The sequence below is a fragment of the Agrobacterium sp. B1(2019) genome, from assembly GCF_008274755.1.
GTDB classification, from domain to species: domain Bacteria; phylum Pseudomonadota; class Alphaproteobacteria; order Rhizobiales; family Rhizobiaceae; genus Agrobacterium; species Agrobacterium salinitolerans.
In genome coordinates, this window is the sequence record NZ_VTPB01000002.1 from 519,045 (window position 1) to 1,175,000 (window position 655,956).

Annotated in this window: 597 protein-coding genes, 5 tRNA genes, 1 other RNA gene, 9 pseudogenes and 1 riboswitch (2 of these 613 running past the window's edge); of the genes and pseudogenes, 275 read left to right on the forward strand and 337 right to left on the reverse strand. The window is 59.7% G+C overall.

The window, feature by feature from the left end; all coding sequences use genetic code 11:
• Together AGR1_RS17150 and AGR1_RS17155 are read left to right on the forward strand one after the other, a co-directional pair.
• A protein-coding gene (locus tag AGR1_RS17150) for a ThuA domain-containing protein (protein WP_080795872.1) crosses the window boundary here: on the forward strand, nucleotides 1-656 show its 3' portion. The gene continues 130 nt to the left of window position 1, outside the view; the window shows 656 of its 786 coding nt (coding positions 131-786); its start codon lies off the left edge, out of view; it ends in the stop codon at nucleotides 654-656.
• An 18-nt stretch (nucleotides 657-674) separates the two neighbouring features.
• Nucleotides 675-1,724: a Gfo/Idh/MocA family oxidoreductase gene (locus tag AGR1_RS17155; RefSeq protein WP_080795870.1), complete on the forward strand. Its 1,050-nt coding sequence runs from the start codon at nucleotides 675-677 to the stop codon at nucleotides 1,722-1,724.
• A gap of 102 nt (nucleotides 1,725-1,826) precedes the next feature.
• Here the strand turns inward: AGR1_RS17155 and queE are convergent, their stop codons facing one another.
• The 9 genes from queE to AGR1_RS17200 form a co-directional block, all read right to left on the reverse strand.
• Nucleotides 1,827-2,582, reverse strand: a complete 756-nt coding sequence (gene queE / locus AGR1_RS17160; RefSeq protein WP_080795868.1) for a 7-carboxy-7-deazaguanine synthase QueE — start codon at nucleotides 2,580-2,582, stop codon at nucleotides 1,827-1,829.
• The gene (queD, locus tag AGR1_RS17165; RefSeq protein WP_149147666.1) at nucleotides 2,579-2,935 is read right to left on the reverse strand and encodes a 6-carboxytetrahydropterin synthase QueD; all 357 of its coding nucleotides are present in this window, start codon (nucleotides 2,933-2,935) and stop codon (nucleotides 2,579-2,581) included. Before queD ends, queE begins: the two co-directional genes overlap by 4 nt.
• On the reverse strand, nucleotides 2,935-3,645 hold the full coding sequence (gene queC, locus AGR1_RS17170) for a 7-cyano-7-deazaguanine synthase QueC (protein ID WP_080795861.1): 711 nt from the start codon (nucleotides 3,643-3,645) through the stop codon (nucleotides 2,935-2,937). The genes queD and queC overlap by 1 nt, the downstream gene beginning before the upstream one ends.
• A 143-nt stretch (nucleotides 3,646-3,788) precedes the next feature.
• Nucleotides 3,789-4,922, reverse strand: coding sequence for a Gfo/Idh/MocA family oxidoreductase (locus AGR1_RS17175; protein WP_149147667.1), 1,134 nt, complete (start codon nucleotides 4,920-4,922; stop codon nucleotides 3,789-3,791).
• A gap of 24 nt (nucleotides 4,923-4,946) precedes the next feature.
• Nucleotides 4,947-5,711 (reverse strand): sugar phosphate isomerase/epimerase, encoded by a 765-nt coding sequence (locus AGR1_RS17180; protein ID WP_080795857.1) that lies wholly within the window; start codon nucleotides 5,709-5,711, stop codon nucleotides 4,947-4,949.
• A 55-nt stretch (nucleotides 5,712-5,766) separates the two neighbouring features.
• Complete coding sequence (gene ugpC, locus AGR1_RS17185; protein ID WP_149147668.1) at nucleotides 5,767-6,855, reverse strand: sn-glycerol-3-phosphate ABC transporter ATP-binding protein UgpC; 1,089 nt, start codon at nucleotides 6,853-6,855, stop codon at nucleotides 5,767-5,769.
• A gap of 5 nt (nucleotides 6,856-6,860) precedes the next feature.
• Nucleotides 6,861-7,802, reverse strand: a complete 942-nt coding sequence (locus AGR1_RS17190; protein ID WP_080795851.1) for a carbohydrate ABC transporter permease — start codon at nucleotides 7,800-7,802, stop codon at nucleotides 6,861-6,863.
• The gene (locus AGR1_RS17195; RefSeq protein ID WP_149147669.1) at nucleotides 7,795-8,697 is read right to left on the reverse strand and encodes a sugar ABC transporter permease; all 903 of its coding nucleotides are present in this window, start codon (nucleotides 8,695-8,697) and stop codon (nucleotides 7,795-7,797) included. The genes AGR1_RS17190 and AGR1_RS17195 overlap by 8 nt, the downstream gene beginning before the upstream one ends.
• Nucleotides 8,698-8,839: 142 nt before the next feature.
• Complete coding sequence (locus tag AGR1_RS17200; protein ID WP_080795846.1) at nucleotides 8,840-10,072, reverse strand: ABC transporter substrate-binding protein; 1,233 nt, start codon at nucleotides 10,070-10,072, stop codon at nucleotides 8,840-8,842.
• Between the two features lie 221 nt (nucleotides 10,073-10,293).
• Between AGR1_RS17200 and AGR1_RS17205 the strand changes: the two genes are divergently transcribed.
• On the forward strand, nucleotides 10,294-11,016 hold the full coding sequence (locus tag AGR1_RS17205) for a CPBP family intramembrane glutamic endopeptidase (RefSeq protein ID WP_080795844.1): 723 nt from the start codon (nucleotides 10,294-10,296) through the stop codon (nucleotides 11,014-11,016).
• Between the two features lie 69 nt (nucleotides 11,017-11,085).
• On the opposite strand, the gene AGR1_RS17210 is transcribed toward AGR1_RS17205, so the two are convergent.
• A complete protein-coding gene (locus AGR1_RS17210; RefSeq protein ID WP_149147670.1) occupies nucleotides 11,086-12,516 on the reverse strand; it encodes a mannose-1-phosphate guanylyltransferase/mannose-6-phosphate isomerase in 1,431 nt (476 codons plus the stop codon).
• A gap of 475 nt (nucleotides 12,517-12,991) precedes the next feature.
• On the opposite strand from AGR1_RS17210, the gene AGR1_RS17215 reads away from it, so the two are divergent.
• Complete coding sequence (locus AGR1_RS17215) at nucleotides 12,992-15,280, forward strand: NADP-dependent malic enzyme (RefSeq protein ID WP_080795840.1); 2,289 nt, start codon at nucleotides 12,992-12,994, stop codon at nucleotides 15,278-15,280.
• Between the two features lie 162 nt (nucleotides 15,281-15,442).
• Here AGR1_RS17215 and AGR1_RS29900 read toward each other — a convergent pair.
• From AGR1_RS29900 to AGR1_RS17245, 6 genes and pseudogenes are all read right to left on the reverse strand, one after another.
• A pseudogene (locus tag AGR1_RS29900) lies at nucleotides 15,443-15,683 on the reverse strand (IS5/IS1182 family transposase); the annotation flags it as partial.
• A 44-nt stretch (nucleotides 15,684-15,727) separates the two neighbouring features.
• The gene (xylA, locus tag AGR1_RS17220) at nucleotides 15,728-17,038 is read right to left on the reverse strand and encodes a xylose isomerase (RefSeq protein ID WP_149147671.1); all 1,311 of its coding nucleotides are present in this window, start codon (nucleotides 17,036-17,038) and stop codon (nucleotides 15,728-15,730) included.
• Between the two features lie 241 nt (nucleotides 17,039-17,279).
• Nucleotides 17,280-18,734 (reverse strand): xylulokinase, encoded by a 1,455-nt coding sequence (xylB, locus tag AGR1_RS17230; RefSeq protein ID WP_149148007.1) that lies wholly within the window; start codon nucleotides 18,732-18,734, stop codon nucleotides 17,280-17,282.
• Between the two features lie 105 nt (nucleotides 18,735-18,839).
• Entirely contained in the window at nucleotides 18,840-19,862 is a 1,023-nt protein-coding gene (locus AGR1_RS17235; RefSeq protein WP_149147672.1) for a LacI family DNA-binding transcriptional regulator, read from the reverse strand.
• A 243-nt stretch (nucleotides 19,863-20,105) separates the two neighbouring features.
• Nucleotides 20,106-21,689, reverse strand: coding sequence for a DHA2 family efflux MFS transporter permease subunit (locus tag AGR1_RS17240; RefSeq protein WP_080795827.1), 1,584 nt, complete (start codon nucleotides 21,687-21,689; stop codon nucleotides 20,106-20,108).
• Nucleotides 21,690-21,723: 34 nt separating this feature from the next.
• Nucleotides 21,724-22,938 (reverse strand): HlyD family secretion protein, encoded by a 1,215-nt coding sequence (locus AGR1_RS17245; protein ID WP_149147673.1) that lies wholly within the window; start codon nucleotides 22,936-22,938, stop codon nucleotides 21,724-21,726.
• Nucleotides 22,939-23,098: 160 nt separating this feature from the next.
• On the opposite strand from AGR1_RS17245, the gene AGR1_RS17250 reads away from it, so the two are divergent.
• The 5 genes from AGR1_RS17250 to lysS all read left to right on the forward strand — a co-directional run bounded on the left by AGR1_RS17250 (nucleotide 23,099) and on the right by lysS (nucleotide 30,144).
• A complete protein-coding gene (locus AGR1_RS17250; protein ID WP_080795819.1) occupies nucleotides 23,099-23,785 on the forward strand; it encodes a TetR/AcrR family transcriptional regulator in 687 nt (228 codons plus the stop codon).
• Nucleotides 23,786-23,948: 163 nt separating this feature from the next.
• Nucleotides 23,949-24,707: a TerC family protein gene (locus tag AGR1_RS17255; protein WP_080795814.1), complete on the forward strand. Its 759-nt coding sequence runs from the start codon at nucleotides 23,949-23,951 to the stop codon at nucleotides 24,705-24,707.
• Between the two features lie 238 nt (nucleotides 24,708-24,945).
• Complete coding sequence (locus AGR1_RS17260) at nucleotides 24,946-26,718, forward strand: SLC13 family permease (protein ID WP_080795812.1); 1,773 nt, start codon at nucleotides 24,946-24,948, stop codon at nucleotides 26,716-26,718.
• A gap of 248 nt (nucleotides 26,719-26,966) precedes the next feature.
• Nucleotides 26,967-28,424, forward strand: coding sequence for a glutamate--tRNA ligase (gene gltX, locus AGR1_RS17265; RefSeq protein ID WP_149147674.1), 1,458 nt, complete (start codon nucleotides 26,967-26,969; stop codon nucleotides 28,422-28,424).
• Nucleotides 28,425-28,644: 220 nt separating this feature from the next.
• Nucleotides 28,645-30,144, forward strand: coding sequence for a lysine--tRNA ligase (lysS, locus tag AGR1_RS17270; protein WP_149147675.1), 1,500 nt, complete (start codon nucleotides 28,645-28,647; stop codon nucleotides 30,142-30,144).
• 159 nt (nucleotides 30,145-30,303) lie between these two features.
• Here lysS and AGR1_RS17275 read toward each other — a convergent pair whose 3' ends face one another.
• The gene (locus AGR1_RS17275; protein ID WP_246669669.1) at nucleotides 30,304-31,221 is read right to left on the reverse strand and encodes a hypothetical protein; all 918 of its coding nucleotides are present in this window, start codon (nucleotides 31,219-31,221) and stop codon (nucleotides 30,304-30,306) included.
• A 284-nt stretch (nucleotides 31,222-31,505) separates the two neighbouring features.
• On the opposite strand from AGR1_RS17275, the gene AGR1_RS17280 reads away from it, so the two are divergent.
• The 5 genes from AGR1_RS17280 to AGR1_RS17300 all read left to right on the forward strand — a co-directional run bounded on the left by AGR1_RS17280 (nucleotide 31,506) and on the right by AGR1_RS17300 (nucleotide 35,379).
• The gene (locus tag AGR1_RS17280) at nucleotides 31,506-32,396 is read left to right on the forward strand and encodes a metal ABC transporter substrate-binding protein (RefSeq protein WP_162927615.1); all 891 of its coding nucleotides are present in this window, start codon (nucleotides 31,506-31,508) and stop codon (nucleotides 32,394-32,396) included.
• Nucleotides 32,393-33,301, forward strand: coding sequence for a manganese/iron ABC transporter ATP-binding protein (locus AGR1_RS17285; protein WP_187772217.1), 909 nt, complete (start codon nucleotides 32,393-32,395; stop codon nucleotides 33,299-33,301). Before AGR1_RS17280 ends, AGR1_RS17285 begins: the two co-directional genes overlap by 4 nt.
• Nucleotides 33,282-34,142, forward strand: a complete 861-nt coding sequence (locus AGR1_RS17290) for a metal ABC transporter permease (protein WP_149147677.1) — start codon at nucleotides 33,282-33,284, stop codon at nucleotides 34,140-34,142. Before AGR1_RS17285 ends, AGR1_RS17290 begins: the two co-directional genes overlap by 20 nt.
• The gene (locus AGR1_RS17295; protein ID WP_149147678.1) at nucleotides 34,139-34,993 is read left to right on the forward strand and encodes a metal ABC transporter permease; all 855 of its coding nucleotides are present in this window, start codon (nucleotides 34,139-34,141) and stop codon (nucleotides 34,991-34,993) included. Before AGR1_RS17290 ends, AGR1_RS17295 begins: the two co-directional genes overlap by 4 nt.
• A gap of 212 nt (nucleotides 34,994-35,205) precedes the next feature.
• Nucleotides 35,206-35,379: a DUF1328 domain-containing protein gene (locus AGR1_RS17300; protein ID WP_003499086.1), complete on the forward strand. Its 174-nt coding sequence runs from the start codon at nucleotides 35,206-35,208 to the stop codon at nucleotides 35,377-35,379.
• A gap of 55 nt (nucleotides 35,380-35,434) precedes the next feature.
• On the opposite strand, the gene AGR1_RS17305 is transcribed toward AGR1_RS17300, so the two are convergent.
• A complete protein-coding gene (locus tag AGR1_RS17305; protein WP_149147679.1) occupies nucleotides 35,435-36,166 on the reverse strand; it encodes an SDR family oxidoreductase in 732 nt (243 codons plus the stop codon).
• Nucleotides 36,167-36,365: 199 nt separating this feature from the next.
• Between AGR1_RS17305 and AGR1_RS17310 the strand changes: the two genes are divergently transcribed.
• A complete protein-coding gene (locus AGR1_RS17310; RefSeq protein WP_080795795.1) occupies nucleotides 36,366-37,139 on the forward strand; it encodes an IclR family transcriptional regulator in 774 nt (257 codons plus the stop codon).
• A gap of 105 nt (nucleotides 37,140-37,244) precedes the next feature.
• On the opposite strand, the gene tal is transcribed toward AGR1_RS17310, so the two are convergent.
• Entirely contained in the window at nucleotides 37,245-38,210 is a 966-nt protein-coding gene (gene tal, locus AGR1_RS17315) for a transaldolase (protein ID WP_080795790.1), read from the reverse strand.
• 206 nt (nucleotides 38,211-38,416) lie between these two features.
• Between tal and AGR1_RS17320 the strand changes: the two genes are divergently transcribed.
• Nucleotides 38,417-39,403, forward strand: a complete 987-nt coding sequence (locus tag AGR1_RS17320; RefSeq protein WP_187772218.1) for a sugar-binding transcriptional regulator — start codon at nucleotides 38,417-38,419, stop codon at nucleotides 39,401-39,403.
• A gap of 152 nt (nucleotides 39,404-39,555) precedes the next feature.
• Here AGR1_RS17320 and AGR1_RS17325 read toward each other — a convergent pair whose 3' ends face one another.
• Both AGR1_RS17325 and AGR1_RS17330 read right to left on the reverse strand, forming a co-directional pair.
• Nucleotides 39,556-40,428, reverse strand: coding sequence for a bifunctional helix-turn-helix domain-containing protein/methylated-DNA--[protein]-cysteine S-methyltransferase (locus AGR1_RS17325; protein ID WP_077985031.1), 873 nt, complete (start codon nucleotides 40,426-40,428; stop codon nucleotides 39,556-39,558).
• A gap of 94 nt (nucleotides 40,429-40,522) precedes the next feature.
• The gene (locus AGR1_RS17330) at nucleotides 40,523-41,005 is read right to left on the reverse strand and encodes a DUF2244 domain-containing protein (RefSeq protein ID WP_003523126.1); all 483 of its coding nucleotides are present in this window, start codon (nucleotides 41,003-41,005) and stop codon (nucleotides 40,523-40,525) included.
• Nucleotides 41,006-41,042: 37 nt separating this feature from the next.
• Between AGR1_RS17330 and nth the strand changes: the two genes are divergently transcribed.
• The gene (gene nth / locus AGR1_RS17335; RefSeq protein WP_149147681.1) at nucleotides 41,043-41,825 is read left to right on the forward strand and encodes an endonuclease III; all 783 of its coding nucleotides are present in this window, start codon (nucleotides 41,043-41,045) and stop codon (nucleotides 41,823-41,825) included.
• Here the strand turns inward: nth and AGR1_RS17340 are convergent.
• Nucleotides 41,787-42,524 (reverse strand): sulfate transporter family protein, encoded by a 738-nt coding sequence (locus tag AGR1_RS17340; RefSeq protein WP_149147682.1) that lies wholly within the window; start codon nucleotides 42,522-42,524, stop codon nucleotides 41,787-41,789. The genes nth and AGR1_RS17340 overlap by 39 nt on opposite strands.
• A 299-nt stretch (nucleotides 42,525-42,823) precedes the next feature.
• Here AGR1_RS17340 and AGR1_RS17345 point away from each other — a divergent pair, with 299 nt between their 5' ends.
• Nucleotides 42,824-43,657 carry a MurR/RpiR family transcriptional regulator gene (locus AGR1_RS17345; RefSeq protein WP_149147683.1) on the forward strand — a complete coding sequence of 278 codons (834 nt, stop codon included), beginning with the start codon at nucleotides 42,824-42,826 and terminating at the stop codon, nucleotides 43,655-43,657.
• 212 nt (nucleotides 43,658-43,869) lie between these two features.
• Here the strand turns inward: AGR1_RS17345 and AGR1_RS17350 are convergent, their stop codons facing one another.
• The 10 genes and pseudogenes from AGR1_RS17350 to AGR1_RS17395 all read right to left on the reverse strand — a co-directional run.
• Nucleotides 43,870-45,444: an FGGY-family carbohydrate kinase gene (locus AGR1_RS17350; protein ID WP_187772245.1), complete on the reverse strand. Its 1,575-nt coding sequence runs from the start codon at nucleotides 45,442-45,444 to the stop codon at nucleotides 43,870-43,872.
• Nucleotides 45,445-45,504: 60 nt separating this feature from the next.
• Nucleotides 45,505-46,224: an HAD family hydrolase gene (locus AGR1_RS17355; protein ID WP_149148009.1), complete on the reverse strand. Its 720-nt coding sequence runs from the start codon at nucleotides 46,222-46,224 to the stop codon at nucleotides 45,505-45,507.
• A gap of 7 nt (nucleotides 46,225-46,231) precedes the next feature.
• On the reverse strand, nucleotides 46,232-47,716 hold the full coding sequence (locus AGR1_RS17360; protein ID WP_149147685.1) for a mannitol dehydrogenase family protein: 1,485 nt from the start codon (nucleotides 47,714-47,716) through the stop codon (nucleotides 46,232-46,234).
• Nucleotides 47,717-47,777: 61 nt separating this feature from the next.
• Nucleotides 47,778-48,554, reverse strand: coding sequence for an L-iditol 2-dehydrogenase (locus AGR1_RS17365; RefSeq protein ID WP_149147686.1), 777 nt, complete (start codon nucleotides 48,552-48,554; stop codon nucleotides 47,778-47,780).
• The gene (locus AGR1_RS17370; RefSeq protein ID WP_149147687.1) at nucleotides 48,551-49,549 is read right to left on the reverse strand and encodes an ABC transporter ATP-binding protein; all 999 of its coding nucleotides are present in this window, start codon (nucleotides 49,547-49,549) and stop codon (nucleotides 48,551-48,553) included. Before AGR1_RS17370 ends, AGR1_RS17365 begins: the two co-directional genes overlap by 4 nt.
• A gap of 12 nt (nucleotides 49,550-49,561) precedes the next feature.
• A complete protein-coding gene (locus tag AGR1_RS17375) occupies nucleotides 49,562-50,386 on the reverse strand; it encodes a carbohydrate ABC transporter permease (RefSeq protein WP_003525171.1) in 825 nt (274 codons plus the stop codon).
• A gap of 12 nt (nucleotides 50,387-50,398) precedes the next feature.
• The gene (locus AGR1_RS17380; protein ID WP_149147688.1) at nucleotides 50,399-51,271 is read right to left on the reverse strand and encodes a sugar ABC transporter permease; all 873 of its coding nucleotides are present in this window, start codon (nucleotides 51,269-51,271) and stop codon (nucleotides 50,399-50,401) included.
• A gap of 173 nt (nucleotides 51,272-51,444) precedes the next feature.
• Nucleotides 51,445-52,758 (reverse strand): sugar ABC transporter substrate-binding protein, encoded by a 1,314-nt coding sequence (locus AGR1_RS17385; protein WP_080795763.1) that lies wholly within the window; start codon nucleotides 52,756-52,758, stop codon nucleotides 51,445-51,447.
• 144 nt (nucleotides 52,759-52,902) lie between these two features.
• The gene (locus AGR1_RS17390) at nucleotides 52,903-53,856 is read right to left on the reverse strand and encodes a sugar-binding transcriptional regulator (protein WP_080795761.1); all 954 of its coding nucleotides are present in this window, start codon (nucleotides 53,854-53,856) and stop codon (nucleotides 52,903-52,905) included.
• Between the two features lie 156 nt (nucleotides 53,857-54,012).
• Nucleotides 54,013-54,382, reverse strand: a pseudogene (locus tag AGR1_RS17395) (transposase); the annotation flags it as partial.
• A gap of 257 nt (nucleotides 54,383-54,639) precedes the next feature.
• Here AGR1_RS17395 and AGR1_RS17400 point away from each other — a divergent pair.
• The 6 genes from AGR1_RS17400 (at nucleotide 54,640) to AGR1_RS17425 (ending at nucleotide 60,669) form a co-directional block, all read left to right on the forward strand.
• A complete protein-coding gene (locus AGR1_RS17400; protein WP_080795754.1) occupies nucleotides 54,640-55,479 on the forward strand; it encodes a transporter substrate-binding domain-containing protein in 840 nt (279 codons plus the stop codon).
• 168 nt (nucleotides 55,480-55,647) lie between these two features.
• The gene (locus AGR1_RS17405; protein WP_149147689.1) at nucleotides 55,648-56,391 is read left to right on the forward strand and encodes an amino acid ABC transporter permease; all 744 of its coding nucleotides are present in this window, start codon (nucleotides 55,648-55,650) and stop codon (nucleotides 56,389-56,391) included.
• A complete protein-coding gene (locus AGR1_RS17410) occupies nucleotides 56,388-57,170 on the forward strand; it encodes an amino acid ABC transporter permease (protein ID WP_149147690.1) in 783 nt (260 codons plus the stop codon). Before AGR1_RS17405 ends, AGR1_RS17410 begins: the two co-directional genes overlap by 4 nt.
• A gap of 12 nt (nucleotides 57,171-57,182) precedes the next feature.
• Nucleotides 57,183-57,983 carry an amino acid ABC transporter ATP-binding protein gene (locus AGR1_RS17415; protein WP_149147691.1) on the forward strand — a complete coding sequence of 267 codons (801 nt, stop codon included), beginning with the start codon at nucleotides 57,183-57,185 and terminating at the stop codon, nucleotides 57,981-57,983.
• 4 nt (nucleotides 57,984-57,987) lie between these two features.
• Nucleotides 57,988-59,334, forward strand: a complete 1,347-nt coding sequence (locus AGR1_RS17420) for an MmgE/PrpD family protein (protein WP_149148010.1) — start codon at nucleotides 57,988-57,990, stop codon at nucleotides 59,332-59,334.
• An 18-nt stretch (nucleotides 59,335-59,352) separates the two neighbouring features.
• On the forward strand, nucleotides 59,353-60,669 hold the full coding sequence (locus AGR1_RS17425) for an LLM class flavin-dependent oxidoreductase (RefSeq protein ID WP_187772219.1): 1,317 nt from the start codon (nucleotides 59,353-59,355) through the stop codon (nucleotides 60,667-60,669).
• Nucleotides 60,670-60,753: 84 nt separating this feature from the next.
• Here the strand turns inward: AGR1_RS17425 and AGR1_RS17430 are convergent, their stop codons facing one another.
• Nucleotides 60,754-62,490 (reverse strand): PAS domain-containing methyl-accepting chemotaxis protein, encoded by a 1,737-nt coding sequence (locus tag AGR1_RS17430; protein WP_149147693.1) that lies wholly within the window; start codon nucleotides 62,488-62,490, stop codon nucleotides 60,754-60,756.
• A gap of 318 nt (nucleotides 62,491-62,808) precedes the next feature.
• Here AGR1_RS17430 and AGR1_RS17435 point away from each other — a divergent pair, with 318 nt between their 5' ends.
• A complete protein-coding gene (locus AGR1_RS17435) occupies nucleotides 62,809-64,062 on the forward strand; it encodes an FAD-binding oxidoreductase (protein ID WP_080795731.1) in 1,254 nt (417 codons plus the stop codon).
• A gap of 16 nt (nucleotides 64,063-64,078) precedes the next feature.
• On the opposite strand, the gene AGR1_RS17440 is transcribed toward AGR1_RS17435, so the two are convergent.
• Together AGR1_RS17440 and AGR1_RS17445 are read right to left on the reverse strand one after the other, a co-directional pair.
• Nucleotides 64,079-64,612 carry a hypothetical protein gene (locus AGR1_RS17440; RefSeq protein WP_187772220.1) on the reverse strand — a complete coding sequence of 178 codons (534 nt, stop codon included), beginning with the start codon at nucleotides 64,610-64,612 and terminating at the stop codon, nucleotides 64,079-64,081.
• Nucleotides 64,613-64,682: 70 nt separating this feature from the next.
• Complete coding sequence (locus tag AGR1_RS17445; protein WP_003524572.1) at nucleotides 64,683-64,907, reverse strand: aa3-type cytochrome c oxidase subunit IV; 225 nt, start codon at nucleotides 64,905-64,907, stop codon at nucleotides 64,683-64,685.
• 418 nt (nucleotides 64,908-65,325) lie between these two features.
• Here AGR1_RS17445 and AGR1_RS17450 point away from each other — a divergent pair, with 418 nt between their 5' ends.
• Together AGR1_RS17450 and AGR1_RS17455 are read left to right on the forward strand one after the other, a co-directional pair.
• Nucleotides 65,326-65,895 carry a TRAP transporter small permease subunit gene (locus AGR1_RS17450; protein ID WP_246669670.1) on the forward strand — a complete coding sequence of 190 codons (570 nt, stop codon included), beginning with the start codon at nucleotides 65,326-65,328 and terminating at the stop codon, nucleotides 65,893-65,895.
• Nucleotide 65,896: 1 nt separating this feature from the next.
• The gene (locus AGR1_RS17455) at nucleotides 65,897-67,762 is read left to right on the forward strand and encodes a TRAP transporter large permease subunit (RefSeq protein WP_149147695.1); all 1,866 of its coding nucleotides are present in this window, start codon (nucleotides 65,897-65,899) and stop codon (nucleotides 67,760-67,762) included.
• Between the two features lie 145 nt (nucleotides 67,763-67,907).
• On the opposite strand, the gene AGR1_RS17460 is transcribed toward AGR1_RS17455, so the two are convergent.
• On the reverse strand, nucleotides 67,908-69,005 hold the full coding sequence (locus AGR1_RS17460) for a TRAP transporter substrate-binding protein (protein ID WP_080795722.1): 1,098 nt from the start codon (nucleotides 69,003-69,005) through the stop codon (nucleotides 67,908-67,910).
• 304 nt (nucleotides 69,006-69,309) lie between these two features.
• Here AGR1_RS17460 and AGR1_RS17465 point away from each other — a divergent pair, with 304 nt between their 5' ends.
• Nucleotides 69,310-70,065 (forward strand): gamma-glutamyl-gamma-aminobutyrate hydrolase family protein, encoded by a 756-nt coding sequence (locus AGR1_RS17465; protein ID WP_149147696.1) that lies wholly within the window; start codon nucleotides 69,310-69,312, stop codon nucleotides 70,063-70,065.
• 80 nt (nucleotides 70,066-70,145) lie between these two features.
• Here the strand turns inward: AGR1_RS17465 and AGR1_RS17470 are convergent, their stop codons facing one another.
• From AGR1_RS17470 to AGR1_RS17560, 19 genes are all read right to left on the reverse strand, one after another.
• Nucleotides 70,146-71,177, reverse strand: coding sequence for an ABC transporter permease (locus AGR1_RS17470; RefSeq protein WP_149147697.1), 1,032 nt, complete (start codon nucleotides 71,175-71,177; stop codon nucleotides 70,146-70,148).
• Between the two features lie 32 nt (nucleotides 71,178-71,209).
• Nucleotides 71,210-72,751 carry a sugar ABC transporter ATP-binding protein gene (locus AGR1_RS17475; protein WP_080795719.1) on the reverse strand — a complete coding sequence of 514 codons (1,542 nt, stop codon included), beginning with the start codon at nucleotides 72,749-72,751 and terminating at the stop codon, nucleotides 71,210-71,212.
• 236 nt (nucleotides 72,752-72,987) lie between these two features.
• Entirely contained in the window at nucleotides 72,988-73,917 is a 930-nt protein-coding gene (locus tag AGR1_RS17480) for a sugar ABC transporter substrate-binding protein (RefSeq protein ID WP_080795718.1), read from the reverse strand.
• Nucleotides 73,918-74,419: 502 nt separating this feature from the next.
• Nucleotides 74,420-75,862 (reverse strand): M20 family metallopeptidase, encoded by a 1,443-nt coding sequence (locus AGR1_RS17485; protein ID WP_149147698.1) that lies wholly within the window; start codon nucleotides 75,860-75,862, stop codon nucleotides 74,420-74,422.
• Nucleotides 75,863-75,989: 127 nt separating this feature from the next.
• Entirely contained in the window at nucleotides 75,990-77,534 is a 1,545-nt protein-coding gene (locus AGR1_RS17490; protein WP_149147699.1) for an ABC transporter substrate-binding protein, read from the reverse strand.
• Nucleotides 77,535-77,673: 139 nt separating this feature from the next.
• On the reverse strand, nucleotides 77,674-78,510 hold the full coding sequence (locus AGR1_RS17495; RefSeq protein WP_187772221.1) for a serine hydrolase: 837 nt from the start codon (nucleotides 78,508-78,510) through the stop codon (nucleotides 77,674-77,676).
• Between the two features lie 13 nt (nucleotides 78,511-78,523).
• A complete protein-coding gene (locus AGR1_RS17500) occupies nucleotides 78,524-80,158 on the reverse strand; it encodes an ABC transporter ATP-binding protein (protein ID WP_149147701.1) in 1,635 nt (544 codons plus the stop codon).
• Complete coding sequence (locus AGR1_RS17505; RefSeq protein ID WP_080795708.1) at nucleotides 80,155-80,973, reverse strand: ABC transporter permease; 819 nt, start codon at nucleotides 80,971-80,973, stop codon at nucleotides 80,155-80,157. Before AGR1_RS17505 ends, AGR1_RS17500 begins: the two co-directional genes overlap by 4 nt.
• Nucleotides 80,970-81,914, reverse strand: coding sequence for an ABC transporter permease (locus AGR1_RS17510; protein WP_149147702.1), 945 nt, complete (start codon nucleotides 81,912-81,914; stop codon nucleotides 80,970-80,972). The genes AGR1_RS17505 and AGR1_RS17510 overlap by 4 nt, the downstream gene beginning before the upstream one ends.
• Nucleotides 81,915-82,094: 180 nt before the next feature.
• The gene (locus tag AGR1_RS17515; RefSeq protein WP_149147703.1) at nucleotides 82,095-83,000 is read right to left on the reverse strand and encodes a LysR family transcriptional regulator; all 906 of its coding nucleotides are present in this window, start codon (nucleotides 82,998-83,000) and stop codon (nucleotides 82,095-82,097) included.
• A gap of 117 nt (nucleotides 83,001-83,117) precedes the next feature.
• On the reverse strand, nucleotides 83,118-84,062 hold the full coding sequence (locus AGR1_RS17520) for an isoaspartyl peptidase/L-asparaginase (RefSeq protein WP_149147704.1): 945 nt from the start codon (nucleotides 84,060-84,062) through the stop codon (nucleotides 83,118-83,120).
• A gap of 45 nt (nucleotides 84,063-84,107) precedes the next feature.
• Nucleotides 84,108-85,646, reverse strand: coding sequence for a hydantoinase/oxoprolinase family protein (locus AGR1_RS17525; RefSeq protein WP_149147705.1), 1,539 nt, complete (start codon nucleotides 85,644-85,646; stop codon nucleotides 84,108-84,110).
• A complete protein-coding gene (locus AGR1_RS17530) occupies nucleotides 85,643-86,719 on the reverse strand; it encodes a DUF917 domain-containing protein (RefSeq protein WP_149147706.1) in 1,077 nt (358 codons plus the stop codon). Before AGR1_RS17530 ends, AGR1_RS17525 begins: the two co-directional genes overlap by 4 nt.
• 116 nt (nucleotides 86,720-86,835) lie before the next feature.
• Nucleotides 86,836-88,431, reverse strand: coding sequence for an ABC transporter substrate-binding protein (locus tag AGR1_RS17535; protein WP_162927608.1), 1,596 nt, complete (start codon nucleotides 88,429-88,431; stop codon nucleotides 86,836-86,838).
• 43 nt (nucleotides 88,432-88,474) lie between these two features.
• Nucleotides 88,475-89,608, reverse strand: a complete 1,134-nt coding sequence (locus AGR1_RS17540) for a DUF917 domain-containing protein (protein WP_080795693.1) — start codon at nucleotides 89,606-89,608, stop codon at nucleotides 88,475-88,477.
• A complete protein-coding gene (locus AGR1_RS17545; RefSeq protein ID WP_149147707.1) occupies nucleotides 89,601-91,157 on the reverse strand; it encodes a hydantoinase/oxoprolinase family protein in 1,557 nt (518 codons plus the stop codon). Before AGR1_RS17545 ends, AGR1_RS17540 begins: the two co-directional genes overlap by 8 nt.
• A 17-nt stretch (nucleotides 91,158-91,174) precedes the next feature.
• The gene (locus AGR1_RS17550) at nucleotides 91,175-92,821 is read right to left on the reverse strand and encodes an ABC transporter ATP-binding protein (protein ID WP_149147708.1); all 1,647 of its coding nucleotides are present in this window, start codon (nucleotides 92,819-92,821) and stop codon (nucleotides 91,175-91,177) included.
• 4 nt (nucleotides 92,822-92,825) lie between these two features.
• Entirely contained in the window at nucleotides 92,826-93,707 is an 882-nt protein-coding gene (locus AGR1_RS17555) for an ABC transporter permease (RefSeq protein WP_020813268.1), read from the reverse strand.
• Nucleotides 93,707-94,735 (reverse strand): ABC transporter permease, encoded by a 1,029-nt coding sequence (locus AGR1_RS17560; protein ID WP_149147709.1) that lies wholly within the window; start codon nucleotides 94,733-94,735, stop codon nucleotides 93,707-93,709. Before AGR1_RS17560 ends, AGR1_RS17555 begins: the two co-directional genes overlap by 1 nt.
• 136 nt (nucleotides 94,736-94,871) lie before the next feature.
• Here AGR1_RS17560 and AGR1_RS17565 point away from each other — a divergent pair, with 136 nt between their 5' ends.
• Entirely contained in the window at nucleotides 94,872-97,223 is a 2,352-nt protein-coding gene (locus AGR1_RS17565) for a helix-turn-helix transcriptional regulator (protein WP_187772222.1), read from the forward strand.
• A gap of 3 nt (nucleotides 97,224-97,226) precedes the next feature.
• Here AGR1_RS17565 and AGR1_RS17570 read toward each other — a convergent pair whose 3' ends face one another.
• From AGR1_RS17570 to AGR1_RS17615, 10 genes are read right to left on the reverse strand one after another with little or no spacing between them, the layout of a single operon-like run.
• Complete coding sequence (locus AGR1_RS17570) at nucleotides 97,227-97,937, reverse strand: ribonuclease activity regulator RraA (RefSeq protein ID WP_078052504.1); 711 nt, start codon at nucleotides 97,935-97,937, stop codon at nucleotides 97,227-97,229.
• Between the two features lie 33 nt (nucleotides 97,938-97,970).
• Nucleotides 97,971-98,768, reverse strand: coding sequence for an NAD(P)-dependent oxidoreductase (locus AGR1_RS17575; RefSeq protein WP_149147710.1), 798 nt, complete (start codon nucleotides 98,766-98,768; stop codon nucleotides 97,971-97,973).
• An 11-nt stretch (nucleotides 98,769-98,779) separates the two neighbouring features.
• Nucleotides 98,780-100,504 (reverse strand): L-arabinonate dehydratase, encoded by a 1,725-nt coding sequence (gene araD / locus AGR1_RS17580; RefSeq protein WP_080795679.1) that lies wholly within the window; start codon nucleotides 100,502-100,504, stop codon nucleotides 98,780-98,782.
• Between the two features lie 37 nt (nucleotides 100,505-100,541).
• Nucleotides 100,542-101,621 (reverse strand): sn-glycerol-3-phosphate ABC transporter ATP-binding protein UgpC, encoded by a 1,080-nt coding sequence (gene ugpC, locus AGR1_RS17585; RefSeq protein ID WP_149147711.1) that lies wholly within the window; start codon nucleotides 101,619-101,621, stop codon nucleotides 100,542-100,544.
• Nucleotides 101,622-101,643: 22 nt separating this feature from the next.
• Nucleotides 101,644-102,687 carry a carbohydrate ABC transporter permease gene (locus tag AGR1_RS17590; RefSeq protein ID WP_121459753.1) on the reverse strand — a complete coding sequence of 348 codons (1,044 nt, stop codon included), beginning with the start codon at nucleotides 102,685-102,687 and terminating at the stop codon, nucleotides 101,644-101,646.
• Entirely contained in the window at nucleotides 102,680-103,648 is a 969-nt protein-coding gene (locus AGR1_RS17595) for a sugar ABC transporter permease (protein WP_077985065.1), read from the reverse strand. Before AGR1_RS17595 ends, AGR1_RS17590 begins: the two co-directional genes overlap by 8 nt.
• Before the next feature lie 58 nt (nucleotides 103,649-103,706).
• A complete protein-coding gene (locus AGR1_RS17600) occupies nucleotides 103,707-104,978 on the reverse strand; it encodes an ABC transporter substrate-binding protein (protein WP_149147712.1) in 1,272 nt (423 codons plus the stop codon).
• A 21-nt stretch (nucleotides 104,979-104,999) separates the two neighbouring features.
• Nucleotides 105,000-106,073, reverse strand: coding sequence for a Gfo/Idh/MocA family oxidoreductase (locus AGR1_RS17605; RefSeq protein ID WP_149147713.1), 1,074 nt, complete (start codon nucleotides 106,071-106,073; stop codon nucleotides 105,000-105,002).
• Entirely contained in the window at nucleotides 106,070-107,086 is a 1,017-nt protein-coding gene (locus AGR1_RS17610; RefSeq protein ID WP_149147714.1) for a Gfo/Idh/MocA family oxidoreductase, read from the reverse strand. Before AGR1_RS17610 ends, AGR1_RS17605 begins: the two co-directional genes overlap by 4 nt.
• Nucleotides 107,079-108,131: a Gfo/Idh/MocA family oxidoreductase gene (locus tag AGR1_RS17615; protein WP_149147715.1), complete on the reverse strand. Its 1,053-nt coding sequence runs from the start codon at nucleotides 108,129-108,131 to the stop codon at nucleotides 107,079-107,081. Before AGR1_RS17615 ends, AGR1_RS17610 begins: the two co-directional genes overlap by 8 nt.
• 103 nt (nucleotides 108,132-108,234) lie before the next feature.
• Here AGR1_RS17615 and AGR1_RS17620 point away from each other — a divergent pair, with 103 nt between their 5' ends.
• A complete protein-coding gene (locus tag AGR1_RS17620) occupies nucleotides 108,235-108,942 on the forward strand; it encodes a GntR family transcriptional regulator (protein WP_080795655.1) in 708 nt (235 codons plus the stop codon).
• Between the two features lie 33 nt (nucleotides 108,943-108,975).
• On the forward strand, nucleotides 108,976-109,896 hold the full coding sequence (locus AGR1_RS17625) for an SMP-30/gluconolactonase/LRE family protein (RefSeq protein WP_149147716.1): 921 nt from the start codon (nucleotides 108,976-108,978) through the stop codon (nucleotides 109,894-109,896).
• 24 nt (nucleotides 109,897-109,920) lie between these two features.
• Here AGR1_RS17625 and AGR1_RS17630 read toward each other — a convergent pair whose 3' ends face one another.
• The 10 genes from AGR1_RS17630 to AGR1_RS17675 all read right to left on the reverse strand — a co-directional run bounded on the left by AGR1_RS17630 (nucleotide 109,921) and on the right by AGR1_RS17675 (nucleotide 122,856).
• Nucleotides 109,921-111,234, reverse strand: a complete 1,314-nt coding sequence (locus tag AGR1_RS17630; RefSeq protein ID WP_149147717.1) for an HlyD family type I secretion periplasmic adaptor subunit — start codon at nucleotides 111,232-111,234, stop codon at nucleotides 109,921-109,923.
• Nucleotides 111,221-113,068 carry a type I secretion system permease/ATPase gene (locus AGR1_RS17635; protein WP_149147718.1) on the reverse strand — a complete coding sequence of 616 codons (1,848 nt, stop codon included), beginning with the start codon at nucleotides 113,066-113,068 and terminating at the stop codon, nucleotides 111,221-111,223. Before AGR1_RS17635 ends, AGR1_RS17630 begins: the two co-directional genes overlap by 14 nt.
• Before the next feature lie 14 nt (nucleotides 113,069-113,082).
• Nucleotides 113,083-113,838: a hypothetical protein gene (locus tag AGR1_RS17640; protein ID WP_080795642.1), complete on the reverse strand. Its 756-nt coding sequence runs from the start codon at nucleotides 113,836-113,838 to the stop codon at nucleotides 113,083-113,085.
• A gap of 105 nt (nucleotides 113,839-113,943) precedes the next feature.
• On the reverse strand, nucleotides 113,944-116,736 hold the full coding sequence (locus AGR1_RS17645) for a TonB-dependent receptor (RefSeq protein ID WP_149147719.1): 2,793 nt from the start codon (nucleotides 116,734-116,736) through the stop codon (nucleotides 113,944-113,946).
• Between the two features lie 149 nt (nucleotides 116,737-116,885).
• Complete coding sequence (locus tag AGR1_RS17650) at nucleotides 116,886-117,881, reverse strand: FecR family protein (RefSeq protein WP_149147720.1); 996 nt, start codon at nucleotides 117,879-117,881, stop codon at nucleotides 116,886-116,888.
• Nucleotides 117,882-117,991: 110 nt separating this feature from the next.
• Nucleotides 117,992-118,492, reverse strand: a complete 501-nt coding sequence (locus tag AGR1_RS17655) for an RNA polymerase sigma factor (RefSeq protein WP_149147721.1) — start codon at nucleotides 118,490-118,492, stop codon at nucleotides 117,992-117,994.
• A gap of 184 nt (nucleotides 118,493-118,676) precedes the next feature.
• Nucleotides 118,677-119,429 carry an ABC transporter ATP-binding protein gene (locus AGR1_RS17660; protein WP_080795631.1) on the reverse strand — a complete coding sequence of 251 codons (753 nt, stop codon included), beginning with the start codon at nucleotides 119,427-119,429 and terminating at the stop codon, nucleotides 118,677-118,679.
• Nucleotides 119,423-120,490 (reverse strand): iron ABC transporter permease, encoded by a 1,068-nt coding sequence (locus tag AGR1_RS17665; RefSeq protein ID WP_080795628.1) that lies wholly within the window; start codon nucleotides 120,488-120,490, stop codon nucleotides 119,423-119,425. The genes AGR1_RS17660 and AGR1_RS17665 overlap by 7 nt, the downstream gene beginning before the upstream one ends.
• Nucleotides 120,487-121,626 carry an ABC transporter substrate-binding protein gene (locus tag AGR1_RS17670; protein WP_080795626.1) on the reverse strand — a complete coding sequence of 380 codons (1,140 nt, stop codon included), beginning with the start codon at nucleotides 121,624-121,626 and terminating at the stop codon, nucleotides 120,487-120,489. The genes AGR1_RS17665 and AGR1_RS17670 overlap by 4 nt, the downstream gene beginning before the upstream one ends.
• Before the next feature lie 96 nt (nucleotides 121,627-121,722).
• On the reverse strand, nucleotides 121,723-122,856 hold the full coding sequence (locus tag AGR1_RS17675) for an ABC transporter substrate-binding protein (RefSeq protein WP_080795624.1): 1,134 nt from the start codon (nucleotides 122,854-122,856) through the stop codon (nucleotides 121,723-121,725).
• Nucleotides 122,857-122,969: 113 nt separating this feature from the next.
• Between AGR1_RS17675 and AGR1_RS17680 the strand changes: the two genes are divergently transcribed.
• Complete coding sequence (locus AGR1_RS17680; RefSeq protein WP_149147722.1) at nucleotides 122,970-123,794, forward strand: class I SAM-dependent methyltransferase; 825 nt, start codon at nucleotides 122,970-122,972, stop codon at nucleotides 123,792-123,794.
• A gap of 40 nt (nucleotides 123,795-123,834) precedes the next feature.
• Here the strand turns inward: AGR1_RS17680 and AGR1_RS17685 are convergent, their stop codons facing one another.
• The 5 genes from AGR1_RS17685 to AGR1_RS17705 form a co-directional block, all read right to left on the reverse strand.
• The gene (locus tag AGR1_RS17685; protein ID WP_149147723.1) at nucleotides 123,835-124,314 is read right to left on the reverse strand and encodes a pseudoazurin; all 480 of its coding nucleotides are present in this window, start codon (nucleotides 124,312-124,314) and stop codon (nucleotides 123,835-123,837) included.
• Entirely contained in the window at nucleotides 124,311-125,111 is an 801-nt protein-coding gene (locus AGR1_RS17690; protein WP_149147724.1) for an ABC transporter ATP-binding protein, read from the reverse strand. The genes AGR1_RS17685 and AGR1_RS17690 overlap by 4 nt, the downstream gene beginning before the upstream one ends.
• Entirely contained in the window at nucleotides 125,108-126,136 is a 1,029-nt protein-coding gene (locus tag AGR1_RS17695) for an iron ABC transporter permease (protein ID WP_080795613.1), read from the reverse strand. The genes AGR1_RS17690 and AGR1_RS17695 overlap by 4 nt, the downstream gene beginning before the upstream one ends.
• Nucleotides 126,133-127,164, reverse strand: a complete 1,032-nt coding sequence (locus AGR1_RS17700; protein ID WP_149147725.1) for an ABC transporter substrate-binding protein — start codon at nucleotides 127,162-127,164, stop codon at nucleotides 126,133-126,135. The genes AGR1_RS17695 and AGR1_RS17700 overlap by 4 nt, the downstream gene beginning before the upstream one ends.
• Nucleotides 127,165-127,321: 157 nt before the next feature.
• A riboswitch (cobalamin riboswitch) is annotated at nucleotides 127,322-127,557 on the reverse strand.
• A 37-nt stretch (nucleotides 127,558-127,594) separates the two neighbouring features.
• Nucleotides 127,595-128,473, reverse strand: a complete 879-nt coding sequence (locus AGR1_RS17705; protein WP_149147726.1) for a GNAT family N-acetyltransferase — start codon at nucleotides 128,471-128,473, stop codon at nucleotides 127,595-127,597.
• 203 nt (nucleotides 128,474-128,676) lie between these two features.
• Here AGR1_RS17705 and argE point away from each other — a divergent pair, with 203 nt between their 5' ends.
• The 6 genes from argE to AGR1_RS17735 all read left to right on the forward strand — a co-directional run bounded on the left by argE (nucleotide 128,677) and on the right by AGR1_RS17735 (nucleotide 135,316).
• Nucleotides 128,677-129,801 carry an acetylornithine deacetylase gene (gene argE / locus AGR1_RS17710; protein WP_149147727.1) on the forward strand — a complete coding sequence of 375 codons (1,125 nt, stop codon included), beginning with the start codon at nucleotides 128,677-128,679 and terminating at the stop codon, nucleotides 129,799-129,801.
• Nucleotides 129,802-129,824: 23 nt separating this feature from the next.
• A complete protein-coding gene (locus AGR1_RS17715; protein WP_149147728.1) occupies nucleotides 129,825-130,748 on the forward strand; it encodes a glyoxylate/hydroxypyruvate reductase A in 924 nt (307 codons plus the stop codon).
• 27 nt (nucleotides 130,749-130,775) lie between these two features.
• Nucleotides 130,776-131,132: a cupin domain-containing protein gene (locus AGR1_RS17720; RefSeq protein WP_149147729.1), complete on the forward strand. Its 357-nt coding sequence runs from the start codon at nucleotides 130,776-130,778 to the stop codon at nucleotides 131,130-131,132.
• 190 nt (nucleotides 131,133-131,322) lie between these two features.
• Complete coding sequence (locus AGR1_RS17725) at nucleotides 131,323-132,786, forward strand: aldehyde dehydrogenase family protein (protein WP_149147730.1); 1,464 nt, start codon at nucleotides 131,323-131,325, stop codon at nucleotides 132,784-132,786.
• 13 nt (nucleotides 132,787-132,799) lie between these two features.
• Nucleotides 132,800-133,843, forward strand: a complete 1,044-nt coding sequence (locus tag AGR1_RS17730; RefSeq protein WP_080795595.1) for a tartrate dehydrogenase — start codon at nucleotides 132,800-132,802, stop codon at nucleotides 133,841-133,843.
• Nucleotides 133,844-133,858: 15 nt separating this feature from the next.
• The gene (locus tag AGR1_RS17735) at nucleotides 133,859-135,316 is read left to right on the forward strand and encodes an NAD-dependent succinate-semialdehyde dehydrogenase (RefSeq protein ID WP_080796608.1); all 1,458 of its coding nucleotides are present in this window, start codon (nucleotides 133,859-133,861) and stop codon (nucleotides 135,314-135,316) included.
• A gap of 93 nt (nucleotides 135,317-135,409) precedes the next feature.
• On the opposite strand, the gene AGR1_RS17740 is transcribed toward AGR1_RS17735, so the two are convergent.
• Entirely contained in the window at nucleotides 135,410-136,684 is a 1,275-nt protein-coding gene (locus tag AGR1_RS17740; RefSeq protein WP_080795591.1) for an FAD-binding oxidoreductase, read from the reverse strand.
• A 15-nt stretch (nucleotides 136,685-136,699) separates the two neighbouring features.
• A complete protein-coding gene (locus tag AGR1_RS17745; protein ID WP_149147731.1) occupies nucleotides 136,700-137,368 on the reverse strand; it encodes a haloacid dehalogenase type II in 669 nt (222 codons plus the stop codon).
• Between the two features lie 322 nt (nucleotides 137,369-137,690).
• On the opposite strand from AGR1_RS17745, the gene AGR1_RS17750 reads away from it, so the two are divergent.
• The 7 genes from AGR1_RS17750 (at nucleotide 137,691) to AGR1_RS17780 (ending at nucleotide 146,139) form a co-directional block, all read left to right on the forward strand.
• A complete protein-coding gene (locus tag AGR1_RS17750; RefSeq protein ID WP_149147732.1) occupies nucleotides 137,691-138,527 on the forward strand; it encodes a GNAT family N-acetyltransferase in 837 nt (278 codons plus the stop codon).
• 15 nt (nucleotides 138,528-138,542) lie between these two features.
• Entirely contained in the window at nucleotides 138,543-139,916 is a 1,374-nt protein-coding gene (locus AGR1_RS17755; protein ID WP_149147733.1) for an aspartate aminotransferase family protein, read from the forward strand.
• 256 nt (nucleotides 139,917-140,172) lie between these two features.
• Complete coding sequence (locus tag AGR1_RS17760; RefSeq protein WP_149147734.1) at nucleotides 140,173-140,886, forward strand: HAD-IA family hydrolase; 714 nt, start codon at nucleotides 140,173-140,175, stop codon at nucleotides 140,884-140,886.
• A 93-nt stretch (nucleotides 140,887-140,979) separates the two neighbouring features.
• Nucleotides 140,980-142,590 (forward strand): ABC transporter substrate-binding protein, encoded by a 1,611-nt coding sequence (locus AGR1_RS17765; protein WP_149147735.1) that lies wholly within the window; start codon nucleotides 140,980-140,982, stop codon nucleotides 142,588-142,590.
• 92 nt (nucleotides 142,591-142,682) lie between these two features.
• On the forward strand, nucleotides 142,683-143,633 hold the full coding sequence (locus AGR1_RS17770) for an ABC transporter permease (RefSeq protein WP_080795575.1): 951 nt from the start codon (nucleotides 142,683-142,685) through the stop codon (nucleotides 143,631-143,633).
• On the forward strand, nucleotides 143,633-144,484 hold the full coding sequence (locus AGR1_RS17775; RefSeq protein WP_077985097.1) for an ABC transporter permease: 852 nt from the start codon (nucleotides 143,633-143,635) through the stop codon (nucleotides 144,482-144,484). The genes AGR1_RS17770 and AGR1_RS17775 overlap by 1 nt, the downstream gene beginning before the upstream one ends.
• The gene (locus tag AGR1_RS17780) at nucleotides 144,484-146,139 is read left to right on the forward strand and encodes an ABC transporter ATP-binding protein (RefSeq protein ID WP_080795572.1); all 1,656 of its coding nucleotides are present in this window, start codon (nucleotides 144,484-144,486) and stop codon (nucleotides 146,137-146,139) included. The genes AGR1_RS17775 and AGR1_RS17780 overlap by 1 nt, the downstream gene beginning before the upstream one ends.
• Nucleotides 146,140-146,182: 43 nt before the next feature.
• Here the strand turns inward: AGR1_RS17780 and AGR1_RS17785 are convergent, their stop codons facing one another.
• On the reverse strand, nucleotides 146,183-146,659 hold the full coding sequence (locus AGR1_RS17785) for an Lrp/AsnC family transcriptional regulator (RefSeq protein ID WP_003506856.1): 477 nt from the start codon (nucleotides 146,657-146,659) through the stop codon (nucleotides 146,183-146,185).
• Between the two features lie 230 nt (nucleotides 146,660-146,889).
• On the opposite strand from AGR1_RS17785, the gene AGR1_RS17790 reads away from it, so the two are divergent.
• The 4 genes from AGR1_RS17790 (at nucleotide 146,890) to AGR1_RS17805 (ending at nucleotide 152,087) form a co-directional block, all read left to right on the forward strand.
• Nucleotides 146,890-148,215, forward strand: coding sequence for an FAD-binding oxidoreductase (locus tag AGR1_RS17790; RefSeq protein ID WP_149147736.1), 1,326 nt, complete (start codon nucleotides 146,890-146,892; stop codon nucleotides 148,213-148,215).
• 407 nt (nucleotides 148,216-148,622) lie between these two features.
• Nucleotides 148,623-149,771, forward strand: a complete 1,149-nt coding sequence (locus AGR1_RS17795) for a mandelate racemase family protein (RefSeq protein ID WP_080795566.1) — start codon at nucleotides 148,623-148,625, stop codon at nucleotides 149,769-149,771.
• 6 nt (nucleotides 149,772-149,777) lie between these two features.
• Entirely contained in the window at nucleotides 149,778-150,407 is a 630-nt protein-coding gene (locus AGR1_RS17800) for an SGNH/GDSL hydrolase family protein (RefSeq protein ID WP_080795564.1), read from the forward strand.
• An 81-nt stretch (nucleotides 150,408-150,488) separates the two neighbouring features.
• The gene (locus AGR1_RS17805) at nucleotides 150,489-152,087 is read left to right on the forward strand and encodes an ABC transporter substrate-binding protein (protein WP_149147737.1); all 1,599 of its coding nucleotides are present in this window, start codon (nucleotides 150,489-150,491) and stop codon (nucleotides 152,085-152,087) included.
• Between the two features lie 234 nt (nucleotides 152,088-152,321).
• On the opposite strand, the gene AGR1_RS17810 is transcribed toward AGR1_RS17805, so the two are convergent.
• From AGR1_RS17810 to AGR1_RS17825, 4 genes are read right to left on the reverse strand one after another with little or no spacing between them, the layout of a single operon-like run.
• Complete coding sequence (locus AGR1_RS17810; RefSeq protein ID WP_149147738.1) at nucleotides 152,322-153,080, reverse strand: ABC transporter ATP-binding protein; 759 nt, start codon at nucleotides 153,078-153,080, stop codon at nucleotides 152,322-152,324.
• The gene (locus AGR1_RS17815; RefSeq protein WP_149147739.1) at nucleotides 153,080-153,916 is read right to left on the reverse strand and encodes an ABC transporter ATP-binding protein; all 837 of its coding nucleotides are present in this window, start codon (nucleotides 153,914-153,916) and stop codon (nucleotides 153,080-153,082) included. The genes AGR1_RS17810 and AGR1_RS17815 overlap by 1 nt, the downstream gene beginning before the upstream one ends.
• A gap of 4 nt (nucleotides 153,917-153,920) precedes the next feature.
• Entirely contained in the window at nucleotides 153,921-154,808 is an 888-nt protein-coding gene (locus tag AGR1_RS17820) for an ABC transporter permease (protein ID WP_149147740.1), read from the reverse strand.
• The gene (locus tag AGR1_RS17825) at nucleotides 154,808-155,830 is read right to left on the reverse strand and encodes an ABC transporter permease (RefSeq protein ID WP_080795552.1); all 1,023 of its coding nucleotides are present in this window, start codon (nucleotides 155,828-155,830) and stop codon (nucleotides 154,808-154,810) included. The genes AGR1_RS17820 and AGR1_RS17825 overlap by 1 nt, the downstream gene beginning before the upstream one ends.
• Before the next feature lie 289 nt (nucleotides 155,831-156,119).
• Between AGR1_RS17825 and AGR1_RS17830 the strand changes: the two genes are divergently transcribed.
• On the forward strand, nucleotides 156,120-156,755 hold the full coding sequence (locus AGR1_RS17830) for a LysE family translocator (RefSeq protein ID WP_149147741.1): 636 nt from the start codon (nucleotides 156,120-156,122) through the stop codon (nucleotides 156,753-156,755).
• Nucleotides 156,756-156,782: 27 nt separating this feature from the next.
• On the opposite strand, the gene AGR1_RS17835 is transcribed toward AGR1_RS17830, so the two are convergent.
• A complete protein-coding gene (locus AGR1_RS17835) occupies nucleotides 156,783-157,514 on the reverse strand; it encodes a FadR/GntR family transcriptional regulator (protein ID WP_149147742.1) in 732 nt (243 codons plus the stop codon).
• 96 nt (nucleotides 157,515-157,610) lie between these two features.
• Nucleotides 157,611-158,594: a GlxA family transcriptional regulator gene (locus AGR1_RS17840; protein ID WP_080795541.1), complete on the reverse strand. Its 984-nt coding sequence runs from the start codon at nucleotides 158,592-158,594 to the stop codon at nucleotides 157,611-157,613.
• A 128-nt stretch (nucleotides 158,595-158,722) separates the two neighbouring features.
• Between AGR1_RS17840 and AGR1_RS17845 the strand changes: the two genes are divergently transcribed.
• From AGR1_RS17845 to AGR1_RS17875, 7 genes are all read left to right on the forward strand, one after another.
• A complete protein-coding gene (locus AGR1_RS17845; RefSeq protein ID WP_149147743.1) occupies nucleotides 158,723-159,550 on the forward strand; it encodes an alpha/beta hydrolase in 828 nt (275 codons plus the stop codon).
• A 26-nt stretch (nucleotides 159,551-159,576) separates the two neighbouring features.
• Nucleotides 159,577-160,368 carry an SDR family oxidoreductase gene (locus AGR1_RS17850; protein ID WP_149147744.1) on the forward strand — a complete coding sequence of 264 codons (792 nt, stop codon included), beginning with the start codon at nucleotides 159,577-159,579 and terminating at the stop codon, nucleotides 160,366-160,368.
• 13 nt (nucleotides 160,369-160,381) lie between these two features.
• Nucleotides 160,382-160,867: a hypothetical protein gene (locus tag AGR1_RS17855; RefSeq protein WP_149147745.1), complete on the forward strand. Its 486-nt coding sequence runs from the start codon at nucleotides 160,382-160,384 to the stop codon at nucleotides 160,865-160,867.
• Nucleotides 160,868-161,130: 263 nt separating this feature from the next.
• Complete coding sequence (blh, locus tag AGR1_RS17860; protein WP_080795526.1) at nucleotides 161,131-162,426, forward strand: bifunctional sulfur transferase/dioxygenase Blh; 1,296 nt, start codon at nucleotides 161,131-161,133, stop codon at nucleotides 162,424-162,426.
• Entirely contained in the window at nucleotides 162,420-162,776 is a 357-nt protein-coding gene (gene bigR, locus AGR1_RS17865) for a sulfite-sensing transcriptional repressor BigR (RefSeq protein ID WP_149147746.1), read from the forward strand. The genes blh and bigR overlap by 7 nt, the downstream gene beginning before the upstream one ends.
• Entirely contained in the window at nucleotides 162,773-163,180 is a 408-nt protein-coding gene (locus AGR1_RS17870; protein ID WP_121459752.1) for a YeeE/YedE family protein, read from the forward strand. The genes bigR and AGR1_RS17870 overlap by 4 nt, the downstream gene beginning before the upstream one ends.
• A complete protein-coding gene (locus tag AGR1_RS17875; RefSeq protein ID WP_149147747.1) occupies nucleotides 163,177-163,614 on the forward strand; it encodes a YeeE/YedE family protein in 438 nt (145 codons plus the stop codon). The genes AGR1_RS17870 and AGR1_RS17875 overlap by 4 nt, the downstream gene beginning before the upstream one ends.
• Nucleotides 163,615-163,690: 76 nt before the next feature.
• Here AGR1_RS17875 and gpmI read toward each other — a convergent pair whose 3' ends face one another.
• The 5 genes from gpmI to AGR1_RS17905 form a co-directional block, all read right to left on the reverse strand.
• Nucleotides 163,691-165,208, reverse strand: a complete 1,518-nt coding sequence (gpmI, locus tag AGR1_RS17880) for a 2,3-bisphosphoglycerate-independent phosphoglycerate mutase (protein ID WP_080795516.1) — start codon at nucleotides 165,206-165,208, stop codon at nucleotides 163,691-163,693.
• Between the two features lie 213 nt (nucleotides 165,209-165,421).
• Complete coding sequence (locus tag AGR1_RS17890) at nucleotides 165,422-166,696, reverse strand: dihydrolipoamide acetyltransferase family protein (protein WP_080795511.1); 1,275 nt, start codon at nucleotides 166,694-166,696, stop codon at nucleotides 165,422-165,424.
• Nucleotides 166,697-166,698: 2 nt separating this feature from the next.
• Nucleotides 166,699-167,712, reverse strand: coding sequence for an alpha-ketoacid dehydrogenase subunit beta (locus tag AGR1_RS17895; RefSeq protein WP_065118089.1), 1,014 nt, complete (start codon nucleotides 167,710-167,712; stop codon nucleotides 166,699-166,701).
• Between the two features lie 3 nt (nucleotides 167,713-167,715).
• Complete coding sequence (locus tag AGR1_RS17900) at nucleotides 167,716-168,954, reverse strand: 3-methyl-2-oxobutanoate dehydrogenase (2-methylpropanoyl-transferring) subunit alpha (RefSeq protein WP_149147748.1); 1,239 nt, start codon at nucleotides 168,952-168,954, stop codon at nucleotides 167,716-167,718.
• A gap of 44 nt (nucleotides 168,955-168,998) precedes the next feature.
• Nucleotides 168,999-170,126 (reverse strand): acyl-CoA dehydrogenase family protein, encoded by a 1,128-nt coding sequence (locus tag AGR1_RS17905; RefSeq protein WP_149147749.1) that lies wholly within the window; start codon nucleotides 170,124-170,126, stop codon nucleotides 168,999-169,001.
• 327 nt (nucleotides 170,127-170,453) lie between these two features.
• Between AGR1_RS17905 and AGR1_RS17915 the strand changes: the two genes are divergently transcribed.
• The 8 genes from AGR1_RS17915 to panB all read left to right on the forward strand — a co-directional run bounded on the left by AGR1_RS17915 (nucleotide 170,454) and on the right by panB (nucleotide 179,347).
• The gene (locus tag AGR1_RS17915; RefSeq protein ID WP_077985119.1) at nucleotides 170,454-170,927 is read left to right on the forward strand and encodes an Lrp/AsnC family transcriptional regulator; all 474 of its coding nucleotides are present in this window, start codon (nucleotides 170,454-170,456) and stop codon (nucleotides 170,925-170,927) included.
• A 75-nt stretch (nucleotides 170,928-171,002) separates the two neighbouring features.
• Nucleotides 171,003-172,175 carry an isovaleryl-CoA dehydrogenase gene (locus AGR1_RS17920; RefSeq protein WP_149147751.1) on the forward strand — a complete coding sequence of 391 codons (1,173 nt, stop codon included), beginning with the start codon at nucleotides 171,003-171,005 and terminating at the stop codon, nucleotides 172,173-172,175.
• Nucleotides 172,176-172,184: 9 nt separating this feature from the next.
• Nucleotides 172,185-173,786 carry a carboxyl transferase domain-containing protein gene (locus AGR1_RS17925; protein WP_149147752.1) on the forward strand — a complete coding sequence of 534 codons (1,602 nt, stop codon included), beginning with the start codon at nucleotides 172,185-172,187 and terminating at the stop codon, nucleotides 173,784-173,786.
• 7 nt (nucleotides 173,787-173,793) lie between these two features.
• Nucleotides 173,794-175,785 carry an acetyl/propionyl/methylcrotonyl-CoA carboxylase subunit alpha gene (locus AGR1_RS17930; protein WP_149147753.1) on the forward strand — a complete coding sequence of 664 codons (1,992 nt, stop codon included), beginning with the start codon at nucleotides 173,794-173,796 and terminating at the stop codon, nucleotides 175,783-175,785.
• 1 nt (nucleotide 175,786) lies between these two features.
• Nucleotides 175,787-176,713, forward strand: coding sequence for a hydroxymethylglutaryl-CoA lyase (locus tag AGR1_RS17935; RefSeq protein ID WP_149147754.1), 927 nt, complete (start codon nucleotides 175,787-175,789; stop codon nucleotides 176,711-176,713).
• Complete coding sequence (locus AGR1_RS17940) at nucleotides 176,703-177,473, forward strand: enoyl-CoA hydratase-related protein (RefSeq protein ID WP_149147755.1); 771 nt, start codon at nucleotides 176,703-176,705, stop codon at nucleotides 177,471-177,473. The genes AGR1_RS17935 and AGR1_RS17940 overlap by 11 nt, the downstream gene beginning before the upstream one ends.
• A gap of 150 nt (nucleotides 177,474-177,623) precedes the next feature.
• The gene (gene panC, locus AGR1_RS17945) at nucleotides 177,624-178,502 is read left to right on the forward strand and encodes a pantoate--beta-alanine ligase (RefSeq protein ID WP_080795488.1); all 879 of its coding nucleotides are present in this window, start codon (nucleotides 177,624-177,626) and stop codon (nucleotides 178,500-178,502) included.
• Nucleotides 178,499-179,347: a 3-methyl-2-oxobutanoate hydroxymethyltransferase gene (panB, locus tag AGR1_RS17950; RefSeq protein WP_080795485.1), complete on the forward strand. Its 849-nt coding sequence runs from the start codon at nucleotides 178,499-178,501 to the stop codon at nucleotides 179,345-179,347. Before panC ends, panB begins: the two co-directional genes overlap by 4 nt.
• 130 nt (nucleotides 179,348-179,477) lie before the next feature.
• On the opposite strand, the gene rhaI is transcribed toward panB, so the two are convergent.
• Together rhaI and AGR1_RS17960 are read right to left on the reverse strand one after the other, a co-directional pair.
• On the reverse strand, nucleotides 179,478-180,770 hold the full coding sequence (gene rhaI / locus AGR1_RS17955) for an L-rhamnose catabolism isomerase (RefSeq protein WP_149147756.1): 1,293 nt from the start codon (nucleotides 180,768-180,770) through the stop codon (nucleotides 179,478-179,480).
• Nucleotides 180,771-180,821: 51 nt separating this feature from the next.
• On the reverse strand, nucleotides 180,822-182,918 hold the full coding sequence (locus tag AGR1_RS17960; RefSeq protein WP_149147757.1) for a bifunctional rhamnulose-1-phosphate aldolase/short-chain dehydrogenase: 2,097 nt from the start codon (nucleotides 182,916-182,918) through the stop codon (nucleotides 180,822-180,824).
• A gap of 201 nt (nucleotides 182,919-183,119) precedes the next feature.
• Here AGR1_RS17960 and AGR1_RS17965 point away from each other — a divergent pair, with 201 nt between their 5' ends.
• The 7 genes from AGR1_RS17965 (at nucleotide 183,120) to AGR1_RS18000 (ending at nucleotide 190,488) form a co-directional block, all read left to right on the forward strand.
• Entirely contained in the window at nucleotides 183,120-183,944 is an 825-nt protein-coding gene (locus AGR1_RS17965; protein WP_149147758.1) for a DeoR/GlpR family DNA-binding transcription regulator, read from the forward strand.
• 47 nt (nucleotides 183,945-183,991) lie between these two features.
• On the forward strand, nucleotides 183,992-185,002 hold the full coding sequence (rhaS, locus tag AGR1_RS17970; protein ID WP_149147759.1) for a rhamnose ABC transporter substrate-binding protein: 1,011 nt from the start codon (nucleotides 183,992-183,994) through the stop codon (nucleotides 185,000-185,002).
• A gap of 212 nt (nucleotides 185,003-185,214) precedes the next feature.
• Nucleotides 185,215-186,750, forward strand: coding sequence for a sugar ABC transporter ATP-binding protein (locus tag AGR1_RS17980; RefSeq protein ID WP_187772223.1), 1,536 nt, complete (start codon nucleotides 185,215-185,217; stop codon nucleotides 186,748-186,750).
• A 14-nt stretch (nucleotides 186,751-186,764) separates the two neighbouring features.
• Nucleotides 186,765-187,766, forward strand: coding sequence for an ABC transporter permease (locus tag AGR1_RS17985; RefSeq protein WP_080795464.1), 1,002 nt, complete (start codon nucleotides 186,765-186,767; stop codon nucleotides 187,764-187,766).
• Nucleotides 187,763-188,773 (forward strand): ABC transporter permease, encoded by a 1,011-nt coding sequence (locus AGR1_RS17990; protein WP_149147760.1) that lies wholly within the window; start codon nucleotides 187,763-187,765, stop codon nucleotides 188,771-188,773. The genes AGR1_RS17985 and AGR1_RS17990 overlap by 4 nt, the downstream gene beginning before the upstream one ends.
• 3 nt (nucleotides 188,774-188,776) lie before the next feature.
• On the forward strand, nucleotides 188,777-189,100 hold the full coding sequence (gene rhaM / locus AGR1_RS17995; RefSeq protein WP_149147761.1) for an L-rhamnose mutarotase: 324 nt from the start codon (nucleotides 188,777-188,779) through the stop codon (nucleotides 189,098-189,100).
• A complete protein-coding gene (locus tag AGR1_RS18000) occupies nucleotides 189,097-190,488 on the forward strand; it encodes an FGGY-family carbohydrate kinase (RefSeq protein ID WP_149147762.1) in 1,392 nt (463 codons plus the stop codon). Before rhaM ends, AGR1_RS18000 begins: the two co-directional genes overlap by 4 nt.
• A 44-nt stretch (nucleotides 190,489-190,532) precedes the next feature.
• Here AGR1_RS18000 and AGR1_RS18005 read toward each other — a convergent pair whose 3' ends face one another.
• The 4 genes from AGR1_RS18005 to AGR1_RS18020 form a co-directional block, all read right to left on the reverse strand.
• A complete protein-coding gene (locus AGR1_RS18005) occupies nucleotides 190,533-191,369 on the reverse strand; it encodes an alpha/beta hydrolase (RefSeq protein ID WP_149147763.1) in 837 nt (278 codons plus the stop codon).
• Nucleotides 191,370-191,610: 241 nt separating this feature from the next.
• On the reverse strand, nucleotides 191,611-192,306 hold the full coding sequence (locus tag AGR1_RS18010) for an FkbM family methyltransferase (RefSeq protein ID WP_080795451.1): 696 nt from the start codon (nucleotides 192,304-192,306) through the stop codon (nucleotides 191,611-191,613).
• A gap of 161 nt (nucleotides 192,307-192,467) precedes the next feature.
• Complete coding sequence (locus AGR1_RS18015) at nucleotides 192,468-194,402, reverse strand: EAL domain-containing protein (protein WP_136902947.1); 1,935 nt, start codon at nucleotides 194,400-194,402, stop codon at nucleotides 192,468-192,470.
• 9 nt (nucleotides 194,403-194,411) lie between these two features.
• Nucleotides 194,412-194,918, reverse strand: a complete 507-nt coding sequence (locus tag AGR1_RS18020) for a molybdopterin-dependent oxidoreductase (RefSeq protein ID WP_080795448.1) — start codon at nucleotides 194,916-194,918, stop codon at nucleotides 194,412-194,414.
• A gap of 612 nt (nucleotides 194,919-195,530) precedes the next feature.
• Here AGR1_RS18020 and AGR1_RS18025 point away from each other — a divergent pair.
• Both AGR1_RS18025 and AGR1_RS18030 read left to right on the forward strand, forming a co-directional pair.
• Nucleotides 195,531-196,967, forward strand: a complete 1,437-nt coding sequence (locus tag AGR1_RS18025) for an NAD-dependent succinate-semialdehyde dehydrogenase (RefSeq protein ID WP_149147764.1) — start codon at nucleotides 195,531-195,533, stop codon at nucleotides 196,965-196,967.
• Nucleotides 196,968-197,211: 244 nt separating this feature from the next.
• A complete protein-coding gene (locus AGR1_RS18030; RefSeq protein WP_149147765.1) occupies nucleotides 197,212-198,309 on the forward strand; it encodes a DNA alkylation repair protein in 1,098 nt (365 codons plus the stop codon).
• Nucleotides 198,310-198,316: 7 nt separating this feature from the next.
• Here AGR1_RS18030 and AGR1_RS18035 read toward each other — a convergent pair whose 3' ends face one another.
• From AGR1_RS18035 to AGR1_RS18055, 5 genes are all read right to left on the reverse strand, one after another.
• Nucleotides 198,317-199,342, reverse strand: coding sequence for a sulfate/molybdate ABC transporter ATP-binding protein (locus AGR1_RS18035; RefSeq protein WP_149147766.1), 1,026 nt, complete (start codon nucleotides 199,340-199,342; stop codon nucleotides 198,317-198,319).
• A 5-nt stretch (nucleotides 199,343-199,347) separates the two neighbouring features.
• Entirely contained in the window at nucleotides 199,348-200,235 is an 888-nt protein-coding gene (gene cysW, locus AGR1_RS18040; protein WP_149147767.1) for a sulfate ABC transporter permease subunit CysW, read from the reverse strand.
• Between the two features lie 3 nt (nucleotides 200,236-200,238).
• Nucleotides 200,239-201,060, reverse strand: a complete 822-nt coding sequence (gene cysT / locus AGR1_RS18045) for a sulfate ABC transporter permease subunit CysT (RefSeq protein WP_187772224.1) — start codon at nucleotides 201,058-201,060, stop codon at nucleotides 200,239-200,241.
• A 74-nt stretch (nucleotides 201,061-201,134) separates the two neighbouring features.
• Nucleotides 201,135-202,121 (reverse strand): thiosulfate ABC transporter substrate-binding protein CysP, encoded by a 987-nt coding sequence (gene cysP, locus AGR1_RS18050; protein ID WP_149147769.1) that lies wholly within the window; start codon nucleotides 202,119-202,121, stop codon nucleotides 201,135-201,137.
• Nucleotides 202,122-202,290: 169 nt separating this feature from the next.
• Entirely contained in the window at nucleotides 202,291-203,361 is a 1,071-nt protein-coding gene (locus AGR1_RS18055) for an enoyl-CoA hydratase/isomerase family protein (protein WP_080795426.1), read from the reverse strand.
• A 284-nt stretch (nucleotides 203,362-203,645) separates the two neighbouring features.
• Between AGR1_RS18055 and AGR1_RS18060 the strand changes: the two genes are divergently transcribed.
• The gene (locus AGR1_RS18060) at nucleotides 203,646-203,903 is read left to right on the forward strand and encodes a DUF2934 domain-containing protein (protein ID WP_080795423.1); all 258 of its coding nucleotides are present in this window, start codon (nucleotides 203,646-203,648) and stop codon (nucleotides 203,901-203,903) included.
• Between the two features lie 66 nt (nucleotides 203,904-203,969).
• Here the strand turns inward: AGR1_RS18060 and AGR1_RS18065 are convergent, their stop codons facing one another.
• Nucleotides 203,970-204,725 carry an SH3 domain-containing protein gene (locus AGR1_RS18065; protein ID WP_121459762.1) on the reverse strand — a complete coding sequence of 252 codons (756 nt, stop codon included), beginning with the start codon at nucleotides 204,723-204,725 and terminating at the stop codon, nucleotides 203,970-203,972.
• 257 nt (nucleotides 204,726-204,982) lie between these two features.
• Here AGR1_RS18065 and ubiG point away from each other — a divergent pair, with 257 nt between their 5' ends.
• Nucleotides 204,983-205,729, forward strand: a complete 747-nt coding sequence (ubiG, locus tag AGR1_RS18070) for a bifunctional 2-polyprenyl-6-hydroxyphenol methylase/3-demethylubiquinol 3-O-methyltransferase UbiG (RefSeq protein WP_149147770.1) — start codon at nucleotides 204,983-204,985, stop codon at nucleotides 205,727-205,729.
• Nucleotides 205,730-205,736: 7 nt separating this feature from the next.
• Here the strand turns inward: ubiG and AGR1_RS18075 are convergent, their stop codons facing one another.
• The 5 genes from AGR1_RS18075 to AGR1_RS18095 are packed head-to-tail and all read right to left on the reverse strand — an operon-like array spanning nucleotide 205,737 to nucleotide 208,738.
• Complete coding sequence (locus AGR1_RS18075) at nucleotides 205,737-206,306, reverse strand: DUF3291 domain-containing protein (protein WP_149147771.1); 570 nt, start codon at nucleotides 206,304-206,306, stop codon at nucleotides 205,737-205,739.
• An 8-nt stretch (nucleotides 206,307-206,314) separates the two neighbouring features.
• The gene (locus tag AGR1_RS18080) at nucleotides 206,315-206,743 is read right to left on the reverse strand and encodes a DUF1178 family protein (protein WP_149147772.1); all 429 of its coding nucleotides are present in this window, start codon (nucleotides 206,741-206,743) and stop codon (nucleotides 206,315-206,317) included.
• Complete coding sequence (locus tag AGR1_RS18085) at nucleotides 206,740-207,600, reverse strand: carbon-nitrogen hydrolase family protein (protein WP_149147773.1); 861 nt, start codon at nucleotides 207,598-207,600, stop codon at nucleotides 206,740-206,742. The genes AGR1_RS18080 and AGR1_RS18085 overlap by 4 nt, the downstream gene beginning before the upstream one ends.
• 33 nt (nucleotides 207,601-207,633) lie before the next feature.
• Nucleotides 207,634-207,888: a glutaredoxin 3 gene (gene grxC, locus AGR1_RS18090; RefSeq protein ID WP_020012079.1), complete on the reverse strand. Its 255-nt coding sequence runs from the start codon at nucleotides 207,886-207,888 to the stop codon at nucleotides 207,634-207,636.
• 58 nt (nucleotides 207,889-207,946) lie between these two features.
• The gene (locus AGR1_RS18095; protein WP_149147774.1) at nucleotides 207,947-208,738 is read right to left on the reverse strand and encodes a ComF family protein; all 792 of its coding nucleotides are present in this window, start codon (nucleotides 208,736-208,738) and stop codon (nucleotides 207,947-207,949) included.
• Nucleotides 208,739-208,882: 144 nt separating this feature from the next.
• Here AGR1_RS18095 and AGR1_RS18100 point away from each other — a divergent pair, with 144 nt between their 5' ends.
• Nucleotides 208,883-209,764 carry a methyltransferase domain-containing protein gene (locus AGR1_RS18100; protein WP_080795403.1) on the forward strand — a complete coding sequence of 294 codons (882 nt, stop codon included), beginning with the start codon at nucleotides 208,883-208,885 and terminating at the stop codon, nucleotides 209,762-209,764.
• An 18-nt stretch (nucleotides 209,765-209,782) separates the two neighbouring features.
• Here the strand turns inward: AGR1_RS18100 and AGR1_RS18105 are convergent, their stop codons facing one another.
• The 6 genes from AGR1_RS18105 to AGR1_RS18130 all read right to left on the reverse strand — a co-directional run bounded on the left by AGR1_RS18105 (nucleotide 209,783) and on the right by AGR1_RS18130 (nucleotide 213,939).
• Nucleotides 209,783-209,971 carry a Flp family type IVb pilin gene (locus AGR1_RS18105; RefSeq protein WP_080795401.1) on the reverse strand — a complete coding sequence of 63 codons (189 nt, stop codon included), beginning with the start codon at nucleotides 209,969-209,971 and terminating at the stop codon, nucleotides 209,783-209,785.
• A gap of 94 nt (nucleotides 209,972-210,065) precedes the next feature.
• On the reverse strand, nucleotides 210,066-210,380 hold the full coding sequence (locus AGR1_RS18110; RefSeq protein ID WP_080795399.1) for a hypothetical protein: 315 nt from the start codon (nucleotides 210,378-210,380) through the stop codon (nucleotides 210,066-210,068).
• Nucleotides 210,381-210,552: 172 nt separating this feature from the next.
• A complete protein-coding gene (gene mutT / locus AGR1_RS18115) occupies nucleotides 210,553-210,966 on the reverse strand; it encodes an 8-oxo-dGTP diphosphatase MutT (protein WP_080795395.1) in 414 nt (137 codons plus the stop codon).
• Nucleotides 210,963-211,739 (reverse strand): GNAT family N-acetyltransferase, encoded by a 777-nt coding sequence (locus tag AGR1_RS18120; RefSeq protein WP_149147775.1) that lies wholly within the window; start codon nucleotides 211,737-211,739, stop codon nucleotides 210,963-210,965. Before AGR1_RS18120 ends, mutT begins: the two co-directional genes overlap by 4 nt.
• Nucleotides 211,740-211,757: 18 nt before the next feature.
• On the reverse strand, nucleotides 211,758-212,999 hold the full coding sequence (gene argJ, locus AGR1_RS18125; protein ID WP_080795389.1) for a bifunctional glutamate N-acetyltransferase/amino-acid acetyltransferase ArgJ: 1,242 nt from the start codon (nucleotides 212,997-212,999) through the stop codon (nucleotides 211,758-211,760).
• Nucleotides 213,000-213,075: 76 nt separating this feature from the next.
• Nucleotides 213,076-213,939, reverse strand: coding sequence for a peptidylprolyl isomerase (locus AGR1_RS18130; RefSeq protein ID WP_080796595.1), 864 nt, complete (start codon nucleotides 213,937-213,939; stop codon nucleotides 213,076-213,078).
• A gap of 242 nt (nucleotides 213,940-214,181) precedes the next feature.
• On the opposite strand from AGR1_RS18130, the gene secA reads away from it, so the two are divergent.
• From secA to AGR1_RS18155, 5 genes are all read left to right on the forward strand, one after another.
• Nucleotides 214,182-216,890 (forward strand): preprotein translocase subunit SecA, encoded by a 2,709-nt coding sequence (secA, locus tag AGR1_RS18135; RefSeq protein ID WP_080795386.1) that lies wholly within the window; start codon nucleotides 214,182-214,184, stop codon nucleotides 216,888-216,890.
• 135 nt (nucleotides 216,891-217,025) lie between these two features.
• Nucleotides 217,026-217,919, forward strand: coding sequence for a DMT family transporter (locus AGR1_RS18140; RefSeq protein ID WP_080795382.1), 894 nt, complete (start codon nucleotides 217,026-217,028; stop codon nucleotides 217,917-217,919).
• Between the two features lie 81 nt (nucleotides 217,920-218,000).
• Nucleotides 218,001-219,203 (forward strand): glucans biosynthesis protein MdoC, encoded by a 1,203-nt coding sequence (gene mdoC / locus AGR1_RS18145; RefSeq protein WP_149147776.1) that lies wholly within the window; start codon nucleotides 218,001-218,003, stop codon nucleotides 219,201-219,203.
• A 57-nt stretch (nucleotides 219,204-219,260) separates the two neighbouring features.
• On the forward strand, nucleotides 219,261-220,676 hold the full coding sequence (uppV, locus tag AGR1_RS18150; protein WP_149147777.1) for a Wzx-type polysaccharide biosynthesis protein UppV: 1,416 nt from the start codon (nucleotides 219,261-219,263) through the stop codon (nucleotides 220,674-220,676).
• 8 nt (nucleotides 220,677-220,684) lie between these two features.
• Entirely contained in the window at nucleotides 220,685-221,956 is a 1,272-nt protein-coding gene (locus tag AGR1_RS18155) for a GNAT family N-acetyltransferase (RefSeq protein WP_080795373.1), read from the forward strand.
• A gap of 54 nt (nucleotides 221,957-222,010) precedes the next feature.
• On the opposite strand, the gene uppQ is transcribed toward AGR1_RS18155, so the two are convergent.
• A complete protein-coding gene (gene uppQ / locus AGR1_RS18160; protein WP_080795370.1) occupies nucleotides 222,011-222,646 on the reverse strand; it encodes a polysaccharide biosynthesis GNAT family N-acetyltransferase UppQ in 636 nt (211 codons plus the stop codon).
• Between the two features lie 296 nt (nucleotides 222,647-222,942).
• Between uppQ and AGR1_RS18165 the strand changes: the two genes are divergently transcribed.
• Together AGR1_RS18165 and AGR1_RS18170 are read left to right on the forward strand one after the other, a co-directional pair.
• Nucleotides 222,943-223,027: transfer RNA gene (locus AGR1_RS18165), tRNA-Leu, on the forward strand.
• 267 nt (nucleotides 223,028-223,294) lie between these two features.
• Nucleotides 223,295-223,810 (forward strand): disulfide bond formation protein B, encoded by a 516-nt coding sequence (locus tag AGR1_RS18170; protein ID WP_035264342.1) that lies wholly within the window; start codon nucleotides 223,295-223,297, stop codon nucleotides 223,808-223,810.
• A gap of 30 nt (nucleotides 223,811-223,840) precedes the next feature.
• Here AGR1_RS18170 and AGR1_RS18175 read toward each other — a convergent pair whose 3' ends face one another.
• Nucleotides 223,841-224,398: an HNH endonuclease gene (locus AGR1_RS18175; RefSeq protein ID WP_003585610.1), complete on the reverse strand. Its 558-nt coding sequence runs from the start codon at nucleotides 224,396-224,398 to the stop codon at nucleotides 223,841-223,843.
• A gap of 343 nt (nucleotides 224,399-224,741) precedes the next feature.
• Between AGR1_RS18175 and AGR1_RS18180 the strand changes: the two genes are divergently transcribed.
• The 3 genes from AGR1_RS18180 (at nucleotide 224,742) to AGR1_RS18190 (ending at nucleotide 226,768) form a co-directional block, all read left to right on the forward strand.
• Entirely contained in the window at nucleotides 224,742-225,041 is a 300-nt protein-coding gene (locus AGR1_RS18180; RefSeq protein ID WP_246669671.1) for a hypothetical protein, read from the forward strand.
• A 140-nt stretch (nucleotides 225,042-225,181) separates the two neighbouring features.
• A complete protein-coding gene (locus AGR1_RS18185; RefSeq protein ID WP_149147779.1) occupies nucleotides 225,182-225,787 on the forward strand; it encodes a transglutaminase-like cysteine peptidase in 606 nt (201 codons plus the stop codon).
• Between the two features lie 189 nt (nucleotides 225,788-225,976).
• Nucleotides 225,977-226,768 carry a metallophosphoesterase family protein gene (locus tag AGR1_RS18190; protein WP_149147780.1) on the forward strand — a complete coding sequence of 264 codons (792 nt, stop codon included), beginning with the start codon at nucleotides 225,977-225,979 and terminating at the stop codon, nucleotides 226,766-226,768.
• 71 nt (nucleotides 226,769-226,839) lie between these two features.
• Here the strand turns inward: AGR1_RS18190 and AGR1_RS18195 are convergent, their stop codons facing one another.
• The 4 genes from AGR1_RS18195 to AGR1_RS18210 all read right to left on the reverse strand — a co-directional run bounded on the left by AGR1_RS18195 (nucleotide 226,840) and on the right by AGR1_RS18210 (nucleotide 232,270).
• Nucleotides 226,840-228,066, reverse strand: a complete 1,227-nt coding sequence (locus tag AGR1_RS18195) for a glycosyltransferase family 4 protein (protein ID WP_149147781.1) — start codon at nucleotides 228,064-228,066, stop codon at nucleotides 226,840-226,842.
• Nucleotides 228,067-228,075: 9 nt separating this feature from the next.
• Nucleotides 228,076-229,401, reverse strand: a complete 1,326-nt coding sequence (locus tag AGR1_RS18200) for a polysaccharide pyruvyl transferase family protein (RefSeq protein ID WP_149147782.1) — start codon at nucleotides 229,399-229,401, stop codon at nucleotides 228,076-228,078.
• On the reverse strand, nucleotides 229,389-230,873 hold the full coding sequence (locus AGR1_RS18205) for a lipopolysaccharide biosynthesis protein (protein WP_149147783.1): 1,485 nt from the start codon (nucleotides 230,871-230,873) through the stop codon (nucleotides 229,389-229,391). Before AGR1_RS18205 ends, AGR1_RS18200 begins: the two co-directional genes overlap by 13 nt.
• Nucleotides 230,874-231,034: 161 nt before the next feature.
• Nucleotides 231,035-232,270, reverse strand: a complete 1,236-nt coding sequence (locus AGR1_RS18210; RefSeq protein ID WP_149147784.1) for a glycosyltransferase family 4 protein — start codon at nucleotides 232,268-232,270, stop codon at nucleotides 231,035-231,037.
• 489 nt (nucleotides 232,271-232,759) lie between these two features.
• Here AGR1_RS18210 and AGR1_RS18215 point away from each other — a divergent pair, with 489 nt between their 5' ends.
• The 7 genes from AGR1_RS18215 to AGR1_RS18245 all read left to right on the forward strand — a co-directional run bounded on the left by AGR1_RS18215 (nucleotide 232,760) and on the right by AGR1_RS18245 (nucleotide 242,387).
• Nucleotides 232,760-234,088, forward strand: coding sequence for a hypothetical protein (locus AGR1_RS18215; protein WP_149147785.1), 1,329 nt, complete (start codon nucleotides 232,760-232,762; stop codon nucleotides 234,086-234,088).
• A 143-nt stretch (nucleotides 234,089-234,231) separates the two neighbouring features.
• Nucleotides 234,232-235,344, forward strand: coding sequence for an acyltransferase (locus tag AGR1_RS18220; protein ID WP_080796589.1), 1,113 nt, complete (start codon nucleotides 234,232-234,234; stop codon nucleotides 235,342-235,344).
• Nucleotides 235,345-235,524: 180 nt separating this feature from the next.
• Complete coding sequence (locus AGR1_RS18225) at nucleotides 235,525-236,424, forward strand: hypothetical protein (RefSeq protein ID WP_080795238.1); 900 nt, start codon at nucleotides 235,525-235,527, stop codon at nucleotides 236,422-236,424.
• Between the two features lie 130 nt (nucleotides 236,425-236,554).
• On the forward strand, nucleotides 236,555-238,816 hold the full coding sequence (locus AGR1_RS18230; RefSeq protein WP_149147786.1) for a polysaccharide biosynthesis tyrosine autokinase: 2,262 nt from the start codon (nucleotides 236,555-236,557) through the stop codon (nucleotides 238,814-238,816).
• Nucleotides 238,803-239,480 (forward strand): hypothetical protein, encoded by a 678-nt coding sequence (locus AGR1_RS18235; protein ID WP_149147787.1) that lies wholly within the window; start codon nucleotides 238,803-238,805, stop codon nucleotides 239,478-239,480. Before AGR1_RS18230 ends, AGR1_RS18235 begins: the two co-directional genes overlap by 14 nt.
• A 79-nt stretch (nucleotides 239,481-239,559) precedes the next feature.
• Nucleotides 239,560-241,131 (forward strand): O-antigen ligase family protein, encoded by a 1,572-nt coding sequence (locus tag AGR1_RS18240; protein ID WP_149147788.1) that lies wholly within the window; start codon nucleotides 239,560-239,562, stop codon nucleotides 241,129-241,131.
• Nucleotides 241,132-241,187: 56 nt separating this feature from the next.
• Nucleotides 241,188-242,387, forward strand: a complete 1,200-nt coding sequence (locus AGR1_RS18245) for a glycosyltransferase family 4 protein (RefSeq protein ID WP_149147789.1) — start codon at nucleotides 241,188-241,190, stop codon at nucleotides 242,385-242,387.
• A gap of 21 nt (nucleotides 242,388-242,408) precedes the next feature.
• Here AGR1_RS18245 and AGR1_RS18250 read toward each other — a convergent pair whose 3' ends face one another.
• Both AGR1_RS18250 and AGR1_RS18255 read right to left on the reverse strand, forming a co-directional pair.
• Nucleotides 242,409-243,509: a glycosyltransferase family 1 protein gene (locus AGR1_RS18250; protein WP_149147790.1), complete on the reverse strand. Its 1,101-nt coding sequence runs from the start codon at nucleotides 243,507-243,509 to the stop codon at nucleotides 242,409-242,411.
• Between the two features lie 55 nt (nucleotides 243,510-243,564).
• Nucleotides 243,565-244,713: a glycosyltransferase family 4 protein gene (locus tag AGR1_RS18255; RefSeq protein ID WP_149147791.1), complete on the reverse strand. Its 1,149-nt coding sequence runs from the start codon at nucleotides 244,711-244,713 to the stop codon at nucleotides 243,565-243,567.
• Nucleotides 244,714-245,126: 413 nt separating this feature from the next.
• Between AGR1_RS18255 and AGR1_RS18260 the strand changes: the two genes are divergently transcribed.
• Together AGR1_RS18260 and AGR1_RS29635 are read left to right on the forward strand one after the other, a co-directional pair.
• The gene (locus tag AGR1_RS18260; RefSeq protein WP_187772225.1) at nucleotides 245,127-246,464 is read left to right on the forward strand and encodes an SGNH/GDSL hydrolase family protein; all 1,338 of its coding nucleotides are present in this window, start codon (nucleotides 245,127-245,129) and stop codon (nucleotides 246,462-246,464) included.
• A gap of 130 nt (nucleotides 246,465-246,594) precedes the next feature.
• Entirely contained in the window at nucleotides 246,595-248,013 is a 1,419-nt protein-coding gene (locus AGR1_RS29635; protein WP_162927596.1) for an O-antigen ligase family protein, read from the forward strand.
• Nucleotides 248,014-248,022: 9 nt separating this feature from the next.
• On the opposite strand, the gene greA is transcribed toward AGR1_RS29635, so the two are convergent.
• A complete protein-coding gene (gene greA, locus AGR1_RS18275) occupies nucleotides 248,023-248,505 on the reverse strand; it encodes a transcription elongation factor GreA (RefSeq protein WP_080795216.1) in 483 nt (160 codons plus the stop codon).
• 275 nt (nucleotides 248,506-248,780) lie between these two features.
• Here greA and AGR1_RS18280 point away from each other — a divergent pair, with 275 nt between their 5' ends.
• Complete coding sequence (locus AGR1_RS18280; protein ID WP_080795213.1) at nucleotides 248,781-250,178, forward strand: family 16 glycosylhydrolase; 1,398 nt, start codon at nucleotides 248,781-248,783, stop codon at nucleotides 250,176-250,178.
• Between the two features lie 78 nt (nucleotides 250,179-250,256).
• Here the strand turns inward: AGR1_RS18280 and AGR1_RS18285 are convergent, their stop codons facing one another.
• The 3 genes from AGR1_RS18285 to AGR1_RS18295 all read right to left on the reverse strand — a co-directional run bounded on the left by AGR1_RS18285 (nucleotide 250,257) and on the right by AGR1_RS18295 (nucleotide 252,548).
• Nucleotides 250,257-251,171, reverse strand: coding sequence for a TIM barrel protein (locus tag AGR1_RS18285; RefSeq protein WP_149147794.1), 915 nt, complete (start codon nucleotides 251,169-251,171; stop codon nucleotides 250,257-250,259).
• Nucleotides 251,172-251,595: 424 nt separating this feature from the next.
• A complete protein-coding gene (locus AGR1_RS18290) occupies nucleotides 251,596-251,931 on the reverse strand; it encodes a hypothetical protein (protein ID WP_149147795.1) in 336 nt (111 codons plus the stop codon).
• A 125-nt stretch (nucleotides 251,932-252,056) separates the two neighbouring features.
• Complete coding sequence (locus AGR1_RS18295) at nucleotides 252,057-252,548, reverse strand: hypothetical protein (RefSeq protein WP_149148014.1); 492 nt, start codon at nucleotides 252,546-252,548, stop codon at nucleotides 252,057-252,059.
• Between the two features lie 172 nt (nucleotides 252,549-252,720).
• Between AGR1_RS18295 and AGR1_RS18300 the strand changes: the two genes are divergently transcribed.
• The 7 genes from AGR1_RS18300 (at nucleotide 252,721) to AGR1_RS18330 (ending at nucleotide 259,091) form a co-directional block, all read left to right on the forward strand.
• Nucleotides 252,721-254,673 (forward strand): BTAD domain-containing putative transcriptional regulator, encoded by a 1,953-nt coding sequence (locus tag AGR1_RS18300; RefSeq protein WP_187772226.1) that lies wholly within the window; start codon nucleotides 252,721-252,723, stop codon nucleotides 254,671-254,673.
• A gap of 8 nt (nucleotides 254,674-254,681) precedes the next feature.
• Nucleotides 254,682-255,110: a hypothetical protein gene (locus AGR1_RS18305; protein ID WP_149147797.1), complete on the forward strand. Its 429-nt coding sequence runs from the start codon at nucleotides 254,682-254,684 to the stop codon at nucleotides 255,108-255,110.
• Between the two features lie 37 nt (nucleotides 255,111-255,147).
• Nucleotides 255,148-256,347 (forward strand): YcaO-like family protein, encoded by a 1,200-nt coding sequence (locus AGR1_RS18310; RefSeq protein ID WP_149148015.1) that lies wholly within the window; start codon nucleotides 255,148-255,150, stop codon nucleotides 256,345-256,347.
• A complete protein-coding gene (locus AGR1_RS18315; protein WP_149147798.1) occupies nucleotides 256,344-257,057 on the forward strand; it encodes a TfuA-like protein in 714 nt (237 codons plus the stop codon). The genes AGR1_RS18310 and AGR1_RS18315 overlap by 4 nt, the downstream gene beginning before the upstream one ends.
• A complete protein-coding gene (locus AGR1_RS18320) occupies nucleotides 257,054-258,199 on the forward strand; it encodes a hypothetical protein (protein WP_149148016.1) in 1,146 nt (381 codons plus the stop codon). The genes AGR1_RS18315 and AGR1_RS18320 overlap by 4 nt, the downstream gene beginning before the upstream one ends.
• A gap of 126 nt (nucleotides 258,200-258,325) precedes the next feature.
• A complete protein-coding gene (locus AGR1_RS18325; protein ID WP_080795197.1) occupies nucleotides 258,326-258,763 on the forward strand; it encodes a helix-turn-helix transcriptional regulator in 438 nt (145 codons plus the stop codon).
• A gap of 94 nt (nucleotides 258,764-258,857) precedes the next feature.
• Nucleotides 258,858-259,091 carry a hypothetical protein gene (locus AGR1_RS18330; RefSeq protein ID WP_162927594.1) on the forward strand — a complete coding sequence of 78 codons (234 nt, stop codon included), beginning with the start codon at nucleotides 258,858-258,860 and terminating at the stop codon, nucleotides 259,089-259,091.
• Nucleotides 259,092-259,278: 187 nt separating this feature from the next.
• Here AGR1_RS18330 and AGR1_RS18335 read toward each other — a convergent pair whose 3' ends face one another.
• From AGR1_RS18335 to xylF, 3 genes are all read right to left on the reverse strand, one after another.
• Nucleotides 259,279-260,061: an ATP-binding cassette domain-containing protein gene (locus AGR1_RS18335; protein WP_077985195.1), complete on the reverse strand. Its 783-nt coding sequence runs from the start codon at nucleotides 260,059-260,061 to the stop codon at nucleotides 259,279-259,281.
• Between the two features lie 18 nt (nucleotides 260,062-260,079).
• On the reverse strand, nucleotides 260,080-261,393 hold the full coding sequence (locus tag AGR1_RS18340) for a sugar ABC transporter permease (RefSeq protein ID WP_149147799.1): 1,314 nt from the start codon (nucleotides 261,391-261,393) through the stop codon (nucleotides 260,080-260,082).
• Between the two features lie 241 nt (nucleotides 261,394-261,634).
• The gene (gene xylF, locus AGR1_RS18345; RefSeq protein WP_080795186.1) at nucleotides 261,635-262,675 is read right to left on the reverse strand and encodes a D-xylose ABC transporter substrate-binding protein; all 1,041 of its coding nucleotides are present in this window, start codon (nucleotides 262,673-262,675) and stop codon (nucleotides 261,635-261,637) included.
• 244 nt (nucleotides 262,676-262,919) lie between these two features.
• On the opposite strand from xylF, the gene AGR1_RS18350 reads away from it, so the two are divergent.
• Nucleotides 262,920-264,152 carry an ROK family transcriptional regulator gene (locus AGR1_RS18350; protein ID WP_187772227.1) on the forward strand — a complete coding sequence of 411 codons (1,233 nt, stop codon included), beginning with the start codon at nucleotides 262,920-262,922 and terminating at the stop codon, nucleotides 264,150-264,152.
• Between the two features lie 19 nt (nucleotides 264,153-264,171).
• On the opposite strand, the gene AGR1_RS18355 is transcribed toward AGR1_RS18350, so the two are convergent.
• From AGR1_RS18355 to AGR1_RS18385, 7 genes are all read right to left on the reverse strand, one after another.
• Nucleotides 264,172-265,716, reverse strand: a complete 1,545-nt coding sequence (locus AGR1_RS18355) for a glycerol-3-phosphate dehydrogenase (protein ID WP_149147801.1) — start codon at nucleotides 265,714-265,716, stop codon at nucleotides 264,172-264,174.
• A 173-nt stretch (nucleotides 265,717-265,889) separates the two neighbouring features.
• Complete coding sequence (gene mce / locus AGR1_RS18360) at nucleotides 265,890-266,306, reverse strand: methylmalonyl-CoA epimerase (RefSeq protein WP_149147802.1); 417 nt, start codon at nucleotides 266,304-266,306, stop codon at nucleotides 265,890-265,892.
• 13 nt (nucleotides 266,307-266,319) lie between these two features.
• Nucleotides 266,320-268,461, reverse strand: a complete 2,142-nt coding sequence (gene scpA / locus AGR1_RS18365; protein ID WP_149147803.1) for a methylmalonyl-CoA mutase — start codon at nucleotides 268,459-268,461, stop codon at nucleotides 266,320-266,322.
• Between the two features lie 133 nt (nucleotides 268,462-268,594).
• Nucleotides 268,595-270,598 carry an acetyl/propionyl/methylcrotonyl-CoA carboxylase subunit alpha gene (locus AGR1_RS18370; protein ID WP_149147804.1) on the reverse strand — a complete coding sequence of 668 codons (2,004 nt, stop codon included), beginning with the start codon at nucleotides 270,596-270,598 and terminating at the stop codon, nucleotides 268,595-268,597.
• A 45-nt stretch (nucleotides 270,599-270,643) separates the two neighbouring features.
• Complete coding sequence (locus tag AGR1_RS18375) at nucleotides 270,644-271,021, reverse strand: hypothetical protein (RefSeq protein ID WP_077985202.1); 378 nt, start codon at nucleotides 271,019-271,021, stop codon at nucleotides 270,644-270,646.
• Nucleotides 271,022-271,124: 103 nt separating this feature from the next.
• Nucleotides 271,125-272,021: a glutathione-dependent disulfide-bond oxidoreductase gene (gene yghU / locus AGR1_RS18380; RefSeq protein WP_149147805.1), complete on the reverse strand. Its 897-nt coding sequence runs from the start codon at nucleotides 272,019-272,021 to the stop codon at nucleotides 271,125-271,127.
• A gap of 103 nt (nucleotides 272,022-272,124) precedes the next feature.
• Complete coding sequence (locus AGR1_RS18385; RefSeq protein ID WP_080795161.1) at nucleotides 272,125-273,657, reverse strand: acyl-CoA carboxylase subunit beta; 1,533 nt, start codon at nucleotides 273,655-273,657, stop codon at nucleotides 272,125-272,127.
• Between the two features lie 118 nt (nucleotides 273,658-273,775).
• Between AGR1_RS18385 and AGR1_RS18390 the strand changes: the two genes are divergently transcribed.
• The gene (locus AGR1_RS18390) at nucleotides 273,776-275,194 is read left to right on the forward strand and encodes an XRE family transcriptional regulator (RefSeq protein ID WP_149147806.1); all 1,419 of its coding nucleotides are present in this window, start codon (nucleotides 273,776-273,778) and stop codon (nucleotides 275,192-275,194) included.
• A 6-nt stretch (nucleotides 275,195-275,200) separates the two neighbouring features.
• On the opposite strand, the gene AGR1_RS18395 is transcribed toward AGR1_RS18390, so the two are convergent.
• Nucleotides 275,201-275,857: a DNA-3-methyladenine glycosylase gene (locus tag AGR1_RS18395; protein WP_187772228.1), complete on the reverse strand. Its 657-nt coding sequence runs from the start codon at nucleotides 275,855-275,857 to the stop codon at nucleotides 275,201-275,203.
• Between the two features lie 39 nt (nucleotides 275,858-275,896).
• On the opposite strand from AGR1_RS18395, the gene gluQRS reads away from it, so the two are divergent.
• A complete protein-coding gene (gene gluQRS, locus AGR1_RS18400) occupies nucleotides 275,897-276,796 on the forward strand; it encodes a tRNA glutamyl-Q(34) synthetase GluQRS (RefSeq protein ID WP_149147807.1) in 900 nt (299 codons plus the stop codon).
• On the opposite strand, the gene AGR1_RS18405 is transcribed toward gluQRS, so the two are convergent.
• Nucleotides 276,764-277,681 (reverse strand): YihY/virulence factor BrkB family protein, encoded by a 918-nt coding sequence (locus tag AGR1_RS18405; protein ID WP_077985332.1) that lies wholly within the window; start codon nucleotides 277,679-277,681, stop codon nucleotides 276,764-276,766. The two genes, gluQRS and AGR1_RS18405, sit on opposite strands and share 33 nt — an antisense overlap.
• Before the next feature lie 176 nt (nucleotides 277,682-277,857).
• Between AGR1_RS18405 and AGR1_RS18410 the strand changes: the two genes are divergently transcribed.
• From AGR1_RS18410 to AGR1_RS18440, 7 genes are all read left to right on the forward strand, one after another.
• Nucleotides 277,858-278,691, forward strand: coding sequence for an SDR family oxidoreductase (locus tag AGR1_RS18410; protein WP_080795152.1), 834 nt, complete (start codon nucleotides 277,858-277,860; stop codon nucleotides 278,689-278,691).
• Nucleotides 278,692-278,707: 16 nt separating this feature from the next.
• Nucleotides 278,708-278,905, forward strand: coding sequence for a twin transmembrane helix small protein (locus AGR1_RS18415; protein WP_003520830.1), 198 nt, complete (start codon nucleotides 278,708-278,710; stop codon nucleotides 278,903-278,905).
• A 1-nt stretch (nucleotide 278,906) separates the two neighbouring features.
• On the forward strand, nucleotides 278,907-279,485 hold the full coding sequence (locus tag AGR1_RS18420; RefSeq protein ID WP_149147808.1) for a cob(I)yrinic acid a,c-diamide adenosyltransferase: 579 nt from the start codon (nucleotides 278,907-278,909) through the stop codon (nucleotides 279,483-279,485).
• A gap of 32 nt (nucleotides 279,486-279,517) precedes the next feature.
• Nucleotides 279,518-280,291 carry a rhomboid family intramembrane serine protease gene (locus AGR1_RS18425; RefSeq protein WP_149147809.1) on the forward strand — a complete coding sequence of 258 codons (774 nt, stop codon included), beginning with the start codon at nucleotides 279,518-279,520 and terminating at the stop codon, nucleotides 280,289-280,291.
• Nucleotides 280,292-280,475: 184 nt separating this feature from the next.
• Complete coding sequence (locus AGR1_RS18430) at nucleotides 280,476-281,222, forward strand: electron transfer flavoprotein subunit beta/FixA family protein (RefSeq protein ID WP_003520827.1); 747 nt, start codon at nucleotides 280,476-280,478, stop codon at nucleotides 281,220-281,222.
• 25 nt (nucleotides 281,223-281,247) lie between these two features.
• Nucleotides 281,248-282,177 (forward strand): electron transfer flavoprotein subunit alpha/FixB family protein, encoded by a 930-nt coding sequence (locus AGR1_RS18435; RefSeq protein WP_149147810.1) that lies wholly within the window; start codon nucleotides 281,248-281,250, stop codon nucleotides 282,175-282,177.
• Between the two features lie 114 nt (nucleotides 282,178-282,291).
• Nucleotides 282,292-283,173: a 3-hydroxybutyryl-CoA dehydrogenase gene (locus tag AGR1_RS18440; RefSeq protein ID WP_063949214.1), complete on the forward strand. Its 882-nt coding sequence runs from the start codon at nucleotides 282,292-282,294 to the stop codon at nucleotides 283,171-283,173.
• Between the two features lie 37 nt (nucleotides 283,174-283,210).
• Here the strand turns inward: AGR1_RS18440 and AGR1_RS18445 are convergent, their stop codons facing one another.
• The gene (locus AGR1_RS18445; protein WP_080795146.1) at nucleotides 283,211-284,458 is read right to left on the reverse strand and encodes an MgtC/SapB family protein; all 1,248 of its coding nucleotides are present in this window, start codon (nucleotides 284,456-284,458) and stop codon (nucleotides 283,211-283,213) included.
• Between the two features lie 136 nt (nucleotides 284,459-284,594).
• Nucleotides 284,595-285,263 (reverse strand): TlpA disulfide reductase family protein, encoded by a 669-nt coding sequence (locus tag AGR1_RS18450; protein ID WP_149147811.1) that lies wholly within the window; start codon nucleotides 285,261-285,263, stop codon nucleotides 284,595-284,597.
• Between the two features lie 22 nt (nucleotides 285,264-285,285).
• Between AGR1_RS18450 and argH the strand changes: the two genes are divergently transcribed.
• The 4 genes from argH to AGR1_RS18470 all read left to right on the forward strand — a co-directional run bounded on the left by argH (nucleotide 285,286) and on the right by AGR1_RS18470 (nucleotide 291,132).
• Nucleotides 285,286-286,686: an argininosuccinate lyase gene (gene argH, locus AGR1_RS18455; protein ID WP_149147812.1), complete on the forward strand. Its 1,401-nt coding sequence runs from the start codon at nucleotides 285,286-285,288 to the stop codon at nucleotides 286,684-286,686.
• 94 nt (nucleotides 286,687-286,780) lie between these two features.
• Nucleotides 286,781-286,984 carry a lipoprotein gene (locus tag AGR1_RS18460; protein WP_003509930.1) on the forward strand — a complete coding sequence of 68 codons (204 nt, stop codon included), beginning with the start codon at nucleotides 286,781-286,783 and terminating at the stop codon, nucleotides 286,982-286,984.
• Between the two features lie 13 nt (nucleotides 286,985-286,997).
• Entirely contained in the window at nucleotides 286,998-288,266 is a 1,269-nt protein-coding gene (gene lysA, locus AGR1_RS18465) for a diaminopimelate decarboxylase (RefSeq protein WP_149147813.1), read from the forward strand.
• A gap of 178 nt (nucleotides 288,267-288,444) precedes the next feature.
• Nucleotides 288,445-291,132: a TIGR02302 family protein gene (locus tag AGR1_RS18470; RefSeq protein WP_149147814.1), complete on the forward strand. Its 2,688-nt coding sequence runs from the start codon at nucleotides 288,445-288,447 to the stop codon at nucleotides 291,130-291,132.
• A 244-nt stretch (nucleotides 291,133-291,376) separates the two neighbouring features.
• Here the strand turns inward: AGR1_RS18470 and AGR1_RS18475 are convergent, their stop codons facing one another.
• The 3 genes from AGR1_RS18475 to AGR1_RS18485 form a co-directional block, all read right to left on the reverse strand.
• Nucleotides 291,377-291,736, reverse strand: coding sequence for a response regulator (locus tag AGR1_RS18475; protein ID WP_080795133.1), 360 nt, complete (start codon nucleotides 291,734-291,736; stop codon nucleotides 291,377-291,379).
• A gap of 142 nt (nucleotides 291,737-291,878) precedes the next feature.
• Nucleotides 291,879-292,421, reverse strand: a complete 543-nt coding sequence (gene hpt / locus AGR1_RS18480) for a hypoxanthine phosphoribosyltransferase (protein WP_077985217.1) — start codon at nucleotides 292,419-292,421, stop codon at nucleotides 291,879-291,881.
• A 68-nt stretch (nucleotides 292,422-292,489) separates the two neighbouring features.
• On the reverse strand, nucleotides 292,490-293,161 hold the full coding sequence (locus tag AGR1_RS18485) for a DUF3426 domain-containing protein (protein ID WP_149147815.1): 672 nt from the start codon (nucleotides 293,159-293,161) through the stop codon (nucleotides 292,490-292,492).
• Nucleotides 293,162-293,362: 201 nt separating this feature from the next.
• Between AGR1_RS18485 and ftsE the strand changes: the two genes are divergently transcribed.
• The 4 genes from ftsE (at nucleotide 293,363) to AGR1_RS18505 (ending at nucleotide 296,781) form a co-directional block, all read left to right on the forward strand.
• Nucleotides 293,363-294,022 carry a cell division ATP-binding protein FtsE gene (gene ftsE / locus AGR1_RS18490; protein WP_077985219.1) on the forward strand — a complete coding sequence of 220 codons (660 nt, stop codon included), beginning with the start codon at nucleotides 293,363-293,365 and terminating at the stop codon, nucleotides 294,020-294,022.
• On the forward strand, nucleotides 294,015-295,022 hold the full coding sequence (locus AGR1_RS18495) for an ABC transporter permease (RefSeq protein ID WP_080795129.1): 1,008 nt from the start codon (nucleotides 294,015-294,017) through the stop codon (nucleotides 295,020-295,022). Before ftsE ends, AGR1_RS18495 begins: the two co-directional genes overlap by 8 nt.
• A gap of 129 nt (nucleotides 295,023-295,151) precedes the next feature.
• Nucleotides 295,152-295,868 carry a YdcF family protein gene (locus AGR1_RS18500; protein ID WP_187772246.1) on the forward strand — a complete coding sequence of 239 codons (717 nt, stop codon included), beginning with the start codon at nucleotides 295,152-295,154 and terminating at the stop codon, nucleotides 295,866-295,868.
• A 115-nt stretch (nucleotides 295,869-295,983) separates the two neighbouring features.
• Complete coding sequence (locus AGR1_RS18505; protein WP_080795127.1) at nucleotides 295,984-296,781, forward strand: 1-acyl-sn-glycerol-3-phosphate acyltransferase; 798 nt, start codon at nucleotides 295,984-295,986, stop codon at nucleotides 296,779-296,781.
• Here the strand turns inward: AGR1_RS18505 and AGR1_RS18510 are convergent.
• Complete coding sequence (locus AGR1_RS18510; protein WP_149147817.1) at nucleotides 296,754-297,305, reverse strand: gamma-glutamylcyclotransferase; 552 nt, start codon at nucleotides 297,303-297,305, stop codon at nucleotides 296,754-296,756. The genes AGR1_RS18505 and AGR1_RS18510 overlap by 28 nt on opposite strands.
• A gap of 49 nt (nucleotides 297,306-297,354) precedes the next feature.
• Here AGR1_RS18510 and AGR1_RS18515 point away from each other — a divergent pair, with 49 nt between their 5' ends.
• On the forward strand, nucleotides 297,355-298,356 hold the full coding sequence (locus AGR1_RS18515) for a DUF2125 domain-containing protein (RefSeq protein ID WP_149147818.1): 1,002 nt from the start codon (nucleotides 297,355-297,357) through the stop codon (nucleotides 298,354-298,356).
• A 171-nt stretch (nucleotides 298,357-298,527) separates the two neighbouring features.
• Here the strand turns inward: AGR1_RS18515 and AGR1_RS18520 are convergent, their stop codons facing one another.
• The 3 genes from AGR1_RS18520 to AGR1_RS18530 all read right to left on the reverse strand — a co-directional run bounded on the left by AGR1_RS18520 (nucleotide 298,528) and on the right by AGR1_RS18530 (nucleotide 301,410).
• On the reverse strand, nucleotides 298,528-299,457 hold the full coding sequence (locus tag AGR1_RS18520; protein WP_149147819.1) for a prephenate/arogenate dehydrogenase family protein: 930 nt from the start codon (nucleotides 299,455-299,457) through the stop codon (nucleotides 298,528-298,530).
• Nucleotides 299,457-300,563, reverse strand: a complete 1,107-nt coding sequence (gene hisC / locus AGR1_RS18525; RefSeq protein WP_149147820.1) for a histidinol-phosphate transaminase — start codon at nucleotides 300,561-300,563, stop codon at nucleotides 299,457-299,459. The genes AGR1_RS18520 and hisC overlap by 1 nt, the downstream gene beginning before the upstream one ends.
• A gap of 85 nt (nucleotides 300,564-300,648) precedes the next feature.
• A complete protein-coding gene (locus AGR1_RS18530) occupies nucleotides 300,649-301,410 on the reverse strand; it encodes a class I SAM-dependent methyltransferase (protein WP_149147821.1) in 762 nt (253 codons plus the stop codon).
• 107 nt (nucleotides 301,411-301,517) lie between these two features.
• Between AGR1_RS18530 and gloB the strand changes: the two genes are divergently transcribed.
• Complete coding sequence (gene gloB, locus AGR1_RS18535) at nucleotides 301,518-302,288, forward strand: hydroxyacylglutathione hydrolase (protein ID WP_149147822.1); 771 nt, start codon at nucleotides 301,518-301,520, stop codon at nucleotides 302,286-302,288.
• On the forward strand, nucleotides 302,288-302,728 hold the full coding sequence (locus AGR1_RS18540) for a cupin domain-containing protein (protein WP_162927592.1): 441 nt from the start codon (nucleotides 302,288-302,290) through the stop codon (nucleotides 302,726-302,728). Before gloB ends, AGR1_RS18540 begins: the two co-directional genes overlap by 1 nt.
• Nucleotides 302,729-302,936: 208 nt before the next feature.
• Here the strand turns inward: AGR1_RS18540 and AGR1_RS18545 are convergent, their stop codons facing one another.
• Both AGR1_RS18545 and AGR1_RS18550 read right to left on the reverse strand, forming a co-directional pair.
• Nucleotides 302,937-303,710 carry a DUF3108 domain-containing protein gene (locus AGR1_RS18545; RefSeq protein WP_080795115.1) on the reverse strand — a complete coding sequence of 258 codons (774 nt, stop codon included), beginning with the start codon at nucleotides 303,708-303,710 and terminating at the stop codon, nucleotides 302,937-302,939.
• A gap of 12 nt (nucleotides 303,711-303,722) precedes the next feature.
• Nucleotides 303,723-303,965 (reverse strand): hypothetical protein, encoded by a 243-nt coding sequence (locus tag AGR1_RS18550; RefSeq protein WP_149147823.1) that lies wholly within the window; start codon nucleotides 303,963-303,965, stop codon nucleotides 303,723-303,725.
• On the opposite strand from AGR1_RS18550, the gene rpmB reads away from it, so the two are divergent.
• The 3 genes from rpmB to AGR1_RS18565 all read left to right on the forward strand — a co-directional run bounded on the left by rpmB (nucleotide 303,964) and on the right by AGR1_RS18565 (nucleotide 305,487).
• Nucleotides 303,964-304,254, forward strand: a complete 291-nt coding sequence (gene rpmB / locus AGR1_RS18555) for a 50S ribosomal protein L28 (protein ID WP_003509888.1) — start codon at nucleotides 303,964-303,966, stop codon at nucleotides 304,252-304,254. The genes AGR1_RS18550 and rpmB overlap by 2 nt on opposite strands.
• Nucleotides 304,255-304,416: 162 nt before the next feature.
• The gene (locus AGR1_RS18560; RefSeq protein ID WP_149147824.1) at nucleotides 304,417-305,061 is read left to right on the forward strand and encodes a queuosine precursor transporter; all 645 of its coding nucleotides are present in this window, start codon (nucleotides 304,417-304,419) and stop codon (nucleotides 305,059-305,061) included.
• Nucleotides 305,062-305,151: 90 nt separating this feature from the next.
• Nucleotides 305,152-305,487, forward strand: coding sequence for a pentapeptide repeat-containing protein (locus AGR1_RS18565; RefSeq protein ID WP_149147825.1), 336 nt, complete (start codon nucleotides 305,152-305,154; stop codon nucleotides 305,485-305,487).
• 2 nt (nucleotides 305,488-305,489) lie between these two features.
• Here AGR1_RS18565 and AGR1_RS18570 read toward each other — a convergent pair whose 3' ends face one another.
• From AGR1_RS18570 to AGR1_RS18585, 4 genes are all read right to left on the reverse strand, one after another.
• Nucleotides 305,490-306,467, reverse strand: coding sequence for an esterase-like activity of phytase family protein (locus AGR1_RS18570; RefSeq protein ID WP_162927591.1), 978 nt, complete (start codon nucleotides 306,465-306,467; stop codon nucleotides 305,490-305,492).
• 37 nt (nucleotides 306,468-306,504) lie between these two features.
• Nucleotides 306,505-308,409: a cobaltochelatase subunit CobT gene (gene cobT / locus AGR1_RS18575; RefSeq protein WP_080795112.1), complete on the reverse strand. Its 1,905-nt coding sequence runs from the start codon at nucleotides 308,407-308,409 to the stop codon at nucleotides 306,505-306,507.
• Nucleotides 308,410-308,515: 106 nt separating this feature from the next.
• Nucleotides 308,516-309,505 carry a cobaltochelatase subunit CobS gene (gene cobS, locus AGR1_RS18580; RefSeq protein WP_003523293.1) on the reverse strand — a complete coding sequence of 330 codons (990 nt, stop codon included), beginning with the start codon at nucleotides 309,503-309,505 and terminating at the stop codon, nucleotides 308,516-308,518.
• 68 nt (nucleotides 309,506-309,573) lie between these two features.
• Nucleotides 309,574-310,209 (reverse strand): J domain-containing protein, encoded by a 636-nt coding sequence (locus AGR1_RS18585; RefSeq protein ID WP_077985232.1) that lies wholly within the window; start codon nucleotides 310,207-310,209, stop codon nucleotides 309,574-309,576.
• 114 nt (nucleotides 310,210-310,323) lie between these two features.
• On the opposite strand from AGR1_RS18585, the gene AGR1_RS18590 reads away from it, so the two are divergent.
• Nucleotides 310,324-310,605, forward strand: coding sequence for a BolA family protein (locus AGR1_RS18590; RefSeq protein ID WP_080795110.1), 282 nt, complete (start codon nucleotides 310,324-310,326; stop codon nucleotides 310,603-310,605).
• A 130-nt stretch (nucleotides 310,606-310,735) separates the two neighbouring features.
• Here AGR1_RS18590 and aroB read toward each other — a convergent pair whose 3' ends face one another.
• Together aroB and AGR1_RS18600 are read right to left on the reverse strand one after the other, a co-directional pair.
• The gene (gene aroB, locus AGR1_RS18595; RefSeq protein WP_149147826.1) at nucleotides 310,736-311,869 is read right to left on the reverse strand and encodes a 3-dehydroquinate synthase; all 1,134 of its coding nucleotides are present in this window, start codon (nucleotides 311,867-311,869) and stop codon (nucleotides 310,736-310,738) included.
• A 5-nt stretch (nucleotides 311,870-311,874) separates the two neighbouring features.
• Nucleotides 311,875-312,456 carry a shikimate kinase gene (locus AGR1_RS18600; protein ID WP_149147827.1) on the reverse strand — a complete coding sequence of 194 codons (582 nt, stop codon included), beginning with the start codon at nucleotides 312,454-312,456 and terminating at the stop codon, nucleotides 311,875-311,877.
• Nucleotides 312,457-312,644: 188 nt separating this feature from the next.
• On the opposite strand from AGR1_RS18600, the gene AGR1_RS18610 reads away from it, so the two are divergent.
• The 5 genes from AGR1_RS18610 to AGR1_RS18630 all read left to right on the forward strand — a co-directional run bounded on the left by AGR1_RS18610 (nucleotide 312,645) and on the right by AGR1_RS18630 (nucleotide 316,522).
• Nucleotides 312,645-312,818, forward strand: a complete 174-nt coding sequence (locus AGR1_RS18610) for a histidine kinase (protein ID WP_080795103.1) — start codon at nucleotides 312,645-312,647, stop codon at nucleotides 312,816-312,818.
• Nucleotides 312,815-313,801, forward strand: a complete 987-nt coding sequence (xerD, locus tag AGR1_RS18615; protein WP_080795102.1) for a site-specific tyrosine recombinase XerD — start codon at nucleotides 312,815-312,817, stop codon at nucleotides 313,799-313,801. Before AGR1_RS18610 ends, xerD begins: the two co-directional genes overlap by 4 nt.
• Nucleotides 313,802-313,863: 62 nt before the next feature.
• On the forward strand, nucleotides 313,864-314,817 hold the full coding sequence (locus AGR1_RS18620) for an acetyl-CoA carboxylase carboxyltransferase subunit alpha (protein ID WP_080795101.1): 954 nt from the start codon (nucleotides 313,864-313,866) through the stop codon (nucleotides 314,815-314,817).
• A 191-nt stretch (nucleotides 314,818-315,008) separates the two neighbouring features.
• Complete coding sequence (locus AGR1_RS18625; protein ID WP_149147828.1) at nucleotides 315,009-316,289, forward strand: murein L,D-transpeptidase family protein; 1,281 nt, start codon at nucleotides 315,009-315,011, stop codon at nucleotides 316,287-316,289.
• Nucleotides 316,286-316,522 carry a sulfurtransferase TusA family protein gene (locus AGR1_RS18630; protein WP_149147829.1) on the forward strand — a complete coding sequence of 79 codons (237 nt, stop codon included), beginning with the start codon at nucleotides 316,286-316,288 and terminating at the stop codon, nucleotides 316,520-316,522. The genes AGR1_RS18625 and AGR1_RS18630 overlap by 4 nt, the downstream gene beginning before the upstream one ends.
• A 239-nt stretch (nucleotides 316,523-316,761) precedes the next feature.
• Here the strand turns inward: AGR1_RS18630 and AGR1_RS18640 are convergent, their stop codons facing one another.
• Nucleotides 316,762-317,907 (reverse strand): GTP-binding protein, encoded by a 1,146-nt coding sequence (locus AGR1_RS18640; protein ID WP_149147831.1) that lies wholly within the window; start codon nucleotides 317,905-317,907, stop codon nucleotides 316,762-316,764.
• 192 nt (nucleotides 317,908-318,099) lie between these two features.
• Complete coding sequence (locus AGR1_RS18645; protein ID WP_162927590.1) at nucleotides 318,100-319,215, reverse strand: D-alanyl-D-alanine carboxypeptidase family protein; 1,116 nt, start codon at nucleotides 319,213-319,215, stop codon at nucleotides 318,100-318,102.
• Between the two features lie 164 nt (nucleotides 319,216-319,379).
• Between AGR1_RS18645 and AGR1_RS18650 the strand changes: the two genes are divergently transcribed.
• Both AGR1_RS18650 and AGR1_RS18655 read left to right on the forward strand, forming a co-directional pair.
• Entirely contained in the window at nucleotides 319,380-320,543 is a 1,164-nt protein-coding gene (locus tag AGR1_RS18650; RefSeq protein ID WP_080795094.1) for a M20 aminoacylase family protein, read from the forward strand.
• A 312-nt stretch (nucleotides 320,544-320,855) separates the two neighbouring features.
• Nucleotides 320,856-320,952 (forward strand) — tRNA-OTHER (locus tag AGR1_RS18655).
• Between the two features lie 14 nt (nucleotides 320,953-320,966).
• On the opposite strand, the gene pbpC is transcribed toward AGR1_RS18655, so the two are convergent.
• The 6 genes from pbpC to AGR1_RS18685 all read right to left on the reverse strand — a co-directional run bounded on the left by pbpC (nucleotide 320,967) and on the right by AGR1_RS18685 (nucleotide 331,089).
• The gene (pbpC, locus tag AGR1_RS18660; RefSeq protein WP_187772229.1) at nucleotides 320,967-323,045 is read right to left on the reverse strand and encodes a penicillin-binding protein 1C; all 2,079 of its coding nucleotides are present in this window, start codon (nucleotides 323,043-323,045) and stop codon (nucleotides 320,967-320,969) included.
• Nucleotides 323,042-328,498, reverse strand: a complete 5,457-nt coding sequence (locus AGR1_RS18665) for an alpha-2-macroglobulin family protein (protein WP_149147832.1) — start codon at nucleotides 328,496-328,498, stop codon at nucleotides 323,042-323,044. The genes pbpC and AGR1_RS18665 overlap by 4 nt, the downstream gene beginning before the upstream one ends.
• A 118-nt stretch (nucleotides 328,499-328,616) precedes the next feature.
• On the reverse strand, nucleotides 328,617-328,805 hold the full coding sequence (locus AGR1_RS18670; RefSeq protein WP_003497541.1) for a Trm112 family protein: 189 nt from the start codon (nucleotides 328,803-328,805) through the stop codon (nucleotides 328,617-328,619).
• Between the two features lie 10 nt (nucleotides 328,806-328,815).
• On the reverse strand, nucleotides 328,816-329,487 hold the full coding sequence (locus AGR1_RS18675) for an LON peptidase substrate-binding domain-containing protein (RefSeq protein ID WP_162927588.1): 672 nt from the start codon (nucleotides 329,485-329,487) through the stop codon (nucleotides 328,816-328,818).
• Nucleotides 329,488-329,556: 69 nt separating this feature from the next.
• On the reverse strand, nucleotides 329,557-330,525 hold the full coding sequence (gene trxA / locus AGR1_RS18680; protein ID WP_149147833.1) for a thioredoxin: 969 nt from the start codon (nucleotides 330,523-330,525) through the stop codon (nucleotides 329,557-329,559).
• A 54-nt stretch (nucleotides 330,526-330,579) separates the two neighbouring features.
• Complete coding sequence (locus AGR1_RS18685; protein WP_149147834.1) at nucleotides 330,580-331,089, reverse strand: prolyl-tRNA synthetase associated domain-containing protein; 510 nt, start codon at nucleotides 331,087-331,089, stop codon at nucleotides 330,580-330,582.
• Between the two features lie 253 nt (nucleotides 331,090-331,342).
• Between AGR1_RS18685 and AGR1_RS18690 the strand changes: the two genes are divergently transcribed.
• Nucleotides 331,343-331,417 (forward strand) — tRNA-Gly (locus tag AGR1_RS18690).
• Nucleotides 331,418-331,705: 288 nt separating this feature from the next.
• Nucleotides 331,706-332,005, forward strand: coding sequence for a hypothetical protein (locus AGR1_RS18695; protein WP_149147835.1), 300 nt, complete (start codon nucleotides 331,706-331,708; stop codon nucleotides 332,003-332,005).
• Nucleotides 332,006-332,225: 220 nt separating this feature from the next.
• Here the strand turns inward: AGR1_RS18695 and AGR1_RS18700 are convergent.
• From AGR1_RS18700 to AGR1_RS18745, 10 genes are all read right to left on the reverse strand, one after another.
• Nucleotides 332,226-332,302 (reverse strand) — tRNA-Met (locus AGR1_RS18700).
• 135 nt (nucleotides 332,303-332,437) lie between these two features.
• A complete protein-coding gene (mnmA, locus tag AGR1_RS18705; RefSeq protein ID WP_149147836.1) occupies nucleotides 332,438-333,634 on the reverse strand; it encodes a tRNA 2-thiouridine(34) synthase MnmA in 1,197 nt (398 codons plus the stop codon).
• 207 nt (nucleotides 333,635-333,841) lie between these two features.
• Nucleotides 333,842-335,032 (reverse strand): OpgC domain-containing protein, encoded by a 1,191-nt coding sequence (gene opgC, locus AGR1_RS18710; RefSeq protein ID WP_149147837.1) that lies wholly within the window; start codon nucleotides 335,030-335,032, stop codon nucleotides 333,842-333,844.
• A 473-nt stretch (nucleotides 335,033-335,505) separates the two neighbouring features.
• On the reverse strand, nucleotides 335,506-336,579 hold the full coding sequence (locus AGR1_RS18715; RefSeq protein WP_149147838.1) for a Tim44 domain-containing protein: 1,074 nt from the start codon (nucleotides 336,577-336,579) through the stop codon (nucleotides 335,506-335,508).
• Between the two features lie 224 nt (nucleotides 336,580-336,803).
• On the reverse strand, nucleotides 336,804-338,399 hold the full coding sequence (serA, locus tag AGR1_RS18720) for a phosphoglycerate dehydrogenase (RefSeq protein ID WP_149147839.1): 1,596 nt from the start codon (nucleotides 338,397-338,399) through the stop codon (nucleotides 336,804-336,806).
• An 83-nt stretch (nucleotides 338,400-338,482) separates the two neighbouring features.
• Nucleotides 338,483-339,661: a phosphoserine transaminase gene (locus AGR1_RS18725; protein WP_149147840.1), complete on the reverse strand. Its 1,179-nt coding sequence runs from the start codon at nucleotides 339,659-339,661 to the stop codon at nucleotides 338,483-338,485.
• 212 nt (nucleotides 339,662-339,873) lie between these two features.
• Nucleotides 339,874-340,719 (reverse strand): outer membrane protein, encoded by an 846-nt coding sequence (locus tag AGR1_RS18730; RefSeq protein ID WP_080795081.1) that lies wholly within the window; start codon nucleotides 340,717-340,719, stop codon nucleotides 339,874-339,876.
• A 370-nt stretch (nucleotides 340,720-341,089) separates the two neighbouring features.
• A complete protein-coding gene (locus AGR1_RS18735) occupies nucleotides 341,090-342,124 on the reverse strand; it encodes a response regulator (RefSeq protein WP_149147841.1) in 1,035 nt (344 codons plus the stop codon).
• Between the two features lie 7 nt (nucleotides 342,125-342,131).
• Entirely contained in the window at nucleotides 342,132-342,569 is a 438-nt protein-coding gene (locus AGR1_RS18740; RefSeq protein WP_077985250.1) for a response regulator, read from the reverse strand.
• Complete coding sequence (locus AGR1_RS18745) at nucleotides 342,566-344,020, reverse strand: CHASE3 domain-containing protein (RefSeq protein WP_149148020.1); 1,455 nt, start codon at nucleotides 344,018-344,020, stop codon at nucleotides 342,566-342,568. The genes AGR1_RS18740 and AGR1_RS18745 overlap by 4 nt, the downstream gene beginning before the upstream one ends.
• A 208-nt stretch (nucleotides 344,021-344,228) precedes the next feature.
• Here AGR1_RS18745 and AGR1_RS18750 point away from each other — a divergent pair, with 208 nt between their 5' ends.
• Complete coding sequence (locus AGR1_RS18750) at nucleotides 344,229-344,603, forward strand: response regulator (protein ID WP_080795073.1); 375 nt, start codon at nucleotides 344,229-344,231, stop codon at nucleotides 344,601-344,603.
• Between the two features lie 67 nt (nucleotides 344,604-344,670).
• Here AGR1_RS18750 and AGR1_RS18755 read toward each other — a convergent pair whose 3' ends face one another.
• The 5 genes from AGR1_RS18755 to AGR1_RS18775 all read right to left on the reverse strand — a co-directional run bounded on the left by AGR1_RS18755 (nucleotide 344,671) and on the right by AGR1_RS18775 (nucleotide 350,300).
• Nucleotides 344,671-345,699, reverse strand: coding sequence for an HWE histidine kinase domain-containing protein (locus AGR1_RS18755; protein ID WP_236760813.1), 1,029 nt, complete (start codon nucleotides 345,697-345,699; stop codon nucleotides 344,671-344,673).
• The gene (locus tag AGR1_RS18760; RefSeq protein WP_080795067.1) at nucleotides 345,677-346,132 is read right to left on the reverse strand and encodes a response regulator; all 456 of its coding nucleotides are present in this window, start codon (nucleotides 346,130-346,132) and stop codon (nucleotides 345,677-345,679) included. The genes AGR1_RS18755 and AGR1_RS18760 overlap by 23 nt, the downstream gene beginning before the upstream one ends.
• Entirely contained in the window at nucleotides 346,125-348,335 is a 2,211-nt protein-coding gene (locus AGR1_RS18765) for an ATP-binding protein (protein ID WP_149147842.1), read from the reverse strand. Before AGR1_RS18765 ends, AGR1_RS18760 begins: the two co-directional genes overlap by 8 nt.
• Before the next feature lie 154 nt (nucleotides 348,336-348,489).
• Nucleotides 348,490-349,515, reverse strand: coding sequence for a cyclopropane-fatty-acyl-phospholipid synthase family protein (locus AGR1_RS18770; RefSeq protein WP_149147843.1), 1,026 nt, complete (start codon nucleotides 349,513-349,515; stop codon nucleotides 348,490-348,492).
• Entirely contained in the window at nucleotides 349,512-350,300 is a 789-nt protein-coding gene (locus tag AGR1_RS18775) for a DUF1295 domain-containing protein (protein ID WP_149147844.1), read from the reverse strand. Before AGR1_RS18775 ends, AGR1_RS18770 begins: the two co-directional genes overlap by 4 nt.
• Nucleotides 350,301-350,493: 193 nt before the next feature.
• Here AGR1_RS18775 and AGR1_RS18780 point away from each other — a divergent pair, with 193 nt between their 5' ends.
• From AGR1_RS18780 to AGR1_RS18850, 16 genes and pseudogenes are all read left to right on the forward strand, one after another.
• Entirely contained in the window at nucleotides 350,494-351,867 is a 1,374-nt protein-coding gene (locus tag AGR1_RS18780) for an NAD(P)/FAD-dependent oxidoreductase (protein ID WP_149147845.1), read from the forward strand.
• Nucleotides 351,864-352,682, forward strand: a complete 819-nt coding sequence (locus AGR1_RS18785) for a DUF1365 domain-containing protein (protein WP_149147846.1) — start codon at nucleotides 351,864-351,866, stop codon at nucleotides 352,680-352,682. The genes AGR1_RS18780 and AGR1_RS18785 overlap by 4 nt, the downstream gene beginning before the upstream one ends.
• Nucleotides 352,669-353,901, forward strand: coding sequence for a cyclopropane-fatty-acyl-phospholipid synthase family protein (locus tag AGR1_RS18790; protein ID WP_149147847.1), 1,233 nt, complete (start codon nucleotides 352,669-352,671; stop codon nucleotides 353,899-353,901). The genes AGR1_RS18785 and AGR1_RS18790 overlap by 14 nt, the downstream gene beginning before the upstream one ends.
• 27 nt (nucleotides 353,902-353,928) lie before the next feature.
• Nucleotides 353,929-354,306: a DUF2147 domain-containing protein gene (locus tag AGR1_RS18795; protein WP_080795058.1), complete on the forward strand. Its 378-nt coding sequence runs from the start codon at nucleotides 353,929-353,931 to the stop codon at nucleotides 354,304-354,306.
• Between the two features lie 69 nt (nucleotides 354,307-354,375).
• A complete protein-coding gene (locus AGR1_RS18800; protein WP_080795057.1) occupies nucleotides 354,376-354,804 on the forward strand; it encodes a DUF2177 family protein in 429 nt (142 codons plus the stop codon).
• 134 nt (nucleotides 354,805-354,938) lie between these two features.
• Nucleotides 354,939-355,481: a sigma-70 family RNA polymerase sigma factor gene (locus tag AGR1_RS18805; RefSeq protein ID WP_080795055.1), complete on the forward strand. Its 543-nt coding sequence runs from the start codon at nucleotides 354,939-354,941 to the stop codon at nucleotides 355,479-355,481.
• Nucleotides 355,478-356,188 (forward strand): anti-sigma factor, encoded by a 711-nt coding sequence (locus AGR1_RS18810; protein WP_149147848.1) that lies wholly within the window; start codon nucleotides 355,478-355,480, stop codon nucleotides 356,186-356,188. The genes AGR1_RS18805 and AGR1_RS18810 overlap by 4 nt, the downstream gene beginning before the upstream one ends.
• A gap of 108 nt (nucleotides 356,189-356,296) precedes the next feature.
• Nucleotides 356,297-356,525: pseudogene (locus tag AGR1_RS30165) on the forward strand (amidohydrolase); the annotation flags it as partial.
• 12 nt (nucleotides 356,526-356,537) lie between these two features.
• The gene (locus AGR1_RS18815) at nucleotides 356,538-357,692 is read left to right on the forward strand and encodes an iron-containing alcohol dehydrogenase (protein ID WP_149147849.1); all 1,155 of its coding nucleotides are present in this window, start codon (nucleotides 356,538-356,540) and stop codon (nucleotides 357,690-357,692) included.
• 155 nt (nucleotides 357,693-357,847) lie between these two features.
• Nucleotides 357,848-358,240, forward strand: a complete 393-nt coding sequence (locus AGR1_RS18820; RefSeq protein WP_149148021.1) for a GFA family protein — start codon at nucleotides 357,848-357,850, stop codon at nucleotides 358,238-358,240.
• A 197-nt stretch (nucleotides 358,241-358,437) separates the two neighbouring features.
• Entirely contained in the window at nucleotides 358,438-359,466 is a 1,029-nt protein-coding gene (locus AGR1_RS18825; RefSeq protein ID WP_080795049.1) for a LacI family DNA-binding transcriptional regulator, read from the forward strand.
• Between the two features lie 32 nt (nucleotides 359,467-359,498).
• Nucleotides 359,499-360,452, forward strand: a complete 954-nt coding sequence (locus tag AGR1_RS18830; RefSeq protein WP_080795047.1) for a substrate-binding domain-containing protein — start codon at nucleotides 359,499-359,501, stop codon at nucleotides 360,450-360,452.
• Complete coding sequence (locus tag AGR1_RS18835; RefSeq protein WP_149147850.1) at nucleotides 360,449-361,252, forward strand: ATP-binding cassette domain-containing protein; 804 nt, start codon at nucleotides 360,449-360,451, stop codon at nucleotides 361,250-361,252. The genes AGR1_RS18830 and AGR1_RS18835 overlap by 4 nt, the downstream gene beginning before the upstream one ends.
• A complete protein-coding gene (locus tag AGR1_RS18840) occupies nucleotides 361,249-362,253 on the forward strand; it encodes an ABC transporter permease (RefSeq protein WP_077985267.1) in 1,005 nt (334 codons plus the stop codon). The genes AGR1_RS18835 and AGR1_RS18840 overlap by 4 nt, the downstream gene beginning before the upstream one ends.
• A 4-nt stretch (nucleotides 362,254-362,257) precedes the next feature.
• On the forward strand, nucleotides 362,258-363,325 hold the full coding sequence (locus tag AGR1_RS18845; RefSeq protein WP_149147851.1) for a phosphotriesterase: 1,068 nt from the start codon (nucleotides 362,258-362,260) through the stop codon (nucleotides 363,323-363,325).
• 24 nt (nucleotides 363,326-363,349) lie between these two features.
• Nucleotides 363,350-364,120 carry a glutamine amidotransferase gene (locus tag AGR1_RS18850; protein ID WP_149147852.1) on the forward strand — a complete coding sequence of 257 codons (771 nt, stop codon included), beginning with the start codon at nucleotides 363,350-363,352 and terminating at the stop codon, nucleotides 364,118-364,120.
• A gap of 9 nt (nucleotides 364,121-364,129) precedes the next feature.
• On the opposite strand, the gene AGR1_RS18855 is transcribed toward AGR1_RS18850, so the two are convergent.
• Entirely contained in the window at nucleotides 364,130-365,026 is an 897-nt protein-coding gene (locus tag AGR1_RS18855) for a ribokinase (RefSeq protein WP_149147853.1), read from the reverse strand.
• 24 nt (nucleotides 365,027-365,050) lie between these two features.
• Between AGR1_RS18855 and AGR1_RS18860 the strand changes: the two genes are divergently transcribed.
• The 3 genes from AGR1_RS18860 (at nucleotide 365,051) to AGR1_RS29640 (ending at nucleotide 367,481) form a co-directional block, all read left to right on the forward strand.
• Nucleotides 365,051-365,893: a BtpA/SgcQ family protein gene (locus AGR1_RS18860; protein WP_077985271.1), complete on the forward strand. Its 843-nt coding sequence runs from the start codon at nucleotides 365,051-365,053 to the stop codon at nucleotides 365,891-365,893.
• 13 nt (nucleotides 365,894-365,906) lie between these two features.
• Nucleotides 365,907-367,187 (forward strand): Zn-dependent hydrolase, encoded by a 1,281-nt coding sequence (locus tag AGR1_RS18865; protein WP_149147854.1) that lies wholly within the window; start codon nucleotides 365,907-365,909, stop codon nucleotides 367,185-367,187.
• Nucleotides 367,188-367,250: 63 nt separating this feature from the next.
• Nucleotides 367,251-367,481, forward strand: coding sequence for a hypothetical protein (locus AGR1_RS29640; protein ID WP_187772248.1), 231 nt, complete (start codon nucleotides 367,251-367,253; stop codon nucleotides 367,479-367,481).
• A gap of 7 nt (nucleotides 367,482-367,488) precedes the next feature.
• Here AGR1_RS29640 and glmM read toward each other — a convergent pair whose 3' ends face one another.
• The 17 genes from glmM to ruvC form a co-directional block, all read right to left on the reverse strand.
• Complete coding sequence (gene glmM, locus AGR1_RS18870) at nucleotides 367,489-368,841, reverse strand: phosphoglucosamine mutase (protein WP_080795035.1); 1,353 nt, start codon at nucleotides 368,839-368,841, stop codon at nucleotides 367,489-367,491.
• A gap of 190 nt (nucleotides 368,842-369,031) precedes the next feature.
• Nucleotides 369,032-370,996 carry an ATP-dependent zinc metalloprotease FtsH gene (gene ftsH, locus AGR1_RS18875; RefSeq protein WP_080795034.1) on the reverse strand — a complete coding sequence of 655 codons (1,965 nt, stop codon included), beginning with the start codon at nucleotides 370,994-370,996 and terminating at the stop codon, nucleotides 369,032-369,034.
• A gap of 154 nt (nucleotides 370,997-371,150) precedes the next feature.
• Nucleotides 371,151-372,488, reverse strand: a complete 1,338-nt coding sequence (tilS, locus tag AGR1_RS18880) for a tRNA lysidine(34) synthetase TilS (RefSeq protein ID WP_149147855.1) — start codon at nucleotides 372,486-372,488, stop codon at nucleotides 371,151-371,153.
• A 27-nt stretch (nucleotides 372,489-372,515) separates the two neighbouring features.
• Complete coding sequence (gene ybgF / locus AGR1_RS18885; RefSeq protein WP_162927587.1) at nucleotides 372,516-373,520, reverse strand: tol-pal system protein YbgF; 1,005 nt, start codon at nucleotides 373,518-373,520, stop codon at nucleotides 372,516-372,518.
• A 158-nt stretch (nucleotides 373,521-373,678) separates the two neighbouring features.
• Nucleotides 373,679-374,212 (reverse strand): peptidoglycan-associated lipoprotein Pal, encoded by a 534-nt coding sequence (pal, locus tag AGR1_RS18890; protein WP_077985275.1) that lies wholly within the window; start codon nucleotides 374,210-374,212, stop codon nucleotides 373,679-373,681.
• A 208-nt stretch (nucleotides 374,213-374,420) separates the two neighbouring features.
• Nucleotides 374,421-375,728, reverse strand: a complete 1,308-nt coding sequence (gene tolB / locus AGR1_RS18895) for a Tol-Pal system beta propeller repeat protein TolB (protein ID WP_077985354.1) — start codon at nucleotides 375,726-375,728, stop codon at nucleotides 374,421-374,423.
• A 20-nt stretch (nucleotides 375,729-375,748) separates the two neighbouring features.
• Nucleotides 375,749-376,918 (reverse strand): hypothetical protein, encoded by a 1,170-nt coding sequence (locus AGR1_RS18900; RefSeq protein ID WP_149147856.1) that lies wholly within the window; start codon nucleotides 376,916-376,918, stop codon nucleotides 375,749-375,751.
• Nucleotides 376,919-376,927: 9 nt separating this feature from the next.
• On the reverse strand, nucleotides 376,928-377,383 hold the full coding sequence (gene tolR / locus AGR1_RS18905; RefSeq protein ID WP_077985277.1) for a protein TolR: 456 nt from the start codon (nucleotides 377,381-377,383) through the stop codon (nucleotides 376,928-376,930).
• A gap of 52 nt (nucleotides 377,384-377,435) precedes the next feature.
• Nucleotides 377,436-378,155: a protein TolQ gene (tolQ, locus tag AGR1_RS18910; RefSeq protein WP_080795030.1), complete on the reverse strand. Its 720-nt coding sequence runs from the start codon at nucleotides 378,153-378,155 to the stop codon at nucleotides 377,436-377,438.
• 261 nt (nucleotides 378,156-378,416) lie between these two features.
• Nucleotides 378,417-378,857 carry a tol-pal system-associated acyl-CoA thioesterase gene (ybgC, locus tag AGR1_RS18915; protein ID WP_080795029.1) on the reverse strand — a complete coding sequence of 147 codons (441 nt, stop codon included), beginning with the start codon at nucleotides 378,855-378,857 and terminating at the stop codon, nucleotides 378,417-378,419.
• Nucleotides 378,854-379,390 (reverse strand): NUDIX hydrolase, encoded by a 537-nt coding sequence (locus AGR1_RS18920; protein ID WP_080795028.1) that lies wholly within the window; start codon nucleotides 379,388-379,390, stop codon nucleotides 378,854-378,856. The genes ybgC and AGR1_RS18920 overlap by 4 nt, the downstream gene beginning before the upstream one ends.
• A complete protein-coding gene (locus tag AGR1_RS18925; RefSeq protein ID WP_080795026.1) occupies nucleotides 379,387-379,911 on the reverse strand; it encodes an NUDIX hydrolase in 525 nt (174 codons plus the stop codon). The genes AGR1_RS18920 and AGR1_RS18925 overlap by 4 nt, the downstream gene beginning before the upstream one ends.
• The gene (locus AGR1_RS18930) at nucleotides 379,908-380,489 is read right to left on the reverse strand and encodes a DinB family protein (protein WP_149147857.1); all 582 of its coding nucleotides are present in this window, start codon (nucleotides 380,487-380,489) and stop codon (nucleotides 379,908-379,910) included. Before AGR1_RS18930 ends, AGR1_RS18925 begins: the two co-directional genes overlap by 4 nt.
• 36 nt (nucleotides 380,490-380,525) lie before the next feature.
• On the reverse strand, nucleotides 380,526-380,744 hold the full coding sequence (locus AGR1_RS18935) for a DUF2945 domain-containing protein (RefSeq protein ID WP_080796551.1): 219 nt from the start codon (nucleotides 380,742-380,744) through the stop codon (nucleotides 380,526-380,528).
• A 52-nt stretch (nucleotides 380,745-380,796) separates the two neighbouring features.
• Nucleotides 380,797-381,837, reverse strand: coding sequence for a Holliday junction branch migration DNA helicase RuvB (gene ruvB, locus AGR1_RS18940; protein WP_080795023.1), 1,041 nt, complete (start codon nucleotides 381,835-381,837; stop codon nucleotides 380,797-380,799).
• A gap of 126 nt (nucleotides 381,838-381,963) precedes the next feature.
• The gene (gene ruvA, locus AGR1_RS18945; protein ID WP_080795022.1) at nucleotides 381,964-382,581 is read right to left on the reverse strand and encodes a Holliday junction branch migration protein RuvA; all 618 of its coding nucleotides are present in this window, start codon (nucleotides 382,579-382,581) and stop codon (nucleotides 381,964-381,966) included.
• Nucleotides 382,582-382,613: 32 nt separating this feature from the next.
• The gene (gene ruvC / locus AGR1_RS18950) at nucleotides 382,614-383,126 is read right to left on the reverse strand and encodes a crossover junction endodeoxyribonuclease RuvC (protein WP_149147858.1); all 513 of its coding nucleotides are present in this window, start codon (nucleotides 383,124-383,126) and stop codon (nucleotides 382,614-382,616) included.
• Nucleotides 383,127-383,374: 248 nt separating this feature from the next.
• On the opposite strand from ruvC, the gene AGR1_RS18955 reads away from it, so the two are divergent.
• Entirely contained in the window at nucleotides 383,375-385,684 is a 2,310-nt protein-coding gene (locus tag AGR1_RS18955) for a methyl-accepting chemotaxis protein (protein ID WP_149147859.1), read from the forward strand.
• A gap of 144 nt (nucleotides 385,685-385,828) precedes the next feature.
• Nucleotides 385,829-386,830: an LLM class flavin-dependent oxidoreductase gene (locus tag AGR1_RS18960; RefSeq protein ID WP_149147860.1), complete on the forward strand. Its 1,002-nt coding sequence runs from the start codon at nucleotides 385,829-385,831 to the stop codon at nucleotides 386,828-386,830.
• Nucleotides 386,831-386,884: 54 nt separating this feature from the next.
• On the opposite strand, the gene AGR1_RS18965 is transcribed toward AGR1_RS18960, so the two are convergent.
• A complete protein-coding gene (locus AGR1_RS18965; RefSeq protein ID WP_003523214.1) occupies nucleotides 386,885-387,631 on the reverse strand; it encodes a YebC/PmpR family DNA-binding transcriptional regulator in 747 nt (248 codons plus the stop codon).
• Nucleotides 387,632-387,827: 196 nt separating this feature from the next.
• Between AGR1_RS18965 and AGR1_RS18970 the strand changes: the two genes are divergently transcribed.
• The gene (locus tag AGR1_RS18970) at nucleotides 387,828-388,331 is read left to right on the forward strand and encodes a pyridoxamine 5'-phosphate oxidase family protein (RefSeq protein ID WP_077985286.1); all 504 of its coding nucleotides are present in this window, start codon (nucleotides 387,828-387,830) and stop codon (nucleotides 388,329-388,331) included.
• Nucleotides 388,332-388,369: 38 nt separating this feature from the next.
• Here the strand turns inward: AGR1_RS18970 and AGR1_RS18975 are convergent, their stop codons facing one another.
• The 7 genes from AGR1_RS18975 to AGR1_RS19010 form a co-directional block, all read right to left on the reverse strand.
• Nucleotides 388,370-389,212 carry an MBL fold metallo-hydrolase gene (locus AGR1_RS18975; RefSeq protein WP_121459745.1) on the reverse strand — a complete coding sequence of 281 codons (843 nt, stop codon included), beginning with the start codon at nucleotides 389,210-389,212 and terminating at the stop codon, nucleotides 388,370-388,372.
• 116 nt (nucleotides 389,213-389,328) lie between these two features.
• A complete protein-coding gene (locus tag AGR1_RS18980) occupies nucleotides 389,329-390,153 on the reverse strand; it encodes a TIGR00282 family metallophosphoesterase (RefSeq protein WP_077985287.1) in 825 nt (274 codons plus the stop codon).
• 73 nt (nucleotides 390,154-390,226) lie between these two features.
• Nucleotides 390,227-390,844 (reverse strand): 5-formyltetrahydrofolate cyclo-ligase, encoded by a 618-nt coding sequence (locus AGR1_RS18985; protein WP_149147861.1) that lies wholly within the window; start codon nucleotides 390,842-390,844, stop codon nucleotides 390,227-390,229.
• On the reverse strand, nucleotides 390,844-392,106 hold the full coding sequence (locus AGR1_RS18990) for a hemolysin family protein (protein ID WP_187772247.1): 1,263 nt from the start codon (nucleotides 392,104-392,106) through the stop codon (nucleotides 390,844-390,846). Before AGR1_RS18990 ends, AGR1_RS18985 begins: the two co-directional genes overlap by 1 nt.
• Before the next feature lie 230 nt (nucleotides 392,107-392,336).
• A non-coding RNA gene (gene ssrS / locus AGR1_RS19000) (6S RNA) lies at nucleotides 392,337-392,495 on the reverse strand.
• Nucleotides 392,496-392,574: 79 nt separating this feature from the next.
• Nucleotides 392,575-392,952 carry a cell division protein ZapA gene (locus AGR1_RS19005; protein WP_080795010.1) on the reverse strand — a complete coding sequence of 126 codons (378 nt, stop codon included), beginning with the start codon at nucleotides 392,950-392,952 and terminating at the stop codon, nucleotides 392,575-392,577.
• Nucleotides 392,953-392,962: 10 nt separating this feature from the next.
• Complete coding sequence (locus tag AGR1_RS19010) at nucleotides 392,963-393,235, reverse strand: DUF4164 domain-containing protein (RefSeq protein ID WP_035263131.1); 273 nt, start codon at nucleotides 393,233-393,235, stop codon at nucleotides 392,963-392,965.
• Between the two features lie 324 nt (nucleotides 393,236-393,559).
• Here AGR1_RS19010 and tkt point away from each other — a divergent pair, with 324 nt between their 5' ends.
• Nucleotides 393,560-395,542, forward strand: coding sequence for a transketolase (tkt, locus tag AGR1_RS19015; RefSeq protein WP_149147863.1), 1,983 nt, complete (start codon nucleotides 393,560-393,562; stop codon nucleotides 395,540-395,542).
• Between the two features lie 62 nt (nucleotides 395,543-395,604).
• A complete protein-coding gene (gene gap / locus AGR1_RS19020; protein ID WP_137411395.1) occupies nucleotides 395,605-396,615 on the forward strand; it encodes a type I glyceraldehyde-3-phosphate dehydrogenase in 1,011 nt (336 codons plus the stop codon).
• A gap of 198 nt (nucleotides 396,616-396,813) precedes the next feature.
• Here the strand turns inward: gap and AGR1_RS19025 are convergent, their stop codons facing one another.
• Nucleotides 396,814-397,077: a hypothetical protein gene (locus AGR1_RS19025; RefSeq protein ID WP_080795004.1), complete on the reverse strand. Its 264-nt coding sequence runs from the start codon at nucleotides 397,075-397,077 to the stop codon at nucleotides 396,814-396,816.
• Nucleotides 397,078-397,463: 386 nt separating this feature from the next.
• Between AGR1_RS19025 and AGR1_RS19035 the strand changes: the two genes are divergently transcribed.
• The 11 genes from AGR1_RS19035 (at nucleotide 397,464) to AGR1_RS19085 (ending at nucleotide 411,783) form a co-directional block, all read left to right on the forward strand.
• A complete protein-coding gene (locus tag AGR1_RS19035; RefSeq protein WP_149147865.1) occupies nucleotides 397,464-399,329 on the forward strand; it encodes a potassium/proton antiporter in 1,866 nt (621 codons plus the stop codon).
• 67 nt (nucleotides 399,330-399,396) lie between these two features.
• Entirely contained in the window at nucleotides 399,397-400,599 is a 1,203-nt protein-coding gene (locus AGR1_RS19040; RefSeq protein WP_080795000.1) for a phosphoglycerate kinase, read from the forward strand.
• Between the two features lie 191 nt (nucleotides 400,600-400,790).
• Nucleotides 400,791-401,816 (forward strand): class I fructose-bisphosphate aldolase, encoded by a 1,026-nt coding sequence (locus AGR1_RS19045; protein ID WP_080794998.1) that lies wholly within the window; start codon nucleotides 400,791-400,793, stop codon nucleotides 401,814-401,816.
• Between the two features lie 682 nt (nucleotides 401,817-402,498).
• Entirely contained in the window at nucleotides 402,499-404,376 is a 1,878-nt protein-coding gene (locus tag AGR1_RS19050) for a TRAP transporter large permease subunit (RefSeq protein WP_149148022.1), read from the forward strand.
• A 66-nt stretch (nucleotides 404,377-404,442) separates the two neighbouring features.
• Nucleotides 404,443-405,453 (forward strand): TRAP transporter substrate-binding protein, encoded by a 1,011-nt coding sequence (locus AGR1_RS19055; RefSeq protein WP_080794996.1) that lies wholly within the window; start codon nucleotides 404,443-404,445, stop codon nucleotides 405,451-405,453.
• A 178-nt stretch (nucleotides 405,454-405,631) separates the two neighbouring features.
• On the forward strand, nucleotides 405,632-406,435 hold the full coding sequence (locus tag AGR1_RS19060; protein ID WP_187772230.1) for an SDR family oxidoreductase: 804 nt from the start codon (nucleotides 405,632-405,634) through the stop codon (nucleotides 406,433-406,435).
• A 1-nt stretch (nucleotide 406,436) separates the two neighbouring features.
• Nucleotides 406,437-407,294 (forward strand): IclR family transcriptional regulator, encoded by an 858-nt coding sequence (locus tag AGR1_RS19065; protein WP_149147867.1) that lies wholly within the window; start codon nucleotides 406,437-406,439, stop codon nucleotides 407,292-407,294.
• The gene (locus AGR1_RS19070) at nucleotides 407,291-408,460 is read left to right on the forward strand and encodes an acetyl-CoA acetyltransferase (RefSeq protein ID WP_149147868.1); all 1,170 of its coding nucleotides are present in this window, start codon (nucleotides 407,291-407,293) and stop codon (nucleotides 408,458-408,460) included. The genes AGR1_RS19065 and AGR1_RS19070 overlap by 4 nt, the downstream gene beginning before the upstream one ends.
• Nucleotides 408,457-410,082 (forward strand): acyl-CoA synthetase, encoded by a 1,626-nt coding sequence (locus AGR1_RS19075; RefSeq protein ID WP_149147869.1) that lies wholly within the window; start codon nucleotides 408,457-408,459, stop codon nucleotides 410,080-410,082. The genes AGR1_RS19070 and AGR1_RS19075 overlap by 4 nt, the downstream gene beginning before the upstream one ends.
• Nucleotides 410,083-410,113: 31 nt before the next feature.
• On the forward strand, nucleotides 410,114-410,893 hold the full coding sequence (locus AGR1_RS19080; protein WP_149147870.1) for an SDR family NAD(P)-dependent oxidoreductase: 780 nt from the start codon (nucleotides 410,114-410,116) through the stop codon (nucleotides 410,891-410,893).
• Complete coding sequence (locus AGR1_RS19085) at nucleotides 410,890-411,783, forward strand: DUF296 domain-containing protein (RefSeq protein ID WP_149147871.1); 894 nt, start codon at nucleotides 410,890-410,892, stop codon at nucleotides 411,781-411,783. The genes AGR1_RS19080 and AGR1_RS19085 overlap by 4 nt, the downstream gene beginning before the upstream one ends.
• A gap of 38 nt (nucleotides 411,784-411,821) precedes the next feature.
• On the opposite strand, the gene AGR1_RS19090 is transcribed toward AGR1_RS19085, so the two are convergent.
• The gene (locus AGR1_RS19090; RefSeq protein ID WP_162520610.1) at nucleotides 411,822-412,229 is read right to left on the reverse strand and encodes a PPC domain-containing DNA-binding protein; all 408 of its coding nucleotides are present in this window, start codon (nucleotides 412,227-412,229) and stop codon (nucleotides 411,822-411,824) included.
• Complete coding sequence (locus AGR1_RS19095; RefSeq protein WP_162927584.1) at nucleotides 412,216-412,782, reverse strand: DNA-binding protein; 567 nt, start codon at nucleotides 412,780-412,782, stop codon at nucleotides 412,216-412,218. Before AGR1_RS19095 ends, AGR1_RS19090 begins: the two co-directional genes overlap by 14 nt.
• 161 nt (nucleotides 412,783-412,943) lie before the next feature.
• Between AGR1_RS19095 and AGR1_RS19100 the strand changes: the two genes are divergently transcribed.
• Nucleotides 412,944-413,429: an Lrp/AsnC family transcriptional regulator gene (locus AGR1_RS19100; RefSeq protein ID WP_080794978.1), complete on the forward strand. Its 486-nt coding sequence runs from the start codon at nucleotides 412,944-412,946 to the stop codon at nucleotides 413,427-413,429.
• A gap of 88 nt (nucleotides 413,430-413,517) precedes the next feature.
• Here AGR1_RS19100 and AGR1_RS29645 read toward each other — a convergent pair whose 3' ends face one another.
• Nucleotides 413,518-413,673, reverse strand: a complete 156-nt coding sequence (locus AGR1_RS29645; RefSeq protein ID WP_003497629.1) for a hypothetical protein — start codon at nucleotides 413,671-413,673, stop codon at nucleotides 413,518-413,520.
• Nucleotides 413,674-413,810: 137 nt separating this feature from the next.
• Here AGR1_RS29645 and AGR1_RS19105 point away from each other — a divergent pair, with 137 nt between their 5' ends.
• The 3 genes from AGR1_RS19105 to AGR1_RS19115 all read left to right on the forward strand — a co-directional run bounded on the left by AGR1_RS19105 (nucleotide 413,811) and on the right by AGR1_RS19115 (nucleotide 416,207).
• Entirely contained in the window at nucleotides 413,811-415,100 is a 1,290-nt protein-coding gene (locus AGR1_RS19105; RefSeq protein WP_080794977.1) for an MFS transporter, read from the forward strand.
• Nucleotides 415,097-415,288, forward strand: coding sequence for a DUF1192 domain-containing protein (locus AGR1_RS19110; RefSeq protein ID WP_077984877.1), 192 nt, complete (start codon nucleotides 415,097-415,099; stop codon nucleotides 415,286-415,288). The genes AGR1_RS19105 and AGR1_RS19110 overlap by 4 nt, the downstream gene beginning before the upstream one ends.
• 403 nt (nucleotides 415,289-415,691) lie before the next feature.
• Nucleotides 415,692-416,207: a DUF1465 family protein gene (locus AGR1_RS19115; RefSeq protein ID WP_080794975.1), complete on the forward strand. Its 516-nt coding sequence runs from the start codon at nucleotides 415,692-415,694 to the stop codon at nucleotides 416,205-416,207.
• A 154-nt stretch (nucleotides 416,208-416,361) separates the two neighbouring features.
• On the opposite strand, the gene rpmE is transcribed toward AGR1_RS19115, so the two are convergent.
• Nucleotides 416,362-416,583, reverse strand: coding sequence for a 50S ribosomal protein L31 (gene rpmE / locus AGR1_RS19120; RefSeq protein WP_003497640.1), 222 nt, complete (start codon nucleotides 416,581-416,583; stop codon nucleotides 416,362-416,364).
• A gap of 261 nt (nucleotides 416,584-416,844) precedes the next feature.
• On the opposite strand from rpmE, the gene AGR1_RS19125 reads away from it, so the two are divergent.
• Nucleotides 416,845-418,644 (forward strand): ABC transporter transmembrane domain-containing protein, encoded by a 1,800-nt coding sequence (locus AGR1_RS19125; protein WP_149147872.1) that lies wholly within the window; start codon nucleotides 416,845-416,847, stop codon nucleotides 418,642-418,644.
• Between the two features lies 1 nt (nucleotide 418,645).
• Here the strand turns inward: AGR1_RS19125 and AGR1_RS19130 are convergent, their stop codons facing one another.
• From AGR1_RS19130 to AGR1_RS19155, 6 genes are all read right to left on the reverse strand, one after another.
• The gene (locus AGR1_RS19130; protein WP_149147873.1) at nucleotides 418,646-420,292 is read right to left on the reverse strand and encodes an FAD-binding dehydrogenase; all 1,647 of its coding nucleotides are present in this window, start codon (nucleotides 420,290-420,292) and stop codon (nucleotides 418,646-418,648) included.
• 89 nt (nucleotides 420,293-420,381) lie between these two features.
• Nucleotides 420,382-421,413 carry a peptidoglycan -binding protein gene (locus AGR1_RS19135; RefSeq protein WP_149147874.1) on the reverse strand — a complete coding sequence of 344 codons (1,032 nt, stop codon included), beginning with the start codon at nucleotides 421,411-421,413 and terminating at the stop codon, nucleotides 420,382-420,384.
• A 2-nt stretch (nucleotides 421,414-421,415) separates the two neighbouring features.
• Nucleotides 421,416-422,432 carry a flagellar motor protein MotA gene (locus AGR1_RS19140; RefSeq protein WP_080794968.1) on the reverse strand — a complete coding sequence of 339 codons (1,017 nt, stop codon included), beginning with the start codon at nucleotides 422,430-422,432 and terminating at the stop codon, nucleotides 421,416-421,418.
• A gap of 200 nt (nucleotides 422,433-422,632) precedes the next feature.
• Nucleotides 422,633-423,433, reverse strand: a complete 801-nt coding sequence (locus AGR1_RS19145) for an inositol monophosphatase family protein (RefSeq protein WP_077984894.1) — start codon at nucleotides 423,431-423,433, stop codon at nucleotides 422,633-422,635.
• A 163-nt stretch (nucleotides 423,434-423,596) separates the two neighbouring features.
• A complete protein-coding gene (locus tag AGR1_RS19150; RefSeq protein ID WP_187772231.1) occupies nucleotides 423,597-424,697 on the reverse strand; it encodes a tetratricopeptide repeat protein in 1,101 nt (366 codons plus the stop codon).
• Nucleotides 424,698-424,705: 8 nt separating this feature from the next.
• Nucleotides 424,706-425,359 carry a thiamine phosphate synthase gene (locus tag AGR1_RS19155; protein WP_080794964.1) on the reverse strand — a complete coding sequence of 218 codons (654 nt, stop codon included), beginning with the start codon at nucleotides 425,357-425,359 and terminating at the stop codon, nucleotides 424,706-424,708.
• Nucleotides 425,360-425,463: 104 nt separating this feature from the next.
• On the opposite strand from AGR1_RS19155, the gene AGR1_RS19160 reads away from it, so the two are divergent.
• Nucleotides 425,464-426,228, forward strand: coding sequence for a sulfite exporter TauE/SafE family protein (locus AGR1_RS19160; protein WP_080794962.1), 765 nt, complete (start codon nucleotides 425,464-425,466; stop codon nucleotides 426,226-426,228).
• Nucleotides 426,229-426,329: 101 nt separating this feature from the next.
• Here AGR1_RS19160 and AGR1_RS19165 read toward each other — a convergent pair whose 3' ends face one another.
• Nucleotides 426,330-426,506, reverse strand: coding sequence for a DUF465 domain-containing protein (locus AGR1_RS19165; RefSeq protein WP_006314700.1), 177 nt, complete (start codon nucleotides 426,504-426,506; stop codon nucleotides 426,330-426,332).
• Between the two features lie 233 nt (nucleotides 426,507-426,739).
• Between AGR1_RS19165 and AGR1_RS19170 the strand changes: the two genes are divergently transcribed.
• From AGR1_RS19170 to AGR1_RS19190, 5 genes are all read left to right on the forward strand, one after another.
• On the forward strand, nucleotides 426,740-426,943 hold the full coding sequence (locus tag AGR1_RS19170) for a YdcH family protein (protein ID WP_003497661.1): 204 nt from the start codon (nucleotides 426,740-426,742) through the stop codon (nucleotides 426,941-426,943).
• A gap of 15 nt (nucleotides 426,944-426,958) precedes the next feature.
• Nucleotides 426,959-427,459: a 5-(carboxyamino)imidazole ribonucleotide mutase gene (purE, locus tag AGR1_RS19175; protein ID WP_077984884.1), complete on the forward strand. Its 501-nt coding sequence runs from the start codon at nucleotides 426,959-426,961 to the stop codon at nucleotides 427,457-427,459.
• A gap of 11 nt (nucleotides 427,460-427,470) precedes the next feature.
• Nucleotides 427,471-428,547 carry a 5-(carboxyamino)imidazole ribonucleotide synthase gene (locus tag AGR1_RS19180; protein ID WP_149148023.1) on the forward strand — a complete coding sequence of 359 codons (1,077 nt, stop codon included), beginning with the start codon at nucleotides 427,471-427,473 and terminating at the stop codon, nucleotides 428,545-428,547.
• Nucleotides 428,548-428,693: 146 nt separating this feature from the next.
• Nucleotides 428,694-428,819: a type B 50S ribosomal protein L36 gene (gene ykgO, locus AGR1_RS19185; protein ID WP_003497670.1), complete on the forward strand. Its 126-nt coding sequence runs from the start codon at nucleotides 428,694-428,696 to the stop codon at nucleotides 428,817-428,819.
• A 99-nt stretch (nucleotides 428,820-428,918) separates the two neighbouring features.
• Nucleotides 428,919-429,539, forward strand: a complete 621-nt coding sequence (locus AGR1_RS19190) for a hypothetical protein (protein WP_149147876.1) — start codon at nucleotides 428,919-428,921, stop codon at nucleotides 429,537-429,539.
• A gap of 66 nt (nucleotides 429,540-429,605) precedes the next feature.
• Here the strand turns inward: AGR1_RS19190 and AGR1_RS19195 are convergent, their stop codons facing one another.
• The 3 genes from AGR1_RS19195 to AGR1_RS19205 form a co-directional block, all read right to left on the reverse strand.
• Nucleotides 429,606-429,863 carry a DUF2312 domain-containing protein gene (locus AGR1_RS19195; RefSeq protein ID WP_006314683.1) on the reverse strand — a complete coding sequence of 86 codons (258 nt, stop codon included), beginning with the start codon at nucleotides 429,861-429,863 and terminating at the stop codon, nucleotides 429,606-429,608.
• A 146-nt stretch (nucleotides 429,864-430,009) separates the two neighbouring features.
• Nucleotides 430,010-430,315, reverse strand: coding sequence for a DUF1244 domain-containing protein (locus tag AGR1_RS19200; RefSeq protein WP_149147877.1), 306 nt, complete (start codon nucleotides 430,313-430,315; stop codon nucleotides 430,010-430,012).
• Between the two features lie 15 nt (nucleotides 430,316-430,330).
• On the reverse strand, nucleotides 430,331-431,119 hold the full coding sequence (locus AGR1_RS19205; RefSeq protein WP_149147878.1) for an N-formylglutamate amidohydrolase: 789 nt from the start codon (nucleotides 431,117-431,119) through the stop codon (nucleotides 430,331-430,333).
• A gap of 196 nt (nucleotides 431,120-431,315) precedes the next feature.
• Here AGR1_RS19205 and AGR1_RS19210 point away from each other — a divergent pair, with 196 nt between their 5' ends.
• Both AGR1_RS19210 and pyk read left to right on the forward strand, forming a co-directional pair.
• On the forward strand, nucleotides 431,316-431,798 hold the full coding sequence (locus AGR1_RS19210) for a DUF1036 domain-containing protein (RefSeq protein ID WP_162520613.1): 483 nt from the start codon (nucleotides 431,316-431,318) through the stop codon (nucleotides 431,796-431,798).
• On the forward strand, nucleotides 431,798-433,237 hold the full coding sequence (gene pyk, locus AGR1_RS19215; RefSeq protein ID WP_080794957.1) for a pyruvate kinase: 1,440 nt from the start codon (nucleotides 431,798-431,800) through the stop codon (nucleotides 433,235-433,237). Before AGR1_RS19210 ends, pyk begins: the two co-directional genes overlap by 1 nt.
• Before the next feature lie 86 nt (nucleotides 433,238-433,323).
• Here the strand turns inward: pyk and AGR1_RS19220 are convergent, their stop codons facing one another.
• Nucleotides 433,324-435,213 (reverse strand): DUF882 domain-containing protein, encoded by a 1,890-nt coding sequence (locus tag AGR1_RS19220; RefSeq protein WP_187772232.1) that lies wholly within the window; start codon nucleotides 435,211-435,213, stop codon nucleotides 433,324-433,326.
• 176 nt (nucleotides 435,214-435,389) lie between these two features.
• Entirely contained in the window at nucleotides 435,390-436,937 is a 1,548-nt protein-coding gene (locus AGR1_RS19225; RefSeq protein ID WP_080794955.1) for a sigma-54 dependent transcriptional regulator, read from the reverse strand.
• 169 nt (nucleotides 436,938-437,106) lie between these two features.
• Here AGR1_RS19225 and AGR1_RS19230 point away from each other — a divergent pair, with 169 nt between their 5' ends.
• Complete coding sequence (locus tag AGR1_RS19230) at nucleotides 437,107-438,957, forward strand: M3 family oligoendopeptidase (RefSeq protein WP_149147879.1); 1,851 nt, start codon at nucleotides 437,107-437,109, stop codon at nucleotides 438,955-438,957.
• 98 nt (nucleotides 438,958-439,055) lie between these two features.
• Nucleotides 439,056-439,691 (forward strand): aminotransferase class IV family protein, encoded by a 636-nt coding sequence (locus AGR1_RS19235; RefSeq protein WP_080794952.1) that lies wholly within the window; start codon nucleotides 439,056-439,058, stop codon nucleotides 439,689-439,691.
• Here AGR1_RS19235 and AGR1_RS19240 read toward each other — a convergent pair.
• Nucleotides 439,688-440,596: a GGDEF domain-containing protein gene (locus tag AGR1_RS19240; protein WP_149147880.1), complete on the reverse strand. Its 909-nt coding sequence runs from the start codon at nucleotides 440,594-440,596 to the stop codon at nucleotides 439,688-439,690. The two genes, AGR1_RS19235 and AGR1_RS19240, sit on opposite strands and share 4 nt — an antisense overlap.
• 258 nt (nucleotides 440,597-440,854) lie before the next feature.
• Between AGR1_RS19240 and AGR1_RS19245 the strand changes: the two genes are divergently transcribed.
• From AGR1_RS19245 to AGR1_RS19270, 6 genes are all read left to right on the forward strand, one after another.
• Nucleotides 440,855-442,300, forward strand: coding sequence for a homospermidine synthase (locus AGR1_RS19245; protein ID WP_149147881.1), 1,446 nt, complete (start codon nucleotides 440,855-440,857; stop codon nucleotides 442,298-442,300).
• A gap of 149 nt (nucleotides 442,301-442,449) precedes the next feature.
• On the forward strand, nucleotides 442,450-442,824 hold the full coding sequence (gene omp10 / locus AGR1_RS19250) for an outer membrane lipoprotein Omp10 (protein WP_077983501.1): 375 nt from the start codon (nucleotides 442,450-442,452) through the stop codon (nucleotides 442,822-442,824).
• A gap of 217 nt (nucleotides 442,825-443,041) precedes the next feature.
• Nucleotides 443,042-444,940, forward strand: a complete 1,899-nt coding sequence (locus tag AGR1_RS19255) for a 5'-nucleotidase C-terminal domain-containing protein (protein WP_149147882.1) — start codon at nucleotides 443,042-443,044, stop codon at nucleotides 444,938-444,940.
• 351 nt (nucleotides 444,941-445,291) lie between these two features.
• Nucleotides 445,292-446,326: a ferrochelatase gene (gene hemH / locus AGR1_RS19260; RefSeq protein WP_077983503.1), complete on the forward strand. Its 1,035-nt coding sequence runs from the start codon at nucleotides 445,292-445,294 to the stop codon at nucleotides 446,324-446,326.
• Between the two features lie 57 nt (nucleotides 446,327-446,383).
• Nucleotides 446,384-447,433: an SPFH domain-containing protein gene (locus AGR1_RS19265; protein ID WP_080794932.1), complete on the forward strand. Its 1,050-nt coding sequence runs from the start codon at nucleotides 446,384-446,386 to the stop codon at nucleotides 447,431-447,433.
• A 2-nt stretch (nucleotides 447,434-447,435) separates the two neighbouring features.
• Nucleotides 447,436-447,900, forward strand: coding sequence for an NfeD family protein (locus AGR1_RS19270; RefSeq protein ID WP_077983505.1), 465 nt, complete (start codon nucleotides 447,436-447,438; stop codon nucleotides 447,898-447,900).
• Between the two features lie 20 nt (nucleotides 447,901-447,920).
• On the opposite strand, the gene AGR1_RS19275 is transcribed toward AGR1_RS19270, so the two are convergent.
• Entirely contained in the window at nucleotides 447,921-448,916 is a 996-nt protein-coding gene (locus AGR1_RS19275; protein ID WP_080794929.1) for a KpsF/GutQ family sugar-phosphate isomerase, read from the reverse strand.
• A gap of 111 nt (nucleotides 448,917-449,027) precedes the next feature.
• Nucleotides 449,028-449,393 (reverse strand): PAS domain-containing protein, encoded by a 366-nt coding sequence (locus AGR1_RS19280; protein ID WP_080794926.1) that lies wholly within the window; start codon nucleotides 449,391-449,393, stop codon nucleotides 449,028-449,030.
• Between the two features lie 418 nt (nucleotides 449,394-449,811).
• On the opposite strand from AGR1_RS19280, the gene uppP reads away from it, so the two are divergent.
• Nucleotides 449,812-451,323: a polysaccharide biosynthesis protein UppP gene (gene uppP / locus AGR1_RS19290; protein WP_149147883.1), complete on the forward strand. Its 1,512-nt coding sequence runs from the start codon at nucleotides 449,812-449,814 to the stop codon at nucleotides 451,321-451,323.
• A 59-nt stretch (nucleotides 451,324-451,382) separates the two neighbouring features.
• Here the strand turns inward: uppP and galU are convergent, their stop codons facing one another.
• Nucleotides 451,383-452,270, reverse strand: a complete 888-nt coding sequence (gene galU / locus AGR1_RS19295) for a UTP--glucose-1-phosphate uridylyltransferase GalU (RefSeq protein WP_080794917.1) — start codon at nucleotides 452,268-452,270, stop codon at nucleotides 451,383-451,385.
• A 195-nt stretch (nucleotides 452,271-452,465) separates the two neighbouring features.
• On the opposite strand from galU, the gene AGR1_RS19300 reads away from it, so the two are divergent.
• The 4 genes from AGR1_RS19300 (at nucleotide 452,466) to AGR1_RS19315 (ending at nucleotide 457,263) form a co-directional block, all read left to right on the forward strand.
• A complete protein-coding gene (locus tag AGR1_RS19300) occupies nucleotides 452,466-453,689 on the forward strand; it encodes a lytic murein transglycosylase (RefSeq protein WP_080794914.1) in 1,224 nt (407 codons plus the stop codon).
• A gap of 65 nt (nucleotides 453,690-453,754) precedes the next feature.
• A complete protein-coding gene (locus AGR1_RS19305) occupies nucleotides 453,755-454,990 on the forward strand; it encodes a DUF459 domain-containing protein (RefSeq protein WP_149147884.1) in 1,236 nt (411 codons plus the stop codon).
• Between the two features lie 246 nt (nucleotides 454,991-455,236).
• Nucleotides 455,237-455,911, forward strand: coding sequence for a response regulator transcription factor (locus tag AGR1_RS19310; protein ID WP_149147885.1), 675 nt, complete (start codon nucleotides 455,237-455,239; stop codon nucleotides 455,909-455,911).
• A complete protein-coding gene (locus tag AGR1_RS19315) occupies nucleotides 455,908-457,263 on the forward strand; it encodes a HAMP domain-containing sensor histidine kinase (protein WP_149147886.1) in 1,356 nt (451 codons plus the stop codon). The genes AGR1_RS19310 and AGR1_RS19315 overlap by 4 nt, the downstream gene beginning before the upstream one ends.
• Before the next feature lie 83 nt (nucleotides 457,264-457,346).
• On the opposite strand, the gene AGR1_RS19320 is transcribed toward AGR1_RS19315, so the two are convergent.
• On the reverse strand, nucleotides 457,347-458,801 hold the full coding sequence (locus AGR1_RS19320) for a glutamate synthase subunit beta (RefSeq protein ID WP_080794908.1): 1,455 nt from the start codon (nucleotides 458,799-458,801) through the stop codon (nucleotides 457,347-457,349).
• A gap of 182 nt (nucleotides 458,802-458,983) precedes the next feature.
• Nucleotides 458,984-463,729, reverse strand: a complete 4,746-nt coding sequence (gene gltB, locus AGR1_RS19325; RefSeq protein WP_149147887.1) for a glutamate synthase large subunit — start codon at nucleotides 463,727-463,729, stop codon at nucleotides 458,984-458,986.
• A gap of 371 nt (nucleotides 463,730-464,100) precedes the next feature.
• Between gltB and AGR1_RS19330 the strand changes: the two genes are divergently transcribed.
• Nucleotides 464,101-465,153, forward strand: coding sequence for a low specificity L-threonine aldolase (locus AGR1_RS19330; RefSeq protein WP_080794904.1), 1,053 nt, complete (start codon nucleotides 464,101-464,103; stop codon nucleotides 465,151-465,153).
• Between the two features lie 30 nt (nucleotides 465,154-465,183).
• Here the strand turns inward: AGR1_RS19330 and AGR1_RS19335 are convergent, their stop codons facing one another.
• The 9 genes from AGR1_RS19335 to AGR1_RS19370 all read right to left on the reverse strand — a co-directional run bounded on the left by AGR1_RS19335 (nucleotide 465,184) and on the right by AGR1_RS19370 (nucleotide 476,173).
• Nucleotides 465,184-465,873 (reverse strand): response regulator transcription factor, encoded by a 690-nt coding sequence (locus AGR1_RS19335; RefSeq protein ID WP_080794901.1) that lies wholly within the window; start codon nucleotides 465,871-465,873, stop codon nucleotides 465,184-465,186.
• A 58-nt stretch (nucleotides 465,874-465,931) separates the two neighbouring features.
• Nucleotides 465,932-468,634 carry a sensor histidine kinase KdpD gene (locus tag AGR1_RS19340; RefSeq protein WP_149147888.1) on the reverse strand — a complete coding sequence of 901 codons (2,703 nt, stop codon included), beginning with the start codon at nucleotides 468,632-468,634 and terminating at the stop codon, nucleotides 465,932-465,934.
• A gap of 55 nt (nucleotides 468,635-468,689) precedes the next feature.
• The gene (gene kdpC / locus AGR1_RS19345; protein ID WP_149147889.1) at nucleotides 468,690-469,256 is read right to left on the reverse strand and encodes a potassium-transporting ATPase subunit KdpC; all 567 of its coding nucleotides are present in this window, start codon (nucleotides 469,254-469,256) and stop codon (nucleotides 468,690-468,692) included.
• A 12-nt stretch (nucleotides 469,257-469,268) separates the two neighbouring features.
• Entirely contained in the window at nucleotides 469,269-471,353 is a 2,085-nt protein-coding gene (gene kdpB, locus AGR1_RS19350) for a potassium-transporting ATPase subunit KdpB (protein ID WP_149147890.1), read from the reverse strand.
• A 44-nt stretch (nucleotides 471,354-471,397) separates the two neighbouring features.
• Complete coding sequence (locus AGR1_RS29650) at nucleotides 471,398-471,562, reverse strand: hypothetical protein (RefSeq protein ID WP_162927580.1); 165 nt, start codon at nucleotides 471,560-471,562, stop codon at nucleotides 471,398-471,400.
• Nucleotides 471,563-471,571: 9 nt separating this feature from the next.
• On the reverse strand, nucleotides 471,572-473,275 hold the full coding sequence (gene kdpA / locus AGR1_RS19355; RefSeq protein WP_149147891.1) for a potassium-transporting ATPase subunit KdpA: 1,704 nt from the start codon (nucleotides 473,273-473,275) through the stop codon (nucleotides 471,572-471,574).
• A 32-nt stretch (nucleotides 473,276-473,307) separates the two neighbouring features.
• Nucleotides 473,308-473,397: a K(+)-transporting ATPase subunit F gene (gene kdpF / locus AGR1_RS19360; protein WP_003506089.1), complete on the reverse strand. Its 90-nt coding sequence runs from the start codon at nucleotides 473,395-473,397 to the stop codon at nucleotides 473,308-473,310.
• A gap of 374 nt (nucleotides 473,398-473,771) precedes the next feature.
• Nucleotides 473,772-474,725, reverse strand: a complete 954-nt coding sequence (locus AGR1_RS19365) for an asparaginase (RefSeq protein WP_149147892.1) — start codon at nucleotides 474,723-474,725, stop codon at nucleotides 473,772-473,774.
• Nucleotides 474,722-476,173, reverse strand: coding sequence for an amino acid permease (locus tag AGR1_RS19370; RefSeq protein WP_149147893.1), 1,452 nt, complete (start codon nucleotides 476,171-476,173; stop codon nucleotides 474,722-474,724). Before AGR1_RS19370 ends, AGR1_RS19365 begins: the two co-directional genes overlap by 4 nt.
• 274 nt (nucleotides 476,174-476,447) lie before the next feature.
• On the opposite strand from AGR1_RS19370, the gene AGR1_RS19375 reads away from it, so the two are divergent.
• Nucleotides 476,448-477,875 carry an aspartate ammonia-lyase gene (locus AGR1_RS19375; protein WP_246669674.1) on the forward strand — a complete coding sequence of 476 codons (1,428 nt, stop codon included), beginning with the start codon at nucleotides 476,448-476,450 and terminating at the stop codon, nucleotides 477,873-477,875.
• On the opposite strand, the gene AGR1_RS19380 is transcribed toward AGR1_RS19375, so the two are convergent.
• The 4 genes from AGR1_RS19380 to AGR1_RS19395 all read right to left on the reverse strand — a co-directional run bounded on the left by AGR1_RS19380 (nucleotide 477,844) and on the right by AGR1_RS19395 (nucleotide 483,987).
• The gene (locus AGR1_RS19380) at nucleotides 477,844-478,560 is read right to left on the reverse strand and encodes a FadR/GntR family transcriptional regulator (RefSeq protein WP_080794883.1); all 717 of its coding nucleotides are present in this window, start codon (nucleotides 478,558-478,560) and stop codon (nucleotides 477,844-477,846) included. The genes AGR1_RS19375 and AGR1_RS19380 overlap by 32 nt on opposite strands.
• Before the next feature lie 197 nt (nucleotides 478,561-478,757).
• Nucleotides 478,758-481,829: an efflux RND transporter permease subunit gene (locus tag AGR1_RS19385; RefSeq protein WP_149147895.1), complete on the reverse strand. Its 3,072-nt coding sequence runs from the start codon at nucleotides 481,827-481,829 to the stop codon at nucleotides 478,758-478,760.
• On the reverse strand, nucleotides 481,826-482,911 hold the full coding sequence (locus AGR1_RS19390; RefSeq protein ID WP_149147896.1) for an efflux RND transporter periplasmic adaptor subunit: 1,086 nt from the start codon (nucleotides 482,909-482,911) through the stop codon (nucleotides 481,826-481,828). The genes AGR1_RS19385 and AGR1_RS19390 overlap by 4 nt, the downstream gene beginning before the upstream one ends.
• On the reverse strand, nucleotides 482,911-483,987 hold the full coding sequence (locus AGR1_RS19395) for an efflux RND transporter periplasmic adaptor subunit (RefSeq protein ID WP_080794875.1): 1,077 nt from the start codon (nucleotides 483,985-483,987) through the stop codon (nucleotides 482,911-482,913). Before AGR1_RS19395 ends, AGR1_RS19390 begins: the two co-directional genes overlap by 1 nt.
• A 303-nt stretch (nucleotides 483,988-484,290) precedes the next feature.
• Here AGR1_RS19395 and AGR1_RS19400 point away from each other — a divergent pair, with 303 nt between their 5' ends.
• Nucleotides 484,291-484,905, forward strand: a complete 615-nt coding sequence (locus AGR1_RS19400) for a TetR/AcrR family transcriptional regulator (protein ID WP_077983527.1) — start codon at nucleotides 484,291-484,293, stop codon at nucleotides 484,903-484,905.
• 26 nt (nucleotides 484,906-484,931) lie between these two features.
• Here AGR1_RS19400 and hutC read toward each other — a convergent pair whose 3' ends face one another.
• Entirely contained in the window at nucleotides 484,932-485,672 is a 741-nt protein-coding gene (hutC, locus tag AGR1_RS19405) for a histidine utilization repressor (protein ID WP_080794870.1), read from the reverse strand.
• Between hutC and AGR1_RS19410 the strand changes: the two genes are divergently transcribed.
• From AGR1_RS19410 to hutH (AGR1_RS19430), 5 genes are all read left to right on the forward strand, one after another.
• Nucleotides 485,659-486,144 carry a hypothetical protein gene (locus AGR1_RS19410; RefSeq protein ID WP_246669675.1) on the forward strand — a complete coding sequence of 162 codons (486 nt, stop codon included), beginning with the start codon at nucleotides 485,659-485,661 and terminating at the stop codon, nucleotides 486,142-486,144. The two genes, hutC and AGR1_RS19410, sit on opposite strands and share 14 nt — an antisense overlap.
• A 101-nt stretch (nucleotides 486,145-486,245) precedes the next feature.
• Nucleotides 486,246-487,283, forward strand: a complete 1,038-nt coding sequence (locus AGR1_RS19415) for an ABC transporter substrate-binding protein (RefSeq protein ID WP_149147897.1) — start codon at nucleotides 486,246-486,248, stop codon at nucleotides 487,281-487,283.
• Between the two features lie 95 nt (nucleotides 487,284-487,378).
• On the forward strand, nucleotides 487,379-488,236 hold the full coding sequence (locus AGR1_RS19420) for a proline/glycine betaine ABC transporter permease (protein WP_137411361.1): 858 nt from the start codon (nucleotides 487,379-487,381) through the stop codon (nucleotides 488,234-488,236).
• Complete coding sequence (locus AGR1_RS19425) at nucleotides 488,229-489,059, forward strand: glycine betaine/L-proline ABC transporter ATP-binding protein (RefSeq protein WP_149147898.1); 831 nt, start codon at nucleotides 488,229-488,231, stop codon at nucleotides 489,057-489,059. The genes AGR1_RS19420 and AGR1_RS19425 overlap by 8 nt, the downstream gene beginning before the upstream one ends.
• Nucleotides 489,052-490,596 (forward strand): histidine ammonia-lyase, encoded by a 1,545-nt coding sequence (hutH, locus tag AGR1_RS19430; RefSeq protein WP_149147899.1) that lies wholly within the window; start codon nucleotides 489,052-489,054, stop codon nucleotides 490,594-490,596. The genes AGR1_RS19425 and hutH (AGR1_RS19430) overlap by 8 nt, the downstream gene beginning before the upstream one ends.
• Here hutH (AGR1_RS19430) and purU read toward each other — a convergent pair.
• From purU to AGR1_RS19465, 7 genes are all read right to left on the reverse strand, one after another.
• Entirely contained in the window at nucleotides 490,579-491,463 is an 885-nt protein-coding gene (gene purU, locus AGR1_RS19435; protein ID WP_080794850.1) for a formyltetrahydrofolate deformylase, read from the reverse strand. The two genes, hutH (AGR1_RS19430) and purU, sit on opposite strands and share 18 nt — an antisense overlap.
• 88 nt (nucleotides 491,464-491,551) lie before the next feature.
• Nucleotides 491,552-492,859 (reverse strand): type III glutamate--ammonia ligase, encoded by a 1,308-nt coding sequence (gene glnT / locus AGR1_RS19440; RefSeq protein ID WP_149147900.1) that lies wholly within the window; start codon nucleotides 492,857-492,859, stop codon nucleotides 491,552-491,554.
• 83 nt (nucleotides 492,860-492,942) lie between these two features.
• Entirely contained in the window at nucleotides 492,943-494,271 is a 1,329-nt protein-coding gene (locus AGR1_RS19445; RefSeq protein WP_149147901.1) for an FMN-binding glutamate synthase family protein, read from the reverse strand.
• Nucleotides 494,272-494,287: 16 nt separating this feature from the next.
• Complete coding sequence (locus AGR1_RS19450) at nucleotides 494,288-494,974, reverse strand: GXGXG domain-containing protein (protein WP_080794845.1); 687 nt, start codon at nucleotides 494,972-494,974, stop codon at nucleotides 494,288-494,290.
• Nucleotides 494,975-495,011: 37 nt separating this feature from the next.
• Nucleotides 495,012-495,917 carry a glutamine amidotransferase family protein gene (locus tag AGR1_RS19455; protein WP_149147902.1) on the reverse strand — a complete coding sequence of 302 codons (906 nt, stop codon included), beginning with the start codon at nucleotides 495,915-495,917 and terminating at the stop codon, nucleotides 495,012-495,014.
• Nucleotides 495,918-496,013: 96 nt separating this feature from the next.
• Nucleotides 496,014-496,694 (reverse strand): XRE family transcriptional regulator, encoded by a 681-nt coding sequence (locus AGR1_RS19460; RefSeq protein WP_187772233.1) that lies wholly within the window; start codon nucleotides 496,692-496,694, stop codon nucleotides 496,014-496,016.
• A gap of 34 nt (nucleotides 496,695-496,728) precedes the next feature.
• The gene (locus tag AGR1_RS19465) at nucleotides 496,729-497,703 is read right to left on the reverse strand and encodes a GlxA family transcriptional regulator (RefSeq protein ID WP_080794841.1); all 975 of its coding nucleotides are present in this window, start codon (nucleotides 497,701-497,703) and stop codon (nucleotides 496,729-496,731) included.
• A gap of 89 nt (nucleotides 497,704-497,792) precedes the next feature.
• On the opposite strand from AGR1_RS19465, the gene AGR1_RS19470 reads away from it, so the two are divergent.
• From AGR1_RS19470 to AGR1_RS19485, 4 genes are all read left to right on the forward strand, one after another.
• A complete protein-coding gene (locus AGR1_RS19470; RefSeq protein WP_149147903.1) occupies nucleotides 497,793-499,043 on the forward strand; it encodes a sarcosine oxidase subunit beta family protein in 1,251 nt (416 codons plus the stop codon).
• Between the two features lie 77 nt (nucleotides 499,044-499,120).
• The gene (locus AGR1_RS19475) at nucleotides 499,121-499,396 is read left to right on the forward strand and encodes a sarcosine oxidase subunit delta (protein WP_080794839.1); all 276 of its coding nucleotides are present in this window, start codon (nucleotides 499,121-499,123) and stop codon (nucleotides 499,394-499,396) included.
• Nucleotides 499,393-502,356, forward strand: coding sequence for a sarcosine oxidase subunit alpha (locus AGR1_RS19480; RefSeq protein WP_149147904.1), 2,964 nt, complete (start codon nucleotides 499,393-499,395; stop codon nucleotides 502,354-502,356). The genes AGR1_RS19475 and AGR1_RS19480 overlap by 4 nt, the downstream gene beginning before the upstream one ends.
• Nucleotides 502,349-502,885: a sarcosine oxidase subunit gamma gene (locus tag AGR1_RS19485; protein ID WP_149147905.1), complete on the forward strand. Its 537-nt coding sequence runs from the start codon at nucleotides 502,349-502,351 to the stop codon at nucleotides 502,883-502,885. Before AGR1_RS19480 ends, AGR1_RS19485 begins: the two co-directional genes overlap by 8 nt.
• Nucleotides 502,886-502,894: 9 nt before the next feature.
• Here AGR1_RS19485 and AGR1_RS19490 read toward each other — a convergent pair whose 3' ends face one another.
• Complete coding sequence (locus AGR1_RS19490) at nucleotides 502,895-503,935, reverse strand: LacI family DNA-binding transcriptional regulator (RefSeq protein WP_149147906.1); 1,041 nt, start codon at nucleotides 503,933-503,935, stop codon at nucleotides 502,895-502,897.
• Between the two features lie 148 nt (nucleotides 503,936-504,083).
• Between AGR1_RS19490 and AGR1_RS19495 the strand changes: the two genes are divergently transcribed.
• From AGR1_RS19495 to AGR1_RS19515, 4 genes are all read left to right on the forward strand, one after another.
• Nucleotides 504,084-504,386, forward strand: coding sequence for a hypothetical protein (locus AGR1_RS19495; protein ID WP_246669676.1), 303 nt, complete (start codon nucleotides 504,084-504,086; stop codon nucleotides 504,384-504,386).
• 124 nt (nucleotides 504,387-504,510) lie between these two features.
• Nucleotides 504,511-505,413, forward strand: coding sequence for a sugar phosphate isomerase/epimerase (locus AGR1_RS19505; protein ID WP_149147907.1), 903 nt, complete (start codon nucleotides 504,511-504,513; stop codon nucleotides 505,411-505,413).
• 79 nt (nucleotides 505,414-505,492) lie between these two features.
• Nucleotides 505,493-506,665 (forward strand): Gfo/Idh/MocA family oxidoreductase, encoded by a 1,173-nt coding sequence (locus tag AGR1_RS19510; protein WP_149147908.1) that lies wholly within the window; start codon nucleotides 505,493-505,495, stop codon nucleotides 506,663-506,665.
• Nucleotides 506,666-506,762: 97 nt separating this feature from the next.
• Complete coding sequence (locus AGR1_RS19515) at nucleotides 506,763-507,692, forward strand: TIM barrel protein (protein WP_149147909.1); 930 nt, start codon at nucleotides 506,763-506,765, stop codon at nucleotides 507,690-507,692.
• A 238-nt stretch (nucleotides 507,693-507,930) separates the two neighbouring features.
• Here the strand turns inward: AGR1_RS19515 and AGR1_RS19520 are convergent, their stop codons facing one another.
• The 3 genes from AGR1_RS19520 to AGR1_RS19530 all read right to left on the reverse strand — a co-directional run bounded on the left by AGR1_RS19520 (nucleotide 507,931) and on the right by AGR1_RS19530 (nucleotide 511,084).
• Nucleotides 507,931-509,442 carry a tripartite tricarboxylate transporter permease gene (locus AGR1_RS19520; protein ID WP_077983546.1) on the reverse strand — a complete coding sequence of 504 codons (1,512 nt, stop codon included), beginning with the start codon at nucleotides 509,440-509,442 and terminating at the stop codon, nucleotides 507,931-507,933.
• A 30-nt stretch (nucleotides 509,443-509,472) separates the two neighbouring features.
• A complete protein-coding gene (locus AGR1_RS19525; RefSeq protein ID WP_080794831.1) occupies nucleotides 509,473-509,946 on the reverse strand; it encodes a tripartite tricarboxylate transporter TctB family protein in 474 nt (157 codons plus the stop codon).
• A gap of 163 nt (nucleotides 509,947-510,109) precedes the next feature.
• Entirely contained in the window at nucleotides 510,110-511,084 is a 975-nt protein-coding gene (locus AGR1_RS19530; RefSeq protein WP_080794829.1) for a tripartite tricarboxylate transporter substrate-binding protein, read from the reverse strand.
• A 252-nt stretch (nucleotides 511,085-511,336) separates the two neighbouring features.
• Here AGR1_RS19530 and AGR1_RS19535 point away from each other — a divergent pair, with 252 nt between their 5' ends.
• From AGR1_RS19535 to AGR1_RS19545, 3 genes are read left to right on the forward strand one after another with little or no spacing between them, the layout of a single operon-like run.
• Nucleotides 511,337-512,014 carry a response regulator transcription factor gene (locus AGR1_RS19535; protein ID WP_149147910.1) on the forward strand — a complete coding sequence of 226 codons (678 nt, stop codon included), beginning with the start codon at nucleotides 511,337-511,339 and terminating at the stop codon, nucleotides 512,012-512,014.
• Entirely contained in the window at nucleotides 512,001-513,392 is a 1,392-nt protein-coding gene (locus AGR1_RS19540; protein ID WP_149147911.1) for a sensor histidine kinase, read from the forward strand. Before AGR1_RS19535 ends, AGR1_RS19540 begins: the two co-directional genes overlap by 14 nt.
• Nucleotides 513,389-514,501, forward strand: a complete 1,113-nt coding sequence (locus AGR1_RS19545; RefSeq protein ID WP_080794824.1) for an ABC transporter substrate-binding protein — start codon at nucleotides 513,389-513,391, stop codon at nucleotides 514,499-514,501. The genes AGR1_RS19540 and AGR1_RS19545 overlap by 4 nt, the downstream gene beginning before the upstream one ends.
• Nucleotides 514,502-514,541: 40 nt before the next feature.
• Here the strand turns inward: AGR1_RS19545 and AGR1_RS19550 are convergent, their stop codons facing one another.
• From AGR1_RS19550 to AGR1_RS19590, 9 genes are all read right to left on the reverse strand, one after another.
• Nucleotides 514,542-515,303 (reverse strand): SDR family oxidoreductase, encoded by a 762-nt coding sequence (locus AGR1_RS19550; RefSeq protein WP_080794822.1) that lies wholly within the window; start codon nucleotides 515,301-515,303, stop codon nucleotides 514,542-514,544.
• Nucleotides 515,304-515,306: 3 nt separating this feature from the next.
• Nucleotides 515,307-516,989 (reverse strand): SMP-30/gluconolactonase/LRE family protein, encoded by a 1,683-nt coding sequence (locus AGR1_RS19555; RefSeq protein ID WP_080794820.1) that lies wholly within the window; start codon nucleotides 516,987-516,989, stop codon nucleotides 515,307-515,309.
• Complete coding sequence (locus AGR1_RS19560) at nucleotides 516,986-517,969, reverse strand: NAD(P)-dependent oxidoreductase (RefSeq protein ID WP_080794818.1); 984 nt, start codon at nucleotides 517,967-517,969, stop codon at nucleotides 516,986-516,988. Before AGR1_RS19560 ends, AGR1_RS19555 begins: the two co-directional genes overlap by 4 nt.
• On the reverse strand, nucleotides 517,966-519,048 hold the full coding sequence (gene ugpC, locus AGR1_RS19565) for a sn-glycerol-3-phosphate ABC transporter ATP-binding protein UgpC (RefSeq protein ID WP_080794816.1): 1,083 nt from the start codon (nucleotides 519,046-519,048) through the stop codon (nucleotides 517,966-517,968). The genes AGR1_RS19560 and ugpC (AGR1_RS19565) overlap by 4 nt, the downstream gene beginning before the upstream one ends.
• Nucleotides 519,049-519,050: 2 nt before the next feature.
• Nucleotides 519,051-519,881 (reverse strand): carbohydrate ABC transporter permease, encoded by an 831-nt coding sequence (locus tag AGR1_RS19570; RefSeq protein WP_046800465.1) that lies wholly within the window; start codon nucleotides 519,879-519,881, stop codon nucleotides 519,051-519,053.
• A 10-nt stretch (nucleotides 519,882-519,891) separates the two neighbouring features.
• The gene (locus AGR1_RS19575) at nucleotides 519,892-520,818 is read right to left on the reverse strand and encodes a sugar ABC transporter permease (protein WP_077983557.1); all 927 of its coding nucleotides are present in this window, start codon (nucleotides 520,816-520,818) and stop codon (nucleotides 519,892-519,894) included.
• Nucleotides 520,819-520,885: 67 nt separating this feature from the next.
• Complete coding sequence (locus AGR1_RS19580) at nucleotides 520,886-522,157, reverse strand: sugar ABC transporter substrate-binding protein (RefSeq protein WP_149147912.1); 1,272 nt, start codon at nucleotides 522,155-522,157, stop codon at nucleotides 520,886-520,888.
• Nucleotides 522,158-522,181: 24 nt separating this feature from the next.
• Nucleotides 522,182-523,348: a mandelate racemase/muconate lactonizing enzyme family protein gene (locus AGR1_RS19585; protein ID WP_149147913.1), complete on the reverse strand. Its 1,167-nt coding sequence runs from the start codon at nucleotides 523,346-523,348 to the stop codon at nucleotides 522,182-522,184.
• On the reverse strand, nucleotides 523,345-524,253 hold the full coding sequence (locus AGR1_RS19590) for a dihydrodipicolinate synthase family protein (protein WP_149147914.1): 909 nt from the start codon (nucleotides 524,251-524,253) through the stop codon (nucleotides 523,345-523,347). Before AGR1_RS19590 ends, AGR1_RS19585 begins: the two co-directional genes overlap by 4 nt.
• A gap of 115 nt (nucleotides 524,254-524,368) precedes the next feature.
• Between AGR1_RS19590 and AGR1_RS19595 the strand changes: the two genes are divergently transcribed.
• Together AGR1_RS19595 and AGR1_RS19600 are read left to right on the forward strand one after the other, a co-directional pair.
• A complete protein-coding gene (locus AGR1_RS19595) occupies nucleotides 524,369-525,280 on the forward strand; it encodes a 2-dehydro-3-deoxygalactonokinase (RefSeq protein ID WP_149147915.1) in 912 nt (303 codons plus the stop codon).
• Between the two features lie 68 nt (nucleotides 525,281-525,348).
• Nucleotides 525,349-525,975 carry a GDSL-type esterase/lipase family protein gene (locus AGR1_RS19600; RefSeq protein WP_149147916.1) on the forward strand — a complete coding sequence of 209 codons (627 nt, stop codon included), beginning with the start codon at nucleotides 525,349-525,351 and terminating at the stop codon, nucleotides 525,973-525,975.
• Between the two features lie 124 nt (nucleotides 525,976-526,099).
• Here AGR1_RS19600 and AGR1_RS19605 read toward each other — a convergent pair whose 3' ends face one another.
• The 5 genes from AGR1_RS19605 to AGR1_RS19625 form a co-directional block, all read right to left on the reverse strand.
• Nucleotides 526,100-527,458 carry a sigma-54 dependent transcriptional regulator gene (locus tag AGR1_RS19605; RefSeq protein WP_080794801.1) on the reverse strand — a complete coding sequence of 453 codons (1,359 nt, stop codon included), beginning with the start codon at nucleotides 527,456-527,458 and terminating at the stop codon, nucleotides 526,100-526,102.
• Nucleotides 527,455-529,269, reverse strand: coding sequence for an ATP-binding protein (locus AGR1_RS19610; RefSeq protein WP_187772234.1), 1,815 nt, complete (start codon nucleotides 529,267-529,269; stop codon nucleotides 527,455-527,457). Before AGR1_RS19610 ends, AGR1_RS19605 begins: the two co-directional genes overlap by 4 nt.
• Before the next feature lie 242 nt (nucleotides 529,270-529,511).
• Nucleotides 529,512-529,889: a DUF1850 domain-containing protein gene (locus tag AGR1_RS19615; RefSeq protein WP_149147918.1), complete on the reverse strand. Its 378-nt coding sequence runs from the start codon at nucleotides 529,887-529,889 to the stop codon at nucleotides 529,512-529,514.
• Complete coding sequence (locus tag AGR1_RS19620) at nucleotides 529,886-531,997, reverse strand: TRAP transporter permease (RefSeq protein WP_149147919.1); 2,112 nt, start codon at nucleotides 531,995-531,997, stop codon at nucleotides 529,886-529,888. The genes AGR1_RS19615 and AGR1_RS19620 overlap by 4 nt, the downstream gene beginning before the upstream one ends.
• Nucleotides 531,998-532,119: 122 nt before the next feature.
• Nucleotides 532,120-533,064 carry a TAXI family TRAP transporter solute-binding subunit gene (locus AGR1_RS19625; protein WP_149148026.1) on the reverse strand — a complete coding sequence of 315 codons (945 nt, stop codon included), beginning with the start codon at nucleotides 533,062-533,064 and terminating at the stop codon, nucleotides 532,120-532,122.
• A 325-nt stretch (nucleotides 533,065-533,389) separates the two neighbouring features.
• Here AGR1_RS19625 and AGR1_RS29655 point away from each other — a divergent pair.
• The 5 genes and pseudogenes from AGR1_RS29655 to arsK form a co-directional block, all read left to right on the forward strand.
• A pseudogene (locus AGR1_RS29655) lies at nucleotides 533,390-533,523 on the forward strand (arsenical-resistance protein); the annotation flags it as partial.
• Nucleotides 533,512-533,742 (forward strand): annotated as a pseudogene (locus tag AGR1_RS19630) (NAD(P)H-dependent oxidoreductase); the annotation flags it as partial. The pseudogenes AGR1_RS29655 and AGR1_RS19630, both read left to right, overlap by 12 nt.
• Before the next feature lie 76 nt (nucleotides 533,743-533,818).
• The gene (locus AGR1_RS19635; RefSeq protein ID WP_149147920.1) at nucleotides 533,819-534,139 is read left to right on the forward strand and encodes a metalloregulator ArsR/SmtB family transcription factor; all 321 of its coding nucleotides are present in this window, start codon (nucleotides 533,819-533,821) and stop codon (nucleotides 534,137-534,139) included.
• Between the two features lie 54 nt (nucleotides 534,140-534,193).
• Nucleotides 534,194-535,621, forward strand: coding sequence for an NAD(P)-binding domain-containing protein (locus AGR1_RS19640; RefSeq protein ID WP_149147921.1), 1,428 nt, complete (start codon nucleotides 534,194-534,196; stop codon nucleotides 535,619-535,621).
• Nucleotides 535,618-536,835: an arsenite efflux MFS transporter ArsK gene (gene arsK / locus AGR1_RS19645; protein WP_149147922.1), complete on the forward strand. Its 1,218-nt coding sequence runs from the start codon at nucleotides 535,618-535,620 to the stop codon at nucleotides 536,833-536,835. Before AGR1_RS19640 ends, arsK begins: the two co-directional genes overlap by 4 nt.
• 229 nt (nucleotides 536,836-537,064) lie before the next feature.
• Here the strand turns inward: arsK and AGR1_RS19650 are convergent, their stop codons facing one another.
• From AGR1_RS19650 to bioB, 5 genes are read right to left on the reverse strand one after another with little or no spacing between them, the layout of a single operon-like run.
• Nucleotides 537,065-538,051: a beta-ketoacyl-ACP synthase III gene (locus AGR1_RS19650; protein ID WP_149147923.1), complete on the reverse strand. Its 987-nt coding sequence runs from the start codon at nucleotides 538,049-538,051 to the stop codon at nucleotides 537,065-537,067.
• Nucleotides 538,052-538,053: 2 nt separating this feature from the next.
• The gene (locus AGR1_RS19655) at nucleotides 538,054-539,403 is read right to left on the reverse strand and encodes an adenosylmethionine--8-amino-7-oxononanoate transaminase (RefSeq protein ID WP_149147924.1); all 1,350 of its coding nucleotides are present in this window, start codon (nucleotides 539,401-539,403) and stop codon (nucleotides 538,054-538,056) included.
• Nucleotides 539,400-540,035 (reverse strand): dethiobiotin synthase, encoded by a 636-nt coding sequence (gene bioD, locus AGR1_RS19660; protein ID WP_080794783.1) that lies wholly within the window; start codon nucleotides 540,033-540,035, stop codon nucleotides 539,400-539,402. The genes AGR1_RS19655 and bioD overlap by 4 nt, the downstream gene beginning before the upstream one ends.
• On the reverse strand, nucleotides 540,032-541,177 hold the full coding sequence (locus AGR1_RS19665) for an 8-amino-7-oxononanoate synthase (protein WP_080796524.1): 1,146 nt from the start codon (nucleotides 541,175-541,177) through the stop codon (nucleotides 540,032-540,034). The genes bioD and AGR1_RS19665 overlap by 4 nt, the downstream gene beginning before the upstream one ends.
• Nucleotides 541,174-542,208: a biotin synthase BioB gene (bioB, locus tag AGR1_RS19670; protein WP_149147925.1), complete on the reverse strand. Its 1,035-nt coding sequence runs from the start codon at nucleotides 542,206-542,208 to the stop codon at nucleotides 541,174-541,176. Before bioB ends, AGR1_RS19665 begins: the two co-directional genes overlap by 4 nt.
• Nucleotides 542,209-542,440: 232 nt before the next feature.
• On the opposite strand from bioB, the gene AGR1_RS19680 reads away from it, so the two are divergent.
• The 7 genes from AGR1_RS19680 (at nucleotide 542,441) to AGR1_RS19710 (ending at nucleotide 547,413) form a co-directional block, all read left to right on the forward strand.
• The gene (locus tag AGR1_RS19680) at nucleotides 542,441-542,887 is read left to right on the forward strand and encodes an acetyltransferase (protein ID WP_080794779.1); all 447 of its coding nucleotides are present in this window, start codon (nucleotides 542,441-542,443) and stop codon (nucleotides 542,885-542,887) included.
• 123 nt (nucleotides 542,888-543,010) lie between these two features.
• Entirely contained in the window at nucleotides 543,011-543,421 is a 411-nt protein-coding gene (locus tag AGR1_RS19685; protein ID WP_149148027.1) for a hypothetical protein, read from the forward strand.
• An 87-nt stretch (nucleotides 543,422-543,508) separates the two neighbouring features.
• Nucleotides 543,509-543,739 (forward strand): hypothetical protein, encoded by a 231-nt coding sequence (locus tag AGR1_RS19690; protein WP_020010092.1) that lies wholly within the window; start codon nucleotides 543,509-543,511, stop codon nucleotides 543,737-543,739.
• Nucleotides 543,736-545,211 carry a TolC family protein gene (locus AGR1_RS19695; protein ID WP_149147927.1) on the forward strand — a complete coding sequence of 492 codons (1,476 nt, stop codon included), beginning with the start codon at nucleotides 543,736-543,738 and terminating at the stop codon, nucleotides 545,209-545,211. The genes AGR1_RS19690 and AGR1_RS19695 overlap by 4 nt, the downstream gene beginning before the upstream one ends.
• 14 nt (nucleotides 545,212-545,225) lie before the next feature.
• Nucleotides 545,226-546,575, forward strand: a complete 1,350-nt coding sequence (locus tag AGR1_RS19700; protein ID WP_149147928.1) for a copper oxidase — start codon at nucleotides 545,226-545,228, stop codon at nucleotides 546,573-546,575.
• Nucleotides 546,576-546,627: 52 nt separating this feature from the next.
• Nucleotides 546,628-547,104: a plastocyanin/azurin family copper-binding protein gene (locus AGR1_RS19705; protein WP_080794771.1), complete on the forward strand. Its 477-nt coding sequence runs from the start codon at nucleotides 546,628-546,630 to the stop codon at nucleotides 547,102-547,104.
• 24 nt (nucleotides 547,105-547,128) lie between these two features.
• Nucleotides 547,129-547,413: a copper-binding protein gene (locus AGR1_RS19710; protein WP_149147929.1), complete on the forward strand. Its 285-nt coding sequence runs from the start codon at nucleotides 547,129-547,131 to the stop codon at nucleotides 547,411-547,413.
• 58 nt (nucleotides 547,414-547,471) lie between these two features.
• Here AGR1_RS19710 and AGR1_RS19715 read toward each other — a convergent pair whose 3' ends face one another.
• Nucleotides 547,472-548,305, reverse strand: a complete 834-nt coding sequence (locus tag AGR1_RS19715; protein WP_137411320.1) for a phosphatase PAP2 family protein — start codon at nucleotides 548,303-548,305, stop codon at nucleotides 547,472-547,474.
• Nucleotides 548,306-548,474: 169 nt separating this feature from the next.
• On the opposite strand from AGR1_RS19715, the gene AGR1_RS19720 reads away from it, so the two are divergent.
• The 3 genes from AGR1_RS19720 (at nucleotide 548,475) to AGR1_RS19730 (ending at nucleotide 551,438) form a co-directional block, all read left to right on the forward strand.
• Nucleotides 548,475-549,173, forward strand: coding sequence for a response regulator (locus tag AGR1_RS19720; RefSeq protein ID WP_080794764.1), 699 nt, complete (start codon nucleotides 548,475-548,477; stop codon nucleotides 549,171-549,173).
• Nucleotides 549,170-550,333 (forward strand): ATP-binding protein, encoded by a 1,164-nt coding sequence (locus AGR1_RS19725; RefSeq protein ID WP_080794762.1) that lies wholly within the window; start codon nucleotides 549,170-549,172, stop codon nucleotides 550,331-550,333. Before AGR1_RS19720 ends, AGR1_RS19725 begins: the two co-directional genes overlap by 4 nt.
• A gap of 307 nt (nucleotides 550,334-550,640) precedes the next feature.
• Nucleotides 550,641-551,438, forward strand: coding sequence for a DUF535 family protein (locus AGR1_RS19730; RefSeq protein WP_246669685.1), 798 nt, complete (start codon nucleotides 550,641-550,643; stop codon nucleotides 551,436-551,438).
• 30 nt (nucleotides 551,439-551,468) lie between these two features.
• Here the strand turns inward: AGR1_RS19730 and AGR1_RS19735 are convergent, their stop codons facing one another.
• Nucleotides 551,469-552,989: an MFS transporter gene (locus AGR1_RS19735; protein WP_149147931.1), complete on the reverse strand. Its 1,521-nt coding sequence runs from the start codon at nucleotides 552,987-552,989 to the stop codon at nucleotides 551,469-551,471.
• A 130-nt stretch (nucleotides 552,990-553,119) separates the two neighbouring features.
• Here AGR1_RS19735 and AGR1_RS19740 point away from each other — a divergent pair, with 130 nt between their 5' ends.
• Together AGR1_RS19740 and AGR1_RS19745 are read left to right on the forward strand one after the other, a co-directional pair.
• Nucleotides 553,120-553,971 (forward strand): LysR family transcriptional regulator, encoded by an 852-nt coding sequence (locus AGR1_RS19740; protein ID WP_187772235.1) that lies wholly within the window; start codon nucleotides 553,120-553,122, stop codon nucleotides 553,969-553,971.
• A 123-nt stretch (nucleotides 553,972-554,094) separates the two neighbouring features.
• Complete coding sequence (locus tag AGR1_RS19745) at nucleotides 554,095-554,877, forward strand: pyrroline-5-carboxylate reductase (RefSeq protein WP_149147933.1); 783 nt, start codon at nucleotides 554,095-554,097, stop codon at nucleotides 554,875-554,877.
• 55 nt (nucleotides 554,878-554,932) lie between these two features.
• Here the strand turns inward: AGR1_RS19745 and AGR1_RS19750 are convergent, their stop codons facing one another.
• The 6 genes from AGR1_RS19750 to AGR1_RS19775 form a co-directional block, all read right to left on the reverse strand.
• Entirely contained in the window at nucleotides 554,933-556,531 is a 1,599-nt protein-coding gene (locus tag AGR1_RS19750; protein WP_137411313.1) for an MFS transporter, read from the reverse strand.
• The gene (locus tag AGR1_RS19755) at nucleotides 556,528-556,968 is read right to left on the reverse strand and encodes a DoxX family protein (protein WP_149147934.1); all 441 of its coding nucleotides are present in this window, start codon (nucleotides 556,966-556,968) and stop codon (nucleotides 556,528-556,530) included. Before AGR1_RS19755 ends, AGR1_RS19750 begins: the two co-directional genes overlap by 4 nt.
• 198 nt (nucleotides 556,969-557,166) lie before the next feature.
• On the reverse strand, nucleotides 557,167-559,149 hold the full coding sequence (locus AGR1_RS19760; protein ID WP_149147935.1) for an amidohydrolase: 1,983 nt from the start codon (nucleotides 559,147-559,149) through the stop codon (nucleotides 557,167-557,169).
• Nucleotides 559,149-559,439 (reverse strand): XapX domain-containing protein, encoded by a 291-nt coding sequence (locus AGR1_RS19765; RefSeq protein WP_080794744.1) that lies wholly within the window; start codon nucleotides 559,437-559,439, stop codon nucleotides 559,149-559,151. The genes AGR1_RS19760 and AGR1_RS19765 overlap by 1 nt, the downstream gene beginning before the upstream one ends.
• Nucleotides 559,440-559,512: 73 nt before the next feature.
• Nucleotides 559,513-560,205, reverse strand: a complete 693-nt coding sequence (locus AGR1_RS19770) for a hydrolase (RefSeq protein WP_149147936.1) — start codon at nucleotides 560,203-560,205, stop codon at nucleotides 559,513-559,515.
• 141 nt (nucleotides 560,206-560,346) lie between these two features.
• Nucleotides 560,347-561,279, reverse strand: a complete 933-nt coding sequence (locus tag AGR1_RS19775) for a VOC family protein (protein WP_080794740.1) — start codon at nucleotides 561,277-561,279, stop codon at nucleotides 560,347-560,349.
• Nucleotides 561,280-561,398: 119 nt separating this feature from the next.
• On the opposite strand from AGR1_RS19775, the gene AGR1_RS19780 reads away from it, so the two are divergent.
• Nucleotides 561,399-562,298, forward strand: a complete 900-nt coding sequence (locus tag AGR1_RS19780) for a LysR family transcriptional regulator (protein ID WP_080794738.1) — start codon at nucleotides 561,399-561,401, stop codon at nucleotides 562,296-562,298.
• Nucleotides 562,299-562,480: 182 nt separating this feature from the next.
• Here AGR1_RS19780 and AGR1_RS19785 read toward each other — a convergent pair whose 3' ends face one another.
• Entirely contained in the window at nucleotides 562,481-564,424 is a 1,944-nt protein-coding gene (locus tag AGR1_RS19785) for a methyl-accepting chemotaxis protein (RefSeq protein WP_080794736.1), read from the reverse strand.
• Between the two features lie 479 nt (nucleotides 564,425-564,903).
• Complete coding sequence (locus tag AGR1_RS29905) at nucleotides 564,904-565,101, reverse strand: DUF1338 family protein (protein ID WP_246669688.1); 198 nt, start codon at nucleotides 565,099-565,101, stop codon at nucleotides 564,904-564,906.
• 223 nt (nucleotides 565,102-565,324) lie between these two features.
• Here AGR1_RS29905 and AGR1_RS19800 point away from each other — a divergent pair, with 223 nt between their 5' ends.
• On the forward strand, nucleotides 565,325-565,771 hold the full coding sequence (locus AGR1_RS19800) for a MarR family transcriptional regulator (protein WP_080794712.1): 447 nt from the start codon (nucleotides 565,325-565,327) through the stop codon (nucleotides 565,769-565,771).
• Here the strand turns inward: AGR1_RS19800 and AGR1_RS19805 are convergent.
• A complete protein-coding gene (locus tag AGR1_RS19805; RefSeq protein ID WP_136902978.1) occupies nucleotides 565,763-566,218 on the reverse strand; it encodes a hypothetical protein in 456 nt (151 codons plus the stop codon). The two genes, AGR1_RS19800 and AGR1_RS19805, sit on opposite strands and share 9 nt — an antisense overlap.
• A 601-nt stretch (nucleotides 566,219-566,819) precedes the next feature.
• Nucleotides 566,820-567,122, reverse strand: coding sequence for a hypothetical protein (locus AGR1_RS19810; RefSeq protein ID WP_077983593.1), 303 nt, complete (start codon nucleotides 567,120-567,122; stop codon nucleotides 566,820-566,822).
• 305 nt (nucleotides 567,123-567,427) lie between these two features.
• On the opposite strand from AGR1_RS19810, the gene AGR1_RS19815 reads away from it, so the two are divergent.
• The 9 genes and pseudogenes from AGR1_RS19815 (at nucleotide 567,428) to ggt (ending at nucleotide 575,476) form a co-directional block, all read left to right on the forward strand.
• A complete protein-coding gene (locus AGR1_RS19815) occupies nucleotides 567,428-567,715 on the forward strand; it encodes a DUF2282 domain-containing protein (RefSeq protein WP_080794706.1) in 288 nt (95 codons plus the stop codon).
• 64 nt (nucleotides 567,716-567,779) lie between these two features.
• Nucleotides 567,780-568,661 carry a DUF692 domain-containing protein gene (locus tag AGR1_RS19820; protein ID WP_149147937.1) on the forward strand — a complete coding sequence of 294 codons (882 nt, stop codon included), beginning with the start codon at nucleotides 567,780-567,782 and terminating at the stop codon, nucleotides 568,659-568,661.
• Nucleotides 568,658-569,440, forward strand: coding sequence for a DNA-binding domain-containing protein (locus tag AGR1_RS19825; protein WP_149147938.1), 783 nt, complete (start codon nucleotides 568,658-568,660; stop codon nucleotides 569,438-569,440). Before AGR1_RS19820 ends, AGR1_RS19825 begins: the two co-directional genes overlap by 4 nt.
• Nucleotides 569,437-569,934: a DoxX family protein gene (locus AGR1_RS19830; protein WP_149147939.1), complete on the forward strand. Its 498-nt coding sequence runs from the start codon at nucleotides 569,437-569,439 to the stop codon at nucleotides 569,932-569,934. The genes AGR1_RS19825 and AGR1_RS19830 overlap by 4 nt, the downstream gene beginning before the upstream one ends.
• A 228-nt stretch (nucleotides 569,935-570,162) precedes the next feature.
• Nucleotides 570,163-570,453: a hypothetical protein gene (locus AGR1_RS29910; protein WP_246669677.1), complete on the forward strand. Its 291-nt coding sequence runs from the start codon at nucleotides 570,163-570,165 to the stop codon at nucleotides 570,451-570,453.
• Nucleotides 570,454-570,465: 12 nt separating this feature from the next.
• Nucleotides 570,466-571,431 (forward strand): annotated as a pseudogene (locus tag AGR1_RS19835) (extracellular solute-binding protein); the annotation flags it as partial.
• A gap of 13 nt (nucleotides 571,432-571,444) precedes the next feature.
• Complete coding sequence (locus tag AGR1_RS19840) at nucleotides 571,445-572,533, forward strand: sugar ABC transporter permease (protein ID WP_149147940.1); 1,089 nt, start codon at nucleotides 571,445-571,447, stop codon at nucleotides 572,531-572,533.
• Complete coding sequence (locus AGR1_RS19845) at nucleotides 572,530-573,411, forward strand: carbohydrate ABC transporter permease (protein WP_080794694.1); 882 nt, start codon at nucleotides 572,530-572,532, stop codon at nucleotides 573,409-573,411. The genes AGR1_RS19840 and AGR1_RS19845 overlap by 4 nt, the downstream gene beginning before the upstream one ends.
• Nucleotides 573,412-573,718: 307 nt before the next feature.
• A complete protein-coding gene (ggt, locus tag AGR1_RS19850) occupies nucleotides 573,719-575,476 on the forward strand; it encodes a gamma-glutamyltransferase (RefSeq protein WP_149147941.1) in 1,758 nt (585 codons plus the stop codon).
• 6 nt (nucleotides 575,477-575,482) lie between these two features.
• Here the strand turns inward: ggt and AGR1_RS19855 are convergent, their stop codons facing one another.
• On the reverse strand, nucleotides 575,483-576,187 hold the full coding sequence (locus tag AGR1_RS19855; RefSeq protein WP_149147942.1) for an anti-sigma factor: 705 nt from the start codon (nucleotides 576,185-576,187) through the stop codon (nucleotides 575,483-575,485).
• Nucleotides 576,184-576,735 (reverse strand): sigma-70 family RNA polymerase sigma factor, encoded by a 552-nt coding sequence (locus AGR1_RS19860; protein WP_149147943.1) that lies wholly within the window; start codon nucleotides 576,733-576,735, stop codon nucleotides 576,184-576,186. Before AGR1_RS19860 ends, AGR1_RS19855 begins: the two co-directional genes overlap by 4 nt.
• Nucleotides 576,736-576,919: 184 nt before the next feature.
• Between AGR1_RS19860 and AGR1_RS19865 the strand changes: the two genes are divergently transcribed.
• Nucleotides 576,920-577,708 (forward strand): DUF4394 domain-containing protein, encoded by a 789-nt coding sequence (locus AGR1_RS19865; RefSeq protein WP_149147944.1) that lies wholly within the window; start codon nucleotides 576,920-576,922, stop codon nucleotides 577,706-577,708.
• Between the two features lie 282 nt (nucleotides 577,709-577,990).
• Here the strand turns inward: AGR1_RS19865 and AGR1_RS19870 are convergent, their stop codons facing one another.
• Complete coding sequence (locus AGR1_RS19870) at nucleotides 577,991-579,253, reverse strand: DUF2254 domain-containing protein (RefSeq protein WP_149148028.1); 1,263 nt, start codon at nucleotides 579,251-579,253, stop codon at nucleotides 577,991-577,993.
• Nucleotides 579,254-579,331: 78 nt separating this feature from the next.
• A complete protein-coding gene (locus tag AGR1_RS19875) occupies nucleotides 579,332-581,314 on the reverse strand; it encodes a BCCT family transporter (RefSeq protein ID WP_149147945.1) in 1,983 nt (660 codons plus the stop codon).
• A gap of 289 nt (nucleotides 581,315-581,603) precedes the next feature.
• Here AGR1_RS19875 and AGR1_RS19880 point away from each other — a divergent pair, with 289 nt between their 5' ends.
• The 3 genes and pseudogenes from AGR1_RS19880 (at nucleotide 581,604) to AGR1_RS19895 (ending at nucleotide 584,068) form a co-directional block, all read left to right on the forward strand.
• The gene (locus AGR1_RS19880; protein WP_236760819.1) at nucleotides 581,604-582,350 is read left to right on the forward strand and encodes a potassium channel family protein; all 747 of its coding nucleotides are present in this window, start codon (nucleotides 581,604-581,606) and stop codon (nucleotides 582,348-582,350) included.
• Nucleotides 582,351-582,402: 52 nt separating this feature from the next.
• Nucleotides 582,403-582,804 (forward strand): annotated as a pseudogene (locus AGR1_RS19885) (transposase); the annotation flags it as partial.
• Between the two features lie 373 nt (nucleotides 582,805-583,177).
• Entirely contained in the window at nucleotides 583,178-584,068 is an 891-nt protein-coding gene (locus AGR1_RS19895) for a LysR family transcriptional regulator (RefSeq protein ID WP_149147947.1), read from the forward strand.
• Here the strand turns inward: AGR1_RS19895 and AGR1_RS19900 are convergent.
• The 7 genes from AGR1_RS19900 to AGR1_RS19935 all read right to left on the reverse strand — a co-directional run bounded on the left by AGR1_RS19900 (nucleotide 584,053) and on the right by AGR1_RS19935 (nucleotide 589,840).
• Nucleotides 584,053-584,787, reverse strand: a complete 735-nt coding sequence (locus AGR1_RS19900; RefSeq protein ID WP_080794680.1) for an SDR family oxidoreductase — start codon at nucleotides 584,785-584,787, stop codon at nucleotides 584,053-584,055. The two genes, AGR1_RS19895 and AGR1_RS19900, sit on opposite strands and share 16 nt — an antisense overlap.
• Before the next feature lie 276 nt (nucleotides 584,788-585,063).
• Complete coding sequence (locus AGR1_RS19905) at nucleotides 585,064-585,474, reverse strand: carboxymuconolactone decarboxylase family protein (RefSeq protein WP_080794679.1); 411 nt, start codon at nucleotides 585,472-585,474, stop codon at nucleotides 585,064-585,066.
• Entirely contained in the window at nucleotides 585,410-585,838 is a 429-nt protein-coding gene (locus AGR1_RS19910) for a MerR family transcriptional regulator (RefSeq protein ID WP_149147948.1), read from the reverse strand. The genes AGR1_RS19905 and AGR1_RS19910 overlap by 65 nt, the downstream gene beginning before the upstream one ends.
• 540 nt (nucleotides 585,839-586,378) lie before the next feature.
• Nucleotides 586,379-587,257 carry an HlyD family secretion protein gene (locus AGR1_RS19920; protein WP_149148030.1) on the reverse strand — a complete coding sequence of 293 codons (879 nt, stop codon included), beginning with the start codon at nucleotides 587,255-587,257 and terminating at the stop codon, nucleotides 586,379-586,381.
• Nucleotides 587,258-587,262: 5 nt separating this feature from the next.
• Nucleotides 587,263-587,466 (reverse strand): DUF1656 domain-containing protein, encoded by a 204-nt coding sequence (locus AGR1_RS19925; protein WP_080794674.1) that lies wholly within the window; start codon nucleotides 587,464-587,466, stop codon nucleotides 587,263-587,265.
• Nucleotides 587,463-589,472, reverse strand: a complete 2,010-nt coding sequence (locus AGR1_RS19930) for an FUSC family protein (protein WP_187772236.1) — start codon at nucleotides 589,470-589,472, stop codon at nucleotides 587,463-587,465. The genes AGR1_RS19925 and AGR1_RS19930 overlap by 4 nt, the downstream gene beginning before the upstream one ends.
• Nucleotides 589,469-589,840 carry a hypothetical protein gene (locus tag AGR1_RS19935; RefSeq protein ID WP_080794670.1) on the reverse strand — a complete coding sequence of 124 codons (372 nt, stop codon included), beginning with the start codon at nucleotides 589,838-589,840 and terminating at the stop codon, nucleotides 589,469-589,471. Before AGR1_RS19935 ends, AGR1_RS19930 begins: the two co-directional genes overlap by 4 nt.
• Nucleotides 589,841-589,914: 74 nt before the next feature.
• Here AGR1_RS19935 and AGR1_RS19940 point away from each other — a divergent pair, with 74 nt between their 5' ends.
• Together AGR1_RS19940 and AGR1_RS19945 are read left to right on the forward strand one after the other, a co-directional pair.
• Nucleotides 589,915-590,721 carry a helix-turn-helix transcriptional regulator gene (locus AGR1_RS19940; RefSeq protein WP_187772237.1) on the forward strand — a complete coding sequence of 269 codons (807 nt, stop codon included), beginning with the start codon at nucleotides 589,915-589,917 and terminating at the stop codon, nucleotides 590,719-590,721.
• Between the two features lie 40 nt (nucleotides 590,722-590,761).
• Nucleotides 590,762-591,136: a VOC family protein gene (locus AGR1_RS19945; protein WP_149147949.1), complete on the forward strand. Its 375-nt coding sequence runs from the start codon at nucleotides 590,762-590,764 to the stop codon at nucleotides 591,134-591,136.
• A 68-nt stretch (nucleotides 591,137-591,204) separates the two neighbouring features.
• Here AGR1_RS19945 and AGR1_RS19950 read toward each other — a convergent pair whose 3' ends face one another.
• Complete coding sequence (locus AGR1_RS19950) at nucleotides 591,205-592,101, reverse strand: LysR family transcriptional regulator (RefSeq protein ID WP_162927574.1); 897 nt, start codon at nucleotides 592,099-592,101, stop codon at nucleotides 591,205-591,207.
• A 125-nt stretch (nucleotides 592,102-592,226) separates the two neighbouring features.
• Between AGR1_RS19950 and AGR1_RS19955 the strand changes: the two genes are divergently transcribed.
• From AGR1_RS19955 to AGR1_RS19965, 3 genes and pseudogenes are all read left to right on the forward strand, one after another.
• Nucleotides 592,227-593,198 (forward strand): MBL fold metallo-hydrolase, encoded by a 972-nt coding sequence (locus AGR1_RS19955; protein WP_149147950.1) that lies wholly within the window; start codon nucleotides 592,227-592,229, stop codon nucleotides 593,196-593,198.
• 35 nt (nucleotides 593,199-593,233) lie between these two features.
• Nucleotides 593,234-593,386, forward strand: coding sequence for a hypothetical protein (locus tag AGR1_RS19960; RefSeq protein ID WP_246669678.1), 153 nt, complete (start codon nucleotides 593,234-593,236; stop codon nucleotides 593,384-593,386).
• 59 nt (nucleotides 593,387-593,445) lie between these two features.
• Nucleotides 593,446-593,825: pseudogene (locus AGR1_RS19965) on the forward strand (transposase); the annotation flags it as partial.
• A 164-nt stretch (nucleotides 593,826-593,989) separates the two neighbouring features.
• Here AGR1_RS19965 and AGR1_RS19970 read toward each other — a convergent pair.
• Both AGR1_RS19970 and AGR1_RS19975 read right to left on the reverse strand, forming a co-directional pair.
• Nucleotides 593,990-594,064: transfer RNA gene (locus tag AGR1_RS19970), tRNA-Val, on the reverse strand.
• Between the two features lie 81 nt (nucleotides 594,065-594,145).
• On the reverse strand, nucleotides 594,146-594,508 hold the full coding sequence (locus AGR1_RS19975) for a response regulator (protein WP_003497910.1): 363 nt from the start codon (nucleotides 594,506-594,508) through the stop codon (nucleotides 594,146-594,148).
• A gap of 181 nt (nucleotides 594,509-594,689) precedes the next feature.
• On the opposite strand from AGR1_RS19975, the gene AGR1_RS19980 reads away from it, so the two are divergent.
• A complete protein-coding gene (locus tag AGR1_RS19980) occupies nucleotides 594,690-595,574 on the forward strand; it encodes an N-formylglutamate amidohydrolase (protein WP_080794664.1) in 885 nt (294 codons plus the stop codon).
• A gap of 319 nt (nucleotides 595,575-595,893) precedes the next feature.
• Nucleotides 595,894-596,670: a histidinol-phosphatase gene (gene hisN, locus AGR1_RS19985; protein WP_080794662.1), complete on the forward strand. Its 777-nt coding sequence runs from the start codon at nucleotides 595,894-595,896 to the stop codon at nucleotides 596,668-596,670.
• Nucleotides 596,671-596,690: 20 nt separating this feature from the next.
• Here the strand turns inward: hisN and AGR1_RS19990 are convergent, their stop codons facing one another.
• Together AGR1_RS19990 and AGR1_RS19995 are read right to left on the reverse strand one after the other, a co-directional pair.
• Complete coding sequence (locus AGR1_RS19990; protein WP_149147951.1) at nucleotides 596,691-597,632, reverse strand: alpha/beta hydrolase; 942 nt, start codon at nucleotides 597,630-597,632, stop codon at nucleotides 596,691-596,693.
• On the reverse strand, nucleotides 597,598-597,849 hold the full coding sequence (locus tag AGR1_RS19995) for a hypothetical protein (protein ID WP_149147952.1): 252 nt from the start codon (nucleotides 597,847-597,849) through the stop codon (nucleotides 597,598-597,600). Before AGR1_RS19995 ends, AGR1_RS19990 begins: the two co-directional genes overlap by 35 nt.
• Before the next feature lie 162 nt (nucleotides 597,850-598,011).
• On the opposite strand from AGR1_RS19995, the gene hspL reads away from it, so the two are divergent.
• Nucleotides 598,012-598,494, forward strand: coding sequence for a heat shock protein HspL (gene hspL, locus AGR1_RS20000; RefSeq protein ID WP_003519731.1), 483 nt, complete (start codon nucleotides 598,012-598,014; stop codon nucleotides 598,492-598,494).
• Nucleotides 598,495-598,559: 65 nt separating this feature from the next.
• On the opposite strand, the gene AGR1_RS20005 is transcribed toward hspL, so the two are convergent.
• Nucleotides 598,560-599,579, reverse strand: a complete 1,020-nt coding sequence (locus tag AGR1_RS20005; RefSeq protein WP_149147953.1) for a bile acid:sodium symporter family protein — start codon at nucleotides 599,577-599,579, stop codon at nucleotides 598,560-598,562.
• A gap of 98 nt (nucleotides 599,580-599,677) precedes the next feature.
• On the opposite strand from AGR1_RS20005, the gene AGR1_RS20010 reads away from it, so the two are divergent.
• Entirely contained in the window at nucleotides 599,678-600,538 is an 861-nt protein-coding gene (locus AGR1_RS20010; RefSeq protein ID WP_080794657.1) for a LysR family transcriptional regulator, read from the forward strand.
• Nucleotides 600,539-600,543: 5 nt separating this feature from the next.
• Here AGR1_RS20010 and glpK read toward each other — a convergent pair whose 3' ends face one another.
• The 19 genes from glpK to AGR1_RS20110 all read right to left on the reverse strand — a co-directional run bounded on the left by glpK (nucleotide 600,544) and on the right by AGR1_RS20110 (nucleotide 624,012).
• The gene (gene glpK / locus AGR1_RS20015) at nucleotides 600,544-602,043 is read right to left on the reverse strand and encodes a glycerol kinase GlpK (RefSeq protein WP_149147954.1); all 1,500 of its coding nucleotides are present in this window, start codon (nucleotides 602,041-602,043) and stop codon (nucleotides 600,544-600,546) included.
• A 69-nt stretch (nucleotides 602,044-602,112) separates the two neighbouring features.
• Nucleotides 602,113-603,834: an ABC transporter substrate-binding protein gene (locus AGR1_RS20020; RefSeq protein ID WP_080794655.1), complete on the reverse strand. Its 1,722-nt coding sequence runs from the start codon at nucleotides 603,832-603,834 to the stop codon at nucleotides 602,113-602,115.
• A gap of 74 nt (nucleotides 603,835-603,908) precedes the next feature.
• Nucleotides 603,909-604,202, reverse strand: coding sequence for a DUF2160 domain-containing protein (locus AGR1_RS20025; protein ID WP_080794653.1), 294 nt, complete (start codon nucleotides 604,200-604,202; stop codon nucleotides 603,909-603,911).
• Nucleotides 604,203-604,204: 2 nt separating this feature from the next.
• Nucleotides 604,205-605,125: a carbohydrate ABC transporter permease gene (locus tag AGR1_RS20030; RefSeq protein WP_077983252.1), complete on the reverse strand. Its 921-nt coding sequence runs from the start codon at nucleotides 605,123-605,125 to the stop codon at nucleotides 604,205-604,207.
• A 3-nt stretch (nucleotides 605,126-605,128) separates the two neighbouring features.
• Nucleotides 605,129-605,995, reverse strand: a complete 867-nt coding sequence (locus AGR1_RS20035; protein WP_080794651.1) for a sugar ABC transporter permease — start codon at nucleotides 605,993-605,995, stop codon at nucleotides 605,129-605,131.
• Between the two features lie 2 nt (nucleotides 605,996-605,997).
• Entirely contained in the window at nucleotides 605,998-607,068 is a 1,071-nt protein-coding gene (locus AGR1_RS20040) for an ABC transporter ATP-binding protein (RefSeq protein WP_149147955.1), read from the reverse strand.
• Nucleotides 607,069-607,080: 12 nt separating this feature from the next.
• Entirely contained in the window at nucleotides 607,081-608,151 is a 1,071-nt protein-coding gene (locus AGR1_RS20045; RefSeq protein WP_149147956.1) for an ABC transporter ATP-binding protein, read from the reverse strand.
• A gap of 36 nt (nucleotides 608,152-608,187) precedes the next feature.
• Nucleotides 608,188-609,711, reverse strand: coding sequence for a glycerol-3-phosphate dehydrogenase (locus AGR1_RS20050; RefSeq protein ID WP_149147957.1), 1,524 nt, complete (start codon nucleotides 609,709-609,711; stop codon nucleotides 608,188-608,190).
• A 108-nt stretch (nucleotides 609,712-609,819) separates the two neighbouring features.
• Complete coding sequence (locus AGR1_RS20055; RefSeq protein WP_080794645.1) at nucleotides 609,820-610,593, reverse strand: DeoR/GlpR family DNA-binding transcription regulator; 774 nt, start codon at nucleotides 610,591-610,593, stop codon at nucleotides 609,820-609,822.
• Between the two features lie 153 nt (nucleotides 610,594-610,746).
• Nucleotides 610,747-612,207: a siroheme synthase CysG gene (gene cysG / locus AGR1_RS20060; RefSeq protein WP_187772238.1), complete on the reverse strand. Its 1,461-nt coding sequence runs from the start codon at nucleotides 612,205-612,207 to the stop codon at nucleotides 610,747-610,749.
• Entirely contained in the window at nucleotides 612,179-614,827 is a 2,649-nt protein-coding gene (locus AGR1_RS20065) for a nitrate reductase (protein ID WP_149147959.1), read from the reverse strand. The genes cysG and AGR1_RS20065 overlap by 29 nt, the downstream gene beginning before the upstream one ends.
• A gap of 214 nt (nucleotides 614,828-615,041) precedes the next feature.
• Entirely contained in the window at nucleotides 615,042-615,377 is a 336-nt protein-coding gene (gene nirD, locus AGR1_RS20075; RefSeq protein WP_003505867.1) for a nitrite reductase small subunit NirD, read from the reverse strand.
• 5 nt (nucleotides 615,378-615,382) lie between these two features.
• Nucleotides 615,383-617,830, reverse strand: a complete 2,448-nt coding sequence (gene nirB / locus AGR1_RS20080; RefSeq protein WP_149147960.1) for a nitrite reductase large subunit NirB — start codon at nucleotides 617,828-617,830, stop codon at nucleotides 615,383-615,385.
• A gap of 5 nt (nucleotides 617,831-617,835) precedes the next feature.
• Nucleotides 617,836-618,633, reverse strand: coding sequence for an ABC transporter ATP-binding protein (locus AGR1_RS20085; protein WP_080794639.1), 798 nt, complete (start codon nucleotides 618,631-618,633; stop codon nucleotides 617,836-617,838).
• Between the two features lie 13 nt (nucleotides 618,634-618,646).
• Nucleotides 618,647-619,540, reverse strand: coding sequence for a nitrate ABC transporter permease (gene ntrB / locus AGR1_RS20090; RefSeq protein ID WP_077983240.1), 894 nt, complete (start codon nucleotides 619,538-619,540; stop codon nucleotides 618,647-618,649).
• A 113-nt stretch (nucleotides 619,541-619,653) separates the two neighbouring features.
• Entirely contained in the window at nucleotides 619,654-620,946 is a 1,293-nt protein-coding gene (locus AGR1_RS20095; RefSeq protein ID WP_149147961.1) for a CmpA/NrtA family ABC transporter substrate-binding protein, read from the reverse strand.
• Between the two features lie 380 nt (nucleotides 620,947-621,326).
• Nucleotides 621,327-622,622 (reverse strand): CmpA/NrtA family ABC transporter substrate-binding protein, encoded by a 1,296-nt coding sequence (locus tag AGR1_RS20100; RefSeq protein ID WP_149147962.1) that lies wholly within the window; start codon nucleotides 622,620-622,622, stop codon nucleotides 621,327-621,329.
• Between the two features lie 35 nt (nucleotides 622,623-622,657).
• On the reverse strand, nucleotides 622,658-623,245 hold the full coding sequence (locus tag AGR1_RS20105; protein ID WP_149147963.1) for an ANTAR domain-containing response regulator: 588 nt from the start codon (nucleotides 623,243-623,245) through the stop codon (nucleotides 622,658-622,660).
• A gap of 101 nt (nucleotides 623,246-623,346) precedes the next feature.
• On the reverse strand, nucleotides 623,347-624,012 hold the full coding sequence (locus AGR1_RS20110) for a GntR family transcriptional regulator (RefSeq protein ID WP_080794633.1): 666 nt from the start codon (nucleotides 624,010-624,012) through the stop codon (nucleotides 623,347-623,349).
• Between the two features lie 267 nt (nucleotides 624,013-624,279).
• On the opposite strand from AGR1_RS20110, the gene AGR1_RS20115 reads away from it, so the two are divergent.
• From AGR1_RS20115 to amyA, 6 genes are all read left to right on the forward strand, one after another.
• The gene (locus AGR1_RS20115; RefSeq protein WP_149147964.1) at nucleotides 624,280-625,521 is read left to right on the forward strand and encodes an NRAMP family divalent metal transporter; all 1,242 of its coding nucleotides are present in this window, start codon (nucleotides 624,280-624,282) and stop codon (nucleotides 625,519-625,521) included.
• A 123-nt stretch (nucleotides 625,522-625,644) separates the two neighbouring features.
• Nucleotides 625,645-626,412 (forward strand): 5-oxoprolinase subunit PxpA, encoded by a 768-nt coding sequence (locus AGR1_RS20120; protein WP_149147965.1) that lies wholly within the window; start codon nucleotides 625,645-625,647, stop codon nucleotides 626,410-626,412.
• 11 nt (nucleotides 626,413-626,423) lie between these two features.
• Nucleotides 626,424-627,233, forward strand: a complete 810-nt coding sequence (locus AGR1_RS20125) for a putative hydro-lyase (RefSeq protein ID WP_080794628.1) — start codon at nucleotides 626,424-626,426, stop codon at nucleotides 627,231-627,233.
• 7 nt (nucleotides 627,234-627,240) lie between these two features.
• On the forward strand, nucleotides 627,241-628,830 hold the full coding sequence (locus AGR1_RS20130; RefSeq protein ID WP_149147966.1) for a 5-oxoprolinase/urea amidolyase family protein: 1,590 nt from the start codon (nucleotides 627,241-627,243) through the stop codon (nucleotides 628,828-628,830).
• A 17-nt stretch (nucleotides 628,831-628,847) separates the two neighbouring features.
• Nucleotides 628,848-630,581, forward strand: a complete 1,734-nt coding sequence (locus AGR1_RS20135) for a biotin carboxylase N-terminal domain-containing protein (RefSeq protein ID WP_149147967.1) — start codon at nucleotides 628,848-628,850, stop codon at nucleotides 630,579-630,581.
• A 111-nt stretch (nucleotides 630,582-630,692) separates the two neighbouring features.
• Nucleotides 630,693-632,180 (forward strand): alpha-amylase, encoded by a 1,488-nt coding sequence (gene amyA / locus AGR1_RS20140; protein ID WP_149147968.1) that lies wholly within the window; start codon nucleotides 630,693-630,695, stop codon nucleotides 632,178-632,180.
• A gap of 30 nt (nucleotides 632,181-632,210) precedes the next feature.
• Here amyA and soxR read toward each other — a convergent pair whose 3' ends face one another.
• Nucleotides 632,211-632,666, reverse strand: coding sequence for a redox-sensitive transcriptional activator SoxR (gene soxR, locus AGR1_RS20145; RefSeq protein ID WP_003519761.1), 456 nt, complete (start codon nucleotides 632,664-632,666; stop codon nucleotides 632,211-632,213).
• Between the two features lie 159 nt (nucleotides 632,667-632,825).
• Nucleotides 632,826-634,934, reverse strand: a complete 2,109-nt coding sequence (locus AGR1_RS20150) for a TonB-dependent siderophore receptor (protein WP_080794620.1) — start codon at nucleotides 634,932-634,934, stop codon at nucleotides 632,826-632,828.
• 146 nt (nucleotides 634,935-635,080) lie between these two features.
• Here AGR1_RS20150 and AGR1_RS20155 point away from each other — a divergent pair, with 146 nt between their 5' ends.
• On the forward strand, nucleotides 635,081-636,550 hold the full coding sequence (locus tag AGR1_RS20155) for a glycosyl transferase family protein (RefSeq protein ID WP_080794619.1): 1,470 nt from the start codon (nucleotides 635,081-635,083) through the stop codon (nucleotides 636,548-636,550).
• 7 nt (nucleotides 636,551-636,557) lie between these two features.
• Here the strand turns inward: AGR1_RS20155 and AGR1_RS20160 are convergent, their stop codons facing one another.
• The 6 genes from AGR1_RS20160 to repA all read right to left on the reverse strand — a co-directional run bounded on the left by AGR1_RS20160 (nucleotide 636,558) and on the right by repA (nucleotide 642,526).
• Nucleotides 636,558-637,754: a low temperature requirement protein A gene (locus AGR1_RS20160; RefSeq protein ID WP_149147969.1), complete on the reverse strand. Its 1,197-nt coding sequence runs from the start codon at nucleotides 637,752-637,754 to the stop codon at nucleotides 636,558-636,560.
• Nucleotides 637,755-637,809: 55 nt separating this feature from the next.
• Nucleotides 637,810-638,094, reverse strand: a complete 285-nt coding sequence (locus AGR1_RS20165) for a hypothetical protein (RefSeq protein ID WP_080794615.1) — start codon at nucleotides 638,092-638,094, stop codon at nucleotides 637,810-637,812.
• A 69-nt stretch (nucleotides 638,095-638,163) separates the two neighbouring features.
• Nucleotides 638,164-638,376 carry a hypothetical protein gene (locus AGR1_RS20170; RefSeq protein ID WP_149148033.1) on the reverse strand — a complete coding sequence of 71 codons (213 nt, stop codon included), beginning with the start codon at nucleotides 638,374-638,376 and terminating at the stop codon, nucleotides 638,164-638,166.
• Between the two features lie 462 nt (nucleotides 638,377-638,838).
• Nucleotides 638,839-640,116, reverse strand: a complete 1,278-nt coding sequence (gene repC / locus AGR1_RS20175) for a plasmid replication protein RepC (RefSeq protein WP_149147970.1) — start codon at nucleotides 640,114-640,116, stop codon at nucleotides 638,839-638,841.
• Nucleotides 640,117-640,301: 185 nt separating this feature from the next.
• Nucleotides 640,302-641,315, reverse strand: a complete 1,014-nt coding sequence (gene repB, locus AGR1_RS20180) for a plasmid partitioning protein RepB (RefSeq protein ID WP_149147971.1) — start codon at nucleotides 641,313-641,315, stop codon at nucleotides 640,302-640,304.
• On the reverse strand, nucleotides 641,312-642,526 hold the full coding sequence (gene repA / locus AGR1_RS20185) for a plasmid partitioning protein RepA (protein WP_026363408.1): 1,215 nt from the start codon (nucleotides 642,524-642,526) through the stop codon (nucleotides 641,312-641,314). The genes repB and repA overlap by 4 nt, the downstream gene beginning before the upstream one ends.
• Nucleotides 642,527-642,980: 454 nt before the next feature.
• Here repA and AGR1_RS29915 point away from each other — a divergent pair, with 454 nt between their 5' ends.
• The gene (locus tag AGR1_RS29915; RefSeq protein WP_246669679.1) at nucleotides 642,981-643,277 is read left to right on the forward strand and encodes an FAD/NAD(P)-binding protein; all 297 of its coding nucleotides are present in this window, start codon (nucleotides 642,981-642,983) and stop codon (nucleotides 643,275-643,277) included.
• A gap of 558 nt (nucleotides 643,278-643,835) precedes the next feature.
• On the opposite strand, the gene AGR1_RS29920 is transcribed toward AGR1_RS29915, so the two are convergent.
• Complete coding sequence (locus AGR1_RS29920) at nucleotides 643,836-644,168, reverse strand: hypothetical protein (protein WP_246669680.1); 333 nt, start codon at nucleotides 644,166-644,168, stop codon at nucleotides 643,836-643,838.
• A 392-nt stretch (nucleotides 644,169-644,560) separates the two neighbouring features.
• On the opposite strand from AGR1_RS29920, the gene AGR1_RS20195 reads away from it, so the two are divergent.
• From AGR1_RS20195 to AGR1_RS20205, 3 genes are all read left to right on the forward strand, one after another.
• Nucleotides 644,561-644,956, forward strand: coding sequence for a RidA family protein (locus tag AGR1_RS20195; protein WP_149147972.1), 396 nt, complete (start codon nucleotides 644,561-644,563; stop codon nucleotides 644,954-644,956).
• 31 nt (nucleotides 644,957-644,987) lie between these two features.
• Nucleotides 644,988-646,076: a D-TA family PLP-dependent enzyme gene (locus tag AGR1_RS20200; protein ID WP_149148034.1), complete on the forward strand. Its 1,089-nt coding sequence runs from the start codon at nucleotides 644,988-644,990 to the stop codon at nucleotides 646,074-646,076.
• A 70-nt stretch (nucleotides 646,077-646,146) separates the two neighbouring features.
• A complete protein-coding gene (locus AGR1_RS20205) occupies nucleotides 646,147-647,625 on the forward strand; it encodes a M81 family metallopeptidase (RefSeq protein ID WP_149147973.1) in 1,479 nt (492 codons plus the stop codon).
• 12 nt (nucleotides 647,626-647,637) lie between these two features.
• Here AGR1_RS20205 and AGR1_RS20210 read toward each other — a convergent pair whose 3' ends face one another.
• The 4 genes from AGR1_RS20210 to hutG all read right to left on the reverse strand — a co-directional run bounded on the left by AGR1_RS20210 (nucleotide 647,638) and on the right by hutG (nucleotide 651,936).
• Complete coding sequence (locus tag AGR1_RS20210; protein ID WP_348640587.1) at nucleotides 647,638-648,219, reverse strand: HutD family protein; 582 nt, start codon at nucleotides 648,217-648,219, stop codon at nucleotides 647,638-647,640.
• Between the two features lie 30 nt (nucleotides 648,220-648,249).
• Nucleotides 648,250-649,257, reverse strand: coding sequence for an alpha/beta hydrolase (locus AGR1_RS20215; protein WP_149147975.1), 1,008 nt, complete (start codon nucleotides 649,255-649,257; stop codon nucleotides 648,250-648,252).
• A gap of 190 nt (nucleotides 649,258-649,447) precedes the next feature.
• On the reverse strand, nucleotides 649,448-651,121 hold the full coding sequence (hutU, locus tag AGR1_RS20220; protein ID WP_080794601.1) for a urocanate hydratase: 1,674 nt from the start codon (nucleotides 651,119-651,121) through the stop codon (nucleotides 649,448-649,450).
• Between the two features lie 14 nt (nucleotides 651,122-651,135).
• The gene (gene hutG, locus AGR1_RS20225) at nucleotides 651,136-651,936 is read right to left on the reverse strand and encodes an N-formylglutamate deformylase (RefSeq protein WP_149147976.1); all 801 of its coding nucleotides are present in this window, start codon (nucleotides 651,934-651,936) and stop codon (nucleotides 651,136-651,138) included.
• A 24-nt stretch (nucleotides 651,937-651,960) separates the two neighbouring features.
• On the opposite strand from hutG, the pseudogene AGR1_RS29925 reads away from it, so the two are divergent.
• Nucleotides 651,961-652,107, forward strand: a pseudogene (locus AGR1_RS29925) (riboflavin biosynthesis protein RibD); the annotation flags it as partial.
• 51 nt (nucleotides 652,108-652,158) lie between these two features.
• Here the strand turns inward: AGR1_RS29925 and hutH (AGR1_RS20235) are convergent.
• Nucleotides 652,159-653,703 carry a histidine ammonia-lyase gene (gene hutH / locus AGR1_RS20235; protein ID WP_149147977.1) on the reverse strand — a complete coding sequence of 515 codons (1,545 nt, stop codon included), beginning with the start codon at nucleotides 653,701-653,703 and terminating at the stop codon, nucleotides 652,159-652,161.
• Entirely contained in the window at nucleotides 653,700-654,932 is a 1,233-nt protein-coding gene (hutI, locus tag AGR1_RS20240; protein WP_348640588.1) for an imidazolonepropionase, read from the reverse strand. The genes hutH (AGR1_RS20235) and hutI overlap by 4 nt, the downstream gene beginning before the upstream one ends.
• Before the next feature lie 141 nt (nucleotides 654,933-655,073).
• Between hutI and AGR1_RS20245 the strand changes: the two genes are divergently transcribed.
• Nucleotides 655,074-655,956, forward strand: the 5' portion of a protein-coding gene (locus tag AGR1_RS20245) for a formimidoylglutamate deiminase (RefSeq protein WP_149147979.1). Its footprint extends 464 nt past the window's final position; the window shows 883 of its 1,347 coding nt (coding positions 1-883); it begins with the start codon at nucleotides 655,074-655,076; the stop codon falls past the right edge of the window.

The following is a 655,956-nucleotide window of genomic DNA, read 5'->3' on the forward strand; positions in this document are numbered from 1 at the left end:
CCACGACGGCCACGCTGCAGGAGCCGGAACACGGACTGTCGCAGGAGCGGCTGGACAAGACGGACGTACTGGTCTGGTGGGGCCATAAGGATCACGGCGCGGTGCAGGACGAGATCGTCGAGCGTGTCGCCAAGCGCGTCTGGGAGGGCATGGGCCTGATCGTGCTGCATTCCGGCCACTTCTCCAAGCCGTTCAAGCGGCTGATGGGCACGCCCTGCGCATTGAAATGGCGTGAGGCGGGCGAACGCGAGCGTCTGTGGACCATCAATCCGCGCCACCCGATCGCTGCCGGCCTGCCAGAACATTTCGAGCTGGAAAACGAGGAAATGTACGGCGAGCAGTTCTCCGTGCCGGAGCCGCTCGAGACCGTCTTCATCTCCTGGTTCCAGGGCGGCGAAGTCTTCAGATCCGGCCTCACCTGGCGTCGCGGCGCCGGCAATATCTTCTATTTCCGCCCCGGCCATGAGACTTACCCGACCTATCACGACGCCAATGTCCAGAAGGTCATCAGCAATTCGGTGAAATGGGCCTATAATCCGGTTGGCGCTCTCAAGAGCATTCATGACGCTCCCAATGTTCCCGTCGACAAGGCGCTGGAGCCCATCGAAGAACGCGGCCCCAAGCTGCATCAGGCAGGCGAAGCAGGTTACAGGTAAGGGCTTGGAGATACTGGTATGAGACTTCTCATTCTTGGAACCGGCGGCATGGCCAACAACCATGCCACTTATTTCTCGCAAATCCCCGGCGTCGAACTGGTCGCGGCGGTGGATGTGGATGACGTGGTGGTGCGCGGCTTTGCGCTCCGCCACAACATCCCGCTCTCCTTCACCTCACTGGATGACGCCATCGCCTGGGGCGAATTCGATGCGGCAGCCAATGTCACGCCGGACGCGATCCACCACCCGACCAGCCTGAAGCTTCTGGCTGCGGGCAAACATGTCTTTTGCGAAAAGCCTCTGGCGGAAAACTACGCCAAGGCGGCCGAAATGGCCGATGCCGCCGAAAAGGCAGGCCTCGTCGCCATGGTCAACCTCACCTATCGCAACGTCGCACCCTTGCAGGCGGCGCGTGAAATGGTGTTGGCCGGTGAAATCGGCAAGGTGCGGCATCTGGAAGCCTCCTATCTCCAGAGCTGGCTCGTTTCCAAGGCCTGGGGCGACTGGATGACGGAGAGCAAGTGGCTGTGGCGGCTTTCCACCAAGCACGGCTCGAACGGCGTGCTCGGCGATGTCGGCATCCACATTCTCGACTTCGCCTCTTATGGCGCGGGCAGCGATGTGGAGCGCATCTTCACGCGTCTGAAGACCTTCGACAAATATGAGGGCAACAAGATCGGCGTCTACGACCTGGACGCCAATGACAGCTTTACCATGACCGCCGAACTTGAAAACGGCGCCATGGGCGTCATCCATGCCAGCCGCTGGGCGACGGGGCATCTGAACGAACTTCGTTTGCGCATCCATGGCGACAAGGGTGCTCTGGAAGTCATCCACACGCCTGACTATTCCAGCCTGCGCGCGTGCATCGGTGACGATGTGGAAAAGGCGATCTGGAAGACAATCGATGTCGACCCGGTGCCGACGAATTACGAAAAATTCGCCAAGGCCGTGATGGAAGGTGGCGTTGCCGATCCCGACTTCCGCCACGCCGCCAATCTGCAGAAGGTGCTCGATCTGTCGATCATTGCGGATCGGGAAAGGCGCGAGCTGGCCGTTTCGGCTTGAGTTGCAGGAGAGCGGCGGCGTAAGCTGCCGCCTCCAATACTGCAGCGTGTACTGTTATCTCCCGTCACCCCGAATCTAGCCCGGCATGACGGAGGTAATACCTCAAACGCCTCGCTTATTCCCCCACAACAGCACATGCAGCTGCGGCAGCACGCGGGCGGAAAACCAGCGGTCTTCGCTGACCTTGTCCACCAGCCACAACATCCGGTCCATCACCCCGTCGATATCCACGCGCGCATCGTCATCATCCGGCGGCGGCGGGGTATGGTTGCCGGGCTGGAGATAGACAGGCAGATGAGGGAACCGTGCGGATGCCGCCTTGGCATAGGCATAGTCCGCATCGTCGAACACGACGATCTTCAGCGCCACCTGCGGCCCCTCGCCAGCGGCGGTGAGACAGTCCTCAAAAGCCTGCCAGTCCGTTCCCATGCCGCTCGATGGCGGCTTCGGGCTCAGAACCAGATGGTCGAGATCGGCAAACCAGTCTTTGGCGATACTGCCCTGCGTTTCCAGCGCGAAACGATAGCCCTCGCCGCGTCCCTTCGCGATCAAAGCCCCAAGCGGCTGGATGGCGGGATTGCCGCCAGACAGCGAGACAGTCAGCGGCACACCGCCGGAAAGCCGCCGCACATCCCGCCAGATTGCGTCGACCGACATGGGTTTCCACGTGTCGCGATAATCGCTATCGACCGCGTGCAGCGTGTCGCACCAGGAACAGCGATAATCGCAGCCGCCGGTGCGAACGAAAACCGTCGGCAGACCGATCAGTAGACCTTCACCCTGAATGGTCGGCCCGAAGATTTCGCTGATGCGGATCGTGGTGTCCTTCGCTGCAATCTTGTGTGCAGCCGCCGTCATGGCCGGTATTCCGCCCAGGTCTTGGCAGTTTCGCTGACCCGCACGGCGCTGGTTTCCGGCAGGCGCTCCTTGCACCAGTCATAAAAATGCTTCGCCAGGCATTCCGCCGTCACCCGGTCATGGCCGAGAACATCATTCAGGTGGCGATGGTCGAACTTGTCGTCGATATAATGCTTCAGCGGTGCAAGCTCGTGATAGTCGCGCACGAAACCGTGCTCGTTCAGCGCTTCGCCCTTCAGTTCCACCTCGACGATGTAATTATGGCCATGCAGGCGATTGCACTGGTGATTCGATGGCAGGCTTTTCAGCTGGTGCGAGGCGGAGAAGTGAAATTCCTTGGTGATGCGGAACATCAGCGCACCTCCTGCGCCGCATAGGCATGGGTGGCCGCCACCCAGAAGTCCGGGTCCTCATAGTCGGTCGGGTCGGTAACACCGGCCAGATGAAAGGCCTCGCGCCGTTCCACGCAGGTGCCGCAGCGGCCGCAGTGGCGCAAGCCGCCCTTGTAACAGGACCATGTTTCACCGAAGGGCGTTCCATATTTTGCGCCATCGGTCACGATGGCCGCCTTGGAAACGGTGACGTAGGGCGCGAAGAGTTTCACATCGGCATAGCCTTCAAGCGCGTGCGCCTGCATGGCGTTGAAGCTGTCGATGAAGCCCGGCCGGCAATCGGGGTAGATGAAATGATCGCCACCGTGCACGGCAATCGCCACCGCATCCGCCTGCTGTGCGGCGGCGAGCCCGAAAGCAATGGTGAGCATGATGGCATTGCGGTTCGGCACCACGGTGGAGCGCATGGTCTCCTCCGCATAATGCCCATCCGGCACCTCCACATCATCGGTCAGTGCGGAACCGGTGAGGTGCGCGCCGATGGTTCTGATATCGATGATATGATGCGGCACGCCGAGCCGCCTGGCGCAATCGGCGGCAAAGTCCAGTTCCTTCCTGTGGCGCTGGCCATAGTCGAAGGAAACGAGAGCGAGAAGTTCATGTTCCGCTGCAATTTTATGCGCGAGCGAAACGGAGTCCAATCCGCCGGAGCAGATGACGATAGTTTTCATAATTTAGGATCCCTTGTTTTGACCGGGTGGGCTGCGACCGGATATGGCGCGGCTTTAAAGCAAAGCGAAGGGATTGTGAAGGGCTGCCGCGAAAACAGGAAAGCGGCGAAGTTGCCATCGCCGCTTTCCGCATCATAAACGCATTAGCGCAGCAGCGCCTGCGCCTCCTCGATGCCGAGGGCTGCCGGCTGTGTGCAGGTCGTTGTCATCTCAATGAAGCGGCCTTCCTCACCGGATTTCAGGATCGAGGTCATCACGTCGATACCGTGCAGGGAGCGATCCAGCGAGCAACGTGCATCACGGCCCTCCAGAATAGCAAACGCCATATCGGCAAGGCCGGCCGTACGGTAATTGGCGCGCGGGCCGTGGGGACTTTCCTGGTTGGAAATGCCGAACGGATGCGCCCAGTCTTCCAGCGGCTGGATATTCTTGTCTCGGCCGCTGGCTTCGACAACCCCGCCGAAGAAATTGGGGTCCGGCACGTAGATAGAGCCTTCCGTGCCGTAGAGTTCCATATTGGCGTGGCGGTGCGACCAGACATCCCAGCTGGCTGAAAGTGTGATCGTCGCACCGTTCACAAATTCCAGCAGCGCGTGGATATTGGTCGGCGTTTCGACGGGAATGACCTCGCCGTTCAGCGGCTGGCTGGTCACCGTACGGGTCGGATTGGCCATGCTTGTCAACGCGCCGACGCGCTTCACCGGACCTATGAGGTTGATGAGGTTGGCAACGTAATAGGGACCGAGATCGAGGATCGGCCCGCCGCCCTTGAGGAAGAAGAAGCCCGGATTGGGATGCCACATCTCCATGCCGGGGCTCATCACATGGCAGGTGCCTGACGTGATGCGCCCGACCTTGCCGTCATCGATATATTGCCGGGCAAGTTGATGCGCACCGCCGAGGAAAGTATCCGGGGCGCAGCCGACGGAGAGATTTTTCTCGCGGGCGATGCGCCGCAGCTCCTCACCCTCTTCCAGCGAAAGCACCAGCGGCTTTTCCGAATAAACGTGTTTTCCCGCCTCGAGGGCTGCTTTCGACACCGGAAAATGCGCGGCGGGAATGGTGAGATTCACCACCACATCGATATCCTTGTTGGCGAGCAGTTCCTCGATGGACTGCGCGACGACACCGAATTCCTCCGCCCTTAACTCCGCAGCATTGCGGTTGAGGTCGGCGCAGGCAAGCACCTTGATGCCCTTGAAGAGCGGTGCCAGGGAGAAATATGCAGACGAGATATTGCCGCATCCGATGATGCCGACGCCAAGATCTCTGGCCATGATGGAAACTCCGAAAATTGAAACTTAGTAGGTTTTGAAAGACGCAATCGAGCGGGTGATCAGTCGATCGATATCCTTGGGATTGTCGTGCTCGACCACGAAATGTTTGGTGGCCGATTTCGCCTTCAGCGCCGCGACGAGGCCTTTCCAGTCCACCGTGCCATGGCCGACATCGGCCCAGCCGTCCTCATCCGCATTCTCGCCAGCCGGCGCGATATCCTTGACATGCACGGCGGTGATACGCTTGCCATAGCTTTCGATCCAGGCGAGCGGATCGGCATTGCCTCTGATAATCCAGGCGATATCCGCCTCCCATTTCAGGTCCGGGCCACCGGCAAAAATCTGCTCCTGCGGGGTGGAGCCGTCGGCAAGCTGCTTGAATTCAAAGTCATGGTTATGCCAGCCGAAAGTCAGGCCGGCATCCACGAAGGGCTTTCCGGCCTCCTGCAGACGCTTGCCGAAGGCAAACCAGCCGGCGGCGTCTGTCGGGCGCTGGTCAGGCATCAGATAAGGGCAATAGATCGCCTCTACACCCAGAACCGTGGCAATATTGAGCGCCTTTTTCGGGTCGCCCTCGAGAAGATCGAGGCCGAAATGACCGGTCGGCATCGAAAGGCCGTTGGCTTCGAGTTCGGCGCGCAGGCCTTTTAGGCCTGGTTCATCCAGCGAAGCATACATCGCGCCATAACCCTCGACATGTTTATAACCCGCTGCCGAAAGCTTTTTCAGAATATCGGAAAAAGGCTGGAAGTTGCGGGCGCTGTAAAGCTGAAAACCGAGTTCTGTCATCGTCTCCTCCATAGAGATCTGGGTCTTGGGATTGTGTGGGGAAATCGGAGCCGTTCTAGAGCCGCTCCTCGCTTTGCGCGTCGAACAGTGAGGCCATCGTCATGTCGAGGCCGAGGCGCACCTTCGTGCCCGGCGAGAACCGCCTGTGGCCGCCGACGCGGACGGACATGGTGTGCCCGGCATGTTTCAGCCAGATCAGATTGTCCGCACCCATCGGCTCCTCGATATCGACGATCGCCTCATGCACTTCGCCGCCGACGATATCGGCATCGACGCGCACATGTTCCGGGCGCACCCCGAGAACGACGGCGCGGCCGGCGGCCAGCGGTGTTTCCGCATGATAACCGTCCAGCGCGAACGTCACGCCGTTGGTGGTGAAGACCACCTTGCCGTCCTTTTCGATCAACTCGCCGCGCAGAAAATTCATCGAGGGGGAACCGATGAAACCGGCGACAAAGAGGTTCCGCGGTTTGTTGTAGATGGTGACGGGGTCTGCCAACTGCTGGATGACGCCGCTCTTCATGATGGCGATGCGATCCGCCAGCGTCAGCGCCTCGATCTGGTCGTGCGTCACATAGATCATGGTGTTCTTCAGCGACTGGTGCAGCCGCTTGATCTCGACGCGTAATTCCGAGCGTAGCTTGGCGTCGAGGTTCGAGAGCGGCTCGTCGAACAGGAACACATCCACATCGCGCACCAGCGCCCGACCGATCGCCACGCGCTGGCGCTGGCCGCCGGAAAGCTCGGCGGGCTTGCGCTTCAACAATGGCTCGATCTGCAAAATGCCCGCCGCCCTTTTGACGCGACGGTCGATCTCCTCCTTCGGCACCTTGGCGACCTGAAGGCCGAAGGACAGGTTCTTTTCCACCGTCATCTGCGGATAAAGCGCATAGGACTGGAACACCATGCCAATGCCGCGATCCTTAGGCTCTTCCCAGGTGACGTTGCGGTCCTTGATGTATATCTGTCCGTCGGTCGGTTCCAGAAGCCCGGCAATACAGTTGAGAAGGGTCGACTTGCCGCAGCCGGAAGAGCCGAGCAGCACGAGGAATTCGCCGTCGTAAATATCGAGATTGAGGTCTTTCAGCACGGCAACGGCGCCGAATGACAGGGAAAGATCGTGGATGGAAACGCTTTTGTTCATATAGCTCAACCTTTTACTGCGCCGGCGGCAATGCCGCGGACGAAAAGTCTGCCGGAAACGAAATAAACGAACAGCGGCACGGCCCCGGTCAGAAGCGTGGCGGCCATGTTGACGTTGTATTCCTTCACGCCCTGCACGGAGTTGACGATGTTATTGAGCTGCACCGTCATCGGGTAATATTCCGGCCGGGTGAAGACAACACCGAACAGGAAGTCGTTCCAGATGCCGGTCACCTGCAGGATCATCGCCACGACGAAGATCGGCAGCGACATGGGCAGCATGATGCGGAAATAGATTTGCCAGAAGTTCGCGCCGTCGATGCGCGCCGCCTTGAACAATTCTTCCGGCAGCGAAGCGAAATAGTTGCGAAACAGCAACGTCAGGATCGGCATGCCGAAGATGGTGTGCACGATGACGAGGCCGGTCAGCGTGCCATAGACACCCATTTCCCGCAGCACGATGACGATCGGATAGATCATTACCTGATAGGGGATGAAGGCGCCGATGATGAGGATCGAGAAAAACAGTTCCGATCCCTTGAACTTCCAATTCGCCATCGCGTAGCCGCTGACGGAAGCGACGATGATGGAAATGACCACCGATGGTACGAGAATGCGCACGGAGTTCCAGAACCCACGCGAAAGCCCGTCGCAGTTAAGCCCGGTGCAGGCGTTCGCCCAGGCTTTCACCCAGGGTTCGAAAGTGATTTCCACCGGCGGCGCGAAGATGTTGCCGAGCCGGATTTCCGGCATGCCTTTCAGCGAGGTCACGACCATCACGTATAGCGGCAGCAGGTAATAGGCGGCGGCGACAAACAGCGTGCCGTAAAGAATGATGTTGCGGCGTGAAAAGGTTTTCCTCGGTTTCCTGCCGCGAGGACCGGAAAGGTCCGGGGCAACCGCATCGCTGGCGGCGACAACCGTGTTCAATGTGCTGATATTAGCCACGCTTCTTGCCTCCGAATTCGAGGTAGGCCCATGGGATGACGATGATCGCGACCGTCAGGAGCATCATTGTGGAGGCGGCGAAGCCCTGTCCCAGGTTCTGCGCCTGGAACATGTAGTCATAGACATATTTCGCCGGCACTTCGGACGCGATGCCCGGCCCGCCGCTCGTCTGCGCCACCACCAGATCGTAAACCTTGACGATGCCGCTGGCGATGATGACCAGCGTGGTGATGAAGACCGGCCGCATCATGGGAATGATGATGAGAATATAAGTCTTCCACATCGGAATGCCGTCGACGCGCGCCGCTTTCCAGATATCCTCGTCAATGCCGCGAAGACCGGCGAGCATCAGGCACATGACGAGCCCCGTGCCCTGCCAGAGCGCGGCAATCAGGATGCCGTAGATGACGATCTGGGAATTATAGAGCGGATCAAAAGTAAAGCTCTCCCAGCCCATCGAGCGGACCACGGACTGGACGCCGAATTCCGGGTTCAGCAGCCATTGCCAGACTAGGCCGGTGACGATGAAGGACAGGGCGAAGGGATAAAGGAAGATCGTGCGGAAGGTGTTTTCAAAGCGGATCTTCTGATCCATCAGCGCCGCCAGCACAAAGCCGATAACGAGGCTGAAAATCAGCGATAGAATACCGTAGATCGCCAGGTTCTGGATGGAGACGATCCAGCGTGGTGCTGCCCACAAACGCTCATATTGATCGAAGCCGATAAAGCTTGCCCGCGGCAGAAGCTTGGAATTGGTGAAGGAATAAACCACCGTCCAGATCGTGCCGCCGAGGAAAATCACCATGGCGGTTAGGATCATGGGAATGGAGGCAATCTTGGAATTGAGATTGCGGAAAAGCTGGTTGGGGCGCCCTGAGCGCGCTTGACCTGCCATGTTACCTCCTCCTGTAACGTTACAGTTAGCGGTCAGGCAAAAGCCTCGCCGCATGAAACCCCTGCCTGTACTAGTGATTTTGCACAGGCAGGACGCTGGAAGGGAAAGCGTCGAAGCGCTTTCCCACCCGGAGAGATCACAATCAGTCCGCCGAACCGATAATGTCTGCGAAGCGCTTCTGCCCGTCTTCCGCCGACATCGAGCCCGCGAAGAACTCCGCCATCAGGTCTTCCTTCTGTTTCTGCGTATCGGCAGAAATCAGCTGGTCGGTGCTGGTCAGCGCATTGCCCTTGGCCAGAATTGCCAGACCCTTTTTCATGCAGTCATTGGCTGCATTGAGGTCGACGTCGCCGCGGATCGGCAGCGAGCCTTTCTTCAGGTTAAAGGCAACCTGCGTTTTCGGATCGACGATCGTTGCGGCAAGAACGTCCTGCGCCTTGGTTTTCGCCTCGTCCTTCAAAACAGGGAAATAAAAGGCGTCGCCACCCGTGGTGAGGTATTCACTAAGACCAAGACCGGGAAGGCAGGAATAGTCCGTGCCGGCTTTCTGGTTGGCAAGCTGGAATTCACCCTGCGCCCAGTCCCCCATGATCTGGCCGCCGGCCTTGCCGGTGATAACCATGTTGGTGGCCTGGTTCCAGTCCTGAACATTGGTGCCCTTGGCCATGTCGCGCGCCTCGACGGCAGCCGCGAAAATCTTCGCCATCTCAGGCCCGGCTGCAGTCTCGGCATCCTTGTCGCCGTAGACTTTCTGATAAAGGTCCTTGCCACCGAGCGAAAGCGTCAGCGTGTCGAACAGGCCGTTGGCCTGCCAGGCCTGCCCACCGAGCGCGAGCGGCTGGATACCGGCCTTTTTCAGCGCCGGTGCGGCGGCGACAAATTCCGTCCAGTTCTTCGGAACTTCAACGCCCGCCTTCTTGAAGGCTTCATTGGAAAGCCACAGCCATTGCCAGGAGTGGATGTTGACCGGCGCGCAATAAATCTTGCCGTCGATGGTGCAGCTGTCAAGCAGGCTCGCAGGCTTGATGACGTCTTTCCAGTTGCCCTTTGCAGCAACATCGGACAGGTCGCGCATCAGGCCCGCCTGAACGAGCTCTTCCGCCTGCCGGCCGTGGTTGAACTGGGTCGCACCCATCGGGTCACCGCCGGTGATGCGGCTGATCATGATCGGCCGGGCCGTGCCGCCCGAACCGGCAATCGCGCCGTCCACCCATTTGTTACCGGTGGCGTCGAAAGCCTTGGCCAATTCGGCGACCGCGGCGGCTTCGCCGCCCGATGTCCACCAATGGGTCACCTCAAGATCGGTGGCCCCGGCGATACCCGCCGGAATCATAACGCTGGCCAAAAAGGCCGTAGAAATAACACGCATTCGCATGAGTCTCCTCCCTCACTGAAACGTTGCAGTTGGAACGTATGCGAAGATTTTTGATTAGGCAACCGTCAAAAATACAAATCTCACAGCGCCTTCAGGAGGTATTTTGAACGATTGCAAAATGCGCCGGATAGGCGGGCGGCACAGGGATTGCACTGCGTAATCCACATGCAATGCCAGTCGTTTACAAAACCTCATAGGGAGAAAAACAGGTGAAGAACAGTATGAAGCGCTGGCATATTCTATTGGTTATCGGACTAACTGGCGTCGCATCGCTTTTATTGGCGACATTGGAGCAGTTGGTACCGGGACAGCAACTTTCATTCGGAATGCGCCTGCTGATCCTCATCCAGCCAGCAATATTGACCATTGCGGCGGTGGCGGCCGGTCAGTCTGTCGCCCCTAGGCTCAGACTTGGCGCTCCGTTGATCGACAGCTGGTTAAAGGGTTACAGCACGCTGGCAGTTCTGCGAAGGCAGGCACCGCCCGCACTTGTCGCGGGGATTGCCATCGGCCTTATGATGATCACCTATTCATCAGCGATCCTGCCATTAGTCACAGATGCGGCCACCATGGCAAAAATGACCGCTTTTAATGTCCCGCTGGCGACCAGGATTCTCTATGGCGGGATTACGGAGGAGCTACTGACCCGATGGGGCCTGATGTCGTTTTTCGCATGGGCGCTCTGGCGCATGACGGGAAGAGCACAGATTCGGCCGGTGATTTTTTGGGCCGCAATTCTTATGACAGCGGCGCTCTTCGCCGCTGGTCACCTGCCGTTTCTGTTTGCGATTGTCGGTCGGCCGCAAGCGGCGCTGATACTTACAGTATTGCTCGCCAATTTTATTCCCGGCCTGCTGTTTGGATGGCTTTTCTGGCGCCGGGGGCTGGAAGCGGCGATGCTTTCCCATGCCCTTGCCCATTGCGTGAACGCGCTGCTCTCCTGAGCCGGGAAAGTGAGGCGAACGACTGACTGTGCGCCTCCTCTTCTCCAAACCTTCGGCGCTGCCGCAAGTCTATTGCCTTTTATAATCATCCTCGATGCGAATGACATCATCCTCGCCGATATAGGCTCCGGTCTGGATTTCGACCAGTTCGAGCGGAATCTGCCCCTCATTGGCAAGCCGATGTGACTCGCCGATCGGGATGTAAACCGACTGGTTTTCCGTCAGCAGACGGGTTTCCTCGCCAATCGTCACCGTCGCCGTGCCTTTGACGACGATCCAGTGTTCCGAGCGGTGATAATGTTTCTGGAATGAGATGCGGTGGCCGGGATCGACCGTGATGTGGCCGACCCGGTAACGCTCGTCCACATACATGTGTTCGATATAGCCCCAGGGGCGATAGACCCGCTTGTGGGTCTGCGTCTGCGGCGCGTGTTCGCCGTTCTTCAGCGTCTCCACCAGACCCTTCACGTCCTGCACCCGGTTTTTCGGCACCACGAGAACCGCATCCTTGGTGGCCACGACAACCATGTCCCTGGCGCCCACCACCGTCGTCAGCAATTGCGTCGAATGGATGAGGCAGCCTTCGGAATCGATGAAAACGCCATTGCCTTCCAGCGCATTGTCATTGCCGCGCTTGTCGGCGATCTCCCAGATCGCATCCCAGCTGCCGATATCCGACCAGCGGAAATGGCCGTGCACCACCGCCATGCGCCTGGTCTTCTCGATCACCGCATAGTCGATGGAATTTTTCGGCGAAGCCTCGAAGCTTTCCTGATGCAGGCGCACGAAACCCAGATCGCTCTCATATTGCTCGACGGCCTGCGTCACCGCCGCCAGGATCTCCGGGGCGAAGGCCTTCAACTCGGCGATCATCACATCGGAACGGAACAGGAAGTTGCCGGAATTCCAGAGATAGCCTTTTTCCAGATAGGAAATCGCCGTCTTCATGTCGGGCTTTTCCACGAAGGCCTCGACGGCGCTCAGGTCTTCCTCGCCATCGATCGCCTCGCCCGGCTTGATATAACCGTAGGAGGTGCGCGGTTCGGTCGGCACCAGGCCGAAGACGACGATATTACCGTGATCGGCGGCCTTTGCGCCGAGTTTCACGGCGTCGGAGAACTTGTCGGCATCGAGCACCACATGATCGGCGGCAAGCGCCAACACCAGGCATCCGGGTTCACGGCGCTCGGCCAGCACGGCGGCGGCGGCCATGGCGGCGGCACTGTCGCGGCGTGCGGGCTCCAGCACCACCGTCGCCGGCAGATCGATTTCTTCCGCCTGACGGCGGGCGAAGAAACGGAAATCCTCGTTCGTGATCACCAACGGCTCGGCATAAAGGCTCTTGTCGCCCACCCGCTGCAACGTTTGTTGATAGGTCGAAAGATTGCCAACCAGCGGCTGGAACTGCTTGGGCAACTGATCGCGCGAGACAGGCCAAAGACGAGAGCCCGCACCGCCAGCCAGAAGAACCGGCGTGATCTTTCGAGTATGTTCCTTCACGGCAAAACCTTTCCAATATCAAAAATTTTCCGGCGCGCCGGACAATATACATATTTCCCAATGCCGCCATCATCGGTTTGCGAGCGGGCAAGCGCAAGCTCATAAATTCGCCTTGTGAAAGCTTGGTGAATGAGCAACAGGGCATTTGGAGGACATGTCGATTGCCCGGGGACCCGTTTCGCTAACGCGACATGGCTTGCGAGGTTCCACAGAACTCGCCACGCAAATGCCCACGAGGATCGCGGCAATTGCACCACCCACGGATCCGCATCTGCGGTCGAGCGGTGGCGCGCGGGCCCGCTAATCCAGCAACGGGTCAAGAACGTCGACTTAATCGATTGAATCCGGCCGCAAATTTCATCACGCTTAAATTTGCTGCACTGAACAACATTCAAGACTTGGCAGACGCGCGAAAAATACAATAACAACGGCGGATATTTTTACAATGTTATCGACACGAAAGCACGTTCAGCCCATGTCCGACACGACGAAGCCCGCCAGCACAAGAACATCGGTTACGGATCAGGAAGCCCTGGATTTTCACGCTCAAGGCAGGCCGGGGAAACTGGAAATTACCCCGACCAAACCGATGGCGACGCAGCGGGACCTGTCACTCGCCTATTCGCCTGGCGTGGCCGTGCCGGTGAAAGCCATCGCCGAAAATCCGGCGACCGCTTATGACTATACCACGCGCGGCAACATGGTTGCGGTCATCTCCAACGGCACCGCCATCCTCGGTCTCGGCAATCTCGGCGCGCTCGCCTCCAAGCCGGTGATGGAAGGCAAGTCGGTCCTTTTCAAGCGCTTCGCCGATGTCGATTCCATCGATCTCGAGGTCGATACCGAGGATGCCGATGAGTTCATCAATTGCGTACGTTACCTCGGCCCCTCTTTCGGCGGCATCAATCTCGAAGACATCAAGGCGCCGGAATGTTTCATCATCGAAAGCCGCCTGCGCGAGCTGATGGACATTCCCGTTTTCCATGACGACCAGCACGGCACCGCCATCATCGCCGCCGCCGGCCTCATCAACGCCATCGAGTTGACGGGCCGCGATTTCAAGACCACCAAGCTCGTCTGCAACGGCGCGGGCGCTGCGGCAATCGCCTGCATGGACCTCATCAAGGCCATGGGGTTCAACCCTGAAAACATCACGCTCTGCGATACCAAGGGCGTGATCTATCAGGGCCGTACGGAAGGCATGAACCAATGGAAATCCGCCCATGCGGTGAAAACCAACAATCGCACACTGGCGGAAGCCATGAAGGGTGCGGATGTGGTGTTTGGTCTTTCGCAGAAGGGCGCTTTCAGCGAAGAGATGATCCGCTCCATGGCGCCGAAGCCGATCATCTTCGCCATGGCCAACCCGGACCCGGAAATCACACCCGAAGAAGTGTCACGCATTCGCGACGACGCCATCATGGCCACCGGGCGTTCGGACTACCCGAACCAGGTCAATAACGTCCTCGGCTTTCCCTATATCTTCCGCGGCGCGCTCGATGTTCGCGCCAGCCAGATCAACGATGCGATGAAGATCGCAGCGGCACAGGCGCTGGCCGATCTTGCTCGCGAGGATGTGCCTGACGATGTGGCCGCCGCCTATCAGGGCAACCGTCCACGCTTCGGGTCGCAATACATCATTCCGGTTCCCTTCGATCCGCGCCTGATCTCGGCAATTCCTGTGGCCGTCGCGAAAGCGGCGATTGAAACCGGCGTCGCCCGCCGGGAGCTGCCCGATCTCGATGCCTATGCCCGCGAGCTTTCCGCCCGCCGCGACCCGATGGCTTCCACCACGCAGCGCCTTTACGAACGGGTGCGCCGCTCGCCCAAGCGGGTCGTTTTTGCGGAAGCCGAAGAAGAACAGGTCATGCGCGCGGCGATTTCCTTCACCGCGCAGGGCCTCGGCACCGCCATCCTGCTCGGCCGTGACGACATCATCCGGGCCAATGCGGAACGCGCCGGCATCGATCTCGACCGCGCCAATATCGAGATCACCAATGCGCGCCTTTCCAGCCGTGTCGATGCCTATGTCGATTACCTTTATGCGCGCCTGCAGCGCGGCGGTTTCCTGCTACGCGACGTGCAGCGTCTGGTCCACAACGACCGCAACCATTTCGCCGCGTGCATGGTGGCGATGGGCGATGCGGACGCCGTGGTCACCGGCGTGACCCGCAACTACTCCACGGCGCTGGAAGATATCCGCCGTTGCATCAACACAAAGCCCGGCCATCGCGTCATCGGCGTTTCGCTGGTGGTCTCGCGCAACCGCACCGTCTTCGTTGCCGATACGGCCGTGCACGATATGCCGAATGCGGAGGACCTGGCGGATATCGCCGAAGAGGCCGCCCACCTTGCACGCCGTTTCGGTTACGAACCGCGCGTTGCCATGCTCGCCTATTCCACTTTCGGCCAGCCGGTCGGCGAACGCTCCGACAAAGTACGTGAGGCCGTGAAAATCCTCGACAAGCGCAACGTCAATTTCGAGGTCGATGGCGAAATGTCGGCCGATATAGCACTCAACCATCACCGCATGCAGAGCCAGTATCCGTTCGCGCGCCTTTCCGGCCCGGCCAATGTGCTGGTCATGCCCGCCATCCATTCCGCCTCCATCTCCACCAAGATGCTGCAGGAACTGGGCGGCGCGACCGTCATCGGCCCGCTTCTCGTCGGCCTCGACAAGTCGGTGCAGATCACCTCGATGGGCGCGAAGGACAGCGACATCGTTAACATGGCGGCAATCGCGGCCTACAACGCCGGTCGTTGAAACGAGCCATGAGGTTGCAGTACGTTTCTTCGCACCGGCGAGGCACGTTGCAATATCCATCGCCTGACCACTTTCTGGTCTGGAGATTTTGGAAACGTATCAGTCGCCCGCCTCTGTTTGAGGCGGGCTTTTTCGTGGTCTTGAGGATGGTTTGAGTGGATTTCAGGCCCGGAGAGGCCTTGTTGGCGTCGGCAATGTCACCCAGAGGGGCATGTTGAAGGCCACCGCTAGCAGGACTTGCGCCTTTATCTTGAGGATCCCACGGTAGCGGATCACGACGGGGGTCAATACGGTTCTTCAGTGTGGCAAATGTCGTTTCCACTGCCGCCCGACACTTCAATATCATCAGGTTAAGGCGGGCAAGACGCGGCGTCAGAACACGGTGACGCCGGTTCGGCCGACGTGCTGGCGATGGGGGCAACGTTACCGTCACCCCCGACATTCCCGTCAAACGTAACGATTGACCACGTTTTCCAGATACTCCTGACGACCGGACTTCGGCTCAGGATTGATATCGTCGCGCTCGACCATCGCTGCGATCTCTTCGAGCTTCAGCTCGCCGCGCAGCATCTTCTGGGCTTCCGGGGAATCCCACTTCGCGTAACGCTCGGAAAGCGGCTTCGACAGCGCGCCGTCCTCGATCATCTTCGCGGCTGCCTTCAGGCCACGGGCGCAGCAATCCATGCCGCCGATATGGCCGATCAGCAGATCCTGCGGATCGAGCGATTGACGACGCAGCTTGGAATCGAAGTTGGTGCCGCCATTCTTGAAGCCGCCACCGGCCAGAACATGGTAATAAGCGAGCGCCATTTCCGGCACGTTGTTGGGGAACTGGTCGGTATCCCAGCCGGACTGGTAGTCGTTGCGGTTCATGTCGATGGAGCCGAAAATGCCGAAGGCGTTGGCCATGGCGAGTTCGTGCTCGAAGGAATGGCCGGCGAGGATGGCATGGCCCTGCTCGATATTGACCTTCACTTCCTTGTCCAGACCGTTCTTCTGCAGGAAGGCATAAACGGTGGCGACATCGTAATCGTACTGGTGCTTGGTCGGCTCCTGCGGCTTCGGCTCGATCAGGATCGTGCCTTCGAAGCCGATCTTGTATTTGTACTCCACCACCAGATTGAGGAAGCGGCCGAGCTGGTCGAGTTCACGCGACAGATCGGTGTTGAGCAGCGTTTCATAACCTTCACGACCGCCCCACAGAACATAGTTGGCGCCGCCGAGCTTTTTGGTGGCATCCATGCAGGTCTTCACCGTGGCTGCGGAGAAGGCGAAGACGTCAGGATCAGGATTGGTCGCAGCACCGGACATGAAGCGGCGGTTGGAGAAGAGGTTTGCCGTGCCCCACAGCAGCTTCACGCCAGTATCGGCCTGCTTCTGTGCGAAATAATCGACGATCTCGTTGAGGTTCTTGGTGTTTTCCGCGAAGTTCTTGCCTTCCGGGCGCACATCGGCGTCATGGAAGCAATAGAACGGCGAACCGAGCAGCGAGAAGAATTCGAACGCCACGTCCGCCTTCAGTTTCGCGGCCTGCATGCTGTCTTCGAACCACGGGCGCTGAAAGGTCTGGCCGCCGAAGGGGTCACCACCCGGCCAGGTGAAGGTGTGCCAATAGGCGACCGCAAAACGCAGATGGTCTTCCATGCGCTTGCCGGCGACGATTTCGTCGGGGTTGTAATGGCGGAAGGCCAGCGGATTGGTGCTGTCGGGGCCTTCATATTTGATCTTGGCGATATCGCCGAAGAAGCCTGTGCTCATTGGGTGGTTCCTCCTTGGTGGGTTTAAATTGCGTTTCAAAAATTCGAGGTTGGAGGGTGGGGTTTACCCCCCTCTGTCCTGCCGGACATCTCCCCCTCAAGGGGGGAGATCGACTCGTGGTTACGTCCTCAACTCTCGCAAGGCGGCGTATGAAGTGAAGTATCCGCCGCTTGCCGATCTCCCCCCTTGAGGGGGAGATGCCCGGCAGGGCAGAGGGGGGTGAAGCAGCACCCTCAGCACCTCAATGCGAAAGCCCCCTGATCGCCGGATAAACCGCGTGATACCGCCGGTAAGCCTCCTCATAGGCACCGGCCAGATCAGCCACCGGCTCAATCGTCCGGGCCGTCTCCGGCTGCGAGCACACCGCCACCGGATCAGCCCCGGTCGCAGCAATCAGCCCAAGACGCGCCGCGCCGAAGGCCGCACCGAAATCGCCCTCGGCTGGAATATCGACGGGCACACCAAGCGACGTAGCAATCGATGCCAGCCAATAGGCCGAGCGCGAGCCGCCGCCGATGGCGGTGACGCGGGAAATGGAGGTGCCGGCGGATTTCAGCGCTTCGAGATTGTCCCTGATCGCGAAGGTCACACCCTCAAGCACGGCCTGCGTCAGCGCCTTGCGGTCGCTTTCATGCGAAAGGCCGATGAAGGAGCCGCGAATGGCGGCGTCGTTGTGCGGGGTGCGCTCGCCGGAAAGATAGGGCGCGAAGGTCACGCCGGTCGGCGCAAGCAGCGTCTCGCCCAACTCGCCGGTCAGATCGGCAGCGGATTGGCCTGTGAGGCGCGAATACCAGTTCAGCGCGTCGGTTGCGGAAAGGATGACGCCCATCTGGTGCCAGGTATTGGGCAGCGCGTGGCAGAAGGCATGCACGGCGCTTTCCGGCTTCGGCAGATAGGAGGCATTGGCGGCAAAGAGCACACCCGAGGTGCCGAGCGATACGAAGGCATGGCCTTCCTTCACCGTGCCCATGCCGCAGGCGGAAGCGGCATTGTCGCCTGCGCCGCCAGCAACGACGGCACGGTCGGAAATGCCCCATTCGGAAGCAAGCTCGGCGCGCAGCACGCCTGCCTCGTCCGTGCCTTCCACCAGCGACGGCATGTGTTTTTCATCAAGCCCGGTGGCAGCAAGCAAATCGGAAGACCATTTGCGCGCCCCGGTATCGAGCCAGGAGGTGCCGGCGGAGTCGGACATCTCGGAGATATATTCGCCCGTCAGCCAAAGACGCAGGTAATCCTTCGGCAGCAGCACCTTGGCGACTTTCGCGAAGATCTCGGGTTCATTCTCCGCCACCCAGGCAAGCTTCGGCGCGGTGAAGCCGGGGAAAACGATGTTGCCGGTGATCTTGCGGAAACGAGGATCGGCATCCAGCGCTGCTGCCTCGGCGTGAGAACGCGTGTCGTTCCACAGGATGCAGGGGCGCAGCACCTTGCCATCGGCATCAACAAGTGTTGCGCCATGCATCTGGCCGGAAAGGCCTATGCCCTTGACGGCGGCAAGCTCTTTCGCAAACTGCTGCTTCAGGCCGGCAACGGCTGTTTTGGTGGCGGCAATCCAGTCTGCCGGCTCCTGTTCGGACCAGCCATGATGCGGGCGCGAAACGTCCAGCGAGCCGTTGGCCGATCCGATGATTTTCTGATCGCCGTCCATCAGCAGGGCTTTGACGCCTGAAGTGCCAAGATCGAGACCGAGATACATGTATTTCTCCATTCCGGCGCGCCACGCGCCGCTTTCAGCGTTTTTTAAAAGTCGCCGCATTTCCGGACGGAAAACCGGCGGCCACTTTTCCTGGAAATGCTCTCCTCAGGGCAGATTGTCCCTGAGGAATATGTCGATACGGATACGTTCCTGCGCGGCGATGACGGGCAGACCGTCGGCGCGCGCCTTCAACACGCGGATGGCGCTGCGCACCTCGTGGCCGGCATCCTGGTTGAGCACGGCATCCAGCAGCCCCTCCCGCAGCGCATTGGCGGTGTTTTCCGTCAGTTCATGGGCGATGACCGAAAGCGTCCTTTCGCCGTCTGCGGCCCCAAGCGCCCGGATGAGGCCACGATTACCTGCACCGAGGCTATAGATGCCTGACAGTGAGGCGTTGCCGAGCGCCTCGCGCACCAGCGTCTCGACGGTCAGCGGATCGTCCCTGCCCTCCAGCACCGGCAGCAGGCGCACCTGCGGAAATTCGGTTTCGATGACGGCGCGAAACCCTTCCAGACGCTCGCGATGGTCACGCACCAGCATGGAGCCGGCAACAACAGCGACATCGCCGCCGCGCCCGGACAGGAAACGCCCCATCAGGCTCGCCGCCGTGCGCCCGGCCGCGACGTTGTCCACACCGGCATAATGATCACGCCGAGAGCGCGAGAGGTCGGAGACCAGCGTGACGGTGGCGATGCCGTCTTCCGCCAGCCGGTCGGCGGCTTCGGCCACATCCTCGGAATCAGTGGCGACAAAGGCAACGCCGGACGGCTTTTCCCGCCGCGCAACTTCCAGAGCCTCGGTCAGCGCCGCAGCATTAAACGGCGGCACCTCGATAACGCGAATGGCCGTGCGCTCCAGATGGGAGCGGCTGGCGGCGGCCCGCACCTCGGCGCGCAGCGTCGCCATAAAGGAATTGTCATTGCCGGGCAGGATGAAGACCATGGAATAATTGCGGCCCTTAGCCAGATTGGCGGCCGCGATATCGCGCACATAACCAAGCTCGGCAATGGCCGCCTCAACCCGCGCCCGCGTTGCCGCATGCACGCCGGGACGCATGTTCAGCACCCGGTCGATGGTGGCAAGGCTGACGCCCGCCCGCTCGGCGATATCGTGAACTGTCGGCTTCATGGCTCCTCCCTCCCCCTTGCATATCCAGCTTTGCCGCCGCCGTAAATCGAAAAATGATGTACGTACCTCATATTATACAAAAAGGCGGTATCGGGTTGGCGGCTCTTCGCGAAACGGCACCGCGTGTTCCCCCACGCCGGGGAGAAGAAATATGCCGCCCCCGCGCACTCCATAATCAAAACAAAAAAAGGGGCCGTCCTTTTCGACGGCCCCAGCTCTGCGGTGGATGGGAGGGGATTGTTATCAGTGCGCCGCATCTGGCGGCGGCGCTGCCTTCGGTTTCTGGATCAGCACGGTCATGAAGATCAGGCTTCCGAACAAAATCGTCAGCGCAAAGAATACATCCGCGAAGGCCAAAATCCATGCCTGCTGCGAGACCATGCCAACCATTTTCTTGACCGCGACGGAGGCCCCGTCCAGCCCGTAGGAATCGTAGTTGGCGCCCACACTGTTCAGCCATTCCAGCGCCTGCGGGTTGGAGTAGCTGATATGTTCGGCCAGCCGCACATAATGGTCGTCCGTGCGCTGCGACAGCATGGTGTTGATGATGGCAAGGCCAACCGCCCCGCCGAGGTTACGGGTGAGGTTGAACAGACCGGACGCGTTGCGGATACGCGCGGGCGGCAGCGTGCCGAGCGCGATATTGTTGATCGGCACCATACACATCATCAGGCCGAAACCGCGCAAGATCTGCGGGATCAACAGCTCGTAGAAATCCCAGTCTGTCGTCACATGCGTCATGATCCAGGTGCCGCAGCCGAAGCTGATGAAGCCGATGGCCATCATGATGCGCGGATCGAGCTTGGTGGAGACCTTGCCGGCAATCGGCGCGGTGAAGAACATGGCAAGACCGGAAACGAACATGGTCTCGCCGATCATCAGCGCATCATATCCCCTCACCCGGCCGAGATAGAGCGGGTAGAGATATGTAAGGCCGTAAAGCCCAATGCCCATGACGAAGGAGAAGAGCGAGCCGATGGAGAAGTTGCGGTCGGCAAAGGCGCGGATATCCACGACAGGGAATTCCACCTTGAAGGCACGCCAGAAGAACACGACCGCGCCGATAACCATGGCCACCGAACCGAGGACGATATGTTCGTCGTTGAACCAGTCCTTGTTGTTGCCCTCTTCCAGCACATATTCCAGCGAGCCGAGGAAGACGGCCATGGAGATCAGCCCCCACCAGTCGAACTTCTTCCAGAGCGACCGCTCCGGCTTGTCGAAATCGATCAGGCTCCAGGTCAGGATGGTGACGATGATGCCGGGGATAATGTTGACGAGGAACAGCCAGTGCCAGGAAAAGGCATTGGAAAGATAACCGCCGACCGTCGGGCCGATGGTGGGTGCGAGCGTGGCGACGAGACCGATGATCGGCGAGACGACCGAGCGCTTCGAGGGCGGGAAGATCGTAAAGGCCGCCGCAAAGACCGAAGGGATCATGCCGCCGCCGATAAAGCCCTGAATCGCACGATAGACGATCATCTGGTCGATATTGGTAGCGGTGGCGCAGAGCGCGCTCGATATGGTGAAGCCCGCAGCACAGGTGGCGAAGAGCACCCGCGTGGAGAGAATGCGCGCCAGCGTGCCTGACAGCGGGATCATGATCACTTCGGCGATCAGGTAGGAAGTCTGCACCCAAGCGATCTCATCGGACCCCGCACCGAGGCCGGCCTGGATTTCCGCAAGCGACGCGGAGACGATCTGAATGTCGAGAATGGACATGAACATGCCGAAGACCATCGCGAAGAACGCGATGAGCCTGCGCCTGTCCATCGGAGGATCGGCGGGGATGGACGCCCCGCCCGTACCGACAACCGTAGCCGCCATGATCTTGACCTCAACGGCGCATCAGCGATGCGCCTTACTTGGCTTCCGGGTTAGCTTGCGCCGTTTTCGTGGTTTCCGGCGCCGTGCGGGTATCGACATCGACAACGACGCTCAGGCCGGCACGCAGATTGTGCTTTGCAAGGTCTTCCCTGGAGAAGACGATACGAACCGGCACGCGCTGGATAACCTTGGTGAAGTTGCCCGTCGCATTTTCCGGCGGCAGCATGGAGAAGACCGAACCCGAGCCGGGCGAGATCGACTGCACCGTGCCTTCGATGGTCGCATCGTCGAAAGCATCGACATGGACGCGCACCTTCGAACCGGGCACGACGCGGGCAAGCTGCGTTTCTTTGAAATTGGCGTCGATATAAAGCTCGTTCATCGGCACCAGCGAAGCCAGACGCTTGCCGACAGACACCAGATCGCCATTCTGCACCGCCAGATTACCGATGACGCCATCATAGGGTGCCTTCAGAACCGTGAAGGACAGGTCACGGGCGGCCTTGTCACGCGAGAGCTGCAGCGAACGGATGGTGCTTTCGGCTTCCTCGCGCTGGGCACGCAGAAGTTCCACATTGGCCTTGGCCGACGAGATGGCGGCATCGCCGGCCACGACATTCGCCTTGGCCTGATCAAGCGCTACCTGCGCATTGTCGGAGGCGGCGACCGTGCCGACATCCTTCGCCTGCAGCTCGCTGGCGCGCTTATGGGTAATTTCAGCGCCGCGAAGGGCAGCATCCAGCGCGCCCTTCTGGGCAACCGCCTGTTCCAGTGCAGCCTCGCCGCCGATGATCTGCGCATCGATACGCTTCAGCGACAGTTCTTCGGTGCGGATCTGCGCTTCGGCCTGCTCGAGGGCGATGCGGTAATCGCCGTCGTCCAGCGTCACAAGCGGATCGCCTGCCTTGACTTCCTGGTTCTCGATGACGTTCACCTTGGCGACGTAGCCGGAAACCTTCGGCGCGATGACGGCGATGTCGCCTTCAATATAGGCGTCGTCCGTCGACACAAGGAAGCGCCCGTCGGTCCACCAGTTATAACCATACCAGCCGGCACCGGCCAGCAGGGCGACGGCGATGACGGGGAGAAGCTTGGAACGCTTTTTCTGCTTCGGCGCAGCCGTCGTCTGAGCGGGCGGCGTGGCCGGAGCCGCGGCCGGCTTTGCGGGAGAGGTCTCGGCCTTGGCGGAGATATCCGCCTCTTCCGCATCGTTGACGGCGCGAACCGCGCTATTCTTCTGGGCCGACATGAGAGCTTACCGTGATAGATTGAAGAAAGTTTTTCGAACTGAACCGTTCGGTTCGATTGACATAATCTCTTTCCTGACACATATCAAGCGTTATCGAACCGATTGGTTCGACGTTCGGTTATTTTTTTTTACGCCATTGCAATGCTAAGAGGCGGTAGCGATGGCAGGTGAAGACAGGGATATGGAGACGGAAACGGAAACGGGCTGTCCGGGCAATGCCGCCGGGCGTTTTGCGGCGGGCGAAGACCCGGCCAAACGCGAGCAGATTCTGGCAGGTGCCTGGCGTGTGTTCAAGCGCAAGGGTTTCGATGCCGCCAGCATGAACGACATCACGCGCGAGGCGGGCGTTTCCAAGGGCACGATCTATGTCTATTTCTCCAACAAGGAGGACCTTTTCGCCGCGCTGGTCGATCACCACCGGCAGGAATTCGCCAACTCGATGCGCGATATTCTCGCCGGCACCGAAGAGGTGCGCGACGGGCTGAGACAATTCGGCAAGGCCTTCGCCAACAAGATGATCTGTTCCGAGATGATCCCGGCCATGCGGTCGGTCATCGGCGTTATCGACCGCATGCCGAAATTGGCGCAGCGCTTCTTCATCGCCGCGCCCAACAATGTCCGCACCGTGCTCCAGGATTTCATCGAACATCATGTCGCGCTCGGCCATCTGCAGGTCGATGACGTGGAACTGGCCGCCCGGCAATATATCGAACTTTCCACCGGCACTTTCTTCAAACTGCGCCTGTTCGGAGAAATCGAAGGCCCGGTTCCGGAAGAAGAGCTGGACCGGGTGATCGCCAGCGCCATTATGGTATTCATGGCCGCCTACGGAACCGACAAGGCCTGAAATCATTCAGCAACGGAAAATACGCCAATGCGCGGACTGCGCGAAATTTCGATGAAATCCTGCGCCGTGGAGCCATCATTTCCTTGTTTCTCGCGTATTGCGCTATAAGTTCCACCCACCGAATGTTTCGGCTGGCCTTGTTGCTGAAAGGAAAAACGACCTGATGGAGTCCATTCTCCCTCTTTTATCTGACCCCGCCGCCTGGGTGGCGCTCGTCACGCTGATCGTCATGGAGGTCGTGCTCGGCATCGACAACCTGATCTTCATCTCCATCCTCACCAACAAGCTGCCGCCCGAACAGCGCGAAAAAGCCCGCAAGATTGGCATCGGCCTTGCGCTCATCATGCGCCTCGGCCTGCTCGGCACCGTCGCATGGATCGTGCAGCTCACCACGCCGGTCTTCGAAGTCTTCGGCCATGCTTTCTCGTGGAAGGACATGATCCTCATCGCCGGCGGTCTCTTCCTGATGTGGAAGGCCACCAAGGAAATTCACCACAATGTCGACCCGGAAGATCACAAGGAAGACATGGTGGGCGGCCCGGCCGCGATGAATTTCGGCGCCGCCATCGGCCAGATCCTGCTGCTCGACCTTGTCTTCTCGGTGGACAGCATCATCACCGCCGTCGGCATGACGCCGCATCTGCCGATCATGATCGTCGCGGTCATCGTGGCCGTCACCGTCATGCTGCTGGCCGCAACGCCGCTCGCCAACTTCATCGAGCGCAACCCCACCATCGTCATGCTGGCGCTCGCTTTCCTGATGATGATCGGCACGACGCTGATCGCCGAAGGCATGGGCTTCCATGTTCCGAAGGGCTACGTCTATGCCGCCATGGCGTTCTCAGCACTGGTGGAACTGCTCAACATGCTCGCCCGCAATGCGAGGCGCAGGAAGAAGGCAGGCGCGGAAGAGGCGCATTGACGGCGCTTCCTTTTGTCATGCGGACCAGATCCCGCATATTTTCAGCCCAAGCACTTGGGCTGAAAAAACTCTTCCCGCCGCGTGAGAGCCGCGGCGGCCGGATACCGGTGCAGGGCCGGCATGACGGAAAGGCAGGAACGCCGTCTCCACTCCGGAACCGCTTCACCCCGGCTTGCGTTCTTTGATATCCTCGTCGATAGAGTCATTCTCCGCTTCTCCTTCGAAAGCATGAACCAGCATGACGACAGACCAGATCCTCGCCTTCACCGTCATCGCCGGCATGATGGTTGCGTTCATCTGGGACAGGCTGCGTTACGATGTCGTCGCCTGCAGTGCGCTGCTCGTGGCGGTGGTTCTTGGCGTCGTGCCTTTCGACAAGGCTTTTTCCGGGTTTTCGGATGATATCGTGATTATCGTCGGCAGCGCTCTGGTGGTCAGTTCGGCGGTGGCGCGGTCGGGCGTCGTTGACATGACAATCAAGAAATATTTTCCCGAAATGCATTCGAAGAGCCTGCAACTTGCCTTCCTGATGATCGTCGTCGCGGTCATGTCAGCCTTCATCAAGAATATCGGCGCGCTCGCCATCATGATGCCGGTCGCTTTCCAGTTCGCCCGCAAGTCCGGCAGTCCGGTCTCTTATTATCTGATGCCCATGGCCTTCGCCGCACTCCTGGGCGGGCTGATGACGCAGATCGGCACCTCGCCCAATATCGTCGTCTCACGGCTGCGCGAAGAAATGACCGGACAGAGTTTTTCGATGTTCGACTTCACGCCAGTCGGAGCCGGCCTCACCGTCATCGGCATCATCTTCCTGACCTTCGGTTACCGGCTTCTGCCGGTGCGCAACCGCGAAAAGGCCTCTGTAGAGGATATTCTCGACCAAGCCTCCTATACGGCGGAAGCGACGCTGCCGGCGGACAGCAACTTTGCGGAAAAGCCGCTGCGCACGCTGCTGAAACAGGCAGATGGCGACGTGATTGCCAGCACCATCCTGCGCGGGCCGCGGCGCATCTCCCCCTTCCCCGACGTGAAGCTCAAAGCTGGCGACACTATTCTGCTCGAAGGCAGCCCGGAGGGGCTGGACCGCATCGTTTCCCAGGCAAAGTTGCAGCTCTCCGGCAAGCCGCTGATGGAGAACGGCCAGAAGACCGCCGATCTCATTTCCATGGAGGCCGTCATCAGCAATGAATCGGTGCTGAGCGGCATTTCCGCGCGCGAGCTTTCACTCTCCTACACGCGCGGCGTCAACCTGATCGCCGTCAGCCGGCGCGGCCAGCGCGTCAGCCAGCGGCTCTCCGAGCTGACATTGCAGGCGGGCGATGTCGTTCTTCTACAGGGAAGCCGCAAGAACCTGCCGCAGGTGCTGCAGGAATTTTCGCTTTTACCGCTGGCGCAGCGGGAAATCCTGTTGGGCGTGCAGCGCCGCGCGCTTTTGCCCGTCATCGTGCTCGCCGCCGCCATGATCGCCGCCGGGAGCGGGCTGGTGCCGGTCTCCGTCGCCTTTTTCGCAGCCGCCTTCCTGATGATCGTCGTCGGCGCGATCCCGCTGACCGAGGTCTATAAATCCATTGACGGACCGATCCTCGTCATGCTCGCCACCCTCATTCCCGTCAGCGACTCGCTCCGCACCACCGGCGCAAGCGAACTCATGGCCGCCTGGCTTGGCCAGGCCGCGCAGGGATTGCCACCCTTTGCGGCGCTCGGCATGATCCTGCTCACAGCCATGGCGGTCACACCTTTTCTTAACAATGCCGCCACCGTGCTGGTCATGGCCCCCATCGCCGCCGGTTTCGCCGCCACACTCGGTTTCAAGCCAGAGGCCTTCCTGATGGCGGTGGCGATTGGCGCGGGTTGCGATTTCCTCACCCCCATCGGCCATCAGTGCAACACTCTGGTCATGGGCCCCGGCGGTTACCGCTTCAGCGACTATCCGCGGCTTGGCCTGCCGCTGTCGATCATGATCGTCATCGCCAGCATTCCAATGCTGCTTTACGTCTGGCCAGTGAACTAGGACGTGAACCAGGGCGCGAACCGGCGTGCTGAACCAGGGCGGACCGCCGCCGCGCGAAGCCGCATCGCCTTCGTATTTCCTTGACGCCTGCGGTAGAATATGGCCTAAGCCGAAGCCGAACGGGAATGTGTAAAAGACGCTTTCATTGTGCCTTCCGACATGATTTCCTGCCGCATCCAAACGAAAACAACGTGACAGACGGGTGAAGCCGCCCCGATGTCACTGCCACGTCACGACGAGTGAATTTCATGACCACTTCCGGCGTTCGCGTCCGCATCGCACCTTCCCCCACCGGCGAGCCGCATGTCGGCACCGCCTATATCGCGCTGTTCAACTATCTCTTCGCCAAGAAACACGGCGGCGAGTTCATCCTGCGCATCGAGGATACCGACGCTACCCGCTCGACCCTCGAATATGAGCAGAAGGTACTGGAAGCGCTGCGCTGGACCGGCCTCACCTGGTCGGAAGGCCCTGATGTCGGCGGCCCTTACGGTCCCTATCGCCAGTCCGAGCGCAAGGCCATGTACTGGCCCTATGCCGAAGAACTGCTGGAAAAAGGCCACGGCTTCCGTTGTTTCTGCACGCCCGAGCGGCTGGAGCAGATGCGCGAAGCGCAGCGCGCCGCCGGCAAGCCGCCGAAATATGACGGCCATTGCCTTAACCTGAAAGCCGAGGAAGTCACCGAGCGCGTTGCTGCCGGTGAAGCCAATGTCGTGCGCATGAAAATCCCGACCGAAGGTTCGTGCGATTTCCATGATGGCGTTTACGGCGATGTGTCGATCCCGTGGGATTCCGTCGACATGCAGGTGCTGATCAAGGCCGACGGTATGCCGACCTATCACATGGCCAACGTCATCGACGACCATCTGATGAAGATCACCCATGTGGCGCGCGGCGAAGAGTGGCTGGCATCTGTGCCCAAGCACATTCTGCTTTACCGTTATTTCGGCTGGCAGGAGCCGGTGTTCATGCATCTTTCGCTGATGCGCAACGCCGACAAGTCCAAGCTTTCCAAGCGCAAGAACCCGACCTCGATCTCCTATTATTCCGCGCTCGGTTACCTGCCGGAAGCGCTGATGAACTTCCTCGGCCTGTTCTTCATTCAGATCGCAGAAGGCGAAGAGCTTTTGACCATGGACGAACTGGCCGCGAAGTTCGACCCCGAAGCGCTATCCAAGGCCGGCGCCATTTTCGACATCCAGAAGCTGGATTGGCTGAACGGCCGCTGGCTGCGCGAAAAGCTTTCGCCGGAAGAGTTCATTGCCCGCACACTGGAATGGGCGATGGAGAATTCCCGCCTGACCGAGGGCCTGAAGCTTGCTCAGAGCCGCGTTTCCAAGCTCGGCGAGCTGCCGAACCTTGCCGGCTTCCTGCTCGCAAGCGATGCGGGCCTGACGCCCGCTTCCTTTGCCGGGCTGAAGAGCAAGCCGGAAGAAATCCACGAAATCCTCACCACCGTTGCAGCAGATCTCGAAAAGATGCCTGACTGGAACGTGGAAGCGATCGAGGCCGAGCTGCGTGATGTGGCCGAACGGACCGGCAAGAAGCTGCGCGTCGTCACCCCGCCGCTGTTCGTCGCCATGTCCGGATCGTCGCGCTCGCTGCCGCTGTTTGACTCGATGGCGCTGCTCGGCCGCTCCGTGGTGCGCCAGCGCCTGAAGGCTGCGATTGCCGTTGTGGCGACGATGGTCGGCAGCGGAACGTAGGGCAAAGCGGCGAGGCTTTTGTTGACCCCGCTCATCAACGGTCGTCATCCTCGGGCTTGACCCGAGGATCCACGCCAGTTTCGATGAGTTTCGACAGGAAGACGTGCCGCCTGGAGAATGGATCCTCGGGTCAAGCCCGAGGATGACGGATGTGGAAAGTGTGGACGCATTTGGCGACCGCAGTAGCAAACAGAACAATGTGCCCATAAAGGCGAACACAATGACCGACACCAAGACCGAAACCACCGCCCTTTCCTCCGACGCGACAGAAGTGCGCCGCCAGAAACTTGCGCTGCTGCGCGAGCAGATCGGCGATGTCTATCCGGCGCATTTCCACCGCACGCTGACTAATGCGGAGCTGGCGGAAAAATATGCCGATATCGAAGCCGATGTCGAAACCGGCGATACGGTGACGGTGGCGGGCCGCGTTTATTCCTCGCGCAATTCCGGCATGTTCATGGATATTCATGACGCCTCGGGCAAGGTGCAGATTTTCTCCCACAAGGATACGACGCCGGAGGCGGCGCGCAACCTGCTGCCGATGATCGATATCGGCGATATCATCGGTGTGACCGGCAAGGTGCGCCGCACCAAGCGTGGCGAGCTGACGATCAACGCCGAAGAAATCACCATGCTGACGAAGTCGCTGCTGCCGATGCCCGAGAAGTGGCACGGCGTCTCCGACATCGAGCTGCGTTACCGCAAGCGCCACCTCGACATCCTCGCCAACGAGGAATCCAAGCTGCGCTTCCTGCAACGCTCGAAGATTCTGTCCGGCATCCGCCGTTTCATGGAAGCCGAAGGCTTCCTCGAAGTCGAAACGCCGATGCTGCAGACCGTCTATGGCGGCGCGACGGCCGATCCGTTCAAGACCTTCCACAACACGCTGAAGATGGACATGTATCTGCGCATCGCGCCGGAACTGTTCCTGAAGCGCACGCTGGTATCTGGCCTTTCCGACAAGGTCTTCGAGATCAACCGCAACTTCCGCAATGAAGGCGTCTCGACACGGCACAATCCTGAATTCACCATGATGGAGTGCTACTGGGCTTACGCCGATTACGAAGACATCATGGGTCTCGTTGAGCGGCTGTTCGAGACGCTGGCGATTGCCCTTCACGGTACGACCGAGGTGGAATTCCAGGGCCAGACGATCTCCTTCAAGGGCCCGTTCAAGCGCGTGCCGATGCCTGATGCGGTAAAGGAAGCAACCGGTATCGACTTCCTGGCCATCAAGACCGACGAGGAAGCCCGCGCCGCTGCTAAAGCCGCCGGCTTTGCCGTCGAGAAGGACTGGACCTGGGGCGAATGCCTTGCCTTCATCTTCGAAGAGAAGGTGGAAGGCACGCTGATCCAGCCGAGCCACGTCACGCATTTCCCGAAGGATATTTCACCCTTCGCCAAGGAAGTGCCGGGCGAGCCGCGCCTCGTCGAGCGTTTCGAAAGCTATTGCAACGCCTGGGAAGTGGGCAATGCCTTCTCCGAACTCAACGATCCCGAAGAACAGCGCCGCCGCATGGTGGAACAGCTGGAGCAGGCGCATGCCCGCGGCGAAAAGGACAAGCAGCTGGACGACGAATTCCTCGACGCCATCGACCAGGGCATGCCCCCTGCCGGCGGCCTCGGCATCGGCGTCGATCGCCTGATCATGCTGCTCACCAACGCCCCGTCGATTCGCGACGTCATCCTCTTCCCGGCCCGCCGCAACAAGGCGGATTGAGAAGAGACGAAGAAAGGGAGCTTCCGCGTGAGAAGCTCCCGATAACCTCGTTCGCTATGCCAATGACCGACCGTCCCTAATTCCTGTGCTTGTCACAGGGATGAGGAAAGACACCAGTACTTTCCGGGATTATGTGGCCTGCGCTGAATTCCGGCAACCTTAATGCCCTGCCTTGGCCTTGTCGCCACTCGGTTCACCCGCCGTCGCCTTCTCCTCCGCCGCCTGCGCAGTCGTCGAGCCCTTTCCGAAGATCAGTGATTTCAGATAGGACAGGCTGAAGATTCTGCCGCCACCGGCTTCCGGCGTCGAGGTCAGAAGTTCGTCGGCAGCCGGTTCGCCATGCGCTTCGGGAGACGGAGTTTCGCCGTGGGGTTCGGGGGTCGTTTCGTCATGACCAGGCTCTTTCGGCGCAACACCATGTTCCCCGCCGGCCTCACCCTTGCCTTCGCCGTGACCTTTGGCAGACCTGGTTTCGTGACCGCCCGCTTCAGGCTCCATGGCGGGCGTCGCGCAATCGGCGGTATCGCTGAGGCTTGCCGCCATGGCTTCGGTATCTTCGAGCGGCAGATCGATACGCAGGCCGTAAAACTGGCCGCTGCCATTGGCGGCGCCATCATAATAAAAGGCCGAATAACGATGGGCATCCGCGCCTTCGGGAATCTTTGCCGGATCGGGAATGAAGACCACCTGCGCGGCAATGGCACGACCGCGCATTTCCGAACGCAGCTGCGGACCGTTCCTGTCGAGCACGGAGACCTGAACCAGATCGGGTTTCTGCTTGTCGTAAACCGCTTGGGCGACGCGCAGTGCGGTCTTCAGCCGTTCTGCGCCGTCACCGCCCTGGGTACGAATGAATTTGCGGACCCACAGGGAACCGTTCTTGCGGATATTGACCGTCTGGACCGCGTCGCAGGAAAGCCCGTTGGTAGAGGCGTAGGATGGGCCGAGCAGCCGCTCGCTGCCGATAAAAACGGCAGCAGAGCCGGTCGCACCCGCCAAAAGCAGGATCCCGCCTCCGATCATAACGAGCTTGCGCGAAAACCGCATTCGTCCGAATACAGCTTTCACCCGCAACATCCTGACATCAAGTACCCCGTCTTACGCCCTCACCCCGAAACGTGGCTCGAAGAATGAGGAACACACGCGGGACGAGCTCCGGACCACGCTGTCCGAGCCTTGCGATAGTGCCGCTTTCTCATTGAAAAAAGTTTAATCCCAGCGGCGCAACACCAGCAAAAACGCGCCATTTTCGGACATTTGCGAAATGTGCTAACTTGCGAATGATTTGCAATAGCGTTGACAAGCGTGATTTTATAACAGATGGTATTGCGAATTAATCGCAACAAAATCTGGTGAGCCCCGTGAACTTCCATAAAATCCGCCACGCCATTTTCGCTTTTTCGCTTTTTCTTCCCGGCGCTGCCCTCGCTCAGGAAAAACCGACCGTCGTGACGACCTTCACCATCATCGCCGACATGGCGCGCAATGTGGCGGGCGATGCGGCCGAGGTGGAAAGCATCACCAAGCCGGGCGCTGAAATTCACAACTACCAGCCGACGCCGCGCGATATTCTCAAAGCCCGCAAGGCCGATCTGGTGCTTCGCAACGGCCTCAATCTGGAATTGTGGTTCGAAAAGTTCCTGGCCAACCTTTCCGGCGTGCCGAGCGTGACGGTGAGCGACGGTGTGGAACCCATGGCGATCAGCGGCGGGGCGTACCAGGGAAAACCCAATCCGCACGCCTGGATGTCGCCCGATAACGCCTTGATCTACGTGGAAAATATCCGCAAGGGCTTGACCGAGATCGACCCTGCCCATGCGGATGTCTATGCCGCCAATGCCAAGGCCTATTCGGACAAGATCAGAGCCACCGTGCAGCCAATCCGCGACACGCTTTCCGTCTTGCCTGAAAACAAGCGCTGGTTGGTGACGAGCGAAGGGGCTTTTTCTTATCTCGCCCGCGATTTCGGCCTGAAGGAACTGTTCCTGTGGCCGGTCAATGCCGACAGCCAGGGCACACCGCAGCAGGTGCGGGGCGTGATCGACGCCATGCGCGAGCACAATATCCACGTCATCTTCAGCGAAAGCACGGTTTCCGCCGATCCCGCCCAGCAGGTGGCGAAGGAAACCGGCGCGGCCTATGGCGGCATTCTCTATGTGGATTCGCTGAGTGAAGCTGACGGCCCGGTCCCGACCTATCTGGATCTGCTGCGTGTGACGAGCGAAACCATCGCCAAGGGACTGTCTTCATGAGAATGGGCAACAAAAAAGCTGGCGGCGGCCTGACGGTTCAAAATGCGACAGTGACCTATCGAAACGGCCACACCGCATTAAGAAATGCCAGCTTTTCCATCCCCCGCGGAACGATCACTGCACTTGTCGGCGTCAATGGCGCCGGCAAGTCCACGATTTTCAAGGCGATCATGGGTTTCGTGCCGCTGGCCGCCGGTTCCGTCTCTATTTTCGACCTGCCGGTAAAGGAGGCGCTGAAGAAAAACCTCGTCGCTTACGTGCCCCAGGCCGAAGAGGTGGACTGGAGTTTTCCGGTGCTGGTGGAGGATGTGGTGATGATGGGCCGTTACGGCCACATGAATTTCCTGCGCATCCCCTCGAAACGCGACCACCAGATGGTGGAAGAGGCGCTGAAACGCGTCAACATGCTCGATTATCGCAAGCGCCAGATCGGCGAACTCTCCGGCGGGCAGAAGAAGCGGGTGTTTCTGGCCCGCGCGCTGGCGCAGGAGGGTCACGTGATCCTGCTGGACGAGCCGTTCACCGGTGTCGACGTGACAACGGAAGAGCAGATCGTCACGCTTCTGAAGGCGCTACGCGACGAGGGCCGGGTCATGCTGGTCTCCACCCATAATCTTGGCAGCGTGCCGGAATTCTGTGACCGCGCCGTCTTCGTCAAGGGCACGGTTCTGGCATCGGGCAAGACGGCGGACACCTTCAACGAGGAGAACCTGCAAAAGGCCTTTGGCGGCAGCCTGCGCCACTTCGTGCTTGGCGGGGCCGACCTGCATAATGACGCCGATCCGCGCCGCGTTAAGGTCATAACCGATGACGAGCGGCCCTTCGTGATCTATGGCAAGAACGGCCAGAACGGGCGTGATCCTGAGGCTCCGAAAGAAAAAGTCGATGATAAACAGCCTTCTTGAGCCTTTCACTTATGGTTATATGCTGAACGCCATCTGGGTCAGCGCACTGGTGGGCGGCGTTTGCGGCTTTCTCTCCGCCTATCTGATGCTGAAGGGCTGGTCGCTAATCGGCGATGCGCTTTCCCATGCCATCGTTCCCGGCGTTGCTGGCGCCTATATGCTGGGCCTGCCCTTTTCGCTCGGCGCTTTTCTTTCCGGCGGGCTTGCGGCCGGCTCCATGCTGTTCCTGAACCAGAAGACGCGGCTGAAGGAAGACGCCATCATCGGGCTGATCTTCACCTCGTTTTTCGGGTTGGGTCTGTTCATGGTGTCGCTATCGCCCACCTCGGTGAATATCCAGACCATCGTGCTCGGCAATATTCTCGCGATCACCACCGAAGACACGATCCAGCTGGCGCTGATCGGCGGCATCAGCCTCATCGTGCTGGCGCTGAAATGGCGTGACTTCATGGTGGTGTTTTTCGATGAGAACCATGCCCGCACCGTGGGGCTGAAACCGGAAGTGCTGAAGGTGATCTTCTTCACCCTGCTGGCCGCCTCCACGGTTGCCGCATTGCAGACGGTCGGGGCCTTCCTCGTCGTTGCCATGGTGGTGACGCCGGGCGCCACCGCCTATCTGCTCACCGACCGTTTCGAGCGGCTGATCCTGATGAGTCTCATCATCGGCGCGGCCACCAGCTTCGTCGGCGCCTATCTCAGCTATTTCCTCGATGGCGCGACGGGCGGCGTCATCGTCGTGCTGCAGACGGCGATCTTCCTTGCCGCCTTCATCTTTGCGCCCAAACACGGCCTGCTCGCTTCGCGCGCCAAGGCTCGCAGGGCGCTGGAGCAAACGCCATGAGCGACTATTTCGAACTCGCCCTCCTGCCGTTTCAACTGCCCTTTATGCTATATGCCTTCATCATCACGCTGATGATCGCAGTGCCGATGGCGATGCTCTCCTGTTTTCTGGTGCTGAAGGGCTGGTCGCTGATGGGGGATGCGGTCTCCCATGCCGTGCTGCCCGGCGTGGTGGTGGCCTATATCGTTGGCATACCGCTTTCCATCGGCGCCTTCATCGCCGGCATGATCTGCGCGCTCGGCACCGGTTTCATCAAGGAAAACAGCCGCATCAAGGAAGACACGGTGCTCGGCATCGTCTTCTCGGGAATGTTCGGTCTGGGGCTGGTGCTTTATGTGAAGGTGCAGAGCGATGTGCATCTCGATCACATCCTGTTCGGCGACATGCTGGGCATTGCGCCCTCAGACATGCTGGAAACCGGTCTGATCGCGCTGTTCGCCACGCTGTTCCTCGGCATCCTGCGCAAGGACCTGCTGGTCAACGCCTTCGATGCGCAACATGCAAGAGCCATCGGCCTGCCAGTGCGTATCCTGCATTATGGTCTGTTGATGGTTCTGTCGCTCACCGTGGTCGGCGCGTTGAAGGCTGTGGGCATTATCCTCTCGGTGGCCATGCTGGTGGCGCCGGGCGCAATCGCCTTCCTGCTGACCCGGCGTTTTTCCGCCATGCTGCTGGTGGCCATTACGGTCGCGGTCGCCTCATCGCTTTCGGGCATATGGCTAAGTTTCCTGATCGACAGTGCGCCGGCCCCCACCATCGTCATGTTCATGAGCCTTGCTTTCGTTGCCACCTTCATCCGTACCACCTGGAAGGCCCGGCGGATCGATGCTGCGGCGGAAACAGGCTTCTAGAGCATCTCCGGTGAAAGCCGGTTCACCTGAAATGCTCTTTCTCTTTGCTTTTACGCAGTCCGAACGCAAAACCGCTAACGCACTTTTGCTGGACATGCTCGAGAACAACGATTTTTGCGGGCGCGTGGAACATTTTCCCCTTTTGCGCGTCATTTTGCTGAGCCCGTCGCGGGGCGGCGGGCTCGGGAAAATTATGCAAAAGGGGAAGCACCATGCTGAAGTGGGCTCTTATTTTCTTTGTCATTTCTTTGATCGCAGGCGTATTCGGCTTTACCGGCATTTCGGCGGCCGCGGCGGGCGTGGCCCGCATTCTGTTCTTCATCGCCGTGGTGATCTTCCTGGTCTTCCTCGTGCTTGCGCTGATGGCCGGAAGCGCCGTCGTCTGAACGAAAAAGGCGACCGGTTTTCACCGGTCGCCTCTCCTTATTCCAATATTGATAATCAGCCTGTCCATCCGCCGTCGATCACATGGATCTGGCCGGTGGTGAAACCTGCCTCGTCAGAAGACAGATAGGTCACAAGCGCCGCGATTTCTTCCGGCGTGGCGATGCGGCCCATCGGCTGGCGGGCGATGAAATCGGCCAGCGCCTGTTCGTAATTGCCGGTGGCGCGCAGGCGGTCATGCAGGGATGGGCTATCGACCGTGCCGGGGCAGATGGCGTTGCAACGGATGCCCTTGGTGACGAAATCGGCAGCAATTGCCTTGGTGAGGCCCACGACGGCAGCCTTGGAAGCCGTATAAGCAAAACGGTTCGGCACGCCCTTCACGCTTGATGCAACCGAAGACATGTTGACGATCGCGCCTTTGCCCTTTTCCAGCATGCCGGGCAAGAAGGCGCGGCAGGTGCGGTACATGGCCTTGGCGTTGAGATCGAATGAGAAATCCCAGTCCTTCTCTTCGCAGTCAAGAATGGTGCCGGAATGAACGAAACCGGCGCAGTTGAACAGCACATCCGCATGGCCGATATCGGCTGCGAAATCCTTGACGCCCTCGCCATCAAGCACGTTCAGAACCCGGGTTTCCGCGCCCTTCAGGGTCGAAAGCGCCTGTTCATTGATATCCGTGGCGATGACGCGCGCGCCGAGCGAGATAAACCGCTCCGCCGTCGCCCGGCCGATACCCTGACCGGCGGCGGTGATCACCACTGTCCGGCCGTTAAAATCCTGCACCATGAATAGCCTCCCGCTAAGGCGCGCCCGCCCTTCGGGGACCGGACCGCTGAATTTCGATGATCTCAAATATGGATCGACAATTCATATGTAAACGCGGTATTCATATGGCGTCAAGCAAACTTGCGCGGATGCGGGGTATCGGGCAACCATATTTTAAAGTACCCCGCCGGGCGCACACACAAACCACCATCGAGGCCAGATGACCGACGAAGACAGCGAAAGATATCGCGCCCCCGCCCTCGACAAGGGCCTGGACATTCTCGAACTTCTGGCCCGCACCGATGGCGGGCTGACGCAGATCGAGATCGCCAAGTCTATCGGCAAAAGCCCGAACGAGCTTTATCGTATGCTGGACCGGCTGGTGCGCCGCGGTTATGTGCAGCGGCTTGAAGGAGACCGCTTCTCATTGACGCTAAAGATGTTCGGGCTGGCGCATTTCCACGCGCCGATCCGCCGGCTGGTTTCTTTCGCCGCACCGGTCATGCGCGATTTTTCGGCGAGCGCCGAGCAGGCCTGTCATCTGGCGGTTTATGATCGCGGCAGCGTCGTCGTCATCGCCCAGCAGGAATCGTCCACCTACTGGGCCATGTCCATGCGGGTCGGCGCGCAGATGAGCCTGTTCCACACCGGCTCCGGACATGTGCTTCTGGCCTTCCAGACTGAGGCACAGCGCGAAATCATGATAACCGAACAGGTGCGCGGCAGCGGCGAAACCGTGCCGCCGGACCTTGCCGGGCGGCTGGCGGAGGTGCGCAAGAACGGTTTCGAATCCATGGACAGCCTCCAGACCGCCGGCGTGCGCAATATTTCCGCGCCGGTACTGACGCTCGATGGCACGGCGCTCGCCGTCATCACCTGTCCTTATATCACCACGCTCGGCGGCAAGGCGCCAACACGCGAGGCCTGCGAAGCGCTGATCCGCGAGGCGGCGAAGCGGATTTCCGAAGTGGCGACCGGCAACGGAAATTCCTGAAACGCACAAAAAACGCGACCGGCAGGGACCCGATCGCGTTTTGAGTGACTGGAGATTATATCTCTTAAACGTCGGGGGAACGTGGATGGTTCCCCCTTTTTTGTATCAGGCCGCAGCCAGCGTCAGCTCCTTGCGGACCATCTCACGCAGCGTCACCAGATCCTTGGCGAACAGGCGGATGCCTTCCGAGAGCTTCTCGGTGGCCATCGCATCTTCGTTGAGCGCCCAGCGGAATGCCTTCTCGTCGAGCGACTGCAGCGGCTCTGCCTTGACGTTGTCAGCCGAAAGCTTGCGCTCCAGCTTGCCGCTGTCCTTGTCCAGCTCTTCCAGCAGCGCCGGGCTGATGGTCAGGCGGTCGCAACCGGCCAGCGCTTCAATCTCGCCGACATTACGGAAGGAAGCGCCCATGACGACGGTGCTGATGCCGTTGGCCTTGTAGTAATTGTAGATGCTGCGCACGGAAACGACGCCCGGATCGGTCTCGGCGGTGTAGGTCTCACCGGTCGACTTCTTGTACCAGTCGAGGATTCGGCCGACGAAAGGCGAGATGAGGAAGACCTTGGCTTCGGCGCAGGCAACCGCCTGGGCTTGGGAGAAAAGCAGGGTCAGGTTGCAGTCGATGCCTTCGGACTGAAGAACCTCAGCGGCCTTGATGCCTTCCCAGGTGGAGGCGAGCTTGATGAGGATGCGTTCACGCTCGATGCCGCGCTCCTTGTAGGCGGCGATGATGTGGCGCGCCTTGGTAATGGAGGCTTGCGTATCGAAGGAAAGGTCGGCATCGACTTCGGTCGACACACGGCCAGGCACGAGGCCGGCAAGCGCTGAACCGACAGAAATGGCAAGACGATCGGCAACGGCAGCGACGACAGCGTCGGACTGGCCGCCCTGCTTTTTGCCCCAGGCAACGGCTTCCTTCACCGCATCGGCAAATGCCGGCGTGCCCAGCGCCTTTAGAACGATGGTCGGGTTGGTGGTGCAATCCACCGGCTTCAGGCGTGCAACCGCCTCGATGTCACCAGTATCGGCAACAACAGTGGTGATGGCGCGCAGTTGTTCGAGTTTGGACGTCATGGCGAATGATCCTTCATGATCTCTGGTAAACTTGCTCAGCCGTCATTTCGTTCCCGCACCATGGGTGCGCCCAAGGCCGAAATCGCGGTTTGTCCGGCTCCGACTATCGCAAGGCGCGCGGTCGAAAGTCAAGACATTTGCGCATCGCAATTGACATAAGTTTCACGCCTGCGATACTCGGTCGCTAGTAAAGAATGGCGGAAACCGTGGCAAAACTGAGAAGAGACACCCATACGGCCTATTCGGAAGCGGCGTCTCTGCGGCTGCGCGCCGCATGGCTCTATTATAATCAGGGCATGACGCAGAAAGACGTCGCGGAAAAACTCGGCATCAGCCGCTCCACCGTCATCCGCCTTCTGGACGAAGCGATGAAACGCTCCGAAGTGCAGATATGGATCAACGAAGGCATTGAAGACTTCGTCGAGCTGGCTGGCCGGCTGGAGGCGGCTTACGGGCTGGACGAGGCGGTGATCATCCCTTCCCCCGGCCCATCCCCAGACAAGGCGAACGCTGAAGGAACGGCCAAGGCCGTCGGGCTGGCGCTTGGGCAGTTCCTCTCCGAAGCGGTGCCGAACGAGGCCACCATCGGTGTCGGCTGGGGCCGCACCATGACCGCCTCGCTCTCCAGCTTTCGCCCGCCACGCCGGGAGAATTGCAAGGTCGTCTCGTTGCTCGGCGGTATCGTCGCCGTGCACCAGACCAACCCCCTCGATTACACCTGGCGGCTGGCGAGCGCGCTCGGGGCGGAATGTTACATGTTCCTCGCGCCGCTCCTGGTGGATTCCGTCGAGACAAAACGGGCGCTGATCGAAAAATGCGGACTCGCCACCCTTTACGATCTCGCCGAAACGCTAGATCTCGCCATCGTCTCCTGCGGCGATATCGGCCCGCATTCGACCTCTTTGTCTGAAGGCTTCATTTCCAAGGCAACGCTACAGGAACTCATCGACGCCGGCTGTGTCTGCGACACCATGTTCAATTTCATCGATGCCGAGGGCCGCTCGGTCGATCACCCGATCAACCAGCGCGCCATGGCAATCGATCTCGACACGCTGCGCAAGGCCAAACACATCGTGCTGGCCTCCGGCGGCGCCCACCGCGCCACCGCCATCCGCGCCACAATCAAGCGCATCGGGTGCAATACGCTGATAACAGACGAGGCGGCGGCGCGGGCTTTGATGGAGCTGGTTTAAGCCTCGTAAATCGATTTAGGCCCGCCCTCATTCCTGCGCTTGTCACAGGAATCCAGTCGGTGCGCGTCTGCGCGACGGGAAGAGTCTTTTCAACCCAAGGACTTGGGTTGGCTGGATCCCTGTGACAAGCAGAGGGATGAGGGAGACCGGCGTCACACCTTCCCCGTTTCCCAGCCGAGCATAGCCCGCTTCCGGGTCAGGCCCCAGTGATACCCCGTCAGAGCCCCGCTTTTGCCGACGGCACGGTGGCAGGGGACAACGAAGGAGACCGGGTTGGCGCCAACGGCCGCACCGACCGCACGCGATGCGGTGGGCTGGCCGATATCACAGGCGATGTGCGAATAGGTAACCGCGCGGCCCATCGGGATTTTCAGGAGGCTTTCCCATACCCGCACCTGAAAATCCGTGCCGAGCAGCACAACACGCAACGGCCTGTCCGCCGACCACATGGACGGATCGAAGATGCGCGCGGCGTAGGGCGCGGTCGCTTCGCGATCCTCAACATAGCCCGCATTCGGCCAGCGGCCGGCCATATCCTCGAAACAGGCCCTTTCCTCACCCGGATCGGCAAAGGCGCAACCGGCAAGGCCACGATCTGTCACCATGACCAGCGCAAGGCCGAAGGGCGAAGTGTGGAAACCGTAACGGATCGTCAGCCCGCCGCCCTTCGCCTTCCATTCGCCGGGCGACATGGCCTCATGGGTGACGAACAGATCGTGCAGGCGCCCCGGTCCCGACATGCCGACCTCGATGGAGGTTTCCAGCAGCGGCAGGTCCTCCTCGCGCAACAGCCGCTTGGCATGATCGAGCGTTACGGCCTGCAGAAAAGCCTTGGGCGAAAGGCCGGCCCAGCGGGTGAAGGTCTTTTGCAGTTGCGTCGGCGACTGGCCGAGCTCTGCGGCAATGGCTTCAAGGGAGGGCTGCTCGCGATAATCCAGCGTCAAAAGCTCGATAACCCCGCGCACCGTGTCGTAGTCGGATCCGATGGGGGTAATGTCTTCGTTCAACGTAATATTGGCGTTCATCGCAAATCTCCTAACGGGTAAGAGAAAACCATTAAAGCGACTTCGTCTCCACCCGTTTCTTGCGCGGTATCACGATACGCAAGGAATGTTCGTTTCACATCCGCCGCCGCACAGTCGCCAGCGCACCGCCGAAAGCCTTGGCGAAGCTTTCACGGTCATCGGGATTGAGAAACGAACCGATATCGGTCGCCCGGCCTTCACCCGTCACATGCATGGAGACGATGCCAATCTCGTCATGCCGCCTGACCCTGAAGCGCGCCCAGAAGGGGTTGAAGCGATGCTCCACCATACGCCCGGCCGGCGAAAATTTGCGGATCGACAGGCTGGTGCGCGAAACGCTGACCTCTTCCCGCGCCTTCGCAGCCCGGTAATTGGCGCGGAAGGCGGCATAAAGCAGCAGAAAATCCAGCCCGAAGAACAGGCCGACGGGCCATGCCCCGGTGGCGAGGAAAAAGCCGCCATAGACAAGGCAGGCCAAACCGGAGAAAAGCAGGAGCAGCCGGAAACCCCTTCTGCCAAGCGAACGGTGCGGAACGAGTTCCGCCGCGAAAATCGGCTGGTCGTTGAGCGTATCCACGTTGCTTTCCTTTGGGCGGGCTGGCTATAAATAGTCCATGACAGTCGCCAAAAAACGATCCAGCACCCAAACATTGAAAAAGTCAAATCCGGCATCCACGCGCAAGCCGGCACGGGTGAAAACGATCTATTCGAAGGACGAACTGACCGAAATCTTCCGCCGTTTTTCCATTCAGCGGCCGGAGCCGAAAGGCGAGCTGGAACACACCAATCCCTTCACCCTGCTGGTGGCCGTGGCGCTCTCAGCGCAGGCGACCGACGTGGGTGTGAACCGTGCCACCCGGGCGCTGTTCAAGGTGGCCGATACGCCGGAAAAAATGCTGGCGCTCGGCGAGGAAGAACTGATCGGCCATATCAAGACCATCGGGCTTTACCGCAACAAGGCGAAAAACGTCATTGCCCTGTCGCAGATGCTGATCGACAATTTCGGCGGCGAGGTGCCGAAAACCCGCGAGGAGCTGGTCACCCTGCCGGGCGTCGGGCGCAAGACGGCAAATGTGGTGATGTCGATGGCCTTCGGTGTGCCCACGCTTGCGGTGGACACGCATGTGTTCCGCATTGCCAACCGGCTCTGTCTTGCGCCGGGCAAAACCCCCGACGAGGTTGAAGACCGGCTGATCCGCATCATTCCCGAACAATATCTTTTCCATGCCCATCACTGGCTGATCCTGCACGGGCGTTATTGCTGCAAGGCGCGCAAGCCGGAATGCGAACGCTGCGTGATCGCCGATATCTGTAAATCGCCGGAAAAGACCTTCGACATTCCAGCGCCGCTGGTGGAGTTACCCGCGCAGCTGTTCGGTGCGGCCGGCGGCGAATGAGGGGTCGCGCCGGCTGACGGCCTTGTGCAGATGTACCATCATTGAGGCGGCAAAAAGCGGCGTCAGCAGATTGAGGAACGGCACCGCCAGAAAGGCCGCTATCACCAGCCCGGCCATGAAGACGGTGGCGCGGTGTTTTGAACGAAACAACCTCGCTTCTGCGGGCGAGCGGAAACGCATCGCCGCGAACTCGAAGAATTCCCGGCCGAGCAGGTAGCCGTTCACCAGGAAAAACGCGATGAGATTGACACCCGGCACCAGAAGCAGCAACAGCGCGACGAGGTTGCCGGCAATGACGACACCAAAGAACTTGATGGACGACAGAACGGCCTCGCCGACCGGCATCGCCTTGCCCGACGGATCGTTCGGATAGTTCTTGTTCTCAACCACTTCGGCGACATCGTCGAGAAACAGACCGGCAATGACGGCGGTGACCGGCGAAATGAGCAGCGCCAGCGCCAGCGCCAGCCCGATGCCGGCGAAAATGGCGAAAACGAAGGTCAGCCAGCCCGCCCAGTCCGGCACGCCTGGGATCAGCGTATCCACCCACGGCAAGGCGAAATAAATGAAGATGGAGCGTATGGCGAACCACAGCGCCGCAAGCACAAGAAGCGTGAGCCCCAGAACCTTCCAGAATACCGACCGGGTTTCGGCGGCAAAGAGATTGTGGAAGGCAAGCCTCGCCGCATCAAAAATCATCTGGAACTCCTCGACGCCTTTGGCGCTGAAACACACTTACAAGACGAGAGATAGGCGCTGCCCATCCGCTCTGCAAGACGGACGGAAAGATGCCAAATGGCCGGATCTAAACCGCAGATGGAATTTCTCTTGAATAAAAGGTATCTCTAAAATATAATAATATACCTATTACATTTCGCATTCCGGTCCGGTGGAGGACAAGGCCGGGAAGACCTATCCCCCACCGTCAAGTCGCGGTTCGCACGCTCATTTGCGCGCGCGCATGCATCATCGTTCAATAAAGATAAAAGAATGAGGCGTTGGTGGAAAAGCTGCTGTTGAACCTTACGCGCGCCATGAAGGCAGGCACCCCTTCGGAGCGCAAGATCGCCAAATATCTGATCGAGCATCTCGACGAATTGCCGTTCGAGACGGCGCAGACGCTGGCCGCCAAGCTCAGCCTCAGTCCGATGACGGTCGGTCGTTTCCTGCGCTCGCTGGGATACCGGCAATTCAGTGATATCCGCGCCGATCTGCGCCATGCCGAAGAAACGGCCGGCGCGGACCAACCCGCCATGTCCGAGGGCGGCGAACGCCATTCCAACCCGTTTTCACAGCTTCTGTCGCAGCAGATTCAGGCCATCCAGACGGCCTTCGACATGACCACCCAATCGATCTGGCGGATCGCCATGAACGAGATCGCCACGGCCGGCGATGTTTTTCTGGCAACCTCTCCGGAAGGTCTCGATGCCGGACGTCATTTCTACGGGCGGCTTCTGGAGAGCCGGGGCCATATCCATTATCTCGGCAGTGACAGCGCGGCCTATGTCGCCCTTTGGGATTTCGACCCCGCGCAGGCGCTGCTCGTCATCATGGATTGCGGTGGCGCCCTGTCGCCGCTGCAACGCCTGTCGGCAATGGCGCGCAAGAGCGGCTACAGGACATTGCTGATCACTACGCGCTTTTATGAATGGGGACCGGAAAGCGCCGATCTCTGCCTTGCCATGCCGCAGGCGCAAAATGGCGGCCAGGGCCTGCTGCAACTTGTCTCCCTGCTGGAATTCACCCTTTGTGCGCTCAGCGCCAGCGCCGATGACCGCAGCAGGGCAAGGGCAAAGAACCTCACCGCCCTGAAACGCTCGCTGCGCGGTTGATTGCGGCTAGCAGCAGCGGCAGCATACGGATCGAGCGGTTGCCGCTCATTTCTTCTCCCCGCCGGGGAGAAGTCCGCGGCAGTGGGATGAGGGGGCTAGAGTGCGTTCTATCGCTGGCGTTCCCTCTCATCCGACCCTTCGGGCCACTTTCTCCCTGGCAGGGAGAAGAAATGAGCGGCACCCGTCAACGCCTGTCATTCGCCTTCAGAAAATCAAAGGCTTTCCAGTTCCTGACGATGCCGATACATGGCGAGAAAACGACGATAATCCCGCTCATAACGGGGGCCACGCGCCGGATTACCTGATATTTCAGCATTGCCCGGATACATGGCGGCCCCTGCCGCCGCAAGGCTTGCATGCACCCCGCCAGCCGTCGCCGCCGTCATCGCCGTGCCGAGAAGTACCGCATCGGCGGTGGCGGGAACCACGATACGCTTGCCCGTCACATCGGCATAAAGCTCCATCAGCAGCGGGTTCTTCACATGCCCGCCGGTAACGTGCAGGCTTTCCACCGCATAACCGAAACGCTCCATGGCGTCGAGCACATGGCGGGCGCCGAGCGCGATGGCGACGGCCGTGCGCCAGTAAAGACGGCAGAGACTGTCGAAAGAGGTATCCAAAGTCAGTCCGCTGATGACGCCGACGGCATGCGGATCGGCAAGCGGCGAGCGGTTACCGTGGAAATCCGGCAGGACGTGCAGCCGCTCGGCAAAGGCCTCGCCCTCAAGCGCGCGCAATTCCGTTACCCGCGCAACGATGCGGGCATGCAGCGCCGTATCCGGCTCACCACCTGCCGCATGCATGCGCACGATATGATCGAGCAACGCGCCGGTGGCCGATTGCCCACCCTCCACCAGCCAGTGCCCGGGCAGGATCGCCTGCCAATAGGGGCCCCAGAGGCTGTGGCCCGGCATCTGCCGCTCCGACATAGCCACAAGGCAGCTCGATGTACCGGCGATCAGCGCCACATGCCGGCCCACATCCGCAGACAGGCACCCGCCCAGCGCACCAAGCGCGCCCGCATAGGCGTCGATCATGCCCGCCGCCGCCATGCAGCCGGTATCGAGTCCGAGTTCGGCGGCAGCTTCGGGCGAAAGCGGGCCGATGCTTTCCCCCGGCATTACCGTGGTTTCGGGTAGCCCTGCCCGCTCTCTCAAATCGGCAAGGCCCGCCAGTTCAAGATAATCCGCCTGCCAGCCGGGATTTTCCTGCGCCAGAAAATTCCACTTCGCGGTCTGCGTGCAATTTGAGCGCTGCGCTGAACCGGTCGCCTTCCACGTCAAAAAATCCGCCAGATCGAAAGCGAAGCACATGCGCGACCAGCTTGCCGGCATGTGCGTCTTCAGCCACATCAGCTTCGGCATCTGCATTTCCGGCGAGACGCTGTCGCCGGCGAAATCCAGCACCCGGTGGCCGGATGCTGTCAGCCGGTCGGCCTCGCCAATCGCCCGGTGATCGAGCCAGACGATAGTGTCGAACCGGTCTTCACCGGTGACGGAAACCGAAACCGGCTTGCCACGCCCATCGCGGATGACCAGCGAGCAGGTGGCGTCGAAACCGATGGCGGCGATGCTTTGCGGTGAAACCCCGGCCTCGGCAAGCGCCGCCCTCACCACGACGCAGACCGCTTTCCATATGTCGGTGGAATCGTGCTCGGCGTGGTTTTCCTGCGGCCTCTGCATCAGGATCGGATGGGTGGCGCGGGCAAGCAGCCGGCCCGCCGGATCAAAAATGCCGGCCCGGGCGCTGGCGGTGCCGACATCGACAGCGACGAGATTTTGACGCATCAAGACTGCAGTTCCATCCCTTGCGCAACGACCCGGCGACGGCGGCAGGCAAAATCTGCTTCAGCCCGCATCACGTTCCATTTGGCCGTCAAAACCACCCTTCCCCACATAGCTTGCGACAAGTTGAACCAAATCCGGCATCGCGTCAAACACCACATTCGCCCCAAGCCCGGCGATCTTTTCACGGAATGCGGGAAAGCGCGCATGCGAACCGCCGGTAAAGGCAAAAACGCCCATGCCCGCCGCCTTTGCGGCGGCAATGCCGGCCGGGCTGTCCTCAATCACGATGCAGTGACGCGGCTCTACGCCCATTTCGCGCGCCGCATGCAGGAAGAGGTCGGGCGCCGGCTTGCCGTTCTTCACCATCGTGGCGCTGAAGACATGGGGTTCGAATTTGTCGATCAGCCCGGTCAGCCCCAGCGAATAACGGATGCGCTCCGGCTGGCTTGAGGAAGCCACGCAACGCCGCAGCGGCAGGAGCCTATCCAGCGTCTCGCCAATGCCGCCAATCGGCCGAAGCTCGGTGCGGAAACGCTCGAACAGCGTCGCCCGCATATGGTCGAGAAAATCGATGTCCGTCTCGACACCGTAATCCTCAAACAGCGTCGCCGTCATGCTGGCGACGCTGCGGCCGAGAAAGCGCTCATAGGCCTCTTCCTCCCCCATCGCCACGCCGAGATGGGAGAGCATGTCGAGAAGGACCGAGATGGAGACCGGCTCGCTGTCGACGAGAACGCCGTCGCAGTCGAAAATCAAAAGGGGCCCGGTCTCTTCTTCCATTTCGCGGTCACTCTTCAGCCAGCTTGTCATCCAGATAAAGCTTCAAGGTCTTCGCCGTGCCGTCTTGCCATAGCGTCTTCAGTGCATGGGCAAAGCGTTTACGGAAAAGCTCCGATTCGGCAACCTCACCGAAAATATCGTCGAACACGAGAAAGGCCATCGGATCATCCTTGGCCTTGATCGCCGCCGCATGAAGGCGCTCGGCGCTGGAATCGTTGAAGGCGATTTCCTTGCCGCTGTCGGAGGTGCCCTGGAAATAACGGCACCACAGCGCCGAAACCAGCGAAAGGCCGACGATATCCTCGCCGCGCGCCAGCCGGTCGGCGGTGGATGGCAGAATGAATTTCGGCTGGCGGTTGGAGCCGTCCTGCGCCAGACGCGGAATGGTGTCGCCGATCTTCGGATTAAGGAACCGCCGTTCGATCAGCGCGAAATAATCGGCGAGATTTGTATCGGGGACCGGCGGAATAACAGGAATGATCTCTTCATTTTCAAGCTTCGCCAGAAAGGCCCGGATCAGCGGATGTTCCATGGCCTCATGCACGAAATGAATATCGAGCAGCGCGGCCGGATAGGCGATTGCCGCGTGGCCGCCATTAAGAATGCGGATTTTCATGTGCTCATAGGGCGCGACATCCTTCACGAACTGCACGCCGACCTTTTCCAGCGCCGGGCGACCGGCGGGGAAATTATCCTCCATCACCCATTGCTTGAACTCTTCGCAGAAGACAGGCCAATTGTCCTCGATGCCGAAATCGTCGCGGGCGATATTGCGTTCGCGCTCGCCGGTGGCTGGTGTGATGCGGTCGACCATGGAATTGGGGAAAGCGACGTTTTCGCCGATCCAGTTGGCAAAGGCCGGATCGGAGAGAGCCGCAAGCCCGACCACCGCATTTTTCGTCACCTTGCCATTATGCGGAATGTTGTCGCAGGACATGACGGTGAAGGGTTGCAGCCCGTTGTCACGCCGCGCCTTCAACCCGGCGACGATGAGGCCGAACACGGTTTTCGGCGAAGCCGGGTTCCTGCCATCCTCAGCAATGACCGGGTGCTGCGGGTTGAAGGAGCCGGAAGCATCGATGAAATAACCGCCCTCGGTAATCGTCATCGAGACGATGCGGATTTTCGGGTCGGCGAGCGTGTCGATGATGGTCTTCGTATCGCCGACCTTCAGAATGTCGATCATCGGTCCGGTGACGCGCGCGCCGGTGCGGTTATTGTCCTGCTCCACCACCGTGGTCAGAAAGTCCTGCGCGGCAAGTTTCTCGCGCATCACCGCATCAGACGGTAGAACCCCCGCGCCGATGATGGCGAAGTCGTGATCCGCACCCGTGTTGAACAGGTCATCCAGATAAACTGCCTGATGGGCGCGATGGAAATTGCCGACACCGAAATGCATGATGCCGGCGGACAGATCGGCCCGGGAATAGGCCGGAACCGTCGCGGTTTTTCTGGCGTCGTCAAGCGTTGCGAGGGAGAGTTTGCATGTCATGTCACGATCCTCGAAGGGGAAACGTTGTTCGTGCCAAGGCCGGGCGACGGGCGCCCGATACTCAGCTCATCCAGTTGCCGCCATCGACATTATAGGTCTGGGCGACGATGTATTCGGCCTCATCGGAGGCAAGGAAGATCGCCATGCCGGTCAGGTCTTCGGCACGACCCATGCGGCCGAAGGGCACGGCCTCCCCGACCAGCCGCTTCTTTTCACCGGCGGGGCGGTTTTCATATTTCGCAAACAGCGCATCCACGCCGTCCCAGTGCTCGCCATCGACCACGCCCGGCGCAATCGCATTGACATTGATGCCGTGCCTGATGAGATCGAGCCCAGCCGATTGGGTGAGGCTGATGACGGCGGCCTTGGTGGCGCAATAAACCGCCACCAAGGCTTCGCCGCGCCGGCCCGCCTGGCTTGCCATGTTGATGATCTTGCCGCCTTTTCCCCGAGCGATCATTGTTTTTGCGGCGGCCTGCATCATGAACAGCGTGCCGGACACGTTGATCGAAAACAGTCTTTCGTAGCTCTCGCGTTTGATCTCGACGATCGGTGCAAGGTCGAAGAGCGCGGCATTGTTGATGAGGATATCGAGTCCACCGGTCTGGCCCTCCACCGCGCGAATGGCAGTGTCGATGGAATGCTGCTTGGTTACATCCAGTTCGACAGCATAGGCCTTCTCGCCGATCTCGCGGGCGGTCTTGCTGGCGCGCTCGAAATCGATATCGGCAATGGCGACGGTCGCCCCCTCGCGTATATAGGTCTCAGCAAAGGCGCGGCCGATGCCGCGGGCCGAGCCGGTGATCAGCGCGGATTTGCCTTCCAGTCTTCCCGTCATATCGCCCGTCCCTTATCATCGAACCTGTGAATCTTGGTCTCATCGGGGGTAATGAAGACGGTATCGCCATGCCTGCATTCGAACTCGCCATCGGTTCTGGCGGTGATGGGTCCGATGCCCTGGACGTCGAGATGCAGGAAGGTATCGGAGCCGAGATGTTCGGCGACGGTTACCTTGCCCTGCCACAGACCGGCCTCTTTTGACAGCGCCAGATGCTCCGGCCGCACCCCGGCGGTGGTGGCATTCTTGCTGCGGGCATAGTCGCCGGTAATGAGGTTCATGCGCGGCGAGCCGATGAAGCCGGCGACGAAGAGGTTGGCGGGGGAGCGGTAAAGCTCCATTGGCGAGCCGACCTGCTCGATATTGCCGCGGTTGAGGACCACGATCTTGTCGGCCATGGTCATGGCTTCCACCTGGTCGTGGGTGACGTAGATCATCGTCGTCTTTAACGTGTTGTGCAGCTCGGAGATTTCCAGCCGCATGGTGCCGCGCAGCGCCGCATCGAGGTTGGAGAGCGGCTCGTCGAACAGGAAGGCCTTCGGTTCGCGCACGATGGCGCGGCCGATGGCCACACGCTGGCGCTGGCCGCCGGACAGCTGTGAGGGCCGGCGTTCGAGATAATCGGTGAGGTTGAGAATGCGGGCGGCATCCTCGACCTTCTTGTCGATGACGGCCTTGTCGAGCTTGGCCATCTTCAGCGGGAAGGCGATGTTGTTCCTGACACTCATATGCGGGTAAAGCGCATAGGACTGGAACACCATGGCAAGGCCGCGTTCGGCCGGCGCCTTTTCGGTGGCGTCCTTGCCGTCGATGACGATCTTGCCGCCGGAGACGTCCTCCAGCCCGGCGATGAGGCGCAACAGCGTGGACTTGCCGCAGCCGGAGGGACCGACGAAGACGACGAACTCGCCGTCATGGATATCGAGATCGATCGACGGGATGACTTTCGCCTCGCCGAAGAGCTTGGACACGGTCTGAAGGGAAATGCTGCCCATGTTTGTCGTTCCTTATTTCACGGCGCCAAAGGTCAGGCCACGCACGAGTTGTTTCTGCGAGAACCAGCCGATGACGAGAATGGGGGCGATCGCCATCATCGAGGCGGCCGAAAGTTTTGCCCAGAACAGCCCCTGCGGCGAGGAAAAAGAGGCGATGAAGGCCGTCAGCGGGGCCGCATTTGTGGTCGTCAACCGGATCGTCCAGAAGGATTCGTTCCAGGCGAGGATGACGTTGAGCAGCAGCGTCGAGGCAATGCCGGGCACCGCCATTGGCGTTAGCACATGCACGATCTCGTTCCACAAGGATGCGCCATCCATGCGCGCGGCTTCCAGGATCTCGCCGGGGATTTCGCGGAAGTAAGTGTAGAGCATCCAGATGACGATCGGCAGGTTGATGAAAGTGAGCATGATGGTGAGCCCGATGCGGGTATCGAGCAGGCCGGCATTGCGGAAGATCAGATAGATCGGCACCAAGACGGCGACAGCCGGCATCATCTTGGTGGAGAGCATCCACATCAATATGTCCTTGGTGCGCTTGGTCGGCGAAAACGCCATGGCCCAGGCGGCAGGAATGGCGATGATGAGCGCGATGATCGTCGAGCCGAGCGACAGCACCACCGAGTTCATGAACGGCTTGAAGTAATCGCGCTGGGTCTGCACCGTCACGTAATTCTCAAGCGTGCCCGAGGGAATAAGGCTGAAGCCTGCGATCGCTTCCGGCTCGGTCTTGATGGATGTGAGGAAGGCATAGAGGATCGGGAAGAACAGCAAAAGCGCCACGGCCCATGCCGCGATGGAAAAGCCGATCTTTGCGCGAGTGGTTGTCTTGCGGGCCATGATGTTTCCCCTTTACCGGTCGAGGTTCTTGCCGACGGCGCGCATCAGGAAGATGGCGACGATATTGGCGAGGATGACGGCGATGATGCCGCCGGCCGAAGCGCCGCCGACGTCGTAGCCCAGACGCGCCGTGCGATAGATGAGGAAGGCAAGGTTGGTGGAGGCGTAACCCGGGCCGCCATTGGTGGTGACGAGGATTTCCGCGTAAACGCCGAGCAGGAAGATCGTCTGGATCCGGATGACGCCGGTGATGGCGCGCGACAGGTGCGGCAGGGTCAGATAGATGAAACGGTTGACGAAATTGGCGCCATCCATCTCGGCCGCTTCCTTCTGCTCGCCATCAAGCGACTGCAGGGCGGTCAAGAGAATGAGCGTCGCGAACGGCAGCCATTGCCAGGCGACGATGATGACGATGGAAAGCAGCGGAAACTGCGCGAACCAGTCCACCGGCTGGAAACCGAGGAAGCGGGCAAGGTCGGCCAGCACGCCGTAGCCGGGATGCATGATCATGTTCTTCCACACCAATGCTGCCACCGGCGGCATGACAAAGAAGGGCGAAATGATCATGATGCGCACGATGCCCTGACCGAAAATGTCATTGTCGAGCAGAAGCGCAATGGCGATGCCGCCAACCACCGTGATCAAAAGCACCCCGCCGACGATCAGCAGCGTGTTCCAGATCGACTGGAAGAAGGCCGGGTCGGTATAGAAATACTGGTAATTGAACAGGCCGGCAAAGCTGACATTGGCCGGGTTGAGGAGATTGTAGTTCTGGAACGAGAACCACAGGGTCATCGCCAGAGGCACGATCATCCACACCAGCAACAACAGCACCGACGGCGCAAGCATTACCCGCGCAAGTCCGCTCGTGTTTCGGGTTGCCATTGCACTCACCTCCCCTTGGGCCTGGGCGTCTCGACATGCGCCCGGCATATCCGGAAGAACCGGCTCATTCTTGTTTTGATGTGAAAGGCTTAAACGCCGCCGTACAGACCGCGGCCTCCGATCCCCAAGGTTCGCTGCCCGGCGTTGACGCCGGACAGCGATCTTCAGGAGGATTACTTGATGTAGCCGGCGCGGGTCATTTCACGCGTCGCAGTCGACTGGGCGCTCGCAAGCGCATCATCGACGCTAGACTGGCCGGCAACAACCGCCGAGAACAGCTGACCGACCGTGGTGCCAAGCGCCTGGAATTCAGGGATCGCCACGAACTGGCCGCCGGTATAAGGCACGGGCTTTACAGTCGGCTTGGTAATGTCGGCGGCGTCCATCGCGGCAAGCGTCGGCTTGGCGAAGGCGGCGGCCTTTTCATACTCGGCGTTCTTGTAAAGCGAGGTGCGGGTGCCCGGAGGCACGTTTGCCCAGCCTTCCTTCGAAGCGACGAGCTGGGTATATTCCTTGCTGGTTGCCCAGGAGATGAACTTTTCAGCCGCTTCCGACTTCTGCGAGCTCTTCGGGATCGCCAGGTTCCACGACCACAACCAGTTACCGTGGTTCTTCAGCTCGCCATGCGTCGGGAACAACGCATAACCGACCTTGTCGGCAACGGTCGAATCCTTCGGGTTGGACACGAAGGAGGCGGCTACCGTGGCGTCAATCCACATGCCGCATTTGCCCTGCTGGAACAGTGTCAGGTTTTCGTTGAAGCCGTTGGAGGAGGCACCGGACGGGCCGGCATCCTTCATCAGATCCACGTAGAACTGCAGGGAGCTCTTCCATTCCGGCTGGTCGAACTGCGGCTTCCAGTTTTCATCGAACCAGCGGCCGCCGAAGGAGTTGTTGAGCGCGCTGATGAAGGCCATGTTTTCGCCCCAGCCGGCCTTGCCGCGCAGGCAGATGCCGTTGATATCGGCCTTGCGGTCGGTGATCTTGCGGGCGGCGTCGCCGATGAATTCCCAGGTCGGGTTTTCAGGCATCTTGAGGCCTGCTTTTTCGAACAGGTCCTTGCGATACATGATCATGGCGGATTCGCCATAGAAGGGCGCAGCGTAGAGTTTGCCGTCCATGGACAGACCGCCCCGGATCGCCGGCAGCAGATCGTCGACGTCATATTTGTCGCCGAGCTTTTCGAGCGGCAGCAGCCAGCCCTGCTTGGCCCAGATCGGCACTTCGTAGTTGCCGATGGTCATGATGTCATATTGACCGCCGTTTGTGGCGATATCGGTCGTCACGCGCTCGCGCAGGACGTTTTCTTCAAGCGTCACCCATTCGACCTTGATGTCAGGGTTCTTGGTGGTGAAGTCCGAGGTCAGACCCTGCATGCGGATCATGTCGCCGTTGTTCACGGTCGCGATGGTCAGCGTCTCGGCGGAAGCGAGGGTCGAAAAGGCGAGTGCCGAGCATGCGCCCAGCAAAATGGTCTTCAATGTCATATCTTCCTCCCAGAAGAAAAATGATGAGCATTCGCTTTGCTCTAGGGCATTTACTCACTTCACAAGTAAAAATGTCAAGCAACATCCTATGCTGCGACGCACATGGAAAAACCAAGTCATTGATTTTATGTATTTAATTTTTGCTCAATGAGTGAGCAAATATTCGCCGGTAGCCTCATCGGTGATGAGGCCATTCAGCAGACCGCCCCTCAGCGCCGCCAGAATCGAAGCGTTCTTGCGTGCGCCCTGCGCCATGCCGATGACGGTGCAGGTTTCTCTCGAAGGAATGGGAACAGAGGCGACGCGCTCGTTGACGGCGTGCTCGAGAATGCGGCCATTGGCATCATACATCCAGCCGCAAATCTCTCCGATCGCCCCGCTCGCCATCAGGGCCTTCATCTCATCCACGCCAAGGAAACCATCCACGCAGAGCGGTGCGTTCTCGCCGAGTTCACCGACACCGACGAAGGTGACATTGGCCGCGGACCCCAGCGCCAGCGTGGAGCGCACCATGGACTGGTCGTGCAGCAATTCACGCTCTTCCGCCGAGGAACACAGAACCGGCAGCGGCATCGGAAAATGCCGGGCCTTGATGGCGTCCGCCATGCTGAAGATGACGTTATAATAGGCGGCCGAGCCATCCGGCCCGATATTGCCCGTCAGCGACACGATACGGTGCTGCGGGCATTCCATCGGCGGCAGCTGGTCGACAGCGGCCTTCAAGGTGCGGCCGGTGCCGATGGCGAGCACGATGGGATCGGCATTTTTCAGCCAGCGCTCGATTTCCGCCGCCCCGGCCTCGGCAATGCCGACAGTCGAGGAGACCCCGGCCGGATCGCTCGGCACCACCTCAATATATTTGAGGTCGAATTTCTTCTTCAGCCGTTCGGCTTTTTCGAGACAGGCGGCGATGGGGTGATCGAGCCGGACCTTGATCAGCCGCTCGGCGACGGCAAGCGACACAAGCCGCTGCGCCGATTGCCGGGAAATGCCCATGGCAGCAGCGATCTCATCCTGCGTGCGGCCGGCGACATAATAAAGCCAGCCGGCGCGGGCCGCATCGTCCAGCCGTCCATGTGCGTCGTTTCGTCTGGCCATGCCGCCGCCCTTTGAGAATTATGCTTGCGCATTTGCTGGCATTTTTTTGCATCGGCTGTCAAACGGGGGATGAGGAAGAGAGGTGCAGTGAGCTGAAAATGATTGGCACGCCGGTACGGCGCGTTTCCTCTCCCCGGCGGGCACGTTGCAATATCCAGCGGCGGCATCGAAGTCGTCATTGCGGCCTCTGGGCGGCTCGGCCGCCGTCGTCTCGATGGTCGTCACATCCAGCATCGCGCCGCGCTGCAGGATCGGGCCGGCGGCGTCAAGCTGCCAGCCGAGTTCGCCAAACAACCTCTCCAGCAGACCTTCGACGATCGGCAGGTTGCGGAAACGGCACGCCCTGGAATGCTCGGAATGACCTCTTGCAGTGCAAGGCCGATGAAACGCTTGAACGACAGCCGGTCGCCTAACGCCTCCTCAAGCTCCATATCGGAAAACCCATAAAGCGACAGCAAAAGCAGCGCCTTGAACATCACCACCGGCTGATATTCTCATCACGAAAACACGACAGAAGCTTCTCGAACTGCCGCGGAGAAGGCGAAAGCCGTAATCGCTCGCTTACAAGGGCGATACGGTCCATATGCTGCGCCAGATTTACTCTCCCGCTCCCTCTGACGGACGAAGAACAGGGTTCTACAATTCCAAACTATTAGGATATTTTTTCCCTCTAAAAGATTTATTGGAACCGGGTTTTATTCATACTATTTTTCACGCAATGCCAATTCTCGCTCTCGGCGGGCGCCTCCTGTAGTTTCCCACGACAATCAAAAGGAAATGCCCATGGCCCTCTCTTTCTCCAGATTTACCGCAAAACTGATCGCCGGAGCCGTCGTCATCGCTTCGATGGCCACAGCAGCCCATGCGGATGCGACGCTCGACCGGATCAAGGGTCGCGGCAAGCTCACCGTCGGCGTCATCCTCTCCGGCGCGCCCTTCGGCTTCATCGACCCGAAGACGCAGGAGCAGAAAGGTCTCAACATCGACGTCGCCAAGGCTCTGGCCGCCGGCCTCGGTGTTGAACTGGTCACCGAAACCGTGACCCCACCCAACCGTGTTCAGTTCCTGCAGCAGGGCAAGGTCGATATTCTGATCGCCAACATGCAATACACGGAAGAACGCGCCAAAACGCTGGGCTACGTGCCTACCCCCTATGACCGCCAAGGCGGCGCCGCTATCGGCCGCAAGGACAGTGGCATCAAGGACTGGCCGGACCTGAAGGGTAAAATTGCCTGCGTTTCGCAAGGCTCGAACTACACCCAACCGCTGATCGAACAATATGGCGCGCAGGTAAAGGCGCTGCCGAGCCAACCGGAATCGCTGCTGGCGCTCAAGGGCGGCAATTGCGACGTCTCAGTTCACGTTAACGGCACGCTGAGCCTCATGCTTCAGGACCGCGCCGATGAGTGGAAAGATTACGGCATCCTGATCCCCACCGACCTCATCCCTTCCGATTCCGTGATCTGGCTGCGCAAGGGTGAGGCTGACACACAGGCCGCTCTCGACAAGATCGTCAAGGACCTGCACGCTTCCGGCAAGATGCTCGAATTCGCCAAGGCCAACCGTCTGCCGAGCATCGGTTATATGGAAGAGCAGCAGAAGAAGCTTTCGGCCGCGCAATAAACGGCCAGACGGTCTTGGCTGTCCCGTCGCCTCCAGATGACGGAGGGCGTTTACGCTAACCCTCAAGAACGGCCGGTTTCGCCTGTCGTTCTTTTTCGCTCTACAACACGGCACGCCATTTCGGCGCCGCTCGCGAGGCGGCGCCCGCAATAAAAGCATGGATTTCCGATGCAGGATTCATTTACAGCGCGCTTCATAGAACTGGCTGCACATTTCGGCCTCAACTATGATTTTCTGAACAGCGGGTATGAGGTGCAGATCTGGCTTGACGGTATGAAGATGACCCTCATCCTCGTCTCTGTCACCTTGCCGCTCAGCCTCGTCTTCGGCTTCATTTTCGCGGCCATGCTGACATCGGGCAAGAGCTGGCTCGCCGGCCCCGTGCGCGCCTATGTGGAACTGACGCGCAACACGCCGACGCTGGTGCAGTTGATGTGCGGTTTCCTCGTGCTTAACATGCTGATTTCCAATGCGCTGGGCGGCGCGCAGAACAACCCGCTAACACCCTTTTTCTGGGTGGTCGCCATCACCGGCCTGCATATTGCCGCTTTCCATGCGGAAGCGTTGCGCGGCGGTATCGAGGCGGTGCCGGCCACCACCATCGAGGCGGCGCGCGCGATCGGTTTCAGTTCATTCGAGATTTTACGCTATGTGGAGTTTCCGCTGGCGATCCGCACGGCGCTGCCCTCCATCATCAACAACCTCGTCAATCTGGTGAAGCTCACCACCGTCGGCTCGGCGATTGCGGTGGGTGAAATCACCTATGCCTCAATCCTGATCTGGACCCAGCGCGACAATGTGGTCGAGTTGATGATCGTTATCCTCCTCTTTTTCAGCGTCATCAATTTCATCGTCGCAAGGGCCGGTCTCTGGCTGGAGCGGCGTCTTGCGGTTCCGGGGTTCGGCCAATGAGCGCGGTGGTTTCTTCAGCACAGACGGTAAAGAAGCCTCCCTTCGGCGCTATTCTGCTGCTCAGCGTGGTGATATCGGTCATTCTGTGGCTGACCCTCGATCCTTCGCTCGGTCAGGTGCTGCTGCAATGGCTGCCCTATCTGGCCAGGGGGTTCGCCATGAACGTGCTGATCAGCGTTCTGGCAATCGCCATCGGCACCTTCATCGGGGTCCTGCTCGGCATCATGGAGCTTGCGCCCTATCGTCTCGTGCGCGCGCCGGCGCTTACCTATGTGCAAATCTTCCGCAATGCCCCGCATCTGGTGCTGATCTTTGCCGCGACCTACATCTTCCCCTTCGAGATCGTCGCCTTCGGCAACTACATTCCCTTCCCCGACTGGATCAAGGCCGTCGTCGGTCTCGCCATTCCGGCCAGCGCCCATATCGCCGAAATCACCCGCGGGGCCATTCAGTCCATTCCGACGGCGCAATGGGAAGCGGCGCAGGGCCTCGGTTTTTCGCGCAACCAGACACTGCGCTGGATCATCCTGCCGCAATGCGTGAAGCGCTCGCTGCCGCCATGGATGAACCTCTATGCATCGATCACCATGGGTACGGCGCTCGCCTCGCTGGTCGGCGTGCATGAACTTCTGCACGCCGCGACAGACGCCAGCACCGCCGTGCAGCGCAACGATTTCACCGTCGTGGTTTACCTCACCGTTCTGATGGCGTTCTTCCTGTTCTGCTATCCTGTCTCCCGTTTCACGCAGCGCCTGGAACGGCGCTTCGCTTCCCGCTGATTGGAACAAGCCATGTCCGCACCTGCACCACAAACCGCCGCAAAAGCTCTGGTTGAACTGGAAGGCATACACCTGTCCTTCGGCGACAATCAGGTGCTGAAGGGCATCGACCTCACGGCCAACAAAGGCGACGCCGTCTCCATCATCGGCCCTTCCGGCTCCGGCAAGTCCACCATCCTGCGCTGCATCAACGGCCTGCTCATTCCGCAATCGGGCAAGATCACCGTCGGCGGCACGCGAGTGGACCTGCTGAAGACCGAGGCTGAACGCATCGCGCTGCGCAAGCGCATCGGTATCGTTTTCCAGCAGTTCAATCTCTTTCCGCATCTGACGGTGATGGAAAATATCACCATCGCGCCAATCAAGATTCTCGGCACGCCGAAGGCGGAAGCCGAGCGACATGCCCGCGAATTGCTGGAAAAAGTGCGCCTTTCCCAGAAGGTCGATGCCTATCCCGGCCAGCTTTCCGGCGGCCAGCAGCAGCGCGTGGCCATTGCCCGCGCGCTCGCCATGCGACCGGAACTGGTGTTATTCGATGAGGTCACTTCCGCGCTCGACCCGGAAACCGTGGGCGAAGTGCTCGCCGTCATCCGCGATCTCGTCAATGACGGCATGACCAGCATTCTCGTCACGCATGAAATGCGTTTTGCCGAAGAAATCAGCGACAATATCGTCTTCACGGAAAACGGCCTGATCGTCGATCAGGGCCCGCCGGAGCACATCTTCTACAAGTCGACCAATCCGCGCATCAACGCCTTCGTCAAGGGTCTTGGCGGACAGACGGCGCGGCTCAATGACGGTGAAGGGATCTGACGCCATGGTCGCCGAGGAAAAACTCACCCTTCATCTGGCCGAAGCGATTGCCGCATCTGACCCCCTGCGTGACGAAGAGGCTGTGACCATCGCCCGCACGGCGCTGATCGATTTTTTCGCCTGCGTGCTGGGCGGCGCTGCCGACAGAAGCACGAAAATCATGATCGATACCTTCACGCCCGGCATACAGGGCGCAGCCGGAATCATCGGCCACGATCTTCGCACGGACGCCTTTACCGCCGCCCTTATCAACGGCCATGCCGGCCATGTGCTCGACTATGATGATGTCCATGGCAGCGTGCGCGGCCACCCCACTGTCGCCATCATCCCGGCTTTGCTGGCTATTGCGGTCGAAGAGGGATCAACGGCGGATGCCTTCATCGCCGCCTATATCGTCGGGCTTGAAACCATGGCGAGGATCGGCCTGTCACTTGGTACAAAACATTACGAAAACGGTTTCCACGCCACCGCCACGCTCGGCCCCATCGGCGCTGCAGCGGCAATCGCCCATCTCCTGAAATTCGATACGAAGACCACAGCCGTCGCACTCGGCCTCGCCGCCACGCAATCGGCCGGGCTTCGTCTGCAATTCGGGTTCGATGCAAAGCCGCTGCATGCAGGGCTTGCCGGCCGCGCTGGCCTCTCTGCTGCGCGGTTGGCGCGATCGGGTTTTCAGGGCGCGTCGGATTTTCTGGAAAACCCCATCGGCTTTTATTCTGCCTTCGCCTTCGGCGTCGAACAGCCCAAACGGGTCTTATCTGGCTGGGGAGCGCCCTGGCAGATCATCTCGCCCGGCCTCACCCTCAAGGCTTTTCCCTGCTGCACCGCCAGCCATCCCGTTGCTGTCGGCGCGCTGGCGTTGCGCAACAGCCATGATCTGACACCGGATGAAATCGAAACGGTTACCATCACCTTCCCGCCGGGCGGCGATGCCGCCCTCGTTGGCCCCGCCACGCCCGCGACTGGCATTGATGCACGCTTCAGCGCCGAATATGTCTTTGCCGCCGCGCTGACGGATGGAGCGCTCGGCATCGGCCATTTCGACGAACGCCCGACGCGCGCTGACCTTCTTGCCCTTTCCGCAAAAGTCTCGCGCCGGCATGACGAGACCGCGCGCCGCCTCTCGCCCGATCCAACCACCCGGTTCGTGGTCATCGACGTGACGAATAAGGACGGCATGGTGCTGTCGCGCCGTGTCGATGGCCTCCCCGGCATCGATGACCCGACTGAAAAATTTGCCGACGCGACCGGCGGCAATGAGAAATTCGCCGGCATCCCGGCACTGGTGCGGAGCATGACGACCGCAGCCGACCTCCGGAAGCTCGAAGCACTTCTGACAACTGACATATAACTCGACCGACATGAAGGCATGATCCCCATGACCAATACGACCCGCGACAGACAGATGCATCTCGGCCTTTTCCTGCAAGGCGCCGGGCACCACGTTTCCGGCTGGCGTCATCCCGATGCGGAGGCCGGCAGCGAGAACTTCGATCTGCTCACACGCGTCACAAAAATGGCGGAAGCCGCAAAATTCGACATGATATTCCTCGCCGACGGGCTGACCAGCGGCGTTGATGCCCATCCGTCAATGATCGCCCGCTTCGAGCCGCTGACGTTGCTGGCGGCGCTTGCCATGGTGACCGACAAGATCGGTCTGGCCGCCACCGCTTCCACCACTTATGGCGAGCCCTATCACACCGCCCGCGCCTTCGCTTCCATCGACCACCTGAGCCATGGCCGTGCGGCGTGGAACATCGTGACAACTTCCTATGCCCGCACAGCGGCTAATTTTTCCAAAAGCCATCCCGAGCATGACGAGCGTTATGCGGTGGCGGAAGAATATGTGAATGTGGTACGCGGCCTTTGGGACAGCTGGGATGATGACGCCTTCATCAAGGACAAGCAAGCGGGTCGCTACGTCGATCCCGAGAAAGTCCATGTTCTCAACCACGAAGGTAAATATTTCACGGTCAAGGGGCCGCTCAATATTCCGCGCTCGCCGCAGGGCCACCCTGTTCTCATCCAGGCCGGCTCTTCCGGTCCGGGGCAGGATCTCGCGGCCCGCACCGCCGATATCGTCTTCACCGCCCAGCAGGCGATTTCCGAAGCACAGGCCTTCTATACCAGCCTCAAGGCACGCGTGGCGAAATTCGGCCGCGATCCGGCCAGCGTCGCCGTCATGCCCGGTTTCATGCCGATTATCGGCAGGAGCTTTGAAGAGGCTGGCGAAAAGCTGAAGGAACTGAACCGTTGGACCGATATCAAGAGCGCCATGCCGCTGCTTGAGGAACGCATCGGCCACAGCCTCACGGATTACGATCTCGACGGCCCGCTGCCGGACCTGCCGATCTCCGATCAGCTCCGCAGCCGCGCCGAGCTTCTGACGGAACTCGCGCGCCGCGAAAAGCTGACGATCCGGGAGCTGGCGCTGCGCGTCGCCGCCGGCCGCGGCCACCATATCGTCATGGGCACGGCCAAGGATGTGGCGGACCGGATGCAGGAATGGTTCGAAAACGGCGCGGCCGATGGCTTTAACGTCATGCCACCCTTTTTCCCCGGCGGGTTGGAGGAATTCAACCGCGAGGTCATTCCGCTCTTGCAGGAGCGCGGCCTGTTCCGCAAGGACTACGAAGGCTCGACGCTGCGCGACCACCTCGGTATCGCACGACCGGCCCTGCGGTAAAAAAAGCCATGCGGATGCCCGCTCAAAGGCATCCGCATCCACCGGATCTCATTCTCAAGCTGAAGCGGGCCTGAGCCTGCTCCTTTACGCGGCCGCCCGTGCCGATGGCTTGTCGCGCCGGATGGTATTTACGGTATCCGGGCGAGTTGACGATCCGTCTTCTCGCTGAACCGTACGACGGTTCAGCTTGAACAGGCTGACAAGCTGCGCAAGCGCATCTGCGCCCTGCGCCAGCGTCGTGCTGATCACCGTGGTGCGGGCGCTCATCGCCGCGTTTTCCTGAGTCATCCGGTCCAGCCGGTTGACTGCCTTGTTGATCTCGCTGATGCCGACAGCCTGCTCGTCCGCCGCCTTGGCAATCATATCGACATTGCCGTCAATGTGCCTGACCAGCGCATCGATCTGCTTCAGCGCTTCGCCGGTTTCGCCCACCAGCCTGACGCCTTCCAGAACCTCGGTACCGGAATTATTGATCAACGCCTTGATTTCCTTGGCGGCATTGGCCGAACGCTGTGCCAGCTCGCGCACTTCCTGCGCCACCACGGCAAAACCTTTGCCTGCATCGCCCGCCCGCGCGGCCTCCACACCGGCATTCAGCGCCAGCAGGTTCGTCTGGAAGGCGATTTCGTCGATCACACCGATGATCTGGCTGATTTCCCGCGAGGCCGTCTCGATACGCTGCATGGCGTCGACTGTCCGCTCCACGACCTCGGTGGAGGCCACGGTGGATGTCCGCGCGCTCTGAACCAGCTTGCGCGTCTCTTTCATGTTTTCAGTCGACGAACGCACCGTTGCGGTGATTTCTTCGAGTGCTGCCGAGGTCTCCTCAAGCGCCACCGCCTGCTCACGCGAACGTTCGGCGAGATTGACGGAGGCTTCGCTGACTTCCTGGCTGCTGCGGGTCAGGTCTCCGGTCTGGCCGAGAACGTTTTCCAGCGTCTTCTGGAATTCAGCGATCGATTTATTGAAATCGCGGCGCAGTCGTTCGAACTCGCCGACGAAGGGTTTGTCCAGCGTAATGCGGATGTTGCATTGGGAAAGCCGCTCGAGCGCAGCACCTAGTTCCTCGACCGCATGCATCCGGTCCGTCACATCGAAAGCGAATTTCACGACCTTGAAGACACGACCCCGATCATCGATGATCGGATTATAGGAGGCCTGAATGAAGACGCGTTTGCCATCCTTGCCAAGGCGCATGAATTGCCCCGTCGAGAAATGTCCCTTTCCGAGTTCCTTCCAGAAATCCCGATAGTCCTGGGACTGGGCATAGGCCGGCTCGCAGAACATCGAATGATGTTTGCCGATGATATCTTCCGCCGTGTAACCGAGCGTCGCGAGGAAATTTTCGTTGGCGCTGAGGATTTTTCCATCGGGCGTAAATTCGATCATGGCCTGCGCGCGGGAGAGCGCCGCCAGTTTCCCGGTATCCTCAGCGCTCCTGCGCTTGATCGAGGTGATGTCGGTTGCGATCTTGACCACCTTGTAGGGTTTACCGAAACGGAACACCGGGTTGTAGGAAGCCTCGATCCAGATTTCGTCGCCATTCTTGGCGCGACGACGATACTGGCCCTGATCGTATTCGCCACGCGACAGCTTCGCCCAGAAGCTTTTGTATTCAGGCGATGCCGAATCTTCGGGAGACAGGAACATGCTGTGGGTACGCCCAACGATTTCAGACTGCTGATAGCCGACGGCCTTGCAGAAATTATCGTTCGCTTTCAAAATCTTGCCGGTCAGATCGAACTCGATGATGGCCTGCGAGCGGCCAAGCGCATCAAGCACTGCAGAAGCGTCCGGACCAAGTTTAGAAAAGTAAGACATCTTTTTGAACCCTCAAACAGCAACCCATATGCAGACCTCCTTCACCCTCGAAATATAAAGGTGAAAAGCGGTTGGCCCGCCTGTACGCGAAACTAGCCGGATACCGTTAAATAGCGATTAATAATGAACTATAACTATCGGTCCTGAGCCTCAATAAACTGCCGATATGCTTCACCGCGAATATATTCCCCTTGTCTATTTCGGACCGCTTATTTGCCACAGTGCTGATATTTCTGCGCCGGCAACACGATACGGCCTTTCATCGCGGCGGCATTCATTGTTATGCGGGGTTGAAAGATTTGTGTTGCAGGAGCGCCGATGACCAAAACCCTGAAATGCGATGTGCTGGTGATCGGCACCGGCATTATCGGTTCCATGGCGGCCCTTTATCTGCAGAATGCCGGACGCGAAGTGGTGCTTCTGGAGCGCGGCGAGGTTGCCCGGGGCGCGAGTTCCGGCAATGCCGGCATTCTGGCCTTCCCCGAAATCATCCCCATTCCCGCTCCCGGAATCATGAAAAAAGCGCCGCGCTGGCTGTTCGATCCGCTCGGCCCACTTAGCGTGCCGCCGGCCTATGCGGCGAAGATCGCACCCTGGCTGTGGCGCTTCTGGCGGGCGAGCGCCGAGCGCAGTTTTCGCCATGGGCTGAAGTCACTTACCGACCTCAACCGGCTCGCTGCCATGGAAATGGCCCATGTCGCGGCGATGCCTGAACTCTCGCACCTCGTTTCGAAAACCGGAACGCTCGATCTTTACGACAGCGAGGCAAGTCTCAATGCCGCCCGCAGGGACTGGGACGAAAAGGAAAGCGCCGGTTTCACCTTCCAGCGCGTCGGCCGCCCCGAAATCGAGGAACTTCAACCGGGTCTCGCGCCCCAGTTCCGCCATGCCATGTTTTCGCCGGACGGTCTGCAGGTCTCCGACCCTTACGACTTCACCCGCGCCGTTTTCGATCTGGTAATCGCCCGCGGCGCCAGCCTGCGCAAGGGCGAGGCCGAACGCATTGATGCTGTCGGCGAAAGTACGATCGTGACGCTGGAAAATGGTGACAAGATCGATGCCGACCGGGTGGTGATCGCCTGCGGCGCCTGGTCGAGAAAACTTGTCGCGACGCTTGGCAGCATCGTGCCGCTGGAAACCGAACGTGGTTACAACACCACCCTTTCCCCCAACGCTTTCAACCTGACGCGCCAGCTTTATTTTAACGACCATGGTTTCGTGGTCACCCCGCTATCGACAGGCATCCGCATTGGCGGCGCGGTCGAACTTGGCGGGCTGGAACTGAAACCGAATTTCCGCCGTGCCGAAGCCATGCTGAAAAAAGCAGGACGTTTCCTGCCCGGCCTCAAACTGGAAGGTGGAAAACAATGGATGGGGTTCCGCCCGTCCATGCCGGACTGTCTTCCCGTCATCGGTACGGCGCGCGCCACGCCGTCCGTCATCTATGCCTTCGGACACGGCCATCTCGGGCTGACGCAATCGGCAGCCACCGCCCGTCTGGTAACGCAACTGGCCAGCGGGGAGGATACGGAAATCTCGATCGATCCTTTCCGGCCGGGGCGTTTTTCCTGAGTTCAGGAAGACGAAGCTATTTCACCGGCTGCATAGAATCGTCCGGAAACGCCACCTCGGCGAAGGACGGATAGACCTTGCGAAGGATGGTGACCTGCTGCTGGTCGCTTACCCGCAGCAAATACCAGTCTGCACCGTCCATCAACGCCAGCGTATGGGATTTCGCCTCGATCGTCTGGCCGCCGGTTTCCATCACCGTCCTGGTCGGAATGAGCGCATAGGGCGTTCCATCAGGCGTTTTCGCAAGGCTGATCGCCTGCGTATCCATGGTGAATTCGGTTATCTTGACCGCCGCGAGCGCCATCTGCATCTGCGCGGTCAAAGCACCGCGCAATTGCTCCACGGTAATGCCGGCGTCGCGGGCGATGAATTCAAAGATTTTCGGCGGTACAGTCTTGCCGACGACATCAAAATCCTGCGCGCTCAAAGCCGTCTGGAATCGCTCTATCTGTGTGCGAAGACCCTCCTGCTCTGCAGGTGAGAGATCGCGTGACAAAGCAGGATGCACAATCGCCGCCAGCAGAAACAGACAATAGAGCAGACGCTTCATGACCTGGCCTTTCCGGTTATCCGGCATCCGCCCGGCCCCCGGAAAGGGAACCGCTCATGAACAGCATTTTTCAGCGCAGCAGAAAGAAACCCGCAGCCGACAGCACCACGAAGACGACCAGGCCGCCAAGGAATCCGGCAGTGGTGAAGAAACCGGCGACCATGGCCAGCATCAGCACGCACAGCATCATCGTGCCGTACTTCGTCAACGCCAGAAAACCGTTATAGGTCTTTTCGTGCTCGGCGTAGTTCATCTCGGCGCCGACTTCGACAGGACCTGTGTGGTGTTCGCTCATTCCGCTTCCCCTTATGCTCCATCCGCCATGCCCGCCATACGGGAAATCTGCCCCTGGACGATCTCGGGCCCATGCCGGATTCTCCGTCGCCAGAGGTAACATGAAGTCGTGGCGAAGTGCAATGCATCGTCACCCGCACGTTCTCTTCCGGCAAGGCTGGAAAAGTAAAATTAATGCGCTGCAAAAAAGGAGCATGATATAGCGCGCAACACAAAATAAGTGCACGATGAATAGTCACAGGCGCCGCCCGTGCGGGATTCCCGGAGGAAGGACGACCGTTCGGAGTTGCTTTTTGAAATGCTGTTGAATAAGCACCTGCAAACAAGAAAAAAATCGGACTTGCCAGGCAACAGGGCAAATAAAACGCCGATAAAAAAGCTGCGGACCGGACCCTGGATCTGGTCCTGAGGAGGGGAAAGTGAAGTTCTTATTGGGAATAAGCCGGGCCGTTGACACGGTCACCACGGTTATCGGTCAATCTGTGTCCTGGTTATTGCTAGCGGCGGTGCTGATCAGCGCCACAAACGCCGTGGTGCGCAAGATGTTCGACATATCGTCGAATGCTTGGCTCGAAGTGCAATGGTATCTCTATGGCGCTGTTTTCATGCTCGCGGCGGCTTACGCGCTTCTGAAGAACGAGCATGTCAGGATCGACATATTGTCGTCCACATGGTCGAAGCGCACACGTGATATCGTTGACTTTGTCCTTCACATTGTTTTCCTGGTCCCCTTCGCCGGCCTGATGTCCTATCTCGCCTGGCCGTGGTTCTGGAATTCCTTCAACTCCGGAGAAATGTCCTCCAATGCCGGCGGTCTGATCATCTGGCCTGCCAAGCTCGTCGTCCTTCTGGGCTTCTCCCTGCTTCTGGTTCAGGCATTTTCGGAGATCATCAAGCGTTATGCGGTGATTGCCGGATATATTGCCGATCCGCGTGAAACGGTGCTTTCGGAAACCGACACGGAAACCAACGGAAATGCAGGGAGCTGACATGATAGATCTGATTGCGCATAACCTGCCGCTGGTGATGTTCAGCAGCGTGATGCTGCTGCTGCTGCTGGGTTACCCTGTCGCCTTTACGCTCGCCGCTGGCGGCCTCATCTATTTCGTGCTTGGCGTGGAGCTTTCATGGATTTCCCCTGAAATCCGCCTCTTCTGGCCGCTGCTGCAATCTCACCCCGAACGCATCTACGGGATCATGTATAATGATACGTTGCTGTCGATCCCGTTTTTTACGTTCATGGGTATCATCCTTGAGCGATCCCGCATGGCGGAAGATCTTCTCGATACGATAGGACAATTATTCGGCCCGATCCGCGGCGGCCTCGCCTATGCGGTCATTCTCGTCGGCGCGCTGCTGGGAGCCACCACCGGCGTTGTGGCGGCTTCCGTGATGGCCATGGGGCTCATCTCACTGCCGATCATGATGCGATACGGTTATAATCGCCCCCTCGTCGCGGGTACGATCGCCGCCTCGGGCACTCTTGCGCAGATTGTCCCGCCGTCACTCGTCCTGATCGTCATGGCTGACCAGCTCGGCCGCTCCGTCGGCGACATGTACGTCGGCGCTCTTTATCCCGCTCTTTTGATCATCGCGAGCTATTGCGCCTATATTTTTGCGGTCTCCATTTTCAAACCGTCGCTCGTACCTGCCCTTCCGAAAGAAGCGCGCACGCTCGGCAACGGCGTGACCTCGCTTTTCGTGATGATCGCCGTTTCGGTAGCGCTCTATTTCATAGGAATGCACCTCCTTTTCACGGGCATGGCCAGCCCGGAATGGCGACTGGTCGCTGCACTCGCCTTCGCCGTCTTCACGGTTTATCTGGTTGCGCTTTTTAACAGCATCGCAAGCAGGAAGGTCATTTCCCGCCTCGCCGAACAGGTCATTATCGTTCTGGTGCCGCCGCTGGCGCTCATCTTCCTTGTGCTCGGCACCATCTTCCTCGGCATCGCGACGCCAACAGAAGGCGGCGCAATGGGCGCGACCGGGGCGCTGATCCTCGCACTTGCCAAGGGCAGGCTTTCGCTTGCGACGATCAAGAATGCGCTGGATGCGACGACGAAGCTTTCTGCCTTCGTCATGATGATCCTCATCGGTGCCCGCGTCTTCGGCCTTACGTTCTATGGTATCAACGGCAATGTCTGGATCGAGGAACTGTTGCTTGCCCTGCCCGGCGGCGAATACGGCTTTCTGGTCGTGGTCACGATCATTATTTTCATTCTCGGCTGTTTTCTCGACTTCTTCGAAATCGCCTTTATCATGGTCCCGTTGCTGGCGCCGGTGGCGGACAAGCTCGGGATCGATCTCGTCTGGTTCGGCATCATTCTCGGCATCAATCTGCAAACCTCGTTCCTGACACCGCCCTTCGGTTTCTCGCTGTTCTTCCTGCGCTCCATCGCCCCGAACGCCGCATGGGTGGATAAGGTGACAGGCAAAAAAATGCCTGGTGTAAAAACGACGGAGATCTACAGGGGCGTCTTGCCCTATATCGTCATCCAGTTCGTGATGATCCTTGTCGTCATCGCATTCCCCGGCCTGGTGCTGACCTACAAGAGCGGCCATACCAGCGTCGATCCCAATAGCGTCAAGATCGAGATACCCGGTGGCCCGGGAGGCAGCGGCCTGTCCCTGCCACCGCTTGGCGGCGGCGGCGCATCTCCGCAACAGCCATCCATGGGCTTGCCGCCGCTCAACCTCGGCGGCCCCGCGGCGGCGCCGTCGGGTCAGGAAAGCGGTGCGCCGACCTCACCGCCCTCCCTTGGCCTGCCGCCCCTAAACCTGGGTGGACCGCAACCCCAGCAGCCTGCGCAGAATACCCAGCCCGATCTCAGCCAACCGCCGAAGATCGGACCGTAACGGCGCGGCGCGGCATCAATAGGACGTCGTCCGAAGCCGCGCCCCCTTGAAAACGCCACCTTGGAACCATTGCAACAAAGACACAAAAAGCCCCGGAGACCGAAATCTCCGGGGCTTTCTGCCCGGTCCGCCTTTTACCGAAAGATCACAGCTTTCCGTTGCGCTGCTGAATCATCATGAACGTGTCGAATGTATATTCCGAAAGCTGCATCCAGAGATAACCCTCGCGCTTGAAGGCCACCTGATCCTCATAAATCTTCTTGAAATCAGGGTTGGTAGCCGAGATGCCAGCATAAACTTCCAGCGCTGCCTTGTAGCAGGCCTCAAGAATTTCCTGGCTGAACGGCCGCAGCACAGCTCCCTCGGCCACCAGCTGTCGCACGGCGGTCGGGTTCTTGGCATCGTATTTCGCCATCATGCTGGTGTTGGCGAAAGCGCAGGCATCCTGCAACGCAGCCTGATAATTCTTCGGCAGGTTGTTCCATTTTTCCAGATTGACGAAGGAATGGATGACCGGACCGCCTTCCCAGAAGGCCGGGTAATAATAATATTTGGCCACCTTGTAGAAACCGAGCTTGTGGTCGTCATAAGGTCCGACCCATTCCGCCGCGTCGATGGTGCCTTTTTCCAGTGCTGGATAAATGTCGCCGCCGGCGATCTGCTGCGGTACCACGCCGAGCTTCTCCACCACCTTGCCGGCGAGACCGGCAATGCGCATCTTCACGCCCTTGAAATCGTCCACGGTGTTGATTTCCTTGCGGAACCAGCCGCCCATCTGGGCGCCGGTATTGCCCGCAATCATGCCATAGAGATTATGTTTGGCGTAAAACTCGTTGAGCAGCTTGTTGCCGTTGCCTTCATAGAACCATGAATTGGTCAGGCGGGCATTGAGACCGAAAGGTATCGCCGTGCCGATGGCGAAGGTCGGATCCTTACCGACGTAATAATAGGAGCAGGTGTGGCACATTTCCACCGTGCCGGAAGACACCGCATCGGCGGCCTGCAGGCCGGGCACGATTTCGCCGGCGGCGAAGGTTTGAATGGTGAAATTGCCGTCAGTTGCGGCTGCAACATGCTTGGCAATATCTTCCGCGCCACCATAAATCGTGTCCAGCGATTTCGGAAACGACGACGTCAGGCGCCAGGTGATCTTGGTATTCTGCTGTGCAATGGCGGGCGCGGCCAGAGCTGCCGTTGCAGCTCCCGCAAGCGCGCCCTTTTTTATAAAGGAACGGCGATCCATCTATATCCTCCCAGATATGAACGCTGCCCGCAGCTTTGAATTCCCCTCGTTGCTGTTCAGGCATCGCAGCAAAGTAAGCACGGTTACGACCCGGCTGACAAGCACCCGCACCAAGAATTAATCGCAGAAATACCGGCCTTTCCGGGATTCTTCGGGAACTTTTCTTCGCATTTTATTTTCAACTGAAATATCCCGGCATCGCCTTATACTTTAGGCGCATAAAGACCCTCCGGAACGCAAAACGTATGCTTGACTTGCCCCGCCGGCAGTCGCACAAATTTCGAAGATTCGTCCCGGAGCCATCATGCCAAAACCCATTATCGCCGTTCCCGCAGACATCCGGCATTTCACCGGAGCCGACTGGCACGCCGCGCAGAACCAGTATGTTTCCGCTGCACTGAAAGTCGCTGGCGTCATGTCCTTCATCGTCCCGGCCTTCGAGGACGGGAACGAGGTCGACGCCATTCTCGACAGGGTGGACGGCCTGCTCGTGTCCGGCTCCGCCACCAATGTCCACCCTTCCCTTTACGGAAAAGAAGCGCGGGAGAGCGACGGCCCGTTTGATCAGGCCCGCGACGCAACCAGCCTGCCGCTCATCCGCCGCGCGATCGAACGTGGCATCCCGATGCTGGCCATCTGCCGCGGCATTCAGGAGCTGAACGTCGCGCTTGGCGGTACGCTCGCTTCCGAAATTCAGGAACAGCCCGGTATATGGGATCACCGAAAACCGGAGCATGACGACCGTGACGTGGCCTTCGCCATCCGCCAGCCGGTGCATGTGCGCGATGGTTCCTGCATCGCACAGCATCTCGGCATGTCGGGCGAAATCCAGATCAATTCGCTGCACCGGCAGGCAATCGCCGAGACCGCGCCACGCCTGCAGGTGGAAGCGACAGCCGCGGACGGTACCATTGAGGCCGTCTCCGTCATCGACGCCAAGGGATTTGCCGTCGGCGTACAATGGCATCCGGAATATTGGGCTGAGACGGATGCGCCCTCCCGGGCGCTGTTCGAGGCCTTCGGCAAGGCGGTCCACAACTATCGAAACAGCAAGGCATAAACCGCCGTTAATCCCACCGGCTCATAAGAACATAAAAAAAGGGCAAGCCCGAAGGCCTGCCCCAAGTCTGGGAGGAGGATTTAGCGCTTTGCGCGTTTCTTCTGTCGGTAGACGTCGGCAACGACCGCAGCCACGATGATCAGGCCCTTGACGATTTCCTGGTAATAGGCGTCCACCCGGAGGAAGGTGAAGCCCGACGTCATGACGCCGAGGATGATGGTGCCGATTACCGTTCCGGTGATCCGGCCGGCGCCGCCGGCGAGCGATGTGCCGCCGATGACGGCTGCGGCAATGGCGTCGAGTTCATACATTACGCCCATGCCGGCCTGTGCCGTCTGTGCGCGGGCGGCGGTGACAACACCGGCAAGACCGGCGAGCATGCCAGCAATGGCATAGACCTTGATCAGATGCGCTTCGATATTGATACCAGACACGCGGGCCGCCTGCTGGTTGGCGCCGATAGCGTAAGTGAATTTGCCGTAACGGGTGTAACGTAGCGCCACGTGGAAGATGAGGGCGACGACGAGGAACACCACGACCGGCCAGATGCCCGTGCCAATGAAATTGAAACCATCAGTCAGACCGGAGATCGGTTGACCCTTCGTATACCACTTGGAAAGACCACGCGCCGTCACCATCATGCCAAGCGTTGCGATGAAAGGCGGGATCTTGGTGCGGGCGATGAGCTGTCCGTTAATGAAACCCGCCAGGGTACCGGCCAATATGCCGACCGCGAGCGGTATGACGAAAGGCAGATCGGTCAAGCCCGGATAAAGCGCCCGCGGCCATGTTGAGGATTGCGCCACGCTGGCGGACAGCATCGCCGTCAGGCCGACGACGGAACCGGAAGAGAGATCGATACCGCCGGTGATGATGACCTGGGTCACGCCAACCGCGATGATGCCGATCACCGAGACCTGCAGGATCATGATCGTCAGGCGCTGCTGGTTCATGAGGAAGCTCTGGCCGATAAAAATCCAGCCAAGAATTTCATAGACCAGCGCGATGCCGATCAGCACGAAAAAAATATTGGCCTCCGGCGGGATGCGCCGGTGCGGCTTGCGTCCGGATTTTGCGTCCAACTCTGTGTTGGCGGCGGCGTTCGTATTCATAGTTATTCCTCCTCGAGAAATCCCGGCGCGCCTCACCGCGATGCGAGATCCATCACTTTAACCTGCGTGGCTTCACTTCTATCAAGAAAGCCCGTCACTCGACCTTCATGCATGACCATGACACGGTCGCTCATACCCAGAACCTCCGGCATTTCGGACGAAATCATGATCACGGCGACGCCCTGGCGCGCCATCTCGCAAACCAGCTTGTGAATTTCCGCCTTGGCCCCGACATCGATGCCGCGTGTCGGCTCATCCAGAATGAGAATGCGCGGCTTGGTCAGCATCCAGCGGCCGATCAGCACCTTTTGCTGGTTACCGCCAGACAGGTTCTCGATGCGCTCGTAAAGATGCGGCGTCTTGACACGGAGCTTGCGGCACATGTCCTCGCAGGCCTCCGACAGCGCATTTTCCTGCACGAAGCCATTGGCGACATATTTATCCTGCAGGACGGCGATCTGCATGTTCTCCAGAATGTTCAGGATCAGCAGGCATCCCGTATCCTTGCGATCCTCCGTCAGAAACGCCATGCGGTGACTGATAGCCTTCGTCGGGCTGTCGATCGAAACCGGCTTGCCGTCGATTGCAATCGTGCCTTTGGATGCGGGCGTTACACCGAACACCGTTTCCGCAACATTGGAGCGGCCAGATCCGACGAGACCGGCGACGCCGAGAATTTCACCGGCGCGCACCTCGAAGGAAATGTCATGGAAAACGCCGTCGAGCGTGAGATTCTTGACCGAAAGTACAACGTCACCGATCGGAACCTCTTCCTTAGGGAACATCTGGGTGATCTCACGACCCACCATCATGCGGATGATGTCGTCGCGCGTTACTTCGGTCGAGGCATGGGTGCCGATATATTTCCCGTCGCGGAAAACCGAAAACTCATCGGCGATCTCGAACAGTTCGTTCATCTTGTGGGTGATGTAGACGATACCGATGCCCCGTTCCCGGAGATCGCGGATGATGCGGAAGAGATGCTCGACCTCGCGCTCCGTCAGCGCCGATGTCGGCTCGTCCATGATGAGAACATCAGAATCATACGAAACAGCCTTGGCGATCTCGACCATCTGGCGACTTGCCACCGAAAGCTCGCCAACGCGGGTTTCCGGGTCGAGATCGATGCCGAGCCTTTGAAGAAGCGTCTCGGTTCGACGATACATTTCGCCGTGATCGATGAAGCCCAGCCGGTTTTTTGGCTCGCGTCGTATCCAGATGTTTTCCGCCACCGTCATATAGGCCATCAGGTTCAGTTCCTGATGGATCATGGCAATACCGTTTTCCAGCGCATCGAGCGGGGAATCGAGACGTATGCCGGCGCCTTTCAGACGAATTTCGCCACTGTCCGGCTGATAAATGCCAGCCAGGATTTTCATCAGCGTCGATTTTCCGGCGCCATTCTCGCCCATCAGCGCATGCACGGTGCCGCGCTTCAGCTTGAACTGCACATCATCGAGCGCCACGACGCCGGGAAATTCCTTGCGTATGCCTTCCGCAGCAAGAAGATACTCCGCATTCGGCACGGCTCCGCTGGCGCGCACGGCAGCCATTGTCGATGGACTGACGACCATCTCACCCTCCACAATAGACAAAAATGACCGGAAACAGGCTTTGCCAGACGACGCGCCTTGCCTCCGGGGAGGCTTGCAGCGCCAAGTCGACCACGACATGAAAGCGCTGCAACACTTTGAATTTACTGAAATTCAATCATAATTCGCGCGCACCGAAGCTTGTCTTCGGCGCCGTCGAAAACCGGCATCCGCCTCCAATATCGATCTGAACGGGCGCAGATGCCGGAAGGTGGCCGTTAGTTCTTGGCCACGTAGTCCTTGACGTTTTCAGGCGTGACAAGCTGGAAAGGAATGTAGACTTTCTTCTCCACCTTGTCGCCCTTGGCGAGCTTCAGCGCAGCATCAAGAGCACCCTTGCCCTGGCCTGCCGCATCCTGGAACACCGTCACATCCAGATCGCCCGCCTGCATGGCGGCGAGGGCGTCCTGCGTGGCGTCAACGCCAGCGACGACATAGCTCTTCATATCCTTGCCTGCGGCCTTCAGGGCCTGGATCGCGCCAATCGCCATTTCATCGTTGTTGGCGATGACGGCGTTAAATTCGATGCCGCTGGAGAGCCAGTTGGTCACAAGGTCGGAACCCTGTGTACGCTGCCAGTTTGCGGTCTGCTCTTCAACAACCGAAATGCCCTTGCATTCGTCAGTCATCAGAACGTCTTTCGCAGACTGCGTGCGCATGCGCGCCGCCTGGTTGGAAAGCTCGCCCATCATGATGACCGCATTGCCCTTGCCACCGAGAAGGCGGCAAACTTCTTTCGCTTCAAGCGTGCCGGCAACCGTTTCGTCGGAGGCGACGAATGCCTGGCCGTCCGGCAGGCTATCGACGTTCACCGGCTGGCGGTTGACGTAAACCAGCGGAATCTTGGCGTCGGCGGCGAGCTTCGACATGGCCGCTGTCGCATCCGTATCAACCGGATTGACGATAATCGCATCGACCTTGGACGCGATGAAATTCTGGATCTGGCTCTGCTGCTTGGCGACGTCGTTCTGCGCGTCCTCGACCTGCAGCGTGACACCATTCAGTTCCTTGGAATAATCCTGCATGCCGTTGCGCAGTACGGTCAGGAAGTTGTCGTCGAACAGCGCCATCGAGACGCCGATGGTCTCCGCATGGGCCGCTGTGCCGAGAAGCACAGACATGGCTGCGCCGATGATAAATTTCCTCATTGTTTTCTCCTCCATGGCGTCCGGTGCCGCCTCTCCCAGCCGGAGGCGGACCTTAAAGCCCGCCGCAACCTCCTCACAGCAGAAAACGGAATAATGAAACCGAATTTCTGCCTGCCCGATATATTTATTCCATTTTTGGCCTGAACGTCAATGCTTTCTTCGTGACCTTGTTACAGAGCGATGCAAAAGACTGTGATGACGGAAAATTCCAGAGGAGGCGACTTCCGGACCGCATTCCCGAGCTAGGCTTAAGGAACAGGTTCACGTCGCTCACGCCTGGAAGGCTGGAGCCATAAGCCATTGAAAATGCAGCTTGCGGTTCGAGATCAGAGGAAAATTGGCGGAGATGGAAGATTTATTCCAAAACGGAAACCGCCTACCCTCTTTATAGACGGCGGGCGGCGCATCCGATTTCTTCACCCTGGAACCTTCAACGGACTCAAAATCCCGCCTGTGGAAATCTGACGGTAGACGTCAGCGGCAAAAGGAAGTCCATATCGCCTTACCGGTGCGATCCAGGCATGACATCAGCGGGAATCGGGCAGACATATTTGCTGCCTTCTGTCTTTTCCTGCCATTCCTTCCTGGCATTGGCGAGCAGCTCCGGAGAAGTCATCAGCGCCAGGCCTGTCGATGCCATTGCCTTGGCGGCATGCGCCATGGCCTTGTGGGCGGCAGCGCTTTTGCCCTGCGCCACCACCTGCCATGTGTGTGGATTGGTGCCGATCGCCCAGGCAGGCGTCCAGCACTGCGCCGTCGGCGTCACCCAGCTCACATCACCGACATCGGTGGAACCCGCCCGGAAATGCGATTGTCCCTCGAAATCCCGCAGGCCGAGATGCAGGGGCGTCGAACCATCGATTTTCCGGTTGGAAAAAACATCGCCCTTTATCTGGTAGAGCCGGATGCTGCTTTTGATCGCCTCATCGGTAAACGTGTCCTGAATACGTTTGGCAAAATCGATATCCGCCTCGTCGAAAGCGATGGGGCCAAGCGCCACCATGTTTTCATGCATCGCGGTTTCCAGCGTGATGTTGGGCAGGAGATTGGTGGAGGCGGTATCGAAGACGATCTCCACCTCGGTTTCAGTCATCATCGCCGCGCCGCGCGCCACCTTGTCCACCCGCGCGGCAAGATCAAGCGCCTGGCGCATTTCCGGAGCGCGGATAAGGTAAAGCACTTCCGCCTTCGCCTGCACCACATTGGCCGCTTTGCCGCCGGTATCGGTGATTGCATAATGCACCCGGCAATCCTGCGGCATGTGTTCGCGCAGGAAATTGACGCCGACATTCATGAGTTCGACGGCATCAAGCGCCGAACGCCCGAGATGGGCGGCGTTGGAGGCGTGGGCCGCAACACCCTTGAAACGGTAGAAATATTCCAGCACGGCAAGATTATTGGTTGAGCGTACGCCGTTGAAAGGTGCCGGATGCCACGTCAGCGCCGCATCGACATCATCGAACAGGCCGGCGCGCACCATGAAGGTCTTGCCGGAACCGCCCTCTTCGCCCGGGCAACCGTAATAACGCACAGTGCCGGGCAGGTTATTGGCTTTCAGATGCCGGGCGAGCGCGATGGCGCCCATCAGCGAACCGACGCCCAGCAGGTTATGACCGCAGCCATGGCCGGTGGCGCCTGCCTCGCGTGGCTTCACTTCGGCCACACCGGCCTCCTGGCTCATACCAGCCAGCGCATCGAATTCGCCAAGAAAGGCGATGACAGGCTTACCATTGCCGAATTCGCCGATGAACGCCGTTTCCATGCCTGCCACGCCGCGGCGAACAGCAAAGCCATTTTCCTCGAACGCGGCGGCCAGAACGCCGGCAGATTGCTGCTCCTCGAATTTCAGCTCGGCAAAATCCCAGATGCTGTCGCTCAGGGTGGTGAAGTCGGGTTTCATTGCCTCAACTTCGGCGGCAATCGACATCACGGCGTCACGGTTCATGGCTTGTCCTCGCATTTCCGCCCTTGGCGGGCACGCGCAAGCGCTTCGGCGGAGGCACCGCCAAATCCTTGCGCACTATGATGGAAAGCCCGCGCCGGGGTCCGCCTCCGGCGCGGGCAACAGTGGATCAGTTGTCGACCGAGACTTCCCAGAGGCGGGCGTTCGACTGCCAGACCGGCTGGCCCTTCAGCTTCTTCGTCGCGCCCCAGACATCGACCATGTCGTAAAGGAAGATGCCGGGCATTTCCTTCAGCATCAGTTCGTGGAACTCGTCGAAAATCTTCTGGCGTTTCGTCTGGTCGGCCTCGACATAGGCCGCCTTCATCAACTCGATCGCCTTCGGATCGTCCCACATCAGCGATGCGTTCTTATCCTTGTTGCCGACATAGAAGGCATACATCAGCGCCGGGTCAAGACGCGGGGCGACCGACTGCGAGATCACCTGATAATTGCCGGAGCGACGGCGATCGACCTGCGTGGCATAGTCCAGCACCTCGATCTGCACGTTAAGACCCGCCTGCTGCATCATCGCCTGCGCCATGACGGCGGCCGGGAAGCTCGGCACATTGCCGCGCTTGTTGGCGATGATGGAGATCGGTTCGCCCTTGTAACCGGCGGCGGCCAGCTCCTTCTTGGCCGCTTCGATGTCATAGGCCGGACGCTTCTTCTGGGTCTCGTCGAAATAGACCGAGTCCTGCGAGACCATCGAACCGTTGGCTTCACCCGTACCGTTCGACGCCGCCGCGACCAGTTCGTCAAGATCGAGCGCCATCGCCATGGCGCGGCGCACGCCGGGATTGCTCAGCACCTTGTCGCGGGTCTGGATGTAGAACAGGTTCTTGCCGTTGTTCCGGGAAACGATGAGCTGCATCTTGTTGTTGGTCTTGAACTCCGGAATAAGATCGGGAGAAATCTCGGCCGTATCGAGCACGCCGGATTCAAGGCCCGCCTTCACCGTCGAAGCATCGGGAATAACCATGAACTTGATGCCATCGGCGAGCGGTCGCTTGGAGCCGACCATACCGTCAGGCTTACCGTCATTTGCCGGCGAAACGTAGCCCGCAAATTTGGAAAGGCGGATATATTCGCCTTTCTTCCACTCGTCCCACTGGAACGGCCCGGTCCCGATCGGCTTGACGAAGCTGCCATCGGCAGCAATCGATTCCGGCGAGATCATGCCGGTATAACCGCATTCCGGTCGCGACATGAGGCCAAGGAAAACGCCAGACGGCTTTTCAAGATTGATCTCGACCGTGGATGCATCCGTGGCCTTGACGCCGGTGACGTGTGCTGCCCCGCCTTGCGCAAAATCGTTGAGGCAGGTCCATTTGGTTTCCGGCTTCAGGTAGCGCGTCCAGTTCCAGACGATATCTTCCGCGGTGAGCGGCTTGCCATTGTGGAATTTCACGTCCTTGCGCAGCTTGAAGGTATAGGTCAGGCCGTCAGGCGCAACCTCGACGCTTTCGGCGAGAAGCGGCTTCACCTCGCCGGCATTGTTATACCCGACCAGGCCTTCGACGATGTGCAGCATCACCCCGTCCGTATTGCCGTCGCGGTTCACGCCCGGATTGTTGCTGCGCAGATCCGAGCTTTGCGCAATGGTGATATCGCGTGCAGCGGCGACATTGGCGGTCACGAGCAGGGCAACGCCTGCGAGAAGAAGTTTTTTCACTGTTCGACCCTCATTGTTGTCGTTGATTGTGACTAGAGCACGTCCGGTTTAAATTGAAGTTTTAGACGTGCTCTATCTCTTTGTTTTTACGCATTTTCCGGGCGTAAAACCGCTACGCATTTTTACTGGAAATGCTCGGTTAAAACCCATCCCAGCAGGACTGTGCCAGCCGGCCGATCGTTTCGAGCGCGATGGTGTATCCCGGCGTGCCATCAGGCATCACCTGCGGCACCTCGTCGGTATAGGTGGTGATGATGAAGGACGGTGCGCCGTTTCTGTAGACGATGCCGGCATCCATGCGCCCACGCTTGCCGCGGCCGCTCTTGCTCGCCACAACGGCCTCGAAAGGCAGGCGGGAGCGAATTCCATAACGCAAAATCTGGTTCTTCAGCGTCTGCATCGCCCACTCGCACAATTGCGGGCTGCAACCGAGCTTTGCCTGCGCTTCAGGCGAGGACTGCGCATCCAGAATTGTCTGCAGCAGCAGCACCTGATCCGCCGCCGAAGTGGTCGTAACTGTCTTCAACGGATGGTCCGCCGCCAGTGCCAGCGGCGGGATGAGGAAACGGTGGTGGGTGTTGGCCATACCGAGCGATTTGCAATAGCCGTCCACCTCTTGCAGCGTCAGCCGTTCCAGCACCATCTTGGTGCAGACATTGTCGCTCAGCACCATCATGCCGGCGACGGCATCGCGCAGCGAAATGACGATGCCCGGCGTCATGTAGCGGAACATGCCGCTCGCAACCTCTTCCGCCAGCCGCTTTTCATAGGTGACGGGCTGGTCGAGATCGACCCGCCCTTCGCTGGCGGCCTTGAGCACGGCCATCATGATCGACGTCTTGCGGGTGCTGCCCGATGGCGTCTCCTCGTTTTCTCCCCGTCCGATCTCTTCGCCGGTCAGGAGATTGCGCACCATGAAGCGCGTCACGAAAGGCTGTGCATCACAGATCGCATTCAGTTGGGCAGCCACGGTCATAGTCATCTTCCTGTTAAACTTCATTTTCCAGACGCCATTTCAGTGTCACGCCGCCCTTTTCATTCTGGTCGAGGGCGGGAATGGCCGAGAGCAGCCGGCGCGTATAGGCTTCTTTCGGACTGTCGAAAATCGTGTCGCGGTCGCCCTCTTCGATGATGCGACCGTCCTGCATGACGACGACACGGTCAGCCACCTGCTCCACCACACCGAGATCGTGGCTGATGAACAGGCAGGAAAAACCGTAACGTTTCTGCAGATCGGAAAAGAGATCGAGCACCTGCGCCCGCACCGTCACGTCAAGCGCGGAAACCGGTTCGTCGGCGATCAGGAACCGCGGACGGCGGGCAATGGCGCGCGCAATCGCCACGCGCTGGCGCTGGCCGCCGGAAAGTTCGTGCGGGTAACGGGTGGCATAGTCAGCGCCAAGTCCCACCTCTTCCAGCGTTTCCAGCGCTCGTTTGCGCTTGGCGGCCTGGTCGAGACCGGGCACGAGGCGCAACGCCTCCTCCACCAGCGCCTGAATCGTCATGCGCGGATCGAGCGAGGAATAAGGATCCTGAAACACCATCTGGCAATTCAGGCGATAGTCCTTCCAGTCCTCGCCGCGCTCCCGGCCGTGAAAGCGGATATGCCCTTCGCTCTCCTGCACGAGCCCGGCGATGGTGCGGCCAAGCGTCGTCTTGCCGGAACCGGAGCCGCCGACGAGCGCCACGACTTCACCCTCGTGAATATCAATGCTGACGCCATGCAGCGCCCGCTTTGATTTGGCCTTTTTCAGCAGAGATTTGCGGCCGGCATAATCGACGACGATATCGCGGGCCGAAACCATCGGTGCTTTGGACGTGTCGATGCTGCGCAGCTCGCCGCGAAACGGCAGGGAGGAAAGCAGCTTTTTCGTATAGGGGTGCTGCGGCGCGTCCAGCAGGTCCTCAGTGCGGCCCTGCTCGACGATTGCGCCTTTTTCCATCACCACGATGCGGCTGGTATAACGCGCCACCATCGGCAGGTCGTGGCTGATGAGGAGAACAGCAGTGCCTTCCGCCCGCGTCAGCTCGACCATCAGTTCCATGACATCGCGCTGGATGACCGCGTCAAGCGCCGTCGTCGGCTCATCGGCGATCAGCAGGGCCGGTTTCAGGAGCATGACAGAGGCCAGCATGATGCGCTGGCGCATGCCGCCGGAAAACTCGTGCGGATAGGCCGCCAGCGCACCTTCGGGATCGCGGATGCCGACCCGGCGCAGCATGTCGAGAATTTTCTCGCGGCGCTCTTCTGGCGCTAATTTCGTGTGAAGGATCAAACCCTCCTCCAGCTGCCGGCCAATCGTCATCGACGGATTGAGGGAGGTCATCGGCTCCTGAAACACGACACCGATCTCCGCGCCGCGCAGACGCCGAAGCTCCTTCACCGGCAGGTACATGACATCCTGCCCCTTGTAGATGATCGACCCGCCGGTGATGGCGATGGCAGGTGGCAGAAGCGAGATGAGCGCGCGGGTGGCGAGCGTCTTGCCCGACCCGCTTTCGCCGACGATGCCGAAGATTTCGCCCGCGGCAATGTCGAAGGAGACATCCTTCACCACCCGGTGGCCGGTTCTGGCGACTTCGAGCGAAAGGCCGCGAACGGTGAGAAGTGTATTATCCGTCATTTGAGACCTCTCATGCGCGGGTCAAGCCTGTCGCGAAGGGCGTCGCCCAGAAGATTGATGCCAAGCAGCGTCAGCGCGATACAGAGACCGGGGAAAAGCCCCAGCCACACGGCCTGCTGGATGAAGGGACGGCCGGCGGCCAGCATGTTGCCCCAGGTCGGCGCCGGCGGCGGCACGCCGAGGCCAAGGAAGGATAGCGCACTTTCCGACAGGATGGCCCAGCCGAACATGGAGGTGGCAAGAACCGTTATCGGCGCGATGCAGTTGGGCAGGATATGGCGGAACATGGTGTAGATCTCACCATTGCCCATCACCATCGACGCCTCGATGAATTCCCGTTCACGCAGAGAAAGCACGGCACCGCGCACCACGCGGGCCATGGATGGTGTATAGGCGATGCCGAGTGCGAAAATGATGCCATACTGGTTTGCGCCGAAAACCGCGAGCAGGCCGAGCGCCAGCAGAATGCCGGGAAAGGCAAGAAGCGCATTGTTGATGGCCATGATAACGCCATCCACCCAGCCCCGCGCATAACCGCTGACAAGGCCGATCAGCGTGCCGAAGATTGTCGCAAAGCTGACCGTCAGGAAGCCGATCCAGACGCTGGCGCGCGCGCCAACCATCAGGCGGCTCAAAACATCTCGCCCGAATTCGTCGGTACCGAGAAGATGGCTGGCGCTCGGACCGGCCAGACGCGAGGCAAAGCCCAGCTTCATCGGATCATAAGGCGTCCAGAACAGGCCGGTCACGGCGGTGATGAGCAGGAGGGCGATGAGAAAGCCGCCGATAAGCCCGTTGAGTGTGAACTTTTTCATTCGGCAACCACCCGCGGATCGAAGAGGGGATAAAGAAGGTCGACGAAGAGGTTGACCAGCACGTAGGACAGGGAAACGAACAGCAGGCAGCCCTGTATGACGGGGTAGTCGCGCGCGAAAATACTGTCGACCATTAGCCGTCCAAGGCCGGGAATGGTGAACACCGTCTCGATGACGGCGATGCCGCCGAGAAGATTGCCGAGGATGAGGCCGATCATCGTCCAGGTCGGACCGAAGGCGTTCTTGAAGGCGTGCCGCCAGAGAACCGCGCTTTCCGAAAGGCCCTTGGCGCGGGCATGGGTGATGTAGTCCAACCGCAGCACTTCCAGCGTCGAGGCGCGCGCCATGCGGATCAGAACGCCCATTTCATGGATCACCAGCGTCATGACAGGCAGGACGAGATAGAGCATGCCGCCGACGAGATTGTCGCTGATTGACACGTATCCCAGCACCGGCAGCCAGCCGAGCTTGAGGCCGAAAAACAGAAGAAGCAGAAGGCCCAGCCAGAATGTCGGAATGGACAGCAGCAGTGTTGCCGTTCCCACCAGCGCAAGATCGGTCAGACTGTTCTGCTTCCAGGCGGCGATCACGCCAGCCGGAACCGCAATCAGGCTGGCGAGCAGCACGGCAACCACAACGATCTCGGCGCTGACGAGGAAGCGCGACACGACGAGCTGCAGAACCGGCTCATCATTGACGATGGAGCGGCCGAAATCGCCCTGCACCACATTGCCCGCCCAGATGACGAACTGCTGCGGCATGGATTTGTCGAGGCCGAGTTCGGTCCTCATGGCTTCGATCTGTTCCGGTTGTGCCATGTCGCCCAGCATCAGCGCAGCCGGATCGCCCGGAATGAAGCGGATGAGCGCAAAGACCGTGATCGACACGAATGCGATCGTCGGCAGCGCCATCAAAAGACGGCTCAGTATGAATCTTATCATCGGTTCCCCACGATTGATGGCCGGGATTAGCGCCCCGCCTCTATCGGTTTCATTGCTGGCGACTATGACGGATTGATAAATAAGGCGCAATATTATGCATAAACGTCATATATCTATGCAGAATGACGACGCGTTTGATCCTGATGAGGACAATAAGATTTTCCGACCAAAATCCCGTTTTCAGTTGATTTTTTGCGAAAGCTGAATTTCCCGCTTCAGGGCATCGCTCAGCGCCTGCGCAGCGATGGACAAGGGTGCGCCGGAGGCACGGGCAAGACCGAACTCCTGCGTCGCCTGTGGAACGAATGGCCGGGCGACAACGGGAAGGTGGCGGTAGAGGTTAGCATAAAAACTGCTAATGATCGTCGCTCCCAATCCATGCGCCACATAGGCGCAGGCGGAACTGTTGGTGTGGGTCTCGATCTTCACCATCGGCTTGACGCCGGCCTTTTTGAAAACCTGATCGAGCGCCATGCGGTTCGGCCGCTGGCGGCCGATCAGAATGAGCGGAATGTTGCGCAGGTCCTTGACGGTGATTTCGTCAAGCGCGGCCAGCGGATGATCCTCCCGAACCACACAGACGCTTTTGCCGGTCGCAACACGCTCGACATCGATGCCCGGGCCAATCTCGCCCTCCATCCGCAGGAAACCAAGATCGATCACCCGCTCGCCGACGAGCTTGTTGATGGCGGTCGTCGTTTCGAAAAATGTCTCGATGCGAACGCCGGGAAAATCCCTGACATAATCGATCAGCATGGCGGGCGCAAAATTTTCCCACATGCTGCTCGGCAGGCCGATGCGGACGATTTCAGGGCCAGCCGCGCCATTGCGCAGATCCTCGGCGTGGCCGGACATGCGATCGACCGCAAGCAGCACGTTCTCCGCATCCCGCGCAAGCAGCACCGCCTCCGGCGTCGGGATCAGCCGCCCCTTGTCGCGGGCAAACAGCGTCAACGACAAATCCGCCTCAAGCTGCGCCAGAAGCCGGCTGATGCCGGACTGGCTGAGCCCCATGGCCTTGGCAGTGGCGATGGTCGAGCCGGTGGAAAGAAGCGTGCGCAGAACTTCGAGCTGCTTGATGTTCATGAGGCCAGCACCATGGATGAAGAGACGAGCCGGTTTCGGTTCTGACGTTTTGCCGCCGTTGAGCCTGGATGTCACCGTTTTTTTTTGGCATCGCCAGGTAGCCGGTATGGTTGCCGGCTACAATTCCACCTCATAAATCCTGTCGTGGGTGGCCACGCATGCCTCTCCCGATGGCGTCACCCAGCCGCGGAACATGCCGGGGGTATTGTAAGGCGAGGCAATGCCACCTTCGGCATCGATCGCAACGAGACCGGCACCGATCTCATAAGGCGCCAGATCCTTGTGAACGAGATTGCCGGCGGCGGTTTCCAGATCCTGCCCGAGATAGGCAACGCGGGACGCGATCTCGTGGCCGACGACATAGCGGATAAAAAACTCACCCTTGCCCGTGCCTGAAACGGCGCAGGCGCCGTCACGCGCATAGGTGCCGGCCCCGATCACCGGGCTGTCGCCAACCCGCCCATCCGGCTTGTTGGTGTAACCGCCGGTGGAGGTGGCGGCGGCGAGATGCCCCGCCGCATCGAGCGCCACAGCCCCGACGGTTCCGTGCTTTTCGTTTTCCGTCGCTTCCGTACCGGCGCGGGCGTGGCGCTTCATCGCAGCCAGCGCCTCCAGGCGCTTTTGCGTGGTGAAATAGGATTGAGGCTCGGTCGCGAGCCCCTTTTCCTTGGCGAAGCGGTCGGCCGCCTCCCCCGTCAGATAGACGGCGCGCTCATCGGCCATCAGCGCGCGGGCCGCCTTCACAGGGTTGCGGATGGCGCGGGAGGCGCTGATCGCGCCCGCCGCCAGTGTGGCACCGTCCATGATCGAGGCATCGAGTTCGTGAATGCCGTTCTCATTGAGGGCCGCGCCATGCCCCGCATTAAAATGCGGGCTGTCCTCCATGACGACGACCGCCGCCTCGACCGCTTCAAGCGCGGTTCCGCCAGCCTTCAACACGCCGTAACCGGCGCGCAGCGCCGCTGCCAGATCGTCGCGCGCAGCTGCCCACTCCTCTGAAGTCATGCTGTCTTCCGGCATCACGCCGCAACCACCGTGAATGGCCAATGCGATCTTCGTCATATGCTCACTCCCTCGTCGCCCCACCATCGGCAGGACCTCTTCCCATCAATGAAAGGCGATATCGCCGATAACGCGCACGCGGACCCTCCGCGCGCCACCCGGAAGATAGGCGATCGGAATATCCTCCACCTCAAGCGTCTTGAGGCTTCCCCGCTCCGCGCCGGATGCGACCGCCGCGTTCTGCGCCTCGGTCTCGGCTTTCGCAAGGGCGTCGTCGCGGCTAAGGCCGGAAAAGACCTGATCCACCTCGCCGGACACCTGCGCCATCGCAGCACCCAGCGCATTGGCAACGCCTGCATTTTCCACACGCAGCACCTCGGATGCGCCCGGCACCTGCTCCGGTATCAGGAATGCGCCGCCGCCGACCGCAACCAACGGCACGTCTTCGGCTGATGTCTTCATCTGGTCGAAGCTGTCGGCCACCATGTCACGGATGCGTTGGAGCGAGGCCTGCACGAAAGCCGGGTCGAGGTCCTTCACACGATCCCTGTCGCCCATCTCGATCAGGCCTGCAGCAACGGCGATATCCGATGTCGTCAGTGTCTCGCCGCCGAAAACGCGGGCTTCGGTCAGGATGCGATACCCCACCGAGCGCGGGCCGATCTTGCCTGTCTGCGGATCGACAATGGTGCCGCCGCCAAGCGCGATCGGCAGAAGATCGGGCATGCGAAAAAGGGTGCGCACCCCGCCAATATGAACGATATTGTTCGCCTCACGCGGGAACCCGCCGACAAGGCAACCGATATCGGAGGTGGTGCCGCCGACATCCACCACCATGGCGTCGGAAAGCCCGGTGAGGAAGGCGGCACCGCGCATCGAATTGGTCGGGCCGGAGGCGAAGCTGTGCACGGGGTTTGCAGCAGCGACATCCGCGAGCGCCACGGTGCCGTCATTCTGGGTCAGATAGAACGGAGCCTTCACACCTGCGCCGCGCAATGCATCCGAAAATGCCTGAACGGTGGTCTTACCAAGGGTTTGTAGCGCTGCGTTCAGCAGGGCGACATTCTCCCGCTCCAGAAGCCCGATGCGGCCAAGCGTATGGGAAAGCGTGATGCGGGCATCAGGAATGACCGAACGGACGATTTCCGCCGCCCGCCCCTCGCACTCCGTCGTCAACGGCGAGAAAGTTGCCGAAATGGCGATGGAGGTGACGCCCGCATCGCGGATTTTCATCGCCGCCTCCCGAATTTCATCGGGAACCATGGGCACCAGCGGACTGCCGTCATATTCATGGCCACCATGGACCATGAAGATCAACGGATCGACGGCAGCGCGCAAATCTTTTGGCCAGTCGCACATGGGGGGCAGCGAAGAACCGGTCGGCAGCGCGATGCGGATGGCCGCAACCCGCTCCAGCCGGGCGCGCTCCACCACCGCATTGGTGAAATGGGTGGTGCCGATCATCACCGCATCGATCGGTCGATCCGTCGCGCCGACATGACCAGAGACGTGCGCGAGCGCCGACTTTACGCCGGAGAGGACATCCTGCGTGGTCGGAACCTTGATGGAGGCGACGATGGTGTCGCCATCGATCAGAACGGCATCCGTATTGGTGCCGCCAACGTCAATACCGATGCGTTTCATGGGAATACCGATCTGAAGTCAATGTCATAACCGAAGGCACGCGGGCCGACGGCGGCGATGCCTGCAGGCGTCGTCAAGAGTTCCGGCGCCGGCAGGGCGATAACCGTGACACGCTGGCCATACCGCACCGATTCCGTGCCGATGGCGCTGCCCGAAACGGTGTCGAGAAGGCAAAGCAGATCCGGCGTCATGGCGACCGGCTGGCCATCGCGGAAGGCGACCGCCCATTCATTCTGGAAGGCGAGTTCCATGCGCGAACCCCGGTCGGCGTCTATGCCTTCAATGGTCGTGCTGCCGCGCAGGAAGCCGCCGGTGGTCTCGCGGGCAACATCCACCACCTTGCCACGGAACAGCTGCTTGCCACCCTCATGGTCGAGAACCGCCTGAACGGGATCGTCATGGCGCGCACGGGCCTCCATCACGGCCCGCCCAAGTTTTGTCGCCTGGGTGACGGTGTAATGAATGCCCCATTCCTTCACTTCCTTGCCGGTGCGGGGGGCCTTGCAGGTGGCGGCGGTTGAGCCGACTTCGGTGCAGACCTTGCGCGAGATGCGCTCCATCCATTTCCAGGAGGCAGCGCGCGTCACGATCACCTCATTGTCGCGCACATCGACCAGCGACAGCGGAAACATCGGCAGGTTGCCGATGGCGAAGGATGTCATCTGCGCTTCCGGATAGGCGCGTCCCATGGCATCGGCATTAACGACCGGCCGGTCGAGCACGGCGGCGGCGAGGAAGGAAGAAAGCGCATTGGAACCGCCGATCTCCACGCTCATGATCGCCCGGAACGGCTTGCCGAGATAATCCTCCATCACCTCGATCGCACGGGCGAGATGCACGGGGTCTCCCAGCCGTTCCTGACCGACAAGCGGGGCACCCATCTTGGACACGACGGCGACCATATCATCATCGGCGAGCGCCATGGGGTCCATGACCTTTACCCGCCGCCCCTCGGCATAGAGACGCCGCAGATTAAGCGTCGAGATATAGGGGTTGCCGCCGCCCCCCGTTCCCAGAATCCAGGCGCCGGTGGCCAGAGGTTCGATATCGTCTTCGGAAAATTCCTGGATCATGCGTCATCCTCGGGCATGCCGCAGCCTTTCCGGCCGCAGGCGATGCTCCTTCCCTTTGAAGTTCCAAGTCTGCCAACCCCACCGTCTGGGCGGGGTTGGTTTTCATGAGGTAAAGATCACTCGGCCTTGCAGTCCCAATGGAAATTGGAGAAGTTCAGGTCCCAGCTCTGCATGGGGATGAACTCGTAACCCTGAAGGCACTTGTTCGCCGCATAACGGCGGTTCGGCGCAACCGCCCAGACGTCAGGCTGAAGATCGGCGATCTTCGTCTGCAACTCCTTGTAGGTGGCGTTCTGCTCGTTGACATCGGTGGTGGCGCGAACCTTGTCGATCAGGCCGTCGATTTCCGCATTCTGCAGCCACTCCATTGACATCCAGGTGCCGGAGGCTTTGGAATGATACTGGTTGTAGAACATCGAGTCCGGCGACGGATAGGTCGGCGAGATGTTCACCTGCGTCGATGCCGGCGTCGTTTCCGGCTTGGAGGAAAGCTCGACGATGCGGTTCCACGGCTCGGGCTTGATATCGAGCGTGATGCCGATCTGTTCGAGGCTGGATTGCAGAAGCAGCGCCACTTCGGCCTCGAAGGCCAGCGACGCGACATAGCTGTTGACGAGCGTGATCTTCTGGCCGGCATATTTCGACTTGGCCAGCTCTTCCTTGGCCTTTTCCAGATCGTAGACGCCCGGCTGGATATCGCCGTTATGCGCATCCTTGAACGCGTCGGAAAGCGGCCCTTTCATATCGAAGCCCGGATAAATCACTTCCTGGATCGTCTTGTAGTCGGTCGCATAGGCGATGGCGCGGCGGACGTGGACGTCGTCGGTCGGGTAGACCTTGGTGTTGAGCTTGATGACGAAGCCGCCGGCGGTGCGGGTCTGGATCAGCTTGTAACCCTTCATGCGGCCGATGGATTCATAGGTGTCGTTGCCAAGCCCATGCGAGGAAAGGCCGAGCTCGCCCTTTTCCGCCAGCGCCTTGACGGTGGCGTCGTCGCTGGTCTGCACGAAGCGCACTTCGTCGATCGGCTTGCCCTTGGTCCAGCCGAGGAAATAATCGGCATTGCGGGCGATGACCATATCGGCTGAGCGGTTGTAGCTGACCAGCTTGTAGGGGCCGGAACCGGCGGAATGTTCGCCGACATAGGCCTCGCCCCATTTGTCTTCCGGCTTGGCATTGGCTTCGATCAGCGTCTTGTTCATCGCCATCATCAGCGGCGTCGCCGCCATGAAGGGCGAGAACTGGCGCTCGATCTTCATGACCAGGGTCGCATCGTCAGGCGCGGTGACGTTTTCAGGCTTCAGCACGCCGACGATGAGGTTGGACGGGCCCTTGTTGATACCGAGCAGGCGCTGGATCGACCAGGCGATATCGGCCGCCTTCACTGCCGTACCGTCCTGGAATTTCGCATCGTCGCGCAGGTGGAAGGTGTAGGTCAGGCCGTCCTCGGAAATCTCCCAGGATTTCGCCAGATGCGGCACGATTTCGCCCTTGGCGTTCACCGTGGTCAGGCCGTCATACATGTTCACGATGGCCATGTAGCCGGTGTAATCGGTCACCTTCGCCGGGTCGAGCGAGCTGAATATCTGCATGGTGTTGACCGCAACCGACACCTTGTCTTCCGCAAAGGATGCGGAAGAAAAAACCGGCAACGCGAGCGCCGTGCCGAGCGCAAGCGCGGCGAGACGGGAAGAAACTACAGGCATTTTCATTATCGTTCTCCTCTTTATTGCGAGGCATCGGCCCCGCTTATGGTTAGGCAGCCTTGCTGACCGGAACGGGCAGCGGTGAGAAAGGAATGTCCGGGTAACCGAATGCAGCCGGCCCGACGACCTCAAGCGCGCGCGCGCTGCGCAACAGATCGTGGCAGGGGATGGCGATGACGGCCACGCGCTGGCCGTAGCGCAGCACTTCTGTGGTGATCGGATAACCCGTGTCGACATCGAGCAGGACGATCAGGTCGGGCACCGTCACTTCCACCTCGCCGTCACGGGAAAACAGCAGGAATTCGTTCTGGATGGCGACGCCCGCCGTCTGGCCGGCGCAATCGTCGAAGCCCGACAGCGTGAGATCGCCGACCGCGAAACCACCGCGCAGATGGCGCTTCAGATCGGTGATCTTGCCGTTGAAGATGCGCTTTCCGCCTTCGAGCGCGCAGACCGCCGCAATCGGGTCTTCCTGCTGCTTACGGGCGCGGATTACGGCCTCGCCGATGGCGATCGCCTTGGTGTAGGTTTTCGGAATGCCATACTGGTGCACGTAGTGCGCCTGCATCGGCGCGGTTGCCAGCATTGCGCCACCGCCCTGCGAGACGACGCAAGCGCGCGCCATGCGCTCGTGCCAGACCTCGGAAACAGCATGGCTGAAGATGACGGCATTGCCGTGCAGATCGCACATCACCGATGGCGTGGAACTATGGCCATAGATGGAGAAGGTGGTCATCTGCATTTCCGGGAATGCCCGGCCCATGCCGTCGCAATCGAGGATCGGCAGGCCGCCCAGCGCCGCAGTCACCAGCGGGTTCATGGAATTGGAACCGCCAATTTCCTCGCAGACGATGGCATCGACGGGGGTGCGGATCAGCTCCTCCATCGCCCGCAGGCAACGCAGGCCTTCGCGGCCTTCGCGAATGCGCTCCACGCCGACGACAGGCGCGCCGATACCGCCGATGGACATGCAGAGCGCATCCGGTTCGATGGCATCGGTTGCGAGAATCTTCATCTCGTAACCGGCCTTCATGGCCTCCAGCGCCAGAAGCTTGCCGAGATAGGGATTGCCGCCGCCGCCCGTGCCGAGAATGCCGGCACCGATTTCCAGCGCGTCGAGATCTTCACGGGTCAGCGTCCGCAATGCCGCTTCGTCATATTTCAGCTTGCGTGTCTCAGCCATGATTGGCTCCCATTTCTCCAACAACTTTCACATGAATGCGGGTGGCATTGCCGGGCAGGTAAGCCAGCGGCATATCCTCGCGCTCGATCACTTCGAGCGTCGCGGCAATCGCGCCAGCGGCAACCGCCTTTTCGCGGGCCTCCGCTTCTGCCTCGGCCAGTGCGCTCTCGCGCGTGCGTCCATCGATGAGTGAGAAGACCCGGTCGGTCTCGCCGCTGATCTGCGCAATGGCCGCGCCAACGGCATTGGCCACCGCGAAATTCTCGGGCCGGATGACCTCAAGATCACCGATACGATCCGGCATCAGGATGGAACCGCCGCCAACGGCGATCACCGGCACCGGTGACGACGAGATGCGGCTGCGCTCCACACATGCCTCGAGCATGTCGTTGATCTTGTCGACTGCCGCATCCACGAGTTTTTTGTCGAGGCTGGAGACCAGCGCCTTCTCGCCAACATCCGCTTTGCCGGAGGCAACCGCGATATCGGTCGCTGTCAGGGTCGAGCCACCGAAGCAGAGCGCCTCGCGGCGGACGCGGTAACCGACGGATTTCGGCCCGACGGTCAGGCCGTGATCGCCGTTGACTACCAGCGAACCACCGCCGAGACCGATCGAGAAAACGTCAGGCATGCGGAAATTGGTGCGAACGCCGCCAATATCCACCGTGGTCGAAGCCTGATGCGGGAAACCGTGGGACAGCGAGCCGACATCGGAGGTGGTCCCGCCCACATCCACGACCACGGCATCCTTGAGACCGGTGAGGAAGGCCGCACCACGCATGGAGTTCGTCGGACCGGACGCAAAGGTGAGCACGGGGAAACCGCGCACCACATCAGCCGCCATCAGCGTGCCGTCGTTCTGGGTAATATAGAACGGGCAGGTGATGCCCGCAGCCTTCAACGCTTCGCCGAAAGCCGCAACCGTGCGGTCGGCAAGCGACAGCAGGCTGGCATTCATGATTGCCGCACTTTCGCGCGCAAGCAGACCGTGACGGCCGATATCCTTGGACATTACCACCGGCAGGCCGGGGCAGCGTTCCTGCAGGATTTCTTTCGCCCGCAGCTCCATCGCTTCGTTGATGCCGCTGAAGACACAGGTGACGGCAGCGGCCTTCAGGCCCTTGGCGCGGATATCGGCGGCGATGCGGACAATCTCGTCCTCATCGAGCGGCGAAATTTCGCGGCCGTCGAATTCATAACCACCACGCACCTGATAACCGTGGTTGCCGACGATTTCCTTGAGATCATCCGGCCAGTCGACCATGGGCGGCAGGCCCGCGCCGGAGGGCAGGCCGAGACGGATGGCGGCCACCTCATCCATATGCCGACGCTCGATCACCGCATTGGTGAAATGCGTGGTGCCGATCATCACGGCACCGATGCGCGCCCTGTCTATGCCCGACGCCTCGATGACCTTTTCAAGGGCTTCGATGACACCGGACGTCACATCCTCTGTCGTGGAGGCCTTCACCCCCGCCAGAACAGTTTTATCCTGCAACACAACGGCATCGGTATTCGTGCCGCCGACGTCAATTCCAACGCGATACACGTCAGGCTCCTCTTTCATCAATCGGTCGTTTTTACGAGGAAGCGCATGCGCTCTTCCTCCGTCACGGTGGGTTTGAGACGTTCTTCCTCGTCGGTGACGACGGGTATGGCCGCGATCAGGGCGCGGGTATAGGGATGGGCCGGCTCGGCGAAGACCGCCGACGTCACGCCTTCTTCGACAATCTCGCCCCGCAGCATGATGGCGATGCGCGAACAGAAATTGCGCATCAGCGACAGGTCGTGCGAGATCATCAGATAGGTCAGGCCAAGCTCCTCGCGCAGCTGCAAAAGAAGGTCGATCACCGTCTTCTGCACGGAGACATCGAGCGCGGCCGTCGGCTCGTCGAGGATGAGGATTTTCGGCTCGGCCGCCAGCGCGCGGGCAATAGCCACACGCTGCTTCTGGCCGCCGGAAAGCTCATGCGGATATTTGCCGAGATAGGATTGCGGCAGCCGCACCAGCCCCATCAGTTCCAGCATGCGGTTTTCACGCGCAGGCCCATCCATGCCGATGGATTTCAACGGCAGGGCAAGCGTCTGTTTCACCGTGCGCTTCGGATTGAGTGAGGTGCCCGGATTTTGATATACGATCTGCGTCAGCCGCTTGCCGCGCCCAGGCGCGGGGGCGTCGATCACGAGATTGCCGGAGGTCGGGCGCGAAAGGCCCATGATCATGCGCGCAACCGAGGTCTTGCCGGAACCGGATTCACCCGCCAGGCCAAAAACCTCGCCCTCGTTCAGGATCAGGTTCACATTCCGCACGGCGTGATAACCGTTGCGCCTGCCGTAAATCTTGTTCAGCCCTTCAATCGTCACGATGGGCAAGCGCGCGCTTTGCGCCAGATTGGTGACGCGCGGGCCATAAAGCGGCGGCACCGCATCCAAAAGCGAGCGCGTATAATCCTCGGCAGGGGCATGCAGGATTTGCGCGCAGGGGCCGGTCTCAACGATATCGCCGTGATGCATGACCACGACCCTGTCCGCTACCTTGCGCACGACGCCGAGATTGTGGGTAATCATCAAGAGCGCCATGTTTTCTTCGGCAACCAGCTGATTGATGAGATTGAGGATTTCATCCTGCGTCGTCACGTCGAGCGCCGTGCCGGGCTCATCGGCGATCAGGAGCTTCGGCTGGTGCAGCAGGGCAAGCCCGATCAGAACGCGCTGGCGCATGCCGCCCGAAAGTTCGGATGGATAGGCGTTCATAACCCGTTCGGTATCGGCAAGCTGTACCCGGCGCAGTACCGCTGCGATGCGGTTGCGGCGCTCCGCCTTCGACGAATTGATACCGTCGCGCTTGTCGGCAAAACGCATGACATCATCGAGATGCGTGCCGATCTTGAAGACCGGATTGAAGGAAGAAAGCGGGTCCTGCATGATCAGCGAAAACGCCGTGCCCTTCAGGGCCTCACGGTCCCTGCGCGGCATGGCGAGCACGTCCCCGCCATCGATGACGATCGCACCGGACGTGATCGCAGCATTCTTCGGCAAAGTGCCGATGATCGCCTTGGCGGTGACGGATTTTCCCGATCCGGTTTCGCCGATCAGGGCCACGCGCTCGCCGGCGGCAACCGTGAAGGCGACATTGCGCAGCACCTGCCGGGTGCGGCCGTAATTGGTGAAGGTGACGTTGAGGTTTTCGACCTTGAGAAGCGATTCAGTCATGGCCTTAGCTTTCCACGTCGAACATGTCGCGCAGGCCGTCGCCCAGCAGATTGAAACCCAGCGTCACGTAAAGCACGGCCGCACCGGGGCAGAGCACTTCCCACCAGAAATCCGGCATGAACTGGCGCCCGTCGGCGACCATCGATCCAAGGTCAGGCGTCGGCGGCTTGACGCCGAAACCCAGGAAGCTCAGCGTCGCGCCGAACAGGATGACGAAGGCGGCATCGAGCGTCGTCTTGACCGATATGACGGAAACGCAATTGGGCAGGATTTCGCGGAAGAGGATATGCAACGGGCCTGCACCGGCAAGACGTGCTGCTTCGATATAGTCTTCCGAGGCGATAGACTTCGACACCGAATAGATCAGCCGCGCATGCCAGGTCCACCATAACAGCGTGATCGCGATCATCGCGTTCATCAGCGTCGGTTCCAGGAGGTTGGAGACCGCGAGCGCCATGACGAGCGGCGGCATGGCCAGCATCACATTCGTCAGGCCGCTGATAAGTTTTTCGGTCCAGCCGCCGAAATAACCGGCGATGAGGCCAAGCACGGTTCCGACTGGCACCGAAATGCCGAGCACGCCGATGACGAGAAGCAGCGAGACCCGCAGCCCGAAGATGGTACGGGAAAAGATATCGCGCCCGGCCTTGTCGGTGCCGAACCAGTGCTCCAGATCCGGCGGCATATGGCGGGCGCGGAAATCGACGACCGCACCGATATGTTTCGGATAGGGCGTAAGCCAGGGGGCAAAGACCGCCAGTACCAGCACCGACAGAAGGATCAACGAGCCGATGACCGCCGCCGGATTGCGGCTGAAGCGATACCACATCATGTATCCGGCGCTTAAGCCCCGATCAGTGGGTTCGAGCATTTTCATATCAGCCATCAGCGAGCCTCCTTGCGGCGCAGGCGCGGGTCGATGATCGAGATCAGGACATCCACGATCAGGTTCGCAACGATGAAGAACAGGCCGGCCACCAGCACCACGGCGGTCACGGCGTTGAGGTCTTTCTGCAGGATGGCGTTCAACCCATAGGAAGCGAAACCGCCCCAGGCGAAGACCATCTCGATCACGAAGGCATTGCCGATCAGCGACGCAAATTCGAGACCCATAATCGTCAGGGGCGCGATGGAAGAAAGCTTCAGCAGATAACGGAAGATGATGACCCGCTCCGGCACGCCGAAGCTTTGCAGGGTCAGCACATGGTCCTTGCGCTGGTTCTCGATCATCGAGGAGCGCGTGATGCGGGTGATCTGACCGATGCCGGCCATGGAGAGCGCAAAGGCCGGCAGCGCGAGATGCTTCAGCGCATCGAGCACGACATCGAACCGTCCCGCCAGCGTCCCGTCGATCAGGATGAAGCCCGTCGGCCCGCCCTGCCAGCCAAGCCCGTGGTCGAGCCTGCCGATGATCGGCCAGCCGGAGAGAAACCGGGCGGCCAGCAATTGCAGCGTGATGGCAAAAAGAAAGCTCGGGATCGTGACCCCGGTGAGCGACAGGATGCGGCCGATATGGTCAAGCGGCCGGTCGCGGTAATGCGCCGTAATGACCCCGAGCGGGATAGCCACGGCAAACATGAAGATGACCGAGACCAGCACCAGCTCCACGGTAGCCGGAACGGTTTGCGCCAGATCGGTGGTGACCGGGCGCTGCGACACCAGAGAGAAACCGAGATCGCCATGCAGGGCATTGCCGATATAGTCGAGATATTGGACGGCCAGCGGCTTGTCGAGGCCCATCTCGCCGCGCAACGCATCCACCTGCTCTTGCGTCGCCGCAGGGCCGAGCGCCATGCGCGCGGGATCTCCCGGCACGACGCGGGCGAGCGCGAAAATCATGATGGACAGGGCCGTCATGACAAGCACGAAGGTGCCGAGCCTGTTCAAAATCGCGACCAACGGATGTTGCTGCATCGGTGGAACGTTCCTTGTGCATCGGTTGCCTGAGCACAAGTTTTCATCACCCACCCTTTTGAACAATCTAAAAAAGGTATAGTTTTTTGAAACATGAGTATAGGTTTTTAAGATAAAGTCCCCTATCCCGTTGCCAATGACGCTCCTGCCCCGCACCCGCCTCTGCCGCCGTATCACCAGCGAAACCGCCGGCGTGGTCTTCCTGCGCGCTCCGGCGGGTGCGGGAAAAAGCGTGCTGCTGGAAATGCTGGCAAAGGAGTTGGGAACGCAGATATGCCGCACGCACCAGCCGCGAAGCGATGATGCCGCAAATGACTGCCTTCTATGGGACGTGCCGGTTTTCGCGCGGGCGGTGCGCATGCCCGCCGCCATTCTGGAAACAGTGCGCTTTTTGGTCATCGCCTGCCGCCCGGATCAACGGATCAGTGGACTGGCCCGGCAGATCCTGCATCACGGTTCGCTTACCATCGGCCCGGATGAGCTGCTTCTTGGGCAGGACGAGGTAAAAGACCTGCCACCTGAGCAGAAGCGTCTCGCCCTTCACGACTATGCCGGCTGGCCGGCTTTCCTGTCGCTGGTCCGTCTTCCAAACGAACCGCTGTGTGCCGATTATCTGCGCGAAAACTACCTGCCGCATCTTTCGCCCACCCAGACGGTTGAGCTTTCGCTCTGGCTCGAAAACCCCTCCGCAGACCCCGAGGCGGAATGGACAGAACTGCTGCCGCCCTTCCTCACCGGAAATCCCGAAAATCATCCCACCCTGATAAGGCTTCTGGGCGTGGCCGCACGGGAGCGTCTCGCTACCCTGCAGGCCGGGAGCGCCGTGGTGGAGGTCGCATCGGCTTTTGAAAAGGGTGGCCATTCGCTCGCGGCCATGGCGATGCTGCTCGACCGCGGTTATGAGACCCATGCCGCACAAATTCTGGAACGCGCCCATGGCCGCGAACTGATTTACAGAAGCAGCGTCGACAGGTTTCGCGAGATCATTATGCGTTTTTCGCAGGATATGATCGCAACGAATGAAACCGTGCTTTTCGCCGTTACCCGCGCGCTGTTGAAACAGGGTGAGTTGCAGCGTGTGCGCCATCTGCTCGGCAAGAGCCTCGGATCGGATTATCTCGATCCGTTGAAAGTGCTTGCCCGGGGTTCACGGTTTTCCTTCGCCGCCCGCACCTTCCGGCTGAACCTGATGATTGCCGAGGACCTGACGCCCAATGACGCGATGATAACGCGGCTCGGCGAGTTCATGGCCGATTATCCCATGGACGACCACGGCAAATGGGCGGCCTATTACAATGCGCTGCTGGAATTCGAAATCCGCCGCCGCAATTTCCGCGAGGCGGAGGCCGCCGCTGCCCGCGCTCTGATCTATCTGCGCAAAATGGGCGGGCAGCCCCTGCTGGAGTTCTTCATCCACCTGCATCAGATCGTGCTGCGGCTGATGAGCGGCGACGTGCTTCTGGCGCGCCGGGCCGCGCAGGAGGCGCGCGCGCGGCTGGAACAGGTGCCGCATGACGCCGTGCAGGAGTTCCGGATGTTGCGGCTGGCGGAAGCCTGCCTTGCCTATGAGGCCGGAAAGCCCCGCGACCTCCTGCATTTCGTCGAACATGAATTCGATCACTTCGCCGCAGCCGAGATATGGCCGAGCCTGATGCAGTTTGCCTTGCATTATGCTTCACAGGTGTTGATCGATCATTTTCCGATGACCGTTCGCCCGGGCTTTCTCGATGGCTTGTGGATCCACCTTTCGGAAGGGCTGCAATTCCATGCGATGATGGAAATCAGGACGGCCATCGCCTATCAGAACGCCAACCGCTGGGCGGACGCGGCAGCAACCCTTTCGGCAATCCGCATGCCCATGGGCCGCAACTGGGTGGAGAGCGCGCATGAGGATCTTTCCCGCCTGACGCGGCGCGATGAAATCGCCTATGTCATGGCCTGGCTGCGTGATGCGGTGCATCTTTTCACGCCGCGCGTCTATCTGTCCCGCCAGATCGACGCGATGATCGCCAACCCGAAGGTCACCAACCGCGAGAAGGTCGCGCTGAGAATCTGGCAGAGCTATGCCGCGCACCAGCGTCGCGACAACGCCGCCGCCCGCGCCCATATCCTCACCGCCCTTGAATCGGCGACCCGCCTTGGCTGCAACGGCGTCCTGTCGGAGGAACGCATCTTCCTGTCGCCGCTTCTGAACAATCGCCGCATTCGCAGTTTCATCGAGACTTCCTCCGATGTCCGCAGCGCACTGTCGATTTTCGCCGCCTCAATGAACTCACCGCAGGCGCGCGCGCTGCATGGCGGGCTTTCGCAGCGGGAAGCGCAGATGCTGCAACTTCTGGCCAGCGGCATGTCGAACAAGAAGATCGCCCAGACGCTCAATATCTCGGAAGTGACGGTGAAATTTCACCTCGGCAACCTGTTCCGCAAGCTGGATTGCAAACGCCGCGCGGAGGCGATCCGCGCGGCGAAAGCACTGGGCTGGCTGTAAGGTTCAGCGGTTGTTCTTCTTGCGCCATTCGGCAAATGCCGTCTGGTGCTCTTCCTTGGTGCAGGGGTAAAGCCCGATGATCGTCTGGCCGGCCTTGACCTGCTCCACGACGAAATCCTCGTAAGCGGTCATTTCCACCGCCTCGGTCGCCACCTCGTCGGCAATGCCCGCCGGGATGACGATAACGCAATCAGCGTCGCCGACGATGATGTCACCCGGAAATACCGGCGCATCGCCGCAGCCGATCGGGCCGTTGATCTCGATAGCCTCGTGTTTGGTGAGGTTGGTGGGGCTGGAAGGGCGGGTATGGTAGGCCGGAATATCCAGCTCGGCGATGGTCGCCGCATCCCGGAAACCGCCATCGGACACGATGCCCGCACCGCCGCGAACCATCAGGCGCGTGACGAGAATATCGCCGGCCGAGGCGGCGGTCGCATCCTTGCGGCTGTCCATGACAAGCACATGGCCCGGCGGGCAGGTTTCGATGGCGACACGCTGCGGATGGGCGGGATTGCGGAATTCCACTAGCTGATTGCGATCCTCGCGGGCCGGCATGTAGCGCAGGGTGAAGGCTGGGCCCACCATGTTCTTGCCCTTGTAACCGAGCGGGCGTACGCCCTGAATAACCTGGTTGCGCAGACCCCGCTTGTAAAGCGCCGTCGCCAGGGTGGCGACTGAAATGGTCATCAGTTTTTCGCGCGTTTCATTGTTCATCTCTGTCTCCTCGCAATGGCGGATAAATGCGTTTCAAGTCTTGTGAATGGGCTCATCGATAAAAATGCCGCCCTGATATTTCGCGATCGCGGCCTTCGGATCGGGGCGCGGCACATCGCGCTCGATTTCAGCCCGGTAGCGCGCGGCATTGTCGCGCCGCTGCCAGCCGAGAAAATCGACATGGGAATTATCCCACCAGCTGTCGTCATTGGCCGAAACGCCCCAGATGACCGGGCAGCCGAGTTTTGGCACGCTGAAGGTCGCCTCTATCAGGGAGACAAAGTCGCCGTAGCTGAGCCAGGTTGACAACATGCGCCAGTTGGAGGGCTTTTCTTCGCAGGAGCCGATGCGGACGATCGCAGTCTCCTGGCCGAATTTGGAATGGTAGAGGCTCGCCATCGCCTCGCCGAAAATCTTCGAAACCCCATAGAAGCCATCAGGTAGAAAAGGCGTCTCTGGGCTAAGCTGCTGCCCCTGCGGATAATAACCGATCGTGTGGTTGCTCGAGGCGAACAGAATGCGCGGCATGCCGTTCAGCCGTGCCGCCTCATAGAGATTGTAGACCCCACGCAGATTAGCCGCCTCGATCGGGTCAAAAGCGCGCTCGACGGAAACACCGCCGAGATGAACGACGCCGTCGCAACCCTTGACAAGGTCATGGACTGCCTGCTCGTCCTCAAGCGCGCAGCGGACGAGTTCTTCGTGCGGCGCTGGGCTACCCAAATCGACGACGTCGGACAGACGGATCGTCTCGGCAACATGGCCGAGCCGCCCGCGTAGCATGCTGCCCAGCTTACCGCCAGCACCGGTGATGAGCAATCGCTTCAACATGATGGTGCCTCTTAGAAAATATCGGGCTCGCCGGCGGTGCGGCCGAAATCCGTTTGCAGGAAGTCGAAGTCGCAACCCTGATCAGCTTGGGTGACGTGCTTGGAGAAAAGGTAGCCATAACCGCGTTCGTAACGCGGCGCAGGCGCTTGCCATGCCGCCCGGCGCTGGGCGATCTCTTCTTCGCTGACCAGCATATCGAGACGACGCTGGGGCAGGTCGAGGCGCACGATATCGCCGGTTTTTAGAAGCGCCAAGGGACCGCCAACGAAGCTTTCCGGGGCGACATGCAGCACGCAGGCACCATAGGACGTGCCGGACATGCGTGCATCGGAAATGCGCAGCATATCGCGGTGGCCCTTTTTGATGAGCGCCTTTGGAATGGGCAACATGCCCCATTCCGGAAAGCCGGGGCCGCCGAGGGGGCCGGCGTTGCGCAGCACCAGCACATGGTCCGGCGTCACATCAAGATTCTCATCGTCGATAGCAGCCTTCATCTCGGGGTAGCTGTCAAACACCAGCGCTGGGCCCTGATGTACATGCAGTTTGGGATCGCAGGCAGCGGGCTTGATGACGGCGCCGTCAGGGCAGAGATTGCCGCGCAGAACCGCAAGCGAGCCTTCCGCATAAACCGGATTATCGAGCGAGCGGATGACGTCGTCGTTGTAGACCTTCGCACCCTCTAGGTTTTCGCCCATGCTGCGGCCGGTCACGGTCAGCACGGAACAGTCGAGACGGCTTTCCAGCTGCTTCATCAGCGCCCTCAGGCCACCGGCGTAAAAGAAGTCCTGCATCAGATAGTCTTTGCCGGAAGGACGGACATTGGCGATGAGCGGCGTGACGCGGCCAAGCTCGTCCAGCTCGTCCAGCGTCATCGGCACACCGGCGCGGCGCGCCATGGCGATGAGGTGCACAACGGCATTGGTAGAACAACCCGTCGCCATGGCGACGATGGCAGCATTGCGGAACGCTGCCGCCGTCAGGATGCGGTTCGGTGTCAGGTCTTCCGAAACCATCTCGACAATGCGGCGGCCACAGGCTGCGGACATGCGCTGATGTTCGGAATCGACTGCCGGAATGGAGGAGGCACCCGGCAGGGTGATGCCGAGCGCGTCGGCAATGGCCGTCATGGTCGAGGCCGTACCCATCGTCATACAGACACCGGCAGAACGGGCAATGCCGCCCTGCACGCCACGCCATTCCTCGTCCGTGACATTGCCTGCGCGGCGCTCATCCCAATATTTCCAGGCGTCCGAACCAGAGCCCAGAACCTTACCTGCATAATTTCCGCTCAGCATCGGGCCGGCCGGCAGATATATCATCGGCACGCCGGCCGAGATCGCACCCATGACGAGGCCGGGCGTCGTCTTGTCACAACCGCCCATCAGCACTACACCATCGAGCGGATGCGAGCGGATCATTTCTTCCGTCTCCATCGCCAGCATGTTGCGGTAAAGCATCGATGTTGGCTTGGTGAAGCTCTCATCCACGGAAAGCGACGGCATTTCGACGGGGAAGCCGCCCGCCTGCAGCACGCCGCGTTTCACATCCTGCACGCGCTCGGGAAAATGGGAGTGACAGGTATTCAGCTCCGACCATGTGTTCAGGATACCAATGACAGGTTTGCCGACAAAATCCTCCTCCGCATAACCAAGCTGCATCATGCGCGAGCGGTGGCCGAAGCTACGCAGGTCGTCGGGCGCGAACCAGCGGTCGGAACGGAGTTTTTTATCGGTCATGTCAATGGTCCTGCGTTGCGGGTTGCGCTTAAGGCTGTCAGTCCTGCCGGAGCGTCAGCCCGCTCGTCGTATCGAAAAGGTGGACGTGTTGAAGCGGTGCGGAGAGGCGGATGACTTCGCCCGCCGATGTCGAGGTCTGGCCGGAAAGATGCAGCGTCACCGGGGTGCCGTCACCGAGATTACCATAGAGATAGGACTCGCCGCCCAGCTGTTCTGCGGTGCGCACTGACATTGTCAACGCGCCGCCTTCACCCGGCTCCACATGGTTCGGGCGTATGCCGAGCGTCACCTTCTGGCCCGGCTTATAGGCAAAGCCGGTCTGCGGCAGCGGGAGAGTCTCGCCCGTCGCGATTTTGAGAGCAGGCGTTGCGTCCGAAGTCACTTCGCCAGCAAAGAAATTCATCTTCGGCGAGCCGATGAAGCCTGCGACGAAAATATTGGCTGGGCGGTTGTAAAGATCGAGCGGCACGCCGAACTGTTCAAGCTTGCCGGCGCGCAGAACGGCGATCTTGTCGGCCATGGTCATGGCCTCCACCTGATCATGCGTCACATAAATCATGGTGTTGCCGAGACGCCGGTGCAGGCTGGAAATTTCGCCGCGCATATCGACGCGCAGCTCTGCGTCAAGGTTGGAAAGCGGCTCATCGAAGAGGAACACGCGGGGTTCACGCACAACGGCGCGGCCGATGGCGACGCGCTGGCGCTGGCCACCCGACAGGTCCTTGGGACGACGCTCCAGAAGCTGGTCGATCTGCAGCATCTTTGCCACCTGACCGATCTTTTCGGCGACTTCCTTCTTGGGGGTGCCGATGTTCTCAAGGCCGAAAGACAGGTTTTCGCGCACAGTCATATGCGGATAAAGCGCGTATGACTGGAACACCATGGCGAGGCCACGGTCCGCCGCCGGCACCGTGTTGACCACGTCGCCGCCGATGACGATATCGCCGCCGGTCAACTCCTCGAGGCCCGAGATCATGCGCAGCAGCGTCGACTTGCCACAGCCGGATGGGCCGACGAAGACGCAGAACTCGCCATGTTTGATATCGAGATCGATACCCTTGATGACATCGAGGGCGCCATATGACTTTTTGACCTGACGAAGCTGGATACTTGCCATTGTCGTATTTCCTCCCTGAGGATTATTTGCCGCCCGTGGACGCAATGCCGGTGGCGATATATTTTTGCAGGAACATGAAGACCAGCGCGATCGGGGCGAGTGTCAGCACCGTCATGGCCAGAAGGTTGCTCCATTCCGTCGTCATTTCCCCCTGGAAGGAGTTGAGCGCCAGCTGCAGGGTGAAGTTGTCGTTGCGGGTCAGCACGATCAGCGGCCAGAGGAAGTCGTTCCAGCGCCACATGATCGCAAGGATCGCCAACACCGCGAGCGCCGGGGCCGAAAGCGGCAGGATGATGCGCCAGTAGATTTTCCACTCGCTGGCCTTGTCCATGCGCGCCGCATCGAGGATCTCATCCGGGATCGTCAGCATATATTGCCGCAGCAGGAAGACGCCCGTGGGTGTCGCGGCACCGGGAATAATGACGCCCCAGAGACTGTTGATCATGCCCAGCTGGCTGGTGATGAGAAACAGCGGCACGAGCACGACGGTCTGCGGGATCATCAGCGTGCCGACAACCAGCGCCAGCACCACGCCCCTGCCCTTGAACTGGTATTTCGACAGCGCAAAGGCAGCCATGGAATTGACGATCAGCATTATGAGGGTTGACGTCACAGTGATGAAGGTCGAGTTCCAGAAATAGAGCGGGAAATTGAAGCGCTGGAACAACTCGGTGTAGTTTTCCGTCGCCAGCGCCACCTTTTCAGCCGGTTTCAGCTCGTTGAACGGCATCTTCACGACTTCGGTCGGCTTGGCCGGGTCAACCACCTGGGCCACGAGGCCGATGCGGCGGATCATGCCGAGCTTACGGCCATCCTTATCGACATAGGCCGGCAGCGGCGCAGCCTGCCCATCAACCGCCACGGTTTCCTGGCTATAGGGCAGAAGGCGCGGCGGGAAGCGTTGAAGGTCGGCCTCCGTCTTGAACGAGGAGAGCACCAGCCAGACGACGGGGCCGAACATCATCAGCACGGCCACGCCGAGATAGGCATAGGACAGCCAGTCGGTCCAGTGCAGCTTGCCGTTGCGGCCGCGGGTACGGGTCAGAAATGCGCCAATCCTAGCCATCGACCTTGCTCCTGTTTGCCCGGAATTGCAGGGCGGTCAGCACCACGAGCACCACGGCGAGCAGCAGCGAAGCGGCGGCCGCAAGTCCGAAATTCCGGGGCGTCCCGGCAAAGCCGGTCTGATAGATGAATTGAATGATGAAGGTCGTCGCCGAACCCGGACCACCGCCGGTAAAGGCAAAGACTTCATCGAAAGTCTGTACGCCCTTGATGACCGACAGGACGAGAACGACCAGCATGGTGGGCGCAAGCAGCGGCAGGGTAATACGCCGGAAGATGCGCCACGGGCTTGCCTTGTCCAGCTGCGCCGCCTCGTAGACATCGCGCGGGATCGCCTGAAGGCCGGCGAGGAGAATGAGCGTATAAAAGCCCATATGCGCCCAGACCGAGAGGAAGACGGACCAGCCGAAGGCGAGATTGGCCTCGAGCAGCCAGTCCACCGAACCGAGGCCGAGCCCCTCCATCGCCGCATTGAGAACGCCGAAACGCTGGAGAATCCACTTCCAGATCAGCGCGACCACGACGGGTGACAGCAGAACCGGGAAGAAGAAGACCGCGCGAAAAAAGCCACGGGCGCGGATATCGCGATTAAGCACGATGGCCGTGATCAGCGAAAAGCCGACCATGAAACCCACCTGCAGCACGACGAAGAACAGCGTGTTCCAGACGGAGCGCCAGAACAGGTCGCGCGCACAGGAATTGGGATCAAGATAATTCTGACAGGAAAGAAGGACCGAAAAGTTTTCGCCGCCCACAGAAGGGCGCTCGGAAAGCAATATGTGTTCGCTGCCGGTCACGGAATAGGCCATGTTCAGCAGGATCGGCAGGAAGGCGAAGACCGCAAACAGGATCAGGTTGGGTGTCAGAAACACCCACGCAATCCGCCGGTGGCCAAGAACCTTCTGCAGGAAGGCAAAGGGCAGTTCGACGATGCCCATGACGGGCGCAAGAAATTTATACATGAGGGGTCCTCCTTCGATCCGGCGCGGCGCGGCATGCGCCGCGCCGGAAGGCGATGGATCACTTCGCCTGTTTCAACGCTTCCTCAAGGTCCGTCTTCGCACGGGCCATGGCCTCATCAACGGTGCTTTCACCGACGATGGCCTGCGTGATGCGCTGGACTGAGATGTTGAACATGGCACGATTGTTCTTGTAGCCCTGATAGGCATAGGCAATCGGGCTGAGGCTCGGAATCTGGTCGAGCCAGGCGTTCATGGCCTTCTGCGTCGCAGGCGTTGCACCGGTATAAGTCACGCCCTTGTCGGCCACGGCCTTGTGGGCCGGAACGTTGCGGGTGCGAACGGTGAAGTCGAGATAATTCTCGTCCTGAGCAAGGAAGTTCAGGATATCGGCAACGATCTTCGGGTTTTTGGTCTGCTTGAAGCCGACGATGCCGGTACCGCCCGGCATGCCCGTGCAGGCGGCACCACCGCAGGGCTGCGGCACGACTTCCCAGTCGAAGGCGTCGCCGACCTGGCTGTCGAAGCGCGCGGTCTGCCAGCTGCCGGAATAATAATAGACCAGCTGGCCGTTGATGAATTCCTGCGCGGCGTCACGATAGGTATTGCCGCCCTGCCCGGCCCAGACGTCACGCGCCATGGTGCCGTCCTTGTTCCACTCCACGAACTTCTTCACGAAAGTCGTAAAGCCTTCGTCGACGAGGATCGGCTTGCCGTCAGCATCGAAAATCTTCGCGCCGTAAGAAATGGCCGGGCCGGCGATGCGATGGCCGGAACGGTCAATCGCCATCGGGTAAGGTGTGCCCGTTGCCTTGGCGACGGCATTGGCAGCCTTCGCCCAGTCGTCCAGCGTTGCATCCTTGCCGGGTACGGCGACATTGGCCTGATCGAACAGGGTACGGTTGATGAAAGCGCCGGTGATGGTGAGCTGGGTATGCATGCCGTAGATGCCCTTGTCGTCGGGGCCGCTGCGGTACCATTTCAGCACATTGGAGAAATTGTCTTCCCAATATTTCGCGTCCACATAGGGCGTGAGATCGAGATAATAGCGGTTGAGGCCGCCGAGGTCGGTCACGGTTGCGAAATCCGGCCCGCTGCCGCCGGCGAGCTGTACGGGCAGGCCTTCCAGCAACGCCTTGTAGGGCACAATGTCAGTAACGATCTTCACGTCCGGATGCTGCTTTTCGTAACGGGCGAGAATGTCCTTCAGGATTTCGCAGCCATTGCCGTCATAAGCGCAGGTGAAGCGGACTTCCTCGGCCGCCTGGGCGGCGCCTGCAAAGGACGCCGCGCCAATGGCGAGCGCCAATGCCATGCTGTATTTACCGATCATCTCTTTTCCTCCCTTAGATGATTATGCGTTGGCGGATGCGCGCGGAGCCCAGCCTTTGATCCATTCGCCTTCTGCGGCGTCGGACAGGCGGACCGGCTTTCTTTCCCGTACCGAGCGATAGATGGCGGTAACGAGTTCTATGGACTGCAGGCCGTCATTGACCGTCACTTCCTTGCCGCCGCGTCCTTCCATCGCGTCGGCAATGGCTTCGACAAAACCGGCAAAGCCGTTTTCGCCGTCGGCGACCGTCGCCAGGACGGCGTCGATCTGATCCTGCGTGGTCGGTGCACGGGCGATGAAACGCCATGTGTCTTCGGCCGGGCGATAGGGAAGCGTGCCGCTCTCGGCGGTGAAGCCTTCGAAGCAGAAACGCAGACGGGACGTATCTTCTGCTGCACCGAGCGTCACCGAGCTGGTTGCCAGCGCACCGCTTTTCATGCGGAAACTGAGTGCTGCGCAATCTTCGGTTTCGATCGTGTTGACGCGCGTATCGGCCATGGCGAAAACTTCCTCGACCGGGCCGAGGACGTGGCAGAGAAGATCATGGGCATGGATGGCGTGACCGAGGATCGCGCCGCCGCACTCACCCTTCCAGGTGCCGCGCCACGGGATGTCGTAATAGCTGGCGCCACGGTTCCAGTGAACTTCCGAGCTTGCGACAAAGGCCTTGCCCGCAAGACCGGCATCAATCAGCGCGCGCATCTGGCGCATTGCCTGTCCAAAACGGTACTGGAAGACCGGAAATACACCGCGGCCGGTCTTCTTGACGGACTCGATCAGCGCATTGGCCTCTTCCAGAGAGCGAACCAGCGGCTTTTCGCAGACCACATCCTTGCCCGCCGCATGCGCCTTCAGCGTCACGGGGAAATGCAGGTGTGGCGGCAGGCAGACGTCGATGAGCTGAATGCTCTCATCGGCCAGAACCTCATCAAGATCGGTGGTCAGACGAATGGAGGTGTCATCGCCGGCGACAGAGCGAGCGCGCTCCAGATCGAGATCGCAGATCGCCTTGACGACGAAGCGCTTGGGCAGCGCCCGATAACCGCTCAGATGCTGGGCGCCGATGCCGGCGCCGATAATGGCAACACCGATCATTTCGAGGCTCCCTCAGCCTTGGCCTGTGCCTGAAGCGAAAGGTCGCAGACCTTAAAGACGTGCTCCTGCGTCATCGCCGTTTCCGTGCGGTTGCGGATATCGTCGCAGATGCGGGCGAAATAGGGCAAACCAGCACCGGAAGCATCAATATACTCGCAGCGGTCGCCGTTGACGAGAACGAGGCGGTCCGTGCCTTCGGTATTGCCGACGTCAACATATTTACGCAGTTCGATATAACCTTCGGTGCCAAGGATGGTCAGACGGCCGTCACCCCAGGTCGGCAGCGCGTCCGGCGTGTACCAGTCGACGCGAATATAACCGTGGCCCTTGTCGCCGCGCAGCACAACTTCGCCGAAATCCTGAAGACCCGGATCGTGAGGGTTGGCGTAATTGGCGACGGTGGCGGATACGATCTCAACCTCGGTCGAACCCGTGAAGAACATGAACTGATCGATCTGGTGGCTGGCAATATCGGTGAGGATACCACCATAGGCTTCACGCTCGAAGAACCATGTCGGACGGATCTGGCGGTTCAGACGATGCGGGCCGAGGCCGACGGTCTGGATGACGCGGCCGATCGCGCCCTGGGCAACGAGTTCAGCCGCCTTGGTCACGCTCGGCACTTCAAAGCGCTCCGAGAAATCGACGGTCCAGATGCGCTTGGTCTTTGCCACGGTCTGACGAAGGCGGTCGAGCTGTTCGAAGGTAGTGCAACCGGGCTTGTCGGACATGACATCCTTGCCGGCTTCCATGGCGGCGATAGCGAGATCGGCGCGCTTGGAGGGAATGTCGGCGATCACGACGAGATCGACGGTGCCGTCAGCCAGCAGCGCCTCTTTCGAAGCGGCGCGCGGCACATTCGGGAAGCGCTTGACGAAGCCTTCCACGACATCGGGCTCGCCTTCTGTCCACCAGCCGGCAAATTCAGCGCCGGCATCCAGCAGGTTCTGAGCCATGCCGAAAATATGCCGATGCTCAATACCAAGAGCGACGAACTTGATTGCTTTACTCATCCTGCAGTTCCACTTCCTTGCCGGTATCGGCCGAGTTGATGATCGCGTCGATCAATCTGTGAGACAAAAGAGCCGCTTCGCCGGTGACGACCGGCGGGCGTCCTGAAGAGATGGCGTCCGCGAAATCATCGAAGACACCCTGATGCCATTCATGCGTGAAAGCCATCGGGTCGGCGCCGCCGCCCGTACCGGCGGCCGCGCCGCCAAAAGTCTCCTGCCGGCCATCGCGCCAGTCGACATGCAGCAGGCCGGAGGCGAGCCGCAGGCTGGCATTGTCGAAATGCAGGAGGATCGGTTCCGCGGCCCCGGGGAAGCTTGCGGTGCTTGCCACCAGCGAGCCGACAGCGCCATTCCTGAAACGAAGGCCCGCAGACACGTAATCTTCGGTTTCCATGCGGTGGAAACGCGTCGTTGCAGCCATCGCCTGAACACGGGCGACCGGCCCCGTCACGCTTAAGGCCAGATCAATCGTATGGATTGCCTGGGAGATCAGTACGCCGCCGCCATCGCGCGCCAGCGTGCCGCGACCCGGTTCGTCGTAATAGGATTGCGCGCGCCACCAGGGCACCGAGATTTCGCAGAGGCCGAGCATCCCGAGCGTTCCGCCATCCACAAGCTCGCGCGCTTTTTGCGATGCGGCCCGCATGCGGTGCTGGAAGATGATGCCGAGCACGACACCCGCGTCACGACACAGGGCGACGAGACCCTCGGCTTCCCGCGTATTGCGAGCGACCGGCTTCTCCATCAGGATATGTTTGCCAGCCTGCGCCAGTTTTCCGACAATATCGATGCGGGCATTGGGCGGCGTTGCGATAATGGCGAAATCGACATCCGCATCGCGCGCCGCGTCGTCGACGGAGGAATAAACCGCCACCGCATATCCGGTATGTTTCGATGCCTCGGCGGCCAGCGCCTTGGCGCGGCCGGAACCACCATCGACGATGCCCTTCAGGCGAATTTTTTCCGGGCTTGCCGCGCAGGCAAGCACATGCGTCTTCGCCACCATTCCGGCGCCAACGATGACACAGGTCTTGATATTTTGCATTTCGGGAGCCTCCTTCCCAATGCGCAATCATTTGCATACCGGTATGCCGGTTGTCAACAGGCTTGTGTTCCGGTATACCGGTTATGAAAACAGTGGAGGGTACATGCCGAAAATTCCTGTAACAGGCGTGCCGACGATGGAGCGGCTGGACCTCAACCGTCCGGTCGTGGACCAGATTTACTCCGCGCTGAAATCAGCCATCCTCTCGCGGGAGCTTTTTCCCGGGCAGGCCGTCTCTGAAAACGAGATCGGACAGTCGTTCAATTCGAGCCGAACGCCGGTACGCGAGGCGCTGAGCCGCCTGCGCGACGACGGCCTGATCGTCACTCTGCCAAGCCGTGGAACCTATGTTTCGCGACTGTCGGAAAAGAACATCCGTAGCGCACAATTCATCCGCGAGGCGCTTGAAGTGGCGGCGGTGCGCAGGCTTTGCCAGATTGGCCTGACGCCGGAGGCCGAGCAGGAGATCGCGCATGCGCTGAATGGCCAGCGGGCGGCGATGCGCAACGGCGACAGAAAAGCTTTCCGCATCCATGACGACCAGTTTCACAGCGCGCTTGCCGCCGCAACGGGCCTGGAAAGGCTGGAATCTCTATTGATCCGCGAGAAGGCGGGGCTGGATCGTTTGCGCGCCCTGGCCATCACCGACGAGGCGCATATGGCGCGGCTGCTTTCCGAACATGAGGCGGTATACGACGCAATCAGGGCGGGCGACGACGCCCGCGCGACGGATTGTCTGCAAAAGCATCTAAGACGCGTTCTAGGAATTCTCTCACAAGTTTTCGAGAACCATCAGGACTACTTCGAATAATTCCGCGGCTTTTTTTTCAACGGTTCGAGCATCATGAATACGGCAAACCCCGGACACACGCTTGCCATGTCGCAGGCGGAACTTCTTTGCGACAGGATGAGTACACTTGCGGAATCTCCTGTTTGGGACGAGCGGCGACAGGTGCTTTTCTGGTGCGATATTCTCGGCGGGACGGTGCGGTCCGCAGCGCTCGAGCCGGGCCGTTATCGCGAATGGTCGTTCCCCCACACGGTATCGAGCCTTGGACTTTGTCAGAACGGCGATCTCGTCATCGCCTGCGGCATGGATGTTATCATTCTCAATCCTGACAGCGGCGAGACGCGCCTCCTGCATTCAGTTCCAGCGCCCAAAGGCATCCCCTGCCGGCTGAACGACGGGCGGATCGGCCCCGACGGCGCTTTCTGGGTGGGAACCATGCACAACGTGCCGCTCCCGGACATGCAGCCATATGGCGAACTCTGGCGGATCACCGAAAAGAACGCCGAGCGTATTCAGACGGGGCTGACATGCCCGAATGGGCTCGCTTTCTCTGAGGACGGATCGATCATGTGGCAGAGCGATTCCGTCCAGAAATGGATACGTCGGCGAAATTTCGACAGCCGGAACGGCAGCTTCGATGAGGGCGTGCTGGTGGCCCAGATGACGGAAGAGACTGGAAGGCCCGATGGCGGCTGCCTCGATAGCAGCGGCAACTATTACAGCGCAGGCGTGTCGGCCGGCCTGCTCAACGTTTTCACGCCCGACGGCGCGTTGGCGGACGTGATAGCAGCCCCAGTGCCCCACCCCACGATGTTCTGCTTCGGGGGCACGGATTTCAGTACTCTTTTCCTGACATCCCACCGCCACAACATGTCCGAGGACCGACTGCGCAAAGCGCCATTTTCAGGTGGGGTCTGGGCGATCCCGACTCAGACAAAAGGGTTTGCCGGCTTCCGCTTTGGCGAAGGTGGGTAACGCCCGGAAGCCGGGTTCCGAACCCTATTCCTCCCGGAAGGCGCGGCTGATCTGGTCGGTCAGCGGTTTGGCGATATAGGACAGCGCCGTTCTTTCGCTGGTCTGAATGAACGCCTCGGCCGGCATGCCCGGCACCAGCGGCGCATTGTTCAGCTTCCGCCGCTCGGAGACTGGGACGGAAATCCGCGCCAGATAATAGGAGAGACCGCTGCGCTGATCGGTGGTGATATCCGCCGCGATGCGGCTGACATGGCCTTCCAGTTCCGGCGTGACGCGCTGGTTGAATGCGGTCATGCGCAGCATCGCCTTTTGCCCCAATTGAAGCTGATCGATATCCTTGGGCACGATCTGCACCTCCAGCGCCAGCTCGTCTCCGTCAGGCACGATGAGCATGATTGGGTCCGCCGGCGTAACCACGCCGCCCACGGTGTGCACGGCCATTTCATGCACCATGCCTGATTGCGGCGCGACAATGTCGATGCGTTTCAGCTGGTCTTCGGCGGCAACCTTGCGCTCGACGAATTCGCCCATCTGGGCCTGTATCTCGCGCAGTTCCCGCCCGACCTCGGTGCGCAATTCCTGATCGATCTGCAGGATTTGCAGCCTGGTTTCGGTGATGCGCCCCGCCGTCTGCGCCTGATAGGCGATTTTCTCGCCGCGCTCACCGCCGAATGTCGCGGCCTGCGTCTGCAGGCTGTTCAGCCGCTGCACAGACACGACACCCTGTTCAAGCAGGGATTTTTGCGAGGTGATTTCAGCCTCCAGCACGGCAAGGCCGTTATCATAGGCGACTTCCTGCGCCTTCAGCCCTTCGATCTCATGTTCGAACTGGGTGATACGCTCGGAAAGCTGTGCTTTGCGGCCTTGGCGATAGGATTTGCGGAATTCGAACAGCTTGGTCTCGCTGCGCATGGCGGAGGCGACATCGGCATCGTCTTTTCGCGCCATCAAAGCCTGCGGAAAGACGAGTTCCGGCAGATCGTCGCGCTCGGCCTCCAGCCTTGCCATGCGCGCATTCAGCTCATCCAGACGCTTAGTCACAATGGCGAGATTGGCGCGGGTCTGGGTCGCATCAAGGCGCATGACCACATCGCCGGCCTTCACTCTATCGCCTTCGTTCACCAGAATTTCGCCGACGACACCGCCGCTCGGATGCTGCACCTTCTTCGTGTAGGAATCCACCACCAGATGGCCGGAGGCGACAACCGCGCCGGCAAGATTGGTCGTAGCAGCCCATCCGCCGACACCGGCCAGCATCGCTACACCTGCAGCAAGGCCGGCAATAAGATGTTTGCGGATGGAGCGCGACACATGGCTGCGCTGCTCAATGTTTGACATCCGCATCTCCTTCCTGGCTGTTCTCTTCACGGACGTCTTCCAGCACCAGCGCCTGCGGCTGGGTATTGGCGACGACGCGCAGCGGCGAGATCGTCTGGGCGGATGCGGTAAATCCCTTGGCCGACTGCGCCTGCGGAACGCGCAGCACTTTCGACAACACCTCATCTCGCGGGCCGAACGCCTTCATCCTCCCCTCTTCCATCATGAGAATGAAATCGACAGCGCCGATGGCGCTCGGCCGGTGGGCGACGACGACGGCAATAGCGCCCCGCGCCTTGACCGAAGAAATCGCCTTGACCACGGCGGCCTCGCCTTCCGCATCGAGATTGGCGTTGGGTTCGTCCAGCACCACGATGAATGGATCGCCGTATAGCGCGCGGGCAAGGCCGATGCGCTGGCGCTGCCCGGCGGAAAGCGCCGACCCCGCCTCGCCGATATCGCTGTCATAACCCTTTTCGAAACGCAGGATCAGCTCATGCGCGCCCGCAGCCCTGGCCGCCGCGATGATGGCGTCAGGATCGGGGTTATCCTCGAAGCGGGAGATATTCTCGCCAATCGTGCCATCGAACAACTCAACGCCCTGCGGCAGATAACCGATATGGCGGCCCAGCGCCTCACGGTCCCACTGCTCGAAACTTGCACCGTCCAACCGTACCTTGCCGGCCGCAGGCATCCAAGCGCCGGTGAGAATGCGCGACAGGGTGGATTTGCCCGAGCCGGAGGGGCCGATGACGCCGAGCGCGTTTCCGGCGGACACGATGAAGCCAAGTCCGGTGACGGTTGGTTTTCTTTCTCCCGGCGGAACGATGGTGACGTTTTCGACCCGCAAATCCTTTTCAGGCTTCGGCAGGGCCATCGCCGCAGCATTGGCCGGCATCTGCGCAAAAAGCTCCCTCAGCCGCGCCCAACTCTGCCGGGCGGCCACAAAGGACTTCCAGTTGGAAATGGCAAGATCGACGGGCGCCAGCGCCCGGCCCATCATGATCGAACTGGCGATCATCACGCCGCCGGAGGCCTCCTGATTGATGACGAGCCACGCGCCGACCGCCAGAATCGCCGATTGCAGCACGACCCGCAAAGACTTCGCGATGTTGCCAAGACCGCCGGCCACATCGCCTGCCTTGCGATTGGCGGCGAGATAGGCCTCGTTGGAATTCTGCCAGCGTTTTCCGAGCCGACCGCCAAGCCCCATGGCCTGCACGACTTCGGCATTGCGGCGCGAAGCCTCCAGTTGCCGGTTGCGGGCCATATTCTCGACCATGGTGTCGCGGATCGGCTTCTGCGAAAAGATGTTGGTCAGGATTGTGAGGGAAACGAGCAACACCGCGCCGGCAAGCGCCGTCACGCCGATCCAGAAATGAAACAGAAAACATATGCCGAGATAAAGCGGCATCCATGGCAGATCGAAAAAGGCCGTCGGCCCCGTGCCGGAGAGAAAACCGCGCACATTATCGAGATCGCGCAGCGGCTGCAGACCGTCGCCCGGCATACGGTTGACGAGCGGCAGGCGCACCACCGCATCATGCACCCTGCCGGAATAACGCAAGTCGAAATCTTCACCGATACGGATCAGAACGCGAGCGCGAATGATATCGAGCAGGCACTGGAAGCCGTAAAGGCCAAGCGCGAGAATGGCGAGCCCGACCAGCGTCGGCAGGCTGCCGCTGGCCAGAACCCGGTCATAAACCTGCAACATGAAAAGCGGCGACGTCAGCGCGAGGATATTGACCACGCCGCTGACGAGCGCAACGCCGAGAAACGTGCTTTTAAGGGGCGAAACAACCGCCGCAGCAAGGGACTGCGGCGGCGTCTGCTGGTGGTTTTGAAAGCCCACAGCCTGATTTTCCTTTACGCAGCAAGCGCCGATGCGCTGGCGAAAATGAAGTCCGATGCGTCGAGCACATTTGCATCGACGCCATTCAGTGTGACGGAGACGGACGTGTCTGTGGCAGAAAGGATAACGGCATTTCCGTTATCGTTATACCACAACAAATCGTCCACCGAAGTTGCGCCCCAGGCGGAGACATCAAGCGTATCCGTGCCGTCCTGATAGCCGTAGGTTCCGGTCGGGCCGGCCTGTACGACATCGTTGCCGCCGGAGAATACAAAGGTGTCTGCGCCGGCAAAGCCGGTCAGGGTGTTGGAGGCAGCCGTGTCCTCGATCACCGTGCCGGTGGCTGCAAAGTAATCATAGAAGCCGGCCAGCGAACCGAAGCGGGCAAGCTGGTAGACGGCGAGATCGAGAAGATCGCGAGCGCCGGCGAGCGAATAGGCGCTGTCGGGATCGATCAGCAGTTCCTGCTGGCTAACGGCGATGCCACTGGTGGACTGGCTGTAGCCGGCGCCCAGAACGATGCTGTCCACCGAACCCGTCAGATTGCCTTGGGAGTACTGCAAAGCGCCGCTCATGACGATGCCCTTGCCGCCGGAGCTGCCATCGCCCCACGCCTCATAGGTCGTGTTCGGATCGATGGTGGTGGTGGCGAGAGAGCTCGTCTGAGCGTCGTAGAACGCACCATAGGTCGAACCGAAACCGCTCGTCCAACCGTTGAGGTAGCCGATCAGATCGGAGGAAGACTGCGTCAGTTGAATTGTGGTAGCCATAGGTGTACTCCTTTGCTGGCCAATAGGGATACCTTGGTCATGTGACGAAGGCGTTTCATCTCCGGGACGGGCTGCAACCCCAGCCCGGAGAATTTCTTCCACGGTTCAGAACTTCACGTTCATCGTCGCGATAAAGGTGCGGCCCGGGGCCGTGTAGGCGCTGGCTGCCGGGATGTATTTGCGGTCCGTCAGGTTGTTGACGGCGAAGCGAAGCGTGGCCTTGTCGTTGAAGGCATAGGAACCGTAGAGATCCACCGTCGTGTAGGGATCGGTCACCTCACGCAGATTGCCCTCCGTATCCAGCGTGCGCGACTGTGTCGGCGTAACGTGGTTGAGCCTTGCGCCCAGCGAGAATTTTTCATCGAAGAAACGCATGCCGCCATCGAGCGTCAGCTTCACCTTAGGTGCGACGTCGCCCGGCCAGGCGAAGATTTCGCCCGTTGTCGTGGTCGTGCCGTTGGAAAAAACCTCCGTCTTTTCAGGCCATTCCGTCTTCAGAAGCGTCGCCGAGCCGCCGAGCCAGAAACTGCGGGCGTCGTAATTGCCCTCGAATTCAAGCCCGCGCATATAGGTCGTGCCGTCCAGATTGACGAAGCTGGTATAGGTGCGGTCGAGAACCTGATCCGTAACGAGATAACCGAGCGCGATATAGTCCTTCACCTCGCGGCGAAAGGCGGCCATTTTGATGCGAATGGAATCGTCGTCCAGCAGCACGCCGTCGAAGCTCATATTCGCGCCGACTTCGTAGGTCGTCGCCTTTTCGGCACGCAGGGCCTGGTTCGGAGCGTATTCATATCCAGCGCTGTCGCCCGGACGCGCACCGGCGAAAAACGCCTCGAGAATTGTCGGCGGACGCAGGCTCTGGGAATAGCTTACATAAGGGCGGAACCAGTCGACGGGTTTCAGTTCGATGGTGGCCGAGGGCAGCCAGGCGCTGTAGGTGCGATCGATATCGACATTGTGCGATGGAAATTCGGTGACGGGTGTCGGCGGCTTCGTTGTTCCGGTTCCCGGCATACAACCCGCCGAAGCGTTGGGCCACGCACGCGCGAGATAAAGCGCATAACGCGTCGCCCAGCTCGGATTTGCCGGAAGAAAGACCTGATTGAAATAGTCCAGCGCCGTATAGTGGTTGCGAACGGGATCGCATGGAACAGACGTGTCTACGAGATAAGTATGAGTGTTGTAATAAGTGGCTGACCCTTTCAGGCGCGACCAATCATAACGCACACCGCTGCTCAGCATGATCCAATCCGCTGGCTCCAGTTCCCCGTTTAAAAACAGGCTTGCGACATCACGCCTTCCTGCGGGACTGAAAGCCGTGTAGCTGCTGGCATAAGTGGGATTTTGCGCGATTGTGGCACTCGTGGCCACAGAGGTAGCAATATCCCGGAAAGCTTCCGCTCCATAATTTAAGCTGAGTGCACCCGCCTTGGTGTCGAAACGACTGGTATTTTCCAAGCTCCCGCCGAAACTGCGCAGGCCCATATCGAGGTTGGTTTCCGCTGCATACCCGACGCTTCCATCAAGTTTATTGCGCGCCGCACGCAGTTCATGCGTCATATTATCGTTCAGCCACAGCGACGACTTGAAGTCGATGAGTTCGCTCTCCGGATCCCAGTCCAGCTTTGCGACGACGCTGTCGTTTCGCACACTTTCCCTGTCCATAACGTTGTACGAGCCGTGGACGAAATCATTCTGCTGGTGCATCCACGACAACGACGTTTGCACATCGCCAAAGTCGCCTTCCCCCTTGACAAAGGTCGACCAGCCATCCCTGCCAAGCAGGTCCTTCATCGTCAACGCTGTGCTCCGGGCCTCGCCCTTCGTTCCAATCTTGTATTCATCCATGATGGTGCGGCTGTAGCCTGCGACGAAGGAGACAGGGGTATCTGGAGAGCGAACAGCAGCCAGAACAGAACCCTGAAAATCATAACCATTGGTGCCGCGGGAAACATTCACTTCCCCGCCCTTGTTTTCACCCTCGGCAATCAGATCGTCGGCGCTGACGGTTCGGAACTCGACCTTGCCGCCCAGAGAGCCGGCATTACCCGACCGCGCATTGGTTATTTTTTCGATCTCGACGGCACGGATGAAAGCGACATCCACATAGCCCTGCCCGGCACTCGCAGTATAGCTTGCGGTGCCGCCAAAAGTCGCACCGCGCTGCGCATTCTGCCGCGCCCCGTCGATGGAGACGACCACGCGGCCGCTTTCCTGCAAACCGCGCACATTGGGCGAAACGGTTGGAAAGCTGCCATTGCCCTCGCCGGCATAAACCCCGGAAACCCGGTTGAAAACATCGCGCGTGTTGCGCACGCCGGCCGACTGGATCGCCTCGCGGCCGACCACGCTGACGCTGGCGGGCGTTTCATAAACCCAGTCGGGTGTCCCCTGATAACCGGAACCGGCAATGGAGTTGCGCCCGGTCTTGCCGGTCAGGGTAATGGTTTCCAGAACCGTCGTACCCTCCGCCGCGGAAAGATCGACGGTCGATTGCCCTGTGCCGATGACGACGGTTCTGCCATTGCCGGCGATACGGAAATTAACGCCCGTTCCCGCCAACAGCCGTGACAGCGCCTCCCTCACAGTGAAACTGCCGGTGACGGCATTGGTGCGCACATTGCCCGCCGCCGGCGTGGCAAGCGTGACCTGAAGGCCGGATTGCCGCCCGAAAGCACCCACGACCGACGACAGCGATTGGGCGGGAATATTGAACGGCCGCGTCGCTGTCTCCTCGCCGACGGGACGCTGGGAGTTGGCGGTATCCGCTCCGGTCTGGGCCAGAACAGGCGCCGCGAATGAAACGGCGACCGCCGTTGTCGCCAGCAGCGCGGCCTTGCGAACCTGCTTTGCTGCTTTTTCCCCTGAACCGGTCTTGCATGTCTGGAGGCGCATATTGCTTTTGTCTTCCTGTCTTTCGCTCCGGATATATCTTGACCGGATTACTCAACAAAAAGACGATTGCATCGCCGATTTTTTTCAGGATTTCGGAATAAATTTTATAAATTACTGAAAATAAATATGATTTTTTGTTTCGGAATGTTTCAGAAGCGGGTGATGATCCGGGCGCTGCCGCCAATCGCATGCACCTTGCCCTTATAGGGTTCCACCAGGGCTTCCAGCGCGCGGTCCGGGTCGCGCAGATCGTAAAACCCTGTCACCCTCTGCTCGGCAAGCCGCTTGTCGGCCATGGTCAACCATGCTGGATGGTAACGCTGGATCTGCTCCACGACCGAGCCTATCGTCGCGTCGACCACATAGAGTTCACCGTTGCGCCAGCCGCCAATATCCTCGACGGAAACAGTCTCTTTGCGGATCGCGCCGGAAGCGTCGACAATCAACATATCGCCCGGCACGAGCCGCGTTGACGGCGCATTGTGGAAGGACGCCTCCACGGAACCGTGAGCCAGCGCCACCTGGGTTACTCCATCCGTCAGGTCGACGTCGAAAGCCGTGCCCAGCACCTGAACGGTCACGTTTTTTGCCTCCACGACGAAGGGACGGGTTTTGTCCGGCACGACATCGAAAAAAGCTTCCCCCTTCAGCACCGTCACATTGCGATGGCCATCCGTGAAATCCGTTGAAAGCGCACTCGCGGCGGCGAGCTGCACTTTGCTGCCGTCTTCGAGGATGATCGTGCGGCTTTCAGCAGTGGTGGTCTGATAGTCAGCCTCCAGGCGAACGAAAAATGCCGGAACGAACAGCACCGCAAGACAGAGGGACGCCGCCGCCACGGCCGCACCGGCATAGCGCCGCACGGACCAGCGCCGCCGCTGCGGCTTTATCGCGGACTCACCCGGCAGATGCGGCGCATCTTCCCAGAGGCTCTTGAATTCCGGCTCCACCAGTCCGAGGTTTTGCCACGTCCTGCATGTTCGTTCCCAGGCGAGACGGTTTGCCGGCTCTGCCCCCAGCCATTGCTCAAATTCCGCCTTCAGCCACGATTCCGCCGAGCCGGACTGCAAACGCAGCAACCAGTCGGCCGCCTCTTCCGCCTTGCCGGCCCGCATTTCAATCTTTTTCTCTGGATCAATGGTCATTGAACCGGGCCAGTTCCTTTGGGGCGCGCAGCAGAAGCGTCGTCTTCTGCATCGTTATAAAGACGTTTAACGAAGAGATTTTTTTCACAAGGTGGGACAATTGGGACTATTTACTTCATTTCTCTGGTGATCGCTGCAATGCTGCCCTTGATCAGACGGTGTGCGCTGGCCACGGATACGCCAAGGTGACGCGCAATCTCCTCCATATTGTAACCACCGAATCTGTGCATTTCCAATGCCACTCTTGCCTGAATCGGCAGGCCGGCTAAAATAGTCCGCATCTGGCGGACTTCATCGCAGAAAAGGGCGTGTTCCTCCGGCGTGCCATTGTCCTGCGGCACACCCCAGAACGGCGTATCGTCCGGCCGTTCGCGAATGTCCTGGCGGCTGCGCCGGCGATTGTCGAGGGCAAGATTGCGAACGATACGAAAGAGATAGGATTTGAGATTGGCGGGATTACCGGAGGCCTCGGGAACGAATTTCAGGAACGCTTCCTGAACCACGTCCTCCGCATCCGCCCGCGACCCCAGTATGACGGTGGCGTATTTGATCAGGTCGACCCTATGCGCGACGTAAGCGTTATAACGCTTGTCATCTTCCCGTATGCCCATGTCTCAACCGAGAGAAATTTGAAGGGATCGACGAAACCTGCCGTCCGCCGATCGGCCGCGCAGTTTTGCCGTTCAAAGCTCTAGCATCCAAACCATGGCTCGAACAGATATTTCATGACTATTGGCCTCAAGAATTTGTGCGGTCTGCGGTAGCCCCCCGCTTATACGGCCGGATCTTGATATGTCAGATGGCCCCGTCGACGATGACCATGGGCCTACCCTGCGAGCAGGGCTCGATACGCGCATCGATGCGATAGATATCGCGCAGCATCTCCGAGGTTATAACCGCCTCCGTGCTGCCGCTCACCACCATTTCACCGCGCGCGATCACCATCGTATTTTCGCAATAACGAAGCGCATGGTTGAGGTCATGCAGGGCGATCAGCACGATCATGCCGGTCTTCTGCGCCAGATCGGTAACGAAGCCCAGAACCTCGATCTGCCGGTGGAGATCGAGCGCGGAGGTCGGCTCGTCCATCAGCAGCACTTCCGGCTTGCGCGCCAGCGCCTGCGCCAGTGACACAAGCTGCCGCTGGCCACCGGACAATTCGCCAAGCCCGCGGAAGGCCAGATCGTGGATTTTCAGCGCCTTGAGAATGGCGTCGATCTCGAACAGCTCATCGTCATGGACCCGCCAGCCGCCGCCCTGCTTGGCGGAAAGAAGGATGGATTCATAGACCGTCAGCACGGCGTTGGCGCCGGTATCCTGCGGCATATAGCAGATGGCGCGGTTGCCGCGCGCCGTGTCCGACAGTTCGACCAGACCCGGACCGGAAATCAGGCTGGCGATGCGTTTGAAAAGTGTCGACTTGCCGGCGGCATTCGGACCGATCACGGCTGTAACACTGCCGCTTTGCAGTGTATCGATGCCAACCTTGGAGAGTACCGTGATGCGCCCATAGGCGGCGCCGACATCTTTCAGTGCGAGCGCTACCATGCGCGTCTCCTGTTACCGAAAATGAGCGCGAAGAAGAATGGAACGCCGACAAGCGCCGTGATGACGCCGATCGGCAGGATCGCGCCGGGAATGAGGATTTTACTGATGACCGAGGTAGCCGACAGAAGCAAAGCCCCGCAGATGATAGAACCGGGCAGGAAGAAGCGCTGGTCCTCGCCAACAACCATGCGGGCGATATGCGGACCGACCAGCCCGACGAAGCCGATGGTGCCGACAAAAGAAACAGGAATCGCCGCCAGAAGACTGACCGTCAGCATGGTCGACAACCGCAGACGGCGCACATTGATGCCCATGCTGGCCGCCTTGTCATCGCCGAGCCTCAGCGCCGTCAACGCCCAGGCATTGCGCATGAACATCGGCACGGTGACGAGGAGAATGGCGCCGGTGATGTAAACCTTTTCCCAAGTCGCCTTCGTAAGGCTGCCCATTGTCCAAAACACAACGGCAGCGAGCGCCTGTTCGGACGCCAGATATTCGAGCAGGGACAGCGCCGCATTAAAGGTGAAAACCAACGCGATGCCGAGCAGAACGATGGTTTCCACCGTTACGCCGCGCATCGTTGAGGCGAAATGAATGAAGAGAGCCGCAATCATCGCCATGATGAAGGCGTTGATCGGCACCATATACTGCACGGCTCCCGGAAAGATCGCCACGCCGCCGACAAGCGCCAACGCCGCACCGAAGCTTGCGGCGGCGGAAATGCCGAGTGTGAAAGGGCTTGCAAGCGGGTTGGACAGAATTGTCTGCATTTGTGCGCCGGCAACAGAAAGCGACGCTCCGACGGTAACCGCCATCAGCGCGATCGGCATGCGGATGTCCCAGATCACCACCCGAAGCTGGTTACCGACCGCCGCCGGGTCGGCAATGGTCGCCAGAACCTCTGATAGCGTGTAGCGGGCCGGGCCGAGCGCCATGTCTGCGGCCAGGCTGAAGCACAGCGCGATAAAAAGTCCGAAGAGGATGATGATCCTGCGCGCGGCAAGAGCGCGATATTGATCGCGCCCACTCATGCCAACTGCGCTTTCATTCAGCGACGTCATTGGTTCAAACCTTTGTCGAGCGAGGCGAAATAGCCCGGCTTGTAGGTGATGGGGAGGAATTTGCGGTGAAACTCCTCAAAATTCTTTTCCGGATCGAGATCGGCGAAGAGATCGGGATGAAACCACTTGGCGAATTGCTGGATCGGGAAAAACTCGTAAGGCGCGCCGTAGAACTGGTGCCAGACGGCATGGACATTGCCTTCCTTCACAGCCTTCAACTCCGGAAACGGCGTGCGCTTCATCAGGTTGGCAAGTCTCTCACGGGAGAGAACCATATCCGCGCCGCGTCCGACAGGAACAAACTGGTTGATGTCGGATTCGGCTGCCCAGTTGGAGCCGGTGACGATGACCTGGTCCGGATCGGCAATCACGAGCTGTTCGGGATTGAGGTCGCCGAACGTCGTCTTGATGATGCCGTCGGCAATGTTGTGGCCGCCGGCGAGATCGACCATCGCGCCGAAATTGAACGGTCCGAAAGTGCGGCAGCAATTGTTTTCGCCGGAAATGCCGGGGGCGCGTTCAATGAAGACGTTCGGGCGTTTCAGGTCCTTGACGCTGGCGAGCCGGTCGGTCACGCGGGCGATTTCGGCGCGGCGATAGGCGATGAATTCCTTCGCACGCTCTTCGGCGCCGAATAGTTTGCCAAGAATTTCAACCGAGGCTTCGCTGTTCTTTTCGGGATCGATGCGGAAATCGAGATAGATGATCTTGATACCGGCAGCGGCGGCCTTTTCTTCGAAACCGCTTTCCTTCGCAGACTTTTCCGCCTCCAGATTGAGGGTGATCACATCTGGCGAAAGGGTGATGGCGGTTTCGAGGCTGAATTCGCCCTGCGGCACATAGCCGAAACGCGGCAGTTTCTCGATCTGCGGAAAACGCTCGACATAAGCGGCATAGCTGTCGGGATCCTTCTTGAGAAGATCGTCACGCCAGCCGACAATGGTATCGAAGGTCTTGTCGCCCTTCAGCGCAGCGATCACATGCACCTGACGCGCCTCACCGACGATGATGCGCTTGGCCGGCAGGTCCAGCTCGACCTTGCGCCCGGTAACATCGGTAATCTCCCCGGCATGTGCCGTCATGGCAAGAAGGGAAAAGGCCAGCACCGCAAGATGCCTGAGAGCGTTGAGCCGCATGAGAAATCCTCACTGAGTTCCTAAGCAGAGCGATGAAGCCGCAGCGCTGCGGCTTCATCCATCGATCGGACGGCGCTCCCCTTCACCGTCCCTGAATTACTTCCCGTCCTTCAACGACACAAAGTAGCCGGGCTTGTAATCGAGCGGCAGGAAACGCGCATGCAGCTCCTTGAAGGTGGCCTCGGGGTCGAGGTCCTTGAAGAGATCCGGATGCAGCCATTTGGCGATTTCCTGAATGGCCACGAACTGATAGGGATTGTTGTAGAACTGATGCCAGATGGCGTGGACGTTGCCGTCCTTCACCGCCTGCACGCCGGTGAAAGCCGGACGCTTGGTCAGGTTCTCAAGCTTGCGATGGGCTTCCTTCAGATCCGCGCCATAACCGACGCCGACCCAGTTGCCGCCCGGAACATAACCGTTCCAGTTGCCGCCGGTGATGATGATCTGTTCCGGATTGGAGGCGATGATCTGTTCCGGGTTGACGGTGCCGAAGGTGCCGGGAATGATGTCCTTGGCCATGTTCACGCCGCCTGCAAGCTCCACCATCTTACCGAAATTCTCGTTGCCGAATGACATGCAGCAATCGTCGGAATAACCGCCGGCGCGCTCCATGAACACGACAGGCTTCTTCGGGTTGGCCTTTTCCAGCGTATCGGTAACCTTGGCGATGGCATCAGCGCGGAACTTGATGAAGTCCTCGGCGATCTTTTCCTTGCCCGTCAGCTGGCCCATGAGGCGCATGCTCGGCTCGGTATTTTCCATCGGCTTTTCACGGAAATCGACGTAGACCAGCGGAATGCCGACCTTGGCAAGCTTTTCGATGTAGCCCGCTTCTTCGGTCGCCGTCTTGGCGTCGATATTCATCAGGATGACGTCAGGCTTCAGCGCAACCGCCTGCTCGATGTCGAAGGTGCCGTCCTTCATGCCGCCGAAAGTCGGCAGCTTGGCAATCTCGGGATACTTCGCGAGATAGGCCGCATAGGTTTCCGGATCGGCTTTCGCCAGGTCGTCGCGCCAGCCAACGACGTGCTGGAAAGGATTTTCCTTGTCGAGCGCAGCCAGGAAATAGATCTGACGGCCTTCGCCGAGGATCACATGCGAAACGGGCACATTGACTTCGACATCGCGGCCCGTCACATCCTTGACGGTGACCTTTTCGGCGAAAGCCGGCCATGCGGCGGATACGAGAAGGCCAAGGGCAAGTGCCGCGGATTTGGCTGAAATGCGCATCGGATATTGCTCTCCAGTGTTGACTGGCGCGGCTGTATTATTTTCTGACTGTACTAGTCAACATTTATGTTTTAGAGCCATTCTTAACTGACCGGTATATGAGTTTAAGGCCGATGATCGACACTACCCAATATGGCAAGAACGACAGTCTGAGAGACGAAATCAAATCCTATTGGTCCGGTCGCGCCGCGACTTTCGACCTTTCCCCCGGACATGAAATTTTCTCCCAAGACGAGCGTGAAGCCTGGCACGCGCTTATCTTGAAACATCTCGGCCACGGAGAGGGCCGCAAGGCGCTCGATCTTGCCAGCGGCACCGGTGTCATCTCGCACCTCATGGATGATCTCGGTTTTCAGGTCACCGGTATGGACTGGTCGGAAACGATGCTGGCCCTTGCCCGGGAAAAGGCGAAAAGCCGTGGGCGCAGCATCCGCTTTTTTGTCGGCGATGCCGAAAATACGATGGAGCCGGATGAAAGCGCCGACGTCATCGTCACCCGCCATCTGGTCTGGACGCTGGTGGACCCGCAGGCGAGTTTTGCCGAATGGTTTCGTGTTCTGAAACCCGGCGGGCGGCTTCTGATCGTCGACGGCGATTTCGTGAATACGGGCTGGCGCGAAAAGCTGGTGAAGAAACTGGCCACCGGCCTGGAGAGCATCGGCCTTGTCAAACCTGACCAGCCGCACAAGCCGGCGGACCCGGAAAATGCCTTCAACAGCATTCTTTCACGCGTTTATTTTTCGAAGGGCGCAAGGGCCGGCGATGTCGCGACGCTGTTGCGTGCGGCCGGCTTCGAACCTGTTGCAATCGATCAGGAGCTTCAGGCCATTCACCGCGCCCAGGCGAAAAACTTCAGCCTGCTGAAAGGCGTCCTGCGCGGGCTGCAACATCGTTATGCCGTGTGTGCGGTGAAGCCGGGTGTTTCCGTAAAGGAGTGAGGCGATATCAATCACCGCGGCCCGGTCTGCTGATGTCCCTTTATTTTTCCGCCTGCTCGAAGAGATCCTCGAACCTTGGCTTTGCCCGGCCGGGCACGTCCACAGTCCGGTAGCTCTGCGGCAGGGTGGCCTCGCCGACCTTGATCAGCATGACCATACCCATGCCGTAATGCGGCGAGCATTTGATGCCGTAAAAGCCCGGTTTTTCAAAGCCGGTCTCAAATTCGCCATTGATCCGGCTCTTGAAACCCTCGACACCTTCTGGAACCATGCCGTCAATGGTCGCGGCATTGTGGCTCTTGTGGGTAGGCACGAAGCGCACACGGTCGCCGGGGGCGATCTCGAGAAAATCGGGCTCGAATACCATCGGGCCTTTTTCGCCCCGGTTTAGCATTTTTACCTCAAAAGTCTCGGCTGAAGCCTGAGGCGGAAAGCCCGTTACCGCCACGGCAAGGAGGGCGGCGGCACAAAACAGTCTGGTCTTTGCAGCGGCGTTTGTGAGTGTCGTCGTTGTCATCATCGTGCCAATACTTTCCTTGGATGCCCGGCCCGCCCGTGGGCCGGCAGAAAACGAATATGGGAAAAGCCCCCCTCATCCGTGGTGACCACGCACTCCACCCCGAAGACGGCGGCTATTGTCGCCGGTGTCAGCACCTCGCGCGGCGGACCGACCGCGATCATCTCGCCCCGGTGCATGATGGCGACGCGGTCACAGAACATGGCGGCGTGATTGAGATCGTGCAGCGCCGCCACAACGGTCAGGCCCTGTCGGCACACCAGATCGAGCAGGCCGATCTGGTGACCTATGTCGAGATGGTTGGTCGGTTCGTCCAGAAGCAGGATATGCGGCTCCTGCGTCAACGCGCGGGCGATATGCAGGCGCTGGCGTTCGCCGCCGGAAAGATGGTGCCAGCTGCGCTCCGCCTTGTCGGCCATATCGACATTGGCAAGTGCTGCGTCAACGATGGCGTCATCATGCTGCGACCAGGCGGAAAGCGGCCCGAGGTAGGGCGTGCGCCCGAGCTCCACGGCCTGTCGTGCGGTGATGCGTTCGGTGGTTTCAGCCTGCTGCTCAACGAAGGCGAGCCGGCGTGCAAGGTCTCGCCGTCCCAATGAGGCAAGCGGTTCACCCCCGAACGTAACGTGCCCCCGGCGCGGCTTGCGAATGCCTGCCAGCATGGAGAGCAGCGTGCTTTTGCCGGAGCCGTTCGGTCCGATGACGCCGAGAAACTCACCGGAACCGACATCGAGTGAAACGCCGCGCACGATGTCGATATTGCCGGCGTGGAAATGCAGGTCGTGGGCGGACAGTTTCATGAACGCCCCCTCTTCTGCCCGAGGATGAAGGCAAAGGCTGGCGCGCCGACGAGCGCGGTGATGACGCCGATGGGCAGCACCTGTCCCGGGATGACGACGCGAGAGAGAATATCCGCGACGATCATGAAAACCGCGCCGGTCAGCGCCGTCACCGGCAGCAATATGCCATGGCGGACACCAACGAAGATGCGCGCGGCGTGGGGGATGACCAGCCCGACAAAACCAATGGAGCCGACCAGCGACACCATCGCAGCCGTCATGATCGCGGAAACCGAGATCAGCACGGTATAGACCCAGCGCACCGGAATGCCGAGCGAGGCAGCCGCCTGACCGCCGAAGGCGAAAGCATCGAGCGCCCGCGCGTACCAGAGACAAACGATAAGGCCCGCAAGGCTGACCGGCAGCGCCAGCCAGACATCCGGCCAGCGCACGCCGGAAAGATTGCCGAGCAGCCAGAACATAATGCCGCGCGCCTGTTCGGCATTGGCGGATTTGGTGACGATGAAGGAGGTCATGGCGTTGAACAGCTGCGAACCGGCAACGCCCGCCAGAATGATGGCGCTGTTGCCATGCCCCGCCCGCACGGCCAGAAGGCTGACCAGCGAAAAAGCGACAAAAGCGCCGATGAGAGCGCCCGCCGGCATCGTCAGAAAACCCGCGCCGAAGCCCAGAAGCGCCACGGCGACGGCACCGGTGGAGGCGCCGGCAGAAATTCCGAGAATATAGGGATCGGCAAGCGGATTGCGCAACAGAGATTGCAGCACTGCCCCGGCGAGCGCCAGCGACGCCCCGCAGCAGGCAGCAACAACGGCGCGGCTGAGACGGTAACTCCACACGATGCCCTCATCCAGCGGTTCAAGCGGATAACCCGCGTGGAAAACGCGGTTGGCGATCGTCTTTGCTACAACATCCAAAGGGATGGCAGTCTCGCCGATGGCCGCCCCGGCCATCAGCGCGACGAGCAGCAGGGCGAGCGCGGCAAATGCCAGCCCCGCCCTGCCAAGATGGGTGGAGAAACGGTTCACTTGGCAAGGCCAGCGGCCGAAATCGCCTCGGCCAGCGTTTCAATACCTTCGATGGTTCGAATGGTCGGGTTCATCGCCTGCGCATCCATCTCGAACACATGACCTTCCTTGACGGCGGGCATGATGCTGGCCACGGGATCGGTGGCGAGGAACTTCAACTTGACAGCGATGTCGTCGGCGGGGAAACGGCGGCGATCCATCTTGCCGGCGACGATGATCGACGGATTGGATTTGGCGATGGTTTCCCAGCCGACGGTCGGCCATTCTTCATCGCTTTCGATGACGTTCTTTAACCCCAGCGCTGACATGATGTAGCCGGGGGCGCCATTGCGACCTGCGACATAGGGATCGATATCCAGCTCGGCGCTGGAGAACCAGAAGACGGCGGAAAGCTTGCCATTAGCGGAGGCGATCTTGGCGCGGGCGGCTTCCTCACGCTTCTTAAGATCGGCAACGACCTCCTCACCGCGATCCTGCACGTTAAAGATTTTGGCGAGATCACGGATTTCCTGATAGATCAGGTCCATGGTGAAGACGGTGTTGCGCACGCCGTCGCCGCCGCCGGAATTATCCTTGCCCATGCAATCGGCTGGCGAGGTATAAACGGGAACGCCAAGCTCGGCGAATTGCGCCGGTGTTCCGACAACACCCTCGGGACCGATCTGCCACTGGAACTGCGTCGTGACAAGGTCCGGCTTCTTGCCGACGACCGCCTCGAAGCTCGGATCATTGTCAGCCAGCCGCTCGACCTTGGCGTTGGCCTCCTCGTAACCCTTCAGAACCGGACCGATCCACAGTGCCGTGCCGACAACCTTGTCCGCGACGCCAAGCAGATAAAGAACCTCGGTCGTGCTCTGGCCAACGGAAACGGTGCGGGCGGGCGCCTGCTTGAAGGTGATTTCCTGACCGCAGCTGTTGATTGTCAGGGGATAGATGGTTTCGGCGGCATTGGCGCCGGCGACAGGCAAAACCGCAAACGCGGCGGCCAGTAAGCCGGCGTGAACCGGCAGGCGTCTAGAATGAAACATGTGTTCTCCAGTCGAAAGTAAAACTTATTCCAGAGCAGCAGGCGTCAGAGCGCGCAGCAACAGCGGGACGTCTTGTACGGAGAACGGTAATAGGACGCAAACGAAATGTTATGAAATAACATTACAAAATCCTCCTCCGGGCTTCCCCGCCCGTAACGATGGTTCATATTTTGACGGCAGGTCTCCTGGCTCACGGATTTGCGTCTCTCATCTGCCTTCCCGCATTCCGAAAAATACAGTGGCATGACGCCTTGAAGCGTCGCGGGGATGAACGACAATCCGCTTACAGTTGCGGGGGCAGCCACGGCATTGGGCGAAAAAGATCGCCCGCACCATGTTCCCTATTAATCCCTTCGCCTTTCGGCTGCAGGAACCGTCGCTTTCTCACATAAGGGGCAAGAAGCGGGGCGTCAATTGCGATAGTGCCGCCTCAGCACAAAGACGGGCCTACCAGGGCGAAAATCTTTGCGGAACCGGAGCCTGCCGGTTGCGGCGCGCCTTTCGACATGGTGGTGAGCGTTTCGATCACCACCAGCCCGGATTGCGCCAGAAACTCGGAAAAGGAGCCGCTGTCGCGCACGGCATCTAGACGGACAAGCTGTCCTTCCAGATCGGCAAAATGCCGCCTGACGAGCGCGATTGCATCCGTTTCCTCTACTGCAACGACCGGACCCACGATGTAGCCTCGCCCCGCCGCCCGGCGAAAGGCGAAAGAGACAAGCCGGCCGGCCTCGAACAGGCCGTAGCCTGTTTTTTCCCTGAGAAGGCGCGACAGGACGCGGCGGCGCGAAATGCCAAAAGCCGCCCGGTCCATGTCGGCCACATCGGCAAGATGGTCTTCTGATAGCGGCCCAATTTTCTGTTTTCTGCCCGTAGGCGGCATCTCTCCCGGACATTGCGCTTTTCCCCGAAAGAGATGCACTTTTTCCGTCTCTCCGGCAAAACCCAGCCCGGCAAACAACCGCCTCGACTCGTCCGTGGCGTTGAGCCTCAGGGATATGGCAGGGAATTTCGCCAGAAGCCGCCGCACCAGCCATGGTGCCACGCCCTGCCCCTGAAGGCGCGGCGAAACGATGACCATGCCGAGCGTCGCAAAACCCCCATCATAGCGAAACAGCATCGCGGTTGCGACGACGCGGTCGATCTCATCAAGCGCGGCAAGGCCAACACCACACTGCCGCAGGAAACACCATTCATTCGCGTGATATCGCCATCCGACAGCCATGGAGAGGGCGTGCAGATGATCGGCCTCCACATCGGCGATATCCACGGTTCGCAACTCGAAACTATCGACCTTGAGCAGCTCCATGACAAACGGCTCTCATTCCCTCCGGCGCGGAACCTTGATCCCGGCAACCCAGCCCACGACATCCGATGATAACCAGCCTTGCCGGCACGAATTTTCCGAAAGCGCTGGAAGGACACAACAATCTACCGAAATCGCCCCCATTTCAGCAGATAAACGCCGCAGGCCGCTCTAAGCTTTTCGGCGTTGAAGCGACGGAGACAGCCATGAACGCAATCGAGATTCTGGAACGTCTTGTCGGCTTCCCATCGGTCGTCGGGACCGCCAATGGCGACATCGCAGGATGGACCGCCGATTATCTGGAAAGCCACGGCGCGAAAGTATCGCTGCTTGCCGGCCCGGAGGGCGACCGCGCCAATCTCTTCGCGAGCTTCGGCCCGACGGATGTCGCCGGATACATCCTCTCCGGCCATATGGATGTGGTGCCTGCCGGTGAGCCGGAATGGTTCTCCGATCCTTTCACGTTAAGAACCGAAGGCGAGCATCTTTACGGACGCGGAACCACCGACATGAAAGGGTTTCTGGCCACGGTTATCGCCGCAGCACCAGCATTTTCACGCATGGCGCTGAAGCGGCCCGTTCATATCGCTTTTTCCTATGACGAGGAAGCGGGCTGCCGCGGCGTCCCGCATCTCATCGCTCGATTACCTGAACTATGCGCAAAACCGGCGGGTGCGATTATCGGCGAACCGAGCAATCTGCGCGCCGTGCGCGCCCACAAGGGCAAGGCCGCCGCACGCATCACCATTCGCGGCCGCTCCGGCCATTCCTCACGGCCGGATCAGGGCGTGAACGCCATTCATCTGATGACCGGCATCATGGCAAAGGCGGTCGAGACCGCACGGACTCTCACGGAGGGGCCCTTCGAAGCGACGTTCGAGCCGCCCTATTCCTCCCTGCAGATCGGTACGGTGAAAGGCGGACAGGCGATCAATATCATCCCCGATCTCTGCGCCATCGAACTGGAAGCGCGGGCGATTGCCGGGGTATCGCCGGTGGCTCTGCTCCAGCCGGTGCGCGACGGCGTCGAAGCGCTTGCAGCCAAGGGCATCGACATAGAATGGACGCCGATGAGCGATTATCCGGCGCTGTCCCTTGCCGCCGATGCACCGCTGGTGAAGCTTCTGGAAGAATTGACCGCCGCGCCATGCATCGCCGCCGTCAGCTACGGCACGGAGGCCGGGCTTTTTCAGACGGCTGGCATCGACGCCATCATCTGCGGCCCTGGCGATATCGGCCGCGCCCACAAGCCAAACGAATTCATAACGGTCGGTGAACTGTCGGCTTGCCAGTCAATGCTGGAAACACTGGCGAACCGCTGCACGGTTTAAACCTTCGGAACCACGGATTTCAGATGACTTTCTTCTTCAATTCCGACGCGGAGCGCGGCGAGATTTTCCGGCAGGCTCTGGCCCGCGACCTGCCGGAACTGCCTTTTTCGATGGATGCAGCCAGCGTTGATCCGGATGCGGTTCGATACCTCATCACCTGGACTGTACCTGATGATATCGGCCGCTACCGCAATCTCGAAATCCTGTTTTCCATCGGTGCTGGCGTCGATCAGTTCCACATAGATGCCGTCCCTGCGCATGTAAAAGTCGTGCGCATGGTGGATGAAGGCATCATCCGCATGATGCAGGAATATGTGAGCCTCGGCGTGCTGGCGCTTCACCGCAACCTGCCGGTTTATTTGAAGCAGCAGCGCCAGCAACTCTGGAAGGCCCTGCCGCAGCGTCAGGCGGAAGAGTGCCGGGTAGGCGTTCTCGGCCTCGGCATGCTGGGCGTTGCGGCGCTGGAACGGCTGAAATCCTTCGGTTTTCCGCTTTCCGGCTGGAGCCGCTCACCGCGCGAGATCGACGGCGTGACCTGCCATCATGGGGAAACCGGATTGGCCATTATCCTCTCGACAAGCGATATTCTCGTTTGCCTGCTACCGCTGACCGAAGAGACCACCGGGCTTTTGAACGGCGAACGTCTGGCGATGCTTCCCGAGGGTGCGGGGCTGGTTCACGCCGGGCGCGGCAAACAGCTAGACCACGATGCCCTTATCGATGCGCTGGATCGGGGCGGGCTTTCGGGCGCGGTGATCGACGTCACCGATCCGGAACCGCTTCCGGAGGACCATGCCTTCTGGACGCATCCGAAAATTCTCCTGACGCCGCACATCGCCAGCGTCACCCAGCCGCATTCGGCAGCACGCACGGTGGTCGAGAACATCAAACGATACCAGTCCGGCCTCGGGCCGCTCGGCCTCGTCGACCGCAATCGCGGATATTAACCCACACCGTTCCAGGAAAGGACACCCATGCCGCTTCTCAAAACCATAGACACCAATCCCGCCTTCGAACCCAAGGCCTCCAAGGCCCTGCCGGAACGCCTCATCTCCGGCGACCCCTCCTTCAAGACCTGGCCGCTGGACGAGGCCCGCGACGGCACCGTCCATACCGGCATCTGGGAAGCGACGCCGGGCGAAAGCCGGTCTATCAAGGGCGAGACCTTCGAATTCTGCCATATTCTCGAAGGCGTCATCGAGATCACACCCGAGGGCGGCGCACCGTTGCGCTACACGGCGGGCGACAGCTTCGTCATGAAGCCGGGTTTCGTTGGCGTGTGGAAGACCATTGAGACCGTTCGTAAGATCTACGTCACCGTAAACGGCTGAGCTGAAATCCCGCATTTTTGGCATCGCCCGTGAAGGTTTGTGCCGGGAAAATGCCGGCGGACACACGCACCGAAGATTGCGCTGTCCGCCGGCGACAAAACAGGATTTTCGTTCACCGCCCCCGCCGCAGTCGGTCGATGCTGCTTGCCATCAGGGACTAGGTTTGAGGCATATTCACGGAGGGTTTCCCATGACGCTCAGCTTCGATCCAGACAGCCTGTCTTTGCCGATCGGCCATTTCATCGGCGGCCGGTTGATTCCGGCTCAAAACGGCATCGATATGCATCGCCCGTCGGATGGCATCGAATATGCCGGCTGCCCCAGAGCGGACGCCACACTGGTCGATGAAGCGGTGCAGACCGCCAAGGCCGCGCTGAAAACCAGCAATTGGGGTGGCATTCGCCCGCGCGAACGCACGAAGGTCCTGCAACGCTGGGCCGACCTGATCGAGCAGGAAGCCGAAACGCTGGCGAAGATCGAAGCGCTGTCCTCCACCCGGCCGGTCGGCCAGCTGATCGCCGGCGACATTGCCGTGACCGCCGAACAGATCCGCTTCTTTGCCGAATTTGCCGACAAGGAAGGCGGCGACCTCGTGCCGACCGACGATACGAGCCTCGGCATGATCATGACCGAACCCTATGGCGTCGTCGGCGCTATCACGCCGTGGAATTTCCCCGTCTCCATGGCCGGCTGGAAACTCGGCCCAGCGCTGGCGGCTGGCAATGCCGTGGTGCTGAAACCATCGGAAATGACGCCTTTTTCCAGCATTTTCATGGCTGAACTGGCCATCAAGGCCGGACTGCCCGCCGGCCTCATCAACATCGTGCTTGGCGACGGGCCCGTAACGGGCAACGCCATCACCGGCCACCCTGAGATTTCCAAGGTCAGTTTCACCGGCTCCACCGCGGCCGGTGCCGCCATCATGGCCAATATCGCCCGCACCGGCATAAAGCCCATGACACTGGAACTTGGCGGCAAAAGCCCACAGCTGGTTTTTGCCGATGCCGATATCGAAAAGGCGGCGGCTGCGATCGCCGGCAATATTCTCTCCAATGCCGGGCAGGCCTGCGTCGCCGGCTCGCGCATCATCGTTGAGGAGAGCGCCGCCGACGCCCTTTCCGCCGCGATCATCGCCCGCATGAAAACGGTGAGGCCCGGCCCGACCTGGGACGAGACCACCCAATATTCGCCGATCATCTCCGAAGTGCAGCGCCGGCGTATCGATGGCATCGTGCAGGCGGCGGTCGCCCATGGCGGCGAATGCCTGACGGGTGGCGCGATCATGGACGGCCCCGGCTATTTCTATCAGCCGACACTGATCGCCAATGTCGACCAAACCTCGCCCGCCGTCACCGAGGAGATTTTCGGACCGGTGCTGACGCTGCAGACCTTCCGCACGGAAGAAGAGGCTCTGGCGCTCTCCGATCATCCGACCTACGGTCTGGCGGCGGGTCTTTTCAGCCGGGATGTCTCGCGTGTCCTGCGCCTGTCGCGCGCCATCCAGGCGGGAACGATCTGGGTTAACCGTTACGGGCGTTCGCGCGATCACATCTTGCCGACAGGTGGCTACAAACGCTCCGGCATCGGCAAGGATCTCGGTCGGGAAGCCTATCTCGCCAACCGCAAGAGCAAAAGCGTCCTCATCGGACTGTAACAGGGGAATTCTCTTGAAAACGCATCGCATCGCACTCATTCCCGGGGACGGCATCGGCCAAAGCGTGACGGACGCGGCGTGGCAGGTTCTCAATGCCGTTGCCCAAACCTCCGGTTTTGCGCTGGAAGGAACGGAATTCCCCTGGTCCTGCGCCTTCTACAAGGAAACCGGGGCGATGATGCCCAAGGACGGCATCGAGACCCTGCGCGCCTTCGACGCCATTCTGCTCGGCGCAGTCGGCTGGCCGGCGGAAGTGCCGGACTCGGTGTCCCTGCACGGCCTGCTGCTGCCAATCCGCAAGGCTTTCGTGCAATATGCCAATATCCGCCCGCACCGGTTGCTGCCCGGTGTGCAAGGACCTTTGAAGGCCGATGGCTTCGACATTCTCTGCATCCGCGAAAATACGGAAGGCGAATATTCCGGCGCTGGCGGCCGCGTGCATCAGGGCACGGACGACGAGGTGGCCGTCGAAACCTCTATCTTCACCCGCAAGGGCGTGGAGCGTATCCTGCGCTTCGGTTTCGAACAGGCGCAAAAACGTCGCGGCAAGCTCGCCTCCGTCACCAAGTCCAATGCCCAGAAATATTCGATGGTGTTTTGGGACGAGGTGACCCACAAGCTCGCGGCTGAATATCCTGACGTGGAGGTTACGAGCTACCACATCGATGCCATGGCGGCGCGCATGGTGATGGCGCCGGAAAGTCTCGATGTCGTGGTCGCCTCCAACCTCTTCGGAGACATTCTGACCGATCTTGGCGCGGCCATTCAAGGCGGCCTCGGTTTTGCCGCCTCCGCCAATATCAATCCTGACCGCAGCGCACCTTCCATGTTCGAACCGGTGCACGGTTCGGCGCCTGACATCACCCATCTCGGCATTGCCAACCCCATCGCCGCCATCTGGTCCGGCGCGATGATGCTTGAGCATCTCGGTGAAAAGGGTGCAGCCACGACAATCATGGCGGCGCTGGAGACAGTGACCGGCCGCGGTGTCGGAACCGTGCCCGGCAAGGACAGGACGGACACCATCACCGCTGCGGTTCTCGCGGCACTCACCTGATTTCGGAGACTTATGATGCAGGGCTTGAAGGACAAGGAACTCTTTCGCCAGACGGGCTTGATCGGCGGCGCATGGAAAGCGGCGGCATCGGGCAAGGTGGTGGATGTCATCGATCCGGCGACGCAGGCGGTCATCGGCACCGTGCCTGACATGGACGGTATGGAAACCCGCTCGGCCATCGAGGCCGCCAACGCCGCCTTTGGGCCGTGGAAGAAAAAGACCCACGCCGAGCGCGCCGCCCTTCTTGAAAAATGGTTCGCGCTGATGATCGAGAATATCGACGATCTCGGCCTGATCCTGACCACCGAACAGGGCAAGCCGCTTGAGGAGGCCAAGGGCGAAATCCGCTACGGCGCATCCTTCGTCAAATGGTTTGCCGAAGAGGCCCGGCGTATCGGCGGCGGCACCATCCCCTCACCGACGCCGGACAGGCGCATCGTGGTGCTGAAGGAACCGGTCGGCGTCTGCGGCATCATCACGCCGTGGAACTTCCCGAACGCCATGATCACCCGCAAGGTCGCGCCGGCACTTGCCGCCGGCTGCACCGTCGTCATCAAGCCATCGGAATTTACACCCTATTCAGCGCTGGCGCTTGGCGTGCTCGCCGAACGGGCCGGCATTCCTGCGGGCGTCATCAACATCGTCACCGGCATGCCGACGGAAATCGGCAATGAAATCATGGCCAATGAGACGGTTCGCAAGATTTCCTTCACCGGTTCCACCCGCGTCGGTTCGCTGCTGATGCGGGGCGCTGCGGACAGCATCAAACGGCTGTCGCTGGAACTGGGCGGCAATGCTCCCTTCATCGTTTTTGATGACGCCGATCTCGATCTTGCCATTGAAGGCGCGCTGGTTTCGAAATTCCGCAATGGTGGCCAGACCTGCGTCTGCGCCAACCGGATTCTGGTGCAGTCCGGCGTTTATGACACCTTTGCGAAGAAGCTGGCGGATCGCGTCGACGCCATGCGGGTAGGCCCCGGAACGGAAGCGGGCGTCTCCATCGGCCCGATGATCAACCAACCGGCGATCGCGAAAATCCGCGCCCATATCGATGACGCCGTTTCCAAGGGTGCAACGGTCATCACCAAGCCGCGCAATCTGCCTGAAGGCCCGCAATATACAGCGCCCGTGGTGCTGACGGGCGCAACGACGGCGATGCAGCTGGCGAGCGAGGAGACTTTCGGACCGGTCGCTCCGCTCTTCCGCTTCGAGACGGAAGAAGAGGCGCTCGCCATCGCCAATGGCACACCCTTTGGCCTTGCCGCCTATTTCTACACCGAGAACCTCAAGCGCGCCTGGCGCGTGGGTGAAGCGCTGGAATTCGGCATGGTCGGTCTCAATACCGGGTTGATCTCCACCGAGGTCGCCCCTTTCGGCGGCGTCAAGCAATCCGGTCTCGGCCGTGAGGGCGCGCAGATCGGTATCGAAGAATATTTGGAGACCAAGGCCTTTCATATCGGTGGGCTTGCCTGACGCCCACTTCTTTCCTCCCCGCCTAAAGGGCCGCTCTGCGGCCCTTCTTTTTTGCAGAGGCAACAAAAGAGCGGCCCGGAGGCCGCTCTTGAATTATCGAAACGTGTCGAGCATCTTGTAATAATAGCCTACCAGCGGCAGGAACCAGGGCTTCCCGAAGTGCCCCGGCACCGCCGGCCAATCCAGCCCTTTTAGCGGGTTCCTGTCCGGCCGTCCCAGAATGGCGTCAGCCATGATCATGCCGAGATGGGTGGAAAGCTGCGCGCCATGGCCGGAATAGCCCATGGCGTACCAGACACCGTCATGAAAACCGGCGCGCGGATAACGGTCCTTGGTCATATCGACCAGTCCGCCCCAGCAATAATCGATCGGCACATGGGCAAGCTGCGGGAAGATGCGATGCAGGCTTTCAGTCAGGATCGCACCACTCTTGGCGTCGGAACGCTGGTCCGATGTCGCGGAAAAACGGGCGCGGCCGCCGAAAATCAAGCGATTGTCCGGCGCCAGACGGAAATAGTTGCCGATGTTCATGGTATTGACATAGGTTCGGTTGCCGGGAACCGAAGCCTTGATCTCGGCATCGGTCAGCGGCCGCGTGGCGATGATGAAACTGCCGACCGCGATGATGCGGCGGCGGAAATAACCAAAGCCGGAAGGCGTATAGGCACCGGTCGCGACCAGAACATTGTCGGCCGTCACCTTGCCGCGCGGGGTTTCCAGCTCATGGAGCTTGCCGTTCTGGGTATGCTTCGTCACGGCAGCATTTTCGAAGATCACCGCGCCATGCCGGCTGGCGGCTTCGGCAAGACCGGCGACATAACGGCCCATATGCATCATGGCGCTTTTTTTAGAGAGCATCGCGCCGTAGAAAGGCGAGCCGATTTCCGCCTTCAAATCCGCTTCAGACAATAGCGCCGTATCGGGGTCGACTTCGGCGTTAACTGCCTCGAAATTCCTGGCAAGTCCTTCGAAATGCTGTGGTTTCGATGCCATTTTAAGCTTTCCGGCGCGCCGGAAATTGCACTCGATCCCCTCCTCCGCAATCAGCGCCTCCAGCGTATCGATGGAGGAGTCGAGCGCCTGGTAGAGCGCGATGGCCCGCTCCTTGCCGAGTTCGGCCTTGGCGGAAAGATAGGAGTGGGCGAGGCCATTGTTGAGATGGCCGCCATTACGGCCCGAAGCGCCCCAGCCGACACGCTGTCCTTCCAGAACGACGACGCGCGCGCCGGCTTTTGCAAACTGGCGCGCAGCACCCAGACCCGTGAAGCCGCCACCGATGACGGCCACATCATAATGGCCTTCGACAGGACCTTGCGCCGCCCCCGCAAAGAGGGGCGCCGTGTCGTGCCAATAGGAGACGAGCTTCATGATCAATATCCTCTCTTACAGTCCGACAACGCCCGCAAGGCCGGAAATGTCTGAAATTTCCGTGTAACCGTAATAGGGGTTTGCAGGTTCATGGCCACGGTTGACCCAGACCTTGTTCTTGATGCCGAGATCATGGGCGGACATCAGATCGTAGCGGAAGGAGGACGACACGTGCAGGATGTCCTCCGGGCCGCAACCCAGCATGTCGAACAGATATTCGAAAGCCTTGAAATGCGGTTTATAGGCCTGTGCCTGTTCGGCCGTATAGACGGCATGGAACGGTGCGCCCAGTTTGGCGACATTCGACATGATCTGTGAGTTCATGGCGTTGGACAGAATGACCAGCGGGATCTCCCTGGCGACCTTGGAAAGACCCGCCGGAACGTCCGCATGCGGCCCCCACGTCGGAACCCGCTCATAGACCATTGCTGCATCTTCATCCTTAAAGGCTACACCATTGCGCTTGCAGGTGCGCGACAGGGCATTGTGGACGACCTCTGCGTAAGGCTTCCAGTCGTGCATGACCTCATCAAGACGATAGGCGGAAAAATTCTTGATGAACTCTTCCATCTCGGCTTCGCCCAGACGATCACCGAAGAGATCGCGGGCAGCCTCTGCCATCTGGAAATGAATGAGCGTGCCGTGGCAATCGAAAGTGATGTATTTGGGGCGGAAGATGGTCATGTCGTCGTCATCCTTGCTTGGGGATTGGTGGTGGCTGCAATAATCAGATCATAGAGGCCTTTGGCTGATCGGCGCACCGCAATTGCCGGTCACGGAAGCAGATTGTTGCGTATCCAGCCGCCAGTTTGGCAGAGAGTTGCGCTGGGGCAAGCCGACAGCCTTCTCCTGCCCCAGCTTTATCGACCGATGCGAACAGGACGCGGCATAAGATGCGGCGGCGGATAAAAGCAACAGCGAAACATATCGAACCTTCCCATTTGTCGGGACAATCTTCTTTCCGCATCGGTCTATCAATGAATAAGCAGAACAAGGGAGTACCGGCATGCAGGCGAGCCTGATCGATATCCAAGCGTTTCAACCGGACCACCTCGACGCGGCCGTTGAACTTTCCCGCCAGGCCGGATGGCCGCACCGGAAAGAGGACTGGGCCATGGTCCTTTCCATCAGCAAGGGTTTCGTCGCCGTTGAGAACGGCCGCGTCGTCGGAACGGCCATGGCAACGCTTCTCGGAGAAAGCTGCGCCACCGTCAACATGGTGATCGTGGACGAGAGCATGCGTGGCCGCGGCCTTGGACGCAAGTTGATGCACGCGGCGCTCGACGCCGCCGACGATCGTGAATGCCGCCTGGTCGCCACTGCCGATGGGTTGCCGCTTTATGAAAAACTCGGATTCGTCGCCTGGGGTGAGGTGGTTCAGCATCAGGGAATTCCGAAGTCCGCCGCCAAACCGGAAAATGTGGCCTGGGCGCTAAACATCGACGCGGCCGAACTCGCGACACTTGATGCAGAGGCCTTTGGCGCGGATCGGACGCCGCTTTTTGCCGCACTTGCGCAAAGGGCACGTTTCGCGACGGTCAGGAACGAGGGTGTCATCAAGGGATTTGCGGCAATCCGTACCTTCGGTCGCGGTGAAGTCATAGGTCCGGTCGTGGCCGAAACCATTGAAATCGCAAAAGATTTGATTGCATTCGCAATTTCCGAACGCCCCGGTGCATTCCTGCGTGTGGACACCACCGTCAAGGCAGGCCTCGGTTCGTGGCTCGCCGAACAGGGTCTCGCCCATGTCGGCGGCGGCATCGCGATGCGTCGGTCAACGACCGAACTACCCGCTGAAAAGAGATTGAAAACATTCGCATTGACCAGCCAGGCGCTGGGCTGAATTCGGAGAGACCATATGTTAAGCAATTCACTGATCGAACTGGATCGCGCCCATCTGGTGCACCCCGTCTCCTCCTTCCGCGGCCATGAGAAGCTGGGCGTGCGGGTGCTGCAATCTGCAAGCGGCGCCACTGTCACCGATATCACCGGCCATCAGCTCATCGACGGTTTTGCCGGCCTTTGGTGCGTCAATGCCGGTTATGGCCATGACAGCATCGTCGAGGCGGCGGCAAAGCAGATGCGGGAATTGCCCTATGCGACGGCCTATTTCGACATTGGCAGCGAACCGGCGATCCGGCTCGCCTCCGAGCTTGCCGACCGCGCGCCAGGCGATCTCAACCATGTCTATTTCACGCTTGGCGGGTCCGATGCGGTGGACAGCACCATTCGGTTCATCCGCTATTACTGGCATGCCAAAGGCCAGCCGCAGCGCGACCAGTTCATCTCCATCGAACAGGGTTATCACGGCTCCACCACCGCCGGTTCGGGCCTCACCGCCCTGCCTGCTTTCCATGCCGGTTTCGGCGTGCCCTACGACTGGCAGCACAAAATCCCGTCGCACTACGCCTACCGTAACCCGGTGGGAAGCGACCCGGCCGCCATCATCGCATCCTCCCTGCAAATCCTGAAGGACAAGATCGAGATGATCGGTCCGGACCGGGTCGCCGCCTTCTATGCGGAACCGATCCAGGGTTCCGGCGGGGTTCTCGTACCGCCTCCCGACTGGATCAAGGCCATGCGCGACCTCTGCCGGTCCTATGGCATCCTCTTTGTCGCCGACGAGGTCATCACCGGCTTTGGCCGGACGGGGCCGCTGTTTGCCTGTGCTGACGAGGATATCGTGCCGGACTTCATCACCACCGCCAAGGGTCTCACCTCCGGCTATGTGCCGATGGGCGCCGTCTTCATGGCGGACCACGTTTATGATACAATAGCCGACTTCGCAGGCGAGGCCGCAATCGGGCACGGCTACACCTATTCCGCCCATCCCGTCAGCGCCGCCGTCGGTCTCGAAGTGCTGAAACTTTACGAGGGCGGGCTGCTGGAAAACGGCCGCCGCGCCGGCCAAAGGCTGATGGCCGGGCTTGAGAGCCTGAAAAGCCATCCGCTGGTAGGCGATGTCCGCGGGCGCGGCATGCTCGCCGCCGTCGAACTCGTGACAGACAAGGACAAAAAGACCCCGCTGCCGGCCGCGGCGGCCCCCGCGCGAAAAGTTTTCGACCGCGCCTGGGAAAACGGCCTGATCGTGCGCGCCTTTGCGAACGGTATTCTGGGTTACGCGCCGCCGCTCTGCTGCACCGACAGCGAGATCGACGCCATCATCGAGCGGACGCTGAAGACCCTCGATCAGACGCTCGAAGACCCTGCGGTGCGGGCTGCCATGGCCTGAGGCGATAGCCGGGTGGCGTTGCGCCACCCTCTCGAAATGTCGCAACGCACCGCATATTCGCAATATTCTGCCGAAGAGCCGTTCCATTTCGGCGAATCCGGCGTGCCGAAAGTGCCAAACTATTAATGCAAACGGCAATAAACGCCATAAAAAAGGGCGTAATCGCAAATGGGAACGGGGCAAGGACCCCGTCCGGGAACAGAATAATCTGCCGCAGACTCCCCAGGAGACCACGGCGGCAAAGCGGAGACCGACATTGCCCAAAAAACTGAGCGACTTCAAATATATGAGCTTCGACGTGGTGGGGACCCTCATCGATTTCGAAGGCGGCCTGAAATCGACGCTGGCCGCAATCGGCGCGGAAAACGGCGTGGATGTCGATGGTGAAAAGGCGCTCGCGCTTTACCGTGCGGCCCGTTATTCCAACGCGACAGACCTGTTTCCAGATGACCTCGTCCGCGTCTACCTGATCATCGCTCCCGAACTCGGCCTGCCGGCGGAACGCGCATTCGGTGAGCGCCTGCGCGATGCGGCAAAAAGCTGGAAAGGCTTTGAAGACAGCCGCGCCGCCATGGCCGAGCTTGCCAAGACGCATCGCCTCATCGCCATGACCAACGCCCAGCGCTGGGCCTTCGAATATTTCTCGAAGGAAATCGGCAATCCCTTTCATGCCGCTTTCACGGCGGATGACACTGGCACCGAAAAGCCCGATCCCGCCTTCTTCGAAAAGGTCTTCGCCTTTGTGGAAAGCGAGGGCGCATCGAAGGACGACATTCTGCACGTCGCGCAGAGCCAGTACCACGATATCGGCATTTCCCGGAAACTGGGCATGACCAATTGCTGGATCGAGCGCCGCCACGCCCAGAAAGGATATGGCGGTACGATCGAGCCGGAGAACTTTACCGAGCCGGACTACCACTTCACCTCCATGACCGGCCTTGCCGAAGCAGTGAAACAGACGGGCGGCTGAGCCGCCCCGCCAATGGCGTGCCGCGAACTGGGATGCGGCATGCCGGAAATTTATTCAGACGCATTTCAACAAATCATACAAAAGGGGAAGACCATGAGTGACAGGATTACAAACTGGACCCGTTCCGACGATGCCGCCGTTGAACAGGCCATCCGGCGCGGCGCAACGCGGCGTGAGTTGCTTCACATGCTGCTGGCGGGCGGCGTCGCCCTTTCCGCCGGTTCGGCTATTCTTGGTCGCGCGTCAAATGCCGTGGCCGCAACGCCGGTCTCCGGCGGCACGCTGAAAGCCGCCGGCTGGTCTTCCTCCACCGCCGATACACTCGACCCGGCGAAAGCCTCGCTTTCGACGGACTATGTCCGTTGCTGCGCGCTCTATAACCGCCTGAGCTTCCTCGATGCTTCGGGCACGCCACAGATGGAGCTGGCCGAAGCCATCGAGACGAAGGATGCCAAGACCTGGACCGTGAAGCTGCGTTCCGGCGTCACCTTCCACGACGGCAAGGCGCTGACCGCCGACGACGTGGTCTATTCGCTGAAGCGCCATCTCGATCCGGCGGTCGGCTCCAAGGTCGCCAAGATCGCCGCGCAGATGACCGGCTTCAAGGCTCTCGACAAGAGCACGGTCGAAATCACGCTGGCGAACCCGAACGCCGACCTGCCGTCCATTCTGGCCCTGCACCATTTCATGATCGTTGCCGATGGCACCACGGATTTCTCCAAGGGCAACGGCACGGGCGCCTTCAAGCTCGAAAAGTTCGAGCCGGGCGTGCGTTCGATCATGGCCAAGAACACCAATTACTGGAAGTCCGGCGGCCCACACATCGACAGTTTCGAATTCATGGCAATTTCGGACGACAATGCCCGCGTCAATGCACTTATTTCCGGCGACATCCAGCTTGCAGCCGCCATCAATCCGCGGGCGCTGCGCCTGCTCGACAAGCAGGAAGGTGTCGTGCTGTCCAAGACGACATCGGGTAATTATACCAACCTCAACATGCGGCTGGATCAGTCGCCGGGCAACAATGCCGATTTCGTCGCCGGCATGAAGTCGATCGTCAATCGTGAGCAGATCGTCAAGGCAGCGTTGCGCGGCCTGGGCGAAGTCGGTAACGACCAGCCGGTGCCGCCGATGAACCCCTATCACAATCCGGATCTGAAGCCGAAGGCCTTCGATCCGGATAAGGCAAAATTCCACTTCGAAAAGGCAGGTCTCATCGGCCAGTCCATCCCGGTCATCGCATCGGATGCGGCAGCCTCCTCTGTCGATATGGCGATGATTATCCAGGCGTCCGCCGCCGAAATCGGCGTCAAGCTGGATGTGCAGCGCGTGCCTTCGGACGGTTACTGGAGCAATTACTGGCTGAAGGCGCCGGTTCACTTCGGCAACATCAATCCGCGCCCGACGCCGGACATTCTGTTCTCTCTGCTTTACGCCTCCGACGCGCCTTGGAACGAAAGCCAGTACAAGTCGCCGAAGTTCGACAAGATGATGCTCGAAGCACGCGGCATGCTCGATCTCGAAAAGCGCAAACAGATCTACTTCGAAATGGAAACGATGATCGCCGACGAAGCCGGCACCATCATCCCCGCCTATATTTCGAATGTCGATGCCATCTCCTCAAAGCTCAAGGGCCTGGAAGCCAATCCGCTCGGCGGCATGATGGGTTATGCCTTTGCGGAATACGTCTGGCTTGAAGCCTGATAGACCATGGAACCGGGCGTGAAAATGCGCCCGGCAGCCTTTCCGTCGTTGCGGAAAGCCTCCACAATCAGGCAGGTCGCAGGAGCATGTGAATGAACAGCCGGATATTATCCCTTGTCGCCAGGCGGCTGGTCGTCATGCTGACGACGCTGCTTATCGTGTCGTTTATCGTCTTTTCGGCCACCAGCCTGCTGCCCGGGGATACGGCGACGATCCTTCTTGGCCAGGCGGCGACGCCGGAAGCCGTGGCCGGCCTGCGCACCGCCATGCATCTCGACGATCCGGCCCTGCTGCGTTTCGTGCGCTGGCTTCTGGGCCTGCTGCAGGGTGAACTCGGCACGTCCTACGCCAACAACATGGCGATTGCCGATCTCATCGGTCCGCGCTTCGTCAACTCCATGAAGCTCGCCGGCATTACCACCGTCATCGCCGTGCCGCTGGCGCTGACCCTCGGCATCAGCTCCGCCATGTTGCGCGGCACGCTTTATGACCGGGCCGTCACCGTGCTGACCATCGGCGTCATCTCGGTGCCGGAATTCATGATCGCCACACTCGCCGTGCTGCTTTTCGCCGTCTATCTGAAATGGCTGCCGGCGCTGTCGCTGGTTAGCGAAGTTCACACGCTTTTCGATGTGCTGCGGGTCTATGCCATGCCAGTCATCACGCTGACCTTCGTCGTTTCCGCACAGATGATCCGCATGAGCCGCGCCGCCGTGATCGAGACGCTGGATACGCCCTACGTGGAAATGGCGCTTTTGAAGGGTGCGCCGCGCATGCGCATCGTGCTTCGCCATGCGCTTCCCAATGCGCTCGGCCCCATCGTCAATGCGGTGGCCCTGTCGCTTTCCTATCTCGTCGGCGGCGTCATCATCGTCGAGACGATCTTCAATTATCCCGGCATCGCCAAGCTGATGGTCGATGGCGTCGCCACCCGCGACCTGCCGCTGATCCAGAGCTGCGCGATGATCTTCTGCGTCGGTTATCTCCTCCTCATCACGACGGCGGATATCATCGCCATCATGTCCAATCCGAGGCTGCGCTGATGGCCGACAATATCAAAACAACTTCGGGGACCTCGCGTTTGGGATACAAGATCAACGCAGTCGGCGTTTTCGGCTTTCTCGTCATTTTTTTCTGGGCCATGGTCGCAATCTTCGCGCCCTATCTCATTCCGCATCCGGTCGGTGAAATCGTCGATCTCGATTATTTCGGGCCGATGACATCCGATCTCTGGCTCGGTTCCGATTATCTCGGTCGTGACGTGTTTTCCCGCATTCTCATGGGCGCGCGTTTCACGGTCGGCATATCGCTCGCCGCCGTCACCATCGCCTGCACCTCCGGCGTTTTGCTCGGCATGTGCGCCGCCGTCATCGGCGGCTGGTTCGATGCAGCACTCAGCCGGTTTCTCGATGCGGTGAACTCCATTCCGAGCAAGCTTTTTGGCCTCGTGGTCGTCGCCGCCGTCGGCTCTTCCATACCGGTGCTGATCATCACGCTCTCGGTCATCTACACGCCGGGCGCCTATCGGTTTGCCCGGGCGCTGGCCGTCAATGTCAACACCATGGATTTCGTCACGGTCGCCCGGGTGCGCGGCGAAAGCCTGTTCTACCTCATCGGCTCGGAAATCCTGCCGAACATCGTCCGGCCCGTACTGGCCGATCTTGGCGTGCGCTTCGTGTTCATCGTGCTGCTTCTGTCGGGCCTCTCCTTCCTCGGCCTCGGCCTTCAGCCGCCGAATGCGGACTGGGGCGCGCTGGTGCGTGAGAACATCGGCGGCCTGCCGTTTGCGGCCCCCGCCGTCATCTTCCCGTCGCTGGCCATTGCCAGCCTGACGATCAGCGTCAACCTGCTGATCGACAATCTGCCGCAGAAAATCCGCGACAGGAGCGAATAATGAGCAATCTTGTTGAAATCCGTGGACTGAAAGTCGATGCCACCACCGATTCCGGCCGCCGCATCGACATCATCAAGGGTGTGGACATCGACATCGCCGATGGTGAAATCGTCGCACTGATCGGCGAAAGCGGTTCCGGCAAGACCACCATCGCGCTGAGCCTGATGGGCTATGCCCGGCCGGGCTGCCGTATTTCCGGCGGCAGCGTCAAGGTGGCGGGCCAGGACATGGTGCAGCTTTCCGAAGCCGAACGCGCCAAAGTCCGCGGCACAAAAGTGACCTATGTGCCCCAAAGTGCGGCCGCCGCTTTCAACCCGGCGCAGAAGATCATCGATCAGGTCATCGAAGTCACCCGCATCCACCATCTGATGCCGCCGCAGGAGGCGCGCAGACGGGCCGTAGAACTTTTCAAGGCGCTGTCGTTGCCCAACCCCGAAACCATCGGCGAGCGTTATCCGCATCAGGTGTCCGGCGGCCAGCTTCAACGCCTCTCCGCCGCCATGGCATTGATCGGCAATCCGAAGCTGGTGATCTTCGACGAGCCGACCACCGCGCTCGACGTCACAACCCAGATAGAGGTTCTGCGCGCCTTCAAATCGGCAATGCGCAAGAACGGCATCGGCGGCGTTTATGTCTCGCACGATCTCGCCGTCGTCGCCCAGATCGCCGACCGGATCGTTGTGCTGAAAGGCGGCGAGGTTCAGGAAACCGGTACGACCACGGATATCCTCGAAAATGCCCGGCATCCCTATACGAAGGAACTGCTAACCGCCTTTCATGACAAGGCGCGCGTCATCACGCCCGCCAAACCGGAGCAGGCAACGCCGCTGCTGGATATCGAAAACCTGATCGCCGGTTACGGAACGAAGGGCGGAGACAAGATGCCGCTGGTGCGTGCAGTGGATAGCGTCAGCCTTTCGGTCTATCCCGGTCGCAATCTCGGCATCATCGGCGAGTCCGGCTGCGGAAAATCGACGCTGGCGCGAGCCATTGCCGGCATTCTGCCGGCGGCCGGCGGCCATGTCATCTTCGAAGGCCGGGAACTGGATGCGGATGCACGGCGTCGAACCGGCGACCAGCTACGCCGTATGCAGATCGTGTTCCAATATGCCGATACCGCACTCAACCCATCAAAACCCATCGAGGATATTCTCGGCCGGCCGCTGACCTTCTATCACGGCATGAAAGGTAAGGCGCGCGACGCCCGGATCGATGAGCTTCTCGATATGGTGAAGCTGCCGCGCTCGGTCCGCCATCGCCACCCTTCCGGCCTGTCCGGCGGGCAGAAACAACGCGTCAATTTCGCCCGCGCACTTGCCGCCGAGCCCTCGCTTATCATCTGCGATGAAATCACCTCGGCCCTCGATACCGTGGTTGCGGCTGCAATCATCGATCTTCTCGGAGAACTGCAGCGGGAGCTGAACCTCTCCTATATCTTCATCAGCCACGATCTTTCGGTGGTGGAAACCATCTGCGACGAGATCGTCGTGATGTATGGCGGACAGAAGGTGGAGCATCTGGAAACCGAAGCGATCAAATCGCCCTCCCACCCCTATTCGAAACTGCTGTTCTCCTCGGTGCCGAAACTCGACCCGACATGGCTCGACAATCTCCAGCAGGATGCGGAACTGGTGCGGGCGTTTTCGAAAAGGTGACAATGGAATGATACGACCCTGCAAAGGGCCGTTTTCTCACACCTCAAAGCGGAAACAGGCTGGTCAGCGGCATATGCGATTTGATGATCGGCGATTTCAGCACCACGAAGCTGAAATATTTGTCGATGCCCACGTCCATATCGGTCAACCGCTCCATGATCGACTGATATTCAACGATGCCAGAGGTGACGAATTTCAGCAGGTAGTCGTAACCGCCCGAAACGAGGTGGCATTCCACCACCTGATCGATCTTTTCGACAACGCCGAGGAAGCGGGCGAAATCGATCTGGCGATGGTTCTTGAGCGTGATCTCCGTAAACACCGTCAGCGTCTGGCCGAGCTTGTTGATGTTGATCTGCGCGGAATAACCCTCGATATAGCCTTCCGCCTGCAGCTTCTTCACGCGCATCAGGCAGGGGCTTGGCGACAGATTGACAAGCTCCGCCAGCTCGACATTGGTGATGCGACCGTTTTTCTGCAATTCGTAGAGGATCTTGATATCGATCCGATCAAGTTTCATCACGTGCGGAACCCCTTTTATGTTTTTTGAACACGCGGCATAAAATTCTGGCGCGGCAAAGGAAATCTTACCACATGAGCGAGCCCTGTCGACGTGGGGATATTTTTTTGATGCAGCATAAAGAGTTGCAGAGGCATCACCCAACAGCAGGAGATTCCGGCAAGAGGCTCAGTCTGGCAGCGTTTACACATCAGCTAGGGTAAATTAGGACGAATATAAGGAGTCCGACCATGCCCGCCCCGCTGCAACAGATCATGACATCGCCGGAACTGCCCACATCCGCAGACGCCGTTATTATCGGCGGCGGCATCGTCGGTGTCTTCGCGGCCTATTATCTTGCCCGACGCGGCCTGCAAGTGGCGCTGGTCGAAAAGGGTCTGATCGGGGCGGAGCAATCCAGCCGCAACTGGGGCTGGTGCCGGCAGCAGAACCGGGACGCCCGCGAATTGCCGATTTCCACCAAGAGCCTGGCGCTCTGGGAAGAGTTTGGCGAAGAGAGCGGCGAGGACACGGGTTTTCGCCGCTGCGGGCTGTTTTACCTGAGCGACAATGAGGCCGAACTTGCCGGCTGGGCACGCTGGCGCGACTTCGCCATTACCGCGGGCGTGACGACCCATATGCTGAGCGCCGATGAGGCGAGCGAACGCGGCCGATCCACGGGAAAGCGCTGGAAGGGCGGCGTGTTTTCGCCGACCGACGGCACGGCCGATCCTTCCATGGCAGCACCCGCCGTGGCGCGCGCCATCATCAAGCTGGGCGGCACGGTGCATCAGAATTGCGCCGCACGCGGGCTTGAAACGGAAAGCGGCCGGGTCAGCGCCGTCGTCACCGAAAAAGGCACGATCCGCACCAAAACCGCCATCATGTCCGGCGGGGCCTGGGCGTCGTCCTTTTGCCGGCAGCTCGGAATTCGTTTTCCGCAGGCGTCTGTCCGCTCCTCCATCCTGTCGGTCACACCAGGTGCTGAAGGCCTGCCGGATGCGCTGCACACCGCCGCCGTTTCGGCAACGAAGAGAAAAAACGGCGGTTACACGCTCGCCATCAGCGGGCTGGGACGCATCGACCCGACGGCACAGCAGATGCGGTTTGCCCGAGAATTCGTACCGATGTTCCTCAAGCGCTGGCGAAGCTTGCGGCCGGGCGGGTTGGAGGGCATTCGCGGTGGCCACGAGACCCTGAAGCACTGGCGCCTCGATGCACCGACACCCATGGAGCGGGTGCGCATTCTCGACCCGAAACCCAATGCCGCCGCCATCCGCGAGACCCATAGAAGGGCGCTGGAGCTTCTGCCCGCTCTGGGCAAAACGCAGATTTCCGCCGCCTGGGCCGGCTTCATTGACAGCACGCCCGACGGCGTGCCCGCCATTGGCGAAACCAGCGAATTGCCCGGCTTCATTCTCGCCGCCGGTTTCAGTGGGCATGGTTTCGGCATCGGACCGGGCGCCGGCCGTCTGATCGCCGATATTGTGACAGGTTCGAGCCCAATCGTCGATCCCACGCCCTATCACCCCAGCCGTTTCCTTGGTTCGTCCTGGGGCAAGGTCGCGGATTTCTGACCCTCCCTTGGTGGGATGCGACGCACATCCGCGCCGGTCAGTTGCGGGATGGCTTCACGCCTTGACCCTCAAGGAACGCGAAGGCGACAGGCCGGCCGGAGGCTTCCGCACCATCTCAACCGAGAATGCGCACGCCATCACCCGGCGCGAAAGATCATCCAAGCCGAGGTAGCTGCCATTCGGCACAGCCCGCGCTCATACGCCCCGCCAGATTTTCTTCCACCAAGACGCAAAACCTCCCTCATGAGCCAAGTTTCGCCGATGACCTGTGAAACAGCGTGCGCACATGGCCTTGATTTTTTGCACCAACATGTAATACAAATTATCATACATGTTGACAAATAACGCATACATGTATGACATTGCAGCAACCGCAAACGCTGCCATATCGGCATGAGGGAGGAATTATGATCATCACCGACGTCGAGGTCCGGGTTTTTCGCACGACGACCCGTCGGCACTCGGACAGTGCCGGTCACGCACATCCGGGTCCGGCGCATCAGGTGGAACAGGCCCTGCTGACCATCCGCACGGAAGATGGTCAGGAAGGTCATTCCTTCACCGCGCCGGAGATCGTTCGCCCCCATGTCATTGAAAAATTCGTCAAGAAAGTCCTGATCGGCGAGGATCATCGCGACCGGGAACGGCTGTGGCAGGACCTTGCCCACTGGCAGCGCGGTTCGGCCGCACAGCTGACCGACCGCACGCTGGCGGTGGTGGATTGCGCGCTGTGGGACCTTGCCGGCCGCTCGCTCAATCAACCTGTATACAAGTTGATCGGCAGCTATCGCGACAAGGTGCTCGCTTATGGGTCCATCATGTGCGGAGACGAGCTGGAAGGCGGGCTGGCGACGCCGGAAGATTACGGCCGTTTTGCCGAAACGCTGGTAAAGCGTGGCTATAAGGGCATCAAGCTACACACCTGGATGCCGCCAGTCAGCTGGGCGCCGGATGTGAAGATGGACCTCAAGGCCTGCGCGGCCGTGCGTGAGGCGGTCGGCCCCGATATTCGCCTGATGATCGACGCCTTCCACTGGTATTCCCGCACCGACGCGCTGGCGCTGGGCCGTGGCCTCGAAAAACTCGGCTTCGACTGGATCGAGGAGCCTATGGATGAGCAATCGCTGTCCTCCTACAAATGGCTTTCCGACAATCTCGATATTCCGGTCGTCGGCCCGGAAAGTGCGGCCGGCAAGCATTGGCATCGCGCCGAATGGATCAAGGCCGGTGCCTGCGATATTCTGCGCACCGGCGTCAACGATGTCGGCGGTATAACCCCGGCGCTGAAGACCATGCATCTGGCTGAAGCCTTCGGCATGGAATGCGAAGTGCATGGCAACACAGCCATGAACCTGCATGTTGTCGCCGCCACCAAGAATTGCCGCTGGTATGAGCGCGGCCTGTTGCATCCCTTCCTCGAATATGATGACGGCCACGATTATCTGAAGTCGCTGTCCGACCCGATGGACCGCGACGGCTTCGTGCATGTCCCTGATCGGCCGGGCCTTGGCGAGGACATCGATTTTACCTTCATCGACAACAACCGGGTGAGGTAACGGGCGATGAAAACGGTGCTCGCCTTCGGAGACAGCCTCACTTGGGGCGCGGACCCGGCAACGGGTCTGAGGCACCCGGCCGAACACCGCTGGCCGGAGGTACTGGAAGCAGAGCTCGCGGGAAAGGCGAAGGTTTACCCCGAGGGCCTTGGCGGGCGCACCACCTGTTATGACGATCATACCGGCCCCGCCTGCCGCAATGGCGCGCGGGCGCTTGAAGTCGCGCTTTCCTGCCATATGCCGCTCGATCTCGTCATCATCATGCTCGGCACCAACGACATCAAACCGGTGCATGGCGGACGGGCGGAAGCGGCGGTTTCCGGTATGCGGCGACTGGCGCAGATCGTCGAGACCTTCATCTACAAACCGCGCGAGGCCGTGCCAAAACTGCTGATCGTCGCCCCACCGCCCTGCGTTGCAGGTCCGGGCGAAGAGCCGGCGGGCGGACGGGATATCGCGCAATCGCTGCGACTTGCACCGCTTTACCGCAAACTCGCCGCCGAACTGGGGCACGCCTTCTTCGATGCCAGATCGGTCGCCAGCGCCTCACCGGTGGATGGCGTGCATCTGGATGCGCCGGCAACGGCCGCAATCGGCCGGGCGCTCGCAGCTCCGGTTAGAGAGATTCTTGGCTGATCAAGCGACACCTGTGGAGGAACCAGGCGCGTGGATCAAAACGTGGAAAGGCCGTATGAACCGGCCGTATTGGGAGGAAAGATGAAACATTTTCTTGCAACCGCAGCGCTTGGCGCCTTGCTGATCGGCGCGATGCCGCTCAGTGTTTTCGCCGAAACGCCGAAAGACCAGCTCATCGTCGCCACGACCATGAGCAACATACTGACCCTCGATCCCGCCGCCATTACCGGCCGCGAGACCGTGCAGGTGCTGAACAATGTCTATGACACGCTGGTCGTGCTTTCCCCGAAAGACCGCAGCGTCCAGCCACGCCTTGCCGAACGCTGGGAAATTGCCGAAGACCGCAAATCCATCCGTTTCCATCTGCGCGGCGATGCGAAATTCGCCTCCGGCAATGCGGTGACGGCAAAAGACGTGGCCTGGAGCCTGAAGCGGCTGCTCGCCCGCAATCTGGCGCAGTCGTCCTTCCTGAAAACCCGCGGTTTCAAGCTGGAAGAGGCCGACAAGCTCTTCGTCGCCGAAAACGACCAGACCTTCGTGCTGAACATTCCAAAACCGGATGATCCCAATCTTCTCTTGATGATCCTAGCGCAGAACGGCCCAGGCTCGATCATCGACAGCAAGACGGCTCTTGAGAATGAAAAGGACGGCGATCTCGGCGGTGCTTGGCTGACACTGAATTCCGCCGGTTCCGGCCCGTTCAAGCTGACGCAATGGAAATCCAACGAATATATCATCCTCACCCGCAACGATGATTATTGGGGGAAGAAGGCCAGCATGAAGCGCATCCTGATGCGCCATCTGCCGGAATCGCAATCGCAGCGGTTGATGCTGGAAAAAGGCGATATCGACGTTGCCTACTCCTTGCAGGCCCCGGATCTGAAATCGCTTGAGGCCGACAAGGCTATCACCATCGAATCCACGCCCGGCTCCGGTTTTTATTACCTCAGCGTTTCGATGAAGGATGAGAAATTTGCGAACAAGAAGGTGCGCGAGGCCCTGCGTTACCTGATCGATTACGCCGGCCTCGACAAGGCGGTCATGCCCTATTACGGCAAGCTGCATCAGCGCTCCCTCAGCACCGGTGTGATGGGTGCGCTTCCGGATCAGGGCTACAAGCTCGACATCGAAAAAGCCAAGGCGCTTCTGGCCGAAGGCGGTTATCCGAACGGTTTCAAGACGACGCTGCGCGTGCTTTCGGAAGACCCCTTTATGAAAGCGGCAACGGCGATCCAGAACACGCTGGCCCAGGCTGGCATTCAGGCCGAACTGATCAGCGGCTCCGGCGATCAGATTTACGGCGCGATGCGCGAGCGAAATTTCGAACTGCTGCTCGGTCGCGGCGGCGGCGGCCAGCAGCCGCATCCGGACAATAATCTGCGCTCCATCGCCTATAATCCCAACAATGCCGATGACGCGAAGCTCACCAATTACCAGAGCTGGCGCACCAGTTTCTTCGATGAGAAGCTGAACAAGATGATTGAGGAAGCGCTGGTCGAGCGCGATGTGGCGAAACAGACAAAGCTTTACGAGGACCTGCAGGGTTACATGGACGAAATCGTCATGTCCATTCAGCCCTTCTCCGAGGTCATCGACACCGCCGCCTTCCGCAGCGACGTCAAGGGCATGATCGTCAGCCCCTGGCTTTCGCGGTTTGAAGAGGTGAGCAAGGAGCGGTGATGCATCCCTCCGCCTTCATCCTCGGGATTGACCCGAGGATGAAGGCGGAGGGAAGCCAATATGGTAGTAGAATGTCGTCTGCAATCCCTGAGGCGCGGCTAAACCCGCGCCACTTCTTTTTCCACCCTACACCCGGCATCACTCCAAAAAAATGCCCGGCAGTGAAGCCGGGCAAGGAAAGAGGATATTATTATCCGTGACGCCCGGAGGAGGACGGTCACGTTCTGGGAGCCGTCACGCGCCTTCATATTCCAGCGAGGCGCCGATCAGTTCGCGGGCATAGGGATGCGTCGCGCCATTGCCGGCGATGGCCCTACGCGGCAGGATTTCGGTGATTTCGCCGCGCAGCATCACCGCGAAGCGGTCGCACATGTGATCGACGACGGCGAGATCGTGGGTCACCATGATATAGGTAAAGCCGCGCTCTTCCCGCAGGCGCTGGAGGAGGTTGAGGATTTCCGCCTGCACCGAGACATCGAGCGCAGACGTCGGCTCGTCTAGCAGAAGCAATGACGGTTCAAGGATCAGCGCCCGGGCGATCGCCACGCGCTGCCGCTGGCCGCCGGAAAGCTGGTGCGGGAAACGATCCAGAAAGGCTACGGGCAGGCCTACATCCGTGATGGCCTTGCGCATGCGCTCTTCGCGGTCGCCGAGCTTGTGGATGGCTAGCGATTCCGAAAGCACGGTGCGCACTGACTGGCGCGGATGCAGCGACCCATACGGGTCCTGAAACACCATCTGCAGCATGCGGCACCGCTCGATCAACGGCAGATCGCGCACCGACCTGCCATCGATGAGGATGTCGCCGGTCCAGAAATCGTTGAGCATCGACACGCAGCGAAGGACGGTGGATTTGCCCGAACCGCTTTCGCCGACCAGCCCGAAACATTCGCCCGGCTCGACGCGGAAGGATACGGAAGGCAGCACTTTCAGCGCAGTAGGGCCGCTGCCGAAGGTGATGGAAAGATCGCGGGTTTCGACTGAAACGGCCATTATACGTTCTCCTCCAGACATTCGGGGCGGCGGTCGAGCACCGCAAGCGGCGCACGCGCGCCGCCAATGCGCGGCTGCGCCGCCAGAAGGCCGCGCGTATAGGGGTGCTTCGCCTGATCGAGATCGCGTGCGGCGAGTGTTTCCACTACCCGGCCTGCATACATGATGAGGACCCGGTCGCAGAAATTGCGCACAAGATTGAGATCGTGGCTGATCATGATGAGGCCGATGCCGCGATCCCGCACCAGACCGTCGAGAATATTCAGCACCTGCAACCGCACCGTTACGTCAAGCGCCGAGGTGGGCTCATCGGCAATGACAAGATCGGGATCGGCAAGCAGCATCATGGCGATCATCACACGCTGGCCCATGCCGCCGGAGATTTCATGCGGATATTGCTCGTAGACGCGGGCGGTGTCGCGGATTTTCACCGCCTCCAGCATGGCCAGCGCCTTTTCCCGGGCTTCCGATTTCGAAGCCTTGAAGTGGCGCAGATAGGTTTCCGTTACCTGATCGCCGACACGGCGGATGGGATTGAGGGAAAATTTCGGATCCTGGAGGATCATCGACATGCGCCGTCCGCGAACCTTCAGCATCTCCTTTTCACTCAGAGACAGAAGATCGAGACCGTCGAAATCCAGCCTGTCGGCGGTTATTGTCGCCGATGGCAGGAGCCGCAGCAGCGCCCTGCCGACGGTGGATTTACCCGAGCCGCTTTCGCCGACAATACCAAGCCGTTCCCGGCCAAGAGTGAAGGAGATGCCGCGCACGGCCTCGGTGGGCGAACCGCCATAGCGAATGCGGAGATTTTCGACATCGAGGATTGGTTTTTCCATGGCCCTATCTCCGGTTCATTTGCTTCGGATCGAGCGCATCCCGCAGGCCATCACCCAGCAGGTTGAAGGCAAGGCTGACGGAAAGGATCGCAACGCCGGGGAAGGTGACGAGCCACCAGCTGTCGAGCATGTAGCGGCGACCGGTCGCGATCATCGCTCCCCACTCCGGCAACGGCGGCTGCGCGCCGAGACCGAGGAAGCCGAGGCCGGCGGCGGTGAGGATGACCGTCGCCATATTCAGCGTCAGGCGGATGAGGACCGAAGGCAGGCACATGGGCATGATCGACTTGACGATGATGCGCAGCGGCGAGGCGCCCTGAAGCCTTGCGGCGGCAATGTAATCCGCCTTGCGGAAGGTCATGGCCTCGGCGCGGGCAAGGCGCGCAATCGGCGGCCAGGAGGTGAGCGCGATCGCGATGATCGCATTGTTGAGGCTTGGCCCAAGGGCTGCGACGAAGGCGAGCGACAGGATGAGGCTCGGGAAGGACAGGAAGATATCCGTGATACGCATCATCACCGTATCGAACTTGCCGCCCAGATATCCGGAAGCCGTGCCGACCAGAAGGCCGACGGGACCGACGATGATCGACACCAGCGAGATGATGGTGAGCGTGATGCGCGCGCCCCAGAGAAGACGGCTGTAGATATCGCGTCCCAACTCGTCCGTGCCGAAGACGTGGCCATTACCCGGCGCCTGCAGCGTGTTGGCGAGATCCTGCGCGTAAGGGTCATGCGTCGCTAGCCAGGGCGCGAAAATCGCGGCGATGACGAGCACCAGCAGGACGGCCAGACCGAAGGCCGATGTCGGGCTTTTCAGCAGGAAAACGACGATGTTCTTCAGCGCGTTCAAGGGCGCCGGAAGGCGGAAGGAAGTTTCTGCGCGGGCCGTCATCAGCGGGTCCTCGGATCGAAAAAGCGGTAGAGAATGTCGGATATGAGATTGAGCCCGATGAAGATGACACCGACGATAAGCACGCAGGTCATCACGGCATTCATGTCACCGATGATAAGATTGCTAGTGAGATATTGGCCGAATCCCGGCCAGGCGAAGACGGTCTCGATGAGAACCGCCCCTTCCAGCAGCGAACCGTAAGCAAGGGCGATAATGGTGACGAGCTGCACGCGAATATTCCCAAAGGCGTGCAGCCACACCGTCTGGCGTTGCGACAGGCCTTTGACGCGGGCGGTCGTCACATATTCCTGGCCCAGCTGGTCCAGCATGAAGCTGCGCGTCATGCGGGTGATATAGGCAGAGGAGGAATAACCGAGCAGCGCGGCGGGAAGGATGAGGTGGTTGATGGCCGACCAGAACACTTCCATATCGCCCGCAAGCAGGCTGTCGATCAACAGAAAGCCCGTGCGCTCCTCCACCAGACCGATATAAAACTGGTCCATACGACCACCGCCGCCGACAAGGCCGAGATGGGCGTAAAAAACGATCAGCGCGATCATGCCGGTCCAGAAAATCGGCATCGAATGGCCGAAGAGGCTGAGCACGCGTACCAGATGATCCTGCCAGCGGTCTTTATTGACCGCGGCATAAACGCCCATGGGAATGCCAAGGCCCGCGCCGATCAGGATCGCGAAGGTCGCAAGCTCCATCGTCGCCGGCATGACCCGGATGATATCCTGGATGACGGGCTGGCCCGTGCGGATCGAGGTTCCGAAATCACCGGTGAAGACATCACCGAGATAATAGATGAACTGCTGCCAGAGCGGACGGTCGAAACCGAGCGCATGATAGACCTGTTCATAGGTTTCGCGCGTCGCGTCCTCGCCCACAATCGCCCGCACGGGATCGGCGGGCATCAGGCGGCCGATAAAAAAGGTCAGCAGCAGCAATCCAAGCAGCGTAACCGCAATACTTCCGATCTGGCCGGAAAGGCCATAAAGCGAAAGGCGTCTTTTTGACATGATTCCTCCCTTGCCAGAGATCGATTGCGCGAGCGACCAAAGCGTAATCCTGTCTGACAACTATTCACAAGTTGTCACAGGTGTTGGAGGCTGTCAAGCGAGTACCGGCGAAATCCGTATCGCCCAGGAATCGGAAGGCGCGCCGAAGCCGTCGGGCTTTCGTTTTGCTTTGGGAAAAGCACATGCATTGTGGCACCAGCAAAAGCCTGTATTCTCCCAACTCGCGGAATGCGCGGACACCTGTCCCGGCGATGATGCCGATGACACCCGCGCCTTCAGGGGGAGAAATATGGTTGACGTGACACTTCTGGCATTTGCCGTGGTCGCTTTTATCGGCATTGCCACGCCCGGCCCTACCGTTTTGCTCGCGCTTACAAATGGTTCAAGATTCGGAGTACGCCGCGCCATGATCGGCATGGCTGGCGCTGTTCTCTCGGATTTTGCCCTGATCGGCGCAGTAGCCCTAGGATTGGGGGCGTTGCTCGCCGCTTCCGAATTCTGGTTCGATGTCGTCAAATGGGTGGGCGTCTGCTATCTAGCCTTCCTCGGCATCATGCTTTTGCGCTCAAGAGGCATGCTCGATGGCGCCCTTCAATCCGCAGAGGCCAACGGGGCTGCTTCCGCAAATTCGATCTTCCTCAAGAGTTTTCTCGTGGCGGTCACCAACCCCAAGGGATATCTGTTCTTTTCCGCTTTCCTGCCGCAATTCATTGATCCCGCTGCACCGCAGATTCAGCAATATGCGGCGCTTGCGCTGATCTTCGCCGCCATCGATTTCATCGTGATGTTCGGATATGCCCTGCTCGGCTCGCAGGCCGTCCGGCTGCTGCGGAAATCCGGAGCCCTGTGGCTCGACCGGATTTGCGGCGGCGCGCTTCTGACGCTCGCCGCCTCGCTAGCCTTTTATCGGCGGGCTACCGTTTAACCCATTGACCTATAAGCAGTTTTTGGATCACTCAGCGGCAGTGCGGGAGCGCAGAAGCACCTTATAGCGCTCAAGACTGCCGCGCAGATGCGCCGCCATATATTGGCGGGCGGCATCGGCATCACCTTCGATGATGGCGTCGACGATCCTCGCATGCTCCTCCTGGAGATGCAGGTTATAATCCTTCGGACGCGATCCAGGCGCAGCACCCTGCAATTCGCCGCGAGGAATGATGCCGGAGCGAATGAGCTGAAGAAACTCGGGAAACCGCCTGTTCTGCGTCGCCTGCGCAATGGCCAGGTGGAACTCGAAATCAGCGTCCCGCGTCGGTAGACCGGCAGCGAGACAGTCGCCGATGCGCCGGTGCGCATCCACAATCGCCTCCACCTGCACGGCGGAACGGCGCGATGCCGCAAGCCCGGCGGATTCGACCTCGAAAACGGTGCGCAATTCCAGCAATTCGATCACCGAGGAAATCCGTCCCACGGCCAGATCGTTGAAAGGCAGCTCCTTGGCCGGTTTTACTTCGACGGCAAAAACGCCCGCGCCCTTGCGGGCTTCAACGAGGCCATCGGCGCGCAGAATGGCGATGGCTTCGCGTACTACTGTGCGGCTCACCGAATATTCCCGCGTGAGTTCGCTTTCGCTCGGAAGACGGTCGCCGGGGCGAAAAACGCCTTCGGACAAATCCCGCCGCAATGCCGAACTGATTTTCGCCGCGAGCGATACCCCTTGCTTCGTGCTGCTCTCAACGTCCATTCCGGCCCACCTGTTTTAAACTTGTCTGGCATGTTAGCAAACACCCGCCACATTGCAAGGGCCGCGCCTCCGCACCGCCGGGACGGTTGGCCGCCCTCACGCCGCAGCCATGGCCGAACTGCTGGAAAAGCGGCTTCTATATTCCCCCGGTGAGAGGCCGAGAATGCGGTGGAACACCCGGCGAAAGGCGGCGGCGTCCTCATAACCCACCGACCAGGCGATCTGATCGACAGAACGGCGGGTGAATTCCAGCAATTCCCGCGCCTTGCCGACACGCAGATGCTGAACATATTCGATGGGCTTCATGCCGGTCGCCGCCTTGAAGCGGCGCAGGAAGGTCCGCTCTTCCAGCCCGGCATGGCCGGCCATGTCGGTAACGCTCGTCGCCCGCCCGGCGCGGGCCTGCAGCCAGTGCTGCACCTTCAGGATCGGCTCGTCGCCATGCGTCAGCCGCGGGGCGAAGCTGCTATAATGGCGCTGTTCACGCCCCGAGGGATCGATCAGCAGGAACTTGCCGGTCTCGATCATCACCGAAGGTCCGAGCAACCGGTCGACGATGCGCAGGCCAAGATCGGTCCACGCCATCAGCCCGCCAGCCGTGATGATATCGCCATCCTCAATGACGATCTTGTCTATCTCCAGCCGGATATCGGGAAAACGCTCGCGGAAACGCTCGGCAAACAACCAGTGGGTGGTGGCCGGGCGGCCGGACAGGAGGCCCGTTGCCGCAATCATGAAGGAGCCGCCGCAACTGGCGGCAAGCGTCGCCCCCTGCGCGTGGCGATCCAGCAGCCAGCGGGCATAAGGCTCGGCCTCCTCGATTTCGGCTGGCCCGGTCAGCCTCCCGGGTACGATAAAGATATCGGGATGCCCCGGCCCTGGATCGGTATCCTGACAGCGCGAGAATTCACCGCCCTCCCCCATACTCCAGTGACTGACCCGCAATTTCGGCCCGCCGCGATCCTGAGAAAATACCGATGCGATGGCAAAAAGATCGGTGATCCCATGCACCATGGCGATCTGACAGTCCCTATAGAGGACCAGCCCCACTTCCAGCGCGCTTCCTGTTACACCTGCCATGACCCACACCCCGTTTTGTCAGTTTCGGCTCGTTTTCTGTCAGAAGCGCCAATCCAGTCCCGGCTATCTCCAGAGTATCTCTATTCCCACGGGACGCAAGCAAGCTCCCTGCAACAGGAGAGAAAGCCATGACAACGATCACCACCAGAGACGGAACGCATATCTTCTACAAGGACTGGGGCCCGAAAGACGGGCAACCCATCATCTTCTCCCATGGCTGGCCGCTCAGCGCCGATGCCTGGGATGCGCAGATGGTGTTCTTCGCCAATCACGGTTTCCGCACCATCGCCCATGACCGCCGCAGCCACGGCCGCTCCGATCAGGTCTGGCATAACAATACCATGGATCAATATGCCGACGACCTGGCCGAGCTGATCGAACAGCTCGATCTTCACGACATCATTCTGGTCGGCCATTCCACCGGCGGCGGCGAGGTGACGCGCTATATCGGCCGCCACGGCACGGCCCGGGTTGCGAAAATCGCCCTCATCGGCGCAGTGCCGCCGCTGATGCTGAAGACGGAAAGCAACGCCATCGGCCTGCCGATCGATGTTTTCGACGGCATCCGCAAGGGCACCTATGACAATCGCAGCCAGTTTTTCAAGGACCTGACCATTCCCTTCTACGGCTACAATCGCGAAGGCGCCGTGATATCCGAAGGCATCCGCGACGAATTCTGGCGGCAGGGCATGATGGGCGGCCTGAAAGGTCAGCTCGACAGCATTCGCGCCTTTTCGGAAAGCGATTTCCATCAGGACCTGAAGGCTTTCGACAAGCCGACGCTGGTTTTGCACGGCGATGACGACCAGATCGTGCCGGTCGGCGCGTCGGCGCTCTCCACGGTCAGAATAGTCAAACATGCGATCCTCAAAATCTACGAGGGCGCCGACCATGGCCTGACGCAGACCCATCAGGACCGGTTCAACGCCGACCTTCTCGCCTTCATCAAGGGCTGAAACCGCCAGACACAGGAGACACGGACATGACACACAGTACATTTCTCATCACCGGCGCATCTGACGGCATCGGTGCGGTCTATGCCGAACGTCTGGCAAAACGCGGCCATGACCTCATCCTCGTGGCGCGGCGTGCCGAAAAGCTGAAAGCATTGGCCGCACGGCTGGAAAAGGATCATCACATCGCAGTCGAGGTTCTCCCCGCCGATCTTTCCAAGGCGGAAGACCTCGAAAAGGTGGAAGAGCGGCTGCGCGACGACCGGCGGATTACCGGCCTCGTCAACAATGCCGGCATTGCCGGGGAAGGCGCAATCACGGCGCTGGACCCGGCCTATGTCACGACGATGATCAACCTCAACATTCTTGCCGTCACCCGGCTTGCGGCGGCCATCGCGCCGCGCCTTGCCGACGATGGCAAGGGCACGATCATCAACATCACTTCGGTCACGGCGCTGATGCCGGCGGCATTCACCGCCGTCTACCCGGCCACCAAGGCCTTCGTGCTTGCCTTCACCGAAGCGCTGCAGGCGCAGCTTTCACCCTCCGGTGTGCGGGTTCAGGCCGTCCTGCCGGGCATCACCCGCACGGCGATCTGGGAAGAGGAACGGCTCGACGCCATTCCGGCCGCCATGGTCATGGACGTTTACGAAATGGTGGATGCGGCCCTTGCCGGTCTCGACCTTGGTGAGACGCTGACCATTCCTTCCCTGCCGGATACGGCTGATCTTGAAAATTTCCTTGCAGCGCGCGCGGCGTTAAGGCCCAATCTGTCGCATGCACTTGCCGCCCGCCGGTATCGTGCAGCCAAAACCGAATAGAGGGAGACGTATCATGATCCTCGGACTGACCATTCCCCAATTCACGGCATTGCATGTGGGCTTAAGCTTCATCGGCATCGCCGCCGGACTGATCGCCCTGCCCGCTTATGCGGCGGGGCGATGGATGCCCCGCATGACGGCGATTTTTCTCGTCACCACGCTTGCCACCACGCTTACCGGCTTCCTGTTTCCTATCGGAAATTTCACGCCGGCACTCGGCGTCGGCATCATCTCGACGCTCGTTCTGGCAATCGCGCTGGTTGCGCTTTATGGATATGGTCTGAATGGCAGGGCGCGCATCATTTATACGATCACCGCCACGATCAGCCTTTACCTCAACATGTTCGTGTTGATCGTTCAGGCATTTCTCAAGGTCGAAACACTCAACAACCTGGCGCCGAACGGCAATGAGCCGCCCTTCGTCGTCGCCCAGACGGTTCTGCTTGTTGCAGCCATCTGTCTCGGCTGGAAGGCGACACGCCGCAGGCGCGCCGTCTAAGCGAGCCCGAACTCGAACCGGCTTCCACGAAAATGCCTTGTGCCTCCATATTCAGGCCGCAAGGCATTTTTCACATACAGAAGACAGGCAATCTCCGTCCAGCCGTCACAAAACGAAGAAATCCCATCTCTAGGATTTCCTTCCGAACCTTTCCTGAACAATGCAGCAGGAAATATCCGGAACGAAGCCATTTTGCGGCCTTGCAAACACACAATATACATTATATAATAATATATATTAAGTTATAGTAACAGGAGATGCCGATGAATGCCGTGAAGATCAACGAGCGTCTGACAGTTGCGGGCCAGCCGATGATCGACGATTTCCCATTGCTCGCCGCCCAAGGTTATAAAAGCATCGTCAATACCCGGCCTGATGGTGAAGAGCCCGGACAGCCGGGCAATTCCCAGGAAAAAAGCGCCGCCAGCGCCGCGGGCATGGATTATGGTTTCATCCCGGTCAGCGGCCCCACCATCACCGAAGCCGATATCCGCGCCTTCCAGCAGAAAATGACGGAAGCGGAAGGCCCCGTTTTTGCCCATTGCAAGGGCGGCGCCCGCGCGCTCACGCTTCACGTTCTCGGGGAAGCTCTGGATGGGCGCATCGAAAGAGAGGATATCGAGGCTTTCGGCAAGGCGCACGGCTTTGACCTTTCCGGCGCCACCCGCTGGCTGGAACGGCGCGCAGCGGCGGTTCCGCACGTCAAGGCATTCTTCGATCCGCGCACATGGAGCGTGCAATATGTCGTGTCCGATCCCTCGACCAAGCGCTGCGCCATTATCGACCCGGTCTATGATTTCGATGAGAAATCCGGCGCAACCGGAACGATGAATGCCGACGCCATTCTGGACTATGTGGATAACCAGGGTCTGACGGTGGAATGGATTCTCGATACCCATCCGCATGCCGACCATTTTTCCGCTGCCCATTATCTCAAGCAGAAGACCGGTGCGCAGACAGCTATCGGCGCGAAAGTCACCGGCGTCCAAAAGCTCTGGCAGGAAAAATACAACTGGCCGGATCTAGAAACCGACGGCTCGCAATGGGACCGGCTGTTCGAGGCGGGCGACAGGTTCAATATCGGCTCACTGGAAGCGCGCGTGCTGTTTTCGCCCGGCCACACGCTGGCCTCCGTTACCTATGTGGTAGGTAATGCCGCCTTCGTGCACGATACGCTTTTCATGCCCGATTCCGGCACCGCGCGCGCCGATTTCCCCGGCGGCAGCGCCAGCGAACTCTGGGCGTCCATTCAGGCCATTCTCGCCCTTCCCGACGAAACACGGCTTTTCACCGGCCACGATTATCAGCCCGGCGGCCGCACGCCTAAATGGGAAAGCACGGTCGGCGAACAGAAACGCAGCAATCCGCATCTTGCCGGCGTGACCGAGGAGGATTTCATCCGTCTCAGGCAAGCGCGGGATCGCACATTGCCGATGCCGAAGCTCATTCTCCACGCCCTGCAGGTCAATATTCGCGGCGGCCGCCTGCCAGAGCCGGAGGCGAATGGCAAGCGTTATCTGAAATTCCCGCTCGACACGCTGGAGGGCAGCACATGGTAAAGGAAACCACGCTGGAAAAGCCCCGGCACAATGCTGAAATTCCCCTCCCCGCCATGCAAGAGCGGGCTGTCGAGGTCGCGCTGCTTCTTAAAACGCTTGCCCACCCGGCGCGGCTGATGCTCGCCTGCACGCTGGCGCAGGGGGAGTTTTCCGTCGGTGAGCTGGAGGCAAAGCTGGATATTCGCCAGCCGACGCTCTCCCAGCAGCTGGGCGTGCTGCGGGAAGCCGGCGTGGTCGAAACCCGGCGCGACGCCAAGCAGATTTTTTACCAACTGAGCGAAGCGAAAGCAGCGCAACTGATCGAGGCCCTTTACACCATATTCTGCGCGCCAGAGGAGCAGACCCCGTGAGCCCCTATTGGTCCTCTCTTTTTGGCGGCATGCTGCTCGGTCTTGCCTGCATTCTGCTGTTTCTTTTCAACGGCCGTATTGCCGGCATCAGCGGGATCATGGGCAAAATGCTCGGCAGGGAGCGGCGTCTTGCCGATCTCGCCTTCGTCGCCGGCTTGCTGGCCGGACCTTATATCTATGCCGTAGCGTTCGGCCGGCTGCCGGCCATCACCATTGTTTCACCATGGCCGCTCACCCTCATTGCCGGCCTGCTGGTGGGTTTTGGCACGCGCATGGGCTCTGGCTGCACGTCCGGCCATGGCATCATGGGGCTGGCGCGATTTTCCCGGCGCTCCATCGCCGCGACCGCCACCTTCCTGATCACCGGCATCTGTGCCGCGACGATAACTGGAGCCCTGTCTTGAAAAATCCAGCCGTGGCAAGTGTTTTCCTGGCATTGGCCGCCGGAGCCCTGTTCGGCTTTGGCCTCTCGCTTTCAGGCATGGTTGATCCGGCCCGCGTTTCCGGCTTTCTCGACGTGGCGAGCGGCCATTGGGATCCGAGCCTGGCATTCGTTCTCGGCGGTGCAGTGATGGTCGCCGTGCCGGGTGTGCTGCTTAGCCGGCGTCTCGCCAAACCGGTTCTCGCTGAGGATTTCAGCCTTCCCGCAAAAAACCGCATCGACCGGCCGCTCATAACAGGCTCGGCCATTTTCGGCATCGGTTGGGGGCTTGCCGGTTTCTGTCCCGGCCCGGCAATATCGGCTCTCGCCCTTGGGCTGATGCCGGTTGTTCTTTTCGTCGGCGCCATGATTGCCGGCATGCTGATCCACGACCGCCTCTACGCAAAGCAGCCATGAAGGCAAGGCTCGTTCGGCGCGGGGAAACCGGCCGTCGCGCGAGGCTGGAAAGCTCCCGCGCGACGGCGTGTGATTATTAGAGGTCGATCAGGCTTTTGCCCGTCATTTCCGGCGGCAGCGGCACATTCATCAGTTGCAGCAGAGTGGGCGCGACATCGGCGAGAATGCCGTCATGCAGCTTCGCACCTTCCGGGCCGCCGAAAAGGATCACCGGCACCGGATTGGTGGTGTGGGCCGTATGCGGGCCGCCGGTCACGGGGTCGACCATGGTTTCGCAATTGCCGTGGTCCGCAATGACAAGCATCGCGCCACCCACTTTTTCGAGGGCGGCAACGACCGCACCAAGCCCACGATCCACGGCTTCACAGGCCTTGATTGCGGCCTGCAGATCGCCGGTATGACCCACCATATCGGGGTTGGCGTAATTGGTGACGATCAGATCGTAACCCTTGCCTATCGCCTCGACGAATTTTTCCGTCACCTCCGGCGCGCTCATCTCCGGCTGCAGATCGTAGGTCGCGACCTTCGGGGATTTCGGCATGAAGCGGTCTTCGCCGACTTCCGGCTCTTCCTTGCCGCCATTCAGGAAGAAGGTGACATGCGGATATTTTTCCGTTTCGGCGAGACGAAACTGCGTCAGCCCCTGCTTTGCCACCCAGGCGCCCAGCGTATTGACGATATCGCGCTTCGGATAAGCCGTCGTCATGAATTCATTATGGCGAGTGGAATATTCCACCATGCCCAACAGCGCTGAAAGCACAGGCTTTTCGCGCGAAAAACCATCGAAATCGTCCGCCCCTATGGCGAGCAGAATTTCACGGGCACGGTCGGCCCGGAAATTCAGGCAGAACAGGCCGTCGCCGGCCTTGAAGCCCTCATAGCCGTCGATCACCGTCGGCAGGATGAATTCGTCGGTGACATTGTTCCTATAGCTCTGGGCAACGGCGCTTACCGCATCCCGCGCGTGTTCGCCTTTCGCCAGAACCATGGCGTCATAGGCTTTCTCGACGCGCTCCCAGCGGTTGTCGCGATCCATCGCATAATAGCGGCCGATCACCGTGCCGATGCTTGCCCCCTGCGGCAGGCTCGCCACCAGCGCCGCCACAAATTCTTCAGCCGATTGCGGCGCGACATCGCGGCCGTCGGTGATGGCATGTACCACCACTTTCAGGCCGTGGCTGATCATCAGCCTCACCGCCGCCTGACCGTGGAGAATATGGCCATGGACGCCGCCATCGGAAACGACGCACATCAGATGCGCCACACCCTCCGCGGCCTTCACGGTGGCGGCGAAATCAAGCATCGCCGCATTGCGGAAAAAGCTGCCATCCTCGATCGCCAGATCGATCTGGCCGAGATCCATGGCAACGATGCGGCCGGCGCCGATATTGGTGTGGCCAACTTCCGAATTTCCCATCTGCCCGGTGGGCAGGCCGACATTCGGGCCGAAGGTGGTAAGCCTCGCATTTGGGCAGGTTGCGAAAAGCCGGTCCATGGTGGGCGTATTCGCCAGCACCGGCGCATTGCTGGATGTGTCCTCGTTCAGCCCCCAGCCATCGAGAATAGTCAGGACAACGGGTTTGGGAGTGCGCATGGGAGGACCTTCTTCTTCATTCGGTTGCCGGCGGAGAGCGGACCGCCGGGCACCGGAGCGCCCTCGTCCGCCAATGTGATCATGATGAGAAAACATGCTTCTCGTTCTTCTCTTCTATACCCGAAGATAACGAACGCAAGCCTATACCGACACCGAAACAGTTCCATGAAGCCGGAGCGCCTCATGGAAGAAAAGCTTATTACGAATGAATCTTCAGCCGTCGATAAAGATCAGCGCCGGTTTTTCCATAAGCGCCTTCACGGCCTGGATGAATATCGCCGCATCCCAGCCATCGACAACCCGGTGATCGAAGCTCGATGAGAGGTTCATCATCTTGCGTGGCACGAAGCGCGTCCCATCCCACACCGGGCGCGTCACGATCTTGTTGACGCCGATAATCGCCACCTCCGGGTGATTGATGATGGGTGTCGAGACCACACCGCCCAAGGCTCCCAGCGAACTGATGGTGATGGTGGAGCCCATCAATTCTTCCCGATGGGCCGTGCCGGTGCGGGCGGCTTCGGCGACGCGTGCGACTTCGTCCGCGCATTCCCAAAGACCGAGCGTTTCCGTGTGGCGCACGACCGGAACGGTGAGGCCCGACGGCGTCTGCGTGGCGATGCCGATATGAACCGCCTCGTAGTGGCTGACGACCCCTTTTTCGTCATCGAAAGTGGCATTCATGCCGGGGTGATCGGCAACGGCTTTCACCAGCGCGCGCATCAGAAACGGCAGGATCGTCAGTTTCGGTTGCCCGGAACGGCGATTGCCGTTCATGGTCGCGCGCAAATCTTCCAGATCGGTCACGTCGACTTCTTCGACATAGGTGATATGGGGAATGCGGGAGGCGGAAAGCACCATCTTCTCGGCAATCTTGCGCCTGAGCCCGGTTACCTTCACCTCTTCGACAGCGCTATCGTGGGGCGCTATCGGCTCGGGGCGGTCCGGCCGTCCCCGCACGGTTAAAAACCCGTCGAGATCGGCATGGGTGATGTGCCCGTCGGGCCCCGTTCCCTTGACCTTGGTGAGATCGATATCGAGATCGTCGGCGCGCTGGCGAACGGCGGGAGACGCCAATGGTTTATGATGCGGTTCGGCGGCGGGCGCCGGCGGCGCCTCCTCGGCCTCTCGCGCCGCAGGCTGGGTTTCAACAGGTGGCGGCGTGTCCGTCATGTCGACAGGCGCTTCCGTCATCTGGGTGGGCGCTTCCGCTTCCGGCGCGCTGCCATTGGGAGCGGCGACGGCGACATCGGTTTCGATGCGCAGCAGCGGCGCCTTTACCGGCACGGTATTTCCAACCGTCACGGCGAGCCAGGTGACGACGCCCGCCACCGGGGATGGGATTTCCACCGTCGCCTTGTCGGTCATCACCGCGGCCAGCACCATGTCCTCATGGACGAGATCGCCCGGTTTGACGTTCCATTCCACCAGTTCGGCTTCCGCAACACCTTCACCGACATCGGGCATCGTGATAACAAATTCCGCCATAATCAGGCCTCCATGACGTCGACAAGGGCGCGCCCGACGCGGGCCGGCCCCGGAAAATAGTCCCATTCCTGCGCATGGGGGTAAGGCGTATCCCAGCCCGCGACGCGGACGACGGGAGCCTCGAGGTGATAAAAACAATGTTCCTGCACCAGAGACACGACTTCGGCTCCGAAACCCGAAGTCAGCGTTGCCTCATGCACCATGACGCAACGGCCTGTCTTGGAGACAGACTTGACGATTGTATCGAGATCGAGCGGCAGCAGGCTGCGAAGATCGATGATCTCGGCATCCACGCCAGTCTCTTCCGCCGCCGCCAGCGCCACATGCACCATGGTGCCATAAGCGATGACGGTGACAGCGTTTCCGGGTCGGCGTATCTCCGCCTTGCCGATGGGAATGGTGTAGTGCCCTTCCGGCACCTCCCCCATCTCGTGTTTGGACCACGGCGTCACCGGCCGGTCGTGATGGCCATCAAAGGGACCGTTATAAAGCCGCTTGGGCTCCAGAAACATAACCGGGTCGGGGTCTTCGATGGAAGCGATCAGCAGCCCCTTGGCGTCATAGGGATTGGAAGGAACCACCACCTTCAGCCCGCAGACATGGGTGAAAAGCGCTTCCGGGCTCTGACTATGCGTCTGCCCACCAAAAATACCGCCGCCGGTCGGCATTCTGAGTACGATGGGGCAGGTGAAATCACCATTGGAGCGATAACGGATACGCGCTGCCTCCTGGGTGATCTGGTCATAGGCGGGATACATGTAATCGGCGAACTGGATTTCGACACAGGGCCGCAACCCATAAGCAGCCATGCCGATGGCCGTGCCGACAATGCCGGATTCACTGATCGGCGCATCGAAACAGCGGGTCTTGCCGTATTTTCCCTGCAGCCCCTGCGTGGCGCGGAAGACCCCACCGAAATAGCCCACATCCTCGCCGAACACCACGACATCGTCGCTGCGCTCCATGGACACATCCATGGCGCTGCGGACGGCTTCGATCATCGTCATTCTTGCCATGTCTCACCACCCTGCCTTCTGGCGCTGCCGGACAAGATGCGGCGGCATCTCGGCGTAGACGCCTTCGAAAATATCCTTTTTCGGCGGTTTTTTGCCTTCATGCAGCGTGCCGTGGCTTTCCGCCTCGCGTTGCGCTTCAAGCACCTCATCGGCGATTTCCGCCTCCGCCTGCCGGTGCCGTTCCTCCGACCAGACGCCGCGCAGGATGAGATGTTTTTTGAGCCTCAGAACCGGATCGCCCAGCGGCCATGCCTCGGACTCCGTCTTGGGGCGGTAAGCGCTCGGATCGTCGGAAGTGGAATGGGCGCCGACACGATAGGTGACGTATTCAATGAGCGTCGGGCCGAGATTGCGGCGCGCCCGTTCCACCGCCCAGCGCGCCACGGCATAAACGGCGAGATAATCATTGCCGTCGACCCGCAGTGCGGGAATGCCGAATCCTAGGCCGCGTGCCGCAAAGGTTCCCGAGCCGCCGCGCGCGATGCCCTGAAAGGTGGAAATCGCCCATTGGTTATTGACGATATTAAGAACCACCGGCGCCTTGTAGGTGGAGGCAAAGACCATCGCCGAGTGAAAATCCGACTCCGCCGTCGAACCGTCACCGATCCATGCTGCGGCGATCTTCGTATCGCCCTTGATGGCCGACGCCATCGCCCAACCGACCGCCTGCACATATTGCGTGGCGAGATTGCCGGAGACGGTGAAGAAACCATGCTCCTTCGAGGAATAAAGCACCGGCAACTGCCGCCCATGCAGCGGATCCAGTTCGTTGGAATAGATCTGGTTCATCATGGTGACGAGCGGATAGTCGTCGGCGATCAACAGCCCGGCCTGCCGGTAGGTCGGGAAATTCATGTCGCCTTTGGAGAGCGCCTTGCGGAAAGCGCAGCTCACCGCCTCTTCGCCCAGATGCTGCATGTAAAAGGAGGTTTTACCCTGCCGTTGCGCCATCAGCATGCGCGCATCGAAAGCCCGAAGCCGCATCATATTCTTCAGGCCCACCAGCAATTCCTCATCCGAAAGCAGCCCGGCCCAGGGGCCTACGGCTTCGCCCTGATGATTGAGGACACGGATGATCGAATAGGCAAGATCGCGCATGCTTTCCGGCGCGGCGTCAACCTCCGGGCGCGGCACGGAACCGGCCTTGGGTATTTTCACATTGGAGAAATCCGGCTCCCCGCCGGGCCGCACCGCAGGTTCGGGAACATGCAGGCTGAGACGTGGCGTTTCGGTTATATCCATTCTACTCCTCCCGTCGCGGTCTCCTCCAGACCGCGAAACAACGCTTAAAGGTTCCGCGCGATCACCATTCGCTGGACATCGCTGGTCCCCTCGTAAATCTGGCAGATGCGCACATCGCGATAGATCCGCTCCACCGGATAATCCGCCATGTAGCCGTAACCGCCGTGAATCTGGATAGCGTCCGAGCAGACGCGCTCGGCCATTTCGGAAGCGAAGAGCTTCGCCATCGAAGCTTCAGAAAGGCAAGGCTCACCCGCTTCCTTCAGCACCGCCGCATGCAGCACCAGCTGCCGCGCCGCTTGAATGCGCGTCGCCATATCCGCGAGGCGGAATGCGACCGCCTGATGTTCGATGATTGCCTGACCGAAGGCCTTGCGCTCACGGGCATAATCCCGCGCCGCCTCGAAGGCCGCCTGCGCCATGCCGACGGCCTGCGCGGCGATGCCGATGCGCCCGCCTTCCAGATTGGCAAGCGCGATGCGATACCCCTGCCCCTCTTCGCCCAGCCGCAATTCGACTGGGACCGCCATATCGGTAAAGGCGATCTGGCAGGTATCGGACGAATGCAGGCCGAGCTTTTCCTCGACCCGAATAACCTCGTAACCCGGCGTGTCCGTCGGTACAATGAAGGCGGTGATGCCCTTCTTGCCCGCCGCCGCGTCGGTGACGGCAAAAACGATGACGACATCGCCATTTTTGCCTGATGTGATGAATTGCTTAGCGCCATCAAGAATATAGCGATCACCATCGCGCCGCGCTTTGGTCTTGAGATTTGACGCATCGGAGCCAGCCTGCGGTTCGGTCAGCGCGAAACCGCCGATCCATTCGCCGGAGGCCAGTTTCGGCAGGAAGCGCTGCTTCTGGCCTTCGGTCCCGAATTTTAGAATAGGCACACATCCCACAGAATTATGGACGCTCATGATGGTGGAACAGGCACCATCCCCGGCAGCGATTTCTTCCAGTGCCAGCGCGTAAGCAACGGCGCCGGTCTCCGCCCCGCCATACTCTTCGGAGACCAGCATGCCGAGGAAACCGAGCTCGCCCATCGCATTCAATTCGTCTTTGGGAAAACGGCTTTCCCGGTCACGCGAAGCGGCTCCAGGGGCAAGCCGCTCGCGGGCGAAGTCGCGAGCCATATCTCTGATCTGTTGCTGGGATTCGGTGAGCATCATCGCGGCCTCTCCCCAAAAAGAAGAAGCGCATGAGACGCGTCGACGTCGACTGATGCTGGCAACGTCGCAAACTGGAATTGGTTCTGAGGCCTGCCCATGAAAGCACGGGCGGCCCCGTCGATCACGACAGGGTCATGCACAGCCAAATTCACCTCCCTTGGCCAGCCCTGACGTGAGGAACCGGCCCGCCGCAAATCTCCTCCAGACCGCGACTGATGTGAACGCTATCACTATCTCGAATTCATTTCAAAGCTATTTTGATTGACAGTTTTTTGATTGGCGATATCTTTGATCCAATAAATAGTCATATCATAGAGCAAATGATCCATGATTGAGCTCGACAGTTTCGACCAGAAGATTCTGCATGTTCTCGGCGATGACGGGCGGGTCAGCTGGCGGGATCTTGCCGCCCGCATCGGTCTCTCCTTCACGCCGACGCTTCGGCGGGTTCGTAAGCTGGAAGAGGAAGGCATTATTCGCGGTTATACTGCCGTGTTCGATGAGAACCGGTTGCTCGGCAATATGGGTGTTTTCATCTCCGTCACGCTGGAGCGGCAGATCAAGGAAGCGTTGACCACCTTCGAACACCACGTCGCTTCCATTCCGGAAGTGGTGGGCGGTTATCAGACCAGCGGCAGTTCGGATTACCTGATCCACGCCATGGTGCGGGATTTGCCGCATTATCAGGAGCTACTGGATTTCCTGACCACGGTTCCCGGCGTGTCGCGCATCCAGTCCAACTTTGCCATCAAGACATTCGTGCGCCGTTCCGCTGCCTTCACCGGGGGTGACGCGCCGTAATAAAGGGCTGCCGGCGCAGAGGAGGTGCCGGCCGCTGACAAAAGGGACGGTCTGCCGTCCGGAGGAGGAGACGCGATGAGTTTGAACCTCGCCGCCATTTTCGATGCCGATCTCGGCCCGGAAATCGCAGCATTGCGCGACAGCGCAAGTGCATTCGCAGATGATAAAATTGCCCCGCTGGCGGCGGAGATCGACAGGGACGACCGTTTCCCGCGTCAGCTCTGGCCACAAATGGGCGAGCTTGGCCTGCACGGCATCACCGTTTCGGAAGAATTCGGCGGTGCCGACATGGGCTATCTCGCCCATTGCGTGGCGATGGAGGAGATAAGCCGGGCTTCCGCTTCCATCGGCCTCTCCTATGGCGCCCATTCCAACCTCTGCATCAACCAGATTCACCGCTGGGGAACGCAAGAGCAGAAGCACAGATATCTGCCGAAGTTGGTCTCCGGCGAGCACGTCGGTTCACTCGCCATGAGCGAGACGGAAGCCGGTTCGGATGTCGTCTCGATGCGGCTGAAGGCCGAACGCAAAGGTGATCACTATTTGCTGAACGGTGCGAAAATGTGGATCACCAACGGCCACGAGGCCGATACGCTGGTGGTCTACGCCAAGACGGATATGTCCGCCGGCCCTCGCGGCATCACGGCCTTTCTGATCGAAAAAGGCTTCAAGGGCTTTCGCCCGGCCCAGAAACTGGACAAGCTCGGCATGCGCGGCTCGCCTACGTCAGAACTGATATTCGAGGATTGCGAGGTGCCGGAGGAAAACATCCTTGGTCGCCTCAATGACGGCGTGACGGTGCTGATGAGCGGGCTGGATTACGAGCGCGCCGTACTGGCTGCCGGCCCGGTTGGCATCATGCAGGCGGCCATCGACCTGGTGCTGCCCTATGCCCGCGAGCGCAAGCAATTCGGCAAACCCATCGGCGAATTCCAGCTGGTGCAGGGCAAGCTTGCCGATATTTATTCGGCCATGAATGCGTCGCGCGCTTACGTCTATGCCGTGGCGCGGGCCTGCGACAATGGCCGCATCACAAGGCAGGACGCCGCTGGCGCAATCCTCTTTGCCGCCGAACGGGCGACGCAGGTGGCGCTGGATGCGATCCAGCTTCTCGGCGGCTCCGGTTATGTCAATGAAAGCCCGGCCGGACGGCTGCTGCGCGACGCCAAGCTTTATGAGATCGGTGCCGGCACCAGCGAAATCCGCCGGATGCTGATCGGCCGCGAACTGGTCAAGGGCAACGGGTGAGGACACGCGATGAAGCTTACATCCAGCCTGAACCGCGATCCCACCTTCGCTGCCAATGTCGATTTCATGTCAGGTCTGGTGGATGACCTGCGGCAGCACGTCGAAAAAATCTCCAGAGGCGGCGGCGACAAGGCTCGCGAACGGCATCTTTCCCGCGGAAAATTGCTGGCGCGCGACCGGATAGAAGCCCTTCTCGATCCCGGCAGCCCGTTTCTCGAATTCTCACAATTTGCTGCTTACGAGGTCTATGACGAGCCGATTCCCGCCGCCGGCATCGTCACCGGCATTGGTCGGGTCTCTGGCCGTGAATGTGTGATCGTCGCCAATGATGCGACGGTGAAAGGCGGCACCTATTATCCGCTGACGGTGAAGAAACACCTGCGCGCGCAGGAAATCGCCACGGAGAACCGCCTGCCCTGCATCTATCTGGTGGATTCCGGCGGCGCGAACCTGCCCAACCAAGACGAGGTGTTTCCCGACCGCGATCATTTCGGCCGCATCTTTTACAATCAGGCCAATATGTCGGCGGAAGGCATCGCGCAGATCGCCGTGGTGATGGGCAGCTGTACGGCGGGCGGAGCCTATGTGCCCGCCATGAGCGACCAGTCCGTCATCGTCAAAAATCAGGGCACGATCTTTCTTGGCGGCCCGCCGCTGGTGAAGGCCGCGACCGGCGAGGTGGTGAGTGCGGAAGAGCTGGGCGGCGCGGATGTGCACTCCCGCCAATCCGGCGTCACCGATCATTATGCACGCGACGACCGGCACGCGCTGGCGCTGACCCGGCGGATCGTCTCAACCCTCAACCGTCGCAAACAGGTGGAACTGGATATTCGCGCGCCGGCGGAGCCGCTTTATCCGACTGAGGAGCTTTATGGCGTCGTTCCCGCCGATACGCGCAAACCATTCGAGGTGCGCGAGATCATCGCCCGTCTGGTAGACGGTTCGGAATTCGATGAGTTCAAGGCGCTTTACGGCACCACGCTGGTCTGCGGTTTCGCCCACATCCACGGTTATCCGGTTGGCATCGTCGCCAATAACGGCATTCTGTTTTCGGAATCGGCGCTGAAGGGCGCGCATTTCATCGAACTCTGCTGCCAGCGCGGTATCCCGCTGGTTTTCCTGCAAAACATCACGGGCTTCATGGTCGGCAAGGCCTATGAGGCGGGCGGCATCGCCAAGGATGGCGCCAAGCTCGTCACCGCCGTTGCTTCAGCCAAAGTGCCGAAATTTACCGTCATCATCGGCGGCTCCTTTGGGGCCGGCAATTACGGCATGTGCGGCCGCGCTTATTCACCGCGCTTCCTGTGGATGTGGCCCAATGCCCGCATTTCGGTGATGGGCGGCGAACAGGCGGCGTCCGTTCTGGCGCAAATCCGCCGCGACGGTATCGAGGCCGATGGCCGCCACTGGTCAAAGGAAGGCGAAGAGGCGTTCAAACAGCCGATCCGTGAGAAATACGAGCGGGAAGGCCACCCCTATTATGCCAGCGCCAGGCTTTGGGATGATGGCATCATCGACCCGAAGGATACCCGCCTCGTGCTCGGCCTTGGACTTTCCGCCGCGCTCAATGCGCCGATAGAACCCACCCGTTTCGGCATATTCAGGATGTGAGGCGACCATGTTCTCGAAAATACTGATCGCCAACAGGGGCGAAATTGCCTGCCGCATCATCCGCACCGCCACGAAGATGGGCATCCGCACTGTCGCCGTTTATTCGGATGCCGACCGCAACGCCATGCATGTGGCGCTCGCCGACGAGGCAATCGCCATCGGCCCCGCCCCTGCACGTACATCCTATCTCGACGGGGAAAAAATCATCGCGGCTGCAAAAGCGTGCGGCGCTGAAGCCATTCATCCGGGTTACGGTTTCCTTTCGGAAAATGCCGGTTTCGCCGAGGCCTGTGCTGCCGCAGGTCTCGTTTTCATTGGCCCGCCGGCGACGGCGATCCGCGCCATGGGCGGGAAAAGCGAGGCGAAAGCGCTGATGGCGAAGGCCGGCGTTCCGGTCGTTCCCGGCTATCACGGCGAGGACCAGGCGGAGGAGCGGCTGGGCAACGAAGCGGACGCCATAGGTTATCCCGTGCTGCTCAAGGCCTCGGCCGGCGGTGGCGGCAAGGGCATGCGCATCGTCCGGCAAAAGCGCGACTTCGCAGCGGAGCTTGCCGGCGCAAAACGCGAAGCGCTGGCCGCCTTCGGCAATGACCGCATGCTGATCGAAAAATACCTCGAACGGCCTCGCCATGTGGAAGTGCAGGTCTTTGCCGATGGTCACGGCAATTGCGTTTCCCTTTTCGAGCGCGACTGCTCGATCCAGCGCCGGCACCAGAAGGTCATAGAGGAAGCCCCTGCCCCCGACCTGCCCGATGCGCTTCGGCAGCGCATGTATGAAGCGGCGGTCGCCGCCGCCCGCGCCATCGATTATCGCGGCGCGGGAACGGTGGAATTCCTGCTCGACCCTTCCGGCGACTTCTATTTCATGGAAATGAATACGAGGCTGCAGGTCGAACATCCGGTCACGGAATATATTACCGGTCTCGACCTGGTCGAATGGCAGATCCGCGTCGCCAACGGAGAGGCCCTGCCGGAAGACTGGGCGAATCTCAGCATAAACGGTCACGCCATCGAGGCGCGGATTTACGCCGAAGACCCGGCGCATGATTTCCTGCCGTCGATCGGCACCATCAGCCATCTCGTTTTTCCTGATCAGGGCCCTCACGTCAGGATCGACAGTGGCATCCGCGCCGGCGACGCCATCACCGTGCATTACGATCCGATGATCGCCAAGCTGATCGTCTGGGACCGTGATCGCCCATCGGCAGTGCGGCGTCTGCGGCTGGCGCTCGAAAAACTGGCGATCTGTGGCGTCACCAGCAATGCAGCCTTTCTGACGCGGCTTGCGGGGCTGGCCGCCTTCGCGAACGCCGATCTCGACACCGGCTTCATCGCCCGTCACGAAGCGGCGCTGTTTGCTCCGGCAGCAACAGACGGGAACGAGATAGCCATGACCGCGCTTGGCCTGCTGCTTGCGCGGCAGAAAAACGGAAAGCCTGATTCACAGGCCGATCCCTATAGCCCATGGAACACGACGGCGGCCTTCCGCCTCAACGCGCCGGCAAGGGAAACGCTGTGTTTCGTCTTTGACAACCAGCCGCTTAGTGTCGGCGTCACGCATGAGGCGGGTGGTTTTTCGCTGGAGATCGACGGACGGGCGATCAGCGCCCATGGCGGCCTCTCGGAGGACGGTAAATTCCGTGCGACCGTGGAAGGCAGGAAAAGGCAGGGCCATTTCTTCGCCGAGGATGGCCGGTACACGCTTTTTCTGGATGGCGAGCATTATCGCATCAGCCAGCCGGATCCCGTCGATATCGCGGATGCCGCTACCCATGCCGGCGGCCTGGAAGCGCCCATGCCCGGCGTCATCCGCGCCTTGCTGAGCAGCGACGGCGCCGCGGTTGAGGCCGGCGAGGCGCTTGTGGTGATGGAGGCGATGAAAATGGAGCACACGATCCGCGCGCCGGCGAAAGGCACCGTCACGGCCATCAATTGCATTGAGGGCGATATGGTCGCGGCCGGTGCGGTGCTGGTGGATTTCGAGCCGGAGGGCCGCTGAGATGAGCTGGCCCCGAGAGGTAAAAATCGTCGAAGTGGGCGCGCGTGACGGCTTGCAGAACGAAAGCGCCAAGGTTCCAGCCGCCATCAAGATCGAGTTGATCGAACGGCTGGCCGCAGCCGGATTGGCGGCGGTGGAAGCGGGTGCTTTCGTCTCACCCAAAAAAGTGCCGCAAATGGCGGATTCGAAAGAGGTGTTCCAGGGCCTCGAAAGGCGACCCGGCACCGCCTATCCGGCGCTCGTTCCCAATATGAAAGGTTTCGAGGCTGCCCTTGATGCCGGTGTGACGGAAGTCGCCGTTTTCGTCTCCGCATCCGAAGGTTTTAGTCAGCACAATATCGGCTGCTCGCGCGCCGAAAGCCTTGAGCGCCTGCGCGATGTCGCATCAGCCGCGGCTGGCCGGAACATCCTCATGCGCGGCTACGTCTCCTGCATAGCCGGCTGCCCCTATGACGGTACGGTTGCACAGGATGAGGTGGCGGCGATGGCCGAAGCGCTTATCGGGCTTGGCTGTTACGAAATCTCGCTCGGCGATACGATCGGCATCGGCACGGCGGACCAGATTCGCAATATCATCAAGCGGGTGTCCGCCTGCATCCCGCGTGAAAAACTCGCCATGCATTTCCACGATACCTATGGGCAGGGCGTAGCCAATGTGCTGGCCTCGCTGGATGAAGGTATCTCCGTCTTCGACAGTTCGGTCGCCGGGCTGGGCGGCTGCCCCATTGCGCCGGGCGCCAGCGGCAACGTCGCCACCGAAGACGTCGTTTATCTGCTGCAGGGGCTTGGCATTAAAACCGGCATCGACCTTTTGGCGGTGGCGAAAACCGGCGACTGGATCAGCCGGCATCTCGGTAGACCGAATGCGGCCCGCGCCGGCAAGGCGCTGCTTGCGGCAAGACAGAAGGATGGCGAGCATGGCGGATGAACTGCTGAGCGAAAGGCGCAAAAACGTTCTCTGGCTGACGCTCAACCGGCCGGAGGTGCACAATGCCCTGAATGCCGCGATGACGGACGCACTGACGAGAGCCATCCGCGCGGCATCCGGTGATGGCGGTCTGCGCGCCGTGGTAATAACGGCTGCGGGAGACCGCAGCTTCTGCTCCGGGGCCGATCTGAAGGAAAGCGCCGGCGGCATGTTCCTTTCGCGGGGCGGAACCAACCCTATTGCCGATGTGATGCGCACCATCGAGGGCTGCGACAGGCCCGTCATCGCCCGCATCAACGGCCGGGTTCTGGCCGGTGGGCTTGGTCTCGTTGCCGCCTGCGATCTCGCCTATGCCGCCGACCATGCCGAATTCGGCATGCCTGAGGTGCGCGTGGGACTTTTCCCGGCAATGGTGGCGGCGAAACTTCTGGCGAAGATACCCCTGAGCCAGCTTCAGGAAATGGCCTATCTCGGCGCTGCGATCAACGCTGCTAATGCGGAGCGTCTCGGCCTCGTCAATCGTGCCGTCCCATCGGCCGAACTGGATAAGGTGATCGAGGATGTTCTCGCCAGGCTGCGGCAGAATGCTCCGGGCGCCATCGCGGCCGGAAAGGCGGCTTTGCTGAAGATGCGCGATATGCCGTCCATCGAGCGGCTTGCCTTTGCCGAGAGCGTCATCGCCACGATCAGCGTCAGCGACGAGGCGCGGCAGGGGCGATTGGCTTTTGCCGAAAAGAGGAAACCGCTCTGGCTGGAGTGATCGCCGCCATCTGCCCGAGCTCCGGTTTTCTCGAAAGTCGTCATAGGGTTAATCGATATAATCCCGATGCGTCCGTTGACCCTGTTCGGCAAATCGAGTTCTATCCAGCACCTTTCGCCGGGCGGCGATTGGGGAAGCCGGAGGAGACCCATGCAGCTTGTAAAAACCGTCGCCGAATTGCGGGACGCCACCGCCGCCTTTCGCCGGGCGGGCAAAACCATCGGCTTCGTGCCGACCATGGGCTTTCTCCATATCGGCCATCTGACGCTTGTTGCCCAATCCAAGTCGGAAAACGACGTGACGGTGGTTTCGATCTTCGTCAACCCGCTGCAATTCGGCGCGAACGAGGATCTGGCCCGTTACCCCCGCGATCTCGCCCGCGACAGCGCATTGCTGGAAGAGGCGGGCATCGACATTCTTTTCGCGCCAGAAGTCCACGAGATGTATCCGCGCCCGATGCAGACCGTCGTGGATGTGCCCGAACTGGGCAGCCAGTTGGAAGGCGCCGTGCGGCCGGGGCATTTCGCCGGTGTTGCGACCGTCGTGACCAAGCTTTTTAACCTTGTCCAGCCGAACGCCGCCTATTTCGGCGAGAAGGATTATCAGCAGGTAACGCTGATCCGCCGCATGGTCGAGGACCTTGCCCAGCCGGTCAGGGTCGTTCCCGTCGCCACCGTGCGTGAGGCGGATGGGCTCGCCTGCTCCTCGCGGAACGTCTATCTGAGCCACGCGGAACGCGCCGCCGCCGTGATCGTGCCGCAGGCACTCGATGAGGCGGAACGTCTTTATGGCGAGGGCTTCGACGACCCCGCCGCATTCGAGACGGCCATAGAAAAATTCATCGCCACCGAGCCGCTGGCCTCACCGGAAGTCGTCGCGGTGCGCGATCCCGATACGCTCGCCCCCGTTGCTTCATTGCAGGCGGGACCGGTGCTGGTGGCGCTGTTCGTGCGCCTGGGCAGCACGAGGCTCCTCGACAACCGTGTCATCGGGCGCGACAGGATCAATCAACGGGAGGCTGCCGAATGAGCGCCCATGGAAAACACAAGCGGCTGACGACGGCCTCCATCCGACAGATGAAAGGCGAGGCGCGCATCGTCTGCCTGACCGCCTATACCACGCCGATTGCCCGCCTGCTCGATCCGCATTGCGATCTCATCCTGGTCGGCGATTCCCTCGGCATGGTGCTTTACGGCATGGACACGACGGTCGGCGTCACGCTGGATATGATGATCGCCCATGGCCGCGCCGTGATGCGCGGTGTCGAGCATGCCTGCGTTATCGTCGATCTTCCCTTCGGAACCTATCAGGAATCGAAGGAACAGGCGTTCCGCAACGCCGTGCGGCTGATGCAGGAAACCGGCTGCGACGGCGTGAAGCTGGAAGGCGGCGAGGAAATGGCGGAAACCATCGCCTTTCTGGTCGCCCGCGGCATTCCGGTGTTCGGCCATGTCGGGCTAATGCCCCAGCTCGTCCACACCGCCGGCGGCTTCCGCTCGCTCGGACATTCGGATGCGGAAACGCAGAAGATCTGGCGCGATGCGATTGCCGTCGATCAGGCCGGCGCCTTCGCCATCGTCGTGGAAGGCACAGTCGAGCCGCTGGCCCGCGAGTTGACCGAAAAACTCGCAGCACCGACGATTGGCATCGGGGCATCACCGGCCTGCGACGGGCAGGTGCTGGTTTCCGACGACATGCTCGGCCTGTTTTCCGATTTCAAACCGAAATTCGTGAAACGCTACGCCGATCTCGGCACGGCGGCTTCAGAAGCGGCGGCGGCTTATGCTGATGAGGTGCGCTCCGGTGCATTTCCAGGGCCGGAGCATACGTTTCAGGTGCGCAAGCCGTCCCGTTCTGGGGCCGAGAAGGCTTGACCCGAGGATCCATGGCGCTACGGGTGGTGGATCCTCGGGTCAAGCCCGAGGATGACGGCGGATAGGTGCAGGCAAGGCATTAGCTATCTCCGCCTGCTCTCAGCCTTTGCACACCTCAAAAATCAAACGACTAAACAATACCCCCGCTGCCGCCAACCGAAGCCGGGCGCTTCGCCGCAACATGGCTGCGATAGCCGCTTGCACGATAAGTGGCGACCGGATCGATAGCGCCGCCCGCCAATTGCCGGGCCTGCGCAAGGATAGGCTCGACATCGGTGCGGTAGGCCCGCTTCAGCATATCGGAAGCCATCAGCGCATCATTATTCTGCTGGTAACCATCGAGAGCCACGCGATCCACCAGCAATGCCTGCGCATAGGCGCGGCGGATTTCATTGGCGCTGGAGATCAGGCTCTCGATCGGGTCCGTCACATTATGCGACTGGTCGATCATATGGGCGGGCTGGAAATCCTTCATGCCGCGATACTCAGCGTCCACCAGCTCGTTAAAGACGAGGAACAGGCGGTAGGGCTCGATCGAGCCGGCATCGAGATCATCGTCGCCATATTTGCTGTCGTTGAAGTGGAAACCGCCGAGCTTGCCGAACTGAATAAGCCGGGCGACGATCATCTCGATATTGGTGTTCGGCGCATGATGGCCGAGATCGACGAGGCAGAAGGCCTTTTCGCCGAGCGTATTGGCAATGAGGTAATTGGTGCCCCAGTCCTGTACCACGGTGGAATAGAAGGCCGGCTCATACATCTTGTGTTCGGAGAAGATGCGCCAGTCATCCGGCAGCGCCTTGTAGATATCGGCCATGGCCGCGAGATAACGTTCGAAACTTCTGGTGAAATTGCTCTGGCCGGGGAAGTTGGAACCGTCGCCCACCCACACCGTCAGCGCCTTGGAACCGATGGCGTTGCCGATTTCGATACATTCGATATTGTGCTCCACCGCCTGCCGGCGCGTCGCGGCATCCGTGTGGCTGAGGGAGCCGTATTTGTAGGAGTGGCTCTGGCCCGGCGCATCTGAAAAGGTGTTGGAATTCATGGCGTCGAAGCCGAGGCCGAGCGCATCGGCATGGGTCTTCAGCCGCTTCGGATCTTCCTTGTCCCACGGAATATGCAGCGAGACATTGGGCGTCGCCCGCGTCAGCTGGTTGATGACGGCGCAATCATCCAGCTTGTCGAAAATGCCGCGTGGCTCGCCCGCGCCCGGGAAACGGGCAAAACGTGTACCGCCCGTGCCGACGCCCCAGGACGGCAAGGCGACGAAAAATTCCGCCACCTTGGCCGTAACGGCATCGATGTCGATGTTGCGGCGCGCTAGCTGGTTGCCCAGCGCCTGATAGTCGTCTTTCTGTGCGCCGGCGCGCTTTTCGTTTTCCGCCGCGATCACATCGGCGGCGATCTTCGTTTCGGTCATTTTTTCCTCCCCGGCCAACGCGACGTGATCGCCGCCTATGACCGTCCCTTGTTATCGCGTAAAACTCTGCGCATTGCCGGCATCGACATTGATAATGTTGCCGGTCGACTTGGCCGAAGCGTCGGACGCCAGGAAGTAGATCGCCTCGGCGATATCTTCCGGGAAGACATTGAGCTTCAGCATCGAGCGCTTGCGGTAATGTTCTTCGAGATCGGTCACCTCGATCTTGGACGACGCCGCCCGCTGCTCACGCCACTCGCCATTCCAGATTTTCGAACCGCGCAACACGGCATCGGGATTGACGGTGTTGACGCGAATGCCCGCTTCCGCCCCTTCGAGTGCAAGGCAACGGGCAAGATGAATTTCCGCCGCCTTCGCCGTGCAATAGGCCGATGCATTGGGTGAAGAGGCAAGGCCATTCTTGGAAGCGACAAAAACGACGTTGCCGCCGAGATTCTGTCGCCGCAGCAGCCGGAATGCTTCTCGCGAAACGAGGAAATAGCCTGTCGCGAGGATGTCGATATTCTTGTTCCACATGGCAAGCGTCGTCTCTTCCACCGGGGCGGAAGAAGCGATGCCAGCGTTGGAGACGAGGATATCTACGCCGCCGAATTCCACGCTCGCTTCCGCAAAGGCGGAAATGACCGCATCTTCCTGCGTCACATCAAGCTTGACGGTGCGTACCGCATCCGCACTGTACCGTTGTACGAAATCGCCCTTCGCGACCTCCAGCGCCGTCTCGTCAATATCCGCCAGAACCACGCAGGCACCCTCACCCGCCAGCCGTTCCGCCGTTGCCCGGCCGATGCCGCCGGCGCCGCCGGTGACGAAAGCGACACGGCCGGCAAGGCTTTTCGGCTTCGGCATCCGTTGCAGCTTTGCTTCTTCCAACAGCCAATATTCGATATCGAAGGCTTCCTGCTCGGGAAGACCCTGATATTCCGATACGGTGGACGCGCCGCGCATGACGTTGATGGCGTTGACATAAAATTCACCGGCGATGCGGGCGGTCGCCTTATCTTTCGCGAAAGACAACATGCCGACACCGGGGATCAGGAAAATCACCGGGTTCGGATCGCGCATCTTGGGCGAATTATCGTGGCGGCAGGTTTCATAGTAGCGCGTATAATCCGCGCGGTAAGCCTCCAGCGCCGCGTCGAGACCAGCCGTCAGCGCATCGACATCGGGATTTGCGGTATCGAGATTGAGGATCAGCGGGCGGATTTTCGTGCGCAGAAAGTGATCCGGGCAGGATGTGCCGAGGTTCCCAAGCGGCTTCAGTTCCTTTGAATTGACGAATTCCAGGACAGCATCCTGATCGTCAAAATGGCCGAGCTTGCGTTCCTCCCGGCCGATGCGGCCACGAATTTCCGGCATCAACCGGGCGGCGATGGCGCGGCGTTCGGCAACCGATAGGCTTTTGGCCACGGCACCGCCGAAGATCACCTTGCCTTCGGTCTTTCCTGCAAACCATTCGATCGCCTTATTGATAATGGCGAGCGTCAGTTCGTAACATGCCTTGGCGTCGTTATCCCAGGTGAAGAGGCCATGGCTTTCCAGCACGACGCCTTTCGCCTTGGGATTGGCCTTGACGAAAGCCTCAAGATCGAGACCGAGTTGGAAACCGGGACGACGCCAGGGCAGCCAGCCGATTTCATCGCCAAAGATCTGCTGCGTCAGTTCTTTCGAATTCTTCGAGGCGGCAATCGCAATGATCGCATCCGGGTGCATATGATCGACATGATCATAGGGCACGAAACCGTGCAGCGGCGTATCGATTGAGGCGGCGCGCGGGTTGAGATTGAAGGTACAATGCGGCAGGAAACCGACCATGTGGTCTTCGTCCTCGACGCCCTTGTAGATGCCCTTCAACGCTTCCAGCTTGTCGAGATAAAGCGTCGAAAAACCGTCAAGCTTGATGGTGCCGACATCGCCGCCGGAGCCCTTGACCCACATGACGCGGACCTTCTCACCGGTCAGCGGATCGGTTTCCAGCACCTTCGCGGAAGTGTTTCCGCCGCCGTAATTGGTGATGCGCTTGTCGGCACCCAGCAGATTGGAGCGATAAAGCAGCTTGCCGGGCTCATCGAGCATCCTGGCGTAAGCATCGTCCCAACGGCTTTCGAGAAGGCGGGATGTTCCCGTCATGTCTTCCTCCCAATATCTTCCTGCATTCGCGGAGCCGATATCGGCCCGCCTCCTTTGACGGCAGGTATCGCGCATGCAAAAGCACAATGTCAATCAAAAACGATCATAAATTTTCATGTTGCAGCGCGATATTGATTAATTTGATCGTTCTTGATTGACAACGTAAAGAGATTGCGAATAATCGCCAATCAGGAGGACCCCATGCACGAACGCGAACGCCATCGCATCATCTTGAGCGCCACGCAGGAAAAAGCTGTCGTGACGGTGCAGGATATTGCCGAACTGACGGATGCGTCGGAAGCGACGATCCGCAGGGATATTGCGTCTTTGCATGTACAGGGCAAGTTGCGGCGCGTGCGCGGGGGAGCGGAAGCGGTGCATCCGCCACAGCTCGGCAATCTCGCCGCACGTCCCTTCCGTGTGTCCGAATCGGTCAATATCGACAAGAAACGCGCAATTGCGCGCAAGGCGGTCGATCTCTGCCATGATGGCGACGCGATCATCCTGAATGGCGGCACCACGACATTTCAGATGGTCCATTACATGGCGGCCCGCCGTCTGCAGGTGATGACCAATTCTTTCGCCATCGCGGAGCATCTGGTCAAACATTCCAAATGCAACGTCAATGTGCCGGGCGGCGCGATCTATCGCGACCAGAGCCTTATCCTGTCGCCCTTCGAGAATGATGCGATCCGCAATTTTTATGCGCGACGGATATTTCTCGGCGCGCAGGGCGTGGGAGCGCTCGGCATCATGGAATCCGACGCGTTGGTGATCCAGAGCGAACAGAAGCTGATGCGACAGGCGGAGGAGCTGATCGTGATGGTCGATTCTTCTAAATTCAGAAAACGGTCCAGCCTGATTTTATGCCCGCTCGAAAACGTCACGACCATCATCACCGATGACGGGATTTCAGACGAGGCGGCAAGGATGGTGGAAGATGCCGGCGTCGAATTGCTGATTGCCGGTGCCGCGGGAAAAACATCCGGTCCGCCGGATGAGGAGAATTCTTCTTCGGTAGCGTGAGGAGCGCCGGGGAGAACAACAGGGTTCAAAACGGGAGGAAAAGGGACATGAAACTTACACGCAGAACATTGACCAGCGTCCTGGCACTCAGCGCAGCGCTCTCCGTCGCGGGGCTTGGCAGCGTTGCCGAGGCAGCAGACGTCAAGATCGCGCTGGTGGTCAAATCGCTCGGCAACGGCTTTTTCGAAGCTGCCAACAAGGGCGCGCAGGAGGCCGCAAAGGACCTCGGCGGCGTCGAGATCATCTATACCGGCCCGACCAGCACCACGGCGGAAGGCCAGATCGAAGTTATCAATTCGCTGATTGCGCAGGGCGTCGATGCCATCGCGATTTCCGCAAACGACCCCGACGCCGTTGTTCCGGCACTGAAAAAGGCGGCACAGCGCGGCATCAAGGTCATTTCCTGGGATTCCGGCGTGGCACCTGAAGGCCGCATTCTCCAGCTCAACCCTTCGTCCAATGCGCTGATCGGCAAGATGTGCCTGCAGCTGGCCGCCGCGCATCTGGAAGGTGGCAAGGGCGACTTCGCCATTCTTTCGGCCACCACCACCTCCACGAACCAGAATATCTGGATCGACGAGATGAAGAAACAGCTGAAGGACTTCCCGGGACTCAACCTCGTCACCACGGTTTACGGTGACGACCTTGCCGACAAGAGCTATCGCGAAGCGCAGGGCCTGCTCTCCTCGCAGCCGAATGTGAAGGTCATCGTCGCGCCGACAACGGTCGGCGTTCTCGCCGCCTCGCAGGCCGTGAAGGATGCCGGCAAGATCGGTCAGGTCTTCGTCACAGGCCTTGGCCTGCCATCCGAAATGGCCGGTGCCATCAAGTCGGGCGCGACAAAGGAATTCGCCATCTGGAACCCGATCGACCTCGGTTATTCCGCCACCCAGATTGCCTATCGCCTTGTGAAGGGCGAAACCGACGGCAAGCCGGGTTCGGAAATCGAAGCAGGCCGCATGGGCAAGATCAAGGTTGGCGAAAACAGCGAAGCGGCCATGGCCGATCCGTTTATCTATGACGCGAAGAACATCGATCAGTTTTCGAAGATTTTTTGATCTTGAGAAGTGACGGCAGGGCGTGGAGGTTACCCCCCTCTGCCCTGCCGGGCATCTCCCCCTCAAGGGGGGAGATCGATATGCCGCACCCGCTCCATCCATAACGCGGGATGCTATCCGCTTGCCGATCTCCCCCCTTGAGGGGGAGATGCCCGGCAGGGCAGAGGGGGGTAGCTCCTCGCCGCTTCACACAAAACCGACCGGTAAGACGAATGATGCGTGCTGAAACCCAAACCATCAATATGACAGAGGCTTCCAGCGCCACGCCCATTCTGGAAATGCGCGGCATCAGCCAGATATTCCCCGGCGTGAAAGCACTCGATAGCGTCGATATCGCGCTATACCCCGGCAAGGTGACGGCGCTGATCGGCGAGAACGGCGCGGGCAAATCCACGCTGGTCAAGATCCTCACCGGCATCTACCGCCCGAACGAGGGTGAAATCGTGCTGGATGCCAAGGCTGTCCACTTCCACAGCGCACAGGATGCCATCGATTCCGGCGTCACCGCCATTCATCAGGAAACCGTGCTGTTCGACGAGCTTTCCGTCGGCGAAAACATCTTCCTCGGCCACGCGCCAAAAGGCCGTTTTGGCCTGATCGACTGGAAGACCATCAATGCGCGCGCCAAGGTTCTGCTGGAACAGCTCGAAAGCACTATCGATCCGACGATCCGGCTGAAAGACCTGTCCATCGCCCAGCGCCATCTAGTCGCGATCGCCCGGGCGCTGTCCGTCGAGGCGCGTATCGTCATCATGGACGAACCGACCGCCGCCCTTTCGCGCAAGGAAATCGACGATCTCTTCCGCATCGTCGAAAACCTCAAGCGGCAGGGCAAGGCCATCCTCTTCATCAGCCACAAGTTCGATGAGGTCTATGAGATCGCAGAGAATTACGCCGTGTTCCGTGACGGGAAGATGGTTGGCGCAGGCAATCTCGCTGCCACACCGCAGGACGAGATCGTGCGGCTGATGGTCGGTCGCGATGTGACGAATGCCTTTCCCAAACAGGCCGTCACGCTGGGGCCAACTGTTTTGTCGGTCCGAGACTATTCGCACCAGACGGAATTCCGCGATATTTCGCTCAATCTGCGCAAGGGTGAGATTCTCGGCCTTTATGGGCTGATCGGCGCCGGGCGCTCAGAACTCTGCCAGTCGCTGTTCGGCATCACCCGCCCGGCTTCGGGAGAGGTGACGCTGAACGGCCAGCCGCTCACCATCCGCTCGCCGGAGGATGCGATCCGCGCCGGCATTGTCTATGTGCCGGAAGAGCGCGGCCGCCACGGGTTGGCGCTCGATATGCCGATCTATCAGAACATGTCGCTGCCTTCCCTCACCCGCACCTCGCGCAAGGGATTTCTGGCCGCCGCCAATGAATTCGCGCTGGCGCGCAAATATGCCGCGCGGCTCGATCTGCGCGCCGCCGCCCTTTCGGTGCCTGTGGGCACGCTTTCGGGCGGCAACCAGCAGAAGGTGGTGATCGGCAAATGGCTAGCCACCCAGCCCAAGGTCATCATTCTCGATGAACCCACCAAGGGCATCGACATCGGCTCCAAGGCCGCCGTGCATGGCTTCATCAGCGAGCTTGCCGCCGAAGGCCTGTCCATCATCATGATTTCATCCGAACTTCCCGAAATCCTCGGCATGTCCGACCGCGCCATCGTCATGCGCGAAGGCCTGATGGCGGGCCAGTTCGAACGCGCCGATTTTTCTCCGGAAAAGCTGGTGCGCGCCGCCACCGGCAATGCCTGAGAGGGGCCACGAACATGCAACGTCTACTCAAAAATCGCGAATGGCTGCTGGCGGGCATCATCATCGTCATGATTGCGGGCTTTGCCCTGCGCGCGCCCGGCTTCGGCCGGCCCGGCAATCTCGTCAATATATTCAATGATACGTCCATCCTCATCATTCTGGCGCTCGGCCAGATGGCAGTCATTCTCACCAAATCCATCGATCTCTCCGTCGCCGCCAATCTCGCCTTCACCGGCATGGCGGTAGCGATGACCAATGCCGCCTTTCCGGGCATTCCGCTGCCGTTACTCATTGCCATGGCGGTCGGCATCGGCGCGTTTCTGGGCTCCATCAACGGCATACTCGTCTGGTGGCTCGGCATTCCGCCCATCGTCGTCACACTCGGCACGCTCACCATCTATCGCGGTATGGCTTTCGTGCTTTCGGGCGGCGGCTGGGTGAATGCACATCAGTTTTCGCCGAGCTTCCTCAATGTGCCGCGCACGATGATCCTCGGCATGCCGGTTCTGTCCTGGGTCGCCATTCTCATCATCGCCGGGGCCTGGCTGGTGCTGACACGCAGCTCCTTCGGCCGCTCCGCCTACGCCTCTGGCGGCAATCCGGGTGCCGCCGTTTATGCGGGCATCGATGTCGGCCGGACGCGTTTCTTCGCCTTCGTGCTGTCAGGCGCGCTTGCCGGTCTCGCCAGCTATCTCTGGGTGTCGCGTTACGCCGTCGCTTATGTGGATATCGCCGCCGGCTTCGAGCTGGACAGCGTGGCAGCCAACGTCATCGGCGGCATCTCGATTGCGGGCGGCATCGGCTCGGTGGCAGGTGCGGTGCTTGGCGCGCTGTTCCTCGGCGTCATCAAGAACGCGCTGCCTGTCATCGGCATTTCACCCTTCGCGCAGATGGCGATTTCGGGCGTGGTCATCGTGCTCGCCGTCGTCTTCAACGCCCGCGCCGAAGCTCGAAAAGGTCGCATCATCCTGCGCGACCGGGCCGCCGCAGATCATGGCAAGGAAGCATCCGCATGAGTACGAATTCCCAATCATCACAGGCACCGCGTGTCATTCCCGACAAACTCGGCACGCCGCTCAGCCGTATCATGGCCAGCTGGGAAGTGTTGCTGCTTGGCGTCGCGATCCTCATCTTCATCGCCAATTCGCTCGCCTCGCCCTATTTCCTCAACGCCTGGAATCTCTCCGATGCCACCTTCAATTTCACGGAAAAGGCCATCATCGCCTTTGCCATGGCGCTTCTGATCATCGCCGGTGAAATCGATCTGTCGGTCGCCGCCATCATCGCGCTTGCCTCCACCGCCATGGGGGCTGCGGTGCAGATGGGTGTCGGCACGCCCGGCCTCGTCGCCATCGGCATCGGCACCGGGCTTTTCTGCGGCGCCTTCAACGGCTTTCTGGTCGCGGGGCTGAAGCTACCGTCCATTGTCGTCACCATCGGCACCATGAGCCTGTTTCGTGGCATTTCCTACATGGTGCTGGGGGATCAGGCCTATGGCAAATATCCGGCGGATTTCGCCTATTTCGGTCAGGGCTACGTGTTCTGGGTGATCTCCTTCGAATTCGTACTGTTCATCGTCATGGCCATCCTCTTCGCCATTCTGCTGCACGCCACCAATTTCGGCCGGCAGGTCTATGTCATCGGCACCAACCCCTTTGCCGCGCGCTTTTCCGGCATTCCCGTCGAGCGCGTGAAGTTCATCCTCTTCCTGCTCACCGGCCTGATGAGCGGCATCGCCGCCGTCTGCCTCACCTCGCGGCTCGGTTCCACCCGCCCGTCCATCGCTCAAGGGTGGGAACTTGAGGTGGTGACCATGGTGGTGCTCGGCGGCGTCTCCATTCTCGGCGGTTCCGGCACGATTGCAGGCGTCGTCATTGCCGCCTTCGTCATGGGCCTCGTCACTTTCGGGCTGGGGCTTCTGAACGTACCCGGCATCGTCATGTCGATCTTTGTCGGTCTGCTGCTCATCGTTACCATCGCCATCCCCATCGTCGTCCGTCGCCTTCGAGCCATGAAAGGCTGAGCCATGCCGGAACTCGAAAAACACGCCTTCAAGATGAAGCTCTTCGCCGGTAAGGAGGCCGAATACAAAAAGCGCCACGACGAGATATGGCCGGAGCTGGTGGCGCTGCTGCACGACACGGGGGTGAGCGACTACTCCATCCATCTCGACCCGGAAACCAACATTCTCTTCGGCGTGCTGACGCGGCCGATGAACCACCGCATGGCGGCTTTACCCGATCACCCCGTGATGAAGAAGTGGTGGGCGCATATGGCTGATATCATGGAGAGCAATCCCGATAATTCGCCGGTCGCGAAAGACTTGGTAACGGTGTTCCATTTGCCATGAGCGACAGCATCAAACCGAACCGGGTCGCGGTCATCGATATCGGCAAGACCAATGCCAAGGTGGTCGTCATCGACACCGGCAGCGGCGAGGAAATTGGAGGCGAAAAGCGGACGAACCCCGTTCTTCGCGATGGCTCCTACCCACATTACGATGTGGAAATGCTCTGGCACTTCATTCTTGCCGCTCTTGCGAGGTTTGGCCGCGCGCCGGGTTTCGACGCGATTTCCATAACCACCCATGGTGCTTCAGCAGCACTTCTCGATGAAAAAGGCGATCTCGCGATGCCGGTGCTCGATTATGAGCATGTCTGCCCCGAGCCCGTTCAGGAGGCCTATCGCGAGATCAGGCCCGATTTCGCAGAGACCGGCTCACCGCAGCTTCCAGCGGGACTGAACCTCGGTGCACAAATCCATTTCCAGAAAACCGCCTTTCCGGACGAGTTCGCCCGGGTGCGCGACATCGTCACTTACCCGCAATATTGGGCAGGACGGCTAACAGGCGTTCAGGCAACCGAAACGACCTCACTTGGTTGCCACACGGACCTATGGAACCCGCGCTTGAAGAACTTTTCATCGCTGGTCGAGCGTCTCGGCATCGAGCATTTGATGGCGCCTGTCCGCTCCGCGTTCGATGTGCTGGGCACGATCCGCCCATCGCTGGCGCAGGAAACCGGGCTGTCACCTGATATGCCGGTCTATTGCGGCATCCACGATTCCAACGCGTCGCTCCTGCCGCATCTACTTCGCCGCGACGGCGATTTTTCCGTCGTCTCAACCGGCACCTGGGTGGTGAATTTCGCCATTGGCGGCAAGGCGGATGCGCTGGATCCCAGCCGCGATACGCTTTTGAATGTCGATGCCCTCGGGCGACCCGTTCCTTCCTCCCGCTTCATGGGCGGCAGGGAATATGAGCTGCTGGCGCAGCAATTCGGAGCTGCGACAATCGACGAGATTGAAGCCGCGCTCGGCGGGGTTATCGAAAAAGGAATGATGATGATGCCGAGCGTCGTCAGCGGCTCCGGCCCCTTCCCCGGCAAGGCGGCGCGCTGGATCGCCGATAGCGATGCAACGGGGGCGGAGCGACATGCGACTGCCTCGCTCTATCTCGCCCTGATGACGGAATTCTGCCTTTCGCTCGTCGGGCGAAGGGGGCCGATTGTCGTCGAAGGACCCTTCGCCGGAAACACGCTCTATTTGAAGGCACTCGCCGCTTTTGCCACAACCGACGTCATTGCCATGGAAGGCTCGACGGGGACCAGTGCGGGTGCTGCGCTGCTCACCGGGATCAAGCCGGTTGCCGGTCGAGAGCGTCATTTCACGGCGGGGGATATCCCGGAGCTGACTTCCTATCGCACCGCCTGGCGGGGCCATCTGACCTTGCCCAAATAGAAATGCGGCCGAGTGATCGACCGCATTCTGATGTCGGAAAAGGATCAGCCCTTAATGAAGGCCAGCAGATCGGCATTCAGCACATCGGCGTTGACGGTCAGCATGCCGTGCGAGAAGCCGGGATAGGTCTTCAGGGTGCCATTTTTCAGAAGCTTGACCGACTTGTGAGCCGAGTCGGCAATCGGGACGATCTGATCGTCTTCACCATGGAGAACCAGCGTCGGAACGCTGATATTCTTCAGGTCTTCGGTCTGGTCGGTTTCCGAGAAGGCCTTGATGCCGTCGTAGTGGGCCTTTGCACCGCCCATCATGCCCTGACGCCACCAGTTCTGGATAACGCCTTCATGCACGGTCGCGCCATCGCGGTTGAAGCCGTAGAACGGGCCTGCCGGTACGTCACGGAAGAACTGGGCGCGGTTTGCGGCAAGCGCGTAGCGGAAGCCGTCAAATACTTCCATCGGCAGGCCTTCCGGATTGGCCTCGGTCTTGAGCATCAGCGGCGGCACGGCGGAAACGAGAACCGCCTTGGCGACGCGGCCGGCGGGTTCGCCATGTTTTGCGACATAGCGGGCGACTTCGCCGCCGCCGGTGGAATGGCCGATATGGACGACGTTCTTCAGATCGAGCGCCTCCACGACGGCAAAGGCGTCGGCGGCATAGTGGTCCATGTCATGACCGTCGGCAACCTGGGCGGAACGGCCATGACCACGGCGGTCATGGGCGACGACGCGAAAACCCTTGGAGAGGAAGAACAGCATCTGCGCATCCCAGTCATCTGAACTGAGCGGCCAGCCATGGTGGAACATGATCGGCTGGGCGTCCTTCGGGCCCCAGTCCTTGTAGAAGATTTCGGTTCCGTCTGTCGTCTTAACAAAGCCCATGATCGTTACTCCTTCGGTTGCGTTGGCATCTCCGGTGCATCCTTTTGCGCGCCGGTTTGATGGAGGGATGATGACGCAGGATAACGGTTGCTACAATTGCAACAATAATTGGGAATGAATTGCTGTTTATGAAATTATCGTGGCGGGCCGATCACGGTACGCGCATCGACCCGCTCCGCGCCCTCATGCAAATGTGAGAACGGAGAGGACAGGCGGACGGTTCCGTGAATTCGGCGCGGCCTCAGTCCACCTCGGGATCGTATTCCCTGGGGCTCTCGTCCTTAGAGAACAGGACGCAGGGCCCACGCGAACCCCGGGGATCATAGGCATATCCCTTCGCGGTCAGCGCCTGCATGATATCGCGAACTCCGGCGAGACCGTAAAGATGGTCGTGCAGTTCCACGAATATCCGCTCCACACCGGAGAGGTCGGCCCTGCCGAGCAGATCGCGTTCCGCACCCTCGATATCCATGACGAGCGCGGTAATGCTCCGGCTGGCGATAAATTCATCGATGTTGGCGGAGGAAATTTCGATGCGCTTTTCATAGGGGCCCTGATTTTCGTCCATGGACGACATCCAGAGATCCCTGCGGACGTAAAAAGGATAGGAGCTCGGCTCATCGGCGGTGAGAAGCCCCTGCGAAAACACGACATTGCCGCGGCAATTGGCCTTGATCACCCGCTCTGCCAGCGCCGCGGTGGAGGGGTTGGCCTCGAAGGCCCAGACAGAAACATCCTCGATGCCGGCAATGATCGAGGTGATGATCCCAATACCGGAGCCCAGCTCCAGCACCCGATCGCCGGGCTTGATGGCTTTCAGGACGCTGCGGGCCTCTTTCGCCTCATAGCTGCCGTCGGTCAGCGCCTGCCAGATGACGGGCGACACCTCATCGGAAGAGAGGGGAAGGGCAATTCCATGCACGTCCAGTATTTCCATGTCTCAAGCCTTTTCGCAAAACCCGGCAGCTTTGCCGCAATGATCCCATATCGACCGGGAATGCTCTACAGCATCGTTGCGGCAACCGGTATCGGTTTTCGCAAGCAACAATATGACGTGGTAAAAATTCAAGATACGGCCGCCGCCAAAACAGGCGCGCCTCAGACGGAACTCCAGGCCACAAGCTCCTTGGCCGGCAACGGTCTGCTGATCAGATATCCCTGAACCTGATCGCAGCCCAGACGCCTGACACATTCATATTGCTCTTCCGTCTCGATACCTTCCGCAATCGTCGTCATCCGCAGACTGCGGCCGACACCGACCACGAATTCCACGATCGCCAGCGCGTCGCGGTCGCTGGTGATATCGCGCAGGAACGAACGGTCGATCTTGATCTTGTCGAAAGGCACGCCGCGCAGATTGGCGAGCGATGAATAACCTGTCCCGAAATCATCCATGGCGATCTGGATGCCGACGGCTTTCAGCCGTGAAAGCGTGTTGATCGTCTGGTCGCTCTTGTTGAGCAGGATCGATTCAGTGATTTCAAGCTCGAGCCGGCTGGGTTCCAGCCCGCTTTTCTCAAGCGCGCCCATGACGTTCTGGATGAGGCTGGTGCTGTGGAACTGAACCGGCGACAGATTGACCGCCACCTTCATGTCCTCGTCCCAGCCCATCGCCTCGCGGCAGGCGGTCTCCATCACCCATTTTCCGAGCGAATGGATGAGACCGGTTCTTTCCGCAACGGGAATGAACACGCTGGGCGGCACATCGCCCCGCACCGGATGTTTCCATCGCAGCAGCGCCTCGAAGCCGCAAAGCTTGCGTGTCTGCGTCGCCACCTGCGGCTGGTAATAGACTTCCATCTCGTCGTTCTGCAGCGCGGTCTGCAAGTCAGCCTCGAAGGACTTTTTCTCGGTCAGCTGCTTCTGCATGCGGACCTTGAAGACACTCGCCCGGCCGGGGCCGATGGCTTTCGCCTCATATAGCGCCAGATCCGCGCGCTTGAACAATTCATCCGCGTCGACGGCGCCGTGCGATATGGCGATGCCGATGCAGGTGCCGATTTTGACCTCCTGCTCGCCAAGCTGGTAGGTGCGGCTGATCTGGTCGATAAGCCTGTTGGCGATGCGGCGGGCGGCATCCTCGTTCAGATCGTCGGAGACGACGGCGAATTCGTCACCGCCCAGACGGCAGACCATATCATAATCGCCGCCGATGCCCGACAGGCGCTGCGCCACGGCCTGAAGCAGCGCATCGCCAGCGTCATGGCCGAGCGTATCGTTGACGTCCTTGAACCCGTCCAGATCGAGCAGAAGGATGGCTGTCGTTCCAGTCCCGCCGAAGGATCGACGCAATCTCTCGATCAACTCCCGCCGGAAAAGCGCGCGGTTCGGCAGTCCCGTCAGCGCGTCGTGATAGGCGTCATGTTCGAGCCGGACATTCTTGGCCTGCAATTCCAGCGTGGCGGCACGCAGATCGTCCGTCAGACCACGCATGCTTTTCTGCGCCCGGTTCAGGAGATCGTTCTGGCGGAGCAGCAATATAACAAGCGCGATACCACACAGTATAAGGCCGCCGGCCAGCGCGGTATAAACGATATGCAGCTTGCGCACATCCTCATGGGCGGTGTCGATAAGGTTGACGTCAAAAGCGACTGAAGACGAGGCGAGCGTCGTCATCGGCGCGTCGAGCGCGCTCATCGCGGAAAGAATATCCGGAACCTCGGCCGGATTGAGATCGCTCAACCGCTGCTCAAGATGGACCAAAATCGCATCAAGATGGGTTACGAGATCCCGCCACTGCTGTTTCTCATTGATGAAGGCGCCCAGATTTCCCTGTTTCAGAAGCTCCAGACGGCTCAGCATAATATCCAGACGCAACTGCAGTTCGTCCCGATCAATCTTGCCAGGGTCAAGGGCGAATACGGCCAGCTTGTTCTGGAGACGCAGATATTCTGCAACCGTCTGGCTGACGGCCCAGGAATCATTGTAGCGGGCGAATTTCTGCAGAGCAGTCTGCCGCTCGGCAATAACGAAAGCGATATAGCCCGTTGCCAGGACGAAGCAACAGATGATCACCGCCACAAGTTTTCGCAAACGGCACCTTTATTCCACTATCAGTTTGGCAACTTGCCATGCTGAGCGCGAGTAGTATGTCTGCTTCTGCAGCTCCGGATCGCTGTCATAAGGATAGATGACGAACAACGGGCCTTTTTCGCGAACTGTCATGTAATTGCCATCCAGCTTGATCGCCAGGATAACGTTAAATTTCTTAAAATCTTCAATCGGTATCGTGCTGACATAGTCGTTGAGAGCGACTGCCGTGACGCTGGCGCCCTTTGCGCCGACGAGATCCATCAATTTTGCCAGCGAAACACCATCGAAACGGACCCGGCCATCATGCCAGGGTGTCGTTGTTTCCACTGTGTCCATGCCAAGCGCTTCCAGCATGTCACGATCAAACACTGCGGCGCCTTCGGCATTCGTATTGGTGATGTTTCCGGATATGGTTAATATCGGTTTTCCTTGCGGTTTGGCAATTTCGCCGGCTCCGGCGCAGGAAAGCCACGCGAGCGACAGGAACGCACTGAGAAGTACCCGGGCGAAACTCATGCTTTTTCTCCATCGATAACGTTCAGGTCGAGGGTTTTCGCCAACCTTTGAAGTTCAAGTGAACCGGTGCCAGTAATATATATCAGGAATCAGTGTTATATCCTCACTGAGATTTTATCCGTATTTTCTCTAGGTTTTGAGTAAACCCTTTGGATAATTTTTCCGCCTTATTGTAATTTTTCGGGCCACACGCCCCGATATGACGCAAGTGGCAGGCTGCGGAGACCCTCCCGTTAATTCACCCGGTTTGGCAAAGGACGAATTGTGTCGAGAACCTTTCCCTCACCGCGCACCTCATCTGATTCGTCTGAGGCAGCCGGATACGCGGCGCCCCATCTGCACGCCGGAGTGAAAGAGGGATGACAGATTCTCCACCGCGGAAAAATCATGCCGATTGCCGGTGCGCGCGGTTGAAACGCGTCGCCCGGACCTTAATATAAAGGCTGTCGTTTCCGTTTCCGGCAATTCCACGAGCTCCGTCGGAAATATCCAGACACATGTTCCGCGCAGCGAAAGCCGCGATGCCGGATATCGTCCGGCCAGGAAAATTCTGTTCACGTCTCCGGGCCGGACGGCATCCGCCGTATCGTCCGCATCATGAAGGTAGCCCCTATGCACACCTATCCCGACATCAAACTTCTCATTGATGGCGAATGGCGAGACGCCGTTTCCGGAAAGACAATCGCCGTGTCCGATCCGGCAACCGACGAGATCATCGGCGCGATTGCGCATGCCGAGAAGGAAGACCTCGATCTGGCGCTGGCCGCTGCCGAGCGCGGTTTCAAACTGTGGCGCGACACCTCGCCCTACGAGCGCTCGAAGATCATGCGCAAGGCTGCCGATATCCTGCGCGAGCGCAAGGACAAGATCGCCTACATCATGACCCGCGAGCAGGGTAAGCCGCTGTCGCAGTCCGCCACTGAAATCATGGGCGCCGCCGATACCATCGACTGGTTCGCGGAAGAAGCCCGCCGCACCTATGGCCAGGTCATTCCCGCGCGTGCGACCGGCGTTTCACAGCTGGCCATCAAGTTGCCGGTCGGCCCTGTGGCGGCATTCACGCCTTGGAATTTCCCGATCAACCAGATCGTTCGCAAGCTTTCCGCAGCGCTTGCCACCGGCTGCTCCATCATCGTCAAGGCACCGGAGGAAACACCGGCATCGCCGGCCGAACTCATCCGCGCTTTCGTGGATGCGGGCGTGCCGGCGGGCGTCATTGGCCTCGTTTACGGCGTTCCCTCTGAAATTTCGGAATATCTGATCCCGCATCCGGTCATCCGCAAGATTTCCTTCACGGGCTCCACCCCCGTCGGCAAACATCTGGCGGCGCTGGCGGGCAAGCACATGAAGCGCGCCACGATGGAGCTTGGCGGCCATGCGCCCGTCATGATCTTTGATGATGCCGATATCGATAAGGCGATAGAGGTCACCTCACTTGCGAAATTCCGCAATGCCGGCCAGGTCTGCGTCGCCCCCACCCGCTTCCTCGTTCAGGATGGCGTGGCGGACCGATTCCTTGAGGGTTTCGTGGAAGCGACAAAGGCCATCAAGGTCGGCAATGGTCTCGAAGATGGCGTCATCATGGGCCCGCTTGCCAATGAGCGCCGCATTCCGGCACTGGAAGGCCTCATCAACGACGCCGTTTCCCATGGCGGCGAATTGAAGACCGGCGGTCGCCGCATCGGCAACAAGGGCAATTTCTTCGAGCCTACGGTTCTCGCCAATGTGCCGACCACCGCCAAAATCATGAATGACGAACCCTTCGGCCCGGTTGCCATCATCAATCGCTTCTCGAGCTTCGATGACGTCATCACCGAGGCGAACCGCCTGCCCTTCGGTCTTGCATCCTATGCCTTCACCGGCTCGGTCAAGACCGCACATGCGCTCGGCCATCAGGTCGAGGCCGGCATGCTGACCATCAACCATAACGGCCTTGCGCTTCCGGAAGTCCCCTTCGGCGGCATCAAGGATTCCGGTTATGGCACGGAAGGCGGCTCGGAAGCGGTTCAGGCCTATCTGGAGACCAAATTCGTCAGCCAAATGAGCTGAGTGTTCCAAAACTTCTTCTCCCCGGACGGGGAGAAGATGGCCCGAAGGGTCAGATGAGGGGGCAAGCTCTCCGCATATCTCTGCGCTCGCCCCCTCATCCCGCTGCCGCGACCTTCTCCCCCTCGGGAAGAAGGCGAAGTCGCAATCGCTCGATCCAATGTCACGCCCTGAAAGTTGCTCAGCACTATCTTGCCTCGAGCCCTATCCTGCCCTAAAAGAACAAAAAGTGAACTTGGGGGGCATTATGAACGACACGGCGGCACCGGCACTGAAGGAAATCTTCAACCACGAAAAACTGCGGCACATCGCCGATCAGACCAAGGCCGTTCATCCGCCCTTCGACGTTTCCGCCTTCATGGCGCTCGCCACCGAAAACCTTGAAGCGCTGGGCATCATGCAGCGTATGCGGCAGGTGGCGACGAGCCTGCATGCGACGCTTCCCGGCGACTATGCCCGCAACATCGAAATCCTGACCGCCGCAGCCCCCGGCATCGGCAATGGCTTCGCATCCATTTCGTTGCCGGAATATGTGGCGCTCTACGGTCTCGATGATTTTGATCTTTCCATGGAAGCGCTGCATTATTTCACCCGCTTCGGCTCCTCGGAATTCGCCATCCGTCATTTTTTGCAAAAGGACTTAGGCGCCACCCTTGCCGTGATGGAAACGTGGTCACGGCACGAGAATGAGCATGTGCGGCGGCTGGCGAGCGAGGGCTGTCGGCCCCGCCTGCCATGGTCGTTCCAGCTCAAACCTCTCATCGACGATCCATCCCCGGTCACTGGTATCCTCGAGGCCATGAAAGCCGACGAGGCGCTTTATGTGCGCAAATCCGTCGCCAATCATCTGAACGACATCACCAAGGACAATCCCGCTTTCGTACTGGCGCTCATCGATGCATGGCCGAAGGACAATCCGCATACGCGCTGGATTACACGGCAGGCCCTGCGCACCTTGATCAAGAAGGGCGACGCCGCCGCACTTGCCCATCTCGGCGCGCATGAGGAAGCGGAAATTTCCCTTGCGGCATTTCAGGTTACGCCGGACGAGGTTGCGCTCGGCAATCCGGTGCGGATTTCAGCCTCTTTCACCTCAACGGCGAAACGCCCGCAGAAACTGGTGATCGACTACGCCGTGCATTACGTGAAGAAGAGCGGCGACGCCTCGGCGAAAGTCTTCAAGTGGAAAGAAATCGAGCTTCAGCCTGGCGAGACATGCGCGCTGTCGATCAGCCGCGCCATACGCGATTTCACCACCCGCAAACACTATCCGGGCATCCACAGGGTCGACCTGATGATCAACGGCAAGCTTGTGGCGGAAAGCGCCTTCGAGCTTCTGGGGTGATCACGGCTCACGCCGCCGGGAAAATCTTCGCCCGGCGGATGATGACGGAACCGCGGTCTCCGGCGGCGACATCGTTTTCCGGCGGCACGTCGAACTCGAGAAGGTCGCCGCCATCGGTGCTGGCGATCACCCGACGCTCGCCCGCGCGGTCGAGAACCCGCGCCACAGAGGCCGGAATGCCATCATGCAAATCTTCCCATTCGAGATCGCCGGGTCGAGCATAGATGTCCACCGCGCCATCGCCTTGCGCGTAAGAGAAAGGCAGTTCGTTATCGCCGACATAGACCTTGCCGCCGCGCGCCACGCCCGACACGCGGTTGGCGTCGCCCAGAAAGCGCATGACGAAGGCGCTGTTCGGCTGGCGGCAGACCTCCTTCGGCGTGCCCTGCTGCACGATCTCGCCCTGATTGAGAATGACGACACGGTCGGCGAGATCCAGCGCCTCTTCCTGGTCATGCGTCACGAAAATCGTGGTGATGCCCAGCGCATCGTGAATTTCGCGCAGCCAGCGGCGAAGATCCCGTCGCACATTGGCGTCCAGCGCCCCGAAAGGCTCATCAAGCAGAAGCACCTTCGGATCGACCGAAAGCGCACGCGCCAGCGCCACGCGCTGCCGCTGCCCGCCGGAAATCTGCGCCGGGAAACGGTCGCCCAGCCCATCGAGCTTTACCAGCCGCAGAAGCTCTTCGACGCGGGCGTCGATTGCCGCCTTGTCCCGCTTCACCTTCGAGACCTTCATGCCGAAAGCGATGTTTTGATGCAGGGTCATATGCGGGAAGAGCGCGTAATGCTGGAACACGAAACCGACGCCGCGGTCCCGCACCGGAATATTGGTGGCGTCCTCGTCGCCGAAAAAGATACGGCCGCCATCGCTATATTCGAGGCCGGCGACCATGCGCAAAATCGTGGTCTTGCCGGAACCCGAGGGACCGAGCAGCGCCAGAAGCTCACCGCTTTCGATATCCAGCGAAACATCGCGCACGGCGCGGAAGGTATCGAAGGTCTTCACCACATTTTCGAGGCGGATTTTCATGGGAATCAGGTCTCCGTGGCGATGGCGGCATCGCCGTTGATCTTCTTGGCCCCGCGCCCGGCGCCGCGCCGTTCCAGCGCCACCTTGGCGATGATGGTAACGACGGCGAGGGTAGCGAGGATCGAGGCCGAGGCAAAAGCGCCGGCCGTCTGGTAATCGTGGTAGAGCAGTTCGATGTGCAGCGGCAGCGTATTGGTCTGGCCGCGAATATTGCCCGATACGACTGATACCGCGCCGAATTCACCCATCACGCGGGCGTTGCACAGGACGACACCATAAAGCAGCGCCCATTTGATATTCGGCAAGGTAACCGAAAAGAAAGTGCGCCAGCCGGATGCGCCAAGCGAGGTTGCCGCCTCTTCCAGATCGCGGCCCTGAGCCTGCATCAGCGGGATGAGTTCCCGCGCCACGAAAGGTGCCGTGACGAACATCGAGGCGATGACGATGCCGGGCAGCGCAAACAGTATCTTGATGTCATGCGCATCGAGGAACGGACCGAAAAGCCCCTGCAGACCGTAAACGAAAAGATAGGCGACACCGGCGACAATCGGCGAGATGGAGAAGGGTATTTCGATCAACACCAGCAGGAAGCGTCGACCGGGGAAATCGAACTTGGTGATCGCCCATGCGGCTGCAACACCGAAGGCCGTGTTGACGGGCACGGCGATCAGCGCCGTCAGCACCGTCAGCATGATGGCGTGGCGGGTATCTGGATGGGTGATGGTCGCCGCATAGGCCTTCCAGCCCTGCGAAAAGGCTTCGATGCCGATAACGATAAGCGGCGCCACGACCAGCAGCGCACCCATGACCAGCACGAAACCGATCAGGCTGCGGCGAACGAGAGGCGCGTCACCGACACGCGGCGGCTTGCGATGGGAAGAAACGGCGCTCATCTCTCAGCCCCTCACCGTATAACGAAGCGCGCGCGCCTGCAGATAATTGGTCACCGCCAGCATCACGAAGGCGGTGATGAGCAGCACGGAAGCGATGGCGGCGGCAGCCTGATAATCATATTCCTCCAGCCGGATGAAGATCAGCAGCGCCGTGATTTCCGTCGAGAACGGCTGATTGCCGGCGATGAAGATGATCGCCCCGAATTCGCCAAGGCTGCGGGCGAAGGATAGCGACAGACCGGCCAGCAATGCCGGCGTCAACAGCGGCAGGATGATCTTGCGGAAGATTTCAAAATCGGAACCACCGAGCGACTGCGCCGCCTCCTCAAGCGCCGGATCGAGGTCTTCGAGCACCGGCTGCACGGTGCGCACGATGAAGGGCAGGCTGGTAAAGGCCATCGCCACCATGATGCCCAGCGGCGTGTAGGCCACCTTGACGCCGAATTGCGCAAGTACCGAGCCGAACAAGCCATTGCCTGCGAACAGTGTCGTCAGCGCAATGCCGGCAACGGCGGTGGGAAGTGCAAACGGCAGATCGACGATTGCGTCGACAATGCGCCAGCCGGGGAAACGGTAACGCGTCAACACCCAGGCGAGCGCCAGCCCGAAAACAACGTTGAATAGCGTGGCGACCAGGGCGCTAAGCACGGTAACACGATAACTTGCGACCGCGCGCGGTGAAGAGATGATCGACCAATATTCGGCAGGGCCGAGGCTTGCCGCCTTGAACACCAGCGCCGAGAGCGGCAGGAGCACGATGATGGCGACATAAGTCAGGGTGATGCCAAGGGATAATTTCAGCCCCGGCAGAACATTCCGCTTCAAACCCGCCCCCAATTCATCAAAAAGCGACCCGGCAGTTTCCCGCCGGGTCTTTTACCTGTTATGTATCGCTGTGATTAACGGCTGCCATAAAGCGTATCAAGCGTCGCACCGGATGCAAAATGCTCTTTCTGGATTTTGTCCCAACCGCCGAAGACATCATCGACGTTGACAAGGCGAACGGCCGGGAACTTGTCCTTGAATTCGCCGACAACCTTTTCATTGTGGACGCGGTGGCCAAATTCGGCGGCGATGCGCTGACCTTCCTCGGTATAGAGGAAATCGAGATAGTTTTTCGCCAGATCACGCGAGCCGCGCTTTTCGACCACCTTGTCCACCACGGCCACCGGGAATTCGGCCAGCAGGCTGACGGAGGGCACGACGCCTTCCACCTTGTCTGCGCCATATTGCTTGGCGATGCCACGGGTCTCGGCTTCGAAGGTGATCAGCACGTCGCCGATTTCACGCTCAACGAAGGTGGTGGTGGCGGCGCGGCCTCCGGTGTCGAACACCGGCGTATTGTCGAAGATTTTCTTGACGAATGCCTGAACCTTCGCGTCGTCGCCATTAAACTTCTCCTTGGCGTAAGCTGTGGCGGCGAGATAGGTGTAACGGGCGTTACCCGAAGTCTTGGGGTTGGGGAAAACGATCTTTACGTCGTCGCGGGCAAGGTCGTCCCAGTCCTTGATGCCCTTGGGATTGCCGGCGCGCACGAGAAATGACGGGAAGGAATAGAACGGCGACGCATCGTTCGGGAAATCCTTCTTCCAGTCGGCGGAAACGAAGCCCTGCTTCACCAGAAAATCGACATCGGTCACCTGGTTGAAAGTGACAACGTCTGCTTCCAGCCCCTCGACGATGGCGCGCGCCTGCTTGGAGGTGCCGGCATGCGACTGGTCGACAGTTATGCCCGGATGCTGCTTGATGAACGCCTCATTCTCAGCCGCAAAAATTTCGCGGGCAATATCATAGGACGCGTTGAGGATGGTCGTCGGCGATTGGGCCTGCGCCGCACCTGCCAAGAGGGCAGCAATAGCGCTACCGATGATGAGAAGACGTTTCATGAATACCCCCGGCAATTCGAATGGCGCTCAACATAGCGGGCGAACGCAACAGGGGCGAGAAACAGTCATGCTTTCCCGGCGCACGCACTGGAAATTTAACCCAAAGAACATCGACTACAGAGGCGATCATTTCATATACGCCAAGAAGCCGGATTTCTTTTGCGTCGATTTAAAGACGATGATCGGGAAACAGATTGCCGGAATGCGCGACAAAATAAGGCGCGATGTCTTCCTCCCGCACCTCATCCAGCCGCGCCGGCTGCCAGAGGGGATTGCGGTCCTTGTCGACCAGCGCCGCGCGCACGCCTTCGTAAAAATCATGCTGGCGCAATATTTCTATGCCGGCGGCGAATTCCCGCTCCAGGCATTCGATGAGGCTCGCGCTTTCGCGGCCGAGACGCAGCAGCTTCAGGGTCAGTTTCAGACTGGTGGGCGAGCGTTTTTGCAGGACCTCGAGGGTCTCGCGCGAAAACGCATCCTGGCGCGCCGAAAGGGCGGCGAAAATCTCCTCGACCGTGTCGAAACGGAATGTCGCGTCGATGATATCCCGATTTATGGATAAAACGCCTTCACCGGCCTCAACCGCCTGCGCCGTGATCGCCGCCTCGATGCTCTCCACATCTGCGGCCCTGGACAGGTCTTGGACCAGACCGTTGAGACGGTCCGAAGGAACACTATAATCGGCAAAACCGGCATAGATGGCATCGGCGGCAGTGACGGCGTTGCCAGTCAGTCCCAGCCATGTGCCGCATTCGCCCGGCGCTCGTGGCAGTAGCCAGGAGCCGCCGACGTCAGGAAAGTAACCGATTCCGGTTTCCGGCATGGCGAGTTTTGTGCGTTCGGTGACGATGCGATGGCTGCCATGGGCTGAAATGCCGACGCCGCCGCCCATGACGATACCGTCCATCAGGGCGATATAGGGCTTGCTGAAGCGGGCGATACGATAATTAAGCGGGAATTCTTCCCTCCAGAAATCAAGCACCTGTGGGTCGCCCGCCTTGCCGAGATCGTGAATTATGCGGACATCGCCCCCGGCGCAAAGCCCCCTGTCGCCCTCTCCCGTCAGCACCACGCAGGAAACATCGGGGTCCTCCTCGAAACGCTGAAGCGCCTGAAACAGGTCGCGCACCATCGGCAATGTCAGGCTGTTGATGGCCTTCGGGCGGTTGAGGCGAATGATGCCGGCCCCTCCCCGTTTTTCGATGATGACCTGTGCATCCGCTTCCGTTCTCCGTTCCAAGGTCGCCTCCTCCGCTGCCCATTCATCCCGCCATCTTGGCGGCCTTGGCGCGATCGCGCAATGTTGATCTTGTCCTGCGGGAACGTCTTTCGCTCAAACCGCGTCAATAGATAGAAAATGCCGGAAATCCGTTTTCGCAATGCAGCATGTTTGCTTGACGCCCGGAAAATCATGGCATGTAATGGGTTCTGGAAATGCCGGCATTGATTCCTGTCGAGCGTGTGCCGGACCAAAGCGGAATGTCGCCTTCTCATAGGCGCTGTAAACAGCAACGGGAGACGAGCATGCAGGTTTCGGAACATGAATGGATCAGTAAACGGGCATATACACTCTGGGAAAAGGAAGGCCACCCGCATGGGCGCGATGCGCACCATTGGGAACAGGCCAAACATGAATTTTCGCTGCTGAAGACATCGGAAGCGACGAAACCCGCCACGCGCAAGAAGGCCGCTCCCAAGGCCGCTGCTGCAGAATCCGGACCGGATGCGGAAGCCCCGGCAAAACCCAAGGCTCGCGCCCGCAAGGCTGCCGCCACGAAGTAGCGGCCCGTAAAGCTAAGCTGACGCCATAAATGAAAAAGCCCGACTATCATGCCGGGCTTTATCTGTTTAGCGCGGGTCACAACCCGGATCGCCGATCCGGCAGCCGTTGCGAAAATTTTCCGAAGCAGGCGCACGGCGCGGGTCATCCCATTGGCGACGCTCTGGGCGACGCTGGCCTTCATCCTGGTTCCGCTGGCCATCGCGACTGCGGTCTCGGTTCTCATCTTCGAAGCGGCGGCGGTCGTCGTCGCGACGCGGCCTGTCCCGATTTCGGTCGCCCTCATTCCAGTCGCCATAGCGACGTTCCCAGCGCCCCTCATTCGGGCCACCCTGACGGGGGTCACGCCACTCGTCACGCGGACGTGGACGATTCCAGTCGGCGCGGGGCGGCGTGGCGTTCCAGTAACCGCCGGACGGCGGCGGACGACGCCAGCGGTCGCGCTCGCGGTAGAAGTCGCGGTCGCGATAATAACGGTCCCAATAACGGCCGACCTCGAAGGTGATCACCGGCACGCCAAGATCGCGGTAATAACGCGGCTCGACATAGACCCGGTTCTGCCTGTAGGTCGTGGCAATGTAACGCCCGGCCACCCAGCCGCGACCGCCCACAAACGAGACGTCACACCACGGCGTATCGGAAAGGCAGCCGTGGACGGTAAGCGGCGCGCCATTTGGGATCACCACGACGGCCGGATAGGCCGTGCTCGGGCCGGAGCGCATATTCACATTCGCGGTGGCGAAACCGCGCGTCGCAGCCTCGGCAAGAGCCGGCGCGGCGAGCATGGCCACCAGCGCAATTGCGCCTAACAGTTTTTTCTTCACTTCTTTCTCCTCAAGCAAAGGCCCGCTTAGCCCTTGTCGGCATCCACCGTGTTCGATGGACGAGTACGCGTTCCGCATACTGCCACGATCGGAAAATACGCACTGCTCCATGAACGCAGCATGAAACAAATGAAACGCTCTATCAGTTCCACCTGCGGCAATGAGCGCCCGACAAATTACCGCCGTTATGGACCGCCGGTCTTGACTTCGGGGGGCAATCATCCGACTTCAATGCAACAGCAATATGGAGCAGACCCATGAGCGAAACCGCACAGACGACCGTCGACCAGAGCGAAGTGGATCGCTTCTCCGCGATGGCTGCGGAATGGTGGAGCCCAACCGGCAAGTTCCGCCCGTTGCATAAGTTCAATCCGGTGCGGCTCGAATATATCCGCAACCGCATCTGCGACAATTTCGGCCGCGACCCGAAGGCGCACCGCCCGCTGGAAGGGCTGCGCATATTAGACATTGGCTGCGGCGGCGGCCTTCTCTCCGAACCCGTTGCGCGCATGGGTGCGGATGTGGTGGGCGCCGATCCCTCGGAAAAGAATATCGGCATCGCCTCCACCCATGCCCGCGAAAGCGGGGTCAGCGTCGACTACCGCGCCGTGACTGCCGAGCAGTTGCAGGAAGCCGGCGAAACCTTCGACGTCATCCTCAACATGGAGGTGGTCGAGCATGTGGCCAATGTCGATCTTTTCGTCACCACCTGCGCGAAAATGGTGCGGCCCGGCGGCCTGATGTTCGCGGCCACCATCAACCGCACGCTCAAAGCCCGCGCATTGGCAATCTTCGCCGCCGAGAACGTTCTGCGCTGGCTGCCGCGCGGCACGCACCAGTATGAAAAGCTGGTCCGCCCGGAAGAACTCGAGCGGCCGCTGGTGGCGAGCGGCATGGATATCATCCACCGCACCGGCGTCTTTTACAACGTGCTGCAGGATCGCTGGAATCTCTCACCGGATATGGACGTCAATTATATGATGCTGGCGAAGCGGCAAGCGTAGACGACGTTCACACGGGGATAACCTGCACCTGGGAAAGCAGTTCCGTCTGCCCGGCGGCGTTCATCCCGGCGATTTCCTTGACGCGTGTTCGATCGATTTTGATTGGGGCGCCGTCAGGCCCAAAAGGCCTCTTGAAATCAAAGGCCCGCGCCGATGGGCCGTGGTCGTGCAGATGCTCCAACCGCTCAATAGCCTCGGGCCAAACAGGTTGATGTTCGTCATCAACCCACCACAGCACCAGTGCCGGCCACCGTTGCGCGATGTTCCAGTTCCTACCGTGCTTCAGCGCCTCAGCGTGCACTCCGGAGTAAGAATAGGCCATCAGCGATTCGATGTCCCGCCAGAGCGAAAACGACGAAACGCCGCTCGCGGCACCGTATTCTTTCAGGAATCGCGGAAAAACCTGAACGCCCCAACTTGGCGGACCCGGCTCGCCATCATAGCCGGACCTTGCGATGAATCCCTCCGAACGTTCTGCCGCCAAAAAGTTGAGCGGCTCCCGCCGCGCAAACCCGGCAACACGCGGATCGTCATAGGGCGCGATCTGTATTCCGAAATTGTAGATCGCGAGGCGCATGACCGAACTCAATTCACATCATCGGGCAGCACCGGCAAAGGCGCGATCTCAATGCCTTCCTCCAGCAGCGCCTGTGCGTCCTGAACAGAGGCATTGCCGATGATGCCGCGCTCATCCGCTTCGCCATAATGGATTTTGCGGGCCTCTTCGGGAAATTTATCGCCGACATCTTCCGCATTGGCGCGAATATTAGCGACAGCCTCGCGGATTTTCGCCATCGCCTCTTTTCTGGCGGTATCCATGGCGAGCGTCTGGCGTTCGTCTTTCTTGCGGGCGGTAGAGACCGAAGGCGCCATCAGTAGTTTTGATACCTGCACGGAATTGCAGACCGGGCAGGACAGGAGGCCACGCTGCAACTGATTGTCGAAATCGTCGCTACCGGCAAACCAGCCTTCGAACTCATGGCCCTTTTCACAGGCCAGCGCATAACGGATCACGCCGCTTCACCTCCAGCAGGTTTCAGGGGAATGACAGTGTCCAGTCCGAACTCGCGGGCATTGCGCAGATTGGGAATTTTGCCACGCGCGGCGGCCACCAGCGACGTGTCGATCTCGGCGAAGATGATCTCCTCTCCGCCGCCGCCGGCCATGGACAGAACCTTGCCCCAGGGATCGATGATGATGGAATGGCCGAAGGTCTCCCGCCCATCCTCGTGCACGCCGGCCTGCGCGGCGGCGATGACGAAAGCGCCATTTTCGATGGCGCGGGCGCGCAGCAGGATTTCCCAGTGCGCCTCCCCCGTCTGCCGGGTAAAAGCCGCCGGAACCGTCAGAACCTCGGCGCCGGCCAGTGCTTCCGCGCGGAAAAGCTGCGGGAAGCGGACGTCGTAGCAGATTGCGAAGCCGAATTTCCCCAGCGGAAGTTCGGCGATACGCGCCACTTCGCCGGGCTGATAAGCAGCGCTTTCGCGCCAGCTTTCACCATTATCGAGATCGACATCGAACATGTGGATTTTGTCATAGCTGCAAATGCGCGAACCATCCGGCGCGAAGAGAAAACCGCGATTGGCAATCTTCCCATCCGGCCGGGCAATGGCCGTGGAGCCAACATGGACGTGAATGCCGATTTCGCGTGCCAGACGGGCGGCCGTCGCAACGATGATATCGCCATCGTCATCACGCAGTTGCGCACGCAGCGCCTGCCTGTCCTTCTGGATTGCGCCCGTCATTTCCGGGGTCTGCACATAAACGGCGCCCTCGGCCGCAGCCGCACGCACCAGCCGTTCCATATCGGCAGCGTTTCTTGCCGGATCAACGCCGGAGCGCATCTGAATGGCGGCAGCCTTGAAACTCATCACATCCTCCATACCCGCGAGAATCGCGGCCGATCAGGCGGCCAGCAGCGCGTCCAGCTTACCGGCGCGCTCGAGCGCGTGCAGATCGTCGCAGCCGCCCACATGCTCGCCGTTGATGAAGATTTGCGGAAAGGTCGTTCCGCCAGATTTCTCGATCATTTCCTGCCGGTATTCCGGTGTCGTCGTGGCGTTATATTCGGCGTAATCCACGCCCTTGCTGTCCAGCAGCGCCTTGGCGCGCGCGCAATAACCACAAAAATCCCGCGTATAGATCGTCACCGGTGCCATATTTTCAAAGCCCTCGCAAACGTGCGGTAAAACGCACGATAAAGTCGTCATTCAGGTTTCATATAGGCCCGGAAATGGCCATTGCAAAGGTCAAAACCGTCACATCCGCGGCACCGGCCTTGCGCAAGGCGCGGCTTGCCGCACCCACCGTCGCGCCGGTGGTGTAGACGTCGTCCACCAGCACCACGCGCTTGCCATGAACATCTGTTTCCCGGCCGGGCGCGAGCACGAAAGCGCCGCGCACATTGTCGCGCCGGGCAAGCGCGGAAAGCCCCACCTGCCGCTCCGTCGGCTTCACGCGCAGCAGCGTGCCGGCAGCCAAGGGCTTGCCGGCGACCCTGGCCAGATGCCGGGCCAGCTCGGCGGATTGATTGAAGCGGCGGCGCAGGAAACGGTTGCGATGCAATGGAACCGGCACGATGCAATCGCAGGCATCCACCGTCCCGTCGCTTGCCCTCAGCATCCACAGCGCCATCAGGCGGGCGAGATCGGTCCGGTCCTGATATTTCAGCCGGTGCACCAGCTTGCGGGCGGTTCCCTCATGGCTTGCGACGGCGCGCAGCCGGTCAAAAGGCGGCGGTTCGGCAATCGCCTGCGCGCTCAGGAAACCGTCTCCGTGATCCCGCGCGAAGGGAATGCCCAGTACCTCGCAAAAAGGGCGATCGATAAAGGCCACATCCCGCCAGCAATCCGCACATAAGGCGCCCTCGCCGCCGGTCATGCGGGTGCAGCCCGCGCAGGTTGGCGGATAGACCATACGAAAGACCGCACGCCACATGTCTCCCGCCGCCGCCGGCACGGCCGCAGACTTCGACAGCAAACCCGAAAACAGACTTTCACCAGCACCCATGAGGTTGACTTTACCGCCGAACGGGTGCCTTTGCGAGAGCGATAGTTCCCTCCCGACACCGGGAAAACGATGCCCCCAAGCGGCATGAGACCAACGATACGGCCCGCCGATCTCAAAGGCGCTTGAGGCCGAGCAGGCAAGACAATGGATATTCTCTTTGACCAGGCCCTGATCGAACAAAACCGTCACCGGGCGTGGGCCAGGCGCGACGACAAGGCCCTGTTTCTTCTCGATATGGCAGCCGAAGAGCTGGCCGACAGGCTTGCCATTGTCGAGCGCCAGTTCGAGACCGCAATCGAACTTCACGGCGGAACCGGCGTCACGGCACGACGTCTGGCTGAGACCGGCAAGGTGGATACCATTCGCCGTATCGAAACCGAGAGCTCTTTTGCGACGGATGCGAATATTCCCGAGGCGGCTTCCATGGAGCATCTGCCGCTTGAAGAGGCCTCCACCAATCTCATCGTTTCACCGCTTGCGCTGCATCTGACCAACGATACGCCCGGCGCGCTGATCCAGATCCGGCGGGCATTAAAACCGGACGGCCTGTTTCTCGGCGCCATTCCCGGCAGCGGCACCCTGCACGAACTGCGAGACGTGCTGCTGACGGCCGAGGCTGAACTGACCGGCGGCGCCAGCCCGCGCGTCATTCCTTTCGCCGATGTACGAGACGTCGGCGCGCTTTTGCAGCGTGCCGGGTTTGCGCTCCCCGTGACCGATGCGGAAAGCTATACGGTGCGTTACGATTCGATTTTCCCGCTGATGCGCGACCTGCGCGCCATGGGCATGGCCAATCCACTGGCAAGCCGCAGCAGAAAGCCGCTCAACCGCGCTTTTTTTCTGCGCGCGGCGGAGCTTTACGCCGAGCGATATTCCGATCCTGACGGACGGATAAGGGCGACATTTTCCATCATCTATGTATCAGGCTGGGCGCCTCACGAAAGCCAGCAGAAACCGCTGAAACCCGGTTCCGCCAAGGTGCGGCTTGCCGATGCCTTAAAGACGACCGAGGTGAAGCTGTCCTGAGCGATCAGCCGAAAGGCTTCAACTCGCCAAAGTGTCTACGATGAACTGAAACACGGCATTGATATTGCTGCTGATGCTGCCTGCGCCAGCGATGAGGGCGGCGGAAATCAGCCCGACGATCAAGCCGTATTCAATCGCTGTCGCACCGTCTTCGCTTTTGCAAAAATTGATAAAAAAATGCAGCATAGGATATTCCCCATCCGCCATCCGGTGCGTTGCGACAACCGGCTTCTGCCCTGTTGAAATCAGCTTTACCCTATGTCGGCGATGTGAGGAATCCGTTACCGTTGATGGTAAACGATCAGCAACCGCTTTTGTTGCTATAACCCGTGACCACGCAGGGCGTTTCCGGCATCGGCTGGGTGATGCTGCGGCGGATGGAATAGGTCTTGCCCACATCGGTCTTCTTGATGGAGCCTGTGCTGATCATGTCGTAATTGTCAGGAAACTGTGCCACTCGCGTGGAGGATTTTCCAGCAAGCATGGGAGTGACAATAAGCGAGAGGGCGATAACCGCCGTGCCGAAAAGCAGCGCCACGTTGAGCGCGCCAGTGCGGCGGGACTTGTCGGGATAAGAGTGACGACCTTCCACCGTCTTCCAGAAATCCTCGTTCATCACCAACCTCGTCGCGCGCAGTTTACCGCTTCTTCAGTTTAACAATCTGCCAGAGGGTGCTGAACGATCTCTTAACATCGCACCGTTTTGGCACGGCAAAGCGCTGCAAACGGGGCATTTTCACGAAGCTGTGACGGGATAATACACAAAAGGCCTCGGGGTCTTCCCGACGTTACAATAGATCCTGCAGGAAAGGGATGAGCGGCTCATCGGCCGGCGGCATGGGGTAATCGCGCAGGGCCTGCGGTTTCACCCATTTAATCGCCTGTCCTTCCCGGCCATGCGCAATGCCCTCATAACGGCGGCACACGTAAAGCGGCATCAGGAGGTGAAAGGTCTCGTAAGTGTGGCTGGCAAATGTCAGCGGCGCGAGGCAGGCGACCTTGGTTTTGATACCCAGTTCCTCGTCCAGTTCGCGGACAAGGGTTTCCTCGGGCGTCTCGCCATGCTCCACCTTGCCGCCTGGAAATTCCCACAAGCCCGCAAGCGACTTGCCTTCGGGACGCTGCGCCAGAAGAATGCGGCCGTCCTGATCGAGAAGTGCGCAGGCGGCGACCAGCAGGATGTTTTTTCCCGCCTCGCTCATTCACCTGAACCCTTGCGCCAGTAGCGATAACGATAAGCCTCGGAGAAGCCGAATTTTTGATAAAGGGCGATGGCAGGCGCATTGGCGGCCTCAACCTGCAGCCAGGCGCTTTTTGCACCGCTTATTCTGGCCCAACGCAAAGCAGATGACAGGATCTGCGTGCCGAGACCCTTGTTACGTTGCGATTTTACGACGTCGAGCGAGAGAATGCCGGCAAGGTCGTTATCCTGCACACAAATCACGGTCGCGAGCGGATTGCCTTCCACTTCCTCATTGATGAAAAGACCGAGCGTCGGCTTGATGGAGCTGACAATTTCCGCAATCGCCGGACGGAGCGCCGGGTCGCCATCGCTGACCTTGATGCTCGCCTCGACAAAACGGCCGATATCGTGGCTCGGCAGGCTGACAAGCGTTTCGGGCAACTCCATGCCGGAGAGATCGGCTGTCATGACCACCACCTCTTCGAACACGGTCCAGCCGTCATTCACGAGAAATTCCCTGAGCTGCGGCGGCATCAACGTCGTTTCGCGCACCACCAGCGGGCGGCCGAAATCCTCGAAACGCTTGCGCGCCTTTTCCAGCCGCACCGCGCTGTTTCCGTAATCGGACGGGTCCAGCGGCACCACGCAGTTGATACGCTTGGAGGGGTGTGAACCCGTGAGACGGATTTGCCAGCTGCCGTCATAAATCACTGACGACGCAGGCCATGCCCGGAAGCTGACGGCTTCCAGACGGCGAACCAGCGGCAGATTGACGGCTTTATTGTCCTGCATTCTCTTCGGCTCCAACGGTCAGCTCCGATAGTCGCCGTTGATCGCAACATATTCTTTCGTCAGGTCACAGGTCCAGACGGTGGCCGTTCCCTGACCGAGACCGATATCCACCTTCACGGGAATGTCTTCGAGACGCATCACCGCGCTGGTTTCCGCCTCCGAATAATCCGGATCGCGCTCGCCGTTGACGGCCACGCGCACGCCGCCGAACCAGATGGCAAGACGGTCGCGGTCTGCCATCTCTCCGGACTTGCCGACAGCCATGACAACGCGGCCCCAATTGGCGTCTTCGCCGGCAACCGCGGTCTTCACCAGCGGCGAATTGGCGATGGAGAGAGCGATCTTCTTGGCGGCGGCATCATTTTCCGCGCCCGTTACGGTGACTTCGACCATCTTGCGCGCGCCTTCGCCGTCGCGAACCACCTGCAACGCGAGATCCTTCAGGAGATCGTTAAGCGCCGTGCGGAACGAGGACAGGCGCTCGTCATCGGCGCTCGTCACCTTAACCTGGCCGTCTTCCGCTGCTGCACCCGTGGCGAACAGCATCAGCGTATCGGAAGTGGAGGTATCGCTATCCACCGTCACGGAATTGAAGGTCGGGCCGACACCGGCCGAAAGCAGGGCTTGCAGGGCGGCGGGCTCGATATCGGCATCCGTCACCACGAAAGAGAGCATCGTCGCCATATCGGGGGCAATCATGCCGGCGCCCTTGGAAATGCCGTTGATCGTGACCATCACGCCGCCGATCTCGGCGGTGCGGGTCGAAACCTTGGGGTAGGTGTCGGTCGTCATGATCGCCTTGGCGGCTTCCTGCCAGAAATCGGCTTCCGCCCTGACGTTCATATCGCCGAGAACGCCGGCAAATTTCGAGGCATCCAGCGGCTCACCGATCACGCCTGTCGATGCCAGGAACACCTCGCCCTCGGAGCAGCCAACGGCAGCGGCGGCAGATTTCGCGGTCAATTCGGTCGCGGCCTTGCCCTTGAGGCCGGTAAAGGCATTGGCATTGCCGGAATTGACCACCACGGCGCGCGCCACGCCGCCGCCGAGATTGGTGCGGCAGAAATCGACCGGGGCGGAGGGGCATTTCGATTTGGTGAAGACGCCGGCAACACTTGCCGGCTTGTCGAACACCATCAAAAGAACGTCAGTGCGGTTCTTGTACTTGATGCCGGCGGCGGCCGTCGCCATGCGAACGCCGCGCAGGGCCGGCATATCGGGATAAGATTTCGGAGCGAGCGGGGAAACGGCAACGGACATGGAAAGCGCCTGAAATTCTGGAATGGGTCTGAGATGAAACGGGGCGGCCCTTAAGCCGCCCCGTTACCGGAATTTTTTACTGCTGCGGCTGAGCCTGCTGTTCCTTCGTGGCTTCGTCGTAGCCCTTCTTCAGCGTCTCATCCATGATTTCGATCTTCTGGTCAGCCTTTGCCTTCTCGATGAGGGCAACGTACTTGTCACGCATGACAAGCTGACGAACCTGCGGCTCGACCTGCTCGAAAGCCGGCGGCGGCGCGATACGCTTGTCTTCCAGCTTGATGACGTGGAAGCCGAACTGGGTCTTCACCGGAGCCTTGGTGTAGGCGCCTTTTTCGAGGCCGAAAGCGGCTTCCTCGAATTCCGGCACCATGCGGCCCTTGCCGAACCAACCGAGATCGCCGCCGTCATCCTTGTTGGAATCGGTCGACTTTTCCTTGGCGAGCGCGGCGAAATCCTTGCCCGAATCAAGCTGTTTGATGATGTCCTTGGCGTCGTCCTCGCTGGCGACGAGAATGTGCGCGGCCTTGATTTCCTCTTCCTGCGGCAGGGCTGCGACTTCCTTGTCGTAGCGGGCCTTTACTTCGTCATTGGTGACGGCGTCGACCACGTGCTTGCGGAAATAGGCGTTGTGAAGCTCACGGTCCTGGATGAATTCCATGCGCTTCTTGAAATCTTCAGTCTTTTCCAGCCCTTCGGCGCTGGCGTTCTTCACCAGAAGCTTGACGTCGATCGCACCGGAAAGGGCTGCAACCTTTTTCTGCTCGTCGGGAAGCTGCGCGAGCTGCGGGTCGAGATTGCTCATGGCGAGGTCGAGTTCGGACTGGTGGATTTCCAGATCGCCGACCTTGGCGACAACCTTGTCTTCCTGCGCGAAAGCCGGAAGCTGGAGGCCGAGCGTGGCCACAATCACCGCAGCCGCAATTTTATTATAGCGCAACATTTTGAACCTTTCGGGGACAATGCCGGCTCCAGACATGGTTTCCGGCTCTGAAAAAACTTCCAAACACCGGATTGTGGCCATTCTGTAACGGGCAGAACCGTTGACATCATTTGCCCCCCCTCTTATCTGTCACGCAACCTCGCGTCCAGATACGTTGAAGGGCGAAGTCCGTCATTTATGCTGAAATCGGCGTGACGGAGAAAAGCGCCCGGCAAAACGGAATTTCAGAAAGGGCCAGTAATATGGTCAGTCTCGGCGGAATAGCCCGCAAGTTGTTCGGTTCGGCAAATGACCGCCGCGTCCGCTCCTATAAAAGCAAAATCGCAGCCATCAATGCGCTGGAAGAGGCCACCAAGGCGCTCTCCGATGAAGCGCTGGCGGCCAAAACGGCGGAATTCCGCCAGCAGCTTGCCGATGGCAAGACGCTGGACGACCTGCTGATCCCGGCTTTCGCCGTCGCCCGCGAAGCATCGCGCCGCGTTCTGCATATGCGCCCCTTCGACGTGCAGCTGACCGGCGGCATGATTTTGCATGGAGGCGCCATCGCCGAAATGAAGACCGGTGAAGGCAAGACGCTGGTGGCGACCCTTGCGGTCTATCTCAACGCGCTCGCCGGCAAGGGCGTGCATGTCGTCACCGTCAACGACTATCTCGCCAAGCGCGACGCGGCCACGATGAGCAGGCTCTATGGCTTCCTCGGCCTGACGACCGGCGTCATCGTCCACGGGCTGGACGACGACCAGCGCCGCGAGGCCTATGCCTGCGACATCACCTACGCGACAAATAACGAACTCGGCTTCGACTATCTGCGCGACAACATGAAGTATGACCGCGCCCAGATGGTTCAGCGCGGCCACAACTACGCGATCGTCGACGAAGTCGACTCGATCCTGGTCGACGAGGCGCGCACGCCGCTCATCATTTCCGGCCCGCTGGACGACCGTTCCGACCTTTACAACACCATCGACGCCTTCATTCCGCTGTTGACGCCGGAAGATTACGAAATCGATGAAAAGCAGCGCTCGGCCAACTTCTCCGAAGACGGCACCGAAAAGCTCGAGAACCTGCTGCGGCAGGCGGGCCTCCTGAAGGGCGAATCGCTTTACGACGTCGAAAACGTCGCCATCGTCCATCACATCAACAATGCGCTGAAGGCACACAAGCTCTTCACCCGCGACAAGGACTACATCGTCCGTAACGACGAAATCGTCATCATCGACGAATTCACCGGCCGTATGATGCCGGGCCGCCGTTATTCCGAAGGTCAGCATCAGGCTCTCGAAGCCAAGGAAAAGGTGCAGATCCAGCCGGAAAACCAGACGCTGTCTTCCGTCACCTTCCAGAACTATTTCCGTATGTACTCCAAGCTCGCCGGCATGACCGGTACGGCATCGACGGAAGCGGAAGAATTCGGCAATATCTACGGTCTCGACGTCATCGAAGTGCCGACCAACCTGCCGATCCAGCGTATCGACGAGGACGACGAGGTCTATCGCACCGGCGAGGAGAAGTTCCAGGCGATCATCACCGAGATCAAGGCGGCGCATGAGCGCGGCCAGCCGGTTCTGGTGGGTACGACGTCGATCGAGAAATCCGAGCTTCTGGCCCATATGCTGCGTCAGTCAGGATTTACCGATTTCCAGGTTCTGAACGCCCGTTACCACGAGCAGGAAGCCTATATCGTTTCGCAGGCCGGCGTTCCGGGTGCGGTTACCATCGCCACCAACATGGCAGGTCGCGGCACTGACATCCAGCTCGGCGGCAACGTCGACATGCGGCTTGAGCGCGAGCTGGAAGGCATGGAGCCGGGTCCGGAGCTTGATGCGAAGGAAGCAGCGATCCGCGCAGAGATCAAGGTGCTGAAGGAAAAGGCGCTGGCCGCCGGCGGTCTTTACGTCATCGCCACCGAACGCCACGAAAGCCGCCGTATCGACAACCAGCTACGAGGCCGTTCCGGCCGTCAGGGCGACCCGGGCCGCTCGAAATTCTACCTGTCGCTTCAGGATGACCTGATGCGCATCTTCGGTTCCGAGCGCATGGACTCGATGCTGCAGAAGCTCGGCCTCAAGGAAGGCGAGGCAATCGTTCATCCGTGGATCAACAAGGCGCTGGAACGCGCCCAGAAGAAGGTCGAGGCCCGCAACTTCGAGACCCGCAAGAACCTTCTGAAATATGACGATGTGCTGAACGACCAGCGCAAGGTGATCTTCGAGCAGCGTCTCGAGCTGATGGAAGCAGACAATATCGGCGAAACCGCAGCCGATATGCGCCACGAAGTGATCGAAACGCTCGTCGCCAAGCATATTCCGGAAAATGCCTATGCCGAACAGTGGGATATTGCAGGCCTGAAGGCCGGTGTCGCGCAATTCCTCAATCTCGACCTGCCGGTGGAGGAATGGGCGAAGGAAGAAGGCATCGCCGAGGACGATATTCTCCAGCGCGTCACCGAGGCCGCCGACAAATACGCCGCCGAGCGGGCAGAACGTTTCGGCCCCGAGATCATGACCTATGTGGAACGCTCGGTCATTCTCCAGACGATCGACCATCTGTGGCGCGAACATATCGTCAATCTCGACCATCTGCGCTCTGTCGTCGGTTTCCGCGGTTACGCCCAGCGCGATCCTTTGCAGGAATACAAGGCGGAAGCCTTCGAACTGTTCCAGGCCCTGCTCGCCAATCTGCGCGAGGCCGTCACCGCCCAGCTGATGCGCGTTGAACTCGTGCAGCAGGAACCGCAGCAGCCCGAGCTGCCGGAAATGACAGCACATCATCTCGACCCTCTCACGGGCGAAGATGAAATGGCACAGAGCGCGCAGGCCGCTTTCGTGCCGGCGGGGGATCGCGATCCGGAAAACCCCGCCACCTGGGGCCGTATCGGCCGCAACGAAATGTGCCCCTGTGGCTCCGGCAAGAAATACAAGCACTGCCACGGCGTTTACGAACAGGCCTGAAGCCGTCCCCGACAGAAAGTTGGGATCGCCCGCACCTTCGGTTGCGGGCGATTTTCGTTGCACCACTTGATCGCTGTTGACGGATATCGGCAATTTCCAATATGGGAGCCTCATCGTCTTTCGGAAAACGCTTTCATGGCTCCTCGCGACTTTGCGTCTTATGTTTTTCTCGCACTCGCGTGGGGAATGTCTTTCCTGCTGCTTTTGCATGTCGTGGAGGCCTTCGGCTGGATCGGCGCGGTTACGCTTCGCTCGCTCGTCACCGCCGTCACCCTGTTTCTGATCGCGATTACAGCCCGCCGAAAGCTTGCATTTTCCGCCAGCTGGCGCGCCTTTGCCGTTGTCGGCGCAACAACCGTCGCGGGACAGTTGATTGGCCTTTCCTATGCGACGCCGCTGGTCGGCACCGCCATGGCGGCCATATTGGTGGCCACCATTCCGCTCTTTTCAATGCTCATCTCACAGCTATGGGGTCTTGAGCGTCTGACGCAGCGGGGCTTTGCCGGTCTCGTCATCGGCTTCGGCGGCATTATCCTGCTCGTCGGCTTTCCCGCGGTTCCCGTTACAACCAGCTTCTTCATCGGCTGCGCCGCCTGCGTTGCCGCCTGCATCTGCGCCGCCTATGGCAGCAACTATGCCAGCCGCCATCTCAAGGGCGTGGGTTCGTGGGAAATCACCATCGGCTCCTTCCTCACGGGCGGGCTGATGACATTACCGCTTCTTCTGGCCGTGCCCCTGCCCGGAACGCCGCGCTTCATCGATTACGGTTATCTGCTCATACAGGCGGTTGTCATGAGCGGACTGACCTACATCACCTATTTCAGGCTTGTCTCCTCGATCGGTGCAACCAGGGCGATCAGCGTGGAATTCGCCGTGACCGTCGTGGCGGTTCTCATCGGCGCACTGGTGCTGGATGAGCCGCTATCGCTTCCCCAGCTTTTCGGCGCCGGCATCATCATCTTGGGCTGTGCGCTGGTTCTCGATCTCCTGCCCAGGAAAAAGGCTCCGCCCACACCCTCCGGGGCGTGAAGGATTTGTTAGCGTTTTCCACCAATAGTCGTGCTGGTCATTGCTGATCAAACGGGATCGCGCTTACGGCGCGAGGGGAAAATGCAACCGGGTAAATCAGATTACGAGCATTACTGGGACCCGCTAAGGGCCCTCCTCATGCTGCTCGGCATCCCTTATCACGCCTCCCTTCTCTACAGCCATGTCCTGCCATGGGACATCAAGGATTTCGACACCAGCCCGCTTCTGAGCGCGTTGGGTGCTGCGCTCGTCACCTTCCGTATGCCGTCATTCTTTCTGGTTGCCGGCTATTTCTCCACCATGGTCATCGGCAAGAAGGGCAAGATGCGCTGGCTGAGGCAACGTTTCCTGCGTCTCGGCGTGCCCTTTGTCGTGGCGGTCCTTCTGCTCGGGCCATCACAGCTTTTCCTGCTGCAACTGGCCGGCGTCGCCAAAGGCGATATCCCGGCTGACCGGTTGCTTGAAAGCCTGCCTGGCCTGCTGCGTCCGAGCGAAGAATGGATCATGCATCTTTGGTTCCTGCCGGCCCTTATCTTCTATTCGATCCTGCTTGCCGGCCTGCTGTTTCTCGCGGAACGTCCGCCATTGGCATATATCAAACACTGGTTCGGCAGCCTGCGCCAGCGGCATGCCGCCCTGTTTTTTGCGGCGCTGTGCATCCTGCCTGTTTTATGGGAATTGACGATCTACGGATCCGGCCTGCTTGCGGTAAAGAGCGGAAGCCGCCTTTTTCTTCTTTATGAACGCGCTTCCGACCCCTATGCGCGTTACCTGCCATTTTTCCTCATCGGCGCGCTTCTGCAGCGTGACCGCACCCTCTTTCACCGCTTTCGCCAGACGGGTCTTCCCACCGGCGTCGTCGCGGCGGGCGCCCTCGCGACGGCGGTGACCTTGCGCCTGCAACATCCTTTTTCGAATTCGGCGCTGCTGGTGCTGGTGTCGGCAGTTGCGGCGGTGGCGACAAGCCGCCTGTTGATCGACCTCGCCTGCCGCTATTTCGACAGGCCGAACCGGATTGCCAGAGGCATGACGGATGCATCCTTCACTATCTACCTGTTTCACCATCCGCTCATCTACGCCTTCGGAACGCTGTTCATCCTCATTGCGCTGCCGCCCATCCTGGAATTCACCATCATCGTCGCGGCCACCACGGCGGCGGCCTATTTGCTGCATCAGGCGATACGTCTCAGTCCGCTCGCCCTTTTCCTGTTCAACGGCATCCGCAAGCCACGCGTGATGGACGATATTGGTACACGGGCCGGCGCGTCCCAAACCCTTCGTTAAGGATGGAGGGGGTATGATCGGCCTGCCTATTCAACTGGAAATGATGGCGTGTGGATCATGGCTATCCTCAACACGGCGGAAAAAGCCCTACCCGCAGGCCTGCGCGCGAAGTTTTCGCCGCTGGTAGCGAAAGTCGCCGTTCTTCTTTCCGGCGGAGATGAGCTCTCCCGTGCGCAGCGCATGGCGCTCGTTGCGTTTGCGGTGCGCATCGTCAGCGCCGGCATCGCCTTCATTTCCCAGATCATTCTTGCCCGCCTGATGGGCGAATTCGAATACGGCCTGTTCGCATTTGTCTGGGTACTGGTGATCCTGTTCGGCAATCTCTCCTGTCTCGGTTTTCATACAACCGTCATCCGCTTTTTACCCGGCTATCGTCTGGAGGACGCCCACGACAAGATCATGGGACTGACCTCGACGGCGCGTGTCTTCGCCATGCTTTCGGCCAGCGCGCTTGCGATCTTCGGCTTCGTTTTCCTGTATTTCTTTGGCGAGCGCATCGCTTCCTACTATCTCATTCCCGTGTCGCTGGCGCTTTTCACCCTGCCAATGGTGGCGTTGGGCGATGTGCTGAACGGCACAGCGCGCGCCAATGGCTGGGCGGTCTCCGCTCTTAGCCCCACCTACATCGTTCGTCCGGTGCTGATCCTGCTGTTCATGCTGGTGGCAATCGGTCTCGGCGCGGAAAAAAACGCAACGACGGCCATGCTCACGGCCCTTCTTGCCACCTATGTCACAACGCTTTTCCATTTCGCCTTCATGAACCGCCGGCTCAACCGGCATTTCCGCAGCACGGCCCGCAGGGTGCATTTCCGCCGTTGGATAAGCTTCGCCTTCCCGATGTTCCTGATCGACGGCATCGGTTTTTTGATGACCAATTCCGATGTGGTGATCGTCGGCCTTTACCTGCCGCCGGATCAGGTCGGCATTTATTTTGCCGCGGCCAAGACCATCGTGCTGATGCAATTTGTGTTTTTCTCGGTGCAGGCGGCCGCCGCCCCGCGCCTGGCCGCCCTGATGTCGGCCAATGACAGGCAGGGGCTTGCCGGTTTCGCCAGCCAGGCCGCGCGCTGGGCTTTCTGGCCGTCGCTCGCCGTCGGCAGCGTGGTGCTTCTGGCCGGCCCGTTCCTGCTGTCGCTGTTCGGCCCCGGCTTCGTTCAGGGTTACGAGTTGATGTTCTTCCTTTTCGCAGGCTTCCTCGCCAAGGCGCTGATCGGCCCGGGAGAAACATTGCTGAACATGGCCGGCAAACAAAAATTGTGCGTCGCGCTTTATATTATCATCTTTGGTTGCAACATTGCACTCAACATGGCGCTCATTCCGGTCTATGGTCTGGCAGGGGCAGCGGCAGCGGTGGCGATAGCCATGTGCATAGAAGCTGTGCTATTGCATATTGCCATTCGCCGCACACTCGGGATCGTCCTTTTTGCCTTCAACGATCCCCGGGCGGGTCAAAACACTGGGAAGGCGGTGTAACGATAAGCATGTCCAGCGATCCAAAGAATCCGGATTTTCAGGATCCGCGTATCGCGGCGCTGATGGCGTCTGCGGAGCGTGACCGTCCCGTGGCCGACAGCAGCCGACGCGTGGGCCGCGATGGCCGGGAATTCTGTATCTATCCGGGTCAGCTCGGTTATGACATGCAGGAAGAACTCGACTTTCTGTCCAATCGCGTCATGGAGGCGAATGTCTTCTTCACCGGAAGGCTTCTCGCACCCGCCATGCCGCGCATCGAAGACAAGTCCGTGCGCTTCGCCCTCATTCGCGACGAGAACGGCGCCAGAAGCCGCATGCGTTTCCTGATGCCCTTTACCGTGGAAAAGCCGGGTTTTTCCATCGGTCCCTCCATCATTCGCGTCTGGGCCAATCCATTCGGGCCGCTCGGCACGCCGCTGGTCGACACCGAAGGTGCTGCCGAAACGCTCGACAATCTTTTCGATGCGCTGTCCGACAGCAACATGCGTCTGCCGAACGTTCTGGTTCTGCCGGATGTCCGGCTGGAAGGGCCGTTTGCCCGCATGTTCAAAGCCATCGCGCTCAGCCGCAACCTGCCGGTGACGACGACGGGCAATTATTACCGACCGATGCTGGAAAGCCTTCTCGACGGCAGGGCCTATCTGCGAAACGCCCTTGCGCCGCACCATTTGCGCGAAATGAACAGGCAGTGGCGACAGCTCGAAAAACTTGGGCCCCTCTCCTATGCCGTTACCCGGCAGCCAGCGGACGTGCGCTACCGCATGGAGGAGTTTCTGGCGCTGGAGGCGAGCGGCTGGAAAGGCCGCAAGCGCACCGCGCTGGTCAACGACCGTTATCGCGCCGCCTTCGCCCGCGAGGCGATCACCAATCTGGCCGAAGCGGACGCGGTGCGTATCCACACCATCGATCTCAACGGCAGCGCGATTGCTTCCATGGTCGTCTTCATCGCAGCCGGCGAAGCCTATACGTGGAAGACCGCTTTCGACGAAAACTATGCCCAATTTTCTCCCGGCAAGCTGCTGGTGCAGAAACTGACCGACTGGCATCTGGATGACGCCAATATTCTGCGCAGCGACAGCTGCGCCGTGCCCGATCATCCGATCATGAGCCGCTTCTGGCAGGAACGGCAGGAAATGGGCACGCTGGTCGTCGGGCTTGCCCAGAATAGCGACCGGGACGTGCGGCAGGTTTCCACCCAGGTGGACATGTACCGCAACACCCGCAACCTCGCCCGCAGCCTGCGGCAGAAAATCCTGTCCTTCGGACGCAAGGGCAATTGATCCGAAGGGCGCCAGCAGCGCCCTTCGACGTTTCTGAAACGGGAAAAGCCTGCTTCAGCGCGAGGCCGTCCGGATCATTTTGCACAGTTGCGTCAGCGCCGCATCGTATCCGCCGCCCAGAATATCGACACAACGACGGGCGAGCTTGATCTGCTCGTTCCGCGACATGTCGTTATATGCTTGCAGGGCATTGCGCATCGCGCCGGGAGACACCTTGCCGGGGCCGCCGGGATTCGTGGTGCTGCCGCCGGGATTTCCGGGCGTACCGGTCGAACCTGAGCCGCCGATACCAACGCCGACACCGAGACCAACACCGCTCGAGCCGCCCACATTGGCCCCGACATTGGCATTGATGCCGCCCGAGCCGCCAACGGACGCGTTCACGCCGGCATTGACGCCACTGGAACCGCCAACGGATGCATTGACATCCGCATTGACGCCGTTGCTGCCGCCGACCGACGCATTAACATCCGCGCCCAGCCCGCCGCCGCTCCTGCCGCCGACATCAGCACTGGCGTTAACGCCACTGCTGCCGCCCACGGAGGCATCGACCCCGAGCCCACCGCTGCCATTGCCGCCAACACTGGCGTTGACCCCATTCTCACCACCGAGCCCGATATCCAGCGCATGAGCATGGACCGGCAGGATCAGGCAGGCGGACAGTAACAAATTGCGAGAAAAAGCCCTCATAATTTCCTCCCTATGAGTTTGGCCATTCCCGCCCCCGCGTGGAAACTCCACGCTAGCATCATAATTCAATTAGTAATTGCGTATATTCTAATTTATTAGAGGCGCCTAATATTACCCTAATGCCGCAACTGCAGGTGTCGCGATCCGGCACAGCCACCGTCCGCAACATTTTGAACGGCGGCCCGGCAAAGACGGAAAACCGCGCACGCAAACACGCGCAATTCAAAAGGATAAGTCAGCTTTGGGGTTGCACGCATGGCCTTGAGCATGATAGACGCCGTGGCATTACCACCGTTGCCCCAATGGCGGAATTGGTAGACGCGCCGCACTCAAAATGCGGTTCCGAAAGGAGTGCTGGTTCGATCCCGGCTTGGGGTACCATTTCCAAAACTACGTTGATTTCTCTAGGCTTTGCCCCGCACGCGGCAGTAAATTCTTTAATGGCCTACCGCCGCCGACAAGCTCACGAAACTTTGCTTACGCGCTCCCGAACATTGCCGGGCTTTCATTTGCCAGATGCAGCGGACTCGATTAGACGAATCCCGTTACACCCCCGTGAGGACCGGCGACTTAATTTCGCCATCACGCCCGCCTTTTTGAAAGCCCGTCCGGGATATCTGCTTCTTTTCGAAGTTTGAGGAAAACAACATGGCCAATGCGACCACCGCCGATAATAGCCGCACGCTCGCCGCTCTCGGCGTCACGGCGGGAATGATCTTCACCGTCGGCTCCGCCCTCGGTTTCCAGCACATAGGCGGTTATACGCCCTGCGCGCTGTGCCTGCTGCAGCGCGATCCCTATTATTACGCCATTCCGCTGGGCATATTGGCCATTGCGACCAGCATCTTCAAATTGCCGGTTCAGATCACCCGGTTGCTTCTTGCCCTTATCGGTGTAGCGATGCTGATCGGCGCCGGGCTCGGCGTTTATCACGCCGGTGTGGAATGGGGTTTCTGGGAAGGGCCGATCACCTGCGCCACCGGGGCGCCTTCCATCACCACCAATGCCGGCGATCTGCTAGGCAATCTGAACGCCATCAAGGCGCCCTCCTGCAACGACGCCGCCTTGCGGGTGCTCGGCCTTTCCTTCGCAGGCTGGAATGTCATCGCAAGCGTTGCACTTGCGGCAGTCGCTTTTTTTGGCGCAAGCCGTAAAAGCCGATAAGCGGAAAACCGCGTTGCAGTCCTTAAAAGATCAGGGCTGCAGTTCGGTATCCCAGTAAAGATAGTCCATCCAGCTTTCGTGCAGATAATTGGGCGGGAACAGCCGCCCGTTATTGTGCAGATCCTGAACCGTGGGCTGGAAGGGCTTCTGCGCCGGGAACATGCCGGCCTGCTTGGGAAGCTTGCTGCCTTTTTTGAGGTTGCAGGGAGAGCACGCAGCAACGACATTGTGCCAGGTGGTTTCACCGCCATGCGCGCGGGGAATCACATGGTCGAAGGTCAATTCGTCCCGCGTGCCGCAATACTGGCATTCGAACTTGTCCCGAAGGAAAACGTTGAAGCGGGTGAAGGCGGGGTTGCGGGTAGGCTGCACATAGGTCTTGAGGCTGACGACGCTCGGCAGCCGCATGGAAAAGCTGGGGGACGACACCGCGTGATCATATTCTGCAATGATGTTCACACGGTCTAGAAAGACGGCCTTGATCGCGTCCTGCCAGGACCATAACGACAAGGGATAATAACTCAGTGGCCTGTAGTCTGCGTTCAGAACGAGCGCCGGCAGGGCCTGTGGTGAAACTGCAATCGTCAAGGGCTTCTCCTGAGCGATTCGGCATCTGCACTTGTATATTAGGTCCGTTGTTACAGGATTGTGAAGCCTATAAATGCAGCGGCGAAGAGCTTAATTTTTGAGCCCTGAAATGGCGTTTTTCGCATTCCTGACGATCAAGCAGCACGGTGAAGCCTCCTGGCCAGGGACACCGCGGGCCGATGCGGCAGGGAGGCGATTCGGCCCTTGCCAGACACAAATCCTTCTCACACCGGACGCAATATCGGTGATATGATTACCCCCGACGGACCATTGGAAAATCAATGCGCGCCGGGCATGGCAAATGTGCGGCGGCGTCCATCATTTCGTCAATGGAGGAACGGTCATGAAGTTGGGCAGGCGGCAAGCGGCAGCATTGCGGGGCAGCCTCGCGGCCAGCGTCCTCATCGCCGTGATCGGTCTCTCCGCGTGCGTCCATGCCCAGCAGTACCAGAATTACGAAGTGACGCCGGATGGCCGCGGCGGAGCGCAGGGAACGATCGGCGGCCGCAATTTCGAAATTTACCGAAATTACGACCGGCCGCCGGCAAACCGCGCCTCCCCCGATACACAGCGTGAACTCAGGCGCGCTGTCCCGCAACAAACCTGTATTGTCGACACAGAGGGGAGAACCCGCTGCAGGTAAGCGCGAACCCCGTTTTCCAGCTTTTTCAGCGCGCTTTGGCAAAATTAGATTTCGTTAAAATGCAATCTATCGACTTAAACGGCCCGCAAGAATGGGTGGCTATGGTGTCAGGCACAAGATAATTGTGCAGGGGCAACGACATGGCGAAGAGAACAATCCGTCTGGCAAAGATCTTTGCCGTCGCTGCCGGTGTGGCGGCAAGTATTGCGACAACAGCATCGGCCGTCCAGCTCGGCGGCCTCACCCAGAAACCCGGCGCATCGCGACCCGGCCAGTTCATGACGACCAGCCGCCCGACCATCGCGCCCATTGCCTTTGCGAAATTCTGCGAGAGCGCCGCCGACCAGTGCCTCCGGATTGGCGACCGCGATATGGTAGAACTGAGCGAACAGAAGCGCGCGGAACTCCAGCGCATCAACGCCGAGATCAACACGTCGATAATCTATGCCAGCGAACAGGACGGCGAAGACGACTGGAAACTGAACCCGGCAAGCGGCGACTGTGAGGATTTCGCGGTGACCAAGCGGCAACGTCTCCTGCGCGCCGGCTGGCCCTCAGGCGCCCTGCGCATCGCCACAGCCCGCACGACGGACGGCACGGGACACGCCGTTCTGGTCGTCAGCACCAGCCAGGGCGATCTGGTGCTGGATAACCGCACCAATGTCGTCAAGCCATGGAAAGCGGTGAATCTGAAATGGATCAAGATCCAGTCGCACGAGGACCCGCGCGTCTGGCTTAAACTCTAGAACATGGTTTCTGGCTAAAGCCGCCCTTTCGGGCGGCCTGCATTGCCGGTTTTAGGGCGGCATGTCTTTCGGACATCGAAGAGGGTTTTCTTTTCCGCAAAATCGGCGCGCCAACGCAGCTTTGTCGGGTAATGCGACAGCCGCCTTCAACGCTCTTGACCTTGTGCGGGAGAGGCAGTATCGGCACCTATGCCCAAGGTGCTAAACTGGATTCGCGGCCGTAAACAACCAGCCCCCAACGACGACCGGAGGCGGCGCAGAATTGACCTCGGCGACAAGCCGGCCTCTTTTCCTATCTATGCCATTGGCGACGTGCACGGCAGCCTCGACCTGCTGTTGCAGGCGGAGCGGAAAATTCTTGCCGATCTGGGACCCGACCCCTCACCCGCGCTGGTCATTCTCCTCGGCGACTATGTCGATCGCGGACGGGACTCCCGTGGCGTTCTCGAACATTTGCTGCAGCCGCCGCCCGCGCCGCTGCGCCGTATTGCGCTTTGCGGCAACCATGAGCAGCTCTTCCACGATTTTCTCGAAAATCCCCAGGAGAATATGCACTGGCTGGACTTCGGCGGCCGCCAGACGCTTTTATCCTACGGTGTGGATATCGACTATTTCCTGCGAAAGGGCCGCCTGAGACTGCAGCCATTCAGGGACGCCCTGCTCGGCGCAATTCCGCAGACCCACCGCCAGCTTTTATCCAGCCTGCCGATCTACGCCCGGATAGGACCCAATATTTTCGTGCATGCCGGCTTGAGACCGGGATTGCCGCTGGAGGCGCAGACGGACGAGGACATGCTCTGGATCAGGGAGCCGTTCCTGTCGCAGGGGGCCGGGCTGGACCTCGTCGTCATCCACGGCCATACGCCGGTGACGGAACCGGAAACCGGCCCGCAACGGATCGGCATCGACACGGGTGCATTCACCACGGGCAGGCTTACTGTTCTCAGGCTTTCGGATGCGGGCTTGCACCTGATCGGTTGAGTGCGCGTTGCTCACCCGCATTATTCCGCACTAACTGAACAAGAACCGGTGGCGGTGCCAGGGCTTTGGTTTCAACCAGCCTGCCTGCCACTCAGAATACCATCAAGGACCGCCATTTGCCGGCGATTCCATTCAACGCCGTCCTCAAACGCCCTGTTTCCCAGTTCCCGCCGCTGATCGCGGCTGGAGGCGAGCTGCAGGATCGCGTCTGCGAAAGCCCGATGGTCATTATCTTCCACAATGACCACGCCGCGCCGGTATCGTTCCGAAAGCCCCCGCACACCTGTTCGGGTGCTGATCGTCGGAACACCGGCGGCCAGGGCATCGAGCAGTTTTATATTGATGCCTGTTCCGAGCGTAATGGGATTGATGGAGAGCGGCGCGCGCGCGAAAGCGTCCTTCAAATTATCCACGCGACCGAGCTTGAGAATGCCCTCCCCGTCTTCGATCTTGCCGCATATGCCGCCCGCCAGAACCAGGCGAATATCCGGCTGGGCCGCCCTGACCAGCGGCATGACGTTCTGCACGAACCCTTTCAGTGAAATGATGTTGGCGTCGTTGCCGGAACCGAGGAACAGGAAGTCGCTCGGTGTGAAGTCTTCCACTCTTCCACCGAGATCGAGAATATGGCTGACGGTCGCAACAACCGGCGGCTCTTTGTCCAGCCGCTGCCTGAACGTCCGCTCTTCTTCCTCCTGAATGGCGACAACCACGTCCGCACGGCGGAAAGCCCTACCCTCCACGGCTGGCGGAACGGAGAACCAGTATCCATATTTGTTCGCGGTATTGACGAAAGCCTTGTGTCGGTCGGCGAAGGAATCATGGGTGTCGAGAATGCGCAGCACCCCCTTCGGCAACCCCAGGAACGCCCGCGAATGAAAAGCATATTCGACAATGACGGCATCGAGACCAAGCCGGTGCTGAAGGTCCCGAACCTGCCGGCCGATTTCGGGATAATAGAACTCGTCGAGGTGATTATAAAAACCGCTGTCGCGACCGAGAAGGCGGTGGACTTTTCGGACGGCTCGAAACGCGATCACCTCAGCTTCGAAACCCCAATCCCCGATAAGCCGTGTTTTAAAACCGCTCCGCTGCCGTGATACGAAATGCAGGTGCCCGGAACTGAATTCTGCTTCATGCGCGGCCGGATCGAAATCGGCGGCAATCGGGGTATCAACATAAACGAAATGCACCTCATGTCCCAGGCTGCGAACGGCGCGCGTCAGTTGGAGAATCCGGCTGCGATTGCCCTCGGACGCGGGAACGGCGGGAATGGCTGAGACGAACGCAACTTTCACCTGAATGTCTCACGCCTGTCTAGAGAATGTTTCAAACAGCTGAAAATTTCTTCTGGAAAGTTCAAGAACCTCGGGCAGCTTATTCTTTACGTTTTCGCGAATTTCATCAACGTGATCCACGAACTTTATCATAGTACTTGTGATACCCTCCTCGGTATAAAACGCAGACGGCGAAAGAAGATCGGATGCGGCAAGACGAAAATGCTTATATAGCCCCTCAAATTTACCTTGATAGGCGATACATGTAACCGGCACACCTTTGCCCAGCGCCGCGATGGCAAGGTGCATGCGTGCGCTGACAAGGCCATCGAGTTGCCCCGCGACCCCTTTCAGAACAGGCGCAGGCCACTCACCTTCAAGATACCGAACTTTGTCTGCAAGCGAAGCAGGGACGAGTTCAGCAATGGCCTGGAGGCAAGCCTGGTCGCCAAAGCCTTCCCGGTAATCGTGCGGAATGAGCAACCAGCATACCGGTCTTTCCTCGGCGACAAATTTAAGCGCTTCCACTCCATGCCGGATAATCGCATCAACCTGCACTTGATCTGCGTTTTTAAACAACATGGGATGCAGGTTGAAGCCCATTACTCTGAAGCCTTCAGCCCGCTTTCGCTCAATCCATGAACGCGTCTCCAGATCAGGCTCTGATGGAATGAGACTAAAGGCAGAATCGGCAACAAGTGCTGCATTTGTTTTCGCGAAGGAGTTAAGACGTTCAAGGGAGACCGCGTCACGTACGTTGAGTGAAACTCCCGGATGCAGAGTTCGATAGAACATGGCCAATATGGGAGAAGGCGTTTCATTAAAACTGAAACCGAGGATGACACTCTTAATTCCGGCGGCCGCGGCCAGATCCGCGCTGGCGAGAAATTTCGCACTTACCAGTGGGTGGTAATATCCGTCCATGACATCCGCACCGACCACTACAACACAGTCATAATTCCGCGCCACGAATTGTTGAGCCAAAGCTCTTATAAAATCAGGTTTCCCAAAGATATCCACGGGGGTGAAGCCCCTCTCCAGGGCAGGGCCGACAGAATCCGATCCTTCGACAAGAATATCTATTTCGACTTCAGGATTACTCGCGCGAGCTTGCTGTAAAGTGGCCGTAATCATTGCATCGTCACCGATGGACCCAAAAAGAGTTACGGGGTCACCCGTTACGATCAAAATCCGCCTGAGTTGCGTTCCCGCAGCAACAGGTTTGATACTGCGTTTCAACGCTTGCAGATCCTTAAAGAGCTGCCGAATTATCACATCGCCGTTTCGCTGCTCGTTATATTTCACCCATTTCTTATGAAGTGGTGCCGGCATGATCTTCTTAACTAGCTTGCGCATTCTCTTTCCTTTCGAGAAATTATTTTGCTCGTGAGGAGCGTGATGGCAGATCTGGCTTCGCTCCTCGCGGTCAGGACTAAAAGAAAAGAATAAGTCGCAACGAAAATGGACCCGAGCATGAGTCCAGATAGGAAATCGCCCATCCCAAACGCGCTAACCTCAGGACGCATCCAGTAAACGAGCAGAAAGCATAATCCGCTGGATGCAAAGCTCGGCAGGAGCAGAAGGAAGATTTTCCCTAGACCAATGCCAAGTTCTCGCGCGACATAAAAAAACGTGAAAGGAGTAGAGGTGACTTGCCCGAGGACATATACAGCAACGATTTCTTTAATGTCGTTTGTCGGAACGAGCAAAATCAGCAGGATCGTAGAAATCGCCTTCACGCTTCCGGCAATCAGTACTTTGCCAGGCTTGCCACGCGCAGAAAGAAAAGGACCGTTTTGAAACTGGACGCATTGCAGCGCGCCTAGCAGAAGCAGCGGTTGCGCCACCTCATCTGCCCCTTGCCAGCGGCTACCGAACAGGACGTTGCAGATTTCTGGCGCCAATGCCGCGGCGAGCACAAAGACTGGTGTCGAGAAGATCGCCGACATGGTGATCAACTGCTTGTAGAGCGCCGCCATTCGTTCCCGTTCGTGCGAAACGCGTGAAAGCACCGTCAGCGAGACGTCATAGAGCGCCGCCTGAAGCAATTGCATCAGAAGTTGATAGAGCCTGCTGCCAACGGTGTAGAGCCCGAAGACGGCCACGCCATAACGTCCCAAGATCATGAAATCGATCAGGCGCGTGGCCGCGAAATCGACGATACGAAGGCCGAGCGCCGACGAACCAAAGCGAAGCAGTTCGACGAAGGTGACGGGATTGAGAGTGGCGCCCGGCAACCAATGCGGTTTTCGCCAGAGCCAGACCAGCGTGACGATGGTGGCGACATAGGTCTGCACGACGAGGCTCCAGACGCCCATGCCCATGATCGCGAAAACAATCGCCACGCCGCCGCCGACGATGTTCGAGATGAAAGTTCTGATTGCCAGCGGTTTGAAAGCCAAAGCACGGCGATAATTCACCTCCTGAAACATCGATGCCGTGTTCAGCGGCAGCAATATGCAGATCGCCACAATGACCGGCGCCAGCCCTTCGACCTCGAACCAGCGTTCCAGTTCCGGTGAAAACACGCAGACAGCGACGGCCAGCAGCGTTGCGACCGTGACCGAGGCATAAAAGGGCAGATTAACGTCGCCGGGTTCCAGGTTGCGTTTCTGGACGATCGCATCTGCGAATCCGAATTCCGACACCATCTGGATTAGCATCAGAACCAGACCCGCGGTGGCGACCATGCCGTAATCGGTTGGACTGAGGAAACGGGCCAGAACGATAAAGAGAATGGAGGTAAAAAGCTTGCCGCCCCAGTTCTGGACGATGGACCAGAACACGCCTTTCAGGGCGGCATTGCCTATCGACGTAACTTCGGCCATCAATCCACCATCCGTAAACCCGGCCGCGTCGACGCAACATGCGCAGCGGCCGCAAAACAGTCGACGCCCAGGCCGTGAAAGCGGAGGCTGCCCTTATTGCTTCCCGCCATATGCCCTCTCCTTTGAAGAAAACCGCAGCAACGGACCGGGTCCGTTGCCGGTTAAGATGCACGCAGGGTTCGGCTTTGCCTGCTGCTCGCCAGCACGTCCTCATAGAGTTTCACATAATTTTCGCCGACCCGACGCGAGGTGGATTCCTCGACGATGTTTCCGAAATCGGCCTCCGTCGGCAATTCTTCGCGCGAGAGCGTCAGCACCCGGCGGATACGGGCGGCAAGGTCGGTGGCGTTGCCCGGTTCGAACAGCCAGTCATGGTTGGTCTCGCCGATCAGCTCAGGAATGCCGCCGGAGGCTGCGCCGATGACCGGCACGCCCATGGCATAAGCCTCGTAGATCGTGCGTGGCGAAGGCTCGGCCCAGAACGATGGAACGATGAGCACATCGATCTCTTCGAGAAACTCCTTCGGTTTCGCCCAGCCGACGAATTCGATCGGCAGATCGCCGGCCTGAGCCGTGAAACGCTCGATCGAATCGTCCATCGCATGGCCGGCGACCAGACAGCGCCAGTTGCCGTGACCGATTTCCCTGAAGGCATCGACCATGTTGCCGACGCCTTTTTCCGTATTGATACGGCCGATATAACCGAAGGTCAGCGGCCGGCCAGTGCGGTCGATCTGCCGGCGGGCGACCGGATCGCCCTCCGGAACCGTGCAGGAATAAAAGATAACGCGGCGTAGATTTTCCGGGATGTGACGGAAAAGCCCGTGATTGACATGCGTCTTGAGAATTTCAGTGCCGACGCTTGCGACAGCGCTGATATAACGCTGGGTGAATTTCTTGGTGAAATTCACCGCCTGACAGCCGAGATGGATGTGCTCGCAGGGCTTGCCGCCCTTGAACATGGCGGCGTTGCCGCACAGGAGATCATATTCGCAGATCGTGTGAATGATCGGAATGCCGCGCTTATGCGCCGCCCGCCACACCAGCGTCGTCACATCCAGCAGCGAATGGGTGTTGAGAACGTCAGGCTTGAAATCGTCGAGGACGGCCTCGAACTGTTTTTCGACGTCGAAATTCCACTGCTGCTTGAGCTTCTGCATGCGCCGCTGCTGCGGCGAATATTGCGGCCAGTCCTCGAGCCAGAAATCATTGTTGTGGAACATGCGGTAGACGGAGACGCCGTTGCGCATGGTTTTCGGTTCGGCCTGCCGCTCGATACAGGCGGCGCCGACCGTATGTCCCATGGCGACGAGTTCCTCGGCGAGATGTTCGACCGAGCGTTCGCATCCACCAACGATATGCGGCGGATAAAGGCTGCTAAGATGGAGAATTCTCATGCGGATACGCTCTGTTTTCCTTCATCGAAAATCTATGGCGTCCATCCCGGCTCGTTCGTCTCCCCTCATTCCAGGAGACCAATGAGACATCTGCAAAAATAAAAGAGCCGGAGCGGAACTAATGTTTGAAAATATGAATTACGAAAATGTACTTTTCAAAAAGCACGGGAATCGACGCTATTTCAAGTGATTTTTTTTGCGGCGCGGCAAAAGCCATGCGGTGTTGCGAAAAGAACCGGCCTCGTGTTACGATTTAGCCACTTTAAAGCGCAGGCAGCCGGTAAAAATCGGTTGCGTTGCAGGCAATGATTTTACTGAAATTCATAATATCATTTTATTTCAAAGAGATGGATTTTGGGCGGCCGCACATGCCAAGATTTCCGGACCATTCTGATATCGAGACCGGGCAACCGTGACCGCCATTCAAACGGCGACGCCCATGTGACGGCGTCTGTCTTATCGTTTCCCCGGACATGCAAGGAGGCGCAGATGAATGGAAGAACGCCGGCCGCGATGGGTGGCCTGACGCGGCGCAACCTGCTTTCAGCAGCACCCCTTGCATTGGTCGCCGCCTCGGGTCTTCACGCTACTTCGGCAAGGGCGCAGAGACTTGCTTCCGCCAGTACCGAAGCCTTTCTGGACAGTGTCGGGGTGTGCGGTCACTTCACCCGCCCCACGGGCGTCTATCCGGAACGGTTCGACCGGATCGTGCCCGAGCTCGAAGCGCTGGGCGTCCGGCATCTGCGCGACGACGGGCTCATCGCCGCGAGAGACAGTCGCGACAGCCCCGTCTTTCAGCGCCTGCGACGGATCGTGGCGGCTGGCGTTCGCCTCACCGTCATCTGTTACGACAATCTCAATCCTTACGTTTCCACGCCGCTCGACAGGCTCACGGATTTCTATGACTGGTGCGACGCGGGTATCGATATTTTCGAAGGCAGCAATGAACCCAACCTGACGAAGGACCCGCAAAATGCTCCGCGCATTTCGGCGGAGCATCAGGCGGCGTTGCACGACACCATCCGCTCGGTTCCGCGCCTGAGTGCGTTGCCCGTCGCGGCGCCAAGTTACGTCCTGTCGAACAGAGCGCTGGCGCTGGACCTGAAAAATGCCTGCGACTACGGCAATATCCACCCTTACGCCGGGATGGAGCATCCCGAAACGACCGGTCCGGGGGCACTTTCGAAATCCGTCGCCGCTTCGGCGCATATAGCGGCCGGCAGGCCGGTGCTCGCCACGGAAATGGGTTACCATACCTCTCTGCAGACCGGGACATTTCATTTCCCCGTCACCGAAGGCATCAAAGCGCGCTATATGCCGCGCATGCTGCTCTGGTGCTTCATCAGCGGTATCCGCCGGTCCTACATCTATGAAATGGTTTCAAGCTTCGCCGCCGATGAGACAAACCCGGAATCCTCCTTCGGCCTGCTGCGCCATGATCTAAGCCGCACCCCCGCTTACGAGGCCGTTCGTACCCTTCTTTCTCTTTGCAGGGCGGAACGGCAGACCGAACCGGCGGAACGACAGCTCGATTTCCTCACCGCCGATTCCCAAAGGTTGGCCCTGCACCTTACAAGACCGGACGGTGCTCTGCTCGTGCCTGTCTGGCTGGGGATTTCCGGCTGGCAGTGGCCGGCCCGCATCGAAAACCCGCCCGCCGAACGGATTACGACATTTTCGGTGGCCGGCCAGCACAATCACGTTATCGCACACCGTTTCCGCGATGACGGCTCCGTGAGCCAGCAGACAATGACGCAGGAAAGCGGCCAATACCGGCTTTCCGTCAGCGACCAGCTTACGGTTCTGGAAGTTTTCTGAATGACGCGCAGGAAATGCCGCATCGCAAAATTGTGTGTATCGGGTCGCGCCATTGCATGATAGCCTGCTTGAATACTGGACTTTTGCCCCGCAAAAGCGGCGCAATATAATACTAAATATATCTTTATTTTTATAGATTGACGATGATGAAAAATTTCAAGAAAGCGCCCGCCGCCGGCGCACAGCGTCTCGATGTCCTTCAGCTAATGCGCGCCGTCGCGGCAACCATGGTCGTTGCGCTGCACGCGGACGTGAACTGGCCATTCACACTTTTTCCATTGCATCTGCTGAGGCTGGGAGGCGGTGTCGACCTGTTTTTTGTCATTTCCGGCTTCGTCATCGTTTATGCATCCCGGCCCTATTTTGCAGCGACGGGCGGTCGTTCCGCATTTCTGCTGCGCCGGTTCCTCCGCATCGTCCCGCTTTACTGGTTTGTGCTGACCCTTAGGCTCGCCATGGCCGCCAGCGTGACCATTATCAGCGCAAAGGCCTTTCCGCCACTACAGTCGATCCTCACCTCCTACCTGTTTATTCCCTATGACAGCATGGGTTATGGCGATGCCTATCCGTTTCCGCTGATCGATCTCGGCTGGACGCTGAATTACGAGATGTTCTTTTACATCGTTTTTGCAGCGTTCATCTTCCTGCCGCTGGAGCGCGCGGTTTTCACGACAGCCGGCGTGTTGTTTGCCGCCGTCATGATCGGCTCCGCCTTCGATCTCGGCCTGCCGTTCAGCTTCTGGTTCCAGCCGATCATTCTGGAATTTGTCGCAGGCATGTTCATCGCGGTCCTCTTCCTGCGAGGCGTTCGCCTGCCGCCCCTGCTCGGGCTTGCAACGGCCCTGTGCGGCATCGCGATCTGGATGCTCACCGATCTGAACAGGATAGGGTTCAAGTGCGATCCGGGCTGTTATTCGTTTTCGCGGCTGCTGGTTTTCGGAGGCGGCGCGATTTTGCTGATGTCAGCGGCGACCTTGACCAGAAACATCTCCCTGCCCCGTTTCGCCCAGCCGCTGGCGAAACTCGGCGATTCATCCTATGCGCTTTACCTGCTGCACCCCTTTATCTTCCGGGGTTTCAAGATCGCGCTCGGCGGCGTGACGTTCCCGCCCGAATGGGGCAACCTCGTTTATCTCGTCATCGTCGTCAGCACCGTCGCCATAGCCCATGTCTTTCACGTCCTTGTCGAGACGCCGGCCAATATCTGGCTGCGTGACCGGCTGATAACGTCACCACGCAAAGTCGCCGTGTCATGAACAAACCGAAACAAGGCAAGGGCGGCTGTTAACAATAGCTGAGTGTTTCCGCAGCAAGTCTATTTAGTGCTTGATCCTTTGCTGGGGCTGTGCGATTTAGAAGGAAATTTTAGATGTTGGGTAAACTTGCCTGGCATTGGATGTATTTAAAGTCGTATTTTAAAAGATTTGGAGAGTTGGATGCCCCGCATTCGTAACGGCTCGATGCTCGTTGGTGCGATGTTCATCGCCAACATGGGTCTGTTTTCCGTTGTCGCCAACGCACAGAACGTGGAAACCGCACCGCAGCAAACGCCCTTAGTTGAGAGCGGGGCAACAGGCGGGCCCGTCAAGGCCGCAGATGAAACCACCGCCGCATTTCTGAACCGCGTCAACACAAGCAATCCGGACACGGTTTCGATTGCTACGGCGGAACTGTTCAAGCAGTCTCCGACGCAGGGGATGATCAGGGATCTGGTCTCCATCGCTTCCAGCACGGATGCGGCAACGGCCGATGTAACCGGAAAAGTGACGAGCGGATTTCCGATCATCGCCGTGTCCACCAGCGCAGCGCAGTTCTCCGAACAGCTTTCCGGCCTCATCCTGAGTGACTCCGGCCAGCTGCCCACCATCGTCGCACTGGCCCAGAAGGTCGGTAACAAGGACTTCTCCGAAGTCGTCGGCGAAGGCTTGGCGCTTGCCCATGCTACCGCAATGAGGAACGGCAATACGATACTGGCAGCCGCCATCCAGTTGCAGACAAAGGGCGCCAACGTGCCCGCCGACCTTCTGATCGCCTTTAGCGAGAATATCCAAGGAACGGCTGCCGGTCCGGCCGCCCCTGCGGCTGCCGCGGCGGCGGCCTCGCCGATTGGCGGAGCCGGTTCCTCGCCGGCAAGCGCCAACAGCATCGGCGGTTCGGGAACGGCAGGCGCCGCAGATGGCACCGCACAGGCGGGCGGCGGAAGCGCACCCGTCGGCGGCGGCGGCAGTGGCGGAACGACAGGCAGCACCAGCACCGGCACTTCCTTTTTCACCACGATCAACAATTTCTTCTCGACCGGCAGCACCACCACGCCTGTCAGCACAAGTCCCGTTTGAGTTTGGCTTTGTCGCCTTTCCCGCGGGGAAGGCTGCCGCCAGTTCTGTGATGCAACCGTGACTTGGCGGGCGCTGCGCCCGCCGAAAAGAGCGAGGCTGACAGTTGTTGCAAAGGCACGATCCCCTGACGATGGCTGACTACGATAAAGGCGGACTGACGTCCGAGTTTATCGATATCGACGCCGTTCTTGCAATGATCCGCCGACAATGGCGCATCGTGCTTGCCGCGGTCGCAGTCGCCGGGGCAATCGGCCTCGCTTTTGCGGCAACGGCCGTTCCGATCTATTCGGCGACGGCGACGCTGCTGATCGACCGCAATAACAGCCAGATTGTCGAACAGCTTTCGACGATTGGCGGCGTTATTGAGGATGAAGCTTCCATTCTCAGCCAGGTCGAGGTGCTGCAATCGGAAACCATCGGGCTTGCCGTCGTCGATAGTCTCAACCTCACCGAAAACCAGGAATTCAGGGCAACACGCGCATCACTTCTAAGCTCGATATTCGGCACCATCCGCTCACTCGTCAATGTTTCGCAATGGTTCTCGCCAGCGAAGAAAAAAGAGGCGGTGGTTGACGATGGAACCCTGAAGAGGTCGCTGTCGGACCAGCTGCTCAACGGCCTCAGTGTCAAGCGCATCGGCCGGACCTACGCGCTGGAACTCACCTATAATTCAACATCGCCGGTTCTCGCCGCGCAGATCGTCAACGCCGTGGCTTCAGCCTATCTGGTGGACAAGCTGAATTCCAAATATGAGGCGACAAGGCGCGCCAGCGACTGGTTGTCCGACCGTATTGCGGAGCTGCGCCAGCGGGCGCTCGAAACCGATCTGGCCGTGCAGAAGTTTCGCGCCGAACATAATCTGATCTCGACCGGCAATAACGGCCTGCTCTCCGATCAGCAGCTGGCGGAATCCAACAGCGCGCTGATCCTGGCGCAGTCGGAAACGGCCAGGGCGCGGGCGCGGGTGCAACGCATCGAACATATTCTCGCCACCGACGATGTCGATGCGGTCGTTACCGATATTCTCGACAGCTCGGTCGCCAACGATCTGCGCAAAAAATATCTCGAAGCCTCCAAGACTGAGGCGGAAATTACCAGCAGACTCGGCAGCAACCACATTCAGGCGGTACGTCTGCGCAATGAAATGCAGGAATACCGGCGGCTGATGTTCCAGGAAATCAGCCGCATCGCGCAAAGTTACAAAAGCGATCTGGAAGTCTCGGAAGCAAGGGAAAAGTCGCTCGCCGAAAGTGTCGCCAAGGCGACCGACATCAGCAACTCCGCCAGCGAGACACAGGTTCAGCTGCGCGAATTACAGCGTGAGGCCGAAACCTACAAGAACATGTACCAGACCTTCCTGCAGCGATATCAGGAAGCGATGCAGCAGCAATCCTTCCCCGTGACGGAAGCGCGCGTGATTTCCAAGGCGATGCCGCCCAGAACCCCGAGCAAGCCGAACAAAACCATGATTTTGGCCCTGTTCATGATCATGGGCGCCGCAGCAGGCGGCGGCATTGCCGTGTTCCGCGAATTCCGGGATCGTTTTTTCCGCACCGGGGAACAGGTCCGTGATGTTCTTGGGCTGGAATTCCTCGGCAATACCCCGCTCATCCAGAACAACAAGGCCATAATAGAAGATCAGGACGGCGGCCATCCGGCCCTGACGCGCCCCACCAGCGTTGCTCGCTACGCGGTCGACCATCCGCTCTCCTCCTTCGCCGAAACCCTGCGCAGCACCAGGCTTGCCATCGATCTCGGCGTTCCCGCCAAAAGCGGGGCGCGGATTGTCGGCGTCGTCTCGGCCTTACCGAGCGAAGGGAAATCCACGATCTCCATCAACCTTGCGCAGCTGCTCGCCGGGCAGGGTGCGCGGGTCCTGTTGCTGGATGCCGACATTCGCAATCCCGGCGCAACGCGCGCCATGGCGCGTCACGCGAGTGAGGGCCTGCTCGAAGTCCTGCTGGAAGGCCGCAGCGTGCAGGATGTGCTGCTTCATGACGAAAAGACGCGTCTCGCTTTCCTGCCTACGGTGGTCAAACAGCGTGTCCCTCATTCTTCCGAACTGCTAACCTCTGCGCAAATGCACAAGCTCCTGGCCGAAGCGAGCACCGCTTTCGACTATATCATCGTCGACCTGCCGCCACTTGGGCCGGTGGTCGACGCCCGCGCCATGGCGGGGCGGATCGACGGTTTCATCTTCGTCACGGAATGGGGCAAAACCGCCCGCAGGGCGGTGCGGAACACGGTGGAGAATGAGGTTCATATCCGCAAGAAGTGTCTCGGCGTCATCCTCAACAAAGTGGACACCGAAAAGCTGAAACTTTACCGCGCCTATGGTTCGAGCGAATATTATCATTCGCGCTATACACAATATTACCATGATCAGGCGTGACGGCGTGACGCGCCTGCGGAAAACCCTCACGGTCGTACCGGTTGTCGTCATTTCCATATTTGTCCTGTCCGTCGCCGCCCAGGCCTTTTCGCAAAGCCGGCGTTTTTCCGATATTGTCGCATTGGCGCGGATCGCCGACGACAATAATGGCCTTGCGCCAGATCTCCTTGCGGAAACGATCCCTGAACTTCAGCCCATCGTCACCGAAAAAATCTGCCGTTCGGATATCGTCAAAGCCGGGCTAAGGCTCGTTCTGGCCGATCTCGATGCGAATGGCGTCGATCCGGCATCCGATTCCGGCGCGGCGCGTCTCGGTTTTGCCGAAACCTTCATTCGCCATTCGCTCTCTTGTTTTCCCGCAAATGGCGATGTCTGGCTGCGTCTTGCCATGGTTCGCTCGCTGCGCAACGCCTCGCCCATGGAAGTCGCCGTGCTGATGAACTTCTCCCAGCTCTACGGGCCTGCCGATGCCAATCTGATCCGTGGGCGTTTCATGATGTGGCGGCAATTTCCGAAGAACACCTTGCCCGAGGCCGAGGCGGCCCGCGAGGCGGATACGGCCGTCGTCTGCGGCAGACAGGGCGAAATCCTGCGGTGGACCCTGGCGGAAGTTTGCCCAAAGCCAGCGCCAGCGGACACGAGACGCCCCGCGCCGCCGTCATGATCTGAAACGATGAAACGGCTGAGCCTCGTCGATATTCGCGGCATAGCTACCACAAACAATTCCGACAAAGCCCAAAGATATGTCGCTCACCGAATCCCGATCAGAACCGCTCCCCTCCTTGCAAACCCCACCGGTGGCAGTTCGGGACTATGTCCGACCGGTCGCAATAATCGCGTTCTGGGCAATATTTCTGTTGGCGCTTCTCAATCGCGGCGCAACGGAAATCGAAAGTCGCATCGTTGTCACGATGGCGATCTATCTCCTGCTGGCGTCGGCAATCCTGCTGTTCGGGCCCCCAAAGGGCGGTGCAGGCAAAGTACTTACGGCGGCCTGCTTTTTATTTGGAGCGCTTATCGTTCAGGTGCTGTTGCAAGCCTCCTCCATGCCTGGCATCGCGCGCCCCAACCCGGCCTGGTCCATCGCCGCCATGTTCATGCAAAATGCGCCAGCCGCCACAATCTCACTGACACCTGCGGATGACCGGATCGGCCTCATGAGCGCCGCCCTGCCCTTTGGCGTCTTCATGACGGGCCTCGTGATTTTCGATAGCGACGAGCGCGCGGCGAAGACGCTGCGATGGTTCGCAATCGCCGGTGGCTGGCTCGCGCTGTTTTCCATCGTGCAATTCGTGCTTTTCCCCGAAGCTCTCGGCTTCATCCAGAAGCGTTTCTATCTCGGCAGCCTCACCGGCCTTTTTGTCAATCGCAATACCGCCGCGACCTTTTTCGGCCTCATCCTTATCACGCTCACCGCATTGTTGCATAAAAGCCTCCTCGCTCCGGATTGGGTCAGGGTAAAGGCGCTCGTGGCAAATCGCCTGACCGTGCCGGTGGAGCAGAAACAGCTCATCCGCAGGGCCGCATTTCTCGGTGTCCTCGCTGGCTTTTGTTTCATCGCACTGATGTTGACAGGATCGCGTGCGGGGATCGGCTCAAGCCTCGCAGCGCTTATTTTGCTGATCCTGCTGATTGTGTTCAACTCTCCGGCCAGAACCGGGCGCAATGGGGCCTCCAGCCGGCGCAGGCAGCGCGGGACGAGACGTCGCGCCGCGCTGCTGATTGCCGTCGCCATCGCCCTCTTCGCGCTTTTCGCCAACCGGGTGGCGCTTCGCATGGAAATGCGTTTGGAAGACGATATGCGCTTTTGCTACATGCCGGGCATCGCACGCGTCATCGCCGACAATTGGCCACAAGGATCAGGTCTGGCAAGCTTTACGGAAATCTATGCGCCCTATCATGTGGCGCGATGCGGGGTGGACGCCGTCGTCACCCATGCCCACAATGTCTACGCTGAAGGGTTGCTGACACTCGGTGCAGCCTTCCCGTTTTATCTCGCTTTTTTTGTGCTCATCCAACTGGTGATTTTCATTCGCGGGGCGCTGAAACGCAGAAATTATCGTTATGCCTCTCATCTCGGCCTTGCCGCGCTGCTGCTCGTCCTGCTGCATTCAACGCTTGATTTTTCGCTGCAAGTTCCAGGCTTTGCAATGGCCTATGCCGTTTTCCTCGCCCCGGTCGTCATGCTTTGCCTGAACCCGCCCGGAATGGAACGGGAAGGCCGCAAAAGGCGCAGACAATTTCCAGACGATACTGCAATGCCGGCGCCGGACCGTTCAGGTCCGACAGTACAAACGCCGCTTCGTCTGCAATAACGGGTTTAACGAATGCAAAATAGGTCTCGTGATCTTAAAGGCGCAGGAATTTGAGCATGCGGATATTGCAGATAACCTCGCTATTTTCTCCGGATCGGGTGGGCGGTGCGGAAATATTCGTGGAAGACCTTGCGCGTGGACTTGCAGATAAGGGGCACACGGTCGCGGTGGCCGCCATCTCACGTGAAGAGCAGGCAGGGGAACAACGCGATGGTTTCACCATTCACCGCCTCGGGCATACCACGCCGTTCTTTATCGGCGACTGGGGGCAGCAACCGGAATGGAAACGAAAATATTATAAGATCGCCGTACAACTGGATCTGCGCCTCGTTCGCAGGCTTGCGCGTGTCATCGATGATTTCCGGCCGGACGTGGTCAACACACATTCGCTGTCGGAACTGACGCCGCTGATCTGGCCGATGATCCGCAAGCGCAGCGTTCCGCTGGTTCATTCGCTGCATGATTTCACGAGCATGTGCACCAATGGCTCCCTGTTTCATGACGGGCATATCTGCGACGGCAGCAGCAAAAAATGCCGTGCGTTTTCTTACCTCCACCGGCGTTGCCAATGCGCGGTCGATGCTGTCGCCGGCGTTGGCCGCGATATCGTCGAACGCCACGTGCGGGCCGGCTTTTTTACCCATGTGCGTGAAAACCGCCGCGCGGTGATCTGGAACGCCATCTCACCGCCAGATTCGCCGGAACCGCGCATTGCCCGTACACCCGGCAACCCTCTGGTTTTCGGCTATCTGGGCCGCATCGAAGCACCGAAAGGGGCTGACTTGCTGATAGAAGCGTTGCGGCTTTTGCCACCGCAGGGCTGGCGCGCGGTCCTGGCAGGGCGTGCGCCGGATGGTATCGAGACCTATCAGCAAAACGCAGCCGGCCTACCGGTCGAATTTCCGGGCTATGTGGAGGCCGATCATTTCTTCGCCGGCATAGATTGCCTCATCGTACCGCCCCTATGGCCGGAGGCCTTTGGCCGCACCGTCGCTGAAGCCATTCTGCGCGGCGTACCCGTCATCGGCGCAAATCTTGCGGGTGTCGCCGAACAGATCGGCGCGGACAGGCCGGAACGCCTGTTCGCCCCGGGCAATGCCGCCGAACTGGCCGCACGCATGGCAGAAGCGATGTGCAATCCCGCCATGCTTGCGGAAACACCTGAAACCCGGGAGCGAATTCGCCAAGGCGTTGATCCTGAAGGGGTCATCGCGGCCTATGAAAAGCTCTATGCGGATCTGTGCAAAACCGCATGATCGTGCCGACAGCGTCCCTCTTCAGGCTGCGGCTCCTTGCTTGAAAAGCCGCGCGTAGCTCTCCGCAGCCTTGTGCCACGAATATGATTTGCGGTTTTCATAACCCGCCTGGCGGAGATTTTCTGCCAGCTCCGGATTGTCCAAAAGTCGCTCAAGCGCGATGACGAGGCTTTGAGCGTCAGCGGGATCGAACGTGATCGCCCCGTCGCCGGCAATCTCCGGTGTTGCCGAACGATTGGAGCAGACGACCGGGCATCCCAGCTGCTGCGCCTCCAGCACCGGCAGGCAGAAGCCTTCATAGGTGGAGGGGACGCAAAGGCAGGCTGCGTGACGGTAAAGTTCGGCCAGTTGCCGGTCATCTATGCCGGAAAACCGGATCAGCCGGTCCCGCAACTTAGGATCGTCCAGCGCGCTGGCAATTTCCTCCGCCTCGTCGCGGCCAACATGCACGATGCGCAAATCCGGCCATTTTTTGCCAAGTATGGCAAAGGCTTTGCCCAGGAGAGCGAAATTCTTATTGGACGTCGCGTTTCCGACCGCCAGTATGTAGCGTCCGGGAACAGGCGGCACCGTGTCGAAAGCCCCGGGATCGACATTCAGCGTGCTGTCGGAATGAATGGTGATGCTCTTACCGGCAGCGGCGGGATAGAAACGCCCGAGATCCTTCCGCGTCGCTTCGGATACGCAGACGATCCGATCCGAACCGGCCATCATCAGCTTGAAGATGAAATCAGTCGTCAGGGTCGCCCGCCAGCCGATCTGTTCCGGAATGGTTTTGAAATAAAGATCATGAACAAGGGTGAGACGCCGTTTGCCGCCGAGGGGACTTCCGAAAGGATCGGCATTAAAAAGCACATCGATGCCATGCCGGCGGCAGAGCGCGGGCAGCGTCACGGCCTGACGCACCACATCGAAAATCATGACGCGCGGCCGTGGAGTCTCGATGAGTTGTAGTCGGCTGTCGCGCAGGTTTTGAGGCAATTGCGCCCGCGCCCAGGGAGAGCGCAGAACATAGTCGTCGGTCGTCTGTTCCAGCAGCCGCTCCAGCAGACTGAACGTCACGCGGGCCACACCGGAGGCCTTGCCGCCATATTGGCTCGGCATGTTTATGAGAATGCGCATCCTGGCCCTTCCGCCTGCCGGCATTGCCTGTCCCTGTCGATCGCCGCGCGAAACCTCACGCCGCCTCCGTCAGCAGCGCGGAAACGGAGCGGCAGGTTTCCTCCAGCGAGAAACGCTGGCTCACATCCTCCCGCCCCTTTTGCGCCAGCCTTTCCGCCAGAGCGGGTTGCGACAGGATGCAGCCGATCGCCGCCGCCAGCGCCGGGGCATTCCCCGGCGGCACGAGAAGGCCGGTTTCGCCGTCACGGATGATTTCGGTAACACCGCCGCCGCGCGTGGCGACAACCGGACGCCCGCACATCATCGCCTCCACCACCACCCGGCCGAAGGGCTCGGCAACAATCGAGGTATGAGCAACCACATCCATCGCCGCCATCAGTTGCGGCACATCCGGGCGGAAACCGAGGAAACGGACGCGGCCGTCGAGGCCGAGACGGGACGCCTGTTCGCGGATTCGCGCTTCATACGCTTCCTGCCCGAAAAGCGCACCGCCGACGATGACCGCCTGCACGCCCTCCATCGCCGCAATCGCATCCAGAAACACATGTTGTCCCTTCCATTCGCTCAGCCGGCCAAAAAGGCCGACAAGCGGTTGCGGACCAAGGCCCAGTTCCGCACGCAGCCGCGCGGCCGCGCCGGGCTCATAAATCCTTGCTTTCGCGGGGTCGAAGCCGTTGTAGACGATGCGAACCTTATCCGCCTCGCCTCCGGCCTCGATGAAAGCCCGGCCCGTCTCTTCGGAATTGACAGCCACCAGCCTGGCGAAAAGGCGCGCAAATGCCAGCGAGGCCCGGCGATTGGCGGCGCTGAAAGCGGGATCGGTGACAATATCGTGTAAAATCCAGACGAGCGGCCGACGGCTGAGCGTCGCGGCCAGCGCACAGACAAAAAGCGCCTTTTGTGAGTTGGCGCAGATCACATCATAGCGCCTCGCCTCCCGGCTCAATTGCCAGGCAACCGCCATCACGTCGGCCGCTCCGCGCAACAGCGCGCCGAAAGACGCATCGCGGCGTATAGACAGCATTTTTTCTCCAGCGGACAGCATGACCGGAGCCCGCCCCGCATCAATGAGATCATCTGCGGCCGCACCGCCACTGAGAAAACAGGCGCGCCAGGAGTGCGGGCCCGCCTTGACGAGGTCCGTCAGAAAAAGTTCGGCGCCGCCTTTCTCTCCGGTATGGCTGACGAAAAGAGCCGATGTCATGGCGTCTCCCCCGCCGGATGGGAGGACCCATGACGCATCCGCCTGTGATTGCGGGCACGAACTGCCGGCCGGCAAAAACAACGAACCTGCCCGAAAGCAACAGCAATACCGTCACCGAAATCTGCGCAAAAACGCATTTCTCTAGATAAAAACAACTGGATCAAAACCTATATTATTAATAAAATTCAATAATACCAATAATAGCTAGAATAATATTCTATTTTTATATTTCGAGCCAAATCAAAGAAAAATTCATGACGCTCTTTTTCACGCGCTGTTTTCTGTTTCGCCCCCGGCATTTTTCCCCGGCTCTCGCAGCGGGACTATTCTAAGGCCAGACCAGGAGAACGAACGATGAGACCGCCCGGATACAACATATGCATATATTTGGCACGAACGGAAGAGGTGGCCGCATGATCGGTTTAACGCTCGGCATAGGTTCCCGAAACATGGGCGACGCCGGTCTTTCCCTGACCGCCTTCTCGCCCTTGCGGGCCCGTCTGGCGGCCGGCCAGAATGCCACGATCTTCGTGAACGGCGACAGCACCGCCCATGCCGAAGCCGGACCATTTCAGCAATTTGCGATGATGCTCGGCGATCTGCATGATACGACTGTTGTGTTATACCGCTGGGCGGAATGGGAGACGAGCGCCGCCACCGGACCAAAAACCTATGCGGCCCCGGTTACGCTGCGCGCCGGCAAGGGGGCGACGCTGACGCTCTATCTTGCGACGCTGCCCGGCGGCATGGCGGGGTACATGCTTGCGGAACAGCGCTCGGCAGCGCTGGAGATTCCCCGTCCCGACCTCTGCATCATGCATCATGGCCACAATATGCAAACTTTCGAAATGCCGGGCAGCATTTTGAGCTCCGGACGAGCCGCGCTGCTCGGACCACTGGGAATGACCGAATGGAAATGGCCAAATGCTCCTCAACTCATCACCACGCAGAACCCGTGGCGTGATGGCACGGGTTACGACAAGGTCTATCAGGCGACCCTCGACCTGGCCCGCTCCCATCCGAATCTCACGCTGGTGGATACGCATGCTATATTTATGGCGAAGGGCAAGGACGCCGCGCTTTATCGGGACAATATTCACCCCAACGAGGCGGGTTCCTGCCTGGTAGCCAAGGCCCTGCTCGATTCCTATCTGAGGTCGGCACGCGATAACAGCTTCCAGACACCTTGCTGGCCAAGGCTGCCCGCCGCCAATCTCATCGGCAATGGTGATTTCACCGATTGGACTGGTTCCGTCCCGACGGGCTGGGGCATGACTTCGCCAGGTTCCGCCACCCAAACCACCGAAATCATCTTCTCCCCGTCCTTTGCAAGCAGCCTCGCCCTCTATGCAAATGGCAGTCAGACGGCAGGGCTCACACGTTATTTCCGCAATGCGGAGGCCGTCGCGATGATCGGCAGGACCGTTTCCTTCGCCGTTCTTTATAAAAACAACGGGAAGCAGCGTCTGCCCTACATAACGCTGGTTGCGAAAAGCGGCGGCGCAGTCCGGACGATTGTCTGCTCCGCCCTGCAATTTGGAGGGGCCAACATCTCCGGCAATAGCGGCTGGATGTGGGCGATCGCTAACGGGATCGCCATAGACCCCGACATCAACCCGGCGGGGTATGCTTTTTATCTGCGGATCCTTCCGGCATTCGGCACCGGCGCGCCCGGCTCGAATGAGCCACTTCACATTCAGCGCATCATCGCCGTCGAAGGGGATTTGCCGAAAGGCAATCTGATCTCATGACGAAACGATAAAATATCTTGCGTGGCGGCGCCATCCGGCCCACTAATAATCGTTATATTATATTCATTGCCAGGCGGTAGCGCTCTCCTATGGACAGTCGAAATCCGCTTACAAAAGATTGAGACTGCCGATGAGAAGACCAGCAAAACATGCGGCGTCGTGCCAGCCCTCTATACCGGGTTTTGTTTTGGCGATGCCGCTTTACCCGTCAAAAACAATCAATATTCCCGGCGTCTTTCTCGCGATATTCGTATTCTCCATCGGCTTCTTCATTCAATGCAATGTGTTGACCAGCAATCTCGGCCTGCGTTTCCTCAATATCACCGACATGCTGGTGCTGATGACGCTGCCCGTCCTCGCCCTGCTTTACATTCGCTGCCTGACGCTGTCGATTATCCTGTTTTATCTTGTTCCGCTGACAATGCTGTTTGTCCTGACGACGCTGTTTGCCGACGCGCGCGGCGATGGCGAGTTTTATACAACGGCGATGACCTATTTTTATGCCGTCTATTTTCTGTTCTTTGCCTATATGCTGTTCAAGGAAAACCTCCTCGAACTGTTCTGCTGGGGCATATTTGCGGGGTTCATAGCGGTGACGATCCTGCTTTTCCTGGACATCGTCATCCATGACCAACTCGCCTCGCTCGGATTGTCCTTCATGTTCGATGAGGCGGGCGTGCTGGAGCTTGCGGCGAAAGGTGAGATAACCCCGCTGCTTTTGCGCGTCGAAAAGGCAGGCGGCATATGGCCCGTCGGCAACACAGCTGGACCGGCCTTCGCGCTGGCCGGAGCGGCGGTGGCCTATGTCGCCGAACGCCACAAACGCCCCGCTCTGTTTGCCGTGTTTCTGCTCGTATATCTCGCCAGCTTCACCCTCACGCTCAACCGCTCGGGGGTGTTTGCCGTCCTCGCCATCGGGCTCTTATTCTACGTTCGGAATTTTTCGATCAAAATGCTGCTCAGCACCTATTTCGGGTTTGCCTTGAGCGCCCTCGTCATCGCCGCCGTTTTGCCGCTCGGTGCTTTCGACTTTGCGGAACAGGCCTTTTCGAAGCGTTTTCTCGAGGACAGCAACAGCAGCAACAATTTGCATGAGCGGTGGGAGACGATCACCGGCGGTTTTCAGGTCATGTTCCAGCATCCTTTGGGCATAGGATTTACCGCGCGATACGAAGAACTTGCGCGGATATCGAGGATCGGCACACCACATAATGGTTTTATGGCCACCGCCTACGCTTCCGGGTTGGGATTTTGCATCATGAGCGCCTTTGCGCTGGTTTATGTAATTTTCCGGAAACGCAAAATCGGCTTTTTCGCCTATTCAGCAATCGGCGTCATTATTGGCTATCAATTTGAAGAGCTGAATTTCAACCCCGTCTTCATGGCCCATGTGGGGCTTGGGCTTGCCTATGCCGCCATTGATCTGGACTTCAGGCTTTTCCTGAAAAACACAATGATGCGGATGCTGGGAACGGCAGACAATGCACGCAACAGGGGAGAACGAAGCCTCATCAGCGACACGCCGGGTCTAAGGCCGCCTGTGTTCTGACGGGACGTTTCAGGCCACATCGACGATCTCGATCTCCCTCCCGCCCAAACTGACGAGATCGCCAGCCGCTTTTCCCATCAGCACCCTTGCAACCGGGGAGACATAGGACATCGTTCCCGCAGCGGGATCTGCTTCATCTTCGCCGACGATCCGGAACCGTTGCGTTCGCCCGTCATCGCGGCTGAACGTCACCAGGCTACCGAAGACGACGACACCGTCCGCTGGCGGATCAGGCATCAATTGCGCGGTACGGACACGCTCGGAGAAATATCGCAGATCGCGAAGCGGGCTGGCGGAAATACGACGTCTTTCATTGATGTCTTCAATGGCATTAGCCGCCTCACAGGCTTCGCGCGCCAGCCGCAGCTGCTCTTCCAGGGCCTTCAGCCCGGACCGCGTTACCAGATTGGGATGAGGCGAGATTATCCGGTCCGGCAGAACGGTTTCGGCGGCGGTTTCCGCACTGTCTTCCTTGGTAAAGGCTACGCTCAATCCTGACACTCCATTCCCGATATGCCCCGCGACACATCTACGATCCGCCCCAATCCTGCCATCGCTCGCAGGCGCACCGCAAGAGCACGCTGCGCGGGTTTAAAACGGACATGTAACAGGCGCAAGCGGGTTAGGACAACGTGGTCGTTCAACAGCTCAATGCAACCGCAACGGAACATACCCCTCATATTTCGGCCTAACAGGAGGCTTTTTGCCCTGTTAGGGTGTGCGGCAGGAGGAGTGAGACGCCAACGCTAACGGACAGGAGACGGTTCATGGCCCGGACAGTAGTGAATGCGCTTGGAGACACACTCTATTACAGCGGCAGTTCCACGGGATTTTTCTCCGCCACGGGTTCCGGCCCGCTGCTGACCGGCACGCCAGGCAATGATTCCATGTGGGGCGACAGTTCCGTCAACGTGACCATGGCCGGCGGCACGGGCGACGATATTTATTATCTCTATTCCAGCATCAATCGCGCCGCTGAAAATGCCGGGGAAGGCATCGACACCATCGATACATGGATGAGTTACACCCTGCCCGACAATTTCGAGAATCTGCGTGTAACGGGTGACGGGCGTTATGCCTTCGGCAATTCGCTCGACAACATCATCACCGGCGGGTCGGGCAGCCAGACGATCGATGGCGGCGCTGGCAACGACGTGCTGATCGGCGGCGGCGGGGCCGACACCTTTGTTTTCACGAGCGGCAACGGCACCGATCTCATTACCGATTTCAGCGCCAACGACACGATCCGGCTCAATGGCTACGGCATCACATCTTTCGATCAGCTTGTCGGCAGCGCCACACAGCAAGGCGACGACTTGTGGCTCAATTTTTCGAATGGCGAGGCCATCGTTCTTGCTGGAACGACCGTAGACGACATTCAGGCCGACCAGTTCGAACTCAGCCTCGACCGCTCGTCACTTACCCAGACCTTTGCCGATGAATTCGATACGCTCTCGTTGCGCAGTGGCGATCAGGGTATCTGGGACGCCAAATATTGGTGGGCGCCGGAAAAGGGAAGCTCGCTGACGACGAATGGTGAGGCGCAATGGTATATCAACCCGGCCTATGCCGGCACATCGGAGGTCAATCCTTTCAGCCTTGAAAACGGCGTCCTGACCATCACCGCCGAGGAGACCCCGCAGTCGATTGCAGACGAGGTCGAGGGTTATGACTATACCTCGGGGATGCTGAACACCTATTCCTCCTTCAGCCAGACCTATGGTTATTTCGAAATCCGCGCCGATATGCCGACCGACCGGGGCGCCTGGCCTGCCTTCTGGCTGCTGCCCGAGGACGGCTCCTGGCCACCTGAACTCGATGTCATCGAAATGCGCGGCCAGAACCCCAACACGCTCATCATGTCCGCCCATTCCAACGCCACCGGTGAACAGACATCGGTGATCAACAATGTCAGCGTACCGAGTACGGACGGGTTTCACACTTATGGCGTGCTGTGGGATGCCGAACACATAACCTGGTATTTCGATGATGTCGCCGTGGCGCAGACGGACACGCCTGACGATATGCATGACCCCATGTACATGGTCGTCAACCTTGCCGTCGGCGGCACGGCGGGAACGCCATCGGCAGCCGATTTCAGCGACGGCTCGCAGATGATGATCGATTACATCAGGGCTTATTCGCTCTCCGACTGGGCCGCATGAATTAAAACACCGGCAGTCACATCGGGACTGCCGGTGTTTCAAACATCAGCCTCTCGGCTTACGCCTTGTTCAGGCCCATCACTCGGCCGCGAGCTGGGTGCGGGCGGCATTCAGCGAAATCAGATGCCGCGCCGTTTCGAGGCTTGCCGGCTGCTCGGCGCGATAGCGGCGGCTGATTTCCATCATCAGTACAGTATCGGGCAGGAAGGAAAGTTCAGAGAAAATGTTCTGCCAGTCGATATCGCCCCAGCCGAGCGGCATGTGCAGATCGCCGATGCCGAGCGCCGTGTTTTCCTGAGGAAAGTAGGGCTGATAGAAGCCCTGCGGGCGGCCGAAGGAATCATGCACATGCAGATGGCCGGCAACCGGCGCCATGGCGCGAAGTTCATCGCGGAAATCGAGGCCACGATAGGTCGATTCGAGATAGGCATGGCTGAAGTCGATCAGCGCTACGAGATTGTCGTGCCCGACAGCCTTCACGGTTGCGGCCACCTCGGCCGGCGTCTGGCGATATTGGCCAGGCTCGGTGGAAAAGATATTCTCAAGGGCGATGCGCACGCCATAGGGCCTGCAAAATTCAGCCAGTTCGAAAAGCGCTTCCCGCTCGCGGCTGTCGGCATCGGCCCGTTCGGCGATCTGGTCGGCACGCAGCGCGCCGCTATGCTGGACGAGAATGCCCGCACCGATACGGTCGCATAAAACGGCAAGCGCCTTGGCCGCGTCGATCTGGTAACGGCATGTCACCGGATCCATGAAATTCGAAGAGACGAGACCGTGCACGGTGTAGCGGAAGTCGAACCGCTTCGCGAGCGAAACGAAACGGTCGGCGCGCTCCTCGATGATCCGGCCGCCGGCGATCATGTCGAGGCTTGTTGCGGCGATTTCCACGGTATCGCAGCCGATTTCGGCAAGCGCGCGCAGATCGTTTTCGAGGGTGGCCAGTTCGCCATCATCCGAGCCGGCGTTGAAGCCGGTACCTATAAGATTGCTCACGTCGTTATCTCCAGGGCTAGAAGGTCATGGGAGTTCGGGCGCCGTACATGCGACGCCACTTCAAGCAGGTCCGGGCGGCCGATATTGGCGTCGTCTATCCCGGGCGGTGCGATGTCGTAAGAAAGTCCAGGGTCACCGCCATTGTTTTAGAAAGCGAACGGGACAGGGTGATCCGTTTCCGTTGAAACCGATCCGTCAATTAAGTTTCTTCATTTACAGCTTTATGACATTACCGCAGGCAAACAGCAGGCAGAGCACGCCGCGCGCCTGGACAAGCGGCGGCATCATGAAGACGTGCGAGGGGAAATTGTCGCAAGGTCCGGTTTCGGGCGCTCGGGTCCGCTCAAAATCGAAATGGCCGCAAATTGCGGCGATGGGTTTTCGCACCGGTGGGTTAAAGCCGGATGTATTCGGGCGGAAGGCGCTAACCGAGATTGTACACCATGAAATAAATCAGCCAGCAATGCGCGATGGCCAAGATCGCCCAGGCCCATTTTGCGGCCCTGATATCGGCATCGACGATCCTGTTTCGAACCTCGGCCCTGCCCGACGCCTCGTCTCCGGCTCGATCGTCCACGACGACAGATGAAGGTGATTTCTGCGAAACAGGTTCGCCGACAACGTAGAGCCTGTCGCCGCGCGGACGCAAGTTATCCCCGACGCTCTCCGCATCGGAAAGCGTATCGTCGTCGGAAACGCAATTCACCGCCACAAGCTGCGATGATACCCCCCTGTTACGCACTTTACCTCTATTGGGCATCATAATCTTCCACACAATAAAAATAAAAATATTCACGAGTTACTTCCGGTAAAGCTGCGCTTTACCGGACATGCCGCGATAAGCGCGTCCATGCTTCCCCCGCCGACCCAAAGGCCGCCCCGTCATCAGGCTACCGGGACCCCCGGCAGATCACGTCTGCCCGCATAAGGTTTCGCCTCCCGCTGGATCAGGAAGACGGATTTTTCCACCGGCAGCGGCTCGATTGTCCGGTAGCGCTTAAATCGCCTGGAATATTCGAATCGGATGAGCCTGTCGTCGAACTTCCCCGCCAGAACGCGATAACCGTTGACGAATTCATTGAGGATTTCCAGTTCCTCTCCCCACACCCAGCCGCCGTAGGACGTCCCCTCATTCGAACGCAGCACAATCTCGAAAAAGTGCCCGCCCGCCACCAGCGGCATGCGAAAAAGGATATCGAGATTATCCTCGTCCTCGTCGTCCCCCTTTTCCGCAGACAGCCTGGCATGCGCGACCTTCGCATGGACGAGCGCCGATACCGGATAGAACGGACGACCCTTGAACCACATGAATTCACTGACCGCATATCCGACATCGTCGGCACGCTGGTAAGGCTCGATACGCGGCTCGAAGGCCATGTAGCTTCCGTTGAACGCTATCACTGTCGAAAATTCCCGATGCCTGCCCGTCGCATGTCCGCTGTTTTCCACCCGTTATTCATGCTTCTGTCTGCGACACTACCCAAGCCGCGTCACACCAGCGTCAAATGGAACGCTATGATGACTTTCAATTTCCCGGACACGTTGTTAGATGATGGTTCATGAGGGGACGAAAGTGGCTGGGAACGCTGAACTGATACCGATCCGGCTTTTTGGCACCCCGCGCTGTGACGCGGTGCGGGAGGCATTTTTTCCGTCCAAGGGCTTCGCGCTGACCGCCGCCCTCATCCTTGCGCCGAACCAGTCCCTTTCCCGCCAGCACGCCGCATCGCTGCTGTGGGAAAATGTCGAGCAGAAGAGGGCTCTCGGCAATTTACGGCAGCTCATTCTGCGCCTGCAGAAACTTCCCAATGAGGACGACGCCATCCTTCTGACCGAAGGAAACGACCTGAAGGCCGGCAGGCTGGCGCAGCGCACCGACCTTGCCGTCTTCCTTGCCGGCGCAAGGGCCGAAGACCCGATGCGGCGGCTCAATGCGCTGCTGGAATTCGGCGGCGAGTTGCTGGAGGGGCTGGAGGCCGGGCAGGACCATCTCTATCTCTGGCTGCTTTCTGAGCGCCGCCGCCTCAGGGACCTGTTCTTTTCGAGCTATACCCAGCTTCTGGAGGAATTGACGCGGTTTGGCCGCGCCAGTTCGAACGACATCTCCAGGCTTGCCGAATGCGCTTGCAAGCTCGAACCGGAACGCGAAGAAACCTACCGCGCCGCCATGGCGGCCTATGCGCGGATCGGAAATATCAGCGCCTGTGAGGGCATGCACCAGCTCCTGATGGAGCAGCTTCGTCAGGAAGGTCGTTCGCCGGAAGCGGAAACCGTGGCGCTGCGACGGCGAATACAAAGCCTGGCCGCCACGATAGCGGCCCCCGCCGAGGCGGAAGAGGGCAGTCGCCGGAAATCCCAGACGAAACCACGCGTCGCATTCGTTCGTCCGGCAAGGGTCGACGGGCAGCCGGTCTCGCCGGTCATGCAGGCCTTTGTCGAGGATGTCGCCAACAGCCTTGTCCGATACCGCACCTTCACCGTGCTTTCGCCGCACAGCACCTTCGCACTGGCGCATGACCGGGCCGATGACGGCTACGCCATGCTGCGGGCGGATTACCGCATCATTTCGACTGTGTTCGACGAAACCCGCATGTCGGTTGCGCTGATCGAGGAGGCCAGCGGTGAAATCGTCTGGTCGCTGGAGGCGGTCCTGACCGAACGACATATTCACGCCGCTTTCCGCCTGCTCTCCAAACAGGTGGCTGCAGCGCTTGCCCGCGAAATCGAGCGGCTCCAGGTGGAGCCCGATCGCAACCACAGCGGCGAGGCCTACCGGCAATTGCTGGAAGGCCAGCAGCTTCTGCGTGGCAAATGCGATCTGCCGCTTCTCAGAAGAGCCCGCTCGATGTTCCGCAAGGCCGTTGATCTCGACCACGGCATGGCGGTTGCCCGCGCCCGCGTGGCGCAGAGCCTGCAACTGGAATGGCTGATGCTGGGCGGCAACGACCCCCATCTCCTGCATCGCGCCAAGGCGGAAGCAGACTCCTCCGTCGAAATCGACCCCGCCCTTGGGGTGGGCCACTGGATGTGCGCGGTGGTGGCGCTCTACCAGCGGGATTTCGACATCTCCGCCGAAAAATTCTTCGAGGCAGAGGCGTTGGCGCCCAACTCGGCCGACCTCCTGCTCCAGCATGCCGACGCGCTCGCTCATTTCGGCGATGCGGAAATCGCCTGGGAGAAATTTCAGCAGGCCATCGATCTCAATCCCCTGGCGCCCGACATCTACTGGTGGGCCGGCGCCAGCATCGCATTCAAGCGCGAGGATTACGGCACGGCGGTGGAACTGTGCGGGCGGATGGAAAATGACGAACCTGCGTTGCGCGTCTTGACCGCAAGCCACGCCCTGCATGGCGATCTGGCCGCCGCTCAGGAAACCGGCAACAGGCTTCAGGAAAACTATCCGGGTATGACGGCGAGGGAGATCAGCAGTCTGTCTCCGGACCGGGATCCGGTAGCGAATGAAAAATTCTATCACGCACTTCGATTAGCTGGGATTAAATAGGAGATATTATGTCCTCGCATTTCTTTATTGTCGGAAAAAAAGGTTTTGGCGTTCTCTTCATTCGCACGGCGCCGCTTCGGGTTGCGTCCGTCTCGCATGAGACGATTGCCGCGTATGAAGCGAGCCATCCGGGCGTGGATGGCTATGCCCGCGTGGCCGCGGCCGCAAAGTCCATGCTCGTTCGCCAGGACGGCCAACCGGAAGCGGAACTGGATCAGGTGCAGATCCAGGGCATCGAAGCCCTCGTCGCCGGCGGCGCCGTGGTTTCCGAAGCCGATTTCGCCTTTATCGGCGAAGTGGTCGACGCCGGCTGGGATTTCAACCGTATGGTACAGGCGCCGATCGAAGCGGCCCTGAAGGCTGTCGGCCCGGCCGGCGCCGTCACCGGCGAGCTGTACGATGCGATCCTTGCCGACGACAGCAACACCGCGCCCTGATCGCGGTCGCGCAGCCTTGGCCCACGCCGATGCTCCCATATCAGCGACAGCGGCTTCAAGACATGCCGACGCTTCGTTCTTCGATCCCGGACTGCTTCGGCGGTTCGGGATTACCCGTGTCGGTGATGTAACCGGTCTCGATATTATCGGCATTCCCGTCTGGTTCGCTACCCGGCCCAATTCGCGCGGGCTGTCGGTCTCGCAGGGCAAGGGGCTTGTCGCGGAACAGGCCCGGCTATCGGCGATCATGGAAGCGATCGAAGGTGCGGTTGCAGAAGAAACCCGCAAACATATCGCCGCCTTCAGCTCCGTTCAGCAGATGCGGGAGAAGGGAACTCCTCTCATTCCCTTCGAAACCGTCGGCAGGGTCGATTACGACGCGCTCGATCCACGAAAAGAACGCGCCTGGGTGAAGGGAACGTCCATTCGCCGGCAACAGGAGGTTTTTGCGCCTTACGAACTTGTGGGCATGGATTTCCGCGTGGACTTCCCATGGGACCGGCGGACCTTCCGCATGAGTTCGCAAGGGCTCGCGGCCGGGTTCAACCATGACCATGCGGTTCTCCATGCCCTGCTCGAACTCGTTGAAAACGACGCCTGCTTTCTCGTCGACACTTTCGAGACGCGCGCCGTCGCACCGCGACCAGTCCTCATTCCGGCTGGCGTCGATCCTTCGTTTGACTGTCTTGTCCAACATCTGTCGGACATCGGCCTGCCGCCGTCCTTCTTCGACCTGACGAATGGGCTTGGCGTGCCGGTGGCGATGGCGAGCCTGCCCCGGTCGCTGCAGGCGCAGGATGGGCCTGCCACCCGCAGCGCCGCGGGGGCCGCTTGCCGGCCTGATATTCATGGCGCTGCGATTGCAGCGCTGCTGGAGGCGATACAGTCGCGATTGACCGATATCAGCGGCGCGCGGGACGATCTTTCTCCTCTCCGCTACCAGCGGGATATGGTTGCGGCCGGGTCTGCGGCCGCCGGCGTGCAGCCGATGGAAAGGGTGCCGGCCAATCTCGATTTTACACATGACGCCGCGTCTTCGCCGCCATGGCGTCAACTTGCGACGCACCTGTTCGCCGGCGGCATCGAGGATATCTATGTCTTTCCGCTGGAAACGGAGGTATCCGGCCTGCATGTCGTGCGGGTTCTGGCAAGCGGCCTTGCCCCGGCCGGCGGCGGCCTGCAACACATCTCGCAACGCACTCTCGATCACCTGCTGACTGTCGGAGGCCTCGGATGAAGCCGGTGGTTTTTGCAGGCCCGTCCATCCACGGCATCGCAGGCAAATATACTGCCGGTCTCGATCTTCGCGGTCCGGCCGCCTGCGGCGATATTTTCGATGCGGTTCGGCAAGGCGTCGGGACAATCGGGCTGATCGACGGGCTTTACGGCGATTGCGCCGCCGTCTGGCACAAGGAAATCCTCTATGCGCTGTCGAACGGCGTTACCGTTTTCGGCGCCGCCAGCATGGGTGCGCTCAGGGCGGCGGAATGCGCGCCCTTCGGCATGATCGGCATCGGCGAGATTTTCGAGGCTTATCGGGATGGGCGGCGTTTTTCCGATGCCGATGTAGCGGTGAGCCACGCGCCCGGCGCGCTCGATTACCGCCCACTAACGGTTGCGCTGGTGGACGCCGAGGCGACGCTTGCGGCCTGCAGCGAGACGCTCACCCCGGAGCAATATGGCACGCTCGCGCTTGCCGCCAGCAACCTGCATTTTGCCGGCAGGACCTGGCGCTCCATCGCTGCCGAAGCCGGCTTCGGCTCCGCGACGGCAGATTTGCTCGCGGCCAATGCGGTTTCCGTCAAGAGAAACGATGCGACGAGGCTTCTGGCAATGCTCACGGGAGAAACATGGCCATCGCCACCGCCGCCATCATGGAAACTCCAGAATACGATGTTTTTCCAGCAATTGGCGGCAAGGCGACCGGCAGGGAACAAAACGTCTTGAGCGCCATCCAGCCCCTGTCTCTGATACCAGATTGCGGCGGCCTGATCCGCACGATTGCGCTTGCACTGCCCGCCTCTTTATTTGCGAAGAACAGGGCCGCTGACACTGTCTCACCGCTCGTTCCAATCGGAAACCTGCTCTCGGCCCTGCCTTCGGATATCACCGCCGTTATCGTGATCGATCACGCCTGTCTCCAGTCGGCACGAGCCTGGCTCGGCAGCCTGCCAGCACGCTGCAGCACGGAGCTGATACCCCTTGCCGGAAACGACAGTGTTTCCCATCCATGGATACAGGACATGTTCCATGTACGTGCGGCGGATATTACGGCGGAATTCTTGCTGTTGGCGGAGAACGCCGTCGGCGCCAGCCTCGCCGAATATCTGGGAGCGGCGACAACCCATTCGGATGTCGCCCTGGCAGGGGGCAACCAGCTTGTCGGCCCGGATTTTCGGCTGGTGGGCCATTCCAGCCTGCGGGATGACAGGGGAATCGGAAGCGATGCGCCCATCCCTTCGCAGCGGTTGCGAAAGATTGAGGCTCTCGACGGCAGCAGCATTTTCAGTTTTGGATATCGGCCGGGCGATCTCGGTAAAGTTCCGGTTTCTTCCGATTTTTCCGCGATGGAAACATGCGGAGCAGAGGTTGCCGATAAAAAAATGCACCAATGCGGCTTTCACGTTGACCAGTTCGTTTCCGTCACCGGTCTGAGAAGCGGCGGCCGGCCGCTATTGCTCCTCGCCGACCCCCTCGCCCATGGCGGATGCGATGCCCGCGCCGCAACGGAGCTTAAACGAAAACTGGATGCCTCGGCGCTTTGGCTCGCGCGGCAGGGCTTTGCGATCAAGCGAAACCCCATCCCGATTTCGCCGGCCATCGACACCAACAAATGCCTGCCCAGACTTTACAACAATGTATTTCTTGAAAATGTCATACGTTCCGGTCAGAAACGGCCATTCGTCTGGATTCCGCATTTCGGCGATACCGAACCGCTTGAGGAATTCGATGCGATGAATCGAAGAATTTGGGACGGACTCGGCTTTCAAACCATCGGCGTGAGCGGATGGAGCCACCTTTCCAGCCGCAACGGTGCGTTGCGTTGTGCGACAAAAATAATAAATCGCGGCCCGGACACGCGATTATGAACGAAAAACCGTGCAATTTCGTCAATAAAGCTTCATAATACCCGTGGAAATTGTGTTGAATGTATACCTTCAACAATATTAATTGATAATCATCGGATTTAAGAACCTCAAGCGGAGGAATTTGTAATGCACGCCAAACTACCCAGCCCGATCGACGTCCATGTCGGCGCACAAATCAGAATGCGCCGCAAGTCGCTCGGCATGAGCCAGAGTGCGCTGGCCGGGCGATTGGGCATCACCTTCCAGCAGGTCCAGAAGTATGAAAAGGGCGCCAATCGTGTCGGTGCGTCCCGTCTGCAGGCCATCGCGTCGATTCTCGGCGTGGACGTCAGCTCCCTGTTCGCCAACGCCACGCCCGATGGCGATCCGGCCAATCCGGCCCTTGGTACGATCAATGCCATGCAGACCTTCGTGGCCTCGAATGAAGGCTTTTCGCTCAACCAGGCCTTTTCGCGCATCAAGAGCGCCGCCGTGCGCAGAAGCATCGTCGCTCTCGTGACATCGCTTGCCGCCACTGAAGCGGCGGAAAACGCCGCTGCGCCGGCGGACAAAAACGGCGATTGACGCAGGTGTGACGCTCGCGTGACGCTCGATGTGGTCGAAAATGAACAACGCAACATCATCGCGTTTTCATAGTGTCGACTGTCGAGAGGGAATCATGGCGGCGTCTACCACGGCTATACTTGAACAGGACAATGCGGACGAGATTCTGGCGCTCGGGCGGATGGTTTCCTATCTCTGCCAGCGCTCGAAATCTCTGGAACTGGGCATGTCGACCTATTTCCTGGAAATGGCGCTGTTGTCGCTGGCACAGGACATCAATCAGCATGGCCTGCCGAACGCAGGTGCAGAGATGAACGGCAGCGGTTTGGCACACGCCGAGCTACATTAAACAACTGCATTTAAAAGACCGCGTCTGCAATTGCGCAGAGCTGCAGACATTTTTCGTCTGCGGTTCCGGCTGGACTGAAACACACCGGACGCACCTATTTTATAAAATTTGTTCCCAGCGTTTGTCGAGGCCCGGTTTTTACCGGGCCTCGATTTATATCAAAGGTAAAGACTGGCAAATCCTGTTGTCAGACGACGACGGCGCCCGGACCCGCCACCGCACCCGGCGGCACCTTGCCCAGAATGATCATGCCGAGAACCTCATCCTTGGTGACATCCTCGGTCCGCGCATGGCCGACCACTCTGCCGTTCTTCATCACGAAGACCCTGTCGGCCAGATCGAAAACGTCGTGAATATCGTGGCTGATGAGAAAGATGCCGATGCCTTGCCGTTTCAGCTCCTTGACGAGATCGCCCACCTGGGCCGTTTCCTGCGGCCCGAGTGCGGCCGTCGGCTCGTCCATGATGAGGATGCGGGCATCGAACAGAATGGCGCGGGCGATGGCGACGGATTGCCGCTGACCGCCCGACAACGCCTTCACCGGCTCCTTGAACCGCCGGAAATTGGGGTTGAGCCGCCCCATCACCTCGCGGGCCGAGGCTTCCATGGCGACATCATCGAGCGTGCCCCATTTCGTCTTCAGCTCCCGGCCGAGATAAAGATTGGCCGCCGCATCGACATTATCCGCCACCGCCAGTGTCTGGTAGATGGTCTCGATACCGTATTTCTTGGCGTCGCGGGGATTGCGGATATCGGCATCCTCGCCATTGATGAGAATATCGCCGCCATCGCGCCGGTATGCGCCGGAGAGGATCTTGATAAGGGTCGATTTGCCCGCGCCATTGTGGCCGAGAAGGGCGACCACCTCACCGGGGAAAAGATCGACAGAGGCGTTTTCCACCGCATGGATACCGCCGAAGGAAATGGAAATATTGCGCATTTCCACGAGGGGCGTGACTTGGTCCGTCATAGGAGTTCTCCTCGGTTCTTACTTGGCGCGGGCGCGGTAGATGGTGTCGAGCCAGACGGCGACGACCAGGACCACACCGACGACGATGCGCTGGAAGGGCGTATCGATGCCCACCAGCACCATGCCGGATTGAAGCGACTGCATGACGAGCGCGCCGAGCATCGCGCCCGCTATGGTTCCGACACCGCCGGCAAGCGAGGTGCCGCCGATGACGGCCGCCGCGATGGTATAGAGCTCGTCCAGCTCGCCCTGGGCATTGGTGGCCGCGTTGAGGCGGGCGGTCGAGATGGCCGCGGCGATGGCGCACAGAACGCCCATCAGCGTGAAGATTTTCACCGTCACCCAGCGGGTCTTGATGCCGGCGAGTTCGGCTGCTTCCGGATTGCCGCCGATGGCGAAGACATAACGTCCGAAGCGCAACCTTGTGGCGATGAAGGTCATGACCGCACCGACGGCAAGCGCCATCAGCACCGGAATGGCGATGCCATGCGAAATGAACAGACCGCCTTCAGGCCAGGCGATGCCATTGGCGTCGGCATAGTTGCGGGCGATGTTGATTGGCCATGGATAGCTGTTGACCACCGCCACGAAACCGATGACGACGACGCAGCCGAGCGCGGCCAGAAAATATTCCGCCCAGACGGGCCGCAGCGGAAAGCCGAAACGGCGGCGTTGGTGGCGGGAATTAAGGATTGCCGCGATGATGGCGACGCAGGCTATGATGGCAGCGATCCAGCTCCATGTCGCGCCAATCGAGCCGCTGGTGCCGCCGCCCATCAGGCGGAAGGTGGAATCCATCGGCGCCACGGTGCGGCCGCTGGTGATGAACCATGTGCCGCCGCGCCAGACCAGCAGGCCGCCAAGCGTAACGATGAAGGACGGCACGTTCAGGAAGGCGATGATGGAGCCCTGCAGCATGCCGATGGCGCCGCCGACGAGAATGCCGACCAGAAGCGTGACGATCCAGGTTGCCCAATGTTCGAAACCGAGGATCTGCGGCAGGATTTCCGCCTGTGTGACGCCCATGATCATGCCGGAGAAACCGAGGATCGACCCGACCGACAGGTCGATATTGCGGGTGACGATGACGAGCACCATGCCGGTCGCCATGACAGCCACGGACGCGGTCTGCACGGAAAGGTTCCAGAGGTTTCGCGGCGTCAGGAACAATCCGCCCGACAGGATATGAAATCCGATCCAGATCAGAAGAAGTGCACCCACCATGCCGAGCAGCCTGGTATCCAGCTCGGTGGCGTTGATGAAGCGCGTTATCGAGCCTGCTTTTTCCGTCTTTTGCGACGTTGTGGAATTGGATTGGGTCGTATCGGCCATGAACTGCCGGTGCTCCTTACATCTTAGAACGTTTTCGTTTTTCCCTGAATCGCGAAAACGCTCCAACGCTTTTTTCTGGCGCATCTCCGGACGGAAAACCGGTGCCACTTTTCTGGAAATGCTCTAACTCTTTGTTTTTCGCATTTCCAAACGGAAAACCGGGGCCCACTTTTCCTGGAAATGCTCTAAAAGGCGCCGCGCCATGAGCCATGGCGCAGCGCCCGAACCGGGACGTATTCGATCAATCGCAGGCTTTGACGGTTCCCGCCTTCACACCCTGGCAGGCCGTTTCCTTTTTGATCCAGCCGGCATCGATGACGACGTTCAGATTGTCCTTGGTGATGGCGATCGGCTTCAGGAAGACCGACTGCATCGTGACCTTCTTCGGGCCGCCGTCAAACGCCGTGACGCCCTTGATCTCCGTCATTTTCTTGCCGCCGGCCAGTTCCAGCGCAATGCCAGCCGCTTCCTTGCCGAGTTCACGGCTGTCCTTCCAGACCGAGACCGTCTGCGTGCCGAGCGCGACGCGGTTCAGCGCGGCGAAATCGGCATCCTGACCGGAAACGGGAACCGAACCGGCCATGCCCTGCGCGGCGAGAGCGGCGATTGCACCGCCGGCCGTGCCGTCATTCGAGGCGACGACCGCATCGACCTTGTTGTTATTCTTGGTCAGGAACTGTTCCATGTTCTTCTGGGCATTTTCCGGCTTCCAGCCATCGGTATAGGCTTCGCCGACATTCTTGATCTTGCCGCCGTCAATGGCAGCTTTCAGCACTTCCTGCTGACCGGCGAACAGGAAGTCCGCATTCGGATCGGAAGAAGAGCCCTTGATGAAAACGTAATTGCCTTCGGGCTTCACCTTGAAGACTTCGGCAGCCTGAAGACGCCCGACTTCCTTGTTATCGAAGGTAATGTAGAAGGCGTTCTGGTTTTCGATCAAGCGGTCGTAACCCACGACCGGAATGCCTTCGGCAACGGCCTTTTCAACAGCCGGGCCAATCGCGTCGCTGTCCTGCGCCAGGATGATCAGCGCGTTGGCGCCCTGCGCGATCAGCGATTCCACGTCTGTCAGCTGCTTTGAGGCGGATGATTGCGCGTCGGCGGAAATGTATTTCGCGCCGGCCTTGTCGAGCGCCGCCTTGATGGCCGCCTCATCCGTTTTCCAGCGTTCTTCCTGGAAATTCGACCAGGAAACGCCGACGACGAGATCAGCGGCCATGGCGGCAGTGTGCAGGGAAACGAGTACGGCTGTACCCGCCAGAAGCTTGGCAAAAGAATTCATGATGTCCTCCCGGTAAGGGCGAAGCCCCGCACCTCCATGCAGGGGAAAACGCCCGGAAAAAGCTGCCGGTCTCTGTGGTTTCACAATTTTCTCGACAGTCGAGAAAATTAATGTCAGAGATTCCCCATGCTGTCAACAACGGCTGCGGGCAGCATCCGGGTGCCTTGATATTGCTTTCGGCATGCGCCATCAGAGCGGATCAGCACGACAGGAAAAAGGCCGTTCAGGGAGCATGCCCCAGCCCATGTCCGCCATTGCAAGTACGGAACTGGTGCGCCAGAAAAACAGCCTTTCGGTGATGGCGGCACTGCGTCTGCACGGCAGCCTTTCCCACACCGACATGTCGACTTTCACCGGGCTTGCCTCCGCCACCGTCTCCGCCATCACCACCGAGCTTGAACGGGCCGGACTCATTCTCCGGAAAGAGCAGCTTGCCACGGCAGGCCGAGGCCGGCCTCGCATTCTCTTCGGCCCGCGCGGCGCTTTCTGCCATGTCGCCATCATCATTATCTCTTCCGACAGCGTGCAATATTCGCTGGTCGATTATGCCGGCAAGCTAGTGGACCGTTTCACCGAACAAAGGATTGCTGCTGAAAAAGGCACATTCGGCGGCGCGATCCTCGCCGGTCTCGCAAGACTTGCCGATCGCTCGCGCATTGACCGGCACGATATCCTCCAGGCCTCGATCAGCAGCAAGGGGCTGGTGGATACGGCCACGGCAACACTCGTCTGGTCGCCGGTTCTCGGTGACGAAAGGATCGATTTCCAGCGGCTGGTATCCGGGGACGGCCGCATTCGCGTGACGCTGAACAACGAAACGCTGCTGGCCGCAAAAGCCATCTGGATGCGGGAGCAGGCAAAAGAAGACCCGGCGCCGGAGGCCCTCGTCACCTTGTCACTCGGCCACAGCATCGGCCTTGGCATCGCCCGCGCGGCGCGCGGCACAATTGAGGTCAGCGCCCCCAATTTCGGCCATATGCTGCATCTGGCCGACGGCGCGCTGTGCCGTTGCGGCACCAAAGGCTGCATCGAGGCCTATTCCGGGTTTTACGCCATACTGCGTTCTGCTTTCGAAGTCCCGCCGCAGGCGGAACCGGCGAAATTCGTGCCGATCGCCGAGGTGGACAAGATCGCCGCCTCGGCCCGCACCGGCGCCCGCATGGCGCGGTTCGCCTTTCGCACCGCCGGACTTGCGCTCGGCAACGGCCTTTCACGCCTCTTCAGTCTGCACGGCCATATGCCGGTCTTCATCACCGGCCCGGGCACCCGCTATTTCGATCTTCTGGAAAGCGGCCTGCGCGACGGTCTGGCGCAATCGCAGGCGGTGCGTTTCGGCGGTATGCCGAAAATAGCCATAGCGGCCAACGAGCCGGAACTGGTGTTTGAAGGGCATATGGAACACGCGCTTTCAGCCGCAGACGACTACATCCTGAGCGCCGACGGCCCGGAAAGACCGATGAAGAGTTCAGGGAACTGACAGGGCGGCTGGCGGATTTTCAGGCGCGCTCCGCCACGGCTTCGGCCTTTTGCTCGCCGCCCGTCAGCATGGTCACGAATTCATCGAGACCGGCAGCCTCTTCCTTGCTCAGGCGCAGGCCCTGTTTCGTGCGTCGCCAGAGAATGTCCTCGGCCGCAGAGGCCCATTCGTGTTCCACCAGCCAGCGCACCTCGCATTCATAAAGCGTGCCGCCAAAATGCCGGCCGAGGCCGGACACATCGGTGGCGCTGCCCAACAGTTCTGCAGCCTTGGTGCCGTAGTTTCTGACAAGCCGCTCGGCATGGCGTCCATCAAGGAAAGGGTATCGGGAGACGAGCGTCCGAACCTGCGCCTCATATCTCTCAGCACCGAAATCGCCGCCCGGCAGGTGGGAGCCCGCCGTCCACGGCTTGCCCTTTTTGCCAATCGCCGCGCCGATCTTTTCCAGCGCATGTTCCGCCAGCCGCCGATAGGTGGTGAGCTTGCCGCCGAAAATATTGAGGAGTGGAGCTTCACCGTCGGCCTCTTCAACCTTCAGCACGTAATCGCGTGTGGCTTCCTGCGCTTTCGAAGCACCGTCATCAAAGAGCGGCCGTACGCCGGAATAGGTCCAGACGATGTCTTCCGGCCGAACGGGTTCGCTGAAATAGTCGCTGGCCGCGTTGCAGAGATATGAAATTTCGTCTTCGGAAATGCGAACCTTGGCCGGATCGCCATTGTAGTCGCGATCCGTTGTGCCGATCAGCGTGAAATCCCGCTCATAGGGAATGGCGAAGATGATGCGGTTATCCGGGTTCTGGAAGAAATAGGCGCGCGGATCGGAAAACTTCTTGCGCACGATGATATGGCTGCCCTGCACGAGCCGGACATTGTGCACGTCGTTGCGGCCGAAGACGCCTGAAAGCACATTGTCCACCCAGGGGCCGGCCGCATTGACCAGCATGCGAGCCCTGTGTGTGGCCGCCCGGCCGGTTTTTTCGTCCAGCGTCTCGATGAGCCAAAGCCCGCCTTCACGCCGCGCCGAAACGACCCGCGTGCGGCTCATGATCGTTGCGCCGCGATTTGCCGCATCGCGTGCGTTGAGAACCACGAAACGGGCATCATCCACCCAGCCATCGGAATATTCGAAAGCCTTGGCGAAAACAGGCTTTAGCGGCTTGCCAGCCGGGTCCTTGCAAAGATCGAGCGTGCGCGTCGCCGGCAAAAGTTTGCGGCCGCCGAGATTGTCATAAAGAAACAGGCCGAGCCGGACCATCCAGGCCGGGCGCACGCCGCCTTTCTGGATTGGCAGGACGAAACGCATGGGCCAGATGACATGCGGGGCCATGGCCCAGAGGATTTCCCGCTCCATAAGCGCTTCGCGGACGAGGCGAAACTCGTAATGTTCGAGATAACGCAGGCCGCCATGGATGAGCTTGGTGGCCGCCGAAGACGTGCCGGAAGCAAAATCGCCCTTTTCCGCAAGCGCCACGGAATAGCCCCTGCCCACGGCATCGCGGGCAATGCCGCAGCCATTGATGCCACCACCGATGACAAAAAGATCGAAAATATTCTCGCCGGACATAGAGCCTCCACGACAGCGTCGGGGGGACCTCGTCCCCATCGTTGAAAGACAATTGCCATAAAAACGAAAACAAAACGAATGTCAAAAGAAAACAAACGAAACACGTTCCGGCAAAGGCGAACGGCCGCTGCGCGCCCTCCACCGTATGGCCAGCCTCTTACGGGGTCTGTGTTTCAGCCATGTGTCGGGGAAACTTGCTCAAGCTCATAGAGCACGCCTCCCATATCCTTCGGATGCAGGAAAAGAACGGGATTGCCATGTGCGCCGATCTTCGGCTCGCCGTCACCCAGAATTCGAACGCCTTTTTTGACGAGATCGTCGCGCGCCGCGACAATGTCAGGCACTTCGAAGCAGAGATGGTGCGTGCCGCCGCCCGGATTTCTTTCGAGAAAGGCGGCAATCGGCGAATTTTCTCCGAGGGGGTGAAGAAGCTCGATCTTGGTATTTTCAGCCTGAATGAAAACCACCGTCACCCCGTGTTCAGGCAGCGATTGCGGCTCCGAGACCTCTGCGCCAAGCGCCCTGTATCGGGAGACGGCGGCTTCGAGATCGGATACCGCGATGGCGACGTGATTCAGTCTTCCGAACATGGTCGTCTTCCCCTCACACGTTCCGCCTGACGCCTTCGAGCAGGTCGAGAACCTTGTTGGCCGCATCCATGACATTGGTGCCGGGGCCGAAAATTGCCGAAACGCCGTGATCGAGCAGAAACTGATAATCCTGCCGCGGAATGACGCCGCCGACCACGACGATGATGTCTTCCGCGCCCTTCTGTTTCAGCGCCTCAACCAGCTGCGGCGCAAGCGTCTTATGACCGGCGGCGAGCGACGACATGCCGACCACATGCACCCTGTTCTGAACGGCAAGATCGGCTGCTTCAACGGGTGTCTGAAACAGGGGGCCGGCCAGCACATCGAAACCGATATCGCCAAAGGCGGAGGCGATGACCTTCGCGCCGCGATCATGCCCGTCCTGCCCGAGCTTGGCGACCATGATGCGCGGCTTGGTGCCGATCCTCTCAGCCACACCGGAAAGCCGGGCGGCGAGCGTGGCAAGTTCCGGCTCGTCCTTATAGGCCTCGCCGTAAATATCGCTCACCACGTCCGGCACGGCGGCATGGTCACCGAAGACCGCACGCAATGCATCGGAAATCTCTCCCACCGTGGCGCGGGCGCGGGCGGCGACAACGGCGGCTTCGAGAATATTGCCCTTGCCGCTGCGGGCGATGTCGGAAAGTGCCGCCAAGGCGGAGGTCACATCCCTGCCATCGCGGCGGCGGCGCGTCTCCTCAATACGGCGGATCTGCGCGGCGCGAACGGCGGCATTGTCGATATCGAGAACATCGATATCTTCCTCGTTTTCGAGACGATAACGGTTGACGCCGACAATGACCTCCTCGCCCTTGTCCACCGCCGCCTGCCGGCGTGTTGCCGCCTCTTCGATCAGCCGTTTCGGCAGGCCTTCCGCCACCGCCCTGGTCATACCGCCAAGCGCCTCCACCTCCTCGATCAGCGCCCAGGCCTTCTCTGCCAGTTCATCGGTCAGGCTCTCGACATAATAGGAACCGGCCAGCGGATCGACGACCTTGGTAACGCCTGTTTCATGCTGGAGGATAAGTTGCGTATTGCGGGCGATGCGGGCGGAAAATTCCGTCGGTAAGGCAATCGCCTCATCAAAGGAATTGGTGTGCAGCGACTGCGTGCCGCCAAGCACGGCGGACATGGCCTCAAACGCGGTACGGACAATGTTGTTGTAGGGGTCCTGCTCCTGCAGCGAAACGCCTGACGTCTGGCAATGGGTGCGCAACATCAGCGATGACGCCTTTTGCGGCTTGAATTCCTGCATGATGCGCGACCAGAGCAGGCGCGCGGCGCGAAGCTTTGCCGCCTCCATGAAGAAATTCATGCCGATGGCGAAAAAGAACGACAGGCGCCCGGCGAATTCATCAACATTCAGCCCCTTGGCCAGCGCCGCGCGCACATATTCGCGGCCATCCGCCAGCGTGAAGGCAAGCTCCTGCACCAGCGTCGCGCCCGCTTCCTGCATGTGATAGCCGGATATTGAGATGGAGTTGAATTTTGGCATCTCCTTCGCCGTATATTCGATGATATCGGCAATGATCCGCATCGAGGGTTCCGGTGGATAGATATAGGTGTTGCGGACCATGAACTCCTTGAGAATGTCGTTCTGGATGGTGCCGGAAAGGGCGGCGCGAGGAACGCCCTGTTCTTCCCCCGCAACGATGAAACTGGCGAGCACGGGAATGACCGCGCCGTTCATGGTCATCGAGACGGACACTTTTTCGAGCGGGATGCCGTCGAACAGGATTTTCATGTCCTCGACGCTGTCGATCGCCACGCCCGCCTTGCCGACATCGCCCTCCACGCGCGGATGATCGCTGTCATAACCGCGATGGGTGGCAAGATCGAAGGCGACGGAAACGCCCTGCTGACCGGCGGCCAGCGCCTTGCGGTAAAAGGCGTTCGAGGCTTCCGCCGTGGAGAAACCGGCATATTGGCGGATGGTCCAGGGCCGCCCGGCATACATGGTGGCGCGCGGGCCGCGCGTGAAGGGCGCAAAGCCGGGCAGGCTGTCCAGATGGGAAATCTTCTGCAGATCATCAGCGGTATAGAGCGGCTTGACCTCGATGCCCTCCGGCGTGTGCCAGACGAGTGTGTCCGGTGAGCGCTTCAGCTCCTTTTCGGCAAGCTGCAGCCAATCCCGCACCGTTTTTTCACCCGACATGCATCTCTCCCCTTCTGCATTTCATTTTAGCACTGTGGCGGTTGATCGTGACGAAAATCGAACGGCCGCCCGCAGGCCCGCCCCCTTAAACCACTCCGATCCGCATCCGTTCCGCAAAAACGGCCAAAGGTCGTCACTCGAATTCGAGAATGACTTCATCCACCGCGAGGCTGTCGCCTGGTTTTGCCGCCACCCTGGCAACGCGTCCGCGTTTTTCCGCGCGCAGGATGTTTTCCATCTTCATGGCCTCCACCGTCGCCAATGCCTGCCCGGCCTCCACCTCGTCGCCCTCACCCACGGAAATACCGGTGATGACGCCCGGCATGGGGCAGAGCAGCAGTTTCGACGTATCCGGCGGCAGCTTTTCCGGCATCAGCAGCGCCAGTTCCGCAACGCGCGGGCTGCGGACGCGGGCGAGAACATCCATGCCGCGCCAGCGCAGGCGAACCGCTGCCCCTGCAAGATCGACCTTGGCGGCGATGACCTCGCCCGCCACCGTGAACAGCCCAAGGCTTTGGCCGGGATGCCAGCCGGTATCGATGGTCAGCGCCATCCCATCCTCAAAACGGACCGCCGCACCATCCGCACCGGTTTCGACGCTGACCCCGTGGCGGAACGCGCCAAAAGAAACCACCCAGTCACTACCGACAATGCGGCGGTGATTGCCAATGGTGCCGGAAATTTCAACCGCGCGGTTCTGCAAGCGCTGATTGATCATGGCCGCAATGGCGGAAAGCTTGCGCGCTGCGGCCTCATCCGGCTCGACGCCGGAAAAGCCTTCCGGAAACTCTTCCGCAATAAAGCCCGTCGTCAGGCGGCCGGCACGGAAACGCTCATACTGCATGACGGCCGACAGGAACGGTAGATTGTGGCCGATGCCCTCCACCTCGAAACGATCCAGCGCCTGCCCCATGGCGTCGATGGCGGTTTCACGATCCTTGCCTAGAGCGCACAGCTTGGCGATCATCGGATCGTAATACATCGAAATTTCGCCGCCTTCGAAAACACCAGTATCGTTGCGGATGACCGTTCCGTTTTCCTGTTCGCCTTCCTGCGGCGGACGATAACGCGTCAGCCGGCCAATGGAGGGCAGGAAGTTGCGATAGGGGTCTTCAGCATAAAGCCGGCTTTCTATGGCCCAGCCGTTCAGTTTCACATCCGTCTGGCCGAAGGAGAGCTTTTCACCTGACGCCACACGGATCATCTGTTCGACCAGATCGATGCCGGTGATGAGTTCCGTCACCGGATGCTCCACCTGCAGGCGGGTATTCATTTCAAGGAAATAGAAGTTGCGGTCGCCATCGACGATGAATTCCACCGTGCCGGCCGAATGGTAACCGACCGCTCTGGCCAGCGCCACGGCCTGCTCGCCCATGGCCTTGCGTGTCGCTTCGTCCAGAAAGGGTGACGGCGCCTCCTCGATGACCTTCTGGTTCCGCCGCTGGATCGAGCATTCGCGTTCGCCGAGATAAAGGATATTGCCGTGCTTGTCGCCCAGCACCTGAATTTCGATATGGCGCGGCTGGGTGACAAATTTTTCGATGAAGATGCGGTCATCGCCAAACGACGACTTCGCCTCGTTTTTGGAGGACTGAAAACCCTCGCGCGCTTCGGCATCGTTGAAGGCGATGCGCATGCCTTTGCCGCCACCGCCGGCCGACGCCTTGATCATGACGGGATAACCGATCTGCGAAGCGATCCTCACCGCCTCATCCGCATCCTCGATCAGCCCCATATGGCCGGGGACGGTGGAAACGCCCGCTTTCGCGGCCAGTTTCTTGGAGGTGATCTTGTCACCCATGGCCTCAATGGCGCCAACAGGCGGGCCAATGAAGACGACGCCCGCCTTTTCCAGCGCCTTAGCAAAGGCGGCGTTTTCCGACAGGAACCCGTAACCGGGATGGACCGCATCCGCCCCGGTCTTATTGATGGCCTCCAGAATTTTGTCGATGACGATATAGGACTGCGACGAGGGGGACGGGCCGATATGAACGGCCTCATCCGCTTGTCTCACATGCAGCGCATTGGCATCCGCATCCGAATAGACCGCGACAGTGGCGATGCCCATCTTCCTGGCCGTCTTGATCACCCGGCAGGCGATCTCGCCGCGATTGGCGATGAGAATTTTCTTGATCATGCGGTTGTTGCCCCTCTTCCCTCAGCGCAAACCCGTGAGTAGTCCTCAAATTTCGAAGAAATTCTCGAAGGATTCCGGGAAATTCTGCCGGGCGACACGTTCATCGATAACAAGCATCGCCTGATAGGAAAGCGGATCGAAGTTCTTTTCCGCCGGCACCACCTCGCGGCCGAAGAGGAGGTTGAGGCGGGCGGCGTCGAGATTGCCGCGCTCGAAGGGCTCAGGCCCGAAATGGTGCCAGAGCGAGTGCAGGAAGGCGGCATCGATTCGATGCTCCTTGGTGTCGTTGCGCGCCCTTCGGGGTATCATCTTGATAGGTGTTACCCCTTTGGGGTTGGCGCGGCGGATGGTGAACTGGACGCCCGTGCTCGGCATGCCGGAGGGAAATCCCTTGTGTTTGGTCATTTCGGGCAGGTTCGCCATCTTTTGTCCTTCCAGAACATTTCCAGTAAAAGCTGCCTAGCTTTTACGTCCGGAAATGCGTCAATTCAAATAGTTAGAGCGCTTTTGGCGCTCTAATCTTTCCTTACGCCTTGCCGATCTTGTCCTCAGTCTTCGTCTCGAAGTCGGAGGCATCGTGGCGTTCATGCAACTGTTCAGACGGATCGCCGGAGGTCTTGTTGACGATCACGCCGCGTTTGACCGCCGGGCGTTCGCCGATTTCGAGCGTCCAGCGCATGACGTTCTTGTAACCGTCCGCCTCAAGGAACGCACCGGCATCGCCATAGGCCTGGCCGAGCGCGATCTTGCCGTACCACGGCCAGACAGCCATGTCGGCGATCGTATATTCCGAACCCGCCAGATAGCGGTTTTCAGCCAGATGCCGGTCCAGCACGTCGAGCTGGCGTTTGACCTCCATCGCGTAACGGTCGATGGCGTATTTGATCTTGATCGGCGCATAGGCGTAGAAATGGCCGAAACCGCCGCCGAGGAAGGGTGCGGAGCCCATCTGCCAGAACAGCCAGTTCAGCGCCTGCGTGCGGGCATTGCCCTCTTTCGGCAGGAAAGCACCGAATTTTTCCGCAAGGTAGACGAGAATCGAGCCGCTTTCGAAAACGCGCGTCGGCTCAGCCGTCGAGTGATCCATCAGCGCCGGGATCTTGGAATTCGGATTGACGCCGACGAAACCGGAACCGAACTGGTCGCCTTCGCCGATCTTGATCAGCCAGGCATCGTATTCGGCGCCCTTGTGGCCAGCAGCCAGCAATTCTTCCAGCATGATGGTGACCTTCTGGCCGTTCGGCGTCGCCAGCGAATAAAGCTGCAGCGGATGCTTGCCGACGGGCAGTTCCTTTTCATGGGTGGGACCGGCGATCGGGCGGTTGATATTGGCGAACTGGCCGCCATTGCCCTTATCCCAGGTCCAGACCTTGGGCACTTCATATCCTGCGGGTAAATTATCTGCGGAGGAATTTTCGGCCATGAAAATGTGTCCTTTTGCGTTTTCGGGAGGACATCCGGACATCCGGGCGCCTGAACATCCATATAGTAAGGTGGCCAAAGCATTTTTCCAGCCCTGCTGCGGGTCAGAGCGGAATAGTGTCGTGTTTCTTCCAGCGGGTTTCCACGCTCTTGTTGCGTAGCGACGCAAAGGCGCGAGCGATGCGGCGGCGTGAGGAATGCGGCATGATGACCTCATCGATGAAACCGCGCTCCGCAGCGACGAAGGGATTGGCGAAACGCTCCTCGTATTCCTTCGTGCGCGCGGCAATCTTTTCCGGATCGGAAAGCTCGGAACGATAGAGAATTTCCGCCGCCCCCTTTGCGCCCATCACGGCGATTTCCGCCGTCGGCCAGGCGTAATTCACATCCGCGCCGATATGTTTGGAGGCCATCACGTCATAAGCGCCACCATAGGCCTTGCGGGTGATCAACGTTACCATCGGCACCGTCGCCTCCGAATAGGCGAAGAGAAGTTTTGCGCCGTGCTTGATGACGCCGCCATATTCCTGTGCCGTTCCGGGCAGGAAACCCGGCACATCCACCAGCGTCAAAAGCGGAATATTGAAGGCGTCGCAGAAGCGCACGAAACGCGCCGCCTTGCGCGAGGCGTCAATATCGAGGCAGCCGGCCAGCACCATCGGCTGATTGGCGACGACGCCCACCGTCTGGCCTTCGAGACGGATGAAGCCGGTGATGATGTTGCGGGCGAAAGCCTCCTGCAACTCGAAGAAGTCTCCCTCATCTGCCAGCGCGTGGATCAGTTCCTTCATGTCGTAGGGTTTGTTGGAACTGTCGGGGATCAGCGTATCGAGACGTGCTTCCAGCCGCGCCGGATCGTCGTGGAACGGGCGCTCCGGCGGCTTTTCGCGGTTGTTGAGCGGCAGGAAATCGAACAGCAGCCGCACATGCTCCAGCGTCTCGATGTCGTTTTCATAAGCGCCGTCGGCGACGGAGGATTTTTTCGTATGGGTGGAGGCTCCGCCCAGTTCTTCCGCCGTAACGATCTCGTTGGTCACGGTTTTGACCACATCCGGCCCGGTCACGAACATGTAGGAGGTATCGCGCACCATGAAGATAAAATCGGTCATGGCTGGCGAATAGACGGCGCCACCCGCACAGGGGCCCATGATGACGGAGATTTGCGGCACGACGCCGGAGGCGACGACATTGCGCTTGAAGACGTCGGCATAACCGCCGAGCGAGGCCACGCCTTCCTGAATTCTGGCCCCGCCGGAATCGTTGAGGCCGATCACCGGCGCGCCGTTGCGCACCGCCATATCCATGATCTTGCAGATTTTCTGCGCATGGGTTTCCGACAGCGAACCGCCGAGCACGGTGAAATCCTGCGAAAACACATAGACCTGTCGGCCATTGATGGTGCCCCAGCCGGTGACGACGCCATCCCCCGCCACCTTCTGCTCCGCCATGCCGAAATCCACCGCCCGGTGGGTCACGTACATGTCATATTCTTCGAAGGAGCCCTCATCCAGCAGCACGTCGATGCGCTCGCGCGCCGTCAGCTTGCCCTTGGCATGCTGCGCCTCGATGCGCTTGACGCCACCGCCGAGCCGCGCCTCGGCGCGCCGCGTTTCCAATTGCTCCAGAATGCCGGGCATGTTTCCTCCATGCGTTTCCTCAAAATCAATAGCTTAGAAAACATTCGCCTAGAAGCCTTGATCGTGCGCGTATGCGTGCCATAAATATTTGCAATGTTTAATTTTGCAAAGTTGCAACATGGCGACGGAAAAACTCTTCATCGGCCGCAAGGTTCGCGGCCTTCGCGAAAACGCCCGCGCCACACAGGCGCAATTTGCCGAACGGCTGGGCATCTCCGCGAGTTACCTGAACCAGATCGAGAATAACCAACGCCCGGTTTCGGCCAGCGTTCTGGTGACGCTGGTGGAAAAGTTCCAGCTCGACATGGCGGAGCTGGCGACGGGCGAAAGCGACCGGCTGGTTTCCGCCGTGCGCGAGGCGCTGAAAGACCCGTTGTTCCTGAATTACGAGCCTGGGCTTCAGGAATTGAAGCTGATCGCCCAGAACGCGCCGGGTTTTGCCCATGCGCTGCTGCGTGCCCATCAGGCCTATCGCCAGAACAGCGAGCAGCTGGTGCAGCTGGATGATCGACTGGGTCGCGGCACCGCACAGGTGGAAAGAACCCCTTACGAGGAGGTGCGCGACTTCTTCCACTTTGTCGACAATTACGTCGCCGAGATCGACGTTCTGGCCGAGGAGCTGGCACAGGAACTGGAGATCGAGGGAGGCGGCACCGATGGCATTCTGGCGACGCATCTGCGCAGCCGTTACGGCATCCATATCACCCGCACCGATGCGGCGGGCGGTCTGATCCGGCATTTCGATCCTGCGAGCAAGACGCTCGCCCTCAGCTCGTACATGGCCGCGTCCACCCGCTGTTTTCAGCTTGCATTGCAGATTGCCCAGCTTCACGCCGGCCCAACGGTGGACAGGGTGCTGGGCAGCGCCGGTTTCCGCAACACGGAAGCGGCCGAAATCTGTCGTATCGGACTTCACAATTATTTCGCCGCAGCGCTCATCCTGCCCTATGGCCGCTTTCACCGGGCGGCGCAGGAACTGCGCCACGATCTTGAGCTTCTGGCCGTTCGTTTCGGCGCAAGCCTTGAGCAGGTGGCCCATCGGCTGAGCACCTTGCAACGGCCGGGTATAAAAGGCGTGCCGATCTTTTTCGCCAAGATCGACCGCGCCGGCAACATCACCAAACGCCACAGCGCCACGCGGCTGCAATTTGCCCGTTTTGGCGCGGCCTGTCCGCTGTGGAATATCCATCAGGCTTTCGAAAGCTCCGACAGGATCGTGCGGCAGCTGGCGGAAACGCCCGATGGCGTACGCTATCTTTCCATCGCCACGCAGATCGAGAAAGCCGGTGCCGGTTTCAACACGGAGAGACCGCGTTATGCCATCGCGCTCGGCTGCGAAATTTCACACGCGCAGAATTTCGTTTATGCCGATACGCTCGATCTCGGCAATGCGGCCTCCTTCAAACCCATCGGCATTTCCTGTCGGGTCTGCGAAAGGGTGGATTGCGTGCAACGCGCCGTGCCGCCGTTGAAACGCAAGCTGCATTTCGATCATCTCTCGCGCGGGGCCCTGCCCTACAGTATCGCCGATTTTTGACCACGCTCAGGGCAGCGGCGCCATGGCGCGCCGCATGATGTTGGCATAATAGCCCCAGAAAAGCCGGGCGGCCACGGAGCGCCACGGCGACCAGAGCGCCGCCCGCTCCGCCAGCCATTTCGCCTCCGGCCTCACTTCCATATCAAGCGCATGCGCCACCGCCGATCTCAGCGCCACATCACCCACCGGAAAAATATCCGGATGCCCGCCGCAGAACATCAGATAGACCTCCGCCGTCCACGGGCCGATACCGCGAAGCGCCACCAGTTCGGAAAGGGCCGCAAGTCCCTCCTTGCGCACCACGCCGTCAAGATCGATCTGCCCTTGCGTGACGGCGCACGCCAGCCCCTCCAGCGTCGTCGCCTTGGCCCGGGAAAGGCCGAAGGTGGCGCGCAATTCCTCCGGCACACCTAGATAATTCTCCGCCGTGACCGCGCCGCCGGTGCCGGCAAGAATACGCGCCCATATGGCATTGGCGCTGGCGCGCGACACCATCTGCGAGACGACGATGTGGGCAAGGCCGGCAAAGCCGGGCTCGTGAATGCGCAGTTCCAGCGGACCGGCTATTTCAATGACGGGGCCAAGCGCAGGATCGAGGAGAGCGAGATGTTCCAGCCCTTCGCTGATGTCATCCATCCCGGTAATGATTTTCATATCAGTCATTCCATGTGCCGCCAGCCGGCTGGTTTGGCTCTTTAAAACATGGCAGAAGAAATCATGCCTTCGCCGTTCCGTCAAAAACCGGTTTACCGTTTTGCACCAAGCCCCAATGGCCTGCTGCATCTCGGCCACGCGCTTTCCGCCTTCCTGAACCACGATATGGCGCAAGACAATGACGGTCGTTTTCTGCTGCGTATCGAGGATATCGACCAGACCCGCTGCACACCGGAACTGGAGCAGGCGATCTATGATGATCTCGGCTGGCTGGGTCTCGACTGGGAGAAACCTGCGCGGCGGCAATCGGAGCATTTCGAAGAGTACCGTGTGGCGCTGGACAGACTGGTCGAGGCAGGGCTTGCTTACCCTGCCTTTCTGAGCCGTGGAGAAACCAAGGCGATCGTCAGGGCCTTCGAAGCGGAGGGAGGGTTGTGGCCGCGCGATCCCGATGGCGCGCCGCTTTACCCGACCATAGACCGGGAGAGGCCAAAGGCGGAACGGACAGCGCTGCTCGCTTCCGGCCGGCCGCACGCCTGGCGGCTCGACATGGAAAAGGCGATCCGCGCCGCCGACATCCCCCTGTTCTGGCGGGAAAGCGGCGATGGCGAGACGGGACAAATCAAGGCCCTGCCCGCGCTTTGGGGCGATGTGGTGCTGTCGCGTTCCGACGCGCCTTCGAGTTATCATCTTTCCGTCGTGGTGGACGATGCGCTGCAGGGCGTAACCCATGTGGTCCGCGGCATGGATCTCTATCACGCAACCGCCATCCACCGGCTGTTGCAACACCTGCTGGACCTGTCGCAACCGGCCTATCACCATCACCGGCTGATCTTGGGCGCAGACGGGCGCAAGCTTTCGAAAAGCGAAGGCAGTACCGGCATTTCCGCCCTGCGGGCAGAAGGAGCGACGCCCTCAGATATCCGCCGGCTTGTCGGTCTCCTCTAGCGCCCGCTCCCGGCGCGCGCCGCTGCCGCCGATATTGCGGCGGATGATCTGGCGTACCTTGTATTTCATCAGCGCCGCATTGACCTCCGCGCCCAGCATGAAGATGACGCCGACCATATAAAGAAACACCAGAACCACCATCACCGAGGCGAGACCGGCATAGGTGGCGGCATAATTGGCGAAGGTGGAGAGATAATAGGCGAAGATCGCGGCACCGATGACCCAGAATATCATCGTCAGGAGAATGCCGGGCCAGACATCCCAGATGCGGCGTTTGCCGGCCGGAAGCCACAGATGCGCCGCCACCAGCCCCGCCGTTAGCACAACGATGGTACCGTAAAGACCAAGACTGGAGACCGTATTCAGCACGTCTGTCAGCCACGGGAACCGCTGCTCGGCAAAAGAGGTGGCGACCGGCACGGCGACCAGCACGATGCTGATGCCGGCAAAGACCACAACCGCAATCAGCACGTAAAGCAGGCTGAGCAGACGGGTGATATACCACCAGCGCGTCTCCGTGACACGATAGGCGCGGTTGAGCGAAATTCTCAGCGCCTCAACGCCGTTGGAGGCAAAATAGGCGGCCGCCAGCACCGAAATCGTCAGCAGCCCGCCGCGCGGAATGGTCAGCACCTGCTGCACCTGCGCCGCCAGCGGCCCGGCAATCGCTTCCGGCCATGTATCGAAAATCAGATGCACCGCCGTTTCGGAAAACTGGTCGGCCCCGAGAAAACCGGCAAGCGCCGTGCCGAAGATCAGGAAGGGGAACAGCGCCAGAAGGATGGACAGCGCCATATGGCTCGCCATCGCCCAGCCGTCATCCTCGGCGAAATGGGAATAGGCATCGAAGGCAACCTTGCCTGCCAGGCGCACTGCGGCAACCATGTCACCTCCATTCATCGGCATTTCATTTGTAACTTCGCCCCGAATATGGGAAATCAGCTTCGCTTTGTACAGCGCGCAAGCCCGGCTTTCGGTTCCATTTCCGAAAAGGATTTTGCGCAATTTAATTTTGTGAATCTGAGCGCACCTTGGCGCAAAGACCATTGGCGGGGCGGAACATGTCTGAAAAACCGGTCATCATCATCACCGGCTGTTCGTCTGGCATCGGTGCTTATTGCGCCGGCGCGCTCCACCGGGACGGTTGGCGGGTGTTCGCCACCGTGCGGCGTATCGTTGACATGGCCGCGCTCGAAAATCAGGGCATCGAAACCCTGATCATGGATTACACCAAGCCCGAAACCATCGCAGCACTGGTGGATACCGTTGCCGCCCGCACCGGCGGCCGCATCGATGCGCTTTTCAACAACGGCGCCTATGGCCAGCCGGGCGCGGTGGAGGATTTGCCTGTCGAAGCGCTGCGGGCACAGTTCGAAACCAACGTTTTCGGCTGGCACGATCTGACGCGGCGGGTCATTCCCTTCATGCGCGCCCACGGCACTGGGCGCATCGTGCATTGCTCCTCCATTCTCGGTCTCGTTCCCTATCGCTATCGCGGCGCTTACACCGCTTCGAAATTCGCGCTTGAGGGGCTGGGCGTCACGCTGCGCATGGAGCTTCAGGGCAGCGGCATCCATGTGAGCCTGATCGAACCGGGGCCGATCACCTCCAAATTCACCGCTACCGCGCTTGCCCATATCAACGAGCACATCGATCTCGAAAATTCAGCCCATGCGGCGGAATATAAACGCCAGTTGGCGCGCATGGATGGTTCCGGCCCCGTCAACCGCCACAAGCTTGGTCCGGACGCCGTTTATACCGTGTTGAAACACGCCCTGACGGCGGCAAAACCGAAGCCTCATTATCCCGTTACCGTGCCGGCCAAACAGGGGCTTATCCTGAAACGGCTCTTGCCTGCCGGACTTTTCTATCGTCTGCTGCGCAGATTCGATTGAGGAGGAGTAATACCGCATGTCCGGCTTCACCACCGTTCTGGCCCTTATCGTCATGGGCCTCGTCGTCATCGTGCTGATACGCGGCCTCTTCAACATGCTGAAGGGACAGGATGCCAACCGTTCCAACAAGCTGATGCAGCTTCGCCTGCTTTTGCAGGCCGTGGCGATTGTGTTGATCATGTTCACTCTCTGGCTCACCGGCGGTGGTCGCTGACATGGTGAAGCTGAACAAGATCTACACCCGTACGGGCGACAAGGGCACGACGGCGCTGGTTTCCGGACCGCGCCGGCTGAAGCACGATCTTCGCGTCGAGGCCTATGGAACAGTGGACGAGACCAATTCAGCCATTGGCGTCGCACGGCTTCATACGGGCGGGATTGAAAAGCTGGATGCCATGCTTTTTCGCATCCAGAACGATCTTTTCGATCTCGGCGCCGATCTCGCCACGCCTGACAATGGCGAGCCGCTTTCTTACGAGCCGCTGCGCATCGTCGAAAGCCAGGTCACGCGGCTGGAAAACGAAATCGACGATCTCAATGTCGCCCTTGAACCGCTGACCTCTTTCGTGCTGCCGGGCGGCAGTGCTGCGGCGGCCAGCCTGCACATGGCGCGCACCGTCTGCAGGCGGGCGGAAAGACTGATGGTGGAACTGTCCGTCACTGAGAACGAGATCGTCAGCCCGGCGGCGCTTAAATACGCCAACCGCCTGTCCGATTTCCTGTTCGTCGCCGCCCGCTTCGCCAATGAGGCCGGCAAGGCCGACATATTGTGGGTTCCCGGCAAGAACCGCTAAAGCGTTTCAACGACGCAACCAAAGGGCGTTCGATGTTCATACCGCTGCACGATGCGAACTCCCTCAAGCATATCCGGCTGCAATATGTCACCATCGGCCTGATCGTGATCAATGTGCTGATCTTTCTGTTTACCGGGGTGCTTGCCAGCGACACGCAGGCAAATGCGGCAGCCCTCGGCCTCGGTTTCATTCCGGCAGTCGTGTTCGACTACGCCTATCTGGAACCCGCCCTGCAGGTCGTTCCCGATGACCTGACCGTCGTCACCTATGCTTTCCTGCATCTCGATTTCTGGCATCTGGCCGGCAACATGCTGTTTCTCTGGGTCTTCGGCGACAATGTCGAGGATGCACTCGGTCATTTCCGTTTCCTGATCTTCTATGTCATCTGCGCGATTGCCGGCGCCCTGTTTCACGGTTTCGTCGCCCCCACCTCGGAAGGGCCGCTGATCGGCGCTTCGGGTGCGGTTTCAGGCGTCGTCGCGGCCTATTTTCTTCTGCATCCCAAGGTTCGCGTCTGGGTGCTTGTTCTCATGCGCATTCCGCTTCCCTTGCCCGCCTTCGTTCCGCTGGCGCTGTGGATCGGCCAGCAGTTCCTGATGCTGGCGCTCGGGCTTGAGGAAAACGTCTCCTGGGGGGCGCATGTCGGCGGCATCATGGCCGGCGCGATCATGGTGATTTTCATGCGCAGGCGGGGTGTTCCCCTGTTTGACCGCACGATTGTTCCGCCAAGGGCGGCGCAGTTCAAGAATCCGTCGCAAACGGCGGGGTTGTCGCAAATCGAACGGGGCTATGACGGGAGCAGATGAGCTCTTGCAAAAGAGATAGAGTATTTACGTGAACGTCAACGTAAGATATGCCTTACGCGCATGCGATAATGAAGATTGCTCCGTTGTAATTGCGGGAAAAATGCTTATCCATGTCGCCAACCTGTTTTTGGAGGTCCGCGCGGTCAACTGGCCAAAGCGGACAGGAGTTTGAGGAAAGCCGCCGATGAAGATCCTTGTCCCCGTCAAACGAGTCGTCGATTACAACGTGAAGATCCGCGTAAAATCGGATGGTTCAGGCGTTGAGCTTGCCAATGTGAAGATGTCGATGAATCCGTTCGACGAAATCTCGGTGGAAGAGGCGCTGCGCCTGAAGGAAGCCGGCAAGGCCGAAGAGGTTGTGGTCGTCTCCATCGGCCCGGCCAAGGCGGAAGAAACGCTGCGCACCGCGCTCGCGATGGGCGCTGACCGCGCCATCCTGATCGAAACCGATGAAACGGTTGAGCCGCTCGCCGTCGCCAAGCTCTTGAAGGGCGTGGCCGAGGCTGAGCAGCCCGGTCTCGTCATCGTCGGCAAGCAGGCGATCGATGACGATTCGAACCAGACCGGCCAGATGCTGGCAGCCCTTCTGGGCTGGGGCCAGGGCACCTTTGCCTCCAAGGTCGTGCCGTCAGACGGCAAGGTCGCGGTCACCCGCGAAGTTGATGGCGGTTTGCAGACGGTTGAACTGAAACTTCCCGCCGTCGTCACCACCGATCTTCGTCTGAACGAGCCGCGCTATGCCTCACTGCCGAACATCATGAAGGCAAAGAAGAAGCCGCTCGACAAAAAGGCTCCGGCCGATTTCGGCGTCGATGTTTCGCCGCGCCTGAAGGTGTTGAAGACCGAGGAGCCCGCGGGCCGCAAGGCCGGCATCAAGGTTGGCTCGGTTGCCGAGCTGGTCGAAAAGCTCAAAGCCGACGGCGTCCTCTAAGGTTTCGGAAAAGGGAGATATTCTCATGGCCATTCTTCTTCTGGCAGAACACGACAACGCAACCCTTTCCGACCTGACGGGCAAGACGCTGACGGCGGCAACGCAGATCGGCGGCGACGTCCACGTTCTGGTTGCCGGTTCCGGTGCCAAGGGCGCTGCTGACGCGGCTGCGAAACTCTCCGGCGTTTCCAAGGTGCTGCTCGCCGACGACGCCTCCTATGGTAATGCGCTCGCCGAGCCGCTGGCTGCGCTGATCGTCTCGCTCAGCCCTTCCTATGACGTTATCATCGCCCCGGCGACGGCGTCGGCGAAGAACGTGCTGCCGCGTGTGGCAGCGCTTCTTGACGTGGCGCAGGTCTCTGAAATCATCGAAGTCGTATCGCCTGATACCTTCAAGCGTCCGATCTATGCCGGTAACGCCATCCAGACCGTGCAGGCAACCGACGCCAAGAAGGTCATCACCGTTCGCCCGACCGCTTTTGCGGCAGCGGCAGAAGGTGGTTCGGCATCGGTCGAGACGATCGCCGCTGCTGAAAACCCCGGCGTCTCCTCTTTCGTTTCCGATGCGCTTGCCTCGTCCGACCGTCCGGAACTGACCTCCGCGAAGATCATCATCTCGGGTGGCCGTGCGCTTGGCTCTTCGGAAAAATTCAAGGAAGTCATCCTTCCGGTCGCCGACAAGCTCGGTGCCGCCGTTGGCGCCAGCCGCGCAGCCGTCGATGCAGGTTACGCGCCGAACGACTGGCAGGTGGGTCAGACCGGCAAGGTGGTAGCACCGCAGCTTTACATCGCGGCCGGTATTTCCGGTGCCATCCAGCATCTGGCCGGCATGAAGGACTCGAAGGTCATCGTCGCCATCAACAAGGATGAAGAAGCGCCGATTTTCCAGGTTGCCGATTACGGTCTCGTCGCAGACCTGTTCGAGGCGCTGCCGGAACTGCAAAAAGCCCTTTGATTGCAAATACATGATGAAGGCGGCGCGTTTTTTGAACGCGCCGCCTTCTCTTTTTCGGCGATATGCGTAACATCGCCAGCGAATTTCTATATGCAGCACATGGGAGAACAGCATATGACCGCCCCCTTTAAGAATATCGGTGTCATCGGAGCCGGTCAGATGGGGTGTGGCATAGCGCATGTTTCCGCCATTGCCGGATACAGGGTCCACATCTACGATCTTTCGAAGGAAGGCATCGAGGCCGGCCTTGCCACGATCAACGGCAATCTCGCCCGCCAGGTCACCAACGGCAAGCTTTCCGACGAGGCCCGCAAGCAGGCGCTGACGCTCATCAGCGGTTCGACCGACGTCAATGATCTGGCACCGATGGATCTTGTCATCGAGGCTGCCACGGAAAACGAAGAGATCAAGCGCAAGATCTATGCGCAGGTCTGCCCGGTGCTGAAGCCGGAAGCGCTTCTCGCCACCAACACCTCGTCACTTTCCATCACCAGGCTTGCATCGGCCACCGACCGTCCCGAACAGTTCATGGGCATCCACTTCATGAACCCGGTCCCCGTCATGAAGCTGGTGGAACTGGTGCGCGGCATCGCCACCAATGAAAAGACCTTCGACGCGGCCAAGGATTATGTGCGGACGCTGGAAAAGGCGATCACCGTCGCCGAAGATTTCCCGGCCTTCATCGTCAACCGCATCCTGCTGCCGATGATCAACGAGGCGATCTATACGCTTTATGAGGGCGTCGGTTCGGTGGAGGCCATCGATACTGCCATGCGGCTTGGCGCCAACCACCCGATGGGACCGTTGCAGCTTGCCGATTTCATCGGTCTCGACACTTGTTTGTCGATCATGCAGGTGCTGCATGACGGCCTCTCCGACAGCAAATACCGCCCCTGCCCGCTACTGGTCAAATATGTCGAAGCCGGCTGGCTCGGCCGCAAATCCGGCCGCGGCTTCTACGATTACAGGGGTGAGACGCCGGTTCCGACGCGCTAAGCCCGGACCACTATCGTCTCTGCCTTCGGCTGAACCCTCAGGCAATCAGCAAATACGTAACCGCTCCGACACCCGCGGCAAAGATGGATGCGGCCGTAAGCAATCCGCAATAAACGAGCGTTCCGGAAACGGCGGCGACGAATACGCGTCCTGCCGCGTTGGCGGCGAGAGCGGCGAGGACTGCGCTCGCCACGATGTCCGGCGAAAGATTCTGCGCGCTGGTTCGCAACGCACTGAGAACCGCGACATCGGCATCGAATATGGCAGACAGAGCCGTGAGGGCGATGAAGCCGCCGGCGCCGATCCAGACGAGAAGAACGGCATTCAGCGTTCGCGTTGCGGCAAAAAGCGCGGCGAAGATGGCAAGGGGCGCCAGGTCGAACGGGTTTTTTGCATTGAGTTCTTGCCCGGACTGCGTGTCCTGCAGCCTTATCAGGCCGGCGCCGCTCAATCCGAGAACCAGTGCCGCAGTCAGCGTCGCCGGTGCGATAAGCGAAAACGTCGTCAGCGAGAGGGCGAGAACAATAACGAGAATCCGGAGCAACGATACAGCCGCGGCCAGCACCGCCACACCGGCCAGAGGCCACGCGTTTTCACCGCTTTTCGCCTTCTGCCCGAAGCTGGCGGTTACAGCGGTCGATGAAACAAGGGCGCCCGCCAGCCCGGTCACCAGCAGGCCGCGAGTTGAGCCGAGGAGGCGCACCGCAATATAGCCGCAATAGGAGATCGCGGCGCTGAGCACGGTGAACAGCCATATTTCCCACGGGTTGAAGCCGCCCCACGGATCGATCGCCCGGTTCGGAAGGATCGACAGGCCGACGGCGGTCATCACGGCAAGCACCAGCGCGGAGCGGAGTTCGACCCAAGTCAGCCGTTTCAGCAGGCGGTGGAGAACTTCCCTGCCGGCGAGCAATGCTGCAAGGGCGGCAGCACCAGCCGCCGCCGCCTGATATTGTGCCGTTACCGCAAGCCCGCCGAGGGCAAAGACGCAGAGAGCCGCAACCACGCCGGTGACACTGAAATCATTGTCATGACGCGCTTCGCGCAGCTTGAACCATGAAAAACTGAATGCGAACCCCAGAAAACCCGCCGCGAAAGCGAAAACGCTATTCTGCTCTGCGGCCAACACGCCGAAGACGCCACCCAGCAAACCGGTAATGCCATAGGTCCTGATCCCGGCGGTGCGGCTGCCCGCCGGCGCATCGCGCTCCCGCCAGCCGCGCTCAAGGCCGACGAGCAGGCCGATGGCGAGAGCAAGACCAAGCCGGGGAATAAGCAACTCCATATCGGCACCCATTCATGGCGGAAGCCAGGATCATTATACGGGGTGGGAACGGGCTTGTCTTCACCGGCCCGTCCGCTGGAAAGACGGGCGTTGACGGCGGTTGCGGCTCATAGTGCCCAATATTCCGGCCACCGCATCATTTTCCAGTAGCCGCGGTCACCAGCGCCTCGGCGTCTTCACTGTCCCACGCGGCCGGGCCGTTCATGGCGGCGAGCAGGCAGCCGTTTTCATCCAGCAGCAGGGTTGCCGGCAGGCCGAAAGCAAGACCTTCCTTTTTCAGAACGTTGAAGACGCCCATGGAGCTGTCGCGGTAGTGCTTCAGAGCATCGATCTTGTATTCATCCATAAAGGCTTTCGGTTTTTCATCCGCGCCGGTATCGATGTTGACGGCAACGACCTCAAAATTCTCGCCGCCCTTTTCTTTCTCGAGCGCGTTCAGCGCCGGCATCTCTTCGCGGCAGGGCACACACCATGTGGCCCAGAGGTTGAGAAGAACCGCCTTGCCCTTGAGATCGGCGAGCGTCATGTCTTGCGACTGCGGTCCCTTGAAGGAAAGCGGAATGATGCGCGGCCTGTCTGCTGCCGACATGGCCGCCACCTGCCCTTTCAGAAACGGTTTCAGCGAGGCAATGCGGTTTGCCGCCCCCTCACATAAACCGCCGTCTGCCACCGCTGCCCCTTGAACCGGGCTCTCAGACCCAATATGCCTGAACCAGACCGCGCCAGCACCGGCGAGCACACCGGCCACGGCAGCAATTGCAACCAATTTGGCGGAAGGAAGCCTGAACGGCCTTTTTTCTGTCATCGAATACTCCAGGGCACTTAACATGGCTGACGGCACAGATCAGAAATCCTCCAACCAGATGTGGGGCGGGCGTTTCGCTTCCGGGCCATCTGCCATCATGGAAGAGATAAATGCCTCCATCGGCTTCGACAAGAAGCTTTACGCCCAGGATATCCGCGGCTCTATGGCGCATGCCACCATGCTGGCATCTAAAGGCATTATTTCGCCTGAAGATAAAGACAAGATCATCAATGGTCTGAACACGATCCTGTCAGAGATCGAAGCCGGCACCTTTGAATTTTCGCGCAAACTCGAAGATATTCACATGAATATCGAGGCGCGCCTTGCGACCCTTATCGGCACGGCCGCTGGCCGCTTGCACACCGCACGCTCGCGCAACGACCAGGTGGCGCTCGATTTCCGCCTGTGGGTCAAGGAAGAACTGCAGAAGACGGAAGGGATGCTGACCGCCCTCATCGCCGCCTTCCTCGACCGCGCCGAAGAAAATGCCGACACCGTCATGCCCGGCTTCACCCATCTGCAGACGGCGCAGCCCGTCACCTTCGGCCATCATTGCATGGCCTATGTGGAAATGTTCGGCCGCGACCGCGCCCGCGTGCGCCACGCCATCGAGCATCTGGACGAAAGCCCGATTGGCGCCGCTGCCCTTGCCGGCACCGGCTATCCCATCGACCGCCACATGACGGCCAAGGCGCTCGGTTTCCGCGAACCGACCCGCAACTCCATCGACACCGTGTCCGACCGCGATTTCGCGCTGGAATTCCTGTCCATCGCTTCCATCTGTGCCACGCATCTGTCGCGTCTCGCCGAAGAGATCGTTATCTGGTCGACGCCGCAATTCGGTTTCATCCGCCTGTCGGACGCCTTCTCCACCGGCTCGTCGATCATGCCGCAGAAGAAGAACCCCGACGCCGCTGAACTGGTGCGCGCCAAGACGGGCCGCATCAACGGTTCGCTGGTGGCGCTGCTGACGGTCATGAAGGGCCTGCCGCTCGCCTATTCCAAGGACATGCAGGAAGACAAGGAACAGGTTTTCGATGCCGCCGAAAGCCTGGAGCTGGCGATTGCCGCCATGACCGGCATGATCCGCGACCTTGAAGTGCGCAAGGAACGCATGCGTGCGGCGGCCGGCTCGGGTTATTCCACCGCCACCGACCTTGCCGACTGGCTGGTGCGGGAAGCAGGTCTGCCCTTCCGCGACGCCCACCACGTGACCGGCAATGCCGTGGCGCTGGCAGAAAAGAAAGGCTGCGATCTTGCAGATCTTTCGCTGGAAGAATTGCAGGCCATCCACCCCGGCATCACCAAGGGTGTTTTCGACGTTCTGTCCGTAGAAGCATCGGTTGCCAGCCGCACGAGTTTCGGCGGCACCGCCCCTTCGGAGGTGCGCAAGCAGATCGCCTGGTGGCGTGAACGCAACTGATAAATTCGCGTTACACTGCGATCACAAGAAACAGGGTGCACAAGCGCCCTGTTTTTCGTTATCAGAGAGGCACATATTTCCTTTGGACAGGCCCATGCTTTCAAAAACCGCGCGCAAACTCATCGTTCCCATCGGCATGACGCTCGCCGTCAGCCTTGCTCTTTCCGCCTGCGGGCGTAAGGGCGACATCGATCCGCCGAGCACGCCGGTCGAAATGCGCAACAAACGCGCCGCCGATGGAAGCGAACCGAAGCCGGCGACGGCTGAGCGTCCGTTCATTCTCGACAAGCTTCTCTGACGGGTAAAAAGCCGTGAACCATTTTGGCTATATCGACGGCGTGCTGCACGCCGAAAACGTGCCTGTGCCTGAGATCGCCAAGGCGGTCGGCACGCCTTTCTACGTCTATTCGACCGCAACGCTGGAGCGCCACTACAAAGTGTTCTCGGGCGCTTTCGCCGATGTGGACGCCATGGTTTGTTACGCCATGAAGGCCAATTCCAACCAGGCGGTGCTGAAGACGCTTGCAAAGCTCGGCGCGGGCATCGACGTCGTTTCCGGCGGTGAATTGCGCCGCGCACTTGCAGCCGGCGTGCCGGCAAGCCGCATCATGTTTTCCGGCGTCGGCAAGACGGTGGCGGAAATGGACTATGCGCTGGAAGCCGGCATCTATTGCTTCAACATTGAATCCGAGCCGGAGCTGGAAGTCCTCAATCTGCGCGCCGTCAAGGCCGGCAAGCGGGCGCATGTCTCCTTCCGTATCAATCCGGATGTGGATGCCCGCACCCACGCCAAGATTTCCACCGGCAAGAAAGAAAACAAGTTCGGCATTTCCTATGAACGCGCCCGCGCGGTCTATGCCCATGCCGCCACCCTGCCCGGCATCGAAGTGACCGGCATCGACATGCATATCGGCAGCCAGATCACCGAATTGCAGCCCTTCGAGGATGCCTTCCGGCTGCTGCGCGAACTGGTGGAAGCGCTTCGCGGCGACGGCCACACGATCAGCCACGTCGATATTGGCGGCGGTCTCGGCATTCCCTATCGCGATGACAACAACCCGCCGCCGCTGCCGGATGCCTATGCCCATATCGTCAAGAACGAGCTGAAGAGCCTCAACTGCAAGATCGTTACCGAACCGGGCCGCCTGATCGTCGGCAATGCCGGCATTCTGGTGACGGAAGTGATCTATGTGAAGGATGGCGGCGAAAAGACCTTCGTGATCGTTGACGGCGCCATGAACGACCTCATCCGCCCCACACTTTACGAGGCCTATCACGGCATCCGCCCGGTGGTGCAGCCGGCCGAAAACACACCGCGCATCAAGGCCGATATTGTCGGCCCTGTCTGCGAAACCGGCGATTATCTGGCGCTCGACCGCGAAATGGCTGCGCCGCAGCCGGGCGATCTCATCGCCGTCAGTTCTGCTGGCGCCTATGGCGCAGTGCAGGCCGGCACCTACAACTCGCGCCTGCTGGTGCCGGAAGTGCTGGTGAAGGACGACAAATTCCACGTCATCCGTCCGCGGGGCACCTATGAAGAGTTGATCGCGCTCGATTCCGTACCCGCCTGGCTCGATTGATCTCGCCCGCATCACCGGTTTGCCGATCACAATCAAGCGAAGCTGCCTAAAAAATGGGGGTGAGGGCTTGGGCGCCCTCGTCTTCGCCACAAAGAATGTTATCCTTGCCCCCGTGATATAAACAGCTCGCCGTTCCGGGAATGGCGTTCGACGTGGCCAGAACCGGGAGAACGGATTGATGACCACAGCCGGAGAGGACAAGACTGGCGGAAAGCGCGCGACTGGTGCGTTTGCGCAGCGGCCGGACCTTGCCCGCCGGGTCGTCGCCAAGCGCTTCTTCGCAAAAATCGTGCTGCTCTCGGAGAACATCGCGCCGAAAACGCTGTGGCCACTTTCCATCGCCGCCGTGTTTCTGGTCCTTGCCTGGTTCGGCCTCTACCGGCATATGCCGGATTTCCTGCGGCTCGGCATCGTTTTCGTTCTGGTTTTCAGTTTCATCGCCACGCTTTTACCGATCCTTCGGCTGAAATGGCCGACGGATCATGAAGCCTCGCGCCTGCTTGAAGACCGCAATGGTCTCGCGCACCAGCCGGTTGGCGTGCAGGAGGACGAGCCCGCCTTCGATACGCCCTTTTCCCGAACGCTATGGAAAGAACACCAGATCCGCATGGCGGAGCGCATTGCCGCGCTGAATGCCGGCCTGCCGAAACCGGATATTGCCCGTTATGACCGTCTGGCGCTGCGCGCCATTCCCGCCCTTCTTCTGGCCGCCGCCTTCGGTTTTTCCTATTCCAACGGCGCGGGCACGATTGCGGATGCCTTCCGTAGCCGGCCGGCCGTCGGTCCGCTCAATCCCGATATTCGTCTCGACGCGTGGGTCACGCCGCCATCCTATACGGGTCGCGCGCCGATTTTCCTGACCGGACGTGACGCAACCAACCGCGATACGGTTTCCGTGCCGCAATCCTCCAAGCTGACGATCCGGATGACCGGCGGCGATGGCGGCGAGGAAGTGACTTTCGAGCCTGAAATGGCAGGCGCCTTGCAGAAGCTTGCTCCTGAAGCGGCCAAAGTCGACAGTGCAAGCGGCGATATCGCCGTTCAAACGCCGGTTCGTTCGGCGGATCAGCCCGTCGCGCCGCGCACTTTCGCCATGGATGTTACCGAAAGCGGCATGATCACCGCCAATGGCGAACAATGGGTGTTCAACGTCATCGCCGACCAGCCGCCCAGCATCGCCTTCGACAACATGCCGCGACGCGCCGTCAATGGCGCGCTGGAAGTGGGCTTTACCGCCAAGGACGATTATGGGCTGAAGGAAGCCCATGCCATCATCGAGCCGATTGGTGTCGCGGAAGGTGCGACCGCACTTTATCCGCCGCCGGAATTCAAGCTCGATCTGCCGCGGCAGAACAACCGCGAAATCAAGGGGCTGACCAGCCGCAACCTGACCGAACATCCGATGGCTGGCAAACGCGTGCGTATCACGCTGGTTGCCACCGATGGTGCGGGCCAAACGGGCCGCAGCCCCGCGCATGAAATGGTGCTGCCGGGCCGCAATTTCTCCGAACCGCTGGCCGCCTCCATTGCCGAGCAACGGCAGATATTCTCGCTCGATACGCGCCAGATGCCGAAGGCGATCGCCTATAACGAGGCGGTGGGCCTGCGCCCGGAAGAGACCATTCCCAACACCACCCATTATCTCCTGCTGCAATCGGCCCAGACCCGCATGCGGCTCGCCTATAATGAGGAGATGCTGAAGGATACGGCCGATTATCTCTGGGAAATCGCGCTCGGCATCGAGGACGGCGATCTTTCGCAAGCCGAAAGACGCCTGCGCGATGCGCAGAATGCACTTTCCGAAGCGCTTCAGCGCAATGCTTCCGACGAGGAAATCGCCAAGTTGATGCAGGAACTGCGGGAAGCCATGCAGCAGTTCATGAGCGAGCTTGCCCAGCGCATGCAGAATGCGCCGCAGACCAACATGAACAGCCAAGCACAGAACGTATTGCGCCAGCGAGATCTGGAAAACATGATGAACCAGATCGAGAACCTCGCCCGTTCCGGCAATCGCGACGCGGCGCAGGAAATGCTCTCGCAGCTGCAGCGCATGATGAACAATCTGCAGGCAGGCCGGCCGCAGCGTCAGGGGCAGCAGGGGCAGCAGCAGAGCAGCAAGATGCGCCAGCAGATCGACAAGCTGGGCGAAATCCTGCAGCAGCAGCAGAAATTGATGGACGAGACCTTCAAGCTGGATCAGGCGCTGCGCGACCGGATGCAGCGCGGCGACCCGCAACAGGGCGACGACGAGCAGCAGATGGGTGAAAACGGCCAGCAGCCGCAAGAGGGGCAGCAGGAACAACAGGGCGAGAATGGCCAACAAGGCGGACAGCCAAGCGACCAGATGACCGCCGAACAATTACGCGACGCGCTGAAAAACCTGCGGGCCCAGCAGGATGCGCTCGGCAAGCAGCTCGGCGAATTGCAACAGGGCCTTCGCGATCTCGGCATGGAACCGGGCGAAAACTTCGGCAAGGCGCAGCAGGAAATGGAAGGAGCCGGCGAGGCACTGGGTAAAGGCCAGGGCGAGCAGGCTGTCGAAGGTCAGGGCAATGCGCTGAATGCGCTGCGCCAGGGCGCACAGGACATGATGGGCCAGATCATGCAGGCCATGCGCCAGCAGGGCCAGCAGCCCGGACAGGGTCAGGAGGGCATGGCGGGCCAGGGCGGCCAGAACGGCCGCGACCCGCTCGGCCGTCCGCGCAGCACCACCGGCCCGGATTTCGGCGACCAGGTAAAAGTGCCGGACGAAATCGACGTGCAGCGCGCCCGCGCAATCCTCGAGGCTATCCGCGAAAAACTCGGCAACAACCCGCCCGGTGAAATCGAGCGGCGGTATCTGGAGCGGTTGCTGGATATACAGTGAGGATCAGAAGCCATTCACGGCGATCCGGCCCACCACTTCAATTTCGTAACTTTCCGGAAAAGCAGACCGCGGGGAGAACTACTAGGCAGGTCGCAAAACACTTTGACGTCATCCTCGGCCTTGCGCCATTACTGTCCGGTTTAATTTTCTGGACAAGGCGCATGACGGAGTAGAGAGTTGACAACTCCGCAACAAAAAAGGCGACCCATGGGCCGCCTTCCTCAAATCTTTGTAATCCTATCACTCACGCCGCAAGCGCCCGCGCCACGGCCTTGCGAATATCCGGGAGCGCGAAGGGTTTGGAAACCACATCCACAATCTTCGTCGCCAGATCATCAGCCCGTTCGCGCTGTTCGGCGTAACCCGTCATCAGCAGGATGCGCATGGCCGGGAAGCGTTCGGCGGCGCGGTGCGCCAGCTCGATGCCATCCATGACCGGCATGCGGATATCCGAAAGAAGAAGATCGAAACTGGTTTCCTGGAGCTTTTCCAGTCCCTGCTCGCCATCCGCCGCCTCATAGGTCTCGTGACCGTCGAGACGCAGCGCGCGAGCGACGAAAGCCCGCAGTGCATCCTCGTCTTCGGTAATCAGAATCTTCGCCATTATTCATTGCTCCTGGGCATCATTTCCAGCCGTGAGCAACATCGCAGGCTCCTCTTTTCAAGAGGTAAACACCCAGGCTTTCGCTGGCTGAATGGTTAATGAGGCGTCTCCGCCCTGTGCCGTTCCGGCACGGAAAAGATGCTCAGGCGTCGCCGGTCACGACGCCGACGAAGGGCAATTCGCGGAAGGCATAAGCGACATCCATGCCGTAACCCACGACGAAATAATCAGGACATTCGAAACCGACATAATCGGCCTCCAGATCTTCCTTGCGTTTCACTTTCTTGTCGAGAAGCACCGCGATGGTGACATTGCGCGCACCGCGCTCGTAAAGCAGTTCCTTGGCGAAACGCAGCGTGCGGCCGGATTCGAGAATATCGTCGATCAGGAGCACATCACGGTCCTTCACGTCGCTGTCAATATCCTTGACGATCCGCACACCTTGGGAAACCGTGCCTGCGCCATAGCTCGACAGCGTGATGAACTCGACCTCAGGAGCAAGACCGCTGTCATGCAGTGCGCGGATAAGATCGGCCGCGAAAATGAACGATCCCTTGAGCACGGCAATGACCAGTAAATCCTTGGTCGGGCCGCTGGCGATGTGCTTGGCCATGTCGCGATTGCGCTCGGCGATCTGCTCGGCGCTATAAAGCGGCTCGATGTTTTTTCCACGGACGACGGGCATTCTTACTCCTGTGCTGCGCCTTGCCGATTTTACCTTTCAGTAAAAATAGAAGACAGGCGTTAGCACAGTCAGCGTTCGGACGCACCCGCCTCGACGAAGGAAAGCTTGATCTCCGGCGTTTTTCCACCGGGATGGCGCAACTTTGCCGAAAAACCGTGGCTGAAACCCGCCTGCATCTCTTTCACTGGCGGTTCGATGACCATGCTGGCCACCAGTTGGCCCTTGGCGGCGAAGAGATCGGCGCGCAGGGCCGGCACCTCTTCCAGATTGCCGCCGTTGTTTTCCACAATGCCGCTGATGAGCAAGATATCCATGCCGCCCGCTTCCTGCGGGGTTACGGTGACGTGGGAAATGGCGAGAGGATTGACCGAGGCCGCGACAGCCGTCTTTTCCGGCACCACGACCGAGAGGCCGCCCGAACATACGAAGACAAAAATGGCGAGGCCGGCCACCAGCGCCGAATAGGCATCCGCCGACAGGCGAGACAATCTGCGATCCACCCAGCCAATGAAAGCGAGGCAAAGAATGGCGAGGGTAACGGGCGGTTTTTTCACCTGCCGGCGCGCTGCGCCGCAATTGTCGTTTCCGGGTTGCCGCGAACGGTTTTCCTTGATGGTGACAAATTCCGCGTCTACCACATCGCGGTCGGGATTTGCCGCTCGCGCCGTGCGGCGCACCGGCGTTTCCGGCATCAGGAGGTCGAAATCGAATGCCGCTTGCCGGCGAGATGAACGGAACATAGCCATAGAATTCCTTGGGTGAGGTTTTCCGGCCCGCAAAACTGGGCATTGCAACGAATCCTGCCAAGTTTTAAATTTAATTGGTTAATGCTTCGCAAAAGCGGCTCGCACAGGCCAACGGATCCGGGTTAAACCCCGACATCCGAAACCCACGAGCCAGCGGCTTGCGAACCACCACGAAACGAAGAGACTGGAAGTCCGTTGATCCATTTCGAAAATGTCGGGTTGCGTTACGGCATGGGACCCGAGATCCTGAGGGACATGACCTTCGATATCCCCAAGGGTTCGTTCCAGTTTCTGACCGGCCCTTCGGGTGCCGGCAAGACTACGCTGCTCCGCCTGCTTTTGATGTCGCTGCAGCCTACGCGCGGGCATATCCGCATGTTCAACCGTGACGTTTCGCGCATTCCACGTAGCGAGTTGCCGATGCTGCGCCGTCGCGTCGGTATCGTGTTTCAGGATTTCCGTCTGCTCGATCATCTGACGACCTATGAAAACGTCGCCCTGCCGCTGCGCGTGCGCGGCAAAGAAGAGAGCGCCTATCGCAACGACGTGATAGAGCTTCTGAAATGGGTCGGCCTTGGCGAACGCATCAACGTGCTGCCGGCCATTCTTTCCGGCGGGGAAAAGCAGCGTGCCGCCATCGCCCGCGCACTCATGGACCAGCCGGAAATATTGCTGGCCGACGAGCCCACCGGCAACGTCGATCCGCCGATGGCCAAGCGCCTTCTCAACCTTTTCCTGGAACTCAACCGGCTGGGCACGGCCGTTGTCATCGCCACCCATGATTTTGGTCTGATGGACCAGATTGATGCGCGCCGGATGATCCTCACCGAAGGGCGGCTCGATATCTATGAATGAGATCAACCGCAAGCCGTTGAAGCCGGAAGCGGCGCAGCCGAAGCGCCCGCCCATGCGCATCCGCCCGATGGCACCGATCCTGCCGCCTTCCAACATTCAGGGTAATGCGCTGATGGTGGTGATCGCCATCATGGCCTTTCTCGCCTGCCTCACTCTTGGTGCCGTCTCCATGGTGCGCGCCACCGCCGCCACCTGGCAGAGCCAGATTTCCCGCGAGATCACCATCCAGATCAAGCCCGAGGACGGGCTGGACATGAATGCGGCGCTAAACAAGGCGCGCAATCTGGCGCTCACCTTCGTCGGCACGCGGGATGGCACCATCCTCGACGATGCGGCGACATCGCGCCTTTTGGAGCCGTGGCTCGGCAGCGGTCTCGATCTTTCGGAACTGCCGGTACCTCGTCTCGTCGTCATCACCATCGACGAAAACAATCCACCCGATTTCCAGGCGATGCGGGATATGCTGAAGGCCGAAATTCCGCAGGCATTTCTGGACGACCACCGCACCTGGGTCGACAGGCTGGTCTCCATGGCCAGAACCACTGTCATGATCGGCGTCGGTGTTCTTATCCTCGTCTTCACCGCCATGGTGCTGACGGTGGTGTTTGCGACGCGCGGCGCGCTTTCCGGCAACCGGCATATCGTCGAGGTTCTGCATTTCGTCGGCGCGGAAAGCAGCTTCGTGGCGCGTGAATTCCAAAAGCATTTCCTGAAAATCAGCCTCAAGGGGGCGGCGGCCGGCAGCGCACTGGCCGCCGGCGTGTTCCTCGTCGCCGGTTTCTGGCAGTCGAGCACTGTCGCCACGCCGCAGAGCGATCAGGCAAGCGCACTTTTCGGCTCGTTTTCGGTCGGTCTCGGCGGGTATCTCGGCATCGCCATGACGATGATCATCATCGCGCTTTTGACCACCCTCACGGCGCGCATGACCGTTATCCGAACCATCGACGATATCGACCGCGTCCGCTCCGATCCGTCGAAAAGCGACGGCCTTGCATCGTGAGGTTATCCCCGATAAGTCCGCGGGAAAACTGAAACCGTCACAAGCCGGATGTAACCTGCAGACGGTGGACAAAAATGCCTGTTCCTTGCCTTAATCGGCGAGTACTCAGGAGGAATGTTTGTGAGTCGGATGGACCAGGATCAGACGACAGCGCGACCGGCCAGAAAAGGCCTGTTGTCGCGGCGCGGTCCTTTGCGCCGTTTCATTCGCGGCCTCATCCTGCTTTGCGTCATTATGCTTGGCGCATTTTCCGGCGGTTTCCTGTGGTTTGCCGATTCCGTCGCCTCCATGCGCCTGCCTGAGGGGGCGAGAGGCGACGCCATCATCGTGCTTACCGGCGGTTATCAGCGCATCGAACAGGCCGTTGGCCTGCTCAGAGACGGCGTGGGCAAGCGGCTTCTGATTTCCGGCGTCAACCCGGCCACCACTCGCTCGCAAATCCGCAAGATGACGCAAGGGTCATCCGACATGTTTTCCTGCTGCGTGGACATGGGCTACAAGGCGATCGATACGATCGGCAACGCCAGTGAGGCCGCAAGCTGGATACGCGACCACAATTATTCCTCCATCGTCGTCGTCACGAATAATTACCACATGCATCGCAGCCTGCATGAATTGCGCAGCGCCAGCCCGCAGACGCAATTCATCGCCTATCCCGTCATCAGCGCCGATCTTGTCCGCACCAACTGGTTCGTGGAGCCGGATGTGGTGAGAACCATGCTTTACGAATATCTGAAGTTCGTGGCGGCGGCGGGACGCGACCTCACCGGTTTCGGCAAGGGCGACGGTCTGCGCAAGGCCGCCGCCGATTATTCCCGGACAAAGACGACAAGCGCTTCGTCCTGACCGGCGAGAACGCGCTTGCTGCGGCCCCTTGTTTTCGTGTAGGCGTCTGGCATCGGCATCCGGTATCGAGGCATATGCACGGCTTCGGAACGGCTGCGCTCCGGGAAGGCTGTTGATGCTCAAGCTGCGCTCTTTTCTTTTCAATACGCTGTTTTATCTCAACCTGATTGTCCGCATGATCGTGCTGACGCCGATCTATTTCATCCTGCCGCGCAAGATCGCCTACGAAATTCCCAAGAATTGGGCGCGATCCAACCACTGGCTGATGAAAACCATCGTCGGCACCACCTTCGAGATCGAAGGGCTGGAAAACATTCCCGAAACCGGCTGCATCTTCGCGCCCAAGCACCAGTCCTTCTGGGATACCTACGCGCTGCTGCCCAATCTTCCCGATCCGGTCTATATTCTGAAGCGCGAGCTTTTGTGGATTCCGCTGTTCGGCTGGTACGCCATGAAACAGCGCATGATCCCGGTCAACCGCGCCGCGCGTGGCAAGGTGATGCTGAAGGTGATGGAGCGGGCGAAAGAGGAAATGGCCGCCGGCCGCGAACTCATCATCTATCCGGAAGGCACACGCCGCCCGCCGGGTGCGGAGCCTGAATATCGTTATGGCATCGCAAGGCTTTACCGGGACCTTCAGGTTCCGGTCATTCCCGTCGCCATGCATCCCGGCCTGTTCTGGCCGCGCCGGTCCACCATGCGTTATCCCGGCCATTTCAAGGTGCGTATCCTGCCCGCCATCGAGCCAGGGCTGGATCCGGACGTGTTCTTCAAGCGCCTGATCGATGTGACGGAAAAGGCGAGCGACGAGTTGCTGCTGGAAACCGTGCGCAACAACCCGCATTTGCCGCTGCCGCCGACCGCCGTGAAGCGGATCGCCGAACTTCAGGACAAGGAAACCGCCGCCGGCTGAGCAGCGAGCGTGCCGACATTTTTGGCGATGCTCTCCAGCAGGGAATCGCGAATGCCCATCTCCTGCAGATGCTGCACGGTGTTGAAGACATAATCCGTATTCGGCCCGGAACGGCCCGATGCGGCTGCGACGATGGTCGCCGATTCGGCAACGCCGAGGCCGCCGATATATTGCTCATGCGCGGGATCGGCCACATAGGTTACGGCGCTGCTGCGCCTGCCATCGGAGAGCGCGATGGAAACCAGTCGCTCCTTATAGACATTCGTCACCAGTTCGCGCTCGCGCAGATAGACCATGACCGGCTCCCGGTCCTCTCCACGCACGCGGAAAGCGACGCCAAGGCAGGAGCCGCCGCGCTCCAGACCGAGAACGAGACCGGGCTTTTCTTCGGTGCCCCTGTAAAAATTGGAACTGATGCAGAGTGAGCGCCGATACCCGTGCAGCCGCGCCTGCTGCCGCTCTTCAAAGGCGAAGCCGGGGTTCCACATCAACGAACCGTAGCCAAAGACCCAAAAATCGTCCATATCCCAAGCCAAATCGAAATTGTCTGAAGTCTGTTCATCGGAGATCAATATGGCAGCGTCAAGCCAATCCGGCACCGCAAAAAAAATCCTCTGGCTCGCCATCGCCATCCTCGTGGTCATCGGACTTTATACCGCCGGGTGGTTTTACGCCGCCGATAGGCTGAAACAGACGGTTCTAAACGTCATTGCCCCCTCGCAGGCCCGCAACGTCAGCGGCGAATGCGGCGATATCGCCTTCAAGGGTTATCCCTTCCGCATCGGTCTCTTCTGCTCCAGGGTGACAGTGGATGACAAGGAGAACGGCGTTTCCGCTTCCTTCGGCGAACTTCGCTCGGCGGCGCAGGTCTATAATCCCGGCCACATCGTCTGGGAACTCGATTCGCCGGCGGAAATCCGTTCCGCCCATGGTCTGACGATCTCAGCCGCCTGGCAGAACATGCAGTCCAGCATCGTCACCAAGCTGAAGGGCATCGACCGCAGCTCGCTCGTCATCGACGGGCTGAAGGCGCAGGCGGCTTCTTCCGTCACCGGCCAGACCATCGATTTCGACGCGGTAAAAACGGAAATGCATCTGCGCCAGAACGGCGCGGATCTCGACGGGGCCATCACGCTCACCGACTCCACAACCGTTATCAAGGACTGGCCGCAGCTTCTGCCGCGCCTCAACGCCATTGCCGATGTCACCCTTGCCGGCAAGGCGGGCATGGTGGATGGCAGCGACAGATCGGGCCTTTATGGCGCGAGCGGCGAGCTTCGCCGGCTGGTGGCAGATATAGGCGAAGGCCGAACCATGCGCATCAGCGGCCCCTTCTCCTTCGACAATGAGGGCTATCTTTCGGGCAAGTTCAAGCTGGAAGTCGAAAAGCTCGGCGCATGGTCGGACAATGCCAAGCAGGTTTTCCCGCAGTTGCAATCCACCATCGATACGGCCCGCAAACTGCTCGGCGCGCTCGCCGGCGGCGGTGACCGGGCATCCGTCGATCTCGTTGTGGATCGTGGCCGCGCCACGGTCAGCGGCTTTATTCCGCTCGGCAAAATTCCGCCGATCTGAAGGATTGATTTATACTCGGCGTCATCCTCGGGCTTGACCCGAGGATCCATGGCGCGTCGGATCGTGGATCCTCGGGTCAAGCCCGAGGATGACGCCGGGGAGGCTTTGGCACTTTGCCGGCGGGCGCGACGGGCCGGATCAAATCCCATCACGACCCAAGCTAAATGCGATTTATTTCTTCTGGTCCAGCGCGTGACGGCCGAAGTCCGGTGCGTCGACATCCTGGCCCGCCTGCACGATAGAGCGGCGGATGGCGCGGGTGCGGGAAAACAGCTCGAACAGCTTGTCGCCCTCCCCCCAGCGGATCGCCCTTTGCAGGGATGCCAGGTCTTCGGAAAACCGCGCCAGCATCTCAAGGATCGCATCCTTGTTATGCAGGCAGACATCCCGCCACATGGTGGGATCGGAGGCGGCGAGACGGGTGAAATCGCGGAAACCGGAGGCGGAATATTTGATGACTTCCGATTCGGTCACCGTCTCCAGATCGTCCGCCGTGCCGACGATATTGTAAGCGATGATGTGCGGCAGATGCGACACGATCGCCAAGACCTTGTCGTGATGTTCGGCATCCATCTCATCCACGCGGGAACCCAGCGCCCGCCAGAAATCCTTCAGCCTTCCCAGAGCCTCGGCATCCGTGCCCTGCAGCGGCGTGAAGATGCACCAGCGATCACGGAAGAGACCTGCAAAACCGGCGTCCGGGCCGGATTTTTCCGTACCCGCCAGCGGATGGCCGGGAATGAAATGCACGTTGTCAGGCATATGCGGTGCCATCTGCGCGATGACCGAGGCCTTGGTGGAGCCGACATCGGTGACGATTGCGCCCGGCTTCAGATGCGGCGCGATCTGCTGCGCCACGCTTTCTGACGCTCCGACCGGCACCGAGACGATGACGAGATCGGCATCCGTGACCGCTTGCGCCGCCGAAACGGTGTAATCCGTGCCAAGCGCCAGTTCCTCCGCCCGTTTCAGCGTGTCTTTGCTGCGGGTGGAAATGGTCACATGGCGGGCAAGCCCCAGTTCCCTGACATCGCGGGCAATCGACGAGCCGATCAGGCCGATGCCGATCAGCGCGATGCGTTCGAACATGATCTCAGCCATCACGCCTGCCCCATGAACTCGGTGAGGGCTGCGATGACGCCGAGATTGGCCTCTTCCGAGCCGACGGTCATTCTCAGTGCATTCGGGAAACCGTAACCACGTACCGCACGCAGAATATAACCGCGGCTGCTCAGGAACTCGTCCGCATCCGCCGCGCGCTTGCCGTCCTCATCCGGGAAATGGATGAGGATGAAGTTGGTGACCGAAGGCGTGACGGTGAGGCCAAGGCCGGTAAAGGTCGTGACCAGCTTTTCCATCCACAGCGTGTTATGCGCCACGGCCTTCTCTACGAAGGCCTGATCGCGGATGGCCGCAGCGCCCGCCGCGATAGCCGGCGCGCTCATGTTGAACGGCCCGCGCACGCGATTCAGCGCATCGATGACGGCGGCAGGGCCATACATCCAGCCGACGCGCAGGGCGGCAAGGCCGTATACCTTGGAGAAGGTGCGGGTCATCACCACGTTGCGGTTGCCGGAGACCAGCTCAAGACCGGCCTCGTAATCATTCTTGCGAACATATTCGGCATAGGCCGCATCCAGCACCAGCACGACATGTTTCGGCAGGCCGGCCTGCAGGCGGCGGATTTCCGCGACGGGAACATATGTGCCGGTGGGATTGCCCGGATTGGCAACGAAAACCATCTTGGTCTTCGGCGTCACGGCGGCGAGGATCGCATCCACATCCACCACGCAATCCTTTTCCTTCACCGTCACCGGGGTGGCACCCGCGCCCATGATCTGGATCTTGTACACGAGGAAACCGTGTTCGGTGATGATCGCCTCATCGCCCGCGCCGAGATAGACGTGGCAAAGCAGGCCGAGAAGCTCGTCCGAACCGTTGCCGCACATGATGTTCGCAATGTTGAGACCGTACACGTCGGCAATCGCCTGACGCAGCGCGATCGCCTGACCGTCCGGATAGATTTCCAGATGGCTGGCCGCCGTGCTGAAAGCCTCTATCGCGTTCGGGCTCGGCCCAAGCGGCGTTTCATTGGAGGAGAGCTTATAAACCTTCGCGACGCCGTCCACATGTTCCTTGCCCGGAACATAAGCGGCGATATCCAGAATACCCGGACGCGGAACAGGTTGGCTAAGCTCTGCACTCATTTTGATCGACCTTTGGAAAAGCGCCGGAGAACCCGGCAGGAGCAATGCCGGAGGCATTAGACCGGAATGGGCGCTTTGTCGAGGGTCAGCGCGGCTTTCCTTGGCTTGCGGCAGTGCGGGTGGTGGGCACCCCCTGCGGCGCGAGAACCGGCACGAAAACCCGGCGCGAGGCGCGCTGGGTGACTGGCAGCCCTTGATAGAGACGCTTTTGCGCTTCCACTACGATGACACCGGAAAACAGCGGCCAAAGCCGGCGGCCGGTATGTTCAAGATAACGGCGGAATTTCAGTATCGGCCGGCTTGTGGTGGGCGGGAAGAACAGCGCCTCGGCGGAGGCGCCCGGTGTGAAATTGGTTTCGCGCAAGAGCGCCGTCAGCTGTCCGCGTGAATAGGGCCTTCCGGAACCGAAAGGCGTATGTTCCATGCGCGCCCAGACGCCGCGCCGGTTTGGCACCACAATCACCAGGCGACCGCCCGGCGCCAGCACCCGCCACAGCTCCTTTAAACTTTCACGCGGATTTTCGGCAAATTCCAGCGCATGCACCATCAAGACCCGGTCTATCGACGAATCAGGCAGCGGCAGTTCCTCGTCGAAGACCAGCGCCGTGGAAGACAGCTCGCCCGCCGGCCAGTTCACAGCCCCCTGCCCCGCCGGCATGAAGGCGAAGGTGCGCTCCGTATCGCGACGGAACCGCTCCAGAAACGGCACGGCGTAACCAAGGCCGACCAGCCGCTCTTCCGGCAAAGGCGGCCACAGCGTCGAAAGCGCCATGGTGATCGCCTGCTCGGCCGCGCGGCCGAGCGGAGAATGATAGAATTCGCGCAGATCGACGATATCGGTATTCATGGGCGAGAATGTAGCATCAGGCGGTTGGACTTCAAGGCGTCTGCCCTTACATAGGAAAGCAGGCGGGCGAATGCGCCGGTTTTGACCGGCAAATGGAGAGGATAAAGATGAAACCTTTGGAAATAGACGTCTTTCTTTGCCGCAGCGACAATTTCGGGGTGCTCCTGCACGATCCTGAAAGCGGCGCGACGGCCACCATAGACGCCCCGGAAGAAGGGCCTATCCTGCGGGCGCTCGAGGGCCACGGCTGGAAGCTCACCCATATCTTGACCACTCATCACCATCAGGACCATGTGGAAGCCAATCTAGCCCTGAAAGACAGGTTCCGCTGCGAAATTCACGGCCCCTATGACGAAGCGGTTGCGATTCCGGGCCTCGACCGTTCGCAGGCGGATGGCGACGTGTTCGAATTCGCCGGCCGCCGCGTTCAGGTTATCGCCACGCCCGGACATACGGCAGGCCATATCTGTTATTATCTGCCCGATGACGGGCTGCTGTTTGCCGCCGATACGCTGTTTGCCATGGGTTGCGGCCGCCTGTTCGAACGTCCGGCGGCGGATATGTGGCATTCCTTCCAGAAGCTCATGGCGCTGCCGGATGAGACCAAGGTTTATTTCGGCCATGAATATACACTGACGAACGCCCGTTTCGCCCTCACCGTCGACCCGGAAAATGCTGTACTGAGCGAGCGCGCGGCCCACATCGAAAAGGTGCGGCAGGCGAATGAATTCACCATTCCCACCACCATCGGGCTCGAAAAACAGACCAACCCCTATATGCGGGTGGCCGATGCCGGCATTCGCAAATATCTCGGCCTTGAAAGCGCCACCGATGCCGATGTTTTCGCAGAAATCCGCACACGCAAGGACAATTTCTGATGGGAACGGAGATATCGGCGCAGGCGATCATTCGCGAACTGGGGCTGGAGCCGCATCCCGAGGGCGGTTTTTACCACCAGACGTTCCGCGACAAGGCAGGCGGTGAGCGCGGTCATTCGACGGCAATCTATTATCTCCTGGAAAAGGGCGACCGCTCGCACTGGCACCGGGTCACCGATGCGGTCGAGGTCTGGCACTATTATGCCGGCGCGCCGATTGCGCTGCATCTTTCGCAGGACGGCCGGGAAGTGCAGACCTTTACGCTCGGCCCCGCCATTCTGGAAGGCGAGCGCCCGCAGGTCATCGTTCCCGCCAATTGCTGGCAATCGGCCGAAAGCCGAGGCGACTTCACGCTCGTCGGCTGCACCGTCTCGCCGGGCTTTGCCTTTTCGAGCTTCGTTATGGCAGAGCCGGGCTGGTCGCCGGGTGATGCGCCCTGAGCCTACAGCAATCGCCTGTGGGGTGAGTGATTGCCACAAGTTTCTTCTCCCCGCCGGGGAGAAGTCCGCGGCAGCGGGATGAGGGGGCAAGGGTGCGGTCTATCGCTGGCGTAGCCCCCTCATCCGACCCTTCGGGCCACCTTCTCCCCGCCGGGGAGAAGAAAATACGCCGCAACGTTTATTTTTCTTACGCCACCGCCAGCTTTGGTCAGCCGCCGTATTTCGTGGCTGTGATATAGACCTGCCCCACCCGGGTCGGAATGATGGCGTAAACAGGCGCATAGACATCCATGTTGTTCGACTTGGCGAACCAGATCTCCATGGAGATGGATTTCAGATATTCGATATCCTTGCGCCCCTGCCTGTAACCCGACTTCGGCACATACCGCGCCTTGCAGACGATGGCGTCGCCGCTAAAACCGTTGGTCTTGAACGGCCTGGTTCCGCTGGAGCTCAAAACCAGATCGAGCCGCGATTCGCCGTCATAGATCGGCAGGCGAGTCGGGCAGATGCGGCCGCCGGCTGGAATGATGAGGCCGGAAATCGGATCGAGAACCGAGCGCAGGTCGCGGTCTTTCACGTCAACCCAGTTGTCCGGTCGGGCTTTCGGCTCGGGTTTCACTGTCGTCGATGTGACGTTGCCGTTGCGATAGACAACGTCATAGGTGCGTACCCGCTTGCCGTCCTTGTAGACCAGCGAATATTCGTTGGCCTGCAGCCGGTGGCCGCGCTTGGCGCCGGAAACGGTCGTCTTGCCGGAAATATCCTTGAGGATGCTGGCGAGGCCGGCGGCGCTGAAGGAACCGGAGATCGAATAATTCGGCCCATCCATGCGAGTCGAGAAACTCGCCCTGGCAATCGGCAAAATGCCGAGATTGATGCTGTATTCGCTTGTGTGGCGCGCTTCGGCGGCGAGCGAGGGGGAGACGCCCGTTAACGCTATTGTCGCGGCCACGAAAATGCTTTTTCCTCTGGCAATCATTTCGATATCACCTTAAAAGAGGCGCGGAAGCGGCCTTATCGGGCGATCATATACGCTGACTTGTGGCAATAAAAAAGCGGATGCCGGTTGAAAAACGCCGGAATTTCCTTTGATTTGCTCGCGGGCGGCTTGACTGTTAAGTCCCGTCTGACTATAGAACCGCAACTTTCCAATCATGGCCAGTTGGATTGCCACCCCGGTTTTGCCGGTGGCGAGCCAGTGGTGAAACAGACGAAACGAAATAGGTGTACCCATGTCCCGTGTATGCGAATTGACCGGCAAGGGCGTCCAGACGGGCAACAACGTCAGCCACGCCAACAACAAGACCAAGCGCCGGTTCCTTCCGAACCTCTGCCAGGTCACGTTGATCTCCGATGCTCTCGGCCAGCGTTTCCGCCTGCGTGTTTCCGCAGCCGCTCTGCGCTCCGTTGAACACCGTGGCGGCCTCGATGCCTTCCTTCTGAAGTCCGGCGAAAACGAACTGAGCATGCGCGCCCGTCTCCTGCGCCGCCAGATCGCCAAGAAGACGGCCGAAGCTGCTTAATAGCGGTTTCGACATCATCTGAATTCAGAAGGCTTGAATGGCTTTGCCGCTCAAGCCTTTTGTTTGTTCCAGATTTTAGTTGCATCGGGTTTTGCGAAAACCGTTTGAGATGTTTTCCTCCGATGCTTGGCTCCAACTGGTGGCATCACCCAGGATAAAAAAATGCCCTATCTGCGCTTTACGCTTATTTATGTTCTGCTGATGACTTTGGTGGTCGTCGCGTCCAATATTCTGGTGCAATACCCGCTTTCCGGCTCGTTGTTCGGCGTTAATCTCGGCGACCTTCTAACCTGGGGCGCCTTCACCTATCCGATCGCCTTCCTCGTCACCGACCTCACCAACCGCCAGTTCGGCCCGTCCATCGCACGTCGCGTCGTGCTTGCCGGCTTCGTCGTCGGTGTCACGCTGTCCTTCTGGACATCCATTCCGCGCATCGCTGTTGCGTCCGGCACCGCCTATCTGATCGGCCAGTTACTGGATATTTCCGTGTTCAACCGCCTGCGCCGCCAGCGCTGGTGGCATGCGCCACTCGCGGGCTCGATGCTGGGATCGGTGCTGGATACGGCCCTGTTCTTCTCCATCGCCTTTGCCGCGAGCTTCTCCTTTGTCGGCCCCAACGACGCCTTCGCCATCGAAAGCGCGCCGCTGCTCGGCGTTTTCGCTCTGGAAGCCCCTCGGTGGATTTCCTGGGCGCTGGGCGATCTGTCGGTGAAGGTTCTCGTCGGCCTCGTCATGCTCCTGCCCTACGGCGCGCTGATGAACACGCTGAAGCCGATGCCGGACGCCGTCAACACCGGCCGCGTTTGAGGCCGGGCAAGCGCGGATCAAATCGCGCTTGCAAGCCAGCCGTCAGCATTGCAGTCTGTCGTCCGTGGCACAGCGCGGAGGCAGGTCGACATGCAGATCAAGGACGTTATAGACATCGTGGAGGCTGTCAGCGCCACGCTTTCAGGCTCAACCTTCAACGACGTCAATCTATCCGGCACGGTCTTCGACAATGTCAATCTTTCCGGGGCGAGCTTCAACAATATCAATTTGTCAGGTGCGTCGTTCACGGATAACAACATGTCCGGCTGGTCGATCGATGACGTCAATTTTTCCGGTCTGAAACTGAGCAACTCAAACCTGTCGGGTGCGCAGATAACGTCATGCCGAATGACCGGCATGAAGATCGACGGCATTCCCTTCGAGGACCTGATGGCAGCCTACAAGGCGGCACAGCAGCAGGCCTGATTTTACTCCACCAGCTTGAATTCCAGCATCAGGTTGCGCTGGAGGAACGAGTGATTGTCATCGGAAACGATGATGAGGCGCGTCGAGCCATCCGGCCCCTTCACCACATCCATGCCTTCCATATTGTCGATCTGGTAGGCCATGCCGGCTTCCATGAGGATTTCGCCATCCACCACAGCACCCGGCCGGATATCGGCACCACGGATACGACGGATGCGCATACCCACGCCTTCGGCGAAATTGAAGCGGCGCTCAAGAAGCAGCAGGTCGCCATTGGGCAGGAACGCACCGTCCGTCACGTCGAATGACGGATGATGCGTGACGGCGAATGTGCCCTTCAGCGGGCCTTCCAATATGGCGGCGAGAAGATTGCCGTCCGTATCGATACTTTTTTCAGCCACGACGACCAGAGCGCCGTCGAGCGGCGAATCGGCCGGCGATACCGCGAGAGCCTCCAGGCCGCCATTATGGCGCAACTCGTTGCTGGGGATGAGATATGGCAAGCGGTCGAGCGGCTTTGCGGTGGCGAAGCCCGGATCGGGATAGATATCGATCCTGTGTCGCTGCTCGTAACTGACGAACACCTTGCCGTCGCGCAGCGCCAGCCCTTCCGCATCCATCTCCATCTTGCGCGGCGGTTCGCGCCCGCTCATGTCCAGCATGGGGGTGATGCGGGCATCGGCAAGCCCGGACAAAGCACCGCGAGCGTCACGCAAGACCCTGCCCGTCAGCCAATGGCCGGTATCCAGCACCGCAACGAAGTCCTCCCCATTGGGGCGGAAACGGATGGAGGATATCGCCCCGAACAGCTTTTCCGGCGCGCTCATCACCATGCCGCCGACAAATTCCAGCTTGCCGAAACGTTTTTCGCTGGTGCCGACCTCGAAAGAGGAGAGGAGACGAGCGCTCACCGGCACGTCGATGGTGGAAGCGCCGATGGAAACCGGGAACAGCGATGCGGCCGCCAGAATGGCGGCCATCGCAAGGGTTTTGCAGAGGGAAGACGCCCTACCCCGCTTATCCCGCACGGCGAACCCTGCGGGACGAACCGGAAGCGCCGCTCGTATCCTCAAAGAGCGCCGCAAGCTGCTCGGTCATCGCGCCGGCCAGTTCGTCCGCATCCACGATGGTCACGGCGCGGCGATAATAGCGCGTCACATCGTGGCCGATACCGATTGCCAGCAGTTCCACCGGCGAACGCGTTTCAATCTGCTCGATGACCGCGCGCAGGTGCCGCTCCAGATAATTGCCCGGATTGACCGACAGGGTCGAATCGTCCACCGGCGCTCCGTCCGAGATCATCATCATGATCTTGCGCTGCTCGGGGCGGCCGATCAGGCGGTTATGCGCCCACATCAGCGCTTCACCGTCGATGTTTTCTTTGAGCAGTCCCTCACGCATCATCAGGCCGAGATTGCGCCGCGCGCGCCGCCACGGAGCGTCCGCCGATTTGTAGATGATATGGCGCAGATCGTTGAGACGGCCCGGCGACGCCGGCTTGCCATTGGCGAGCCATTGTTCACGCGATTGCCCGCCCTTCCAGGCTTTGGTGGTAAAGCCCAGAATCTCCACCTTCACGCCCGAGCGCTCCAGCGTGCGCGCGAGAATATCGGCGCAGGTGGCAGCCACGGTAATGGGACGGCCGCGCATCGAACCGGAATTGTCGATGACGAGCGAAACCACGGTATCGCGGAACTTGGTGTCGCGTTCTTTCTTGAAGGAAAGCGGCTGCATAGGATCGATAATAAGCCTGACGAGGCGGGCCGGATCGAGATAGCCCTCTTCCAGATCGAAGTCCCAGGAACGGTTCTGCTGCGCCATCAGGCGGCGCTGCAACCGGTTCGCCAGCCGTCCGACGGCGCCCTGAAGATGAGCGAGTTGCTTGTCGAGGAAGGCGCGCAGACGGTCGAGTTCCGCCTCGTCGCACAGTTCCTCGGCGTGAATTTCCTCGTCGAATTCCTGGGTGAAGATGCGGTAATCGACCTTTTCATTAAAGTCGTCGAAGGGGCTGTTGGGACGACGGGTCTCGCCGGGTGTCTCGGAATCCTCGTCGAGATCGTCGGACATTTCCTCGTCCGACATCTCGGCGCCGTCCATCTCGCCTTCTTCCATTTCCTCCTGCGAGGCCTCGTTTTCATCGGCGGGCGTCGCGTCGGAGCCGGCCTCTTCCTCGACCTGCTCTTCTTCCGTCTCGTTGGTGCGCGGCTGGTCCTCGTTGGATTCCGCTTCCTGGCTCTCGGGCTCGTTATCCTCGTCGCCGAAATCCTCCGCCATCTGCATGGAGGTCAGCATCTTGCGCACCAGCCGCGAAAACGCCTTCTGGTCCGTGATGACGCTGGAGAGATCCTTGAGGTCGCCGGCGGCTTTGTCCTCGATGAAATCGCGCCACAGATCGACAACCTTGCCGGCGCTTTCCGGCGGCTTCTCACCCGTCAGCTTCTCGCGCACCAGAAGCGCCACAGCTTCTGCAAGTGGCGCATCGTCCTTGTTGGTGATGCCGGCGAAGTTGGCCTTGGCGTATTTTTCGGTGTTCATGGCATGGATGTTGGAAGCCATGCCGGGCATGCGCAGCGCGCCGATCGATTCCACGCGCGCCTGTTCGACAGCATCGAAGATCAGCCGCGCTTCGGCGCCCTGCGGCGACATGACCGCATGGGTGTCTGCATCATGGCAGGCAAGGCGCAGCGCCATGGAATCGCCGAGGCCGCGGGTGATGGCGATTTCCTGCGCTGTCGGTTTCTTGGAAATTTCCGGCAGGCGCATGCGCTCACCGGCAAGGCCCGGCCGCTCATTGGCGAAGACGACCTCAACTTCGGCATCGCCAGCGACGGATCGCACGCATCCGGCAATGGCCTGACGCAACGGCTCCGTATCGACCGCCGTACCCGGTTTTGCTCTGGAATTGTCGCCGCGCCCTGCCATTGTCTTTCCTGTCATTTGCCGACGCGTGGAGACCGCCCATCGATATGCGCGCAGTCTGCCAGCGTCTTCAAGTCATCGAAATCGTCTCCGGACAAGCCGGGGACGATCAGGCGCTGAGAACGATGTTCGCAGCGCTTTCCTTCAGCTCGACGCCAAAGGCCCGCTGATACTGTTCGGCAACCAGCGTGCGCTCCAGCTCGTCGCACTTGTTGAGGAAGGTCACGCGGAAGGCAAAGGCGAGATCGCCGAAGATTTCCGCATTTTCCGCCCAGGTGATGACGGTACGCGGGCTCATGACCGTGGACAGATCGCCATTGATGAAGGCCGAACGCGTGAGATCGGCCACACGCACCATCTTGGAGACGGTTTCACGGCCCTTCGGATTGTCGAAGCTCTTCACCTTCGCGGCAATGATGTTCACTTCCTGCTCGTGCGGCAGGTAGTTCAGCGTGGTGACGATGGACCAGCGGTCCATCTGCGCCTGGTTGATCTGCTGCGTGCCGTGGTAAAGGCCGGTCGTATCGCCAAGGCCGACGGTGTTGGCGGTCGCGAAAATGCGGAAGGCCGGGTGAGGACGGATGACGCGGCTCTGGTCGAGCAGGGTCAGGCGGCCGGAGGATTCCAGCACGCGCTGAATGACGAACATCACATCCGGGCGGCCGGCGTCATATTCATCGAAGACCAGCGCGACATTGTGCTGATAAGCCCAGGGAAGGATGCCGTCCTTGAATTCGGTAACCTGCTTGCCGTCTTTGAGAACGATGGCGTCCTTGCCGACGAGGTCGATACGGCTGACATGGCTGTCGAGGTTGACGCGCACGCAGGGCCAGTTCAGGCGGGCAGCCACCTGCTCGATATGGGTGGATTTACCGGTGCCGTGGAAACCGGAGACCATGACACGTCGGTTGTGAGCAAAACCGGCAAGGATCGCGAGCGTTGTGTCGCGGTCGAAAAGATAGTCGGGATCAAGGTCAGGCACATAGGCGTCGCCCTGGGAATAGGCGGGAACCCGCAGATCCGTATCAATGCCGAAAACCTCCCGCACGGACACCGTCGTGTCGGGCAGGTTGGAAATATCAAGGTCGATTTTGCTCATCACGTCTCCAAGGCGGGCGGCAGCCACCCGGCCACATCATCAATCAGGCGGTAAACACGTAAGTTGGCTTAGCAGAAACCTGACTGCTTTAACAATTGATATGCTTGAACAACAGCCCGAAAACGTTCTTCCGAACCACGATCGCCACCATTAGCATCAGGATGGTGCTTTTTGACAAGCTCCTTATAACGCCTTTTTATGTCTTCCTGCTTTGCGCTGGACGGAAGACCGAGCGTATCGAAGGCTTTTGCCTCCAGCGTCTTCAGCTTGCGGTCCTGTTGCATGCGCGTGCCGCCGGCCCTTCCTCCGCCGGCAAAACCGCCGGTAAAGCCGAAAGGATCGCGAATACGCGCGTTGCCGCTGGCCGAGCCGGAGCGCAACGTGGAATGCAGCGGGCTGTCGCGCGCAGTCTTATTCACGCCCACCGTCCAGGTGGGGCGATGGCCGGTGATCGCTTCCTTCTGGTAACGGGCAATTTCGCTGTCGGAGAGGCCGGAAAAGTAATTATAGCCCTTGTTGTATTCCTTCACGTGCTCAAAACAGAACAGGAAGAATTGCCCCTCGGCATTGCGGCCGACAGGTGCCCGGTGAACGCCCGGCTTGTCGCATCCGTCCCACTGGCAGGTTGGGGCCTGAACCTCAGGTTCCCGCTCCCTTTTCCGGCGCGTGCGGATGCGGTCGAAATATTTCGAATCCAGTTTCATGATGCCCTGATTATGGGGTGCGAAAAGCCGCACAACAAGAATTGACAAAGTGGAATGTTACAGGCTTTTAGGGAGCCCCCTTAAAGACCTGCAAACAGAATTGGAGCCCTTCGAATGTCTCTGCGAGAGCGCATAGAAACCAAGCTTAGGGAAAGCTTTTCACCGCAGCGCCTGAGGGTGGTCGATGAAAGCCAGATGCATGCCGGCCACCAGCCGGATATAACCGGTACGGGCGAAACGCATATGCGTGTTCAGATAGTGTCGGAAACCTTTTCCGGCAAGTCTCGCGTCGAACGCCACCGGGCGATAAACGCTGTTTTGAAGCCGGAACTCGACGCCGGGCTGCATGCGCTGGCGATAGAGGCGGCGGCACCGGGGGAAGCGGTGCGGTTTTAAGTAAAGATTGCCATCAGCCGAGAGCAAGCCTCCTCATCCGGCCCTTCGGGCCACCTTCTCCCCGGCCGGGGAGAAGTGCCGGAGCGAAGCGAAGCGATGAGGGGGCGCCCTCACCGTATCGCTCAACATCTCATCCCGGATGCTTCTCCGACAGGAACGACTGCACCTCCGACGACGCCACATCATCAGCCACGAAAGACTGGCCTATGCCGTGGGTGAGGATGAAGGTGAGCTTGCCGCCCTTGACCTTCTTGTCCTGTGCGATCGCGGCCATCAGTGTTTCGACCGGCGGCAATTCGCCGGGAATATCCTTCATAGTTGTCGGCAACCCGACAGCCTTCAGATGCGCCTCGACGCGGGCGGCATCGTCAGGGCTCGCAAGGTTCAGGCGGGCGGAGAACTGGTGGGCCAGCACCATGCCGATGGCGACGCCTTCGCCGTGCACCAGCCGTTTGCTGTCGTAATTCGTCGCCGCCTCCAGTGCGTGACCGAAGGTGTGACCAAGGTTCAGAAGGGCGCGCACGCCGTTTTCTTTTTCATCGGCCACCACCACATCTGCCTTGGCCTGACAGCTGGTTGCGATTGCCTGAATGCGGGCCGGGCCACCGGTGCGGATGTCATCCCAGTTCTTTTCCAGCCAGAAGAAGAAATCCGGCTTGTCGATCAGGCCGTATTTGACGACTTCGGCGTAGCCGGCACGGAACTCCCGAGGGCTTAGCGTATCCAGCACCGCCGTATCCGCCAGAACCAGATCGGGCTGGTGGAAAACGCCAAGGAGGTTCTTGCCATGGCGGCTGTTGATGCCGGTCTTGCCGCCGACGGAAGAATCGACCTGCGCCAGAAGCGAGGTCGGTATCTGCACGAAGCGCACGCCACGGCGCACGATGCCCGCTGCAAAACCGGCGAGATCGCCGATCACGCCGCCGCCGAGCGCGATCACCGCATCGTTACGCTCCACGCGCGCCGCCAGAACCGCATCACAGACGGTGACCAGATGCTCGAAGCTCTTGGTCTTTTCGCCAGCCGGCAACGTCAGCGAGACGGCCTCGATGCCATCTGTCTGCAACCCATCCATCAGGCCTTCGAGGTAAAGCGGCGCAACATGTTCGTCGGTAATGATCGCCGCGCGTTTGCCCTTAAGCCGCGCCGAAATCTCGCCGCCCGCCCGGCCGATGACGCCCGGCCCGATCAGAATGTCATAGGCGCGCTCGCCAAGCGGCACATGGACGAGACGTTCATCGGCGTGGATTTCGGAAGGCGTCATGGTGGTCAGTCTTTCTGTTCGAGGCGGGCTAAAGCCGTCAGCACTTCGGTCACGATGATCTCCTTGCGGACATCACGGGATTCGATGGTCAGATTCGCTTCTGCATAGATCGGATAGCGTTTCTCCATCAGGGCCGCCAGCGTGGCCTTGGGGTTTTCGGTCTTGAGAAGCGGGCGATGATCGCGCTTGTTGACCCTCTCCCACAACACCTCGAGATCGGCCTTCAGCCACAGTGAAATGCCGCCGCGCGTGATGTGCCGACGGGTATTGTCGTTGATGAAAGCGCCGCCGCCGGTGGAAATAACCTTGGGGCCGCCGCGCAGCAGCCGCTTGATGACCCGCGTTTCCAGCGCCCGGAATTCTTCCTCGCCATAGGTAGCGAAAAGTTCCGATATCGTCATGCGCGACACGCGCTCGATCTCGACATCCGTATCAATGAAAGGGACTCTGAGCTGCTGGGCGACCATGCGGCCCACTGCCGACTTTCCAGCCCCCATCAGCCCGACGAAGACGATGTTGCGCCGTCCGAGCTTTGCCCGCGCTTGCTCCCCGAGTGTGGCCGGGACGGATAAATTCGTTTCATTCATAGATTTGAAAGCCCGTTTGGCATGGATATCTGCAAATGTTTACGAAGCGTCAAGCCAAATTGCTGACTGAATTGCGGTGAATCACAATCATCGCCGCATGCGGCATGGGGCGTAGCGGGCATTTTGATCTTGTCGCCGCTTTCGCCGCACCGCATATAAATTTCGACCGCCACTTTCACGGAGCCGCCATGCCCACCCTCTTCCGCTTCACGATGATACTGGCGACCATCGCGGGGCTGATCTATGGCGGCATGGTTCTGCTCGTCATGGTCGTCAAACCGCGCGACCGCGAAGTGACGGTACGCATCCCTTCCGAGCGACTGAACCCGCCGTCGACCGCACCGGCAAGGCGCGCCCCATGAGCGGACAGCCGACGGCAGGACGCGACGGTGCGCGGCTGGAAAGTTTTCTGGAGATGATGAGCGCCGAACGCGGGGCTGCCGCCAACACGCTCTCTTCCTATGAGCGCGATCTTTCCGATCTGCGCGAATTTCTTGGTCAGCGCGGCCAGTCCCTGACGCAGGCCCAGACGCCTGACCTTTCCGCCTATCTGACCCATCTTTCCGCTCAGGGTTTTGCCGCCACCTCACAGGCGCGACGTCTTTCCACCATGCGGCAATTCTATCGTTTTCTCTATTCGGAAGGGCTGCGCGGCGACGACCCGACCGGCATCATCGATGCGCCGAGGAAAGGTCTCGCTTTACCGAAAACGATGAGCGTCGCCGATGTGAACAGGCTCCTTGGCCTCGCGGCGCAGGAGGCCGCCACATCCGGTCCCGGCCAGCTTGCCCGCATCCGCATGCACCTGCTGCTCGAACTGCTTTACGCCACCGGCATGCGTGTCAGCGAACTCGTCTCGCTGCCGGTCAAGGTGCTGCGTCAGGAAGGCCGTTTCCTGATGATCCGCGGCAAGGGCAACAAAGACCGCATGGTGCTTCTTTCCCGCGCCGCCATCGAGGCGATGGAAAAATACGAGGCTGCCAGAAAGGCGCTTGCATCTGAGAAAAGCAAGGCGCCGAAAAAGGCAGAGGTCACGGAGAGCCCGTGGCTGTTTCCTTCCAGCAGCAAGGAAGGCCACCTGCCCCGCCAGGTCTTCGCCCGCGACCTGAAGGACATCGCCGTCCGTGCAGGCCTAACCCCGTCTGCGATATCGCCGCATGTGCTGCGCCATGCCTTTGCCAGCCACCTTTTGCAGAACGGTGCGGATTTGCGCGCGGTACAGGAACTGCTCGGCCATTCCGACATTTCCACGACACAAATCTATACACATGTGCTGGAAGAACGCTTGCAAGAGCTGGTACAAACACATCACCCCCTTGCCAAACAGGGCAAAAACCTTGATTAGAGCGACCGGAACCGCCGGATAATCCGGTCAAACCTTGCGCAAAACGATCGGAAACGGATCTCATGCACAATTATCTCGACTTCGAAAAACCTATCTCGGACCTTGAGGGCAAGATTATCGAGCTGAAGAAGCTTGCCGATGAAGACGAGAGCATAGACACCTCGGAGGAGATCAACCGCCTGGAATCGCGTGTCAACGACGCGATGCAGGACATCTATTCCAAGCTGAACGCCTGGCAGAAAACGCAGGTCGCGCGTCACCCGCAGCGTCCGCATTTCGTCGATTATGCCAAGGCGCTGTTCACGGATTTCACGCCGCTCGCCGGCGACCGCAAATTTTCCGAAGACGCCGCCATTCAGGCTGGCCTTGCCCGTTTTAACGGTCAGCCCGTCGCCATCATCGGCCAGGAAAAGGGCAACGACACCAAAAGCCGCCTGAAGCATAATTTCGGCAGCCCGCGCCCGGAAGGTTACCGCAAGGCGATCCGCGTGCTCGAACTGGCCGACCGTTTCTCGCTGCCGGTGATCACCCTCATCGATACGGCAGGCGCCTATCCCGGCGTCGGCGCGGAAGAGCGCGGCCAGGCCGAAGCCATCGCCCGCTCGACGGAAATGTGCCTCAACGTGAAGGTGCCGATCGTCTCCGTCGTCATCGGCGAAGGCGGCTCGGGCGGCGCAATCGCGATCGCTACCGGCAACCGCGTCTATATGCTCGAACATGCGATTTATTCGGTGATCTCGCCGGAAGGCGCCGCCTCCATTCTCTGGCGCGATTCGACCCGCGCCAAGGAAGCCGCGACCAACATGAAGATCACCTCGGAAGATCTGAAGTCGCTCGGCGTCATCGACGGAATCATTCCGGAGCCAATCGGCGGCGCGCATCGCGCTCCCGAAACCGTCATCAACGCGACGGGTGACGTTATCGCCACAGCTCTGGCCGATCTTTCCCAGCGCTCGGGCACGCAGCTGCGCGCCGAACGCCGCCAGAAATTCCTGGATATTGGGCGGAATCTCTAAGTCCGGCCTTATTTTCCTTTGATATTGCCCCAACTCGGCCATAGTCCGGTCACATCAAAAGATGTATCGGCGGCCGCGGGGCGAATCCGATTTGAGTTAAGAAGATGTAAACGGTTAATACCGTATTTAAAATACACACGGGACGGTGTAGAACTGCCGCCGTTTCGTGCCATCGTCTTTCGGATCAGATCATGCGTTTGACACATTTTGCACTTCTTGCCTGCACTGCGCTCATTCTTGCCGGTTGCAACGACACGCTCGATACCGTCGAACGCGATGTGTCCCACATCAAGAACAAGGTCGATTACCCGCTGTCTCCGTCCATCCTGGCCGAGATCGACAAAAAGGGCATGGATCGCACCTCGCCGATCATGATCCGCATATTCAAGGAAGAAGGCGCGCTGGAAATCTGGAAGGCCAAGCGCGACAACCGCTTCGACAAAATCGCCGAATACCAGATATGCGCCTGGTCCGGAAAGCTCGGCCCCAAGGTGAAAGAGGGTGACCGGCAGGCACCGGAAGGTTTCTACAACCTGACCCCTGCGCATCTCAATCCGAACTCGAAATATTACCTCGCCATCAATACCGGCTTTCCGAACCGCTACGACGCCGCCAATGGCCGTAGCGGCACCAATCTTATGATCCACGGCGCCTGCTCATCGTCAGGCTGCTATTCGATGACGGACGCGCAGATTCTTGAAATCTACGGTTTTGCCCGTGACGCCTTCAAGGGCGGCCAGAAGACAGTGCAACTGCAGGCCTTCCCCTTCCGCATGACGGCGGAAAACATGGCCCGCCATCGCAAGAGCGAACATCTCGAATTCTGGAAGATGCTGAAGGTCGGTTACGACAATTTCGAAGTAACCAAGCGCCCGCCGGAAGTGAATGTCTGCGAGAAGAAATATGTCTTCAACCAGCAGACGGAAGGCGGCAGCTTCAACGCGTCTGCCCAATGCCCGGCCATGAGCACACCGCCTGCGCTTGTCAGCGCACTCTCGAGCTACGAGAAGACCTACGATCTCGCCTATGAAAAGGCGATGAAGAAATATGACGGCATGGCCTGGTACGACCCGAGCGAAGCCGAGCGCAAGGCGCTGGTCGCCGAAAAGCGCAAGGGCCGCGAGCCCGCCTATGCCCCAACTGGCTCGGCGCTGAAGGCCGGCAAGCTGATGAAGGAAACGGAATATGCCGCACTGATGGAAAAGAAGGCGCAGCAGGTGACGTCGTCCTCTCCGGCCACGACCGCAACCGCCTCTTCCCTGCGCGGCCCACGGCCTTCGGCTGTCCAGCCCGCCACGGCACCGCAATCGAACCCGGCCCCGGCAGCACCGACGATGGTTGCCTCGGCTGCCCCCGCAGCAGCCGGGCAGAGCGTCCCGGTTCCGGCCATGAACCCGCTTGCCTATTCCGCAGCACCTGCGCCCGAAGCGCCGGAAAAGAAGCCGTTCTGGAAATTCTGGGCCAAGGAATGAGCGACACAGCCGAGATCGTTTATGATTTGAGGGGGCTTAAATGCCCCCTTCCGGTTTTGAGAAGCCGCAAGAAACTCGCAACCCTGAAGGCGGGAGATGTTCTGACCGTCGAGACGACCGATCCGCTGGCGGTGATCGATATTGCGCATATGTGCAATGAGGATGGGCATAGCCTGGTGGAAACCACTGCGCTGGAAAAGGGGCATCGGTTTCGGATTGTGAAGGGCGTGTAGCCGGCGTTCAATGCTGGCGCTCCGGGCTTACCCCCTCTGCCCTGCCAGGCATCTCCCCCTCAAGGGGGAGATCAGTTGCGGCGACTGCTCGTTTTCTCACCAGCTCTGCACTTCGGGTTGCTGTCCCCATAAAGATGTTCGGAGCAAGCCGCTTGTCGATCTCCCCCTTGAGGGGGAGATGTCCGGCAGGACAGAGGGGGGTGAACCACACCCACCGACCTAGACCATCACGACACGCCCTAAAACCGCAACCCGGAAACCGCCAGCGGATTATCCGTCATCGCCTGCCTGTCCGGCCGGTCGATGCCCGGTACGCTTGTGAAGGCTGCGAACAGGTCCTGCACGAAAGCCTCCGGCAAATCCTTCGTAATCAGCACCATGCGCGTGCGCTGATCGACCGGATCCGGCCAAGCCGTTAGGCGCTCGGGCGTGTGGAAAATATTCTGCACCCCATGCAGCACCAGCGGCCGGCCCGGATTATCCGACAGCTTGACAATGGCCTTCATGCGCAGAAGCTTTTCCCCATGCGCCGAGCGCAGCAGATCCACGAACATGTCGATCGCCATCGGGCTGACCGGCTCATCGTGAATGATCGAGAAGGACCGGATCGATGCGTCATGCCGGTTGACATCATGATGGTGATGATCGTGGTCGCCATGATGGTGGTGATGGCCGTGATCTTGGCCATGATCGTCCGCGTGGTCATGATCATGATTGGACTCTTCCCCCAACCAGCGGCCAACATCGGCGTTCTTGCTGCCGGCGTCGTAAAGGCCGTTGTCGAGAAGCCCCGCAGCGCTCCAGTCGGTTTTGTCGCCATCCTCGATGATCGCACGCGGGTTGAGCGCCTGAAGGCGGGCTGTCAGCGCCGAAATCGTGGCGGCATCGGCAAGCGCACGCTTGGTCATCACCAGACGGTCAGCCACGGCCGCCTGTTTCACCGCCTCCTGATGATTGTCGAGCGTGGACAGGCCGTTCACGGCATCCACGACGGTGATCATGCCGTTCAGTACAAAGTTCTGCGCTATGACCGGGTTGCCCATCACCGACTGCATGACGGGGGCAGGATCGGCAAGGCCCGTCGTCTCGATCACCACCCGTTTTACCGGCTTCAGCTTGCCTGTCTGGATACCGTCCATCAGTTCCGCCAGCGTATCCACCAGCTCGCCGCGCACCGTGCAGCACAGGCAGCCTTCCGCCAGTTCGATAATGCCCTCACCAGCGCTTTCGACCAGCATATGATCGATACTGACATCGCCGAATTCATTGATGATGATCGCCGCATCGCTCATCGCCGGATCCTTGAGGAGCCGGTTGAGCAGCGTCGATTTTCCGGCGCCGAGAAATCCGGTGATGATGGAAACCGGGATGCGATCGCGAGACATGACCTGCCTGTGTGTTGATGGCCGCTCCGGCAGGTCACTGGACGACACGAAACCCGGAGCCGGTTGGAGCTAAAAGAAATCGCCCGCGCCTGCAAACCGCGAGCGACACTGTAATATCATAACATCATCGACCTGCGAATACACAAACCGCATTGCAACCGCAAGGCTCTCCCTTAAGGAAGTCACCGATCGTCAGAATGTCGGGCGCGGGATCGGGATCGGCACGTTCGCGAGTTCGCCCTTGCCGGCTCCCTTGGCGGCATTCACCGCCACCGTCTCGCTGCCGGGAATGAGGCCGGCGAAGGAATATTCCGGCGGGCGGGTCATTTCCTGAACATAGGGGGAATGGATGACCATGCGGCCGGCCTCGTCGCGGCTTTCGCTGCGCACCTTGGCGGCCTTCGGGTTGCAGATCTCGGCGCTGATATCGTTCACATCACCGGTATCGCCATAGGGCGCCAGCGCGGCCAGCGAAACGCCTTGGCCGGAAGGGGCCGTCAGACCCATCTGCAACAGATCGGCCGACTGGTCGGTGCGCCCGGCGAGGCTGTCCGCGCCCAGCACGACCGTGATGACAGAGCGGCCATTGCGCACGGCCGACGACACCTGATTGAAGCCGGAGGCGCAGATGAAGCCGGTCTTCATGCCGTCCGCGCCATCGAAACGGCCGACCAGCATATTGAAATTGGCGTAGTTCTTCTTGCCGGTGCTGACGCCTTCCAGCGAGAAATAATGGGCATATTCCGGAAACTCGCGCTTGATAATCAGCGCCAGCAGCGCCAGATCCCGCGCGGTCGTATATTGTCCCTTGCCGGGCAGGCCATTGGCATTGATGTAACGGGTGGAACTCATGCCCAGCCGCTGGGCCTGCGCATTCATCTGCGCCACGAAATTATCGCTGGTGCCGCCGATGGTCTCTGCAATCGCCACGGCGATGTCATTGGCGGATTTGATGAGCAGCAGTTTCAAAGCGCTATCCATCGTCAGCTTCTGGCCGGGCTTGAAATACATTTTCGAGGCCGGCTGGTCCGCGGCCTTCTTGCTCATCACCACTTCCGTCTGCGGGCTGATCTTGCCGGCCTTCATCTGCGAAAAGGCGATATAGGCGGTCATCAGCTTGGTGAGCGAAGCGGGATACCATTTGCGGAAGGCTTCCTGATGGGAAATCACCTTGCCGGTTTTAACATCGACAACCATTTTCGGATTGGCATTCGCCACGGGCGCCGCGGCGACGAAGCCTGCGGTCGCGATGGCAATAGCTGCGGAGAGCCGTCGGGCGGCGTTTGACGATTTAAAAATCTGTGGCAAGGCTTGTCCTCGAATTCCCGTCTTCGGTCGGGGAATGGCAATATTCACCATATATGTCCTAGCAATGGCAAAGTACATTGATTACGTCAATTATGCGGCGCACTATCCGGCACGGAGGATAGGATTTTACCGCACGCCGCACCGATGAACCCAGGAATGAACGAATGCCAATTTTGAACAGAGCCGCCGAACTCCAGCAGGAAGTCAGCGAATGGCGGCGTCACCTGCATGAAAATCCCGAGATTTTGTATGATGTCGACAACACCGCAGCCTTCGTTGCACAGAAGCTGAAATCTTTTGGCGTTGACGAAATCGTGACCGGTCTCGGCCGCACGGGTGTCGTCGGCATCATCAGGGGCAATCTTCCGGGCAATCGCACCATCGGCTTTCGCGCGGATATGGATGCTCTTCCCATCGTTGAGGAAACCGGCAAGCCTTGGGCGTCGAAAACCGCAGGCGCCATGCATGCCTGCGGCCATGACGGTCACACAGCCATGCTGCTTGGCGCGGCCAAATATCTCACCGAGACCCGCAACTTCGCCGGCTCCATCGCCGTCATCTTCCAGCCGGCGGAAGAAGGCGGCGCCGGCGCGCTCGCCATGGTCGAGGACGGCCTGATGGAGCGTTTCGGCATCAACGAGGTCTATGGCATGCACAACATGCCGGGCATTCCGCTCGGCGCCTTCGCCATCCGCAAGGGCGGCATCATGGCGGCACCCGACAAGTTCTCGATCACCGTCAAGGGCCGCGGCGGCCATGCAGCCCAGCCGCACCGTACCATCGATCCCATCACCATCGGCGCGCAGATCGTCGGCAACCTGCAGATGATCGCCTCGCGCAACGCCGATCCGATCCGTTCCGTCGTCGTCTCCGTCACCCGCTTTCAGGCCGGCTCCAGCCACAACATCATTCCCAACGAGGCGCTGATCGCCGGCACGGTGCGCAGCCTGGATGAAACAGTGCGCGATCTGGCGCAGGACCGGATCAAGCAGATGGCTGAAGGTGTCGCCCTTGCCAACGGCGCGGAAGCGGAAGTCGTTTATGAGCGTTATTGTCCGGTCACCTTCAACCACGCCGCCGAGACCGACCACGCCATTCGTGTGGCCCGCGATGTGGCGGGCGAACCGAATGTCGACCCCGATGTCGATCCTTCCATGGCGGGAGAGGATTTCTCCTTCATGCTGAAGGAAAGGCCGGGCTGCTTCATCTTCATCGGCAACGGCGATTCGGCCGGGCTTCACAATCCCGGTTATGATTTCAACGACGACGCCATCGCTTACGGCATTTCCTACTGGGTGAAACTGGCCGAACAGCGCCTGACGAGCTGATTGCCGGTCAACGCGAAGAAAGCCGAGGAAGAGATCGACCGTGATGAAGAACGCGGTTGATCCAATGGCTGCCACGGGTTAAAGAGCAATTCAGTGTCCACGTAGCTCAGCAGGATAGAGCACAGGATTCCTAAGACAAATTGGGGGTTGCGCCCGGAAACGACGCAATCGATCTGCTCAAAGTCGGGGAAAGCTTCGCTGGTCTTCCAGCATGCCAATCCCGAGCCAAGCTCCGGAGAAATCCGGTGAAGGTGTAGAGACTGGATGGGCAGCACCTAAAGGCCTGACGGCCCATGGTGAAGGGACAGTCCAGACCACGAACGTCTTGCCGGCAAACGGCGGGACGGCGGCGAAAGCCGAAGCGGTATGAATCCTGGGGTCGGAGGTTCGAATCCTCTCGTGGACGCCAAATTTTCCTGCGAATTACTCGACGAAAACCCGCACGCTCGAGGCACGGCCGTCGGCGTCGATCACCGTGAGTGTGGAAAATCCCTGACCTTCGGGCCGCCATTCGCTGTTGCGGCGATGGGACGCATTCGGCAAAGGCAAACCATTGGCGAGCCAGCGAAAAGGTGCGCGCCCACCCTGCAGCTTCAGCACCAGCGGCGAGATGCCTGACTGACCGGAAAGCTCCACCCGCGCGCCTTCGGGCGGGTAAACGATGCGCGGGGCGCTTTCACGTCTCGAAGCAGAAAGCAGGCCGCTGGCCGTCGTGGTGAAACGCCGCTGATTGGCGGGGAGGTCATTGACCGCGACCCGTGCGACACCGGAAGGTGCGGCCGGCATCGGTGTGATCGCCACGCCGGATTTTTCGAAGGCCTCGAACAGGATCGGGGCGGCCGTCGCATAACCGGCAATGCCCGGCACCGCGCCATTGTCGGCCCGGCCGACCCAGACGCCGACCACATGCCGCCCGTCATAACCCACCGACCAGGCATCGCGATAGCCATAGCTGGTGCCGGTCTTGTAGGCGATGCCGCGCTGTTTCATGCCGAGCGGCGGCAGCACGCCGGACAGGATGTCGGAGATATTCCAGATCGCTGCGTCAGAGAATAAACGGTCGTTCTCCAGCCGTTCCGGGGCGGAGCGGACGCCGTCTCCAAGCCGCACGGGATCGCCGTCGCCGGCAAGCCCCGCATAAAGCTGCACCAGATCGACCAGCGAAATACCCGCGCCGCCAAGGGCGATGGCAAGCCCGGGCGCTTCAATGGCGGGAAGTGCGAGTTTGACGCCCACCCGCCGGAACCGCACCATCAGCGCCGAGGGGCTGACCGCATCGAGCAGCTTGACGGCAGGCACGTTGAGCGACAGTTGCAGCGCCTGCCGGATGCTGACATCGCCCTGATACTGCATGTCGAAATTACGCGGCCTGTAGCCGGAAAAGTCGGCCGGGCGGTCTTCGATGATGGTTTCCTGCCCGACAAGACCGTCTTCGAAGGCAAGGCCGTAGATGAATGGCTTGAGGGTGGAACCCGGCGAGCGAACGGCCCGGCTCATCTCCACGAAACCGCGTCTTGCCGTATCGAGATAACCCGCCGAACCCACTTCCGCCAGAATATCGCCGCTCTGCGCATCCGCCATGACGATGGCGACGGAGACCCTGTCTCCGAGCTTTTCCGCAGCATGGCGGGCGACACCCTCCAGTTCCCGCTGGATCGACAGCTTCAGCGTGGAGCGCACCGCGGCAGTATTCGGGAATTTCACCCGCGCGGCGGCGGCCATATGCGGCGCATAGGCCGGCAGGTCTCGCCGGTTGGCGGGCACATTCGCAAGAGCCGACCGTTCCGCCTCCCCCTCACCCACGACGCGCACGACGGCAAGCCTTTGCAATACGCGCTCCCGCGCCTGCCTTGCCGCTTCCGGAAAACGATCCGGGCGACGTCTTTCCGGCAATTGCGGCAGCGCCACCAAAAGGGCCGCCTCCGCCGTATCGAGCCGGCCAGGCTCCTTGCCGAACCAGGCGAGGCTTGCGGCGCGAACGCCTTCGAGATTGCCGCCATAGGGCGCGATATTCAGATAGAGATCGAGGATTTCCGCCTTGCTGAGTCGCCTCTCAATCTGGAGCGCGCGCGCGGCCTGCAGGAATTTCGCCGAAAACGACCGATCGGCGCGCGGCTCGATCAGCCGCGCCACCTGCATGGAAAGCGTCGATGCGCCGGAAACGATCCGGCCGTTACTGACCAATTGCCAGGCGGAGCGCAAAAGCGCGAAGGGATCGACGCCGGGATGATCATAGAAACGCTGGTCTTCATAGGCCACCAGCATGCGCAGGAACTGTGGGTCGACTTCGGGCGCCGTGGTTTTCAGCCGCCAGCGGCCATCAGGTGTCGCGAAAGCGCGCAACAGCTTGCCGTCGCGGTCCAGAACCTCGAAGGAGCGTTGCTGCGCAGCGTCCAGCGGCGGCGGATAGGCCTTGTCCAGCGCATCGAGACCGAAGGCCGCGCCGCCCATAAGCAACGCGGCCGTCATGATGCCGACAATGATCGCCTTGCGTCGCCTCATGGGTTTGCCGAGCGCACCTCCATGCGGCCGGTTGCCGTGCGGGCGGCAAATTGCGGCCGGTACATATCCTCAACCGAGGCTGCCGGATGGTCATAGGTGCCGGGGGTGACGGCGCGGACCACATAAGCGAGAGCAATCTCAGAACTGTCGCCGGCCGAGCGGTCGAAGGCCGCCACGAAACGGTCGTAGCGGAATTCGGTATGTGCCGCTTCCGTTTCCGGCAACCAGTCGAAATTCGAAAGCGCTGCCGAATTGACGAGGCTCGGATTGTCGATTTCGAAACCGGAGGGCAACAGGTCCGTCACCAGAATGCGCGACTGCCAGTTATTCTGCGGCACCACATTCAGCACCACGACATAACGCTCGTTCTGGATCACCTCGCTCGGGTTCACCTCCTCGCCATCCATGGAGTAATAGGTGCGGGTGATGGTGAAGCCTTCGCCACCCGCGGCAAGCGGCTGCGCCGGCGGCGCCACCGTGGTGACGACAGCCGTGACCGGATCGGCCGAGGCATTGGCGATCTTCAAGGGGGCGGCCAGCAATTCATCGCCGCTCATCCGCTTGCCGAAGCCGCCGATCTGCAAGTCACCGTTCACATCCAGGCGAATATCCTTGTCCTCGCCCTTCACGGCGCGGGCGGCCAGCAGCATCCATGCCTGTTCCTGGGTACTGGTATAGGGCTTCTTTTCCCATTCCTTGGCCACCGCACCGGCAAGCTGCGGCACGACGGCCGGAACAGGCCGGCTTTCCGCCGCAAGCGCCAGCGTCGCAGCGCCGTCACGCAGGGCCGAGCCATAATCGGCGCGAGCGAAGCTGACATTGGTGGTGCGGCTTGCCATGTCGAGCGAAGCGCCGAATACGGCCTTCGAACGGGCCTGATCACCATAAAGCGAAAGGGCGGCGGCAACCTGCGCCTTGGCGAGCGGTGTGGCGAAATCGGCAAGCGCCGTATCCGCATAATATCTGAGATCGTTGATCGCCGCCTTGCGGTTGCGCGCCAGGACATAAAGCGAATAGGCGATCTCGTTGCCACGATCCTTGACATTGCTGTCATAGGAAAGACCGTTCTGCAGGTTGTTCAGCGCCTGTACCATGGCGGCTTCGGGCACATCGTAATTCTGCTCGCGGGCGCGGGTCAGGAAGTCGCTGATATAGGCATCGAGCCACAGATCGCCGTAACCCGGCGACCAGAGTCCGAAGCTGCCGGAACTCGACTGGAACGACAGCACGCGATAGATCGCCTCCTGCACGCGCTTGCGGGTATCGGGGTCTTCAGCAAGGCCGCTATCCTTCGTCAGTTCCGAAACGTAAAGCAGGGGCAAAGCGCGGCTCGTCGTCTGTTCGGCGCAACCGTAAGGATATTTGTCCAGCATCATCACCAGCGCCGGAATATCAAAGGCGGGCGAGCGCGTGACATTGACCGCGACGGAAGAGCCGAGAAGCATGCTATCGGCCAGAAGATCGCCGTTGATCGTCAGGCTGCTATTCGGCGCGATCTTGATTTCACGCCGCGTCGTAACCGGCAGAACCGCCGGACGTACCAGCACGTTCAGAACCTGCTCCAGTGAAAGACCGGCGGCATTGGAAACCTTGATAGTGATTGCACCGTTGCCGGGCTGCTCACCCGTCAGCGGAACGGTCAGCGAAGACTTGCCGCCTTTCTGAAGCGCGAGAGTTTGCGACATCTCGCCCTGATCGACCGTCAGCGCCGTATTACTGGTCACATCCAGCCGGTAATCACCGGCCTCGCCATCCGTATTGGCGATATCGAGTCGCAATTGCGACACATCGCCGGGGGCGAGGAATTTCGGCGCGCTTGCCGTGACGACGACGGGATCGCGAATGACGGCATCGGAGACGGCATGTCCCACACCTGTCTTCGTCCAGGCCACCGCCATGATGCGGGCCGTGCCGTTGAACTGCGGAGTATCGAAGCTGACTGTCGCCTTGCCGTCTGCGTCGAGTTCGACCGGACCGGCAAAGAAGGCCACGAGCTTTTCCGTGGGTGGGCTGCCCTGAAGAGCAACCTGTCCGCCGTCACCGCCGGTGCGCAGCCGGCCGGTGGCGCCGAGCGAACCGTCAATCAGGCGGCCATAAAGGTCGCGGATTTCCAGTCCCAGCCGGCGCTGGCCAAAGTACCATTCATCCGGCTTCGGCGGCTCATAGCGGGTAAGGTTCAATATGCCGACATCGACTGCCGCAACGATGGCATAGGCCTTTTCGCCCACGCCAGCACCGGCGACCGTGATCGGAATTTCAAGCGGCTGGCGCGGCAGTGTTTTCTGCGGCGCGCCAAGGGTGACGGCAAGCTTGCGCTCGGCCGGATCGACGGCAAGCCATTTGATGCCGATGGCGCGCATCGGCATACGGCTTTCCTGCGCATCGCCGGGGCGGAACAGCGTGGCGGTGACATAAGCGCCCGCTCCCCATTCCTCGGTAACCGGAATGTCGATCTCGCCGCCATCATCACCGATCTCGGCATTCTGCACGGCAATCAGTTTTTCCGAACCGGATGTCACCATCAGCTCACCGGCAAAACGCGATGACACCTTGAGTTTGGCCGTATCGCCGATCTTGTAGCTCTGTTTGTCGAGAGCGATTTCCAGCGCATCCGGCGTTTCCGTCGAGCTTGCCTCGACATAGAAACCGGCATCGAATTCGACGCTGGAAACGGGCGCGCCGTTACCCGCACCCTCCACTTCCAGCCGGTAGCGGCCCCAGGTGACGGGTACGGAAATCTCGCCGCCATTGGCATCGACGGACAAGGTGCCCGCTTCCTGCTGCTTGGTATATTCCACCGGCTCGTAACGCCAGGAATTGCCCTGACGATACCATTGATAGTTCCGCTCGACCTTGATGAGCTTCCAGTTGAAGCCGCTCATCGCCTGTTTGGCGCCATCGGCGCTGACGCCGATGATATGGAAACGACCGACGGAATTCTGGGCGAGATCGCCCGAAAACTGCGGTTTGATGCCGATGACAGAGGCTTCCGCCTTGATAGGCAGTGTCAGCGCGCGCTCCACGGCGCGGCCGCCGGCTTCGCGCATGCGCACGGTGATGTTGGCGGAAAGAAGCTGCGTGGTAGATGGCAGATCGGTGAGATCAACATTGAAACTCGCCTTGCCCTCTTCGTCCAGCACCGGCAGGTCGGCAAGTGTCGTGCGGTTTTCCTCTTCGCTCTCCTCATCGGCCAGACCGAAGAAGTAACCTTCGAAATCGGCGCTGGTGCGCGTCGGCTTGATGGCGACCTCGCCTTCCAGCGTCAGGCCGGCAGCGGGCGCACCATAGAGATAACGGCCATCGACGTCGATTGCCGTCTCCACGCCCGGATCGATCTGTTTCGCCTTGCTTGAAAGGTCGAATTCCGTCCGGTCAGGCACGAAATCATCGACGAGGAAGCTCTTTTCGCTGATCGCAGCCGTTTTCGGGTCGGTATGGATGCGCAACGTCCAGGTGCCGCGCATGGCATTTGCCTGCAGCGGCAGATCGACCGTATGACCGCCCAGCGCCTTGCCGTCGCTGACGAAACGCCGGTCCTCGACGCCATCCGGACGCGAGAAGATGAAGGTGAGCGGCAGATCCTCGATTGCCTTGCCCTCGACATCGCGGGCCAGCGCTGCCGCATGCACGGTCTCGCCGGCGCGGTAAATGCCGCGCTCGGTCCAGCTGAACACGTCGATCGCGCCGGGCGCTGCACGTCCCGTCACGCCGCGATCCGAGAGGTCGAAGCCTGCGCGGGTCATGTCGAGGAACACGTAGTCCTTGTCGCCGTTGCGCGCCGTCAGGATCGCAGGCGCCTGCGCAGCCGTGCCACGCATCAGGCCGGCCGAGAACACCGCACGCCCATCCGCGTCGGTCTTAGCCGTGCCCAGCACCTCGTTATTCTTGGCAAGCAGCTGCAAATCCACATCCGCAAGCGGCTTGGCGCTGCCAAGGGCGCGGACGAAGACATTCAGGCCGTCAGTGCCGGCATAGGTGGTAATGCCGGTATCGGAGACCAGGAACCATTGCGTGGCGCGGGAATCCCAGGTTTCAGGTGCTACGCCCGGCGGCACGGCGGTCAGCACATAGATGCCGGGCTTGCGCTGCGGCAGAGCCTCATCCACCGGGAAGCTCGTCACCACATCCTTGTTGAGATCGGGCTGGATATCGATCGACCCCTGCCAGACAAGCTCGCCGATCTCGTTTTCAATGCGGTCGGCATTATAGCCGTCCATTTGCGTCAGAAACTGCGAGTTTGAAAGAAGCGAGGTGATATTGCGGTCGCCGACACGATAAAGCTTCAGGTCCGCCTTGTCGGCATTGACAGAGACGATTGGAATGCCGCGGCGGGCCGTGCCCGGCAGCACGAAATTCTCGCCGGTAAAGCGAACGCTGGCGGCGCGGTCACGCACATAGATATCGAGATCGACCTGCTTTTCCAAGGGCTCTTCCACCGAAGACGGCAGGCCGGCGCGAAGCGCGATCTTGTAACGCTGGCCATGGGTCAGGCCTTCCACGCAAATCTCGCTGCCCTTCGCCTCGATGGCTTTGGGAACGGCCCCGTCCAGTGTGACGAACGAGGAATAATCGACACCGTTCTTCACCAGCGGCTCGGAAAACTGCACGCAGGCGCGCGGGCTGATACTGTCCGTATCCACGGTATTGTTGATGACGCGGAAACCCTGACGCGTGCGCAGATCGGCATAGGCCGCCTTTGTCTGCGCATTGTCGGTAAGTGCAAGGCTCTCCTTATAGGCACTGAGCGCCGCGCGATAATTCTGGGTTCGCTCAAAAGCCTTCGCTAGCCGGTTCAGGGCCTCGGTGCGGGCGCTGACCGTGCGGCTCAGCTGATATGCATTGATGGCGGCGGAAGCGGCCTGTCCCGCTATCGAATAATTATCGGTGACCTGCGCCGCCTTTTCTGACAATTCCGCCCAGAGCGCGCCATCGTCAGGCGTGATCGCAAGGGCCTGTTTGTAGGTCGTGACGGCATCGGGAATATTGCCTGCTGCTGCCTGCTGGCGCGCGATCTGCACAAGGGCTTCCAGACCCTGTTCGCCGTCGCCCTCATTCGCCACAAGGCCGGATTTCAGCCGGCGCGCTTCCTGCTGCAGGCTGTCGGTCACGAAGGAAAGGCGCTGCGGCGCGCCGATATCGGCTTCCGTGGCCACTTCCACGATCTTTCCGGCAACCGCGCCGGGGAAGGCGTTCAGCTGATTGAAATCCGATTTGAGGAAACACCATTTCACCTTGGGATTGTAGGTGAAGGCCTTGCAGGCGGTATCGCCGACGCAAATCTCGCCGCATTGCTCCAGCGAGACATTCTGCTCCGTCCTGAGATCGAAGCCGTAATAATCGCCGTTTTGGGTCGTAACGACCTTGCGGGAGGGCTCCGCCGCCATGGCTGGCGGGAAAAACAGGGCGGTGGAAACCACAACCAGCGAAATCCGGACGAGCGTGCGCAACGACATCAGTTTTCTCCCCGCAACAGACATGTCGGGCGGGACTCTGGTCAAATCCACGCATGGTTGTCAACGCATCTTCGTCAATTCGCGACGCGCAATATGTGAAGGCGGGCAAGCGGGAAGGTCAGTCTTCTATTTTTCGCGCTTCCGAAATCAGCATGATCGGCACGCCGTCACGGATCGGATAAGCAAGCCTGGCGCTTTCGGAGATAAGTTCATTGCGGGCGCGGTCGTAGGAAAGGCGCCCTTTCGTCAAAGGGCAGACCAGAAGCTCCAGGAGCTTGGGATCGACATTGCTCATCCTGTCGTCCATGGCGGCGATCCTATTGCAGCACGTTGCCGCCCTCGCCCGATCCCTGGGCGAGAACGATCTCGGTGATGGCGATCAATGTTTCGGCCCGCGTTTTCAGGTCCGGCGCTTCCAGCAGCGCCTGTTTTTCAGCCGGTCCGAAAGGAGACATCATGGAAAGCGAATTGACGAGAACGCGATTGCCCGCCCTTTCCACGCTTTCCCAATCCGCTTCCAGCTGGTTGGCCTCCAGAAACGAGCGGAATACCCGCAGCAGGTTTTCACGGTCCACCGCATCCTCATCGTATTCGCCGGAAAGATCGGCGATGAAAGGCGCATGCCGGAAGCTGCGATAGGGTTTGCCCGCCTCCACCTCTTCCAACAGGCGGAAGCGGCACACGCCGGTGAGCGAGATGATATAACGGCCATCACCGGTTTCAGAAAAGGACGTGATGCGGCCGAGGCATCCGACCGCGCTCAGCGGACCGCCCTCAAGCCCCGCCTCGATGACATGCAGGGCGGGCTGCACCATGCCGATGATGCGATGGCCGGACAATGCCCAGTCGATCATGGCGAGATATCGGGGCTCGAAAATATTGAGCGGAAGATGGCCTTCCGGTAGAAGAAGCGCGCCCGGCAATGGAAACACCGGCACGGTTTCCGGCAGATCGTTGTTCTTCACATATCTCGCATTTCCGACATGCATGGGAATCACGCCCCCTGTTCACTGCTGCCCGGCCGGCGGACCAACCGCCACGGCCGGGATATGCCCGCACTACGAAAACAGTATCGCCGAAAGCTTCCTGCGGCCGGCAACGGTTGCCGGGTCCTTGAAGCCCCAGGCCTCGAAAAACTCCAGAAGCTGGCGGCGCGCGCCGTCATCGTCGAAGGTCCGGTCATTGCGCATGACGTACAGCAGATGGTCCGCGGCCTCGTCGCGCCGGCCTTGAGCATTCAGCACCTTGGCAAGCTTCACCCGCGCCTCGTGACGATCGGGATCGAGCGCGAGCTCGCGCTCCAGCGCCACCGGGTCGCCGATCTTACGGGCTTCCTCATATTGCGCGATCTTTTTCGAAACGAGCTGAATGCCCGCATCTTCGTTGAGTTCCGCAGGCAGCGAAGAGAGCAGTTCGCTTGCCCGCTCATATTGGCCGGCGGCGATCATGCATTCGGCGATACCGGCAATAGCTGCCGGATTTTCCGGATCGGCCTGCATGACGGCGCCGAAAAGCTGCGCAGCACCATTAAAATCGCCATCCGCCAGAAGCTGTTTTGCGTCGGTCAGAACGGCCTCGATCTCAGCCTTGGGATCGCCCGCGTCAGGTCCGGCGATCTTCTCGATGAACTGCTTGATCTGGCTTTCCGGCACGGCGCCCATGAAGCCATCCACGGGCCGACCATCGGCAAAGGCGACGATTGCCGGAATGGACTGGATACCGAGCTGGCCGGGAATCGACGGGTGATCGTCAATGTTCAGCTTCACCAGCTTCACACGGCCATTCGCCTCGTTGATGACCTTCTCGAGCACCGGCGTCAGCTGTTTGCACGGGCCGCACCAGGGCGCCCAGAAATCCACCAGAACCGGCTGGCGGCGGGATTCTTCAAGAACGTCCCTGGAGAAGGCAGCCGTCGTCGTGTCCTTGATGTGGCCGGAGGCCGCACTGTTCAACTCGCCATTGTGATGCGCGCTTGCGGTCATCTGCCCGCTATAGGAACCGCCGTAAGGATTATTGTCGCCGCTCATGCCGGTCTCCCGTAAACTTCTGTCATCTGTCTTATTTGAAGCAAAGATCGTATCTCACTCGCTGACTTTCAAGACAAGCGGCGCATGTCCGGTTGCCTCGAGAAAGCGAATGAGATCTTTGGACGCGATCGTTGTCGTCTGGTCGTTGGAAAGCGGATGGCCGTTCACCAACTCGTTTTCCAGAAGATCGCTGTCGAGCACGAAGGTGACCTGCCTGTCCGTGTCGTTGATGGCGCCGAACACCGTGACCGAACCTGGCACGACACCCAGATATTCCAGCATTTTTTCCGGTCTGCCAAAGGACACGCGGCTCGCCGCACCGATGGTCTTGTGAACGCTTTTCAGATCGACGACCGCATTTTCCTCAACGGTCAGAACGAAATACTGATCCTTCTTGTCCTTTACAAAGAGGTTCTTTGTATGGCCGCCAGGAATGAGGTCGCGCAGCGACTGGGATTCGGCGACGGTAAACACCGGTTCGTGCTGCTTCGTGGTGTGGGGAATACCGAGTCCGTCGAGAAACTCGAATAGCTCCGTTGCCGTCTTCTGGGAATTTTCCGCCATATCCTGCCGCCTGCCTCTGCCGATTCCACTATCCTTGTTTCCTGATTAAGCGGGCAACCGACGCTTGGCAACGCAAGAAAAAACAGGGAGATGAAAAATTCTCAATCATTTCCGTCGCTTGTCGCATTTCTCAAAGAAATTTTCGCGTTTTTGTCATTTCCCTGTTGCATTCCAAAATCGATTGAGCGATATAGCGCCCGTCGCCGCATGGCGGCCCACGGTTCAGCGAACTACCCCGGACCGGTGGATTTGAGCGGGTGTAGCTCAGGGGTAGAGCACAACCTTGCCAAGGTTGGGGTCGAGGGTTCAAATCCCTTCGCCCGCTCCAAATTTCCCTAAAGATAGAATCGTCATAAAAATATAGTTGTTCGCACGTGTCGAATCGTTCCGTGTCGTGCGGCTTGCAATTTGGCCTTCGCAGCCGCCTATCCGCAGAGCGCGACGGAAATTGTCCCGCTACCGGAACTTATGCGGAAGATATCCGTTTCAGACCCGAGGCTCCTAACCTCAGTTCCCCTCTGATTGCCCGCCATGAGCGGGCATTTTTTTCCGATGTCGCCGGAATAGCTTATGTGCACAACACGTTCTCCTGCGTTGTTCAACGCGGGGAAGAGCCATGTCCGCATATCCCAGAAGAATTCTCTTGATTGCCGCATTCGCCGTCTCGTCGATACCCGGCACATCGCATGCCGCCGATATCACGGTTTATCATGAGGAACGGGCTTTAACGCACAAAACACATCATCAACCGCAGCGCATCGAAAATACCTATTCCAATCCCGTACAAATGAGCTGCACCGAAAATGTCGTGTCCTATCGCTCCCCTTACGAACGGCACACGGAACAGGTCACGCTCTGCCATCCGCAGCTAAATTGGCGAACAGGACCATCAACAGCAACAATATGGTCGCCTTGATCTTGCCATAATTCATTCAATGTGCTTTTGTGCAGCCGCCCTTGTGGGAGGGGGTAGAGGTTGAGACCCGCTGGCTGCATTTTTGCAGTAAGCGGGTTTCCCTTTTTCTGGGCGAAACTTACCGGCAACCACCAAATGATTCCATCGTTTTCCCGGCTCGGAAAAGTAACGAAACACGGGCGCAGAACGACGCGGTCTGGATTTTTCATAAGAAGGAAAATGGTAGCGGGAGAGGGACTTGAACCCCCGACACGCGGATTATGATTCCGCTGCTCTAACCACCTGAGCTACCCCGCCACAGTGGAAACGTGACAGTCATGTGACCGGCCGTTCCATCAGGATGAGCGGCTTATAAGGTGCCGCTCCCCAAAGTGTCAAGCGCAAGATGCGCAAAAAATTCGCTTTCCGCATCGCTGCAAAAAGCGAATGGTTTCAGGCGGCAACCGGCTTTTCCAGAAGCGCCTTCAGCGACGCCTCGGCAGCCTCCGAGCGTTCCGACCGTTCGATGAAACCGCCGCCGTAAACGCGGGCATCGGCACCCGGCGCGGAATAAAGCACACAGGCCTGACCGGGAGCGACACCGGCCTCCCCGGTCATCAGGTCCACATAGATACCGTTTTCGTCCGCATGCAGCACCGCTTCCGTCGGCGGGCGGGTGGAGCGCACCTTGGCGAAACAGGCGAAGCCCTGCCCGGCATCGTCAGCGAGTTCGCGGTCGCCCAGCCAGTTCATGTCACGCAAATAGACCCGGCGGGTTTCCAGCGCCTCACGCGGACCAACGATGACCCGGCGGCCGCGCGCATCGAGATGCACGACATAAAGCGGCTCCCCTGTCGCAACGCCGATGCCTCGGCGCTGGCCGATCGTATAATGCACGATACCATCGTGGCGGCCGAGCACACGGCCGTCGAGATGAACGATATCGCCCGCCAGAGCCGCATTCGGCTTCAGCTTGTTGATGATATCGGTATATTTGCCCTGCGGTACGAAACAGATGTCCTGGCTGTCGGCCTTCTTGGCCACGACCAGGCCCATCTCTTCCGCCAGCGCCCGCGTTTCGGCCTTGGAGAGGCCACCGAGCGGAAAGCGCAGATAATCGATCTGTTCCTGCGTCGTTGCAAACAGGAACCAGCTCTGGTCACGGTCGCTGTCGATCGGCCGATAGAGCGCACGCCGCCCCGGCTGGCCGGGAACGGGATTGGGGCGCGACCGGATATAATGGCCGGTCGCCAGTGCATCGGCACCCAGTTCCTGCGCGGTGGCGAGCAGATCGGCGAATTTTACCGTCTGGTTGCAGGCCACGCAGGGGATCGGCGTTTCGCCCATCGCATAGGCCTCGGCAAAGGGGTTGATGACAGTTTCGCGGAACCGCGCCTCGTAATCCAGCACGTAGTGGGGAATGCCGAGCGTTTCGCACACCCGGCGCGCATCGTCGATATCCTGCCCGGCGCAGCAGGAGCCGGCGCGGTGCACGGCGGCACCGTGGTCGTAAAGCTGGAGGGTAATGCCGAGGACATCATAACCCTCGCGCTTGAGGATACCGGCCACCACAGAAGAATCGACGCCACCGGACATGGCGACAACAATCCGGGTATCTTCCGGCCTCTTGTCAAAATCGAGCGTATTCACGTTTTTTCCCATCGTCAGTCATAACGGGGGTAAAGGCCCCGCCGCCTGTCGGTCATCCGTCGCGAGAAACCTCGGCCATCAATGGGGCCGTCCTGTCTTGCCATTCTACGGATTTAAGGGCTGCATATAGAAAAGAATGGCCTCACACGCAAGTACGGGGCGGAAAACCGCCCCGTAAAGCCATGAGGTTCAGAACGTAACAGGCCTTCAAGCGCCGGCCGTCTTCTGGCCGCTGCTGCCAAACCACTTGTCGCGTTCCCGCCACAGGGCCGGCAGGGCCAGCAATCCGATGGCCGTGAAGGCGATCAGCGTCTTGTTCAGCTGCGACAGTTCCGCCGTGCGGCCGTCGAGATAATAAACGCCGTAAACGATAGCCACGTGCCAGACATAGACCTGCAGCGAATGGCGGCCGAGCAATTGCAGGAACTTCAGCGACAGCACCCAGATGACGCCTTCGGCAATGGAGCGCACGAGCGGGCGGTGGTGGTGCGGACCGGCAATCACCAGCCAGGTCAGGCCGACACCAACAGCGAGGAAGTTGATGAGATAGACCGGGCCGAAATCGGCGCGGATTTCCATGGTGGAGAATTTGCCCATCATGAAATCCGGCATCAGGCCCCAGGCGGTGGCGATGCGCAGCGGCATGAAGAACAGGCAGATGACGAGCGCCGCCTTCGGCAGCCACGTATGCTCAGGCGAGAAGATCGCCTTCCACGGAATGCGATTCTGCGCCGTCATCGCGCCCATTACCAGCGCCGAATAGAAAACGAGCTGCCAGCCAAGCAGGTTGAAGCTGACGCGGATACCCTGCTCGTCCGCACCCTTGACGAGTTCGTTGAGCGGCGTCGTCACGATCTGCTGAAGACCAAGCTGGCCCGCCATCCAGACCAGCAGGGAACCGGCCATGACATAGGCCCACTTGCCGTCAAGGCAGAGCTTAACGAGTACCGGCGCAAACAGCATGTAGACGATATACTGCGGCAGAATATCCATGAAGGTCGGCTGGAAAAGGAATGTCGCAATCGCCGCCAGACGCAGCGGATCGTCGAACGTCGTCATGCCAAGCCAGTTGTACCAGATGTAGGGCGCATGCGGGATGACCATGCGGAAAAACAGCACGGCAATAACAAGGCCCATGGCATAGCGATAAAGCTCCATGGCCCGGTTCCAGATCATCTGTTTGCCGGAATCATAGCCATATTTCATCATCTTGCGCGCATAGACCATGCCGATCAGCAGGCCGGACAGGAACACGAAACCCTGGGCGTCCTCGACAAAGGCAAACTGCCGGTGATTGATTTCAACCAGCCAGAAGCCTCCGGCAAACACCAGATGGTTGATCAGCATGAAGACGAGGAAGTAACCGCGCATCCCGTCGATCAGGTCAAAGCGTTTCATCTCAATAGCTCTCCGTTCTCGCAGGGCTTGCATGCCCGGCCATCCAGCCCGGCTTGGGAAGGGCCGGGTATTGGATTGTCAACGCTGTTTCGCGCCTCAGGTTCCCTTTCCAAAGCGGTGTAGAACCCGCGCGAAAAGTCACATCGATGTGTGTCTGCTGTGGTTAGGACGCCGGGACTGAATGCCGGATGAATAAAAGAAGGCAATTCCGTGAAGCGGACGAGCCATGCGCGGGTAACATGTCGCGACAAACAGGGCTAAAAGCGTTGCATAGCAGGACGAAGCGGAATTCACCGCCGATGGCCGCGGGAGATATCACCCGTTAGATTTATCAGTCGTTTTTTTGACCGCATCTTGTTGTCCCTTTGCCGAGCGAGCGGCGGCGTGACCATGTTTTCCGGGAGCATGACGAGCAAAGGCCCGGCGGTAACAAAAACCGCCGGGCCTTTATTTGTTAAATACGCTCCGATTCGTCAGGCAGCCGCCTGAATAGCGGCGACCTGCCAGTTGTCGTTTCCGGGGCGGCGGACGAAGGTCCACATTTCCACCGCCTCAGAAGGCTGGTGCTCGTCACCTTCGATCACCTTGCCGGAGGTGCGGTCGCGCATCACGTCGATGGCGGAGTAGCGCATCGCCACCGTCGCATAATCCTGGCCCTCTTCGTGCCATGCTTCGGCAACATCGCCCTGTAACAGCGTCACGTCGCGGACCTCGTTCTTCACGCCGCTGGTCGCGTTGTCGCTCAGTTCTTCGGCGAGATACGACATGGCTTCCGGCGTCGTCAGCTTGCGCAATGTGCCATAATCTTCGGCGGCATAAGCGGCCTGCACGTCTTCCAGCATTTTCTGGAAAGTTTCGAGATCGCCCTGGGTAATGCCGATCTCATCGCCTTCCGACATGGCGTTGGCATGAGGCGCAGGCTTTGCCGTTGCGGCATTGGCGGCCACACCGCCCGTCGCGCCGGCCAGAGCGCCGATCTTCGGAATCTTGAACGAGGATGCGGCAGAAGCCGGCTGCGAGCCGCCATTATAGGAAGAAGCGGAATGAGCCGTGCGCTGCGAGGCACCGGCCGCGCCGTAAGCGGGCTGGCCCTGACGGCGCGAGGCGAAGAAACGCATGGCGAGCATGACCAGAAGGCCGATCAGCGCCACCTGCAACAGCATGCCGAAGAAACCGGCCATGCCGCCAAAACCGCCGCCCAGCAGCATTCCGAACAGACCGCCCATCAAGAGGCCGCCCATCAAACCACCCATCATGCCGCCGAACAGGCCGCGGCTCTGCTGCGGCGCCTGCGCGCCGGGACGGGCCGGCTGAGCAGCGCTCGGCGCTGCCTGATTGGTATTAGGAGTCATGCTGCGGTTTATCGGCGCGGTCTGGCCGGGTGCCGTGCTGGTCGAGGGCGGAGCGGAATAGGTCCGCGTGCCGCGGCTGCCGAAACCGCCGCCGGCGCGACGCGCTTCCGCCATATCAACCGCCACGAAAGACACCGCGATACCAAGCGCGGCGACTGCGAACAAACCCTTGAAGCGCCGAAAGGCAGCAAACATCGTTATCTCCTGTTGGCCGCCCTCCCATGAGCGGCATGTCAGCAGGCGATATAGCAACTCATGATCATCATTTTTAGAGCGGTTGCCTTAAATTTTTTGTGATATGCAACCAATACGATAGTCACTTATATTCTGCGACGAAACATACACTGGACAAACGAAAAACCCGGCACAGGGTCTCCCCTGCGCCGGGCCTTATTGTCCCCTTGGGAGGAACGATAAGATCAGTCGACGTTGAAGGTCAGCGGCTTGACCTGGCGGATCGCCGGGTTGGCGCGCAGCTTGTCGAGCACGGTTTCGGAAACCGGACCGTCGACATAAAGCAGCGCGATGGCGTCGCCGGCTTCCTTTTCACGGCCGAGCTGGAAGTTGGCGATGTTGACGCCAGCCTCGCCGAGCGTGGTGCCCATGAAGCCGATCATGCCGGGAACGTCGGTATTGGTGATGTAGATCATGTGCGACCCGACATCGGCATCCATGTTGATGTTCTTGATCTGGATGAAGCGCGGCTTGCCATCCGAGAAGACCGTGCCGGCAACCGAGCGGATCTGGTTTTCCGTCTTGACCGTCAGCTTGATGTAGCCGTCATAAACGCCGGTCTTGTCGCGCTTGACCTCGGAAAGGATGATGCCCTTTTCCTTGATCATGACCGGGGCGGAAACCATGTTCACATCCGCAACCTGGCTGCGGATAAGGCCGGCCAGCAGGGCGCTGGTCAGCGCCTTCGTGTTCATGCTGGCGGTTGCGCCATCATAAAGGATTTCGATTTCCTTGGTGGCGCTTTCCTGCACCTGACCGACAAAGGAGCCGAGAACATCCGCCAGACGGATGAAGGGCTTCAGGCGCGGCGCTTCCTCAGCCGTGATCGACGGCATGTTAATGGCGTTGGAAACCGCGCCCTTAACGAGGTAATCCGACATCTGCTCGGCAACCTGAAGGGCGACGTTCTCCTGCGCTTCCGTGGTCGAAGCGCCGAGATGCGGCGTGCAGACGACATTCGGCAGGCCGAAAAGCGGGCTCTCGGTGGCGGGCTCGACTTCGAACACGTCAAAACCAGCGCCGGCGACATGGCCGGACTTGATGGCTTCGGCAAGGGCTGCTTCATCCACCAGACCGCCACGGGCGCAGTTGACGATGCGCACGCCCTTTTTGGTCTTGGCGAGGTTTTCAGCGTTCAGGATACCGCGCGTCTTGTCGGTCATCGGCACATGCAGGGTGATGAAATCGGCCTGGGCCAGAAGTTCATCCAGTTCAACCTTGGTGACGCCCATTTCCTGCGCGCGCTCCGGCGACAGGAAGGGGTCATAGGCCAGAACATGCATCTTGAGGCCAAGCGCACGCGAGCAGACGATGGAGCCGATATTGCCCGCACCGATGACGCCGAGCGTCTTGCCGGTGATTTCGACACCCATGAACTTCGACTTTTCCCACTTGCCGGCCTGCGTGGAGCTGTCGGCTGCCGGAAGCTGGCGGGCAACTGCGAACATCAGCGCAATTGCGTGTTCTGCCGTCGTGATGGAGTTGCCGAAGGGCGTGTTCATGACGATGATACCGCGGCGCGACGCGGCCGGGATATCGACATTGTCGACGCCGATGCCGGCGCGGCCGATGACCTTGAGGTTGGTCGCGGCTTCGATCAGCTTTTCGGTTGCCTTGGTGGCAGAGCGAATGGCCAGGCCATCGTAATTGCCGATGATTTCAGCAAGCTTGTCCTTGTCCTTGCCGAGCTTCGGCTGGAAATCGACTTCGACGCCACGATCGCGGAAAATCTGGACGGCGGTTTCCGACAGTTCGTCGGATACGAGTACGCGAGGTGCCATGGTTCACGGGCTCCTTGAAAAACGGTGCAGTTTTGAAAGCGGGGAATGTGCGGCCCTGCATCAGCGCAGGGCCGGTATCAAAATCAGGCGGCAGCCTTGGAAAGTGCTGCCTTCTGCGTCTCATATGCCCAGGCGAGCCAAGGCATGACGGCTTCCATATCCGCCGTCTCGATGGTCGCGCCGGCCCAGATGCGCAGACCGGACGGGGCGTCGCGGTAAGCGCCGATATCGAGGGCGACATTTTCCTTTTCGAGCAGGGCGACGACGCCCTTGGCGAAATCGGCCTGTGCGGCGGCATCCAGCGCCTGCACTTCGGGATCGACGATCTTCAGGCAGACGGAGGTGTTGGAGCGGGTTTCCGGCTTTACGGCCAGATTGGCGATCCAATCGTTCTTCTCGATGAAGTCGTAAATGACCTTGGCATTGGCATCGGCACGGCCGATCAGCGCCTTGAGGCCACCGAGATTCTTCGCCCACAGCAGCGCATCGATATAATCTTCAACGCAGAGCATGGACGGCGTGTTGATGGTTTCGCCGGTGAAGATGCCTTCGATCAGCTTGCCGCCGGAGACCATGCGGAAGATTTTCGGCAGCGGCCATGCGGGTGCGTAGCTCAAGAGACGCTCGACGGCACGGGGCGAAAGGATGATGACGCCATGGCCGCCCTCGCCGCCCAGAACCTTCTGCCAGGAGAAAGTGACGACGTCGAGTTTCGTAAAATCCATGTCCTGTGCGAAGGCCGCCGAAGTAGCGTCGCAGATGGTCAGACCCTTGCGGTCAGCCGGGATGAAGTCGGCATTGGGAACGCGAACGCCGGAGGTGGTGCCGTTCCAGGTGAAGACGACGTCACGGTCGAAATCGACTTCAGCAAGGTTCGGCAGCAGGCCGTAATCGGCCTCCAATTTGCGGACGTCCTTCAGCTTCAGCTGCTTGACGACGTCAGTGACCCAGCCAGCGCCAAAGCTTTCCCAGGCGAGCATATCGACGCCGCGTTCACCGAGCAGCGACCAGAGCGCCATTTCAACGGCGCCGGTGTCGGATGCGGGAACGATACCGATGCGATAATCGGCAGGAACATTCAGAACTTCACGGGTGAGATCGATGGACTGCTTCAGCTTGGCTTTGCCAACCTTGGCGCGATGCGAGCGACCGAGCGGCGCATCAGAGAGAGCATCTAGCGACCAGCCGGGACGCTTCGAGCAGGGACCAGAGGAAAAATGCGTATTGCCCGGACGGACGTCCGGCTTCACGATATCTGTCATTTGACTACCCTTCCAGATAGGCGCTCCACGTTAGGGTGGAGTGTCCTGACGCCGTTGCTATTCCTGTCGCCCATCCCAGTCAAGCGGAATATGTCGCTACGCAGAAGAATCTTGGTCCATATGCGTCATGCGCCGCGTCAGGTGCCGGTAAAACAAAACCGCCCGCACCCAGAGGATGCGGACGGTCTGAAACTACCAGCAAGGCGTGACGTTTATTTATAAACGGCAGGCTGCAGCGGAATATCGGCGGGCGGCATGTATTGCGCGGTATCGCAGCCGTTGAAGACATAACGGCCGCCGACGCGCACTTCGTGCGAATAAAGACCCTTGTCACGGCCCGGACCGCCGCCGTTCTCATAAGCGAACATATCGCCCTTGTTGATGTGGCGGAAACGATAGCCGATATCGGCCTTCAGGTTACAGGTGACATCGATGGATGCACCGGCCATCAGGGCGTAGGCGAAGCGCCATTTGCCCTTGCCGCCATGTTCGGTGGTCGGGTCGCAGTAGCCAGATCCGTCCGTTGCACAGGACGTGTTACGCAGCTTGTCCCACTTGACGTAGGATGCGCCGATACCGCCACCCACGTAAGGCGTGACACGGCCATAAGTGCCAAGATCGACATAGGCGTTCGCCATCAGCGTGTAGGCCCTCAGCGCACTCAGGTCCGTCGAGACGCAGTCAGCACCGTTGCCGCAATAGCCACGAGTAGAGCCGCGAAAATCCGACTTACCCATGTAGTCGAAGGTTAAGTCGCTGCGGAAATAGTTGTTGAACTGATAACCGACGCCGGCGCCGATGATATAGCTGTCCTTGATCTTCGCTGTCTCGAAATCCGCGAGATAGCCGCCGGGGCCACCCTGATAATAATGGGCGCCGCGCAGCTTGTTGAAGGAATAACCGACGTCGCCGCGCAGGTACCAGCCACTCGCCTGGGTGACGGTCACTTCGGGTGCATCGACATAAGCAGGGGCAGGCTCGGCTTGATAGAGATCGGCAGCGATGGCGCTGGTACCGGTCAGCAGGACGGCCAGAAATCCGGCCAGGGCGTTTTTCATGACTTCCACTCCAGAAGAGACACATGCGGTTTCGGCGTCAGATGCCAGTGAATTCTTCAGTCATGAAGATTGTCGTAAAATGGTTAAGTCCCGATTAAAATGGAAACCTGTATTACAACAATCGTTACTGAAAATGGTAAACACACTGATACGGTTTGCGCTTTCTTAACCCTAAAACGCATAGGTTAAGGAAGTGCAAAAGCCATTGGGCTGATCCGGTTATGGATGAAAGCCTTACAGAAATTGGCACCTCTCTTTGCACGCAAGGCAGAAGAGATCGTGACAAAGCTCCGCCAGTTTGGCGTGCTGAATGCACCGGACGGCACGATGGCGGAAGCGACCCTTGGGACAGCCGGCGAGAACGCCGCCCCTATCTCTCGCTCCAACTCATCGTATAACGCGTACCCACCTTCCGGTCCGGGTGGGTATGTGTCTGATCGACACGGGCGCCGATGTTCTGCGCCATCGCCATGATCAGTTTCGTGCCCAACCCTGTGCCCTTCGGCGATATGTGCGGGTTCGACCCTATCCCGTCATCTTCCACAACCAGAATGAATTGCCCATTCTCTTCAGAGAGGTTGACCCGGACGGCGCCGGTTTGATCGGGGTAGGCATATTTGAGCGCGTTGGTCAGAAGTTCTGTGATGATGACGCCAAGCGCAACGGCATGGTCCGCATTCAAATCGACCTCACACAGCGACGTTTCAACAGTGATGGAGGAAGAGCCGGGCACGGCCTGAAACAGATCGCCAATGATCGAGGTCAGATAGGAATTGAGAGAGACCAGACCCACATTCGCGGTGTTATAGAGACTGCGGTGAACGCCGGCGATTGCCGAAATCCTGCTCTGCGTTTCCAGCAACGCGGTTTCTGCTTCCTGCGACTTTAGGGTATTTATTTGCAGTCGGATCATGGCGGAAACCAGTGAGAGACTGTTCGCGACACGATGGTTCATCTCTTTCACCATCATTTCCGCGTGCTCTTTGGCCTTCACCAGCAAACGGTCGGCCTCTTCCTTCGTCTGGCGCAGGCGATGGTTTTCCAATGCCTGGTTAATGGCCGTGAGCAGAAGCGGGAAGAAATCATCTCCGACATTCTTGATGACGTAGTCGGCAGCACCTGCCCTGAGCGCATCCATGGCGATCTGCGCCTCGTTGGACCCCGTCACATAAAGGACGGGAACACGCGCCGGTATCGTCTCGATAGCGGCGAGAAACTCCATGCCCGTCGCGGTCTGGAAATAATGGTCGAGAACGACGACATCGAACTGCCCGTTTTGAAAAAGCTCGAGCCCGGACGCCACCGAGGCGGCATGAACCACCTCCATTCCGTGGCGACCAAGAACGCGGCTCGAAAGCCGGGCCAGAGCCGGGTCGTCATCGACATATAAAACGCGCAGAGCCATCGTGCCTTCAAGGTATCTGAATTACGGAAAAGAACAGGCCAAGATTTTTGATGGCAGTCGCGAAGCCCTCATAATCGACCGGCTTGGTTATGTAAACATTCGCGCCCAGATCATAGCATTTCTGAATTTCAGTCTCGTCATCGGTAGTTGTCAAAACCACGACGGGCAAACGACGGGTGTATTCGTTGCTTTTGATCTGCTCGAGAATGTTGATGCCCGACATGTCAGGGAGATTGAGGTCGAGCAGGACAAGAAGATAACGGTCTTTGCTGACAAGACCATCTCGACTTTCGCCCAGTATATAGTCAAGCGCCTCAGCTCCGAGCGTAAACGGCACGATCTCGTTGTTCACGCCGGCCCGCCGCACGTTCTTTTCGATCAGCCGCGCATGGCCCTCGTCGTCTTCGATCATCACGATCGTCACTTCCTGACCGGTCGCTTTCATGTGTCGCCTTCCTTCGTCACTCGTCTGAGGTCACTCGGCAGCAGCAGGACAAACGTGCTGCCCTCACCGAGTTTGGACTCAACTCTAATGTCACCTCCTAAATTTCTGATTAGCGAACGAACATGGGCAAGGCCAATACCCTCTCCCGGCTGGTCCTGATTGCCCGCCCGGCGAAAGAGTTCGAAAACCCTTTCGAGATCCTTCTCACCGATACCGCGCCCATTGTCGCCGACTTCGATACAGATCGCACCACGCCCGGCCGGATAGGCGCGCGCCGTCAGCCGCAGCGGACGACCAGGCATCTGGTATTTCACCGCATTATCGAACAGATTTCCGAGAATCTGATCGAGGGATATGCGGTCGGTCACGATCGTCAGCTTCGGCGTGTCGACATCGATCTCGCCGCCGTTCGCCGTGATCTGGTGGCGTACCGTCTCGGAAAGTGACAAGAGCAATGTTTCCACATCGACCTTCTCGGGCTGCAGCTTGCGCTGGCCGTCGCGGGATATTTTAAGGATCGCGTTGATCAGCTGATCCATTTTGCGGGTGGATGAGCGGATAAAGCCGATAGCCTCGGGAATATCCTCTTCCACCGCCAACCGAGCCTCGCGGACGACGTCGTCGGCCAGAGTTTTCCCATCCGCAAGGACATAAGCATTCACCGACTTCAGCGATGTGTCGAACTCGGAGAGAAAGCCCATTATATTCACCAGCGGCGCCCGCAGGTCGTGTGTAACGATGTAGGCGAAGCGCTGGATTTCCTGATTGGCGCGGCGGAGATCGCGTGTCCTGCCTTCTACACGTTCCTCCAGATTCCGGTTAAGCTCGTCAACATCCTCCCGAGACCGGGTCAGGGCCTTGATATAGGTGAAGACAAGGAAGATCGAACCGCCGACGACAAGGAGAATTGAAAGCGCGCCGCCCACGGTTACCCATCGGAGTGTATTGGCGGCATCAAGCTGATCATTAACAATGACACGCAAACGATCGTCGACATTCGATTGCAGATTAGACAAGATGGCTCTGATCTCGCTCATGAAGCGCTTGCCGTCATTGTTGCGAACGATCTCAATTGCCTCCGTGATTCGACCCGTGCGCTGCAGCTCAATGGTTTCGCTTGTCTCCGCCAGCTTGGCTTCGATCGCCCGCCTCAAGCCGGAAAGAGACTGCGCATATTGAGGCTGTTCCTTCAGCAGATCGAAGAGTCTTGACTGGCGTTGCGGCAAGCCACGCAGAGCCTCTTCATAAGGCGCCAGATATTCGGAGTTGTTGGCAAGCAGATATCCTCGTTGCCCGGTTTCAATGTCCTGCATCGCCGTCAGCACGTCGAAAACCGCGGCACGAAAACGTCGGAGTTCCGCAGTCTCCTGAGAGTACCTGTTATTCACCTGGACGAGCCATAGAGACACGGAGACCATGCCAATCAAAATCGCAACACCCACGGCCAGCATCAAAAGGCTTCGTTTGGCAAACGGTGAAAAACCAGTCACAGCAATACATTCCCGGTAGGCGCTAATTAGTTGTGCAAGCTAGAGTATGACAACACCGGAGGCGACTGTTTTCTTTTTATCGATCCGTGGAACCAGCGCGGGGTTCAGGGGTTTTGCAATGTTGATTGAAAGCGGCCTGCGGGGCCGAAGTAATGAGAATACGGTGACAATGAGCTACGATTTCCAGGGAAAGCAGATCCTCGTATTGGAAGATGACGCACTTCTCGCGATGGATATGGAAGATTTTCTCTCCGACCTCGGCGTCAATGTTGTCGGGCCGGTTTCCCATGTTGACGCCGCGCTCGAAAAAATAAACGTCACCGATCTCGACGGCGCGGTCATTGATCTCAATCTGAGGGGAGAATTGTCCTTCCCCGTCATCGAAGAGCTCAAGGCGGCGAACATTCCCTTCGTCATCTGCAGCGGATATGCGGAAGTACCCGGTGTCCGGGCTCAGCTGGACGGCCTGACGGTCGTTTCCAAGCCTTGCGATTTCGACAATCTCTCGCATGTTCTGGCCAATGAGTTTTCACTGACCGACTAGGGCCGAGCCGATCACGGCTTGGCGCCCCACCTTCATCTTTTCATCCGGCATCTTTTCATCCGGCGACTCAATCCAGGGGAAAGAGGACCTGATATTTCAGGCCGCCGCGATCGTAGCGAATTTCACTTTCAGCCTGCAGTTCGTATTGCGCGCCCTTTGTTATCAGGGTCGTTCCAAAGCCGGTTTCCTTTGGCGCGGAAACAGGCGGGCCTCCGCTTTCCTGCCACCTTAGGTCAACACGGTCGCGCCCATCTCCGTCACGCAACTTCTTCCAGAAAACCTCGACCTTTCCGTTTGCGCCGGATAGAGAACCGTATTTCTGCGCGTTCGTCGCCAGTTCATGCAGGATCATTCCCAGCGCCAAAGCTGATTTTGGCGACACATGCACGCCATCCGGACCGTCAAGTTCGACCCTGCTCGCAAAGACATTATGCGGCTCGATCGCGCGCTTCACGACGTCTCTCAGGTCAGTCTCGCCCCAATTGCTCTGGAAAAGCAGGGCATGGCTCTCCGCCAGTGAACTCACGCGGGCCACAAGCCGTTCCTGATAATCCTCGATCGAGGTGCTGCCTTTTGCCGTTCTGCGGATGATGGATATGACCATCGCCATGGTGTTCTTGACGCGATGGCTCAGCTCACGAACAAGCAGTTCCTTGTGCAGCTCCGCCCGTTTCCGCTCCTGTTTTTCCCGCGCTTCCGCCAGCGCACGCTCGACGGCGGACGGCAATCTTACCAGCCGCTGCTTCAGCACGTAATCCGTGGCGCCGCGCCGGAATGCGTCGATCGCAGCATCCTCGCCCAAAACTCCGGACACGAAGATGAACGGCGTATCGGGTCGGGTCTGCATGACGACGTCAAGCGCCGCCATGCCGTCGAAATCCGGCAGGGAGAAATCCGCAAGAATGATATCAAACTGCTGTTTTTCCAAAGCCTCTATGAACGACGCCTTGCCGACCGCCCTGGTCACCAGCGGAGGTGGCGAAATACGCGAAAGCTGGTCTTCAATCAGTTCTGCATCGACCGAGCTGTCCTCAAGGAGAAGAAGCTTGCCTGCCTCCATTCGCCGCACCGCCTCATCCACCATTGCGACGTGCACCGGGTGGCGGCTCGTTCAGGACAGCCCAGAAAACTCCGAGATCCTGTATAGCCTTAAAAAACTGGGTGAATTCCACGGGCTTGACGACGAAGGCGTTAACGCCGAGTTCGTAGCTCCGCACCAGGTCCTGCTCCTCTCGAGATGACGTCAGCATGACGACCGGAATGTGCCGCAAATGATCAGCGCCCTTTACCCTTTGCAAAACCTCAAGCCCGTCCACTTTCGGGAGTTTGAGATCGAGAAGGACGACAGCCGGATCGCCGGCAGGCCGGTTGTGATAGCTGCCGGTGACAGTGAGATAGTCGAGCGCCTCGGCGCCGTCGCGCGCCACCACCACCTCATTCGCCAGCTGGCATTTCTCGAGAGCGGTCAGCGTTAATTCCAGATCGCGCGGATTATCTTCCACCAGCAGAATAGGTCTGAGTTCAGGCAATGTCGTCCTCTTTAATCTTCATAATCGGCAATCGGAAGGAGAACGTGGCTCCCTGACCGACAGTTCCCTCAGCGCCGACCGAACCGTGATGGCGCTCGACAATTCGTCTCACCAGCGCAAGTCCAATGCCCGTGCCCTCGAAATCCTCGACGCGCTGAAGCCGCTGAAACACGCCGAAAAGCTTGCTGTAATAGGCCATATCGAAGCCGACACCATTGTCTTCGACGGAATAGGTGACGTCGTCTTCGCCTTCAACCGCTGAAATGCTGATGATCGAAATCGGCTGCCGGGAGGAATATTTGATGGCGTTTTCGATCAGATTGTACCAGACCTGCCGCAACAGGGTCGGATCTCCGAATATCACCGGCAGTTTTCCGATCCGCCATTCGATCTGGCGGTCAGCAACCGCCGGATCGAGAGAACGGCGGACTTCGCTCACCACCTTCTGCATATCGACCGGCTTCATGGTAATCTGCGTGCGGCCAAGCTGAGAAAAATTCAGAAGATCATCCACCAGCCTGCCGGCGCCGAGCGCCGCCTCGGATATCATCTGAAGATAGTGCAGGGATTTCTCGTCCAAGGTGTTGCTGCGCTCGCGCAATAATTGCGCAAAACCGACGATATGGCGGAAAGGCGCGCGCAGGTCGTGCGAAACGGAATAGGAAAAAGCCTCGAGTTCCTTGTTGGTCCGTTGCAGCTCCCGCGTCAGATCCGCCATTTCCTCCGCCTTGCGCAGGACAATACCGATGATCGCGCTGCGCAGTTCCCTTGCGGCTGCAAGCTCGGGCTCCGACCACGGAGACGCCGTGCCGCGCAATTGCTCCTTCCAGATTTCGAAGGACTTGCGCGGATGGATCCGTCCGCTTTCCTGCACCGTCTTGTGCGGATCGCCGCCCCAGCGCACTGTTTTTATGACCTCCGGCCGAAACCAGATCAGCCAGCTTCCATGCAGTTCCGAAACCCGCATCGCGATAATCCCGCTGGCGGCGGATGCATAGGCCGAAGCACGAGGGTAATCGCCTGCCAGATTATCGGTTGCAAGAACATCGGTGACATCCTGCTCACCAAGCCACAGGACCAGCTCTTCAACCTGCTGCCGTGAAGGCGTCTTGCCGATCAGTTCATATTTATCGCCAAGAATAAGCGCAGCACCATCGGCTCCCACCTGTTTCAGCAGGTCTTCTCTTTCGTCGTCGCCTGCAATCAGACCGTCAACCCATTTTTCGGCAGTCGCCATCCGCTTCAGCAGACGCGCCTGAACGTGGCCAAGCTCCACGCGGCGGGATGCATCGTGAGAACTCTGCTCCATCGCTATCCGCATCGACAGTAGCTGCGCCGCAAAATCACAGGCTTCTCGCACGGCAAGCGACACCGCATGGGGTGTGGCGTGGTGGCAGGCGATCAGGCCCCACAGGGCGCCGTTAACGATGATCGACACCGACATGGAAGCGGCCGTGCCCATGTTGCGCATATACTCAAGATGAACCGGAGACACGCTGCGCAGCTGTGAAAAGCTCATATCGAGCACCGCCCCCGTTTCCGCATTCACCTGCGGCCTCACCGAGACGGGCCGATAATTGGCATCGGGGATCATTCGCAAACGGTTGATAGCATAGAGTTGCCGCGCCTGCGGCGGGATATCACCCGCCGGAAAACGTAGTCCAAGATAAGACGGCAAAGCCCCGCTTCCGGCTTCCGCCACGACGTGGCCGCTCCAGTCCGGCCCGAAGTCATAAATCAGGGTGCGATCATACTCACTGATTGCGGAGACCAGTTGCGCTGTCCGAAAAAGCGCGTCGTCCAGCGACGGCGCGCTGTTCAGATATTGCGCCAGACGGGTGAGTTCGCCCATCAGCCTTTCAGCCGATTCGCCCTCCCTCGTCTTTTCCACCTCAACGATAATCAGAGGGCCGGATCGATGCGCCGAAACATCGAGTTTCTTTTCGGCCCAGACATATCGGAAAATGCTCTCTTCACTGGAATACCAGGCGGACAATGCTGCGAGAAACGGCAACGCCACCTCGCTTGCAACGGCGCCGATCGGCACTGCCCGACCAATATAGTCAGCGAAATTGTCACTGGTCTGCACCACGGAAAATTCCCGCGCAGACAAGACCAGAAGAGCCCCATGCTCCTGAATAGCGCCGGGGATATGGATGGGCTCGGCGCCGCAACTATCCAGTTTCGGCGTAACTGAACTCATAACTTTCTCCAGCTGCTCCTTGTGCAAGAACGTTCGACCTGCTCAAAAGATGCGGCCAGCCTATTCATTATTGCGGGGATGTAAACGTTCGTTTCGGCAAACGTTTCGAGAGCGGTTTTTGAAACGCGCCCATGCCGATTGCGGGGTGCTAACACTAAATCCCCTTCAGGAGGTAGTGCCCCACCCCCCACACGTCACCACCATCATGCCCGAAAAGCCCCGCGGTGGCCAGGAAGAACAATCGCCACCGCCTTTCCCAAAGCCGCGCATCGGCGCCATAGGTTTGTTGCAGAATGGGTCGGATGCGGTCAATTTTTCTGTCGAAGTTTTCGAGCCAATCGAGAGCTGTCCGACGATAGTGCGACCCTGACCAGCGCCACTCCCGCTCGACGGTGAAAAGCTGGTTGAAGCGATGGGGAAGGTCAAAGGCCGGCATGATGCCGCCGGTGAAGAAATGCCGGGCGATCCAGTCGGCAGGATTGTTATGGTCGAAACGATAGGATCGGTCGCGGTGGTTAAACACATGCATGAAAAACCTGCCGTCCGGCTTCAGCCACGCATGAACACGCTCAAACAACACGCGCCAATTCGACATGTGCTCGAACATTTCCACCGATACGACACGGTCGAAGCGATCGTTCGTCGTGAAATCATTCATATCGGCCGTTATTACAGAGAGATTTGAAAATCCGTATTCTCGCGCACGACCGATTATATATTCGCGCTGCGACACGGAATTCGAGACTGACGTGATGCGCGCATTGGGAAAACGGCCGGCCATATAAAGGGATAACGAACCCCATCCGCAGCCAAGTTCCAGAATATCCATCCCGTCTTCAAGGCCGGCATGGGCCGAGGTCTCGACCAAGGCAACATTTTCAGCTTCATCAAGCGTCGTCGTGGCATCGTCATAATAGCAGCAGGAATATTTGCGCTGCTCTCCCAGAACGAGCGCGAAAAATGCCGCTGGCACTTCATAATGCTGTTTGTTCGCGTCGTCGGTATGGCTGGCGACGGGAAATTTCACCATATCCGCCGCGAAAGCCTCTTCCACATCGGCTGGGATGGCGGCAAGCCGCCGCTTCGTCCGTGCGCAGAGCATATCTATTCCGGCAAGCGTCACGCTATCGCTAAGCGGCGTGCGCTCGGCGGCGTTGATGGCGAGTGCGAGCATGTTCATGGCCTGTCCTCGTTCTTGCGCGGCCCCGGGAAAAAGGCGTTGACGCGTTGTTGAAGGGCGCGGAATTTTTCCCCGCGCGATTGCAGCATATGGTTTTCAAGCGGCGGAATGCCGGAGACATGGACAAGCAGCCAGTACATCATCGCCGGTGCGGCGAGCGACGCCCATGACAAGGCCGGCCCCTGAATGGCCAGCAGCGGAAAACTGCACCAGAAAAGCCATTCGAAAAAATAATTGGGATGGCGGGAATAACGCCACAGGCCGGTTTCGCAGACACTGTTTTTTGCCGCTGCGGTCTTTCTGAATTTCGAGAGCTGGGCGTCGGAGAGCGCTTCGCCTGCCAGCGCGCCAAGGGCAAGCACCATGGCGATCACGTCAACGATATGCGGAAAACCATGGGTGTTGCTTGCGGCGAGATAGACCGCAAGAACGAGTACAAAAGCAGCGATTGCCTGTATCTGCAGGAAGATGAAGAGCCGCAGGGCGGCAGCGCTCCCCCATTGCTCCATAAGCTTTGCATAACGGGGATCTTCCCCGCCTCCTCGCGTGCGCATGCCGATATGGCCGGCAAGCCGCAGGGACCAGACAACGACCAGAAAAAGTGTAGCACCGCGCCGCCAGCCGTCTCCGCCGGCAAAAACAACGGCGAAAATTCCGCCAAGCCCGACGCTCGCCGCCCACACCGTGTCGATCCAGCCGCTTGAACCGGTTGCTCTCTGCAACGCCCAGGCGCCTGCCATCAGAAGCGACATAAGAATGGCCAGCGCCAGGACAACAGAAAACATCACCACTTCGCTCGCCATTTTTGAACAGTTTGAGGTCGGGTTTCGTGATTGGAAATACGACCGAACCGGCAAAAGAGTTTCAGGCACCGGACAAAATTTCAGAAAATCAATGCGCCGGTGAAACTGATCGGGCGGCCTCCTCGTACATGTCGCAGACCCCAAGACTGGATTGGCAATGCGATAGCGAGGAAAAATGGTCGACACCGAAGCGAAAAAACAACAAAGCCGGCGCCGCATCGCCGTGGTCGGAACGGGAATTTCCGGTTTGTCGGCAGCCTGGCTTTTGTCGCAACGGCACGATGTAACTGTTTTCGAAGCTGCTGATCGCATCGGCGGCCACACCAATACGGTAACGTTCAGCACGAACCACGGACAAGTCCATGTCGATACCGGATTCATTGTTTACAACGAGCAGACCTATCCCAATCTCACCGCTCTTTTTCGAACACTGGACGTGGCGACGGCGGCTTCGAACATGTCTTTCGCCGTTTCTCTGGATGATGGTGGTTTCGAATACGCCGGCGGAACCGGCCCCGGCCTGCTCGCCCAGAAGTCCAACATCCTGAGGCCACGTTTCTGGGCGATGCTTGCGGACCTTTTGCGCTTTTACCGCAACGCCCCACGCGACCTGCATTTGATGGGCGATCTGTCTCTCGACGAATATCTCTCCCGCAACCGATATGGTTCAGCGTTTCGCGACGATCATCTTTATCCCATGTCTGCGGCCATCTGGTCCACGCCGGCCATGGAGGTCGGCCGTTATCCGGCGGCGCATTTCATCAAATTCTGCCGCAATCACGGCCTGCTGTTGCTACGCAATCGGCCGGTCTGGCGCACCGTCGTTGGTGGCTCGCGCGAATATGTGAAACGCATCACGGCACCTTTTGCGGATCGAATTCGCCTCTCGACTCCGGTGAAGCGCATCCACCGGGTACCGGACGGCGTCGAAATCACCACTGCGGACGGCGAAGCCGTGCGCTTCGATGAGGTGGTGATCGCAACCCATGCGGATCAGGCGCTCGACATCCTTGCCGACGCAACACGCGCCGAACGGCGCATTCTCGGCGCTTTTACCTATACCCAAAACCGCGCCGTGCTTCATACCGACAGCAGCTTCATGCCGCGCCGTCGCGCTGCCTGGTCAAGCTGGAACTATGTGGCCGACACGCGCATTAAATCGGGCCAGCCGAGCATTACCTACTGGATGAACAGGCTTCAGCCGCTGGGCGAAATCCCGGACATTTTCGTAACGCTGAACCCGGCGCGGGAACCGGATCAAGGAAAAATCATCGCCGAGGAAACCTATCACCATCCGGTTTTTGACGCCGGCACCGAACAGATGCGTCAGGAGCTATGGGCCTTGCAGGGTCTGCGAAACACCTGGTTCTGCGGCGCATATTTCGGATCCGGTTTCCACGAGGACGGCCTCCAGGCCGGCCTCGCCGTCGCCGAAGATCTTGGCGGCGTATCGCGCCCATGGAAGGTTGCCGATGACAATGGCCGGATCATTCGCCTGAATTTGGCGACAGTTGCGGCAGGCACGGAAGTGATGGAGGTGATGGCATGACGTCTCCCCTCAACTCCGCGCTTTTTCCTGGCCATGTAACGCATGCGCGTTTCAAGCCGAAAACCCATAAACTCGCCTACCGGATTTATTCGCTGCTCCTCGACCTCGATGAGTTGAATGTGCTCGACCGAAAATTGCGGTTTTTCTCCGTAGACCGGTTCAACCTTTTCTCATTCCACAGCAGGGACCGGGGCAGCCGTAGCGCCATCGGGCTGCGCCAGCAGATCGAAACAGCCATGACGGCGGCAGGCATGCCGGTGGACGACGGACCGATACGTCTGCTCACCATGCCGCGTGTGCTCGGCTGGGCTTTCAACCCACTCAGTGTCTTCTTCTGCTACGGGCGCGATTTGTCGCTCAAAGCTATCCTCTGGGAAGTGGACAACACGTTTGGCGAGAGACACTCATACCTGATCCCCGTGGAAGCCGATAAAGCGACCGAAATCGTCCAGCGATGCGAAAAGGCCTTTTATGTCTCGCCTTTCATGGACATGGATCTCCGCTATGTTTTCCGCGTCAACCCACCCGGCGACAGGCTGAAAATCGTCATTGATACTTTCGACGATGACGGCCTTGTCCTGACCGCCCGCCATCTGGCCCGACGTGTCGAGTTGACGGACAGCGCACTTTTGAAAGCTTTCTTCGCCATCCCCCTCCTGACGCTCAAGGTCATTCTGGGCATTCATTGGGAGGCGCTGAAAATTTGGCTGAAGGGTGTGCGTTTCAGAAAACGTCCGCCGCCGCCTGCCAGTCCAGTCTCCTTCCTTCATCCTTCATCGTCGCAAACCGAGGCCAAAATTCATGACCCCGTTTGACAATCTCACGGAATCATCTGTGAAAAATACGCGCCTTAACCGCCGCATCAGCCCTGGCATGTGGCTCATCAGCCGGCTGTTGAGCAATATCGACCGGGGACGATTACATGTCATTCTTCCCGGCGGCGGTTTCATTGAAAAATCCGGCGCAACGAATGGCAGCGAGGCGACCCTTGTCCTGCATAGCTGGCGCGCGCTCCGGCGAATGCTGCTGAACGGCGACATCGGCTTTGCAGAGGGGTTCATCGAAGGTGACTGGACCACACCGGATCTGACGGCGCTTATTCGCTTCGCGGCCCAAAATCGCGAGGCGTTCACAAGGTCGATGCGCGGCAGCCCGCCCATGCGCCTTCTCCACCGGACGGCGCACAGGTTGAATGCCAATACCAGACGGGGCAGCCGCCGTAATATCGAAGCGCATTATGATCTCGGCAACGAGTTCTACCGGCAATGGCTCGATCCTTCGATGCTGTATTCATCGGCGATCTTCGATGACACGGCATCGACACTCGAGGCCGCCCAACTGAAAAAGCTAGAACGTATCGTCGATAAACTGCAATTGAGCGGCGGCGAAAACATACTGGAGATCGGCTGCGGTTGGGGCGCACTCGCCATTCATCTCGCCACGCGGGCAAAAGCCAACGTCACCGGCATCACCCTTTCCCCCTCCCAGTTGAAATGGGCAAAAAATGCAGCGGAAAAAGCCGACAGTACAGACCGCATCGATCTGAGGCTGCAGGATTACCGCGACCTGAATGGCCAATTCGACAGGATTGTCTCCGTCGAAATGTTCGAAGCAGTCGGCGAGGCCTATTGGCCAAGCTATTTCGAAACGCTGAAGAGATGCCTGAAACCCGGCGGCCGCGCTGTGCTGCAAATCATTTCGATTGAAGAAAGCCGCTTCGATACATATCGGCGTAAGGCGGATTTCATCCAGAAATACATCTTTCCCGGCGGTTTTTTGCCCTCAAATGAGGCGCTCGAAAAGGCGGTCGGCAAGACCGGCCTGAAGCTCACGGATAAGGAGCTTTTCGGCCAGTCCTATGCGCTCACGCTTGCCGAATGGCGTCGGCGTTTTCATGCGCGGTGGCAGACGATTTCCCTGCTCGGCTTCGATGACCGCTTTCGCCGGCTTTGGGATTATTATCTTTGCTATTGCGAGGCAGGTTTTGCCGAGGGGACCATAAACGTCGGCTTCTACACCATCGAACACAGATAAGGCGGGACCAAACTGCGGAGTGAGACAATGATGATCAATGGATTGACAGCTGCTTCCGTCCTATGGCCACTGGTTGTTGCATCCAGTGCCATGGCGGCCGATATCGACGGCAACTGGGCCCGCGGAGACGGCAAGGCGAAAGTAATGATCGCGCCCTGCGGCGAAAATATCTGCGCCACAAATACCTGGATCAAGCCGGGAACCCCGAAGGAAAAGACCGGGGACCAGCTGATCATGGACATAAAGCAGACAGAGGCGGGCAGCTATTCCGGCACCGCTTTCGACCCCCAGCGTGACAAGTCCTACAGGATAACAGTGACAGTGAATGGCAACGGCATGACCACGAAAGGCTGTATCGTCGCAGGTCTGCTGTGCAAGGGCATAAACTGGACAAGGATCGACTAGCCACATCTCTACGTTGCTTCGCCCCTGCATCTTCGCTTCCGCATCAATACCCTGCAAAGGAAAACACCGATGAAGACCTATTTCGCGGCATACCTTGTTACCCTCGTCGCCTTTCTGGTGATCGATTTCATCTGGTTGAGCGCGATGGCGTCGCGCCTTTACCGCCCGGCTATCGGCGATCTTCTGGCGGACAATTTCCGGCTTGCTCCGGCAGTCGTCTTTTACCTCATTTATGCCGCCGGCCTGACCTTTCTTGCGGTTCGTCCGGCCTTTCAGACGGGGGAATGGACGACCGCGCTGCTTTATGGCGCCGTGGTCGGCTTCATGGCCTACGCCACTTACGACCTGACCAATCAGGCGACGTTGAAAAGCTGGTCCACGACCTTGACCGTCGCCGATCTTTTATGGGGAACCTTCGTCTCCGCGGCGGCGGCCACAATCGGCTATCTCATCACGGCACGGCTCGTCGGCCCGCTGGAAAATCCGGCGGGCCTATGATGACGACATCCTATCTTACCGGCAGCTTCGTTCCGATAACCCTGCAGCGTACCTGTTGCCGGGTTCCCGGCATACATCTCTTGTCTTCCTGCGAAAGACGGCTCTATAAGGGAGACGCAGCAAGGAAGGTTCGAATGCAGGCCACAGAGATCGCAAGCCTTATCAACCGCGTCGGCATGGGTGATCGTTCAGCATTCGTCTCGCTTTATCAGGCGACCAGTCCGAAGCTCTTCGCAATCTGCCTGAAAATCCTGCGTGACAGGACGGAAGCCGAAGAGGCGCTGCAGGAAATCTATATCAAGGTCTGGCAGCGGGCCCGAACATTCGCCGCCAGTGCCGGAAAACCCGCCACATGGCTTGCCGCCATTGCCCGCAACCATGCCATCGACACGATCCGGGCGCGCAAGCCCATAACCGATGACATCGAGGAAGCCTACGATCTTGCCGATGAAAGCACCCGCGATCCTGAGCAGCAGATCGTTCTCGCCGATGAAGGCCGCAGGATCGAAGACTGCATGCGCGAACTTGAGACCGTACACGCGCAGGCGGTTCGCCGCGCCTATGTCGAGGGCTTGAGTTATCTCGAACTCGCCGAAGAATTGCGCGTGCCACTTAACACAGTCAGAACCTGGCTACGACGCAGTCTCCTCAAACTCAGAGAGTGCATGCAGCGATGACGACGGGCGAACAGAGCGGCGGTAAGCATTCGCGCGACGATATCCTCGCCGGTGAATATGTTCTGGGCGTCCTGCCGCTTGAAAAGCGTCGGGAACTGGAACGGCGCATGCAGGACGACGAGGCCTTCGCACAGCTGGTGCAGCGTTGGGAAGCGGAATTTTCCGACTTCAATGCCGATTACCAGGAGCACGTACCGAGCGCCACTGTTCTTGAGCGTATCGAACAACGCCTGTTCGGAAGCAGGACTGTCAATACCAATGGCAGCCTGTGGAATTCCGCGTCCTTCTGGCGCTGGATTTCGGTTGCCACCAGCGCAACCGCTGTTGCCGCTGTCGTTTACGCCGCCTTCCCCGAAAAGTGGCAGGGCACCGCCCCGCTGGTGGCCGAACTTGCAACGACGGACAGCCAGGTCAATCTCCTCGCCTCCTACGACGCGGAATCCGGACGGATGCGCATTGTGCCTGTTGCAACCGGCAAGACCGACGAAAAATCGCTGGAATTGTGGCTGGTGATGGACGGCGGCAAGACCCGCTCGCTCGGCGTTTTCCAGCCCGGAACGAATGGCGACCTCATCATCCCCGCCGACATGCGCAACAGCATCACCGAAGGCACAACCTTCGCCATCAGCGTCGAACCTTTCGGCGGCTCGCCGACTGGTCAAGCAACCGGCCCTGTTATCGCTGTCGGCACTGCGCGATGGGGCTAAAGCGCCGAAGCTTGCCAATTTTCCAGGCGAGCGCCGGTCAAGGTTACGATCAGGGATGGTTATAGCGCTCATTCCCCGAAGCGGACGACGCCCATTATTTCGGTGAACGACGTGCTGGGTGCACAACGGGTATATTTGGGCAAAAATGCTGCGCCCGGATTTCCTCAGCTTTCCGCACCAGGAACCGGCAATTGTGGACGAGGACGGGATTGCGGCCGCATCAGCCGACACCACCAACTCCGATGCACCCTATCCGACGAACATTGTCCGGCGAAATGATCTTGTCCTTATGCGCCAGCCGCATCACTATCGGCTTCTCGTCAAATGGCATGAGTGAGAGACCGATAAGATGTCCACATTCACATTCGCAACCGTCCCGCAGATAATCGCAGGCCCCGGTAGTATCGCAAGACTTTCGGAGCTGAAGACCGGACTTGGGTCGCGTATTCTGGTAATTTCCGACGATGGCGTCGTCAGGGCTGGGCTTGTTCAGCCCGCCCTTGCAAGTCTTTCGGAGGGCGGGGCCGAAACATCGATCTTCACCGGCGTTGTCGCTGATCCTCCGGAAGCCGTCATCCACGACGCTGTGGCGCGTGCAATCGAATTCGGGGCCACCGGCATACTGGGCATCGGCGGCGGCTCATCGCTCGATGTCGCGAAACTCGTGGCCCTGCTGGCAAGGAGCGGTGAAGCGCTCTGCGACATTTACGGGGTCGGCAAGGTGACCGGTGAACGCCTGCCATTGGTGCTGGCGCCGACGACGGCAGGCACCGGATCGGAAGTCACACCGATTTCCATCGTTACCACGGATGCACACCAGAAAAAGGGTGTCGTGTCGCCAACCCTGCTGCCGGATGCGGCTATCCTAGACGCAAGTCTGACAGTCGGCCTTCCTCCGGCGGTAACGGCGGCGACGGGAATTGATGCGATGGTCCACGCCATCGAGGCTTTCACCTCCGCAAGCGCGAACAACAATCCTGTTTCCCGCACACTTGCCAAAGAGGCGCTCCGGCTACTTGGAGCAAATATCGAAGCCGCCGTAAAGAACGGGGCCGACATGGTTGCCAGACAGGCCATGCTGCTTGGTGCGATGTTGGCCGGTCAGGCCTTTGCCAACTCGCCGGTGGCGGCCGTTCATGCTCTCGCCTACCCGATTGGCGGCCTCTATCATGTTCCGCACGGGCTCTCCAACAGCCTGGTCCTGCCGCATGTGTTGCATTTCAACGCAACGGTGTGCGGCGATGCCTATGCGGAACTGGCGCCATGTCTTTTTCCTCAGCTGGAGCCTGCAGACAGGTCAGGACGACTTGCCGGCTTCCTGGAAGGGCTGGCCTTGCTTCCCGTGCGCCTGAACCTGCCGGTGCGACTGAGAGATGTTGGGATACCAAAAGACGGGCTTGCCTTGCTGGCGGAAAGTGCGATGGAACAGACCCGCTTGCTGGTTAACAATCCACGCACGGTGTCGCTGTCCGATGCCGCCAGAATCTACGAAGATGCTTGGTAAGCACGGTCAGCGCCGCCTTATCTCCACTTCGACATGTCGGCGCAAAAGTTCTGATGTTCTTCCCGAATGTTACCTTTATCAAAGTCGACTGCTCCGATACGGTTGTGGCGGGGCTATTCAGAGCCTAAAAATCCGGGTTCAGAACTGGGAGCAACATTGTGCGCTTGGCCCATTGCTCATGCCGTCAGCTAACTGTCGTGACAAACGGAGAACCCCGCAAGATATCCGTTTGTCACTGCCGTGCGTGCCAGCATCGCACCGGCTCAGCGTTCGGCGTCGCAGTGTTTTATGAAGCCGATCAAGTCACTGCGTCGGGAGAGTACAAAACCTACATGCGGCCCGGAGATAGCGGAAAGAACCTGGAGTTCCGCTTCTGCCCCGCCTGCGGATCCACGGTTTATTGGTTACCGGAATTTCGGCCCAGGCTCGTCGCCATCGCCTTGGGCTGTTTTGAAGATTCAAGCGCCATGGAACCAACGCAGAGCGTTTATGAGGAGACCCGCCATGCCTGGTTGTCTCTATCTATTCGAGATTCTGGAGAAAAATGAAGCTGCAAGGCTCCGGCGTGGGCTTTCAGCCCCCCTGATCCGGCCCCGGTGAAACAGACAAATTTTAAAGAGGTTATAAAACCGTGTTGACTCGGCCGAGCTTTTAGACTTTTTTGTAAACCGGTTTAGTAAATCGTTTTACAAGCCGAACAGAGGTCGAAAAGACCCGGTAGAGTGGAACAGAAAGTGGGAGTGTGATGGCGCGAAACCCTGCGACCAGCCTCAAAGATGTCGCCTTGGCGGCAGGCGTTTCAGTTGCGACCGTATCGCGGCTTCTCAACGGCACGCTGGAGCTGCCGCCAGAAACGAAAGCACGCATCGAGGCCGCTATCCGTGAACTCAATTACGTGCCAAATCCCCATGCCAGACGTTTGAGCCGAGGGCGCTCGGACACGATCGGCCTTGTCGTTCCTGATATTGGAAACCCGTTTTTCGGCATGCTCGTTGCGGCCGTGGAAGAAGAAGCCGACAGGCGAGGACTTGCCCTTTCGCTTTTCGCCACGCTGAACCGTTCGGGTCGGGAATTATCCTATCTTCGTCTGCTTGCCCGCAATCATGTCGATGGGCTCGTTTTCATCACGAACCACCCCAATACCGATGAACTGGCGGAGCTGATCAATACCACCGGAAAGGTCGTGGTGGTCGATGAAGACGTGCCCGGCGCCACCGTGCCGAAACTCTTCTGCGACAATGAGCAGGGCGGTCGTCTGGCTGGCGCGCATCTGGCTATGCATGGGCATAAACATGTCCTTTATGTCGGAGGACCAGAGGACATGATCAGTACGGAGCGTCGTTTTCGCGGTCTAAAATCTGCTCTCACCGAGCGGGTGGTGGAGGCAGAGCTTTCGATTTCCAGATATTGCGGCGCATATACCGTGGAATTTGGCCGGGCTGCCGCGCGCCGCTTTCTGGATGAGGGGCGCCCGGCAACGGCTGTTTTCGCCAGTTCGGACGAAATCGCCATCGGCTTCATCGAAGTTCTGCGATCCGAAGGCGTGCGTATCCCGCAAGATGTGTCGATGATCGGTTTCGATGATGTCGGACCGCTGCATCTATTTGCGCCGCCGCTCACAGCCATTCGCCAGCCTGTCAGCGCCATTGGCCAACGCGCCCTGTCGCTTTTGCTCGAAACCAGTTGGGACCAGGAACCTCCTTTGCTGTCAGAGGAGCTATTGCCCGTCGAAATCGTCGTGCGTGAATCCGTTGCGCCGCCCGCGATCAAATAAAAAGCAACGAAACCAACAGAGGAAGAACGATAATGCTGAATTTTAAACGTCGATATTTTTCCGCAGCGCTCGCTGCGACCGTTCTTGCCGGCGCGACCCTGTCTGCCGGTCTTGCCACCGCCGCCGAAAAAACAATCGCCTTGGTGCAGATCAACCAGCAGGCGCTGTTTTTCAACCAGATGAATGAAGGCGCGGAAAAGGCCGCCAAGGAAGCCGGCGTCAAGCTGGTGATCTTCAACGCCAACAATGATCCCGCCGCTCAGAACAGCGCGATCGAGACCTATATCCAGCAGAAGGTGGACGGCATCGCCGTCGTCGCCATCGATGTCAACGGTATCATGCCGGCCGTAAAGCAGGCGGCTGCCGCCAATATTCCCGTCGTCGCGATTGACGCCATTTTGCCGGAAGGGCCGCAAAAAGCACAGATCGGCGTCGACAATGGCAAGGCGGGCGCCGACATGGGGCAATTTTTCCTCGACTACGTGAAGTCGGATATGGGCGGCAAGGCAAAGATCGGCGTCGTCGGCGCGCTGAACTCCTTCATCCAGAACATCCGCCAGAAGGGCTTTGAAGACACCATCAAGGATAAGTCCGGCATCACGACGGCTGGCGTCGTCGATGGCCAGAATGTTCAGGACACCGCACTGTCGGCAGCGGAAAACCTCATCACCGGCAATCCGGACATGACCGCCATCTACGCCACCGGTGAACCGGCTCTTCTGGGCGCAGTCGCTGCGGTTGAAAGCCAGAGCAAGCAGAAAGACATCAAGGTGTTTGGCTGGGACCTGACCAAACAGGCGATTGCCGGCATCGATGCCGGTTACGTCGCAGGCGTCATCCAGCAGGATCCCTCCGCCATGGGTGCAGCGGCGGTCAAGGCCCTCAAGACGGTCTCCGATGGCGGCACCGTTGAAAAGACCATTGCCGTGCCGGTCACCATCGTTACCAAGGCCAATGTCGAACCCTACCGTGCGGTCTTCAAATGATTGCGGCCGGACAGCACACAGGCGCTGTCGACGGCGCCGGGGGAGATGTTCTCTCCCGGCAAGCCGATCGTGAAGCGCGTATCTCCCTGTGTAATATCCGCAAGACATTCGGCTCGCATCAGGCGCTTCGCGGCGTCGATCTCGATATTTTTCCCGGCGAATGCCTCGGTCTCGTCGGAGACAATGCGGCGGGTAAATCGACCCTCACCAAGGTGATTTCCGGAACCTATATCCCGGACGACGGTACGATCACGATGGAAGGCGAAGCCATTCGCTTTTCAGGCCCTGCCGACGCCCGTAACCGCAACATTGAAATGGTCTTTCAGGATCTGAGCCTCTGCGACCATATCGACGTCGTCGGCAATCTCTTCCTCGGACGCGAAATTACCAGGGGGCCGTTTCTCGACCGGCCAACCATGCTTTCGGAAGCCCGCAAGATGCTGGATGCGCTGGAAATCCGCATTCCGCGTCTCACCGCGAAGGTGGAAAAACTGTCCGGTGGCCAGCGGCAGGCAATCGCCATCGCGCGGGCGGCCTCTTTCAATCCCAAGGTCCTGATCATGGACGAGCCGACATCCGCGCTCGCCGTTGCGGAGGTGGAAGCGGTGCTTTCGCTCATCAATCGCGTCAAGGCGAAGGGCGTGTCGGTCATTCTCATCACCCACCGCCTTCAGGATCTCTTCCGGGTCTGTGACCGCATCGCCGTCATGTATGAGGGCACCAAGGTGGCGGAGCGCCAGATCAACGACACCAGCCTTGAGGATCTCGTAAGGCTGATCGTGGGAGGGCAACGTCATTGACCGTCTATACTGAACGCGCCAAAGGCTCACCGCTTTCGGACTTTTTTGCCGAAAATGCGCAGGTGCTTTCCATCGCGGCCTTTTTTGCCCTCTGCCTGGTGTTCTTCTCCGCGACGACGGATACGTTTCTGACGGCCGGCAATCTTCTGAACGTCGTCCGTCAGGCCGCACCTATCCTGATCGTCTCCGTCGCGATGACATTCGTCATCATCACCGGCGGTATCGATCTGTCCGTCGGCTCCATGGTCGCCCTGATCAATGCCGTCGGGGCGATCCTGCTTGCAGCCGGTTACCCCTGGCCGCTGGTTGTCGTCGCCATGCTCGTGCTCGGCGGCGGCCTTGGCCTCGTGCAGGGCTGGTTCATTGCCTATCAGGGCATTCCAGCCTTCATCGTCACGCTTGCCGGCCTCTCCATCCTGCGCGGCGTTGCCCTCTATATCACGCAGGGTTATTCCGTGCCGATACCGGAAGCACCCGGTTTCTTTTACCTCGGGCGGGGTGATTTCCTCGGCATGCCCGTGCCCGCCCTGATCGGCGTCGTCGTCACCGTGATTGCCTATATCGTTCTTTCGAGCACCCGATATGGTCGTCGCGTCGTGGCCGTCGGCTCCAATCCCGAAGCGGCGCGCCGTGTGGGAATGCCAGCCAAATGGATTCTCGCCTCCGTCTATCTGGCTGCGGGCGTGGCCTCGGCCATTGCCGGCCTGATGATTGCGGCGCGGCTGGGGTCTGGATCCTCGAATGCGGCAGTCGGGTTCGAGCTTCAGGTGGTGGCGGCCGTGGTTCTGGGCGGCACATCGCTGATGGGCGGCCGAGGCACCATTCTCGGCACGGTGCTGGGCACCATGACCATCGCCGTTATCGGCAACGGTCTGATCCTCATGCACATCTCTCCCTTCTTCACCCAGATCGTGACGGGCGCCATCATCCTTGCCGCAATCTGGCTCAATACGCGCATCTTCACCGCGAACTTCCGCCTGGGCGCGAAGAGAAAGGGCTGATGCGATGAACTCGGAACTGTCTGAAGGACATATCCGGTCGGGAAAGGTCATGACCGTGCGCGGCGCAATCGCTGTGGATCAACTCGGCGTCACGCTGATGCACGAGCACATCCTCAACGATTGCCGTTGCTGGTGGCACGCCCCCAAGATACCGGAGCGGCAATATCTTGCCGAGGGATTCGTCTGCATGGAAATCCTCGGTGAGCTGCGTCAGGATCCCTTCGTCAACAAGCACAATATCACGCTTGACGACGAACCGCTGGCGATTGCGGAACTGAAGGATTTCGCCACGGCCGGTGGACGGACGGTTGTTGAGCCGACCTGTCAGGGTATCGGCAGAAATCCCTTGGCGCTGCGCAGGATTTCAGAGGCAACCCGGCTCAATATCGTCATGGGGGCGGGTTATTACCTTGCGTCCTCTCACCCCGAAAAGGTGGCCGGGCTGACGGTCGAAGCCATAGCCGACGAGATCGTGCACGAGGCGCTCCACGGTGTCGATGGGACCGATGTCCGCATCGGCCTGATCGGCGAAATCGGTGTTTCCGCGGATTTCACGGCAGCAGAGGAGAAATCCCTGCGGGGAGCGGCGCAGGCGCATGTTCGCACCGGCCTGCCCCTGATGGTTCATCTGCCGGGATGGCTGCGGCTGGGGCATAAGGTTCTCGACATCGTCGCGGAGCAAGGTGCGGATCTGAACCACACCGTTCTTTGCCATATGAACCCTTCCCACGCGGATATTACCTACCAGAGCGAACTCGCAGGCCGCGGCGCCTTTATCGAATATGACATGATCGGCATGGATTTTTTCTATGCCGACCAGCAGGTGCAGTGCCCCAGCGACGAGGATGCCGCCCGTTCGATTGTCACGCTGGCGGAGGGCGGTTACCTCGACCGCATTCTGCTTTCCCACGACGTCTTCCTGAAAATGATGCTGACGCGGTATGGCGGCAATGGCTACGCCTATATTCTCAAACACTTTCTGCCGCGTCTGAAGCGGCACGGGCTCGACGACGCCACCCTTCAAACCCTCATGCGGGATAATCCGCGCTCGGTCTTCCAGGCTAAGACCTGACGAAACTATGGAAATGGAAAGATCATGACAAAAAAAGTGCTCCTCGTCGGTGAAAGCTGGGTCAGCTCCGCCACCCACTACAAGGGCTTCGATCAATTTGGCAGCGTGACGTTTCACCTCGGTGCCGAGCCGCTGGTGAAAGCGCTAGACGGCAGCGAATATGAGCTGACTTACATGACAGCCCATGATGCGGTGGAAAAGTTCCCCTTCGAGATGGCGGGGCTAGACGCGTATGACGTCATCATCCTCTCGGATATCGGTGCGAATTCTCTCCTGCTGCCGCCGGCCGTCTGGCTGCAATCCAAGACCGTGCCGAACCGGTTGAAGCTCATCAAGGCATGGGTAGAAAAGGGCGGCGGCCTGCTGATGGTCGGCGGCTATTTTTCCTTCCAGGGCATCGACGGCAAGGCGCGCTGGCGCCGCACGCCGGTGGAAGACACCCTTCCCGTTACCTGCCTTCCGTGGGACGACCGTGTGGAAATTCCGGAGGGCTCGACAGCCGATATTCTTAAACCCGACCATCCGACCGTCGCAGGCCTTTCCGGCGAATGGCCGCTTCTACTGGGGGTGAACGAGGTCGAGGTGCGTGACCGCCCCGATGTCGAGGTGGTTGCCCGTCTGCCGGAAGATCAGGGTTCCCATCCGCTACTCGTCACCGGACGTTTCGGCCAGGGCCGCACGGCTGCATGGACCTCGGACATCGGCCCGCACTGGCTCTCTCCCGCCTTCTGCGAATGGGACGGCTATGGGCGCCTGTGGAAGAACATTCTCGGCTGGCTGACGGAAAAGCCGTGATCGGCAGGCTCAAGCCCGCAGGATGGTCATCAGTTCTTCATGGCTGGGAAAGGCATCCTGCGTGCCACGGCGGCCGACCGTGATGGCTGCGGCCCTCGCGGCATCCTCAAGGGCGCGCGCATCCACGGCGACGCCGCGACGCGTGGCGGACGCGAGCGCGACACCCGTGAAGCAATCGCCGGCACCCGTGGTGTCGACGATCGTCGCGGGCACGGCCGGCACCTCGATAGCGCCATTGGCAGACACGAGCACGCAACCCTGTCCGCCAAGTGTGACGACAACGAGGCCGACGCCGGCCCGCAGCAGAAAAGCGCCGGCCGCAGCGCCACTCTCGCCTGATAGCGCCTCTGCCTCGATGCGATTGAGGACGGCGATGTCGATGAGCGACAGGACGCTTGCGAACCAGGGTTGCAGGGGCGAAGGATTGAAGGCAGTTGTCAGCCCCTTTGATCTCGCCGCATGGAGAATGGCGAGGGTTGTTTCTTCCGATAGATTGCCCTGCAGGACAACGAGGTCACCCGATACGGCATCACCGAGTGCCTCCAGGGCCGCGTCTTTATCAAGCGCTGCGGCTGCCGACCGGGTGGTGATGATCGAGTTTTCGCCGTCCGGGGTCGTGAGAATGATGGAAATATCGCTACTGGTGCTGTCGACGGGAATGAGTTTTGGTGTCAGGCGCTCACGGCTGAGCGCTTTTTCGATTGCAATGGCGCGGTCGTCCCTGCCGACGGCGGCAACCAGCGTGGTTTCGACACCGCAACGTGAAAGAACGATGGCCTGGTTGCAGCCTTTGCCACCGAGACTGCGCGAGGCCTGCTCGCCGAAGATTGAAGCGCCTGCCTCCGGCAGTGCGGCAATGGAATAGGTTTCATCAAGTGCGATATTGCCGATAACAAAGGTGCGCATGGAGAACTTTCGAAAGGGACTGAAATGCAGACCATATCCGACAATGCGGCCAATGCTATCAAGGAAATTTTCGGTCGAAGCAAGGCGCTGATCGGCATGATCCATTGCCCGGCCTTTCCCGGAGCGCCGCGTTATCGCAACGCGAGCATGGATGCCATCTACGATGCGTGCATGCGCGATGCCGAACGGCTTGTCGAAGGTGGCATGCACGGTCTGATGATCGAAAACCATGGCGACGTGCCGTTTTCCAAGCCCGACGATATCGGGCCGGAAACCTCGGCTTTCATGAGCGTGGTGACAGACCGTATCGTTCGCGCCGCCGGCGTTCCCGTTGGCGTCAACGTGCTGGCCAATGCCCCCATTCCTGCCTTCGCCATCGCCATGGCGGGCGGGGCAAAGTTCATCCGCGTCAATCAATGGGCCAATGCCTATGTGGCCAATGAGGGTTTCATGGAGGGGCGCGCAGCCGAGGCGATGCGCTACCGTTCGTTGCTGCGGGCCGAGCATATCAAGGTTTTTGCCGACAGCCATGTCAAGCATGGCGCCCACGCCATCACGGCGGATCGTAGCATTGATGAGCTGACGCGCGACCTTGCCTTCTTCGACGCCGACGGCGTCATCGCCACGGGCCAGCGCACCGGCAACAGCGCGACCCTGGAAGAAATTGAGGAAATCGGTGCGGCAACACATTTGCCGCTGCTGGTCGGGTCGGGCGTCAATGAAGGCAATATCGTCGACATCCTCAAACGCACCAGCGGCGTGATAGTGGCCTCATCGCTGAAGGAAGGCGGTGTCTGGTGGAACCCGGTCGAACTGTCCCGGGTACGTTCTTTCGTTGCAGCGGCTCAGAGCGGCCTCGATGGCTGAAAAGGAGACAGCAATGGCAAAACTTTCGATCAACGGCGAGAGACTGCTGGCAAATCTTGATCGATTTGCGGCGATCGGCGCGACTGAAAAGGGCGGCGTCAACCGGCAGGCATTGACCGGACTGGATCGTGAGGCGAGACGACTGCTGGCGAAACTCGCCATTGATCGGGGGTTTTCCGTGTTTCAGGATCCCCTTGCCAATCTTTTCATTCGCAGGAGTGGCCGCGACGAGAGCCTTGCACCGCTTCTGATCGGCAGCCATCTGGATAGCCAACCGTCAGGCGGCCGGTTTGATGGAGCGCTGGGAACGCTTTCGGCATTCGAGGTTCTCGAAACGCTCGAAGATTTCAGGATCGATACGGAGCGCCCCATTGAGGTGGTCGCCTTCACCAATGAGGAGGGCTGCCGCTTCGCTCCCGGCTGCATGGGTTCCATGGCTTTTGCTTCCGGTAATATCCCCGACAACTGGCTTCATCTTGTGGCAACGGATGACGGCGCCGGTTTTGCAGGTGAGCTTGACGCCACCCTGAAAAGCCTGCCGGAAGCGACCATGCGCGATCTTGGTTTTCCGGTTTTTGCTTTTGTCGAGGTGCATATAGAGCAGGGTCCATCCCTTGAAAAACAGGGCATTCCCATCGGGATTGTGACGGGTATACAGGGCACACGCTGGCTGAAGGTGTCAATCACCGGCCAAACCGCCCATGCAGGCACAACAGCCCTGGCATACAGACGCGATCCCTTTCATGCTGCGGTCAATGCACTGGGATCGCTTTTCCCCGCCATGATGCCGCAGGATCCTGCGGCCCGGTTCACCGTCGGCCGAATGGCGTTGCAACCTGGCGCCGTCAATGCCATTCCACAATCCGTGACTTTTACCGTCGATATCAGGCATCCATCATCAGAAACGCTCGCCAAGATGGAGAGCAAAATCCGCGCGATCGTGCACGAAGCTGCGACGGGCCAAAAGTGCGACGCGAAGATTGAACAGATATTCGACATGTCACCCGCGAATTTCCAGGATAGCATCGTCTCGGCATTGGACCGCGCTGCGCGGGAGCGCGGTTTTCCGACCGAACGCATGTTGTCGGGCGCATTTCACGATGCACTTTTTATGAACAGGGTCGCCCCATCAGCCATGATTTTTGTTCCTTGCCGCGATGGTCTCAGTCATAACGAGGCAGAACATGTTGAACCTGAACATAGCATGGCGGGATGCGACATGCTTTTAGCTTCGGTTCTTCAAATCCTGCCATTGGTCACCTTCGAAGACCCAGGGCAGGATGCGCGCACATGACCCGATCAGTTCGCTGCCTCAAACGCCAAGGGCAACGACTAGGCCGAGAAAATCAGGAGAGATGTGCTGGCCGAACCGCGTTGCCGTCTGATCCGGCTCGCCGAGGTCAAGGCGCAGATTGGCTACAAGCGCCGTCCCGGTATCTATGGCGGCAGGCCGAAGGCGGCAACGAACTTCGAATCTATTCAGACAGTCCATCGCTTCGGTGACAACCACGACCGTCCACTCCATTTATCAACAAATACCCAAATAAAAAGCCGGCTGCAGAGCCGGCTTTTTTACACGTTACCATAGCGGACGTTTACGCCGCCGAGCGGGCGTTGGCGATAACGCCGACGAGATCGTTGACGATCTGTTCCACCTTCGCGCTGTCGTCGCCTTCCGCCATGACGCGGATCAGCGGTTCCGTACCCGAAGGTCGAATGACGAGACGGCCATTATTGGCCAATGCGCTTTCCGCATCCGCAATTGCCTGCTGCACAACAGGGTTTTCGAGCGGTTTGCCGCCGGAAATCCGCACATTCTTCAAAAGCTGCGGCACAGGCTCGAACTTGCGGCAGACTTCGCTGACCGTGCGGCCCGAGCGCTTGACCTTGGCGAGAACCTGCAAGGCCGCGACAAGGCCATCGCCCGTCGTGCCATAGTCCGACAGGACGATATGGCCGGACTGCTCGCCGCCGACGTTGAAATTGTGGTTGCGCATGTGCTCAACGACATAACGGTCGCCCACTTTGGTGCGGGCAAGGGTAAGGCCCTTGTCGCCCAGAAAGCGTTCCAGCCCGAGGTTAGACATGACGGTCGCGACAATGCCGCCGCCACGCAGCGTGTTGTCGGCAGCCCAGCTATCGGCGATGACAGCCATGAGCTGATCGCCGTCGACGATCTCGCCGCGCTCGTCGACGATGATGACGCGGTCCGCATCGCCATCGAGCGCGATGCCGATATCGGCCCGCACCTCGTGCACCTTCTTCTGCAGCGCTTCAGGATGGGTGGAGCCGCATTCGAGATTGATATTGATGCCGTTCGGCTCATTGCCGATAGTGACGACTTCCGCGCCGAGTTCCCAGAGCGCAGCGGGCGCCACCTTGTAGGCCGCGCCATTGGCGCAGTCGATGGCGATCCGCAGACCGCTCAGCGTCACATCGCGCGGCAGGGTGCGCTTGACGAATTCGATATAACGATAAATGTCGCCGTCCACACGCTTGGCACGGCCGATCTCGCTCGGCTTGGCAAGCTGCGCGTAGATATCCTTGTCGAGAATATCCTCTATCTCCAGTTCCAGCTCATCGGAGAGCTTGTAGCCATCCGGTCCGAAAAGCTTGATGCCGTTGTCGGAGAACGGATTGTGCGAGGCCGAGATCATCACACCGATATCGGCGCGCAGCGAACGGGTCAGCATGGCGACGGCCGGTGTGGGAATGGGCCCGAGCAGGAAGACATCGAGACCGGCGGCGGTGAAACCGGCGACCAGGGCGTTCTCCAGCATGTAGCCGGAAAGGCGCGTATCCTTGCCGATGACGACGCGATGGCGGTGATGGCCACGACGGAATATCGTCCCAACCGCAATGCCCACACGCATCGCCAGATCAGGCGTCATGGGGAATACGTTCGATTGTCCGCGGATACCATCGGTTCCGAAATAACGGCGTGCCATTTGAACTCCAAATCTTTTCCAGCATCCCGGCAAAAGCTGAAAACAGCCGGAAGCGTTTTTGGCTAGATGCCACAAACCAAGATAAACAGCACGTAAATTACCGCAAAAATGGCTTATATCTTGTTACCAAAATGAAAAGGCCACCCGGAAACCCGGATGGCCTTTTACAATTCTCAGCTTGCGCGCACGATCAATGCGGCTGCGGCTCCATGCCGCCGTCGGCCTCGCCGTCGCCCTTGGCTTCGCCGTCACCCTTCACTTCACTGGGGCCGTCCTTCTTGGCGCCGGCTTTCGGCACCGCCGAACCACGGCTGCCGGGAGAATCGTCACCCAGATCGCGCGCGGGCTTTTCACCCCTCAGCAGCGCCTTGATCTCATCACCCGTCAGGGTCTCATATTCGAGAAGACCCTCGGCAATAGCGACAAAGCCATCGTGGTTGTCTGTCAGGATACGCCGTGCTTCCGTGTAAGCCTCGTCGATCAGGCGGCGAACTTCCGTATCGATGGTCTGGGCCGTCGCCTCGGAGACGTTCTTCGACTGCGAGACGGAATGGCCGAGGAAGACTTCCTGCTGATTTTCACCATAGGACACCTGGCCGAGAGCATCGGAGAAGCCCCATTGCGTGACCATGGCGCGGGCAAGCTTGGTGGCCTGCTCGATATCGGAAGATGCGCCCGATGTGATGTTCTCCTTGCCGAAAGTCAATTCCTCGGCAACGCGGCCACCCATCATGATGACGAGACGCGACACCATCCACTTGTAGCTCATGGAATAGCGGTCGCCTTCCGGCAGCTGCATGACCATGCCGAGCGCACGGCCGCGCGGGATGATCGTCGCCTTGTGCAACGGATCGGCCACGGCAACCTTCAGTGCGGTGATGGCATGGCCCGCTTCGTGATAGGCGGTCAGCTTCTTTTCGGCCTCGGTCATGGCGGAGGAGCGGCGCTCCGCACCCATCATGATCTTGTCCTTGGCGTCTTCGAATTCCTGCATGGTGACGACGCGCTTGTTGCGACGGGCAGCCATGAGGGCGGCTTCGTTGACGAGGTTCATCAGGTCCGCACCCGAGAAACCGGGGGTACCGCGGGCCAGAACCTTGAGGTCGACATTCGGCGCCAGCGGCACGTTGCGGATATGCACCTTAAGAATGCGCTCGCGGCCGACAATATCCGGGTTCGGCACGACGACCTGACGGTCGAAACGGCCGGGACGCAGAAGTGCGGGGTCGAGAACGTCAGGGCGGTTGGTGGCGGCGATGAGGATGATGCCTTCATTCGCCTCGAAGCCATCCATCTCGACCAGCAGCTGGTTCAGCGTCTGTTCGCGCTCGTCGTTACCGCCGCCGAGGCCCGCGCCGCGATGGCGGCCGACGGCGTCGATTTCGTCGATGAAGATGATGCAGGGCGCATTCTTCTTGGCCTGTTCGAACATGTCGCGCACACGGCTTGCGCCGACGCCGACAAACATTTCCACGAAATCCGAACCCGAAATCGTGAAGAACGGTACGTTGGCTTCGCCCGCGACGGAACGCGCCAGAAGCGTCTTACCCGTGCCGGGAGGACCAACAAGCAGCACGCCGCGCGGAATTTTACCGCCGAGGCGCTGGAACTTCTGAGGATCGCGCAGGAATTCAACGATTTCCTCGAGGTCCTGCTTGGCTTCGTCCACGCCCGCAACGTCATCAAACGTTACGCGGCCATGGGCTTCCGTCAGGAGCTTGGCCTTGGACTTGCCAAAGCCCATCGCACCACGCGAACCGCCCTGCATCTGCCGCATGAAGAACAGCCAGACACCAAGAATGAGGAACATCGGCAGAAGCGTGCCGAGATAGCTCAGGAAACCGGAGGAACCATCACTTTCGGGACGCGCCACGATGGTAACGTTCTTGCTCTGCAAGCGCTCCATCAGGCTGTCGTCGATGACGGGGGAATAGGTCTGAAAGGCCGTGCCGTTTTCGGTGTAGGTTCCAAGAACCCGGTTACCGGTGACGGTCACGTCGCGAACTCGCCCGGAATCCACATCGCGAAGAAACTGGGAATACGGAATTTCCCGCGAACCCGTTTGCGTCGGCGACGTCTGGAACATGCTGAACAACGCGATCAGCAAGAGGGCGATCACGGCCCACAAGGCGAAATTTCTGAAATTTGGGTTCATCGAACTCCCCGAACTCACACGGACATATCTGCTGCCCGTCATTATGTGCCCCTAACATAAGGACGACATATGCCGTTGCCAAGGCAAAGCGCATTTTCTGATGCGTTTTGGTGTAAAAACTATTCCATGGCAATTCACGAAAAAGAGGCCCGATTTAAACCGGGGGCTGTGGATATGCGGCGCGCCCGAATAAATTGGCGATTGCGTTCGCCAACTCAAGGTCGAAACGTGGCAGGAAAAGATCGAAAGGCGCAAGCCTCGGCGTGATGGTGACGGTCTCCACCCACGAAACCGGCCCGTTGGCCGCTGCGGCAATTTGCGGCAGGCCCGCCATTGCCTGTTTCGCCACGCCAACAGGTACTGACGGAAAAAGTGCGGCGGCTTCCGCAGTATCCCTGGCCCTGCACGCTTTGACATACACTGGAAAAGCCGATCCGTTCTTTACGAAGAAGCGATCGTCCCACAGCATCTGTTCGTATGCGCCAATATGAAGCTCTGGCAGGTTTCGCTGCTCGCGGAACATATAAAGCCCGTCCCGCCGGCGATCGAGCAGGACGCGACCAACCGTCAACCGCCCGTTTTCAGCCCTATTGAGAAACCGCAAAACGCGCTCGAAGCTGCTTGCGGCCGGAAAATATGCCCTTCCGCCAAGGGTTGCGATCAGTGTCGCCAGCCCATGCCGGAACTCGGGAAGATCGGGATTGACACCATCGCCGGCCAATCTGGCGAGCGCAGCATGAAAGACCTGTGTGTGGCCGCGCAGGAAAGCGGCCGTTGTTTCGGAAAGCGCCTGCCTTTTGAAAGAGCTTTCCGCATCAATCCGGATGGGAGAGACGAGAAGCGTCTGCCGTACACGTACTCTTTCATAGCGGGTGTTCTCATTGCTCGGATCGTCAAACCAGTCGCGTGAGCGGGAAGACACATAGTCGCGGATCGCCTGCCTCTCACACCTCAGGAACGGCCGCATGACCCAGTGACGGCCATCGTATAAGACCGCATCCGCCATGCCGGAGAGACCAAGATTGTCAGAACCGCCGTTCCGGGCGGCGCGCATCGCCACGGTTTCCCGCTGGTCGCCGATTGTATGTCCCGTCACGACAAGATCAGCGCCGGTCTCGCGGGCGACCGCGGCAATCAGGCGGTAGCGGGCAAGCCGGGAGGCTTCGGAAAGGCCGGAGACCGGTTTGTCGCCCTCCCATCGGCGGATGAAATGGGGGATGCCAAGTTCGGCGCAGAGCGTCGCCACTTTGCGCGCCTCATCGGCGGATTCCGCTCTTAGGGCGTGGTCGACCGTGACGGCGGAAAGGCGCAACCGTTCGTGACCCATCTCCGCCGCTGCCTCATGCAATGCCAGCAACAGGCCGCAGGAATCACTGCCTCCAGAGATTGCGACAAGGATATGGGCGGGCGTGTGCAGATTTTTGACGAAAGACCTCGCCGCCGCGAGCGGCGCAACAGTCTTTTCGCTCAGAATGCAGGCATCAACCGGCATGGAAATACCCGCCATGGCAGGGAAAAATCAGCAGCTCAGGCGCTTCTGTTCGCTGGCAACCTTGTTCAGCACGGTCTTCGAGGCACTGGGATAACGCTTCGGCACTTCGCGCAGCGTGGCGCAGGCGGTTTCGGTATTGTCGAGGGCAGCGAGCGACATGCCGAGCTTCATCAGCATTTCCGGCGCCTTCGGAGATTTGCCGTAGGCCTGGTGGCCGTTCAAAAAGGTTTTTGCGGCCTCATTGAATTTGCCCTGGGAATATTGCGCCTCGCCCAGCCAGAAGCTCGCATCCGCGGCCTTCGCGCCCTTGGGATAACCCTGCAGATATTGCTGGAACCCCTGTTCCGCCAGCTTGTAGTCACCCGAAAGAACATGGCCGTAAGCGGCCTGATAGATATCGCCTTCACTGGTAAGCGCGGCCGTATTCACCGGATCGGTCTTGCGCTGGCTATTGCCCGTGTTGACGCCAGGAAGGCTGGCGGAGGAATTGTTAGCACCCTGATTCAACGTGCCGCCAACCGGCATTCCCTTGGAATCGAGTTCAATCGAGCCGAGCGTCGTCTCACCCGGCGCGCCTGTCGGGGCACTGGAGGGGACAGACGGAGAAACGGAAGCGCCACCCTCGGGTGGCGTTTCGATGATCGTTGCAACGTCGTCGGTCGGCGGCGTGGCCGGATTGACCGGACTGGCTTCAGCCTTCTTTTTCGGCGCAGCGGTCGGGCTTGCACCCTTGCCGCTTTCCAGTTCCTGGAAGCGGAACTCATTGTCTTCCTGCGCTTTGCGGATCGTCTCCTGCATCTGCAGAAGCTGGAAGCTCATTTCCTCGATACGGCCGTTAAGCTGCCGGATCTGTTCTTCAAGCTGCTGAACCCGATAGGCTTCATTGGCTTGAACCCGGACGACCGGGGGCTGCTGAGAGTTGATCGTGCCGAAGCTACCTCCCGCACCGAACAGCGGACCCGAAACGGCGACGCCGCTCAAGCCGGTGCAGGCTGCAAGCCCCAGCATTCCCGCCACGACAAGTTTCTTCATCTCATTCGTCCTGCCTTAACTGATTTGCACCGGAATGGCGCAAGCCGGATTTTTTCCATATCAACCGAAAAAGCAACTTAACTTCGGCCAAACTATGAAAAAAACAAAAGGCGGCCCAAAGACCGCCTTTCATTCAAGATCACAATAACGTCAGGCACTCACATGCCCGCGCCACCGAGCACCGTCACGGCGCGGCGGTTCTGCGACCAGCAGGAAATGTCGTCGCAAACGGCGACCGGCTTTTCCTTGCCGTAGGAGATGGTCTTCATGCGGCTGGCCGGAACGCCCTGGGAAGCCAGGAAGTCGCGGGTTGCAGCCGCACGACGAGCACCCAGCGCCAGGTTGTATTCGCGCGTGCCGCGTTCGTCCGCATGGCCTTCAACGGTGATGGCGTAGTTCGGATACCGGGCGAGCCACTGAGCCTGGCGCTGCAGGGTCTGCTGGGCGTCAGCGCGGATCGAGGTCGAGTCGGTGTCGAAGAAGATGCGGTCGCCGACATTGACCGTGAAGTCCTGCTGGGAGCCCGGCGTTGCGGAGCCCGCGCCACCGAGGCCGAGTTCACCGGCGCTGTTCGGCATGTTCTTCTTGTTCGCGCAGCCTGCGAGAGCAAGCGCGAGCGTCATGGCGATGACAGCCGGGTTACGGGCCAGTTTCTGCATGGGGCTGAGTGCCGAAATGTGTGTACGGCTCATCGCCGGTCTCTCCTTAGGATTTCAATAACGTTGCCGGAGACTAACTGATCGCGGTTAATAGCCGGCAAACGCTTATGGTTAACAGAAAGGAAATGTCCACCTTTTGCTCCCTCACAACACTTTGCGGCAAGAAAGAGGCGCACTTCCCCATCGTATCAAGTAAAACATGACGGCGCCGGTTCATACCGACGCCGTCATGGCAGTCATATCAGTCCAGAAGCGGCGACCATGCCGGATCCGAAGCGAAAGTCGGCGTCTTGATGAGCTGTTCGTTATAGCCCGTCAGGTCGATCGAATAGAGCTGCGGACCGCCCGCGCCGGCGTTCTGACGGAAGAACATCAGCACGCGGCCGTTGGGCGCCCAGGTCGGACCTTCATTGTGGAAGCCGCTGGTCAGGATGCGCTCGCCCGAACCGTCGGGCTTCATCACGCCGATCGAAAACTTGCCGCCCGACTGCTTGGTGAAGGCGATCAGATCGCCGCGCGGAGACCATACCGGCGTGGAATAGGAACCGTCGCCAAAGGAAACGCGCTGTTGGCCGGAACCATCGGCATTCATGATGTAGATCTGCTGGCGACCGCCACGGTCGCTTTCGAAGGCAACCCGCTGACCATCCGGCGAATAGGACGGCGCGGTATCGATAGCGGCTGTATTCGTCAGCCGCGTCGTGGTGCGCGAGCGCAGGTCCATGGTGTAGATATTGGCGTTGCCATCCTGCTGCAGGCTCATGATAACTTTCTGGCCATCCGGCGAAAAGCGCGGCGAGAAGGTCATGCCGGGGAAATTGCCGACAACTTCACGCTGTCCGGTTTCCAGCTGCAGCAGGTAAACGCGCGGCTGCTGGCCTTCGAAGGACATGTAGGTCACTTCCTGACGGTTCGGCGAAAAACGTGGCGTCAGAACGATATCGTTCGAATTGGTGAGGTTGCGGACGTTGAAACCGTCCTGATCCATGATCGACAGCTGGCGCTTGCGGGCCGTCTTCGGGCCGCTTTCAGAGACGAAAACGACGCGGGTATCGAAATAGCCCTTTTCACCGGTGATGCGCTCATAGATGGCGTCGGCGATGATGTGGGCGACGCGCCGCCAATTTTCCGGCTGGGTGAAGAACTGCTGGCCAGTCATCTGCTGGCCCGCGAACGTATCCCACAGGCGGAATTCGGCGCGCAGGCGGCCATCACTTTCACGCGTGACACGACCGGTCACGAGCGCCTGGGCGTTGATGACCTTCCAGTCCTCGAAACGCGGCTGCTGATCCGGATTGCTGATCTTTTCGATGAAGGCGTTTTTGTTGACCGGCGCGAATAGGCCGGAACGCTGCAGGTCGGCGGCAATCACCGCGGAAACCTGTGCGCCGATGCCGTCGCTCGACATGAAGTCGGTGATGGCGATGGGCAGCGGCTCGACATTGCCCTTGTTGATGTTGATTTCCACCCGCGCAAAAGCCGGTGCGGAGAAAACCGACATGAGGGCCGCGACAGCGAGCACCAGCCGGATCGGCGAAAATATCTTCATGTTGCCAGGCCTTTCAGCATTCATAGCAATTCACTGGGATCGAAGTTCACGACAACTTCGTTCCATGCGTCATATTTATCGGCAGGAAGGTTCGTGAAAGGAGCCGAACGCATGATGGCGCGATACGCTCCGCCGGAAAGAGCACGGCGCGTCCCTTCGGAACCGCCGGTCGCCTCGATCTCGGGCCGACCGATGATCGACCCATCACGGTCGAGCTTCATGGTGACCCGGACGCGAACGTCCGAGGCATCCGCCATGCCGGGAATGATCTGCCAGTTCTTCTGGATCGCGCCGCGCAGCGCATCCATTTCCGTCTGGCTGAGCGTCGAACCGCCCGTCGTCTTCTTGCCGCCAAGCGAGGCCTGTTGGGTGGAACGCTTGGCGCCGCCGCCCGAAGGCGCCTGCTTGTTCAAAAGCGCGGCGATATCGTCAGCGTTAAAATCGCTTTCCTTCGAAGAGGCCGATTTCGCAGTCTCCTGCTTCTTCTCGCCGGGTTTCTTGTCGGAAGGCTTGTCAGTGGACTTCGCCTGATCGGGCTTGGTCTCGGCCGGTTTTTCAGCGGGCTTCTGCTCTGCGGGCTTGGTCTCAGCCTGCTTCGGCTCTTCCGGCTTCGGCGGCTCGGGGCGGGAATTCGGGCGAGGAACGTTCTGCGGCACGGGGATTTCGGCCGGTTCCTGCTGCGCGGGCGGCGGCTCTTCGGCCTTGGTTTCCTGAGGCGGCGGTTCCGTCTTCGGCTGCGGTGCGATCTCGGGCTTGGTTTGCGGCAAGGCGGCCATTTCCTGCGGCTTCGGAGCCGAGGTTTCTTCCTTGACGATTTCCTTTACCTCGTTCGCCTTGGTATCGACGACGGGTTGCGGCTTTTGCTGCTTTGGCGGAGCGGCGGCGCTGAGATTGTCGTTGGGCTTGGTGGTCGGGGTCGGCGGCGCTTCGATATCGGCCGTGTTGTTGCCGACATTCTGGGCGTTCTCGACAATATCCGGCCGCGTAGTCGGCACCGGGGCTGACTTTTCCGCTTTCGGCGCGTTCTTGTCGCCCTGCTGGATCTGGCTCAGTTCCTCGATAGGCACCAGTTCCACCGGCAAGGCCTCGGCCTGCGACACGTCGAGCGGCTCCGGCGAGCCCAGGGAAACAAGGGCGAAAGCCAGAAGCGACGCGTGCACGATCGCGGATGTGGTAAGGCTGCCCTTCATCGCTTTACGTCAATTGTCCTGTTTCTGCTGGGTCACAAGGCCGATATTCTTGAAGCCCGCCGCCTGGATACGCGCCATCACATCGGCAACGACGCCGTAAGCGGCAACGGAATCCGCACGCACGAAGATGCGTTCATTATAACCTGTCGTGGCAATCGCCTGCAGCTTGTCTGCCACTTCAGCCGCCTGGATTTCGGTTTCCTGCAAATGGATCTGGCCATTGGCGTTGACGGAAATGGTGATCGGCTGCGTGTCCGAGTTCAGCGCATTGGCGGATGTCTGCGGCAGGTCGATCGGCACGCCGACGGTCATCATCGGCGCCGCCACCATAAAGATGATGAGCAGCACGAGCATGACGTCGACCAGCGGCGTCACGTTGATCTCGCTGATCGCGCCGCCCCTGCGTCGTCCGCCGCGCCCCCTGCGTCCACCGGAACCGCCGCCGCCACCTGCTGACATACCCATATCATCTACTCCATTTTGCCTTGCGGCAAATTACTGCACAGCATGCGGCCGCTTATTGGGCGGCCTGCCGCGTCTGAAGTTTTTCATCGATCTGGCGCGACAGGATCGCGGAGAACTCGTCGGCAAAACCTTCCATGCGGGCGGAAAGCTTATGCGCGTCGGCCGTGAACTTGTTGTAGGCGATAACCGCGGGAATAGCCGCGACAAGACCGATAGCCGTCGCCAGAAGCGCTTCGGCGATACCCGGTGCCACGACCGCAAGGTTGGTGGACTTCGAACCGGCAATCGCCTGGAACGAGGTCATGATACCCACAACCGTACCGAAGAGACCGATGAAGGGACCGGCCGAACCGATGGTGGCGAGCGAACCGAGGCGCGCCTCGTATTGTTCGCTTTCACGCGCCATGGTCACGTCCATCGCCCGGTCGATACGCATCTGCAGACCGATGGGCGAACGTGCGCCGCGCTCGAAGGATTTCTTCCATTCGCGCATGGCGGAAACGAAAATCGCCGCAAGACCGCCGTTCTGGCGTTCCGCCAGCGTGCGATAAAGCTCTTCGAGCGACTGGCCCGACCAGAACACCTGTTCGAACTGGTCGAACTGGCGTTTTGCCTTACCGAAGCTCACATACTTGTCGAAGACGATCGCCCACGTCCAGACCGAGGCGGCGATAAGTCCGATCATCACGAGCTTCACGATGAGGCCCGCCTGCATAAACAGCGCCCAGAGACTTACATCGTGCGTCGCCGCTGCCAAACCTGCCTGTTCCATAAATATCCAATCCCCGAATCCAAACGCCCGGTACGGGACCGGGCGATTCAAACGCGTGTTAACGCTCGAAGCTATGCGGTCGCAGCCGCCAACCCCTTAGCCATACCCCGATACTTGCCCGTAAGCCTTACTTGCCAATAAATTTGGTGAAAGGAAGGCGTGCGCCGCACAAATACCAGTTGCTAAAGTAAGACACCATTATGGTTAAAGGAGTGTTACAGCCGGGCCACGCCGCACGAGTTTACTGGACCGGGCCGCCGATTACTTCAGGAATTTTTCCGCCACAGTTTCCGGAAGGCGCCTCGGCCGACCATTGGCATTGATGACGGCGATGATGACCTTGGCGGCGACAAGCAGCGTTTCGCCGCGCCGGATTTCCTGATTGAGCACCATTTTCGCACCGCCCGCCTTTTCGGTGATGGTGGTGATGGTCAAGGCGTCATCCATCCGCGCCGGGCTCTTGAAATCGATCTCCATGCGGTGAACGACGAAGACCAGACCCTCCTCGTCGGCGGTCAGAAGCGCGCTTTGTTCGCAGCCGAGGCACCGCAGGTAATCGGTGCGTCCGCGCTCGAGAAAATGCAGATAACGGGCGTGGTAAACGAGGCCGGAGAAATCCGTATCCTCATAATAGACCCGCTGGGTCAGGCGGTGCCCATGTTCGATGAGTTCACCGGAAAGCGAAACCATAAGCTCGCTCATACTGTCTCCTTGAGAATTTCGGCCGCATCGGCTCGACCTTCACGCACGATAAGATGCTCGTGGCGCAAAGGAAGCGCCTCGATCCGCTCAGCGATGAAACGGGGTCTCAGATCGTTCCTCAGCAAGGCGGAAACTTGCGCAGGCAGCCAGCGGAATTCCACCTCGACGCCATCCAGCACCCGGTGCACGATATCGCTTTCATGGAACGGCAAAGGCTGGCGAAGCGAAATGAGATAATAAAATCCCAGCTCATGCGCGGCATAACCGTCATAGGCGAAAAAATTCTCGACGGACCAGAGAAGACGCTCGACCGAACAATCCCGGCCAAGCTCCTCGCCAATCTCGCGGATGATGGTTTGTTCGGAACTCTCGCCGATTTCCGCGCGCCCGCCGGGCAAGGCCCAGTAACTGTCCTTCGGCCCACGCTGGACGAGAAGATGATCGTTCTGAAAGATCAGCGCCGCAACCCGCATGCTGAAAAGCTGCGGCTTGCGGTCCAGCCGGATCATGTGGCGTTCGGGGGCAGAGGTCATTTGTCGTCCAGATCGCCGTCATGCCAGACGAGGTGCCTTGTGGCCTTCGGCAGGTGCTCTATTTCGTCGGCGATGAAATACGGCGGAATATCAAGCGCCGTCAATGCCTGCCGGGTTGCGGCGACCCAGCGGAATTCCAGTTCGTTGTCGCCATCCTGAACGCGGTGAATGATATCTGTGGGATGGAAGGCCAGCGTCTGCGGCAAATCCATCAGGTAATAAAAACCGAGTTCGTGCCAGTCCTTGCCCTCATAGTGGAAAAAATTCTCGACCGCCCAGAGAAGGCGTCCGACCTTGGCCTCAACGCCAAGCTCTTCCACCATTTCGCGCGCCAGCGTTTCCTCGGAGCGTTCGCCCATTTCGGCGCGGCCGCCCGGAAAGGTCCAGAATTTTTCGTGCGACGCCCGGTGCACGAGCACATGGCCATCGCGAAACGCCAGTCCCGCGACCCGCATCTGGAAAATGCGCTTCGGCTTGAATTTGATGCGGATGCGGGTGTCCTGCTTGGTATCGTGCGTCATGGTGCTGGCCTGTGGGCTGGAAACATCAAATCGTTTTCCGTCCACCCTAGCGCATCCATCTCTTCTTTTCTCGCCTTTGCGTCATCCCCCACAATGAATTCATCCAGTTGCGGCGGCTTGATAGTTGTTCCCGACAACATCGCATGCGCTTGCCCGCGGTGGTGAGTCTGATGCTGGAAGAGATGTGACAGGACATCGTCGCAGCGATCCTGCTGAATACGCGTGCCCCGATGGATATCAACAATCGCAGCAAGACCGCCTTCGTCGAGCCCATCGACAAAGGCGATCAAAACCTCATCAAGCGCAACCTGGGCCTCGTGCAGCGCCACCATGGTGGCAAAGGGTTCCTCCTCGACAAAAGCGGCATAGCCAAGCGTGCCGCCCTTGAGGGCGTCGATATAAAACCGATCGACAATGTAGATATGATTGAGCGTTGCCCTGAGCGTCGGGAAGAAACTGACTCGGTGCGCGACGAAATCATCCTGCGGAAGCTGAAGACACGCGTGATGCAGCCTGAAATTGGCCAGGCGGTTGTTGCGAGCGAGTTTGCGGAAGACACGCAACGGATCGTAATGCATGGGCGTCCTTTCCTGTGACGCCTGACGCTGCGCCTTTCAATCGGCGTGTTCAAGCTCGGATTTGCTCTTGAGAACCTTCGCACCATCGTTCTGTTCGATGAGATAGGCGGGTTCGTCCTTGCTTGCCTTGCGTTTTATCTTGGAACCAGAAATCGTCTTCTCCACATCTTCCGTGAAGGTCTCGACGATTTTTCCTTCGCCGGTTCCATTACCCCATTTCCAGCGAACCTTCGTACCCTTGCGATATGCCGACATGATCATCTCCGTTTCAAAGACGAAACAAGGCCGGCAAGTCTGTTTTGTTCCCTCAATCATCTTCCAGTGTCAGCCGGAACTGCGCCGCCTCGAGATCCTTTGGCGGCTGCATGCCCAAATGTTTCCAGGCCGTGCCTGTCAGAATGCGGCCGCGCGGCGTGCGCTGGATGAAGCCCTGCTGGATCATATAGGGCTCGATAATGTCCTCGATGGCATCGCGCGGTTCCGAAAGGCCCGCGGCGATGGTTTCGATGCCAACCGGGCCTCCGCCGAAATTGACGGCGATCATGGTGAGATACCGCATGTCCAGCTGATCGAGACCCATATTGTCGACCAGAAGCCGGGTCAAAGCCTCGTCGGCGATCTCGCGGGTGACGGCTTCCGCCCGCGCCACCTCCGCGAAATCGCGCACGCGGCGCAATAGCCGCCCGGCGATACGCGGCGTGCCGCGAGCGCGCCTTGCGACCTCGCGCGCGCCCTCGTCGGTCATGTTCAGCCCCATCAGCCGCGCGCCGCGCCGGACGATCAGTTCCAGCTCATCGACGGTATAGAAAGCCAACCGGACGGGAATTCCGAAACGGTCGCGCAGCGGCGTCGTCAAAAGCCCCAGACGGGTCGTCGCGGCCACAAGGGTGAATTTGGAGAGATCAATCTTCACCGAGCGCGCCGCCGGTCCTTCCCCGATGATGAGGTCGAGCTGGAAATCCTCCATGGCAGGATAAAGGATTTCTTCCACCGCCGGATTGAGGCGGTGGATTTCATCGATGAAGAGCACATCGCGCTCTTCCAGATTGGTGAGAAGTGCGGCGAGATCGCCCGCTTTGGCGATGACAGGCCCGGAGGTGGATTTGAAGTTGACGCCAAGTTCCTTGGCCATGATCTGCGCCAGCGTGGTCTTGCCGAGCCCGGGCGGGCCGACGAACAGCACATGATCCAGCGCTTCGCCACGGTTCTTGGCCGCCTCGATAAATACCTTGAGATTGGCGCGGGCCTCCGCCTGGCCGGTAAAATCGTCCAGCGATTGCGGACGCAAGGTGGTGTCGATGTCCTCACCGCGCTTTTCGGGGGTGATCAGTCTCTCCGCATCGCTCATTCAGGGCATTCCATTGTTCTAACCGAATTCATCAGGTGGTCGTCGCCCCTATATCACGACTATCGCTTCAAAGCGCTTCACGAAATTCAGGATAGACCGGGCTCCATATCCGCTTGACGGGCGTCCTTACCGCGAAAGCTCTTTCAGCCCGAGCCGGATTAGCTTGGCGCTGTCGCCGCCCTCACCGCCGTTCTTCAGCGCGGCGGCAACCGCATTGGCGGCCTGGTCACGCGAATAGCCGAGATTGGTAAGCGCGGAGACGGCATCCGCAACCGGCGCAGATGCGACACCCTCACCAAGCTCCTGCTTGAGGCCGATCGAGGCGGAAGCTTCTCCTGCGAAGGCAGGTGCCTTGTTGCGAAGCTCAGTCACAAGACGCACCGCCACCTTCGGCCCGACGCCCGGTGCGCGTGAGATCATCGTTTTGTCCTGCAGCGCGATGGCATTGGCGAGTTCGGAAGGCGAGAGCGTGGAAAGGACGGCCAAGGCCACTTTCGAGCCAACCCCCTGCACGCTCTGCAGGAGGTTGAACCATTCCCGCTCCAGCGCCGAAAGAAAGCCGAAAAGCTTCAGCTGGTCCTCACGCACATAGGTTTCGATGAAGAGCACCACCGCCTCTCCGGCAGAGCCGATTTTCGACAGGGTGCGTGCCGAACAATAAGCGACGTAACAGACGCCGTGCACGTCCACCAGCACGTAATCCGTGCCGATTTCCTCGATGCTGCCCTTCAGTTTTCCGATCATGATGCCGCCCGCTGCAATGAGACTTTAAATATTCAACCGGCCGCCAGCAGTCGCCGCATCCTGTCACCGCCGCGATTATGAGCGTGGCAGATGGCGATGGCGAGCGCGTCCGCCGCATCGTTACCCTTGAATTCGGCCTTCGGCATCAGGATTTTCAGCATCATGTGAATTTGCTGCTTTTCGCCGTGCCCGACGCCGATGACGGCCTTCTTGACCGCGTTCGGCGCATATTCGAAGACCGGCAATCCAGCGCGTGCCGGAACCAGCATGGCGATGCCGCGCGCCTGACCGAGTTTCAGGGTCGCAACCGCATCCTTGTTCACGAAAGTCTGCTCCACCGCCGCCTCGTCGGGCTGATGGCTGTGCACGATATCCGCCAGCCCGTCATGCAGCTGGCAGAGCCTAGAGGCCAGATCCAAATCACCGTCCGACGTCACCGTGCCGGAGGCGACAAACCGCAGGCTGTTGCCGAGGGTGTCGATCACCCCCCAGCCGGTGCGCCTTAATCCGGGGTCAATACCGATGATTCGAATCGTCTGTTGCATGAGGCACCTTATCTTTCCGGCTGCGACCCTGCCAGCCATAAGTGAACAAAACGACAACATTCATCAAATTTGCAGTGCAGCATTTACCTCTGCTTAAACCGCGTGTCGCATTGTTCCCCCACAAAATCAAAAAAGGGGAGCTGCGGACATGACGATCCGCAGCGCACTATGTTCGCCATATCAGCCGTCCGATGGCGCCATGCATGCATGGCGCGGGAACTGATCCGGCATTGAGGGCTGCATCGGCCATGTTGAACCGTTTTCATTCCATATCCACCAAAGTGCTGGCGATTTTCCTGGCGCTTATGGCGATCTCGACCGGGGCTCTGACACTTCTCGGCTATCAGAGCAGCAGCGGCGTTCTCGAAGAACAGGCGTCGAAATCCATGGAGAGCATTCTCGTCTTTCGTGGCGACATGCTCCAGGAGCGACTTGAGCAGCTGAAAACACAGGCGGATTCCATCGCCAAGATCGAATCGCTGCAGATGGCCGTTGTTTCCATGCGCAGCGGCTGGGCGACCGTGCAGAAGAACTCCGGCGACGCGAAGGCGGAACTGCAGCGCGTCTTCGTCAAAGAAAACCGCTTCAACGAAAAGGAAAAGCTGATCAAGCCGGAAAGCCCGAGCGGCTTTTATTATTCGACCCACGAGAAGACCCAGACGGATATTGGCGGTTATTTGCAGGGAACGCCGTTCAGCGACGTCCTCTTCATCGATCCGGCCGGCACGGTCTATTATTCCTACCTGAAGGGACCGGCCTTCGGGGAAACCGTCAAAGGCGACGCCTGGGCGGAAAGCGGCCTCGGCGCGGCCTTCACACGCGGCGCTGCGAATGCCGAAAAGGCCGTGAACGACATGGCACAGACCAGCTTCTCCGGCCTGCGCATCGATGCGGCCACGAAAGAGGCCGGCGTTTATTTCGGCGTTCCGGTCGTCAAATTCGGCGCGTTCAAGGGCGTCGTTCTCTTCCGGGTCAAGGAAGAGGTCTTCAGCCAGATCCTCACGAAGGGTGTGACGGCCGGCAGTTCCGAACAATCCGCAATCGTGTCCGCCGATGGCAAGGTTATCGGCGTGGAGGGCAACAGGCTGGTCGGCCTCGATCCGGCAATCTATGGTTTCCATGGGCAGGCGCTGAATACGACGGGCATGACGATTGCCAAGATCGACCGTGCCGATGGCGAGGCCAATGCCTATGCCCGCCCCTTCTCTTTCGCCGGGGAAAAATATCTCGCGGTGGAAAGCATGCTGCGCAGTGAATTGAATGCGGGCTCGGTTTCGATTGCCGGCACGCTTGCCATGATCGGCCTTTGCGTTCTGGCGGCTATGTGCGCCGCGACGGCCTTTTTCGCGCGACGCCTGTTCGCACCGCTGGAAAAACTTGCAGGATTGACCGGCGAAGTGGCAGCGGGCCGTCTCGATGCCGAAATCGGCAATCAGGACCGGAAGGACGAGATTGGCCGTATGGCACGAGCGCTCGGCAGCTTCCGTGAAAAACTCATCCTTCAACGGGAAATGGAAGAGACTGCTTCGCGCACGCGGGAGGAAGCCGAAACGGCCCGGCGCGCGCATCTTGCCGAGCGTGAGGCCGAGGCAGGCACCCTACAGATGGTCGTGCATTCCCTGGATGAGGGGCTAGACCGGCTGGCGAACGGCAACCTCGCCTATCGTATCGAAACCATCTTCCCCGAAGATCTGGAAAGCCTGCGCCACAACTTCAACACGGCGCTTTCCCGGCTCAGCGAAACCATGCAGGCCATCGGCGGCAATTCCGCTGCCGTTCGCGGCGGCTCCGAGGAAATGCGGGTGGGCGCTGACCAGCTCGCCGAACGCACCGAGCGGCAGGCAGCTTCCATCACCGAAACGGCAAGCGCTATCAAGGCGATCACCGAAGCCGTCCGCGACCAGATCGAACGCGCCGAGCAGGCAACGCGGATCGCCCGCGACGCCAGTGCGGAGGCCACGGCATCCAGCCACGTGATGGAGCAGACAATCGCCGCCATGGAGGCGATCCAGACCTCGTCGCGCCAGATCAACCAGATCATCGGCGTTATCGACGAAATCGCCTTCCAGACCAACCTTCTGGCGCTGAATGCCGGCGTGGAGGCGGCGCGCGCAGGCGACGCAGGCAAGGGTTTTGCGGTCGTTGCCCAAGAAGTGCGCGAACTGGCGCAGCGTTCGGCCGCCGCCGCAAAGGAAATCACCAGTCTGCTGAAGCGCTCCACCGACGAGGTTTCCTCGGGCGTGGTGCTGGTGGAAAAGGCAGGTGCTTCGCTGACCGGCATCGGCAAACACGTGCAGACCATCAGCACGCGTATTGAAGAGATCATGGAATCAACCCGAGAGGAAGCGCACACGCTTTCTGAAATCAACAGCACCGTGGCCAGCCTTGATACCATGACCCAGCAGAACGCAGCGATGGTGGAAGAGACGACGGCCGCCATTCACAATCTCGCTTCCGAAGCGGGGGAAATGGACGGCAGGCTCGGACAGTTCGTGTTGGCTCCGGAGAATGAGGCCACTGGACATCGCGCGAACAGGCAATTCAGACGGGCGGTTTGAGACAGGCCAGCCAGCAAAAGATCGGGGCCTCTGCGGAGGCCCCAATTTTTTTGAACCATCCTTCAATTCTGCGCGACTTCACTGGTAAATCGGGACATCTGTCTTACATCCGCAGCAAAGACTTAATTTCTGCAGGAGCGTCGGATGATACCCTTTTCCATTCTCGACCTTTCGCCGATCGGCGAAGGCGAGAGCGTCAGCGAGGCGCTTGAAAATTCCCGCCGAATGGCGATCAAGGCCGAAGAGCACGGCTATAACCGCATCTGGCTGGCGGAGCACCACGGCATGCCGGGCATTGCCAGCGCGGCAACATCGCTCGTCATCGCCCATGTGGGCGCGGCAACGAAACATATCCGCGTCGGCTCCGGCGGCATCATGCTGCCCAACCACTCCCCGCTCGTCATCGCCGAGCAGTTCGGCACGCTTGCGGCGCTGCTTCCCGGCCGTGTCGATCTCGGTCTCGGACGTGCGCCCGGAACCGACATGCGCACGGCACGGGCGCTGCGCCGCAATCTCGATGCCGGCGCGGAACACTTCCCGCATGATATTGTCGAACTCCAGCGTTACCTCGGCCCGCCGCAGCCGGATCAGGCGATCCTTGCCGTGCCGGGCATGAATTCCAACGTGCCCCTCTGGCTGCTCGGCTCCAGCACCTACAGCGCACATCTCGCCGCAGCGCTTGGCCTGCCCTATTCCTTCGCCTCGCATTTCGCCCCCGACATGCTGATGGAAGCGATCCATATCTATCGTGAGCGCTTCCAGCCTTCCGAAGTGCTGGACAAGCCCTATGTGATGGTGGGGGTGATGGGGGTCGGCGCCGATACGGACGAGGAGGCGCAACACCTCTTCACTTCGTCACAGCAGCAATTCGTCAACCTGCGCCGCAACGTCCGTACGCAGTTTCCGAAGCCGGTGCACAGCATGGACGATTACTGGAACGAGATGGAGCGTTTCTCCGTCGAACACACGCTGCGTTTCGCAGCCGTGGGCTCGCCTGAGACGATCCAGCGCCATCTCGACGGCTTCCTGGCGGAAACGCAGGCGGATGAGCTGATCGTTTCCATGCCGATCCATGACATCGAAAAGCGGCTGCGATCGGTCGAGATTTTCGCAGAGGTGCGAACCTCCATAAAAAAGGCCGCCTAAACAAAAAGCCCCGGAGCGGATCGCTACCGGGGCTTTTTTTTGAAACATGAGACGTCAGGCCGAAAGCTTGGCGAGAATTTCTTCGGACACTTCGAAGTTGGAGTAGACGTTCTGCACGTCATCATCGTCTTCGAGATTGTCGATGAGCTTCATCAGCGACTGCGCCTTTTCTTCATCCACCGGCACCGTGTTCTGCGGCTTCCAGATGGCCTTGACGCTTTCGGCTTCGCCCAGCACGCCTTCCAGCGCCTTGGAAACCTCGTTCATGGCTTCGAAACCGCAGATGATGGTGTGGCCGTCTTCGGACGACTCGACATCGTCAGCACCGGCCTCGATGGCGGCTTCCATGACCTTGTCGGCATCGCCGACTTCAGCCTTGTAGGAGATTTCGCCGACGCGGTCGAAGGAGAAGGAGACCGAACCGGTTTCGCCAAGCGCACCGCCGGCCTTGGTGAAGATGGAGCGCACGTTGGAGGCGGTGCGGTTGCGGTTGTCCGTCAGGGCCTCGACGATGACGGCAACGCCACCCGGGCCATAACCCTCGTAGCGGACTTCATCATAGTTTTCGCCGTCCGCACCGGACGCCTTCTTGATCGCACGCTCGATATTGTCCTTCGGCATGGACTGGGCCTTGGCGTTCTGGATCGCCAGACGCAAGCGCGGGTTCATGTTCGGGTCGGGCATGCCCGTCTTTGCCGCAACGGTGATTTCGCGCGCAAGCTTGGAAAACATTTTGGACCGTACGGAGTCCTGCTTGCCCTTGCGGTGCATGATGTTCTTGAACTGTGAATGACCAGCCATGGAAAACCTGATTGTCGTAATTTGGAGATTGCGGGCCTTATAAGTGCGATAGCCGCGCCATTCAACCCCGCAAGCGCTTTCTCTTGCCGCAACAACGGAAGGAACTGATTTATCCGCTGCTCGTTCTGATCATGAACGCGACGGAAGGGCACATGATTTCTCTCCATCGCAGCAACAGACCGGAAGGAGAAAACATATGGTCAGCCTGACTGAAGCAAGAGAAGCACCGGCCCGCCAGCTCTGGGACGAGATTAATTCCGTACATGCCGGCATGCTCGGTCTCGAAGGACTGCACAACCACATGCAGCCCATGGCGCCTCATGCTGACCCCAAGACCAACACCATCTGGTTTTTTTCCAAAAAGGATACCGATCTCGTGAAATCGCTGAAGTCAGGCTCGCGCGCGCATTTCTGCGTCGTCGGCAAGGATCATGATTACCACGCCTGCCTCTCCGGTATTCTGGAGGCGCGAGACGACAAGGCGAAGATCGACGAATACTGGAACTCCGTTACCGCCGCCTGGTACGAGCATGGAAAGACTGATCCGCAACTGACGATGCTGGCGCTTCACGTCGATGATGCCGACATCTGGGCGTCGACCGACAGCACGCTGAAATTCGGCTGGGAAATCGCCAAGGCCAATATGTCGGATGACAAAACGCCTGATGTCGGCGTCCGCCAGCATCTCACCTTTGCCTGAGAAACGGCTCCCCCCGGCCTTCCTCGCCCGCCGCCATGCTACATGCCTTTTGGCACCAGTATCTGCGGCTGGCGGGGAAGGTTCCGCATCGAAACCCGGATCACCGGATCCGTGGCGTAGGCAATCTGGAAATTCTCCCCGAACATCGTCAGAAACTGCTCCAGCGGCGGGCCAGTGCGGTGCATCGGCAAGATCAAGGCGGAGCGCAGGCGCTTGACCACCCGGCTCATGCTGTCGGCCCCCATGGTCAGCCCGCCATCCACCGGCACCATCAACACATCCAGACGGCCTATTTCGGCATAATGCGTGTCCGTCAGCTCATGATGCAGATGGCCGAGGTGGCCGATGCACAGCCCGGCAACCTCGAAGATGAAGATGGAATTGCCGTTCTCTTGGAAGGACTCGTAATCGCCCCAGCGGTTGCGGATGTCGGTTGCGACATTGCGGATATAGACATCGCCCACCAGAACCTTGTGTTCGGCCTTTTCTCCTGGCGTATCGCTCCAGCCATGCAGCACATATTGAATGGCCGGGTCCGGATTGAGCGTGAAATGGGTGGAATGCGCCCGGTTCATCGTCACGACAGTCGGCGTGACGGGCGGACGGTAGACGCCGTTATAATCGGTGGCGATGGTCACACCGCCGGGGCTTTCGATGAGATAGGTGGAATGGCCGATGAAGCTGATCTTCACCTCTTCTTTTGCCGTCGCCTGCGCCAGCTGAACACCCGGCGGATTGAAGCTCGTGAACATGACCCCCGGAATGTTGCTGGCGATAGCCTGACATTGGCTGACTGGAGGCCTGCTTGCCGATTGCGAAAAGGCGGCTCCAGCACAGGCGATCAGCCCTGTCATTGCAAGCATTAGCACGCGCAGCATCATGCCACTCCCCTGAACTTGCGAAGGTTGGGAGGATGAGGCAGGTTTTGCGGGGCGTCCAGTTACAAGAACGGCGAAAGGCTCAGACTCTCGTCATTGTGAACGCTTACCGCAGAAGTTTAAGCCCAGAAGGAAGGCAGCGTTTCCGAAAGCCGCGGGCCGATGCGCAGCGGCGCAATCTTTTCCGCAAGTCCGGTTCGGTCGGAAATCTCAACGCCGACACCACAGATCGTTGCCGGTCCGCTGGCGGCCTCGAAACGGCCCTTCGGCATTTTGGAAATGAAGCGGTTGATCGGCTCTTCCTTCTCCATGCCAAGCGAGCTGTCGTAATCGCCGCACATGCCGGCATCCGACATGTAAGCGGTTCCGCCGTTCAATATCTGGGCATCGGCGGTCGGAACATGGGTATGCGTGCCGACAACGAAGCTCGCGCGGCCATCCACAAAATGGCCGAAACACTGTTTTTCACTCGTCGCTTCCGCATGGAAATCGAAGATGATGGCGTCGGCCTGTTCCTTTAGCGGGCAGGCGGCAAGAATGGTTTCCGCCGACTTGAAGGGATCGTCCAATTCCGGATGCATGAACACCCGGCCCATGATGTTGGCGACCAATATGCGCGCGCCGTTGCGGGCATAAAAAATGCCCGAGCCCTTGCCGGGCGTACCATCGGGATAATTCGCCGGCCGCAGGAACTGGTCGTGGCGTTCGCAAAAGGAAACCGCCTCTTTCTGATCCCAGACATGGTTGCCGGTGGTCACGACATCGGCACCGGCATTGATGGTTTCGAGATAGATATCCTCGGTAATGCCGAAACCGCCGGCAGCGTTTTCACCGTTGACGATGACGAAATCGAGCTTCAGATCGGAAATCAGCCCAGGCAATCGCTCCCAGACAGCCGTGCGTCCGGTCTTGCCAACCATATCTCCGAGAAAAAGAAGCCTCATTCACCCGCCCCGATCTTGCGCATGTTTTAAAAATTCCGTCCCCTCTAGCGGGTAATCCATCTTTTAAAAAGTGCTAAAGCGCCTTTTGCCCACTATCGGAGACCGACGACGGAGCGGAAAACCAGCGTAGACCACTTTCCGTCAGAATGGCGTGAAGCGGCACATCATGCGGCTCCGACGGCACGGATGGCACTTCCTGACAATCGAAGGCGACGCCTATGAGGACGGGCTGACGGCCCCTGGCGTGCAACCGCGCGATGGCGCGGTCATAATGGCCCGCGCCATAACCTACCCGCTGCCCTTTGCAATCGAAGACAGAAAGAGGCACGAGCAAAATGTCCGGATCGAGAACCGACGCATCCTCGCCTGGCCCGGTCGTGCCGAAGCCGGTTTTCACCAGCGGCGTATCCGTTTCAAAGGCGCGGAAGACGATGGTTTCACGATCCAGCACAACGGGAAGAACGAGACGTCCGCCCCTTGTCCGCAACGCTTCCATCAGCGGCCGGGTATCGGCCTCGGAGCGGATCGGCATGAAACCGGAAATCACGACGCCCGGCGTAAAGGGGATGCCAGCGGAGCCATGGGCCGCAATGGACTGGCTTTTCTGCTGCCGTTCCGCGAGCGTCAGCGCATCGCGCACGGCGAGCCTTTCGCCGCGCAACCTTGCTTTTTCGGCAACGTCACCGGGCATCAGGCGGTCCGGCTCACGAGAACCTTGTCGATGCGGTGGCCATCGAGATCGATGACCTCGAAACGCCAGCCATTGCGGGTGACATGTTCGCCCAGTTCCGGCAGGCGGCGGAACTCGTCCAGAACCAGACCGGCAACGGTTTCGAACTCGGCATCCTCGTCGATCTGGAAACCCATGCGATCAGCGAACTCATCGGCGGGCATCCAGCCAGCGACGAGGAACGAACCATCCTCGCGCTCGACCATGGCCGGCTCCTCGTCATCATCTTCCTGGAAGGCTCCGGTGATGGCTTCCAGCACATCGCCGGAGCTGATGATGCCTTCGAAATGGCCGTATTCGTCGTAGACCAGCACCATGTGCACGGTCGAACGGCGCAGCGACTGAATGACATCAACCGCGCTCGTCAGATCCGATACGACCGGAACTTCGCGCAGAAGCTCGCGAATGTTGAGTTCCTTCCCGGAAGCCAGCGCATCGAAAGCGTCCTTGGCGAAAAGCACGCCGAGAATTTCGTCCGAGGCGCCGTTGCGCACTGGCAGGCGCGAACGCTGCGTCTGTCGAAGCTGCTCGCGGATTTCCTCCGCGCTGTCTTCGATATCGACCACCTCCACATCGCGACGCGGCGTCATCAGGCCGCGCGCATTGCGGTCTGCAAGGCGCATGACACTGGTGATCATCGCCGATTCCTCGGTCTCGATCACGCCGGCGCTGTGGGCTTCGGCCAGAACCGTGCGGATTTCATCGTCGGTGACCGACGCACTGGATTCACCGCTATGGCCGAGAAGCGCCAGAACGGCCTTGCCCGATCGGTCGAGCAGCCACACCAGCGGCGCGCCGACCTTGGAAAGCAGCATCATGGTGGGTGCGACGCGTGCGGCGACCTTTTCGGGATCGCGCAGCGCAATCTGCTTGGGCACCAGTTCGCCGACGATCAGCGACAGATAGGTGATGGCGACGACGACCGAGCCGACGCCGAGCGCATCGGCGGCACGGTCGGGAACACCCTGTTCCAGAAGCCACGCCGTGAAGCGGGCGCCGAGGGTGGCGCCGGAAAAAGCGCCGGAAAGGACGCCGACCAGCGTGATGCCGATCTGCACCGTGGAAAGAAAGCGTCCGGGATTTTCGGAAAGGCTGAGCGCCAGTGTGGCGCCCTTGCTGCCTTGTGTGGCAAGCACCTTGAGCCTCGCCGGTCTGGAGGAGACAACGGCAAGCTCGGACATGGCAAGCACACCGTTCAATACGGTGAGCAGGACCACGATCATAATTTCAGTAAACAAGTTTAGCTCTTTGGGCTGTTGAACGGCACGTCGCGGTTTTGACCGCAGCGCCCTTTTTTAAAGGGCATGACAGACATACCAATCCGGATAATAGGGAATTGTTCCGCCATTGCAATGACGCCAATATAAAAAAGCCGCGTCCGGCAGTTATGAAAAATGACTGTCGAATATATCAAGGGTACAGGGAAGCCCCGGGGGTTGATCCGAAACTTCAAGCGCGATCCACGGCGACCGATGGAGGTTTACGATCCTGGGCGCCTACAAAAGTAGGTGGGCACCGTGTGTCCAGCCCCACGGGACTGGCCAGGGACAGCTCCCTTTGGATCGAGTATGGCCCCAGGGATTGTGGTTCCTGTCGGGAAGCGCAGAACGCATCCAAGATATAGGACGGATCGGCGAAAACCGCCAGAGGGCAGCGCGCGAAATTTTGTCGCCTCAAAACCCTTCAGGCCATCAATGCGCGGCGGGCTTCGGCCGCGCCAGCAGTTTTTCGGTAATCCCGTTCAGGCGGTCGGCCAGATCGCCGATGGCGAGCGCCACCATTTCGTCCGATTTCGCTTGGTGCTCGGCCATGCCGTCGCGGTTGAGAGAAAGGGATGCGACCTCCCCTTCCAGCTTCTCGATCTTGCGATTGAGTTCGGACAACTCGTCCATCACCATGATGCCCGCCATGACGGTCAGGCGAAGATCGCCGATCTCACCGAACTGGCTCTTGAGATGCCCGACATAACGATCGAAGCGCGTGGCAAGATCGGTCAGGTGGTCTTCCTGTCCCGCCTCGCACGCCATGCGATAGGCCTTGCCGTCGATCATAACAGTGACTTGCGCCATGAAACCGCTCCTATCGATCCAGCACCGCGCGGATCGTCTCCATGGCCGTTACCAGCCGGCGGGAAACCTCGCGATTAACTTCTTCAAGACGGTTGGCGCGAAACTCGGCCTGATCCAGCTCATGCGCCAGCCGTGCGCGGTCGACATGGACCCGCTTGACCTCATTATCGATCTCGCCCGTCTCCCTCTGCCGCTCGATACGCATATCGATGGCGTTTTCGAGATTTGTGATGGCAGCATTCAGCTCCGTCAGCGCAGATTGTACGGTCTTGTCAGCCGACATCGTTTTTTCCAACTCGCACGCCACCGGCCGAATCGTCCGGTTTCAGGCCTTTTCAACAATCACGAGGTTATTACCCGATTTACCATCCCGTCAATCAAACCAGTGCATTGAGGCGTTTTGCTCTGTGGATGAACGAAGAAGCACTAGCCTCTGTCGGATGAATTTTATCGGGACAGGCGATTTTCTAAACGATTTTTATCTTCGGACGAACCGCAAACGCCCGTGGATTTATTGACTTGCCGGCCTCACCTGCTATGGATCAACCCGCTTTTTGGATAGTTGCGTAAAACTATCTCCTTTCACCCGGAAACAGACGGAAAAGCCATGATTTCTCGCGACAAACACAACCGGATGGCAAATGCGATCCGCTTTCTTGCCATGGATGCAGTGGAGAAGGCCAATTCAGGCCATCCCGGTCTGCCGATGGGCGCCGCCGATGTCGCCACCGTTCTCTTCACCCGTTACCTGAAATTCGATCCCAAGGCTCCCCTCTGGGCGGATCGCGACCGCTTCGTGCTGTCGGCAGGCCATGGCTCGATGCTGCTTTACTCGCTGCTCTATTTGACGGGCTACGAGGACATGACGATCGACGAGATCAAGCGTTTCCGCCAGTTCGGCTCCAAGACCGCCGGCCACCCCGAATATGGCCATGCGACCGGCATTGAAACGACGACCGGCCCGCTCGGCCAGGGCATCGCCAACGCCGTCGGCATGGCAATCGCCGAACGCAAGCTGGAAGAGGAGTTCGGCTCCGACCTGCAGAGCCACTTCACCTATGTCCTGTGCGGCGACGGCTGCCTCATGGAAGGCATCAGCCACGAAGCCATCGCTCTTGCCGGCCACCTTAAGCTCAACAAGCTCGTTCTGTTCTGGGATGACAACAACATCACCATCGACGGCGAAGTCGGCCTCTCCGACAGCACCGACCAGATCGCCCGCTTCCAGGCCGTTCACTGGAACACCATCCGCGTCGACGGCCACGATCCGGACGCGATTGCCGCCGCCATAGAAGCCGCGCAGAAATCCGACCGCCCGACCTTCATCGCCTGCAAGACCGTCATCGGTTTCGGCGCGCCCAACAAGCAGGGCACCCACAAGGTTCACGGCAACCCGCTCGGCGCAGAAGAAATCGCCGCCGCCCGCAAGAGCCTGAACTGGGAAGCCGAAGCCTTCGTCATTCCGGAAGATGTGCTCGACGCATGGCGTCTCGCCGGTCTGCGCTCCACCAAGACCCGCCAGGACTGGGAAGCTCGCCTCGAAGCAACCGAAGCCGGCAAGAAGGCCGAGTTCAAGCGCCGCTTCGCCGGTGACCTGACGGGCAACTTCGACAGTTCGATCGACGCCTTCAAGAAGAAGATCATCGAAAACAACCCGACCGTTGCGACCCGCAAGGCCTCGGAAGACGCGCTCGAAGTCATCAACGGCGTGCTGCCGGAAATGATCGGTGGCTCTGCTGACCTCACCCCGTCCAACAACACCAAGACCAGCCAGATGAAGTCCATCACCCCGACGGATTTCTCCGGTCGTTACCTGCATTACGGAATCCGCGAACACGGCATGGCCGCTGCGATGAACGGTATCGCACTGCATGGCGGTCTCATTCCCTATGCCGGCGGTTTCCTGATCTTCTCGGACTACTGCCGTCCGTCGATCCGTCTGGCTGCCCTCATGGGCATCCGCGTCGTCCACGTTCTGACGCATGATTCCATCGGCGTTGGCGAAGACGGCCCGACCCACCAGCCGGTCGAGCAGATCGCAGCCTTGCGCGCGATCCCGAACCTGCTCGTCTTCCGCCCGGCGGATGAAACCGAGACGGCGGAATGCTGGCAGCTGGCGCTGGAACAGAAGCACCGTCCCTCGGCGCTGGCGCTTACCCGCCAGAATCTGGCTCCTTCGCGCAAGGAATATGAAGAGAAGAATCTCTCGGCTTACGGCGCTTACGAAATCGTCTCCGCCAGCGACGCCAAGGTTTCAATCTTCGCATCCGGCTCGGAAGTCGAAGTGGCGCTGAAGGCCGCTGCAACGTTGAAGGACAACGGCGTTTCCGTCCGTGTCGTTTCCGTTCCCTGCTTCGAGCTTTTCAAGGAACAGCCGGAAACCTATCGCAACGCCATCATCGGCAAGGCTCCGGTCAAGATCGCGGTCGAAGCCGCCATCCGCCAGGGCTGGGATTATTTCATCGGCAACGATGGCGCATTCGTCGGCATGCACTCCTTTGGAGCTTCCGCGCCAGCGAAGGATCTCTTCAAGCACTTCGGCATCACGGCGGAAGCCGTTGTCGCCGCAGTCGAGGCAAAACTTGCGTGAGGGCTTCCCAAGCCCTTACCACTCCGCAAAGACCACGCCCATTTTTGTTCGGGAGACTGTAAATGACTGTAAAAGTTGCCATTAACGGCTTCGGCCGCATCGGCCGCAACGTCCTGCGTGCCATCGTCGAATCCGGCCGCACCGATATCGAGGTCGTCGCCATCAACGACCTCGGCCCGGTGGAGACCAACGCCCACCTGCTGCGCTACGATTCGATCCACGGCAAGTTCCCGGCCGAAGTGAAGGTCGAAGGCGACACCATCACCGTCGGTGGCGGCAAGCCGATCAAGGTGACCGCCGTTCGCGATCCGGCAACACTGCCGCACAAGGAACTCGGCGTCGACATCGCGCTGGAATGCACGGGCATCTTCACCGCCCGCGACAAGGCCGCCGCTCACCTGACGGCCGGCGCAAAGCGCGTCATCGTCTCGGCACCTGCTGACGGGGCTGACCTCACCGTCGTCTTCGGCGTCAATGACGACCAGCTGACCAAGGATCACCTGGTCATTTCCAACGCATCCTGCACCACCAACTGCCTGGTGCCGGTCGTGAAGGTTCTCGATGATGTCGTTGGCATTGACCATGGCTTCATGACCACGATCCACTCCTACACCGGCGACCAGCCGACGCTGGACACGATGCACAAGGATCTGTACCGCGCCCGCGCCGCAGCCCTGTCCATGATCCCGACTTCGACCGGCGCTGCCAAGGCCGTCGGCCTCGTTCTGCCGCACCTCAAGGGCAAGCTGGACGGCACGTCGATCCGCGTACCGACCCCGAATGTTTCGGTTGTCGACTTCAAGTTCATCGCCAAGCGCGCCACCACGGTTGAAGAAATCAACGAAGCCATCAAGACTGCCGCCAATGGCAAGCTGAAGGGTATCCTCGGCTACACCGACGAGCCGCTGGTTTCCCGCGATTTCAACCACGACAGCCATTCCTCGATCTTCGCAATCGACCAGACCAAGGTCATGGAAGGCAATTTCGTGCGCATCCTGTCCTGGTACGACAATGAGTGGGGCTTCTCCAACCGTATGTCGGACACGGCCGTCGCATTCGCGAAGACCATCTAAGCAGGCGTCGCGTCCATAAAAAGAACCGGCAGGAGCAATCCTGCCGGTTTTTGTTTGCCTGAAAAATGCCGACGGGAGTGAGGGATCCCGCCGGCGTCGATTCCGAAGCAAGGCGGAGCGCTTCGGATCGAAAACCGTCACCGGCCGATTGACGATACAAGCCGTCCCTCACCCAGCCGCAAGAGGCGCGCGCATTCGTCATTTTCTATTGTTGATAATGACCGGACCCGAGTTCCCGGCGCTGCTCCAGATCGTATCGAAAGTCTGTTGCCTCAATTCGCTTTGCTGCATGGAGAGTTTCATCATGCAGTCGGCGAAATCCCGCGAGCCTTCGTAGTAGCCGAAGACGCGGCAGCGCTCTCGTTGCGCGGCCATGTTTGCCGCCGTCTGCTCCGTACTCGAACAACCCGAAACTATCGGGCTGGCCGCCAGCAGTATTATAAAGGTAGTTATCCGTTTCATCCGATCGCTCCGGTAATGAAAAAAGCAATTCGAAGGCGAGAACTAACCCAGCTGCATTGTCTCTATGTTACGTTGAAACACGGGCAGGTGAATTGTTTTTGCGGGGTATGCGCCGCATCTCCACGCCTTGCATGTTTCCCTGCACGCCGGAAAAAATCTGACTTCCTGCCTTTGTCTGGTCCATTTTGGGACTGACAAGAACCACAGGGATAATGGTCGTGCGCAATGCACTGCGGCCCTGCCGTATCATTCGATACACCCCGCCTTGCATCGTCTTTCAACGCCGCCCGAAACAGCGCTGACAGACCGCAACCCGTGGCGCATTGACTGCAAACGCGCAGAGCCATCATCGCAGCGGCCAAGACGGTTTGAGTAAGGCGGTGGACGTGGAATCATTTTATCTACTGTTGCTGGTCGCAACTGTTCTCGTTCTCGTCGCCGCGTTTTCGAGCCTCATCGCCTTCCGCTTCGGCGCGCCTCTCCTCCTACTTTTTCTGATGATCGGCCTTGCAGCCGGCGTGGACGGCCTCGGCATCCAATTCGCCAACAATCCGTTGGCCTATATGCTTGGCTCGCTGGTGCTTGCCGTCATCCTCTTCGATTCCGGTTTCGGCACGTCCATCCAGTCCTTCCGGCTTTCGGCCGCACCCGCCGTCGCTCTCGCCACAGTCGGCGTCATCCTCACATCCGTCTTTTTTGCGGGCGCAGCGGCACTTTTGCTCGGGCTTTCCTGGCTGGAAGGCCTGCTGCTTGGCGCCATCGTCGCCTCCACCGATGCGGCGGCCGTATTCTTCCTGCTGCGCATCGGCGGCATCCACATACGCGATCAGGTGCGTTCGACGCTGGAAGTCGAATCCGGCACCAACGATCCGATGGCGATCTTCCTCACCATTGCCCTGGTTGAAATCATTGCCAAGGGTCAGGGATTGGCCGGCATCGACAGCGGCTTTCTGCTGCTTTTCATTGAACAGATGGGGCTTGGCGTGATTTTCGGCCTGCTCGGCGGCCTCATGATCGCCACCGTCGTCAATCGGTTCGCCGCCGACCGCGGACTGGCTCCAATCTTCGTGCTGGCGCTCGCGCTGCTGGTCTTCTCTTTCACCGGTACAATTGGCGGCAGCGGTTTTCTGGCGGTCTATGTGGCTGGCATCGTTGCCGGCAATCGCCGGATTTTCGCCAAGGAAACCATCCGCCGTTTCCATGAGGGGCTGACCTGGCTTGCCCAGATCATCATGTTCCTGATGCTCGGCCTGCTCGCCACCCCGTCGCAATTTCCGGCAATCGCCATTCCGGCCGTGCTGCTCGCGCTTTTCCTCATCTTCGTCGCCCGCCCGCTTGCGGTCTGGATGAGCCTCATGCCCTTCAATTATACCCAGCAGGAAACCTCCTTCGTGGCATGGGTGGGCCTGCGCGGCGCGGTTTCCATCCTGCTCGCCATCATGCCCATTCTCGGCGGGCTTGACGATGCGCAGATTTATTTCAACGCCGCCTTCATCATCGTGCTGGTGTCACTCCTCGTGCAAGGCTGGACCATCAAGCCCGTGGCGACACGGCTCGGGCTGATCGTGCCGCCGCGCATGGGCGAGGTGGACAAGCTGGAGGTCGATCTTCCCGGCACGGCCAATCATGAACTGATCTCCTACCGGGTCGCGAAAGGCAGCGCCATCATGCAGGGCGAGCGCATTCCGCGCTGGGCCATGCCTTCGCTGGTGGTGCGCGACGGCAAGTCGATCCGCTATCAATATGCCGGGCGGCTGCGGGAGAACGATCTCGTCTACCTCTTCATCGCACCGGGCTATTCCCGCCTGATCGATCGGCTGTTCGCCAGCGCCCTGCCGGTTGCCGATGACGACGCCGAGTTCTTCGGCACCTTCGCGATCTCACCCGCCCGCCCGGCGAAGGAGCTGGACGCGGCCTATGGTCCCGGTTTGCTGTCGGCCGCCGAACAGACGATGAGTGTTGCAGAATTGATCGAAGCACGCCTTGCCGGCAAGGCTGATTATGCCGACCGCGTGCGCCTCGGTTCAATCGTTCTGATCGTTCGCACACTGGACGAACACGAGGCGATAACCGGTGTGGGCATCTCCCTCGAACCTGTAGAACCGGCTACCAACCTGCCGATCTTCATCAGCTTTTCGGAAATCCTCAACCGTGTGCGCCATTATCTCGCAGAGAAGCGCCAGCCGCGCCCCGCCGGCTTGGAAGAAAGCGCCCCGGCACCTGCCAATACAGTGAGAGAAAATGAGGCCTGACCGGCTTGCGTCGGCATTCAGGCATAGTATGGTCCGTGCCGAACTCGCAACAAATCAGGATCGACCTATGCCCGCTTTCAAGACCCTCGACGACCTCAACGACATTGCCGGAAAGCGCGTCCTCGTCCGCGTTGATCTCAACGTGCCGGTCGCGGATGGCAAGGTGACGGACGCAACCCGTATCGAACGTGTTGCGCCGACCATTCTGGAGCTATCCTCCAAGGGTGCGAAAGTCATCCTGCTCGCTCATTTCGGCCGTCCGAAGGGCGAACCGGTCGCCGACATGTCGCTTTCCCAGATCGTGCCCGCCGTCGAGGAAGTGCTGGATCACGCCGTTTCCTTCGCGACCGACTGCATCGGCGCACCGGCGGCGGACGCCGTCGCGAAACTGAACGACGGCGATATCCTGCTTCTGGAAAACACCCGCTTCCACAAGGGCGAAGAAAAGAACGATCCCGCCTTCGTCGAAGCTCTGGCGGCCAACGGCGATGTCTATGTGAACGACGCCTTCTCCGCCGCCCACCGCGCCCACGCCTCCACCGAAGGTCTTGCGCGCCACCTGCCCGCTTATGCCGGACGCACCATGCAGGCCGAGCTTGAGGCGCTGGAAAAGGGCCTCGGCCAGCCGGTCCGCCCAGTGGTCGCCATCGTCGGCGGTGCCAAGGTTTCGAGCAAGATCGATCTCCTGATGAACCTCGTCAAGAAGGTCGATGCCCTCGTCATCGGCGGCGGCATGGCCAACACCTTCCTCGCCGCACGCGGCACAAATGTTGGCAAATCGCTCTGCGAGCATGATCTGGCCGAGACCGCAAAGCAGATCATGATCGAGGCGGCGACATCCGGCTGCGCCATCGTGCTGCCGGAAGATGGCGTGGTGGCTCGCGAATTCAAGGCTGGTGCGGCCAATGAAACCGTCGATATCAACGCCATTCCCGCCGATGCTATGGTTCTCGATGTCGGCCCTAAATCGGTGGAAAGCATCAAGGCCTGGATTTCCCGTGCGGAAACGCTGGTCTGGAACGGCCCGCTCGGCGCCTTTGAAATCGAGCCCTTTGATGCGGCGACTGTGGCTGCGGCAAAACATGCCGCCGAATGCACGAAGGCCGGCAAGCTCGTCTCCGTTGCAGGCGGCGGTGATACCGTCGCGGCGCTCAACCATGCCGGTGTTTCGGACGATTTCTCCTATGTATCCACGGCCGGCGGCGCCTTTCTCGAATGGATGGAGGGCAAGGAGCTGCCGGGCGTTGCCATCCTCTCCGCCGCCAAGTAAACTTACCCTACTTGCCTGACACAAGGCCGGACAAGCCATGCTTGTCCGGCCTTGTTTTTTGGTAAGTGCACGCGGGAGGAAAAGTTTCAAACGATTGAAATCATTTCAATCGTTTCAATGAGTTAGCGTGCCATTTCCCTGCCCTGGAACTTCTGTTATCGGAAATTTATTGTGCCTTGGGAGAATAGCAAATGACCGAACGTCTCGAAGACATCGCAATCAAAATGGTCGCCGACGGCAAGGGCCTGCTCGCCGCCGACGAATCCACGGGAACGATCAAAAAGCGTTTCGACAGCATCAATCTGGAGTCCACCGAGACCGCCCGCCGCGACTATCGCGAGATGCTGTTCCGTTCAGACGACGCCATGAAGAAATACATCTCCGGCGTCATTCTTTATGAAGAGACCCTGTTCCAGAAGGCTGCCGACGGCACGCCTTTCGTGGATATCATCAAGGCGGCCGGCAGCCTGCCGGGCATCAAGGTGGATATCGGCGCCAAGCCGATGGCTTTCCACCCGCATGAATTCATCACCGAAGGCCTCGACGGTCTTTACGAGCGCCTGCGCAAGTATCATGAGGCGGGCGCGCGTTTCGCCAAGTGGCGCGGCGTCATCACCATCGGTGAACAGCGTCCGAGCTGGGGTTCTATCAAGGCAAACTCCCAGTCGCTCGCCCGTTACGCCGCCCTCTGCCAGCAGGCGGATATCGTGCCGATCGTGGAACCCGAAGTGCTGATGGACGGCGAACCGGGCACGCACGACATCGATCGCTGTGCGGAAGTCACGCAATGGGTTCTCCAGACCGTCTTCGCGGACCTGTTCGACGCCCGCGTGAACCTGGAAGGCATGATCCTCAAGCCGAACATGATCATTGACGGCAAGAAGGCCCGCAAGGCTTCCGTCGAGGAAGTAGCGGAAAAGACTGTAAAGGTTCTGAAGGCAACCGTGCCTTCCGCCGTTCCGGGCATCGCCTTCCTCTCCGGCGGCCAGTCCTCCGAAGAGGCGACGGCGCATCTCTCCGCCATGAATGCCGGCTACGACCTGCCCTGGTCGCTGACCTATTCCTACGGTCGCGCGCTTCAGGATACGGCCCTCAGGACCTGGGGCGGCAAGCAGGAAAACGTCGCCGCCGGCCAGCGCGCCTTCACGCACCGCGCCGCGATGAACAGCCTCGCCGCCAAGGGCAACTGGAAACAGGAACTCGAAAAGGCCGCCTGAGGCTGGCACAAAACCATCAAATAAACAGCCGCCGCCCCAACGGGCGGCGGCTGCTCTTTGTAGTGCAGGATCATCCGTATCCCGTCACCCGGACCAATGTCTTTCATTTTACCTGACGGATAATTCCAAACCGCCTTGACTGTGCATTGCTACCTGTGTGGGAGCATATCCATCAAGATCAGCCTTATCCGCTCATCACGCGCGACCTGACGACTTGATAATCGTCATTGTCGCAATAGACAGCGGATGCGCTCCCAGACTTCGCCGGCGCATAGCGCCAGACATTCCGGATCGCCCAGCATCACAAGCGCTTTCGTCTCGACGGGCCTCGATAAGCCCGACAATTGCGGGCGCAAGTTTGTTGAGCCACAGATGAATTCCAGTAAATCATAACATGATCCACTATGTGGACCTATAAACACGCAACGAAAACCACGCAATACTGCATTTATACAGTTGATTTCGGCAATTTTCCTGTGTATCCCGAATGCACAGTTATTTAACGGTCCATATTGTGGAGGCAATATACCGCTAGTTTCAGGCTTTTGGAGGGGTCTGGCCGGTCTGGCAATGACAGATATATCCTGATGCGCAGGCCACGATTACGGCCTCGGCGTGGGTAAAATTCTCTTTGTCTGCCGCAGTCCGTTGCGAAGGTTGTTCTGTGGGAGAGGAGGCCCCGATAACCATGACCGCAAACGCGAATGACGACGTATTTGTACTCGATGGAGAGCTTTTGCATACCGGTCCGGTAACAGGCTCATGGTTCATGCGACCCATCGAGGCCGTGGCGGCGGTGCTGCTGGCGGTGATGATCGGCCTGCTTCTGCTGGGCGTGGCGTCGCGTTATGCCCTGCATTTGCCAATCGTCTGGATCGATGAAACGGCGTCGTTGAGCTTTCTGTGGTTTGCCATGCTGGGTGCGGCAATTGCCATCGACCGCAGCGAGCACCTGCGCCTGACGCTGTTTCTCAACATGTTTCCGCAGCGCATTCTGGGCTATGTCAATTCGCTCGCCCTGGTGCTGGTGGCGACATTTCTTGCGGCCATTATCAAGCCGGCGATAGAATATGCCATTGAGGAATGGGTCGTTACCTCGGCGGCGCTGAATATTCCAATGTCCTTCCGCGCCGCGGCATTGCCGGTTGGCTCCTGTCTTATGCTGCTGCTGGTTCTCAACAACCTCTTACGCAGGGAAAATCTGCGGGACATCGTCGCAGCCATTGTCACCGTCGCGGTCGCCTCCGGCCTGCTCTATCTGGCATCGCCGACGCTCGAAACTTTCGGCAATTTCAATCTGGCGATCTTCCTCGGCCTGTTCGTGGCGTTGTTTCTCCTGCTGGGCGTACCGATCGCCTTCTGTTTCGGCCTTGGAACCCTCGCCTACCTGACCTTTACCACCTGGGTTCCGACCATCGTGATGATCGGGCGCATTGACGAAGGCATGTCGGGCATTATCCTATTGTCAGTTCCGGTTTTTGTGCTTCTGGGCTGCGTGCTCGACGCCACCGGCATGGGCAAGGCGATTGTGGAACTGCTATCCTCGATGTTCGGCCACATTCGCGCGGGCATGTCCTATGTGCTACTCGGCTCGCTGTTTCTGGTCTCGGGCATCTCCGGCTCCAAGGTTTCGGATATGGCGACGGTTGCACCGGCGTTGTTTCCCGAAATGAAGCGCCGCGGTCACAAGCCCAAGGAAATGATTGCGCTTCTGGCCACCGGCGCCGCCATGGCCGATACGGTTCCGCCCTCCATCGTGCTGATCGTTCTCGGTTCGGCCGCGGGCGTGTCGATTGCAGGCCTCTTCACCTCCGGCTTCATGATCGCCATGGTACTGCTTCTGGTTCTGGCGGTTCTCGCCCGCTGGAAGGCGCGCCATGAAAACATGGAAGGCGCAAAACGCACCCCATGGCCGCTGGTGGGCAAGGCGGCCCTGATTGCCGCCCCGGCGCTGGTTCTGCCCTTCCTCATCCGCAGTCTGGTCGGCGGCGGCGTGGCGACGGCAACCGAGGTTTCCACCATTGCCGTACTCTATGCCTTGATCATCGGCGCGGTGCTTTACGGCGGCATCAGCTTTAAAAAGCTTTATTCGATGCTGGTGGAGACGGCAGCCCTCTCCGGCGCGATCCTGCTGATCCTCGGCTGCGCCTCGGCGATGGCCTGGGGGCTGACGCAGAGCGGCTTTGCCTTCCAGCTGACCGCGATGATCACCGATCTGCCGGGTGGCTGGATAACCTATATGATCGTGTCGATCCTGATTTTCATGATCCTCGGTTGCGTGTTGGAAGGCCTGCCGGCAATCGTATTGCTTGCACCCATCATGTTCCCCATCGCCCGCACACTCGGCATCAACGACATCCATTATTCGATGGTCGTGGTGGTCGCCATGAATATCGGCCTGATGGCGCCGCCCATCGGTATCGGATTCTATATCGCCTGCAAGATTGGCAACGTTTCGCCTGATGAGGCCATGGGCGCCATCTGGCCATATCTTGCAGCCATGGTCATCGGTCTGCTGCTGATTGCAGCAATTCCAGGCTTCTCGACAATTCTGCTCTGAGACCGTGGCGGGTCCATCCGCCACGCCGATGAATGACATATGCTTTTATTTTGGGAGGAGAAAGCAATGAATATCAACAGACGTACCGTGTTGGCCGGTGCCGGTTCCGCCGTCCTTGCCACCGCTTTTGTGTCGCGCGCCCGCGCTGCGCAATTCAATTATAAATATGCCAACAACCTGCCCGCCGCGCACCCCATGAACATCCGCGCCAAGGAGGCTGCTGACCGTATCGCCAAGGAAACCGACGGCCAGGTGAATATCAACATCTTCCCCAGCAGCCAGTTGGGCGCTGATACCGATGTGTTGAGCCAGGTACGTTCGGGCGGTGTTGAATTCTTTACGCTTTCGCCACTGATCCTCTCGACGCTGGTGCCGAATGCATCCATCAGCGGCATCGGCTTCGCCTTCCCGAACTACGATTCGGTATGGGCGGCCATGGATGGCGATCTCGGCAAATATGTGCGCGGCGAAATCGCCAAGCAGAACCTCGTTGCCATGGACACGATATGGGATAACGGTTTCCGCCAGATCACCAGCGCTTCGAAGCCCATCGCCACGCCGGCCGATCTCGAAAGCTTCAAGATTCGCGTGCCGGTGAGCCCGCTCTGGACCTCGATGTTCAAGGCTTTCAAGTCGGCCCCTGCCTCGATCAATTTCGCTGAAGTCTACACCGCCTTGCAGACCGGCGTTGTCGATGGCCAGGAAAACCCGCTTGCGATCATTTCCACCGCCAAGCTGTTCGAAGTGCAGAAATTCTGCTCGGTCACCAACCACATGTGGGACGGCTTCTGGTTCCTGGCAAACAAACGCGCCTGGGAGCGCCTGCCGGATGACCTGCGCACCATCGTTGCCAAAAACCTCAATCAGGCTGGCAAGGACGAACGGGCCGATGTGGCGAAACTCAACGCCTCGGTGAAGGAAGACCTGATTGCCAAGGGCATGACCTTCAACGACACCGACGCCTCGCTCTTCCGTGCAACCCTCAAGGAGGCCGGTTTTTATTCCGAATGGAAGGGCAAATACGGCGATGAGGCTTGGGCCATTCTCGAAAAGGCCGTTGGCGCCAGCCTGACCTGATCGGTCCGCTGAATAACTGGCCCCGCTTTGAGAGCATTTCCAGGAAAAGTGGACCCCGGTTTTCCGTCCGGAAATGCGACAAAACAAAAAGCTGGAGCGTTTTCGCGATTCGAAGAAAAGTGAAAACGCTCCAGCGGGGCCAACCGGATTATGTCTGACGATTGTAATGGAGACTGTTTTGACTGGTCGCCTGACGGGAAAACGCGCCATTGTTTTTGGTGCAGGATCATCTGGCCCGGGTTTCGGCAATGGCAAGGCTGCGGCCGTGCAATTTGCCCGCGAAGGCGCGCGCGTGGCCTGTGTCGACCTCTCGCCTGAAGCGGCCGAGGAGACCGCGCAGATCATTCGCGGCGAAGGTTTCGAGGCGATTGCGGTTGCTGCCGATGTGACTAAACTCGATTCCGTATCAGCCACGGTTGCCCGGACCTGCGAGGTCTTCGGCGGCATCGATATCCTGCACAACAATGTCGGCGTGACCCATATGGGCGGCCCGGTCGAGCTGGATGAGGAGCAGTTCCGCGCCTCGGTCGATCTCAATATCGGCTCCGTTTATCGCACCGCCAAGGCCGTACTGCCGATAATGCTGGCGCAGGGCGGCGGGGCCATCGTCAACATCTCCTCGCTCGCCTCCATCCGCTGGACCGGCTATCCCTATTTTGCCTATTACGCCACCAAAGCCGCCGTAAACCAGGCGACCGTGGCGCTGGCCATGCAATATGCCCGCCAAGGCATTCGCGCCAATTGCGTTCTGCCCGGAATGATCGATACGCCGCTGATCTACAAGCAGATCAGCAATCAATATGCCTCCGTCGAGGATATGGTGGCGGCGCGCAATGCCGCCGTCCCGGTCGGCCGCATGGGCGATGCCTTCGATATCGCCCGCGCGGCAGTCTTTCTGGCATCCGATGAAGCCAAGTTCATCACCGGCGTCTGTCTGCCGGTCGATGGCGGGCAAAGCTGTGCGGTGGGAGCGTTCTCCTGATATGGCCACGATGCTCCCGACAGAAAGCGACCTGACAGGCGCGCGCGCGGTAGACAGGGCGCTGGGACTTCTATCAATGGTGGGGCGTCATGCCGAACGCGGTGTGGCGCTTTCGGTCATCGTTACCGAAAGCGGGCTGAACAAGCCAACGGCTCGCCGCCTGCTGCTGGCGCTCATCCGCGCAGGCCTCGTCGAGCAGGACGAGGAAACGCGGCGTTATTATCTGGGCGAGGAAGCCTATGTGCTGGGCAGCCTGTCATCGCGCCGTTTCGGCTTGCTGCAGATGGCCCAGGATAGTCTGACGCGCATTTCCCGCCGCACCGAGGATTCGAGCTTCCTTTCCGTCCGCCGGGACACGTTTGCACTGTGCCTCTATCGCGAAGAAGGCACCTGGCCGGTGCGCACCCACGCGCTTCAGGCCGGTTTCGAGCACCCGCTGGGCATTGGAGCAGGATCGCTCGCCATGCTGGCGGCGCTGCCCGACGCCGAGGTGGAAAGCGTCATTGTCGCCAACAGCGGGCTGATCGCCGCGAACTATCCCGGCATCACGCTTGACGGACTGCGCCGCGATGTCGAATTGACGAGAACCAATGGTTATTCGCTCAATCCGGGTCTGATCCTCTCGAATTCCTGGGGTATCGGCGTTGCCATCCGAACACCGGATGGCGCGGTGGCGGGGGCGTTGAGCATTGCCGCCGTCGATAGCCGCATGCGGCCGGAGCGCCAACCCGAACTGGCGGCGCTGCTGCGCGAGGAAGTGACCCGCATCGAGACACGCATTGCAGAAATGATGGCCAGCCGCGCCCGCACGCGCGGCGAAGGCGACGCGAAACGGCAAACAAGGAGAACGAGCAAATGAGCAAAGCGCAAATCGTCGGCTGGGCGCATTCGCCTTTCGGCAAATCGGCCCTTGAAAATACCGAGCAGCTGATGGCTTCGGTCGTCCCGCCGGCCATTGACCATGCGGGCGTCGATGTCGGCGATATAGACGGCATTTTCGTCGGCGTGATGAATAACGGTTTCTCGAAACAGGATTTTCAGGGCGCGCTGGTGGCCATGGGCGATGAGCGCCTTGCCTATACGCCCGCCGTGCGTTTCGAGAATGCCTGCTCGACGGGATCGGCCGCCCTTTACAGCGCCATGGATTTCATCGAGGCCGGGCGCGGGCGTATCGCGCTCGTTGTCGGCGCTGAAAAAATGACGGCGTTGCCAACCGCCGAGGTGGGTGAAATCCTGCTATCCGCCTGCTACCGTGCTGAGGAAGCCGATATTTCCGGCGGCTTTGCCGGCCAGTTCGGACGTATCGCTGAGGCCTATTTCCAGCGCTATGGTAATCGTTCCGAAGAACTGGCGATGATCGCCGCCAAGAACCATGCCAATGGCGCGGTCAATCCCTATGCCCATATGCGCAAGGATTTCGGCTTCGATTTCTGCAATACGGTATCGGAGAAGAACCCTTATGTCGCAGGCCCCCTGCGTCGCACGGACTGCTCGCTGATCTCCGACGGCGCTGCCGCCATCATTCTGGCCGATGAGGAAACCGCAGCGACACTCAACCGCGCCATCGGTTTCAGGGGCCGTAAGCATGTCAATGACATTCTGGCGCTGAGCCGCCGCGATCCGCTGGCCTTCGAGGGCGCGCGCCGCGCCTGGGCAGGTTCGCTGGAACTCGCCGGGGCGACGCTGGATGACCTCTCCTTTGTCGAAACCCATGATTGCTTCACCATTGCCGAACTCATCGAATATGAGGCGATGGGATTGGCGAAGCCCGGTGAAGGCCACCGGGTGGTGCGCGAAGGCACGGCCCTGAAAACCGGTCGCCTGCCGATCAACCCCTCCGGCGGGCTGAAATCCAAGGGGCATCCGGTCGGGGCGACCGGCGTTTCCATGCATGTCATGGCGGCGATGCAATTGATGGGCGAAGCGGGCGACATGCAGATCCCCGGCGCCTCGCTCGCCGGTGTTTTCAACATGGGGGGAACTGCGGTTGCCAACTATGTCTCGATCATGGAGCGCGTGAAATGACGATACATCCTCCGGGCGGGGTTGCGCCTTCGACCACGCGGGTCATGAACCTCTCGCATTTCCTGACCCAGGCTGCGCGCCGCAACCCCGCCGACATCGGCTTCGTATGGGGCGACAAGAGCTGGACATGGGCTGAAATGGACGCCCGCGTCGATGCCATGGCGATGGCGCTGGTAACCGAATTCGGCGTCAAAAAAGGCGACCGCATTCTGGTGCAGTCTTCCAACAACAACCAGATGTTCGAATCGATGTTCGCCTGCTTCCGCGTGGGCGCGGTGTGGGTGCCGACCAATTATCGCCAGTCGCCCGATGAGGTGGCCTATCTGGCGAAAGCCAGCGGCGCACGCGGCATGATCTGCGCCAGTGCTTTCCCCGAGCATGCAAGGGCCAGCCGTGAGGCGACCGCGATCGATTTCACCATCGCCATTGGCGCGGCCGAATTCGGCGAGGACTACGATGCCATCGTGGCCCGTCATCTGGGCCAGAAGGTGAAAAGCCAGGCGGTGGATAGGGACGATCCCTGCTGGTTCTTCTTTACCTCCGGCACGACGGGCCGACCCAAGGCGGCGGTGCTGACCCATGGCCAGATGGCCTTTGTCATCACCAACCATCTGTGCGATCTGATGCCCGGCACCGGACCGGGCGATGCTTCCATCGTCGTTGCGCCGCTTTCGCACGGCGCGGGCATTCACCAGCTGGTGCAGGTGGCGCATGGGGCAAAAACGGTGCTTCCGGTCGCGGAAAAGCTTGATGTGCCCGCGGTGTGGGCGTTGATCGAGAAATGGCGCGTCACCAATGCCTTCACCGTGCCGACCATTCTGAAAATGCTGATCGAAGACCCTTGCGTGGATCGTTTCGATCATTCCTCGCTGCGCTACGTCATCTACGCCGGTGCGCCCATGTATCGCGCCGATCAGAAACGGGCGCTCGCCAAGCTCGGTCCGGTGCTGGTGCAATATTTCGGCCTCGGCGAAGTGACCGGCAACATCACCGTGCTGCCGCCTTCCTTCCACACCGCCGAAGACGGCCCTGAGGCGCGGATCGGCACCTGCGGTTTTGATCGCACCGGCATGGAAGTGCAAATCCAGAACGATGCGGGCGAGGAGCTTCAGGCCGGTGAAACCGGCGAAATCTGCGTGATCGGTCCCGCTGTTTTCGCGGGTTATTACGATAATCCCGACGCCAATGCCAAAGCGTTCCGCAACGGCTGGTTCCGCACCGGCGATCTTGGCCACCGCGATGAGAACGGTTTCGTCTACATCACCGGCCGCGCCTCCGACATGTATATTTCCGGCGGCTCGAACATCTATCCGCGTGAGATCGAGGAGAAAATCCTCATGCACCCGGATATCAGCGAAACAGCGGTTCTGGGCGTGCCGGACGCGGTGTGGGGCGAGGTCGGCGTCGCTGTCTGCGTGGCGCGGGAGGGCGCGGATATCGCCGGCATCGACCTGAAAGCCTATCTCGATGGCAAGATGGCCCGTTACAAGCTGCCGAAAGCCATTGTGTTCTGGGATGCCATGCCAAAATCCGCCTATGGCAAGATCACCAAGAAGATGATCCGCGAGGAACTGGAAAAGCGCGGCCAGATGCCGGTTTTCGAGGAAAAACTGACCGGCTGAAGGCCGCAACGCATAACCGGGAGGAGACGGTATGACACAGCAGACGAGAGAGATGAAAGGCGCTGTCGCCATCACCGGCGGCGCATCGGGTATCGGCTTTTCCACGGCGCAGCTGTTGATGGTGCGCGGCTGGCAGCCATGGCTACTGGATCTCAAGCGTGAGGCGCTGGATGCCGCCTGCGAAAAACTCGGCATCGATGCCTCGCGCGGTATCGTCTGCAATGTTGCGGATGAGGCGTCGATAGAGGAGGCTTTCGCCGCCTTGACGGCAGGCGGCGCCGATCATGCCGTTGATCTTGTGGCGGTCGTCAACAGTGCCGGTATCGGTATCGACAAGCTTTCCGTCGATACCAGCGTGGAAGAATTCCGTCGTATCGTTGACGTTAATCTCGTCGGCAGCTTCGCCGTGGCCCGCGCCGCCGCGCGTTACTGGCTGGACCGTGCGATTTCCGGTTCGATCGTCAATATCAGCTCCGTTTCCGGCATGTGCGGTAATCGTGGCCGCAGCGCCTATGGCGCGTCAAAAGGCGGTGTCAATCTTCTGACGATGGTTATGGCAACCGAGCTGGGGCAATCAGGCATTCGCGTCAACGCGATTGCGCCCGGTCCGGTCGATACACCCCTCACCCAGGCGGTTCATACGGAGAATGTTCGTAACCAGTGGCATAGCCGGGTCCCCATGCATCGCTATGGCAGGACGGACGAGATTGCCTCTGCCGTGGCTTTTCTTGTGTCGGACGACGCAAGCTACATCAATGGACAGGTGCTGGCCGTAGACGGTGGCTTCATTACCGCAGGGCTTGCAGTATGACGACAATGACCCCGGAGGGGCTTCCACGCAGCATCGTCCATCCGGGGCCGGCAACACCCGAACGCTTCCGTGTCGTCGACTGCCATGCCCACCCTGTCACGCTGAACGCTAGACCCGGTGTCTGCGTCAACGAGGCGATTGCAGATGCCTTTGTCGAACAGGGTTTCGATGGCGGTTATGTCAGACTGAAAAATGTGCCGATGAAGCGGTTGCACTACGTCATGCCCGCGGCCGCCCCCGATGAGGCCCATGCCGCCTGGTATAGCGAAACATTCTCCATGCCGGGAGGCACGATCATTGATGCCGGCCTGCATATGGGGCGGCGCGACGGTCGGCCGTTCCTGCACTGCCATGGTTCGTGGAAAAGTACCGAAGGCGTTCTATCCATGGGCCACCTGCTGCCTTTGGAGTCCGAATTTGCCGGTAAAACGCCCCTTGAAGCGCTGGCGCTGGATGGCGCGATCCTGGACGTGCAAAAGGATGAGGAAACCAATTTCCCTCTTTTCACGCCCATCCCACAACCGCGAAACCGGAGGGATGCAGGGCTCCGGGCGCTGCTGTGCACCGTGCGGCCCAATACCGATATCTGCACGGCGCTTGAAGCCGCCTGCAGAGAGTTCGACCTGCGGGAGGCCGAGATCAATGGTATCGGCAGCCTGATTGGTGCGGATTATGAAGACGGAACAGGTCTAACCGCCTATGCCAGCGAAATCCTCATCCGCAATGGCCGCATCCGCACCTCCGCTACGGGTGGCGAACGGGCAATGCTGGATATTGCGATGGTCGATCTTACCACGCAGATCAGCGGCGGGCGGCTGGTGCGCGGCAAGAACCCGGTCTGCGTCACTTTCGAACTGCTTCTGACCGAAAGACAGGGGGCGGCCGCATGAGTTGCGCCGTGCAACTCCACCGCCCGCCTTACCGTACCTCACGCCGCCTGCGGTTTCTCCACAGGCAACCATTCTTCCAGCGTCACCTCAAAGGTCATGCAGACGGGATTGGCGCCGGCGATGAAGGGACCGCCGTAAACCGCGCCATCGGTATCGGCGACAACGCCGGTCAGCGCGGCGCGCAGGGAACCATCTGGCTGGGCGCGCACCTCGCCGGCAATCGAAACGATTTCAACGGCAGGACCGTTTATCTGCAAAAACGCGCCGCTGCGGGTGCCGAGGCACGCATCCACCAGACTGCCCAGCGCGCCGCGCACGAAGGCGTTGCGGAAACCTTCGGCCAGACACAGTTTCTCCACGCCGAGCACGAGATCTTCATTGGGTGCGATGCGGGCATAGGCCACACGGCCCATGGAGCCGGATTCGACAGTGTTATGCGTGTTCATCGGCGCGCTCCGTGCGGTTCCTGGGTTGTAGAAGGGGAATATTGGTTTCGGGATCGAAGGACTGCTGCAGCACGAAACTGTCGAGCGAGGTCACAAGTGCAGAAATGCCGCCTTCTCCGACGATACAGGATTCCGTCAGCAAATGGCCGCCTTTGACCACACCCGCCGCAGTCCGCATGGCGGCATGGCAATGCACGATCGGCTCGCCCTTCATGCTCCGCCCCAGCGTGGCATTGCCGAAAACCAGCCAGGCCGCCCCCGCGTCGATGGGTTTCGTATAGGCGATGACCGCCCTGCCGGAAGGATCGGGTGGGGCCACGCAATAGGACAGGGCGTCGAAATAACCGCCAAGGATGGTCAAAGAGGCATTTTCGATGCCGTTTGTTGCCAAAGACCGCACGATTCCATCGTAAAGGCTGCACCCCGGCGCGATGAACAGCCGCATATGGCGCGCAGACGGCGAGCGCAGGCTGTTGATGCGCACCGGCGAAGAAATACCGGGATGTATCAGCGTTCTCGGCCTTGGAAAATGCTGTTGCCGTGTGGGTGCCATGCCTGCTCCTCCCTGCCGCCTGTACCTTGCAGTACGGTACTCAAAGACCAGCCAAAGGTGCTTTCGAATGGCGGCGCCAAAATGCCCTTCGGAAAACACTTCTTTCGCGAGCGACCCCACGGACGGCAGATTTTTTTGCGGTATATTTCAGGGAGGCCGGCATGACGAAGCCGCTGGACAGAATTGACCGCAAAATATTGCGGGCCCTGCTGGAGAACGGCAGGCTGAGCAATACGGAACTATCGGAAAAGGTGGGGCTGTCACCCAGCCCTTGCTGGCAGCGCGTCAAGCGACTGGAAGACGAGGGGGTCATTCGCGGCTATACCGCCATTCTCGATCAGGCCCATCTGGGACTGACCGAAACGGTGATCATCGAGATCATGCTGGACCGTCACGACGATGAGGTTTTGGAACGTTTCGGTGAAGCCATGGCCGCTCTTCCCGAAGTCCTGGAAGCCTATCTGACAACCGGCGAATATGATTATCTCATCAAGGTGGCGGTGGCGGGAACCGCGGGCTACGAGCAGTTTCTGCGCCGCAAGCTTTACAAGATCGAGGGCGTGCGCCACTCCCGCTCCTGTTTCGCGCTTAAATGCCTCAAGCACACATTGTCAGTCGTCCCCGATGCCGAGCCTTCGTCTGCCTGAACGGTCTGAACACATACGGGAATGGCGCGGTGGAGAGATTTTCGCACTTTGCCAGCCTTTGAAACCATTCCGACAGGCGGCTTTTGCGTTACGGTCGCAGAAGCAGCGTCGCTGACCAGATGACAAAGGCGGCAACCGCGATCTTCCAGCAATCGCCTCTTTTTTTCAGGCCCGGCAAACCGAGTGGCCGGATGATCTGGACCACCATGGCCAGCAGTAAAAAAAGGCCGATCGCCTTCGTCATTTATTGAGCCTTTTCTTTATTTCTGCATCGTCACAGGCTGGACATTTTTACCGTTCACCAGAAGAGTGCAACTCATTCGGGTAACCCCCGTCCTATGACCTGTCCGACCGTCCGTCCGAACGCATGAGAGTGTTTTCATGAGCAGAAATCTTCTACCCGTATTCGCTCTTTTATCCAGCACTCTGTTTCTTTTTCTCGGCAACGGCCTTCAGGGCCTCGTGCTGCCGGTGCGTGGTTCGGCGGAAGGTTACTCCAATGAAATTCTTGGCTTTCTGGGCACCTCCTGGGCGGCGGGGTTCGTCGTCGGCTGCTTTGTCGCGCCCGCCATCGTGCGCCGCGCTGGCCATGTGCGGGCATTCGGGTCCTTCGTGGCGCTGGTGTGCCTGACGGTGCTGATGACCGGCCTTATCATCGACGACACCTCATGGATCGCGCTGCGCGCGCTGACCGGTTTCTGCACGGCCGGAACCTCGATGATCATCGAAAGCTGGCTGAACGAGCGCGCCACCAATGAAAGTCGTGGTATGATCTTCTCGCTTTATATCGCCATCACGCTGCTCGGCGTCGTGGCGGGACAGATGATCGTGCCGATGGGCGATATCAGCAATACCTCGCTGTTCATGATCTGCGGCATCATTTATTGCATCGCCATTCTGCCGGCCACGCTTTCGAAAGCGGCGAGCCCACAGCCGTTGCAGAAGGTGAAGCTGGATCTGCCGGCCCTTTACCGCAACTCACCGGTCTCTTTCGTCGGCATCCTGATGATCGGCATTGCCAACGGCGCTTACGGTACGCTCGGCGCCGTCTTCGGTGCACGGGCAGGGCTGGACCCGACCATGATCGCGATCATGGTGTCCGTTACGATTTTCGTGGGTGCGCTGGCGCAATTTCCCGCAGGCCGGCTTTCAGACCGGATAGACCGCCGCTACGTGCTGGCCGGGCTGGCCGGGGTTGGCGCTGTCGCGGGCCTGGCCGTCGCGGCCGTGCAGCCGCATGATGTCTATGTGCTCATCCCCATGATCGCCATTTATGGTGCCGCCGCCAACGCGCTTTATCCCATCGCCGTGGCCCATGCCAATGACTTCGCCGCATCGGAGGACTTCGTCAAGGTGTCCGGTGGCCTGCTGCTGCTTTACGGCATCGGCACCATCATCGGCCCGACGCTCGGCGGCGCGATCATGACCTATTCCGGCCCCTATGCGCTGTTCCTGGTGACGGCTGTGGCACATCTGCTCATCACCGCCTACGCCATCATCAGAAGCCGCCGTCGCGCAGCGCTTTCCACCGAGGAAAAAGACAATTTCTCAACGATGATGCCGACAACACCTTCGCCGCTCGTGACGCCGGAAAGTATTGCGCTTGACCCGCGCGCGCCGCAATATCCAGACGACGATGGCGATTATGTGGAAAAAGGAGCAGGTATATGAGCCTCTTTGACGATGACCGTCCTCAAAAACCGGCGGCGCATGAGATCGGCGGCGATCTCAGCCTTCTTTCGGTGGACGAGCTGAGCAGCCGTATCGATCTTCTGCAAGCCGAAATCATCCGACTCGAAGAGGAGAGGACACGGAAATCCGCCGGAAGGCAGGCGGCGGAAAATCTCTTCCGATCCTGATGCGCGCTTCAGAATAGACACGCGATTGCACTTCCGCCACCGTAAGCTACGTCTCGGCCAGTATCCGAACATGAATATTACGGTGCAGTCTTTCGTTTACCATTAACCAAAAATTAAGCTTTCTGAGAGATTACTATACATGTCCAGTTCTTCTGGACCTCAGGCATCTTCTCCACACGGCGAATTGGTCTGATTTTTCTCCCTGTTTTACCTTGAGAGCCGCTTTCGCGGCTCTTTTTTTGCCGGTCGCCGCAATTCGTAAAACTGTGGGTATTAACCCTTCTTTAATAATTGCCTTGCGCATTTCAGGTAAAGATACCATCCTGAAAACACTAAAGGCCGGAACAAAATATCCGGATCGTCGTTGCCTGACAGTGTGGTGCGTGAGCAGGGATTTAAAGAAATGTCGGAACAGGTTTTAAATACCATAAGCTTTGCGGGTCGCGCGGCTGCTTCCAACCAGTTCAAGGCCCTCTATACCGAAGGCATGACCTTGGTTGAGGAAACGGCGAGCTATCTCGATGGCGCCGGCCGCACAGCCTCCAAGGTTCTGCCGCGCATGGCGTCCGTGCTTTACGCGGCGGAGTCGATGCGCCTCACCACCCGCCTGATGCAGATGGCATCCTGGCTGCTGCTGCAGCGGGCCGTGAACAATGGCGAAATGACCCGTGATCAGGTTCTGAGCGAAAAGAACAAAGTGCGACTCGACAGCTTCAACGTCGACCGGAACGCCCCTGGCTGGAACGACCTGCCGGAATCTTTCCGCGATCTCATCGAGCGTTCGCTGCGTCTGCAGAACCGCATCGCCCTGCTCGACCGCGAAATCTATCGTCCGTCCGAAGCCACCAAGGTGCCGGACAATGAAAACAGCGTGCAGGCGCAGCTCAACCTCCTGCGCACGGCTTTCTCGATCAACTGAGAAAAGACGACCCTTATCCGGACAATTTGAAAAGCAGGCTCACCGGCCTGCTTTTTTCTTTTGCGTGCTAACGCGGGCGCCATCGCCGAAAAATGGCAACAAAAAAGCCCGGCAAAACCGGGCTTCTTTTTTAAGCGATCCGTCCGCAAGAGGATCAGAGGCCGAGGCCGCCGAAACGCTTGTTGAACTTGGAAACGCGACCACCGCGGTCCATAAGCTGCTGGTTGCCGCCCGTCCATGCCGGATGGGACTTGGGGTCGATTTCAAGGTTCATGACGGCGCCTTCCGAACCCCAGGTGGAGCGGGTTTCGTATTCGGTGCCATCGGTCATGACCACCTTGATCGTGTGATAATCGGGATGGATATCAGCCTTCATGACAATCTTCCTGGTTAAGTGACGTGCGGTCCATTTGCCGCAATTGCGTCAACTGAGCCATTTCAATAAATGAAGCCATAGACCAGATGGGCTATGGCTTCCCAATTCGATGCGGAGCCTATACATGAAGGTCGCCCAGATAACAAGAGCCTGCTATCCCCTTGTGAAAGGAGATAGCCAAAGGGGCGAGAATTTTGCCGTACGCCGGAAATTCACCCGCAAAAGGCCCAAAAACAGCAGGGAATGAGGAGCATAAAGAACGTGGCTGACATTGACGAGCAGAAAGCGGCGAAACAAAGAAGGCTGAAGCCGCTTCTTGGCCTGTTTCCTTATCTCCGACGTTATCGCGGCCTGATGGCGGCAGCCCTTTTCGCGCTTGTGCTGTCCTCCGCCACGACATTGGCCCTGCCGCTCGCCGTTCGCCGCATCATCGACCACGGTTTCCAGACGCCGGATGGCGGCATGATCAATAGCTATTTCGCCATGCTTCTGGCGATTGCCGTTGTCCTCGCGCTCGCCAGCGCCATGCGTTATTATTACGTGATGACCATCGGTGAAAGGGTCGTCGCCGATCTGCGTCGCGATGTCTTTGCCCATCTCACAACACTGTCACAGCAGTTTTTCGATAGCAATCGATCGGGCGAGCTAACCTCGCGGCTGACCGCCGACACCGTCCAGATCCGTTCCGCCTTCGGTTCCTCTGCGTCGGTCGCGCTGCGCAACATCATCATGTGCTGCGGGGCTGTGGCGATGATGATTTATACCAGCCCTGGTCTTTCGGGTCTGGCACTGCTTGCCATTCCCTTCATCGTTTTTCCGCTGATCGCCTTCGGGCGCTCGGTTCGCGCCCGTTCCCGCAACACGCAGGACACATTGGCCAATTCCGCCGCCTATGCTTCCGAGACGATCGCTGCGAGCCGCACCGTGCAGTCCTTTAATGCCGAGACCCTGGCAAATGCCCGTTACGGCGCTTCCGTAGAAGCCGCCTATCAGGGCGCTCGGGCGGCGATCGGCGCACGCTCCATTCTCACCGCCGTCGCCATCGCGCTCGTCTTCGGCAGCGTCGTCGGCATTCTCTGGTATGGCGCCCAAAGCGTCCTGTCGGGCACTATGACGGCGGGTACGCTCGGCCAGTTCGTGCTTTATTCGGTCATCGCGGCAAGCGGACTCGGTCAGCTCTCGGAAGTCTGGGGTGAACTGGCGCAGGCGGGTGGTGCTGCCGAACGGCTTTCCGAACTGCTGAACGAGCGCTCGCCCGTCGCGGAACTCACCTCGCCCGTCGCCATGCCGCAACCGCCGCGCGGCGAAGCCGAATTCGAGAATGTCGATTTCGTCTACCCGCTCGTGGCAGGACGACCAATCGTTTCCGGCCTCTCCTTCAAGGTCAGCGCCGGCGAAACCGTCGCCATCGTCGGCCCTTCAGGTGCGGGCAAGAGCACGGTATTTTCGCTGCTGATGCGCTTTTACGATCCGCAGCATGGCCGCATCACCGTCGATGGCGCGGATATTCGCGACGTCAGCCTTGCCGACCTACGCGCGCGGCTGTCCATCGTTCCGCAGGATGTGGCGATATTCGCCTCCTCCATCCACGATAATATCGCCTTTGGCCGGCCTGACGCGACACGCGAGGAGGTGCGCGCCGCCGCCATCGCCGCACAGGCCGATAGCTTCATCGAACGTCTCGCCAACGGGTATGATACGCAGGTGGGCGAGCGCGGCGTGACGCTTTCCGGCGGCCAGCGCCAGCGCATCGCCATTGCCCGCGCCATCCTGCGCAACGCCCCGATCCTGCTTCTCGACGAAGCCACCTCAGCGCTGGATGCGGAAAGCGAAACGCTGGTGCAGAAGGCGCTCGATGAGCTGATGAAAACCCGCACCACCATCGTCATCGCTCATCGTCTCGCCACCGTGCTGAAGGCCGACCGTATTCTGGTGATGGATGAAGGCCGCATCATCGAAGAAGGCACGCATCAGAGCCTCATTCGCCAGGATGGCCTTTATGCGCGGCTTGCCCGACTGCAATTTCAGACCGGGCCGGACGAATTGCGCGCCCAGGCCTAGATCACGCCAACACTTTGCGCCCCGCAACGCGGCCGGAAAACAGGCAGCCGCCAAGGAACGTGCCCTCCAGCGCATTATAACCATGCATGCCGCCGCCGCCGAAACCCGCCACTTCGCCGGCGGCATAAAGCCCCGGCACCGGCGCACCGGCAGCATCCAGCACCCGCGCCTCAAGGTCCGTATGCAGGCCGCCGAGCGTCTTGCGCGTCAACACATGCAGCCGCACGGCAATCAGCGGCCCCATTGCCGGATCGAGCAGCCGGTGCGGTTTTGCCGTCCGCATCAACCGGTCGCCGAGATAACGGCGCGCGCCGTGGATGGCCGTTACCTGCGCATCCTTGCTGAAACCGTTTTCTATTTCGCGGTCGCGCGCCTCTATCTGCCGGCGGATATGCTCTATATGCAGCCGGTCGTCGCCGTTGATGGCGTTCATCGCCGTCACGAGTTCTTCGAGCGTATCCCGAACGGCGAAATCTTCGCCGCGCTCCATGAAGGCCCGCACCGGTCCCGGGGGTTCCTTGCCCAGCCGTTTGAGCAGCAACCTTATATCCTTGCCGGTCAGATCCGGATTCTGTTCCGAGCCTGAAAGCGCGAATTCTTTCTTGATAATCGCCTTGGTCAGAATGAACCAACTATGGCCGCTGCGGCGTTCGCCCAGCATTTTTAGCGTGCCGAGCGTATCGAAACCCGGCATTGCGGGGGCGATGAGGCGGTTTCCATCCGCATCGCACCAGAAGGACGAGGGACCGGGCAGGATGCGGATACCGTGATCCGGCCAGATCGGATCGTGGTTCTTCACGCCCTCGGTATAATGCCACATGCGGTCACGGTTGATGACGGCTCCCCCGGCCGTTTCCGTAATGGCGATCATGCGGCCATCCACATGCGCGGGAACACCGCAGACCATGCTGGCAGGAGGCTGGCCCAGCCGTTCCACCGGCCAGTTGCGCCGCACCAGTTCCTGATTGCCGCCGATGCCGCCGGAACTGACGATAACCGCCGCAGCGGAGAGGGTAAAATCGCCCTGCTGTTCCCGACTGCTCTCCTGCCCGCGTTGTACCGGGTCAGACGCTAGAATCGCACCCGAAACGCCGGTCACCCGGCCGTCCGCGATCTCCAGACGATCAACCCGGTGGCGAAAGCGGAAGGTCAGCCGGCCTGTTGCCGCCATGGCCTTCGCCTTTTCGATGAAGGGGGCAAGTACGCCCGGACCCGTGCCCCATGTGACATGGAAACGCGGAACGGAATTGCCGTGGCCGTCGGCGAGGCTCCCACCGCGCTCGGCCCAGCCGACAACGGGAAACCAGCGCATGCCCATGCGGTGCAGCCATTCGCGTTTCTCACCGGCGGCAAAATCGAGATAGCTCTCCGCCCAGCGGCGCGGCCAATAATCCTCCGGACGGTCGAAACCGGCCGAACCGAGCCAGTCCTGTCTTGCAAGATCGAGACTGTCTCGCACCCGCATCCGGCGCTGCTCGGGACTATCGACGAAAAACAGACCACCCAGCGACCAGAAGGCCTGCCCGCCAAGGTTCTGCTCGCCCTCCTGATCCACGACGCAGACGCTGAAACCCCGCTCAGCCACCTCGGTTGCCGCAACGAGGCCGGCAAGCCCCGCGCCGACAACGATCACGTCATAGACTTCCATCAGCCCCTCCCAGATATGACGGAATTACTTTTACGCGAACGTAAATTTTCTTTCACCAGAAGGCAACCGCGATGACAAGGTCCGCGATTTCAACGCTCTGTGAGCTTGAGTTCGATACGGCGGTTCTGCTGCCGTGCTTCCGGCGTATCGCCTTCGGCAATTGGCTGATATTCGCCGAAACCGGCCGCGACCAGCCGGTTTGCCGGCACGCCCTTGGAGATCAGGAATTTCACCACCGAGGTGGCGCGGGCCGAGGAAAGCTCCCAATTGTCCCGGTAACGGCCGGAGCCGGAAAGCTGAACATTGTCCGTATGACCATCCACACGCAGGACCCAGTTTATCTCCGCCGGAATTTCCTTGGCGAGATCGAGCAGCGCGACCGCCAGCTTCTCCATCTCCGCCTGCCCTTCCGGATTGAGTTCATTGCCACCGGAGGGGAAGAGCACTTCGGACTGGAAGACGAAGCGGTCACCGACAATCCGAATGTTTTCGCGGTCCGAGAGGATTTCGCGCAGTCGCCCGAAGAAATCGGAGCGATAGCGGTTCAGTTCCTGCACCCGCTGCGCCAGCGCAACATTGAGCCGCCGGCCAAGATCAGCGATCTTGACCTGAGACGAGGCGTCCTTGGCTTCCGAGGCCTGAAGCGCCGCTTCCACCGAGGCGATCTGCGCTCTCAGCGCCGCAATCTGCTGGTTGAGCAATTCGATCTGCGCAGAGGCGCGGGAATTGGCCTGCCGCTGCTCGACCAGCTCGCCGGTCAGGCTACCGATCCGCGCATTGGCATTCGCATTGCTTCCCGATCCCGCATCGAGAAGCGCCTGCAGTCGGGAACGCTCATTTTCGGATGCAGCAAGGGTGGATTGCAGGCTCGCAAGCGCGTCCTCAATATCCTGCTTATTGCCTTTTTCCATGGCCAGAAGTTCGGTCAGTTCAGCAATCTGGCTGTTGAGACGCGTCAGCACCTCATCCTTGCCGGTGATTTCCCGCGATAGAACGAATTGCGCCAAAACGAAAACCGTGAGCAGAAACATGATGGCCATGAGCAAGGTCGACAGCGCATCGACAAACCCTGGCCAATAATCCACACCCCTGTCGCGGCGGCGGTTGCGCGCAAGCGCCATGGCTACTCGCTCCCGTTATCGTGCCGAATGCGTCCGGAAGACTTCGTATCGCTGTCGATCCGCTCTGACAGCCGGTCGAGCGTGCGGCGGAGCGATTTCGATTCTTCCTGCTGCGCCTCGATCCAGTCACGCAGCATCTGCTGTTCGCTGCGCATGTTCTTGACCAGGCCTTGAATGCCTTCGGCAAGGCTGGTCATGGCCGCAAGCGAGCGCTCGGTGCTGACAACGGCGCCGGGTTCGCCCTTGAACTCCCTCGGCCCTTCCGTCGTATCCGTCACGGAGGAAAGCCAGTTTTCAAGCTGTGTATAGAAACGGTTCTGGGCGCGACCGGCCTGAAGATCGAGGAAACCGAGAATAAGCGAACCCGAAAGACCGAGCAGCGACGAGGAAAACGCCGTTCCCATGCCCGAAAGAGGGGCAGTCAGGCCGGCCTTGAGGGAGCCAAGAATATCGTTGCTGTCGCCGGCGCTCGGATCGAGCGACTGGATGACATTGCTGATCGCGCCGATGGTGCCGATGAGGCCCCAGAAGGTGCCGAGCAAGCCGAGAAACACCAGCAGGCCGACAAGATAACGCGATGTATCACGGGTCTCGTCGAGGCGCGTCGCAATGGAATCAAGGATCGTCCGCTGCGTAACGGCGGAAAGCCGGACTTCGCCGCGCTTGCCGATCAGCGTGCTCATCGGCGCGAGCAGCTTGGGCGCACGGCCAACTTTGTCGACGCTGCCGGCAGCGCGGAAGGCATTGAACCAGCTGACTTCCGAGCGCAGGCTCATCGTCTGCGTAAACACCAGAATGATGCCGATGGCCAGCACGCCGAGAATGAAGCCGTTGAGCCCCGGATTGGACATGAAGGCGGTGTGGGCCTGCCGGTAAAGAATGGCCGCCAGAAAGCCCACAAGGATCAGAAACAGAACCATCGTCCAGAGAAACGGTGTCGGACTGGACAGCTTGTGACTGTATTGCCGTGTGGTCACCGGTTTCTCGACGCCAAGATCGAGCAGCTCCGAATCCGCCATAACGTTCGCATTCCCTCTGGTCAGGTATCCAGCGGAAGCTATTTGAAAATTGCGACGATTTGAAGCGAAAAGCCGGTCTTTCGTCACAGGCGTTTTAGGAAAATGTGCGAGCACCCGGCAATGGAAAACAAAAACACCCGGCGAACATTCGCCGGGCGTCTAAAACTTGCAGAAACGGCAGGTTTTCCGTCGAAAACCTGTCAGCGGCCCGGGATCGGACGGTTGGCGACCTCAACGAGCGCCTTGTGGATATATTCGTTGCCGGCAGCGACGGAGCTGCTGCCGAAGATATCCGCGCCGCCCTTGATATCGGAAGCGAAACCGCCGGCTTCACGAATCAGCACCAGGCCTGCCGCCATATCCCACGGCGAAAGATCAGCTTCCCAGTAACCGTCGAGACGACCAGCGGCGACATAAGCGAGATCGAGCGAAGCCGCACCCATGCGGCGGATGCCGGCTGCCTCACCCATCACGTGGCGAAGTTCGACAAGGAACTTGCCATGATTGCCACGGCCGAGATGCGGAACGCCGCAGCCGATGACGCAATCAGTCAGCGCCTTGCGCGCAGCGACGCGGATGCGGCGATCGTTGAGGAACGCGCCACCGCCGCGCTCGGCGGTGTAGAGCTCGTCGGTGGCCGGATTGAAGATCACGCCGGCGACGACTTCACCGTTACGTTCGAGCGCGATGGAAACCGCGAAATGCGGAATGCCGTGCAGGAAGTTGGTGGTGCCATCCAGCGGATCGACGATCCAGCGATGTGCGCCGTCCGTGCCTTTTTCCTCGCCGCCTTCTTCACCCAGGAAGTCGTAGGTCGGGCGGGCCTTCATCAGTTCGTCGCGCACGATCTTCTCGGCTTTCAGATCCGCCTGCGAGACGAAATCGCTCGGTCCCTTGACCGAGACCTGAAGGTTCTGCACTTCACCGAAGTCACGCGACAAAGACTTACCCGCCTTGATGGCGGCCTGAACCATGACATTGAGAAGGGCTGAACGGGCCATCGATGTTGTTTCCTGGAAAGCTTGCGAACCGACCGGAAGCTCACCGGGCAGGCACGTCATTATTTTCTTGAATTGAAAGTTTGCGGTTCAAGACCACAAAACGCGCGGAAATTCAAGGCAAAAAGCCCATAGGTCAACGCCGCGCAGCAACGCTCCCCTTCCATCACGTCGGGCGGAAACGATTTGCGGCCTCAATCGCCTTCTTCTGCTGCTCGTCGGTGATGCCGAGATAGAAGTCCTCGAGAGAGGGATCCTTCAGGCCGGCGCGGCGGGAAAGCACATACCATTTGGCCGCTTCGACCGGATCCGGCCTCGTGCCGAGCGCCTGAATGTAAAGATGCGCCACCTTGTTCTGCGCCACGACATTGCCGCGCTGCGCCGCGCCGTAGAGCCAGCGGAAACCCTCATCCAGATTGCGCTCGCCGCCGAAACCATTGACCAGCCAGATGCCGAGATCGACCTGCGCGGTATCGTATCCAGCCTTCGCGGCCCGTGTCAGCCAGTCCCGCGCCTTTGCCTTCTTCTCGGCCGGCACATCCTTGAGCGACCAGTAAATCTGCGACACCGCATATTGCGCATCGGCAATGCCCTGTTCGGCGGATTTTTCATAGAACGGCAAAGCCATGAGCAGGCCCTTGGCTCCGGGATTTTCCGAAACCAGTATCTGGCCCCAGTTGAACTGGGCGGAGGCGTTGCCGGCTTCCGCCGCACGGCGCATGAAATCGTCGGCCTTCGCCTTGTCGCGGGTGACGAAATTGCCTTCCATCAGGATCAGCGCGAATTTGAACATGGCGACGGGATCGCCACCCTCAGCCGCCTGCTGGTACCAGAAAGCAGCCGTCTTCTCGTCACGGGCGATGCCCAGACCACGCGACATCATTTCCGCCACCAGCGTCTGGGCAGGCGCGTCACCGTTCTGCGCGCGGTTCAGCGCTTTGTCGAGCGCCTGCACATATTCGCCGCGCTGGAAATGCCCGTAAGCTTCGTCCACCCGGCCCTTGAATTCCTTTTCAGGCGGCAGCGCCGGCAATTCCGCGCCCATGCGCTGATAAACGTTTACCCCCGCCGACGGCTGCAAGTCCTTCTGCTCTTCGGATTGCACCCTGCCCTGACGGGTCGGCTGAGCCTCGTTTTCCAGCTGGCGGGACAGCGCATTGCTTTCGCTCTGCGGTCCGGACTGGGCAAAAACAACCCCCGCGGGCGCGCCGAAAGCGAGCGCCAGCAGTGAAACGGAAAGGCAGAGGTGAACCGAGCGGATGATCATCGCCTGTATCAACCGTCAAACCGTGGCGCTTTTTCGTCAAGCAGGGCGTTGATTTCAGAAACCGCCTGGGCGGCGCCGCCGGCATTTTCAAAAACGCCGCTGCGCATGGCAACGAACTCCACCCCGGTTTCGGCCACGGCAACCACCGAGGACACGTCCGTGCCCCCCATGACGATGGCCGGGATTTCGATCATCGAGGCCCACCATTCGCCGAGCGCCAGGTTTTTGGGATGCGCTTCCGGCTTGATGTCGCCTTCGAGTTTTCCAAAAAACATATAATCCGGATTGGCCTCACCCTGCTCCAGCGCCTTGTGACGGTCATCCGCATTGCCGCCGCCGACGATGAGCTTCGGCGTGAATTTTTCCACGGCCTCAGCAAGCGCCTCGCCATTACCGACCACATGCAGGCCATCCGCCTTCACGCGGCCGGCAATGCGGCTGTCACCGGCGATGAGCGCCGCCGCACCCGCCTTCTGGACGACGGGCACGATCAGTTCGGCGCGTTTCTGGAAAGCAGCGTCATCCAGACCATATTGCGGAATGATGACGGAAGCGACATCACCGCCCCGCAATGCGTTCTCCACCTCTTTAGCCTGCTTTTGCGCGTCGTCCGATTGCGGAACGATTAGGACAAGGCGGCAACGGTCTTCAACTAGGGTCATCGATTCGTCCATTTCAGACAGAAGACGCTTGCTGCGCAATCTGCACTCGTTTTCATATGACAAATCCGATAAACCGGACCGGCGAAAGGATCAACCGTCCATCCATGCTCACCGATTTTCATTTTTATCTCGTCGCCATTCCCGCAGTCGTTCTCGTTGGCCTTTCCAAGGGGGGGCTGGGCGGCGCGCTGGCGCTGATGGGCGTCCCTTTGATGGCGCTTGCTGTATCGCCGGTGCAGGCGGCGGCCATCTTTCTGCCGATCCTGATCGTCATGGATATCGTGGCGCTTTTTGCCTGGCGGCACGACAACCACCGGGAAACGCTTCTCTTGATGCTGCCGGGGGCTATTGCCGGCATCGCGCTGGGCTGGGCGACTTCAAGCCTCGTTTCCGCAGACGTCATGCGCCTTGTCGTCGCCTCGGTCACGATCCTGTTCGTGCTGCGTTATTTCTATGAAAGCTTCAAAAGCCGCAAGGGCCGGGAAATCCCGGCCAAGCCGCAAAGACCGGCGGCTGCGACCCTCTGGTCCGGTCTGTCCGGTTATGCCAGTTTCGTGGCCCATGCGGGCGGCCCGCCCTTCCAGATCTACGTTCTGCCGCTGAAGCTCGATCCAAAGACCTATACCGGCATGAGCGTGCGCTTCTTCGCCATCATGAACGCGATCAAGCTCATTCCCTATTTCGCGCTCGGCGCACTGGACGCCACCAACCTCAAGACATCGGCAAGCCTGTTGCCGGTGGCGATGCTGGCGACGCTTGCCGGCGCCAAGGTGGTGAAATATCTGAAACCCGCCGTGTTCTACCCGCTCATGTACGCCATGGCGCTGATTGCGGCGCTTAAACTGCTGTGGGACGGACTGCCGCTCTAGATTCGGCAATAAAAAAGCTCTGGCAGCAGGTTTTCGCCGCCAGAGCTTGAAACGCTCAGACCGTGGCCCTTCATTCATCGAGAGCCGCGGCCTGGCATAAATTAATGTCTCGTCGAGGCCTTGAGCCTCTGCAGTTCATCCTTCAGGCGCAGTTTTCGACGTTTAAGGTCCGCGATCTCTTTGTCGTCAGACGACGGGGAAGCAAGAATACTTTCGAGCTCCTCCTCCAGAGCACCGTGTTTCTTTTCGAGCGATGCAATATGAGCCTGAATGGTCATGCGGCACGTCCTTCCTTTTTGAACCTACCTCCAGCTCTCCATCGCTGGAGTTTCAGGTTTACGACGGCAATGTGACACGGATCGCGCCGCTTGTCGAAGGCGAAATGAAGGCAATAAGTGGGCAATTTGGTCGCAAGGGATAACTTCCCGTTACCGCGATTTGATGATAGAGCCTCGTGAACGATCACATACACGCCGGAGCCGATCCGGCGGCATAAAATGGGGATGACGAGATGCCCGATCAGGACCAGGCGGACATCAGGCTCACGCTGGCGCGGCTGCGCCAGGAGCATGAGGATTACGACGCGGCGATCAACGCGATGATCCAGACCAGCTGCGATGCGCTGAGAATACAGCGCATGAAAAAGAAGAAGCTGGCCGTCAAGGACAAGATGACCCAGCTCGAAGACCAGGTCATTCCCGATATCATCGCCTGAGCCCGGAGACATTACGTGACAGCAGAAACGCCCCCCGTCGCCATCATCATGGGCAGCCAGTCTGACTGGGAGACCATGAAGAATGCCGCCGATACGCTGGATGCGCTCGACATCGAATATGAAGCCCGCATCATTTCCGCCCACCGCACCCCGGACCGGCTTTATGACTTCGCCAATGGCGCGAAGGACGAAGGCTTCAAGGTCATCATAGCGGGTGCAGGCGGCGCAGCCCATCTTCCGGGCATGACAGCCTCGATGACGCCGCTGCCGGTCTTCGGTGTTCCGGTACAGTCCAAGACCATGTCCGGGCAAGACAGCCTTTATTCCATCGTGCAGATGCCGGCCGGTATTCCCGTCGGAACGCTCGCAATCGGCAAGGCCGGCGCGATCAACGCCGCCCTTCTTGCCGCTGCGGTTCTGGCGCTTGGCGATGAGGACCTCGCCGACCGGCTGGACGCCTGGCGCGCACGCCAGTCTGCGGCTGTCGCGGAATACCCCATGGACAGCGCCCAGTGACGACAGGAACGATTGCAAAGACAAGTAACCTGACCATCGGCATTATCGGCGGCGGGCAGCTCGGGCGTATGCTGGCTATGGCCGCTGCGCGTCTTAACCACCGCACCATCGTGCTTGAACCGCAGGCGGATTGTCCGGCAGCGCAAGCCTGCAACGACCAGATCGTCGCGGAGTATGACGACGAAAAGGCGCTTGCGGAACTCGCAAGCCGCTGTGATGTCGTGACCTACGAATTCGAGAACGTGCCTGTCGCGGCGGCCGAAAAGCTCAGCCTCTCCGTTCCCGTCTATCCACCTCCGAAAGCGCTCAGCGCCTCACAGGACCGGTTGACGGAAAAACGCTTCCTCAACGGCTGCGGCATCCCGACCGCCGATTTCCGCGCCGTGGACAGCCAGGAAGAGCTGGAGGCCGCATTGGCCGCCTTCGGCGGCAAGGGCGTGCTGAAAACCCGCCGCATGGGTTATGACGGCAAGGGCCAGCGTCTCTTCCGGGGTGGCGAAGACCTTGCAGGCGCCTTTGCGGCGCTCGGCGGCGTGCCGCTGATCCTCGAAAGCTTCATTTCCTTCGAGCGGGAAGTTTCGATCATTGCCGCCCGTTTCCTGGATGGCACCGTCACCTGTTACGATCCCGCCGAGAATGTCCATCTGGACGGCATTCTGCACACATCAACCGTTCCGGCAGCGCTCTCCAATGCCGCCAGGGCAGTTGCCGTGCAATCGGCGGAAAAGCTTCTGGCGGCGCTCGATTATGTCGGCGTCATCGGCATCGAATTCTTCGTCCTGCCGGATGGTTCGCTGGTCGCCAATGAAATGGCGCCGCGTGTCCACAATACCGGCCACTGGACGGAGGCCGCCTGCGTGATCTCGCAGTTCGAGCAGCATATCCGGGCCGTATCGGGCCTCGCGCCCGGCAGCACGGATCGCCATTCGGATTGCGTTATGACCAACCTCATCGGCGATGACATCGATGATGTTCCGGCATGGTTGTCGAAAAAAGACTGTCTCGTGCATCTCTACGGCAAGACGGAAGCACGGCCGGGCCGCAAGATGGGCCATGTGACGCAGCTTCTGCACACAGGAAAAGCCTAGTCTTTTAAGGCAAAGACACGGGCAAGTGTTGACAGGCAGGGCTCAAACAGGTATCTGCCTGCCAACCGAAAAGAGCGCGCCCCGTTGCGCGCTTTTGATTGTTTGAATAGCACGGCAAAATCCGTGCAAAACTGCGGACCAGTAAAATGAAGATCAAGAATTCGCTTAAAGCGCTTAAGGCCCGTCATCGCGATAACCGCCTGGTTCGCCGCAAGGGCCGCGTCTACATCATCAACAAGCAGAACCCGCGCTTCAAGGCTCGTCAGGGCTGATTGACCGCGACTGCGGGTCGCGATGTTTCGCGGATCACTTTGTTGACAGTGCAGAAGTTTGCATTTGATATTGGGCGCAGCCGGGTTAAGCTTTAACCCATGCGCCCAAATCTTTTTTGCACAGCACTCATTTTCGCTCAGGGCTTCCTGTTTTCAAGCCTCCCGTTTCCGGGAATGGCTGTGGTTGCTCATGCGGCGGACGGAAAACCGCCTGCCGTTGCGGAGACCGCGCCCTCACCGGCCAAGACCATCGACACTCTTTTTGCATCACTGAAGAAAGAGCGTAACGCGGTCAAGGCGCGCAGCATCGCCAACCAGATCGCCTCCGAATGGAATGATTCCGGCAGCGCAACGATCAATCTGCTGATGCAATGGGCAGGCGAAGCCGCCGACGAGAAACGCAACGCCGCCGCTTACGATTTTCTCGACCAGGTTGTTTTGCTCGATCCTGACTATGTGCAAGCGCCCTATCGCCGCGCCATGGTCCATTTTGCCGATGGCGACACCCGCAAGGCGATGGCGGATATCAACCTGACCCTTGAAAGGGAACCGCGCTATTTCCCGGCGCTGGCAAGCCTAGCAAACATCCTCGAAGCTTCGGGCCGGGAGGAACTGGCGCTGAAGGCCTGGGAGCGTTATCTGGCGCTTTACCCCGCCGACAAGGATGCCCGCAAGGAGGCAATCGACCTTTCGGAAAAGCTCGCCGGCACGCGCGGCTGAATTCGCAAAATGCGCAAAAAAATCGCCGCAAAAGCGGCGATTTTTCATTGAGGCGTTTCCAGCCGATCATTCCATGCCGAGCGCGGCCATATAGGTCTGAAGAATCGTTTCTTCCTCGATGCGTTCGTTTGCATCCTTCTTGCGCAGGCGAATGATGGTGCGGATCGCCTTGGTGTCGTAACCACGACCTTTAGCCTCGCCCATAACGTCCTTGATATCACCCTGAATGGCAGCCTTTTCTTCTTCGAGGCGCTCGACGCGCTCGATGAACTGGCGCAGTTCTGCGGCGGCGACGGTTTCGGTGGTGCTCGTTTCGTCCATCATATTATCCTTCGTTGTCGGCTCGCATGCGAGCCTATTCATTGATCCGGGCGAAAACTTCGCCGACTGCTGCCAGCGGGCAGCAAAATTCAGGCCTGTGAACTGCCCATAGAAAGGCGTTCCGTCAAGTCGATTCCGTCGTTGAAGACTTATTCCTTGGGCCGGTTCTGCTCGAAAGCGGCTTTCTGGTCGCCACTCGCTTCGCTCTGGTATTTCTCTTTCCAATCTTCATAGGGCATGCCGTAGACGATTTCCCGTGATTGATCCTTGCTGAGCGGAACACCGGCTTCCTCGGCCGCTTCACGGTACCAGTTGGAAAGGCAGTTGCGGCAGAAGCCCGCGAGGTTCATCAGGTCGATATTCTGTACATCATGGCGTTCACGCAGATGTCTGACGAGGCGCCGGAAGGCGGCCGCATCAAACTCGATCTGCCCGTTGTCGTTCTCAGTCGTCATGGCAAAACTCCAGGCTCAATAGGGGCCGGTGCGAGAGGCGAACAGCTGATATTCATGCAAAACGGGATCGTCGTTCATTGCGGCGAAAATGGGAGCGAGCCGGTCCGACCATTCGGTGATCCCCTCCTCATTCCCGATCAGATCCTGCCGAACCTCGAGAAGCGCATGCGGTATGCCCTTCATCATGCAATGGCGATACATGGTGTCGCCTTTGAGCGCCCCGTCGTAGGGTTCGTTATCGCCAACGAGGACATCGCCGGTGGCGCGCAGATGCGCCAGAAGCGGATCGACAGCACGGTGATCCGTGTCCCACAGAACCGCCGCATGCCATGGCCGGGGTGTTTCCTTCCAGAACGGCGTGTAAGAATGCAGCGACAGCACGAGCGGCGCCTCTTCAGACGCTTTCGCCACACCGGTCAACACACGGTCAACGGCATTGTGATAGGGCCGATGGAAGACCTCGATCCGTCTCTGCCACTCCTCGTCGGAAATCGGATGGTTGCCGGGGATGACCGCCCCGTCCGAAATCTTCATGATGAGAGTGGGATCATCCTCACCGCGATTCGGGTCGATCAGCAGGCGAGAGAACCGTCCTAGCACGGCCGGCACGCCAAGGCGGGCGGCGAGTGAGCGGGTCAGTCCCTCTATACCGATATCAAATGCGATATGGCGATGAAAAGCGGTTTGCGGAAGGCCAAGATTGCCGTAGTGTGCCGGCAGGAGGTTCATGGCATGGTCCGCCAGAAGAACCATGCCTTTGTCATAATCGCCTTCTATGATTTCATAAGGTATGAAGTCGTTCATCGATGATTTTTCTGGGGCAGGATTGAGGAGAGAAACTTGATGGCATGGCTTGAGGCCGCGCGCAAGTTACGGCGGAAGAACAGCCATCTACCTTGTCGCACTCACGATCCCACGAACAATATAATCGATTAAACTCGCGTTGACTTTCTTTGGCGGCCACGCCAAGAAGTGTGTTCATTATAACCATGGAATCCGGATGGAAGCCGTGACTCAGTCATCTCTCGCTCTTCCTCGCCACTTCAGGCATCTCGCCCGTCTTTTTTCCGTAGCGGCATTGTTTCTGACCCCGCTCATGATAGCGGCGCCCGCGCACGCGGATTTTCGCGTGTGCAACAGCACGCAGAACCTAGTCGGGGTAGCCATCGGCTACCGTGCTCAGGAAGGCTGGGTCAGCGAAGGCTGGTGGCAGGTCCCCTCTTCGACCTGCGCAACGCTGATCGAGGGTGAGCTGCAGTCACGTTATTATTATCTCTATGCCGAAGACGCCGCCCATGGCGGCCGCTGGACCGGTGACGTCAACATGTGCGTGGCGGAAAACGAGTTCAAGATCAACGGCGTGGACGATTGTTATGCCCGCAGCTTCCAGAGAATGGGTTTCAAGGAATATGACACGGGCAGACAGGGCAGCTGGATGGTCCAGCTCTCCGATACGCCAGGCACACAGGGAAATCAAAACTGATGAAGCGTAACCGCAAAGTCAAAATTCTTGCAACTCTCGGCCCGGCCTCCTCCGAAGAGGCGATGATCGAGAAGCTGCATCTTGCTGGCGCAGATCTTTTCCGGATCAACATGAGCCATGCGAGCCACGACGTGATGCGGACGCTCATTCAGCGCATCCGTTCCGTCGAGAGCCGGAACGGCCGCCCTATCGGAATTCTGGCCGACCTGCAGGGACCCAAGCTGCGCGTCGGAAAATTCGCCGAAGGCAAGGTCGACCTCGTTCCCGGCCAGACCTTTACGCTGGACAACAACGATACGCCTGGTGACAACACCCGCGTTTTCCTGCCCCATCCGGAAATTCTCGAAGCGGTCAAGCCCGGCCATCGCCTGCTGATCGACGACGGCAAGCTGCATCTGCGCGCTGAAAAGAGCGACGGCAAAAGCATCGTCACCACCGTCATTTCCGGCACCGGCATTTCCGACCGCAAGGGCATCAGCCTGCCCGACACGCTGCTCGGCGTCGGTGTTCTGACCGACAAGGACCGCGTCGATCTCGATGCCGTTCTCGCCACCGGCGAAGTTGACTGGGTTGCGCTTTCCTTCGTCCAGCGCCCGGAAGACCTTGCCGAAGTGCGCAAGATTGCACGCGGCCGCGTCGGCCTGATGTCCAAGATCGAAAAGCCGCAGGCTGTCGAGCGCATCGAAGAAATCATCGAGCTTTCCGACGCGCTGATGGTCGCCCGTGGCGATCTCGGCGTCGAAATGCCGCTGGAAGCCGTTCCGGGCATCCAGAAACAGCTGACCCGCGCCTGCCGCCGCGCCGGCAAGCCGGTCGTGGTTGCCACCCAGATGCTGGAATCGATGATCACCGCTCCTGTGCCGACCCGTGCCGAAGTGTCAGACGTCGCCACCGCCGTTTTCGAAGGCGCAGACGCCATCATGCTTTCTGCCGAGTCCGCATCCGGCGACTATCCGGTCGAAGCGGTTTCCACCATGGCCTCCATTGCCAGCACGGTGGAGCAGGACCCCTATTATTCCAATATCATCTATGCGCAGCGCGCCCAGCCGGAACCGACCGGCGCCGACGCCATTTCGCTTGCCGCCCGCCAGATCGCCGAAACGCTAAAGCTTGCGGCAATCGTCACCTATACGTCCTCGGGCACGACCGGCCTGCGCGCCGCGCGTGAACGGCCGCAGGTTCCGATCATCGCGCTGTCGCCGATCATCCAGACCGCCCGCCGCCTGTCGGTCGTCTGGGGCCTGCACTGCGTCGTCACCGGCGATGCCAGCGACCTGGACGACATGGTGAACCGCGCTTGTCGTATCGTGGTTTCCGAAGGTTTCGGCAAGCCGGGCGATCGTATCATCATCTCCGCAGGCGTACCGCTTGGCACCCCCGGCGCGACCAATATGGTACGCATCGCCTATATCGGCTCGGACGGCCAGAGCGGCGTCTAAAGCTTGAACTATCCAGCATAAAAAAACCCGCCGGTAACGGCGGGTTTTTTGTTGGCCTCTCGGCCGTCTTCCTTATGAAAGTTGGCTCAGTGCATCTTCACCGGCGTGCTGAACCGGCTGGATTCGATGGCCGCGGCACCGGGCTTGAAGCTCGCGGAAGTCGCGGAAGCCGACATGTCGTTGCTGAGCATGCGATTGGCGACAACACGCGGCGCCTTTACCGAGCGTCCGGTCGTACCCTTGTTCTGGTTGAGCGCCCAATCCGAAATAAGATCCTGCGTCAGGCGTCCACCGCCCACCATGGCCTGCTGGGAAACAGCGGCATCCTGTTTGCTCGGGCGCGAACCCTTGGTCGGAAGGCCGGCGCTGAGGCCGCCATTGATGGCAGGCTTCAGGTCGAAAGCATCACCGAAGCCAGCCTGAGGTTCGGCCTTGGCCGTTTCGACGGGCGCAACGGTAACCTTGTGGTTGACGGCGGCCGGGAATGGCGCAGCGGTTGGCATCGCGGCCGACTGGACCTGCGACCGGGCGGCCTGACCGCTCTGTTCAAGAGCAGCAACCACCGTGGGCGAAAGCGTATCCTCCTGCGCCTCGGCGAGATCGTCCTCACCTTCAGGGTCGGCATTGGCCGCCGCCAGCAGGGCTTCCGCCACGGCCGGACGATTGGCGGGAACCGGAACAGAGGCGAGTTCGCCGGTCGCAGCCGGTGTCGCACCCTCTGCAGAAGCCGTCAGGATCGATCCTTCCGCATCACCTCTCATGCCGCGCGGGCCCAGAAGTGTGGGCACCGGAACGGATACCTCAGCCAGATCGGCAAATTGCTGGCGCTCAGCGGGCGCGGAAGCCGGCGTCGGCGTGGTCGCCGCCTGCAGGGCATCCTGCGCGGCATTGCGAGCCGGAGAATAAAGCGCGGTTGCGAGCCCGGTATTCGCCGGCGGCTGGTTGCCGAAAGCGGGTCGGGCCGTCGGCAGCGGCGCATCGTTTACACCCGGAAGCGTCTGTGCCGAAGCAACTGCAATCGTGGGCTCAGGCTCCGGAGCCGCCGGGCGAGCAACGGCGGGGCGCTCTGCGGGCGCCGGCGCTGCGATGCTATCTGGATCTTCATCCTCGTCACCGCCGCCGAAGAGGGCCTGCAACAGCGTCTTGCGCTTGCCGCCGCCAGATGAGGCAGGGCCTGCACCGGCGCTGGAAGCGACCTGAATGGAGGAGGAACTGACGCGCTTCTTGTAATCGGCAAGCGCCTGCTCATAACCGGGAAGCGGCTTGCCGTCGGAAGGAAGATGCAGCGTATTGCCGTTCGGGAAGATGCGGACGAGCTCCTGGCGGCTCATGCGCGGCCAGGCGCGAACGCCGCCGACATCCATGTGCACGAAGGGAGAGCCTGAGGTCGGATAAAAGCCGACGCCGCCGATCTGCATCTGCATGCCGATTTCGCGAAGACGGGCAAGTTTCACACCGGGGATATAAAAGTCCATGGCCTTGCCGAGCATATGCTGGCTTTTTTCCGCAACGCCCTTCGTGCGTGAGCGCAACAGACCGTTGGTCTCGGGCGAACGGAAGGCCGAAACAACGTTGATATAGTCAGTCGCGCCACTGCGACGATAAACTTCCCAGACGAGATCGAAAAGGCGCGGATCCATGCGTGTCGGCTGGTTGCGACGCCAGTCGCGCAGGAATCGGTTCAGCTCCTGCAGACCCTTCTGGTCGTATTTCCCATTGCGCTTGAAGGTGATGACCGCCTTCTCGCGTGTGTGGATATAATACAGTTTGAGGCTGCGCGTCTCGGCGGCGGCTTCCGTCGCCGAAACACCTACGAAAGGCATTGCGGCGAGCATCAGGCAGGCAAAGGTGACAGCTCGCGCCGACAGCTTCGTGCATATATCCTTGATCAAGCCGCGCGCGATCCTAGTCGAAAGCGCGTTATTCCGATGCAGATATGGCAATTCGATCCCCGCCTGGAAGACAATTTCTGTCACATTGCCTCAAATGAACGTCAAATACGGTGACACGATGGCAAAATTGCCACACACATACAACCTTCCTCTATATAGTGAATCAGGCACTAACAAGAGGTTTATAGACGGTAAGCGGATATCCTTGCTCAGAAGTTAACGAATTTTGCGATCTGCCTCCAAGTGCGGGGTCTGTGCCGTTAAGCTGCATCTCGAAGGGGATCGTCGGGATCGATGCCATAATCCTTCAGCTTGCGATAAAGCGTCGAGCGGCCAATGCCGAGCTTTCTGGCGACCTGGCTCATCTGCCCGCGATAGAAGCGCAGAGCGAAACGGATAAGTTCTTCCTCGATTTCTGCCAGTTTGCGGATGTTGCCCGACTCATCCATGCTGGAGATCAGGTTTCCGCCCCGGTAGATAGTGGTTGAAATATCCGATGGCTCCTCGATGACGGCATGGCTTTCAGCAACCGCCGGCGGAGGCGGTGAATAGGCCGCAAGCTTCAGCGACGCCCCTGAAGGCGAGCGAATGACCTCGTCCGCATCGTCGCCGGTCGAAAATTCCGGCAGCTGAAGCGCGATCTGCGGAAAATCGGAATCTGACAGTTCCTCGCCCTGCGACAGCACCACGGCGCGGAAGACGGCGTTTTCGAGCTGACGAATATTACCCGGCCAATCATAGGCCGTCAGCAGCGCCAGCGCGCTGGCGTCAAGGCCGACAGGATTGGGCAATTTCTGTTCCGCCGAAAAGCGCTCGGCGAAAACGCGCGCCAGATGGGGAATATCTTCCTTGCGGCGGCGCAGCGCCGGAATGGTGATCGGGAAAACGTTGAGGCGATAATAAAGGTCCTCGCGGAACCGGCCTTCCTTCACCTCTTCGATGAGGTTCTTGTTGGTGGCGGAAATCAGCCGCACATTCACCTTCTGCACCCGTGCGGAGCCGACGGTTTCGATTTCGCCCTGCTGGACCGCGCGCAGCAGCTTCACCTGCACATCCAGCGGCAGATCGCCGATTTCATCGAGGAACAGCGTGCCGCCGTCCGCCTCCATGAATTTGCCGACATGTTTTTCCGTCGCGCCCGTGAAGGCTCCCTTTTCATGGCCGAAGAGGATGCTTTCCACGAGATTATGGGGAATGGCGCCGCAATTGACGGTGATGAAGGCCTTATTCGCCCTGTCTCCGGCCGACTGGATGGCGCGGGCGACCATTTCCTTGCCCACACCGGATTCGCCTTCCAGCACCACGGGAATGCTGGACTGGGCGGCGCGCTGCGCGAGTTCAATGACCCTCAGCATTGCGGGGCTTGCGGAAACGATATCGGTAAAATTCACTGCATTGCTCCGTCCGCGCCGGCCCGTTCGGGCCTTGGCTTCTCTCCTGTCGAGCTTGAGCGCATTGGAGATGGCGGCGCCGATCCTTTCCGGCGAAACCGGCTTGACGACAAAATCGAAAGCGCCGGCGCGCATGGCCTGCACAACGGTATCGATGCCGCCCTGCCCCGTCTGGACAATGACGGGAACATCGGTGCCGAGTTCGCCGATCGCTTTGAGAAAGGTAAGCCCGTCCATTTCAGGCATCATGAGGTCGAGGACAATGACGTTGATCTCGCCGCTATATTGCTTGAGCAGTTCCAGCCCCGCCTTGCCGTTTTCGGCGAGCAAGGCGAGATGCCCATAACGTTCCACCGCATTTTTGAGCAGGCGGCGCTGGACGGGATCATCGTCTATCACGAGAACATGCGCGGTCATTTTTAGCTCCGGTTTCCGGTTTATGGACCTGCTTCATGCGGTCCCTTATTCCGCACTCTGGCATGGGAGACTTGAACATCCAGTTTTGAGAATTGCTTGCATTTTATCCATTGCCGCGGGAAACAAGGTCCCCATATGCTTCGCACGCATAATCAGAAGGACACGTTCGATGACCCTCAACCGCCCTACCCCGCAACCCGTCTTCTCCCTTGCCGAAACCGCCGGTCCGGCGCTTGGCGACCTGCCCGGCTGGAAGCTCTCGGACCTCTATCCATCGGGGGATTCGCCGGAATACAAGGGCGATCTCGACAAGGCGGAGTCGATGGCGGCGGCTTTCGAGAAGAAATGGAAGGGCAGGCTTGAAGCTGCCGCAAAGGCGACGGGCGACAAGGGCATCGGCGCTGCGCTCAAGGAATATGAAGCGCTGGATGATCTCATCGGCCGCATCGGCTCCTTTGCCGGGCTCACCTATTTTTCCGATACGTCGAACCCGGCAAACGGCAAGCTTTACGGCGATGCCCAGGCGAAGCTGACGGATATTTCCTCCCACCTCCTGTTCTTCACCCTTGAGCTCAACCGCATCGATGACGCCACAATGGACGCCTGCATGGCGAGTGACGCCGTAGCGGGTCACTACCGCCCTTGGCTGGTGGATTTGCGCAAGGACAAGCCGCACCAGCTCGACGACCAGCTGGAACAGCTGTTCCTCGAAAAATCGATGACCAGCGCAGCGGCCTTCAACCGTCTGTTCGACGAGACGATGGCCGATCTGCGTTTCGACATTGACGGCGCGAGCCTGCCGCTGGAAGTGACGCTCAACATGCTGCAGGAGCCGGAGCCCGAAACCCGAAAGAAAGCGGCTCAAGCGCTGAGCGCCACCTTCAAGGACAATCTGCGCGTCTTCACGCTCATCACCAACACGCTTGCCAAGGACAAGGACATTTCCGACCGCTGGCGCAAATTCGAGGATATTGCCGATAGCCGTCATCTCGCCAACCGCGTCGAGCGCGAAGTGGTCGATGCTTTGGCCGCGGCGGTCAAGAAAGCCTATCCGCGCCTCTCGCATCGTTATTACGCCATGAAGGCGAAATGGCTCGGCATGGAGCAGATGAATTATTGGGACCGCAACGCGCCGCTTCCCGATACGTCGAACACGATCATTCCCTGGGATGAGGCAAAGGACACGGTGCTTTCCGCCTATGGCAATTTCGCCCCCGAGATGGCCGATATTGCCCGTCGTTTCTTCGATGAAGAGTGGATCGACGCCCCCGCACGCCCCGGCAAGGCGCCGGGCGCCTTCGCGCATCCGACCGTACCTTCGGCCCATCCTTATGTGCTGGTCAATTATCTCGGTAAACCACGTGACGTGATGACGCTCGCCCACGAACTCGGCCACGGCGTTCATCAGGTTCTGGCCGGTGAACAGGGCGCCTTGATGTGCGCGACGCCGCTGACGCTTGCCGAGACCGCCTCAGTCTTCGGGGAAATGCTGACCTTCCGCAAGCTGCTCGACGACACGAGGGACATCCGGGAACGCAAGGCCATGCTCGCCCGCAAGGTCGAGGACATGATCAACACGGTCGTACGCCAGATCGCTTTTTATGAATTCGAGCGCAAACTGCACACCGCCCGCAAACAGGGCGAACTGACCTCCGAGCAAATCGGCGAATTGTGGCTGTCCGTTCAGGCCGAGAGCCTTGGTCCGGCAATCCGGATTTCCGAAGGCTACGAGACATGGTGGACCTACATCCCCCATTTCATTCACTCGCCCTTTTATGTTTATGCCTACGCCTTCGGCGACTGCCTGGTGAACTCGCTCTATGCGGTTTATCAGAAGGCCGAAACGGGCTTTCAGGAGAAATATTTCGAGCTTCTGAAGGCGGGCGGCACCAAACACCATTCAGAGCTTCTGAAGCCCTTCGGCCTCGACGCGACCGATCCCTCGTTCTGGGACAAGGGGCTTTCGATGATCGAAGGGCTGATCGACGAGCTGGAAGCGCTGGATAACAAACAGGCTTAATCTCTTCCGCCGGCAAGGCTATCCTATTCCGGACAAGCTTTGCCGGTTGATATTGCCGGCGGAACACCGGTAAACAATTCAGGCGACGAGCACAGGCAATGAAACGCAAACCCGCCGATCTGACCTTGAGGGAAACCCTGCGCTGGGAGCCGCAGACCGGCTTTCACCGCATCGACCAGCATATGCGCCGATTGCTGCGCTCGGCCGACGCGCTCGGTTTTCGCGCGCCGGTCAATGCGGTTCAGGTGCTGGAAAAGAAGGTGGGCGGCGAAAAGCCGCTCTGCGTCAGGCTGGTCATGAACTACAAGGGCGAACTCGATATCGAAACGGCCGACTTCCAGCCCTTGGCCCAGGACGCCGTCTGGCGGGTTCGCATCGCCCGGCAGACCAGGCTCGATTCCTCCGATACCTTCTATCGCCACAAGTCCTCACGCCGCGAGCCCTATGATGCCGCCCGGGCCGAATTTTCAGCCGGGGAGGCCGACGAGGTGCTGCTGCTCAACGAGCGCGGTGAGTTGTGCGAGGGATCGTCGACCAGCATTTTCGTCGAAATGCCGGATGGGCAGTTACTGACGCCGCCGCTCGACAGCGGCATTCTGCCGGGTGTGCTGCGCGCCGATCTGATCCGCGACCGCAGGGCGCGCGGACAGTCGCTGAAACCGGACGACATTGCCGGCCGGAAACTCTTCGTCGGCAATTCTCTGCATGGATTGATTGCGGCGGAACTCGTTTAAACAGTCACCGCCAGAAGCCGGTCGCGGCCTTTGTCCTTGGCCGCATAAAGAGCCTGATCCGCCCGCATGAAAACATCATCGGTGCTTTCCGGTGCGCGATACACCGTCAGCCCGGCCGAGCAGCTGTAGGAAAAATCCGGGAATTCAGAGAGAGGCCTCGAAAGACGCACCTTCTGCAGCAGCCGTTCGACGATCTCCCGGCCCTCGGCCACCGTGCTGCGCGGCAGGATGAGCATGAATTCCTCGCCGCCGATCCTGCCGAAACAATCCACCCGCCGGATGACTGAATGGGCGATGCCGACGAAATCGCGAAGCACCGCGTCCCCGCATTTATGACCGAAACGATCATTGATCTGCTTGAAAAAATCGATATCGAGCGTGCACAGGCAAAAGGGTGTTTCAAGCCCCTTGGCAACCCGTTCCACCTGCAGAGCCAGCTTGGCGAAGACGAAGCGGCGGTTTGCAGTTCCGGTCAATTCATCCGTCTGCGAGGCGCGCACCGCCAGATCCCGGTCCTGTCGTAGCGTCCTGTAACCCTGGCGCAATTCGGTAACGTCGCTTGCGACGCACAGCATCCAGCCATCCTGCTGCACCGTTTCCGTCATCCAGAACCAGCGGCCGTCATGCATGTCCATCTCAAAGGCGCGATAAGGCAGCTTGCCGCGCCGGGATTGCGCCGACAGCAGCCACCCCTCGAAATCATTGTTGCGGACGACGACGCCGCTACGCAGCCGGTGGTTCAAGCGCATGATGTCCGCCCAGGTCGGAAAATCGCCGGCGGCGAGCTGAAAGCTTTGCCGAAATGACGGATTGGCATGACGCAACCGATCTTCGGAATCGTAAAGGGCAATAAGAACGGGGGTGGCGCTCTGAAGCGCTGCGACACGCTCGATAAGACTATTCAACGGGCAACTCCCCTGCGATGATGAAAATTCCCCCGTCGTCATCCGGCCAAAGCCCCCAAGCCTTTGGACATAGAGAGGAAAAGAAGAACTTAATTATAAACGCACTCTCTAAAATGCGAAGAGGCAGAATGCCGAGGAAAGGACGCCCGAGCCCGTCCTGTCATAACCATCGTCATATGTCCGTCATCCACCTGCCCTTTATTGTGGCACGCTTTTGTGATCTAGCTTACTTATTGGCTGAAAAAGGAAAATTGACGAATGACGGATGCAGACCACCCGATTTACGGCGACATTGACGGCCCCATCATCATGATCGGCTTCGGCTCCATCGGGCGCGGCACTCTTCCGTTGATCGAGCGTCATTTCAATTTCGACAGAACCCGGCTCGTCGTCATCGACCCGCGCGAGGACATCGCCGCCTTTCTGGCCGAAAGGAACATCCGCCATGTCCAGACGCATCTGACCAAGGAAAATTACCGCGAGATTCTGAAGCCGCTCCTCAAGGGCGTTCAGGGCCAGGGCTTCTGCGTCAATCTTTCGGTCGATGCCGCCTCCGTCGATCTGATGCGGATCTGTCGCAAGCATGGCATGCTTTACATCGACACGGTCGTCGAACCCTGGCCCGGTTTTTATTTCGACGCCGATGCCGACAATGCGGCCAGAACCAACTATTCGCTGCGCGAGACCATGTTGAAGGAGAGGGCGCGCAAGCCCGGCGGCACGACGGCCGTTTCCACCTGCGGCGCCAATCCGGGCATGGTGTCCTGGTTCGTGAAACAGGCGCTCGTCAATCTCGCCAAGGATACCGGCCACGACATCGAGGAGCCACAGCCGCACGACCGGGAGGGCTGGGCAAAGCTGATGAAGCGGCTTGGCGTCAAAGGCGTTCACGTGGCCGAACGCGACACCCAGCGGGCGAAGGAACCCAAGCCCTTCGGCGCTTTCTGGAACACATGGTCCGTTGAAGGTTTTATCGCGGAGGGTTTTCAGCCCGCCGAACTCGGCTGGGGAACACATGAAAACTGGATGCCGAAAAACGCGAAAAAACAGAAAAAGGGAAGCAAGGCGGCGATCTATCTCGACCAGCCCGGCGCCAATACGCGGGTGCGGACATGGTGTCCGGGTCTGGGTCCGCAATATGGATTTCTCGTCACGCATAACGAAGCGATTTCGATTTCCGACTATTTCACCGTCCGCAACGATGATGGCGACGTGACGTATCGGCCAACCTGCCATTATGCCTATCATCCCTGCAACGACGCCATTCTTTCCCTGCATGAACTTTTCGGCAATGGCGGCACCCCTCAGCCCGTCCAGCATGTGCTTACCGAAGACGAGCTTGTCGACGGCGCCGATGAACTCGGCGTTCTTCTTTATGGCCATGACAGGAATGCCTATTGGTATGGCTCGCGGTTGAGCCTGCAGGAAGCGCGCTCACTCGCCCCCAGCCAGAATGCCACTGGATTGCAGGTCAGTTCCGCGGTTCTGGCCGGCATGGTCTGGGCAATCGAAAATCCTGAAGCCGGCATCGTCGAGGCGGATGAAATGGATTACCGCCGTTGTCTCGAGGTGCAGCGCCCCTATCTCGGACCCGTGGAGGGCCATTATACCGACTGGAAACCGACCGATGGCCGCCCCGGCCTGTTTCCCGACAACATCGATACGTCCGACCCCTGGCAGTTTCGCAACATCCTCGTGCGCTGACGGGACGGAGTCTCATATTTGTCACGCAGAGGCTTTCCTGAATGACGTCAGGAACCGGGGAGAGCGAGCAACGTTGCCTTGAAATAAGAAACGCTTCACGGCATGGTCGAAGCATAGAAAGTTTCATCGAATCGCAGGAGAACAGGCTCATGAACTTCAAGACAAGCGCTGCTTTGCTTTCAGCCGCCATAGCGGTGTCTTCATGCGTCGCGCCGGGACCCTCGCAGCAGTCCTCGATGGCGCCTTCGCTTTCCCGCGGCCCGGCCGTCGATGGCCGCTGGATCGACCGCAACGGCATCGTATCGACCTTCCAGAACGGCGCCTTCTCCACCCGATCGACCGACACCAACACGCTTCTGGCCTCCGGCACCTATGTCACGATTTCGCCGACGCTTTACGAAATCAACATGACCTCGCTGGTGCGCAACACGCAGTCGCGCGTAAACTGCGCCCTCGTCTCCCCGTCACAATTGAACTGCACGACGGATACGAACAGCCAGTTCTCGCTGACGCGCCAGGGCTGATAACACCGTTTTTTTAATGGGATGACCTTCTGAAACGCACGCCTTCAGCGTGCGTTTTTCTTTATTGCGCGCCTGTCATAATTTCGCTTGCGGCGGCTGCCGCTAAATGGAAACATCCGACGTTCGAAAGACTGACATGTTTTCGGATTAAAAAATGAGTTCGGTCGGGGGATGATCAGCCGGCCTGTACTTCCGCTTTGAACAAGAGAGAGGGACGATGAGGAAAATTTTGGCGCTGGGTATGCTGAGCGTTTCGGCAATGACGCTTTCAGCCGGGGTCGCTCTGGCCGACTACAAACTTAACATTCTTCACATCAATGACCTTCACTCACGTATCGAGGCGATCAACAAATTCGATTCGACCTGCTCACCTGCCGAAACGGAAAAGAAGGAATGCTTCGGCGGTATCGCCCGTGTGAAAGGCGCGATCGACGCGCGCCGCGGAGAGCTTGGCAGCGGCGCCAACCTCCTCGTTCTCGATGCCGGTGATCAGTTCCAGGGCTCGCTGTTCTATACGCAGTACAAGAGCGGACCGATTGCTGAATTCATGAACGGCATCGGCTTCGATGCCATGGCAATCGGCAATCATGAATTCGATGACGGTCCGGAAGAGCTGCTGAAATTCATCAACGCGCTGAAGTTCCCGATCATTTCCGGAAACACCAAGGCGGCCGCAGGCTCCATTCTGGCCGATAAGTACAAGGGCTACGTCATCAAGGATCTGGGCGGTCAGAAGGTCGCCGTGGTTTCGGTGCTTGCGACCGACACCAACGAGACCTCCTCGCCGGGCGACAAGATCAGCTTCGAAGACGAGATCGCCTATCTGAAAGGCGCCGTAAAGGAAATTCAGGATCAGGGTGTCAACAAGATCGTGCTGCTTTCGCACGTCGGTTACGTCCGGGATCAGGAAATAGCGCAGGCAGTGGACGGTATCGATGTCATCGTCGGCGGTCATAGTCACACCCTGCTTTCCAGCACCGACCCCAAGGCCGCCGGTCCTTATCCCACGCTCGTCAAGAACCCGTCGGGGATCGATGTTCCAATCGTAACGGCCTACGCCTATTCGAAATATCTCGGCGACCTCGCCGTGACCTTCGATGACAATGGCGTCGTCAAATCCGCCGAAGGCGCACCGAAACTTCTCGATGTCTCGGTTACGCCGGACGATGCATTCACCAAACGCGTGACGGAGCTTGCCGGCCCGCTCGAGGAGATGAAGAAAAAGGAAATCGGCTCCTCCGAAAGTGTGATCGACGGTTCGCGTGAAGTTTGCCGCGCCAAGGAATGCACGATGGGCAATCTCGTTTCCGACGCGCTGCTGGATCGCGTCAAGGATCAGGGCGTGACCATCGCCATTCAGAACGGCGGCGGTTTGCGCGCTTCCATCGATGCCGGAACGGTAACGATGGGTGAAGTCCTGACGGTCCTGCCGTTCCAGAATTCCATTGCCACGTTTCAGCTGAAAGGTTCGGATCTGGTCGCGGCTCTTGAGAACGGCGCGAGCCAGATCGAAGAAGGCGCCGGCCGTTTTGCGCAGGTCGCCGGCCTCAAATATTCGTTCGACCGCTCCAAGCCGCCAGGTAGCCGCGTTGTTTCCGTCGAGGTCAAGGAAGGCGAAAGCTTCGTGCCGCTCGACCCCAACAAGACCTATGGCGTCGTCTCCAACAACTACATGCGCTCGGGTGGTGACGGCTACAAGGTCTTCGCGACCAAGGCGATAAACCCCTATGACTTCGGCCCAAGTCTTGAAGACGCGGTTGCCGCCTATATCAGCGCCAACAGCCCCTACAAGCCGCATATGGATGGCCGCATCACCGACGCAACCCCTGCGGATTACGTGGCGCCTGCGAAACAGCCAGCACCGCCGGCATCAGCCCCCGCGCCCGCCGCAACCACCAGTGCTGCACCGGCGCCCGCTGCGACGGCCCCGGCAGCGCCTGCAACTGCACAAGCAGCCCCCAGCAAATATGTCGTTGAAAAGGGCGACTCGCTCTGGAAGATCGCAGAGGAAAAATATGGCGACGGCGCTCTCTGGAGCAAAATTGCCAAGGCAAACACGCTGCGGCATCCAAACCACATAGAGATCGGCGAGGAACTGGAACTGCCGGCTCAATAAGCCGGACCGGAACGAACAGGGCAATTTGCCGCAGACACGAAGACGGCCCTCGGAGACCAGGGCCGTCTTCTTATTTTCCTTTTTAAAACAAATTGTTACGGATATAATTTTGGCAAGGAACCTCCAGCAGCTCCCCCCGCCCGGGAAATAGCCTTCGCCAGTGGTTTAATCCTGAAAAATTTCGTCTAGAACACGTGAACGAATTGACGGCGCGGGCGTATAGCTCGGGCATTGTCGGCCCAACCCCGTCGTGGTTTGTGTTCGGCGCATAAACAGAAGATGGAGCGTTTCAGCCCTTATCCGGAACGAACCGCTCCTCACGCAACCAGTCAGAGTTTCAGGGTGTCATTCATGGCGACAGAACTATCAGCACTCCCCGCAAACCATCCCCGCACGGCATTTGGCAAGGTCGGCGTCCTGCTGGTCAACCTCGGCACGCCAGACGGTACGGATTATTGGTCGATGCGCCGTTATCTGGCGGAATTCCTGAGCGACAAGCGGGTAATCGAATGGTCGCGTCTCTACTGGTATCCGATCCTTTACGGCATTGTCCTCAACAAGCGCCCGCAGAAAGTCGGCAAGGCCTATGAGGAAATCTGGAACCACGAGCGCAACGAAAGTTATCTGCGCACCTATACACGCAGCCAGGGCGAGTTGCTGGCGGAAGCGCTGAAAGACCTGCCAAATGTTGTGGTCGACTGGGGCATGCGTTACGGCCAGCCCTCCATCGCCTCGAGGATCGACGCGCTGAAGGAACTGGGCTGCGAAAAAATCCTGCTCTTCCCGCTTTATCCGCAATATGCTGCGTCGACGACGGCAACTGTGAACGACAAGGCTTTCGAACACCTGATGAAGCTGCGCTGGCAGCCAGCCATCCGCACCGTCCCGCCGTATCATGACGATCCGGCCTATATCGAGGCGCTTGCCGCCTCAGTGAAAAACCATCTTGCGACGCTGGACTGGGAACCGGAAATGCTGATCACCTCCTTCCACGGCATTCCGCAATCCTATTTCAAAAAAGGCGATCCTTATTATTGTCACTGCCAGAAAACCGCCCGGCTGCTGCGCGAGGCGCTGGGGCGTACAGAGAAAAATTTCATGATCACCTTCCAGTCGCGTTTCGGACCGGAAGAATGGTTGCAGCCCTATACCGACAAGACCGTGGAAAAGCTGGCGTCGGAAGGCGTCAAGCGCATCGCCGTGATGAATCCCGGCTTCGTTTCGGATTGTCTTGAGACACTGGAAGAAATCGCCGGTGAAGCGGGCGAGATTTTCCTGCATAATGGCGGAGAGAAATTTACCCATATTCCCTGCCTGAACGACAGTGCCGAGGGCATGAATGTTCTCGAAAAGGTTGTGAGACGGGAGTTGCAAGGGTGGGTGTAATCTTGCCATAACGATGCCGGGCTAAAACCCGCATAGTTCTGATCTGGAGGAAAAGTGATGATTGCATTGGGCGGTTTCGATATCGTCGTGCTGGCGGCAGTGGTTCTGGTCATTCTGGTGCTGTTTGCCGGCATCAAGACCGTGCCGCAGGGATATCGCTACACGGTTGAACGTTTCGGGCGTTATACCCGCACGCTCGAACCGGGCCTTAACCTGATCATACCCTTCTTCGAGCGTATCGGCGCCCGCATGAATGTGATGGAACAGGTGCTGGATATCGCCACCCAGGAAGTCATTACCCGCGACAATGCCAGCGTTTCCGCCGATGCGGTGGCCTTCTACCAGGTTTTGAACGCCGCGCAGGCCGCCTATCAGATCGCCAATCTGGAAAACGCCATCCAGAACCTTACCATGACCAATATCCGCTCGGTGATGGGCTCGATGGACCTCGACGAGTTGCTGTCGAACCGTGACGCCATCAACGATCGCCTGCTGCGCGTGGTCGATGAGGCCGTCGGGCCATGGGGTATCAAGGTCACCCGCATCGAAATCAAGGACATCGCGCCGCCGAAGGATCTCGTCGATTCCATGGCGCGGCAGATGAAGGCGGAGCGCGAAAAACGCGCACAGGTGCTGGAAGCCGAAGGCGCCCGCAACGCCCAGATTCTGCGCGCGGAAGGCGCAAAACAATCCGCCATTCTTGAGGCCGAAGGCCAACGCGAGGCGGCGTTCCGCGACGCCGAGGCGCGCGAACGTCTGGCCGAGGCCGAGGCCAACGCCACCCGCATGGTCTCGGAAGCCATTGCCGCCGGCAATGTCCACGCCATTAACTATTTTGTCGCCCAGAAATACACTGAGGCGCTCGCCGAGATCGGCACCGCGAAGAATTCCAAAATCGTGCTGATGCCGATGGAGGCTTCGGCGCTGATCGGTTCCCTCGGCGGTATCGGCACGATTGCGAAAGAGGTCTTCGGCGAAAGGGGCGACGCACCGACTGCGCCTGCCGCCTCCACGGCGTCCCGCTCCGTGCCGCCGACGCGACCCTCCGGCCAGAGCATCAACGTCACGATCCCTGGTAATCCATTCGGTTCCTCGTCGGAGAAGTGATGATGTTACAACAGCTTGCCACTGAGCTGGGGCCATGGAGCTGGTGGATCGTCGCCTTCGTGCTTCTGGCCGCCGAACTCATCGCTCCCGGCGTGTTCCTGATCTGGATCGGCCTTGCCGCGCTGGTTATCGGCGCGGTCTCGCTGCTTTTGTGGGATGCTGCATTCTGGGCCTGGCAATTGCAGTTGGTGCTGTTTGCCGCGCTCTCCATCGTTTTCGCCCTGCTCGGCCGGAAATATTTCGGAAGAAACAGGGCTGCGAGCGACGAACCCTTCCTCAACCAGCGGGAGGCAAGTCTTGTCGGACGCACCGCGACCCTTCAGGAACCGATTGTCGAAGGGCGTGGCCGGATCAGGCTGGACGACACATGGTGGCCGGTCAACGGCGAAGACCTGCCGGCCGGCACCCGGGTGAGAATCGCTTCCGCACGCGGACGCACGCTGACAATCGAGCCACTAGACCGATAAGTTCAAGATCGGCGGCCGCTTCAAGCCACGCCAATTCTCAAGAGATCGTGGAAATGCACCAGCCCAATGGGCCGGTTGTCCTCATCGATGACAATCAGCGCACCAATGTGGAATTTCTCCAGCGTCGCCAGCGCACTGGTCGCCAGCACGGACTTTTTAACAGTTTTCGGCGTGCGGGTCATGATGTCATCGACCGTCATCTCGGCGAGGTTGCGCGACAGGTTGCGCGCCATATCGCCCTCGGTGACGATGCCGCACAGGCGGCCATCCTCGTCCAGAACGCCGACACAGCCGAAATGCTTGCGGGAGAGAACACCGACTGCTTCCGGCATGGCGGTTCCCTTGTTGACCAGCGGCACGCGGTCGCCCGTATGCATGATATCGCCGACCAGCGTCAGGCTCGCCCCCAGCTTGCCGCCGGGATGAAACACCTTGAAGTCACCGGCAGTAAAATTGCGCGCCTCCAGAAGCGCAACGGCAAGGGCATCGCCCAGCGCAAGCTGCATCAACGTAGAGGTCGTCGGCGCAAGGCCGAGCGGGCAGGCTTCCTGCTCATTGGGAACCAGCAGCACGATGTCGGAAGCCCGCGCCAGCGATGAATTTTCCGAACAGGTGAGCGCGATCAGCGGAATGGAGAAACGGCGCGAATAGTTGATGATGCTACGCAGTTCTGCGCTTTCGCCGCCCTTGGAAATGGCCAGCACCACATCATCGCCGCCGATCATGCCGAGATCGCCGTGATTGGCCTCCGCCGCATGCACAAAAAAGGCGGGCGTGCCGGTGGAGGCGAAGGTGGCCGCAAGTTTTGCGCCTATGTGGCCGCTTTTTCCGACCCCGGTAATGATGAGGCGGCCATTCGACTGGCCGATGGTCTCGATCGCCTTGCAGAAGGGGTCGGAAAGACCGTTCCTCAGAGCATCCTCGAGGGCGGCAAGGCCAGCTCGCTCCATTGAGATCGTCCGCAAGGCGGATTCGATGGCGTTGTCTTCGACCAATTTGACGGCGCGTGTAATCATGGCCGACTGTTACTCTTTCAACCGAAATAAGTCCACTCTTCACCGGCGGGCGCAGGGTTTTAGTAGATGCCGCCCGAAAATCTCCAGCGGTTTCGGTAAAGCGGCGCCTCGTCAATGACGCCGATCCGGCGGAGAAATCTCCTCCATCGTTCCAAGCCGTTTGAAGGGGATGTTTTCCTCGTCGACCAGATACCGCCCGAGCGTCCTTACCCATGAGACCGAGCCGTCGCTGCGGCGCACGGCGTATTCCTGATTATAAAAACTTGCGGCCTTCAGGGTGATCAATGCCGATTCGATCACGCGGTTTCGATGATCGAGATCCACTTTTTCAAGCATCTGAAAAATGCTGATACCCTGCATCGCCTGTCGCAGTGGAATCCCAAAGAGTTCAGCACATACTTTGTCTAGATAAAAACGGTCATTGGTAATATCCCAACAATAAAAACCGAGCTGCTTGGTGTTCAAAACCGGATTCATGAAACGATGCTGTCACACAAAATAAAATTCAATACCACTTGCTGGGCAATAGAAGATAAGCCCCTATAAACCATAGGGCGATTCCGCACCAAATTGAAACGTTTTAATCTTCTCATATTAGAAATTTTTTGCATTCTTGACCATTTTCTTCCAGTCATGGCGACGGGTGAAATCGGCCTGCCAGATCCAATGATCGGCGCCGTTAATTTTCTGCCACTGCCATAAGGCTGAACGCCAGACGATCTTTATTAACTGTTAACCATAAAAACCTATTGTTAAAGCGATGTTAAAACTTGCGTCGCCTGTCTGGTCCCTGGTTCCTTCACGTCATTTCATCGGCCTGTTACTCATCGGGCCTGAGGGAATGTCTTGGTTGTCCTTCGATCCGGCGTCGGCCAAACTCGCCGGGTGAAAAGGAATGAACGTGAAAGGCGCCGCCACACGTCTGCCGACGTCGCGGAAAGCAGCAACCCTGCTGCTCGCCTGCACGATTTTTTACCCGCAGGCAAACGTCTTCGCGCAGACAGCAACGACAGCCATACCAGTATTGCCAGGCGCCGCTTCTGCCGTCTCCGGAGCAGGTTCACCCACACCGGCGACGGACAGTGGCGTGAGCACTGGCACTGGCACTGGCGCTGTCACGGCGACAGCTACGACCACGCCCGCACCACAACTCTGGCGTCCCTCCACCAATCCCGGTGATCCTATTTACGAACAGCAGGACGACGCAGGCCAGCCCTCTGCCGAGGCCGAAAACCCCTATGAGCCGACGGTAGACGGTGGCGAAAACCCACGGATAGTGACCGAACCCGGCCAGACGCCCGGCATCCGGCTCGGCACGTTCCTGCTGCGGCCTTCGATCAGCCAGACGATCAATACGCAAAAGCAGACGAATACCGGCGGCCCCTCCAGACGCAACTATCTGACGACAGGCATACGCGGCACGCTCACCAGCGACTGGTCCCGTCACGCTTTGACGGTGACGGGCGACGGTGCCTGGGAGAGGAACTTCGGCAGCGACAAGGACGGCGAAGAGCCTCGGGCCAGAGTAGAGGCCGATCTACGCCTCGATCTTGGTGAAGAAACGACGGCCAATCTCAAGGTCGGTTATGAATTCAGCCGCGAGGACACGACGGACCCCAATGCTCTCACCGGCGCTGCCGTGCAGGGCGGCGAACACCGCTTCACCACCGGCGCATCGATAGAGCGGGATTTCGGCAAGCTGCGCGGTTTGGCGGCGCTCGATCTCTCGCGCACGGTCTATACGGATGCGAAAGGCGTCGACGGCCGGCCGATCAGCCTCAGCGACCGCGACCAGAACGGCGCGAACCTGCGTGGACGTATCGGCTATGAATTGTCGCCGGCGCTCATCCCCTTCCTCGAACTGAATGCCGGGATGACCAAATATGACAGGCGTCTCGACAATTCGGGTTATGCCCGTTCCTCCAATGCCTATGGGGCCAAGGTCGGCGCTGAAGTCGATCTTGGCGAGAAGACTCGCGGCGAGGCCGCCATCGGTTATTTGCGCAAGCAATATGACGACGATCGCCTCGCCTCGATCGGCGCATTGACGCTGGATGGCGAACTCAACTGGTCACCCCAGCGCGGCACAAACGTCAATCTCGGCCTGCGCACGACGATAGAGGACTTCGCCGGCGGACCACAGGGCGGCTGGATTTCCTATCGGTTGGATGCCGGCCTGACCCACGAATTACGCAGCAACCTCGTTGCCCGCCTGACGGGACAGGTCGTGCATCGCACATTCCCCTCTTCCGACATGGAAAATGCCGTGGAATATACCGCAGGCGCCGGCCTGACCTGGGGGCTGAACCGCTATCTCGACCTAACGGCGGACGTCAGCTATCAGTGGACACCGGTTTATGACAGCAGCGAGCTACGTGTCGGCGCAGGACTTGTCCTCAAGCGATAGGCGCCAGCCAAAAAGAAATCCCGGCGCTGAGGCCGGGATCCCGTTGTGGTTCTGGTGGATTACTTCACCCCGTCGATCAGGGCCTTGATCGGCTCTTCGATCGCAGGGCGAATATCGCCACGCTCCAGCGCGAAAGCGACGTTGGCAAGAATGAAACCATCCTTGGCGCCGCAGTCGAAGGTCTGGCCGCGGAAATGATAGCCAGAGAACTGCTGCGACTTGGCAAGAGTCAGCATGCCGTCCGTCAACTGGATTTCGTTGCCGGCGCCACGCTCCTGATTTTCAAGAATATCGAAAATCTCGGGCTGAAGGATGTAACGGCCGTTGATATAGAAATTCGACGGCGCCGTACCCTTGGCCGGCTTTTCGACCATTTCAGTGATCTTGAAACCTTCGCCCACGGCGTCACCCACGCCGACGATGCCATATTTATGCGTCTGATCGGGCGCGCATTCCTGCACGGCGATGACGTTGCCCTGGGTCTGGTCGTAAAGTTCGACCATGCCCTTGAGGCAGCTTTTCTGCGAATGCATGATCATGTCGGGCAACAGCACGGCGAAAGGCTCGTCGCCGACGATATCGCGGGCGCACCAGACCGCATGGCCAAGACCGAGCGGCACCTGCTGGCGGGTGAAGCTCGCGGTGCCCGCCTTGGGCAGAAGGCCGGCCAGCAATGTCAGCTCGGCATTCTTGTTGCGCTCGCGCAGCATCTGTTCAAGTTCAAATTGAATATCAAAATAATCTTCGATCACCGCCTTGCCGCGGCCGGTGACAAATACAAAATGCTCAATGCCCGCTTCCGCCGCCTCATCGACGACGTATTGAATGACCGGCTTGTCGACGACGGTGAGCATTTCTTTCGGAACCGCCTTGGTTGCGGGCAGGAAACGCGTGCCGAGACCCGCGACCGGAAATACGGCCTTCCGAATTTTCTTCTGTTCTACCACATATCCCTCCTGAGAGATAAAACTTGATCACAATCCCCGCACGCTGTTGTTATTTCAAAAATAACAACGTTTTGTAAAGGGTGACGCTACCATCTATTAATGGTAAAGAATTTGTTGACGTTCTTTTGTTATCCATGATGACGCCCGATGCGTTTTCGCAATCGAAATGACATTCGAGAGAACGAAAGACAGACGATGACAAAGATGATCCTTTCAGATGTCCGCAAATTCGGCTGCATGGTGGTTGCAGGCCTGGCAATCTCGCTGGCGCCCGTTTCGGCCCGCGCCGATCAGGGATTCCGTCAGTGGATCAACCAGTTCTACGCAACAGCCGCAAAAGAAGGCATTAGCAGAGCGACATATCAGAAGGCCTTTGCCGGTGTCAGCGAGCCGGATCCCGACGCGCTGCGCAAGGCCACCTTCCAGCCGGAATTCACCACGCAAATCTGGGATTATCTCGATTCCCGCGTCAATCCGTATACGGTGCGGATCGGCCGCGAGATGAAGATGAAGCACGCAACGACCCTCAACTGGATCGAGCGTAACTTCAAGGTCGACAAGCATATCATTCTGGCCATCTGGTCGATGGAATCGAATTACGGTGCGGTTCTCGAAAAGCCTGAGCGGCTGCACAATATCCCGCAGGCGCTGGCAACACTCGGCTATTCCGACCCCAAACGCACCAGATTCGCGCGCACGCAATTGATCGCCGCTTTGAAGATTCTCCAGGCGGGCGATGTGACGCCGAAACAGCTGACGGGCTCGTGGGCGGGCGCGATGGGTCATACCCAGTTCATCCCGACCAGCTATCTGCTTTATGCGGTGGATGCGGATGGCAACGGCAAGCGCGACATCTGGCGCTCCATTCCGGACGCGCTGGCGACCGCAGCCAATCTTCTTTCCAAGAACGGCTGGCAGCCGGGACGGACCTGGGGTTATGAAACCGCCGTTCCGCGTGGCGGCGCCCGTTATGAAGGGCAGACCAAGACTATTGCGGAATGGGCGAAGCTTGGCTTCACCCGCCCGAACGGCAAGAACTTCACCCGCGGATCCGATCGCGCCATGCTGAAGTTGCAGGGCGGGGCAAACGGCCCCGGTTTCCTGATGATGAAAAACTTCTTCACCATCAAGAAATACAACGCCTCCGACAGCTACGCGCTCGCCGTCGGCCTGCTTGCGGATGAGATCGCCGGTTATGGCGGTATGCAGCAGAAGTGGCCACGCCCCGATGGGACGCTGGATATTCGCGAAAAATTCGAGCTGCAGACCCGCATGAAGGAACTCGGCTATTATAACGGTGAGGTCGATGGGAACTTCGGCTCCGGGTCGAAAGCCGCGATCAGCGCCATCCAGTCGCGCATGGGTATGGAAACCGACGGCCAGCCGTCGCAGCGGTTGCTGAGAGCCTTGCGCAATTGATAATGTGCCGGTGAATTCGGCGGCTATCAAGAAACGCCGCCGAAATATCCGGAAGGGTTGATGTGATGAGTGGGAAACCTGCGGTGAAAAACGGAAGAACCGGCTGGCGTTTCTGCGCCGTCCTTCTTTCAGCCGTCCTTACCGTGCCGCTCGTTCCTTCCGAAAGCTTCGCACAGGAGCAACGGCGGACACTGTTTGAAATGCTCTTTGGTAAACCGGTGGGCCGCGACGGCGGATCCGGGCGCGAATACCAGCCCCGCAACCGCCGCGACTTTCCCTCTGCTCCGCGCGAAAGATCGGTCACCCGCCCCCAACCCGCCAGAAAAGCGCCCTCGGTGGTTCAGATGCGGACCGCAAAGCCGGAGCCGGCCGCAAAACTTGAAAATGCGCGGCGCGTTCTGGTCATAGGCGATTTTCTCGCCGGCGGCATGGGGGACGAACTGGTCAATGCCTTTGCCAATTCGCCTGCAATCGCCGTCGATGTGCGTGCCAACGGTTCCTCCGGCCTCGTGCGTACCGATTATTACGACTGGTTCAAAAACCTTCCGCAGTTCATCAGCGAAACCAAACCGGCCACCATCGTCATCATGATCGGATCGAACGATCGCCAGCAGATGCAGATCGGCGACACCAGGGAAAAGTTCGGCACGGAGGTCTGGTTCAAGGAATATGAACGGCGGATCGACGAGCTGCTGGCGCTTGCCGGACGCCAGAAGGCGCCGCTGCTGTGGGTCGGCCTGCCTGCCTTCCAGTCGCCGTCGCTTTCGGCCGATCTTGTCGGTTTCAACCGGCTTTATCGCAGCCATGTCGAAAAATATGGCGGTGAATTCGTGGACGTCTGGGACGGTTTCGTCGATGAGGCGGGAAAATTCGTTATTACCGGCTACGACATGAACGGCCAGCAGGCCCGCCTGCGCGAGGCTGATGGCATAGGCATGACCCAGGCCGGCAAACGCAAGCTTGCATTTTACGTTGAAAAATTCGTGCGCCGACACCTCGATAGCGCCGGACCGGACCTTGTGAAACTGGACGGCAGCAATCTGCCGGCACTTACCTCCCTGCCCGCACTCGGCATCGATGCCGGGCAGGTGCGCACCCAGCCTATCAGTCTCACCGATCCCAATCTCGACGGCGGCGACAAGCTGTTGGGCGATGCGCCTTTGGCCGCCGGGCCGACACGCGTCTCCGTGGTGGAATCGCCACGCGAAAGGTTGACCAAGCGCGGCGAGATGGCCGATGCGCCGGCAGGCCGTATCGATGACTATCGTGTGGCGCCCGATGCCGCACAGGCAAAACAATAGAGGCTTTCGGAGCGGCCAGACCGCACCGCAGCGGGCGTAATGTTTAGGCAATCCGCACATGACAGGATAGGTACAGCTTTGCAGGAATGCGGGTTGACCATCCGCCATCCCCGGTCCCTTTTTTGCATGGCGACATCGATTTGACGGCGACGCCTCGCTTGTCCTTAGCGTGAGCGGCGTCGAGTTTTTTTGCCTTTCGCCGCGCCCGTTCCCGGATGGGATGCCGGACAGTACCGAGATGAATTCATGCGCCTGCTGCTTGTTGAAGACGAACGCGAAATGGCAGCAGCCCTGTCCGCCGCGCTCCACCGGTTCGATATTATCGTGGATACGGTCGGCACGCTCGATCTTGCCCGTCACGCCATCATGGACGGCGTCCACGACCTTGTCGTGCTTGACCGGCAATTGCCCGATGGTGACGGCATCCAGCTTATCGAAGATTTGCGGCTCCTGCCCGTCACCCCACCCGTCATCGTGCTGACCGCGCAGGGCGCGCTTGTGGATCGGGTGAACGGCCTGAACCTCGGCGCGGACGATTATCTGGCCAAACCATTCGCGGTCGAGGAACTGCTTGCGCGCATCCGGGCCCTGATGCGCCGGCCGGCCGGCGCCGTGACGATGACGGCAAAACTGGGCGGGCTGGAATTCTGCTTCGAAACCCGCGAAGTGCGCATCAAGGGTGAGTTCCTTCCGCTGACCAGACGCGAACTGCTGATCCTCGAAGCCCTGTTGCGGCGACAGGGTAGAACGGTGCTGCGTTCATTGCTCGAGGAAGCCGTTTATAATTTCGACGATGAGATCCAGTCCAATGCACTCGATTCCCACATTTCCCGCTTGCGCCGCAAATTGGCGGCCGCGGATGCGGGCCTTGAGGTCCATGGCATTCGCGGCGTGGGTTACCTGCTGAGGGCGACCTCATGAAGCTGGGCAAAAGAAAATCGCTCAAGCGCCGGCTGACCCTTCAACTGCTGTTGTTCCAGATCGGCAGCCTGTTCTTCGTCACCGCCGCCATGGTTACCTATATGTCGAGCGGCGGTGCAGGCAGCGCGCTGCTCAGCCCGGAGGCGGCCCAGATAACCGCCAATGCGATCATACGGAATGAAGATAATCGGCTGGTTCTCAAAGAAACGCCCGAATTCATCAAGCTGCGCAGCAATACCTCCGATTTCTGGTTTGTCGCGGTCAGTGAAAAAGGTGAGATCGTTCAGGGCGGGCAGGTGCCCGACGCATTCAGCAACATGGATCAGCAATTGAGCGACATCAGGGTCTCCGATGTGCGCGACGCGGCGCTGTCCTATTCCTACCTCGCCGTGGTGCGAATCGCCGCCGTTCGCCGCGCTTCGGGGCCGGCGGGAGAATTCGTCATGATCGGCAAAGGCGGGCCGTTCAGCATGACGTTGCCGGTTTTGTTGTTTTCAAACATCTTGATCATGCCTGTCCTCATTCTCATGTCCATCGTGACGGTCGTGACCATCCCCTGGATCATCCGCAGGGAATTTCGCGCCCTTTCCATCATTGCCCGCACAGCGGAAACCATCGATATCGACAGGCGCGGATACCGATTGCCGGATGGCGATATTCCGAAAGAGGTGCAGCCTCTCGTTCACGCCGTCAACGGCGCGTTGAAGCGGCTGGACGATGGCTACGAACGACACAAGCGCTTCATTCTCGATGCCGCCCATGAATTGCGAACTCCCGTCGCCATTCTCCAGACCCGCGTTGAAACGCTGCTGGACGGCCCGGCCCGCAGCAGAATATTGGCGGATGCCAGCCGTATCGCCGTGCTGGCCGAACAATTGCTCGATTTGCAGCGCCTTGACGGGCAGAAGGCCCCTCTGGTCCCGCTCAATCTTGTCAACCTGTGCAGATCGGTCGTCGCTGACATGGCCCCGCTCGCCATATCACAGGGATATGCGCTGTCCTTCGAACCGGAGGAAGAGCCGATCCTCGCCCTTGCAGACGACGCTTCGTTGCAGCGCGCCCTGATGAACATCGTGCAAAACGCCATCGAACATGGCGGCAATCGCGGCACGATCACGATAAGGGTGGCGGCAAACCGGGTGATCGAGATAGCCGACGAAGGCAATGGCATTCCCGAAGAGGACCGGGAACTGATTTTCGATGCCTTCCACCGCCTGCGACCGAAAGATCGCGGCACCGGACTGGGGCTCAACCTTGTGCAGGAAATCGTCCGCTATCACGGCGGGGAAATTACTATCAGCGATGCTTCCACCGGTGGCGCGTGCTTCCGTATCACCCTTCCCTATTGCTGAAGAAAAGCCCTCATTTTTGCAACCAAAAGAAAAGGCCTGTTGCGTCTGCAACAGACCTTTCCGGTTCTTATTGCCGTCGGTGCTTAGCGCGGAAGAACGGTCGCCCCCATCAGCGCTTCATCAATCGCGCGTGCCGCCTGACGGCCTTCCCGGATCGCCCAGACCACCAGCGACTGGCCACGGCGCACGTCGCCCGCCGCCCAAAGCTTGTCAACCGAAGTCTTGTAGTCGGTTTCATTGGCGATCACATTGGTGGAACCGCGACGGTCAGTGTTGAGCCTCAGCTTGCCGTCCATTTCCTTCAGCACGCTGTCCGTGAAGGGACCGGAAAAGCCGATGGCGATGAAGGCGAGATCGGCCTTGATGATGAATTCCGTACCGGCGATCGGCTTGCGGCGGTCATCCACCTGGCAGCACTTCACGCCTGTCAGCACGCCGTCTTCGCCGACGAATTCGAGCGTCGCCACCTGGAACTCGCGGATGGCGCCTTCGGCCTGCGAGGACGAGGTACGCATTTTCGTCGCCCAGAAGGGCCAGACCGCCAACTTGTCTTCCTTTTCCGGCGGCATCGGGCGGATGTCGAGCTGGGTGACCTTCACGGCACCCTGACGGAAAGCCGTACCGACGCAGTCGGATGCGGTATCGCCGCCGCCGACAACGACGACATGCTTGCCGCCAGCAAGGATAGGATCTGCCGGCCAGCCGATGCTGTCGATATTTTCGCGACCGACGCGGCGGTTCTGCTGCACGAGATAGGGCATGGCATCGTAGACGCCATGCAGATCGGCGCCGCCGATACCGGCCGGGCGCGGGGTTTCCGAACCGCCGCAATAAAGCACGGCATCGTGGTCGGCCAGAAGCGTCTCAACCGTTACATCGACGCCGACATTGACACCGCAATGGAAGGTGACGCCTTCGCCCTTGATCTGCTCGACGCGGCGATCGATGAAGTTCTTCTCCATCTTGAAATCAGGGATGCCATAACGCAGCAGGCCTCCAGCCTTCGATTCACGCTCATAAACGTGAACTTCGTGGCCGGCGCGGCCAAGCTGCTGCGCCGCCGCCATGCCCGAGGGACCGGAACCAATGATGGCGACCTTCTTGCCGGTGTGGATCGTCGCCGGCTTCGGCACGATGAAACCCAGCTCATAGGCCTTGTCGGCAATCGCCTGCTCGACAGTCTTGATGGCGACCGGCGCATCCTCAAGGTTCAGCGTGCACGCCTCCTCACAAGGCGCGGGACAGACGCGACCGGTAAATTCCGGGAAGTTGTTGGTGGAATGGAGGTTGCGGATCGCCTCCTCCCAGTTGTTGTTATAGACCAGATCGTTCCAGTCCGGGATCTGGTTATGCACGGGACAGCCCGTCGGGCCGTGACAATAGGGTATGCCGCAATCCATGCAGCGCGCCGCCTGCTTCTGCACCTCGGCATCTGACATCGGAATGGTGAATTCGCGGAAATGGCGGATACGATCCGATGCGGGCTGATACTTGCCCACCTGCCGGTCGATTTCCAGAAAACCTGTTACCTTGCCCACGTTTATGTCCTCACATCAAAGCGGAGCGCCTGTCGGGCCCCAGTACCGTCAAGCGACACCTAAAGCCGCCCGCAGCACGATGAACTCAAATCCGGTCTCGCCGCTCGTTCAATTGGTCGCCATGGGAACAGCGACCTCGATCATCAGCGAGACCAGTTGGTGTAGTGTTCTCACGCGGCGGATTACTCCGCCGCCACGCCCATGCGCATGCGCTCCATTTCCTCAAGTGCACGGCGGTATTCAACCGGCATGACCTTGCGGAACTTCGGACGGAACTCGCTCCAGCGGTCGAGTATATCCTTGGCGCGCGCCGAGTTCGTGTAGTGGAAGTGGTTCGAGATTAGCTGGTAGAGGCGCTCCTCGTCGTGGCGCGTCATGTCCTCGGAAACGTCCACGCGTCCCTTGTGCATGAGGTCGCCGCCGTGATGGTGCAGCTTTTCCAGCATGTCGTCTTCTTCCGGAACCGGCTCCAGTTCCACCATCGCCATGTTGCAGCGGGTGGCGAAATCGCCCTTTTCGTCGAGAACATAGGCCACGCCACCGGACATGCCGGCCGCGAAGTTACGGCCCGTTTCACCGAGAACGACGACGATGCCGCCGGTCATATATTCGCAGCCGTGATCGCCCACGCCTTCAACGACAGCGACAGCACCTGAGTTACGCACAGCGAAACGCTCGCCTGCTACGCCACGGAAATAGCACTCGCCAGTGATCGCACCATAGAGAACCGTGTTGCCGACGATGATCGAGTTTTCAGCGACGATACGTGTGTTTTCCGGCGGTCGCACAATGATGCGGCCACCTGACAAACCCTTGCCGACATAGTCGTTACCATCACCCACCAGATCGAAGGTGATGCCACGGGCAAGGAACGCGCCGAAGGACTGACCCGCCGTGCCGCGCAGCGTCACATGGATCGTATCGTCCTTGAGACCCTTATGGCCCCAGCGCTTCGCCAACGCGCCCGAAAGCATGGCACCGGCGGAGCGGTCGACGTTCTTGATCGGCACTTCGAAGACCACTGGTTCGCGGTTTTCGAGCGACGGCAAGGATTTCTCGATCAGCTTGCGGTCGAGGATATCGTCGATCGGGTGCTTCTGGCGTTCGGTCCAGAAGGTTGCTTCCTTGGGGGCTTCGACCTTGTGGAATATCCGGCTGAAATCCAGCCCCTTTGCCTTCCAGTGCGCCAGCATCTCATCCTTCTCGAGCAGTTCCGAAGCGCCGATGATCTCGTCCAGCTTGGTGACGCCCAGCGAGGCGAGGATTTCGCGCACTTCCTCGGCAATGAAGAAGAAGTAGTTGATGACGTGTTCCGGCGTGCCCTTGAAACGCTTGCGCAGAACCGGGTCCTGCGTGGCGACGCCGACCGGGCAGGTGTTAAGGTGGCATTTGCGCATCATGATGCAACCGGCCGCAATCAGCGGCGCGGTGGCAAAGCCGAACTCATCCGCGCCGAGCAGCGCGCCGATGATGACGTCTCGGCCGGTCTTCAGACCGCCATCCACCTGAAGGGCGACGCGCGAACGAAGACCGTTCAGCACCAGTGTCTGCTGGGTTTCGGCAAGGCCGATTTCCCATGGGGAACCCGCGTGCTTGAGCGACGTCAGCGGCGATGCACCCGTACCGCCATCGAAACCGGAAACGGTGATATGGTCGGCGCGTGCCTTGGCGACACCCGCCGCAACCGTGCCGACACCGACTTCCGACACCAGCTTCACCGAAACATCGGCTTCCGGGTTGACGTTCTTCAGGTCGTAGATCAGCTGCGCCAAATCTTCGATGGAGTAAATATCGTGATGCGGCGGCGGCGAGATAAGGCCGACGCCCGGCGTGGAGTGACGGGTCTTGGCGACCGTCGCATCCACCTTATGGCCGGGTAGCTGGCCGCCTTCGCCGGGCTTGGCACCCTGCGCCACCTTGATCTGCAACATATCGGCATTGACGAGATATTCGGTCGTCACGCCGAAGCGTCCGGATGCGATCTGCTTGATGGCCGAGCGTTCCGGGTTCGGCTTGCCGTTAAGCAATGGAAGGTAACGGTCGGATTCTTCGCCGCCCTCACCCGTGTTGGACTTGCCGCCAATACGGTTCATGGCGATGGCGAGCGTGGTGTGCGCCTCACGGCTGATCGAGCCGAAGGACATGGCCCCGGTCGAGAAACGCTTGACGATATCAGCCGCAGGCTCGACTTCATCGACGGAAACCGGCTTGCGGCCGAGCGCTTCCGCCGACTTGACCTTGAACAGACCGCGAATGGTGTTCATGCGCAGCGCCGTCTCGTTCACCATGCCGGCGAATTCGCGGTAGCGATCCTGGCTGTTGCCGCGCACGGCGTGCTGCAGCGAGGCGACGGCATCCGGCGTCCAGGCGTGGCTCTCGCCGCGCATGCGATAGGCATATTCGCCGCCGATATCGAGCGTATTGGCGAGGATCGGGTCCTTGCCGAAGGCAGCCGTGTGGCGCGCTACGGTTTCTTCTGCGATCTCGGTCAGGCCGACGCCTTCGATCGAGGTGGCGGTGCCGAAGAAATATTTCTCGACGAATTCCGACGACAGGCCAACGGCGTCGAAGATCTGCGCGCCGCAATAGGACTGGTAGGTGGAAATGCCCATCTTGGACATGACCTTGAGGATGCCCTTGCCCACCGCCTTGATATAGCGATAGACGACTTCATCATCCGACACTTCCTTCGGGAAGGCGCCGTGCTTGTGCATGTCGAGCAGCGTGTCGAAGGCGAGATAGGGGTTGATCGCCTCGGCGCCGTAACCGGCAAGCAGGCAGAAATGGTGAACTTCGCGCGGCTCACCAGTTTCCACGACGAGGCCGACCGAGGTGCGCAGACCCTTGCGGATGAGGTGATGGTGCACGGCGGCCGTCGCCAGAAGCGCAGGGATCGCGATACGATCAGGGCCAAGCTGGCGGTCGGACAGAACGATGATGTTGTAACCGCCGCGAACGGCGGATTCAGCCCGCTCGCACAGGCGGTCGAGCATTTCGGGCATGCCTTCTGCGCCACGCTCCACATCATAGGTGAAGTCCAGCGTCTTGGTGTCGAAACGGTCTTCCGTGTGACCGATGGAGCGGATCTTCTCCAGATCGCCATTGGTCAGGATCGGCTGGCGCACTTCCAGGCGCTTGGCGCGGGCCGCCCCTTCGTGGTCGAGAAGATTCGGGCGCGGACCGATGAACGAGACGAGGCTCATGACGAGTTCCTCGCGGATCGGATCGATGGGCGGGTTCGTCACCTGCGCGAAGTTCTGCTTGAAATAGGTGTAAAGCAGCTTCGACTTGTCCGACATGGCGGAAATCGGCGTATCGGTGCCCATGGAGCCGATGGCCTCCTGACCGGTCGTCGCCATCGGCGACATCAGGAGCTTCGTATCTTCGCTGGTGTAGCCGAAAGCCTGTTGACGGTCGAGCAGCGACACGTCGCGACGCAGCGCGCGCGGTTCAACCGGCTTCAGCTCTTCGAGGATGAGCTGCGTGCGGTCGAGCCAGCTACGATACGGATGCTTGGCGGCAAGCTCGTGCTTCACTTCCTCGTCGGAAACGATGGAGCCCTTTTCCATATCGATCAGCAGCATCTTTCCGGGCTGCAGACGCCACTTCTTGACGATGCGCTCTTCCGGCACGGGCAGCGTGCCTGCCTCAGACGCCATGATGATGCGGTCGTCATCGGTGACGAGGTAACGCGCCGGGCGCAGACCGTTTCGGTCGAGCGTCGCGCCGATCTGCTTGCCATCGGTGAAGGCGACGGCAGCCGGGCCGTCCCACGGCTCCATCAGCGCTGCATGATATTCGTAGAACGCCTTGCGTTCGGCGGACATGGACTGGTTGCCGGCCCAGGCTTCCGGGATCAGCATCATCACGGCATGGGCCATGGAATAACCGCCGCGCACGAGGAATTCGAGCGCGTTGTCGAAGCAGGCCGTATCCGACTGACCCTCGTAGGAAATGGGCCAGAGCTTGGAGATGTCATCGCCGAACAACGCGGAGGAAACCGACGCCTGACGCGCCGCCATCCAGTTGACGTTGCCGCGCAGCGTGTTGATTTCGCCGTTATGGGCGACCATGCGGTAGGGGTGCGCCAGTTTCCAGGACGGGAAGGTGTTGGTCGAAAACCGCTGGTGCACGAGCGCAACGGCGGATTCGAAGCGCGGATCGGCGAGATCCTTGTAATAGGCGCCCACCTGATAGGCGAGGAACATGCCCTTGTAGACGATGGTCGAGGAGGAGAGAGAAACGGGATAGAAATCCTGCGTTTCCTTGCCGCCGCCCTCGTCATAGATGCGGTTGGAGAGAACCTTGCGGATCAGGAACAGCTTGCGCTCGAAATCGGCATTGCTAGCAGCATCGCGGCCGGCGCCGATGAAGACCTGCACGTGGTGCGGTTCGGTCGCGGCGATATCCGGCGCCTTGGAGAGCGAGGAATTATCGACCGGCACATCGCGGAAGCCGAGGAACTGCTGCCCCTCTTCGCCGATAACGTCGACGATGACCTTCTTGTAGTGCTCGATGCGGGAAGGATCGCGCGGCATGAAGATATGGCCGACAGCGTACTCACCCGCCTTCGGCAGCGTCACGCCCTGCGTCGCCATCTCCTCACGGAAGAAACGATCAGGAATCTGCACCAGAATGCCCGCACCATCACCCATGAGCGGATCAGCGCCGACAGCGCCACGATGCGTGAGGTTTTCCAGGATGAACAGGCCGTCCTTGACGATCTGGTGCGACTTTTGGCCCTTCATATGGGCAACGAAGCCGACGCCGCAGGCGTCATGCTCATTAGCCGGATCGTAAAGACCCTGCCTTTCCGGCAAACCGCCCGCGAAACGCGCTTTCGCAGAAACGGGCGCGGCCGCAGCCGCGGTGGGACAGTCTGTGGTCAGGGTGGCGGCGGCGATGTCCGCCTGCGGCTTGTTCGTCATTTTTGTCCCTCCTGCAAAATTACTTGCATGGTTTCATGCGAAGATCCGGCTCGACACGAATTTTCGCTTTCCGCAAAAACTCGCATTCAATCCGGCTTTGGTCAATTTAGGACAGCAAAGCTGTCTCAATTCAGTAGGATTTTGGCAGAAACGGGCGGATTTAGCAAGGGTGCGAATCCAATTAGTGAAAGCCGCATTTCGCAGTGAAGTTTCGATACTGACCTATTGCGCGAAACTTTCTTGTCGCAAAGCAGGTCGACCCGTTGCTTTCATTACCGGATTTGCCAATCTCAATGTTCCGACCTAGAACTTTCCCCGTTATCGCTTCGAACAGCCCGAACAGAACCTCAGCTATCGGAAAGCCTTCAGAGATGTTTTTTGCTTCAGACAATTGGGCTGGCGCCCATCCGGCCGTCAACGAACGGCTTTCGCGGGAATCCACACGCTTTGCCGCAGCTTATGGCACCAGCGAACTCGATCTCTCCATCGAAAAGCGCTTCAACGAGATTTTCGAACGCGAAGTCGCGGTGTTTTTCGTCGCCACCGGCACGGCGGCCAATTCGCTCTCGCTGGCCAGCATCGCCCGCGCCGGCGGCCTGACCTTCTGTCACTCCGAAGCGCATGTAATCGAGGACGAGTGCGGTGCGCCGGATTTCTTTTCGGGCATGCGCATGGTCGCCGTCGAGGGACCGAACGGCAAGATGCTGCCGGAGACACTGATTGAGCGCATTGCCCGTTATCCGCAGGATGCCGTGCATCATGGCCGCGCCGCGGCCATCACCATGACACAGGCGACCGAAGCCGGCACCGTCTATACGCTCGATGAAATCGACGCCATCGCCAAAATCGCAAAAGACAACGGCCTGCCGCTGCATATGGACGGCGCGCGGTTTGCCAATGCACTTTCCGCACTCGGCACCACACCCGCCGAAATGACCTGGAAACGCGGCGTCGACGTCCTGTCTTTCGGCGGCACGAAAAATGGCTGCTGGTGTGCGGAGGCGATCGTCTTCTTCGATCCCTCGCTCGCCAGGGATTTTTCCTTCCTGCGCAAACGCACCGCCCAGCTTTTCTCGAAATCGCGTTTCATCGCCGCGCAATTCGAGGCCTATCTGCAGGACGATCTCTGGCTCGGTCTCGCCAGCCACGCCAATGCCATGGCCAATCGTCTGCGTGCCGGTTTTGCTTCGCTGAACAGCGCCCGCCTTGCATGGCCGACCCAGGCCAATGAAGTTTTCGCTATTCTTCCAAAGGCCGCCGCAGAGGCCGCCACGGCAAAGGGTGCAAAGTTCTATGACTGGCTGGAGCCGCGCGATATGCCGGAAAAGGTCGGCAAGGACGAAGTGCTGATCCGCATGGTCACGAGCTTTGCCACGACAGAAGCCGATGTGGACGAATTCCTGTCGATCTGCGCCGCCGTTTAAACTATCGCAGGGCGTCGTCTTGCGGCGCCCTCATACCTCCTGCAGCCGGTAACCGACACCGGTTTCCGTCAGGATATAGCGCGGCTGATCGGGGATTTTTTCGATCTTCTGCCGAAGCTGGCGCACGTAGACGCGCAAATATTGCACGTCGGTCAATTCGTCCCACACATGTTCCAGCAGGAAACGGTGGGTCAAAACCTTTCCGGCATGCTGCACCAGAACCCGCAGGATGTCATACTCCTTGGGTGAAAGCTTCACCTCCCGGTCCTCCACCTTGACGATGCGCCTGACCAGATCGACGGAAAGATCACCGGTCTGGAACACCGGCCTCTCCCCCTGGCTTTGCAGACGATGGCGCAGGGCGACACGGATGCGGGCGACGAGTTCGTTCATGCCGAAAGGCTTGGTGATGTAGTCATCGGCCCCCAGCTCCAGCGCCTTGACGATACCCGCCTCATCCGTGCGACTGGAGAGAATGATGACCGGCAGCGCCAGCCCTTCGCCGCGCCATTTCGCCAGAAGATCATGCCCCGATATATCCGGCAGGCCGAGATCGAGAACGACGAGATCGGGCTTGTCCTCGCTGACCAGCTCCATGGCGACCTTTGCATTCATCGCCTCGCTCACCGCATAGTCTTGGGTCGACAGCCCTACGCGCAAAAGCTTGCGGATCGGCGGTTCGTCGTCGACGATCAGAATACGAACGGCGGAATTGGTCATTTCCGATCTCCTTCAGCGGCGTTGCGCGGCATGATCGCTTGTCGTCGGCAATCGCGCCTTAATCATGATCGATCACCGGAGCACCGGAGGAAATCGGCAGACTGACGGTAAATTGCGCACCGGTACGGCCTGACCTGTTTTCCGCGTGGATCGAACCGCCCATGGCCTCGATAAACCCCTTGCAGATGGCCAGTCCTAGGCCCGTTCCGGCCTGCACATGATCCGTCTTGCGCACGCGGTAGAAACTGTCGAACACCCGCTCCGTATCGTCAGGTGGAATACCCGGTCCCGCATCGGCCACGGAGAGGAGGATATTCTTGCCCTGCCGCCAGCCGCGAATCTCGATGGCGGTATGTTCGGGAGCGTATTTGGCGGCATTGTCGATGAGATTGAACAGGACCTGTTCAAAAAGCACGGGGTCGACCTTCAGCATCGGCAGGTCGGAGGGAATATCCAGAACGATCTCATGTCTGACGACGATTTTGGCGGCGCGCGACAGCGCGGTTCCAACCATATCGCCCAAGAAATACAGACCGTAATTCGGCTCCATCGCGCCCGAGCCGATCCGCGTCATATCAAGAAGATTGGAAATGAACCGGTTCAGCCGCTCGGATTCCTCAATAATCGTCGAAAGCAGTTCGGCGCGCGCATCCGGCGGGATGTCCTCGGCGAAATCCTTCAACGTTCCGGCCGAACCCAGAATGGCCGCAAGCGGTGTTTTAAGGTCGTGGGAAATGGATGTCAGGAGCGCGGTGCGCAGCCGGTCGGTTTCCGCCGCAAGCCTTGCCCGGTCGACATCCGAGACAAGCTGGATTCGCTCGATAGCGAGCGCCGCCTGATCGGCCAGGGCATCGAACAGCCGCTGCTGTTCGGGCGTCAGAAGCGGACCAAGCCGGTCATCGTCCAGCCCCACCACGCCGACGGCGCCGCTGCCGGTGCGCAGGGGCAGGTAAAGACGTTTGGCGCCAGGAAGCGTATCCGCGCCCCTGCCAGCAGCCTTGTTATGTTCCCAGGCCCATTGCGCGGCGGCAATATCGGCATCCACCAGCGTATCGTCCGGCGGATATCCCGCCTTGACCATGATCGTATTGTTTTCCGGTAAAAGCAGAACGATCCGAACCTTCAGCATCGAGGCCATCTGGAAAGCGGCCGCCCACAGCACGTCGTCCAGCGTTCCCGTCACCGAAAGCTTCTTGGAGAACAGATATAAATCTTCCGTCGTTCGCGCTCTTGCCCGCGCAGCGGCGGCCTGCCTTTGCACGGCCGCCGTGAGATTGGAGGCGACAAGCGCCACGCCGAGATAAAACAGCAGCGCCACGACACTTTCCGGATCGCGAACAGTCAGGGTGTAACGCGGCTCGAGAAAGAAAAAATTGAATGCAAAAGCACCGAGCACGGAAGCATAAAGCGCTGGCCCCAGCCCGCCGCGTACGGCTGCGGCCAGAACCGCCATCAGGAACACCAGCGCCAGATTTCTGACATCAAGCATCTGGTCCAGCACGATGCCGGCCACGATCGCCAAACCGACGAACAGAGTGCTGTTAAGATAGGGTCGTATAGAAGGATGCGATTGCGCCGAGGCCGGCTTTGCAGCCTGGCCCAGTTTCTCTTCTTTTTTATCGCCTGAAATGACATGAACGCTGATATCGCCCGCATGGTCGATCAGATCATGCGTCAGCGAACGCTGAAAAATCCGCTGCCACCAGGATTTTCGCGGGCGGCCGATGATGATGTGGGTGAAATTATTGGCGTTGGCGTAGGAGACGATCTCCCGCGTGAGATCAAGCGCCGGCAGGGTCACCGTCTCGCCGCCGAGCTGCTGGGCAAGCCGCATCGCGCCGGCCAGCCGGTCCTTCTCCAACTCTGACAATTGTTGCGAACGCGGCGTATCGAGATGCAGCGCCGTCCAGGGCGCGCGCAGACGATCCGCCTGCCGGCGGGCATAACGCACCAGCCCCGGGCCGTTGCTGCCATGGTCAAGGCAGACCAGAACCCTGTCTCCTGCCGCCCAAGGGCCGGAAATGGCGTGGGACTGCATGTGATTGAGCAATTGCTCATCCACCCGTTGCGCGGTGCGCCGGAGCGCAAGCTCCCGCAGCGCCGTCAGATTGCCGCGCGAGAAATAATTCTCGATGGCGCGCCGGGCAGTGCGGGGCAGGTAAACCTTGCCATCCTGCAGCCGTTTGATCAGATCGTCTGGCGTAATATCGATTATTTCGACATCGTCGGCCCGGTCGATGATGCTATCGGGCACCGTTTCACGAACACGTATGCGGGTGATCTGCGCAACGACATCGTTCAGGCTTTCGACATGCTGGATGTTCAGCGTCGTATAGACGTCGATTCCCTGCGCCAGAATTTCCTGAACGTCCATGTAGCGCTTGGGGTGGCGGCTGCCGGCGGCATTGGTGTGAGCAAGTTCATCGACCAGAACCAGGGCGGGACGACGGGCGAGAATGGCGTCGAGATCCATCTCTTCGAGCACCTGACCACGATAATCGATACGCCGGCGCGCGATGATCTCGAAACCCTGCACCAGCGTTTCGGTTTCCCGGCGGCCATGGGTTTCCACGACGCCGATAACGGCGTCCACCCCATCGGCCAGCTTCGCACGACCGGACATCAGCATTTCATAGGTCTTGCCGACGCCGGGCGCTGCCCCCAAGAATATCTTCAGCCGGCCCCGCGCCTCGCGGCGGGCGTTTTCCAGCAGCGCATCGGGCGATGGTCGGCTCGGCATATCGCGATTGTCGTCAGGCATTTAACCCACCAGTGGTCGAGGCTATGGCTTGCGAACAAGCCATAGCCATTTCAGTTCATGAGCCGGCTGCGTCAAGAGTCATATTGAGCGCCAGCACATTTACGACCGGCTCTCCCATAAATCCGAGTTCCGGTCCTTCGACATGGCGCTCGACGATGGCGCGCAGGGACGCCTCATCCATGCCCCTCGCCTTGGCGACACGGGGAACCTGGAAATAAGCGGCTTCCGGCGAAACATGCGGATCAAGACCGCTGCCCGAGGCCGTCACCAGATCGGCCGGCACCTCAGCTGTCGGATTTTCGGTTTTCGCCGCCTCGTAATCCTGCTTCACCCGGTCGATGAGCTTTGCGCTCGTCGGACCGAGGTTGGAGCCGGAAGACGAAGCCGCATTATAGCCGTCGCCGGCGGCCGACGGCCTGCCGTGGAAATATTTCTCGCCGGTGAAAGCCTGCCCGATCAATTGCGATCCGACGACAGTGCCATTCTTCTCGATCAGGCTGCCATTGGCCTGAACGGGAAAGATCGCCTGCGCGAGACCTGTCATGCCCAGCGGATAGGCAAGGCCGGTGATGGCGGTGGTGGCGAGGATCAGCACCAGTGCGGGACGAAACTGTTTAAACATTGTCTTTACTCCTCAGGCAAGACCGAGCGCCGTGATGGCGAGGTCGATGGCCTTGATGCCGATGAAGGGAACGATGACGCCGCCGAAGCCATAGATGACCAGATTGCGTAACAGCAGCGCGTCCGCGCCGATCGGCCGGTATTTGACGCCTTTCAGCGAGAGCGGGATCAACGCGATAATGATGAGCGCGTTGAAGATGATGGCCGACAGGATGGCGCTCTGCGGTGTCGAAAGCCCCATCACGTTCAGAACACCGAGCTGCGGATAAAGCGCCAGGAACATTGCCGGGATGATGGCGAAGTATTTTGCGATATCGTTGGCGATGGAGAACGTCGTCAGCGCGCCGCGCGTCATCAGCAATTGCTTGCCGATTTCCACGATCTCGATGAGCTTGGTCGGATCGCTGTCGAGATCGACCATATTGCCCGCCTCACGGGCCGCGACCGTGCCGGTATTCATGGCGACGCCGACATCGGCCTGCGCCAGCGCAGGTGCGTCGTTGGTGCCATCGCCGCACATGGCCACAAGCTTACCCTTCGCCTGTTCCTCGCGGATAAGCTCCAGCTTGTTTTCCGGTGTCGCCTGGGCGAGGAAATCATCGACGCCGGCTTCCGCTGCGATGGCGGCGGCCGTCATCGGGTTGTCGCCAGTGATCATGACAGTGCGGATGCCCATGCGGCGAAGCTCTGCGAAACGCTCGCGAATGCCGCCCTTGACGATATCCTTCAGCTGCACGACGCCGAGCAGCTTTCCATCCCGCACGACGGCGAGCGGCGTGCCGCCTGTCTTGGCGATCTCTTCCGCAATTGTCCGGATGCCGCGTGCGGCGTCCGTTTCGGTTTTGACGGCAACCGCCGCATTACCCTGTTGCGAAGCGCCGCCGTTGACGTAGGCTAGAACGGCGTCGACTGCGCCCTTGCGGATGGAGGAGCCTTCAAAATCGACACCGCTCATGCGGGTCTGGGCGGTGAAGGGTACGAAATTCGCATGCAGTTTCTGCATGTCACGGGCGCGGATGCCGTATTTTTCCTTGGCGAGAACCACGATGGAACGGCCTTCCGGCGTTTCGTCGGCAAGGGAGGCAAGCTGCGCCGCATCGGCCAGTTCCTGCTCGGAAACGCCGGCAACGGGGCGGAATTCGGTTGCCTGCCGGTTACCAAGGGTGATGGTGCCGGTCTTGTCGAGCAACAACGTATCCACATCGCCGGCCGCCTCGACGGCGCGGCCGGACATGGCGAGCACGTTGAAACGCACCAGCCTGTCCATACCGGCAATGCCGATGGCGGAGAGAAGAGCACCGATAGTGGTGGGGATAAGCGTCACGAACAGCGCCACCAGCACGATGATGGGGATGGAACCGCCGGCATAGGATGCAAAGCTCGGAATGGTCGCAGTGGCCAGCACGAAAATCAGCGTCATGCCCGCGAGCAGAATGTTGAGCGCGATCTCGTTCGGCGTCTTCTGGCGTTCAGCACCCTCAACCAGCGAGATCATCCGGTCAAGGAAGGTGGAACCCGCAGCGGCCGTGATGCGAACCCTGATCCAGTCCGACAGCACCTGCGTACCGCCGGTGACGGCAGAGCGATCACCGCCGGATTCACGGATGACGGGAGCGGATTCGCCGGTGATTGCCGCCTCGTTGACGGAGGCGACACCTTCGATGACCTCTCCGTCGGAGGGAATGATATCGCCGGCCTCGACGAGAACGACATCGTTCACCTTCAGGCCGGCGCCCGCCACCATCTTATACTGGCTGCGATCATCGCCGGTGAGCAGTTTCGCCTGGGTTTCGGTGCGGGTCCGGCGCAGTGAATCCGCCTGCGCCTTGCCGCGCCCTTCGGCGACGGCTTCCGCGAAATTGGCGAACAATACGGTGAACCAGAGCCAGAGATTGATCTGGAAGGAAAAGCCGAGATTGTCGCCACCCATGATGAAATCGCGGATGAACAGCACTGTTGTCAGCACCGACACCGTCGCGACCACAAACATGACCGGGTTGCGGGCCAATGTGCGCGGATTGAGCTTTTTGAATGCGGCGGCGACAGCCGGAACGAGAATGCGAGAATCAAGGATGCTCGCTTGTTTGGACTGGCTCATGAAGAGGCTCCAGCGTTTGAAACGGGGCGACCAATAAAGATCGATCAGCCCGTGATAACTTCGAGAGCGACGACGGCGGCGACAAGAGCCGCCATCATCGCGAGAATGACATTGGAAGCGCACCAGCCGCCGGGCGTGGCGCTCCCCCTGCCGGGAGCGCCTTTGCGGATGGAAACGATGCGGTTACTTCGGGATTTGTCGTCGTTCATGGCATCACCTCAGAAGACCTGGCCTACCGCCATCGCCAGATGTTCGGCAACCGGGCCGAGCGCCAGTGCAGGCAGGAAGGTAAGGCCGCCGACAATCAGGATCGTGCCGACCAGCAGGCCGACAAAAAGCGGGCCATCCGTCGGGAAGGTGCCAGCCGAAGCCGGAACGGTCTTCTTGGCGACCAGCGAACCGGCAATGGCGAGTGCCGGAATGATAACCAGAAAACGGCCCATCAACATGCCGAAACCAAGCGTGATGTTGTACCAGGTCGTATTGCCGGTAAGCCCGCCGAAGGCGGAGCCGTTATTGGCGGCCGCCGAGGTATAGGCATAGAGGATTTCGGAGAAGCCGTGCGGCCCCGCCGTTCCTATCGATGCCACGGCCGAAGGCAGAACAGTAGCCGTCGCCGTGAAGAAAAGCATGGCGAGCGGCAGGCAGAGAATGGCCAGAACCGCCATCTTCATTTCCTTGGCCTCGATCTTCTTGCCGAGATATTCCGGCGTCCGCCCGACCATCAGCCCTGCCACGAAGATGGCGATGACGATGAAGAGCAGAATGCCGTAAAAACCCGCGCCGACACCGCCGACGATCACTTCGCCCAGTTGCATATTGATAAGCGGGACAAGACCACCCAGCGCCGTGAAGCTGCCATGCATGGCATTGACCGCACCGCACGAGGCCGCGGTGGTGATGACCGCGAAGAGCGACGAGAGCGCCACGCCGAAACGGGCCTCCTTGCCCTCCATATTGCCGCCGGCAAGACCGAAACCGTGCATCAGCGGATTTCCGGCCGCTTCCGCCCAATAGGTAACGGCGACGCCGGCGATGAACAGCACGCCCATGGCGGCGAGGATCGCCCAGCCCTGACGCTGGTTGCCGACCATACGGCCAAAGACATTGGTGAAGGCTGCCCCGATGGCGAAGATCGACACCATCTGGATCATGTTGGAAATGGCGTTGGGGTTTTCGAACGGGTGCGCGGAATTGGCACTGAAGAAGCCGCCGCCATTGGTGCCCAACATCTTGATCGCCAGCTGCGACGCTACGGGCCCGACGGCAATGGTCTGCTGCGCGCCTTCCAGCGTCTGCGCATTCACATAGGCGCCGAGCGTCTGCGGCACGCCGAGCCAGACGTAAACGAGGGTCAGCGCAATGCAGAAGGGTAAAAGCACGTAGAGGGTCGCGCGGACCATATCCACCCAGAAATTGCCGATCGCCTTGCCGGAAGCGCGGGCAAAAGCGCGGATCAGGCCGATGGCTATGGCCATGCCTGTTGCGGCGGAGACGAAGTTCTGCACGGTGAGACCGGCCATCTGGGTTAGATAGGACAGGGTGCTTTCGCCGCCATAATTCTGCCAGTTGGTGTTGGTGACGAAGCTGACCGCCGTGTTGAAGGACAACTCTGGTCCCACTGCCGTCATTCCCTGCGGATTATAGGGCAGCACGGCCTGAAAGCGCATCAGGGCATAAAGCAGGGTGAACCCGAGAAGATTGAAGAGAAGCATGGAAAAGGCATAGGTCGTCCAGTGCTGCTCCTCACGTTCGCTGGTCCCGGCAAGCGCATAAAGGCCGCGCTCGACGGGTGCGAGAACCGACGACAACAGGGTGCGCTCGCCATTAAAGACACGCGTCATATAAAAGCCGAGCGGCTTCACCAGCGCAAAAATGATCCCGCAGAAAAGCAGGACCTGAAACCATCCATTGAGGGTCATGGTACTTTAACTTTCAATAGCCGTCGCTTCGATCAGAAACGTTCGGGGCGAATGAGAGCATAGGTGAGATAGGCGGCGATAAAGACCGTGACGGCGCCGCTTAAGATATAGTCAAATGTCATCGCAGCCTCCGTCTAAAGCCGGTCGCAGGCGCGCGTATAGGCAAAGCAGAGGGCGAAAAACACCGTGGCTGCACCGATCAGAACAACATCCATCATCGATGGGACTCCTTTTTAATCGAGGAGCCGGACAGGAAGAAAAGCGCCGTCATGTGGGACGTCGCTTTTCAATCTTTCTGGCTGAGAAGGGAACACCATCCCTTCCCGCACAGAAGAATGCACCCGAACCGCATAAAGGTTCGAGACGGCCACAGATGGAATAAAATAGGAATCCTATAGGAATTTCGATGCCCGCCGGTCGCGGGCATCGCTACCGCTACTTAGAGTTTTGACGCATCTCCGGACGGAAAACCGGGGTCCACTTTCCTGGAAATGCTCTAAGCGAGCCGGCTGTCACCGAAAGCGGAAACGATGGTTTCCGCCGGGCTTTTACTGGCAAGCAGCGCGGCCAACAAAATGCGGGCCTGTCCGGGACGAAGCGTGGATGAATGCACGGCGCCCGCTGCGACAAGGTCATGCCCGCCGCCACCGCCGCCGTAACTTGCCACGAGCCGCCCTTCTGGAACGCGGCTGGAAACGATGACGGGAACGCCGCGTTCTGCGCAGCGCTTCACGGCTTCGGCGATACGCGGATTGGCGTTGCCGGAACCAAGTGCGGCAAGAACGATGCCTTTCGCGCCCGCCTGCAGGCTTGCATCGATATGGGTGGCATCACAGCCGGGATGAATGGCGACGATATCGACGCGCTGATCGGTTACCGGGGCGGAAAGCCGCAGCGTTGCAACAGCAGTCAGCGGCCGGGCCGAGCGGAAGGCGTCGGCCTCGTCCGCGCTCAGCTTGTAAAGCCCCCAGGCCGGCAGACAGCGGCCGCCGAAGGAGAGAAGTACGCCTTTTGCGGCATTCGCCTGATCGAGCGCTGTTTCTATGGCGCGGACCAGATTGGCCGGCCCGTCGGCGTCCTTATGGTCTGCCGTAAACTGCGCGCCGGTGAAGACCACCGGCTTTGTGATGGCCTGTTGCAAATGCACGAGCAGCGAGGATTCTTCCATGGCGTCGGTGCCATGCAGAACCACGACGCCGGCAACGGCGGGATCATCAAGCTCCACACCCACCGCAACGCTGATGCGCTGCATGTCCGCCAGCGTCAGGCTGGAGGAATCCTTCGCCATCAGATCGACCGGCTTCAGCCGGGCGTTGATCTGCGGAACCAATGCCAGCAGATCCTCACCCGAAAGGCTGGGCAGGCTTGCGCCATCGGCGCCACGCCGGCTGGCGATGGTGCCGCCAGTGGCGATGACCGCCACCAGAGGCTCTGCGCCCTGCCCGCTCACTGTGATGCTCCCGCACGCTCGTCCGTAAGGCGGTAGATGCGGTCACGCAGCAGATACCAGCCGATGACGAGCGCTGGAATGATGACAATCAGCGAGGCGATTGTCCAGGAGCCGACAGGATAGTCAAACGCCATCAGCACAAGGACACCGAAAAGGAAGATGAGTGTGAGGATGCCGGTATAGGGCGCGCCGAACATGCGGAAATCCGGGCGCGCAAGCTCGCCACGCTGCGAAAGCTGCCAGAGCTTCAGCTGGCAGAGCACGATAACGGCCCAGGCGCATATGATGCCAAGCGCTGACAGGTTAAGTGCGATTTCGAACGCGGCGGAGGGGACAACGGCATTGAGCGCGACGCCGAATACGGTAACGACGGCGGTAACCGCGATGCCCCCATAGGGCACGCCATTCTTGTTCATCTTCGCCAGAGCTGCCGGGGCCGAGCCGGAAACCGCCATGGAGTGAAGAATGCGGCCGGTGGAATAGAGCCCGGCATTGAGCGAGGACAGAACGGCGGTCAGAACGACGAGGTTCATGATCACGTCAGCGCCCTCAACGCCGATGGAGCCGAAGAAGGTCACGAACGGGCTCTCGCCGGCCTTGTAGGCCGTGTAGGGCAGGAGCAGCGTGAACAACAGCACCGAGCCCACGTAAAACACGACGAGCCGCAGGACGACGGCGCGGATGGCGCGCGGCATGACCTTGCGCGGGTCTTCGGTTTCGCCTGCTGCCGTACCAATCAACTCGATTGAGGCATAGGCAAAAACCACGCCTTGAATGATGACGAAGGCTGGAAGAATACCGTTGGGGAAAAAGCCGCCATTGTCAGTGATGAGGCTGAAGCCGGTGACGTGGCCCTCGATGGGCGTACCGAAAATGACGAAATAAACGCCGACGACGAGGAAGATCGCAAGCGCCAGCACCTTGATCAGGCTGAACCAGAACTCCAGTTCGCCGAACACCTTCACCGACAGCATGTTCATCGCCAGCACGACCACCAGCGCCGTCATCGCGAAGACCCACTGGTCGATACCCGCAAGCCACGGAACATATTGCTTGAAGAAATTCATATAAAGCGCAACGGCGGTTACATCGGCCACAGAGGTCATGGCCCAGTTGAGCCAATACATCCAGCCGGCTGCAAAGGCCATCTTCTCGCCGTAGAACTCGCGTGCATAGGACACAAAGGAGCCGGAGCTCGGGCGATGCATGATAAGCTCGCCGAGCGCACGCAGCACCAGAAATGCGAAGAAACCGCAGAGTGCATAAACGAAGACCAGCGCCGGGCCTGCCTGCGCGAGACGCCCACCGGCACCCAGAAACAGGCCGGTGCCGATAGCGCCGCCGATGGCGATCATCTGGATCTGACGCGGCTTGAGGGCCTTGTGGTAACCGAGGTCTTCTTCGACGAAGACCTCACGGTCGGCAGACGCCGTTTTCCCAGAATGCATGGATATTTATCCTCCCGATAAAAGTGCTTGCAGTCGGCGATAAGCCGGAAATGAAAATGAAACTGGCACAGTCCGCGCTGGAATAGGGCCAGCATTCATGCTCATGCGCGCTGTAAAGCTGCATGACAGATTTTGGCCGTCATAATGGCAGATAATACCGTTCGTCAAGCGTATTCGATATGATTGACCTTCTCCTCCACCCCCATTAAGGTCAAAAAATCTGTAAGACAGCTTTACAGATATAGCAACGCTTAAAAAGCCAGTGGAGGAAAAAGTGAGCGTGACGCGCAAGGAGCATGATTTGCTCGGGACGAAGGAAATTCCGGCGGATGTCTATTGGGGCGTGCACACGGCGCGCGCTGTGGAAAACTTCAAGATCACCGGGGTGACCATAGGCCACAACCCTTATCTCGTCCGGGGACTGGCCTATGTGAAAGAGGCGGCCGCACGCGCAAATCACGAGCTCGGCCTCATCGACACCGAACGCATGGAAGCCATCGCAGAGGCCTGCCGCGAAATCCGCGCCGGGGCGCTGCATGAGCAGTTCGTGGTGGATGAAATCCAGGGCGGAGCCGGTACCTCCACCAACATGAACGCCAATGAGGTCATCGCCAACCGCGCGCTTGAACTGCTCGGTCACGAAAAAGGCGATTATGCCCGCCTTCACCCGAACGACCATGTCAATCTCAGCCAATCGACCAACGACGCTTATCCGACCGCGATCAATGTCGGCCTGATCGAGGCGATCGATGATCTGGCGGCTTCCATGGGCGTTCTGAAGGACGCTTTCGACCGCAAGGCGCAGGAATTTGCCGGCTTCATCAAGATCGGTCGCACGCAATTGCAGGACGCCGTGCCGATGACGCTCGGCCAGGAGTTCCGTACCTTCGTGGTGATGCTGGGAGAAGATCAGGCGCGTCTCATCGAATCCGCAGCACTCCTGCACGAAATCAATCTCGGCGCCACCGCCATTGGCACCGGGCTGAATGCACCGCGCGGTTATGCAGCGCTTGCCTGCCAGCATCTGGCGGAACTGACGGGAAGGCCGCTCGTGACGGCTGCCGACCTGATCGAAGCCACGCAGGACCCTGGCGCTTTCGTGCATCTCTCCGGCGTGCTGAAACGCGTCGCCGTCAAACTATCGAAGACCTGCAACGATCTTCGCCTGCTCTCCTCCGGTCCGCGCGCCGGGATTGGCGAAATCACCCTGCCCTCCGTTCAGGCGGGTTCCAGCATCATGCCGGGCAAGATCAATCCGGTCATTCCCGAAGTGGTCAACCAGGTGGCCTATGCAGTGATCGGCAATGACATCACCATCACCATGGCGGCCGAAGCCGGGCAGTTGCAGCTGAACGCTTTCGAGCCGATCATCGTGCGTGCGCTTTCACAGAGCATCAGCCAACTCAGCGCCGCCTGCCGCACCTTGGCGGAACGTTGCGTCGACGGCATCGTCGCCAATCCGGCCATCATGGCGCAGCGCGTGGAAGAATCGATCGGCCTCGCCACCGCACTCAACCCGCTGATCGGTTATTACGCGGCAACGGAAGTCGCCAAGGAGGCGCTTGCCAGCGGCCGCACCGTGCCGCAGGTGGTTCTGGAACGCGGTTATCTTACCGATGCGCAATTGCAGCAAGCGCTGAGCCCACGGCACCTTGCCAACTTGCCCGCCGTCACGGTTGGCGAAGCCGATCTTCGCCAATGATCGTCGTCACCACCTGTTTCACCTGCCCAAGGTGAAGCTCCATCGCCTCCCGCGCCTCGGGCGCTGAACCCCGCCGGATCGCCTCGACGATCCGGCGGTGCTCGAAATTCGAGGCGACGCGGCGACCGGCCATCAGGTTGACCATCTCTGACTGTTGGGACAGCGCCTCACGGGCGTCGGCCACCACCTTGGCGAACAGCCTGTTGGCCGAAGCTTCCGCGATGGCGCAATGAAATTGCCCATCCAGCAGCACCCAGGGATGCGGCCTTTCTTCGGCTTCCATCCGGCCGCAAAGATCAAGCAAGACCGCCAGTTGCGTGTCCGTCCGCCTCAACGCTGCCCAACCGGCCGCGGGAACCTCGATGAAAGGGCGAGCCTCGATCAGATCGCGGGCGGAATAGGCGCCGTAATTCAATTCGGAAGGCGGCGTCGGCGTCATCACATAGGTGCCGCTTCCGGTGCGGGTCTGCGTCAGCCCCAGAGTCTGGAGAGACCGCAAAGCCTCGCGAACAATCGGTCGGCTGACGCCATATCGGGCGGCCAGATGGGCTTCGGAAGGCAGCCGGGTGCCGACCGCAAGCTGCCCCGAAGTGATGGCGGAACGGATATCATCGAACACCGCTTCTGCGGCATTCTTGCGATTGATCGGCTGCGCATCCGCAAGCCAATCCGACAACCCGCCCATCTTCAAACCCTCCGCACTCTCAATATGTTCGCAATATCAACGCAAAACCAGAATCGTCCAAACGCAAAAAGGACGGCCGCCGCTCTCGCGGCTAAGCCGACCTTCCTAACATCATCCTGCCCGCCGGAACAACGACGGCGGAGATTTTTGTTGGAGAGAGGACGCGGTATAGCCGCACCCTCTCTCCACGTCAGATGTTACGCCTTGACTTCCGCTCCCTCCGGCTTGTCGTCCTCACGCGGAATACGGAACCATGCGACATAGAGCGCGGGGAGGAAAAGCAGCGTCAGCGCCGTACCCACCACAATGCCGCCCATCATCGCATAGGCCATCGGCCCCCAGAAAATTTCCCGGGAGATGGGGATGAGGGCAAGCGTGGCCGCCGCCGCCGTCAGCATGATTGGCCGCATGCGGTGCTCGGTTGCCTCGATGACGGCGCGCCACGCCGAAACCCCTTCGCTTCTCAGATGCTCGATCTGCACGACAAGGATAACCGAGTTGCGGATCAGGATGCCGATCAGCGCCAGCACACCGAGAATGGCGACGAAGCCCATCGGCGCATTGGAGAAGAGCAGCGCCACCACGACACCGATCAGGGCAGTCGGCGCGACGGCGAATACAAGGAACAGCCGGCTGAAGCTTCGCAGCTGGATCATCAGGATCGTCGCCATAGCAAACAGCATCATGGGCACGACAGCGACAATCGGCGCCTGCGAATCCGCGCTGGATTCCACCGAGCCACCCGTCTCCAGCGTGTAGCCGACGGGAAGCGTTTTCTGGAACGCCTCGATCTTCGGCTTCAGCTGTTCCACAATCGTGGCCGGCTGCGTTGGGCCGATAATGGCGGCCTTGACCGTGACAGTCGGGATCCGGTCGCGACGCCAGATGGTCGGCTGTTCCAGCTCATAGCGGAAATTGGCGATCGCCGAAAGCGGGACGGCCTTGCCGTTGGTCGCCGGCAATTGCAGGTTCTGCAATGTCTCGATGGAGCCGCGTTCGGACATCTGCGCCCGCGCCACCACGTTGACGAGGTAGATATCGTCTCTCACCTGCGTGACTGTGGAGCCTTCGACAATGCTGTTCATGGCATTGGCGATGTCTTCCGAGGAGACGCCGAGCTGGCGAGCCTTGTCCTGCAGAACATCGACCTTGACCACGCGCGTCGGCTCGTTCCAGTCCATGACCATGTTGGACAGCAGCCGGTTTTCGCCGACGACGCCCGACAATTGCTGTCCAAGCTCGCGGACTTTCTGGATATCGGGGCCACTCAGGCGATATTGAACCGGTTTCCCGACGGGAGGACCGATATCAAGCAGTTTCACGAAGGCGTCGGTGCCGATAAATGTCTTGTTCAGATAGTCCTGCAACTCGATGCGCACCTTGTCGCGCACATCCAGCCCCTTGGTGACGATGACCGTCTGACCGAAGGTGACGTCAGGCGTCTGCACGTCGAAAGACAGGATGAAACGCGGCGCGCCTTCACCAACATAGCTTGTCCAGTGATCGACATCCGGATTCTTGGCCAGCATATCCTGTTCGAACTTGGCCATCTGCCGGTTGGTTTCGGCAATGGAGCTGTTCTGCGGCAGGTTCCAGTCGACGATCAGCTCCACGCGGTCGGAAGACGGGAAGAACTGTTGCTGCACCAGGCTCATGCCGCCAATGGACAGGGCAAACAACGCAACCGTAGCGACGATCGTCACCCAGCGCCAGCGCAGCGCCCGGCCGAGAAGCCAGGAAAATGCGGAGGCAAAACGGCCTTTTTTCTCATGGTGCGATTTCATCGTCTTCGGCAGGATCGCCACGCCAAGCAGCGGCGTGAAGAGAACCGCGACGATCCATGACACGATCAGCGAAACGGCGATCACCACAAAAAGCGTGAAGGTGAATTCACCAGCCGCGCTGTTGTTGAGACCGACCGGAATGAAGCCGGCAACAGTGACCAGCGTACCGGTCAGCATCGGGAAAGCGGTCGAGGTATAAACATAGGTCGCCGCTTTCCTGAGATCGTCTCCGACCTCGAGCCGCGCGACCATCATCTCAACGGCAATCATCGCATCATCGACGAGAAGGCCGAGCGCGATGATGAGGGCGCCCAGAGAGATACGCTGCAAGGAAATGCCGGTATATTCCATGTAGACGAAGGTGATCGCCAGCACGAGCGGAATGGAAACGGCAACCACCATGCCGGCCCTGAGGCCAAGGCTGATGAAGCTGATGACGAGAACGATGGCAATCGCCTCCAAGAGGGCCGAGGTGAAACCGGAGACCGCCTCATCGACCACCGCAGGCTGATCGGACACGCGATGCACGTCGACACCAACCGGCAGATCCGCCACCACCCGCTTCATCTGCGCATCCAGCGCCTCGCCGAAATGCAGCAGGTTCGCGCCGGTTTTCATGCCGATCGCAAGGCCGATGGCCGGCTGGCCGTTAAAGCGGAACAGCGAGGATGGCGGGTCGACATAACCGCGCCGGATCGTCGCCACTTCCGTCAGCGGGAAGAACCGGTTGTTGACCCGCAGATTGATGGACCGCAGGCTGTCCTCGGAGGTGAACTGGCCGCTGACACGCAGCGCCACGCGCTCTGGCCCGGCATTGACGAAACCGGATTGCGTGACGGCGTTCTGTGATTGCAGCGTCTTGATGATCGACTGCTGGTCGATGCCGAGCGCCGCGATCTTCCGCGTGGAGAACTCCAGATAGATCGCCTCGTCCTGCGCGCCGATGACATCGACCTTGCCGATATTGTCGACAGTCAGCACCTTCGCACGGGCATCCTCCACCAGATCGCGCAATTGTCGCTGGCTGAGACCATCGCTGGTGAAAGCGTAGATATTGCCATAGACATCGCCGAAACGGTCGTTGAAGAAGGGACCGACAACGCCCGAGGGGAAATCGCCCTTGATATCGCCGATCATGTTGCGCACCCGCAACCATGTCGGTTCGACGTTGCGTGCCTTGGTTTCCGGCACCAGCTCCACGAAGATCGTCGTGCGGCCGGCCACCGTCTGGCTGCGCAAATGATCGAGATTGTCGAGTTCCTCGAGCTTCTTCTCGATCCTGTCGGTCACCTGCCGCGCCACTTCTTCGGCGGAGGCGCCTGGCCATTGCGCGCTGATCACCATCGTCTTGATGGTGAAGTTCGGATCTTCCTCGCGACCAAGGTTGATATAGGAGAAAACGCCGGCAAGAACGAAAACCAGCATGAAGTACCAGACGAGCGAACGGTGCTCGAGCGCCCAGTCGGAAAGATTGAATTTCTTCACTGACGGACCTCCTGATCGATCCTGATGGCCTGTCCATCCTTGAGCTTGTGAACGCCGGCGCTGGCGACGCGCTCGCCGGGCTTGACGCCGCCGGTGATGCGCACGTTGCCGCCTTCGACCGGCTCACCCTCTATCGTGACCGGGCGGAGCGTTACCGTTGCCGTATCGGCATTGACGATCCAGACACCCCACCCCTTGTCGGTTTTCAGCAGGGCCGAGGAAGGAAGCATGATCTGCGGTTCGGATGCGGCAAGCACCGAGGCCGTGACGACGGAGCCCAGCCGGAATGCCGGTGGCGCATCCTGAAGGCTGATCTTCGTGCGGCGCGTGCGCGTCGCCGTTTCGGCTTCCGGAGCGATCTCGCGCACCACGCCGGTGGTTCGAATTTTCGGATCGAGCTGCAGGGCGATCTCGAAGGCGGAGCCGATCTCCAGGCGCTGCGCCGCAAATTGCGGAACGTCGACCACCACATCGCGCACTTCCGGGCGAGCGATGGTCACGACTGTCTGGCCGGCCGAGACAACCTGACCGATTTCGCCCGAAGTCCCCGTCACCACGCCGTCAAATTCCGCATGCAGCTGCGCATAGCCCAGCTGCTCCTCGGCTTTGTCCAGATTGGCGCGGGCCTTGGCGACGGCGGCGTTGGCGGTGCGTGTTGCCTGTTGGGCTTCTTCCAGCGCGGCCTCCGTGCCGCTGCGGGCCTCCGCCAGCACGCGCTGGCGCTGCTCGGTCGTTATTGCATTGGCGAGCTGCGCTTCCGCATTGGAAAGGTCGGACTGCGCGCTCTTCACCGCAAGCTCCAGCGCCAGCGGATCGATCGACGCGACTACATCACCTTTCTTTACAAGATCGGCGACATCGACATTGCGCGCGATGATGCGCCCGAGAACGCGAAAGCCGAGATCGGTCTGAATGCGCGATTCCACCGTGCCGGTCAGTCGCAGGGCTTCGGCCGACTTCTCTTCCACCACAACGGAAAGCACCGGACGCGGCGCCTCGGCGTTGGCTTCCTGCTTCTCCTCGCAGGAGGAAACCGCGATCGCCGCAACCGCCAAAAACAAGCTTCTGTATATATTGGACATTATTGTGCCTGCCCCTTTTCATAGGCGACCTTTTCACCGGCGTGGAGAAATTTGGTACCAACGGTGACGACAAGTTCGCCGGGATTGAGCCCTTGTGCGACGACGAATTGACCTGTCTCGTAGTCGGCGACCTCGACACGCCGCATGGCGATTTCCGAAGATTGCGGATCGACCACCCAGACGGCAGGCAGGCCGTCCTGCGACGTCATCGCCGACCACGGAAGCTCAATCGCATCGATCTGTTCGAAACGGAAATGGCCGGAAACGGGCGCGCCGAGCGGCATCGTCATGTCGCCGTTCAGACCCACCTTGACCCTGATCGTTCCATTGTCGGGGTCGATCGTCGGAGAAATCTCCCGCACCGGCGCCGCAATTCTGCGGGCGGGATCCGACAGGAGGCTGACATTGACAAGATTATCGATATCGCGCTCGAGGAACAGGGATTCATAAACGTCGAAGACCGCATCGCGCGGCCCGTCATGCGCCAGCGTGAAAACGAGCTGGGCGGCCTGCGCCACCTGGCCGACCTCCACATTACGCGCCGTGATGACGCCATCCGCATCCGCCCTGAGTTCGGTATAGGACAGGGCATCGCGCGCCGTATCGAGCTGCGCCTGCGCCGATCTCACCGCACCCTGCGTCGTGAGCAGGGTTTCCTGGGCCTTGTCGACCGCCGAACGCGAGGTCACCTGCGTCTTGAAAAGGCTTTGCTGACGGTCAAACGTCAGTTGCGCCTGCGTCTGCTGCGCTTCCGCAGATTGCAGGTTAGCCAAGGCGACATCAAGATCGGCCTTTTGCTCTTCGGGATCCATGCGGGCAAGCAATTGCCCGGTCTTGACCCGTGCGCCCACATCCACCAGCCGCTCGGTGATCTTGCCGCTGACCCGGAAGGACAGATCCGTTTGGACCCGCGCCTTCACTTCGCCCGTGATGACGCTACCGCGATCGACAGGCTTTTTCTCAACCGCGACCACATCGACGGTGCGAAGCGGCTTTTCGGCGGGCGGCTCGTCATTGCTGCAGGACGACAGGGCGAAAATACCGCCGAACGCCGCCGCGATAAGAATGGTTCTCATGGTGACCTCTTGATCTTCGCCTCACCCTATAATATTTGACTAACTGAATAGTCAATGAAATTCTTATACCGCTGATCGGGGAGCTGTCCGGAGTATCGGCACGGGTTCCCGAATGATCATTCCCTCGTCGTCCGGCACATGCCTGCGGGCGCATTGGCAATGTTCCGGCATAGTGAAGCATGCGCGCGCCTTCACAAAAATCGTTCCGGTTTTTGCGCCGGTGCTATAGGCAAACCCATCTCCCACTTCCGCCAATCGCGACGGACAGAAGGGCACGCGTCGAAAATAGAAGGATCCGGGGCCATGCCGAAAGCAAAACTGACACGTGCTGAACAGAAGATACAACGTCCGTTGCAAATTCTCGATGCAGCATTCGAGGAATTCACCAAAAGGGGATTTACCGCGACCCGGGTGGAGGACATCGCGGAACGGGTGGGAGTGACGAAAGGCACGGTCTACGTCTATTTCGAAACCAAGGAGGCGCTTTTCGAGGCCATGGTAAAACGTGCCTCCATGCCGTTCCGGGAAACGTTCAGCGCCTATACGCACAAGTCAGACGATCCCGTCGAACAGCTTCGCCTGCTGCTCGAATTCCTGTTCGACTCACTCGTCGACAACAGAAAAATGCGGGAACTGTTTCGTCTAATCGTCGCGGAAGGCGCAAAATTCCCGGATCTCATCGACCAGCACTATGACACGATGATGGCGCCGGTCTTTGCGCGCATCGATACGATCCTGGAGGAGGGCGTGGCGAAAAAAAGGTTCAGGGCCAATCCCCCCGAACTTGCCAAGGTCGTAATGTCGCCCATGGTTGGAACTTTGGTGTTTCGGCTGATTTTCAACGACCGGCGCATTCTGGACAGGCAGGCCGTTCTGAAGATTCATCTCGAACTGATTATGCGCGGACTGCTGGCATAGGCATCACTGCACGCGGCCGCGGACCGCTATTCCTGACTTTCAAGCCGATATCGGGAACCGGGGTAGAGCAGCCGTACGGATGTGACGGCGCGGCTCGATGACCAGGTTCTGCGGCGCACGAGAAGGCAAGGCTCGTTTCGGCTTATGGCCATCAATTTGCATTCCCAGGGCTGGGGCGACGCGGCCTCGATGAATTGCTCTGTTCGCGAAATTGGTGCCGCCGCTGTCAAATAGGCATTCGGGGTGAGCGAATTGAAATCCTGCATCAGATAATCTGGAGCGATCTCCGCATTGACGAAGCGATCTTCAAGCTGGATCGGCACATCGTCTTCGTGGTGGACGATGATGGAGTGAAAAACCTTCGCTCCCACGGCGATCTCCAGCGCCGTTGCGAGATCGGGACCGCAAACTTCCGTCTGGGCAAGGATCAGGCTCGGTCGATGCGTCGAACCGCGCTCCTTGATCTCGTCGGCAATGTTGCGCACGCCCATCATGCCAGCGCTTCGCTTTTTCGGGGCGACAAAAGACCCGCGCCCCTGCACACGAACGATCACCCCCTCGGCAGCCAACTCCCGCAGCGCTCGGTTCGCCGTCATCCGACTGACACCCAGCATGTCCACGATCTCGTTTTCGGAGGGTATCCTGTGGTTCGTCAACCACTCTCCGCCGGCGATCTTTTCCTTGATCTGTTCTTTCACCCGCTCATACAGCGGAAGGGAGGAGCGATCACCCGAGACAGGAAACTCGTTTTCGATGACGGACAGCATTGAAACTCCTAAAAATCGGGCGACTGCACAAAACGCAGCCAGAATCCGCGCAAGCACAAAATTATCACATCCCGTCTTGCTTGTCTTTCGAAAATGTGTGAAGTTACATATACAACTTGAGGGGAAAATAATGGCGAGCGAGGACTCGATCTCTGGCAGCAGCAGGTCTCCCGCCGATGGTCGGGGCGATATTCAAATGCCCGCCCAGCGCAAGGGAAGCGGCTGCCATGCCGCAGTCAAAGCTGTATTTGATGGCGCGCCCAGGCAATATGCGCTGAAAGCTCACCCTTTTCAGAACCGACCAGCCGCAGGCGCGCCCGACCCAACGTCGCCGATACGCGCGTCCCATGTGAATTTTTCAAAGTTGTATAGTGAACTTCCAGCATGCCACTTCAAGTCGAACATCGAATTCAATGTTGATTCGACGAGCGCCCGACCGCCGATTTCGACGGAACATGAAATGCACCAATGACCGCCGGGCTCAGGGGCGGACATCTGCCCAGGGCACGCCCGGCTGAAACCACAAAACGCATGCCAGCAACTTGCCAATCATCAAACCAAAAGGGGAATGCAATGCTGAATTCAAAGTTGAAAATCGCGCTGGCCACCACCGCGCTCATCATGGGCGCCTATGCCGGGTCAGCGAGAGCGCAAGGCTATTGCGCCGCCGGAAAGACCGTCACCTTCGCCGGCATCGACTGGGAAAGCGGCGCTTTCATCACCGAAGTCATGAAGGAAATCCTCTCCAAGGGCTATGATTGCAAGGTCGATTCCATTCCCGGTAACTCCGTGACGCTGGAACAGGCGACCGCCAATAACGATGTGCAGATCTTCGCTGAAGAATGGATCGGCCGCTCCGACGTCTGGAACAAGGCCGCGGAAGCCGGGCAGGTAACATCGGTCGGCAAGACCTTCGTCGGCGCCGCCGAAGGCTGGTTCGTACCGGAGTATCTGGTCAAGGGCGACCCGGCGAAAGGCATCGAAGCCAAGGCTCCGGACCTGAAGAACGTCGACCAGCTTTCCGACCCGAAGATCGTCGAACTGTTCAAGGATCCGGAAGAGCCCGCCAAGGGCCGCTTCCTCAATTGCCCCTCGGGCTGGACCTGCGAAGGCGTCAATACCGCAAAGCTGCAGGCCTACAAGCTGGAAGCAAACTATGTGAACTTCCGGCCCGGCACCGGCACCGCTCTCGATGCCGCAATTGCCGCCGCCTATCTCCAGGGCGAGCCGATGCTGTTCTATTACTGGAGCCCGACGGCAATCATGGGCAAATACAAGCTCATCCAGCTGCAGGAGCCGGCCTATAGCGACGCCTGCTGGAAGGAACTGACGAGCGCCGATGGAAAGCGCGACGCCGGTTGCGCCTTCCCCTCCGTCGAGGTGGCCTATGGCGTAAATAGCACCTTTGCCAAGGAAGCGCCGGAAATCATTGCGATCCTTGAAAAGGCGACATTCCCGCTGGCGGAGATCAACGCCAGCCTCGCCTACATGACCGACAAGCAGGTCGATGCGACAGCCGCCGCCAAAACCTTCCTTCAGACCAAGAGCGATGTCTGGGGCAGCTGGGTTTCTGCCGACGCCAAGGCGCGTATCGAAGCCGCCGTCAAGTAAACATCGCAGGCGCGCTGGGCTTCCGGCGCGCCTTTTCCCGTCAGGACAGGGGCCGGCTACCACACATGGGGTCGGCAGGCGCGAGGACGACACCAATGTTTCCTGAAGTTTTTCATATTTCGATCCGAGGCCCGATCAATGAGATCGTGCGCTCGCTGGTGGTGAATTACGGCTCCGTTTTCAAGGCGATCTCGCAGACGATCCTGCAGGCGATCCTCTTTGTGGAATGGGTGCTGCGCGGTCTGCCGTGGTGGGCCATTTTTCTGGTCTTCCTGGTGCTCGCATGGTTTGCCGCGAAAAAGATTTCGTTGGTCATCATGGTCGCCGTCATGCTGTTCATCGTCGGCGCGCTCGGTCTCTGGGACCTGACGATGCAGACGCTGGCGCTGATGCTGATTGCCAGCCTCATTTCCATCGTCATCGGCGTACCCATGGGTATCCTGCTTGCCAAAAGCGAATGGGCTCGGCGCATCACCCTGCCCATACTCGATGTCATGCAGACCATGCCGAGCTTCGTCTATCTCATTCCCGCCATCATGCTATTCGGCCTCGGCAAGGTCCCGGCCGTACTGGCCACCATCGTTTATGCCGTGCCGCCGCTGATCCGCCTGACCGATCTCGGCATCCGGCAGGTGGACCGGGAAGTGGTGGAGGCGGCGACCGCATTTGGCGGCAGCCCGAGACAAATCCTCTTCGGCGTCGAATTGCCGCTCGCCACGCCCACGATCATGGCCGGCCTCAACCAGACGATTATGATGGCGCTCTCCATGGTCGTCGTCGCCTCGATGATCGGCGCGCGCGGTCTTGGCGAGCAGGTTCTGAACGGCATCCAGACGCTCGATGTCGGCAAGGGCCTCGAAGCAGGTCTCGGCATCGTTATTCTCGCAATCGTGCTCGATCGCATCACCCAGGGTTTTGGTCGATCCAGCCGGAAGGAAATGGGCAATGACTGATATCCATATCCGCAACGTGTCCAAGATATTCGGCGGCAACTGGAAAGCTGCGCTGACCATGGCGCAGCAGGGCGCGGAAAAAAGCGACATCCTGGCAAAAACGGGATGCAGCGTCGGCCTCGACAATGTCAGCCTCGACATCGAAGCCGGCCGCATTTTCGTGATCATGGGCCTCTCCGGTTCCGGCAAGTCGACGCTGGTGCGCCACATCAACCGGCTGATCGAACCTACAAGCGGCGAGATTCTCGTCGGCGGCGACAATGTTCTTGCACTGAAGCCCAAAGACCTGCGCGACTTCCGCAACCGGCGCGTCAGCATGGTGTTCCAGAATTTCGGTCTGATGCCGCACCGCACCGTCTTGCAGAACGTCGTTTATGGCCAGCGCGTGCGCGGGCTGACCAAGGCCGACGCGCGGCCCATCGGCATGAAGTGGATCGAGACCGTTGGGCTTTCTGGCTATGAGGACAAGTTTCCGCACCAGCTTTCCGGCGGCATGAAGCAGCGCGTCGGTCTGGCCCGGGCACTCGCGGCCGATACCGACGTCATCCTGATGGACGAGGCCTTTTCGGCGCTCGACCCCTTGATCCGCGCCGACATGCAGGACCAGTTGCTGCAGCTCGAAAAGAACCTGCACAAGACCATCGTTTTCATCACACACGATCTCGACGAGGCGCTCCGCATCGGTGCGCAGATCGCGATCCTGAAGGACGGCAAACTGGTGCAGGTCGGAACGCCGGATCAGATCCTCAACAGCCCCGCAAATGATTATGTCGCCCGTTTCGTGGAACGCCGCGCGGGTGCGGGAGAAGGCCAGCATGGCTGACACGATCACCATCGATCGTCCCCTCACCTGGCAAGAGATCGCCGCTGTTGCAAAAGGCGCCACGCTTTCCCTGTCGGATAAAGCATGGCGGCGCATTGCCGAAGCCCGCGCCATCGTCGATGCGCTCGTCGAAAAACGGGTGCGCGGTTACGGCATCAACACAGGTGTCGGCGCGCTCTGCGATGTGATCGTCGATATCCCGCAGCAGCAGGCCCTCTCCCGCAACATCCTGCTCAGCCATACCTGCGGCGTCGGCGAACCGCTCGGACGCGAGGAAACACGGGCCATCATGGCCGCCCAGATCAACAACTTCGCGCATGGTTATTCCGGCGTGCAGGTCAAAACGGTCGAAGCGCTGCTCGCCCTGCTGAATGGCGATATTCTTCCCGTTATTCCGTCAAAGGGCTCGGTGGGTTACCTCACCCATGCCGCGGCCATAGGCCTGATGCTGATCGGCGAAGGCCGGGCCCGCCACGGGGGTGAGTTGATAGGCGGCCGACAGGGGCTCGAAAAGCTCGGCCTCGAACCCGTAGTTTTGCAGGCGAAGGAGGGGCTCAGCCTCGTCAACGGCACACCCTGCGCCACGGGGCTCGCCAGCCTCGCGCTCGCCCGCACGACGTCGCTCCTTGACTGGGCCGATGCGGCAGCGGCAATGAGCTATGAAAACCTTGGTGCGCAGGCCGATCCCTTCGCCGCAGGGCCGCTGGCACTGCGCAGATCGCCCGGCATCCAGACCGTCGGCGCAAACCTGCGCCAGCTTCTGGCGACAAGCCCGCTTCTTGCCCGGTCGGCCGGATCGCGCACGCAGGATCCGCTTAGCCTGCGCGCCGTGCCGCAGGTGCACGGCGCCGTTCGCGACAGCGTCGCGCAGATCGCCGACGTCGTAGACCGCGAACTCGCGAGTGTCACGGACAACCCGGTCGTCGGCGGCACGCCGCAGTCGCCCGAGGTCCATTCCCAGGCCCACGCTGTCGGTGCGGCGCTCGGGCTTGCCATGGATGGACTGGCGACGGCCGCAGCCGAACTCGCGGCGATTTCCGAGCGGCGCATCGACCGCCTCGTCAACCCGCTTGTCAGCGGGCTGCCCGCCTTTCTGGCGGAAAGCGATGGTGTCTGTTCCGGTTTTATGATCATCCAGTACACCGCCGCAGCGCTTGCCGCAGAAAACCGCCGCCTCGCCGCCCCCGCCAGCCTCGATGGCGGCATCACCTCCGCCTTGCAGGAGGATATATTGACTCACGCCACCGCCGCCGCCGACAAGACGCTTTCGATTATCGGCAACCTGGAAACCATTCTCGCAATCGAGATCATGAGCGCCGCGCAGGCTTACGACATGCAGCCAGACGAAGGCGGCCGTGCGCCCGGCACCGATAGGCTTTATCAGCGCGTCCGGACGGCGGCGCCATTTTACCGCGATGACCAGCCGCTCAACAATCTGGTAGCTGCCGTTCGGGAAATGTTGCAAACCACGCTTACGGGGATAGGTGTCGACAACATCAACCCGGCTCACGCAGAATGCTCATCCCATTCTTTCTGAAGCGTAAGAGCCGGGACCGGGGGGGAACACCACGGTTCGGCTACCGTTCAGGAATAAACGCCGATGAATATGGGCGTGTATGGCGCGCGCCAGCACCTGCGCCTCCACGTCGCGGCCGAGCGACACGTAATCCTCGGCCGACTGGGCATGGGTGATGCGAACGATGTCCTGTTCGATGATCGGTCCCTCATCCAGATCGGCGGTCACATAATGCGCCGTCGCGCCAATCAGTTTCACACCGCGCTGATAGGCCTGCTTGTAAGGGTTGGCGCCCTTGAAAGAGGGCAGGAAGGAGTGGTGAATATTGATGATCCTGCCCGACATCGCCTCGCACATCCTGTCGGAAAGCACCTGCATGTAACGCGCCAGCACGATGAGTTCCGTACCCGAGCTTTCCACGATCTCCATGATCCGGGCTTCGGCCTGCGGCTTGTTCTCTTTCGTCACCGGAATGTGGTGGAACGGAATGTCGTGATTGACAACGACCTTCTGATAATCGAAATGATTGGAGACCACGCCGACAATGTCGATCGGCAGCGCCCCGATGCGCCAGCGGTAGAGCAGGTCATTGAGGCAATGGCCGAAGCGCGACACCATCAAAAGAACCTTCATCCGCTCTGCCTGATCGTGCAGCGCCACCTCCATGCCGAATTTTTCCGAGATGGGCGCCAGCCCGTCCATCAACGCGTCGCGTGTCTCACCCTCCTCGGAAATGAAACCCACGCGTATGAAAAAACGGCCGGTGCCGAGATCGTCGAACTGCGAACTGTCGACGATGTTGCACCCCTTCTCAGCGAGAAAGCCTGAAAGGGCGGCGACGATGCCGCGGGTGGACTTGCACGTCACGGTCAGGACGAAGTTCGTCATCTGGCGATCTTTCTGTCATCAATATGGAAAACGCCCGCGCGGCTGGACGCGCGGGGAAAAGCCGCAAGCGCGGCGGGGAAAATCGGACTTAGACATCGAGGGTCGTCTGATGCTCCCATGCGGTGAATTGCGAGCAATAGCTGTTCCACTCACCCTGTTTGAGTTTCAGATAGGCGTTCGAAAATTCAGTACCTAGCGCCTGCTGCAATTCGGCGTCCTTCTCATATTCGCGCAGCGCATCGAGAAGGTTGAGCGGCAGCTTCGGCGCATCCTTCACCGTATGACCCTCCCGGTACATGTCGATATCGTAATGCGGACCGGGATCAGCCTTGGAACGGACACCGGAAAGGCCGGCGGCGATGATGATGGCCTGCAGCAGATAAGGGTTTACAGCGCCATCCGGCAGGCGCAGTTCGAACCGTCCCGGCCCCGGCACGCGCACCATATGGGTGCGGTTATTGCCGGTCCAGGTCACCGTATTCGGCGCCCAGGTCGCGCCGGAAACGGTACGCGGCGCGTTGATGCGCTTGTAGGAATTGACCGTCGGATTGGTGACGGCCGCAAGCGCCGACGCATGTTTCATGATGCCGCCGAGAAACGTCTTGCCCTTGGCCGACAGACCGAACGGCATTTCCCTGTCAGCAAAGGCGTTGACATTGCCGTCGAGGTCCCAGACCGAGATATGAGCGTGGCAGCCATTGCCGGTCAGGCCCTTGAAAGGCTTCGGCATGAAGGTGGCGCGCAGCCCGTGTTTTTCGGCGACGGATTTGACCATGAATTTGAAGAAGGAATGTTTGTCGGCGGTCTGCAGCGCGTCGTCATATTCCCAGTTCATCTCGAACTGACCATTCGCGTCCTCATGGTCGTTCTGGTAGGGCTTCCAGCCCAACTCCAGCATGTAGTCGCAAATCTCGGCGATCACATCGTAACGGCGCATCACCGCCTGCTGGTCGTAGCAGGGCTTTTCCGCTGTGTCGTATTCGTCGGAGATTTTCGCACCATCCGGCGAAATCAGGAAAAATTCCGGCTCCACGCCGGTCTTGACCCTGAGCCCTTCGCTTGCCGCCTCAAGGATGAGCTTTTTCAGCACCACGCGCGGCGCCTGCTCCACCGGCTGGTCTTCCATCACGCAATCGGCGGCGACCCAGGCGACATCCTTTTTCCATGGAAGCTGGATGACCGAAGAGGCGTCGGGCACGGCGAATAGATCGGGATGGGCGGGCGTCAGATCGAACCATGTGGCGAAGCCCGCAAAACCCGCGCCATCCTTCTGCATATCGGCGATCGCTTCTGCAGGAACCAGCTTGGCGCGCTGGCCGCCGAAGAGATCGGTATAACTGATCATGAAATATTTGATGCCCTTTTCGGCAGCAAATTTGGAGAGGTCCAGTGTCACGTCATTCCCCTTTTTTGAATATCAGACACTTCATCGGGAAAGACGGACGCATCCTCCCAAATGCGCCCGTCCGTCTTTATGGCTTAAAAGCTGCCTTTGCCCGGGAACCAGTTGGTTCCCGCCAACGGAACCTGCGCCATGGCGGCGGCCTCCATCGTCAGCGCCACCAGATCTTCCGGCTCCAGATTATGGAGATGGTTCTTGCCGCAGGCACGCGCGATGGTCTGCGCCTCGAGCGTCATGACCTTCAGATAATTGGCAAGACGGCGGCCGGCGGCGACGGGATCGAGGCGTGCGGCCAGTTCCGGGTCCTGCGTGGTGATGCCGGCGGGGTCTTTGCCCTCGTGCCAGTCATCATAAGCGCCGGCCGTTGTGCCGAGTTTCTGATATTCCTCTTCCCAATGCGGGTCATTGTCGCCCAACGCCACCAGCGCCGCCGTACCGATGGCGACAGCATCGGCACCGAGCGCCAGCGCCTTGGCGACATCAGCACCCGACCGAATGCCGCCGGAGACGATGAGCTGCACCTTGCGGTGCATGCCGAGATCCTGAAGCGCCTGAACGGCGGGGCGAATGCAGGCGAGCGTGGGCATGCCGACATTTTCGATGAAGACATCCTGCGTGGCGGCCGTGCCGCCCTGCATGCCGTCCAGCACCACCACATCGGCGCCGGCCTTCACCGCCAGCGCCGTGTCGTAATAGGGCCGCGCGCCGCCAACCTTGATATAGATCGGCTTTTCCCAATCGGTAATTTCGCGCAGTTCGAGGATCTTGATTTCCAGATCGTCCGGGCCGGTCCAATCAGGATGGCGGCAGGCGGAGCGCTGGTCGATGCCCTTTGGCAGGTTGCGCATATTGGCGACGCGATCGGAAATCTTCTGGCCGAGCAGCATGCCGCCGCCGCCCGGTTTCGCGCCCTGACCGACAACGATCTCGATGGCGTCCGCACGCCGCAAGTCTTTCGGGTTCATGCCGTAACGCGAGGGCAGGTACTGATAAACCAGCGTCTGGCTGTGGCCGCGCTCCTCATCCGTCATGCCGCCATCGCCCGTCGTGGTGGAGGTGCCGGCGATTGTCGCGCCACGGCCAAGCGCTTCTTTAGCATTGCCGGAAAGCGCGCCAAAACTCATGCCGGCAATGGTGATCGGCGTTTTCAACGTGATCGGCTTCTTGGCGAAGCGCGTGCCGATGGTCACGGTCGTATCGCATTTCTCGCGATAACCTTCGAGCGGATAACGCGAGATGGACGCACCGAGAAACAGGAGGTCGTCAAAATGCGGCACCTTGCGTTTGGTGCCTGCGCCGCGAATGTCGTAAATTCCGGTGGCCGCCGCGCGGCGGATTTCCGCCAGCGTATAGTCGTCAAAGGTCGCGGATTTGCGCGGCGGGGTGAAGGGGTTGTGATAGCTCATCGGAATATCCCTCGCCTCAATACGCGTCGGCGTTGTCGATGTTGAAATTGTAGAGTGTGCGGGCCGAGCCGTAACGCTTGAACTCGTCAGGGCTGACACCCGTGACGCCGGCTTTGTCGAGAAGCTCCGCAAGCTTTTCCAGATGTTCGGGCCGCATCTCCTTCTCGATGCAATCGGCACCGAGGCTTTTGACCGAACCACGCACGAAAAGCTTCGCCTCATAAAGGGAATCGCCAAGCGCATCGCCCGCATCGCCGCAGACGACGAGATGACCGGACTGGCCCATGAAGGCCGACATGTGGCCGATATTGCCCTTCACGACGATATCGATGCCCTTCATGGAAATGCCGCAACGCGAGGCGGCATTGCCCTTGATGACCAGAAGCCCGCCGCGGCCTGTGGCGCCCGCATATTGCGAGGCGTCGCCCTCGATGACGACCGTGCCGGACATCATGTTCTCAGCGACACCTGGCCCGGCCGAGCCGTGCACTGTGACGTTGCCGCCATCATTCATGCCGGCGCAATAATAACCGACCGAACCATGCACATCGACGGTGACGGGGCTGTCGATGCCGACCGCCACGGCATGGTGGCCGCGCGGATTGACGACTTCGAATTCGGTGTCGTTCGCGCCCGAGGAAAGACCGTGGAGCGCCTTGTTGAGTTCACGCAATGGCGTGTGGGAGAGATCGAAAACTGGCATGGATTATGACTTTCAAAACAGGTGCCGATCACGGGTCTCAGGCGGCCTTTTCATGGTCCCAGAAATAGACGGTCGCCGGCTCCGGCTCCCAGACGCGGGCATTTTCAATGCCAGGCAGATTGACCAGAGCGCGATACTCAGAGCCGAAAGCGACATATTGGTCAGTCTCGGCCATGACAGCAGGCTTGCAGGCGATGGGATCACGCACCACGCCGAAACCGGATCTGGTGCCGACGACAAAAGTGAAGAAACCATCGAGATCATCGAGCGCACCGGTCAGCGCCTCGCCCAGATCCTTGCCCTTGGCCATTTCCGCCGTGAGATAGGCGGCGGCGACTTCCGAGTCATTCTGGGTCTCGAAGACCATGCCCTCGCGCACCAGTTCTCGGCGCAGATTATTGTGGTTGGAAAGCGAGCCATTATGCACCAGGCACTGGTCGGCACCGGTGGAGAAGGGATGCGCGCCAAGCGTCGTCACCGCCGATTCCGTCGCCATGCGGGTGTGGCCGATGCCATGGGTGCCGGCCATAGAGCGCACGTCAAAACGGGTGACGACATCCTTCGGAAGACCGGTTTCCTTGTAGATTTCGACGCTATCGCCGGACCCCATCACGCGCACATTCGGGCGGATTGCGGAAAGAACCGCGCGGATACCATCCAGTTTTTCGGCGGGAATATCGAGAACAGCATGAGTGCTTTTCACCGTGACCACGGCATCAACGCCGCTTTCCTTCAGCGCTGCGGCGAGGCCGGAAAAATCAGCGACCGGATCGGCCGACTGGATTGTCACTTTCGCCAGGCCATCGGCAGCGCTTCCATAGATCGCGATGCCGGCGGAATCCGGTCCACGATCCGTCATGGTCACGAGCATGTCCGAAAGCAGCGTACCCAGCTGCGGTTCAAGGCTTTTGTCTTTCAGGAATAGTCCAACAATGCCGCACATCGACAGGCGCCTCCATTCGTTTCTGAATGAAGGGCTAACATATGGAATTCCATTCCGTCAACTATCAGGAATATTTTTTTCTTCTAAGGCAAATTATCAATCGTTGCCCAGCCGCCTTTGCGGATAGGAAATGATCGACAGATAACGGGCGGGAAGCTTCACCAATTCCTCCGGCCCGTGCGGCGCATCAGCGTCGAAAAAAAGGCTATCGCCGGCCTGCATGGTGAAAAGCTGCTCGCCGTGGCGGTAAACCACCTCGCCTTCCAGCATGTAGAGAAACTCCATTCCCTCATGCTGGAAGGTCGGGAACACATCCGAGTCCTTGGTCAGCGTGATGAGATAGGGCTCGACGGTGACACCGCTGGTATTGTTGTCGATATGACCAAGCAGGCTGTATTGATGACCGGCGCGCGTACCCCTGCGCTCGATATTCACGCCCTGCCCCGCCTTGACGAAGGTGGCGCTGCGCGGTTCCTCGAAACCGCGAAAGAAGGCCGTGATCGGCACGCCGAGCGCCTTTGAAAGCGTCTGCAGCGTGGTGAGCGACGGCGAGATATTGCCGTTTTCGATCTTGGAAAGCATGCCCACGGAAACGCCGGTGGCCGATGCAAGATCGGTGACCGTGATGCCGAGTTTCTTGCGATAGGCGCGCACCTCATGGCCAATCGCCATTTCCAGATTGTTGACCCTCGGCTCGCGAACGGCATGCGGGTCTTGCGACAGGGCCTGCGCAGCTTCGTTCTGGGTGGCATCCTTCGCCATGGTATCCTCCGGCATTATCGTGTTTTCGCTTCCTTACAGGAAAACTCTGTTAATTCAGAGGAAATCTTTGCCGTATGGCATTCGGCGTCTGGCCGAAGCGGGCCTTGAATCTCCCTGAAAAATGACCAGCACTGGAAAAACCGGTGGCGAAGGCCACTTCCGCGATGGAGAGCGGGCTTTGCTCCAGCAATCGCCGGGCGTGATCAAGGCGGATTGCGCGGTATGTCTCCAAGAAACTCGACTTCAGATGGGTAGCGAAAAGCCGGTCGAGGTGGCGCGCGCTTGTTCCCGCCAGCTTTGCCATGGTCTGCCGGTCGAGCGGGCTTTCAATGGTCGTTTCCATTTTTTCCAGCACGGTCAGCAAGGCCGGATGGTTGGTGCCATGGCGCTCGGCAGCGGCCCCCCTTTGCGGCGCGCCGGGTTCGGCCACGGCCGTGTGCAGATACCAGTCGCTGACACGCCGTGCGAAGTGAGCGCCCATTCTCTGCGAAATCATCGCATGCATCATGTCGAGAGGCGCGACGCCGCCGGCGCAGGTGATGCGGTCCCCATCGAAAACGAACCGCGCCTGCCGGGGCATGAGATGGCCGAAGGCCTCTTTCAGTACCGGCGCATGCTCCCAGTGAATGGTGAAATCGCGGTTTTCCAGCAACCCCGCCGCCGCCAGCACATAAGCGCCGCTGGAAATGCCCCCGATCCGTACACCCTGCCGCGCCAGCCGCCTTAAAGTCCCGTAGGAATTTTCCGCAACGGTCCAGTCCTGCGGCCCGCCCCCCGCGCAGACGAAGATCGTATGGCATCTCTCGCCTGCGGTAGCGAGCGCCTCGCAGCCGACAATGATGCCGGAAGAACTTCTGACGGACTCGCCATCGAAAGAAAGCGGAACCACATCGTAAAGATCGGTTCCGGCGATCAGATTGGCGGCCCGCAATGGCTCCGCCGCCGAGGCGTAGGACATCAGCGCAAAATTCGGAACTAGGATGAAACCAATGCGCTGGACATTCTTCTGCTCAACAATCGTCATGTCTCTTTTTTAAATCATTATGTCCTTTATTTGCAATTCCCTTTCGAATGACCTCAGTAAGCTTGTGCGATATCGTTTGAGGTACGCAGATGCGCTATTCCGCCTTTTCCATTTTCAAGAATGGTCTTTTCGGCAACAAATCCTGGAAACCCGCATGGCGGGATGTGTCACCGAAACCGCATTATGACGTCATCATCGTTGGCGGCGGCGGGCATGGGCTGGCAACCGCCTATTATCTCGCCAGGGAATTCGGCATCACCAATGTCGCGGTGCTGGAAAAGAATTATATCGGCTCGGGCAATGTCGGCCGTAACACCACGATCATTCGCTCCAATTATCTGCTGCCGGGTAACAATCCCTTCTACGAGCTTTCGATGAAGCTATGGGAAGGACTGGAGCAGGATCTCAATTTCAACGCCATGGTTTCCCAGCGCGGGGTGCTGAACCTCTATCATTCGGATGCGCAGCGCGACGCCTATATAAGGCGCGGCAACGCCATGCGGCTGCACGGCGTCGACGCCGAATTGCTGGACCGCGCCGCAGTCAAGGCGATGCTGCCATTTCTCGATTTCGACAACGCCCGCTTTCCGGTGCAGGGCGGCCTGCTGCAAAGACGCGGCGGCACCGTGCGTCACGATGCCGTGGCCTGGGGTTATGCGCGCGACGCAGACAGCCGAGGCGTCGATATCATCCAGGGCTGCGAGGTGACGGGCATTCGCCGGGAAAGCGGCGCGGTCGTGGGCGTCGAAACAAGCCGCGGCTTCATAGGTTGCGGCAAGCTGGCTTTGGCGGCGGCGGGCAATTCCTCTCAGGTCGCCGCCATGGCCGGGCTGAAGTTGCCAATCGAAAGCCATGTCCTTCAGGCTTTCGTGTCGGAAGGGCTGAAGCCCTTTATCGATGGCGTCGTCACCTTCGGTGCGGGCCATTTCTACGTCTCGCAATCGGACAAGGGCGGCCTCGTCTTCGGCGGCGATATAGACGGCTATAATTCCTATGCCCAGCGCGGCAATCTGGCGACGGTCGAGCATGTGGCGGAAGCCGGCAAGGCGATAGTACCGGCGCTCTCCCGCGTCCGGGTGCTGCGCTCCTGGGGCGGCATCATGGATATGTCGATGGATGGTTCACCGATCATCGACCAGACCCCGATCGACAATCTCTATCTCAATGCCGGCTGGTGTTATGGCGGCTTCAAGGCAACACCCGCCTCCGGTTTCTGCTTCGCCCACCTTCTGGCGCGCGGCGCACCGCAGGAAACGGCAACTGCTTTCCGGCTGGACCGCTTCCGGCGCGGTTATCTCATCGATGAAAAGGGCCAGGGCGCCCAGCCCAACCTCCACTAAATCTGTAGCGGGATTTCAGGCGAAAACCGCTCACAGTTTTCGCCATCCCGCTATCTCGCGGATCAAGGACATTCGAAATGGCAAGTCTCGTGCCCTGCCCGCATTGCGGGCCAAGACCCAGGGAAGAATTCACCATCAAGGGCGCAGTCCTTGAAAGGCCCGCCGCCGATGCCGGCGCGGAGGAGTGGTTCAATTATGTCTATCTGCGCGACAATCCGCGCGGAGCCTATGAGGAGTATTGGCACCACACATCCGGCTGCCGCCGCTGGCTGGTCGTCGCCCGCGATACCGTCACCCACGAAATATCCGCCTGCCACGACGCGGCCGACAAGACGAAAGTGACAAGTGCATGAGTTCCCACCGCCTGAAGACAGGCGGTCTGATCGACCGCTCCAAACCGCTTTCCTTCACCTTCGACGGCAAGCCGATGTCGGGCTTTGAGGGCGACAGCCTCGCCTCCGCCCTGCTCGCCAACGGCCGGAAACTCGTCGGCCGCAGTTTCAAATACCACCGCCCGCGCGGTATATTAACGGCGGGTGCCGCCGAGCCGAACGCGCTGATGACCATCGGCCGCGGCGGGCGCACGGAGCCGAACACCCGCGCCACCATGCAGGAACTTTATGCCGGGCTGGAAGCCAGCAGCCAGAACCGCTGGCCCTCTCTCGATTTCGATATCGGCGCCTTGACCGGCCTTCTGTCTCCCTTCCTCGGTGCGGGGTTCTACTACAAGACCTTCATGTGGCCTGCCGCCTTCTGGGAAAAGGTCTACGAGCCCTTCATCCGCAAAGCCGCCGGTCTCGGTAAAGCAAGATACGAGGCTGACCCGGATACCTATGACAAATGCTGGGCGCATTGCGACCTGCTGGTGATAGGCTCCGGCGCGTCGGGTCTGGCAGCGGCGCTTGCCGCAGGCCGCGCCGGCGTGCGCGTCATCATTGTCGATGAACATTCCGTGGCAGGCGGTGGGCTTCTTTCCGAGACAGCGGCCATCGGCGGCAAGAGCGCTGCGGATTTCGCGGCGCAATGTGTTGCCGAGCTCGAAAGCCTGCCGAATGTGACGGTGCTGACGCGAACCACGGCTTTCGGCTGGTATGACGGCAATGTCTTCGGCGCCGTGGAACGGGTGCAGAAACATCTGCCCGATCCGAAAGCACATGTGCCCGTGGAGCGCCTGTGGCGCATCGTCGCCAAGCGGGCGCTGCTGGCAACGGGCGCGGAAGAACGGCCGCTGGTCTTCGGCGGCAACGATGTTCCCGGCGTGATAATGGCCGGCGCCATGCGCAGCTATCTCAACCGTTATGCCGTCAGCCCCGGCACGGCGACGGCAATTTTCACCACCAATGACAGCGGTTATGCCCTTGCCCGCGATCTGGAAGCGCAAGGCGTCGCGCTGGCCGCCATCATAGACAGCCGTGAACGGGGTTATCCGGGCTATGAAGGCAAGGCGCGCGTCGTCAGGGGTGGCGTCGTATCCAATGCGAAGGGCGGCAAGGCGCTTTCCGCCATCGAGATTTATGCGAATGGGCGCGCGGAGAAGCTGAATGTCGATGCGCTGGCTATGTCGGGCGGCTTCAACCCCATCATCCATCTCGCATGCCATCGCGGCGGCAAGCCGGTCTGGTCGGAAGACGAAGCCGCTTTTCTGGCGCCCGGCAATCTCAAGGGGCTGGAGCTCGCCGGCGCGGTTTCCGCAACAAACGGTATCGCCGCCTGCCTTGAAGATGGCGCGCGGAAGGGCGCGGCACTGGCACAAGAGCTCGGCTTTGTATCAACCGCCCCGACATTCGGCACCGTGGAAAACGATATCGTGGCCTCGCCCGCGAAGGCACTCTGGTCTATTCCCGGCATCAAGGCCAAAGCCTTTGTCGATTACCAGAATGATGTGCACCGCAAAGATCTCGGTCTCGCCATCCGTGAAGGTTATGGCCATGTCGAACTCGCCAAACGCTACACCACCAACGGCATGGCGACGGATCAGGGCAAGCTGTCGAATGTCAATGCCATCGGGCTGCTGGCCGAAGCGCGCGGTGTCTCCCCGGCGGATGTCGGCACCACAACGTTCCGGCCCTTTTATACGCCCGTCTCCTTCGGCGCATTGACCGGGGCCTATCACGGCCAGCATTTCCAGCCGGTGCGTAAATCGCCGCTGCATGGCTGGGCGGAAAAAAACGGAGCCATCTTCGTTGAAACCGGTCTCTGGTATCGCTCCTCCTGGTTTCCCCGCAAAGGTGAAAGCGGCTGGCGGGAAAGCGTTGACCGCGAAGTTCTGAATGTGCGCAAAAATGCCGGCCTCTGCGATGTCTCAATGCTCGGCAAGATCGAGATTTGCGGTAGCGACGCCGCCGAATTCCTTAACCGGGTTTATTGCAACGCTTTCCTGAAGCTGCCCATCGGCAAGGCACGATATGGCCTGATTCTGCGTGAAGACGGCATGATCTATGATGACGGTACCACCAGCCGGCTGGAGGAAAACCGCTTCTTCATGACGACCACCACGGCCTATGCGGCAGGTGTTATGAACCATCTGGAATTCTGCGCCCAGGCACTCTGGCCGGGGCTCGACGTGCGGCTTGCCTCCGTCACCGATCAATGGGCGCAGATGGCGATTGCCGGACCGAAGGCACGCGCCATTCTGCAACGAATCGTCGATGAAAATATTTCCGACGAGGCTTTCCCGTTTCTTGCAGCCAAAGAAGTCTCGCTGTTTGGCGGGCAATTGCACGGACGCCTGTTCCGGATTTCCTTCTCCGGCGAACTGGCCTACGAGCTTGCTGTCCCGGCCGGTTACGGTGAAAGCGTCGCCGATGCTCTGATGGAAGCAGGCCAGCCGGAGAATATCATGCCCTATGGCGTTGAGGCGCTTGGCGTGCTGCGCATTGAAAAGGGCCATGTCACCCACAATGAAATTAACGGTACGGTGGTGCCCGCCGATCTCGGCTTCGGTAAAATGGTCTCCACCACGAAGGCCGATTTCATCGGCCGACGGATGCTGGAACGCGAGGGGCTTTCCGCCACCGACCGTCCGAGCCTCGTCGGTGTCGTGCCGCTTGATCCAAAACAGTCTTTCCGCACCGGCTCGCATATTCTTGCGAAGAATGCCGCGGCAACGCTGGAGAACGATCAGGGTTATGTGACCTCAAGCGCGTTCTCACCGCATTTAGGTTCAACGATCGGTCTCGCCCTCGTCAAGAATGGTCCTGCGCGGCATGGCGAGGAAATCATGGTCTGGAACGGCCTGCGTAACGAATTTACCCAAGCCCGCCTTTGCAACCCGGTTTTTGTCGATCCTCAAAACGAGAAACTCCATGTCTGATTTCAAGTCTGACTTTTGGCCGGCGCTGCGCCCGGTGCTGGGCGCGAAGCGGGCGATTGCCTCCACCGCCATCAAGCTCTCTCCCGTGCCGGAAGGCGCGATCATCCATGTTCTGGCCGCACCCGACGCAACGGATTTGGAAGCCCGCCTTCGCCACCTTGCCAAAGGCGATATGCGCGCGGTCTCACCGGGCCAATGGTTTATCGTCGGTGAACAACCTTTGTCTCATGCCGATATGAAGGCGCTTCTTGCGGCGCTCGAACCTCAGGCAACGGGTATCGACCAGAGCCAGGGACGCGTTCGCATTCGCATCGAAGGCAAGATGGCCGAGCGGGTTCTGGCCAAAGGCACGGCGGTCGACCTGTCTCCAGCAGCCTTCCCGGTAGGACATTCCGTCGCGACGCTGATCGGCCACATCGCCGCCCACCTCACCCGGCTTGACGGGCGGGTCTTCGAAGTCATCGTGCTGCGCGGTTTTGCCGAAAGCCTGTGGGACGACCTTGCCCGGATGAGCCTCGAATTCCAGTGATCGTGCCGGTCAGGTCCAGATGCTTTCGGGCGTCAGGATTTCGAAAGGAACGATCCGCTGTTCAACGGAGGACGAATCTCCGTTCTCGATGCGCCGCAACATCACATCGATCAACTGCTGCGGCATCCTGTCGAGAGGAAGCGGCAGCGAGGCGGTGATCAGCCCTTCGTTGAGGCCTTTTCTTGTTTCCGGTCCGATATCGTTGCAGATGATTTTTATGTCGCGCTGCCGCTCGGCAGGCAATTCCCTGAGTGCGCGCAGAACTCCCGATATGCCGCCGCCATTGACATAAATCCCCCTGAGCCCCGGTTCGGCAGCAATCATATCCCGCACGATGACATAGGCATTTTCCGGTTCCTCCTGGGTCAGCAGGGTTTCCACGACCTGAAGTTCAGGTGTGTTTTCGCGCATATAGGAGCGGAAGCTGGCGTCCGAAACATCCTGGCACTGATACCGATTGCTACCGATCAGCGGCACGACCACGCCCTCGCCCTTTACCGTCTGGCTGAGAAACCATGCCGCCGTGCGGCCGCGTTTCCAGCTGTCGGTGCCGACAAAGCCCGCGCGGCTCGCCGCCGACAGATCGGATACGTAAGTCACCACGGGAACGCCCTTGCCCCGCAGCTCGTCGATCGCCTGGCTGACGAGCGGATGATCGGCCGTCACCACCGCGATTGCGCCACAGGATTGTCCCATCTTCAAGAGATCGGAGGACACAGCTTCCGGTGAAAGATCATCCTCGAAAACGATATCCGGCTCGATGATGCAATCCGGCCGCTGGCGTGCGGCAGCGACAATCCCTTCAGCCCAAAGCCGGTAAAGCGGCCGGTGGGATTGCTGCAACAGAAAGCCGAGCCGGTGATGAGGCATGGCCTCGCGGCGACGGTCCCTGATGGTGCCGAGACCATAAAAACCGATCTCCTCCGCCGCCTTGAGTATCTGGTCGATCGTATCCTGGCGTACGGCAGTCGAGCCGTGCAGCAGCCGGTTGACCGTGGAGATGCTTACACCGGCGGCTTTCGCAAGATCGGCAATGGTCGGTCGGTTCATGACGCCTCACAATCGTATCACCCATGAATGACATGAGATGATATTTAATGCAACATTAGATGAAATATAAATTCCATTTCCATGAGAATGAAAGATATAAACCCTCCTGTCGTTAAGGCCCGTCGGGAGAATGGGCAGGGAGGAAGCAATGGCATTTCTCAGGAAATTTCTCGCAACGGGCGCGGTGTCGCTCGTGGTGGCGTCCGGCGCGGTTGCGGCCACTATAGCCCTTGTCGGCGACAAGAATGACGATGCGGTCTGGAACCGCATCCAAAAGGGTGTCAACGACGCACGCCTCGCGGCCGAGGCGAATGGCGGCAAGGTCAACTACCTGCGTTTGCAGACCTATGACAATTTCGCGCCAGATGTGGTGCAGATGATCCAGGCCGCCATCGACCAGAAGATCGCGGTGAGGCGCTCGCCGATCTCGGCGCCGAGGTGGAAAATTTAATGGTCAACCATGACGGCCATCCGCCGAAGCCGCCATCGAATTTAAGCATTTCGAGTAAGAGCGATTACGCTTTTACGTCCGGAAAATTCGTAAAAACAAAGACATAAAGCAAGGATCAGGACCGTTGAAAATCGCCCTAGACCCCCATATGCACCGCCATCTCAGCCTTGAAGCCCTTCCCGCCAAGGTGAAGGAACTTGGTTACGACTGGATCGAACTCAGTCCGCGCGCCGATTTCCTCGAATGGTTCAAGGCACCGCGCGCCTTTCCCGAGCGGATCAAGTCTTTCAAGAAGGCGCTGAGGGACGCCGATGTCGGCATCGCCTCGCTGCTGCCGATGTATCGCTGGGCCTCCAATGACGAGACCGAACGGCAGGCGGCGGTCAAACACTGGAAACGCGCCATCGAGATCGCCATCGAACTCGAAGTCGATACGATGAACTCCGAATTCGGCCGCGGACCGCATCCCGACAAGGGTTCATGTTATTGCTGCCATACCGGCTCGATGATCGAGGCCTGCGAGGATGCCTGGTGGCGCTCGATGGAAGAACTGGTGCCGATCTTCGAGCGCGAAAACATCAACCTGCATGTCGAGCCGCATCCGGAAGACTGGTGCGAAACGCTGCAGCCGGCGCTGGACATCATCCGCACCGTCAATTCGAAGAACGTCAAGTTCCTCTATTGCGCACCGCATACCTTTTATTTCGGCGACGACACCAAGGCGATGCTGCGCGAAGCCAAGGACGTGTTCGCCCATGTGCATGTGGGCGATACCTTCAACCACAAGGCCAGCTCCGGGCTGCGCTATATCCTCAATCCGCCGGGCACACAGGCGCGAGTGCACCAGCACCTGAATATTGGCCAGGGCGAAGTGCCGTGGGACGACTTCTTCGCCACGCTTTCCGAAATCGGCTTTGACGGCATCATGACCTCCTGCGTCTTCGCCTGGGAGGACAGGGCGGATGAATCGGGCCGGTTCATGCGCACCAAGATGCAGGACTATATCGACCTTTATTTCAAAAAATAACGAGGCAGCCGGGCGCTGCGGCCGAGACGGCCCTTGGGGAACACCGTCATTCGAACGATCAAATGGAAAGACGATTGACATGATCAACGGAGAAAGACTGATTTCGCGCCCGTTGCGCTGGGCCATGGTGGGCGGCGGTCGCACAGGACAGGTGGGCTACAAACATCGCACAGGCGCTCTGCGCGACGGCAGCTACCAGCTCGTCGCCGGCGCCTTCGATCTCGATGCCGAAATGGGCCGCGATTTCGGCGTCAACATCGGCGTGGCAGCGGAACGCTGCTATCAGGATTACAAGGCGCTGATTGCCGGCGAAACCGCGCGCGAGGACGGCGTTGACGTCGTCTCCATCGCCACCCCCAATTTCACCCACTACGAAATCACTAAAGCCTGCCTTCAGGCGGGACTGCATGTCATCTGCGAAAAACCGCTATTCTTCACGGTGGCCGAATGCGATGAGGTGGCGCGGTTGGCAGAACAGAAGGGGCTGATTGTCGGCGTTTCCTATGGCTATACCGGGCATCCGCTCGTCCACCAGATGGCGGCCATGATCAAAAAGGGAATGCTGGGCGACATCCGTATCGTCGACCTGCAATATACCCATGGCTTCAATGCCGGTGACGACGTGGGCGCGGGCGAGGCCGTCAAGTGGCGCACCAATCCTCGCACCGCCGGCCCAACCTTCGTGCTCGGCGATATCGGCACGCATCTCTATTATCTCTCGGAAATCGTGCTCCCTCACATGAAGGTGGAACGGCTGCTCTGCGACCGCAAGGCCTTCATCCCCACGCGCGCGCCGCTGGAAGACCACGCCACGGTCCTGATGCATTATGACAATGGCGCACGCGGCCGTCTCTGGGTCTCTTCGGTGAATGCCGGTAATATGGGGTCGCAGCGTTACCGTTTCGTCGGCTCCAAGGCCTCACTCGAATGGTCCGATTCCCGCCCCGACCAGCTGATCTACGAGGTTCAGGGCGAACCCGGTCGCATCTTGCATCACGGCATGCCTTATCTGGAGCAGGAAAGCCTCGCCATAGACCGCATGGGCGCGCTGCATACCGAAGGTCTCGGGGATAGCTGGTCGAATATCTATCTCTGGATCGCCCAGGCGATCGACGCGGCAAACCGCGGTGACAGGGCTTTCCTGAAAACCCACCATTATCCCGGCATCGCGGCCGGAACCGAAGGCGTTCGCTGGCTGGAGAACTGCGTCCGCTCGGCCGACGCCGGCGCGGCCTGGATCGACTTCGCATAATCAGATTGGGCACACGCCCTTCAAGCCACTATCAGCCGCCGAGACCTGCTTCGGGCCGCAGAACGCGGCCCAGCATCAATTGCACCCCGAGGATGCCATGACCAACCAGATCGCCATCACCACCGCTCCCTGCTGCTGGGGCGTCGACGACGTCAAAAATCCCCATCTGCCCCATTGGGAAAAGGTGTTGGACGAGACAAAGGCCGCCGGTTTCGGCGGCCTGGAACTCGGCCCCTACGGTTATCTGCCGCTCGACCTCGAACGTGTTTCGCAGGCGCTCAATGAGCGCGACCTGAAGATCGTCGCCGGCACGATCTTCGACGATCTGGTCTCACCTCAGAACCGCGACAATCTGCTGCGCCAGACCGACGAGATCTGCGCGCTGATCACCCGCCTGCCAAAACCGGAAACCCATGCCGGCCAACGCTTTTCCGCCCCCTATTTGACGGTGATGGACTGGGGCCATGACAAGCGGGACTATGCCGCCGGCCATTCCGACCGTGCGCCGCGCCTCGATGGCGGCGCATGGAGCGGCATGGTCGAAAACATCCGCGCCATCGCAACGCTCGCCCGTGACAAATATGACGTGCGCGCCACCATCCACCCCCATGCCGGCGGTTACATCGAATTTGCCGATGAGTTGCAGCAGATCGTCGAGGACATTCCCGCCGATCTGGCTGGCCTGTGCCTCGATACCGGCCATATGGCCTATTCGGGCATGGACCCCGTCACCACGCTTCGCCGCTATTGGGATCGTGTCGACTATATTCATTTCAAGGACATCGACGCCACGGTTTTTGAAGAGGTGATGGCAGAACGCATCCGCTTCTTCGACGCCTGCGCCAAGGGCGTCATGTGCCCTATCGGTCGCGGCTCAATCGATTATCCGGCCATCCGCAGCCTTCTGAGGGAACTTGGCTATGGCGGTTATATCACCATCGAACAGGAGCGCGACCCGCGCAATGCCGGCGGCATTCTGGACGATCTGGCGGCCAGCAGAGCATTTCTCGCCGAGTGCGGGTTCTAAGCCTCGACCTGAGCCACTGAACTTCTTCCGAATTTTAGTCCCAGAGCAAGAAAATCGAAGACTCTCCGAAATTCCGGAGGAAACTTGGGTCTCAGGGCCTTGGGAGGCCTCGTCCTGCTGGTCGGTCTTGAGATAAAGCGGGACATCCCGGCCGCGCTGCGGGGATGGGCGATACCAATAGCGACCGATATGCCGTGAAGACCGTTGCCGTCAGAACGGCAACGGTCGTTATCACACCTTACTCTTTGGCAAGAGCCATGGCCTTGATCCTGCGCGCGCGGCGGGCCAGCACCAATGGGAGGATGGCAACGCCTGCCGCCATGCACCACAAGACGATGGAGATGGTGCTGCTGAAGAGGATGGAGACGTCTCCCCCGGAGATCGCGAGGGCATTGCGCAAGTTCACCTCCATGACGCGTCCCAGTACGAAACCAAGGATGATCGGCGCCATATCGAAACCGACCTTGCGCAACAACCAGCCCAGGAAGCCGATAGCCAGCATGAGCACGATCGAGAAGACCGAGGCGTGCGTGGAATAGACGCCGACGATCGACAGGACGAGGATGCCTGGAACAAGCAACCAGTTCGGCACCGTCAGCACGCGAGCGAATATGTTAACGAGCGGCAGGTTGAGTGCGAGCAGGATAAAGTTGCCCACAAAAAGCGAGGCGATGAGGCCGCCGACGACTTCGGGGCGCTCTGCAAGCAACATCGGGCCTGGCTGTATGTTGTAAAGCATCAGCGCACCCAGCATCACGGCGGTGGTGCCCGATCCGGGAACACCGAGTGTGAGCATGGGAACGAAGGCGCCGGCGGCTGTCGCATTATTCGCCGCCTCGGGCGCCGCCAATCCTCGCACATCGCCCTTGCCGAAGGTGCCTTCCGAGTCCGAGATGCGTTTTTCAGTGGTGTAGGATACAGCGGAAGATACCGACGCTCCGGTCCCTGGCAAGACGCCGACGACAAAGCCGATAAGCGACCCGCGCACCGTCGCACCGGCGCTTTTGACGACATCTGCCCAGCGAGCGGTCGTGCGTCCGAGTTCGCGGATCACCGTGACGCCCCTGCCCTGATGCTCCAGAATGAGCATTGCTTCGGAAATCGAGAACAGACCGATGACGAGCACGACGAATTCGATACCGTCGCCCAGTTCCGGTTCGTTGAAGGTGAAGCGATAGGCGCCGGAGGTGGCGTCAAGGCCAACGGTTGCCAGCATCAAACCGAGCATACAGCCGATCAGTGTTTTGGCGGGCTGGGAGCCGACCATGGATCCGAGCGTTGCAAAGGCGAAGACCATAAGCACAAAATATTCGGCGGGACCGAAACCGATGGCAAGCCCGGATAGCACGGGCGCAAACAGCGCCAAACCGATAGAGCCAATGATACCTCCGACAAACGATGAGATTCCGGAAAGCGCCAGCGCTTCGCCAGCGCGTCCCTGCCGGGCCATCGGATAGCCGTCCATCGCCGTCATGACGGCGCCGGCATCACCTGGGACATTGAGCAGAATTGAGGAAATGCGTCCGCCATATTCTGCGCCACAATAAACCGCGGCCAGCAGGATCATGGTGCTTTCCGCCGGCAGCCCCATCGAATACGCGATCGGCATCAGCAGCGCGATCCCGTTGATCGGGCCAATGGCTGGCAGTGCCCCAACCATTGTGCCGATGAAGCAGCCAATGAAACCGATAAGAAGATTCTGCCCGGTGAGCGCAACGGCAAAGCCGTGCCAAAGATAGTCGAAATTCATGATAAGAACCTTTCGGGATTGCGACTTGGCTCAGCCACCAAACATGGAACCGACCGGCAGATAGACTTCGAGCAAGAAGTCGAAGACGAACCACCAAAGCAGCGCATGTCCCACAGCACCAGCCAGAGCCGTTTTGAGCGGCGCACCGAAGAGGAGACCGGAGCCAAAGGTCAGCACGAAAATGGAGACGAAAAAGCCGGCGGGTTCAAAAAGCAGCGCAGCGATCAAGACCAAAGCCGGTATGGCGAGAACCCTGGTGAGAAGCGGCCCGTCTGGAAACCCTTCCACCGAACCGGGCGAAAAGTAATAGACGATTGCGAGCGCACCGAGGATGAAGGCAAGGGCCACCGGGAAAACGCGGGGGCCGAGCGGATCGGAGGCGAAAGCGTAGTCGATGACGCTTCCGCCAAAGCCATAGGCAATCGCAAGCAGCAGGAGAATGACAGCCGAGACGCGACCAATCAGCCGGGCGTTACGCGGCTCGGTGTTACGGGCTTCTGACATTGTAGCCTCACAAAAGGGGATGATCGGCGAGGCTGTTTTCAGCCCTCGCCATGTGTTAAAAGCTGGTCGGATTTCGAAGCTCTCGCACCAATCCCGCGGTCCGGAGAGATCGCTTCAGATAGAGACTTGCCGGGCGAAAACAGCGAGCCCGGCAAGGGTTGCCTCACATGCCGGATTCCTTGGCAAGAACCTTGAAGCGCGCCACATCTTCCTTGACGCGGTTCTCGAAATCTTGACCGAGAAGGGTAAACTCGAAGAGACCGCGCGCCTCGCGCTCCTTTGCAAATTCAGGAGTGGCGGCCATTTTCTTGAGGGCGTCGACCCACCAGTTGTAGTCCTCGTCGGAAACATCCTTGCCGACATAGTAGCCGCGCCAGATCGGCCAATCGATATCGAATCCCTGCTCCTTGGCCGTGGGCACACTCGCCAGCTCACCCGGCAGACGCTCCGGCGCCATCACGGCCAGGATGCGAACCTTGCCGGCAACGTGATGCTTGACCATTTCAGCTGCATCACCGGAACCGACCTTCACGTGGCCGCCTTCGAGTGCAGTCAGCACCGCTCCGCCGCCCTCAAGAGCCACATAGCGCATTTTCTTGGCGTCTTGGCCGGCTGCCTTTGCGAGCAGCGACCCCTTCATCCAATCCTGCGAGCCAACGGCGCCACCACCGGCAATAGGAAAATCGTCCGGGCTTGCCTTGTATGCATCAACAAGTTCGCCGAGCGTCTTGTATGGCGAATCGGCGGCCACGACGAGAACACCGTAATCGGCGCCGAGCGCCCCGAGCCAGCGCACACCCGTTTCGTCATATTTGCCGAATTTCCCTTGGGCGATCAGCAGGGCGGAGCCGGACGAAGCAGCCGTGATCAGATTGCCGTCCTTGCCGCGTTTGCCAATCACATGGTTGAAGGCCACCGCCCCGACGCCGCCTTCCATGTAAGTCACAACCATGGGTCTGGAGATCTGTTTGGTCTCCAAAAGAGCATTGCCGGCCAATCGGCATGTCAGGTCGAAGCCGCCGCCGGGTTTTGCACCAGCAAGGCATTCAGGCTTCGATGGTTCGGCGGATGCGACCATGGTCATGCAGAGCGTACCGAAAGCGGCAGCTGCAATTGTCTTCATCGTCATACGGATCATTGATCTCTCCCATTCATCCCTGAGACCGGGAGGGCCGCAATGCTCGCATTAGTCCAGTACAACCGGAACAGTTGTTGGCTATCGGCGACGGCGCGGAATTCCTCCTCGGGTCGACTTGTTCTCTCCCTTGAAGTCGACGCGCGGAAAATAAAGCCTGTTCCTGTCACGATCCTGTCAAGCCGTTAGCGACCGCCTTGACCTCTGGATCGGGCCGATCTTGATCTGTACCGGGTGCTATGCGATGGTTTTCAGGTGCGGGTATTTCTGGTCGAAGATACACAAGATGTTGGAGAGGCAATTTGCCGCCGATTTCAGCAGACGGGGCATTCCGTCGACTGGATTTCGGATGGGCTTTCTGCGTCCAACGTCCTTTCCTACACCGACTACGACCTCATCATTCTCGACGTGATGCTACCTGGCATGGATGGCTTTGCCATACTGAAGGCGTTGCGAAAATCTGGCAGCACCGCGCCTGTCCTCGTATTGACCGCTCGTTCCGAAATTGACGATCGGGTCAGCGCATTGGATCTTGGCGCCGACGATTACCTGATAAAGCCCTTCGATTTCCGTGAGCTGGAGGCGCGCGCGCGGGTGCTGCTGCGACGACGTAGCGGCGGCGACGCCACGAACATACTCGTCTGCGGCGATGTCAGTCTCGACAGGACCAATCGCAGCGTTCGGGTCGGCAAACGAGAGGTGCAGCTGAAGCGGAGGGAGATGACGCTGCTCGAAGTGCTGGCTTCGCGCCCCGGCAAGGTGTTCAGCAAGGAGGAACTGCTGGACCGCCTGTTTGGCTTCGATGAGGCGGCAGGCCCGAATGCGATCGAGCTTTATGTGGGCAGGTTGCGCAAAAAACTCGAAGGCGCCCAGACCCGCATCGTGACAGTGCGTGGCGTGGGCTGCCAACTGGTGTCCGATGCTGGCGCATAGAGGCTCCCTCTTCTCTCGCCTGATGCGCCGCGTCGGCATCGTGCTGGCCCTGGGCGCAGCAGCCATGATTACAGCTGCGTTGTATTATGCGCGCGCTGCCGCCGACGAAGCCTATGACCGGCTTCTGCTGGGTGCTGCGTTTCAGATGAGCGAAGGGCTCGTCGTCTCCGATGACAAACTCACTTTTCAACTCCCAACCTCTGCGTTTGAACTTCTGGGGCTCGCGCAACGCGACCGCATCTTCTATCGCGTCCTTGATACTGAAGGGGAGACGCTGACAGGTTATCGCGATCTTGGAACTCCCCTGGAGGTTTCGCACAGCCGCCCCGCTCCGCTCATTGAAAACGCCGTCTATCGCGGTGTCGATGTTCGCATGGTCACGCTATCCCACGCGATCACGATCAATGAGGAAACGAAATGGGCCTATATGATGGTCGCCCAAACGACGGAGGCACGCCGTGCGCTCATCTCGGAACTGATGACGAGGGCGATTTTCATCGTGAGCCTGATGAGCCTGCTTGCGCTCGTCGGCACTGCCTTTGCAATCCGCTATTCGCTGCGACCGGTCGAGACGCTTGGCGAGGCTTTGGCAAGCCGCGAACCGCAAGACCTAACACCCTTGTCCGTGTCGGTCCCCGGCGAACTTTGGCCCTTCGTTGCCTCTATAAACCACTTCATCCGCAGGCTCGATGAACGCGTGCGTTTGATGCAACGTTACGTCGCCGACAGCGCGCATCAGATACGAACGCCCCTTACGGCGTTATCGGCGCAGGTTAGTCTCATCAATGAGGAAAAGCTTGCACCGGAGGACCGGCGCCATCTGGAGCGTGTCCGCAACAGAACGTCGGAGCTTTCACGCTTGACCAACCAACTCCTCAATCATGCCATGGTGATCCATCGGGTCGATTCTGCGCAGCTTGCACCCCTGTTCCTGAACGAGGTCGCCCGTGCAGCCTTTCGCCAGGCAATACCGATCACGATCGACCCGGATATTGTAGTGTCCTTCGAGCCGGATGAACAACAGCTTCAGGTGATGGGCGACACGTTAAGCCTTCGAGAGGCCGTGGCCAACATTATCGACAATGCATTGCGGCACGGAGCCGAGACACAGCTGGCAGTGCGCGTGGAAAATTGTGGCGACTTCGGGTTGATCGTCATCGAGGATGACGGTCCTGGCATTCCTCAAGCCGATTGGGAGAGCGTCACCGAACGTTTCTTCTCGACGCGCAGCCAGGGACCGGCGTCTGGGTTGGGATTTGCAATTGCTGCGGAAGTAGCGCGCGCGCTGGGGGGGCGGCTTGGGTTTCGCGAGAAGACAGAAACGGATTTGTTTGCCGTTTATTTGGAACTGCCGCTGATCAAGCAGGAACGGCCATGAAAAGCGTTTACTCCGCCATCGCAGCCATTTCATGTTTCTGCCTCGTCACCAGCGCCCATGCAGTGGAAGGGGATCGGGAATTGTTCCCGGCGAAGGGAATGGAGGAAACGGGGCGCCTTCTCATTCATGCGGCCACGGATCTTGAAGCCATGCGTCCAATCGTTTTGGATTTCCAGGAGACCGCACCGGGGGTCGCTGTCGAGATCCTCGACTTTGTGACCAATGATTTGTTTCGTGAGGTCGCTGCTGCCTGCGCGGACGGACGGCAAAATGCCGACATCATCCTGTCTTCCTCCGTTGATCAACTCGTTCGTTTGGCAAATGACGGCTGCGCGCAACCGCACCAGTCCAGTGAAACCGCCAAGGTTGCCACCTGGGCCAACTGGCGTGACGAAGTGTTTGGCTTTACCTTCGAACCTGTCGTATTTGCCTATGACAAGCGTGCGATTCCGCCCGAAGACGTTCCGACCAGCCACGTGGCGCTGGTCGATCTTTTGCGCCGCAAGCCGGATGAATATCGCGGACGTATCGGCACCTATGATATCAGCGCCTCTGGAATAGGTTATCTTCTGGCCTTCTACGATTCGCGCCAGGCGCCGACGACCTATGGTCGCCTGCTCGAAAGCGTCAGCCGCGTGGAGCCGGTGATCCGTTGCTGCAATAATGAGGTGCTCGGCGCCTTGTCGACGGGCGAGATTCGTATTGCCTACAACGTCCTTGGATCCTACGCCTATTTCGCGATGCGATCCAACCCGGCGCTGGGTATCGTTATTCCCCAGGATTACACTCTGGTGCTGTCTCGCGGCGCGATGATACCTTCGACAGCACGAGACGCTGTATTGGGGCGCCGCTTTCTCGACTATCTCCTCTCTGATCGCAGCCGAGACATCGCGTCGCGCTCGTCTTTCTTTTTCGCCGAGAATGCGCCACTTCCCGAGGGTGTGGAAGGACCTGAAGATCTGATCGAATCCGGAGTGGGGAGGCCCATCCGCATTGGACCCACACTGCTGGCGGCCCAGGACGAGATTCAACGGCGCACCTTTATCGATAGCTGGTACCGACTGATCCGGCCATACAGCTTGCCAAATCTGGATTTATTCAAGCGCTGATCGCAAACGATTATCCAATTCGGCTACACCAGCAAATCCGTCAATAACCACCCGTCAGGACGATGGTCTCGCCTGTCATAAAGCTACAGGCCTGCGACGACAGGAAGATCGCGGCGCCCACCATTTCTTGCGGCTGCCCGGCACGGCCCATCCAGTTCAGCGTCCGGACGTATTCGGCCCAGCCTTCGGGATCCTCATCACGACGGTGGGCATTGCGGTCGGTGTCAATGAGGCCGGGCGCGAGCGTGTTGAGCAACACATTGTCGCGCGCGTAGTCCCGCGCCTGACTCTGGATCAAATTGTGTTGCGCCGCCTTAGTGGCGGCGTAAGCGGTAACGATGCCCTTCGGCCGCAGCTGATTGACCGAGCCGATGGAAACCACCCTGCCCCATTTGCGGGCCGCCATGCGCGGCAAGGCCGCCTGCAGCATATCCACCGTCGAGCCCAGATTGACCGCCAGCTGAAACGCCAGATCGTCAGGCGTCAGTTCCGACAGCACGGCGTTGATCTGGGCGCTGGCATTGATGACAAGAATATCGACCGGTGCGACCGCCTCGGCCCGCTCGATGAGATCACGGCCGGCGCCGGGCTGGGAAAGATCGCCCGCCAGTTCCTGCGCCGTACCGCCGCCTGCGACAATCCGCTGTTGCACGGCTGCTGCGGCGCCCGGCTTCACGCCATGAAGGATGACATGGGCGCCCGCGCCCGCCAGCCCCTCGGCAATGGCGGCACCTATGCCACGGCTGGAACCGGTGACAAGCGCCGTGCGGTCTTTCAGTCCAAAGACGCTTTCGAGACGCATCCTTTATCCTTCAAACAGGGAGATGTGCGCGCCGGCGATTCCCGGGCGGCAGGAAAACAGGCCGCCGGAAAGCGGCGCGTCGGCAAGCGTGGACGCCGGCAGGCGCGTGCGGGCGCTGGTGATGAACAGCGTCGACAGGTCCGGCCCGCCGAAAGCGATGCTGGAAGGGCGCGGCACCGGCATGTCGATCACCTGGTCCAGCTTGCCGTTCGGAAGATAACGCCGTACGCACCAACCATCCCAGATCGCGCACCAGACACCGCCTTCCGCATCCACGGCCAACCCATCCGGCCGTCCGTCCGCCACCGGAATGCGGGCGAACTCACGGCGCTGCGACAGGGCGCCCGTCGACGGATCACAATCGTAGGCGTGGATGAGGCCGGGCACTGTATCGACGAAATAGAAGGTCCTGCCATCGGGGCTCCAGCCGAGACCGTTGGAGACGATGATGCCGCCTTCCTTGCGCTCGGATTCGCCATTGGCATTGATTCGATAAAGCGCACCCGTGGGCTTGGAGGCGTCGATACGCATCGAGCCGACCCAGATCGCGCCATCCGGCCCGCATTTGGCGTCGTTCAGGCGGTTATCGGCAATGCCAGCCTCCGGGCTGACGAAGGGGGTCAGTCGGCCGGAGGCGAAATCCAGCCATTCGACGCCGTCCTGCGACGCCACCAGTAACCGTCCCTCGGTGACCGGAATGACCGCGCTGACCAGCTTGCCGGTCTCGCAGGTTTCGTTGCGGCCAGTGACGGGATCGAAGCGGTGTACCGCCGGATGCAGGATATCCACCCAATAGAGCGCGTTTTCCCCCTCGTGCCAGACCGGGCTTTCTCCCAGCTGCGCACCCCACGGCAGAATACAGCTGAGTTCGGCGCTGGGGCGGCCCGTTGCCGAACGCGGGCGTGGCCGCGAGCTGATCGCCACGGCCCCGGCGGCACCGGTAATGCGGCGGGCGGCGGCAATCAATTCACGCCCGGCGGGATGGATATTGGAAGAGTCCAGCCGCGATGATGGCCCGAGCGCAACGAGCACGCCCATCGGCGTATTGTCACGACCCATCACAGGGGCGGCGACCGAATTCACCCCCGGCAGATGCTCCTCGTAGGAAATCGAATAACCCCGCGCACGCGTCAGCGTCAGATCGGCCTGCAGCGCATCGAGGGTGGTGATGGTTTTGGGTGTCTGCAGATCGAGCGTCAGGCGATCCAGCAGGTTGCGACCAACGGCGGGGTCCTGAAACGCGAGCAGCGCCTTGCCCGGTGCGGTGCAATGCAGGGGAACACGGCGTCCCACCTCGACACGCACAGAAAGACCGTTCGGCGAACGTTCCGCCAGATATTGTGTCATAGTGCCGTCAAGCCGGCACAGTGCAACCGTTTCCCCCAGTTCGGCCGCCAGCCGCTCGAGTTCCGGCGTCGCCGCCGAGACGAGATCGAAGCTCTCCCAGACCTTGTGAGACATTTCCAGAAAACGCTGGCCCAGGACATAAGTGCCACGGGCCTCATCCTGACGGACGAGGCCATAGGCGATGAGAGTGCGCAGGATGCGCGCGAATGTCGGCTTCGGCAGACCGGAGGCGCGCAACAGCTCGGCAAAACGCAGCGGTTCCGGCGCATCGGCAACCATGTCGAGCAGGGTCAGCCCCTTGGCCAGCGCCGCCGTGCCGCCCGGTGTCTCCGGTTTCATCGCCTCTGCCCCTTCGCTAATCGCAGCCGCCTTGCGGCCGCCGCGTCGTCCAGCATCCGGTCCATCGTCCATTCAGCTTCAAACCCCAAAGTGTTTCTGATCCGCTCGTTGGACGTATGGTAATAAACGCCGTCGCCGGGAAAATCGACCGTCACGATGGGCAAGCCGGTCAGCGCCGCAATCTTCGGCAAAAGCACGGCGAAATCGGCTGGCTCATCGGCACCGAGGTTGAAGGTGCCACCCGCCGCGTCGGGGTGATCGAGGGCAAGCAGAATGCCCGCCACCATATCGCGCGTATCCGTGATGTGCATGCGGAATGGACGGCCGTTTTCGTTGCGCGCCAGTATATGCGACGGCTTACCGATATCGCAGGACTGGAGCAATTGGGCGATAGCCGTGTTTCCGAAATTCTGCTGCTGGCGAATACGCGGTCGCAGGAAAAACCGGGGACCGGAAAAGAAACTGTCCTCATCCAGCAGTTCTGCCGCATCCTGCGTATGCGAAAAACGCAGGATCACCGTTTCCATGGCGCCGCTTCGCTGGTGAAAGCGCACCAGTTCTTCGCCGAGAAGCTTGGTCAAGCCATAAGGTGAATTTGGACGAAGCGGATGGTCCTCGGTGACGGGCAGGAATTCCGGCCGGTTTTCCGGATAGACCTCACCCGACGAGGCAAAGACAAACCGCCGCACGCCAGCCGCTGAAGCCACATCCAGAAGCCGGCGCGTGCCCTCGACATTGACGGCGAACATGCGGTCGCGATCCGCCGGGACCCATGACATGAAAGCTCCCAGATGCAGAACGGCGCTCACACCCTCGATGGCGTCGGACAGCGCCTGCGCATCTTCCAGCGACTCGACAACCTCCTCGCCGCCGCTTCCCGATGGCCTGAGATCGAAACCGCGAACGGTGCGGCCCTGCGCGCGCAAGGCGGCAACAACGGCACGGCCGACACGACCTGCCGAGCCGGTGACGAGGATCATAGCCGTGCTCCGGTCTTTGCGTCGAAGAGATAAAGCTGGGCCGGATCGAAACCGAGCCGGAGCGCCTCATTGCCGGGAAGATTGCCGGTATGCGAGACGCGCGCGATCAGTCCCTTGGACTTGCCCTCCTCGCCATCGGCGACCCTTGCGCCTTCCGCATCGAAATAGACGTATTTCTCCGATCCCAGGCTCTCCACCAGCGTCGGTCGGACATCGAAGGTGATCGGCGCATCGCCCAGAACGAGATGTTCCGGCCGCAGGCCCACGATTACGCTGCCCTGACGGTTGACGCCCCCCGGCAAGGAAACCTGTTGCCCAAAGAGGGTCACTGTGCCGTCACGCAGTTCCGCATTGAGGAAATTCATGCCCGGCGAGCCGATGAAACCGGCAACGAAAAGATTGGCCGGATTATTAAAAAGCTCGTCCGGTGCGGCGATCTGCTGGATGATGCCGCCCTGCATGATGACGACGCGATCCGCCATCGTCATCGCCTCGACCTGATCATGCGTCACATAAACGGTGGTGACGCCGATGCGCTTGTGCAATGCGCCGATCTCGGCACGCATGTGGACGCGCAGCTTGGCATCGAGGTTGGAAAGAGGCTCGTCCATCAAGAAGGCCTGCGGCTGGCGCACGATGGCGCGGCCAAGCGCCACGCGCTGCCGCTGGCCGCCCGAGAGATCCTTGGGCTTGCGATCGAGATAGGGTGTGACTTCCAGAATGCGCGCGGCATCATCAACCCGGCGGTCGATCTCGGTCTTGTCCGTGCCGCGCATCTTGAGGCCGAAGCCGATATTCTGGCGAACGGTCAGGTGCGGATAAAGCGCATAGTTCTGAAACACCATGGCGATGTCGCGGTCACCCGGCGCCAGATCCGTCACTTCGTTGTCGCCGATGAAAATCTGCCCTTCGCTTGCCGGTTCGAGACCGGCGAGGATCTTCAGCATCGTCGACTTGCCGCAGCCGGAAGGCCCGACCAGCACCACGAACTCGCCATTCTCGATTTCCAGCGAAAAGGGCCTGAGGACGTTGAGCGCGCCGTAGGACTTGCTGACGTTGCGAATGGAAATATTGGCCATGCTTATTTCTCCGCGCCAGCGGTGAGGCCGCCGACCAAATAACGTTCAAGGAACAGGTAGATTGCGATGATCGGCAGCGCGATGAACACGGACGCGGCGGAAATGTCATTCCAGTAGGTGACATATTCGCCCTGCATCGTGGTGATGCCGAGATTGGCCGTCCAGTTGTCCGGCGAGTTGACGAGGAAGGTGCGCGCATAGGCATAGTCTGCCCAGCTGAGCACGAAGGCATAAAGGGCCGTGGCGGCAAGCCCCGGCGTGGCGATGGGAAGTACGACGCGCACCATCGCACCAATCGGCGAGCAGCCGTCGACCATAGCAGCCTGTTCCAGTTCCTTCGGAATGGTGTCAAAATAGCCTTTCAGCATCCATGTGGCGAAAGGAATGATCATTGTCGAATGCGCCAGAACCAGCGTCCACAGGCTGCCGATCAGGCCGAAGCTGGAAAAAATCGAAAACAGCGGAATGACGAGCAGCGTCGCGGGCAGCATCTTCGCCGTCAGGACGAAGAGCCCCATGGTCGCGCCGCCCCGCATGGAATAACGCGACAGCGCATAACCGGCGCTGACCGAGACCAGCATCGACAGCGCCACTGAGCCGATGGCTGCGAGCATCGAGTTCCACAGCCACAGCAGGATCGGTTTTGCCGCCCAGACCCGGGCGAAGATGTCCCACTGCGGATCGTCCGGCCAGAAGGTCGGCGGCAGGCGGTACAGCTCATCGGTGGTGGAGAGCGCCGTGACCAGCAGCCAGTAGACCGGGAACAGGATCATCACCAGCGTGAAGATGACAGTCGCGTAAAGCGCAAGGCTCTGTAAAAATGTCCGTTTCATCAAAGCCTCCTCAATAGATCGATTTCGAACGCCGGCCAAGCATCAGCAGGCTCGCGACGATGCAGATCACCAGCGTCAGCACGCCGACGGCGGCGGCCCGGCCGAAATTGTGGTACTGGAAGGCCTGGTCATAGGTCATGATCGAAAGCGTCTGGGTTGAACGCAGCGGCCCGCCGCCGGTCAGAACCTTGATGATGGAAAAGTCGCGGAATACCCAAAGCAGCGTCAGCACCAGCGTCACGCCCAGCACCGGCATCAGAAGAGGCATGGTGATCCAGCGAAAACGCTGCCAGACACTTGCGCCATCCACCTTGGCGGCGGCGTAATAGTCGGCGGGAATGGACTGCAGGCCAGCCAGACACATGATCGACACGAAGGGAAAACCCTTCCACACCATGGTGATGGCAACAGCCCAGAAGGCCGCCGTGGAGCTGCTCACCCACGGGATCATCTGGTCGGTAAAACCGAGCTTGATCGCCAGCCAGCCGAAAAGGCCGAAGGAGGTGTCGAACATCCATGCAAAGATGACGACCGCGATGATTTCCGGCACCGCCCAGGGCAGCGCCATGCCCAGCCGCGCGACGGTGCGGCCCTTGAAACGGTTATTGGCAAGAAGCGCCGTGCTGAGGCCAACTGCGACGCTGCCGGCAGTAACGACGATGACCAGTTTTAGCGTGACCCAGCAGGCCAGCCAGAATTCCGGCGACGAAAACAGCCAGTTGTAATTCGTCAAGGAGAACGGGCGGCTGGCGCCGCCGAGCCTCGGTATCTTGACCTGCTGGAACGACAGGTCGATGGCCAAAACGAGCGGCCAGACGATGATGGCTGCAACCATCAGGACCGCGGGGGCGATCAGAATATAGCCGAGGAGATGTTGCCGGCTGGGACGCGCAAGATCGAAGAACTTGCGGCGCCCGGCCCGAACGGGTTCGGTCATGGATGGTCCTCCTGCCGGATGCGGATGATGGCCATGGCCCTAAGCGGGCCATGGCGAAACAACGGGATCAACCCTTGATGGCTTCCGCCTTTGCCTGCATTGTTTTCGCCACTTCCGCCGGATCGAGATCCTGAATGATCATTCGCTGGCTTTCTTCCATCACCATCTTGCTGAACTCGTTGTAGAAGAGCTCAAGTCCGGTCGGAATGCGGTCGACACCCGCCTCGGATGCGGCCTTCATTGTCTCGATCAGCACTGGAAAATGCGGGATGGTCTTTTCGACGCCAGAGACATCCGCTTTCGGGCTAGGCGGGGTGTTACCGCCGAGGATAGCGTAACTGCGCTGGAATTCCGGCGTCATCGTCAGCTTAATGAAATCCCAGACCAATGCCTTCTGGTCGTCGGGAATATCCGCCGGCATGGCAAGCACGTTGGAAGACCCGCCAAGCGGCGGATGAAGCGGCGGCGCGGCATAAACAATGTCACTCTTGGCCGAACCCTTTTCGGTCGTGCCATAAAGCCACGGCCCATCGAGCCGCATGGCCATCTTGCCATCGGCAAACAGCTTGCGCACGTCGCTGGCGCTCATGTCCACCGGGCTGATGCCGCTCTTCATCACGGTTTTCCATCGGGTCAAACCTTCCACCATCTGCGGCGTGTCGATGGTGATATTGCCGTCCTTGTCGGTCCAGTAGGCACCGGCGTCGAGAATGTAGTTCAGCATCTCTGTGAGATATTGCCCCGGGCCGCCCTTGGTCTCATGACCTGTTCCGAACTGATCGATAATACCGTCGCCGTTCAGATCCTTGGTCGTGGCTTTTGCCGCGGCCAGAAACTCGTCATAGGTCTTCGGAACCGCAACGCCCGCTTCTTCGAGAAGCTTCTTGTTATAGGCCATCACGAAACCGAAATAGTTGGTCATAATGCAGACGGTTTCACCGTTCCATTCGCATTTCTGCTGGCCGGCCCAGCCCGCCATCTCGATACCGTCCTTTTTCAGCCACGGGTCGAGCGGCTCCAGCCAGCCGCTATCGGCAAACATCTGGAATTCGAAAGACGCCAGATGCACGATCTGCGGCGGCTGGTTGGCGGCAAAGAGCGTGGTCATCGTATCCGCATAGGAACTGCGCTCTGCTTTGGTGAACTCGATCTTCACGCCCGGATGCTGTTTCTCGAAGGCGGCAATGGCGGAACGCCACCATTCACCCGTTCCCGCATCATCAGTCTGCCAGGAAATGAACTTCAGCACGGTATCGGCCATGGCAGGGGCAACGGCCCCCATCGTTACCAAAACGGCGGCCGCGGTGCTGAGCGCCAGCTTTTTCATTCTTTTTGTCATGGTTTCCTCCTCCAAAAAACCAAATCAGATGCGTTCAATCAGACTGAGCGCCGCCTCCGACGGTCTTACCCCAAGTCCCGGTCCCGAAGGCAGGTGATATCTGCCTTCGCGGCAATCCATGTCGCCCTCCAGCAGGCGGCGGTTCGGCTCGAAGATAGAGTGCTGGAATTCGTGTCCCTTCAGCATCGGCAATGTCGATGACACCTGCAGACTGGCGGCAAGGAAGACGCCCGCGCCGACAGTGGCGTGAGGTATCACGTCAATGCCGTGTTCGGCGGCGAGAGCGCCGATGCGGATGAAATTGGTGATGCCCTTATGGCCCATTTCCGGCTGCACAATCGCGATACGACAGCGTTCTATGCGGGCGCGCATATCCCAATGGGTGCGCCATTCCTCGCCGACGGCTATCGGAACATCGGTGTTCTTCGAAACCCTCTCAAGACCGGCAATATCCTCCGTCCAGACCGGAGCCTCGGCGAACCACGGGTCAAAGGGCTGCATTTCGGCGATCAGCTTCAGCGCCCGCTCCGGCGTCTGGTTCCAATGCATGTCGGCGGCGATCTTCGCGCGCGGACCAAGCACCTGCCGGAGATTGGCGATTTCCGCCGCCGGGCCGTCATCAGCCACCGGCGTTGCGAATTTGAAGGCATCAAAACCACGATCCTGCCAGCATTTCGCCAACTCTCCACGAGCCTTCAGCGTTTTTTCAGGCAGGCCGGAAACATAGGCCGGGAACGTATCTACCCCGCCGCCAAGAAGATCGCGGATGGATTTTCCGGCTTCCTGCCCGGCAATATCCCAGAGCGCGATATCAAGCGCGGCAAGCGCATCGACGTAAAAGCCGCCTGTATAACCGCGCACCCGCATCATGTCGTAGAGGTCGTCATAGATCGCCGAAGGATCGGACGCGTTGCGGCCGATCACGAAACCGGCGAGAAGATCATTGATGAGGGCAGCGACCGTGCCGGGGGCGACGATGCCATAGGTCTCCCCCCAGCCCACGATGCCGTCCTGTGTCGTCATGCGCACCAGCACGCTGCGGTCGAAGGTGGGGTAGACCGTGCGATTGCCCTTGCGCACAATGTAGCCATTGGGATTGACCACCTCGCCTTCCCTGAGCGCGCCAAGATAGGGAACCTTGCGCGGCTGTGTCAGCGTGAAGACTTCGACGGTTGCGATGGGGCTGTTCATGCGGCCTCCGCGGCAACAAGGCCGAGTTCGACCAGATTGGCGTCGATATCGGCAATGGCCGCCGCATCAAGCTCGGGTGTCGGCGCACGCACGCCGACGCCTTCGATCACACCGCGACGGGCGAGTACATATTTGGTCAGCCGCATGCGATAGACCGCCTGCAACACCAGAAGCGGCAGGGTGCGGACATAAATCCGGCGAGCCTCCTCCTGCCGCCCGGCAACAAGCGCCCGGTCGATGGCCACATGTTCCTCGGCGATCTCCAGCGCCGGCATCGCCGCCGTAGCGCCTCGGGCATATTCGTCGAGAATGTAACGGGCGCCGCCGCCACCGATGACGCCCTTCAGCGTCGAAGGCGCATGGGCAATGATGTGGCTGATGGCCGGGCCGGCGGGAAGTGTTTCCTCCTTGACATAGGTCACCTGCGGCAATGCGCCCACGATCTCCACGATGGCCTGTGGCGAAAGGTCGGAACCCCGCGGCGCAGGCGCGTTCTGCAGGATGATTTCAACTCCCGGCAGCGCCTCGACCATCTTGCCAAGGAATTCGATCAGCGCAGGCGCGTCCGTACCGACCGATTTTGGCGGCTGTACCATCAGGTGGCGAATGCCAAGCGCCGAGGCCGCCCGCCCATGTTCGACCGCGTCACGCCAGTCGGCCGCACTGGCGCCTGCCACGACCGGCACCCGACCGGCCACCGCATCCACGACGATCTTCAAGAGCGTTGCGCGCTCGGCGGCGTTCAAAGTCTCCACCTCGCTGGCGAAACCGGGAAACACGACACCATCCACGCCCTTGTCGAGCGCAAATACCACCAGACGCTTCATACCCGCTTCGTCAATGCCGCCATCCGCCAGAAAAGGCGTTGGCAGAACAGGCAAGATCCCCTTGAGCCCAGCCACCATCATTCTCCTCCCAATTAAGTATCATATTTTGATACCTTGAATTCACTAATTGACACTACATAGACTCGCACCCTATGACAAGCCCCAAGATGAAATGAACGAGGAGGTTCAAGACATGGCAGCAGCGGCGACATCGATCATCGTTGATTGGGGAACGACATCACTGAGGGCGGCGCTCGTTGGTGAAGGCGGCGAAGAACTCGATCATCTGGAAACCGCTGACGGCATTTCGAGCCTTGGCGAAGGTGAACACGAAGCTGCGCTGATGGCAGCACTCGCACCCTGGTTCTCGCGCCACGGGACCCTGCCCGTCGCAGCGCTCGGCATGATTACCAGCCGCAACGGCTGGGTCGAAGTCGCTTATGTGCCGTGCCCGGCAGGCCCGGCGGAACTTGCCGCCGGAACGGTGCGCAAATCGCTGCCGAACGGCTCCGATCTCGTCTTCCTGCCCGGTCTGAACGACCCCGCCCGCCAGCCCTTTCCGGACGTGATGCGCGGCGAAGAAACCCAGATAGTCGGCCACGGCCTCGGCGCAGACGCCACCCTCATCATCCCCGGAACGCACAGCAAATGGGCGCGGATAAAGGCGGGTCGGATCGACGGTTTCCAGACATTCGTGACCGGTGAATTCTTCAATCTGCTGATCAATCACTCTTTCATCGCGCGCGGTTCCACGCAGCCGCCGGTCGATGATCCGCAGGCCTATCGCTGGGGTCTGAAAGAGGCAAAACGATCCGCCGCCATGCTGTCGCTCATGTTTTCGGCGCGAACTGGCGGGCTTGCCGGCCGGCTTTCGCCGGATCAGTTGCGCTCCTATGTGTGGGGACTGGTCATCGGGCAGGAGTTTCGGCAGGCCCGCGATGCCGGATGGTATGCGGAGGGAGACGAGGCAGCGATCGTCGGCAATGACGGGCTGAACGATCTCTATCTGGTTGCCGCAGATGTTTTCGGGCTCAAGACATCCATGGGTGCGGACGATGCTCTCACGAAGGGTGCCCTGGCTGTCCTGCGTCAAGCGATTTCGTAACCTCTGCCGAGAGCCGGATGCCCAAATGGCGGCATCCGGCTTTCAAACCCCATGTTTTTAGGACCGTCATGTACGCCTTCCCAGCCAATATCGGCACCAGCCGTCACGAAAACGATATCATTGCCGCTCTGGTCCGCCTTCAACGCATCGGCCTCCCAGACAATCCGATCGCCTTTTATGGCTCATCCTCGTTTCGAATCTGGGGTTCCGTTGCCGAAGATCTCGGCTCGCTGGATATCGTCAATCTGGGATTTGGCGGCGGCACTTACCTCTCCGCCCGCCACTACATGCACCAGCTTCTGGTCCCTTTAAAACCAAACAGAGTGGTGCTTTATTTCGGCGAAAACGATATTGCCAGCGACGGCCTCAAGGCTCAGACGTCGCTCCGGCACCTGCACGATTTGCGGGATGGAATCTATCGTGCGCTACCGCAGGCGGACGTGTTTGTTGTGGCGATCAAGCACAGTCCGGCGCGCTGGATATACCGCCATGAATTCGATCTCTTCAACCAGATGGCGCGCGACTGGTGCAATGGCAGCGAACGCACAACATGGCTTGACCCGAACGCCGGCCTCATTGGTGAGAACGGCCTCCCGATGTTCCGTTATTATTTACCCGATCTGGTTCACCTGAATGCGGCAGGCTATGCCGTCTGGTCGGAAGCGCTCAGAAAAACGCTGGGTCTGCACAACTGAGGCGGGCGGCAACTTATCTTCGCATCAAGGGAATCCGAATCCACCGCGGACCAACCAGTAGCATCGTCAATCGCACGCTTTTTTAGTACCGGAAGCCCTTCAGCATTATCTCTCTCGCGCGCTTCTATCGCTTTAACCCCGCATCCGCGGGCTCTCCCGGTCGATCCCTCAGTCCGAGACGGGCGATTTTCTCATTGAGCGTGCGGTGGGGGATGCCGAGCCTCGCGGCCGCCTTAGCCGTATTGCCGTTGCTGTCATCGATCGCGCGGCCGATGACGTCAGCCTCGAAGGCGACCAATTGCTCGGGCAGGGTCAGGGGATCGCCGGGCTGCAGGACTTCCCCGCCGGATGCGGCGTCATCGAGCCCAAGAGCGAAGCGCTCGGCGTACGCTTTGAGCTCCCGGACGTTGCCTCGCCATTCCTGCTGCCGCAATCGCGCCAGGAGATCGGCGGATACGCTTCGCTCGGCCCGGCTGTAGCGATGGGCGGCAAGCGAAGCGAAATGGCCAAAGAGCAGGCCGATATCCTGCCGGCGCTGCCTGAGCGGCGGGATGCGCACATCCACGGTCGCCAGCCGGTAGAACAGATCTTCGCGGAACCGCCCGGCGGCGATTTCGCCGGAAAGGTCGCTCTTGGCAGCGGCGATAACCCGCACATCGATCGGTCGCAGCCGGTTTTCGCCCAGTCGCTCGACCAAACGCTCCTGCAGCACGCGCAAGATTTTCGCCTGCAGTCCCAGGGGCATCGACTCGATTTCATCAAGAAAGATCGTTCCACCCGCGGCATGCTCGAACTTACCTTGCCGGTCGGCGAGCGCGCCGGTGAAGGCCCCCTTTGCATGACCCAGGATTTCGCTCTCGAAGATGCTTTCGGGCAGCGCTGCGCAGTTGATCGCAACGAAGGGACCGCCCGCCCGGCGGCTTTGCTGGTGGAGCGCCTGCGCGACAAGTTCCTTGCCAGTTCCGGTTTCACCGATGATCAGCACGTCGATATCGACATTCGCCAGCATCTGGATGCGGCTGCGCAAGTCCCGGAGCGCGGGGCTGTCGCCGACGATCTCGACGCCGCCGCCCGTCTGGACCAGCCCCTGAAGGCGGGCGATTTCTTGTTTCATCCGACGCTTCTCGACCGCCTTGTCGAGGATCGAAAGCAGATGCTCGGCATCATAGGGCTTTTCGATAAAGTCCTCCGCTCCCTGCTTCATCGCCTTGACCGCCAGGGTAACATCGCCGTGGCCAGTCATCAGAACGATAGGAACCTCGCTGCGGGCCTTGATCAGGGAGTTCAGAAGCGTCATGCCGTCTATGCTGGGCATGCGGATATCGCTCAACACGACATCCGGCTCGTCGCGAAAGAATTGCTGGTACGCTTCTTCAGGCCGATGGAAAGCGGATACGGAAAACCCGCTGACCTCCAACCAGTCGGTTGCCGCCTTCAGGAGGTCGCGGTCGTCATCAACGAGAAGAATATGTCCGCGGGTCATTGTGCCGCCTCGAGCGGATGTGCGGGCCGCTTGCCCAACGGCATCGAAATCGTCGCCATTGTGCCGCCGCCTGGCGTTTCGGCAAAAAGAATCTCACCGCCGAACTCCCGAACAATCGCGGTTGCAATGGACAGGCCAAGGCCAAGGCCCTCACCCGTGAGCTTGGTGGTGAAGAAGGGCTCGGCAATACGATCACGGTGCTCCGGTGCGATACCCGAACCGTTGTCGATCACCGCTACGCTCACCCGCCCGGCATGCGCAGTCCGCTGGATGGTGACAGAAGGGTTCTGTATGCCTTCCACCGCATCGAGGGCGTTCAGGAGTAAATTGAGCGTCACCTGTTCGAGCTTCACCGCCACGGCAACGACAACCGGCGACGGCCCCCTCGCATCGAAGGCCGGCGTGACACCAAGCGCCTTCGCCCGAGGAGCCGCAAGATCGAGCGCATTTCCTATGACCGCGTCGATGGTGACCGCTTCGAGGTCGGAAGCCCCCTTACGGCCAAATGTCTTGAGGTGCTTGACCGTTCGTTGCATCCGCTTGACCAGCGCGCGCGCATCGAGAAGCCGGTCACCCACTTTCGCGGCGGCCTCTTTCTCCGCCAGAACACCGGCGGTCGCCAATGTGGCTTCAAGCGCCGCCAGCGGCTGGCTGACCTCATGCACGATCGCAGTCGACATCCGGCCGAGGGCAGCCATCTTTTCGGAATGGATGAGCCCTTCCTGCGCGCGGCGAAGCTCGTCCTCTGTCCGCTTGCGCATGTCGATCTCGCGAGCGAGATCCTGCGTGCGTTCGGCCACCTTGCGTTCCAGGATTTCGCCCTGGCGCAGCCGCATCCGGATGATGAGCGCGCGCTGATGCAGGAAGTAGAGCGTGCCGGTGGATATGAGGCCGGCGATCAGCGCCGCGAGCGCCCAGAAGCCGGCGATCTTGCCGGCGTCACCCGTGCTCGTTGCCGCCAGCACCAGCCAACCGTCCGGCTCGACGCGCGAGAATTTCGCCAGGAGCCGCTGCCCGCCCTCCTCCACATGGAGCGCCCGCTCGTCCGTATTGTCCGCCGGCGGGGTTACGCCCGAAGGGAGGATAGGTTGTCTCGCCGCAAGATCGGCCCCCTCGTAGGTCCGTTCATTCGCAAGCCGCTCGACGGCCTCATCGGAAAGTGCCGCCAGCGGCCGGTATTTCCAATCCGGGTTGCCGGAGAGAAAGACGATGCCCCAGCGGTCGGCGATCGCAGTCTGGACACCCGCAGCCTCCCAGGTCAATTCGAGCGGCAGCAGATCCGCCTTAACGACGGCGACGATCGGCGGACGACCGGGCACGTCTATCCGCGACGTGAGAAAATAGCCAGGCTTGCGAGTGGTAACGCCGATCGCGTAATAACGCCCCTCGCCCGTACGCAGCGCATCCTGAAAATAAGGGCGGAAGCTGTAATCTTGGCCGACGAAGCTTTCACCAGTCGCGAAATTGCTCGCGGCAAGCGCGATCCCGCGGGCGTCGAGCACGTAGAGCTCGGCGGCGCCGGCTTGCCTTACGACTGTCTGAAGATAGCGGTTGGCGGCATCAAGAACGGCCGGGCTGGGTTCGCTTTCTGCAAGGGCGCGTATGCGGGCATCCTCGCCCATAACAAGTGGTAGATAACGAAACCGTTCGATCTCCGTGGCAATCGCCCTGTTGGTCAGGAAAAGACTTCGCTGAATCTGCCCTTCCAGGGCGCCGGTCGCCGCACTGCTCGCAAGATGGTAGGCGACAAAAGGCGCAATGCAGGTCACGACCAGCATCAGGACAGTCATTCTGCCGATGTTGCGCGCCATTGCCGAGTCGACCTGCCTTCCGGATGTGTCCTTAGATCGAAAGCGACCCAAGGACGGATTGTAAGTGTTGCAGCGACCTTTGCGGATCTGAAAACCGTGTCGTGTCGCAAGAATTGTCCGATGCATCGAGTGTAGCGCCTCTTTCTTGCAGAGAGAACAGCAGATCCGCAAGTGAGCGATCTGAACTGCTGCATCGTTCCCTCTTCAAATATCTTGCGATTTACGGACCCCCGCAGCAGGCCTCACGGCGGAGGGGCGTCACATGGCCGCAGGACGATCGGCTCCTGTTTCTCTCGCCCGAATTCGCGGCAACCACCGACATCGCAGAGCGTCCAGCCGGAGATTGTCGCCCCGGAAGCAGCCAGGACCAACTCGGGGATCGGCGGAAGCTCCGGCGTCCAGATTGACCAGCCGCCTTCGCGATGGGCATTTTCTCCCGGTTCCATACCGGCGCCCGAGCCCTGGACGCGCGCCTCCTCGAGAAGAAGGCCCTGCGATGTGGCGGCCCAGCGCTCCTGCCACTGGGTTTTCTCGACAGAATGCGTCCAGCCGAGCGTGAAGACGCTGGCAGCTAAGGCAACAGCCTTGCCGCCAGCAATGATGCAGACCAGCGTGCTCACACGGCCTCCGACGCCGGCTTGCCATTCGCCGTTCGCGCCCGCCGCCAGATCAGAAATACGAAGAGCGCGGCAAGCCCGAAGCCCACCTCATCGGTCAAAGGAAGGGCCGCAAGCAGGGTAAAAGCAGCCGCGGCCGCAAGCGCGCGCTCTGCAATCGACAGCCGGACTGAGACGAAGCCGATCACGGCCGTACCCCAGAGCCCGATCGCAAGGCCGGTCTTGATGACGATATAGGCGACCGCGAGCGGATAGCCGACGGCCGCGGCCATCGCTCCGCCGTCTTGGAGCATCAGCGCCGGCGAATAGACGGCCATGAACGGGATGACAAAACCCGCCGCCGCCACCTTGATCGCCTGCATTGCGATCTTCAGTCCGCTTTCGCGCGCAATTGGCGCTGCCGCAAAGCAGGCGAGTGCGACCGGCGGCGTCAGGTCCGCCAGGATTCCGAAATAGAAGACGAACATGTGGCTGACGATGAGCGGCACGCCAAGTTCCAGCAGCGCCGGGCCAGCGATCGACGAGGTGATGATGTAGTTAGGGATCGTCGGTATACCCATGCCGAGCACGAGGCAGGTCACCATGGTCAGGAGCAGCGACAGGAAGAGGCTCTGGCCGCCGACCGAGACGATGAACTGGCCGAAGGTGTTGGCCGCACCCGTCAGCGTCATCGTTCCGATGATCACACCGACAAGCGCGCAGGCGATTGCGACCGGCAAGGCCGTCTTCGCACCTTCTGCAAGGGCGTCGCGACAGGTCACCAGCGTCTCCCGGCCGCCCTTCGAGAACGCGTTGGCCCCGATGAGCAATGCCAGCGCGGCGACGATCACGCCGATGCCGTACTGGAAGAAGGCGGCCGCCACGAGACCAAGGCCGATCCAGAAGATGATTCGGATTACGCCGGCGGGCAAACCCAAGACAACCGAACTGCCAAGGATCAGCAGGGTCGTGAAGGCAAGGCCGACCGTGCCTGCGAAGAGCGGCGTGTAGCCCGAGAACAGCAGCCAGACCAGCGCCGCGAGCGGCAGGATCAGATACCATTGCTCGACGACCGCAGCCTTGGCCGAAGGCAAATCCGCCTTCGGCAGGCCGAGCAGCCCGCGCTTGCCGGCCTCAAGGTGCACCATCCAGAAGGCGGAAGCGAAATAGAGAATGGCCGGAATGATCGCCGCCTTAACGATCTCGTGATATTCGACGCCGAGCGTCTCTGCCATGATGAAGGCGACAGCGCCCATGACCGGCGGCATGATCTGCCCGCCCATCGAGGCCGTCGCTTCGACGCCGCCGGCAAAAGCCGGTCGATAACCGAACTTCTTCATCAGGGGAATGGTGAACTGCCCGGTCGTCACCACATTCGCAACGCCGGAGCCGGATATCGTGCCCATCAGGCCGGAGGAAATGATTGCCACCTTCGCCGCACCGCCGCGCTTGTGGCCGACGAAGCTTAGTGAGACATCGGTGAAGAGCCGGATCATACCGGCCTTTTCGAGGAAGGCGCCGAAGAGAATGAACAGGAAGATATAGGTCGACGACACAAAGGTCGGAATGCCGTAGATGCCCTCCGTACCATAGGCCATATGGTCTATCACCTGAGCGAAACCATAGCCGCGATGATCAAGCGGCGGCGGCAGATATTCACCGAACAGGCTGTAGGCGAGAAAGACGCCGGATATGATTGGCAAGGCCGGTCCCATGATCGCCCATGCGGCGGCGAAGACGATAGCAATCGCCAGGACGCCGACGGCAACATCGCGCGGAAGCGGATCGCCGGCACGAACGAGCAGTTCGGCATATTCGTAGCACTGGTAGAAGGCCACCGCCGCCCCAAGCAGGGCAAGGACCCAGGCAAACGTCTTTGCGGACGCGCCGCGCCCGGCGAATGTCGCCAGCAACGGGAATACGAGCACGGTGACGAAGCCGACGTGCACTGCCCTGACGATCTGGCTCGGCAAGTCGAGCATATGCGCGGCGGTCGATATCTGGAAAATGGAGAAGGCAAGCGCGATCGCAAACAGGAGTCGTCCGTCCCAGGTCTTCGGAAAGGCCTGGGTCAGAGTCTCGTGCCCGTTAAGCTCCGCGGCATGATTTTGTTCATTTGTATTGTCGAGCATGGATTCCTCCCGAAAATCCGAGCAAATGTGGGCGGCGCTGGCCCGCTGGAGGACCGTGCTTCCAGAGGCCGACGCGCAATGGCCGCAGCAGCAACCTCGGCGCCGGACGCCGCCCGTCGCCGTTAAAGCAGACCTTTTTCCTTATAGAAGCGCTCAGCTCCTGGATGGAGGGGAACAGGCATGCCTTTGAGCGCGCCCTCGATGCGGATATTCGCTGCCGCCTTGTGCGCCGCCTCGAGCGCCGGCAGGTTCTCGAACAACTGCTTGGTCATCTGGTAGGCGGTTTCGTCGGAAACCTCGGAATGTGTGATGAGGAAATTGACGACCGCAACCGTCTTCACATCGCTAGTCTGGCCCTGATATGTGCCGGCTGGAACAGTTGCGCTGATGTAGGGCGCGCCGAGCTTCGTGGCGATTTCCTCGGGTATCGTGACCATCTGTACCTCGACGGAGGTTGCCAGATCTTTGAAAGAGGAGACACCGAGACCGGCAGACTGCAGCGTCGCATCGAGTTGCCGGTTCTTCATCAACTCCACGGATTCGGCAAAGGGCAGATATTCCGTTTTGCCGAGGTCTGCATAGCTCATGCCGGCGGCGGCAAGAATCGCTCGGGCATTCAACTCCGTGCCGGATTTCGGCGCGCCGACGGAAAGGCCCTTGCCTTTGAAATCGGCAAGGGTGGCGATGCCGGATTCTTTCGACGCCATGATCTGGATATAGTTCGGATAGATGGCCGCGATCCCGCGCAGCTTATCGAGCGGGGCCTTGAATCCGGCATCCGTGTTACCCTCCCAGGCCAGCTTGACCGAATCCCCCAGCGCAAAGGCGATTTCACCGCGGCCCTGCTGCAGCAGGTTGAGGTTCTCGACCGAGGCCTTTGTCGCCTGAACCTGGGTGCGAGCACCTTCAATCTTCTCGCCGTAGATCTTGGAGAGCGCAACGCCGAGCGGGTAATAGACGCCCGATGTGCCGCCGGTCAGGATGTTGATGAAATCCGCCGCCCTTGCCGCTGTCCCGGAAAAGGTGATGGACGTGCTTGCGATTGCCAAAATGATGGCGCGTTTCAGTATGCTGTTCACTGGTTTCCTCCCACTCATTTGTGATCAACGCGACCGTTACCGGAACGGAACCGCGTGACGCAAAAGCAGCAAAAGACGGGCCAACTCTAACTAATTGAATTTGCGGAGAAGAAAAAGATTCACGAACGACAGCAGGCGAATTTCCGCCTGTCGCACGCGGATTGCTGGCAAGATTCCGCCTGAATTTTGCGACAATCCCCTTCATTCGATGATCGTGCGCGTTCGGCGTGGATACCGATGAATTAGCCGTTGAAGCCGCGTTTCGTGGATACGGAGCGGGCCCATTTGATCCGCTTTATTGACGGCGAGATACAGTCGGGTCGATTGGTGCGGCATCGGCGTAACGCTGCTGGTGAACTGGGCGGTCAAGCCCTTCTCGATGGCACTGTTGGGTTGGCTGTTTATCGGATGGCCTTCCGACCATTACTGCCGATAGCGCAGATCGACTGGATTCCGCTGTCTGTCGACTCAGTCCGGCCGACGCAGGGCAAGACGCTTGCGGTTATGCAGGTGTTGAGCGGATCGCAGTCCTTCAACGCCATCAACCAGCTCCGGGTTCTCGGACGCTGGATGCGCATGATCACCATTCCCAACCGGTCGTCGGTCGCCAAGGCCTTTCAGGAATTCGACGCTGACGGGCGCATTAAGCCATCATCCTGCTATGATCTGACCGCGTCAAGGCTATTTCCACATTTGTCGAAATAGACTTGACTTCGTAATGGGCACGGCCCATGCTATTTCCATGAAAATCGAAATAGCCGCCGCCCAGCTTGAAGCCCTCGGGAATATCACCCGCCTCCAACTCTACCGGACGCTTGTTCGCGCCGGAGAGGATGGATTGCCCGTAGGCCGCATTCAGGAAAAGCTGGATATCGCGGCGTCGACGCTCTCCCATCATCTAAAGCGCCTGGTCGATACCGGCCTCGTGACCCAGGAACGGCAGGTGACGACGCTGATCTGCCGCGCCAACTATCCGGAAATGCAGGCACTGGTCGGCTATCTCGTTGACGAATGCTGCGCGGATGCCAACTGTTCATCGAAGACCGTGGAGGCCGCGGAATGATCCCTTTTTTTGCCTCTATAATTCTAAATTACTAGAAATATCGAAGGAACTGTCATGTTGAATGCTGGTGAACTTCCCGTGGCCGTCATTGGTGCTGGACCGGTCGGTCTCGCCGCCGCAGCGCATCTCGCCATCCGTGGCATCCCGTTAATTGTTTTCGAGCGCGGCGACACGGTTGGTGCTTCGCTGATCGAGTGGGGACATGTCCGCATGTTCTCTCCATGGAGATACAATATTGACGCAGCCGCCCGCTCCCTTCTTGAGAACGCGGGATGGCAAGGCCCTGATGAAGATGCTCTGCCAACCGGGTCCGACATTGTTGGCGCCTATCTGCAGCCGCTCGCCGCACTCCCGCAGATCGCGCAGAACCTCAAGCTGGGCGTCACCGTCACCGCGATCACCCGCGAGGGCCTGGACAAAGTCTCGTCCGCCGGCCGCGACGTTTCGGCCTTCCTCGTCAGATACAGGGACCAAGATGGCGAGGAAGCTCGGGTTCGGGCCCGCGCTATGATCGACGCCTCCGGCACTTGGACGCAACCGAACCCGATCGGCGTCGACGGCCTACCCGTCCTCGGCGAGACGGCGGCTTCCGATTCCATCTCGTATGGAATTCCCGATGTCGCTGGCGTAGAGAGGCGTAAGTTTGCGGGCAAGCGCGTCCTCGTGATTGGCGGCGGCCATTCCGCGATCAATGCGGCGCTGGCGCTGATGGAGGTTCAGGAGGCAGAACCGGGCACGGAGATATTCTGGGCGCTTCGTCGTGGTGGCCTCGACCGCCTGCTAGGCGGCGGATTGAACGATCAGTTGCCGGAGCGCGGCGCGCTCGGCCTTGCCGCCAAGAGCGCCATGGAGGATGGTCGCCTGAATATGTTGACACCGTTCGCGGTGAACAGGATTCAGAAGGAAGGTTACAGTCTGCGCGTGGAGGCAATGCTCGCTGGTGCGCGATACTCGATCGCCGTCGATCAGATCATTGTGACCACGGGATTCCGGCCGAATCTCTCGTTCCTGCGCGAACTGCGTATCGCACTCGATCCTACCGTCGAGGCGCCGCCGGCACTTGCGCCGCTGATCGATCCCAACCTCCACTCCTGTGGCGACGTGCCTCCGCATGGCATCGTCGAACTCGCGCATCCGGAACCTGGATTCGCGATCGTCGGGTCGAAGTCTTACGGGCGCGCACCCACCTTCCTGATGGCGACCGGATACGAGCAGGTGCGCTCCGTGGCGGCGGAGATCGCCGGCGATCACAAGGCGGCGCGCGAGGTCCATTTGGTATTGCCGAAAACAGGTGTCTGCAGCGTCGATCTTGGCGTGAGCGGGACGCAAGACGGCAAGTCCGGGGGGTGTTGCGGCGGCCCGGCGCCAGCGAATGTTGATGCCTGCTGCGTGGCCGACGCGGCGGCGAAGGCGGCCCAGAAAACGGGATGCGGATGCAACGGCAACGCCCGTGCCGGCAACACGTTGGTACAGGCTCGATGAGCGATCACAAAGCTCCTGTCGCCGCGATCCTTGCCCTCGGTCTGACCCAGATCATTGGCTATGGAAGTCTCTATTACAGCTTCAGCATTCTCGCGCCCGCCATGGCGCGAGATTTGAACTGGTCGTTGGAATGGATTTTCGGCGCACTATCCGCCGCTCTCCTGATCGGGGGGCTCGCAGCGCCCACGATGGGGAAATGGATCGATCGGTTCGGCGCCGGCCGTGTCATGACGGGCGGCTCGGCAATCGCCGCCGCGGCGCTGGTGGCTTGCGCCCTCTCCTCCGGCAAGGTGGCATTCGTTCTCTCGCTGATCGCGATCGAGACGGCATCCAACCTGGTGCAGTATGGAGCGGCCTTCGCATTGCTCGTCCAGATCAAGCCGCAGGTCGCGCAGCGCAGCATCACCTACCTGACACTAATCGCCGGCTTCGCTTCAACAATCTTCTGGCCGATTACGACAGCGCTACAGGCTCACATGTCATGGCAGCAGGTCTATCTGGTCTTCGCTGCGCTCAATCTCTCGGTCTGCATGCCACTTCACGCGTGGCTGTCGTTCAAGGCCACAAGAAACCGCAAGGGCGCGAGCGGAGAACCGGCCAGGCAAGTGGCTCCCGGTCTGCAACCTTCGATACGACCAGCTGCGTTCGTCCTGATGGTGACGGGCTTTGCGCTCGAGAGCTTCGTCAACGCCGCGCTGCTCGTACACATGGTTCCCGTTCTCTCCGGACTCGGGCTTGGAGCCATGGCCGTCATGGTCGGTACGCTGTTTGGTCCATCTCAAGTTCTGAGTCGCTTCGTTAATATGGTTTTCGGGAGCGGCCTGTCTCAATTGATCTTGGCACTCATTTCCGCCGTCCTGTTGCCAGCGGCGCTCATTATTCTGATCGCCACCGCTCCATCTGTTCCAGGTGCTCTGGTGTTTGCGGTGGTTTTCGGCCTGGGTTCAGGCCTCAGCAGCATAGTGCAAGGCACTCTTCCGCTAGCCCTCTTCGGAAGCCAAGGTTACGGAAAACGTCAAGGCCAAATCCTTTCGATCCGTTTGGTCATCTCGTCGACTGCACCGTTTGTCTTGGCTTTCATGATAAATGAGGTCGGCGTCGCATGGGCTTTGTCGGTCGCCGCCTTGCTCGGTTCAGCTGCAGTCGCAGCTTTCATCGGCATCATACGCTTAATGTCGCGAAAACACACGGCCCAGCTTAAACAACCTGCCTAAATCAGGCAGCTCATCCTTGATGGATCAGACCCAAGAGGCACGATGATAGCTGAATAGGCCGCTGCCAGCGTCGTCGCGGTATTGGCGTCATAGATATGGAAATCCGCTTTATGCAGCACCTCCGTACCCCATGAAGGTCCAGGTTCCCTAGCCAAATTTCTCCAAATAAAGTCAGCTTCTTGAGTTGTGAATATAGCACAGCATCGCGACATCCCGTGCCCTGCATCGTTCATGCGCGATAAACGGCCGCTCCACCCGTCATACCGGCGCCGGCGGCGGTCAAAAGCAGGGTTTCGCCTTCTGCGAGAGGCCTTTCGGCGTTGGTGACGGAGAGCGAAAGCGGAATGGTTGCGGCGGAAGAATTGCCGAAGCTTTCTATGGTGCGGACCGTCTTTTGCCTGTCAATGCCGAGATTGCCGCAGACCGCGTCGAACATACGGGCATTGGCCTGATGCGGCACGAAACGGTCGATATCGACTGCCGTCATTCCGCCTTCATGCAACACCCTTTGCGCGGTCTCGGTCATCAGCGTCACGGCACGGGAGAAAACCTCACGGCCGTCACGCATTGTCATCAGCGCCTCCTCAGTGGATGTATCGGCTGAGAAGGGCTGGCTGCTGCCCCCCGCCGCTATCTGGATCAGACCGTAACCGCCGCCATCCGCAACGAGATCGGCCGACAAAAGCCCACGCTGCGCCTGGCGGCAGGGCTTGAGTACGACGGCGCCGGCGGCATCGGCGAACAGGACTGCGCTTGCCCTTTCCGCCGGATTGATACGACGGCTCAATATATTGGCGGCAACGACGAGCACGGCGCGGCCGTGGGTGCGGACAAAGCCATCCGCGAGGGTGAGCGCATAAAGAAAGCCGGAACAGGCCCCGGCAAGATCGATCGCGCCAGATCGGGCGAGGCCCAGCCTGTGTGCGAGCAGCGGCGCCGAGGGCGGCAGAAGATGATCCGGCGTGGAAGTCGCAAGCAGCGTCAATGCGATGTCATCGGAGCCGATTTCGGCGTCTTCCAGCGCCATGCGGCCGGCTCTCGCCGCAAGGCCGCTCAAAGTGTCGCCCTCTTGCGCCCAATAACGCGTGCGGATGCCGGTGCGCCGCTCGATCCAGCCGGCTTCCAGCCCGAGACTGGTCTCTATCTCGGCATTTTCAACACATCTTGACGGAACGGCATGACCAAAACCGGCCATGCGGGAAGAACGGGTCTGCATTGTCAGGACTCTCGGAGACGGTTCTGGAACAGGCTGAATATGGCCGCACCCTGTTTTCGCGCGATGCCGGCCGCAGGCGATTTTGACGATGCGGTTTCGGTGACGATCCCGGCCACCTCGTCGATGGCGTCAAAGGCGCTGCTTAAATCTTCCGCCGTCGAACAATAGGGCGGCATCAGGTAAAGCACATTTCCAAGCGGGCGGATGACGAACCCGCGCTCGCGGAACAATTGCCGCATGCGTGGTCCCGCCTCGGCGAGATACCCGCCGGCGGGCGTCACGAGATCGAGCGCCGCGATGGTCCCCATTTGCCGAATACCGGTAAAACGCCGGTCATCCGCAAATCGCTGGAGATTGTCGTGCAGAACCTGTTGCAATTGTCCGATGCGTTGAAGCACGGGCTCATCCCGCCAGACCTGAAGATTGGCGACGGCCGCAGCACAGGCGATCGGATTGGCCGTATAGGAACTGGAATGGAAGAAGGTCTTGCGGCGATCCGTCGAAAAATGCGCATCAAAGATTTCCGCGCTGCACAGCGTTGCCGCCAGCGGCAAGGAGCCGCCAGTCAGGCCCTTGGAGGTACACAGAATATCTGGGGCAATGCCGGCCTGTTCGCAGGCGAACATGGTTCCGGTTCTGCCCCAGCCCGTCATCACCTCGTCTGCAATGACGAGGCAGCCATGGCGTTCGGCGATCTGTTTCAGCCCGGCCAGAACATCCGCGCCGTAGATCTTCATGCCGCCCGCCCCAAGCACCAGCGGCTCAACCAACAGGGCGGCGATACGGCCTGAACGGCAGAAGTTTTCGAACATGTCCAGCGTGTGCTGTTCGTCGCCCGCTTCCGGAAAAGCCAGCCGGTCGACGCCGAAGAGCAGCGGTTCGTAAGCAGCATTGAAGACACCGCGCTCACCGGTCGACATGGCGCCGATAGTGTCGCCGTGATAGCCGTGCTCCATCACCACGATACGGTCGCGCTTTTCTCCGCGATTGTGGAAATATCCTAGCGCCATTTTCAGCGCTACCTCAACCGCAGTCGAGCCGCTATCGGAATAAAATACATGGCTTAATCCGGCGGGCGCAAGCTCGATCAACCCGCGCGCCAGCGTTTCGGCGGGTTCATGGGAGAACTCGGCGAAAATGACCTGGTCGAAGGCCTCTGTCGCGGCGCGGATGGCCGCCATGATCGCCGGATGCCGGTGCCCGTGGGTGATGACCCACCAGGAGGAAATGGCATCGAACAGGCGATTGCCGTCCTCATCGACGAGAAATGCGCCTTCCGCCGATACGACGCGTTTCATCGGCCGTTCCAGCCCATGCTGGGTGAAAGGATGCCAGACAGGGGAACGGCTCATGCCGGCGCCTCGAGAAAATCAGCGAGATTGAAGTGTCGGGCAAATGCCCGATGCAGTGCCGCAGCCGTCATCTCCTGCAGGCGCGGCAGACGGCCGAGCGGGCGAACGGCGCCTATATTGGCGATGACGCGCTCATTTTCCCGGTTCTCGTCTCCGATGAAAACCACGCCCTGCACGGGAATGGCACGGTGCCGCAACGCCTCGAGCGAGAGCAGCGTGTGGTTGATGGTGCCAAGCGACGTCCTTGCGCATAGCACAAGCGGAATTTGCCAGCGGGCGAAAATATCGGCGAAGAGCACCGTGTCCGTCAGCGGCACCAGAAGCCCGCCCGCCCCCTCGATGACAAGAGGTCCATCCGTTTGCGGCGGCAGCAGCGCGGGATCGATCGTTACATTCTCAAGGTGTGCCGACAGATGTGGCGAAGCGGGCATTTTCAGGCGATAGGCCTCCGGCAGGATACGCGCCTGCGGCACGTCACCCAGTCGTTCCACCGTCTCGCTGTCTGTTTCTTCCTCCAGCCCGGATTGCACGGGTTTCCAGTAATATGCCTGCAGGGCGTGGGTCAGCGCTGCGGAAAAAACCGTCTTGCCGATGCCCGTGTCGGTGCCAGAGATGACGAAACGAGGGCTCATCTTCGCTCCTCCGCCAGCGAAAGGGCAAGCAGCCCGATCATATCGGCGATCTGGCTCTCATCCACGTTGAGCGTGATGGCGACGCGCAGCCGCGCCGTGCCCTCCGGCACCGTCGGCGGACGGATCGCCCGCACATCGAAACCGCCCTCCCGCAGATGCGCGGCGATACGCAGCGAACGGGCATTATCGCCGATCATCACCGGCAAAATCTGCGAGCCGCTGGGCGTCACGCCGAGCTGGGAGCGAAGCTCTTCGCCGGCAAAGTTTACCAGATCCGCCAGCCGCAGGCGCCCCCACGGCTCATCGTCGACGATGCGCAGGGCTTCCCGCACACCCGCCGCCATCAGCGGCGAAGGCGCGGTCGAATAGATGAAACCGCGGGCGCGGTTGACGAGGTAATCGGCAAGCACCCTCGGCAGGCTCAAAAGCGCGCCGGAAAGACCGAGCGCCTTGCCGCAGGTGTGCAACGCCACCAAATTGTCCCGGCCTTCCAGCTCCGCGGCAAGGCCACGCCCGCCGGGGCCGAAAACACCGGTGGCATGAGCCTCATCGACAACAAGGAAGCCTCCGTGTTGCCCGGCAAGATCAGCCAGGGCCGAAAGCGGCGCACGGTCGCCATCCATGGAATAAAGGCTTTCGACGGCGATCCACGGTCGGCCCCGGCCACCCTCCTGTCGCCAGCGGATTATTTCCCGTTCGAATGCCTCGACCTGATTATGCGGCACGGCGATCGCCTTCGCCTTGCCGGCCGCGATACCGTCATGGACGCTGGCATGTATCAGGGCGTCGTGAAGAACGAGGTCTTCCCGCAGCGGCAATGTGGAGAACAGCGCGACATTGGCGGCAAAACCGCTGCCGAAATAGATCGCTTTTTCAGCCCCGAAAAACGCTGCCGCTTCCGCTTCCAGCGCCTCATGTTCGCGGTGGTTGCCGCGCAGCAGTCGCGAGCCACCAGCCCCCACCGGCACGCCCTTTCCGATGGCATCGGCAAATGCCGCCTTCAGTCGGGGTGAATCGGCAAGCCCCAGATAATCGTTGGAGGTGAAATCAACCCCCTGTTGAGGAGCAAGCGCGCGCAGCCGCGATTTGCGCTCCAGGCCGGCAAGCTTCGCCTCGTAGGGGGAGAACGCCGCAAGGTTCACCGGCACCCTCCCGCCTCCCCAGACTGCAATTCCGTGGACTGCAATTCCATCGGCTTCAGGCCCAGACGGCGGAAAAGCGCCGTGTCGTGGTCCTCACCCGGATTATCCGCCGTCAGCAGCGTCTCACCAATGAAGATGGAGTTGGCGCCGGCAAGGAAACAGAGCGCCTGTGTCTCATCGCTCATCTCCGTGCGCCCGGCCGAAAGCCGCACATGCGAACGCGGCATGAGGATACGCGCCAGCGCGATGGTGCGGACGAAATCGATCGGATCGACGGGATCGGCATCGGCAAGCTTCGAGCCGGGGATCGGGATCAGCATGTTGATCGGCACGCTTTCCGGTGGCACCGGTAGATTGGCGAGCGTCACCAGCATCGAAATACGGTCTTCCACCGTTTCACCCATGCCGAGAATGCCGCCGGCGCAGACCTTGATGCCGGCATCGCGGACATTGGCGAGCGTTTCCAGCCGGTCCTCGAAGGTGCGGGTGGTGATGATCTGCGAATAGAATCGCTCGGAAGTGTCGACGTTGTGGTTGTAGTAGTCGAGACCGGCATCGGCCAGCCGCTCGGATTGCTCCGGCGTCAACATGCCGAGCGTCATGCAGGTTTCCAAGCCGAGCGCCTTCACGCCTTCGACCATGGCCACCACGGCCTCCATGTCTCGCTCCTTGGGATTGCGCCAGGCAGCACCCATGCAATAACGCGTCGCGCCGCCTTCCTTCGCCTTGCGCGCTTCAGTCAGCACCCGCTCCACTTCCATGAGCTTGGACGCCTTGAGGCCGGTGGGGTTGCGGGCGGACTGGCTACAATAGCTGCAATCCTCCGGGCAGCCGCCGGTCTTGATGGATAAAAGCCGGCTCATCTGGATGGCGTTGGGATCGAAATGACAGCGATGCACCTGCTGGGCGCGGAACAGAAGATCGTTAAACGGCAAATTATAGATAATTATGGCTTCCTTAAGCGACGAGCCATCTCCAAAACTTACAATCGGAGCCGGATTTCTGTCGATTTGCGTGATGATCTGATCCATTTGCCAATCTTTCCCTCAAAATAAATAGATAGAAGTTATTTTTATCTATTTTTTTTGCGCCACTTTTTGCAAGCACTTTTTTCGAGAAAAATTTTTCGGAGGGAGAGGGCGGCATATGCGAGGATCGGAATCGCCGGCTTTCAATACTGAAATTCATTGAATACGGACGTACTCACGGAAAAGATCGGGCGGGCCCATGGCGTGAAAACTCCGCACTTGCTAAGGGTGAGGCATGATCACATTTCGTCCCTCCGAGAGCCGCGACGCTTCCCGCATCCTCGACATATGGAACAAGGCAGTCGACGCCACCCACCAGTTCCTCCTGCCGGCGGATCGCGCCGCGATCGGGGATGAAGTCGAAGCTTTCCTACCACAGGCGCCGTTGACGCTGGCCGTCGACGCTTCTGACCATGCCCTCGGTTTCATGTTTCTGCATGAAGGGCACATGGAGGCGCTTTTCATCGATCCGGACCATCATGGCCAGGGCATCGGCAAGGCACTGGTCCAGCGGGCGCTTGCGCTTCATCCCGCGCTGACCACTGACGTCAACGAACAGAACACCGAGGCCATGGGTTTTTATCGCCGGCTCGGATTCGAGCCGACCGGACGCTCCGACCTCGACGGACAGGGGCGACCCTATCCGCTCGTTCATCTTCGATTTCGCGCAACGGAAAAATAGGCTGCAGGCTACGCCATTACGCTTGCCATCCTCGCTGCGCGGGAATGCGACATAACGGCTTTCGTCGATGGTTATGAGGGATATCCATTGACAAATCACGGGACTGCAGCTTTTCTATCCAGCATGCGTGAGATGTTGCGAGCATCGAAATTGCTGGCCCTGTTGTTCAGACTGGTGATGATCCTGTCACTGGCGGGCTATAGCGTTTCCACTGTCAATGCCGCAATGCATCCTGCCGAAGCCGGTGGAATGCAGCACGATCAGTCCGCCATGATGGATCACGGCGCGATGATGGACCATGGCGGTTCGGCCATGACGTCCGACAGTCATGTTCACAACGATATGGCCGAACAGGACGGCGGCGTGAAGAAGCCTGTCAATGCGCAGTGCTGCGGCGATTTCTGTCTCGGCATGGCGGTTCTGATCAGCCACGACACCATCGGCAGACCCGTCGTCAACAGCATCCGTTCCTTCCTGGATGACAGCAAGGCGCTGGGCCAGACCCCGCTGCTTCACCGCCCCCCGAATATCTGAACAGGCAAAGCCCGCCTTTGGGCAATGACCGTGCGTGAGCGGCTTTAGCGCCGTCGCGCCGTTGCATCTCCTGTTCGGAAAATATCCATGAACCCTATTTATATTGTGGTTGCAGCGCCCCTGCTTCTGGGCGGCTGCACAGCCACATCCCTGATGAACGACGCCGCCTCCTATGACGATGCGGCAAACCCGACGCTCGGCGCGGGGCCCATTCGCTATCAAACCCCGGTTGCGGGTTACACGCACCGCGCGCCGGCGGACCCGAAGCCCTGGCGTAACCAGAACGATGCGCAGGCTCCGAAAGGAGACGCATCATGACGTTACGCACGTTCAAGCTCGGCGCTAAACTCACGGCCACCCTTTGCCTGCCGTTCCTTCTCGGCGGCTGCGTCACAGCCGCCCAATACGCGTCGCGCGACGCCGGTTTCACCAATGTTTCGGCCAGAACATCCGAGGCGACGGGAAAGCAGGCGGTCTGGGTGCAGAACCGGGCCGAGGCGCAGGCGACGCAGGCCCGCGTCAAATCGCTGATGACAACGAGCAAGACACTTGATGTCGAGACGGCGGTGCAGGTTGCGCTCCTGAACAACAAGGGCCTTCAGGCGGCCTATGCCGATCTGGGCGAATCCGCCGCCACCGCATGGCAATCCACCATGCTGGTCAATCCGCGGATCGGCATCGGGCTGACGGGGATCGGCACCCCGGGGCTCAGGGCCTACAAGGCGATCGAAGGTGTCGTCGTCACCAATATTCTGGCGCTCGCCACCCTCAAGAAAAATGTCGAGATCGCCGATACCGGTTTCCGCAAGGCGCAGCTTGGCGCCGCGCTGAAGACGCTGCAACTCGCGGCCGATACCCGCCGCGCCTGGATTACCGCCGTGGCGGCATGGGAAAATGTCGGCCAGCTGGCGCAGGCGCAGACCGCGGCGGATGCCGCCTCGGAACTTGCCGTCAAGCTTGGAGAAGCCGGTTCGCTCAACAAGGAAGGTCAGGCCCGCGAGCAGGTCTTTTACGCCGAACTGACGGGCCAGATCGCCAAGGCGCGGCTTGAGGCCCGCCTTGCCAAGGAGGAACTGACGCGGCTGATGGGACTGTGGGGCGCCGACATCGAATACACCATTCCCAACCGCCTGCCCCCGCTTCCGAAGGCGCTTGCCAAACGGGACATGATCGAGGCCGAGGCGCTGCAGCGCCGCGTGGACCTGCAGATGGCCAAGCTCGATCTGGAAGCGACCGCCCGGTCGTTCAAGCTCACCGAAGCCACCCGATACGTGACCGATCTCGAAATCCGTTCCGGCTTCGAGACCGAACGCGAACTAGAAGACGGCGAAAAACACAAACAGACCACCGGCAATGCCGAGCTGGAATTCGTCATTCCAATCTTCGATTCCGGTCAGGCGCGCATGCGGGAATCGGAACTCGCCTATATGCGCGCGGCGAACCTGCTGGCGGAAAAGGCGGTCAATGTCCGCTCGGAAGCCCGCTCCGCCTATCAGGCCTATCGCTCGACCTATGACATCGCCCGGCACTACCGCAACAGCGTGGTCCCGCTGCGCACCAAGATCGAGGAGCAGTCGCTCCTGACCTATAATGGCATGATCACCAACACCTTCGAGCTTCTGGCCGACAGCCGGGAAAAGGTCAATTCGAGCCTTCTGGCCATCAATGCCAAACGCGACTTCTGGCTCGCGGAGGCCGGCCTCGCTCCCGCCATCTACGGGGGAGGTACGGGTGCTGCGGCAAGTGCGGAGACCGAGGTTGCCGCCGCTAGCGGCGGTGGCGGACATTGAGAAAGGAAATCACCATGTTCAATAGAAGAAACTTTCTGGGTGTCGGCGCCGCCATGGTCTCCTCGACGGCCTGGGCGAAAACATCAAATAGCAGCCTGCCGGACGCAGCCGTGATGGAGACGGCTGCGACCCAGGCCCCGGTCAAGCCCACCACCGGCCCCGATTACAACCCTGTGGTCACGTTGAACGGCTGGACCCTGCCCTTCCGGATGAACAACGGCGTCAAGGAATTCCACCTCGTTGCCGAGCCGGTGGAACGCGAGATGGCCGAGGGCATGACCGCCCGCCTCTGGGGCTATAACGGCCAGTCACCCGGCCCGACCATCGAGGCCGTCGAAGGCGACCGGGTGCGCATTTTCGTCACCAACAAGCTGCCGGAACATACGACGATCCACTGGCACGGTATGATCCTGCCATCTGGCATGGATGGGGTGGGCGGCCTGTCGCAGCCGCATATCCCCGTTGGCAAGACCTTCGTCTACGAGTTCGATCTCGTGAAATCAGGCACCTTCATGTACCACCCGCATTCGGACGAGATGGTGCAGATGGCGATGGGCATGATGGGTTTCTTCGTTGTCCATCCGAAGGACCCCACCTTCATGCCGGTGGACCGCGATTTCGTGTTCCTCCTCAACGCCTTCGACATCGATCCCGGTTCCTATGTGCCGAAGATCATGACGATGACGGACTTCAATCTGTGGTCATGGAACAGCCGGGTGTTTCCGGGCATCGATCCGCTGGTGGTTTCCAAGGACGATCGGGTGCGCGTGCGCGTCGGCAACCTTACCATGACAAACCACCCCATCCACATGCACGGTTACGATTTCGAGGTGACCTGCACGGATGGCGGCTGGGTGCGGCCCGAGGCGCGCTGGCCGGAGGTCAGCATCGACATCCCAGTCGGCGCCATGCGGGCCTATGAATTCGACGCCAAATATGTCGGCGACTGGGCGATCCATTGCCACAAGTCACACCATACGATGAATGCCATGGGACATGACGTCCCAACCTTCATCGGCGTCGACAAGAAGACCGTCGCAGAGAAAATCCGCAAGGTGCGGCCGGAATATATGCCGATGGGCACCGCCGGCATGGCCGATATGGGCGCGATGGAAATGGAAATCCCAGAGAATACCGTACCCATGATGACGGGTTGGGGTCCGCACGGCCCCATCGAAATGGGCGGCATGTTCTCCGTGGTGAAGGTTCGCGAAGGCATCTCCGCAGGCGATTACTCAGATCCCGGCTGGTACGAAAATCCGCCCGGAACCCAGGCCTGGGAATGGCCCGGCGCGTTGCCGGATACGACCAAGACCAATGACCCCAAAACGCAGATCACGCCGAAACCGATGAAACACGGCTGATCGCGCAGACACAACCCCACAAGATCCTCCAACAAAATCAAGGAAATATGGAATGACCAAACTGAAAATTGCACTGCTTTTTGCCGTTCTCGCCACGCCCGCCCTTGCATCGGGCACCCACGGCGACGGCCATGAAGCGATGGCGATCGGCGAACCGGGCGACAAGGCCAAGGTGACCCAGACCATTCAGGTGACGATGAAGGAAACGCCCGATGGCAAGATGATTTTCACCCCCGGCAAGTTCGAATTCAAGAAGGGCAAGACCGTGCGTTTCGCCGTGAAGAATGTCGGCGAGCTCGACCATGAATTCATCCTCGATGAACATGAGGCCAATCTGAAGCACAAAGCCGCCATGGAGAAGGCTCCAGAGATGGAGCACGACAATCCGAACGCCATCAGCCTCGCGCCCGGCGAAAGCGGCGAAATCATCTGGAAATTCACCAATGACGGCATGTTCGAATTCGCCTGCCTGAAACCTGGGCACTACGAAGCCGGCATGCGCGGCGATCTCAAAGTTTCGGCAAAGTAACCCCTTCAACAAAGGAATCTGACCATGAAGACGATCATTAAAATCACCGTCGCAACAATGCTTTCACTGGCTGTTCCCTTCGCCGCTTTCGCGCAGGAATTCACCAAGGGCACGGTGAAGAAGGTGGATGCTGACGCAAAGAAAGTCACCATCATCCATGAGGAACTGAAAAACCTCGATATGCCGGCGATGACGATGGTGTTCCGCGTCAAGGACGATGCTTTGCTGGCTAAGCTCAAGGAAGGCGCCAACATCGAGTTCGTCGCCGAACGCGAAGACGGCAAGCTGGTTGTTGCGCAGGTAAAATAAAACAGCCCGTGCTTCGCCCCCAGTGCCGGACCGAAAGGTGCCGCACCGGGGGCGAATCTCACACGGATTTATCGCCCGGGCTTCGCGGTTGTCTCGCGACATATCCCGACAATTTGCGCAGGAACAGGACGTCGATCGCCAGCGCATGTCTCGCGAAGGGTCGATCGAGTGCAAAAAATACCGCGAACATCAATGGCCAGGCAATCAGGATATCGGACAGGAAATGGGCGCCCATGGCGACCCTGTTCAACGAGCAGAGCACGATAAACGGCATCAGTATTGCAGCCGCACTCGGTCTGAATTTTTCCGGCAGCAGTATGATGAAGGCCAGGAGGGCGATGGCAGACGCACTTTCGCCGGAGGGAAAAGAGCAATTGCGGGAGCAGCTGCCATCAATGGAGAGAACCGGCGTAAAAAACGAATTTGACCCGAATTCAACGATATGCCGGGGTCTTGCCCGGCCGAACAGGTTTTTCAGGACATGCACGGTTGCGCCCGGCCCCAGCCCATAAAAGGTGAGAATGAGCAGCAGCTTGTGCGGGCGAAGGGTTCGCCGCAAGCGGGGGACGAACGGCATGACGAGGAGAAGGCAGGCGAGTGCCGGCAATAAAATAGCGGGGAGCACGCGGTTCAGGTCGCGGACCGCAACCAGGAACGGGTCCTCGCCAAGGCGGAAGCCATCCGTCCAGAACCAGCGGCTGGCGCTCATATCGATACCCGGTCTCAAGGTGAAGAAGACCATCATTGCAAGCGCTGACGAAAGGGCAAGCAGGGAGGGGCTGGCGAAAACCCAGGCGACGGTTCGCCGCGCCGTGATGGCCGGGGGGAACCCGGGTTTTTCGGGCTCGCTTGACCATTTCTTTCTGGTTTCATCGGAGAGAGACTGTCGCATGGCCAGCTCTCTTCCGCAGAAATGTCAACGCTCTGCGGAGGAACTTCCAAGACTTTGAGAAAACCCGCGCCTGCAGCATTTATCTCGGGCGGCGGCTATTGCCCCGTGTTTTGCATCGGCCTAGCTTCCCGGCAGTAAACAGTAACATTGATAAGTTTGCAGGTTCAGCATGGATAAAGGACTTATTCTCATCGTCGAAGACGATCCTGACATCATGCAGATTCTGGATGCCTATCTCATTCGTGACGGATACAGAACCGTAAGGGCCGCCGATGGCGAAACTGCGATCACACATTCCTCCATGTTGAGACCGGATCTCATTCTTCTCGACATCGGGTTACCGAAACTCGATGGCATTGATGTGCTGACACGTATCCGGCGGGACCGTGATACGCCGATCATCATGGTCACTGCCCTCGCAGAAGATATCGACAAGCTGACCGGACTGCGTCTCGGCGCGGATGATTACATCGTCAAACCTTTCAACCCGCAGGAAATGATCGCACGGGTGAATGCCGTGCTGAAACGCACGCGTCAGCCGACCGGCGGAGGGATCTTGCGTTTCGACGCTATAGAAATAGATACCGAAGCTTACATTGCCGCTATTTACAGCGATGCGGGGCGAACCGTTCTACCATTGACGCTCAGCGAGTTCAGGATTCTCGCCCATATGACACGTCGCCCCACCTATGCCTTTCAACGGGCCGATATTCTGGATGCATGCCTGCCGGAAAGCGATGCGCTGGCGCGCACGGTCGATACGCATATCGCCAACCTGCGCAAAAAACTGACGGATCACGGCGCCAGCGGCTATCTGGTGTCGGTACGCAGCATTGGCTACCGGCTTGCCAGGGAGCAGACGTCATGAGGTTCCGCCTGAGCACGATTACGGCGATCACGATCACCACAATGCTCATCTTTGCCGTTGCATTGGTCTATTTCGGTGTCTCCTGGTATGCGGACAACATTCAGGAGCGCGCCATCGCCAAGCTGTCGCCCGATGCCGCCAAGGCTTTCTCGGATATTGACCGGGGTGTGATGCCGGACCAGCGGCAGCTTCAGGCGCTTCTCGATGTTTTGCCAGACACCGAAAAAGCCGCTGACGACGAGCTTCTGACTTCGGTTTTCGGCTTTGGACTGCTCGCTGTGCTGCTCTGCAGCCTGCTCGGTTTTTTCATTTCCCGGCGCATTGTTGCGCCCTTGAGAGACCTGGCAGACGCGGCGCGCCGCATGGCGGGCGGCGACTTCAGCGACGGCAAAAACCGCAAGGCAAAGCACATCGTCGAAATCGCGTTTCTGGTGGAGAGCTTCGACAGCCTGACACAGGAGCTTCAAATGATGGAGCGCCGGCTGAAATTCAATACCATGGCAGTGGCCCACGAATTGCGCACGCCGCTGACGATCCTGCAGGGCCGCCTGCATGGTATTCTGGATGATCTATTTCCCCTCGACAAGGAGGCCGTTCGCCAACTCATCGTTCAGGTGGAAGGGTTGACGCGCCTTGTCGACGACTTGCGGACGCTTTCTCTGGCTGAAACCAACAGCCTCGTCCAGGACCTTCAGCCGCTCGATCTCGCCGCCGAATGCGCGGCAGTGGTGGAGGCGGCGCGGCCACTCATCGAAGAGGCCGGCATTCTCATCGACATGTCACTGGCGCCCGCTCCTGTTTACGGCGATCGCCAGCGTCTTCGTCAGCTGATGCTGATCCTGATGGACAATGCGCGCCGCTATGCGGCGGATGGCAGGAGCCTGCGCTGTTCAACCGGGCTTCTTGAGGGGCGCCCCTTCCTTGCGATTGAAGACAAAGGGCCGGGCTTTCCCGGCGGCGTCGAGGCACACGGCATCGAACTCTTCTGGCGGACAGAACCGTCGCGCGCGCGCAAGACCGGCGGCACGGGTCTCGGCCTGTCGATTGCCCGGGCCATCGCGCGGGCACATGATAGCGACATGCAGATAAAGGCGGGGCAAATAAAGGCGGGAGAGACTGGCGGAACCACCGTGACAGTTCTCTTCAAGGCGACCGCCTGAAAATTTCGACGGGACAAATCCGCCTCGCTCCGCTTGCGATCCACCGCGATAACGATCCTGTCCTCACATTATCGGCCGTTTCTCGACACAGTCTTCACAAATCCGGCGCATCTCGCGGCTGAACCCTTACGCTCAGCCGGAAATACAGCCCATGACGCCCCTTCAGGATGTTGCCGTTTCGGCAGAGAAAATTCAGGTCACGGATGCTGTCGCCCGGACAGCTTTGGGCAGCGCCCATTTTTTACTGTTCCGGAAAATCATGGGCTTTGCATGGCGCGCCCATTGGAAGAGGGCCGTGCTTTTCTGGATGCGCTTTGCCGCCAATCCTGTCGTTACCCTTCAATGGTGGCGGTTTCTGGCGGATTTTTCCACAAGGGAGAAATTGCCGCCACCCCATGACGAGCTTTTGCAAAAGCCCCTGTCGAAATTTCTGATCAATAAAGTATCGCAGAAAAAGCGGCTGGTTATCCTCACGAGCAATTTCACTTTTGCCGGCCGGCATTTTCCCAGAAACATCATGGCAGGCCTCTGGGCGGGAAAAACCATTGATATGGGCATCGTTCATGGCCGAAGCGGCGACTATCGGTGCACTCTGGCCCTGGCGGACCAGTGTGGTGGCCGACATGAGGGCGCTTTCTCCGTCAGGCTGGCGCGGAACGATGAAGACGCCATTCTTTGGACGGCGACATTTACCTTTCTGCGACAGCGCGAAAGTCCACACCACACGATCGTCGTTGGAGGCATGCAGGGACCGCGCGCCGGGAAAGAGCAAATGGTGTCGGTTACGCGCGACCTTGCGGGACTTCGTCCGAAGGAGGCTGCACTCATGGTTCTGCAAGGCCTCGCCGCCGAGGGTGCACATGACTATTTCGCTGTCGCCCATTCCAGACACCCCATTCGTTACCGGCGCGCCCGACGGCAAAAAATGATGGTTTCGGACATCGATGCTTTCTGGCGGGAACGCTCTGGCGAGCCGGACGAAATATTCGGTTTCAAAGTACCCTTCTCCAGCCTTGAGGGTGGAGATAAGCGCAGCCATATGAAGCTCACTTTTTTCAACCTCGGCAAACGTCTCGCCGAGGCCAGCGTAAACGAAAACGCCTGAGGCTCGTCCCAAATTGCCTGGGACTTCGCGCTAACCATGAGCAGGTTTTCGCGCCGGACCGAAGATCATGAAGCTGATGGCAGCGAGCAGCCACACACTGATGCCGGCATAGAGCATGACCAGCCCGAACCCGTCCGCAAGCGCGCTATGGACAAGTTCTTCCGAAATCCCCTGCGCCGAGGCGCCGGCAGTTCCCGCCGCGATCTTTTCCGCCAGCAACTGCAATTCATGCACATCCGCACCGGAAGGCAGGTTTGCCCAAAGCGAAGCCCGGACGCCCTCGACCAGAATAAAGCCCATGATCGGGATGTTGATGGCGAGCGAAATCATCCGTGCGCTCATGTCGATGCCCGAGGCCATGCCGGAACGGGCGGGAGAAACCGCACCCGTGGTGGTGTTGGTGACCGGCGTATTGGTCAGCCCCAGCCCCATACCGGCGAGGATACAGCCGGGCAGCATGGTGAGCCAGCTCGCATTTTCGATGCCGCTTCCCAATTTCATCAGCAGGAAACCGAGGCCGATGGTGAACAATCCGGCCGGAACGACGAGGCGCGGCTGGTAGCGCAACGACAGGCGCTCCGCCAAAGGCGGCACCACCAGCGCCGGCAGCGTATAGGCAAGCAGGCCGAGGCCGGCGGTGACGCTGTCATAACCGAGGCCCGCCTGAAACCAGATCGGCAGATAGATCATGAATGGCCAGAAGCTGATATTCATCGCCGCAGAGCCGATGATCGCCCCCGTAAAAGGCCTGATGCGGAAGACGGAGAAATCGAACATCGGTCTTGAACTAAACTTTTCAGCAATCACGAAGGCGATGAAGCTTGCGAGCGAAATGCCAAGGATCAGAAGCGCCGCCGGGCTCACAAAACCGAGCACGGGTCCCTGGGTGATGAAAAAGGCAAGGCAAAAAACGGCGACCGAAAGCGTGACCATGCCGGCAAGATCGAGACGCGCCGCCTCTGGATCACGCGATTCCCCAACGCCGCCGGCGGCAAGAAGCCATGTTCCCGCGCCGAGCATGACGTGAACGAGGAAAACCCATTCCCAGCTCCAAAGTGCAACGATGACGCCGCCTACGATTGGGCCGAAGCCCAGCCCCACGCCCGAGATGACGCCCCACCAGCCGAACGCCATGCCGCGGTCGCGTGCCGTGCGGAACTGGTGCGACAGGATGGCGATCTGGCACACCAGCATCGCCCCGCCGCTCAGCCCCTGAAGAAAACGGGCGCCGATCAGCACCGAGACGTTTTCCGTCATTCCGCAGGCCAGAGAGGAGAGTGCAAAAGCGGCGATGCTGGCGATGAAGACACGTTTGCGGCCAAAGCGATCTGCCAGCGCCCCCGTCGCCATCAGCACCATCGTCACGCCGATCGTATAGGCGTTCATGATCCACTGAAGCTGGCGGAAATCCGCATGCAGCACCTGTTCGAGTGTTGGCAGGATCGCCGGAATGCTGGAAATTTCCAGTCCGAACATCAGGGCGGAGAGACAAACGGCAGCAAGCGCCATGGCGCTTCTGCTGTTTGCTGGTGCGGTAACGGCAAGGGTCATTTTTCAGCCTTTCATGGGTCGGTCCGCCACTGGGAAAACCGGTCTGTGGAGGAGGTACGCTAGACAAAGCTTGACCATAACTGAATTGGATGATTGGCTATTTCAGAGACAACAAATTGGAATGATCGATATGAGCACGCTGGATGTTGAGGCCGTCGAGGCCTTCGTTGCCATCGCCGATATGCAGAGCTTCACCCGTGCTGCCGAAGCGCTCGGCACCACTCAGGGCGCCATCAGCGTCAAGCTCAAGCGGCTGGAAGACAGGCTCGGCCAGCGGCTGCTCGAACGCACGCCGCGCTCAGTGCGGCTTTCAGCGCAGGGCGCAGTGTTTCTGGCGCCCGCCCGCGAGTTTCTCGCCGCGCATAATCGGGCGCTGGCGGGTCTTTCCTCGCCGCGCCGCCGCTTCGGCCTTGGCATTGCCGCCCACGTTGCGGGACCGGAGGTTCCGACCCTGCTTGCACGTCTTAACGACCACGACCCCGGCCTTACGATTGAAGTGCGCATGGATCATTCCCGATCCCTGCTGGACGCCTTCGACCGTGGGGAGATCGATGCGGCGATCATCCGGCGCGAGGATGACCGGCGCGACGGCGAGGTGCTCGGACCGGAACATTTCGGCTGGTATGCAACCCCGCAATTCGAATATCGTCAGGGTGAACCGCTGCGGCTGGCGGCGCTCTCACCCGCCTGTGGCGTGCGTGACATCGCCACCCGCGCCCTGGATGCGGCTGCGATTGCGTGGACGGAAGTGTTTCTCGGCGGCACATCGTCGATGGTGACCGCCGCCGTCTCGGCGGGCCTTGCGGTTTCCGCCTTCTCCTGCCGTCTCGCGCCACCCGGCACCGTGGAGGTCAGCCAGCGTTTTGGCCTGCCGCCACTGCCTTCCACGGAAATCATCATGTTCTCGACCCTGACGGACGGCAGATCCCGGGAAGCGTTACGCACACTCGCCGCGGCATTTCGCGAGCACCGCCCGACATAATCACTGTGGTCCCACCGATTGGCGTCGCCTGCTTGTCGACAATTCCCGGCAGAAAATTTAGCATCGGACGAAAAATGAAACGGCCGATGCTTCTCTCGGTCCAATCGCCGCAGCGGAGACCTCATGTCACTTCCCCAGAAAATCGGCTTTATCGGAACCGGCGCCATCACCGACGCGATGGTGCGTGGCCTGCTCGCGAAGCCCGCCGCCGTTCCACATGTCATGGTGTCACAACGCAGTGCCGATATTTCCGCCAGGCTTGCCGCCGATTTCCCGCAGGTGATCGTTTCCGGCGATAATCAGGCAATCGTCGATGGCTGCGATACCGTCATGCTGGCTATCCGGCCGCAGATAGCCGAGGAAGTCATTCGGCCTCTCCGGTTCCGGGACGCGCAGAAAATCATCAGCGTCGTTGCCGCAACCGGCCGCGAGACGCTTCTGGACTGGATCGGCGCGGATGTGCGTCTCGCCCAGGCGATCCCGCTGCCCTTCGTCGCCCGGCGCAAGGGCGTCACCGCCATTTATCCTGCCGATACGGATACGGCTGCTATTTTCAACGTGCTTGGTAATGCGGTGGAATGCGAGACGAAAGCGGAATACGACCTTCTGGCCGCTGGAAGCGCGCTGATGGCCACCTATTTCGGCATCATGCAGACAACGACCGAATGGTTGGCTGAAAACGGCCTGCCAGAAGAAAAGGCCCGTTCCTATATTACTCCCCTCTTCGCCGGTCTCTCCGAGGTGGCGGTATTGGCCGGAAGCAAGACTGATTTTAGCGAGACCAGCCGCGAATTCTCCACCAAAGGCGGCCTCAACGAGCAGGTGCTGCTGGACTTTAACGGTAAGGGAGGTTCAAGGGCGCTGAAAGAAGCATTGAGCCGCGTGCTGGAGCGGATTACGCAATAGCCGGACAGTTGCAACCGCAATAACAAAAAAAGGGGCCTTTCGGCCCCTTTCTGTCTTATGCCTTTCCCGGACGATTGATTGTGAGGAAGTGCCGCACGACAGGCTTTTCCAGCCCGGAATGATAAGCCAGCACCTTGCCCTGCAAATCCGCATCAGCGTGGGAAACCCGCTTGTGCTGGCGCAGATGCTCGGCCCAGGATTCCACCATGAACCATTCAACGATCTTTTGCGGATCGGCGGAGTCTTCCGTCACACCCCAGCCATAGGCGCCATCGCGGCGACGTTCCTGGGAAAGTTCGTCCAGCGCATGCAGGAAAGCCGAGCGGTGATGCTTTTCGACATTATATTCGATCAGGATCAGAACCGGGCCGCGATCATGGGCGACCGGCTCGGCAACGAGCGGTTCAGGCCAATGGTTGGACGGCACCATATCCGCATCGCCCGCAGGCAGTTTCAGGCGGTGCATGACGACGCCCGCAATCAGCAATCCCGCAGCACCAATCAGCAACGCACCGGGAACGCCTGTCGCTTCACCAACAGCGCCCCAGCCAAGGCTACCGACCGTCATCGCGCCATTGAAGACGGTGAGGTAAACGGCAAGGCCACGGCCGCGCACCCAGTTCGGCAGAACCGCCTGGGCGGCACCATTCAGCGTGGTCAGCGCCGTGATCCATGCGCCACCGAGGAAGAGCAGGATGATGATGGCAAGCCACTTTGGCGGTGCGAAGGACAACCCGGCCATGACGAGAGCGGTCGTGACGGCCGCACCCAACAGCAGGGCATCGGCATCGAAACGGCCGCGCAGCTTCGGCATGATCAGCGCGCCGCCGATGGCGCCGGCGCCGACGGCACCGAGCAGGATGCCATAGAAGCTGGCATCGCCGCCGAGCAATTGCCGGGCGACCAGAGGCAACAGCGCCCACACAGCACTGGCGAATGCAAAGAAGATCGCAGCCCGCAGCAGGACGATATGCAGCGGCCGGCTGGCGCGGGTATAACGAAGGCCTGCCCGGAAAGCGCCGAGGAAACCTTCGGCCAGCGCATCATCGGCGTTCTTCACCCGAGGCCACCACAATAGGGCGGCGATGACAATGAAATAGCTGGCAACATCGGCGCCATAGGTAACGGCTGCCCCAAAGGCCGCAAGCAGAATGCCGCCGGCGGCAGGACCGATGGAACGGGCAATGTTGATGCCGAGCGAGTTCAGCGCCACGGCGCTCTTGATATCCTCACGCTTCACCAGTTCCGGCACGATGGCCTGCCACGTCGGCCCCATCAGCGCCGCACCGATACCGCCGAGGAAAGTGAGCCCGATCAGGGCGCTGACGGATAGAAGCCCGGTGTGAGCAAGAACCATGAGAGTAACGCTGACAGAGGCCAGCAGAAGCTGCACCGCGATCAGGAATTTGCGGCGGTCGAGAATATCGGTCAGCACGCCGGCCGGGATTGCCAGGAGAAAGATCGGCAGCGTCCCTGCCGCCTGAACCATGGCAACGGCCGCCGGTGAGGCTGAAAGATCGGTCATCAGCCATGAACTGGCGACATCGCGCATGAAGCTGCCGGTATTGCCAAGCACCGTCGCCGCCCAGAGGACGGCGAAAACCGGTTGCGCAAGGGGAGCAAAGCTGCTCGCGGAGGATTTTGCGGCACTCATTTGCCTGTTCCTTTCGTGAGATCGATTGCGGCGACGACGATGAAGGCGCCGGCAAGGCCGAGATGCTCGAAGAAGGCGTTGGTGGCCATCATGCGGTCCATGCCGGGTGCCATTTCCCAGAAGCGGAGAGCGATGAAGGTGGCCAGAAGCGTGAAACCTGCAAGCGCCAGCGCACCGGCCCAGCGCAGGAGGCCCGACACGACCAGAGCGGAGGCGGTAAGCTCAAACAGGATGACGACGACAGCGAATGCGGCCGCCGGCTGAAGGCCAAAATGGTTCATCTCGGCGATCGCGCCGGGGAAGTCGAAGATCTTGGTCAGCGGCCCCTGAATATAGGCCGAGCAAAGCGCCAGAAGCGCAAGGGTCTTTGTGGCGGGGGCGGCAACGACATTTGCGAGGAAGCCGCGAAGGCGAAGGGTTGAAGATGGCTCGGTCATTTTTGCTCCTGCGATCTGGCCGGTCGGTTCGAGCGGCGCTGCGTTCATGTGATGGAGCGATATTGGCGCAAAGGATTGCCGCCAACAATTGCATCAATAGTTTCGATATAATTGTTATTTTTGCAATATTGAGTTTGCGGTCGATTTTCATGCCAACGGGCGGCGGCATGTGCCGCCCGTTGGGTCTTTAAGATCGGCTCAGACTGCCCAGCAGGAGCAGCCCAACGCGCCGAAGAACCCCTTGAGGTCAGCAATCGGCAGTTTCGACGTCCATGCACCGGCATGGTCATGACCATGAACGCCGCAATCGCTAGCGCAACCGCAAGAGGTGATGGCTGCGCGTCTGAGCGAATTTTTCCCAGCACCCTGCGGCTCTCCCCAGGCGGCATAACCGCCAAAGGTTCGCACAGGCGACCAGTCGGGCATAGCGGGCGGAATATTGCTTTCATCGAGCGTTCTGAAGTCACCGGCGCCATAGACGATCTTGCCGCCGACCATGGTCAATTCGGAGGTAAGGAAGGAGATTTCATCCTCCGCGCAGGAGAAATAGTCCTTGTCCGGCACCACGAGATCGGCGAACTGGCCTTTTTCGATGCGGCCCTTCTTGCCTTCCTCGTTGGAAAACCAGGTGACTTTTTCGGTCCACATGCGCAGCGCCGTCTCGCGGTCGAGGCAGTTGGCGCGCGGATAAAGCTGCATGCCGCCCACCGTCTTGCCCGTCACCATCCAGAACAGCGACACCCATGGATTATAGGAGGCGACGCGCGTTGCATCCGTACCGGCCGAAACGTTCACGCCCTTTTCCAGCATCCGGGCAATAGGCGGTGTGGCTTCCGCCACGCCCTGGCCGTAACGCTCGACGAAATATTCGCCCTGATAGGCCATCCGGTGCTGGGTGGCGATGCCGCCGCCAAGGGCGGCGATACGGTCGATGGAGCGATCGGAGATGGTTTCGGCATGGTCGAAGAACCAGTTCAGGCCTTCGAGCGGGATATCGCGATTGACCTTTTCGAAGACGTCGAGCGCCCGCGAAATCGTCTCGTCATAGGTGGCGTGCAGACGCCAGGGCCAGCGGTTTTCCGCCAGAATCCGGACGACGTCTTCGAGTTCGCCTTCCATTTCCGGCGGCATGTCCGGCCGTGGCTGGCGGAAATCCTCGAAATCGGCAGCGGAAAAGACCAGCATTTCGCCTGCACCATTGTGCCGGAAATAGTCGTTACCCTGCTTGTATTTGACCGATTGCGTCCAGTTGAGGAAGTCCTCCTTTTCCTGTTTCGGCTTCTGGGTGAACAGATTATAGGCCAGCCGAACCGTCATCTGGTTCTCATCCGACAGTTTCTGGATCACTTCGTAGTCGTCAGGATAATTCTGGAAGCCGCCACCGGCATCGATCACGCCGGTCACACCTAGCCGGTTCAGCTCGCGCATGAAATGGCGTGTGGAATTGACCTGATAATCGAGCGGCAGCTTCGGCCCCTTGGCAAGCGTCGAATAGAGAATGCCGGCATTCGGCTTGGCAAGCAGCAGGCCGGTCGGATTACCGTTCGCATCGCGGGTGATCTCGCCCCCGGGCGGGTTCGGCGTATCCTTCGTGTAGCCGACGGCGCGAAGGGCGGCACCGTTCAGCAGCGCCCGGTCGTAAAGATGCAGCAGGAAGACCGGCGTGTCAGGCGCCACCGCATTGATCTCCTCGATGGTCGGCAGGCGCTTTTCAACGAATTGATGCTCGGTGAAACCGCCGACGACACGTACCCATTGTGGAGCTGGAGTAATGGCCACCTGCCGCTTCAGCATGTCCATGGCGTCTGCCAGCGAGCGCACGCCATCCCAGCGCAGTTCCATGTTGAAGTTCAGGCCGCCGCGCACGACGTGGGTGTGGTTGTCGATCAGGCCGGGCAGAACCCGCTTGCCCTTCAGGTCGACGATCTTCGTATCCGGCCCGGCAAGGGCCATGACCTCGGCATCGCTTCCCACCTCCAGGAACAGGCCATCCTTGATGGCCACTGCTGTTGCATTCGGATTGCCGCGGTCGAGCGTCGTGACGCGGCCGTTGTGAAGGATCGTATCTGGATGCATGGAAGAACCTCCGCTCTTGATGGGATCAGCGGCCTTAGCCGGTGAAAACAGATTCGGAAAGGCGAGACTGGATGCCGCGCCGAGGAAAGTGCGTCGTGTCGGCATCAGCTTTTCTCCCGGCTGGTTGGCTGCTGCGTCTGCGCAAGATCAGTCGTTTCAGCACCACCCTTGGGCATATGGCCGAACATATGCGGCTTGATCTGGTTGAACCACGAAACGGCGGCCGGTTCCCTGTCAATGATCGTCCTCGCGAAGGGGATGATCTGTTCTCCGACCAGGATACCCAGCAGGCCGACCAGTGCGATAACGGGAGGCGCGGGGGAGCGCACGTTGAGCAGACTGTAAACGATGCCGACGAGTAGGCCGGCGCCAAGCGACAGAAGATAGACTTTCATGGAAACCTCCTATGGACGGATAAAGCCACGCCGGCCCGGATATCAATCCTGCCGGCGCGTCATGGTTGAAAGCTTATTTCTTGGCCGGGTTCGGGCCGATGCGCTTGCCGTGCTTGACGCGTTCTTCACCGCCATGGACATGGGTGACGGCATAGTCGATACCCATGCCGTAGGCGCCGGAATGTTCCTTTACCAGCGAGGTGACGGCGTCGTAGGTTTCCTTGCGTGCCCAGTCGCGCTGCCATTCAAGCAGCACCTGCTGCCAGGTGACCGGAATGACACCGGCCTGCACCATGCGGTCCATGGCATATTTATGCGCATCGACAGAGGTGCCGCCGGAGGCGTCCGCCACCATGTAGATCTCGTAATCCGCGACATCATGGAGCGCTGAGAGCGCGAAGGTGGTGTTGCAGACTTCCGTCCAAAGGCCGGAGACGACGATCTTCTTGCGGCCGGCCGCCGCATTCTTTGCCAGCGCATCGCGAACATTCTGGTCGTCCCAGGAATTCATCGAGGTGCGCTCGAGAATGTCGTTTTCCGGGAAGACAGCGAGCAGTTCCGGAAAGGTGTTGCCGGAGAAGCTTTCCGTTTCGACCGTGGTAATGGTCGTCGGGATACTGAAAATCTTTGCCGCCTTGGCGAGGCCGACGACATTGTTTTTCAGGGTCTGCCGGTCGATCGACTGCACACCGAAAGCCATCTGCGGCTGCTGGTCGATGAAGATGAGCTGGCTGTTGGCGGGGGTAAGGACTTCGAGCTTGGACATTTTCAGTTCTCCGTTCAGGTGGTTGTTGCCGGTCTGCGGCTATGGAAATTGAGAAGGCTTGGCCAGTCGGCTACCGGCGGGGTAGCCGTCTTGAATGGCGTGGATATGCTTCAGTCAGTCGATGCGGAGCAAAGGCCCGCTTTATGCCGCAAGCGGAGCGAGGTTCGCCTCGATCTGATTGCGGAAAGGTTCGTAGCGGTTCGGCAGCTTGAGCGCTTCGCCCAGATGCGCGGTATCCTCATCGCGATCGAAACCGGGTTCATTGGTGGCGATCTCGAACAGGATGCCGCCCGGCGTGCGGAAATAGATCGCCCAGAAATAATCGCGGTCGATGACGGGGGTGACCTGATAGCCCGTATCCATCAGCGCTTTGCGCACTTCCAGCTGCTTCTCGCGGTTTTCGACCGCGAAGGCGATATGGTGAACAGAACCTGCTCCCGGACGGGCAAAGGGGGTCTTGGGCAGGGCCGCAAGGTCGATCGTATCTGCCCCGTTCCCGCCGGGAATGGCGAAACGTGTCACATTGCCTTCAACTTCAGTCCGATCATAACCCATGAAACGCAGCAGTTCTTCAGTTGCGGCAGTGTCATGCAAATTAAAGCGTGCACCGGTGAAACCGCGTATGGCGTTATCTTCGGAAATTCCCTCGGCCAGCCAGGCGGCACGGGCGTCATCGCCGGTTTCGATCAGTGCAAGGCCATCGCCATCGGGACCGGTGAAGCGCAGGCGATTGGCACCAAAAACCGTGTCGGCCTGAATGCCGACGGCGCCTTTGGCAATGAGACGCTCTTTCCAGAAGCCCAGCGAACCCTTCGGGATGGAAAACTGCGTCTCGCCCACTTCGCCAACACCGGGACGACCGGTCATCATGTTGGCGAAGGGAAAATAGGTCATGACCGTACCCGGTGTTCCCTTTTCGTCACCGTAATAGAGGTGATAGACGCTGGGTTCGTCAAAGTTGACGGTTTTCTTGACCCGGCGCAGGCCGAGCGTATCGGTGAAGAAACTGTTGTTCTGCCGCGCATCCGACGCCATGGAGGTGACGTGGTGCAGGCCCTTGATATCCTTGATCATCGTCGGCGCCTTTCGTCTTTGGTGTGTCCGTTTCGATGGACAAAGATGTAACCCGCTTGATTGCCTCGCGGAATTGCAATATTTCTCTCGAATGAATTGCGATTTTTGAAATAATAGCGATGAACGATTATAAAGCTCTCAAAACCTTCCTGATGGCGGCCGAAAAACGCAACTTCGCGCAGGTCGCCCGCGAACTGGGCATGACAGCTGCCGCCGTCACCCGTGCGATTGCCGCGCTTGAAGATGATCTCGGTGTGCAGTTGTTTGTCCGCACCACCCGTCAGGTGTCGTTGACGACCGACGGCGCCGTCTTTGCCGCACAGATCCAGCCGGCGGTCGAGGCGCTGGAGAACGCCCGGCGCGATGTCCGCAACGCGCATAAAGCCGATGAAGGGCGTCTGAGGATCAGCGCGCCGACATGGCTCGGCAAGACGGTGCTGCCGCCGATCCTGTCGGGTTTTCGGGAACTTTATCCGAAAATGTGCTTCGAGATTTCGCTCTCGGACGGCCTGATCAATATCGTGGATGACGACTACGATCTGGCGATCCGCATTTCGTCGGCCCCATCGGACAAATTCACCATCTGGCGCAAGATCAGGGCCGTGCCGAGAATATTGGTGGCGGCCCCGGGCAGCCGGTTTACGCAGATGCGACATCCGAGCGAACTGACCCCTGACGATTGCCTTGCCTATAGCGGTGAAAGCCGGCGGGAGAACTGGGTCCTGTCGGACGGCGGATCGAGCATCGCCATCTCGGCCGGCCGCGCATTCAGCGCCAATAATGGCGAGGTTCTGGCCGATATGGCGGCGGAAGGTGCCGGTGTGGCCATGCTGCCGGGATTTCACATTGCCGAACATATCCGCAGCGGCCGGCTCGTTCATGTCCTGCCTGAGTGGGCTCCGCCGGAACTCTGGCTGACGCTTTATTATCCGCCCTATCAGACGCTGCCGCCCCGCATCGCGACTTTCTCGAAATTCTTCGAAGAGCAGTTACCCGCGCATATGGTGATGCTGGACTAGGGTCGCACCGCCGTTTTCTCCGGTCGGCACGGCCACAATTCCTGCTCCGCGACGGGCCGGCTGATATTGCCCAAAAGCAGGGTGCCGGTGATCGGAGTCCAAAACCTCCAATCACCGGGGCCAATATTTAGAGCCACGCTTTCAGCGCCTCAGCTGAAGGCGCCGTAAAGACAGGGCAAGGATCAAAACTCCTCCCAGTTGTCGGGGGCGGTATTCAACGCGGCATTGCCTGAAAACGCAGCCCTTATCCTGCCGCCAAGCGCACGCGCGGGAGACGCTGCGGGCCTGTCGGCAACCGACGCCGTGCGCACGGGGGCAGAGGTCTCGCCATAACCGCCTTCGGACAGTTTGAACTGGGCGATCAGCCCGTTGAGCGAAGAGGCCTCGCGTGCAAGCCCGTGGCTGGCGGCAGTGCTTTCCTCCACCATGGCGGCGTTCTTCTGGGTGTCCTGATCCATCTGGTTCACGGCCGTATTGATCTGCTGAAGACCGGAGGATTGCTCCTGCGCCGATTCCGCGATGGCGGCGACGTGCCGGTTGATTTCCTGCACCTCTGTCACGATCAGTTCCAGCGCCTTGCCGGTTTCACCAACCAGCTGCACGCCCTGCTGAACCTGACCATTGGATGTCGTGATCAGGTTCTTGATCTCCTTGGCGGCGCCGGCGGATCGTTGCGCCAATTCGCGAACCTCCTGCGCCACAACGGCAAAACCCTTGCCCGCCTCGCCCGCACGGGCAGCTTCCACGCCCGCATTCAGCGCCAGGAGATTGGTCTGGAAGGCGATCTCGTCGATCACGCCGATGATGTTGGAAATCTCATTGGCGGATGTCGCGATCTGCTCCATTGCGGCGACGGCCTGCTGCACCACCTCTCCAGACTTTTCAGCGCCGACTTTGGCGCGGCCGACGAGGTGACCTGCTTCCTGCGCCCGTTTCGTGGCGTCCTTCACCGTCGTGGTGATCTCTTCCAGCGCAGCCGCAGTCTCTTCAACGGCAGCCGCCTGCTGCTCCGTGCGCTTGGCCAAATCGTCCGCCGCAGACCTGATCTCGTTGGCGCCGGCGTCGATACCGCGGGCGTTCTGCGCCACCTGGCTCAAGGTCGACTGCAACTGTTCCGCAGCCCGGTTGAAATCACCACGTATACCGTCGAGACCGGAGACGAACGGCTGAACGATCCGGTAAGTAACGTCGCCCTGGGCTATTTTCGAAAGGGCCGTGGCAAGATTGTCGACGGCAAACTGTACGTCGGCGGCCTCCCTGGCCTTCTGTTTTTCACGCTCGATCCGGTCCTTTTCCGAAGTCGACCGGTTGGCTTCCGTCTCAGTCTCAAGCCGGAGGCGTTCGATTGCGCTCTCGCGAAACGCCTGAACCGCGGCAGCCATCTGGCCGACTTCATCCCTGCGATCCATCCCGGAAATTTCGCTTGCCGTATCGCCGGCCGCGAGCGATTCCATGCGCGCGCGAAGTCGCGCAATCGGGGTGGTGATGCCCCGGGAGGAAATGAGCAGGCCAAGTGCGATCACGGCCAGCGAAACAAGCGCGAGCGTAATCAGGCCTGTCCAGATCGTCGTATTGGTGCTGGCGGTAAGGCGTTCTCTACCCTCATTCATCACCTGGATGAGCTGCTCATTGCCGGCGCTGATCTTTGGCGAGACTTCGGCAATTTTCCGAAGCACGTTGAGCGCCATCTGCTGCGCTTCGGCGCGTTGCCCTGCCTGCATGAGGGCGATGACCTGATTGCCGATCTCCTCGACTTCGACAACACCCTTGAGGATATCGCGCGCGGCATCGGTGCGCGCCGGCACCAGTTCCATGATCTTGTTCTGACGTTCCTCAAGCTGCTTACGGTCGGCTCTGAAGGTTTTGACAGCGGCTTCGAAATCAGCGCTCGTCGGGTCGTTAAGGCTGGCGCGAAGCATCTGCATGCCGAGCGCATTGAGGTTTCCGCTGGTTCTGGCGTTCAGAACCGCAGCAAGGGCCTCATGGCCGATGAAATCGCTATAGACGTTGTCGGTGCTTTTATATTGCAGGCTGACGTAGCCTATGCCGGAAAGCGACATCAGGCTCATCAGCGCGATGACAAAAACGACCTTTGTTTTTATCTTGGTATTGTTCAGGAAAGACATGAATGGCCTCAAGGCAAGCATTTCTCCAACCGCCCTCGCGGGAGGCCGGGGAATATATAATGAAACATCGCGGGTAGCTGTTGCCCCTCATAGGGCGACAAGCGGACGCCTTTTTCGAGCCGCCGCCGGGCGGGTCGTTCCGGGTCCGCTTGTTCTACCGGCTCCGCCGATGAAACCTTGGAACCTGCGTATTTTAGATTTCACAAAATCACTAAATGAAGTGTTACCCGGGATAGGCAAGTGCTGACAATTCGCCGCGCCGCAGACGGCTCCGAGCATCGAAATCACGATTTATGGAATATCAAATGCCTGGTAGATTGGCCTATTGATCTGCATGTTTTCGGGATTGCCTGATAAGCCAGTCTCTGAACAGCACAACGTTGCGGTTATTCGCCTTTCTCTCCGGATAAACGACGTAATAGGAGTCCTCGGAACGAGTGGCTTCTCCGAAAGGCATATGCAAATCGACATTGGCCTTGTCATGCCAACGAAATGTTTCCAGCACCTCCTTTACGAAACAGTCGGCATCCGAAGACACGGAAAGGATTGCGCTTCAGCGCCTCGTCATTGACGAGTGCCATCGGCGTGCCGTAGGCAGGAACCTCCTCACGGTACATTTCTGACATGGCGCTTGAAAACGCTGCACGGATCTCGCTGGTGGAAACATAATTGGACATGCGGGTGCGGCCCTATTGATCGCTCGGCGACAAGCCGCCGCCAGCCTTCTTGCAACTCGCCATCTTTTTATGGCCGGGACGGCAGATTGGAGTTCGCGGGAACCACAATGACCCCCAAGCCATTTCGGGCCTGTGTTCATAGGGCTTGCTGCGCGCACAGTCCTCCTAAATCGGACCATAATAATGTAGTGTCATACCGTGAATTATTGGAAGGGTTTTACGAATGAGCCTCGCTGGAGATGTCGCGGAAGACGCTGAACTCCCCTCTACTCTCTATGATGGACTTGCCGGCTTTCGGCTTGCCATGCGGCGCTTCCTGTCGCTCAGTGACGCTGCTCTCGCAAAAGCCGACGTCACCTCGCAGCAATACCAGGCCATGCTGGTCATCAAGACCGCACCGGAAGGGAAAATGAGAATACGGGATTTCTCGGAACTGATGCTCATCCAGGCGCATGGGGCGGTGCAATTGGTCGACCGGCTGGCGGCGGCCGGTCTGGTGGAAAGAACACCGTCACAGAGAGACAAAAGGAGCATTCTGATTAGCCTCACCCCAAAGGGCGAACACATTTTACGAACGCTTGCCAGAATACATCTGGAAGGACTTTTGGCCAATCAAGACCTGCTTGTCGAATCCCTTGGGAAACTGCGCGATCTGAACGAACTAACCTAAAGGCTGCGTCACGGCCGCGGACGATATGACCATTGAAGCGATATTCTCCATGGTAATCGCAAACGGGATCAGCCACAGCAATGTCAATACCGTGCCCGACACCCAAAACCATCGACCAAGCTCCAGCTGAGCGGAGCCGATCGATTTTTTGCCAGGCTGAGGCGACCGCGCAAGTCGCCACGCCGCCCCTGCGAAAAACAAAGCGCTGAAAAATCCACCAAATATAATGACGAAAATACTTGTCGCGGTGACGATGCCCGCCAACAGCCTTAACCAGAGTGGCGTTACACTGTCACCAGTCAAGGCAATCATCGTTGCACCGGCAACAATGATTACCGGAGCGATTGGAAGCCACAAGATCAGCCAGCCGTAGGTTTCATCGAGCGCGCGGCCAGCAACCTTGATTGCAGCCAATATCCGAGTTGTTGTTGGCACCGCACGAAACACGACCACATCCTCCTCCGCCGATAGCCGCAAACTATATCACGGAATGATATAAAGCGGCAGACGCGACGCGTCCGAGCTGAACACATTTTGGTCACATTTAGGTGTTGCGCGTCACGCATGTCGGGGTAAAGCGACGAGAACCATGTCGGCCCAACAACAACAACAACGATTGACAAAACTGAAGAGGTACAACCGGCCGCACCGGAGTTCCCAAGCGGATAGATCGCTGATCAATCGGCTGGCGGCCGCGCAATCCTACGAGGCGCAGTCGTAATCCAGCTACTCATCGACGTTTTTATTTTTGCGAGAAGCCCTTCTCATCACCGGCCTGAAGGATGTCAGTCCTTCCCAATGATAAGTCCTGCGACACCCGAATCGGCCGTTTGTCTCTTCGATGCATCAGATAAGTGACGACACATTGATCGCCTCTGGAGCTTACCGACAGCAATCTGCCCGACGTCCCGCGCATGAATGTTTCAGCGGCGGCGGCACAGTCAGTCTGGGCAACGGCTGGCGCACCAACCAAATTCAGCAGGACGCACAAGACCAAAGCCACAGTGAGAGAAACCGAGGAACGCAAAATGTCACACACACCCATCAATCAGTGTGTCCGGCGAAACGCTTGCAGTTCATTCCGGTCGAAGAGGGCTTCACACACTTCCTGAATCATAAATCGTGCGGCGCTCGCGACCGGAGCCGATAGCGTTTCGCCCTGCCTGGCCGCATAGCCAATCCGCAAAAGACCTTCCAGTTCCGTTGAATTATCAATCAGCCCGTCGAATTTTTCGAGAAAATCAGCGGGCAGGGTTCGAACTGCACCGCCCGGCCTTTCAATCAGGCCATGTTGCAAAAGTCGCGTTTCAAGCAACGAAGACAATTTTGCAATCTCACTGACGTCGTTCATCTGTTCCCCCCCGAATGATACAGTCTCCCAACCGGTTTATATCACGGCATGATGTTTTTTCAATGTCGAGTTGCTCGACGAAAACCGGGCTGGAGTAGAGAGAGCGGAAAAATCAAATACTGCGACGGCCGGCGCCGTCTGCAGGCCGCGATGATGTGCGCCGAGCGTTGAGACAAAAATCGTTCGTCACAGATTGCGATCACGCTTTCGTGTTCGCCTCAAGCTGTAACGTCGCGCCCGGAGAGATCGAATACAGCCATACGCGGCCGATGAACGGTCTGCGGACATCCAAGAGGAGATCATTTATGAACCGTTCCACGCTCACCCTCGCTTTGGCAGGCTCACTCGCAAGCGCTGTCGCATCTGTGTCTTTTGCTGCGCCGCTGGCGCCGGAAAAGATGGCCGGAAACGAGAAATGCTACGGCATCGCCCTGAAGGGGCAGAATGATTGCGCTGCCGGCGCCGGCACGACCTGCGCCGGAACCTCCACCATGGATTATCAGGGTAATGCCTGGAAAGCCGTACCCGCCGGCACGTGCACCACGATGAACGTGGATGGCCACAAGGGCATGCTGGAGCCGTCTAAAAGCTGAGCCGCGACACCGGAGGCCCGCTTGCCGGGCCTCCCCCTCATCCGCCAAAACCGGGAGACCAGCAATGACCGTTTCAGCCGACCGCGCCACCGTCCTGCCACCCCGTGCTGGCCTCGGACTCAAGCCGGAACATTACGACACTATTCTCGACGCCAGGCCGGATATCGGTTTTTTCGAAGTTCATGCGGAAAACTACATGGGCGCCGGTGGCCCGCCGCACCGTTATCTTGAAGCCGTTGCAGCGCTCTATCCCCTGTCGTTGCATGGCGTCGGCCTGTCGATCGGTTCGGCCCGTGGCCTCGACACAGGGCATCTGAGACGGCTTCGCGACCTTATCGATCGTTACCGGCCGCAGAGCTTTTCGGAGCATCTGGCTTGGTCGACCCATGACACCGGTTTCCTCAACGATCTTCTGCCCTTGCCCTACACGGCCGAAACCCTGTCGCGTGTCGCCGACCATGTCGATGAGACCCAGCAATGGCTGGGCCGGCAAATGCTGCTTGAAAATCCATCAACCTATGTGCTGTTTTCAGAAAGCACCATCGATGAGGTGGATTTCCTCACCGCCATTGCCAGCCGAACCGGATGCGGCCTGTTGCTCGATGTGAACAATGTCATGGTCTCGGCGGTGAACCATCGCCTCGATCCGGTCGCCTATATCGACCGTTTCCCGGTCGAGCTGGTGGGCGAAATCCACCTTGCCGGTTATGACGAGACCGTCGACAGCGTTGGAGACCGGCTGCTGATCGATGCCCACGGCACCGCCGTCAGATCCGATGTGATGGAGCTATACCGGCACACGCTATCGCGCAGCGGCGCTTTGCCAACCCTGATCGAATGGGACAACGACGTGCCAGACTTTGCGACGCTTCAGGTGGAGGCGGTGCGTGCTGACACCATGTTGAACGAAGCGGCCCTGAAACGCCGCTCCAGCCAGGCGGCATGACCATGCGGTTTTACGAAAGCCAAGGCGCCTTTGCCTCCGCCCTGCTCGATCCGGGCCAACCGCTACCGCCCGGTATCACCACCGCGCGCGGTGCTGCCGATCCCTCGCGTTTCGCCGTCTATCGCAACAACGTCTATGTCGGGCTGACAACGGCGTTGGGGCAACGTTTTCCAGTGACGAAACGGCTGGTTGGCGTTGAGTTCTTTGCCGGAATGGCGCGTGCCTATGCCGCCGACCGCAAACCGGCCTCACCGCTCATCATGCAGTACGGCGACGATTTCCCGGATTTTGTTGCGACTTTTCCGCCGGCATCGTCTCTCGCCTATCTTGCGGATGTGGCGCGGATCGAGGCGGCGTGGAGCACGGCCTATCACGCGGCAGACAGAGCGCCGCTCGAAGTCTCCCAACTCGCCGCCCTTTCACCCGAACACCTTCTCGATAGGGTGCTTATCCCCCATCCCTCGGCCCGGCTTGTGCAATCGCCGTTTCCGGCCGGCAGCATCTGGAACGCCCACCAGGGCGAAACCGTGACACCGCCTGTCGACTGGCGAGCCGAAACGGTGCTTGTCGTACGGCCGGCCATGCAGGTCGAGATCAACGTCCTGCCATCGGCAGATGTTGCTTTCGCGTCGCGTCTCTTTGCCGGCGCAAGCCTTGGCGAAGCGGCTGAGACGGCCTTGGCCGCAACATCTTCGTTTGATTTCGGATCGGCCTTGATTGGCCTGATCGGCCTTGGCGCTTTCAGCGCCGTTGAACACCGTGAAGGGGACCTTCCATGACCACAGAACTTGCCTCCGTACGCAGCCTCGGTGGCGCGCTTGCAGCACTTCATCGCCACGCCGAATGCCTGCTCGCCTCCATTCCACAATCATTGCCGCTTTTGGCGCTGCGGTTTGGCCTGGCAATTCCGTTCTTCAAATCGGGACTGACCAAATGGGACGGATTTCTGACGTTATCAACCGGCGCCAGATATCTGTTCGAACAGGAATTCAGGCTGCATATCTTCGGCAACCTGATCCCCTACCCCATGCCACTGGTCATGGCGGCGGCCTCAGGCATTGCCGAACTCGTTCTGCCCGTGTTGCTGGTTCTTGGCCTTTTCACCCGTTACGCCGCTTTGGGTCTGCTGGCGATGACGGCGGTGATCCAGCTTACCGTTCCGGATGGCTGGGCCAATTTCCACCTGCCCTGGGCTGCCATGGCGCTGACCCTCGTTGTCTATGGCGGCGGCCGGATAGCGCTGGATGCACTTGTCAAATTGCGCCGAAACTGACCGAACGTTGATCGTGGAACACCCCGGCCACCTGAATTCCAGGGCGTGATGCTGGCAACATCGATCTTCGCAAGGCCTGGCCCGGCCCCTTGTTGTTTCTCCTTGATGTTCATGCCTGGAAAGCTTCTTCCTGTCGCGTTCTCGAGACGACGCAATGCCAGAACGCAAATTTTTTGCGGAACAATCTGTGGATGTTGAAGTTACCCTTCATCAGGAGGAGGACTATCCATGATCGCAAAAGCCATTTTAGTGGGGGCAGCAGCAGCCTTGTCGACGCTTTTTTCCACCGTTGCGCTGGCGCAGACCGAGCTGACGATGTGGTATCATGGTGCTGGAAACGTTGAAGAGCGCAAGATCCTGACCGGCATCATCGAGGACTTCAATTCATCCCAGTCAGACTGGAGGGTATCGTTACAAGAGTTCCCTCAAACCGCATATAACGAATCCGTCACCGCCGCTGCGCTTTCCAGCAAGTTGCCTGACATTTTGGATGTCGATGGGCCGAACATGCCGAACTGAGCCTGGTCCGGTTATCTGCAACCTCTAAAGATCGATGAGGCAAAGCTTGCGAACTTCCTGCCCGGCGCCGTGGGTAAGTGGGGAGACAAGCTCTATTCCGTCGGGTTGTGGGATGCAGCCGTAGCTGTATTCGCCCGCAAATCCGTTCTCGATGAAAATGGTATTCGTATTCCAACGCTGGAACAGCCCTGGACCGGCGAAGAGTTCAACGCGGCGCTTGAAAAGCTCGCAGCCACCGGCAAGTTCGAATATGCGCTGGACCTTGGCATGGCCGATAAAACCGAGTGGTACAGCTATGCCTTCAGCCCGTTTCTGGAGAGTTTCGGCGGCAGCTTGATCAACAAGGAAAACAACCAGACCGCCGAGGGCGCGCTTAATGGAGACAACGCCGTCAGGTTCGGAGAATGGTGGCAGTCCCTGTTCGAAAAGAAGCTCGCACCGGGAACCTCGCAATCGCCTGCCGATCACGAAACCGGATTTCTGGAAGGTCGACATGCCTTGCAATGGATGGGCAACTGGGTTGCGGTGAAGGCGCTGGAGAAATACGGCGATGACCTGTTGTTCCTGCCTGCGCCTGATTTCGGGAAAGGCCCGAAGATCGGCGCCGGATCGTGGCAGTTTGGCGTATCGGCCACCAGCAAGCATCCGCAAGGTGCATCCGCCTTCATCGAATTCGCCATACAGGACAAATATCTCGCGCAGTTTTCCGACGCGATCGGTCTTATCCCGGCCACATCTTCGGCTGCCCAGATGACGAAGAACTACAAACAGGGCGGCCCGCTTGAGGTTTTCTTCGAGCTGTCCAAACGTCAGGGGACGTTGCGGCCGGTCACTCCGGCTTACGCCTTCATTTCGCCGGTCTTTTCCAAGGCTGTTTCCGACATTGCCAACGGCGCGGATGTTGCCGATACGCTGGATAACGCAACCGACGAGATAAACAATAATATAGAGCGCAATTCCGGTTACCAACCCAAATAAGGGCAGGTTATCGATGGCGCTCTTTTCTTCAAAGGGGAAACTGACCCGGGACAGCTTCACGGGTTGGTTCATGGCTGCCCCGGCGATGGTGCTGATCGGTCTGTTTCTGATCGCACCCTTTTTGCTGGGGCTCGGTTTTTCCTTCACCAACCAGCGGCTGACATCTCCCAATCCGACCGAGTTTGTCGGCGTTGAAAATTACACCCGGCTGCTGGGTATCGGCGTGCTGACGCTCGAGCCGGAAAAAGAGGCGGACGGCAGCATCAGCCAGGATGCGGATGGCTCCGTCTCCTATCCGAGAATTCGAAATTTCACCCGCAACAATCCTGACTATCCCCATCTGGAAGGGATGCGGGAATATAAGAGCTTCACCTGGGGCGATGATCAAGTCGTCATTCTGGCGCGCGACGTCGTGTTTTTAACAGCGCTCGTCAATACGCTGTCTTTCGTGGCGGTCGTCGCGCCGGTTCAGGCGGCGCTGGCGTTGTTTCTTGCCCTGCTGGTGAACCAGAAGATACCCGGCGTCACGGTTTTTCGCGCGATCTACTTCATGCCGGTGGTGCTGTCGGTTGTAGTGGTGGCGCTGCTCTGGCGGTTTATCTATGCAGCCGACAACGGGCTCTTGAACAGCCTTTTGGGCTACATGAGCTTCGGACTGTTTCAACCTGTCGACTGGCTGGGCAGAACCGATACTGCTTTATGGGCCATTCTGGTGATGTCGGTCTGGCAGGGCGTCGGGTTCCACATGGTCATCTGGCTCTCCGGTCTGCAAACCATCTCTCCGGATCTTTACGAAGCAGCCGACATCGAAGGGGCTAGTCGCTGGCAAAGGTTCCACATGATAACCTGGCCTCTGCTGCGCAACACGGCGGTGTTGATTGTCATCGTCATTACCATGCAGGCTTTTGCGCTTTTTGCGCAGATCGACGTGATGACCAAAGGCGGCCCTCGCGATTCTACACAAAGCATCGTCTATCAAGCGGTTGAGCGAGGATACCGCCAGCAGGACATTGCGGCCGGTTCCGCAATTTCGGTCGTGCTGTTCCTGCTTGTTCTGTGCATTTCGCTGACCCAGCGATACCTCACAAGGGAGAAGCAATGATGCAGGCCGGACAACGCAAAAGCCTTGGCTTTCTCATCGGCAACTATCTACTTTTGCTCGCCTTCGCGGCGATATTCATTTTGCCGCTGTTGTTCATGGGGTTCTCGTCGCTAAAACCGAACGACCAGTTGCTGAATGACGCCACGTCGATACGAGCCTTTCTGCCGGTCGGGGATCTTTCGTTTGAAAACTATACAGCAGCTTTCGCGCGGGCGCCGATTGCGACCTTCATATTCAACTCGGTGCTGGTGACGGGCGTTACCGTGTTTCTCGCCCTGCTGCTTGGCTCGCTTGCGGCCTTCGCCTTCACCTTCTTGAACTGGCGCGGAAAGGATGTTCTCTTCTCGATCATCCTCGCCACGCTCATCATTCCCTTTGAAACCATTGCCGTGCCGTTGCTGCTGGAAGTCAACAGCCTGCCGTGGATTGGCAGCAACGGGTTTACCTGGGGATGGCTCAACTCCTGGCATGTGCAGATCATCCCATGGATCGCAGACGGGCTGACGATTTTCCTTTTCGTGCAATATTTCAAGGATCTCCCGAAGGAGTTGCTGGAGGCGGCGCGCATCGACGGGGCCGGCTGGCTGCGGATCTATGCGCAGGTGGTGATGCCGCTCAGCGGCCCGGTGATCGCAACCGCTGCGATCTTGAAATTTCTCGTCATGTACAGCCAGCAATATCTATGGCCGCTTCTTGTCACTCAATCCGAGACATACAGACCTGTCATGGTCGGGCTGCAATACTTTTTCCAGCTAAACACGCCCTGGGGTGAAGTCATGGCTTATCTGACCATCATTACGCTGCCGGTGCTGATTTTTTATCTCTGCCTGCAGAGACTGTTCATCTCCAGTATCGCAGCGAGCGGTATAAAGGGTTAGCGCCTCATCCTGCACGGGGTGAAGGCCTGACATAAGGCGATAGTGAGAATGAACTGGGACTTGCGGGAGCTTGCTGCATTCCATTAGCGCCGAATATTCTGGCCAACCCGGAGGCTGTTGTGTTTTCTTACGAACTTGAACGCTGAACGGCGCCCGGCAGATCGTCGTTCCAGATTGGCTGATCACACTGCCATTAAAATCGAATGTTTGACCGGGAAGGGCAGTCGCCCGAGAGTTGATCTCAAGCGCCCTGCGAGATTTGCCCTTCTCACATTCATGGTTTGCGCCGCTCTGAAGGATGAGGCCGATGAAAATGAGATTTCTCTGTGAGGCTGTTCTTGCCTTGATGTTTTCCACCGCAATCGCCTCCGCCCAGCAGGCCTCCGACACGGTGGCGCCGGAAAGGGCAACCGGGCTTGCCACCGCCAAACGAGTCGAGTCGAAGAACTTCATGGTCGCCGCAGCCAATCCGCTGGCGACCAAAGCGGGACGCGACGTGATTGCGGCGGGCGGCAACGCCATAGATGCGATGGTGGCGGTGCAGACCGTGCTGGGCCTCGTTGAACCACAGAGCTCCGGTCTCGGCGGCGGCGCCTTCCTCGTTTATTACCACGCAGAAAGCGGCAAGCTGACGACGTTGGATGGCCGGGAGACGGCACCGATGGAAGCCACGCCAAAACTCTTCCTGGATGAAAATGGCCAGCCGCTTAAATTCATGAACGCGGTCATCGGCGGCCGTTCCGTCGGAACGCCGGGAACGGTGCGACTTCTGGAGGAGGCTCATAAACGCTATGGAAAGGTGGAATGGGCGAGCCTGCTGAAACCGGCGGAAACGCTGGCGACCGAGGGCTTTCAGGTGTCGCCTCGCCTTGCTTCTCTGATCGCGTCCGAGGGTGACCGGCTGAAGACATATCCAGAGGCGCGGTCCTATTTCTTTGACACCGCCGGCGCCGCCTTGCAGGCTGGTACTTCGTTGAAGAACCCGTCCTATGCCGAAACGCTTGCAATGATCGCCAAAGGCGGTGCAGATGCGTTTTACAAGGGGCAAATTGCCGAGGCCATCGTCAAAACCGTGCGCGAGGCGGCCGACAATGCCGGCGTGCTGTCGCTTTCCGACCTTGCCAATTATCGCGTCATCGAACGCGAGCCTGTCTGCTTTATCTATCGTGCGCTTGATGTTTGCGGCATGGGGCCGCCATCTTCTGGCGGTATCGCCATTGGCCAGATACTCGGCATGGCGGAGAACTTCGATCTAAGGTCGCTGGGGCCAAAAAATGTCGAAAGCTGGCGCATTATCGGCGATGCGCAGCGTCTTGCCTTCGCCGACCGCGAGCGTTACGTCGCTGACACCGATTTCGTGCCGCTACCGGTCAAGGGCCTGCTCGACAAGGCCTATCTAAGCGAAAGGGCGAGCTTGCTCGACGGCGAAAAGGCCTTGGCCAAAGATGCCGTCAAGGCCGGCGAGCCGGAATGGGACCATGCGCTGCTTTTCGGCCGGGATGCCGCGCTTGAGTTGCCCTCGACGAGCCATTTCGTCATCGTCGACAGGCAAGGCAACGTTGTTTCGATGACGACGACGATCGAAAGCGGTTTCGGCTCGCGTCTGATGACGAACGGCTTCCTGCTCAATAACGAGTTGACGGACTTTTCCTTCAAAACCCACGATGGCGGCCTGCCGATCGCCAACCGAGTCGAGCCCGGCAAACGGCCGCGCTCTTCGATGGCCCCGACTATCGTGATGAAAGATGGAAAACCGCTGCTCGCTATTGGTTCGCCCGGCGGCAGCCAGATCATCGGCTATGTGGCGCAGGCGCTGATCGCCTATATCGACTGGGGCATGCCGGTTGAGGCGATCGTCGCCCAGCCGCATCTCATCAACCGGTTCGGCACCTACGATATCGAGGCAGGCACCGGCGCGGAAGATCTGGTCGGGCCGCTGAAGGCGCTGGGTTACGAGGTGAAACCGGGTGAGATGAATTCCGGTTTGCATGCGATCGAGGTGAGCGCCCAAGGTTTGGCCGGTAGCGCCGATCCAAGACGCGAGGGAGCGGTTCTCGGGGACTGAACACACCTATCGCGGCATTCGAGCAAATCCCTTTGCAAGAATGGGCCCGGTGGGCCTGCCGGTTGGTGAACCACCCGCCTGCTCGAGGGTGATTTCGTAGAGCTGATCGCTTCTGGGAGCCGGCAGCGCCGGCCCTTCTAGCTTTGCTGAACGCACACCTTCGATCAATCCGAGAGAAACGGGACCGACCTCCTTCGAAGGTAAGGTCCACAGCTGAATCGTCTTGTCGCGCGGCACTGCAAAATCAGCCAGCATCCGCACGGTTGCCTTCTCGTTTCCAAAATCCTCGACAACAGCCTTAACCTGACCGTTCTCATCAAGGAGCACGGCGATCACGAGCGGATCGGTCGGGCGGGTAAGGCTGAAGGCCAGACCCGTGGCCAGGAGGAGACTAGCGGCAATGGCAGAGAGGGCAATGCCACGCCAGCTGTTAGACCTATTGTCGTTTGCTGTCTTGGGCGACGTACCGTATGCAGCACCGGTCTGCGGCAACAGGCGGGTTTCAATTTTTTCCCACAGGTCGTCTTTGATCGCGACAGGTTCAACAGTGGTATCAAGGGGAAGAAAACGCTCGCGGCTCCTCGAAACTGCCGCCCGCAGAGCAGCATCATGTACGAGTGCAGCTTCAATAGCCTCGGCCTCGAGGGCGTCCAGCAATCCCAGAACGTAGTCGTCGGCAAGATCGGGAATGTCTTTGCGATCAAATTTCATGCCATGCACTCCCGCAGAGCGATGAGCCCTCGCCTGATCCAGGATTTTGTTGTTCCCAGGGGAATTTGAAGCCTGCCGGCGATTTCCCCATGGGAGTACCCCGCGACATAGGCCATCAGGATTCCCTGGCGTTTCGTCTCATCGAGACTTCCGAGACACTCATAGAGCCGCGAGTTCCGGTCGAGTTTCTGCCAGACTGCAACCACCTCCGTTGCTTCTTCACCATCGCGAAGCATCTCGACGTCCTCAACGATGAGCTCGCGTCTCGTATCACGGACAAGATTGAGTGCCCGGTTGCGAACGATCGCGTAAATCCATCCTCGTGCCGATCCCTGGTCGGCACGGTATTGATGAGCATGTGTCCAGATTCGCACAAAGCTCTCCTGAACGACCTCCTCGGCCAGTTCGCGCCGCTTGACAATGCGTTGGGCGACCGCGACCAGACGGCCGGCCTCGCGATCGAAAATCAAGCGCAAGGCGCTTTTGTCGCCTTTCGCGCAGGCTGCAAGCGCCATGTCGAGATCGTTCGGCACAGGGCCCGTCTGCATTTTAATCCTTTCCACTCGTGATCGAAAGCACCGTCAACTGTGCATAATACCCATCAGACAGTTTAATGGATGCACTTTAAAAATAATTTTTCCTGTCTGCATCCAAATGCGTTGCCCCCCGTGTCCTAGAGACGGAAGCGTTCAAACGACGCCTTCCGAATGGCTCAATTCACGGGAGAAACACATGCGCACTATCCGCCTCACTCTTCTCGCCTCCATCGCCCTGACGGCATCAGCAGGCATTGCCGTTTCAGCACCGGTCCTTGGCCTCATGGGAGACAAGACCCTCGTCATGTTCGATACGGAGAAGCCCGCGGTTACAAAATCGATGGATGTTACCGGTGTAGACAGGCTTGTCGGTATCGATTTTCGTCCGGGCAACAAGACCATCGTCGGTGTGACGCCGGATCATAACATTGTCACCATCGATCTCGAAACCGGCGCTGCGACCGAGGTCGCCAAGATGGACAAGATGCTTACCCTTGCCGATGCGCCGGTTGTCGTTGATTTCAATCCTGCCGCTGACCGTCTGCGTTTCATGACGGGCACGACAAATCACCGCGTGCATCCCGATACCGGGGCCGTCACGGTGGATGGCGCACTCGCGTTCGAGGATGGCGACATGCATAAGGGCGAAACGCCAAACATCGTCGCTGCGGCCTACACCAACTCGACCGGCAAGCCCGAGAAAACGGCAATGTACAATATCGATGCCACCATCGGTGCCCTGATCCAACAGACAAAACCCAATGACGGAACATTGAAGGCGATCGGCAAGCTCGGTCTGAAGGAAATGCCGGCAAACTATGCCTTTGATATCCAGGGAGAAGAAGGCGGCAAGAACACTGCCTATCTCGCCGCGGGCAAGATGCTTTACACCGTCGATCTGGAAACAGGCGCTGCGACCGAAATTGGTTCCATCACCGGCGCCGACGGTGAGCTGCGCGACATCACCGTTCTCCCCGCAATGTGAGCCTTTGTCGCGACAATGAAAACATGAATGGAAGGGCTGCCTCCTGAATGGAGCCGGCCCTTTCCATCTCTGTACGGTCGAAAGGGTTACATTTCGGGAAGCAGTATCTTGTCTATGACATGAATGACGCCGTTCGCCTGCTTGACGGCAACGATCCTGCCCTCACCCCGTAAATTTAATAATTACAGGAAAACATAGTCCAAGGCGCAAAGAGAACGTCTTGCCATTCGGTTATAATTCTCGTTCTTCCGCAGGAAGCAGAGGCCCGGCGAAACATTCTGGCTACGACAGGTTCTTGCTCAGCAGCGCTGCCGTATGTCGTAGCCTGGCCAAGTCTTCATCAATCATTGCAGTTGCTTCAGCACGCTTGAGAGCGCTTGCCGCGTGCAGCATTGCAATCTTCTTGAACTCCACATCGCCGAATTTCGATAGGGTAAGAAACGCTTTCTGTAATCGAAGCCCAACTTCGATGATACATGCCCCGTCTCGCGCGATAGGCACGAAGAGATCATCAAACAGGTCCTCAAGTCGAATTGGGGTAACGAAGAGCCGAGGATGCAGCACCTTTGTTTTGCTGTCCTGTAAATCCCAGACGGAAAGCACGCGTATCGCTCGGGAGATCACATCAATCGCAGTGCCCGGATCGTTGATGGCCGGTGAAAGCGCTCTGGAGGCAATTTCAGATAAAACCGCAGCACCGAAGCGAGGATCCTGATCGAAAGACCTGACATTACCAATAGTAAAAGCCGAGGCGATACGCTCGTAAACATTGTCATGAACCTCGCCGTTTACCCAAGCCAGCGGAGTGTTAGGTGCAACCAGCTTGCCCGCTATAGCGACAATGAAAATGTCAAAATCGAATTCCTCGGCGATCTCGGAGAGCAGCGTTGCATCGACATGCTGAACGTAGCCAACCTCGTTCTGGTGGATGGGCGTATTGGGCTCTCCTAATCTCGGGTCACCCTCAAGCAATCTGTGGCCGCCGAGATTTGGCGTCTCCACCCATGCCGTCAGTGCTTCAATCGTTGTCCGTTCGACCCGCTCCGTGGTTTCGGTCACTCGCCCAAGTCGCGAAAGATGATCAATCCAGCGCAGCAGCGTGACGATAATGAGAACGATCACGCCGATGGTGACCACAAAAAGGATGAGGCGTCCGCGATCCCCGTATGCACCTGTTGTAAGTGCAATTATTCCGACCAGACTGAAAAGGAAGGAGCCCACGAAGGTAGCCAGCACATTCTGTGTCGTACTGTCTTCCATGACCAGTTTCGTGGCTCGCGGCGTGACGTTGGTGGTGGCCGCGGAATAGGCGGAAACCATTGTGCTCAATGAGAAAGTCGTTACCGTCAACATGCTGGAGGCAATAATACCGAGAATCTTGTCAACGGCGTCCGCGCCTATTTTTGTTGGCAGCTCTTGCGGGATGTAAGGCGAAAGCGCGACGGCAAGCAGAGCAGTCACGACACCAGCCATGGAAAAAAGCGTTGCCCTGAACCATATCCGTCGAACGATCTGGCCCAGCCACCACCGCCACTTTGACTTCATCACTCGCCAGCTCCCCTCAAAAGCGACCACCCGGACCGTCGCTTGTGCCGGGTGGGCAAAACTCGTGCAATCCGAACATTATGCCGTGTGTTCCGGCGCGCCATGGACAAGCTGAAACTCCGGCGAGTTGACCAGGTGCAGGTAGCGTTCGAACTGAATCAAGACATCGCTGATGATCTGATCCTGCGACATGCCCATCAGATCGTAGCCACTATTGCCGCTGGAGAAAAAGGTTCTCGCTTCGTATCGAAACTCTGCCTCGCCTGCGCGGATGGTGGTGAAGCTTGCAACCCGATGTTTCTGGACCGAAACACCATAGATAAAGTCACGAACGTCAGACGCTGGAGATCGAAGGGTGACAAGACCGTCTCCCTCCCGATCTACCTCCGTCGGTCTCCCGCGAGACTGAAGTTCGGCAGCAACCTTGTCCAACGCGGGTGCGACCTTGTCATCGATGAAGATCGCAACTTCTTTCTCCGTCGTGGTGCTCAGCATCAGAGCGAGCCTTCGTTGCCAGGTCTGACCAGAGGCGGGCTCCGCGGGCCCAACGTTTCGGCTGCTGTGCACCTCACGCTGCGCTAAATCCTGCTGCATTCCAAGATACAGCGACACGACCAAGGCCAGCATTACCACGGTAAAAGGCAATGCGCTGGCAACAGTTGCGGACTGCAACGCGGTGAGGCCACCCGCCATCAGCAGGCATGCGGCAACGAGCCCCTCCATCGAACACCAAAAAATCCGCTGGCCCGTCGTCGTTTCCGTTTCACCACCGGCGGCGATGGAATCCACCACCAGCGCCCCGGAATCAGCCGAGGTGATGAAGAATATGGAAACCAGCAGAACCGCCAGTGTCGAAGTGACGCCAGAAAGAGGCAAATATCCGAAGAAGCGGAAAAGGCCGACGGAAACGTCGTTCGAGATGGCGGCGCCCAGAGCGCCCGCGGCGACACCTGTATCGATGAACATTGCCGTATTGCCGAATACCGTCATCCAGAAGAATGTAAAACCGGCCGGGATGAAGAGCACGGCAGCAACAAATTCGCGCACGGTTCTTCCGCGAGATATCCGCGCGATGAACATTCCCACGAACGGCGACCAGGAAATCCACCAGGCCCAATAAAACAGCGTCCACGAATCGATCCAGGGCGTGGGCTCGTAGGCGTAAATGTTGAAGGTTCGCAGGACGATCGTATCGAGATAGAGGCCGAGATTCTGCACGAAGTCCCGGAAGAGCTGTGTCGTCGGTCCGGCGATCAGCACGAAAAGCATGAGCAGTACGGCGACAACCAGATTGGTCTCCGATAATATTCTCACGCCTTTATCCAGGCCTGTCACAACCGAGATGGTGGCCATGCCGGTCACCACGACAATCAGGACAAGCTGGACGCTGGTGCTGATCGGCAAGCCGACAAGGTGGTTGAGGCCGGCATTGATCTGCGCGACGCCGACCCCTAGCGATGTCGCAATGCCGAACATGGTGCCGACAATCGCAAAAATGTCGACCGCGTGTCCGATCGGGCCGTTGATCCTGTTCTTCAACAATGGATACAAGCCTGAGCGAACTGTCAGCGGAAGGTTGTAGCGGTAACCGAAATAGGCGAGCGACAAGCCAACGACGGCGTAAATCGCCCAGGCGTGTATGCCCCAGTGAAAGAAAGTCACAGTCATCGCTTCGCGCATTGCCGCCACGCTTTTCGGTTCGGCGGTCGGCGGCGCCATATAGTGGGTCATCGGTTCGCCAACGGCATAGAACATGAGACCGATGCCCATACCGGCGGCAAACAACATCGCAATCCACGACAGGAAACGGAAATCGGGTACTGAATCGTCCGGTCCCAGTTTGAGCTGGCCAAACCTGCCGAAACACAATAGCAGCATCGCCGCCAGAAATATGCCGACTGAAAGCAGGTAGAACCAGCCGAAAGCGCCGAGAATGGAACCCTGAATGGTACCAAAAAGTGCTTCCGCCTGGCCGGGCAGCACGATACCGATCGCGACGAACAAGGTGATGACAATCACCGACCCGTAGAACACTGGCGGATTGATGATGAACGATTTCATAGCTGCAATGGCCTTCCCTTATGCGTATGAGCAGATGGATTTTAAATATGCTCTTTGATTTTACCCCAAGTTTCGGCAAAAGATCATCACAGACTGGACATCTTCCGCTGTTGGAGAATGCGGAAACGACGATTTGGCTCCATCTTCTTCCTCAATAACGTTGCGGCCTTGCCGCATGACGCGCCTTTTGCCTGGCATTGACCCTGTCTTCACTCGCGCCTATCCGTTAAAAATGACATTCACGACAAGAACCAGAAGATCCGTCTCGTCTCGTCTCGAGATCTTGAAGATGAAGTTGCGTCGTATCGAGCGCGGGCGCGACACGTGGGCACTTCGTTGGCAAGCTGTGCTTGCTGTTATCGATGTCAGCATCATCTCGTTCTTCATTTTCGGGCCGTTTTTGCGCAGTGGGCCCTCCTATCTGATCATTGATTACATGATCGCGGTGTGGATACTTGCCGAACTGTTCGCACGTGCATTCGCAACCGGCTCTTTAGGCGTGCTCCTCAAGAGGCCGATGACTTGGATTGATCTCGTTATTCTTGCCACGTTGTTGTTTCCAAACGCGCTTTTCAATTTTGCTTTCCTGAGGGCGATGCGTCTGTGGGCCGTGGGCGAAAGCCCGCTCTTCGCCGTCATCCTGAAACGGCTCGGTTGTCATCACTACAAGGACGTTGCGCGCGCATCACTCAACTTCCTCGTCTTCCTGTTCATGGTAACAGGATTTGTCTACACGACCTTCTTCTATCACCAGAGCGGTTTAGTCGGCTTCATCGACGCCCTTTACTTTACGGTCGCGACGATGACGACGACAGGTTTCGGCGACATTACGCTTCCTGGACCTCTCGGAAAACTGACCTCCGTGGTTACAATGATCGTCGGTATTTCTCTCTTCGTCAGGCTGGCGCAGTCGATCGTGCGCCCCCGCAAGGTACTCTTTCCTTGCGGAAAATGCGGACTGCAAAGGCACGAGGTGGACGCGGTCCATTGCAAGGCCTGCGGACACCTGCTCAACATTCCAAACAACAATGACTAATACGCGTCCTTACTGACTCGGCGTCCGCAGCAATCACTACAGGTCGCTCTCCAGTCGAGGCGCGCGGCTTCATGACTGGGCCTACTGCGAACTCGCCGATCTCGATGCCGACGAATATAACGAGACGAAATCGGGGCTTTGGACCCGTTGCCTTCTGATCCGGCGCAATATCAGCGACGGTGATCTCGCATTCTTCACCACATGGTGCCCTACCGGGACGGACATCCAGACGCTCGTTGCCGTTGAAGGCCATCGCTGGGCGATCGAAGACAGCTTCGAGACCGCCAAGAACGAGTTCAGACTCGATCACAAAGAAACCCGGTCATGGCATGGCTGGCATCGCAACGTCTCCCGCGTCATGCTTGCTTTCGCCGTGATGGCGGTGATCCGGTACCTCGCCAATGACGCGACGCCCCCCCAAAAAAAACCGCAGATTCCGACCATCAGGATTTGATCCGCTGGTCTATCCAGGAAGTCCGGCGCATCGCCATCAGACTCGCCCAGCGTCGCATAAACCCCGCCTACGTCATCCCATGGTCATGCTGGAGACGCGCCCCTCAGGCGGCCGCTCGACGGGCTGTCTCAAAACAAAAATGCAACTGTAATGCTGGAGCAGATAGGTTCAGGCCCACTTCGGCCGCCCTCGAAGCTCCCGCGATTTTTCAGAGAGGATCAAGCCAAAACATTTCACACTGTGTATTCGCGCGAGGTTTGAGTTCCAAGAAGGTCCTGATCAAACATGGCCCTCACCAGACATGGCGAATTATCAGGCGCCGCCTGGCTGGAATTGTGCTAGAAAAATGATCGACATCGTGTTGAGGTAAAGGATGCAATTTCGCCATCTCAAAACATTCACTGCAGTCGCTAATACTCTCAACTTCACACACGCGGCTGAACACGTTCATCTTTCCCAATCAAGTGTGACGGAGCAGATTCAGGCTCTAGAGGCAGATCTCGGCGTGAAGCTGTTTGACCGGTCGCGCAGGAGGCTGACGCTTACACCGGCGGGGGAACGCCTGCTCGGCTATGCAACCGAACTGCTCAACCTTGCTGACGAAGCATATTCTGCAGTTGCGAGTGCATCTGCCACCGTGTCCGGGAAACTCGTTATCGGCGGCCTTGAAACGCTTTGCTCAACCCGACTGCCAGAATTGGTCGCAGAGTTCAGCAGCCGATACCCTGCCGTGGAGATAAGCCTGAAAACAGCAGACAGTGGGGGGCTGCGCCACGGAATAGTGAATGGCGATCTCAATGTGAGCTTCTTCTTGGGGGACGCAACGGCAGCGACAGGTGTTTGGAGCGAGGCCGTGGCCAGCGAGGATCTTTTGATTATTGCGCCGCCAAACCATCGATTGGCCGGGTATGAGGCGATCAAGCCAGAGGACCTCGTCGATGAGGTCTTTCTAGTGACACCGCCCGGTTGCATCTATAGGAGAATATTCGATGAAGCTTTCGCGGCAACGTTGCCCGGGTTCCCGAAGCGCGCCGGGGAATTTGCAAGCATCGGTTTGATACGAGGCCTGGTTGAAGCAGGCCTCGGCTGTGCGCTCTTTCCTCGGTCCGCCCTCTCTGCGCAGCCCTCTCGTATCGTTGCTGTTCCGTGGGCGGGCACGACGCCCCTAACAATGGTGTGGCGGTGCCAGCGTGTACAAACCCCGGCGACAGAAGCGTTCCTCGCTATCGCCCGAGAACACTTCCGTGGTCAGACCAAGCGCTGACCGCCATCAACGTGAATCACCGTTCCAGAGATGAAACCATTGCGCATGACTGATTCAATGGCTTGTGCGATGTCGTCCGCCTCTCCGATCCGACCAACCGGCAGGCGCTTAGCCATCGCGTCCAGTGCCGCGACTTTTCCTTCGCCAGCGACCGAGTCCCAGATCGGCGTATCGACCCAACCTGGCGAAACGGCATTCACACGTACTGGCGCTAGTTCGACAGCAAGAGCGTAGACAAGAGACTCAATCGCCCCGTTGATTGCGGCAACGACCGATCCTTTAGGCGCGGGCCGATATGCGGCGATCCCGGAGGTGAAGGTAATCGATCCGGAAACTTCTAGGTGCGTGGCGCCGTGCTTGGCCAGCAGAAGCGGCGCGATCACCTTTGAATCGATGACGCTCCGTGCCGTCGATATATTCATCTCCGACACCGGCACGTAGACGCCGCCCACGTCGGCGGCAGTCGAGACGATGTGATGCACTGCGCCGACCGATCCGAACAGGCGCTCTACATCGTCTTCGCGCGTTGCGTCGGCGGCGATCGTTTGCAGACGCGGTACATTGCCGAGCTTTTCGCGGGCCTGGGCCAGCCGTTCCGATGATCGCCCGACGATCGTGACTGCAGCCCCCGTGGTAAGCAATCTTTCGGCCAGCGCAAGTCCCATGCCGGAGCTACCGCCAACAACGAGAACATGCTCGCAAGCTTTTCTTTCTGACACTAGTTATCTCCTTCATTTTGTTCGAGTGCGCAGGAGTGCTGCACTCCAATGACAGGAGGTGTACTCGGCAAAGCCCCTTGGGAAAAACAGGAAGATACGATTGCGTAAATCGGAAAACCCGATGATCGCCTTTGAGAAAGCAACGGGTTTTTTGCGAGAATAGCCTGCCCAATCTAAAATCGGAATCCGTGAGCTGTCCCACCGCCCCACGCGGCAGTCAGCGGTGAAGCCGCATCAGGCACGGCTGTCGACGGCGCAGAGTGTTCATCAGGGTATTTACTCTTGCTGAACGGGGAACCGGGCGGCGAATATTTCCTTGGCAGCGAACAGCCCGTTGATCGTCGCCGGAAAGCCCGCATAGACAGCCATCTGAATGATGGTTTCGATGATTTCGTCCTTGGTCAGCCCGACATTCAGGCCGGCTTCTATATGGACCTTCAATTGCGGGGTCGCGGTTCCCATCGCCGTCAGCGCTGCGATAGTCGCGATCTCGCGGGAGCGCAGATCGAGGCCGGGGCGGCTGTAAATGTCGCCGAACGAGAACTCGAACACGTAGTTTGCGAAGTCGGGGGCAATGTCGGCCAGAGCGGCAATGACATTGTGGCCAGCTTCGCCGTCGATTTCAGCGAGTGCCCGCTTGCCTCGTTCCAACCGGCTTTCGTTGGCGTTCGGGAATTGATGCGTCATACTCTTTCATCCTCTGTTCTAAGCTGGCATATCCAGCAATCTTGGTGTCGAGAACGAGAAGACAGGCTTGCAGTTCGGCCACATGCATACGGACACGTTCACGGTGCTGTACGAGCAAAGCGCTACGGTCCGCTTCCGTGCCAGCGCCGCGCTCCCGCAAGGCTGCGTAGCGCAGCATTTCCCTGATAGGCATCCCGGTTGTCTTGAGACGGTCGAGAAATTCTATCCAGATTAGGATTGATGCGTCGTAGTCACGTTGGCCCGATTGGTCCCTGTCGGCATGCGGAAGCAACCCGATCCGCTCATAGTAACGGATAGTGTGGGCAGACAGTCCTGAACGCTTCACCAGTTCGCCAATCTTCATAAGACCCCTTCTTTCGTCACGACGCGTGGAAAGCTACGAGTTAGAGTGCGCTCTAAGTCAAGAGGTAATTTGTTGCTTTATCGGTGCGCATCGTGTCGAGCAGACCCGAATTGGCGGATGCACCATCCCATGGGGCCGTTTTTTCTGTATTCGGATCAACCGACGATCATTAGTCCCAGAACACCGCCACCCAGCGGAAGGCGCCGCCGTCGGCCGCGACGTGGCCGACGGAAGGGTATGGCACCTGCCAGGAAGAACCGGTCGAAACCGGGATGCTCCATGAGCAGACACAGTCACGAGCCCTGGCCCGCTTGGAAGACGCTTCATAACCAGGGGTCAGACTGTTTGCCAGACTTTCCACAACCTCGCAGATCGGGGCAAACGACTGTGAATTTGTCGCTCAGAATGGGGCGATCTCTACGATTGGCGGTTCCATCTCTACTTGGTAGAAGGTCCAGAGCTCCAATATCCCCGCAGAACATCCGGCGCTGGCGAGCTATAGTGCTGCGATCCCGTAGCGGAAAGAGCAACGAGGCACGCCTAGTTCTTTGTCTTTCCTATTGAGACAGTCGCGGTTCTCCCCGCGACCAGCCGGAGCGTTGTCGGGGCGTCGTCGATCTCGATCCGCACCGGAATTCTCTGCGCCAGTCGGACCCATGAGAATGTCGGTGCCACGCTTGCGAGCGAGCCCGCAGTATCGCTTCGTTCCCGATCCTCTATCCCCGCAGCAATTCCGGCGACATGTCCGGTGACCGATTGAGCTTCACCCATGATATTGATCGTTACCGGATCACCGATGTGGATTCTCGGGAGCTTTGTCTCTTCAAAATACCCCGCAAGGTAGATAGATTCTTTTTCCACCAGCGCGCCCACGGCAGTTCCAGCCAGGACATAGCTCCCCCTTCGCAGGGAAAAGTTCGTAATCGCTCCGGACGCCGGCGCCCTCACGGTCGTCCGCTCAAGGTTCAGCTTTGCCAGATCCCGCGCGATAAGCGCCGATCGATAGGCGGCCTCTGCCTGATACATCCGGCTTTCTGCTTGCTGCCGCTCCTTGAGGCTGGCTGCTTCCTTTGAGGCAAGCAGTTGATATCGTTCGAAATCGGTTTTCGCCAGCTCCGCCGCCGCCCTCGTCCCTGTTACCTGCGCTTCTGCCTCGCGCAGCGCAAGTTCGAAGCGATCCGTTTCGATGCGAAACAATGGCGTTCCTTTCTCAACATGTGCATCGTCCGACACCAGAACCTCGGAGACAGGCCCGGAAACATCTGGTGCAAGCCGAACGATATCCGCCCGGAGACGGGCGTCACGCGTCCATGGCGCTTCCATATAGAAAGACCACAGGTGCCAGCCCAACACCACAGCGCAACCCGTCATGGACAGGGTCAGAAGGACTTGACCCGCGGTGAACGTCAGATTTTTCATCATCATCAAAACCAGTCGATAGCGGCAGAAAATCCGCCGAAAAGAGTAATATACAGGGCAAAGTTGAACAGAGAGCGGTGCCAAACCGCCTGGTAAAAACCGATCTTGCCGAGAAGGGAAGCGAGAACGCGTAACCCGACATAAGCAAACAGGGCGAGCGCTGTGGAAGACGGCAAAAAGACGCCATAAAGATCGAGTTCTCCCATCAAGCGGCGTTCCTTTCTGAAAACGGAATTCCGGGAACAGGCCTGTCAGCGTCCGGAGCTATGCAAAGGCGAAGAGCGACGGCTTGCAGCAGAAGCTCGATATCCATGTCGGTGGTGACCGTAGTCGAAAGGATCAGATCATCGAGCGCCCGCAAGGCGTTTTCCAGCGAAGCCCCTCGTTCAGCCGGAAGGCCGTCATATAAGCGCGCGACTGCGCGGAAGACCGGTTCCACGGTGAGGCGGAGACCATCGGAAACTTTTGCAATGAGCTCCTGCATAGCGACCAGATGCAGCCCCACCCGGATATTCCTTAAAAGGTCGCGATCACAGACCTCCGAGGTCGGCGGGAGTCTTGCCACTCGTGAGGCGAACAGGCCGGCAACGTCAATCATGCGATGTCGCGTGACAAGGCCATCGGTGTGTTCGCCAAAGGCGATGTTTGCGACATGTCTCCGGGTAACTGAAAAGAGCCGTCTGGCATTTGTTTCCGTTTGCACGGATCGAAAGATGCCGCAGACCGCTATCGTCCAGACCATTGCCAGTATGGTTGCGGCCGCCGCATTCGTGAATGTGGCAAAGTCGGACCCTGGATATGCCCGGAGCGTGAGAAGAAGAGGGAAATTGATGCAGAGTCCCATACCAACCAGCGCAAGCGAGGGCACTGCGAGACAAATGCCCGCCGGTATCAAAAACAATCCAAGAGCCGCGACAAGTGGCGCAAAACCGTCGATGAGCGGAAGGATCGCAAAGCCGTAGATGAATGCGGCAATGGCGGCGCCGATCGTCACATTGGCAAATTTGCGCATGGCAGGGACCGGGTCGTCCATCGTGGCGAGGAGGCAGCAAAGGACGCCCGATATCTGGGCGAGGGTCATTCCGTCGGACCAGCCGGTTGCGATCCAGAAGAAGAGTGACGTCGCAACGCAGATCGCGACTGTCAGCGATGACAGCAACGCCATTCCGATATCACGATGCGGTGCGGGCGTTCTCTCTGGAGCGCGGGCCGCTCGCGCCCCGCTTTCATCTTCAACGGATTTTCGAAGAGTGAGGCACTCCTCAGAGAGTCGAGAAACGGTCCGCAGCTCGCGGGCATAATTGGCGAGAAGAAGTTTTTCCCACGTCGGAGGCGCGGCGAAAGAGGCGATTGCATCGCTCGCGATCGTCAGGGAGGAGCTTCTCGGATCGGAACCCGCCTCCCTGATCATTGCCAATGCCTTTTCGTGGCCGCAGGGGTCTAGCCTGCCCAGTGATCGTCGCAAATCCTCCAGCTCGCTCAGCAACGGGAGGAAGGATACCATCCGATGATGCAGCGACTTCACCAGTGCCACTCTGGTTCGGTATCTGGATCCGTCATACTGAAGATGAACCGCAAACGAACGCAGATCGGCCGCCTCCGCGGTCAGTGCGCTGCGCTCCATCCTGCTTTGGCTTCCTTCCAACTCGCCGGCAGTTATCGCTTCGAGAAGCTTCTGCGCCCTCGCCATCCAGCCGTCGATCCGGTTGAGAAGAGTTGTTCCTACGTGAACCGGAAAAACAATGTGGCTGACGATCGAGGCGCATATGATCGCGAGCCCGATCTCCTCTGTGCGGGAAACGACAATATCGAAAGCGTTTGCCGGAGTGTTGACCAGCGGCAATCCCGCAAGAAGCACGGTGTAGCCCGCCAGCAGCGAAACATAACTGCGAGGCGTGCGATCAAGCAGACTGAAGAAGGTACATGCAGAAACCCATACGACGATCGCGCCAGAGAGCAATATCGGCTCGTTCACAAGGTTCGGGACCATGAGAATTGTCGCGCCACCCCCAATCAGTGTTCCGAAAAGCCGATAGACCGACTTTGACGAGATCGCGCCGGAGAGCGGGTGGGCGACAATATAAACGGTTGCAACTGCCCAGTACGGCCGGTTCAGATCAAAACTGAGGGCTACGAGATAGGCCAGCATGGCTGCGCCGAACGTCTTCAGCGAAAAGATCACGTTCCCCCTGGTAACGACTGGTCGGACACTCAAATGTCATCTCCCGGCCTGGAGATGTTCTGCTCCGCGCCTTGTTCATCACAGGTGATGCTGTTCGGCAGGCCACAGATCGCTGGCGAGACATAACAAAAGAACGGTGCGGCGAGGCAGGCGTGCAGGTAAGCGTCGGCCTGATCCGTACACGAATCAGTAGATACGACCCCCGGTTGACGGCCGAGAAGCGCGCGGGCTTTCGAAACGAGACCGGTCGTGGTTCTTTTAAAGAGACCAGCGCGCGGCGACTTTGTCCGCGTTCGGGGTGGAGGCAAAATGCAAAGACTGCGAGGCTCTTTGAGGGACAGACGAATTTCAGTCCTGACAATGTCAGACCACCAACGGTCGTCGAATTTTTGAAGTGCCATGATCGTTCTCCAGCCTGTTTGCCGGGTGTGAACCTATCGACAAAGCACGCGGAAGAATTTAGATATACCATCAGATGATCACTAAATTCCACCAATCGCCAATATCTCTCTCCAGCGTCTTCGCCGACTATGATCTCGAAAGCTCGCCTGCGCCCGCGCGCGCAGTCAGGATCGACGTGTCGCAAAACGAACGCGAGGCGCCCGAACATCAACACCGCAAGGGCCAGCTCGTCATGCCCCTGCGCGGTGGTGTGACATGCAGGGTTCCGAGCGGCATGTGGATGGTCCCGCCGCACTGCGGCGTCTGGGTTCCAGGGGGCATGCCTCACAGCAATGTCGCCACTGCCAACGCGCGCTTGTTCTTTCTGTTCGTTGAACCGGGGGCTGCCGATTTACCAAACCGATGTTGCACGCTTTCCCTCTCGCCACTCGTCAGGGAACTCATCATCGAGATGGCCGATCAGTCCGCGGTTGCGACGGCTCACTCGGAACTTGTGACGACGCTGCTTCTGTCGGCCTTGTCGCGCATGCCTGTAGAGTATCTTCATCTGCCGCTGACGGATGAATCGCGGCTTTTGCAGATTGCGTCGGAACTGGCGAATAACCCGTCCGATCGCAGTACGATGGCGCAGTGGGCAACGCGAGTGGCGATGAGCGAGAATTCGCTCGCACGTCTCGTTCAGCAGGAGACCGGCCTTACGTTTGGCCGCTGGCGCCAACAGTTGCAATTGATCGTCGCAATCCGAAGCCTTTCAGCGGGGGCGACAGTACAGCAGGTTTCGAGCGACCTCGGATATGAATCGGTGTCAGCGTTCATTACCATGTTCAAGAAGGCTCTCGGAACCTCGCCATCAAAGTATCTAAGAAACTTCGACCGCTAAAAGTCACGAAAACGGACGGGCAGTCCAGAGGAGATAAAACATGTTCACCCACGTCATGATCGGCAGCAACGATCTGGAGCGCGCGAGAGATTTCTACGATGCCACCTTCGTCGCTCTGGGCGGCAAGCCCGGCGAGATGGACGCCAGAGGCCGACTGATCTACGCCCATGAAGGAGGGCGGCTGATGATCACGACACCCATTGACGGCAAACCGGCGACCGTTGCCAACGGTGGAACAATCGGTATCGCGGCGACGACCCCCGACCACGTCCTGGCGTGGCATTCCGCCGGAGTCGCACACGGCGGAACGGCAATCGAGAGCCCACCCACGGCACGTCCGAACGGGGCGTTCGTTGCATATCTTCGCGACCCCGACGGAAATAAACTGACTGCAAGGACGCCTCCCACGAAATGAGGCAGACAGCCCCATGCACGGTTGGTTTTATGAAATTGAGTTAATCGGTGGTGGGTCCTGATCGGAATTTAATGGGCCAGCTGATCGCGCAAGCGGGGCGTAATCCAATCCAGGAAGCATCGAATTTTCGTTGGCAATGGATCGGCTGGTCCGTAGACGACATTCACGGGCAGCGGTTCCGGCGCAAACTCAACAAGTACTTCCTGCAGGGCGCCAGAACGTAACTGGCCTGCAATCTGGTAGGAGAGTACGCGGATGATGCCGATACCCGATACGGCCGCCTGAATTGCGGCCTCTGTCGTGTTGACTGCAAACCTTGGGCGGGGTTCGACATTGAAAGCGGCCCCGTCGCGGCGGTAACGCACTTCCGGCGCGGTCGCGAAGCCCTGAAAGCTGATACCGTCGTGCCGGGCGAGGTCGTCGGGTTCATGCGGAACGCCCCGCCGGACGAAATAGTCAGGGCTGGCACATACGACCCGGCGGACTGCACCAACACGTGTTGCGATCAGCGCGCTGTCGGCCAGATGTCCGATGCGAAGGGCGACGTCAACATGTTCATCTGCCAGACTTATCTGGCGGTCCGTCAGCGTCAGCCGCATATCGATTTCGGGTTGCTCCTTGAGGAATTCCAGCACAATTGGCAAAACGTGACGCTCGCCGAAGGCAATTGGGGCCGTCACATGCAGCCCTCCGCGCAGCGCGCCGTAGTCGCCGCTTGCCTGTCGCTCTGCCGCTTCCAGTTCGTCCAGGATACGCCGTGACGCGGCGACGTAGTTTCGCCCTTCATCCGTCAAGGACAGGCCGCGGCGGGTACGCAGCACCAGACGGACGCCAAGGTGCTTTTCGAGGTCGGCGACCTTGCGGCTGACCGTGGCGAGCGGCGCGTGCAAACGCCGTGCCCCTGCCGAGAGGCTGCCGGCGTCGACCACCGCGAGCAAGACTGACATCGCTTCGAACCGATCCATTCTATCCTTCCATAAAGTGAGAGGGAATCTCCCGGAATCGCAGGATACCGTATCGTTTTTGGATGTCCTAGTTTTCATGATGTCGAGGGACCTTCCCTCGTTGCCAGAACAAGGAGAAAGACGTCATGCCCAATCTTTCGCGTCGTGCCTTTGCCAGCGCTCTTCCTTTTGGCCTCCTCGGGGGAGGACTGATCCATGGCGCGCAGGCCCTTGCCGCAACACCGGAACCGGTTACGACGCTGGCGAGCGTAACGCCGCTGGCGCAGATCCGCATCGGCCGCTTCACGGTGACGGCGCTAACGGACGGCTATGCAGATATGCCCTACACCTTTTTTCCCGGGCGTGCCCCGGCCGAGGTAGAACGGCAGGCAGTCGCCCAGTTCACCGCCAGGCCAAGCGGCGTGCGGTTTCTGTTCAACCAGTATCTTGTCGACGATGGCCAACGTCGCATCCTGATTGATGCCGGCGCAGCGGGCTCCATCGGGCAAACCGGCAACCTGCCGCAAGCCCTAGCCAGGCTTGGTCTGCAGCTTGATCAGATCGATGCGGTCATCGTGACGCACATGCATCAGGACCATATGGGCGGCCTGATCGCCGGCGGCAGGAACAATTACCCGAATGCAGAGGTCTATATCGATCGGCGCGACGTCAGGCATTGGACCGACCCCGCCAAGCGCAACAGCGCACCCGAATTCCTCCGGACGAGCTTTCAGATGGCGGAAGAGGTCGTGCGCCTCTACCCCAGGCTTCAAGCGATCGATGGAGAGCGTGAGATTGTACCCGGCGTAACCATTATCGACCTGACGGGCCACACGCCCGGCCATATCGGCGTTCGGGTGGAAGATGGGGGCAAGAGCCTTATCATGGTCTCAGACATGATCTTCCCGGTCGTACATCCAGAAGCGACCGACGTGTTCTTTCTCTTCGAGCAGGACCAGGCAGCTGCCAAGGCAATGCGTGATCGCTTTTTCCCTCGCGCCGCATCGGAAGGCGCAGTGATTGCCGCCACGCACATGCCGTTTCCGGGGTTAGGTCACATCGTTTCCGACCGTGGACAATTCCGTTGGCAGGTTGCGGATTGGGCGTTGCAAGACTGAGGCAGGTTTCGGCCGCCCGGAGAGGCAGATGAAAAATGAGCAAATATCTTGATATTGCAACAACGTCGTCCGTGGTGGCCGCACAGGATAACTATGGAAGTGCCGAGCAGTGGGCGCGCATTGCCGCACGCAGCGGCGCCACAGAGATGCCCGGACGTCAGCGCCTCGGCCCCGCAGAAGCAGCATAGCTGGCTCGGGAAATCTGCACAGCTAGGATAAGTGGAATTTCTGCCTGACTTCGGCTTAGATGCCGGGAACAGGAGATACCACGACGAGCCGACCGCGCCGGAACCATAGCCCGGCTTTCAAGGCGAAGGTGGCGCTCGCCGCCATCCGAGGCAAGCAGACGCTGGTGGAATTATCCCGACAGTTCGATGTGCACGCCAACCAGATCAAGCAATGGAAAGACCAACTCCTTGAGGGGGCGACAGGCGTTTTCGGCGATGACGCGAAGGCGGAACCGGCGGGTCCAACCGTCGATGTCAAAACACTGCACGCCAAGATCGGCGAACTGACACTGGAGAACGATTTTTTGTCCGGTGCGCTCGGCAAGGCGGGATTGCTGGGCGGAAAGAAATGATCGACCGCGAGCATAAGCTATCAGTCGTGCGCCAGGCGAAGCTTCTCGCGCCGGATTACTCGAGCGCAGGTCGAATGGCCATCGACGCTTATTTCGAGTCGCTTGGCTTGACCTACACTGTTCCAAGGCTAGTTCACGTGTCAGAAGCGTGTCAGTCGCTAAAAATGAAAAATCCCCAGAAGGGGATTTCTCAATGATATCAAAATTCGGATGGTGGGCGTGACAGGGATTGAACCTGTGACCCCTACGATGTCAACGTAGTGCTCTCCCGCTGAGCTACACGCCCTCCGTGGCGGCGGATAGACCACAAAACCTGTTCATGCGTCAACTGCTTTTTTTCGGTTTTGTGAAGGTTTTTTAAGACCCCTTACGCCACAAGGAGTTTGTTGACCTCATCGACCAGATCGCGCAGATGGAACGGCTTGGAAAGCACCTTGGCATCCTTCGGAGCCTTCGAATCGGCATTCAGCGCAACCGCTGCAAAGCCGGTGATGAACATGACTTTCAGGTCCGGATCGAGTTCGGTCGCGCGGCGCGCAAGTTCGATGCCGTCCATTTCGGGCATGACGATATCAGTCAGCAGAAGCGAGAAAGGCTCTTCGCGAAGCCGGTCGTAGGCGCTGGCGCCATTGTCGAAGGAAGAAACCTTGTAACCGGCTTTTTCCAGCGCCTTGACGAGAAAGCGGCGCATATCGTTGTCGTCTTCAGCGAGAAGAATTTTCTGATTCATCATAAGTGACCGTAACTACTCAATGTTTGGGATACCCTAGCCCGATTATAGGATTTTCACGGTAAATATCCTGTGAACACGTGAATCGGTATAGCGCTGCTTGGGCGATAGTATGGACTTGCCGCACCGTAACTGGCAACATGAACATCCCGATTGTTTGCGACATGGTAAATGGCACTGAATGGACTGGGTAACGGGTGAATATGAACTCTTCGAAGTAACGGAACCTGCCGTTCAAACCCTGCCATTCGTCTATAATTCCCCCCATAGCGGCCGCTGCTACCCCATCTCCTTTCTGGAATCGGCAAGGCTCGATTCGCATGAGATCCGCCGCTCCGAAGATCACTTCGTCGACGAGTTGTTCGCGGCGGCGCCGGAGATCGGCGCGCCGCTTCTTAAAGCAAATTTCCCGCGCGCCTATCTGGACGTCAATCGCGAGCCCTACGAACTCGATCCCCGCATGTTCGAAGGCACGCTTCCGCCTTACGCCAATATCGGCTCCATGCGGGTCGCCGGCGGCCTGGGCACAGTGCCGCGCATCGTTGCCGAGAATATGGACATCTATGCCCACCGCCTGCCCGTCGACGAGGCGCTTTCGCGGATCGAGACGATTTACAAGCCTTATCATGCCTGCCTGCGCCGCCTCCTTTCACGCACCCACGCCAATTTCGGAATGGCGGTGCTGATTGACTGCCATTCCATGCCGGGCAATATTCGCGTCGCCGGCTCGAATCTGAGGCCGGATGTGATCGTCGGCGATCGCTACGGTACCAGCGCATCCCAGGAAGTCTCCCGCGCCGCGCTGCATTTTCTTGAGGAACTGGGTTTCGTCGCGGTCTGCAACAAACCCTATGCTGGCGGCTTCATCACCGAACATTACGGCCGGCCCATCCGCTCTCTCCATGCACTGCAGATCGAGGTCAACCGGGCGCTTTATGTGGATGAAAAAACGCTTTTGAAAAAAGCTGATTTTCCCGCCATTCAGGCGTCGCTTGAAATCTTCATGCGCCAGCTCGGCGCCTTCGTTTCCGAATATGCGATAGAAACGTCGCTCGCTGCCGAATAGCAGCGCGAATCATCCGCTATTTCAATCTTTTATCCCGTATCGTCTGGCAGCCCGTCGGACAAAAAAAACCGCGCCTTGGCGCGGTCAAGTCTAGGGAGGAAACACCCAAGGAGGGTATTTACAGTCAAAGACTGCAGGATCACGCTACGCAGTAATTGCACAATTGTCAATCATTTTATTTTATGCATATTTTTTAGGCTTATGCTGAAAATATGGAAACACCGGCACCGCCATTCGTATGAGTGGACGGCGGATGTGATTCCGGTCTATGCATTGCCCCACAGAATTCAGACCAAATATCCAGGCAATGAGGTTTCGCATGCTGCCCGACCGGGATTTCTTCTTCAAACTTGCCGATGCCGCCAGCGCAGAAACGCTCCCCCGCTTCCGCACGGGCATTGCCGTCACCAACAAGCAGGATGGCGGCTACGATCCGGTGACGGAAGGCGATCAGGCGGCAGAAACAGCCATTCGCGCGCTTATCGAACAGCGTTTTCCGCAGCATGGCATTCTGGGCGAAGAACACGGCAATATCGGTCTCGACCGCGATCACATCTGGGTCATAGACCCGATTGACGGCACACGCGCCTTCATTTCCGGCGTGCCGGTCTGGGGCACGCTGATCGGTTTCCAGTCCGCCGGCCGCGCCACCATGGGCATCATGGACCAGCCTTTCACGAAGGAGCGTTATTTCGCCGATGGCAAAGCGGCGTGGTATTTCGGGCCGGATGGCGAGCGGAAAATCCGCACGCGCGACTGTGCGTCGCTATCGGACGCCGTGCTGTTCACTACGACACCACACATCTTCACTGCGGAAGAAAAGCCCTTCTACGAAAAAGTACAGGATCAGGTCCGCCTTTTCCGCTACGGCGTGGATTGTTACGCCTATTGCCTGCTTGCGGCCGGCCACGTCGATCTGGTGATCGAATCCGGCCTGAAGCCCTATGATGTCGGCGCGTTGATCCCTGTGATCGAGCAGGCCGGCGGCATCATGACGACCTGGGATGGCGGGCGTCCGGAAAATGGCGGACGCATTCTGGCGGCCGGCTCCAAGGCCGTGCACGAAGAAGCCCTTGCCATTCTCTCGAAACTCTAGGCAGCCCGCTTAAGCGGCCATCACTCCGGCGCGAAAAAGGCGTCGATGGCCGCCAGCGCCTGCTTGCGGAAAACATCGCGCTCATGCAGCAATTCGTGGCGCGCACCGGTGATCGGAAGAAGCTGCGCTGCCCGGAAATTGCGTGAGAGTTCTTCCTGCGCCTTATAGGGCGTGATGGTATCCAGCATCGGCGCCAGAATGAGGGTCGGAATGGTGATATTCGTCAGATGGTCCTGAGTGACCACCCGCCCCATGGTCTTCAGCGCCTCATAGACCCAGCGCGCCGTCGGCGCACCGATGAAAAGCTCCGGAAATTGCCTGTGCAGCGAAAGATTTCTTGCAAAACGGCTGGGGTCCGAGGTGAGCGGATTGCCGTCGAAATCCCGCTCGCGCTGATCCTTGCCGAGCTGAACCCGTCCAAGACCCACGAGACTTAGAGCCGTCGCCACCACCCGAATGACGGATGAGGGGACGGATTGCTGGCTGTCCAGCTCGATGAAGGGCGAACAAAGCGCCAGACGGTCGATCCGGTTCGACAGGCCGGGTGCGGCGGCAAGCGCTGCAAGCGCGCCGGTGGAATGCGCGATCATGAAGAACGGCAGCCGCGTATCCGGCAATACCACCTGTTCGAGAAAAAGGCCGATATCACGCTGGTAATCGGAGAACCTTCGCACATGCCCGGCGCCCGGTTTTTTAAGCAATCTTTCGGAACCGCCCTGCCCGCGCGTATCGAAGGTCGCAACCCAGAAACCCATGGCAGTGAGATCGCTAACCGTTTCGAAATATTTCTCGATACATTCGTTCCTGCCATGCAGCAGAACCACGGTTCCGCGGGCCACCTGGCGGCTGGCGCGAAAGATCGCATAGCGAAGCTGTTTGCCGCGATAGCCGGTAAAATATCCGACGGTATGGTTGTCGGGAACCGGGTTATCTTCGCTGGCGCGCAATGTGGCTTCGATCATCGGTCTTTTCCGGCTTTTCTGCCTCTTCGGGATAGGTCGGCGACGCGGGAAGGTCAAAGAAAAAATTGCCGGAACCGTCGGTTAAAGCAGTCGCGGTTCCGGCGAATAAGACAGAAGAAGAAGGGACGTTATTGCTTCTGTCCACGGAGAATGTCTCCGATGACCAATGTTTTATGGCTCTCAAACTGAACGATGCCGGAACCTGACGTTCAGCCATGGTTCATGTTGCTTTCGCCTTTTCACGCCCCCTTGACGCGGCGGCAAGCCATTCCCATCTCATTCATGCGGTCGCCAGAACGGGACCGCGCCACATGTCCGGCCGTCGCCAGAACGGGACGCCGGGCTTAACCGCAAACAGTCGCTTCTTAAGGAGGACACCATGCGTCACGTTGATTTTTCCCCCCTCTATCGTTCCACCGTCGGCTTCGACCGTCTTTTCTCGATGCTTGACGGCCTCGGCCAGCCCGAACAGGCCCAGTCCTATCCGCCCTACAATATCGAGCGGACCGGCGAGAACACCTATCGCATCACCATGGCCGTCGCCGGTTTCGATGAGAACGAACTCAGCATCGAATCCCGCGCCAATGCGCTGACTGTGAAAGCCGAGAAATCCGCGGATGAGAAATCTACGGAAGGGGAGTTTCTTTATCGCGGTATCGCCACGCGCGCTTTCGAGCGTCGCTTCCAGCTTGCCGACCATGTCGAGGTCCAGACCGCTTCCCTGAAGAACGGCCTCCTCCACATCGATCTCGTCCGCAATATTCCGGAAGCCATGAAGCCGCGCCGCATTGCGATCTCGTCCGACAGCGCAGATGCGCCGAAGACCATAGAAGCCCAGATTTCGCCGGCTCAGGTCAACTAAGCTTTCCTTCATGCAAAACGAACGGCCCCTTCATGGGGCCGTTTTATTTGCGGAGAATCCTCGCGTCAGCGGCTGGAAGCAGCCGCGCCTTCCGTGGCAACCGGTTCCGGCATCGCCGCTTTTTCATGGGCCTTGCGCGCGTAACGCTGAGCCAGAACCGCGCAGACCATCAGCTGAATCTGATGAAAAAGCATGATTGGCAGGACGATCGCGCCGATGCTCTGGCCGGCGAAGATGGCGCCCGCCATGGGCACGCCGCTGGCGAGGCTCTTTTTCGAGCCGCAGAAGGTGATGGTGATTTCATCGGCCTTGTCGAAACCCAGCAAACGGCTGCCGAACATCGTCACGCACAGAACAAGCGCCAGCAGCAGGACATTGATGACGATGACCACGCCAATATCCCTGAGCGAAAATGTGTGCCAGATCCCTTCGATAACCGCATCGGAAAAAGCGAGATAAACGACCATCAGGATGGAGCCGCGATCGACCGGAGCCAGCAATTTCTTGCGCGCCCTGATCCAGTCGCCGATCCACGGCTGCAGCACCTGGCCGACGATGAAGGGCAGAAGCAGCTGCAGGAAGATTTGCAGGAACGCATCCAGCGAAAATCCACCGCCATGGCCGCCCACCGTAAACAGCAGGCCGACCAGCAGCGGGGTCAGGAACATGCCGAAAATATTCGAAGCCGAGGCCGAACAGATCGCAGCCGGCACGTTTCCGCCCGCCATGGAGGTGAAGGCAATAGAGGACTGCACGGTGGATGGCAGCACGCAGAGGAACAACATGCCCATATAAAGCGGCGCAGGCAGAATATTCTCGGGAATGAAACCGATCGCCACGCCGAGCAGCGGGAAAAGGCCGAAGGTCACGAGAAGGATCGCCAGATGCAGTCGCCAATGCAGGATACCGGCAATCACCACATCCCGGGAAAGCCGCGCGCCGTGGAGGAAGAACAGCAAAGCGATCGCGAGTTTTGTCGCCAGCCCGAAATACTCCGCCGGCTCACCGCTGATCGGCAGAAGGGAAGCCAAAATAACGGTGGCCACCAGCATCATGGTGAAGCGATCAGGTAGGAAGCGGGTCATGGGAGGTCTTTCCAGCATCGGTTTTGCTTGAAACGCGCGTTACTATCACTCATCATGAATTCCGATGCAAAGATTAACAGTTATCGCGATTCAGGATAATGCTGAACCTTCAACATCTGGCGAGCTTCGTGATGCTTCAGCAGACCGGCAGCTTCACGCTGGCGGCCGAACGGCTGGGGATTGGCCAGTCCACTGTCAGCCAGCATATTCAAAGGCTTGAGGCCGCACTTGGCCGCCGGCTGATTGCTCGCAGCACCCATCAGGTGAAACTGACGGGTGAAGGTGAGGCACTGCTCGGTTACGCTCGCAATATGCTGGAAATCGACAGCAAGGTGTCGTCGCTGTTCAGCGAGAATCGCCTGCGTGGGCGGCTGAGGCTTGGCGTTTCGGAAGATTTCGTCGCCAGCCGGCTGACCGCCATTCTGGAAGAGTTCATCCGCCTTTATCCTCTGGTGGATTTGGAACTGACGGTTTCCCTGAGCGGCGTGCTTTACCAGATGCAGGACAATGGTGAACTGGATGTGGTGCTCGCCAAACGCCGTCTCGGCGACAAGCTCGGGCACTTTCTCTACCGCGAACCGCTCGTGTGGCTGGCGCGCGACCCGGAGCGAATGCTGAACCAGCCGGATGCCCTGCCGCTGATTGCCTTTCCGCCGCCGAGCATCACCCGAAAGGCAGCGCAGGAGGCGCTGGACCGGGCCGGTCTCGCCTGGCGGATCGTCTGCACCTGCGGCAGTCTCAGCGGGCTGACCGCGGCAGCAAGGGCGGGCATGGGCATTCTGGTGCAGCCGCGCAGCATGGCACCGGCAGGCCTGAAGGAAATTACCTCAGGCGTGCTGCCGCCCCTGGAGGACGTGGAATTCGTGCTTCAACCAAGCAAGGGCGCGGATGCGAAGCTGGTGCGCGCCCTTTCCGATCTCGTTTCCAGCAAGAGCATCGCACCCGGCAGTTTCGTGTAGCCTATTCAATTCTCCCGTTGCGACAGGCAGCGGCCGACACTATCGCGCCAGCCGTCAATGGCGTCTTTCCGTTCGGCCTCTTCCATTGCGGGGCTGAAACGGCGATCACGCCGCCAATGCTCAGCAAAGGCCTTGCGGTCCGGCCAGATGCCGGCGCGGGAGGCGGCAAGCCAGGCCGCTCCAAGAATGGTCGTTTCCAGGAAAACGGGCCGATCGACGGGTGCCGCAAGAATATCCGCCAGCCGCTGCATGGTCCAATCCGAAGCGACCATGCCGCCATCGACCCGGAGCACCGTCTTGCCATTGTCACCCGCCCAGTCCTTGCGCATGGCGTCCAGCAGGTCGAAGGTCTGATAGGCGACGCTTTCCAGCGCCGCGCGGGCGAATTCCGCCGGACCGGTGCCGCGCGTCAGCCCGAAAATCGCGCCACGGGCCTCCGCGTCCCAATAGGGCGCGCCAAGACCGGTGAAGGCCGGAACCAGATAGACACGCTGATTGGCGTCGGCCTTTTCCGCAAGCGCGCTGACCTCGGAAGCGACCGAGATGAAACCAAGCTCATCGCGCAGCCATTGCACGGCGGCACCGGCAATGAAAATGGAGCCTTCCAGCGCATAGGTGGTGATGCCGTCAAGACGGTAAGCGATGGTCGTCAGCAGCCGGTTGGTCGAGGCGACGCGATCCGTGCCGGTATTAAGGAGCGCAAAGCAACCCGTGCCGTAGGTGGATTTCATCATGCCCGGCTCGAAGCAGGCATTGCCGATGACGGCTGCCTGCTGGTCGCCGGCCACACCCAGGATCGGAATTTCCGCGCCCAGCAGCGACTTGTCGGTCACGCCAAAATCGGCGGCGCAATCCAGCACTTCCGGCAGCATGGCGCTGGGAATGTCGAGGATCGACAGAAGCTCATCGTCCCATGTATTTTCTTCGATATTGTAGATCAGCGTCCGCGAGGCATTGGTGGCGTCGGTGACATGCCGGCGGCCGCCAGTCAGGCGATAAATCAGGAAACTGTCGACAGTGCCGAAGCAGATTTCTCCCTTCACGGCTTTTTCGCGAAGACCGCTGACGCTGTCCAGAAGCCATTTCAGCTTCGTGCCGGAAAAATAGGGATCGAGCAACAGACCGGTCTTTTTCGAAAACAGCGGCTCAAGTCCCCGGCGTTTTAGATCCTCGCAAATGGGCGCGGCGCGCCGATCCTGCCAGACCACGGCCCGATGCACGGCCTCGCCCGTGTTCCTGTCCCACAGTACCGTCGTTTCGCGCTGGTTGGTAATACCGATCGCCTCGATATCGGAGGCGGCGATGCCGGCATCGGCAAGCGCCAGCCGAATGGTTTCGAACACGCTTTTCCAGATATCCTCGGCATCGTGTTCAACCCAGCCCGAGGCCGGGAAATGTTGCGGAAATTCTCGCTGCCCGACACCGATGACCCGCATGTCGCGATCAAAGACCATCGACCGTGTCGATGTCGTTCCCTGATCGATCGCCAGAATATAACCGCCCATCATGCCACTCCCTTTCAGACGCAATGACCGGGGCGGCAAGCCGCCCCGGTTTCAGATTTTACGCAGAAATCACTTCTGCCAGCTTTTGACCAGTTCGTCGTAGTTGACGGTGACCGGTTTTTCCTTTTCGTCGGCTATCTTCAGCTGCGGCGCCAGATTGCCCTTCGAAACGGCATCCTTGTTCCAGTATTCGATATCGTGCTCTTCCGCCAGCTTCGGGCCGATATCGCCCTGCACGCCAGCGCGTTCCAGACGGCTCATGACCTTTTCCTGCTCGGCGCAGAGAGAGTCCATCGCAGCCTGCGCAGTTTTCGCACCCGACGAAGCATCGCCGATCGCCTGCCACCACAATTGCGCCAGCTTCGGATAATCCGGAACGTTGGTGCCGGTCGGCGACCATTGCACGCGAGCCGGCGAACGATAGAACTCGATGAGACCGCCGAGCTTGGAGGCCCGGTCCGTGAAGCTCTTGTGGTGGATGGTGGTGTCGCGAATGAAGGTCAGGCCCACATGGCTCTTCTTCACATCCACGGTCTTGGAGGTCACGAACTGCGCGTAGAGCCAGGCGGCCTTGGCGCGGTCGTCGGGGGTGGATTTCATCAGCGTCCACGAACCCACATCCTGATAACCGAGCTTCATGCCGTCCTTCCAGTAGACGCCATGTGGTGAAGGTGCGACACGCCATTTCGGCGAACCGTCCTCGTTCACGACCGGCAGGCCGGGTTTGGCCATATCGGCGGTAAACGCCGTATACCAGAAGATCTGCTGGGCGATATTGCCCTGCGCCGGCACCGGACCGGATTCGGAGAAGGTCATGCCCTGCGCCTCCGGCGGCGCATATTTCTTCAGCCATTCGAGATATTTCTCGATGGAATAGACCGAAGCCGGACCGTTGGTATCGCCGCCGCGCGCCACGCAGGAGCCGACCGGCTGCGACTTGTCGTTGACCTTGATGCCCCATTCATCGACCGGCAGACCGTTCGGCAGGCCCTTGTCGCCGTTCCCGGCCATGGAAAGCCAGGCATCGGTGAAGCGCCAGCCGAGCGACGGGTCCTTCTTGCCATAGTCCATATGGCCGAAAACCTTCTTGCCGTCGACATCCCGGCCGGTGAAGAATTCGGCAATATCCTCATAGGCCGACCAGTTGACCGGCACGCCGAGGTCATACCCGTATTTAGCCTTGAAATCGGCCTTGTTCTTTTCATCGTTGAACCAGTCGTAACGGAACCAGTAGAGGTTCGCGAACTGCTGATCTGGAAGCTGGTAGAGCTTCTTATCCGGCGCCGTCGTAAAGGCGCTGCCGATAAAGTCCTCAAGGTCGAGGCCGGGATTGGTGACGTCCTTGCCTTCATTGGCCATGAAGTCGGTCAGGTTGCGCACCTGCTGGTAGCGCCAATGGGTGCCGATGAGGTCGCTATCGTTGACCCAGCCGTCATAGAGGTTCTGGCCGGTCTGCATCTGGGTCTGGATTTTTTCGACAACGTCACCTTCCTGGATCAGGTCGTGCGTGACCTTGATGCCGGTAATGGCGGTGAAAGCCGGGGCCAGAACCTTGGATTCATATTCATGGGTCGTCAGAGATTCGGAAACGACCTTGATTTCCATGCCCGCAAAAGGTTTCGCGGCATCGACAAACCATTGCAGCTCCTTTTCCTGATCCGCACGTGAAAGCGACGACATATCGCCGATTTCCTTGTCCAGAAACTGCTTTGCTTCCTCCATTCCGGCGAAAGCGGAACCCGTCATTGCCAGCAGCATGGCCGCCGTCGTCGTCATCAAATGCCGTCGCATATCAGTCCTCCCAAGGGTTTGCGATTGCATAAAGTCTACGGGTGCGGTTTTCCTCCGCCGCACCGTTTCCTGCTCTAGACAAAACGGAAAACGCCGATGGCGTAGACCAAGGATAGAGCGAGAGCCCACCACAGGTTCGGGCCGACCAGCCCGAGCCATGCGAGATGAATGAAAGCGCTGCCGAGCAGCGAGATGAACAACCTGTCGCCGCGCGTGGTCTCGAAGCGCAACAGGCCGAAGCGGGGATTGCCGCCGGGCGAAAGTCGCTCCCATACCCACATGCCGACGAGCAGCACGGCGATAGCGCCGAAAAACGCACCCGTCTGCCAAGTCCACGCCATCCAGGTAAAATCGGGCATTTTCATCATGGTCAAACCCTCCCGAGCGCAAAGCCCTTGGCGATGTAATTGCGCACGAACCAGATCACCAGCGCGCCGGGGATCAGCGTCAGCACGCCGGCGGCGGCAAGCAGGCCCCAGTCCATACCGGCGGCCGAAACGGTGCGCGTCATGGTCGCGGCGATCGGTTTTGCGTCCGTCGTCGTCAGCGTGCGGGCGATCAGAAGCTCGACCCAGGAGAACATGAAGCTGAAGAAGCAGGCGACACCAATGCCGGAGGCGATGAGCGGCATGAAAATCTTCACGAAGAATTTCGGGAAAGAATAGCCGTCAATATAGGCGGTCTCGTCGATTTCCTTCGGCACGCCGGACATGAAGCCCTCGAGAATCCACACCGCCAGCGGCACGTTGAACAGGCAATGCGCCAGCGCCACGGCTATATGCGTATCGATCAGCCCGAAAGCCGAATACAGCTGGAAGAAGGGCAGCGCGAAGACGGCGGGCGGCGCCATGCGGTTGGTCAAAAGCCAGAAGAACAGGTGCTTGTCGCCCAGAAAACGATAACGCGAGAAGGCGTAGGCCGCCGGCAGCGCAGCCGCGACCGAAATCACCATGTTCATCACGACATAGATGATTGAATTGATATAGCCCGAATACCAGGACGAATCGGTAAAGATCGTCCGGTAGTTCTGCAACGTCGGCTCATGCGGATAAAGCGTCATGGACGAGACGATTTCCGTGTTCGTCTTGAAGCTCATATTGACGAGCCAGTAGATCGGAACAAGCAGCAGCAGGATATAGATCGTCGGCACCAGCCAGGAAAAACGCGACGGCCCATGGCGGCGACGCCGCGCATTGACGGCAAGTCCGGATCGTCCCGTTGCATTCGCTCTCACCGGCGAACTGCCAATGCCGTTGCGCTCCACGCTTGTGGTGACATTCGAGGCGCTCATGTCTCAAGTCTCCGCGTCGTGGCTGGTCATGACGGTGTAGAACACCCAGGACAGCAGCAGGATGATGAGGAAGTAGATCAGCGACATGGCTGCCGCCGGCCCGAGGTCAAACTGGCCGAGCGCAACTTTCACGAGATCGATGGACAGGAAGGTCGTGGAATTGCCCGGGCCGCCGCCGGTGACAACGAAAGGCTCGGTATAGATCATGAAACTGTCCATGAAGCGCAGCAGGAAGGCGATCAGCAGCACCCGCTTCATCTTCGGCAGCTGGATGTAGCGGAATACCGCAAAACGTGACGCACCATCGATCCTTGCCGCCTGATAATAGGCATCCGGAATGGAGACGAGACTGGCGTAACACAGAAGCACGACAAGGCTCGTCCAGTGCCAGACATCCATGATGACGACCGTGATCCACGCATCGACCGGATCGTTGACATAGTTGTAATCGAGCCCGAGTTGATTGGCGTAATAGCCGAGCAGACCGATATCGCTGCGGCCGAAAACCTGCCAGATCGTGCCGACGACATTCCACGGCACCAGCAGCGGCAGCGCCATGGTGACAAGGCAGACGGGCACGCCGAAGCCGGACTTCGGCATCTTGAGCGCGATGAAGATGCCGAGCGGAATTTCAATCGCCAGAATAATGCCGGAAAATAGAAGGTTGCGCCCCAGCGCATCCCAGAAACGGGCGGAACGGAGAATGTCCTCGAACCATTGCGTTCCCGCCCAGAAGAACTGGTTATTGCCGAACGTATCCTGCACCGAATAATTCACGACGGTCATCAGCGGAATGACGGCGGAAAAGGCGACCAGCACCAGCACCGGCAGCACCATGAACCATGCCTTGTTGTTCCAGCTCTTTTCCATGGTCAGGCCCCCATCTTTACACGCCAGGAATCGGCGAAGACGCCAATGGCGGCCGGATCGAAGCGAACACCCGCTTCCGCCGGGATTTCCTCGTCTTCGGCAACGACAATCGAAAGCTTCTGGCCGGCAAACCGGGCGCGCACGATCTTCTGCCGGCCGATATCCTCGACCTTGTCAACAATGATGGGCATGCCGCCCCGTTCCAGCCGGACAAATTCCGGACGGATGCCGATCTCGATGCGTTGTGCTCCGTCAACCTTTGGCGCACCGGCCAGCGGTACGTCGAGGCCGCCGACCATTGCGGTCGCGCCCTCGATACTGGCGGGCAGCACGTTCATGCCGGGCGAGCCGATGAAATAACCGACGAATGTATGCCCCGGCCGCTCGAAGAGCTCAGCCGGCGTGCCGATCTGGACGATCTGCCCGTCATACATGACCACAACCTTGTCGGCGAAGGTCAGCGCTTCGGTCTGGTCGTGGGTCACATAGACCATGGTGAAACCGGATTGCCGGTGCAGCCGCTTCAGCTGCGAGCGCAACACCCATTTCATGTGCGGATCGATGACCGTCAGCGGCTCATCGAAGAGGATCGCGTTGACATCGGACCGCACCAGCCCGCGCGCCAGCGAAATCTTCTGCTTCTGATCCGCCGTCAGACCACGAGCATGTCGTTTGGCCATGCCGGAAAGATCGGTCATTTCCAGGATTTCCCGCACCCGGCGGTCGACTTCGGCTTCCGGCACATGCCGGTTGCGCAGCGGAAAGGCCAGATTGTCGTAGACCGTCATCGTGTCGTAAACGACCGGGAACTGGAATACCTGCGCAATATTGCGGTCTTCCGTGGCGAAATCCGTCACATCGGTTCCATCAAAGGCGATGCGGCCTTCGGAGGGGCGCAGCAGCCCGGAAATGATGTTGAGCAGCGTGGTCTTGCCGCAGCCGGAAGGCCCCAACAGCGCATAGGCCCCGCCGTCTTCCCATTCATGGTGGACTTCCTTCAGCGCATAGTCGCCGGCAGCCTGCGCCTTTGCGTTATAAGCGTGGCGGATGTGATCGAGCGTGATGCGTGCCATGATCGATCTCCCTCAAGCCGCTTTGCCGATGGCGCGGCCATTCGCGTCAAAGGCCATCAGGTGTTTTGTATCGAGAAACAGTTCTATGTCCCTGTCCGGCTCGATGTCGTGAATGCCATGCGCCAGCATGACCCAGCGCCGGCCCGAAAATTCCACATGCACGAAGCTTTCCGATCCGGCGATTTCCGAAATCAGCGTCCGTGCCCGGATCGACTGGCGGGCCTCGCCCTTCGCCTGCGGGAAAAGATGGTGCGGCTGGAAAGCGATGGTCAAAGGTCCATCCGGCACGGCGGCAAGATGCGCCGGCACCGCAATCACCGCCTGGTTGGCACGGGTGAATGCGCCGCCCGCCTTGACGACCTCGATGGTATTGAGCGGCGGGTCTGCAAAAATTTCGGCGGTGACTATATCCACCGGACGCCGGTAAACCTCGATGGTGTGGCTGAACTGCGTTACCCTGCCTTCGTTGAGCGTTGCGGTATTGCCGCCCAAAAGCAGCGCTTCGGAAGGTTCGGTGGTGGCATAAACGAAGATAGCGCCGGATTCGGCGAAGATGCGCGGCAACTCCTCGCGCAGCTCTTCGCGCAGCTTGTAATCGAGATTGGCCAGCGGCTCATCAAGCAACACCAGATGGGCGTTTTTGACGATGGCGCGGGCAAGTGCTGTGCGCTGCTGCTGGCCGCCGGAAAGATTGAGCGGCGTACGGTCTAGATAGGGCGTCAGCTTCAAAAGCTCGGCGGCTTTCCTCACTTCCCTGTCGATGGTCGCCTGGTCCTTGCCGGCAACGCGCATGGGCGAGGCGATGTTTTCATAAACGCTGAGCGCCGGATAGTTGATGAACTGCTGATAGACCATGGCGACGTTGCGCTTCTGCACCGGAAAACCCGTTACGTCTTCGCCATTGAAAAAGATCGAGCCAGCGCTCGGCTTGTCCAGCCCGGCCATCAGCCGCATCAGCGTCGTCTTGCCCGAACGTGTCGGTCCAAGCAGGACGTTCAGGCTTCCGCGCTGCAACGTCAGATCGGTCGGGTGAATATGATATTCACCGCCAACCATCTTCGAGACGTTTCGCAATTCAAGCATGGTGATCCAAAGCCTCCTCCGCTTTTATCCGGATCGTCAGATTGCCCTTAAGCGCCCACCTGCAATGTCTTCGACATAATCCTCCAGCGAACGCACCTCTTCCGGGGTAAAAAAGAGGCCCTGCTTGGTGCGGCGCCACAGAATATCCTCGGCCGTCAGCGCCCATTCCCGCGCCATCAGCCAGCGAACCTCAGCCTCGTAGAGCGTACCGCCGAAATACCGCCCCAGCGCCGCCGCCTCTGTGGCATCGCCGATCAGTACCGCCGCATCCGTTCCGTAGCAGCGCACAAGCCGCTCCGCATGACGCTCTTCAAGAAAGGGGTAACGCGACCGTAGCGCCGAAACTTCCGCGTTGTAGGCCTCCGCGCCGAAATCCCCACCCGGCAGATGTGAGCCCGCCGTCCAAGGCGCGCCCTTTTCACCCAGCGCATCGCCGATTTTTTCAAGAGCATGTTCGGCAAGCCGCCGATAGGTGGTGAGCTTGCCGCCGAAAATATTGAGTAGCGGCGCTTCGCCTTCCGCCCCTTCGGTTTTCAACACATAATCGCGGGTCGCTTCCTGCGCCTTCGATGCCCCGTCATCGAATAGCGGGCGCACGCCGGAATAGGTCCAGACGATATCCTCAGGCTTCACCGGTTCAGCGAAATATTCGCTCGCCGCATTGCAAAGATAGCTGATCTCCTCGTCGCTGATCCTAACAGCCCGGGGATCGGCGGTATAGTCGCGATCCGTCGTGCCAATCAGCGTGAAGTCCTGTTCATAAGGAATGGCGAAGATGATCCGCCCGTCCGGATTCTGGAAAAAATACGCACGCGGATCGGAAAATTTCTTGCGCACGATGATGTGGCTGCCCTGCACCAGGCGGACATTATGCACGTTGTTTTTGCCGAATGCCGAGGACAACACCTTGTCCACCCAGGGACCCGCGGCATTCACCAGCATGCGCGCCCGGTAGGTCTTGGCCTCTCCGTCCGCATTTTTCGTTTCGACTCGCCAGAATGCGCCTTCGCGCCGGGCCGAAACCACCTGCGTGCGGTTAAGGATGAGCGCACCGCGATTGGCAGCGTCGCGGGCATTCAGCACCACCAGGCGGGCATCGTCCACCCACCCATCCGAATATTCGAAGGCGCGGGCAAAAATCGGTTTCAAAGGTTTCCCGGCGGGATCGCGGCGCAGATCGAGCGAGCGGGTCGCAGGCAGAAGCTTTCGGCCGCCAAGATGATCATAAAGAAATAGCCCCAGACGCACGAGCCAGGCCGGGCGCACGCCACCCTTCTGGAACGGCAGTACGAAGCGCATGGGCCAGATGATATGCGGCGCCATGGCCCACAACACTTCTCGTTCCATAAGTGCTTCTCGCACCAGACGAAACTCGTAATGCTCGAGATAACGCAAACCGCCATGAATAAGCTTGGTAGCGGCGGAAGACGTGCCGGAGGCAAAATCGTTCATTTCCGCAAGCGCGACGGAATAACCTCTGCCAACGGCGTCACGCGCGATGCCGCAGCCATTGATACCGCCGCCGATCACGAAAATATCGTGGATTGCCTCGTCAGACATGAATCCTCCCGCGCTTTCATCGACGCTCTCCCCATCGACATATTGAAAGCACGAACATCTAATTCGAAGATAAAACGAATGTCAAACGAAATTGATAGATCGTCCCGATCAGGACTCGCGCATCTCGGTTTCGATCAACCGGACGTCATGATCGGCACAGATGGACCGGATCGAATCCACCGGACAATGATCGGTGATGAAAGTATGCACCTGAGAAAGATGGCCGATACGAACCGGAGCCGTGCGCTCGAATTTGAGCGAATCCGACACGAGAATGACATGGCGCGCATTGGAGATGATTGCCTGCGCGACCTTCACCTCACGAAAGTCGAAATCCAGCAAGGCGCCGTCCTCATCGATGGCCGAAACGCCGATGACGGCGAAATCCACCTTGAACTGGCGAATGAAATCCACCGCCGCCTCGCCGACGATACCGCCATCGGAACCGCGCACGACACCACCGGCAATCACCACCTCGATACCGGGGAAGACCCTCAACCTGTTGGCAACATTGATGTTGTTGGTAATGACCATCAACTCGTGATGATCCGCCAGCGCTTCGCCCACGGCTTCTGTCGTCGTGCCGATATTGATGAAAAGTGACGAGTTGTTGGGGATGAGGGCGGCAGCGGCGGCGCCGATCGCCTGCTTTTCGGAAGAGGCTATCGCCCGACGCGCCTCGTATTTGACGTTTTCGTTGCCGCTTGGAAAAAGCGCGCCGCCATGGATGCGGGTCAGAACCCGCGTATCGCAGAGATCGTTCAAGTCCTTGCGGATCGTCTGGGGTGTCACCGAAAACCGCGCCGCCAGCTCATCGACCAGCACCCGGCCATTCGCTTTCGCCAGCGCAACGATTTCATCCTGACGCGGTGTGAGCAGCATTTCACCCTCCCTCCTCTTTCAATTTTTTCGTTTTATTGAAGAGCGAACGAAAAACCAATGTCAAGGGACGGTTTTGCAGTAGCGATGGTGGCGGTATTAAAACAGGGAAATGCGGTTCCGCAGGCAGGGCGTGAAGCCACTTGACGATATTATTTAGCCGACTTTCTCAATCAACAGGTTAGAGCGGGACATCGCCGAGGAGGCGACAGCAAATACATCGCCGATACCGATCAGCACAGGTTCGTTCACGCCCAGTCTCTCGACGGCGGCACCGAGTTCCATCAGGGGGCCGCACCAGCGCTGCTCATTCGCACGGCTGACGGAAATCATGACCGCAACGGGGGTTGAAGCGGGCATGCCGTGAGCGAGCAGGCAAGCCTCTATGCTGGATGCGGTTCGCCCGCCCATGTAAAAAACCGTGGTCACGGAAGGGTTTGACAGGGATTGCCAGTCGATATCCTCCGGCAGCTTTCCTTGCCGGGAATGGCCGGTGATGAAGCGTACCGACTGGGCATGGTCGCGATGGGTCAGGGAAACCCCCAGGCGCGAGGCCATGGCGCTTGCGGCGGTGATGCCGGGCACGATCTCGACCGGGATATTTTCAGCCTCCAGCGCCGCGATCTCCTCGCCGGCGCGCCCGAATATCATCGGATCGCCGGATTTCAACCGCACCACCCGTTTGCCGGCCTTGGCGAGGCGGATCATCATGTCATTGATGTCTTCCTGCCGGCAACTTTCCCGGCCGCCGCGCTTGCCAACCAGCATGCGCTTCGCCTCCCGCCGCGCCAGTTCCAGCACCTCGGCTGAAACGAGATCGTCGAACAGGATGACATCGGCCGCCTGCAAAGCGCGCACCGCTTTCAGCGTCAGCAGTTCGGCATCGCCCGGGCCGGCGCCCACAAGCGTTACAAGGCCGCGCCCCGATCCTGCCCGCGCAGCCTGCATTTCGATATCCGCAAGCAGCCGTTCCTCGCTGCCCTCATCCAGCCTTTCGGTGAAGGCGCGATCGACGAATTTTTCCCAGAAAGAACGCCGCGACGCGCCGGGAGCGAGCCGCAGATTGACGCGCTCGCGGATTGTCTGGGCAAGCGCGCCCCAGTCCTTCAGCGAAAGCGGCAACAATGTCTCGATGCGCCGGCGGATAGCCTGCGCCAGAATGGGGGCTGCACCATCGGTTGAAATCGACACCACCACCGGCGAACGATTGACGATGGAGCCGAACTGGAACTGGCAGAATTCCGGCTTGTCGATGACATTGACGGGAACGCCGGCCGCGCGCGCCGCGGCGTAGAAGCTCTCGGCTTCCGCATCGGTTTCGCAATCTGCCAGCGCCAGTTCCGCGCCCTCGAAGATATCCGGACCCCACGGACGGTCATCCCATATCAGCATCTGGCTTTTTGCGACGAGCGCTGCAAAGCTTTCCGAAAGTTCGCTTGCCTCGCAATAAAGATGCAATTCCGCCCCGCAGGCGAGCAGCAGTTCCGCCTTCCAGGCGGCCGCGTCCGATCCGCCCGCCAGCACCACACGCTTGCCCTCAAGCCCCCAGAAGACCGGCAACTTGGCTAATCTTTCCATGCGGGCCGGTTCATTCCGCTGCGGTTTTAAGGCATCCATTGATGACCCCCCTGATTTCGGCGCGGCAGGAGCCGCAATTGGTTCCGGCATTCAACGCCTTGCCGATGGCTTCGACGCTGTGACATCCCTCACGGATGGCGGCGGTAATCTGGTTCACCCCGACGTTAAAGCAGGAGCAGACAGTGGCGCCCGGATCGGCGCGGCCGGCGCCGGGGCGACCAGCGACAAGCGCAAAGCGCATGCGCAAATCTTCATGGCGTTCGGTCAACTGCGAGATCGCCCAGTTGCGGGCGACGGCCACCGGCTGCCTGGCAATGAACAGCGCGGCGAGCAGGATATCGCCGTCGAAGAAGGCAAGGCGCAGGTCGCCCGTGTGCCGGTCGCTGTAACCCAAGGGCTCAACCCTGGCCTCAATGCCGAAGACCTGCCGCGCCCAGAATGTCCAGTCCTGCGGCTCCTCCGCAAAAGCGAACTCCATGCGATAGCCGCCATCCGCTTTGGCCGTGGCCCAGTAGGCACAATCTTGCGCATCCGGCCGGATGCGGGAGATGGCGAAACCATAGGCTTTTGCTTCGAAGCGCCTTGCCCTTACGCCCATGTTTTTCGAGGCGGGCTGACCGGAATGCGGGTCCGTCACCGGGGCAACCATGACATCGATGCGCGCCTGCGAGGCGAACTGGTCGTTCCAGTGCATTGGCGCGAAGACCGATCCGCGCGCCTGCCTCTCACTGATCAGCGCCCGCAGCAACACCTTGCCATGGGGACTTTCCAGCTCCACCAGATCGGCACTTTCTATTCCCAGCCACTGCGCATCGCGCGGGTGAAGTTCGACGAAGGGTTCGGCGATATGGGCGGTAAGGCGCGCACTTTTGCCGGTGCGGGTCATGGTGTGCCATTGATCGCGGATACGGCCGGTGTTCAGTGTCAGCGGATAATCCGCCGACGTCCTGCACGTCTGCGGCAAAGCCGTGGCAATGAACCGCGCCTTGCCATCGGCGTGATAAAACCGGCCATCGGCGAAAAAGCGGGTGACGACGGCATCGCCCGGCGCGGCCTGCGGCCATTGAAACGGCGTCATCGCATCGTAGGAATTCGGTTCCACACCGCTGATGTCGAAATCGCGATTGCCAGCATTCTCAAAGCCGGAAAGAGCGGCATGTTCGGCAAAAATCTCCGATGGATTGCGATAGGCGAAGGCGGCTTCGAAACCCATGCGCCGGCCCACTTCCGCCATTTGCCACCAGTCCGCTTTCGCTTCGCCGGGCGCATCGAGAAACCCGCGCTGGCGGGAAATGCGCCGTTCGGAATTGGTGACGGTCCCGTCCTTTTCCCCCCAGCCAAGCGATGGCAGAAGCACATGCGCATGGCGAGCCGTGTCGGTACTCGCCATGACATCGGAGACGACGACAAAAGGACAGGCCTTTATCGCCGCCTCGACGGCACCGGCATCCGGCATGGATACGACCGGGTTGGTGGCCATGATCCACAGCGCCTTGATGCGACCGTCCGCCACCGCCCGGAACATGTCCACCGCTTTCAGTCCGGGTTTTTCCGCAATGGCGGGCGAGGCCCAGAAACGCCGCACGCGGTCGCGATCCTCGGCATTTTCGATAGCCATATGCGCAGCCAGCATATTGGCCAGCCCGCCGACCTCGCGCCCGCCCATGGCGTTCGGCTGGCCGGTCAGTGAAAAAGGTCCCATGCCGGGCCGGCCGATGCGGCCGGTGGCGAGGTGGCAATTGATGATGGCGTTGACCTTGTCGGTGCCGCTTTGCGACTGGTTAACGCCCTGGCTGTAGCAGGTGACGGTTTTTTCCGTGCGCTCGAACAATTCGTAAAAGGAAATCAGTTCGGCGATGGTCAGGCCGGTGGCCTCGGCAATTTCCGGCAAGCTATGCTCACTTGCGGCCTGCGTGGCAGCCTCGAAACCGGCCGTATGGTTTTCAACGTAACCGCGGTCTATTGCGCTGCTGGCGAAAAGATGCGCCAACAGACCGGTAAACAGCGCCACATCTCCATCCGGGCGGATGGCGAGGTGCATATCGGCAACATCGGCGCTCATCGTCCGGCGCGGATCGATGACGACGACCTTCATTTCCGGCCGCGCCGCCTTGGCGGCCGAAAGCCGCTGATAGAGAACCGGATGGCACCAGGCGAGGTTGGAGCCGGTGAGGATCACCAGATCGGCAAGCTCCATATCCTCATAGGTGCCCGGCACCGTATCGGCCCCGAAGGCGCGGCGATGGCCGGCAACCGAGGACGACATGCAAAGCCTTGAATTGGTATCGATATTGGCAGAGCCGATGAAACCTTTCATCAGCTTGTTGGCGAGGTAATAATCCTCGGTCAGCAATTGGCCGGAGACATAAAAGGCAACCGAATCCGGGCCGTGCTCGGCAATGGCCTTGGTGAAACGGGACACGACGAGATCGAGCGCCTCGCCCCATGCCGCCCGCCTGCCGCTGATTTCGGGGTGGAGCAGGCGTCCTTCGAGATCGATGGTTTCGGCCAGAGCCGAACCTTTGGAACACAGCCGACCGAAATTGGCGGGGTGGTCCTGATCGCCCCTGACGGACACCGCGCCGTCGTCGTTGATAGTGGCAATGACGCCGCAGCCGACGCCGCAATAGGGACAGGTGGTCTTTGTTTCAACGGGCATGGGTTTGCCCTCTCAGTGCGTGGCGGTTACCCCCCTCTGTCCTGCCGGACATCTCCCCCACAAGGGGGGAGATCACTTGCGGCATAAGCCTCCGTTCACAACTGGCCACGCCGCCGGTGGAGAGGAAGCGGGAAGCCTTCCGCTTGTCGATCTCCCCCCTTGTGGGGGAGATGGCCGGCAGGACAGAGGGGGGTATCTTCGCCGCCATCGAAAATCACTCCGCCGCGATCATCAGAGTTTCAAGCGCTATCGAAAGCCGCCCGTCGAGATTACGGACAGGGATAGTCTTCACCTCGCCCTCATCCGCCCCCAGCGCCTTGCCGGTCTCCAGAGAAATCACCCAATTGTGCAAGGGACACGTGACCGAAGCGCCATGCACGATACCCTGGCTCAGCGGGCCGCCCTTGTGCGGGCAATGGTCCTCGATGGCGAAGACCTGATTTTCCGCCGTGCGGAACACGGCGATCTTGCCCATCGGCGTTTTTACGCAACGCGCACCGCGCAGGGGAATATCGGAAATATCGCCAATATCGATCCAGTTGCTGTCCATCGTTCTCACTCCGCCGCCTCGCTGAAACCGATTGCCGCCATGGGCCTGAATTCGTGCTTGTCGTGGCCGGATACGCGTTCCGACCACGGATCGACCTGCGCGAATTTTTGACTGAAGACGAAGCGGTCGAAATAGGCCTTGCGCTTTTCCGCATCGTCCATGATCTGGCGGCGGATTTCGTCGTAGCCGATGCGCTTGGCCCACTTGTAGATGCGCTCGAGATAGCGCGCCTGTTCGCGATACATCTGCGTCAGCGCCACGATATGCCCCAGCGCCTCATCCTCGGTTTTGACAAGGCCAAGCACCTCCGTGCCCTTGATATCGAGACCCGCAGCACCGGCGAAGTGGATCTCGAAACCAGAATCGACGCAGATCACGCCGATATCCTTGCAGGTCGCCTCCGCGCAGTTGCGCGGACAGCCGGAAACGGCAAGTTTCAGCTTGGCGGGCGTCCACGAACCCCACATGAATTTCTCGATGCGGATGCCAAGGCCGGTGGAATCCTGCGTGCCGAAACGGCACCATTGCTGGCCCACACAGGTCTTCACGGTGCGCAAGCCTTTGGCATAGGCCTGACCGGAAATGAAACCGGCCTTGCCGAGATCGGCCCAGACGGCGGGCAAATCCTCCTTCTCGATGCCGAGAAGGTCGATGCGCTGGCCGCCCGTCACCTTCACCATCGGGATTTCGAACTTGTCGACCACATCCGCAATCGCCCTCAACTCCGAGGAATTCGTGACGCCGCCCCACATGCGCGGCACGACGGAATAGGTGCCATCCTTCTGGATATTGGCGTGGACGCGCTCATTGATATAACGCGACTGGTAATCGTCGGCATATTCGTCCGGCCAGTCGCAGACGAGGTAATAATTGAGTGCCGGCCGGCATTTGGCGCAGCCGCAGGAGGTTTTCCATTCCAGCTCCTGCATCACGGCGGGAATGGTCTTCAGCCCCTTGGCCTTGATCAGAAGGCGCACATGGTCGTGGCCGAGATCGGTGCATTTGCACATCGGTTGCACGGCAGCAGGATTGTAGCTGTCGCCGAGCGTTATCGTCATCAGCTGCTCGACAAGACCGGTGCAATTGCCGCACGAGGCCGACGCCTTGGTGTGGGCGCGCACATCGTCCAGCGAGGTCAGCCCCTTGGAGGTGATGGCAGATGTGATCTTGCCCTTGCAAACGCCGTTGCAGCCGCAGATTTCCGCATCATCCGGCAAGGCTGCAACGGCCGCCATAGGGTCCAGCGGCGACCCTCCCTGATAGGCCTGGCCGAAGATCAGGGTTTCGCGCATGGCGGAAATGTCGGTGGATTTCTTCATCAGGTCGAAGAACCACGAGCCATCAGCCGTCTCGCCGTAAAGCACCGCGCCGATGATGCGGTTTTCCTTCAGGATCAGGCGCTTGTAGACGCCTGCGGTGGCATCGCGCAGCACGATTTCCTCGCGGTCGTCGCCCTCCGCAAAATCACCGGCGGAAAACAGGTTGATGCCGGTGACCTTCAGCTTGGTATTGGTGACGGAGCCGTGATATTCGGCAGAACCGCCGCAGAGCCGGTCGGCGAGCACACGCGCCGATTCATAAAGCGGCGCGACGAGGCCATAGCACATGCCGCGATGTTCGGCGCATTCGCCGAGCGCGTAGATGGAAGCGTCCGACGTCATCATGCCGTCATCCACCACGATGCCGCGATTGACGGCGATGCCGGCCTCCTTGGCAAGACCCGAAGCCGGGCGGATGCCGACCGCCATCACCACCATATCCCCCTTGATGACCCGGCCGTCTTCCAGTTCGATACCCTCGACCTTCTCCTCACCCAGAATGCATTTGGTATTGGCCTTGGTGATGATGTCGATGCCACGCTCATTGAGCGCCTTTTCCAGAAGATAGGCCGCTGCCGGATCGAGCTGACGCTCCATGATCGTCGGCATCAGGTGGATGACGGTGACATCCATGCCCTGGCGCTTGAGGCCATAGGCGGCTTCCAGCCCGAGAAGACCGGCGCCGATGACGATGGCGCGGCCTTTGCCTTCAGCGATTTCCAGCATCTTCGTCACATCGTCGAGATCGCGGTAGGCGAGCACGCCCGGCAATTGATGGCCGGGGACGGGAATGATGAAGGGCGACGAACCGGTGGCGATCACCAGCTTGTCGTAGGAAACCGTGATGCCGTTTTCGCTGGTCACGGTCCTCCTGTCGCGGTCGATGCCGGTGACCTTCGCGCCCTTGTGCAGCGTGACATTATTGGCGGCGTACCATTCGTCATTATGAATGACGATGTCTTCATAGCTCTTTTCGCCTGAGAGCACCGGCGAGAGCATGATGCGGTCGTAATTGACGCGCGGCTCGGCGTTGAAAATGGTGACGTCGTAAAGGCCGGGGGCGGTTTCGAACAGGTTCTCCAGCATGCGCCCCGGCGCCATGCCATTGCCGATGATGACGAGTTTTTGCGTCATGGTCGTTACTCCGCAGCTTCAATGAAGCGGTGACGTTCGTAAAGGAATTTCAGCACGGCCTCGCGGCATTTGAGATAGGTCTTGTCGGATGCGAGCTCGATGCGGTTGCGCGGGCGTGCCAACGGCACGTCAAGCACTTCGCCGATATGGGCGGCGGGGCCGTTGGTCATCATCACGATACGGTCCGAGAGCAGCACCGCCTCGTCGACATCATGGGTGATCATGACCATGGTGTTGCCGAGCCGGGCGTGGATTTCCATCACCGCGTCCTGAAGATGGGCGCGGGTCAGCGCGTCCAGCGCGCCGAAGGGCTCATCCAGCAGCAGGATCTTCGGCTCCATGGCAAGCGCGCGGGCAATGCCGACACGCTGTTTCATGCCGCCGGAAATTTCCGAAGGCTTCTTGTCCTTGGCATGGGCCATCTGCACGAGATCGAGATTGCGCATGACCCAGTCGTGCCGCTCGGCCCGTGTCTTGGTGTTGCGGAACACTTTTTCCACGGCGAGATTGACGTTTTCATAGACTGAAAGCCAGGGCAGCAGACTGTGGTTCTGGAATACGACAGCGCGTTCCGGACCGGGTTCGTTAACCTCCCGGTTTTCGAGAAGCACCGCACCGGCGGAGACTTTCGTCAGCCCGGCGATGAGGTTCAGCATGGTGGACTTGCCACAGCCGGAATGACCGATGACCGAGACGAATTCGCCTTTTTCGATGGTGAGGTTGATGCCTTTCAACACCTCGGCGCGTGCGCCGCCCTTGTCGAAATATTTGTCGATGTGATCGAGCTTCAGATAAACGTTCATAATTTTGGCCCCCTCAATTTGCCGCAGCGCCGCGGGTGATGACCTTGCCGAGAGCCGCCACCAGCTTGTCGAGCATGAAGCCGACAACGCCGATGTAAGCGAGCGCCACGATGATGTCGGGTAGGCGCGAGGAGTTCCACGCATCCCAGATGAAGAAACCGATGCCGACGCCGCCGGTCAGCATTTCCGCCGCAACGATGGCGAGCCACGACAGGCCAATACCGATGCGCAGGCCGGTGAAGATATAGGGCGCTGCCGAAGGCAGCATGATCTTGAAGAAAAATTCCAGCTGGTTGAGCCGCAGCACCTGCGCCACGTTGCGGTAATCCTGCGGAATATTGCGCACGCCGACCGCCGTGTTGATGATGACCGGCCAGATGGAGGTGATGAAGATCACGAAAATGGCGGAAGGGTTGCTGTCCTGAAAGGCGGCCAGCGACAGGGGTAACCAGGCAAGCGGCGGCACGGTGCGCAGCACCTGAAAGATCGGGTCGAGACCACGCATGGCCCAGACCGACTGGCCGATGACGGCACCGAGAATGATGCCGGCGATCGCCGCAAGGCCGAAACCGTAAGCCACGCGCTCCAGCGAGACCAGCACACGCCAGCCAAGGCCGATATCCTGCGATCCGTTCTCGAAGAACGGCGATACGATGAGATCGTAGCTTTCCTCGAAGACCTGGCTTGGCGGCGGCAGCGACGCGCCCGGCGCGGAACAGAGAAGCTGCCAGACACCGAGCAGAATGGCGAGTACGAGGAATGGCGGTATGGTGTTGCGGGCCGCCGCCGCACTCCATTTGCGCAGATCGATGCGCGGTGACTGTTTCGGCGCAAGCGACACGATATTTGCCTTCTGCGCTACCGGCTGATGCGGCTCTTCGTTGAATTTTCGGGCCAATGCGGACATGGGCGTTCCCTCTTGATTTCGGTTGCGGTCTGGGCTCGCCCCTCATCCGGTCTTCAGCAGCGCCGGTTAGGTGGCACTGCTGGCGGATGAGGAGCGACACCCGGCTCTCCTCCTCAGGAGGCCGCCTTGATGGACAGGCTTTCGAGATAGGCCGACGGGTTTTCAGGATCGAAGACCTTGCCGTCGAAGAAGGTTTCCTTGCCGCGCGAGGTGGAGGCGGGAAGATCGGTTACGCCGAGATCCTTGGCCGCCTCGCGCCAGATATCCTCGCGGTTAACCTGCTCAACCAGCGCCTTCACGTCCGTGTCGGGCGCCAATTTGCCCCAGCGGATGTTTTCCGCGATGAACCAGCTGTCGTGGCTGCGGAAGGGATAGGAGGTGTGGTCCTGCCAGAACTTCATCTGCAGACCGGTATTTTCCAGAACACGGCCGTTGCCATAATTGATATTACCCTTGAGGCGACCGAGAACGTCCTTCGGCGGCACGTTAAACCATTGACGTTTGCCGAGGATGGCGGACATTTCTTCCTTGTTCGCCATTTCATCGCACCATTGCTGCGCCTCCATGACGGCCATCAGCAGCGCCTTGGTGGCGTTGGGGTTGTTTTCCACCCAGTCGGCGCGCATGCTGAGCGCCTTTTCAGGATGGCCCTTCCAGAGTTCGCCGGTGGTACAGGCGGTGAAACCGATGCCCTGATTGACGAGCTGCTCGTTCCAGGGTTCGCCCACACAGAAGACGTCCATATTGCCGACCTTCATATTGGCGACCATCTGCGGCGGCGGAACGACAATGGTGGAGACGTCCTTGTCCGGGTCGATGCCGCCGGCGGCAAGCCAATAGCGAAGCCACAGATCATGCGTGCCGCCGGGGAAGGTCATGGCGGCCTTGATTTCCTTGCCCTCGGCCTTCTTTTTCTCAAAAGCTGCCTTCAACTTGGAAGCATCCAGTTGAACGCCGGTTTCGGCATATTCCCTGGCGGCGGAAATGCCCTGGCTGTCGAGGTTGAGGCGGGCAAGGATTGCCATCGGCACCGGCACATTATTCTGGGTCACCCTGCCGGTATGCATGAGATAGGGCATGGGTGTCAGGATATGCGCGCCGTCAATGCCGTTCGATGCGCCGCCGAGCACGAGATTGTCGCGCGTCGCACCCCAGGAGGCCTGTTTCAGAACCTCGACATCCGGCATGCCGTGTTTGGCGAAGAGACCCTTTTCCGCCGCAACGATGAGCGGGGCGGCATCGGTCAGCGCGATGAAGCCTATTTTCGCGCCTTTCACCTCGGGCTCAGCGGTGGCTGCGAAAGCACCGGAAGGAAAGGCCGCGCGCACGGCGCTGACGAGGGCGACGGCGGCTGTCGTCTTCAATATCGTGCGGCGGCTGACAGCGCCGGAGACTATCTCTTTCATTCGCATGTTCCCCTTATTAGGCCACCCTTGCGGGTGACGTTTTTCGCTTGCGAAAAAACCTGAAAATAAAAAAACGCCGCTCGGTGTTTGCGCCTGCGGAACGGGAGGTGTTCCGGGCAGCAAAACCTTGCGACGTCGATGTCTTTGAAAGCGCCTATGCCGCGCCCTGCTCGCCCCGATCGCCGTTGACCGGTGCAAACAAAGAGATGCAAGAGGCGTGCCAGTTCTCTATATGGAAGTTATATTATTGCAAATAAAACAGAATTTCAAAAGTTCCGTCAAACGACTAAATTTTAACCAGCCGCGATTTTGTCTATCGTTTGCGCAACTGGAGAAATTCCGCGCTTGAAATTTGCGCAGCTAGCCCGGCTGAACTGCTCTCAGGCTTCGCCTTGGGAGGTGGAAACAGGGGCAGAACTGCGCACGGCAAAACCATTCACATACCGTGTAATGTCAGCGGGATCGAAGACGACGCCGTCCACAAAACGGTCGCCAGCTTCCTGCCCTTCGATACGAATATCGGCATCATCAGGCGCATTGGCATCGCCCAGCGCCGCCCGATAAATATCCGGCCGGTAGGCAGACAGGGCGGCCTCCACGCCGGCCTGCGAAAACTCCGCCTGCCCCCAACGGATCATCTGGCTGTAAATCCACAATGCCTGGCTCTGGCGCGGATAATTGGCATGACCACCGTGAAACAGGAAATATTTGTCGATAACCCGGCGATTGCCCTGGCTGTCAATGTTGAATTCACCGGCAAGAACGTGGCGGATGATGCTTTCCGGCGCGCCGATATAGCGGGGATCAGCAAGCACCCGGCTCAGATCATCGTGATTTCCCGCAACATCACACCAGCGCGCGGCGGCATCGAGCGCCGTCAGCAGCCGCCCGACCGTTTCCTGCTGGTTTTCCGCCCATTCCGGCCGCATGCCAATGACCTTTTCCGGTGCGGAAGGCCACAAATCCTGCTTGGCAGCCACGATCCGGCCCACTCCACGCTCGGCGGCGACGATGTTCCACGGCGCGCCGACGCAGAAACCGTCAATGGCTCCGGCAGCGAGCGCATCCGAGGTCAATGGCGGCGGAACCACCACAAGCTTCACATCATGATCGGGATGAATACCGCCAGCGGCCAGCCAATAGCGAAATTCGTAATTATGCGATGAAAACGGATAGGTCATGCCGAGCGTCGGCGGAGGCTCGCCGCGGGCGCGCATATCATCGAGCACCCGCTTCAACGCCTCGGCGTTTTCCAGCGCTCCCGCCGTTTCGGAAAGCCCGGTCAAAACCTTCATCCGCTCAAAAAGCCGGGTCGAGAGCGTGATCGCATTGCCGCCCCTCCCGAGTGAAAAGGGCGTGATCGTCGGCGACGGGTTGGAGCCGAGCCCGAGCATGGAGGCGACCGGCATCGGCGACAGCATGTGGGCGATATCGAATTGCCGAAACGCCAGCCGGTCGCGCACATTCGCCCAGGAAACATCCTTGACGAGATCGAGCGAAAGACCTTCGCGTTCGGCGAAACCGAATTCGGCCGCAGCAATCAGGACGGATGCGTCGACAAGCGGAATAAAGCCGGCACGCAGGACTTTCTGCCGGTCGCTGCCGACGATTGCGGGTGCGCCCGTGGCTTGCGCTGCCGCCTTATCTGATCCGGCCGTTTTTTCCGGTGCCGCCATATCATGCACTCCTTGACTGTCCGACCGGGGGTTCGTCACATCAACAGACCGGCCGCGGTGACCACGCTTTGCGCGATCTCGGAAAGTTTTTTCTTCTCGTTCATCGCCGTTTGCCGCAAAAGCGCAAAGGCCTCCTCTTCGGAAAGACCACGCATCTTCATCAGGATGCCCTTGGCGCGCTCGATGACCTTGCGTTCCTCAAGCGCCGACTTGGCGTCGGCAAGTTCCCGTTGCAAGCGGCTGAAAGCATTAAAGCGGCTGACTGCCATATCGAGAATGGGTTTGACCCGCTCCTTCTTCAGCCCGTCCACCACATAGGCGGAAACGCCCGCCTCGACGGCCGCCTCGATGGACGCCGTGTCGGAACGATCGACAAACATGGCGATCGGCCGGCCAACCGTGCGGGTGAGCTGGAACAGATGCTCCATCATGTCACGATTGGGATTTTCCAGATCGATGAAAATGACGTCGGGCTGCAGCGTCTCGATGGTGCGCGCCACCCCGTTCACCTCGTGGATGACCGTGACGCGATGATAGCCGGCCTCGCGTAGCCCCTCCTCGATGATGGAGGCGCGGATCGCGTTTTCGTCGATAACGAGAATGGTCAGGTCGCGAAGCGTCATGTCGTCATTGATGACGCAGCGCAGCAAACTTGGCAATCGGCTGCGGATGCAAAAAATGGCGGGAGCGGCAAGGGTCGTTTCCTCCCCTGCCGCCCGTCATGTCAGGAAGCGTGTTCAACGGCGCGTTCAAGCGCCTTCAGAACCGTCCGCTCGGACAGATTGAGATAGATTTCCATCTCCTCGCCGGCCTGTTGCGCCTTGCCTTCTTCCATCAGCGACAGGATCTTGCTGTTCATGTCCACAAAGGGGGAATGAAGCTGTTCGGGATCTTTCAGCAAGCCGAAGCAAAGCCTGAGTTCAGCGGCGATACGCTCGTAGAAATCGCTGAGACGGGCACTGTCGAGAAGATCGACAACCGCGGCGTGGAATTTCATGTTGGCGCTTCCCACACCCAGCCAGTCGGCATCTTCACGCTTGACCTTGGCGTCCTCGACCGCTGCCCGCATCGTCTTGATCGCAGGATGCTTGTGCCAGGCCTGGCGAAGCGCGCCGCATTCTACCATGCGTCGCACCCGATAAATATCGATCACCGAGGACATGGTGGGAACGGCGACGAACACGCCGCGATTGGCCTCATGGCGCAAAAGCCCGTCCTTGGTCAGAAGCCGGAAAGCTTCGCGCAGCGAATTGCGCGACACGTCGAAACGTTCACTGAAGGCCGCCTCTGAAAGGCGCTGCCCCGGCGTCAGCTCGCCGGAGATCAGCAGGGTGCGAATACCCTTGGCCAATCGATCCGCAAGCGGCAGACCCTCTATCGTCTCGGTCATGGCGCTCCTTTCCTTAAGAGCAATGCAGCATCGGGAATTCCGTGACAGGCGTGTTCGGACACGGCTATGTTCTGCCCATAGCACAAAGCATTAGCAAAGCACGAAAAAAACGTGGTGAATTCATGCGCATAACGTCCAACAAATAGACAAAATGAGAGAACGATTATTATTTATTGTTGAACAATATTGACAATTTCACGGAACACGACAAACTCTTGCCATAAAGCATCCGCGAGGGGCGGATAGCGATAGGAGCGGAGAAAATCCATGGAGCAGAAAAAGCTCACCCCGACTGCCGACCTAAAAATGTCAAAACGCGCATCCCTGATGGGAGCGATTTTCCTGATGGCGACATCCGCCATCGGTCCGGGCTTCATCACGCAGACGGCGACATTCACGACCCAGCTTGGCGCCGCCTTCGCTTTCGGCATTCTTGCCTCCATCCTCATCGACTTCGTCGTCCAACTCAACATCTGGCGCATTGTGACGCTGACGCGTATGCGGGCATCCGATATCGCCAATGCCGCCATTCCCGGCGCCGGTTATTTCCTGGCCATCCTCGTCATCATCGGTGGCCTGTTCTTCAACATCGGCAATATCGGCGGCACCGGCCTTGGCCTGAACGCGATTTTCGGTCTGGACCCGAAAATAGGCGGTGCCATCAGCGCGATTTTTTCCATCGCCATCTTTGTTTCCAAGCGCGCCGGCCTTGCCGTCGACCGGTTCATCATTTTCGCCGGTATAATAATGATCGTGCTGACGCTTTATGTGGCCTTCGTTTCCGCACCGCCGGTGGGTGACGCCTTCCGCCAGACCTTCCTGCCGGACACGATCAATTTCGCAACCATCACCACCATCGTCGGCGGCACCGTGGGCGGCTACATCACCTATTCCGGCGCACACCGGCTGCTGGACCGGGGCATGGTCGGCATTGAAAACCTGCCTGTCGTCAACCGCGCCGCGCTGACCGGTATCGCCGTCACCGGCATCATGCGCTATGTGCTGTTCCTCGCCATTCTTGGCGTCGTCGCCAGCGGCGTCATCATCGATACGTCCGGCCAGGCCGCCAACCCTGCCGCACAGGCCTTCCGTTCAGCTGCTGGCGATCTCGGCTTCCGGCTCTTCGGCATCATCTTCTGGGCCGCAGCCATCACCAGCGTCATCGGCGCAGCCTACACCTCCGTATCGTTCCTGCCCGTCTTCAAGCAGGACATGAGCGAACGTGCCCGTAACATAGCGACGATTATTTTCATCGCCGTTTCGCTCGTCTGCTACCTGCTGATCACCACGCCGCCCGCCGCCATGTTGGTTTTCGTCGGCGGCCTGAACGGCCTCATCCTGCCAATCGGCCTTAGCATCTTCCTGTTTGCCGCGTGGAAACGCGAAGACCTGATGGGCGGCCATCGCTACTCGCGCATCCTGCTCGGGCTTGGCGTTCTGACCTGCGCCTTGACGTGGTACATGGGCTACAAGTCTGCCGGCACCATCTTCGGCCTGCTCGGCCTGTAATAAACTGGAGCGTTTCCGCATTTCGGAGAAAAGCGGAAACGCTCTACATATCTGTTTTTACGCATTTTCCGGACGCAAAACTGCTACGCACTTTTGCTGGAAATGCTCTAAAGGGAGGCAAACATGGCCGCTATCGATCTCAACAGCGATCTTGGCGAAAGTTACGGCGCATGGCGCATGGGCGACGATGAGGCGATGCTCGCCATCGTTTCCAGCGCCAACATTGCCTGCGGATTTCATGCCGGCGACCCTGCCGGCATCTACCGCACCGTCAAGGCCGCCGCCGAAAAAGGCGTGGTCGTTGGCGCCCATGTTTCCTATCCTGACCGCGTCGGCTTCGGCCGCCGCGATCTGGACGCTACCTCGGAAGAACTGATTGCCGATGTCATCTACCAGATCGGCGCGCTGAAAGGCGTCGCCGCCGCTGCCGGCACCACGGTGCGTTACGTCAAGCCGCATGGCGCGCTCTATAACCGCATCGCCAATGACGCAAAACAGGGACAGGCCGTCATCGACGGCATCAAGGCCATCGATCCTTCACTGGTGCTGATGGGCCTCGCCAACGCGCCCATCCTCGATCTCGCCCGCAAATCCGGTCTTGCCGTCGTTGCCGAAGCCTTTGCCGACCGCGCCTATACGCCTCAAGGCCAGCTCGTCTCCCGCCGCGAAGCCGGGGCCGTGCTGCACGACGCGGCAAAAATCGCCGGCCGCATGGTGCAGCTTGCCCGCGAGGGCACGCTGGAGGCAATCGATGGCAGCGTCATAAAAATCGAGGCGCAATCCATCTGCGTGCATGGCGACAGTCCCGGTGCGGTCGCGATCGCCGAGGAAATCCGCCGCCGTTTCGAGGCTGATGGCATCGACATCCGCTCTTTTGCATCCAGTCTCTGAAAGGATAGCCGATGACGATACCGACATCCTATCTCAACCACACGAACGCCGACGCCGCACGAAAGGCCCGTGCGACCTATCGTGACGGCCTCGTCGCCCCAACTTCCGGCATTGCACCCGGCTTCACGCAGGCGAACATGATCGTGCTGCCGCGCGACTGGGCCTTCGATTTTCTGCTTTATGCGCAGCGCAATCCCAAACCCTGCCCGGTGCTCGATGTTTCCGATCCCGGTTCGCCGACAACGCTTCTGGCGCCCGGCGCCGATCTGAGAACCGACCTGCCGCTCTACCGCATCTGGCGGGACGGCAAGCTTGTCGAGGAAACGGCCGACGCCACCGCCGCCTGGGCGGAACGCGATGATCTCGTCGCCTTCCTGATCGGCTGCAGCTTCACCTTCGAAACGCCGATGGTGGAAGCAGGCATCGAAATCCGCCACATGACCGACAAGAGCAATGTGCCGATGTATCTCACCAACCGGCCCTGCCGTCCGGCCGGTCGGCTGAAGGGCAACATGGTGGTTTCGATGCGGCCGATCCCGGCATCGCGCGTGGCTGATGCGGCGACTATTTCGGGACGGTTTCCGGCGGTGCATGGCGCACCCGTGCATGTCGGCGCGCCCGAAGAGATCGGCATTACCGATCTTTCAAAGCCTGATTTCGGCGATGCGGTGCGGATCGAGCCGGGCGAAGTCCCGGTGTTCTGGGCCTGCGGCGTCACACCCCAGGCCGCCGTGATAGCGTCCGGCGTGCCCTTTGCGATCACCCATGCGCCGGGACACATGTTCATCACCGACATTCCCGATTCCGCCTATCACGCGTGAGGATATGATGCGTTTTCTCCCCGTCAGCCTCACCACCATTCTTGTCGAACTTGCCGATCTCGATGAAACGCTGGCGCTTTTCGCCTCGCTTCAGAACGATCCGGTCGAAGGTATCGAAGAAACGGTGCCGGCTGCCCGCACATTGATGATCCGTTTCCGCCCTGAAACGATCGGCGTCGAAGCGCTAGCCGCGCGGCTGGCAAGCCGCGATCTTTCCGCAAAAATCGCGCCTTCGGACAAACTCGTGGAAATTCCCGTCCACTATAATGGTGAGGACCTCGCCGATGTTGCCGAATTGACCGGCATGAGCATCGAAGAAGTCATCCGCCGCCATACTGAAAGCGAATTCACTGTGGCCTTCTGCGGCTTCGCCCCCGGCTTCGGTTATCTGGTCGGCGGCGACCCGGCCCTGCATGTGCCGCGCCGGCAAAGCCCGCGCACCCGTATTCCGGCAGGCTCCGTGGCGCTGGCTGGCGCCTTCAGCGGCGTCTACCCGCAAAACAGCCCCGGCGGCTGGCAGATCATCGGCACCACGCCATTGAAGATGTGGGACATAGACCGCGATCCCGGCGCGCTTTTCCAGCCGGGTTACCGGGTTCGTTTCTTCGACATGGACAAGGCCGGCAAAACGGTCAATATCCCTGCACTGACACCGCGCAGTAAAGAACCGGGAAAAGACAGCCCGTATTTCGAGGTGCTCGCCGCCCCCATGCCCGCCATCTTCCAGGATCTCGGCCGCTTCGGCCAGACCGGGCAGGGCGTCTCGGCCTCCGGCGCTCTGGATCGCGGCGCATTCAATGCCGCCAACCGCATCGTCGGCAACCCTGCCAATACGCCGTGTCTCGAACTGACGCTCGGCGGCTTTTCCTTTAAAACCGCGAGCCGTACCGTCATTGGTATTGCCGGTGCGCCCTGCCCCGTCACGATTACCACGGCAGACCGCAGCTTCGCGGCCAAAACCCATAGCCCGGTGTCACTCGAACCCGGTGATGTGGTGACCTTCGGGCAGCCGCCGAAGGGCATGCGCTGTTATCTTGCGGTGCGCGGCGGCTTCGATGTCGAGCCGGTGCTCGGCAGTTTTGCGACCGATACATTGGCTGTCGTCGGTCCGGAGCCGGTGGGGGCAGGCGCCATACTGCCGCTCGACGGCGAGAAGACCGGCCTTTCCAGCGTATCGATCGACGAGATACCAGCCTTCGATGCGCCGGCAGTCGGCGAGGTTGTCACGCTGGACATTGTTCTCGGGCCCCGCACCGACTGGTTCACGCAGAAGGGTATCGAGACCCTGACCGGCCAGCTCTGGCAGGTCACGCCGCAGTCGAACCGCGTCGGCATCCGCCTTGCCGGCGAGGTGCCGGTTGAACGCAAGGATAGCGCCGAATTGCCAAGCGAAGGCACAGCGACTGGGGCGATCCAGATTCCCCATAGCGGCCAGCCGGTTCTCTTCCTTGCCGACCACCCGCTGACCGGCGGTTATCCTGTCATCGGCGCGGTCGCCGAATATCATCTCGATCTTGCCGGGCAGATTCCGGTGAACGCCAAAATCAAATTCCGCCCGATCGGCCCATTTGCCGAAATCGCGGCCAAAAACACATAATTCCGAGGAGAAGAGCGATGAAAAAAGTGCTGATTGCCAATCGCGGCGAGATCGCGGTGCGCATCATCCGCGCATGTCGCGATTACGGCCTGCAATCGGCCGCCGTATATGCCGATCCCGATCAGGATGCCCTTTTCGTCCGGCTGGCGGATGAAGCCTATGCGCTGGAGGGCGTACGTCCCGCCGAGACCTATCTCGATATCGCCAAGCTGATCGCGATTGCCAAACGCGCCGGTGCGGATGCCGTGCATCCCGGTTACGGTTTCCTGTCCGAGCGCGCCGAATTTGCGCAGGCTGTTCTTGATGCCGGACTCATCTGGATTGGCCCCGATCCGCATGTCATCGAGGCCCTGGGCGACAAGGTCGAGGCGCGGCGCATCGCCACCGGCGTCGGCGCGCCGCTGGTCGCCGGCAGCGACGGCCCGGTCGCATCCGCTGCCGAAGTCACGGCTTTTGCCGAAAAGCACGGCTTGCCCGTCGCCATCAAGGCGGCCCATGGCGGCGGCGGTCGCGGCCTGAAGGTAGCGTGGAAGATGGAAGAGATTGCCGATCTCTACGAATCCGCCGTGCGCGAGGCGACGGCCGCCTTTGGCCGCGGCGAATGTTTTCTTGAACGTTTTCTCGACCGACCGCGCCATATCGAAGCGCAGGTTCTGGCCGACAAACACGGTAATGTGCTCGTCCTCGGCACCCGCGACTGCTCGTTGCAGCGCCGGAACCAGAAGCTGATCGAGGAGGCTCCCGCGCCCTTCCTGTCCGACGAACAGCGGCAAAAAATCCATACGGCCGCCAAGGCTATCTGCGCCGCCGCCGGTTATTCCGGCGCCGGCACCGTCGAATTCCTGCTCGGCGTCGATGGCACGATTTCCTTCCTCGAGGTCAATACGCGCCTTCAGGTGGAACATCCCATCACCGAAGAAACCACCGGCATCGATCTCGTCATCGAGCAGTTCCGTATTGCCGAAGGCCATAAGCTGCGGGTACTCGAAACGCCGGAACCGCGTGGACACTCGATGGAATTCCGCATCAATGCCGAAGATCCCGGCCGGGGTTTCCTGCCGACACCCGGTTCGATCTCGCTCTTCGAGGCCCCCTCCGGTCCCGGCATTCGCGTGGATAGCGGCGTCGTCAGCGGCTCCAGTGTGCCGGGGGTGTTCGACTCGCTGATGGCGAAGCTCATCGTCACGGGTGCCGACCGCGATCAGGTCCTGCGCCGCGCCCGCCGCGCGCTGAAGGAGTTCCGTATCGAAGGCATCGCCACGGTCCTGCCCTTCCATCGCGCCGCGATCGAGACCGAAGACTTCATCGGCACGGACGGTTTCAAGGTTCACACCCGCTGGATCGAGACCGATTTCGCCGCCATGCCGGATGCCATGGAGCGCCCGGCACCGGCCGACGACCCTTCCGTCACCCGCACTTTTCTGGAAATCGACGGCAAGCGTGTATCGGTCGGTCTGCCCAGCCTGCTGCTCTCCAGCCTCGGTGCGGTTAGCGGCGGCGGCGCGATTGTTCCCGGCACCGCCGCCCCCAAGGAAAAGGAAGGCGAACTCACCGCCCCGGTTTCCGGCACCCTGCAGTCCTTCAAGGTAAAAGACGGGGACACGGTTTCGCAAGGCGATCTTCTGGCCGTCATGGAGGCCATGAAGATGGAGACGCAGATTATCGCCACCAAGGCCGGCAAAGTTCGCCTCATTGTCAAGGAAGGCGACTATCTGCAGGCGGGCGCAGCCCTTCTCGAGATAGCCGGCTAATATACGGACAGGCCACCGGCCTAACAATTGCAGATCGCGCATGGCCGGCGGCGGAACCCTTTCGCCGCCGGGCCGTTTATGGCGCGACCTGCTAACGACTGTGAGGGAAATATGGCCGGACGCACCTTGCTTCAGTTCTTCCATTGGTATTATCCGGACGGAGGGAAGTTATGGAGCGAGGTGGCCGAAAAGGCCGAAAGCCTTGCCAAAATGGGCATTACCGACGTCTGGCTGCCACCCGCCTACAAGGGCGCCGCCGGCGGTTATTCGGTGGGTTATGACACCTACGATCTCTTCGACCTTGGCGAATTTGACCAGAAGGGCACCGTCGCTACCAAATATGGTGATCGCGCCGCCCTTGAACATGCGGGCAAGACGCTGAAGGAGAATGGCATCCGTGTCATTCACGATGTCGTTCTCAATCACAAGATGGGTGCAGACGAGAAGGAGAAGGTGCGGGTTCGCCGCGTCAATCCCGAAGACCGCACCGAAATAGACAATGAAGACTTTCAGGCGCTGGCCTATACGCGTTTCACCTTTCCCGGCCGCAACGGCAAACATTCCAAATTTATCTGGGACCTGAAGTGCTTCAGCGGTGTCGACCACATCGAGGAGCCGACTGAAGACGGGATATTCCGCCTCGTCAATGAGTATGGCGATGGGGAATGGAATGAGGAAGTCGATCAGGAAAACGGCAATTTCGATTATCTGATGGGTGCCGATGTCGAGTTCAGGAACCGGGCGGTTTACGAAGAGCTGAAATATTGGGGCCGCTGGCTCTCCGAGCAGGTGCAGGTGGATGGCTTCCGTCTCGATGCCGCAAAACATATCCCGGCCTGGTTCTTCCGCGACTGGGTCGGCCATATGCGGGAAACGGTCGATCCCGATCTTTTCGTCGTGGCGGAATATTGGCACCCCGATCTCGAAGCGCTGAAAAGCTATCTCGAACTGGTCGACAAGCAGCTCATGCTTTTCGACGTCGCCCTTCACCACAGTTTCCACGATGCTTCGAAACAGGGCGGCGATTTCGATATGCGCAGCATCTTCGACGGCTCGCTTGTCTCCGCCGTTCCCGACCATGCCGTCACGCTGGTCGACAATCACGACACACAGCCACTGCAATCGCTGGAAGCGCCAGTGGAACCCTGGTTCAAACCTCTTGCCTATGCGATCATCCTGCTGCGCGAAAAGGGTGTGCCCTGCGTCTTTTATCCCGATCTGTTCGGCACGAGCTACACCGACACCGGCAATGACGGCAACGAGTATAAGATCGATATGCCCGCCATTGAATGCCTGCCGAAGCTCATAGAGGCCCGCAGCCGTTTCGCCAACGGAGCCCAGACGGATATTTTCGACGATGCCAGCTGCGTCGCCTTTATCCGCCACGGCACCGCCGATGCGCCGGGCTGCGTGGTGGTGATGTCGAATGGTGAGCCGGCGGAAAAGCAGATCGATCTCGGCCCCGATCACGCCAGGGCGGTCTGGCGCGACTTTCTCGGGCACCGTGAAGAACGGATTACCCTCGATGAGAGCGGCAAGGGCGTCTTTTCCACCAATGGCGGCAGCGTCAGCGTCTGGGTTGCAGCCGATTCCGAGTGAGGTTCAGCCGTTCCGGTCCGGAAATCCCGTTCATTCCGCAGAAACGAGTCGGCGCGGACCTGCGCCGTCATCGGCCAGAACATCGTTCGGATTGCGCAACGGACAATCATCCAGCGAAAGACACCCGCAACCGATACAGCCGGTAAGCTGATCGCGCAGCATGATCAGGCTATTGATGCGAAGCTGCAGCATTTCCCGCCACGATTGGGAGAACCTGCGCCAATCGGCCGTCGTCGCCACCCGATCCTGCGGCAGATCAGCCATCGCGTCCCTGATAATGCTGAGCTGTATACCCGCGCGCTGCGCGATGCGGATGATGGCGATGCGTCTCAAAACAGCGCGATGATAACGGCGCTGGTTACCGGCGGTTCGCCAGCCCTCGATCAATCCCTTCGCCTCATAAAAATGGATGGTGGACACGGCGATGCCGCTGCGGCGGGCAACCTCCCCAACCGTCAGGCTGTGCTTGAATACGGTATTTTCCATTCTGGCTCCTGCTTCCGTAACGATTTCCGCTCGGAAAACGCGGAAACATAGTGAAGAGCAGCCGGTATAATTCCTCAACCATAGTTGAGGTCAATAGGCGATAGCCCAAAAAAAGAGGCGCCCAAAGGCGCCTGCAATTTTCGTGAATGTGGCAACGGATCAGAACTTAGCTGTCATGCTGATCCAGAAACGGCGGCCTTCCATGACGGTGTTGAAATCGTCGGTGCCGACATCCTTGTCGAAGACATTGTAAATGGCGGCATTGAGATCGACATTTTCGGCGACCGCATATTTCGCCCCGATATCCAGCGTGGTGTAGGCGTCATATTTGCGCCCGGCCTTGCCGTTGATCGTCACAGGCGTGCCGTTAGTGCCGATGCGCGGGCCGGCGTTGATTTCCGATCCGTGGTAGTTCAGCGAGGCCCAGGCTTCCAGACCCTCGATTGGGGTTACCCAGTCGCCGCGCAGATTGGCCATATGTTCCGGCGTGCGCGCCAGCGGGAAACCTTCATAATCGCCGGTTTTCTGTTCGGAATGGGTATAGGTATAGTTGCCGCGCAGCGTCAGGTCCGGCGTTGCATACCAGGTCGCCGTCAATTCCACACCCTGAATGACCGCATCGTCGATGTTGTAATTGTACCAGAGACGATAGTTACGGTCTTCGCTCCAACGGGCCGGTGTTCCATCCGGATTGAGCACCAGCGCATTGGAAATCTTGTCCTTGAAATCGGTGTAGAAATAGGTGGCGCCGAGAGCGACGTCGCCATTGTCCCAAAGAGCGGCCACTTCATAGCTCGTGCTCTTTTCCGCTTCGAGGTTGGGGTCGCCGATGATGACGCCACAGGTGCCGCTGGGGCCATAACTGCAACCGCCGCCACCCGTCGTATAGGCATAACCCGGCGCGATCTGGCGGATTTCCGGCGCCCGGAAACCGGTGGAAATGCCGCCCTTGATGGTCAGCTCTTCGGTCGCGCTCCAGACGCCATAAAGACGCGGGCTGAAATGATTGCCGTATTTTTCGTGATTATCGAGACGAAGACCGCCCGTCAGCGCGAAATTATCGACAATGCGCCATTCATCCTCAAGGAAGAGCGCCCATTGCGTCGCCGAAAATGTTTCGTCGCGGCCGGTGCGGCGTCCCGGGTTCTGGTCGGTCAGCCGCGCCTCGAAATATTGTCCGCCTGTCACCAGCGTGTGGTTGCCGAACAATTCGAACGGCGTCGTGAACTTGCCATCGAGAACGGTGTTGCGCACTTCCGGCGAGCGCGGGTTTTCTGTCACGCGGCCGGTGCGGATATTTCTGGTGAAGTTGGTGCGCTCCGCCCATTCCTGTTGAAACGAGAATTCGGATGTGGTCGGCCCCCAGCGGCCGGTATGCGACAATGACCAATGGTCACGCGTATTGGTATTGTAGGTGCCGTTGGCATCCGTTGCTGCCAGCGTCTCGCCAGGTTCGGCGTTGCGGCGCAGCCGCGTCTTGCCGCCTTCGAGATAGATGTCGTGATCTTCGTTCGGCGTAAACGTCAGACGACCGTTGAAATCATATTCCTTGGCGCCCGTGGTGCCGCTCGGAATACCGTCTTCGCCACGCGTGAAGCCCCTGCCCCAGAGCTGCAGACCAAGCTGATCCTTCAGTATCGGTCCGTTGGCATACCAGGAGACCTGGCCGCTATTGCCGAATTTGGAATGCTGCTGAACCGTGCCTTCGGTGGTGACGGAACCTGACCAGACATCGCCGACCTTACGCGTGATGATGTTGATGACACCGCCCATAGCGTCCGAACCATAAAGCGAGGACATCGGCCCGCGCACCACTTCGATACGTTCGATCGCCGAAACCGGCGGCACGAAACTCTGTTCGAAGCCGGAATTGCCGTTGGTGCGGGCGTCGCGCGTGCTCTGCCGCTTGCCGTCAACCAGAACCAGCGTGTAGGCGCCGGGCAATCCGCGAATGAAAATGTCCTTTTCATTGGCAATGCCGGTGACGGACACCCCCTGAACTTCGCGCAGGGCATCGGTCAGATCGCGATAGGATCCCTTTTCCAGATCTTCACGCGTCACAACCGTGATGCTGGCCGGCGCATCTTTCACATTCTGCTCGAAACCGGATGCGGTGACGACGATCTGCTCAAGAACCGTGCTTCCTTCAGACGCCTGCTGCGCCAAAGCTGGCTGAGCGATGCAAAGCGACGTTCCAGCCATTGCTGCCGAAAGACCGGCCTTTATTATCGTCGCGGACTTTTCGCGGCCGCGGTACTTCAATTCCATGTTATGCCCCCGCATTTAACTTGAGAATTTAACCCCACTTATTTAGGAGGGAGTTCAGGCGCAATGCGTTTGTTTTCGAACAATTCTAAATTCTAGAAATTGCAAAAAGGGCTCCACGGACGAGCCGTGGAGTAAAAAATCGCAAGATGACAACCGGCAAGAGAAAAGATGAACGGGCCTCCACAACAAAACCCGACAGGCTTGGGCAGCTGAAACTCCTTGTCGCTTTTGATGCTTTGTTAAGAGAAGGCAGCGTCAGCCGCGCGGCGGCGGGCATGGAACTGCCGACATCTTCCATGAGCCGGATATTGCAGCAGCTGCGCGACATATATGGCGACCAGCTTTTTCTGCGCACCGGTCAGGGCCTTCGTCCCACCCCCTTTGCCGAAAGCATGCGGCTGCGCATCCGGTCGCTGGCGGCGGAGGCCGAGAATCTTATGGACTATTCGCAGAAAAAATCCGCCGCCCCGGCCAGCGCCAGTGCAAGCGGCTGGGAGCGGCCCGTACTGATGAAGGCGCCGCCGCTTTCGCTTCGCCCCAGCGTTCTTCTGGAAGGTCAGCCGACGCCGGAAAACATCGCCGACCGTCTCGCGCGCATCGGCCACAATGCCGATCCGCAGCAGAGGCTTGCCAAATATATAGCAACCTCGGCGATGGGCATCGGCAACAGCCGCCCGCTCAGCCAGGGGGAAGCGATGGATGCGCTCTCGATCATTCTCGATGGCGATGCCGACCCGATACAGATAGGCGCGCTGCTCGCCACCATGCAGTATCGCGGCGTGACTGCGGCGGAGCTTGCCGGTTTTATCGACGCCATGTGGACACATATAAAAAGGGATCAGCAAGGGCCTGCATCGGTGGACCTCGACTGGCCCGCTTATATGTCACCGAAACATCGCGATGCGCCATGGTTTCTCCACTCCGCCCGTCTTGTCGCCATGGCGGGATACAGCGTCCTGCTGCACGGGCATGTGGGGCAGGGGGAAAACGGCGGCAAGCTTGAACTTGCAGCGCAGGCCTGTGGCATTCCCCTCTGCCGATCGCTTTCGCAGGCGGCGAAAGCCACAGCTTCAGAACGCATCGCCTACCTCCCAATTGGCGGACTGTCCCTGCAGTTTCAAAGCCTGCTCGGCCTCCACGGCATTTTGGAGATGCGCCTGCCGCTCAATACGGTCGTGCATCTTCTCAATCCGCTTCGCGCCAGAAGCACGATCATCGGTGTCGCGCGCCCCTCCTATCAGGAACTTCATCGGGACACGGCACGGCTGCTTTCGGTGGAAAACCTCGCCATTCTCGGCAACACGCGGGATTTCGCGCAATTCACACCGTTTCGCAGCACTCGGATTTTCGGTCTTTCGAAGGGCAAGGATGTGGAATTCATCGTTCCCGCACGCGAGACGCCGCCCGCTGAAATGCCGACCATGTTCACAACCTTCGAATATTGGCGGGCGGTATGGACGGGCGCCGCAAGGGACGAAAGGGCGGAAACCATCATCATCTCCACAACGGCCATCGCGCTGATGCTGGTCAACGATATGGCTCTGTCCTTCGAGGAAGCCTATGCCCGCAGCCTTCGACTCTGGAACGACAGGGCGCGCAATCTCGTCAACGCCTGATCAGCGATCAGGCATTGGCGACCGCCCTTTGGAGAGCCAGATACTCCCAAAGCGCCACAAGCAGAAGAACGCCCATGCTCGCCAGTTGCAACACGAAAAGCGGAATGCCCGGCACCGGCAAAAGCACGCAGAGCGCCGCCACGCCGGCAAAATGCGAGACCGGTCGCTGATAGGCGGCGGCGATCTTGACGCCGATATTGCCGGCCAGAAACAGGACAGGGCCGCCGAGAATGGCGATCGCCTCCCGCAATGTCGCACCTTCTCGCGGGTGGGAGAGGCTGAAATCCTCACCTACCGCCGTCAGGATGATACCGGCGACGATGGGCAAATGCCCATAGTTAAAAAGATTATGGGCGATCTTCGTCTTTTCTTCGGCGTTCTCGGCTTTTCTCGAAGCCTCCTCCTGCCCATGATGGAAATAAATCCACCACATCGCCACGGTACTGACGAAAGCGGAGCAGAAGACGGTGAATGTCAGGCCTGAATTCATATACTCGGTCGCCGTGCGCCCGGTGGTGAGGATCGTTTCCCCAAGACAGATGATGACGAAGAGCGCACATCGCTCCGCCAGATGCTCGCCGGAAAGATGCAACCGGTCCTCGTCGCTCGAGGCCACACCTGGCACGACATAACGGCAGGCAGGGCCGGCATATTCAATTACGAGCGCCATGGCCCAAAAGAGAATGCGGTCCGTCAGATCGGCGAGCCCTCCGGCCAGCCAGAACAGGCTGGAAACCGCAAGCCAGATCGTCACACGCACAAAGACCAGAAAAGACTGCCGGTCTTCGCTCCTGAACGCATAAAGGGCGAACAGGCTTCGGCCGACCTGCATCGCGCTGTAGATCAGGGCGAAGACGAGGCCCTGTTCCGCAAAAGCCTCCGGCAGCGCGATGGCCAGCAGAACGCCGCCGAACATCAGCACGAACAGCAGGATCCTGACTGGCTCCTTTTCCGTGTTCAACAGGTTTGTGATCCAGGTGGTGTGTATCCATAGCCACCAGAGCGACAATATCAGGATGCAGGCCTCAAGCGCCGCCGTTGGCCCAAAATCCTTGGCCAGCGCGTGGGAGAGCTGAATCAGCGCGAAAACAAAGACCAGATCGAAGAACAGTTCGGGGAAACTGGCCTTGCCGGCGTCCTGGCCCTCTTGCCTTATCCAGCTTTTCGCATCTATGCGTCCTTGAAGCTCACCCCCGGTTCTCATTCCACCTCCGCCGCAATATTTTGATCGTCGCAACCGGTTCTGTCACCACGCATCCTTACTGTTGCGACAAAGCCTCTTCGCTGGCCGATACAGCCGGGTTCGACCTTCGGCCGGGAAACTCAAGCGCCCGCGCACTGTCAGGATAAAAGCGCGGCCCAACCAGACGGACTTTCTTCCCGGACACGTCGGTAATGTAATGCGGGGCGGTAGTCTTCGGCGGCACTGAAATGCGGGCGGCACCGGAAACCGCAAGCGTGCTGACCTCGAGAGGCTGGGCAATCGCCGGCAGGCCTGTCATCGCGGCGAGTGCGGCTGAGAAAACAAATGATCTTGGAAACATGGGACGTATATCCTGGCGTCAATTATCTGCGCCATAAACAGCCCTCGCCCGCTTTGGTTCCGCCGCTCTTCAGTTATCCCCATCAAGGTAGGAGCTGTATTGAACATACTCGGCACTCGGTTGCCCACCGACGATCTCCGGCGGCCGCGCTTCGTCGTCGGGCAGATGGCCGGTGTTTTCGAACTCCGCACGCAGGAGCTTTTCGATAGCCCTTTCCCGCGGCAAGGCGTTGTCCGCCATATAAAGAGCGACAGCCAGTTCCATGTCGTCCGGAAAATTCATCAACTCAGCCATCCGTTCAAGCAATGAAGCGCAAACGCAGGACCTTGCAGAAAGTTCAACTTCGCCGTCTCGGGCGCGGCTTTGTCTGTTGACCGTCCAATTACTTCCGATGGGCCGTGTCTCGGTTTTGCGGCGCCCGGCCATGCCACTTCTATATGCAGTGCCACCCGCCTCTTCACCACATGCTCCGTGCACACAGATTGCACTTTTCTGCTCTTCTCGTCGCAATTTCGACGAAAAACGCCCTCGACTCAAGCGATTGAAACCAATCACGGAAAAACGCAAACGAAAGCTAAATGGAACTTAGTTTTCATTACTTTGCATTAACCATAGAAATCCACCAGCTGCATTGATCATTACAGCAGGCTCATGCGAATCTCTTTCTACTTGCGGAAACGGCGTTAATGTAACTTCCGTCTGCTTTTTCCGCAAGCGATGACGATTTCCTGCGGCCGTGAGAATTCACAAAAGCATGTTCGCCTCCATGGTGTCCTTACGCCCTCGCAACTGCGCCAAAAGCATGGTCTGTACATCGAAGCCGCCTTCCTGCGCCTTACGGGTCAGATTACGCAGATATCCGCCGAGCGAGCTTATCTGGTCCGCTTTCTGCAAAAGGCAGGCGAGAATGGCTGCCGTTCCCTGTCGGCCAAATGTGGCAATCGCATCCTGATACGCCGACTGGCTGATGTTGAACATGGTTTTGATGACCGATGTCGCCACTTCGAGATCGCGCCATCCGGTAACTGCGCCGCCTGGGGCATAAAGCGAGATATCCGGGCAAGCCTTCAAAACCAAAACAATATCAGGAACAAAAAATTGCTTATGAAGAACAGGTTTTGCTGACTGCGGTGAGGCTTTAGCAGTGACAGGTGCCGCACATGCCGGCTGGGTGCTTGCCGTGCTGGCAGGTGCAACGGTTTCTGTTTCACACAAATCGTGCCGTTCAGATATGGATTCGGATTCTGAATTCTTTATGAGGCGCTCATTTTGGCAGTCATTGCCGCCCATTTTTTTCGGTTTTTCAATATTTTCCAGATAGTTGGTCACTTCCGCGCGTAAAGAGGCCAAAAATCCGGCGATTTCCCGAAGTTCCGCGGGCTTGGAGTTGCGGCCGAGAGAGCGGGCAATGGCGTTGTAGCGGGTCTGAAATCCTTCGGAAGTTTCGAGTTTACCGCTCGCGGCAATCATTTCGCAGAGTTTCTGGATATCGCGGCGGCAAAGGCTGATGTTTTCACGAAGCCGCTGAAGATCGAGCCGCTCACTGACGATGCGTTCGGCCAGTTCCTCGATTTCCGCTTTGCGGGCAAGAAGCGGCGCCAGCGAAAAACCGTAAGCCTCGCTGATTTCCCCTCCCCTGTGCTTGCGGGCGTATCGTTTTCCGTTCGGGCTGTCCTTGCGAATGATAAGCCCGGCCTCGACAAGCGCCGAGAGATGCCGGCGCAATGTCTGCTCGGCCATGCCATGGGCCCTGAGTGATAATTGCGTATTCGACGGGAAGACGACCAATCCGGCTTCGCTGGAAAGCTCGTTTTTCGGATAAAAACTCAAAAGCGCGTTCAGGACCGCAAGCGATCGATCAGTCACGCCGAGCAATGGCCTGGCTTCACAGACCGAACGATAGAGTTTCCACTTATCGACCGCCTCGATCTTCTTGTTTTTCTGCGCAGCGAATTGGGTCGCGAGGACGCCAAACGACATCGCTCGCCGCCCAAAGGGCGTCGTTACACATGTGCTGTCCATGTCTTTCACCTTTCACAAGGCAAAAGAAAATCGCTCACCGAAAAATTCGATGCCAAGACTCTTGACTATGATTCGCGGAAATGAGATTCTTCGGGTGCTTAAATCAAAGAAAGGCTTCCGCGCGGCAACGTTCGGGGGCTTTTTTCTTTTGTGATGCGTCTCCTGTTAGTCGTTCGAGTTAAAAATCACTGCTTAGACCGGTATTCGGCAAACAGCGTCTGAAGATGTTCCAGAACGAATTCGGCAAACTCCGGTGCTTCGTTCTTGTCGATAGAGATGTCCAGCTTGCGATCGCTTTCGACCACCTTTGCCAGTCGGCCACCGGTTTGCGATGACCAGACGCCGGTTCTTTTGGGCTGCGCCTTGGGTTTCAGAAAATCCAGAAGCGACTTGAAACGTTCTTCCGATGGCAAGGCGGCAACCAAAGGGTCCTTGACGTAGGCGCGGGCTGCTTCCTTGACCTGCGAGGAGGAAAGCTGATCGGCAAGATCCATCCAGTTACGACGGCCGACAGTTGGGGCCGGGCCAATCAGATCGACGAGATCCTCCGGAATGCGGCCGACAACTGACAGCATGTTGGAAAGATCGCCCTTGTGCAGCGACATGGCGGCCATGATCGTATCACGGGGAAACCGCATCTGCAGTTTCTGGGCAAAACGCGCCTTTTCGATATAGGTGAGGTCACGGCGCTCGTTGTTTTCCTGTCCCTGGGCAACGACCAGCTGCTCGTCACTGAGATCGCGAACGACCGCCTTGACCGGAATACCGAGGCTGGAGACGGCGCGCAGGCGACGATGACCGAAGGCGACCTGATAACGGCCGGGGAATTCGGGGTGTGGGCGCACCAGAATGGGAACCTGCTGGCCCTGTTCACGAATGGCCTCTACCAGGCCTGCATCCGCCTCTTCAGAGGCTGGCATGCGATCCGGTATGAAAGAGGGATCGATATCGGCAGGGCTGAGCGAAACAATCGTAAGACCTTCAGCGAGCTGTTTTTCGATCTCTTCTGCGCGCTTGGCGCGTTCCGACACTTCGTTGAGCGACTGGCCAATCATGCCGACCGGGGAATTCAGAACATCCGTCACGAGTTCCGTAGAACCGAGAATAGGCCTGATACGCGGACGCGACCGCTCGGTGGCAGTCTCGTTGCTGTCGGCACCCGGCGTACCGAGATTGGCGAATATTTGTTTTCTGCTCATGCTGCCCTACCCCACGCTTTTTTAATCAGTCCTTCGATTTCAGCGTTTACGTTGTTCATGGCTTCCAGCGCACGGTCATAGGTGGACCGGGTGAACTGGGTTCTTTCCACTTCGAAAAGTGTCTGGTTGGTCAGTCCGGCATCCGAGACGGCCGTGCTCTTCAGCATCGGGTGGATGAGGACGTTTTCACCGAAAATCGAGCGCAGGAAAGCGACCATCTGGTTTTGCGGCCCATCGCTCGGTTCAAAACGGGTGATCAAGTAACGCATCCAGTTATAGTCGGACCGCGCCCCTGCCCTGCCGATTTCCGCGAGGAGATCACCGGTCATGGCAAGGAACTGGTTCATCGACATGACATCAAGCATTTGCGGATGAACAGTGACGAGAACCGATGTAGCGGCCGTCAGCGCTGAAAGCGTCAGGTAACCAAGCTGCGGCGGGCAATCGATGACCACGACGTCATAGAAGTTCTGCGCCTGGGCTATCGCCTGGCCGATGCGGGCAAAGAACAACGTATCGCCGGGCGCGCGACGCATCAAAGCGCGGGGTGTGTCGTGTTCGAACTCCATAAGCTCCAGATTGCCGGGAACGATGTGGAGATTGGGAATATAGGTGCCACGAACGATCTCGGCGATCGGCCGACGTTCATCGTCGTAACGGATTGCACCATAGAGCGTTTCATTCGGACCGACATCGATCTCCGGCTGATGACCGAAGAGGGCGGAAAGACTGGCCTGTGGATCAAGATCGATGGCAAGCACCCGGTAGCCACGCAGTGCCAGATATTGCGCCAGATGCGCTGATGTCGTGGTTTTTCCGGAGCCGCCCTTGAAGTTCATGACAGCAATGACCTGCAATTCTTCGCCGTCGCGGCGATGCGGCAGATAACGACGTGTGCCACGTGCGCCCTGATCGAGGAATTTTCTAATCTCGTCCATGTCCTCGACGGAATAGGAACGACGACCGGAAGCCTGAGCCGCATCGAGCTCCGGACGCTCGGCGGCGATCTGGCGAAGATAGGCCTCGCCGATGCCGATCAGCCGTGCGGTTTCAGCCGGTGAAAAATGGCGCATGCTCTTTTCGGTGTGCGGTGAAAATGTATTTGCATTATGAGCCTGCAACTGGGCTGACAACGCAGCCGAATGCTGTTGTATAAGACTCGTCAGGTCGGGTGCTCCTGCGGCACGTCTTAAATCGGCACTCTGTGTCATCGGTCTTCTTTCGCTCGAAATTGCAGTAGCGGTTTTTTTCGAAAAAGGCGGTTTTTTCCGCAACTGAGATATAAGCGCCGATTCTCTTTTCGGCGCAATAGGCTTTTTTCTCAGGTTGGAAAGTGCCGCTAAAGCATTGTGGAAGAATCACATTTGCTTTTTGTGACAGTTTGACGGTTAGCCGCGGCTAACTGCGCGTCGCCGATCGGAAAGACGGGCGTTGATCGCGTCCGCTTGGGGTGGAATGGACGTCCAGCGCAGAAGTTTGCCGCGGCTAACTTTCAATCTAGCCTTCTGTGCTCCGGCTGGTTCCAGCGCTGGAAAGTGATGGGTGGACATTTACATTGGTTCAATCGCTACTCGTTGAGTTCGACGTCCGTCGTTTGGCGGTTCAATTCGTCGCACGGTGGAAGAATGATTATCCTATGAAGTCGCTTTCATCGGCTCGGATTTCTTGATCATCCGTACAGCCGCTCATCTTTTATCGTCCCAGCCGGCGGAAGCCTCTATAGCGATCGTCGGCGATGAATGGGATTTCCGGCGCGGCGCCACCAGCGGCACGGAGCTGCCCAATCATCGTTTGAATGTGCCGGTCGGGCGAATGAGTGTCGTCCCGGACAAGCCGGATGATTTTGTCAACGGGTTGGTGGAAGGCGGGATGGCGGACAGTCCCTTACTGTTCGCCCTGTGCGGGGACGACGACCGTTATCTTCGCTACATGCTGGCTGGGCTGCTTAGAATCGAAGAGTAAGGAGCCCGGATGGATTTCGTTCGGGCCAAGGTTTGACCTCTCGGGCGGATCGCAGAGGCGGATTTTTATCTACGCTGGAGAATGGAGAGCAGCTGCGTGCGCTGAATGTTGTCCTGTGTCTGGGTGTCGGTGCGACGAGTTTGCCGTTGCAAATTGTCACCAGGGAAGGAGGGTCCGCAACGTATCATCGGCCGCTGCTGGTTGCGGGGATAGTTGTCCAAAATCAGGGCCGGGAATCGCATCTGTATTCAGGGGCCAATTCATGTCCGGTGGACTTGCTCGAATGCGCATGTCAGCCTGTCGCCGCCGCCCGAGGAGTCTAAGTTACCTGAAGGCTCAACGGAGATCAGCCGGTTGCTGTGCGCTCTGCGCAAACAGGTGAGCGAAGATGCGACGTGGCGCACCGTCATGGATGGCTTGCGGCCGCAAACTCAATCGCTTCGGCAACGTCTCACACCTGCGCAGCGCAGCCGATTCCTTCGGCATGCCTTGCCGTGGTAGAACATCCACCGGCATCGGATTGCGCCTGAAGTGTCTGGCGCCTTCGGGAAGTTGCTTTCAGATGGCGTTCTTAAAATTCATGCGGGTTACCTTCGCTCCATATAAGAAGGAGAGGAGGGGATCGCCATGCGTTACCGCCGCAGGCATACGCAGATATCGGAGGAGCTGCAGGTCGATTGGGTCGTCAATTGTACCGGAATGGAGCGAGCCGGCATCGGCCATTCCCGGCTTCTTGAAACGATGCGCGGTGACGACGTTATTTTGCTCGATCCCTTCGGGCTTGGAGTGGAAGTCGATGGCCAGTCTCGTTTGCTGCGGACTGACGGACGAAGCTGGCCCGGTCTTTTCGCCACCGGGGCGCTGACGGCGGGCAGCTTCTGGGAAGATCACGGAGAGAGTGACGGCGAAGGACCGCCTTTCCGCGGGGGGAAGGGCCGGCCGAATCGAGACGTGTCTAGTACCACTCCTAAGAGGTTAGCCGCGGCAAACTTGCTTTCTGAATAATGTTCCGGGAATTCCATGGATGCCGAATTTCGCGAGTGGAACGCCGTGCGAATGCCCACGGGGGCGCATGACAAGCATGCAGTTCCCCATGAATCACGCCATATATCGACCATGAGCGATACATTTCCCTGTAATGTATCGGCGGTAAGCACGGCAGCGGATTTCGCACGCAATGTGCGCGATTGCTAAATTATTTACATTACTTATGGAAAAGCATCATAAAATCGGCTACGTATCGTAAGAATTTCTGAAATTATGAAAATAATTTGCGAGGACCTATGCAAAAGCCGAAACTGATACGATATGAGGCGGCGGACAATCAGGCTGGCGGACAGCGGCGGCCATTTGCCAAGGCCGTCCGGGCCGGAGATTTCATTTATGTTTCCGGGCAGGTGCCCACCGTCGATGGCGAGGTTGTAACCGGCGGGATCGTGGCGCAGACCGAGCAGGTGGTTGCGAATATCAAGGACGTTCTGGCGCTTGCCGATTGTACGCTTGCGGATGTGGTCAAGGTCAATGTCTGGCTGGACGATGCCCGGGATTTTTCGAGCTTTAACGCTGTATTCCAGAAATATTTCATAGATCATCCGCCGGCACGCTCCACCGTGCAATCGCCGCTGATGGTCGATGCCAAGGTGGAAATGGACGTTATCGCCTATAATCCGCTGGCATGAAGCCCAATTTGCCGATGTTTGAGAGTAGATGATGACCTATCCCTGGCCTGATGCGGGCACACCCCTCAATGCGATTTCGACGCCGATGCCTGTGATCGACGAGGACAGGCTCGCCGCCAATATCCTCAGGGCGCAATCCTATCTGGATGATCACGGCAAGGCCTTTCGGCCGCATATCAAGACGCACAAGATACCCGCCGTCGCCAGGCAGCAGCTTCAGGCCGGTGCTATCGGCATTAATTGCCAGAAGGTCAGTGAGGCGCAAGTTTTTGCGGATGCCGGTTTTGATGACATTTTGATTACCTATAATATTCTCGGTGCGGCAAAGCTTTCGCGGCTGAAGGCGCTGAATGCGCGCATCGGCCAATTGAGCGTGGTTGCCGATAGCGCAGTCACGATTGCCGGCCTTGCCGATGCATTCGATACGGCAAGGCCGCTTGCCGTGCTGGTCGAATGCGACACAGGCGGCAAGCGCTGCGGCGTGCAGACGCCGGAAGCGGCATTGGCGCTTGCGGAACAGATCATCGCGGCACCGGGCCTCACATTCAAGGGCATTTTGACCTATCCGGCACCGGGCGGAGCCGTGACGGTGGAAAACTTCCTTCGCGAGACGATGGCATTGCTGGCGGCAAAGGGCATAGATTGTCCGGTGCGGTCCAGCGGCGGTTCTCCCGATTTTTACGCCGCCCATCTGGTTCCTTCCGCCACCGAACATCGGGCCGGTACCTATGTCTATAATGATCGCGCCATGCTGCGCGCTGGACATTGCACGGCCGGCGATCTCGCCATGCATATTCTCGCCACCGTCGTATCGCGACCGACAGCCGATCGGGCCGTGCTGGATTGCGGCTCCAAGGCCCTTACCTCGGATCTCCTGGGTTTCAGCGATTACGGGCTACTTGAAAGCTATGAAGATGCGAAAATCATCTCGCTTTCGGAAGAACATGCGGTTGTCGATCTATCCGGCTGTGCCTCGCGCCTGCCTGAGATCGGCGAGATGGTCAAGGTCGTCCCGAACCATACCTGCGTCGTCAGCAATCTTTTCGACAGGATGGTTTTCCATCGAAACGGCGTCGTGACGCGGGTTGAGCAGGTCGCGGCGCGCGGTACGGTCTGGTAAAATTACCGGCTAATTAAATTTGGAAATAAAGCTGCCAAAGGGCAGATTGCGGTAACGAGAATCTAGAGACATGCGCATCTTCACGGCGTCACTCGCCACCGAAACCAACACGTTTTCACCTGTCCCGACGGATATGGATGCCTTTCGTGCGGCTTTTTATGCCGGGCCGGGGGAGCATCCAGAAACGCCGACGCTTTGCTCGTCGCCAGTGCCTATCTTGCGCCGTCGCGGCAGGGCGGAAGGGTTCACGGTAATAGAGGGAACGTCCTGCTGGGCGGAACCGGCCGGTCTTATCCAGCGCCAGACCTATGAAACGCTGCGGGACACCATTCTTGCCGAACTCACCGCCGCCTTGCCGGTCGATGCGGTGGTGCTCGGTCTGCACGGCGCCATGGTGGCGCAGGGTTATGACGATCCGGAAGGGGACTTCCTGTCACGGGTCCGCGCATTGGTCGGACCGGATGTACTTATCGCGGCGGAATTCGATCCGCACAGCCATCTGACGGCGCTTCGGGTCAAAAATCTCGATATTATGGCGACGTTCCTGGAGTTTCCGCATACGGATTTCGAAGAGCGCGGCGAGCATGTGGTTGAAATGGCGCTGCGCACGCTTCGGGGGGAGATAAAGCCGGTCATCTCCACTTTCGATTGCCGTATGATCACCATTTATCCCACCAGCCGTGAACCGATGCGCTCTTACGTCGACCGGCTGAAGGCGTTGGAAGGCAAGGAAGGCATCGTGTCGATTTCCGTTATTCACGGTTTCATGGCGGGTGACGTGCCGGATATGGGAACGCGCATCGTTGTCGTGACCGATAATGACAGGGCAAAGGGCGATGTGCTGGCCCAAAAGCTCGGCCATGAGCTTTATGCCATGCGCAAGTTGACCGCCATGCCGATGCTGGATACGGAATCCGGTCTCGACCAGGTTCTTGCCATTCGCAGCAATAATCCGGACAGGCCGGTCGTCGTATCGGATATCTGGGACAATCCGGGCGGCGGTGTCGCCGGCGACGCCACCCATATTCTGCGGCGCATGATGGAGCGCGGCATGGACAATATCGCCGTCGCGACGATCTGGGACCCGATTGCTGTGTCTTTCTGTCATGCGGCGGGTGAGGGGGCCGAGATCGATCTGCGCATCGGCGGCAAATCCAGCCCTCAAGGCGGCGAGCCGCTCGATTTTCGCATAAAGGTGATGCGCACGGCCGAGGCCGGCTGGCAGAGTTTCCGCAACAGCCGCGTCACGCTCGGCCGCGCAGCTGTCGTTCGACCGCTCGGTACGCAGATCGATATCATCCTCATCACCAGCCGCACGCAAACTTATGAGCCGGATATCTTTTCCAATCTCGGCGTCGATTTTGCAAAAAAAGACGTACTGCTGGTCAAGTCCACCAACCATTTCCATGCGGGGTTTGCGCCGGTCGCATCTGAGATCGTTTATATTGCGGCCCCGACATCCTATCCGACCGATCCGGCAAGAACGCCCTATCGGAAGGCGAGCCTTGAGCTTTGGCCGCGGGTGGCCGATCCGCTGGGGCTGGATTAACGTGAGGCAGCTTCACACCTGATCAAACGACACAACGAAGAAACGAGCATCCTTTTCAACGCCCTCTATGGCGAATCCGGTGCCGGGCTCCAGAAGTAGGCTGTCGCGTCGCTGCAAATTCACGTTTCTGCCGCCTGATGAGACGCTGACGGGATCAGCGGCAAAAATTACCGTCGCCGTTGACACCGTTGAGTGAACGGTGAGCGCGCCGCGATGTCTCTCGACGCGGTGCGCATAGTGCCGGCGACGGGACATGACATTGAGATCGACAATGGGACCATTCCCCAGAACGGCCTCTACGGAAACATCGGCAGCGAAGGGCAAGGGATCGCTTTCCATCGTCAACGAAACGGGCTCGCTTGCGTCAATACTGAGGCTCATGCCGTTCCCCTCGAGGATGCAGAGGGTGCGGTCAATCCCGTCAAATATGGAAAAAGGCCCATCTTGCGCAACATCCGCCATGCTGATGCGCCAATCGAAATCCGCCATCGAGGCGTTTGCGGGATGAACGATGATCTCCGTCGTTACGCCGCCGCCGTTTTTCCAGGGCATGGATGTGTAGGTGGTTTTTTGTAGGTGTCTCATCTTCTGCATTCCCTGGGCGTTTGGCTGGACAGGAGGGTGTTACTTACCGTCACCGGCGATAAGTTTCTCAAGCTGCTTTTGCGCTGTGTGTAGATCGCCCCTTTTTCCGGCGAGTTTCTCGATCGCCTCGACAACAAGATCACGCGCAACGTAGTCTGACTTGTGTCCGAGATTTTTCACAACGATCAGGATTGACCTGTCGATATCGCGTGCAAACTGGCGAGAGTGAATCTCTGGTGAAACCACATTGTCCGTGTCGCCGGTTATGATGATGGTCGGCGCCTTGATCTTGGAATAATTCGGTGCGGCGCTCCGCGCCCATCCATTCAAGGCGGCGACTTCCTGCGCGTTATGGCGAAAGGCTTTCGGTCGCAATGCCGCCCATGCTCGGGTTGCCTCGACATAGTCCGGGGGTCGATTATTCGGTGCAAAAACCCCACGCGTCGCCTGATCGAGTGCGAGGAAACCGGCGGGTGGCGCGACGAAGGCCGAAAAAAGCGGGCCGGTCACCGGGGCGCTTGCTGCCGTGTAATACCAGGCAATTCCTCCCGGCCAAGGGTAAACCGCAGGAGAAAGAAACACCAGGCCGGACACCATCTCCGGGTGGCGAAGCGCGAATGCCGCGGTGATGGCGCCGCCAAAGGAGTGCCCCACGATGATAGCCTTGTGGATGCCGCGCTTTCTCATCAACTGAGCCACGGCATCGGCTTGTCCATCCGGCAGGATATTGTCCTTGCCGCCAGTATCGGAGCCGCCATGGCCCGGCCTGTCGATGAACAGCAGTCTTGCGCGGCCACGGAGTTTGTCTGCAAAGGAAAACAGCGGATCATAAAGACTTGCGCTTGCGCCGTGCAGGAAAACGATCGGCGGCAGGTCTGCCGGTTTCTGCGGTTCAATCAACAGGCTGTTGAGTTTGTATCCGCCGACATCAATTCTCACCGGAAAAGCCTTTTGGCCTTCGGAAGCTGCAGTGACGGTGAAAGAGAAAGCAGGAAAAATTGCACCAATCAAAAAAGAGAGGCCAAATGAGATATGCCGTGGTGCCATGCTGTCGTCCGCACTCCATCAAAGCTCGCCGCGTTATCACAGGCGCGAAAATGAACCATATGCCTGAGCGACAGTAACAACGAGAAAATCGACTCGGAAGTTTCAGACGAAGGAGCGGGTTGGATAATGGCTGTCCGGCTTGATTTGCGGAAGGGGAGGCCGCGCGGCGATGGACCGCGCGGCACAACAATCAATTGCCGAGAATACCGGGCAGGCGCAGTCCCTGCTCCTTGGCACATTCCACGGCGATGTCGTATCCGGCATCGGCATGGCGCATGACGCCGGTTGCCGGATCGTTCCAGAGAACACGCTCCAGCCGGCGCGCGGCATCATCGGTGCCATCGGCGCAGATGACCATGCCGGAATGCTGCGAGAAGCCCATGCCGACGCCGCCGCCGTGATGCAACGATACCCATGTCGCGCCGGATGCGGTGTTGAGAAGTGCGTTGAGGAGCGGCCAGTCGGAGACGGCATCCGAGCCATCCTTCATGGCTTCGGTCTCGCGATTGGGCGAAGCGACGGAGCCGCTGTCGAGATGATCGCGGCCGATGACGATTGGTGCCTTCAGTTCGCCGTTCTTGACCATTTCGTTGAAAGCAAGCCCCAGACGATGGCGGTCGCCAAGCCCGACCCAGCATATGCGCGCCGGCAGGCCCTGGAAAGCGATGCGCTCACGCGCCATGTCCAGCCAGTTGTGCAGGTGCTTGTTATCAGGCAGCAGCTCCTTCACCTTGGCGTCGGTCTTGTAGATATCTTCCGGATCGCCCGAAAGCGCCGCCCAGCGGAACGGGCCGATGCCGCGGCAGAATAGCGGGCGGATATAGGCCGGAACGAAACCGGGGAAGGCGAAGGCGTTTTCAAGCCCCTCATCTTTGGCGACCTGGCGGATGTTGTTGCCGTAATCGAGCGTCGGAACGCCGGCGTTCCAGAAATCGACCATGGCCTGGACGTGTACCTTCATCGATGCACGCGCCGCAGCGGCAACGGCCTTCGGGTCGCTTTCCTGCTTGGCGCGCCATTCGGCAACCGTCCATCCGGCGGGAAGGTAACCATGGACGGGGTCATGCGCCGAGGTCTGGTCGGTAACAATATCGGGGCGGACGCCGCGACGGACGAGTTCCGGAAAGATTTCCGCCGCATTGCCGATCAGACCGACGGATTTCGCCTCGCCTGCCTTGGTCCATTGGTCGATCAGCGCCAGCGCCTCATCGAGCGTATGCGCCTTCGCATCGACGTAACGGGTGCGCAGGCGGAAATCGACGCGGGTTTCATCACATTCGACGGCAAGGCAGCAAGCGCCGGCCATAACGGCTGCCAGCGGCTGTGCGCCGCCCATGCCGCCGAGGCCGCCGGTGAGAATCCACTTACCCTTCAGGTTCCCCTCATAATGCTGGCGGCCGGCCTCGACGAAGGTTTCATAGGTGCCCTGCACGATGCCCTGCGTGCCGATGTAGATCCACGAACCGGCCGTCATCTGGCCGTACATGGCAAGGCCCTTCTTATCCAGCTCGTTGAAATGATCCCAGTTCGCCCAATGCGGCACGAGGTTGGAATTGGCGATCAGGACGCGCGGCGCGTCTTTGTGGGTGCGGAACACGCCGACGGGCTTGCCCGACTGCACGATGAGGGTTTCATCCTCGTTCAGGTCCTTCAGCGTCGCGACGATACGGTCGAAATCGTCCCACGTGCGGGCGGCGCGGCCAATGCCGCCATAAACCACCAGCTCATGCGGGCGCTCGGCGACGTCAGGATCGAGATTGTTCATCAGCATGCGCAGCGGCGCTTCCGTCATCCAGCTTTTGGCATTGAGTTCAGTGCCCTGCGGTGCGCGGACATCGCGAATATTGTGGCGTGGATTGTTCATGTACTTTCCCCTTATCATTTCGTGTCGAGCGCAAATTTTTCCATGCGCGTGAGAATGGTCTTGAGATGGGCGCGAAGCCGTTCGGCTTTGCCCGTGTCATAGGCAAAAGGTGGTTGCTCGTTCTGAAGATGGGTGGACTGCGCCAGCTCCATCTGAATGGCGTGCACACCGGTCTCCGGATTTCCGTAATGGCGCGTCGTCCAGCCGCCTTTGAAGCGGCCGTTCAGAATGCTGTCATAGCCCGCCGCCGCTGCGGTCACCTCGACGGCGATTTTCTCGATTGCTGGATCGCAGGTCTTGCCCAAATCCGTGCCGATATTGAAGTCCGGCAGCTTGCCCTCGAACAGAAAGGGGATATGCGAACGGATCGAATGGCAATCATAGAGAATGGCGATGCCGTGGATGGATTTCACCCGCTCGATTTCCGCCGCGAGGGCCGCGTGATAGGGCGCGTGGAAGTTTTCCAGACGGTGCGCAATATCGTCCTGACTGGGCTCCTGTCCTTCATTCCAGATCGGCTCGCCGTCGAAATCGGTCTCCGGAACAAGGCCTGTCGTGTTCTGGCCCGGATAAAGGCTCACCCCGGCTGGGTCGCGGTTGGCGTCGATCACGTAACGATGGAAGGTGGCCCTTACGGTCGTCGCGTTCTCCAGAAGCCCGTCATAGAGCTTATGGATATGCCAGTCCGTATCGGCGAGTAGCCTGCCGTTATCGTTGAGACGATCCCAAATGTCGGCTGGTACATCCGTGCCGGTGTGAGGCAGGCCGAGGATGATGGGCGAGGTACCTTGGTGAAGGGTGAAGGGCGTGTTCATTAGCTGGCCCTCTCCATCGTGGGGTTACCCCCCTCTGCCCTGCCGGGCATCTCCCCCTCAAGGGGGGAGATCGGCAAGCGGATGACTCCATGCCTATTGAACGAGCGGGCGCGGCATCTGATCTCCCCCCTTGAGGGGGAGATGCCCGGCAGGGCAGAGGGGGGTAACCCCACGGCAAAGACCGATAACCCCAAGGCAGGGGAGGACAAAGCACTCATCACCTCAAACCTCCAGCTTCGGCAAAATATCGTCCGAAATTACCGCGACCAGCGCGCCGGAGCCGATCAGCTCTGCCGCAGCCTTCAAATCCGGCGCCATATAGCGGTCTTCCTCAAGTGACGGCACTACGGCGCGCAACGCAGCAATCACCTTTTGCAATTCAGGGCTCGTTTTCAGCGGTCCGCGCAGTTCCACACCCTGCACGGCTGAAAGCGCCTCGATGCCAAGGATGGCGAAAAGATTATCCGTCATCGGCAACAGACGACGCGCACCATGGCAGGCCATGGAGACATGGTCCTCCTGATTAGCGGAGGTCGGTGTGGAATCGACCGAGGCGGGATGCGCCATCTGCTTGTTCTCGCTCATCAGCGCGGCGGAGGTGACTTCTGCGATCATCAGGCCGGAATTCAGCCCCGGCTTCGTGGAGAGAAACGCCGGCAGACCATAAGAAAGCGCTGGATCGACCAGCAGCGCCACGCGGCGTTGGGCGATCGCACCGATTTCACAAATGGCGAGCGCCGTCTGGTCGGCGGCAAAGGCGACCGGTTCGGCATGAAAATTGCCGCCAGAGACAACGGAATTGTCTGAAAGCACTAGCGGATTGTCCGTCACCGCATTGGCTTCGATTTCCAGCGTGCGGGCCACCTGCCGCAGAAGATCAAGGCAAGCGCCATCCACTTGAGGCTGGCAACGGATACAATAAGGGTCCTGCACCCGCTCGTCGCCTTCAATGTGGCTGACGCGGATTTCCGAACCTTCCAGCAGATTACGAAGCGCCGCGCCCGCATCAATCTGGCCCTTATGGCCGCGCAGGCTGTGAATATCGGGATGGAAAGGAGCAGACGATCCCATGGCGGCGTCGGTGGAAAGCGCGCCGGTGACAAGCGCCGCCTGTGCTGCGCGATGGGCGCGGAAAAGACCGGCGAGCGCCAGGGCCGTCGAGGTTTGCGTGCCGTTGATCAGCGCCAGCCCTTCCTTTGCGGCAAGCACAACCGGCGTCAACCCGGCTTTGGTGAGCGCTTCTCCAGCGGGCAGAAGTACGCCCTCATAAAAAGCTTCGCCTTCGCCCATCATCACAGCGGCCATATGGGCAAGCGGCGCGAGATCGCCGGACGCGCCAACCGAACCCTTTTCTGGAATGACGGGAATGACACCCTTTTCAAGCATGTCTTCGATCAGCCGAACCAGTTCAAGCCGCACACCGGATGCGCCGCGGCCGAGCGAAACCAGCTTCAGCGCCATGATCAGCCGCACGATATTTTCAGGAAGCGGTGCACCCACCCCGCAGCAATGCGACAGAATGAGATTGCGCTGCAGCGTCGCCACATCGGCCGCGTCGATCTTGATGGAAGCGAGTTTGCCGAAACCGGTATTGATGCCATAAACCGGCGCATTGCCGGCGGCGATCTCGGCGATGCGGGCCGCTGCCTTTTCAACGCCTTTATCGAAGCTGCGGTCGAGTCTGGCGCTGCCGTTCTCCCAGTATATACCGGCGAGATCGGCTAAGGTCACATTGCCGGGGTGAAGCGTGATGGTCTTCATGGTCATGGGCAAACCTTCTGTCCCTTGAAAATACGGGCATGGAGCGGATTGAAACCGATGCGGTAAACGAGTTCTGCCGGGCGCTCGATATCCCAGATGGCAAAATCAGCGGATTTTCCAGCCTCCAGCGTGCCGGTTTCCGCAAGCAGGCCGAGCGCCTTTGCCGCGTTGCGTGTCGTCGCCGTCAGGCACTCTTCAACGGTCATGCGGAAAAGCGTTGCGCCCATATTCATGGTCAGCAGCAGCGAGGTGAGCGGCGATGTGCCGGGGTTGCAGTCCGTTGCCAGCGCCATGTCGGCCCCGGCGTCGCGCAGGGCCTGCACCGGCGGCAATTGTTTTTCCCTGAGCGCATAAAAGGCGCCGGGAAGAAGCACGGCCACCGTTCCCGATTTCGCCAGTACCTTCGCACCAGCCTCATCGAGATATTCCAGATGATCGGCCGAAAGCGCATTATAGGATGCCGCAAGCTCTGAGCCGCCAAGGTTGGAAAGCTGCTCCGCATGCAGCTTGACGGGAAGTCCCCGCTGTTTCGCAGCCTTGAAAACCCGGTCGATCTCCGGGACCGAAAAGGCGATGCCTTCGCAAAAACCGTCCACCGCATCCGCCAGCCCTTCCGCATGGGCTTTTTCCAACCCTGGCAGAACGACTTCGGTAATATAGTCGGCATTGCGACCTTGGTAGTCCGCGGGTGTCGCGTGTGCGGCGAGGTAGCTGGTGACAATACGCACGGGCCGCAGCGTCTCGAGTCTGCGGGCCACTCGCAGCATTTTCAGCTCGGTTTCGATATCGAGACCGTAACCGGATTTGATTTCTATGGTGGAAACACCTTCGGAAAGAAGCGTGTCGAGACGCGGCAGGGCCTGCGCCACCAAAGCCTCTTCCGAAAGTGCGCGCGTGTCGCGCACCGAAGAAATGATGCCGCCGCCCGCTTTGGCGATCTCTTCATAGGTGGCGCCATTCAGCCGCATCTCGAATTCCATGGCGCGATTGCCGCCGAAGACAAGATGGGTGTGGCAGTCGATCAGGGCGGGTGTGATCCAGCGACCGCCGCAATCGGTGGTCTCATCGGTTGTAGCGAGATCAGCGGGCAGATCGCTTTCTGGGCCGGCAAAGGCAATGTGGCCGTTACGCACGGCAATCACGGCATTTTCGACAGCGCCAATGCCATCCATGTCAGGATTGAAAGTCGCCAGCCGGGCATTGCGCCACAAAGCCGTGACGTTCCCGGTCGCCATTCCATTTGCAGATTTGTTCCCTGGCATTTGCTTTTCGCCTTTCCTTTGTGAGTTAAATGTATATACATAATAACAGGCTTGGCAAGCTGCAATTTCGGGTTTGAGGTGGCCTTGCCGGAAAGAACCAAAGGAGAGGGTGGCATGACGGCAATTCACGCGGGCGCAGCGCTTCTGGCTGATGGATGGGCGAAAGATGTTCGCATCATCCGCAATGCCGGCGTTATTTCATCCGTCGAAACCGGCGTTTCCCCGCAGCAGCAGGACGAGCGCCACGCGGTCATCATTCCGGCCATGCCCAATCTCCATAGCCACGCCTTTCAGCGCGCCATGGCCGGGCTTGCCGAAACTCGCGGTCCCGGTGACGACAGTTTCTGGAGCTGGCGCACCGTCATGTATAAATTCGCGCTCTCCATGACACCTGACCATGTCGAGGCGGTCGCCGCTCAGCTTTATATGGAAATGCTGGAGGCGGGTTTTGGGCGGGTCGGCGAATTTCACTATCTGCACAATGACAGGGATGGCTCACATTATGGCAATATCGCCGAAATGGCCGAGCGTATCGGCGCGGCCGCCTCGCAGACGGGTATCGGCCTCACATTGCTGCCGGTCTTTTATGCTCATTCCGGATTCGGCGGCCAGGCGCCGATCGACGGGCAGAAGCGCTTCATCCATTCGCTCGATAGTTACGGCAAGCTGATGCAGGGCGCGCAAGGCGTGGTGGATAGCTTACCGGGTGCCACCCTCGGTATCGCCCCCCACAGCCTGCGCGCAGTGACCGGCGCCGAGCTGGCAGCCATCGAGCCGCTGGCAAAAGACGGGCCGATCCATATTCATGTGGCGGAACAGACGAAGGAAGTGGACGATTCGCTTGCTTTTTCCGGTGCTCGGCCGGTGGAATGGCTGCTGAACAATGCGCCAGTCGATGGCCGCTGGTGCCTCATCCATGCGACGCACATGACGGAAACCGAAACGCGCCGTATGGCAAAAACCGGTGCCGTTGCCGGTCTCTGCCCGATCACGGAGG

Excerpts from the sequence above, each read along its gene's own strand:
- AGR1_RS17420 (WP_149148010.1), top strand. The coding sequence starts at position 57,988 with ATGGTCGCCGAGGAAAAACTCACCCTTCATCTGGCCGAAGCGATTGCC.
- AGR1_RS18100 (WP_080795403.1), top strand. The coding sequence starts at position 208,883 with ATGGATATTCTCTTTGACCAGGCCCTGATCGAACAAAACCGTCACCGG.
- AGR1_RS19040 (WP_080795000.1), top strand. The coding sequence starts at position 399,397 with ATGCCCGCTTTCAAGACCCTCGACGACCTCAACGACATTGCCGGAAAG.
- AGR1_RS18570 (WP_162927591.1), bottom strand. The coding sequence starts at position 306,467 with ATGGCCGCCATTCTGGCGGCCGCATCGCTGTTCCCGGTTTCCATCGGC.
- AGR1_RS19555 (WP_080794820.1), bottom strand. The coding sequence starts at position 516,989 with ATGAAACCGGAGACACCGGGCGGCACGGCGGCGCTGGCCAAGGGGCTG.
- blh (WP_080795526.1), top strand. The coding sequence starts at position 161,131 with ATGAATGCCGTGAAGATCAACGAGCGTCTGACAGTTGCGGGCCAGCCG.
- AGR1_RS17200 (WP_080795846.1), bottom strand. The coding sequence starts at position 10,072 with ATGCGAATGCGTGTTATTTCTACGGCCTTTTTGGCCAGCGTTATGATT.
- AGR1_RS19960 (WP_246669678.1), top strand. The coding sequence starts at position 593,234 with ATGAGCAAATATCTTGATATTGCAACAACGTCGTCCGTGGTGGCCGCA.
- lysS (WP_149147675.1), top strand. The coding sequence starts at position 28,645 with ATGACCGACACCAAGACCGAAACCACCGCCCTTTCCTCCGACGCGACA.
- AGR1_RS18205 (WP_149147783.1), bottom strand. The coding sequence starts at position 230,873 with ATGGCCGAAGTTACGTCGATAGGCAATGCCGCCCTGAAAGGCGTGTTC.
- AGR1_RS18805 (WP_080795055.1), top strand. The coding sequence starts at position 354,939 with ATGCAGGCCACAGAGATCGCAAGCCTTATCAACCGCGTCGGCATGGGT.
- AGR1_RS17550 (WP_149147708.1), bottom strand. The coding sequence starts at position 92,821 with ATGACTGAATCGCTTCTCAAGGTCGAAAACCTCAACGTCACCTTCACC.
- AGR1_RS19520 (WP_077983546.1), bottom strand. The coding sequence starts at position 509,442 with ATGAATTTCGACTATCTTTGGCACGGCTTTGCCGTTGCGCTCACCGGG.
- AGR1_RS17455 (WP_149147695.1), top strand. The coding sequence starts at position 65,897 with ATGATAGATCTGATTGCGCATAACCTGCCGCTGGTGATGTTCAGCAGC.
- AGR1_RS18850 (WP_149147852.1), top strand. The coding sequence starts at position 363,350 with ATGACAAAAAAAGTGCTCCTCGTCGGTGAAAGCTGGGTCAGCTCCGCC.
- AGR1_RS19265 (WP_080794932.1), top strand. The coding sequence starts at position 446,384 with ATGATTGCATTGGGCGGTTTCGATATCGTCGTGCTGGCGGCAGTGGTT.
- AGR1_RS17540 (WP_080795693.1), bottom strand. The coding sequence starts at position 89,608 with ATGGCTGAGACACGCAAGCTGAAATATGACGAAGCGGCATTGCGGACG.
- AGR1_RS19070 (WP_149147868.1), top strand. The coding sequence starts at position 407,291 with ATGAGCAAAGCGCAAATCGTCGGCTGGGCGCATTCGCCTTTCGGCAAA.
- AGR1_RS18925 (WP_080795026.1), bottom strand. The coding sequence starts at position 379,911 with ATGACGCACGATACCAAGCAGGACACCCGCATCCGCATCAAATTCAAG.
- AGR1_RS18245 (WP_149147789.1), top strand. The coding sequence starts at position 241,188 with ATGCGGATATTGCAGATAACCTCGCTATTTTCTCCGGATCGGGTGGGC.
- AGR1_RS18790 (WP_149147847.1), top strand. The coding sequence starts at position 352,669 with ATGACCCCGTTTGACAATCTCACGGAATCATCTGTGAAAAATACGCGC.
- AGR1_RS18970 (WP_077985286.1), top strand. The coding sequence starts at position 387,828 with ATGGTCAGCCTGACTGAAGCAAGAGAAGCACCGGCCCGCCAGCTCTGG.
- gap (WP_137411395.1), top strand. The coding sequence starts at position 395,605 with ATGACTGTAAAAGTTGCCATTAACGGCTTCGGCCGCATCGGCCGCAAC.
- AGR1_RS18845 (WP_149147851.1), top strand. The coding sequence starts at position 362,258 with ATGAACTCGGAACTGTCTGAAGGACATATCCGGTCGGGAAAGGTCATG.
- AGR1_RS19055 (WP_080794996.1), top strand. The coding sequence starts at position 404,443 with ATGAATATCAACAGACGTACCGTGTTGGCCGGTGCCGGTTCCGCCGTC.
- AGR1_RS18420 (WP_149147808.1), top strand. The coding sequence starts at position 278,907 with ATGGTGAAGCTGAACAAGATCTACACCCGTACGGGCGACAAGGGCACG.
- AGR1_RS18435 (WP_149147810.1), top strand. The coding sequence starts at position 281,248 with ATGGCCATTCTTCTTCTGGCAGAACACGACAACGCAACCCTTTCCGAC.
- AGR1_RS18095 (WP_149147774.1), bottom strand. The coding sequence starts at position 208,738 with ATGGGTGCTGGTGAAAGTCTGTTTTCGGGTTTGCTGTCGAAGTCTGCG.
- AGR1_RS17990 (WP_149147760.1), top strand. The coding sequence starts at position 187,763 with ATGAGTACGAATTCCCAATCATCACAGGCACCGCGTGTCATTCCCGAC.
- AGR1_RS17965 (WP_149147758.1), top strand. The coding sequence starts at position 183,120 with ATGCACGAACGCGAACGCCATCGCATCATCTTGAGCGCCACGCAGGAA.
- AGR1_RS17780 (WP_080795572.1), top strand. The coding sequence starts at position 144,484 with ATGAGCAATCTTGTTGAAATCCGTGGACTGAAAGTCGATGCCACCACC.
- mutT (WP_080795395.1), bottom strand. The coding sequence starts at position 210,966 with ATGAGCGAGGCGGGAAAAAACATCCTGCTGGTCGCCGCCTGCGCACTT.
- secA (WP_080795386.1), top strand. The coding sequence starts at position 214,182 with ATGGTCAGTCTCGGCGGAATAGCCCGCAAGTTGTTCGGTTCGGCAAAT.
- cysP (WP_149147769.1), bottom strand. The coding sequence starts at position 202,121 with ATGAAACGTCTTCTCATCATCGGTAGCGCTATTGCTGCCCTCTTGGCA.
- AGR1_RS19830 (WP_149147939.1), top strand. The coding sequence starts at position 569,437 with ATGACCACAGAACTTGCCTCCGTACGCAGCCTCGGTGGCGCGCTTGCA.
- pyk (WP_080794957.1), top strand. The coding sequence starts at position 431,798 with ATGAAGCGTAACCGCAAAGTCAAAATTCTTGCAACTCTCGGCCCGGCC.
- AGR1_RS17380 (WP_149147688.1), bottom strand. The coding sequence starts at position 51,271 with ATGGCAACCCGAAACACGAGCGGACTTGCGCGGGTAATGCTTGCGCCG.
- AGR1_RS18075 (WP_149147771.1), bottom strand. The coding sequence starts at position 206,306 with ATGCGCCTCGCGATCTACAATTTCGGAATACAGATCGCGCCCTATGAC.
- AGR1_RS29645 (WP_003497629.1), bottom strand. The coding sequence starts at position 413,673 with ATGACGAAGGCGATCGGCCTTTTTTTACTGCTGGCCATGGTGGTCCAG.
- AGR1_RS19735 (WP_149147931.1), bottom strand. The coding sequence starts at position 552,989 with ATGACCCTTGCCGTTACCGCACCAGCAAACAGCAGAAGCGCCATGGCG.
- rhaM (WP_149147761.1), top strand. The coding sequence starts at position 188,777 with ATGCCGGAACTCGAAAAACACGCCTTCAAGATGAAGCTCTTCGCCGGT.
- AGR1_RS19400 (WP_077983527.1), top strand. The coding sequence starts at position 484,291 with ATGCCGAAAGCAAAACTGACACGTGCTGAACAGAAGATACAACGTCCG.
- AGR1_RS20200 (WP_149148034.1), top strand. The coding sequence starts at position 644,988 with ATGACCTATCCCTGGCCTGATGCGGGCACACCCCTCAATGCGATTTCG.
- AGR1_RS17370 (WP_149147687.1), bottom strand. The coding sequence starts at position 49,549 with ATGGGCAGCATTTCCCTTCAGACCGTGTCCAAGCTCTTCGGCGAGGCG.
- AGR1_RS19270 (WP_077983505.1), top strand. The coding sequence starts at position 447,436 with ATGTTACAACAGCTTGCCACTGAGCTGGGGCCATGGAGCTGGTGGATC.
- AGR1_RS18250 (WP_149147790.1), bottom strand. The coding sequence starts at position 243,509 with ATGCGCATTCTCATAAACATGCCGAGCCAATATGGCGGCAAGGCCTCC.
- AGR1_RS17705 (WP_149147726.1), bottom strand. The coding sequence starts at position 128,473 with ATGGAGCTGCTCAAGGTCGATAGTTTCGAGTTGCGAACCGTGGATATC.
- AGR1_RS17520 (WP_149147704.1), bottom strand. The coding sequence starts at position 84,062 with ATGACGAAGATCGCATTGGCCATTCACGGTGGTTGCGGCGTGATGCCG.
- AGR1_RS20130 (WP_149147966.1), top strand. The coding sequence starts at position 627,241 with ATGCGTTTTCTCCCCGTCAGCCTCACCACCATTCTTGTCGAACTTGCC.
- AGR1_RS19140 (WP_080794968.1), bottom strand. The coding sequence starts at position 422,432 with ATGGCGGATTCGGAGCTGCTCGATCTTGGCGTCGAGAAACCGGTGACC.
- AGR1_RS17800 (WP_080795564.1), top strand. The coding sequence starts at position 149,778 with ATGAAAACGGTGCTCGCCTTCGGAGACAGCCTCACTTGGGGCGCGGAC.
- AGR1_RS19045 (WP_080794998.1), top strand. The coding sequence starts at position 400,791 with ATGACCGAACGTCTCGAAGACATCGCAATCAAAATGGTCGCCGACGGC.
- AGR1_RS18105 (WP_080795401.1), bottom strand. The coding sequence starts at position 209,971 with ATGGCGGATGGGGAATATCCTATGCTGCATTTTTTTATCAATTTTTGC.
- AGR1_RS17750 (WP_149147732.1), top strand. The coding sequence starts at position 137,691 with ATGCAGGCGAGCCTGATCGATATCCAAGCGTTTCAACCGGACCACCTC.
- AGR1_RS19330 (WP_080794904.1), top strand. The coding sequence starts at position 464,101 with ATGTTTTTTGCTTCAGACAATTGGGCTGGCGCCCATCCGGCCGTCAAC.
- AGR1_RS19605 (WP_080794801.1), bottom strand. The coding sequence starts at position 527,458 with ATGACCCGCGGACATATTCTTCTCGTTGATGACGACCGCGACCTCCTG.
- AGR1_RS19635 (WP_149147920.1), top strand. The coding sequence starts at position 533,819 with ATGAAAATCGAAATAGCCGCCGCCCAGCTTGAAGCCCTCGGGAATATC.
- nth (WP_149147681.1), top strand. The coding sequence starts at position 41,043 with ATGACAGTCGCCAAAAAACGATCCAGCACCCAAACATTGAAAAAGTCA.
- AGR1_RS18305 (WP_149147797.1), top strand. The coding sequence starts at position 254,682 with ATGTCCTCGCATTTCTTTATTGTCGGAAAAAAAGGTTTTGGCGTTCTC.
- AGR1_RS18855 (WP_149147853.1), bottom strand. The coding sequence starts at position 365,026 with ATGCGCACCTTTGTTATCGGCAATATCGCACTTGATGAAACCTATTCC.
- AGR1_RS18695 (WP_149147835.1), top strand. The coding sequence starts at position 331,706 with ATGTCCGCATATCCCAGAAGAATTCTCTTGATTGCCGCATTCGCCGTC.
- AGR1_RS18325 (WP_080795197.1), top strand. The coding sequence starts at position 258,326 with ATGCACGCCAAACTACCCAGCCCGATCGACGTCCATGTCGGCGCACAA.
- AGR1_RS18110 (WP_080795399.1), bottom strand. The coding sequence starts at position 210,380 with ATGAACGAGGATTTCTGGAAGACGGTGGAAGGTCGTCACTCTTATCCC.
- AGR1_RS19190 (WP_149147876.1), top strand. The coding sequence starts at position 428,919 with ATGCGCCCAAATCTTTTTTGCACAGCACTCATTTTCGCTCAGGGCTTC.
- glmM (WP_080795035.1), bottom strand. The coding sequence starts at position 368,841 with ATGGCACGCCGTTATTTCGGAACCGATGGTATCCGCGGACAATCGAAC.
- AGR1_RS18185 (WP_149147779.1), top strand. The coding sequence starts at position 225,182 with ATGGCGAAGAGAACAATCCGTCTGGCAAAGATCTTTGCCGTCGCTGCC.
- AGR1_RS18470 (WP_149147814.1), top strand. The coding sequence starts at position 288,445 with ATGACCACAGCCGGAGAGGACAAGACTGGCGGAAAGCGCGCGACTGGT.
- AGR1_RS17560 (WP_149147709.1), bottom strand. The coding sequence starts at position 94,735 with ATGCAGCAACATCCGTTGGTCGCGATTTTGAACAGGCTCGGCACCTTC.
- AGR1_RS18920 (WP_080795028.1), bottom strand. The coding sequence starts at position 379,390 with ATGACCTCTGCCCCCGAACGCCACATGATCCGGCTGGACCGCAAGCCG.
- AGR1_RS18815 (WP_149147849.1), top strand. The coding sequence starts at position 356,538 with ATGTCCACATTCACATTCGCAACCGTCCCGCAGATAATCGCAGGCCCC.
- AGR1_RS17460 (WP_080795722.1), bottom strand. The coding sequence starts at position 69,005 with ATGGATCGCCGTTCCTTTATAAAAAAGGGCGCGCTTGCGGGAGCTGCA.
- AGR1_RS17930 (WP_149147753.1), top strand. The coding sequence starts at position 173,794 with ATGTTCTCGAAAATACTGATCGCCAACAGGGGCGAAATTGCCTGCCGC.
- opgC (WP_149147837.1), bottom strand. The coding sequence starts at position 335,032 with ATGAAACGCTTTGACCTGATCGACGGGATGCGCGGTTACTTCCTCGTC.
- ugpC (WP_080794816.1), bottom strand. The coding sequence starts at position 519,048 with ATGGCCAATATTTCCATTCGCAACGTCAGCAAGTCCTACGGCGCGCTC.
- AGR1_RS19640 (WP_149147921.1), top strand. The coding sequence starts at position 534,194 with ATGTTGAATGCTGGTGAACTTCCCGTGGCCGTCATTGGTGCTGGACCG.
- AGR1_RS19105 (WP_080794977.1), top strand. The coding sequence starts at position 413,811 with ATGAGCAGAAATCTTCTACCCGTATTCGCTCTTTTATCCAGCACTCTG.
- AGR1_RS18210 (WP_149147784.1), bottom strand. The coding sequence starts at position 232,270 with ATGAGAATTCTCCATCTTAGCAGCCTTTATCCGCCGCATATCGTTGGT.
- omp10 (WP_077983501.1), top strand. The coding sequence starts at position 442,450 with ATGAACTTCAAGACAAGCGCTGCTTTGCTTTCAGCCGCCATAGCGGTG.
- nirD (WP_003505867.1), bottom strand. The coding sequence starts at position 615,377 with ATGGACAGCAACTGGATCGATATTGGCGATATTTCCGATATTCCCCTG.
- AGR1_RS19875 (WP_149147945.1), bottom strand. The coding sequence starts at position 581,314 with ATGAAATCGTTCATCATCAATCCGCCAGTGTTCTACGGGTCGGTGATT.
- AGR1_RS17505 (WP_080795708.1), bottom strand. The coding sequence starts at position 80,973 with ATGAAAAAGTTCACACTCAACGGGCTTATCGGCGGCTTTCTCATCGCC.
- AGR1_RS18390 (WP_149147806.1), top strand. The coding sequence starts at position 273,776 with ATGGCGACGGAAAAACTCTTCATCGGCCGCAAGGTTCGCGGCCTTCGC.
- AGR1_RS19855 (WP_149147942.1), bottom strand. The coding sequence starts at position 576,187 with ATGAAATTTGATCGCAAAGACATTCCCGATCTTGCCGACGACTACGTT.
- AGR1_RS18730 (WP_080795081.1), bottom strand. The coding sequence starts at position 340,719 with ATGAAAAACGCCCTGGCCGGATTTCTGGCCGTCCTGCTGACCGGTACC.
- AGR1_RS18640 (WP_149147831.1), bottom strand. The coding sequence starts at position 317,907 with ATGTCTCGCGATCGCATCCCGGTTTCCATCATCACCGGATTTCTCGGC.
- tilS (WP_149147855.1), bottom strand. The coding sequence starts at position 372,488 with ATGCCGGTTGATGCCTGCATTCTGAGCGAAAAGACTGTTGCGCCGCTC.
- AGR1_RS19545 (WP_080794824.1), top strand. The coding sequence starts at position 513,389 with ATGAAAAGCGTTTACTCCGCCATCGCAGCCATTTCATGTTTCTGCCTC.
- AGR1_RS20040 (WP_149147955.1), bottom strand. The coding sequence starts at position 607,068 with ATGGCACGCATCACGCTCGATCACATCCGCCACGCTTATAACGCAAAG.
- grxC (WP_020012079.1), bottom strand. The coding sequence starts at position 207,888 with ATGGCACCGGTGACGATCTATACGCGGGATTTTTGTGGTTATTGCGCG.
- AGR1_RS18315 (WP_149147798.1), top strand. The coding sequence starts at position 256,344 with ATGAAGCCGGTGGTTTTTGCAGGCCCGTCCATCCACGGCATCGCAGGC.
- hisC (WP_149147820.1), bottom strand. The coding sequence starts at position 300,563 with ATGAGTGCAGAGCTTAGCCAACCTGTTCCGCGTCCGGGTATTCTGGAT.
- AGR1_RS17770 (WP_080795575.1), top strand. The coding sequence starts at position 142,683 with ATGAACAGCCGGATATTATCCCTTGTCGCCAGGCGGCTGGTCGTCATG.
- AGR1_RS18235 (WP_149147787.1), top strand. The coding sequence starts at position 238,803 with ATGATCAGGCGTGACGGCGTGACGCGCCTGCGGAAAACCCTCACGGTC.
- AGR1_RS17915 (WP_077985119.1), top strand. The coding sequence starts at position 170,454 with ATGATTGAGCTCGACAGTTTCGACCAGAAGATTCTGCATGTTCTCGGC.
- AGR1_RS19445 (WP_149147901.1), bottom strand. The coding sequence starts at position 494,271 with ATGAGCTATCACAACCCCTTCACCCCGCCGCGCAAATCCGCGACCTTT.
- AGR1_RS17385 (WP_080795763.1), bottom strand. The coding sequence starts at position 52,758 with ATGACATTGAAGACCATTTTGCTGGGCGCATGCTCGGCACTCGCCTTT.
- xerD (WP_080795102.1), top strand. The coding sequence starts at position 312,815 with ATGAGCGGACAGCCGACGGCAGGACGCGACGGTGCGCGGCTGGAAAGT.
- AGR1_RS19065 (WP_149147867.1), top strand. The coding sequence starts at position 406,437 with ATGGCCACGATGCTCCCGACAGAAAGCGACCTGACAGGCGCGCGCGCG.
- AGR1_RS17985 (WP_080795464.1), top strand. The coding sequence starts at position 186,765 with ATGCAACGTCTACTCAAAAATCGCGAATGGCTGCTGGCGGGCATCATC.
- AGR1_RS17435 (WP_080795731.1), top strand. The coding sequence starts at position 62,809 with ATGACCAAAACCCTGAAATGCGATGTGCTGGTGATCGGCACCGGCATT.
- AGR1_RS19715 (WP_137411320.1), bottom strand. The coding sequence starts at position 548,305 with ATGCGACAGTCTCTCTCCGATGAAACCAGAAAGAAATGGTCAAGCGAG.
- AGR1_RS18430 (WP_003520827.1), top strand. The coding sequence starts at position 280,476 with ATGAAGATCCTTGTCCCCGTCAAACGAGTCGTCGATTACAACGTGAAG.
- tolR (WP_077985277.1), bottom strand. The coding sequence starts at position 377,383 with ATGGGTATGTCAGCAGGTGGCGGCGGCGGTTCCGGTGGACGCAGGGGG.
- AGR1_RS18550 (WP_149147823.1), bottom strand. The coding sequence starts at position 303,965 with ATGGGTACACCTATTTCGTTTCGTCTGTTTCACCACTGGCTCGCCACC.
- AGR1_RS17720 (WP_149147729.1), top strand. The coding sequence starts at position 130,776 with ATGCCGCTTCTCAAAACCATAGACACCAATCCCGCCTTCGAACCCAAG.
- uppV (WP_149147777.1), top strand. The coding sequence starts at position 219,261 with ATGGCTATCCTCAACACGGCGGAAAAAGCCCTACCCGCAGGCCTGCGC.
- AGR1_RS18775 (WP_149147844.1), bottom strand. The coding sequence starts at position 350,300 with ATGTTTTCTGTTGTCCTGGCGCTGGCCATTCTTATGTCGCTTCTGATG.
- AGR1_RS19725 (WP_080794762.1), top strand. The coding sequence starts at position 549,170 with ATGAGGTTCCGCCTGAGCACGATTACGGCGATCACGATCACCACAATG.
- argE (WP_149147727.1), top strand. The coding sequence starts at position 128,677 with ATGAACGCAATCGAGATTCTGGAACGTCTTGTCGGCTTCCCATCGGTC.
- AGR1_RS19720 (WP_080794764.1), top strand. The coding sequence starts at position 548,475 with ATGGATAAAGGACTTATTCTCATCGTCGAAGACGATCCTGACATCATG.
- AGR1_RS19550 (WP_080794822.1), bottom strand. The coding sequence starts at position 515,303 with ATGCGTCTCGAAAGCGTCTTTGGACTGAAAGACCGCACGGCGCTTGTC.
- AGR1_RS19310 (WP_149147885.1), top strand. The coding sequence starts at position 455,237 with ATGCGCCTGCTGCTTGTTGAAGACGAACGCGAAATGGCAGCAGCCCTG.
- AGR1_RS19205 (WP_149147878.1), bottom strand. The coding sequence starts at position 431,119 with ATGAACGACTTCATACCTTATGAAATCATAGAAGGCGATTATGACAAA.
- AGR1_RS19780 (WP_080794738.1), top strand. The coding sequence starts at position 561,399 with ATGAACGATTATAAAGCTCTCAAAACCTTCCTGATGGCGGCCGAAAAA.
- AGR1_RS17510 (WP_149147702.1), bottom strand. The coding sequence starts at position 81,914 with ATGATAAGATTCATACTGAGCCGTCTTTTGATGGCGCTGCCGACGATC.
- AGR1_RS18450 (WP_149147811.1), bottom strand. The coding sequence starts at position 285,263 with ATGACAGAAAAAAGGCCGTTCAGGCTTCCTTCCGCCAAATTGGTTGCA.
- AGR1_RS17690 (WP_149147724.1), bottom strand. The coding sequence starts at position 125,111 with ATGAAACTGTCCGCCCACGACCTGCATTTCCACGCCGGCAATATCGAC.
- AGR1_RS18170 (WP_035264342.1), top strand. The coding sequence starts at position 223,295 with ATGGCCAATGCGACCACCGCCGATAATAGCCGCACGCTCGCCGCTCTC.
- AGR1_RS20170 (WP_149148033.1), bottom strand. The coding sequence starts at position 638,376 with ATGAATTTTCCGGACGACATGGAACTGGCTGTCGCTCTTTATATGGCG.
- AGR1_RS17195 (WP_149147669.1), bottom strand. The coding sequence starts at position 8,697 with ATGGCAGGTCAAGCGCGCTCAGGGCGCCCCAACCAGCTTTTCCGCAAT.
- queC (WP_080795861.1), bottom strand. The coding sequence starts at position 3,645 with ATGAAAACTATCGTCATCTGCTCCGGCGGATTGGACTCCGTTTCGCTC.
- trxA (WP_149147833.1), bottom strand. The coding sequence starts at position 330,525 with ATGAGCGGCGACAATAATCCTTACGGCGGTTCCTATAGCGGGCAGATG.
- bioB (WP_149147925.1), bottom strand. The coding sequence starts at position 542,208 with ATGGATCAGATCATCACGCAAATCGACAGAAATCCGGCTCCGATTGTA.
- AGR1_RS18485 (WP_149147815.1), bottom strand. The coding sequence starts at position 293,161 with ATGTTCCGTTCATCTCGCCGGCAAGCGGCATTCGATTTCGACCTCCTG.
- gltX (WP_149147674.1), top strand. The coding sequence starts at position 26,967 with ATGACCACTTCCGGCGTTCGCGTCCGCATCGCACCTTCCCCCACCGGC.
- cobS (WP_003523293.1), bottom strand. The coding sequence starts at position 309,505 with ATGAGCAAAATCGACCTTGATATTTCCAACCTGCCCGACACGACGGTG.
- AGR1_RS18030 (WP_149147765.1), top strand. The coding sequence starts at position 197,212 with ATGAACGACACGGCGGCACCGGCACTGAAGGAAATCTTCAACCACGAA.
- AGR1_RS19585 (WP_149147913.1), bottom strand. The coding sequence starts at position 523,348 with ATGAACAGCCCCATCGCAACCGTCGAAGTCTTCACGCTGACACAGCCG.
- AGR1_RS20035 (WP_080794651.1), bottom strand. The coding sequence starts at position 605,995 with ATGGAAAAGAGCTGGAACAACAAGGCATGGTTCATGGTGCTGCCGGTG.
- AGR1_RS18230 (WP_149147786.1), top strand. The coding sequence starts at position 236,555 with ATGGCTGACTACGATAAAGGCGGACTGACGTCCGAGTTTATCGATATC.
- AGR1_RS17430 (WP_149147693.1), bottom strand. The coding sequence starts at position 62,490 with ATGTCTTACTTTTCTAAACTTGGTCCGGACGCTTCTGCAGTGCTTGAT.
- AGR1_RS19485 (WP_149147905.1), top strand. The coding sequence starts at position 502,349 with ATGTCTGATTTCAAGTCTGACTTTTGGCCGGCGCTGCGCCCGGTGCTG.
- AGR1_RS20100 (WP_149147962.1), bottom strand. The coding sequence starts at position 622,622 with ATGGCGGCACCGGAAAAAACGGCCGGATCAGATAAGGCGGCAGCGCAA.
- hutH (WP_149147899.1), top strand. The coding sequence starts at position 489,052 with ATGGCTGACACGATCACCATCGATCGTCCCCTCACCTGGCAAGAGATC.
- AGR1_RS17685 (WP_149147723.1), bottom strand. The coding sequence starts at position 124,314 with ATGATGACAACGACGACACTCACAAACGCCGCTGCAAAGACCAGACTG.
- AGR1_RS18735 (WP_149147841.1), bottom strand. The coding sequence starts at position 342,124 with ATGGCTCTGCGCGTTTTATATGTCGATGACGACCCGGCTCTGGCCCGG.
- AGR1_RS19870 (WP_149148028.1), bottom strand. The coding sequence starts at position 579,253 with ATGAAGTCAAAGTGGCGGTGGTGGCTGGGCCAGATCGTTCGACGGATA.
- AGR1_RS17755 (WP_149147733.1), top strand. The coding sequence starts at position 138,543 with ATGTTAAGCAATTCACTGATCGAACTGGATCGCGCCCATCTGGTGCAC.
- tolQ (WP_080795030.1), bottom strand. The coding sequence starts at position 378,155 with ATGGAACAGGCAGGTTTGGCAGCGGCGACGCACGATGTAAGTCTCTGG.
- AGR1_RS18505 (WP_080795127.1), top strand. The coding sequence starts at position 295,984 with ATGCTCAAGCTGCGCTCTTTTCTTTTCAATACGCTGTTTTATCTCAAC.
- AGR1_RS20095 (WP_149147961.1), bottom strand. The coding sequence starts at position 620,946 with ATGAAAGAGATAGTCTCCGGCGCTGTCAGCCGCCGCACGATATTGAAG.
- AGR1_RS19090 (WP_162520610.1), bottom strand. The coding sequence starts at position 412,229 with ATGAACACGCATAACACTGTCGAATCCGGCTCCATGGGCCGTGTGGCC.
- AGR1_RS18295 (WP_149148014.1), bottom strand. The coding sequence starts at position 252,548 with ATGGCCTTCGAGCCGCGTATCGAGCCTTACCAGCGTGCCGACGATGTC.
- AGR1_RS19810 (WP_077983593.1), bottom strand. The coding sequence starts at position 567,122 with ATGAACGACGTCAGTGAGATTGCAAAATTGTCTTCGTTGCTTGAAACG.
- AGR1_RS18035 (WP_149147766.1), bottom strand. The coding sequence starts at position 199,342 with ATGAAAATCCGCCTCGAAAATGTGGTGAAGACCTTCGATACCTTCCGC.
- AGR1_RS19750 (WP_137411313.1), bottom strand. The coding sequence starts at position 556,531 with ATGAGTGCCGCAAAATCCTCCGCGAGCAGCTTTGCTCCCCTTGCGCAA.
- AGR1_RS17250 (WP_080795819.1), top strand. The coding sequence starts at position 23,099 with ATGGCAGGTGAAGACAGGGATATGGAGACGGAAACGGAAACGGGCTGT.
- araD (WP_080795679.1), bottom strand. The coding sequence starts at position 100,504 with ATGACCGATAAAAAACTCCGTTCCGACCGCTGGTTCGCGCCCGACGAC.
- AGR1_RS17360 (WP_149147685.1), bottom strand. The coding sequence starts at position 47,716 with ATGACATGCAAACTCTCCCTCGCAACGCTTGACGACGCCAGAAAAACC.
- AGR1_RS19255 (WP_149147882.1), top strand. The coding sequence starts at position 443,042 with ATGAGGAAAATTTTGGCGCTGGGTATGCTGAGCGTTTCGGCAATGACG.
- AGR1_RS19845 (WP_080794694.1), top strand. The coding sequence starts at position 572,530 with ATGATGCAGGCCGGACAACGCAAAAGCCTTGGCTTTCTCATCGGCAAC.
- AGR1_RS20215 (WP_149147975.1), bottom strand. The coding sequence starts at position 649,257 with ATGGCACCACGGCATATCTCATTTGGCCTCTCTTTTTTGATTGGTGCA.
- uppQ (WP_080795370.1), bottom strand. The coding sequence starts at position 222,646 with ATGAGGGCTTTTTCTCGCAATTTGTTACTGTCCGCCTGCCTGATCCTG.
- AGR1_RS20065 (WP_149147959.1), bottom strand. The coding sequence starts at position 614,827 with ATGCCCGTTGAAACAAAGACCACCTGTCCCTATTGCGGCGTCGGCTGC.
- AGR1_RS19135 (WP_149147874.1), bottom strand. The coding sequence starts at position 421,413 with ATGGCGCTTGCGCGCAACCGCCGCCGCGACAGGGGTGTGGATTATTGG.
- AGR1_RS18155 (WP_080795373.1), top strand. The coding sequence starts at position 220,685 with ATGTCCAGCGATCCAAAGAATCCGGATTTTCAGGATCCGCGTATCGCG.
- AGR1_RS20010 (WP_080794657.1), top strand. The coding sequence starts at position 599,678 with ATGCTGAACCTTCAACATCTGGCGAGCTTCGTGATGCTTCAGCAGACC.
- pbpC (WP_187772229.1), bottom strand. The coding sequence starts at position 323,045 with ATGAGGCGACGCAAGGCGATCATTGTCGGCATCATGACGGCCGCGTTG.
- ruvC (WP_149147858.1), bottom strand. The coding sequence starts at position 383,126 with ATGCAACAGACGATTCGAATCATCGGTATTGACCCCGGATTAAGGCGC.
- AGR1_RS19115 (WP_080794975.1), top strand. The coding sequence starts at position 415,692 with ATGTCGGAACAGGTTTTAAATACCATAAGCTTTGCGGGTCGCGCGGCT.
- AGR1_RS17660 (WP_080795631.1), bottom strand. The coding sequence starts at position 119,429 with ATGGTAGCGCTCGCACTGAAAGATGTCGGCGCCGCCTATGGGCGCATC.
- AGR1_RS17595 (WP_077985065.1), bottom strand. The coding sequence starts at position 103,648 with ATGTATAAATTTCTTGCGCCCGTCATGGGCATCGTCGAACTGCCCTTT.
- AGR1_RS18355 (WP_149147801.1), bottom strand. The coding sequence starts at position 265,716 with ATGTCCGGCGAGAATATTTTCGATCTTTTTGTCATCGGTGGTGGCATC.
- AGR1_RS17525 (WP_149147705.1), bottom strand. The coding sequence starts at position 85,646 with ATGAAACGCATCGGTATTGACGTTGGCGGCACCAATACGGATGCCGTT.
- AGR1_RS18330 (WP_162927594.1), top strand. The coding sequence starts at position 258,858 with ATGGCGGCGTCTACCACGGCTATACTTGAACAGGACAATGCGGACGAG.
- AGR1_RS17795 (WP_080795566.1), top strand. The coding sequence starts at position 148,623 with ATGATCATCACCGACGTCGAGGTCCGGGTTTTTCGCACGACGACCCGT.
- AGR1_RS18980 (WP_077985287.1), bottom strand. The coding sequence starts at position 390,153 with ATGAGGCTTCTTTTTCTCGGAGATATGGTTGGCAAGACCGGACGCACG.
- nirB (WP_149147960.1), bottom strand. The coding sequence starts at position 617,830 with ATGACGCAAAAACTCGTCATCATCGGCAATGGCATGGCGCCGGGGCGC.
- AGR1_RS17620 (WP_080795655.1), top strand. The coding sequence starts at position 108,235 with ATGCCGAAAATTCCTGTAACAGGCGTGCCGACGATGGAGCGGCTGGAC.
- AGR1_RS18520 (WP_149147819.1), bottom strand. The coding sequence starts at position 299,457 with ATGGCTGAGATCATGTTCGAACGCATCGCGCTGATCGGCATCGGCCTG.
- purU (WP_080794850.1), bottom strand. The coding sequence starts at position 491,463 with ATGACGAACTTCGTCCTGACCGTGACGTGCAAGTCCACCCGCGGCATC.
- AGR1_RS18020 (WP_080795448.1), bottom strand. The coding sequence starts at position 194,918 with ATGAGTTTCGCCCGGGTACTTCTCAGTGCGTTCCTGTCGCTCGCGTGG.
- AGR1_RS19705 (WP_080794771.1), top strand. The coding sequence starts at position 546,628 with ATGACCAAACTGAAAATTGCACTGCTTTTTGCCGTTCTCGCCACGCCC.
- bigR (WP_149147746.1), top strand. The coding sequence starts at position 162,420 with ATGGTAAAGGAAACCACGCTGGAAAAGCCCCGGCACAATGCTGAAATT.
- AGR1_RS18565 (WP_149147825.1), top strand. The coding sequence starts at position 305,152 with ATGCAGATCAAGGACGTTATAGACATCGTGGAGGCTGTCAGCGCCACG.
- AGR1_RS18510 (WP_149147817.1), bottom strand. The coding sequence starts at position 297,305 with ATGGACGATTTTTGGGTCTTTGGCTACGGTTCGTTGATGTGGAACCCC.
- AGR1_RS19865 (WP_149147944.1), top strand. The coding sequence starts at position 576,920 with ATGCGCACTATCCGCCTCACTCTTCTCGCCTCCATCGCCCTGACGGCA.
- AGR1_RS18960 (WP_149147860.1), top strand. The coding sequence starts at position 385,829 with ATGATACCCTTTTCCATTCTCGACCTTTCGCCGATCGGCGAAGGCGAG.
- rhaS (WP_149147759.1), top strand. The coding sequence starts at position 183,992 with ATGAAACTTACACGCAGAACATTGACCAGCGTCCTGGCACTCAGCGCA.
- AGR1_RS19100 (WP_080794978.1), top strand. The coding sequence starts at position 412,944 with ATGACGAAGCCGCTGGACAGAATTGACCGCAAAATATTGCGGGCCCTG.
- AGR1_RS19980 (WP_080794664.1), top strand. The coding sequence starts at position 594,690 with ATGGACTGGGTAACGGGTGAATATGAACTCTTCGAAGTAACGGAACCT.
- AGR1_RS19510 (WP_149147908.1), top strand. The coding sequence starts at position 505,493 with ATGATCAACGGAGAAAGACTGATTTCGCGCCCGTTGCGCTGGGCCATG.
- AGR1_RS17515 (WP_149147703.1), bottom strand. The coding sequence starts at position 83,000 with ATGAACATCAAGCAGCTCGAAGTTCTGCGCACGCTTCTTTCCACCGGC.
- AGR1_RS19415 (WP_149147897.1), top strand. The coding sequence starts at position 486,246 with ATGCTGAATTCAAAGTTGAAAATCGCGCTGGCCACCACCGCGCTCATC.
- AGR1_RS20105 (WP_149147963.1), bottom strand. The coding sequence starts at position 623,245 with ATGACGCTTCGCGACCTGACCATTCTCGTTATCGACGAAAACGCGATC.
- AGR1_RS18140 (WP_080795382.1), top strand. The coding sequence starts at position 217,026 with ATGGCTCCTCGCGACTTTGCGTCTTATGTTTTTCTCGCACTCGCGTGG.
- AGR1_RS18935 (WP_080796551.1), bottom strand. The coding sequence starts at position 380,744 with ATGTCGGCATATCGCAAGGGTACGAAGGTTCGCTGGAAATGGGGTAAT.
- AGR1_RS19005 (WP_080795010.1), bottom strand. The coding sequence starts at position 392,952 with ATGGCGCAAGTCACTGTTATGATCGACGGCAAGGCCTATCGCATGGCG.
- kdpA (WP_149147891.1), bottom strand. The coding sequence starts at position 473,275 with ATGACCCTCAATGGATGGTTTCAGGTCCTGCTTTTCTGCGGGATCATT.
- AGR1_RS17700 (WP_149147725.1), bottom strand. The coding sequence starts at position 127,164 with ATGTTTCATTCTAGACGCCTGCCGGTTCACGCCGGCTTACTGGCCGCC.
- AGR1_RS17415 (WP_149147691.1), top strand. The coding sequence starts at position 57,183 with ATGTCCGCACCTGCACCACAAACCGCCGCAAAAGCTCTGGTTGAACTG.
- AGR1_RS19370 (WP_149147893.1), bottom strand. The coding sequence starts at position 476,173 with ATGCATTCTGGGAAAACGGCGTCTGCCGACCGTGAGGTCTTCGTCGAA.
- xylB (WP_149148007.1), bottom strand. The coding sequence starts at position 18,734 with ATGTATCTCGGTCTCGATCTTGGCACTTCAGGCGTCAAAGCCCTGCTG.
- AGR1_RS17215 (WP_080795840.1), top strand. The coding sequence starts at position 12,992 with ATGTCCGACACGACGAAGCCCGCCAGCACAAGAACATCGGTTACGGAT.
- gloB (WP_149147822.1), top strand. The coding sequence starts at position 301,518 with ATGAAACCTTTGGAAATAGACGTCTTTCTTTGCCGCAGCGACAATTTC.
- AGR1_RS18965 (WP_003523214.1), bottom strand. The coding sequence starts at position 387,631 with ATGGCTGGTCATTCACAGTTCAAGAACATCATGCACCGCAAGGGCAAG.
- AGR1_RS19335 (WP_080794901.1), bottom strand. The coding sequence starts at position 465,873 with ATGACCAATTCCGCCGTTCGTATTCTGATCGTCGACGACGAACCGCCG.
- AGR1_RS19425 (WP_149147898.1), top strand. The coding sequence starts at position 488,229 with ATGACTGATATCCATATCCGCAACGTGTCCAAGATATTCGGCGGCAAC.
- AGR1_RS29910 (WP_246669677.1), top strand. The coding sequence starts at position 570,163 with ATGATCGCAAAAGCCATTTTAGTGGGGGCAGCAGCAGCCTTGTCGACG.
- AGR1_RS17400 (WP_080795754.1), top strand. The coding sequence starts at position 54,640 with ATGGCCCTCTCTTTCTCCAGATTTACCGCAAAACTGATCGCCGGAGCC.
- AGR1_RS19080 (WP_149147870.1), top strand. The coding sequence starts at position 410,114 with ATGACACAGCAGACGAGAGAGATGAAAGGCGCTGTCGCCATCACCGGC.
- AGR1_RS18675 (WP_162927588.1), bottom strand. The coding sequence starts at position 329,487 with ATGCATGTCGGAAATGCGAGATATGTGAAGAACAACGATCTGCCGGAA.
- AGR1_RS19685 (WP_149148027.1), top strand. The coding sequence starts at position 543,011 with ATGCGTGAGATGTTGCGAGCATCGAAATTGCTGGCCCTGTTGTTCAGA.
- AGR1_RS17205 (WP_080795844.1), top strand. The coding sequence starts at position 10,294 with ATGAAGCGCTGGCATATTCTATTGGTTATCGGACTAACTGGCGTCGCA.
- AGR1_RS19455 (WP_149147902.1), bottom strand. The coding sequence starts at position 495,917 with ATGTGCGGCATTGTTGGACTATTCCTGAAAGACAAAAGCCTTGAACCG.
- AGR1_RS18650 (WP_080795094.1), top strand. The coding sequence starts at position 319,380 with ATGCCAATTTTGAACAGAGCCGCCGAACTCCAGCAGGAAGTCAGCGAA.
- queD (WP_149147666.1), bottom strand. The coding sequence starts at position 2,935 with ATGTTCCGCATCACCAAGGAATTTCACTTCTCCGCCTCGCACCAGCTG.
- AGR1_RS18770 (WP_149147843.1), bottom strand. The coding sequence starts at position 349,515 with ATGAACATGCTCGCACTCGCCATCAACGCCGCCGAGCGCACGCCGCTT.
- AGR1_RS19280 (WP_080794926.1), bottom strand. The coding sequence starts at position 449,393 with ATGAATCCGGTTTTGAACACCAAGCAGCTCGGTTTTTATTGTTGGGAT.
- AGR1_RS19475 (WP_080794839.1), top strand. The coding sequence starts at position 499,121 with ATGGCAAGTCTCGTGCCCTGCCCGCATTGCGGGCCAAGACCCAGGGAA.
- AGR1_RS17500 (WP_149147701.1), bottom strand. The coding sequence starts at position 80,158 with ATGACGGATAATACACTTCTCACCGTTCGCGGCCTTTCGCTCGAAGTC.
- gltB (WP_149147887.1), bottom strand. The coding sequence starts at position 463,729 with ATGACGAACAAGCCGCAGGCGGACATCGCCGCCGCCACCCTGACCACA.
- AGR1_RS17740 (WP_080795591.1), bottom strand. The coding sequence starts at position 136,684 with ATGAAGCTCGTCTCCTATTGGCACGACACGGCGCCCCTCTTTGCGGGG.
- AGR1_RS18410 (WP_080795152.1), top strand. The coding sequence starts at position 277,858 with ATGTCTGAAAAACCGGTCATCATCATCACCGGCTGTTCGTCTGGCATC.
- AGR1_RS20125 (WP_080794628.1), top strand. The coding sequence starts at position 626,424 with ATGACGATACCGACATCCTATCTCAACCACACGAACGCCGACGCCGCA.
- AGR1_RS20150 (WP_080794620.1), bottom strand. The coding sequence starts at position 634,934 with ATGGAATTGAAGTACCGCGGCCGCGAAAAGTCCGCGACGATAATAAAG.
- AGR1_RS18670 (WP_003497541.1), bottom strand. The coding sequence starts at position 328,805 with ATGGACGACAGGATGAGCAATGTCGATCCCAAGCTCCTGGAGCTTCTG.
- AGR1_RS18750 (WP_080795073.1), top strand. The coding sequence starts at position 344,229 with ATGAGCTACGATTTCCAGGGAAAGCAGATCCTCGTATTGGAAGATGAC.
- AGR1_RS20045 (WP_149147956.1), bottom strand. The coding sequence starts at position 608,151 with ATGCTTGAATTGCGAAACGTCTCGAAGATGGTTGGCGGTGAATATCAT.
- AGR1_RS19590 (WP_149147914.1), bottom strand. The coding sequence starts at position 524,253 with ATGGTGGCTGGGCTCAAGGGGATCTTGCCTGTTCTGCCAACGCCTTTT.
- amyA (WP_149147968.1), top strand. The coding sequence starts at position 630,693 with ATGGCCGGACGCACCTTGCTTCAGTTCTTCCATTGGTATTATCCGGAC.
- AGR1_RS17735 (WP_080796608.1), top strand. The coding sequence starts at position 133,859 with ATGCAGGGCTTGAAGGACAAGGAACTCTTTCGCCAGACGGGCTTGATC.
- AGR1_RS17530 (WP_149147706.1), bottom strand. The coding sequence starts at position 86,719 with ATGATCCAGGAATTTTCCGAAGACGATATCGAACCTCTGGCCACCGGC.
- AGR1_RS19245 (WP_149147881.1), top strand. The coding sequence starts at position 440,855 with ATGACGGATGCAGACCACCCGATTTACGGCGACATTGACGGCCCCATC.
- glpK (WP_149147954.1), bottom strand. The coding sequence starts at position 602,043 with ATGGGCGGTTATATTCTGGCGATCGATCAGGGAACGACATCGACACGG.
- AGR1_RS17850 (WP_149147744.1), top strand. The coding sequence starts at position 159,577 with ATGACACACAGTACATTTCTCATCACCGGCGCATCTGACGGCATCGGT.
- AGR1_RS17630 (WP_149147717.1), bottom strand. The coding sequence starts at position 111,234 with ATGTCAAACATTGAGCAGCGCAGCCATGTGTCGCGCTCCATCCGCAAA.
- AGR1_RS17605 (WP_149147713.1), bottom strand. The coding sequence starts at position 106,073 with ATGATCGGTGTTGCCATTATCGGCGCCGGCATCGGCGCCCAGCATCTG.
- AGR1_RS19680 (WP_080794779.1), top strand. The coding sequence starts at position 542,441 with ATGATCACATTTCGTCCCTCCGAGAGCCGCGACGCTTCCCGCATCCTC.
- AGR1_RS18280 (WP_080795213.1), top strand. The coding sequence starts at position 248,781 with ATGGCCCGGACAGTAGTGAATGCGCTTGGAGACACACTCTATTACAGC.
- AGR1_RS17565 (WP_187772222.1), top strand. The coding sequence starts at position 94,872 with ATGACGCTCCTGCCCCGCACCCGCCTCTGCCGCCGTATCACCAGCGAA.
- AGR1_RS17235 (WP_149147672.1), bottom strand. The coding sequence starts at position 19,862 with ATGAAGCCGACAGTTCACGATATCGCCGAGCGGGCGGGCGTCAGCCTT.
- AGR1_RS17295 (WP_149147678.1), top strand. The coding sequence starts at position 34,139 with ATGAGCGACTATTTCGAACTCGCCCTCCTGCCGTTTCAACTGCCCTTT.
- AGR1_RS19955 (WP_149147950.1), top strand. The coding sequence starts at position 592,227 with ATGCCCAATCTTTCGCGTCGTGCCTTTGCCAGCGCTCTTCCTTTTGGC.
- AGR1_RS17925 (WP_149147752.1), top strand. The coding sequence starts at position 172,185 with ATGAAGCTTACATCCAGCCTGAACCGCGATCCCACCTTCGCTGCCAAT.
- AGR1_RS18985 (WP_149147861.1), bottom strand. The coding sequence starts at position 390,844 with ATGCCCGGTGACGTTGCCGAAAAAGCAAGGTTGCGCGGCGAAAGGCTC.
- AGR1_RS18975 (WP_121459745.1), bottom strand. The coding sequence starts at position 389,212 with ATGATGCTGCGCGTGCTAATGCTTGCAATGACAGGGCTGATCGCCTGT.
- AGR1_RS19820 (WP_149147937.1), top strand. The coding sequence starts at position 567,780 with ATGACCGTTTCAGCCGACCGCGCCACCGTCCTGCCACCCCGTGCTGGC.
- AGR1_RS19235 (WP_080794952.1), top strand. The coding sequence starts at position 439,056 with ATGAAACGCAAACCCGCCGATCTGACCTTGAGGGAAACCCTGCGCTGG.
- AGR1_RS19380 (WP_080794883.1), bottom strand. The coding sequence starts at position 478,560 with ATGGGCGGGTTGTCGGATTGGCTTGCGGATGCGCAGCCGATCAATCGC.
- AGR1_RS17350 (WP_187772245.1), bottom strand. The coding sequence starts at position 45,444 with ATGCGTCAAAATCTCGTCGCTGTCGATGTCGGCACCGCCAGCGCCCGG.
- AGR1_RS17570 (WP_078052504.1), bottom strand. The coding sequence starts at position 97,937 with ATGAACAATGAAACGCGCGAAAAACTGATGACCATTTCAGTCGCCACC.
- AGR1_RS17255 (WP_080795814.1), top strand. The coding sequence starts at position 23,949 with ATGGAGTCCATTCTCCCTCTTTTATCTGACCCCGCCGCCTGGGTGGCG.
- AGR1_RS18010 (WP_080795451.1), bottom strand. The coding sequence starts at position 192,306 with ATGGAAATACTGGACGTGCATGGAATTGCCCTTCCCCTCTCTTCCGAT.
- AGR1_RS19745 (WP_149147933.1), top strand. The coding sequence starts at position 554,095 with ATGTCACTTCCCCAGAAAATCGGCTTTATCGGAACCGGCGCCATCACC.
- AGR1_RS18785 (WP_149147846.1), top strand. The coding sequence starts at position 351,864 with ATGACGTCTCCCCTCAACTCCGCGCTTTTTCCTGGCCATGTAACGCAT.
- hutU (WP_080794601.1), bottom strand. The coding sequence starts at position 651,121 with ATGAACAATCCACGCCACAATATTCGCGATGTCCGCGCACCGCAGGGC.
- hutH (WP_149147977.1), bottom strand. The coding sequence starts at position 653,703 with ATGACCATGAAGACCATCACGCTTCACCCCGGCAATGTGACCTTAGCC.
- AGR1_RS19480 (WP_149147904.1), top strand. The coding sequence starts at position 499,393 with ATGAGTTCCCACCGCCTGAAGACAGGCGGTCTGATCGACCGCTCCAAA.
- AGR1_RS17610 (WP_149147714.1), bottom strand. The coding sequence starts at position 107,086 with ATGAGTAAAGCAATCAAGTTCGTCGCTCTTGGTATTGAGCATCGGCAT.
- AGR1_RS17440 (WP_187772220.1), bottom strand. The coding sequence starts at position 64,612 with ATGAAGCGTCTGCTCTATTGTCTGTTTCTGCTGGCGGCGATTGTGCAT.
- AGR1_RS18240 (WP_149147788.1), top strand. The coding sequence starts at position 239,560 with ATGTCGCTCACCGAATCCCGATCAGAACCGCTCCCCTCCTTGCAAACC.
- scpA (WP_149147803.1), bottom strand. The coding sequence starts at position 268,461 with ATGTCGGGTGAAAAAACGGTGCGGGATTGGCTGCAGCTTGCCGAAAAG.
- AGR1_RS18515 (WP_149147818.1), top strand. The coding sequence starts at position 297,355 with ATGGCAGCGTCAAGCCAATCCGGCACCGCAAAAAAAATCCTCTGGCTC.
- AGR1_RS19920 (WP_149148030.1), bottom strand. The coding sequence starts at position 587,257 with ATGAAAAATCTGACGTTCACCGCGGGTCAAGTCCTTCTGACCCTGTCC.
- AGR1_RS18610 (WP_080795103.1), top strand. The coding sequence starts at position 312,645 with ATGCCCACCCTCTTCCGCTTCACGATGATACTGGCGACCATCGCGGGG.
- AGR1_RS18255 (WP_149147791.1), bottom strand. The coding sequence starts at position 244,713 with ATGACATCGGCTCTTTTCGTCAGCCATACCGGAGAGAAAGGCGGCGCC.
- AGR1_RS19800 (WP_080794712.1), top strand. The coding sequence starts at position 565,325 with ATGAGCCTCGCTGGAGATGTCGCGGAAGACGCTGAACTCCCCTCTACT.
- AGR1_RS19530 (WP_080794829.1), bottom strand. The coding sequence starts at position 511,084 with ATGATCCGTATGACGATGAAGACAATTGCAGCTGCCGCTTTCGGTACG.
- AGR1_RS17155 (WP_080795870.1), top strand. The coding sequence starts at position 675 with ATGAGACTTCTCATTCTTGGAACCGGCGGCATGGCCAACAACCATGCC.
- argH (WP_149147812.1), top strand. The coding sequence starts at position 285,286 with ATGGCTGACGGCACAGATCAGAAATCCTCCAACCAGATGTGGGGCGGG.
- AGR1_RS20210 (WP_348640587.1), bottom strand. The coding sequence starts at position 648,219 with ATGCAGAAGATGAGACACCTACAAAAAACCACCTACACATCCATGCCC.
- bioD (WP_080794783.1), bottom strand. The coding sequence starts at position 540,035 with ATGAGCCCTCGTTTCGTCATCTCTGGCACCGACACGGGCATCGGCAAG.
- AGR1_RS18425 (WP_149147809.1), top strand. The coding sequence starts at position 279,518 with ATGTTCATACCGCTGCACGATGCGAACTCCCTCAAGCATATCCGGCTG.
- AGR1_RS19785 (WP_080794736.1), bottom strand. The coding sequence starts at position 564,424 with ATGTCTTTCCTGAACAATACCAAGATAAAAACAAAGGTCGTTTTTGTC.
- hspL (WP_003519731.1), top strand. The coding sequence starts at position 598,012 with ATGCGTCACGTTGATTTTTCCCCCCTCTATCGTTCCACCGTCGGCTTC.
- AGR1_RS17625 (WP_149147716.1), top strand. The coding sequence starts at position 108,976 with ATGAATACGGCAAACCCCGGACACACGCTTGCCATGTCGCAGGCGGAA.
- AGR1_RS17715 (WP_149147728.1), top strand. The coding sequence starts at position 129,825 with ATGACTTTCTTCTTCAATTCCGACGCGGAGCGCGGCGAGATTTTCCGG.
- AGR1_RS19765 (WP_080794744.1), bottom strand. The coding sequence starts at position 559,439 with ATGAAAGTCTATCTTCTGTCGCTTGGCGCCGGCCTACTCGTCGGCATC.
- AGR1_RS19315 (WP_149147886.1), top strand. The coding sequence starts at position 455,908 with ATGAAGCTGGGCAAAAGAAAATCGCTCAAGCGCCGGCTGACCCTTCAA.
- kdpF (WP_003506089.1), bottom strand. The coding sequence starts at position 473,397 with ATGACATTTGACTATATCTTAAGCGGCGCCGTCACGGTCTTTATCGCC.
- AGR1_RS18495 (WP_080795129.1), top strand. The coding sequence starts at position 294,015 with ATGAATGAGATCAACCGCAAGCCGTTGAAGCCGGAAGCGGCGCAGCCG.
- AGR1_RS17675 (WP_080795624.1), bottom strand. The coding sequence starts at position 122,856 with ATGCGCATTTCAGCCAAATCCGCGGCACTTGCCCTTGGCCTTCTCGTA.
- xylF (WP_080795186.1), bottom strand. The coding sequence starts at position 262,675 with ATGAATTCTTTTGCCAAGCTTCTGGCGGGTACAGCCGTACTCGTTTCC.
- AGR1_RS18990 (WP_187772247.1), bottom strand. The coding sequence starts at position 392,106 with ATGATCGTGGTCCTGCTCACCGTATTGAACGGTGTGCTTGCCATGTCC.
- AGR1_RS17405 (WP_149147689.1), top strand. The coding sequence starts at position 55,648 with ATGCAGGATTCATTTACAGCGCGCTTCATAGAACTGGCTGCACATTTC.
- AGR1_RS18440 (WP_063949214.1), top strand. The coding sequence starts at position 282,292 with ATGACCGCCCCCTTTAAGAATATCGGTGTCATCGGAGCCGGTCAGATG.
- AGR1_RS18625 (WP_149147828.1), top strand. The coding sequence starts at position 315,009 with ATGCGTTTGACACATTTTGCACTTCTTGCCTGCACTGCGCTCATTCTT.
- rhaI (WP_149147756.1), bottom strand. The coding sequence starts at position 180,770 with ATGACCGAAACGAAGATCGCCGCCGATGTGATCGCGGCGGAAAACGAA.
- AGR1_RS18415 (WP_003520830.1), top strand. The coding sequence starts at position 278,708 with ATGTCCGGCTTCACCACCGTTCTGGCCCTTATCGTCATGGGCCTCGTC.
- AGR1_RS17355 (WP_149148009.1), bottom strand. The coding sequence starts at position 46,224 with ATGGAAGAAGAGACCGGGCCCCTTTTGATTTTCGACTGCGACGGCGTT.
- yghU (WP_149147805.1), bottom strand. The coding sequence starts at position 272,021 with ATGGCCGAAAATTCCTCCGCAGATAATTTACCCGCAGGATATGAAGTG.
- AGR1_RS18215 (WP_149147785.1), top strand. The coding sequence starts at position 232,760 with ATGAATGGAAGAACGCCGGCCGCGATGGGTGGCCTGACGCGGCGCAAC.
- AGR1_RS17365 (WP_149147686.1), bottom strand. The coding sequence starts at position 48,554 with ATGACGGGAAGACTGGAAGGCAAATCCGCGCTGATCACCGGCTCGGCC.
- AGR1_RS19945 (WP_149147949.1), top strand. The coding sequence starts at position 590,762 with ATGTTCACCCACGTCATGATCGGCAGCAACGATCTGGAGCGCGCGAGA.
- cobT (WP_080795112.1), bottom strand. The coding sequence starts at position 308,409 with ATGGCAGGGCGCGGCGACAATTCCAGAGCAAAACCGGGTACGGCGGTC.
- AGR1_RS17475 (WP_080795719.1), bottom strand. The coding sequence starts at position 72,751 with ATGGTCGTCAGTCCATCGACAATGGCTGCCGTGCGCGCCAGCGGAGCC.
- AGR1_RS19995 (WP_149147952.1), bottom strand. The coding sequence starts at position 597,849 with ATGGCTGAACGTCAGGTTCCGGCATCGTTCAGTTTGAGAGCCATAAAA.
- AGR1_RS19560 (WP_080794818.1), bottom strand. The coding sequence starts at position 517,969 with ATGATCCTCGTCACCGGCTCGGCAGGTCGTGTCGGCCGTGCCGTTGTT.
- AGR1_RS19570 (WP_046800465.1), bottom strand. The coding sequence starts at position 519,881 with ATGAAACGGACATTTTTACAGAGCCTTGCGCTTTACGCGACTGTCATC.
- AGR1_RS18530 (WP_149147821.1), bottom strand. The coding sequence starts at position 301,410 with ATGAATACCGATATCGTCGATCTGCGCGAATTCTATCATTCTCCGCTC.
- AGR1_RS17535 (WP_162927608.1), bottom strand. The coding sequence starts at position 88,431 with ATGAAAATGCCTGTAGTTTCTTCCCGTCTCGCCGCGCTTGCGCTCGGC.
- AGR1_RS17445 (WP_003524572.1), bottom strand. The coding sequence starts at position 64,907 with ATGAGCGAACACCACACAGGTCCTGTCGAAGTCGGCGCCGAGATGAAC.
- AGR1_RS17935 (WP_149147754.1), top strand. The coding sequence starts at position 175,787 with ATGAGCTGGCCCCGAGAGGTAAAAATCGTCGAAGTGGGCGCGCGTGAC.
- AGR1_RS17240 (WP_080795827.1), bottom strand. The coding sequence starts at position 21,689 with ATGGCGGCTACGGTTGTCGGTACGGGCGGGGCGTCCATCCCCGCCGAT.
- rpmE (WP_003497640.1), bottom strand. The coding sequence starts at position 416,583 with ATGAAGGCTGATATCCATCCCGATTATCACACGATCAAGGTGGTCATG.
- ugpC (WP_149147711.1), bottom strand. The coding sequence starts at position 101,621 with ATGGCAAGTATCCAGCTTCGTCAGGTCAAAAAGTCATATGGCGCCCTC.
- AGR1_RS17840 (WP_080795541.1), bottom strand. The coding sequence starts at position 158,594 with ATGGCAGGTGTAACAGGAAGCGCGCTGGAAGTGGGGCTGGTCCTCTAT.
- AGR1_RS19655 (WP_149147924.1), bottom strand. The coding sequence starts at position 539,403 with ATGAGCCGTTCCCCTGTCTGGCATCCTTTCACCCAGCATGGGCTGGAA.
- AGR1_RS19860 (WP_149147943.1), bottom strand. The coding sequence starts at position 576,735 with ATGCAGACGGGCCCTGTGCCGAACGATCTCGACATGGCGCTTGCAGCC.
- ubiG (WP_149147770.1), top strand. The coding sequence starts at position 204,983 with ATGAGCGAAACCGCACAGACGACCGTCGACCAGAGCGAAGTGGATCGC.
- AGR1_RS17825 (WP_080795552.1), bottom strand. The coding sequence starts at position 155,830 with ATGTCAAAAAGACGCCTTTCGCTTTATGGCCTTTCCGGCCAGATCGGA.
- ggt (WP_149147941.1), top strand. The coding sequence starts at position 573,719 with ATGAAAATGAGATTTCTCTGTGAGGCTGTTCTTGCCTTGATGTTTTCC.
- AGR1_RS20055 (WP_080794645.1), bottom strand. The coding sequence starts at position 610,593 with ATGCTGCTCACACCGCGTCAGGATGAAATCGTTGCGCTGGCGAAAGCG.
- AGR1_RS19710 (WP_149147929.1), top strand. The coding sequence starts at position 547,129 with ATGAAGACGATCATTAAAATCACCGTCGCAACAATGCTTTCACTGGCT.
- AGR1_RS18025 (WP_149147764.1), top strand. The coding sequence starts at position 195,531 with ATGCACACCTATCCCGACATCAAACTTCTCATTGATGGCGAATGGCGA.
- AGR1_RS19390 (WP_149147896.1), bottom strand. The coding sequence starts at position 482,911 with ATGTCCAATATATACAGAAGCTTGTTTTTGGCGGTTGCGGCGATCGCG.
- AGR1_RS19840 (WP_149147940.1), top strand. The coding sequence starts at position 571,445 with ATGGCGCTCTTTTCTTCAAAGGGGAAACTGACCCGGGACAGCTTCACG.
- AGR1_RS19525 (WP_080794831.1), bottom strand. The coding sequence starts at position 509,946 with ATGTCAGAAGCCCGTAACACCGAGCCGCGTAACGCCCGGCTGATTGGT.
- rpmB (WP_003509888.1), top strand. The coding sequence starts at position 303,964 with ATGTCCCGTGTATGCGAATTGACCGGCAAGGGCGTCCAGACGGGCAAC.
- AGR1_RS18590 (WP_080795110.1), top strand. The coding sequence starts at position 310,324 with ATGTCTCTGCGAGAGCGCATAGAAACCAAGCTTAGGGAAAGCTTTTCA.
- AGR1_RS18800 (WP_080795057.1), top strand. The coding sequence starts at position 354,376 with ATGAAGACCTATTTCGCGGCATACCTTGTTACCCTCGTCGCCTTTCTG.
- AGR1_RS17670 (WP_080795626.1), bottom strand. The coding sequence starts at position 121,626 with ATGCGGCTCAACGCTCTCAGGCATCTTGCGGTGCTGGCCTTTTCCCTT.
- AGR1_RS19210 (WP_162520613.1), top strand. The coding sequence starts at position 431,316 with ATGGAAGCCGTGACTCAGTCATCTCTCGCTCTTCCTCGCCACTTCAGG.
- AGR1_RS19470 (WP_149147903.1), top strand. The coding sequence starts at position 497,793 with ATGCGCTATTCCGCCTTTTCCATTTTCAAGAATGGTCTTTTCGGCAAC.
- AGR1_RS19895 (WP_149147947.1), top strand. The coding sequence starts at position 583,178 with ATGCAATTTCGCCATCTCAAAACATTCACTGCAGTCGCTAATACTCTC.
- AGR1_RS19225 (WP_080794955.1), bottom strand. The coding sequence starts at position 436,937 with ATGACCGCGCATGTTCTCGTGATAGACGATGATCCCGTCCAGCGCCGC.
- AGR1_RS18620 (WP_080795101.1), top strand. The coding sequence starts at position 313,864 with ATGCACAATTATCTCGACTTCGAAAAACCTATCTCGGACCTTGAGGGC.
- AGR1_RS18780 (WP_149147845.1), top strand. The coding sequence starts at position 350,494 with ATGGTCGACACCGAAGCGAAAAAACAACAAAGCCGGCGCCGCATCGCC.
- AGR1_RS17340 (WP_149147682.1), bottom strand. The coding sequence starts at position 42,524 with ATGATTTTTGATGCGGCGAGGCTTGCCTTCCACAATCTCTTTGCCGCC.
- ybgF (WP_162927587.1), bottom strand. The coding sequence starts at position 373,520 with ATGAAGAAACTTGTCGTGGCGGGAATGCTGGGGCTTGCAGCCTGCACC.
- AGR1_RS18810 (WP_149147848.1), top strand. The coding sequence starts at position 355,478 with ATGACGACGGGCGAACAGAGCGGCGGTAAGCATTCGCGCGACGATATC.
- aroB (WP_149147826.1), bottom strand. The coding sequence starts at position 311,869 with ATGACGCCTTCCGAAATCCACGCCGATGAACGTCTCGTCCATGTGCCG.
- AGR1_RS17900 (WP_149147748.1), bottom strand. The coding sequence starts at position 168,954 with ATGGATATAACCGAAACGCCACGTCTCAGCCTGCATGTTCCCGAACCT.
- ykgO (WP_003497670.1), top strand. The coding sequence starts at position 428,694 with ATGAAGATCAAGAATTCGCTTAAAGCGCTTAAGGCCCGTCATCGCGAT.
- AGR1_RS17305 (WP_149147679.1), bottom strand. The coding sequence starts at position 36,166 with ATGGTGCAGGATTTTAACGGCCGGACAGTGGTGATCACCGCCGCCGGT.
- AGR1_RS20195 (WP_149147972.1), top strand. The coding sequence starts at position 644,561 with ATGCAAAAGCCGAAACTGATACGATATGAGGCGGCGGACAATCAGGCT.
- AGR1_RS17325 (WP_077985031.1), bottom strand. The coding sequence starts at position 40,428 with ATGAACGCCAATATTACGTTGAACGAAGACATTACCCCCATCGGATCC.
- AGR1_RS17645 (WP_149147719.1), bottom strand. The coding sequence starts at position 116,736 with ATGCGCCTCCAGACATGCAAGACCGGTTCAGGGGAAAAAGCAGCAAAG.
- gluQRS (WP_149147807.1), top strand. The coding sequence starts at position 275,897 with ATGGCAGAAGAAATCATGCCTTCGCCGTTCCGTCAAAAACCGGTTTAC.
- AGR1_RS19420 (WP_137411361.1), top strand. The coding sequence starts at position 487,379 with ATGTTTCCTGAAGTTTTTCATATTTCGATCCGAGGCCCGATCAATGAG.
- AGR1_RS18765 (WP_149147842.1), bottom strand. The coding sequence starts at position 348,335 with ATGAGTTCAGTTACGCCGAAACTGGATAGTTGCGGCGCCGAGCCCATC.
- AGR1_RS17285 (WP_187772217.1), top strand. The coding sequence starts at position 32,393 with ATGAGAATGGGCAACAAAAAAGCTGGCGGCGGCCTGACGGTTCAAAAT.
- AGR1_RS18130 (WP_080796595.1), bottom strand. The coding sequence starts at position 213,939 with ATGTTGCGCTATAATAAAATTGCGGCTGCGGTGATTGTGGCCACGCTC.
- AGR1_RS19880 (WP_236760819.1), top strand. The coding sequence starts at position 581,604 with ATGAAGTTGCGTCGTATCGAGCGCGGGCGCGACACGTGGGCACTTCGT.
- AGR1_RS18060 (WP_080795423.1), top strand. The coding sequence starts at position 203,646 with ATGCAGGTTTCGGAACATGAATGGATCAGTAAACGGGCATATACACTC.
- AGR1_RS20165 (WP_080794615.1), bottom strand. The coding sequence starts at position 638,094 with ATGTTTCCAAGATCATTTGTTTTCTCAGCCGCACTCGCCGCGATGACA.
- AGR1_RS17290 (WP_149147677.1), top strand. The coding sequence starts at position 33,282 with ATGATAAACAGCCTTCTTGAGCCTTTCACTTATGGTTATATGCTGAAC.
- panB (WP_080795485.1), top strand. The coding sequence starts at position 178,499 with ATGAGCGCCCATGGAAAACACAAGCGGCTGACGACGGCCTCCATCCGA.
- AGR1_RS18375 (WP_077985202.1), bottom strand. The coding sequence starts at position 271,021 with ATGGCGAACCTGCCCGAAATGACCAAACACAAGGGATTTCCCTCCGGC.
- AGR1_RS17845 (WP_149147743.1), top strand. The coding sequence starts at position 158,723 with ATGACAACGATCACCACCAGAGACGGAACGCATATCTTCTACAAGGAC.
- AGR1_RS18835 (WP_149147850.1), top strand. The coding sequence starts at position 360,449 with ATGATTGCGGCCGGACAGCACACAGGCGCTGTCGACGGCGCCGGGGGA.
- AGR1_RS17485 (WP_149147698.1), bottom strand. The coding sequence starts at position 75,862 with ATGAACCGTGACGCCGTGATGTCGATTGCCGCCGAAGTTGAGGCAATG.
- AGR1_RS18725 (WP_149147840.1), bottom strand. The coding sequence starts at position 339,661 with ATGACAGATATCGTGAAGCCGGACGTCCGTCCGGGCAATACGCATTTT.
- AGR1_RS18190 (WP_149147780.1), top strand. The coding sequence starts at position 225,977 with ATGCCCAAGGTGCTAAACTGGATTCGCGGCCGTAAACAACCAGCCCCC.
- hisN (WP_080794662.1), top strand. The coding sequence starts at position 595,894 with ATGCTGCCCGACCGGGATTTCTTCTTCAAACTTGCCGATGCCGCCAGC.
- AGR1_RS17785 (WP_003506856.1), bottom strand. The coding sequence starts at position 146,659 with ATGAAACTTGATCGGATCGATATCAAGATCCTCTACGAATTGCAGAAA.
- AGR1_RS20205 (WP_149147973.1), top strand. The coding sequence starts at position 646,147 with ATGCGCATCTTCACGGCGTCACTCGCCACCGAAACCAACACGTTTTCA.
- AGR1_RS20110 (WP_080794633.1), bottom strand. The coding sequence starts at position 624,012 with ATGACCGAGACGATAGAGGGTCTGCCGCTTGCGGATCGATTGGCCAAG.
- AGR1_RS18585 (WP_077985232.1), bottom strand. The coding sequence starts at position 310,209 with ATGAAACTGGATTCGAAATATTTCGACCGCATCCGCACGCGCCGGAAA.
- AGR1_RS17650 (WP_149147720.1), bottom strand. The coding sequence starts at position 117,881 with ATGACCATTGATCCAGAGAAAAAGATTGAAATGCGGGCCGGCAAGGCG.
- kdpC (WP_149147889.1), bottom strand. The coding sequence starts at position 469,256 with ATGTTTAAACAGTTTCGTCCCGCACTGGTGCTGATCCTCGCCACCACC.
- AGR1_RS18180 (WP_246669671.1), top strand. The coding sequence starts at position 224,742 with ATGAAGTTGGGCAGGCGGCAAGCGGCAGCATTGCGGGGCAGCCTCGCG.
- queE (WP_080795868.1), bottom strand. The coding sequence starts at position 2,582 with ATGACGGCGGCTGCACACAAGATTGCAGCGAAGGACACCACGATCCGC.
- hpt (WP_077985217.1), bottom strand. The coding sequence starts at position 292,421 with ATGCCCGTCGTCCGTGGAAAAAACATCGAGCCGCTTTATAGCGCCGAG.
- argJ (WP_080795389.1), bottom strand. The coding sequence starts at position 212,999 with ATGTCCGTTGCCGTTTCCCCGCTCGCTCCGAAATCTTATCCCGATATG.
- cysW (WP_149147767.1), bottom strand. The coding sequence starts at position 200,235 with ATGAGCGCCGTTTCTTCCCATCGCAAGCCGCCGCGTGTCGGTGACGCG.
- AGR1_RS18955 (WP_149147859.1), top strand. The coding sequence starts at position 383,375 with ATGTTGAACCGTTTTCATTCCATATCCACCAAAGTGCTGGCGATTTTC.
- AGR1_RS19465 (WP_080794841.1), bottom strand. The coding sequence starts at position 497,703 with ATGACGATTGTTGAGCAGAAGAATGTCCAGCGCATTGGTTTCATCCTA.
- AGR1_RS17425 (WP_187772219.1), top strand. The coding sequence starts at position 59,353 with ATGATCCCCATGACCAATACGACCCGCGACAGACAGATGCATCTCGGC.
- AGR1_RS18630 (WP_149147829.1), top strand. The coding sequence starts at position 316,286 with ATGAGCGACACAGCCGAGATCGTTTATGATTTGAGGGGGCTTAAATGC.
- arsK (WP_149147922.1), top strand. The coding sequence starts at position 535,618 with ATGAGCGATCACAAAGCTCCTGTCGCCGCGATCCTTGCCCTCGGTCTG.
- AGR1_RS19460 (WP_187772233.1), bottom strand. The coding sequence starts at position 496,694 with ATGCCGGAGGATACCATGGCGAAGGATGCCACCCAGAACGAAGCTGCG.
- AGR1_RS29905 (WP_246669688.1), bottom strand. The coding sequence starts at position 565,101 with ATGTCCAATTATGTTTCCACCAGCGAGATCCGTGCAGCGTTTTCAAGC.
- AGR1_RS19275 (WP_080794929.1), bottom strand. The coding sequence starts at position 448,916 with ATGATTACACGCGCCGTCAAATTGGTCGAAGACAACGCCATCGAATCC.
- AGR1_RS17810 (WP_149147738.1), bottom strand. The coding sequence starts at position 153,080 with ATGGCCGTTTCAGTCGAAACCCGCGATCTTTCCATCACCTTCGGCAGC.
- AGR1_RS20160 (WP_149147969.1), bottom strand. The coding sequence starts at position 637,754 with ATGAGAACCGGGGGTGAGCTTCAAGGACGCATAGATGCGAAAAGCTGG.
- mdoC (WP_149147776.1), top strand. The coding sequence starts at position 218,001 with ATGCAACCGGGTAAATCAGATTACGAGCATTACTGGGACCCGCTAAGG.
- AGR1_RS18545 (WP_080795115.1), bottom strand. The coding sequence starts at position 303,710 with ATGATTGCCAGAGGAAAAAGCATTTTCGTGGCCGCGACAATAGCGTTA.
- AGR1_RS19760 (WP_149147935.1), bottom strand. The coding sequence starts at position 559,149 with ATGCCGACACGACGCACTTTCCTCGGCGCGGCATCCAGTCTCGCCTTT.
- AGR1_RS19940 (WP_187772237.1), top strand. The coding sequence starts at position 589,915 with ATGATCACTAAATTCCACCAATCGCCAATATCTCTCTCCAGCGTCTTC.
- AGR1_RS18340 (WP_149147799.1), bottom strand. The coding sequence starts at position 261,393 with ATGGCCGATACGACCCAATCCAATTCCACAACGTCGCAAAAGACGGAA.
- AGR1_RS17960 (WP_149147757.1), bottom strand. The coding sequence starts at position 182,918 with ATGACGGGAACATCCCGCCTTCTCGAAAGCCGTTGGGACGATGCTTAC.
- repA (WP_026363408.1), bottom strand. The coding sequence starts at position 642,526 with ATGACACAGAGTGCCGATTTAAGACGTGCCGCAGGAGCACCCGACCTG.
- repC (WP_149147970.1), bottom strand. The coding sequence starts at position 640,116 with ATGGACAGCACATGTGTAACGACGCCCTTTGGGCGGCGAGCGATGTCG.
- tolB (WP_077985354.1), bottom strand. The coding sequence starts at position 375,728 with ATGAAGATATTTTCGCCGATCCGGCTGGTGCTCGCTGTCGCGGCCCTC.
- ugpC (WP_149147668.1), bottom strand. The coding sequence starts at position 6,855 with ATGAACAAAAGCGTTTCCATCCACGATCTTTCCCTGTCATTCGGCGCC.
- AGR1_RS18225 (WP_080795238.1), top strand. The coding sequence starts at position 235,525 with ATGCCCCGCATTCGTAACGGCTCGATGCTCGTTGGTGCGATGTTCATC.
- AGR1_RS17390 (WP_080795761.1), bottom strand. The coding sequence starts at position 53,856 with ATGGCCAGACGAAACGACGCACATGGACGGCTGGACGATGCGGCCCGC.
- AGR1_RS19975 (WP_003497910.1), bottom strand. The coding sequence starts at position 594,508 with ATGAATCAGAAAATTCTTCTCGCTGAAGACGACAACGATATGCGCCGC.
- AGR1_RS29635 (WP_162927596.1), top strand. The coding sequence starts at position 246,595 with ATGAGAAGACCAGCAAAACATGCGGCGTCGTGCCAGCCCTCTATACCG.
- AGR1_RS17175 (WP_149147667.1), bottom strand. The coding sequence starts at position 4,922 with ATGGCCAGAGATCTTGGCGTCGGCATCATCGGATGCGGCAATATCTCG.
- AGR1_RS17775 (WP_077985097.1), top strand. The coding sequence starts at position 143,633 with ATGGCCGACAATATCAAAACAACTTCGGGGACCTCGCGTTTGGGATAC.
- AGR1_RS17655 (WP_149147721.1), bottom strand. The coding sequence starts at position 118,492 with ATGGGCATACGGGAAGATGACAAGCGTTATAACGCTTACGTCGCGCAT.
- AGR1_RS17920 (WP_149147751.1), top strand. The coding sequence starts at position 171,003 with ATGAGTTTGAACCTCGCCGCCATTTTCGATGCCGATCTCGGCCCGGAA.
- AGR1_RS19515 (WP_149147909.1), top strand. The coding sequence starts at position 506,763 with ATGACCAACCAGATCGCCATCACCACCGCTCCCTGCTGCTGGGGCGTC.
- AGR1_RS18220 (WP_080796589.1), top strand. The coding sequence starts at position 234,232 with ATGATGAAAAATTTCAAGAAAGCGCCCGCCGCCGGCGCACAGCGTCTC.
- AGR1_RS19620 (WP_149147919.1), bottom strand. The coding sequence starts at position 531,997 with ATGCTCGACAATACAAATGAACAAAATCATGCCGCGGAGCTTAACGGG.
- AGR1_RS17260 (WP_080795812.1), top strand. The coding sequence starts at position 24,946 with ATGACGACAGACCAGATCCTCGCCTTCACCGTCATCGCCGGCATGATG.
- AGR1_RS18445 (WP_080795146.1), bottom strand. The coding sequence starts at position 284,458 with ATGGAGTTGCTTATTCCCCGGCTTGGTCTTGCTCTCGCCATCGGCCTG.
- AGR1_RS17680 (WP_149147722.1), top strand. The coding sequence starts at position 122,970 with ATGATCGACACTACCCAATATGGCAAGAACGACAGTCTGAGAGACGAA.
- hutG (WP_149147976.1), bottom strand. The coding sequence starts at position 651,936 with ATGAACACGCCCTTCACCCTTCACCAAGGTACCTCGCCCATCATCCTC.
- AGR1_RS17495 (WP_187772221.1), bottom strand. The coding sequence starts at position 78,510 with ATGACCGTGGCTGCCCAACTGAATGCGATCTGTGATGCACAGCCTTTC.
- AGR1_RS18715 (WP_149147838.1), bottom strand. The coding sequence starts at position 336,579 with ATGTTTGCTGCCTTTCGGCGCTTCAAGGGTTTGTTCGCAGTCGCCGCG.
- AGR1_RS18290 (WP_149147795.1), bottom strand. The coding sequence starts at position 251,931 with ATGCCCAATAGAGGTAAAGTGCGTAACAGGGGGGTATCATCGCAGCTT.
- panC (WP_080795488.1), top strand. The coding sequence starts at position 177,624 with ATGCAGCTTGTAAAAACCGTCGCCGAATTGCGGGACGCCACCGCCGCC.
- AGR1_RS19305 (WP_149147884.1), top strand. The coding sequence starts at position 453,755 with ATGAGTGGGAAACCTGCGGTGAAAAACGGAAGAACCGGCTGGCGTTTC.
- ftsH (WP_080795034.1), bottom strand. The coding sequence starts at position 370,996 with ATGAACCCAAATTTCAGAAATTTCGCCTTGTGGGCCGTGATCGCCCTC.
- AGR1_RS19450 (WP_080794845.1), bottom strand. The coding sequence starts at position 494,974 with ATGCCAGTTTTCGATCTCTCCCACACGCCATTGCGTGAACTCAACAAG.
- AGR1_RS17310 (WP_080795795.1), top strand. The coding sequence starts at position 36,366 with ATGACCGACGAAGACAGCGAAAGATATCGCGCCCCCGCCCTCGACAAG.
- hemH (WP_077983503.1), top strand. The coding sequence starts at position 445,292 with ATGGCGACAGAACTATCAGCACTCCCCGCAAACCATCCCCGCACGGCA.
- AGR1_RS19690 (WP_020010092.1), top strand. The coding sequence starts at position 543,509 with ATGAACCCTATTTATATTGTGGTTGCAGCGCCCCTGCTTCTGGGCGGC.
- AGR1_RS19770 (WP_149147936.1), bottom strand. The coding sequence starts at position 560,205 with ATGTCCAAGCTCGAAGTCCTTACCCCCGCCAACAGCCAGCTCATCTTC.
- AGR1_RS19650 (WP_149147923.1), bottom strand. The coding sequence starts at position 538,051 with ATGCAGACCCGTTCTTCCCGCATGGCCGGTTTTGGTCATGCCGTTCCG.
- AGR1_RS20030 (WP_077983252.1), bottom strand. The coding sequence starts at position 605,125 with ATGAGCGCCTCGAATGTCACCACAAGCGTGGAGCGCAACGGCATTGGC.
- AGR1_RS18005 (WP_149147763.1), bottom strand. The coding sequence starts at position 191,369 with ATGGGCTTTGTTAAGACGACAGACGGAACCGAAATCTTCTACAAGGAC.
- AGR1_RS19410 (WP_246669675.1), top strand. The coding sequence starts at position 485,659 with ATGACGGACAGCATTGAAACTCCTAAAAATCGGGCGACTGCACAAAAC.
- AGR1_RS19095 (WP_162927584.1), bottom strand. The coding sequence starts at position 412,782 with ATGGCACCCACACGGCAACAGCATTTTCCAAGGCCGAGAACGCTGATA.
- AGR1_RS17600 (WP_149147712.1), bottom strand. The coding sequence starts at position 104,978 with ATGATCGGTAAATACAGCATGGCATTGGCGCTCGCCATTGGCGCGGCG.
- hutC (WP_080794870.1), bottom strand. The coding sequence starts at position 485,672 with ATGCTGTCCGTCATCGAAAACGAGTTTCCTGTCTCGGGTGATCGCTCC.
- AGR1_RS29650 (WP_162927580.1), bottom strand. The coding sequence starts at position 471,562 with ATGAACGACGACAAATCCCGAAGTAACCGCATCGTTTCCATCCGCAAA.
- AGR1_RS17465 (WP_149147696.1), top strand. The coding sequence starts at position 69,310 with ATGCCAAAACCCATTATCGCCGTTCCCGCAGACATCCGGCATTTCACC.
- AGR1_RS17480 (WP_080795718.1), bottom strand. The coding sequence starts at position 73,917 with ATGAGGAAATTTATCATCGGCGCAGCCATGTCTGTGCTTCTCGGCACA.
- cysG (WP_187772238.1), bottom strand. The coding sequence starts at position 612,207 with ATGGATGCCTTAAAACCGCAGCGGAATGAACCGGCCCGCATGGAAAGA.
- AGR1_RS19825 (WP_149147938.1), top strand. The coding sequence starts at position 568,658 with ATGACCATGCGGTTTTACGAAAGCCAAGGCGCCTTTGCCTCCGCCCTG.
- AGR1_RS18540 (WP_162927592.1), top strand. The coding sequence starts at position 302,288 with ATGGGAACGGAGATATCGGCGCAGGCGATCATTCGCGAACTGGGGCTG.
- repB (WP_149147971.1), bottom strand. The coding sequence starts at position 641,315 with ATGAGCAGAAAACAAATATTCGCCAATCTCGGTACGCCGGGTGCCGAC.
- AGR1_RS19075 (WP_149147869.1), top strand. The coding sequence starts at position 408,457 with ATGACGATACATCCTCCGGGCGGGGTTGCGCCTTCGACCACGCGGGTC.
- AGR1_RS18795 (WP_080795058.1), top strand. The coding sequence starts at position 353,929 with ATGATGATCAATGGATTGACAGCTGCTTCCGTCCTATGGCCACTGGTT.
- AGR1_RS19595 (WP_149147915.1), top strand. The coding sequence starts at position 524,369 with ATGGCAGCAGCGGCGACATCGATCATCGTTGATTGGGGAACGACATCA.
- AGR1_RS19730 (WP_246669685.1), top strand. The coding sequence starts at position 550,641 with ATGCGCTTTGCCGCCAATCCTGTCGTTACCCTTCAATGGTGGCGGTTT.
- AGR1_RS17745 (WP_149147731.1), bottom strand. The coding sequence starts at position 137,368 with ATGACCATCTTCCGCCCCAAATACATCACTTTCGATTGCCACGGCACG.
- AGR1_RS19160 (WP_080794962.1), top strand. The coding sequence starts at position 425,464 with ATGCTCACCGATTTTCATTTTTATCTCGTCGCCATTCCCGCAGTCGTT.
- serA (WP_149147839.1), bottom strand. The coding sequence starts at position 338,399 with ATGGCACCTCGCGTACTCGTATCCGACGAACTGTCGGAAACCGCCGTC.
- AGR1_RS17890 (WP_080795511.1), bottom strand. The coding sequence starts at position 166,696 with ATGGCGGAATTTGTTATCACGATGCCCGATGTCGGTGAAGGTGTTGCG.
- AGR1_RS18335 (WP_077985195.1), bottom strand. The coding sequence starts at position 260,061 with ATGACGGACCAAGTCACGCCCCTCGTGGAAATGCGCAATATTTCCATT.
- AGR1_RS18395 (WP_187772228.1), bottom strand. The coding sequence starts at position 275,857 with ATGACTGATATGAAAATCATTACCGGGATGGATGACATCAGCGAAGGG.
- AGR1_RS17820 (WP_149147740.1), bottom strand. The coding sequence starts at position 154,808 with ATGACGGCCCGCGCAGAAACTTCCTTCCGCCTTCCGGCGCCCTTGAAC.
- AGR1_RS20020 (WP_080794655.1), bottom strand. The coding sequence starts at position 603,834 with ATGCGACGGCATTTGATGACGACGACGGCGGCCATGCTGCTGGCAATG.
- AGR1_RS18500 (WP_187772246.1), top strand. The coding sequence starts at position 295,152 with ATGGACCAGGATCAGACGACAGCGCGACCGGCCAGAAAAGGCCTGTTG.
- AGR1_RS19755 (WP_149147934.1), bottom strand. The coding sequence starts at position 556,968 with ATGACCGAGCCATCTTCAACCCTTCGCCTTCGCGGCTTCCTCGCAAAT.
- soxR (WP_003519761.1), bottom strand. The coding sequence starts at position 632,666 with ATGGAAAATACCGTATTCAAGCACAGCCTGACGGTTGGGGAGGTTGCC.
- AGR1_RS19815 (WP_080794706.1), top strand. The coding sequence starts at position 567,428 with ATGAACCGTTCCACGCTCACCCTCGCTTTGGCAGGCTCACTCGCAAGC.
- AGR1_RS19300 (WP_080794914.1), top strand. The coding sequence starts at position 452,466 with ATGACAAAGATGATCCTTTCAGATGTCCGCAAATTCGGCTGCATGGTG.
- AGR1_RS17575 (WP_149147710.1), bottom strand. The coding sequence starts at position 98,768 with ATGTTGAAGCGATTGCTCATCACCGGTGCTGGCGGTAAGCTGGGCAGC.
- mce (WP_149147802.1), bottom strand. The coding sequence starts at position 266,306 with ATGTTCGGAAGACTGAATCACGTCGCCATCGCGGTATCCGATCTCGAA.
- AGR1_RS19600 (WP_149147916.1), top strand. The coding sequence starts at position 525,349 with ATGTACGCCTTCCCAGCCAATATCGGCACCAGCCGTCACGAAAACGAT.
- AGR1_RS17830 (WP_149147741.1), top strand. The coding sequence starts at position 156,120 with ATGGTTGACGTGACACTTCTGGCATTTGCCGTGGTCGCTTTTATCGGC.
- AGR1_RS18475 (WP_080795133.1), bottom strand. The coding sequence starts at position 291,736 with ATGGCGAAGATTCTGATTACCGAAGACGAGGATGCACTGCGGGCTTTC.
- AGR1_RS17765 (WP_149147735.1), top strand. The coding sequence starts at position 140,980 with ATGAGTGACAGGATTACAAACTGGACCCGTTCCGACGATGCCGCCGTT.
- AGR1_RS18405 (WP_077985332.1), bottom strand. The coding sequence starts at position 277,681 with ATGGTTGCCGCAGTGCGCCTGGCAGGCAAGGTTGCCTTCGATGCCTAT.
- AGR1_RS19935 (WP_080794670.1), bottom strand. The coding sequence starts at position 589,840 with ATGGCACTTCAAAAATTCGACGACCGTTGGTGGTCTGACATTGTCAGG.
- AGR1_RS19905 (WP_080794679.1), bottom strand. The coding sequence starts at position 585,474 with ATGACGCATCAATTCCCGAACGCCAACGAAAGCCGGTTGGAACGAGGC.
- ruvA (WP_080795022.1), bottom strand. The coding sequence starts at position 382,581 with ATGATCGGAAAACTGAAGGGCAGCATCGAGGAAATCGGCACGGATTAC.
- AGR1_RS17410 (WP_149147690.1), top strand. The coding sequence starts at position 56,388 with ATGAGCGCGGTGGTTTCTTCAGCACAGACGGTAAAGAAGCCTCCCTTC.
- AGR1_RS19010 (WP_035263131.1), bottom strand. The coding sequence starts at position 393,235 with ATGTCGGCTGACAAGACCGTACAATCTGCGCTGACGGAGCTGAATGCT.
- AGR1_RS19395 (WP_080794875.1), bottom strand. The coding sequence starts at position 483,987 with ATGAGAACCATTCTTATCGCGGCGGCGTTCGGCGGTATTTTCGCCCTG.
- AGR1_RS18860 (WP_077985271.1), top strand. The coding sequence starts at position 365,051 with ATGCAGACCATATCCGACAATGCGGCCAATGCTATCAAGGAAATTTTC.
- AGR1_RS20005 (WP_149147953.1), bottom strand. The coding sequence starts at position 599,579 with ATGACCCGCTTCCTACCTGATCGCTTCACCATGATGCTGGTGGCCACC.
- AGR1_RS19950 (WP_162927574.1), bottom strand. The coding sequence starts at position 592,101 with ATGGATCGGTTCGAAGCGATGTCAGTCTTGCTCGCGGTGGTCGACGCC.
- AGR1_RS19150 (WP_187772231.1), bottom strand. The coding sequence starts at position 424,697 with ATGATCATCCGCTCGGTTCACCTCTGCCTTTCCGTTTCACTGCTGGCG.
- AGR1_RS18900 (WP_149147856.1), bottom strand. The coding sequence starts at position 376,918 with ATGAAGGGCAGCCTTACCACATCCGCGATCGTGCACGCGTCGCTTCTG.
- AGR1_RS19580 (WP_149147912.1), bottom strand. The coding sequence starts at position 522,157 with ATGACAAAAAGAATGAAAAAGCTGGCGCTCAGCACCGCGGCCGCCGTT.
- AGR1_RS17805 (WP_149147737.1), top strand. The coding sequence starts at position 150,489 with ATGAAACATTTTCTTGCAACCGCAGCGCTTGGCGCCTTGCTGATCGGC.
- AGR1_RS18085 (WP_149147773.1), bottom strand. The coding sequence starts at position 207,600 with ATGAGTTTCAAGGCTGCCGCCATTCAGATGCGCTCCGGCGTTGATCCG.
- AGR1_RS17375 (WP_003525171.1), bottom strand. The coding sequence starts at position 50,386 with ATGGCCCGCAAGACAACCACTCGCGCAAAGATCGGCTTTTCCATCGCG.
- hutI (WP_348640588.1), bottom strand. The coding sequence starts at position 654,932 with ATGGCGACCGGGAACGTCACGGCTTTGTGGCGCAATGCCCGGCTGGCG.
- xylA (WP_149147671.1), bottom strand. The coding sequence starts at position 17,038 with ATGAGCACAGGCTTCTTCGGCGATATCGCCAAGATCAAATATGAAGGC.
- AGR1_RS19025 (WP_080795004.1), bottom strand. The coding sequence starts at position 397,077 with ATGAAACGGATAACTACCTTTATAATACTGCTGGCGGCCAGCCCGATA.
- AGR1_RS20135 (WP_149147967.1), top strand. The coding sequence starts at position 628,848 with ATGAAAAAAGTGCTGATTGCCAATCGCGGCGAGATCGCGGTGCGCATC.
- AGR1_RS18000 (WP_149147762.1), top strand. The coding sequence starts at position 189,097 with ATGAGCGACAGCATCAAACCGAACCGGGTCGCGGTCATCGATATCGGC.
- AGR1_RS17665 (WP_080795628.1), bottom strand. The coding sequence starts at position 120,490 with ATGACGTCGCTGAATGAAAGCGCAGTTGGCATGAGTGGGCGCGATCAA.
- AGR1_RS18350 (WP_187772227.1), top strand. The coding sequence starts at position 262,920 with ATGTCCGCCATTGCAAGTACGGAACTGGTGCGCCAGAAAAACAGCCTT.
- AGR1_RS20155 (WP_080794619.1), top strand. The coding sequence starts at position 635,081 with ATGACAACCGGCAAGAGAAAAGATGAACGGGCCTCCACAACAAAACCC.
- AGR1_RS17275 (WP_246669669.1), bottom strand. The coding sequence starts at position 31,221 with ATGTTGCGGGTGAAAGCTGTATTCGGACGAATGCGGTTTTCGCGCAAG.
- ntrB (WP_077983240.1), bottom strand. The coding sequence starts at position 619,540 with ATGTCCGCATTGGCCCGAAAATTCAACGAAGAGCCGCATCAGCCGGTA.
- AGR1_RS17180 (WP_080795857.1), bottom strand. The coding sequence starts at position 5,711 with ATGACAGAACTCGGTTTTCAGCTTTACAGCGCCCGCAACTTCCAGCCT.
- AGR1_RS17940 (WP_149147755.1), top strand. The coding sequence starts at position 176,703 with ATGGCGGATGAACTGCTGAGCGAAAGGCGCAAAAACGTTCTCTGGCTG.
- AGR1_RS19145 (WP_077984894.1), bottom strand. The coding sequence starts at position 423,433 with ATGGCCCGTTCAGCCCTTCTCAATGTCATGGTTCAGGCCGCCATCAAG.
- AGR1_RS17980 (WP_187772223.1), top strand. The coding sequence starts at position 185,215 with ATGATGCGTGCTGAAACCCAAACCATCAATATGACAGAGGCTTCCAGC.
- AGR1_RS17855 (WP_149147745.1), top strand. The coding sequence starts at position 160,382 with ATGATCCTCGGACTGACCATTCCCCAATTCACGGCATTGCATGTGGGC.
- AGR1_RS18385 (WP_080795161.1), bottom strand. The coding sequence starts at position 273,657 with ATGCCCGGCATTCTGGAGCAATTGGAAACGCGGCGCGCCGAGGCGCGG.
- AGR1_RS19490 (WP_149147906.1), bottom strand. The coding sequence starts at position 503,935 with ATGAACCGACCGACCATTGCCGATCTTGCGAAAGCCGCCGGTGTAAGC.
- AGR1_RS18370 (WP_149147804.1), bottom strand. The coding sequence starts at position 270,598 with ATGATCAAGAAAATTCTCATCGCCAATCGCGGCGAGATCGCCTGCCGG.
- AGR1_RS18260 (WP_187772225.1), top strand. The coding sequence starts at position 245,127 with ATGATCGGTTTAACGCTCGGCATAGGTTCCCGAAACATGGGCGACGCC.
- AGR1_RS18300 (WP_187772226.1), top strand. The coding sequence starts at position 252,721 with ATGATGGTTCATGAGGGGACGAAAGTGGCTGGGAACGCTGAACTGATA.
- AGR1_RS19130 (WP_149147873.1), bottom strand. The coding sequence starts at position 420,292 with ATGGAAGTCTATGACGTGATCGTTGTCGGCGCGGGGCTTGCCGGCCTC.
- AGR1_RS19910 (WP_149147948.1), bottom strand. The coding sequence starts at position 585,838 with ATGAAGATTGGCGAACTGGTGAAGCGTTCAGGACTGTCTGCCCACACT.
- AGR1_RS19775 (WP_080794740.1), bottom strand. The coding sequence starts at position 561,279 with ATGATCAAGGATATCAAGGGCCTGCACCACGTCACCTCCATGGCGTCG.
- AGR1_RS17905 (WP_149147749.1), bottom strand. The coding sequence starts at position 170,126 with ATGATGCTCACCGAATCCCAGCAACAGATCAGAGATATGGCTCGCGAC.
- kdpB (WP_149147890.1), bottom strand. The coding sequence starts at position 471,353 with ATGAGCCAGTCCAAACAAGCGAGCATCCTTGATTCTCGCATTCTCGTT.
- AGR1_RS19340 (WP_149147888.1), bottom strand. The coding sequence starts at position 468,634 with ATGCCTGACGACAATCGCGATATGCCGAGCCGACCATCGCCCGATGCG.
- AGR1_RS19495 (WP_246669676.1), top strand. The coding sequence starts at position 504,084 with ATGGCATTTCTCAGGAAATTTCTCGCAACGGGCGCGGTGTCGCTCGTG.
- AGR1_RS18120 (WP_149147775.1), bottom strand. The coding sequence starts at position 211,739 with ATGCAGGACAATAAAGCCGTCAATCTGCCGCTGGTTCGCCGTCTGGAA.
- AGR1_RS19990 (WP_149147951.1), bottom strand. The coding sequence starts at position 597,632 with ATGATCGAAGCCACATTGCGCGCCAGCGAAGATAACCCGGTTCCCGAC.
- AGR1_RS17790 (WP_149147736.1), top strand. The coding sequence starts at position 146,890 with ATGCCCGCCCCGCTGCAACAGATCATGACATCGCCGGAACTGCCCACA.
- AGR1_RS17470 (WP_149147697.1), bottom strand. The coding sequence starts at position 71,177 with ATGAATACGAACGCCGCCGCCAACACAGAGTTGGACGCAAAATCCGGA.
- AGR1_RS18930 (WP_149147857.1), bottom strand. The coding sequence starts at position 380,489 with ATGCATTACGATCCGTTGCGTGTCTTCCGCAAACTCGCTCGCAACAAC.
- AGR1_RS19610 (WP_187772234.1), bottom strand. The coding sequence starts at position 529,269 with ATGGCGCGCAACATCGGCAGAATGACTGTCCTGATGCTGGTCGTGACC.
- AGR1_RS20050 (WP_149147957.1), bottom strand. The coding sequence starts at position 609,711 with ATGTCTGACGAGGCAATCCACGATATTTTCGTGATCGGCGGCGGTATC.
- tal (WP_080795790.1), bottom strand. The coding sequence starts at position 38,210 with ATGACGTCCAAACTCGAACAACTGCGCGCCATCACCACTGTTGTTGCC.
- AGR1_RS19195 (WP_006314683.1), bottom strand. The coding sequence starts at position 429,863 with ATGATGGACGAAACGAGCACCACCGAAACCGTCGCCGCCGCAGAACTG.
- AGR1_RS18825 (WP_080795049.1), top strand. The coding sequence starts at position 358,438 with ATGGCGCGAAACCCTGCGACCAGCCTCAAAGATGTCGCCTTGGCGGCA.
- AGR1_RS19110 (WP_077984877.1), top strand. The coding sequence starts at position 415,097 with ATGAGCCTCTTTGACGATGACCGTCCTCAAAAACCGGCGGCGCATGAG.
- AGR1_RS18560 (WP_149147824.1), top strand. The coding sequence starts at position 304,417 with ATGCCCTATCTGCGCTTTACGCTTATTTATGTTCTGCTGATGACTTTG.
- AGR1_RS17555 (WP_020813268.1), bottom strand. The coding sequence starts at position 93,707 with ATGGCTGATATGAAAATGCTCGAACCCACTGATCGGGGCTTAAGCGCC.
- AGR1_RS18685 (WP_149147834.1), bottom strand. The coding sequence starts at position 331,089 with ATGGCGGAAAATTCCCAGAAGACGGCAACGGAGCTATTCGAGTTTCTC.
- AGR1_RS18865 (WP_149147854.1), top strand. The coding sequence starts at position 365,907 with ATGGCAAAACTTTCGATCAACGGCGAGAGACTGCTGGCAAATCTTGAT.
- AGR1_RS20120 (WP_149147965.1), top strand. The coding sequence starts at position 625,645 with ATGGCCGCTATCGATCTCAACAGCGATCTTGGCGAAAGTTACGGCGCA.
- AGR1_RS17615 (WP_149147715.1), bottom strand. The coding sequence starts at position 108,131 with ATGCAAAATATCAAGACCTGTGTCATCGTTGGCGCCGGAATGGTGGCG.
- gpmI (WP_080795516.1), bottom strand. The coding sequence starts at position 165,208 with ATGCGCACTCCCAAACCCGTTGTCCTGACTATTCTCGATGGCTGGGGG.
- AGR1_RS18600 (WP_149147827.1), bottom strand. The coding sequence starts at position 312,456 with ATGAATGAAACGAATTTATCCGTCCCGGCCACACTCGGGGAGCAAGCG.
- AGR1_RS17815 (WP_149147739.1), bottom strand. The coding sequence starts at position 153,916 with ATGGAAAAACCAATCCTCGATGTCGAAAATCTCCGCATTCGCTATGGC.
- AGR1_RS18740 (WP_077985250.1), bottom strand. The coding sequence starts at position 342,569 with ATGAAAGCGACCGGTCAGGAAGTGACGATCGTGATGATCGAAGACGAC.
- AGR1_RS18665 (WP_149147832.1), bottom strand. The coding sequence starts at position 328,498 with ATGTCGTTGCGCACGCTCGTCCGGATTTCGCTGGTTGTGGTTTCCACC.
- AGR1_RS17895 (WP_065118089.1), bottom strand. The coding sequence starts at position 167,712 with ATGGCAAGAATGACGATGATCGAAGCCGTCCGCAGCGCCATGGATGTG.
- AGR1_RS18460 (WP_003509930.1), top strand. The coding sequence starts at position 286,781 with ATGCTTTCAAAAACCGCGCGCAAACTCATCGTTCCCATCGGCATGACG.
- AGR1_RS17835 (WP_149147742.1), bottom strand. The coding sequence starts at position 157,514 with ATGGACGTTGAGAGCAGCACGAAGCAAGGGGTATCGCTCGCGGCGAAA.
- AGR1_RS18830 (WP_080795047.1), top strand. The coding sequence starts at position 359,499 with ATGCTGAATTTTAAACGTCGATATTTTTCCGCAGCGCTCGCTGCGACC.
- AGR1_RS20085 (WP_080794639.1), bottom strand. The coding sequence starts at position 618,633 with ATGAACGTTTATCTGAAGCTCGATCACATCGACAAATATTTCGACAAG.
- AGR1_RS19540 (WP_149147911.1), top strand. The coding sequence starts at position 512,001 with ATGCTGGCGCATAGAGGCTCCCTCTTCTCTCGCCTGATGCGCCGCGTC.
- AGR1_RS20025 (WP_080794653.1), bottom strand. The coding sequence starts at position 604,202 with ATGATGAAAATGCCCGATTTTACCTGGATGGCGTGGACTTGGCAGACG.
- AGR1_RS17725 (WP_149147730.1), top strand. The coding sequence starts at position 131,323 with ATGACGCTCAGCTTCGATCCAGACAGCCTGTCTTTGCCGATCGGCCAT.
- AGR1_RS19695 (WP_149147927.1), top strand. The coding sequence starts at position 543,736 with ATGACGTTACGCACGTTCAAGCTCGGCGCTAAACTCACGGCCACCCTT.
- AGR1_RS19200 (WP_149147877.1), bottom strand. The coding sequence starts at position 430,315 with ATGACGACTGAGAACGACAACGGGCAGATCGAGTTTGATGCGGCCGCC.
- AGR1_RS19170 (WP_003497661.1), top strand. The coding sequence starts at position 426,740 with ATGCCCGATCAGGACCAGGCGGACATCAGGCTCACGCTGGCGCGGCTG.
- AGR1_RS19575 (WP_077983557.1), bottom strand. The coding sequence starts at position 520,818 with ATGACCGAACCCGTTCGGGCCGGGCGCCGCAAGTTCTTCGATCTTGCG.
- AGR1_RS19155 (WP_080794964.1), bottom strand. The coding sequence starts at position 425,359 with ATGACCCTAGTTGAAGACCGTTGCCGCCTTGTCCTAATCGTTCCGCAA.
- AGR1_RS20115 (WP_149147964.1), top strand. The coding sequence starts at position 624,280 with ATGGAGCAGAAAAAGCTCACCCCGACTGCCGACCTAAAAATGTCAAAA.
- ybgC (WP_080795029.1), bottom strand. The coding sequence starts at position 378,857 with ATGAGCGAGCTTATGGTTTCGCTTTCCGGTGAACTCATCGAACATGGG.
- AGR1_RS17300 (WP_003499086.1), top strand. The coding sequence starts at position 35,206 with ATGCTGAAGTGGGCTCTTATTTTCTTTGTCATTTCTTTGATCGCAGGC.
- AGR1_RS19740 (WP_187772235.1), top strand. The coding sequence starts at position 553,120 with ATGAGCACGCTGGATGTTGAGGCCGTCGAGGCCTTCGTTGCCATCGCC.
- AGR1_RS17245 (WP_149147673.1), bottom strand. The coding sequence starts at position 22,938 with ATGTCGGCCCAGAAGAATAGCGCGGTTCGCGCCGTCAACGATGCGGAA.
- AGR1_RS19085 (WP_149147871.1), top strand. The coding sequence starts at position 410,890 with ATGACGACAATGACCCCGGAGGGGCTTCCACGCAGCATCGTCCATCCG.
- AGR1_RS17590 (WP_121459753.1), bottom strand. The coding sequence starts at position 102,687 with ATGGCTAGGATTGGCGCATTTCTGACCCGTACCCGCGGCCGCAACGGC.
- tkt (WP_149147863.1), top strand. The coding sequence starts at position 393,560 with ATGATTTCTCGCGACAAACACAACCGGATGGCAAATGCGATCCGCTTT.
- pal (WP_077985275.1), bottom strand. The coding sequence starts at position 374,212 with ATGAGCCGTACACACATTTCGGCACTCAGCCCCATGCAGAAACTGGCC.
- AGR1_RS19700 (WP_149147928.1), top strand. The coding sequence starts at position 545,226 with ATGTTCAATAGAAGAAACTTTCTGGGTGTCGGCGCCGCCATGGTCTCC.
- uppP (WP_149147883.1), top strand. The coding sequence starts at position 449,812 with ATGAACGTGAAAGGCGCCGCCACACGTCTGCCGACGTCGCGGAAAGCA.
- AGR1_RS19165 (WP_006314700.1), bottom strand. The coding sequence starts at position 426,506 with ATGACCATTCAGGCTCATATTGCATCGCTCGAAAAGAAACACGGTGCT.
- AGR1_RS19230 (WP_149147879.1), top strand. The coding sequence starts at position 437,107 with ATGACCCTCAACCGCCCTACCCCGCAACCCGTCTTCTCCCTTGCCGAA.
- AGR1_RS18745 (WP_149148020.1), bottom strand. The coding sequence starts at position 344,020 with ATGCTGGCCGTGGGTGTTGCGATTTTGATTGGCATGGTCTCCGTGTCT.
- ruvB (WP_080795023.1), bottom strand. The coding sequence starts at position 381,837 with ATGAGCGATGCGGAGAGACTGATCACCCCCGAAAAGCGCGGTGAGGAC.
- AGR1_RS17640 (WP_080795642.1), bottom strand. The coding sequence starts at position 113,838 with ATGGCTACCACAATTCAACTGACGCAGTCTTCCTCCGATCTGATCGGC.
- AGR1_RS18200 (WP_149147782.1), bottom strand. The coding sequence starts at position 229,401 with ATGCGCAAGCTAGTTAAGAAGATCATGCCGGCACCACTTCATAAGAAA.